The organism is Methylorubrum sp. GM97 (assembly GCF_024347855.1).
GTDB lineage: Bacteria > Pseudomonadota > Alphaproteobacteria > Rhizobiales > Beijerinckiaceae > Methylobacterium > Methylobacterium extorquens.
Map to the genome: position 1 here is coordinate 3245262 of NZ_AP025942.1, position 899890 is coordinate 4145151.

Sequence of the window (899890 nt, forward strand, 5' to 3'; positions counted from 1 at the left end):
CGCGGCCGAGGTCTCGACGGTGCCGGGCTTCCTCGGCGTGATCGAGAGCCCCGAGCACGCCGTGACGATCGCCGATGAGATCGGCTATCCGGTGATGATCAAGGCGTCGGCGGGCGGCGGCGGCAAGGGTATGCGCATCGCCGAATCGGCCGATGAGGTCGCCGAGGGCTTCGCCCGCGCCAAGTCCGAGGCCTCGTCCTCCTTCGGCGACGACCGCGTCTTCGTGGAAAAGTTCATCACCGACCCGCGCCACATCGAGATCCAGGTGATCGGCGATAAGCACGGCAACGTGATCTATCTCGGTGAGCGCGAGTGCTCGATCCAGCGCCGCAACCAGAAGGTCATCGAGGAGGCGCCGTCGCCGCTCCTCGACGAAGAGACGCGCCGCAAGATGGGCGAGCAGGCGGTCGCGCTCGCCAAGGCCGTGAATTACGACTCCGCCGGCACCGTCGAGTTCGTCGCCGGCCAGGACAAGTCGTTCTACTTCCTCGAAATGAACACCCGCCTGCAGGTGGAGCACCCGGTCACCGAGATGATCACCGGGCTCGACCTCGTCGAGCTGATGATCCGGGTGGCCGCCGGCGAGAAGCTGCCGCTGTCGCAGGATCAGGTGAAGCTCGACGGCTGGGCGGTCGAGAGCCGCGTCTATGCCGAGGATCCGACCCGCAACTTCCTGCCCTCGATCGGTCGGCTGACTACCTACCAGCCGCCGGAGGAGGGCCCGCTCGGCGGGGCGATCGTGCGCAACGATACCGGCGTGGAGGAGGGCGGCGAGATCGCGATCCACTACGATCCGATGATTGCCAAGCTCGTAACCTGGGCGCCGACCCGGTTGGAAGCCATCGAAGCGCAGGCGACCGCGCTCGACGCCTTCGCCATCGAGGGCATCCGCCACAACATCCCCTTCCTCGCCACCCTGATGGCCCATCCCCGCTGGCGCGACGGCCGGCTCTCGACGGGCTTCATCAAGGAAGAGTTCCCCGAAGGCTTCATCGCACCCGAGCCCGAGGGGCCGGTCGCTCATCGGCTCGCGGCGGTGGCGGCGGCGATCGATCACAAGCTCAACATCCGCAAGCGCGGCATCTCCGGCCAGATGCGCGACCCGAGCCTGCTGACCTTCCAGCGCGAGCGCGTGGTGGTGCTCTCCGGCCAGCGCTTCAACGTCACCGTCGATCCTGACGGCGACGACCTCCTCGTCACCTTCGACGACGGTACGACAGCCCCGGTGCGCAGCGCGTGGCGCCCCGGTGCGCCGGTCTGGAGCGGTACGGTCGGAGATCAGTCGGTCGCGATCCAGGTGCGTCCGCTCCTCAACGGTGTGTTCCTGCAGCATGCGGGCGCGGCGGCGGAAGCGCGGGTGTTCACCCGCCGCGAGGCCGAACTCGCCGACCTGATGCCGGTCAAGGAGAATGCCGGCTCCGGCAAGCAGCTCCTTTGCCCGATGCCCGGCCTGGTCAAGCAGATCATGGTCAGCGAGGGCCAGGAGGTGAAGAACGGCGAGCCGCTGGCCATCGTCGAGGCGATGAAGATGGAGAACGTGCTGCGCGCCGAACGCGACGGCACCATCTCCAAGATCGCCGCCAAGGAAGGCGACAGCCTCGCCGTCGATGCCGTGATCCTGGAATTCGCCTGATCGCAGGACGCGCCTGCCGGCGCGAGCGAAGCGGTCGGGCAGCGCGACGATTTCGCGATCTGCACGACCGCTCTCCCTCTGCCGAACGTCCGGGCTGGAGACGCACGACGAGGATCGGGGGCGGATAACCTCGGTCTTCGACCGCATCCGCCGGAGCGCGGGCACGCCCCTCCATCCGCCCCGAAGATATGCCCCTCTACTTCGCCTACGGCGCCAACATGGACGCCGCCGCCATGGCCCAGCGCTGCCCGGCCTCGCAGCTGATCGGGCGCGGTCGCCTGCCGCGGCACCGCTTCATCATCATGCGGGAGGGCTGGGCTTCCGTGGTGCGCGCGCCGGGCGCCACGGTCTGGGGCGTGCTGTGGGAACTGGCGCTCTCCGACGTGCCGGCCCTCGACCGCTACGAGGGTGTAGCCGGCGGCCTCTACGTGAAGGCCTATCAGCCGATCGTCACCGATGGCGGCACGAAACGCGCCCTAATCTATCTCGGCCGCAGCGGAGCCGGCGGCCTGCCGCGGCCGGGCTATCTCGAAGCCGTGCTCGCGGCGGGGCAGGCGGCCCAACTGCCGGGGCCCTATCTGCAGGAAATCCGCGGCTGGCAGCGCCGCACTCCGGCCTGACCCGCGCGACGCGCACGGCCGAAGCGCCCCCTGGCACTTGAACTGCGCAGATTTCGGCTGGAGCTTCCTCGGCAGCCCGCTCTCCGCCGCGCTGCTTCGGCAACGTCGGCGGCGACGTGCTCTTCATCTCGCCGGCGTGGTATCTCACCGACCGTCCGCAGGCGGCAGCCGCGCGCCGCACCGAGGCCGCGTCGGCCTCCGCCGCCATGGCCACCCGCTAGCCGGAAGCGCGAGGCTCCCGGCTCCGGCACGGAAACGGGAGTCCCCTCCATCGTGAGCACCGACGGCAAGACCATCCGCGTCGTGATCCGCGGCCGCGTGCAGGGCGTGTCCTATCGCGCCTGGACCAAGAAGCAGGCGGACCGGCACGGCGTCGCGGGCTGGGTCCGCAACTTGCCCGACCGCACCGTCGAAGCTTTGTTCTCGGGCCCCGCCGAGGCCGTCGATGCGCTGCTCGCCGCCTGCCGGCGCGGTCCGTTCGCGGCGCGCGTCGACGGCATCGAGGTGAGCGAGGAGGCCGAGCCCGCTCCGGGCGCGGGTTTCAACATCCGCGCCTAGACAGGTCGAGGGCTTGCCGGCCGGGCCGCTGGCCTGTAGCCGCCGGGGCAGCACGCCCACCCGGACCGGCGAGACGACACCGCGATGACGACGCCCTGACCATGTGGGACCTCCACGCCTTTTCCCCGCTCGACTTCGCGGCGCTCCTCTTCTTCGTGGCGTCCTGGGCCGGCTACAGCTTTGCCGTGCAGCGGCGACGGGGCGACCGGCTGAGCCTCAGCCAGATCATGAATCGGCAGCGGCACAAATGGGCTGTCCAGATGATCACCCGCGACAACCGTGTGGTGGATACGACGATCAACGCCTCCCTCCAGAACGGCACCGCCTTCTTCGCCTCGACCTCGCTGATCGCACTTGGTTCGGTGCTGACGCTCTCGCGCTCGGGCGACGACGTGCTCAACCTGTTCTCCGCGCTGCCCTTCGGCGCGGGGACGACCCGCCAGACCTGGGAGATCAAGGTCGCCGGGCTCGCCGTGGTGTTCGTCTATGCCTTCTTCAAATTCGCCTGGGCCTACCGGCTGTTCAATTACGGCGCGATCCTGATCGGCGCGGTGCCGCCCAAGGGCTCGGGCGCCTCAGAGGCGGTGATGCTCCGCGCTGCCGAGCGGGCCGGCGCGATGAACGTGGCGGCGGGTTCGCATTTCGCCAAAGGCCAGCGTGCTTTCCTGTTCGCGCTGGCCTATCTCGGCTGGTTCGTGAGCGCGCCGGTGATGATGCTCGCCACCGCCAGCGTGGTCTGGGTGATGTGGCGGCGCCAGTTCTCCTCGCGGATCCGTGCCTTTCTGCTCGCCGAGGAAGACCCAAATGGCCGATGAAGCCGCGATCGAAGAGACGATGCTGCGGCTCGTGAGCGAGCGCGGAGCGGACAAGACCTGCTGCCCCTCCGAGATCGCCCGCGCGCTCGGCGGCCCGCATCCGGATGGCTGGAGCCCGCTGATGCAGCCGGTCCGCCGCGTCGCCGTGCGGCTGACGAAGGCGGGCCGGGTGCAGATCCTGCGCAAGGGCAAGCCGGTGGAGGATCCAGACGATTTCCGCGGGATCTATCGCTTGAGCCTGCCGCGGGCGTGACGGCGGTTCACGGCGCCGGCATCACCGCGTCGGTGTAGCCGGTGAGCCGGTAGGCGATCATCCCGATCCACTCCTTCACGCCGATATCGAGTTCCCCCAGACCGGTGGAGGCGAAGCTGGCGAGGCGGTAGGCGTCTCGCGGCCAGTTGGTGCGGTAATCGACGGGATAGGCGGTGACGTCGAACCCGGCCTTGCGGAAGCAGCCCATCGAGCGCGGCATGTGCCAGGCGGAGGTGACGAGGAGCCAGCGCTCGCCGGGCTTCGGCTGCACCATCCGCGCGGAGAACACCGCGTTCTCGTGGGTGTTGCGGGATTGCTGTTCCAGGATCAGCCGGTTGCGCGGCACGCCGAGCGTGTCGGCGTAACGGCTGACGATCTCGGCCTCCGAGACCGCGTCCTCGCGCGTGCTGCCGGCGCCACCGGAGAAGACGAGACGCGCCTGCGGGTAGCGCCGGGCGAGGTCGGCCAGGGCGATGGCCCGCTCGCCCGCTTCGTTGACGGTGATCTGGTCACGGCCGATCGAGGTATCGGCCTCGACCGTCCCGCCGAGCACGACGATGCCGGTGACGGGCGTGCCGTCATCGATGAAGTTCGGAAACCGGTTCTCCAGCGGCGCCAGCGTCCAGGCCGAGAGCGGCGAGAGCCCGCCGAAGAGGAGCCCGACGAAGCTGGCGACCGTGAGAACCCGTCCGATCCCGCGGCCGGCCTCGGTGAAGAGCAGGAGGCAGCCGAGGAGCCCAAGCAGGATCAGGAAGTTCGACGGCGTGAGGACGAAGAAGATCAGCTTCGAGAGCGGGAAGAACATCGTCTTCTTTCGTCCGGGGTTCGACACGGCATCCGTCACGGGCTGAGCTTCACCGGGAAAATCAGGTGAGCGGCAGCGACAGAACGGCCGAGGCGGCGGGCCGTTGCGCCAGCGTGCCGAGCCAGCGGCGGATGTTCGGGCGCTCCTCCCGCTCCAGCGGCAGCTGGAACCAGCGATTCGCCGCGAGCCCCACGGCGATATCGGCGATGGAGAAGTGCTCGCCCGCCACGTTGGCCGTGTCCGCGAGATGCTGATCAAGCAGGGCGGCACAGCGCTCGGAAGCCGCCCGCGAGGCCTCGATCACCCCCGCGTCCCGCTTGTCGGGGGCGACGCGCACGAGTTGGAGAAAGGCGTCGCGCATCGCCGGAGTGAAGGTGGTGGCCTGCCAATCGAGCCACTGGTCGATGAGCGCGCGGGCGCGCGGCGCCTCCGGCAGGGCCAGCGGGCCGCCATGGGCGTAAGCAAGGTAGCGCAGGATCGCGTTCGACTCCCAGAGGACGAAGCCGTCCTCTTCCAGCGTCGGCACGAGGCCGTTGGGATTCATCGCGCGGTAGCGGGCATCATTGACGATGCCGTGCGCGCCGCCCGCCTCGATATGTTCGTAGGCCAGACCAAGTTCGTCGAGCGCCCAGAGCGCCTTCTGCACGTTTCCGGAGCTGGCCCGCCCCCACAGCTTCAGCGTCATCCTCGGTCCTCGTCGTCGCTCTCGGGGGATAGGCGTGAACGGCCCCGCTCGGATCGGTTACCCGCCAGGACTCGTCCGCCGCGTCAAGATAGCCCGGCCCCACCGGCACTTTGCCGTGGCCGCCGGGAATGTCGAGCACGTAGAGCGGCTGGGCCAGACCCGAGAGGCGACCGCGCAAGGTTCGCATCAGCGCCTGCCCCTCCGGCAGCTCCGTGCGCAGATGGCCGGTGCCCGGCGCGAGATCGCCGTGGTGGAGGTAGTAGGGCTTGATCCGGTTCTCGACGAAGCGGCGCATCAGGGCTTCGAGCGTTTCCGCATCGTCGTTGACGCCCCGCAAGAGCACGCTCTGGCTCACCATCGGGATGCCGGCATCGACCAGCCGGGCGATGGCCGCGCGCGCAGCCGGCGTGAACTCGCGCGGATGGTTGGCGTGGAGCGCCACGAACACCGCGCCGGAGAAACCCTTGAGGGCGGCGACCAGGGCCGCGTCGACGCGGGCGGGCTCGACCACCGGCACGCGGGTGTGGAAGCGCAGCACCCGCACATGCGGGATCGCGCCGAGCGCATCAGTGATCGCCGCGAGCCGCCGGGGCGAGAGGGCGAAGGGGTCGCCCCCGGTCACCACCACCTCCCAGATCTCCGGATGCGTGGCGATGTAGCGGTAGGCCGCGGCCAACTCTACTTCGCTGAGCGAACCCTGGCCGGCCGGCCCGACACGTTCGCGGCGGAAGCAGAAGCGGCAATAGACCGGGCAGATGTGCAGCGGCTTCAGCAGCACCCGGTCGGGATAGCGGTGGACGATGCCGGGCACCGCCTCATGCGTGTCGTCGCCGATCGGGTCGGCGCGCTCTTCCGGACGCGTCTCGATCTCTTCCGCGCGGGGGATGAACTGTCGGGCAATCGGGTCGTCGGGGTCGTTGGCGTCGATCAGCTCGGCCATGTCGGCGGTCACCGAGACCGCGTAGCGCGCCGCGACCCGCTCCAGGGCGGGAAGGGCAGCTGCGTCCACCAGCCCGGCGCGGGCCAGCGCGGTGGCACTCTTCAAGGCGAGGCTCACCGCGACCGGTTCCGGGGGACCGGTGTCCAGATCACGTCGTCGATGCGGGGCGCGCCGGTGGCCAGCATCACCAGCCGGTCGAAGCCGAGCGCGATGCCGCTCGCCTCGGGCATCACCGCCAGCGCATCTAGGAACTCCTCGTCGATGGGGTAGCGCTCGCCGTAGATGCGGGCCTTCTCCGCCATCTCCGCCTCGAAGCGGCGGCGCTGCTCGGCCGGATCGGTGAGTTCGCCGAAGGCGTTGGCGAGTTCGACGCCGCAGGCATAGAGCTCGCAGCGCTCGGCGACGCGTGGGTCGCGCGGGCTCGGCCGGGCGAGCGCCGCCTCGCTCACCGGATACTCGCACAGGATGGTCGGACGCCCCTGGCCGAGATGCGGCTCGATCAGCCCGACGAGGACGCGGCTGAACAGGTCGGCCCAGGTGTCGTCCGGGGCGACCCGCAGGCCGCGGGTCATCACCGCGTCGGCCAGTGTATCCCGGTCGGTGCCGCCATCGGGCGAGACCGTGGCGAGGAGGTCGATGGCCGCGTAACGCTGGAAGGCCTCCGCCAGGGTCAGCCGCTCGAAGGGTGCGAACGGATCGGCCTCGCGCCCGCGAAAGGTCAGGCGTCGCACGCCCGCCGTCTCGGCGGCGAGCGCGAGTAGCGCGGCGCCGTCCTGCATCAGCGCGTCGTAGCTCTCGCCCGCCCGGTACCATTCGAGCATCGTGAATTCGGGATGGTGCAGCGCGCCGCGCTCGCGGTTACGGAAGACGTGGGCGAGGCTGAACAGGCGCGGCTCGCCCGCCGCCAGCAGCTTCTTGCAGGCGAATTCCGGCGAGGTGTGGAGGTAGAGCGGCTCGCGCGCACCATCGGGCAGAATCGCCTCCGTGGCGAAGGCCGAGAGATGCGCCTCGTTGCCGGGAGAGACCTGCAGCGCGGCGGCTTCGACCTCGACAAAATCGCGCTCGGCAAACCACGCGCGAAAACCCGCGAGGATGCGGTTGCGGGTGAGCAGCAGCGGCCGGCGATCCGCATGGAGGCCGGGATGCCACCAGGGCGAAGACTCGTGACTCACGCGAAAACAGCCTCCGGCTGGCAACCGAGCCGCGGATAGGGTAGGGCCTCGCGGATGATTCCGCTCATCCGGCCGAGACGCCGGTGAAGAGCCGCCGTTCTCGTCAAGCCAAGGTCCACGCTCGTGAAAGTGATCGCCAGTACCCTTCGTAAGGGCAACGTCGTCGATAAGGACGGCAAGCTCTACGTCATCCTGACGGCGGAGAACATCCACCCCGGCAAGGGCACTCCGGTGACGCAGCTCGATATGCGCCGCATCACCGACGGCGTGAAGATCTCCGAGCGCTACCGCACCACCGAGCAGGTCGAGCGCGCCTTCGTCGAGGATCGCGACCACACCTTCCTGTACCAGGACGGCGAGGGGTATCACTTCATGAACCCCGAGAGCTACGAGCAGATCGCCGTCCCCGCGGACGTGGTCGGCGACGCCGCTCCCTACCTGCAGGAGGGCATGACCGTGACCCTCTCGACTCATAACGGCGTGCCGCTGACCATCGAGCTGCCGCAGCGCATGACCTTCGAGATCGTCGAGACCGAGCCGGTCACCAAGGGCCAGACCGCCTCCTCGTCCTACAAGCCGGCGCTGCTCTCGAACGGCGTGAAGACCTCGGTGCCGCCGCATGTCAGCACCGGCACCCGCGTCGTCATCATGACGGCGGACGGCTCCTACGTGGAGCGCGCCAAGGACTAAAGTTTTACGGCGGAGCCGCGGTGCCTTCCGCGGCCTCGTAGCAAAGCTGCGACAGTCCCTGCGCCCTGGCCCGCTCCTCCCCGGAATAGGGCTTGCCCGAGCCCCAGAGCCCGTCGCGCCGCAGGGCATCGGCCGTGCAGCGGGCAGCGATTCGGCAGGCCTGCAGCTCGCCGCCGGTGCGGGTGCAATTGCCCACGTAATCCTTGCGGAAGCCCGCGAGCCCGGCCTTGGGATGCGGCCCGGTCAGCGTGACGAGGCCGGTGAACAGGGCGAGCAAAGCCGGCTGGTGAACGAGATAGACGGCGAGGCTGTGCCGCCCGGCAAAGGCCGCCCCGCGCGCCACCGCGTTCCGGGCCTGCCAGCGGGCAAGCCACGACCCGGCCAGAATCGGCCGCGCGATCCGGGCGAGCGCAATCCCGGCCAGCACCATCCCGAACCAGGGAAACAGCGGCACCCAATCGTTGGTGTCCGGCAGCCCGCGGCCGAGGCCGAGGAAGTAGAGTTCCGGCACGTCGAGCAGGGGATGGGCCACGACGTGCGGCGCCACCAGCACGAGGGTGGCCGCGAGCGCCGTCACCGGGGCCGGCAGGAACACGAAGGGCAAGCCGAGCACGCTCGAGACGGCGATGCAGTGCAGGATGCCGAAGAAGATGTAGCTCTGCGGAAACGCGATCCAGGTCGCCAGGGTGATGAGGAGCGCCGCCCCGCCGATCCGCGCCAGTCGCAGGGCGAAGGGCCGCCAGCGCACACCGTCGCCATTGGCGAGAACGAGGCCGACACCCACCAGCAGCAGGAACGCCCCGGCGATGCCGTGGGCCGCCAGCCGCCCCGCAGGGGTCAGCGCGAAGTTCTGCGGCGTGAGCTGCAGGAATCCGAGATCCCACAGCCCATGATAGGCCGCCATCGCCGCGAGCGCCGCGCCGCGGGCGAGGTCGAGAGCATCGATCCGCCGGCTCGAACGGGGGGGCGTGGGCGCGGGGGAGGCAGGCATGGCCGCGCCCTATCACCGTTCCCCGGTCGAGGCGAAGGGCAGGCGCAAAGAGACACGACCTGTCGCTCGGACCGCCTTGCGGCCAATCGAATCAGCCCCGCATGAGACCGACAGCGCACTGAAATCGGTACGGATGATCCTAACCCGTTGTCCGGCCACGCTCTCGCGTCGCGGAACGGCATTCAAATCAATTGAGAGGACGGGCAACCCGGCGCATGCGAGATGCGACATTGTCGCCATGCTTCTGAAAAATGATCATTTGAAGTGTCCCGTTGCCGACCAAACGGGCTTTCCGCGTAATGTGACTTTGTTAACGTAGCTCCGGGATTGCGCCGCGCGATTCGGCACGGGTTGCTTACATGTCGAACGAACACGAACTGAGTGCCGTCGGGCTTCGTATGCCGGAGACGCGAGACCGCGCGATGGAGCGGGAGACCGAGGAGGAACGTCCGGCCGAACTCTTGGAGGTCGCCGGGCGCATCAAGTGGTTCGACGTCTCGAAGGGCTTCGGCTTCATCGTGCCGGATGACGGCTCGGCGGACGTGCTGCTGCACATCACCTGCCTGCGCCGGGACGGGCACCAAGCCGCGAGCGAAGGCGCGCGGATCGTGGTCGAGGCGGTGCAGCGCGCCCGCGGCTGGCAGGCCTTCCGGGTGCTCTCGCTCGATCAGTCCACCGCGCTCCACCCCTCCGAACTGCCGATGGCGCGCACCCACGAAGTCGTCACGCCGACGAGCGGGCTGGAGCGCGCAGTGGTGAAGTGGTTCAACCGCCTGCGCGGCTTCGGCTTCCTCAGCCGCGGCGACGACACGCCGGACATCTTCGTCCACATGGAGACCCTACGCCGCTACGGCATCGCCGAGCTGAAGCCCGGCGAGGAGGTGATGGTGCGCTACGGCGACGGCTCGAAGGGTGCTATGGCGGCGGAAGTCCGCCTCGTCGACGGGGCGCTTCCGGCTTCCCATTGACGGTGATCCGCGTGCCCGTGTTTCCCTCCGCGACAAAGCTCCTGCACCTCGCCGCCTGCCTCGCTACGCTGGCGGCCTTGCCGGCGCTTCCGCTCCGCGCGCAGGAGGCGGCGCCCGCCGCCCAGGCCGCGACCGAGCTGCTCGGCATCGTCGCCAAGAACGGCCGCCATGCCTTCCAGGTCGAGGTGATGCGCACCGACGCGCAGCGCGCCAAGGGGCTGATGTACCGCCGCTCCATGGCCGCCGACCACGGCATGCTGTTCGACTTCGAGCGGCCGGCGCCGGCCACGATGTGGATGAAGAACACCTACCTCTCGCTCGACATGGTGTTCATCCGCTCCGACGGCTCGATCGCCCGGATCGCCCCGGATACCGAGCCGCTCTCGACCAAGGTGATCCCGTCGGGCGAGCCGGTTCTCGCGGTGCTCGAACTCAACGCGGGCACCGCCGCCAAGCTCGGCATCCGTGCGGGCGACCGGGTCGAGCACCCGATGTTCAAGCGCTAGCGGTGATGGCCCCGGAGCCCGACGATCCGGCCGGGGTCTGGAACGATGCGCTGCGTGCCGCCAACCTATTCGCCGCCGACCCGCACGGTCTCGGCGGGATCGTGTTGCGCGCCGGGGCCGGTCCGGTGCGCGACCTCTGGCTCGATCATCTCCGCGACAGGCTGACGGGCCCGGTGCGGCGGATGCCGCCGGGCATCGCCGACGACCGGCTGATCGGCGGGCTCGATTTGCCCGCCACCCTGCGGGCCGGCCGCCCGGTGATCCAGCGCGGCCTGTTGGCGGAGGCCGATGGCGGTGTCGTCGTGGTGCCGATGGCCGAACGCCTGGAGCGCGGCACCGTGGCCCGGCTCGCGGGCGCCCTCGACACCGGCATGCTGGTGCTGGAACGTGATGGCCTCGCCGCACGGCTCCCGGCCCGCTTCGGCCTCGTGCTGCTCGACGAGGGGCAGGAGGACGAGACTGTCGCCGAGGCGCTGGCCGACCGATTGGCACTCCGCCTCGACCTGTCCGGCGTGAGCCTGCGGGACGTGAGAGCCGCCCCTTCGCATACCGCTCGCGGAGCGGACGCAGCGGCAGGCCCACCCGCGCCCGACGCGACCGCCACCCTCTGCGCCGTCGCGGAGGCCTTCGGCATCGCCTCGCTGCGGGCGCCGCTTCTCGCCCTGCGGATCGCCCGGCTCATCGCCCGGGAGGCCGGCCGCGACGATCCGAGCGAGGCCGACCTGATCGAAGCCGCGCGTCTCGTCCTGGCGCCGCGGGCGACGCGTCTGCCCGCGGCGCCGCAACCGGCCGAGCCGGAACCGGCGGACCCGCCGCCGCCGGAGCCGCAACCCTCACAGGACGCCGATCGCCCCCCAGAGGACGCGGCCGAACGGGCGGATGCCACGCCGAGAGAAGCCGAGGAGACGGTGCTCGACGCGGTCCGTGCCGCCCTTCCGAAGGACCTGCTCGCCCGGCTCCTGGCCGGCGGCCCGCCGCTGCGCGCCGGCGCGGCCGGGCGGATGGGGTCGGCCTCCGCCTCGCCGCTCACGGGCCGCCCGGTCGGCAGCCGCCCCGGCGACCCGCGCCGGGGGCGGCTCGACCTGATCGCGACCCTGCGCGCCGCCGCCCCGTGGCAGCGCCTGCGCCGGGGCGAGGCCGATCCGCGCCGCGTCCTCGTCACCCCGGAGGATTTCCGGATTCGCCGGTTGAAGCGGCGCAGCGAGACGACGACGATCTTCTGCGTCGATGCCTCCGGCTCGGCGGCGCTCGAACGGCTGGCGGAAGCGAAGGGCGCCGTCGAACTGCTCCTCGCCGAGGCTTACATCCGGCGCGACCGCATCGCCCTCGTCGCCTTCCGCGGCGCGCGGGCCGAGACGGTGCTGCCGCCGACGCGCTCCCTGGTCAGGGCCAAGCGCGTACTCGCGGGCCTACCCGGCGGAGGCGGCACGCCACTCGCCGCCGGGCTCGACACCGCCGCCGCCCTGGCCCTCGGCGTCCGGCGCGCGGGCGGAAGCCCGGTCATCGTCCTGCTCACCGACGGGCGCGCCAACGTCGCCCGCTCCGGCCTCGGCGGCCGGGCGCAGGCCGGCGAGGAGGCCTTGGCCGCCGCCCGCGTGCTGCGGGTGCAGGCGCTCCCCATCCTCGTGATCGACACCGGCGCCCGGCCCAACGGGGCGCGCGGCCTCGCCGAGGCGGCGCAGGGGCGTTACTGTCCGCTGCCCCATGCCGATGCGGGCAGCGTCAGCGCGGCGGTGCGCGCCGCCACAGCCTGAGGCCCCCTTTGCCCTTGCCCCCAAAAGACGACCGGCCGGATTGGGAGCGTGATGGCCGCGATTGGCCGCACCGGGCGGCGAGCCGCTTCGTGGAGGCGGCAGGCCTGCGCTGGCACGTGCAGGAATTCGGCGAGCCGGAGGCGCCCGGCCTGCTGCTCCTGCACGGCACCGGCGCCGCGACCCATTCCTGGCGCGGGCTGGCACCGCTTCTCGCCGAGCGGTTCAGGGTCGTCGCGCCCGATCTGCCAGGCCACGGCTTCACCGATCCGCTGCCCCCCCGCCGGCTCTCCCTGCCGGGGATGGCCGAGGCGGTGGGCGACCTCGTCACCGCTCTCGGCCTGAACCCGCGGCTCGCGATCGGCCATTCGGCCGGTGCGGCGGTGCTCGCGCGGATGTGCCTCGACCGGCGCATCGATCCCGACCTGCTGGTGGCGCTCAACGGCGCGCTGACGCCGTTTCCGGGTGTCGCCAGCTTCCTCTTCCCCGGCATCGCCCGGATGCTGTTCCTGAACCCCGTGACGCCGAAGGTTTTTGCCTGGAGCGCCGACCGGGCGGCGGTGCGTCGCCTCATCGACGGCACCGGCTCGCGCCTCGACCCGCAGGGGCTCGACCTCTACCGGCGGCTGTTCACCCGCCCCGGCCATGTCGCGGGCGCCCTCGGCATGATGGCGAATTGGGATCTTCCGACGCTCGCCCGCGATCTGCCGCGGCTCGAAACCCGCACGCTGCTGGTCGTCGGCGGGGACGACAAGGCGATCAAGCCGGACGATTCCTTCGCCTTGCGCGAGCGGCTGCGGAGCGCCCGCGTCGAGTTGCTGCGCGGGCTCGGCCACCTCGCGCACGAGGAGGCGCCGGAGCGGGTGGCGGAGATCATTCTGGCGGAGGCGGAAGCCCTTCGCGCCTCGATACCCTGAAACGCCTCTTGCGCTGACGAAAATCCCAGCCATAGTGTCAACCTATGTTGACACTGGCCGTCAAACCGACTGTCACGTCCGGCCCCGATGCCCGGCCGCATGCGGTCGTGATCGGGGCCGGCTTCGGCGGGCTGGCCGCGGCGGTTCGGCTCGGCGCCCGCGGCTATCGCGTCACCGTTCTGGAACGGCTCGACCAGCCGGGCGGCCGCGCCCGCGTCCACCGCCAGGACGGCTTCACCTTCGATGCGGGGCCCACCATCGTCACCGCGCCGTTCCTGTTCGAGGAGCTGTGGCGGCTGTGTGGGCGGGAGATGCACGAGGACGTGACTCTCGTGCCGATGCAGCCGTTCTACCGCATCCGCTTCGAGGACGGGCAGAGCTTCGCCTATAGCGGCGACCGCGCGGCGATGCGGGCCGAGGTCGCCCGCTTCTCGCCTGATGATGTGTCCGGCTACGAGCGCTTCATGGCCCATAGCGAGGCCGTGTGCCGGATGGGCTTCGAGGAACTTGGCCACGTCCCGTTCGGCAGCCTCGGCTCGATGCTGCGGATCGCGCCGGATCTGCTGCGCCTGTCGGGCCACCGCAGCGTCTACGACGTGGTGTCCCGCTTCATCCGCGACGAGCGGCTGCGCACCATCTTCAGCTTCCATCCCCTGCTCATCGGCGGCAACCCGTTTCGCGCCAGCGGCATCTACTGCCTGATCGCCCATCTGGAGCGGCAATGGGGCGTCCATTTCGCCATGGGCGGCACCGGGCTGCTGGTGGACGGTCTCTGCGGGCTGATCCGGGGGCAGGGCGGCCGCGTCCGCTGCGGCGAGGAGGTTTCGCGCATCCGCGTCGAGGACGCGCGGGCGACGGGTGTGGTGCTGGCGGGCGGCGAGGTCATCCCCGCCGACATCGTCGTCTCGAACGCCGATTCCGCCTTCACTTACGGCACGCTGCTCGGCGGCCGGACCCGGCGCTGGAGCCCGCGGCGTCTGGCGCGCGCCTCGTCCTCCATGGGGCTGTTCGTCTGGTATTTCGGCACCCGGAAGAAGTACCCGGAGGTCGATCACCACATGATCCTGATGGGCCCGCGCTATCGCGGCCTGTTGCAGGACATCTTCGACCGCAAGCACTTGGCGGACGATTTCAGCCTCTATCTCCACCGCCCGACCGCGACCGATCCGCTGCTCGCCCCGCCGGGGCACGACGCGTTCTACGTGCTCGCCCCGGTGCCGAACCTCGATGGCGGCCAGGATTGGGCGCAGCTTGCCGAGCCCTACCGCCAGCGGATCGCGCGCTTCCTCGAAGGCTCGGTGCTGCCGGGGCTGTCCGACGCCCTCGTCACCTCGCGGGTGACGACGCCGCAGGACTTTTCCGACGACTTCCTGAGCTTCCGCGGCTCCGGGTTCGGGCTGGAGCCGGTGCTGACGCAATCGGCGTGGTTCCGTCCGCACAACCGCTCGGAAGACGTGGCCAACCTCTTCCTCGTCGGCGCGGGGACGCATCCCGGCGCCGGTCTGCCGGGCGTGCTGTCCTCGGCGCGTGTCCTCGATTCCGTGGTGCCGGATGCCCGTGTTTGCGCCTGACCCTTTCGCCGCCAGTGCGGCGGACCGCTCTGCCTGCCGGGCCGCGATCCGCGCCGGCTCCAAAAGCTTTTTCGCGGCCTCGCTGCTGCTGCCGCCCTCGGTGCGGGTGTCAGCCTACGGCCTCTACGCCTTCTGCCGACTCTCCGATGACGCGGTGGACGAGGCGGGCGGCAACCGCGCCGCGGCCCTCGCCCGCCTTGAGCGACGGCTGACGGCGGCCTGTGCGGGCCGGCCCGACAACCACCCGGCCGACCGGGCGCTCGCAGAGGTGCTCGCCCGCCACGCCATCCCCGAAAAGCTCCCGCGGGCGCTGCTCGAAGGGCTGGCCTGGGACACGCAAGGCCGGCGCTACGACACCCTGTCGGAGCTGGCCGCCTATGCCGCCCGGGTCGCGGGCGCGGTCGGGGCGATGATGACGCTGGTGATGGGGGTACGCGACGGCCCTGCGCTCGCCCGCGCCTGCGATCTCGGCGTGGCCATGCAATTCACCAACATCGCCCGCGACGTCGGCGAGGATGCCCGCGCCGGGCGCCTCTACCTGCCTCGCGAGTGGCTCGACGCGGCGGGCATCGACCCGGACGCCTTCCTCGCCGAGCCTCGGCTCGGACCCAGCCTGCAACGGGTGGTGGCCGACCTGCTGGCGGCGGCCGACGAACTCTACGCCCGCGCCGAGCCCGGCATCGCCGCGCTACCGTTGAGCTGCCGCCCGGCGATTCGCGCCGCCGGCCTGATCTACGCGGAAATCGGCCGTGCCGTGGAGGCGAACGGCCTCGATTCGGTCACGCGCCGCGCGCGCGTGACCGGTGCGCGCAAGGCCGGGCTTCTGGCCACCGCCATCCTGCCCGCGGGCGGCGGGGGGCTATCGGCGCCGCCATTGCCCGAGACCGCCTTCCTCGTGGAAGCCGTGACGCACCATCCGGTCCCAGCCGCGCGCCGCCTGCCACCGTGGTGGAACGTGTCGGGGCAGGTCGTGCGCGTGCTCGACCTGATCGAAGTGCTGGAGGAGCGCGACGCCTTCCGCCGCTCGGCCGCGTCGTAAGGAAAACGAGCGGGTTCCCCTCTCCCTGCGCGGGGGAAAGGGCATGCACGCACCCGATCAGGTCCTCCGAAGCACCGTCACCCCAGCCCCCCGGCCTCCACGATGAAGCGAGCGACCGTGTCCGCCCCGTGCCCTTCGCGCAGGGAGGCGAACACGTAGGGCCGCGTGCCGCGCATCCGCTGGGTGTCGGCCTCCATCACCGAGAGGTCGGCGCCGACGAGGGGGGCGAGGTCGGTCTTGTTGACGATGAGCAGGTCGGAGCGGGTGATACCGGGGCCGCCCTTGCGGGGGATCTTCTCGCCGCCCGCCACGTCGATGACGTAGAGGGTGAGGTCGGCCAGTTCCGGCGAGAAGGTCGCCGCGAGGTTGTCGCCACCGGATTCGATCAGCACGAGGTCGAGCTTCGGGAAGCGGCGGCGCATCTCGGCCACCGCCGCGAGGTTGATCGAGGCATCCTCGCGGATCGCCGTATGCGGGCAGCCGCCGGTCTCGACGCCGAGGATGCGCTCCTCCGGCAGGGCGCCGGCCACCGTGAGGATGCGGGCATCCTCCTTGGTGTAGATGTCGTTGGTGATCGCGCAGATCTCGTAGGAATCGCGGAAGCGGCGGCAGAGCTGCTCCATCAGCGCGGTCTTGCCGGAGCCGACGGGTCCGCCGATGCCGACGCGCAGGGGTCCGTTCACGGATGCCATGACTTCCAAAAATCCTCAGGAGCGGAAGATGCGGGAATACTGCGTCTCGTGCCGGAAGGAGCCGAGATCGAGCCGCAGGGTCGCGCTGCCGAGCGCGTCGAGTCCGGCCTCGTGCAGCGCCTCGGCCAGTGCGGCGACGCGAGGGGTCAGCGCGGCGAGAATCGTCGTGCCCGCACTTTGGCCGACCGGCGCTACACGCAGCGCCGCCGAGACGAGGTTCTGAACGAAGGCGAGACCGTAGGCCGCCACCGTCGCCGCCCGCGCGACGCCGTGCGCGCCCGCCGCCGCACCGACGGCGACGGGGTAGGCGACCTCGGCGTTCAGCCGATCGGCGACCGTCGAGAGGGCAGGGCAGGGCCAGGCCCGCAGCGTCGCATCCAGAAAGCTGCGCCCCTGCTGGCTCGTCTCCAGATGAAGCTCGCGGGAGGGGGCGAGCGCCAAAGCGAGGTCGTTGATCTCGGCCAATCCCGCATCGTCTCCGGCCTCGGTGGCGCGATGCGCGGCAGCGCAGAGGATCATGTCGTTGCGCCCCGCGCCCCGCTCCAGCACGTCGGCGAGCCAGTCGCCGAGGGTGGCGGCGTCGCGGACGTCGCCGCACTCCACCGCCCATTCGAGCCCGTGCGAATAGGCGAAGGCGCCGACCGGATAGGTCGGCGAGAGCCATGCCATCAGCCGCAGGGCGTCAATCATGGGCGTGCGGGTGATCGTGCGAATGTCCGTGACCGTGGTCATGGGCATGACCGCCGGCATAGGCGCCGCCCTCCGGCCGGAAGGGCCGCGTCACCGGCTCGGCGCTGCCGCCCAAACCCCGCACCATCTCGGCGAGCACGTGGTCATGACCGATCCACACCGCCGCTTCGCCGATCTCGGCGGGGATGTGTCGGTTGCCGATATGCCAGATCAGCCGCTTGAGGGCGTGCGGGGTGGGCGCGCGGATCTCCAGCAGCGCCTCGGGCGCCGCCTCGACCCAGACGAGTCGGCCGTCCTCCAGCGCGAGGGCGTCGCCGTCATCGAGCACGGTGGCCTCGGCGAGGTCGAGCAGGAACGCGGTGCCGCCGACGCCGCGCATCGCCATACGGCGGCGATGCCGGTCGTTCGAGTCGAGCACGATGCGATCGACGATCTCGCCGGAGCCGAGACGGTCGCGGCGGATGACACGGGTGGCGCGGATCATAGCTCAGAACAGGAAGTAGCGCTGCGCCATCGGCAAGACCTCCGCCGGCTCGCAGACCAGCAATTCGCCGTCGGCGCGCACGTCGTAGGTCTCGGGGTCGATCTCGATGTTCGGGGTCGCGTCGTTGAGGATCATGCTCTTCTTCGAGATGCCGCCGCGCACGTTCTCCACCGCCACCAGCTCCTTGGAGACGCGCAGCTTCTCTTTCACGCCGTCCTCGAGCGCCGCCCGCGAGACGAAGGTGAGCGCGGTGGCATAGGGCGCGCGGCCGTAGGCGCCGAACATCGGCCGGTAATGCACCGGCTGCGGCGTGGGGATCGAGGCGTTGGGGTCGCCCATCGGCGCGGTGGCGATCATGCCGCCCTTGAGCACGAGGTCCGGCTTCACCCCGAAGAAGGCGGGCGTCCACAGCACGAGGTCGGCGAGCTTGCCCGGCTCGATCGAGCCGATATGGCGCGAGACGCCGTGCGCGATGGCCGGGTTGATCGTGTATTTCGCCACGTAGCGCCGGGCGCGCAGGTTGTCGTTGCCCGACGCGTCTCCGGGCAGGGCGCCGCGCTGGCGCTTCATCTTGTCGGCGGTCTGCCATGTGCGGATCACGACTTCGCCGACCCGGCCCATCGCCTGACTGTCGGACGACATCATCGAGAGCGCGCCGATGTCGTGCAGGATGTCTTCGGCCGCGATGGTCTCCTTGCGGATGCGGCTCTCGGCGAAGGCGAGGTCTTCGGGAATCGACGGGTCGAGGTGGTGGCACACCATCAGCATGTCGAGATGCTCGTCGATGGTGTTCTTCGTGAAGGGCCGCGTCGGGTTCGTCGACGACGGGAGCACGTTCGCGAGGCCGGCGACCCGCATGATGTCCGGCGCATGGCCGCCACCGGCGCCCTCGGTGTGGAAGGCGTGGATGGTGCGGCCCTTGAAGGCGGCGATCGTGTCCTCGACGAAGCCCGACTCGTTGAGCGTGTCGGTGTGGATCATGACCTGCACGTCGAAGGCATCCGCCACCGAGAGGCAGGTATCGATCGCGGCGGGCGTGGTGCCCCAGTCCTCATGCAGCTTCATCGCGCAGGCGCCGGCGCGGATCATCTCCTCCAGCGCACCGGGCACCGAGGCGTTGCCCTTCCCGGCAAAAGCGAGGTTCATCGGGAAGGAATCCGCCGCCTCGATCATCCGCGCGATGTGCCAGGGGCCGGGCGTGCAGGTGGTGGCGAAGGTGCCATGCGCCGGCCCGGTGCCGCCGCCGAGCATCGTCGTGACACCGGAGCAGAGCGCCTCCTCGATCTGCTGCGGGCAGATGAAGTGGATGTGGCTGTCGAAGCCGCCGGCCGTGAGGATCTTGCCCTCGCCGGCAATCACCTCGGTGCCGGGGCCGACGACGATGTCGACATTCGCCTGAACGTCCGGGTTGCCGGCCTTTCCGAGCTTGAAGATCCGACCGGCGCGGATGCCGACATCGCATTTCACGATGCCCCAATGGTCGAGCACCACCGCGTTGGTGATGACGGTATCGACGGCGCCCTCGGCGTTGGTCGCCTGCGACTGGCCCATCCCGTCGCGGATCACCTTGCCGCCGCCGAACTTCACCTCCTCGCCGTAGGTCGTGAGATCACGCTCGACCTCAATCTCGAGGCTGGTGTCGGCCAGCCGAATACGATCGCCGGTGGTCGGCCCGAACATGGCGGCATAGGCGGCGCGGGGCAGGCGGGCGGACATGGCAGAGGCTCGAATCGTGGGTCGGTCGATGGGAGAAGCAGGGTTGGTGCCGGAAGCGGCGTGCGGCCGCCCCGATCAGCCAGCCGGTCCGGGTGGCGGCGCACCGGGGGCCGGCGCGGCGTCCGCGGAAGGAGCGGGATCCGAGGCTGATCGCGCCGTCGCCTTCGGGCGCTTCTTGCGCATCACCTTCTTCACCTTGACGACAGGCTTGCGCGTCACGCGGGCGCGCATCTCCTGAAGCATCTCGAGCTGGATCTGCTGGATCTCGGCGAGCCGCTGCCACTGCTTGGTGACGAGGTGATCCATCTTCTCGTGCAGATGTCGGATTTCGAGTTCCGCCTTCAGGTTGACGCGGTAGTCGTTGTTCGAGCGCAGGCGGTCCTTCTTGTCCTGCCGGCTCTGGCTCATCATGATGATCGGCGCCTGGATCGCCGCGAGGCAGGACAGCACGAGGTTGAGCAGGATGAACGGGTAGGGATCAAACGCCTTCAGCAGGCCCATGGTGACGTTCACCGCCATCCAGGCGACCAGCACCAGCGCGAAGCTGATCAAGAAGCCCCAGGATCCGCCGAAGGCGGCGAGCCCGTCCGAGACCCGCTCGCCGAAGCTGCGGTGCTCGTCGTAATCCTCCTCGATATTCTCGGCGATCGTGTCCTGCGCGGCGATGCTCTCGGCCACCTGCCGGTCGAGGTCGGAATACTCGCCGTGCTCCTCCGCCAGCAACTCGGCGACGAAGCGCGTCCGGTAGCCGGCGAGCGCCTTGTTGCTGATGAGCGCGTCCTCGCTCAGATCGGGGTAATCGACCCGGATGTGCTCGGCCAGCGCCGGCCGCAGGCTCGCCACCGGAACTAGGTTCCGGCGGTTCATCTCGACACCGGTGATCGCACAGACGGCCCGCTTCTTCGCGGGTGCCGGATGCGCCTTCGCGTCGAGCGCCATCGGCGCCGGATCGTGCTCGTGCACCTCGTCGGTCAGGCTCACAGGCTACCCACGCCATCGCTGCGGAAGCGGCTGCCCGTGCGCCTACCCGAGAGTGCGGGCGGCGTCACGTCCCTGCCGGCCATCAGAGCGTCCCTCGCACCTCGGCGGCGGCGCGGTCGAAGAGGCTTTCCAGGGGGGCGTTGGTGCCGCGGCAGCCCGCCACGACCTCTTGCGCCCAGGCGATGTAGTCGGCGATCCGCTGCCGCTCCCAGCCTTCCGGCGGGCTCGCCGTCAGCGAACGGAGATTGCTGGTCTTGTCGGCGAGCTTGATCGCCTTGGCGCCCGCCGACTTGTGCGGCGCCGCCTCGACTTGCCGCCGCTTGCGCTCCGCTTTCGGGAGAGACTTGTCGTCCGTCACCTCCGCGACGAGACTGGCGACACGCGGGCCGAACAGGCGTTCCAACTCTTCGCGGTCGGTCTGCGTGTCCTCGAGCGTGTCGTGGAGCCAGCCGGCGGCCACGAGAGCGGCGTCGGGTTCCCCCATCGTCTCCGCGAGAAGGGTCGCGACTTCCGCCAAATGGTTGAGGTAGGGCTCACGCGCGGCGCCCTTCCTCTGCTGGTCCGCGTGCCGGCGGGCGGCGAAATCGGCCGCCCGCGACACGAGCGCCACGTCCCTCCGGCGATCCGGATCGAGCCCGCTCACAGCGGCCCCATCACGTCGCCGCGGAAGCCGTAGACCTTCCGGTCACCCGAGAGTGGCACCAGCGCCACCTCGCGGGTCGAGCCGGGCTCGAAGCGCACCGCCGTGCCCGGTGCGATGTCGAGGCGCTGGCCGCGGGCCTTGTCACGGTCGAACACGAGGCCGGGATTCGCCTCGAAGAAATGGTAGTGCGAGCCGACCTGGATCGGGCGGTCCCCGGTATTGGCCACCTCGATCACCGTGCGCGGCGCGCCGGCATTGAAGACGATCTCGCCGGGCAATGTCGTCACCGTGCCCGGCACGTCCGCCGAGGGTGCGCCGCGGATCGGGTGGTGGACCGTGACGAGCTTGGTCCCGTCGGGGAAGGTCGCCTCGACCTGAATGTCGTGGATCATCTCGGGCACGCCCTCCATCACCTGGGAGGCATCGAGGACGCGGGCGCCGGCCTGCATCAACTCAGCGACGGAACGCCCGTCGCGGGCGCCCTCCACCACGAAGTCGGTGATAAGGGCGATCGCCTCCGGATGGTTGAGCTTCACCCCCCGCGCCAGCCGGTTGCGGGCGACCTGCGCGGCCATGGCGACGAGGAGCTTGTCTTTCTCGCGGGGCGTAAGGAGCAAGGCGTGCGTCCTGAGGTGAGAGTCGGGCGGGCCTGAAGGTGGGCCGAGCAAGGATCATGCTCGGCTCAAGGTCAAGCTGATCAGGTCTGCCACACGCGCGGCATCGGCTGCCCGCGCCATGCGGCGAGGAAGCGGGCGGCGGCGTCGCGCAGGGGAGCGACGGTGGGGGCCAGCATCCGCACGGCGAGATGGCCGTTCCAGGCACTCGCCCCGGCCTCGACCTGCGCCGGCAGGGTGTCGAGGAGGGCCCGGGCCTCGTCGAGCCGGCCTTCCGCACGCGGCGAAAGGTCGAGGATCGTCGCCAGCGCGCGGGCCCCGCCGCCGATCGCCCGGCGGTCCATGAGGGCCGTGACCGCGCCGTCGAGGCGCAGGCTGTCGGCATAGACGAGGCGGCCGTCGCGGCGGATGCGCCAGCGATCCTCGAACAGGGCCTCCTCCAGGCTTTCGCCGCGGGCGGCACGGCCGAGCACCGCAATCTCGGCCACGAGCAGCGACGCGTCGGGGGCAAGTTCCGCCTCGAAGCGGCGCACCAGCCGGGCGCGGTCGAACAGGATCGTCTCCTGCGGCAGCCAATCGAGCCGCCCGCCCGCGCCGACGCTGACCCGGTTGACGATCTCCGCGCAGGGTCCGTCCGAGCGGTAGATCTTCTCCGCCGCGGTGGTGGTCAGCACGCAGGCCCCACCCGGCTCGACCGTCACCGACACCGTGAACACATCGCCGCAGGCGATGCCGCCGCCGGTATTGACCAGCACGCCCTCCAGCATCCGCTCGGCCCCCGGCGGGGACAGCGCAGGCGCAAGGGGCCGCTCTCGGCGAGATCGACGATCCGCGTCGGCGCATCCGCGGCTGTTCCAGCCGGGGCGACGCGCAGATGCACCGCGCCCTGCGAGCGCTGGCGGGACAAGGCGGGGCGGAGCGGTTCGGCGGCAGGGATCGGACGGCCTCCGGCGGAGCGGGTGCCGGCTTCATCGGCCACCCGAACCCCGGTCCGCAAGGTGGCGGGCACCACCGGTCGGGTGCCATCCCGCACCGATCTTCGGCAGCGATGGCACAGGATGCGGGCAGCGACGGCCGTTCTTGACCGTGAGGTGGTCACTCTTCCCCTTGACCGGAGCGGCCGGAACGCCCACCGCGTCATCGTTTCAAGGGCGTTCAACCGAGCCTTGCGACGTCCTGCTCAACGATCGGGACCTCATCCGGCCCCGAGAGGCGATCGTCATGATTTCATCTGACCCCGAGGCCGTCTCCGCCTCGGCCTACCGCGAAGCGATGGCTCAGCTCGCGAGTGCGGTGCATCTCGTGACCACGGACGGGCCCGGCGGCCGTGCGGGTCTGACGGCGACGTCGGTGTGCAGCGTCAGCGACGGCCCGCCGACGCTGCTGGTCTGCCTCAACCGCAATTCAACTGCCTATCCGGCTTTCCTGCGCAACGGCGTGCTCTGCATCAACACGCTCACGGCGGCGCATGAAGGCCTCGCCACCGACTTCGCCGGCCGCGTGCCGCAGGCCGAGCGCTTCGCGGGACCGGACTGGGGTCGGTTGCAGACCGGCGCTCCGGTGCTGGCGGGTGCGCTCGTTGCCTTCGATTGCCGGATCGTCGATCGCCACGAGGTCGGCACGCATGACGTGCTGATCTGTGCAGTCGAGGCGCTCGCCGAGATCAGCGGCGCCGAGAGCCTGCTCTATGCCGGGCGGCATTATCGCGTCCTGCCGCGCCCGGATTCCGAGTGCGATTGATCACCCTTGCAGAGGCGGAAAGCCGGCCGCGGCGCTGAGCGCCGAGCCGGTTTATTTCGCAACGGCCCTCAATCGAAGCGCTGCGCCAGCAGCCTCGAAGCCCGGCCGCTCGGTAGAGAGCGGCCGGACGCATCGAAGCAAGGTCGCCCAACAGGCGCTCAGCGCTCGTAGTGGCGCGCGCGGGCGGTGTTGGCGTTGAAGGTGCTGCGGGTCTGACGCTCGGGCGCGACCAGGCGGGGATCGCGCTCCGGGACGCCGAACAGGTTCAGCGGCTCGGCCGAGCGGGAAACGCTGCCGGTCGCCTCCGGCTGCTGCGCTCCGGCCATCCGGCCCCGATCGCCAGCAAAAGCGCCACCCGATGATACCGCGAGCGCGACGAGTGCGGCGGAGAAGATGCGTACGGACATGTTCTTGTCTCCCGAACGAGGTGTTTCGGTCAGGGAGATAAGCACGGCGCGGGCGCGATGCTCACAGAATTTGTGCAGCGAAGCCCACCGGATAGCCACAGATTGCGTACAATGCGGGCAGCAGCAGAACGCTCCAAACAACCCAAGCCGCAGACCGCAGCCTCGGGCATATAGCATTTTCTATATTTTACAGCAGTTTAGCTTTTAATCGAAGGAATCTGCCTGCTCGCATAGCATGTGGCATGATCCTTTCCCGACATGTGCGCGCGGACACGGCGCGCGTTTCTGCCGGGACTAAACGAGCGGCATCCCGTGGAGGAGTACCGCGACCACCTCTCCCAACTGATGGGTGGTACGCGAATCGGTGACAGTTGCCTGCGCCGTGACCAATGCGGACGGGCGCACTGATGCCCTACTGATCTGCGGTCGCCCGGTACCGGCGACCTACGGACTTCGCTCTCGCATCGGCGATTGTCTCCGCGCCGGGCTCATCCTCCCGGAGTCTGCTTTCCTCGACGTCGTGCCGATCCGCTTCGGCGTGGCCGAGCCGGAGGGGCCGTATCAAGCCCCGGTCGCCAGCCCCTGGAGCGACCAAGCCGATCGCGGCGCTGATGTCAGCCGAACAGGTGCTGGGCGAGCCGCGAATGCTCCTCGCGCAGGCGTCCGGTCTCGATGCCGACGGGCTCCCCGTCGATCACCCGCCACGTGCCCGCGACCATCACCCGATCCGCCCGGTGGGCCCCGCACAGGACCAGCGCCGCGAGCGGATCGTGGGCGCCGGAGAACCGCAACTCGTCCAGGGTGAACAGCGCCAGATCCGCCTCGCGGCCGGGCTCGATCCGGCCAATGTCGTTGCGGTTGAGGCAGGCGGCGGAGCCCTCCGTCGCCCAGCGCAGGGCGTCGAGATGGGTCACGGCTTCCGCACCGTAGGTCAGGCGGTTGATCATCAGAGCGTGGCGCACGCCCTCCATCAGGTTTGAACTGTCGTTGGAGGCCGAGCCGTCGACGCCGAGGCCGACGGGGGAGCCCGCCGCTTCCAACTCGCAGGTCCGGCAATGGCCCGAGGCGAGCACCATGTTCGAGGTCGGGCAGTGGCACACGCCGACGCCGGCCGCGCCGAGGCGGCGCACCTCGTCGTCGTTGAAGTGGATGCCGTGGGCGAGCCAAGCCCGCCGCGTCATCCAGCCGACCTCTTCGAGGTAATCGACCGGGCGCTGGCCGAACGCCTCCAGGCAGAAGGCGTTCTCGTCGCGAGTTTCGCCGAGATGGGTGTGAAGCGGGCAATCGTAGCGCTCGGCCAGCACGGCGCTCTCCCGCATTAGCCGCTTGGTGACGGCGAAGGGGGAGCAGGGGGCCAGCCCGATCCGCACCATCGCGCCGGGCGCGGGATCGTGGAACAGGCGCAGCACCCGCTCGCTGTCAGCGAGGATGGTGTCGTCGTCCTGCACCAGCGCCTTTGGCGGAAGGCCGCCCTCGTCCTGCGACAGGCTCATCGAGCCGCGGGTGACGATGGCGCGGATGCCGAGGGAGCGCGCCTCCTCGACTTGGATATCGACGGCGCTCTCCAGCCCGTTCGGGAACAGGTAATGGTGGTCGCCCGCCGTTGTGCAGCCGGACAGCAGCAGCTCGGTATAGGCGAGGCGCGTCGCGAGCCGGAACGCATCCGGCGTCAGCCGCCCCCAGATCCCGTAGAGCGCCTGCAGCCAAGGAAAGAGCGGCTTGTTGATCGCCGCCGGATGGGCCCGCGTCAGCGTCTGGAAGAAGTGGTGATGCGTGTTGATGAGCCCGGGGATGACGACGTGGCGCGAGGCGTCGAACGTCTCATCTACCGGTGCGGCGGGCTGCCCGCCGGCCGGCACCCGCTCGGCGATGCGGCTACCCTCGACGACGACGCCCCCGCTAGCTCCGTCTGCCAGGATCGCGAGGGGATCGCGTATCCAGAGCCGCCGCGCGTCCGTGCCATCCGCTGCCATGCCGACTCCTGAGATCGATCGAAGGTGAGACCGGACCCGTTACCGCTCCGGTTGTATCGGACAGCGAAACGAGAGCGCGTTCCGACGAAGTGGTCACCGGTTCGTCGATCGAATGCGCGTCGAAACGAAGACCTAGAGACGACGGACTGATGCGATCAGGTCGGATACGGCTCTACGGGTGGAGCCGCCGAGGCGAAAGCGTCTTGGCTGAGACTTCTGGTGGAAGCTTCGCAGAACTTCGCGTTTTGATACATGGATCTATGGACGCCGTGCGGAGGCGCCCCTATCTTTGCTGAAAGCTTCCGCAGCGGGTGCCGATGCACGCGATGCGAAAGCCAACGGCCGGCGTTGTCCTTCTCCGACCCCGAGAGGATTTTCCATGTCGCGCGGCAGCCGCTTTTCGACCTTTTTCCTCCTGCTCGGCACGATCCTGGCGGCGCCCTCTGCAGGCGCCGAGGAGAAGGCCGCAGGCCAGTGGACCGATCCGCCGGCCAAGGTGAGCACCCCGGCGATGAACGCCGCCGCGACGAAACCGGCTGCGACCCCTGCGAAGATCGAGGAGCCGAAGGTCTCGGCCCGCTCCGAAGCCAGGCCGAGCCGACGTGCGGCCAAGGCTCGCCCGGAGCGGGTCCGAACGGCCACGAGCCGCGCCCGGCCGATCCGCCAAGCACGGGTGGAAGTGTCGCGGAAGGTAGAGAGCCGACCGAGCCGGCGGGTCGTGGCCCGGATGATGCCGCCACCAAGGACGGTCAGGGCGACGGGACGGAGCCTGAGCCCGGTCTATGGGTACATCGCACCCGATGCCCCGGCCGAGGCCTATTACGAGCAGCGCCGGGTCGGAACCGTCGGGAATAGGCCGGGCGAGCTCAGCCTCCCGTTGGACGGCGGACCGGCCTATCGCACCGTCGGGATGCGCCGGGACGGCCACCTCATCATGCGCTGGCGAGGCCCCGGCGTGTCGACCGGCCTCGTGAGCAGCCAGCCATCACCGTTCGACTGATCGGCGCGGCATAGGTGATCGACTCCGCCTTTCGACAGAGGCGGGGCCGTCAGATACCGGGGACGTGAGAGGCGGTTAGCGAGCGCGGCCGGGACGCGCCGGCTCGAACACGATGCGGCGGTGATAGGCGCACCAGCTCTTGCCATCGGCGACCGGAGCCCCGCAGCATACGGCTTGGTCGCTCGGCTCACCGATGATGAACTTGCAGACGAAAGTGCCGGATTGCGCGAAGGGGACACGAAGATCGGCGGAGGGTTCGGCAATCGCATCGGCCTCACCGACTTGCGGCAGGCGGAAAAGTTGGTTCATCGTGCGGACACTCGGTGTTCGGACTCGCTGGACCCAAGCGAGGGGCGGCACAGCGCCCTGGGCCTGGACGGATGTTTCGGCCGGCCCGCGCGTCTCACGCGATCCGTACGACGACGGTCAGTCCCGGCGGAATGCGGGACCGGCGTCGCGAGCGGGCGCGAGACGAAGGTCGGCTGATAGTCTGGTGTAAGTATACCTGATTCCCCGACAAACAACCCCTGAGCCGGCGCGACAGCTGCGCGCTGGAAGCAGGGTTAGCTCGTTCACCGGGCGAAAGGCGGGCGGACACCTGCCTGAAAAACCCTGTGAAAACGATAATCGAAGTTGAGACACAACGTTCCCGATCCGCCCGGCGACCCACCTCCTGACAGCTGATTGCGTTCCTTGCGACGCGGGCGTGCGGACGCTATCCCGTTTCAGAGTGCCTCATGAAAATCCCGACCGCCGATCGCTGCTCCGATCGCCTCTCCTCTTGGCAAGGCTCTTGGCACGGCGGCGCAGCGGGAGTTGAGTGAGCGACACGGATCCTCTGGAAGACGGCGCACCGGGCCTCGCATGCATGCTCTCGTCACGGGCTCGGCCGGCTTCATCGGCCACGCGCTGAGCCGCCGTCTGCTGGCGGCGGGCTTCGGCGTGACGGGCTTCGACGGCCTCTCGCCCTATTACGATGTCGGACTGAAGCGCGCCCGGCAGGCGGATCTCGCCCAATCTCCCCGCTTCGAGGCGGTGGAGGCACGGCTCGAAACGCCCGGCGCGCTCCTCGACGTGATGGCGCGGGTCAAGCCGGACCTCGTCTTCCATCTCGCGGCGCAGGCGGGCGTTCGCTACAGCCTGATCGACCCCGGCGCCTATGTCGAGGCGAACCTCGTCGGCTTCGCCAACCTGCTGGAGGCGGTGCGCGCCCACCCCGTCAAGCACCTGCTCGTCGCCTCGACCAGTTCGGCCTATGGCGGCAATGCGAGCGTGCCGTTCCGCGAGACCGACCGCGCGGTCTCGCCGCTCACCCTCTACGCCGCCTCGAAGCTCGCCAACGAGGCGATGGCGCATTCCTACGCCCACCTGTTCCGCGTGCCGACGACGGCGTTCCGCTTCTTCACGGTTTACGGACCGTGGGGGCGGCCGGACATGGCCCTGTTCCTGTTCACCCGGAAGATCCTAGCGGGCGAACCGATCGAGGTGTTTGGCGAGGGCGCGGCCGAGCGCGATTTCACCTTCATCGACGATCTCATCGACGCGATCGTCGCGCTGTCGGAGCGCCCGCCGCCGATGCCGTCCGAGGGCGGCCCGGTCTCGGCCGCCGACACCCTGAGCACGGTCGCGCCCTATCGTCTGGTCAATATCGGCGGCGGCCGCCCGGTCCGGCTCGATGCCATGATCGGCGCCCTGGAGGCGGCCCTGGGGCGCAAGGCCGAGCGCGTGCTGAAGCCGCTCCCGCCCGGCGACGTGATCCGAACCCATGCGAGTCCCGACCTGCTGCGCGACCTCGTCGGCCGCTTGCCCGAGACGCCGCTGGAGACTGGCATCCCCGCCTTCGTGCGGTGGTATCTCGACTATTACGGGGACCAATAGAGCCCTTGCGGGCCAGCGCCTTGGGGGCGGAGGCCCTGGACGGCGCGTCGCTCGATCCTCGTTCCCGAAAACGGATCACAGCCTTTCGGGACTTCGCCTTCCCCCGGATGCGCCCGCGCCGGCCACGCTGAGCGAATTGCCCGCACCGGAAAATATACCGACCCTCGTGACGGGCGGTCTCCTCGACGGTTCTTGAGGATCAGGGTCCGCCACTTCAGGGAGACGGACCACCGATGCGCATCGCGATGATTGGCTCGGGCTATGTCGGCCTCGTGTCGGGCGCCTGCCTCGCCGATTTCGGCCACGAGGTCGTCTGCATCGACAAGGATCCCGGCAAAATTGCCGCCCTCAACGAGGGCCGCATGCCGATCTACGAGCCCGGCCTCGACACCCTGGTCGCCGAGAACGTGCGGGCCAAACGCCTCTCCTTCTCAACCGACCTCAAGCCGGCTGTTGCGCAGGCGCAAGCCGTGTTCATCGCCGTCGGCACCCCGTCCCGCCGCGGCGATGGCTTTGCCGACCTCTCCTACGTCTACGCCGCGGCCCGCGAGATCGCCGAGGCGCTGACCGGCTACACCGTGGTCGTCACCAAATCGACCGTACCCGTCGGCACCGGCGATGAGGTCGAGCGCATCATTCGCGAGGCCCGCCCCGACATCGATGTCGGCATCGCCTCGAACCCCGAATTCCTGCGCGAGGGCGCCGCCATCGGCGATTTCAAACGGCCGGACCGCATCGTCATCGGCGCCGAGGACAACCGCGCCGCCGCCGTGATGCAGGAGGTCTACCGACCGCTCTACCTCAACCAGGCGCCGATCCTGTTCACGGGACGACGCACGGCCGAGCTGACCAAGTATGCCGCCAACGCGTTCCTGGCCACCAAGATCACCTTCATCAACGAGATCGCCGATCTGTGCGAACAGGTCGGGGCCAACGTGCAGGAGGTCGCCCGCGGCATCGGCCTCGACAACCGCATCGGCGGCAAGTTCCTGCATGCGGGGCCAGGCTATGGCGGCTCATGCTTTCCCAAGGACACGCTGGCGCTGGTGAAGACGGCGCAGGATTACGGCACGCCAGTGCGGATCGTCGAGACCGTGGTGGCGGTCAACGACCAGAGGAAGCGCGCGATGGCGCGCAAGGTGATCGCGGCCTGCGGCGGGTCGGTGCGGGGCAAGCGGGTGGCGCTCCTGGGCCTGACGTTCAAGCCGAACACCGACGACATGCGCGACGCGCCCTCGCTGTCGATCATCGCCGGCCTGCAGGATGCGGGTGCACAGATCGTAGCCTACGATCCCGAGGGGATGGAGCAGGCGCGGCCGCTGCTTCAGGCCGTCGCTTACGCCGAGGATGCGTATGCCTGCGCGGAAGGGGCGGACGCGCTGGTGATCGTGACGGAGTGGAACGCGTTCCGGGCGCTGGATCTCGCCCGGCTCAAAGGTCTGATGCGCGCCCCCGTCCTCGTCGATCTGCGCAACGTCTACGCGCCGGAAGAGGCCCGCCGCCAAGGTCTGCGCCATGTCGGCGTCGGCGCCCTGGCCCGCTACGACTGATCCGACCGTCAGCTCGTCGGTCTCGAGAGATTCGTCCCGAAAGCCGGCGAATGCCCTAACGCACGGCGCGGCGGGTGAGCAGGAGATGCATCCCCTGCGCGGCGAGCCCTCCAGCCAGAGCCGCGCCGCCCTTCACCAGAAAATCGATGAGCCGGCCATGCCGGCTCACGGTCAGGCCCTGTGCCGCCTCGAGCCCCCCGGCGAGGGCAACGGCCACGAGGAGCGCCCATCCCCAACGCCGGGGATACGAGAGCACGAGCAGAAAGCCGAATAGTGCGTAGGCGCCGGCCCGCTCCAGGGTCGGGGGCGCCAGGACCGGACGTGCCTCGAGCGGCGAAAGCGTCACGGCGACGAGGCCGATGGCCACGACCCATGCCATCAGGCGAACAAGCGTCAGCATAAGACCTCGTGCGCGCAAGCCGGCACCGAGGTCAAGCGCGCCGGTCGAGCGCGCCGCCCGAAGCCCCGGCGCCAGCCATCAGGCTCGCTCCACCGATGCGGCGATCAGTGAGAAGACCAGCCCGAGGGCGAGTTTACAGGCGAGCAGGATCGTAAACAGGGTCATGGCCGCATCACGCCGTGCAGGTCAGGACGATCGCGGCGACGCGGGCGGCGGCGACGATCTTCGGCATCTTTCCCCTCGTGGAATCTCACATTTCGCAAGAAGCGGGCTAGCCTTGGCGGTTTGCCGGCATGTTGCGTCGATTGTTGCGTTGAATGCACGGCCGGCCGGATGCGGTGACAGGAGGGGCGTCATGCGCAGTGAGGCTTAAAAATATCTTTGAGGATGCCTGAGACTACTTAAGTGCAAATGATGCCGGATATCCCTAATTTGGAGGATGCAATTGTCCCGAAATCATTGCCTGCTACGTCCCGAGGGGGCCCAGGCCGCAGTGAGACCGGGGCGTGCCAAGGGGGCGCCGGCTGCGGCGCGGCGCCCCCCGAGGGGGACGGGTCATGGTGAGGAATGGGGCGGTTCATCCGCGCTGGGTCTTGCGCAGGGACGAGCGGCGGACCGGGCGATACAACGGCGACAAGGTGGTGCGGTGGATCGCACGCCCGACGCTGATGAAGGGGCGCAAGAAGGGATCGGCCACGGCCGACGCCGAGGACGGCACGGGAAGCTACGCGCCCCCGTCCCGCCCGAACGGATACGGGGGCCTGCGGCTCGTCTCCGACACGTGATGTGACTGGAAAGGTCGGGGGCATCGGGCACGCGCTCGATTCCCTCGCACGAGGCCCCTGGCGCACAATCACACCACCGCCGTGCGGTCGCCTTGCAACCAAGGTCCGCGTGCGATGCTCATGTCGGCGCCGGCAGCAGACCGGGCTGGTTCTTGCGCAGGTTCCGAGAGAGTTTGCGCAAGATCAGTGAGGATTGAGGCTGCTCTCGACCCGGGAATCCCTTGGCAACGTCTTCGGCGCGGTACATGCTCGCCGTCGAAAGCCGCCGGACAACGCGGCGGCATCGGAGGGTCGTCCCATGCTCGCCGCCAATCGCTTGGTCAAATCGGCCTGGATCGCCGTCGATGTCACCAAGGAGCGCACCGAACGGGTGCTCGTGGTCGAGGCCTATATCGCCGTCAGTCCGCTTGAGAAGAATTTCGACGCCCACCGCTACGACAAGGTCGTGGAAGATGTGCGCCGCGTTCTCGCCGAACATCCCGAGATCGATCGTGCCTCGATCCTGAGCATGCATCGGGATGCCGGCTGCACCGCCCTGTTCCGCAGCCAGCCCGCTCACGCCCCGGCGTGACGCGATCCGGTCCGCGCCGGAGGACCGGCAAAGGCCCGCGTGACGGACGCGGGCCAGGCGTGACGGTGCGTCAGTGGTCGGCTGCTCCGATGCCGTTGTCGAGGAACAGCCGGTAGGCCGGGTTGTCGGTCTCGTCGACATAGGGATAGGCAAGCGCTTCGAGGGCGGCGTCGAAGCGGGCGCGCTCCGCTGCCGGCACCTCGATCCCGGCGAGCACCCGGCCGTAATCGGCGCCGTGATTGCGGTAGTGGAACAGGCTGATGTTGAAGCCGTCGCCGAGCGCTTCCAGGAACTTCATCAGCGCGCCGGGCCGCTCGGGGAACTGGAAGCGGTAGAGCCGCTCGTCGGCGAGCCCCGCCGCGCGCCCGCCCACCATGTAGCGGACATGCACCTTGGCCATCTCGTTGTCGCTCATATCGGCGACGCGGTAGCCGGCGCTCTCCAGGGCGGAGATCAGGTCGCGCTTCTCGGGCTTGCCGCCGGGCAGGTTGATGCCGACGAAAATGCGCGCGTCGCTGCCTTGCGCGTAGCGGTAGTTGAATTCGGTGATCGCGCGGGGCCCGAGCGCGCCGATGAAGGCGCGGTAGGCGCCCGGCCGCTCGGGGATGGTGACGCCGAGCAGCACCTCGCGTTCCTCGCCGATCTCCGCCCGCTCGGCGATGTGGCGCAGGCGGTCGAAGTTGAGGTTGGCGCCCGACGAGATCGCCACCAGCGGCCCGGCACCGGGATTCTTCGCCGACCAAGCCTTGGCCCCGGCCAGACTCAGCGCGCCCGACGGCTCGGAGATCGCGCGCGTGTCGTCGAAGATGTCCTTGACGGCGGCGCACATCGCATCGGTATCGACGGTGATGACCGCGTCGAGATGCTCGCGGCACAGCCGGAAGGTTTCCTCGCCGGCCTGCCGCACCGCGACGCCGTCGGCGAACAGCCCGACGCTCGGCAGCATCACCCGGTCGCCCGCCCGGAGCGCCTCGGACATGGTGGCGGCGTCGTCCGGCTCGACGCCGATCACCTTGGTCTCGGGGCGCAGATATTTCACGAAGGTGGCGATGCCGGCGGCCAAGCCGCCGCCGCCGATCGGCACGAAGATCGCCTCGATCGGTCCGGTATGCTGATGCAGAATCTCCATGCCGATCGTACCCTGACCGGCGATCACCTCGGGATCGTCGAACGGGTGCAGGAAGGTCAGGCCCCACTGCGCTTCGAGGCGCCGAGCCTCGGCCAGAGCCTCGTCGAAGGCGTCGCCGTGCAGCAGCACCTCGGCGCCGCGGGCCCGGCAGGCATCGACCTTGATCGCGGGGGTCGTGCGCGGCATCACGATCACCGCCCGCACGCCGAGCTTGGCCGCCGCTAGCGCCACGCCCTGCGCGTGGTTGCCGGCCGAGGCGCAGATTACGCCGCTCTCGAGCCGCTCCTGGGGCAGCGAGGCCATCTTGTTGTAGGCGCCGCGCAGCTTGAACGAGAAGACCGGCTGCAGATCCTCGCGCTTGAGCAGCACGGGACGGCCGAGCCGCTTCGTCAGGCGGGGCATCGGATCGAGGGGGCTCTCGATCGCCACGTCGTAGACGCGGGCGGAGAGGATCTTCTTGATGTAGTCGGTCACGGGCAGGCTTTCGGCCGCGTCATCGGGCAGGGCACGCCCGGGACTTAGTCCTTCCGCGGCCGGGATGCGAGGGCGGGATGCGAGGGGAGAGGCCGCACCGTCAGAGCCGGATCCCGGCATGGACCTGCCCGGGATCGAGGGGAAAGGCGAAGGCCGCGCCAATGCCGTCGCGGAAGACGCGCACCACCTTCGCCGCCGTGTCGCCGATCGTGATGCTCGCCCCGCGCGAAAGCGTGTGGTCGATCGCGAGCGCCGCGCCGGACGACGAGACGTTGATCAGCCGACCGGGCAGGACGCGACCGTCTTCGAGGGTCACGAGCACGTCCTTGCGCGCTGGGTTGATCCTCGGATGCGCCCGCGCCGACTCGAAGGTTCGCCCCTGCTCGCGGGCCAGCGCCAGCATGGTGCGGGCGACCTCGGCCGCCCGCTGCCGGGACGCCATGAGGCGCACGACGAACTGGTTGTCGCCGCTGCTGACGACGCGGGCCTCGACCTGGCCGATATAGCGGATGCTGCAGGTGAGCGGCTCATTGACCGCCGGATCGGAGGCCGACCGGAAGGTGATGCCGGTGCGCGAAAGATCCTGCGTCACCGCGTAGAAGTCGGGCTGCCGCCGGCTCCAACACAGCGCAGGGAGGAACACCGTATGGAGGTTGGAGGCTGGGCGCTCGATCATGGTGCCGCGTGTCATCGTTGCGCGACACTGGCCTTGCAGCCCTGAAGGGAAAACGCCGAAAATCCCTCGACTTTTCCGAAATTTTCGCGGGCGAGGCGCCGGACCAAGCGCCCGAATGTGGCGAGGACCGCCTCGCCTCACCGACAACCCAATCCTGGTCTCGCCCCTATCGAAGAGGTTCGACTTCAGAGGATGGCTCTCGGCTTCCTAGCTTGTAACCGACAAAGATTTTTACATGACATTTCTCTCGGCGAATGAAAGCGCCGGCGCCAATACGAAACGGAATTCGCCGGCGCGCCTTCAGTCCGGATGAATTCCGATCCGAGCCGACAGCCATTCCAGGGGAGCATATCGCTCATGCTCAGATACGATGGCGAACGGGGAGTGTTGATCACAGCCGGTTGTCAGGGAGCGGCCGCTCCGGGCATGGTCGGGCGATGAGCGAGCTGCCGCCCGACACCGATCGCCTTGCACGCCTCGAGATTCGGCTGACCGAGCAGGAGGCCGTGATTGAGGATCTGAACGCGGCCATCACCGCGCAGTGGAAGGTGATCGACCGGCTCACCCGGCAGCTCGGCCGGTTGCAGGAGCAGGTCGAGGACAGCGCCTTCCGGAGCGCTAGCGGCGCGCCGGAGCCGCCGCCACCGCATTACTGAGGCGCGTTGGCCTCGTGAGGGCAGGGGAGAGCGTAATGCGAAGAGTGATGCGCTGCCTCGGCCTGTGCCTCGCACTGGTGCCATTCTCCGCAAGCGCGTTCGAGCGCGCACCGCATCCCTCCGAGGCGCCGATGGAACCCTGCCCGAGCCAGGGAGCGGGCTTCTTCCGGATTCCGGGCACGGCGAGCTGCATTCGCCTGTCGGGCCGGGTGACGGCCGGTGCCGATGTCGGCCCGCGCCATCGTGCCGTCCCCGTGCAGGGCCGCATCGCGGTCGATACGAGGACCGATTCCGCCCTCGGACCCGTCCGCAGCTTCGTCCGGATCGAGGCGGGACAACGCTGAGGAACGCCGAAGCGGCCCGGGTCAGTCGTCGCGATAGACGCGCTCGCGGCGCTCGTGGCGTTCCTGCGCTTCCAGCGACAGGGTCGCGATTGGCCGCGCATCGAGCCGCTTGAGCGAGATCGGCTCGCCGGTCTCTTCGCAGAAACCGTAGGAGCCGTCCTCCAGCCGGGCCAGGGCCGCGTCGATCTTGCTCGTCAGCTTACGCTGACGGTCGCGGGCGCGCAGCTCGATCGCCCGGTCCGTCTCCGAGGAGGCGCGGTCGGCGATATCCGGATGGTTCTCGTTCTCGCTCTGAAGCGCGGTGAGAGTCCCCTGCGCCTCGCGCAGGATCTCGCTCTTCCAATTGAGCAGCTTGCGCCGAAAGTACTCGCGCTGCCGCTCATTCATGAAGGGCTCGTCGTCGGAGGGCCTGTAGCCGTCCTCGATCGTGACCTTCGCCATCGTCTTATCCTCGCGCTCCCTGCCGGTCAGCGGCGATCGTCGGCGAGGCTATAATCGAGCCGGGCAAGCTCTACAACGCGCGGATGCCGCCTTGCACCGTCTCGCGTGAAAAGCTCTCGCGATGCGGCATAGACGACACGCTCAAGTGGCCCCCGACCTGACATCAGGTTGAGCCGGTGGGTCCGCTGCCACAGGCGCGCGATGGAGGCCGCCCACGAACGCAGGGACTGCTCCTCCATGAAACCATCCCGGTTCAGGGCGTACCGCGCAGCCGGACGAGGGCGGCGGCGATTTCGTCGGCCAGGGGGCGGGCGAGGGCGTGCCGGTAATGGGTCTGGTCGAAGAACAGGCCGGGATCGTGCAGGGCCGGACGCTCACGCCGCGCATCGATGAGCGCGCTGCGTCCGTGCCGTTGCAGCGCCGCCGTTGCCGCGCTTCGGCACGCGGCCTCGGCCTGGGCCCGCGGCGTGCCGGGCCGGGGGAGGCCGGCGGCGTAGACCGGCGGGAAGACCAGGACCACGGCGGTCTCGGCCGGCAGCGCGGCGAGGGCGGTACCGAGACGGTCCGCGGCGGGAAAGTCCGGCCCTGCTTTGCCCGGAGCCGCCGCGTCGGGCACCGGTGTTTCGCGCATGACGCGGAGGCGTTCGTCGTCGAGCGTGCCGCGCTTCAGGAAATCCAGCTCATAGTCCGACCAGCCGTCGGCGGCCGCCCGCTTGCGGCGCGCACCGACGAGCCAGCCGATGCGGCCGACGACTTCCTGCGCCACGGAAAAGCGCAGGAGCCCCCGCAGATAGGCAAGCGGATCGGGGCTGTAGAGCCAGAACGGGAACGGCTTGTCGTTGGGCAGCGCCGGATCGTCGGTGCACCAAAAATCGTCCACCGAGAGGACCACGGCCTGCGGCGCCGGATGGTGGCGCAGGAACCAAACGAGCAGCGCGAGCTGCTCCCCAGGGCCCGTCCCGGGCACGGAGAGCTGCACGAAGGGAATGCCGGTCGCCGCCGTGAGCCGCGCGGGCTCGATCAGTTGGATGTGCGAATTACCGAACACCGCCCCGGCGAAAGCCGGGTCGCGCCCGCGTGACGCGGCGGCGGTGCGCGGGCCCTGCGGGCGCACGGCGCCGGCCGAGAACAGCGTCGAGCGCCCGCTGTCGTAGGGATCGATCAGGAACGCGAGCGTGAGATATCCGGCGAGCAGGCCGATGGCAGTCCGCAGGAACCGGCGCGCGAAGGCCGCCCAGTCCTGCCGCGCGACGCTGCCGGAGGCGGGTCCCATCTCAGAACTGGAAGTAGATGAATTCGTAGTTCGCATCGTCCCCGATCTTGAGGAGCACGACGACGAACAACAGGGCGAAGGCGGCCGCGAGCCAACGGTTCGGCGGCAGGCGGTGCACGGCGGCCCAGGCGGTCGGGCCGATCATCGCGACGGCGGCGGCGATTGCAATAGTGCGCCACTTGAAGCCCGCCCCCGTGGGCGCCAACCCGAACAACCCCTTGTAGATCGCCAAAGCCGCCTCGAACGAAGAGGCGCGGAACAGGACCCAGGTCAGGATCACGAATCCGGCCGTCAGCGCCCAGCCGAGGAGATGCGGCAGCCGTCCGCCCGCCCGGCGCCAGAGCACGCCCGCCCCGAGGCCCAAGCCGTGGGCGGCGCCCCAGGCGACGAAGGTCAGCCCCGCCCCGTGCCAGAGGCCGCCGAGCGTCATGGTGGCGAACAGGGCGCCGACCTGGAGCGCGAGACCGCGGCGGTTTCCGCCCATGGCGATGTAGAGGTAGTCGCGCAGGAAGCGCGACAGCGTCATGTGCCAGCGCCGCCAGAAGTCGCGCAGCGAGGTGGCACGGTAGGGCACGTCGAAATTCTGCGGCAGCACGATCCCGAACAGCAGCGCGAGGCCGAGCGCCATGTCGGTGTAGCCGGAAAAGTCGAAATAGATCTGGAAGGTGAAGCCGAGCGTTGCCTGCCACGCCTCGGCCATCGTCACCGCCTTGCCCGCGGCCGCCGCTTGGAACACAGGGTTGACGTAGACCGAGAGCGGATCGCCGAGGAACACCTTCTTGGCAAGCCCCACGGTCAGCAGCATCAGCCCGCGCCCGATCCGCTCGGCCGCGTCGGGACGCGCGTAGGGGCGCTCCTCGAACTGGTGCATGATCTCGCTCCAGCGCACGAGCGGGCCGGCGAGAACCTGCGGGAAGAAGGCGATGTAGAGGGCGTAGCGGGTCAGCCCGAAGCCCGGCGCGCGCCCGGCCCTCAGGTCCGTCAGGTACATGATGTGATGGAAGGTGAAGAACGAGATCCCGAGCGGCAGGGCGAGATCGATCCGCGGAAGGTCGATGCCGGGGATCATGTCGGCGAGATCGGTGAGGAATCCGAGATACTTGAAGGCGCCCAGCACCGCGAGGTTGCCGGCGAGCGCGAGCGGAAACAGCCAGCCGGTGCGATCCCGCGGCAGGGCGCGGGCCACGAGCCAGTTCACGCCGATGGAGGCGAGAAGCAGCGGCAGGAAGCGCCAATCCCACCACGCGTAGAAGACGAAGGACAGCCCGACGAGAAGCGGCAGCCGCGCCTGCGGCCGATAGCGTTCGGCGGCGGCGTGCAGCAGCAGTGCGGCCGGCAGGAAGGCGAGCAGGAAGACGAAGGAGTTGAACAGCATCGCGGCGCGGACGATTCCCTTGGCGATCCCGTCTCTCGGCGATCCGGCTCCGCTGGCGATCCGGTAAGGCCGGTGCGCGCCCGCTCACGCGGCCAGCCTTGTCGGGGATCGAAGCGGAACCGTCAATCGCGCCGAAGCGGCCCGGGGCGCGGCGGAATCATCCTCGCCCCTGGGCACACCGTCAGGCGCCCGACGGAAATACCGGCAAGCAACCAGGGTCCGGACTTCGGATGACCTGGATATGTGCAAAGCTCACCGGCAGTGGTCGTGCCGCACCGCGAAGGACAAGCCTCAGTCACCTTCGGTTCATCGAGGCAGACCTAGCTTCCGGCATCGGCCGTATGGTCCGGCCGCAACGGAGAAATCGTACGATGACGCACGCGAAGGCGTTCGCATTGGCTGCGGTAATCGCCGGCAGCCTTGGTGTTGCGGGCAGCGCCCAGGCGGCGCCCTTCAGCCCCGCTCCCCTCGCGACCGCGACGGACAACGCGCTCGTGGAGCGCACCGCCGGCGGCTGCGGGCCGGGCTTCCACCCCAATCCCTGGGGCATCTGCCGCCCGAACTGGGGTCCGCGGCGCTACTGGGGCGGCCCACCCCCCGGCTATTATCGCCCGCGTCCGCTCTACCGGCCCTACGGCTATTACCGCCCACGGCCCTATTACTGGTGATCGTACGGGCCGGACCTCGCAAAGGGGTCCGGCCCTTTTCGTGTTCAGGCGCCGCGCGCCGCCTCGAGCTTGGCGAGTTCCACCGCCGCGCGCAGTTCGATCTCGGCCACCAGCCCGTCGAGGCGGGGGTCGCCGCTCTCCGAATTCCGCTCGGCGAGACGGCCGGCGATGGCCTGAAGGTCGCGCGTCGCCACCCGCCCGCCGATCAGCGCGGCTTTCAGGCGGTCGAGCCCGTCGAGCAGGTCGTGCCCGCGCTGCACCGAGCGGCGGCGGCGCTCCTTCTGCGCGTCGGCCCCGTCCTGTCCCTGGAGCGTGAGGAGGGCGTCGAGCCCGGTGAGCATGCCGGTCTGGCTCGCACCCGCGGTCGCCGCCCGGGGCGTCTCTTCCGCTCCCGACGTCGGGGCGAAGGCGCCCGGCGCGGCGGCGCGGCGGGTGGCGTTGAGCGCACCCGCGGCGGCCGCGGCAAAGCGTGTGTCGACGCGCATGATCGTCCGAAACCTTTTCGCACCCGACGATGCACGGCGGGTACCGATCTCTAAAGACATCGGCCGACAGGGTTAAGCGCGGGTAAACAGCCCGGCAGAAGCTGCCGGGGCGGCAGGAAACGCTCTCGTCCCCCACGCCACTCCGGCGGCACCGAAAAAGAGAAACGGTCTCATCTTCAGCGACTTAGTGTTTGGCACGGCCCTGGCAGAGATCGAACCGGCGTAAAGTCGCCTGTCCGGCTGCCGAGTTCCGATGCCCCTGCCTCGTCCCCTGTCTCCTGCCCTGTTCGCCCGCCGTCTCGTCGCGGTGCTCGCCTGCCTCGCGGTCCTGCTGCCGCCGGCCCCGGCCAGCGCCCTATCGCGGGTCAAGGATCTCGCCGCCGTCGAGGGCGTGCGCAGCAACCAGCTCGTCGGCTACGGCATCGTGGTCGGCCTCAACGGCACCGGCGACACGCTCAACAACATCCCGTTCACTAAGCAGTCCCTGCAGGCGATGCTGGAGCGGCTCGGCATCAACACCCGCGGCGCGACCATGCGCACCCAGAACCTCGCGGCGGTGATGGTGACGGCCAACCTGCCCCCCTTCGCGACCCAGGGCACGCATATCGACGTGACGGTCTCCTCGCTCGGCGACGCCAAGTCGCTACAGGGCGGGACCCTGGTGGCGACCTCCCTGCTCGGCGCCGACGGTGAGATCTACGCCCTGGCGCAGGGCTCGGTGGCGATCGCCGGCTTTTCGGCGGAGGGCGAGGCCGCCAAGATTACCCGCGGCGTGCCGACCAACGGGCGCATCTCCAACGGCGCGCTGGTCGAGCGCGAGATGGCGTTCAAGCTCAACGAGGCGCGCTCCCTGCGGCTGTCGCTGCGCAACCCCGACTTCACCACCGCCAAGCGGATCGCCTCAGCGATCAACGACTTCATGGGTGCCGACACCGCCGAGCCGACCGACCCGGCGACGATCACCCTCCAGATCCCGGCCAAGTACCGCGGCAACATGATCCGCCTCATCACCGAGGTCGAGCAGCTCAAGGTCGAGCCCGACCAGACTGCGCGGGTGGTGGTGGACGAGCGCTCCGGCATCATCGTGATGGGCCGCGACGTGCGGGTCTCCACGGTCGCCATCGCGCAGGGCAACCTCACGGTGACGATCACCGAGCAGCCGATGGTGAGCCAGCCCGCGCCGCTGTCGAACGGCCAGACTGCGGTGGTGCCGCGCACCGGCGTGAAGGTGGATACCGGTGACGGCAACAAGCTCGCCCTGGTGAAGGAGGGCGTGAGCCTGCGCGAACTCGTCGACGGCCTCAACGCGCTTGGGGTCGGCCCGCGCGACCTGATCTCGATCCTTCAAGCGATCAAGACGGCCGGCGCGCTCCAGGCCGACATCGAGCTGATGTAATTTCTTTCCCCTTGGGAGACCGCACCATGCTGCCCCTCGCAACCTTCGCGGCCTCCGCCGCCGTCGGCGTCGGCAAGAACCTGCTCAATACGCTCGCGAAAACCGACGCGAACACGATGGACACGGCCAAGTCCACCGCCTCGGTCAAAGCGCGCAAGACCGCCGACGACTTCGAAAAGATGTTCCTGGAAGACAGCTTGGAGAAGCTGACGCAGAGCGAGGGCACGGAAGGGCCGATGGGCGAGAACGGCACCGGCGGCTGCGTCTGGCGCTCGATGATGACCAAGGAATACGCCAACGCCATCGTGAAGACCGGTGGCGTCGGCATCAGCAATCAGGTCTATTCCGAGATGATGCGGATGCAGGAGGCGGGCAATGGCCGCTGATCCGACCCTCGCCCTGCGCCTCACCGACCGCCCCTCGGCCCAGACCTTCGTGCGCGGGCTGCTCGCCACCATGATCGAGCTGGAAGCGGTGCTCACCCGCGAGAGCGACGGCGTGCGGGCCGGGCGGATCGCCCAGGCGCTGACGGACTCTGCGTCGAAATCCGAACTCGCCTCCGCCTACATGAACGGCCTGGAGGCGGCCAAGGCCAACGCGATCGCACTCGCCCGCTTCGCGCCGGAGGGTCTGGAGGCGCTGAAGGCGGCCCAGCACCGCTTCGCCGCCGTGGTGGAAACCAACCAGCAGGTGCTCGCCACCGCCCGCGCCGTCTCCGAAGGGCTGATCAAGGCGCTGGCCGAGGAAGTCGCCAAAGCGCGCACACCCACCGTCTACGGCCGCCCCTCCGTCTCGCCCTCGCCCTACGGCCGGGGTGCCCAGGGCGGGCCGCTGGTGTTCTCGCGCAGCCTGTAAACATCGGCGATACGATCCGGGGCTGCGGCGCCCCGGCGGCCCGGTGCGACATCGGGTGCCACCGGCCACGCATGGCCGGGCATCGATGGCGAGCGAGAAAAGCCGCGAGCGAACCACCCCGCCTCGGCCGCGCCGGGCCATGAGCGAGCGCCGTCCCGAAGTGCTACGGCCGGCTTACGAACGCTTTCCGCTCGCGAAGCCGTGAAGTCGCACCGTTGCGAATCCCATCAAAGACTTGCGAAAACTGGCCGTACTGCAGCGGAATAGCCAAGCACGATCTTCCGGAACCTTTTCATCCGCGCGCCACTTGCCCCCGAACACAATCATCGGAGGAAATGGCGATGTCGAACGACGTGCTCATTCCGCTGCTCGCCATCGTCACCATTGTCCTCGTCGCGGCCTTCGCGATCTGGCAGCGGGCCAGGGTGGCGCAGTCGAAGAACGACCCGCACCGCTCGGCCTTCACCCAGGCCCACGGCGAAGCGCCTCGCCCGAACCGGCCCGGCACCGAGCACTGACGCCTCCGGAGCGGCGCCCCGATAGGGGGTTGCCGGCTTTCGGAAGAAGCGGATGCCGAACAACAGGCAAAAGCCTCGTCCTGGATCCGATACCCAGGACGAGGCTTTTGCTTGTTTGGCGGGTGAGAGGGCCTGCGCCGTCCGGCTTGGAAACGCGTCACCGAACGCTCGGTCACCGCTCGTCTCCCCTTCGGGCACGGCGGTGGAGCGGGCGTTTCGCGGGAGCCGTTTAGAACGGCAGCAGGATGTCCACGAGTTGCTGACCGTAGCGGGGCTGCTGCACGTCGGTGATCTGGCCGCGGCCGCCATAGGCAATGCGGGCCTGGGCGATCTTGCTCGAATCGATGGTGTTGTCGGACTCGATGTCCTCGGGCCGCACCACGCCGGCCACGATCAGCTCGCGCACCTCGAAATTGATGCGGATCTCCTGCTTGCCCTCGACCACGAGGTTGCCGTTGGGCAGCACCTGCGTGACGACCGCGGCGACGTTGGTGGTCACCGTCTCGGCCCGCTGCACCGAGCCGGCCCCGTCGCTCGACGAGGTCGAGGTGCCGTTGATGAGCTTGTCGGGGGCGATGCCGGCCGCGGCCACGCCCGCGCTGTTCTCCAGGCCGAAGGCGTTGGGCAAACCGAAGCCTTCAGCGTTGGTGCGCGAACGCTTGGTCTCGTTGTTGAGGTTGGCACGGTCGGTCACGTTGACCTTGATGGTGAGCAGGTCGCCGATCCGCGCGGCGCGCTGGTCCTTGAAGAAGGCCCGAGAACCCGTGCGCCACAGGGAGTTCGGCGCGTAGGAGACGGGGCTCGTGTCGGGCATCGCCATCCGCACCGGTCGGTAGCCGGGCTGGGCGGTCGGGTCCTCGATCGCCGAGAGCGTCGGCGTGGCGCCGACCTGGGAGAGGCGGTCCACGGTGTTGCAGGCGCCGAGCGGCGCGAGCGCCAGGATCACGGCAAGGCGGGAGAGGCGGGGACGGCGAGCGGTCATCGGATGGGTCCGGCGCTAGCGGGAAGGGGAGAAAGACGGAAGGGACGCGGCGCGGCTCACGGGGCCACGCTGGCCTGAAGGATCGGCTGAGGCTGCGGGGCCGGGCCGACCGAGACCCGCCCCGGAGCGATCACCACGGCTTGCAGCACCTTCTTCGAGGCGGCGTTCGTCACCGAGACGCTGGCGCCGAGACGGCCGCTCTCGTTGGCGATGCCGCGCAGCGACAGCGACACGCCGGGGGTCTCGAACACGATGGCGACGCTGTCGCCGCGGGCGACGAGATCCGGCGGCGCCACATCGCCCGAGCGCAGGACGGCGCCGGCGCTGAGGGGACGCTGCGCCACCTGCCCGACGACCAGGGTCGGCGCGCCCTGCACGTCGTTAGGCACGCCGTCGCGCGGGCGGCGCTCGACGGTGAGGTCGGCACCGGCGACCGCCTCGCCACGGTTGAGGCTGCGGGTCAGCACCGCCACCTCGCGGGTCTCCACCGCCACGCCAGCCACCCGCAGCGAGGCCTGACGCTCGCCGAGCACCACGAGGCCGGCGACCCGGCGGGTGCGCGGATCGTAGGTGATGTCGACCGCCGCCGCCTGCCCGTCGAGATCGAGCGGGGCGAGCAGCATCGGCGCATCGCCGTCGAGGCGCACCGACAGGGATTTCGGATCGAGGCCGTAACCGGTTTCCAGCGCGCGCTTCAGCGCCGCCTCGATCTCCGTCGCCCCGACCCGGCGAGCGGCGCGCTGCACCGTCACCTGGAGCCGCCCGCCGGTCTCGATCCCGGTCAAGCCGAGGGCGGCCGCCGCCTCGATGATGCGGCGGGCCTGGATCGTGCCGACCGCGCCGAGGGCCGGCGCGCGGAACAGCGCGCGGGCGGCGAGATCGGCGGGGGCGCCTTCCACGAGGTCGCCGAAGCTGAGCGTGTCGCCGCGGGCGGTGACGTCGCCCCGCAGGCGCAACGTCGTGCCGGCAGCCATCAGCGGCAGGGTGAACAACGTCACCGTGAGGAAGGCGGCCAGCGCGAGGACGGTCCGGCCGATCATGCCGCGCGAGAGCGGGGTGACGGCGAGCGGGACGGGACGGCGGATCGGCCGGAGGGCGTGCATCACGGGTCGAATCCTCAACCGCGGAACATCTGCGAGGTGGTGGAGAGCATCTGGTCGGCGGCAGTGACGACCTTGGAGTTCATCTCGTAGGCGCGCTGCGCCGCGATCAGCGACGAGATCTCGGTGACCGCGTTGACGTTGGCCTCTTCGAGGTAGCGCTGCTGCAGATTGCCGAAGCCTTCCGAGCCCGGCAGGCCGGTGATGGCGGGGCCCGAGGCGGCGGTCTCGACGAACAGGTTGTCGCCGATCGATTCGAGGCCGACCTTGTTGACGAAGCGGGCGAGCTGGAACTGGCCGAGCGCCTGCGGCGCGGTCTGGCCCGGCATGGTCGCCTGCACCGCGCCGGTGGCCGAGATCGTCACCGAGGTCGCGGTGTTCGGCACCGTCACGCCGGGATCGAGCAGGTAGCCGTCGCGGGTGACCATCTGCCCTTGCGCGTCGAGGTCGAACGAGCCGTCGCGGCTGTAGGCGGTGCGCCCGTCCGGCAGGCGGACGCGAAACAGGCCCTCGCCACGGATCGCGACGTCGTAGTCCTTCTCGGTCTGCGCCAACGGCCCCTGGCTCATCGCGCGGGCGGTCGAGGTGGTCTTCACGCCCGAGCCCAGCGCGAGGCCGGCGGGCAGCATCGTGTTCTGGTCCGAGGTCGAGGAGCCGGAGCGACGCAGGTTCTGGTAGAGCAGATCCTGGAAATGCACCTGCTGGCGCTTGTAGCCAGTGGTGCGCAGGTTCGCGATGTTGTTCGAGATGACCTGAACGTTGAGTTCCTGGGCCGCCATGCCCGTGGCGGCGGCGTAGAGGGCGCGCATCGGCGTCGGTCCTTAGAGCCGGGGTGTCAGGCGACGTCGGCGAGACGGCGGATCGCCGTGCCGCGCAGGTCGTCGAGGCGCGAGATCACGCTCGAGACCATCGAGTAGGTGCGGTTCACGTCCATCAGCCGGGTCATCTCGACCACCGGCTTCACGTTGGAGCGCTCCAGCGCGCCCGGCTCCAGATGGGCACCGGGGCCGGCGGGCCGGCCGGGCGCCTCGGACGAGAACAGGTTGGCGCCCTCCGACTTCAGCGCCTGCGCGTTGGCGAAGGTGACGAGGCGCAGCCGGCCGCGGATCCCGAGATTGGTCGAGATCGTGCCGTCGGGGGCGATGGCGAGACCCGTCTCCTGCTGGCCGATGGTGATCGGGCCGCCGTCGCCCTGCACCGCGTGGCCGTCCGAGGTGACGAGGTTGCCCGTGGCGTCGAGTTCGAAGGCGCCGTTGCGGGTGTAGCGCAGGCCCTGCGGCGTCTGGACGGCGAGGAAGGCGTCGCCGCGCAGTGCCACGTGCATCGGGTTGCTGTCGGGCTCCACCGGCCCCTGCGTGAGGTCAAGCGGGGTGCCCTGGTCGATGACGTAGGAGAGGCGGCGGTCGCTCCGCTGGAAGCTGTCGGCCGAGGCCACCGGCATCAGATATTCCTGGAAGCGGGACGAGCGCGCCTTGAAGCCGGTGGTCGAGACGTTGGCCATGTTGTTGGCGATGACGTCGAGTTCGCGAGCCAGGGCGGTCTGGGCGGAGACTCCGACGAAGAGCGCGTTCTGCATGGTGTGCCTCGGATGGCGACGGGTTCGTTCCCTCCACCGCAGGGGCCGTGCCAATCCCGAAAACTTCGCTTTTACCTTAACATCCAGTAGCTTGACTGAAGCGAAGCCCAACGTCGGCACCGGCCCGCCGAGGGACGGCGGCAAGTCCGACCCGGCAAGTTCTGCCGCCTTAACCGAGGGTTAACCACGTCGGCCGAGAACGGAAGGCAAGGGGAGCGCGCGTCACGCGCGAGCCCCGCCCATCGCCCCGATCCGGTTTGCCGACGAGCAGCACATGGCCAAGAAGCCGAAGAAGGCGCCCGCGGCCGAAGGCGAGGAGGGCGCGGCGGAAGCGCCGAAGTCCAAGAAGAAGCTCATCATCATCGCCGCCGCGGTGCTGCTGCTCGGGGGCGGCGGAGGCGGGTTCTTCTTCATGAAGAGCCGGGCGGCGCATGCCGACGCCCACGGCGAGCACGGGGCCGAGAAGCTCGACCCGAAGGCGCAGGCCGTGTTCCTCGACATGCGCGACATGCTGGTGAACCTCAGTCCCGATCCGGGTGCGACCAAGTCCAACGTGCTCAAGCTGCGCGTCGCGCTGGAGTTGAAGGACGCCAAGGTCGAGGCGACGGTCAAGCCGCTGATGCCGCGGGTCGAGGATGCCTTCCAGACCTACCTGCGCGAGATCCGGGCGAGCGATCTCGCCGGTTCCGCCGGTCTCTACCGCCTGCGCGAGGAATTGCTGCGGCGGGTCAACATCGCGCTGCACCCGGCCAAGGCCGAGGCGGTGCTGTTCAAGGATGTGATCGTCCAGTGAACCGCGCGGCCACCCCGTCCCCACACCTAGATCCCTCCGATTCCCCGTTTCGTAAGACAACCGCGAGCGCGCGACAGGCATGATCGGCCCCGAAGACGAGCTGGAGGACGATTGGGCGGCCGCCTTTGCCGAGCAGGGCGGCGAGGGCGGTGGCGGCGACGCGTCGCTGGCCGAGGAATGGGGCGCGGCGCTCGCCGAGCAGGGCACGACCAAGAGTGCCGGCGACGTCGCCGCCGAATGGGCGACGATGATCGAGGACGGGGAGACCGAGAATCTCCCCGAACTCGCCGGCAACGACCGCATCCTGAACCAGGACGAGATCGACGGCGTCCTCGGCTTCTCCCTGCGCGAACTCTCCGCCTCCGGTGCGGGGGGCGTGCGCGCCATCGTCGATTCGGGCGTCGTTCAGTACGAACGCCTGCCGATGCTGGAAATTGTCTTCGACCGGATGATCCGGTTGCTGTCGACCAGCCTGCGCAACTTCTTCCAGGACAACGTCGAGGTAACCCTCGACAACATCACCTCGGTCCGCTTCGGCGACTATCTCAACGCGATCCCGCTCCCGACCCTGCTCGGCGTGTTCAAGGCCGATGCCTGGGAGGGCTCGGGCCTCGTCACCGTCGAGCAGACGCTCGCCTACTCGACCATGGACCTCCTGCTCGGGGGCAAGCGCGGCGGCTCGTCGAGCCGGCTCGACGGGCGGCCCTTCACTACGATCGAGATGAGCCTCGTGCGCCGCCTCGTCGAGATCATCCTCACCGACCTCGAACTCTCGTTCCAGCCGCTCTCGCCGGTGCGGTTCGGCATCGACCGCATCGAGACCAACCCGCGCTTCGCCACCATCACCCGGCCCGGCAACGCCGCGATCCTGATCACGCTCAAGCTCGACATGGACGGGCGCGGCGGCGGGATGCAGATCCTGTTCCCCTACGCGACGGTCGAGCCGATCCGTGACCTGCTGATGCAGAGCTTCATGGGCGAGCGGCTCGGGCGCGATCAGGTCTGGGAAAGCCACCTCGCCACCGAGATCTGGCAGGCGGATGTGGACATGGAGGCGGTGCTGCACGAGGTGACGCTGCCCCTGAAGCGGGTGCTCAACCTCAAGGTCGGCGACACGCTGATGTTCGACCGCAAGCCCTCGGACCTCATCACCGTGCGCTGCGGTGACTGGGCGCTGACGCAAGGGCGGATCGGCCGGATCGACGATGCGATCGCGGTGCAGATCGCCCGGCCGCTGCGGCAGTCCCGCACAACGCTGCAGGCCTACGAGATCTCCATGCAGAACCGTAACGACGGGTAGCGGCAGGAAGAGCATGATGACCTTCTTCGTCTCGATGGCCGCCGACGTGCTCGTCGCCGTTCTGCTGGTCGCCACCATCGCCTCCTCGGTGAAGCTGTCGGGGCGCATCAACCGGCTCAAGGCGGACGAGGCGGCCCTGCGCTCCACCATCGGCGACCTCGTGGTGGCGAGCGCTACCGCCGAGCGGGCCATTGCCGGCCTGCGCGCCACCCTCGACGAGTGCGACCGGACGTTGACCGAGCGTCTCGCCGGCGCCGAGCGCACCAGCACCGATCTCGCCGCGCATGTGCAGGCGGGAGAGAGCGTGATCAGCCGCATCGCGGCCATCGTCGGCCAGGCGCGGACCACGGCGGCGCCTGCCGCCGCGCCCGCCGCGCCGCGTCCGGTGGCCATCGAGGCCGTGCCCGCCATCGGCAACGGCGAGCGCGTCGGCGCGGCGCTCGCCGCGGCCCAGGCCCTGTCCGAACGCGCCCTCGACCGCCTCCGGGCCAGGGCCGCATGACCCTTCCCGCGCGCCGACTCGCACGTCTCGCGAGCCTTCCGGCGCGCCCCTTCCGGCTGCGCCTGATCGACGCCGTGACCCTGGCGGCGATCGGGCTTCTCGTGCTCAAACTCACCGCGCTGGTGGCCGCGGACGAGCCGGCGCCCGGCGCGCCGCTGCCGGACTTCGCCCGGGTACTGGCCAAGGCGCGCACCAATTACGAACCGACCGACCCGACGACCACGGGCTCCGTCTCGGCGCCGCCGAAGACGGCGGAACCCGCCCCGCCGCCGGTCTACCAGCCGCAGGTGCCCGAGCCGGTCTCGGACAGCGAGCGGGCGATCCTGGAAAAGCTCGCGGCCCGCCGCGACACGCTCAAGCAGCGCCGTGACGAACTCGACCTGCGCGAGCAGATGCTCAAGGATGCCGAGCGCAAGCTCGAAACCGGCGTGGCCGACCTGAAAGGCGCCGAGGACAAGGTCGGGTCCGAGGGGACCAAGCGGGCCGAGGCCGAGAAGGCCGGGATGAAGGGCATCGTCCTCATGTACGAGACGATGAAGCCGAAGGACGCGGCCCGGGTCTTCGACCGCCTGAACCTCGAGACGCTGGTGCCGATCGTGACGGCGATGAACCCGCGCAAGATGGCCGAGGTGCTCGCCCTGATGGGCTCGGAGCCGGCCGAGAAGCTGACCGTGGCGCTCGCCAATCGCGCCCGTGGCCTCGAAGCGCCGCAGGCATCCGCCGCGATCCCCGGCCTGCCCCCCGGCGAGTTGCCGGCGATCGATCCGGGGCCGACGGCACGGGCGGGGCGGTAAAGGCTACTCGCCCGGCTCGGCCAGGGCCCGCTCGATCGCACCGTCCAGTGCCTCGGGCTTCGTGGACGGGGAGAAGCGGCCGATCACCTGGCCGTCCCGGCCGATCAGGAATTTCGTGAAATTCCACTTGATGGCCTGCGTGCCGAACAGGCCGGGCTTCTCGCGCTTGAGATCGACATAGAGCGGGTCGGCGCCCGGACCGTTGACCTCGACCTTGGCGAGGACCGGAAAGGTCACGTCGTAGGTCAGCGAGCAGAACTGCTCGATGGCGGCGGCATCGCCCGGCTCCTGTGCACCGAACTGGTTGCAGGGCAGGCCGAGCACCACGAAGCCGCGGGCGCGATGGCGCCGCCATAGGGTCTCCAAGCCCTGATATTGCGGCGTGAACCCGCATTTCGAAGCGGTGTTGACCACCAGAAGCACCTTGCCGCGATACTGCGACAGGGGATGCGGTCCGCCGCGCGCGTCGCGCGGGACGTGATCGTAGAGGTTGCTCATGACCGCTCCCAACGCCGTCGATTGCTCAATAGTCCCGTATCCAAGGGAGATATTGTCCTGAATTTCGTGGAACGATTCCAGGCTCGACTGGAAATTCCATTGTCCCGTGCCGTGCGGCGTCCCTGCAATTGCATCCTTGATCAAGCGGGGCTAGAGCGCTCTCGGCTGGGCCGGATACCGGCCCGGCGCAAGAGAGCACGTTAAAACAAGGGCTTAGTGTCTCCCACACAACTCCCGCCGCGCCAACGGGTCCGGAAGGGAGACGATCGGTGATCGGGCGTTGTGTGAGACAGTCTCAGAGCCCCGGACGACACTCGCAGGAGCTCCACCATGCCGTCCCTGTCCCGCGGAACCGCGTCCTCCACGGCGCTTCTGCTTGCCGGATTGATGGCCTTGGTCGGGCCGACCATCGCCTCCGCTCAGGATGCCGCGCCCGAGACCGCCCCCGCGGAGCCGGCCGCGCGACCCAAACCGCGCCCGCGCAAGCCGGCACCGAAGAAGGAAGAGGCGAAAGAGCCGGCGAGCGCTGCGCCCTCCGGCACGGTGCTGGAACCCGCAGCCGCCTCGGGATCGGCCCAGTGGCCGCCCGGCGCCACCTCGGTCAGCGAGAGCTACGGCGATTGGACGATGAACTGCAACCGCGCCGAGGCGCGCACCGATTGCGTGATCATCCAGTCGCAGGGCGACCGGCGCACGGGCAAGCGGCTGTTCAGCGTCGAGCTGCGCCCGCCCAAGGACGGGAAGAGCGAGGGCCTGATCCTGATGCCGTTCGGCCTTCAGATCGAGCCCGGCGTCTCGTTCAAGCTCGACGACCGGCAACTCGGAAAGGGCGCGCCCTTCTCGTTCTGCGTCAGCGACGGCTGCCTCGTGCCGATCAGCCTGCCGACGCTGGCCACCGACACGATGAAGACGGCGACCAGCCTCACCGTCTCGGCGACGAAGCCGGACGCCAAGGAGCCGACGATCATCACCGTGCCGCTCGCTGGCTTCGCCGCCGCCTTCGCCCGGGCGACCGCCTTCGGAAGCTGACGCGCCCGGTCGCGCGATCGGCCGGAGAAATGGTAAGGCTGCGCCCATGCAGCCCTCTGCCAAAGCGCTCCTTCTCGCCGCCGCGATCCTCGCCGGGCCGATTCCGGCGCGGGCCGAGGCACCGACCGACCCAGCGCCGCCGGATTTCGTGCGCTGCCTCGGTGAATTGAAGACGCTCGCCGAGGAGCGCGGCGTGTCGCGGACGGTGGCCGAGACGGCCCTGTCGGGGGTCGCGCCCGATCCGTCGGTGGTGCCGGCGACCCAGTCGCAGGCCGAGTTCGTGAAGCCGGTCTGGGAGTATATCGAGGCGAGCGTCACGCCGGAGCGGATCGCGACGGGCCAAGCCAAGCTCGCCCAGTGGTCCGAGGTGCTGGGGCGGATCGAGGCGGCCTACGGCGTCGATCGGCATATTCTGGTCGCCTTCTGGGGCGTCGAGTCGAATTACGGGGCCGCCCTCGAAGGCGCCGGCATTCGTCCGGTCGTGCCGGCGCTGGCGACGCTGGCCTGCGGCGATCCCGCCCGGCCCGGCCTGTGGCGCGACGAACTCGTCGCGGCCTTGAAGATCCTCGCCGACGGCGATGCCGACGCGGAACGGATGCGCGGGTCCTGGGCCGGCGCCATGGGCCACACCCAGTTCATGCCGACCGCCTTCCTGCGCCACGCGGTCGATTTCGACGGCGACGGCCGGCGCGACATCTGGCACTCGGTGCCCGACGCGCTCGCCTCGACCGCCAACTTCCTGAAGCAGTCCGGCTGGCGCGCGGGCGAGGGCTGGGGCCTCGAGGTGCTGCTGCCGGACGGGTTCGATTACCGGGTCGCCGACGAGACCACCGAGCGGCCCTTCGCCGAATGGCAAAGGCTGGGCCTCAAGCCGGCCAACGGCGCCTTTCCTGACGGTGCGGAGCGCCGCGCTGCCCTGCTGCTGCCGACGGGCGCGAAGGGACCGGCCTTCCTGCTGGAACCGAACTTCCGGGTGATCCTGCGCTACAACACGGCGCTCGCCTACGCGCTCACCGTGGCGCATCTCTCCGACCGGCTGCGCGGCGCACCCGGCTTCACCCGCGATTGGCCGCGGACCGACCGCATGCTCACGACCGAGGAGCGCACCGACCTGCAGACCCGGCTCGCCGCCCTCGGCCATCCGGTCGGCGGCGCCGACGGCAAGATCGGCCCCAAGACCCGCGCCGCAATCCGCGCCTTCCAGGAAGCCAAGGGCCTCGTCCCCGACGGCTATGCCGATGCCGCCCTGCTCGATCGGGTGCGGGCGGCGAACGCGCCGGCCCCGTAGCCGCCGATGCGCGTCCTGCTGGTCCATTGCCATCCCCGCCGCGACAGCTTCAACGCGGCGCTGCGCGACACCGCCGTCGCCGCGCTCGAAGCGGCGGGCCATGTGATCGAACGGCTCGAACTCTACGAAGAGGGTTTCGATCCGCGGCTGAGTGCGGGGGAACGGGGCGCCTATTACGACGAGGGTGCCGGGCGGCCGGACCTCGCCGGCCACATCGCCGCCGTGCGCCGGGCTGAGGCGCTGGTCCTCGTCTACCCGACATGGTGGTTCGGGCCGCCGGCCATGCTGAAAGGCTGGTTCGACCGGGTCTGGCTGCCGGGCGTGGCCTTCGCGCTGGGCGGGGCGAAGGTGCTGCAACCACGTCTCACCAACATCCGAAGGATTGCCGTGGTGACGACCTACGGCTCGCCGCGCTGGCTGCTCTGGCTCGTAGGCTGGCCCGATTGGCGGATGTTCCGCTTCGGCATCCGCCCGCTCTGTGCCCCGCGCTGCCGGCTCGACTGGATCGCACTCACCGGCATGGATGGGGCCACGCAGCCGATGCGCGCACGGTTCATCGAGCGGGTTCGTCGACGGCTGTCGGCGTTCTGATTCTCTCGCGCGAGCGCTCTCACGCTCGGCGCAAGATCCTCACGCGCGTAGCGCAGCAACCATCGGCGGCGGATCGAGATCCAACGATGGGACGGGTGCATAATGGCTGAATGCCATTGAAAAGCAGGCTTCGTCGCCGGCCACGGATTGCAGGCGCGAACAGAAACCCAGCATTTCAGCGAGCGGCACCGTCGCGGTGATGATGGTCGCGTCGCTGCGCACACTCCTGTCCCGGATCAGACCGCGGCGACCTTGCAAGTCGCTGATCACCCGTGCGGCGGATCGCTCCGGTCCAGCGATTTCGACTGCCATGATCGGCTCGGCGAGCACGGCGCTGCCGTGAAGCGCCTCACGGAAAGCTGCGCGGGCTGCGATTTCGAAGGCGAGGGGCGAAGAATCGATTTTGTGATAAGCGCCGTCGATCAGTTCAACGGTGATGTCGATAACCGGACAGCCGGCCACGACACCGGCGGTCAGCACCGAAGCGACGCCCCTCTCGATACCATCGACGTACTCCCTCGGCAGAGTCGCTTCGGCGATTGTCGCGTTGAACACGTTGCCGACACCGGGCTCGCTCGGTTCGAACCGGAGCTTCACGCGCGCGAACTGGCCTTCGTTGCCTTTGATCACACGCTTGTGCAGGAAGTCGATCTCACGTCGCCGGGTCAGTCTCTCGCGATAAGCAACCTGCAGCCGCCCGGTCTCGAAGGCGATCGGACCGGCTCGAAGACGCTCGAGTGCGGCGCCGAGACACCGCTCGGTCCCGGCTTTGAAGATGAATTGGCCGGCCGTCGAATCGGTCGAGAAATCAAGGCCCGGAGTCTCGGCCACCAATTCCAGCAATGCGCTGCGCAGGCTGCTCCGGTTACCGTCGGACACAGCCGCGACGGAGATCTCGATCAGCAGCCACGGCGCACTCGGCATGACGGGCTCTTGGCAGGCGACGGACCGGCTATCCGCCTGTTCTGCTTCGCAGGCGCATCAGGTCAATGCAACATAGGGTAGAATACAAAACCCCGCGCATGTCCCGGAGGAGACCTCATACAATCGACGACGATGAGGGCTCGTCGCCGATTGCTCACGCGGCAGCGTGGCGAGCTTCCGCCGAACGCCTGGAAACCGAGTATCGGTCGGGGTCCATACAGCTTGGTATCAACCGCCCGGAAACCGCTCGAAGCTCGGCAACCGGTGCGCCTCCTCCATCCAGGCGACGCGCTCGGCCACCTGGATATGCGCCTGCGGCGGCAGGGCTTCGGGCGTATCGAGGGTACCGGTCTGCACGTCGATCATACCCGGCAGGGTCTGCTCGTTGACGTAGAACAGGCCCGTGCCGCAACGCCCGCAGAAATGCCGCCGTCCGTGCTCGGAGGAGGCGTAGACCGAGGGCTCGCCGGAGATCGTCACGCGCTCGGCCGGCACCGTCGCCCAGCCGACCATCGGCGCGCCGGAATGGCGCCGGCAATCCGAGCAGTGGCAGAGCGTGTTATGGGCCACCTCGCTCGGCATCTCGTAGGTGATGGCCCCGCAATGGCAGCGTCCCTTGAGCATGAAACCTCCTCGAATCGCGAAGCAGCAATGCGCCGGAGGATAGAGCATCGTCCCGAAGGACCGGTAAGAACAGACGCTGCGAAAATGCGCTCTGAGAGGCCTCAGAAAGCGAGAAACCGCGGCAGCCCTTTTCCGGCTGCCGCGGCTCCCATACCGGACGAAGGACGCAGGACGGTGCGCCCTCCTGACCGGATCACTCAGCCGGCTGAAGGACCGGGGCAGGGGTCGCCTCGGCGACCGGCTTGCCACCCAGCGCGGCGTGAAGCTTGGCCTCGTCGACCTCACCTTCCCAGCGGGCGACGACGATGCAGGCCACCGCGTTGCCGATGAAGTTGGTGAGGGCGCGGCACTCCGACATGAAGCGGTCGATGCCGAGGATCAGCGCCATGCCGACGACCGGCACGGAGGGGACGACGGCGAGCGTCGCGGCCAAGGTGATGAAGCCCGAGCCGGTCACGCCCGCAGCGCCCTTCGAGGAGAGCATGGCCACCAGCAGCAGCAGGATCTGCTCGCCGTAGGTGATCGGGGTGTCGGTGGCCTGGGCGATGAAGAGCGCCGCCATCGTCATGTAGATGTTGGTGCCGTCGAGGTTGAACGAGTAGCCGGTCGGGACCACGAGGCCGACGACGGGGCGCGAGCAGCCGGCCTTCTCCATCTTGTCGATGAGCGAGGGCAGGGCCGACTCCGAGGAGGAGGTGCCCAGCACCAGCATCAGCTCTTCCTTGATGTAGCGGATGAGCTTGAGGATGGAGAAGCCGTTGTAACGGGCGACCGCGCCAAGCACGCCGAGCACGAAGATCGCCGAGGTCAGGTAGAAGGCGCCGACGAGGTAGGCGAGGTTGGCGAGCGAGGAGATGCCGTACTTGCCGATGGTGAAGGCCATCGCGCCGAAGGCACCGATGGGGGCGACCTTCATGATGATGTTGACGACGCCGAAGATCGCCTCCGACATCACCTTGATGATGTCGAGCACCGGCTTGCCGCGCTCGCCGAGGAAGGCGAGGCCGAAGCCGAACAGCACCGAGAAGAACAGCACCTGGAGGATTTCACCGCCCGCGAACGCACCGACGGCCGTCGTCGGGATGATGTTCATCAGGAAGTCGGCGATGTTCTGCTCCTTGGCCTTGCCGGCATAGGTCGCGACCGCCTTCGGATCGAGCGAGTTCGGGTCGATATGCAGGCCGTGGCCGGGCTGGAGCACGTTGGCGACGACGAGGCCGACGATCAGGGCCAGCGTCGAGAAGGTGATGAAGTAGATGAGCGCCTTGCCGCCGACGCGGCCGACCTTCTCGAGATTGGTCATGCCGGCAATGCCGGAGACGACGGTGAGGAAGATCACCGGCGCGATGATCATCTTGACGAGCTTGATGAAGGCGTCGCCGAGCGGCTTCATGTCGGCGCCGAGCTTCGGGTAGAAATGCCCGAGGGCAATGCCGATGGCGACGGCGACCAGCACCTGGAAGTACAGCGTGCGATAGAGCGGCTTGGGTGCGGGCGGCGCGTGGGGCGCGGTCAAAGGGGACGGCACGGTGGCCATGGGCGTTTCTCCCTGTCGGACGGTGGGCGGTCCGTCGGATCGGTTCGCCGGACGCCCCCGAGGAGGATTCCGGTACCGTCCGCTCTTGCTTTTGGCCTCGCGGCACACAGCTCTGCAGTTCAGTCATGGCTGCGTTACGATCAGGGAATGGCAACCGGCATGCCAATCCGAAGGCGCCGATAACTTTTTGTTAAAGCACTGAAATGAATGATATTTCACGTTCGCAGGTGCAAGGCGCTGGAATGCTTGGTGCGGTGATCCGCACGCAGGGTTCCGGATCGTTCCGGAATTTCGCACTGGACTTGCCGCGGTGATCGTCGCCGCTCCGCTTTCCGCGAAAGATTACCGGCGGGCGCTCGTGGTGCTGGCGGGGCTCGCGGCTCTGCTGCTGTCGGGCTGGCTCGGCGGTCGGGTGGCGGAACGGTGGGCGCTGACCGATCTGCGGCGTTCGGCCTCCTCGACGCTCGGACTCCAAGTTGCGGCGCTTCGGGCCGAGATGCAGGCGCAGAGTTCGCTTCCGCTCGCGCTCGCCGCGGACCCCGAGATCGCCCGCATCGTGGCACCCGCGCCCGACCCCGAACTCGTCGAGGGTGTGAATGGCCGCCTCGCTCAGATCGCCGAGGCGACCGGGGCCGCGGTGATCTACGTGATGGGCACCGACGGCGTGACGGTCGCTGCGAGCAACGCGACCTCGGAAAAGAGCTTCCTCGGCCGCGACTACGGCTTTCGCCCCTATTTCAGGGAATCGATGGCGACCGGCTCCGGCTCGCAATTCGCCCTCGGCACCGTCAGCGGCCGGCCGGGCTACTATCTCGCCCGCCGGCTGCCCCGCGCGGCCGGCGTCGTCGTCGTGAAGATCGAGTTCGACGCGATCGAGGCGGCATGGCGCACGAGCCGCGAGAGCGTGTTCGTCACCGATGCCCGCGGTATCGTGCTGGTGGCGAGCGACCCGGCCTGGCGCTTCAAGGCGCTACGCGCCATCGACGAGGCGGAGCGCAAGCGCATCCGCGAGGCGCTCGAATTCGGCGAGGCGACGCTCTTGCCCCTGCCGCTCTACGCCGATCTCGGCGCGGACGATCTCGTCCGGGTCGGCGGCAGCGCCAAGCCCGCTTGGCCGGCGCTGATGCTCGACGCCCCGATCCCCGGCACCGAATGGCGCCTTCACACCCTGACCCCGATCGCCGCCGCGGTTCAGCGCGAGCGGGCGCAGGGCCGGGTGATCGCCCTCCTGACGACGAGTCTCGCCTGGGCCGGGCTCGCCATGCTGATGGGCCGACGGCGGCGGATGCGGACCCGGCTTGCCGAGGCGGCCGCCCGGCGCGAGGACCTGGAGGCGCGGGTGGCCGAGCGCACGCACGCGCTCAGCGAGGCCAACCGGCAGCTTCTCGCCGAGATCGAGGAGCGCCGCCGCGCCGAGGCCGAGCGCGAGCGCCTCGGCCGCGAACTGGCCCAGGCCGGGCGGCTCGCGGCTTTGGGCCAATTCGCGGCCAGCATGGCCCACGAGATCAACCAGCCGCTCGCCGCGATCCGCTCCTATGCCGACAACACCGCGATTCTCGTGCGCCGCGGACGCGTCGAGGATGCGGCGGAGAACGTCTCGGCGATCGGTCGGCTGACCGAGCGCATCGGCACCCTGACCCGCCAGCTCAAGGGCTTCGCCCGCCGCGCCTCGGGCCGGCGCGAGCCGGTACGCCTCGCCGATATCGTCCGCGGGAGCCTCGAAGTCGTCTCCTGGCGCGCGGCGCAAGCCGGCATCGCCCTCGATGCGCCACTTCCCGCGCCCGATCTCGCCGTGCTCGGTGACGGGCCGCGCCTGGAACAGGTCGTCGTCAACCTGATGCAGAATGCCCTCGACGCCGTGACCGGCCGCCCGGAGCCGTGGATCGCCCTGCGGGTCGAGGCGAGCGAGGAGCGAATCGCGGTCGAGGTCGCCGACAACGGACCGGGCATCCCGGAAGCCGTGCGGGCGCAGGTGTTCGACCCGTTCTTCACCACGAAATCCGAAGGCCTCGGGCTCGGTCTGGCGATCTGCCGCGGTATCGTCGAGGAATGCGGCGGAACGCTCGGGCTGCACTCGGGCGCCGACGGCACGACCTTCCGGATGGAGTTGACCCGCGCCCCAGCCCCGGCGGACGCGGCGCAGGACAAGCGGAACGCGAAGCCGGTCGGGAGCCTGGAGGCCATATGAGCAGCGAGCCGGACGGCGCGTCCGAGCGGATCGTCTTCATCGACGACGAGGAGGACGTGCGGCGCGCCAACCGCCAGAGCCTCGAACTCGACGGCTTCCAGGTCGAGACCTTCGAGGCGGGGGAACCCGCCCTCGCAGCGATCCGGGCCGAGCCACCGGGGGTGGTCGTCACCGACGTGCGCCTGCCGGGTCTCGACGGGCGCGCCCTGTTGGAGCGGATCCAGGCCGAGGACCCGGACCTGCCCGTGATCCTCATCACCGGGCACGGCGACATCTCGATGGCGGTCGCGGCGATGCGCTCGGGCGCCTACGATTTCCTGGCCAAGCCCTATCCAGCCGAAGCGCTGATGGGTTCGGTTCGTCGCGCCCTCGACCGCCGCCGCCTCGTTCTGGAGAACCGCAGGCTCATCGCCCGGCTCGACGCAGCGGTCGAGGAGGATCCCGCCTTCCTCGGCATCTCGCCGGAAATCGTGCGCCTGCGCCGCCTCGTGCGCGACGTGGCCGGCGCCGATGTCGACGTGCTCGTGCTCGGCGAGACGGGCTCCGGCAAGGAGGTGGTGGCCAACGCCCTCCACCGCTGGAGCCGGCGCGCCTCGAAGAACTTCGTCGCGATGAATTGCGGTGCGCTGCCCGACAGCGTGGTGGAGAGCGAACTCTTCGGCCACGAGGCCGGCGCCTTCACTGGGGCGCTCAAGCGCCGGGTCGGGCGCATCGAGCACGCGCAAGGGGGCACGCTGTTCCTCGACGAGATCGAGAGCATGCCGCTGGCGCTTCAGGTGAAGCTGCTGCGGGTGCTGCAGGAGCGGGTGGTCGAGCCGCTCGGCACCAACGAACGGCGGCCGATCGATATGCGGGTCGTCTCGGCCACGAAGGTCGATCTCGGCCAGGAGGCCGCCGCCGGCACGTTCCGCGACGACCTCTACCACCGGCTCAACGTCGTCACGGTCGTGATCCCGCCCCTGCGCGAGCGGCGTGAGGACATCCTGATGCTGTTCCAGCACTTCCTGGCCCGCGCCGCCGCCCGGTTCGGACGCGAGGCGCCCCCGGTGACAGCGGCGATGCGCGACCACCTGCTGCGCCATTCCTGGCCCGGCAACGTGCGCGAACTCGATCATTTCGCCGAACGCTGCGCGCTGGGCCTCGCCGGTCAGGCCGCCCCGGAGGCGGCGCCGACGGCGGCTCTCAGCCTGTCCGACCAGGTCGAGCGGTTCGAGCGCGGGCTGATCCGGGAGGAGCTGATCATGGCCGGCGGCGACGTGCGGCTGGCAGCCGAGTCCCTCGGCGTGCCGCGCAAGACCCTCTACGACAAGATCGCCCGCTACGGCCTCGCGCCGACCGATTTCCGCTGATCGCCGCGAGACCTCACGCGACCGCAGCCCGCGGCGTCGGGCAGACGCGGTCGCGTCCGGTCCGCTTGGCCTCGTAGAGCGCGCGGTCGGCCCGCTCGACCACGTCGCGGGCGGCTTCGCCCGGCCTGTATTGCGCGACGCCGGCCGAGATCGTGACCTGTGCCACGACATCGCCGGTGCCGCGCTTGACCAGCCGCTGACCCCGCAGCCGGCCGCAGATCTCCTGGGCGAGCGCGACGCCGGCACCGATGCCGGCCTCGCCGAGCACGATCGCGAATTCCTCGCCGCCGTAGCGCGCGGCGAGGTCGCGATCCGTCGTCTTCGCGCTGAGCAGCCGTCCGACGAGGCGCAGCACCTGATCGCCGAAGCGGTGGCCGTGCCGGTCGTTGAGACCCTTGAAGTGGTCGATATCGAGCATGAGCAGGGAGAAGGTGCTGCCGGAATCGCTCCGGGTGCGGGCGATCGAGTCGCGCAGGAAGCCGTCGAAGGTCTTGCGGTTGGCAAGCCCCGTCAGGGCATCGGTCGCCGCCGCGCGCTGCGTCTCGACGAGATCCTTGTGCAGCTTGGCGATGTGGGCGGCGGAGGCCGAGAGCTGCTCCTCGAGCAGGTGGTTGCGGGTCTGCGCCTGCTCGGTCTCGCCGATCAAGGCGACGAGCGCCGTCATCAGTTCATCGGCGGTCGGACGTGCATTCAGGCGGCCGGACCAATGGGTCAGGGCGTCACCATAGCCGGCGAGCGCCCTCCGGCTTCCCGCGACGCGCTCGGCCAGAGTACCGGCCGCCTCCGCCAGCCGGCCCGCTCCATCGAGCACGGAGGCCTCCGTCCCGGTCTCGGCGATGCAGGCGTCGTAGAGCGCGCTCGCCTGCTCCTCGGTCAGCGTTCCACCGGGTGCCAGACAGGCCGCGAGGCGTTCGCTCAGCGGCGGATTGGCGCCGGCGAAGAAGGTGTGCAGCAATTCGTAGTTCCGCGGGGAGGGCGGCAGCGCATACTGCCGCAGCGCCTCCCAGGCGCGGTGCGCGGGAGCCAGAGCGCGGTCGAGGTCCGGATCCGCCTGCTGCATCTGTCCCTGCATCACCGCCCCTCGAGCGCTTTCCGACGAAGTGGGTTCCGGTTCATCGAAAGAAAGCGCCGCAAACAAGAGGATAGAGCGGTGCCCGACCCAACCGGGTCGGACACCGCTCTCGCCATCGACGTCACGGCCAAAGCGATAGCCGATTACTCTTAAATTTCAGTCTTTCCCATCGACCCGCCGGTTCGCCCTCCGCTCAGGACTTCCGCCGATCCGCCCTCGACAGGTGCCGCCATCCGGCCGTCCTCGCGCGTCGGTTCAGGCTGCCACCCGCCCCGCGACGAGGGTCATGGCCTCCGCGGCGGGCAACGGGCGGCCGAGCAGGAAGCCCTGCACCTCGGTGCAGCCCTTGCGCCGCACCTGCACCAACTGCTCCTCCGTCTCCACGCCCTCGGCGGTGATGGCCATGCCGAGGCGCTCGCCCAAACCCACCACCGCGCGCACCACCGCCGCCGCCACGGGCTCGTCGATGTCGCGGATGAAGGCGCGATCGATCTTGATCTTGTCGAAGGGGAACCGGCACAGGTAGCTCAGGGACGAGTAACCCGTGCCGAAATCGTCGAGCGCGATCCGCACGCCCATGGCGCGCAGACGGTGCAGAGAACCGATTACGGCGTCCGAATCCTGCATCAGCACGCTTTCGGTGATCTCCAGTTCGAGCCGCCCGGCCGGTAGGCCCGAGGCCGCCAGCGCGCGCATGACGCTCTGCTCTAGCCCGGTCTTGCGGAACTGCACCGCCGAGACGTTGACGGCGACCCGCAGATCGCCCGGCCAGGACGCCGCCTCGCGGCAGGCCTCGTGCAGCGCCCAGGCGCCGAGCTGGGTAATGAGGCCGCTCTCCTCCGCCAGCGGGATGAAGGCCCCCGGTGAGATCGGCCCGCGCAACGGATGATTCCAGCGCAACAGAGCCTCGAAGCCCTGCGGTGCACCGTCCGCAAGGGCGAAGATCGGTTAGTAATGCAGCACGAACCCGCCGGAGCGGATCGACTCGCGCATCTCGATTTCCAGGAGGTTGCGGGTCACGACCGCGAGAGCCATCCCGCTCTCGTAAAAACGGAAGGTGTTCCGCCCGGAATCCTTGGCCCGGTAGAGTGCGATGTCGGCGTTCTTGAACAGGGTGTCGGCGCTGTCGCCGTGCTTGGGCCAAACCGCCACGCCGATGCTGACGCCGACGGTGGTGGCGCGGCCGCCGAGATCGACCGGCCGCCCGGCGGCCTGGATCAGCCGGCGGGCGAAGGCGGCGATGCGGCGCTGCTTCCCCCGGCTTGGCAAGATGATCGCGAACTCGTCCCCGCCGAGCCGGGCCACCACGTCGCCCTCGCGCAGGGTCGCGCGGAGGCGGCCCGCGACGACGCGGAGCAGGGCGTCGCCCGCGGGATGGCCGAAGGTGTCGTTGACCGCCTTGAAGCGGTCGAGGTCGCAGCACAGCACCACCACCGAGCCGCCGTCGCGCAGGGCCCCGTCGATCTCCCGGGCCAGGGTCTCCTGGAACAGCCGTCGGTTGGGCAGCCCGGTCAGCGCGTCGTGGCGGGCCATGTGCTCGATCAGCGCCTGGGCCCGCTTGCGCTCCGTCGCATCCGCGACGGTGCCCTCGAACCAGATCGGCCGGCCCGCCGCGTCGCGCACCACCCAGGCCGTCTCGGAGACCCAGATGCGTTCCCCGCCCGCGTGGCGGCGCACCTCGGATACGAAGTCCTCGACGTGGCCTTCCCGCTCCAGGCAGGCCAGGAAGGCCTCGTGCCGGCCCGGCTCGATGTACCAGTCGTGGCTGAAGCCGCCCTCCGGCAAGGACTGGCCCGCATCGCCGTAGCCGTGCAGCCGGGCGAGCGCCCGGTTGGCTTGGACGATGCCGCCGTCGAGCCGGGCCCGATAGACGCCGATCACCGCATTCTGAAACAACGACTGGTAATCGGCCTCGGCCGAGCGCAGGGCCGCCTCGCTCTGCCGCGACGCCGTCAGGTCGGTGAAGGTGCAGATGTGGCCGCCGGCGGCCATCGGAGCGTGCCGTACCTCCAGGATCGTGCCGTTGGGCCGCATCCCCTCGTAGCGTTGGACGCCGGGCGGGAAGTCACCGTGCTCCAGCCATTCCTGGGCTTCGGGCGGCGCATGCACGAACTCGCCGCGCCGGCCGAGAAAGCGCCGCACCGCCCCGTAGGACACACCCTCGTGCAGGACGTCCTCCGGCAGTTCGAGGAGATCGCGGACGCGCTGGTTGTGGACCTGAACCCGGTCGTCGGGGCCGATCATGACGAGGCCCTGATCCATCGCCTCGAGAGCGGCCCGCATCGCCTCGCCGGTCTCGCGAAGGCGCTGCTCGGTGCGGGCCATGCCGGTGACATCGAGGCAGACGCCGAAGATCGAGACGAGCCGGCCCGCATCATCGTGTTCGCCGATCCCGTGAACGGCCACCACCCGGATCTCGCCGTCGGGACGAAGGATGCGAGAGCGGTGCTCGTAGCCGCCACCCAGAGTCCGGCTGCGGCCCGCGAGCGCCTCGTCCATGGCGGCCCAGACGCGTTCGCGGTCTTCCGGATGATAGAAGCCGATATGGGTTTCGAGCGGCAGCGTCGCGCGTTCGGCGTTGCGCCCGAAGATGCGGGCGATCCCGTCCGACCACGCGATGGTGCGGGTGGCCGCATCGATCCGCCAATGGCCGAAGGCGGCGATCTGTTCGGCCATGGCGTGGGCCGCCTCGAGCGCCCTCTGTCGCGCCTCCCATTCCAGGAGATGCGCCTCCGCCCGCCGGCGTTCCGCGGCCTCGCTCGCGCGGCGGGCTTCGTCGAGTTCAAGATGCGCCTCGGCGACGAGCGCCAATTCTTGCAGGATGCGCACTCGGTCGGACGAGACATCGACCCGCGGCACCCGATCCATCAGGCACAGCGTGCCGACGACCCGGCCCGCTCCCGAGCGGATCGCCAGACCCGCGTAGAAGCGGGCATGCGGCGCGCCGACGACGAGGGGAGAATGGACGAAACGCTTGTCACGGATCAGGTCCGGCACCACGAGGGCGTGACCGCGTGGCTGGCGGATCGTGTGTTGGCAGAGGGCGTCTTCGCAGTCGATGAAGGCCTCCGCGAGCCCGTAGCGGGCGCGGAAACGGATGCGATCCGCGTCGATGAGCGCGATCGCCACCATCGGGACTGCGAAGACCTCGGCGACGGAGCGGCACAGGGCGTCGAGGCGGCTTTCCAGCCCGTCCTCTCGCGGCGCGTTCTGGACGGGTGCGGCGGCTCCACGATCGCTGTGTGGCACCGGACGGGACGCGGACATCGCTTGGCTCCCCCGAAAGCGTCGACCGAGGCCGGCGCCCGAGGCTGGTTGGGAGAGCGAAGCTTCTCAGCTCGAAGTTAAAGGAGATTGGATGCTGAGAGACAATTCCTGAAAATATTTCCCCGCCCGCGCCCCTCACGACGCGAACTGCGAATTGACTTAACGTTGGCCCGAGGGTCGCCCGGCGACCGCCGGACCAACATCTGCGGTAACGGCTCGAATCCTGATCTGGCTAGAGTTGTATCCGATCGGATTGCATCGAGCCGACGTCTCCAGGTCTCTGTTTCAATGCGCCTTCTTTCGCCGAACCGGCATCCGCTTCGTTGAAAAAGCGACCGAGGTCATCGCGTTGCCGCGCATTCTTCCGACGAACCGGTGGCCCCTTGGTATGAACGCACTCTAGGTGCGACCACCGGACCTACTCGATACCGAGTTTGTCCTTCAGCAGCGCGTTGACCGCGGCCGGATTGGCCTTGCCGCCCGTCGCCTTCATGGTCTGGCCGACGAACCAGCCGAGCAGGGTCGGCTTGGCCTTGGCCTGCTCGACCTTGTCGGGGTTGGCGGCGATGATCGCGTCCACCGCCGCCTCGATGGCGCCGGTATCGGTGACCTGCTTCATGCCGCGGGCCTCGACGATCGCGCGCGGGTCGCCGCCCTCGGACCAGACGATCTCGAACAGGTCCTTGGCGATCTTGCCTGAGATCACGCCGTCGCCGATCAGATCGACGATGCTGCCGAGCTGCTCGGCGGAGACCGGCGTGTCCTCGATGCTACGCCCCTCCTTGTTGAGGCGGCCGAACAGCTCGTTGATGACCCAGTTCGCGGCGGCCTTGCCGTCGCGCCCGCGGGCGACGGCCTCGAAGTAGTCGGCCGAGGCCCGCTCGGCGACGAGCACGCCGGCATCGTAGGCGCTAAGGCCGAAATCCTTGATGAAGCGCGCCTTCTTGGCGTCCGGCAGTTCCGGCAGGCCCGAGGCCAGCGCATCGACGTAGGCCTGATCGAATTCGAGCGGCAACAGGTCGGGATCGGGGAAGTAGCGATAATCGTGCGCCTCTTCCTTCGAGCGCATCGAGCGGGTCTCGCCCTTGCCCGGGTCGTAGAGGCGCGTCTCCTGATCGATCTTGCCGCCGTCCTCCAGGATCGCGATCTGGCGGCGCGCCTCGGTCTCGATGGCCTGACCGATGAAGCGGATCGAGTTGACGTTCTTGATCTCGCAGCGCGTGCCGAGCGGCTCACCGGGGCGGCGCACGGAGACGTTCACGTCGGCGCGAAGGCTCCCCTTCTCCATGTCGCCGTCGCAGGTGCCGAGATAGCGCAGGATCGTGCGCAGCTTCGTCACGTAGGCTCGAGCCTCCTCCGAGGAGCGCAGATCGGGCCGGGAGACGATCTCCATCAGCGCCACGCCGGAGCGGTTGAGATCGACAAAGCTCTTGGTCGGATCCTGATCGTGCAGCGACTTGCCGGCATCCTGTTCGAGGTGCAGGCGCTCGATGCCCACCGTGATCGACTCGCCCTCGGGCAGATCGACCAGCACCTCGCCCTCGCCGACGATCGGGTCCTTGTACTGCGAGATCTGGTACCCCTGCGGCAGATCCGGATAGAAGTAGTTCTTCCGGTCGAACACCGAGCGAAGGTTGATTTGGGCCTTGAGCCCGAGACCGGTGCGCACGGCCTGGGCGACGCATTCCTCGTTGATCACCGGCAGCATGCCGGGCATGGCCGCATCGACCAGCGAGACGTGGTCGTTGGGCTCGCCGCCGAATTCGGTCGAGGCGCCGGAGAACAGCTTGGAGCGGCTCGTGACCTGGGCGTGGATCTCCATGCCAATCACGACCTCCCAGTCGTAGAGGCCGCCCTTGATGAGCTTCTTCGGATCGACGCGCTCGGTCATTCTCTTCGACTTCAGTGCCGGCGCTGCCGGATCGGCGCCTGTCCGAGTGTGTAGGGAGACCGTGCCGGACGGGTCAAGCCGGTGAAGCCGCGCCTAGCCGCTGCGCGGCGAGCGTCACGGCCGGGCCGTTCCCGAAGTCGGGGTCGTCGTCTCGGTAAGCCCGTGATGGGCGAGCACCCGGATCAGATTGGGCACGACTTCGCTGAGATCGCTCGCCCAGCCCCCGTCGAACAGGTCGGAGGCATTGCGGTGGCTCGGCGTGGAGGTGAGGAACACCCGCTTCATGCGAGCCCCCATATCGCGCCTGAAGCCGGCTTCAAATCACGGGCACGCCGCGCAGCTTGGCCTGATCGCCCGGCTCGACATGGATCACCACGACCGCGCCCTCGATCCCCGCTTCGATCACGCCCTCCAGCCGATCGCAGATCGCGTGGGATTCGAACACGGTCATCTCGCCCGGCACGACGAGGTGGAAGTCGATGAAGGTGGCGCTGCCGGCATGGCGGGTGCGCACGTCGTGGGCCTCTAGGGCGCCCTCGCTGTGAGCCGAGATCAGGGCGCGAATGCGCGTGACCATTTCGGGCGAGGCCGCCTGATCCATCAGGCCGTTGATGGAATCGCGCACCATCGTCCAGCCCGACCAGAGGATGTTGAGGGCCACCAAGCCTGCCACGACCGGATCGAGCACCGGCGTTCCCGTGGCGAGGACGAAGCCGAGACCGAGGAGCACGCCGCCCGACGTCACCACGTCGGCGAGGATGTGGCGGGCATCGGCCAACAGGGCGGGCGAGCGCAGCCGCCGGCCGCGCTGGAACAGCAGCGTCGCCCAGATCGCGTTGATGATGGTGGCGACGCCGTTGACAGCCAGACCGAGCGCGGGCGCGTCGAGGGGCTTCGGATCGAGGATGCCGAAATACGCCTCGCGCAGGATCAGCAGGGCGGCGACGATGACCAGCGCGCCCTCGATCACCGCGGAGAAATACTCCGCCTTGTGGTGGCCGTAGGGGTGATCCTCGTCGGCCGGCTGCGCGGCGACGCGCACGGCCAGGAACGCGCAGGCCGCGGCCACGACGTTGATGATGCTCTCCAGCGCATCGGAATAGAGCGCGAGGCTGCCGGTGAGCCAATAGGCGGTGAATTTCAGCGCCGTGACGAGCACGCCGACGGCGGCGCTGGCCAGGGCAGCCTTTTCGGTTCCTGTCATGCGGCTCAAGGGGGCGGGAGGGGACGGCCCCGCCCTTACGATCCGTGGCCCCGGAAGGCCACGGCAAAGGTTTTAGCTCGGGCTATCGCCGTCCCGATCAGCCGCCTGCACGGATGCGGGCCGGCGTCCGCGGGCGACCTCCTTGGCGCGGCTGCGCTCGGCCTTCTCGCGGGCACGCTGCGCCCTGCGGGCATAGTTGCGGCTGATCCAGCCGAAGCTCGCCCGCGCCGACAATTCGTCGAAGCGAGCGGCCTCCCGCTCCCAGTAGCGCACGAGCTGCGCGTCGAGGGTCTCGTGCGGGGGGCGTCTGCCGGTTTCGGTCATGGTTTCGGTCATGGCGCGAAGATTCCTGTGGCCGGCGGCACGGTTCAAGCGTCCGGCGCGGGCGGCGTGTCGGTCGCCTCGACCAGCAGCGCCTCCGCATCACCCCGGAAACTGCCGAGTCCGACATCGCCGGTGGGATGGCCCGGCGTGCCGAAGGGCTCGCTCGGATAGGCTTCCTCGAAGCGGCGGCGGGCGTCGTTCGCGTTCTCGGCCTTGAGGGTAATCCGCGGCGTTTCCGGAAGCGGCCAGCGCGGGTCGGCGGAATCCCGCGGGCTGATTGCAAACCATTTCATTGTGGGCGGCGTTCTCCGTCGAATCGCTACCTCAACGCGCGAAAAGGCGCCTCGGCTGCACCGCGTTCAGACCGGTCCACGTTCTTTCAGGTAGTGCGCCGCGGCGTCCCAGTCGGCCGCGCCGGCCGCGAGGCCGACATACCCGTCGGGGCGCACCAGATGCAGGCGCCCCGGCTCGGGGTTCGCTCGTGGTACGGGCTGAACCAGACCGGGGAAGCGGGCGGCGAGCGCCGCCCCGCGCTCGGCATCCGCCGCGTAGAGGACGAAGCGTGGGTCGGCGCCCGCGCCCGGCGGCGGGCCGGCCGCATCCTCCGGCCGCCAGCGCCGGCCGGCGCCGGGCCCGACCGAGAGCGGAGAGGCGGGATAGCCGATCGCGATTTCGCTCATCGTCGCCGCCATCCGGCGCCGCACGACGTGAAAGCCGAGGAACAGACGCAGGGCGCGGTTGCGGACGGCCTGGGCGAGGGGGTGGGTGAGCGTCGCCATGGCGGTGAGCCACCCGGCATTACGCAGAACCATCTCGCCGACGGCGTTGCGCTCTGAACTGTAGCTATCGAGGAGCGATGGGGCGGCCGCGCCGCGCCGCACCAGGGCGAGCTTCCAGGCCAGGTTCACCGCGTCCTGCATGCCGGTATTCATGCCCTGGCCGCCCGCCGGGCTGTGGATATGCGCGGCATCGCCCGCCAGGAACACGCGGCCCCGGCCATACTCCGACACCTTCCGCTCATGGATGCGGAAGCGGCTGAGCCAGACCGGATCGAAGACGCGGAGGCCGGGCCCAGCCCGCGCGGCGACCAGGGCCTGCACCTCTTCCAGCGTCGGATCGGGCCTTGGCCGCCCGTCCGCGCGTCCGACCGTGGCGACCACCCGCGCCCGGCCGCCGGGGATCGGGAAGATCACGAACGGACCGTCCCGGTGGAAATAGACCGCGATCGCGTCGCCGGGCGGGACCCCCGCGCCGTCGAGGCGGATGTCGGCGAGCAGCCACTCGTCGCCCTGCGCCGTGCCGCGGAAGGGCAGACCGAGCCCGTGCCGCACGGCGCTGTGGGCGCCGTCGCAGCCGATCAGGAAGGCCGTCGCCACCTGCTCCTCGCGCCCATCGGCGTGGGAGAGCCGTGCCTCCACCCCGTCGGCGGTCTGTGAGAAGCGCGTGAGTTCGACCCCGCGCTCGACCGCGACCCCGAAGCCGCGCAGGTGCTCGGCCAGCAGCCGCTCGGTGTCGCTCTGCGGGATCATCAGCCCGAAGGCGTAGGGGCTGGCGATGTCGGAGAAGTCCGGGCCGCCGAGCACCCGGCCGCCACCGCGCAGCGTCGCGCCGCGGGCGCGCAGGCCCGCCGCGAGGAAGGCCTCGGTGCAGCCCATCCGGTCCATCAATTCGAGGGTGCGCGACCAGACGACGAGCGCCTTCGAGGTCTGCGTCGCCTGAGGTGCGCGGTCGATCAGCCGGATGCTGACGCCGTAGCGCGCCAGCTCGCAGGCGAGCGTCAGGCCGACCGGCCCGGCGCCGACGATCAGGACGTCTGCCATTGGCGATGCCTCCGGTGTCATGCTGCTCCGGCCGGCTTCTGCGATCAATCCGCCATTTGCGTCGGGCGCCCATCCGTGCTGATGGCCCTGGGATGCGTGTGGACCTGTTCGATTTCGAGTTGCCGGAGGCGGCGATCGCCCTGCGGCCGGCGAGCCCGCGCGACGCGAGCCGCCTGCTCGTGGTGCGCCCCGGCGACCCCTTGGCGGATCGCGGCGTGCGTGATCTGCCTGCCCTGCTGAGCCCCGGCGACGCCCTCGTCTTCAACGACACGCGGGTGATCCCCGCGCGGCTCTCCGGCATCCGCCATCGGGCCGGCGGCTCGGGACAGCGCTGCGAGGCGATGCTGCACCTGCGCGAGGCGCCCGATCGCTGGCGCGCCTTCGCCCGCCCGGCCAAGCGCCTCGCCCCCGGCGACCGCATCCGCTTCGGCAGCGAGGGCGCCAGTGAAGTCTGCGCCCTGTCGGGGCTCGATGCCACGGTGGAGGAGCGGGGGAGGGCGGCGAGATCCTGCTGCGCTTCGACCTGTCCGGGCCGGCGCTCGACGAGGCCATTGCCGGGCTCGGTGCCCTGCCGCTGCCCCCCTACATTGCGGGCAAGCGCGCCACCGACGCGCAGGACACGACCGACTACCAGACCGTCTATGCCCGCGAGCCCGGCGCGGTCGCGGCCCCCACTGCCGGCCTGCATTTCTCGGACGCACTGCTCGCCGGCATCGATGCGGCGGGGATCGAGCGGGTCCACGTCACCCTGCATGTCGGGGCCGGCACCTTCCTCCCCGTGAAGGCGGACGACACCGACGCCCACCGGATGCACGCCGAGATCGGCATCCTCGATGCCGCCACCGCCGCGCGGCTCAACGCCGTACGGGCGAGGGGCAATCGCGTCGTCGCCGTCGGCACCACTGCCCTGCGCCTGCTGGAGAGCGCGGCCGACCCGGACGGCACGATCCGCCCGTTCTCCGGGGCCACCGACATCTTCATCACGCCGGGCTACCGCTTCCGCGCGGTCGATGCCCTGGTGACGAACTTCCACCTGCCGCGCTCGACCCTGTTCATGCTGGTTTCGGCCTTTGCCGGCCTCGACACCATGCGTGCGGCCTATGCCCACGCGATCCAATCCGGCTATCGCTTCTACTCCTACGGCGATGCCAGCCTGCTGTTTCCGGAGGGTGCCCCGGTTTCGGAGTCCATCACATGAGCAGCCGGCGCCCACCGCTCCGGGTCGATGTCGCCCGCACCGTCGATCGCTTCCTCGGCCTGATGGCGAGCGAGGGCGGCCCGAAACTGCGCGGCCTCTATCTCGTCGGCTCGGTGGCGCTCGGTGATTTCCGGCCGGGCCGCAGCAACATCGATTTCGTCGCCTGCCTCGACGGCCCCCTTAGTGGGGCGGAGACGGAGGCGCTGGCGCGGGTCCACGCCGCCCTGGCGCGGGCCGGCGGGCCGCATTTCGACGGCTTCTACCTGCCGATCGAGGCCCTGCGTCACCCGCCGGAGCCCGACGCCGTCGTGCCCTTCAGCGTGGATGGGCAGCTTCGCAGCGGCGAGCCCTGCCATGGGGTGAACCCGGCCACCTGGCGGTGCCTTGCCCGGTCCAGCCGTCCGATCCTTGGGGCGACGCCGGCGGCGCTGAACATCGCCGATGATGATGCAACGCTGCACGCCTACGGCCTCGCCCACCTCGAAGCCCATTGGCGCCCCTGGCTCGTGCATCACGAGACCGCGCTGGCCGGCAAGGCGCCCGACGACGCCTGCGATGCGGGGGCCCTGGAATGGGGCGTGCTGGGGGTGGGCCGCATCATTGAGACCCTCGCCAGCGGCCGGATCGTCTCGAAGACCGAGGCCGGACGCCGCCTGACGGTCCTGCTCCCGAAAACCTATCACGAAGCGGTCGAGGACGCCCTCGCGGCCCGTTTCGGCGACTTGGGGGCGGTGTCGCAGGCGACGATGCGGGCCGGCCTCGATGCGATGCGTTTCCTGATCGACGCCGCGCCGGGCTATCACGCCCGCCCCGAGCCTCCCACATCCCCGGACCGATGACCGAACCGCTCGATCCCCCGACCGACTTCTCCTTCACGGTCTCCGCCACCGACGGACAAGCCCGCACCGGCCACATCGCCATGCCGCGCGGAAAGATCCGCACGCCGGCCTTCATGCCGGTGGGCACGGCCGCGACCGTGAAGGCGATGTATCCGGAGCAGGTGCGCGATCTGGGCGCCGACGTGGTGCTCGGCAACACCTACCACCTGATGCTGCGCCCCGGCGCCGAGCGGATGGCGCGGCTCGGCGGCCTCCACCGCTTCATGCGCTGGGAGGGCCCGATCCTCACCGATTCCGGCGGCTTCCAGGTGATGTCGCTCTCGGCCCTGCGAAAGATCGACGAGGAGGGCGTCACCTTCCGTTCGCATATCGACGGCACCGCCCACCGGATGAGTCCGGAGCGCTCGATCGAGATCCAGGGCCTGCTCGGGTCCGACATCCAGATGCAGCTCGACGAATGCGTGCGCCTGCCGGCCGAGCGGCCGGAGATCGAGAAGGCGATGCACCTGTCCCTGCGCTGGGCCGAGCGCTGCCGCGTCGCCTTCGGCGAGCAGCCCGGCAAGGCACTCTTCGGCATCGTTCAGGGCGGCGACGTGCCCGAATTACGCGTCGAGAGCGCGCGGGCGCTGACCGATCTCGGCCTCAAGGGCTACGCCATCGGCGGGCTTGCCGTCGGCGAGCCGCAGGCGGTGATGCTGGCGATGATCGAGACGGTGGAGCCGCATCTGCCGGCCGGCAAGCCGCGCTACCTCATGGGCGTCGGCACCCCCGACGACCTGATGCAGTCGGTGATGCGCGGCATCGACATGTTCGATTGCGTGATGCCGACCCGCGCCGGCCGCCATGGCCTCGCCTATACAAGGCACGGCCGGATCAACCTGCGCAACGCCCGCCACGCCGAGGACACGCGGCCGCTGGACGAGGCCTCGGACTGCCCGGCGGCGCGGGACTATTCGCGCGCCTATCTCCACCACCTCGTCCGGTCCGACGAGATCCTGGGGATGATGCTGCTGACCTGGAACAACCTCGCCTACTATCAGGCGCTGATGGCCGGCATGCGCGCCGCGATTGCGGCCGGGCGGCTTGCGGATTTCGTGGCCGAGACCAAGGACGGCTGGGCGCGGGCCGAGGCCGCCGCGAAGGGCTGACGCCCCGCCGGGCTTTCGGGACGATCTAGCGCAGGTCGGCGCGCTTCTGGGCCTTGTTGTAGCTGGTGATGGCCGCCTGGCAGCCCGGCGAGAGCTTGGCCTTGTTCTGCTTGAAGCAGGCGCGCACCTCGGTGCTGTCCGGCGCGAACTCGCCGCAATAGCTGAGGTAATCCCCGGTGCAGTACTGCCGCAGGGCGTCGCGGTCCCCCGCCGGTGCCGCCGCCGGGCCGGCCAGAGCCGCGCTCGTGGTGATCATCAGGGCGATGGCTGTGCGTGCGATCATGGGACTCTCTGCAACTCCGATAATACGGCCCCCGTCCGCCCCTGCCTTCGAGGCAGGCGCAGCGGGAGGGGCCGCGGGGTGTAGAGCCTGCCGATCGGGCGAGAGTACGGCCGGCTCGTGGCAGTCCAAGCCACACGGACCAAGCCACTCATGCGCCACGGAGAACCCCCGTTCCGCGGCGCGGTTCATCGAATTTTTCGGCCAGCGCCGCGTCTTGCTCCGGCCTACGGCGCGTGCGCCAGAACCCGGTAGGTGCCCTCAGGATCGTCGCGCCCGCTCGCCTGCGCCGCCTTCAGACCGGCCACGATCCGGCCGGCGATCGGCAGCCGGTAATGCAGCGGATCCCAGTAATTCGCGTCCTGCGTCGTGATCGGCGACGGGATGCGGAAATCGACCACGGTCGCCCCATGGGCCGCACCGATCCGCGTCACCTGCGCCTTGCAGGCGGCCTCCCGCGCGGCGACGGGCGAGCCGGGCGCCGCCTGTTGCGAGACGTGGACGGGCGGGAAGACCAGAAGCGTCCGGGTCTCGGGCGGGGCCTGCGCCAGGAGCGCGTCGAGCCAGCCGAGCGCCGGCATCGCCGCCTCGGCGGGCGTCGGCCGGTAGCCCGGCGCGGCCTCGGCGGCGGCCTGGATCGCCCCTGCGCTGCGGATATGCGCCTGCGCGCGGGCCGCGTCATAGAGCGCCTCGGGCGGGGTGAAGACCGCGTAGCCGTTCTCGGCAAGCCGCGCGCGCACGAGCCCGAGCCGGTACAGCGCGGCCTCGAAAGCGGTGCCGAGGCTCTGCCAGTTCACCTGCCGCAGCGCGTCCCACAGGGTGATGCGTCCGTAGAGCCACGCGGGAAAGGCGCGGAAGGTCAGGCGGCGCTCGGCCGCATCCGGCTCGCACCATGTCGGGTCGATGCCGAACAGCAGCGTTTTCGGCCGCTCGTGACGCAGGTACAGCCGGGCCAACTCGCTCTGCTCGTAGGGGGTCGCCGCATTCATCGACAGATTGGCGAAGCGGCCCCCGAAGGCGTGGCCGAGATCCGCCGGATCGAGCAGGCGCAGGGTCGAGGTGCCGAACACCGCAGCATCGTAGGCACCGCTGCGCGCGATCTGCGGGTACATGAAGCGCTGGTTGCCATCCATCAGCGGCCCCTGCGCCCGCCCCGGCCCGGCCCTCAACCCGTAGGGGTCGAGGACGGCCACGAAGCCGATGCAGACGGCGCCGAGAACGGCTGCCACAGCCAGGAACAGCAGGACGAAGCGCCGCCATTCCGGCGGCGCGCCCGGCGGATTCGCTCTCGTCATCGGGTTTCGTATCGACTCAGCGGTTGGCACCATGCGGAAGCCGTGTTGACCCTCCCGGCCCGACCCCCTATTGCGAGCCCCACGCCCCGAGCGCAACCGGCCCGCCCCACGGCGGCCCCGCGCGAACCGGGTGCGAGCGCGTAGCTCAGTTGGTAGAGCAACGGACTTTTAATCTGTAGGTCCTGGGTTCGAGTCCCAGCGCGCTCACCACTCATCTCAACTGTCTTAGCTGAGTTTTGCGAGGTCCTCTGCATTTCTAGGGCAACTCGTTGGGCGACCGCCCGTCTTTAGTTCGCTGTTGAAATCTCACTCCTCATCTTGAGCGTTACTACATGACACGATTTCATAGTGTCACAAGTCGGGGTAGTTTGATCCTTGCGACACGAATGGGATACGGAAGCGATTTTTCGGATGGCAAGACCAGCAATTTCATCTGCCATCAAGCGTACAGTTCGACAGAGATGTCGATTTGGTTGCGTTATCTGTGGACTTCCCGTCGTCCACTATGACCACATCGATGATTACGCTGTGGTTCAGGAACATACGGCAGAAAACATTACTCTGCTATGCCCAACCCATCACCAAGATAAAACAAGCAAGCGACTGCCACGTGAGACAGTCCGTAAGGCAAATGCGAATCCGTACAATGGCAGACGAGATTTCACCACTAAGCATCAAATTTTCTTCGACGGAGACCACATTAGATTCAATATTGGAACCAACATTTTTGACTCTTATCTCGAAGATGGAAAAAAGTTTAGCGCGATTATCGCTGGGGGAGATCATTTTGCGAGCTTTATCAAGGAAGATGACGCGCTATTATTGAACCTTGAAATTAGAGATGCCGTATTAAATCCCATCCTTTCGATACGCAACGGTGAGGTATTGGTCTCAACGGGCGTGCAAGACATCACAATGGAAGGGCCACACTTGACCATGACGCCAAAATTTTCAATAAAGCCCGTAAAGATACATTTTTTGGAAAATGGAGTCAACATAAGCAGTGGGTTCTTTTACGCCCACCAAAGAATAGTCGATGTAAGCCCGAGTCATGTATTGTTAATACCATTTAACATAATCATGTCAGAGTCATACTCTCAGTCAAACGATACTGGAGTTGTATTTTAATGAAGAATAGATCAGAAGCCGACTAACTTTCGCGTCCAATGGAGCCGTCGGCACGCGCGATGAGGCTTGCTCACCGGTAGCCACGCGGCCATCCCGGTCTCGAACCGAACGCGAGACTCCCATGGACACCCCACCGCCCCCCACGCTGCACGCCCTCCGCCGCGGCGACCTCGCCGGAGCGCGGGAACTGCGCCTCAGCGGAACACTGAAAGAAGTCCCGCCCGAAATTTTTGGCCTCGCCAATACCCTGGAGCTGCTGGATCTCAGCGATTGCGGCCTCACCGCACTCCCGGATGACATCGGCCGGCTCAAGCGGCTGCGCGTCCTGTTCTGCTCGGGCAACCGCTTCGAGCGTCTGCCGCCCGCCCTCGGGGATTGCCCGGCGCTGAGCCAAGTCGGGTTTCGCGCCACCGGCCTGCGGGAGGTGCCGGGCGAGGCGCTGCCGCCGGCCCTGCGCTGGCTCACGCTGACCGACAACCGGATCGCGCACCTGCCCGACGCCCTCGGCCGACGCCCGCACCTGCAGAAGCTGATGCTGGCGGGAAACCGGCTGGCGGCGCTGCCACCCTCGCTCGAAGGCGCGCCAAGCCTCGAATTGCTGCGCCTCTCCGCCAACCGCTTCGACGCGCTGCCCGCTTGGCTGACGGCCTTGCCGCGGCTCGCCTGGATCGCCTGGGCCGGCAATCCCCTCGACGGCGAGCCGGCGCCGGCCCGCGTGCCGCAGGTGCCCTGGGCGGCGCTCGCGCTCGGCCCGTGCCTCGGCGAGGGCGCCTCGGGGCGGATCCACCGGGCTTTGTGGCGTCGGCCGGACGGGGAGGCGGCGGTCGCGGTGAAACTGTTCAAGGGCCGCATGACCAGCGACGGGCTGCCCGAACAGGAGATGGCGGCCTGCCTCGCCGCCGGCCGGCATCCCCACCTCACCGGCGCGCTCGGGCGGATCGAGGGGCATCCGGACGGGGTGCAGGGGCTGCTGATGCCGCTGATCCCGGAGGGCTGGCGGGTTCTGGCCGGATCGCCGAGCCTGGAAAGCTGCAGCCGCGACGTCTACGCGCCGGATCTCGCCCTGGCGCCGGAAACGGCGTTGCGCATCGCGGCCGGCGTGGCGCGGGCGGCGGCCCATCTTCATGGCTGCGGCGTGCTCCACGGCGACCTCTACGGCCACAACACCTTGTGGGACGGGGACGCGGGCGAGGCGGTGCTGAGCGATTTCGGGGCCGCCTCCGTGCTGCCGCCCGGCGAGGCCGGCGAGGCCTGGCAGCGCATCGAGACCCGCGCCTGGGGCATCCTGCTCGGCGAATTGCTCGACCTTTGCGCGACCGAACCCGCCGGCATCGCGGATTGGCGCGTGCTGGAGCAGGCCTGCCGGGGGGCCGATCCGCGGGCGCGGCCGTCGATGGCGGAGGTTGTTCGGACCATATCTCCGCTTCTGTCGCTGGATCGTCACGCGGATGCGTGATCCATCACGGGTTCAGCCGCGTTGTGCCTGTCCCGGACGATGCGGCAGGATGTAGGCTCACATCCGCCACAACCCTCACGAGGAGCAGGACGAAACCGCATGAGCGACCCGCGCGAGATCGAGCTGAAGCTGGAATGCGAGCCCTCCGACCTCGCCGTCCTGCAGGATCATCCGCTCCTGCGGGAGGCGGCGGTACAGGGGGAAGCCGAGCTCGCCTCCGTCTATTTCGACACGCCGGACCGGCAGCTGCACGCGGCCGGGCTCGGCCTGCGGGTGCGCGAGAGCGAGGGGCGCTTCGTCCAGACTCTCAAGGCCGAAGGCGATGGCCTGTTCGACCGGCCGGAATGGGAGCAGCCGGTCGAGGGCGCTGAGCCGGACCGGGCGGCGCTCGCCGACACGCCCTTCGCGCGCCGCGTCGCGGATGATGCCGCGCTGGAGCCGCTCTTCACCACCCGCGTCACCCGGCGGACCTACCTCGTCGAGCAGGGCGAGTCCCGCATCGAGGTCGCCCTCGATCTCGGCCGGATCGAGGCGCCGGCCGCCGGCGACGACATCCTGTCGATCTGCGAGATCGAGCTCGAACTGAAGGAGGGGACCGCGAGCGACGTGTTCGCGCTCGCCTACGCCATCGCCGCCCTCGTGCCCGTGCGGCTCGGCGTGCGCAGCAAGGCCGAGCGCGGCTACGCCCTGGCCGCCGGCAAGATCGACCGGGTGCGCAAGTCGGAGCCGGTGCCGCTGCATGACGACATGAGCGCGGCGGAGGCGTTCCGCGCCGTCGCCCATGCCTGCCTGCGCCACATGCGCATCAACGAGGACATCCTGCTCAAGAGCCGCGACGCCGACGCGCTGCACCAGATGCGCGTCGCGATCCGGCGCCTGCGCTCGGCCTTCTCGCTGTTCGGCGACCTCGTGGACGATCCGCTCGGCGTTCGCATCCGCGCGGAGCTGAAGGCGGCGACCGAGCCGCTGGGCCGGGCGCGCAACCTCGACGTCTTCCTCGCCACCATCCTGCCGGCCGAGCGCGAGCGGCATCCCGACGAGGTCGGCCTGCTCGGCCTCGAGCGGCAGCTCGAAGACGAGCGCGCGAAGGCCTATCGCGACCTCGCCGCGCTGCTGCGCTCCGATGCGTGGCGGATGCTGCTGCTCGACCTGATTGGCTGGATCAATGCCGGCCCCTGGCTGCGGGACGACAGCCCCGGCCGCGTCTCCCTGCGCGAGGAGCCGGCCCGCGTCTTCGCCGCCCGCGAACTCGACCGGCGGCGGCGGCAGGTGAAGCGGCGCGGGCGCCATCTCGACGACCTCGACCCCGAGGAGCGCCACCGGGTGCGCATCGCCGCCAAGAAGCTGCGCTACGGCGCGGAATTCTTCGCGCCGTTGTTCCCCGGCAAGAAGGCGGGCAAGCGCCACGGCGCCTTCGGCAAGGCTCTCTCGGATCTGCAGGACCATCTCGGCGCGCTCAACGACATCGCCACCGGCCACGAATTGATGCGGGATCTGACGGTCGAGCCGGCCGGCGCGACGACCCTGTTCGCCGCCGGGATGACGGCGGCCGATATCGAGGCGCGCAGCCGCAAGCTCCTGGAAGCCGCGGCCGAGGCGCACGAGGATCTCGTCGACACCAAGCCGTTCTGGCGTTGAGGTTATCCCGACCCGCGAGAGGGCGTTGCGCGGGAGACGATGGCGCGCAACCTGTGAGTACCGTAAGGCGGAGCGGCTGAAGGGGGCGGGAATAATCCCGCCGCCAGGGTCCTTTCGTGCCGATGCGTTTCGAGGTCGAGCGGAAATTCCTCGTGGCCGATGACGGCTGGAAGGCGGGCGTCGTCCGCCGGCACCGGCTCACCGACGGGCTGATCGGGCAGTTCGACACCGGCAAGGTGCGAGTTCGGCTCGATGAGGACCGGGCTTGGCTCACCATCAAGGGCGCGCGCGTCGGCCTCGGTCGGCCGGAATTCGAGTACGAGATTCCGCGGGCGGACGCGGAAGCGATGATGCGCCTCGTCTGCGACACCTGTTTCATCGAGAAGACCCGCCATTGCGTGCCGCATGCCGGACTCGTCTGGGAGATCGATGTCTATGGTGGGACGCTGGCCGGAATGATCCTGGCCGAGGTGGAGCTGGAACATGAGGCCCAGGCCTTCGAGCGTCCGGCCTGGCTCGGCCTCGAGGTGACCGGAGATCCGCGCTTCCGCCAATCGGCGCTGCTGCGCCGCTTCGAGGAGGCCGGGCGCCGCGTCACCCTGGAAGAGGTGCTGGCCGCTCCGCTGTGAGGGCTGAGCTCAGCGCACGTCCGGTATCGCCACGGCCTCGGCCACCCGGCGCAGCTTGTCTGGGTTGCGGGTGATGTAGATGCCGGCGATCCGCCCGTCGCGGATTTCCAGTGCCGTCACTTGGAGGACGCCGCCGCGTTCCAGGCTGACGAAGCCCGGCAGGCCATCCACTCGCACGGCGCGGAGGAGGGTGGCGGGCGACCCGGCATATTTGCGGGCGAGCCCGGAGAACAGCCGCAGGACGCGATCGATTCCGCGAATCGGGTTGAGGACAGCGATGACCTTGCCGCCGCCATCCGCCCGCATCGTCACGGTCTCGGACAGCAGGCCGCGCAGGGCGGCGACGTCGCCGCTGCGCGAGGCGTCGAAGAAGGCGCGTGCGATCCGCTCGCCCTCCTCGGTCGGCAGGGGGTAGCGCGGGCGCTCGGCGCGGACATGCTGGCGGGCCCGCACGGCGAGCTGGCGCACCGCCGGAGCCGCCCGCCCCAGCGTCGCGGCCACCTCGTCGAGGGGCACGCCGAACACGTCGTGCAGGAGGAAGGCCGCCCGTTCCAGGGGCGAGAGACGCTCCAGCGCCATCATCAGCGTGAGGGTGAGGTCGTCGCCGTCGATCGCCTCTTCCGTGTCGAGCGCGGGCTCCGGCAGCCAAGGCCCAACATAGACCTCCCGGCGCGCGCGGGCCGATTTCATCGTGTCGAGGCAGAGCCGGGTGACGATGCGCGACAGAAAGGCGCCCGGCACCGCGACGGCGGCGCGGTCCGCCGCCTGCCAGCGCAGCCACGCGCTCTGAACCACATCCTCCGCTTCGGCGAAGGAGCCGAGCATCCGGTAGGCAAGGCGGGTTAGCCGCGCCCGCTCCGCCTCGAACGGATCGGACGCCTCAGGCCGCATCACGGGACGGGTCGGGATGGTGGACGCCGCGCAGGCCGACTCGAACGGATCGGACGCCTCAGGCCGCATCACGGGACGGGTCGGGATGGTGGACGCCGCGCAGGCCGACCTGCAACCGGTTCCACAGGTTGATCGCGCCGATCTGAAGCGTGAGCTGCACCTGTTCGGCCTCCGCGAAGGACGTCCGCAGATCGGCATAGAGCGCGTCGGGCGCACCCGCCTCGGATAGGCGGGTCAGCGCCTCGGTCCAGGCCAAAGCCGCGCGCTCGCGCGGGCTGTAGAGGGCCGCCTCTCGCCATGCGTTGAGCAGAACGATCCGCATCTCGGTCTCGCCATGCCGGCGGGCCTCAGTGGTGTGCAAGCCGATGCAGTAGGCGCAGCCGTTGATCTGCGAGGCGCGCAGCTTCACGAGATCGATCAGGCTCCGCTCGAGGCCACCGGTCCGCAGGCTCGTCTCCACCGCCAGCATCGCCTTGATGGCGGCGTGTGCGTGATCGTAGGGGTTTTCGACGCGCGGTGTCATGGGGTTCTTCCTTCTCGTTGCAGAGGGTGAGGTTCAGCGGATTGGCGTGGTCAGGCTGGTCTCGTCGCTGTCGAGGACGAAGACGGCGAGCAGGCGGGCCGGCTCGGTGGCGCTCGCGTTGGCGCTGACAGGGTGGCGGTCGCCGGGCATCTCCGTGAAGCTCTCACCGGCCCGGTAGACCCGCTCGGGCCCGTCGTTCACCCGGCTGCGGATCGCCCCTTCCAGCACCGTCGCGGTGATGAAGGCGCTCCTGGCATGCGTATGCGCGGGCGAGGCACCGCCCGGCCCGTAGGTGACGAGCACGGCGCGCAGGCTCTTGCCCGGCACGTTGGGCAGGGCATGGTCGAAGACGAGGGCGGCCGTGGCGTCCCCGCTTGTCCCGGCGGCCGCTCCCCCTTCATCTCGTGAGCGGCAGCGTTCGTCAGCAGCGCCGCGAAGGCGGCGGCACGCAGACACGATTGGATCATCATCCCTCTCCATCGAAGCGGTGACGTGGAGGGCGGCAAACCGGCCCGTTCCATCGCCGTGCCCCCATGACGAGGCGGAAGGCGGCGCCGTGACATGGGACGCACGAATTTTTCCCGCGCGGCGGACGGTTTCGTCGGAGCGCCGCCGCGCGCTATGAAAGACTGAAGCGGTTTTCGAAGAAGGAGCGGGGGCGGTGGGGCAGGCGGCGCGTCCGGGCTTCGGCCGCACCCTTGGCTTGCGCTGGCCCGCCCGGCCCACCTTACGTCAGCTTCGTCTCGGCAGCGGCCTCGTGCTGTTCGCCTACGTGCTCACGCATCTGCTCTGCCACGCGCTGGGTAACATCTCGCTCGATGCACTGGAGACCGGGCTCACGGTGAAGGTCGCGCTCTGGCGCACGCCGCCCGCACTCGTGGTCCTCTACGGCGCGCTTCTCATCCACCTCGCCCTCGGGCTCCAGGCTTTCTACGAGCGGCGCTTCTACCGGGTGCGGCCGGCCGAGACCGCGCAGCTCCTGCTCGGCCTCGCCGTCCCCCTGCTCCTTCTCAGTCACCTCGTCGGCACGCGTCTGGCCTGGAGCGTGGAAGAGCTCGACCGGGGCTATGCCCAGGTTCTCTACGGCACCTGGGTTGCCGCGCCGGGCCACGGCCTGATGCTAGCGGCGGGTCTGGTCGTCGCGTGGCTGCACGGCTGCTTCGGCCTCTATTTTTGGCTCCGGCTCAAGCGCGGCTTTGCCCGCGCCGCGCCCTGGCTGCTCGCGGGTGCGGTGCTGGTGCCGGTGCTGGCCCTCCTCGGCGTGGTGCAGGGCGGGCGCAGCGTCGCGGCGCTCGCCGCCGATCCGGCGTGGCGAGCGCAGGAGCTCGGGCCGAACCATCTCGGGCTGGCCGAGCAGACCGAACGGCTCGGCGCGATCCGGCGCGGGCTGTTCCTGGCCTATCTGGCGTTGCTCGCCCTCGTCCTGCTCGCGCGCGGCGCCCGCACCCTCGCCGAGACGCGGGGCGGCTTCGTGCGCATCGGCTATCCCGACGGGCGCACCATCCGCGTTCCGCGGGGGAGCAGCGTGCTGGAAGCGAGCCGGCGCGGCCGCATCCCGCATGCGAGCGTCTGCGGCGGGCGCGGGCGCTGCTCGACCTGCCGCATCCGGGTCGTCGATACGGAGCGCAGCCGCCTCCTGCCGGAGCCGGAACGGGCCGAGCGTCTCGTCCTCGACCGCATCGGCGCGAGCCCCGGCATAAGGCTCGCCTGCCAGCTCCGGCCCGACGGCGACCTCACCGTCGCGCCGCTGTTCACGCCGCAGGCCCGCGCCGCCTCCGTGCGCGATCCGGAGCGGGCCGCGACCGGCGAGGAGCGGTTCGTCGTCGTGCTGTTCGCCGACCTGCGCGGCTCGACCCGGTTCGCGGAGGAACACCTGCCCTACGACACCGTCTTCGTCATCGGCCGCTTCCTCGGCGCCGTCGGCCGGGCGGTGCGCGAGTCGGGCGGAACCGTGAACCAGCATCTCGGCGACGGGCTGATGGCGATCTTCGGCCTCGATCGCGATCCCAAGCACGCGGCCCGCGATGCCCTAAAGGCGGTCGATGGCATCGCGCGCCATGTGGAGCAGCTCAACCGCATGCTCGCTGCCGATCTCGGCGAGCGCCTGCGCTATGGCGTCGGCCTGCATGCGGGCATGGCCATCGTCGGCGAGTTCGGCGACGAGACCGAATCCCGCTTCACGGTGCTCGGCGACACGGTCAACGTCGCCGCCCGGCTGGAGGGGCTGACCGGGCCGATGCGGCAGGTCGCGATCGTCTCGGAGGCCGTCTACGAGGCCGCCGGACTCACCCCCGGCGCGCTGCAGGAGCTGACGCTGACGGGGCGCGCACAGCCGCTCCGAGCGCGCCTGATCGGTACCGACGCTTCGGCAGCACTTCAGGACGGCTGATCGGCTCCTTACACGCGCAGGAAAGCCAAGAGGTCCTCGGTCAGCCGGTCCTTATGGGTGAAGGGGATGGCGTGTGGCGCGCCCTCGTAGACTTCGAGACGGGCGCCGGGAATGGCCTGCGCCGCGGCCTTGCCGCTGATGTCGAAGGGCACGGTCTGGTCAGCGTCGCCGTGGATCACCAAGGTTGGCACCCGGAACGCGGCCATGTCGGCCCGGAAATCCGTCCCGCCAAACGCGCGCACGCAATCGACCGTCGCCTTGGGCGAGGCCCGCATCGCCAGCATCCCGGTCCAGGCCATCAGCTCCGACGAGGCCGGCGAGGAGAGCAGCCCGGCGCCGAAGAAGCTCTTGACGAAGTTCGACCAGAAGTGTGGCCGGTCCCGCTCGATCCCCTCGATCATGCCCTCGAACACGCTGGCATCGACGCCCTCGGGATGATCGGGCGTCTTGGCGAGCATCGGCGTCACCGCCGAGACCAGCACAGCGCGCGCCACCCGTGCGCCGCCATGGCGCGAGAGGTAGCGGGCAATCTCGCCGCCGCCCATGGAAAAGCCGACGAGGGTCACGTCCTGAAGGTCGAGGCTGTCGAGCACGGCCTTCAGGTCGTCGGCGAAGGTGTCGTAGTCGTAGCCGCTCCAGGGCTGATCCGAGCGCCCGAACCCGCGCCGGTCATAGGCGATGGTGCGAAAGCCCGCGCCTATCAGGGCCGGCTGCTGATACTCCCACATGTCGGCATCGAGCGGCCAGCCATGGATCAGCACGACCGGAGGGCCGCTGCCCCAATCCTTGTAGAAGAGGCGCGTCGCGTCCCTGGTCTCGATCAAGGGCATGCCGGGCTCCTTGAGCGGAGCGCGCCGATGCGCGCCCCATAGGTCCGTTGGGTCGTCAGAGGGCCGGCTCAGCGAGCCGGAGCGGTCTGGGTCGAGCCGGTGGCGCCGGAGGCGGGCGGCTTGATCGCCCACAGCTCCGTCGGCAGGCTGAGCGGCGCGCCGGGCTTGTAGTCGGCCGAATCCTGGATGTGCGAGGTGGTGACGTAGATCGTCCCGTCCGGCCCCTCGCCGAAGGTGTCCGGCCAGCGCAGGCTTGGGTCCTGCACCAGCGTGGCGAGCCCGTCCTTGCCGCCCGCGAGGTCGCGCACCTTCACCGCGTTGTCCTGCGGCGAGGTCACGTACATCCGTCCGTCGCGGCGGGCGATCAGCAGGCCGTCGGCGACGCCGTTCTCGCCGACCTTCACGACCTTGCTTGAAAGGCTCTTGTCGGTGAGCGTGTCGGGCACGACCGAGGCAGCGGCCCAGCCGGTGAGCGCATCGGTCGGCAGGCTGTAGAGCGTCTTGCCCTTGATCGCCTGCCAGTAGAGCGTCTCGCCGTCTTTCGAGAGCGCGATGCCGTCGGCGGCGAACTCGACACCGCGCCCATCGGGACGGCGCAGCGGCTTGCCGTCGTAGCTCACGGTCACCGACTTGTCGGGCATGGTCGAGGGATCGCCCGACAGAATGCGCTTGGCCGATCCGCTGTCGAGATCGACGACGATCAGCGCGCCCTCGGCGCCGGAATCGGTGAGGTAGGCGGTCTTACCGTCTGGCGAGATCCGCACGTCGTTGAGGTAGGAGGCTTGGAGCACCGTTGTGGTGTCGAACGGAATCGTCTTGATGACCTTGTTGGTCTTGAGGTCGATCCCGACGAGCTTCGGCCCGTCCTTAATCACATGCGCCATCGCGGGGGCGGCAGCATCCACCACCCATAGCCGGTCCTGCCCATCGGCGACGACGCTCTGCACGCAGACGAAATGGTCCTTCGGCGAGAGTTCGTCGGCCCGCGCGTTGCGCCACGCGTTCCACTGGTCGTCGGGGAAGGGCACGGGCTTGCCGTCCTTCAGTTCGGCCACCGAGACCGGCGCGTCCTCGCTCCAGCGCGGGAAGTTGACGAAGATGCGCCCGTCGCGGGCCACCGTGATGCCGGTGACCTGATGCTCGAAGCTCGCGACCTTGGTGAGCGCGGCCTTTCCCTCCTGCGCGCGGGCGGGGAGGGCGCTCGCCATCGTGCCCGTGAGGAGTGCCACGGCGAGGGCGGTCAGGGATCTGGTCATGGTCGGACAACCTCGGGCCGATGATCGGCGGGATTGCCAGCGCAACCCCGGCGCACGCGGCCGGGGTCCTTCACGAAAGCGTTGTCCCCGTCAGGCCGGCACGTCGTCGATCGAGGCCGGTTCCACCTCCGGCACGCGGTTGCGCGCGTGGCGAAAGCGGGAGAGCGCCTGATAGGTCTTCAGCCGCGCCCGCATCAGCGAGCCGAGCGGCCGGTGCGCCACGAGGCTGTGAGCGGGACGGAAGGAGAGCACGTCGTCGGCGTAGTTCCGCCGGGCCTCGCTGAGCGCGTCCTGCGCCGGCAGAACGAGGCGGGCGACGGTGCGATAGGGGCTCTGCGCCTCGTCCCAGCGCTTCGAGGCATCCTCGACCGGCATCTCGTCGAGGTTCAGGCAGAGCTGGACGCGAATGTCGAACACCGCCTCGCTTCCCGCGAGATAGCTCAGCACTGCGTGGCGGAAGACGTTCCCGTCCTCGCGGCCGGTGTCGAGCGGCGCGTCGGCGAGCGCCGCCTGCGCCGGTGAGGCGGGAAAGGCGCCAAGCTTGGCGACGTGGTCGCCGTAGCGGAGCGCGGCCTGTGAGTAGTACGGTTCGGCCAGCGGGTGGTGCGGCACGTGGCCGAAGAAGTCGAGGAGCGGCGAACTCTCGCCCGTCATCGATTTCACCACCCCGTCGAGCGCCCGCGCGCTCCGGGAGACCGCGACCTTCACCGCTTCCGGTGCGGAGGTGCCCGCCTCCAGCTGCTTCATGCTGCCCAGGAAACCCTTGGCGTCGGGATTGGGGAAGACCGGCCCGGTGGCGAAGACGAAGTCCTGGGTCGGCGCCTCGTGGCCGGGCAGCTTGTCGCCCTCGACGCCGAGCACCTTGATCGCCATGCCGCGATGGGTCGAGACGCGGTCCTTCAGGAGCTCGCCGGGCCCCTGCGCGAAGCGCACGATGACCGAATGCGTGCCCGGCGTCGCGAACAGGCCCTGCGCCAGTTCGGGTGGAAGGTTCGGGAGGATTTCCAACGCACCGACGGCAACGCCGCTGATCTTGGCATGCGAGGCCCGCACCGCATGCCCGTAGCGCTCGGCGGTGATCTCGCTCTCGTGGGTCATCGCAGCGATGATCCGATCGATGGTCTCGTTCTCGTCGGGGCTCAGCGTCTCGATACCGTCGTGGTAGCGAATCGGTGCGGCAGTCATGAAAAGTCTCGCGTCTCAGCAAATCTGAGGGAGCGAACCGGGAGAACGCGTGAAAGTTCGGGCCGCGCCCCGGCCTACAACTTCTCATCGCGTATCTTTGATGGGCCGGGCGGCGACGCGAATTCCGACCTGAAGTTCGCTGGAACGGTTCAGGTTCGCTCGCCGTTACAGGCGCAGATTTATCCCAATCGGAGGATTGTCATGCGCAAATCCCTTCTCGCCGCCGCGGTTCTGACGCTCGCCGGGGCCTCGGGCGCCATGGCCCAGACCACCGTGATCGAGCGCGACGCGCCGGATCGGGTCGTGGTGGATCGCTCACCCAGCAGCTCCTCGACCACCGTCGAGCGGCGCGAGCATTCGGACGGCTGCTCCAGCAAGACGGTGACGAAGGAAAACGACGTGGGCGACCGCAAGACGGTCACCAAGGAGAACTGCGACTGATTTTTCTGGAATTTCAGTCCTGAAAAAGAAGAACCCGCCGCGGATGACCGCGGCGGGTTCTTTTTTTGCGATGTCCGGGTTCAGGCGTGCGCGAGCACGGCGAGCAGAAGCAGCGCGATGATGTTGGTGATCTTGATCGCCGGGTTCACGGCGGGGCCCGCCGTGTCCTTGTAGGGGTCGCCGACGGTGTCGCCGGTCACGGCCGCCTTGTGCGCGTCCGAGCCCTTGCCGCCGTGGTGGCCGTCCTCAATGTACTTCTTGGCGTTGTCCCAGGCGCCCCCGCCCGAGGTCATCGAGATCGCGACGTAGAGGCCGGTGAGGATCACGCCGAGCAGCGAGGCGCCGACCGTAGCGAAAGCCTGCGACTTGCCCGCAATCGCCTGGATCACGAAGAAGATCACGATCGGCGAGAGCACCGGCAGCAGCGAGGGGATGATCATCTCCTTGATCGCCGCCCGGGTCAGCATGTCCACCGCGCGGCCGTAATCCGGCCGGTCGGTGCCCTGCATGATGCCGGGCTTGGCCCGGAACTGGCGCCGCACCTCCTCGACCACCGCGCCCGCCGCGCGGCCCACCGCCGTCATGGCGATGCCCGCGAACAGGAACGGGATCAGGCCGCCGAGCAGGAGGCCGACCACGACGTAGGGATTGGAGAGGGAGAAATCGACGCTCACCCCCTGGAAGAAGCGGTACTGCGTCGGGCTGGCATTGGCGATGAAGTAGTTCAGGTCGGAGGTGTAGGCAGCGAACAGCACCAGGGCGCCGAGGCCGGCCGATCCGATGGCGTAGCCCTTGGTGACGGCCTTGGTGGTGTTGCCGACGGCATCGAGCGCGTCGGTCGCCTTGCGCACCTCGGCGGGGAGGCCTGCCATCTCGGCGATACCGCCGGCATTGTCGGTGACCGGGCCGAAGGCATCGAGGGCGACGATGAAGCCCGCGAGCGCCAGCATCGCCGTGACCGCGATGGCGATGCCGAACAGGCCGGCCAGCGCGTAGGTGGAGATGATGCCCGCCACGATGACGAGGGCCGGCAGCGCGGTCGATTCGAGCGAGATCGCGAGGCCCTGGATCACGTTGGTGCCGTGGCCGGTGACGGAGGCAGTGGCGATCGACTTCACCGGGCGGAAGTTCGTGCCGGTGTAGTACTCGGTGATGACGACGATCAGCGCGGTGATGACGAGGCCGAGCACCGCGCAGCCGAACAGGGCGCCCGAGGAGAAGGTCAGGCCGGTATTCGTCGTGAAGGTGGTCGAGAACCCGCCGAACAGCGCCAGATTCACGCCGGCGATGGCCACGATCGAGAGCACGCCCGCCGCGATCAGGCCCTTGTAGAGTGCGCCCATGATCGACTGGTTGGCGCCGAGCTTCACCGCGTAGGTGCCGATGATCGAGGTGACGATGCAGGCCGCCCCGATGGCCAGCGGGTAGATCATCATCGCTTCGAGCACGGGCGCGTTGCCCGCGAAGAAGATCGCGGCAAGCACCATGGTGGCGACCACGGTCACCGCATAGGTCTCGAACAGGTCCGCGGCCATGCCGGCGCAGTCGCCGACATTGTCGCCCACGTTGTCGGCGATGGTGGCGGGGTTGCGCGGATCATCCTCGGGAATACCGGCCTCGACCTTGCCGACGAGATCGCCGCCGACATCGGCGCCCTTGGTGAAGATACCGCCGCCCAGCCGCGCGAAGATCGAGATCAGCGAGGCGCCGAAGCCGAGCGCCACCAGCGAGTCGATGACTTCGCGGCTTCCCGGCGCCAGCCCGGCGCCGCGGGTGAGGAACAGGTAGTAGAGGGCGACACCGAGCAGCGCGAGGCCCGCCACCAGCATGCCGGTCACCGCGCCGGACTTGAAGGCGACTTCCAGCCCGCCGCCGAGCGACTGCGTGGCGGCCTGCGCCGTGCGGACGTTGGCACGGACCGAGACGTTCATGCCGATGAAGCCGGCCGCGCCCGAGAGCACCGCGCCGATCAGGAAGCCGATGGCGACCCTGATGCCGAGAAAGTAGGCCAGAAGGACGAAGAGGACGACGCCGACGATCCCGATCGTGGCGTATTGGCGCCTGAGATAAGCCTGCGCGCCCTCGGCGATGGCGCCTGCGATCTCCTGCATGCGCTGGGTGCCGGCATCGCGTCGCATTACGTCACGGATAGTCACGACACCGTAGGCAACGGCGCAGAGCCCGCCCACGATGATCAGCAAAAGTGCGGTCATGCGTGCGTCCTTGATTTTTGATTGTGGTGTGCCGAGCCCGGCCGGAATGGCCGTCGAACGTTGCTGCGACGTTGCTCGGCTTCAGGCGCCCTCCCTCGAGAAGCTGAACTTAATTGCCAAACTTCGGCGTCCAGCGCAAATGCCTCGTGCCGTTGAGAACCTTTCGAAACGGCCAATACGCAGAATACTGACAAGTCTCGTGTTATTGCAGTGCAATCGCTGCGGCGCCAGACATTCGGAGAAGCTGCCTTCGCTTCCCGTCCGGACAATCTCGAGGCAGCCCATTTTGGCGTCGGCGCAGGAGATCGGAGGGTCGGGAGCACCTCGGATCGCGCGCCGCTCCGGCGCAGCCCGTGAAGCCGTCGGCGTCGTCAGCCGCCGAGCTTTGCTTCGGTTTCCACAGACGCCAGGCAGAAGGGCTATCGCCGCCCATGAGATGGGTGCTGCCGCGAGCAACGCCTTTGCCGGCATCGCCGATCTTCGGTTCGCTGCAAGGAAGCGAAGAAGCGGACCCGATACGATCAGGGGTCGTTGATCAGGCGTTCGGAGATCATCATCGATGTCCGGCCCCCAGACGGGCCGAAACGGTATCGAAGTTGGCGCGGGGCGCCCTCGGGACACGCGCCCCGGATTCAGGCCGCAATCACGCTGTCAGAGCAGTGCGACCGGACGAATGCCGGACGCACGAGCGCATTTCCCGGCGGCGGCCGGCTCGGGAGAAAACGTCTCGATCCGAGACCGGGCGCGACCCTCGCCCATGCGTAGAAAACCGAGCGCCCGGCAGGCCGACCGGACGCCCCGAGGCCGGCGCCTCAGCGCAGCGGCGGAGCCCTGTAGGCGGGGGCCAGGACGTAGCCGTCCGAGGCACGGCGCGGGCCCTGGGGCGTCGCGAGGAGCACATTGCCGTAATAGTCGTTGCCGGTGGGCCGAAACCGCCGCCGTTCATCACGGTCGGCACCGGCACGGCACCGATGGCGCGCAGATCCTGACCGTCGGTGCTGATCGGCGGGCCACGGAAGCGGCCGCTCTCGGGATCGACCTCGTACACCGTCGGCCCGCGCGCATCGCCGTAGGGGCGATCCTGCAAGTTCTGGGCAGAAGCTCCCTGAGCGACGAGCCCGAAGAGGGAGGCGGCAAGGAGGAGGCGGGCACGGGCCACGGGTTGCTCCGTCGTCGGCGCTCTTCCGACCGAAGCGATGGCCGCTCCGACCCGTGAGAACGCATCAAGATAGGACATGAGCCGATCGGGATCGCAGCGCAATCGGGATCAGCTCGGACTGACGTCTCGAGGCTGCGATCAGACCCCGGAACGTGACAAGGAAACGTTGACGTGCGGAAGCCCGGCGTTCCCGGCCTTCCGCAACCGTCGCCTCACCCCTTCGATTGCAGGACGGTGCGCGGTTCGCGCACCACGGGGCTGCAATCGGACTTGTATGCGTTCAGCGGGAGCGGCGTCGAGCTGCAGGAATAGGCCTCCTCGGGCGAGGGGCGGGCACGGGATCGCGCGCCACGATCGGGTGGGGCGCGCAGGCTCCGGCGGCAGCGCCGGCGAGCGCCAGGGCGGCGAAGAGCTTCAGGCGGCGCATGCGGAACCTCGAAACGCGTCCGTCCGCCGGGACGACCCGGCGGCAAAACCGGACATGACCCTGCGGATACGGATGCCCGCTGACAAGCTTCCCCGGTCCGATGCCCGCCCGGACAGGGCCGATTGCGCGGGCCCTGTCGCCCCGCCGCAACAACGTCCGGCGCGGTTCATCCAGCCGCGCCGATCCCGCCATCAGCCGGGATCGGCGCTACGCGATACTAGACGGCCTTCTGCAACGGCACGACGTTGTGGAGCGTGCGGTCGGCGTTGTCGAAGAAGCGGCGGACGTTACGGGCCGCCTGCCGGATGCGCTGCTCGTTCTCGACGAGCGCGATGCGGACATAGTCGTCCCCGTGCTCGCCAAAGCCGATCCCCGGCGCCACGGCGACATCCGACTTTTCCAGAAGCAGCTTAGAGAATTCCAGGCTGCCGAGGTCCCGGAATTTTTCCGGGATCGGCACCCAGGCGAACATCGAGGCTTCGGGCGTCGGCAGCTTCCAGCCGGCCTTGCCGAAGGACTCAACCAGGGCGTCGCGGCGCTTCTTGTAGGTCGCACGCATCTCCTTGATGCAGTCGTCCGGTCCGTTGAGCGCGGCGGTGGCTGCCACCTGGATCGGCGTGAAGGCACCGTAATCGAGGTAGGACTTCACCCGCGTCAGCGCCGCGAGCAGGCGCTCATTGCCGACGGCAAATCCCATGCGCCAGCCCGCCATCGAGAAGGTCTTCGACAGCGAGGTGAACTCCACGGTGCAATCGATCGCGCCCGGCACCTGCAGCACGGAGGGCGGCGGGTTGTTGTCGTCGAAATAGACCTCGGCATAGGCGAGATCCGAGAGCAGGATCAGCTCGTGCTTCTTCGCGAAGGCGACGAGATCCCGGTAGAAGTCGAGGCTCGCGACGTAGGCCGTCGGGTTCGAGGGGTAGCAGACGACCAGCGCCACCGGCTTCGGGATCGAGTGGACGACCGCCTTCTCAAGCGCCGGGAACATCGCCGGGGTCGGCTCGGCCGGCACGGAGCGGATCACGCCGCCCGCCATCAGGAAGCCGAAGGCGTGGATCGGGTAGCTCGGGTTCGGCACCAGCACCACGTCGCCGGGCGCCGTGATCGCCTGGGCCATGTTGGCGAAGCCCTCCTTCGAGCCGAGCGTCGCCACCACCTGCGTGTCCGGGTTGAGGCTCACCCCGAAGCGGCGCTGGTAGTAGCCGGCCTGGGCGCGGCGCAGGCCGGCAATGCCCTTGGAGGCGGAGTAGCGGTCGGTGCGCGGCTTGCCGGCGGTCTCGACGAGTTTCTCGATGACGTGGCGCGGCGCGTCGAGATCGGGGTTGCCCATGCCGAGATCGATGATGTCGGCGCCGCGGGCTCGGGCGGCGGCCTTGATCCGGTTCACCTGCTCGAAGACGTAAGGCGGGAGGCGCTTGATGCGGTGGAAATCGGTCATGGCGTTGGTCTGTCCGGTGTCGCGGAACTGATCCTCCCGCGAGGATGCGTCGGCGGTGAGGAGCCTGCCTGTTTACCATCGACGCGTTCGCGCGCCGACTTAAAAATCAACATCGCGAGGCCCCGCCGCGATCGGGGTGGAACGATCACTCCACCGGGTTGGGCGCGAGCCCCTGCGCGGCGTTCTTCGCCGCCCCTTCCGCCGCGCGCCCTTTGGACTCGTTGCGGTTGCGCGCGCCTTCCAGCTCGGCCTGCAGGGCGCTCTGTCCGGCCGAATTGCGGGCACGGATGGCGCGCCGGGGCGCTGATTCGCCCACCGGCATGTAGCTCGCATCGCTCTTGCGGGATTGCGCCACGAAATCGGGCGCCTCCACCGGCTTGATGCCGGAGCCCGCCCCGACCATCGCCGCCTTCAGTGGATTCACGTCGCCGGAGCAGCCGCCGGTCGACGCCGCGGCGGTGAAAACCGGCAAGGCGATGGCGATGGCGCGGACGGTGCGGCGCACGTTCATGACAACGGTCTGAAAATGGAGTCTGGGATGGGCGACTTCTGCTGGGTGGAGCGTTAATTTGTCGGAAACGAGGCTCGGGCCGCCCCACGGGGCGGGATGCGGGCGGACCTTTGGGAGGACGTGTCGCGTGGGCACCGAGCGGACGAACCCGGCAGCGCCGGATTTCGAGACCATCGCGCGCAACGCGAATCAGCTCGCGGAGGTGTTCCGGCAATCGGCCGCCGCCTCGCTGAAGCCGTTCGAGCCGGCGGGCCAGGGAGCCCTGCTCCCGGGCGCGAACCTCCAGGGCGCCAGCGAGATCGACGAGATGACCCGCACCCTCACGCGGGTCGCGGAGACATGGCTGAAGGATCCCGAGAAGGCGCTCCAGGCCCAGACCAAGCTCGGCCAGTCCTTCGCCGCGCTCTGGGCCTCGACCCTGACCCGGATGCAGGGGGCCGTCACCGAGCCGGTCGTCCAGCCCCCGCCGACGGACAAGCGCTTCGCCCATGCCGATTGGAGCGCGAACCCGGTCTTCGACCTGATCAAGCAGAGCTACCTACTCCTTGGCCGCTGGGCCGAGGAGATGGTCGAGACGGCCGAAGGCATCGATGAGCACACCCGCCACAAGGCGGAGTTCTACCTGCGCCAGCTCCTCTCGGCCTACTCGCCCTCGAACTTCGTGATGACGAACCCCGAGCTCCTGCGCCAGACGCTGGAGGAGGGGGGCGCCAACCTGATGCGCGGCATGAAGATGCTGCAGGAGGATCTGGAAGCCGGCGGCGGTCAGCTCCGGGTGCGGCAGACGGATCTGTCCGCCTTCACCTTCGGCAAGGACGTGGCGGTAACGCCCGGCGAGGTCATTTTCCGCAACGATCTGATGGAGTTGATCCAGTACGCGCCCACGACCGAGACGGTGCTGAAGCGTCCGCTGCTGATCGTGCCGCCCTGGATCAACAAGTTCTACATCCTCGATCTCAACCCGCAGAAGAGCCTCATCGGCTGGATGGTGTCTCAGGGGATCACGGTGTTCGTGATCTCCTGGGTGAACCCGGACGAGCGCCACCGCGACAAGGACTTCGAGTCCTACATGCGGGAAGGCATCGAGACCGCCATCGACATGATCGGCGTGGCGACCGGCGAGACCGATGTCGCGGCGGCAGGCTACTGCGTCGGCGGCACGCTGCTCGCCGTCACGCTAGCCTACCAGGCGGCGACCGGTAATCGCCGGATCAAGAGCGCGACCTTCCTCACCACGCAGGTCGATTTCACCCATGCGGGCGATCTCAAGGTCTTCGCCGACGAGGGGCAGATCAAGGCGATCGAGGAGCGGATGGCCGAGCACGGCTACCTAGAGGGCGCGCGCATGGCCAACGCCTTCAACATGCTCAGGCCCAACGACCTGATCTGGTCCTACGTCGTCAACAACTACGTGCGCGGCAAGGCGCCGGCCGCCTTCGACCTGCTCTACTGGAACGCCGACGCCACGCGGATGCCCGCGGCGAACCACTCGTTCTACCTGCGCAATTGCTACCTCAACAACACGCTCGCCAAGGGGCAGATGGTGCTCGGCAACGTGCGCCTCGACCTCAAGAAGGTGAAGGTGCCGGTCTTCAACCTCGCGACCCGCGAGGACCATATCGCCCCGGCGCTCTCGGTCTTCGAAGGGTCGGCCAAGTTCGGCGGCAAGGTCGATTACGTGCTGGCGGGCTCGGGTCACATCGCCGGCGTCGTCGCCCCGCCGGGCCCCAAGGCCAAATACGGCTTTCGCACCGGCGGCCCGGCCCGAGGCCGGTTCGAGGATTGGGTCGCGGCGGCGACGGAGCATCCGGGCTCGTGGTGGCCCTACTGGTACAAGTGGCTCGAGGAGCAGGCGCCCGAGCGCGTGCCCGCCCGCATTCCCGGAACGGGGGCCCTGCCTTCCCTGGCGCCGGCACCGGGCACCTATGTCCGCATGAAGGCGTGAGGGCATGAAGGTGTGAGGGATCGACAGGAACCGTGCACGCACTGCATCGCTGTTGCGGACACGGGACCGTGATTTGCCTTATCTGATCCTGGGGCCGGCTCCTGCCCCAGGAGGATAGAAGCGCGTTGCAACACGCCACCGATCTCATTTCGATCATCGCGCTGGGGCTGGTCTGCGCGTTCATCGGCGGCATGCTGGCCCAGCGAATGCGGCTTCCCCCGCTCGTCGGCTACCTCGTCGCCGGCATCGCCATCGGCCCGTTCACGCCGGGCTTCGTCGGCGATCCGGCTTTGGCGAGCCAGCTCGCCGAACTCGGCGTCATCCTGCTGATGTTCGGCGTCGGGCTTCACTTCTCCATCGGCGACCTGCTCGCGGTCCGCACCATCGCCCTGCCCGGCGCGATCGTGCAGATCACCGTGGCGACCGCCATGGGCGCGGGTCTCGCCTGGGGCTTCGGCTGGGGGCCCGGGGCGGGCCTCGTCTTCGGGCTGGCGCTCTCGGTGGCGAGCACCGTCGTGCTGCTGCGGGCGCTCGAAGGGCAGGGGCTTCTCGACTCGGACAAGGGCCGCATCGCCGTCGGCTGGCTCATCGTCGAGGACCTCGCCATGGTGGTGGCCCTGGTGCTGCTGCCGGCGCTGGCGCCCTCGCTCGGCGGCGAGGCAATGCAGGCCGCCGGCCATCACGGCCCGCCGGAGCACGGCCTGTGGGTGACGCTCGGGCTGACGCTCGCCAAGGTCGGCGTGTTCGTCGCCGTGATGCTCGTCGGCGGGCGGCGCCTCATTCCCTACCTGCTGGGTCTGGCCGCCCGCACCGGCTCGCGCGAGCTGTTCACCCTGGCCGTGCTGGCGAGCGCCGTCGGCATCGCCTTCGCCTCGTCCGAGCTGTTCGGCGTGTCCTTCGCCCTCGGCGCGTTCTTCGCCGGAATGGTGCTCGCCGAATCCGACCTCAGCCATCAGGCGGCGGCCGATTCCCTGCCGTTGCAGGACGCCTTCGCGGTGCTGTTCTTCGTCTCGGTCGGCATGCTGTTCGATCCCGGCATCGTCCTGCGCGAGCCGCTCTCGATCCTCGGCGTGGTCGGCGTCATCGTGCTCGGCAAGTCGCTGGCGGCCATCGCCATCGTGCTCGCCTTCGGTCACCCCGTCGGCACGGCGCTCACCATCGCCGCAAGCCTCGCGCAGATCGGCGAATTCTCCTTCATCCTGGCCGGTCTCGGCATCTCGCTGAAGCTGCTGCCGGAGGAGGGGCGCGACCTGATCCTCGGCGGCGCGCTGCTGTCGATCACCCTCAATCCGCTGTTCTTCGCACTGGCCGGTCGGGTGTCGCGCTGGCTCGGCGAGCGGCCGGAGCTGCGCCGCCGCCTGGAGCGCCGCGCCGCCGCTCCGCTGCCGGTCAACGCATCCGCGCCCGGCATGAGCGGCCACGCGGTGATCATCGGCTACGGCCGTGTTGGCAGCGCCATCGGCAAGGCGTTGGAGGATTGGAACCTGCCCTTCGTGGTGGTGGAGCGCGACCGGCGCCGGGTCGAGGAGTTGCGCGCCCAGGGCGTGCCGGCGGTGTTCGGGGACGCCACGGCGCCCGGCATCCTGGAGGCCGCCGATATCGGCTCCGCCCGCCTCGTCGTCGTCGCGACGCCCGACCCGCATCAGGCGCGCCGGCTGCTCACCAAGGCACGGGCGACCAATCCCAGCATCGACAGCGTGGTGCGAACTCATAGTGACAGCGAGCGCCGCCGGCTGGAGGAGGACGGCGTCGGCCTCGTCCTCATGGCCGAGCGGGAACTGGCGCTCGGCATGATGACCTACGCCCTGCGCAGCCTCGGCGTGCGCGAGGGCGAGGCGCGGCTGTTCGTGGATTCGAGCCGCTCGGAGAGCCAGGGCACGCCGGTCGCCGAACCGGAGCTGCCCGCCCCCGAACTGCGCCTGCGCCGGGACGAGCCGGAATGAGAGATCCGGTGGTCAGAGGCTGTCGAGACGGGTGATGAAGACCGCCAGCTCGCTCTGCCGACGGATCGCCAGCTTGCCGTAGACCGCCTTGAGCTGGCTGCGGACCGTGCTCTCGCCGACGGCGAGTTGCTCGGCCACCTCCCGCGGCGCCGCGCCCCGGCCGACCAGTGCCGCGACCCGCGCCTCGGCCCGGGTGAGGCCGAGCTGTTCCAGCAGCGGCTCGATCGGGCGCGTGCTCGGCGCGAGCAGGTCGCGCAGGAGCAGGACCACGCCGCCGCCGAGCCCGGCGCCGGCCACCGGAAACGGATCGGCGCCGCGCAAGGGGAGCGCCTCGACATAGAGCGGGCGCCCGCCGCCCCGGCGGCGCAGGAGGATCGTCTCCTGTCGCGGCCAACTGCGCTCCGGCAGAACATCCGCCAGGAAGCGGCCGAACCGCGCGCTGTCGATGGGCTCCGCCGCCTCCGGTTCGGCACCGGTGCGCAGGGCGAGGTAGCCCGCCGCCAGCCTTTCCGCCACGGGGCTGACAAGCCGGACACGGCCGCGGACATCGAGGACGACGATGCCGGCGCGCATCCGCTCCAGGGCGGAGGTCAGACCCTCCGCCTCGCGCCGCATCTCGCCGACGAGCGCCGTCAGCCGGAAGGCGCGGATGACGTGCGGGCCGACAAGCCCCATCCGCTCGATCTCGGCGCCCTCGAACGGCCCGTTGCGCACATCGCGTGAGGCGCTGAACGACAGGGTGTGGCGGTCCATCGGATCGGCCCCGACATAGGCGCAGAGGTTGGCGAGGCGGTGCCGGTCGATGAAGTGCTGGAAGAACGGATCGGCGCGCTTCTCCTCCGCCGTGAGGTACATCTCATCGACCGTGACCATGCCCGGCCGCATGATGCCGCGTTCCCGGCCGAGGCGGATGCGCGTGTCGTGCTGCCACCAGCCGCCGACGCCGTAATCGAGATTCACGTCGGCGATCCGCTCGGAGGCCAGCGTCTGCGCCGTGCGCGCGGGATCGTGCGAGACGATCACCGCACCGCGGGCCCCGACCGCATCGGCGATCCCGTCAAGCGCGTCAGACCACGTCTCGGGTTCGACGGCTGCCGCGTAGCACGCGTCGATCAAGGCGAGAGGATCGAAACCGGGCATCGACCGACATGAGAGATGTCGACCTGCTTCCATCAGGTCGGCGCCTCCGGACCCTCATTGTGATGCGCCTTCCTTCGCCGAACCGGCAACCACTTCGACGGAAGGCGCTCCGGGTGGAACGAACCCCAATCTGAAGCATGTTCCAGGGCAACCGACGATTGCCGATGCGCCACAGCTCTCGATCTTGAGGGGTCTTTCCCGGATTGCCTCACGGCTTGCGGCGGAAATGTTACGCTCACGCGCGAACGCCGCCGCGATGCCCGGATCGCCTCGCCGAGCCAGGGAGGCCGGGCCGGGGCGCCGGCCCGCCCCGTCAGCCCTCGATGCGGGAGAAGTCGGCGACCTCGCGGGTGGCCGCACGGAGGGCGTTGAGGAGCAGGAGCCGGTTCTTGCGCAGGGCCGGGTCGTCGGCGTTGACGGTGACCTTTTCGAAGAAGGCGTCCACCGGTGCCCGCAGCCGCGACAGCGCCCGCATCGCCCCGGCGAAATCCTCGGCCGCCACCGCGGCGGAGGCCTCCTGGCGGGCCGCTGCCAGCGCCTCGGCGAGCGCCCGCTCCTCCGGCTGGCCGGAAGCGGCCAGCGCCGCATCGGGGGCCTCGTCGTAGGCGCGGCCGTCCTTCTTCTCCTCGATGCGCAGGATGTTGGCCGCACGCTTGTAGCCGGCGAGCAGGTTCTTCCCGTCATCCGTGCTCAGGAACTCGCCCAACGCCTCGACGCGGCGGACGACGAGCAGGAGGTCGTCCTGGCCGGGAAGGGCGAACACCGCGTCGATCAGGTCGTGGCGAGCGCCCTGGTCGCGAAGGTAGACTTTGAGACGATCGGCGAAGAAGGCGAGGAGATCCGCGGTGCGCTCATCGCTTCCGCTCGCGAAACGGCCTTTCAGCAGGGAGGCCAGCGACAGCCGCAGCGACCGTTCGATCACGGCGCGGATCACGCCCAAAGCCGCCCGCCGCAGCGCGAACGGATCCTTGCTGCCGGTCGGCTTCTCGTCGATCGACCAGAAGCCTGCGAGCGTATCGAGCTTGTCGGCGAGCGCCACGGCGATGGAGACCGGGTCGGTCGGCACGCGGTCGCTCGGACCCACCGGCTTGTAGTGCTCCTCGATGGCCGCGGCGACGCTGTCGTGCTCGCCCTGGAGTGCCGCATACTTGCGGCCCATCAGGCCCTGCAATTCGGGAAACTCGCCGACCATCTCGGTGACGAGGTCGGCCTTGGCGAGCCGGGCCGCGCGCTCGGCGAGCGCCGGGTCGGCCCCCACCAGCGGGGCGATTTCCTTCGCGAGCGCGGCGATGCGGGCGACGCGCTCGCCTTGCGTGCCGAGCTTCTCGTGGAAGACGATCGAATCGAGCTTGGGGAGGCGGTCCTCCAGCTTCGTCGCTTTGTCGGTCTCCCAGAAGAACCGTGCGTCTGAGAGGCGGGCCCGCACCACGCGCTCGTTACCGGCGGTGATCGCCGCGCCACCATCGGAGGCGATGAGGTTCGAGACCAGCACGAAGGCCGGCGCCAGCTCGTCCGAGCCGGATTTGCGCAGCACGAAACACTTCTGGTTGGCGCGGATCGTCGCCCGGATCGCCTCGGCCGGGATCTCCAGGAAGCGCTCCTCGAACGAGCCCATCAGCACCACGGGCCGCTCCACCAGCCCGGCCACCTCTTCCAGCAGGCCGTCGTCCTCCACGAGGTCGAGGCCGCGGGCGAAGGCGAGATCCTTCGCGTCGTGCAGGATGATGTCCTTGCGCCGGTCGGCATCGAGGATCACGTCGGCGCGCTCCAGCGCCTGCACGTAATCGTCGAAGCGGCGCACCTCGAAGGGTTCGGGCGCGAGGAAGCGGTGGCCGCTCGTGACCGTGCCCGCGGTGATGTCATCGACCGAGAACGGCACGACCTCCGGCGTCTCAGTCTCGGGGCCGAAGGTGGCGACGATCGATTGCAGCGGGCGCACCCAGCGCAGGGAGCCGGGCTGGGCCGAGGCCGCACCCCAGCGCATCGATTTCGGCCAGGGGAAGCTCTTGATGATGCCCGGCAGGATCTCGGCCAGCACGTCCAGCGTCTCGCGGCCGGGCCGCTCGATCACCGCGAGGTAGAACTCGCCCTTCTTCGGATCGGTGACGGTGGTGGCCTGATCGAGGCTCGCGAGCCCCGCGCTCTTCAGGAAGCCCTGCACGGCGGCTTCCGGCGCGCCGACGCGGGGGCCGCGCCGCTCCTCGCGCACCGCCTCGCCGCGGGCGGGCAGCCCGGCGACATGCAGCGCCAGCCGCCGCGGCGTCGCGAACGCCTTGGCGCCCTCGTAGAGGAAACCGCGCTCGACCAGCGCGTCGGTGACGAGCTTCTTCAGATCCTCGGCCGCACGCCGCTGCATGCGCGCGGGGATCTCTTCGGAGCGGAGTTCGAGCAGAAGGTCAGGCATGCGCGCGGGAATAGCCGCCCGCTCGGGCCGCGTCGAGACGGGAGATGGCCCCCATCTGTCACCGCCGCCCCATCGTCATCGCGTGCGTCCGCGAAGCAGCCCAGGGACGCGATTTCTCCGGATCGATTCGGCGTCTCCTCGGGATGACGGTCCCGTCACCCTATCCGTCCGCCCCCCATCCGCTGCACCACCACGACGGAGGGCCGCGGCGGCAGGTCGGGCGCAAAATCCGGCCAACGGGTCGAGGGCTTCTCGTAGGAGCCGAGGGCGCCCTCCTCGTCGGGCTCGCCGGGATGCTGGACGGCGACGAAGAAGGTCTCGTCGTCGGGGGTGAAGCAGGGGCCGCACATCTCGGCGCCCACCGGCACCCGCAGGAAGTGGCGCGCAGTGCCCCGGCGCGGGCCTTCTGTTTCCAGGACCCAGATGCCGTCGGCCCGGCCGGTGGCGCGGCGGTTGTTGCCGTCGGTGGCGATCCAGAGGCGACCGCGCCCGTCGATTGTGCAGTTGTCGGGCATGCCGAACCACCCGTTCTCCGTGGTGAGCGCGGAAAAGCTCGCCTTCACCTCGGGCTTGGCCGGGTCGCCGCAGCGCACCAGCACCTCCCAGCGGAAGGTCTCGGCCGCGTGGTCGGTGCCGTCGGGGGTGATCTCGATGACGTGGCCGAAGGCGTTGGGGCCGCGCGGGTTGGCGGGCTCCTCTTGATCGGCGGTGCGCTTCCCGTTGTTGGTCAGCATCACGTAGACGCGGCCGGTGCGCGGGTTCGCCTCGATATCCTCGGGCCGGTCCATCGGCGTGGCGCCGAGGCTCTTGGCGGCGCGGCGGGCCTCGATCAGCACATCGGCCTGGGAGGCGAAACCGTTGCTCGCATCGAGCCCGTTCGCGCCGTGCACGAGCGGCAGCCAGCGCCCGGTGCCGTCGGGCTCGAACCGGGCGACGCTGAGCGTGCCGGAATCGAGGAGGTCGGCGTTGGCCTCGCGCTCGGCCTGCGTCCGCCCCTCGCTGACGAAGCGATAGACATGCTGGAAGCGCTCGTCGTCGCCGAGATAGACGACGTAGCGTCCGTCGAGCGAACGCGCGCCCGCCGCGCCCTCATGCTTGAACCGGCCGAGCGCCGTGCGCTTCTTCGGCGTCGAGGCCGGATCGAACGGGTCGATCTCGACCACCCAGCCGAACCGGTTCGGCTCGTTCGGCGCCTGCGCGAGATCGAAGCGCGGATGGAAGCGGCTCCAGGCATATTGCGGGCTGCCCAGGCCGATCGCCTTCGCGTTGCCGGTCTCCGCATGTCCGGAAGGGAGAGCTCCGGAGAAGTAATAGTTGATGTTCTCCTCGCCCGAGAGCCACGTGCCCCAGGGCGTGACGCCGCCGGAGCAGTTGTTGATCATGCCGAGCACGCGCCGGCCGCTCGGGTCGGCTTCGGTCATGAGGCGGGGATGACCCGCCGCCGGGCCGGTGAGGGCGATAGGCGTCTCCGCCGTGATGCGCCGCGTGTAGGGCGAGCCGATCACCGGGCGCCAGCCTTCCGCCTCGCGGACGATCTCGACCACCGAGCCGCCATGGGCGGCCATCTCGGTCGCGACCTGTTCCGGACTCAGGGCGGCAATCACGGCCTTGCGGTCGGCGGCCTTGAGGCCGGGAAACATCAGCTCGGCATTGGTGTATTCGTGGTTGACCACGAGCAGGCCACGCTGGCCCGTCGCGTCGAGCGGGATGAAACCGACGAAGTCGTTGTTGTAGCCGAACTGGCGCTCCTGAGCCCGCGGGCTCTGCTTTTGCGGATCGAAGGCCGGCGCGTCGGGAAACAGCGGGTCGCCCCATCGCAGCAGGGGTCTCGCCTCGTAGCCCTCGGCCACATGCAGGTGCTCATCGATTCCGGCGGCGAGTTCGGGGAAGTCGAAGGCGGAGGACTCGGCGGGAGCCGCGACGGTCTGCGGCGCGAGTCCGGCGGCGAGTGCGGCGGCCAGAGAGCCACGCATCAGGTCGCGCCGGGAGAAGCGCTGCGCGATCACCGCATCGAGGGTCGGGGCGTCGGGCGTGTCGGACATCGGGCGCGTCTCATCCACCTTCGTGAAGCGGCGCGCCTACGCCCGTCCGATGTCGCTTCGATGACGGGACGGTTCGCTGCGCAGCCGCGCGCTTAAGCGCTTTCCGACGAAGTGGACACCGGTTCGGCGAAAGAAAGCGTGTTGAAACAAAAACCTAGAGACGCCGGCCTGATGCAATGGGGTCGGATACGGCTCTAGGGCAGCGGCGCCGACAGGATGGCGACGAGATCCCAGGTCTCGCCCTTCAGCGAGCGAACGTTGGCGAGCTTCCATGCGCCGGCCTCGCGTACGAGGTTGTAGCGCAGTTCCTGCGGCCCGCCGTTGCGGAAGGTCGCCCGCACCTCGGCCCGGTCGCCGTCGTTCGAGAGCGGGGCCAGCGCCAACGACTTGGCGAAACCCGGCTCGGTGTCCTGGCCGTTGACGTGGAAGGCGAAACCGAGCCGCCCGACCTCGCCCTTCGCCTCGCGCTGGTCGCGCTCGTAGAGTGCGCGCAGGGATTTGGCGTAGAAGCGCACCGCATTGGTGTCGTCCGCCGCGTAGAAGGCCCGCACGGTCTCCACCGGGTCGGTCACGGATTGCGCGAAGGCCGGCCCCGCTAGGAGCGCGAACGCCAAAGCGAGGACGGCGCGCCGCCGCATCTCAGGCCGCTGCGGCGTGGCCGCCGGCCTCGGTCTTCAGCCATGCGGCGCCGCAAGCCTTGGCCAGTTCGCGCACGCGCAAAATGTAGCTCTGGCGCTCGGTGACCGAGATCACGCCGCGGGCGTCGAGCAGGTTGAAGACGTGGCTTGCCTTGATGCACTGGTCGTAGGCCGGCTGCACGATGCGGTGGCGCGCGCCCTCGCTCTCGGGGGCTCCGGCTTCGAGATAGAGGCGGCAGGCCTTCTCCGCATCGGCGAAGTGGCGGAACAGCATCGCCGTGTCCGCGGCCTCGAAGTTGTGCCGCGAATATTCCTGCTCGGCCTGGAGGAAGACGTCGCCGTAGGTGACCTTGTCGTCCCCCTCGCCGCCGTTGAAGTTGAGATCGTAGACGTTCTCGACGCCCTGCACGTACATCGCGAGGCGTTCCAGGCCGTAGGTCAGCTCGCCGGCGACCGGGGCGCATTCGAAGCCCGCGACCTGCTGGAAGTAGGTGAACTGGCTCACCTCCATCCCGTCGCACCAGCACTCCCAGCCCAGGCCCCAGGCGCCGAGCGTCGGGCTCTCCCAATCGTCCTCGACGAAGCGAATGTCGTGGAGCTTGAGATCGACGCCGATCGCCTCCAGCGAGGCAAGGTACAGCTCTTGGAGGTTCGGCGGGTTCGGCTTCAGAATCACCTGAAACTGGTAGTAGTGCTGCAGCCGGTTCGGGTTCTCGCCGTAGCGCCCGTCTTTCGGCCGCCGCGAGGGCTGCACATAGGCCGCTTTCCACGGCTTCGGGCCGAGGGCCCGCAGGGTCGTGGCCGGATGGAAGGTGCCGGCGCCGACCTCCATGTCGTAGGGCTGGAGGATCACGCAGCCCTTGGCTGCCCAGAAGCGCTGCAGGGTGAGGATCAGGCCCTGGAACGAGCGTGTGGGCGAAAGGTCGGCGTCACTCGGCATGGAAGGTCCGACAGGAGGGAAGCTGCCGGACCGTTTAAGAGCGGGGGGCGGGGTGTCAAGCAAACTCGCTGCCGGGGCCGCCCCCTGTCATCGGTCTAGGCCCGGGGTGCGGAGCGGGTGAAGTTCCGCTTGGCCGTCCGGTCCTTCGGCACGGCCTGGATCGCCGGCTTGTCCGCCAGCAACTGCTTCACGCGGTCGTTGAAGTCGGTCGCTGACACGGGACGTGCGCCGCCCTTATCCGAAGAATAAGCCATATCGGTCTCCGCAAAAACGCCCAAAGCACGGGATTGCGCGGAGGGTCTCCTCCATATGGGGCGCCGGCCGGCATTTACGAGGCCAAGGGCCGAACGGGGTCGGTGGCGAGGCCCCGGTGCGCCCCGGCACATCTTTTTACAGGACGCGGCCGCATCGCGGGAACGGCAAAGGTTTCAGCCAAGTTAAGACGGCAAATGAACAGCCACGCTCCGGCCCTCGCGGCGAGCGGTTAACACTTTCGGACAGATCATGCGCACGGGTTTGACTGTTTTCGCCGCCCTCGTCGCGGCCTCGCTCGCCACCACGTCGCTCATGATGGGCGCCTCGAACGCTTTCGCCACGCAGGATGGCAGCGGCATCGTCGAGGAGACGGTGGCGGTCACCCCCGTCGAGATCGCGCCGGTCGCCGCCATGCCCGCCGCCGAGACCTGCGCCCGCAAGGTCCGGGTGGTCTATTCCGGCTACGCCGCCCCGGCCGGCTGCGCGCGCTGAGCTGAAACCGGCTCAGGGTCGGGCGAGGCACCGCACCCGTAATCCGGCCAGGATCCGCTCGAACACCTCCGGCCGATCGAGGGCGCGGGCCAGCACCACCGCCCCCTGGATGCCGCCGACGGCCTCTTCGGCGATCATGCCGGCCGACGCCGAAGGATGTCCCGCCCGGCCCAAAGCCGCGGCAAGGGCTTCGACCCAACGGGCGAAGTAGTCTCGGAGACGGCCCGCGAACCGGTCGCGAGCATCGCTCAGGCTCAGGGCCCCGACGAGGCAGACCCGGCGGCCGGAGCGGAAATAGTCGGCGACCGTCGCAAACATCGCCGCCACGGCTGCCGTCGTGTCTTCCGCCTCCCGCAAGGGGCGGAAGACGTTGGCCTCGAACCAGCCGTCGATCTCGGCGAGCACGGCGCCTGCCATCTCCTCCTTCCCGCCGGGAAAGAAGTGGTAGAGGCTGCCCTTGCCGAGCCCCGTCGCCTTCGAGATCAGCGACAGGCTCGCGCCCTCGTAGCCGTGCTCGCGAAACACCTCCGCGAGCAGCGGCAGCACGTCGGACCGTTCGGCGACGGTACGGGCCATGCCCTACAGCCCCAGATCGCTCAAAGACGGATGGTCGTCGGGGCGGCGACCGAGCGGCCAATGATACTTCCGGTCGGCTTCCGCAATCGGCAGATCGTTGATGGAGGCGATCCGGTGGCGCATCAGGCCCGCCTCATCGAACTCCCAGTTCTCGTTGCCATAGGAACGGAACCACTGGCCGCTGTCGTCGCGCCACTCGTAGGCGAAGCGCACCGCGATCCGGTTGCCCTGATGCGCCCAGACTTCCTTGATCAGCCGGTACTCCAACTCACGCGCCCACTTGCGGCGCAGGAAGGCCGCGATCTCCTCGCGCCCCTTCACGAACTCGGCGCGGTTCCGCCAGACGCTGTCCGGCGTGTAGGCGAGGGCGACGCGCTCCGGGTCGCGGCTGTTCCAGGCATCCTCCGCCATGCGCGCCTTCTGCGCAGCGGTCTCGTCGGTGAAGGGCGGAAGCGGGGGGCGTGACATGGCGGAACCTCTCTGTACCTATCGGTCAACTGCAAACCGATCGGTACAGAAACTCGTTCAAGCCGGCAAGTGCGATTCTGCCGACGAATTTATGAAAGTCGTCCGTTTGGTGCATAACGTATGCAAGCCGTTCAGGCTCGCGCAGGAACTTTCTAATTCTCTATACGCAAAACCCGATAAGCATACATCCAACACTAAGGTGAAAAGCAAGAAGTAAAACTAGCGATGTTGGCCCGTAGGCGACAGCAATCAATATCCTTAAGATCACGGATTTGATTGGCAGAATCAGACACCCGACCGTCCCAATGAATACTGGCGTATAAATTAAATCTAATCCGACGGTATCAATAAATCCGTAATTTATAAGAAAATATACGAAAAGTGAAACCCAGATCGGCGATAAAATGATCCCGATCACGTAGATTGATTTAAGAACGGTCCGCCTAGACCCAACGCTCATCCATTCGGCAATCCGGTCAACAGGTGATGCGGGCACTGATTTATTCCTACCCGACGTCCTTTCGGACACGTCGTCGTAATAATTCAATGCAATTCTCAATGCATACTGTCGATCGCTTCTGGAGACCTGGTTGAAACTATATGCACGAAGTGTAAGCAATTCCGAGATTGCTATAGTCCCAATCGCGCCCAGGCGGCCCGCTCCTCCACCGCCGCGATCAGCGCATCAGGCAGGCAGGCCGCGGTCTGGCCCGGACCGGCGCGGCGGAGCAGGCGGGCGAGCCAGGAGCCGCGATTCTCGGCCACGAGCCGCAGGTCGACCTTCTCGCCGTAGCGGGCGCGCAGGGTACCGCGCAGATCGCCGAGCGCATCGACGAGGCCGAGGTCGAGCGCCTGCCGCCCAGTCCAGACCGCGCCGGTGAACAGATCGCGGCTAGCGTCGAGCGTCGGCCGGCGCTCGCGCACGAGGCCGGAGAACAAGGCCTGCACGTCGGCTTGGATCTCCTTCAGCCGGGCGATGTCCTGCGGGTTTTCCGGGCGGAACGGGTCGAGCATCGCCTTGGCCTCGCCCTGGGTGTGGACGCGGCGCTCGATGCCGATGCGCTCGATCAGCCGGTCGAAGCCGAAGCCAGCCGAGACCACGCCGATGGAGCCGACGAGCGAGGCGGGATCGGCGACGATCTCGTCGGCGGCGCAGGCGATCATGTAGCCGCCCGAGGCCGCGGCATCCTCGACGAAGGCGAAGACCTTGATCTCCTTCTCCGCCGCCAGCGCCCGGATGCGCCGGTAGATCAGGTGCGACTGCACCGGCGATCCGCCGGGGGAATTGATGACGAGCGCCACCGCCGACAGGCCCGGCATGGTGAAGGCGCGCTCCAGGCTCGGCGCCACCGTGCCGATGGAAAGGCCCGGCCGGATCGGCGAGACGGCACCGATCGCTCCGCTCAAGCGCACCACGGCGACCCGCGGCGGGGTCTCACGGAAGCGGCGGGGCAGGAGGCGGCGCATCCAGGTCGGGACGGTCAGCGGCATGGCGGCCTTTTTTTCAGAACGCGCGGGTGCGCAGCTTCCTAGATCGCATCCCGACGAAGCGGTCACCGATTCGCCGAAAGACTGCGCGTCTAAACATGGGGCGGGAGACGCCGACCTGATGCAATGGGGTCGGATACGGCTCCACGAGGCAGGTCCGTTCTCCGTTAGCAGGACGCCGCCGGGCGATCCATTGCGGCGGGCGCCCGCTTCGACCGGGATCCGGCTTCACGAGGCCGGCCAGGGGTCGCCGCGATGCAGCGCCTCGGCTTCCGGGGTGAAGCGCCCGGCCTCGTCCTGGAGCACCAGCGGCGGCAGCAGGCGAAACGGGGCGCGGCTGCCCTTCACCGCCGCGACCAGCACGCGGATCGCCGGCCGATCGGCACGCCCGTGAACCGGGCGGACGGCGCAATCGCCGAAGCGCCCGCGCAGGGCGTCGAGGCAGGTGGGCAGGGCGTCGGCCCGGTGAATCAGGCCGAGCCGTCCGCCGGGGCGCAGCAGGTCGGCACAGGTTCTCAGCCACAGATCGAGCCCGCCGGCCGCGAATGTGTGTGCCGAGGCCTTTTGCGGGACGGGGGAGGGGCGGTGTGCGCCCTCCTCGAAGAAGGGCGGGTTGGTCAGCACGATGTCGGCGCTGTCCGGCTCCAGGCCCGCCGCCCGGCGCTGCACGCCCGGCGCGAGGAGATCCGCTTCGATCACCGCGACACGCCCGTCGAGCCCGTTCGCCGCGGCATTTTCCCGGGCAAGGGCGACGAGGTCGGGGTCACGCTCGACCAGCACCACACGGCCCACCTCGGTGAGCCGCGCCACGGCCAGCCCGACCGCGCCGGTGGCCGCGCCGAGGTCGTAGAGCGTGGCGCCTGGCGCGGGCGCCAGAAGGCGGGCGAGCAGCACCGCGTCAGTGCCGGCGCGGTGGGCGCCGCGGGGCGGCTGGCGCAGCCTCAGGCGACCGCCGAGGAAGGCATCCGGCTCGGCGCCCACTCAGGGCTCGTCGCGCAGTTCGGCGGACAGACCGGCATCGATGAGGATGCGGCGGGCCTGCGGCGCATGGTCGTCGGGCACCAGCAGGCGCCGGCCGAACACACCGATCGACCCTTCCAGCGCGCTCATATGCTCGTCGGCGACGAAGAGCGGCACGCCCGCCTCTTCGAGAAGCGAGCGCGCGAAGCCGATCAGGACGATGTCGTTGCTGCGGATCAGTTCCTTCACGGCATCATCATCCTTCGCCGGCACCCCGTGGCGGGATCGCGCGGCCTCCCGGGTGGTAACATTCTCCACGCTGTTGCGCAGCCGTGCGGCACGACCGCGTGTTGCCCTGCCGCCGGCCCCGTGCGACAGGGGCAGCCGCGGGCAGGGGTTCCGGCAGGGTGCCGGTCGAGAGTTTTTCCGGAGGCATCGCGCTTTGGGCGTCGTCGTTACCCTCGATGAAGGCCGCTCCGATCCGGAGGCCAGCCTCACCGATCTCGTGAGCCTCGTCGCGGCCGGGATGGAGCGGGTGAACGCGACCATCCTGTCGCGCACGGGCTCCGACGTGGCGATGATCCCCGAGGTCGCCAACCACCTGATCGCGTCGGGCGGCAAGCGCCTGCGCCCGATCCTGACACTCGCCTGCGCCGATCTCTGTGATTACGGCAGTGGCGACGGCGCGGTGAAGCTCGCCGCCGCAGTGGAGTTCATGCACACCGCGACCCTCCTCCACGACGACGTGGTGGACGAGAGCGACATGCGCCGCGGGCGCGTCGCCGCCCGCATCAAGTGGGGCAACGAGGCGAGCGTGCTCGTCGGCGACTTCCTGCTCGGCCAAGCCTTCCGCATGATGGTCGAGGTTGGGAGCTTGCGCGCCCTCGACATCCTGTCCGCGGCGGCCACCGTGATCGCCGAGGGCGAGGTGATGCAGCTCACCGCCGCCAAGAACATCGAGACGAGCGAGGACGAGTACCTCGCCGTGATCCGCGGCAAGACCGCGGAGCTGTTCGCGGCGGCCTGCGAGGTTGGCCCGGTCCTGGCCGGGCGGCCGGAATCCGAGCAGGCGGCCTGCCGCGCCTACGGCATGAATCTCGGCATCGCGTTCCAGCTCATCGACGATGTGCTTGATTACGGCGGCTCCAGCGCAGCGCTCGGCAAGAATGTCGGCGACGATTTCCGCGAGGGCAAGATCACCCTGCCGATCGTGCTGGCGCTTCGCCGCGGCTCCGACGAGGAGCGCGCCTTCTGGCGCCGCACCCTCGAACGCGAGGATCGGGCGGAGGGCGATCTCCAGCAGGCGCTCGCCATCCTCAGCCGCCATCGCGCCCTGGACGACACGATCGAGCGGGCGCACCACTACGGCGATCAGGCTCGCGCGGCACTGGAGCCGTTCCCGCCGGGACCGATGAAGGCCGCCCTGCTGCAGGTGGTCGATTTCTGCATCGCCCGGGCGCACTGAGCGCCCGCAGCTGACGGGTCAGGCGAGCCGCGTCGGCTCGACCCACCAGCCCGGCTGCGCAGCGCGGATCGCACCGACCGCCGTCTCCGCCGCCCCGTCGTCGGAAAAAATCGCGAACACGGTGGCCCCGGAGCCTGACATCCGCGCAAGCCGGCACCCGGCCTGAGCCCGCAACAGCGCCAGCGCTTCGCCGATCACCGGGGCGACGGTGAGAGCAGGCGCCTCGAGATCGTTGCGAGCGGGGGCGATGACGCCGAGCACGGCGTCCGCATTGAGACCAGAACCGACGACCGGATGCTCCGCCCCGTCGAGCCGCTGACCGACCGCGAGGCCGAGCGCCTTGAAGACCGGCGCGGTCGAGACCGGCACGCCGGGATTGACCAGCACCGCCGGCAGCGATGCGAGGCCGAGCACCGGCCCGATTTCCTCGCCCGCGCCACGCATCATCCGCGCCCGCGGATCGAGGCAGACCGGCACGTCGGCGCCGGTGGCCCGCGCCGCGGCGATAACCGCCGGATGGTCGATGGCGAGCCCGTTCAGCTCGGCCAGCAGCCGCAGAGCGGCGGCCGCATCCGAGGAGCCGCCGCCGATCCCAGCCGCCACGGGCAGTTGCTTGTGCAGGCGAAAGGCGCCGAGCCTCAGGCCGTCCACGCCCGCAGCGAGGTGGCGGGCGGCGCGCAGGACGAGGTTGTCGTCGAGCGGTCCGGCGGGCCCGGCGGTGGGGCCGGAGATGTCCAGCGATAGATCAGGGCCCGGCACCAGTTCCAGCGTGTCCGCCACGTCGGCGAAGGCCACGAGGCTCTCCAGCGCATGGTAGCCGTCGCCGGGCCGGCGGCCGAGGATGTGCAGGGTCAGGTTGATCTTGGCCGGAGCGCGGGTGGTGAGGACGGACACAGGAGCTCTCGGCCGATGAGGCGGGGGACGGGCACTGCCATAGGGGGAGCCTTCCCGACGAGCAAGGCGGTTGGCATCGGCCCGCATCGGCCGACGGGCCGACGGCCGCGCACCCGCCTTTGGGGGCGATGCTCTAGAAATCGCACTGGATGCGCATGCGGATCTGACCCGCATCGTGGCGATTGGCCGTCACGAACGGCAGACCGTTCACCAGGATCGGGTAGGTCGCATCCGGAACGCGCCCGCTCTGGACCGAAGTGCCGATATACGTGCCCTCAATGCCGATATCGAGATCCCTGACCGGCGACCAGATCAGACTCACGCCGGCGATTACCTGATCCGTGTCGCGAAGCACGGGGCTGAGGCTGAAGGCAACCGGATTGGCGAAAGCATTGGGCGGGGCGGAATTGCCAACCAACCCATTCAGCATGCTGAAGGTCTCGCGCGTTCCACGCTTGTAGTTGAGCGCACCGTAGCTGCCGTAGAAGGCCGAACGCCATTCCGGCGTCCAGTAATGGAGAAAGGAGCTGACCACGGTGAAGCTCGTCGACAGTTCGAGCTTGCCGGTGATCGGGTTGACCACGGCATCCGAGACGAATTGCTGGACGGAAGCACCCTGAATCGGCGTCAGATTGCTGGCGTAGCTGCCCGTGAAAAACGTGAAGCCGGTGTAGTTCATGGCGCCCTCGGCATAGGCCGCCTGAAGGTAGATGCCATCGCCCGATGCGATCATCGGCAGGTTGAGCTTGACGCCGGCTTGCACCGCCCAACCGTAATCCGTCTGCGCGCCGGACGTGACACCCCGCGCCGCCAGGAGTGCCGCCGCCGTGTCATTCGCGATGGTGGTGCCGGCCGGACCGAGCGCCGGGGTGGCGATGAAGCCGCCCACATTGATGTTCGCGACGGCGGAGGAGAGATGGGCGGAGCCCCAACTGTCATCGTAGTGCAGCGCCGCCACGAAGTCCGGCATGCGCGAGCGCTGCACGGCGTCGAGGAAGGCAGCGCCCGTGGCGTTGAAGCCGCCGTCGGTCGCCAGGATCACAGGTGTCGGCGCCGCCGTCGGCGCAACGAACTGCGAGGGCGCACCGAGCGGGGCGGCAGCGGCCGCGACGGAGGCCGCGTAGACCGGCTGCTTCCGGAAAAACGGGTCTTCCATCGACAAGCTTAGGCTCAGGCCGCCGCCGATCCTCGACGTGTAGGCAAGAAGGTTGGTCGAGGAGAGATTGGATCCGGTCGTGAGGCCGCTCATCTCATAATCGTGTGCGTAGAAGTCGAAGAAGGAGGCGGCGCGGCCAGCGGTGATGCCGGCAAACTGGACGAAGGCCTTTTCGGCAATGAAAAAGTTCTGGACGCGGCCGAACGTATCCTGACCGAGCGCCGGGAAGGCATTGGCGATGCGCTGCTGCGTACCGGTCGACTGGAGGATGCCGGTGCGGCTCGCGGCATCGACGCGGAGGAAGGCCCGTAAGACGCCGTAATCGGTTTGGCTGCGGGCATCGAGATTGAGACGTATCATCCCGCGCGCCTGGGATTGGTCACCCTGGCTCTGCGTGCGGTTGCGGTTCGGAACGAAACCTGCCTCGTAGCGCGCCCGGCCGGAGAAGCGCACGCACGTATCCGTACCGGGAATGAAGAAGAAGCCGGCACCGTAGGCGTTGCAGGCGCGCAAGTCGTCGGCCAGTCCGCTGTCCCCCCTGGGGAAATCCGCCGCGTGTCCGGCAGGGCCGGCGGCGAGACTGGCGCAGCAGGCCAGCAGGCCCGATTTCAACCGCGACATCGACACTCCTCTTCCGGCCACACGCGCCGGTTGGTTTGCGGATGTCGAAGCTACTACAAGTCCTGTGCCGCTCAGATCGGCGCCGTCTCGCAAGACTCGACCGGCCGCACAGTCCGCGCGGCGACCTGTGTCATGTGTAGGGCACCGACCACGACCTCAATTCAGTCGAACGATGATGAGGAGCCAAAAGGTATCGACGACCTGCACATAGATCGATCTAAGAAATAGAAAATCAAATAATCAAAGCATGAATTTACCGGCGCGCTTAGCTTTTGAAATATTAAACAGGGCCAGTAGGAATTGATACTTGCAATAAGATTACTTGAATCGCAAATTCAGGCCATACTTCTATTCATATGCAATATTAGATTCCTTAATAAAGTAAATCATCCGACTTATAGCAACAATTGTGGCCAGTTTAGTCGAAAAATGTTCTCGGACGCGAATGAATTGCCGAGAACACGCTGAGAATACGCGAACCGTTGAAGTACGACAGAATCAAACCAACACATCTGCCTCAAGCCACATGTTGCGCCAATGCAACAAATGATAAGTTACCGCTTCGGACATGGATTTCGGGCGGCGGAGGCGGGCGCAGAGGCACCCGGGACCCGGTCGGTGATGCCGACATTTGCAGCAGAACCCGGCCACCGGTTCGGGCAGAGGCACGTCTCGGGGCACCCACCCGAGCGGTGACGGCCGAGCCTCGTGAACAGACGATGCATCACGAAAGGCCCGCCCGACGTCCCGGACGACGCATGGGTATCATGGGGGCGAAGAGCGACAGTCGATCCGCTCTTGCGCCATCACAGACGCGAACGCGCCGAACGAAGCGGCGCTCAGTACGAGCGCCGCCGAGCCACGCAATGACCGTCAGCGGCCGCGCCACTCGGCGGATTCGAGCGCGACATCGTGCAGGGGAGGAGGGACGCGTCGCCCCTCACTTCCCGGGCTTCTTGTCCGCGGCGCCCGGCGGCTCGCTCGGGGCGGGGGCGCCCTTCGGCAATTCCGGGTTCTCCGCGTTGTGCGGCGCCGCCACCGGGGCGGGCACGGTCTGCGCCGGGTCCTGCGCGGGCGGGTTCTCGGCGGTGGCGGTCGGCTTGTCCGGCTCGGGCAGGCCGTCCTTCAGCTTGGCGTTGATCTTGGCGAGTTCCTCGGGCTCGGGGTTCAGGTCCTTGGCGTGCTGCCACTGGAACTTGCCCTCGAGCCGCCGGCCGGTGCGCCAATAGGCATCGCCGAGGTGGTCGTTGATGGTCGGATCACCCGGCTTCAGCTCGACCGCCTTCTCCAGCTCCCGCACCGCGTCGTCCCAACGGCCGAGGCGGAAATAGGCCCAGCCGAGGCTGTCGATGATCATGCCGTCGCGCGGGGAGAGATCGACGGCCTGCTTCAGCATGGTGAAGCTGTCGTCGATGTTCATGTTCCGATCGACCCAGGAATAGGCGAGGTAGTTGAGAACCTGCGCCTTGGCGTTCGGCTGGGTCGGCGGAACGAGGTTCAGCGCCTTCTTGAGGTCAGCCTCGGCCTTCTGCCACTCGCCCGCCCGCTCATAGGCCGTGCCGCGGAAGTAGAATAGCGTCCAGTTGTTCGCCTCGCGGCCGGGCTCGATCAGGTTGATCGCGCGGGTATAGGTCTCGGTCGCCTCGGTGAACTTTTTGCGCGCGCGCTGCACGTTGCCCAGCGCCGAGATGACGTCGACGTTGTCGGGGTTCGCCTTGAGGACCGTATCGAGGTGCTGAAGCGCCTCGTCACCCCGGCCCAACTGCTCGAGGTTGAGACCGATCTGGATGTCGGCGTTGAGCTTGAGCGGCGAGGAAGCCGGGATCTGTGCATAGGCCTCGTTCGAGCGCTCGACCTGCTTCATCCGGTCGAGGGCGTCGGCGAGCGTCAGCCGTCCCACGGCATGATCGGGGGCGAGGTAGAGCGCGAGCCGCAGATAGACCACCGCCGGAAGCTCGTCGCCCTGCGTCGAGCCGGCCGAGCCGAGCCCGTACAGCACTTCCGCCGCACCCTCCTGGGCGGAAGCGATCAGGGGGCTGAGCGGCTTGCCGGCCTTGAGCTTGTCGAGGGCGTCCACCACGAGGGGGTGGCGCGGCATCACCTTCTCGAACTCGCTGTAGGCGTCGATGGCGAGATCGGTGCGGCCGATGCCGGCCTCGAAGCGGGCATAGCCGTCGACGATGCGCAGGGTGTTGTGGTCGGCGTCGTAGGCCGCCTTCAGCTTGCGCTCGGCCTCCGCCCGGTCACCGATGACCGAGGCGATCAGCCCGGCATGGTAGTCGCGGAAGACGTTGAAGTAGCGCTCGCCGCGCAGGCGGTTCAGCGTCTCGTAGGCGCGCTTGCCGTCGCCCGCGCCGGCATAGGCCCAGGCGGTCAGCAGCGTCCCGGTGAGGTCGGCGGCCGCACCCCGGCCGCTGCGGCCGAAGCTCTGGCGGGCGGGGCCGTACTGGCCGGCCTTGAGCTGGCGCACGCCGAGGGCGAGCTGGGCGAGGCCGTTCGAGCTTTCGCGGGTGGCGAGCCGCTCGGCGGCACGGAAGGCGTCGGTCATGGCGCCGTCGGCCAGCAGCGACACGAAGGCGCGCTCCAGCAGCTCGGCGTTGCGCGGGTCGCCCTTCACCGCCTCGCGGTAGTAGCTCGCGGCGGCGGCCGTGTCCTTCGAGGCACCGGCGATGTAGGCGGAGAGGAAGTTGCCCTCGAGCGATTCCGCCGGCTCGTACTCGGAGAGCGGTGAGGATTCCCGCGGCTGCATGGCCGCGGCCGGCAGGGTGCCGAGACCGGTCGAAGCAAGCAGCAGGGTGAGCGCGGTGGCGCTCCGGCGGGCGGCGTATCCGAACATGGGCACCAGTCACGGCTCCTTCGCGGGCCCGACGGACGGAGCTTCCTCCGGCCGGTCCCGGTTTGGCGGGGGACACTGTACTCTTCCCGCCATGTCCGCAAGGCGAAAGGATGGCGCGGGGGAGGGGCCCGTTCAGGTGCCGTCGCCGAGCTCGGCGCGGGCATCCTCCACGAGTTGGGCGAGGCCGGCATCGACCTCCTCGCCGAGAAGCGCCCGCTCCGCCGCCGTCAGGTCCTTGGCCCAGGCGCCGCTGCCGAAACCCTCGCGGCATCGCACGCGCTCGGCCTCGATGAAGGCTTGGGTTTCCTCGGGCCGCTCGCGCATCGCGTGCATGAAACCGAACCATGCCGTGCGCTCGACCACCGCGAGGCGGGCCCGCAGACCTATAGCGACGGCGCGCGCCGGATCGACCGTTTCATCCTCTGTCATCGGTGCCTCCCAAAGCCTTGCCCCGCAGGGTCGTCGCCGTCCTTCGGAAGAAGCGTGCGCGAAGACAGAAACCTATCGCGGCTTCCGCTGTTCGCAGCGCGTCTTCACGTAGGTGTCGGCGCCCGAGCCATGGCCTGCGCTCGCGGCCAGGACCGGGCCCTGGATCAGGCATTCCTGAAGGGTGTGGGCCGGACCGATGATCACGTCCAGAGCGGTTTCCCGCGAGCAATCGGGCATCTGAACGCTGGACGCACAGATCAAGGCGACGACGAGGATGGAATTCATGGGGCCGGCCTCCCTGCCGGGGATGTTCTTCGCGTGATCGGAACGCGCGACGCTCTTGTGGACCTTTGGGCGGACCTTTGGGCGGACCTTTGCAACCGGCGGGTCAGCGTCGAACACGCAGCCCGCAGGTCGAAACCGGAGAACACCCCGAAAAGCTGCCCCGAGCCGATGCGTCACAGCAGCCCGGTCGCGTTCGGCCGGGCGGGATGTCCGCGCTCCGATCCGGCCGGCGGCCCGTTCTGAACCGTTCCAGCCCACAAATCGCGATCGGCAAAGCGATTGCAGGCATCCCTCAAACCATTGGCCGATAATGACTTTTCCGGACACGAAAAAGGCTGCCCCAAAAAAGTCGCAAGAGGGTCCTGTCTTCGCGGGGATCGAACAAGTCGTAACCGGCGTCGTAACAGGGAGGCGGCAATGTCTTTCGATATCGTTCTGACGCAATCCGCGCAGGAAATCGCCGAGAGAAGTGGTGTTCTTCCCGCTCTCGAAGAACGGACGCGGGGCGAAATCGCAGAACTACCCGGCGAAGGGCTCGAAGAACTCGAGCGCCGCCTGTTCCATGCTTTCGCGCTCGATAACGGGACGGAGGTGATCTGCTCGTTGACGGCCGACGGCGCCGTGCGGATCGATGCCTGCGAGGCCGAGGCGGCGTGATGCTTCTCGCGGAACCGTGAAGGGCAGGCCCGGATTGCTCCTCCCGCTTGGAGTGCCTCACGAAACGCGCGCCATCGGCCGTCTTGCGATGGTTCGGGGCGAACGGATCGCGCGCGGCACATCCCCACATTTGTCGAGGAGGAGACATGTCCCAGGAGACCGTCAGCGTCGAAGCCGACTTCACGAGCCGTGAAGCGGCCCACGCCGCCAAGGACCGCCTCGTGCGGGCGGGGTTCGCCCGCAACAGCATCGATATCGACCGTGAGGGCGACACCTACATCGTCCATCTGCCGACGCGGGAGGCGAACCGGCAGCGGGCCGCGCGCATCCTGCGGGGCCGCGCCGTGATCGAGAGTGCCAAGAGCACCGGATGGGCCGCCGCCGACACGCTCGGCAGCAACCGCCTGCTCACCCTCGGCCTCGCGGCGCTCGTGGGCTTTGCGATCTACGGGATGACGAACCGGCGCTGACCCGCGCCGAGGGACTCCCCGCGGGACCGTCGATGGGTTCGGCGGGGAGCCTATCGCGTCTCGAAGAAGCGGTTGCCCGGCCGCTCCAGGCCGAGATGATCCCGCAAGGTCGTGCCCTCGTATTCCGTCCGGAACAGGCCGCGCCGCTGGAGTTCGGGCACCACGCCGGCGCAGAAGTCGTCGAGCCCTTCCGGCACGAAGGGGAACATCACGTTGAAGCCGTCGCAGGCTTGCGCCCCCAGCCATTCCCCCATCCGGTCGGCGATCTGCTCCGGCGTGCCGATAAAGCTGAGCCCGCCATAGCCGCCGACGCGGCGGGCGAGGTCGCGCACCGTCGCCCCCGTGCGGCGGGCATAGTCGACGATCTGCGCCTGCCCGCTCTTGCTGGCATTCGATTCCGGGATCTCGGGGAGCGGCGCATCGAGGTCGAAGCCGCTGGCATCCGTGCCGAGACGGACCGAGAGGTTGGCGAGCCCGCTCTCGACCGGCACCAGCGCATCGAGCCGCGCCTTCTTCGCCTTCGCCTCCTCTTCCGTGCCGCCGACCACGACGAAGGCGCCGGGCAGGATCTTGAGGGCGTCGCGGGACCGGCCGGCTGCCGCCATCCGACCCTTCACGTCGGCGTAGAATGTCTGGCCAGCCTCCAGCGACGAGGCTGAGCCGAACACCATCTCGGCGGTCTCCGCCGCGATCTGGCGCCCGGCCTCGGAGGCACCCGCCTGCACGATCACGGGCCAGCCCTGCACCGGCCGCGCGACGTTGAGCGGCCCCTTCACCTTCAGGAATTCGCCCTGGTGGTTCAGGGTGCGGAGTTTTTCGGGATCGAAGAACAGACCCTGCTCGACATCGCGGATGAAGGCATCGTCGGCCCAGGAATCCCACAGCCCGGTGACGACTTCGAAAAACTCGCGGGCGCGGGCGTAGCGGGTGGCGTGGTCGAGATGCGCGTCGCGGCCGAAATTCAGCGCCTCGTCCGGGTTGCCGGAGGTGACGAGGTTCCAGCCGGCGCGTCCCTTCGAGATGTGATCGAGCGAGGCGAACTTGCGGGCCACATGGTAGGGCTCGTTGTAGGTGGTCGAGGCGGTGGCGATCAGCCCGATCCGCTCCGTCACCATGGCCAGCGCCGGCAGCAGCGTCAGCGGGTCGAACGAGGTGACGGTGGCCGAGCGCTTCAGCGCCTCCATCGGCATGTTCATCACCGCCAGATGGTCGGCCATGAAGAAGGCGTCGAACTTGGCGGCCTCCAGGGTGCGGGCGAAGCACACGAGGTGGTCGAGGTTGAAGTTCGCGTCCGGAAAGCCGCCGGGATAACGCCACCACGCGGTGTGGATGCCGATCGGGCGCATGAAGGCGCCGAGATGGAGTTGTTTTCGAGATTCGCTCAACGGGGTCCTCCGGCCGCATCCACCCTTCGGTGCCGCCGATATGGTGCGCCGCCGCGGCCCGGCATCACCGCTCATGAGCGCCGGCTGTGAGGATACCACCGCCCTAGGATTGCACGCACCGTCTCCGTAAGGTTCGGGCCGCAAGGCGATACGAGGGAAGCGAGCATGGCTGGAGCGAGCGTCACGCAGGATGTCCCCTACCGTGCCCTGAACGGCTGGCTGGCGCTCTTCATCGCCATCCCCTGCCTCGCGCTGGCGGCCCTGACCTTCCTCGGCGGCGGCGTGCTGGTGCTCGGCCGCGGCAGCGTCGGCCCCGCCTTCCTGCTGGTCTCGGTGGTGGCGCTCGTCGCCGGGATCGTGCTGCTGGCCGGGCTCATCACCCTCAAGCCGCGGCAGGCCGCGGTGCTGACCCTGTTCGGGCGCTATCACGGCACCATCGCCCGCGACGGCTTCTGGTGGCGCAACCCGCTGACGGCGGTGACCAAGGTCTCGCTCGCGATCGAGGCGCAGGAGACCAAGATCATCACGGTCAACGACCTGATGGGCAACCCGATCACCATCGCGGCCGCCGCGATCTGGCGGGTGCAGGATGCCGCGCGCGCCACCTTCGACGTCGGCAGCTACCACGACTTCGTCTCGCTCCAGGCGGAGGCGGCGCTACGCAATATCGCCTCGACCCGGCCCTACGACCACGAGGAGGCGGAAAATGTCGGCGACGAGGCGGGCGACGCCAAGCGCCGGCTCGCGGAGAAGGCCACCCGCGTCGCCTCGCTCCGGGCCGACCGCGACGCCATCCATGCCGACCTGATCACGGAACTGGGCCAGCGCGTCGCGGTGGCGGGCGTGGTGGTGGAGGACGTGCGGATCACCCATCTCGCCTACGCGCCGGAAATCGCGGGTGCGATGCTCAAGCGCCAGCAGGCCGGCGCCATCATCGCGGCCCGCCGCCAGATCGTGGAGGGCGCGGTCGCCATCGTGCGCGACACGATCCGCCGCCTGGAACAGCCGGAGGACGGCCATGCCGGCATCCTCTTCGACGATCAGGGCCGCGCCAGCATGGCCCAGAACATGCTCATCATGATCGTGGGAGACCGCGAGGCGACGCCGGTGGTGAGCGTGGGGACGAAGCCGTAGGCCGTCACAGATCGATCCGGCGCTCGAGACTGAACGCATCGGCGAATCAGGCCTGCTGTTCAAATATCTCCGAAGTGAGAATTTGTAAAACCCCTTCGCGTGAGGGGTGAGATGCGCCGGATCGGCATTTCACCTTCACCAGACCTGTCGTTAATGCAGATGCCCCGGTCCCCGCAGCAGGCGGTGACCTTGCTCGAAGGAACCGGCAGGCATGGGGCAGGACGGCGCAATCCTTCGTCATTTCAGGCACGACGCGATCCGGCTGCTCCGGCCGGTCTGGCCGCTGGTCGCCGTCGCGACAGCGCTCGGGGCGGTCGGCGGCCTCGCCACCGCCGCGGCTCTGGCCAAGATCAACGAGGCTTTCTACGGGGAGGGTGCGCTCGCCGACGGCGTATTGCTGGCGTTTGCCGGGTTCGCGGCCCTGAGCGTTCTCGGCACGTTTGCGGCCAGTTTCGGCAACACCTACGCGGGCGGACGCATACAGGCGGCGCTCAGCCGCGACCTCACCGATAAGATCCTGACCGCGCCGATCGAACGGATCGAGCGCCTTGGCAAGCACAAGCTGCTCGCCTCGCTCCAGGGCGATGTGAGCACCATCTTCACGGCCATCGCGTTCCTCTCGCCGATGGTGGTCGCGGGCGGGACGCTCATCGGCTGCGCGGCCTACATGATCCTCCTGTCACCCGCCCTCTCGGCGGTGACGGCGGTGGTCCTGATCCTTGAGAGTCTCGGCGCGAACGCCCTGCGCCGGCGCATGCTCCGGTACTTCGAGGAGGTCCGCAAGAACCGCGAGGCGACCCAGAAGCACTACCTCACCCTGACCGAGGCGGCGAAGGAGTTGCGAATCGGCCGCGAACGCCGGCTCCACCTCCGCGACGTCGCGCTCAACGCCTGCATCGAGCAGGGGCGCCATTTGATGACGCGGATCGCCGTCATCCAGCAATCGCTATCGATGCTGAGCCAATCGACCAATTTCCTGCTGTTCGCCGGTCTCATCGCCTACAAGGTTCTGGCCGGCATCAGCGGCGCCGAACTCTCCGGCTTCGTGCTCGTGCTGCTCTACATCCAGGCACCGATCGACCAGCTCATCCACTTCGTACCGTTGATCGGACAGGCCCAGATCGCCTACCGGCGCATCGCCGAGTTCTCGGAAGAGGGAGCGGAGGCGGAGGCCGGCCTGCTCACCGCCACGCCGTCGGAGCCGGCCCGCCGCATCCGCGAGATCACCCTGCGCGGCGTCAGCCACGGCTTCCCGGCGGCCGGCGACAAGGCCCCCTTCGCCCTCGGCCCGCTCGACCTGACGATCCGGGCCGGCGAGATCCTGTTCATCGTCGGCGAGAACGGCTCGGGCAAAACGACGCTGATCAAGCTGCTGCTCGGCCTCTACCCGCCTCAGGCTGGCGAGATCCTGCTCGACGGCGTGCTGGTGACGGCAGGGACGCGCGACGCCTACCGCCAGCACTTCTCGGCGATCTTCTTCGACTACCACCTGTTCGACGAGCTGATCCCCGCCGACGGTGCCGGCCCTGATGCCGCCCGGCCCCTGCTGGAACGGCTCGATCTGGCCCACAAGGTCGGCATCAGCGAGGGACGCTTCTCCACCACCGACCTCTCGACCGGCCAGCGCAAGCGCCTCGCCCTGGTCCAGGCTGTTCTCGAAGGACGCCCGGTCCTCGTGCTGGACGAGTGGGCAGCGGAGCAGGATCCGACCTTCCGGCGCCGCTTCTACGAGGAACTTCTTCCGGACCTGAGAAGCGGCGGCCGAACCCTCATCGTCATCAGCCACGACGACCGCTATTTCGACGCCGCCGACCGGGTGCTGCACTTGGCGGAAGGACGGATCGTGGAGATCACGGAGAGGGCTGTGGCCGAGCCGGCCTGACGGATCGCTGCGGCGCGAGCGTCACCGACACGACTCGGCACTACGGCGATTCAGTGCCCCAGACGGCTTCCGTCGAGGGAAAAGCGGAGCGGATCAGATATCCAGCTCCGTCCCATCGGCGAACGACGCCCGCTCGGTGATGAAGGCGAAGCGCGCCTCGGGCTTGTTGCCCATCAGGCGCTCGACCGTGTCACCGGTCGATTCCCGCGCCTCGTCGAGGATCGCGACGCGGAGAAGCGTGCGCTTCTTCGGGTCCATCGTCGTCTCCTTCAACTGCGCCGGCATCATCTCGCCGAGGCCCTTGAAGCGGCCGATCTCGACCTTGCCGTTCTTGAACACGGTCTTGATGATCCGCTCCTTGTCCGCATCGTCGCGGGCATAGGCCGATTTCGCGCCCTGGCTGATCCGGTAGAGCGGCGGGATCGCGAGGTAGAGATGCCCCTTGTCGATGAGCTTGGGCATCTGCCGGTAGAAGAAGGTGATGAGGAGCGAAGCGATGTGGGCGCCGTCCACATCCGCGTCGGTCATGATGATGACCCGGTCGTAGCGAAGGTCCGCCTCGCGGAAGTTCGCGCCGGTGCCGCAGCCGAGCGCCAGCGTCAGATCCGAGATGAGCTGGTTGGCGCCGAGCTTGTCGCGGCTCGCCGAGGCCACGTTCAGGATCTTTCCCCGCAACGGCAGCACGGCTTGCGTGGCGCGGTCGCGGGCCTGCTTGGCAGAACCGCCGGCCGAGTCGCCCTCGACGATGAAGATCTCGGAGCCCACCGTGCCGGCGGCCGAGCAATCGGCGAGCTTGCCGGGCAGGCGCAGCTTGCGGGTGGCGCTCTTGCGGGCGACCTCCTTTTCCTGGCGGCGGCGCAGGCGCTCCTCCGCCCGGTCGATCACCCAATCGAGCAGCTTGTTGGCCTGGGCGGGCGAGGCCGCGAGCCAGTGGTCGAAGGCGTCGCGAATCGCCGTCTCGACGATGCGGGAGGCCTCCACCGTCGCGAGCTTGTCCTTGGTCTGGCCCTGGAATTCCGGCTCGCGGATGAAGACCGAGAGCATCGAGGCGCAGGTCGCCATCACGTCGTCGGTGGTCACCGCCGTCATGCGCTTGGCTTGGTTCACGCGCTCGGCATGCTCGCGGAGCGCCCGCAGCAGCGCGACGCGCAGGCCCGCCTCGTGGGTGCCGCCCTCCGGCGTCGGGATCGTGTTGCAGTACGAGTGCGAGACGCCGTCATCGGCGACCGTCCAGGCGACCGCCCATTCGAGCGAGCCGTGCGAGCCGGGTTTGGTGATCTTCCCCGAGAAGATGGAATCGAGGACGAGCTCCTTCCCCTCAATGTCGCGGGCGAGATAGTCCGAGAGCCCGCCGGGGAAGCGGTGCACGGCCTCCGCCGGCACATCCTCCAGCCCTTCGAGCAGGGACGGGGCGCAGCGCCAGCGGATCTCGACGCCGCCGAACAGGTAGGCCTTGGAACGGGCCATCTTGAACAGGCGGCGCGGGTCGAACTTGAGCGAGCCGAAGATCTGCGCGTCGGGATGGAAGCGCACTCGCGTGCCGCGCCGGTTATGCACCCGCCCGATCGTCTCCAGGCTTCCCTGCGCATGACCGCGGGAAAAGCACTGCCGATAGAGGGTCTGATTGCGCGCGACCTCGACCTCGAGCACGTCCGAGAGTGCGTTGACGACGGAGATGCCGACGCCGTGCAGGCCGCCGGAGGTCTCGTAGACCTTCGAATCGAACTTACCGCCCGCATGCAGCGTGGTCATGATGACCTCGAGCGCGGATTTGCCCGGGAATTTCGGATGCGGATCGACCGGGATGCCGCGGCCGTTATCGGTGACGACGAGAGAGCCCGATTCTTCCAGCTCCACCTCGATGAAGCTCGCGTGGCCCGCGACCGCTTCGTCCATGGAGTTGTCGATCACCTCGGCGAAGAGGTGGTGCAACGCCCGCTCGTCGGTGCCGCCGATATACATGCCCGGCCGGCGCCGCACCGGCTCCAGCCCCTCCAGCACCTCGATCGCCGAGGCGTCGTAACCCGCCTCCGCCGTTTCCGGCGCGGGCGCCGGAGACGGTGCCACGGGGGTGAGGCGGCGGCGGCGCTCGGCCTCCGCGGGGGGAGGCTTGGCACCAGGTCCGAACAGGTCGCGTGCCGGATCGCTCACGCGACGGCTCCTCGAATCGGGTCGGAGACGGGCTGCATGGCTCTTCATACCCTCACTGTAGCGGAACAAACAGGAAACAAAAAGTCTCCTGTCCGCTTCCGCCGGTCGCAGTACCACGACGGCCGGCCGCGTTCGAAGCCCGACGATCCTGCCAAGCCCGGCGCGTTGTCATCACAGTGATGCGGGCGGATGGTTAAGACGGCCTCACGAAGCCTGTGGTGGGCGGCAATCCTGCGGCTGAAACAAGGCAGCGGAACGTTAAGGCGGCGCGGCCCAGGATGGCGATGGGAACAGAAGATGGTCTCCGGACGTTAACTCAGCACGGTCAGCTTGACCGTAAGGGAGCCACGCCGATGACCCCCGCTGCCGCTCAAGCGCGTCACCTCTCCCTCATGCGCCTGGAACAGGCCGCGGGCCAGGCCTTCGGCTATGCCGACGAGCCCGAGCCGACCGCGTCCCGTTCCGCGATGCTGCTCTCGTCATCGGGCTTCGCCATCGCCACCGTGGCGACGGCTCTGGCAGCCACCATCACCTATCTCGTCTGATCCTGCCGCGAACGAAGCAGCGGTCACGCCGCCGCGGGCAGGGCGCAGAGGCGGATGTCCTGCGCCAGCGCATCGACCCGCGCCGGCTCTGAATCCCAGGCGAACATGAAGCGGGACGCCCCGCCGATGAAGCCGTAGAACTGCCAGCCGCGGGCGCGCAGCCCCTCTTGGACCGGCGCGGGCAGGTTCAGAAACACGCCGTTGGCCTCCACCGGTGCCGCGAGCGAGATGCCCGGCACGTCGGCGATTGCCCGTACCAGCCGTCGGGCACATTCATTGGCGTGGCGGGCGTTGTCGAGCCACGCCCCGTTCTCCAGCATGCCAACCCAGGGCGCCGAGAGGTAGCGCATCTTCGAGGCGAGCTGGCCCGCCTGCTTGCAGCGGTAGTCGAAATCCTCCGCGAGCCTTCGGTCGAAGAAGATCACTGCCTCGCCGACCGCCATGCCGTTCTTGGTGCCGCCGAAGCAGAGCACGTCGACGCCGGCCTTCCAGGTCAGTTCGGCCGGGGAGGCGTCGAGCGAGGCGCAGGCATTGGCAAAGCGCGCGCCGTCCATGTGCAGGCGCAGGCCCAATGCGCGGCAAACGGCCGAGATGGCCGCGATCTCGTCGAGGCTGTAGACCCGCCCCGTCTCCGTCGCCTGGGTCAGCGTCACCGCCCGCGGTTTCGGGAAATGGATGTCGCTGCGCTTGCCGGCGATCGTCCGCACGATCTCGGGCGTGAGCTTCCCGTCATCGGTCGCGGCGGTCAGCAGCTTCGAGCCGTTGGAGAAGAATTCCGGCGCGCCGCATTCGTCGGTCTCGATATGCGCCGAGTCCGCACAGATCACGCTGTGATAGGATTGGCAGAGCGAGGCCAGCGCCAGCGAGTTGGCGGCAGTGCCGTTGAAGACGAAGAACACCTCGCAATCGGTCTCGAACAACCGCCGGAAGCCGTCGGCCGCGGCTTGCGTCCAGGTATCGGCCCCGTAGGCGGGGGCGTGGCCGGCATTGGCCGCCTGCATCGCGGCGAGGGCCTCCGGGCAGATCCCGGCATAGTTGTCGCTGGCGAATTGCTGTTCGGCCACGGCACGCTCCCGCTTCGTATCGGCGTCAAAAAGAAGGCCGGGCGGTGAGGGACCCGCCCGGCCTCATGACACCAATGTCGATCCAAGGGCCGATTTTTGCACCCCTCCCAGCCGATGGGCAGAGATGCAACCGCTCGAATGTCAGGCCGCGGCGAGCGACATCGACATCGATTCCTTCTTCATCAACTCGCGGTAGAAGCCGTCGAGATGGGTCAGCTTCTCCGGCGAGCCGTCCTGCACGATGCGCCCGCCCTCGAGCACGACGATCCGGTCGAAGTCCTTCAGCGTCGAGAGGCGGTGCGCGATGGCGATCACCGTGCGGCCCTTCATCAGGTTGGCGAGCGCGGCGCGGATCGCCTCCTCGGATTCGGCATCGAGCGCCGAGGTCGCCTCGTCGAGCAGCAGGATCGGCGAGTCCTTCAGGATGGCACGGGCAATGGCGATGCGCTGGCGCTGGCCGCCGGAGAGCTTCACGCCGCGGTCGCCGACGATGGTGTCGAAGCCTTCCGGCAGCGACTGGATGAAGTCGGTGCAGTGGGCCGCTTCCGCCGCCTTCCAGACCTCCTCGTCGGTCGCGTCGGGCCGGCCGTAGCGAATGTTCTCGCGTAGGGAGCGATGGAACATCGACACGTCCTGCGGCACCACCGTGATTGCCTCGCGCAAGCTATCCTGCGTGACACGGTTGATGTCCTGTCCGTTGATGAGGATGCGTCCGCCCTGCACCTCGTAGAAGCGCTGGATCAGCGAGAACAGGGTCGACTTGCCGCCGCCCGACTTGCCGACCAGCCCCACCGTCTGACCGGCCGGAATCAGCAGGTCGAAATCGGAGAAGACGGTGCGCCCGTCGGGATAGCTGAAGGCGACGTGGTCGAAATGCATCTCGGCGCCGGTCTGGCCGATGAGCTTCTCCGCTTCCGGATGATCGACCAGTTCGTGCGGCTGCAGCAGCGTGTGCAGCGCCTCCGACAGGCGGGCGGTGTGCTGGGTCGCGTCCACCAGCGCGACGGCGAGGTCGCGGGTAGCGGCGAGGATGCGGATGCCCAGCGTGCAGACGAGGACGACCTGACCGGTGGTGGCCTGACCGGCTTCCCACATCTTGATCGACCAGTAGAGCAGGCCGAGGATCGAGATCACGGTGAGGATGGCGTGGGTGATGCGCAGCTTCTCGAGGTAGAGGAGCGAGGAGCGGCGCGCCCGCATCTCGGAGCCGATGGTGCCGTCGAAGCGCACGAACTCGCGGTTGAACGCGGAGAAGGCGCGCACCAGCGGCATGTTGCCGACGAGATCGACCATCTCACCATCGACGCTCGCGGCCTTGGCGGCGAAGTCGTGGTGCAGCGGCTTGCCGGCGGAGGCCATCTTGAACATCAGCAGCACGACCGCGGCGAAGATGCCGGCGAGCACGAGCGCCATCGTGAGGTTCACGGTGCCGATATAGATGATCGAGAGCACGGCCGCGACGCAGGGCGGCATCACGTTGAACGTGAACATGTTCTCGACGGTGAAGATCGCGTTCGACGTCGCGGTGATGCGCGAGGCCAACGTACCGGGCTGGCGGTCGGCGAAGAAGGACGGGGCGTGGCCCGTCATGTGGCGGAAGAGATCCCGGCGGATGTCGCCGGTCACGCCGACGAAGGTGAAGGCCCCGACCAGAGCCGCGACGCGCCAGAGCAGGTTGTCGGCGGCGATGAAGCCGATCAGCACCGCCAAGGCCGTCCAGACCTGCCCCGCGCTCGGCCCCTTGCCGAGGGCATCGACCACGCCCTTGAGCGCGTAGTCGGTCGAGACCGAGAAGGACACCGCACCGAGCACGGAGAAGAGAATCACGAGATGCGGGACGATCCGGCGCCTGAGATAGCGCCCGACAAAGGCCCCCGGTCTGTTGGCGTATTGGCAGAGATCTTCCATCGCGATCGTCAGTCCCGATTCGATCAGACCCGCTGGGCGCCGATTGTGGCTGGAGGGCGCACAGGGCACCCGTTAACCGCAACGCGAAGCGTCGCCTTATGTTTCAAGCGCGCGGGGCTTTCCGCCGGATAGCTCGGCGAAGATGAACCGCGCTTAAGCGGATGTGCGGCGCAAAAACGATTCCAACCCCGTCGGCCGGCGCAGGTCAAGACGGGTCGTGCGCCTCATCCCCGTTCCTGCGCCGGGTCTCCGGCATGATCAGGAGGACGAGGGCGAGGCCGGCGGCGCCGACGATGGCGAGGCCCAGGAACGCGGTCCGGCTGCCAAGTTCGTCGGCCATGAAGCCGGCGAGCGCCGTGGAGAGGGCAGCGCCGATGCCCATGCCGGTCCCGACCGCCCCGAGTGCCGTGTTGAACCGGCCGGTGCCGCGGGTGACGTCGGAGACGATCAGCGGGACCATGACGCCGAGAACGGAGGCCGAGATGCCGTCGAAGACCTGGATCGCCACCATCCAGTAGGGGTCGCTGACGAAGGCGAAGAGCAGGCCGCGGACGGGCAGGGCCGCAAAACCGATCACGAGGAGCGGTTTTCGTCCCCAGCGTTCGGCGAGGCGGCCGACGAAGGGGGCGGTGAGCGCGAGCACCGCCTGCGGGACCATGATGCAGGCAGCCACCAGAGCCGTGGCGGTCTCGCTGGCGCGCAGGGTCATGACGCTGCCGACCAAAGGCAGCATCGCGGCATTGGCCAGGAAGAACAGCACCATGCAGGCGGCAAAGCACAGAAGCGCCCGGTTCTTCAGGAGCGCCGAGATGCCGCCGGCCTCCCGTGGCTCCGGTTCCTGAGCGGCGGGCCGGGGCCTGCCGGCGTCCACGGCGCGCCCCGACGGGATGAACGACAGGGCCATCAGGGCCGGGATCACCAGCACGCCCGCGAGATAGAACACCGCGTTGTTCGAGAGATAATAGCCGATCGCGCCCATGCCGGCGGCGCCGAGCGCGTTGCCGACGGCCGAGAAGCTGGCATTGCGCCCCAGCCGCTCGCCGGCCCGGGCATGGCCGACGAGGCCGATGGAGATCGCGGCGATGGCCGGCGTCAGCACGCAGCTCGCCGCCGAGTGGATCGCCATGGCGAGCATCACGACGAGATAGGTCGGAAGTGCTGCCAGCATCACGGCACTCGCGCCGACCCAGAACGCCGAGAAACCGGCGGCGAAGCGCTTCGAGCGGGAGGCATCGACGAAAGCGCCGCCCGGCATCTGCCCGAGCAGGCTGACGAGGCTGCCCACGGTGAGCGCGAGGCCGATATCCGACTGCGTCCACTTCTGCTGGGTGAAGTAGACGGCGAGGAAGGGCCCGAACCCGGTCTGCAGGTTGGCGATGAAGAACGTGAACGCGTCGAGGCCGTAGGTCGCCCGGCGCGACGGATCGGCGGGACCGGGCGTGCTCGGTCGGCCCGCGCGCCGCACCGGACGGGAGCCGCCGCGCTCGCGCAGGTCGGTGCGATGGCTGTCGCGCTCGCGCGCTGGATAGGCGCGCCGTTCCGTCACCGGGCTTGCCGTCATTTGTCCGGCGTCTTCTCCGGTGGCCGGTCCGGGGCCTTGTCGGACGGGGCGGCAGGCTTCTCGGCGGCGGCGGAGGCGTCGCCTTCCGGCGGGACGGCGGCACCGGTGTTCGCGGCGCCCGGGCTGGCGGCACTTGGGCTGGAGGGAGCACCCGGGCTAGTGGCCCCGAGCACGACGATCGGGTCGCCGGACTTGTATTCGGGCGAGACCCGGACCTGATTGCGGTTGAGCTGGAGCGTGAGGCGCCCGACCTTGCCCTCGGTGGTGAACTTCAGGACGCGCCAATCCACCGCGATCTTGCGGGAGCCGACGCCGAGAAAGCCGCCGAAATCGATCACCGCGGCGCGGGGACGTCCGTCGCGGTCGATGATGACGTCGATGATCCGGCCGAGATCGTCGCCGTTCATCGCGCGCACGCTCTTGCCGAGCAGGCTCTCGTAATCCTGGGTGTCGAGCACCACCGCCGGGGTGCCGCCCTCCTGGGACGGCGTCACGGCACCGTTCGCGGGTGCAGCCGGCACCGGGGCCGGAGGCGGAGCGGTCGCGGCGGGAGGCGGAGTAGTCACGACGGGAGGCGAAGCGCTGCCGGGGGCCCCCGACGAGCCGTCCGCGGCCATGGCCGCCGTAGCGAGGAGGGCGATCGCCGGTGTCACGATCGGCCGGATCAGTCTGAGCACCCCTACTACCTCTCGACAGTCGAAAAAGATGAGCGAGCCGGTCTCTGCGAGCCGGCGCTCCCCGGACATCATGGGGCGGGCGGACGCATCGTCCATGCCCGGCAACCACGGCGAAGTTGTGGATGGGCCAGAAACGCCGCTCCGACCGTCCCGCCGGAACCGGGTGGACACGGGCGACGGCCGTCTGGTTTTCGCCCAAACCCTGCCTTAGACGGATGCAGGAAATCTTAACGTTCCCGACCCTTGGCCGTCCCCAGGCCGAGCCGTGGCCGGGAACGGCCGGTACGAGGACAAGACTGCATGTTCGACCCGTCGAGACTCTGCGCCGCGGCGCTTCTTGCGGCGAGCCTTGGCGGTTGCCAGGCGCTCGGTGGTGGCGGCGGTGTGATGCCGGAAACCGATCTCGGCCCGCCGCCCTCCGCCCGCGGCACGCTGCCCGGCCGCCCCCTGCGCAGTGCTCAGACCGACGATGACGGCCGTCCGCTCGCCGCCGCCCCGACCCGCGCCTTGGAGCTGCCGAAGAACTTCCGCGGCGACACCCGCACTGCCGATGACGGCCCGCGCCGCATCCGCCGGGAGGAGATCGACGGCGAGACGACGTCGCGGTCCAGCTCCGGCGGCCTCGCCCCCCAGATGGGCGCGGGCGGCAGTGTCGGCCTCGGCGGCAAATTCTGAGCCGCGCCTGACTTCGGATTACAGGCGCCGCCGCCTCAGGCGGTCGGCGCCTTGCGGCCGCCCCAGTGATCGTTGAGGCGCCCGCCGAAACCGGGATCGTCGAACGGATTTTCGCCGGGCCCCTGGGTCGGCGCGCCTTCGAGATCGGCAGGGTCGATATCGACCACGTATCCGCCGAGTTCGACCGAGTAGGTCAGCGCGTTCCAGGGCAGGGGGTGGTGGTTCTCGCCAAAGCCGAGGAAGCCACCGAAGGACAGCACGGCGTAGGCGACCTGTCCCGACACCTTGTCGACCATGAAATTGTAAACGCTGCCGAGGTGGCGCCCGGTGCTGTCATAGACCGGGGTGCCCTCGACCTTGTCGGAAGCGATCAACCGGGGTGTCTCGTCGGTCGCGACCCCCTCGCCGGAGGTCGGGTCCAGTTCCAGCGTTCCCGGCTTACGATAGGCCCGCTCTTCGGGCAGATCCGTCGGCATCCACGTCTCCAGCATATCCCTGACAGGCCCGCGACAGGCCCGTGATCCGGGTGTCTTGGTTGAATGCGAGGCGGCAAACACGGTTCCCGCCTCGACCGAGACGCGCGGCGGGATCACCGGAGCAGCCCCGGTCAGCGCGAAAAAATCCCTCAGGCAGTGGATTGAGCTGCGGAAAGGTCCGCTGATCTGTGGATGGACACCATGGCGGCGCTGTTCTCCACTTGGAACGGGCGCGGCACCGCTTAGTTGTTGCTCCTCAGTGCCCCGATGCCGCTCGGCCTCGTGTCACGAATCGCCGGTCCGCAGGACGGAGGGAAACCATGGCTACCAAGACGACGGAGAAGAAGGCGGCTGCGCCCAAGAGTGCCCCGAAGAAGGAGACCGCCACGAAGGCTGCCTCCGGCACCAAGCCCAACGCGCTTCAGCAGCCCCTGAAGCCGTCTCCCGAACTCGCCGCCATCGTCGGCGACAATCCCCTGCCGCGTGGCGAAGTCGTCAGCAAGGTGTGGGAGCACATCAAGAAGCACAATCTCCAGAACCCGGAGAACAAGCGCGAAATTCTCGCCGACGACAAGCTCAAGAAGATCTTCGGCAAGGACAAGTGCTCGATGTTCGAGATGAACAAGCACCTCGCCGCGCACCTCAAGTCCTGATTTGAAGGAACCGTTCGCGGGCCGTCCCTCGGAGTACGGTGCCGGTCAAGCCGGCCCCGTACGTCCGGTGGGCTCGGGAGCGGTGAGCCTCAGGTGATGCCGCGCAGCACGCCGCCATCGACCCGCAGGGCCGCCCCCGTGGTGGCGCTCGCGGCGGGCGTGCAGAGATAGGCGACCATGTTGGCCACTTCCTCCGGCTGCGCGAGGCGCTTCAGGAGCGAGGTCGGTCGGTTCTCGGCGATGAAGGCGCGGCCCTTGGCCTCCAGATCGCCTTCGCCCCCGCCCATCGATTCGAGAAAATCCGCGACACCCTCGGTCATGGTCGGGCCGGGGAGCACGCTGTTGACGGTGACGCCGCTGCCCCCCACCGTCTCGGCGAGACCGCGGGAGACAGCGAGCTGCGCCGTCTTCGTCACGCCGTAATGGACCATCTCGGGCGGGATGTTGACGCCCGACTCGCTGGCGATGAAGACGATCCGTCCCCAGCCGCGCTCGACCATGCCGGGACCGTAGGCACGGGATAGGCGAATGCCGCTCATCACGTTCATCTCGAAGAAGCGGCGCCACTCGGCATCGGCGATCTCGAAGAACGGCTTCGGCTCGAAGATGCCGGCATTGTTGATCAGGATGTCGACCCGCGGCAGGGCGGCGAGGAGTTCGCCCGCCCCCTCCTCGGTGCCGACATCGCCGATGCCGGCGATGAACTCGGCCCCCGGCACCTCGCCGCGCAGGCGCGCGATGGCCGCCTCCACCCGCTCGCCGGTGCGGCCGTTGATGGCGACGTAGGCGCCGAGCCGGGCGAGTTCGCGGGCCACCGCGTAGCCGATGCCGCCGGTGGAACCGGTGACGAGGGCGCTGCGCCCCTTCAGGTCGATATCCATCATTCGCCTCCGTTGGCCGCGGCCGTCCCTGTCCCGGCGTCAACGCACGAGCCGGGCCATGGTGCTGAGCGAAGATGCGCGGTCAGGGTCCCGTCCGCCGCAGGCCGCTCGCCAGGGCACCCGCCAGCGCTAGGGCGACGGCGCACCAGAGCGTGACGGCGAAGGCGCCCGCCGGACCACCGGGGACGAGGCCGAACAACACGGCGACCCAAGCTGCACCGAGGGACTGGCCGACGAGCCGGGCACTTGCCTGCATGCCGCTGGCGCCGCCGCTGCGCTCCCGCGGCGCGCTGGTGATGATGACCTTGTTGTTGGGCGACTGGAACAGCCCGAAACCGATCCCCGACAGCGTCAACCGCCAGACGATGTCGAAGGTCGCCGGCGCCTCCGGCAGGAGGGCCAGCGCCGCCATGCCGACGGCGAGCAGGACGAGGCCGAGGCTGCCGAGCAAGCCCGGCGGGACGCGGTCGGCGAGCCGGCCGGCAAAGGGCGACATCGCCGCGATGGCGAGCGGCCACGGCGTCATCAGGAAGCCGGTTCGGGTCTCCGAGAAGCCGAGGGCGTCGTGGAAGTAGAAGGGCAGGGCGACGTAGGCGATCATCTGCGCCGCGAAGGAGCAGATCGAGGCCACCATCGACAGGGCGAAGGCCGGAATCCGCAGGAGGTCGAGCGGCAGCAGCGGCGCCGCGAGCCGGATTTGGGTCCGTACGAAGACGATGCCGACCCCAACCGAGGCGGCGATTGCGGCCGCGGCGAGCCCGCGCGTGTCCGGATCCGCGAACGCGTCGAGACCGACGATCAGCAGCCCGACGGTGAGGGCATTGAGGCTTGCGCTCCGCAGGTCGAAGCGCCGGGCGGAGCGGGGCGTTCGCGGCAGCGTGCGCGCGCCCACCGCCAGCGCCACCAGCCCGACCGGCAGGTTGACGAGGAACAGCCAGGGCCAGGCGGCGACCGAGAGGATCGCGGCGGCGACCGTCGGACCGGCGGCCGACGCCACCGCCACGATGAGCGCGACGTTGCCGACGCCGCGCCCGATCAGCCGGCTCGGATAGATGAAGCGCACCAAAGCGATGTTGACGCTCATGATCCCGGCCGCACCCAGCCCCTGGGCGACCCGCGCGGCGGTGAGGCTCGCAAGGTTCGGCGAGACCGCGCAGGCGAGCGAGGCGACGGTGAAGACGGCAAGCCCCGCGAGATAGACCCGGCGGTAGCCCCAGATTTCGCCCAGCGTGGCGAGCGGCAGCAGGGCGGCGGTGACCGCGATCTGGTAGGCGCTGACGACGAAGATCGCCTCGGAAGCCGGCACGTCGAGGTCGCGGGCGATCACCGGCAGGGCGACGTTGACGATCGCTCCGTCGAGCACCGCCATGGAGATGGCCAGCGCCATGGCGCAGAGCGCCAGGAGCCGCTCGCGCAGCGGCAGCCCGTCGCCGCTCCCGACTCCGGCCTTTTGAGCCGTCACCGTCCATTTTCCGGTGCTTGCAGGCGAGCGATCCGCCCTATCTGTCTCTCACCGGAGGCTGCGCCACGCGTTGTCGGCGCGCCGCCGGGGCAGAGCCCGCGCCGTTCGCGCAACGCCCCCGGAAGCCGCGCCGGGGACGATGCGCAGGCGTCTTGTATCTGCATCGTCTGTTTTCGAAAGCCGGCCACCACCTTTCGGGACGATGCTCGAGCCGGAGACGAAGTGTCCATGCGTGCCCACCCGATTTTCGCGCCGATCCTCGCGCCTTGCCTCGCGCTTTGTCTCGCGCTCGCGCCGGTGATGGCGCCCGCCGCCCATGCCGAGGAGCCGTCGCCGCTCGGCATCGGCCTCGAAGGCTTCGCTTATCCGTTTCCGGTGCGCTTCCTGCCACTGAGCCGCGACGGCGAGGCGCAGCGCCTCGCCTACATGGATGTGCCGGCCGCCGACAACGCCAACGGACGGACAGTGCTGCTGCTGCACGGACGCAATTTCCCGTCGAGCTACTGGGAGCCGGTGATCCGCACCCTGTCGAACGCGGGCTACCGCGTCGTGGTCCCCGATCAGCTCGGCTTCGGCAAGTCCTCGAAACCGATCGGCTCCTACACCTTCGACCGGATGGCCGCCGACACCCTGGCGCTCGCCGACAGCCTCAAGATCCAGCGGTTCGACATCGTGGCGCATTCCATGGGCGGCATGCTCGCGGTGCGGATGGCCCGCAACTATCCGCAGCGGGTCAACAGCCTCGTGCTGGAAGCGCCGATCGGGCTAGAGGATTACCGCTTCACCGTCCCGCCGGTCTCCGACGAGGCCCTGATCGCCCGCGAGGCGGATCTGACCGCGGACGCCTACCGCAAGCAGCTGATGACGAGCTACGCGCTGTCGATCCCCGCCTCGGCCATCGAGCCGTTCGTGTCGATCCGCGAGCGGGTGAAGGGGTCGGGCGAGTATCCGCGCTGGCTCAAGTCGTTCGTGAACTCCTACCAGATGATCTGGGGCCAGCCGATCGTCCACGAGATCCCGCTCGTGAAGGCGCCGACCCTGTTCATTATGGGCGCGAACGACCACAACGCCCCCGGCAAGGGTTTTGCGCCGACGGAGATGCGCTCCAGCATGGGCGACAACACGGGCCATGCCCGCGCGCTCGCCGGCCGGATGCCGAACGGCAAGGCCGAGGTCCTCAACAATGTCGGCCACCTCGTCCACATGGAGGCGACCGAGATGTTCAACACGCTGACGCTGGAATTCCTCAACACGCACTGATCGCTCGACCGTTCGCGACTCATCGCCGGCCGGGGCGTTGCACTCGGACGGCGACGTGACAGCAAATCCGGAGTTTCAAACATGGATGTCGGTTTCATCGGGCTCGGCCGCATGGGCCGGGTCATGGCGGCGCGGCTCGTCGCGGCGGGCCACCGGGTGCGGGTGTGGAACCGGTCGCCGGAGGCAGCGAGGGCGATCGAGGGCGCCGAGCCCGTGGCCAACGCCGCGGAGGCCTTTGCGGGCGACGCCGCGATCACCATGCTCGCCGACGACGTGGCCCTGCGCGCCGTCACCATCGAGGGCGGGCTGCTCGATTCCGGGCAGCGGCCCGGCGTCCATGTCGGCATGTCCACGATCTCGGTGGCGCTCGCCCGGGAACTGGCCGCGGTCCACGGCCGCGCGGGCGTGCCTTACGTCTCCGCGCCGGTCTTCGGCCGGCCGGACGCCGCGGAAAAGGGCGCGCTGAACATCATCGCCGCGGGTGACGACGCGGCGATCGCGCGGGTGCAGCCGTTGTTCGACGCCATGGGCAGCAAGACCTGGCGCTTCGGCGCGGAGCCGGAGAAGGCCAACGCCGTCAAGCTCGCGGGCAACTTCATGCTGGTCTCGGCCATCGAGGCGATGGGCGAGGCGGCCGCCTTCGCAGAGGGGCACGGCATTGCCGGGGCCGACGTGCTGGAGATGCTCACCAGCACCCTGTTCGCCTCGCCGGTCTACAAGAATTACGGCGCGATGATCATGGAGGGCCGCTACGAGCCGCCGGGCTTCACCATGCGGCTCGGCCTCAAGGATGTCCGCCTCGCTCTGGCCGCGGGCGAGGCGGTCAACGTGCCGATGCCGTTCGCCAGCGTGCTGCGCGACAACCTCCTCGACGCCATCGCCCACGGCGACGGCGACAAGGATTTCGCCGGGCTCGCCACGGTGGCCGCCCGGCGCAGTGGGCGGTAAGCCTCAGCGCGTGGTGTTGGTTGCGGTCTGGCCGAACATCACCTTCTTCGCTTCCTCGCTCATCGGCTGGCCGTGGTTCGGGTTGGCTTCCACCGCCCGCGCATAGGCGGCTTTGGTGGCGGGGCGCTCGGCGATGGCCTCGAACCAGCGCTTCAGGTTGGGGTGGTCGTCGAGGCGCTGGCCCTGCTTCTCCCACGGCACGATCCAGGGATAGGCTGCCATGTCGGCGATGGTGTAATCGGCGCCCGCGACGAAGGCGCGGTCGGCGAGCCGCCGGTCGAGCACGCCGTAGAGCCGGTTCGTCTCCTTGACGTAGCGGTCGATGGCGTAGGGGATCTTCTCCGGCGCGTATTGCGAGAAATGGTGGTTCTGGCCCAGCATCGGCCCGAGGCCGCCCATCTGCCAGAACAGCCATTGCAGGGTCTCGGCCCGGCCGCGCAGGTCGGCGGGCAGGAAGCGCCCGGTCTTCTCCGCGAGGTAGAGCAGGATCGCGCCCGACTCGAACAGCGAGACCGGCGCACCACCATCGGCCAGCTCGTGATCGACGATGGCCGGCATCCGGTTGTTCGGAGCGATCTTCAGGAAGGCCGGCTCGAACTGCGCGCCCTTGCCGATATCCACCGGGTGGATCGTGTAGGGCAGGCCGGCCTCCTCCAGAAACATCGTCACCTTGTGACCGTTCGGGGTCGGCCAGTAATGCAGGTCGATCATCGCGACACCTTGTCTTCGCGCCCACGAGGGCGATGCCTCAGGCCTGCGGCGAAGTGGGAATGTCGAGCGATCCGATCAAGCCGCTGAGGACGTCCTTTACTTTTCCATGATGAGCTGCCGGGGCGCAGGGAGGGTGGTTCATGGTCTCGGCAGTGTCCACGAGTTCGGCGGGCCTCAGCGCGGCCATGCAGCGCTTCGACGGGGCGGCCTCCCGCGTCGCCTCACCGCAATCTGCCGCCGAGCCGGTCACGGCCGTCACGGAGCTGGCCTCGGCCTCGCTCGGTGTTTCCATCAACACCGCCGTGCTGAAATCCTCGATCGAGACCGAGAAACGCGTCCTCGACATTCTCGTGTGACGAGCAGCGCCTTGCCGGCCGGGACCCGAGGGGGTATCTCCCTCACAGCGTCGGGGTGTAGCGCAGTCTGGTAGCGCATCTGCTTTGGGAGCAGAGGGTCGTAGGTTCGAATCCTATCGCCCCGACCATACCTTCCCCGGAGACGTCAGCCGTCCGATGCCGAGCGCCCGCATCTACCGTCCCGCCAAGGATCCCACGCAGTCCGGGCTCGCCCGCACGAAGCAATGGGTTCTGGAGTTCGACCAGACCGAACCGCGCGAGACCGACCCGTTGATGGGCTGGACCGGCTCCTCCGACATGCTGCAGCAGGTGCGCCTCGAATTCGACACCTCGGACGAGGCGGTGGCCTACGCCAAGGCTTCGGGCATCGCCTACCGCGTCGAGGAGACGCCGCCACCGATCGCGCGCAAGGGCCTCTCCTACTCCGATAATTTCAAGTTCAACCGCACGGCGCCCTGGACGCACTGAGTGTCTCTCACGAGCCGCCCGCCGCGCCGGATGCAGCGGGCGTTTCGTGAGGCTGGACCTCGCGTTCAGCGCCCTTTCCGCTCCGCCCAGGCGCGGTAGGGGCTCGGATCATCGGCAAGCGGGAGGTGGCGCACCTGCATCGGCTGCTCTTCGAGCGGCCGGCACAGCTCGGCATAGATCCCGGCACTGAGCAGACCCTCGGCCTCCGCCTCCTCGGCGGTGAAGGCGAAGTAGCCCTGCTTGACCCCGGCCAGCCGCATCGCCGCATGGCACATCGGGCAGGGCCGCCCGCTGGCGTAGACAATGCAATCGTCGAGCTTGGGCCGGCCGAGCTGCTGGCTCGCCGCGCGGATCGCCACCATCTCGGCATGGTCGCTCGGATCGTTGGTCGCATGGATGCGGTTGGCCGCCCGCGCGACCACCTCCCCATCCCGCACGATCACCGCGCCGTAGGGTCGGCCACCCTCAGCGACGTTGGCGAGGGCGAGTTCGGTCGCCTCGCGCAGATAGCTCTCGTGATCCGGCATCGGTTTTCTTCTCCTCAGAACGCGTAGCGCACCCGGCAATAGGGCATCCGCTCGGCGAGCAGCGCCTTGAAGCGAGCGAGCCATTTCCCTTTCCAGCCGGTGCGGTAGCGCAGGTTTTCGCCGCCGCCTTCCGAGCGCTTGGTCTCCTGAATGTCCGGCCGCCAGAGCAGATCCTCGGCCTTGGGGTGCCAGCCGAGGTTCACCGCGTGCAGCCCGGCATTGTGGGTCAGCATGATGATCTCGCAGGCGAGCTGATTCTTGGCGGCATTCGAGATCGTCCCGTCGATCTCGTCGAACAACGCAGCCCAATCCGCCTCCCAGCCCTCGTAGAGGATCACGGGCGAGAAATTGACGTGGACCTCGTAGCCGGCCCGCAGGAAGTCGTCGATCGCGGCGATCCGCTCGGGGATCGGGGCGGTGCGCACATCGACGACCCGCGCGATCCGCGCCGGCATCAGCGAGAAGCGGATGCGGGTGCGGCCTTGCGGATCGTAGGCGAGGAGATCGCGATTCACGGCCTTGGTCGCGAACGAGCCCTTGGCGTTAGGAATTCCACGGAATTGCGCGACGAGGTCGCGGACGTTGTCGCAGATCATCGCATCGACCGAGAGGTCGCCGTTCTCGCCGAGATCGTAGACCCAGGCTTGCGGGTCGATCTGATCGGGCTCGGGCAGCGGGCCCTGCTTGGCCGCATGGCGCGTGATCGCCGCGCAGACCGCATCGACATTCACGAACAGCGAGATCGGATTGGAAAAGCCCTTGCGGCGCGGCACGTAGCAATAGGCGCAGGCCATCGCGCAGCCGTTCGAAGTCGAGGGCGCGATGAAGTGGGCGGAACGGCCGTTCGGCCGCATCGCGAGCCCCTTCTTCACGCCGAGCACCAGGGTCGATCGCTTGATCCGCACCCAGTCCTCGACCGAGCCGGCATTGCCGTGCAGCTCCGGGATGTTCCAGTGCGACGGGACCGCGATCCGCTCGGCGTTCGGATAGCGGGCCAGGATCTCGCGTCCGCGCGGATAATCGGCCACCGCCGGCTCGTGGAAGATGCGGTCGATGTCGATGAGGTCGCGCGGGGCCATCGCCTGGATCTAGGGCGAGCGCGGCCTTCCGGCGGGGCCTGCGGCGACAGGCCGTCCTGTCAGAGCCGCGCCAGCAGCTCCGCCTTCTTGGCGGAGAACTCTCCCTCGGTCAGCACGCCTTTCTTGTGCAGGTCGGCCAGCCGTTCGAGGATCGAGAGGATGTCGGTCGGGCCCGCACCCGAGGGTGCACCGGAGGGTGCCGCGTGCTGCCGGCTGACGGCAGGGGCCGACGGGACAGGGCTGGCGGCGGGGGCGACCGATGACGACGCGAACGCAGCGACACTCGTGTCCGCCGGCGGTTTGGGCGGCGGAGGCGCCGCCCCCGCATCCCGCTCGACCGGCGTCAGATCTTCCAGCGAGAAGCTCCCCTGCGGTCCGCTGAAGCGCAGCGACGAGCTGCCGCCCTGCTGCTGGCTCACGCCGGTGACGAGGCGGTCCCCGGTGTCGTAGAGGGCGAGCCGCCCGTCGGTCTCGATGGCCAGGCGCCGGCGCTCGGGGAAGAAGGCGTAGCGCGTCGCGTTCTGCGCGCCCGCGCTCGACGGCAGCCCCAGTTCGTCCGGCCACCAGTTGCCCGAGGCGGCTTCTTCGCGAAAACTGGAGAGCGGCAGGGCCGTGGCGAGTTCGGTGCACAGGGCATCGACCTGCGCCTTCAGGGCATGGTCGTTCATGCGCCCAACCATCACCATGCCGCCGCGCGACCACTGCCCGAAGCCGCCGAGATCGGGGTGGTCGAACTGGGCCATGTTGCCCTGGCCCGCCTGGAGCGCGCGCAGCAGATGGCGCACCGCCTCCAGGCTGACGCCGTGCCGCTCGGCCAGAGCCTGAAGCCCGGCGGGCCGATGCTCGGGGTCTTCGATCATGGGTGATGGTCCCCCTCGAACCTGTCCGTGTCGATCGATGAGGGGCCTTGCAACGCGAACCCTCACCGTGAGTTTCGTCCAAGGCCTACCACATCCGCGGCGGCGCGCAGCGGATCGACAAAAATTTGCTGCGTCGCGTCAGACGACACGGAGCTTCGCCGTTCCGTGCACGTTCAGAGTCCGGCTGGACCCGCGGGGGCCGCTATAAGTGAGAATGGGACGATCGATGGCCGATACCGACAGGACTGCGACGCCGAGGCCGCGCACATCGCGCACGCGTATCCGCGAAGGCTCGCCGCATCCCCGCGGTGCGACCTGGGATGGCCGCGGCGTAAACTTCGCGCTGTTCTCGGCCCATGCCACGAAGGTCGAGCTGTGCCTGTTCGATGATGCCGGCGAGAACGAAATCGAGCGCATCGAGCTCCCCGAGTACACCGACGAGGTCTGGCACGGCTATCTGCCGGACGCGCGCCCCGGCACGATCTACGGCTACCGCGTCCACGGCCCCTACGAGCCCGAGGCCGGCCACCGCTTCAACCCGAACAAGCTCCTCATCGACCCCTACGCCAAGGGTCTGGTCGGCACGATCCAGTGGAACCCCGCCCTGTTCGGCTACAAGATGGAGACGGGCGACGACCTCACCTTCGATGAGCGCGATTCCGCGCCCTATACCCGCCGCTCGCGCGTGATCGACCCCGCCTTCACCTGGGGCCGGGATGTGAAGCCGCGCGTGCCGTGGGAGCGCACGATCATCTACGAGACCCACGTGAAGGGGTTCACCAAGCTGCACCCGGCTGTGCCGGAGAAGCTGCGGGGCACCTATGCCGGCCTCGGTAACCCGGCGGTGCTCGACTACATCAAGAGCCTCGGCGTCACCTCGGTCGAGCTGCTGCCGGTCCACTCCTTCGTGCAGGACGACTATCTGCAGCAGAAGGATCTCATCAACTACTGGGGCTACAACACCATCTCGTTCTTCACCCCCGCCCGGCGCTACGCGGCGGTGCCGGATTTCGCCTTCTCCGAGTTCAAGGAGATGGTCGCGCGCATGCACGGCGCCGGCCTCGAGGTGATCCTCGACGTGGTCTACAACCACACGGCCGAGGGCAACGAGAAGGGCCCGACTCTCTCGTTCAAGGGCGTCGATAACGCCTCCTACTACCGCCTGCTGCCGAACCAGCCGCGCTACTACATCAACGACACCGGCACCGGGAACACCTTCAACCTCTCGCATCCCCGCGTGCTGCAGCTCGTCACCGACTCGCTCCGTTACTGGGCGACCGAGATGCGGGTCGACGGCTTCCGCTTCGATCTGGCCACCATTCTCGGCCGCGAGCCCTACGGCTTCGACGAGGGCGGCGGCTTCCTCGACACCTGCCGTCAGGACCCTGTCCTCAACGACGTGAAGCTCATCGCCGAGCCGTGGGATTGCGGCCCCGGCGGGTATCAAGTCGGCGGCTTCCCGCCGGGCTGGGCCGAGTGGAACGACCGGTTCCGCGACGACGTGCGCGGCTACTGGAAGGGCGATGCCGGGCTGCTGCCGGGGCTCGCCTCGCGCATCACCGCCTCGGCCGACAAGTTCAACAAGCGCGGTCGCCGGCCCTGGGCCTCGGTGAACTTCATCACCGCGCATGACGGCTTCACGCTCAACGACACGGTTTCGTACAACGAGAAGCACAACGAGGCGAACGAAGAGGGCAACCGCGACGGGCACGGCCACAACCTCTCCTACAATTACGGCGTCGAGGGCCCGACCGACGATCCCGAGATCCGCTCGGTTCGTTTGCGCCAGATGCGCAACATGCTGGCGACCCTGTTCCTGTCGAAGGGCACGCCCATGCTGCTGGCCGGCGACGAGTTCGCCCGCACGCAGAAGGGCAACAACAACGCCTATTGCCAGGACAATGAGGTGAGCTGGGTCGATTGGGGCGCCATCGGCGAGGAGGAGCGGGATCTGGCCGAGTTCACGCAGCGCCTGATCCTGCTGCGCAACGCCCTGCCGATGCTCTCGCGCGGACGCTTCGTCACGGGAGCCTACGACGAGGAGTTCGGCGTCAAGGACGTGACTTGGCTCACGCCCACCGGCACCGAGATGAGCCCGGAGAACTGGAACGACGGCAACTCGCGCACCCTCGCCGTGCTGCTCGACGGGCGCGCCCAGGCAAGCGGCATCCACAAGCGCGGCGGCGATGCCACCCTGCTGTTGTTCTACAACGCCTATCACGACGTGGTGGACTTCACCCTCCCCGAGGCGCCGGGCGGCACCTCCTGGACGCGGCTGCTCGATACCAACCTGCCCGACAGCCAGGAGGTGGAGAGCTTCGCCGTCGGCGAGAGCTACTCGGTCACGGGGCGCTCGATGCTGATGTTCGTCCTCAAGCCCGTCGAGAACGAGGATGAGGACGAGGAGCACAGCGACATGGAGCGCTCCTACCAGTACGTGATGCAGGCCTTCGAGCGGGCGAATGTCGAGAGCGTGAGCTTCGGCATCGACGAGGAGGCCTGATGGCGCGGGCGAGGGGCCGCTCGCCGCAAGCGGCCCCTGCCGATTTCGATGGGTTCCGGAGCCTCGGCGCTCCGGACCCTATTCTCTTCCCGCAGCCCTATCTTACGCTCTGCTTCGGGGATGCGCCGGCCGTGCCGGCAGCCTCACACGATTTGTCACGCCGCGGGTTCGCATGACCGACATCCCCGAGAAGAGACCCCACGGCGTCCATCCCAGCGTCGAGGCCGGTGCAGAGGGCCACGAGTTCGAGTCCGGCAGCGGCATCTTCTTCGCCGCCGTCGCGATGACGCGCATGCCGATGGTGGTGGTCGATCCGAACCAGGACGACCACCCGATCGTGTTCGTGAACCAAGCCTTCCTGGAGATGACCGGCTACGCTCGGGACGAGGTGATCGGCCACAACTGCCGCTTCCTCCAGGGCCCCGAGACCGATCCAGCGACGCGGGCGCTGGTGCGCGACGCCGTCGCGGCGCGGCGCGACGTCGCCACCGAGATCCTCAACTATCGCAAGGACGGCTCGTCGTTCTGGAACGCCCTGTTCGTGAGCCCGGTCTACAACGCCGCCGGGGACCTCCTGTACTTCTTCGGCTCGCAGCTCGACATCACCCGCCGCCGGTTGGCGGAAGACTCGCTGCATCAGGCCCAGAAGATGGAGGCGATCGGCCGGCTCACCGGCGGCATCGCCCACGATTTCAACAACCTGCTCCAGGTGATCCTGGGCTATGCCGACTCGCTGGCGACCAACCTGGACCGGCCGGACGCCGACCGGGGTCGCATGGGCCGCGCCGTCGGCAATATCCGCGAGGCGGCCGAGCGGGCCTCGACGCTGACGCAACAACTGCTCTCGTTTGCCCGCAAGCAGCGCCTCGACGGCCGCACCCTCAACCTCAACGACCTCGTCTCCGAGACGAAGGAACTGGCCGGGCGCACGCTGGGCGACGCGGTGACGATCGAGACCGATCTCGCCCCCGACCTCTGGCCGTGCCGGATCGACCGGACCCAGGCCGAGGTCGCCCTGCTCAACGTGCTCATCAACGCGCGCGACGCGATGCCGGAGGGCGGGCGCGTCACGATCACGACCCGCAACGAGGAATCCGGCCGGCCCGACGGTTCAGGTCGGCACGTGAGCGTCGCGGTGAGCGATACGGGCGCCGGCATCCCCTCGGACATGCTGGCGCGGGTGATGGACCCGTTCTTCACTACCAAGGAGGAGGGGAAGGGCACCGGGCTCGGCCTGTCGATGGTCTACGGCTTCGCCAAGCAATCCGGCGGATTCGCGCAGATCGAGTCGGTGATGGGGGAGGGGACGACCGTGCGTCTCTCCTTCCCCGCGAGCGACGAGGCCGGTGCGCCGGAGAGCGCAGAACCGGCCGCCATCGTCGAGGAGCGGCCGGGCACGGAAACGATCCTGATCGTGGACGACCGCGCCGACGTCGCCGAACTCGCCCGGGCGATCCTCCGCGATTACGGCTACGGCACCCTGATGGCCCGCCACGGCCGCGAGGCCCTGGAGATCCTGAACGACCATCCGGAGATCGACCTACTGTTCTCCGATCTGATCATGCCCGGCGGCATGGACGGCCTGACGCTCGCCCGCGAGGCGCGCCGCCGCCATCCCGATCTCAAAATCCTGCTCACCACCGGCTATGCCGAGGCCAGCCTGGAGCGAACCGGAATCGAGCGTCCGGAGTTCGATATCCTGAACAAGCCGTACCGCCGTGCCGAGCTGATCCGGCGGGTGCGGGCGGCCATCGATGCGCCGAACCGGAGCTGACCGGCGCGACAGATCGGGAGAGCACCATGGCTCAGGGTGACAAGTCGAAATACACCGACAAGCAGGTTCGCAAGGCGGAGCACATCGCGGAATCCTACGAGTCCCGCGGCGTGCCGGAGAAGGAAGCGGAGGCCCGCGCCTGGGCGACGGTCAACAAGGACGATGGCGGCGGCAAGAAGCCCGGCGGCTCGGGCCGTGGCAAGACGACGGACCATCCCGCCGCGCTTAAAGGCGGTCGCACCGGCGGCACCGCCTCGGCTTCGCGCACGAAGGAGCAGCGCTCCGCCTCGGCCAAGAAGGCGGCCGAGACGCGCAAGCGGAATGCGGCGAAGAAAACGGGCTGAGGCTTCTTAACCCTCCCCCTCAGCGGGGGGAGGGCCGTTAGGCTGGCGCCTCAGACGGCCATCGCCGTCTTCAGGTTCTCATCGACCTTGTCGAGGAAGCCGTTGGTCGTAAGCCATTTCTGGTCCGGGCCGACGAGGAGGGCGAGATCCTTCGTCATGTGGCCGGCCTCGACCGTGTCGACGCAGACCTTCTCCAGGGTCGCGGCGAACTTCGCGAGATCGGCGTTGCCGTCGAGCTTGGCCCGGTGCGACAGGCCGCGGGTCCAGGCGAAGATCGAGGCGATCGAGTTCGTGGAGGTAGCCTTGCCCTTCTGGTGCTCGCGGTAGTGGCGCGTCACGGTGCCGTGGGCGGCCTCGGCCTCCACGGTCTGTCCGTCCGGCGTCATCAGCACCGAGGTCATCAGGCCGAGCGAGCCGAAGCCCTGGGCCGCCGTGTCCGACTGCACGTCACCGTCGTAGTTCTTGCAGGCCCAGACATAGCCGCCCGACCACTTGAGGCACGAGGCCACCATGTCGTCGATCAGGCGGTGCTCGTAGGTCAGGCCGAGCGACAGGAACTTCGACTTGAACTCCTCGTCGAACACCTTCTGGAACAGGTCCTTGAAGCGGCCGTCATAGGTCTTGAGGATGGTGTTCTTGGTCGAGAGGTAGACCGGGTATTTGCGGGCGAGGCCATAGTTGAACGAGGCCCGGGCAAAATCGATGATCGACTGGTCGAGATTGTACATCGACATCGCGACGCCGGCGTCCGGGAACTTGAACACCTCCTTCTCGATGACGGTGCCGTCGTCACCCTCGAACTTGATGGTGAGGCGGCCCTTGCCCGGCACCTTGAAGTCGGTGGCGCGGTACTGGTCGCCGTAGGCGTGGCGGCCGATCACGAAGGGCTGGGTCCAGCCCGGCACGAGGCGCGGCACGTTCGAGCAGATGATCGGCTCGCGGAAAATGACGCCGCCGAGGATGTTGCGGATCGTGCCGTTGGGCGACCGCCACATCTCCTTGAGCTTGAATTCCTCGACGCGGGCCTCGTCCGGCGTGATCGTGGCGCATTTCACGCCGACGCCGTGGCGCTTGATCGCCTCGGCCGCATCGATCGTCACCTGATCGTTCGTGGCGTCGCGGTGCTCGACACCGAGATCGTAATAGTCGAGATCGAGATCGAGGTAGGGGTGGATGAGCTTGTTCTTGATCTCCGCCCAGATGATCCGGGTCATCTCGTCGCCGTCGAGCTCGACGACCGGATTGGCCACCTTGATCTTCGCCATGTCGGTCCCTCAGTTGCCCGGTGCCGCGCGCCCGGCCGGCTGCCCTTCGCGCGTCTCTCCGGAACCCTGTCGCCGCCCCTATAACGCAGCGCAGCAAGGCGACAAAGCCGGGCTCGGGCAGCCTGTTTCGGATGCGCGAAACTGTTACCTGCCTCTGCGGAACGGCAGCAGGCCGCGCAGGCGAAATCCGAGCCAGATCAGGATGGCGAGGGCGATCAGGTTCAGCGCAACGGTAAAATCCTCCCGCGGAGCCAGCGAGAGGGCGTAGCCGCCCTTGCGCGCCGCATCGAACTGCCAGCCCAGCACGAGCCCGCCCTCCGCCGGCGCACGGAGAAACACGTCGGCGAGCAGCCAGCCGCTCGCCGAGATGCGGACGGTGAGGCCCGCGCTGACGAACCAGATCACCTGGGCGAGCTGCACCGGCACGGAGAGGGTGTAGCCCAGGCGCCGGTCCTGCCAGAGCGCGACACCCGCGACCACGCTCGCCGCCAGCACCAGCCCGATGAACAGCACGCCGGGCAGCAGGGTGAGCGGCACCGCGGCACCAGTCTGCATCAGGTCGTGCAGGAAGGCCCACAGGCCCACCAGCCCGCCCTGGATCTCGATCAGTGCCACGGTGTAGCGCAGGCCGTCGCGGTCGTTTCCGGTCTCCGTCATGGGAGGCGGGCATAGACGAGGCGGCACGCCACGGCCACCCGGCGCGGCGCGGTCACCGGCCAAAGCGAGTGTCGCTCCCGCACAAGAGCGCACGCCACGGCCGCGCTATGTGGCCTGGACAAACCCGGCTGCCGCTGCGACGACCCGCGCGTCAAGAAAAACGGCCGATCACGAGGAAGGACACACCATGAGCGACCGCATCATCCTGCGCGCCGGCGAGGCCCTCGTTGCGGGCGGCCCGCCCAACACGGCCTCCGAGCCCGAGGTCATCATCGGCGAGCTCGACGGGCCGGTCGGCACCGCGCTCGCCACCCTCACCGGCGATCAAGTCGTCGGCCACAGCCGCGTCTTCGCGCTCCTGAACACCGACATCATGGTCCGCCCGGTGACGCTGTGCGTCTCCAAGGTGAGCGTGACCGAGAACAAGTACACCTCGATCCTGATGGGAACGGTGCAGTACGCCATCGCCAACGGCGTGCTCGACGCGGTGCGGGCCGGCTACATCCCCAAGGAGAAGGCCAACGACCTCGGCATCATCTGCTCGGTCTGGCTCAGCCCCGGCGTGATCCAGGCCGAGAGCGTCGATCACAAGGCGCTGTTCGAGATCCAGCGCAAGGGCATGACCGAGGCGATCCGCAAGGCCATGACCAACGAGCCCTCGATCGACTGGCTCCTCGAGAACCAGGACAAGATCGTCCACAAATACTACCAGATGGGTCTCGACGGTAAGATCTGATCTTTTTGGAGGATCGCGTCGTCGGCATTGCCGGCGGCGCGCTTCGATGCGTTTGAGTGTCGAAAAGAATGAGCGCCCCCGTCGTCATCCTGGTCGAGCCGCAACTTGCCGAGAATATCGGCATGACCGCCCGCGCCATGGCGAATTTCGGTCTGTCCGAGTTGCGCCTGGTGGCGCCCAAGAACGGCTGGCCGAAGAAGGGCGTGCGCGAGGCGGCCTCCGGCGCGACTTACGTGCTCGACGGGGCCAAGGTCTACGCCACGCTGCCGGAGGCCATCGCCGACCTGCATTTCCTCCTCGCCACCACCGCCCGCGAGCGCGGGCAGATGAAGCGGGTCTTCGCGCCCGAAGACGCCATGACGGCCACCGCCGAGCGGATCGGTCGCGGCGAGCGGATCGGGCTGATGTTCGGGCGCGAGCGGGTGGGCTTGAGCAACGACGAGGTGTCGCTGGCCGACGCCATCGTCACCTTCCCGGTGACGGACGAGTTCCCCTCGCTCAACCTCGCCCAGGCCGTGCTGCTGATGGGCTATGAGTGGCGCCGCGCCGCCGGCCTCGCCACCCTGCGCTTCTCCGGCGAGATGCTGTCGCCACCCGCCACCCGCGAAGCGATGCTCTCGCTGTTCGCGAGTCTGGAGGAGACGTTGGCGGGGGCCGGCTTCTACCCGCCGGAGAAGCAGGAGATCATCGCCCGCAACATGCGCGACATGCTCCACCGCATGGCGATGACCGAGCAGGACGTGCGCACCTTCCGCGGAGCGCTGCGGGCGTTGAACCGGAAGGCTCGCAAGACCGACGAGGCGTAGGGCCTACCGCTGCACCAACCCGAACCGCGTCAGGCAGACATGCTTGGCGAGCGACGCCGGCGCGATCGGCACCGCAGGCGTTGTCCCGTAGGGCTCTCCGGTGGCGGTGTCCTCGGGCGCGCGAAAGGCGCCGGGGACGTAGCTGGTCTCGCACTGGTCGAACTTGTTGCACACGGCGAGCTTGGTGCAGATCGTCTGGCCCGCCCGCTCGTAGACGTAGTAGGTCGCCCCGGAATAGGGCGGCCGGGGAAGGACTCGGTCCGCACCGTCGTGACGTCCGCGGCGCTCGCCGCCACCGGCGACACGAGCGCTGCGAGAAGTCCCCATCCGACCCCTGCGCGCATCACCCGCCTCTTCCCCCGACGCTTGAGCATCAATCGATCCGGATCACGATCTTGCCGACATGCCCGGCCTCGGCCAGGGCTTTGAGAGCCGCCGGCGCCTCGTCGAAACCATAGACCCGGTCGATCACCGGCTTGATCCCGTGCAGGGCGATCGAGCGGTTCATGTCCTCGAACATCTCCCGTGGGCCAACGGCGACGCCGCGCACGATGCAGCTCGCGCCGAGGATCGCCAGCGGGTCGAACGCCTCGCCCTGAGCCAGCAGGCCGATCAAGCCGATATGCCCACCGGGCCGGGTCGAGGCGATGGAGCGCGGGAGCGTCCCGGTGCCGCCGACCTCGACCACGTGATCGACGCCGGTTCCGCCGGTCAGCCGGCGCACCTCGCTCTCCCAATCGGGATGGGTGCGGTAGTTGATCGTGTCGTGCGCGCCGAGCGCGCGGGCCTTCTCCAGCTTGGCATCGCTCGATGAGGTGGCGATGACCCGCGCCCCGGCCGCGTGGGCGAGCTGGATCGCGAAGATCGAGACGCCGCCGGTGCCGAGCGTCAGCACCGTCTCGCCGGCCCGCAGGGGCTTGAGCCCGTAGAGCGCGTTCCAGGCCGTCACCGCTGCGCAGGGCAGCGTCGCCCCTTCCTCGAAGCTGAGATGATCGGGCAGCGTGACGAGCCCGTCCTCGTCGAACACCTGATACTCGGTCAGCACCCCGTCGATGGCGCCGCCGAGCGCGGTCTGCCACGTGTCGGACACCTGCGCGCCGCCGAGCCAGCTCTGCGAGAAGATCCCGGCGACCCGCTCGCCGCCGGTGAAGCGGCGCACGCCGGCGCCGATCGCCACGATCTCACCCGCCCCGTCCGAGAGTGGGATCAACCGGTCGAGATTGACCGCGAACGGGTAGCGGCCCTGGCAGATCAGCAGATCGCGGTAGTTGAGGGAGGCGGCGCGCATCCGCACCAGAACCTGCCCGCGGCCTGGTTCGGGCGTCGGGCGCTCGGCACTCTTCCAACTGTCGAGGCCGGCGGCAGCGGACATCTCGTAGGCGCGCATGGCGGTCTCCCGTGGGGTTTCTCGCGTCTTGGGTTCGACGCGGGCACTCATGGCAGGCGCATATGGGAAGAGGCCGCCCGAAGGCGACCTCTTCCTCACGATTCCCCAATCGGTGTGCTGGCTCGAGCCTCGCTATGCCGCCCGCACGGTCGCGAGGAAGCGGCTCACCTCCGCCGAGAGCTGCTCGGACTGGCGCGACAATTCGGACGCCGCGCCGAGCACCTGGCTCGCCGCCGCGCCGGTCTCTTCGGAGGCGCGGGCGACGCCGGCGATGTTGCTCGTCACCTCGGCCGTTCCGGTCGAGGCCTGGGCGACGTTGCGCACGATCTCCTGCGTCGCCGCGCCCTGCTGCTCGACCGCCGCCGCGATACCGGCGGCGACGCCGTTGATCTCGCGGATGCGGCCGGAAATGCCGCCGATGGCCGAGACCGCCTGATCGGTCGCGCTCTGGATCGTGCCGATCTGCTGCGCGATCTCGCTGGTCGCCCGGGCGGTCTGGTTGGCGAGTTCCTTCACCTCCGCTGCGACCACCGCAAAGCCGCGCCCGGCTTCGCCGGCCCGCGCCGCCTCGATGGTGGCGTTCAGCGCGAGCAGGTTGGTCTGTCCGGCGATCGTCGAGATCATCGACACCACATCGCCGATCTTGGCGGCCGCGCTCGACAGGTTCTGGACCAAACCGGCGGTCTGGTCAGCTTCGCCGACCGCGGCTTGGGCGAGTTCGGACGAAGTGGCCACCTGCCGGCCGATCTCGTGCACGGAGGTGCCGAGCTCTTCCGCCGCGGCCGCGACGGTCCCGACATTGGTCGCTGCCTCCTCGGCGGCGGACGCCACGGTGATCGATTGGGAGGCCGTTTCGGTCGCGGTCCCCGACATGCTCTGGGCCGTGGCCTGCAACTCGGTCGCCGCCGACGTCACGGTGCCGATGATCCCGCCGATGGCGGCCTCGAAACTGTCGGCCATCGACCACATCGCCGCCTTCCGCTGCTCCTCGGCCGAAGCGCGGGCGAGCGCCGTCTCGGCTTCCAGGGCGCGGGTGCGGATCAGGTTGTCCTTGAACACTTGGACGGCAGCCGCCATCGCGCCGACTTCGTCCCGACGCTGACGGTAGGGCACCGGCGTCTCGACGTCGCCGGCGGCGAGCGCGCCCATCATGCCGGTGATGCCGGTGATCGGCCGCGAGATCCGCAGGAAGCCGAACGCCATCGCAAACAGGGCGAAGAGCACGGCGACCGCCATCGTGACACTCGCAACGATCGAAGCGGTCTCGACATTGCCGACCGCGGTCGACGCGTCGCGCGTGGAGCCGTCGCGATTGAGGGTGATCGCGCGGGCGATCAGGTCGCTCGATTGGCTGTACAAGGAGAGCAGGCCGGGCCCGACCAGAGCCGCCATGGCTTCCCGCTGCTCGCCCCGCTCCATCATCGCGATGATACGGCGGCTCGCCTCATCGTAGCGGGACCACAGCTCCGAAAACTGCGTGTAGAGCGCACGTTCCTCCGGGGACGAGATCAGGGGCTCGTAGCGCTTGCGCGCCGACGCCATGTCGGCCACCGCCCGTTCGTAGTTGCTCCGGTTCGCCGCCAACGTCTCGGGATCGGTGGAGGTCGTGACGGTCCGATACTGCCGCAGGCGCATCTGGCTTGCAGCCGTCCCCATCTCGTTGACGGCGAGGACGGAGGGAAGCCAGTTGGTGGCTACCGCATCGACACCTCGGCGGATCGACGACAGCTCCATCAGGGAGACCACCCCCTGGCCGATCGTAATGAGCGTGAGCCCACCGAACAGGGCGATGAGAGCAGCTTTGAGAGAGAAGCGCATCGGACGGGTAGGGCGCGTAAAATGCTGAAGTGTCCGCCGCGCACGGATCACTCAGGTCTGCTGACAAAAAATTGATAAATGAAATGTCTTAACGAGAGGATTAAGAGATCCGCCCCATGATTCGGCGTAAGCTGCTTTCAGCCGATCGGAACGGCCACTCGCCAAAACTTCTTCACCCGGAGGTTGCGATTGGCATCATCCAGCTCTGAAATCGACCTCTAGTGATCTTCGGATTTACATGATTGATGTATTGGTTTTCTCGTCGCGTCGGACCAGCCTATGCACTCTCGCTGTTCGTCTGACTTGAAAACGAAGGATATGGCGGTTGTTTCGAATTCAAATGACCTTACGATGCTTGTCGAGACGGCGTATGCGCGCCGATTAGTGTCAAGCCAAAAATTTTCGAGCGCCGAAACCAGTTCGAATGGGCTCGCTCGACAGACGATCCCCTGCGCCGAGCGTCTATCCTTCATGCCGGCCGCGTAAGCGACGACGTTCAGGGCTTGAACTCGATGGGCGTGCCCAGATCGACGCGGGCGTAGATCGCGCGCATCTCGGCGTTGGTGACGCCGACGCAGCCCTGGGTCCAATCCTTCAGCCGGTGCAGGCGGCCGAGCCAGGAGAAGCCGTTCATCAGTCCGTGGATCATGATGTCGCCACCGGGCGAATAGCCACCGGCCTGCGCCGCCGCCGCGTCGGCCGGGGAGGGGTAGGACACCTTGAGCGAGAGATGGGCGACGCTGCGCGGATTGCGGAACGCGATTGCATAGACGCCCTCGGGCGTGCGCCCGTCGCCTTCGCGCGCCTTATGCCCCTCCGGCACGAAGCCGAGGGAGATGGGGTAGGTCGCGAGCACACGGCCCTCGCGCAGCAGGGTCAGGCGGCGCGCCGCCTTCTCCACGAGGACGCGGTCGGCGCGCTCGGCCTCGGCCACCAGCGGGGGCTCGGTGCGGCCGACTTGCGAGAAGTCGGCGAGGACGACGGCACCGGCGCCGAGGACGGCGAGGCCGCCGATCACCGCAGCGATGCGCCCGCGCCGTCCCATCGCGGCCTCAGCCGATCTGTGCGCCGACCTTGGCCAGGGCCTGCTCGATATCGGCGATGAGATCCTCGGGATCCTCCAGGCCGATCGAGAGACGCACGGTCTCGGGGCCAACGCAGGCCGCCGCGCGCTCCTCGGGGCGGAGCTGTCGATGGGTCGTGGTGGCCGGGTGGATCACCAGCGACTTGATCTCGCCGATGTTCACGAGGTGCGAGACCAGTTCGAGGTTGGCGATGAATGCCAGGGCCGCCGGCTCGCCGCCCTTCAGGGCGAAGGTGAAGATCGAGCCCGGACCCTGCGGCACGTAGCGGTTGGCCAACGCCTCACCCTTCTGGCCGGGAAGCGCCGGGTAGCTCACCCAATCCACCGCCGGATGGTCCTTGAGGTAGGCCGCGACCGCCTTGGCGTTGGCGCAGTGGCGCTCCATCCGCAGCGGCAGCGTCTCGATGCCGGTGAGTGTCAGGAAGGCGTTCATCGGCGAGAGGCCGGGGCCGAGGTCGCGCAGGCCGAACAGGCGACAGGCCACGGCGAAGCTGATCTCGGGGAAGCGATCGCTGACGATCAGGCCGTCATAGTCCGGCCAGGGATCGTTGATGAGGTTGTAACGCGAGCCCTGCGCCTTCCAATCGAAGGTGCCGGCATCGCAGATCATGCCGCCGATCACCTGGCCCGAGCCGCCGAGGAACTTCGACGTCGAGTGGACGATGATGTCGGCGCCGTACTCGATCGGGCGGATCAGCGCGGGCGAGGCCAGGGTGTTGTCGATGACGAGCGGCAGGCCGTGGCGCTTGGCAACCGCGGCGATGCCCTCGATATCCATCACCGTGGCGCAGGGATTGACGATCGACTCACAGATGATCGCCTTGGTCTGCGGCGTGATCGCGGCTTCGAAGGCCTCCGGCGTCAGGTCCGCGGCGAATTGCGGCGTCAGGTCGTAGCGCCCTTCGAGGCGGCGCATCAGGCCGAGGGAGCCGCCGAACAGGCGCGGCGAGGCGACATAGGCGTCGCCGGTCTGCATCAGCGTCATCATCACCAGCAGAACCGCCGACTGCCCGGACGAGACGGCGACCGCCGCCTTGGCGCCCTCCAATGCGGCAACCCGGCGCTCCAGCGCGGCGACCGTGGGGTTCGAGCCGCGCGAGTAGGAGAAGCCGGTCTTGCGCATGGCGAAGATGTCGGCGGCCTGCTCCGTCGAGTCGAAGACGAAGCCGTTGGTGAAGTAGATCGGCTGCACCCGCGCACCGGTGGCGGGATCAGGGGCAGCGCCCGCATGGACCGCCTGCGTGGCGAAGCGGAGGGTTTTTGGCTCGGCGGTCATGGCGGGACCTGAACTGATCGGTCTGTCGGCGCGCGGGGCAGCGCGCCACTCTCACCCGCCTTCTGCCGCGAAACGGACTGCAGCGAAACCCGCGATTGGTCCCCGCGCGCATCGGCCATGCGCGCAACGTCTGCGGGCGGCCGTCAGGCGGCGCGCTTGAGGCAGGCCTTGAGGGTGCGCACCAGCATGGTCGGCGCGTAGGGCTTCGGGATGAAGCGGGCACCGTCCGGCATGTCGCCGGGGCCGGGCGTGCCCATGCCGGAGACGATCAGCACCGGGATTTCCGGCCAGCGATGGGCGACGAGGCGGGCCAGGGCGAAGCCGTCCATCGAGCCCATTGGCATGTCGACATCCGTCATCACGATCCCGACATCGGGCCGGCCTTCCAGCACGTCGAGCGCCTTGTCGGCATGGTGCGCTTCGAGGACGTTGAACCCGGCCTCGGCCAGGGTATCGGACGCTTCCATCAGCAGCAGACCGTCATCTTCGACGAGGAGGACGACGGGCGACTCTGTCGGGTTCTCTGTCATAAGCCTGCAAACGATCTCGGGCCGACACTGGTTGCGGGCCTAATTCGCACCTGCAGCGAGGTCAAGGAAGGGACGACCCGCAATTGTGCAGAGCGGGAAATTCAATCTTGACCTTAAACGTGCGCCGGGACGGGTGCCGGACGCGCCTTCAAATGCGCCAACGCTTCCGGCCGCGGCCCGCCTGTCGCCCAATCGAGCAGCTCGACCGTGTGCAGGATCGGGATCTCGGTGCCCTTCCCGATCTGGGTGGCGCAGCCGATATTGCCGGTGGCGATGATGTCGGGCCGGACGCGCTCGATATTGGCGACCTTGCGATCCCGCAGACGGGCGGCGATCTCCGGCTGGAGGATGTTGTAGGTTCCGGCCGATCCGCAGCAGATATGGCCCTCCGGCACGTCCTTGACCGTGAAGCCGGCCTTCTTGAGCAGGGTTTTGGGCTCGGTGCGGATGGCCTGCCCGTGCTGCATCGAGCAGGCGGAATGGTAGGCGACCACGAGGTCGGTATCCTCGACCGGGGGCAGCAGGCCGATCTCGGCCATGTACTCGGTCACGTCCTTGGCGATGCCTGAGACCCGCGCCGCCTTCTCGGCATAGGCCGGGTCGTCGCGGAACATGAAGCCGTAATCCTTGATCGTCGTGCCGCAGCCCGAGGCGGTGACGACGATGGCATCGAGGCCGGGCCCGTCCATCTCGGCGATCCAGGCGTCGATGGTGCGCTTGGCGTGACCGTGGGCGTTCGCCTCCTTGCCCATGTGATGGGTCAGTGCGCCGCAGCAGCCCTCGCCCTTGGGCAGGACCACCTCGACGCCGTGGCGGTTGAGCAGGCGGATCGCCGCCTCGTTGAAGTCCGGCCGCAGGACGCTCTGGGCGCAGCCGCGCAGCAGCGCGACCCGGCCGCGGCGCTTGGCCGGCGCCTTGTCCTCACCGGTCTGGAAGAGGTCGCTGATCTCCTGCGCCGAGGGATCGGCGGGGAAGGTGCCGGGCCGGTCGGTGCGGTTGCGGTTCGGCAGTTGCGCCGGGGCGAGGTCGAGCATCGCCGCCAGCCGGTTGCCGACCCGCGGCAGCCGGGCGACCAGCGGCCGGAACGGCGCCCCGATCTTGGCCGCCAACAGCGCCACCCGGAACCGGTTCGGATAGGGCAGCACCAGGGCCAGCACCGCGCGCAGGAGCCGGTCGGAGAGCGGGCGCGCGTAGGTCTTCTCGATATGGGTGCGGGCGTGATCGACGAGGTGCATGTAGTGCACGCCCGACGGACAGGTCGTCATGCAGGACAGGCAGGAGAGGCAGCGGTCGATGTGCTTGACGACTTCGCGGCTCGCCGGCTTGCCGCCCTCCAGCATGTCCTTGATGAGGTAGATGCGTCCGCGCGGTGAATCGAGTTCGTCACCGAGCAGGAGGTAGGTCGGGCAGGTCGCGGTACAGAATCCGCAATGCACGCAGGTGCGCAGGATCTTCTCCGAGGCCGCCATGGCGGGGTCGGCGAGCTGCTCGGGGGCGAAATTGGTCTGCACGACACGCCTCGATGCGGTTTCTTACTTCTCGTGCGAGTCTTAGAACCGTTCGCGCGGGCGAACAATCGGAACGGTTCTAAGCTGTTGCTGTGTCGCACGCCCTCACGATGACGGCCGACGCGTCGGTCCGGAGGGATCGACGCAGCGGTCCGGCGTCACCGCTCCCGCGAAACGGTGAGCAGGCGGGCGATCAGCCAGATCGGCACAACCACCACCGCGCCCGCGAGGATCCAGCGGCCGAAATCGTGGAAGGTGTCGAGGCCGAGATCGATCAGCGAACGGGTGAAATCGTAGAGCTGCCAGAACAGCAGGCCCGGCGTCAGGCCGAACATCGCCATCACCGCGCCGACGAGCACGGACAGGAACAGCAGCTTCACGAACACCGCCGCGGGCGAGCCGCCGAGGAAGCGGTTGAGGCCGGAGCGGCGGCGGGGCGCACCATAGCGCGGATCGGTGCGCGGATCGGCCGGATAAGCACCGGAGTCGAGCGGGGCGCGGCGCCGCGAGTCGTGATCGCCGATCATTCTGCCGGTATCCTTGGTGTTCCGTGGCACCCTCGCAACGGCGTTGCAGCCTCGCCACACTCCTGCGAAACCGGGACGCCGCAGCATCATTCGACGCATTCGGGGTAGCAGCCAGATGGCATCCTCGAACGTTCCGCTCAAGATGGCAGGCTGCATCCGGCCCTGCCGGCTCCCGTTGACCCCATAAAGCGCGACCTGATTCAGGCCATGATCGACCACGCTCTGTTCGACCCGGCGACCATTGATGCCGAGACGAAGGCGCTCAATGCCGAGATCGTGGCAGCCCACGCCGCGCAGGCCGACCCATGGTCGCTGCCGATCGAAGAGGTGCGCGCGCGCCGCCGGGCGGGCACGCAGGCATCGCCCGCCATGCCGCGCAGCCCGCGCGCCGAGACCGTGACCATCGAGGGACCCGCCGGACCGCTGGCGCTGCGGGTGATCCGCCCGCAGGGCAAGGCGCGGGGCGCCTACCTGCACATCCACCGCGGCGGCTGGGTCTGGGGCGCGGCCGACGAGCAGGACCCCTGGCTCGAGCGCATCGCCGACACCTGCGGCTTCGTCTGCCTCTCGGTCGAGTACCGGCTGGCGCCGGAGCATCCCTATCCCGCCGCGCTCGAGGATTGCGAGGCGGCCGCCCTGTGGCTCGCCGGCCCCGGCAAGGCGGAACTCGGCATTCACGCGCTGACCATCGGCGGCGAATCCGTCGGCGCGCATCTGGCGGTGATGACGCTGCTGCGCCTGCGCGACCGACACAACCTGCCCCGCGCCTTCCGCGGCGCCAACCTCAATGCCGGCTTTTACGATCTCGGCCTGACCCCGAGCGTGCGGCTTTGGGGCGAGGAACGCCTCGTCATCAACACCACCGACCTCAAGCGCTTCGCCGACGGTTACGTGCGCGAGGGCATCGACCGGCGCCGGCCCGACGTCTCGCCGCTCTACGCCGACCTGAAGGGCCTGCCGCCGGCCCTGTTCACGGTTGGCACCGCCGATCCGCTGCTCGACGACACGCTCTACATGTCGGCCCGCTGGGCTGCGGCCAACAACGGCGGCCACACCGCGGTCTATGCCGGCGGCTGCCACATCTTCGTGCGCTATCCCGGCGCGTTGACCGAGCGCGCCTTGGAGCTGATCGACCGCTTCCTGATGGCGCTGGCGTGACGCGGTGACGCCGCGCCGCGCACGTCGTACCTGAGCCGGGTGCCACCGCCCCCCGACCTCCCGCCGCGCTTCTCCGCGTGGTTCGCCTCCCGCGGCTGGTCACCCCGCCCGCATCAGCTCGAACTGCTCGCGATCGTCCGGGGCGGACGCTCGGCGCTGCTCGTCGCCCCGACGGGAGCGGGCAAGACGCTGGCCGGCTTCCTGCCGAGCCTGGTCGAGCTGAGCGAGCGGCAAGGAAGCGCGAGCAAGGGCGGCAAGGCGAAGGGACTGCACACCCTCTACGTCTCGCCGCTCAAGGCGCTGGCGGTCGACATCGCCCGCAACCTCGACGCGCCGATCGAAGGCATGGATCTGCCGGTCACGGTCGAGACCCGCACCGGCGACACGCCGGCGCACAAGCGCGCGCGTCAGATCCAGCGCCCGCCCGACATCCTGCTCACCACGCCCGAACAGCTCTCGCTGCTGCTCGCCCACCGGGAGGCGGAGGCCTTCTTCGCCGGGCTGAAGACGATCGTGCTCGACGAGTTGCACGCCCTCGTCACCTCGAAGCGCGGCGATCTCCTCTCCCTCGCGCTCGCCCGGGTGCGCCGGCTGGCGCCGGAGGCCCGCGCCATCGGCCTCTCGGCCACCGTGCGCGAACCGGAGGAACTCCAAAAGTACCTCGTCGGCCAAGTGCCGGGCGAGGACCGCCGGGCCGACCTCGTCGTGGTCAAGGGCGGCGCCAAGCCCGACCTGCACATGCTCGAAGTGAACCGGACGCTCCCGCTCGCCGGCCACACCGCGTGGCACTCGATGCCGGCGATCTACGACCTGATCCGGGCGCACCGCATGGTGCTCGTCTTCGTCAACACCCGCCTCCAGGCCGAGTACACCTTCCAGGAGCTGTGGCGGCTCAACGACGACACGCTGCCGATCGCCCTGCATCACGGCTCGCTCGACGCCACGCAGCGCCGCCGGGTCGAGGCGGCAATGGCGGCGGGGCAGCTGCGCGCCATCGTCTGCACCGCGACGCTCGATCTCGGCATCGACTGGGGCGACGTCGATCTCGTCGTCAATCTCGGCGCGCCGAAGGGCGCGAGCCGGATCATGCAGCGGATCGGACGGGCCAACCACCGGATGGACGAGCCATCGAAGGCCTATCTCGTCCCCGGCAACCGCTTCGAGATGCTGGAATGCCGCGCCGCCCTCGACGCGGTGGAGGAGGCGGCCCAGGACACGCCCGACGCCCGCCTCGGCGCCCCCGACGTGCTCGCCCAGCACGTGCTCGGCATGGCCTGCGCCGACGCATTCGATCCGCTCGAACTCTACGACGAGGTCATCTCGGCGGCGCCCTACGCGACCCTGTCGTGGGAGGATTTCGAGGCGGTGGTCGATTACGTCGCCACCGGCGGTTACGCCCTGCGCGCCTACGAGCGCTTCGCCAAAATCCTGCGCGGGCCCGACGGCAAGTGGCGGGTGCGCGACGCGCGGGTGGCACAGCAATACCGCATGAACATCGGCACCATCGTCGAGTCGACGCACATCAAGGTGCGGATGGCCCGCAGCCTGCGCTCCAAGCCCGGCACCGTGCTGCCGAAGGGCGGACGGACGCTCGGTGAAATCGAGGAGGATTTCGCCGAGACGCTGACCGTCGGCGACACCTTCCTGTTCGCGGGCGAGGTGCTGCGCTTCGAGGGGCTGGCCGAGGATGAATGCCTCGTCACGCGGGCCGGGCCCGGCACCGATCCGGCGATCCCCTCCTATGCCGGCTCGAAATTCCCGCTCTCGACCTTCCTCGCCGCACGGGTACGGGCGATCATCGCCGACCCGTTCGAGTGGGACCGCCTGCCGCGCCAGCTCGCGGACTACCTCGCGCAGCAGCGCCGCCACTCCGTGCTGCCGGGCGAACGCGACCTCTTGGTCGAGACGTTTGCGCGGGCCGGGCGCCACTATCTCACCGCCTTCCCGTTCGAGGGGCGGCTCGCCCACCAGACGCTCGGCATGCTGCTGACCCGCCGCCTGGAGCGTGCCCGGCTACGCCCGCTCGGATTTGCCGCCAACGATTACGGCATCGCCATCTGGTGCACGAAGGATCTGAGCGAGCGCGCCGCGCTCTCGCCCGGCTTCATGGAGGCCCTGTTCGACGAGGACATGCTCGGCGACGATCTGGAGGCCTGGCTCGACGAGTCGGCGATGATGAAGCGCACCTTCCGCCAATGCGCGGTCATCGCCGGGCTGATCGAGCGGCGCTTTCCCGGCCAGAAAAAGACCGGCCGACAGGTCACGATCTCGACCGATCTGATCTACGACGTGCTGCGCCGCCACCAGCCCGACCACCTGCTCCTGCGCGCCGCGCGGCAGGATGCGGCAACCGGACTCCTCGACGTGACCCGCCTCGGCATGATGCTGAGGCGTATCCGGGGGCGAATCACCCACAGGGCGCTCGACCGGGTCTCGCCGCTCTCCGTCTCCGTCATGCTCGAAATCGGGCGTGAGCGGGTCTACGGGGAGGGGGCCGACGAGATCCTGGCCGAGGCCGAAGCCGAGCTTCTCCAAGAGGCGCTCGGCTGACGCGGCGTGCCGCCTCCTCCGCGAAGCTTGGGACAAAGACGTTGGCACTCGGCCAGAGACTCGAGAAGACCGTGAAGGGCACCGACCTTGCGCTCGCCGGCGAGGCCTTGAGCCTCGACCGCACCGGCGCCCTGTGGCTGCCCGAACACCGCACCCTGGTGGTGTCGGACCTCCATCTGGAGAAGGGCTCGTCGTTCGCCGCCCGCTCCGGCCAATTCCTGCCGCCCTACGACACCCGCGAGACCCTGGCCTGCCTGCACGAGGTGGTTCAGCGGCTCGATCCGGCCTGCGTGGTCGCGCTCGGCGATTCCTTCCACGATGCCCGCGGCCCCGAGCGGATGGAGCCCGGTGACCGGGCGATGATCGCCGCGCTTCAAGAAGGCCGCGATTGGGTCTGGATCGCCGGCAACCACGATGCGGCGGTGAGCGAGGGCGTCGGCGGACGCTACTGCGAGACGGTTTCCGTCGGCGGCCTGACGCTGCGCCACGAGCCGCTGGCAGGGGCCGAGGCGGGCGAGATCGCCGGCCATCTCCACCCCTGCGGCAAGGTCAGCATGCGCGGCCGCTCCGTGCGCCGCCGCTGCTTCGTGAGCGACGGCCACCGCCTCGTCATGCCGGCCTTCGGGGCCTATACGGGCGGCCTCAACGTGCGCGACGCCGCCTTCGAGCCGCTCTTCCCCAAGGGGTTCACGGCCTACCTGCTCGGCGACGGACGCGTGTTCGCGATCGGCCGGACCATGCTCGGGCGGGATTGATACGATCTTTGCTTCGATCGAAGCGGAGATCGTATCACCGAGCCCGCGCGGCATTTGAGCGAAGTCCGAAATCCGCATTGCGAAGCAATCGATCGGATTTCGGTTGAACCGGGTCACGCTGCCACGAGCAGCGCCGCCCCGGCGACCGCCGACAGGGCCAGCCGCAGGCGGCCCATCCAGATCGGGACCATCCCGCGGCGGGGAAGGTCCTGATCGACGATGCCCCACAGCAGCACGAGCGCGCCGAGGGTCCGGAGATCCCAGGGCGGCGGCGCGGCGAGCGCCGCCCAGGCGAGCAGCGAAGGCACGATCGCGAGCCCGTAATCGCGCCAGCCCGCTCCCCGTGCCGCCGCCGCCCCCCAGCGGATGCCGCCGAGGAACGAGGCGATCACCGCGCCGTAGGCCGAGAGGATGGTGCGCGGCGACAATCCGATGGTGCCGAGCCCGACATCCGTGCCGCTGACCGATAGGGCCGCAAAGCCCACGAACGGAATCAACCCCGCGATGCCGAGAAGGACCGCGCTCGTGGGTACCGTGGTCAGCCGCCCCATGCCGTCTCCCTGGCTGATTGCCGCGTGGCCCGGTTCCGCCGGATCCACGCCTCGCCCGCGTCGACCGCCGGCCGTTCGGGACCCGGCATGGGTCACGGCAAGCCGGAGGTGTCATGAAGCATTCTAAACGCGCAGATCCTCATCCATCTCGCAACCGAGACCATTTGTTGCAGCGCCCGGCCTCGCCTTCCACACCGGAAGGGACGTTCGCGCCGGATCATTGGGTCGCGGCGATGGCCCCGCGCCGATTTCGCCGCCAGGGTGCGGGCGACACGGCCCATCCCTTGCGTGATCCGCCCCCATGCCGCTGCGACCCACGGACCTGAGACCCGCCCTGTCGCGGCTGCGCGGTGCCTCCGGCGATGCGTGGACGACCTGGCGCAGGCGGAGCCTGTTCCTGGTGGGCGGCGTCTGCGTCGGCCTGGCCGCGGTGCTGATGGCCAAGGCGGCCGATGCGGCGCAGGAACTCTTCCGGCACGGACTCCACACCTCGCCCGCCCTGGCGCTTCTGCTGTGCCCGGCCGGCTTCGCGCTCGCCGCATGGCTCGCCCGCACCGTCTTCCCGAATGCGCAGGGCTCGGGCATCCCACAGGTGATCGCGGCCCGCGCCCTGGATGCCGGGCCCGCACGCCGTGCGCTGGTCTCGCTCAAGGTCGCGGCGGGCAAGATCGTCGTGATGTGCCTCGGGCTTCTGTGCGGCGCCTCGATCGGCCGCGAAGGGCCGACCGTGCAGGTCGGCGCGGCGATCATGGCCGCCTTCGGGACTTTGAGCCCGGAGCGGATGCGCGGCCTGCTGCTCGCGGGCGGCGCGGCCGGGGTGGCGGCGGCCTTCAACACGCCGCTGGCCGGCATCGTCTTCGGCATCGAGGAACTCGGCCGGGCCTATGACAGCCGCGGAAGCGCGCTGATCGTCGCCACCATCATTGCCGCCGGCCTGACCTCGCTGGCAATCCTCGGCGACTACACGTATTTCGGCACGTCGGACGCGCGGCTCTCGCTGGCCGCCGGCTGGCTCGCGGTGCCGCTGCTCGGCGTGGCGGGCGGCCTCGCGGGCGGGCTGTTCAGCCGTATCGTCATCGCGTTCGGCCGCGGCCTGCCGGGACGGGTGGGCGGAATGATCGGGCGCCGTCCCATCCTGTTCGCCGGCCTGTGCGGGCTCGGCGTCGCCCTGTGCGGGCTCGCCTCCGGCGGCACCGTCTACGGCACCGGCTACGAGGAGGCGCGGGCGCTCCTGCACGCTGGCAACGACCCGCGCTGGGATTTCGCTCCGCTCAAGTTCCTGGCGACCGTCCTGTCCTCGATCAGCGGCATCCCCGGCGGCCTGTTCGCGCCGTCGCTGGCCGTCGGCGCCGGGCTGGGCGCGGAGGCGAGCCTGTTCCTGCCGGACGTGCCGGTCGGTGCGCTGGTGCTGATCGGCATGACCGCCTACCTCACCGGCGTGCTCCAGGCGCCGATCACCTCCTTCGTCATCGTCACCGAGATGACCCAGAACCACGCGATGATGATTCCGCTGATGCTCGCGGCGCTGGTCGCGGATGCGGTCTCGAAGCTGGTTTGCCGCGGCGGCCTCTATCACACCTTGGCGGAGGTGCTGGTGCGGCGGGCGGCCGGAGAACGAAGCGCGTAAAGCGCAGGCCGCGACGGAACGCCGCCGGCTCGTTGGCCGTTACTGCTCCGCTTTTGTTTCGGAGTGAACTGCCATGACGCTTCTCAAGTGGGCCGCTATCGCCTTCGTTATCTCGCTCGTTGCCGGCGGCCTCGGCTTCACCGGCATCGCCTCCGGCGCGAGTTCGATCGCCCGCATCCTGTTCGGCCTGTTCCTGGTGGTCGCCATCGTCATCGTGGTGATCGCGCTGGCCGTCGGTCAGGTGGTGTTCTAGCCGCCGGCTCCAACCGTGCGCCTCGACGGTCGCACCGCCCTCGTCACCGGCGCCTCCTCCGGGATCGGCGCCGAGACGGCCCTCGGGCTCGCCCGCCTCGGGGCGCGGGTCGGCCTCGTCGGGCGCGACCGCGAGCGCACGGAACGCGCCGCCGCGCATCTGCGCCGGGAGACCGGCGGCGCGGCGGACGTCTTTCTCGCCGACATGTCGAGCCAAGCCGAGATCCGCCGGCTCGCGGGTGAAGTGCGAGCGCGCTACCCCGCCCTCGACCTCCTCGTGAACAATGCCGGCGCGATCTTCTCGGAGCGCCACGTCACGGCCGACGGGATCGAGCGGACCTGGGCCCTCGACCATCTCGCCTACGTGCTGCTGACGCACGAGCTGCGTCGCCCGCTCGAAGCCGCGCCCCGTGCCCGCATCGTCAACCTCGCCTCCGCCGCCCATACCCGCGGGCGCATCGACTTCGACGATCTCGGCGGCGAGCGCCGCTACGCGGCGATGAAGGCCTATGCCCAGGCCAAACTCGGCAACGTGCTGTTCACCTACGCGCTCGCCCGGCGGCTGGCCGGAACCGGCGTCACCGTCAACGCGGTGCATCCGGGCGTCGTGGCGAGTGACTTCGCCAAGAACACGAGGGGCGGGCTCGGCTTCGCCTGGAGCTTGATCCGCCCGTTCCTGATCTCGACCGAGGCCGGCGCCAGGACCTCGCTCCATGTCGCGACCGCGCCCGAACTCGACGGCGTGAGCGGGCGCTACTTCGCCAAGAGCCGCGAGACCGCCTCGTCTGCCCGCAGCCGGGACGAGGCGCTGCAGGAGCGGGTCTGGGCCCTGAGCCGGCGCCAGACCGGAATCGAGGCCTGACCTGGCTTGCCATCGGCCGCCGTGGTGTCCCTCACGGAACGCCCGCTGCGACGCCGTGATCGGGCGTTTTTTTGGCAGCGATCAGGCTTCAGGCCGCCAAGCGGAGAGGACGCTTCAGAAGTGGCTGAACGAGGCGCGGGCAAAGCCCACGTCGCGCCCGTGCGCGTCGTGAAAGCGAGGCGGTGCGTCGCCGGCTTCCACGCTGCCGATCTCGGCAACGGGCACCCCGGCGGCCCGGGCCTCGGCCAGGAACGCGCCCACGGAACCGGGCGGCACCGCACAGAGGATCTCGTAATCGTCCCCACCGGTGAGAGCCGTATCGAGCCGGCTGGCATCGCTGGAGATGGCGGCCTGCGCCGCCGGGGAGAGTGGCACCGCCGGCACGTCGATCCGCGCGGTCAGGCCGGTGCCGGCGAACATCTTCGTCAGATCGCCCGCCAATCCGTCCGAGACGTCCATGGCCGCGCGGGCGTGGCGCCGCAGCACGGGGGCGAGCGCCAGCCGCGGGCGCGGGTGAAGATAGCGATCGAGGAGCGCATCGCGGTGGAGGGGCGCCAGCGCGGGATCGGGCGCGAGCCGCAGGGCCAGGCCCAGAGCCGCGTCGCCGATGGTGCCGCTGACGCAGAGCCGGTCGCCGGCCCGCGCCGCCTGCCGCCGCAGGATCGCGCCGGCCGGCACCTCGCCGAAGGCGGTCACGCCGATCAGAGCCGGGCCGCCGGAGCGCACGGTGTCACCGCCCAGCAGCGGGCAGCCATGGGCGCGGCTCGCCGCGCCGAGACCCTCGGCGAAGCCCGCGAGCCACGCTTCGGTCCAGTCGTCCGGCAGTGCGAGAGTCAGGAGGAAGCCGCGCGGACTGGCGCCCTTGGCGGCGAGATCCGACAGGTTCACGCCGAGCGCCTTGCTGGCGATGGAGCCGGGCGGGTCGTCGGGAAAGTAGTGAACGCCGGCTACGATAGCGTCGGCGGTCACCACGAGGTCGTGGCCGGGCGTCGGCGTCAGGCTCGCGGCGTCGTCGCGCAGGCCCTCGGCGCCGGCGCCACTGAGCGGCGCGAAGTAGCGCGCGATCAGCGCCTCCTCGCCCGCGCGGGCCATTCCGGTCAGCCCTTCTTCGCCGGGCCGGGAGCGGCCGGGATACCGAACTCGGTGGAGCGCACCTCGCGGCCGACCCGGTCGAGCACGGCGTTGACCATGCCCGGCTCGTCGCCGCCGTAGAAGCTGTAGGCGACCTCGACATATTGCGAGATCGCGGCGCGGGCCGGCACGTCGCGACGGAACATCAGCTCATAGGCGCCCGCCCGCAGGATGGCGCGCAGCACCGCTTCCAGCCGGCGCAGCGGCCAGCCCTTCGCCAGCGCCGTATCGAGCTTCGGGTCGATGGCGCGCTGTTCCTCCACGGCACCGCGGAGCACGTCGCGGAAGAACGCGATCTCGGCCGGCGGGTGGACGACGCCATCGACCTCCTGACCGATCCAGAAGGCCTCGAACTCGGCGAGCGCCTCGATCACGCCCTTGTCCGAGATCTCCATCTCGTAGAGCGCCTGCACCACGGCGAGGCGGGCGCCGGTGCGGGCGTTCGGCTTCGGTTGGGCCGGTGTCGCGGCGGGGTCTGTCATCGGGCGGGTTCCAGGTTGGCGGCGCGCTTGATGGCGAGGAGGCTCAGGGCCGCCTCCGCTGCACCGCCGCCCTTGTTCATGTCGGAGACCCGGGCGCGAGCGAGCGCCTGCTCCATGGTCTCCACGGTGAGGATGCCGTTGCCGAGCGGCAGGTGCTCAGCCACGGAAAGGTCCATCAGCGCACGGGCGCTCTCGCCGGCGACGATGTCGTAATGGCCGGTCTCGCCGCGGATGACGCAGCCGAGCGCCACCGCCGCATCGTAGGGGCCGCCGGCCTTGCGGCCAGCATCCATCAGGATCGCGATGGCGGCGGGGATCTCGAGGGCGCCCGGCACCGTGAAGACCCGCGCCTCGGCGCCGACCGCTTCGATCGCCGCGCGGGCGCCCGCCAGCAATTCATCGGCGATGTCGTCATAGTAGCGCGCCTCGACCACGAGCACGCGGGTGCCGGCGAGGCTTTCGAGGATGCTTTTGGGGCTGTCCTTGGGCGCGTCCGCGTCCCGGCGTTGGGAGACCATGCGACTGTCGTTCCGGGGCGAGTTCACGAATGTTCGGGGCGGGCCGGAGGGTTAGCCCAAGTGCCGCGGGCTCCACAAGCGGCACGGGGCGCGGCGGGTGCGCGACCGGGGCGCATGTTCCGGCCCGGAGAAGCTTCGCCTTTCGGTTGGCCCGGGAAGGTTTGATCAATCAAATCAGGCGGAAGTACCGCCGCCACAACCTGCGGTGCCCCTTATTAACCGGACCGAAGTCTGTCCCGGCGATAGACTGTCGAACGCAAGTTTGCGGGCCTTCGACCATCGGTCCCGCACTGGAAACGGGGGTTATCCAGCATGGCGACGGCGCATGCGCGAAGGGCGGAGACGGCCCCCATCCTGATCGAGGACGCGGCCTCGGCGTTGCGGCCGGTGCCGCTGGTGATCGACCTCGACGGCACGCTGCTGCGCACGGACCTGCTTCTGGAAGGGATCATCGCGCTGCTGCGGCGCAACCCGCTGATGCTGCTGGTGATGCTGCTGTGGCTGCCGCGGGGGCGGGCCTTCTTCAAGCGCCGCATCGCGGAAGGCGCCGTGCTCGACGTCGCGACTCTGCCGGCCAACGCGGCTCTGCTCGCCCATATCGAGACGCAAAAGGCGGCGGGCCAGGAGATCGTGCTCGCCACCGCAGCCGACGAGCTGATGGCCCTGCGCGCCCTGCGGCGTTTTCCCGTCTTCGACCGGGTGGTGGCGAGCGACGGGGTGCGCAACCTCAAAGGGGAGACCAAGGCCGCGCAGCTTCGGGCGCTCTATCCGCAGGGCTTCGACTATGCGGGCGATGCCGCGGCCGACCTCCCGGTCTGGGCCGCGGCCCGGCGGGTGATCGTTGTCGGAGCCTCCGGTCCCGTGCTCCGCGCCGCCCGGCGGCTCGACAAGCCGGTCGATGAATTTCCCGCCGCCTCGCGTCCGCGCGCATTGCTCAAGGCCCTGCGCCTGCACCAATGGGCCAAGAATGCCCTGGTCTTCGTGCCGCTCGTCCTCGGCGGCCGGGCCGGGGACGCGCAAGCCTGGGGGAGCGCCGGCCTGGCCTTCCTCGCGCTCGGCCTCGTCGCCTCGGCGAGCTACCTGCTGAACGATCTGCTCGACCTCTCTCACGACCGGGCGCACTGGTCGAAGCGCGAGCGCCCCCTGGCGAGCGGCCGGCTTCCCATCGCCACCGGTCTGGCGGCAATCGTGCTCGGCCTCGCGGGCGGGCTGGCGGTCGCAGCCTGGGCCGGGGCGGCGGTGCTGACCGGCGTGATCGCCTATCTCGCCCTGACGCTGACCTACTCCGCGTGGCTCAAGCGGGTGCCGATGCTCGATGCGCTGACGCTCGGAAGCCTGTTCTCGCTGCGCATCGCGGTCGGCGTCGCAGCAGTCGCCGTGGCGTGGTCGCCCTGGCTCCTGACCTTCTCGATGTTCCTGTTCACCTCGCTGTCCTTCGCCAAGCGTCACACGGAGCTGCGCGGGGCGGCGCGGCGCGGCCAGCCCGGTACCATCGCCGGGCGCGGCTACGAGCCGGCGGACGAGCCGGTGGTGCTCGCCTTCGGCATCGCCTCGGGGCTCGCCAGCGTCGTCATCTTCATCCTGTATCTCGCCAACGAGGCGTTCCGCCACGCGGCGCTCGCGGCGCCGCTGGCCCTGTGGAGCTTCCCGCTGATCCTCGTCCTGTTCATGGGCCGGGTCTGGTTGCTGGCAGGCCGCGACGCGCTCCACGACGACCCGGTCGCCTTCGCGGTCAGGGACCGCCCGAGCCTCGTGCTCGCGGGTGTGGCCGGCCTCGCCTTCGCAGTGGCGGCCTTCGGCCTGCCGCCCGGTCTCCTGCCACAAGGGTTCGGGCTGTGATGCGAAGCGAGGTCGTCCGCTTCCTGATCGCCGGTGGCTCGGCGGCGGCGATCAACTGGCTCGCGCGGATCCTGCTCTCGTTGGTGCTGCCGTTCGAGGCAGCCCTGATCGTGGCCTATGGCATCGGCATGGCCGCCGGCTTCTGGCTCTACCGCGCCTTCGTGTTCCGGGCGGCCTCGCACGGGTCGCTCTCCGGGCAGCTCGCCCTGTTCCTCGCGGTCAACGCCGTCGGCGCGGCGGTGGTCCTCGCGGTCAGCACGCTGATGATCGACGGCCTGACCGGCCTGCTCCCGGATCTGAAGCCGGCCGTGGCGCAAGCCCTCGGCCACGGCGTCGGCATCGCCGTCGGCGCCGTGGCAAACTATCTCGGCCACCGGCTTCTCACCTTCGGCGCAACCCTGCGGCCTCAGCCTCAGAGCCGGTAGAGGGCCAGCAGCGTCACCACGGCGAGGTTGGCGACGACTCCCCAGGTGACGAGGATCGGCAGGGCGGCGAAGGCCGGCGGGCGTTCCCCACGCACCATCAGCACGATCAGGATCGGCAGCCAGTCGAGGGCGTAGCGCTGGGTCGCGATCTGCTCGGCGCCGTTCGAGTGGTAGAACAGGGTGATCCCGGCGATGACCGCGATGGTCGCCGCCCCGGCGGCGAAGACCCGGTCGAGCCGCGCGTAGAAGGCCAGCAAGAGCCACGGGCTCGCCACGAGGAGCGCCGTGCCGGCCTTGTCGAAGCCCACGAGTTCCGTCAGCCGGGGGCCGCCGAACTCGAAATGGATCCCCTGCAGGAACAGGTAGAGCGTGTTGAACAGCAGGTAGTCGCGCGAGAACAGGCCGCCCTCGGTGATGCGCCGCCAGATGAAGCTGTCCTGTCCGGGATTGTGGATGAAGGCGTAGCCGGTCTCGAACGGGCTTCCGAAGCGCGCGGCGTTGTAGGCGCAGTAGACGGCGATGGCCGCCGCGACGGACAGGCCCGCCAGCATCGCGGATTTCGCCACCGAGGCCGGGTTCGCCAGCAGCGGGCGCCCGCGGGGCAGGGCTAGAACCAGCAGGAACAGCGGATAGAAGATCGCCATCTGCCGGCACAGGAAGGCGAGGCCGACGAACAATCCGGCGAGCGGCAGAGAACTCCGGCAGATCACCGCCCACAGGCTCAATGTCATCATCAGGAAGCCGACGGTCTGGGAGAAGAACCAGACGCCGTCCGACCGCAGCGTGACCTGATAGAGCGGGCTGGCGAAGGCGAGCGCGGCGAGCAGCCACAACGCCTGCCCGCGCTCGACCTCCAGCGCGCGGAAGATGCGGCTCCAGGCGAGCAGGCTCAGGGCCGACAGGCCCAGGCCGAGAAGCACGAAGCCCTTGAAGCCGGGAAAGCCGAACAGGGCGACGAACGGCGTCAGCAGCAGTGCCGGCAGCGGCGGGAAGATGATGTAGGTGCGCCCCTCGAACACGGCGCAATCGATCTCGGGGCAGCGCTCGACCCAGAGCCGGCCGTGCAGGAACGCGTCGGCCAGCGCCCCGTGCGAGTTGAAGCCGGCATCGCGCAGCGCGCCCCGTCCCAGAAGGACGGCGAGGAGGAGGGCACCGCTCAGCGCGGTCAGCGCCGCCAGCACCCGGTCGCGGCGTCCTGTAACCGTCATGGTGGCTACCGCTCTTTCACGAAGCGATTCCGAATCGACGCGGAGGATTCGATAGGAAGAGTTAAGTCTTCCTCACAAATGATCCGGTGGCCTTCTCACGAAAACTTGTCGAACCGGAGAGGCATCCGGCGGTCACACGATGCGGAGGTCCCGTCGCCACGAATTCCGGGGCGCTCGGTCTCGGCGAAAAGGTTTCTGTCGATTTGGGACGGTCGTGCATTGCCGAAAACTGGGACCGACGGCAAGTCTAGCGCCGGCTCGTTCGCAACGAGGCGGGCCGACAGGGGATATTCATGACGATCGGATCGCCGAAATTCTTGGCCGGCGCGGCACTCGCCTTCTTTCTGCTGGCCGGCAGCGCCGCCCTTGCCAAGAAGGTCACGGTCGTCCCCGGAGATCGACCGATTTCCGTCGAGATCCCGGCCGCGTGGAAGGTGACCACGATCGACCGTGGCGTCCAGGCGCGGACCGCGGACGAGGAAATCTACCTCTGGTTCGAGAGCTACAAGCCCGCCCAGTTCGACACCCTGCTCGGCGAGCACAACGCCTACTTCAAGGAACAAGGGGTCAAGGTGACGGGCGAGGGCCAGTCGAAGGAAGTCGATTTCCCGACCTACGCCCTCAAGGTCACCGAATATCCGGCGACCTATGAAGGCAAGCCGACGGTGCTGCGCTACCTCTCGGTCGTGCCGAAAGCCGAGAGCCAGCGCCATCTGCTGGTGAGCTACTGGGCCTCGCCGGAGGGTGACAAAAAGTACGACGCCGAGACGAACCAGATCATGAACAGTCTCGCCGCCTCCTACGACGGCAAGTAAGTCGGACCAGTCCTCACGCCGGCAGCAACCCGCGCGTCTCGGCGAGACGCGCGGCGTAGCGGGCGAGCAGATCGACCTCCAGATTGATCCGATCCCCCTCGCGGCGCTCCTCCCAGGTCGTGACCGAGAGGCTGTGCGGGATCAGCAGCACCGAGAAATCGTGGCCCGAGACCGCGTTGACGGTGAGCGAGGTGCCATCGAGGCAGATCGAGCCCTTCTCGGCGATGAAGCCGGCGAGCGCGGCCGGCGCCCGCAAGGTGAAGCGTTCGCTGGCCCCCCAGGGGTTGTTCTCGCCGGTCACGGTCTCGCGGGCGAGGATCTCGGCGACGCCGTCGACATGGCCGGTGACAAGGTGGCCGCCGAGTTCGTCGCCGAGCTTGAGCGAGCGTTCGAGGTTGAGCCGCGTGCCCTCGCGCCACGCGCCCACGGTGGTGCGGGCGAGCGTCTCGGCGGCGGCATCGACCGAAAAGCGGCAGCCCGCCCCGTGCGGCTCCACCGCGACGGCGGTGAGGCAGGGGCCGGAGCAGGCGATCGAGGCGCCGAGCGCGATGCCGGCGGGATCGTAGGCGCTCTCGATCACGATCCGGCGCAGGCGCTCCGAGCCCTCCACCGAGACGACGCGGCCGACATCGCTGACGAGTCCGGTGAACATGTCAGATCCTCTCGTAGGTGACCGCCGTGTCGGGGCCGTAATCGCGGGTCTCGACCACGCTCAGCGAGCCGTCGGCGAGGCGGCGGGCGAGGTTGGCCCCGAGCACCGGCAAGCCGCCGGCCTCGCCCAGCGTAACGGAGCCGGTGATGAGCGTGCAGGCATCGATGAGATCGTGCGCCGCGAGCGCGTCGGCAAGCGCCGGCCCGCCCTCGCTGCAGATCCGGGTCAGGCCGCGCTCCGCCAGCGCTTTTAGCGCGGCGGGTAAGTCTATGCGGCCCTCTGCGTCGGTCGGAACGAAGGCGATCTCGACGCCGAAGGAGGCGAGCATCCGCCGGGCATGGGCCGGGGCGCCGCGCCCGGTGAGAACCAGGGTCGGCAGGTCACGGGCCCCGCGCACGAGGTGGCTGGCCGGGTTGAGGCGCAACGTCGAGTCAAGCACGATCCGCAGCGGCGAGCGCTCGGCGAGCCCCGGAAGCCGGACGGTCAGCGAGGGGTCGTCGGCGCGAGCCGTGCCGATGCCGACCATGATCGCGTCGGCGTGGGCCCGCCACAGATGCACCGCGCCATCCGCGACCGAACCTGTGATCTTCAGGCGCTCACCGGTCGAGGGCGCGGCGAAGCCGTCGCGGGTCCGGGCGAGCTTGAGGTGCAGGCTCGGGCGCCCGCGCGTCACGCGGGAGAAATGGCCGCGATGATCGCGGGCGGCCTCCTCGCGCAGCAGGCCGGTTTCCACCGTGATCCCGGCCGCGCGCAAACCCGCATGGCCGCGCCCGGCCACCCGCGGATCGGGATCCTCGATCGCGGTGACCACGCGGGCGATTCCGGCGGCGATGGTCGCGTCGGTGCAGGGCGGCGTGCGGCCGTGATGCGAGCAGGGCTCGAGGGTGACGTAGAGGGTGGCCCCGCGTGCGGCCTCGCCGGCCATGGCGAGCGCCAGCGGCTCCGCATGCGGGCGACCGCCGACCGCCGTGACCGCCTGCCCGACGATGCGGCCCTCGGCCACGACGACGGCGCCGACGCTCGGATTCGGCCAGGTTCGGCCGAGGTTGCGCCGCCCCAGGGCGAGGGCGAGGCGCATGGCGCGCCGGTCGAGGGCTTGCTGCTCGGACAGGTCCACGGCTCGCCCCGTCACGCCCGCTTCCGGGCCGGACGGCCGCGGCGCGGGGCGGCAACCGCCTCGTCGGGAGGGGCGGGCACAGCCTCCCCCTGTTCGGGCAGGTCGCCTTCGCCCTCCAACCGCTCACCGAGGGTGCCGAGCAGATCCTGGAAGTCCTGTGCCTCGCGAAAATTCTTGTAGACCGAGGCGAAGCGGACATAGGCGACGTCGTCGAGCCCCTTCAGGCCCTCCATCACCGCCTCGCCGATGGCCTCGCTGGTGACCTCGCCCTCGCCGCCGCTCTCCAGGCGCCGGGTGATGCCGCTTACGAGGCGCTCCACCCGCTCGGGATCGACCGTGCGCTTGCGCAGCGCCACATCGATCGAGCGCTGGAGCTTGTCGCGGTCGAACGGCACGCGCTTGCCCGAGCGCTTGAGAACGACGAGTTCGCGCAGCTGCACCCGCTCGAAGGTCGTGAAGCGACCGCCGCAATCCGGGCAGACGCGGCGGCGACGGATCGCCGAGGAATCCTCGCTCGGCCGCGAATCCTTCACCTGGGTGTCGGGACCTCCGCAGAACGGACACCGCATCGCGCGCTCACCACCTCATCCCAGACGCTCTCAAAAGCCGCCCCTCTCTGCCCCACCCGCCGCTCAATTGCCAGGAGAGGGATCGGTCGGAGCGGGCGTGGCGGGCGTCGCCCCCCCGTCTCCCGGCTCGGCGCGGAAGAGGGCGCGAAGTGCGGCTGCCGTCGGACCGGCCACCACGTCGGCAAGGGTGAGGCGGTCGAGTTCGAGGAAGAACGCCTGCTCCGCCGCGTCGAAGGCCCATTTGAGACGGCACCGGCCCAGGAGCGGGCAGGGGTCGCGCCGGCAATCGACCACGGTACCGACCCCCTCCAGATCGGCGACGAGCCGTCCAAGCCGGATCTCGCGGGCGTCCCGTGCGAGACGCACGCCCCCGGAACGACCCTGCCTGGCCTCGACGACACCGGCGCGGACCAGCGTCTGGGCGATCTTCTGGAGGTGGTGCACCGAGATGTCGAAGCGTTGCGCGACGGCCGGGGTCGCGACCCAGACGCCCCGCTCGGCCAGCGTCAGGTGCATGAGCAGACGCAGGCCGTAATCCGTGTGAAGCGAGAGATGCAGGGTCGCCCTCCCGAGCGCTGCCGCGCAACCTTCAGGTGAAGGATGGCTCGACCCACATCATTTCAAGGATGCAACGACGTGTACACTCCTCGGAACGACAAACCTTACGTGGATTAACTTTGAGGCCGCCCCGAAACGACAGCGGCCGCAGATCGGGAGATCCGCGGCCGCACCGGCCCGCGTCACGGGCCGGAGGTGTTTTTAGTCAGGCTCAGGCGTAGATCGGGAACCGATCGGTGAGGGCGTGGACCTTCTCTTTCACCGCCGCCTCGACCGCCGCGTCGCCGCCATCGCCCTTCTCGGCGATGCCATCGAGCACCTGAACGATCAGCGAGCCGACCTGCTTGAACTCGGCGACGCCGAAGCCGCGGGTGGTGCTGGCCGGCGTGCCGAGACGGATGCCGGAGGTGATCGTCGGCTTCTGCGGGTCGAACGGCACGCCGTTCTTGTTGCAGGTGATGTCGGCCCGGGAGAGCGCCGCCTCGGCCGCCTTGCCGGTGAGGCCCTTCTTCTGAAGGTCGACCAGCATCAGGTGGTTGTCGGTGCCGCCCGAGGTGATGTCGTAGCCGCCGGAGATGATGGTGTCGGCCAGCGCCCGGGCGTTGTCGATCACCTGCTTGGCGTAGATCTTGAACTCGGGCTTCAGCGCCTCGCCGAAGGCCACCGCCTTGGCGGCGATGACGTGCATCAGCGGGCCGCCCTGGAGGCCGGGGAAGATCGCCGAGTTGAACTTCTTGGCCAGCGCCTCGTCGTTCGTCAGGATCATGCCGCCGCGCGGGCCGCGCAGGGTCTTGTGCGTCGTCGTGGTGGCGACGTGCGCATGCGGGAACGGCGACGGGTGCAGGCCCGCGGCGACGAGGCCGGCGAAGTGGGCCATGTCGACGAAGAAGTAGGCGCCGACGGAATCGGCGATCTCACGGAACTTCGCGAAGTCCCAGTGACGCGGGTAGCCCGAGCCGCCGGCGATGATCACCTTCGGCTTGTGCTCCTGGGCGAGGCGCTCGACCTGCTCCATGTCGATGCGCTGGTCCTCGCGGCGCACGGTGTAGGAGACCGGCTTGAACCACTTGCCCGAGACGTTCGGGGGGCGCCGTGGGTGAGGTGGCCGCCGGCCGCGAGGTCGAGGCCGAGGAAGGTGTCGCCCGGCTGCATCAGGGCCATGAACACGCCCTGGTTCGCCTGCGAGCCTGAATTCGGCTGCACGTTGGCGAAGCCGCAGCCGAACAGGCGCTTGGCCCGGTCGATGGCGAGTTCCTCGGCGATGTCCACGAACTGGCAGCCGCCGTAGTAGCGCCGACCCGGATAACCCTCGGCGTACTTGTTGGTCAGGACCGAGCCCTGCGCTTCGAGCACGGCGCGCGAGACGATGTTCTCGGACGCGATCAGCTCGATCTCGTGCTGCTGCCGGCCCAGCTCCTGCGAGATGGCCTTGGCGATCTCGGGATCGGTCTCGGCAAGATGAGCCGAGAAGAAGGAGTCGAGGTCGGTGGTGTCGGTCGCAGTTCCGGCGCTCATGAGCGTAGCCTCTTTTCGTTGTTTACGGGCAAACCCACCCGCTCTCCCGTCGGCGTTCACGGGGGTGTTTTTCAGGCACTATTCGTACACGCCGCGGCATCACAGGCCAAGCACAGGTGATTTTTCGCCTGTCTTCAAAATTTTTAACGGGATCAGCCCCGTTCTGCGGCACCGCAGCGCATTCGGCTAGCCCCACACGCGAAAACACCCGGCAGAGCCGGGTGTCGCAGGACCGACTAAGTCGGTAATTGGCCGGCCCCGTGAACGCGCCCGCGAACCGTAGCAGCTCCGATCGATGCCGCTTGCCGATTTGCGCCGCGCCCTTACCGAAACCCGGCAAGGGCACGTTCGATCGGATGCGTCAGGCTCAGGCCTGAAGGCGGCTCTTCACGTCGCCGAGGCTGGCCCGGAGGAGATCCTGTGCCGCCGCGCCCTGGAGGCGTTCGCGCAGCAGGGTCTCGGAGACCTTCACGGCCGCGTCGGCCGCCGCGGCGCGAACCTGGGCGGAGGCCTGCGCCTCGGCCTGGGCGATCTTGGCCTCGGCGCTCTTGGTGCGGCGCGCAACGAAATCGTTGAGGCGGGCATGGCCTTCGGCGGCGATGCGCTCTGCATCCTCGCGGGCACCGGCGATGATGGCCTCGGCCTCGCGCTCGGCCTCGGTGCGGCGGCGCTTGTAGTCGGCGAGCACGGCCGCGGCTTCTTCACGCAGGCGGCGGGCCTCGTCGAGCTCGTTGCGCACGCGCTTGGCGCGGCTGTCGAGCCCGTTGGTCATCATCGAGAAGCCGCCGACCCGCCAGACGATGACCAGGAACGCCACGAAGGCGACGGCGACCCAGAATTCCGCGGTCAACAACATGTCGGTCTCAAACCCTTGATCGGCCCTCCGCCCGGCGGGCCGGGGCGGGGTCGGATGGGAGGGGCCGGCAACGGGCCGGCCCTCGGATCAGTGTACGGCGGGCGTCGCGTCGAGGGCGCGGTTCAGGCTCGCCTGGTCAGGGGCCTGGCCGGTCAGCCGCTCGACGATCGCCGAGGCGGTCTCGCCGGCAATCGCGCGGACATTGCCCATGGCTTCCGTCGTGCGCGTGCGGATGGTCGCCTCGGAGACGGCGAGCCGCTGGTTCAGCTCGGCTTCGAGCGTCTTGCGCTTGGCGTCGGCCTCGGCCGAGAGGCTGTTGCGGGTCTCCTGGGCGATGGCCTGCGCCTTCGCCTGGGCCTCGCGCAGAGACTTCTCGTAGGCGGCGCCGGCGGCGTCGGCCTCGGTCTTCATGCGCTGCGCCTCGGTCAGATCGGACGAGAGCCGGCCGGCGCGGTTGCCGAGGATCGCCTCGATGCGCGGCAGCGCAACCTTGGACATCAGGTAGTAGAGCAGGCCGAAGGCCAGCGCGAGCCAGATCAACTGCGAGAGGAAGGTGTGGCTCTCGAAGGGCGGAAAGGCACCGCCATGGCCGCCGGAGGGCTGCTCGGTATGGGTGTGCGGGCTTCCCGCCGGGACAATCGTCGTGTCCGCGTTCGGGGAGGGGGTCGTGAGGGGATTCTTCTGCTCGGCCATGGCCCTGTCCGGTGACGTCGGAAGGCCGGCTCCGCGGACGGAGCGGCCGGATCGGTGTCTCTCACGAAACCGCCGCTGCGCCGCCATGCCGAAGGGCGGACGACCGCGCAGAGGAGGTTTCGCGAGGCACTCTCAACGAGCGGGGGAGCGCGGGGCGGACTCTCTAGCCGGCCCGCGCTCCCCCGAAGAACGACGCGTCAGACGGCGAAGAGGAGCAGCAGCGCGACGAGCAGCGAGAAGATGCCGAGCGCCTCGGTGAGCGCGAAGCCCAGGAGGAGGTTGGTGCGCTGGCTATCGGCGGCCGACGGGTTGCGCAGGGCGCCCGCGTAGAACTGGCCGAACAGGTTGCCGAGGCCGATGCTGGCGCCCGCCATGCCGAGGCAGGCGAGACCGGCGCCGATGTACTTCGCAGCGACGGGATCCATGAAACACTCCTGAAGTTCGAACGGGGTTCGTTGAGGGCGGAAGGGTCCGGCCGGGACGGATCAGTGGCCGGGGTGGAGGGCGTCGGCGAGATAGACCGCCGTCAGCGTCGCGAAGACGTAAGCCTGAAGGGCCGCGACGAGGAACTCGAGAGCCGTCAGCGCGATGGTGAGCGCGAGCGGCAGGGGCGAGAGCACGCCCCAGGCGCCGGCAACCAGCAGCTGGACCACGAAGAAGGCGAAGATCTTCAGCGCGATGTGGCCGGCCAGGATGTTGGCGAAGAGACGAACCGAGAGACTGATCGGCCGCGACAGGAACGACACGATCTCGATCGGCACCATGATGAGCAGCAGCGGCTTCGGCACCCCCGACGGCACGAACACGCCGAGGAAGTGGGTGCCGTGCTTGGCGACGCCGTAGATCACCACGGTCAGGATCACGACCAGCGCGAGGCCGAAGGTGACGATGAGGTGGCTGGTCACCGCGAAGGCGTAGGGGATCATCCCGAGCAGGTTCAGGATGAGAACGAACATGAACAGGGAGAACACGAGCGGCAGGAAGCGCTTGCCGTCCTCGCCGGTCGCTTGGTGCACCGTATCGGCGATGAACTCGTAGAGCGTCTCGGCCAGCGCCTGGAGACGGCCCGGAACCACGGAACGCCCGGAGGTCGCCACGATGGTCAGCAGCGCGATGATGCCCACCGCGGCGAACATGTACAGAGCCGATTGCGTGAACGCGAGCTGCTGGTTGCCGATGTGACCCAGCGAGACGAGCGGCTGCAGCTCGAACTGGTGGATCGGGTCGATACTGACCGCCATGTGCCCGCTTCCGCCCCTTTGTGTGTCGCGCGAGGAAGCCTTTGCGGCTCCCGTCTGTCGCGCGTCGCCCTTACACGATGCCGGGCGAGTCTCAAGACCCCTGAGGCGTCTTGGAGACCGTTACCGGCGATCTTTCTCAGTTTTCTTGGTGCTGAAGCCGCTGACCCGCATGACGTTGTAGATCCCCGTCACGAAGCCCAGCATCAGCAGCACGATCATGCCCCACGGCTTGGAGCCGAAGAGATGATCGACGATGTAGCCGAGGATTCCCCCGGCGATCACGCCCGCGATGAACTCGGTCGAGAGCCGCATGGCCTGACCAAGCGGGGCAGACCCGCCGGACGTGCCGGTGCGCGCAAGCTTGTCGGGCCCGGCGCTGGGCCGCTTGCCTTCGAGCTGCGTCTCGAGACGCTTGAGCCTCGCGGAGAGATCGCCGTCGGCGGGAGCCTTTTCCGGCCCGCTCCCATCATCTGCCGGGCCGCCACTCACGGGCGACCCCACATGTCGTCGGGAGCGAAGGGAAAGGTTTCACCCCCTCGGCGCGGCGCACCATAGTTTCGCCAACCTTGAGTGTCAAGGCGGCCAAACTGCCTATTAAGTTGTTGATGGAACAACATAATTCTTCATTTTTCCACGGCTTTCGGAAGCCGGATCAGGCCCCAGGATCGGCTTGATGATCTTCTCCATTTCCTCGATCGAGAGGGCGCCGGCGCGCTTCTCGCCGTTGATGAAGAAGGTCGGCGTCGATTCGACCTTGAGGGTGTCGAGGCCGCGGGTCTTGACCGCGTTGATGGCGGCGTAGGTCTTCTGATCCTTCAGGCAGGCCTCGAACTTCTCCTTCGAGAACCCGGCCTGACGCAGGAGCTGCTCCAGGGCATCGACGGGCGATTGCGGCTTGCGCACGAAGGCCCAGTTCTGCTGCTGGTCGAACAGCAGATCGGTGATCGGGTAATATTTCGCCTCGCCATCGCAGCGGGCCAACATGAAGGCGGCGGTGGCGAGCGGATCGAGCGGGAACTCGCGCAGGGTGAAGCGCACCTTGCCGGTATCGATGTAGCGCTCCTTCAGCACCGGCCACGTCGTCGCGTGGAAATGGGCGCAGTGGGAGCAGGTCATCGAAGCGTATTCGATGATCGTCACCTTGGCGTCCGCCGGCCCGAGCCAGACATCGCCGAGGGGACCGGGCTGCATCAGCGCGGCCGTGTCGGCCGATTGCGCCAGCGCCTCGAAGGTCAGGCGGGGGAGCAGGGCGGCGGTGCCGAGGGCAAGGCCGGTCAGTTTCAGGGCGTCGCGCCGGGTGATCATGGCAGGGGCGGGCTCCGTTCGCGGGCCGCATTCGGCCCGATACCGCGCAGGATAGGACGGAACGGCTCCGTCCGGCCGGGGGACGCGTCGCCGCACGGCCTTTCGCGAGCCGCTTATCACGCCACGCCGCCGCCCGCACGTCCTTGCGTTGATGCGCCGCCAAAGCATCGGCCCGAAAGGTGGTGCCGGCTTTCGGAAGAAAGACGATGCAACAACAAGAATCCCGAGCCTCGTCCCGGATCAGGTCTCGCGCACGAGGCTCCGGCCCGCGTCGCTATCGCCGCGCGACCACGGCGATGCCGAGCCGGTCGAGAGCGTCGCGCAGGCGCTCCTCCTCGATGCGCGCCACCGCCAGCGCCACCTCGCCGCGCCGGGCCGGGTCGAGGGCCTTCTGCGGGACGCGGCGTGTGGCCCGGTGCACGCGGTCCTGGCGCATGACGATCTTGCCGATGCAGGCCCAGCCGTAATGCGCGTTGACGCGCTGGATCACGATCGGCGCGAGATGCTGGAGTTCGAGGGCAAAGGCGCCTTCCACCCGCACCACCAGGGTGCCGGGCTCCGGCCGGCCCTCCGCGTCGCGGCGGGCCCGGCGCGGCCATTCGAGCTTGACCGGCTGGCAGGCCTCGGAGAGCCGCGCGCCGACGATGTCCGGCCACGCGGCGAGGATGTCGGAGGAGGCGAAGCCCTGCGCGGCGAAGGCCGGGCCGATGCAGCCCTCGATCAGTTCGCTCAGCGGTTTGACGCGCGCCATCGGCACTCCGGAACACAAGGGCCGCATAACGGACGCGCCCCATTCACAACCTACCCGAATTGCGGCCGGCACGGGAGTCGGGAGCGCCGCACGAGGGAGCGAGGACGCCGCCGCGTCACATTTCGGCAAGGCGCTGTTTTCGCAGCCGCGCTCCCGCTATGGACGGGCCATGCCCGCCGCCTCGGCCGCCGACCTCCTCACTTGGTACGACCGCCACCGCCGGGCATTGCCTTGGCGGGCGTTGCCGGGTGAGACGCCCGACCCTTACCGGGTCTGGCTCTCGGAAGTGATGCTGCAGCAGACCACCGTCACGGCAGTCAAACCCTATTTCGTGAAATTCCTGACGCTGTTTCCCAACGTCGCGGCGCTCGCGGCCGCGCCGGAGGAGGCGGTGATGTCGGCCTGGGCCGGGCTCGGCTACTATTCCCGCGCCCGCAACCTGCATGCCTGCGCCAAATCGGTCGCGAGCGCTGGCGGGTTTCCCGACACCGAAGACGGCCTGCGCAAGTTGCCCGGCATCGGCGCCTATACGGCCGGCGCCATCGCCGCGATCGCCTTCGACCGGCCGGCGGCGGCGGTCGATGGCAATGTCGAGCGGGTGATGAGCCGGCTGCACGCCATCGAGACGCCGCTTCCCACTGCCCGCGCCCAGATCCGCCTGTTCACCCAGGCGCTGGTGCCGGACCGGCGGCCGGGCGACTTCGCGCAGGCCCTAATGGATCTCGGCGCGACGCTGTGCACCCCGAAGCGGCCGGCCTGCGCCCTCTGCCCCTGGATGCTGCCCTGCCGCGCCCGCGCCGAGGGTTTGCAGGAGACGTTTCCGCGTAAAGTGAAGAAGGAGAAGGGGATCTTGCGAAGGGGCGCGGCCTTCGTCGCGCTGCGGGCCGGCGACGAGGCGGTCCTGCTACGCACGCGGCCTCCCGAAGGCCTGCTCGGCGCCATGGCCGAACCGCCGACGAGCGATTGGCTGCCCGATTACGATCCGGCCAAGGGCCTGCTCGACGCGCCGCTCGATGCCCGCTGGAAGCGCCTGCCCGGCGTGGTGAAGCACGGCTTCACCCATTTCCCGCTCGAACTGACGGTGTTTCTCGCCCGCGTCGCGGCGGACACGAAGCCGCCGGAGGGCATGCGCTTCACCCCCCGCGACGCGCTCGAGACCGAGCCGCTACCCGGTGCGATGAAGAAGGTGCTCGCCCACGCGCTCACCGGCCCGATGCCCGTGGTGGCGCCGAAGCCGGTTCCGGTCCGCGAACCCGATCTCGCCACGATCCCGGAACCCGAGCCGCCGCCGCGGCGTGGGCCGATCCCGAAGCTCGCCTCGTCGCGGCCCTCGGATCTGGCGCGGATCGTGAAGAAGGCACCGAAGCCGGTTCGGACACGATAAAAAGATGCAGGGCTCTGCCCTGCATCCGCGAAAGGACTTGTCCTTTCGAAACCGCGACGAGCGCTACGCCCCGGCTTGGCCCCGCATCTCAGTCCGAAAATCGTCGATGCAGACGAGTTTTCCGCCGCGCTCGGCGTGCCAGAAAGTCCAGCCGTTGCAGGCGGGCAGGCCCTGCACCAGGGCGCCGACCTTGTGGATCGAGCCCATCGCCGGCCCGACGCTGAGCTGGCCGTCCGGCCGCACCGTCGCCCGGAAGCGGCGGCGCTCGTCGGTCAGCGTCTCGCCGGGGCGGACATGGCCCGCCTCGACCACGCTCAGGAACGGGATGCGCGGCTCCGACCGCTTCGGCGTCGCGAGCGCCAGCGAGGCGGCCGACAGCGTCTCGATGCTGTCGATCCGAGCCCGCGCCGCGGTGGCGTAAGTCGGGTCGCGCTCGCAGCCGATGAAGTGGCGGCCGAGACGCTTGGCCACCGCGCCGGTCGTGCCGGTGCCGAAGAACGGGTCGAGCACCACGTCGCCGGGATTGGTCGCCGCCAGCAGCGTGCGGGCCAGGAGAGCTTCCGGCTTCTGGGTCGGGTGGACCTTGCGGCCCGCCTCGTCCTTCAGCCGCTCCTCGCCCGTGCAGAGCGGGATGAACCAGTCCGAGCGCATCTGAAGGTCTTCGTTGCCGGCCTTCAGGGCATCGTAATGGAAGGTGTACTTCGCCTGCGGCGAGCGCGAGGCCCAGATCAGGGTCTCATGCGCGTTGGTGAAGCGCTTGCCGCGGAAGTTCGGCATCGGGTTGGCCTTGCGCCAGACGATGTCGTTCAGGATCCAGTAACCGAGATCCTGCAATGCGCTGCCGACCCGGAAGATGTTGTGATACGAACCGATCACCCACAGCGTGCCGTTCGGCTTCATCACGCGGCGCGCGGCCTTCAGCCAGGCGCGGGTGAAGTCGTCATAGGCGGAAAAGCTGGAGAACTTGTCCCAGTCGTCGTCGACGGCATCGACGACGCTCTGGTCGGGACGAGTCAATCCCGCCTCGCCGAGCTGGAGGTTGTAGGGCGGGTCGGCGAAGACACAGTCGACGCTTTCCGCCGGCAGACGATCCATCGCGGCGATACAGTCGCCGATCAGGATTTCGTCGAGGGGTAAGGTGCTGGGAAGACGCTGAACGGAGGGTGCAAGACCCATCCGCGGCGCCGACGCGATCCGCCCGGTACGCGAGACTTGATTCCGGGCGGTGGCGCCGACGACCGCGGTACGCGGGGAAGCCATGGCAAACACCGGTTACGCGACTGACAACCGGACCATGGCCCGATCACGGTAAAGGTCGCGTTTGCCGTCGCCGTACGGTTGCGTCTCGATATGGGGCGGCAGTTTTTGCCGGGTTTCGCCATGCATCAAATGCAAGGCTGCGCTGCCGCTCGGGCAAGCGCGCCCGAAGCTTTGTCAAGGCTTTCCCGGCCGCGGGCGGAGCGGCGCTGAATTCTTTCGCGACAAGTTTTGTGGATATCGAGAGGCCGGGCGCAGGCGTCGAGCCAAGTAATCAATGCTTGCCGCGACCCGAAACCCCGAAACCCCGCTCGATAGTCTGATTCTTGGCTCATGCCGCGGCGCAAAATCCCCGTCTTATTTTAGCCGGGATCGGGCTCATTTTCCGCGGCGCTCACAACACGTCGCAAAAACAAGGGAATGCGATCCTCGATGAAGGTTTCTATCCGGACCGCTGCCGTCTGCCTCGCCACCGTCATCGGCGCCCTCTCGGCGCTGCCCGCCCAGGCCCAGGGTGGCCGGGCCTCCTGGTACGGAAGCGGCAAGAAGACGGCCAATGGGGAGCGGTTCAACCCCAACGGCTACACCGCCGCCCACCGTAGCCTGCCCTTCGGCACCCGCGTCCGCGTCACGAACCAGTCCAACGGCCGCTCGGTCGTGGTGCGCATCAACGATCGCGGCCCGTTCATCGGCGGCCGGGTGATCGATCTGGCCCGCGGCTCGGCCCGCGCTATCGGCATGTCGGGCGTCAGCTACGTTTCGCTCAACGTGGTGCGCTGAGGCGAACACCGCCTCCGTTCCATCCGGCGTTGCCGGGGAACCGCCCCCTTCCCATCTTCGTCTCAATCGATGACGCGCAGGCCCGGAACGCTTTTCGATCCGGGCTGCAAAGGGATGAGGAGCCGAGATGGCGAAGCCGATGGTGGTCGAGATTCCGCATGAACTCGGCCGCGACGAGGCCCGGCGGCGCATCGATGAGGGCACCGTCCGGGTGCGCGAGGCGCTCGGCAAGAGTGGCATCGCCATCAACACCCTGGCCTGGACCGGCGACCGGCTCGACTACTCGGTCACGGCCATGACCCAGACCGTGGACGGCCAGATCGATGTCGGCCAGGACGTGGTGCGCGTCGAGGTGCGCATGCCGCTGCTGCTCTCGATGTTCGCCCAGAAGATCCAGAAGATCGTCGGCAAGGAGGGCAACAAGCTCCTCCTGACCAAGAAGTAGCCGGAGCCGGGACGTCGCGGGGAACGGGCCACGGGAACCGGCCCGGCGACGCCTCGTTGGCGTGACACGGCGGCACGGTGCCCGCCGCCAGTGAGGCTTCGACCCCTATGGCCAATCCCGGATCGATCCCGGAGACTCCCGTGCCCGGCCCCGAGACGCCTGGACCGGAAACGCCCGACTCGCCCCAGATCCCCGAGCCCGGTCCCGGCCCTGAAATCCCCGGCGGAACGCCCGCCGAGGCTCCCAGCACCACGCCGACCGAGATTCCCGTCGAGAGCCCCGGCCTGCCGGATTCGATCCCGACCGGCCCGGCCAACCCGACCGCCTGAACGCTTCACCCGAAGCAGCGCCGGCTCCGCGCGACGCGAAAGCCTGGATCGGCGGAGGCGGGCGCCGACGACCGGGGCCGGCAAACAATCAGGGCCATCGCTTTCCGGCGATCGCCCTGAAGGCCCGGCCCACTTGCGTTGTTCCGAAGTGCGGCTGCTGCCATAAGCCCGGCATGGCCGCTCCCCCGCTTCTCACCCTTCAAGACGTTGCGCTTACCTTCGGCGGAACCCCGCTGATCGAACGCGCCGAGTTGACGATCGCGCCCGGCGAGCGCGCCTGCCTCGTCGGCCGCAACGGCTCGGGCAAGTCGACCCTGATGCGCATCGCCGCAGGCTTGGTCGAGCCGGATCGCGCCGTGCGCTTCGTGCAGCCCGGCACCACCATCCGCTACCTCGCGCAGGAGCCGGACTTTTCCGGCTTCGAGACAACGCTGGCCTTCGCGGAATCCGGCCTCGCGCCGGGCGACGACGCGCACCGCGCCCGTTATCTCTTGGAGAGTCTGAGTCTCGACGGCACGGAGAACCCCCAGCGCCTGTCAGGCGGCGAGGCGCGCCGGACCGCGCTCGCCCAGGCACTCGCGCCCGAGCCCGACATCCTGCTGCTCGATGAGCCCACCAACCATCTCGACCTCCCGGCGATCGAGTGGCTGGAATCCGAGCTGAAGCGCACGCGCTCGGCCCTCGTCATCATCAGCCACGACCGCCGCTTTCTTTCGGCCCTGTCGCGCTCCACCATCTGGCTCGACCGCGGCGTGACCCGCCGAATCGAGCAGGGCTTCTCGAGCTTCGAGGCGTGGCGCGACGCCTTCTTCGAGGAGGAGGAGCGCGACAAGCACAAGCTCGATCGCAAGATCGCCGACGAGGAACACTGGCTGCGCTACGGCGTGACCGCCCGGCGCAAGCGCAACGTGCGTCGCCTCTCCGACCTGCAGACCCTGCGCAAGCAGAGCCGGGACCACCGCCGCCCGGTGGGGCAGGCGGTGCTGACGGCGAGCGAGGGCGAAGCCTCCGGCACGCTCATCGCCGAAGCCAGGCACGTCTCGAAGTCCTACGGCGAGCGCCGAATCGTCCACGACCTGTCTCTGCGCGTCCTGCGCGGCGACCGGCTCGGCATCGTCGGCCCGAACGGGGCGGGCAAGACCACGCTGATCAACCTGCTGACCGGCGCGCTCGCGCCCGATTCGGGCGAGATGCGCCTCGGCACCAGCCTCAACATGGTCCATCTCGATCAGGCCCGTGCCGTGCTGGAGGGGAGCGCGACCGTCACGGAGGTGCTGACCGGCGGAAGCGGCGACAGCGTCACGGTGGGCGGGCGCAGCCGCCACGTCATCGGCTACCTCAAGGACTTCCTGTTCGCGCCCGAACAGGCGCGCACGCCCGTGAGCGTGCTTTCGGGCGGCGAGCGCAACCGGCTGCTGATCGCCCGAGCGCTCGCCCAGCCCTCCAACCTCCTCGTTCTCGACGAACCCACCAACGACCTCGACCTAGAAACCCTGGACCTCCTCCAGGAGATGCTCGGCGACTATGCCGGTACTCTGATTCTGGTGAGCCACGACCGCGACTTCCTCGATCGGGTGGCCGGGACCGTGCTGGTCAGCGAGGGGGAGGGGCGCTGGGTCGAGTATGCCGGCGGCTATTCCGACATGCTGTCCCAGCGCGGGCGCGGCGTGGAGGCCCGCAGCGACGGGCGGGAGAAGCCCGCCCGCGAACGGGCCGAGCCGCGGGAGAAGGCGACGCGGGCGGAGGCTGCTCCGGCGCGCAACAAGCTCGGCTTCAAGGAGCAGCACGAGCTGAAGACCCTGCCCGTCCGCATGGCCGAGTTGGAAACGGGAATCGCCAAACTGCGCGAGGTTCTGTCCGATCCCGGCTTGTATAGCCGCGATCCCAGCCGCTTTCAGAAGGCGACCGCCATGCTCGGTGCGGCCGAAGCCGAACTGGCCGCGGCCGAGGAACGCTGGCTGACGCTGGAGATGCAGCGCGAAGCACAAAGCGGCTGACCATCCCTCGACGGACCTTCTACGATGCCTCGATTCGTGGAAAACTTTTGCTAGCGGACGGGGATTAAGTTGCGATGCTGCAACAGAGTGCAGCGAAGCAGCTTTGTGTCAGCTCCAAGACAGTCATCTCTGTTGCCCGTAAGGCCACGCTCGCTCATGGTGCCGCTGCGGACGGGATAACCCCGCTGCGGCTTGGCCGATAACCCGGAAGGGAAGGGCCAAGCTCCAAGGGAAAAAGGACAAGCCGGAACGACCACGGAATGGTGGGCGCCCGGCCAAAACAGAAGTCCGATCCCGTGGGTCTCGAAACTTCTGGAGGGTATACCATGAAGCTCGTGAAGAGCCTTCTCCTTGGATCGGCAGCGGGGCTGGCCGTCGTGGGTGGGGCTCAGGCCGCCGACCTGCCGGTGAAGAAGGCCGTTCCGATCGAGTACGTCCGCGTCTGCACCGCTTACGGCGCCGGCTTCTTCTACATTCCTGGCACCGATACCTGCCTGCGTGTCTCCGGCCGCGCCCGCGCCGAGTACGGCTATATCGGCACCGACAATCGCAACGTCCCCGGCGGCGGCGATATCTCGGGCTTCACGGGCCTTGCCCGCTTCAACTTCGATGCCCGCACCCAGACCGGCTACGGCACCCTGCGCGCCTTCCTGCGCCTCGACGCCGCGAGCCGTACCGGCAACACGAAGTATTCCTCCGGCACGAACCTGCGCGGCGCCTACGCCTTCTCCGGCACCGGCCAGGACCAGCTCGGCCGCGTTCAGAACTTCATCAACGTCGACAAGGCGTTCGTGCAGTTCGCCGGCCTGACCGCCGGTCGCGCCTCCTCGTTCTTCGACTTCTACGCCCACGACTTCGAGATCATCGGCTCGTCGCTGGGTTCCGACCTGCCGTCCACCAACCTGCTCGCCTACACCCAAAAGTTCGGTGAGGGCTGGTCGGTGACGCTGTCGATGGAAGACCCGAACTACCGCAAGAACCCGCTCTACTCCGACGCGGCCGGCAGCACGGCCCTCGTTCCCGGTCAGGCTGGTCTGAACAACGTGTTCACCACGGCCCCGACCCCGATCATCCTCGGCACCAACGCCGCCGGTAACGCCACCGCCGTGGCCTTCATCGACGCCGTCCAGCGCTCGCGCCTGCCCGATTTCGTCGGCTCGCTGCGCTACGACGCCGCCTGGGGCTCGGCTCAGCTCTCGGCCGCCGTCAAGGACATCAACACCGGCGGCTTCATCGCTGGCTCGTCGATCGGCGTTCCCGGCACGGGCGCCGCGCTGGCCGGCAACACGGCAGCGGCTCTGGCGGCGCGCGGCATCAACGCCGGCGCGCAGACGGAGTACGGCTGGGCGATCCAGGGCGGTATGAAGTTCAACCTGCCCTTCATCGCCCCCGGCGACGGCCTCTACCTCCAGGGCGCCTACGGCGAGGGTGCTTCGTTCTACACCGGCATCAACCGCTTCACCGCCGGCTACCTGAGCAACGCCTCGGTCTACGCGGGCAACCCGTTCAACCAGTATCTCTCCGACGCGATCGTCAACCCGCTGACCGGCCGCATCGAGCTGTCCAACAGCTTCACGGCGGTGGCGTCCTACCTCCACTACTGGTCGCCGGAATGGCGTTCGGCCTTCTACGCCAGCTACGGTGAGATCTGGTTCTCGCAGGGCGCCCGCCAGGCGGTCAGCCAGGCGAACTCGGTGGTCGGCGCGGCCTCGACCGTGGCGCCGCCGTCCTACCTCACCAACGCCGTCGGCTACAGCCTCAGCCCCGCCCTGCGTGACACCTATCAGGTCGTCACCGGCGCGAGCCTGATCTGGTCGCCGGTCAAGGATCTCGATATCGGCGTCGAGGGCCAGTACATCAAAACGGGCGTCAAGAACGGTCGCGTCTCCGACAGCGACAAGGGCGGCTTCGTGAACAACATCCCGACCCGCACGGTCAGCAGCGAAGACGTGTTCCAGGCCCGCTTCCGCGTGCAGCGCGACTTCTAAGCCGAACCGCCCCCCGCCCGCGCGGGGGGCTGGACACGACGAACACCTTCCAGACCCCGGCCTCGCGGCCGGGGTTTTTTGTTGGCCTGGGACGGGTCGGACCCACGGGCCGTGCGAATCACTGCCGTCGGCGTGCGCGACGGGCACGGCCTTCAAAGCGCCCCGATGGGCCTGTCTTCTGGCCATCATCGCCGGCCGCCGAGGAGGTCGAGCCCATGTCCACGCCTTCGTTGCCTTCGCAAGTACCGCCGCACGGCCGCACGCTCCGGTCTCGCCTGATTCGGGCCGGCTGGATCGCCGGCCTTCCGCTTCTCGCCGTGATCGCCGCAGCGGCTTATTTCGGCATGCTGCGCGTCACGGAACGCCTCGAGCGAGAGGCGACGGCGATCGCCGCCGCGACAGGAGAGGGGCAGCCCGAGCCCTGGCTGCGGGTCTCGGTGACGGGCCGCGACCTGACCGCGACGGGCGAAGCGCCGGAGGCGTCCCAGCGCGAGGCAGCCGTCGGCCGGCTCGCCGCCATCGACGGCGTCCGCCGCCTTACCGACCGGACCGGCGTGGTCGAGGAAGTCTCCCCCTTCGTCTGGTCGGTGGAGCGCCCCGCCGCCGGCCGCGTCGAGGCCACCGGCAGCCGCCCGGCCGAGGTCGGCGCCTTCGAACTAGCTCAGCGCCTGAAGCCGGCCCTGCCGCGTGACGCCACCTTGAACGACAACGCCCGGGCCGCACGGGGCGCACCGCGCGACTTCCCCGATGCCGCGGCCTTCGCCGTGGAGCGACTTCAGGATCTCACCACCGGCGCCGTCGCCACGCTCAACGACACCGTCATCTCGATTCGCGGCGAAGCGGCGAGTCTGGCCGCCTACGATGCCCTGCGCACGGCGCTGGCAACCCCGCCGCAGGGCTACACCCTCGGCACGATCGAGATCACGCCGCCGGTCGTCGGCGACTTCCGGTTCGGTGTCTCCCGCCGCCCGGACGGCAGCCTCGAACTGAACGGCCACGTCGCCTCGGAAAGCGCCCGCGAAGAGATCCGGGCCGCCGCCGCAGAGGCCGCGGAGGGCGCAGCCGTCGATGATCGCCTGCGCGACGCACGCGGCCTGCCGCCGGGCATCGACGGCCCGGCCCTGGCGCGCTTCGTGTTCCAGCTCGCGGGGCTCCTGCACGAGGGGCGCGTCAGCTTCGAGGGCGAGGCGGTCTCGGTCGAGGGCAATGCGCTGGATGCCGGCGCGGTCGCCGAGGCGCAGACGCTGATGCGCGACGCCCGGCCCCTCGGAATCGCCGCGGGCCGTGTGGCACTCTCCGCCCGTCCCATCGTCCCCTACGTCCTGCGCATCCGCCGCGGCAGCGACAGCGTCACGGTGAGCGGCCATCTGCCGGATCGGGCGACGCGGGAGGCGCTGCTCGCCCGGCTCAACCCGCGTTTCTTCCGCGAATCGATCCAGGATCGCACGCGGCTGGCCGAGGGTGCGCCGGCCGCTCTGGGCGCGGCCGTTGCAGCGGCGGTCGATCCGCTCTCGACGCTGGCGAGCGGCGAACTGACGATCACCGGCACCAGCCTGCGCCTGACCGGCACCAGCCTCTATCCCGAGAGCGCCGCCCGCCTCGCTCAATCCCTGCCGAAGGCGATGCCGGCGGGCTGGAACGCCACGGTCGCCGTCACCTCGGACGCGGCCCCCTCGGCGACGGCCGATTTGGGCCCGTGCGGACAGCGCCTCGCCGAGCGCACCGCCGGGCATACCCTGCGCTTTGCCCCAGGGAGCACGGCGCTGGCGCCCGAGTTCTACCCGGTGCTCGACGCGGTGGCGGCGCTGGCACGGGCCTGTCCGGCGGAGCGGATCGAGGTGGTGGGTCATCTCGACCCGGCGGGCGTGAAGCCCGAGACCCAGGCCGACCCGGTCGCCGACGAGGCCGCGAAGGAGACGGCACCCAAGCCCACCAAGGCGGACCCGAAGAAGGACGCGAAGGCCAACAAGGGCAGCAAGGCCAAGGCCGAGACGAAGCAGGACGCGTCCAAATCCGAACCAAAGCCCGAGGCGAAGTCCGAACCGAAGCCCGAGAAGACCGAGGCCGAGCGGGCGGATGCCGGCGCCGACCTCGCGCGGGCACGGGCGCTCGCGGTGGTGGACTACCTCCAGAAGGCCGGTGTGCCGCTGGAACGCGCCGCCGCGCCGACGGGCGTCGCACCGCTCTCCGACCGCCAGGGAATCGGCCTCAGCCTGCGCTCGTGACCTGCCCGTCGCCTCGCTCCGGGCGGGCTCGAGCGCTCCGCCTCACGCTACCCCCTCCGACGGACCGGGCGCCTCCGGGGCCAACCCCCAGATCCGCTGCTTGCGCCCGACGCCGCGCAGGGCGAACTCGCCGACCGGAACGAGCGAGGCCCCGCAACGCCGAGCGAAGGCGTCGGAGAGGAGCAGCGAGCGCTCCAACCCGTCGCAGAGCCGCTCGATCCGGCTCGCCTCGTTGACCGCCCGGCCGATCACCGTGAAGTCGAGGCGCCGGTCGGTGCCGACATTGCCGGAGACGACGCGCCCGTAATGCAGCACGATGTCTGCCTCCAGGGGCGGCAGCCCATCCTGGCGGCGGGACGCGTTCAGCCGGTCGTTGCGCGCCAGCGCCTCGCGCGCCGCATCGAGCGCCCCCGTACAGGCCGGGCAGGTGAGGGCGTCCGGCTCGGCGACGGGGAAGACGGCGAGAAAGCCGTCGCCGAGAAATTTCGAGATCTCGCCGCCATGGCGCTGCACGGGCTCGCCGAGCGCATCGAAATGCTCGTCGAGCCAGCCCACCACCTTCAGCGGATCGTCACGGTCCGCCACCGCCGTGAAGCCGCGCAGGTCGGCGAGCAGGATCGCGGCGTGGACCACCGTGCTCTGCCCGCGCCGCATCTCGCCCGCGAGCACCCGCGCCCCCGTCGCCGGGCCCAGATAGGTGTCGAGCATCTCGCGAATCGCGTGCGACAGGCTGAGCTTGGCCGTAACCAGGGCGATCACCGGCACGAGTCCGGCGACTACCGCCTGCTCCGCTTGCGAGAAGCCGCCGGGCCGGTCGGTGGCAAACGAGATGCCGACACCCTCCATGGCGCTGCCGGGTGCGAAGGCCGCGGCATGGAGCAGGTAATCGGTCCCGCCCGCCTGCCTCAACGCATCGAGAAGCGGGAGATCGGGACAGCCGTTCGATTGGTCGAGGCGCCAGCGCACGAAGGAGAGGTCGTTCGCCCGCAGCCAGCCGACGGGGCTGCGCAAGAACGTGTCCTCGCCCTCCGGCCCGTGCACGGTCGGAAACACCGCCATGCCTTGCCCACGCCGCCACGCGACGCTCACCCCGCGGAACAGGGGATCGATCACCGGCACCGCGAGGCTGAGGCGCCAGAGCGGGAGACCGGCCGCAACCAGCGCTTCGCAGAACTCCGCGATGATGGCCTCCGCCTCGTCCGACGCGGTCGCGCGCGCGATTAGGTGGGCTTCGATCCCGCGGAGGTCAGAGGCTGAGATCGGGTCCGTGATGGCCATGGCGGACCCACTCTATCGGCGCCCCGGCGGCGATCCAAAAGCACCGGGCAGGCGATGTCTGTGGGAAATCGACCGCATAGCCGCCTTGCTCGGGCGTTCCGAACCCTTCAACCGTGCTGGCAGATGCCGGGACCAACGACATGGACGACGTGACCGACGACGCTTCCGCCCTCGCGCGCCGATTCGCGTTTCTCGCGGAGATCGATGGGCTCAAGGCCGTGCTGCGCCAGAACCGCACCATCGGCGAGCGTCGGCGCGAGAACTCGGCCGAGCATTCGTGGCACTTGGCGATGTTCGCGCTCGTTCTCGGCGATCGCGCGCCCGGCCTCGACCTGAACCGCGTCGTCGCGATGCTGCTGGTGCACGACATCGTCGAGGTCGATGCCGGCGATGTGCCGATCCATGGCGCCTACGACGCCGCCGCTTTAGCGCTGGTCGAGGAGGCTGCGGCCGCGCGGATCTTCGGGCTCCTGCCGGAGCCGCAGCGGGACCGCTTCGCCGCGCTATGGCGGGAATTCGAGGCGAGCGAGACGGCGGAGGCCCGGTTCGCCAAGGCGCTTGATCGGCTCCAGCCGCTGCTGCTCAACACGCTGACCGAGGGCGGCACCTGGGCCGAGAACGGCCTCACCGAGGCGCAGGTGATGGCGCGATACCAACCGGTGATCGAGCGCGGTATCCCCGGTCTCTGGCCCTTCGTGGAGGCGCTGGTCCGCAGTCACTACCAGAGGCACGCCACAACGGCGTGACCGGCACTACCAGGGTCACGCCACTACGGCGTGACCGGCTGCGCCTCGGCGCTGACGGCGGTGCGGGCGCCGCGGGCGAGGTCGCGCTCGATCATCAGCGCGCTCTTGCCGTCGAGGCGGTTGCGGTAGACTTGCAGGTTCTCCATCACCCGCTGCACGTAGTTGCGCGTCTCGGTGAAGGGGATGCGCTCGACCCAGTCGATCGGATCGACATCCGGCCGGCGTGGGTCGCCGTAGGCATCGACCCATTTCTTCACGTTGCCGCCGCCCGCGTTGTAGGAGGCGAAAGCGAGGATGTAGGAGCCCTTCCAGTCCTCCATCAGCTCGCCGAGATGGGCTTGGCCCAGCCGCGCATTGTAGGCGGGATCGCTGGTCAGCCGATCCGTTTCGTAGGACGTCGAGACGCGCTTGGCCGTGCGCTGGGCGGTGGCCGGCATCATCTGCATCAGCCCCCGCGCGCCGACGCCGGATTGGGCGCGGGGATCGAACTGGCTCTCCTGCCGGGCGATGGCGAAGACCATGGCCCGCTCGACCTGCGGCACCGCGGTGAAGGTCTCGTAATTCGGGATGCCGATGGTCGGGTAGGCATGGGTGTCCAGTGCCAGCCCCCGCTGCGTGGCGAGCTTGCCGATGGAGACCAGCGCCCGCGCGTCGCGCATCTCCACCGCCGTCTCGCCGAGCGCGTTGACTTGCGCCTCCTCGGTCAGCGAGCGGGCGGCGTCGATGTAGAGCGGCAGCGCCAAGTCCTTCATCTGGGCGGCGGCCAGAAGCTTCAAGCCGCGCATGAAGAGCCGGTCGTCGAAGGCGGCGCGCGCCGTCGGGCTCAGCTCGGCGGCGCGGCGCAGGGGCAGGCTGTGCTGGCCGAGCCGGGCGCGGGCGAGCTGTCCGTAATAGGCGATCGGCTGGAGCGCGGCGCGCTCGTAGAAACCCTTCGACTCGATGATCTTGCCCGCGGCTTCCGCCGCGCGGCCCTGCCAATAGGCGGCACGCGCCAGCGAGATCGGCGTCTCGGCGACACTCGCGGCTTGCGCGAAGTGCCGCTCAGCCGCCGCGGGGTCGGCCATGAAGCGGAGCGCGATCCAGCCGGCATGGAACTCGGCCTCGATCCGCTTCTCGGAGGTGCGGGCGGAATGCGCGGCGGCCACGGCGTAGGCGGACTTGGTCTCGCCCGCATCCATCAGCTTGCGGGCGACGATCCGGCGCTCGACCCACCACGTATCACCGTCGGCGAGCACCTCCGGGTTGGTCGGCGCGGCGAGCAGCACCTTGGCCGCCTCCGGCGCCTTGTCGGCGCGGCGGAAATACTGGGCGCGCGAGAGCAGGTAGGACGAATCGTTGCGCAACGACGGCGGCACCGCCGCGAGCGCGGCCGCCGCCCCGGCCTTGCCCTGCACCGCCCGGCGGGCGCGCACGAGGCTGGCATAAGAGCCGCCGGCATAGTCGGCGGCGCGCGCGGCGGTGGCCCAATCCTCCTTCAGGAGGGCGCGCTCCATCCGGTAGCGGTGGTCGATCACCGTGAGCACGCCGGGGAAGGCTTCGGTGACCTTGGCCTCAAGGCTGCGCCCGAAGCTCTCCTCGCGCCACAGGTCATGCACGAGTTCGGCGGCATCCGCGTCGAGCCCGTCGGCGCGCAGAGCCAGGGCCAGGGCGAACTTGCCCGGCGCGCTCGCGGGCTTGGCGCTCGCGAAATAGGCGCGCACGATCGCAGGGCTCTTCTTCTCCGTGAGCAGCCGCTCCTCGGCCCGGCGGCGCAGCAGGGGCCCCGCCGGCCAATCGGGATTGGCGCGTGAGAAGGCGACGACCCGCTCGAAGCTGACGCCGGCGCCCGCGCGGATCGCAACCCATTCGAGCAGCGCCCGCGCCGCCGGATCGGAGAAGCCTGCGGCGAGCCGGTCGCCGTCGGAGACCTTGCCCTTGCGGTAGAGGTCGATCGTCTCACGGAGTTGGCCGAGATCGGTCTCGCCGAAGGCGACCGGCCGGCCTAAGTCCGGTACCTCAGGGGAGGGGGCGGCCGGCGACACGGCCGCATCGGGCAGCGGGAAGGCCACAGGGCCATCCGATTCGGTGGAGGCGTAAGAGGACGCCGCGGCGGGCAGCGGCTTGTCGGAGGCGGCCTCGCCGGAACTCGGATCGAGGCGCAGCGCGTCCGCCGCGACGGGATCCGAGGCGGGGCCCTGGCCGTCGCTCGGCTGCCCGGCGGGCGCGGTGGCGTTTCTCGCGGGGGCGGCGGGGGCAGAGGCCGGCTGCGGGTTGCGGAGTTCGATGGCCCCGCCGCGCTGTGGCAGCACGGCCGTGCCGGACAGCAACAGGCCGAGGAGCAGAGGCAGGGAGCGTGTGGGCAACGCCATGATCTGAGACACCCCGACCGGAGGCCAAGCCTTAAGCTGGGCCTCGGTCCGTTAAGATGGCATTAACTGCGCAAGCGAAGCGTTTGCGCGCGGACGGGGGAGGGCCTATGTCTCGCGCGTCCCAAGCGCGGCCCGTACGCGGCCGCAGCCACCGGGGCACGCCAGAAAACAGGCAAGAAGAACGGCCGGGAACGCCAGGATGACCGATACCCACGCCCGCCTTCGCGGCTCGATGACCGCGCTCGCGACCCCGTTCCGCGACGGCGAGTTCGACGAGTCGGCCTTCCGGAAATTCGTGAACTGGCAGATCGATCAGGGCACCCACGCCCTGGTGCCGACCGGTACGACCGGCGAGAGCCCGACGCTGAGCCACACCGAGCACGACCGCGTGGTCGAGGTCTGCGTCGCCGAGACCGCCGGCCGGGTGCCGGTGATCGCGGGCGCCGGCTCGAACTCGACGCGGGAGGCCGTCGCGCGGGCGCGTCATGCCGAGAGCGTCGGCGCGGATGCGGTGCTCACCGTCACGCCCTACTACAACAAGCCGACGCAGGAGGGGATGTACGCCCACTTCAAGGCGGTGAACGACGCCGTCGGCATCCCGATCATCATCTACAATATCCCCGGCCGGTCCGTGGTCGACATGAGCGTCGACACCATGAAGCGGCTGTTCGAACTGAAGAACATCGCCGGCGTGAAGGATGCCACGGCCAAGATCGACCGTGTCAGCCTCCAACGACAGGCTTTGGGAGAAGACTTCATCCAGCTTTCTGGCGAAGATGCGACGGCGCTCGGCTTCAATGCCCATGGCGGGGTCGGCTGTATCTCGGTGGTCTCGAATGTCGCACCCCGGCTCTGCGCCGATCTTCAGGAAGCGACGCTGGCGGGCGATTACGCCAAGGCCCTGAAGATCCAGGACCGGCTGATGCCGCTGCACGTGCAGATGTTCTACGAATCGAACCCGGTGCCGGCGAAATACGCTCTCTCGCGCCTCGGGCTGATGTCGGAGGAGGTGCGCCTGCCTCTGGTGCCGGCGACCGAGGGCTGCCGCCGGGCGGTCGATGCCGCGCTCGCCCATGCCGGCCTGATCTGACGCCGTCGGATTGATCCGAGAAGATCCGGCGGGAAGCCTCGCCGGAGAACGTGGCGGTCCCCATATCGGTGGCAATCCCCAACCGGTGGACTGCGCCCGATCACGAACCTGAAGACGAATGGCACCCAAACCCGATCCCGGCCGGCGCGTCGTCGCCGACAACCGCTCCGCCCGCTACCACTACGCGATCGAGGACACGCTCGAGGCCGGCATCGCGCTGACCGGCACCGAGGTGAAATCGCTGCGCGGCGGCAAGGCGACGATCGGTGAGTCCTATGCCGGACCGTCCGGCAACGACCTGATGCTGTTCAATGCCTATATCCCGGAATATCTGGAGGCGAACCGCTTCAACCACGACACCAAGCGGCCCCGCCGCCTGCTGCTGCACCGCCGCCAGATCAACAAGCTGATCGGCGCCACCCAGCGCCAGGGCTACACGGTGATTCCGTTGAAGATCTACTTCAACGACAAGGGCCGGGCGAAGGTCGAGCTGGGCCTCGGCAAGGGCAAGCAGCTCCACGACAAGCGCGAGAGCGTCAAGCAGCGCGACTGGGATCGCGACAAGGCTCGCCTGATGCGCGACAAGGGCTGAGGCCGGCCCTCGACGTTTCGGCGCCGGGACATAGCCGGCCCCGTCCGTTCAGCGATGCCCTCAACTTAGCCCGACGCGCTGCGCCATCACCGCAAGACGAAGCGATCCGGAGCGCGTCTTCTCTGGAGAGGGCAGGGCGCCGGATGCGTTCGGCGCAGCCTCGCAATCGACGGCGACGGGTCTTCGCCCGTCACCGCGATCCGAGCACCAAGGCTCAGCTCAGCCTTCCGCTTCCTCGTCGGTCGCGCCGGGGCGGATGCCGTAGCGGCTCTCGAGACCGGGATTGGGGCGGGGCGCGCGCTCGGCGAAGTCGCGGCGGGGGCCGTCGCCGGGCGCGCGGGCGGTGCGCTCGCTCGGGTCACGGCCGATCCGGCTCGCAAGATGGGCGAGATCGATGAACTCGTCCGCCTGACGCCGCAGGTCGTCGGCGATCATCGCCGGCTGGGTCTGGATGGTGGAGACGACGGAGACACGAACGCCGCGGCGCTGGATCGCCTCCACGAGCGAGCGGAAATCACCGTCGCCGGAGAACAGCACCATGTGGTCGATGTGCGGAGCCAGTTCGAGCGCGTCGATGGCGAGCTCGATATCCATGTTGCCCTTGATCTTGCGGCGCCCGGCGGAGTCGGTGAACTCCTTCACCGGCTTGGTGACGACCCGGTAGCCATTATAGTCGAGCCAATCGATCAGCGGGCGGATCGAGGAATACTCCTGATCCTCAATCATTGCCGTATAATAGAAAGCGCGAATGAGATTATCGCGGCTCTGAAAATCCTTGAGCAGTCGCTTGTAGTCGATATCGAAACCGAGCGCCTTCGTGGTCGCATACAGATTTGCACCGTCGATAAAAACCGCGGTACGTTGCTTATCACTCATCGATAGGTCCGTGTGCTTGAGATAAAAAGTTTGTTTCCAGAAATTCAGACATGAATGCAGTACATGAAACCGTGGATTCAATGCGCTGCCGAAGTCCAGCATCCCTGCACTCTCGACGCATAGCAATTCCTGTATGCCGAGACACGCTTTCCGTTCGGAAGAGCGTAATCCGGCCAACAAGATTGCGGTGTCTGAAAGGCGCAGGACTCGGAACAGCGTAGCAGAGTCCGGCCCGAATTCCCCTTGTGGTGGCCGAGCCGGCAATCCCTGTCAAGCGCCAGAAAGAGTTAAGGCCGCCCGCGCCAAATCCAAACGAAGATGATTTTGACGCAACCCAGAGCGTATTCTGCGCGATAATTTTCGCACTAGCGGTTGCGACACGGCGTAAACAGGGATCGGCCGCAGTATTTACATACCTGAAGTTGCCGCGGAGAGGGAATTGACATGGGCTGCCGGCGCGGAAACTTCGCAGCCGAACCAGCGCCCGTCCCGCGCCTTGTCAGGGCTTCGGCAAGGCCCGGCTGCCCGGCTTGACCGGGGGGATGGCGGCCAGCTCAGCGGGCAGAGCGTCCGGCGCGTAAGTCGGGATGTCGAGCGTAACCAGGGACAGCAGCGGGAGGCCGATCGCGCCGCGTCCGCCCGAACGGTCGATCAGGCAGGCGGCACCCACCACCTCGCCCTCTTCAGCCTTCAGCGAGGCAAGGCATTCCCGGGCCGAGAGGCCCGTCGTCACGATGTCCTCGACGATGACGGCACGGGTGCCGGCGGGGATCGAGAAGCCGCGGCGCAGGGTGAAGGGACCGCCGGGGTCGCGCTCGACGAAGATCGCCTTGGCGCCGAGATGGCGGGCGGTCTCGTAGCCCGGGATGATGCCGCCGATGGCCGGAGAGACCACGATGTCGATCCGGCCGAAGCGAGCCGTGATAACCTCGGCCAGCGCCCGGCACAGCCGCTCGGTGCGCGCGGGATCGGAGAAGATCGTCATCTTCTGCAGGAAGGTGGGCGAGCGCAGGCCGGAACTGAGGATGAAGTGTCCCTGCAGCAGGGCCCCTGCGGAACGGAACTCTTCGAGAACTTCTTCCGGCGTCATGATCACCTGCTCGCCAAACCGTGTTCCGCTGCTTCTTGCAGCGGCGCAGGCAGGGCGCAAGCCGAAGGCCAAACGCATCAACCGGGAGCGCATCAACCGCGACGACGGCTGCCGGTCTTCGGACGATGACGACTCGACGGGCAGGATCGGGCTTCGTCGGACAGCGCCGTGCGTCGCCGAACCGCCATTCCCCTCAGTGACGCAGCCCCGAAACGCTAGTTCCGCACGCGAAGCGGCTCCCGGCGCCGATCAGGACGGGCCTCGTAGGCGGGCGGGGGATAGGACAGGTCATAGTCCGGCCCATCATAGGGATCATAGGCGCGGGGCAGCAGCGCGCCGAGCTGCACGCCCTCGCTTCCGCCGCGCTGGATCATCGTGCGCATACCCGGCTGCAGCTTGCTGTCGTCCAGATCGTCGGGATGGACGGGGACGAGCGGCAGACCCTCGGCGCCGCCCCGCTGGAGCATCGTCCGCATGCCGGGCTGCAGATCCTGCGCGCCCGCCTCTTCAGCAAGCGGGATGCAAGCTGCAAAGATGACGGCGGTGACCAGGGAAAGCTTCATGGGGGTCGCTCCGGAAAAGCGCGTCGCAGGCCCAGCCGTCCATAGACCGATCCGATGACGGAATGACGTGTCCCGGCATCGGTTCCGGCACGCGGCGCCGACAGCGACCGACCGTCAGCCGTTCACCCGCTCGACGCGGCTCACCGAGCGCTTGCCGCGCAAGTCCGCGACGATGGCGGTGAGGTGCTTCAGATCCGGCACCGAGAGATCGATCGAAATATCGGTGAAGTCCTGCGTGCGCCGCTTCATCGAAACATTGTCGATGTTGCCGTCATGCTCGGCGATGACCTGGGCGATCTGCGCCAGCGTACCGGGCTCGTTGATCGATTCGAGCGCGAGCTTGGCGGGGAAGCGCTCCTGCGAGCCCTCTACGTCCCAGCGCACGTCGAGCCAGCGCTCGGGCTCGTTGTCGAAGGCGGCAAGCGCGGCGGACTGGATCGGATAGATCGTCACGCCGACGCCGGGCGTGAGGATGCCGACGATGCGATCCCCCGGCAGGGCGCCGCCGTTGGGGGCAAAGCTCACCGGCAGGTCGCCGGCGAGCCCGCGAATCGGGATGCTGGCCAAGGCCGAGGCCGCCTCGGCCTCGCCCGAGAAGGTCAGCCGCATGGTCTGATCCTTGGAGCGGGTGAGGCGCCCCGCCGCGCCGTTGGCCGCCGGACCGCCGCTCGCCCCCGCGCGCCGCTCCTCCTTGAAATCGGGATAGACGGCCTTCACCACGTCGCCGGAGAACATCTCGCCGCGCCCGACGGCGGCGAACACGTCCTCGGTGCTCGCGCGGGCGAGCCGGGGCAGCGCGCCGCGCAGCTTCTCCTCGGAGAAGCTCTTGCCGGCCCGCTCGAAGGCCCGATCGAGGATCTGGCGCCCGAGGCCGGCATATTGGCGCCGCACGGCGGCGCGGGTCGCCCGCCGGATCGCCGAGCGCGCCTTGCCGGTGACGACGAGCGATTCCCACGCGGCCGGCGGCGAGGCGCCGTCGGAGCGGGCGATCTCGACCTCGTCGCCATTGGCGAGTTCGTGCAGCAGGGGCGCGAGCCGTCCGTTGATCTTGGCGCCGACCGCCGTGTTGCCGACATCGGTATGCACCGCGTAGGCGAAGTCGATCGGCGTGGCGCCCCGCGGCAGGGCGATCAGGCGGCCCTTGGGCGTGAAGCAGAACACCTGATCCTGGAACAGCTCCAGCTTGGTGTGCTCCAGGAACTCTTCCGGCGAATCGCCCTCGGCCAGAAGCTCGATGGTGCGGCGCAGCCATTGGTAGGCGCCGCTCTCGGTGGCGAGCCGGGGGTGGACCTCGCCCTCCACGCCCTCCTTGCCGGCCTCTTTGTAATGGGCGTGGGCCGCGATGCCGTACTCGGCGATCTCGTCCATCTCGGCGGTGCGGATCTGAAGCTCGACGCGCTGGCGCTTCGGCCCGATCACCGTGGTGTGGATCGAGCGGTAATCGTTCTGCTTCGGCGTCGAGACGTAGTCCTTGTAGCGGCCCGGCACCATCGGCCAGCTCGTATGCACCACGCCGAGCGCTGCGTAGCACTCGGCCAGGGTGCCGACGATCACGCGGAAGCCGACGATGTCGGAGAGCTGCTCGAAGGCGACCGACTTGCGCTCCATCTTCGACCAGATCGAGAACGGCTTCTTCAGCCGCCCTTTCACGTGAGCGGCGATGCCGCGCGCGGCGAGCCGGGCGGTGAGGTCGTGCTCGATGCTCTCGATCACGCTGCCGGACTTGGCCGAGAGGTCTTCGAGCCGCTTGGTGATGGTGGCGTAGACTTCGGGCTTCAGCGTGCGGAACGAGAGGTCTTCCAGCTCGTCGCGCAGCTCCTGCATGCCCATGCGGCCGGCGAGCGGCGCGTAGATGTCGAGGGTCTCCTCGGCGATCCGTGCCCGCTTGTCGTCGCGCATGAAGTGGAGCGTGCGCATGTTGTGCAGGCGATCGGCGAGCTTCACCAGAAGCACTCGCACGTCCTCGGCCACCGCTAGGAGCAGCTTGCGGAAGTTCTCGCCCTGCACCGCCCGCTTCGAGACGAGGTCGAGGCGCTTGAGCTTGGTCAGCCCGTCCACTAGCGCGCCGATCTCAGGCCCGAAGATCTCGCGGATCTCGTCGAGCGTGGCGGCAGTGTCCTCGACGGTGTCGTGCAGGACGGCCGCGACGATGGTCGCGTCGTCGAGGCGCAGGTCGGTGAGGATCGCCGCGACTTCGAGCGGATGGGCAAAGAACGGATCGCCGGAGGCGCGCTTCTGCGTGCCGTGCGCCCGCATGGCGTAGACGTAGGCGCGGTTGAGAAGCGCCTCGTTCGCAGCGGGATTGTAGCGCTTGACCCGCTCGACGAGTTCGTACTGGCGCATCATCCGCCGAAGGATCCTGCTCTCGATCTGCTCGGTGTCGCTCACAAGACGCCCGCCGCGCCGCCGTGCCTCAGAGGGGCGAGGATCGGCGGTCGGGCGTTTCGTGCGGCACTCTCAAGGGGGCCCGGCCCGGACGGACGCGGTCGCTCGTCCGACACCTTCCTGCATCGGCGCGCATTTGCCCAGACCCATGGCGTCGCGGCGAAAGCGCGACGGCTCCGCCTCCCTCGCATGGACGCCAGGATGGGGCGCCGCCCCGAAACCTGGCGACCGGCTTCCGAGACGACGCTGCGGAGAGGGACCGAAATACGCGAACGCCCGCCGCTCGGGGACCGAGGGCGGGCGTGGATCGTCAGGCGGAGCGCGAAAAGAGCTTACTCGCCCTCGTCGTCGGTCTCGGTCGGCGGTGCGAGGTTCTCGAGACCGCGGAGGAGATCCTCCTCGCTCATGAAGTCGAACTGCACATTCTTGTCGTCCGAGGAGGACTGCGGCGCCACCGCGGCAGCGGCAGGCGAGCTCGACAGGAGCGGCACGGTCTCGGCCTCGGGCTCGTCCACCTCGACGTATTTCTGCATCGAGTGGATGAGCTGCTCCTTGAGATCCTCCGCCGTGATGGTCTCGTCGCCGATCTCGCGAAGGGCCACGACGGGGTTCTTGTCGCGGTCGCGCTCCACGGTCAGCGGGGCGCCGGCGGCGAGCAGGCGCGCCCGGTGGCTGGCGAGCAGGACCAGCTCGAAGCGGTTCTCGACCTTCTCGATGCAGTCTTCGACGGTGACGCGAGCCATGCGAGGCGGCTCCTTCCTCAGGCGCGGATACGAACGATATGCGTGATGAACGGGCTTCCTACACCGGTTATCGCTGTCCAACAAGTCGCGGGAGCGGTTGAGAATCCGTCCCTGTCGGTCCACATGGAAAGCGGCGCCGGTCGAACCCGGCACCGATCCCGGCCGGCCTTGAACCGGCGCCAGCGGACCCGAGGATTCTTCACATGTTCATTCAGACCGAAGCCACGCCGAACCCCGCCACGCTCAAGTTCCTGCCCGGCCGGGTCGTGCTCACCGACGGGACCTTCGAGGCCCGCGACACCGCGAGCGCCGAGCGCTCGCCGCTCGCCACCGCCCTGTTCGCGGTGCCCGGCGTCTCGGGCGTCTATTTCGGGCACGACTTCATCTCCGTCACCAAGGCCGACGGCGTCAATGAGTGGCCGCAGGTGAAGCCCGCCGTGCTCGGCGCGATCATGGACCACTTCCAGTCCGGCCGCCCGGTGCTGGCCGAGGGTACGGCGCTTGCCGAGGACGAGACGGAGGAGTTCTACGACGAGGCCGACCACGACACCGTGGTCACCATCAAGGATCTGCTGGAGACCCGCGTGCGCCCGGCGGTGGCGGGCGACGGCGGCGACATCACCTTCCGCGGCTACCGCGACGGCATCGTCTACCTCGAGATGAAGGGCGCCTGCTCGGGCTGTCCGTCCTCCACCGCGACCCTGCGCCAGGGCGTGCAGAACCTGTTCCGCCACTTCCTCCCCTCGGTGCGGGAAGTGCAGGCGATCTGATCGGCGGCCCCGCCGCCCGTTTTCCCTGACATCGGCGCAACACCGCACCGCTTCCTTGGGGAGTCCGGTCGCGGATGCGCTGACGGGGAGGGCGGTTTCGTCCTAAGAAGAGCCGGAGGGCGGGCGCTCGAGGCCCGCCGCCGGATGGAATCGACGTTTGCGGATCCTTGCCATCGATACGGCGCTCGAAGCCTGCGCTGCCTGCGTGGCCACCGACGACAGCGACGACCTGCTCGCCGAGGAGTCGATGCCGCTCGTGCGCGGCCATGCCGAAGCGCTGCTGCCGCTGATCGAGCGGGTCATGGCCCGGGTCGAGGGCGGCTTCGAGGGTCTCGACCGGGTCGCGGTCACGGTCGGGCCCGGCAGCTATACCGGCTTGCGCGTCGGCCTCTCCGCCGCCCGCGCCATCGGGCTCGCCGCCGGCCTTCCGGTGGTGGGCGTGACCACCTTGTCCGCTCTGCTCGCGCCGCAACTCGCCCTCAACGGCGACGATACGGTGGTCGCCGCGATCGATGCGCGCCACGGTGCTATCTACCTCCAGGCCATGAGCGTGACGGAAGGCACGGTGATTCCGCCCCGGCACATCGCTTTGGAGGAGGCGGTGACCCTGCTCGGTAAGCGACGGGCGATCCTCACCGGCTCCGGCGCTCCCGCGCTCGCGGCAGCGGCCGCTTCCGCCGGCATCGCCGTCGAGGTCGCCGAGACCGGCGCGCCACAGATCGCCTGGGTCGCCTCGCTCGGGCTCGTCGCCGATCCGGACCAGGCGCTGCCGCGCCCCCTTTACCTGCGCGGGCCCGACGCCCAGCCGCAGCATCATGCGAGGCTCGCAAGGGCATGACGCGGACCGTCTCCCCGTTCTGGCCGCTCGATTGGTGGTCCGCATGGTGGGACGCCTGGGGCTCCGTGCCCTACGTCGCGCCGCTGCGGGACGCCGGTCAGGCGTCCGACCTGGAAAAGCTGCACGCCACCGCCTTCGCCCGCCCCTGGGCGGCTCACGAATTCGAGCGGATGCTGTGCGAGCGCTCGATCGAGGCGCATGCCCTGCGCCGGGGCAACGCGCTGCTGGGCTTCGTGCTGTCGCGCAAGGCCGTAGACGAGGCGGAAATCCTCACCATCGTTCTGGCGCCCTCCGCTCGCGGCGGCGGCCACAGCCACCGGCTCCTGCGCGAGCACCTGAATGCGCTGGCCTATGCCGGCATCCGCACAGTCCATCTCGAAGTGGACGAGGGCAACACGCCGGCCCTGAAGCTCTACACCCGCCATGGCTTCCTCAAGGTCGGCGAGCGCAAGGGCTACTACCCGCTGCCGGACGGCAGCCGCGCCACGGCTTTGACCATGAGCGCGACGCTGTCGTGAGGCTTTGCGGGAGCGCATCCGCCCGATGACGCGCGTCGGCATCGGCCTCCGCCTCTTCGTCCAGGCGCTGGCCTTCCTGATCGTGATCGGGCCGCACTGGCTCAGCCTGCGCTTTGGCCGGGGCTGGGTCGCGGCGCGCATCGCGATGCTGTTCCACCGCCTGTTCTTGCGCCTGTTCTCCGTTCGGGTGACGCAGAGCGGCACGCCGCCGCAGCCGGGCGAGCCGGCGCTCGTGCTCTCGAACCACGTCTCCTGGCTCGACATCGTCGCGCTCGGGTCGCTGCGCCCGCTCTCCTTCGTGGCCAAGTCGGAAATCGCGGGCTGGCCGCTGATCGGCCTGCTAGCCAAGCTCCAGCGCACCGTCTTCATCGAGCGGTCCAAGCGGACGGCGACCGCCCGCGTCAACGCCACGGTCGGGCAACGGCTGGCGGATGGCGACCTGATCGTGCTGTTCGCCGAGGGCACCACCGGCGATGGCCTGCGCCTGCTGCCGTTCCGCTCCTCGCTGGTCGGCGCCGCCCGGACGGCGCTGACGGCGGAGACCGGCGGACTCGCGCGCATCCGGCTCCAGCCCCTGGCGCTGGGCTACCCGCGCCGCAACGGCCTGCCGGTGACCCGCGCCGAGCGGCCGGAGATCGCCTGGTACGGCGACATGGAACTGCCGCCGCATCTCGCCCTGTTCGCCAGCCGCGGCCCCATCGACGTGCACGTGAACTGGGGCGCACCGATCGCCTTCGAGGCCGCCACCGACCGCAAGGTCGCGACCCTGCAGGCCGAGGCCGCCGTGCGGCAGGGCCTGCGCCAGATTCACCTCAGCGGGGCCACACCCCGTCCGATGCCGGCGGCGCCGGAAACGATCGGGGAGGGCGCCGACGTCTCGGCGCCGGGCATCGCCGCGGTGTGACTGGTCAGGCCGGCAGCGGGAAGGTCGCCGCCTGGCCGCGAACGATCCCGCCCTCATCCACGAGTTGCCAGACAATGCCCGCGGTGACCGGGAAGCGCCGCCCATCCTTGGCAACGCGAATGCCTGCATAATCCGAGACGAAACCGTCGCGGGCGACCGCATCGAGCAGGCGCTGGCGCTCGGCCCGCTCCGGCGCCTCGGCCGAGAGCCGCGAGGGCATCCCGACGATTTCTTGCCAGTCGTAGCCGAAGGCCCGCTGCGCCGCCCGGTTGGCGTAGACGAAGAGCGGGTCGGCGCCCGTATCGTGGGCCAGCACCGCGAAGGGCGCCTGCGCGTAGAGCCAGTCCGGCCCGAGATCCGGCTCAGGCACGAGCGGGCGGCCGACGAGGCGCAGGAAGCTCCCGGTCAGCAGGGCGAAGAAGGCGGGATCTTCGGCAAGCCTCACGGGCGGACCTTTTCGAAGGGGCGAAAGTTCAGACCGCTGAGAGAATCGTGTCGGCGGCCGAACCGTGATAGAGGGCCTGTCGAGCAAAAAATCCTCAAAAATCACCGCCCGCCGGCGGCAGGGTTGAGATCTTGAAGAAAGCCTACGTCAAGTCCTACGGCTGCCAGATGAACGCCTACGACGCCGGCCGCATGGCCGACGTCCTGGCCGCCGAGGGCTACAGCGCGACGGACACGGTCGAGGAGGCCGATGTCGTCGTCCTCAACACCTGCCACATCCGCGAGAAGGCCGCCGAGAAGGTCTATTCCGAACTCGGGCGCCTGCGTGTGCTCAAGGGCGAGCGGGCCGAGAGCGGGCACGACACCCGCATCGTGGTCGCGGGCTGCGTCGCCCAGGCGGAAGGCCGCGAGATTCTTTCGCGCGCACCGGCGGTCGATGTCGTCGTCGGCCCGCAGAGCTATCACCGCCTGCCGGACCTGCTGCGCCAGTCGCGCGAGACCCGCGTCGTGGACACCGAATTCCCGGCCGAGGACAAGTTCGACCACCTGCCCGCCCGACGCAACCGCGGCGTCACCGGCTTCCTCACCGTGCAGGAGGGCTGCGACAAGTTCTGCGCCTTCTGCGTCGTGCCCTATACCCGCGGCGCGGAAGTCTCGCGCTCGGTCGCGGCGGTGGTGGACGAAGCGCGCCGCCTCGTCGAGGGCGGGGTGCGCGAGATCACCCTCATCGGCCAGAACGTCAACGCCTATCACGGCGACGGGCCGGACGGCGCACCCGCGACGCTCGGCCACCTGATGGACGCGCTCTCCGCGGTGCCGGGCCTCCTGCGCCTGCGCTACACCACGAGCCACCCGAACGATTTCGCCGACGATCTCATTGCTGCCCATGCGACGAACCCGCTGGTGATGCCCTACCTGCACCTGCCGGTGCAGTCGGGCTCGGACGGCATCCTCCACGCAATGAACCGGCGCCACACGGGTGACGCCTACCGCCGGCTGATCGAGCGCATCCGGAATGCGCGGCCCGACATCGCCCTGTCCTCGGACTTCATCGTCGGATTCCCCGGCGAGACCGATGCCGATTTCGCCGAGACCATGCGGCTCGTCTCCGATATCGGCTTTTCGGCGGCGTTCTCGTTCAAGTACAGCCCGCGGGCCGGCACGCCCGCAGCGGAACGCGAGGATGCGGTGCCGGAGGCGGTGAAGACCGAGCGGCTCGCCGCCCTCCAAGACCTCCTCGACCGCCAGCGCCACGCCTACAACGCGGCGAGCGTCGGCACGCTCACCGAGATCCTGGTCGAGAAGACCGGCCGGCATCCCGGTCAGGTCGCGGGCAAGACGCCGCATCTCCAGGCGGTGCAGTTCGATGCGCCGGCCTCGACCATCGGCACGGTGGTGCCGGTGCGGATTACGCGTGCGGGCTCCAACAGCCTGTTCGGCGAAACGCTGGAGGGTGCGGCGGCGGCCGCGTGACCTATATGAGGCCCATCACCATGCCGGATCTCTCGCGTGCCGATTGACGTTGCGTCCGCCCGTGGCCCTGCCGGCCGCAACAACCGCCCCTCACCAGGGCGTCCGGGTCTCGCCGAGGCCGTAGAGGTCTCGCTCACCTTCGATGACAACCGGCTCGCCAGCCTCGTCTTCGGCCAGTACGACCAGAACGTCGCCCATATCGAGCGGCGCCTCGGCATCACCGGCACGGCGCTCGGCAACCACCTCGTGGTCAAGGGCTCGCCCGAAGCCGCCGAGAAGGCGCGGCGGGTGTTCGAGCGCCTCTACACCCGGGTGCAGAAGGCCGGCACGACCCTGACGCTCGGCGACGTGGACGGGGTGATCCAGGAGGTCACCGTCCAGGGCAACTTGTTCCCCTCCGCCGAGATCGCGACGGATAACGGCCGCGAGCAGTTCGAGCAGATCGCCACCCGCAAGCGCGGCGCCGTGCGTGCCCGCAACGCCGCGCAGAGCGACTACATCAAGCTGTTGCGCGCCAACGAACTCGTCTTCGCCGAAGGCCCCGCTGGCACCGGCAAGACTTGGCTTGCGGTCGGCCACGCCGTCTCGCTGCTGGAGCAGGGCCATGCCGAGCGGCTGATCCTGTCGCGTCCAGCCGTCGAGGCCGGCGAACGGCTCGGCTTCCTGCCCGGCGACATGCGCGAGAAGGTCGATCCGTATCTTCGCCCGATCTACGACGCACTCTACGATTTCATGGAGGCGCGCCATGTCGATCGCGGCCTCCAGACCGGCATCATCGAGATCGCCCCGCTCGCCTTCATGCGCGGGCGCACCCTGACCAACGCCGTGGTGCTGCTCGATGAGGCGCAGAACACCACCTCCATGCAGATGAAGATGTTCCTGACCCGACTGGGCGAGAACTCCCGCATGATCATCACCGGCGATCCCAGTCAGATCGACCTGCCGCCGGGCCAGAAATCCGGCCTCGTCGAGGCGGTCAACGTGCTCGACGGCGTCGAAGGCATCGGCCGCGTGCGCTTTCGCGACGTGGACGTGGTGCGCCACGACCTCGTGCGCCGCATCGTCACCGCCTACGAATCCGCCGCCCACGGCGAAAGCGAGGCCGACCGCAACCCGAACCCGCGGCGCCGGCCTCTGGCGTGAGGGGCGACATCAATCGCGGCGGCCTACGGGCACCGCACGGCCGTTGACGGTACCGACCAGAAACCACACATGAGCGACAACGAGATCGACATCGCCGTCGAGGATGCGCGCTGGGAACAGGCGATCCCCGAGTTGGAGGCGTTCACGCTGCGGGCCGTCGAGGCGGGATTGGCAATTCTACCCGATTCGGCCGCCGGCCCCGTCGAAGTGAGCGTCCTGCTCGCGGACGACGCCACCGTCCAAGCGCTCAACCGCACATGGCGGAACAAGGATAAACCCACCAACGTGTTATCGTTTCCGGCCGCGGAGCAACCGTCCCAGCCGGGCTTGGCGCGGCCTCTCGGCGACGTGGTTCTTGCGTATGACACGCTCGTGCGCGAGAGTGCGGAGCAGTCGAAGCCCTTCGAGCACCATTTCGCCCACCTCCTCGTCCATGGCACCCTTCACCTTCTCGGACAGGACCATGAGACTGGCGAGGCTGAGGCCGACGCCATGGAGGCGCTCGAGGTCGCCGCGCTCCGCGCACTCGGCGTTCCAAACCCGTACGACGACTGATCTCCGGCACTCCCGCCGAATCCAACCTAGAGACCCATGACCAACGACCGAAGTCGCGGCGCGGCCCTGGCCGCGCCAGCCGCGGACGCCGAACCGCCCCCACGCGAGGCGTGGTACGATCGTCTGTTGAACGTCTTCCAAATGCGTCCGCGCGACTCCCTGCGCACCGACATCGAGGAGGCCCTGGCCGAGCCCGACACGGGTGAGGACGCCTTCTCTCCCCTTGAGCGCGCCATGCTCAAGAACGTACTCGGTCTGCACAAGGTGCGCGTCGACGATGTGATGCTGCCCCGCGCCGACATCGTGGCGGTGGCCAGCGACACCAGCCTCGGCGATCTCCTGAAGCTGTTCCGCACTGCCGGCCATTCGCGCCTGCCGGTCTACGGCGAAACCCTCGACGATCCCCGCGGCATGGTCCACATCCGCGACTTCGTGGAATACCTCGCCACCCAGGCGGAAGCCGCCCCGCGCCGGGCCGCGCCGCAGCCTGTGGTGGCCACCGGCGCCGAGGCCAAGCCCACGCCGCGCCCGCGCCGCACGGCCTCCGCCCGCGGCGCCCTGCGCAGCCTCGATCTCGGCAAGGTCGATCTCACCGCGACCCTCGCCTCCACCCGCATCCAGCGCCCGGTCCTGTTCGTGCCGCCCTCCATGCCGGCGATCGACCTGCTGGTGCGGATGCAGGCCACGCGCACCCACATGGCGCTGGTCATCGACGAGTATGGCGGCACCGACGGGCTGATCTCGATCGAGGATCTGATCGAGATGGTCGTCGGCGACATCGAGGACGAGCACGACGTGGCCGAGGGCCAGCTCGTCAACCGCATGGAAGGCGAGACGGAGGCCTATATCGCCGACGCCCGCGCCGGGCTCGCGGAGGTGTCGGCGGCCACCGGCCTCGATCTGGCCGCCGCTTTCGGGGAACTCGCGGAAGAGATCGACACGATCGGCGGCCTGATCGTGACGCTGGCCGGCCGGGTTCCGGCGCGTGGCGAGCGGATCCCGGGTCCCGACGACATCGAGTTCGAGGTGCTGGACGCCGATCCCCGTCGGGTGAAGCGGATCAAGCTCCAACGCGCACCGGCCAAGATCGGCACCGTGGTGCCGCTCGCCCTTCCGCCGCCCCGCCCGGCGGCGCCGCAGGCACCCGACACGGACGCAGCGCAGGCCGCCGAGGCCGGGCGCTGAAGACACAACGGAATCGAAGCGACACGGCATGACCGCTCCGCTGGGCCGCGCAGCCCGCGCCGGAACAGGCCCGGCTGCGGCGCGGATCGGCCTCTTCGAGGCCATCGCGCACCGGATCATCCTGAGCCAGGGATGGACGCGGGCCGCGATCGCCGTCGCGGCCGGCGCCTGCGGCGCGCTGGCGATGCCGCCCTATGGGCTGTTCCCCGCGCTCGTCGTGTCGCTCTCGATCGCCGTCTGGCTGATCGACGGCGCGGCGATCGATGGCTCCGGCCGGCGCACCCTGGGCGTCTGTGCCGGAATCGGCTGGGCCTGGGGCTTCGGCTACTTCACCGCCGGGCTGTGGTGGCTCGGCGCCGCCTTTCTCGTCGAGGCCGACCAGTTCGCCTGGGCGCTGCCGCTCGGCGTCGTCGGCCTGCCGGCGGTGCTCGCCCTGTTCTTCGCCGCGGGCTTTGCCCTCGCCCGCCTCGTCTGGTCGCGGGGGGCCGCCCGCATCGCGGCGCTCGCCTTCGGGCTCGCCGCCGCCGAATGGCTGCGCGGGCATATCCTGACGGGCTTTCCCTGGAACACCCTCGGCATGGCGCTCGGGGGCAATCTCTGGACGATGCAAGCCGCCTCGCTCGTCGGCCTCTACGGCCTGACGCTGCTCGCGGTGCTGATCGCCGCCGCGCCCGCGACGCTCGCCACCGGCGCGACACCGCGGGGCCGGTTCGGGCCGGTGCTGGCAGCCCTCGTCGCGCTGGCGGGGCTTGCCGCCTACGGCGCCGGGCGCTTGCCTTCCGCGCCCGATCCGACGGTGGCGGGCGTGCGCCTGCGGCTGATCCAGCCCAACATCCCGCAGGATGACAAGTTCGGCTCGGAAAACCGCGAGCGGATCGTCGGCAAGTACCTCGAACTCAGCGACCGCGCGCTCTCGCCCGACCGCACCGGCATCGCCGACGTCACCCACCTGATCTGGCCGGAATCGGCCTTCCCGTTCCTGATCCAGCGCGATCCGCAGGCGCTCGGCCGGATCGGTGCGGCGCTGCCCGAGGGCAAGCAGCTCATCACCGGCGCCGCGCGGGTGCGCGAACTGCCCGATGGCGAGCGGCTGACCCGCGAGAACGCCGTCTTCTTCAACTCGATCCTGACGATCGGCGCGGGCGGGCGCTTCGGCGACCTCTACGACAAGGTCCACCTTGTCCCCTTCGGCGAATACCTGCCGGGGCCGCTTGATGCGCTACTCCGGGCTCTGGGTCTGCGCCAGTTCGTCTCCATCCCCGGTGGCTTCACCGCCGGGGATCGCGCCGGCCAGCGCATCCTCAACGTGCCGGGCCTGCCGCCGGTGGCGGCGACGATCTGCTATGAGGCGATCTTTCCCGGCGCGATCCTGCCGCCCGATCCGGCCGAGGGTGCGCCCGTCGTGCCGGGGCTGATCCTCAACCTCACCAACGATGCGTGGTTCGGCGATACGCCGGGCCCGCGCCAGCACTTCGCGCAGAGCCGGCTGCGGGCGGTGGAGGAGGGGCTGCCGCTGGTGCGCGACGCCAATTCCGGCATCTCGGCGGTGGTCGACGCCCATGGGCGGGTCATCGCGAGCCTTCCGCTCGGGATCGAGGGCGTGCTCGATGCGAGCTTGCCGGCAAGGTTGCCGGGTCGCACCCTCTACGCCGCCTTCGGCGATCTGCCCTTCGGGGCCGGCCTCATCGGCTGCCTCCTGATCGCGCTCGCCGCGCGCCGCCGCCGGACGTAGCGGCCAAGGTGAGGCCGCGGAGCTTTCGAGACGTCCGCGCGTGAATTGCAACGCATACGCGACATTCGCGCAATCTTGGCCGTAGGATCATCCGTCATCGCCCGGCGTTCTTAAGATAACGGCCCATTTTTCGCCGGTGGAAACCGGTGCAGGCCATTCTCTCGAATTCCAAGGGGAATGACGATGAAACAGATTTTCCTGGCCTCGGCCGTCCTTGCGGGCGCCCTGGCCTATCTTCCGGCCAGCGCGGACGCGCGCCCGATCGGTGTCGGCGGCTCCGGCGGCCTCGGCGGCGGCAATTTCCGGAGCGCGCTCGGTGCGGGCGGTGTGAGCGGGTTCGGTCGCGGCGGCGGCTTTGCCGGAGGCGGCTTCCGCGGTGGTGGAGCCGGGATCGGCGGTGGTGGTTTCCGGGGCGGCGGCGCCGGTCTGGCCGGGGGCGGCTTCCGCGGTGGCGGAGCGGGCCTCGCTGGCGGCGGGTTCCGGGGCGGCGGCGTTGGCCTCGCCGGTGGCGGCTTCCGTGGTGATGGCTTTGGCGGCCGCCCTGGCTTCGGCGCAGGTCGTCCGGGCTTCGGCAACGGCGTGGCGGGCGTGCGACCGGGCTACGGCGGCCAGCGCGGCTGGTACGGCGGCAACCGCTGGCGCAATGCCGGCTACTATCGCCGGGGTTACGGCTACGGTGGCGTTGGCCTGGGGCTGGGACTCGGCGCCGGTCTCGGCCTCGCGGCGGGCAGCCTCTACGGCAGCTACGGCTATCCGGGCTACGGCTATGGCGGATACGGCTACGATGACGGTTACTACGCACCGGCCGGCTATTACGGCACCGAGACGGTGACCACCGGCGTCGCGCCCGGCGGTGATGAGGACTTGGTGGCCGAGTGCGCGCGCCGCTTCAAGACCTACGACCCGCAGACGCAGACCTACATCGTCCGCCGCGGCGTGCGTCGCTCCTGCCCGTAAGGCTCTAAGACGACGGGAGCCTCGGCTTGGGGCTCCCGCCCTCTTCCAAAAAGAAACCCCGCCCGACCGTATGGTCGAGCGGGGTTTTTTACGTCGTTCGGCCGTTCGCCTTACTCGGCGGCGACCTTGTGCGCGGCGGTGCTGCCGTCGGTGTAGGTCTCGGCCTGGAGGCGCTTATGCGGGGCGGCACGGCCCGGCAGCGGCGGCAGGGCCTTGGCCTTCTCCAGATCGATCCCGGCGCCTTCGGCAACGCGGCGGCCGTAATCCTCGTCGGCGTGCCAGAAGTGCCAGACCATCCGAAGCTGGATCGGCTCGGGGCACTGCTTCATGTCGGCGACGAGGTTGGCGATCAGATCCTCACGCTCCCAATCCTGGAAGGAGCGGTAGCGAACGCCGGCCTGGGTGTAGTCGTCCTCGGTCCGCGAGGTCTGGTAGCGGCCGAGATTGCCCTGGACCGGCTGGTGGTAATCTTTGGCCGGCTTGGGTGCCTCGCGCAGGCCCTCGGCGAGCGTCGAGGGCTCGTAGTTGATGTGGCGGTTCGGGCCGGTGCCGTCGACGCTGTAGGTCATCTGGCCGTCGCGCTGGTTCGAATAGACCTTCACGCCGGGCTGCGGCGCGTTGATCGGCAGTTGCAGGTAGTTGGCGCCGACGCGGTAGCGCTGCGTGTCCGAGTAGGACAGCGTCCGGCCCTGGAGCATCTTGTCGTCCGAGAAGTCGATGCCGTCCACGAGCACGCCCGTGCCGAAGGCCGACTGCTCGACTTCCGCGAAGAAGTTGTCCGGCACGCGGTCCAGCACCATGCGGCCGACCGGCAGCAGCGGGAAATCCTCGACCGGCCACAGCTTCGTGTCGTCGAGCGGATCGAACGACAGGTGGTCGTTCGGGCCGTCCGGCATGATCTGCACGCAGAATTCCCACTCGGGGAAATTGCCGGCCTTGATGTTGTCGTAGAGGTCACGCGTCGCGTGGCCGACATCTTTGGCCTGGATCTCGGACGCCTGGGCTGAGGTCAGGTTGCGCACGCCTTGCTTGGGCTCCCAGTGGAACTTGCAGAGCACCGCCTCGCCCTGGTCGTTGACCAGCTTGTAGGTGTTGACGCCCGAGCCTTCCATCTCGCGATAGTTGGCCGGAATGCCCCACGGCGACTTCAGATGGGTGACCATGTGGATCGCTTCGGGGTGCTGGGCCACGAAGTCGAAGAAGCGCCACGCCTCCTGGCGGTTCGTCACCGGGTCCGGCTTGAACGCGTGGATCATGTCGGGGAACTTGATCGCGTCGCGGATGAAGAAGACCTTGAGGTTGTTGCCCACGAGGTCCCAATTGCCGTCGACGGTCTTGAACTTCACCGCGAAGCCGCGCGGGTCGCGCTCGGTCTCAGGGCTCTCCTTGGCGCCGGCCACGGTGGAGAAGCGCACGAACATCGGCGTCTTCACGCCGGTCTCGTTCAGCACGCGGGCGCGGGTGTACTTGGACGCGGGCTCGTCGCCGATCTTGCCATAGGCCTCGAACCAGCCATGGGCGCCGGCGCCGCGGGCATGCACCACGCGCTCCGGAATGCGCTCGCGGTCGAAATGGGTGATCTTCTCGATGAACTGGTAGTTCTCGAGCGTCGCCGGGCCCCGCTCGCCGACCGTGCGCGTGCTCTGGTTGTCGCGGACCGGATGGCCCTGACGGGTCGTCAGAATCGGACGGTTCTCGCTCATGCGTCACTCTCTCCTTGGGAGGCAGGGGCTTCAGGGTGGATCGCTCGGCGCGTCCGCACAGCCTGGAACCATTCTGTTTCGATGGTATGACCCAGGCATGACCCATTAGCAAATGCATCGTCACAAACACTGTGATAGATGCAGCCTATGAATCTCTCCGGGTTGTCCCTGCGCGATCTCGAATATGTCGTCGCTGTTGCCGATGAAGGGCATTTCGGCCGGGCTGCCGAGCGCTGCAACGTGAGCCAGCCGACGCTCTCCGTGCAGGTTCGTAAATTGGAAAACGCGCTCGGGCTGACCTTGTTCGAACGATCCAACCGCCGCGTGTTGCTGACGGTGGCGGGGCAGGGGATCGTGCGGCAGGCCCGCGTGGTGCTCGGCGAGGCACAACGCCTGCTGGCGCTCGCCATCGAGGGGCGCGGCTCGCCGCTGACCGGCCGGCTGGTGCTGGCCGCGATCCAGACGCTGGGGCCCTATTACTTCCCGCTGGTTCTGCGCCTGCTGCGCCAGGAATTTCCGCTGCTGACGCTGGCGCTCAGCGAGGCGCGCACCGCCGAAATCCTCGACGGCTTGCGCGACGGGCGGATCGATGCGGCCCTGGTTTCCCTGCCGGTGGCCGCCTCCGGACTCACCATCTCGCCGCTCTTCGTCGAGCCGTTCCGGCTCGCCTGCCCGGTGGACCACGCCTTCGCCCAGGGCGCACCACCGCGGGCGGAAAACCTGAACGGGCCGGACCTGCTGCTGCTCGACGAGGGCAATTGCCTGCGCGACCAGACCATCGCCGCCTGCGGCACCCTGCGCGGCGCGGGCCGCCACGCCACCAGCCTCGAGACCCTGCGCTCGATGGTGGCGGCGGGCGCCGGCTATACCCTGATCCCGGCGCTCGCGATTCCCTCCGGCCCCGATCCAACCGGGCTCACCGTGGTGCGCCATTTCGAGGGAGAGGGCCCCGGCCGCACACTCGCGCTGGCATGGCGGTCCAGCGATCCGCGAGCGGCGGGCCTTGCGCATCTCGCGGCCTTCTTCCGGGCGCACGCCCCGCCCGGCACCGCCGCCTGCCGGGAGGATGAGGCCTATGGTGCCCCGCCGCCCGGCGAGCGGGAGCGGTGGACCGCCTGACGCCACCCCGGTGGCAGCATCCCGAAGGCCAATCGCTCGAAGCCGCTTGGCGGCTTCGCGGCGATCGCCGTGACAGTTCGGGGAAGAGCGTGTAGCGCGAGCCTCGCGCGATTCTTCTTCCTCTTCCTGCGCGCCATCCAGCATCCAGGCCCGTGCCCGAGACCCGCATCCTCCTGCGCTGGGCGGCGCTCGTCGCCGTCTCGGCCGCTCTCGCCTATGGCCTGAGCCGCGCGCATTTCCCCGCCGCCTTCCTCCTCGGGCCGATGCTCGCCGCGATCGCCTTCGGGGTTCGCGGCGCCGGGCTCTCGCTCGGCCGGCCGCTCTTCCTGGCGGCGCAGGCGGTGATCGGCTGCCTCGTCGCCCGCTCCGCCACCACCGAGATCGCCGCGACCCTGCGCGAGGACGGGCTCATCATCCTCGCGGTCGTCGGCGTGACGGTCGCGGCCGGCGCACTCACCGGGCTGGCGCTCACGCGGCTGCGCGTCCTGCCCGGCACGACGGCGGCCTGGGGCTCCTCGCCGGGCGGGGCCGCGGCCATGGTGGCGATGGCGGAGGATTACGGCGCCGACCCGCGCTTGGTGGCGTTCATGCAGTACGTGCGCGTCGCGGCCGTGGTGCTCTCGGCCTCGCTCGCCGCGCGCCTTCTCGCCGACGTCGCCGGCCCGGCCGGGGCGGGCGCGTCCGGCGAGACGTGGAGCTGGCCCGGCCTCGCGGCGACGATCGCGGTCGCCGCCGCCGGGTTCGGCCTCGCATCGCTGCTGCGGCTGCCCTCCGCCCCCCTGATCGGGCCGATGCTGCTCGGCGCGGGCCTGCACGCCGCCGGCTTCATCGACATCGCCTTGCCCGCGCCGGTGCTCGAGGCAGCCTATGCGGCGATCGGCTGGTATGTCGGGCTGCGCTTCAACCGGCGCACCCTGGACGAGACGCTCCACGCGCTGCCGGGCGTGCTGACGGCGACAATCGGGATCATCCTGCTCTGCGGCGTCTGGGCCTGGGTCCTGACGCACTGGTTGCCGATCGATTTCCTCACCGCCTTCCTGGCCACCAGTCCCGGCGGGCTCGATTCGGTGGCGATCATCGCCGTCGGGTCGCGGGCCGACGTGTCCTTCGTGCTGGCGGTGCAGACCCTGCGCCTGTTCGTCGTGCTGGCGACCGGCCCGATCCTCGCCAAGTGGATCGCCCGGGCGGTTCCGGGAGAGCGACCGTGACAGCGCTCTACCTCGCCTTCCTGAATTCCTGGCGCGGCCTCGTCCATGGTGGGCGCACGGAGCGGGCGGTGCGGCTCGAACTCGTCCTGCTGGCGCTCGGCCTGCCCGTGGCGCTCGCTCTCGGCGGCCATCTGTGGGTCCGGGTGGCGCTCATCGCCAGCCTGCTGCTGATGCTCGGGGCGGAACTCCTGAACACCGCGATCGAAAAGTTGTGCGACCATCTCCATCCCGGCCGGCACGAGCGGATCGGCATCGTGAAGGATCTGGCCTCGGCGGGGGCGTTCCTGACGCAGGTCATCGCGGCCCTGATCTGGGGCGCGGCGGTGATCGACCGGTTCTAGAGCGACGCCGTGACGGCGGCCGTCAGCCGTCTTCCTGCTCGCTCCAGACGACCCAAGTGCCGCCGAACAGGGTGGCCGCGATCACGAGCCACAGGCCGGTTCGGCCGACCAGATCGAGCAGCCACGCATGGACCGTCGAGAAGCTGAGACTCAAGGCGCAATCCAGCACGCCGAGATAGAGGGACAGCGCCAGAAGCGCGACGGCGAGAGGGCGGCTCATCGATCCTCCGTCTCCTTCCAGAGGGCCCAGGCCCCCGCGAACACCATCATCCCGATCAGAAGGCGCATCCCCGTATGGCCGATCCGGTCGAGAAGCCACGCATGGGCGGCGGACAGGCTCAAGTCCAGCATCCATCCCCATGCCGTCAGGATCACGGCAATGGCGACGACAATGAGGATTTTTGTCCAGACCGGCATGCCCGCCGCGCTAGCACGTTTGTACTGGTGCGCCGAGCGATACAGGTGACACTTCGCCACAAGTCCTGTGAAAAATGATGCGCATTTCGACACATCCGCGGTGATTAGCCCGCCAGTTAATTAGCTGCGGCTCGCGGATCGGCATCATTGTACCTTTTGTTATTGTTTGCGATGGAGGCCCGGCTGCGTCAAGCGAGCCGGGATCGTCGCGCCCGCGGATCCGTACACGCCCCGCCGAGCCCTTCGAGTTGTCTCACATCTTCGTGAAGAACGCATGGCAACCCTCTTCATCGCCGACACCCATTTCGGCGACGCCCGGCTCGTTGAGCGCCGACGAACCGGCTTCGCTTCGGTAGAGGCCCATGACGAGGCGCTGATCGCCCGCTGGAACGCGCGCGTCGCGGCCGCGGACGAGATCTGGCATCTCGGCGACTTTGCTGCGCATGCGAGCCGCGAACATTGCGCCCGCGTCTTCGACCGGCTCAACGGCATCAAGCGGCTGGTGCGGGGCAACCACGACAGCAACCGCGTGCTCGACCTCCCCTGGGCCGAGCCGCCGGTGGAAAGCATCCGGATTTCCGTGTCGGACGCGGCGGGCCGGTCCTGGCGCCTGTTCCTCGCGCACTACGCCCACCGGGCCTGGCCCGGCCTGTGGCGCGAGACCCGGCACCTCTACGGCCACACCCACGCGACCCTGCCCGACACCACCCGTTCCTGCGACGTCGGCGTCGATGCCTGGGATTTCTCGCCGGTCGATCTCGCGGAGATCATCGCCCGGCAGGATGCGGCGACGCTGGTGCCGGAGGAACTGGCGGCGTGGGAGAGGCGCTGACGGCCCGTCTCAGCACAGCGTCAGCGGCATCGCCTCGATCACCGTCTCGGACAGGCCCCGCCGCTCCAGCGAGCGGCCGAGCGCCGGGTTGAGCCCGGCCCCGCCGGTGAACACCGCGCAGGCGGGCGGCGCGTCGAGCGCGTGCGCGGGCATCTCGCCGAGAAGCTGGATCACCCGGCGGGCGATAGCCGGAGCCGGGTCGATCCAGGTGACCGGCCAGGGGGCGAGGCGCTCGAAGCGGGGCAGCAGCAGCGGGTAATGGGTGCAGGAGAGGCAGACCACATCGGTGCGCGCGCCGTCCGCCCCCTCGACGAAACAGGGCGCGATCTCGGCCAGGATCGCCGCGTCCGAGACCGGCTCGCCGGCCATCTCGGCCTCGGCGTAGCCCGCGAGGTTCTTGGAGCCCACCAGCGTTACGGCGCAATCGCCCGCAAAGTTCGCCACGAGATCGTGGGTATAGGCCCGCGCCACGGTGCCGGGGGTGGCGAGCAGGGAGATGAGCCGGGTCCGCGTCAGCGCGGCGGCCGGCTTGATCGGAGGGACCACGCCGACGAAGGGCGTGACAAAGCGCTGGCGCAGGGCCGGCAGCACCAGGGTCGAGGCGGTGTTGCAGGCGATCACCACGAGGTCGGGGGCGTGACGCAGCAGCAGCCGCTCCATCACCGCGATCACCCGCGCCACGAGCCGGTCCTCGGTCAGGGCACCGTAGGGGAAGGCCGCGTCGTCGGCGGCGTAGACATAGGCCGCGTCCGGCCGAGCGCGGCGCACCTGCTCCAGCACGGTGAGACCACCGAGGCCGGAATCGAAGACGAGAATGACCGGCTGAGAATTCTGGGCCGGCAATGCCGCCGAAAGGGTCGCCCCTGCCATCAGATCGATCCGCATGACCGCCGCCCGGGCTCGCGCATCCGTGGAAACCGTGGGGCAACGAGTGTCCGTCGGCGACGGTTAAGGACATCTCACTGCGGCTGCAAAAAGGCCGCGCTTCAGGCCGGGTGCGACAAGGGGTGCGACGAACAGCTTGGCGGGCCCCCACGTTGTCATTCGACATTCGGCGTCTATTTCCGGCGCGCAACGGAGGAAGAGATTCCAACAATGGCAGCCGGCGCAGCACGTCTCACCCATCCTGAGAGCGGCGCGGCCTTCCCGCCGCCCCCGCTCGACGCCCGCCCGATCGACCGCGACGCCTGGATCGCCGCCTTCCGCACCGTGCGTGAGGAGACCGAGCGCCGGGCCGCCCCGCTCTCACCCGAGGATCAGCAGATCCAGTCGATGGAGGATGCGAGCCCGACCAAGTGGCATCGGGCGCATACGACGTGGTTCTTCGAGCAGTTCCTTCTCGGAGACCATCAGCCGGGCTACCGCCTCTTCGACGAGCGCCTGCACTACCTGTTCAACTCCTACTACGTGCAGGCTGGTCCCCGGCAGCCGCGCTTCATGCGCGGCATGATCACGAGGCCGACGGCGCAGGAGACCGCCGCCTACCGCGCCCATGTCGATCGCGCGGTGTCGGTCTGGCTGCGCGAGGCCGCCGACGAGGCCCTGGCGCGGGCGCTGCCGATCCTGGAGATCGGCCTCTATCACGAGCAGCAGCACCAGGAGCTGATGCTCACCGACATCCTGCACGCCTTCGCGCAGAACCCGCTCGATCCGGTCTACGACGCGCGCTGGAGCTTGCCTGCGGCGCAGGCATCCGCCGGCCAGTCTGCCCTGAAAAGAGGCATCACCCAGATCGGCTACGACGGTCATGGCTTCGCCTTCGACAACGAGAGCCCACGCCACGACGTCCTGATGCTGGAGGCCCGCATCGATCGCGGCCTCGTGACCAACCGCGACTGGCTCGCCTTCATGGAGGACGGCGGCTACGCGCGGCCCGAACTCTGGCTCAATGACGGCTGGGTCGCGCTCCAGCGCGAGGGCTGGGAGGCGCCGGGCTACTGGCGGCGCGAGGCGGACGGCTGGTCGACGATGTCGCTCGCCGGCCGCAAGCCCGTCGATCCGGCGGCCCCCGCCGCCCATGTCAGCTACTACGAGGCCGATGCCTATGCTCGCTGGGCCGGGCGCGACCTGCCGACGGAGGCCGAGTGGGAAGTCGCCGCCCGCGACGGCCTGATCGACGACGCCTTCGGCCTCGTCTGGCAATGGACCCGCAGCGCCTACGGCCCCTATCCGGGCTACCGGCCGGTGCCCGGTGCGCTGGGCGAGTACAACGGCAAGTTCATGTCGAACCAGTACGTGCTCCGCGGCTCCTCGGTCGCGACCGCGCAGGGGCACGCGCGGGTCGGCTACCGCAACTTCTTCTACCCCCATCAGCGTTGGCAGTTCACAGGCCTGCGGCTCGCCGATGCCGGGAGCTGAACGCACCCGCTCACCCTGTCCGCACAACCGTTTGCCCCGCTGTCCCGGAGAAGGCCTTTGACGATCGATCCCCGCATGACGGATTCCCACCGAGCCGAACCGGTTACGGAAAACGGCGTGTTCCTGGCCGATGTCTGGGACGGCCTGGCGGCGAGCCCGAAGGCGCTGCCGGCCAAGTACTTCTACGACGCCGCCGGCTCGGCCTTGTTCGAGCAGATCACGGCTCTGCCCGAGTACTACCCGACCCGCACCGAGCTGCGCATCCTCGACGAGCGGGGCCCGGCCCTGGCCGCCCTGCTGCCGCAGGGCGCGGCGCTGGTGGAGTTCGGCAGCGGCTCGACCGCCAAGCTTCGGCGCCTGCTGCGGCACCTGCCGGGCCTCTCGGCCTACATCCCCGTCGACGTCTCGGGCGAGTTCCTGACGGAGCAGGCGCAGGCCCTGCGCGGCGATTTCCCCGACCTCGCGGTCGAGGCGGTCGTGGCGGACTTCACCCGGCCCTTCGCCCTGCCGGACGGCATCCGCGAGCGGGCGCTGGCGGGCTTCTTTCCCGGCTCGACCATCGGCAATTTCGAGCCCGGCGAGGCGGCGCGCCTCCTCGACGTGTTCGGGCGCATTCTCGGCTCCGGCGCGACGCTGGTGATCGGCGTCGATCTCGTGAAGGACCGCGACGTGCTGGAGGCGGCCTACGACGACGCGGCCGGCGTCACCGCCGCGTTCAACCTCAACCTGCTCCACCGCATCAACCGCGAGCTGGACGCGGCGATCGACGTCGAGGGCTTCACACACCGGGCCTTCTTCAACGCGCGGGCCTCGCGGGTCGAGATGCATCTCGTCAGCCGCCGGGCGCAAAGCCTGCGCGTGGCCGGGCGCAGCTTCGCCTTCGCGGAGGGCGAGTCGATCCACACCGAGAACAGCTACAAGTACACGCTCGACAGCTTCCGGGCGCTCGCCGCCCGCGCCGGCTGGGCCTCGATCGAGGCCTGGACCGACCGGGACGGATTGTTCTCGGTCCACGCGCTGCGGCGGGATGCCTAGGGCGCCTTCCGACGAATCGGCCACCGGTTCGTCGGAAGAACGCGCGTCACAGCAACGGCTTGGAGGTGTGACCCGCCCCCGTGGTCGGGCACGGCTCTCGGCTCGGCCCGCCGGCCGCCGCGTCCGACGCGGGGTGTGGCCCGCGCGTGACGACTGCAGGCTGCAAAGCGCGATCGATAAAATCCGCAGTATCTAAACTATCAAAAAGCAGTTTTTGCGTGGTGTTTGCGCCCCAGGGTTGCCGCACGATCCGCGGCACGCCAGGGGCAAGACATGGTCAAAATCAGTACCGTCGAGAAGTCCGACAGCAGCTTGGTCAACGCCGTGATCACCCGCTACAAGTGGGGCGAGAACACGCTCAATTACGGCTTCAAAGTTCAGGACATCGACAAAAACGGCGTCTCCGACTTCGACGAAGGGCAGTGGCGCAGTTTCTACAAATCGATTTTCGACAACGTCTCAAGCTTCACGAATCTGGATTTCCGTGAGACCTCGTTCGAGGAATCGACGCTCGGGCAGATCCTGGAGGTCGGTGGCGGTGGGCAATCGTCGAATCCGTATCCGGAACTGCCCAACGGCAACACCTACACCGTCGTCAGATTTTTCGGCTCCGTCGCGTCGGCCTCCGAATCCATCTATCGGGGGCAGTGGTCGAGCGTCTGGTACCACGAAATCGGTCACAGCCTCGGCCTCGCCCACCCGTTCGAACAACCGGGCGTCATCGCGGGCGTCCGATCGGATGCCGATCTGGGCACCAACTTCATCAACTCGTCGCTCTACACCGTCATGTCGTACAGCTCCTTCGTGTGGGGCGAGGACAATCCGTGGACGAGGACCCAGGACGCCGGCAGAACCTTCATGAACGCGTCGGCCGGCTCCTACATGCCGATCGACATCGCCGCCCTGCAGCACCTGTACGGGGCCAGGGCGGCCAACACGGGCGACACCGTCTACACGTTCGGTGACGATCTCCGGACGAATGCCGGCTTCAACACCATCTGGGACACCGGCGGCAACGACACCATCCGGTACGTGGGCAGCAGCCGCGCCAAGATCGACCTGCGCGCCGCCACGCTGAAGGACGAGATCGGCGGCGGTGGCTTCGTCTCCACCTCGGACAAGCTGAACGGCGGGTTTCTGATCGCCAACGGCGTCGCGATCGAGACCGCGATCGGCGGATCGAAGGACGACATCCTGCACGGTCACGACGGCGACAACACACTGATCGGCGGAGCGGGCAACGACACGCTCTTCGGGTATGCCGGAAACGATGTCCTCGAGGGGGGTACGGGAAGCGACCGGCTCGACGGCGGCGAGGGCATCGACGCGGCCCGGTTCGCCGGCCAGAGCCGGGACTACGCGATCGTCTATGACGCCTCGACCACGGCGGGCGCGTTTGCGGTCAAGCACATCGCCACGGGCGCGCTCGATACGCTCGCCTCGATCGAAACGCTGGTCTTCGACGACACCGCGCTGGAGTCCCAGGGCGTGTTCACCCATCTCGAAGCCCGGTTCGGTGCCCTTCCGTCCGGCAGCCAGAAGTTCGAACTGGCGCTCTCGCCCGAGGCGGACGATCCGATCGCGACGGACGTCGCCGACATCGACGGCGCGTTCACGGCCAGCGCGACGGTGCTGTTTGCCGATCTCGCCGGCGGCTCCTGGCAGCGCGTCTTCGACTTCGGAAACGGGCCGGCATCCGACAACATCTTCCTGGGGCAGGTCGGCCGCTCGAGCGACATGGAGTTCACGGTCTTCAACGGCGGCAAGGCGGCCAGCATCGTCGCCAGGGGCGCCATCGTCGAGGGCCAGGAAGCCGAGTGGACCGCCGACGTCGATGCCGGCGGCTGGATGCGCCTGTTCAAGGACGGCGCGCTGCTGGCCCAGGGTCAGGGCGTCGTGCCGCGGGACATCGAGCGGGCCAACGAGTTCGTCGGCAAGTCCAACTGGTCCTGGGACACGCCGCTGATCGGCACGGTGAGCGATCTGACGGTGACGGCGCACAACGTCATCCCGGAGATCGACGGCGCTTTCACGATGTTCGCCGAGGCACGCTTCGACAACCTCGCCGGCGGACACTACCAGCGGCTGTTCGACACCGGCAACGGCCGGGACAGCGACAACATCTGGGTCGGCCAGGTCGGGAACGGCGACGACATGGCGTTCGAGATCCTGACCGGCTCGGTCAAGCACCAGATCACCGCTCACGACGTGATCGTCCAGGGCGAGACCGCGGACTGGCAGGCCAGCGTGACGGATGGCGGCTACATGCGCCTGTTCAAGAACGATCACCTCGTCGCCGAGGGGCAGGGCGCCGCCCCGCTCGACGTGACCCGCGCGGACGACCTGATCGGCCAGTCCAACTGGACCTGGGACACGCCGCTGATTGGCAAGGTGAGCGACCTGTTCTTCGTCTGACCGGCCGCTCCCGTCCCGAGAGCCGGCTACCGGCTCTCGGGACCACGCGCTACAGGTGGCAGGCGCCCGACAGGGCCTCGTTCTCCGCGCTCGTGAACAGGCGTGAGCGGATGTGGAAGCGCTTCTCGCGGCCGTTCTCCAGGGAGAACATGCCGCCGCGGCCGGGCACCACGTCGAGCATGATGTGGGTGTGCTTCCAGACCTCGAACTGCGAGCGCGAGATGAAGAAATCCGCGCCGCCGACCTGACCGAGATGCACGTCGCCGTCGCCGGTGATGAAGTCGCCCACGGGGTAGCACATCGGCGAGGAGCCGTCGCAGCAGCCCCCCGACTGGTGGAACATCACCGGGCCGTACGCGGCCTTCAGCTCGTCGATCAGTTCGAGCGCGGCCGGCGTCGCGGTTACCCGCAGGGGTGTGCCGGCATTGTCCGCCTGCTTGGCGGTCACGGGCTCGATCCGCTCGGCGGCGGGGATCGCGGACTCGCTCATGGTTTCCTCTCCTGATGGATCTTGTTGGGCTATCTGAGGCTGAGGCAGCGGATATCCATGCGGCTTGAAGCGCGCCCGAGGATAGCAGACGAGCCCCGGCTCGAACCGTCTGAGACGGCTTGGCCTTTCGGCCACCCTCAGGTGGCGTGAGAGCGAGCGGCCCGACTTTTGCGACCCCTGACGAAACGTCCGTGTGGCGAAAAAAATCCGCCGAGGATTCGCGATGTCTCAGCCCGCCCCCGATCTCGCCGCGCCTGCGGTGAAGACGACCTGCCCCTATTGCGGCGTCGGCTGCGGCGTGCTCGCGACTCCGGACGGGCAGGGGGGCGTGGCGATCGCGGGCGATCCCGAGCATCCGGCGAATTTCGGCCGCCTCTGCTCCAAGGGCTCGGCGCTCGGCGAGACGGTCGATCTCGGCGACCGGCTGCTCGCCCCGACCGTCGATGGCCAGACCGTGAGCTGGGAGGGCGCACTCGGCACCGTGGCCGGCGGCCTCCGGCGGATCGCCGAGCAGCACGGGCCGGATGCGATTGCCTTCTACCTCTCGGGCCAGATCCTGACGGAGGACTATTACGTTGCCAACAAGCTGGCGAAGGGCTTCCTCGGCACGCCGCATGTCGACACCAATTCGCGGCTGTGCATGTCCTCGGCGGTCGCCGCCCACCGCCGCGCCTTCGGCTCCGACACGGTGCCCGGCTGCTACGAGGATCTCGACGAGGCCGATCTGATCGTGCTCGTCGGCTCCAACGCCGCGTGGTGCCACCCGATCCTGTTCCGCCGCATGGTCGATGCGCGGGCCAAGCGCGGCACCAAGATCGTCACCGTCGATCCCCGGCGCACGCAGACCGGCGAGGAGGCCGACCTGCATCTCGGCCTCCAGCCCGGCACCGATTCCGCGCTGTTCTCCGGCCTGCTCGCCTATCTCGCCGGTCAGGCCAAGCTCGACGGACGCTTCATCGAGGAGCACACCGCCGGATTCGAGGGCGCCCTGGAGCGCGCCCGGCAGATCGCGCCGGACGCCGCCGCCACCGCCCGCGCCACGGGGCTGGCCGAGGCCGACGTGCAGGCCTTCTTCGAGCTGTTCGCCCGGACGAAGCGCGTCGTCACCGCCTTCAGCCAGGGCGCGAACCAGTCGGCGCAGGGCACCGACAAGGGCAACGCCATCATCAACTGCCATCTCGCCACCGGGCGGATCGGCCAGCCCGGCATGGGCCCGCTCTCGCTCACCGGCCAGCCCAACGCCATGGGCGGGCGCGAAGTCGGCGGCTTGGCCAACATGCTCGCCGCCCACATGCACTTCGCCCCCGAGGAGGTGGACCGGGTCCGCCGCTTCTGGAAAGCGCCCAACATCATCACCGGCGAGGGGATGAAGGCGGTCGCCCTGTTCGAGGCGATCGAGCGCGGGAAGATCAAGGCGCTGTGGGTGATCGGCACCAACCCGCTCGTCTCGATGCCGCGGGCCGACCGCATCCGCGAGGCGATCAAGGGGCTCGATCTCTACGTCGTCTCGGAAGCCGTCGCGACCAGCGACAGCGCCCGCGCGACGGGTCAGAAGACGGTGTTGCTGCCGGCGCTCGCCTGGGGCGAGAAGGACGGCACGGTGACGAATTCCGAGCGGCGCATCTCGCGCCAGCGTGCCTTCCTGAAGGCGCCGGGGCAGGCGCGGGCCGATTGGGCGATCCTCTGCGACGTCGCCCGCCGCCTCGGCCACGGCGAGGACTTCGCCTATAACTCCGCTGTCGAGATCTTCCGCGAGCACGCCGCGCTCTCGGCCTTCGAGAACGACGGCACCCGCGACTTCGATCTCGGCGGCCTCGCCGAGATCGACCGGCGCGCCTACGATGTGCATCTGCCGATGCAGTGGCCGGTGCCGAAGCGCGGGCCGGATGCGAAGAAGGGCCGCGCCCGGCTCTTCGCCGACGGGCGCTTCTACACCTTCGATCAACGCGCCCGCTTCGTCGCGGTGCAGCCGCCGGCCCTGGCACAGCCCGTGACCGCCGAGCGCCCGCTCGTGCTCAACACCGGCCGCATCCGCGACCACTGGCACACCATGACCCGCACGGGCAAAAGCCAGCGCCTCTCGGCCCACCGCGCCGTGCCCTTCGTCGAGATCCATCCCGACGACGCGGCCCGCTACCGCCTGAGCGACGGGGGCTTCGCCCGCGTCGCGACCGATCTCGGCAGCGCGATCCTCGAAGTCACGGTGACGGACGCCGTTCTGCCGGGCTCGATCTTCGTGCCGATGCACTGGAGCGACATGACCGCCTCGGACGGGCGCGCGGCGGCGCTGGCCCGCGGCATCCCCGATCCGGTCTCCGGCCAGCCCGAACTGAAGGCGACGCCGGCTTCCGTCGAGGCCGTGGCCTACCGCTCCCGCGGCTACCTGCTGACGCGGGACGCCCAGGCAGCCCCCGCCGGCTGGTGGTGGGCACGGGCGACCGTCTCCGGCGGCTCGGGCCTGATCTTCGCGACCCAGGAGGGCTCGCGGGAAATGGCTTTGTCCGTGCGCGGGATGTTCCCCGGCCACGAACTGGCCGAGTACGTCGATCATGCCCGCGGACTCTACCGCTGCGTCGTCACGCGCGACGATCACCTCGTGGCTGCGCTCAGTGTGGCGCCGGGGGATCGGCGGCCGGATTGGGAACTCGCCAAGGGGGTGTTTGCCGCCCCCGACATCGAGGCGATCGACCGGCGCACCCTGCTCTCGGGCCGGGCGGCGACGGCCTCGACCGGGCCGGTGGTCTGCGCCTGCCACGGCGTCGGTCTCGACGTCATCACCGCAACCATTGCCGCCGGGGCCGGCTCGGTCGAGGCGGTGGGCGCGGCCTGCAAGGCGGGAACGAATTGCGGCTCATGCATCCCCGAGATCCGCAAGCTGCTGTCGCCGGCGCTTGCGCGCAGCGCCGCATAGGCGCAGTTTTCAGGTTCCCGGTCCCACTCTCGCCCTCATCCTGACGTGCTGCAAAGTAGCCTCTTCGGATGAGCGAGGCGGACCGGAACCTCGAGTCGAGTCGTACACAAAGACCATGAGCACGCCCCGCCAACCCCGCGAAACCCGCGCCGGCCTCGAGCCGCTGGCGGTGCTGCCCGTGTTCGTGCCGCTCCAGGACAAGCGGGCGGTGCTCGCCGGCTCCAACGGCGGCGCACCCTGGAAGGTGAAGCTGCTCGCCGCCGCCGGCGCCCGGGTCGATGTCTATGCCGAGGAGCCGAGCGAGGAGTTGCGCGGCGTGCCGGCCGAGATCGCCGCCGGCTCGGTGACGCTGCACGAGCGCCGCTGGACCCCCGCCGACTTGCAGGGCGCGGCCTTCGCCATCGGCGCCATGGAGGACGAGGAGGATTGCGTCGCCTTCGTCGCGGCGGCGCGCGCGGCCGGCGCCATCGTCAACGCGGTCGACCGGCCGCATCTGTGCGACGTGAAGTTCGGCGCCATCGTCAACCGCTCGCCGCTCGTCGTCGGCATCTCGACCGAGGGCGCAGCCCCGGTCTTCGGGCAGACGGTGCGGGCGCGCATCGAGGCGATGCTGCCGCGCGGCTTCAAGCACTGGGTCGCGGCCGCCCGCGACTGGCGCGAGGCGGTCTCGGCCCGCTTCCACGGCTTCTCCGAGCGGCGCGGCTTCTGGGAGCGCTTCACCGACCGCGCCTTCGCCGAGCCGGACCGCACCCCGACGGAAGCCGACCTCGCCGACCTGATGGGTCAGGCCGAGGCGCTGCCCCTCGGCGGCGCGGTGACCCTGGTCGGGGCCGGACCGGGTGATGCCGAACTGCTCACCCTCAAGGCGCTGCGGGCGCTGCGCAACGCCGACGTGATCCTCTACGACGACCTCGTCGCCCCCGAGATCCTCGATTATGCCCGCCGCGAGGCCCGGACCATGCTGGTCGGCAAGACCGGCCACGGCCCGTCCTGCCGCCAGGACGACATCAACGCGCTGATGGTTTCGCTGGCGAAGTCCGGGAAGCAGGTGGTGCGCCTGAAATCCGGCGATCCGCTCGTCTTCGGCCGGGCCGGTGAGGAGATCGAGGCGTGCGAGGCCGCGGGCATTCCCTGCACCATCGTCCCCGGCGTCAGCGCGGCGCAGGGTGCGGCAGCCGCGCTCGGCGTATCCCTGACCCATCGCGACGCGGCCCGGCGCCTGCAATTCGTCACCGGCCACGACCGCCGCGGCGCGCTGCCGGAGGATCTGAACTGGAGCGCGCTCGCCGACCGCAGCGTCACCACCGTGGTCTACATGCCCAAGCGCACGCTGCGCGTCCTGCTGGAGCGGGCGGTCGCCGAGGGGCTGGCGCCCGAGACGCCGGCCCTCGTCGTGTTCAATGCGACCCGGGCCAAGCAGGCGACGGTGGCCGGCACCGCCGCCGACCTCGCGGAGCGGGTCGAGGCCTCGGGGCTCGAAGGGCCGGCGCTGCTGATGGTCGGCGAGGCCCTGCGTCTGCACAACGCCCGCGGCGCGCACCAGGACGTCGAGATCCGCGCGGAAGCCTCCTGAACCTGCTGCGAAGGCTCGTGCGACGCCAAGCCTTGCGGCGTCGCGCGGGCTTGCGGCGCGCCCCGGCTCTGTGATGTGAGGGACGTTGCCCGGCACGCTCGGACCGCCGCTTCCCCTTTCGGCGATGCCCTGTGCCGGGCCCTTTTCATGCGGCCGCCGCGCCCGTCGGGTCGCCGCCACAGACACGCCTTCGAGGGCTCCCATGCGTTCCCCCATGCGTCCGTCCCGCAGCGTTCTCCTGCCGCTTGCCGCCTTCGTGGCCGGGCTCGTGGCGATCTCCGTCGCGCTGGTGATGACGCTGGTGCCGCAGCATCCGCAGAGCGGCCCGAGCGGCATCGGCGGTCCCTTCACCCTGGTGAACCAGGACGGTGCGACGGTCAGCGAGCGCGATTTTGCCGGCAAGCCCTACCTGATGTTCTTCGGCTTCACCCATTGCCCCGATGTCTGCCCGACCACGCTCCAGCAGATCAGCGACGTACTCGCGGCGCTCGGCCCCAAGGCGGATAGGCTGAAGGTCGCCTTCGTCAGCGTCGATCCTGAGCGCGACACGCCCGCTTCGCTGAAGACCTATCTGTCGAGCTTCGACTCGCGCATCGTCGGCCTCACCGGCAGCCCGGAGCAGGTGGCGGCGACCCTCAAGACCTTCCGCGCCTACGCCAAGAAGGTGCCGGGTTCGAGCGGCGACTACACGATGGAGCACACCGCGCTCGTCTATCTGATGGACGCCCGCAACGGCTTCGTCGGCGCGGTCAACCTCAACCGGCCGGCAGCGGAGACGGCGGCGGAGCTGTCGAAGCGGATCTGATCGCCGCCGAGGGGCGCCGCGCGAGCGCTCCCGTGCGGGAGGTGCGGGCCAGCCCGTGCTCGGTCTTGTTCCAGCGGTGCGGGTGCCGCGCCAGCTCGAACACGGCGAGCCACGCCGCGAGACTGCCGAGAAGGAAGTAGGCCGGCAGCAGCAGCACGAGCGGCACCAGATCGAACCAGCCGCGCCGGAGGCAGCCGACGAGGCCGGGCAGGCACATCGCCGCCAGCCCGCCGAGGAATACCGTCGTGGAGGCCGCCCGCTTGACGATGGCGAGGCTGTCGCCGTCCTCGGCCGGGATGATCAGGTCGGCGAGGCCGCCGAGCAGCATGAACGGATAGAACAGGGCCGAGACCACCGTGCCGGGCAGGAGCGCCAGCACGCACAGGCTCTCCGCCGCGCCGAGGCGGCGGTAGAGGTCGAGCGGGCGCCGCCCATGGGTGAAGCTCGTCTGCAGAAAGCCCTTCATCCAGCGGGTGCGCTGGCGCAGCCACTTGCGAGGGTGGGCGAGCGCCTCCTCGAAGGTCGCGCTCGGCAGGTCGCCGACATGGTAGCCCGCGAGCGCCATGCGCAGGCCGAGATCGGCATCCTCGGTGACGTTCCAGGCATCCCATCCGTGGAGCTTGCGCAGGATGCGGGTGCGGAAATGCGTCGAGGTGCCGCCGAGCGGCGTTGGCATCCGCCACGCGGCCAGGGCCGGGCCGAGCACGTCGAACAGAGCCGCGTACTCGATGGCGAACAGGGGCGGCAGCCAGCCATCGCCCTGCTTGTCGATCACGAGGCGACCCTGGAGGCAGGCGGTCGAGGCCGGCGCGCGAGCGAACACCGTCGCGGCGAGGCGAAGCTGTTCGGGCGAGATCACATCCTCCGCGTCGTAGACCACGAGGTGCTCGCCGCGGGCGATCGGCAGAGCTACGTTCAGCGCCCGCGGCTTGGTGCGCGGCATCCCCTCCGGCACGGTGACGATCTCGAAGCGGGCCGGGAGCGGTGTCGCGCGGAAAGCCGCAGCGGTCTCGTCGTCGTCGGCCTCCAGCAGGAACTTGATGTCGAGCTTGGCCGCCGGATAGTCGAGCCGGCGCAAGGCTCCCAGAAGACGCGGCACCACCGGCGCCTCCCGGTAGAGGGCGACGAGAATCGTGTAGGTCGGGAGCGCGTCGTCCGTCAGCAGAACCGGTCTCGGCTCGGATGCATCCGCGCGCACGATCTCGGCCGCCCCGATCGCCGCCGCAGCGAGGCGGAAGGTCAGCAGGGCCAGCATCAAACCCTGCACCAGCAGCAGCAGAACGAAGCCCGCCGCCGTCGGGAGGCGGGCGAGCAGGACGACGAGGGCGAGCACGCCGCCGGCCAAGGCAAGGTCAACCGCCAGCGGACCGGGCCGGCAGGACCACTCGGGACGAAGACGCCCCAGGGTCTCGGACGCGTCCTCGGCAATGGCGGCGCCGTACCGGGCGAACAGGGCCTGCTTCAGGACCGTCGGGGTCGTGATGGCCGGAGGCTCCGCCAGCCGGTCCGCCGCCGCGATCAATCGCGCCACCGCGGCGCCGCGCGGTGCCGCGACGAGAGTTTCGCCCCCCTCGCAGCCCGCGAGCGGCGCGGCGCCTGACATGAGACAGCGCGCATACGGAACGCCCTCGCAGATCGCGAGAGGCCCGACGAGAAATGGCGCTCCGAGCCGGCGGGCGAGCGCGCGGTAGAACGCCTCCTCGGAGAGAAGCCCCTCGTTGAGGAGGGCCGTGGCGGCATCGGTGCCGCAGCGACGGGCGATGATCGCGGCCCGGCTCAGCGTCTCGAGGGACACGCCCTCGGTGGCGAGGAAGCCGATTTCCGGCGGGAGCGGAGCGGCGCGGCTGCTCCGACGGCGGTCGAGGTCGGACAGGGCAACGGCTTCCCGCGGGCCCGCGCCGTGCTAGGGAGGGGCATGGGCCAGGACCTCTCCATGGACGTGCATTGCTCCACTCCGACAACCGAAGGGTCAATCCGCTACCACAGGATGCGGCGGATATTGGCGGCAACCTTTATCGTTTTATTAACCAATGTTGCACAGGCACAACAGCCGTCCGACCCGACGGCCCCGTCGGTCAGCATTCCGAATTTCTGGAATCCCCGTGCTCGCGGCGAGCGGGTCGAGGCGCCTCAGACGGGGCGGGCGGTTCGGTTCATGACCGACGACGAGTTTCCGCCGCTGCATTTCGCAGGCCCCGACGGTGTGCCGACCGGCTTCGCTGTAGAACTCGCCCGCGCGGTCTGCGAGCGGCTGACGGTGACGTGCACCGTGCAGGCGCGCCGCTTCGACACGTTGCTCGATGCGCTGGCCGACAAGCAGGGTGACGTGGTGGCCGCCGCCGTGCCCCTGACGCCGGGCCTGCGCGCGCGGTTCCTGGCGACGCGGCCCTATTTCCGCTGGCCGGCCCGCTTCATCGCCCGCAAGGACCGCAACCTGCCCGCCCCCTCGGCAACCGCACTCGCCGGGCGGAACGTCGGGATTGTCGAGGGCAGCGCCCACGAGGCCTATCTGAAGGCCTTCTTCCCCAACGCCACGCGAAAGACCTTCACCGACCTCTCGGCGGCCCAGAGCGCGCTCAAGCGCGGCGAGGTCGAGTACCTGTTCGCCGACGGTTTGAGCCTCGCGCTCTGGCTGAACGGCCAGGAGGCGGAGGGTTGCTGCACCTATTCCGGCGGCGATTATCTCGAGAATCGCTATTTCGGTGAAGGCATCGGCTTCGTCACCCGCACCGAGGACGCGGCCTTGGCCCGTGCCCTCGACGACGCGTTGCAGCGGGTATGGGACGACGGAAAATACGCCGAGCTGTATCTGCGATTTTTTCCGATCAGTCCGTTCTGATGCGATCCGGATCGTGGCACCTGTCGCGAAGCGGTGCCGTTGTCTAGTTTGAGATACGAATCGAACTCGAACGCAGGACCGAAGGGAGCGCGTGAATGCCGAAGCCGTACAGCACACCACCCGCGAAGGGGCGGCGGCATATCGGGAACTCACATCGTCTCTATCAGGGTAGCGAGTTGACCTCGGAGCGACGACAGCAGCTCGCGCTCAACCGGTTCACCTATAGCGGCGGCTTCGACGGCTTCGAGGGCCGGATGATCCTGAGCCGCATGGAAGCGGACGGCTCGGATCGCAAGAAATAACCGTCCGCGCGCCAGCGCTCGCCTTAGACGCGGCTGAGTTTCACGCTCGCCTTCTCTCCCGCCCGTCCAAGTGAGCCGAGATGGGTGTCTTTGAAGCCGCCGAAATATTTCAGCCCGTACCCCACGGCGCGGTCGAGCCCGATATGTGCCAGCCAGACGAGAGCCAGCCCGGCCGCCATCGGACTCCCAAGGACCAGTGAGGCCGCCAGCAGCAGAAGCGGGACCGTGGTCGTGTGAGCCGCGTTGTAGCTCGCCGCGCCGATTCGAGGACCGGCCAGATACCCGATCATGCTGAGATCGGGGAGAAGGATGAGGGCCGCCCACAGCCACCAGGATTGGCCCATCCAGGCATACCCGGCGAGGGCACAGACGAGCAGCGCCGCTCCCTCGATCCTGAGGAGCAGGCGCGGCACGCCACGCACATCACCCGACATCGGAAGGTCCTCGCTGGAGGCAACGCTTCCACACGGTAGGACGACGAAGACCGCTTGCCAACCGGAGCTTTGCCGCTCCGGAGAACCGCCGGTTCAGCGCCGCCCGGCCACCCGCTTCATCCCGCCGCCGCGCGACGCGCCCGTGTTCTCCTCGAACAGTTCGGCGAGCTTTTCCGTCATCGCGCCGCCGAGTTCCTCGGCATCGATGATCGTCACGGCACGGCGATAGTAGCGCGTCACGTCGTGGCCGATGCCGATGGCGAGCAATTCGACCGGTGAGCGGGTCTCGATCTCCTCGATCATGTAGCGCAGGTGGCGCTCGAGGTAGTTGCCGGGATTGACCGAGAGCGTCGAGTCGTCGACCGGCGCCCCATCAGAGATCACCATCAGGATACGGCGCTGCTCCGGCCGCGCCAGCAGGCGCTTGTGAGCCCAATCCAGCGCCTCGCCGTCGATGTTCTCCTTCAGGAGCCCCTCGCGCATCATCAGCCCGAGGTTCTTGCGCGCACGGCGCCAGGGGGCGTCGGCGCTCTTGTAGATGATGTGGCGCAGGTCGTTGAGGCGGCCGGGGGCGGGCGGCTTGCCGCCGGCGAGCCACGCCTCGCGGGACTGGCCGCCCTTCCAGGCGCGGGTGGTGAAGCCGAGAATCTCGACCTTCACGCCACAGCGTTCCAGCGTACGCGCGAGAATGTCGGCGCAGGTCGCGGCCACGGTGATCGGGCGCCCGCGCATCGAACCGGAATTGTCGAGCAGCAGCGTGACCACCGTGTCGCGGAAGTCGGTGTCCTTCTCCTGCTTGAAGGAGAGCGGCTGGAACGGATCGGTGACGACGCGAACGAGGCGAGCCGGATCGAGCTGGCCCTCTTCGAGATCGAAATCCCAGGCGCGGCTCTGCTGCGCCAGCAGGCGGCGCTGGAGACGGTTGGCGAGGCGGCCGACGACGCCCTGAAGGTGGGCGAGTTGCTTGTCGAGATAGCTGCGCAGGCGCGCGAGTTCCTCGGCGTCGCACAGATCCTCGGCCTCGACGGTCTCGTCGAAGCGCGGGTTGTAGACCTTGTAGTCGGGGCCGGTGCGCTCGTTGCCGCGCTGGCTCGGCGGGCGCCAGGATTCGGAGGCCTCCTCCGACTCCGCGTCCTCGGCCTCTTCCGGCAGTTCGCCGGAGGGGGCATCGGCGGATTCGGTGGCGCCCTCGTCGAGTTCGTCGGTGGCCTCGTCGGTCACCTCGATCTCGGCGCGGTCGCCCTGGCTCTGCTCCTCGGCCTCGCCCTCGCTCGGCTGCTGCTCGTCGTCCTGGGCCTGGTTCTCGTCCTCGTCGCTCTCGTCGTCCTGATCGAGAGGCGTCTCGTCGGCCATGTCGAGGGAGGAGAGGAGATCGCGCACGGAGCGGGCGAAGTGGCGCTGGTTCTCGAGCGAGCCGAGCAATCCGTCGAGGTTCTTACCGGCGCGGGCCTCGATATGCTCGCGCCACAGCTCGACGATCCGGGCGGCGGCGGGCGGCGGCTTCTGGCCGGTGAGGCGCTCGCGCACCATCAGCGCGACGGCATCCTCCATGGGCGCGTCGGCCCGGTCGGTGATGTTCTCGTACTTGCCGCCGCGGTGGTAGCGGTCCTCCAGCATCGCGGTGATGTTGGCGGCCACGCCTTCCAGGCGGCGCGAGCCGATCGCCTCGACGCGCGCCTGCTCGACCGCGTCGTAGACCGCGCGGGCGGCTGCGTTGTCGGGGGCGAGGCGGCGATGGACGCTGGTGTCATGGCAGCCGAGGCGCAGGGCCATGGAATCGGAATGCCCGCGCAGGATCGCCGCGTCCTCGGCGGTGATCCGCCGGGTGGGCTCCGGCAGGCGCGCCTTGTCGCCGATCAGCGCCGGCCGATCGCTGGCATAGGTGACCTCGATGTCGGGCCGCTTGGCGATGGCGCGCATGCAGCCGGCCACCGAGCGCTTCAGCGGCTCGGCGCCGGGCTCCTTGCGGTCGCCGGTCTTGGGGCGGTTGGTCAGGGCCATATCTTCGCGGACGCCACCGGATCGAGTTCGGAGGCCCGGCCGGGGGATCGCCCCCGGTCACGGGGAGAGGGGCGCCGTCCCCGCCGCACGCCGAGCGTGGGCGGGGACGCCACCGTCAGGTCAGCTCAAGGCGACGTTGAGCGCGCTCTCGGGCAGTTCCTTGCCGAAGGCGCGCTGGTAGAACTCGGCCACCAGGGGCCGTTCCAGCTCGTCGCACTTGTTGAGGAACGTCACCCGGAAGGCGAAGCCGATATCGCGGAAGATGTCGGCGTTCTCGGCCCAGGTGATGACCGTGCGCGGGCTCATCACGGTCGAGAGGTCGCCGTTCATGAACGCGTTGCGGGTCAGGTCGGCCACGCGCACCATCCGGCTCACGGTGTCGCGCCCGCCCTCGCTCTGGTAGTGCGGCGACTTCGAGAGCACGATGTCGACCTCGCGGTCGTGCGGCAGGTAGTTCAGCGTGGTCACGATCGACCAGCGGTCCATCTGGCCCTGGTTGATCTGCTGGGTGCCGTGATAGAGGCCGGACGTGTCGCCGAGGCCGACCGTGTTGGCGGTGGCGAACAGGCGGAAGCCCGGATGCGGGCGGATGACCCGCTTCTGGTCGAGCAGGGTCAGGCGGCCGGACAGCTCCAGCACGCGCTGGATCACGAACATTACGTCGGGGCGGCCGGCATCGTACTCGTCGAAGACGAGCGCGACGTTGTTCTGCAAGGCCCAGGGCAGGATGCCGTCTTGGAAGGCGGTGACCTGCTTGCCGTCCTTGAGGACGATGGCGTCCTTGCCGACGAGGTCGATGCGCGAGACGTGGCTGTCGAGGTTGATCCGGATACAGGGCCAGTTCAGCCGTGCCGCGACCTGCTCGATATGCGTCGACTTGCCGGTGCCGTGATAGCCGGTGACCATCACGCGGCGGTTCCGCGCAAAGCCCGCCAGGATCGACAGCGTCGTCTCCCGGTCGAAGATGTAGTCCGGATCGAGATCCGGCACGTGCTCCTCGGGCTCGGAATAGGCCGGCACCTTCAGGTCGAGGTCGATGCCGAACACCTCGCGGACGGAAACCTGGCGGTCGGGCAGGGAAGCGGGCGTTTCGTCAGACAGCATACGGAACCTCATCGGGGCGGCCGGGAGCGGGCGTGAACCCGCGCGACCGCGCTTTCAATCGTCACTCACCTGCCGGGCGGCCCACAGGGAAGCGGGCGGATGTCTTCCTTAATCGCCGCCCCTCGGCATCGCCAAGGGGGCTCAGCCAGAAAGAGGGCGCGGCGAAACGGAGGAGTCATCCGGGGAAGCCGGCTTCACATAGAAGCGGTATCCGAGAAATATAGGGCGCGCGCCGACATTTGCTGCCCCACCCGCCGCCGGGCGGACCGGCATTCGACGCATTGCCCGTTCGCATCCCCGGCTTCGCACCCGACCGAGTGGCGGCCGGGGCGGCGCGGGTCAGCACAGACCGGCGGCGCGCAGCACGTCGTGGGCGCGGATGATGTCGCGCAGGCGCTCCTCGAAGGAGCGGTCGCCGCCATTGGCGTCCGGGTGGAAGCGCTTCACCAGCGTCTTGTACTGCGCCTTGATCGCCGCGGTATCGGCCGTCTCGTCGAGCCCCATCACGTCGAGCGCCTTGCGCACCGCCGCCGAGTGGCGGGGACGCTGCGGCTCCGGCTCGGCCTGACGCCGGCCGGCCGCCCCGCCGCCGACCCCGTTCGCCCGCAGGATTCCCAGCGGATCGGCATAGGCCCAGTCGCGCTCGGCCTCGGGCTGGGGCCCCTTAGCCCCCTTGGCCTTCCCCTCGGCCGTGGCAGCCGCCGCGTTCATGCCCATCGACCATGTCGGCCGATGACCAATGATCGCATCCTTCTGGTAGGCTTCGACCGCGGCATCGTTCATGCCGTCGAAGTAATTGTAGGAGGCGTTGTAGGCGCGCACGTGGTCGATGCAGAAGCGCCAGTACTGCCCCTCCTGCCTGCGGCCCTTGGGGGCGCGGTAGAGGCCGGGATGGGTGCAGCCTTCCGCCTCGCAGGACGCCTCGGCCGTGGCCGCACCGGCCTTCGCGCGCGCGCCAGCCTTCGCCCCCGCCTTCGCTCCCGGCTTGGGATCGTCACAGGTCGGCTTGATACGGATGCGGTCGAACAGCGGCGAGTTGAGATCCATGACGGGCCGATTATGAGGGGCGGACGCGCCGACGAAAAGGCCGTTGGGCCTGATGCCGCATGCATCGATCCGGGGTTGACGCTTTTGTGCCGGGACCGCGCCGGGCAAACGCCTCCGACACACGGCCGATGCACGGCCGTAGCGCTTCCGTTCGCAGCGAGGACATGATGACCGGGACCCTGAAGGACTGGATCGCCGAGCGCCTGGAGGCCGAGTTGGCACCGACCGCGCTCGATGTGACCGACGAGTCGCACCTGCATGCCGGCCATTCCGGCGCCCGGCCGGAGGGCGAGACCCATTTCCGACTGGATGTCGTGTCGGCGGCCTTCGAAGGGAAGAGCCGGGTCGAACGCCACCGGATCGTCAACGGGCTTCTCGACGAGGCCTTCAAGCGCGGGCTGCACGCCCTGGCGGTGCGTGCCCGAACGCCGGGCGAGGCCGGTTGAGGCCGAACGCTTTTAGGGAAGGGAACCCGCCGTGGCGCTCCAGTGCACGCCGCAGATCGAGATCGACGAGGCCGAACTCGAGGAGGCCTTCGTGCGCGCCTCGGGCCCGGGCGGACAGAACGTCAACAAGCTGTCCACGGCGGTGCAACTCCGCTTCGACGTGCGCCGCTCCCGCAGCCTGCCCGATGCGGTGGCGGTGCGGCTGATGCGGCTCGCCGGCCGGCGGCTGACGGGGGAGGGCGTGCTCGTCATCAACGCCCAGCGCTTCCGCACGCAGGAGCGCAACCGGGCCGATGCCCGCGAACGGCTCGCGGCGCTGGTGGCGGAAGCGGCGGTGCCGCCGACGCCGCGCCGCGCCACCCGGCCGACACTGGCCTCGAAGAAGCGGCGCCTCGACGAAAAGAGCCGCCGCAGCAGCGTCAAACGGCTGCGCGGCGGCCCTGGGGACGATTGACGGTCGCCGGGCGTCAGGTCGCGGCGGGAACGGTCGCCGTCGGCTTGGCTTCCGGATGCGCATCGGGCTGCGGGGCAGCGAGGCCGGAAACGTAGGGCGTGTCCTTGAGTAGGACCGTCAGTACCAGCGAGACCACAGCCAGAAGCGCCGCGAGTCCGGCCGGGAACAGGAAGGCCCGCTCGCCGTACCAGCCGTGCAGGAAGCCGCCGATCACGGCGCCCGTGCTGAGCGCCCCCCAGAGCGGCGCCTGCAGCCAGAAGGACGGGGCCGGCTTGTGCAGGATCAGGTTGGCGATGCCCGCACCGAAGCGCACCACCGTTCCCGTGACGTAGGTGATGGCGAGGCTACGGCCCGCCTCGTCCTGAAGCGTCGCGTTCTGGATGCCGAGCGCCAGAACGATCGGGTAGGCGTGGAGCGGGAAGGCCGTGGTGCCGAACGGGACGAACAGGCCGATGGCGAACAACACGGCCTGGATGATCAGCAGGACCGTGAGTCGGAACCGGCCGGACCAGGCCGCGATCAGCGTGCCGATGCAGGCGCCGAAGCAGAACAGCGCGATCACACTGGCGAACCGGGTGGCGCCGTCCCAATCGAAGCCGGCGACGGCCACGCCGAACCGTGTGGTGTTGCCGCTCATGAACGACATGAAGAGCTGGGAGAATTCGAGGAAGCCGATCGAGTCGGCGGCACCTGCGGTGCCCGCGAGCATCAGCGCGATTGGTACACGTGTCACTGGACTTGCCGGAAAGGCCTTGTTGGACTCGTCAGCCATCGGTTCCTCTGATGTTGCTCCGCAGCACAACGGTATTACGGCTGTCCGGTTGCGTCCATTGCACCGGCTTCGATCAAGTGTTTGTGTAGGATTAAGATCCGGCCGGGCACGTTAGACTTCCTTTGGCGCCGAATGGCCGCCGGGCGCATCTCGGCGATGACCAGTCGAGCCTGCTCGACCGCCTCTCGCAGGTAGGTGTCGGCATGGGCGTAGCGCCCGTCGGCACCGAGCACGACGCCTGATTCCTCCGGTTGCGGCGATTGGACGGTGAAGGCGGCCAGCCCGCCGGGCCGCAGCACGCGGGCTATTCCCGACAGGGCCGACGTCAAATCCCCCAGATAGATGAAGACGTCGGCGGCCACGATGAGGTCGGCGGAGGCCGCCGGCTCGGCCGCGAGGAACGTAACGAGGTCGGCTTCGACCAAGCGCTCGTAGAGCCCGGTGCGGCCGGCCAGCGCCAGCATGGCAGGGGAGAGGTCGCAACCGGCCAGACGCCCGACCCGGCTCGCGAGCGCCCGCCCCATGAGGCCGGTGCCGCAGCCGAGATCGAGCCCGTTCGGGAAGTGTTGCGGCGCACAAGACGGGTCCGGCCGCGGAAGCGCGTCGAGGGCCGCGACCATCAGCGCCGGCCCGCAATAGCCGAGTTCGTCCACGAGATGCCGTTCGAAGCGCGGGGCGTAGCCGTCGAACAGGGCGCGAATATAGGCCGGCGTGATCGCCGCGAGCGCATCGCCCCCACCGAGCGCGGCGAGATGCAGGCGGCTGCCCAGCGCATCCTCCGGATCGAGGTCGAGCGCCCGCTCGAAGGCCGCGAGCGCCGCTTGCCGGTCGGCCGCGTCGCGGCTCTGCCCGAACACGATCTCGCGGGCGCGCCCGAGCAGAAACCAAGCGGGCGCGTAGCCGGGCGCGCGTTCGAGCGCCTGCTCCGCCATCTCCACCGCCCCGGCGGGGTCGTCCTCACTGAGGCAGGCCTCGGCATAGGCGTAGCGGCGGTCGGCAAGGAGATCGCCGGAGGAGCGCTGGTGGGACATCGTGCGTTTGCGGCCTTGGGAAACCTCCGCCCTATATCCCGGCCGATGTCGCAACGCGCCTCCGATCTCCTCACCCTGACCCGCGAGGGCCTCTATTGTCCGCTCGGGCGCTTCCACGTCGATCCGACGCGGCCGGTCGAACGGGCGCTGATCACCCACGGCCATGCCGACCACGCCCGCGCCGGCCACGGCACGGTGCTGGCCACGCCCGAGACCCTGCGGATCATGGCTGTGCGCTACGGCGAGGATTTCTGCACGACCCGCCAGGAAGCGCGGCTGGGCGAGCGGATGCGGATCGGCGACGTCACTGTGTTCTTCGCCCCCGCCGGCCACGTGCTCGGTTCGGCGCAGATCGCGATCGAGCGCGACGGCAAACGCATCGTCGTCTCCGGCGACTACAAGCGCGCGCCCGATCCGACCTGCCTGCCGTTCGAAGTGGTGCCCTGCGACGTGTTCATCACCGAGGCCACCTTCGGCCTGCCGGTCTTCCGCCACCCCGACACGCGGGGCGAGGTGCGCAAGCTGATCGACTCGGTGACGCTGTTTCCAGAGCGCGCCCACATCGTCGGCGCCTACGCGCTCGGCAAGGCGCAGCGGGTGATGGCGCTGCTGCGTGAGGAGGGCTGGGACCGGCCGATCCATCTGCACGGGGCGATGGAGAAGCTGACCGAACTCTACAAGCGGGAAGGCGTGCCGCTCGGCGAGACGCCGAAGGTGGTGGCGGCGGACCGGAAGTCCCTGCACGGCGCCATCGTGCTCTGCCCGCCCTCCTCGATTCAGGACGTATGGTCGCGAAAATTCCCCGATCCGGTCACCGCCTTCGCCTCCGGCTGGATGCGGGTGCGCGCCCGCGCCCGGCAGAAGGGCGTCGAGCTGCCGCTCGTCATCTCCGACCATTCCGACTGGCCGGACCTGTGCCGGACGATCCTCGACACGGGGGCCGAGGAGGTCTGGGTGACGCATGGCCAGGAGGACGCGCTGGTGCATTGGTGCGGCACGCGCGGCATCCGCGCCAAGCCGCTGCACCTCTTAGGGTACGGCGACGACGGCGAGGCCGAGCCCGATCCGGGACACGACCCGCGGATGGAGGAGGCCTCGGCGTGAACGACTTCGCCCACCTCCTCGACCGCCTCGCCTACGAGCCGCGCCGCAACGCCAAGCTGCGCCTGCTCCAGGATTTCTTCGCCGGCACCCCCGACCCGGAGCGCGGCTGGGCGCTCGCCGCCATGACCGGCGGCCTCACTTTCCGCGAGGCCAAGCCGGCGCTGATCCGCGGGCTGGTGGAGGAGCGGGTCGATCCGGTGCTGTTTTCGCTCTCGCACAACTACGTGGGCGATCTCGCCGAGACGACGGCGCTGATCTGGCCGGGGCCGAGTGAATCGCCGGACGGCTCCCCCTCTCCCCGCGGGCGGGGAGAGGGTCGCGACGACCTTGTCGTCGGCGCGACAAGCCTGAAAGGCGATGGTGAGGGGGCGGCTCAAGAAGAGGCTGCTTCGGCCCAGCCCCCTCACCGTCGCCTGCCAGCTCGCTCTGCCAACGACGAGGTCGGCAGAGCCCTCTCCCCGCAAGCGGGGAGAGGGGATCCCCCCGGTCCGGGCCACAACAACCCGCCGCCCTCCGTCCCCACCCTCGCCGAAGTCGTCGAAACGCTCGCCTCCACCCCGAAGCGCGAACTGCCCCAGCATCTCGCCCACTGGCTCGACGCCCTCGACGAGACCGGGCGCTGGGCGCTCCTCAAGCTCGTCACCGGCAACCTGCGCGTCGGCGTCTCGGCCCGTCTGGCCAAGACGGCGGTCGGCGCGCTCGGCGGCCACGAGGCGGATGCGGTCGAGGAAGTCTGGCACGGGCTGAAACCGCCCTACACCGAGCTGTTCGCCTGGGTGGAGGGACGGGGCGAGCGGCCGGAGAGCCGCAATCCGGCTCCGTTCCGGCCGCCGATGCTCTCGCACCCGGTTGAAGAGTTCGAAGACCTCGACAAGCTCGAGCCGGAGGCGTTCTCGGCGGAGTGGAAATGGGACGGCATCCGCGTCCAGCTCGCGGGCGGGCGCGACGGCCAGGGCCGGCAGGTCCAAAAGGTCTACTCGCGCACCGGCGAGGACATTTCCGACGCGTTCCCCGACCTCGCCGAGGCGATCACCTTCGACGGCGCGATCGACGGCGAATTGCTGATCCTGCGCGAGGGGCGGGTCCAGAGCTTCAACGTGCTCCAGCAGCGGCTCAACCGGAAGGCGGTGACGGGCAAGCTCCTGGAGGAGTTCCCGGCCCATGTCCGCGCCTACGACGTGCTGGCGGCCGAGGGCGAGGACTTGCGCCCGCTGCCCTTCGCCGAGCGCCGTCCCCGGCTGGAGGCCCTGGTACGGCGGCTCGACCATGCCCGGATCGATCTCTCGCCGCTCGTCCCCTTCACCAGTTGGGACGAGGTGGCCGCCGCCCGCGCCGACCCGGCCTCGGCGGGCGCTGGCGCGGATGCCGACGCCATCGAGGGCGTGATGCTCAAGCGGCTCAACAGCCCCTACCTGCCGGGCCGCCCCAAGGGGCCGTGGTGGAAGTGGAAGCGCGAGCCCTACGTGGTCGATGCGGTGATGATGTACGCCCAGCGCGGCCACGGGAAGCGCTCGTCGTTCTACTCGGACTACACCTTCGGCTGCTGGCGCGAGGGGGCGGAAGGTGAGGAGCTGGTGCCGGTCGGCAAGGCCTATCACGGCTTCACCGATGCCGAGTTGCAGAAGCTCGACCGCTACGTCCGCAACCACACGACCAAGCGCTTCGGCCCGGTGCGCGAGGTCGCCTATGGCCGCGAGGCCGGGCTGGTGCTGGAGATCGCCTTTGAGGGCGTGCAGCGCTCGACCCGGCACAAATCGGGCGTGGCGATGCGCTTCCCCCGTGTCAGCCGCATCCGCTGGGACAAGCCGGCCGCGGAGGCCGACCGGGTCGATGTGCTGGAACGGATTCTGGCGCGCGGCGAGCGCGAGGTCGCGCCGGGCGCGGCGATGGAGGCATCGGAATGAGGCAGACGGGCAGAAGTGCCGGAAAGATCGGGCCGCTCGAAGGATTTTCGACGGCCGAAGTGACCCGGCAGGCGAGTGCACGGGTGACGGTTGCCACGCCCGGCCAGGGCTTTTCCGACATCACCGAGGCCGTTGCGGATTTCGTCGCGCAGAGCGGCCTCCGCTCCGGCCTCGTCAGCGTGTTCTGCCGGCACACCTCGGCCTCGCTGACGATCCAGGAGAACGCCGATCCGGATGTGCGGGTCGATCTGATGACGGCACTCGACGGGTTCGCGCCGCGACACGGTCAGTACGTCCACGGCATGGAGGGGCCGGACGACATGCCCGCCCATATCCGCACGATGGTGACCGATTCGGGCCTCACCATCCCCGTGCGCGACGGTCGCCTGGTGCTGGGCACGTGGCAGGGGATCTACCTGATCGAGCACCGCGACCGGGCGCATCGGCGCGAGATCGCGCTGCACGCCGTCGGCGCCTAAGGCCGCTTTCAGCGCCGGATCAGGATCACGCCGCCGACGAGCAGGGCAATGCCGATCAGGCGCGGGACGTCGAGGGGGCGCTGGGCGAGGCCCATCCAGCCGAAATGGTCGAAGGTGACCGAGGCGAGCATCTGCCCGGCGACGAGGAGTGCAATGAAGGCCGCCGCGCCGAGCTGCGGCACGAGAACGATGGCCAGCCCGATGAAGAGCGCGCCGAACAGGCCGCCGCTCCAGGCCCACCACGGCACCCGCGCCGCCACGCCGGCTGCGGGCAGGGGATCGCGCAGAGCCAGGGCAAGCAGCGCCATGCAGGCGAGGCCGACGGCGTAGCTCGCAAAACCGGCCCAGGCCGCGGAGCCGAGATCCGCGCGCAGGCGGGCATTCAGCACCTGCTGGACGACGATGCTGACGCCCGCCGCGAAGGCGAGGAGGGAGGGGAGCAGGAGACGAAGCATCGGCCCTCAGCCTCCGGCAATCCTTCGATCGGCCGGGTCTGACGTCCGGGTCGCTCAAGCGACCCGGCTCATGGGATCGTCCGGGAGCCGAGCAGAATGCTCAGCTCCGCTCGATCAGCGGATCAGCGGTCGCTCAGCAGCAGGTAGAGCGCGTGGATCGAGCCCGGTAGGTAGAACAGCAGGCAGAGCAGGATGTTAAAGAGGAATTGAATCCCGAATCCGTGCGTCATCAGCACCGAGATCGGCGGCAGGAAGAACGCGATCAGGATCTTGATGAGGGTCGACAACGGGAAACTCCGGTTCACTCAGTGCGGTCGGGCGGTGAACGAAAGCGGAGCTTTTCGGTTCCGCATGGCGGCCCTCCCACTCAGGGAGGGCCAGCCGATCGTTACGCCGCCTGCTTCAGCGCGTCGTAGAAGCGCCTTCCGGATTCGGCCATCGCCAGGAGGTTGTCCGGCGGGGTGAAGCGGGGACCGTGCCGAGCCTCCAACTGCCGGGCCAGCGCCACGAAGGCCTTGGCGCCCATGAAGTCGATGTAGGACAGCGCGCCGCCGGTGAAGGGGGCGAAGCCGAAGCCGAGGATCGAGCCGACATCCGCCTCGCGCGGATCGGTCACCACGCCCTCCTGCATCGTGCGGGCGGCCTCCAGCGCCTGCACCACGAGGAAACGGTGCTTCAGCTCGTCGATGTCGATGCCCTCCGGGTCGAGCCGGTTCGGCTGGATCTCGGCGAGCCCCGGCCAGAGCGTCTTCTGGCCGCCCTCGGGGTAGTCGTAGAAGCCGCGCTTGTTCTTGCGCCCGAGCCGGCCATGCGTCTCGACCATCGCGACGAGGAGCCGCTTCTGGTCCGGATCGACGGCGCCCTCGCCGAGCTGCGCCTCGGTCGCCCGCATGATCTTGAGGCCGAGATCGAGCGCCACCTCGTCGTTGAGCGAGAGCGGGCCGACCGGCATGCCGGCCATCCGCGCCACGTTCTCGATCATCGCCGGGGGCACGCCCTCGGTGAGCATCTTGTGGCCCTCATGGATGTAGGCGAGCACGCAGCGGTTGGCGAAGAAGCCGCGGGAATCGTTGACGACGATGCCGGTCTTCTTGATCGCGCGCACGTAGTCGAGGGCGGTGGCCACCGCGCGGTCGCCGGTCTGGTTGCCGCGGATGATCTCCACGAGCAGCATCTTCTCCACCGGCGAGAAGAAGTGGATGCCGACGAACTGCTCGGGCCGCTTCGAGGTCTGGGCGAGGCCGGAGATCGGCAGGGTCGAGGTGTTGGAGGCGAAGATCGCGTGCGCCGGCAGCGCCGCCTCGACCTTGGCGATCACCTCGGCCTTGACCTTCGGGTCCTCGAACACCGCCTCGATCACGAGGTCGCAATCGGACAGGGCGCCGTAATCGGGCGTGGCGGTGATGCGGGCGAGCAGCGCGTCGCGGTCGGCGGTCTTCGCCTTTCCGCGGTTGATCTGGCCGGTGATGAGCTTGTGGCAATGCGCCTTGCCGGCATCGGCCGCCTCCTGGTCGCGGTCGATCAGCACGACCTCCATCCCGGCCTGCGCCGTGACGTAGGCGATGCCCGCGCCCATGAAGCCGGCGCCGATCACGCCGACCTTGCCGACCTTGGTCGCCTCCACGTCCTTCGGGCGGCGGGCGCCCTTGTTGATCTCACCCATGGAGATGAACAGGGTGCGGATCATCGCCTGCGCTTCCTTGGTGCGCAGGATATGGGCGAAGTAGCGGCTCTCGACCCGGAGGCCGAGATCCATCGGCAGCTGCAGGCCCTCGTAGACCGAGGCCAGGATCGCATTGGCGGCCGGATAATTGTCGTGGGTCTCGCGGCGGTAGATCGCGTTGGCCGGCGGCCAGATCATCATGCCGGCGGGCGAGTAGACCTTTCCGGACGGCGCCTTGAACTTCGGCACGTCCCAGGGTGCCACCGCCGAGCCGCCCTCGCGGATCCAGGCCTTGGCCCGCTCGACGATCTCCGCGGCCGGGGCGACGGCGTGGGCCAGCCCCATGTTCTTGGCCATGAGCGCGCGGATCTGCTCGCCCTTGAACAGCATCTGCAGCGCGTCGCCGGTCTGCATCAGACGGGACACGCGCTGCGTGCCGCCACCGCCGGGGAATAGGCCGACTTTGATCTCGGGCAGGCCGACGCGGGTCTTGTCGTCGTCGGCGAGCACCCGGTGATGGCAGGACAGCGCCAGCTCGAAGGCGCCGCCGAGGCACAGGCCGTGCACCGCCGCCGCGAACGGCTTGCCGCAGGTCTCGAGCTTGCGGAACACGAGGCTGAGGCGCCGCGATTCCTCGAAGAAGTGGCGCATGGCCACCTCCTCGCCCTCACTCGCCTTCAGCCGCTCGTACTCGACCCCGAGGCCCTGGAGCATGGTGAGGTCGGCGCCGGCGGAGAAGTTGTTCTTCCCCGAGACGATGACGCAGCCCTTGATGGCCTCGTCGGCGACGACCGCGTCGACGATCCGCTCCAGCTCCGCCATCACCTCCATGGTGATGACGTTCATCGAACGGCCCGGCATGTCCCAGGTCGCGAGCGCGATGCCGTCGGCATCGGTCTCGAAGCGGAAATTCTCGGTTGCGGTCATCGCGGAGCCTCGAAGGAAAAGAGCCTGGCCGTATCGGATTCTTAAGGTGGAGGGGCCGTCATGGGGGATGCAACGGGTGCGCGACTGGACCCGGCTCTCCACACCAGCCCCCAGACGGATCATGAAGACGGACGCCACACCGCGAACCGCCTGCCGAGCCTGCCGCGACGGTGCGGATCTCGACTTTTCCTTCACCATGGCCTTCCAGCCCATCGTCGACGTCGCCAACGCGCGCGTCTGGGGCTACGAGGCGCTGGTGCGCGGACCGGACGGCCAGTCGGCCGGCTCGATCCTGTCGCGGGTCACCGACGAGACGCTCTACCGCTTCGATCAGGCGGCGCGGGTCAAGGCGATCGAACTGGCCGGACGCTTGTTCCCGCCCGGCGGCGACACCAAGCTGTCGATCAACTTCATGCCGAACGCCGTGTACGAGCCGGCGGCCTGCATCCGCGCCTCGCTGGAGGCCGCCCGCCGCGTCGGCTTCGACAACGGGCGCCTCAACTTCGAATTCACCGAGAACGAGCGCTTCCACGACATCGCCCATGTCCAGCGCATCGTCACGGAGTACCGGCGGCAGGGCTTCCTCACGGCGCTCGACGATTTCGGCGCGGGCTATGCGGGTCTCGGCCTGCTGGCCAATTTCCGGCCGGACCTGATCAAGATCGACATGGATCTCGTGCGCGGCATCGATGCGGATGCCGGGCGCCGCACCATCATCGCCGGCATCAACCAGATCGCGCGGGCGCTCGGCGTCGCGGTGATCGCCGAGGGCATCGAGACCGCGGCCGAGGCCGAGGCGCTGCATGGCCTCGGCATCGACCTGCTGCAGGGCTACCACTTCGCCCGTCCGGCGCTGGAAGCCCTGCCGCCGGTGGCGGGCTTCGCGGCCGACGGCGCACCGGTGAAGCGCGTCGCCTGACGCCCTTCGCCCGAAGCTGCCCGTAGCACCGCTCATCCCTGCCTCGCCCGCTGACTTAGCTGTCTACTTGCTCACTTACTTGGCGGGCGTCGGCATGCCGCCGGGCAGGCCGCCCGGGGCGCCGCCGGTCTGGTCGCTGGCAGCCGCCAGCGTCAGCATGTTCAGGAGCCGGGTCACCACCGCCTGCGAGAGCAGGTTCACCTCCGACTTCGGGTCGGCGTTGACGGCCTGGAACTTCTGGTAGGTCTTGTCCTCGTAGATCTTGTCGAGCTGGTTCAGCTCGTCGAGGCTGAACTTGTCGGCATACTGCTTGGACAGGCCTTCGAGCAGCTCCTTGCGCTGCTTGTCGAACTCGGCCTTGGCCTCTTTGCGCACCTTCTCGGCCTTGTCCTCGGGCATGGTCGAGACGGTCTTCTCGAGCGCGCCGCCGAAGCCGGTGTCGAGGTTCTTCAGAACCGTCTTCTCGGTCAGCTTGGTGGCGACGGCGAGCTTGTCAGCGTTGTCGTCGGCCCGCGCGGCGAGCGGCAGGGCCAGCACGAGGGCGAGGCACAGGGCGGCTTTTGTCGACTTCATCGTGGCGTTTCTCCCATGGGTGTTCTGGGGCCGCACTCGATCGAAAACGGCGCGGCGTGGGAGGCCCTTAGCAGCGTTTCCCGACGGATGGCAGGGCAGGGCGGCGGCGTGACGCCGCCCGGCCGATCACACCCGCTCGATGATCGTGGCGGTGCCCATGCCGGCACCGATGCACAGGGTGACGAGCGCCCGCTCCTTACCGGTGCGCTCCAGCTCGTCGAGCACGGTGCCGAGGATCATCGCGCCCGTGGCACCCAGCGGATGGCCCATGGCGATGGCGCCGCCGTTGACGTTCACCTTCGCCGGGTCGAGGTCGAAGGCCTGATGGAAGCGCAGGACCACCGAGGCGAAGGCCTCGTTGATCTCGAACAGGTCGATGTCGGACAGGCTCATGCCAGCCCGCGCCAGCACCTTCTTCGTGACATCGACCGGGCCGGTCAGCATCAGCGCCGGATCGGAGCCGATATTGGCGAACGCCCGGATGCGGGCGCGGGGCCGCAGGCCCGCGGCGTCGCCGGCCTCGCGCGAGCCGATCAGCACCGCCGCCGCGCCATCCACGATGCCCGACGAGTTGCCGGCATGGTGGACGTGATGGACCGCCTCGACATCCGGGTGGGCATCGACGGCCACGGCGTCGAAGCCGCCCATCTGGCCCATCTGCACGAAGGACGGTTTCAGGCTCGCCAGCGACTGCATGTCGGTCGTCGGCCGCATGTGCTCGTCACGGTCGAGCAGGGTGATGCCGTTGATATCCCGCACCGGCACGACGGAGTTCTTGAACAGGCCCTCGCCCCAGGATTGGGCCGAGCGCTTCTGCGACTCGACGGCGTAGGCATCGCAATCGTCGCGGCTGAACCCGTACTTGGTGGCAATGAGGTCGGCCGAGACGCCCTGCGGCATGAAGTAGGATTTGACCGCGATCGCCGGATCGACCGGCCAGGCGCCGCCCGAGGCGCCGAGGCCGACGCGGCTCATCGATTCGACGCCGCCGCCGACGGTGAGATCGTGCTGGCCGGCCATGACCTGCGCCGCGGCGAAGTTGATGGCGTCGAGGCCCGAGGCACAGAAGCGGTTGATCTGCACGCCGGGCACGTGGGTGCCGTAATCGGCCACGAGCGCGGCGGCGCGGGCGATGTCGCCGCCGGCCTCGCCGACCGGATCGACGCAGCCCAGCACCACGTCGTCCACCTGCCGCGTGTCGAGGCCGTTGCGGTCCTTGAGCGCGCGCAACGCCGTCTCGGCGAGGCGCAACGCCGTCACCTCGTGCAGCGAACCGTCCGGCTTGCCGCGGCCGCGGGGGGTGCGGACGTGATCGTAGATGTAGGCCTCGGGCATATGCGCTTCCTCGTGTCCTTCATCGCTGCCGCGGCTCCCCCTCTCCCTCGGCGGGAGAGGGTGCCCGCGTGGGCGGGCGGGTGAGGGGCCGGCTTCGGTCTTGCCTGGATCTTGCCGGATGCGGCGCTTCCCCTCGCCCCACCCTCCGCCGCCGAGACGGGGGAGGGCTCAAGTCTCGCGCGTGCTTAGAACGCCTCGGCGGGCAGCGCCATGGTCGTCTCGGCGCCGGCCTTGATTCGCGCGAGGCGAAGGCTCGTCTCCGGCAGCATCCGCTCCATGAAGAAACGGCCGAGCACGAGCTTGGCATCCATCCGCTCGACGTCGGCGCCCTCCGCCTTCTTGGCGAGCGCCGCTCGCGCGATCTTGGCCCACATGTAGCCCAGCACGACCTGCCCCAGCAGGTGCATCAGGTCGGTGGCGGCGGCGCCCGCGTTGTCGGGCTTCGAGAAGGCGTTCTGCATCAGCCACATCACTGCGGCCTGGAGGTCGTTGAGGGCGGGCTGGAGCGGCGCCACGAAGGGCTTCATCCCCTCGTCCTCGCCGTGGTCCTTGATGAAGGTCTGCACCTCGGTGAGGAAGGCCATCATCGCCCGGCCGCCATCCTTGGGCAGCTTGCGGCCGATCAGGTCCATCGCCTGGATGCCGTTGGCGCCCTCGTAGATCATGGCGATGCGGGCATCGCGCACGAACTGCGACATGCCCCATTCCTCGACATAGCCGTGGCCGCCGAACATCTGCTGCGCCTCGACCGCGTTGGCAAAGCCCCGGTCGGTCAGCACGCCCTTCACCACCGGGGTCATCAGGCCGAGCATGTCCTCGGCCGCCTGTCGCTCGGCCGCATCCTGCGAGCGGTGGGCGATGTCGGAGTTGAGGGCGGTCCAGAGCATGAGCGCGCGCGCGGCCTCGTTGAAGGCACGGATCTGCATCAGCGTGCGGCGCACGTCCGGGTGGACGATGATCGGGTCGGCGGCCTTGTCCGGCGCCTTCGCGCCGGTGAGCGAGCGGCCCTGGAGACGCTCCTGCGCGTAGGTGACCGCGTTCTGGTAGGCGGCCTCGGACTGGCCGAGCCCCTGGACGCCGACGGCGAGGCGGGCCTCGTTCATCATCACGAACATCGCGGCCAGACCGCGGTTCTCCTGGCCGACGAGCCAACCCTTCGCTCCGTCGTAGTTCATCACGCAGGTTGAGTTGGCGTGGATGCCCATCTTGTGCTCGATCGAGCCGCAGGCCACCGCGTTGCGCTCGCCCACGGAGCCGTCCGCGTTTACGAGGAACTTCGGCACCACGAACAGCGAGATGCCCTTGGTACCCGAGGGCGCGCCCTCGATGCGGGCGATGACGAGGTGGACGATATTCTCCGACAGGTCGTGCTCGCCTGCCGAGATGAAGATCTTGGTGCCGGTGAGGCTGTAGGAGCCGTCGCCGTTGGGAACCGCCTTGGTCTTCAGCAGGCCGAGATCCGTACCGCAATGCGGCTCGGTGAGGTTCATGGTGCCGGTCCAGGCGCCCTCGACCATCTTGGGCAGGTAGGTCGCCTTCTGCTCGGGCGAGCCGTGGACGAGCAGCGCGGCGATCGCCCCCTGCGTCAGGCCGGGATACATGCTGAGGGCGAGGTTGGCGCCGGAGACAAATTCCTGCATCGCCGTGTTGAGCACGTGCGGCAGGCCCTGGCCGCCGAATTCCTCGGGAAGCGACAGGCCCATCCAGCCGCCGGCGGCGTAGGCGTCGTAGGCCGCCTTGAAGCCCTTCGGCGTCACGACGCTGCCGTCCTCCCGGCGGGCGCAGCCCTCCCGGTCGCCGGACAGGTTCAGTGGCGCGAACACTTCCCCCGCGAGCCTGCCGCCCTCGCTCAGCACCGCCTGGGCCAGGTCGGCGGAGGCGTCGGCGAAGCCGGGGAGATTGTCGTAGCGGTGGATCGCGAGAACGTCGTTGAGGAGGAACAGGGTGTCCTCGACCGGGGCCCGGTAGCTCGGCATCGCGTCAGCCTCCCGCATCTTTTTGAGGTGGTCCGCACCGATTCGGCGGGCTCCGATCCTCGATAGTTCATATGTAAACTATCTCGTGGCGGCTTCGCAAGAGCCGGCCGGGCCGGTCCCCAGCGCGGCCCGCGCGCCACCAATTTGGCCCGTCCCGGAAAAGCGCGGCCCTTCGGTCACGCGCTTAACCAAGCATTTACCAAGAATGGAAAAGGTCGTTTCAGTCCGATCCGCAGTCCGCCGCTTCACGCCTTGCGCGAAACGATGGTCCGCCGGGCACCGGAAGCCGCCGACTTCGGATCTCCGCGAGATGAAACAGACTGCCCCGATCAGCCTCGACAGCTTCGACCCGGAGGTACTCGCGGCTGCCCGCGAGGTCGCCCGGCGAGCGGGGGTGCCGCTGGAGAGCTGGATCGCCTCGGTGGCGACGCCCGACCCGTCGAAGCCGGGCCCGCGGCGGCGGCGCGCGGATGCGACGTCCCCAGCCAGGGAGGCCGGCGCGGAGCCGGCCCGGCACGTCGGAGGCCGGGCACCGGAGAAGGCGCCCACGCCCGCCTCACGGAAGGACGGGCCGCAGCACAAGCGCCGGGAAGCCACTCAGGGCGCTTCGGCCGTTGAGGCTTCCGAAACGGCATCGCTGGAAGCCTCGCTCGGCGCGATGATGCGGCGGCTCGACGCCCTCGACCGCTCGATCAGCGAGGAGCGCGAGGCCTCCAAGGCCGATGCCGCCCGGATGATCGACGAGATCGAGGCGCGGTTGACCACCGCCCGCCAGCCGGTCGCACCGGAAATGATCGCCGGACGCATCGCCGACATCGAACGCAAGATGGGCGAGATCGCCGGCCAGCTCGACACGCCCCGCCCGCTGGGTCGGCGCGGGCGCCCGCTCGCCACCGAGGTCCGCGATGCCGTCGCCGAGGTGCGCCGCCGCCAGCGCGAGCTGGAAGAGGGCATCGCCGAGTGGAACGCCGCCAGCGCGGGAGAATTGAAGGACGGGCCGCAGGATGGCCCGGCCGCACTTGCGGTGACGCCTGCCGAGGAAGGCTCCGGCCAGGAGCCGTCCCCGGCCATCGCCGAACTGCAACGCGAGACGAACCGGCTGCGCGACGCGCTCGGCAGCCTCGCCACCGGCCGCGACGTCAGCGAGCTGGAGCGGACCATGCAGGCCGTCGCCAGCGACCTTCAGCGGGCGCGTGCCCCGCAGGAGCTCGCCGCCATCGCCGCACCGGTCGAGCTGATGCGCCTCCAAGTGGAGCGGATCGCCGAAGACGTGGCGGACAACGTCCACGCCCGAATCGCGGGTGAGGTGGAGCGCTTGGCCGGGAAGGTCGATGCCGTTCTCTCCGGCGTCTTGTCCGGCCCCGCCGACCAGAGCGCCCTCGACGGCGTGTTCCGCGAACTCGACGAGATCCGCCGCCTCGTGGCGTCCCTGGCAGGGCCGGAGCGCATCCAGAGCCTCGCCCAGGGCGTGCAGGCGATCAGCGCCCAGATCACCCAGCTCCAGCGTGACGAGGATGCGGGCATCGCCACCCTCAAGCCGCTGCTGGAGGAGATCCGCGGCGAGCTGAAGGCGCCCGATTCCTCCCGCGAGCTTCCCGGCGCGCTTCTCGGACGTTTCGAGGCGCTCGCGCAGCGGCTCGACGGGGCCGAGTCGGGCTCGGTCGGCGAGCTGATCGAGCGGCTCGAAGGTGTGGCCGAAAAAGTCGATCGCGTCAGCGCGGGCGGCAGCGGGCTCGATGCCCTGGAGCGCCACGTCCTCGCCCTGGCGAGCCGGCTCGAAGCGCCGCGCGACACCGATCCGGCCGTGGCGCGCCTCGAGCGCTCCATGGGCGACCTGCTCGCCCAGGTCACGGCCCTGCGCAACGGAACCGATCTGGAGGCCACCGTCGCGCAGGCGGTCCGTGAGGCCGTGGCGGGCTCGGCCGCCCCGCTCGCGGCCGGCGGCGGTTTCGAGCTGCTGCGGGCCGATCTCGCCGAGATGCGGGCCAACCAGAAGGGCGCGGACCAGCGCCTCCAATCGACGATGGAGGGCGTCCAGTCGGTGCTGATGCGGCTGAGCGAGCAGCTCGACCGCACCATGACCTCGTCCGCGGCCCTCACCACCGCTGCCCCGCAGGAGCGCGCGCCCGTCGTGCTGTCCTCGGCCGAGCGCGTCTCGCACGAGCGCCCGGCTGCCCCGAAGACGGCTGCCAAGCCGTCGTCCGAGCCGTCGTCCCAGAACCTTGCCCGCCCGAACCGCTCCGCAACCTCCGACGAGGCCGGCGGGACGGAGGCGAGCCGCCTGTCCGACGAGTTGCTGGAGCCCGGTGCCGGCCGGCCCGGATCCGGCCGCCCGGCCGCGCCGGAGGCGAGCCCCGCCGCGACCGGCGGCGCCGACATCAAGACCAGCTTCATTGCCGCCGCGCGGCGCGCGGCGCAGGCGGCGCAGGCCGAATCGGCCACCGAAGCGCCGCTGACGGCGCGGCTGCGCGACAAGGTCGCTCCGGCCCGCATGCCGGGCGCGGAGACGACGCCCCTTTCGCGGATCCGCGGTGCTCTCGACAGCCGCCGCCGTACGCTCCTGCTCGGCCTCGCGGCCGTGGTGCTGGCGCTCGGCGCCTACCAAGCCTTCGTCGCGGGCAAGGGAACTCCGACCAGCGAACCGGCCGCGCCGGAGGCCCGTCCGGTGGCGAGTACGGCCCCGGCGGCCTCCGCCGACGCCGCCGCGAGCCGCACCGAGACCACGGCCGAGCCCGCCCAGGCGGCGGCGTCGCAGGCCCAGGCTCCGTCCGAGACGTCCCCCCAGACCGGGACATCCGCCCAGACGACGCCTGACCCGGCGACGACACAATCCATCGCCGAGCCGAAATCCGCGCCGGCCAAGCGTGGGCTGCCCCAGGTCGCGGGCATGAGCACGCTCGGCCCCGACCTCGCCGGCCTGCCGCCGGCCCTGGCCAAGCTCAAGCAGGATGCGCTCGACGGCGACGGCGCCGCGGTCTGGGAGATCGCCTCCCGCGAGGCCGAGGGCCGGGGCGTGCCGCGTGACCTCGCGGTCGCCGCCAAGCTCTACGAGCGGCTCGCGAATGCCGGCTACGCGCCGGCTCAGTTCAAGGTCGGCAACGCCTACGAGAAGGGCTCGGGCGTGGTCCGGGACATCGAGAAGGCGAAGGCCTGGTACGGCCGCGCGGCGGATCAGGGCAACATCCGCGCGATGCACAATCTCGCGGTGCTGCATGCCGAGAACCCGGCGGCCAACGGCAAGGCGGATTTCGTGACCGCCGCGAACGCCTTCCGCCGGGCGGCGGAACACGGCGTGCGCGACAGCCAGTACAACCTGGCCGTACTCTACGCCCGCGGCCTCGGTGTCGGGCAGGATCTCGTCCAGTCCTATCTCTGGTTCTCGGCCGCTGCCACGCAGGGGGACCAGGAAGCGGGCCGCAAGCGGGACGAGGTCGCCGCCAAGCTCTCGCCGAAGGATCTCACCGAAGCCAGGAGCCTCGCTGGGAGCTTCAAGGCGAAGGCCGTCGATCCGGCCGCGAACGAGGCCCCGTCCCAGAAGGCCACCGCCGCAGCGGGAATGTCCCTGATGGGCGCGCCGTCCCCGGGCATGCCGACCGCCGCTTCCCCATCGGCGCAGAAGCGGTTCGGGGTCTAAGAGGCACCCACGCCGACGAAGGCCGGCACAGCATAACGGCTTTGAAAACAGGCCGCGTTCCCTTCGGGAACGCGGCCTTTCTCATCTTCGTCTTCCGATGATCCCCGGCAACCGCCGCTGTCGAAACGGGACGGCGGAGCGGCACACCATTTCGCACGCAGGAATTGCATATCCGGCTCGCCGGGTGGGGCCAGATTCCGCGCGCTTCCGCAAAGGTGCCGCCAGCAGCCATCGCGCCATTGGGCGCAAGCGCGCGCGGCCCGCGACGCGCGCCGACATCTGTATTGTACGGGCGAGTAATGGTTTTAATCCGCGAAGATTAAGATATATTTCTACGGATTAAAATTTATCACATTATTGTGCTTTTACACACTTTGATTGCCGGATTTGCATGTTACGTGTGCTCTTGCTTGGAAATTAAGCGGCAATTGAACACGAGAGGAGCACACCATGCTGCGCTTTGCATCATACGCATCCGTCCTCCTGCTTGCGTTCGCGACCACGGTGACGCCGGTCGCGGCGCAGTCGGCCCAGCCGAAGAAGGGAACTTGGACCGCGCTGCCGTCGCAGGTCGTACCGCCGGCGCCCTCCCTCATCGCCCATGGCGGCTTCGGCGCGCTCCCGCTCGCGGCGGGCAGCCGGTCGGGCTATTGCGACATCGTGGTGAAGCGGGGCGGCGGCAATCCGACCCAGGACATGACGGGCTCGATCGGCCACGCGAAGAGCTACCAGGCCGGCGGCGGCGGCCCGGCCCGCCAGCGGGTCTGCTCGCGCTAAGCGCTTCAATGGTTGAGCAATCGGCGGCGCTCCTCGGTTCGAGGGGCGCCATTCGCGTCAGACCAGCGGTGCCATCTCCGCCTGACGCGCCGGCTTCTGCATCCCCGGCTTCTCGTAGGCCGCGACGTCGAAATCGTCGCTCGGGATGCGGACGAGGAAGCGTTCGGCCATCTCGAACATCAGGATGTCGGGGCGCACCCGCTCGACGTAACCCCAGTCGATGCTGGACGACCAGACGAAGTGCATCTCGCGGAACGTCTCGGCGAGGAAGCTGGTCAGCATGATCGGCGCGAAATGCGCGTAGGAATCCCCGAACAGCACCAGGGTGCGCGGGTCCGCCTGGGGGGAGGGGTTCCGGTAGATGACATGGGCGCCGACATGGAGGTCGCCCGCCCGGCCCTCCGCCTCGTAGGACTCGACGAGCGGGCTCGCATAGGCGCGGGACGCATCGCGATGCACCGCCCAGTTCACCACCGTCTCCCGCGGCCGGTCGGGCAGCTTGTCGCCGAGATCCCACAACCCGTCATGGGGAAAGCGCGGCCGGTCGGCGATGTCGGGCGGCGCCACGGCGCCGCAGGCCCGCAGCAGCGCCCGGCACGCGACCAGGCATCCCTCATAGGTCCAGTGCGAATCGGTGCGGCGGTAGAGCGGCTCCGCCCCGTCGCGGGCGGCGCGCAGGGGCGCGACGAGATCGACGAAACCGCTCATCCGGTCGAGACGCCGGGCCAGCCGCCGGGCCGGCGACAGGCGCGCGTCGTAGTCGAGGTCGAGGGTGCGGTCGTCGTAGACCGAGAGCTTTTCCGGCACGATGGTGTGGATGTAGCGGATGCCGAGCGCCTGGGCGCGGGCCGCACGCGCCTCGATCAGCCGCGCCCAGCGGCGCAGATGCCAACAGCCGGCGAGCGAGCGCCGGTATTGCAGGAGCACCCCGTTGGTGCCCCCGATCAGGAACAGCCATCCGTCGCGTCCCCGGTGGATGATCTCTCTGTTCCTGCGGGTCATCGCAGCTACCTAGACGTAGCTCGACCGGCTGAACAGCGCAGCCACACCACAGCCCGCCCGCTGGATACGCGGTCCGGCCGCGCCATCTTGCTCAGACCCGCGCCGGACGCCCCGGCCTCGACCGAGAGTTCAACGCGTTGCCCGAGCCCGCCCCGCTGATCCTGACCCTGCAGATGGACGAGGCGGCCTTCGCCACCTTCGACGGTTTGCGACGGCGGCATTTTCCCGAGGCGCTGAACCACATCCCCGCCCACGCGACGCTGTTCCACCACCTGCCGGGCGAAGATCCGGCGGGCGTGACCGAGACGGTGACGGCGCTCGCCCGCGCGCAGGCCGCACCGGAGGTCGCCGTGACGGGCGTGCGCTTCACCGGGCGCGGCGTCGCCTACGCGCTGGAATCGGACGCGCTGACCGCCTTCCGCCAGCGGGTCGCGGCAGCGTTCCGCGATCATCTCACGGCGCAGGACCGGCAGGGCTGGCGCCCGCACGTCACCGTGCAGAACAAGGTCGCCCCCGAGACCGCCCGCGCGCTGCATGCCGCGTTGGCCCAGGACTTCGAGCCTTCGCACTTCCGTGCACCGGGCGTGCTGCTATGGCGTTATCTCGGCGGCCCGTGGGAGCGGGTCGCAACTATCGCATTCGGGGATGCGGCATGAGACTACCCGGTATCGCCCGCACCGGCGGGGGCGCCCTCTGGCGCGGATCGTCCGCCGTCTGGGTGCGACTGCACCTCAACGAAGTCGGGCCAATGGTGTCGCTGCTTCTCGTCAGCACCCTCGGCTACGGCTTCTTCGCGCTCGCCCGCGAGGTCGGCGAAGGATCGACCGCCGCGCTCGACCGCAAGATCCTGCTCGGGTTGCGCAACCCCGCCGACCTCTCCGACCCGCTCGGGCCGGCTTGGCTAGAGGAGGCGATGCGCGACATCACCGGATGGGGCAGCGTCGTCACCATCGTCTTCCTCACGGCGGCGGCGGTGATCTACCTCGCGCTCTCCGGCCGGCGGCGCGTCGCGGTGTTCGTGCTGGCCGCCGTCGGCGGCGGCGAGGCGGTCTCGACGGTGCTCAAGCTGTTCTACCACCGCCCCCGGCCCGACCTCGTGCCGCACGGCATGGACGTGTTCACGGCGAGCTTTCCGTCGGGCCACGCGATGATGTCGGCGATCGCCTACCTCACGCTCGCGACTTTGCTCGCCCGCGTCGAGCGGCGGCACAGCGTCAAGGCGCTGATGCTGGCGCTCGGCATCGGGATGACGGTGCTGGTCGGTGTCAGCCGGGTCTATCTCGGCGTGCATTGGCCGAGCGACGTGGTGGCGGGCTGGTGCGTCGGCGCCGCCTGGGCGGCCCTGTGCTGGTTCGTCGCGCTCCAGCTCCAGCGCCGGGGCGAGGTGGAGGATCCCGATCCGACACCGGCCTCGACCGGCCCGGGCCAGCTCAAAGGAACCTCTGCGCCGGGCTGATGCGTTCCGGCCTCGTGCTCGCAAGGCACGTGATCAGCAAGGCCGGAATCCTGTCATGAGCGACGACCCTCAACTGTCCCGGCGCCTCCTGCTCGCGGGCGGTGCCGGCCTGACCGGCGCGGCCCTCGGCCTCGGCGGGGCTGCGCGGGCCGCCTCTGATGCACCGGCTCCGTCGGTGCCGGCCGATACCGGCGCGGTTCAGGGCGACCGGATCGTCTTCCCGAACTGGCGCGATGCCGGCGACGTGCCGCCCCCGCCGCCGCCCGCGCCGATGCCGCCCTCCCAGCGGGTCGGCTTCGCCATCGTCGGGCTCGGACGCCTGAGCCTGGAGGAAATCCTTCCGGCCTTCGGCGAGGCCAAGAAAGCGAAGGTCGTCGCGCTGATGTCGGGCTCGCCCGACAAGGCCAGGATCACGGCGGCGCAGTACGGCATCCCCGCCGACGCGATCTATGGTTACGACCAGTGGGACCGGCTCAAAGCCAACCCCGCGGTCAAGGCGGTCTACATCGTCACCCCGAACGGCCTGCACCGGGACAACGTGCTCGCCGCGGCGGGCGCCGGCAAGCACGTGCTGTGCGAGAAGCCGATGGCGAACAGTTCAGCCGAGGCGCAGGAGATGGTCGAGGCCTGCAACCGGGCCGGCATCAAGCTGATGATCGCCTATCGCTGCCAGTACGAGCCGTTCAACCGCGAGGTCGTGCGGCTCGCCCGCTCCGGCGAGTTCGGGCGCGTGAAGATGGTCGAGGCCTTCAACGGCCAGACCACGGCGCTGCCCGAGCAGTGGCGCCTGCGCAAGGCGCTGGCGGGCGGCGGGGCGCTGCCTGATATCGGCCTTTATTGCCTCAACGGGGTGCGGGCGCTGCTCGGCGAGGAGCCGGTCTCGATCCAGGCGCAGATCGTCACGCCCGAGAACGATCCGCGCTTCAAGGAGGTCGAGGAGAGCGTCGCCTTCACGCTCCGCTTCCCCTCCGGCGTGATCGCGCAATGCGGCACGAGCTACGGCGTCCACGAGAGCCGATCGCTCCGGGTCCACACGACGGGCGGCTCGCTCGATCTAGCCAACGCCTTCGCCTATCGCGGCCAGCGCCTCACCATCGCCCACCGCGAGGGCAGCCACGTCCAGCGCGACGAGCCGGTGCTGACGCACAAGAACCAGTTCGCGCTCGAACTCGACCACATGGCCGAGTGCATCCTTGCCGACCGCCGTCCCCGCACGCCCGGCGAGGAGGGCCTGCAGGACATGATCCTGATGGAGGCGATCTACGCCGCCGCCCGCTCCGGCCAGCCCGTCACGGTCGGCCCGCTCGCCGGAACGGGGCAGGGGGCCGATGCGACGCGGGGCCCGGCGCTGGAGGAGAAGTAACGCCGTTTCCGGTCTGTCGCTTCGGTGCAGCGCGCACTCCCTCTCCCCGTACGTGGGGAGAGGGGGGAGCCGCATCGAACTTGAGAGATTTCAACGCCTCTGCGGCGGCTCCGCTTAGTCCCCCCAGCGCACGAATAGCGCAATGGCGACGATGGCGAGCAGGGCGAGCAGCCACGCCTCGCCCACGGTCAGCGCATAGGCGAGCAGGCCGAAGAAGCCGAGGGCGATGCCGAGCATGGTCGCGACGGCGACGGGGTTCATGGCGGGCGGTTTTTATCGCTGGGATCGGGGCCCGGCGCCGTTCGCGGCGCCGGACTTCACAACTTTGAGGTAGGGCGGCGTCAGGCCGCCTGAAGGGCCGTCGCGACGCGCGCGAGCGAGGGCAAGCCCTTCACCGGGCCGATCGCGGCCAGGGTCGGGGCACCGCGCAGCAGGGCACGGCCGGCCGCGCGCACATGCTCGACCTCGACCGCATCGACCTTGGCGATCAGCTCCTGCGGCGGGATCACCCGACCCCAGGCGAGAAGCTGGCGGGCGTTGCGCTCGATGCGCCCGCCCGGCGTCTCCAGGGCGGTGAGCAGGGAGACCTTGAGCTGGGCCTTGGCCCGGGCGAGTTCGGCCGCGTCGAGCCGCTCGGCCGCCTCACGGGTGGTGGCGATGGTGACATCGACGAGTTCGGCCAGATCCGCGCCCGAGGTGCCGGCGCCGATGCCGAACAGGCCGCAATCGTTGAAGGGCCAGTGGAAGGCCTGGATGTCGTAGGCGAGCCCGCGGGTCTCGCGCACCTCGTGCCAGAGCCGCGAAGTCAGCCCGCCGCCGAGCACCTGCGAGAACAGGTGCAGCGCGTAATAGCCGTCATCGCGGAAGGAGAGACCGGGCAGGCCGAGGACGAGGTTGGCCTGTTCGAGCCGCTTCTGCATCCGCCGCTCGCCGCCGCCGTAGACGCCGGCCACGGCCGGGGGCGCCGCGACGGGCTTCAAGCCACCGAAATGGCGCTCGGCCGCCTCGACGATCTCGGCATGCTCCACCGCCCCAGCGGCGGCGAGCACCATGCGCTCGGGCACGTATTCGCGGGCGATATAGGCCTCGATCGCCGCGCGGTCGAAGCTCTGGATCGTCTCGGGCCGACCCAGGATCGGCCGACCGATCGGCTGGTCGGGGAAGGCCGTCTCGATGAAGGCGTCGTAGACGACATCGTCGGGCGTATCCTCGACCGCCGCGTATTCCTGAAGGATCACGCCCTTCTCGCGAGCGAGTTCGCCGGCGTCGAAGACCGAGCGGGTCAGGATGTCGCCGAGCACGTCGAGGGCCACGCCCGCATCCTCGCCGAGCACCCGCGCGGTGTAGCTCGTGCTCTCGGTGCTGGTGGCGGCGTTGATCTCGCCGCCGACATTCTCGATGTCCTCGGCGATCTTCCGGGCCGAGCGCGTCGCCGTGCCCTTGAAGGCCATGTGCTCGATCAGGTGGCTGAGCCCGTGCTCGTCCGGCCGTTCGTGCCGCGAGCCCGCCCCGACCCAGACGCCGAGCGTGGCCGTGGCAACGCCGGGGATCGTCTCGGTGGCGACGGTCAGGCCGTTATCGAGCCGGCTGACGGTGAGGCCGGGCGAGGCGCCGAAGGTCGAGAAATGCTGGTTCATTCGATCTCAGTGCCTGTTCGGCCCAACTCACCACGTATTTCGGAGGTGGACAAACGGTCGGTCGATCCGGTCTCCCACCCTGATCCTCATCCTGAGGTGCGGAGCAAAGCGGAGCCTCGAAGGATCGTCCAGAGATCGCGCGGGATCTGGAGGACCCTTCGAGGCCGCTTCGCGGCACCTCAGGATGAGGGGGTTGGGTTGGATGTCACGCTGTCGGTCCGTCAGTTGCCCCGGGTGATGCGGGCGTGTTCCGTGATGTAGCGCTCGATCGCGGCCTGATCGTTGGCGAGGTTCGCCACCGTCTCAGGCCGGGTCATCAGTTCGGCGAGGTGGGGCGGCAGAACCGGGCGCCCGCCGCCGGTCGCCTGCGAGACCGCATCCGGGAATTTGGCGGGGTGCGCGGTGGCCAGCGCCACGACCGGGGTGGCCGGATCCTTCTCCAGCAGCCTGCGACCGGCGCGCACGCCGATGGCGCTGTGCGGATCGAGCACGAGGCCGGTCTTGCGGAAGGTGCCCGCGATCTCTTCCACGACGTCGGGCTCGCGCACGGCGGTCGCGTCGAACTCGTTGCGCACGGTGCCCAGCACCTCGGGGCTCAGCGAGAACCCGCCCGACTGCTTCAGACCCGCCATCAGGCGGCCGAGCGCCGAGGCGTCGCGGCCCAACGCCTCGAACAGCAGCCGCTCGAAATTCGAGGAGATCTGGATGTCCATTGAGGGCGAGGTTGTCGGCTGCACGCCGCGGGGCTCGTAGGCCCCGTGCTCCAGGGTGCGGGCCAGGATGTCGTTGGCGTTGGTGCCGATCATCAGCCGCTCGATCGGCAGGCCCATCCGCTTGGCGACCCAGCCGGCGAGGACGTCGCCGAAATTGCCGGTCGGCACCGCGAACGACACCTTCCGGTGCGGGGCGCCCAAGGCCACCGCGCTCGTGAAGTAGTAGACGGTCTGCGCGGCGACGCGGGCCCAGTTGATCGAGTTGACGCCCGAGAGCTTCACCTTGTCGGCGAAGTCGCCGTGCTGGAACATCGCCTTCACGATGTTCTGGCAATCGTCGAAATTGCCGTCGATGGCGAGCGCGTGGACGTTCGGCGCGTTGACCGTGGTCATCTGCCGGCGCTGCACCTCCGAAACGCGGCCGTGCGGAAACAGGATGAACACGTCGACCTGATCGAGGCCCTTGAAGGCCTCGACCGCGGCACTGCCCGTATCGCCCGAGGTGGCGCCGACGATGGTGGCGCGGCCGCCCTTCTGGCGCAGCACGTAATCCATCAGCCGCCCGAGGAGCTGCATCGCCACGTCCTTGAACGCGAGCGTCGGCCCGTGAAACAGCTCCATCAGGAACAGGTTGTCGTCGATCTGGGTGAGCGGGCAGATCGCCGGATGGCGGAAGGTGGCGTAGGCCGCCTCAATCATCTCGTCGAGCGCGTCGTCCGGAATCTCGCCGTCGATGAGCGGGCGCAGCACGCGCTTGGCGACCTCGGCGTAGCGCATGCCGGCAAAGCCCGCGATCTCCGCACGGCTAATCTGCGGCCAGCTCTCGGGCACGTAGAGACCGCCGTCGCGGGCAAGGCCGGCGAGCAGCGCATCGGAAAAGCTCAAGGGCGCAGCGGCGCCGCGGGTCGAGACGTGCAGCAAAGATGCCTCCGGGAAGGCGCTCCCTCTACACGATCGATTCGGCCGTGTCGAAGCGGGGCCGGATCGGTTTCTCACATCTGCGGCGTCAAACCTTCTCGCCCGGCGCCTTCTTCAAGTGACAGCCGGTGATGCGCCACTGGCCATCGGCCTGACGCTGGAGCGTGTAGAGCGCGACCCAATCGATGCCGGCCTCGTCCTGAAGGCTCACGCCTTGGGCCAACTCGTCCTCGCCCGACGTCTCGGTCGCCTCGAAGCGGTAGCTGCGCGGGCGCAGGACCGGGGCGTAGCCCTTCGCCACCATGGCGATGAAGGTTTCGGCCGAGGGAAACAGGTTGCGGACCTGCGGCGCGGCCTCGGCATAGGCCGCCGCGGCGTCGCTTCGGCGGAAGGCCTCGATCTGCCGCTCGATGGTGGCGCGGGCGGCATCGCGGGCCGCGTCGTCGGCCCGGACCGCGGCCGATGTCAGGAAAACCAACAAAAAGACGGCGACGGCACGCATCGGGAGCCCTCCGCATCTCGTATTGCGAGGCTTGCCGCGGGGGCTGGTCGTCCCCCGCGCACGCTTACGATCGAGGCAACACGCGGGCCAACGCCGTCAACCGGCCTTCGGGTCCGCCGGATCGTACAGCCGTTTCCACGCGAAAACGGAGAAGACGCCGATCAGGCAGGCGGCGATGCCGAACCACGTGAAGGCGTATTGCAGGTGGTTGTTCGGCAGATCGACGCGAAGCTGTCCGCCGCGGGGCCAACTGCCGGGGTTCGGCGTCGCGTCGGCCTCGATCAGGTAGGGGGCGACGTTCGTGAGATTGCGGGCGGCGCTGATGCCGGGGATGTCGCGGGTGAACCACGCCTCCCGCTTCGGATCGGATTCCGGCACGAACAACGTGCGGGTCTCGCTCGCGCGCAGCATGCCGGTCACCGTCGCCGCGCCCGAGACCTGACCGGCGGCGCGGTCCTCGGGGCGCTTCAACTCGGTCGGCACGAAGCCGCGATTGATCAGGATGGTGGTCCCGTCGTCGCGCTTGAGCGGCGTGATGACGTAGAAACCCTGGAGCGCCCGGCCGGGCTCGCCCGGCGCCAGCCCGTGCACCAGGGTCTCCTGATCGTGCAGGAAGGTGCCGCGCGTCCGCACCCGGCTGAACTCGTCGGCCTTCGCGTCCCATTCCTCGAACGGGGGAGGGGCGGCCGGCGGCTCGGCATGCGAGCGCTCGATGATGCGGGCGATCAGCGCTTCCTTCTCGCTCTTGCGAGCCAACTGCCACGTGCCTAGGCTCAGCAGGATCGCGAGACAGACCAGGGCCGCGAGGCCCGGCGCCCACAGGCTGCGCAGGCGGGCGCTTCGCTCGGTCGAGGACAAAGCGGCCACTAGCGGAAGCGCCCCTGCGCGGCCTTGTTGGCGAACTGGACTGCCGCCAGCAGCCCCTTCAGCGGGCGCACGAGAGCCAAGCTCAAGCCGATCGCGAGGCTGCCGGCGACGAGGGCGTGGACCCAGACCGGCGGCTCGTAGGTGATCTCCATCCACAGGGCCATGCCGACGACGACGAAGCCGGTGATCGACATCACGAAGAAGGCCGGCCCGTCCGCCGAATCGAACGCGGAGAAGTCCTGGCCACAGACCTCGCAGGCCGGTTTGACGGCGAGGAAGCCCTTGAACAGGTGACCCTCGCCGCAGGCGGGGCACCGCCCGCGCAGGCCCGTCGCGATCGGGGAGGGGGGCGGATTCGTGGCGGTTCGGCTCAAAGGCTGCTCCTCGCTGTCCGCCGGTATGGTGCAACGGACGGCACGCCGCACGTGAAAAAGGGCGGCTCGCGCCGCCCTTCAGGGTTTCCGCCCGAGCAGGGCGGCGGATGCTGTCGGCTCGACCCGTTAGTGGGCCGCGCCGCCGGCGCCCGCGCCCCAGACGTAGATGGCGGCGAACAGGAACAGCCACACCACGTCGACGAAGTGCCAGTACCAAGCAGCGAACTCGAAGCCGAGATGCTGCTTCGGGGTGAAGTCACCCTGGTAGGTGCGCAGCAGACAGACGGCGAGGAAGATCGTGCCGATGATGACGTGTGCGCCGTGGAAGCCCGTCGCCATGAAGAAGGTCGCCGAGTAGATCGAGCCCGAGAAGCCGAAATGGGCGTGGGCGTACTCGTAGGCCTGGCAGGCGGTGAACAGCACACCGAGGATGATGGTCAGCCACAGGCCGTACTTCAGGCCCTTGCGGTCGCCGTGCAGCAGGGCGTGATGGGCCCAGGTCACGGTGGTGCCGGAGGTGAGCAGGATCAGGGTGTTGAGGAGCGGCAGGTGCCAGGGGTCGAACGCCTCGATGCCCTTCGGCGGCCACATGCCGCCGGTGAACTCGACGCGCTGCGGCTGGATCGGGTCGGCGGTGTAGAGCGCGGCCTCGAAATAGGCCCAGAACCACGCCACGAAGAACATCACCTCGGAGGCGATGAACATGATCATGCCGTAGCGGTGATGCAGCTGGACGACGCGGGTGTGGTCGCCGGAATTCGCCTCGTGGGTGACGTCGCGCCACCACGACAGCATCGTGTAGAGCACGCCGAGCGTGCCGGCGCCGAACACGTAGGGGCCGATGGCGAGGCCGCCCGCGGAGAGACCCTTCATCCAGAAGACGGCGCCGAACGCCATCAGGAACCCGGAGAACGCGCCCAGCAGCGGCCACGGGCTCGGGTTGATGATGTGGTAGTCGTGGTTCTTGGCGTGCGCCCCGGCCATCGCAATGGTTCTCCCTCAGCCCTTGCCCGTCACCGCCTGACGGCCGGGCCCTGTTGCCTTGGAGGTCCGGCGGGACCGGACCTCGGTTGAAAACCCTCTACTGCGGCGGTCGCGCCATTGTCACGCTTGGCCCGCCGCTTCATCCCTCAAAAGTTGCGCGTCGCGGCGGGTTTGGCCGCCTCCGCCACCGGCGCACCGTTCTTCGAAGGGTAGTAGGTGTAGGACAGCGTCATCTCCGAGAGATCGCCGATGTCCGGATCCTTGCGCAGGGCCGGATCGACGTAGAACACCAGCGGGAATTCCGCCGTCTCGCCCGGCTGCAGCGTGTGCTCGTCGAAGCAGAAGCACTGCACCTTGACGAAGTAGCTGCCCATCAGATCCGGCTGCACGTTGAACACGGCGATGCCGGCGGACGGCGCCGGGCCGGTATTCGTCACCTTGAAGAACACGGTCGCGGTCTGGCCGGGCACGGCCTCGACCCGCGATTGTTCGGGCTGGAAGCGCCAGGACAGGTTCTTCGAGACGTTGGTATCGAAGCGCACTGACACCGGAGCGAGAGCCTCGCCGGTCAGAGCGGTGGGCGCGGCGCCGACGAGCGGCGTGCCGTTGAAGCCGGTCGCCTTGCAGAACATCGAGTAGAGCGGCGCCGAAACGGCCGCGAGGCCGCCCATGCCGAGCACGACGCCCGCACAGGCGAGCACGGTCCAGCGCGTACCGCGCGCCGCCTGTTTCTGCCTCTCGCCCACATTCGTCATCGGGTTACGCCTTCAGAGCGGCCGTTGCAGGATCTGCGGTCCAAGCTTGGCGATCGTCAGCACGAAGAACAGCAGCACCAGGGCGCCGAGCGTCAGGGCGATGGCGACGGAGCGCTTGCGGCGCGTCCTGGCCTCCGCCGGCGTCAGCGGACGGATCCCGTCGGGGAGATCGGACATGGCGGGCCTCACGCTGCGACCGCGCGGAACAATCCGAGTCCCTGCTCGGCGAGCAGCGCCGAGAAGAGCAGGAACAGGTAGAGGATCGAGAAGGCGAACAGGCCCATCGCCGCCTTGCGCTCGGGCTCGCCCTCACGCAGCCGGTAGACCTGCACCGCGCCCGCCAGCATGCCGAGCCCGCCGAGCACGCCGACGACGGCGTAGAGCCAGCCGCCGAAGCCGAGCCAGACCGGCAGGAGGGCCAGCGGCGCGAGGACCAGCGAGTACCAGATGATCTGGCGGCGGGTGGAATCCGGGCCGGCGACGTTCGGCATCATCGGGATGCCGGCGCGGGCGTACTCGCCGCTCTTCACGAGCGCCAGCGCCCAGAAATGCGGCGGCGTCCAGATGAAGATGATCGCGAACAGCACCAGCGACTCGATGCCGACATGACCGGTCACGGCGGCCTGACCCACCACCGGGGGAGGGCGCCGGCGGCGCCGCCGATGACGATGTTCTGCGCGGTCGCCCGCTTCAGCCACATCGAGTAGATCACGGCGTAGAACACGATGGTGAAGGCGAGCAGCCCGGCCGCGAGCCAGTTCGAGGCCAGCCCGAGGATCAGCACCGAGCCGACCGACAGGACGATGCCGAAGGCCAGCGCCTCGTCAGGGCGGATGCGCCCGTCCGGGATCGGCCGCTTGGCGGTGCGGGTCATGAGCGCGTCGATGTCGGCGTCCCACCACATGTTGAGGCAGCCCGAGGCGCCCGCGCCAACCGCGATCATCAGCAGCGAGATCGCCGCGATCACCGGGTTCACGGTGGCGTCCGAGACCACCATGCCGACGAGCGCGGTGAAGATGACGAGCACCATCACCCGCGGCTTCAGCAGGGCGAAGAAGTCGGAAACCTCGCCCCCCGCGGCGGGGGAGAACGACGTGGTGCCGGTGTCGGCACTCAGGCTGTTCGACAGGCTCGTCATGGAAACCGTGCTCTGACGCTTGTTCTGATGTTTTCGTAGGTCTTCGGATCGCGCCGTTCGGGGCGCCGCCCTTTGCGGGAGGCCTCGCCTTAGCGGTGAGAGGCCTCCGGGAAAGAGCGAGGACCGCCGGGGCGGTCCTCGCGATCTTCGGTTTTCGTTCCGCCCTTAGTGGGCCGGCTCGTCGACGATCTTCGGGAGCGTCTCGAACTGGTGGAAGGGCGGGGGCGAGGAGAGGGTCCATTCCAGGGTGGTGGCACCCTCGCCCCACGGATTGTCCGCAGCGCGGGTCTTGGAGCGGAAGGCCAGCACGATGCCGATCACGAAGACGATCATGCTGAGGGCGAAGACGTGACCGCCCAGGGTCGCGACCTTGTGCCAGCCCGCGAAGGCCTCCGGATAGTCGGCGTAGCGACGCGGCATGCCGGCCAGACCCAGGAAGTGCATCGGGAAGAACAGGACGTTCGCACCGATGAAGGCCAGCCAGAAGTGCAGCTTGCCCGCCCATTCCGGGATGACGTGGCCGGTCATCTTCGGGAACCAGTAGTAGATACCGGCGAAGATGATGAACACGGCACCGAGCGAGAGCACGTAGTGGAAGTGCGCGACGACGTAATAGGTGTCGTGCAGGTACTTATCGACCGAGGAGTTCGCGAGCACGACGCCGGTGACGCCGCCGACCGTGAACAGGAAGATGAAGCCCACCGCCCAGTGCATCGCCGCGGTGAAGCGGATCGAACCGCCCCACATCGTCGCGATCCAGGAGAAGATCTTCACGCCGGTCGGCACCGCGATCACCATGGTCGCGAAGACGAAGTAGGACTGCGTCTGGAGCGACAGGCCGACGGTGTACATGTGGTGGGCCCACACGACGAAGCCGACGACGCCGATGGCGACCATGGCGTAGGCCATGGCGAGGTAGCCGAAGACGGGCTTGCGCGAGAAGGTGGCGATGATGTGCGAGACGATGCCGAAGGCCGGCAGGATCATCACGTACACTTCGGGGTGACCGAAGAACCAGAACAGGTGCTGGTAGAGCACCGGATCGCCGCCGCCCTCGGGGGCGAAGAAGGTGGTGCCGAAGTTACGGTCGGTGAGCAGCATCGTGATCGCACCGGCGAGAACCGGGAGCGACAGGAGCAGCAGGAAGGCGGTGACGAGCTCGGCCCAGGCGAACAGCGGCATCTTGTGCAGCGTCATGCCGGGGGCGCGCATGTTGAGGATGGTGGTGATGAAGTTGATCGCGCCGAGGATCGAGCCCGCACCGGCGAGGTGGAGCGAGAAGATCGCGAAATCGACCGCCGGGCCGGGATGGCCGGCCGAGGAGGACAGCGGCGGGTAGACGGTCCAGCCGGTGCCCGCGCCGGTGGCGCCGGGCGAACCCTCGACGAACAGCGAGCAGAGGAGGCAGGCGAAGCCCGACACCGTCAGCCAGAACGAGACGTTGTTCATCCGCGGGAAGGCCATGTCCGGCGCGCCGATCATCAGCGGGACGAACCAGTTGCCGAAGCCGCCGATGAGGGCGGGCATCACCATGAAGAACACCATGATGAGGCCGTGGCCGGTGACGAACACGTTGTAGGTCGCCGGATTGGAGAAGTACTGGAGCCCCGGCTCCTCCATCTCCATGCGGATGCCGAAGGACAGGAACGCACCGATGATGCCCGCCATGAAGGCGAAGATCAGGTAGAGCGTGCCGATGTCCTTGTGGTTCGTCGAGAGGAACCAGCGGGAGAAGAAGGAGGGCTTATGGTCGTGGTGGGCGTCATGCCCGGCATGTGCTGTGGCGGTGGCCATCGATCCTTGCCTTAATCAGATGTCTGTCGCCTCTGGCGAAGGGAGATCCGGCCGGCGCGTGCCGGCCCGGAGAAGCGTCAGCGGGCGTCCGCGAGGCGCGCGCCGTTGTCGATCGCGGCGTACTTGGTCTTCGCCTCGGTCAGCCAGTCGGCGTAGGCCTGCTCGCTGACCACGCGCACGGTGATCGGCATGTAGGCGTGACGGGCGCCGCACAGCTCGGAGCACTGGCCGTGATAGGTGCCCTCGCGGTCGGCCTTGAACCACCACTGGTTCAGGCGTCCGGGGATGGCGTCGATCTTGCCGCCGAAGGAGGGGATCGCCCAGGAGTGGATGACGTCGTCGGAGGTGACCTGCACCTTCACGACCTTGCCGACCGGGATGACCATGTCGTTGTCGGTCGCGAGCAGCTTGGGCTGCTGCTCCTCGTCGACGTTCGCGTCGAAGGTGAAGCCGCCCTTGTCGCCCTCGGCCGGGTAGACGTAGGACCAGTACCACGCGTGGCCGACGACCTTGACCACGAGGTCGGCCTTCGGGTCCGAGAGCTGCGTGCGCAGGGTGCGGAACGAGGGGATCGCCACCGCCACGAGGATCAGGACCGGGATGATGGTCCAGGCCACCTCGATCGCCGTGTTGTGCGTGGTGCGCGACGGCGTCGGATTCGTCTTCTCGTTGAACTTGAAGATGCAGTAGAGAATGAGAACGAGAACGAAGACCGAGATCGCGAAGGCGATCCAGTGCAGCCCGTGCTCGAAGTTGAGGAGGTCAGCGGCCTCGGCCGTGACCGGTATCTGACGGCTCATCTGCCACGGCTCGGGCTGACCGATACCGGCCGCGAGAGCGGAGGAGGACGAACCGAGGAGAGCGCCGAACGCGGCGAGCCCCCACGATGACCGATGTTGCGCCTGCGTCGTCCGCATGTCCCCGCTTGGCTCCCCTGGTGCCTATGGTTTGTTTGCCCTTGAATTTGCCGACGATCGTCGCAAATCCCAGAACTGCCCGATCGTATCGCGGGCCTTGCCGGTTCCGGCGTGACCGTGTCGCTGCCGGATGGGCGGTTGCGACGTAGAACCATACTGATCAAAAAACCGCAACCACAACAGCGCCCCCAAGCGTCGCTTGGACGCGGTATCAGGGTTGCGCAGCGGGCAATTTGGCTGCCTCTGGGGATACGGATGCAGGACGTCGGCGCAAAACCTGAGCAAGAAGCCGGAGATGACTTCGGGGCGGACGGCCCCGCAACGTCGGTCAAGGTCGGAACACTCGTCGTTGCCTATGACGCCCCCGAGGCGCGGCCCGATTCCCGGGCGCTGGCCGTGGAGATGCCGGTCAACGTCGTCTACGGTACCGTGCCCTACGCCGTGATGATGCTGACCCCGGCCGATCTCGAAGATTTCGCCTACGGCTTCAGCCTCACCGAGGGTGTGATCGAGGCGCCCGACGAGATCCGCGTCGTCTCGGTGGAACCGGGTGAGGGTGGCCTAAGGCTGCTGGTCGATCTCGCGCCGGGGCGGCTGCGTGAGCACCTCGCCCGCAAGCGCGCGATCAGCGGGCGCACCGGCTGCGGCGTTTGCGGCATCGAGGATCTCGCCGCCCTGCCGATTGCCCGGCCCCGCTCCGGCAAGGGCCCGCAGGTGACGCTGGCGGCGATCCAGGCGGCGCTGACCGCCCTGTCGGACCGTCAAACGCTCAACCGGGAGACGCGGGCGGTCCACGCGGCCGGCTGGGCCAACCTCGACGGCTCATTGCTGGCGGTGCGCGAGGATGTCGGCCGCCATAATGCTCTGGATAAGTGCATCGGCGCGCTGCTGCGCCAGGGCGTGCGGCCGGACGAGGGCTTTCTCGTCATCACCAGCCGCTGCTCGTTCGAGATGGCGGAAAAGGCCGCCAGCCTGGGCGCCTCGGTGCTGGTGGCGATCTCCGCCCCGACCTCGCTCGCGATCGAGCGGGCGCGCTGCCACGACATGACGCTCTGCGCCATTGCCCGCTCGGACACGCTGACCGTGTTCTCCGGCCGCGAGCGGCTGATCCTGGCCAGGGAGGAGGGCTGAGCCCGGCTTCCCAGGCGCCGAGCCCCGTTACTCGGCGCTGCCGGCCTCGCCCGTGCCGCCGGGGACGACCGTCGCCCCACCGATCACCCGCACGTTCTTGCGCGGACCGTCGGCCGGCGGATCCTGCCAGCCCTTGCCGGCGGCCGGCTTCGACTCGGCGGTCTTCGTCGCGTCCTTGGTGGGCTCCGGCTTGGCGGCGTCAGGCTTCGTTTCGGCCTTGCCAGTTTCCTTGCCAGCTTCCTTTCCGGTTTCGGGCCGGGGCTCGCCCAGCTTCGGCTCGACCGCCTTGGCTTCCTTCGTCTCCGCCTTGTTCCGCTCGGTTTTGGCCGCGGGCGTCATCGCTGGCGACGCGGGCGAACCCGACCGGAGCGAGGGCTCCGGAGCCGTCGGGGCAATGCGCGCCTGGAACGGCAGCTTGGGTGTCGGGGCGGTCCGGGTCGCCGCGCGCCGAGGCTGCTCGGAGCGGGTCGCCGCATCCGGATTGACGCCGAGCGGATTGGCGTCCGGCCGCGCGGCCGGCGGCACGCGCTCGACCCGCACCGCACCCCGCTCGCTGCCGAGCGGAGCGCTGCGCAGACCGGGAACGGAGGGGATGTCGGCGGGCGGCATGATGCGCTCGGCCTCACGGATCGGACGGCGCGGGCGCATGTCGTCTTCGGTCCAGCCGTAGCCAGGGGCCGCCGGACGGGCCCGGTCGGAGGGATAGTAGACGCCTTCGAGCGGCTCGCGCCCGATCACGTCGCCCTCGCGGGCATCGACCACGAGCCGCACCCGCTGGCCGCGCGGGCTCGTTGCCTCCACACGGTAGTTCCGCCCGTCGTAGCGCGGACGTCCGATCTCGGAGAAGCCGCGGTCCCGCAGCTCATCGACGACCTCGCGGGACGGCAACACGCCGTCATCCTCGCGGTAGACCACCCGCGGTGGCCCATAGATCTCACGATAGAAGCCCTGGGCGGCAGCGCTCTGCAGACCGGCGCCCGACAGGAGTGCGGCAACGAGGCCGAATCCGAGACCGCGACGCAGTGCCGCTCTCGTGAGTCCACCAGGGGCGTGACGGCTCGAAGCCATAGGACCTCTCGAACCAAGCTGTGCAGAAGAAGAGGAAAGTCCCGGGAGCCCGCTGTTGATCGCGGGTCCCCCGGCGTCACGGCAGACGCATCCCCGCATTCCTTCCGTGCCGGCAAGGTTTTCTAAACGGTTGATTGGGGCGACATTGCGAACCGAGCCGGAACCTGCCAGTGCCATTGTGGTGATGCGGTGCTGCCCGGCACGCCTCCGCCCGCCAAGTTCAGGCCGAGAGACGGGTGCGTTGCGCGTATCCGAGGCATGTTCAAAAGGCCGGCGGCGGTGGTCGGCGGCCCCTTGCTGGAATGAATGAAATCTGGCAACGTCCACCTATAGGACAGTAAGACTGTCCCATTTGTCGTGCTTGGCCGTCGGGCCAGCTTTGGGGATCCATCACGTGATCGACGTGACGTCCGAACGAGCTGAGAAACCGGTGACCGTCGAGGCGATCCGGGCGAGCGCCGGCTGAACAAGCCGGAGCTTCAGCCCGCGGGTTGGCGGGCGATTCCGGCAGGAAGAACCTGACCCCACCCGACTCGGTATAAAGAAGGCGGCAGCCCGGACACCGGCGGTGTACGGGCACGAAACATGCTCGCATGCGGGCAGGGTCGGAGATGTGCGGACGATGCGTGAAATCCCGTCTGAGCTGTCGGTGTCGGTCATGAACGGCGAGAAAGCCGCGCCGTCGCGCGCCGGTGCCACGCCGCTGATCCTGCGCGACCCGGGCCTTCCCGCGGCCGAAGGCGCCTACAACCCCGCCCACGAGCGCGACGCCTGCGGCGTCGGCTTCGTCGCGGACATGCACGACCGGCGCAGCCACGCCATCGTCCAGCAGGGTCTCAAGATCCTGGAGAACATCGACCACCGCGGCGCGGTCGGTGCCGACCCGACCATGGGCGACGGCTGCGGCATCCTCACCCAGATCCCGCACGGCTTCTTCTCGGAGGAGTGCTCGCGCCTCGGCTTCGAGCTGCCGCCGGCCGGCCAGTACGCCATCGGCCAGCTCTTCCTGCCGAAGGCGGAGGAGGCCCGCGCCAGCATCGAGGCGATCGTCGAGAAGACGCTTTCCGACGAGGGTCTGCCGCTGCTCGGTTGGCGCGACGTGCCCGTCGACTCGGCCGATCTCGGCAAGGCCGTGAAGGAGACCGAGCCGCATCACCGGCAGGTCTTCATCGGCTGCCCGGCCAGCGTCGCCGATCAGGACGCCTTCGAGCGGCGCGTCTACATCGCCCGCAAGGTGATCTCGAACAAGGTCTACGGCCTCGAAGACGAGCGCGTGAAGGCGTTCTATCCCGTCTCCGTGTCGAGCCGGACCATCGTCTACAAGGGCATGGTGCTCGTGCACCAGCTCGGCCACTACTATCTCGACCTGAAGGATCCGCGCTTCGTCTCGGCGCTGGCGCTCGTCCACCAGCGCTTCGCCACCAACACCTTCCCGACCTGGCGCCTGTCGCACCCCTACCGGATGGTCGCGCATAACGGCGAGATCAACACGCTGCGCGGCAACGTGAACTGGATGGCCGCGCGCCAGGCCAGCGTCGATTCCGAGCTGTTCGGCAACGACATCTCGAAGCTCTGGCCGATCTCCTACGAGGGCCAGTCCGACACTGCCTGCTTCGACAACGCCCTCGAATTCCTCGTGGCCGGCGGCTATTCGCTCGCCCACGCGATGATGATGCTGATCCCGGAGGCCTGGGCCGGCAACCCGCTGATGAGCGAGGAACGGCGCGCCTTCTACGAGTACCACGCCGCCCTGATGGAGCCGTGGGACGGCCCGGCGGCGGTCGCCTTCACCGACGGACGCCAGATCGGCGCCACCCTCGACCGCAACGGCCTGCGCCCCGCCCGCTACATCGTCACCGATGACGGCCTCGTCGTGCTCGCCTCCGAGATGGGCGTGCTGCCGATTCCGGACGAGAAGATCGTCCAGTCCTGGCGCCTGCAGCCGGGCCGGATGCTGCTGATCGATCTGGAGAAGGGCCGCATCGTCTCCGACGAGGAGATCAAGGGCGAGCTGGCCTCCGCGCATCCCTATGCCGAGTGGGTGAAGAACACCCAGATCGTGCTGGAGGATCTGCACCCGATTCAGCCGCGGGCCTCGCGCACGGACGTGCCCCTGCTCGATCGCCAGCAGGCCTTCGGCTACACCCAGGAAGACCTCAAGCTGCTCATGGCCCCTATGGCCGTGACCGGCCAGGAGGCCGTCGGCTCCATGGGCTCGGACACGCCGCTCTCGGCGCTCTCCGACAAGCCGAAGCTGCTCTACACCTACTTCAAGCAGAACTTCGCGCAGGTCACGAACCCGCCGATCGACCCGATCCGCGAGGAGGCCGTGATGAGCCTCGTCTCGTTCATCGGCCCGCGCCCGAACCTGCTGGACATGGAGGGCGCCTCGCGCCGCAAGCGGCTCGAAGTGCGTCAGCCGATCCTGACCAATGGCGACCTTGAGAAGATCCGCTCGATCTCGCACTTCGAGGACCGCTTCGACACCCGCACGCTCGACATCACCTACGCCGCCGAGTCCGGCGCCGGGGCGATGGAGGGTGCGCTCGATCGACTGTGCGACCGGGCCGAGGTCGCGGTGCGCGGCGGCTACAACATCATCATCCTGTCGGACCGCATGGTCGGACCGGACCGCATTCCGATCCCGGCGCTGCTCGCGACCGCGGCCGTGCACAACTACCTGATCCGCAAGGGGCTTCGCACCTCGGTCGGCCTCGTGGTCGAGTCGGGCGAGCCGCGCGAGGTGCATCACTTCGCCTGTCTGGCCGGCTACGGCGCGGAGGCGATCAATCCCTATCTCGCCTTCGAGACGCTGATCGCGATGAAGGGCGAGTTCCCGCCGGATCTGACCGACGACGAGATCGTCTACCGCTACATCAAGTCGATCGATAAGGGCCTGCTCAAGGTCATGTCCAAGATGGGCATCTCGACCTACCAGTCCTATTGCGGCGCGCAGATCTTCGACGCGATCGGCCTGAACTCGGACTTCGTGGCCAAGGACTTCTTCGGCACGGCGACGACGGTCGAGGGCATCGGCATGGCCGAGGTCGCGCAGGAGACGACCCTGCGCCACCAGGACGCCTTCGGCGACGCCCCGATCTACCGCAACGCGCTCGATGTCGGCGGCGAGTACGCCTATCGCCTGCGCGGCGAGACCCACACCTGGACGCCCGACACCGTGGCGACGCTGCAGCACGCGGTGCGCCTCGGCGCGGCCGAGCGCTACCGCGAATACGCCCGGCTGGTGAACGAGCAGGAGAACCACCTCAAGACCCTGCGCGGCCTGTTCCGGATCAAGACCGCCGCCGATCTCGGCCGCCAGCCGGTCGACATCTCGGCAGTCGAGCCGGCCTCCGAGATCGTCAAGCGCTTCGCCACGGGCGCGATGTCCTACGGGTCGATCTCGAAGGAGGCGCACGAGACGCTGGCCATCGCGATGAACTCGTTCGGCGGTCGCTCGAACTCGGGTGAGGGCGGCGAGGAGCCGCGCCGGTTCATCACCGGGCCGGACGGGCGCTCGCGCCGCTCGGCGATCAAGCAGGTGGCGTCGGGCCGCTTCGGTGTCACCACCGAGTATCTCGTCAACGCCGACATGATGCAGATCAAGGTCTCGCAGGGCGCCAAGCCCGGCGAGGGCGGTCAGCTGCCCGGCCACAAGGTCGATGCCAAGATCGCCAAGGTCCGCTACGCGACCCCGGGCGTCGGCCTGATCTCGCCGCCGCCGCACCACGACATCTACTCGATCGAAGATCTGGCCCAGCTCATCTTCGACCTGAAGAACGTGAACCCGGCTGCCGACGTCTCGGTGAAGCTGGTCTCCGAGGTCGGCGTCGGCACGGTCGCGGCAGGCGTCGCCAAGGCGCGTGCGGACCACATCACGATCTCGGGCTTCGATGGCGGGACGGGTGCCGCCCCGCTGACCTCGATCAAGCATGCGGGCGGTCCCTGGGAGACGGGTCTGGCCGAGACGCAGCAGACGCTGGTGATGAACGGCCTGCGCGGCCGGGTCGCGCTCCAGGCCGATGGCGGCATCCGCACCGGCAAGGACGTGATGATCGCGGTGCTGCTCGGGGCCGACCAGATCGGCTTCTCGACCGCACCGCTGATCGCGGCCGGCTGCATCATGATGCGCAAGTGCCACCTCAACACCTGCCCCGTGGGTGTCGCCACCCAGGATCCGGTGCTGCGCAAGCGCTTCAAGGGCACCCCTGAACACGTCATCAACTACTTCTTCTTCGTGGCCGAAGAGCTGCGGGAGCTGATGGCGGCGATGGGCTTCACCAAGCTCGAGGACCTGATCGGCCGCTCCGACCTCCTCGACAAGCGCGACGCGATCGAGCACTGGAAGGCCCGCGGCCTCGACTTCTCGAAGCTGTTCCATCGGCCGAATGTCGGGCCGGAGGTCGCGATCCGTCACGTCGAGACGCAGCACCACCCGATCGACACGGTGCTCGACCGCCGCCTGATCGCGGGCGCCGAGACGGCCATCGAGACCGGCGAGCCGGTCGTGCTCACCGACGTGATCCGCAACTCGGATCGCGCGGCGGGCGCCATGCTCTCCGGCGCGGTGGCCAAGCGCCACGGCCATGACGGGCTTCCCGACGACACCATCGTGGTCAAGCTCAACGGCACCGCCGGGCAGAGCTTCGGCGCGTGGCTCGCCGCGGGCGTCACCCTCGACCTGACCGGCCACGGCAACGACTATGTCGGCAAGGGCCTGTCGGGCGGCAAACTGATCATCCGTCCGAGCGACGCGCTGAAGGCGCCCCCCGCCCGCACGATCATGGCCGGCAACACCGTGCTCTACGGGGCGATCGCGGGCGAGTGCTACATCCGCGGTGCGGCGGGCGAGCGCTTCGCGGTACGCAACTCCGGCGCCATCACCGTGGTCGAGGGCATGGGCGACCATGGCTGCGAGTACATGACCGGCGGCGTCGTGGTTTCCATCGGCGTGACGGGGCGCAACTTCGCGGCCGGCATGTCCGGCGGCATCGCCTACGTGCTCGACGAGGACGGTTCGTTCCGCGACCGCTGCAACCTGTCGATGGTCGATTTGGAGCCGGTGGAGGAGGAAGACGACCTCATGCGCCGCTTCCACCAGGACGGCGATCTGGAGACCAAGGGCCGGGTCGACATCCTCGCGGACATGTCGGGCCACGACGAGGAGCGCCTGTCGCAGCTCCTCACCAACCACATGAAGTATACGGGTTCGCCGAAGGCCAAGCAGATCCTCGACGAGTGGGCGGCGTTCCGCACCAAGTTCGTCAAGGTGATGCCGGTCGAGTACCGCCGGGCGCTGCGCGAGATGGAAATGGCGCGCATGCCGGTGGCGGCGGAGTAATCGAGCGTCATCAAGGCGGGCCATACCGGTCGGCGGCAGGAAGCCGCCGACCGGTTCACAGTGATGCCGGGCAGACGGCAAGGCCGCGTGGTCGAGAGATCCGCGCCTGCGAAGGACTGATCGATGGGCAAGGTCACCGGGTTTCTCGAATTCGACCGGCAGGAGCAGAAGTATCAGCTCGCCGCCGACCGCGTGCGGCACTTCCGCGAATTCACGCTGCCGCTCGACGAGCACGACCTGTCCAAACAGGCCGCGCGCTGCATGGATTGCGGCATCCCGTTCTGCCACGGGCCGACCGGCTGTCCGGTCCACAACCAGATCCCGGACTGGAACGACCTCGTCTACCAGTCGGACTGGGAGGAGGCCTCGCGCAACCTCCACTCCACCAACAATTTTCCGGAGTTCACCGGCCGCATTTGCCCCGCGCCCTGCGAGGAGGCCTGCACGCTGAACCTCGAGAACCAGCCGGTCGCCATCAAGACGATCGAGCAGGCGATCGCGGATCGCGCCTGGAACATGGGCTGGGTGAAGCCCGAGCCGTCGGCGAACCGCACCGGCAAGCGCGTGGCGGTGATCGGCTCTGGCCCGGCCGGCATGGCGGCGGCCCAGCAGCTCGCCCGCGTCGGCCACGACGTGCACGTCTACGAGCGCGAGCCCAAGGCCGGCGGCCTGCTGCGCTATGGCATCCCCGACTTCAAGATGGAGAAGCGCCACATCGACCGGCGCGTGAAGCAGATGGAAGCCGAAGGCGTCGTCTTCCACTACAAGGCCAACATCGGCGTCAACGTGCCCCTGGAGGACCTGACGAGCCAGTTCGACGCCGTGCTGTTCTGTGGCGGCGCCGAGGATCCGCGCAACCCGCAGCTTCCGGGCCAGGAACTCGACGGCGTGCACTACGCCATGCCCTTCCTGGTGCAGTCGAACCGCCGGGTCGGCGCCGAGCCGATGCCGGGCAATGGCGAATTGCCGATCCTCGCCGCCGGCAAGAACGTCGTCGTCATCGGCGGCGGCGATACGGCGTCCGACTGCGTCGGCACCTCGTTCCGCCAGGGCGCGCTCTCGGTCACCCAGCTCGACATCCGCCCGCGCCCGCCGGAGCGCGAGGACAAGCTGACGGTGTGGCCCTACTGGCCGACCAAGATGCGCACCTCGTCGAGCCAGGCGGAAGGCGCCGAGCGCGAGTTCCAGGCCGCGACCCTGCGGCTGGAGGGCAACCGCAAGGGCCAGCTCACCGGCGTGGTCTGCGCCCGCGTCGATGAGAAGCGCCAGCCGATCGAGGGCAGCGAGTTCGTGCTGCCGGCCGACCTCGTCTTCATGGCAATCGGCTTCGCCGGCTCGGTGCAGAAGGGTCTGGTCGCGGAATCGGGCGTGGCCGTGGACAAGCGCGGCAACGTCGCTGCCAACGATCAGAACTACCTGACCTCGAACCCGAAGATCTACGTCGCGGGCGACATGCGCCGGGGCCAGTCCCTGGTGGTCTGGGCGATCCGCGAGGGCCGTCAGGCCGCCCGCTCGATCGACGAGGCGTTGATGGGCGCGACCGTCCTGCCGCTCTGAACCGCGCCGCATCCAAACCGATCACGGGGGGCATCGCCGGAAGGCGGTGCCCCCTTTTCCATCTCCGGCGCGCGACCGATGCGAGCGCTCCGACTTGCCGTCATCGCAGGCAATGCTACGATGCCGGCGGGTCTGCAGATCACCCAGGCGTCACCGCCCCGAAAGGGGAGCTAAACCTGCAACCTCCACCCTGGGCATGACATCATTCCCGTGCCGCGTCGCAAGCCGGTGACCCTCGACCTCCGATCCGGAGAACGGCACTCGGAGAATGACCGTGCCGAGAGAGCTGATTCCCTACGCGACCGATGACGTGTCGGCGCTGGCCAAGTCCCTTCGCAGCCAGATGACGGCGCGAACGAAACCGCCGAGCCACGTCGAGATGCTCAACATGCTGGCCCGGGCGGCCGGGCACCGCAACTTCCAGCATCTTCGCGCGCTGGCGGCGGGTCTCGTACCGCGCGCGTCCGACGCCGTCGGAGCGCCCGCTCAGGCCGATGGCGCGCTCGTCGCTCGGGCCGCCCGCTGCTTCGACGCGCAGGGGCGGCTGACGAGTTGGCCGGCCCGCCGATCGGTTCAGGATCTCTGCCTGTGGGCGATCTGGTCGGCGCTTCCCCGCGACCGCCTGTTCGACGAGCGCGGCATCAGCGCGCTCCTCGACACACTGCACCTGTTCGGCGATCCGGCCATCATTCGGCGCACGATGTGCCATCTCGGCCTGATGAGCCGGACCGTGGACGGCCGCGATTATCGCCGCATCGAGCGGGCGCCGACGCCCGAAGCGGCGGCGCTGATCCGGTTGCTTCGCGAGCGGGCGCGCGGCGCGGTCGGACCGCAGGGTCAGGGTGCGGCGGAGACCAGTTCGTAGCCCGCGCCGGCCCGCTCGATCCGACAGCGGGTTGCGAGGTGCATGCCGGTCACGGCCAGCCCCTCGCTGGCTGCCCGGTCGAAGATCCGGCGGCGGGTGGCGATCGCCTCCGCCGGATCGGCATCCCAGATCACGGTCCAGTCCGGATGCGGCACCTGCAGCAGGCGGGAGTGGAGGATGTCGCCCCAGATCAGCAGCCGCTCCGGCCCGTCCTCGATCAGCACGCCCGCATGGCCGGGGGTGTGCCCCGGCAGCGGCAGGAACGAGACGCCGAGAGCGAGTTCGGCCGTGCCGGAGACGCGGCGCACCCGGCCGGCATAGGCGGCCAGCACGGCCTGCGCGGTGTCGAAGAACAGCCCCATCGCGGAGGGCGCGCGGGAACGCGCACCGGCATCCGACCAATAGGCGGCCTCGCGCTCCTGAAGCACCAGCTCGGCGTGGGCGAAGCGGGCGCGGCCATCGCCCGTGAGCAGGCCGCCCGCATGGTCTGCATGGAGGTGGGTCAGCCATACGGTCTCGATCTGGTCGGGCCGCAACCCCTCCGCGGCGAGAGCCGCCGTCACCCGGTCGAAGCCCGGCCCGAACACCGTTCCGCAACCCGCATCGAGCAACCCGTGCCATGCGCCGCGCCGGATCAGGAACGCATTGACCGGTTCGGGTGAGGGGCCACTCGGCGGCAAGCCGGCTTGTGCGAGCAAGGCGCGTCCGGCCTCGCTGTCTGCGCCGGGGATCATACTCGGCTCAAGCGGGAAGAGGCCGTCGCGCAGCGGCGTGACGGTGAAGGCGCCGACGCGATCGGCGGGGGCCGCCGCCCGTGCTTCGGGAAAGCGAAGGATCGGCAGGCAGGCGCCCGCGGCGAGGACGGCTCGACGGGTCGGCAGAGGGAGCATCGGCGGCAATCCGGGTGAGGGGAAGGGCGATCGAAATCCTGCGCCGCCTCGTCACGATCGCCCAGGGAACGGCTCCCGCTTCCGCGCGGGCATTTTTCCCGACACCCCTCCATCCCCCTTGCGCCTCGGACGGCGGCCGGTGCCATCTTGGGTCACGTTCCCCTGCACGGTCGCCCCGATGAGCCTGCCCGCGCATCTCGCCCTGCGCCTTCTGATCGTGACCCTGCTGTGTCTGGCCGGCGCCGTCGCCTGGACCCTGTGGGACGCGCGCAGCGCCCTGCGGGTTGAGTCTGCGGTATCGGCGGAGCGGATCGCCGCAGCGCTTGCCCGGCAACCGGGGCTTGGCAGCGTCGGACCGGCGGCGCTGCCGTTCGGCGAACCCCAGACCGAGCCGACCGTCCTGATGCTGCTGCCGGGGATCTGCACCGAGATCCGCCTCGGTAGCGAAGTGCCGCGGCGGCTCTGCGGCGATTGGGACGGGCTCGGCACGGCCCCGGCCTGGCTCACGGCCGTCCTGTCGGCGAGGACCCTCGGCGATCTGGTCGTCCGGGAGATCGTCTATCGCGGACGCCGTCTCGGCACCGTCGCGGCCTGGCCCGATTCCGGCGCGGCAGCGGCGCGCGCGTGGCGGCAGGTGCGGTTCGCGAGCGGCCTCGCCCTCTCGCTCGCCGGAGCCACGGCGATCCTCGGCTGGCTCGCCGCCGCCGGCCTCGTCGCGCCCGCAGGACGGATCGTGCGCCATCTGGACGGCTTCGGTGTCGGCGCGTCCCGTCCGCCCCTGCCGCGCTTCGGGGCGGCGGAGTTCGACCGGATTGCCACCGCCTTCGACGCGCTCGCCGGGCGTCTGGCCCGGACCGAGAGCGAGCGGACCGCGCTAATGCAGCGGCTGGTGCAAGTGCAGGAAGAGGAGCGCCAGAGCCTCGCCCGCGACCTGCACGACGCGTTCGGCCAATGCCTCGCCGCCGCCGGGGCGCTCGCCGCCGCGATCGAGACCGGCGCGCCGACGGACCGCGCGGATCTGCGCGCCGATGCGCGCGGCATCGAGGCGGTCGTCGCCTCCATGCGCGAGAGCCTGCGCGGCGCCCTGGCTCAGCTCGAACTCCCCGACTTTGCCGGGATCGGCTTGGGCGACGGCATCCGCGGCCTCGTGTCGGACTGGCGGGCGCGGCTACGGACCGGGCCGCGCCTGCACCTCGATATGGAGGGCGACTGGTCGGGCCTGTCCGGCGAGGCGTCCGCGAGCCTCTATCGGATCACGCAGGAATTGCTGACCAACGCCCTGCGGCACGGACGACCGAGCCGGGTCTTCCTGCGGTTGCAGCGCGCCGGCACGGGAGGCGGGACCGTCACGCTGACCGTGGACGACGACGGCGGGGGTGATGCTGCCAGCGCGGCGAGCGGGTCCGGTCGCGGGCTTCCAGGAATCCGTGCCCGGCTCGCCGCCCTCGGCGGCCAACTCTCGCTCACCGGAAACGGCAGCGGCATCCGCGCCCGCGTCACCGTTCCGGTTCACGGGTGAGGCGGATGATGGCGAACATCCTCCTCGTCGATGACCATCCCGTCGTGCGTGAGGGCTATCGCCGCCTGTTGGAACGGCAGCCGGGTTTCACGGTCGTTGCGGAGGCCGCGACCGCAGCGGAGGCCTATCGCCTCTACAAGGCGCAGAGGCCGGACCTCGTGATCCTCGACCTGTCGCTGCCGGGGCCGAGCGGCATCGAGGCGATCCGGCATATCCGGCAATGGGACGGCGCGGCCCGCATCCTCGTCTTCAGCATGCGCACCGGTGCTGCCATCGCGCGCCAAGCCTTCGCGGCGGGGGCCAGCGGCTATGTCAGCAAGGCGAGCGCCCCCCGCGAGCTGCTGGAGGCATCCGCGGGCGTCCTGCGCGGCGAGCGGGCCATGAGCGCCGACATCGCCCTGGCGATCGCGCAGGACGAGGTGGCCGGCGGGCGCAGCAGCCTCGACGAACTCAGCCCGCGCGAGGTCGAGATCCTCGGCATGACGGCGGCGGGCGCCACGGCGCAGACCATCGCCGAGGCGCTGTGCCTCGGCCTCAAGACGGTCCAGAACAATCTTTCGCTGATCCGGGCCAAGCTGGGCGCCCGTACGGACGCCCATCTGGTCTGGATCGCCGTTGGCGCCGGGCTCGTGGCAGCCCCGCACGGCCCACCCGCCGCCGAGACCTGATCGACCTCGTTCGGCGGTTGAGGAGGACTATCCCGGCGGCCAGCGGAAATCGTCCGCTCGGCCCGGCTGGGGCAGGGGGGCGGCGCCGCGCTGCAGGCTGCGCTCGCGGGTGCCGGTGGCATCCCCCTCCTGCGGACGTGCGGTGAGGAGCGTCCCGCCCGGCGAGGTCTCGGTGCGGCCGAGCGGCACCACCGGCCCCGCCGCGGGCTTGACCGGCAGGCTCGGGATACCCGGCGGCTCGGGCAGGCTCGGCAGCATCGCCGTGATCTTGCGATCGATTGCCGCCGTGTCATCGACGCCCAATCCGACACCACCCTCGCCGGGCGTGGCGGCGATCGCGGCGGCGGGCTGCTCGGAGGTCAGGCCGCCCTTCTCCCCCATCAGGCGCTTCAGCTCCACGTCGGCGAAATGGGCGACCTTGCGCGAGCCGGCGGCGGTAAAGTGAATCCCGTCCGAGGTGCGCAGCCGCGCCTCCTGGCCGTCCACGTCGGGCCCCGAGGCGGTGAAGCGGTTGCGGTCGTCCACGAAGCCCTGCCAGACCTCGGCATAGGATTGGCCGGCCCGCTGCACCCGCTCGCGCACGAGATCGTTGATGGCGGCAAAATCGCGGCTCAGGCTCTCGCTGCGGACCGGCGGCAGGCCGACCCAGATCAGCGGCACCTTGTGCTCGGCAAACACCTTCGCGACCTCATCGACCCGCGCGGCGTAGATCTCGCGCCACTTGTCGGACAGGGCCTCGACGCTCTGCTCGCCCTCGCGGATCGCCTGCCGGTCGTTCAAGCCGATCATCATCAGGGCGTAGGAGACTTTGGGCGTGGCCTTGAGAAAATCCTCGGCGGTCTTGGCCCAATCGACGAGATCCTTGCGCACGAGGCCGCTATCGGCCTTCGAGCGGTCGAGCACGGCGACCTCGGCATTGTCGGAGAAGGCGTCATCGGCACCCTTGGCGAGGTAGCCCGCGAGCGAGTCGCCGAACACGGCAATCTGCGTCGTCGGCGCCGCCTTCGGCACCTTGGCCTTGGGCTGCGCCACCGCGGGGGCGGGGCTCGGCCGGCGGCGGCGGGCGGCACGCTCCTCGTCCGAGCGGCCCGCAGTGGTGGGGGCGGGGGCAGCGGCAGGCGCACGCGGGCGCGACGGCCGGGCATAGCCGGGCGCGGGCTGGGGCGGCGGGGCCGGCTGGGCGCGCGGCTGGTCCTCCCACGGCCAGTAGAACTGGCGCGGCGCCTCCTGCGGCGGCGCGGCCCGGCGGGCGGGGGCCCGGCCGTAGCCGTACTCGTCGGCATAGGCGCCGCGGGCCCGGCGGCGCGGTGGCGGCGCGGCGTAGGGATCGGCCGCGGGTGCGTCGTAGCTGTCGCCCCACTGCGCCGCGGCCGGCTGCGGTAGGGCGGACCACGCCGCCGTGAGCCAGAGGGCCGCGAGGAGGAGGAGACCGAGGATCGCAGGAAAGCGCGGGAACGCGGTGCGATCGGTCGGGCGGCGTTGCATGCGCGAAGCCTTGATCGAAGGGGAGGGGCCGGAGCGGGTCCGACCTCACATCCGGTCAGGATAGCGCCTTGAGGCGCGCGCGTCTAAGAGTGCCTCACAAACTCCCGATCACCCATCGGCCCTCTCTGGGCATGGCGGCGCAGCGGGCGTTTTGTGAGAGACACGAGAGCCGTCTCCGACCTGATGGCATCAGGCCGGAGACGACTCTCAGTCTTTGTTTTGACGCGCATTCTTTCGACGAACCGGTGACCACTTCGTCGGAATGCGCTCTATGGCCGTCCCTCCAGGCGCTCCAGAAGTGCGGGCCGGGCGTAGCCGTCGGCGGGCAGGCCCTCGCGGATCTGGTACTGCCGCACCGCCTCGCGCAGCTTCGGGCCGGCGCGTCCATCCTGTTCGCCGCCATAGAGCCCTTTCGCGGCGAGCCCCGCCTGGAGACGCTTGAGGCCTGGCCCGTCGAGGCGGGCGGCGCCGTTGGGCCAGGGCGCGGCGAGCGCCGGGCCGCCCGCCAGCCGGTCGGCGAGGTGGCCGACTGCCAGCGCGTAGGAATCGCTGGTGTTGTAGCCGCGGATCACCTCGAAATTGTCGGTGATGAGGAAGACCGGGCTCCCGAGCCCGCCCGGCAGGAACAGGCTGGCCTCGCCGCCTGTCGGCAAGGGTTTGCCGTCGGTGCGGCGCACCCCGCGGGCGGCGAAGTCGGCGAGCGGGCCGCGGTAGCGGGTCAGGTCGAAATCCTTCGGCAGGCTGACCTCGTAGCCCCAGGACAGGCCGGGCTTCCAGCCGAGCGATTGCAGGTAATGCGCGATGGAGGCCAGCGCATCGGCCTCGGAGCGCCAGATGTCGCGCCGTCCGTCGCCGTCGAAATCGACTGCCTCCCGCAGGTAGACCGAGGGCAGGAACTGCACCTGCCCCATGGCCCCGGCCCAGGAGCCGACCATCCGCGCCGGCTCGATATCGCCGTTCTCGAGGATCTGAAGGGCGGCCAGCAGCTCGTCGCGAAACAGGGTTCCGCGGTGCCGGGCGTAAGCGAGGCTCGCCAGCGCGCGGATCGTCGGCAGGGAGCCGGCGCTGGCGCCGAAATCCGACTCGACCCCCCAGAAGGCCAGCACGACCGAGCGCGGCACCCCGGTCTTCGCCTCGATGGCGGCGAGGGTAGCCGCGAGCCGCTTGCCCTGCGCTTGCCCCCGGGTGATGCGGGCGCCCGAGACCGCGCCGACGAGGTAGTCCCAGACCGGTCGGCTGAACTCGCTCTGGCGGTGGGTGCGGGCGACGACGTCCGAATCCGGCCCTTGCACGCCGGCAAACGCCGCGTCGAAGGTCTTCTGCGAGATGCCGCGGGCCGTGGCGTCGGGGCGCAGCGACGCGACGAAGCCGGAGAAGTCGCCATCCTGCGCCCGGGCCGGCCCCGCCAGCAGCGCGAGCGCGAGGATGAGGGCGGCGCGGGGTAATCTCACCGCCGGTTCCGCTTCGCCAGGGTGTCCTCCCAAGCGAGCGCCTGGGCGACGATGACGTCGAGGTCGTCGTACTTCGGGGTCCAGCCGAGTTCGTTGCGGATGCGGTCGGCGCCGGCGATGATCTGGGCCGGATCGCCCGGACGGCGCGGCGACAAGCGCACTTCGAAGTCGCGGCCGGAGATGCGCTTGACCACCTCCACGACCTCCAGAACCGAGTAGCCCCGGCCGTAGCCGCAATTGACGGTCAGGCTGTCGCCGCCGCCGCGCAGATAGTCGAGCACGGTGAGATGCGCCGCGGCCAGATCCGAGACCTGGATGTAGTCGCGCAGGCACGAGCCGTCGCGGGTGGGGTAATCGGTGCCGAACACCTCCAGATGCGTGCGCTGACCGAGCGCGGCCTGCGTCGCGACCTTGATGAGGTGGGTGGCCGCCGGCATCGATTGCCCGGAACGCCCGCGCGGATCGGCCCCGGCCACGTTGAAGTAGCGCAGCACCCCGTAGGTGAAGCCGTGCGCGGCGGCGGCATCCGCGAGCATCCACTCGCTCATCAGCTTCGAGCGGCCGTAGGGGTTGATCGGGTTCGGCGTCAGGGTCTCGGGCACCGGCACGATCTCGGGCTCGCCATAGACGGCGGCCGTCGAGGAGAAGATGAAGTGCCGCACATTCGTGCGCACCGCCGTCTCCATCAGCGCGCGCGTCTTCACGGTGTTGGCGAGATAGTAGCCGAGCGGGTCGGCGACCGATTCCGGCACGACGATCTTGGCCGCGAAATGCGCGACCGTGTCGATCTGGTGGCGCAGAATGGTCTCGGTGACGAGGGCTTGGTCGGCCACGTCGCCGACGACGAGACGCACTTCCGGAGGCAGGACCCAATCGTAACCGGTCGAGAGGTCGTCGAGGACCACGACCTCCTCATGCCCGGCATCGACCAGTGCGAGCACCATGTGGCTGCCGATATAGCCGGCGCCGCCCGTGACCAGAACCGCCATCGTCCACCCCTGTTCCGTCTTCGTCAGCCGTCGGCTGAAGCACCAGCCGCGTCTTATGACAAAATTCTGCCAATCCTAACCCAAGCGGGGCTGTTAGCGGCGGCCTGCGTGCTATTTGATCCGTTGTCGATCAGGGCTCGCCCCGACACACGCTAAAATGGGGTCCCGCCAGATGAAACGAATTCGCAAGGCCGTCCTTCCCGTCGCGGGTCTCGGCACGCGCTTCCTGCCGGCCACCAAGGCCGTTCCGAAGGAGATGCTCACCGTCGTCGACCGGCCGGTCGTCCAACACGTCGTCGATGAAGCCCGCGAGGCCGGCATCGAACACTTCATCTTCGTGACCGGCCGCGGCAAGGCGGTGATCGAGGATCATTTCGATATCGCGTTCGAATTGGACCACATGCTGCAGGAGCGCGGCAAGCAGGCGGCCTACGAGGAGCTGAAGAAGGACCTGCCCAAGGCCGGCCAGACCAGCTTCACCCGGCAGCAGGCGCCGCTGGGCCTCGGCCACGCCGTCTGGTGCGCGCGTGAGATCGTCGGCGACGAACCCTTCGCCGTGCTGCTGCCCGACATGCTGAGCCGCGGCTGCATGGGCCAGATGCTGAAAGCCTACGAGCAGCATGGCGGCAACGTCATCGCCGTGGAAGAGGTGAAGCCCGAGGAGACCCACCAGTACGGCATTGTCGCCGTCGGCGAGACGTTCGGCCAGACCTTCGAGATCACCGGCATGGTCGAGAAGCCCAAGCAGGGCACCGCGCCCTCGAACTACATCATCTCCGGCCGCTACATCCTCCAGCCCGAGATCTTCTCGATTCTGGAGCGGGGCGAGACCGGCGCGGGCGGCGAGATCCAGCTCACCGACGCGATGATCCGGCTGGCCGAAGAGCAGAAATTCTTTGGGCTGCGCTTCGATGGGCGCACCTACGACACCGGGTCCAAGATCGGCTTCCTCACCGCCAACCTCGCCTACGGCCTGGAACGGCCGGAACTGGCCGATGCCCTGAAAGCGGAGATTCGCGCGCTTCTCGGCGAGGCTTGATCCGGTTCCCGTTGCGCTTGCCGGACAGATATGCGCGGCGCACATGTGGAAACGGTTTCATCGCCCTTGCGATTTGTGCAGCGCGATGCGATTTGTGCATTGCGAGATCGCGATGGCGTCGCGGTCCCGCAGCCCTTCTTGGGCGTTTCCTCCCTAGACTTCGGGCCGTCCTTCGGGGCGGCCTTTTTTTGTCCGAAGCGTCGAGTCAGGAGGGCTGAAAGCCCCGTTCCGATCCGGGCGGCTACTCTGCTGCGATGCGGTGGGACGGCAGCTCGACCGTCTCGGCAGCGACCCCGGCAATGACCTCGGCGAGATGGTCCGCGAGTGTGACGAAGCCGGCCGTCAGCGCCAGCGACTGCTCGCTCATGTAGAGCGCCCGGTTGATCTCGATCTGCAGCGCGTGCCGCCCGAGGCCGGGCTCGCCGTAATGCTCGGTGATGAAGCCGCCGGCATAGGGCTTGTTGCGCACCACCTTGTAGCCGAGAGCCCTCAGCCGGCTCTCGAACCCATCGACCAGTGCCGGCAGGCAGGCCGTGCCGAAGCGGTCGCCGAGCACGAAATCGGCCTGTGCGCTCTCATCGCGCCCGAGACTCGAGGACGGCATCGAGTGGCAATCGATCAGGAAGGACCGGCCGAAGGTCCGTGCCGTGCGATGGATCAGGCCGCGCAGGGTTCGGTGATACGGCTTGTAGAGCGTCTCGATGCGCCGCACCGCCTCCTCCACCGGTAGCCGCTCCCGATAGATCTCCTGTCCGTCGGCGACGATGCGCGGCACCGTGCCCAGCCCTCCGGCCACCCGCATCGAGCGGGTGTTGGCGTAGGACGGAAGGCGGCCGGCGAACATCCGCGGGTCGAGCTCGTAGGGCTCGCGGTTCACGTCGAGATAGGCGCGGGGGAAGTTCGCCCGCATCAAGGGCGCGCCGAGGCCGACGACCGCAGCGAACAGCCGGTCGACATGGGCATCCTCCGAGCGGCGAAGGGCCAGCGCGTCGAGCCGGGAGGCCGCAAGGAAGGAGTCTGGGTAATGCGCGCCGGAATGCGGCGTGTTGAACACGAAGGGGATCGCGTGCTGCGCCGGCTCGTCCACGGCAAAGGGTGGATCGAACGCCTCGGCTCCGTCTGGCTGTGAAGGGCTCATCGAGAAGCGGGGGCCTGACCGTGGCACGGAAGGAACATGGCGCTACTTTGCGGCGCCTCGTCCGCCCTGTCCACCATGCGCCGCACAGGGCCGGGAGAGGAGGGGACAGCGCCCCGCGATTGTCGGGTGCGTCGCGACACCGGGCGCGTTTAACGCTCTGTTTACCAAGCCGACGCTTTATGAAATGAACACCCACCGAGCATCTCTCGCAAAGCGCCGACAGCGCTGTCATGCCCTCAAGCGGCATGGTAGCGACCGGCCTTTCCTGAGACACTCCAAGGCGCATGGGCACCGGGACGCCGTTCGATGAAGATCCTGCTCGCGGAAGACGACAACGACATGCGTCGGTTTCTGGCCAAGGCGCTCCAGAACGCCGGCTACGACGTGCTGTCCTTCGACAACGGCCTTTCCGCCTATAATCGCCTGCGCGAGGAGCCGTTCGAGCTTCTCCTGACCGACATCGTCATGCCGGAGATGGACGGCATCGAGTTGGCGCGCCGCGCCACCGAACTCGATCCCGACATCAAGGTGATGTTCATCACCGGCTTTGCCGCGGTGGCGCTGAACCCGGATTCGAAGGCGCCCAAGGATGCGAAGGTGCTCTCGAAGCCCTTCCACCTGCGCGACCTCGTCAACGAGGTCGAGAAGCTGCTGGCCGCCTAGAGCCGTATCCGGCCTGATTGCATCAGACCGGCGTCTCTAGACCTCTGTTTCGACGCGCATTCTTTCGACGAACCGGTGGCCACTTCGTCGGAATGCGCTGTAAAAGCCGCTTGAGCGGAGAGCCGGCGCAGCGATCGTCCGACTCTGTGACCCGGCCGCAGTAGGAAGATCCGCGCGGCTCGCCTATATCCGTCGCTTCTCCCCCATTCGGGCACGCGACGGACCTATGCAGCCGGTCACGATCTACACCACCGCCTGGTGCCCCTATTGCTCGGCGGCCAAGAGCCTGCTGCGCGAAAAAGGCGTGTCCTTCAACGAGATCGACGTCGAGAAGACGGCGGGCTCCCGCGCGACCATGGTCCAGCGGGCCGGCGGACGCACCTCGGTGCCGCAGATCTTCGTCGGCGACCGGCATGTCGGCGGCTGCGACGACCTCTACGCGCTGGAGCGGGCCGGCGATCTCGATCCGCTGCTCGCGGCATGACGGACCTGTCCGACCACAAGCCCTTCATCGCCGCCTGCGTGCAGATGCGCGGCGGGCGCGATCCGGCCGTCAACCGCGAAGCCGCCGTGCAGGCGGTGCGCGAGGCGGCCCGCCGGGGTGCCGCCTATGTCCAGACGCCCGAGACGACCTCGCTGATCGAGCGCGACCGCACCGCCCTGTTCGAAAAGGTCGGGCCGCAGGAGAGCGACGCCACGCTCGCCGCCCTCCGCGAGGTCGCGCGGGCGGAAAAGATCGTTCTTCAGATCGGATCGCTGGCGATCCGCGAGGGCGAGAAGATCGCCAACCGCGCCTTTCTGATCGACGCTGCGGGCGAGATCCAAGCGGCTTACGACAAGCTCCACCTCTACGACGTCGATCTGCCCAACGGTGAGAGCTGGCGCGAATCGGCGACCTATTCGGGCGGCGACTGCGCCGTGGTCGCGCAGACGCCCCTCGCCAACCTCGGGCTGACGATCTGCTACGACATCCGCTTTCCCGCCCTCTACCGGGCGTTGGCCGAGGCGGGCGCCACGGTGATGACCGCGCCGGCCTGTTTCACCCGCCAGACCGGCGAGGCGCACTGGCATATCTTGCAGCGCGCGCGGGCCATCGAGACCGGCTCGTTCATGATCTCGGCGGCGCAAGGGGGCCGGCACGAGGACGGACGCGAGACCTTCGGCCACTCGCTCATCGTCGATCCCTGGGGCCGCATCCTCGCCGAGGCCGAGGGCGACGCGCCGGGCATCATCCTCGCCGAGATCGACCTCGCGCGGGTCGCGGATGCACGCGCCCGCATTCCCACCCTGTCCCATGCGCGCAGCTTCGGCGTGCGCCGCGCCTGAAGCCATCCCATCTAAGCATCATCCCGAAAGGTGGCCTCCGGCTTTCGGAAGAGATGGTGCAAAAATAAGAGGATAGAGCATCCTTCTGGATCCGGTATCCAGGACGATGTTCTAAGGGTCATGATCCTTTTCACTCTCGCCTGTGATTCGGGCCACCAGTTCGAGAGCTGGTTTCCCTCCAACGCGGCCTACGACGAGCAATCAGCCCGCGGGCTCGTCACCTGTCCGTTCTGTGACTCGGCCAGAGTCGCCAAGGCACCGATGGCCCCGGCCGTGGCGCGCACCGACCGTGGCCGGGCCGAGACGCCGACGCCCACGGTTCCGGCGGCGTCAGCCGGGGTGCCGATGCCGATGCTCGCCGCCGAGCCGGAGCGACAGTTGCGCGCCCTGATGCGGGCCGTGCGCGAGCACGTCGTCTCGACCGCCGAGGATGTCGGCGAGCGCTTCGCCGACGAGGCGCGGGCGATCCATTACGGCGATGCGGAAGGGCGCCCGATCTACGGCGAGGCGAGCCCGCAGGAAGCGCGGGCGCTGGTCGAGGAGGGCATCGAGGTCATGCCCCTGCCGCCGGCCCCCGACGACCGGCACTGACGTCTGAGCAGTGGGGGATTAGACCCCGATGCGCTCGGCCGGAAAGCGGAGTTCGATGGCGGTGCCCGCCGGATCGCGCGGCCGGACGCAGATCGTCCCGCCGACCTGCCGGCTCAGAACATCGATCAGCGTCGCCTCGAAGCTCCCGTCGCCCGTGGCGCTCGGACCGATCCCGTCATCCTCCACCGCCACCGTGACGTCCGCCCCATCGCGGGCGATGCGAACGGTCAGCCGTCCGGCCCGGGACGGGAAGGCGTGGCGCACGGCGTTGGAGACGACCTCGTTGACGATGAGCGCGAGCGGCCCGGCCGCCTCGGGCCGGACGCGGAGCGGCGCGAGATCGAGCGCAAGCGCGATGTCGCGCCGGCCCGAGGCCTCGACCAGGGTTTCGGCGATCTCGCGGACGAGATCGCCGAGATCGTGGCCCGCACTCTCTTCCGGCGGGGCGGACTGGCGGTAGAGCGTGCTGAGGGCATCGATGCGCCCGATCGCCTCGCCGAGCGCCGCGCGAACCGCCGGATCGGCGCTGTTGCCGCTCTGAAGCGTCAGCATGGCCGAGATCATCTGGAGATCGTTGCGGGCGCGATGTCCGATCTCGCGCAGCAGCAGGGCGTTCGCGTCGAGGGCTACCTGCGTCCGGTCGCGCTCGGCCGCGAGCGCGTGGCGCTCGCTCACGTCGAACTGCGAGGCGAAGTAGAACAGCAGCGTGCCGTCCTCGTCGTGGACGGGGCTGATATACAGCGCGTTGTGGAAGGTCGAACCGTCCTTGCGGTAGTTCAGAAGCTCTTCATGCACGTCCCGCTCGGCATCGATCGCGGCACGGATCCGCGCCACCGCGTCGAAATCCGTGCCGGGCCCCTGCAGGAAGCGGCAATTGCGGCCCGTCACCTCCAGCCGCGTGTACCCGGTGAGCCGCAGGAACGCGTCATTGGCATAGATGATCGGATTGTCGAGCCGGCGCGGGTCCGTGATGATCATCGCCATGCGCGTGGCCCGCACGGCCGCCGCGAAGGGATCGCCCTTGCCGGAACGGACGCTGGCGCGAACCCGCTCCGTCAGTTGCCAGTCGTCGCCGGGCTCCATCTGTTCCCGATCGCTCCCCAGGTGCGAATGGCACGGCCGAAGCCGCCGAGGGCGCGGCCTCACCTGACCCTGTCGCCAAAGCAGACGGCGATGACCATATCAAGCGAAATCGAGCGGGATGCACACCGGCGCGCCGACTGCACGCCCCGCGACCACCAGAGGAAACAGCGATGCTCCTGTTCCGCAAGCGGCCCGAGATGCCGGCTCCGTCCGAAGTGCTGCCCGGCCGGCCGAATCCCCTCCCGACCGCCGAGCGCCATTTCGTCAACGGCAATCCCCTGAAGGGGCCCTATCCGGAGGGCGTCGAGACGATCGTGCTCGGCCTCGGCTGCTTCTGGGGCGCCGAGCGCAAGTTCTGGGAATTGCCCCAGGGCGTCCACGTCACCGCCGTGGGCTATGCCGGCGGCACAACGCCCAACCCGACTTACGAGGAGGTCTGCTCCGGGCTCACGGGCCACAACGAGGTGGTCCTGGTGGCCTATGACCCCGCCGTGCTGCCGCTGGAGGCCGTGCTCAAGACCTTCTTCGAGAGCCACAACCCGACGCAAGGGTATCGCCAGGGCAACGATGTCGGCACCCAGTACCGCTCCGGCATCTACACCGGCAGCGAGGCCCAGGCCGCGACGGCACGGGCGGTACGCGATTCCTACGCGCAGGCGCTCGACGCGCGGGGCTACGGGCCGATCACGACGGAGATCGTGCCGCTCGAGACCTTCTACTTCGCGGAAGAGTACCACCAGCAATACCTCGCCAAAAATCCCGGCGGCTATTGCGGGCTCGGCGGCACCGGCGTGTCCTGCCCCGTGGGTGTCGGCGTCGCGGCGGAGTGAGACTCCGCCCGGCCCCGACAAGGCCGGTCCAAGCTTGACCGTCTTGCGGGGCCGTTGCGCCCATGCCAAATCCCGGCCCCTCGGATGGCCGGGATCGAGAGACAATGCTGGAACGTGGCTTCGAACGCTTTCTCTTCGCCTGCCGGTGGCTGCTGGCGCCGTTCTACGCCGCGCTGACGATCGCGCTCGTCGTCTTGCTGGTGCGGCTGCTGCTGGAACTCGGCCACGTCGTCACGCACGCCTTCGAGTCCACCGAGTCGCAGACCATCCTCGGCGTTCTCGCGCTGGTCGATCTGACCTTCACCGGCTCGCTGCTGATCATCGTGATCTTCTCAGGCTACGAGAATTTCGTCTCGAAGTTCGATCACACGGACCACAAGGACTGGCCCACTTGGATGGGCACCATCGACTTCAGCGGGCTCAAGCTGAAGCTGATCTCCTCCATCGTCGCGATCTCGGCGATCCAGCTGCTGAAATCGTTCCTCGACGTGAAGAACTACAGCGACCGCGACCTCTCCTGGCTGGTCGGCATCCACATGGTGTTCGTGGTGTCCGGCCTGCTGATGGCACTGACCGACCGGCTCTCGGCCGGACACCACGAGAAGTAAGGTTTTTGCCCGCACCTGCGACTCAAGCAGCGACACGACTCATTCAAGTTCACGCTGCCTCGGAGATCGGGTCTTCTTGAAACCCCTCAGGCGGCTACCGAGGACTTGCTCTTGGCGCGCTTACTTTTGGCGCGCTTGCTCTCGGCCCGCTGGCGACGCGGAGCCTCCTCCAAGCCGATCGGGTAAGGCTTGGCCAGCGCGGCAATCGGGATCTTCCAAGCCTCGCTGACGGCCCGGATCTGATCCAGCGTCATCCCGCGCTTGCCGCCGAGGATTTCCGAAGCCCGCGAGCGTGAGCCGAGCAATTCGGCAAGCTCCGCTTGGCTACGCCCAAGATGCTCGATCGCGTAGTGCAGAAGCTCGATCGGATTGCTTTCCGGGATCGGGTAATGCCGGCTCTCGTAGGCTTCGATCAGTGTCGTCAGCACGTCGAAGCGCTCCGCCTCCGGCGTGCCGAACGCGGGCTCCCGTGCGAAGTACGGTTCGATCTCCCTGAGAGCCCAAGTCAGATCGTCGTCGTTCCGGATGGCCCTGACATCCATCATCCTACCGTCTCCGGATCGATCCGATCGTACTCGGCGTGGGTGCCGACGAATTTGATGAGCACTCGTCGATAGCGATAGGACACATGCACGATCAGGCGAAATTCGTTGCGGCGAATGTCGAAGATGATGCGATTGTCACCGACGAAGTCTACGCCCTTACCGAACGCGGCCTTGATGTCCTCGGGGCCCGACCAGTCCGCGGCGCTGACCTTCGTGTACCAGTCGGACAAACCACTCCGCGATCGCGGATGCGCCTCCCAGAAGATGCGGAGCGTTCGTTTGGCGACGATCTGCATGACAACGACTAGCATGTTCCAAAATTGGGAACAAGTGCCTTGTCAGGCACCTGCCGTGTCAAGTCGATGCCTTAAAGAGCGGACAGCACGCTACCGCGCGTGCAGCACCGCCCGGCAGGCGTCGGGCAGGCCGGCGAGCGTCATCGGCGGGCGGGGCTTCGGCGGGGTCTTGGGCTTGGGCGGGTTCAGCACTGCCGCGCTGAACCAGTAATCGAGTTCGGAGCCGCAGCCGTCGCCGGAGGGCGGGGGCGCCTGGTCATCGCAGGCGTTGTCGCCGGCCGGGCAGGCAAGGCGGATATGGTAGTGGTAGTTGTGCCCGTACATCGGGCGCACCTTGGTGAGCCAGCCGCGATCCCCGCCCGCCTCGCGGCATAGGGCCTTCTTGATCGCCGCGTTCACGAAGATCCGCGCCACCTCCGGCTGCTTGGCCGTCATGCGGATCAGCGCGGTATGCTGGCGCGTCCAGACGTCAGGATCGATGTCGAGCCGGTCCGAGCGCACCATGTCGGTGGCCGAGGTCTCCTCGCGCTCGGCCCGGGTCATGCGGTGGTCCGGCATCGGCGTGAGCCAGACGTCTACGTCGAGGCCGAGCTGGTGCGAGGCGTGGCCGGTGAGCATCGGCCCGCCGCGGGGCTGCGACATGTCGCCGACGAGAAGGCCGGGCCAGCCGGCCTGCGGCGCGCGGGCGGCGAGCCGCTCGATGAAATCCACGAGATGGGGCGTGCCCCACATCCGGTTGCGGGAGGGCCGCATCACCTGCCAGGTCGCACCGTCGAGGGGCAGTGCCTCGCCGCCGGAGAAGCAGCCCTTGGCGTAGGAGCCGAACGGCCGCGCCGGCCCGCTGGCCGGCCCGGTGACGCGGCCGAACAGGGCCTTGGCCGGCGTCGAGGGATCGTTCGGGTTGGCGAGCGGCGGCAGCGGCTTCGGGTTGACGCTGCCGCGGTCCTGCGCCGCGGCCGGGCTCAGCAGCGCCGGAAGGGCAAGCGCGAGGGCAGGGAGTGTCAGGCGGGTCAGCGGCATGCGCGGTGGCTCGTCCGGGATGGCGGGGCAGGATGGGGCAAGGGTGGGTGCCGCACCGGCCGGAACGTGCCCGGCCGCATGGGCGTTTTTTATGGCAAGCTGTAACAACGTTGCAGGATGATCGCCATGGATCCGGTTCGTTCCGAAGCTGCGGCCAATACGGCGCCCCCGCCCCGCAGCCTGATCGCCAGCGATCGCGTCATCGGCACCGAGGTGCGCCGGACCGACGGGAGCAAGGTCGGCCGCATCGAGCGGCTGATGCTCGACAAGCGCTCGGGCCGCGTCGCCTACGCGGTGATGAGCTTCGGCGGCTTCCTGGGCATGGGCGAGGAATACTACACGCTGCCCTGGGCGGTTTTGCGCTACGACCCGGGCCTCGACGCCTACGTCGTGGACATCACCGAGGCGCAGCTGCGCGACGCGCCCGCCCGCTCGCCGGAGGGCGGCGACCCGGAGGACGAGCGCGCCTGGGAGGAGCACGTCCACCGTTACTACAACGCGGCGCCGTATTGGGGGATTTGAGGACGTCTGAACCCTCTTCGGGACGACGCTCTACGGCCGGGTCAGGAACCCGATCGGCTCCCGCGGCGGTTGGCCGAGCCAGACCAAGACCGCGCCGAGTCCAAGCCCGAACAGGGCCGCCGGGACGAGGCCGAGCGGGGTCAGCAGAACCGTATCCGCCCAGGGCGCCACCTGCCGGATCGAGGTTCCGAGGGCGGTGATCCGCTCCTGCGGCAGGGACTGGATCAGTTCGGCGAGGCTCGTCACCCGCAGACCGTTATTGGCGATGGAGCGGGCGCCGTCGTAGCAGAGCTGCACGAAGCCCGCCGCCATCATCAGGAGCCCGAGCGCCCGGCTGAAGAACGGCAGTCCGAGGAAACGGGAAACGGTTCGCAGCATGTTCGCCCTCGCGCGGGATGACGGGCCGGAGGACGGACCATCTACCACCGCGACGCTTCCGGCCTGAGTAGGCCGAGGCCGGAGGTCAAGGCAAGCGGTCGGACCCGGCTCCGAGGTTCCGGCGCGGGCTCGCCTCCCGCGCGGTCGCCCGGGCGAGCAGCACGGCACCGAACAGCGCCGAGAGCAGCGAGCCGCCGAGGACGCCGAGCTTGGTCTCGGTCTCGTGCAGGCCATCCGTGAAGGCGAGCGCACCGATGAACAGGCTCATGGTGAAGCCGATGCCGCAGAGGAGCGCGACGCCGTAGACTTGAACCCAGGTCGCCCCCGCCGGGCGGGAAACGAGGCCAAGGGCGGCGGCGATCCGCACGCTCGCGAAGATGCCGACCTGCTTGCCGATGAACAGGCCGAGCGCGACGCCGAGCGTCACGGGCTCGATCAGCGCCTGCGCCGGCAAGCCGAGGAGCGTCACCCCGGCATTGGCGAAGCCGAAGATCGGCACGATCAGGAACGAGACCCAGGGCGTCAGGGCGTGCTCCAGACGGTGCAGGGGCGAGGTCGTGTCCTCCGGTCGGCCCGGACTCGGGCGGATCGGCACGAACAGGGCGAGCAGCACGCCGGCCACCGTGGCGTGAACGCCGGAGCGCAGGACGAACACCCAGAGGACGAGGCCCGCGAGGAGATAGGGCAGGAGCGCGCGCACACCGAGGCGGTTGAGGGCAAACAGCACGGCCAGCATCCCGGCCGAGGCCGCCAGCATCGTGGTATCGAGCTGCCCCGTATAGAACAGCGCGATGATGACCACGGCGCCGAGATCGTCGACGATGGCCACCGCCGACAGGAAGATCTTGAGTGAAACGGGCACGCGCGAGCCCAGCAGCGCGAGGACGCCCAGCGCGAAGGCGATGTCGGTGGCGGCGGGGATCGCCCAGCCCCGAGCCGTGGACTGCCCGGCGTTGAAGGCAAGGTAGACCAGGGCCGGCACGGCCATGCCCGCCGCGGCGGCAAGGCCCGGCAGCACCCGGTCGGGCCATGTGCGCAGGCGCCCGTCCAGTCCCTCGCGCTTGATCTCGAGGCCCACCAGCAGGAAGAACACGACCATCAGGCCGTCGTTGATCCAGTGCATCAGGCTCAAGGGCCCGAGATGGATGTGCAGGAGGTCGTGATAGGCCTGCGCCAGGGGCGAATTGGCGACCACGAGCGCGGCGCCGGCCGCGGCCATGAGCACGATGCCGCCGGCCGCCTCGTTCGTGAGAAAGCGGCGCGTTGCCGAGTACGAGCGTTGCAGAGGGCGCGGGAGCGCACGGACGGAGGGGGGCGGCGGCTTCATGCCGTGACCCGTTGCCCGCCCTGGGCCGGCACCGCAACCCGCTGGCTTGGAAAATCGGACACCTCGGAAAATCAGGAGGACTTCGCCAGCGCCGCCCGGATCAGCCGCTTGCCGTCCTCGCTCGACCATTCGGCCGGCCCCTTCATCACGCCGAGTGTGCAGCCCTTGGCATCGATCAGCATCGTCGTCGGCAGCCCCGTGGAGCCGACCGCCGACTGAATCACCGGCAGCACCTTGCCCTCGGGGTCGCCGTAATAGGTCAGATGCGCGATGCCGTTGGCCTTGAACCATGCGGGCGGCTTGTCGAGATTGCGTGTCTCGACATTGATCGCCACCACTTGGAAGCTGTCGCCGCCGAGTTCCGCCTGAAGGCGATCGAGGGCTGGCATCTCCGCCTTGCAGGGGGCGCACCACGTCGCCCACAAGTTCACCAGGAGCAGTTTTCCGCGCAAGGACGCGAGATCGGTCGGCGCGCCGTCCGGGCCCTTGAAGGCGACGGCGGGTGCCGGCTTCGGGGGAGCGGAGGCGTCGAAAGCGGCGACGTCGCCGCGGGCCAGCGGCGCGAGCCGGGCCGCGACCGGGGCGGCTTCGGCGCAGGGGCCGGAGGCCGCGAGGTTGCCGAGGTTCGAGCCCGTCCCGTATAGGGCGAGGCCGCCGACGAGGACGGCGGCGAGCGCGCCGCCCGCGGCAAGGATTTTCGGGGTCGCCTTCAAGGCTGAACCTCGTTTCGCGTGCGGAAGGTGGGATCAGCCATGAGCAACCGGATGTGGGGTGGACGCTTCGCCAGCGGCCCGGCCGAGATCATGGAGGAGATCAACGCCTCCATCGGGTTCGACAGGCGTCTGGCGTCCCAGGACATCCGCGGCTCGCTGGCGCATGTCGCGATGCTGGGGAGCCAAGGCATCCTGCCGGCCGAGGATGTGGCAGCCATCGAAGCCGGGCTCAAGTCCGTCGAGGCGGAGATCGCGCGCGGCGAATTCGTCTTCCGGCGCGAGTTGGAGGACATCCACATGGCGGTGGAGAGCCGCCTGACCGAGATCGTCGGCCCCGCTGCCGGGCGCCTGCACACCGCCCGCTCGCGCAACGATCAGGTCGCCACGGACATGCGGCTGTGGGTGCGCGACACCCTCGACGCCCTCGACGCGCAGGTCGCCGACCTCCAGCGGGCGCTGGCCGAGACGGCGGTGAAACATGCCGGGACGGTGATGCCGGGCTTCACCCACCTGCAATCGGCCCAGCCCGTCATCTTCGGCCATCACTGCCTCGCCTATGTCGAGATGCTGGCGCGCGACCGCGGCCGGTTCCACGACGCGCGGGCGCGGCTCAACGAATGCCCGCTCGGCGCTGCCGCACTCGCCGGCACCTCCTTCCCGATCGACCGGCACGCCACGGCCGCCGCCCTCGGCTTCGACCGGCCGACCGCGAACTCGCTCGATTCCGTGGCCGACCGCGACTTCGCGCTGGAATCGCTCTCGGCGGCCTCGATCTGCGCGGTCCACCTCTCGCGCTTCGCCGAAGAGCTGGTGGTGTGGACCTCGGCGCAGTTCGGCTTCGTGCGGCTCTCCGACGGCTTCACCACCGGCTCGTCGATCATGCCGCAGAAGCGCAATCCCGACGCCGCCGAACTCGTGCGCGCCAAGGCGGGGCGCATCATCGGCGCGCTCACCGGCCTGCTCATCGTGATGAAGGGGCTGCCGCTCGCCTATTCGAAGGACATGCAGGAGGACAAGGAGGGCACCTTCGACGCCCTGCAATCGCTCTCGCTGTGCCTTGCCGCCATGGCCGGCATGGTGCGCGACCTTGAACCCGTGGCCGAGACGCTCAAGCGCGCGGCGGGTTCGGGCTACGCCACCGCCACTGATCTGGCCGACTGGCTGGTGCGCGAGCTGAACATGCCGTTCCGCCAGGCCCACCACGTCACCGGCCGCGTCGTCGCGGCGGCCTCCGAGCGCGGGATCGGGCTGGAGGAACTCTCCCTCCAGGACATGCAGGCGATCGAGCCGGGCATCACGGACGCCGTCTTCGCGGTCCTCGGCGTCGAGAACTCGGTGGCGAGCCGCACCAGCTACGGCGGCACCGCACCGGACAACGTGCGCCGGCAGGCGGAAGGCTGGCTGGAAAAGCTCGGCCCTGTGGAGAAGTAAAAGCAGCCCTGCGGGAACGGGCACGGAAAATGCGGCGTTCAGGTTTCAGCTAACTGAGCTTGGCTATCCGACTGTCCGAACCTGCGGAGTGCCGTCATGAATGTTGAGAGTTGGATCACCGTCGAGGAGACGCCTGCCCTGGCGGCGGAGGCCATGGCGGTCATCGACGCTCGCCTCGCACGGCTCACCGATGCGGAGCGGGGCGCCTTCTGGGCCTCAATCCGCAAGGCCTACAACACCCCCTACAACGATCCGGAGAAGCCGGCGCAGCCCAAGCCGGTCGAGCCGGCGCCCGGCACCATTCCGTCGGCAGTCGAGATCCGTCTGCCGGCGATCGATCCGTCGATCGACCTGCCCGCGGCCGCGCTCGCTTCGGCGACGCTCGCCGCGGAGATGCGGGCGGCCTGACACGGCGCCCAACCGCTTCAGGCTGCCTCGACGGGTGCGGCCCATGGCCGTTTTCGGTTAATCGGAGCGGTCAGGGGTTTCCTGTTACGCTGCGGCCCGTCATCTTGACGGCGCGTGAAGAGGGCCGACCCGGCCGTCCGTACACCCGAGTAACGATGCAGCGGCACCGCCTTTCGATCTCTCATCCCGCCTTTGGTTGCGGCCGCCCCCTCGCGGCCCTCGCGCTGGCCGCCGCGGCTGCCGCGGCACTGCCCGGTCCGTCGGGGCGTGCGCTCGCACAGGAGGGCATACAGGGAGCGGAGATCATCCTCGCCCGGTCGAGCCGCCGCGAGCCGAAGAGTTCGGCGCTTCCGCCGGGGATGCAACAGGCCGTCCCGCTGGCGGTCTTCGGCGACTGGAACGTCTTCACCAACGGCGCGCAGGGCCGCGACAAGCTCTGCTACGTCATCGCCCAGCCGACGACCCGCAGCCCCAAGACGCTCGCGCGCGACACCGGCTACCTGTTCGTCACCTTCCCCAAGGGCGGCGCCCAGGGGGAGATCGCGGTGATGCTCGGCTTCAAGCCGAAGCCGGCCGCCGCGCAAGCAAAGCCCGGCGCCGCCGCCGCCCCGAGCGACCCCTACCTCACGGTCGGGAGCACCCGCTACGGCCTCGTGGCGAAGGACGAGAACGCCTGGATCCAGAACCAGGCCGACGAGCCGCGCATCGTCACGGAGATGAGCCGGACCCAGACCGCGACGGTCCGCACGACCTCTCAGCGCGGCAAGCCGACTCAGGACGACTACGCGTTGGGCGGCTTCGCCGACGCGCTCAAGCGCGCACGCGAGGAGTGCAAGTAGGTCTTCGCATCGGAGGGCTGCATCGCCGGCCTTCCCCGCGGGCCCACCGACCCGGGACTGTCACGAACGGACGTGGCCGTCTCGCGATCGAAGACGCTTCTGAAACGAACCCCGCAAAAACAAGCCGGCGGCCCGAAACGGCGCCGCCGGCTGTGTTCATGCGGCGCGTTGCGGAGGGTTACACCACCGCGCGCAGGCGCGGCTGGCGGCCTTTCTCGCGCGCCGCGCGGGCCGCTTGCTCCACGGTGCGGAACAGCGTGCCGTCGAGTCCGTCGAAGCGGCGCTCGGACGAGAAGAAGCGGACACCGCCGCGCTCGGGTACGGCGATGCCGGCGGTGATGTCGCCGATCTCGATCACGCGGGCGGGGGTCGCATCCGCGGCGGAGAGGTCGAGCGCGTCGTCGTCGAGGTAAGCGGTCTGGGCACGGGTCATGACGGGGTGAACTCCTGCGGCCTTCGCGGGCCGGTTATCGGCAAGGCGTTCGCGGGCGCTGCTCTAGCCCACGGATGTGACTGTCTGCCGACAACATCCCCATGCCCGGGCACCCCATCCGCCAGGCAACCTCGACTTCTTCCAAATAAAGCTACCGTTCACGGCCAGTCCTCCTCTCTCGCGAGGACCACGGCGCAAGTGCGTCGTGATGCATTAGCGTTTGATAACGCGGCGCAAGCTTGCCACTACAAATCACCGCGGCGCGAAGTCGTTCGCACGGTCTAAAGATGAGGTGCCGAACCCCAACCGTCAACGGAATGTTCTTTCGAAGTTCAGCTTGACAGAGAAAGTTCGCGCCGCGATTCGAGCGATCCGCGGCGCGTCCCGTCTGTCGGGGAAAGGCTCACGCCAAATCTAGCAAAGCCCGGGCCGAAACCGGCCTCATGCCCCGGCGATGATGCGCCCGAGATCGGCATGGGCCGAGAAGATGGCGGCGGCCCCGGCATCGAGGAGATCCCGTCCGGCCCGGTCGTGGCCCCAATGCCCGCCGCCGGTGAAGCCGACGACCCGCATTCCGGCCGCCCGCGCGGCCTGCACCCCCGGCACGCTGTCCTCGATTACGAGGCACTGTTCCGGCGCGATACCCATCCGCTCCGCCGCGAACAGGAACAGGTCCGGGAACGGCTTTCCGCGCGCCACCTGCGCGGAGGAGAAGACGCGCCCCTCGAACAGCGGCAGCAGACCCGTGAGCGAGAGCGAGCGGCGCAGCCGCACGGGGTCGCTGCTGGAGGCGACGCAGAACGGCAGGTGCAGGAGCCCCAGTGCCTCGGCGATCCCGGCCATGGCGGCCAGCTCCGCCTCGAAGGCGGCGAGCGTCTCCGCCTTCACCCGCTCGACGAAGCCGTCCGGGGCCGTGACCCCGTCCTCGCGGGCGACGCGCTCCATGATCGAGGTCATGGAGGTGCCGGCAAACCGCTCCCGCACGCTGTCGACGCTGATCGCGAGCCCGATCCCGTTGAGCCCGCGCGTCAGGGTCGCGAGGCTGATCGGCTCGCTGTCGATCAGCACGCCGTCGCAGTCGAAGATCACGAGGGCGAGGGGAGGCGAGGCGGGGAAGGCGTCCGTCATCGGCGGCTCGTCTCGCACGGCAATCGAAGCACTGCAACGCAGCCGGGCCGTCGCTCGAAGCGGGGTTGCACCACGTTCCGGGCGCCAAGTGCGCCCCGCGGAGCGGGTTCGAGGACCGGAACGGTCGCTCGAACACAAAAGCGCGGCGAAAGCTGAGGCCGCAGAGGTGGCCGCCGGCGTTCGAGGCCAAGCCAAAACGGGGCGGTCGTCCGCGAGCGATTGCCCGGCGCAACGCGGTTGTCGCCTCGCGTGCCGGCGTGTAGCCCGGCAGCATGCGCACCTATCTCGGCCTCGCCACGACCTTCCACGATCCGGCGCTCGCCCTCGTCGGGCCGGACGGGACCGTGCTGTTCGCCGAGGCCGCCGAGCGCTACCTGCAATACAAGCGCGCGCCGAACTGCGAGCCCGATCCCGGCACCCGCATGGCGGGCCTCTTGAAGCGTCACGTGCCCGAGGGGACGGATCTCGTCATCGCCACCTCCTGGGGCGAGCAGTTCTCGGAATTTCTCAAAGGGCAGGCCGCGTCGGGCGCCTTCGAGCTGCCGGCCTTGGCCGAGCACCCCTCCACCCTCAACCGCTCCTTCGTGCCGGAGCGGGCCGAGCGCGTCTTCATCGCCGACCTCCACGCCATGCAGGCGCGGGCCGGCAACGGCACGGTGCTGGCGCTCGACAACGAGACGCGCGGGCTCAGCGGCAAGCCGCGGGCGACCATTGCCGGGCGGCGGCGCTACGCCCACCATCTGGCGCATGCCGCCTACGCCCTGTGGAGCAGCCCGTTCGAGGAGGCGACCGCGCTCATCGTCGACGGCATGGGCGAGACCGGCGCCGCGGCGATCTACCGTCTGAAGGACGGGCGGATCGAGGAGGTGCGGCGCCACCGCGGGCGCGGCTCGGTCGGCTTCCTCTACGGGCTCGTCACGGATCTCGCCGGCTTCGACCAGATCAAGGGCGAGGAATGGAAGATCATGGGGCTCGCGCCCTACGGCCGCACCGACCCCGACCTGATGGCGCTGCTGCGCCGCCTGTTCTCGGTCGAAGACGGACGCCTGAAATTCGCCGACGAGGCCACGGTGCAGGCGGTCGCCGCCGAGATTCTGTCGCGGCGCCCGGGGGATGTCGGCGAGCAGGGCTGGGCCGACCTCGCCCGCTGCGGCCAGGACATCTTTTCCGAACTCATGGACGTGCTGGTGGCCGAGGCTTGGCGGCTGGCGGCGAGCGAAAACCTCGTCATCGCCGGGGGCTGCGGGCTCAATTCCTCCTATAACGGTCGCGTGCTTGGGCGCTCGGGCTTCCGCCGCCTGCATGTGCCCTCGGCCCCGGCCGACGACGGCAACGCCATCGGCGCCGCGTGGCTTGCGCTGGCCGAGGACGATCCCGACTGGAAGGGGCCGAAGCGCGGGACCCGCCCGCTCACGCCTTATCTCGGTTCGACCGTTTCCACCGAGCCGCTGGAGCGCATGGCCGAGTGGGAGCCCCGCGCCCGCCGCCTCGGCCACGAGGGCGTGACGCGGGAGGCGGCGAAAATCCTCGCCGAGGGCGGGCTCGTCGGGTGGGTGCAGGGCCGGGCGGAGTTCGGCCCGCGTTCGCTCGGCAACCGCTCGATCCTCGCCGACCCGCGCCCGGCCCATGCCAAGGAATCGCTGAACGCCAAGGTGAAGTATCGCGAGGCGTTTCGCCCGTTCGCGCCCTCGATCCTGGCCGAGGCCGGGCCCGACTGGTTCGAGGATTACGCCGACAGCCCCTACATGGAGCGCACGCTCGTGTGGCGCGAGGCGGTGCGGGATCAGGTGCCGGCGGTGGTCCACGCCGACGGCACCGGCCGGCTCCAGAGCGTGACGCGCGCGCGCAACCCGGCCTACGCGGCTTTGATCGAGGCCTTCGCGGACCTGACCGGCGTGCCAATCCTGCTCAACACCAGCTTCAACGTGATGGGCAAGCCGATCCTCCACACGGCGGAGGACGCGATCCTGATGTTCTATACCACCGGCCTCGATGCCATCGTGGTCGAGGACTGGATCCTGACGAAAAAGGCGCCCGCCTGAAGCGGACGCCCGTCATTCTCACATAGAGCCAAGTCGCGAGAATTACTCGCAGACTTCGACCCGGCGGTAGGTGAACTCGACCTCGTCGAGCCACACCTTGCGGCGCTCGTAGTGGCAGATCGGGCCCCGGCGCGGCGGGGGCGCGACGTAGACCGGCTCTTCCTCGACATAGACCCGGCGCGCGGGCGGCGGGGGCGGAGGCGCGGCCCCGTTGTTGAGGAGCGCACCGACGGCGAGGCCGCCGATGACGCCGGCCGCGGCGCCACCGATCAGGGCACCGTTGCGGCCGTCGCGAGCGGAGGCCGGAGCCGCGGAGAGAACCGCAGCGCCAAGAAGCGCCGCGCAGATGCCCTTGCGGGCGAGAACGGAGAGGGACAGGGCGGGCACGAGAACCGATCCTTTGGACAACCGGACTAATCAGGCACGTGAGCCCGAATTAATCCGGTCAAGCTTAAGGATTGGCAAACGCGCCGTTGCGGCGGTTCAGATCACCGCGTCGAGGCTCTTCACGACCGCGCGAGGCGGCTGGTCCGGGTACTCATCGGGTTGTCCCTTGCGGTTCACCCACACCGCATCGAAGCCGAAGGTGGTGGCACCCGCGATGTCCCAGCGGTTCGAGGAGAAGAACAAGACGTTGTTCCGTTCCGTCGCGAGCTGGTCGAGAACCATCTGGTAGGCGGCGGGCGCCGTCTTGAAGGTCCGGACGGGATCGACCGAGAGCACCGCGTCGAGCTGCTCGCCCAGGCCGGAGGAGGCCACCGCCCGCTCCAGCATCGCGGCATTGCCGTTGGAGAAGAGGGCGGTCTTCACGCCGCGCTCGCGCAAACGTCCCAGGACGCCGGGCACCTCGTCGTAGGCGTCGAGGTCGCGATAGGCATCGAGGAGCTTTTCGCGAAAGCCCCGGTCGATCTCGGGGTGCTTCGCCAGCGCGAAATCGAGGGCACGCTCGGTCAGGTCCCAGAAGGCGACGTAGCGGCCCATCAGGCCGTGCACCCAGGAATATTCGAGCTGCTTGGTGCGCCAGACCTCGGAGAGGCTGTCCGCCTGAGGTCCGAGCGCGCCGGCATGGCGCGCGACCGCCGAATGCACATCGAACAGCGTGCCGTAGGCGTCAAAAACGGCGTAGCTTTTGCCGGAGCGGAGATCGGGGAGGGTCATACCGGGTGAAATGAGGCGCCCGCCCGATCCGGAAAGGCTACCTGCGGCGCAATCGCACGCCGAACGCGCCCATCACCGCAAGCAGGGTGCCGGCGTAAGCCAGCGCCCCGGTAAAGCCGAGGAGCGCGAGCACCGCGATCTCGCGCAGATGGGGCAGGGCGGGCACGATCCGCTCGGCGAAGGGCAGGCCGTAGACGGCGAGCACCGCCAGCACCGCGCTCGCCACGACGACCGCGGCGACGGTGATCCCGAGCACCCGCCCCGGCGCGGTCCAGCCGCGGCGCAGCGCCAGCCCGTAGAGCAGAGCGAGGTTGATCCACTGGGCGATGGCGGTGGCGAGGGCGAGACCCGCGACGCCGTAGGGGCCGGTCAGCACCAGCTTCAGCGCGACGTTGACGGCGATCGCCGTCAGTGAGGCGTAGAGCGGCGTCGTCGTGTCCTGCCGGGCGTTGAAGCTCGCCACGGCCGAGCGCACCATCACCACGGCGGGCAGGGCCAGCCCGTAGGCCGCGAGCACGGAAGCCGCGCGGGCGGCATCCTCGGCGGTGAAGGCGCCGCGCTGGAACAGGGCCGCCATGATCAGCCCCGGCAGCGTCAGGAAGGCGATGGTGAAGGGGGCCGAGAGCGCTAGCGAGAAGCCCGCGGCCCGGTTCTGCGCCGCATGCGCGCCGGCCACGTCGCCCGCGGCGATGCGCCGGCTCATCTCGGGCAGCAGCACCGTGCCGGCGGCGATGGCGATGACGCCGAAGGGCAGCTGGTAGAGCCGGTCGGCATAGTACAGCGCCGAAACCGCACCGGTCGGCAGGAAACTCGCGATGATGGTATCGGCGAAGGTCGCAATCTGGAAGCCGGCCGAGCCGATCACGGCGGGCCCCAGGATCTTGAAGAACCGGATCATGTCGGGATCGCGCAGGGTCGGCTTCGTCAGCCGCGGCGCGTAGGCGCGTCGGCGCGCATCCCACCAGACCAGCGCGAATTGCAGAACGCCGGAGACCGAGACGCCCCAGGCCGCGGCGTAGGCCGCGTTCGGGAACAGGAAGGCCAGCGCGAGGGCCACCAGCATCGAAAGGTTGAGCAGCACCGGCGCGCCGGCCGCAGCGGCGAAACGCCGATGCGCATTGAGGATGCCGGAGAACAGCGTCACCAGCGTCATGAACAGCAGGTAGGGGAAGGTGATCCGCGTCAGGCTCACGGCCAGCGCGAAGCGCGCCCCGTCCTCGGAGAAGCCGGGCGCCAGCGCCCGCACGATCCAGGGCATGGCCGGGAGCGCGAGGGCGAGCAAAGCCACCTGCACGATCAGCATCAGGGTGAAGACGCGGTCGGCGAAGCGCGCGGCGACGCCCTCGCCGCCCGCTTGTTCCAGATGGGTGTAGGCCGGCACGAAGGCGGTGTTGAACGCCCCCTCGCCGAAGATCGCGCGAAAGTGGTTCGGCAGGCGGAAGGCGACGACGAAGGCATCCGCCATCGGCCCGGCGCCCATCACGGCCGCCGTGACCACGTCGCGGGCAAAGCCGGTGACCCGCGAGACCAGCGTCCAGCCGCCGACGGAGAGGATCGAGCGGATCATGTTTTCGCGGTTGATCCCGTACGTGACGAGGGGGCAGGCGGCGCCTCATCCCATCCACATCCTCATCCTGAGGCGCCGCGTCAGCGGCTTCGAAGGATCCTCCAGGGATCGCGCGGGAACTGGAGGATCCTTCGAGGCCGACGCGACGCGCCAGCACCTCAGGATGAGGGTGGAGACGAGGAGACTCGAACGGGGAGTAGGCCGCCGCGACACGGCAGGACAATGACCGCACGGGCACGCCGCGCATGAAAAAGCCGCCCCGTCGGTCAACGGGGCGGCGGCATCAAGACTCGAAGCGGATCAGGCCTTGGCCTCGCCGTACAGCTTCTCGACGTACTCCCAGTTCACGAGGTTCTCGATGAACGCCTTGAGGTAGTCGGGGCGGCGGTTGCGGTAGTCGATGTAGTAGGAGTGCTCCCACACGTCGACGCCGAGGATCGGGGTCGAGCCGTGGACCAGCGGGTTCTCGCCGTTCGGGGTCTTCAGGATGGCGAGCTTGCCGTCCTTGACCGCGAGCCAGGCCCAGCCGGAGCCGAACTGGCCGACGCCGGCCTGGATGAAGTCGGCCTTGAACTTCTCGTAGCCGCCGAGATCCTCGTCGATCTTCTGGGCCAGCGCCGCCGGGGGCTGTCCGCCGCCGTTGGGCTTCATCCAGTTCCAGAAGTGGAGGTGGTTGTAGTGCTGGCCGGCGTTGTTGAAGAGCGCCTGATTGGTGTTGTAGCTCGCCTTGACGATCTCCTCGACGCTCTTGCCGGCGAGGTCGGTGCCTTCGAGCAGCTTGTTGCCGGTGTCGACATAGGCCTTGTGGTGCTTGTCGTGGTGAAACTCGAGGGTTTCCTTCGACATGTAGGGCCCCAGCGCGTCGTAGGCGTAGGGCAGCTCGGGCAGGGTGAACGTCATGCGTGTCTCCTAGGTTGTCCGGGTCTCGCGGGAAGCGGAGGCGAAGCGCGCAAGGAGTTCGAAGCGCGCGGCCGGCGAGGTGACGCGCGGGTAGGTAAGTCGGGGGAGCGGGCTCGGCAACGCCAGCGGAGCCGTATCCGTGCGCATGTTACCGATCGGGGCCGGGCATCCACCGTTTTGCGGCGGGCGTCCGCCGCCGCAATCGCCCGATGCCGTGCGTGAGGACACCGCAAGGCGGACACTCGGCTGTGCATGGAGCGACGGAAAGGCCGGTTTCCGCGCGCGGCGTGACCGTGCGATTTTGCAATGAGCGGGCGGGGGGTTATCCTGTGATCCTCACGCCGCCCGCGACAGTCAGTCGAGAGTACCATGGTCGTCGCGCTGCTCGCGCTCAGTTCCGTCATGATCCTCGGTGGCGTTGCCGCCGTGGTCCAAGGCTTTCCCTATGTCCGGCTGGAAAGCGGACTGGCCATGGTGATCGGCGGCTCGACCGCGGCCTCGGCCGGCGTCGTCCTGCTCGGCCTGACGGCCATCGTCTACCGCCTGCGCAGGCTCCACCACGCCGTCGAGAGCCTGCGCGAGGCTTCCCCCCAGCCGAGCATCCCGGCCGCAGTACCCGCCGGTGTGGTGCCCTGGGAGGCGTCGGCACCGGGGGCGCCGGCCTTCGCCGCCCCCGAGGTTTCGCCGCCCGAGCGGCCCTCGCTCGCCGGCATGGGGCTGGCAGGCGCGGGTGCGGCCGGTCTGGCAGGGCTATCGATCGGCGCGCTGCGGCCGGGCGCGCGCGGTGCCGAGCCGGTTTTCGAGGATCCGGCGCCCCCGGCCGAACCGCAGCCGAGCGCCGCCGAGCCGCTGCTACCCGACCTGCTGCCGGAGGCCGCGCCGCCGCGTGCGAGCGATGACGACCTGTTCCGCATGCCCGAGCCGGCGCACGAACCCGAGCGGGCGACGTCCTTTCCCGAACCCGAGCCGGTGACGCTCCCGATCGCCGAGGAGCGGGACGAGGTGCGGATCGCGGCGCCGACGCCCGCGGCCGAACCGATCGGCCTGCGCTCCTTCCTCGACGATCCGGCGCCCGCACCGGCCGCCGAAACGCCGCCCGAGGCGGTGACGCCTGCGCCGCAGGAGATCGCGGCTGAGGAAACGAGGGCTCAGGAGCCCGAGCCGGAGGCGAATGCCCCGGAGGAGCGGCACGCGGTCGGCTCCTACGCGTCGGGCGCCAACACCTACGTGATGTTCTCCGACGGCTCGATCGAGGCGGACACGCCGCGCGGCCGCTTCACCTTCGCCTCGCTCGACGAGCTGAAGACCTTCGTCAATGCTGGGGGCGAAGAGGCGCGCGGCGCGGCCTGAGGGCTGCGCGTCCCGGCCGACTTCGAGACGCGCGCAACGCCACCGGCGCCCGATGGCACGCCGGCCCCTTCACGCCAGGGGGTTGAGCGCCGGGTTTCGTGCGGGCAGGGGCGCAGCGAGCGTCAGGTGGAACCCTTCAGGCGCATAATCGGTGGTGATCTGTGCCTGAACCTGCGCGGTCAGCACCCGCTGCAGCAGGCGTGAGCCAAAGCCCTGGCGGGTCGGCGGGGTGACGCGGGGGCCGCCGCTCTCGCGCCAATCGAGGTGCAGCACGCCGGCCTCTACGCTCCAAGTGATCGTGATCCGTCCGCGCCCCGTCGAGAGGGCACCATACTTGGCGGCGTTGGTGGTCAATTCGTGGATCGCCATGCCGATCGGTACGGCGATCTCGGAGGGCAGATCGACCGCCGGGCCGTCGAGGACGATGCGCAGATCCGGCGAGGTCTCGGTCTCGCTCTCGGCATAGGGCATCAGTTCGGAGGCGAGCAGGTCACGCAAGCTCGCCGTCTGCCACGTCGCCTCGGTGAGCACGCTGTGGGTGTGGGCGAGCGACTTGATGCGGCCGACGAAGGCCTCGTGGAAGCTGTCGATGCTGGTGGCGGTGCGCGCCGTCGAGCCGACGATGGCCTGGACCGTGGCGAGCGTGTTCTTCACCCGGTGGTGCAGCTCGCGGATCAGGAGGCTGCGGCGCTCTTCCGAGAGGTGGCGGTCGGTCACGTCGGCGACGACGCCGATCAGGCGCCGCGGCAGCCCGCCCGGCCGGGTCCGCTCGAACCGGCCGGCCATGTCGATGGTGCGCCAAAGGCCGTCGTCGTGGCGGCGGATGCGGCCGGTGGCGTGCAGGATCGTGTCGTCGCGCAGCGCCCGCAGGATCGCCTGCCGGAAGACGGGGCGATCCTCGGGGTGCAGAATTTCCTTGAGAAAGGCGGACTTGCCGATGCTGCCCTCATCCGGCCGGCGGCCGAAGATCGCAAACATCCGCTCGTTCTCCCAGGTCGCCCGGTCGTCGAGGACGTGCCACTCGAAGATGCCGAGGTCGGCGACCGTGGTGGCGACCCGCAGGCGCTCCTCGCGCTCGGCTAGGGCCTCCCGGGCCTCGACCCGGGTGGTGACATCTTGCACCACGCCGACGATGCCGATGGGCGCGCCATCGGCGGCGAGAAGCGCCTCGCCGCGGGCGCCGATCCAGATCTCGGCGCCGTCGGTGGCGCGTCGAAAGCGGGTCTGGAACGCGTAGGGGCGCCGCTCGGCGATGGCGGCGGCGACCGCGGTCTGAATCCGTTCGGCGTCCCCCGGATCGACCTGGCCGCGCATCCCCTCCCAGGTGACCGAGCGCCCCGGCGCGTAGCCGAGGATCTGCGCCGCGCGGCGGGAAAACACCATCTGTCCGGTGACGAGATCCCAGCGCCATTCGCCGAGCCCCGCCGCCGTCAGGGCGTCGCGGTTCTGCTCGGCCCGGACGAGATCGTCGGCATCGACGAGGTTCACGACCGCGACCGTCTCGCCACCGTCCTCTCCGGACAGGGTCAGGCGCAGATCGAGGCTGCTGCCATCCGCCCGCAGCCAACGGCGGATGCCCGCCTTCAGCCCGGGCGTCTCCCCGTCGAACGCGTCGCGGCCGATCACTTGGTCGATCGGGCGGCCATCGAGGAAGCCCGAGGGGTAGCCGAGCCAGCGGTACAGGCAGGGATTGGCGGTGCGGATCGTGCGCCCATCGGGCGAGAACACGGCGAGCCCCACCGGCGCGCGGTCGAAGGCCGCGCGGTACAAGGCGGGCGAGAGGTCCGCCGGTCGAGAGCCCTTGTCCGCGCTGTCGTACACGATACTCCCCGTTCAGCCGCCCGCCGCGGGTGCAAGCGGGACCGTCCGGAGGGCGGCACCATGACGGAGGTCGCCGCGGACAACAAGATGCCCGGTCGAGGCAAGCCTCATCGACCGCTGCCGGTCAACAGGCGCGGCACGGCCCGTATCAGCATAAGCCCTGCGCGGATCACCGCACCTGCGTCTCCGGCCGAGCCACGTACCAGCGCCCGGCCGAGGCGGACGGGCAGGTTCACGGCCAGCGCGGCCGCCAGCACGGCGAGGGACACCGCCCGGCCGTGATGCTTGCACGCGTAGAGCGTCTGCGCCCGCAGGAAGTAGAACAGGCGTCGGTCCTTCACCGCCTCGGTGGTGCCCTGGCCGCGGTGGCGGATCTCGGCCTCTGCGACGTGACACACCGCAAAGCCGGCGGCGGCGGCACGGGCACAAAGGTCGGCATCCTCCCAGTAGACGAAGAAGCGCTCGTCGAACCCGCCGAGCCGGGCGAAGAGCGAGCGCCGGATCATCAGGAAGGCGCCCATCACCGCATCGACGGCCCGCGTCTCGGCGTGGTCCCAGTCGAGCAGGAAGTGCGGCGCGACGCGGCCGGGCAGCAGCCGGTCGAGGAACAGGGTGTGGGCGATCAGGCGCGCGCCCGTCGGGTGGCGGGCACAGGTGCGGTGCGTCTGCCCGGCCTCATCGACCAGCCGGGCGCCGACGATGCCGGTGCCGGGATCGGCGTCGAGCTGAGCACGGGCCGCGGCGATACCGTCCCGGCTGACCCCCGTGTCGGGGTTGAGAAACAGGATGGCCGCGGCCGAGCCCAAGGCCGCGCCCTGGTTGCAGGCACGGGCGAAGCCGCGATTGTCGGCATTGCGCAGCACCGTGAGCGCGAGGCCCGGCCAATCCAGGCCCTCGGCCGAGCCGTCGGAGGAGGCGTTGTCGATGACGACGACCCGCAGGTGCTCCGCCCCCTCGCTCGCGGCGAGGCTCGCGAGGCAGGCCCCGAGCTGGTCTCCGGCATTCCAGTTGACGATGACGACGTCGAGGGCCGCTGCAGAGGGCGAGGCTACGGGAGTCGCAGTCACGGCGGCGCGTCCGCCGGCCGGCCGAGACGCCCGCCCAGCCCCTGGGCCAGGGCCGCGAGAAGCCGGGCGAGCACGCGGGGCGAGAACCGGTGACGGCTCCAGTAGAGCGCGATCTGGAGCGGCAGGTAGGCGACCTGCTTCAGCTTCCACCGGCCCGGCACGTGCGGCAGGCGCCAGCTATAGGCGGAGTTGCGCACGTAGACCGCCATGCGGAACACCGGCTGATCGGGCATCGTCACCGGCAGGTACCGCATCCGGATCGTGCCGCGCCCGACGCTGTGCGGGATGGCGGTGCCGGGGTCCATCCAGCAGCTTCGGCCGCCGGCCCAGGCGCGAAAGCACCATTCGAGATCGACCGCGTCGATGAAGAAGTCATCGCGGAACGGGCCGACCATCGCGAAGGCCGCCAGATCCACGAGCGAGCCGGAGGTTGCCAGGAACTCGACCGGCCGCAGGTTTTCGCGGGGCGGCACGCCGGGGCGCAGCGGGTAGACCGGTGCCTTGTGGCCGGGCTTCGGCGCGGGCGACGGCCCGACGAGCGCCGGGGGCAGGTCTTCGCCTATGGCTCGGTCGAGGGCGTGGCCCAGCGCCTGCGCCGTCTCGACGGTGGCATCGGCATCCTGATCGAGCAGGAACAGGCGGCGGAACCCGGCGGCCGTTGCCGCCTCGGCCAGCGCGTTGAGGGCAGCGGCGATGCCGTGGTTGCGGCCCTCACCGAGCCGGGTGAGCCCTTCCGCCTCCCGCAGCTGCGCCAGCGCCTCGGGCGGGATGCCGCCATTGTCGTAGACGAAGACGGGCAGGCGCCCGGCAAAGCGCTCGACGATCCGCGCGACCTGTTCGGGCGAGGGACGGAAGAACACGACCGCGACGGCGGTATCGGTGGGAAGCTCGGAGGGTGTCACGTCGGACCTGTTATCGAGGTCAACGGCCTAGGCGCCGGCTCCCTGACGCGCAAGCCCGACGGCCTCGCCCCTCACTCGACGACGAGCTTGTAGCTCAGGCCGGGCTTCACCACCGCGCCGCGCTGCAGGCTGTTGAGCACGAGGAAGCGATCGACGGCGCGGTCGGGCACGCTCATGCGGCGGGCCAACCCCTCCACGGTGTCGCCCGGGGCGGCGGTGACGATCCGCAGATGCGCCGGCTTGAGCGAGGCGGTCTCCTCTGGCTCGATCGGGCGCAGGCTCTCCAGCCAGCGGCGGAAGGCCGGCTCCGGGTCGGTCGCGCCCTTGGCCGCCATGATCATGCGGTAAGTGGTCTCGCCCATGCGGATCGCCGCGAGGCGGAAGGTCCAGTCCTTGCCCCGTGACAGGGCGGTGGCGACCGAGCGCCCGCCGACGATACGGTTCTCGACCGAGCCCGCCTCGATGGCATCGTTCCAGGTCGCGCGCAGCACGTCCTCCAGGCTGCGGTCGCCGCTCGCCTCGACCTGATCGAACAGCAGGCGGCGGCTGCCCTCCGGCGTGGTGCCGAGCACGGCGTTGCGGGTGTTCTCGATGGCGAAGGCGTCCGGCACCTCGAAGGCGATGCTCAAGCCCGGATGCAGGAAGCGGCGACCGCGCACCAGCCCCTCGCCGGGATTGTCGCCATAGGCGAGCCCGTCGATCGCCGCGAGATAGCGGGCGCGATCGTCGGCGCCGAGGCCGGGGGCGCCGATGCGCCGGGCCGCGCGGGTGACCAGCGCGATGCGCTCGGCGGTCGCGGGGTGGGTCGCGAGCATGTCGGGCTCGGCCGCGCTGCCGTTGCCGGCCTTAAGCGCCATGGTGCGCTGGAGCGCATCGAGGAAACGGCCGGCACCAAAGGGATCGTAGCCGGCCTGGGCCAGCACGCGCACGCCGTTCGTGTCCGCCTCCAGTTCCTGCTCGCGGGAGAAGCGGGCGAGGGTGAACTTGGACTGGCTCTCGAGCTGTGCCCCCGTGACGGGGTCGTTCAGCACGTCGGCGACCACGCGGCTGACGAGTTGCGAGCGCAGGGCCATCTCGCTGCGGGCGGTGGCATGGCGCAACGTCACGTGGGCGATCTCGTGCGCGAGGACCGCCGCGACCTCCGAGCTGTCGCCGGCGAGCGCCAGCAAACCGCGGGTGACGTAGAGCCGGCCGCTCGGCAGGGCGAAGGCGTTGACGACGGGCGAATCGAGCAGCGTGACCGCGTAGCTCTCCTCCGGCCGGTCGCTGGCGCGCACCAGCCGGTCGGTGATCTCGGTGATGAGCCGGTGGGCGGCGGGCGCGCGATACTCGCCGCCGAACGAGGCCACGAGCTTGGCGTGGTCCGCCTCGTCGGATCGGGTGCGCCCGGTCGTCTTCGGCGCCTGCTCGGGCACCGTGATGACCGCGGGCGTCAAGACGCTTCCGGTCTGGTCGGCGGCGCAGGCCGCGAGCAGGCCCGCGAGCGCGGCCAGCGTGCCGAGCCGCGCAAGTCTCCGACGACCGCCCCCGTGCACGCGCCGCCGCCCCGATTGATGCTGCCGATCCCCCGTCATGCCGTTCTAGCGCCGCAGCGCCCGCTCTCCCTCGATGACCTCGATGCCGTCGACACCGGCGAGGTCGATGAACGGTCCCCGACCGATCTCGACCATGCCGCGGATTCTCACGAGGCGGCCCTTCAGCGTGGCCGCAGACAAACCATGTTCGCTCAGAATCCGCCAAGAGCGTTTCTGCACGGTTACGGTCAAGCCTTGCTCGCCCCGGCGCGCGAAGTCGAGATAGGTTCGGGCCGACCGCTCGCCGACATGCAGGATGCGCCCCTCCACCACCGTGAAGCGCCCGGCGCGCCCGCTCTGCGCCGCGGCATCGGTCGCCGCGAGGGGGCCGCTGGCCCACAGGCCGAGCCCGGCCGCGCGCGGCGCCGCCTCGACGGCGCGGAGCGCCGGGCGGCACAGCGTGTCGGCCTCGCCGGCATCGGCATAGGCAAGCCCGGCCGCGACCAATCCTCCGGCGAGATCGACCGGCTCCGCCTCGCCCGCAATCCCGATCGCATCGGCGCGATGGCGGCCCCAGCGGTCCTCGCCGCCGCGCTCGGTCAGAACCAGGGGTGCGCCGCGAAAGGTGTGCAGCCAGGTTCGCGCGGCCGCGTCGAGCGCTGGCTCGTCGGGCCAGCGCAGCCCGGAGAGCACGGCCCGGCGGCCGGAGGCGAGGCGCAGCTCGCCCCTGGGTCCGATCTCGGCAAGGCGGTCGTCCCGCGAGGCGGAAGGCCGGCATGCCTCCTCCACCCGCGGAGCGCTTGAAGCACCACCGGGCGCGCCGCAGGCGGCCGCGAGCAGCCAGACGAGAGCCGGGGCACCGGCTCGGCTCGTCCTGCTCCCATGCGAGCTGATCTCGTGACCACCACCGGGCAACATCGTCACCGTTCGCGCTCGGCCTTTCGATTCAGGCGAAGATGCCGCGCGAAAAGTGCCCGGATCGCGGCACGCGAGAGCGCCGCGGACGCACAATCGCGGATTGCCGGCCCGTGCGCCTCCCGGGCAACAGCGCGCCGATCGCGTACTCCGGCTCGCCCCGTACAATCGCCAACGGCCCAGGCCGGACCGGTTGGCGGCCCCCTGCGATGATGCTAAGCCTGAAGCGACGTCTCCGTAGCTCAGCTGGACAGAGCACAGGTTTCCTAAACTCCACAATTGGGCGCCGTGATGGGAAACCGCACGGCGGATCCACTCAAATTCGGGGAAAGCTTCCGGCGCCGCGGCGCCCTGCCGATCCCGAGCCAAGCCCGAGGTCCGGTCACGGCCCACGGGAAGGTGTAGAGACTAGACGGGTGGCACCTAAAGGCTTCGCTCGAAGCCCACGGTGAAGGGATAGTCCAGACCACGAACGCGCGAACAGCGTGGCGGCGAAAGTCGAAGTGGTATGAAACCTGGGGTCGCAGGTTCGAGCCCTGCCGGGGACGCCAATGGTTTTCGCTGCCTCAGATTGCAGGCGGACAGCTGATACTTCCTGCGATCTGAGTGCGACGTCGCGCCGCAGCTATAACAAATGACATAACGTGTGTGTCGTTGCCATTAGCTCCCGACGCGCCCTTGCAAGCGGAAAGTTTTCGTTCGAAGCATCGCCCGAAAGAGCTTGGGCAGAACGAAGATGGCAGGCCAGAAGACCGATGAGCGCGACGTCCTTCTCGGACGTCGCATTGCCGAGCAGCGCAAACGCTCGAAGCTAACGCAGCGAGCAGTTGCCGACAGCTTCGGGATGTCTGCCGCACAACTCCAGAAGTACGAAAAAGGCGTTAACCGGATCAGCGCGATTCATCTCGCGATCCTCAGTCGGCTCACCAATACTCCAGTTTCCGACTTTCTCGATGGCATTCCGCATCCGGACCCGGAAACGGAGCGCGGCTTTTCAGACAACGGCCAGCACGCTTACGCTGTCGAGCCGTGGTCGGATCTTGCCCGCGCTTTCGCGCGCCAGTTCACGGAAACCTTCACCGAGCAACAGCGCCGTGAACTCTCGGCTGCCGTCGAGATCCTGAGCCAGGAACTCAAGGGCTGACGGTCACCGCTCCGTGCCGGTGCCACCCCAATCCCGATCGGGCTCGGAACCGCAGGCTGCGGTTGCATGCAACAGCGTTCGTTAAAACGGACGATTTCGCCATTCCGGCTTGACCGTCCGGAACGGCGATGCGACAAGCCGCCCCTCTGGAGACCAGGGTAAGCGCCGTGACACACGAGGCGCGCCCGACAATCGGGGGTGCAGCCAATGCCTCGTTCCGACTACCTCTTCACCAGCGAATCCGTCTCCGAAGGCCACCCCGACAAGGTGAGCGACCGGATCTCGGACACCGTGGTCGACGCCTATCTCTCGGCGATGCCGGAGGCGCGTCTCGGCGTCGAGACGCTGACGACGACCAACCGCGTCGTGATCGCGGGTGAGGTGCGCGGCCCCGATTCCGTGACCTTCAAGGATCTCGAAGAGCTGACCCGCGAGGCCGTGCGCGACATCGGCTACGAGCAGTCAGGCTTCCACTGGAAGAACAACGACGTCGCCATCCATCTGCACGCGCAGTCGGCCGACATCGCGCAGGGCGTGGACGCCGCCGGCAACAAGGACGAGGGCGCGGGCGACCAGGGCATCATGTTCGGCTACGCCGCCGACGAGACCCCGGCCCTGATGCCGGCCCCGATCTTCTACGCCCACAAGATCCTCAAGGACCTCGCCGACGCGCGCAAGGCCAAGCAGGGCGACGCGGCCAAGCTCGGCCCCGACGCCAAGAGCCAGGTCACCGTGCGCTACGCCAACGGCCGCCCGGTTGAGGTGACCCAGATCGTTCTCTCGACGCAGCATCTCGACGAGTCGCTCGACTCGGCCGACGTGCGCGCCATCGTCGAGCCCTACATCCTCAAGGCTCTGCCGCAGGGCTGGGTCAACGAAGGCACCGTCTGGCACGTCAACCCGACCGGCAAGTTCGTGATCGGCGGCCCCGACGGCGATGCCGGCCTCACCGGCCGCAAGATCATCGTCGACACCTACGGCGGCGCGGCGCCCCATGGCGGCGGCGCCTTCTCCGGTAAGGACCCGACCAAGGTCGACCGCTCGGCCGCTTACGCCGCCCGCTATCTGGCCAAGAACGTCGTCGCCGCCGGCCTCGCCCGCCGCGCCACGATTCAGCTCTCCTACGCCATCGGCGTGGCCAAGCCGCTGTCGATCTACGTCGATCTGCACGGCACCGGCACGGTGGACGAGGCCAAGCTCGAGACCGTTCTGATGGACGCCCTCGATCTCTCGCCCCGCGGCATCCGCACGGCGCTTCAGCTCAACAAGCCGATCTACGCCCGCACCTCGGCCTATGGCCATTTCGGCCGCGAGCCCGATGCTGATGGCGGCTTCTCCTGGGAGAAGACGGATCTGGCCGACAAGCTGAAGTCGGCGTTCTGAGCCCGAACCATGATGGGGAGGGATGACGACATCCCTCCCGAGACGGGCGGGACGGCGGAGACCGAGCGGGCCTTCTACGGGCGCCGCAAGGGCAAGCGCCTGCGCCCGGGCCAGGAGCAGCGCCTCGAAGGGGCGCTGCCTTCTCTTCGCGTCGCGCTGCCCGAGCGCGGCGAATTCCTCGATCCGCTAGGCCTGTTTCCGGTGCCGGTCGACGAGGTCTGGCTGGAAATCGGCTTCGGCGGCGGCGAGCATCTCGCCGCGCAGGCCGAGGCCCACCGCCAAGCCGGCATCATCGGCTGCGAACCCTTCGTCAACGGCGTGGTCAAGCTGTTGCGCGCGGTGGACGAGCGCGACTTGCGCAATGTCCGCGTCTGGGACGAGGACGCGACCGCCCTGCTCGCCGCCCTGCCGGATGCGAGCCTCGCCCGCGTCTACTTGCTCTATCCCGATCCCTGGCCGAAGCGCCGCCAGCGCAAGCGCCGCTTCGTGTCGGACGCCTCGCTCGCCGAGATTGCCCGCGTGCTGCGCCCCGGTGGCCATTTCCGCTTCGCCAGCGACATCGACGACTATGTAGGCTGGACCCTGGTCCGGGCCGCCCGCTGCCCGCAGCTGCGCTGGACGGCGCAGAGCGCCGACGACTGGCGCAGGCCGTTCGAAGGCTGGCCGGGCACCCGCTACGAGGCGAAGGCCCTCGCGGCCGGCCGGCTGCCGAGCTACCTCACGTTCGAGCGGGTCGGCGCGGACTGATCCGGCCGCCGAACACGCCATCATCGCCAAGAGAAGCCGAAACGATCCGGCGTGCCGCCTTTCTTTGAAAGGTCGCGTGGCTGGATCGCGCGGTCGTTCGCGATGGCGCCCGGTTTAACGAACCTGAGAGAAGAGAACCGCGCGGCGCCGGCGTCTGTACGCCCTCTTGACCCGAATGAGGCGCCGGCCGTCGGCCGGATGTCGGGAAGACCCGACATCCGGAGGAAGTGCCCGCTTCCGGCGAGCCCTCAGCCCGCCTTCGTCTTCGCCGTCGCCTTCTTGGCAGCCGCCGGCTTGGCCGCGGCCTTCGTCGCCGTCGCCTTGGCCGCCGGCTTTGCTGCGGTCTTGCGCACGGCCGGCTTCTTCGCCTCGCCGGCTTCCGCCTTCTTCGCCGGCGCGCGGGCGCGGGAAGCCGTCTTGCGGACCGGCTTCTTGCCGCCGCCCGAAGCGCGCTTGGCGTTGACGAGGTCGATCGCCTGCTCCAGCGTCAGGCTCTCGGCGGCCATCGTCTTCGGCAGCGTCGCGTTGACCGAGCCGTCGCTGACATAGGGGCCGTACTTGCCGGCCTTGACCACGAGGGCGGCGCCGTCCGGATGCTGGCCGAGCGTGCGGCCGGGATCGGAGGAGGGGCGACCGCGTCCGCCACCCTGCTCCTTGGCGACGATGAGGTCGATGGCGCGGTTGGCGCCGATCTCCAGCACGTCGTCGTCCTTGCCGAGATTGGCGTAGGTTTTCCCGTGCTGCACGTAGGGGCCGAAGCGGCCGAGATTGGCCAGGATCGGCTCGCCGGTCTCCGGATGCTTGGCCACCTCGCGCGGCAGCGACAGCAGGCGCAGCGCGATCTCCAACGTCACGCTGCCCGGCGTCGTGCCCTTGGGCAACGAGGAGCGCTTGGGCTTCTCCGCGCCCTTCTCCGCACTCGCCTCGCCGAGCTGCACGAACGGCCCGAAGCGGCCGTCGCGCAGGGTTACGGGCAGGCCGGTGGCCGGATCGTCGCCGAGCACGCGCACGCCGGGCTGGCCGCCCTCGGCCGAGGAGCCGTCACCTTCGCCCTCGACGCCGGAGGCCGAGAGCTGGCGGGTGTACTTGCATTCCGGGTAATTCGAGCAGCCGATGAAGGCGCCGAACTTGCCGAGCTTGAGCGAGAGCTGGCCCGCTCCGCAGGTCGGGCAGGCGCGCGGATCGCCGCCATCCGCCTTCTCGGGGAAGATGTGGGGCCCGAGCAGGCCGTTGAGCGCCTCGAGAACCTCCGCGACGCGCAATTCCTTGGTGCCGCCGATCGCGGCGGAAAAATCACGCCAGAAGTCGCGCAGCACGGAGCGCCAGTCGATCTCGGCATTCGAAACCCGGTCGAGCTGCTCTTCCAGGCTCGCGGTGAAGTCGTACTCGACATAGCGCTTGAAGAAGCTTTCGAGGAAGCCGGTGACGAGCCGTCCCTTGTCCTCCGGCTGGAGGCGCTTCTTCTCGATGCGGACATATTCGCGGTCGCGCAGGGTTTGCAGCACCGCCGCATAGGTCGAGGGCCGGCCGATGCCGAGTTCTTCCATCCGCTTGACGAGGCTGGCCTCGGAGTAGCGCGGCGGCGGCTCGGTGAAGTGCTGGGTCGAGGCGATGCGCTCGCGCTTGAGCGCGTCGCCCGCCTTCATCGCCGGCAGGCGCTTGGCATCCTCGTCCTCCTCGTCGTCCTTGCCCTCCTGATAGAGTGCAAGGAAGCCGTCGAACTTCACGACCTGACCGGTGGCGCGCAGGTCGATCCGGCGCGGGCCGACATTCGCGCTCACCTCGACGGTGGTGCGCTCCAGCTCGGCCGATTCCATCTGGCTCGCGATGGTGCGGGTCCAGATCAGGTCGTAGAGCTTGGCCTGCTCCGGCTCGAGGTGGCGAGCGACGTGCTTCGGCAACCGGCCCATATCGGTCGGGCGCACGGCCTCGTGGGCCTCCTGCGCGTTCTTGGCCTTGACGGTGTATTTGCGCGGCGCGCTGGGGACGTAAGCGTCGCCGAATTCGCGGCCGATCACTTGGCGCGCGTCCTGGATCGCCTCCGGCGCCATGTCGACGCCGTCGGTTCGCATGTAGGTGATGATGCCGACGGTCTCGCCGCCTACATCCACGCCCTCGTAGAGCCGCTGCGCGACCCGCATGGTCTGCGCCGGGGCCATCCCGAGCTTGCGGGACGCCTCCTGCTGCAGCGTGGAGGTGGTGAAGGGCGGCTGCGGATGGCGCTTAGCGGGCTTGGCTTCGATGCTCGCAACCTGGAAGGTCGCGAGTTCGAGATCACGCTTGAACGCCGCCGCCTCCTCGGCATTGCCGACGTCGAGGCGCTGGATGCGTTTGCCGTCGGCGCCGACGAGCCGGGCCTCGAACACGCCGCCGGCTTCCGTCACCAGCGTGGCGATGATCGACCAGTACTCACGCGGCTTGAAGCGCTCGATCTCCATCTCGCGCTCGACCACGAGGCGGAGCGCCACCGACTGCACGCGGCCGGCCGAGCGGGCGCCGGGCAGCTTGCGCCACAGCACCGGGGAGAGGTTGAAGCCGACGAGGTAATCGAGGGCGCGGCGCGCGAGATAGGCATCGACCAGGGCCTGGTCGATCTGGCGCGGCTTCTTCATCGCCGCGTCGACCGACGCTTTGGTGATGGCGTTGAAGGTCACGCGCTCGACGGGGATGCCCTTCAGCGCCTTGCGGGCGGTGAGCGCCTCGATGACGTGCCAGGAGATCGCCTCGCCCTCGCGATCCGGGTCGGTCGCGAGGATGAGCTTCTCGGCTCCCTTCACGGCGCGGGCGATCTCGGACACGCGCTTGGCGCCGCGATCCTCCACCTCCCAGATCATGGCGAAGTCGGCCTCCGGATCGACCGAGCCGTCCTTAGCCGGCAGATCGCGGATATGGCCGAACGAGGCCAGAACCTCGTAATCGCGCCCCAGGTATTTGTTGATCGTCTTGGCCTTGGCCGGCGACTCGACGACGACGACTTTCATGAACCTCTGCCTCTCGCCAGAGCCTCACCGCAGATACGGTTTTGGGAATGGCGCGGATGCGTACCGGTCGGAGGCCGGCTCTCGCGCCGCGCAGAAGTGGGTGAGCCGCGCGGCGTTGTCAAATCGGGTGAACGCGCCGGACCTGCTCTTAAATCCCGGCGTACCACTCGTAGCCGCGGTCCTCCCAGTAGCCGCCCTTGCCGTCGCCGATACCGGTCAGGCCCTCGGTCAGCTCGATCCGCTGGATGTATTTCGCCTGCTTGTAACCGAGCTGACGCTCAACCCGCAGGCGTAGCGGCGCGCCGTTCGAGACCGGCAGCGCCTTGCCGTTCAGGTCGTAGGCGAGGATCGTCTGCGGGTGGTAGGCATCGGTGAGATCGATGCTCTCGTAATAGCGAACCGGCGTGCCCTGGCTCGCTTCGTCCTCGGCATTCGGTGCCTCCGCGCCTGCGGCCTGCGAATCGCTCGCCTGATTCTCGGCCCCCTCCGGCCGGGTCTCCATGCTGGGATTGGCGGTCTTTTCCGGTTCCGCCTCGTCCTCCCCGCCGCTCATGGCGTATTCCATCGTGTCGGCGCAGTGGAACACGACGTAGCGGGCATTCGGCTTCAGGCCGGCCCGCTTGAGCACCTCCGCGAGCGGCACGCCGGTCCACTTGCCGATGGCGCTCCAGCCCTCGACGCAATCGTGCCGGGTCGTCTGGGTGCGGGCGGGCAGGGCCCGTAGATCGGCGAGGCTGAGATCCTGGGGCCGCTCGACGAGGCCGTCGACGCGGAGCTTGAACCCGTCGAAGCTCTTGGCGGCGAGCGCCTTATAGGCCCGGTCCGGCGGCTCGATCGTGCCGTTCGGCTTGAACCAGGGCGAAATCTCCGAATCCGGAAATTCCTTGGCGAGCGAGGCTGGCGTCAGCAGCAGGCGCTGCACGAACAGGTTGGCGTCCTCGCCCGCCCTCAGCGCGCGCTGTCCGGTCGGGCTCGCAGCGAAGCGGTCGCAGCCGCCCAGCGCCGAGACGCTGAGCAGGCCGGCCGCCGCGGTGAGGAAACCGCGGCGGTGGGGGCGGGGGATGTGGAGACGGGGGGTCATGGGGTCTCTCCCGGGCCGGCGGGAAGTTTCTGGCGCTCGATCACGAACCAGCCGGTGATCATGCTGCGCATGTTGTTGACCACGCCGGAGAGCAGCACGAGCAGGACGTGGACGATCACGAACAGCACCAGCAGGTTCGTGACGATGAAGTGGATCGTGCGGGCCGATTGCCGGCCGCCGAACAGGTCGGGCAGGGGCACCACCGCGTTGACGCCGGGCGACATGGCGAGCCCCGTCAGCACCATCAGCGGCAGCAGCACCGCCACCACGACGAGGTAGGAGAGCTTCTGCAGCACGTTGTAGCGCTTGGCCTCGTCCCCTTCCGGAAAGTGCAGGGTCAGGTGCTCGCGGATCGAGGAGCCGAACCCGCGCAGCTGGTCGCCGTCGGGCACGAGGCGCCGCCGCAGCTGGCCCGTACCGATCCCGTAGAGCAGGTAGATCAGCCCATTGATGACGAAGGCCCAGGCGAACAGGAAGTGCCAGCGCCGGCCGGTGGCGAGATCCTGATGCGCCGGCAGGGTCGCCCAGGCGGGGAAGGCGCGCCCCGCCTGCTGGCCGTTGAGGTTCGACAGGCCGAGCACGCCCGTCGTCTCGAAGGTGTGGCCGGCCACAAAGACGATGCCGCGCGGCGTGCCGTCGTCCCGCTGGTCGTCGGTGATGGCGACGAACGGCTTGTCGAAGGTCGAGGCCGCGCCCCAATAGAGCGCCGGATGGGCGTTGAAGATCTGCAGGCCGCTCATCAGCAGGATGGCGAGGCAGACCACGTTGAGCCAATGCGCCAGCCGGATCACCAGCGGATGGCGAAACATCCAGCGCCGCCGCACCGTCTCGACGATGTCCGGCCCCGAGAGCGTCGATCCTGCGGCCACGGCGCGGCTGTTCCCTGTTGCAGCAACCGGCGCCGGGAGGATGGACCGTTCGGCGCGGGAAGACTCGGAAGGTTTCGTTCGACACGAAAAAGCCCGCCCGGTTTAACCGGGCGGGCCGAGGATCGCCTAGATGGCGAGCCGGTCACAGTCGGGTGACGGGTGGATTACATCCCGCCCGCGCCGGACTCCATGCCGGAGCCGGAATTCATGCGCTTCGAGCGCATCATCTTCTTGTTCTTCATCGGCTTTTTCATCTTCTTGGAGCTGCGCTTCATCGGGCGCTGCTCCTGGCCCATGTCGTCGCCCATGGCGCCCTGCTGCATTTGGCCGCCCATCTGGCCACCCATTTGCCCGCCGGGCTGGCCGCCCATGCCGGGCTCCATGCCGCCCCGCTGCATGCCCTGAGCGTAGGCGCCGGACGAGAGCGCGAGGCCGAGCGAGAGCGCACCGGCGGTCAGGAGAAGTCGCGTATTCATGAGCTACCCTTCGTTTCCGGGTCGGCCAGCGAATACCGGGACAGGCATTCGACGCGCGCAAACCCCAACAGATGTTGGAAAAACGGAAGCGAGGCCGGATCGTTCAAATTTTTCTCGATCACAGGCTCGCGATGATCAAGAAAATCTCTCAACCGCGACCGGGCGAGACCATTTTTCCTCGCGGCGCCGGTCGCGCCAGCCAACCGGACGCGCCTGCGCCTTGCCGGGTCCCTCCCGGACACCTATAGCGCGGAGCCGACGCCAGAACCGCCGCATGACCGCTCAGACCGCACCCGCCTTCCCGCACCGGCACCTGCTCGGCATCGAAGGCCTGAGCCGGCCGGACATCGAAGCGCTCTTGGAGCGCGCCGACGCCGCCGTCGCCCTGTCGAGACAGGTCGAGAAGAAGCGCACCGTCCTGCGGGGCCGCACGCAGATCAACCTGTTCTTCGAGCCCTCGACCCGCACGCAATCCTCGTTCGAACTCGCGGGCAAGCGCCTCGGCGCCGACGTGATGAACATGTCGGTCGCCTCGTCCTCGGTGAAGAAGGGCGAGACGCTGATCGACACGGCCGCGACGCTCAACGCCATGCGGCCCGACATCATCGTGGTGCGCCACCACGCGGCGGGCGCGGTGCATCTGCTCGCCCGCAAGGTCGATTGCGCCGTGGTCAACGCCGGCGACGGCGCCCACGAGCACCCGACCCAGGCGCTGCTCGACGCGCTCACCATCCGCCGCAACAAGGGCGGCATCGAGGGGCTTCAGGTCGCGATCTGCGGCGACGTCCTGCATTCGCGGGTGGCGCGCTCCAACATCATCCTGCTTCAGGCGCTCGGCGCCCGGGTGCGGGTGATCGGTCCCTCGACGCTGTTGCCCACCGGCATCGAGCGCTTCGGCGTCGAGGTGTTCACCGACATGCGCGCGGGGCTGAAGGGCTGCGACATCGTGATGATGCTGCGCCTCCAGCGCGAGCGGATGAACGGCTCCTTCGTGCCCTCGGTGAAGGAGTATTTCCGCTATTACGGCCTCGACGGCGACAAGCTGGCGCTCGCCAAACCCGGTGCCCTGGTGATGCATCCGGGCCCGATGAACCGCGGCGTCGAGATCGCCTCCGACATCGCCGACGGGGCGCAGTCGCTGATCCGCGAGCAGGTCGAGATGGGCGTCGCCGTGCGCATGGCCGTGCTGGAAGCGCTGGCGACCCATTTGCCGAACGGGTGACACTCATGAGCGCGCTCGTCCTCTCCAATGCCCATCTCCTCGATCCGGCCGGCGGCCGCGAGGGTCCCGGCGCCGTGCTCGTGCGCGACGGCCGCATCGCCGACATCGCCTGGGGTGCCGCACCCGACGCACCGGAAAACTGCAAAACAATCGATTGCGTGGGTCTCACCCTCGCGCCGGGCCTGATCGACCTGCGCGCCTTCGTCGGCGAGCCGGGTGCCGAGCACCGCGAGACCCTGGCCTCGGCGAGTGCCGCGGCGGCCGCGGGCGGCGTGACGACCCTGGTCTGCATGCCCGACACCAATCCCGTCATTGACGGGCCGGCCATCGTCGATTTCGTGCTGCGCCGCGCCCGCGACACCGCGAGCGTCAACGTGCTGCCGGCCGCGGCCATCACCAAGGGCTTGGCCGGCCGGGAGATGACCGAGTTCGGTCTGCTGGCGGAAGCCGGTGCGGTCGCCTTCACCGACGGGCTGAAAGCCGTGACCAACGCGCAGGTGATGCGCCGCGCGCTGACCTACGCCCGCGACTTCGGCGCGCTGCTGATGCAGCATGTCGAGGAGCCGGACCTCGTCGGCGAGGGCGTGATGAACGAGGGCGAGATGGCCTCCCGCCTCGGCCTGATCGGCATCCCCCGCGAGGCCGAGACGGTGATGCTGGAGCGCGACATCCGCCTCGTGCGCCTTACCGGCGCGCGCTACCACGCGGCGATGATCTCCTGTGCCGATTCCGTCGAGATCGTGCGGCGGGCCAAGGAGGCGGGGCTGCCCGTCACCTGCGGCGTCTCGGTCAACAACCTCGTGCTCAACGAGGGCGACATCGGCCACTACCGCACCTTCTGCAAGCTCTCGCCGCCCTTGCGCCGCGAGGACGACCGGCAGGCGGTGATCGCCGCGCTGAATGAAGGCGTGATCGACGTCATCGTCTCCGACCACAATCCGCAGGACGTCGAGACCAAGCGCCTGCCGTTCGCCGAAGCCGCGGACGGCGCGCTCGGCATCGAGACCCTGCTCGGCGCGAGCCTTCGCCTGCTCCATACCGGCGACGTGACGCTGGGAACGCTCCTGAAGGCCCTCTCGGCCAACCCCGCGGCGCTGCTCGGCCGCGAAGCGGGGCGCCTGGAGAAGGGCGCACCCGCCGACCTCGTGTTGATCGACCCCGATCTGCCCTACCTGCTCGACAAGCGGCAGCTGAAGTCGCGCTCCAAGAATTCGCCCTTCGACGAGGCGCGCCTCCAGGGCGCGGCGGTGCTGACGCTGGTCGGCGGCCGGGTCGTCCATCGCTCCGACCTCTCGGCTCTGGCCGCATGACCACGCTTCTCGCGGCCGGCTGGCCGGTCCTCATCGCCGCGCTCGTCCTCGGCTATGCCTGCGGCGCGATCCCCTTCGGGCTGATCCTCACGAAGTTCGCCGGCCTCGGCGACGTGCGGGCGATCGGCTCGGGCAATATCGGTGCGACCAACGTGCTGCGCACCGGCCGCAAGGGCTTGGCCGCCGCGACGCTCCTCTGCGACGCGCTCAAGGGCACGCTGCCGGTGCTGGCCGCGAGCCACTGGGGCGAGGGGCCGGCACTCGCCGCCGGGCTCGGCGCCTTCCTCGGCCATCTCTTCCCGGTCTGGCTCGGCTTCAAGGGCGGCAAGGGCGTGGCGACCTTCATCGGCGTGCTGCTGGCGCTGAGCCCGTTGACGCTGGCCGCCTTCGCCGCGATCTGGCTCGGGCTCGCCTTTGCCCTGAAATACTCCTCGCTTGCCGCGCTTGCGGCGTCGGCCGCCACGCCCCTCATCCTGTGGGCGCTGGGACACGGCCCGGTTGCAGCGCTCTTCCTCGTGCTCGCAGCTTTGCTATGGTGGAAGCACGCACCCAACATCCGCCGACTCGCCGCCGGCACCGAGGGGCGGATCGGGAAGAAAGGGTGAGCGCCGCCCCCTCCCGGACGGAGGGGGACCGATGCAGCTCACCGACGCGCAACGCCTCGATTGGCTGCGCCTGATCCGCACCGACGGCATCGGCCCGCGCACCTTCCGCAGCCTGATCAACCGCTTCGGCAGCGCGTCGGCCGCGCTCGACGCCCTGCCGGACCTGACGAAGCGGGCGGGCAAACGCGCCGTGCCGCCCACGAAGGTCGAGGCCGAGCGCGAGATGGTGGCGGCCGCCCGCCTCGGCATCCACTTCCTCGCCATGGGCGAGGCGGCCTACCCGAAGGCGCTGCACGCCACCGACACCGCGCCGCCGCTGATCGCCGTTCGTGGCGATCCGGCCACGCTTCTCAAGCCTTCGGTGGCCATCGTCGGCTCGCGCAACGCCTCGACCGCCGGCCTCGCCTTCACCGAGCGGCTCGCCCGCGGCTTCGGCGAAGCCGGTCTCGTCGTGGTCTCCGGGCTCGCCCGCGGCATCGACGCCCGCGCCCATAAGGCCACGCTCACCACCGGCACCGTCGCGGTCCTCGCGGGTGGGCAGGACCGGATCTATCCGGAGAACCATGCCGGCCTCGTCGAGGAGATCGTCGGCGCCGGCGGGGCCGTGGTCGCCGAGATGCCGATGGGCTGGGTGCCGCGCGGGCGCGACTTTCCCCGCCGCAACCGCATCATCTCCGGCCTCAGCCTCGGCACCGTCGTCGTGGAGGCCGCGCGCCGCTCCGGCTCGCTCATCACCGCCCGCTTCGCGCTGGAGCAGGGCCGGGAGGTCTTCGCGGTGCCCGGCTCGCCGCTCGATCCGCGGGCGGAGGGCACCAACGACCTGATCCGCCAGGGTGCGACGCTGGTCTCGGAGGTCGAGCACGTCCTCTCGGTGCTCGATCCGCTGATCGCCGGCGACGCGCCACAAGCGGACGGCCTGAACGACCGCTCCGAGACCTGGCGCACGCCCGATTACTGGGACGAGATCGATTTCGACGGACGCGCCGAGACCACGCTGCCGCTACTTCCCGCCGCGGCAGAGCCGGTCGAGGCTCCCCCCGAGCCCCGGGACGACCGCGAGCGGCTGATCGCATGCCTCAGCCCGGCTCCGGTCGGAACCGACGAGCTTGCCCGCTCCACCGGCCTATCGGTTCGGATCGTGCAGACGACGCTGCTCGAACTCGAACTCGACGGCCAAATCGAGCGGCATGGGAGCGGGACGGTGTCCCTGGTTTCGCGGGCGTGACGCAGCCGATCCGACGATAGAGGCCATTGACGCCGGGGCAGGGCGGCGGCGTTAGCGTGCTCGATCGCTGCTCTCGAACCTCGTGCTGGCGTCGAACGAACGGCGTCTATGACCAACAAATCTTTGATCCGAATTTCGCGCTTAAGACTCTATCAAACACTGCGCATTGCGGCTGTGGCGAATCACGATTATTGGGCCGTAATCCGGCCTCGGTTCGGTTAGAAGGGTCGATATCAGTTATTCCGCGAAGGCCCCCAGACGAGGCGGCCCGCGGGCGGGGGCTCGAACGGTGGTACGGCTTCTTCGTCAGGCTCGGAAGCGGATGGTCTCGAGGGGGCGTCCGCGGCGGCTCGTCGGCGCGACGGCGCTGATGCTGGCCCTCACCCTCTCCTCGACCGCGGTGCTCGCCTACGCCGACCTGCTGCCGCAACACCTCGATCTCGGCTTCGACCTCGATCTCGGCCTGTTCGAGGATGCGGCGCCGACCGGCCTTCCGCACGTCGCCCAGAAGATCGCGCTCGGCGGGCCGTTGAGCATCGTCGCCTTCGGCTCCTCCTCGACGGAAGGCATCGGCGCCTCGTCGCCCGCCGCCGCCTATCCCGCCCGCCTCGAAGCGGGTCTGCGGCGCGCCCTGCCGCATCTCGGCAGCAAGATCACGGTCACCAACCGCGGCATCGGCGGCGAGGCGGTGGACGAGATGCTGGCCCGGCTCGACCGGGACGTGATCGCGCCCCGGCCCGATCTCGTGATCTGGCAGACCGGCAGCAACGACGCCCTGCGCGGCATCTCCCTCGATCATTTCCGCGAGGCGACCGAGGCGGCGCTGGAGCGCATCCGCGCGGCGGGGATCGACGTGGTTCTGATGGAGCCGCAATGGTGCCCGACGCTCGACGCCACGCCCGGCGCCGACCGGTTCCGCGACGCCGTGCGCACCCTCGGCGCCGATCTCGGCGTCCCGGTGATCCGCCGCTCCGACCTGATGCGCGACTGGATCGGGCAGGGCCGGCTGACCCGCACCGAATTGTTCGCCAGCGACGGCCTGCACATGGCCGATGGCGGCTACGCCCTGCTCGCCGAGGCCGCGCAGGACACGGTGCTCGACGGCGCCGAGGCGGCGCCGGTCGCACTCGCCGAGGCGGGGACGGATTGAGGCCATCATCCGGGGCGGCCGACGTCGCCCGCTGTTTCGCGTTCGGCCTTCTGCTCGCGGCGGCGCCCGCCGGGGCGGTCGATCTGCGCCTGCTGCCCGAAAACCCGCGCTACGCCCGCAACCCGGCCTGCGCCGATGTCACCGTCGTGGCGCCGGCCCGCCGGCCCGGTACGCATCCGCTCGACGACCGGATCAGCCCCAACCCGGCCCTGTCGCCGATGAGCCAGGGCGACAGCGCGATCTGCTTTGCCTACGCCACCGCCGACATGATCTCGCAGCGCGTCGGGGTCACCGTTTCGGCGCTGGATGTCGCCACCCGCTACTACTTCGCCGACCCGACGGGCCTCGAACGCAGCCGGGATCGTGCCTTGCGGAACTACCTGCGCCGGCATCCCGACCTCGCGGAAGAGATCGCCGAGAGCCGCAACGACACCGAGGCGAGCCACGAGCGCAACCCGGGCCGCAAGCCGTATTTCGACAAGCTGGAGGACGGGCAGGAGGCGGCGGCAACGCTCCTCTACAACCTCGGCGGCCTGTGCACGGACCGGGACCTGCCCTCCTTCGACGGCTACGGCCAGCACGCGCGCACCCTCAGTGCCCTGCGCTGGCGCAGCCGCGTCGCCGCCCAGCAGATCTCCTGGCGCAGTCTCGGCGGGACGGTGCCGCGGCTGCGCGATCCGGCGACCGACGCCTTCAATGCCGGCTGGATCGCCCATGTCGAACGGCGCTGCCGGCGAAAACCCCTGCCGGTGCCGCTGATCCCGGTCTCGGATTCGATCGCCGACAACCAGCTCGACTTCATGGACAAGGCCGCCCGCAGCGAACCCGGCCTCACAGCCGGCACCGACCGGCTGATGGCGATGATCGACTACGCCCTCGACCGGGGCCGCCTGCCGGTGGTGGGCTATTCCTGGTACGTGCTGGAGGAGCGTCTGCCGAAAGAGCCGGATATCGCCGCCGACCATTCGAGCCCGATCATCGCCCGGCGCAAGGCGAGCGGGCGCTGCCAGTACCACCTGCAGGACAATACCGGCGAGTACTGCGCCCGGATGCGGCCGGGCATCGCCGAGCGCTGCGACCTCGGCCGGGTCTGGCTCGACGAGGACGAGCTGCGCGCCTCGCTCTACAGCGTGATCTATCTGCGGTAGAGCATCATCCCGAAAGGTGGCCTCCGGCTTTCGGAAAAAGATGATGCGGAAGCAAAAGCTTCGAGCGCAGGACACGGCCAGGATTCGCGACCATGACGATCGAGATCGGCTTCCTCGTCTTTCCCCGGGTGCAGCAGCTCGATCTGACCGGCCCCTATGAAGTGCTGGCCATGGTGCCGGGCGCCCGCGTCCATCTCGTCGCGAAGGCGCTGGAACCGGTCACGAGCGCCACCGGCCTCGTGCTGACGCCCACAATCACCTTCGCCGAATGCCTGGCTCTCGACGTGATCTGCGTGCCCGGCGGTGCGGGGGTGAACCCGCTGATGGAGGATGCCGAGACCCTCGACTTCCTGCGCCGTCAGGCGGAACGCGCCCGCTATGTCACCTCCGTTTGCACCGGGGCCCTGGTGCTCGGCGCGGCGGGACTTCTGCGGGGCAAGCGCGCCACCACGCACTGGGCGGCCCACGATCTCCTCGCCGCCTTCGGAGCGATTCCGACGCAGGGGCGCGTGGTGCGCGACGGCAACCTGATCACCGGCGGTGGCGTAACGGCGGGCATCGATTTCGGCCTGACGCTCGCGGCCGAACTCACTGACGTGGCGACCGCGAAGGCGATCCAGCTGCATCAGGAATACGCCCCGGCCCCGCCCTTCGACGCGGGACGCCCCGAAACCGCGGGTCCAGAGATTCTCGCGGCCGCCCGCGAGCGGCTGTCGGCGACGCGCCGGGAGCGGGAGACGATCGTGGCGCGGGTGACGCGGGGTTAAAACCCGTCCGCCTCCTCGGCCGCGCCCGAAAACATCCCGCCCATCACGTCGAGGCAGCTTTGCAGGATGTAGGCGGCGGCGAGCTTGTCCACGAGTTCGCCGCGACGCGCCCGCGAGGCGTCGGCTTCGAGCAGCGTGCGGGTAACGGCGGCGGTGGAGAGCCGCTCGTCGAAGAACAGGACCGGCAGCGGCAACAGCGGCTTGAGGTTGCGGGCAAAGCTCCGGCTCGATTGGGCACGGGGGCCTTCGGAGCCGTCCATGTTGAGCGGCAGGCCGATCACGAGGCCGCCGACCGCGTGCGTCGCGCAGAGCGTCACGATCCGTGCCACGTCGGGCGTGAACTTCACCCGCCGGATCGTCTCCAGCGGCGAGGCGATCTGCCGGCCGACATCGGACAGGGCAATTCCGATGGTCTTGGTGCCGAGGTCGAGCCCGATCAGGCGCGGCGCGCCGGCCGAGGCTTCGGCGAAGGCCGCCATCTCCTCCCGGTTCACGAATCCGTCGCTCCGAGCTGTTCAAGGGCCGCCGCGTCGTCGCCCACGAAGGTCGCGGGCAGCGGACCTTCCCCGTCGCCGAGGATGTGCAGGATCTCGAGGCCCTGAAGCCCGCGCAGGAAGGTGGGCAGGTCGGCACCGCCGAAATGCACCGTCTCCAGATCGGCGCACAGCACCCAGATGTCGTATTCGGGAAAGCCCGGCGTCACGTCGAAGAACAGGAAATCGCCCCGCTCGGTCTGCCCGAAGAAGCAGGCCCGCTCCATCAGCCCGGCATCGGCATCACCCTCGATGGTGAAGCGGTGCGGCTCATCGCTGTCCTCGTCGCGCAGGCCGTCGAGGGCGAGCGCCACGCCGTGCGAGATCAGGTGCGCGCGCGAACCGAGATCCGCCGCCTCCACCGGAACCGGGGTGAAGATGCGCAGATGCCCGCCGATCCGCCCGGCGCCGCAGCTCTGCGCGAAGTTGCGGTAGCTCTGGGGGAGGGGGAACCCGAGTTCGGCCTCGGCGCGGGCGAGATCCGTCTCGCTGGAGGTCAGCCCCGGACGCAGTTCCCGGAAGACGCTGTCCCACATGCCCCGTCCTCCCCGTATCCCGATGAGGGAGGGGCTTACGCCCGCCCGCGCGGACTTGTCCACCGCACAGATTAACCAACGGGGGTGGTCGTCCCTCCCGGGATGGAGCGGAAAGCATAAAGCGGTGTTAAGGTTTCGTTAACGACGCCGGAACCGCCCCGTGCCCCTCACGCCGACGCCGACCCCGCCCGCCTCCGCCCGATCCGGCCGCCTCATGCGGCGGCATGTGCTGATGCTGGCGCTCGCCTTCGAGATCCTCTGCGTCGGGGCCTACAACGCCGACGGCTACCGCCGTCCCGGAGTTACCGTGGACATGCCGGTGACGCGGGGCCACGTCATCGTCTGACCGGCCGGTTCGATCGGGGTTTACAGGCTCTGTGACACTCTCCGCCATCGGTGCCGCCCGGAGCGTTGCCCCTGCGCGAAGGCGGGTGCTATAGCCCGGCTGATCCCGGCGCGAGGTCTTTCACCCGCGCTCACGGCAGGCGAGGCGACACGGGCGGCATGTCGGTCGACGAGACAACGGTACGGCGCATCGCGCATCTGGCCCGCATCGCGGTGACCGACGAGGAAGTCGGCCCGCTGAAGGGGGAGCTCAACGCGATCCTCGCCTTCGTCGAGCAACTCGGCGCGGTCGACGTCGAGGGCGTCGAGCCGATGACCTCCGTCACCCCGATGCGCATGAAGAAGCGCGCCGATGTGGTGAACGACGGCGGCCGGGCGAGCGACATCGTCGCCAACGCCCCCGAGACCGAGGACAACTATTTTCTCGTGCCGAAGGTCGTCGAGTAGTCCCCTGGGACGCGACGGAGCGGCTTTTCTGCCACCCGCGAGACGCCACGCGCCCGCGGGCTTGGTGCGGATACCTGGCAGCCACTTGGAACGGGCATGACGGCACTCAACGAACTCACCCTGGCCGAGGCTCGCGACGGGCTGAAGGCCAAAGACTTCTCGGCCCGCGAGATCGCGCAGGCGCATCTCGACGCCATCGACCGGGCAAAGGCGCTCAACGCCTACATCGTCGCGACGCCCGACCGGGCGCTGAAGATGGCCGAGGTCTCGGACCAGAAGATCGCCAAGGGCGAGGCGCGCCCGCTCGAGGGCCTGCCGCTCGGCATCAAGGACCTGTTCGCGACGCAAGGGGTGCACACCACCGCGGGCTCGAAGATCCTCGAAGGATTCGAGCCGCATTACGAGTCGAACGTCTCGTCCCAGCTCTGGCGCGACGGCGCGGTGATGCTGGGCAAGCTCAACCTCGACGAGTTCGCCATGGGCTCGTCCAACGAGACCAGCGCCTACGGCAAGACGATCTCCCCCTGGCGCCGCCAGGGCTCGGACGCCCCGCTGGTGCCCGGCGGCTCGTCGGGCGGCTCGGCGGCGGCGGTGGCCGCGCATCTCTGCCTCGGTGCCACGGCGACCGATACCGGCGGCTCGATCCGCCAGCCCGCCGCCTTCACCGGCACCGTCGGCATCAAGCCGACCTACGGCCGCTGCTCACGCTGGGGCATCATCGCCTACGCCTCCTCGCTCGATCAGGCCGGCCCGATCGCGCGCACGGTGCAGGATTGCGCGATCCTGCTCGGCTCCATGGCCGGACACGACCCGCGCGACACGACGTCCGTGGACATGCCGGTGCCCGACTTCGAGGCGGCGATCTCGCGGGGCGTGAAGGGCCTCACCATCGGCATCCCGAAGGAATACCGGGTCGAAGGCATGCCCGCCGAGATCCAGCGGCTGTGGGACCAGGGCGCGGACTGGCTGCGGGAGGCCGGCGCGACGATCAAGGAAATCTCGCTGCCGCACACGCAATACGCGCTGCCGGCCTACTACATCGTGGCGCCGGCCGAGGCCTCCTCGAACCTCGCCCGCTACGACGGCGTCCGCTACGGCCTGCGGGTGCCGGGCAAAGACATCGCCGGGATGTACGAGAACACCCGCGCCGCCGGCTTCGGCCGCGAGGTGAAGCGGCGCATCATGATCGGCACCTACGTGCTGTCGGCGGGCTACTACGACGCCTACTACGTCCGGGCCCAGAAGATCCGCACGCTGATCAAGCGCGACTTCGAGGCGGCCTACGCCTCCGGCGTCGATGCGATCCTCACCCCCGCAACCCCGTCGGCCGCCTTCGGCATCGGCGAGATGGCCTCGGCCGATCCGGTCGAGATGTATCTCAACGACGTGTTCACGGTGACGGTGAACATGGCCGGACTGCCCGGCATCTCGGTGCCGGCCGGCCTCGACGCGCAGGGTCTGCCGCTCGGCCTCCAGCTCATCGGGCGTCCCTTCGACGAGGAGACGCTGTTCGCCGCCGCGCAGACCATCGAGAATGCGGCCGGGCGGATCAGCCTGCCGAAGGCGTGGTGGGCGTGAACGCCGCCCCCGTCGTCCCGGTCTATTCGTTCTCGGTCTGGATCCTCGCCGGGTTCGACCCCCTCCTGATCCTGATCGCCGTGTTCCTCGGCTGGAAGGCGGATCAGTTCGGCAAGGTCTTCATCGCGGCCATCGCCGCTTTGGGGGTCTCGGTGCTGTTCGCGTGGCTCGTGACGCGGATCGGCCTGCCCTGGCCGGCCCCCGTCGCCGCCGACCTGCCGACGTTCTTTCCGGTGCGGACGGTCTCGGCGTTTCTCTGGGCGGCGGCCGGATATGGGGCACGGCGGGTGCTCAACCGGCGTCATTGATCGCCACGCCCGTACTTTACGGTTGCATCGTCTGAGCGAATCGGCACTCTTGCGCGCATGCCTGCGACGCCGGTGCCGTGAAGACGCTTCTCTACACAGCCGCTGCCCTCAAAAGCCTCACCAAACTCCCCAAGCCCGTGCAGGCTGACATCCTGGCGAAGCTTGAACGCTATGCGGCAACCGGCTCGGGTTCGACAAAGTCCCTGGTCGGCCGGCCCGGTGTGCGGCTGCGGATCGGCGATTACCGCGCGGTCTTCACCGAGACGGTCGATACGATCTCGGTCTTTGCGATCGGTGACCGACGTGACATCTACACCTGAGAGGGTGCAGCAGCCATGAAGCCGCAAATCATCAGAACGGAAACGGGCGAGGAACTCGTCGTACTGACGCGCCGAGAGTACGATGCCCTTCTCGCCACCATCGACGGCGAAGAGGCCGAGGATCGCGACACGGCACGACTCACGGACGCGTACCTGATTGAGGAAGCAGCGGGGCAACCTGCTGCGATACCGCACTGGTTCGTGAAGCTCGTGGTCGAACACGGTTCGCCGGTCGCGGCCGCCCGCGCTCACAGCGGCGGCACGCAGGCCGACCTCTCGACAGCTACCGGCATCCCGCAAGACGCCATCATCCGGTTCGAGCGAGCGGAAGCCGATCCGGACGACGGGCAACGGCAGCGCATCGCATCCTACACGGGTGTCGCGCCGGATTGGCTCGGCTGAATCTGACCATGGGCGGGCACGGTTCTAACCGCGCCCGCTCCCTGAGCTTGCTACTCCGCCGGCACCGAGTGCCCATGATGAGCCGGAGCAGGCGCTGCCTCCGCGTTCTCGCCCGCAGCGACCTCTTTGCGCTTGAACAGGCGCATCACCACCACGAAGAACACCGGCACGAAGAACACCGCGAGCACGGTGGCCGAGATCATGCCGCCCATCACGCCCGTGCCGATGGCCTGCTGGCTCTTCGAAGAGGCGCCGGTGGCGATCGCCAGCGGCACCACGCCGAAGATGAAGGCGAGCGAGGTCATCACGATCGGGCGGAAGCGGAGCGTCGCCGCCTGGATCGTCGCCTGGACGATGTTGGTGCCGGGCTTCCAGAGGTCGCGGGCGAACTCCACGATCAGGATCGCGTTCTTGGCCGACAGGCCGATGATCGTGATGAGCCCGATCTTGAAGTAGACGTCGTTGGGCATGCCGCGCAGATACACCGCCGCCACCGAGCCGATGACGCCGAGCGGGATCACCAGCAGCACGGAGATCGGGATCGACCAGCTCTCGTAGAGCGCGGCCAGACACAGGAACACGATCAGCACCGACAGCGCCAGCAGCAGCGAGGCCTGGGAGCCCGCCTCCTTCTCCTGGAGCGACTGCCCGGTCCAGGCGTAGCCGAAGCCCTTCGGCAGGAAGGTCATCAGCCGCTCCATCTCCTTGATGGTGTCGCCGGAGGTGTAGCCGGGGGCCGGATCGCCGGTGATGCGCACCGACTGGTAGCCGTTGAAGCCGATGATCTGCGCCGGGCCGACGCCCCATTTCAGGTCGGCGAAGGAGGACATCGGCACCATCGTCCCCTGCGCGTTCTTGACCGAGTAGTTCAACAGGTCCGCCGCGTGCAGGCGCTGGAGATCCTCGGACTGCACGATCACGCGCTGCATCTTGCCGCGATTCGGGAAGTCGTTGACGTAGACCGAGCCGAGATTGACCTGGATCGTGTTGTTGATGTCCTCGAAATCGACGCCGAGCGCGGCTGCCTTCTCGCGGTCGATGATGAGTTCGGCCTCGGGCGCGGGCGGCAGGCCCTCGACATAGACCTTCGTCAGCACAGGGCTCTTGCGGGCGAGCGACAGCAGCTGCTCCTGGGCCGCCATCAGCGCCGAGTAGCCCTTCTGCGCCCGGTCCTGCAGGCGGAACGAGAAGCCCGAGGCGTTGCCGAGGTTGTCGATCGGCGGCGGCTCCAGCGCCTGGATCACGGCATCCTTGTAGCCCCAAGCGCCTTGTTGGTGCCCTCGACCAGCTTGGCGGCGGAGTTCGCCGCGTCGCGCTCGCTCCAGGGCTTGAGCGTGACGAAGGCTTGGCTCGTCATCTGGCCCTGGCCGGAGAAGGAGAAGCCGTTGATGACGGTGACCGTCGCCACGCCTGGCTGGGCCAGGAGATAATCCTCGACCTTCTTCACCGCCGCTTCCGTGCGGTTGAAGGAGGAGCCCGGCGGGGTCTGGATATCGACGGTGAAGAAGCCCTGATCCTCGAGCGGCAGGAAGCCCTCGGGCAGGCGCATGAAGGCGTAGGCGACGCCCGCGACCAGCACGAGGTAGATCAGCATCACCCGGCCGGACTTCCGGATGAACCATGCCACGCCGCGGCCGTATCGGGCGGTCTCCCGGTCGACGAACCGGTTGAACCATCCGAACACGCCGCCCTTGGCGTGGCCGTGCCCCTTCTCGATCGGCTTCAGCATCGTGGCGCAGAGCGCCGGGGTGAGCGAGAGGGCGAGCAGGGCCGAGAAGGCGATGGAGGTCACCATCGCGATCGAGAACTGCCGGTAGATGATGCCGACCGAGCCGGGGAAGAACGCCATCGGGATGAACACGGCGATCAGCACCAGGGTGATGCCGATGATCGCCCCCGTGATCTGGCTCATCGCCTTCCGGGTCGCCTCCTTCGGGGGCAGACCCTCCTCGTTCATGATGCGCTCGACGTTCTCGACGACGACGATGGCGTCGTCGACGAGGATGCCGATGGCCAGCACCATGCCGAACATGGTCAGCACGTTCACGGAGAAGCCCGCGAGCAGCATGACGGTGCAGGTGCCGAACAGGGCGATCGGCACGACGATGGTCGGGATGAGGGTGTAGCGAATGTTCTGGAGGAACACGAACATCACGATGAAGACCAGCACCACCGCCTCGACCAGCGTGTGCAGCACCTTCTCGATCGAGGCATCGACCGCGGGCGTGATGTCGTAGGGGATGTCCCACTTCACCGTGTCGGGGAAGAACTGCGACAGCTCCACCATCTTGGCGCGGATGGCCTTCGCCGTCTCGATGGCGTTGCCGTCGGGCGCCAGCGTCACCGAGATGCCCGCCGCCGGGCCGCCGTTGAGGCGGGTGGTGAACTTGTAGTCGTCGCCGCCGAGTTCGATCCGGGCGACGTCGCGCAGGCGCACGTTGGAGCCGTCGGGATTCGCCCGCAGCACGATGGCGCCGAACGCCTCCGGCTCGGTCATCTGCCCCTTGACGATGATGGGGAAGTTGACGGCGTGGCGTTCAGGCGAGGGCTGCGCGCCGACGGCGCCCGAGGCGATCTGCACGTTCTGCCGGCCGATCGCCTTGGTCACGTCGGCGGCGTTCAGCGAGAGGCCGCGCAGCTTGTCCGGGTCGATCCAGATCCGCAGCGCCCGCTCGGTCGAGTAGAGGGTCGCGCGGCCGACGCCGGGGATGCGGCGGATCTCGTTGATGACGTTGCGGATCAGGAAGTCGCCCAGCCCCACCTCGTCGGTCTTCCCGTCGGTGGAGACGAGCGTGATGATGTTCAGCGTCGCAGCCGAGGCCTCCTCCACGAGGATGCCCTGCTGGCGCACTTCGGCCGGCAGGCGCGCCTCGACGCGCTTCAAGCGGTTCTGCACCTCGACGCCGGCGTAGCCGGGATCGGTGCCGGGCTGGAAGCTCGCGGTGATCTCGACCACGCCGAAGGAGTCGGAGGCCGATTCGAAGCTCAGGATGTTGGCCGCACCGTTGAGCTCGTCCTCAATGAGGCGCGTCGTGCCGGTGTAGAGATTCTCCACCGAGGCGCCGGGATAGGAGGTCGAGAGCGCGATCGCGGGGGGCGCGATGATCGGGTACTGGGCGATCGGCAGTTGCGGGATCGAGAGCGCGCCGCCCAGCAGAATGAAGAGGGCGACGACCCAGGCGAAGACCGGCCGGTCGATGAAGAAGCGAGCCATGAGGCGCGTTGATGTCCTATGCCATCGGGCCGGCGGGGCGTCGGGACGCCCGCCGGCCGCGCGATGCTTGAGAAAGAATCAGTCGGCGAACTGGGCGACGGGCTGAGCGGCCGGCTCGGCCGCGGACGAACTCTTCTCGTTCGTCTCCTTGCCGTCGGTGTCGTGACTGTCGGTGTCGATCGGCTTGCCCTCGTCGGCAGCGGTCTCCGTCTTCCACGGGACGGTCTTCACCTGGATGCCCGCGGAGATCTTCTGGAAGCCTTCGACGACGACCTTCTCGCCGCCCTCCAGGCCCTCGCGGATCAGCCAGTTGCCGCCGACCACGGGGCCGACCTCGACCGGCTGAAGCATGACCTTGCCGTCGGGCTTGACCACCCAGACCTCGGGCTTGCCGTCACTGGTGCGCTGGATCGCCTGCTGCGGCACGGCGATGGCGTCCGAGTCGATGCCCTGCTTGATCCGGGCGCGGACATACATCCCGGGAAACAGCTCGTTGTGCGGGTTGGGGAACTGCACCCGCAGCGTCACCTGGCCCGTGCTCGGGTCGGCGGTGACGTCGGAGAACAGCAGGCGCCCGGCCGAGCCGTAGAGCGTGCCGTCATCCATGATGAGGTGGACGTTGGCAGTGTCGGCGGCGAGCTTGGCGAGTTCGCCCGAGGCGATGTCGCGGCGCAGCTTGTTCAGTTCGCCCACCGACTGGGTGATGTCGACGTAGATCGGATCGAGCTGCTGGATCGTGGCGAGCACCCCGGTGATGCCGGACTCGATCAGCGTGCCCTCGGTGAGCAGCGCCCGGCCGATGCGGCCGGAGATTGGCGCGCGTACATCGGTCCAGGACAGGTTGAGCCGCGCCCGGTCGCGGGCCGCCTTGGCGCCGGCGACTTCGGCCTCGGCCTGCTTCTTGGCGGCAAACGCCGTGTCGTACTGCGCCTGGCTCGCGGTGTTGCGGGCGAGCAGGGTCTCGAGGCGGTCGGCCTGCTGGTTGGCCAGCACCAGGGCGGCCTCGCGGTTGGCCAAAGTCGCCTCGGCGCTGGCGAGATCGACCTGATAGGGGGCCGGGTCGATCTTGTAGAGGACGTCGCCCTCGTTGACGTGGCTGCCCTGCTCGAACAGACGCCGGATCACCAGACCCGAGACCCGCGAGCGCACCTCGGCGATGCGCATCGGCGCGACGCGGCCGGGCAGATCGCGGACGTAGGGGATCGGTTGCGGACGGACGCTGACGACGCTGACCTCGGGCGGCGGCAGCGGCACGGGCGCGGCCGCCTTCTGCTCGTTGCAGGCCGAGACGGCGACGAGGACGGCACCGACGACAAGAGAGGCCGGCAGGGACCAGCGGGAGCGGCGGCTTCCGGCCTTGGCAAGGCCGGGATTGCTGCCGGGCGACTGGGGAGACGGCGTCACGATGGGGTTACTCCTACGATGCTCTCGGCATTTGTTGTCGCATCGACGTCTGTCCGAAGGCCGATGCTGGCCTTCGAGCCGATGCCGTGACGCGGCCGGCGGTCCCCCGGGAAGGAGAGCGTCACCGCGCGTCACGGATGACGGGGGAGACCGGATCGGCCTCGCGCGCCGTTGCAATCACCGGGCCGCTGCGACGATCGGGGATCGAAGGCCCTGGACGTAAGATGCCAGAGGCATCGGGGATCGACTGTGCAGGACAGCCGAATGGGGTCGGGGTACATCCTGGGCGCGAAGTTTGGCAATCCGACGACGGCGCGCATCGGCGCCATGCCACCGCTCAAACCCCTCGCAATGCCCGTACGACCGCGACGACGCGCCTGTCAGGCCCGGGGCGGACGCTCGGGCTGACCGCGCTCGGCGGGAGCGGGGTTTCGATCCGAGATGGGACGGGGAAGAGACGATGCCCGCACGCGGTCGAGACCCGGAAGGACCGCGCTCACGCGCCCGAGTTTCGCGACCTCGTCGAGATCGAGCACGGCGTGGCCGATCCGCACGCTGGCGAGCGGGTCCGTGTCGGGCCGTTGATCGAACGTCACCACGCCATGTGCCTGCGGGATCCCGCCAAGAGCAGAGCCGTCGGTCGGCAGTCCGATGACGACGAGCAGGCTCAGCAGCCCGACCAGCGTGGACAGAACGATGCGGGCCGGTCGGCCGGCATGGGTACGGCCCGTCGATGCAAGGCGAGTCATGATGGTCACGATGACATCATTGTGGTGGATGAAACGTTCCCGCGCAATCGAGTGCGGCATTCTGGCCGGTCCTCCAGGACAGCCACTCGGCTCCTCATCCAGCGGAGCATGGTTCGGCCGTGAGCCGATGTGCCGGGCCGCACGGTGTTCCGGACGCGCCCGACATTTCGGCGCAGGCGTTGCCGAGAACCCACACCCTTGCCTTCCTCCTGCCCTGACGGCCGGCCCTAAAGCGCTCGACTCGCCTGCTGCCGCCACCCGCGCGGCGCGGCCCCTTCGAGGAGGATATACGCCTTGCCGACCCGATCCTGGCCGAACCGTTCCGCGCTGCCGCGCCTTGCCGCAACGCTTGCCCTCGGCGGTGCTCTTGCGGTGGCCGCCCTCGTGCCGGCCCACGCCAACCCGCTCGACAGCGGGCCGCTGGCCGACTTCATCAACGTGTTCAAGACGCAGGCCATCCCGCGTGACACGGTGGCCTATGCCGGCAAGGAGAAGCCCGGCACGATCGTGATCTCCACGAGCCAGCGCCGGCTCTACTACGTGCTCGGCGGCGGCGAGGCGATCCGCTACGGCGTCGGCGTCGGGCGCCAGGGCTTCTCATGGTCGGGCACCAAGACGGTCACGGGTAAGAAGGAATGGCCGGCTTGGCGCCCGCCGGCCCAGATGCTCGCCCGCCGCCCGGACCTGCCGCGCTACATGGCCGGCGGCCAGGACAACCCGCTCGGCGCCCGGGCGATGTATCTCGGCTCCTCGCTCTATCGCATCCACGGCTCGAACGAGCCCGAGACGATGGGCGCGGCCGTGTCATCAGGCTGCATCCGCATGACCAACAAGGACGTGGTCGATCTCTACGACCGGGTGAAAGTCGGCACGAAGGTGATCGTGAAGAACTGACTGTGCGCATGCGGGAAGCTTGTCGGCAGCAGGTTGCGACGCCTGCGACGGTCAAGGACTGACAAGCTGGTCCAGGGCTTTACCGCTTTAGTCGCGAGCACCGTCACATCGACGGCGGGTTGAGGCGGGCCCATCGGCGACGCCGTTCAGGAGCCGAACCGCGTGCATTTCCAAGAAGGTAAGGGCCGATCGTCCTCTTCGGCCCTTACCTTCTCCGGAATGGCCGTCATTGGAGGCCAGCATCGATCCGACGGTCTCGGCTGCTGTCCTCACCGCGGCCAAGGCGCCGGATGCGAGCGAAGACGACATCGGCCGTTGCGATGAGCATCCATCATCACGTCCGCGGATGCCTGGAGCCGCAGCCGACAGCCGACAGCCGACAGCCGACAGCCGACAGCCGACAGCCGACAGCCTGACCCCTTCCCAATTCGGCAGGCGCGGCAAGAGCGAAGGCCCGCTCGGAGGCGGCCTTACGGGCGCGGTGGCAGCCCAGGCGACAAGTAGCAAAATTCACCGGAATCGACGAAGAAAATCACCCAAAACCAATAAACAAAGAAAACAACTTCCGTTGACTTCAATACGGATCGGCTGATCATCTTGGGATCTACTCAAGGGAGCCGCCGATGTCGGACCAGACGCCCGCTTCAGTCCACGCCGAAACGCTCGCGCTCCATGCCGGTTGGCGCGCCGATCCTCAGACCGGGTCGGTCGCAGTGCCGATCCACCAGACCACCTCCTACCAGTTCCGCGACGCCGATCACGCGGAGAGTCTGTTCGCGCTCAAGGAACTCGGCAACATCTACACCCGGGTCACCAATCCCACCGTCGACGTGCTGGAGCAGCGCCTCGCCGCGCTGGAGGGCGGCGCGGCCGCACTTGCTCTCGCCTCCGGTCAGGCGGCCTCCGCGCTGAGCGTCCAGAACCTCGCGCGGGCAGGTGACAACATCGTCTCCTCGACCGACCTCTACGGCGGCACATGGAACCTGTTCGCCCACACGCTGGCCGAGCAGGGCATCGAGGTCCGCTTTGTCGATCCCGCCGACCCGGACAATTTCTCCCGCGCGACCGACGGGCGGACGCGGGCCTACTACGCCGAGACCCTGCCGAACCCGAAGCTCACGGTCTTCCCCATCGCCGAGGTGGCGGCGATCGGCCGGCCGCTCGGCATCCCGCTCATCGTCGACAACACCGCGGCGCCCCTGTTGGCACGGCCGCTCGACCATGGCGCGGCGATCGTCGTCTATTCGACTACGAAGTATCTCGGCGGCCACGGCATCGCCATCGGCGGAGCCATCGTCGACGGCGGCCGCTTCGACTGGGCAGCCTATCCCGATCGCCAGCCCGCCCTGAACACGCCGGATTCGAGCTATCATGGCGCGGTCTGGACCGAGGCCGCGCGGCCGATCGGACCGGTCGCCTATGCCTTGCGAGCCCGGGTGCGGCTCCTGTGCGATCTCGGTCCCGCCGTCTCGCCGCTCAACGCCTTCCTGACGCTCCAGGGGATCGAGACGCTTCCCCTGCGGATCGAACGCCACAGCCGCAATGCGCAAGCGGTCGCCGACTGGCTCGGGCGTCGGCCGGAGATCGCCCGCGTGATCCATCCCTCCGCTCAAACCGGCGCCGCGCGGGAGCGGGCCGACCGCATCCTGAGGGGAGGCTATGGCGGCCTCGTCGGGTTCGAGCTGGCGGCGGGCCGCGCCGCCGGGCGCCGCTTCATTGACGCGCTCAAGCTGTTCTACCACGTCGCCAATATCGGCGATGTGCGCAGCCTTGCGATCCACCCGGCCTCGACCACCCACTCGCAGCTGACGCCGGACGAGCAGCGCGCCACCGGTGTCACCGACGGCTACGTGCGCCTCTCGGTCGGGCTGGAGCACATCGACGACATCCTGGCCGATCTCGATCAGGCGCTGGCCGCCGCGGGAACGCTGGCGCGGGCGGCCTGAGATGAGTTACACGCTCCCCATCCTCGATCTCGCCCGCCTCGATGCGGGTGTGAGCGAGCGCGACGCCTTCCTGGCGGAGCTGCGGACGGTCGCCCGCGAGACCGGCTTCTTTTATCTCGTCGGACACGGCATTCCGGCCTCGCAGATCGCCGGCGTCCAGGCGCTGGCACGGCACTTCTTTGCCCTGCCGGCGGAGGCGAAGCGGGCGGTCGCGATGGTGAACTCGCCCCATTTCCGAGGCTACACCGAGGCCGGCCAGGAGATCACCCGTGGGCGGGCCGACTGGCGCGAGCAGTTCGATATCGGCGCCGAGCGGGCGGCGCGGCCGCGCGAACCCGGCCTCCCGGCCTGGACCCGCCTCCAGGGGCCGAACCAGTGGCCGGCCGCCCTGCCGGGGCTCCGGGTCGGACTCCTGGCCTGGCAGGAAGCGGTCACAGATGTCGGCATCCGCCTGTTGCAGGCCTTCGCCCTGGCGCTTGGGCAGGAGGCCGACGCCTTCGCGCCGATCTACGCAGGCGCACCCAACCAGCACATCAAGATCATCCGCTATCCCGGCCGCGAGGCCACCGGCGACAACCAGGGCGTCGGCGCCCACAAGGACAGCGGCTTTCTCACCCTGTTGGTGCAGGACGGCGTGGGCGGCCTGGAGGTCGAGGATGCCGACGGCCGCTGGATCGCGGTCGCGCCGGTCGAGGGGGCCTTCGTGGTCAATGTCGGCGAACTGCTGGAACTCGCCTCGAACGGCTACCTGCGGGCCACAATCCACCGGGTGGTGACGCCGGATGCAGGCCGGGACCGGCTCTCCATCGCCTTCTTCCTCGGCGCGCGACACGACGCCACCGTCCCGTTGCTCGCTCTGCCCGCCGCGCTGGCGGAGCAGGCACGGGGCGCGGCGAGCGACCCCGAGAACCCGCTTTTCCGCGAGGTCGGCCGCAATTACCTCAAGGGTCGACTGCGCTCGCATCCCGACGTGGCGGCAGCCCACTATGCCGACCTGCTCATCGCCGAGGCGCGGGCCGCATGAGACAGCTTTTCACTTGGCTCGTCACTTGGCTCGGCACGCTCCTGCGGAACGCGGCGCTACCTGCCGAATCCGGGCCGCTGCCGCTCGCGTCCGGCGCGATGCTGAGCCACGAATGGCTCGCGCCCCACCTCGTCTGCTGGCCGAGCCGGATCCCGGACGCCCGAATGCGCGACGAGGCCTGACGGGGGCGGCGCTCCCCACGCGGAGTATCGCGCACCGCGCAATTGACGGATTTCCGAGCGGGAGGCGCAATGATTTTTCCGTGAAACGCGACTATCTGTCAGAACTATGCTTCGCCTTCGCAATTATTAATAATATAATTCCATCTAAGCATCATTGCTGAAGAGGCAAATACTTGATGCATCTTGCGGCATAACTCCGTTAGATCACCATCTCCTGGCACAACAGGGATCGACAGGACTGGCAAGCAACGCGGCCTGCTCACGCGCCGGCAAGCCGCCGCCCTCTGCGCGGGTGCTGCGTTGGCTGGATTCGTGGCGGGCCCGGCCTCGGCCGCCGAGGGGCAGCCGCGTGTCGCCAAGCCGCTCGGCATCGTCTACCTCCTCCGCAACGTGGTCGAAGTGTCATCCCTTCCATCCAGCCGCGCGCTCAAGTCGAAGACGACACATTTCGGCTCGAGATCATCACTTTAGAATGCAGTCCTCCTCCGTATAGCCATAGAGGCCCATCGGTCTCCTCGCGGATCGATCGGAGCATCATCGTTCCCGCCGTACCGTATGCCCTTCAGTGCAGATGAAACTCGGCCGAGAGCGCCTTGAGTTCGGTCGGCCGGATCAGGCGGGCATGCATCACCCTGACCGAGTGCAGCGGGCCGTCCAACGTCTCCTGCCAGAAGTCGAGGAACCGCTTCAGCTCCGGGAATTGCGGGAACAGATCGTGGTTCTGCCAGACGAAGGTTTGGAGGAGATGCGGGAAGTCGGGCAGGTGGTAGAGGATCTCGGCCGTCGTGAGACTGTAGCCCTCGATCCTGCGGCGGAAGTCCTGCGAAGCAGTCATCGGTCGATCTCTTCGGAGCGGGCCCATCCGGCGGATGGACCGTGACGGAAGGTGCCGGCGGGAGCACCCGGCCGGAATCGCCTTGATCCAATCCTTCGCCCCATCCTCGAGGTACCGATGCACAAGGCAGGCCTCGAAGGGGGCTCTAGAGCGCATTCCGACGAAGTGGCCGCCGGTTCGTCGAAAGAATGCGCGTCACAACAACGACCTAGAGACGCCGGCCTGATGCAATCAGGTCGGATACGGCTCTCGGGACCGCGTGGGATCCTGAGGATCCTTCGGGATCGCCTCGCGGCACCTTAGGATGAGGGAGGGGACATCAATACTGTCGGCAGCCAGAGGCCCGAGGTCCGGCGCCGCCGGACCTTGGGCCTTCAGGCGATCAGAAGTCCGGCCCGCTGGGCGGCAGTGGCGGCGCCTTCTCCTTCGGCCGCTCGGCGATCAACGCCTCCGTCGTCACCAGCAGGCCGGCGACCGAGGCCGCGTCCTGCAGTGCCGTGCGCACAACCTTGGCCGGATCGACGATGCCGGCCTCGATCAGGTCGACGTAGGTCTCGGTCTGGGCGTCGAATCCGAAGGTCTCCGAGCCGTTCTCGATCACCTTCGACACCACGATCGAGCCCTCGACCCCGGCATTGGCCGCGATCTGCCGGATCGGCGCTTCGAGCGCCTTGAGCACGATGTTGATGCCGGCCTTCACATCGGCATTCTCGCTCTTGAGCGCTGATACGGCGGCCTTGGCCCGCAGGAGCGCAGTGCCGCCGCCCGGAACGATGCCTTCCTCGATCGCGGCGCGGGTGGCGTTGAGCGCGTCGTCCACCCGGTCCTTCTTCTCCTTGACCTCGACCTCGGTCGCGCCGCCGACGCGGATCACCGCGACGCCGCCCGCGAGCTTGGCCAAGCGCTCCTGGAGCTTCTCGCGGTCGTAGTCCGAGCTGGTCTCCTCGATCTGCGCCTTGATCTGGGCGACGCGCGCGTCGATCTGCGCCCTGTCCCCCGCTCCGTCGACAATCGTGGTGCTCTCCTTGTCGATGCGCACCCGCTTGGCCTGACCCAGCAGGGGAAGCGACACGTTCTCGAGCTTGATCCCGAGATCCTCGGAGATGGTCTGGCCGTTCGTGAGGATCGCGATGTCCTCAAGAATCGCCTTGCGACGGTCGCCGAAGCCCGGAGCCTTCACTGCCGCGATCTTGAGGCCGCCGCGCAGCTTGTTCACGACGAGGGTGGCGAGCGCCTCGCCCTCCACATCCTCGGCGATGATGAGCAGGGGACGGCTCGACTGGACGACCGCCTCCAGCACCGGCAGCAGCGGCTGCAGCGAGGAGAGCTTCTTCTCGTGGATCAGGATGTAGGGATCCTCGAGTTCGGCAATCAGCTTTTCCGTATTCGTCACGAAGTACGGCGAGAGGTAGCCGCGGTCGAATTGCAGGCCCTCGACGACATCGAGTTCGGTCTCGGCGGTCTTGGCCTCCTCCACCGTAATGACGCCTTCCTTGCCGACCCGCTCGACGGCCTCGGCGATGAGGCGGCCGATCTCGGCGTCGCCGTTGGCGGAGATTGTGCCGACTTGAGCGATGGCGTCGGAGGCGGTCACCTTGCGGGCGCGTCCGGTGATGTCCTTCACGGCGGCGGCGGTGGCGAGGTCGATGCCGCGCCTCAAGTCGAGCGGGTTGAAGTTCGCCGCCACCGCCTTGGCGCCCTCGCGGACGATCGCCTGGGCGAGCACGGTCGCGGTTGTGGTGCCGTCGCCGGCCAGATCGTTGGTCTTCGAGGCGACTTCGCGCAGGAGTTGGGCGCCGAGATTCTCGAAGCGGTCCTCCAACTCGATCTCCTTGGCGACGGTGACGCCGTCCTTGGTGATCCGCGGCGCCCCGAAACTCTTCTCGATCACGACGTTGCGGCCCTTGGGGCCGAGCGTCACCTTCACGGCATCCGCCAGAATGTCGACGCCGCGCAACAAGCGCTCGCGCGCGTCGCCCGAGAATTTCACGTCCTTGGCAGCCATTCCGATCTCCTGTTGTCGATGACGTCAGAGCTTGCTCAGGCGGCGATCACGCCGAGAATGTCGGATTCCTTGAGGATCAGGAGATCCTGGCCGTCGACCTTGATCTCGGTGCCGGACCACTTGCCGAACAGCACGCGGTCGCCGGTCTTGACGTCCAGCGCGGTGACGCGGCCCTGGTCGTCGCGGGCACCGGGTCCGACGGCCACGACCTCACCCTCCTGCGGCTTCTCCTTCGCGGTGTCGGGGATGATGATGCCACCCTTCGTCCGCTCGTCGCTCTCAATGCGGCGCAGCAGTACGCGGTCGTGCAGGGGTCGAAACGCCATCCTTCAGGAACTCCCGTCGTTTGGGCTGCGGCTGGCGCGCCGGCCGGAGCCCCTTGTCCAATACCGACAGGGTGTCCGCCTGCGTTCTTTAAGTCAACGGGATTGTTCTTTTTAAAGAACGCAGCCGTGAGCAGAAATGGGGTGAACCGAACCGCATCCGGGAGAAGATTGGTGTCTTGAGGCTGCGGTCGCTGGTGTCGTGGCCTGTGCCGAGGCGGCGCGAGGCACCCAATCCGTTCATGCTAGGTGTATTGTAGCGATCCTCAGGCCGTACCGACGCGGTACTCCCTGGGTGGGCGCGTGCCGTTGACCGCGAAGGCACCGACGCTGCGCTCGCGGTAGATCCGCGGGTTGTGCGAGGCGATGGTGCGTGCGTTGCGCCAGTAGCGGTCAAGGCCGTGCTCGGCCTTCACGGCGGACGCACCGAGGGCATCGAACAGCACTGTGGTCGCCTCCAATACGAGGTTGGTCACCACGGCGACGGCTTGGTTGACCTCGACATCGGCGAGGGCAGTGACCGGCTCCGCCGCGTCGCGCCCGCCCAGCTGCACCGCCTCCGCCGCGCGTTGCACCGCCTCGGCCGCCTTCAGCACGAGGGCACTGGCCGCATAGGCGTTGCCGCGCACGCAGCCCACCACAGCCAGAACTTGCGGATCATCCGCCGTGCGGTCGGCATTCCCGTGGCTGTAGACCCGGGTGCGCGCCGCCACCAGCCGCGCCGCGTCCTCGGCCGCCGCCCGAGCCAGGCCGGCGAGCGTTGCCAGATGCACGAGCTGGAAGAAGGACATGGCGTAGGGAAAGCGCACCGTCTCCGGCTTGATCAGCTCCGGCGCCAGCACGACGCCCTCGAAGCGGGCGGTGCCGCTCGCGGTCAGGGCCTGCCCGAAGCCGTCCCAGTCGTCCTCGATCGTGACGCCGGGCGATCGGGTCGGCACCGCGGCGACCACGGGCGCCCCGTCCTCGTCCTGGGCCGAGAGGTGGATCCAGTCGGCGAAAAGCGCACCGGTGGTGTAGAATTTCCGGCCGTCCACCACCCGCTCGTCGCCGCGTCGGCGCACCACCGTGTCGAACTGCCCGACCTTGGCCGGCCCCGTCTCGGACACGCCGCTGCCGACCGTCTCGCCCGCGGCGAGCCGGGCGATCCATCGCGTACGCCATTCCGCCGAGGCGGCGGTCAGCACGTCCTCGGTGAAGCCGAAATGGGCGCGCAGCGCATTGGTAACGTTGGAATCGGCCGCTGACAGCTCGATCAGCAGGTTGAAGAGTTCGGGCAGGCTCGCGCCGTGCCCGCCCGCCTCGGCGGGTAGACGCAGGGTGGTGAAGCCCGCTTCCTTCAGCCAACCGAGTTCGGCATGCGGCAAGCGCCGCTCGGCGTCCCGCGCGACGGCGGTGGAACGGATCTCGCCGAAGACCGGCCTGAAGCGACCCGCGAGTTCCTCGTAGCGTCCACTCGGGCCGGCACCCCAGCCTGCATCGATCTGCGACATCGTCCGGTCATCCCTCACTGATCGCTGCCGGCCCGGTCTGCGAACCTGGCTCCCGGCGGCAATCCGTGAAGGGAATCGGAAATTCCCGCCCCAATCTCAAGGAAATCTGTTCGATTTCCTTCGCGGCGAGCGACTTTGCAAATACAAACTCTGCATCCGATGCCAAATGGACGGTCATTCTTGATATCCATCCTCGGAGAGAAGGGCGTTTTCCTTCACTTCGCGGCCCATCGTCGTATTCGGACTCCGGACGGCCGCGTCCGTCTCGACGCCGAGTGGAGGCCGACGATCATCCGGATGAGATGGGCTTCGCCGCGCCCCCGTCCGCGAAGGTGATGAACTGTGCCGAGGACCAGACGCGGCTGCCGTCGCGCTGGCGCCCCGAGAAGTAGACCGGCCGGAAGCCGAACGGGGCGTTCTCCGGCTCGACGTGGATATGCCCGGCGACATCCCGCGGCAGCGGCGCTTCCGTCAGGCGCTCCAGCGCCAGGAACAGCCCGGCCCCGCCAAGCTCGCGCTGCAGGGCGCCCGCCGCGATCAATTCGCGGCCGGTGCATTCGAAACGGAAATCCGGAGCATGGACGAAGGGGGCGGGCCGGCGCGGATCGCCGACCTTCACGAAGCCGCCGATCGTGCCCTCGACCAGGATGCGGCATTCCTCGAGACCACCGATATCGATCTCGATGGCATCGCTGTCGCCGTAGGTCTCGGAGCGGAAGGCGATCTCGGTCGGGCCTGACCGCCACGCCGTCTCCTCGGCATGCTCGAAGCCCTGGGGGACGATGCGGCGGATCGTGCCGTTGAGGATGCGGATGCGTCCCTCCCAGGCCGCCCAGCGATAGCGGTCGCGGATGCGCGCGCCGCCGAAGCGCAGGCGCACGAGGCGCTTGGAGAGTCCGCATTCGGCGTGGAGGTCGCGCCGCCAGATCTCGCCGGTATGATCGTGGGCGGTCAGTTCCTCCCAGCCGGCCTCGCCGAGGAAGTGATAGTCCAGCCGCGCGGCACCCTCGTGCGTGAAGGCGTCGCCCTGGCGGTGCGGGCCGCAGCGGACCAGCAGGGCGCTGCGCTCGCCCGTCGTCGCGAAGGTGTGGCGCGCCCGCAAGGCGCGGCCGACCGCGCGGCGGTCGAGGCTGTCCGCCAGGATGCCGGTGAGCCCGCCGCGCACGCCGAACACCTGCACGCCCGGCGCGCCGCCGCCCGGCCGTCCGCGGTGCTCGTCGCCGTTGGCACAGACGCCGAGCCGGTAGCCGCGGGCGATCACGTCCCGGTAGAGCCAGTCGAAATGTCCCCAGGCGGAGGCGATCTCCACGAGGCGCTCCAGCTCCGGATGGTGCCAGTCCGGGATGTAGCGGCGCCCGCCGACATGCGGGATGATGAGATGGTTCTCCGGATCGTGCGCGTAGGCCGCCCAGAGATCCTCGACCGGCCAGCGTCCGACTTCGACGCCGGTGCCGCCCATGCTCTCGTTCCACAGGAAGGTGCGGTTGTGCTCGCCCCGCTCGTTGAAGGGGAAGCCGGGCGGATCGTCGCCGAGGAACAGCACCTGATGGTCGCCGCCCGCGGTCGAGCTGCCGCACCATTCCTGAACCGAATAGGCGACGAAGCGGCCGGGCACGTCGAAGCCGGCCGTCACCGCGACGCCCTCGCGCCAGCCTTCGTCGGTGATCTGGAAGTCGTTGGCGGTGTAGCCGTAGACATCGACCCCCGCTACGTCGCGGGCATAGGCTGCGTTGTAGGCCGGACTGTTGGTGCCCACCGTATCGTGGGCGTGGACGTGGAGATCGCCGTAGAGCGCCCGAGGCACGGGTGCGTCGGCGAGCCCGGTGACGAAGGCCACCCCCTCCGCCACGTCCCGGGCACCGGGACGCGCGGCACCGATGCGCAGCTCGCCCGAGACGGACGGTAGATCCTCGACCCGTAGCGTTGCCCAGCCCTGCTCCGGCAGGGCGTGGCGGCGGCGATAGACCTCACGCCCCTCTGCGGTGGCGGCGATGTCGAGCGGGCCGCCGAGGTCGCGGGCGACGTTGCCCCAGCGGTCGAGCAAGGCCACGGTCAGGGGCGGCACGACGCCCTCCGCCACGAAACGGGGGGCCCCGAGCTGAATCCGCTCCGGCGGCCCGGCAACGATCGCGATGACCGGATCACCCGGCACCGCCACGTAGCGCGACGTGCCGAGCGGATCGACGTAGCAGCGGAAGCGGAAGCCGTCCTCGACGAAGGTCTGGACGCGGGTGCCCGGCCCCCGGCCCGCCGGTCGCCCAGCCGGATGACGATGCGGTCGCCCGCATTGAGATAGCCGTCGACCACATCGACGATCACGGCCTTCTGGAACGGGCGCTCGTGGCCCTTCTGGTCGAAGCGCACGCTGAGCGACTGCACGGTCGCAGGCGACTGCCCCGGCAGCAGCGGGCCGGCCTCGTATTCCGCGCTGACGTAGTTGGCCGCCGACGGGTCGGCTGTCTGGAACAGCGCCCAGTCGGAGTAGAACTTGAACGTCGCCTTGAAAGTCGCCCCGTCGGCGATGCCGCAGGCGCCGACCTCGTAGGTCAGCACGATCTCGTGCCAGCTCCCCGCCACCAGCCGGTCGTGGCTGCAGGCGACGCTGCCGAGGAAGGGGCGCGCCTTGATCGCCGCGTAGAGCCTGGCCGGGGCCACATGCTCGCCCAGCCGCTGCCGACGCTCGCTCTCGTCCTGCATCGTCAAGATCCTCGTCTTCCATCCCCGATTTTCTCAGGGCTTTAGCCTTGTCGCCCTAAGATGTCTTGCCTATTGGCATGACTTGTACATAATACAAAAGGATATGAATAGATCTTATCTCGATCTCGCAAATAAAAGAACGATCATGTCATCGCACTTCATCCGGTGGGCAATTCTTCTCTTCGCGCTGTTCGGTGCCTCGGGCGTCGCCTTGGCGCAAGGCCAGGTTCAGAGCCTGCCGGTGCGGATCGGGGCGATCCCGGTGCTCGGCGCCGCGCCGCTCTTCGTCGCCGAGCGGGAGGGCTGGCTCGGGGCCGGCGGGCTCAAGCCCACCGTAACGCTGTTCGATTCCGGGCCGAACGCGGTGCAGGCGGCGGCGAGCGGCACGGTCGATGTCTACGTCGCCGGGATCACGCCGGTGGCGATCGGGCGGACGCGCGGGGTCGATCTGCGGGTGGTGGCGGCGACCGCTATCGGCGAGAACGTGCTCGTGGCGGGCGCCAAGCTCGCCGGGCCGCTCACCGACGGCACGGCACCGGCCGCCGCCTTCCGGCGCTTCCGGGAGGAGACGGGCCGCCCGGCCAAGATCGCCACGCAGCCGCCCGGTTCGATCCCCTACACCAACCTGTCCTACTGGCTGCGCGAGGTCCACAAGGTCGACCCGGCCGACGTGCAGATCCTGACACTCGGCATCGACGCGGCGCAGCAGGCGATCCTCGCCGGCGCGGTCGAGGCCGCGACGGTGCGCGAGCCGGGCCTCAGCATCATCCGCGAGCGCAACCCGCAGATCCGCCTCGTCGCCGGCGGCAACGAGCTGTTTCCCGGCCAGCCCGGCACCGTTGTGGCGGTGCGCGGCGCCTTCCTCGAGCAGAATCCGGCGGCCGTGCGCACCCTCGTCTCGGCGATCGTGCGGGCCGTCGATCTGATCAAGCACGAACCCGAGCGGGCGCTCCCCGCGGTGGAGGCGGCGCTCGGCAAGGGCATCGTCACCGCCGCGACCCTGCGCAACGCGCTCGCCTCGCCGGCGACCCAGTATGTCGCCGATCCCCGCACCATCGTGGCGGCGACCGGCGCGATGCTGGCCTTCCAGACCAAGCTCGGCATCAGCGAGCAGACGCCGCCGACGGAGGGATTGTTCGACTCCCGCTTCTTCGAGGCGGCCCAGGCCGAGGCGAGCGCGCGATAGGATGGGCGAGGTCATGGAAAACCGCCGCGCCTTCCTACGCCTGGCCGGCTCGCTTGCCGGGGCGGGCGCCGCCACCGGAGCCCTGGCGGAGGCAGGCCCCCTCGACGTGCCGCCCTGGACCCGCGAGCAGGGCGCCACCGCTCCGGGCTATGGCCGGCCCGGCCCGCGGGAGACGCTTGCGCGCTATCCCCGGCTGCCGCCGCCCTTTCCCGGGGCGGTGGCCACGGTGACGCCGCTCCAGGGCCTGCACGGCATCCTCACGCCCAACGGCCTGCATTACGAGCGCCACCACGCCGGCATCCCGGCGATCGATCCGGACCGGCACCGCCTCGTGGTGCACGGCCTCGTCGCGCGCCCGCTGATCCTCACCATGGACGACATCCTCCGCTTCCCCGCGGTCTCGCGGCTGCATTTCCTCGAATGTTCGGGCAACACGCCCTGGCTCGGGGCGAAACCCGACTGGACGGTGCAGGACAGCCACGGCCTGATCTCCTGCGCCGAGTGGACCGGCGTCGAACTCTCGACCCTGCTCGCCGAGGTCGGCGTGCAGCCGGGCGCCGCCTGGATCCTGGCGGAGGGGGCGGATGCCTGCGCCATGACCCGCTCGATCCCCCTCGACGCGCTCGACGGGGCGATCCTCGCCTACGCGCAGAACGGCGAGCGGCTGCGGCCGGAGCAGGGCTATCCCCTGCGGCTGTTCCTGCCGGGGCTGGAGGGCAACCTCAGCATCAAGTGGCTGCGCCGCCTGAAGGTCGGCGACCGGCCGTTCCAGACGCGGGAGGAAACCTCGAAATACACCGACCTGATGCCGGACGGCACGGCGCGGCAATTCACCTTCGTGATGGAGGCCAAGTCCGTCATCACCGCGCCGTCGGGCGGCCAGCAGCTTCGGGAGCCCGGCTTTCATGAGATCCGGGGCCTCGCCTGGACCGGGCGCGGGCGCATCGCCGGCGTCGAGGTCTCGACCGATGGCGGCGCCTCCTGGGCGGAGGCGCATCTGGAGGGGCCGGTGCTGCCGCGCTGCTTCACCCGCTTCCGCCTGCCGTGGCGTTGGGAGGGCGGACCGGACAAACTGCTGAGCCGGGCGCGGGACGAGACCGGCTATGTGCAGCCGAGCCGCGAGGCCTTGGTCGCCGTGCGCGGCACCCGCTCCTTTTACCACAACAACGCGGTGTTCGGCTGGAGCCTCGGCGCGAACGGGGCGGTGACCTATGCGGCCTGAGGCGCTTCTCCCGCTCGTCCTGAGCCTCACCCTCGCCGGCCCGGCCGCGGCGGACCCCTCGGCATCGGCCGCCCGGCGAGCCCTGAGGCCATCGCCGCCTGGGACATCGATGTCCGGCCCGACGGCCAGGGCCTGCCGCCCGGCCACGGCAGCGTGCGCGACGGCGCGGCCCTGTTCGCCGCGCGCTGCGCCGGCTGCCACGGCGCCCGCGGCGAGGGGGCCGCCGCCGAGCCGCTGGCCGGCGGCCGGGGCAGCCTCGCGAGCGCAAAACCCCTGCGCACGGTCGGCAGCTTCTGGCCCTATGCCACGACCCTGTTCGACTACGTGCGCCGGGCGATGCCGTTCGACGCGCCGCAATCGCTCAGCCCGGACGAAACCTACGCGGTCAGCGCCTACGTGCTGCACCTCAACGGCCTGCTGCCGGAGGAGGCGAGCCTCGATGCGGCCTCCCTGCCCAGGGTCGCCATGCCGAACCGCGACGGCTTCACCGCCGATCCGCGCCCCGACATCGCGCCGCCGAACCCTTCCGCCCGGCCCACCGCGCACACGGAGACCCGATGAGCCTGACCCGCCGCCACTTCGCCCTTTCATCGAGCGCCGCACTCGCCGCCGGCCTCGTCCTCGGTCGCTCCGGCCCGGCCCGCGCCGGACGGACGGTGAAGCTGAGTTATCAGCGCTCCTCGACGCTCCTCACCGTGCTGAAGGCGCGGGGCACCCTGGAGGAGCGGCTCGGCGCGCGAGGGCTCGGCGTGAGCTGGCACCTGTTCACCAAGGTGCTCGAACCGATGAACACCGGCGCGGTCGATCTCCACGCCGATGTGGCCGACGCGGTGCCGATCTTCACCCAATCGGCAGGGGCCCCGCTGACCTTCTACGCCATGGAGGCCGGTTCGCCGCGGGCCGAGGCGATCGTCGTGCCGGACGAGTCGCCGATCCGCACGGTCGCGGATCTGAAAGGCCGAACGGTCGGCGTCTCCAAGGGCTCGGGCTGCCACTTCATCCTCGCGGGCGCGCTGAAGCGGGCGGGCCTGCGGTTCGCCGACATCCGCCCGGCCTATCTGGAGGCGGCGGACGGGCTCGCGGCGTTCGAGCGGGGCGGCATCGAGGCGTGGTCGATCTGGGATCCGTTCCTGGCTATCGTGCAGGCCAAGCGCCCGGTGCGGGTGCTGGCCGACGCCACCGGCCTGTCGAGCTACAACCGCTACTACACGGTCAACGACCGCTTCGCCGCCGAGCAGCCGGAGGTCGTCGCCACGGTCTTTTCCGCCCTGGTCGAGGCGGGACAATGGGTGAAGGCCAACCCGTCGGCGGCCGTCGCGCTGCTGGCGCCGATCTGGGGAGACCTGCCGCCGGCGGTGGTTGCCACGGTCAACGAGCGGCGCTCCTACGCGGTCAAGGCGGTCGATCGGGCTGCGCTCTCCGAGCAGCAGGCCATCGCCGACACCTTCCACGAGGCCGGGCTGATCCCGCGCCGGCTCGACGCCACCGCCGTATCGCTCTGGCAGCCGCCGGCAGGACGCGGGTAAGCGCGATGAGCCACCCGCTCCGCTTCGGCGTCTGGGCGCCGGTCCACGGCTCCCGCGCCGCCCGCCACGATCCGGACGAGCCGCACGATGCCTCCTGGGCGCGCAACCGCGCCCTCGTGCTCGAGGCCGAGCGCCTTGGCTACGATTCCATCCTCGTCGCCCAGCACACGGTGAACCCCTACGATGAGACCCGCGACCAGCTGGAGGCCTGGACCGCCTCGGCCGCGCTGGCGGCGCTCACCGAGCGGATCGAGATCATCGCGGCGATCAAGCCGGGGCTCTACCACCCGGTGTTGCTCGCCAAGATGGCGCTGCAGATCGAGCAGGTCAGCCGGGGGCGCTTCGCCCTCAACCTCGTCAACGCCTGGAACCGCGCCGAATTCGAGCGGGCCGGCCTGCCGTTCCCGGCCCATGACGAGCGCTACGCCTATGGCCGCGAGTGGATCGCCCTGGTGGACCGGCTGCTGCGGGGCGAGCGCGTCACCCATGAGGGCCGGCACTTTCGCGTCGAGGACTATCAGCTCAAGCCCGCGGGCACCTACCGGGCGCGGCCGACGATCTATGTCGGCGGCGAGTCCGAGCCGGCCCGCGCGCTGGTGGCCGATCACGGCGACGTCTGGTTCATCAACGGCCAGCCGCTGGCCGCGGTCGCCGATCTCATCGCCGACGTCGCCCGGCGCCCGGCCGCTCAGGGCCGTCTGCGCTACGGGCTCTCGGCCTTCGTGATCGCCCGTGAGACGGAGGCCGAGGCGCAGGACGAATTCGCCCGGCTTCTGAGCTTGAGCCGCCGCGACGAGGCCATCCGCGCCGACACCCGGGCGCGGACGGACGCGGCGAGCGTGATGTTCGCCAAGACCGATGCGGCGGCCGCGCACCATGTCGGCACCAACGGCGGCACGGCGGCCGGTCTCGTCGGCAGCTACGATGGGGTGGCCGAGCGCATCCGCGCCTTCCACGCGGCGGGAATCGAGCTGTTCATGCTGCAATTCCAGCCGTTCGAGGCGGAGATGGCCCGCTTCGCCGCGCAGGTGTTTTCGCGAGTGAAGGGATGAGGCCGGTCGATCCGCTTCCCGGCGGCCCGCCGCGCGACGGCGTCGATGCGGTGCCGCCCGCGCCACGCCTCTTCGTGCTCGGTTTGCAGCACGTGCTCGTCATGTACGCCAACGCCATCGCCGTGCCGCTGATCGTCGGCGGGGCGCTGCAGCTGCCGAAGGACCAGATCGCGCTTCTCATCAACGCCGACCTGTTCGCCTGCGGCATCGCCACGCTGATCCAGACGGTGGGCATCGGCCCGTTCGGCATCCGGCTTCCCGTCATCATGGGCGTGACCGCGGTGGCGATCCAGCCGCTGCTTGCCATCGCGGCGATGCCCGGCGTCGGGCTCACCGGCATCTACGGCGCGGTGATCGTCGGCGGCCTCTACGGGCTCCTCGTCACGCCCTTCATCGGCCGGGTGATGCGGTTCTTCCCGCCGGTCGTGACCGGCACGATCCTCCTGATGATCGGCATCGCACTCACCCGCGTCGCCGTCGGATGGGCAGGCGGGGGTGCGGGTAGCGCCGAGTTCGGTGCGCCCGGCACGGTCGCGGTGGCGGCGGGCGTGCTCGCCGCGACCCTGCTCATCGCCCGGTTCGGTCCGGGCTTCGTCGGCCGCGTCGCCGTGCTCCTCGGGATCGGGCTCGGATACGCCGTCACCCTGGCACTCGGCTGGACGAGCTTCGAGGGCCTGGGCGCCGAACCGTGGCTGCGGGTGGTGCTGCCCCTGCAGTTCGGGCTGCCGACCTTCCACCTCGTGCCCTGCCTGATCCTGTGCCTCGTGATGACGATCGTCTTCATCGAGGCGACCGGGATGTTCCTGGCGCTCGGCGTCATGACCGGGCGCCAGGTCGGGACCGAGGACATCCGCCGGGGCCTGCGCGCCGACGCGCTCGGCACGCTGATCGGCGGCCTGCTCAACACGTTTCCCTACCTGTCCTATTCGCAGAATGTCGGCCTCGTCGGACTCACCGGCGTGCACAGCCGCTGGGTCTGCGCGGCCGCCGGCGGGATCATGCTGGTGCTGGGCCTCGTGCCCAAGGTCGCCTATCTCGCGGCCTCGATCCCGCAGCCGGTGCTCGGCGGGGCGGCGCTGGTGATGTTCGGCATGGTGGCGGCGACCGGCATCCGCATCCTGGCTCAGGTCGATTACGCTCGGGCGGGCAGTCGCGACGCGCTGATCATCGCCGCCTCGTTGGGGATCGGCCTGATCCCGATCGTGCAGCCTCTCTTCTTCCGCGCCGTGCCCGACGCGTTCGGGCCGATCGTCAAGGATCCGATCCTGCTCACCGCGATCGCGGCCATCCTGCTCAACGCCCTGCTCGGGCAGAGCCGGGCTCAGCCGGAAGCGGAGAGGTCCGGCAGAGGGATCGGCGCGTCCGAGCCCGAGATCGCTGCCTCCAGCAGGTCGAGCCGGTCCTGACCCCAGAACGGCTCGTCGCGGTAGAAATAGAACGGCGCCCCGAACACCTGCCGTCCGATCGCCTCGCGGGTCAGAGCCGCCTCGGCCTCGCGGAACGCCGGCTCGTCGGCTCGGGCGAGCAGGCGTTTCCCGTCGAGCCCGGCCGCATCGGCGAGCCGGACGATCGTGCCGGGATCGGCGATGTCGCGTTCGTCCGCCCAGACGGCGCTGAGGCCGGCATGGACGAAGTCGGCGACCGCGCTGCCCTCGTCGAGGGCGGCCAGCAGGACCCGGTGGGCGAGGGAAGGGTCGGCCGGGTAGAATTTCGGGTGCAGCACCAGCGGGATGCCGCGGATGCGGCGCCAGCGCTGCATCTCGACGAGGCGGTAGGCCTGCCGCTGCAGGGGCCTCTCCTTGACGGGCTTGCCGCCACCGGCGGCGAAGACCGCCATCAGATCGACCGGCTTGTAGACGATCCGCGCGCCGTTCCGTTCGGCGAGATCGCGGAAGGCGCGACTGCCGACATAGGACCACAGCGAGAGGAAGCTGAAATAGTACGTGATGGTCGGCGACGAGGGGGCGTTCGAGGTCATGCCGGAACTCCGATCGGGCTCAAGCGGGCGAGCGGCACATGGCCGGGATCGCTGTGAAGGAGCGCGAGGCAGCGCTGCTTGATCGCCGTGAAGCGCGGATCGGTGATCAGGCCGCGGTCCCGCGGGCGCCCGAAATCGAGGGGAATGTCGTCGAGGATGCGTCCCGGCCGCGGCGTCATCACGACGAGCCGATCCGCCAGGAACAGGGCCTCGTCGATGTCGTGCGTGACGAACAGGATCGTGGTGCGGTGCCGGGCCCAGATGTCGAGGAGCAGTTCCTGCATCGTCAGCCGCGTCTGCGCGTCGAGTGCTCCGAACGGCTCGTCCATCAGCAGGACCCGAGGCCGGTTGATCAGCGCACGGGCGATCTCCACCCGCTGCTGCATGCCCCCCGACAATTCGGCCGGATAGCGCTCGGCGAAGTCGGAGAGCCCGACCTGCGCCAGCAGCGCCCGGGCCCGTTCCCGGCGCTCGCTGCGGCCGACGCCCTTCATCTTCAGGCCGAAGGCAACGTTGTCGATCACGCTGAGCCAGGGGAACAGGGTGTGCTGCTGGAAGACGATGCCGCGGTCGGGATGCGGCCCGGCGATCGCCCGCCCGTCGAGGCTGACGCTGCCGCGTGACAGGGCGAGGTGCCCGGCAACGGCCCCGAGCAGGGTCGATTTCCCGCAGCCCGAGGGCCCGAGGATGCAGACGAACTGGCGGCCTGGGATGTCGAGGCTGATGTTCTCGACCACGTCGAACGCCGCATCGCCCCGACCGAGCCGGATCGCCCCGTCCCGGATGGCGACGTGACCGTCGGCAAAGGGATCGGTGTCGGCAAGAGGATCGGTGCCGGTGAGAGGGCCGGCCTGGACCGGTGCCACTCCCGCGCTCATCGCTGCCCCCCGCGCCGACCCAGGGCGTCGCCCGGTCGCCGAGCCAGCGGACGACGAGGCTCGATCCCATCCCGAGGAGGCCGATCAACAGCATGCCGACGACGATGTCGTCGTAGTTCTGCAGCGTATAGGATTCCCAGGTGAAGTAGCCGATCCCGTACTGGCCGGAGATCATCTCGGCAGTCACGAGGCAGAACCACGCCGTGCCCATCCCGATCGCCGCCCCCGTCACGATGCTGGGCGCGGCGCCCGGCAGGATCACCTCGCGCAGGATCGCGGCATCGCCCGCGCCGAGGCTGCGGGCGGCGGCGACAAGCCGGGGATGCACCGATTCCACCCCGTGCACGGTGTTGAGCAGGATCGGGAACAGCGCGCCCGTGAAGGTGATGAAGGCCATCGAGACCTCGGAGGACGGGAACATCAGGATCGCCAACGGGATCCAGGCCACCGCCGGGATCGGGCGCAGCACTTCGAGCGGCGGCAGCAGCAGGTCGCGGGCGAGCCGTGACCGGCCGATGGCGAGGCCGAGGGCGACACCCACGCCCAAAGCGGCGAGGAAGCCCGACAGCACCCGCGCGAGGCTGGCGCCCAGATGGGTCGGCAGCGCGGGGGCGTGGACCAGCGCCCAGGCCGCCTGCGCGGCGGCCGCTGGGGTCGGTACGTTGCGGAAGGTGACGAAGCCGAGATCGAGCCGGCTGCTCGCCGCGAGATGCCACGCCAGCAGGCTCAGGGCCAGGGCGAGGCCGCGCAGCGCCAAGCGCCTGAGCGTGGATGGTCGCGCAAACCGGACCGGCCGCACGCGCGGCGCGCGGACCGGGGCGGCCGTCTCGATTCCTGAGGCGCTCACCGACGGGCTCATCGAGCCGAGAGCCGCGCGTGGCCGCTCCGCGCGGCGGCGAAATCGAGCACGTCGCCCCCTTTCGCCGCGGCGTGGGCCTGCGCGTCGCCCTTGAGCAGGAAGGCGCTCAGATGCCCTTGCGCGTCGCGCACGTACCAGGCCTGGGTGGCGAACAGCTTGATCCCGTTGCCCCGATCCTGGGCGTAGACGGCGCGGGCCTCGCGCCCCTGGCCTTCCAGTTCGGCGAGCGCCGCGAACGCCGCTTCCGGCGAGACGTACGGGCGGACCTTGTCCTCGCCGCGGATCCAGAGTTGCGCCACGCGGGACGGATCGGTGATCGGCTTCCCCGTTGCGCTGTCCTGCGCGGCGAGCGGCAGTGGCGCCTCGTCCCTGAGCCGCGTTTCGTAGTCGAGACCGGCCTGCGCCGCCGCGCCGCGGATGAAACGGTCATCGACGAAGCGGTCGAGGTCGATGTCGGAATCGGCCTTCTTCAGCAGCTTGAGCGTCTCAAAGGAGGTCTTCACCGCCTGCCGGTACGCCGGCTTCCAGGTCACGTCGCGGGTCTGAAGGCCGAGCGGTCCGTGGAACAGGTAGGCGACCTCCGCCTCGATCCCCGTCACCCGCTCGATGAGTTCGGAATACTTTTCCGGCTCGGCGGCGATCAGCCGGTCCGCCTCGATCGCCGCGCGGAGGTAGGCGGTGACGATCTCCGGGTACTTCTCGGCATAGTCGGCATCGGCGAGCGCGCCGTGGAAGGTCGGGGCGTCGGCCTGGGCGCCGTCGTAGATCTTGCGGGCGAAGCCGCGCCAGGGGAACAGCTCGGCGAAGGGCACGAAGTCGGCATGCGCCTCGATCTTGTTGGCGAGAAGTGCGGCGCCCGCCACCTCCGGGGCCTGGGTGATGATGGTGACGTCGCGGCCCGGCTCCCATCCCTGCGCCTTCACCGCCCGCAAGAGCAGCCCGTGCGCGGTCGAGGCGAACGGCACCGAGATCGTCTTGCCCTTGAGTTCGGCGAACGACTGCACCGGGGATTCCTTTGGCACGACGACGCCGTTGCCGCTGCCGTGCAGGCTGCCCGAGAGCACCGAGATGAACAGCGAGCGGCGCCCGGCCTTGGCGAAGGCGTAGCCGTTGAGCGAGCCGGGGAAATCGGCCATCGCCCCGAGATCGAGCTTGCCCGCCACCATCTCGTTGGTCAGCGGCGCGCCGCTGGTGAAGTTGCGCCACTGGATGTCGTAGGTCGCGTCCTTGTAGCGCCCGTCGCGGGGCAGGAACTTTTCTAGGAGCTTCAACTCGCGGATCAGCAGGCCGCCGGTGGCGCAATTGATCGTGGTGTCCTGCGTGCCGACGGCGACCCGGATCGTCTCGGCCCGGGCTGCCCCGGAGCCCGCCGCGCCGAGCACCGTGGCCGTCAGGAGGAGCGCTGCGAGGCGGCGGGTGAGCGGGATGTGCTGTGTCACCGTGAGGCTCCGTGAGGCGAGGCAGGTCCGTCGAGGCGAGTGCGTCGGCCGCTCGCGAGGGCGGCGACCTCGTGGATGTGCCGTTCGGACAGCCGTTGCGGCGAGCAATTAATTTCGTTGGAAAGTCGAGTTTCTGGATCGATGCGCAACTGTTCTTAAGCCGTAGAAAATCTCTTCTAACGAAATGTTTCGTAGGAGAAGAATGTGTTCTGTCGACAGCCCGATTTGGAATTGCTCTCAAGCAGGCCGCGCCGATAATCGAGAGCGGGAGATGGGTCATGCTCAGGGCCTCGCACCCGAACGTTTTCCCGAGGCTCCCATGTTCCCGAGGTTCCCATGTCGTCGGCACCGCTCGCCCTGTCCGAACCCCGCCGTCCGGCGCCCCTGATCGCCAGTGCGCTGTTCCTCAGCGAGACGGTCGAGGGGCTCGACGACGGGGCGGGCTTCCTCGACGGGCTCACCCCTGCCGAGAGCGCCCGGGTGCGCGCCGCCGGCCGCACGGTGAGCCTCGCGCCCGGCGAGAGCGTCTTCACCCAAGGGGCGCCGCACGAGGGCATCTTCCTGATCGAGGAGGGGCGGGTCCGGGTGTTCTATTCGGGGCCGTCGGGCCGGCAGGTGACGCTGGCCTACTGGACGCCGGGCCACTTCATCGGCGGCCCGAGCATCTATGGCGGCGGCTGCCATCAATGGTCGGGCGTGGCGATCGAGCCGGTGCGCGTCACCGTGCTGTCGAGCGCGACCCTGCGCGGGCTGATCCGCCAGATGCCGGGCTTCGCGCTCTGCCTCATCGCCGCGCTGGAGGCCAAGGGGCGCTGCTACACCGCCATGGCGCAGATGCTCGGCACACGCTCGGTGATCGAGCGGTTGGCCCAGCTTCTCCTCAATCTCGGCGAGCTCTACGGGACCCCTGAGAACGGCTCGGTGATCATCCGCCGCCGCATCACCCACGACGAACTTGCCGCCCTCGTCGGCTCGACCCGGCAATGGGTGACGATGATGCTCAAGCGGTTCCAGCGCGAGGGCATCGTGTCCGTCGATGCGACGCATATCCGCCTGGTACGGCCCGGGCGGCTGCAGGAGATCGTCCTGACCGAGGGGTGATACGGTTTCCGCTTGATCAAAGCGGGAACCGTATCGGTCAGCCCGCGCGGCGCTTGAGGAGGGCACCCATCGCGCCAGCGCGATGGGATCCCACCGAAGCCCAAATCCGCCATCCCGAAGGGATCAAACGGATTTGGTATGAGCCCGGCTCCGGCCCTGCGACCGGAGCGAGGCGCTCTCTACGCCGCCAGCCGCGCCAGCGCCCAGCGCGCGGTCTTGCGCACGTCTGGATCGGGATCGTTCGCGACGCCCTCCAGCCCCGCTTGCGCGGCCGGGTCGGCGATCTCGCCGAGCGCGGCGGCCGCCTCCTTGCGCAGGGACGCCATCTCCTCGGACAACGCCGCGAGCACCGTCGGCACGGCGCGGTGGAGCTTGAGCCGCCCGAGGCTGCGCAGGGCCTTCTGGCGAACCTGCCACGTGGCGTCCCCGAGCGCCGCGATCAGCACCTCGCCGCTCGCTTCGGCCCCTTCGGCCGTCCCGGCCCGTCCGAGGGCCTCGGCGGCGGTCTCGCGCACGCTCCACTCGGCGTCGTGCAAGGCGGCTGCGATCGCCTCGACGGCGCTGCCGTGGCGGGCGAAGGCGAGGCCACCGACCGCGGCGCGGCGCACCTCGGCATCCGCGTCGCGGGTCGCGGCGATGAGCGAGGGCAGCGCCTCCTCCCGCTTCAGGTAGGCGATGACACCCACGCCCTGCGCCCGCACCGCCGGCTCCGGATCGCCGAGCGCCGCAACCGCGGGCCCGAGCGCGGCGGGCAGCCTCAGCCCCCGCAGCGCCCGCAGGGCCGCCGCCCGCACGAAGGCATCGCCGTGCCCGGCGAGCGGCAGCAGCGGATCGCCGGCGCGGGCATCCTTCAACTCCGTCAGGCTCTCGGCCGCCGCTGTCGCGACCGAACGGTCGGGATCGGTGAGCGCGCCCGCCAGCGCCGCCGCCGTCTCGGGGCCGTCGAAGCCGCCGAGCGAGAGGGCCGCCTGCCGCCGCACGTCCGGATCGGGGTCGGCGGCGGCTCGGGCGAGCGGGGGCACGGCGTCCGGATCGGCGGTCTCGGCGAGCGCGAGGACCGCGACGCGGCGCACCGCCGGGTCGGCATCGTCGAGGCCGCGGGCGAGCTCGGCGACGTCGCCGAAATCCTCGAACGGATCGGTGATGGGCATCGGGCTCACCGCAGCAGGTAGGGAATCTGGACGGTGACGGCGCCGGTCGGGCAGTCGGTCTCGCAGGGCATGCAGTACCAGCACTCGTCGTACTTCATGTGGGCCTTGCCGGTGAGGTCGCTGATCCGCAGCACGTCGAGGGGGCAGACATCGACGCAGACCGTGCAGCCCTTGTCGGCGATGCATTTTTCCGGGTCCACGGTGACCGGGACCGCGCTGGGCTGGTGGGCGAGGGGCATGGATGTCTCCGGGCTCAAGCCTGCTTGCGGACACGCTGGCGGTCGTAGGCGCCGCGCTCGTCCGCCTCGATCGGCACGATGTACGGCGTGATCGGCCGCTTCTCGCTGACCATGCGGCCCTCCACCTTCCGCAGGATCGTGTGGCAGAACCACTCCGCGTCGTTCTTCTCAGGGCAGTCGGTGCGGTTGTGGTAGAGGCCCCAGCGGCTCTCAGTGCGGTAGAGCGAGGCGTGGGCGGCCATCTCGGCGCAGTCGAGGATCGAGGACGCCTCCAGCGCCCGCATCAGTTCGTGACTGTCGCGGGCGACCATCCGCGTCTCCAGATCCTCGCGGATCTCGGCAAAGCGCCGCTGCCCGATCTCCATCTTCGCCGTGACCTTGGGCGGCTGCAGGTAATCGTTGACGAAGCGGCGGGTCTTGTACTCGATCTGGTTCGGGGGAATGCCGTCCGCGCGCCGCGTCGGCGCCAGCACCCGCTCGCGCTCGCGCGCCACCGCTTCGGCATCGATCTCAGGCAGGTCGATCGCGCTCGCGTGGTCGATGGCGTGCTCGCCCGCCACCGCCCCGTTGGTGAAGGCGCCGAGCATGTAGTTGTGGGGGACGTTGGCCATGTCGCCGGCCGAATACAGGCCCGGCACGGTGGTGCGGGCGAATTCGTCCACGAACACGCCCGATGCGCTGTGGCCGGAGCAGAAACCCACCTCCGAGATGTGCATCTCGACCATGCGGTGGCGGTAATCGGTGCCGCGGTTCTCGTGGAAGCGCCCGCGCGAGGGCCGCTCGACCTTGTGCAGGATCGTCTCGATTTCCGAGACCGTGTCGGCGTGGAGATGGTCGAGCTTGAGGAAGACCGGGCCCTTGCCGCTCGAGAGTTCGTTGTAGAATTCCTGCATCATCTGGCCCGACCAGTAGTCGCACTCGATGAAGCGGTTGCCCTCGCTGTTGGCGGTGTAGGCGCCGAACGGCCCGGCGACGTAGGCGCAGGCGGGGCCGTTATAGTCCTTGATCAGCGGGTTAATCTGAAAGCATTCGAGGTTCGCGAGCCCGGCCCCCGCGTGGTAGGCCATCGAGTAGCCGTCGCCGGAATTGGCGGCGTTCTCGTAGGTGCCCCACAGATAGCCCGAATGCGGCAGGCCGAGCCGCCCGGCCGCCCCGAGGCAGAGGATCACCGCCTTGGCGCGGATCACCAGGAACTCGGCGGTGCGGGTGTTGACCGCCACCGCCCCGGCCACCGCGCCGTCGGGCGCGTTGAGAAGCCGGGTCGCCATGAAGCGGTTCGAGATCAGCACCTGCGCCTTGCGCAATTGCCGGTAGAGCGCCTTCTTGACGGTGTCGCCGTTGGGCATCGGCAGCACGTAGGTGCCGAGATGATGCACCTTCTTGACGTCGTAATCGCCGTTGCCGTCGCGCTGGAAGCGGATGCCGAAGCGGTCGAGTTCCTGGATGATCTCGAAGCAGTTTTCGGCATATTTGTAGACCGGCGCCTGATCGCAGATGCCGTCGTTCGCGATGGTGATTTCCTTGGTGTACTGCTCCGGCGTGGCGTAGCCGGGGATGACGGCGTTGTTGAGCCCGTCCATGCCCATGCTGATCGCGCCCGAGCGCTTGACGTTGGCTTTCTCCAGCAGGATCACCCGGGCCGCCGGGTTGCGCAGCTTGGCCTTCAGCGCCGCCATCGGCCCGGCGGTGCCGCCGCCGATCACCAGCACGTCGCAGGCGACCTCCGAGGTCGCGTCCTGAATCGCGTCTTGCGCTGCACTCATCGCCGTCTTCCTCACGCTGCCGCGCGGTCGGCCGCGCACGGGCTCATGTCGTCGCCGAGCGCGCGCAGGTAGGACCAGGGGAAGATCCCGCGGTCGTGCCCGTCGGAGAAGACGAGGTTCACGGCGTAGGCGCCGACCGGCACGACGTCGGTGATCGCGATGTCGTGCGGCAGCGCGGGGGGGAGCCCGTCGATCCCGGCACGCACGGTCTCGGCGCTGCGGCTGTGGGCACGAAGCGTCGCGGCCGTGAGGCGGGAGGCCGTGCCATCCTCCCAGATCACGTCGAGGCGCCGGCGCTCTTCCGTCAGCCTGATCTCGCGCGGGGTCGCCGCCATCTTCGTCCTCCTCGACGCTGCCCAGGCACCGAACAGGCGGGCCCGACCTCCGCGGTTAGACCGTCACAGCGAGGACGATTGAAGAAACTAATTGCCTCCCGTTCGCGGCGGCCGAGTTCAGGATCGGGGCGCGGTTGCGCGCCACATGGGATGGCGCTTGCCCCTGAGGGTAGCTTCGCCGTTTCCACGCGCTGCCCTTCAGCCGGCAGCGGTTAAGGTGAAAGCCGGCATCAATCGCACCGAGGGCATCTGCCCCGGCATGTGAGCGGCGCGCGTGCGAAGATCTAATCCGAGCGCTGTGACGATAAGAGCGGCGGTCACGGAAGCGATGTGCAGCGAGATGGGTCGCACCCATTGAGTTGGGCGCGGTCTCTGACCATCAGGGGCCGTGTCAATAACGAACCAGGAGATGGGGAGACAGCTCAACGGCTGAGGTGCCGATCAGCGCGGCTCGCGGGGTGACCCTTCCGCAATCTTACATGATGCGACCGCCGCCCCACGTATCGGCATAGGCCGTAGCAGGCCTTTTAGCCCAATTCAGAACTCTGGATCGTAGTCGTCCGCGATCGGCGGCTGATCCTTCTTGACCACCCACGTATCGGCTAAGGCAGTCGGTGCCGCTCTTGTCTTCGGTGGGCTGATGAGCATCGTTGCCCAGAACGCCCCAGTGGCGAGGGAAAGCGCAAGTAGGAACACGTAGATAGCACGCATGATCATCACTCCCTGATCAGGCAGCTCTATGGTGTCGCAGATTGCACAATACACTCGTGCGGCGGCACACGCGACGCAAAGTTCCGTGAGCTTCTTGCAGGCCGCCCCATCCGGCTCTGGGCGGGTGACAATCCTCTTCGCATCAATACCTAGGATTGCCTGGGCACTTTGAGGTCAGCCGGTCGCCGGATCGGCATTCAGCGTTGCGCCCCTTGCTATCGCCTACGAGCCGGGCGGCACCTCGAAAGCGGGTGCCGCACCGGCGAGGATCTTACTGTTGGACGGACCCAGGCCTGAGGCCGCTGAGAATTTCCGAGGCTCCATTTTTCGTGATGAGCGCGGATCCACGGATGCCTAGGCTGAAGTGCGATGCGATCACAAATCAAACACGTCAGTTGGAAGGCAACACACTTAACTGCCGTGCTGCATTTCTAGAATCTTACTTGAAGACGAATACTCAGAAAGCATCAGCTTCAGTTCGCTGCGGGGCATTGGCCTGCCGAGGTGATAGCCTTGGAAGAGATCCGCGCCGAAGGACGACACAAGGTCGATCTGCCACGCCTCTTCAACGCCTTCGACGATCGGCCGCTGAGCGCAATTGTTGACCAAGTCGATGATGTTTTTAAGTAGCTTTGCCCCACGCGGGGTATCACAGCTCTGCACGAAGAAACGGTCGATCTTGACCATATCAAAACGCAGTTCACTCAGGCAGGTAAGGCCCGCAAAACCCGTCCCGAAATCATCCAGCCAAACGCGGATCCCGATCGTGTTGAGCCGATCCATCAACTGAGCGACTTCTGGGTTGCCACTGATCTCCCCGCTCTCGGTGATCTCCAGAGCAAGGCGTGACGGAGCGATGCCGGCGGCTCGGACGATGGCTTCGACGGAACTGATGAAGTTCGGTTCGGAAATTTGTCGTGCGGAGATGTTCACGCTGACGATGGGTAGTTCGGGCTCGCTCGCGAGAAGGTCGCAAGCCTGGCGCAGGATCCATGCGCCCATCTCAAGAATGGCACCCGTGCGCTCGGCGACAGGGATGAACGTTTCCGGGGAAATCGCACGGCCTTGGGTGTCCTTGAGCCGCATAAGCGTCTCCGCGGCCCAGACGCGTCCGCTTGAGACATCGACGATGGGCTGAAAGACCGCGGATATGCGCCCGTCCGTGACAGCCGCTCGGAGCATCTCCGCATTCAGATCATCGCTCTCGGTGCTATGGCGCATCCTCGCGTTGAAGATTCGCGCGCGGTTGCGGCCTTCTTCCTTCGCGACGTAGAGAGCGTCGTCAGCTGCGGAAATCGCACGCTCCGGCTTATCCTCCGCGACATCCGCGGAGAACGCCGCTCCGATGCTCACCGTGACATGGGAGAGCGGATCACGCCGTGCTGCATGGGGGATCTGCAACGCCTCGACGGCTTGACGAACCTCCTCAGCGAATTCGAGAACCTGTTCGGCTGAATCGGCTTGAAAGAGCGCCGCGAACTCCTCGCCTCCGAAGCGCCCGATGGCATACCGCCTCTTTTCGGCAGCGCCGCGCATCGCCTCCCCCAAAGCGGCGAGGCAGCTATCGCCCCGTTGATGCCCGTAGCGGTCGTTGTAGAGCTTGAAGAAATCGACATCGATCAGGATCACGCCGAACGCCTGACCCGAGTTGATATTGGCGAGCCAGAGTTCCTGCAGGACGCTGTCGATCGCACGGCGGTTGGCCAAGCCCGTCAGGACGTCGGTCGTGGACAGCCGGAACAGCTCCTCGCCGCGTTGGACGACCTCACGCTGCTGCAACTCGGCCCGGCACGCGTTCAAATGCACGCGGTACCGCTCTCGATTGTACTTGAGATTGAGGAACGCCGTGAGCAGAAAACTCAGTATATATAAGGAACTAAAGCAGATGATGTAGGATGAATTCCCATTCGAACGGAGGGCCCAGAACAGAAATGTCGCGGTGATCAAGCCTGACGAGAGCAGGGCGAACCTGAAACTGAGGTTGAAAAACAGATTTGCGACCAGCATGAAGATCAAGCCGTATCCGGCATAGTAGAGGATCGCTGTTTCATCGGAACTCTGGGTCGCAAGATAGAGCCAGGCTGCGAAGCCGACATAGATGCCGAGTGAGCACTGAAGCTCGAGGGCCTGCGTATCGACGCCGCGACGGACCTGCAGCATGATCGAAGTGACATAGCCCACGCCGAGCACGAGACGCAGCGCGATGAGGTAAGGGAGCATGTCGCGGATGAGGAGCGCATCCATCACGCCGAACGCGACGTAGAGCAGGCCCACCAACTGACACGCGCGACCCATCTCTTCGCGCATCGCCTGTGCGTATTGCGCCCTGAAAGCGGCATTCAGAATCGGCGAACGGCGTTGAAACCAACGCTTGCCGAGCTCCTGATCGAGTAAATCGAGCGTATCGCTGTTCATCGTGGACCGAGCCTCATCCAGCATCGATACCAACGCGGTGTCCCAAAACCCTTAATGCGGCCTCCATCGCTGTGGATCGCACTGCCTGGGTATCAAATCCTTGATGCGTCATCATTCGGGATCTTTGGCTGTCCCACGCCCTGATCGGCCGGTGCGGCACGCACGGCACAGGCCCCGGCAGCGGTGAGCAGGCCGCACGCCGCCGGATCAGAGCGAAAAACGCTCACAGAAGAACGAAAAAGCGCGTCGAGATGCCGACGCTCTGCCTAAAGGCACGGATATACGAAGCCCTTGAACAAGCGCGACAAGCCTCTGGACAAAGCTTAACCATTCATTAACCTTAACCATAAGACCCGGATGCGCTCCGGCGTCGGGGCTAAGGGCGGTCGAGCATGTCGAGTGGGCAACTTTCTTTATCTCGTGACCCTGATCGCTTGCGCGATTTCGCTTCGCTCAGGGCGTTTGAACGATCACGAATCGACGGCGGGCGGATCCCGACGGAGCTGCCGGCGGCGCTCTATCCGGTGGTGGCGGATGACGTCAGCCGCGCCTTGACCAGCCTCCTCGGACTTGCGGTTCCGGGAAATTACACGGGGCTGACGGACGCGGTCATCGATCTGCTCAGGGTGCTGAAGGAGACCTTCAGTGAGCGGACATGGCGGGAAGCCGTGCTGCCGGCGGCCCGCGCGCATGCGCTGGCCAGCCTCGTTCACGAGTGCCCCTTCACGCGCCACTCCTTCACGAAGCCCCGTGGATACCCCGGAGATGCCGGGCTTCTCGACTTCGTCTATCGCCACCCAACCGCGCGGCCGTCACAGGAAGCCGCGACGGAGGCCGGGCGCACGGTCATGACGTTCACCGTGGGTGTGACGGCATGCGAAGCGGTGCGCCACCGCCGGTCCATCTTGGCCGGGAAGATCGACGAGGCCGCGGCACGCCGGGATCGACCCTCGATCTTGTCGGTCGCCAGCGGCCATCTGCGCGAGGCGGAACTCAGCATCGCCCTGACGGACGGACGGGTTGGGCGTCTCCTCGCAACCGATCAAGACGCTTCCAGCCTTGCGGTTGTCGATGGATACCGCAGCTCGATCTCGGATGCGATCGAGACGCGACAGGTCACCGTCCGAAACATTCTCTCGGAAAAGACGGACCTGGGCCGCTTTGACCTCATCTATGCTGCGGGGCTCTACGACTATCTCGATGCAAGGGTCGCGGCGCGCCTGACACGCATTCTCTTCGAGCACCTCAACGAAGGCGGACGGCTCCTCATTCCGAACTTCCTCTGGGGCGTCCCAGAGGAGGCTTATATGGAAGTCTTCATGGACTGGTACCTGTTGTACCGCTCCCGCGAGGAAATCGAGAGCTTCGCGCAGGACCTCGAGCCAGCCGAGGTCCGGCAGACGACCTACATAGAGGACGCGATGGGCGTGATCGGCTATCTCGAGATTGAACGCGTCTAGTAGCGAACCCGGCCTGATATTATCTAGCCGAGGCCTCAAGGCCTCTGTGCACAGCGGTGGAGGGGAAAATCTCTGGTATTGATTCCCCTTCCACTCGCGCGGCTGTGCCCGGCTTCCCGCCGGTGCAGCCCTGACCGACGAAGGCGATCTCGACGCTGTCGTCGGTGGCCGCCTGCACGGCCTTGGCCAGATGCTCGACCTGGGCACGGTCATCGGCGTTGGCCGGGGTGACGTGCAGGGCCAGGAAATGACCGAGCGTGTCCACCGCCATGTGCAGTTGCGAGCAGCCCTGCTTGCGCCCGGCCCCATCGTAGCCGTCCCGCTCGCCGCTCTCGGGCGTCGCCCGCAGCGTCCGGCTGTCGAGGATGACCGCTGACGGCTCGGCCTTGCGCCCGGCCACAAGCGTAGCACGGCGCGCAGGTCCTCGGCCCGTGGATCGAAGAAACCGGACGACAGCCAGCGTTGCGCCGGCTGGTAGACCGCCGCCCACGGCGGCAGCTCGTGAGGTCATCGGACACATCGGAGGGATAGGCTCTTCGAATCAGGCTCATGCCCGATCATCTCAGCCTCCCAGCCGACAGGTCCATGACAGCCTCTCGCACAGGATGATCGTTCGTCGATAAATCCGATCCGTACGCCGTTTCAGGCGAAGGCGGCCTCGCGGACCTCGAGCACGGTCAGGCGTCGGGTCTCGCCCGTCCGAGTGGCCCAATCGATGGACTGACCCTCGCTCAAGCCGATCAGGGCTGCGCCGATCGGGGTCAGGATAGAAATCTTGCCCTGCTCGATGTCGGCCTCCCCAGGGTAGACCAGCGTCACGGATTGCGTCCGACCCGTCGAATTGTCGCGGAAGTCCACCCGGCTGCCCATGCGTGCGAAATCGCGTTGAGCGGCCCCGCCCCGGACGATCTGAACCCGGTCGAGTTCGTCCGAAAGAAATGCGGCGACCTCCGGCGCGCGATCCATGGCGCTTGCCGCCAGTCGCGACAAACGTTCGTGGTCGTCGGCCGTCATCTTGATGCGCGGCTTCGCCGCAGCGAGGGAAACTTTTGTCAACTTCTTCGATCCTATTTGGGCGTTGTCGTACTACGCTGCACTAGGGCCTGGATCGTCCTCGACTTCTGGAGGAAGCAGGAGATCATTTTCGCTTTTTGCTGAGCTCGGCGAATACGGATAATTTCTGCGCGAAAACGGAAGCACGGTGCGTGAAGGCGGTGCCACGTCGGGCACGGAGATGGGCTGTTCTCGTTTCCTCGCCGTCTCACCTGCGTCGCCCGTAGGATGAGGTTCCGGATCGCGCTCAGGGGCATCCATAGATCCCGCCCCGATACTGCGTGAGAGCTGCCTATCCGGCCATCAGATCCGCGCATGTTCGTCGACGCGACTGACGCGTTCGCTTCACATGCCGGACGAAGGATTTGGTGTGGTGGTTGTCATGCGCTCTTGCCGCGGCAGCCGACAGCGTCTCGGCAAAACCCTCGCGCAATCCCCAAGCTCTGCGTACGCTGATGCGCCGCCGGCCTGGGGCTACTCGCCTGCGATCAGGCTACCTGCCCGAAACAGGGCACGGTTGAGAGTGACGGACCGGCACATGATCTTCAGAGCATCAGTGAAGTTGATGCACTTGTCAATTCGTTGGGAAAAGGCAATCGATGGCACCCAGCACCGCAAAACCGTCTTTCTTGGCCTGCTTGACAGCCCCATGGCTTAGCCTATGCTCCGTTAGATTATGCTGAACCGTCTTCAAAGCATTCGCCTTCTAGGGCGTGCGGGCAGCCTGCAAGCAGGCTCTTAAGCCCTGGCGCCTGGCTGGCCTGACAAGGCGCGGCCTGCTCCAGGGATGATCTCCAGCACTTCGTCCTTTTCGACGCGCAGGTCCCGAACGGGCTGCGCCGTCAGCCACTCTGCGCGGCTTGGCCGTGCGGAGCGGTCATGCTGTGAGGTGTTAGAATGGGCGCTGTTCGGAAACGTCCTCCGATTATGCTTCCAACCTACGACTTCGATCGTCTCGTCGCTTTTGGTCTTGCAGCGTATCAGCGCGGCGATCCTGATGCCGACTTTCTTCTCTCGGAACTCGACCGTGCGGTGACTTTCGCTGCTCCCCCGCCGCTGGGAGGGGTCGTGGCCGTCACTTGTCGAGTGAGCTATCGGCTTGACGATGAGCCGACGGTCCATGCGCGTCGTCTTGCGCATCCAAGCAGCGCGGTCGGCTCGGAAGAGGAAATCTCTGCCGCAAGCCCGCTCGGGGTTGCGATGCTCGGTCTCAGGAGAGGAGACCGCATGCCGTTTCGCGACAACGCTACGGGACGCGAGCATGTCGTCGAAATCGCAGATGTCGAGCCGCCCCGGTCCACGGATGACGCCGTGCCGCCCAGGCCATTCGATCGTCTTCTCCGCCGGTCTTCGCAGCCCGTGCCGGCAGCCGATCAGCTCTGAGTCTGACCGCATAATCGCGGCTGGAGCTTTGCAAAAATTTCAGCCCCACAAGACCTTGAGTGATGGCTGAGAGCCGCCGGCCCGCGCATGGCCGCATGACCGGCCTGGCCGGAGGCTCAGTAATTTTGCATGGGAGTTTCCATGGCGGCGACCAGCAGTGCCTCAGTACCTGAGCCTGCTCGCACCCGGATCCACCGGTCATGCTCGGCCATGTCTCAGATCAACGCTCCTCCATGGAGATGACGCCGGCGGCGGCGTCGCTACAGACGATCGGTGCCGGTCTCCGAACCAGCTTCATCGTGGCGCGAAGATCGTGATGTTGTTGTTGATCTGGTACGCTGCCGTCGGTGGGGTGTTGACGAGTCTCAGCCTGATGGGGCTCTCGCCGAGGATGGCTCCGAATGCGGGGGCGATCCTCATGGGAAAGCACCGAGACAGCGCCTCTAAGGCGGCATCCTCGGACCGTTTCCGCGCCTCCTGATCGCCCTTGAGCTGACGTGACGTGACGAGCGGTGGGCCCCGCATCCCCCCTGTCTTGTTCAGGCCGAAACGGAAGGCGATCTGCGAACCTTCCGTGTCTGCCGGCACCGTCCAGCAGGATGCCAGCGCGGCGCGGAACTCAGCCCAATTGTTGAATTGCGGGCGAGGAGGCCGTTTGAGCCCGAGCCAAAGTCAAAGGCGCTGCCGAAGCGCCACCTAAGATCACCGCGAGCGCTGTGAGGCGGGCCTGAAGCGTTTTCATTATGCTGCTCCGGTCTTGCGCAATCTCACACCGAGCCCACCATTATTCTACTCGCTGAAGATGGCGCCGGCGGCAACGCAACCGATCAAACGTCGGCCGACATGTAAGGCTGCCCCGCATCGACCAGCGCACGATCGACGGCTTCGATCGCCAGCAGGATGCGCGTGAGGTCTTCGGCCATCGAGACCGGCGCCAACGCGATCGCACCCATACGCTTGGCAATTGCGTTTCGCTGCCGCACGAGCGCCAGACGCGCGGCGTTGAGATCGTCCAGCTCGGTCGCGGACATATCGACTTCGTTCCTTTTGCGGTTGCAGGTTGCGATCGTCACCGCTCCCCAGGACGCACGCCGCGCTCGCTGCGTCGGAAGCCATTGAAGAAACGCGTCAGGGTGGCGACAACGCCGTCGCCTTCGGGCTCTAGGTCTGTTGCTTCACCGGCAGCATCCGCTTCGCTGAAGCGCTTGCCGGCCTCATATAGCACCTGCTCGACCAGCGGCGGCAAAGGTGCGCTGTGCTCTTCGAGGATCTGAGCAGCGCTCACAAGAGCTGTGAAGAGGTCCCGAGGTAGCCGGTGGTCGGTGATTTGCGTCTCTAGGATGCGCTCCGCAGCCAAGGTCGCCAATCTTCTCGGTCTGTGCGCTGACGCCTTCCATGTCGGCGAGTTCCTGGCCTTCGGTGTTCGCTGATGGCGCGTGCCCTTATGAGGTGCCGCCCGTGTCCATTCCCACCGAGCCGTCGGCACGATCGAGAACGCTGACGCGTGGACCGCGAACTCCGCCGCTCTGCAGCTCCCACGCATCGAGTGCCTCATTGGCTGCATCGATGATGTCGCGCGGTGTGCCGCCCGGGACTTCGGGTCGAATTGCCTCCACGAGACGAGTGAGGAGTGTCTGCTCCGTTTGAGGGTGCAACTCGCCCGATGCGTGGCGCATGTAGGCGGAGTAGACACTTTCAGCGATCGTCCGAGCCGTCTGATCAAGCGGTGGGGTATCCTGCTCCATCTCTCGCCTCCCTGCCGTACGGGCTTGTGCGAACCGCCGTTTCAGCCCGACTTGTTCTCAGCGACTCCGCCAGCACGGTGGGAGTTCCCACCGGCCCCAGTGATCCCATCGTGATTTGCCGAGCGTAGCTGCAATGGCGGGGAATGCGGCGACGGTGATGTTGGGCACCGGAGGCTACGAACGACACGCTGGCGCTGATCCCGGCAGCGCTGCACGGCGTCGCCCGCACCTGGCACTCGACTGGAGTACGCGGAGAACGGTCGTGTGGCTCGCAGTGATAGCATTCGGCCTATGCCTAGCAGCGAGGGGTAAAGGAGCCGACACCATCGATGATGCGTGGTAGGTTCAGCCGCATGTCAGATGAACAAATGCGCCTCGGCGCCCTGCACCACCAAGACGTAAGGGCAACCAAGGCCATCGAAGCGGCCGCAGATCGAGACGACCGCTACCGTCTGCTGGTCGAAGCGATCGTCGATTACGCAATCTATATGCTCGACCAACGCGGGTATATTGCGAGCTGGAACCCTGGCGCCCAACGCTTCAAAGGTTATACAACCGACGAGATCATCGGAGAGCATTTCTCCCGGTTCTACACCGCTGAGGATCGCGCGACGGATCTGCCGACCCGTGCTCTGCATATTGCCGCCACCGAAGGCCGCTTCGAGCAGGAGGGGTGGCGCGTTCGCAAGGACGGTTCCCTGATGTGGGCGCACGTGCTGATCGATCCGATCCGAAGCGAGGACGGCCAGCTTGTCGGCTACGCCAAAATCACGCGTGACCTGAGCGAGCGGAAGGCGACCCAGGAGGCTTTGCAGCAGAGCGAACAGCGCTTCCGCCTGCTCGTACAGGGTGTTCAGGACTACGCGATCTACATGCTCGACCCGCAGGGCAAGGTGTCGAGCTGGAACCGCGGCGCGCAACGCTTCAAGGGCTACACCGACGCGGAGATCATCGGGGAGCACTTCTCCCGGTTCTACACCGATGAGGACCGGGCGACCGATCTGCCAACTCGTGCCCTGCGGACGGCAGCGGACGAGGGGCGCTTCGAGGCGGAGGGATGGCGGTTGCGCAAGGACGGCACACGGTTCTGGGCGCACGTCGTAATCGACGCAATCCGCGGCGATCACGGTGAACTGGTCGGGTTCGCCAAGATCACCCGGGACATCACCGAGCGGCGCAACGTTCAGCAGGAGCTGGAAGCGACCCGCGCACGCTTCATCCAGTCCCAGAAGATGGAGGCAATTGGCCAGCTCACCGGCGGCGTGGCGCACGACTTCAACAATCTACTGGCGGTCGTGCTCGGCAACCTGAGCCTCGCTCGCAAGAGGCTGCCGAACGACCCGAAGCTGCGGCAGCTGATCGAGAACTCGATCCAGGCTGCCGAACGGGGAGCGGCACTGACCAAGCGCATGCTTGCCTTCGCGCGCCGGCAGGAGCTGGAGACTGGCCCCATCAACGTGCCGGACCTCGTGCGCGGCATGGCCGAACTGCTGCAGCGCTCGATCAGTTCCACCATCCTGGTCAACACGCAGTTCCCGCTGCAACTGCCGCTGGCCTTTGCAGACGCAAGTCAGCTTGAGCTGGCGTTGCTCAATCTGACTGTGAACGCGCGCGACGCGATGCCGGAAAGTGGGACGATCACGATTGCCGCCCGGGAGGAGCGAGTCGGCGCGGACGAGATCGCAGGCTTGGCGCCAGGACACTACGTTTGCCTGTCTGTGACGGACACGGGCACAGGGATGGACGCGGAGACACTGGCGAAGGCAACAGAACCCTTCTTCACCACCAAGGGCGTCGGTAAGGGCACGGGGCTGGGCCTCTCCATGATCCACGGCTTCGCCGAACAGTCTGGCGGCCGTCTGGTGCTCAAGAGCAACCTGGGCAGCGGTACCACCGCGGAACTCTGGCTGCCTGCCGCCGAGGGCGATCTCCTTCGCAAAGAAGACCATGCGCCGGCGCCGGAGTTACCGTCCCTGCATGCCCTCACGGTGCTGGTGGTGGATGACGACCCGCTGGTGCTGATGAACACCGGAGCCATGTTGGAAGACCTTGGTCATGAGGTGCTCGAGGCAACCTCGGGTGAGCAAGCGCTCCGCGTTCTACGACGCGCCGAGAGCATTGATCTGGTGATCACGGATCAGATGATGCCAGGCATGACCGGCGTGCAGCTGATTGACGCTCTCAAGGCCGAACGCGCGGATCTGCCGGTGATCCTGGCAAGTGGCTATGCTGAGTTGCCGGAGGATCGGCTCACGGGCATCGTGCGCCTCGGCAAGCCGTTCGAACAAGTCGATCTCGCACGCGCACTTGTGACGAGCCTCCGGCCAGAGGCGGAGATTGTGCCGTTCCGGCCCAAGCGAAGCTGACGCTGGCGCCGAAGTCTGCGTGAGTGAGAGGGCGGGGAGGAGCGTTATGTGGCGCTGCTCTGAACGATCAGCGGGAACCGCTAAACCGGCTTGGCTCGGTCAAAGGCGCTGAGCAGCTGCTCTGCCAGATAGGGCTTGGGCACGAACATGCCGTGGTCCGGCACATCGCGCGACGCCGGGCGACACCGCCCCGAGGTGATCACCAAGCGGATGTGCGGCCAACGCTCAGCAACCCGAGCAGCAAGCGCAAAGCCGTTCATCGATCCCGGCATCTCGATATCGGTGAACAGCACGCCGATGTCGCTACGGCTCTCCAGGATCTCCCAGGCCTCGTCAGCACACGCTGCTTCGATGACGGTGAACCCGGCGTCCTCCAGCATGTCGCTCGCCATCAACCGTACGAGGTTTTCGTCCTCGACAAGTAGGACCAGAGACGGGGAAACAGCGTGGGAGCGGGACATGAGGGGGAGAACGTCGGTCGGCTTACCGAGTTGCACGCAGGTTCGCGACGGAGCAGCGCATGCCACCAGCGTCACGCGACGTTGTCTGCATCGTACACCTCCACGACGAGGGACAGTTCATTGTGCGGGCCGGGGGTCGGCTGGAAACCCGGCGTCGTCGGGCAGGCCCGGACCGGGGCGGATAGGGAGAGCCCGACCGGGTCCGCGTTCCAGACCGGCGAGCCGGTCATCTCCAACCATCTTGAGGGCGAAAGCCGCATCCGCACGCCGGACGTCCTCCGCGAGCACGGGATCGGGCGGGCCATCAACCTACTGATTCAGGGCGAGGGTCAGCCGTGCGGCGTCCTTAGGGTGGACAGCCCGACCGACGGTCGGCTCTCGACCCAGACATTCGTCGCGTGATTGTCCAGGTCCCGCTGCGCAACCGAAGCGGTCATGCGTGCGCCTGATGACGAAGGGCTGCTCAATGTCGTGCAGCAGACATTGGGATGATTGTGGCTCGACAAAGAACCCTGAATTTCGCCGCACCCGTCGGCCTCGTTGCGGAGCGCAGCTGTTGGCCGAGGCATACAGCACTGCACAGGTGCGCCTTAGCTCGCACTGAAGAGGGTTGGGCCGCATTTCAGGCACGAGCGCGCACAGGGGCCGGGCGCTCCGTCGGCTTGAGGCGAGCGCGCCAGACGGAGCGCTGGACGAGATCTCCGATCACGCCCGCCAGTACTTCGGCAACAGCCTCGCTGCCACGGGTATTCAGCGTTCGCTGAGACACCACAACGGAGAGTCGCCAGGATGGTGTCGGATCGACGATGGGAATGGCGACCATCTCGCCGCGCTCGATCTCCGCAGCCAAGGCGAAATGCGGCATGATGGCCGCGAAGGCCTGAGCGCGCACGAGCTCCGCGATCGCCGGCAGGCTCTCGCAATCCGTTGCTGTCGGTGTGATGTCGTGGCGTGCCGCAAGTTGCTCGATCACGGTGCGCAGCACGTTCGGGCGACCGGGAAGCACGACTGGAAGCGCCTGCTGAAAGACCTGGCCGAACCTGATCTCGCGCCGCGCGGCCAGCGGATGAGAAGTGGGGACGATGAACATCAGGTCCTCGACCATCATCTCGGTCCAAGCCACGTGTTCGAACGCTTTGTGGTCGTAGAGCAGCGCGACGTCCAAGCGTCCGGACTGGATCCACTCGTCCAACGTACCGCTCATCGCCTCGACGATATGGAGACTGATGTTGGGAAGCGCCTCCGCCATGGCCCGGTGGAGTGGCAGAGAAAGACCACGGCAGGCTGAAGTCGGCAATCCGACCGAAATCCGTCCGCTCGGGCTCGTTGCCTGGGAGCGCATGACCTCCTTGGCCCGCTCGACCTCCTGCAGAATACGCCGCGCGTGTTCGTAGAACTTCAGCCCGAGCTCCGTGGGCGTAACCCCGCGGGCGTGCCGGAACAGCAGTTCGACACCGAGTTCGTCCTCAAGGTTGCGCATCTGTTGGCTGAGCGAGGGCTGGGCGATCCGCAGCACCTCAGCGGCCCGAGAGACGTTCCCGCTCTCCGCGATTTGCGTGAAGTACCGAAGCTGTCGGAGATCCATGGCAATCCTACCCGGGGCTTTTGTGAAAAGGCGCGGAACTCCACGCCTATGTCAAACTGCTCTAAGGCCGAGCAATCTGCGCAAACTATGTGCACCAGATATGATTTTTTTCTGCAAAAACAGCGTGTTAGCCAGCGATTGCTTCGCCAAGTCCCGCCTATGAACGAAGCTCATAGGTAATCCCAATAGCTCACATCGGAAATTGGTCTTTGATGCCTGTTGTATTGGTTGCGTAGCCTGACGGTCATCGCTTGAACATAGTGGCTGAACCCGAGCATCATCAGGGAATCGGAGCCCAACGCATGGTTGCGCCAAAGTATTTTCGCCGACTATTTCTGGTCGCGCCACTGGCTTTCACGATTCCTGGCTCGGCGCTTGCCCAGCAGGAGCCCTGCATCGGCAACTCTGCCGCCATCACCGGCCCGGCGGCCTTCACCGGCCAGGCCATCAGAATGGGCGCCGAGATCGCCCTTGAGGAGATCAATGCCAAGGGCGGTGTCCTCGGCAAGCCTCTGCGCTTCGTCCAGTATGACGACGCCGGAACGCCGCCGCGCGGCGTCGACAACACCCGGCGCGTCGCGCTGGCCGATAAGTGTGTCGTCATCCTCGGCGGTTACCACTCCACCGTTTCGGTGGCTCAGGTTGAGCCGGTCCATGCCATCGGCATCCCGTTCGTCGGCGTGCTCGCGGCCAACACACAGGCCATCGAGAACGGCCGTAATCCGAACTACATGTTCCGGGTATCGGCCAAGGACAAATGGGTCGCCCGCTTCCTCGTCGAGCAGGCCGCGAAGGTCTCGAAGACCGGAAAGATCGCACTCTTCTATGAGAATACAGGGTGGGGCAACGGTGCCGTGCCGGATGTGAAGGCGGCGATCGCAAAGGCCGGAAAGGAACTGGTCGCCACGGAGACCTTCAACTGGAACGATCAGGACATGACCGCGCAGGCGATCCGCGCGCGGGATTCGGGTGCCGACGTTGCCCTGTTCTGGGCTCTCGACCGCGAGGGCAACCAGCTCGTCCGCTCGATGGACAAGGTCGGCTACAAGCCCACCATCATCGGCGCCTGGGGCATCGCCGGCAATCTCGGCGAACTTGCCGGCCCGCTCGCCAATGGCGTCCAGGTCGTGCAGACCTACAGCTTCATGGGCGACCTCGACCATAAAGGCCAAGCGCTCTGGCAGAAGATCCAGACGAAGTACGGCCTGAAGGATCCATCGCAGATCAAGATGGGCTCCGGCATCGCCAACACCTACGACGCCGTTCATATCGTGGCCCAGGCCATCGAGAAGGCCGGTGCCTACGATTGGAAGAAGGTCCGCGAGGCGCTTTATCAAGTCAGATACGAGGGCTTGGTCGCGAAATACGATCCGGCCTTCGATTCCTCTGACCCGGAACGCCAGGACGCAATTCTGCCGAGCGAATACAAGCTGACGGTCTGGTCCGACGGCAAGCTCCTGCCGATTGCGCAGACCCCCTACGGCAGAACGAACTGACGGCAGACGCGTCCCCTCCCTCTTCGAACGGTGGGGCCGGGGCGGCTCGTTCGGATCCCGATCGCCGGGTCGCCCCAACTCCACTGAACGCCTGTCCGCTTCACACAGGGAACTCTCGCGGCAGCCATGACGACCGCCCTGCAATATACGCTCTCAGGCCTCGCGATCGGGGGCATCTACGCCCTCGTCGCACTCGGCTTCCACATCATGTGGTCGGCCGCCAAGGCCGTGAACTTCGCCCACGGCGACACGCTGATGATCGGCGCAGTCCTTGCCGTGATGGGCATTGATGCCGGCTTGCCGCTGCCGCTCGCTTGCCTCCTCGCCATCCTGGCCGGGGCCTTGTTCGGCGTTGTGCTGGAGCGTTTCGCGGTGCGGCCTTTCATCGGCTCCAACGCCTCGATCGGCTGGATGCTGACCACGATCGCGGTCGGCATCATGGCCGAATCCCTTGCCACGATGCAGTTCGGCGGCTTCTCGCGCCCCTTACCCTCGCCTGGCGTTGCAGGAGCGATCTCGATTCTCGGAGCGGGCGTCTATCCGCAGGAACTCGTCATCCCGGCCGTCGCACTGCTGGCAATGGCAGGCCTCTACGCGATGCAACGGCACACGCTCGTCGGGAGAGCGATGCAGGCGGTCGCCCATAACCGCCAAGCGGCTGCCCTGATGGGCATCAACGTCGACCGGATCGTGATGTTCTCCTTCGGCCTCGCGGCCCTGTTCGGCGCAGGGGCAGGCGTGCTCGTCGCCCCCGTGATCCAGGCTTCCGCCAGCATGGGCGTCCTCCTCGGGCTCAAGGGCTTCGCGGTCGCCATCATCGGCGGAATCACCAGTGGCCCCGGCGTCGTCCTGGCCGGCCTCGCCTTCGGGGTCATGGAGAAGTTCGTCGAGGGCTACGTTTCGACCGCGGCGCGGGAGATCGTCGGCTTCAGCGCGATGATCCTCGTCCTCGTCGCCTTCCCTCAGGGTCTGTTCGGCCGCCGGGAGATCTTCAAGGTATGAAGGCCCTCTACACTCTCGGCTTCGCGCTGCTCGCGGCCATCCTCGTTGTCGTGCCGCTCACCTCCGGCAACGAGTACGAACTGCGCTTGTTCATGCTGTTCCTGATCTACGGCGTGATCGCGGTCGGCCTGAATGTCCTCGTCGGGCTCACCGGCCTCGTCTCTCTCGGCCAAGCCGGACTGTTCGCGCTCGGCGCCTATACCGGCGCGATCCTGGCGATCCGGTTCAACCTCGACCTCGTCCTCGCAAGCATCGGCGCGGCGGTGGTGGCCGGGCTTTTCGGCGCGGCGCTCGCCTATCCGAGCGTGCGGGTGCGGGGCGTCTATCTCGCGGTGGTGACGATCGCCTTCGGCCTCATTGTCGAGAACGTTGCCATCGAGTGGCAGAGCCTCACCGGCGGCACGACGGGGCTCAGCGGCATCCCCGGCCCGAACCTCTTCGGATATCCGCTCTCGGGCTACGCCTTCTACGCCGTGCTCGCCATCACCCTCTTTCTCGCGACGCTGGCGACGCACAACCTGAAGCACTCGGGCTACGGACGCGCGATGCTGGCTGTCGCCCAGAGCGAGACGGCCGCACGCAGCCTCGGCATCGGCGCGACGGGGATCCGCACGCTCGCCTTCGCGGTCGCAGCCATGACAGCGGGGATCGCGGGCAGCTTCTACGCCTTCCTCAACGCCTACATCTCGCCCGACATTTTCACCTTCTCGGATTCCGTCCGATTCCTGCTGATGGTGATCCTGGGAGGAGCCGCCTCGACCTTCGGACCGGTCGTCGGCGCCTTCATCCTGACCTATCTGCCGGAGGTGCTGCAGCGCTTCGCCGAGTGGCAGAAATTCGCCTACGGCGCCCTGCTGCTGGCGGTGATGTTCGGCCTGCCCGGCGGCATCCTGGGCACACTGGGCCAACTCTACGCCCGTCTGCGCCCAGGCCCGCGTGGGGTCGACCCGAGCCAAGGCATGCCCGCCGCCGAGCTTCTGGCGGGCCGCAAGCCTGCCGGCCTGGAGACCCACAGCCTCACCGTTCGCTTCGGCGGGCTCACGGCGCTGAGCGCTGCGAGCGTTCGGGTCGCCCCGGGCGAGATCCACGCTCTGATCGGCCCGAACGGAGCCGGCAAGTCGACCTTCGTGAACACGATCTCGGGCTTCTACCGCCCGAGTGAAGGTGGCGTGCAACTCGACGGGACCGATCTCGCCGGCATCAAGGTTCACGGCATTGCGCGGCTCGGTCTCGCCCGCACTTTCCAGAACACCGAGCTGTTCGGACAGATGACGGTTCTGGAGAATGTCATGGTGGGTGGCTTCGCCCATCACGGCTACGGCTTGCCGGGAGCGATCCTGCGCACGCCCCGCTTCCGCCGCGAGGAGGCCGACTGCCGAGCCGCCGCAATCGGCCTGCTTGATTTCGTTGGGCTCAGTGAGGCGGCCAACGAGCAGGCCCGCTTCCTGCCCTTCGGCCATCAGCGCCGGCTGGAGATTGCCCGGGCCCTCGCCACGCGTCCCCGTCTGCTGCTTCTCGACGAGCCCGCCGCCGGGCTCACCACGCAGGAGATCGACGAACTGGAGGCCATGATCCGGAAGATCGCGGGACTCGGTGTCTCGGTGCTGCTCATCGAGCATCACGTCGACCTGATCATGGCGGTTGCCGACACCGTGACGGTGCTCGATTACGGCCAGGTCATCGCGAGCGACCGTCCGGAGACGGTGCAAGCCGATTCGCGGGTGATCGAGGCCTATTTCGGCGGCCCGTCCGCCATCCTCAACGAGGAGGCCGCCTGATGACCGATACGCCACTCCTCTCGGTCGAGAACCTCGAAGTCCGCTACGGCGCGGCAACCGCGCTCCGCGGTGCGAACCTGACCGTGCAGCGCGGCCAGCTGGTCGCCGTGATCGGCAATAACGGTGCCGGCAAGACCTCGCTGATGCGCGGGATCACCGGCCTCGTACGACCGAGCGGCGGCCGCGTTCTGTTCAAGGGCGAGGAGGTCACCCGGCTGCCCGCCCATGCCAAGGTCGCCCGCGGTCTCGCGATGGTGCCCGAGGGACGCCTGATCTTCCCCGACCAAACCGTCGAGGACAATCTGATACTGGGTGCCTACACCCATGGCGGCCTCAAGACCGCACAGGCGAAACGGACGCTGGAGCGGGCGCTCGCGCTCTTCCCGCGCTTGCGCGAGCGGCTGCGCCAGCCTGCCGGCAGCATGTCGGGCGGCGAGCAGCAGATGCTCGCCATCGCCCGCGGTCTGATGGCCGAACCCGACCTCCTCGTGATCGACGAACTCTCGCTCGGCCTCGCGCCCCGCGTCGTCGAGCAACTCATTGGCGTCTTGCGCGACCTCAACGGCCAAGGCCTCACCATTCTTCTCGTCGAGCAGCTCGCATCCTACGCGCTCGCCATCGCCGACCACGCCTACGTGGTGGCGCAGGGGCGCACGGTGCGGGACGGCCCGAGCGGGCTCATCGCCCGCGACCCGGAGGTCATGGAGACCTTTCTCGGCAAGAAGAAAGCCGCCTGAGAGCGGCATCCCGCCGAACCCGAAACGGCACGGCACCGGACGGTGCCGTGAACGATCCGTCACGCCCGAAAAGGACCCGCCATGCCCCAGCGCGTCGTCGACTTGAGCCTCCTGATCGAGGACAACATGCCGGCCCACAAACTCTTCCAGCGGCCGGTGATCACCACGCATCTCAGTCACGAGAGCTCGGCCGCCCTCAATCTCGGCGTGCCGGGCGACGCGATGACCTTCCAGACGAACTTCATCGCGATGCTCGACCACGTCGGCACCCATGTGGACGCCTTCCGGCATGTCGATCCGAACGGCCAGCCCATCGACGAGATGCCGCTGGAGCTGTTCATGGGCAAGGCGGTCTGCTTCGACCTGCGGCACATCCCCGACCTAGGCGACATCACGGTCGCCGACATGGAGGAGGCGCAAGCCAAGAGCGGCGTCAAAGTCGACGGCCACATCGTCCTGCTCTGCACCGGCTTCCACGCGCGTAACTATCCAAGCCTCGACTCGGTGTGGAAGAACCCGCTGCTGACCGTGGAGGCCACCCAGTGGCTGCATGAGCGCGGCTCGAAGATGCACGGTGTCGAGGGGCCCTCCACCGATAAGCCGAGCGACAACATCTTCGCTCAGCATCGCCTCTGCCGTGAACTTGGTATCAGCCATTGGGAATGGCTGGTGAACCTGGAAGAGCTTCTGGGCAAGGGCGAGGTGCAGTTCTTCGGTGTGCCGCTGAAGTTCAAGGGCGGTTCCGGCTCGCCGGTCCGCGCATTCGCCCTCGTCAACGACTGACGCCATTGCGGCGCCCCCTCGGGCGCCGCGCCTCCGTTGCAGAGAGTGGAGCGATGACGAGCGACTTCGACTTCATGACCGCGCTTGAGCTGCGCCGCCTGATCGCGGCGCGCGCGATTTCGCCGGTAGAGCTGACGGAGCGCGCCCTCGCGCGTGCCGAGGCGAGCCAAGCCTCCTTGAATGCCTTCTGCCACCTGATGCCGGAGGAGGCCCGCAGCGCCGCGCGCCGGGCCGAGGAGGCTGTGATGTGCGGCTCGCCCCTAGGGCTGCTCCACGGCCTGCCGGTCTCGGTGAAGGATCTGATCGCGGTGGGCGGCCAGCCCTACGCGTCCGGCTCGCGGGCCATGGCGAGCAATGTCGCCGCCGCCGATGCCCCCGCCGTCGAGCGCCTGCGTGCCGCCGGCGCCATCATCATCGGGAAGACCACCACGAGCGAGTTCGGAGCCAAGCCCGTCGGCGACTCGCCGCTCACCGGCATCACCCGCCATCCCTGGGATTTGGCGAAGACACCGGGCGGATCGAGCGCCGGCGCGGCCGCCTCGGTGGCAGCCGGGATCACGCCCTTCGCACTCGGCACCGATGGCGGCGGCTCTCTGCGCATACCTGCAGCGCTGACGGGTCTCGTCGGGCTCAAGGCGCAATTCGGGCGGGTTCCGGTCTGGCCGACCTCGGCAACGCCGACGCTGGCCCATGTCGGCGCGCTTGCTCGCAACGTCGCCGATGCCGCCTTGCTGACAACGGCGGTCGCCGGCCACGATCCGCGTGATCCCTTCGCCGTGGTCGGGCCCATCCCGGACCTTTTGGGCGCGGCAAAGGCTTCTGTCGCCGGCCTGCGGGTCGCCTGGAGCGCGACGCTCGGCTACGCACGGCCCAACCCGGAGGTCGCCGCCATCGCTCGTGCCGCTGCGATGGCGCTGGCAGACCAGGGCGCGATCGTGGAAGAGGTCGAGACCGTCTTCGAATCCGATCCAGCCGCTCTCTGGACGGCCGAGTTCTACGCCGGCATCGGCACCCGCCTGCGCGGCGTTCTCGAAAGCCGCCGCGATCTCTTGGACCCCGCCGTCGCCGATGTGCTCGACGCCGCCCTCGCCCAGGAGATGCGCGCCTACTACGAGACCGTTTTCGCGCGCTACGCGCTGCGGGACCGGATGGTCAGCTTCTTCAACGGCTACGATGTCCTCGTGTCACCGACACTGCCGATCTCGTCCTTGGAAGCAGGCAGGAACATCCCGGAGGGACTGGAAGATCGCAGTCTCGTCTCCTGGGCCTTCTACACCTATCCCTTCAACCTCACGGGCCAGCCCGCGGCCTCCGTCTGCGCGGGAATTGCCTCGGACGGAATGCCCGTCGGCCTCCAGATCGTGGGCCGCACTCTCGGCGAGTTCGACGTCGTACGAACGGCCGCGGGGATCGAGCGGACGAAGTCGCCGGGCTATAATCTTCGTCCGCTTACAGAGCCGTGAGGGGCAGCTGCGGCGAGGATGGTAGGGGCAAGCTCTGTTTCCGGCGAAGCGATTCCGAGCAGCGTTGCTGCTGCGCCTCCGGATCGTGCGAAGGCAATCTTCGGCAAACGCTCCGTGTCAGCCATTGTGATGACGACGAGGCAAGCCGTGCGCGGGAAGATGTCCCGTGCGGCACCGCTCACCGGCACCAGATCGACGATCGCTGGCCCACGCCCTGGCTCGGCAGGGATTGGGATTGAGGCAGTTAGAGCTGTGTCCGGCAGCGAGCGGGTGCGTGCCAGATGGGCTTGCACCTGTGCCTGCGCCGACTGGTGAGTCACGACGAGCCCATTGAGGCCGTCCTGGGCCAGCGCCTGCATCAGAGCCCGGAACCCGCCATTGCATGCGATCAGGCTGCCTCTGCGTGACACCGCAGCCGCGGCGAGGCCCAGCGCTTCAAGGTCATCGACGGCCGCCTCATAGCGGCTCCGGGAGTACCGCGCCGCCAGCAGGGCTGCGCGGGCCAGATGAGGTCGGTAGAGGTCACGGTGCGCGGCCTGCTCTCGTAGGAATGCCCCTTGCGTGTGGCGCCGCTCGATGCTGACGACGAGGGTATTGCCATTTGGTACCGCGATGGCTGTGCAGAAGTGCCACCCACCGCCGATCCGACGCATGTAGTCATACTGCCGGCACAACGGGACGGGCAGGCATTCGCAAACCGACAACCATGGCACTCCCCGCCGACAAACACGCTGCTTCGCCAAAATTTTTGGTCACTGAAGTCAACGAGTTAGGCGGGAGATCACCGACAAACTTCCCGCATGCGCACAACGGAAAACGCCCTCCACCCGATCCGGGTGGAGGGCGCTCGGCCGCGTGACGTGGCGCTTCGGCTCGAGCCGGGTTCAGCGCGGGTCGGGCGGGCCTTCGCCCTTGCCGACGAAGGGGATGCCCTCGATCGGACATTCCTCGGTGCCGACGCTGGAGCGGGTGATGGCGCGCACCGCGTCGCGGGTGCCGTCGGGGTCCTCGATCCAGCGGCGGTAGAAGTCGTAGGGGCATTCCGACATTCCGTGCCGGTTCTCCTTCGAGTTGATCATGCCGGTGTAGCCGCGGTGCAGCAGCTTGAAGAGGTGGTTCTCCGACTGGCCATGGGCGCGGAAATCGCGGATCAGGAACTTCGAGAGTGCGGCGTACTGGATGCCCATCTCCTCCTCGCCGCACTCGCCCAGCGTCCGGCCGTCGAAGCCGATGATCGCCGAGTGGCCGAAATAGCTGTAGACGCCGTCGAACCCGGCGGCGTTGGCCACCGCGACGTAGGTGTTGTTGGCGAACGCCATCGCCTTCGAGATCAGAACCTGCTGTTCCTTGGCCGGATACATGTAGCCCTGGCAGCGGATGATGAGTTCGGCGCCGCGCATCGCGCAGTCGCGCCAGATCTCGGGATAGTTGCCGTCGTCGCAGATGATCAAGCTGATCTTGAGGCCCTTCGGGCCGTCCGAGACGTAGGTGCGGTCGCCGGGATACCAGCCCTCGATCGGGGTCCAGGGCATGATCTTGCGGTACTTCTGCACGATCTCGCCCTGGTCGTTCATCAGGATGAGCGTGTTGTAGGGGGCTTTGCGCGGATGCTCCTCGTGACGCTCGCCGGTGAGCGAGAACACGCCCCAGACCTTGGCCTTGCGGCAGGCGTCGGCGAAGATGTCGGTCTCCGCACCGGGGATGGAGGAGGCGGTCTCGTACATCTCGCCCGCGTCGTACATGATGCCGTGGGTCGAGTATTCGGGGAAGATCACGAGATCGAGGCCCGGCAGGCCGGCCTTCATCCCGATGATCATGTCGCCGATCTTCTTGGCGTTTTCCAACACCTCGGCCTTGGTGTGCAGCCGGGGCATCTTGTAGTTCACGACGGCGACGCCGACGCTGTCCTGGCTCGACGAGATATCACCGTGCATCATGGCGGTGTTTCCTCCGGTTGGTGTGAGGGGAGGGCCCGTCGCGCGAGCCCCCTTTCTTGGCGCTCGAGCCGTGCCCGACCAGCTTGGGTCGGATCACGCCTCTATCCTCTTGTTGTGCCGCGCTTTCTTTCGACGAACCGGAACCCACTTCGTCGGAAAGCGCTCTAGGCGAGGGCTAGCCCGGAGCGAGGCCGAGCAGGGTGCCGAGCGGGATGACGAGGGTGGCGCCGGCGTAGAAGCCGTCCTTGGCGCGCCGCGCGGTGAAGGGGTTCCAGAACGAGTTCGGGTTGACCACATACTGAACCACCGGCTCGATGATCACACCCGCGCCGACGTCGAAATGCGCGTTGGCCTCGAACACGAACTTGTCGCGCGAGTACGGGGCGCCCGAGCCGCCCGAGATGAAGTTCGCGTCAGACAGGAACTGCGTGTAGTTCTCCGACAAGCGCTGCCAGTTCATCTTCAGCCCGTAGCTGTCGTTGGGCCGGCTCTGGTCGGGCGCGTCGAGGCGTACGCCGACGAACGAGTTGAAGCGGATCGGCACCGTCGGGTCGAAGGAATAGCCCGTGCCGGTATAGAGCGAGATTGACGTCGGGTGCGGGTTGGCGACCAGGCCGCCATCGGCGCGCCAGACCGTCTGCGTGCCGGTGAGCACGATGCCGGACGTGCCCGACTTCTGCAGCACCGGGGCGCCGGGGTTCAGGCCCTTCGAGGTGCCGAACACCGTCTTGAAGTTGTCGTCGTGATCGGCCGTGTTGAAGAAGCCGGTGAGCGAGGCGCGGCCGGGATAGGCGGTCATGGTGTAGTCGGTCTTGGTGCCGATCTCGGTCATCACCAGCGCGCCCGAGAGCCGCTCGTAGCCGAAATCGTAGCCCGACAACGCGTTGGTGCCGGGGTTCACCGAGAAGGCGCCGGCCTGGACGTAGCTGGTGGGCGAGAGCTGGTAGGCGGCGTTCGCGCCCCAGACCGCGTAGAGCGGCGAGGTGAAGCCGGCATTGATGTAGAACAGGTCCTGGAAGCAGGAATTGATCGAGTTGCACGGCGGCAGGCCGTAGTAGCGATCGGGGTGGGTGCGGCCGACCTCGATGACGAGGCGGTCATCAAGCAGCTTCTGCTGGTAGGTGAGCAGCGAGAGGCGGTTGTTGTTGGGGTTGAACGGCGGCTGGTAGCCCACCGTGGTGTCGCCGATATCGGCGGCCATGTTGAGGTTGCGGACGTTGCCGAAGAAGGTCTGCGTGAACTTGATGGTGCCGCCACTGATGTTGGCGATGCGCTGCATGTCGGCGGTCATGGAGAGGACGAAGTAGGTCGAGTTCGACTGCTCTCCGGTGCGCAGGCCGGCGGAGGGGTTGGCCTGGTAGAAGTTGTAGATGTTGATGTCGAAGGTGAGCCCGCGCTCGGCCATGTGGGTGGCCCAGGGCGCCAGCGGGCCGACGCGGACGGGATCGCTGGGTTTCTCGGCGATGCGCGGATCGGTGCGCGGCTGGGTTTGATCGTTGAACTGGCCCACCGGCGAGGGCTGCTGCGCGGAGACGCCAGTCGCCGTGGTCAGGCCTGCCGCCAGCAGGGCTCCGGCCGTTCCGATTCTCACGCCGCGGCGGCGTCTGGCCCGTGTCTGTGTCATTCGCTCAAGCATCGTCAGTCCCCAACCCGTCCTCTGCACCGGCCTGCGCACAGGGTTCGTCCCGCTTGTCGTGTCGCGGCCGGCGGCTCCCTCGCGGAGCTGTTCTTCGGTTCGATCCATCCTTCCGGATGTGGAGCGGCGGGCACACCGGGCGCCCGCCGCCGAGACGGCCGTTCGATCAGTGGCTGATCATCCAGGGCCGCGCATTCGGGAAGCTCTTGGCCGCCGCGGGTGCGGCGGACGTCTTCTTCGGCGAGCAGCAGCCGCAGCCGGCCCCGTGGGCACCGGAGCGCCGCGGTTCGTGGCGGCTGCGCTCGTTGGTGGCGTGGGCGGCCTTGAGGCCGGCATCCATGCCGGAGATCCGCGGGGCGGTGAGGAAGGCGCGCTGGCATTCCCCGCCGCAATCCGGGCAGTCATGCGGGTCCTTGAACTGCGCCATCGGGCGCAGCACCGTGAACGGACCACAACTCTCGCAGGCGTAATCGTAGACCGGCATCTCAAGCACTCTCAGGCAAAATGTGTGCGGTTTGCCGCCCGGAGAGGGCGACAAACCAAGAGATTCAGAGATCCGGCGAGAGCGGCATCTGGATCGAGCCGTCGAGGAACTTCGTCGGCCCGGCCTCGGACGGGTTGATGTCGAAGTCGAAGATGCCGGTCGGAATCCAGAGCGTGGCGCAGGCGTTCGGGATATCGACGACGCCGGAGATGTGGCCCTGGACCGGGGCGGTGCCGAGGATCGAGTAGGCCTGGGCGCCCGAGTAGCCGAACTTCTTCAGGTACTCGATCGCGTTGAGGCAGGCTTGGCGGTAGGCGACCGTGACGTCGAGGTAATGCTGCTTGCCGTACTCGTCGACCGAGACACCCTCGAAGATCAGGTGATCGTCGTATTTCGGGGTGATGGGCGACGGCTTGAAGATCGGGTTCTTGATCCCGTACTTCGCCATGCCGTCCTTGATCAGGCTGACCTTGAGGTGAACCCAGCCCGCCATCTCGATGGCGCCGCAGAAGGTGATCTCGCCGTCGCCCTGGCTGAAATGCAGGTCGCCCATCGAGAGGCCGGCGCCGGGCACGTAGACGGGGAAGTAGATCTTCGAGCCGCGCGACAGATCCTTGATGTCGCAATTGCCGCCATGCTCACGCCCCGGCACCGTGCGGGCGCCCGTCGCCGCGGCGTTGTCCTTCGCGTCACCCTTCAGCCGCCCCATATGCGCGGTCGGCCCGAAGGGGAGGGTGGCCAGCGCCGGCACCCGGCTCGGGTTGGTGTCGTAGAGCGCCTTCTCGCGGGTGTTCCAAGTCTCCAGCATCTTCGGATCGGGCAGACAGCCGATCAGGCCGGGATGGATCAAGCCGGGGAAGCGCACGCCGGGCACGTGGCGCGACTTGGTGAACATGCCCTCGAAATCCCAGATCGACTTCTGCGCCTGGGGGAAGTGCTCGTCGAGAAAGCCGCCGCCATTGTTCTTCGAGAAGAAGCCGTTGAAGCCCCACTGGCTCTCGGGCTTGGCGCCGATATCGAGCAGATCGACCACGAGCAGGTCGCCGGGCTCGGCACCCTCGACGCCGATCGGGCCGGACAGGAAGTGCACGATCGACAGGTCGATGTCGCGCACGTCGTCGGCGGAATCGTTGTTCTTGATGAAGCCGCCGGTCCAGTCATAGGTCTCGACGATGAAGTCGTCGCCGGGCTTCACGGTCGCGACCATCGGGATGTCCGGGTGCCAGCGGTTGTGCACCATGTCGTTGTCGTAGGCCGATTGCGTGAGATCGACCTTGATCAGGGTCTCGGGCATTTCCTTTACTCCTTTACTGTCCGGATTTTTGGCAGCCGTCCCCGTTGCGTGTCCGGTGTTGGTCCGGCCGCCCCCGTGGATCGTTGTTGTCGTTCTTCGTTCATCCGGCGCGGGTTCGGCGCCGGATCGGTTCGGGCGGGTCGCCGGGGCGCCCCGCTGATGGCTCAGCTGGCGAGCAGCTCCTTCAGCGCCGCATCCAGCACCTTGATGTCTTCGGGCGAGGTGCCGGGGCCGCCGGCGAAGTGGCCCCAATAGGTCTCGACCGTGCGCAGCTCCGCGTTCGGCATGTGCTCGACCTCGATGGCGCTGTCTTCGGGTGGGAAATACAGGTCGGTCGAGGCCGGCATCACGAAGGCTTTTGCCTTGATCGCGCCGAGCGCCTTCTTGAGATCACCGCCGTAGAGGTCGTTGGCGGAGATGTCGCCGTTCTGCCAAGTCCAGAGCATGGCGAGCAGGTTGTTGGCGTCCTTTTCGAGCAGCCAGCCTTCCCAGAAGCCGACGAGGAAGTCTTCGAGCGAGGCGTAGCCCATCTGCTTCAGGTCGGCCTCGACCCGGTAGAAGGTCTGCGAGAAGCCCCAGCCGGCATAGACCCGGGCTGCGGCGCGCAGGCCCTTCTGCGGTTGTTCGGCATAGAACCCATCGGCAAAGGCGGCATCCGCCTGGAGCGCCGCCTTGACGCCCTCCAGGAAGACGAAGTTGTGCCGCGAGCACTTGGCCGAGCCCTGGAACGGCAGGATGCGCTCGACCATGTCCGGGAAGATCGCGCCCCAGTGGAAGGTCTGGAGCGCGCCCATCGACCAGCCGGTGACGAGCTTGATCCGCTTGATGCCGAAGACCTCCGTCACCAGCCGGTGTTGCTGCACCACGTTGTCGTAGGCCGTGACCTTGGGAAAGCGCGGCCCGTTGAAGGGTGCCGGCGTGTTGCTCGGCGAGGACGACAATCCGTTGCCGAACATGTTCGGCACGATGATGAAATACCGGTCCGGATCGAGCGCCTTGCCCGGCCCGATCAGCCACTCGTTCTCGAGATGCGTGCCGGAATACCAGCACGGATAGACGATGACGTTGTCCTTCGCGGCGTTGAGCGTGCCGTAGGTCTTGTAGGCGAGCCGCGCACCGCGGATCGTCTGCTTCGACTGCAGGACGATGTCGCCGAGCTCGAAGATCTCGTAATCGGCCATCGCGAAGATCCTCAGACCGAGAGGAAGCGGGCGACCTGCGCCTCGTCGATGTCGGCACGCAGACTCTCGTGGACGATCGAGCCGTTCTCGATCACGAGAACCCGGTCGGCCACGTCCATGGCAAAGCTCAGCACTTGCTCCGAGACGACGATCGACAGACCGCGCTCGTCGCGAATCTTCTTCAGCGTACGCCCCATTTCGCGAATAATCGAGGGTTGAATACCCTCGGTCGGCTCGTCGAGAAGCAGAACCTTCGGCTTGCTGGCAAGCGCCCGGGCGATGGCGAGCTGCTGCTGCTGGCCGCCCGATAGGTTGCCGCCGCGACGGCCCTTCATCTCCAGCAGCACCGGGAACATCGTGTAGAGGTCCTGCGGCACCTTGCGCGAGCCAGTGACGGTAAGGCCCGTCTCGATGTTCTCCTGCACCGTCATGGTGGAGAAGATCATCCGGCCCTGCGGGACATAGGCCAGCCCCTTGGCCACGCGGGCATGGCTCTTCAGGCTGGTGACGTCGGTGCCGTCCACGGTGATCGTGCCGGATTTCGTCGGCACGATGCCCATCAGCGTCTTCATGAGCGTCGACTTGCCCATGCCGTTGCGGCCCATCACGGCGACGATCTCGCCCGGCGCGACGTCGAGGTCGATGCCGTGCAGCACTTCGCTCTGGCCGTAAGCCGAGTGGAGGTCGGAGATCGACAGCATGGCTTGGGTGCCCGGCATCACCGGCGGCACGAGCGGGGAGGGGGAAGTCTGGAGCATGATCCGTTCGCCCTCAGTGGCCGAGATAGACTTCGATGACCTTCGGGTCGTTCTTGACCCGCTCCATCGACCCTTCGGAGAGCACCTTGCCCTGGTGGAGCACGGTGACGCGGTGGGCGATGTCCTCGACGAACTTCATGTCGTGCTCGATGACGAGCACCGAGCGGCCCTTGATGATCTGGTTGAGGAGTTCGGCGGTCTTGATCCGCTCGCCGACGCTCATGCCGGCCACCGGCTCGTCGAGCATCAGCAGCTCCGGGTCCTGGATCAGCAGCATGCCGATCTCGAGCCACTGCTTCTGGCCGTGGCTCAGGAACTCGGCCCGCTCGTCGAGCTGGTCCTTGAGGAAGATGGTTTGGGCGATCTCGTGGATGCGGTCACGCACCTCGGCGTCGCGCTTGAAGGTCAGCGCCCCGAACACCGAGCGGCCGCGGGGGAACGAGATCTCGAGATTCTCGAACACCGTCAGGTCGTCGTAGATCGAGGGCGTCTGGAACTTGCGGCCGACGCCGGCCTGGACGATCGCGCTCTCGGAGAGCTTGGTCAGCTCCTGGCCCTTGTACTTGATCGAGCCGGCGCTGGCCTTGGTCCGCCCGCAGATCAGGTCGAGCACGGTGGTCTTGCCGGCGCCGTTGGGGCCGATGATGACCCGGATCTCGTCCGGATCGACGTAGAACGACACGTCGTTGACCGCCTTGAACCCGTCGAAGGAGACGGTCAGCGCCTCGACCGCCAGCAGGAAGTCCTTCTCGTCGGCGGGCGTACCGATAGGGGCGGATGAAGGAAGGATGGCCGCGTTCATGGGTTTCGTCCTCACTCGGCCGGGGTGCCGTGGGGCAGGGCGGGGCCGGCGACGGGGGCCAGACCCTTGGCCTTGCGGAACAGGCGGGGTTCGATGTGCTCGCGCCAGATGCCGGCGAGACCGTTGGGGAAGATCAGCACCACGGCGATGAACAGGCCGCCGAGGCCGAACAGCCAGAGGTCGGGGAAGGATTCGGAGAAGCTCGTCTTGGCCCAGTTGACCAGCAGCGTCCCCCAGACCGCGCCGAAGAGCGAGAGGCGCCCGCCGACCGCGGTGTAGATCACCATCTCCACCGAGGGCACGATGCCCACGAAGGAGGGCGACATGAACCCGACCTGGAGGGTGAACATCGCCCCGCCGATCGCCGCGAAGGCGGCCGCGAGGCAGTAGGCGAACACCTTGAAGCCCGCCACCGAGTAGCCCGAGAACCGGACCCGGTCCTCCTTCTCGCGCATGGCGACGAGAATGCGCCCGAGCTTCGACTTCTTCACGTACTGCGCCATCAGGATGCAGCCGATCAGCAGGCCGCCATTGACGAAGTAGAGGACGAACTTCGCGCTATCCTGGCGGATGTCCCAGCCGTGGAGGGTGCGCAGATCGGTGATGCCGTTGATGCCGCCGGTGTAGCCCTGCTGGCCGACGATCAGGATCGTCAGGATCGCGGCGATGGCCTGGGTGATGATGGCGAAGTAGGTGCCGCCGACGCGGCGCTTGAACATCGCCACCGAGATGAGGAAGGCGAAGGCCACCGGCACCGCGACGACGAGGAGCAGCGTCAGCGGCAGGCTCTGGAACGGGTGCCAGAACCAGGGAAGCTCCGTGATCTGGTTCCAGTCCATGAAGTCGGGAATGCCCGGCGTCGACTGGATTTTCGTGTTTTCGACGCTGGACGCCTCCAGCTTCAAGTACATCGCCATGCAGTAGCCGCCGAGGCCGAAGAACACGCCCTGGCCGAGCGAGAGGATGCCGGCATAGCCCCAGCAGATGACGAGGCCGAGGGCGACGAAGGCGTAGGTGAGGTACTTGCCGACGAGGTTGAGGCGGAAGCCGTCGAGCACGAGCGGCAGGACCACCAGGATCACGCCGGCCAACAGCGCGAGGCTGACCCACTCGACCGGCTTCATGAAGGGGTTGTCGTTGACGGTGACCGCCTTCGACAGGGACTGCATGGGACTTGTCTTCTGGTTCGTCATCGGGGCGCGCTCCTCAGCGACGGACCTTGAGGGTGAACAGGCCCTGCGGCCGCAGCATCAGGATTCCCACCACCGCGAGCAGGGTGAGCACCTTGGCCATCGAGCCGGAGAGGAAGAATTCGAGGGTGGATTGGGTCTGCGAGATCGAGAAGGCCGAGGCGATGGTGCCGAGCAGGCTCGCCGCGCCGCCGAAGACCACGATCAGGAAGGTATCGACGATGTAGAGCTGGCCCGAGGTCGGCCCGGTGGAGCCGATCATCGTGAAGGCCGAGCCGGCGATTCCGGCGATGCCGCAGCCAAGGCCGAAGGTGGTGCGATCGACCTTCTCGGTATCGATGCCGACGGCGCCGGCCATCGGGCGGTTGCTCATCACCGCGCGGATCTGCGCACCGAAGCGCGAGCGGTACATCAGCACCGCGACGCCCACGGTGATGACGGCGGTGACCGCGATCACGAACAGGCCGTTGATCTGCACCTCGATGGAATCGGTGACGGGGATCGAGCCCATCATCCACGAGGGCAGTTCGACGCCGACCTCACGCGGGCCGAAGATCGTGCGGTAGGCCTGCTGCAGGATCAGCGAGAGGCCCCAGGTCGCGAGCAGCGTATCGAGCGGGCGCTTGTAGAGGTGGCGGATCAGCGCCCATTCCACGAGCATCCCCATCGCCCCCGAGGCCAGGAAGGCCAGCGCCATGGCGACGAAGAAATACGCGCCGAACAGCGAGGGCAGGTAGGTCTGGAAGAAGGTCGAGCAGAGATAGGTGACGTAGGCGCCCAGGATCATGAACTCGCCGTGGGCCATGTTGATGACGCCCATCTGGCCGAAGATGATCGCCAGACCCAACGCCATCAGCACGTAGACGGAAAACAGGATCAGACCTGCAAAGCCCTGCATCACGAAGATCGAGCTGAGGTCTGCGAGCGAATAGTCGCCGAACATGGCTTGTGACTCCGGCGGAATTTTCTGGGAGAGCGCAGCAAGTGTCGGGCCACGCCCGTCATATCGCGGGTGTCCCCTCCCGCGAGGGAGGGGACCGGAGCGTCCGCGACTACTGGTAGCCCTTCGGGAAGGGGTTCGGCTCGATCAGCTCGGGGCTCTCGTAGACCACCTCGAACTGGCCGCTCGGCAGGGCCTTGGCGACGCGGGTCTTCGACCAGAGGTGATGATTCGGGTGGACCTTCACGTAGCCTTCCGGCGCCTCCTTGAACTCGATGTCGGCGGACGCCGCAGCGACCTTGTCGACATCGAAGGAGCCGGCCTTCTCCACCGCCATCTTCCACAGGAATGGGCCGAGATAGGCGGCCTGGGTCACGTCGCCGATGACGGTCTTGTCGCCCCACATCTTCTTGAAGGCGGCGACGAACTTCTCGTTGTTCGGGTTCTTCAGCGACTGGAAGTACTTCATGCAGGAATAGGCGCCGGCGATGTTGTCGCCGCCGATGCCGTCGATCTCGTCCTCGGTGACCGAGATCGTCAGCAGGGTCTGCTTGTTGAGGTCGATGCCGGCCGCCTTGAGCTGCTTGTAGAAGGCGACGTTCGAGCCGCCGACCACGTCGGCGAAGATCACGTCCGGCTTCTTGAGCTTGATCTTGTTGATGACCGAGTTGAACTGCGTGTGGCCGAGGGGGAAGTATTCCTCGCCGGCGACCGTGCCCTTGAGCACGTTCTCGATATGCTTGCGGGCGATCTTGTTCGAGGTGCGCGGCCAGATGTAATCCGAGCCGACCATGAAGAACGACTTGGCGCCCTTCTCCTTGGCGACCCAGTCGAGCGAGGCGAGGATCTGCTGCGTCGCCTCCTGGCCGGTGTAGATCACGTTCTTGGACTGCTCCAGGCCCTCGTAGAAGGTCGGGTAGTAGAGCAGACCGTTATATTGCTCGAAGACCGGCAGCGCGGCTTTGCGCGAGGCGGAGGTCCAGCAACCCATCACCGCGGCGCAATGGTCGTTGACGAGGAGCTTCTTGGCCTTCTCGGCGAAGGTCGGCCAGTCGGAAGCGCCGTCCTCCTGGATCACCTTGATCTTGCGGCCGAGCACGCCGCCCATCTCGTTGATCTGGGCAATCGCGAGCTTCTCGGCCTGGATCGAGCCGGTCTCGGAGATCGCCATCGTGCCGGTGGCCGAGTGCAGGATGCCGACCGTGACCTCGCTGTCGGTCACCGCGAGCCCGGTCGTGTTGACGGCCGAGGTCGGTGCGGCGGCGAACGCCATCCGCGGCATCATTGCCAGCGCGGGAAGCCCCGCGAGACCCATGAGAAGCTTGCGCCGCAGGGCCGAGTCCAGGCCCTTCTTGTCGTCCGCCATCGTGCCTCAACCCCTGTATCTCGTCTCGGCACGGCTCTGCCGGTCGGCGGCCGTGCTCGAACGAGGGGAAGGCTAGGCTTGATGATGCGGCGCACCCATACGCTGTTTTGCGTATGTCCGCCCGGAAGACCGGACCGTAGCGTACCGCTCTCGATTCCGTGAGCAGCGGGCGTTAGGGATGTCCGTGCCCCGCCGTAACGGACAGTTGGACAGGCTCTTGGCCGGCACGTCCGTTGCAAGCCGGTGATCCGCCCATCGTGAGGACGGCCCCCTGAGCGCCCGGTCCATCATCCCGATCCGTCGGGACTACAACCGCCTCGTCGCGGACGAGACGCTGGAAGACTATGCCCTGCGCTTCACCGCCAAGAAAGCGCGGCGCTGGTCGTCCTTCCGCATCGCGCAGACGGCGCTCGGCTCGCTCTCATTCCTGGCGCTGGAAGCCATCGGCGGCACGCTGGTGCTCGCCACCGGCTTCACCAACACCTTCGCCGCCGTGCTCGTCGTCGGGCTCATCATCTTCGCCACCGCCGCGCCGATCACGATCTACGCCGCGCGCTACGGGGTCGATATCGACCTGCTCACCCGCGGAGCGGGCTTCGGCTATCTCGGCTCGACGATCACGTCGCTGATCTATGCCGGCTTCACCTTCCTGTTCTTCGCCATCGAAGCCGCGATCATGGCGCTGGCGCTGCAGCTCTGCTTCGGCCTGCCGCTGTGGATCGGCTACATCGTCAGCGCGGGGGCGGTGATCCCGCTGGTGATCTACGGCATCCGCCTCATCAGCCGGTTCCAGCTCTGGACGCAGCCGCTCTGGATCGGCCTCAACCTGCTGCCGCTCCTCTGCATCTGGCTCTCGGGGCCGGTGCCGTTCGAAGCCTTCACCGGCTATCCCGGCCTGGAAGCCGCGGGCGCGGGCTTCGACCTGCGCCTGTTCGGGCTCGCCTCCGGCATCCTGCTGGCACTGCTGGCCCAGGTCGGCGAGCAGGTCGACTTCTTGCGGTTCATGCCGCCGCCTCAGGGGAGGGGCGATTGGCGCTGGTGGGTCGGGGTGCTCTCGGCGGGCGCGGGCTGGATCGTGCCCGGCATGTTCAAGATCCTGCTCGGCGCCTTCCTCACGGTGCTGGCGCTCGGCCACGGCGTCTCGCCGGAGCGCGCTGCCGAGCCGACGCAGATGTACGCGGTCGCCTTCGGCTACGTCTCGGGCTCGCCCGGCGTCGCGCTGGCGCTGACCGGCCTATTCGTGGTGATCTCGCAGCTCAAGATCAACGTGACCAACGCCTATGCCGGCTCGATCGCGTGGTCGAACTTCTTCTCGCGCCTCACGCATAGCCATCCGGGCCGGGTGGTCTGGCTCGTGTTCAACGTCGCCATCGCGCTGCTGCTGATGGAACTCGGCATCGACAAGACGATCGAGAGCACGCTGCCGCTCTATGCCTGCGTGGTCTCGGCCTGGGTCGGGGCGCTCGCCGCGGATCTCGCCGTCAACAAGCCGCTCGGGCTGTCGCCGCCGGGCATCGAGTTCAAGCGCGCGCATCTCTACGCCATCAACCCCGTGGGCACCGGGGCGATGGTGCTCTCGCTGCTCGCCGGCTGCCTGATCCATGCCGGCCTGTTCGGCGACGCGCTCCAGCCCTTCGCGCCGATGCTGGCGCTCGCCACCGCCTTCGCCGCCGCACCCGCCATCGCCTTCGCGACCGGAGGCAAGCGCTACCTCGCCCGCGACCCGCAGACCGCCTGGGATCGGACGGAGATCACCTGCCGGGTCTGCGAGCACCCGTTTGAGGCCGAGGATATGGCCCAGTGCCCGGCCTATTCGGGGCCGATCTGCTCGCTGTGCTGCTCGCTCGATGCCCGCTGCGGCGACCTGTGCAAGCCGCACGGACGGCTGGAGGTGCAAGCCCACGACGCGCTCGCACGGGTGCTGCCCGCCCGCACCGCCGCCTGGATCGGCGCGCCGCTCGGCCGCTACATCGCGCTGATGCTGACCCTGATCACGGTGATCGGGCTGATCCTCGTCATCGTCCATGCGGGGGCCGCCGCCGCGCATCCGGAGCATGGTGAAACCCTGCGCGCCGCGCTCACCAGCCTGTTCTTCATCCTGATCGTGATTCTCGGCGTGGTCGCATGGCTGTTCGTGCTGGCTCAGGAGAGCCGCCGCGTCGCGCAGGAGGAAACCGCGCGCCAGACCGCCCTCTACGAGGCCGAGATCGCCGCCCACAAGGTCACCGACGCCAAGCTGCAGCAGGCCAAGGAGACGGCGGAGGCCGCCAACCTCGCCAAGAGCCGCTACGTCGTCGGCATCAGCCACGAATTGCGCACGCCGCTCAACGCCGTGCTCGGCTACGCACAGTTGCTGGAGGGCGACCCGAGCATCCCCGAGCCCCGCCGCAACGGTATCCGGGTGATCCGCCGCAGCGCCCAGCATCTCTCGGGCCTGATCGACGGCCTGCTCGACATCTCGCGGATGGAGGCAGGCCGGCTCCAGACCCACCGCAACGAGATCCGGCTCGCCGATTTCCTCGCCCAGATCGTCGACATGGTGCGGCTTCAGGCCGAGGGCGCGGGCTTGACCTTCCGCTTCACCCGGCCCGAGATCCTGCCGGCGGTGGTGGCGACCGACGAGAAGCGTCTGCGCCAGATCCTGCTCAACCTGCTGTCCAACGCGATCAAGTTCACGCCCGAGGGCGAGGTCGCGCTGGAGATGACCTATCGCGGGCAGGTCGCCGTCTTCACGATCCGCGACACCGGGCTCGGCATTCCGGAGGCCGATCTCGGCCGGATCTTCGAGCCGTTCGAGCGCGGCTCGATGCCCGCCGCCCGCGCGGCGCCCGGCACCGGGCTCGGACTGACCATCGCGCATCTGCTGTCGCAGGTGATGGGCGGCGAGATCACCGTCGAGAGCCGGGTCGGGGAGGGCACCTGCTTCCGGGTGCGGCTGATGCTGGCCTCGGTGAACCGCCCGGCGCCTGCGGCGATGCCGCCCCCGCGGCGGTGATGCGGCCCGCCTTGTCCGAGCCGGGCCGCCTCGTTCTCGTCGCCGACGACGATCCCGCCCACCGCGCGCTGATGCGCGAGATTCTGGAGCCCCTGGGCTTCACGGTCGCCGAGGCACCGGACGGCCCGGCCTGTCTTGCCTTGGCGAAGGCGCGCGAGCCGGCGCTGGTCCTGCTCGACATCGCCATGCCGGGCATGAGCGGTTGGGAGGTGGCGCGAACGCTGCGAGAGACCGGCTTCACCGCCCGCATCGCGATGATGTCGGCCAATGTCCACGAGATCAGCCCGAGCCGCGGCGCGGATGCGCCGCACGACGACATCATCGCCAAGCCGTTCGACATGCAGGATCTTTTGGAGAGGATCACCGGGCTTCTGGGGACCGCCCGCCCGCTACCCGACCCCGCCCCGGAAACCCGCCCGATCGTGCGCCCCGAGCGTCCGGCTGAAGCTGCGAAGGGCGATGCGGCGCGCAGCACAGCCGTGCCGGCCGAGCACGTCGCCGCGCTGCTGCGCCTCGGCCGCATCGGCCATGTGCGCGGTATCGAGGCCAAGCTCACCGAGTTGGAGACCGACGCCGCCGTGCCGCCCGCCTTCATCGCGCAGATGCGCGGGCTGGTGACGGCCTACGACATGCGCCGCTATGTCGGCGTTCTGGAGGGGTTGGCCCGCGATGCCTGACACGCGGCGCGACATCGTCCTCGTCGTCGATGATTCTCCCGATACGCTCAGCTTCCTCACCGAAGCGATCGAGCGCTCCGGCGCCACGGTGCTGGTGGCGGTGGGCGGCGACCTCGCCCTCGACCTCGTGGAAGAGATCACCCCCGACATCATCCTGCTCGACGCGGTGATGCCGGGCATGGACGGATTCGAAACCTGCCGCCGGCTCAAGGCCAAGGGCCATCTCGCCCACGTGCCCATCATCTTCATGACCGGGCTGTCGGAGACCGAGCACATCGTGAAGGGCCTGGGCGCGGGCGGGACCGACTACGTCACCAAGCCCATCGCCCCCGACGAGATCCTGGCGCGCATCCGCGTCCATCTCGCGAGCGCGCGGGCGGCGCAGAGCGCCCGGGCCGCGCTCGACACCGCCGGGCGCACCTTGTTCGCGGTCGATGCCGCGGGTGCGGTCCTGTGGTGCACGCCGCAGGCCGCGCAGGTGCTCGCCGCACTGGGAGCGAGCGAGCCGCTGAGCCTTCCTCCGAGCGGGCGCGACTGGCTGTCCAAGTGCCTCGCCGGCACCGCCGCGCCCCTCACGCTCACCGACGCGCAGGGGCGCATCCATACCCTGAGCTTCATCGGCCGCACCGGGCCGGAGATCCTGCTGCGCCTCTCCGGCGATCCCGCCGCCGCCGGGCTGGAACGGCTGCGCGAGCGCCTGCCGATCACAGGCCGCGAGGCGGAGGTGCTGCTCTGGCTCTCTCGCGGCAAGTCGAGCCGCGACATCGGCGAGATCTTGGGATTGAGCCCCCGCACGGTGACGAAGCACCTGGAAGGCATCTACGCCAAGCTCGGCGTCGAGAACCGCACCGCCGCCTCGGCGGTCGCGGCGCGGCACCTGCGCGATCTGGATTGATCGGCCAAAGCCCGCCCGTCATCGCGCGGTGAAGCCGACGCGATCCAGGGCTCGTCCTGCGAGAGCATCGTTCCCTTGTTCGAAAACCGGCCCATGCCGCCTTCCAGGCAGCAAAGGCGAGGCGGCAGGCTCGCCCAAGGCCCGGTCAACCGCCGCCGCCGAGGCCGGCTCCTGATGGTCCGGCGCGGCCCGAACACGAACTCTCGATGCGAGAAACCGGCCAAACGGCCCATCTAATCCGCACGCGGGCCGGGCCTGCGACTTGAGGCGGCGGATGCAGGGGTGTAGGGCGCAGGCGTCATGCCTTCGCCGCATTCCAGGGGAAAGCAGGCCGCCGTCTCGTTCGGGTAGAAATCGTGCCGCGCCCGAGGCTGCCGATGCCGATCCGGCGCACCGCCAGGCAGGCCGCGCCTCGGACCGATCGGCCGGGCCTGCGGCCATCCCGCCGGGCTGCGGCGACCGAGTGAGCACCGCGTCACGTATCTACGCGCCATCCGTTGAAGGGGTCATAACGCCGATGTTCCTTGCCAAGTTCTCCATGGCCAAGCCTTCCGCGCGCCCACTGCGCGTGGCCGCGATCCTCGCCATGGCGGGCCTGGGCGCCGGCCTGGGCGGAACCGCGTTCGCGCAGAAGAAGCCGGCCGCTCCGACCCCGGCCCCGGCCCCCGCGCAGGCCCAGCCGGCCGCCCCGGCCCAGCAGCAGGGTCAGGCTGCCGGCCCGCAGCTCATCAATGTGAAGTCCGAGCCGAGCCAGGCTGACTGGACCAAGGTCTGCGGCAAGGATCAGGGTTCGGGCACCGACGTCTGCTACACCACCCGCGACTTCGTGTCGGATAACGGCCAGCCGGTGCTCGCCGTCGCGGTCTACGACATGAAGAACGCCGCGACGAAGCAGGAGGTGAAGGTCGTCCGCTTCCTGCTGCCGCTCGGCCTGATGCTGGCGCCCGGCATGCGCTTCGATGTCGACGGCAAGGAAGTGACCGGCGGCAAGTTCGCGGTCTGCTTCCCCAACGGCTGCTTTGCCGAGGCCGGCGGCGTCTCGAACGAGCTGATGACCGGCTTCAAGAAGGGCACGACGCTCAACGTCCGGGTCCAGAACCAGACCCAGCGCGAAGTCGTGTTCGCGGTGCCGCTCACCGGCTTCGGCAAGGCCTTCGACGGCCCGGCCATCGACCCGAAGGTGCTCGAGGAGCAGCAGAAGAAGCTCCAGGCCGAGATGGAGAAGCGCAGCGAAGACATGCGCAAGAAGCTGGAGCAGCAGGGTTCGGCCGGCGCCGCCCCGGCTCCCGCAGCCCCGGCCGCCAGCGCCGCGCCGAAGTAAGCCGCGCCGTTCCACGGACTTCGACCAGGAAAGCCCCGCCGTGCTCGCCACGGCGGGGCTTTCTCGTTCCCGGAGCGGCGGGCGCGGAACGCCCGGCCGCCTCAAGCGAAGAGTGAAACGCAACCACGAGGGGCTTCGTGCGCTCGGCATGTCCCAGATCAGCCGGGCGGCAACAGTCAACCGCCAAGTCGTCGTTAAGGATGTTTCGCCGAGCGGCCGCTGGGATAGCGGGAGCAATGGTGACGAAACGCACCGCGCAATCCCACTGCACAAGGTTAGGGGTTATTTAACGATCACGGCGGCCGCGAAGGAGCCGCAACGGAGTTCAGGCAATGAGCCAGCGCATCGACGACATCAAGTTCATGGCGACCATGACCTTCGTCACCTTGTTCGGTACCTGCCTCACGGCGCTGGTGGGCTGAGCCTCAGCCACTCCAGGCGCCGTCCGATCCGGAGGCTCCCTTACTAGCCCGGATCCGTTAAGAAGCCGCTTCCATCTTTCCCCTCGCGGGGATGTCGCCGGGACCAAGCCCGGCCGGAAGCGTGAATCGTGCGACACATCCACGTCATCGGCATCGGAACCGGCAACCCGGAGCACCTGACGATTCAGGGCCTCCAGGCGTTGAAGGCGACCGATGCGGTCTTCGCCCTCGACAAGGGGGACGCCAAAGCCGGCCTGATCGGCGTGCGCCGCCAGATCTGCGACCGCTACATCGAGGGGCGGCCCTACCGCTTCGTCGAGGCCGCCGACCCCGAGCGCGACCGCCGCCCCGCGGATTACGGCGTGGCGGTGGACGATTGGCACGCGGCCCGCGCGGCCCTCTACGAGGCTCTCATCGCCGAGCATCTACGCGAGGACGAGCGGGGTGCTTTCCTCGTCTGGGGCGATCCGTCCCTCTACGACAGCACCCTGCGCATCCTGGAGCGCGTGCTCGCCCGCGGCCGCGTCGGCTTCACCTACGACGTGATCCCCGGCATCACCAGCGTGCAGGCGCTCGCTGCGGCCCACCGCATCCCGCTCCACCGCATCGGCGAACCGGTGCGGATCACCACCGGCCGGCGGCTCCGCGACGGTTTGGGCCAGGAGCCCGGCGCCACCGTGGTGATGCTCGATGGCGACCCGCGCTTCGAGGGGCTCGACCCCGATCTGACGATCCACTGGGGCGCCTATCTCGGCACGCCGGACGAGTTGCTCGTCGCCGGCCGGCTCGGTGACGTGGCCGAGGAAATCCGCCGGGTGCGCGCCGAGGCCCGCGCCCGCCACGGCTGGATCATGGACATCTATCTGCTGCTCAAACCCGCTCCCTGAAGCCGCCGACACTCCGCCCTCGCGCTGCGACATAGTGTCGAGGCGGGGAAGCCCCTGCCGCAAACGATGCGGCTCGAAACCGATTTCTTCCCACCCTCCCATCCCCGGCGACAAGGGTCGCCTCCGGTCGCTTTTTCGCCCTGGCAAAGGCCTTGCGTCGCCGCTCTCGCGATGGACACTTCTCGGGTCGAACGAGAACCCGAACCATCCTGTGGGGGCGAATGATGGCGGCTGGCTCGCGGCGGGCCGTGCGCGGTGTTGCTTGCGTCTCGGCCGGGCTGGCCGGCGCCCTGATGGCGGGGATCCTGCTCTCCGGCCCGGGCCGGACGACCAGCCCGCGCGGGGCGATCGATCCGGTCGGCGGCGGGCTCACCACCCGCACCGATCTCCATGCGACCGCGCCGGAAGCGCCCGCGACCCGCATCGTCCTCGGGCCCGGCGAGCACGACATACGACTGTCCGGAGAGCTGACCGAGGGAGCGGCCGAGCGGCTCGCCGGGCTGCTCGAGGCCCACCGCGCGGTCGAGCGCATCCATCTCACCAGCGAGGGCGGCCTCGTCGATGAGGGCGTGGCGATCGGCGCGCTGATCGCGGAGCACGGCCTCGTCACCTACGTGCCGGATTACTGCGTCTCCGCCTGCACCCTGGCCTTCGTCCGCGGGCGCGAGCGGCTGGTCCTGGCGGAGGCCCGGCTCGGCTTCCATGCGCCCTACGAAACCGGCCCGCTCGGCGTCGAGATCGCGGCCGACAGCGCGCCCGAACGCGCCGCCTACCTCGCGGCGGGAATCAACGCCGATTTCGTCGATGCCGCCCTCCAAGTCCGGCCGGACGACCTGATGATCCCCGACACCGACACCCTGGTGAGGGCCGGCGTCGCCACCGGCCGGGTCGATGCCTACCGCTTTCCCGATTCCACCCTCGACGACGGTGCCGAGCCGGAGCGAGCCCGCACCGTGATCCTGCGCAACGTGCCGCTGCTGGATGCGGTGGAGGCCGACGCACCGGGGACGATCGCGCCGATCGCCGCGTGGTACCTCGACGGCTATCGCCGGGGCCGCTCGGAGGGGGACGCCGTCGACGGTGTCCGCCGGATGGCGGCGCAGGCCGTGGCGCGAAGCCTCGCCGAGGCCGACCCGGCCGCCCTGACCGATCTCGGCCGGATGATCCTTCACACGATGCAGCGTCCGAGCCCGGAGCGAAGGCGCATCTGCGCGTCGGCAGAGGATGTGGTGGGCGCCCTGCTGACGCGGTCACGCCTCGGCGCGGCACAACTCGCCGAGGGACGGGCGATCCTGTCGCGGGCGCTCGGGTTGAGGGCGACGGAGGCGGCGCCCCAGCCCCTCCGGGAGGCCTCGACGGGGCAGGCCGCCATCGCCGTGGCGACGGTGGCGGCCTCACCAAAGCCGGCGCGTGGGCGCGGCTGCGCGGCCCTGCGAAAAGCCTTCGCGGCCGCCCTGGCGCGCCCCATGCCCGAGGCGGCGCAGGCCTTGCGCCCGCTGCTGTTCCCCGCGTCGCCGGCACGCTCCCGCCCCGCGCTCGAAGCCTCCGCGCAACCGCGATAAATCCGGGCTGCCGCGGCCGTCAGTGCACCTGCCGTCGGGTGCCGTGGAGATGACGGGCGAGTTCGTGGCCGACCTCGACGGCGACCTCGTCGACGAGGCGGGCCAGGGGCGGATTGCGCAGGCCCGCGACCAATCCCTTCATCGCCGCGGCATGGTCGGCAAGGCGGTTGGCTTGCCGCTGAGCTTGGTGGACCTCCGAATCGACCGGCCGGCGCCCTTCGGTTAGGTCGAAGGCGAGCCCCTGGGTCGTGAGTGCCCCCGTTTCGGGATCGCGCCCGCTTCGCCCCATCAGGCGCAGCCAGCGCGGACCGTCGGGGCCGGGCCGCGTGCGGAACTCGGCCTCAAAAGGTCGTCCGTCTTCCCCCGCCGCCCGCAGCACGCTTTCCAGCCGGACCGCGTCCTCGGCCTCCAAAGCCGCCAGCGCCAGCGTCAGAGGTGCCCCGGCCGCCGAGGCCGCCGGTACGGCCAGGAGGCGCGCCAGGACCGGGGACAGAGCGAGTCGGTTGGAATCAGGGTCATGGGCCCAGGCCCCAATGCAGGCGGAGCCGGCGAAGGCGGAGGGAAGGTCAGGTTGAAAAGCCGTCATCTCAAGGCACCGGCATCGCTTCTGCAGGCATGTCGGACCGCAGCCTGGACGCTCGGCGAGCCCCCCAGGATCGACCCGACGAAAGCGGTTTCCTCAGCCAAACCGGCCGCAAATCGAAATCTCAGGTAAACTTTCTGCCGTCAAACTTGCCTTAGGTTACGATAGCGGAATGCAACCGCCCTCGTAAAGCGCTCAACCGGCACGACGGCGAAAACTCAACCTCAAGTCAACAGAGTGCGGGTCAGGGCCGGCATCGGCCTTAACGGGCGGTTAACTATGTTAGGTGAAATCCGGTGTCTGGGCGGCCCCGGGATCACAGGACCGGCAGCCCGACGAAACCGAGAGCGGTGGGGTGGCCGGCATGAAAGCAATCACGTTCGTCACGCAGAAGGGAGGCAGCGGCAAGAGCACCCTGTGCATCTCGCTCGCGGTCGCCGCACAGGAAGCCGGGCACGCGGTCTGCATCCTGGAGATGGACCGGCAGGCCACGATCACCGACTGGCTCGATCACCGCACCGCCGACGGCCCCGAAGTGGCCCAGATCGACGCCACGCAGATCGACCTCGTGATGGAGCGGCTGGCGGAATCGTCCTACGACTACGTGTTCATCGATACCCCCGGCATCGATTCCAACGGCACGCTCTCGGCGATCCGCGCGGCGGATCTGTGCATCATCCCCTGCCGGCCGACCCCCGCCGACCTGCGCGCCTTCAAGCCGACGCTCGCCGCCGTCTACCGCCTTGAAAAGAAGTTCGCCTTCGTCCTGAACCAGACCCCGCCACGCTCCTACCGCATCCGCGATGCCGCCGACGGGCTCGCGGTGCTCGGCATCCTGCCCGACGTCAACATCGTGGCGCGCAACGACCATCAGGACGCCATCGGCGTCGGCCAGGGCGTCACCGAATTCAATCCGAAGGGTCAGGCCGCGGGCGAAGTCCGCCGGCTGTGGAGCTGGATCGAGCGCCGCATGCAGGCGACGGGGCAGCGGACCCGCAAGGGAGCGGCCGCAGAGACGGCCAAGGACACGAGAAAGCATGTCAAGGCGGCCTAAGCTCGACCTCGCCTCGATCGTCGCCTCCGCCGGCCCGGCCGGCGGGCCGCGCAAAGGCGGCGCCCGATCGGCCGCGAAGGCGAACAGCCCGGCGGGCGCGGAGATCGTTCGGCTCGATCTGGCGGCCTCGGCGCCTCCGGCGCGGGCCGGGACCCTCAAGGAGCGCGCCAAACAGATGTCGGTCTATCTGGAGCCCCCGGTCTACGACCAGCTCCGGGATCTGGCCTATGCCGAGCGCACCAAGATGCACGCCCTGATGCTCGAAGCCCTCGACCTTCTGTTCAAGCAGCGCGGCGCCCGCTCCATCGAGCAGGTGCTGGGCGAGAACCCGCGCTGAGAGACGGGAGGCCGCCCTTCGCTTCGCGGCCCCCCGTCACAACGCGCGGCGCAGGTTCCTCTCGAGTCCTTCAGACCGTCTGCGCACACAACGCCTCGGCTCTCCCACGGCCTGAGCGCTCGTTCAGCCTTCCTTTACCGCGTCCGGACGATCCTCTGGGGACGGCCGGACGTGTGTTCCGGCTCGGCGTAGCGTGATCCCCTTGAGGCCCAGCTTTCCGCGGCCTTGGAGGAATCTGTGGCGTAGGCGGGGAGCGGGCGAGCGACATGACTCATGTCATGCCACGGGATTTGGCATCGATCAGGACGGCTGCGGACGCTCCGACGCGGGGTGCGATGCCGGTCCTGCGACCGGCCCTGCAGCTCCTGGCGGTCTGCGCGGTGGCGCTGACGACCGCCAACTGCGCCAACAATCCGGCCAAGCTCGCGGGCGGCGCCTCCTCGGGCAGCGAGATCGATCCGAAATACGGCGTGAAGGCGAGCCGCCGCCTCTACAACGAGGGCGACGTGATCCCGAAGGGGGGCGGGCGGCGCTTCTCGGGCAAGCCCTACGTGGTGGCGGGCAAGACCTACGTGCCGCGTGAGGATGCCCGCGGCTACGTGCGCGAGGGCCTCGCCTCCTGGTACGGCAGCGCCTTCCACGGCCGGGTCACCGCCAACGGCGAAGTCTTCGACCGCCACTCCATCGCCGCCGCGCATCCCACGCTGCCGCTGCCGAGCTATGTCCGGGTGACCAACCTCGACAACGGTCACTCGATGATCCTGCGCGTCAACGACCGCGGCCCCTACCATGCCAACCGTCTCATGGACGTGTCCGAGGAGGCGGCCCGCGCGCTCGAATTCCACCGCAAGGGCACGGCGCGGGTGCGCGTCGAATATGCCGGCAAGGCCTCGGTCGCCGGCAGCGACGATCGCAAGCTGCTCGCCACCCTGCGCACCGACGGTCGCCCCGCCGCGATCGGGCGCGCGCCGGTGATGATGGCCGATCTCGGCCCCTCCGAGCCCGAGGCCGCACCCGAGCGGCTCGAACGCGCTTCCCGCGCACTCGCCTTCCGCCCGGCGGGCGAGCGCGACGACGACGCGCCGGAGACGGCGGCACCGGTCACGCGCCCGGCCCGGCCCGCGCCGATCGTGCTGGCCAGCGCTGCCGTCGCCGTCCCGGCGGCGTTGCAGCCGACCGCCGCCCGCGCCGCGCCGTTCCGTCCGGCTCCGGTGGCGCTCGCCGCCCCGGCCAAGCCGGCGATCGAGCCGCGCCGCATGATGGCCGAAACCGGCCGCTCCGCTCAGCCGGCACAGGGCCGGCACAAGGATGCAACGGTTCCGACCCCGACGCGCCTGGCCTCCACCCCGGTGAAGGGTGCCTCCGTGCCCGTCCGTACCGCGCAAGCGATGCCGATGAAGGCAGCGACCACCAAGACGCCGGTGCAGCAATTCGCGGCCACCGGCACCGTCAAAGGCGCGCCCAAGCCCACCGGCAAAGCCGCGGCGCCCGAACCCGCCTCGCGTATGGCGGCGATGCCGCCGACCTCGAAGCAGGCGATCGCCAAGCTCGCCAGCACGGCCCCGGCGCCGGGCACCAAGCCCGCCGCCAAGACGGCTAGCAAGACGGCCGTGGCCCAGGCCCCCGGCCATTCCGGCGCCAAGGCGAAACGCTCGCAGGTGGCGGCGGCGAACTGACGCCAACCGACCGAAAGGGCCATCGCTCAGTGCGATCGGCCCACGGTTTCCGTTGCTTATGGAAAGCCCACGCCGGCCGACGCGGCTGATGGCTGTCGTGCCGCGAAGCCGTCGAAGCGGCTTCGCGCATGGGCCCGGTCCCCACCGAGCCGGCGTGTGACAAGGATCGAGACGACTACTCGGCCTTGGCATTCACCTCGAGCTTGTCGAGGACCGCGGCCGGGGTCGGGGCGGTGCTGACATCGACCATGCCGAGGCCGTCGCCGCTCTTCGCCTTGGCGCTGATCGAGAGCGTGCCGGGCTTGGCCACGAACTTGCCCATCGCCGCGCCGATCGCCTTGGCGGCCGCCGAGTTGCCGAGGATCACCGGCACGCCGATCACGCTCGCCGTCACGTATTCCTTGCGCAGTTCGTCGGGCTTGAGGCTCAGCACCTTCGCCTGGGCGTCGATGAAGCGTTCGAACAGGCCGCCATTCTCCAGCGTCAGGTCCAGCGCCTTGGCGGTGGCCGAGAGCATGGCGAAGCCCGAAACCGCGGCATCCGGGTCGAACACCTCGGGGCCGATGCCGCCGAGCGTGGCGTTGAGGTGGAGCCGGCCCATATTCTTGCCGGAGAGCGACAGCGCCTTGAAGCTCAGTTCGCGCTTGTCCTCGCTCCAGGCGGTGTCGGCGGTGGCGTCGAGATCGAGGTCGCGGTAGCCGTAGAGGCCGAGCGAACCAAGACCGGGAACGCCCTCCACGGCGGAGGCCGGCATGGTGAGGCCGTTGAGCGTGAAACGCGTCTCGGTCGGCACGCCGTCCTTCGGGGGCCCGAAGCTCATGCTGGCGCCGCGCAGGCCGATATGGAGCGGCGGGAGCGGAGTAAGCTTCGGTGCCTTGAGCGGATCGCCCGAGGCGGCCGGGGGCGTCACCGCCACCTGCGCGAGATCGAGCCCGAGATCGGACAGGGTCAGCGTGCCGATGACCGGCGTCAGGCGGCGCAGCTCTGCCTCCTGCAGGTCCGGCGCCGGAGCGGCCCCCTTCCCGGGATCGGTGCCGGCGGGGAGCGGAGCCTTCGCGAGGCGGCGCAGGGCGGCGATAGTCGGCTCCAGGGAGAAGCCGGTGAGCGAGAGGCGGGCGATCTTGCCCTGCGCCTCCTTGGCGCCGAAGCCGATCTCGGCGAGCGTGATGCCGGCCTCGCCGCCGCCCGCATAGCTCATGCGGCCGATGCTGAAGGAGAGCGGGTCATCGCCCTTCACTTCCTTCACATTCAGGTCCGTCGCCTCGAGGCTGCCGACCGAGACCGCTTCGGCGAGATCCGCGAGCAGGCCGGCCGAGCGGGCGCGCTTGGCCCGGTCGTCCTCGGCCAGGCCGCCATCGCCCAACGCTTCCACGGCGCCGCGCCAGGTCGCCGGCGTCTGGCGTCCGGCGAGGTCGCGGCCGATCAGGCGGGCGATCGACACCGTGGTGCCGCGCTCGTCGATGAAGGCGATGCTTTCGACAGCAAGCGCCACGTAGAGGCGCTGGAGCGGGCTGCTCGCGTCACCGGCTTCGCTGTAGAGGCGCGCCAGCGCGGTGAGATCGACCTCCTCGGCGCGGATGCGGCCGTAGCTGCCGCTGCCCGCCTGCGGCGCACCCTCGACGGTGAGCGTCGCGCCGGCCGCGGTCAGTTCGCTGATGCGCCCCGCCCGGATCGTGCGCGCGGCCACGTCGCGGTAGGTCACGACCTGCCGCCGCTCGCCGTCGCGGCGCTCGACGCGCAGCTCCGGCATGGTGAGGCTGCCGGCATCGAGGCGCTGGAGCCGGGCCGGCCAGAGATCCTTGACCGGGTCCTTCGCGTCCTTGGTGTCGGCCTTGAAGATCGCGAGCAGGTCGTCGCGGGAGAGGCGCGTGCCGCTCACCGTCACCTTCGGCGCGGTGACGAGCGTGTCGCCGAAGGCGAGGCTCACGTTGTCGAGGACGAGATCCTGGACCGCGGACGCCGCCTCCTGTGCCACGGCCGGCGCCAAGGGCGCGGGCCCTGTCAGCAGCGCGACCGCGCAAGCCGAGGCGAGCAGTGCCCGCATGAGAACGGGACGGCGCGTCGATGACGTCATGGCTGGATCAGATCGCAGGCTGGCGGGAGATCGGAGAAGGGCCGTGAGACTTCCATCCCTGCCGGTTTTCCACAGGCGTGGCAATTGCGCCGGTGCCACGGCAGGGCAATCGCGCGAAGCCGCTCGGGCGGGCTCATGTTGGGCGGGCTCATGGCGCTTGAGGCCGGAATGGCGATCGCTTCACCCGATCGCCGGGTCGGACTCTCCTCAGATCGCGAAGGAGGTGCCGCAGCCGCAGGAGGCGGTGGCGAGCGGGTTCTCGATCTTGAAGGACTGGCCGATCAGGTCGTTCACGAAATCGATGGTCGCGCCGCCCATATATTCGAGCGAGACCGGATCGACGAGCACGGTGGCGCCGTCGCGCTCGATCACCACGTCGTCGCCCTCGCGGGCGCTGGTGATATCGAAGGCATAGGAAAAGCCCGAGCAGCCGCCGCCGTTCACGCTGATGCGCAGCGACGAGCCGGGGGGCTCGGCACCCATGATCTCGTTGATCCGCTTGGCGGCGCGGGCGGTGAGGTTGATGTCGGCCATCGTGGCGCGGCCCCGTTTCTCGAACCGGTGTCGTGAAGGTAAGAGCCCGTAATTGTCGCGGGCTTCACCCGACCCAAGATATGGGGTGCGAGGGCTGGCCGCAACGCGGCTGCGAAAGGAAGAGCTGTGCAGGTGCGGCAGAACGGCGAGCGCTGGCGGGCGCCCTACGCCACCGATCCGGCGGCGACCCGCGGGCGGCTGATCCCCGAGGCGTTCTCGCCCACCCGCAGCGACTTCCAGCGCGACCGCGACCGGATCATCCACTCGACCGCCTTCCGGCGGCTGAAGCACAAGACGCAGGTCTTCGTGCATCACGAGGGCGACCATTACCGCACGCGGCTCACCCACAGCCTGGAGGTCAGCCAGATCGCCCGGGCGCTCGCCCGCGCGCTCGGCCTCGACGAGGATCTGGCCGAAGCGCTCGCGCTGAGCCACGACCTCGGCCACACCTGCTTCGGGCATACCGGCGAAGACGCGCTGCACGCCTGCATGGCCGAGTATGGCGGCTTCGACCACAACGCCCAGGCTTTGCGCATCGTCACCCGGCTGGAGCGGCGCTATGCCGGCTTCGACGGCCTCAACCTGACCTGGGAGACGCTGGAGGGGCTGGTCAAGCATAACGGCCCGCTCCTCGACGCCTCCGGTGCGCCGGTCCGGCGCTACGCCGCCGACGGCATCCCGGCGGCCGTGCTGGAATACAATGCGACCAACGACCTCGAACTGTCGCGCTTCGCCGGCCCGGAGGCGCAGGGCGCCGCGCTCGCCGACGACATCGCCTACGATGCCCACGACCTCGACGACGGCCTGCGGGCCGGGCTGTTCGATCTTGCCGACCTCACGGCCGTGCCGTTCCTGAACGGTTTGCTCGACGAGATCGACACCCTGCATCCCGGCCTGGAGCCGTCGCGGAAGATCCACGAGCTGGCGCGCCGGGTCATCACGCGTTTCGTCGAGGACGTGATCCGCGAGAGCGAGGCGCGTATCGCCGCGCTGGGCCCGCGCAGCGTCGGCGACATCCGCGCCGCGCAGGAGCCGGTCATCGCCTTCTCGCCGGTCATCGCCACGGCGGATGCGGACATCAAGCGCTTCCTGTTCGCGCGGATGTACCGCCACCCGGAAGTGATGGCGGTGCGGGCCAAGGCCGCGACCATCGTCGACGACCTGTTCTCGGCCTTCCGCGCCGACCCCGCGCGGATGCCGGCCGAATGGTCGGAGGGTCTGGAGAATGCCAGCGAGGCCCGCCTCGCCCGGCGCATCGCCGATTACATCGCCGGCATGACCGACACCTACGCGGTGCTGGAGCACGGCCGGCTGTTTGCGGCGACGCCCAACCTGCACTGGAGCCCGCCGAGCCGCGGCCTGCCGCTGACGGAGCCGTGAGACACCGCCAGCGGAAGGCTCACGCTCTCATTCGCAGACGCAGCCCGCGCCGTAGCCGGTGTTGTAGATCGGGGCATTGCCGTAGGTGACGGGCGCGTAGCCATAGGCCGGTGCCGCGTAGCCGTAGGCGGGTGCGGCGTAGCCGCCGTAACCACCCCAGCCGTAGCCGCCGCTCAGCGCGCCGCCGGCGAGCCCAAGGCCCAACCCCAGCCCGGCACCGGCCAGACCGATCCCGGCCCCCGCGAGGCCGATGCCGGCACCCCGTCCGTAGCCGTAGCCGCGGCCGTAGACGCCGCGCGCGGCGTATCCACGATATCCGAAGCCGTGATGGCCATAGCCGCGATGTCCAAAGCCGCCGCGATGACCGGCGAACCCGCCGCGATACCCACCGAAGCGGCCGGCCTGACCGAAGCGCGCACCATAGCCGTGATGGCCGTAGCCGCCCTGATGGCGACCGCCGCCGACATACCCGCCATGTCCGCCGAACTCGCGGGCCTCGGCGGTTGCGGGTGCGAGGATCAGGGTGGCGAGGGCCGTGGCGGCGAGGGCGAAGGACTTCATCGAAACAGTCTCCATGCAGGATCTTGCCTCGACAACGCCGCCCTTCGCGCCCTGCGTGCAACGCTGCATTCTACCGAGAGACTCTCTTGTCCCCGCGCGAAAGGCGGCACGGGACAAGCATAAGGCCAAATGACGGAGGACCGATTGAGCGCCGACCGCACCACCCCGCGCGACACTCGCGCCGCCTATCCCCGGCTCGTGCCGCTGACGACGCGCTGGGGCGACAACGACGTCTACGGACACGTCAACAATGTCGTCTACTACGCCTTCTTCGACACGGCGGTGAACGGGATCCTGGTGGAGGCGGGCGCCCTCGACATCGCCCGCTCCCCCGTCATCGGCCTCGTGGTCGAGACGGGCTGCCGCTACTTCGCCCCGGTCGCCTTCCCCGATCGGATCACCGCCGGCGTGCGGGTGTCCCATCTCGGCCGCACCAGCGTGCGCTACGAGATCGCGATCTTTCGCGAGGACGAGGCGGAAGCCGCCGCGCAGGGGCACTTCGTCCACGTCTATGTCGACCGGGAGACACGCCGGCCGGTGCCGCTGCCCGAGCGGCTGCGGGCCGTGCTGACGGAACTCGCGGTCGTGCGGAGGGAGGCGCCGTGACACTCCCGCCCGCCATTGCTATGCCGCCCCGGACGGTTCCGGCCGCCCGACGCGCGGGTGGGCCGGCACGCGGTAACGACGAACACTGAGCCTCATGAACATCTTCGCCCTCTTCGAGACGCGCGTGCGCGAGGCGCTCGAATCCCTCACCCGCTCCGGCCGGCTGCCCGAGGGACTCGACCTGTCGCGCGTCGTAGTCGAGCCGCCGCGCGACGCCTCGCACGGCGATCTCGCCACCAACGCCGCCCTGGTGCTGGCCAAGGAGGCCAAGCAGAACCCGAAGGCGCTCGGCGAGGTGCTGGCCGAAGAACTACGCACCGATCCCCGCATCGTCGAGGCGAGCGTGGCGGGCCCCGGCTTCATCAACCTGCGGCTCGCGCCGGAGGTGTTTCAGGATGTGATCCGTGCCGCGCTCAGCGAGGGCGAGAACTTCGGGCGCGGACACATGCCGGGCGGCCCGGTCAACATCGAGTACGTCTCGGCCAACCCCACCGGGCCGATGCATGTCGGCCATGGGCGCGGCGCGGTGTTCGGCGATGCGCTCGCGAACCTGCTCGCCGCCGCCGGCCGGCCGGTGACGCGCGAGTACTACATCAACGATGCCGGCGCGCAGGTCGATGTGCTCGCCCGCTCCGCCTATCTGCGCTACCGCGAGGCACTGGGCGAGACGATCACGATCCCCGAGGGTCTGTACCCCGGCGACTACCTCAAGCCCGTGGGTATGAGGCTGGCGGAGACGCATGGCCGGGCGCTCCTCGACCAGCCCGAGCACGAATGGCTGCCGCAGGTGCGCCGCTTCGCCATCGACGCGATGATGGCGATGATCCGCGAGGATCTCGCGGCGATCGGCATCCGCCACGACGTGTTCTTCTCGGAAGCCACGCTCCAGGGCGAGAACGGCGGCAAGGTCGCGGAGCTGCTCGACGCGCTGCGGCAGAAGGGCCTCGTCTACGAGGGACGCCTGCCGCCGCCCAAGGGCCAGTTGCCCGACGATTGGGAGGACCGAGAGCAGACCCTGTTCCGCTCGAGCCAGTTCGGCGACGACGTGGACCGGGCGCTGCTGAAGTCCGACGGCTCCTTCACCTATTTCGCCTCCGACATCGCCTATCACCGCGACAAGTGGCTGCGCGGCGCCAACGAGCTCATCGACGTGCTCGGCGCCGACCATGGCGGCTACGTCAAGCGGATGCAGGCGGCGGTGAAGGCGGTCAGCGACGGGCAGGCCCGGCTCGACGTCAAGCTTTGCCAGCTCGTGCGGCTCTTACGCGCAGGCGAGCCGGTGAAGATGTCGAAGCGCGCGGGCGAGTTCGTGACGCTGCGCGACGTCATCGACGAGGTCGGCCGCGACGCGATTCGTTTCATGATGCTCTACCGCAAGAACGACGCGACGCTGGATTTCGACCTCGCCAAGGTGGTGGAGCAGTCGAAGGACAACCCGGTCTTCTACGTGCAATACGGCCACGCCCGCCGCTTCTCGGTGCTGCGCCAGGCCCGCGAGGCGCTGCCCGGCGAAGATTTCTCGCCCGCGGCGCTGCTAGCCGACGCGGACCTCTCGGTGCTCACCGATCCCGGCGAGATCGAGATGATGCGCCTGATTGCCCAGTATCCGCGGGTGCTCGAATCAGCGGCGGCGGCGCACGAACCGCACCGAATTGCGTTCTACCTCTATGAAACGGCAAGTTCGCTTCATAGTTTCTGGAATAAGGGCAAAGACTTGCCGCAATTACGGATTGTTAATCCAACCGACAGAAACTCCACCCGGGCTCGCTTAGCCCTCGTCGAGGCTTTGGGCGGCGTTCTCGCCTCCGGCCTCGCGGTTTTGGGCGTCTCCGCACCCAACGAGATGCGGTGACCGAGGACGGTTGTTGAGAGGATGAAGCCATGACGGGACACGCTTCGCGCGCGACGGTCGACTTCGATGCCTTCGAGCGCGAGCTGCGTCAGACGTCGCAGGAGGCGATCCGGGCGAAGGCGCCGCAGGCCGCACCCAAGGGCGACCCGCTCGCCGAGCTTGCCCGCATCGTCGGGCAGGACGATCCCTTCCGCGCCCTGCTGGAAGCGCGGGAGAAGGGTGTCGCCCAGGAGGCGGCTCCGGTGACGCGCGCGTCGGAGACGGGCCGTCCGGCCCGCGTCGAGCCGACCTTCGTGGACGAACCTGCCCACGACCCGGCCCGGCCTCAGGCGCATGCCGACATGCACGGTCAGTCCCAGAGCCCGGCGGACGCCTTCGACCAGTATCTCGCCTCCGTCGAGCAGGGCATGTACGCCGACGGCACGACCGATCCGGCAGCCTTCGCCGAGGCCGACGAGACGTACCGGACGCGGTCTGCGGACCGTCCGCGCGGCCGCAACCGCCTCGTCCAGGTCGGCGCCGGCCTCGCCGTGGTCGCCGTCTGCGTCGGCGGTGCCCTGGCGTGGCGCGGTACCCATGGCGGCGGCAGCGGCGGCCCGATCACCGTGCTCGCCGACAAGACCCCGCTGAAGGTGCAGCCGACTGCGACCGACGGCGTCGAGATTCCCGACCAGAACAAGCAGATCTACGACCGCAACGCCAAGGACGGTCAGATCAAGATCGTCAACCGCGAAGAGCAGCCGCTCGACGTCAACCAAGCCGCCCGCACCGCCGCCGCCCGCAGCGACGGCGGCGAGCCGGGGCAGGGCGGGGCGACACCCGGTGGCACCTTGTCCGACACGTTCGGCGAGCCGCGCCGGGTGCGCACCGTCTCGGTCAAGCCGGACACCCCGGTCCACCAGCCGCCGGCGCCCGCATCCGAGGCCGCCCAGGCGCCTGCCTCGGCGATCCCGACCATGACGATGCCCGACACCGCTGCGAGCACCGCGACGCCGTCGTCGGAGCCCCGTCGCTCCGCGTCGCGCACCCTGGCCACGGCGCCGGCGACCACGCCCGTCGCCGAGGCACCGGCGGAGCCGCCGGCCGCGCCCGCCGCGCGCCCGAAGGCCCCGCAGCGCGTCGCCTCCGTCTCGCCCGAAACCACCGCCAGCACCTCCGAGCCGGCCCCCACCTCCGCCTCGCTCACGGCGCCGGTCAGCGGCTACTCGGTCCAGCTCGGCGTGCGCGGCAGCGAGAGCGAGGCGCGGGCCGCCTTCCGCGAGATGCAGGGCAAGTACAGCCAACTCTCCGGCAAGCCCGAGCTGATCCGTCAGGCCGAGGTGAACGGCAAGACCCTGTTCCGTGTCCGCGTCGGACCGCTCGCCAAGAACGAGGCCTCCAGCCTGTGCAGCGCGCTGCAGGGTGCAGGCGGCCAGTGCTTCGTCGCCAAGAACTGAGCTGAAACCGCGATTGCCATCGGCCGGCTCCGGTACGTCTCCGGAGCCGGCTCGATTCCGAGCATCCCATCCGACCCCTCATCCCGAGGTGCCCGCGTCAGCGGGCACCTCGGGATGAGGGCGTGAGGGGGGATCGAATCCGTGCTCGGCCTCCGCGATTGCTGTAAGCCCTCGCGCCCGTTTCGCCCCATCCGAGGAACGCCGGCCCCATGACCTCAGCCAGCATGACCTCCGCCAGCACGCCCCGCGCCGTCATCCTCGGCTGTTCCGGAACGGCGCTGACGCCCGAAGAGGCCGCCTTCTTCCGCGATCTGCGGCCCTGGGGCTTCATTCTGTTCAAGCGCAACATCGGCACGCCGGACGAGGTGCGCGCCCTGACCACCGCCCTGCGCGAGACGGTCGGGCGGGCGGATGCGCCGATCCTGATCGATCAGGAGGGCGGGCGGGTGCAGCGCATGGGCCCGCCGCACTGGCCGAAATATCCCGCGGGCGGCCGCTTCAACGCCTTCGGCAACGACGCCGCGGCGATCGCCCGGCTCGGCGCCCGGCTGATGGCGCACGACCTCGCGTCGGTCGGCATCAACGTCGATTGCGCGCCGATGCTCGATGTCCCCGTCGCGGGCTCGGACAACATCATCGGCGACCGGGCCTACGGCGACACGCCGGAGCGGGTGATCGAACTCGGCCGCGCCGTCGCCGAGGGGTTGATGGCGGGTGGCGTGCTGCCGGTCATCAAGCACATTCCCGGTCACGGCCGGGCGACCTGCGACAGCCATCTCGACCTGCCCGTGGTCGAGGCCGACCGCGTGAGTCTGGGCGAGAGCGACTTTCGCCCGTTCCGGGCGCTGGCCGACCTGCCGCTCGCCATGAGCGCGCATGTGGTGTTCACCGCCCTCGACCCCGAGCGGCCGGCGACCCTGTCGGAGCGCGTGATCCGCGAGATCGTGCGCGGCGAAATCGGCTTCGACGGGCTCCTGATGACCGACGACCTGTCGATGCACGCGCTCCAGGGCCCGTTCCGCGAGCGGGCGCAAGCCGCCTACCGCGCCGGCATCGATGTGGTTCTCCATTGCAACGGACGCATGGACGAGATGCGCGCCATCGCCGAAGCCGCGTCCGATCTGGCGGGGGAGGGCGCACGCCGGGCCGAGGCCGCGCTTGCCCGCCTCACGCCTCCGGATGCCATCGACGTGGACGAGGCGCGCGCGCGCTTCGACGCGGCCTTCGGGGCGGTCGCATAACGGCGGTCACGCCGCCGCTTTTCCGGCCTCAGACGCCGGCAGCCGCCCCGGCTGAGCCGAGGCTCGCTCCGCGGGGTGCTCTTCACGCCCGCTGGTCCTTCGACGCGCCCGGCAACGAGGCGGAGTGCGACAAAGAAGGGCAAGGGCTGCGCAGCCTTTGCCCGCTTGTGCGCCCTGCACTGCTTGTGTTCGCGCCACTCGATCCCTAGGTTCGCCCCAATTCAAGTGGAGGCGCCGCCGGGTTTGGTGCGGCGTAGGAGGTTGCCATGGGCAGCATGAGTGTCTGGCACTGGGTCATCGTGGCGGTCGTCGTCATGCTGCTGTTCGGCCGCGGCAAGGTGTCGGAGCTGATGGGCGACGTCGCCAAGGGCATCAAGGCCTTCAAGAAGGGCATGGCCGACGACGAGACCCAGCCGAATACGGCGACGAGCGTGCCGCCGGTGGGCCCGAACGATCCGGTCCGCACGCTGCCGCACCAGGGCGCGCCGGGCACCGCCCCGCAGCCGCCGCATGTTCAGCCGCACGTGTCGGCGGGCGACCATAAGGCCGTCTGACCGACGGGCTCGACACGGGGCGTGCAAAGGGGCGCGTAAGGGCTGCAACGGCTTTCGGGCACGGTTGAAGATCGGCTCCGGGCAGGATAGCGCGGGCCGCACGCCCGTCCTCGACAGGCGCGGCCCCGCGGGACGGACGACGCAATGCTGGACATGAGCTGGGGCGAGGTGATGCTGATCGGCGGCGTCGCCCTGATCGTCATCGGGCCGAAGGATCTGCCGAAGGCCCTGCGCACGCTGGGCCAGATCACCACCAAGGTCCGGCGCATGGCCGGCGAGTTCCAGTCGCAGTTCAACGAAGCGATCCGCGAGGCGGAGCTGGAAGAGGCCCGCCGCGACGTCGAGGGCGTCAAGCGCACCGTCGATTCCGCGCGGCCGACCTTCAACCCTGTCGACACCATCCGCAACGAAATCCGCAGCGCGGTCGAGGGCCGTCCCGGCTCCGGCAGCAAGGATACCGGCGCGAAAGAGACGGGCAGCTTCGACGTGCCGCGTCCGACGCCCGGCCAGCAGGCCGAACAGATGCACGGGGCTCCGGCACACGCCGCCGTCGAGACCTCTTCCACCACCCCCGGCACCAAGCCCGAGACAGGCCCGACTCCATGAGCGACGAGCGCGATGAGGCCGAGATCGAGGCCTCGCGGGCACCCCTTCTGGAGCACCTGATCGAACTGCGCTCGCGACTGATCAAGTCGCTGATCGCGTTCATCGTGATGTTCTTCGGCTGCTTCTTCTTCTCGAAACAGATCTACAACATCCTCGTCTATCCCTACGTCTCGATCGTGGGGGCGCAGAATGCCGAGCTGATCGCGACCCACTTCCTCGAACAGGTCTTCACCAACATCAAACTCAGCGTGTTCGGCGCGGGCTTCCTGGCCTTCCCCGTCATCGCCACCCAGGTCTACGCCTTCGTCGCGCCGGGCCTCTACCGCAACGAGCGCCAGGCCTTCCTGCCGTATCTCGTCGCGACGCCGATCTTCTTCCTGCTCGGCGCGCTCGTCGTCTTCTTCCTGGCGATGCCGCTGCTGATCCAGTTCTCGGTCTCGCTGCAGCAGATCGGGCAGCCGGGCGAGGCGACGATCAAGCTCCTGCCGAAGGTCGACGAGTACCTCTCGCTGATCATGACGCTGATCTTCGCCTTCGGGCTCGCGTTCCAGATGCCGGTGATCCTCACGCTGCTGGGCCAGATCGGTGTGATCGACGCGGCCTTCCTGCGGGAGAAGCGGCGCTACGCCATCGTGCTGGTCTTCGTCGCCGCCGCGGTGCTGACGCCGCCGGACGTGATCTCGCAGCTCTCACTCGCGATCCCGATGCTGCTTCTCTACGAGGCCTCGGTGTTCTCAGTCTCGCGCATGGAAAAGATCCGCGCCGCCCGGCGTCGGGCGCAAGGCATAGAGGACTGAGCGAGGACTGATCGCGCGCCGTCCGGACCCGGCAGGCCTCGTGATTGCGGTCAGCGGCTGAGGAGAAGATCAGCAAGATTGCGCATCACCATTTTGCGCGCAATCTTGAAAGCCTCCGGCCCCGCGCCACTCTTCTCCGATCTCAAACGGAGAAAACCTCATGTTCCAGACGATGCGGACCGCCCTGGCGGTCGCCGCCCTGACAACGCTGGCGGGTGCCGCCCAGGCGGCCGAGCTTCAGCGGGTGCGCGGCACGATCGAGAAAAGCGACGCCGGCACGGTCACGATCAAGACCGCCGACGGCACGTCCGAGACGGTGCAGGTCGGCGGCGCCAAGTTCGCCTGGGTGGTGAAGTCGAGCCTGGACCAGATCAAGGACGGCACCTTCATCGGCACCGCGACCAAGGGTGAGAACCCGATGACGGCCCTCGAAGTGGTGCTGTTCCCCGAATCCATGCGCGGCACGGCCGAGGGCCATTACGGCTGGGACGCGATCCCCGACCACACGGCGGGCGGCGGCGGGCCGGTGGTGAAGAGCTCCATGACCAACGGCACCGTGAAGGCCGGCGGCGCCAGCGCGGGCGGCGCGCCGAAGGTCAAGAGTTCGATGACCAACGCCACCGTGGCCAGCAGCAATGCCGGAAGCGGCGGCGAGCGCACCCTCACCGTGACCTACGACAAGGATGGCTCGAAGACGATCGTGGTGCCGCCCAAGGCGCCGATCGTCGCCTTCGACCCCGCCGACAAGTCGATCCTGACGCCGGGTGCGAAGATCTTCGTGGTCGCGGCCAAGGACGGCGGCAAGCTCGAAGGCAAGCTCGTCGCGGTCGGCAAGGACGGCCTCACCCCGCCGATGTGACCTGAATCACGACCGTCCCTGGCTTGCCGCCAGGGACGGCCACAGGGACCGCGCGGCCCCTGTGGCGGCAAGTCCGAGGCCTAGAAGGGAGACGACGGCCGCCAGGGCCGGCAACTCCGCATAACCCACGCCCAGCGTCAGCGCCGTACCGCCGAGCCAGGCGCCGAGCGCGTTGCCGAGATTGAACGCCCCCTGGTTCAGGGTCGAGGCGAGGTTCGGGGCATCGCTGGCCGCCTCCAGCACCCAGACCTGAAGCGGCGAGACCAGGGCGAAGGCGAGCCCGCTCCACAGCACCAGCACCGCCAGCGCCGGCCAAGTGAAGGGCGCGACCAGCGGGAACACGACGAGCACCGCGATGAGGGCGGCAAAGCTGCCGAGCACCGTGCGCATCAGGCTGCGGTCGGCGAGCCAGCCGCCCGCGAGATTGCCGATCGTGAGTCCGACACCGGCCGCGAACAGCGCCCCCGTCACGCCGCCGGGCGTCAGATGCGTCACGGTGAGCAGGAACGGCGCGATGTAGGTGAAGACGGTGAAGAAGCTCACCGAGGACAGGGTCGAAACCAGCATCGGCCGCAGCACCGGCCAGCGCCCGAGCGCCCGGAATTCCCGTCCGAGGCCGCCCCGCGTCCCGGGCATTCCGCCGGGCAGGGCGAGCGCGATCGCCGCCCCCGCCACGAGCCCGATGCCGACCACCGCCCAGAAGGTCGAGCGCCAGCCGAAGGCCTGTCCGAGCGCGGTTCCGAGCGGCACGCCGAGAACGTTGGCGAGCGTCAGCCCGGCGAACATCAGCGAGACGGCCTGCGTGCGCTTCTCCCGCGGCACGAGGTTGCGCGCGACGATGGCGCCGATGCCGAAGAAGGCGCCGTGGGCGAAGGCGGTAGCGACCCGCGCGGCCATCAGCCATGCGTAGCTCGGCGCCAGGGCACAGGCGAGGTTGCCGAGGGTGAACACCGCCATCAGGGCGAGCAGGGCCGCTTTGCGCGGCAGGTGCGCGGTTGCCATCGCCACGAGCGGCGCGCCGATCACCACACCGAGCGCGTAGCCGGACACGAGGTGGCCCGCCTGCGGGATCGTGACGTCGAAGTCGCGCGCCATCTCCGGCAGGAGGCCCATGATGACGAACTCGGTGGTGCCGATGCCGAAGGAGGCGACGGCGAGCGCGAGGATCGGCAGGGATGCCATGCAGAATGCTCCGGGCAGCGCGTGTGTTGCGCTGCAATACGAGCGCCGCAACATGGTCATCTCGGGCGGACGCGACAGGCGCATGACCGGGAGGCAGACCTGCACTCACGTCAGAACGATCGCGCGTGAGGGCTGCGCACCCGGCTCGCACGATGGCCCTTCGATGCCCTCTCGGAGCGCCACAGGCTGCGGACGAGGGCAAAAAGAATCTCTCTGCCTTTCCGCGCGAAGCGAGAGAACTGTCCTCCGCGCTAGAAAAACAACGCAAAAACAATCCGTTGATTTGCCCCACCCCAAGTCTTTAAATTTCAGGACAACAACGTCCCAACAACGCTCCGCTGCCCTTCGAAGATTTGAGGCTTGAGGCACTCCTTCAGGAGGTTTCTGGCCCCGCTCTTCCATGGCCGCGGTCCTGCCTCGGATCATTCGCGATGCCCGCACGGATCGTTGCCTTCTCCGGCAACACGCACCGCCCCTCCCGCACCCGCACCCTGGTCGAGGCGGTGGCCGCCGAATTGTCGCGCCAGCGCCCGATCGACCTGAAGGTCTACGATCTCGTCGATGCCGGCACTGGCATCGCGGTCGCGAGCCGCTCGGCCCTGCCGCTGCCGGCGGCGCGGATCGTGGAGGCCATCGAGAGCGCCGACGCGCTGATCATCGGCTCGCCGGTCTACAAGGGCAGCTATGCGGGGCTGTTCAAGCATCTGATCGACTTCGTCGCCCCCGAGGCGCTGGTCGGCAAGCCGGTGGTGCTCACCGCGACCGGCGGCGGGCCGCGCCACGCGCTGGTGGTCGAGCACTCCTTGCGCCCGCTCTTCGGCTTCTTCTCGGCGCAGACCACGCCGACCGCCGTCTATGCCGGCGACACCGAAATCGCCGAGGGCCGGGTCGCCGACGAGATCGTCCGCGCCCGCGTGGCGCAGGCCGCCGCCGAACTCGCCCGGCTCCTCGACGTCGCGCAGGCTGCCGCGGCGCCGTTGGCGACGGCCGCGGCGCGCTGAGATGACGACGCTCGACCGCCGCCGCCTCCTCGCGGCCGGCCTCGCCTTGGCCGGCACCGCGCTTCCGCTCCGCCTTGCCCGCGCAAGCGAGCCGGGCATGCTGCGCATCGGCTACCAGAAGAACGGCATCCTCGCGGTCGCCCGCGAGCAGGCCGCGATCGAGGCCGCGCTGAAGCCGCAGGGCGTGAGCGTGCGCTGGGTCGAGTTCTCGTTCGGTCCGCCGCTGCTCGAAGCGCTGAATCTCGGCGCGATCGATTTCGGCCAGACCGGCGACGCGCCGCCGATCTTCGCCCAGGCCGCGGGCGCGAACCTCGTCTACGCGGCGGCCCAGCCCAAAGGCGGCTCGGGCTCGGCGATCCTGCTGCCGAAGGGCTCGTCGGTCGCCACGCTGGCCGACCTCAAGGGCAAGCGCGTCGCCTTCGCCAAGGGCTCGAGCGCGCATAACTTCACCGTCGCCGCGCTGGAGAAGGCGGGCCTGTCCTACCGCGACATCACCCCCGTCCTGCTCGCGCCGGCCGACGGCGCCGCGGCCTTTGCCGGCGGCACGATCGACGCCTGGACGGTGTGGGATCCCTACTTCGCCATCGCCGAGGAAGGGCAGGGCGCACGCATTCTCGTCCAGGCCCCGGACATCACGCCGACCAACAACTTCTTCCTCGCCAACAAGGGCTTCGCCGAGGAGCGGCCCGAGGTGCTGAAGGCGGCCATCGCCGCGCTCGGCGAGGTCGCGGTCTGGTGCGAGGGCAACCGCCCCAGCGTCGCGGCGAGCCTGTCGAAGATCACCGGCGTGCCGCTGGCCGCCACGCGCCGCGCGGTGGACCGCATCCGCTTCGTCATCGCGCCGATGGATGCGGCGGTGATCGCCGAGCAGCAGCGCATCGCCGACCGCTTCCACGCCATCGGCGTGATCCCCCGCTCCGTGCGCGTGTCCGACATCGTCTGGACGCCGCCCGTGACCACCACCAAGACTCAGAACAACGGATGAGCCGAACCATGGCCGATTCCGCCGCGATCCGATCGCTCCCTGGCCGCGCAAGCCGCGCCAAGGCCGCCGCGCCGCTCCAGCGCAGGCCCCTGCGCCTACCGACGGGTAAGCTGCTGCCCTGGCTGCTGCCGACCCTCGTCCTGGCCGGCTGGCAGGCGGCGGCCTCGTTCGGGCTCGTCTCGACGCGCTTCATGCCCGCGCCCCTCGACGTGGCCGCTGCCGGCTGGCGCCTCGCCCAGACCGGCGAGCTCTGGGAGAACCTGTGGGTCAGCTTCGCCCGCGCAGCCGCCGGCTTCCTCATCGGCGGCGGCATCGGGCTGAGCTTCGGGCTCGCCAACGGCCTGTCGAACCTCTCGGAAAAGCTCACCGACACCACGCTGCAGATGGTGCGCAACATTCCGCACCTGTCGCTGATCCCGCTGGTGATCCTGTGGTTCGGCATCGACGAGGGGGCCAAGCTCTTCCTCGTGGCGCTCGGCGTGTTCTTCCCCGTCTACGCCAACACCCTGCACGGCATCCGCTCGGTCGATCCGCAGCTCATCGAGATGGGCCGGGTCTACGGCATGAACCGGCGCGAACTGTTCTGGCGCGTGGTGCTGCCGGGCGCGCTGCCCTCGATCTTCGTCGGCGTGCGCTACGCGCTCGGCATCATGTGGCTGACGCTGATCGTCGCCGAGACGATCTCGGCCAATTCCGGCCTCGGCTACATGGCGATGCAGGCCCGCGAGTTCATGCTGGTCGATGTCGTGGTGCTGGCGATCCTGATCTACGCCGGGCTCGGCAAGATCGCCGACAGCCTGACCCGAGCGCTCGAGCGCACCTGCCTCTCCTGGAACCCGGCCTACCGCAACGCCTGATCATTCTTTCCGCGCGTCTTTCCTCCGCGAGTGAGTTCCATGTCCGCTGCCACTGCCCTGCGCGTCGAGGATGCCGCCGCGCGCCCTCACGACGCCGGCCTCGCCATCACCCTGCGCGGCCTCGCGAAAAGCTTCGACGGGGGCGCCCCGGTCATCCGCGGCCTCGACCTCCACATCCCCGCCGGCCAGTTCGTCGCCGTGGTCGGCCGCTCCGGCTGCGGCAAGAGCACCCTGCTGCGCCTCATCCTCGGCCTTGAGGAGCCGAGCGCCGGCCGCGTCACCGTCAACGGCGGTGCCGGAAACGGCGCGGCCCAATCCAAGAAAATCATGTTCCAGGAGCCGCGGCTGCTGCCCTGGGCGCGGGTCGCCGACAACGTCGCGGTCGGGCTCGGGCGCGAGATCGGCCGGGCCGAGCGGCGCAAGCGGGCGCTCGCCGTCCTCGACGAGGTCGGGCTGGCGGAGAAGGCCGGCAACTGGCCCGCGACATTGTCCGGCGGCCAGCGCCAGCGGGTGGCGCTCGCCCGCGCCCTGGTGAGCCGCCCGGCGCTGCTGGCGCTCGACGAGCCGCTCGGAGCGCTCGACGCGCTCACCCGCATCGAGATGCAGGCGATGATCGAGCGGATCTGGGAGGCGCAGGGCTTCACCGCGATCCTCGTCACCCACGATGTCGGCGAGGCGGTGGCGATGGCCGACCGCATCCTCGTGGTCGAGGAGGGCGCCATCGCCCTCGACGTTGCGGTCGATGTGCCGCGCCCGCGCCGCCGCGGCGACCCGGCGCTCGCCGAACTCGAAGGCCGCATCCTCGACCGGCTTCTCGGCCACCACGCCTGACTTTTTTGCGATTTTCGGAGCGTAGCCCATGACCATCCAGACCGACGGCAAGACCGACGTTCTCTGGTTCCTTCCCACCCATGGCGACGGCCGCTATCTCGGCGCCTCGGAAGGCGCCCGCGACGTCTCGCTGCCCTATCTCCGTCAGATCGCCCAGGCCGCCGACGACCTCGGCTATTACGGCGTGCTGCTGCCGACCGGGCGCTCCTGCGAGGATTCCTGGGTCGTCGCCTCGGCGCTCGCCCCGCTGACGCAGCGCCTGCGCTTCCTCGTCGCCGTGCGCCCCGGCCTTCAGGAACCGTCGATGGCCGCGCGCATGGCCGCGACGTTGGACCGGATCTCGGACGGGCGCCTGCTCATCAACGTCGTCACCGGGGGTGATCCCGTCGAGCTCAAAGGCGACGGCGTCTTCCTCGACCACGACGAGCGCTACGTCGTCACCGACGAGTTCCTCCACATCTGGCGCGGGCTGATGGCCGGCGAGACCGTGAACTTCGAGGGCAAGCACCTGCGCTCCGAGAACGGCCGGGTGATCTTCCGCCCCGTGCAGGCGCCTTATCCGCCGCTCTATTTCGGCGGCTCCTCGCCCGCCGGGATCGAGGTCGCGGCCGAGCATTGCGAGGTCTACCTCACCTGGGGCGAGCCCCCGGCCGGTGTCGCCGAGAAGATCGCCAAGGCCCGCGAGGCCGCCGAGCGGAAAGGCAAAACTTTCTCCTACGGCATCCGCCTGCACGTCATCGTGCGCGAGACCGAGAGCGAGGCCTGGGAGGCGGCGGACCGGCTGATCTCGCGGCTCGACGACGCCACCATCGCCCAGGCGCAGGCGACCCTGAAGCGCCAGGATTCCGTCGGCCAGAGCCGGATGATGGCGCTGCACGGCGGCGACCGGAACAAGCTCGTGGTCTCGCCCAACCTCTGGGCCGGCGTCGGCCTCGTGCGCGGCGGGGCGGGCACGGCTCTGGTGGGCTCGGCCGATCAGGTCGCCGACCGGATGAAGGAGTATATCGATCTCGGCATCGACCGCTTCATCCTCTCCGGCTACCCGCATCTGGAGGAGGCCTACCGCTTCGCCGAACTGGTCTTCCCGAAGCTCCCCCTGCGCGCCACCACCGGCACGGCCCCGAGCACGGCCCGCAACAACGGTCCATTCGGCGAGGTGATCGCCAACGACATCGTGCCGACCCGCCGCGTCAGCGCCCACTGATCGGGGATTTTTAGTCCGATGCTTACCCGCACCCGCGCTGTTCCCGCATCCTCGCTGCTGCCGCGCCTGTGGCTGGCGCTGGCCGCGCTGATCTTCGTCAGCCTGACGCTGGCGGCACACGCGCAGGAGCGCACGGTGCGGATCGGCTACCAGAAATACGGCACGCTGGTCCTGCTCAAGGGCCGCGGCAGCCTGGAGCCGAAGCTGAAGGCGCTGGGCTACCGGGTGCAGTGGTCGGAATTTCCCTCGGGCCCGCCGCTGATGGAGGCGCTGAATGCGGGCGCGGTCGATTTCGGATCGGCGGGCGAGACCCCGCCGATCTTCGCCCAGGCCGCGAGCGACGTGCTCGCTTACGTCGCCCACGAGCCCGCCGCGCCGAAGGGCGAGGCGATCCTGGTTCCGAAATCCAGTGCCGTGCAATCGGTGGCCGATCTGCGCGGCAAGAAGGTCGCGCTGAACAAGGGCTCGAATGTCCACTACCTGCTGGTGCGCGCCATCGAGGCGGCGGGCCTGACGCTCGCCGACATCACCCCGGTCTACCTCGCCCCGGCCGATGCGCGGGCGGCGTTCGAGCGCGGCGCAGTCGATGCCTGGGTGATCTGGGACCCGTACTTCGCGGCGGCCGAAGCCGGCGGCAACGCCCGGGTGCTGGTCGACGGCACCGGCCTCGTGCCGAACCACCAGTTCTATCTCTCTTCCAAGTCCTTCGCCGCCGAGAACGGCCCGGCGCTCGACGCCATCGTCGCGGCGGTGGCCGAGGTCGATGCCTGGGCCAAGGACAACACCGATGCGGTGGCCAAGGAACTGAGCCCCTCCGTCGGCATCCCGGCGCCGATCCTGAGCATCGCCCTCAAGCGCCAGACCTACGGCATCCGCCCGCTCGACGAGGCGGTGACGAAGGAGCAGCAGCGCATCGCCGACACCTTCCACGGGCTCAAGCTCGTGCCGAAGACGGTCGACATCGCCGGCGCCGTGCGCAAGCCCGGAAGCTGATTTCTCTTCCCCGACCGGCCCCTCGCCGCAGCTCTGTCCTCCCTCCTTGCGGGGGAGGCGCCCGTCCCGTTTGCGTCCTCTAAAAAAACGAAAAGCCCTCATGAACCGCCGGTCCGCCGCCCGCCTCGTCCTCGCCGGCTTGACGCTGAGTCTCGCCCTCGGTTGCAACCCGGCCGCGGCGGAGGAATCCACCCTGCGCATCGGCTACCAGCGCTCCTCGGCGCTGATCTCGCTGCTGCGCGAGGACGCGACCCTGGAAACGGCCCTGAAGCCGCTCGGCGTCACCGTGTCCTGGCACGAATTCACCAGCGGCCTGCCGATCATGGAGGCGCTGAATGTCGGCCGCATCGATGTCTCGGCGGACGTCGCCGACACGGTGCCGGTCTTCGCGCAGGCGGCGAATGCCAAGATCACCTACATCGCGCAGGAGGCGGCCTCGCCGGAGGCGCAGGCGATCCTGGTGCCGGGCGATTCCCCGCTGAAGACGGTCGCCGACCTCAAGGGCCGCAAGGTCGCAGTCACCAAGGGCGCCGGCAGCCACTACCTGCTGCTCGCCGCGCTGAAGGCGGAGGGGCTGCCCTTCAAGAGCATCAATCCGGCCTACCTCACCCCGGCCGACGGGCGCAGCGCGCTTTCCGGCGGCAGCGTCGATGCCTGGGTGGCCTGGGACCCGTTCCTCTCCGCCGCGCAGATCCAGGCCGGCGCGCGCATCCTGCGGGACGGCACCGGGCTCTCGGCCTACAAGCGCTACTATCTCGCCTCCGACGCCTACGCCGAAAAGCGCGCCGACGTGCTGACCCTGCTCGTCACCAAGCTGCGCGAGGCCGGGACTTGGGTGAAAGCCAACCCGGACGCCGCCGCCGCGCGGCTGGGCGCCCTGTGGAAGATTGAGCCCGAGATCGTCAAACAGGCCAATGCCCGCCGCTCCTACCGGGTCGAGCCGGTGAGCCGCGCAGGATTGGCGGAGCAGCAGACCATCGCCGATGCCTTCCGCGCCGAGGGCCTGTTGCCGCGCGCCGTGGATGCGTCCGCGCTGCCCGTCTGGGAATTGCCGTCACGCTGACCCGAGGGGGTTTCACGCTAAGGGATCGAACACGATGACCCGTCAGGCGAGCCTGCCCCCCATCGCGGTGATCGGCGCGGGGTTCAGCGGCACCATGGCCGCACTCCAGCTTCTCGAAGCCCTGCCGCCGGAGCAGCCGGTGCTGCTGTGCGAGCGCGGAGGCAGCTTCGCGCGCGGGCTCGCCTACGGCACTGGCAACCCGGCCCACCTCCTCAACGTGCGCGCCGCCAACATGAGCGCCTTTCCCGACCGGCCGGGCCATTTCGAGGAGTGGCTCTCCGGCGCCGATCTCGGCGAGGGCGTGGTGACGACGTCGGCCGGCACCTTCGTGGCGCGGGGCCATTACGGCAGCTATCTCACAGACCTGCTGACCGCGGCCGTCACCGGGCCGGGGGTGCCGCGTCTGCGCCTCGTCAACGATGCGGTGGTCGATCTGGAGCCGCGGGCCGGCGGCTTCCTGCTGCGCACCGAGGGCGGGCAGACCCACCGGGTCGCCGGCGCCGTGCTCGCCATGGGCAATCTGGCCTCGGCGGCGCCCAAGAGCCGGCATAGCCTCGATCCCTGGGCTCCGGACAGCTTCGGCCGCCTGCACCCGCATGCGCCGGTCCTCATCGTCGGAACCGGCCTTACCATGCTCGACGCGGTGGCGAGCCTGCGGGCGCAGGGCTTTACCGGGGCGATCCTCGCCCTGTCGCGCCGCGGCCTGCTGCCGAACGCCCACGCCCCCGCCGACCTCTGGCCCATGCCGGACCTGAGGCCGGCCGACTTCGCCTCCCTGAGGCGGCTCCTCGCCCGCATCCGCTCGGACGTCGCGCGGGCCGCGGAACGGGGCGTCGGCTGGCATGGCGTCATTGATGCCCTGCGTCCGCTCACCGATACGATCTGGCGCAGCCTGCCGCCGCGGGAGCAGGCCCGGTTCCAGCGCCACCTGCGGCCGTTCTGGGATGTGCACCGCCACCGTACCGCCCCGCCCGCCGCGCAGACCATCGCCGACGAGATCGCCCGCGGCGCCCTCACGGTGCGGGCCGGTCGCCTGATCGCGATCGAGGACGAGGCGTCGCAGGCGGTCGTGACGCTGCGCCTGCGCGGGGCCGAGCGCCCGGAGCGCCTCGCCGTTCAGGCGATGATCGACGCCACCGGATTCGGCCATCTCCCGCAGAGCCGCGACCCGCTGCTGCGGCGGCTGCTCGATCGGGGCCTCGTGCGTCCCGGCCCGTTCGGGCTCGGCCTCGACGCGGGGGTGGATTACCGGGCGGTCCGCACCACGGCGGGGGAGGGCGGGGGACCGCTCTGGATCCTCGGGCCGCTCCTGCGCGGCGTCCTTTGGGAATGCACCGCGGTGCCCGACATCCGCAACGAGGCGGCGGAACTGGCCGGCCTCGTCGCCGCCACCCTCGACCGCGCCGCCGCGGCGTAGCCCCCCTCATCCCAATCGTCCGGAGCGTCGCCTCGAAGCGGCAGAGAGCCTTGCCTCTCCGCCGCTTCACGCATTCGTGAGGTAGGGCGCGAGGCCCGTCCGATCGCCCGGCATCCCCTCGCTCGGGCTGCAAACCGTTGGCCAACCTGCGGTTTCATACGGATCGGGCGCTACCTTTGGCGCGCCGACACACAATTCGGAATCGTTCTAAAGAGCTTGCTCAGAGTTTGGACTTGTTCTAATCAAGGGCGGTGACGACGGGACGTGCAGGGCCGAACGGTCCCGACGGAAGAACCCGCCAACGAGCAACGATCGAACGATAACCGGAGAGAGATCATGGCCACCTCGAGCAACGCCGCCTGCCAGAGCTGCCGCTTCTTCGACGACCACAAGACCAACGGCGCCCAGGCCGCGGGCGACCAGGGCCTGTGCCGCTTCAACCCGCCGGTGAGCCAGCCCGACCCGCAGAGCCAGGGCCTGTGGCCGGTCGTCGCTTCCAAGGATTGGTGCGGCCACTTCACCGCCGATCTCGCCCCGGCCGAGTAAGTCGCGGCTCAACCGAAGTAGTTCGAAAGGGCCGGTGCCATGTGCACCGGCCCTTTTCGCATGGGGCGTGGGAAGACCGGCAAATTGCGTCGGAACCGCCCCGCGGCGGTCATGATCCGGTCACCTTCCGATTCGATGGCTGCGGCGAAGGGGCAACGGTCCGTGCGCGGGCGGCCCAATCGTCAGGATGAACGGTGCGGCCCGCACTCGCTGCCGCGCCCGAGTGGGGATGTTTTTGCATGATCTTCGGACCGATCGGTGCGCGCGCGCCTTTCCTCCGCACCGGCCGCGTCGCGGCCCTCGCCGCCGGCCTCGCCGTCGTGGGCGGCCTGTCGGTGGCTCCCGCCTCGGCCGCGGCGCCCCAGCATGACCCGAGCGGCACTTGGCTGACGCAGGACGGCAAGGCGCGCATCCGCGTCGAGAAGTGCGGCCCGCAGGAGAAGAACCTGTGCGGCTACGCGGTGTGGCTGAAGACGCCGCTCAACGACGAGGGCAAGCCGCGGGTCGATTTCCGCAACCCCGATGCGAAGAAGCGCACCCGCGCCTCGCTCGGGCATCAGCTCATCCTCGGCCTGAAGCTGAACGAGGATGCCCATTACGAGGGCAAGATCTACAACGCCGAGGACGGCAAGTTCTACGACGTCACGGTCTGGTCGGACGAGCCGGAGGAACTGACGGTCAAGGGCTGCCTGATCGCCTTCCTGTGCCAGTCGCAGACCTGGAAGAAGGTGACGGACACCCAGCCCGGCCAGCTCACCGGCCCGACCAACGGCCCGAACGGGCCCCGCGCCGACGCCGAATGGGCTCCGAAATCCGCCCCCGGCACGGCCGCCAACGCGCCCGCCGCCACCGGCAGCGCAGGCGCCGCGACGAAGTCCGCGCCGAAGCCCGCCGCCCCCAAGACTCCGGCGCCGGCCCCGGCGCAGTAACCGGCCCACACGGAACGGGTCACACGACCCCTGCGGCAGGCATGCCGGGTGAGGCGAAAGCCTCATCCGGCATGCCACGTAATGACGGATCGCCTTCGGCCCCCGCGAAACCCGCTCAGGTCGTCGGGGTCGCCACCCGCTGGCGCAGCCCCGCGATCACCGCCTTCAGCATCTCGGCGCTCGCCTCCTCCGTGAAGCCGCCGGGCGCGCGCGCGGCGTAGATCCGCTCATGCACGAAGGCGAGCTTGGCGATCACCGACGGCGTCAGCGTGAACGGATAGAGCGGCGGCTGCCCCATGGAGCGGCTGAGCGAGTTCACCGCGTAGGTGAGCGGGATCCACGCCTCGACCACCCGCTCGAAGTCCGGCGTCTCGTAGGGATCGAAATCGATGCAGGTGGCCGGTACCGCCGGCTCCGCCTTGGCCCGCAGCTTCGGTTTCAGGCGGATCTCGAAGGCGCTGCCGGTCTCCAGCGTGTCGATGATGTGCAGGTAGTGGGCGAAGGTCTCGGCGAAATCCTCCCACGGATGGGCGGTCGCGTAGGACGAGACGAACGATTCCTCCCAATGCGGCGGCGGCCCCTCGGCGTGATGGCGCTTGAGCGCGGCCCCGTAATCGGCGCTCTCGTCACCGAACAGGGCGCGGAAGGTCGGCAGGCTCGCGTCGAAGCGCACCATCAGGTTCCAGAAGTAATGCCCGATCTCGTGGCGGAAATGGCCGAGCAGGGTGCGGTAATACTCGCCGAACAGCTTGCGGCGGCGCTCCCGCTCGACGTCGTCGGCCTCGGCGATGGACAGGGTGATGAGCCCGTCGAGATGGCCGGTCATCACTGGCGGTCCGGCGGATTCGGCGAGGAAATCGAAGGCGAGCCCGTCGGAATATTGCTCCCGCGTCACCAGCGGAAGGTCGAGGCGCAGGAGCGAGTAGAACAGCCGGTGCTTGGCCGCCTCGATCCGGCGCCAGCGGTCGAGATTGGTCCCGACGCCCAGGTCCGGCACCATCCGGTTGTGGCGGCAGGCGACGCAGAAGGCCTCGTCGGATTCCTCCGGCACCATCCAGTTGCAGGCGTCATGGGCCGCGTTGGCGCAGAGGCGGTACTTGCGGCCGGGATGGGCGTAGGCGCGGAACAGCGGCCCGCACCCATCTTCGCCGCTGGGCTCCAGCGCCGAGATCTCGTGCCGGTCGCAGACATAGCCGAGCCGCCGCTCGCAGCTCTCGCAGACGGTGCTCTCGAACGACAGCGGCTGGTCGCAGGCTTGGCACTGGAAGATTTTCATGGGAGGCCCCCGCTTCGGCCGTCGCGGGATCCCTACAAGAACCGGGCCGCAGCCTCGCTCCCGCGGCCTTCCGCATCAACCAAGGGTGTGAGCCGGACGAAGTTCCATGCCGGGCAACGGCCACTGCACGGTTCTTGCTATTCCGATTGCTCCTTCCGGCCGCCCGAACTGTAGTAAGGCATGCAACCGGCGGCCGAGCGCACCGCCCGCTCGTTCGAGACAATCGCAGAAGCCTTCGGAGCCTCCGTGTCGATCCAAGCCGCCCTGCACCACGTCACGCATTACCGCTACGACCGGCCGATCGCGCTGGGACCGCAGACGATCCGGCTCCGCCCGGCGCCGCATGCGCGAACCCGGGTGCCGGCCTACGCGCTGAAGGTCAGCCCGGAAAACCACTTCATCAACTGGCAGCAGGATCCGGCCGGCAACTGGCTCGCCCGGCTCGTCTTCCCGGAAAAGACCACGGAACTGCGCATCGAGGTCGATCTCACCGCCGACCTCGCGGTCATCAACCCGTTCGACTTCTTCGTCGAGCCCTACGCCGAGCGCCATCCCTTCGAGTACGAGCCCGATCTGAAGGTCGCGCTGGCGCCCTACCTCGTCCTCGACGACGCGCACGGGCCGGAGATCGACGCCTTCCTCACGCGCATTCCCGAGGAGACCTACACGGTCACCTTCCTCGTGGCGCTCAACGCGCTGCTGCGGGCGGAGGTGAATTACGGCGTGCGCATGGAGCCCGGCGTGCAGACGCCCGCCGAGACGCTCACCCTGCAGAGCGGCTCGTGCCGCGATTCCGCGTGGCTGCTGGTGCAGGTGCTGCGCCGGCTCGGCTTTGCCGCCCGCTTCGTCTCGGGCTACCTGATTCAGCTCGTGCCCGACACCACCGCCGTGGATGGCCCGGCCGGCACCAAGACCGACTTTACCGACCTGCACGCCTGGGCCGAGGTCTACTTGCCCGGCGCCGGATGGATCGGCTTCGACGCCACCTCCGGCCTGCTCACGGGCGAGGGGCACATCCCGCTCGTGGCCACCGCGCATTACAACGCCGCCGCGCCGATCTCGGGGCTCGCCGAACCGGCCAAGGTCGAGTTCGCCTACGAGATGACGATCAGCCGCGTCGCCGAGGCGCCGCGCATCACCAAGCCGTTCTCGGACGAGGTCTGGACCTCGATGGACGCGCTCGGCGAGCGCATCGACGCGGATCTCGCCGAGCAGGACGTGCGCCTGACCATGGGCGGCGAGCCGACCTTCGTCTCGGTGGACGACTTCGAATCCCCCGAATGGAACGTCGCCGCCGTGGGGCCGACCAAGCGGGGCTTGGCCGACCAACTGATCCGCCGCCTGCGGGACCGCTTCGCGCCCGGCGGCATGCTGCATTACGGCCAGGGCAAGTGGTATCCCGGCGAGAGCCTGCCGCGCTGGGCCTTCGCCCTCTACTGGCGCAAGGACGGCGTGCCGATCTGGAAGAACGCCGACCTGATCGCCGTCGAGGACGGCCCGAAGACCGCCACCATCACGGATGCCGAGCGGCTGATCGGTACGCTCGCCGAGCGGCTCGAACTCGCCCGCTTCGTCTTCCCCGCCTACGAGGACGCCGACTACTGGCGGATCCGCGAGAGCGAGTTGCCCGTCAACGTCACGACCGCGGAACCGCAAACTGGCAGCCCGGAGACCGATGCCCGGTTCAGGCGCGTGTTCGGGCGCGGCCTCGACAAGCCCGTCGGCTACGTGCTGCCGCTGGCCAACCTCGCGGCGGGGGAGGGCCGTGTCTGGATCTCCGAGACCTGGAAGTTCCGCCGCGGTGGCGCCTACCTAAATCCCGGCGACTCGCCGCTCGGCTTCCGCCTGCCGCTCGGCTCGCTTCCCTATGTGCCGCCGGATTCCTACCCCTATTACCATCCGCAGGACCCGCTCGACGCGCGCGGCGACCTGCCCGTCGAACCGGGCGGCCCCCGCGACGCTCCCCTGCCGAAGGGCGCCGACCGGGCTAACGGCGCCGGCATGGAGGGTGTGGCCGTGCGCACCGCGCTGTCGGTCGAGCCCCGCGACGGCGTGCTCTGCGTGTTCATGCCGCCTGTGGAGCGGGCCGACAACTATATCGACCTCGTCGGACATCTCGAACGCGTCGCCGAGACCATCGGCCAGCCGATCCATATCGAGGGCTACGAGCCGCCCTACGATCCGCGTCTCCCGGTCATCAAGGTCACGCCCGATCCCGGCGTGATCGAGGTCAACGTCCACCCCGCCGCCTCCTGGCGCGAGGCGGTCGACATCACCCGCGGCCTCTACGAGGAGGCGCGGCAGACGCGCCTGGGCGCCGAGAAGTTCATGATCGACGGGCGCCACACCGGCACCGGCGGGGCAACCACGTCGTGCTCGGCGGTGCGACCCCGTCCGACTCGCCGTTCCTGCGCCGGCCGGACCTGCTGAAGAGCCTCGTGCTGTTCTGGCAGCGGCATCCGTGCCTGTCCTACCTGTTCGCCGGGCTCTATGTCGGCCCGACGAGCCAGGCGCCGCGCATGGACGAGGCCCGCCATGACGGGCTCTACGAATTGGAGATCGCGCTGGCGCAGGTGCCGGAGCCGGATGGGGCCAACATCCCGCACTGGCTGGTGGACCGGCTGTTCCGCAACATCCTCGCTGATGTCACCGGCAACACCCATCGCGCCGAGATCTGCATCGACAAGCTGTTCTCGCCGGACGGCGCCACCGGCCGGCTCGGCCTGCTCGAATTCCGCTCCTTCGAGATGCCGCCGGATGCGCGCATGAGCCTCGCGCAGCAGGTGCTGTTGCGGGCCATCGTGGCGTGGCTCTGGCGCGAGCCGCAGACCGGCGGCTGTGTCCGCTGGGGCACGGCGCTGCACGATCGCTTCATGCTGCCGCATTTCCTCTGGGCGGACTTCCTCTCCGTGCTGGAAGACCTGCGCGGCGGCGGCTACGACTTCGACCCTCAGGCCTTCGCGGCGCAAGCCGAGTTCCGCTTCCCCGTCTTCGGCCGGGTGGAGCAGGGCGGCGTCGGCCTCGAACTGCGCCAAGCGCTGGAGCCGTGGCACGTGCTGGGCGAAGAAGGGTCCGCCGGGGGAACCGTGCGCTTCGTGGACGCATCCGTCGAACGGCTTGAGGTGAAGGTCGAGGGCTTCGTCCCCGGCCGGCACGTCATCGCCTGCAATGGCCGGCGCCTGCCAATGACGCCGACCGGCGCCAGCGGCGAGGCGGTCGCGGGCCTGCGCTTCAAGGCGTGGCAGCCGGCCTCCTCGATGCACCCGACGATCCCGCCGCACGGGCCGCTGACCTTCGACATCTTCGATGCCTGGAGCGGCCGTTCGATCGGCGGCTGCCGCTACCACGTCAGCCATCCGGGCGGGCGCAACTACGACAGCTTCCCCGTCAACGCCTACGAGGCAGAGGGGCGCCGTCTCGCTCGGTTCGAGGCCATGGGCCACACCCCCGGCCGCCTCGCGATGCCGGCCGAGGAGCGCACGGGCGACTTCCCCCTGACCCTCGACCTGCGCACGCCCGCACCCCGATGAGCGCATCGGCCGCCCTCGCGGACGGGCCACCGCCCGACGCCTCCGCCTGGGCGGCCGACGACCCGGCCGCGCGCATGCGCCGCTGGACGGAGGGCTACGCGCCCCGCCCCGGCCTCGCCGACGAGCTGGTCGATGCGGGAGGCAACCTGCGCGGCGGCTGGCCGCGCTTTCTGGAGCGTCTCGCCCGGCTCGACGACCGCGAGGTCGCCGCCCGCTTCCTCTCCGCCGAGCGGCATATCCGCGACGCGGGCATCTCCTACCGGGTCTACGGCGACGGGCGCGAGCATCCCTGGCCGCTGGGCTCGTTGCCGCTCGTCATCGACGCCGCCGACTGGGCGGAGCTGTCGGCCGGGATCGTCCAGCGCGCCGGCCTGATGGAGCGCATCGTCGCCGACATCTACGGCGCGGGCCGGCTCGTCGCGGACGGGTTTCTGCCCGCGGGCGTGGTCGCGGGGCATCCCGAATATCTCCGGCCTGTCCACGGCATCGCCCCGCCCGGCGGGCGCTGGCTGCCGATCTACGCCGCCGATGTCGGCCGAGGCCCCGACGGGCGCTGGCAGGTTCTGGCCGACCGCACCCAGGCGCCCTCGGGGCTCGGCTACGCGCTGGAGAACCGGATGGTGCTCGCCCGCGCCTTCCCGGACCTGTTCGCCGACCTCCATGTCGAGCGCCTGCCCGGCTTCTTCCAGGCGTTCCGCGCCGGGTTGGCCGCCTCCTGCGCCCGCAGCGACCCGCGCATCTGCCTTCTCACTTCGGGCCCCTACAGCAGCACCTATGTCGAGCAGGCCGCGCTCGCCCGCTATCTCGGCTTCCTGCTGGTGGAGGGCGACGACCTCGTGGTGCGGGATGGGCTCCTGCATGTCCGAACCATCGCCGGGCTGAAGCGCACCGACGCGGTCTGGCGCCGGATCGATGCCGACTATCTCGACCCGATGGAGCTGCGCTCGGATTCGCGCCTCGGCGTGCCCGGCATCCTCCAAGTGCTGCGCCGCGGCGGCGCCGTGGTCGGCAACATGCCGGGCTCCGGCGTGCTCGAATCGGCCGCGCTCGGGCCCTACCTGCCGGCCATCGCCCGGCGGCTCACCGGCGAGGAATTGCGGCTCACGGGGCCCCGCACATGGTGGTGCGGCGATCCGGACGGGCTCGATCACGCGCTGGCCAACCTCGACCGTCTGACGCTGCGCGCCGCCGCGACCCCGGTGCGCGGCCCGGAGCGCGACGCGATGCTGGCCGGCCCCGCTCTCGACGCCGCCCGCGCCCGCGCCGTCGCGTCCCTGCGCGAGCGGCCGTTCGATTGGGTGGCGCAGGAGCCCGCGCCGCTCTCGACCATGCCCGCGTGGCAGGATGGGCGGCTCGTCGCACGCCCCTTCGTCATGCGCGTCTTCGCCGCCGCCACGCCCGACGGATGGCGCGTGCTGCCGAGCGCCTTCTGCCGCGTCGCCGAGCACGAGGGCGGCGACCCCAGCGAGATGCGCGCCGGCATCCGCTCCGCCGACGTCTGGGTCCTGTCCGACACGCCCGTCGACACCCCGGGCCTGGTGCACACGAGCGCGCCGCGCATCCGCCGCATCGCCGGCCATCTGCCGTCACGGGCCGCCGACAACCTGTTCTGGTTCGGGCGCTACCTTGAGCGCGCGGAAGCGGTGATCCGCCTCGTCCAGGCCCATCTCGGCGTGTTCAGCGAGGCGATCGCCGCCGACGCCTCCGGCGAGGAGGGCGCGCCGACGGCGCTCGCCATCCGCGCGCTGCTCAAGGATTGGGGCGCGGTGAGCGCGGTCGATCTCCCGCCCGCGGCCGTGGCCGGGGAGGCGCTCTCCGGCAAGACGCTACACGGCTCGGGCCTCGCCCATGTGCTGGAGGCCCGGCGCATCGCCGCCTCCCTGCGCGAGCGGCTGCCGGCCGAATCCTGGCGGGCTCTGGCCGATTTGCGCGACACCCTGGGCTATACGGAAGCCTGGGCGCCGACCGAGGCGCAGCTCTTCGGCAAGGCCGAGCGGGCGCTCGGCCATCTCGCCGCGCTCACCGGCCTGATCCACGAGAATATGGGCCACGCCGCCGGCTGGCGCTTTGCCGATATGGGCCGGCGCGTCGAGCGGGCGATCAACACCTGCGGCTTCGCGCTCCGCTTCTGCAGCCCGGATGCCGGCGCCGAGGATCTCGGCGTGATGCTCTCGCTCGCCGATTCACAGATCGCCTACGGGGCCCGCTACCTCGTCGGCGTGAGCCGCGACGCGGTCTGCGACATGGCGGTGCTCGATCCCAACAATCCCCGCTCCGTCGCCTACCAGCTTCAGGCGATGGTGGCCCATCTCGACGCCCTGCCGGCGCTCGCCGCCGACGGGCTGCCCGAGCCGCACCGCCGCCGGGCGCTGGTGCTGGCCAGCACGCTCCAGACGGCGGAGGCCGCCGCGCTCGACACCGAGACCCTGGAGCGGTTCGAGGCGGATCTGGAGGGCCTCGCCGACGGGATCGCTGGCCGCTATTTCCCCAACGGCCCCGATGCCCTGCGGCCCGAGAAGCTCACGGGTCTCGCTTGATCTACAGCCTGCGTCACCTGACGACCTACCGCTATGCCCGGGCCGTCCGCTTCGCGCGCTGCAACCTGCGCCTTCGCCCCCGCGACGGCGAGGGGCAGCGGGTGCTGGAGAGCGCGCTGCACGTCACGCCCACGCCGACCAGCCGTCTCGCGCGGCGCGACTTCTTCGGTCTCGACACGCTGACCCTGACCCTCGACGAGCCCCATCGCGAATTCACGGTCGAGGCGGTCTCCCGCGTCGCCGTGGAGCGGCCGGCCCCGCCGCCGCCCGAGGCCGGCCTGCCCTGGGAGGCCGTGCGTGCGGCGGCCTTGGCGCTGCCCTCGCTCGGGCCGGACGGGCCGGCGCATTTCCAGTTCCGCAGCCAGCGGGTGCCGCTCGAACCGGCAGTGACGGACTATGCCCGCGCCAGCTTCCCGCCGGGGCGCAGCGCCTATGGCGGCGCGGTCGAGCTGATGCAGCGCATTCGCGACGATTTCCGTTTCGACGCCAAGGCGACCACCGTCTCGACGCCGCTGGCGGAAGCCTTCGCCCTGAGGGCGGGCGTCTGCCAGGACTTCACCCACGTCATGATCGCCGGCCTTCGCGGGCTCGGCCTGCCGGCGGCCTATGTCAGCGGCTACCTGCGCACTCGGCCGCCGGCCGGGCGTCCGCGCCTGCGTGGGGCGGATGCCAGCCACGCCTGGGTCGCCCTCTGGTGCGGGCCCGAGACGGGCGCGGGGGAGGGTGGCTGGATCGGCCTCGACCCGACCAATGCCTGCGTCGTGCGCGACGACCACATCGTTGTGGCACGCGGACGCGATTACGCCGACGTCGCCCCCATCGATGGCATGGTCGCCTCCGCCGGGGAGCAGAAGCTGACCGTCGAGGTCGACGTCATCCCCGAGGACGAGGCGGCCTGAGGGCCGGGCGCGATCAAGCGGCGACCCTGGCGTCCCATCCCGCCATCGTCAGATGGGCGACCGCCTCCAACTCGGCCCGGCTCGCGCCGTCGCGGGCCTGCAGCGACATCCCGCCCTGCACCGTCATTACGAAGCGGGAGAGGGCGGGGAGATCGACCGCGGCACCGAATTCGCCCTCCGCCACCGCCCGGCTCAGTCGCGCCAAGACGCGCTCGAATCCGAGGGCGCGCGCCGCCCGCACGCAAGCGCCGAGCTCCGCATGGCCCTCGCCGCCGACGGCCGAGAGCGTCACCATGCAGCCGCGCGGCGCCTCGGGCGCGCAGACCTGCGTCAGGGCGGCGGCCGTGTCCATCAGCAGGGATTCGACGGCCGCGCGCGCGGTCGGGGCCGCATCGAAGTTGCCCCAGACATGCGCCCCGTATCGCTCGCGGTAGTGGCGCAGGGCCTCCGTGTAGAGCCCCTCCTTCGAGCCGAACGCCGCGTAGAGGCTCGGCGAGCCGATCCCCATCGCCGCGGTCAGCTCGGAGATGGCGGTGGCCGCAAAGCCCTTGCGCCAGAACACGTGCATGGCCTGGGTCAGCGCCGCGTCCCGATCGAAGGCACGCGGCCGGCCGCGACCACGGGTTGGGCCGCAGCTCGGCGGTGCGGCGCCGGGGGAGGGACCGGGTTCAGAATTCTGCATCGATCGTTCTATAATTCGCTTGACCGCGATCGGCAACGCTCGTAGCCAATTCTGTGTCGTTCGATACAGAAAGATCAATCGATGAGTGAACTGGCAGGCAAGCGCGCCCTCGTAACCGGCGCGTCCCGCGGGATCGGCGCCGCCATCGCCCTGGCGCTGGCGGAGCGGGGGGCGGACGTCGCGATCACCTACGAGCGCTCGGCCGAGCGAGCGGCGGAAGTCGTGCGGGCGATCGAGGGACAGGGCCGGCGCGGCCTCGCCATCCAGGCCGACAGCGCGGACGCCGCGGCAGTGAAGCGCTCGGTCGAGACGGCCGCGGCGGAACTCGGCGGACTCGACATCCTCGTGAACAATGCCGGCATCGCCCGCGGCGGCCCGGTGACGGAGATGTCTTTGGCCGATATCGACGCGCTGCTGGCCGTGAACATTCGCTCCGTGGTGCTGGCCTCGCAGGCGGCGATCCCGCATCTCGGGGAGGGCGGACGGATCATCTCGATCGGCTCGTGCCTGGGCGAGCGCGTGCCGTTTCCCGGCGTCACGGTCTACTCGATGACGAAGTCCGCGCTGCTCTCGTTCACCCGTGGTCTCGCTCGCGAACTCGGGCCTCAGGGCATCACCGTGAACCTCGTGCAGCCGGGCTCGACCGACACCGACATGAATCCGTCCAACGGCGAACAGTCGGACCTCCAGCGCGCCATGACCGCGCTCGGCCATTACGGCCGGCCGGAGGACATCGCTGCCGCGGTCGCCTTCCTGGCGAGCCCGGCGGCGCGACAGATCACGGGGACCACCCTCACGGTCGATGGCGGCGCCAACGCCTGACCAACCCCGGCGGCCCGGACGCGCTCCGGGCCGCCGATCTCAGCCGGAGACGCCGGCCCGGTAGAGCCGCCCGCGCTCGGTCCAGGCCACGGTGAGCAGGGCCAGCGCGCCGAGCAGGGCGTAGCCATAGGCCACCGGCATCACCGTGCCGTCGAAGGCGTGCCCGATGACAAAGCCGCAGAAGGCGCCCAGGATCGTGGTGTAAAAGCCGAGGAACGACGAGGCCGTGCCGGCGATCGCCCCGAGCGGCTGCAGCGCGAGCGCGTTGAAGTTCGGCAGGGCGAAGCTGATCAGGAACTGGTTCAGCGCCAGCACCGACAGGAACAGCACCAGCGGCGGATGCCCCTGATAGTGCAGGCCGATGCCGACCTGCACGAGGCCGACCGCCGTGAAGGCGGTCACGCCCGCATGCGACAGGGTCCGCATCCCGAGCCAGCGCACGACGCGGGAATTGATCAGCGTCGCCGCCCCCATGGCGCCGGCCACCACGCCGAAGGCGACGGGGAACAGGCCGCCGAGATGGTAGAGCCCGGTGTCGAACACCTGCTGGGCCGAGCCGACATAGCCCATGATGCAGCCCGTCAGCAGGCCGAGCGCCGTGGCGTAGCCGATCGCCGCGCGGTTGCGCAGCACCGTGGCGAGCGCCTGCCCCGTGGCCCGCAGCGAGAGCGGGCGGCGGTACTCGGGATGCAGCGTCTCGGGCATGCGCAGGGCGAACCACAACGTGAGGATGCCGCCCAGCGCCAGCATCGACACGAACACCCAGATCCACGAGCCGAGCAGCAGCATGGTCGCGCCGATCGCCGGCCCGAGCATCGGCACGATCAGAAACACCATCATGATGAGCGACATCACGCTCGCCATCTCGCGGCCGGAGAAGCGGTCGCGCACGATCGCGGTGGCGAGCACCCGGCCACCCGCCGCGCCCATGCCCTGGATGACGCGGGAGGCGAGCAGCCACTCGTAGCTCGGCGCCAGCATCGAGAGGATGCAGCCGGCGGTGTAGATGCCGAGGCTGATCAGCAGGGTCGGCCGCCGCCCGAGCGCGTCCGAGACCGGCCCGTAGACGATCTGCGCCACCCCGAAGCCGATCATGTAGACGTAGACGAGGAGCTGCAGGCTGTTGGGGTCGGCGACCCCGAACCGCTCCTGGATCAGGGGGAAGGCCGGCAGCAGGTTGTCGATCGACATGGCGGTGACCGCCATCATCAGCGCGACGATGCCGACGAACTCGGCAAAGCCCGGCCCGACCCAGGGTGATGGATTCGAGGGGGATGGACTCGAAGGAGACGGGCTCGCCGGCGGGCCCGCGGGCACGCTCCGGGCAGCCTCCCGCGAACCGCCCGGCGAGGCCTCGGAGGCCGGGCTTCCGAGGGTAGGCCGAGGGGAGGATATCACGGTCGCGGATGCTCTCAGGGGCAGCATCCGGCTTGGGACCGGGCGCAGCGGGACAAGGGGTTGGCGTGTCGTAACGCGGGGGAAGCCGGCGCTATCCCTCCCCCATACGGGAAGGAGGGTTGTCTGCGACGCGGCGCCTATTTCGGCTTCCCGTCGCCTTCAGTCATCGCCGCGCTGAGCCGGGCGTAGTTCCGGGTTACGAGGGTGATGTTGGCAGGGGACGGCTTTTCGGGTTCGCCCGCCGCGAGCGCCGCCTCGATCTCCTTGACCGCTTCGGCCTTCTCCGTGGCGGGCATCGACTTGTCGGCCTGGACAGCCGCCAGTTGCTTCTTCAGCAACGGCGTTGCGCCGACATAGCTCTTCGTCTCGGGATCGATGCCGCCGAGCACCGCATCGACGGTGTCGCTGGCATCCTGAAACTCTTCGAGGCTGGCAAAGCCGTTCCGCTTCACGATCGCCTCGGCCTGGGCTTGCGCCTGCGCCTCGGCCTTCGGATCGGGCTTGTCGGGCGCGGCGCCGGGCAGCGCCGCGAGTTCGGGCTGGGCGACGAGGAGGCCGTAGATCTGTCCTTGCGTCAGCGCGATCGCCTTGCCCGGCTCCGGCGCTGTAGCCTGGGCAGGGGCTTGGGCAGGGACTTGGGCAGGCGCCTGGGCGAGCGCGCGGCCCGGAACCAGGGCGGTTCCGGCGAGGAGGGCGGAGACGGAAGCGGCGAACAGGCTGCGCGATAGGATCGTCATGATCGTCTGCCTCTGGTGTCGTGTCGGCGGCGCCGAGGAAAACTCCGCAAGCGCCGTGGCTTTCGCCCGCGCCGGGGGCTTGTCGCAGCGGGTCGCGGCGAAAGCGTGATGGCATCCGGGGGCGGCCCGCTCCGTGCGCGACCGCATTCGCCACGCCGCAGCCGCAAAGCCGGCCTCTGCTTCGCGGCCAAGCTGGCTGCCAAGTTCGCAGTCAAGCCGCCGACCAGAAGGAGAACAGCAGCCCGTGAGCCGTGCCCTCTTGAGCCGTGCCCCCGTGAGCCCGCGTCGCCCGCTGCCTGTTCGCGCAGCCTGGCTCGCCGTCGCGATCGCGCTGGCGGCCCTGAGCCCGGCGTGCGCGCACGATGATGTTACGGCGCGGGCGCAGGGACTCGTCGCCCCTTACGTCGAGGCGGGCCTGTTCTCCGGCGTCATTCTCGTGGCCCGGGACGGGCGGCCGGTCTTCCGCCAAGCCTACGGCCTCGCCGAGCGCGAGTGGGAGATCCCCAATACGCCGCAGACCCATTTCCGCATCGGCTCGCTGACCAAGGCTTTCACCGCGGCGGCCGTGCTGAAGCTCGCCGAGGCCGGCCGGCTCGGGCTCGACGATCCCGTCCGCCGCTGGGTTCCGTCCGTGCCGGAAGCCTGGGCGGGGGTGAGCCTGCGCCACCTGCTCCAGCACCGCTCCGGCATCATCAACTTCACGGCGCTGCCGAACTATTACGACCAGATCGCGCGGGTCGATCACACGCCCGCGCAGATCGTGGCGCTGACGGCGGGCGACCCGCTGCTGTTCCCGCCGGGGATACGCTTCGAGTACAGCAACACCAATTACGTGCTGCTCGGGATGGTGATCGAGGCCGCCTCGGGCCTCTCCTACGAAGGCTACCTGCGCGAAAACATCCTCGCGCCGCTGAGGCTGAAAGAGACCGGCTACGACGACCTCACCGTGATCCTGCCGCGGCGGGCCGCCGGCTACCGGCGGGGGCGGGCGCAGTGGCGCAACGCGGTGCCGATGGCGGCGAGTTCGGCCTATGCCGCGGGCGCGCTCTATTCCACGGTCGATGACCTGCTCGCCTGGGACGAGGCGCTCGCCGGCCCACGCCTGCTCTCCGAAGCTTCGCGCGCGGCGATGTTCGACGATCGCGGCACCGGCTACGGTCTCGGCTGGTTCGTCTCCCGCGCCTTTGGGAAACCCGGCGACAAGACGAGCGGCCACCGCGTCTTCGGCCATGCCGGGTCGATCCCCGGCTTCCTCTCGATCAACGACGTCTATCCCGACGACCGGCTCACGGTGATCGTGCTCTCGAACACCGAGACCGCGCCGGCCCAGAAGATCGCCCGCGACCTCGCCGCCCTCCATCTCGGCCATTACGCGGCGCCCGAAGAGATCGTGCTGGAGGACGTGATCCTCGACCGCTACCCCGGCACCTACCGCCTCGGCCCCCGCGCCTTCCTCACCGTCGCCCGCGAGGGCCGGGGCCTGACGGCGCGGGCGGAAGGGCCGGGGCTGCGCGAGCCCGCCTTCCCCTTCGTGCCCGAGAGCGACCGCACCTTCGTCAGCCCCGTCGCCGACATGCGCCTGACCTTCGAGACGGAGCCCGACGGCACGCCCACCGGGGCGATCCTTCATCGCGACGGCCGCGACCGGACCGGGCCGCGCGTGACCGCCGAGGAGGCGCGAGCCGTGCTCGCCGAGCCGCCGCAGGCACACCGCGAAGTCGCCATCGACCGCTCCGGCCTGGCGGCGCTCGCCGGCCGCTACGCCCTGGGACCGGGCTCCGAGATCGCGGTGACCATCGAGGACGGGCGGATCTTCGCGCAAACCACGCGGCAGCCGCGCAACGAACTCGTCCCCGAGGGCGAGCGCGCCTTCTTCCTGCGCACGGTCGATGCGCAGATCCGCTTCACCGCCGACGAGACCGGCCGCGTCACCGGCCTGATCCTGCACCGGAACGGCCTCGAGACCGACGCGCCGCGCCTGCCCGACGAGGGCGCCACGCCCCCGCTCCTTGGACAAAGGGCGGGGTCGCCAGGGGGCCTGAAAGGGTCTAACTGATGGAGCCGCAGCCGCCCCCGGCGGCAGGCAAAAACAATTGCGAAGACAGTCAAGTCGGCGGCCACCAGAAGCCGCGTTGGACAAAAGTCCAGCTTGATCGGACGAGGCGACTGCTCTTGTCTCCCGCCAAGACGCGGCAAGACCGGCGGCAAGAGCGGTCAACGAACAAGCGCAATGGAGGAAACGCGATGAACAAGCCCGAATTCCTGGCGGATGCCAAGACGAAGTCGCCGTTTTCGGCGCGCTACGACAACTTCATCGGCGGCCAGTGGGTCGCGCCGGCGAGCGGCCGCTACTTCGAGAACACCTCCCCCATCACCGGCAAGGTGATCTGCGAGGTCGCCCGCTCCGAGGCGGCGGACATCGAGCGGGCGCTCGACGCCGCGCACGCCGCCAAGGATGCCTGGGGCCGCACCGCGCCGGCCGAGCGCGCCCGCATCCTCAACAAGATCGCCGACCGGATGGAGGACAACCTCGATCTGATCGCGCTGGCCGAGACCTGGGACAACGGCAAGCCGATCCGCGAGACCACCGCCGCGGACATCCCGCTCGCCATCGACCACTGGCGCTACTTCGCCAGTTGCGTCCGCGCCCAGGAAGGCGCGATCTCCGAGATCGACCACGACACGGTAGCCTACCACTTCCACGAGCCGCTCGGCGTCGTCGGCCAGATCATCCCGTGGAACTTCCCGATCCTGATGGCGGTGTGGAAGCTGGCTCCCGCGATCGCCGCCGGCAACTGTGTGGTGCTCAAGCCCGCCGAGCAGACCCCCGCCTCGATCCTCGTGGTGATGGAGCTGATCGGCGACCTGCTGCCGCCCGGCGTCATCAACGTCGTCAACGGCTTCGGCCTGGAGGCCGGCAAGCCGCTCGCCTCGAACCCGCGCATCGCCAAGATCGCGTTCACCGGTGAGACGACCACCGGCCGCCTCATCATGCAGTACGCCTCGCAGAACCTGATCCCGGTGACGCTGGAGCTCGGCGGCAAGTCGCCGAACATCTTCTTCGGGGATGTCGTCAACGAGGACGACGACTTCTTCGACAAGGCGCTCGAAGGCTTCACCATGTTCGCCCTCAACCAGGGCGAAGTCTGCACCTGCCCGAGCCGCGCGCTCGTGCACGAGTCGATCTACGACCGCTTCATCGAGCGCGCGATCAAGCGCGTCGAGGCGATCACCCAGGGCTCGCCGCTCGATCCGGCCACGATGATCGGCGCGCAGGCCTCTTCGGAGCAGCTCGAGAAGATCCTCAGCTACGTCGATATCGGCCGCCAGGAAGGCGCCGAGTGCCTCACGGGCGGCGCCCGCGGCACCCGCGAGGGCGATCTGGCCGACGGCTTCTACATGCAGCCGACGGTGTTCAAGGGCCACAACAAGATGCGGATCTTCCAGGAGGAGATCTTCGGGCCCGTCCTCTCGGTGACGACCTTCAAGGACGACGAGGAAGCGCTCGCCATCGCCAACGACACGCTCTACGGCCTCGGCGCCGGCGTGTGGACCCGCGACGGAACCCGCGCCTACCGCTTCGGCCGCGCCATCCAGGCCGGCCGCGTCTGGACGAACTGCTACCACGCCTACCCGGCGCACGCGGCCTTCGGCGGCTACAAGCAGTCCGGCATCGGCCGTGAGACCCACAAGATGATGCTCGACCACTACCAGCAGACCAAGAACATGCTGGTCAGCTACTCCTCGAAGAAGCTCGGGTTCTTCTAAGACCTTCGAGAGTTCGAGACCGACTTCAGCCCCGGCCGCAAGGCCGGGGCTTTTTGCATTTCCGGCATGCGCCTCACCGGCCGGCCTTCGGGAGCAGCCCCTGTGCGGTCGCGAGGACCCGGCGTCGCCCGGCCTGATGGCATCGGGTCGGTGCCTCTCGGTCCTTGTTGTGGTGCGCATTCCTTCGACGAGCCGGTGACCACTTCGTCGGAATGTGCTTCCGCCGTCGCCGCTCCGGAGCCGAGCCTCGAAGACCGGCGGCTTCAGCCCGTCCCTGTCACCTCATCAGTTGATGCAACCGATGAACGAACATCGACACAACTATCAACCTCTGATCAGGACAAACGAAATAAGTCCGCCAATAATCCCAGTCAAAATCATTATATCTCATTGAAACAGCAATAATCGGGCAGGGCGCGCCGCATTCGGATTTAGATTCCATTATCAAACTCATGATAGATTTGAGGAGAAATTAGACTGGGGCGAAAAATGAGAATTAGCATCAAAGCAATACTCGTTGGCATGTTTGCCATCTTGACGATTGTATCCGCCATTCAGGGACTCGTTTCGATCAAAGCCCTCCAAACGAATGGCGAGAGCACGAACGTCATCATCACCAATGCAATTCCGTCCCTCAATCAGGCGAGCCGCATCAATAGGCTCATTCTGCAGGTCAGAACGGCCCAGCTGCGGTTCCTGACCGCACCCAATGATGCGATCAGGAAAGAAGACCTCGCCTTGGCGCATGAGTTGATGGAGGCGCGCACCGCGGAGCTCGACAAGTACAAGGTGCTCATCGCCAGTAGCACTGAGCAGGCCGCCTACGACGACCTCATCCAGACGGTCGGCGCGCTGAAGCAGGACTGGTCCAAGCTGCTGCGGATCGCCGAAACAAACGCCGATCAGGCGCTGGTGCTGTTCCGGACGGAGAACCATGCACGGTATCGCGCCGCCGCCGCCGCCGCGACCCGGCTCGTCGATCTGAACTTCGAGGTGAGCAAGGCCGCCGGAGAGGCCGCGCAGATCCAACAGACTCAGGCGATCCATACGGCCATCGCGATGCTGGTCGCGGGCCTCGTCGTCACGATCCTGGCCATGGCGTTCTCCATCTTCGGCGTGGCCCGGCCCATCGAGCAGATGACGCGCGCGATGCGCGACATCGCGAGCGGCGATACCGACCGGGAGGTGCCGTCCAAGGGCCGACGGAACGAGATCGGCGAGATGGCATCCACCGTCGAGGTGTTCCGCACGAACCTGATCCATACGCGCAAGCTGGAGGAGGACACCGCTCTCGCCCGCGCCTCGGCGGAGGAGCAGCGCAAGGCCGGCATGCGGCAGATGGCCGACCATTTCGAAACGATGGTCAGCGGGATCATCGGCATGGTGACCTCGTCCGCCAGCCAGTTGCAGGCGACGGCCCGGAGCATGTCGGGAACGGCCACCGAGACGGCGTCGCAATCCCTGACCGTGGCGTCCGCGGCTGAGGAGGCGGCGGCGAACGTGCAGACCGTGGCCGCCGCGGCCGAGGAACTCGGCGCCTCGGTGCAGGAGATCGGCCGCCAGGTGGCGAGTTCGGCGGACTTGGCCGAGAGCGCGGTCGGCGAGGCCGACCATACGGCGGTGCTGGTGCAGAACCTGTCGAACGCCGCCGCTCAGATCAACAACGTCGTCGCGATGATCTCGACGATCGCCGGTCAGACAAACCTGCTGGCGCTGAACGCGACGATCGAGGCGGCGCGTGCCGGCGAGGCGGGCCGCGGCTTCGCCGTCGTCGCGTCCGAGGTGAAGGAGCTCGCCAACCAGACGTCGCGCGCCACCGACGAAATCGCCTCCCAGATCGGCACAATCCAAGGGGCGACCGGGCAGGCGGTGGCTGCCATCGGCGGCATCGCCAGCCGCATCAGGGAGATTAACGGCGTGGCGTCGAGCATCGCCGCCGCGGTGGAGCAGCAGGGGGCGGCGACTCAGGAGATCGTGCGCAACGTCGCCCAGGCTGCGATCGGCACCGGCGAGGTGACGACGAACATCACCAGCGTGGCCGGCGCCGCCGAGGAGACGGGGGCTGCCGCGAGCCAGGTCCTGAGCGCCGCCGCGGAGCTGTCACGCCAGTCCGAGAACCTCTCGACGGAGGTTCAGCGCTTTCTCGCCACGGTGCGGGCCGCCTGATCGACGCGCCAAGCCGCGCCACCATATCCCGAACGGCATCCGAGGCCGCCGTCACGCGAGTGCGATGGGGGCTTCCGCAAGCGCCGCGCGGTCTTGCGAACGCGCCAGGATCAAGGCCCCCGTGCCCGGATCTCCCTGGCCTCGCCCCCCTCCACCAGCACCTCGGCCGGGGTCGGGTGGCTGAGGAAGCCCGTCGGGCTCGCGGTGAGCCCGTAGGCCCCCGATTGCAGCACCGCGACGAGATCGCCCTCGGCCAGCGGCGGCAGAGGGGCGGCGCGGGCCAGCATGTCCAGCGGCGTGCAGAGCGGGCCGACGACCGCGGTCTGCGTGCGTTCGCAGCCCGCATCGGTCACGGCGGCGAGGGGAAAGTCGCGCTTGACGATCTGGCCGAGATTGCCGCTGGCAGCGAGATGGTGGTGCATGCCGCCATCGGTGATGACGAAGCGGCTGCCGCGCGATTCCTTCACCGCCAGCACCCGTGCCACATAGACACCCGCCGGCCCGGTGAGGTAGCGGCCGGGCTCCAGCACCACGCGGGCGCTCGCCATCAGCGGGTCCGCCCGCAGGGTGGCGATCAGGTCGGGCAGCCCGGCCCGGATCGCGCCGAGATCGAGGGCGGTGTCGCCGGAGAAGTACGGGATGCCGAGGCCGCCGCCGAGATCGATCGACTCCAGCGGCCGCCCGATTCGGCTCGCGATCCGCGCCGCAAGCCCGAGCCCGTAGGTCCACTGGCCGAGGAGGGTGTCGGCCTTCAGCCCTTGCGTTCCCGCGAACAGGTGAAGGCCGACGAGGCGCAAGCGCGGTTCGGCCTCCGCGGTGTCGATGGCGGCCTCGATGTCTTCCTCGTCGAAGCCGAACGGCGAAGGCTTGCCGCCCATCCGCATCGCCCCGCCTTGCGCGGTCGCACCGGGATTGATCCGCAACGCCACCCGCACATGCACGCCGTGACGCTCGGCTGCCGCCGCGACGCGAACGATCTCCTCGCGGTTTTCGAGATGGATCTCGCCGATGCCGCCGCCGATCACCCGGTCGAGGTCGGCCGCACCCTTGCCCGGGCCGGCGAACAGGATCTTGTCCGGTGGAACACCCGCCCTGATCGCGGCGTCGAACTCGGCGCCGGAGGCGATCTCGGCCCCTGCGCCCTCCTGAGAGAAGACGCGGATCACCGCCGGGTTGGGGTTCGCCTTGACCGAAAAATCCACCTCCGCGAAGCCGGCGAGTGCCGCGCACAGCGCCCGGTAGATCCGGCGCATCGTATCGGCGTCGTAGACGAAGAGCGGCGTGCCGAATTCCTTTGCGAGGTCGGTCAGCGGCAGGCCGCCGACCCGCAGCACACCGCTCGCATCGCGCGAGAAGTTCTCGGCGATCAGCGCGGCGGCGAGGTCGGGAGCGTCGGCCATGGGTCCTAGATTTCCACCGCCGCGCGCTCGGCGGTGAGGCGCTTGTAATCGACCTTGCCATTGGGCGTGACGGGCAGCGCGGCCACCGCCTCGATGGTGCGGGGCACGAGATGGGGTGCCAGCGCCGCGCGGAGGCGCTGCAGCACGTCGGCCGTGCCCGGCGCACCCTCGGCGGGGACGGTGACAGCGTGGATGCGCTGGCCGAGGCTCGGGTCGGGCAGGCCGATCACGGCGGCGGCGCGGAAGGCGCCCGTCTCCATCAACGCCGCCTCGACCTCGGTCGGGCTCACGCGAAACCCTTGCGTCTTGATCATCGTGTCCTCGCGGCCGATGAACCGGAAGAAGCCGTCTTCATCCTCCACCACGAGGTCGCCGGAGCGGCAGACGAGGCCCGGCGCGGAACCGGGCGGTGGGAACGGATCGGGCACCAGCACGCGGGCGGTGTCCTCGGGCCGCTTCCAGTAGCCCATCGAGACGGTCGGGCCTCGGTGGTGCAGAATGCCGGGCTCGCCGGGTCGCGCCGGGCGTCCTTCCAGGGTGACGGCAAAAATCTCGGTCTCGGGGATGGCGCGGCCGATCGAATCCGGCCGCCGGTCGATCTCCTCCGGCGGCAGGTAGGTCGAACGGAAGGCTTCCGTCAGGCCGTACATCAGCACGACGGCCGTATGCGGCAGCCGCGTGCGCAGGCGCTCGATCGTCGGCAGCGCGAGGCTGCCGCCGGAATTGGTGATCGCCCGCAGCGCTGAAAGGTCCGCCTTGGCCAGATGCGGCGCGGCCCGTGTCAGCAGCGTCCACAGCGTCGGCACGCCGGCCAGCACGGTGATGCGGTGCGCCTCCAGCGCCCGCACCACGTCGTCGCCGAGCCGGGGCGTCAGCAGCACGATGCGCGCGCCCTGCTCGACGCTCGTGAGGAGCTGGTTCAGGCCGTAATCGAACGAGAACGGCAGCACCGAGAGGAGGCGGTCCGCGGGGTTGATGCCGAGATAGGTCCGCACGATGCGGGTGCCGGCGATCAGGTTGGCGTGGGAGAGCATCACGCCCTTGGGCAGGCCGGTCGAGCCCGAAGTGTAGAGGATCGCCGCCAGCCCCTCCGGCGTCGGCTCGCCGGGGACGAGGGCCGCGGCGTCGTCACCCGTCTCCCCATCGAGGATGCGCAGGTCCGAAAGGTCATCGAGCGCGCCTTCGAGCCCGGCCGCGTGGGCGGCATCGGTCAGAAGCACCCGCGCGCCGCTATCGGCGACGATGTGGTGGACCTGACGCGGGCGCAAGGACGGGTGGATCGGCACGAACACGCCGCCCGCCGCGCTGGCGGCAAAAATCGCGACGCATTCACGGATCGATTTCGGCAGCAGGATCGCGACCCGGTCGCCGGGCCGCAGGCCGAGACGCGCCAAGCGCTCCGCCAAAGCGGCGACGCGGACCCGGAAGCCGCCATAGGTGAGGGTCTCGCCCCCCTCGACGATCGCGGAGGAATCGTCCGCGCCGGCTCCTTCGAGCAGGTGGTGCAGCAGCGTCGGGGCCATGGGACGGGTCAGGCGCGGATCAGACGTCGGAACGCCGGTCGTCGATGAAATGGGCCAGCGTGTCGACGCTGGCGAAGTTCGCGAGGTCGAAGCTGTCCTCGTCGACCTCGACGCCGAAGCGGTCGCCGAGATGCATCATCAGGTCGAGGATGCCGATCGAATCGAGCGCATCGCTGGTCACGAGGGAAGTCTCCCCGGTGACGGCGCCGGAGGGAAGGCCCGGGTTGCGGGCCGCGATGAAGGCGAAGATCGCCTCCCGCACGTCGGCCATCGACTGAACCACGGCTTGGATGCCCCTCGATCGGTCCTGTGCTGGTCTCGGGTTGCGGGCTTAAGCCCAACGCAAGGGCAAGTCCATGGTGCGTGCATGGTGAGCGCATGGTTCTTGGACGATCCCCAGGCATCCATCGCTTCGCCCTGCCTCTTTAACCGGCGATTCACGCTGCCCCGCGAGGCTTCCCGGCATTCCTTTTCTCCCGGAGTCCTCGGCCCGTGTTCGGTTCAGCCCAGAACGGCGTCCTTCTCGCCGCCCGTCTCCTCATGGCTTCGGCCCTACTGCCGACCGGCGTGGCGCGCGCACTCAACGTCTCCGGTTTCGCGGTTGCGTTGGCCGGCGCCGGTTGCCCCGCCCCCAACGCCGTCGCGACGGCGGCGGTGATCGTGCAGGTGTTCGGGCCGCTGGCGGTCATCCTCGGTGTGATGCCGCGGATCACCGGACTGGCCATGGCCGGCTTCGTGGCCGGCATGGCGGCCCTGCTGCACCCGTTCTGGCTCCATGCCGGGGCCGCCGCGGTGACAGAGCGCAGCTTCCTCCTCGCCGATCTCGGGCTGGCGGGCGCCTTCCTGATGTACGCGATGACCGGCCCCGGCGCCTGGAGCTGGCGCGGGGTCTTCAGCTCCGGCGAGGCTTCGGCGCCCGCACGAGCCCCCGCCAAGCCGGCGGCCAAGGCGCCCGCGCGGCCTAAGTCCGGCAGCGTCAAGCGGGCGGGCGGCCGGGCTCCGGCGCAGGCCGCGGCGTAAGAGGGGCAAGGCTCTGGGGCGAACCGTCGGCGGGTCTCGGCACGGCCTCGGCGACCCGTCGCTGACCGGACACCTCCGCGCCCGCATCCGGCGCCAGCCGCCGGAACACGAAGAACGAGCCCACAGAGACCACGGCCACCCCGAGGAAGGCGAGGGAGAAATCCCCCGCCTCGATCCCGGCATGGCCGTGCCAGGCGGCGGCGCCCTCCAGCGCCAGGGCGCCGATGGAGACACCGAGGCTGAGGGACAATTGCTGCGCGACGCTGGCCAGACTCGTGGCCGCGCTCATCTCCCGCGATTCGAGGTCGGCATAGGCGATGGCGTTGACGCAGGTGAATTGCAGCGAGCGCACGCAGCCGCCGAGCAGGAGCACGCCGACGATGATCCAGTGCGGGGTCTGCGCCGTGAATAGCCCGTTGGCGGCGAGAAAGGCGGAGGCGACCAGCGCGTTGACCACCATCACCCGGCGGAACCCGTAGGCGCGCAGGATGCGCGGGCCAACGATCTTGATGAGAAGGGCGCCCGCCGCCGCGGCGAAGGTGATGAGCCCGGAATGCAGCGGATCGAGCCCAAAGCCGATCTGCAGCATCAGCGGCAGCAGGAAGGGGATGGCGCCGGTGCCGATGCGGAACAGGCTTCCCCCCGTCACCGCCGCGCGGAAGGTGTCATGCTTGAGCAGGTCGAGGCGGATGAGCGGATGCTCGGTGCGTTTGGCATGGCGCAGGTAGAGCCCGACGAAGACGACCCCGCCGGCCATGCAGGCCCAGGACACGCCGTCCGGTAGGAGATGGCGCCCGGTCGCGGCAAAGCCCAGCATCAGCAGGGCGAGCCCGCCGCCCGAGAGGAGGAAGCCCGTCACGTCGAGCGGTGGGCGCGTTTCCTCGCGGATATCGCCGAAATACAGGGTCGCGAGGACGATGCCGGCGAGCCCGATCGGGATGTTGATGAAGAAGATCCAGCGCCAGTCGGCATAGGTGGTGATGAAGCCGCCGAGCGGCGGCCCGAGGATCGGGCCGATCAGCGCCGGGATGGTGAGGTAGGCGAGCGCCCCGACGAGTTCGGATTTCGGCACCGAGCGCAGGATCACGAGACGCCCCACCGGCACCATCATCGCTCCGCCGACCCCCTGCACGAAGCGGGCGGCGACGAAGCCGGTGAGCGAATTCGCGGCGGCGCAGGCGAGCGAACCCGCCATGAACACGCACAGGGCGGCGCGGAAGACGTTGCGGGCGCCGTAGCGGTCGGCGGCCCAGCCCGAGACCGGGATGAAGATCGCCAGGCTGACGAGATAGGCGGTGAGCGCGAGCTTGAGGGCGATCGGATCGACACCGAGGCTCGCCGCGATCGCGGGCAGGGCCGTGGCGATCACCGTCGAGTCGGTGTTCTCCATGAACAGAGCGGTGGCGACGACGAGGGGGACGATCTGGGCGGGACGCATCGGCAGGGAGAAGCGCGCGACGCGACGAAGGTTGCGCAAGGCGCGCGCAAGGGGCGCGCAAGTCGCGCGCGAGAGGCGCGGCGACGTTGCACGAAGACGATGCCGGAACCCAACGTTGCGTGGGCGTGGGATGAAACAACGTGGCGGAACGGTCACAGGCCCGCCGGATACGCGCGCCGTCCCCCGTCCAATCCTTCCGGGACCGCCGGCTTAAGGCTAGGCTTCCGCCCGAAAAGCGATGCTGTCCCGCCGGTCACGGCAGGATACGCGTCCCCGAGCGTCCCCCCGGCGCCGGCCTCCATCCCGCGAAAGAGCCTAATGCCCCTGCGGTCGAACCTTCGTCCCGGCGTTTCCCGTCTCGCGCTCGCCGCCGCCCTGCTCGCCGGGTTGGCCGGCTGCGGCGACGTGGTGCTCACCGACGGCGGCGCCCTCTCGCGCCGCGACCAGTTCGTGGCCAGCGACGCCGTCGCCTCCGAGTCCAAGCTGTTCATCGATCCGACCCTGCCGCAGACGGTGCGTACCGTGCGCATCGTCCCGACCGTGTTTTCCGAGGCGGTCTCCGGCCCCGGCCTGTCGCCGGTGGAACGGCGCCTGATCGCCAACGCCGCCGACCGGGCGCTCTGCTACGACCTCTCGCTGCGCTACGACGTGGTGTCGTCGGGGCGCGCCGACCTCACCGTCCGTTCGGCGATCACGCGGGTCGATCTCACCAACATTCCGGCCTCCGGCGCGACCGTCGCCGCCACGACGGCGATCTCGGTGGCCGGCCAAGTCGGCATCGGCTTCGCCAACACCCTGGGCCGGGTGCCGGTGCCGCGGCTGCCGATCGGGCTCGGCAGCCTGACCATCGAGTCCGAGGCGCTCGACGCCCGCAACCGCCAGCGCGCGGCGATGATCTGGGCGGGGGCGGCCAACTCCTTCACCAACCAAGCCCGCTTCTCGGCCGCCAGCGACGCCTACGATCTCGCCGGCGAGTTCGGCCAGGATTTCGGCTCCTACCTCGCCACCGGCAAGGATCCGTTCAAGGGCGAGCTGCAGCTCCCGACCTACGACCGCATCCGCATCACCACGTTGGGCGAGGCGCCCCTCGACCCGGATTGCGAGGCCTTCGGCCGGGCGCCCGGCTTCGACGGCATCCTCGGCGACATGGTCGGCCTACCGCCGGAATGGACCGACAAGGGGCCGGGCGTCTCCGCCGCGCGCTAGCGCGGATTCCGATCGAGCGCGTCGAACCAACCTGCGCCCCTCGTCCCACTTGCGGGGAGAGGGGCTCGGCGGAGCGCCGCGTTCAAGCCGCCTCGAACAGCGGCACCGAGCGCATCTCCGGCACCAGCACCACGCCCTTGTCGGTGATGCGGATCTGCGGGATCACCGCGAGCGGGATCAGGTTGAAGCCCATATAAGGGATGCTGCAGCCGGCCCGCTCCCAGGCGCGCTTGAGCGCCTTCACCTCATCCGCCACCGCGCCCACGCGCTTGTCGGAGAGGAGGCCTGCCACCGGCAGCGCCACCATCGCCACGACGTGGCCGTCCTCGACGACGCAGACACCGCCTTGATGCGCGGCGATGGCATCGAGGGCCACCCGCATGTCGGCCTCGTTCAGCCCCGCGACGATGAGGTTGTGCGAATCGTGGCCGACGCTGCTCGCCACCGCGCCGCGCTTCAAGCCGAAGGCCGAGAGCAGCCCGTGGGCGACGCCGCCGGAACGGCCGTGCCGCTCGACCACCGCGACGTGGCAGAGATCGTGTGCGGCGAGCGTCGCCGCCCAATCCGCGCCGGGGGTGAGCGAGACGCGCTCATGCGTCAGCTCGATGCCCGGCAGCGTGGTGCGGATCGCGTTGACCGTGCAGGGCCCGGCGGGCAGCGCCGGGATCAGGGCGGGAACCGGATCGGGCAGGCGGACCGTGGCGTAGGCGGGGGCCGGGTAACGGTAGGGCCGGGCCAGGGCCTCTTCGAGACGCGGCGTCGGCCGGCGATCCTCCACCACCTGTTGCCCGCCGTACCACGTCGCCTGCGGCACGAGATCGTCGTTCAGAAGCACGAGGTCGGCTCGGCGCCCGCCGCCGAGGCCGCCAACCTCGCCGTCGAGGCCGTAGCGGGTGGCCCCATGCAGCGAGCCCATCGCCCAGGCCGCGGGTTTCGGGATGCCGCGCGCCACCGCCTCGCGTACGACCCAGTCAAGGCCGAAGGCGAGAAGGTCGTCGGCGTCGCGGTCGTCGGTGCAGGCGCAGACTCGCTTCCAGGCGGCGCCGTACTCGGTCACGGTGCCGATGGCTTTGGGCAGCGAGTGCCAGGGCGTGGTCGGCGGGCCGCCTCGCAAAAAGATCCAGAGGCCGGCTTCCAGGAGATCGTCGGCGATGTCGGCATCCACGGCCTCGTGGGTGTCGGTGACGCCGCTCGCGGCGTAGGCCGCCACGAAGTCGCGGCCGTAGACATGGCCGGAAACTGGGCGGCCCCGCTCCAGCGCGGCGCGGATGATGGCGTGCGCCCGCTCGTCCCCGCTCGCCACCGCGACGAAATCCATCTTCTCGCCGAGCCCGATCGCCTCAGGCCAGGCATCGAACAGGGCGCCGATCTTCTCCGCCGTCAGGTCGCCGCCCGCCGTCTCGAGATCCGGCGTGGTGGCGGGCACCGTGCTCGGCACGGTCAGGAAGATGTTGAGGGGCGCCGCGCGGGCATCCTCCAGCATCCATTCCACGCCGTTCACGTCCAGCACGTTGCCGATCTCGTGGCTGTCGCAGACGATCGTGGTGGTGCCGTTGATCAGCGCGGCCTCGGCGTAGGCGCAGGCCGTCACCATGCTGCTCTCGATGTGCAGATGCGGATCGACCAGCCCCGGCGCGATCAGGCCGCCGCGCGCATCGTAGCGCGGGGCGGCGCCGCGATGGTGGCCCGCCGGCTTCACCGCGGCGATGCGCCCGCCCGCGATCCAGATCTCGCGGTCGGGCAGGATGCGCTCGGAATAGGTCGAGAGCACCCGCGCACCGGTGATCACCAGATCGGGCTCGGCGCGGCCTGCGGCGACATCGGCGAGGCGCCGCGTCATCCGGGCCAGCGGCGCGACGGCGAAGCGGGTGAGGGGTTGGGCGGTCATCGGGGCCTTCCTTACGTGGCTCTCGGGCACGACGCGCAGGCATCGTGCCACGAAAGGAAGGCCGGGCGCAGCCGCCGGTAATGGTTAGTCCTGTTCGTCCGACGCGTCCTTGGCGCCGGCCTCGCCGCGGAAGCCCGTGGCCAGCACGTAGAGTTCGCTCGAATCCGCCCGGCTCGCCTGCGGCTTGACGTGGCGCACGGTGGCAAAGTCGCGCTTCAGCTCGGTCAGCAGATCGCCCTCGGTGCCGCCCTGGAACACCTTGGCGAGATAGGCGCCGCCCGGCGCCAGGATCTCGCGGGCGAAGACCGCGGCGGTCTCGGCGAGCCCGATGATGCGCAGGTGGTCGGTCTTCTTGTGGCCGGTGGTGTTGGCGGCCATGTCGGACAGGACGAGGTCGGCCCGGCCGCCCAGCAGCTCGGTCAAGCGCTCGGGTGCGGAGGGATCGAGGAAGTCGAGGGTGATGAAGGTCGCGCCCGGCATCGGCTCGATCTCGAGCAGATCGATGCCGACGATGCGGCCGCTCTCGCCGAGGATCCGCGCCGCGACCTGCGACCAGCCACCGGGGGCGGCGCCGAGATCGACGATCCGCTGTCCGGGCTTCAACAGCTTGAAGCGCTCGTCGATTTCGAGAAGCTTGAACGCCGCGCGGGAGCGGTAGCCCTCGCGCTTGGCGCGGGCGACGTAGGGGTCGTTGAGCTGGCGTTCCAGCCAGCGCTTCTGGGAGAGGGTGCGCCCGCGCCCGGTCTTCACCCGCTGCTTCAGGTCGCCGCGCAGGCCGCCCGTCCCGCCTCGCCGGTCGCTCATGATCCTGTCCTCAAGCATCGGAACGCACCGATGCGCTCACAGCCGCAGGATGGTCCCTATCGCGGCGCGGCGGGTCCGTGAAGACGTTCCGTCCGGGGAGTCGGTCGCCGCGGGCGATGAGACGAGGGCCGGCCCGGCTTTCTCAGCGATACCGCCCGCGGCGCCAGACGCCGTCCTCGCGCATCATGTTCATGAGCAGGCCCTCGCGCAGGCCGCGGTCGGCGATGCGCAGGCGCTCGGACGGGAACACCCGGCGGATCGCCTCCAGGATGGCGCAGCCGGCCAGCACGAGGTCGGCCCGGTCGCGGCCGATACAGGGGTTGTCGGCGCGCTGTTCGAGGCGGGTGTCGAGCAGATCCTCGATCGCGTCGCCGACCTCGTCGTCGCTCATCCAGAGGCCATCGACCCGGCGCCGCTCGTAGCGGGCGAGCCGCAGATGCATGGCCGCGAGCGTGGTCACGGTGCCCGAGGTGCCGAGCAGGTGGAAATAGGGTGCGGTGGCAGCCGCCGCAGCGCGGATCGCGAAGGGGGAGATGAGGTCGCCGACCTCCTCGACCATGCCCTCGAAGGTCCGCCGGGTGACCTCGGTACCGCCGTGGCGCTCGGCCAGCGTCACCACGCCGACGGGGAGCGAATCCCAGGCGCGGATGCGCAAGGTCGGGTCGGTCGAGGGGTTGGCCGCCGCGCCGTCGAGCCATGCGATCTCGGTGGAGCCACCGCCGATATCGAAGATCACGACCGATTCCGCCCGCGGGTCGGCGAGCGCGGCGCAGCCGGTCACGGCGAGATAGGCTTCCGTCTGCCGGTCCACGATCTCGAGGTCGAGCCCGACCTCGGCGCGCACCCGCGCCACGAACTCGGCGCCGTTGACGGCAAGCCGGCAGGCCTCGGTCGCGATCACCTTGGAGCGGGCCACCGCGCGGGACCTCATCTTGCCCCGGCAGATGCGCAGGGCCTCCACCGTGCGCTCGATCGCCGCCTCGGTGAGGCGATTGGAATTGCCCAACCCCTCGCCGAGCCGGACGATGCGGGAGAAGGCGTCGATCACCCGGAAGCCGTTGGGCGTCGGCTCGGCGACCAGCAGGCGGCAATTGTTGGTGCCGAGATCGAGCGCGGCATAGGCGTCGCGGCGGCCGTGACGACCGGTTTCGTAGCGGGGGGGGAAGCTCTCGATCGGGCGTCCGCCCGTGACCGTGCGGGAACCCTCCCGCGCTGTCTGCGGGTCGGCGGTGGGGCGGGCCGACACGGCGGCGGCGCTCTCATCCCTCATCGACGCGACCGAACTTCCTGGCGATGCAGCCCGGCAAGACGCCGGGCCGACGTGGCACCAAGGCTACAGGCGTTATTCAGGAACTGCAAAGGCTGGATGGCCGGCCTTACACGATTTGCCGCATGGATTGTTTCGCGAAAAGTCCCTCAACCCGGTTCCTGCCGCGGCTTAGCCGGCCCGCCGACCGTATAGCTGCGGCCCTTCCATACGGCCCGGCCGGCCCGCCCGGGGCGCAGCAGCACATTCCACTGGATCGCCAGCGCCGTGCCGACGGTGGCGGGGTGCAGGAGAATCGTCGCGAACGGCTCGGCGACCCGCAAAGTGATCGCCGCCCGCGTCGCCAGCGAGACGATGACGGCGGCCGCCGCCAGAACGGCGGCCGTGCCGGCGCCCAGCGCCAGGGCGGCGGCGAGGACGAGCCAGGGCAGGATATGGCCGCCGAACAGCAGCACCGTCCAGACCGGGAGCGAAGCGGGCGTCGCCATGCCCTCATGCGCGTTCTTCGAGAAGCCGGCCCAGCTCTGCGCAAAATCCCGGTACATCCGGCAGGCCGCGAGCGCGTGACCCGCGACGAGATCGGTGTGGAAGCCCTGCTCGCGGAACAGCCGGGGCAGGCGCACGCCGTCATGGAGCGAGGTGCGGATCGCGCCGTGGCCCCCGGTCCGCCGGTAGGCCGCGCGCGCGATCAGGATCATCTGCCCGCAGGCGGCGCCGAGCGAGGGGCGGGGCGAGGCGCGCATCAGGGCGATCGGCAGGTAGCCGAGCATCAGGAAGTCGATCATCGGCACAGTCAGGCGCTCGCCCAGGGTCTCCATCACCTGCCGCGGCACGCCGCTGACGAGATCGGCGCCGCTCTGGACGGCATGCGCGGCGAGCGCCGCTGCGCCGTCAGGTGCCAACGTGACGTCGGCGTCGAGGAACAGGAGGCGCTCGCCCCGTGCCGCCTCGGCCAGGGCGACGCAGGCGTGGTTCTTGCCGGTCCAGCCCTCGGGCAGGGCGGGCACGGCGATCAGCCGCAGGCGCGGATCGGTGCGGGCGATGCGCCCGACGATCGCCGCGGTCTCATCGCTCGAGTGATCGTCGCCGACGATCACCTCGACCGGGACGCCGCGACTCGCGAGCGCCGCTCGCACCGTGCCCTCGATCACCGCCACCTCGTTGCGAGCAGGGATCAGGATCGAGACGAGGCCGTCGCTCGGCGTGGGCTCGGGGCTGCGCAGGATCGCGAGATTGACCGCGGCCAGCCCCGCCGGAAGCAGCGCCAGCGCGAGGGTGATGATCGCGAGGACGAGGAGGGTGAGTGTCATCGGGTCCGCGTCTCCTCGGAATCGCCGTCCCGGTGGCCCGGCTCGAAGCGACGGCCGGTCAGCACCGCCGCGAGCCGCCGCCAGCCGTCATACACGCCGCCGACCCCGCGCCGACCCGCCAGCAGCGTTTCGAACCGAGCCGGATCGCGGGCGATCACGTCGGCGGAGAGCCGGTCGAGGGTCGCGGTCAGCGCCGTCTCCATCCGGTCGAGGCGCTCCGGGCGGGGCAGGGCGAGCAGTTCGGCGGCGGTGAGTGGTTGACCGAAGGCGAGGAAGGCTTCCGCCCCGCGCTCGTCCCAGAAGGCGTATTCCACGGCCAGCGGCAGGAAGGTCGCCTCGGGCGCCATCTCGGCCAGCCGCGCGACGCCGGGTTTCAGCCCGAGCGGGCGGGTCCGCACGTCGGCAAAGCGCCCTTGCGCCGTGATCCAGATCGCCCGGTTCGGCCCAGCCAGGATCGCGCGGGCGGCGGACAGGAATTGTGCGCCGCCCCGCGCGCTGTCGAGATCGACGGGGAAGGCGCCCAACTTCCGGAAGATGCCGTACTTCTCCAGCATCGCCGCATCGATCGGCGCGAAGCTCTCGCGCCCCGGAAACAGGCGGTCGGCCGCCACGATCAGGATCGCCGCATCCCACCACGCTGGATGGTTGGCGTAGATCACCAGAGGCGCCGTGCCGGTGATGCCGGCCGGAACACCCCAGCGGGCCAGCCGCAGGGCGTTCAGGTGGCGCCGCACGAAGCGGTCGAAATAGGCGGCCATGAACCGCCAGAGCGGGGCCGAGCGCTCGGGCGGAAGCGGTTTGCCCCGCGCCATGTCGAATCAACTCAGGCGGTCTTGCGCAGCTCCGGTTCTGCACGGCCGCGCAGGTCCTGATCGAGGGCGTCGGCCGCGATCCAGCCCGACATCATCACCATCGGCATGCCCGGCCCCGGATGGGCGGCGCCGCCCGCGAGGTAGAGGCCACGCACCTCCCGCGAGCGGTTGCCGGGCTTGAACGCGCCCATCATCCGCCCGTGCGAGGCCAGCCCGTAGATCGCGCCGTTGAGCACCTTGTAGCGGTCGTGGATGTCCTGCGGGGTGAGGTGGCGCTCGACGACGATGCGCTCCTCGAGATCCGGCATGCCGCCGGTGCGCTTGAGCTTCTCCAGGATCGTCCGGCGATAGGCCGGGAACATCTTCGACCAGTCGTGATGCGGCCGAAGATACGGCGTGTGGACGAGGACGTAGAGCGCCTCGCCGCCCTCGGGCGCCACGCTCGGATCGGTGGAGGAGGGGGCCGCGAGGTAGGCGGTCGGGTCGGGGGCCGGCTCGCCCTTGCGGTAGATGAAGTCGAACTCCTCCTCCGGGTCGCGGGAGAACACGAAATCGTGGTGGTTCAGGTGCTCGTAGCGCTTGTTCAGGCCGAGATAGAGCACCACGCCGGAGCAGGCCGGCTCGAAGGACTTCTTCTCGTAGGACTTGCCGACCTCGCCGCCGACGAGCTCGCGGTAGGTGCGCACCGAATCCATGTTGGAGATCACGGCGTCGTACGGCGTGATGCCGTCGCGGGTGCGCAGGCCGCGGAGCTGGCCCGCGGCGATGTCGAGGCCCAGCACCTCGTCGGCGGGCTTCATCGTGGCGCCGAGTTCGGTGGCGAGCCGCATCAGCCCCTCGGCCACCGCGCGGGTGCCGCCCATCGGGTACCACACGCCTTCGGCCGTCTGCATGTGGGCGATAGCGCAGAGCACCGCCGGCGCACCGTAGGGCGAGGAGCCGACATATTGCACGAAGTGGTCGAGCATCTGCGCGAGGCGCGCATCCTTGACCTTGCCGCGGATCGTGCTCGCGACGGTGGCGTGCATGCGCAGGCTCAGCACGTCGCGGAGCGTCCCGGGATTCATGTTGGCGCGCAGGTCGATCGTGTCGAACAGATCCTGCACCGCCTTCCAGAAGAAGAACCGCTCGGAGACGCCGTGCAGATGCTCGGAGACGGCGATGAACTTCTTGTAGCCGTCGCCCGCCCCTTGCCCGGGCGCGAACCGGTCCATGGAGGCGGCCATGGCATCCACGTCCTCGATCAGATCGACGCGCGAGCCGTCATCGAAGAAACAGCGCCATTGCGGGTCGAGCCGGCGCAGATCCATGTAATCGTGCACCGAGCGCCCGGCCTCGGCGAAGATGCGCTCCAGCACGCGCGGCACGGTGAGGATGGTCGGCCCCATATCGAAGCGGAAACCGCCCTCGTGCAGCACCGCGGCCTTGCCACCCATCCAGTCGTTCTTGTCGTAGACCGTGACGCGATGGCCGCGCGCGGCCGCCACGCAGGCCGAGGCCAACCCACCGAGCCCGCTTCCGACGACCGCGACCGAAGAACCCTGGCTCATTGGAAACGCGTCTCCCGCGCGGCCTGAAAAAGAAGGCCGTCAAAGCGAAGCTAGATGCGGGACCGGGCGGGTCAACGTGCCACCCGGTCGCGCTCGGTTCATTCCACGCCGCGGGCTGTGGACAGAGACGCGAGAAAATTGCCGATTTCCCGGCGCCGCTGCGTAGATTCGAGCACGTCGGCGCCGATCCCGAGACGCCACGCGCGATGGCGGCGGGTGGCGCCCTCGCTCCCGTCGAGATCCGAAATCTCGCCGGCATAGGCCTCGACCGCGGCGTGATCGGCAGCCAGCCCGGCGGAGACGACCGCATCGGCGCTCAGCCGCAGCATCGCGGCCAGTTCGTCGAGGTCGGTTTCCGGGTGGTACTGCGTGCCCCAGAACAGCCCGCGCCCGTAGCGGATCTCGATCGCCTGCACGTCGAGCATGGCATTCGCCGCGAGCACCCGTGCGCCGGACGGGGCGCCGACGACGGCATCGAGATGGATCGCGGGCGCATCCCAGGCGGGGGCGCGACCGGCCAAGAGCGGGTGAACGGCCCCGTCACCCGTGGCCGTGAGGCGCCGGGCGAAACCGTATTCCGGCCCGCGCGGATTCTCGCCGACATCCCCGCCCGCGATCGCCGCGGCGACCTGCATGCCCCAGCACGAGCCGAAGACCGGCAGCCCGGCTTCCAGCGCCGCGCGCATCAGGTCGAGCTGGCGCCGCACCGCCGGACCGTCATCGGCGAGCCGCAGGGTGGAGCCGGTGAGGACCATCCCGTCGAACCCGGCGAGATCGGATCCGATCGCGGCCTCGGCATCGGCCGGGTTCACCAGCGTACAGGCCGCCTCGGGCGCGAGATCGGCCACGACGCTGGCGAAGGCCTGCGAGGTGGTTTGGCCGACGGCGGCCTCGCGCTTCGCACGGCCGTCGCGGTCGTTGCCGTCGGCGATCAGCAGGCGCAGCATCGCGTTCGTCATGGGGGTGGGGCGGCTCCGAAGATATCCGGGCGAGAGGACATGCGGGCAAGAGGGCCTGCGGGCGAGAGGGCCAGCGGATGCGAACGAAGGCCCTGCCCGATCTGCCCGGCGCCGTCGCGGAGACGGGTCGCCACGGGGCAATCCGCCTCAGACCGTTCTCCGGCCCACCACGCCGACCGCGACCCCCAGCCCCACGGCCGCCAGCGCCGCCAGCACGCCCCAGGCCGGCAAAGCCGCCGCCGCGCCCTCGCCGAGGGCCGCCTGATAGGCCTCGATCGCCCAGGCGTTGGGCGTCAGCCAGCCGGCCTGCTGCAGCCAGGGGGGCATGAGGAAGCGGGGCACCATGCTGCCGCCGACCGCCGAGAGCAGCAGCACGCCGAAGGTCGCGGCGAGATGCGCCTGCTGACGTGTGGCCGAGAGCGCGCACGCGGCGAGCGCGAGGCCGGCCGCCATGGCCGAGACGAGGATCGAGGTGACGAGCCAGCCGATCCAGTGGCCGGACACATCGACGCCGTGCAGAAGCGCGGCGGCGGAAAAGATCAGACCGGCCTGGACCACGCCCTGGCCGAGCAGGAACAGGAATTTGCCCAGCACGATCACCGGCAGGCCGCCGGGGCCGGCGGCGAGGCGATCGGCCAGCCCGCCCTCGCGCTCGTCCACCAGGGAGAGCGCCCCCTGCATCGCCGCGAACAGCAGGAACACGGCGGCGATGGCGCCCGCATAGTAGCTCACCCGCTCGTTGCCGCGCCCGCTCGCGGTGGTGCGGGTCTCGACGAGACGGGTGAAGGAGAACGGCTCCTTCTTCGCCCGCTGCTCGGCGAAGGCCTCGTCGAGGAAGGCGCGCTCGTCCGGCCCGATCTTGCCGGAGCGCTCCACGTCCGCGACGATGCGCGAGAGCACGACGTCGGGCAGCGCGTCGTTGAGGGCCCGCTGGAGCTGGCCCAGCGCGATCGGTGTGGCGAGCGCCCGCGACGGACTCTCGATCAGCAGCACCGGCTGGCTCGCCGCCGCGCTCCCCTTGTCCTGGCCTGCCTTGTCGGGGCCAGCGGGTGCCGCAAGGTCGCTGCGCAGCACAAGGGCCACATCCACTTCCCCCGGCGCACGGCGCGGATCGCCGCCGCCTCGTCCGCCACATCCAGGCGCGCGATGCGCAAGGACGGCTCGGCCTCCAGCGCCGTCACGAGGCGCTGCGTGGTGGCGGTGCCCGCAAGGTCGGCGAGCCCGAGATGGATGCGGATGCGGTCGCCGATCGCGCCCGAAAAGATCGCTGCGAAGATCGCGAAGATGACGGTGGGCAGCACGAAGGCCATGGTCAGCGCCGCGCGGTCGCGCACGAGCGAGAGCCACATCACCCTGAATGCCGCCGCGATCACGCCGCGCTCTCCAGGCCCGGACGGTCGGCGAGGCTGTCCCGATAGAGGGTTTCCAGGCCGGGACGGCGCACGCGGATCTCGGCCACCGGCACACCGGAGATGCGCAGGGCGGCAAGCAGAGCCGCGCCGTCGAGCCCGCCGGCCGCGCCGTGGTCGGCGCGCCAGAACCGGGCGTCACCCGTGAGCGGCGAGAAGCCGGAGCGCCGCAGGGCCGCCTCGGCGGCGGCGTCCGGGGGGCTCTCCAGCACCGCCTCGTGCTCGGGCGGGGCGGCCTCAAGCGGGCGCATCAGCGCGGCCAGAGCGCCCTCGAGCCGGATCTGTCCGTCGGCGAGGATGGCGACGCGGTCGGCCAGGCGCTCGGCCTCGGAAAAATCGTGGGTGCTGATGACGAGCCCGGCGCCCCCCGCACGCAGACCCGCCAGCACCGTGTGGATCGACGCCCGCGCGTCGAGATCGACCCCCTGCGTCGGCTCGTCGAGCAGGATCAGGTCGGGCTCGCTGAGCAGGCTCACGGCGATGTTGACCCGGCGCTGGTAGCCGCCCGAGAGCGTGGCGACGAGCCGCCCCGCCACCTCGGCCAGCGCACAGCGCCCGATCGCCGCCGCGACCGCCCCGCGGCGCTCCCCGCGCTTCAGGCCGGCAAGCCGAGCGAACACGTCGAGATTCTCCGCGACGGTGAGGCGGGGATAGAGCGCGATCTCCTGCGGCACGAAGCCGATCCGCTTGCGGGTCGCGCGGTCGGCATGGGGATCGCCGGCGAGGATGCGGACGCTTCCGGCATCGGGCGCGAGCCGCCCGGCCAGCAGGCGGATCAGGCTGGTCTTGCCGGCCCCGTTCGGCCCGAGCAGGGCCAGCGTCGTGCCGCGGACGAGGGTGAGGTCGAGTCCGCGCAGGGCCGGACGGCCGCGATAGGCGAGGGCAGCGCCCTCGACGGAGACGAGGGGCGGGGCATCGCTGCGCATCATCCGCCCGTCAGCGCCGCGGCAGGGGACGGGCGATGCGGATCCGCACGGCGGCGCCGGGTTCGCGCAGGGCGAAGCTCGCGCTGGCAAAGTCCGGCCGGGCCCGGCGCGCGACCGCGCCGGAGAAACCGTAGGGCTCGAGCGGCAGGCCGAGCCCCGTCCGGTCGAGCCGGCCGTTGCCGTTCTCGTCCTGGAAGGCGGCGACCGCCCAGACGCCCGCGGGCACGTCGGTGAAGACGAAGCGCTCGGCGCCGCCGCGGACCGGAGCGCTCCGGCCGATCGGGCAGGCGGCCTCGCTCAGCCCGCCCTGGCACAGGGTGACGTAGACTTCGCCCGGCCCCGGCTCGGCCCCCTCGACGATCACCTCCAGGCCTGCCGCCCGCGCCGGGCCCGTAAGCGCAGCCAGCACGGCAAGGCCTGCGAGAAACGCGGCCCGCATCAGCTCGGATCGCCCTGCGTGGCAAGCGGCGAGGTCGTCGGCAGGTCCGCCAGGATCGCGGGGGCCTTCTCCTTGGCGAGATCCTCGATCAGGAGCCGGGCCGAGATGCGCGCACCCTCGTAGATCACCGGAAGACCGGAGCCTGGATGGGTGCCGCCGCCGACGAGGTAGAGCCCCGGCCCGAAGCGGTTATGGGGGCGGAACCACAGCATCTGCATGAGATCGTGGGCGAGGTTGAAGGTCGCGCCCTCATGCACCGCGAACTCGTCGCGCCAGTCGCGGGGATCGACCACGCGCTCGTAACGGATGCGGCTCTCGATGTCGGGAAGGCCGAGGAGCTTCAATCGCTCCAGAATCAGCTTGCGGTAGGTCGGGCCGACCGTCTCCCAATCGATGCCCGCCTTCAGGTTCGGCACCGGCACCAGCACGTAGAGGGCGGTATGGCCGGGCGGCGCCATGCCACCATCGGTGAAGCCGGCATGCTGCACGTAGATCGAAGGCTCCATCGGCAGCGTGCCGCCGGTGATCTCCTTGATGTTGCGCTCGTATTCCTTGGCCAGCAGGATGGTGTGGTGGCCCAGGCTCTCGGGCATTTTGCCCTCGATGCCGAGGTAGAGCATGTAGGTCGAGCAGGAGAGGCGCGCCTTGCCGATCTTGGCGTCGCGCCAGCGCGGGCGCCGCTCCTCCGGCACGAGATCGCGGATCACCTTGGCGAAGTCGCCGTTCACGACGACCGCATCGGCCTTCAGCGTCTCGCCGCCGACGAACACGCCGGTGGCGCGCTTGCCCTCGAACAGGATCCGCTCGACCGATTGCCCCAGGCGGATGTCGACGCCCATGCGGCGGGCCAGCCCCGCCATCGCCTCCGAGACCGCGCCGCAGCCGCCGACCGGGTGGTAGACCCCATGCTCGTATTCGAGGAACGAGAGGATCGTGAACAGGCTCGGGCAGCGGAAGGGGCTCATCCCGAGATATTTGGTCTGGAATGAGAAGGCGAGGCGCACCCGCGGGTCGGCGAAATAGCGCTTGAGATCCCGGTCCACGCTGCGGCCGGGATGGAGATGGGGCAGGGCGGCCAGCATCGCCGGGCTCGCCATCGACAGGATGTTGTCGAAGGGCTGTTCCAGCACCGGCTTGAAGTAGTTCAGCTTGGTCCGGTTCTCTTCGAAGAACTTTTCGACGTTCTCGGCGTCGGCGGGGGCGAGGCGGGCGATCTCGGCTTTCAGCCGCGGCACGTCGCCGGTGGCGCGGATCTGCCCCGAAATGCCGCCCTCACCCTCGAAGACGAGGTTGTATTGCGGGTCGAGCCGCTCCAGCCGGACATGGTCCTCCAGGCGCTCGCCGCAGGATTCGAAGATGTCGGCGAGGATCTGCGGATAGAGGAAGAAGGTCGGGCCGATGTCGAAGCGGTAGCCGCCCGGCGCCGCCACGGTCTTGGTGCGCCCGCCCACTTGGGCGTCCTTCTCGATCAGCGTGACGTGCAGTCCGGCCTTGGCCAGGAGCAGCGCCGTGGCAAGGCCGCCGGGGCCGGCCCCGACGACGATCGTGCGGCGGCCCGACAGGGTACGCAAACCTTCCCGCGACTGCAGCAACGCCCCAAGACTCCCAACCTGATATCGTCGGCGCAATCTTGGCCGGAAGCGGGCGAGGGGCAAGAGGCACGGATTGTCGCGTGCCGCCGGTCTCGACAGGTTCCGGCCGCGTTCAGGGCCGCCGCCGACGCAGCGGGAGCACGGCAGCGGCGCCGATCTGTGGGCCGGTCTCGGCGTCGAGATCGGGGACGGCGATGATCGGCGCGCCGCGCAGGTCCCGGCGCATGACGATGGCGCCGCGCTCCTCCAGATAGCCCAGCATGCGCCGGGCACGCCCCGCCGAGGAGGTGCCGTAGGCCTCCGCGAGCGCCGCGTCGGAGGGGCAGGGCGAACCTTCGAGCGCCGTGCGGGCGATGAGCAGGAACAGCCCGGCGAGATCCTCCGGCAGACCGGCGGCGATCTCCTGCGCCCGCTCCCAACCGGGTCCCTCGGCGGTGGCGCCCTGGACGCCGGCCCGCGCCACGGCGAGCCGCCGCTTGAACTCGGGCAAGCCCATCGCCTCGCCGCCGATCCGGCGGATACGGCAGCGGACGGTGAAGTCCTGGTAGAGGGTGGCGGGCGTGCAGGCGGCAGCGTCCGAATCGGCGAGCACCGAGGCGAGAATCTCGGCCATCGCCGCCTCGCGCTCGGCCGGATCCATCGGCTCCTCCTCCGGCAGATCGTCGCGCACCGGCGGGCGGTAATTGGCGAGCTGGACCAGCACGTCGGGGCCGGGCGCGCGCACGGGCTTGGGCCGGGGGGCAGGCAGGGGCCGGGCCTCTTCCTCGGCCGACGCCGTCATGATCAGGGCGCGCGCCTCCTCGCCCATGGTGGGCAGGGGGAGCAGGTCGGGGGCGGCGTTGCGGCTCTCGGTCACCGTCGGACCGATGGCGATCGGCAGCGGGCGCTTCGAGAGCGCCGGGCCGAGGCCGACGAAATGGCCGCGGGCGAGGTCGCGGAACATCTCGGCCCCGCGGCGGTCGAGGCCGAGCAGGTCGGCGGCGCGCGCCATGTCGATGTCGAGGAAGGTGCGGCCCATCAGGAAGTTCGAGGCTTCCGCGGCGACGTTCTTGGCGAGCTTGGCCAGACGCTGCGTGGCGATGATGCCCGCCAGCCCGCGCTTTCGCCCACGGCACATCAGGTTGGTCATGGCGCCGAGCGACAGCCGGCGGGCCTCGTCGGAGACCTCGCCCGCGGCGGCCGGGGCGAAGAGCTGCGCCTCGTCCACCACCACCAGCATCGGGTACCAGAGCGAGCGGTCGGCATCGAACAGCCCGCCGAGGAAGGCGGCGGCGGCGCGCATCTGGTCCTCGGCGTCGAGCCCCTCCAGCGAGAGCACGACGGAGACCCGGTGCTCGCGTACGCGGGCGGCGATGCGCAGGAGTTCCGCCTCGTTGCCGTCCGCCTCGATCACGACGTGGCCGTAGCGCTCGGCCAGCGTGACGAAATCGCCCTCAGGGTCGATGATCGCCTGCTGCACGAGGCCCGCGCTCTGTTCGAGCAGGCGCCGCAGCAGATGCGATTTGCCCGAACCGGAATTGCCCTGGACGAGGAGGCGCGTCGCCAGAAGCTCCGTGAGGTCCATCATCCCGGGCTTGTCGCCGGCCCGACCCAGATCGATCTCGTAGCCCATCCCGTACCCCGCTGGCGCCCGCTGCTTCTAACATGCGCCGGCCGGCCGGGGTCCGCGAGGGCCTGAGCCGTCCACAGGCGGGAGGCCGCAGGCGATCGTCAGACGCGGTAGAAGAGAACCCGACCTGCCGGGCATATCTGAAGCAGGAAATCGAAATCCCTGATGTTCCGCGTCAGAACCGTGGATCCGAGCTTCAGAGCCTGGAGGAACAGCACGCAGTCGTTGAGAGCCCGCCTGCGATCATCCTTGGCATAGTTTTGATTACGGCCCAGCATCCCGGCATAGACCGCCGCCTTAGCCAGCACCTCGGCGTCGGGCGTGAAGAGGCGGTGTCGCGGCACGCCTTCGATCATGCGACCGATCTTCTCCACCGCCTCCAGGCTCCGTGGGTCGGCCGGATCGAGAGCCCCGACCGCGTACATGAGTTCCTGCACGGCAACCGCGCTGTGGTTCACGTGTCGGATCGAAATCAGATCCCTGATGGCCGGCGGGGTCTTTCCTTGAAGACCATCGATATAGACGCAGGTATCGAGCAGAAGGTCATATCCGGCCTCAGCCCGAGCGCCGACGAAGGGGAGCAGGTCGTCCGCGCGCCGGAGCAGAGGCGATGACGGCATCTGCCTCCGAAGGCGCTCCGCAACCCTGAAGCTGAAAGCCACGTCGGGCCTGTCAGAATTCGAGATCCAGGCCCGGATCCACCGTACCGTGCAACTCACGGAAAACTTGCGCGAAATTGTCCTCGACTGCGAGGTTGGCCAGGGCGAACTCGACCAGCTCCGTGTCGGACTCCAGGCCCGTCCGTGCCTTCGCGCGCTCGATCAACTCGGATGAAACCCGGCCGGAGATTCGGGAATCCTTGCCGGCGGTGAGGCCGCTGGCCTGCGCGAGGGCCATCACGGCGACGACCTGCTCGCGCTTGATAGCTCCCTTGCGGCGGCTTTCCTCGGAGGGCAGCTTACCCAGGCTTTCCTTTGGCATTTGCCGAGCACCCCTGCTCATCACCGCCTCGACTGCCGTTGAACAAATTACATATTTGGGCAACATAGCCGGGGTTTAATCCAGGTTCAAGGCGCCCCCTGGGTCGGATGCGCGCTCCTGATCAAGATGAGAAACGCCGTCCGGCCAGATGATGCAGCGCGATCGCCCCCGCCGTCGCGACGTTGAGCGAGTCGAAGCCCGGCGCCATGGCGATGCGCACGCGGCGGGCGCGGGCCATCAGCGATTCAGGCAGGCCGGGCCCCTCGGTGCCGAGCAGCAGCAGCGCGCGGGCCGGTGGCTCCAGGGCGTCGAGCGTCTCGCTCCCGCCGGGGGTCAGCGCCAGCGGCGTCAGGGCGTGGCGTTCGGCGAGGTCGAGCAGCGCCGCCCCGCTCGGCGCGCGGGCGAAGGGCACGGTCAGCGCCGCGCCGGCCGAAACGCGGATCGCCTTGCGGTAGAGCGGATCGCAGGTCTCGGCATCGAGCCAGACCGCGTCGGCGCCGAAGGCGGCGGCGTTGCGAAACAGGCCGCCGACATTGTCGTGGTTGGTCAGCCCGACGAGCCCGACGACGAGGGCTGGGGCAGGGGCGGACGGGATCAGGGCCTCGGGTGACGGCTCCTCGCCGCGCAGGCCCACCGCCAGCACGCCGCGATGGATCGGAAAGCCGGCCACCGCGCTCATCACATCCTTGCCGGCAAGATAGACCGGCGGCCCATCCCCGCTCAGCAGATCCGCAAAGCCCGGCCAGCGCTCGGGCGCCAGCAGCACCGATTCCGCGGCAAACCGGGCGCTGCCCGAGAACAGCAGCCGCAGGGTCACCTCGCCCTCGACGATGAAGCGGCCCTGGCGGCCCACGAGGTCGCGCTCGCGCACGTCTCGGTAGGCGGAGAGCCGCGGGTCGTCCGGATCGTCGATGGCGATGGGCTCAGGCAAAAGAGGGCCGACTTTCGCTATCGCATCGTCCTGCCCCGAAAGCCGGCAACCACCTTTCGGGACGATGCTTTAGGCGCGGCCGCCGCCCATGCGCATGGCGAGCGGATCGGCCTCTTCCTTCTTCGGCACCTTCACCAGGGCCTCGCCGTCGAGCACCACCTCGTCGCCGACGGAGCAGGTGCAGGCCAGCCGGGCGCGGCGGCGCTCGGGGATCAGCTCGGCCACCTCGACCTTCACCTCGACGATGTCGCCGATGCGCACCGGCGCGCGGAAGTTCAGGGTCTGCGAGATGTAGACCGCGCCCGGCCCCGGCAGGCGGGTGCCGAGCACCGCCGAGATCAGGCCCGCGGTGTAGAGGCCGTGGGCGATGCGGGTGCCGAACGGCGTGCGCGCGGCGAAGTGCTCGGAGAGGTGGATCGGGTTGCGATCGCCGGTGATCTCGGCAAAGCCCACCACGTCGGAGGAGGAGATCTCCTTCTTCAGGATCTCCGTCAGTCCGACTTCGAGATCCTCGAAATAGAGCACGCGCAGTTCGGGCAACATGGTCAACGCCTCCCCGGTCCGGATCGCCGCTCGATAGGCGGCTTGGCTGTCCTTTGGCAGACCTTTCGCCTTGCACAGCCGCGCGTGCAAATCCAGCCGGACAATGGGCCGAGAGGCCCGCCTTCGGGAAGGGCCTCGACAGGGCAGGGCGCCTCGGTCCATCACCGGCCCGCTTCGCCCCACCCTCGGGAACCCGCCGGTGCCTCGTCTGCCGCCCTCGCCGAGTCTGCGCCCGGTCGTCGCCCGCGTGGCGGCGCTGAACCTCGGCTATTTCGGCATCGAGATCGCGGTGGCGCTCGCGATCGGCTCGGTGGCGCTGATCGCCGACAGCCTCGACTTCCTGGAGGATGCCGCGATCAACCTGCTGATCTTTGCAGGGATCGGCTGGAGCGTGCGCAACCGGGCGCGGCTCGGCACCCTGCTCGCCGGCATCCTGCTGGTGCCAGGCCTCGCCACGGCCTGGGCAGCCTACGAAAAATTCTCGGACTTCACCGCGCCGGCCCCCGTGCCGCTGACGCTGACCGGCCTCGGCGCGCTTCTCGTCAACCTCGCCTGCGCGCTGATGCTCGCCCGCCACCGCGACGGCCATGGCAGCCTCACCCGCGCGGCCTACCTCTCCGCGCGCAACGATGTCGCCGCCAACGTCGCGATCATTATTGCAGGAGCCGCCACCGCGCTGACCCTCTCGCCCTGGCCCGACCTCGTGGCGGCAGGCGGCATCGCCGTCATCAACGCCGATTCCGCCTTCGACGTGCTCAAGGCCGCCCGCCGCGAATGGCGTGCCGCGGCCGAGGAGGCGGCGCAGGCCCGCGCCTGACGCCTTCCAACTTCTCTCGAACCGACGGACGCCGTGCTGCGCCTCTTTCCCCTCTCCGACCTGCATCTCGAACGCCGCCGCCCGGAGATGATCCCGCCGCCCGCGGCCGCCTTCGACGTGCTCGTCTGCGCCGGTGACCTGCACGAGGGCCAGCCCGAAGCCGGGCTTGCCACGGTGCTGGCGCTGGCGGGCGAGCGGCCGGTGGTGCTGGTGGCGGGCAACCACGAACACTACGCCCCGACCGGCGACCCACGCACCGCGCCCGAACTCCTCGCCGCGCTCGAACGCGAAGTCGCCCGGCTGAACGGGCTGGGTCACCGCATCCACCTGCTCCAGGGCGGGCAGGCGGCGGTGATCGGCGGGGTGCGCTTCGTCGGCACCACGTTGTGGAGCGACTGGTCGCTCGCCGGGCGCTGGCTCACCGACGACACGCCCGACCGGCCCGACGACCCGGTCGCCTATGCGGCCGCGCGGATGACCGATCCCGTTACCGGATCGCGGGAATACCGCGGTTCGATCCGCCGGGCCGACCGCGAGCCCTGGTCGCCGGCCGACGCGATGGAGGCCCATCTCCGCGAGCGGGCGGCTTTCCTCGAAACGCTGGCCCAACCGCACCAGGGCCCCACGGTCGCCGTCACGCACCACCCGCCGAGCCCGCTCGCCGCCGACGCGTTCCGCGACAGCCCCGGCGTGCCGTGGTGGGTGCCGGCCTTCTACGCCACCACCATCCTCGACGACCTGCCGGACGCGGACCGTCCCGATCTCTGGATTTCCGGCCACTTCCATGCCGGGCACGATCTGCGGATCGGGCGCACCCGCTGGCTCGCCAACCCCGTGGAGGGAAAGACGTTTCGCAACGATCTCATCGTCTCGGTGGGATAGCGATCTCACGGACGAAACCCGACGGCGGCTTCGTGCGTAAGGCTCCGGCTCGCCACAGGCGGGACAAGCCAACAAAAAACGGGAGATTCGCCATGAACGCCTTCATCGCCGTCGTGCTCGTCTGCGCCAACGGCATCCCGCAGCAGGATTGCAACGACGAACGGGCGAGCGAGGTACGCAAGGTCCGCGTCGCGAACGAACTCGGCTGCACCAACGGCTGGCAGGAGATCATTGCCCGCACCGACCTGAGGGACGAAGTCGGCAAGACGAGCTACCTCAAGACCGAGTGCCGCCGGGTGAAGGAACGCGAATAGCTTGGACCGTTGCCTCTCCGGCGTCGCCTCCGCGCCGGAATCTGCTATTCAGGCGCGGTCGAGCCCTGAAATTCACGTGAGCGGAGGGGATCGGCACAGTGTTTCGCCGATCGTCGAGAGATTGATGCGCCCGAAATCCGGACTTGCCGCCCTGCGTTGGCCCGCCCTGGGCATGCTGGCCGCCCTGTCCGTGGCCGGGCCGGTCCTCGCCGCCGCGCCCCCGGCCCAGCCGACGGACGGTCCGGGCGGCGTCGGCGACAAGGCCGCCACCATCACCAAGCGCGCGGTCGGCAAGGCGAGCGCGGCGACCTATGCCTTCTACAAGGCAGGCCCGGCGCCCGAGGGCGGGCGGCCGGTGGCGGTGTTCCTGCACGCCTGGGGCGCGCCGAACCCGCAGGCCTACGGTGCCTGGATCGACCACCTCGCCCGCCACGGCTGGCTCGTGCTGTTTCCCCGCTTCCAGGAGGTGAACCGCACCCGGCCCTCCGACGCGCCGGCCATCGCCGCGCGCCTGCTGAAATCCGCGCTGGCGGATCTCGCAGGCGACGCCGACGCGAAGCCAGATACGGGCCGCCTCGCGCTGATCGGGCATCTGGCGGGCGCGCCGCTCGCCGCCCATCTCGCGGCGGAAGCCGCACAGGAGGGCCTGCCGGCGCCCAAGCTCGTCTACGTCGTGATGCCCGGCGGCATCGCCCGGGACGCCAAGTCCCGCGGCGTCCCGCTCGGCGATCTCGACGGCATCTCGCCCAAGACCCTGCTGGTCACGGTGATCGGCGACCGCGACGCGCGGGCCGCCGACGCCGCCGCCCGGCGCATCCTGCGCGACGCCCATTCCGTGCCGCCCGAGCGCAAGCTGTTGGTGCGGGCGCTCTCGGACGACCACGGCTTCCCGGCGCTCACCGCGACGCTCGCTTCGCCCGCCGGGCTCGACGCGGCCTATGACGGCGGCGCGATCAAGCTGCCGCCCGACCCGCCCGGCGAGAAGCCGCCACCCTTCCGCTGGTCGGCCGACATGGCGCTCTCCGGCGAGCAGACGACCCTGGTCTCGCAGATCAACAACGCCCGCGCCGACAGCCTCGATTTCCTGGCCTTCTGGCGCACCTTCGACATGGCGGCGACGGCTGCCTTCGCCGGCAAGGATGCCCAGAGCCTGAAGAACGATCCCGCTTTCAGCGATATGCGCCGCTGGGGCGACGGCTGGCCGGTCAAGCGCCTCGGCGTCGAGATGCCGAAGGTGCCGGGCACACCCGCCGCCGTGCAGCGCTGACCGCCCGTTTCCCGTCCCGATCCGAAACCTCAAAGGATGCCGACAAGCCGATGAAGCTGTTCCACTCGCACAGCTCGCCCTTCGTGCGGAAGGTGATGGTGGTCGCCCACGAACTCGGCCTCGCCGAGCGGCTGGAGTTGCTGCCGAGCGCCGTCCACCCGGTCAAGCGCGACCGCTCGGTGCTGGCGCAGCATCCGCTGGCCCAAGTGCCGACCCTGATCCTCGACTCCGGCGAGAGCCTCGCCGACAGCCGGGTGATCTGCGAGTATCTCGACGCAGAGGCGGGCGGCCGGCTGTTCCCGGCCGGAGGCGACGCGCGCTGGCGGGCGCTCAACGAGCAATCCACCGCCGACGGCGTGCTCGATGCCGCCCTGCTGATCCGCTACGAGCTGACCGCACGCCCCGAATCCGAGCGCTCGGCCGCCTGGATCGAGGGCCAGACCGCCAAGATCGAGAGCGCGCTGGCGTGGTTCGAGGAGCAAGCGGAGGCTTCGGGCGATCGCGTCGATATCGGCACCATCGCGCTCGCCTGCGCGCTCGGCTACCTCGACCTGCGCTTCTCCGACATCGCCTGGCGCGACGACGCGCCCCGGCTCGCCGCGTGGTTCGCGCGCTTCGAGGAGCGGCCCTCCATGGTGGCGACGCGCCCGCCCGCCGGATAGAGCGCTTTCCGACGAAGTGGACGCCGGTTCGGCGAAAGAAAGCGCGTTGAACCAAAGACCGAGAGACGCCGGCCTGATGCCATCAGGTCGGAGACGGCTCTCGCCTCTCCCCGTCTTCCGACTGGCTCGGCCCTTGCTAAGCTTGGACCGTCCCTGCCGGGAGGCCCACCATGCCCGATTTCGTCGCCGCTTCGCTCGCGTCCGCCGTCTTCTGCCTCGCGATCATCGCGCTCAACGCGCTGACCCGGCTCGCGCTCCAGGCCCCATTCGCGCCGGACGGGCTCGCCGAGAACGGCTTTCTGCAATACGGCGGCGCGCTGGCGCTCGCCGGGACGACCTATCGGCGGGCGACGCGTCTGCCTGGAAAATTCATCGGCGAGTGAACCGCCGGAACGGGTAAAACCGTTCCCGCCGAGAGGCTTATCCTGCACCGCTTCGTTTCTGGATCACGTCGCCGACGCGCGCGATCCGGGAGCACCACCGCAGCCTGAAACGAAAAGAGCCTGCCGCGAGGCGTTCGCGGCAGGCTCCGGATCGATGAAGATGCCCCGCCCGCTGCCGGGCCGGGCCGTTTCCTAGAAGTACGACTTCAGCACGCCGCGGCGGCGCACGTCGAGCGTGGCGCAGTGGAACGAACCGCCGAACGGGCCGTAGGACAGGAACGGCGCCGGGATCGGGTCGAAGCCCCAATCCTTCAGGGCCTTGATCAGGGTCGGCTGGCTCTGATCGACGACGATCTTCTTCTCGTCAATGGCGAGCACGTTGATCGAGGTCCAGGGCGAGCACATCGAGATCTTGCTCATGAAGCCTTCGACCGGGTCGGGGCGCGGGGCGATCAGCACGTCCCACTTCTTGAGCACCGCCGGCAGCTTCTCGACGTCGATGTAGTCGGGGTTGACCAGCACCTTGCCGGGCGCGAGCGGCATGAACGACGAGTCGATATGCATTGGCTGCGGGCAGCGGCTCTCGATCTCGTGAATGCGGAAGCCCGGTCCCAGGTGGCGGCGCAGCCACTCGATGCCCATCAGGTTCGTCACGTTCGAGCGGGTCACGAACAGGTCGCGGCCGCAGCGCACGAAGTCGGCCGCGTCGAAGACCGGCTCGAACTCGTTGACCGTGAACTGCATCGGTTCGCCGGCCTTCAGGTTCGGCACCCGATAATCGTAGTTGTAGAGATCGTCCGTCAATTGAGGACGCGGAGCCGACGTCCACCGCGCGCCATTGCGAAAATATTCCTTGAACAGCGAGCGGTAGGCATCGCCCTCGAAGTAGCGCGAGCGCCAGCACATCGGGCTCTCGATGATCTCGTCACCGATCACGAGATACGGGTCGCGCGGGCAGGCGACGCAGAAGCCGCGCGAGGTCCAGCGCGGCGCCTTGAACTTCTTCGAGAAGTCGACCGTATCCGGGCGGCGCACCTTCACGCCCTCGCCGGCCAGGATCGAGATGAAGTTGTCGAGCTCGGCTTGCGCGAGCTTCTTCATGAACTTGGGATACTTCCAGCCGGAGGCGAAGCGGTAGAACGGCTGGGCCGCCCGCGGCAGGTTGAAGATCACGGTGAGGTGATGGGTCGGGATCGTGGCGCCGTCGAGCGAGCCGACGATCACCTCCTCCAGCGGATCCCACTCGTTCCAGGCCATCACCGGGCTGCGGGTGGCGGGAGACTGTCCTCCCCGCTCGTCACGACCCTCGTAGCCCTGTGAAAAACCCGTCGACGAGGCGTCGTTGACCAAGGCGGAATCCGCCGTGATCTGCGGCTCGCGATCCATTTGAGGCTCCCTAGAAGCGGCATCTCGCGGCAATCGTCGCCAGCGTCCACCGCGGGCGCCGCTTTGCTCCCCGGTGTGTCAATCGGGTGATAGACAGGGCAGATCAAAGCTGCAACCTGCCGGAACGCTTCCCACCACCGGCTAAGCTTCGATGGTCGCTTCGGGTGGGATTTCGACAACACAAGCCTTCGCCGATGATCGAAAGAGGCTGATGAAGCGTCTCACAACACTGGCATCGATCGTTGGATTGGGCACGGCGCTCGCGCTGTTCCTGTCTTCCGGCGTGTCCGATGTCACCGCCGCGGTCGTCAGCGCGGGTTGGGGGACGCTCGCCGTCGTGCTCGCCCGCTTTGCGGCGGTCGCCTGGGCGGGCCTCGGCTGGTACGCGGTATTCCCCCGCGGCGCCGGGCCGACCCTGCGTGACTGCATTTCGCTGCGCTTCGTGCGCGAAGGCATCAACACACTCCTGCCGGTTGCACAGGTCGGCGGCGACCTCATCGGCGCGCGCCTGCTCACCCGCAGCGGCACGCCGGGCGGCATGGCCGGCGCCAGCATGTTCGTCGATCTGATGACCCAGGCGGTCACGCAGCTCGTCTTCACCATCGCCGGGCTTCTCCTGCTGATGCAGATCACCGGCGACGGGCCGATGGTCCGCACCGTCGCGGGCGGCGTGCTGATCGCCATTCCGGCGCTGGCCGCCTTCTACGTCATCCAGCGCCGCAGCGGTCACCGCCTGATCGAGGCCGCGCTGAGCCGCTTCGCCGCCGGCCGCGAGTGGCGCGCGCTCGGCGCGATCGACGTGCTCTTCGAGAACCTGCGCCGCCTCTACGGCAACCGCGCCCGCGTCGGCGCCGCGCTTCTGATCCACCTCCTCGGCTGGGTCGCCGGCACCGTCGAGGTGTGGATCGCTCTCAACGCGATGGGCTATTCCATCAGCTTCCTCGACGCCCTGGTGATCGAGAGCCTCGCCCAGGCCGTGCGCGGCGCCGCCTTCGTCGTGCCCGGCGCCATCGGAGCCCAGGAGGGCGGCCTGATCGCTCTGGGCGCCCTGTTCGGCATCCCGGTGGAAGCCGCGCTCGCCCTCTCCCTGGTCAAGCGCGTCGCCGACCTCGCCGTCGGCCTGCCGAGCCTCGCCTTGTGGAACCTGATGGAGCGCAAAGGCGCGGCGCCTGCCGAAACCGACGGCACCGAGACGGTGCGCGAGGGGCTCGGCGCGATCCGGGCACGGCTCGGCCGCCGCTCGGGCGCGACCCCGCTCGCCCCGGCCTACGGCTTCTCCGCCGCCCGGAACCCCGCCCCCCTTTCCTCCGACAACGAAGCTGGAGCGCTCCAGAAGTGCGCCTGAACCGCCGCAGCCTCCTTGCCGCCGCCGTGGCGATGCTCGCCCTCACGGCGACACCGCACCCCGTCCGGGCCGCCGACGATCCGGCCGTGGCGCCGATCCGGCGCCTCTACGCCAAGTTCGAAGAGGCGTTGAAGAACGGCGCGGGCGACCTCAAGAGCCGTCTGGCGATCGTCGGCGAGACCCTGGCCGAGACCTTCGACACGCCCGCCATGGTGCGCACCGCCGTCGGGCCGAAGTGGAAGACGTTCAAGCCCGAGCAGCAGGACGCGCTGACCGAGACCTTCGGCAAGTACTTCGTCACGCTCTACGCCAACCGCCTCTCGCAGGCGGCGGGCGGCAAGTTCCAGATCGAGCCGAAGAGCGAGGAGCGCGGGCCCAACCGCGTCGTCTCGACCCGCGTCTCGAACAAGGACGGCGACGATTCGGAAGTCGATTACGTCGTCAACGCCGGCAACAAGGTGCAGGACGTGTTGCTCAACGGCAATGTCAGCGAAGTCGCCTCGATGCGGGCGAGTTTCGCCGACCCACTCAAGGGTGGCGCCGACGGCCTGCTGAAATTTATGCGCGAACGCACCGATGGGATGCTCGCCGCCAAAGTCTCGCCCAGAGAGTAGGGCCAGAGACCAGGGATTGAGAAGCGCTCCGCCGGGCAGAACCAACCATCGATTCGGCAGGAACGAGACCACCGACAAGGCCTGGAGCCGACCGCGACCCGTTTGGGGCGGCGTCCAGGCTTCACCGTCTTCAGACCGCCGCCCGCGGCCCCGCCCCAAGACAGCAGCGAGCAACGCCGCGCCATGGATCTGAACGAGCTGCCGGCCTGGATCGCATCTGTGCTATTGCTGATGGCGCTCGCCGGTTGCGTCTATGCCCTGCTCGCGGCCTGGCTCGTCGACCGTTTCGCCGCGCGGCCGTCGCCCGCGCTCGCGGCCGATGCGCCGCGGCCCGGCGTGACGATCCTCAAGCCCCTCTGCGGCCTGGAGCCGGACCTCTTCGAGAACCTCGGAAGCTTCTGCCGCCAGGATTATGCCGGCCCGGTGCAGATCGTGTTCGGCGTCCAGAACGCGGCCGACCCGGCGATCGCCGTGGTGCAGCGCCTGCGTGAAGCCCATCCCGCCCTGCGCCTCGACCTCGTAGTGGATCCGAGCCAGCACGGCTCGAACCGCAAGGTCTCCAACCTCATCAACATGTCGGAGCGGATCGCCCACGCCGTCGTGGTGCTGGCCGACAGCGACATGTCGGTGAAGCCCGATTATCTCGAGCGCGTCGCCGCCGCCCTGTCGCAGCCCGGCATTTCCGGCGTGACCTGCCTCTATCACGGCGTGCCGGGCGACCGGGGTATGTGCGCCCAGCTCGCCGCGCTCGCCATCGACGTGCAGTTCGTGCCCAACGTCATCCTCGGCACCACCTTCGATCTCGCCCGGCCCTGCTTCGGCTCGACCATCGCGATGACGGCCGAATCGCTGGCCCGCATCGGCGGCTTCCGCGCGTTCAAGGATGATCTGGCCGACGATTACGCGATCGGCGAAGCCCTGCGCGCCGAGGGCGGCACGGTGGCGATTCCCGCCCTCACCATCGGGCATGCCTGCGTCGATACCGAGCTGTCGGGCCTGTGGCGGCACGAGCTGCGCTGGAACCGCACCATCCGCAACGTCGATCCGAAGGGCTATGCCGGATCGGTCGTGACCCACGCCTTTCCGCTGGCGCTGCTCGCCGCGCTGATGCCCGGCGCCGGCTCCGGCGCGCTCGCGGTCGCCGCTCTGGCCCTCACCTGCCGCATCCTGCTGTGCCTGCGCATCGAGCGGGCCTTCGGGCTAAGCCCCCACGCCTACTGGCTGTTGCCAATTCGTGACATGCTGTCCTTCATCAACTTCACTTGGAGCTTCGTCTCGGGTGCGGTGACATGGAAAGGTCACGATTACCGTGTGGTTGCGGACGGTACGCTGATTCCGGAGCACGGCCTCGGTCGCGAGTCGCGCGCGACTTCGGTCTAAGCTTCAAACCATTCGCCCTTTACAGATCAACGCTCGAGCCTTGAGGCCTTGAACCCCATGCGCACGCTCTTCCTGCAGGCCCCCACCTTCGACGGCTTCGATGGCGGCGCCGGCTCGCGCTACCAGGCCAAGCGCGAGATCAAGTCGTTCTGGTACCCGACCTGGCTGGCCCAGCCGGCCGCTCTGGTGCCGAACTCGAAGCTGATCGACGCGCCGCCGCACAACATCAAGCTCGAAGAGATCGTGGCCCAGGCCAACGACTTCGACCTCGTGGTGCTCCACACCTCGGTCCCGTCCTTCAAGTCCGACGTGAAGACCGTCGAGGCGCTCAAGGCGGCCAACCCGCGGCTGATCGCCGGCCTGATCGGCGCCAAGGTCGCGGTGGATGCCGCCGGCTCCATGGCCCAGGCCCCGTGCATCGATTTCTGCGCCCGCAACGAGTTCGACTTCACCGTCAAGGAAGTCGCCGACGGCGTGCCGATGTCGGAGATCAAGGGTCTGTCCTATCGTGATGCCAACGGCGTCGTGGTCCATAACGAGGACCGCGAGATCATGACGGACATGGACCAGCTCCCCTTCGTCACGAGCGTGTACAAGCGCGACCTCGAGATGGAGAAGTACTTCATCGGGTACCTCAAGCACCCCTACATCTCGTTCTACTCGGGCCGTGGCTGCAAGAGCCGTTGCACCTTCTGCCTCTGGCCGCAGACTGTCGGCGGGCACACCTACCGCACCCGCTCGGTCGCGCACGTCATCGAAGAGATCAAGTATTGCCTGAAGGAGTTCCCTCAGACGAAGGAGTTCTTCTTCGACGACGACACCTTCACCGATAACCTGCCGCGCGCGGAAGAGATCGCCCGCGAGCTGGGCAAGCTCGGCGTGACGTGGTCCTGCAACGCCAAGGCAAACGTGCCCTACGAGACCCTGAAGGTTCTCAAGGACAACGGCCTGCGCCTGCTGCTCGTCGGCTACGAGTCCGGCAACCAGCAGATCCTGAACAACATCAAGAAGGGCATGCGCGTCGAAGTCGCGGAGAAGTTCACCAAGAACTGCCACGAACTCGGCATCGCCATCCATGGCACCTTCATCGTCGGCCTGCCGGGCGAGACGAAGGAGACGATCCAGGAGACGATCGCGTTCGCCAAGCGCATCAACCCGCACACGATCCAGGTCTCGCTGGCGGCGCCCTACCCGGGCACCTTCCTCTACAAGCAGGCGGTGGAGAACGGCTGGCTCGACGTCGAGAACGCCGAGCTCGTGGACGAGAACGGCGTACAGATCGCGCCGCTGCACTACCCGCACCTGTCGCACTCGGAGATCTTCTCCGCGGTCGAGGAGTTCTACCGGAAGTTCTACTTCCGCGCTCCGAAGATCGCCTCGATCGTCAACGAGATGGTCCGCTCGCCCGAGATGATGAAGCGCCGCCTGCGCGAAGGCGTCGAGTTCTGGCACTTCCTCCGGGACCGCAAGGCCGCCGCGTAACACTGAACCTCCGGCTCCATCGAGCAAACAGGAAAGGCCGGGCACCCGCCCGGCCTTTCCTGCTTCCAGGGCTCCGCCCTGGACCCGCGAGAGGGCTTGCCCTCTCGACACCCGTGACGAGAGAACTCCCTTGAAGCGTCTGGTCGTCACCGCCGACGATTTCGGCCTCAGCCGTGAGGTCAACGAGGCTGTCGAGCAGGCTCATCGCGACGGTATCCTCACCGCCGCGAGCCTGATGGTCTCCGCGCCCGGCGCCGCCGACGCCGTCGCTCGCGCGCGGCGCACGCCGTCCCTGCGGGTCGGGCTGCACCTCGTGCTGGTCGAGGCATGGCCGACCCTGCCGCCCGCCGAGCTTCCTGACCTGACGGACGCGCAAGGGCTGATGCGGCGCGACATGGAGCGGCTCGGACTCGACCTTGCCCTCAAGGCGCGCGCCCGGCGGCAGCTCGCCGCCGAAATCCGGGCGCAGTTCGAGGCGTTTCGCGCGACCGGCCTGCCGCTCGATCACGTCAACGCGCACAAGCACTTCCACATCCACCCGCTCATCGCTGGCATGGTGCTGCGGGTCGGCCGCGATTACGGCATGCGGGCACTGCGGGTGCCGCGCGAGCCGCGCGATCTGCTGCGGCGCGCGGAGCCTGGCTTCCAGGCCAAGCCCGCTCTCGACACGGCGCCGTGGGCGGCGCTCCTCGCCGTGCGCGCCCGGCAGGCGGGCCTGCTGATCCCGACCCGGACCCTCGGCCTCGCCTGGTCCGGCGCGATGACCCCGGAGCGCGTCACCGCCCTTCTGCGCCACCTGCCGGACGGGCTCACCGAACTCTACACCCACCCGGCGACCGCAGGCGGCTTCCCCGGCGAGGCTCCGGGCTACCAATATGCCGCCGAGCGCGATGCGCTGATCGCGCCGCAGGCGCGGGAGGCCGCCGAGCAGAGCGGAGCGATCCTGGGCGGCTTCTCGGATTTCCTGCCATAGGCGGCCGCTGCGCGCAGCCGGCCCGGCTCACGGGGACCGACTCAGGCGCGACGGTGCTTCCACGCTGATCGAAATCAACGCCGGTCGCTGTGTTGGAGAGCATCCTCCGACCAGAGCCGAAGCCGGCGGATTGCCCCGAACCGTCCTAGCGGAGCGGGGCAAATGCGGCCGCCTCGGCAGGGGTCGGAACCGCGCGGCATGGCCCCGCGAAAACCGCTTCGAAGCCGTGAGGAACGCCGATCCATGAGACGACGCGCCGCCCTCGTTTCCCTTGCCGTCGCAGCGGGCTTGGCGGGCACAGCCGCCTCGGCCGCCGGGCTGGATTGCGGCCCACCGTCAGCGCCGCACCCGGAGGCCGACGCCGTCCTCACCCAGGCGATCGTCTCGCCGCAACCCGAGACGAAGGCGGGCACGGCGCTGGCATCCGCCATACAGCGTCTCAGGGCCCAGGGCGTGCCGCGCACGGTCATCGTCGATCGCGCGGTCGCCGCGTACTGCCCGCTCGTCGCCCGGGACGAGAGCCTGACGCTCGACCGCCAGCGCGAGGCGGTCCGGCGCTTTGCCTCCGCGCTGACGAGCCTCGTCTACGATCCCCCCGGCCCGAACGAGGGCGAGACCGCGTTCATCCTGAGCCTACCGGTCAAGCCGGCTTTGTCGCTTCAAATCGATGCCGCCGCCGCCAAGGCGGGCAAGACCCGCGAGGCCTGGATCCTCGAGGCGATCCAGGCCCGGTTGGCGGGCGACTGATACGGTTTCCGCTTGATCAAAGCGGGAACCGTATCGGTCAGCCCGCGCGGCGCTTGAGCGAAGCCCAAATCCGCCATCCCGAAGGGATCAAACGGATTTGGCATGACGCCGAACCGCCAACCGGACGGGTCCGGCTACTTCACCGTCGCGTGCTCGCGGGCGACCGTACCCGGCGGGCGACCGGTTTCCTTGCCCTCGGGGCGCTCGGCATCCGGCTGCTTCGGCGGCGGCCCGAGGAAGGCCGGGACCACGAAGAAGGCCGCGATCAGCGTGAAGAACAGCGACAGCGCGAGCAGTTCACCCATGCTGGCGGTGCCGGGATGGCTCGACAGCATCAGCGAACCGAAGGCGGTGCCCGTAGTCAGCGCCGAGAAGAAGATCGCCCGCGTTAGGCTGGAGGCCAGCATGTCGACGACACCGGCGCGCCACGCGATCACGTAGTAGATGTGGAAGGCCACACCGACTGCTAGCATCAGCGGCAGGGCGATGATGTTGGCGAAGTTCAACGGCATGCCGATGACCTTGAGCGCCATCAGCGTCCACAGGGTCGCGAGCACCAGCGGGCCGAGCGTCATCGCCACGTCCCACGGTTTGCGCAGCGCGACCGAGAGCAGGATGAAGATCAGCGCGAGCGCCGTCAGACCCGCCTGCACGAAGGCACCGAGGATGGTGTAGCTCGACTCGGTGGTGGCGATCGGCGCGCCCGTGGCGTGGGGATCGACCGTCTGCACCTCCTTGGCGAAGCGGCGCAGCACCTCGTCGTCGTTCGAGTCGCCCTTCGGGTGGACCTCGATGCGGGCGCGGCCGTCGCTCGTCACCCACTCGGCCTTCAGCGGCTTGGGCAGGTTGTCGAGGGCGATCTTCTTCGGATCGAGCAGCCCGGACAGGCGGCTCATCAGGGTCTTCAGATCGGTGGTCAGCGCGACGCTGGCGGCCTCACGCTTCTCCGCCGGGGCGGCGGCGAGGGTGTCGAGGGTGCCCGACAGGCGGTCCGCGGCCTTGGCGCCGGCCGAATCACCGTTGGCGATGGTCTTCAGCGCCGCGGCCGTCTCCTTGAGCGCCTTGACGTTCTCGGCATCCGTCGGCGGCGGCGGCTTGCGCGCCGGGTTGAGGGCGGGGGCGAGGAGCTGCGCCGTCTCCTGGATCGTGGCGAGCTTCTGGTCCTGGTCGCGCGGCACGAAGGTGTCGATCGAGATCACCTTGGCGACCGCGTCGAGCCCCTCCAAGCGCTTGGAGAGGGCAGGGACCGCATCGACGTTCGGAGCCAGCACATCGATCGAGTTCGGGCTGGTGGCCGGGTCCTTGATCAGGTCGAGATAGGTCGCGATCGATTCCACCTTCGGACTGCGAAGATGCATCGGGTTGGAATCGAAGGGCAGCTTCAGGAGCAGCGGGATGCCGGCAACGGTGATCACGCCGACGAAGATCAGCACCCACTTGCGGTGCTCGATGATCCAGTGGTCGACGCCCGCCATCCACGTCGTCTCGACCGCCCGCTTCTCGCCGCGCGGGTTGAACACCGCGATCAGGGCCGGGAGCAGGGTGAGCGAGAACAGGTAGGCTACGATCATGCCGACGCCGGCAATGAGGCCGAGTTCGGACACGCCGCGGAACTGCGTGGGCAGGAAGGCGAAGAAGCCGGCCAGCAGCGACACCGCCGCGAGCGTCAGCGACCAGCCGACGCCGCGCGCCGCACCGCGCAACGCCGCATCGACGCTGCCGAGTTCGTAGCGGTCGGCCCGGTAGCGGACGGCGAACTGGATGCCGAAATCGATGCCGAGCCCGACGAACAGGGCGGCGAAGGCCACCGAGATCGGGTTCAGCTCGCCCACCATGATGAGCCCGAGCGCGGCCGTCACCACAAGACCCGCGAAGGTCGTGATCAGGACCGAGATCACGAGGGGCCCGGAGCGCAAAGCCAGCCACAGGAACAGGACGATGGCGGCGGTCGTCAGCGAGTAGTTGAGGAAGGCGTCGTCGGCGAGCGTCGCGAACTCGTCGTCGGCCACCGCCACCGGCCCGGTCAGGCGGATGCGCAGGCCGTGCGCCGCGTCGATGTTCTGCTCGGCGGCCAGGCGCCGGATCAGCTTGGTCGCCTCGCGGCCCGGCTCCAGCGCGTTGTAGTCGAGCACCGGCTGGATCATCACGAACTTGCGGGTGTCCGTGGTCTCGCTGCGCCCGCCCGCGAGCAGGGTCTGCCACGACATGCGGGCGCGCTGCCCGTCGAGCACCTTGCGCAGGGTCCCGTCGATCTGCTCCATCGGCTGGGCGAGGTCTTCGAGCTTGGCGTCGCCGCTCTTCACGCCCTTCACGCCGAGGGAGAGCACCCGCATCACGCCGCGCAGCGACGGGTCGGCGGCCAGCGGCCCGAGAAGGCCCTGCTGCTCGATCAGGCGCTGGGTGGTCTGCTCCAACTCCTCCTGCGACATCAGCAGGAGGCCGTTGCGGTCGAAGAACGGGCCGCCGTCGGGCCGGTACACCGTCTCGATCTCGGAGCGGTGCGCCTTGAGCGCCTCGGCGAAGCGTGCGGCGGCCTCCTCGGCGATCTCCGGCGTCTCGCCGTCGATCACCGCGGCCACGAGATTCGTGCGCTGCGGGAACGCCTTCTCGAAGGCGATCTCGTCCTTGCGCCAGGAGACGCTCGGCTCGATCAGCCGCTCGACATCGGTGTTGATGCGGAACAGGTGCGCGGCCGCGCCCACGCCCGCGACCGTGAGGAGCGCCGCAGCCACCAGTACCAGCCAGCGGCGCCTGACGGAAAACGCGACGAGACGTTCGATCACGTAAAACCCTGTCTGCCTAACGATCCGGCCTGTCCCCGCGTGACGACGGGCCGGGACGCCGAAGTCCCGTCCTCCCCGCGACACAGGACGCGGCGTCCTCAGCAGGCGGCGACGCGCCGAATCGATCCTCGTCTTGGCCCGCGGGACGTGGCCCTCGCGAGCGAGAAACCGGGAGGGGCGCCGACGGCCGGCGGACCCTGCCCGTCGAACACGGACCGCGCGAAGAGCTCGATAAAGACTCCACGCCGATCATTCGTGTCGTTGGCGCGCTACCTACTTGTCCCAGCGGGGGAATGCAACGCGGCCCGGCAAACCGGTGCGATCCGGCGGCGGCGGTGCGATTGCGCACTGCAACCGGATTGCGCGACGATATCGCTTCGCACAAGCATTCCGAACGATGTCGGCTTCATGACGGGGTAGCGGACGCCGCACGGGACATCGTGCGAGAAATCGTGAACGTGTTTCGCCCCGTTTCGCCCCTTGCGGCCTGTCCGTGCAGAGGAACGGTCAAAAATCTGCCGCAGAATGCGGAAATCAAACGATCATTCCCGGTTCGGATCGCGCGACCACCGGCTTCATCTCCGAAGCCGCAGTTCGGCCGCGAGACCGGCACGACACACTCTCTCGAAATCGCGCTCAAAGCGCGCCCTCTCGGAACAGTTCCAGCCTAATGCGCTGGAACTTCTGTCCTTCTCACGCTAAGCAGCCCGGCTAAGTCCGGAACCCGCGCATCCAAGGAGCCGCGTCTTGGGAATCCCCATACGGTACGTCGCGAAGATCGGCGGTTACATCCTCAAGCAGCACATCACGGGGCGGAAGCGCTACCCGCTCGTCATGATGATGGAGCCGCTGTTCCGCTGCAATCTCGCTTGCGCCGGCTGCGGGAAGATCGATTACCCCGACGAGATCCTGAACAAGCGCCTGCCGGTGGACGAGGCGCTCGAATCCGTGCGCGAGTGCGGTGCACCGGTGGTCGTGATCGCCGGCGGCGAGCCGCTTCTCCACAAGGATTTGCCGCAGATCGTGCAGGGCATCATCGCGCAGAAGAAGTTCGCGATCGTCTGCACCAACGCGCTGCTCCTTGAGAAGAAGATCAAGGACTACAAGCCGAGCCCCTACTTCACCTGGTCGATCCATCTCGACGGCGACAAGGAGATGCACGACGGCTCGGTGTGCCAGCGCGGCGTCTACGACAAGGCGGTGGCGGCCATCGCGAAGGCCAAGGAGATGGGCTTCCGCGTCACCATCAACTGCACCTTCTTCAACAATTCCTCGCCGGACAAGATCGCCGACTTCTTCGATTCGGTGACCCGCATGGGCATCGACGGCATCACCGTCTCCCCCGGCTACGCCTACGAGCGCGCGCCGGACCAGAAGCACTTCCTCAACCGCAAGGCGACCAAGGACCTGTTCCGCGGCGTGTTCCGGCACGGCAAGGAGAAGGGCCGCGAGAAGTGGACCTTCCAGCAGTCGGGCCTGTTCCTCGACTTCCTCGCCGGCAACCAGACCTACCATTGCACCCCGTGGGGCAACCCGACCCGCACCGTGTTCGGCTGGCAGAAGCCCTGCTACCTGCTCGGCGAGGGCTACGCGGCGACCTTCAAGGAGCTGATGGAAGAGACCGACTGGGATTCCTACGGCACCGGCAACTACGAGAAGTGCGCCGACTGCATGGTCCACTCGGGCTACGAGGCGTCCTCGGTGGTCGATTCGGTCAAGAAGCCGTGGAAGCCGCTGATCCACGCGATCCGCGGCATCAAGACCGAGGGCGACATGGCGCCGGAGATCTCCCTGGAGAACCAGCGCCCGGCCGAGTTCGTGTTCTCCCGCAACGTCGCCCAGAAGCTGTCCGAGATCAAAGCCTCGGGCGTCGACACCAAGCAGGAAGCCCGCAAGCGCACCGCCGCCTGAGCGACGCGCTTTACCGCTTACCATGAGAGACCCGCGCGGCACCGGCCGCGCGGGTCTTTTCATTTCAAGGGCGTCGCGCGGGAAAACGCTCGCCTCACGGAAAGCGGACGCGCTGCAGCCATGGTGGCGGCTGAGCGCCCCTCGCGGAACGGCCGTCGCGGAAGAGGGAAGGGCGGGCGCCTCGCGAGGCGATCTTATAGCAGCCCGAGACCCGGTCCGAGCCGGACCCGGCAGCGGGCGAGCGCCGCGAAGGCCGCCGAGGAATCGCGGCCGAGCCGAATCATCTCGCCGATCCGGGCGCGGCCGCGCAGCAGCGCGCCGAGCACCGCCCGAATGTCCGGTTCGCCCTCCGGCGTCAGGGCCGAGGCCGCGAAGGCGGGCAGGGCGCGTCCTGCGGGGTCGCAAACCACCCGGATCGCCGCGAAGGGGAGGGCATGGCGGGCGGCGTAGGCGGCGGCCACATGCGATTCCATATCGACGGCCAGGGCGCCGGTGCGCGCATGCAAAGCCGCCTTATCGGCAACGGTCATGACCGCGACCGCGGAGCCCACGAGGCCGCCCGCGACGACGCGATCCGGCGCATCGGTCAGGCACTCGGACAGGCGGCGGGCAAGCTCGGGATCGGCGGGGAACCGCTGGTCCGCGTCGAGATGCGTGCCAATGACGATGTCGCCCGGCCGCAGGGTGGGGTCGAGCCCCCCGGCGATTCCGAAGCTGACCACCGCACGCAGGTCACCGGGAGACCGCCGGTCGAGCGCGGCCCGCAACCGCTCGGGGTTGCCGCCGGCCTGGATCGTCTCGACGCCCGGCCCGGCGGCGATGCGGGCCTCGCGGGCCAATCCCGCGACCGCGAGGATTGCTCCACCCGTCACCGCGCCGGACACCACCGGGTCCTGGATCACCGCGTGACGGTGTAGATCGAGGCGCCCGCCGCGATGGGCGAGGCCACGGTCGAGAACACGCCCAGCACCTTGCCCAGCTCCGCGAACGGCGAACTCGACACGTAGACGAGGTCGCGGTTCCGCATGCGGAAGCTCTGGGTCAGGAACATGCCTTGCGCGTCGCGCAGGTTCACCCGGTACACCACCGGCACCTGCCCTGAGGCCAGCAGCGGCGAGTTCGGCCGCAGCCGCCGCACCACCGCCGCCGGCTCGTAGCGGAAGATGAACACGCCCGCCGGATCGGCCTGGAACTCGCGCAGGCCGGAGGCGCGTGCCAGCGCCTGCGACAGCGTCAGCCCGTCCGCCGTGAACGGCACCTCGGTGGTGTTGCCGAGCGCACCCACGGCCAGGAAGGTCTGCGGATCGCGCACCAGGGTCAGCGTATCGTTCGGCCGTACGAAGATGTTCTCGCGCGGGTTGGCGACCACCGTGGTCATCGGCACGGTGACGGTGCGGTTGCCGCGCGAGAGCCGCACGAAGGTCTCGGCCACCGGGGTGCGCACGCCCCCGGCCTGGGCGATGACGTCGAGCAGACGGTCGCCGCGGCCCGACAGCGGCACGCGCATGCCCATGGCGCCTTCGCCGGTGACGGTGGCCGATTGTGAGATCGGTTTGGTGACGGAGACGAGCACCTGCGGCTGGATTGCCTTGCCGGCGAGTTCGGTCTCGATCAGCGCCTGAACGTCCTGGGTGCGGCGTCCGACGACCTTGATCCGACCGGCATAGGGGACGGTGATGCCGCCATCGGGCCCGACCACCTGCTCGGGGATCATCGCGGACTTCGAGCCGGCCGAGAAGCGGTCGGAGACGAGCGGGCCGGAGAACAGGCCGCCGGAACCGGCTTCCCAGACCTGCACCGACACGTAGTCGCCGACGCCGATCACCGGTTCGAGCGCCGGGCGGCTGTCACCGAAGGTGACGAGGAGGCTGTCGAGGGGGCGGGTGCGCAGGGCCTCGACGAGGGCGGGGGTGATGTCGATGATCTCGTAGCGGGCAAACAGGCCTTCGGCGGTGGCGACGTCGGCGCCGCCCTCGATCGCCGAGGTGGTCGGCCCCGCGGCCGGCAGGATGGAGCACCCCGACACCGCCGTGGCGGTGAGGAGAGCAATGGCTAGAGCGCGCATTCAGGCCGCCTGACGGTTTTTCTCATCGGGGTGGGTAGCCGAAACAGGCCAGGCTGTCCGTGGCGAGGCCGCCACACCGGGTCGGGGAGCACCGAACCGGGCCGCCTTTCCCCGCAGCCCACACTGATCCCACCCTCATCGGAGGCGAGGCCCGATCGAATCGAAGGCAGGGCGGAGAAGGGGCGGAGGATGGTCCTGGCGCTAAGGTCCGCTACCTGTCTGCGTCCGGCCAAGCCGGCGCCGCCCGATCCACGACGGGGCAGGGCGTCCGGCGCAGGCCCACATCGCTCTTTCAAGGCGTTGGATGACCGTTCCCCGATCCTCCGCCCCGACCGTCCTCGTGGTGATGGGCGTCTCGGGCTCCGGCAAGAGCACGGTGGCCGCGCTGCTGGCCGAGCGGCTCGGCTGGACCTTCGCCGACGGCGACGATTTCCACACGCCCGAGAGCATTGCCCGGATGCGGGACGGGCACCCGCTCGACGACGCGGCGCGTCAGCCCTGGCTTGGCCGCATCCGCGCCTGGATCGACGCGCGAATCGCGGCCAGAGAGAACGCCGTGGTCGCCTGCTCGGCCCTCAAGCGGGCCTACCGCCGCGCCCTGATCGGCGATCCCCAGCGGGTGCGCATCGTCTTTCTCGAAGGGAGCCGGACGGTCATCCAGGATCGGATCCGGGCACGGCACGGCCATTTCATGCCGGCCTCGCTCCTCGACAGCCAGTTCGCCGCCCTCGAACCACCCGGCCCGGAGGAAGACCCGATCACCGTCGGCATCGAGGAGGGGCCCGACGCCATCGTCGCGGCGGTCGCCACCCGTCTCGACATCCCCGCGGGCGACATCTGCGCATAGGAGAGAGCATGGCCATCGCCCTCGTCGTCTCAGACGTCGACGGAACGCTCGTCACCGACGACAAGCGGCTCACGCCGGCTGCGATCGAGGCGGTGCGGCGGCTCGGCTCTGCCGGGATCGGCTTCACCCTGGCCTCCAGCCGCCCGCCGGTCGGCCTGCGCCATCTCGCCGAGGCGCTCGACCTGCGGCTGCCGCTGGGCGCCTTCAACGGCAGCACCGTCTGTGCGCCCGACCTCCGGCCGATCTCGGAGCGGCTGATCCCCGAATCGGTCGCCCGCGAGGCGGCCGCGCGCCTCGACGCGGCCGGGATCGACCTCTGGGTGTTCGCGGACGGCGCCTGGAACCTGCGCGACGACCAAGCCCCCTATACCGACCTTGAGCGCCGCACCTTGCAGACGGAGCCGAGCGTCGTGCCGGACCTGTCGCCGCTGCTCGGCCGGGCGGCCAAGATCGTCGGCGTGAGCCGCGATCATGCCGGGCTCGCGCGGCTGGAAGAGGCGCTCGCGGCGGAGCTGGAGGGGCGGGCCGCCGTGCATTGCTCGCAGCCCTACTACCTCGACGTGACGCCGCCCGGCATCGACAAGGGCAGCTTCGTCGCCGATCTCGGCCGGCAGCTCGGCATCCCGCGGCAGCGAATCGCCACGCTGGGCGATGCGGCCAACGACATCGCCCTGTTCCGGGAGAGCGGATTGTCGATCGCCATGGGCAACGCCGCCCCCGCGGTCCGGCAGGCGGCCTCCGCGGTGACCTCAGGCAACAACGAGGACGGTTTCGCCCGCGCGATCAACCGGTTCGTGTTCGGCGACGCCTGAAATCGGCACCCGCCGCCGGGCGGAGGGCTGTGCCCCATCTGCGACAGGGCCGGCGCCACGGGCCTCGGCATCCGCAGGGATTTGCCCGGACTCCACGTTCCCGCCTCATTTGGCCCCGACCCAGGAGAAACAAACTGAGCCGTAACGAGTGACCCTCGCCCGGCTCCCGCGGCACCCGCCCTCTCTCGAGAGCCGGGCGCCGGCCAACGGGAGATGGAGCGCGGCACCGAAAACGACCGGGTCCCCCATGCGTCTTGTCCTCGCCGCCCTTCTTGCCGCCGCCCCGGCGTCGGCCTTCGCCCAGGAGGCGGCACGGGACAACATCGATGCGCTGATCGCCGAGCAGGCCCGGGCCAACAAGGTGCCCGAGGCGTTCGTCCATCGCGTCGTCAAGCGGGAGAGCAACTACAACGCCCGCGCCAAGGGCGGCTCGGCGCTCGGCCTGATGCAGATCAAGCACGCCACCGCCCGCGGCCTCGGCTATACCGGCGACGCGGCCGGGCTCTACAATCCCGAGATCAACCTGAAATACGGCATCGCCTATCTCGCCGGCGCCTACCGCGCCGCCAAGGGCGACCTGGAGCAGGCCTACCGCTACTACAATCGCGGCTACTACTACGCCGCCAAGCGCCTCGGCATCGACGCCACCCCGCCGGATGACGCGGGCACGACGACCGTCGCCACCGCCACGCCGCCCGCCGGTGCGAATGCCCGGTCCGCGAACGGCTTCGACGGCATGTTCGCCCTGCGCGGCAGCACGCCCGCCGTGGGTGCCCAGCAGGCGCTGGCCTACGCCGCGCCGGGCCCCGGCCCGACCGACGCCGTCGAGGTGCCGCTGCCGCCGCGCCGCCCGACCGCACTCTCCGCCGAGCCCGTGCAGGTGGCGAGCCTCGCGCAGCCCAGCGCTGCACAGCCGCAGGCCCAGATCCCGGCGCAGGCCGCTCCCCAGCAAGCCGCCGCCCCGCAGGCTGCGGCAGTGCAGGCGATGGCCGCCGCGGACGCCGTCGAGGTGCCGCTGCCGCCGCGCCGCCCCTCCGAGACCGTGCTCGCGGCGATCCCGCGTCCGACGATCGCCATCGCGGCGCGCAAGCCCGCCGAACCCGCCCCGATCCGGGAGGCCTCGGCCGCTCCGGTCACGCCCTGAGGCGATGGCCTGTCCATAGAGAAATCGGCACTCTAGCCAGTCGCCGTTCCTGCGGTTATACAGCCCGCCTCGAATCTCCGTTACTCAACGCGGTGCCATCGGCGATCCTCAGACATGAGGATGCCTTGGGCGCCCTTTTTGCCTGAGGTACACTCCCATGGCCGTTCCGAAGCGAAAGACCTCCCCCTCCCGCCGCGGCATGCGCCGCTCCGCCGACGCCCTCAAGGCCCCGACCTATGTCGAGGACAAGGACTCGGGCGAACTGCGCCGTCCGCACCACATCGACCTGAAGACCGGCATGTACCGCGGCCGTCAGGTTCTGAAGGTGAAGTCCGCCGAGGCGTAAGGCGACCGCCTAAGCGCCGACCGCCCTTCTCGGGCTGCGGCGGCGCAGCGGGTGTCCTGCCAGCGATGTGAAGAACCGGCCGTCAGGCCCGTTTTGCGAAGGCCGCATTCCGCGCGTAGAGCGCGGTTGCGGCCTTCGTGCGTTCGAGGCGTGCGGGACGCAAGGCTGGGTCGGCGCTGACGATCAGTTGGGTCAGAAAGCCCGCCATCGGGCGGCGCCCCCGGATGCGGGGACCGGCGTCGCTGGGCGTTTCGGCAACGAGGGCGCGCGAGGACGAGTCCGGACGGACGACATGGTCCTGATCGGCACAATCGGTCTCGAAACGGTCCATTCGCGTCAAACCTCCGGCCTCGCACGCGTTCTCGTGCAAAGCCGGGGCCGACGTTAACCGGATCTTAACGATCTGTCTCGCGCTGCCGGAGCATCATCCCGAACGGTGGCTGCCGGCTTTCGGAAAAAGATGATGCTCTGGGCGTAAAAGAGGGCGCGGGTTCGCCCTCTCGCCGACGTCGTCCGGCCGGACGCGCGGCAATCGTCCTTCGGGACGAGGCCCTACTTGCGCGCCAGCGATTCGAGGCGGGCCTGCATCTCGGCCATCTGCTTCTTCAACTCGTCGAGGTCGGCCGGGCCGCTGACGGCGGGCGTGGGAGCCGAGGCGGGGGGCGCGGCGGGTATCGTTCCCGGCGGCGGTCCGCCGGGGCCGAAGCCGCCGGTGAACATCTTCATCGCATCGCCGAAGAAGGTCATGTTGGCCCGCACCTGCTCCTGCAGCGCCTGCTGGAAGGCGGAGGGGCCGAAGCTCTGGGCCATCTTCTCGCGAAGGCCATCCTGATCCTTGGCGAAGTTGGCCATGGAGAATTCGAGGAAGCTCGGCACCATTGTGCGCATGCTGTCGCCGTAGAAGCGGATCAGCTGCCGCAGGAAGGCCACCGGCAGCAGATTGTCGTCGCCGGCCTTGTTCTCCTGCTCGAAGATGATCTGCGTCAGCACCGAGCGGGTGATGTCGTCGCCCGAGCGTGCGTCGTAGACGATGAAGTCTTCGCCGTTCTGCACCATCGTCGCGAGGTCTTCGAGCGTGACGTAGGTGGAGGTGCCGGTGTGATAGAGCCGGCGATTGGCGTACTTCTTGATGACGGTCTGATGCGCCCTGCCGTTCTCGGCCATCGTTGCGACACCTCCCGCTTCGCTCATGAGTCTGCGCAAAGCTCAACGCTCCGACATGATCGGCTGCCCGCCTGCGCAGGCCGGGCTCTACATTCGTCGGAACCAACCTTAAGGCTTTCGCGGCGCGGCGAAAACAGCAATTTATCCCTGTCCCCGTAGAATCCGGCGCATGCGAGCGCGGTCGTCTATGCGACGTTCCGCCCATGTTGTCCGTAAGCACGCTTGACTTCGCGAGGTGTGCGCTCTTCATCCGGTGAACGGCAGGTCGCGCGCCAGACATTCTGGTCTACCAAATATCGCGCCGCCGAATGAGGAGAACGTCACGATGGCAGCCAGTGAAGATATCGTCATTGTCGGTGCGGCGCGTACGCCCGTCGGATCGTTCGCCGGTGCCTTCGGTTCCGTGCCGGCCCACGAACTCGGCGCCACGGCGATCAAGGCCGCACTGGAGCGCGCAGGCGTTTCGCCGGACGACGTGGACGAGGTGATCTTCGGCCAGGTGCTCACCGCTGCCGCCGGGCAGAACCCGGCCCGTCAGGCCGCCATCGCCGCGGGCATCCCCGAGAAGGCGACCGCCTGGGGCCTCAATCAGGTCTGCGGCTCGGGCCTGCGCACCGTCGCGGTCGGCATGCAGCAGATCGCCAACGGCGACGCCAAGGTGATCGTGGCCGGCGGCCAGGAATCGATGTCGCTCAGCCCGCACGCCCAGTATCTGCGCGGCGGCCAGAAGATGGGCGATCTCAAGCTCGTCGACACCATGATCAAGGACGGCCTGTGGGACGCCTTCAACGGCTACCACATGGGCCAGACCGCCGAGAACGTCGCCCAGGCCTTCCAGCTCACCCGCGAACAGCAGGACCAGTTCGCGGTCCGCTCGCAGAACAAGGCCGAGGCCGCCCGCAAGGAAGGCCGCTTCAAGGAAGAGATCGTCCCCGTCACCGTGAAGGGCCGCAAGGGCGACACGGTCGTCGACACCGACGAGTACATCCGTGACGGCGCCACCGTCGAGGCGATGGCCAAGCTCAAGCCCGCCTTCGCCAAGGACGGCACCGTGACCGCGGCCAACGCCTCAGGCCTCAACGACGGCGCCGCCGCGCTGGTGCTGATGTCGGCCTCCGAGGCCGAGCGCCGGGGCATCACGCCGCTCGCCCGGATCGTGTCCTGGGCGACCGCGGGCGTCGATCCCAAGGTGATGGGCACGGGCCCGATCCCGGCCTCGCGCAAGGCCCTGGAGAAGGCCGGCTGGAAGCCCGCCGACCTCGACCTGATCGAGGCGAACGAGGCTTTCGCCGCCCAGGCGCTGGCCGTGAACAAGGACATGGGCTGGGACGACGAGAAGGTGAACGTCAATGGCGGCGCCATCGCCATCGGCCACCCGATCGGTGCCTCCGGCGCCCGCGTTCTCATCACCCTGTTGCACGAGCTGAAGCGCCGCGACGCTAAGAAGGGCCTCGCCACGCTCTGCATCGGCGGCGGCATGGGTGTCGCCATGTGTGTCGAGCGGGTCTGAGCGACCGGCTTCGGGAAGGGCGCGGGGAAGGGCGCGCGGCGCCCTTCCCACACCAAAACTCAAGCTGAATTTGACGAAATCAGCTTGAGGGTTTGTGAAATTTAAATGCGATGCGGGCTCGCGGTCGCCCGGATACACAGGCGGGGATGACGCGCGGCGCCCCGCTCCCGCGAAGGCGGTGACAGGATCGTTGCCCTGTCCGCCGCACGCCTAGCGGGTATTTCGCGAACCGTCTTAACAACAACCCGATACGGGATCACGGAGGAAACTATGGCTCAGGAACGCGTCGCCCTCGTCACGGGCGGAACGCGCGGCATCGGCGCCGCGATCTCCAAGCGCCTGAAGGACAAGGGTTACAAGGTCGCCGCCAATTACGGCGGAAACGACGAGGCGGCCAACGCCTTCAAGGCCGAGACCGGCATCCCGGTGTTCAAGTTCGACGTCGGTGATCTCGCGAGCTGCGAGGCCGGCATCAAGGCGATCGAGGCCGAACTCGGTCCGATCGACATCCTCGTGAACAACGCCGGCATCACCCGCGACGGCGCCTTCCACAAGATGACCTTCGAGAAGTGGCAGGCGGTGATCCGCACCAACCTCGACTCGATGTTCACCTGCACCCGTCCGCTGATCGAGGGAATGCGCTCGCGCAATTTCGGGCGCATCATCATCATCTCGTCGATCAACGGCCAGAAGGGCCAGGCCGGCCAGACCAACTACTCCGCGGCCAAGGCCGGCGTGATCGGCTTCGCCAAGGCGCTGGCGCAGGAGAGCGCCTCGAAGGGCGTCACCGTGAACGTGGTGGCCCCCGGCTACATCGCCACCGAGATGGTGATGGCGGTGCCGGAAGACATCCGTAACAAGATCATCTCGACGATCCCGACCGGCCGCCTCGGTGAGGCCGACGAGATCGCCCACGCGGTCGAGTACCTCGCCAGCGACGAGGCCGGCTTCGTTAACGGCTCGACCCTCACCATCAACGGCGGTCAGCACTTCGTCTGATCTAAGGCTCTCGCGCCGCGCCTTCCGAAGGCCGCCGGTCCGCTCGACGGGCCGGCGGCCTTCGCCGTTTCCCGAGCAACGTGCTCGCCTGCCCGAAAAATATACTTTATGCCGCCTTCCGAACCTCCCCCGATCGCTCCTTCGATGAACCGGCTGTGCTGCGCCTTGCGCTGATCCTGCGGCGGAACCTGCCTCGGCTGGCCGGCTTCGCGACCATCCCGCTGATCCGAGCGGTGTTCCTGCTCGCGCGGATGCTCGGCACCGACCGGGCGAGTGCGGCCGGCGGCCGGCTCGTTCGCCTCATCGGCCCGTTCCTGCCCTCGCACCGCACGGCGATGGACAACCTCCGCGCGGCCTATCCGAAGGAGGACGAGCGGCGATTGCGGGCGATCGCGCTGGAGGCATGGGACAATCTCGGGCGCACCGGCGCCGAATACGCCCATCTCGACACGATCTTCGATTACGACCCGGAGAACCTCGCGACCCAGCGCATGGAAGTGCGCGGGCTCGAGCAATTCTTCGCGATCCGCGACGACGGCCAGCCGGGGCTGATCTTCTCAGCCCACCTCGCCAACTGGGAACTGCCCGCGATCTGCGCGGAGAAGTTCGGGCTCGAGACCACCGCGGTGTTCCGCCCGCCGAACAATCCGGCCGCCGCCCAGCTCGTGCAGGAAGTCCGCCGCAAGACCATGGGAGGGCTTGCCGCCTCCGGCCCCGGCGCCGTCTTCGCGATGCAGGGCGTGGTGGAGCGCGGCGGCCATCTCGGCCAGCTCATCGACCAGCACTTCACCCGCGGTGTCGTGGTGACGTTCTTCGGCCGGCCGGTGCTGGTCAACCCGCTGCTCGGCAAGCTCGCCCGGCACCACGACTGCCCGGTCCACGGCGCGCGGGTGGTGCGCAAGGGCGGCGGGCGCTTCCTGCTCGAACTGACGCCGCCGCTCGATCTGCCCCGCGGCCCGGACGGGCTGATCGAGGTTCAGGGCGCGATGCAGGCGATGACGCGCGTGATCGAGGGATGGGTGCGCGAGCATCCCGGCCAGTGGCTGTGGATGCACCGCCGCTGGCGGCCCAAGATGCTGCCGAAGGGAACGCTTCCGGTGCAGCCCGCCGGGGAAGCGCAGAGCACCTGATCCCGGCGGACGGCGGATTCACAAGAAATCAGTCGGCCCACTCACCGCGGCGCATCACCGGCAAAGCCTCGCCGGATGCGGTGATCCCGTCCACGTCGATCTCGGCCGAGCCGATCATCCAGTCGATATGGATCAGGCTGCGGTTGGCGCCGCGCTCGGCGAGATCCGACTCGCTCAGACCGTCGCCGCCGTTGCGGAAGCACTTCGAGTAGGCCTGCCCCAGGGCAATGTGGCTCGCGGCGTTCTCGTCGTAGAGCGTGTTGTAGAACAACAGGCCCGAGGCCGAGATCGCCGAGGAGGCGGGCACCAGAGCCACCTCGCCGAGGCGGGCGGCGCCCTCGTCGGTGTCGAGCACCTTGGCGAGCACGTCGCTGCCGGTGCGCGCGTTCGCCTCGACGATGCGCCCCTCGGCGAAGCGCACGCGGATGTCGTCGATCAGGGTGCCCTGGTAGGAGAGCGGCTTGGTGCTGGCGACGTAGCCCTCCACCCGCGCCCGGTGGGGCGTGGTGAACACCTCCTCGGTCGGGATGTTGGCGTTGCAGACGATGCCGTTCTTGGCCGTCGTGGCGCCGCCGCACCATTCGTGATCATCGGCGAGTCCCACGGTCAGGTCCGTGCCGGGGCCGCGGAAGCGCAGGGCGGAGAAGCGGGCGCCATTGAGCCGCTCGGTGCGGCGGGCGAGATCGCGATTATGCGTGCCCCAGGCCGCGACGGGGTCGGGCCCGTCGATGCGCGAGGCGGAAAAGACCGCGTCCCACAGGCGCGCGACCGCCTCGTCCTCGGGCAGGTCGGGGAAGACCGTGCGCGCCCAGGGCTTGGTCGCGGCCGAGACGATGGTCCAGTTGGTGGAGAAGCCGGCGATCAGTTCCAGCGCCGGCACGTAGGCCTGTGAGCGCGAACGGTTGGCGCGGGCGACCTTGGACGGGTCCTGACCCGCCAGCAGGGACGGGTCGTCGCCCGAGATGGCGAGCCGGGCTGCTCCGCTCCGGTAGGCGTCGGCCATGCCGGCATAGAGCCAGCCGGCGGCCCGGTCGAACGCCTCATCGGGCGCGTGGGTGAAGCGGGCGAGCGTTGCGGCGTCGTCCGCGTAGAAGGTGGTGACCAGCGAAGCGCCGGCCTTGTAGGCCTGCTCGGTGATGGCGCGGGCCAGCGGCACCGCTTCGAGCGGCGCCGTCATCACCAGTTCCTGGCCCGCTTTCAGCCCGAGGCCGACCCGCACGGCGACTTCCGCCAGCCGGTCGAGGCGCTCGGTGAAGGGGAGGGCGGCCGTGCCCGGCGTCTGGCTCATGGAAGGGGTTCTCCAGGCTGTCACGCCGCGCGCCGTCTTCCCGGCCCGGAACCGATCCCGTCAGACCGATCCGCGGCTCAGGCCGCGCGCGACCACGTGATGTCACCCAGATTTTCGCGGAAGGCAAAGCGCAGGAGGTGGTCGGAGACCACATTCTCCAGCCGTGTTAGGCCGGCCGGGTCGGGCGTGGCCACCTGCATGACCAGGGCGTCGGGGCTGGCCTCGAAGGTGCAGATCCGATCCTCGCCGAACGGAACCCGACCCTTGTCGCCGCTCTCTTCGACCGGGAACTTATGGCTCCAGTGGCGGCAGAGCTGCTTCAGGTAGCGACTGGCTTCCGCGGTCGGCACCCGGGCCTGTGAAACGGGCATCAATGGTCTCCTTCAAAGTCGGTGCGGACGGGACGGCTCGGAACGCGTGCCCCAGGATGCAAGCCGGATGACTCGCTCCATCGCCCGTCGCTGCAGCGCGTCACCTTCCAGGGGAAGCGCACCGCACTGCGGTATGTGGAACGAGCGCCTAAAATCGTCATGCGACGAAACCGAGGCGGATCGCTCCGCCACCGGTGCCGGTAGAGGGCGATTGTCGGGTCGCAAGGGTTAACGATCTCATCATCCGGGCATCATTCCGGTTGCGCGCAAGGCTGATTCCCGGCCCTGTGACCCGGATCATGCAGCCATCTTGTGCGTTGCACAACAACCCGCGGAGGCCGGCGCGCGTTCCCGCGTGCGCCCCATCACACTCGCTTTCAGACCGGGAGAGCCGGCGGCGGATCGTCCGAGAGGGCCACCACCTTGCCCGGATTGAGCCCATCGTGCGGGTCGAGGGCGGCCTTCAACCGCCGCATCAAGTCGAGGCCGACGGGGTCGGCGGTGCGGGCGAGTTCGTCGCGCTTGATCAAGCCGATGCCGTGCTCGGCGGCGATCGAGCCGTCCATGCGCTCGACGATGCCGTGAACGATGGCGTTGAAGCGGCCCCACTGGCTCAGGAACTCCGCCTTCTCCATGCCGACCGGCTGGGTCAGATTGAAGTGGATGTTGCCGTCGCCGAAATGCCCGAACGGGCAGGGGCGCAGGCCCGGCATCGCCGCCTCGCAGGCGGCACTCGCCTCGTCCAGGAAGTCGGCGAGGCGCGAGAGCGGCAGCGAGACGTCGTGCTTGATCGAGCCGCCCTCCGCCTTCTGCACCTCGGGCAGCAACTCGCGCAGGCGCCACAGGGCGGCGTCCTGCGCCGCGCTGCCGCCGATCACCGCATCCTCCACCTCTCCCGCCTCCATCGCCTCGGCGAGCAAGGCTTCCATCTCGGCGCGGGTGTCGGAGCCGGGCCGGGGCGAGGACAGCTCCACCAGGGCGTAGGCGGCATGGGAGCCGGAGAGCGGCGGACGCACGTCGATGCCGTGTCTCAGCACCATCTCAAGCCCGAAGCGGGGCATGTACTCGAAGGCCGTCAGCCCCCGGTCGGCGCCGGCCCGGAGCCGCGCGAACAGGGCGAGCGCTGACCGCGCCGAGGCGAGGCCGACGAAGCCGACGCAGGTGGAGAGGGGCTTGGGGTACAGCTTCAGGGTCGCGGCGGTGATGATGCCGAGCGTGCCTTCCGAGCCGACGAACAGGTGTTTGAGGTCGTAGCCCGCATTGTTCTTGCGCAGCGCCTTGAGCCCGTTCCAGATCTGTCCGTCGGCGAGCACGACTTCGAGCCCGAGCACGAGGTCGCGGGCATTGCCGTAGGCCAGCACCGCCAGGCCCCCGGCATTGGTGGCGAGGCCGCCGCCGATCCGCGCCGTGCCCTCCGCCGCCCAGGAGAGCGGGAACAGCATCCCCGCCGCGTCGGCCGCGGCCTGGACGTCGGCGAGGATCATGCCGGCTTCCACCGTCATGCTGGCGCCAAGGGGATCGATCGCGCGCAGCCGGTCGAGGCGGTTGAGCGACAGCACGATCCCGCCGAAGGGCACGCCGCCGCCGACGAGGCCGGTATTGCCACCCTGCGCCACCACCGGCACCCGTGCCTCGGCGCAGGTTCGCACGGTGAAGGCGACGTCCTCGGTCGTGCCCGGCGCCACGACGGCCAGCGCATGGCCGCGGTAGAGCCCGCGCGACTCGACGAGATGCGGCGCGAGATCGGCCGGATCGGTGCGCACGTGCCGAAGGCCGAGCCGCTCGGAGAGCGTGGCCAGCAGGCGATCGTGGGAGAGGGGTGCGGTCATCGATGGAGGGCGGAGGCGGGGACGAACGAAGCGTCGCCTTCCTCAGATAGGCCGGGGGAACGGCATTTGCACCGAGGGCCGAGGATGGCGGAACGGGGATCCCGGGAAATGGCACACACCGGGCGCTTGCGGGTTTTCCCTTTGCAGCGGATCGCCGCCCGATCCGACCGTGTTTTCCGTCCCACCGAAGACGAGGCTTGAGGCGCCATGCTGTCCGTGATTCCGAACCCGCCGCGCACGGCGCTGCTGATCCACGGCAGTTCCGACCTGTTTCCCGTGCGCCGGGTCTATTGCGTGGGCCGCAACTACCGGGCCCATGCCCGCGAGATGGGCGCCGACGAGCGCGACCCGCCCTTCTTCTTCCTCAAGCCGGCCGACACAGTCCAGATCGTGCCCGAGGGCGTGACGGTCGAGCATCCCTATCCGCCCCGCACCGAAAACTACCATTTCGAGGTGGAGCTGGTGGCCGCCCTCGGCCGGGGCGGGCGCGACATCCCGGTGGAGACCGCCGGGCCCCATGTCTACGGCTACGCGGTCGGCCTCGACATGACCCGGCGCGACCTTCAGGACGAGGCCAAGCGGCAGGCTCGGCCTTGGGAGCTCGGCAAGGCGGCGGATTTCTCCGCCCCCATCGGCGCCCTGCGGCCGGCGGGTGTCATCGGCCATCCTCGCTCCGGCGCGATCACGCTGGCCGTCGATGGCGCCGAGCGCCAGCGGGGCGACCTTTCCGAGATGATCTGGTCGGTGCCGGAGCAGGTCGCGCTGCTCTCGACCTATTTCGAGCTGCATCCCGGCGACCTGATCCTCACCGGCACGCCCTCGGGCGTCGGGGCGGTGCAACGCGGCCAGACCATGAGCGCGCGGATCGAGGGCGTGGGCGCGATCGCGCTCAGGGTCGTGTGAGCGAGCCGGGGCGCGACGGGCGAAGCGCCTGCGTCTACAAGGCGGGCATGATCCCGAATCTCGACCGCCCCTGGCTCCACCGCTTGTCCCTGCGGGTCGCATTGTTCACGCGCGGCATGACGCTGGGCGTCCGCGGCGTCGCCATCGACGGGCAGGGGCGGGTCTGCCTCGTGCGCCATACCTATGTCGCCGGCTGGCACCTGCCGGGTGGCGGAATCGATCCGGGCGAGAGCGGCCCCACCGCGATGGCCCGCGAGTTCCGGGAAGAAGCCGAGATCGTGGTGTCGCCGGATGCCCCGCTGCAGTTGCACGGCTTCTTCCTGAACCCCGGCGCGCAGCGACGCGACCACATCGCCGTCTACATCGTCCCGGCCTTCACGGTGACGGGCCCGAAGCGACCGGACCGCGAGATCGCCGAGGCCGGCTTCTTCCCCCTCGATGCCCTACCGGCCGACACCACCCGCGCCACCCGCGCCCGTCTCGACGAGATCCGCGGCAGCCAGCCTCCGGCCGAGCTTTGGTGAGCCGCGCAAAAAAATCGACCTTGGCGCTTGCATCCCCGGCCGGGATAGTGTTTACCAGCGCCACCGACGGACGCGCCCACGGCGCCGGACGGACGGACAAGAGAGCGGGTGTAGCTCAGGGGTAGAGCACAACCTTGCCAAGGTTGGGGTCGAGGGTTCGAATCCCTTCGCCCGCTCCAGTTTCCTCAAAAGAACTGACCGACCTACGAAAAGCCGCCGCAAGGCGGCTTTCGTCGTTTCGGGCCTGTCGTATGACGCAGCCGCAGCCGCAGCGTTAACGATCTGTTAGCCAAACAATTCCTAACATCCGGCTGGCGCAGGAAGGCCGGGCATGCTCGAACATCGTAGAACGCGCGCGGTCGAGCGTTCCCTCGCCACGGCCGCGACACACTGGGCTTCGGGCCGCTTGACCGGAGCGGTCGCTGACGCCTTCCGCGCCATGGGGAGGCGCGGGGTCGATGCGAGCTGCGCCGCTTGATCCGACACCCGAGGCGGACAGCCTCCTGTCGCCCGCTGCTCGGGGCGAGCTTCCCGTGCAGGCGACCCTGCGCCGGCTAGAGCAGGAATTCGCACGGACCCTCGACACCGCCCCACAGATCATTCCTCAGGCAGCCTCGGAGACAGAGGGCGCGGCCGATCCGATCTACGTCACCCGACCGTTCCTGCCGCCGTTCGAAGAGTTCGAGCCGCTGCTGCGGCAGATCTGGCAGACGCGGATCCTGACCAATGGCGGCCCGTTCCACCAGGAGCTGGAAGCACGCCTGAGCGACCATCTCGGCGTGCCGCAGGTCGCCCTGTTCAACAACGCGACAACCGCGCTGATCATGGCCCTACGGGCGCTCGACCTCACGGGCGAGGTGATCACGACGCCCTATTCCTTCGTCGCGACCTCGCACGCCCTGCTCTGGAGCGGGCTCACCCCCGTCTTCGTCGACATCGACCCGGTGACCCTCAACCTTGATCCCGCCCGGATCGAAGCCGCGATCACCCCGCGCACCAGCGCGATCCTGCCGGTCCATTGCTACGGCCAGCCCTGCGACGTCGAGGCGATCGCGGGCATCGCCGCCCGGCATGGGCTCAAGGTGATCTACGACGCCGCCCACGCCTTCGGCGTGCGCCATCGCGGACAAAGCGTGCTGAACCACGGCGACCTGTCGGTCCTGAGCTTCCACGCCACCAAGGTGTTCAACACCTTCGAGGGCGGCGCCATCGTCTGCGCCGATGAGGCGATGAAGGACCGGATCGACAAGCTCAAGAACTTCGGCTTCGAAGACGAAACGTCGGTGATCGAAACGGGCCTGAACGGGAAGATGAGCGAGCTGAATGCGGCGCTCGGCCTCGTCCAGCTTCGGCACATCGGCACGGTGCTGGCGCGGCGGCAGGCGATCGATGCGGCCTACCGGCAGGGTTTGCGGGGCATTCCCGGCATTCGCTGCCTGGACTTCGCCGGGGACGGCGCGGCCAACTACGCCTATTTCCCGATCTTGGTCGGCCCCGATTATCCGATCGGGCGCGACGCGCTCTACGACGCGCTCAAGCGCGACGGCATCCATCCGCGGCGCTACTTCTATCCCCTGATCTCCGACCACGCGATGTACCGGACGCTGCCGAGCGCCCGGCGGGAGGATCTGCCCGTGGCGGCCATGGCGGCAGACCAGGTGCTGTGCCTGCCGATCTATCCCGACCTCGATCCCGCCATCGTGGCCCGGATCGTCCGGCGGATCGCCCTGCCATGACCATGCCCGCCACGGTCGCGATCACTCGGCGGCACCTCCGTCGGGTCCGAAGTCTCTCCGGCCTCGGTGATCCGCAGGGGTAAGGAGGCGCGCGCAAGCGACGCCGGCCGGACCCGCTGCGTCTCGGCTCGCTTCAACAGGGTGATCGGCACCGATCAGCCCACGCCGGCGAGGCGCTTCTCGATCCGCGTCACCTGCATCGGGTACCAGCGGCTTCCCCGTGCCGAGGGAATGCCCAAGGCGTTGAGGGCGTTGGCGACCTGCTCCAGCGTGAGCGCGCCCGCGGCGCGGATCTCGCTGAGGATCGGCGCCACCTCCTCCGCCCGCTCACGGCTCCGCAGCAGGGTCTCGCCCCGCCCCAGATTCTCCGCCAGAGGGCGTGGGTCGGCGAGGGATGGGATGGCCCTGTCGGCGGGCGCCCGCGCGCGGCGCTCGTCGGTGAAGCGGGTATAGAACGCGCGGCGGCGGGCCAGCGTCTCGGGGGTGCGGCGCACCCCGAGCCGGTCCTCGGCCTCCGCCACCGCGGCCATGATGCCGAGGGTCGCCTCGCTGACCTCCGGGCTGTCGGCGACGGCGAAGTGCAGGTCCAGGCGGCGCAAATCACGGCTCAGAGCGCGCAGGAACCCTGGATCCTGACCGGAAGCCCCGAGTCCCACCATGAGAAGCGTCGCGCCGTGGCGGCGGCACAGGGCCAGCGCCTCGCGCAGAGCCGGCTGCTCCATACAAGAATCGTCGGGCCCCCGCTCGATGCACTCGGCAGCGAGCCGGCCACGCCCTGCGAGGTGGCGGTCGATCGCGGCGCGCTGCGATGCCAGGGCGGTCTCCGGCGCCCCCTGTCCCAAAAGGGCGGGACGGAGATAGGAAACAAAGCGGTCTGAGGACATTTGCGGTCGGCCGGTCGCACGTCTTGGAGCGAGCACGGAGCCGGTGCAACGCCTCGCGGGTTCGCCCCGGTGGCGGCGCCGTTCCGAAACAAGCCCCGATAAGGGAACCCGGTTGTGGACGACAGCTACGATGCCATCAATATGAACAAAGCTTCCGATGAGGCGGCCGTCTCCGTCGTGCTCGGTTTGGGCGGCACGATTCGAATCGGCGCGAGCGCGCTCACGGTGTCCGACCTGACGGTGATGTTCGACGCGATCACGCGGACCGGCTCGGTGCAGGGCTTCGCCGACGCCCTCGGCCTGTCCTATCGCGCGGCCTGGGCGCGCCTCCAGGCCTACGAGACGGCGCTCGGCCGGCCCCTGGTGCGCAAGACACGTGGGCACGGCACCGCCCTGACGGAGTTCGGGGCCGCCTTGGCGGGCGCCTTCACCGCCGCCTCGGCGGCCTTGGAGGCCAGCCTCGGCCGCGAAACCCGCGCCGTCGAGCATCGCCTGCGCCATCTCATGAGCGGCGGGGCCGGAGCACTGACACTGGCCGCGAGCCACGATCCGTTGCTGGTCGAGGTCCTGACCGAGGTCATGAGCGGAGAACCGGGTGCAGAGACGGGTGTCGAACTCTCCGTGACGGGCAGCAGCGCGGCGGTGCAGCGCCTCCTTGAGGGCGGAGCCGATGCGGCGGGCTTCCATTGCGGGGCTCTCGCGCCGGAAGCGGCGGGCGCTCCGTTCTCCGCGATCAATGCCGGTGCCGGCCTCGTGCTGCACCCCCTGTTCGAGCGCGAGCAAGGCCTGCTGCTGGCCCCCGGCAACCCGCGCGGCATCCGCACGCTGGCCGACCTGACCGCGCCCGGCCTGCGCTACGTCAACCGCCAGAAGGGATCGGGCACGCGGGACTGGTTCGACCGCATGCTGGCGCAGGCCGGCCTGCCGGCTGGCGCGATCCACGGCTACACGGTCGAGGAATTCACCCATCAGGCGGTCGCGGCGGTCATCGCCTGCGGCGCGGCGGATGCGGGACTCGGCGTACGGGCGGCGGCCGACCGGCTCGGCCTCGATTTCCTCTCGGTCGGCTGGGAGACCTATTATCTCGCCGCCAGCCGCTCCCTCGCCAGCCCGGCGCTCGACGCCCTCGTCGCCGCGGCGAGAGGGCGCGCGAGCCGCACCCCCGGCTACCGCGCCGCCGCGGATCTTTGAAGGGCAACGGGGCGTTCCACAGTCAAGTCATTGGCCTCCGTCCTATCGTCGGAAGGTAGATTTCGCCAGCATCCAACGGTGAGATGTAAATTACCATAAGTAAAAAATATTTACATTTACGAAACAGCCTCGCGACGGACACCGCATTGTCGGGAACCGCACCGAAGGCGCCCCCCGGCTTACATGTCGATCGGCTGGCCACTAGTATAACAATTCCAATGATCCCTACGGCCGCCGAGCGCTCCACTTTTCGAGAACGAGCATGAATCGGAATCCCGCTCGAGCAGCGCTCGATCTCGTCACGGCGGACCCTGATTTCTCGCGACGGCTGCGACCTCTGCGCCGACGCCGCGCGTCGTTCCTCGTCTGCGCCGCGCGGGCGGGACAAGCAGGATGAAGGTCTTAGCGGGCAGTGGAACGGCGGTAAGCGGCCCCTTGCTGCGCAAGCTGCAAGGATTCAGCAAGCTGGAAGAAGCGGACGCAGCCGCCCTGGCGATCATCGAGGCGGGGACACGGCTGGTTCCGGCCGGCACGGACCTGATCTCCGAGGGTGACCGGCCCGAGGGCATGATCGCGATCACGGAGGGCTTCGCCTGCCGCTACAAGCTGCGGGCGAACGGTGCGCGTCAGATCACGGCCTACCTCATCCCGGGGGATATCTGCGACTTCGAGACCTCGATCCTGAACCGGATCGATCACACCATCGGCACGCTCTCCACCTGCCGCGTCGCGCGGATCGGGCCCGAGACTGGGCGGGAATTGCGTCAACGCCCCGCTCTCGCCCGCGGCCTGCGCACGGTGGCCCTCGTCGATGAGGCGACCCTCCGCGAGTGGATGATGAATATCGGCCGCCGCTCGGCCGTGGAGCGCCTCGCACACCTGCTCTGCGAATTGCTCGTACGCCTGCGGGCGGTGGGGCTTGCGAGCGGCAACAGCTTCGACCTGCCGATCACGCAAATCGACCTCGCCGACACCACCGGCATGACCAGCGTGCACGTGAACCGCTCGCTCGGCGAACTCAAGCGTGCAGGGCTGATCGAGCGCAAGGGCAAGCGCGTGACGCTCTGCGACCTGCCTCGCCTCGTCGAGCTGGCTGAGTTCCGGTCGAATTACCTGAATTGGGAAGCACAAACCGCCGCCTAGGGCCGTATTCGACCCCATTTCATCAGGTCGGCGTCTCCGGCCTCTTGTTGTGACGCGCATTCTTTCGACGAACCGGTGACCGCTTCGTCGCAATGCGCTCAAGGGTCGGATGGAGACCGAGAACCGCTCCCGGCTGCAACACACTCGCGAGCGGTTCTCGGCTTGGCCGGAACGGAGGATGGTCAGCGGTCGCGTGTCTTCGTGGTCCGGGAATCCTGGTTCTTGTTGCCCTCGGCCGCAGGGGACGCCCCCGGCACGCCCGTATTGCCCGAGCCGCCGCCCATCTCGCCCGCCTTCATCGCGTCGCCCTTCTGCATCTCGCCCGCCGTCCCGGCTCGGGATGTGCCGGCGGGCGTCGACGGCTTGGATGCGCCCTGGCCGGACGTCTCCTGCGCGGACGCGGCCCCGAGGCCACCGATCAGCAGAAGCGACGCGAAGCAAGCGATGTGACGTTTCGACATGTATGACCTCCTGATAGAGATGTCGTCGTAAACGTCCACAGAGCATGTTGTTCCGAAGTATTTCACTGTGTTGTTTTAATATTATATTATTCTTACATACTCCAGATCAATGACGCGGCTTGCCATACATCATCAGGGCAGAGCACCGCTGCGCGTGGGGCATCGGAAACCCGTTTGGTCGTCTCAGTCGCGAGATGGCGCCGAGCGGTCATCGAGCCGGCCGGCTTGCCAGCCCACGGAACGAGCCGTCGCTTATGACGTTCACCGTCGGACCTTAGCCGAGCATGGATGCCCGGCCGCATGAGACAGGAGACGTTCGATGGTGAAGATCGGAACCCGCACGATGCTGGCTCTGATCGCCTTCTCGGCCGCCGGCACTGCCAGCGTGCGGGCCGGCGAGGAGGAGCAGGCTGCGCTGTGCCGCGACGATGTCATGCGGCTGTGCTTGACATCGATCCCCGATCGCGGCCGCATCGTCAGTTGCATGAAGGCGCAACGGGCGAGCCTGAGCCCCGGATGCCGGGCCGCCTTCGACGAGGGGACGGCCTCCTCGGCCGGCCGGCGCTCGGCGAGCCTCCGCTGAGGACCGGGGAGCGCCGGTCGATCACCCGCTCTCCCACTTCGGCCTGGCCGTCATGCGCGCATGACGGCCGAACGGCGCCGGGACCGCTCCCGCGCCTGATTTCGATCCACGACAGGAGATACGGCTCCCGATGAACCGTTCGCTTCTCCCCCTCCTTCTGGTCACCGCCCTGACGGTGCCCGCGTTCAGCCAGACCGCTTCTGCGGTCGAGGGCTCACCGATGCTGCTGCACGGCAATTACTGCGGGCCTGGCAACAATGGGCCAGCGGCACCCGTCGATGCGCTGGACGCGGCCTGCGCCCGCCACGACGCGTGCACGCCGGACGGGGCGCTGGCCCCGAAGGCCTGCAACCTGCGGCTCCAAGTGGATGCCGAGCGCCTGGCCGACGATCCGCGCCAGCCGCCGGACCTGCGGATGATGGCCGGGCTCGTCGCCTCGGGCGCGGCGATGATGCCCTCGGCCCCAGCCTCCCGCATGCGCGCTCCCGCCGTTGCCGCTCCCGAGGCCGTCGAGATCGAGAGCCCGCCCGACGCGGATCTGCTCCCGGAATAGGCTTGGCGGGCTTCCCGTCTCGTCGCTCACGAAACGTCCGCTTGGCCGTCACACTCCGCAGGATGAGCGGCTTTAACGGCGGACGTTGCGTGAAGCCTTTTCAACCACCCCGCGCGAGCTCCATCGTGATGTGCTTCACCGACGGCGTGACGATCGCCACGAACTGCGCCTCACGCAGGCGTCGGAACGTCTCCGCGCCCTCCAGATAGCCGCGCGCGCCCGCCTGGAGCATGGCGGCTTGCGCCGCCTCCAGGGCCAGCCACGACACGTCGAGGCGCAGGCGCAGGGTCTCAAGGAAGGTCGCTTGGTCGGTCTCAGCATGCGCTTGCGCCGCGGCGGCGACACGCGCGCGCAGGGCATCCGCCCGCGCTTCGATCGCGTCCGGCCCGAGCGGCAGGAAGGCCGCGTTGGCGCGCCCACGGGCATCCGCGCGCATCAGCGCCGCGACCCCGCGGGCGAGCCCGAGCCCCATCCCGGTCTGAAGCAGAACGAAGCCGTTGCGGATGCGCGGCACGAAGGCGGCGGCATCGTGCGTGATCACGTCTTCGTCGGACAGGAGCGCGTCGCGGATCATCACCGTGTAGGTGCCGGTGCCTTCGAGCGCGATGAAACGGGCATTGGCCGCGATCGAGACAGAATCGGCGCCGGCCTCGAACAGCCCCATCACCCGCCGCCCGTCTGGCAGCGAGAGGATGCCGGCGAAACGCTGGCCCGGGCCGAGGTTCGACACCCAGGGCAGGCGCCCGCGCACCCGGTAGCCGTCGCCCGCGCGCTCGCCCTGGAGCGCCAGCGGTTCGATGCCGGAAAACGCCTTTATCGGGTTCGACAGCCCGGTGCCGCCGAGCGCCGCGCCCGAGGCGATCGCGGCGAGATGGCAGCGCGGGCCGGCTTCGTCGCCCTGGGCAAGGTACCAGACCAGGGCATCCTGGCACCACATGCAGAAGGCGGTCGAGAGGCAGGCCTGCCCCGCCTCCGTCATCGCGTCGATGGCGGCGAGAAGCCCCGCCGCCGTGCCGTCGGCGTGGTGCCCATAGGCGCCGGCCGCCCCCAGCGCCCGCAGGATGTCGGCGGGATATTCCCCGGCATCGATCGCGCCGAGACGCGGGCGCAAGGCTTCACGCACGATCCCGGCGACGTCGAGCGAAGGGGGCTCCGCGATGCGGGCGCTGGCGGCCATCGGCGTCAGGCCCGCGCCAGGGTGACGGCGACCGGGTTCTTCACCGTGTTGAGCACCGGCGACCACTGCCCGGCATGGGCCACGAGTTCGTCGAGTTCGGCAGCAGTCGCGCCCTCGACGTCGAGATGCACCTTGAGCCGCACGGCGGTGAGCCCGACCGGCTTCTCCGACAGGTCGCCGGTGCCCCAGACCGAGGTGATGTTGATGTCGCCCTCGGACTCGACCTCGATGCCCCTGACGGTCCAGCCGCGGGCGATCGCGTTGGCCTGGAGGCCGACCGCGACGCAGGTGCCGAGCGCAGCGAGCAACGCCTCGGTCGGGTTCGGGGCGGTGTCGTCGCCGAGCAGGGCCGGCGGCTCGTCGACGATGTGGGCATCGAGGCTGCGGATGTAGTTGAGATGGCGGAAGCGGCGGCCTTCCGCGACGGTGCGGGCGCGCACGGTCTTCACCACGCTCGGGTCGGCCCGGCCCTTCTCGGAGAGGGCGTGCAGGCGCTCACGATCGATCGGCTCGAACACCTTCTCGAAGGTCTGGACGATTTCCTTGGCGGCGGTCGCGGTCATTGTTGTTTCCTCACGTTGCGGGAATCCAGCGGGCGCGGGCGGCCAGCCGCCCGAGACCGGTGTCGAGGGCGTAGCCGATCCCTCCGATCAGCAGGACGAGTGCGGCGAGCCGGTCGTAGGAGAGGGTGTCGCGGGCGTCGTTGATGGCGTAGCCGAGCCCGCTCGTGACCCCGAGATACTCGGCCGGGACCAGCACGATCCAGGCAACACCGAGCGCGAGGCGCAGGCCGGTGAGGATGTCCTGCAGCACCGCCGGGACGATGACGGCGCGCAGAGCCGCAAGCCGGCCCGCGCCGAGATTGCGTGCCATGGCGAGCCAGACAGGATCGACCCGCTTCACTCCGGCGGCGGTGGCGAGCAGGATCGGCCAGATCGCAGCGGCGGCGATCAGGAAGACGATGGCCCCGTTCCAACTCGGAAAGGCGAGCACCGCCACCGGCATCCAGGCCAGCGGCGAGATCATCCGCAGGAGCTGGAACGGCGGCTGGAGGATGCGCTCGGCGAGCGGAACCGAGCCGATCAGCAGCCCGAGCGGCGCACCGAGCCCGAAGGCGACGGCGAGGCCCTGTCCGATCCGGGCGAGGCTCGGCGCCGCGGCCCGCCACGCCTCGCCGGAGGCGATCAGTTCGACGAAGGAGGCCAGCGCAGGCGCAGGCGCGAAACCGGCAAAGGCGGCGTAGGCCGGCACGCTCGCCAGAACCAGCCCGCCCGCGAACCACAGGGCAAGCAGTCCCGCGAGGCCAAGGAGCGGGGCCAACCGGTCGAGGGCAGAGGCACCGAACCGTGCACCGATTCCGGCCCGGCGCGGCACCGGGGCCGCGACCGCCCGCTCGACGGCGAGCGCCGCCTCGATCACACCCCCGCTCACAGGCTCAAGGTCTCCTGGCGGGTGAGCGCGGCGTCATCCGCCGCGCCCGGCCATTCGGGATAGCGCTTGAGCGAGGCGCGCACGAAGCGGTCGTCGACGAGGTCGCGCGCGACGAAATCCGGGTCGAGCCCTTTGAGGAAGCCGGCATCGCCCTCGACCACGGTGTTGCCCATCGCCTCAACGATCAGCTTCGTGGCGGAGGGGTAGGGCCAGGGCTGGAAGTCGATGCGTTGCGCCGCCCAGTCGCGGTGGCGGATCGCGCCGCTCGCCTCGTAGGCCGGGCCGTAATCGGTGGTCGCTTTGATGACGACGTCGGCGGGCATCGGCAGGTAGCCGCGGCCCTCCTTCGAGATCAGCCGGGCGACCTCCTCGCGGTTCTTCACGCAATAGGCCTGGGCCCGCACGATGGCATCGACCGCCTTGCCGGCCCATTCGGGCTTGGCCGCGATCTGGCTCTCATGCGCGACCACGACGCAGCAGGGATGGTTCTTCCAGATGTCGCCGGTGAAGCGCAGCATCCGCGCCCCGGCCTTGATCTCGCCGAGCGCATTGAACGGCTCGGCGACGATGTAGCCGTCGATCTTGCCCGCCGCGAGCGCTGCCGGCATCTCGGGCGGCGCCAGGATCTGAAGCGCGCACTCGTTCGGCCCGGCATCCCCGCGGATCACCGGCGTGACGCCGGATACGCGCAGCGCGTATTGCAGCACGACGTTGTGCATCGAGTACCAGTACGGCACCGCGACGCGCTTGCCCGCCAACCCCTTGAAGTCCTCGATCCCGCTCTTGCCGCCGACGACGATGCCCGAGCCGTTGGTATGGGCCCAAGCCAGGATCTTGACCGGGAACTTGTTGTTGTAGCGCATCCAGACGGGGATGGGCTTGAGCAGGTGGGCGAGGTTGAACTTGCCCGCGGCGAACCCCTCCACCAGCGCCGACCACGAGCGCACCGGAATCGGCTCGGCGACCTTCAGGCCTGCCTCCTCGAAATAGCCCTTGGCATGGGCCACCAGCAGCGCGGTCGCGTCGGTGATCGGCAGGTAGCCGATGCGCACGGTGTCGTCCTCGGCGGCATGGACCGCGCGGCCCGACAGGGCGAGCCCGCCGCCGCCGAGCAGGGCGGCGAGGCCGCCGCGGGCCAGCGCGTCGAGGGTGTTGCGGCGCGTCCAGTCGGCGCGGGCCCATTCGTGCGTCCAGAGGGCGGAGAGGTCGTCGGGGGCGGTCATCTGCGGTCTCGATGAGGAAGGATCAGGCGGCGCGGCCGGTGATGCCGGACGCGTCGCGGGCCACGGAACCAAGACGGCGGCGCAGCTCCGCCTCCGCGTCGTCACCGAGGGCGAAGTCGGCGGCGATGCGGGCCGGGCGCCCGTCGAGCACCACGGCGCGGGCTGCCAGAGCGGCCACATCGGCAAGATCGTGGGTGACGACGATCAGCGTCAGGTCGCGGGCCTGGGCGAGCCGCAGCACGTCCCCGCGCAGGCTCGCGCGCATCTCCGGGTCGAGCGCCGAGAACGGCTCGTCGAGAAGCAGGATCGAGGGTTCGCTCGCCAGCGCCCGGGCAAGCGCCACCCGCTGCTGCTGGCCGCCCGAGAGCTGGTGCGGCTTGGCGCCCACGCGCTCGCGGAGGCCGAGATCGTCGAGGAGGCGGCGCGCCTCCGCCTCGCGGGCCGCGCGGTCGCGGCCGAGACGCCCCGAGAGACGGGCGGGCAGCAGTACGTTGTCGAGCACGCTCGCCCAAGGCAGCAGGGCAGGGCGCTGGAACATCACCGTGCAGCCCGGCACCGGCCCGCGCGAGGGAATGCCATCGAGCCGCACGCTGCCGGCGGAGGGCGCGACGAGCCCGGCCATGATCTGCAAGAGGGTCGATTTCCCGACGCCGGAGCGCCCGAGGATGCCGATGCGCTCGCCCGCCGCGACTTCGAGATCGATGCGGTCGAGCACCGGGCTCGGGCCGTAGCGATAGGCGACGGCTGCGAGGGCGAGACGGGGAACGGAACGCGACATCGAACCTGAACAAATCGGACAGGACCGCCCCGGAAGGTCGACCGTGTCGTAGAGCGGCACGCGGCCAAGATGACCGACCAGCCATCTCAAGATCAATGAATGTAATATTCAAATATTGACACAAATTTGCATGATCGATCTCTAAGAACCGCCCGTTGTGGGAGGATTATTCTTGCCCGTCAGCCGTCCGTGCCTCGCTCGATCCTAAGGCGCGTCGGCGTTGAGCCTTGGCCCGCGAGGTTTGTCAGGGCTGACATCGTCCGGAGCCCGTCCCCTTCGGCGCTCCGCTGCAACGTGGAAGCGTTTTGCTTCGCCGATCAGCCATCCACACGTGCCTTCAACGGCACCGATACGCCGACCTCCCTTTTCCGGCGCAAAAGGGGAAATCTTGTCCCAGCATCGCGCTGAAAAAGGGCAATCGCTTTCATTGACGCACCTGTTTCCATTGCGGAATATCAGACCGCAATCGAAGAGCATCAAACGAAGACAAGAAGATCTTCGTCGGGCTCTCGATGACGCGCCGGCAAAGCGGGCGGACCGACATCCTCCCAGACCGGCCACCCCGCCGAGGTCTCGCATCGAGCGAGCCGACGCATCCCCCCGATCCGCCTCACGTGCCTGCGTCAGCGCCGGTCCGATGACCCGTGCGCGACTGCCTGAAGACGAGCCCGATGCCCAACGTCCTGTCCCCGCCGGCCCGCCTCCTGCTGTTCGGCGCCGGCCTCGCCTGTGCCCTGCCGCTCCTCGACACCCCGGCCCTGGCGCAATCGCCGAGCGCGGTCGAGAGCTTCACCGGGGAGGCCGGCCCCCGCACCAATCCGGAAGCGATCGGCGTCGCGCCGGACGGCAAGGTGAAGTGGCACGGGCCGCTCGCCCCCTACGCCGCCTCGCTGGCGCTCGCCGGCCTCAGCTTCGACGTCAACGTCTACGACTTCTTCTTCTCGAACCCGAGCGCGGGCCTGCGGCCCGGACAACTCTCGAACTCGGCCTATTACCTGCTGAGCCTCGATGCAGATCTGGACAAACTGGCGGGTGTCCCCGGCGGCTGGTTCCACATCACCCAGACCTTCTTCGGCCTGCGCTGGAACAACCGCAACATGGGCGCCGATATCGGCGACACCACGATCGGCTACCAGCCGACCTTCAACCGCGATTTCGCCCGCCTCTCGATCCTCACCTACGAGCAGCGCCTGCTCGACGACCGCCTCGCCATCGAGGTCGGGCGCACGCACCCGAACCGCTACTACGCGCTGCCGCCGTGCCAATCGAGCGTGAGCTGCTTCCAGGACATCCTACAGATCAATGCCGGGCTCAGTTCGCCGCTCTACGGCGTCTGGGGCGCCAATGTCGCCTACAAGACCTCTCCGGACGACTACATCCAGGCCGGCGCCTTCGCGGTGACGGGCCGCGCGAACTTCACCTCGGGCTGGGATTTCGGCCACGAACCGCTCAACGGCGTCGTGACGCTGGCCGAGATCGGCCACGCCACCACCTTCGTCACCGATCCCTATCCGAGCCGTGTGGCGCTGACCGGCTTCTACAACACCGCCGACCACGAGGATAACCTCAGGACGGTCTTCGGCACCTCGAAGGGGCTCAATCCCGGCGATCCGGTGCGGCTGCGCTCCGGCACTTCAGGCGTGATCCTCACCGGCTCTCAAGTGTTCTGGCGCGCCGATGGCGGGGCGGAGGCGGGCAACCTCAACCCGACCTCGCTCCAGGCCTATACCAGCCTCGCCTACGCCCCCGACCCGACGGTGCCGATCCGCTGGAACGCGTTCGCCGGCCTCACCCTCCAGGCGCCCGACCAGAGCCGGCCGCACGACCGCTACGGCGTCAAGGTCAACTGGCAGCGCATCTCCGCGGATTACGCCCAGTTCCTCGGCGACGCGAACTTCATCTCCGGCGGCAGCGGCGAAATCTATTCCCGCGACAAGCTGGTCTTCGAGGCCAACGCGCATCTGGCGCTCGGCAAGAACATCTTCTTCGAGCCGGTGGTCCAGTACCTCGTCAACGGCAATTCCTTCTGGAATCCCTTCACGCCCAACCGCACCAAGGACGGCTTCTACGTCGGCGCCACCCTGATCGTGCCGCTCGGCCAGTTGCTCGGCCTCGCCCCGGGCTGAGCCCCCGAGCATTCCCGCCGCGCCGCCCGAAGCCCCCCTCAACGGACGAAGCCTCATGACGCGCCAAATCCGCTTCAACGCCTTCGACATGAACTGCGTCGGCCACCAGTCGCCGGGCCTGTGGGCCCATCCGCGCGACCGCTCGTGGCAGTACAAGGACCTCGAATACTGGCAGGATCTCGCCCGCACGCTGGAGCGGGGCATCTTCGACGGGATCTTCATCGCCGACGTCGTCGGCTACTACGATGTCTACAAGGGCTCGAACTGGCACGCCCTGCAGCAGGCGGCGCAGATTCCGGTCAACGATCCGCTCCAGCTCGCCGCCCCCATCGCGCTCGCCACCGAGCATCTCGGCATCGGCATCACCGCCTCGACCTCGTTCGAGCACCCGTACACCTTCGCCCGCCGTCTCTCGACCGCCGATCACCACACCAAAGGCCGCGTCGGCTGGAACATCGTCACCTCGTATCTGGAGAGCGGAGCCAAGAACGTCGGCCAGTCGGGGCTCGCGCGCCACGACAACCGCTACGAGGTCGCCGCCGAATATGTCGAGGTGCTCTACAAGCTGTTCGAGGGCAGTTGGGAACCCGGCGCGGTCCTGCGCGACCGCGAGCGGCGGATCTTCACCGATCCGTCCAAGGTGCACGAGATCGACCATCGCGGCCGGCACTTCACCGTGCCGGGCTATCATCTCTGCGAGCCCTCGCCCCAGCGCACGCCGGTGCTGTATCAGGCCGGCGCCTCCGGCCCCGGCAAGGCGTTTGCGGCGGGTCATGCCGAGTGCGTCTTCGTCGGCGCACCGCTCAAATCCATGCTCAAGGCCTATGTCGCCGATGTGCGGGCCAAGGCCGTCGCCGCCGGCCGCTCGGCCCGCGACGTGCTGATCTACAACCTCACTACGGTGATCGTTGCCGAGACCGACGAGGCCGCACAGAAGAAGTTCGAGGAATACCAGTCCTATACCTCGTATGACGGCGCGCTGGTCTTCATGTCGGGCTGGAGCGGGATCGATTTCGGCCAGTACGCGCCGACCGATCTCGTGAAGAAGGTCGAGACCAACGCCATCGTCTCGATGGTCGAGAGCTTCTCCTCGGCCGAGAAGCCGTGGTCGATCACCGAACTCGCCCGCTGGGGCGGCATCGGCGGGATCGGGCCGGTCTTCGTCGGCTCGGCCGCGACGGTGGCCGACATCCTCCAGGAATGGGTCGAGGAGACCGATGTCGACGGCTTCAATCTCGCCTACGCGGTGACGCCGGAGACCTTCGAGGACACCGTCAACCTGCTGGTGCCCGAACTCCAGCGCCGCGGCGTCTACCCCAAGAGCTACCGCCCCGGCACCTTGCGCGAAAAGCTGTTCGGGCGCGGCCCGCTCCTGCCGGAGACGCACCCGGCCCATGGCTACCGCGACATCGAGGCGGTGAAGGCCCGCGAGGCCAACCGCCTCGAAGCGGCGGAGTGAGAGCGATGGCCGACCCGATTCTCGAACTCTCCGACGTCTCGCTCTCGTTCAAGGGCCTCAAGGCGATCAATGCTTTGAGCTTCTCGGTCGAGCGCGGCGAGATCTGCGCCCTCATCGGCCCGAACGGGGCCGGCAAGTCCTCGGCGCTCAACATCCTCAACGGCGTCTACCGGGCCGATGCCGGCCACGTCGCCTTCGAGGGGAAGCGCCTGCGCTCGATCCGGCCGGGCGCTGCGGCACGGCGCGGCATCGGGCGTACGTTCCAGCACGCCGCCCTGTTCGCGGGCCTCAGCGTCCTCGACAACGTGCTGGCCGGGCTCGCCCGCCACAGCCGCACCACCCTGATCGAGCACGCGCTGGGGCTTCCCCGCGACGCCGCCGAGACGCGCCGCTTCCGGGCCGCCGCGGAGGAGACGCTGAGTTTCCTCGAACTGACCGCCTACCGCGACCGCATCGTCGCGACGCTCCCCTACGGCATCCAGAAGCGGGTCGATCTCGCCCGCGCCCTGGTGGCGCGGCCCACGCTGCTGCTGCTCGACGAGCCGATGGCCGGCATGAACGGCGACGAGAAGCGGGCCATGGCCCGCTTCATCGCGGCGGCGCGCGATGAGTTCGGCACCACCATCGTGCTGATCGAGCACGATATCGGCGTCGTCATGAGCCTGTCCGACCACGTCGTGGTGCTCGATTACGGCCGCAAGGTCGGCGACGGCCCACCCGAGGCGATCCGCAACGACCCGGCCGTGATCGCGGCCTATCTCGGCAAGCCGCATTGAGGGCCGATCCATGAGCTTCTTTCTGGAAACGCTCGCGGGCGGTCTGCTCGCCGGCGTGATGTATGCCCTCGTCGCGATCGGCTTCGTGCTGATCTACAAGGCGTCCGGCGTGTTCAACTTCGCGCAAGGGGCGATGGTGCTCTGCGCCGCGCTCACCTTCGTGACGCTGACGGAACGCGACGTGCCGTTCTGGCTCGCCGGCCTGATCACGCTGGCGATCATGGTGACGCTGGCGGTCGCCGTCGAGCGGATCGTGCTGCGGCCCCTCGTGAACCGCTCGCAGATCACGCTGTTCATGGCGACACTGGGCCTGTCCTACATCATCGAGGGCGGCTCGCAGTTCGTGATGGGCGCCAGCGTCCACGAACTCGACCTCGGCATCAGCGACCTGCCGGTGGCGATCGGCCCGATCCAGCTCAGTTCCTTCGATCTCGTGGCGGCGGCGAGTGCCGGCGCCCTGGTGATCGCCCTGTGGCTGTTCTTCGAGCGCACCCGCGTCGGCGTCTCGCTGCGGGCGGTGGCCGACGATCCGCAGGCGGCGCTCTCCATCGGCATCCGGCTCCCCCTACTCTGGGCCACGGTCTGGGCGGTGGCGGGCTTCGTGGCGCTGGTGGCGGGCCTGCTCTGGGGCGCGCGCCAGGGGGTGCAGTTCTCCCTCACCTTCGTGGTGCTGAAGGCGCTCCCGGTGCTCATCATCGGCGGCTTCACCTCGATCACCGGCGCCGTCGTCGGCGGCCTCATCGTCGGCGCGGCCGACGCGCTCGCCGAGATCTATCTCGGGCCGCTGCTCGGCGGCTCCGTCTCCACCTGGTTCGCCTACGGGCTCGCCGTCGCCTTCCTGCTGGTGCGCCCGGCCGGACTGTTCGGCGAACGCGCCATCGAGAGAGTCTGACCCGATGCCTCCTGCCCTCGCTGCCGCCCTCGCGCCCGTCCGGCGCCCCGCGCTGCCCGCTCTTCCCGTGCGCGCCGCCGGCCTCGCCCTCCTGCTCGCGGCCGCCTTCGTGGCGATCCCGCTCACCGCCACCGATTACTGGTACAACGCGATCCTGATCCCGTTCCTGATCATGGCTCTGGCCGGGCTCGGCCTGAACCTGACCATGGGCTATGGGGGCCAAGCCTCGCTCGGCACCGGCGCCTTCATGGCGATGGGGGCCTACGCCACCTACAACCTGCTGCTGCGCCTGCCCGAACTGCCGCTGCCGGTCAGCCTCGCGGGCGGGGGCCTCATCGCCGGGGCGGTCGGCCTCGTCGTCGGCCTGCCGAGCCTTCGCATCAAGGGCTTCTACCTGATCGCGCCGACGCTGGCGGCGCAGTTCCTGATCGAGTGGGTCTTCAATCAGGTCGGCTGGTTCTCGAACTACGCCTCGTCCAGCGCGATCTCGGCCCCGCGGCTCGTGTTCCTCGGCTACGACCTGTCGAGCCCGGCCGGACGCTACGCCCTGACGCTGACCAGCGTCACCGTCGTCACGGTCCTGGCGTGGCGCCTCGTCGGAAGTCAGACCGGCCGCAACTGGCGGGCGGTGCGCGACGGCGAAACCGCCGCCGCCGTCATCGGCGTGCCGGTGGCCCGGGCCAAGCTCTCGGCCTTCTTCGTCGGGGCCGCGGTGAGCGGTGTGGCCGGGGCGCTCTGGGCGTTTGCCTATCTCGGCACGGTCGATGCCCGCAGCTTCGATCTCGACCGCTCGTTCCAAGCGATGTTCATCATCATCATCGGCGGCTTGAGCAGCCTGTCCGGCAGCTTCATCGGCGCCGCCTTCATCGTGCTGACGCCGATCCTGCTCACCCACCTGTCGAACGCGTTCCTCGGCGGCAGCCTCGACGGCGGCCAGCTCTCGAACCTCCAGCGCATCCTCTTCGGCGCGCTCATCATCGGCTTCCTGATCAAGGAGCCGAACGGGCTGGCCGCGCTGCTCGGCCGCCTGCGCCGCCCCGCCCGCTGACCCTTTTCCCAAAACCGTCCCGGAGAACCGAACGATGCCACGCCTGTCCCGCGCCCTGCGCGCCGTCGCCCTCGCCGCAAGCCTGACCGCCGCTCCAAGCCTCGCGCCCACCGCCTTCGCGCAAGAAGCCGGTGCTCAAGTGGCCAAGCAATACATTCCCCTCGCGACCTACCGGGTCGGCGCCTACGCCTCGTCCGGCACGCCGGTCTGGGGCGGGACCATCGACTACCTGCGCTACCTCAACGAAGTCGAGGGCGGCATCAACGGCGTCAAGCTGACCTGGGAGGAGTGCGAGACCGAGTGGGCGGTCGAGAAGGGCGTCGAGTGCTACGAGCGGCTGAAGGGCGGCCGTGACGGCTCGCCGGTGCCGCTGTTCCTGCCGCATGGCGATCCGATCACGAAGGCGCTCACCGAGAAATCCGCCGCCGACAAGATCCCACTGCTCACCACCGGCTACGGCCGCACCGAGGCGATCGACGGACGCGTCTTCCCCTACAGCTTCACCGCGTTGTTCAGCTTCTGGAGCGAGGCGTCCTCGGCGGTGAACTACATCGCCGAGCAGGTCGGCGGGAAGGACAAGCTCAAGGGTCTCAAGATCGCGACCGTCTATCACGACTCGCCTTACGGCAAGGAGACGCAAGTCCCGCTCGACCTGCTGGCCAAGACCTACGGCTTCGAGAACATCCAGATCGCGGTGCCGCATCCCGGCAACGACCAGTCGGCGCAATGGGCGCGCATCCGCCAGATCAAGCCGGACTGGGTCTTCCTGCGCGGCTGGGGCGTGATGACTCCGGTGGCGATCAAGACCGCGGCCAAGACCGGCTTTCCCGTCGATCACATCATCGGCGGCATCTGGTCAGGCTCCGAAGAAGATGTGCGGCCGGCCGGCAGCGTCGGCAAAGGGTATCTCGCCATCACCCCGTTCCCGGCTGGCGCCGAGTTCGGCATCCTCAAGAAGATCAAGGCGGCGATCATCGATCAGGGCAAGAGCGACCTGAAGGATCTCAAGAGCTTCGGTTCGGTCTACTACAATTCCGGTGTGATCGAGACGATCATCGCCGTCGAGGCGATCCGCACCGCGCAAGCCCGCTTCGGCAAGCGCCCCCTCAACGGCGAGGAGACGCAGTGGGGTCTCGAACACCTCGTGCTCGACGAGGCCCGCCTGAAGGAACTCGGCGCGGACGGCCTCGTCCAGCCGCTGCGCCTCTCGATCAAGGACCACGAGGGCGGCGGCGCCGGCAAGGTGCTGCAATGGGACGGCGCGAAGTGGAACATCGTCAGCAACGGCTGGGTCAAATCCGACCGTGAGCTGCTCCTGCCGGTGATCTACGAGCGCGCGGCGGCCTATGCCCGCGAGAAGGGCATCACGCCCCGCTCCGAGGACACGGCCGAGGCGGGCGCGAAATGAGCGCGTCCTTCCTCGACGTCGAATCCATCGAGGCGGTCTACGGCGCCTCGATCCTCGGCCTGCGCGACGTCTCGCTCAGCGTGGCCAAGGGCGAGATCGTCGCGCTGATCGGCCCCAACGGCGCCGGCAAGACCACGACCCTGCGGGCGATCTCGAACCTGCTCGGTGCGCAACGCGGCAGCCTGCGGCGCGGCGCCATCCGCTGGCAGGGCGAGGCGACCGGGCGCCTCGACCCGGCCGACCTCGTCGCCCGCGGCATCGTGCAGGTGCTGGAGGGCCGCCACGTCTTCGGCCAACTCACGGTGGAGGAGAACCTGCTGACGGGCGGCTATCTCCGCCGCCCGAGCCGGCGACAACTCGCGGATGATCTGGAGCGGATCTACGCGTGGTTCCCGCGCCTGAAGCAGCGGCGCGGGGCCAAGGCCGGGCTCACCTCCGGCGGCGAGCAGCAGATGGTGGCGATCGGGCGCGCCCTGATGACCCGCCCGACGCTGCTGCTGCTCGACGAGCCCTCCATGGGGCTCGCGCCGATCATCGTCGCCGAGATTTTTGAAATTGTCGCCCGCTTGAATCGTGAGGAAGGCGTGAGCGTGCTCGTCGCCGAGCAGAACGCCAACCTCGTGCTCGACCATGCCCACCGCGCCGTCGTGCTCGAGAGCGGGCGCGTGGTGGCCTCCGGCTCCAGCGCGGACCTCGCCGCGAGCGGCCGGCTCGGCGCGCTCTACCTCGGTGGCGCCGAGGCCGGGACCCGGCACTGAAACCTTTGTCCTTCACCGAACGAGACCATCGATGAGTGAACCCGACGCCGCCCGGTCGGCCGCCCCTTGGACCGCTTGGGGTACGCCCCGAGCCCGCGCTACGAGGCCCTCGCCGCGCGCTTCCGGCCCGTCTTCGCCCGCATCCGCGACGGAGCGGTCGCGCGCGAGCAGGACCGCGATCTGCCCCATGCGGCGATCGGATGGCTGAAGGAAGCCCGCTTCGGCGCCCTGCGGGTGCCGGAGGACGAGGGCGGCTTCGGCGCGAGCCTGCCCGACCTGTTCGCGTTGCTGGCCGAACTGGGACAAGCCGATTCCAACCTGCCGCAGGCCCTGCGCAACCATTTCGGTTTCGCCGAGGACACGGTCGGCAGTCCGGCGGGGGAGCGCCGAACGCAGTGGATCGAACGCCTCGCGGCCGGCGACCTGTTCGGCGGCGCGTGGTCCGAGACCGGGACCGCCGCGGTCGGTACCTTCGAGACCCGCATCCACCGCAGCGGCACGCGCTGGGGGCTGACGGGCAAGAAGTACTACACCACGGGCTCGCTCTTCGCCGACTGGATCGACGTCGTCGGCACCGGCGAGGCGGGGGAGGAAACCTCGGTGGTGGTGCCGGCCAAAGCCGCGGGTGTCGAGATCATCGACGATTGGGATGGGTTCGGCCAGCGGCTCACCGCCAGCGGCACCGCCTTGTTCGGGGACGCCCCCGCCATCGGTGAGCCCCTGCCGACGGCGGAGCGTTTCCCCTATGGCCCTGCCTTCTTCCAGGCCGTGCATCTGGCCACCCTCACCGGCATTGCCCGGGCGGCGGCGGGCGAAGTCGCCGAGGCGGTGCGCGAGCGCAACCGCACCTATTCCCACGCCGCCGGAGCCCGTCCCAGCGCCGACCCGCAGGTGCTCCAGGTCGTGGGCCGGGTTCACAGCCTCGCCTACGCGGCGGGTGCGATCACTATCCAAGCGGCGCAGGCCGTGCAGCGGGCCTACGAGGCGCGGGTCGCGGGCCTGCCCGACGCGGAGAGCCACGCGATCAATGTCGCCGCGGAAATCGAGCTGGCCCAGGCCCAGAGCGTGCTGACCGGCCTCGTGCTGGATGCCGGCGCGATCCTGTTCGACGCGCTCGGCGCCTCGGCCACGCGCCGCGGCCTCGCGCTCGACCGCCACTGGCGCAACGCCCGCACGATCGCCTCGCACAATCCGCGCATCTTCAAGGACCGCGTCGTCGGCGATTACGCGGTCAACGGCACCGAGCCGCCGTTCCAGTGGAAGATCGGGCAGGTGCAGGAGGCCCGCGGCTGAGCGTGTGACGGAGCCTCTGGCCGGGTTTGGCGCTCGACCGCCGGCCTCGTCGCGCACGAGAGCGCACGGCGCCATCAACAGGAGGTTGCAAAAACTGGCACACTCCCTTTAACCCGTTGCGAAGATCGCCGATCTCGTCGCCCGCCCCGCCGCCGACGGAAGGATACGGCTGCTGCGCCGGACGGATCGGCTCCTGGCCTGGGACCGGGCGGTGCTGTCGTCCTATTACGACGTGTTGCAGGGAACTCTATCCGGAGCCCGGATACGGTCTCGCCGTGGCGCCCGACCCGGCTTTCCATGTGGCCCAGCGCCAGGTGTCGATCGAGGTGTTCGGCGTCATCGCCCGCTTCATAGCGGCGAACCGCGACCTGCCCCCGTTCCACGGCATGTATCAGGGCTTCCACTTCCTGATGCGGGTGATCCTGCTGAGGGAGGCGGACGCGCAGGCCGCCCTACGCGAGAGTGATTTCTCCGACATCGTCACGCAGTTCGGGGTGTCCCGCTCGCATGTCCGCAACTTCCTGGCGGCGGCCGAGGCGGGCGGCCTCCTCACGGGGGCCGTCCGGGGCTGGAAGCATCTCGGGCCGACGCCCCGCGGCCTTTCGGCCGTGGACCGCTTCATCGCCGATGCCCTCGCCTCCCACGACCTGACCTATCGCATGGCGCGCGGCTGGAGACGGAGCCGGCCTGGCCGACAGACGCGCCATCCTGATCCGGCCGCTCCCGTCGATGGCGGCCGGCCTCAGGTCCGTGCACCGCTCATACGACGCGGGCCGGCGCTCGGGGCGATGCTCTCGATGACAGGGATGAGCCGGCCACCAACATGGCCGCCGCCCGCTTGATCCATCTCAACGCCGAGCCTGCGCCCGGACGGCAGTCTCTCCCGAACGGCCGACCAGCCGCATGACGGGAGATGATCCATGAATCTCAAATCCCTCCTCACCCTCGGCCGCCACACCCACGCGCCCTCGACCGACGCGAGCGCCGCGGCGCCGCCCCTGCAGCGCGTGGCGGAGCAGATGTTCGGCGACCTGCGCTTCGGCCTTCCGTTCTTCCAGGGCGGCGCGGCGCCGCGCATGGATGTCGTCGAGAAGGACGGGCGAGTCGAAATCACCGCTGAATTGCCGGGTCTCGCGCGGGACGACGTCCGGATCGAACTGGCCGACGACACCCTCGTCATCAGCGGCGAGAAGCGGCAGGAGCGGGAGGAGACCGAAGGCGCCCGCAAGGTCACGGAGCGCGCCTACGGCGCCTTCGTGCGTGCCCTGGAACTGCCCGCTGGCATCAAGGCCGAGGACATCCAGGCAAGCATGGACAAGGGGATCCTGACGGTGACGCTGCCCAAGGCGGCCGTGACGCCGCCGGAAGCCAAGCGCATCGACATCAAGTCGCCTTGAGGACGGCTCGGATGCAGTCGATGACCCCCTTGGCATGGCTCGTCCGGCGGCTGGACGAGGCCGCCCTGCTCGGCGTGGCGGAGCGTCGGGCCCTCCTCGCCCTCGCGCCGCAGGAACGGCTGGTGCCGGCCCGAACGGACATCCGCGACGGACAGAAAGCGGGGGGGCGCACCTGATCGTGGACGGCGTCGCCTGCCGCGCCGCGATGCTGCCCGACGGCACGCGCCGGATCCTCGCCCTGTACTTTCCCGGCGACCTCTGCAGCACGGGCCGCGGCGCGGCGGACCCGTTGCCGGGCACCATCGAAGCGCTGTCCCCTTGCACCGTCGCCGATATCCCGTCCGGCACGATCGACAGCCTGATCCGGAGCCATCCCGGCATCGAGCGGGCGCTGTGGTGGCTGACGCTCGTCGAACTCGGCATCGGGCAGCAATGGCTGATCAATGCCGGCTGGGAGGCGGAGCGGCGGATCGCCCACCTCATCTGCGAGGTGCGGGCACGGTCGCAGGCCGCCGTCCGAGACATGCAAGCCGCCGGCCGGGAGATGGAGGCCCCCGGCAGGGATATGGAGGAGTGCTTCGCCAGCGCCGTCCGGCAGGTGGTGATCGCCGACATCGCGGCGCTCTCCACGGTGCATGTCAGCCGGGTGCTGCATGTCCTCCAGGCCGCGCGCCTGATCACCCTGAACCGAGGCGCGGCGGCCGTTCCTCAGCCCGCCCCCCTCATCGCCTTCGCAGGCTTCGACCCCGGCTACCTGCACCTCCCCGATCACGCCGCGCGGGCCAAGCCGGAGCCCAGCGCGGGGATACGACGCGACCCGGTTCCCTGGGCCGGATCGAACAGGGATCTTGGATACGCCTCGCGAACCTGACCCCACTTGCTCCGAATCCGCTCGGGATTCACTCTCGGCACGACGCCGCGCTCCCGCCCGTCACCCTCGTCCGGCAGGAACTCTCTCATGACCTATGCCAGCATCATGGTGGCCGTCGATCTCGGGGCGGAGGCGCGCGACCGCGTGCGCCTCGCCGGCCATCTCGCCGACGACTTCCGCGCCCGGCTGATCGGCGTGGCGGCGGAGGAGGCCTCTTATGCCGTCCCGCCCATTGGCCCAGTGCCGGCGAGCGCCTACGCGCTGGCCGCCAACAGCGAACTCATCCTGAACGATCTCAAACGGGCCCATGCCGTCTTCGAAGAGGCGGCGGGCACCCGCAGCCGCGTCGAGTGGCGCTCGAATCTCGACTTCCCGCTGCCGTTCCTGATCGGGCAGGCCGCGGCCGCCGATCTCGTCGTGGTCGGCCGCAAGCCGGCATCCGGCCCGCTTCTGTGCTCGGTCGATCCGGGCGATCTCGTGATGCATCTCGGCCGCCCGGTCCTGGTGGTGCCGCCCGGCCTCGACCACCTCGACGTCCGGCGGGTTGCGGTCGGGTGGAAGAACTCCCGCGAAGCCCGCCGCGCGGTCAGGGACGCGCTGCCATTCCTGACGCGGGCCTCCCGCGTCGTCGTGGTCTCGATCGACGACGGAGAGAGCGCGGACGACACGGCCGACGTCGTCGGGTTCCTGCAGGCCCATGACATTGAGGCCACCGCGATCCGCACGGAGACCGGCGGCAGCGCGACCTCTCTGGCCCTGGTGGATGCGGCAGCCGAGCAGGCCGCGGACCTGATCGTCACGGGCGCCTACGGCCATGGCCGCCTGCGCGAATGGGTCTTCGGCGGCGTCACCCGCGACCTCCTGGCCGGCGCACCCGTCTGCTGCCTGATGAGCCACTGAACGCTGCATCCGGCCCGGAATCGCTGGAGCGCTTTCCGACGAAGCGGGCACCGGCTCGGCGAAAGAAAGCGTGTTGAAACAAAAACCTAGAGACGCCGGCCTGATGCCATCAGGTCGGATACGGCTCTAGGCCGGAGCCGCCCGATGACCGAGACACCCAACCTCAAGATTCCTCACGGGGGATACGTCGTCGTCGGCGACGGCCGCCGGGCCCTGGTGCTGCGCAACGAGGGCCACGCGCTGCACCTCGCCCTTCGCGTGCAGCACGTCTTCGAGGCGCCCCCCAACCCGCCGACGCGCGAGCAGGGCACGGACCGGCCGCCGCGCGTCCGGCAGGGGGAGCACCGCAGCGCCATCGAACAGACGGATTGGCACACGATCGCCGAGGAGCGCTTCGCGGACGAGGTCGCGGCGGCGCTGGACCGCATCGCCGACGCGATCCCCGCCCTGATCGTCGTCGCCCCGCCGCGCACGCTCGCATCGTTGCGGCAGGCGCTGTCCGAGCGCCTCAAGCGCGTCGTCATCGCCGAGATCGACAAGGATCTGACCAAGCTCTCGATCGAGGAGATCGGACGCCGCCTCACCGATGGGTGACGCGGCCGGCCCTTCGATCGCAGGGTCCGATCAGGCGTATGTCAGCCGATCCTCGACGGCGGACAGGCCGGGAGCCGACCACGCCGCCCGTTCGCACCAGCTGCGGTGATCGGGCGGCGTCGCGTCGCCGCTGCGGGACTTATCCGGGTAGCGGACCTCGATCTGCTCGACCACGGCGCGGACGCCGCGAACCCGCAGCGCGACCCGCTCGGCGATCCCCTTCTCGGCGCAGTTCCGCACATGCCCGCGGAGCGTCACGACACCGCTCTCGACGGTGACGCCGATCTGCGCCGCATCGATCATGGGTGCGAGTCCCAGCGCCGCAAGCACGTGTCGGCGCACGGTGATGTCGTCCATCTCCCGCCTCCTCGCTTCAAGGTTTCAGGCGTTCAGACGGCCAGCCAGAGCAGCGCGATCGTCACCACCGAGGCGGTGGCGGCCAAGCCCAGCGCCTGCAGGCTGCCGATCGTCCGGTAGCGGGCGATGTCCGTGACGACGCCCGCGCTCGCCGGCAGGCCGGCTCCGGCCGCTTCGGCGCGCGACACCGGCCCGGCCGGCGCCCGCACGTAGCGCACCGTCTCGATTTCGATGGATCGAAGCACCACACTCATCGCTCGCTCCCGTCTTCGTCCGACGGTCGCTATCCTGCCGCGCCGGCGGCACGACGCCTTGATTCACCTCAAGGCGATCGCGGCCGGCCCGGTCATCATCGCCTCGCGGGAGAGCTGGGCGGGCGCCTGCAAGGCGTGCCCGTCGCCCGGAGCGCCGGAATCGGATCCGCCCCGACGGGATCAAACCGGGGTTCTTGCGCTGGATCAAAGCGGATGCGGGTCGGTCCGTCACTCTCCGGGCGGTGTTCGCCACCGGAGCAGACCATGCCGAAGCCGCCGCCCGTCGCCCTCACGGGCATCCGCGACATCCTCGTCGGCCTGACCGAGGAGGGCCGCGGGGACGAGACCGCGAGCGCACTCGGCATCGGCCTGTCGCTCGCGGGGATGGCCGGCGCCCATCTCACCGTCCAATCGGCGGCCCGCCGCCTGACCATGGTCGGCGGATCGGGCTGGGGCTTCGTCAACGATCTCGTCGCGCAGGAGAACCGGCGTTTGAGCGCCCGCGCACGTGCCATCGCCGAGCGCGCCGTGACGGATGCCACGCTGGAGGGTGTGAGCTGCTCGATCGAAGCCTCCGCGCTCGCCTATCCCGAACTCGTCGGCCGCCTGACCGCCCGCGCTCGGCTCGCGGACCTCACCATCCTGGACGCCGAAGCGCGGGAGGTCGATCTCGATCGCGACGTGATCGACGGGGTCCTGTTCGGGAGCGGGCGGCCACTCCTCGTGGTGCCGCCGGGCGGCGATACGTTCTCGGCACGGCGGATCGTCATCGCCTGGGACGGCAGCGCCCAGGCGGCGCGGGCCGCCAACGACGCGCTGCCGTTCCTGCGCGCGGCCGAGGCGGTCGAGATCGTCTCGGTGGTCGGCGAGAAGGATCTCTCGACCTCGGTCGCGGGCGCCGAATTCGCCCCGCACCTCGCGCGCCACGGTGTGAACGTCTCGGTGACGAACGTCCCGGTCGACGGCGACGCCGCAGAGACGCTGAGACGGCAGGCCGGCCTTCTCGGCGCGGAGATGCTGGTGATCGGCGCCTACCGGCATTCACGCCTGAAGGAATGGTTCCTCGGCGGTGTCACGCACGCGCTCCTGACACGCTCCCCGGTGCCGCTGTTCCTCGCCCATTGATCGCAGAACCGATGTTCGAGGCCGTGAGCGGAACGCTCGCGCCCTCGGCGATGCGGCCGTGGCGACGATGCGCGAGCGCGTCGTCGCGGCGGTGGCGGACGGCGCATCCCTGTACGCGGCGGCCGGACACGAAAATCGGGCGTGAGGCCGTCTCAGTTCTCGACCACGTGGCGGAGGCGGCCGCGGTGAAGCGTGATCTGCCGGCTCCCGGAGCGCCGCAGCGCCCCGTTCTCCTCGAGCTGCGAGAAGGTGCGTGAGACGGTCTCGATGGTGAGGCCGAGATAGTCGGCGATATCGCGCCGGGTCATCGGCAGGGCGAACGCCCCGGTGCCGCCGAAGCGGCCGTCGACCTCGATGAGAAAGGCGGCGACGCGCTCCTGGGCGGAACGGCGGCCGAGCAGGAGCATGAGATCCTGGGCGTCGCGCAGGCTGGTCGTCGCCATGCCCCAGAGCTGGCAGGCGACCTCGGCGCTGCGGGTGGCGGCCCGCTCGATCTGCCGCCGCTGGAAGATCAGCACCCGGGTGTCCGAGAGCGCCTCCGCCGTGTGCCAGTGGGTGTCGCCCTGCTCGAACCCGAACAGGTTGCCCGCCAAGTGGAAGCCGGTGATCTGGCGCCGGCCGTCGCTCAGGATCTTGTGGGAGCGCACCGCCCCCTCGACGACCCGGTAGACGAACTCGGCGTCCTCACCCTCGCCGTAGACCTCCTCCTCGCGGGCATAGGAGAACGGTGTGCCGACGAGATCGGGGCAATCGGCGAAGAGGCCGCATTCGTGGATGCTCCGGCGCGGCGTGCGCGAGCCCGGAGCGACCGGAATGGATCTCGGCGTCGGCTTCGTGCCCATCGGTTCGCTCCTCATCCATCTCGATGAGACGAGAGTGGTCGCGCCACGGCACCGACGAAATTCCGGATACTCTCTTAAGTAGTCCCGCTTAAGGAAAACTACGTAGGGGTGCGGCCTGTCTCGCCGCTTCGCCAGCGGTTGCGCGCATGGGCACGGGTCGGGCCTGGAGCGCGCGATCCCGTCCGCCCGCGGCGAACGTCCCATGAGGTCCCATGAATCGGGGACGGACGGTGATGCCATGTATCATCGAAGATCGATTGCGCAAGATCAACGCCCTAACGCGCTCGGGCTGTAGCCTCTGCAATCAGCCGGAGCAGGGAAGGCGCACGCCGTGTCCCCTCACGTTGCGCCCTGGGCCGATCCGCGCAAGCCGCCGCGCCCGCAAAATCCCGCGGCGGGCTGTCTCTCTCGCCCCTGGATGCAGGACGGCGGGCCGCTCCCGCCATCCCGGTGACGGGGCTCCGCATTCGGATGGCCGGCTCTGGGGGGTCACGAGGGCAGGAACGCGGCCATCCCGTGATCGACCGCGAGCCGGCCTCACACGAAGCCGGCGAGCACGGCCCAGCGCACCAGTTCCTGCAGGCTTCCCGCCCGCGTCTTGGCCATGACCTTGGCCCGGTAGATCTCGACGGTTCGCGGGCTGATCCGGAGCCTTCGCCCGATCTCCTTGCTGGTGCCCCCGGTCACCAGATGATCGAGAACCTGGCGCTCGCGCTCGCTCAGGGTCGCCAACCGCCGCATGAAGTCCTGCAGGATCGGGTCGACCGAGCCGTTATGCCCACCCTGCTCCAGGGCGGCCTGCAGCGCCCGAAGGAGCGCCTCGCCATCAAACGGCTTCTCGATGAAGTCGCAGGCCCCGAGCTTCATCGCCTCCACCGCGAGCGGCACGTCGCCATGCCCCGTCATCATCACGATGGGAAGCGTGTGACCGGCCGAGCGGAGGGAGCGGAACAGGGCCAACCCGTCGAGGTCGGGCATGCGGATATCGGTCAGGATGCACCCCCGGAGCGGCCGCGTGAGCCGCGCCAGCAGGGCCGTTCCCGCCTCGTAGAGCCGCACGTCGAAGCCGGCCGTATCGAGAAGGAAGGCGACCGAGTCGCGCATGGCGGGGTCGTCGTCGATGACATGCACGAGGGCAGGGGCCATGGGTTACCGACCTCTCTCGGGTGCAGTCGGCAGGGTCAGCCGGAAGGTCGCCCCGCCCGCGGCGTTGGGCTCGACCCAGAGGCGGCCGCCATGCGCCTCGATGATGGTGCGGCTGATCGAGAGGCCGACGCCCATCCCGGCATCCTTGGTGGTGACGAAGGGCTGGAACAGCCGGTCGGCCACCTCCTCGGCGATACCGGGGCCGGTATCTGACACCGCGACCTCGGCTAAATCCGGCGAAACCCGCCGCGTCGCGACGGTCAGCTCGCGCCGGCTGCTGCGCTGCATCGCCTCGCAGGCGTTGCGCATCAGGTTGACCAGAACCTGCTGCACCTGAACCCGGTCGACCAAGACCGATCCGACCCGCGGATCCGGCACGACATGGGCCGTGATGCCCTGCTCGCCGGCCGCCGCCAGGGTCAGGGCACCGGCCTCCTCGATCATCGTCGCGACCGGCTCGATCCGTTTCTCCGTCTCGCCGCGGGCGACGAACTCCCGCAGGCGGGCGATGATCTGCCGGGCCCGCAGCGCCTGCTCGGCCGCCTTGTCGAGAACCTCCTGTGCCCTGGCGATGGTCTCGGGGTCGGGATGAGCGAGGAGGCGGCGGCAGCCGTTGGTGTAGTTGGTGATGGCGCCGAGCGGCTGATTCAGCTCGTGGGCGAGCGTCGTCGCCATCTCGCCCATGGCGCTCAAGCGGGAGACATGGCCCAGCTCGGACTGGAGTTCCTGAAGCCGCGCCTCGGTCCGCCGCTGCGCGGTGAGGTCGTTGATGAAGCCGGTGAAGAAGGTCCGCTCGCCCGAATGCATCTCGCCGATGGCCAGCTCCATCGGAAAGGTCGAGCCGTCATGCCGTCGGCCCGTCACGCACCGCGTGGTGCCGATGATGTGGCGCTGGCGCGTCTGCCGATAGCGCTCGAGGTCTGCGGCATGTCCATTCTGCATCGCCTCCGGCATCAGGATGCGGACGTCCTGCCCGATCGCCTCGCCGGCCGCGTAGCCGAAGAGGCGTTCGGCCGCCGGGTTGAACGAGTGGATCAGCCCCGCCTCGTCGATGACCACCATCGCCTCCGGCATCGTGTCGAGGATCGAGCGGAGATGGGCCTCGCGGGCGCGCAGCTCCGCCTCCACCTGCTTCTGCTCTTCGATGCTGAAGACGACCCCGCGGTGCCGGTGGGGCCGGCCCTCGGCGTCGAGCTGCACCTGCCCCCGCGAGCGCAGCCAGCCACCCCGCCCATTCGGCAGCACGACACGGTATTCGATCTCGTAACTGCCGCCGTCCCGCAGCACGCTCTCGATGGCGTGAGCGCGGGCTTGGCGGTCGTCCGGGTGGACCAGATCCTGGGTCGCGGCAAAGCTCGTCAGACGTTCGGTTGGAATACCGAAGAGGCAGCCGCAGGTCTGCGAAGCGCTGACACGGCCGGTGGAAATGTCCAGCGACCAGATGCAGACACCGACCTCGTGGAGGGTCTGCCGGAAGTCCTCGGCCGTCAGCGCTTCGCCGCCCCCCTGAATCGCCTCAGCCGCGGCCATGGAAAGCGTCATCGATTCCATCCCGGAAGTCTCTGCGTAGGATGAGGTGATAATTTTTGAATAAATTCTACATAAATTATGTCATTTGATAAATAAAAAGCCAATCACTCAACTCGTAACGGAAGATCTCGGTCTATTTCTCATGCGTACCGCAATTTGTGCCTGCATTAATAGGCACAACGAGAAATGAATTCGCTGGTTCCTCAACGCCGAGACGGCCTGACACAACCTCCCGCCTTTGAAATGGCGGTACCGCCGGTGGTGGTCTCCCCCGTTTGATCCGGCGCGGAAAAATCCTTTGCGCTGTATCAAGGCCGGCGGGCGCCCGCCGCTCCAACGATGGAGCGGTTCAGACCGGAGTCCTGCCATGTCCCAACCTGCCTCATCCGCGCTCACTGGCATCCGCGACGTCTTCGTCGGGATCGCCGTCGAGAACGAGAGCGACAGGGATTCGCCGGCCGTCGGCTACGGCCTGTCGCTGGCCCGGGCCGCAGGCGCCCACCTGACGCTTCAATCGGCGTCCTGGCGGCTCTACGGCGACAATCGCTGGATCAGCGGTTTCGACGACGGGACCGTCGCGGACATCGACCGGCGCCTCGATCGGCTGGCCCGTGCCATCGCGGAGCGCACCGCGGGCGATGCGGCGCAGGCGGGCGTCGTGTGCACGACCGAGACGCCGAGCCTGCACTATCCGGCCATCATCCACCGGCTGGCGGAACAGGCGCGGCTGCACGATCTGGCGATTCTGGATGCATTGGTCTGGACCTGCGACCTCGACCGCGAGGCGATCGAGACGACCCTGTTCAAGAGCGGTCGCCCGGTCATCGCGGTGCCGCCGGGGCACACGGGCTTTGCCGGCAGCCGGATCATCGTCTCTTGGGACGGAAGCGCCCAGGCGGCACGGGCCGCCAACGACGCGATGCCGTTCCTGCGTGCGGCCGAGGCGGTCGAGATCGTCTCGATCGGCGACGCGGCGGAGATCCGCGATTCGGTGCCGGGAGCCGAGTTCGCGCCCCACCTCGCGCGGCACGGGGTGAACGTCACCGTCAACAACCTGCCCGTCTCCGGCTCCATCGGCGAAACCCTGCGGAGCCAAGCCGGCCTGTTCCGGGCCGACCTGATCGTGATGGGCGCCTATCGCCATTCCCGCGCGCGCCAGTTCTTCTTCGGCGGCGTGACGCGCTCGCTGCTGCGAAGCTGCCCCGTTCCGCTGTTCCTGTCCCGCTGAAGGGCCCTTCGCGTGGGCCCCACCTGGCGCCGGTTTCGAGCATTCCACCAAGCTTTCGCTAACGCTCACGCACGCGGCGGCGACTGCATCGGCGGAGAACCGGAGCCGGTTTCACCTTTCAGCAATGGACGGGAGTGTTAGTGGGCCCGTCCACCATAAGGTTGCCGTCGAGCAGCCAGCTGGGCGAGGGGTGCCGTCAGGCCTGGGACAAAACTCGATGCTCGCTCTCGTCCTCGACGATGCCGAGATGAACAACCTGGTGATGGTCGCCTCGTTGCGGCCGCTCGCCGGCTGCACGCCGCAGGCCTTCACCGTGCCGGCCGAGGCGCTCGCCTTCGCGGAGGCGCGGGCGTCCGAGATCGGGGTCGTCATCACCGATTACGAGATGCCGGGCATGAACGGCGTCGCGTTCATCCGGGCGGTGCGGCGCATTCCCGGCCTCACCAACGTCCCCACGGTCATGGTGACGAGCCACGACCAGCGGAGCCTGCGCCGCGAGGCGCTGGAGGCGGGGGCGACCGACTTTCTCACCAAGCCCGCCGACGCGGTCGAGATCCGTGCCCGCGTCACGAACCTGCTCGCCCTCTCCGCGGCCCACCGGGCGCAGCGCGACCATGCCGCGCAGCTCGCCCGCGAGGTCGCGGCGGCGGTGGCCCTGATCGAAGAGCGCGAGCGCGAGATCGTCTCGACCCTCATGCGCGCCGCCGAGCACCGCGATTCCGACACCGGCGATCACATCGCCCGCGTCTCCGCCTATGTCGGGCTGATCGCCGAGGCGATGCGGATGCCCGCATCCGATGCCCGGCAGCTCTGTCTGGCCGCGACCATGCACGACGTCGGCAAGATCGCCGTGCCGGACGCGATCCTGCGCAAGCCGGGCGCTCTCACCCCCGAGGAGCGCCGGGAGATGGAACAGCACGCCGACCGGGGACGGCGCATCCTGGGCGGCAGCGCCTCGCCCGTCATGCGGCTCGCCGCCGAGATCGCGGGAAGCCATCACGAGCGCTGGGACGGGACCGGCTACCCGTATCGCCTTAAAGGGGAGGCCATCCCCCTGTCCGGCCGCATCGTCGCGGTGGCCGACGTCTTCGACGCGCTGACGACCCAGCGTCCCTACAAGCCGGCTTGGTCACCGGAGCATGCGCGGGTCTTTCTGCAGGAGAACACCGGCTCCCATTTCGACCCGACCATCGTCGCGGCGTTCCTGAGCCGCTGGGCCGACGTCCAGGCCTTCCTCGATCTCGGCCGCGACACCGCATCCGCGGCCGCCTGATCCGGTTTTTCGCGCGCTCGAAGCGTCAGAGCGGGTCAGCGAGCCCGCCCAGCCCGACAGGGACCGGACACGGCATCGGCGTGTCGCCTCGAGCATCGTCCGTCACAGGCTCATCCGCCCCTCAGCCAGCTTCGCGCTGCCCGCCGATCGCGTGAGCCATCTCGCTCTGTTCGCCCTCGGCGCTCCCGGTGGGCACGTCGAGACGGAGGTGGAGCGCGCTGACGGTGCGGGTGAGCAGGCCGTCCAGACCGGACGCCGCCTCGGCGAGGCGGGTCAGGTCGCCGTCGCGCGCCGTGCGTTCGATGGTGCCCGCGTGATCCTTCACCTGCGCCGCACCGATATTGGCGCTCATCGACTTGAGGCCGTGGGCGGCGCGGGACACGGCCGGGGCGTCGCCGCGGGCGAGGGCGGTCTCGAGTTCCAGGAGCGCCTGAGGCGCCTGGGCGATGTAGAGCCGGAGGATGCGCGCGAGGAAGTCGCGGTCGCCGAGCTCTTCCAGATTGGCGATCGTCGGTTCGTCGAGCAGCACATCGTCCGAAATCCGCGGCGCCTCCGACGTCACGATGTCAGCCGGATCGCGCAGCGGCGCGGCCCGCAGATGCTGCGCCAGCAGGCCGCCGAGTTGCGCCAGCGTGAACGGCTTGGCGAGCATGCCGTCCATCCCCGCCGCCTGCCAGGATTCGGCGCCGTCGCCGACGACATGCGCGGTGAGGGCCACGATCGGCACGCGGATCGCCCCGTCCCGTGCCTCCCGGGCGCGGATGGCGATGGCTGCGCTGAACCCGTCCAGCACCGGCATGCTGCCATCCATCAGGACGAGATCGAAGCGGTGCGCGGCGGCCGCCTCCACCGCGGCCGCACCATCCTCGACGCAGACGACGTCGTGGACGCCGAAGCGGCCGAGCGCTTCGGCCGCAACCTCGCGGTTGACGGCGCTGTCGTCGGCGAGCAGCACCCGCGCGCCGGCAAAGGAGGGCAGGGCGGCCGCGGCGCTCTCCTCGGCTGCCGGAGCCTCGACGGCGAGGGCCGTGCCTTCGGCGAGGGCGGCCAGCAGCGGGCGCCACTCGGCCTGGGCGAGGGGACGGCGCAAGACGGCGTCGGCGAGGCCCGCTCGCAGGAGTTCGGGCCCGGAGGTGTCGCCGATCGGCACCAGGGCGATGACCCGCCCCCCGCCCTCCGGGCGACGACGGCTCGCCAGAAGCTCCGCCGCCTCGACGATCCAATGACCCTCCCCGGACTCGACGGAATGGAAGCCCGCAGCCTGAAGATCCGCCGTGAGTGCCGCGCGCGTCGCGCCGCCCAGCGCACCGAGGCGGACAGCGGCGGGCAAAGCGGGGGCGCGGCGGAGCACGGGCTCGGCGCCTTCCGCGCCCGCGACTGGGATGCGCGCCCAGAAGGTCGAGCCCTCGCCGAGGCGGCTCTCGACGCCGACGCGGCCGCCCATGGCGGCGATCAGGCGCTCGGCGATCGACAGCCCGAGCCCGGTGCCGCCGAACCGGCGCGCGATCGACTGGTCGGCCTGGGTGAAGGCGGTGAAGATCCCCGACAGCCGGTCCTGCGGGATGCCGATGCCGGTGTCGGACACGGCGATGCGCAGGACCCGACCAGACGACTCGTGCTCCATTTCCATCCGCACCAGGACATGGCCAGTGGCGGTGAACTTGAGCGCGTTCGAGACGAAGTTGCCGAGCACCTGCCCGAGGCGCACGGGATCACCGAGGAGGGAGCGCGGCACGTCGCCATCGATCTGCGCCGCGAGGTCGAGCCCCGCCGACCGGGCGCGTTCGGCGAACAGGGTGACGACGGTGTCGGCGACGTCGCGCGGGCTCAGCGGGATCCGCTCCACCTCCAGGCGGCCGGCTTCCACCTTCGCGAAATCGAGGATGTCGTTGATGATGGCGAGCAGGGATTGGCCGGAGCGGGCGATGACCTTGGCGTAGCGCTGCTGGCGCGGCGGCAGGTCGGCCGAGGCCAGGAGTTCCGCCATCACCAGCATGCCGTTCATCGGCGTGCGGATCTCGTGGCTCATGGTGGCGAGGAACACGGACTTGGCCGCGTTGGCCTCGTCGGCGGATTGCTTGGCCTCGATCAGGTCGTGGGTCCGCAGCCGGATCTCTTCCTCCAGGCCCGCATTGTAGCGCGCGATCGCCCGGTCGCGCTCGTTCACGGCCCGCAAGAGGTCGTTGAAGCTCTCGGCCAGCGCGCCGACCTCGCCGCTGCCGGCCTCCGCGCGCCGGGAATAGTCGTGGCCGAGGCGCACCCCATCCATGGTCCGGGCGAGCGCCGCCAGCGGCCGGGTGACGCTGCGCTGCAGGCCCATCGAGACGGCAAGCCCGAGCGCCAGGGCGAGCAGCCCGGCAAACCCCGCCGTCAGGCCGACTTCCGCGACCCGCTCGGCCAAATCGCGGTTATCCGAGACCAAGACGACGCGGCCGATGGGGCGGGCGTTCTCCAGGATCGGAACCGAGACACGCAGCGTCCGCGTCGTCATGAGGTCGAGCGGCGAGACGGCGCCCTGATCGAGATCGATGTCGTTCGAGAGGCGCAATCCGATGCCCTGCTCGGCGAGGATGTCCCCGTCGGCCCGCTCGACCGACGCGTAGACCAGGGCCTCCCCGTGGGCGATCGCCCGCAGGGTGCTCTGCGCCGCCGCCTCGTCGCCCTGGGCGGTCGCCTGCGCGGCGCTCGCGGCCAGGATCTGCGCCGTCATCCGAAGGAGATCCCGCTTGGCCGCGGCGTAGCGCTCGACCTCGCGCCAGGTCGACAGACCGGTCAGGAGGAGCAGGGCGATGGCGACGGCGCTGGCCACCGCCAGGGCCAGCCGCCCGGAGAGCGAGCGGATCGGGTTCGAGAGGGGCGCACGCACGGGTTCTGTCTCGCGGCAAGGGTCTCGCGACGGGGCGGATCGGTGCTCCGGCACGGATCGCGATGGCGAGAGTGTCGTCCTGGATACGCGATCCAAGACGACACTCTAAGGTTTTGTTCTTGCATCGTCTTTTCCCGAAAGCCGGTGGCCGCCTTTCGCAACGATGCTCTATTGGCTGATGACGAGCCGCCCCGAGATCGGGCCGACCCCCTTCGGAAGCGGGACGCTCGAACGGTTGTAGTCCGCGTTGAGGTAGAGGTTCGGGCCCTCGTAGAGATTGATCTGCTGGGCCACGACGACCGTATAGGCGGAGAGATCCGCCACGGGCCGCTGTGAATCGATCACGAGGCGGCCGGCCGGCAGGTAGATGGTCCCGAGCATGGTGCGGGTGTTGTCGCTGATGATGCGGTAGGTCCGCATCGGCTTGCTTGCGTTGAGCGGCAGGGGCGTCGGCGTGACGATGTCGCCAAGAAGCGTATCGACGTTCAGCACCGGATCGGTCGGCAGGGCGACGGAGGGATCCTCCGCCATCAGCAGGCCCGCCATCGCACCCGTCGTCGGCGCTGTCAGGTCCACGGTCGTCCTCTTGTCGAAGAGAAGGCCGCTGTTGTTTCCGACGAAGTAGAAGCCGACATCCTTGCCCGTCATCGTCGCCCTCTTGTCGACGATGAGCGGGCCGTCCTTCATGACGTAGATGCCTGGCCGCAGCGTGACGACGGCATTCTTCGTGATGTGCAAGCCGCCGCAATAGGTGCCGGGATCGAGGGTGAACGGCGTCGCGATGACGTTGTTGCCCTTGCTCTTGCCGGTCAGCAGATCGGCAAGGCGGAGGATCTCGGGCAGGTTCACGCAGTTCCCGACCGGCGGGGCCGGCCGGTTGCGGAGCGGGTCCTCGATGACGGGACAGCTCGTCTGCGGGCTGGGCGTGAAGTTCGCCCGGTCGTCCTTGAAGCCCCCCGCGGAGCAGATCGTCTGCGCTCGGGCGAGCGCGCCGTCGCGACCGACCATCCCCGAGCGGCTGACGGAGTTCGAGTAGAGGGCGCAATCGTAGGCCGTGACCTGCGCGTTGCGCTCCAGGTTGAACGCACCCGCCGCCGCGGGATCGAGCGCCAGCATGCACAGGCGCATCCGCCCCACGACGCTCGCCCGGGCGCGGGCCGAGATCGGGATCGAGGCCATGCCGACGAAGGCCCCGAACGTGAGCTTGATGACCTGTTCGGCGCGCGCCTCGACGCTCGTCTTGTCGGAGGCGACGGTGACTTGGATGGAGACCGGGGCGTCGGCGCCGGCTTTCGCCTCGGCCTGGATCGTCTGGGTCGTCAGGCCGACGATGGACTCGCTGCTCGACACGACCAGCTTGAGGGCGTTGCCGCCGGCCAGCACGCCGGCATCGACCGCGCTTTGCAGATTGGTGCGCGCGGAGGCAAACCGTGCGTAATCGATCGCCCCTCCGACCAGGCCGATCAGGGTGGAGCCCGCCAGCGCGAAGATCACCGCGACCGAGCCGTCATTCTGCCGGCACAGGCGCGCGAAGGGCTGCCTCCACCGAATCGTGCGCGTCGACCCTCCGTTTACGTCTCGCGCCACCATCGTGACTGTTGACCTGTTGCTGGCTGCGTCCCTGTCCGAAGGGATAATTCTCCCGCGTTAATAGGGTCTATTGCGCAAGGACGGAGCAGTGTGCGTACGGTTTACGCACCCTTCACGACGAGAAGCCTCTCCTTCAGCGTCACGGAAGGAGGGATGGGCCGATCGGCCGAGCAACGCGATCGAATGATGCGGTCCGGATCAAGGCGGACATGGCTTTCCACCCGGCAAGACAACTTCAGCCTGTCCATTGGTTGCGATCCCCTCGCGCACCGGCCAGGCGGCCTTGCCCGTGAAGGTCAGGGTGTTGAGAACCGGAAAGAAGGAAAACAGCGGCCGGTAGGACAGCCGCGTTTCGGCCATGACGAAGCGGTCGCCTTTCGACGCCGTCCCCGCCGGCGGCGGCCCGATATCCGAGCCGACGATGCGCGCCTTGTCCCCCGATTGGACGCTGGAGCAGACCCTGGCCACGAAGTCGTTGCCCACCTGATAGACCCCGCCCGCGGTCAGCACGATGCCAGCGCCGGCCAAGCTGTAGGGGGCGGCCACGACCTGAGCGGCCGCGAACACGTCGTTGATGTCAGCGTAATCGTTCTTGGAGGCCAGGTCGGCCATCGCGATCGTGGCCTGGGCCAGACGGTTATTGGTCGCGATCGCCCGTGGAATCTCGATCGCTGCAATGAACAGGATCACGAGGATCGGCGCGATGAAGGCAAATTCGATGGCGCTCACACCGCCTTCGGCCCGACCGAACGCATGCAGGGTCGCCGCCGCACGCCGTCCTGTCCAGAGCTGCCTCCGCGGCTTCATGCACACGGCTTGTCCGCATAATCCTCCGTGCGGAAGACAGCCGTCGCCGTGAGGAGTTGCTTGCCGCCGGGCATGCGCTGACCGGTGAAGTCGAGAAAGCTGAAGGGCCGCAAGATCGGCACGGCGGCACGCAGGACGTGGATGCCGCCGCCCGACGGGCAGGTGAACTGCGTACCGAACCCGGCGGCCCAGTCGCCGCGGGCGACATCGTAGGCCGGCGCGATCTGCTTGATGGCGAAGGTGGCGGTGCGCACGAGATCGACCCGCATTTCATCGCATTGGTAGAGCCGGATGCCGGTGCCGCAGAGCAAACCACGCAGGGACTGCGCCGGGTCGGCGCCGGTCGCTTCTTCTTGGAACGTCCCCGTGCGGAGGAGGCGTGCCGCCCGCTGAACCGAGAGATCGAATTGCTGCTGGGCGAACACGAAGAGCGAAGCCTCCGCGATCACCATCATCAGGACGAAGAGCGGCAAGATCACGAGCGAGAGCTCGACCGCAGCGATCCCACCCACGTCGGTGATGAACCGCGACCTCAATGTGTCCGGCGCTTGGTGGGTTCGATTGTGCGGGGCAGGGCGGGAGGGTTTCAATCACTTCGTCTTCGCTGACGCCGCCTCTGTACAGCCCCGACACCGTCGTGAAACTTCTGGGCAGAGGTTACGCTCGTCCGACAATGATAGGACGGGACGCGTTTACGCTCGGTGAATACGGGCAGGAGGATTGCGCAAACCACTGCGACGTCAGACACGCTAAGAGGTCATTCCGCTTGAGGCGTTACCGGAGCGGGTCAAGGCGGAACCAGCCCACCGTCAGAATGCCCGTCAAACGGCCTGAGGAGCCTGTCAGCCGCGTGAGGGCGCGCGGTCTCGCAGTTGCGCACCCTCACTCCGCCCGGAGCGGCGGATCAGGGCGTGATCGCGACCTTCAAGACGCCGTCGCGCTGGTGCGCGAAGAGGTCGTAGGCCTCCTCGATCGCCTCCAGCCTGAACCGGTGCGTGACGAGCGCGCGGGCATCGATGCGGCCGGAGGCGACGACCGACATCAGGCGGCGCATGCGCTCCTTCCCGCCGGGGCAGAGCGTGGTGACGATGGTGTGGTTGCCGAGCCCCGCCACGAAGGGGCCGAGCGGGATGCGCAGATCCTCCGAATAGACGCCGAGGGAGGCGAGCGTTCCGCCCGGGCGCAGCACGCGCAGGGCGGCCTCGAAGGTCGATTGCCGCCCCAGCGCCTCGATCGCCACATCGACGCCCCGGCCGTCGGTGATCCGCAGGATCGCATCGACCGGATCTTCCTTGGAGAAATCCACGATCTCGTCCGCGCCCATGCTGCGGGCGACCTGCTGGCGCTCGGGCACGCATTCCACGGCGATGATCCGCGTGGCCCCCATCAGCCGCGCCCCGGCCGTGGCGCAGAGGCCGATCGGCCCCTGGGCGAAGACCGCGACCGTGTCACCGATCCGCACGCCCCCGCTCTCCGCCCCGGAGAAGCCCGTCGACATGATGTCGGGACACATGAGAACCTGCTCGTCGCTCAGATCGTCCGGAACGGGGGCGAGGTTCGTCATGGCGTCGGGCACGAGGAGGTATTCGGCCTGGGAACCGTCGATGGTGTTGCCGAAGCGCCAGCCGCCCATGGGCTTGAAGCCGTACTTCGTGTCCGGACCGTCCTGCGAGAGGCAGCCGCAGAGGCAGGCGGCGCTGTGCCCGGACGGCGTGATCGCGCCGGCCACCACCCGCTGCCCCTCCTGGAACCCCCGGACCGCGCTGCCGAGCCGCTCGATGATCCCGACCGGCTCGTGGCCGATCGTCAGGCCGCGCGCGACCGGATACTCGCCCTTGAGGATGTGGATGTCGGTGCCGCAGATCGTGGTGGTGGTGATGCGGATGAGGGCATCGAGCGGCCCGACCTCGGGGACCGGCTTCTCATCCAGCACGATGCGCCCCGGCTCGACGAAGATCGCCGCCTTCATGCGCGCCGCGCGGGCTCGGTTGCGCTCGGTGATACGGGTTTCGGCCTGACCGTTCATGCCCTGTCTCCATTCAGGGCCCCCCGAACCTCAACTCGCGAGACGACGGAAAGTTGTTCGATCGTCTTCGCGCCACGGTTGATTGTGCGCGCCGGCAATTCCTTCGCCCGTCTGCCGGCCTCCGGCAGTCGATGCAGGGTGCCGGATCGACCCGGTGCGGATCATCGCCCGCGCGCTGTCGGATTCGGGCGCTGCTGCGCGTGTTGGCAAAGACGTTCGGCGCAAGAAGGAGTATGGTGGGCCCGGCAGGACTCGAACCTGCAACCAGACCGTTATGAGCGCGCTACTTCTATGGGAAAGCGGTGGGTTTTCAGGGGTTTCGGGCCTTGTTTGTGGGCGTTTTTGAGCCCCCGGCGAGCCGGTTTCGTTGGCGAAACGTTGGTCGCGCTCTCGCCGTGCTGTCGAGCCCACGCTAACCTGCGGCATGGCTGATCCGAACCCCACCATCGGCGAAAGTTATCGACCGCCGTCGATGACCGACAATGGGCGCTCCGCTGCCATGGTTCGAACTTGGTTACGGCCTCGTCGCTTGGCCTCGTAGAGGGCTGCATCCGCTGCTGCGATCAGGGTAACCGGGCTGCAGTTCCGAATTGTCGAGGTCACAGCGACCCCACAGCTCACCGTAACTAGGCCATGTGGGTTGCTGGCATGGGGCACCGCCTGCACGAGCACCGCTTGCCGGATGCGGTTAGCTACCGCTTCAGCACTCGGCTCCTCGGTATCCGGCAGGATGACCGCGAACTCTTCGCCGCCAATGCGGTAAGCCGTGTCCGAGTAAGCGTGGATTGAACCTTGGGCCGAGCGAGCGATCAGCCTCAGCGCTTCGTCACCCTGCTGATGCCCATAGCGGTCGTTAAAGCCTTTGAAGTGATCCGCGTCCAAGATCAGCAGTGACAAGGCCTTGCCGGTGCGTGTCGCCCGCAGACACTCCCGCTCCAAGACCTCGTCGAACCGACGTCGGTTGCCGAGCCCCGTGAGCGCGTCCGTACTGGCCAGCTGCTGCAGCTCGGCATTCAGCGCGGCAGTTGCGCGCTGCGCAGCCTTGCGTCGGGTCAATTCGCGCCGGAACAGTGTCGTCAGCACGACGGTGGTGGTGCACAGGCTCAAAACCACAGCGGCGAGCACCAACGCCTTCTGCCACCAAGCTGCGTAGATATCCTCGGCTGTGAGGGCGATACTCAGTTGCAGCGGCAACTCGCCAACCTGCGCGACTGCGAAGGTGCGTGCGCCCTCGCCGATCATGGCCGGGCCTGTAAATACGCCCTGCCGGGTTTGCAGCATGCGCTGGTAGCTATCAGTCGCCGAGACGCTGCGCCCAACCAGTTGCTCGTCGAAGGGCTCACGCATGACGATGGTGCCGCCGGGCCCATACAGCGTTACCGTTCCAGCGTGATCCGGATCGATGGCCGCAAACAGCTGGCGGAAGTAGTCAAGATAGATTGAGCCGAGCACCACGCCGGCGAAGGAGCCGTCTGGATTGGACAGGCGGCGGCTGATGATCAGCGCCCAGCGGCCAGTGAGGCGTGACACAATCGGTGCGCTGACGTGAAGGCCCAGGTCCTTGTGGGTGGCATGATACTGGAAGTACTCTCGGTCCGCGTAGCTTAGCGGCTCGGGGTTGAGGGACTTCGAGCTGATGATCAGTGTACCGGAGCGGTCGAACACGAGCGTGTGGCCGAAGTTCTCAGCGTTTGCGGCTCGGTCGAATAGGATGAGCTGGCGCGTCTCCGGATCGGCGTTCCTGACGGCTGGCAGGCGCCAGCCGTCGACGATCGCGCGCAGAGAGAGGTCGTACATACCGATGTTGCGGGCAATATCGCGGCTGAGCACCTGCACCAGGCTCTGCGCCGCCGCGGTCGCGCGGCGCTCGGCATCACGGCGCATATCCCAAAGCATAAAAGCTGAGACGGCGCAGAGACCGACAACACACAGGAGGTTCAGCGCGGCCAGCAGCCATGGCGAACGTGTCCACCATAGATGCCGCCGAAAACCTGACCGGCTCACCATGCTCAGCGCCTCCCTGGTGCAATTTGCTGCGAGTGGCTGAGAGACAGATTAAGCTGCGCGACTTGGGCTGTAGATATTTCTGATAAATTGGTAAATTTCTGACTTCGATACTACGAAAGCACCCTTATTTGTTCAATCACGATGCTGAACAAGATTTCACCTATTTTGCCGGGCACGTGGAGACGAGGACAGGATCTGCTTGGCCGCCGTCATGAAGGCCGACCCGTTCGCTACCCCGGGTCTCCACGATAAAGCGCGCTAGGCCGATGCAGAGCGGAACGCTGCCCACCTCGATCCTGCTGGCACAGGTATAGAAGGCTTGCGCGAACAGGACGCCGAGCCCTTTGGCGGTCTTTGAACGTCCGCTAAGAGATGTCTAAGAGGATCAGCCGAGAGGCACGAGACAACACGAGATGGGAACGTACCGGCTGCATCGCGGGTGGCGTGAGCCTAATGGGCTTGTGACGGATCACGCCACGTCCGGTCAGACAATCACTGCACCGAGTGCCTATGACGCGGTGGCTGTTGCCCTTGCTGACGGCGACTTTCTGATCACCGACGACACCAACCTCGCCTGGCTTACGGACGATCAGGGCGCCATGGTTTGGTCCCTGAGGCTGGACGATGAAGACGTGGTTCCGAGAGCATGACGCGCCGAGTTGCTTCGCGCACGCTCAGCGCGATCGTACCGGCTCGGGCGCAGAAGGCTTAAAGCCCAAGGACGCCAGTCGCCGAACTGCCCGCACCGCGCTAACCTGCCCCCATGCCCGACAGCGCACCAGACCACACCATGGAGCCCAACGGCGAGGAAGGCTTCGTCGTGAAGGTCGGCAGAGAGGTGGCTGGTTACGTGACCCCGGATGCCGATAGCCCCGGCCTGTGGGTCACGGAGGATCAGGACCGGCAGCTCCTGGGGCGGGTTTACGATCCGGAGAAGGGTGTGTTCGGTCCCGGCATGTGGTGTGACGGATCGAGCCTGAAGCGTTCGGGCTCTTTCGTCCAGGTCTGGCAGATGAACTCATAAGGTGTGAGGCCGCGCAGGGTCTTGAGTCGGCGGCCGTAGTTGTAGGCATCCACGAACAGCTGCAGGTGCATCCGGAGCTCGTCGTGGCTGGCGTAATGGTAGCGCTTGACCGTGGCGTCCTTGATGGTGCGGTTCATCCGCTCGACTTGGCCATTCGTCCACGGGCAGCGCGGCTTGGTCAGGCGATGCTCGATCTTGGTCTGCTCGCAGGCCCACTCGAACGAGTGCCAGCGGTAGATGCGTGGCTCGTCGCGTTCGGCCCAATAAGCTGCCGCCTTAGCCTCGGCCTCCTCGTCCACCGGATGGTTGTCGGTGAACTGGATGCCATTATCCGTCAGTACCGTGTGGATCGTGTACGGCACGGCGGCGACCAGATCGTGTAGAAAGGCTGCCGCGATCCGTTGAGTTGCTCGTCCGTGCAGTTGAACGAATGCGAACTTGCTCGTGCGATCGATGGCCACGAACAGGTGCAGCTTGCCCTGTTCCGTGCTGACCTGTGCGATGTCGATGTGAAAGTAGCCGATCGGGTAGGCCTTGAAGCGCGACCGCTTCGGCTTGTCGCCGTCCACATCCGGCAGGCGGCTGATGCCGTGACGCTGCAGGCAGCGGTGGAGTGACGAGCGGGTCAGATGCGGCAGGCTCGGCTGCAGCGCGTAGAGGCAGTCGTCGAGCGGCAGCAGGGTGTGCCGCCGGAAGGCGACGATGACCGCCTCGTCCTCCAGGCTGAGCACGCTGGAGCGGGGCTCCTTCGGCCCCATCCGTGCATCCGTGCTGGTCTGGCGTGAGCGCCACTTCTGCACCGTCGTGGGGCTGATGCCGTAGCGCTTGGCAGCGGCCCTCACGCTCTCTTGACGAGCTTGGATTGCCCGACGGACCGTCTCAGTCGTCGTGGCGCTGCCGTGGAGAACTTGTCCCATAGCGCGTCCCTCCATGCGGCATCAGTTGTATCACCACACAACGGGACCGAACATCTAGCCCAGGCTCTAAAGTGCCGTCCGCGCGAGTGCTGAAGCTAGCGCTAGCGGAATACCGCTTGGACCTTCGAATTTGGTTGCTTTAATGTTGGAGCAGGAACCGGCCACATCGGCTACGTGCGGAGCCGCCAACCGGGTATTGTGGAGATAATCTTGGAACAGGCAGCTCAGATAAAGCTTCACATTGGTTGCGGTGACAAAAAGAGGAGCGGATTTACGAACATTGACGTTAGAGAGACATCAGCTACAGATATGGTGTCCGAGGCATGGGATTTGCGCGCATTTGACGATGGGATTGTTGATGAAATCTATAGTCGCCATATGATTGAACATCTACATCCTAAAAACGTGCGAATGGCATTGAGCGAATGGTACAGAGTTCTGAAGCCTCGCGGAGTGCTGCACATTATATGCCCCGATCTTGAATTTCACTGCAAGCAGTACCTTGGTCTTATTGATAGCTGCTTCCATAACCAGAGAGAACATGCTCTGGCCAGTATTTACGGGTGGAGATCTGGAGCATTCGGTGGAGAAGAATTTGACCTGCATCGATGGGGCTATGATCTAGAGGATCTGTCTAATCTGATGGGCCAGTCAGGGTTTGCGCTCACGGAAAGGGTTCGCGAAGGTGAAGACTCAGAGCCATGGCACCTCAATGCAAAATATATCAGGATCTAACGTAATATCCACACAAATCTGTTTAGAGCAATTCTATAATGACGTGCAATCGCTAAGGGGCTCATTTGCAGGTCCACACTGTGCTTCTTGTGCCCGCTTGATACCGGGAGAATGATCACGGTCTGGATCATATCCTGCTTATTGTTGGTCCTCGTGTTCACCTAACTGCAGACGAGAAGCGAAGGGACCCGCCCCTTCGCTCTCAGTCGGAGCCAGGAGGGACCCGTCCGCTCGTAGGCCGAGCAGCGCAGATGTAGTAATTAATACGGCCCAGGCCGTTAGGAGGACCAATACGGTATCGCCCGCGTCTTCAGCCTGATGACAGAACGCCCCTTCCGTAACGACAGAGACAAGACGCTGGCGTAGATCGACGGACAAAGGTGAAGGCATCAGTATCCTCCTTCGCCTTTCAACGTTCCAACTCCCGAGCCGCCCCAACCCGCTCGGGCACGGCTCTAGCGGCACCGTGTCCCGCGAATGTCTCCATCGGGTCTAGAACCGACCCATTAGGCGTGCGCGACCGGCAGCTCGTCCACCTGAGTCGTGTAGCGCGGCGTGCGCATCTCGAACTTCGTTGTCCATGTGCGCCGCTGCTGCGTCAGTCCGGCCCGCGCCGGCACCACGCTGCCGCGGCCGAAACGGGCGTTGCAGGCGTCCAGCGCACCCATGAGCCGCGTGGAGCGCTCGCGGTCGAGCCGGCCGATCAGCGCACGCTGCGAGGCCGCCAGTGGCACGAGATCGACTGTCACTACGCCTGCCTTCGAGTAGCGCCAGGGCGGGCTGCCCTGCTCGCGCCAGGTGCGGGCGACGCCGTGCAGCGCCGCGGGAATCAGCGCTAGCGTATCGTTGGTCGCCTCCGGCAGGGTCACCACCGTTGAGACCGAGCGCATCGGCTCGCCGCGGTCGTGCTCGCTCGTGTGGTAGAAGACCGTGATGTGGTCGGTGCCGAGGCCTTCCCGCCGCAGCTTCTCACCGAGCCGCGTGGCGTGGGCGGCAACTGCCTGCTCCAGTTCGGCCCGTTCCGTCACCCGGCCGGAAAACGAGCGCGTCACGGCGCAGCCCTTGCGCCGGGCCGGCACGAGTTCGAGCCCGAGGCAGGACACACCGCGCAGCTCGTGGATCATCCGCTCGCCGACAACCGTCAGCGCCTTGCGCACTGGGCGCGGATCGATGTCCCGCAGGTCCGCCACCGTATCGATGCCTAGCGCCTCGAGTTTCGGCAGCGAGGCACGGCCAACGCCCCACAGCTCGCCAACATGGATGCGGCAGAGCCAGTGCTCGTAGGCGACCGGCTCGGTCAGGTCGCACACGCCATCGAGTTCGGGCACCGTCTTGGCGATGTGGTTGGCGAGTTTGGCCAGCGTCTTGGTTGGGCCGATGCCGACGCAGGTTGGGATGCCGGTCCAGGCCCGCACGGTAGCGCGGATGTCCCGAGCCAGGGCGACGCGGTCGCGGCGCACGAAGGCGGTCAGGTCGAGGAAGCTCTCGTCGATCGAGTAGACCTCTATGTCGGGCGTGGCGTCGCGGTAGATCGCGTTGATGCGCGCCGACATGTCTCCGTAGAGGGTGTAATTCGACGAGAACACGCGCACGCCCTGTGCCTCGCAGAGGCCGCGGATCTTGAAGTAGGGGTCGCCCATCTTGATCCCGAGCGCCTTGGCCTCGGGCGTGCGGGCAATGGCGCAGCCATCGTTATTGCTCAGCACGATCACCGGCACGCGGGCGAGCTTGGCGTCGAAGACCCTTTCGCAGGAGCAGTAGAAGCTGTTGCCATCGATCAGCGCCAGGGCGCGGCCACCGCCGATTCGATCGCGTAAGCGCGCCTCGGCGCCACTCATCGGCCTTGGCCAGCGCGGGCGACATGCCAGCGGATGGTGAAGCGCACCACGCCCCAGACTTCGACCTCGGTCAGCTCCTCCAGGGCGTAGACGGGCAGGTCGGCATTGTCGAAGGAGAGGTGCGCCCTGTTGCCCTCGACGACCATGCGCTTGATCGACATCTCGCCGTCGACGGCCGCCACGACGACGCTGCCGTGCGCAGGCTTGAGGCTGCGATCGACGCAAGCGAGATCGCCGTCGAAGATCCCGGCATCACGCATCGAATCGCCGGAAATGCGCCAGAGGAAGGTGGCCGATGGGTTCGGCACGAGCCAGCGCGGCAGCTCGAGGGCGTTTTCGACGAAGTCGTCGGCCGGCGAGGGGAAGCCCGCGCACAGCGACGGACCCATCACAGGCACGCGCACGGTCGAGGCGCCGTCTGGGATCAGTTCCTCGATGCGGTAGAGCCCGGCGGCGCTCATGCCTTACCAGCCGTGCCACGCACGTAGCCGTGGGAAACTTGACGCCGCACCGCCTCCGTTTGCTGCTTGGCAGTCGTGAGGTCGGCCAGGGCATCAGCGATGGCCGCGATGAGGGCAGCCCGGTCATCGCCGCGATGCGCGCTCCTGTAAGCCTCCGCGATCTCCTCAGCCTCAGCACGTCGCGCATCTGCCGCAGCCGGCAGATCATCGTGCAACATCGTCCGACGCCCGACGACAGCGTGCATCTCAGCTCCAAATCCACTAGAACACAACGGGAACAAACCAGACGGGCAGGCTGGGTTCAACGCAGATCGGCAGAGCGCCAAAAAGGCATGGGGAGCGCTGTGGACGCGGAGCGAAAAAGGCAGTGACCGTCAAGCGTTACCACTTCCACTGCGTTGGCAGGGGCGGTGATGCCGTCTTCGATCTGACCGGCCGATGGGTGCCGCGACCGCGTGCGCTTGGACCGCAAGCTGACCGGATTGCGCAGGCACTCATGAATGGTGCGCCCGGTACGGACTGGACGGACTGGCTAGTCGATGTTCACGATGCCCGTGGCCGGCGGGTGCTGGTGCGTGCGTTCGCGGACGTGCGTGCAGGTGGGTGAATCTCTCAGGGAAGACGCGATGGAGGAGAAGCCCGAGCAGCCAGACGACGCCGTCGGGGTGAGGGTTGCAATCGGAGGCGTGCTCATCTGCCTGCTGATTTACGGCTGCTGGCAGTCCGTCGCTTGGTTCGCAGCCTCCTTCCCTAGAGACTTCCGGTAGGACTGGCCTTCTCGGCTTCGCCCGCGGTCTCGGCCTGGACGAGGCGACCCTGCGGGAAATCTACGAGGCTGTCGGGCGCGATGCCATGGCGACAGGCGCCAGCGACGACGAGCGCAAGGCCGAGGTGCGGAAGCGGATGCTCGCGGCGGCGCATGGGGCTTGAAACGAAAAATCCTGATATGATGCAGCAACCTCACCCAAAAGCGTTGAGGTAATGGGCTGGTTTCGGCACACCGGCCGGTGACGTCGTTGGAACATTCTTCCCCTTTCCGACGCGGCGTCCAGCTCGCTCTTCCGGAAAGGGTTTTCGCGTGCGCGCGCTTGAGGGGGCCTCGCGCCACTGTCGCTAGCATAATCCCCCATTCTTGACGGATGACTGACAGGGCGCCCGTTTTCCGCCAGCGCCTCGACTCGCGTCAAAACGGGAACTCGGTTTCCGAGTCCATTAACGACTCGATAACCACACCCAGACTGCAGGATCGACAAAAAAACTCGGGAATGGGAGCCTGACCCTTGTCGGCTGCAGTCTGGACGCCTATCTCAGACTCGCCCTCGGGAGTCTTGGGGATTGGGGGCGGGTGTATCGATGGCAGACGTAGGGGATTTTATCCGGCAGCGCTGGCCGACAGTTCAGCTGAGGATCAGCCGCCTCAACGAGCGGAAGCGCGCGCTTGAAGCTCAGTTGGCGGAGGTCGAAGCAGAACTGGAGGAGGCCGGCACAGAGTTTGAAGCCCTGCAGAACGCCGCCAATACACTGAAATTGAACACGACCCTACTCGCCGGGCCAGGGAATGATACTCAGGAGCCGTTCTTTCGATTTTATAGCTTCGGAGATGTTTCGATCAAGCAGGCGGTGAGATTAACCTTGGACGCCAATCGCAACGGGGTCAGCTCCCACGACCTGCATGCGATGATCAACCGTCGCTATTTCGAGGACAAACTGCAAAGGACGAGCTTTAGCCCCCAGCTAAGTCGTCTTAAGCAGGACGGAGAAGTCATAGATCAGGGATACGGTTGGATTTTGACCGACAAAGGTCGCGCCGTGATGGCCGAAGGCAAAATCCTGCCTTACACAAACTCAGTCTTCGACTAAATCAGTTTGGTGAGGATGAATAAATTGTACGCGTGCTCTCCGGCATAGGTTCGAGCCGGGAGAGAAGCTAGTCGAGCCGGCTTACCCCTTGTGGCGAGGGGTAGCCAGCCCGGCCAGGACCACACATCGCGAACGCTTTCCGCCTCGGAAAGCCCCAACGTTGCACGGCGTCACGCCCTCTTATGTGCATCTCTTGGGGCAACTTTCAAGGCGGACGGCACCCTCAGACCCTTCAAGGTAAAGGTACCGTCATGGCTGAATACCCCTGCGGGCGCATGCGCGCTCGCCACATCCTCTACGCGGTCAAGATCCTCGGCTGGAGCCAGGAGCACGCCTCGATGCACTTCAAGGTGAACGCCGGCACGGTCAGCAAGATCGTCCGCGGCAAGCGCTACCGTGGCATCACTCCGCTGCCTTTCTAGCCGCTGCCGAGCCGGCGTCGCCCCTGACGGCGATGCCGGCCGGTTCGGTCGTGAAATCCACCCCACTTTCTTCGAACGCACGGCGCCAAGCAGGAGAGAGAAATGAAGAAGGGTGATAGAGTTGAGGTCCGTTTTTTGGCGGATCCCGGCAAACAGATCGTTGGGATCCAGCTCGGTTGGATCTCACATATTGGAGTTACGAGGATCGAAGTTGAAATTCCCGCGCTGAGCGGAGCTATAACGCTCAGCGTAGAACGAAGCTGGCTGATGCCAAATGGACCTGACCAATGGATCCTTGAGCAACTTTCCGTAAAGGTGCCCTAGACGCCCACCTGCCCCAAAGGCCAGAAGCGCCCGCGACGCCGTCTGATAAGCCGACCGAGTTGATGATCTTGACGGGGGCGGTCTGACGGCCTGAAACGAGAAAACCCCGCCGCGGCTGAGCCGGGCGGGGCAAGTTGGGATGAGGGCAGCGCCCTGCTTTGGCTGTGGCTAGGCCGTCAGCCGTATGACGTTGTCGGACACCTCAAATGCTTCGGCGTGGCGGGTATCTGCGGGCTCAATCCAGCGCTCCGAGGCAGTCGGATTGAATGCTACGGAGAGAAAGACATCCCCGGAAGCATCCGCCCAGAGGTCGCGCGGCAGCCGTGCGCATCCCGTCGTCCAGCGCCAGGACCACTGGTCCTTGGACTCGACCGCATGAAACCCGTCTGCAAGCCGCTCGTCGGAAGGCGCAATCTCGCTATTCAGGAATAGGCCGTCGCTTATCCGAATGCTCGACACAGCGATGCTCAAGCGGCGATCATCCTTGTCGCGTCCCCAGGAGGGCCGGAACGACGCCGACATCAGCCGCACATCTTCAGCCTCGGCGGGAACGAGAAAACGGACAAGCCCATCGACGCAGACCGGCTCGGCCCGGACACCATCGATCGTCAAGTGGATGTCCATGTCGCTGGATTTACGCCAGCCGAGCAGCTCGGCGCGATCGGACAGACGCTCACGAACCACATCGACCAGGGCCCCGTCTGCGAAGAAGGGTCGGCAGCGGCCCGCGGAGGCGCCCCCAACCGATGGCGCCATGGCACGCTCGTGGAAGAAGGAGCGATCGTTAGCATCGAGATAGCTCTCGGCCGGGAGGTTCTCGGCCAGCAGGATGTCGTGGCTGTCGAGCTCCACGTGCCAGTAAGTGACACTCTCAACGGATGCCTGCTGCACGGTCGCACCATTGACGAGGCTCAGAGCAGGGATCAGCACCTCGCCGAGCACGTCAACGCAGATGGGGTGGCCCGGTGAAACAAAGAGGTCGCGCGCTGGGCGTCCGGGAGCAAAAGCGTCCTTGGCGATTTTAATGGGCTGAGCTGCAGCTTGATTGGCGTGTCGACGTAGGTCGAGCGTGCGATGGCCGATCCAGATGATGGGGCGGAGCGCGCCGGAGGCGGTTACTGCCTGATCGCCGACTTGAAGGCTCTCGACAGCCACCTCACCGCGGGCAGTGCGGATCTGCGTTCCGGTCGCGAAGCAAACAGGTGTGTAATCACCCAGGGTTGTTTCAGAAAATGTCTCAGTGGCTCCCACTGCAAGCTGCGTGTTTGAAGCGAGGAATGCGATGCCAGTTCCGTCGGCGTTTTGAGTGAAAACGATCTGATTTGGACTATCTAGATTAGATGCATAGGCCGTGAACTGATCCACTCCGTTGGATGATGTGAATACGACAGGATCTCCGACAGCGCTGACGGTCCCATTGATGCTATACGGCTGCGGATTGTTTTCATCGTTCTCGAAAATGCCGCTCTGAATGCCATCATTGTCTTGAGACAAGAAGTTAATGGCGTAACTCTGATTATCGAAAACGATCGGAAGTGCCATGGCTGCCTCCACTTTCCGCTATCGCGTTTATGACCCATCATCTGGCGGGCTAGGCACGTCTTCGTGCGATCCGCCTAGGAAAGCTTGTTCAATGGCGACTGCGATCAAACAACATATGAGGGGCGAATTCCGGCAATTGATCAAAATGCGGGTGATTTGGTCCGGGATGTGGCGTTATTGCAACGTGTTCACGTGAAGAGATGTACCCCTGATTTGTTATTCGATGATATTCTGAGGTACTGATTGTGGGATAATTATCAACATGGCCATGTGAAATCCTATATCCTGGTCAAAAAGTCAGTTCAGACGCAGGAACAGGTACGGCGCCAGAACGCGGAAGGGCGCAGAGTATCAAGGGTACTAGCGATCAGCGATCAACGCGGCGCCCCGCCGCTACAGAGGTTGCCTGCGCTCACCGGTCGCCGATCGAGGGCCACGTGCGCTCAATAGCGGCTACCGCGTGAGCGAGTTCCTCGCCTGCTCGGGCGAGATGCGTCGGGTCTCTGGCCCGAACTCGAACTCGTCGAGCCAGGGCTCGGCGTATTGGACCGGAAACATCCACTCCCATGGGTTACACATCCGCACCGTGTAGCTGTAGATCGTGGCCTTGCCGAAGGGCGTCGAGGACGGCGTCGGCACGCTGGCGATGTACTTGTCGCGACCGAGCTTGCCGAAGGCGGCCGGCTTGTCGTCGGTCTGCACGCTCCGTTCCCCGTCCGGCTTGTTGATGATCCGGTACGTGGTCTGCGGGCAGCGCAGGACGCGGTAGTTATCGAGTTCGATCTTCACGTCGTCGCCGGGGCGCACCACGGGCGTCAGCACCTTGCGGCTGAGGAATTGAACCGGATCCTGCTTGTTGGTGATCCAGCCACCGAGGACCGCGCCGCCGCCCGCTACGAGAAGCAGGCCGGCCCAGCTGAGAACGCGTGTGATCATCCGCCAAAGAGCCCCCGGAGAGCGGAGAGAGTGCCCGAGATCATCCCAGGCAGCTTTTGCAAGTTTTCGCCGACGGTCAGGGCTGCACCAAGCCCGACCGTAAAGCACCAGAAGGCGCGTCGGACCCATTTCACCGCCGAACGCACCCAAGAGCCGAGGCTTACGGCGTACTGGATCGCCTCCACGTCCGCCTGATCCAGGCGGAGGAACCACTGCTGCGCGTGCGTACCCGCGTGATAGAATTCCGGCCGATCCGTTTTCGTCCATGGCCCTAGCTCCCCCGACAGGCCCGAGAGGCCGGGAGAAGGCATCTCGCCCTCGGCTCCCGGGACTTGCCGTCCAAATGATCTTGCCATGTCACGTGCATCGCTCCGCCGGGGTTATTTCCGCGGGTCAGTTTCAGCGCCGGGTCATCTCATCCATGCGGCGCAGCTCGTCGGCATCCACCGTGCCGGCGGCGATCTGTTCCTGCGCAGGGATGAGGACAGCCGCCTCGCTGGCGTGGTCGTCGAGGTCGAGCTTGCGGAAGATCCGGGCCGCGATGCCGTCGGCACCACCGGCCGCCTTGATGACCGCAGGCGGCGCGGTGTCGATGACGTACTGCGTGCCCTTGGCGATGACCGGCACCGCCACGTTGACCGAAAGGGTCTTGCCCTTGGCCGCGCCGTTCACCGCGTTGAGGCCGAAGCCGACGGCCGCCTCGAGCATCATCTCGACCCGCCGCTGCGACAGGAACAGGGCGGCCCACGGGTAAACCTTGCGGATGGCCTGGATGATGTAGGCCGCGATGATCGGCAGGAGGATGGTCAGGATCGGTTCGCGCAGGGACACCGCCAGCGCGACGAGCCAATCGCCCCAGGGCAGGATCACGGCCTTGTCGCCGATGGTGGCGACCTCGGCGGCGAAGGCGGGAGACGCGACACAGGCGAGCGCCAGCGCCGCGAGCAGAAGCACACGGGTCATGATGATGGTCCTGATGGGGAGGATGCGCGGCTGGCCCGGCCGGCTCAGGTTCACGAACGGGGTAGGTCGCAGGCGTGGCTTGAGCGCTGTCGCAGCGCCGGGCACGATTCCATGCTGCCCTGCCGGATCTGAAGAGCTTCGGCGCAGGCGGCCGGCGGGTCGGTGCCGGCCCCCCACTTGAGCGCCGGCCCGCTGCACTTACGCCTCGCTCACTCCCGAGCGTGCCCCGGCGATCGTCGTCGGCAGCGTATGCGGCGCCGGCAGCGGCACGTCCGCCGGCCAGCGATAGGCGACGATCTCCGAGCGCTTGAACGCCGCGACGTTGACCGCGTCGCTCTGATTGCCGCCGAGCAGGAACACCTGGTCCTTGTTGGCCCCGACCACGAGGCCGGTGTGCCCTTGCCAGGACGAGTTGCCCCGCTTCTTCGTGGCGATGGCGCCGAGCGCGGGCGCTGGCAGGCCGATCCCCCAGGACTCGAACGAACGGGCCGCGAGGCTGCGCGAGCCGCGAAGCCCGGCGCGCTCCAGCACGGCATTGACTAAGGCCGCGCACCAGGCGGTGCTGTCGGTCTTGATGCCGGGGAAGCCCGCATCCGCGAACAGCTTGACCACCTCCGGGTTGTTCTTGGCGCCCGGCGCCTCCTTGAGGCCGTTCAGCGCCTCCGCCAGCACGAGCCAGCCCGGCTTCTCGGGCGCCTCGCGCCGCTCGCTGATGTCGGCCTTCTGCAGGGCGGCCTGCGTTTTCGGCCCGGCAATGCCGTCGGCGACGAGCCCCGCCGAGCGCTGGAACGCGGTCACGGCGGCGATGGTGCGGGGGCCGGCGTCACCGTCCGCGCTCGAGGGTCCGAGGTCATACCCGCGCGCCAAGAGAGCGCGCTGGATTTCAGCGACGGTCATCATATTTGGATCTCCGTGATTTTTCGGCACTCGCCGAGATTGTGTCTGCGCCCTAAGCGGACGGTATGGACTGGTGGAGGAACGGCTCACTCGGTCGCGCCGCAAGCGCTTCACATGCCCGGTTCAAGTCCGAGCCCAGTCCTCCACGTACCGTTGTGCCAAGCTTTAGCGCCGTTGAAGGTGTCCGCTGATAGCTTCGCAGCTGCGGTCATCAACGAGTTTTAATATATATGCATTTGCAAGAGCGATTTTACCCTAAGGATCGAAACTCATTCATTAGTGCAGTCCGACTGTTCAAATCTGTTTTCTTCAATTACCCGCCGCATCTTTTTATATAAATGGAGGTTCGAATGTACCCGATTGATACTGCAACATATGCTACGATTATCACTTTGATGCCCATCGCGTGCGTAGATGTAGCAATCGTTGCCGGCGGGAAAGTCCTTTTAGTTCGTAGGTTGGATGAGCCAGCAAAGGGACAGTGGTGGCTGCCGGGGGGCAGAGTGCTGAAGGGCGAGATGATGCGTGACACCGCCATAAGAAAAGCACGGGATGAAGTAGGCATAATCTGCAATGTTGGGCCCATAATCCACACCGCGGAAACCATCTTTGATGCAGGGCCAGCGGGTATTCCGGTTCACAGTATAAACTCTTGTTTCTTTCTATATCCAAAGGGCGAGGATATATCCATCAGCTTGGACGTCCACCATGAGGATTATTGCTGGATCAGCTCAATTGATCGCGCCTATCACCAGTATGTACAGCAATGCTTGCTGGCCGCAGGACTGAATTTTGAAGGAAGCTGAAGATTTTCGTTGAAATTATAATCAGTATCCGCACCAGCTGAAGGCATCGGGCTCGGGCCGGGTGGCGCGGCGAGCGGGTCGAGGTCGTTCAGGCGAGTTCGAGGTTCGCCGTCTGAACCGGGAATTGGATCGTCATGCCGGAGGCGTTCACGCCCATCAGCGTCGTGAGCGGCGAGAACTCCGGATCGCACAGCATCACCGTGCCAACGTCGCCGACCATGAACTCGGGCGGGATACCGTCGCGGCGGGTGATCCGCACCCGATCGCCGAACTTGAACGGTGCCGCCGCGGTGCGCCGCAGGAACTCGGCGTGCACGTGGTCGGCGATGGCCTCGGGCGTGTCGAGCGTTTCCGTCGTCGTGACGGTCTTGGTCAGCGTCAGCATGGATGGCTCCTCACAGAGTGGCGGCGCGGATCCACAGCGCGTCGAGCGCTGCAGCGTCGTAGCCGAGCAGTGCGCCCAGCTGCTCGGTGAGCGGGAGGCGGCGCTCGTAGGTCGTGGCGGCCGCCAGCATCATCCGCGCGCCGAAGCGCTGACCGTTCGTGTCGGGGATGTGGTCGAGCGCATCCTCCATCGCCTGCGGAAGCTCACCGCGGGCGGCCCAGGCCAGGGCCTCGGCTTCGGTGATGGTGCCGGCGAGCGCGAGCGCCTGGGCGAACTGCCGGTCGGAGATGGATGCGGGGATGGCTGGCCCATGCGCTTCCGGCTCGGCCGGCGCATTTCCCTCTGCAATCCAAGCCTCGTAGGCCTGCCAATCGTTATTGCTTGGATCGGATGGGATCGCAGTGTTGTCCGCAACCCGAACGATAATAGGAAGCAGCCGCCCATCTGGACCGTTTATTTTCGCGTACATCTTACAGCTCCGCGCTCGCAACCCAATGAGGGTACGTATAGTCGCCCGCAGGCCACGCCCCGTTCCCAAATGGCTCAAAGCCATCCGTCGAAATCGATTGTGCAAATGCTGTCCTACTGGCATTGGCTGCCGGAAAGTACCAAGTCCCGGACGCTCCCGTGCCATTGTTGTATGTCGTGACTGTCGGAGCCGCCCGCATTGTTTGCGGAAATCGAATAAATGAACTGTAAAAACTAAATACGTTATATGTGAATTGCACTCCTGTCCCAACATTGGTTGCCGTGCCTGGGCGCGTGCCCTGACTGTAGCTCTTTGAATAGTAGCGCTGGCACCGCCTCAACTCATCGTCGCGAAACTCGTAGGGAGTTGGCGTGCTGCCTAGTTCAAGTTGCACGTAGCCAAGGCTGCCGACGCCGAACTCCAATGTTACATTTGCCCCGGGCGAGAGCCCCGGCAGAGCGATCGGAGAGGGCGCGTAAGCACCCCCGTTGACACGGCAAAGCGCCGATCCAGCCCAGGACAGCACATGAGCGCCGCCGTCCGGAACATAGAGAGCGCCTTCGACGATCTGCACCAGTGAGCCGGATGCGATCTGCACGATGGACGGGCCGAGGTAATACACGGACGTGGCGCTATAGGTGCAGCCGCCAGCCCCAGCCTTCCAGCCATCATGCCCGTAGGCGTTCGCGGCAAGGGCGACATTGCCCGTGACTTCGCGCTGGTTGATCGAGAAGTCGCCGTTGCGGGTGCGGCGGCGAGATCCCGCACGCAGTGTCGTCACGGGAAGGAGCAGCGGCGAGCCGTCCGCGCGCTGATAGAAGAGCACGCCCCAGTTCCCAACACCGTCCGACGTGGCGTGGAGCCAATCGCCCGTCCGCGCCACGATGTTCGCCCGGCCCGGCAGGCCGAGGCCGGCAGAATGCACCAACGTCACGCCATCACCGGTGAACAGCACGAGCCGTTCCAGATTGCGGCCGGGCCCGAACGAGTTGATCGTGCCCGCACCAATGATCGCGATCTTGCCCGCTGGGGCCGAGCCTAGATCGACGATGGACCCCGCCACCATCGTGGCCGATCCCTTTCGCAGATCGCCTGTGCCGTTGGTCAGATCGAACAGCAGAGCATCGGTCGGCGTGGTGCCGTCCGGGAAAGCCCGCAGCGCCATGGTCTCGATTGTGACCGCCTGCCCGCCGGTGGGCGTGTAGGTGAGCGAGCGCTGAGCAACGTCGCCCCAGGTCCGTCCGGCGATGGCGAAGGCAACGCGCCCGATCGCGGTGCTCGCCACCTTGTCGAGCACGAGCTGACGCGATCCGGCGAACAGGTTGGTGGCGGTGCCGAGCAGGTTGGTGAGCGTCGCGAGCAGCTTCAGGCTCACCGCCGCAGCGAAGCTGGAGTCGGTGCCGTTGAACCCACGCGTGTCGATCAGAAAGGGCACGCTGTTGTAGGCGGTCGGGATGTTGCCTGCGGTGGTTAGCGTGCCGCCGTTCGTGCCGTTCGGAACCACCGTGTTGATGATCCAGGCATCGCCAATAGCCCGGTCGCGAGCGCCGAAATTGATCGTCATGCCCTGCTGCACGACGGCGTTCAGATCCATGCCGGTGATCGCCACCGAGTTGGTGTTCGCGGCAACCGTCGCGGTCGCGGTGGAGGGGCCGTAGAGAGGCATAGGGAAGCATCCTCAGAAGCGAGGGGAGAGCGCGGAGTTGTTTGCGGTGGGAGGCGGAAGGCGCGGCGGCGCTTAGGCGCGCGGCGTGAAGCCAGCGACGTGCAACTCGTCGATCTGGACGCGACTATCACCGGACTGGCCGATATAGTTGTACTGGATGCGAACCGAGTGGTTGCCGGCGCTCAGGTAGCGGGTTGCACGTCCAAAAAAGTTGGCTTGATTGGAAGCTCCGCCGGAGTAACGGTCAGAGTTGCCGTTGAACTGGCAGTATCCGGCGACCTGACCGTCAATCAGAATGCGCACGCCGATAATCGTGGTATTGGCGCCGAAGACAGATAACTTGCCGAACAGTTCCAGAGTGGATGGAAAGTCAGGGTTCGCAACATTGAAGGTGAAGTTGAGGTTCGCGTCGACCCGATCATTCTCGTTGCCGATACCCTGGATCAGCGTGTAGGAATCGATGTCGATCCGCAGCGGCGTCGAAGCCTGCCCCGAGGTCAGGATGAGGTTCGGCACTCGCAACGTCTGGCCGTCGAAGGTGAAGGGGTAGGACAGGCCGCCGTTCGCCGTGAACGCGACGACGTTGGCATCAAGCACGATCCGCGACGAACCATCGCCCAGGATGTCCATGAACAGGCCGGAGTTGCGGTAGAAGCCACCCCGCTCCGTCGAGAGCTGGATCGAGAACCGGACCGCCACGCCGGCAGGCGCTGAGACCGCCTCGAACTTGATCCGGCCGAACGCAGTGCCGGCATCCGAGCGGGCATACAGGTCGATGTTCGTGCCGGCTTGCGCCGCCGTCTGGTTCGCTTGAGCCGTTGCGACGGAATTGACGCCCGCCTCGACGCCCCCGACCCGCGCGCCGAGCCCGTCGATGCGCGTGCTCAGCGCCCCGTCCGAGTTGATGCGGGCTTGCTGCTCGCCGAGGAAGTAGGCGCGGTCGCTGTTCGTCTGGACCACCAGACTGTCGATGCGCAGCGCCAAGGCAGAGTCGCCGTCTGCGTAGGCCCTGGCCAGCGATGAGACGCTGGCCTCGATGGTCGAAGCTCGCCCTTCGAGCGCTCCCGCCCGCCCTTCGAGCGCACCGGCCCGGCCCTCCACCGTTCCGAACCGCGCGGTCACCCCCTGGAATTGCGAGGCCGTGGCGCTCTGGTTGTCCGTGACGGCCCTATTGAGGCTGGTAATGCCGGCTTCATTGGCGCCGGTCCGAGCCTCCAAGCTGGTGGCACGCTGCGCCAGGGCGCCGTCAGCGCTGGCCCGGGTCTGTTCCTCCGTCACGATCCGGGCTTCAGCGGTCCCAAGCCGCGAGAGGGCACCGTCCGTGCGTATCGTCTGCGCGGCATCGGCGGTGACACGCGCCAACTCCTCCCGTGTCAGGGCCGCCGTGACATCTCCAATCCGTGCCTGCAGCAGCGCCTGCGTCTGCACCAGCGCCTCGCCGTTGCCGGCGATCGCCCGCGTGACGCTGACGAACTGTGCCGCGGCATCACCTTGGAACGCGAGTAGGCGCGTGGACACTTCGGCGACGGAGCGCCCCGCCTCATCGAAGTTGGCGGACGTGGCCGTTTCGGCGCGAGCGAAGTTCTCAAAGAGAGACCCGGTTTGCTCACCGAGATATTCGAGCATCTGCGCCAGCGTGCCGACCATCACCGGCAGATCGACGGCGCTCGTGCCGGCGGCGGTGACGACGTTGCGGATGCTGCCTTCGGCGGCCGAGATCCGCGTCTCCGCCGTGGTCAGGCGGGTGCCCTGTGCATTGACCGTCGCGAGCGTGGCCCGCTGCTCGATCGCTGCGCCTTGTGCGGTGATCGTCTGCTCGGCGGTGCCGAGACGTCCACTCACCCCGTCGAACTGCGCCGAGGTGGCAAGCGTCGAGATTGTGGCGTTCACCGCGTCGAGCCGCAGTCGCACCGCATTGATCTCGGTCACGATGCCGTCGATGTTGCCGCCCTGGACCGAGCCGTACAGCTCGATCTGCCCCTTAAGCGCATCGACCAGCACGGAGAGCGATGTCAGGCGCTGACCGGTTTCTGCCTCCAGCTTCGCCACCGCGGCGATGCGAACGCGCCCTTCGTCGGGCAGGATCTCGATGCCCGCCGCCGCCTGATTGTCGCGCAGGGTCGCCACATCGGTCAGCAGGCGGAACGTCGCCTCGTTCAAGAGGGAGATGTCTTTGCGGACGTCGCCCATGATCTCGTCGACATAGCCGGCGCGGACGCTCGGATCCGCGGCAAGCGCACGGCGCAGGCTGTCGACGCGAGCCTGCGCGGCGGTCACGGCGGCCTGAGCCTCCTCGCTGGCGGCGTCGGCTGCAGCCTGCGCTGCCTCGATGCGCAGACGGGCCTCGTCGCCCAGTTTCTCATAGGGGATCGGCGGGATGGTCGAGACGTCGACGAGGCTACCCTGAACGATTGGCGCCACAGTGGTGAAGGTGGTGGAGACGTAGTCGCCCGGCAGGCCCGTTCGCCCGAAGGCGCGGGCGCGGACCGTCACAGGCTGGTCTGACTGGCGCATCTGCGCGCGGCCGCTCGACGCCGGACCAAAGGGCGACAGCGGCTCCCAGGCGCCGCCGGCATCATAGGAGATGTCGGCCTCATAATTCCGGGCGCCGCGGGTGACAGAGACGCCCCACACGACTTCGATGCCGGTCTCGATCCGCTCGCAGCGGGCGTGCAGCACCGAGATCTGTGGGATCAGGGGCTCGGCGAGATTATCGGCGTTGATCGGCGCCGGCGCGATCACTTGCTCATCGAGGAGTTGCCAGACGCGCGCGTCGTCGGCGACCATCTCGATCTGGACACGGTCGGCATCGCTCGGGATGGCCGAACGGGCGACGTAGGTCTCCTGCAGCTCGGTCAGCTCGCCGATGACAATGGTGGTTGGGCCCTGCGTGTCGCGAGCCAACACGTCGGCCAGGGCGAGCCCGGTCTTTGCCGCCAGCGCTGTCACGTCGTCTGGATGAAGCTCCAGCCCGCGGGCGCCGACACCGCGCATGCGCAGGATGCCCCACTCCCGCCCGTCGCGCTGCCGGATAGAGCCGTAGCCCCACTCTCCCGGCACGTTGGCCGTCACGTCCAGGGCCAGAACGTTGCCCGAGGCCGAGGCCGCGCCGAACGTCTGCTTGCCCTTAAAGAACCAGAGATCCGAGAGGACGTGGTCGCCGGGGAAGACGAGGCGCCCGTCCCATTCGGTGGTGACGCGCCGCTCGGCCCCGCGGAACACGGCGATCGCCGCGAGCCAGGTCGCGTGCTTCAGCGCGTGGAGACCGTCGCGGATGCCGTTGACCCGGTAGCGCTTCGGCGTGCGGGTCGCCGGGCCGAAGCTGAACCGGACCTCGTCCGGCCGGCGCGGGTCGCCGTCGCGGTCGAACTCGACGATGACGTCGCTGCCCTCGACCTTCGTCTTGAAGGTGGCGCCGCCGCTGTCGCGGACGATCTGCCGACGGGTGAGGACGTGCCGCGGCTCGGCCCGGCTCTCGTCGCGCACGAACGAGTGCACCGGCCCGACCTTCACCGGGTCGCATCGCAGCGGCAGCAGCACCTCGGAGGCTGCTTCCCAGAACGACGACACCTCGGGCAGCGCACCGTCGAAGGTGTCATTCGCGGATAGCAGGTTGTGGTAGTAGCTGGCCTTGGGCTGATCGAAGCCGTTCGGCAGGGCGAGACCGTGCTGCGAGCGCACGAGGTCGGCGAAGGCCCAGACCGCCTTGCGCTCCGGCTGCTCAACCCAGGCCGAGCCGTTCCACACCGGGATGATGCGAGTGGCATCGACCCAGATCTCGGAGAAGGCGGTGACGGTCAGGCCCTTCCCGGCCCGCACCCGCATGACGATCTCGGTGGTGTTCGGCCGGATCCGGACATCGTCCTTGATCGCCGCCATCTCGTCCCACGAGGCGGCGTTCTTCTGCTCGAACCCGACCGCCTCCGGGTACATGTTCTGCGCCCGCACCTTATAGGCGGCGTTCTTCGGGAGACGGAAGTAGGCCGAGCGGCGCAGCGGCGTGGTGGTGAGCGCGGTCGCGCCCTCGCTGGAGCGCCAGAGCTCGAACTCGGGGCCGGCCACCTCGCCCGTGTTCGGGTTGATCTCGCGGGCCTGGAAGATGACGCCGGCCACCGTCGGCGCATTTCGCCCCTGCGACGAGACGCGGAAGATCGCCGGATAGGTCCACGACATCTGCGCCGCGTCGGCGGTGACGCCCTGCGGGGTCAGCCGAAACCAGGGCGTCCACTCGGGATTGCCGCCCGGCCGCGGCATCTCCTGCCCGCCAACGGACGGCGAGGAGATCACGTCGCCCGGCGCGATGGCCGAGGGCTGGCCGTACAGGAATTCGACCTGCGTCCCGAAGGTGCCATCCGTCGAGGTGAACGGCGCCTGGATGCCGCCGCCTTCGAGCCAGAACACCGCCTCGCCGACATGCACGGCGTGGATCTGGAACCGGCCGATGCCAAGCGTCATGCGCTTGGTCAGCACCATCGTGTCGCCGTCGTAGGTGATGAAATCCTTCTGGCTGAGCGGCGGCGTGGACCAGCACCGGCCGTAAAGCAGCGGCTTGCGCGCGCCGGGCTTCGGCACGTTGCCGCCACCGGTGACGCTGAAGAGGCTGCGCTCGGTCTTCTTCTTCGCGGCGGAGGAGGCCTGCGCGGCGTAGCCGAGCGCCAAGCCGCCCACGACGAGGCCGGCTTGGATGGCAGTCGCCAACGTCCCGGTGGTGGCTCCGACGCCAGCGCCGAACGCGAGCGATCCGGCCAGCGCCGGGGCGGCATACGGCGCGATGGCGATGAGCGCGATCGATGCGATGGCGAGGCCGATGGAGCCGACGCCGCCGCGTCCCGGCACGACAGTCACCAGCACCACATCGTCGGGTCCCACCAGCGTGCGGCTCCACTTCGCGCGCAGGCGCACGGAGCCGTCCGTCGGGCGCACGAAGGTCTCGCCCTTCCGATGCACCGAGACGATGAAGCGGCGACCGGCCGGAGGCTTGTGGCGCGCGACGATCGTGGAGAGCCGGCGGCGGCGCCGATCAAGCAGCCGTACGGGCTCGCCGCGGGTCTGCCCGGCGATGTTCGCGGTGACGATGAGAGTCATGCAGCCCCTGAGGCTGTGAGGAAGGATGCGAGCCGGGGAGCCTTGTGCGGCTCACCCGGCCCGTTCACCATCGGAGGTGCTAGCCAACCCAATGGGAACCTTGATTGTATTCAACCATACAAATGGGGTGGTTACTGCATCTGCCGATGCAGAAATATTGAGTTGTGCGCATTAACCCAGAATTAGGAGCGCGATATTAAATTGGGCAAAATCTCACTGCGTGCCGACCATGCCTGATGTCCAAAATCGCGCCTCCGAGCGGACCGATGTGAATTGGATTTCGATTATCCGGCTGCCGAGCGGAGCAGAGGTGCCTTGCTCGATAAAGGATGTTTCCTCATCGGGCATGAAAGTAGCACTACCTTCCGATGTATCTATACCTGATACATTCAACATTCGAGTGGTCGGCCGAGATCTGATATTTAACGTTCAGCAGGCCTGGCGGCGCGGGCACTTCGTTGGGCTGACAATATTAAAAATCGGCAAGCTTCCTGCGCCGAAGCAGGCGGTATCTAACGAGGACGCAGCGAGCACAGCTCCGGCTGACTACCATCGCATTGGCGCACGTCGGAGCTACCGCTCACGCGATTAGCGCATGCAACCATCGTCACTTCTCTGCTCAGGCGGGGATCAGGTACGTCAGCCGCCAGCGGCGGGCCGCGGCGAGTTCGAGCGGTGGGTCGAGCACGACGCCGTGCCGCTCATCGGTGTGCAGGATCAGCCCGCCATCTTGGTCGAGGAACACGCCGCAATGGGTCTCGGCGCCGGCAACCTTCCCCATGAGCACGAGGGCGCCATCCACGGGCGCCGGGATCTCGCGCCACTCTGCGCGGGCCGGGTGGGTCCCCATGGTCTCGGCGCGGGCGCGGACGTCCGCAACGAGGGCCGGGTCCGCCGCCGGCAGCGCTTGGCCGAAGAGTTCCGCCTGCGCCAGGGCGGCGAGCCACCAGCAGTTCCGCTCAGCCTTGTCGTAGGCCGTGCCCCGCCACCGGCGCAGGAAGGCAGCGCGGTCGCTCACGTGAACAGGGCCGGGTAGTTGGCGCGGTCGAAGAAGGCGTCGGGGCCGCTCGGCACGTTCTGCTGCCGGCCGTCCGGCCACGCGATGGTTCCCTCGGCGCTGTCGGCGGAGAGTTCGACCGCCGTCATCTCCAGACCGCTGAAGCTGTCGTCGTCGGGACCGGCCACCTTGTCGATCTGGCCCGGCAGCACGCGATAGAACCGGATCGTGACCCGGATGGCCGCGTCGTAGCCGATGGCGCCCTTCAGCAGCTCGTGGAAAAGGTCCGACACGTTGTCCATGCGGATCTTGCCGTCGGTCGGCCCGTCGCTGTCGGCGCCGGGCGCGATCAGCTCGAAGGCGCAGAGCAGGTGGGGCTCGCGCGGGCCACCGGCCTCGACTGGCAGGCTCAGCGTCTCGCCCGGCTCACCCAACTGGCCGTCCACGTTCCGCACCAGCCGGATCGCTCCATCGAGCGAGGCGTGGTCCACCTCCAGCGTCTCGATCACCACGCCCTCTTCGTCGCCCGAGGCATAGGCCTCGCGCAGGGCTGCGCTCAGTGTCATCCGATCACCAATCCTGAACGATGAGGGTGAAGGTCACGACGTACTTGGACCGCTGCGGCGCTGACCAAGAGACCTCGCCCTCGATGGAGCAGACCCGCTGCCCAATGCTCATGTCCGGCAGCAGCACGGGCGCAGTGAAGCGGCGCGCGCCGGTATTCAGGTCGCTGAGGTGGAAGGCCTTGAAGATCACGAACTCCTCGGGCGACAGCCGAAGGGTCATGCTCAGCGACGTCGTGACGAAGAGCTGCCGACGACGGCGCCGCGACGGGCCATCGTCGAACTGCGTCTCCTGCGCCACCGGGTGAAGACTGCGCGTGCCGCCCGACGAGGCCAGCCCGCGCAGTTCCGGCAACGTGGACGGCCAAGAGGGGATCGCCATGCGTCAGCCGTTCCGGAAGCCGGCACCGCCCGCCGCCTGCTTGAAGGGGCCCTGACCACCGGCCGCGCGCTGGCCCATGCGCCCCTCGACGGTGCGCACGATCACATCGAGGCTGCCGTCCGAACGGCGCTTCACAGCCGGCTCCATCTCGGGCGACCCGGCTGGACGCTGGTCGATGAAGTTGATCGCCGGCACCCCATTGCCGTTGGCCGGCCGCATCGCAGCCGCGCTCGGCACGGTGAAAGCGTCCCGCCCGACGATCCCGCCGCTGTCGTAGCCTCGCAGTCCCCCGCTCCGGCGCAGCACCTCGACCGCGGCCACGCCGCCATGCCGGGCGACATCATCCTGGGAGAACACGACCTCGCCGCGGTGGACAAGGCCCGCCACGTCGTAGCGCTCACCGTGGCCCGTAAAGCCGCCGACGTCGAAGAGCCGGACGCCGCCGGTGGGCGAAGCGCCGGCTGCACTCGCTCCACCACCGAACAGGTTGGAGATGAAGCCACCAATGCCACCGCCAGAACCTCCGCCAACGGCGCCGAAGGCTGAGGAGATCGCGCTGTCCATGAACTTGGCGAGCAGCCGATCAGCGGCGTTGCCGGCGGCGTTCGTGAAGGCCGTGGCCGCATCCCCGCTACGTCGAAGATCGGTGACGAAGGAGGTGACGCCGTCGGAGAATACGGCCTTGGTCTCGGCCATCTCCAGCGTGTCGCGGCTCCGGTCGATCGCAGCGCGCGCCTCGGCTGAGGTCGTGTCTCCGAACCGAGCGCGGGCCATGGCGTAGGCCTGCTGATCAATGCGGCCGCGCCCAAGCTGTTCGCGGGCGAACTCATCATCCCGGGCGAACTGCACAAGGCGGGTCGCGCGCGACGCTTGCTCCGCCGACATGGCGAAGCCTTCTAGGCTTTTGCGTAGCGCCTCGCTCGGCGGGACGCCGCGGGAAAGCATGTCGCGGTAGAGGTCGGCCGCGCGGGTCGAGGCCTCCAGCGCCGCTCCATTGCGGCCGTACAGATCCGTATTACGCCGAAGCGCCTCTTGGCTGCGCTCTGCCGCCTGGGCCTGCGCGTCGAGATCACGAGCCACGCCGAGCGACGATGCGTCGCCCACATGGCCGGCCCGGCGCAAGATGTCGATGCCGTAGCCTGGGCCGGTGCCGTAGCCGTTCAGCGCTTTGATCTGGTCGCCGCCCGCCCACTGCTGACGCAGGCTCAGGTAGGCCGCCGCGCCCATCACAGCCTGCCCCGGGTCCTTGCGGTCGAAGCCTGGGATCAGCTTGCGGATGTCGGTCTCGGCATCAACCGTGATCTGCCCATACCCCCAAGCGGTCGAGGCCGGATTGCCGAACCGGTCCTTGATGTTCGTCGGACCCGAGAGGCGGAAGCCATTCTCCTTCTCACCGATCGCCGCCAAAATCTCCGGAGAGACAGTCGGGAAGCGCTGCGCTGCCGCGAGCACCATTTGCTGGATCTCAGCGGGCGCCCGTGCGAAGGCGCCGCCGCGCTGGGTCTGCTCCAGCGTTTGCGCGCGAGTCAGAGTTTCAAGCTCGATCCGCCTCGCACGCTCGAGACCATCCCGCTCTTCGTCCTTCGCGCTGCGCAACTGCTCTTCGAAGCGCTGGTTGATTTCGGCGGTAGAGCGGCCGAAGGGAGTCGCGCCAACGTTCCGGGCGTTGAACTCCGCGGTGCGGTTGAGCGCAGCGACGGCACGGCTACCAAACCTGTCGATATCCTCAACGAGATTTCTAACGGTGGTGCTGAGCTCGCCGAAGCCGCGCTTCGCCTCCTCGATCTGCTCAGGGCGCAGCCCGAAAGACATCGGGTCGGTGATGGCCTTGCGCAGCAAGACTCCCTGATCGGTCAGGCGCTTCAACTCTTCTTGGTCGGGAGAGAGTGAGCGCAGCACGGCGCCGACCTGATAGGAGCGCTGCGCGGCCTGCGCGCGCTCGGCCTGCTCCTGCCCTCGGCGCTGGGTCTCAAGCAGGCGGTCAAGTTCGGCTTGGATCGCGGGCCGCTGCGCACCGACGCCCAAAAAGCCAAGGATGCCAGTCTGCTGCTGGGGGCCCTCTGCCAGCACACGCCGGAGATCCGCGATGCGCGTCTGTAGGTCGCCACCGGTGGCGAAGCGATCCAGCGTCTGTCCGAGACGATCCCACGCAGTGCCGATGGTCTGCGTGACGAGTGCCCAGCCGCGGGTTTCTTCGGCCACGCCGCGGGTGCTGGCGCGGACGGCGTCGAGCAGGGCCCGCTGCGCTGCCAGCCGGTTACCCTGCGCATCGAGGCGGCTAATGTTCTCAGCCTGCGCCTCGCTTAGAATGCCGTAGCGCTGGCCGAGGTCGCCGACGCCCTTCGACACATCGCCGAGCGATGCCGCGAGTTGCGCCGCCCCATCAGTCGCATCGACGCCGAGGAAGCGTGAGAAGTCCCGCGTCGCACCGACGGCGTCACCCAGGATCTCCGGCCCGACGCGACCGCTCCCGGCATAGACCGTCGCGATTTCGCGCGCGCCGCGGCGGCTGAAGTTGCCGGCTCGCACCTGCGCGTCGGCGAGGTCGTTGATCTGGCCGAGGGTGACGCCCGAGGTGCGGCCTATGCCGGCAAGCGCCTTTTCTGTCTCCTGTTGCGAGTTGCGATAGGACACGGTGGCCGCGATGCCGGCAACGACCGCTGCCGTGACACCGCCGATCGCACCACCGACGAGACCGATACGCGAGACGAAGCCAGCAACTGCCTCGCCGGCCTGCCCGAACGCTCCCTTTACGCTTGCACCGCCGGGCCCCGCGAACACCTGCGCGATCTGAGGCCCCTGCTGCAGGGCGATCATGCTCAACGGCGAGCCGGAGCCGAGCTGCGCCGTGACGTCACCGCCCTGGTAGATCAAGTTCGTGATCTCGTCGGGACGCAGGCGTCGGTTCTGGTTGGCCGCTTCCGGCACGTTGTTGAGCGAGCCAAGCCGGCGGCCTGCTTCGATGTTCGCGAGGGTCGCGGCGCCGGCCGACCCGAGATCACGCCAGCCGGAGACGGTATTGCGCACGATGGTCGTGCGGGTCTCGGCTGTGCGGCGCAGCGCATCCGTCTCGGCCCGATAGGCGTCCTCGAACGCCGACGCCGAGGCACGGGCAGCACCCACCTGCGCGTCGCGCACACCGAGCAGCGTGTTGATGTTGGCCTGCGCCGTGCGGGCGGACTGCTCCTGTCGAGCGGCGCGGATCTGGTCCTGCCGCGCCATCTCGGCTTCGAACACCGAGGCGGAGTCGCGCGCCGAACCAGCCGAGCCGGCGCCAACCCCGAGCAAGGCGTTGACGTTCGACTGCGCGCGCGCCTGCGCTTCCGCCTCGCGCGCCGCCTGGGCAAGGCGCTGCCACTTCGCCGTCTGCCGGTCGGTGGCCGCCGCAGCCTGATCGGCTGCTACGCCGACCTTCTGAAAGGCCGCTTGCCCGGCGTTGCCGGCGTCGTCGAGGACGCGCTTCAGTTCGGCGCCGCCCTCGACGCCGAGGCGGATCGCGATGCTAGTCGCCATCGTCAGCGTTCTCCCGGTAGGCCTTTACGATCACGGGCTCGACCGACGGCAGCACGTCGGCGAGCAGCGGTGTGCCCGCGCCCATCGCATCCGCCATCATCAGGATCGCCCCGTAATCGAGCGCGTAGGGGCCGCCGAACCCGGCCCGGACTTGCCCGCCGCACCGGCGGACCACCGCCCACGCCACCACGCCCTCATCGGTCTCAGGGGCATGGACGGCGTAGGGGCACTCAGGGCAGGCTACGCCGCAGGCCTCGCAGTATTCGGATCCTCCCCCGAAGTGCCATCGGGCGAGTTCGAGGATGCGTTTTTTTCCTCGTCCCGCCGCAGGGCCGGGGTGACGTAGAGCGCATCGAGCGCGTCGTAGGCGGGCCAGTGGTCGAGCAGAGCTTCGATTGTCTCGCCTGTGACGGTGGCGGGCTCACCCTCTGCGGTGCCGACCCCTTCCCACTCGACGATGCCGCGCCGGGCAAGTTCATGCACCAGCGCCATGCCGGCGCGGGTGGCGACGTCGGTCTGATCCTCGTCGCGGTAGACCTTGCCGACCGCTTCGCGGGCGACGAGCATAGACGCGACGGTGATGGGCCTTACCTTGACGCGAACGCCGGGCAGAAGGTCGAGCCAGAAGGGCTCGGCCACGCTGGTCGAGAGCTTGATCATATGTCCTCGGAGGGGTGTCGATGAAGTGGGTTTTGCTCTGGGTGGCAATGGGCTCTGGCGGCTCGCTGACGAGCGGATCCGCTCAGTTCGACACGCCAGAGGCTTGCGCGGCGGCTCAGAAGTTGCACGCCGGGCTTGGGATGAAACTATCCATGACCAGCATCAACATCAGGTCCACCTGTGTCAGCTCTCAGAACGGCGAGCACAAAGATGCGCTCGCCAACTGATCAGTAGGTCGTCACGTTGTTGCGCAGGGTGGCGATGACGGTCTTGCCGGACACGCTGTCCTTGGCCGCCTGCCAGTTGAAGGTCGCCTGCACGCCGTTCGGGCCCGTCACCGGCGTCTTGGCGCGCGGCAGGTAGACGGCGGGCACCTCGAACACGAGCGAGCGGTCGGCATCGGTGACCCAGCCGAAGGTGAGGGCCACGGGGTCGCCCGCGGTCGCCTGGTCGAGCAGGGTGGTGTCGCGGAACCGGGTGGTGATCGACCCGGACATCATCACCATGCCGGGGTCGGCGTCCTCGATCCGGCCGTCGCCGCGGATCGTCTCCACCTTCTCCAGTTGGTTCGAGTAGGTGAAGTCGGCCGAGGTGACGGAGGCGAGCGCCACGCCCGCGCGGGTGACGGCGCCCTGGAACGGCGAGAACCGCTCGATCGACGCCTCGGCCGGCGTGCCGGCGCCGGAGGCGGACAGCTTGTTCTCGCCCTGCGCGATCAGTCCGAGCGTCGCCGTCAGCAGTCCGGAGCGCTGCATCTGCACGCGCATGGTGTTGCCGCGGACGCCGAAGTTCTGGCCGTAGCTTGGCACCTCGGGCAGGCCGATCTCGACGGTGCAAGACGGCAGACTGATCGCTCCCGAAGAGAAAACATGCTCCTGCGCGCCGCCGACCGTCGTCGTGGTGGGCTGGCCCATGAACAGCTTCAGCCAGTTGCCGAAGTTGCGCAGGTCGATCGGGACGACGACGTCGCCGTCGTTGTTGATGACGTCGCGCGAGGGCGGCAGGGCCTCGCGGCCGTAGCCGAGCAGGTCGGACGGGATGAGCCCCTGCTCCTCGCCGAGGTTCGACGAGACGAAGGGCAGCTTCCGGTATCCGGTGCTGGGCGGGGTGCCGTAGGTGGTCTCGAACGAAGCCGCCATGATGGCGTTCGCACCGCGAGCTCGGGCCATGGGTCTCTCTCCTGGCGGGGCGGTTCAGTTCAGGGGGTCGGTCGTGCCGTAGACGGCGACGATGGCGACGACGGCGAGGCGGGAGACCGGCGCACCTTCGGCGGTCAGGGGCTCGGTGCTGGCGGCACCGACCTGCAGGTAGTCGCAGAGGCCGCCGAGGGTCCGGTTGGCTGCGACAGCGGCGCCGATGGCCTGGAGCATGGCGTCGAGGCGGGCCTCGGCCTTGACCGTCTTGGTCGCGTTCGCGGCGACTTCGACGGGCAACTCGTGCTCGTAGATCCACGTCGTCGGGTTCAGCGTCACCTCGGGCTCGCCCGGATCGCCATCGTCGACGTTGACGTAGCCGTTGATCGGGATCGTCTTTTGCTTGACCTCGTTCCGGTAGAAGGTCGCCTTCGGAAGCGCCCCCTTCACCAGATCGGCCACGGCCTCGATCACCTGCTCGCGCTTGCTCGGCATGGGCGCTCGCTCAGTTGCAGATGACGCGGACGGTGACGGGGATGGTGGGCTGCGTCAGGTTCGGGACCGCCGTCTCGAAAGGCCCCGAGTTCAGGAGCAGCGTCCCGCGCGAGCGCTTCGCCAGCACCGTCGCGCCGGAGAGGGTCTGCGCCGTGACGCCGCCGAAGATGACCTGATCGCCAGCCCAGGTCGGGATCACATCGACATCAGCCGGAGACGTGCAGGCCGGCCACGAGTAGGTGACGAACCCCTGCGCGTTCGCATTCGCCGTGTAGCGCTCGACACGCTTGGGCGCGCCGGCCGCCCCCTGCGGACCGGCCGGTCCCGTGTCGCCTTTCAGTCCTGAGGCACCTGGGACGCCTTGAGGGCCAGGATCGCCTTTCGGGCCTGCTTGTCCGACCGCTCCTGTCGCGCCTGCTGGGCCTCGCTCACCAGGTTGTCCTGGCGCTCCGTTGGCTCCTGCGACGCCTTGAACGCCCGCGTCACCCTTTGGTCCCTGTGTTCCGGCATCGCCCTTGTCCCCCTTGGCTCCGGCTGTACCGGGAACACCTGGGACGCCGGGTTCGCCCTGCGGCCCTTGCGCACCTGGGGTGCCGACATTGCCGCGCGGGCCGCGCTCGCCTTGAGCGCCGGGCGCGCCGTCGGCTCCAGGCGGACCGGCGGGCCCCGGCTCACCCTGCTGCCCGGCCGGACCCTGCATGGTCCGCATGCCGTAGCCGACGGGCCGGGCTTCGGCCGCGATCGGCGTGGCGAGCGCGAGGCAAAGCGCGAGGCGGAGAAGCGCGCGCATCAGCCGCCGCCCATGCCGTAGTGCATCTCGGGGGTACAATCGCCGTCCGGCGGCGCCGTCGTCTTGGCGATGATGAAGTCGGGCTTGCTCGTGCCCATCGTGACGTCGGTGCCGGCGAGGTAGAGCACGCCGTTGTCGTCGGTCAGCGCCTCGTCGGCCGTTTTCGCGCCGAGGAGGCGGATGTTGACGTTGCACGGCACCACCACTCGATAGGTCGTGGCATCGGCCGGCCGGCTGATCGAGAACACCTTCGGCGTCGTGCCGAGCGCCTTAAGCCGGATCGGCAGCGAGTGCAGCCGCTGGAACGGCATGGTCGTGACGCGGATGCGGGCCGGGTCTGGGAAGGATACGACCTTCCCGTCCGCGCCGTAGACGGCCACCGGTTGCGTGCCCGAGCCCGACGGTACGCCCGGCGCGATGGAGGGCGGGGTCTCGGCCGCCGCGACGGTCAGGCCGGCGGCCAGGGTGAGGACGGCGAGCACAAGGCGCTGCATTGCGGCTCCTCCCGTTCAGGCTTCCCAGTTCGCGGCGATGGCGCCCGGCACGCGGTCGGCCCAGCGCTTGGCGGTAGTGGCGATGTCGAGCCGCTTGCGCAGCTTCACCTGCTTCACCAGCACGAAGATCACGACGAAGGACCGGCCCCGGTCGGGCCCGGCCTCCTTGATCGCGCGGAAGGATTTACGGCCCTGGTAGCGCGCCGCCTGCCGCCGGTAGAACGCGTCAGCCACCAGCACGCCACCCGATTTGCTCGGGACGAAGCGCAGCTTCACCCCGGTCTCGCGCTCCCAGGAGGCAGGCGACAGCGTGTTGCCGGTCGAGCCCTTGGAGCGGCGCCGGGAGATCTGCCGCACGCCCGCATCTGGTGTCGGGATCGCGAGGTACTTTCGACCCTGCGCGGTGATGGTGACGCCGCGGTCGAAGGCGTCGATGAGCTTCGGGGCATTGCTCGAGACGTAGGCCGCAGCCTCCGCGCTCTCGCCTGTCCGCGGGAAAGTCTGGCCGCGCCAGGTGTTGGCGAGGCGTTGGCCGAGGCCGGACTCGCGCACATCGCTGCGCAGATCCTCCTTCAGTCCCTCTGTAATCTCGCGCATGCCGGCGGTGACCGAGCGTGCGACTTGTTCCTCTGTGCCCTTCAGCGCCGCGCGCGGGTCGGCGGCGGTCGCCTTGAACCTCACGGCTCTTCGTCCTCGTCGGGCTCATCCGGCAGCACGGGCGCCACCTCGCAGGTGCGCACCAGCCGGCGCGTGTCGATCCGAGCGAGGCCGATCACCTGCACCGTCTCGGTGACCTCGCCGTCCTCGTCGAGGAGGTCGATCGCGTCGCCCTCAGCCGGCTCTGCCACCTCGGAGAGGCGCACGTCGATCAGCATGGCGTCGAGGTCGAACTGATTGCCGGCCGCGCCGATGATTGCCTCTGGCGAGCGCCGACGGACGCGCACGGGCAGGCCGGTCTCGGCACCGCCCGAACGCCAGATCGCATCCAGCCCGAGGTTGGGATCCTCGAACTGAGCGTCGACCATGATGGTGAAGGCGTTCACGCCTTGCGCAGCGCCTCGATCAGGTCGGCCTTGGTCTTGGCCGCCTCGATGTCGATGCCGCGCTCCTTCGCCAGGGCTTCCAGCTCGGGCTTGGACTTGGCGTCGAGGCCATCGGCGGGGGCCGTCGGCTCGACGGGTTTGACTGCCCGCTGATTGCCGTCGACGGCGTACCCACCGGTGACAGCTTCCTTCGCGGCCTTGTCGGGCAGGTTGCCGACCCAGCCGCGAGGTGCGGTGATCTTCGTGCCGTTCTCGTCCTTGAAGGAGAAGGCTCGGTTCATGCGAACGTACATGCTGGCGCCCTCCTCAGTTGGTGGTGAGCTTCACGATCAGATCGGGGCGCAGGCAGACCGGCAGCACGTTGGACTCCGTGTGCAGGTCGAGGCCCTTCCCGTGGGGCAGCTCGTCGGTGGAGACGAACACCTTGGTGGAGGGCGGCACGTTCGCGTCCTGGATCGTGTCGGGCGGCGCGATGTAGCGCTTGAAGAACGGCGTCCCGAGCGGGATCGCGATCGCTTCGCTGTCCGCCACAGCCTCGCGGGTGGCGAAGGTGCCGTCCGCCTGACGATAGCGGAAATCCTCGTCGACGCGCTCGATGGTGACGCCAGCGAAGTTGAAGGCGTCGTTGACGTCGTCGCGGGACGGGTTCGGGGTCGGGCCAGCGTAGTACTTCAGCCCGTCCTTCACGCTGGTGTGGCCGACGTACTTGTCGAAGAAGTCGGTCCCCGCCAGGATCCGGACGCCAGTCGCGCCCGTACCACGCAGCGCCTTGCGGATCGCCGACTTCACCACCCGGTTCTTCGCCGCGACGTCCGTCGAGGACGTGCCGAGGGCGAACGGCACCACGGTCTGCGTGATGTCGAAGGTGGTGAAGAGGTTCAGCAGTGTGCGGCCCGAGGCGTCCAGCACGAGGCCGTTCAGCGCTCCCCAATCGAGGTGAGAGTGGGTCGCGTCGTGCTTGGTCCGGATCGCTTCGAGCTTGTTGTTGAACACGTTGCCGAGCGTCTGGAAGACGTAGGCGCTGCCGTAGACCAGCAGGTTCTGCAGGTCGGACGGCGTGATCGCATCGTCGAGCGGGAAGTGCGGGATACCGAACTGCACCTCCTGCAGATCCTCCCGCATGTTCTTGTTGGCAGGGCCGCCGCGCTCGCGCGACGGGATAATGGTGATCTCACCCTCGGTGATGCTGGCCTTGACGTAGGTCGTGTTGATCGGCGTGTCCCGGAAGATGCCGAGCTGCGCGGGCCGGCCGGTCACGTAGGGCGGGATGTTGATGCTCTCGGTGAGCCGGTCGGCGGCGAACGCCGGGGCGCGAAGAAGATCGAGAGGCGTTGCCATAGTTCAAACCCCCATACGGGCGACGACGCCCTTGGCTTCGAGGGCGGCCAGGGCAGCCGCCTGCTGGGTTGCGTTGATGCCGGCGGGCCACTCCAGAGCCTGGAGGACCACCTCGGCGTGGCGGGCGAGGATGACGACGCGCTGATCGGCGGACGTCGCGTCGACGTTCTCGAGGAGCACGGCGGCGGCGTTCTGCGAGCCGTCGCTAGCCGCCGGAGCGAGCGGGACAAGCTTGCTGGATGCCGTGATGCGGCCGAGCACGACGCCCGGGCGCAGGATACCGCTGCCGGTGGCGAGCACGCCCTCGTCGCGGCTGATGCGGTTCCGACCTTCGGTCTTCACGACGTCGGCGTCGGTCTTCCAAGAAAGGGTGACGGGTGCCATCGCTCGAACCTCCTCAGGCCTGCACGCCGTGGCGGCGCTTCATGTCAGCGGTCAGATCGACCGACTTGGCGTCGTCCGCCTTCGGCTTGCCGTCTGCGGGTACGTGGCTGGAGATCGCGGTCTGCTCCTCGGCCGCCACGAGCTTGTCGAAGAGCGCGGCGCGCGCCTGCTCCACGGTCTTGCCATCGGCGAGCATGGTCGCAGCGAGATCTTCGGGGATGTTCGGGTCCTTCCGGCGAGCCAACGCCACGAGGTTCTTGACCTCCCCGGCAGCGCCGATGCGGGTCTTGGCCTCGGCGAGGCTGACGCCCTCGGCCAGCAGGCTTGCGGCCATGGCCGGCACGCCGCCGTCGACACACGCCTTGGCGATAGCGGAGGCGTCAGAGCGCGGAACGCTCGTCGCGGTCGCTCGGCTGACGGCCTCGTCCATCTGCGCCTGGGTGAAGGTGATGGTTGCGGGCTCGCTGCCCGCCTTGTCGTTCGCCATGGGTTTCTCCTGCTGGCGGGGTGAGGCGGCGGGCGCCGCCGCGGTGGAGCGGGCGCGGTTGGTCCACGCACGCCGATCCGACAGGGCGACCAAGCGCTCCGGCGGATGTTCGAAAAGGCGATAGTCGAAGGCCGTCGGCTGGGGCTCGGGATCGGCGCCAGCGGCGCGGGTCAGCACGCGGTCCGCGTAGCCGCCGGAGACCGCCTCTTCGGGCGTCATCCAGATCTCGGCGCGCATGTCGGCACGGACCTCGTCGACGCCCTTGCCGGTCTTCTCGGCGTAGATGCCGGCCATCGCCGTCGCGAGCGCGGTCAGCGCCGTGATCTGCTTCTCGTGGTCGTCGACCGTGCCGAAGGTGAAGCCCGAGGGGTCGTGCACCATCATCAGGGCACCGGGCGACATCACCACGTCGTCGCCGGCCATCGCGATCACGGAGGCGGCCGATGCGGCGATACCCTCGACGACGATGGTCTTGCGACCGCCATGGGCGGCGATGGCGGAGTGGATCGCCGCGCCCTCGGTGGCGATGCCGCCGCCGCTGTTCAGGCGGATGGTGACGTCCTGCCCGCGGCCGACCTGGGCCAGCGCGAGGATGACGTCCGAGGCGGTGAAGCACTCGTCCCAATAGAGATCGCCGACCGTGCCGGAGAGCACGATCTCGGTCCCATTGACCAACACGGTCATGGCGGCTCCTGTCAGGTTTTCGGCACGGGGTCTTCGTCGGGCGGCTCAGCCGGCGCGGGGTCCACCGCGCTGCGCCCGTCGCTGGTGTAGGCAAGGCCGAGATCGTCGGCGCGCTGGTTGTCGGCCGCGTTCTCGGCGTCGATCTCCTCGGCGTCGTAGCCGCCCTCGGCGACCTTGCGGCTGCGCGAGGACAGACCCGCCTGGATCTCCTTCGTCTTGCTCTCGACGTCCTGCACGGGGTGGATGTACGGCCACGCCTGCGGGATCCAGTTCACCGCGTAGACGTCCTCGCGGCGCATGCCCTCGGGCAGCTTCAGCGCCCCGGAAAGCAGGGCGAGGTCGACCCAGCGGCGCCAGACAGGCCGGCACAGCTGATAGACGACGAGGTGATGCTGCCACATCTCCACCGAGCGCCGGAACGAGTTCAGCGCTGCGCGCAGGGTCCGGTCGTTCAACTGACCGTAGTCGCCGCTCAGCTCCTCGTAGAGCAGGCCCGCGGCCACCGCGACGCCGCGGAGCGCGGTGCGCAGGTAGGCGTCAAAGTTCGGCCCGCTGTCCGGCGGCTCGGCGAAGGTAACGTCCTCGTTGTCGGCCAGCACCTGCAGCGTGCCGGGCTCAAGATCCAGCGGCGCTGCGCCATCGTCATCCGGGGCGTCGGTGCCGAGCGGGCCACCGCCGATCGCGCCTTCGGTCCCATCGTCGAGGACGCGCTTGATGAAGCCGACGAAGCGGGCGGCGTTCTTCTTCCGGACAAGCTCGGCGTCGAGGTAGCCGTCCAGGTCGTAGAGAGTGCGCAGGGCCCGGGCGAGCCAGGGCTCCCCGCGGTCCTGCCCGGGCCGCATCGCCCGGTAGAGGTGGCAGACGTCGGCCGCCGGGACGAGGGTCGTGTCGAAGCTGTCGGCGTTGAACGCACCATCGCCGGGGTGCTCCCGGTAGAGGTGATACCCGATGCGGCGCCCGATCGCGTCGTACTGGATGCCCTGCCGGATCCGGTTCGCGGGCTCGGTCTTGAGGTGCGGGCAGTGGTCGCCCTCGATCGCCTGAAGCTGCAGCGGCACCGTGAGGCCGTCGGAGGCGCGCCGGGTGCGCAGGCGGACGAAGGTCTCGCCGCCCTCGATCATGCCGCGGGCAGCGATCGCCTGCATACCGTAAAAGTCGTGCGCGCCGGTTGAGTCGGCCTCGTCCGTCCAGGCCAGCCACAGGCGCTGGATCTCAGCGCGGAACGCCGCGTCCTCGCGCTTGATCCGCCGCGCCTCCTCCTCGTCGAGGCCGTCGGTCGGGCGTTTGGCAATGGAGCGCGGGGTGATGCCGGTGCCGATGATGTTCGAGACGAGCTTGTCGACGGCGGCGCCGGCATAGGGGTTCTTGCGGGCCTGATCGCGCGACTTCCGGCGCAGCTCGTCGAGCGCGTAGGTGATCGCCGAGTTCGGCCCCCAGCTACCGACGCGCCACGACCGCGAACGCCGACCGACACCACCCGCGACGTCGTAGGGGCCAGCATCGGCCAAGGTGCCGCTGCCCTCGCCCGACAGGCTCATCGCCAGAGGAGCCGGGGCGGCACCGCCCTTCAGGGTGACGCTGACGTTGCGGTAGCCGCCGCCGTAGCCGGGCACACTCACCACCCGCTGCGGCCCGTCATCACGACCTGCCGGGTGCGGCGACGGACGACACCGCCACCCACCTGCGCGTCGAGGGCGTTGATCTGCTGGTTCAGGTCGCCGAGTGCGAGCCGCATCTCGGCATAGCTCCGGTACGTCACGCGGCCAGTGCCGTCGGCGCCCTCGACCGTGAGGATGCCGGACGCCATGGCGTCGCGAAGCTTCGAGGCTTGGGTGCGGAGCCGCGCGAGATCGCGGGCAGGATCGTCCGCCATGCTCTACCTCGTTCGGCTGCGGACCCGGCTGCGCGGGGCCATGCGTTTCAGGTTGCGGTCGGCCAGCGAGCCTGCGGCTACGGCCGGGGTCGCGATGTCAGCCGCCGGTGCGATCGTGGTCCGCTGGATGCCGAGGGCATCCTCCAGGCCGCGCCAGTGCGTCTCGCGCCAGCGGTCCCACCCGCGCATGGCGGCGAGCCCGCGGGCGTAGTTCGCGCAGTCCAGCCACTCGTTGCGGCGTCCGCCGATCGGCACCCATTCCCGCCGGGTCCGACCGCGGCTGACGCTGACCACCAGTTCCTCGGCGGTCAGCTGCCGGACGCCGTCCTCTGGGATATCCCGCGGGAGGTGGACGAAGCCGGCCGGGAACGGTGCGTCGCCCGAGGGGCGCTGCAGGCCGAGGCAGCCCATCAGCTCCTGTTTGGCGAAAGAGGCGCCGACCCGGACCGTCTTCAGTCCACGCCGGAGCTTCTTGCCCTTGGCTGTCGAGTCCTTGTTGCCGAGGCCGAGGAAGGCGCCGGAATAGCTGTCCTGGCCGTCGATCGCGTGGACATTGCCGCGCCCGGCCTGAGACCGGACGAAAGCGTAGACCTCTGCGGTGAAGGCGCTGGAGTCGATGCCCCAATCCCGCACCATCATCTCGGAGCCGCTGGCGTGTTCCCAGGTCTCGCTGAACATGGCCTCAAGCTCGGCCCAGACTTCGGACCGGCTCGTGTCGCCCGTCAGCACCCGGTGCTCGATCAGCCAGCGCTCGCGGTTGCGGCCGAAGCCCCAGACCGTGACCTCAAGGCGGTCCTTCTGCACGTCCGCGCCTGCGAACAGGATCAGCGCGCCGGACGGGACCGTGCCCGTCAGGTAGTCGTCGCGCCGTGAGTAGACGTCCTGCCACTCTGGGGCGTCGGCGCCTTCTTTCCACGTCCTGGCGAGCTGCGTGTTGAAGAAGGTCCGCAACGCCTCCGGTCCCCGTCGCAGCGCTCGCGCGAACTTCGCGACCGTCTCCTTGATGGTCTGCTTCGGCGCGTAGAGCTTGGAGGCCTGCCCGCCCGCGTGGTCGTTCGGGACAGCCTCGCAACCGCAGGATCGGCAGAGGGCCCGCCGCACCCCGTGCGCTTCGGGCGCCCATTGCTCGGGCACTTGGTTCTCGCCGCAGCAGGTGAACGAGGCGGTCTGGCGCCACTCGATCTTTCGGAGCGCGACGAGGCGCTGCGCCTCGGTCCAGGGCTGCTCGCAGCTGACGCACTCGTACCGCGCTGAGGCGGCGATGATCTTGCCGCCCTCGTCCTTGTCGAAGCGGACCTGCTCCCACTCCATCGACTGCCAAGCCGCACAGTGCGGGCAGCAGACGTAGGGTTTGCGCTGGTCGCTCTCGTCGTAGCTCGCCTCGATGGCCGAGCGGCCGGCGATCGTCGGGGAGCAGGCCACCACCGTCAGGCTGTTGGCCTTGAACTCGGCCTGCCGCTCCTCGGCGAGGTCGATCGGTGAGCCCTCACCACCGGCCGAGAGCGGGTATTTGTCGATCTCGTCGCAGACCAGCAGCCGGATCGGCCGCATGGCGAGGTTGGTCGGGCTGTTGGCGCCCACGAGGGTGATGTGGCCGCCGGGGAATTGCTTGTGCGTCAGGGTCGCGCCCGAGTCCCGCGACTTGGCGTCCCCGAATAGATCCCGCAGCACCCGCGTGTCGCGGATCATCGGGGCGAGACGGTCCTTCGAGAAGGTCTCGGCCGCGTCGTCCTTCGGGAACACGCCGAGGATCGGGCACGGCTCGACGTGGATGAAGCGGCCCGCGATGTTCTCGATGCAGGTGGTCTTGAGCAACTGCGTGCAGGCCATCAGCGTGATCTTGCTGACGCCCGGCTCGGTCGCCCACAGCATCGGCCCGCGCGCCACTTCGACACGCGAGGCGATGAACCGGCCGCCGTTCGAACTCTCCTTGCTCAGCCGGCGATACCGCTCCGCCCACTGCACCACGTCCAGATCCGGAGGCGGGGTCAGCCCGCGTCGCCACGCGCTGCGCAGGCTCGCGGTGTCAGCCGAACTCGCCGGCGGAGGGCTCACCGAGTTCGGTGAGGTGCTTTTTGACATAGGCGGTCAGGACCGGCGTCAGCTGCCTCGGTTCGATCTTGAGCTCGTCGGCCATCTCGATCGCGACCCGGGCCGGCCACGCCAGCCAGGCATCTCGGAGTGCCCGGCCTTCCTCGAAGAACGCTGCTTCGGCCGCGGGCCGATCAACGAGCTTGCTGCCGTCCCGCTCGACGATCTGCTTCCGGTGGAGGCCGAGCCAGTTTTCCTTGCGCCGGACCGCAATGGCGGTCGGCAGGTTCGGGTCGTCGGGGTCGAAGGCATCTTCCTGGCCGCCGTCGCCATCGAGAGGCGCCGGGCGCGGCTGTGGCTCGGGAGCGGGCTTCGGTGTCGGCTTCGGCGCAGCCTCAGCATGGGAGGCGTTGTTACCGTCCTTGGCCCTCACCGGGCGATGGGTAACGCCACCCCGATAGGTGGTCGGCCGCTGGTCGAGGTTCCACTCAGTGCGCTCTACGTCCACGCGGCCGGCGCCGTCGAGAACGAGTAAGCCCTTCTGCTTCCAGGTGGTTACGGCCTTGCGCGAGACGCCGCGATGACGGGCGAACTCGGCTTGGCTGAGGAATTTTGCCCCGGTCGTCTCTGCCATGGGCGCTGTTACCCGTCACCGCGTTACCGGGTTCCACGACCCTGGCGCTAGGAAAGCTGGGGGCCCCGACCACCCGTATAGGTTTGGGGATGCCAGGGTCCCCGGGCTGCAGGGCAGCGATCGCGCAGTAGCAGGTTTTTCCCTGCCGCCCCCTGGGATGCGTTACGGTGCATCTCAGCCCGCCAAAGCTGTCGAGCGACAAGGAGGGCACACCATGCGATTTGAATGCGACTCAGAGGGCGCGTGGATTGTGGATCCGGCATCCCTCGCCAGTAAGCTCGGAGTGACCGCGGCCCACCTTCAGAGCCAGGAGCGTCGCGGGATGGTTGGCAGCCGTGTCGAGATCGGCAGCGGCTCCGATGAAGGCCGCGCTCGTGTGACGGTTACGACCGAATATTCCGGCTGGCAGGGGCTTTTCGATGCAGACGGCGCTCTCATAGGCGAGCGCTTTTTCGAACCTGCAGGCACTGATGTTGCCGCGTCGACCGGGCTGCGCGGCAGACATTAGGCCGCTGATAGGACAACCTCAGTCTCCTCCGCCCGAGGATCCGCCATCGCTGCTGGACGAGCAGGACGACCCACTGTCGGAGTAGGACGACGAGGTGGTGCAGCTATCGGAGGGCGAGGGGGCCGACACACCGTAGCTCGGCGCGATTGAGGAGACCGAGTTCAGCACCATGCTTAAGGGCGAAGCTGGGTTCACCTGGCTGTCGTTCGCTGCCGACCGGGGCGAGCCAGAGGCATCGAGGAGCCGGGCGCGGCGCAGGCGGTTCTCATGCTCTTCTCGGCGCCGACGCTCTTCCTCGCGACGCTTGCAGCCGAAAATGTCGAACATGCTAGCCCTTCCTAGCGGTGCTATGCCCTACCTGGCTTCGCACCATGCAGATCTGTCCGGATCTCAAGCAACTTGCCCGGCCAGCCTATGCCTGCCACTTGATGGTCTCGACTGGCGGCGAGGAAAAATGAATGGCTTGGTCGGTCGAGATACTGAACGAGCAGACAGAAGATATCGAATATTACATTGCCGTCGGCGGCGAACGCGAAGCGCGAACATACGCCAATGAACAGAAGTCGTTGGGACGGAGCATCCTCGCGATAAAAGATCACGCAGGCAATCTAGTGTTGGACAGATATTACCTTCTGCCAGCTGACCGCCGCCCTGTGGTCGAACGCGCCTACCCCAGGAAAAGATAGGGTTGAGCTTGCTTGCGATCCCAGGGGCATAGTGCCGAACGGAATCACAGGCCGCAGAGGTGGGTGCGACCGGTTGGTATCCACTCGTCGTTGCGATCGGCGCCCATGCCCTAAGGGGCGCATGAAAAAGCCCCGCAGCGGGCCATCCGCTCGGGGCGCATCTTTCCAATCGTGAGAAGCGGCAGGGCCTATGGTGGCCTCACGTCCGTTCTCGCGCAGCCACCGAGCTATTCCGCTTCGTTCGTGGGGACGCAGCTAGAACGATAGAAGCTCACTATCAGAAGTCAATGCCTCGATAGGCTGCATGACATCGCTCAACAAGCGGCTTTCAGCCAGCGCTCCATGTGCATACGGGTCCTTTCGGCAGCATTGTGCTGGGGTGGGTCCCATGTCCGGCGAGGCCGGGCTTCATTAGGAGGAGGAAAGCTCCGCAAGATCAGGGGGTACCTTCGTCGTCTCGCCTGTGAGCGCCGCTTTCACGATCGCCGAGAGCGTTTCGGAGTCGATGCGCATGTATAGATTATCGACATTCCCGTAGTCGAATTTCATCCAGACGGACACTCCGCCATCGGCCTTTACGGCCGTCACCTCCTTGATTTGGCGCCTCCCCCCATTGTCCCCAATGCGGACGTACATCGTCGCCTCTCTCCCCTGGATTGCCCCGCCGCCTCATTCTGACGGCAGGGTACTCCCAGTGCTATCAGGTCATCACACCGCCTGCTGCTCAATCCGCGCGCCTTTGTCCAAGACCGTATCCCTTGGCCATCGCGGATCTTTGGGCCGAGTAGTTCGGCGCCGTCGTCGGATAGTCGGAGGGGAGGCCATAGCGGGCTCGGTAGCTATCGGCATCAAGCCCGTGTCGGCGGAGATGCCGCTTTAGGGTCTTGTAGGACTTGCCGTCGATGAACGAGATCAAACCCTCGGGCGTAATAGATTTGCGGATCTGGGCAACCGTCGGCTTCTCGATATCAAGGTCGGCCACATCAAGTGCAGCCGGTGTACGGCTGAGCCCAGCAAAGGCAGCATGGACACTTACGATGAGGCCGGGCAGTTCCCTAGCCGGAAGTACGTTCTTGCTGACATAGGCGGAAACTATATCTGCAGAGAGAGCGATAGGATTGCAATCTGACGCTGCGCCGGACGTGTCGCCTGACATATGGTAAGCATCCTTTCACTGATTCGCTGAGTGAGCGCAGATAAGTAGCAAAACAATATAAGAATGTCGCGTCAGTTGTGCGCAATTCATTTAGCAATACATTGGATGCCCACTTCTGAACGCTCTCAGTCGGGCGGATCAGAACGTGAAAGGTCCCGATCTGCCCGCGGCGTCAGAGGGTGATCTCGCGTTCGCGTAGCAGGATGCAGCGGCGTGGGTCGACTGAGACGAAGGCAACCATGCAGTCAGTCCGCATGGCGCCCGCGGGATGATGGGCGCCGAGTAGAACTTCATTGCTCCAGCCGAAATTCGCGGCGTGCTCGCCCCGATAGGCGTCACGCGGCCCTGTGCACATCTTCGATTGGGAGCCGGTAGTCGAAGGGCGCGCCCATCACCTCGAGCGATATGACCCCGACGGCACCGCCCTCCGCCGTGCCGACGAACTTGCCGACGAACCCGCTGAACAGACCCGAGCCGGCCCGCACTTCCTCGCCCACCTGCATGCCAGCCAGCGGCGTGAGGTTCGTGCGCCCGGCCAGTTCATCCTCGCCCCACTGCCTGAGCCAGCGCAGACCGGCCGAGTTCATGGCGAGGGGGCCGCGGTTGGCCGATCCGAGGATGCCGGTCAATCCGTGCATGTTCCGGCCATCGATGCCTCGCTCGCGCAGCGCCGCCAGCGTCTGGTCGCAGAGGCCGCCCAGCACGCCGAGGAACAGGTAAGAGCGCATGGCCGGCCGCTGCTGCTCGCGCCGGGGTACGCGCAGGTTCGAGCGCACCGAGCGCCGCCACAGGTACTCGCAGGGCACGTAGGGGACGAAGGGCGTCTCTTCCGCTCTGGCACCGCGGAGCATGGCTCGCCGGATGCTGGCCGCCGCCGATAGCTCCCGGCTCGGCGCCGTCGTGCAGATGTACCAGCGCACGGCCGAGGCGTGGAGGTTCGGGGTCTTGTTCCGGCGCTCGGCCGGGATCGGCTCGTCCTTCGCAATGATGGAGTTGTGCTGCGGGGTGACGCGGGCTTGGAAGCGCTGCCCATGCAGTTTGGCGCCCATGGCGGCTGTTCCTCAGTACGCTACGAGAGGAATTTGAAGGCGGTCGGCGCCGGTCCGAATGGGACGTTGACGCCGCCCGTAATGGCATCAGGTCGTGAGAAGACAGATCACTTAGTGGTGTCCGATTGCGCTGTGGTTCGCCCGCCGTGACGACCAAGGCCGGCAGCGCGAGCAACCTCAGCCCGCCTGGCCGAGTAACCTGACGCCGTCATCGGATAATCGGCGGGCAGACCGTAGCGCTGCCTGTAGCCGTACGGATTGAGGCCGTGCGTGTTCAGGTGCCGCTTGAGTGTCTTGTACGGCTTGCCGTCGATGAACGAGATCAGCGCGTCCGGCGTGATCGACTTTCGGATCTGCGCGGGCGTCGGCTTCTCGATCTCAGCCTCAGCAACTGGAGTGGCGCTCGTGCCGCCTAGGCCGGCAAGTGCCTCGTGCACGCTAGTGATCAGCCCAGGAAGCGCTTTAGCCGGTAGTGTGTTTTTTGCGACGTAGGCCGCAACGATCGTGGCGGTCAGATCGACAGTGTCGACCCCGATCGCGGCGGCATCATCGGTGTTGTCGTTGCTCATGGTTTTTCCTGACAATGAAGATGGCTGCTTAGCTTCCAGACGGCTGCATTCAAAATGTATTATTTCCGACTTAGTTCGCAGGGCGAATGCGCTAGTTGCTCGCTACAAGAGGTCTGTGCGTGCTAATGCTCATATCGAGCATTCCGTGGTCTTTTGATTCGGGGTGGTCACTGACCTCTCGTTAGCGCGAGGGATTGGGAAAGGCGGCGAGGTGTGTTTGAGGGGGCGACGCCTCGTCGCCGGCTCGATGCTCCAGTCGCGCATGACATTGGCGAGAGGACGGCCCGTTTCCTCGGCCTCGATCTTCGCGTCGCGCCGGAGGTTGCTGGCGGCAACACGGGCCGCCTTCACCGCCGGGTCGAGACGCGCGAGATAGGCAGCCTGGGCGCGCCGACGCTTCGCCCGCATGCCGGCGATGTTGATCGTGCCTTCCTGCGTGAAGAACCGGTGGCCGCAGGCAACGCACTCGCGCCGGCGGCGGATGACGCCCGGATCATCCTCGTGCGGCCGGCTGTCGATCACGCGGGTGTCGCCGGCGCAGCGGGCGCAGATCATGCCGACGTCTCCGGCGCAGGTGCGCCCTCACGCTCGCGGGCCTCACGCCGCTTCCGACGCTCATCCAGATCGGCCATAGCCGCGCGGCGCTCGGCGCTTTCCGCGCCCGCCGGCTCGACGACCGGGCCGTCCGCGGTCTTGGCAATCAGCCCCGTCAGCTTCTCGCTGTTCGCGGCCATCTGCGCGTCGGTGATGCGCTCCTCGGGCTTGGCGTCGAGGACGCGCTGCAGCCGAGCGGCCTGCCCGCGGGCCACCAGAACCATGCGTTCGGCGATCGCGCGCAGGCGGGCGGGCTTCGGCGCGAAGTCCAGCGTCGCCGGGTCAGCCGACACCTCGCCGCGGCGCCAGCGCCGGACTGCCGCCCGCACCGTCCAAGCCGGAAGATCCTCGACCGCATCGAGGTAGGCCTCGGCTTTGATGCTCACCGTCCGATCGTCCAGCCGGCTCGGCGCGTATTCCTGGATCAGGTCGCCCAGCACCCCGATCGTCTCCTCCACCGGTCCGGGCTCAATGGCGGCCTGCAGGTCGGCGATGCGCCGGGCGATCGCCGTCCGCTGGGGACCAGTCGGCATCCTCGATGCCGGGATCGTCGCGACGCGGGCCGTGATCTGCCGCGTGACCGGATCCACCTCCGTTCGCCCGGCTCCCAGGTCGGAGACCGCGGCGATCGATGACGCGAGCCAGTCCGGCAGCAACAGCATCGAAGCTGGATCCGCCGTGTCGATTGCCGGCAGCGCCGCGGCCGAACGTGTCGTGAGATCCTGAGCCATTGCGCTTGGCCTCCCGGGCGATGATCGCCTCGACGTAGGGGATGGGATTGGCGGTCTCGGCGGCCTCGGTCGTGTCGATGGCGGCCATCACGACCACGGCGCTGTCGCCGGCATCGCGGAGCCACTTGCCGAGCAGGGTCCGGCAGCGGGGCTCAGCGCAGCCGGTCATCCGGCGGATAGCGCCGAGGCCGCGATCGAACAGGTCTTTTCGAGGGTCGATGATCTCGGCCGACCGAGGCTCGCCGCTCGGCGGGGCCGATCCGTCAGGATCGGAAGTGGTGTTTGGGGTGGGGGTTATAGGGGGGGTCTGGGGGGGCAAGGGGGCGGGGCCCTTAGGGGCCGCCGTGACGTCACGGGTTGTAACGGGTTGTAACGTGACGTCACGTGACATCACGTGACCACGGCGACGGGCCTGACGCTCCCGGTCCGCCTGCCGACGCTTCTCGATCGCCTCGCGCTCGGCCGTCGCCCGCCCAAGCTCCAGCGCCACGCGCTGCACGAGGTCAGCATCGACGCCGGCACGGATCAGGTCAGCGATGAGGGACGGATCAGCACTCATGCCCGCGCCCTCCAGGCGCGCACCTCGGCCACCGTCGAAGCGACGATCTCCTCAGCGGTGAAGTGAATGCGGCCGGCGCCCGCGCACTCGTTGCAGCCTGGGCGGGCCTTGCGCATGCGGCGCGCATTGATGAACGAGCGCGGGGCACCGCCGGGAAAGCAGGTCGAGCACCAGCGGCCGTTCCCGACGAGGTAGGGATCAGGCACGAGCGCCTCCCTGCTGGCGGGCGGCGTGGCGCCGGTCCATCTCGCGGGCGATCAGATTGGCGACATCAGCCTCGGTCAGGCCCGGCGCATCGTCCTGCATGCCTTCGGCGATCTCGAAGGTGTCGAAGCCGTCGAACCAGAGCTCGAGGATTTCCTCCTCGACGGAAGGGCCGTCATGCTCAGCAGCGCGGCAGCTCATCGGCCGATCTCCGTCAGCACGGTGCGGACGTGGCCCTCGTCGAGGCCGAGCGAGACCGCGATGTGCGCGCAGCTCTGGCCCTCGCGGGCGCGGACCTCGATCTCGGCGCGGTCCTGCTCTTCGACGGAGGGCATGGTGAAGACCATGCGGACGTCGGTGGCGGCGCGGTCGATTCCGACGAGAGGATGGCCGTAGAGATAGCGCTGGCCGTCGTCGGCGATGATGCCGGCGGCCACCGCCACGTCGAGGCAAGGCTTCACCCGGTTGTCGATGTCGCCGCGAAATGGCGGCAGGTAGATCGCGACATCGCAGGGGCCGGCCATCCGGCAGGGAATGGGCTTCGTCGAGCAGATCATCAGCACCGCGCCGTCGCGCCACCGCCGATAGCGGGTCGTCTTCACGCGACCGCGGCCGACAACGTTGGCGAACAGGCTGTTCGTGCTCGGCGGCAACGGAAAGCGGATCTCGACCGAGGCCATGATCCGGCGGTGCGCGTAGACCGGGCGCTCCTCGGGCTTGAGGCGCGCGCCCAGCTTTGCGGATGAGAGGGAGGGCGCGCGCATGTCGGCTACGCCATGCCGAGGGCTTGGAGGTAGAGCTCGAGGATCGCCTCCTCTTCCTGCCGCTCGTCGTGATCCTTCTTCCGCAGGCGGATGATCGCCCGCAGCACGGTCACGTCGAAGCCGTTGGCCTTGGCCTCCGCGTAGACATCCTTGATGTCGCCCGCGATGCCGGCCTTCTCCTCCTCAAGACGCTCGATGCGCTCGATGATGCTTTTGAGTTGATCGGCGGCGACGGATGACGGGCCGCCTTGCCCGACCGCTGCGGGTGTGCTCATAGACAGTCCTCTCCAGAAAGAGACAGCAGCCGCTCGGGGCCTGCCCTGATCGACAATCAGCAGATCCGAGCGGCTTGCTTGTGCGCTCACCCCTCCGGGTGGCGCTCCTCCGCATCCGAGCGGGGATCCTTGTCGCGGTCCCACAGGCGGGGCTGCCACTCGCGGGCGCGCTCACGCCAGAAGCGCATACCGGCGAGGCAAGCGTCGCTGAGGTCCAAGCAGGCGTTGGCCGCGGCCTCGCAGATGGTTTCCATGACGAGGGCGACGCGGTGAAGGATCACGGGCGGCCCTCCTGAAGCTCAGCGAGTTCACGGCGGAGATCGGCGGCGCGGCGCTCGAGACGTGCCTGGCGCTGCTGGCGGGCAACGGCGGCGAACCATGCACTCGCATGCTCGGGGTGGACCGCGCAGAGGAAGTCGGCGCCGTAGCGGCACACGAGGGCGTCGTAGGCCGACCCGCTCGGTGAGTTGCCCTGCTCCAGCCACTTCCGGACGGTGTTGGCCGAGATGTTGGTCTCCGCCTCGACGCACTGCGCGGTCTTGAGCGGGTGCTGCGTGCGCAGAAACGCCGAAACACGTTCCGCTAATGTTCGGCCATCAACCTGACCAACCTTGGCAGAAGCCTGACCAGACTTTCCCATCGTCTTCCCCGATGCTGTGTGCATCGAGGAAGGCGCCGGCAGGAAATTGGAGGTGAGGGACGCGGCGGACATCTCAGCGGATCCCGGTCGAACGATGCGGGTACGCAGTACGCAGAACAGCGCGACCGCCACGGGCTTGGCGGCAGGGGCGGTCGCGCAGGGAAGAAAAGGCCGGGGCCCGAAGGCTCCGGCAGTCGGGGAGGAAACGCCCCCGAGGGGCCACGGAAGAGCCGCGAGCGCGGCGCGAAAGGGGAAGCGAGATGAACGAGCACACACTCGAGACCGACGGCGCCGCGACCATCCTGGCGATGCACGCCATGGTGACGTGGCTGGTGCGGCGCGAGGTCGAACGGGGCGACGGCGCAAGAGACGAACTCACCCGGCACATGGTCGAGGCGATGCTCGGCGTGGTGCAGGTGGATCCGGCGCTCGCCGAAGCAGCGCACGAGGCGCGCGACGTCGTCGCCCGTATCATCGACACCCGGCCGATGCTGGCGGTGCTGAACTGAGGTGCGCCCGATCCAGACGCGGGAACGTGAGACAGGATCGGGCGCGATCCGGCAGCCAAGGGGCCGTTTGGCTGACGGAAGGGGGAGAAGCTGATCATGCTGCGCTCAAGCAGCCTCCGAAGTGGCCGGGGCAGCCGACGGCGCGTCCCAGAGGTCAGGCCTCAAACGCCAGCGCGGGATTGCGCACCGGGTAGCCTTCTCGATCTTCACGGCGAGTTCGCCGGACACGCGCCCGGCTGTCTTTGCTTTCCAGATCGCGCCCTGTGTGACGCCACATGCCGCGCCCAGCTTGGCTTCGGAGCCAAGCATGGTGATCGCCGCTTGAATGAGGGATCGCGTGCTCATGGTGGTCGATATAACTACCGATGTGTTTGGTAGTCAATCACCAAATTGTCGAAGCGTTCCCACCACCGCGGTTGTAGAATGCCAACCTATGACGTGGCACGATCTCATCCGCGAGGCGCGCGAGGCGCGCGGCCTCAGCCAAGCGAAGTTGGCGCGCGCGGTCGGCGTGTCTCAGGCGATTATCGGTAAAATTGAGCTGAAGCAGGTCGAGACCAGCAAGGCATTGCGGGCGATCATCGACTTCCTGGATCTGGATCCCGCCCAATTTCCTGCGTCGGCCTTCGGGTCGCCTTGGCTGTCAGGCCCCGACGTGGGGCATAAGGCTGTCTCGGAGAGCGTGCCGCCGGAGTTTGCACTCGACCCAGCATATTGGGCGATGGCCGCCGGCCTCGTCGGCGACATCCCACTCTATGCTGCAGCCGAAGGCGGCGCCGGGAACATACTCATCGAGCGTGATGCCATTGGACAGGAGAAGCGTCCGCACGAGTTGCAGGGCGTAAAAAACGGCTACGCCATCCTTATCGTGGGCGAGTCGATGGTGCCGGAATTTGAGCCGGGCGACACCCTATATATCAATCCAAAATTGCCAGTCCTGCCAAACACTTCATGTGTATTTTATAGCAATAAGAACGACGAGCCAACGGCGACAGTGAAGCGCTACCTGTCAGACAAGGGCGATGCATGGCTCGTGCGGCAGCATCACCCGCCGAGGGACTTTGAACTCGATCGCCTTGAATGGGCGACCCGTCACCGGATTGTCAGCAAGAAGCTGCGATAGGCCTCAGAACGGCAGATCTTCCGGGTCATCCAGACTGCCGTAGGAGCGCACCAGCACGGGCTCGTCGAACTCGCTTGTCGACGGACTGCCTGTCCGCGCAAGGACCACAACAGAAGCCTTTCGCAGAGCCAGTCGCTCCGCCGTACGGAGAGCGGCTGCCTCTGATCGCGCCTCTTGAGGAGGGTCCATTTGCAGGCGGCCTTGCGCGCGGCTGAAGCTCTGCACGACGTAGTACGTCTTTCGCTCTGCCTGCTCTGCCAATAGCCACTCCCCCTACCCACCAATCGCGATGTTCGCGTTCTGTTCCTGTCGGGGTCAATCCCGGGGGCCTGGGGATCACTGTGGGTAACTACGTGCTCTGCTGGTCACCTACCTTGGTAGTTGACAACCAAACACCTCGGTCATAGTGTTTGCCCATCGCCACCCACGATGGAGCCGCCGCCGATGTCCAACAAGCCACCCTTGAACTGGGGCCGTGTGAAAGACCGGATGCGCGGGCAGCGCGCGGCGACGTCGGAGGTCCGCGAGGAGCGCCTGCGCACCATGGCCGGCCTCCGAGTCAGCGCGGCGCCTGCCCTGTCAGCGTGGAGAGGGCGATCCGCCCACCGCTACGTCGTCGGCATCCACGATGTCGGATCGGACGTCGCACTAGAGGCCGCTCCCGCTGTCGTGATTGCCGTGCGCCGCGACGAGGCCGGCCTCGCTTCCCCCATCGACGTTGCCAGCATCGAGACCGCCGCCGACGCGGTGGCTTGGGTCCGTCTGGCCCAGGCGTCGGGCGCCTCTGAACTTCACATTCACCGACTTGCCGATGCCGCCTCCGAGCGCGCCGCTGTGGTCGCCGATCTCGCGCCTGCGCTGCCTCCGAGCGACTGCGCCGCCTGAGCCCACCGCGCTTCGGCGCGCCCCTTCGCCTTCCCGCAACACCAGCCCGACGAGGCCACCCATGTGCGCGCCGTTCAGCCAGGCCGACCAGCCAGAGCCCGCGATCACGTCCCTCGATCTCGCCGATGCCGTCGAGCACCTGTGCCTCGCGGCGCAGGCCTACAGCGACGTGGTCCGCAAGGTGGCGATCGACGATGCCACCAGCCCGCAGCTCGGCCCGCGCGGGTCGCAGAGCGCGAACATGGTCCGGCTGCGTCTGGAGGAGGCGATGATCAGCCTTCGCGCCACCTGCCGGAACGCACTCGCGGGCACCACCGGCACCTATGCCAGCGAGGCCGACCTTGCGGAGGCGCAGTCCCAGCGCATCCAACACAACGACCGGAGCATCACCCGCACCGCGATGCGCCGGGTCGATACGGTCGAAGCCGCCGAGCGGTCTCTGATCGACCGCGCGCACGCGGTCGGCGCCGAACTTGCCCGCCTCGATGCCGCGCACCCCCACGGCAAGAGCGCCGCACCCGCGGCGACGCATGGGGCCCACGAGGCCGGCTTCGTCTCTCCCGCCGCTGCCTGAACCACCATGATCGCCCTGGCCCAGGATCTCCTCGCGGCCGGGATTGCACTGGCCGCCTACGTCGCCGGCGCCCTGCTTGCCCTCGGTCGCTGCAGGCGCCTCGTGCCGCCGCCGGCCCTGACCTTCTCCCGACCCTCCGACGACAATGAGGAGCGCCATGTCCGCGCCGCGCCCGGCCGCTGAGCCGCTTGATATCTCCAACGTGTCGGTCGCTGCGGTGATGGGCGTGCTTCTGCTCAGCAGCGGCGTGAGCTTCGTAGCCTGCCTGCGCATCAACGGCTGGCTCTGAGGCAGTCATGAGCCGCACGGAGTTCTCGAAGAAGGTGCGCCGCGATGCCTTCGTGCGCGCCGCCGGCCACTGCGAGGGCGCCGGCTGCGGCTGCAAGCTGACTACCGGCAAGTTCCAGTACGACCACCGCATCCCCGACTGGATGGGCGGCGAACCGATCCTCTCGAACTGCCAGGTGCTCTGCGACCCCTGCCACAAAGAGAAGACCAAGCAAGACGCCGCCGACCGCGCCAAGGCGCAGCACCGTGAGGACGCCCACCACGGCATCCGGACTGCGCCGCACCGGCCGATCCGTAGCGCGCCCATGCCGAAGCGCCCGCCTCAGTGCCGGGCCTCCAAGCCCCTCACCAAGACCCGTCTCCCGCCCCGTCCGATTTACGTGGAGCGCTGAACCATGCCGGTCTCACGTCGAGAAACCCCGACGCACGCGGGCGCCATGATCCGCTACGAGCGGCGGAAGAAGGGCCTGCATCTCGCTGATGTGGCCCAGCGGGTGGGCGTATCCACTGCGACCGTCTCCCGGTGGGAGCGGGGCCGCGAGCCTATGCCCTTCGAGCGACGCGAGGAAGTCGCCGAAGCGCTCGGCATCGATCCAGCACGCCTGGGCGACCCCGCGCCCGTCGAACTCACCAGCGAGGATCGCCGCGTCCTCGACGGCTACCACAGCCTGCCCCCGGGCGAGCGCGCCGCGATCCGCGATCTGCTGGGCCTGCGCCGGGCCGCCGGGAGGCGCGTGTCATGCTGAACCCCGCCAATCTCGCCGATTGGGACAAGCTCTCCGCCGGCCTGCTGGCACTCTCCGCGCGCCGCGCGCTGGCCTCCCGCCAGGGCGAGCGAATGCTGCAGCAGCAGTTCGCCCCCGTCCGAGAGGACGAGCACCGCATCGCCCCCCACGACTTTCCGGCTGTCGAGGAAGACCTCGGCGAGATGGATCGGGAGTCGGCGCTCCTCGCGCAGACCGCGCATGCCCTGGCGTTGGTTCGACGCCTTGCCCGTGACGAACAGAGCGGGCGCCCGGCGCCGGTCGCCGCCGAAGCGGAGCCACGCAGCCCGTCGGCTCGCCAGTTCCTCACCCGCGCCTTCGCCGCCCTCACCGGCGCGCCCTCTCGGAATGGAGGGGCGGCGTGACCCGTGCTCTGTTCAGCTTGGGCTACCAGGAGGCCGCACAGTTTCGTGGGCTACTCGAACTTGGCGCCGATCATTTCGTCTGTGCGCCAAACAATGGCGCAGACTTTTTCGCCCAGGTCGGGGGCGCTCAAAACAAAGGTGCTTGGGACAGCCTTTGCATCAAGCAAGGTTATCTTGACACCACCAGCCGAAACATCATGGACGAAGCATCCAACCGAGGTGTGTTCGTCCAGCGTAATCAAACCCTTATCGTTTACGCGAATGCGCGGCTCAGACCGGCGGTCCTCAGTGTAAGTCATTTCTGGGCCCCTCTAACTGTCAATCAATCCTCAAAAACTCGCAACAACCGCCGAAATGAATCGCTCAATTTGAGCGGATCTATGCGGAGTTTTGTGCCGGAGGCGACTCGCCCGACCCCTGGCGGTCTCGCTGAAGGGCAGCGGTGATGAGCGGGGTGCTCAAAGCCGGCCGGCTCATCACTGACGGGTTCAGTTGGGGGTTTGCACTAGGCTGCGCCTACGCCAGCCTCGTCGCCTTCGTGTCTGTCCGTCGCGTCGCCCTCGCCCCCAACACGACAGGGAGAACGGATCGTGGGTAGGGAGAGGGGTGCTATCGACCCCGCACGGATCACGCCGACCTCGCCACTGCGTCTCGATGTGGCGGCGTCCCTTGCCTACCCCGACGGGTCCATGACCGCGAACGGGCTCCGTACCGAGGCCGCCCGGGGCAACCTTCGCATCGAGAAGACCGCCGGTCGCTTCTACACCACCCTCGCCGACATCGAGAGAATGAGAGAACGATGCCGCGTCCAAGAAAGCGCGCACGCCTATGGCTCCGCCCCGAGCGCGTTCGCGGCGGGAAGGTCGTCGCAAACGCGACCTGGATCATTCTCGACGGAGGAAAGCATTTCCCCACGGGATGCACTCATGGCGAAATTGCGCTCGCCGAACAGCGCCTCTCAGAGCACATCGCGGAGAAGTACCAGCCGAAGCGCAAGCTGAAGGACATCGAGTCGATCGATGTGGCGGATGTGCTCAACATCTACTTCAGCGACAAGGAGATTGAGCCCGAGCATCGCAAGCGCTTTGAGGGGCGCATCGCACGGCTCGCACAGTTCTTCGGCGGCATGATGCTCAGCGAGGTGACCGGGGAGACGTGCCGCCAATACGTCGTGGTCCGCGGCAACAGCGGCGGGGCGCGTCGAGATCTTGAAGACCTCCGCGCCGCGATCAGCCATCACAAGGACGAAGGACTGCACCGCGGTGAGGTGCGTGTCGTGCTGCCGAGGAAGGGCGAGTCGCGCATGCGCTGGCTGACCCGATCTGAGGCCGCCCGACTGCTGTGGACGTGCTGGCGCTATCGCGAGGTCCAAGCCTGGAACACCGGCACGCGCAAGGGGAAGCAGGTCGCGACCAAGAAGCGCCCGCTCCGCCATCTCGCGCGCTTCATTCTCCTTGGCCTCTACACAGGCACCCGAGCCGGGGCCATCGCGTCCGCCTCGTTTCAGCGGGGGGAGGGGCGGTCGCATGTCGATCTTGAGGAAGGCGTCTACTATCGCCTCGCGCAGGGGAGGCGCGCCACCAACAAGCGTCAGCCTCCGGTAAAGCTGCCGCCGCATGTGCTGGCCCGCCTGCGCGCTTGGTCGCAGATCCCGCGCAAGGATGGCACGCTGCCTGAGTACGTCGTCGAGTGGAACGGCAAGCCGGTGGCGTCGGTGAAGACGGCGTTCGCCACGGCAGTGCGGCTTGCTGCCCTTGAGGAAGATGCCTCGCCGCACGTCCTACGGCACACGGCCGCGACGTGGCTCATGCAGCAAGGCGTCAATCTGTGGGAGGCCGCCGGCTATCTCGGCATGACACCTGAGATGCTGCAGAAGGTTTACGGCCATCACCATCCCGACTTCCAAAACGAGGCAGCAGGCGCGTTCAAGAACCGACGCCGGAAACCGCAATCGTTGGTCAAATCGTTGGCTAAACCGAAGCGGGCAGAGGCTGATGCCTAGGCGCCCTGCTAGGTTTCCCATATTTTGCAACTAGATAAAGGTGGTGGGCCCGGCAGGACTCGAACCTGCAACCAGACCGTTATGAGCGGTCGGCTCTAACCATTGAGCTACAGGCCCGCGCTTTATACTGCCGATTACTGATGCGCAGCACTGGCTTTCGACGACAGGTTGGGCAACAGAAACGACGACAGAAACGCTGCGTTTGAGTAGCCGGGCAGGGGGCTTCGGGCAAGCCCTCCATGCACGACCGCTGGCCACCGAGACCGAACCGCGGTTCGGTCGAACCGGCCTGATCCGAGCCCCACCGTCGGCGAACCTACGAGGCCAACGCGCGGGGGCGCAAAGCCTGTGAACCCGGTCAGCCGGTAAGCTTGAGGCAACCAGGCGCCCCTATGCCGTCGGCCCCACCATCAGCCGGCAGCCAGGATGCTCCTTCCCGAACTCGCGCCCGATCCGCTCCCGCCCGAAGCCGCCGAATGGCGCAAAGCCCTCGGCGCCCTCCGTCCGACTTCACCGCCCTGCCGGTATCTCGGCACCACGGCCTGGGCGAACATCCACGAGGCCTGCACCGACTTCATCGAGCGCTTCGGCGCCGAGGCCGTGCGCTTGGGCTGGACCGCGCCGCAGATCTTCGGCGTCCATCCCGAGCACGGGACGTTGCGGGTGGATTGGTGCGGGGTGATGATCACAGGAGGGCAGAAGGCGATCGGCATCGAGCCGAACCGGATCCTGTTCGGCAATGTGAGCGGCTACCGGAACACACCCGGCGTGCCGGTCGGCCTGCCGATCTGGGAATTCGCGACCCGTCGCGGCGGGAAATGACCGACGACGCACCGGACGCACTCAGTCGGGTGTGACATCGCGACCGTTGAAGAGCGCCGCCCGCCGACGAGCAATCGCCGCCCCACCTCCATGGAGCGGCGGCCGGCTATTGCGTGGCCGATCCGGAGGATCCGTGCGGCTCCGAGGGGCGATGCTTCGAAAGCGCTACCGGGGCTCGGCCGTAGGGGAACAGGCACCGGCCTGCGCCCCGCTTTCGCAGGCCGTCTTCGGCTCGGCGTGACCGAGGCGGGTCGTCGCCGCCGCGCTCGACAGCACGAGGACGAGGGCAACGAGCAGGCGGTAGAGAGGAAGACCGATCATCGTCGTGGCTCGGGCGGGGACGAGAGTGACGGGATCAGCGCGGCTGCGGGGCCGGCACGCGAATCGTGACCATCTGGCCGCTAATCGGATCGAAGACGGTGATGGTCATCGCGGGTGCTCGTGAACGTGGCTGGATCGACGTGTCCGGCTAACGCCTTTGTCCGCGATGGTTTCCGCGCCCTGTTCGGATGTAGTTAGCCATCCGTTAAGGCTGATCCGTCGGGGATCGCCGCCGCCTCACCAGGGCAGGAAGCGGTCGGAAGCCGGTCGTCCGGCCACCATGAATGCGATTGCGCCGACGACGCCTGCGAGCACGACAAAAACCTCGGTCCCGAACATGCTTTTCCCCTCGGCCCGGCTTGGGCGAGGTGCGTCTGGAGCGAGGTTGAGGCAGCAACGCGGCCCGCGGAGCGTCCTCGTCGTCGCAGTCGGGGTGGCGGTGGCAAGAACCTCTCGCGTCGCCTGATCCCCGAACGTAGGTTGCGGCATGCCCGCTGCCCGCTGCGTCCACTACATCGGCTTCAAGGACGACCGCTACTGGAACGCCTTCCGGATCTGGGGCGGCCCCACGATGATCCATCGGCGCTGGGACCGCATTGCCAAGCACGACATAGGCCCGGACGATGTGGCGATCTTCGCCGACGGCGACGAGCACCAGCCCTTGGCGGACTACAACGCGACCGACATCGACGAGCGATGGCTATGACGAACATCATCCGCCCCAACTTCGGTGGCCGCGACCGCGAAGCTGAGCCAGCCATCGCGGCCGAGGCGCTCGAGGCGTACGAGCCGCTCCACGTCTACGGGACCGCAGCGGGCTATCTCGTGGCCCTGCTGGAGGACGCGAGCGGGCCCGAAGGACGATGCCTCAAGGTCGTCATCGGCGCCGTCGGCGGAAACGTGTTCGAGGCCGTCGCCGTGATGCCGGCCACGGATGAAGGACGCGTCGATGCCGATATGGCCGCCATGGCGGTTCTGCGCGCGCTGGAGGTTGTCGAGCAAGGCAGCGGGCCGGCCACTGCCTGAGGCGCTGCGGGGGCAACGGGAGCGCCTTGTCGGCCCCTCCGCCTTCTCGAAAGGGCCGTCGCCAATGGGCTTGCGCCGGCTATCGCTCCCGACCTCACCGCACCGCCTCGATGGCCTTCTCGGCATCCCGATGGTCCTGCTCGGAGGCTTCGGGTGCAACCTGTTGTGCCGGGGCGTGCGGCGCCCGGCATAAGTCGACCCAGATCGGGAAATGGTCGGACCCGACATCGTTCAGGCGCTGCATGTCGCTCAAGAGAAAATGCTCGCTGAAGAAAATGTGGTCCAGGGGCCAGCGTGCAAACGGATATTGCGCATGGAAGGTCGAGAACAGGCCGCGCCCCTGACGGGGATCGAGAAGGCCGCTGATGTTCTGGAACAATCGATTCGTGTGGGACCAGGCCACGTCGTTGAGGTCACCGGCGACGATGGTCGAATCCTTCGTTTTCGCGACCTCTCGGGCGACCACGACGAGTTCGGCATCGCGCGGTGCGCTGCTATGGCCCGGATGGGGGGGCCGCGGATGAAGCCCGTAGAAGGTGACCGGTTCGCCGCTGGGCAGGACCACCGTGGTGCGTAACGACGGAACGTCCTCCTGCAGCAAAAAGCGGATCGTCGGATCGCGCAAGGGAAGGCGGGAGTAGAACAGCAGGCCGTAGGTGTTGTCCTGCGGATGTTCGACGCGATGCGGATAATGCGCGCGCAGCGGAGCCATTGCGGCGTGCCATCCCGCATCGGTTTCGAGCAGCAACACCAGATCGGGCGCCTTGGTGGCGATGAGATCGAGCGCCGCACCGTAATTACGGTTCGACTGGAGCACGTTGAGGACGAGGAGGCTGATACGGTCGTCCGGACGACACAACCCTGCTCCCTTTGCCTGAGGCGCCGTCAATCGCGTGAACGGCCGGATATAGCTGGCTTGCAGGGCAAGAGCCGCGACCATGGCGACCGCCAGAGTCAGAGCCGTGCCGTCCCGGGAGATCGCGAGAAGCCCGACACAGTTCGCAGCGAGCGCGACCGCGATCTGCAGCCGGGGAAAATCCAGGCTGCGGATGACGCCAAGGTTCGTCGGAATCAGGGGTAGCAACGTCGCGACGATCAGCAGAAGTGCGACAAGTTCCAGGGCGATCGACAAGTAGGCCAACTCTATTCCAATCAATCGGAGCCCAGCCCCATCGAGTCTCTGCTCGATTTCGACGCACAGTCTGGCGCCGGCTCCTTCGGGGTCATAGGGTGACGAGAGCGCCTGCGGTCATGCGCTCTCACGCCGCGGGCCTTCGGTCCGCCTCATGCGTCGGATCGCTCACCGCGCGCCACAACGATCAGCGCCCGATCCGGGAGAGGGCGCTGCAGCACCGACGCTTCGGCCCACGGGGCGCGCAGCCAGAGATCCCGCTCCTCATCCGTCGTCAGGATCACCGGCATCGCCTTCGGGTGGACCGCGGCGACCTCGACATTCGGCTCCGTGGTCAGAAAGGCGTAGAGGTCGTCCGTCGTCTCGCCGTCCTTCACCTTGCGCACCGAGGTCCAGCCCTCGGTCTTGATGCCGGCGAAACAGGCGAGCGGACGTTCTTCGGCGAGCGCGAACCACACGGGCGGGTGGGAGCCGTCGGGCAGGGCCTCGTTCTCGGAGAAGCTCGTCAGCGGCACGAGGCAGCGATGCTCCGGCCCGAGCCAGCGCCGCCAGTGCGGCGAGGCGGTGTTGCGCACATTCGTGACGCCCGGATCGGTCTTCTTGCCCTTCAGGGCGAAGGCCGGCGAGGGCATGCCCCATCGATACATCGAGAGGGTGCGTTGCCCCTCTGCGACGTGAACAATCGGCGCGGCATTGTTGGGAAAGATCCCAGGCAGGGGCGGCAGGTTGCCGGTCCGATCGGTTTCCACCTTGAACAGGCGCCGGATCTCGTCCTGGCTCTTGGTAAGGGCGTAGAGATTGCACATCGCCGGATGATAGCCGAGCCGGTCCGCCGCGCGCGACTCACAGCGCCGCGACATAGCCGGCGCCGCGTGGCGCGATCCGGCAGCCGCCCCTCGGTTGCGATCGCGTTAGAACCACAAGGCCCTGGAATCAGGGCCGAGGCAGGCCGCTATGCCGGCAGGACCACCACCTTCGTCTTCACCGGGGTTCGCGCGTAGAGGTGGATCATATCCTGACTGAGCAAGCCGACGCAGCCGCTCGTGATGCCACTGCCGATCGATTCGGGGTCGCTGCTGGCGTAGATCGTGTAGAGCGTATAGGCGCCGCCCTGGTAGAGGTGCAGGGTGCGGGCACCGAGCGGGTTGTCGAGGCCGCCCGGCATCCCGCGCGCGTATTGAGCAGCCTCGGGCTGACGCCGGATCATCTCCTTGGGCGGCGTCCAAGTCGCCCATTCGGACTTGCGGCCGACATACGCGTCACCACTCCACAAGAACCCGTCGCGTCCGACATTGGCGCCGTAGCGGGTCGCGGAACCGTCGCCCTCGACGCGGTAGACGTAGTAGTTGCGCGGATCGACGATGATCGTTCCGGCCGCCTCCTTGGTCTCGTACCGAACCGTCCGGCGGTAGTATTTCGGATTGACCTTGCTGATATCGACCGCCGGGATCGGGAATTTTTCGTCCGGTATCGGCCCGTAGACCTTCGCCGCGTCGGCGAGCATCGTGCCGTCGGACGTCACGCAACCACCGAGCCCGAATGCGCCGAGGGTGGCCGCCGAGCCCGCCAGAAACGAACGGCGGCCAAGACGCCGTGGCCGGCATCCGAGCAGACCGGTCTCGTCCGAACCGCCGGCGTCGGCGTGCCCACCATCCATCGTCATGCTTTCAGGGCTTTCCATATCCTGCAATCCGATGGGGACATGCATCGGCATCAATCCGGCCATCGTAAGGCTAAGCTGAGAGTGCGGCGACTTGGCTCGCCTGGCAAGTGCGGCGCTCGCGGCCGATCGATGGCCCTGCGACGATGCCGGACGCTTTGCTCCGAACCGCAAACGGCAGCCGGGATAATTCGCTCGGCTTCATGCTTGCTGACTGTCACGGGATGCCTCGGTGGCTAACCTTCGCGTTGCGAGCGCTGTCGATCCGGATGTCGCCATGCAGAAGCTTCGCGCTAGCTGTAGGCCGCGGGCCGCTTTAATGGCGGCGCGGACTCTCATGCCTGCCAGGGACGAGAGGCTCGGAGAGCGGTGAGGAAACACCATTGAGCGAACAGACCATTCAAGAAGGTCAGCCGGGTGACGATCCTCGCACCACCGCTGTCCTGATCCTCGTCGCGATCCGCGAGGCCAGCGCTCACCTCGGCAAGCTGCTCCGGCTGGCGCGAACGGAAATCCGCGGCAACCTCCGTATGCTTGCCTTGCTCGTGCTCCTGTTCGGCGGGGCGCTCCTGCTGGTCCTCGCCTCGCTGGTCCTGTTTCTGCTCGCCCTGCGGGATGCATTGGCTGCGCTGATCGGCAACGACGCGCTGGCAGCGTTGATCGTGGCCATGCCGTTCGTCGCCGCCACAGCGATTCTGACGTTCCTCGGCCTCAGGTGGATGAGCCTACGTGCGCCGGTCGGCTGAGGGGTCCGCCGAGGGCGGTAAACGGCCTCGAGCGGTAAACGGACTCGGGCACGCACCAAGTTCGGCAGCACCTTCAGTGTGAGATCAGGCAGAAACCCGGCACCGGCCATCGCGGTTGGCTGAGGCAGTCAGAGCCAATTCGGAGGCGGGAGTGCCGCGCTACTTCTTCGACACGCACGACGGTGAGTTTCATCGTGACGATGAGGGGTCCGAGCAGGCGGATTTTGAGGCGGCACGCAAGGAGGCAATGATCTTCTTGCCTGAGGTGGCGCGCTGGGAGATCCCGAAAGACGGCGATCACCGCTCCTTCAGCGTTTTCGTCCGTGATGAGAGCGGAGCCATCGTCTACACGGGAACGCTGACCTATTCCGGACTCCGGCTCACCAGCGCTGGATAATCTTGGAAGGCAAGGGAATGATCTGCTGAATTAGCGGATCATGTGCCATCGCGCGATGGCCGAAACTGTGCAACCTGCCGCCGTACCCAGTTCTTCGGCCCTGGCGCTAAAGACAACCGGGACCCTGGCCACCTGTATAGACCTGAATCCGCCGGGGTACCCCGGAAGAGGTAGGGAATAACATCCTCACCTGATCCACCCTCGAAACGATCGAGGCAAAATTCTCCATCAGCCTGTTGAACAGGTGCCGCAGCCTATCGTTTACGGAATACCAGCCGAATCAGATGATGTCTGGCGCGGCGTCATGCGGTGGGAGGCAAGATCCTCATGCCGGACAAAGCAAAGCGCGCCGATCTCGCCCAAAAGGCCCTCGACGCTTACCTTCACGAACACTCCGGCATCCGACGCTGGTGCTATCCGACCAGATCGGACGATATCGGAGAGAGCGATATCATCGACCTCGTCACCGACCTCCTGCTGTTGGCGGAGGTGAAAGGTCACGATCCTTGCAGTGTCGTCCGCAAGGCCGAAGTGCACCTTCAGGCTGAAGCCGATCTGCACGGCTGAGGCTGCCCCCAGGCTCCGGCGCACTTAGTGGCGGGGGTCGGAACGAGATCCTGCTGTCCTTCTGCATTCCCACGGTGTCGGGGTCAGTCAGACGTTGCGCGTCTCACGACCTCACCGGTGACGCCCTTGCTCGCGCCGTCTTCTCGCTGGGGTGCTTGGGGCCGAGTGCCCGCCTGTCTTCGTGTCCTGCCCGTCGATTCCCCCATGAGCCTGCACCGCCCCGGGTCGGCCTGCGGCGTCACGTCCAGGAACAGGCGGCCGGCGTTTGCCTTGCCCCTTCAACTCCCAGGGAGATCGATGTGACACGATACGCCGTAAGCACGCTGGGCACCCTGTGCCTCATGCTGTCCGCCAACCTCGCCCACGCCGAAGGAAAGCCGCTGCCCCCGCCGGCCTCCGACGGACAGCCCGTCATGGAGCTGACGATGGAGAAGAAGGACAGCAAGATCGTCTGCTCGCCCGCCGAGCTCCGTTTGCCGGCGAATACGAATGCCGAGCTACGGGTGATCAACAAGGCCGACCAGCCCGTGACCCTGACCATGGACGGTCAGTTCGAGAACGGCCTCGTGCAGCACGTGGATGGTGACCAGGGCCACTCCGCGAGTGAGAAGGGCTACACCATCAAGCTGAACGGCAAAGCCACGCTCAAGTTCAGGACGATGGCGGCTGGCGAGCATCCCTACGGATGCACGGGTGTGAACAGCCAGAGCGACCCCTTCGTCGGCAAGTACATTCTCGTTCCGCCAGCCGGCTGAGGCGCAGAGGCGATCGAACAGCCTCGGAACCGAGCCAGCCGTTGAGGTTTGGCTCGGTATCGCATCTCACCCGCAAGCGAGGAATGCCATGTCGAGCGACACACAACAGCATCACGAACTCCTCAGCGCTGTCAAAGCGGCTCAGGGCACGCAGGACGGGTCCTTCGAAAAGGCTGTGACACGGGCTTTCGAGCACGTCTTCGAGCACCTGGATCGGCTGAACTCTCACGTCTCGACCGGTGGTTCCGAGGGTGAAGAGCGGGCACTCAAGCCCGACGAGTCTCCCACCCTCCGCTGATTGTGAGGGATCTGCGTCCTCACGCAGATGCGCAACGTGATCCATCCATATGCGTCCCTGTCGCATTCGCGCCAGGGCGCTTCGGGGGGCCTGAACGAACCGGGCAACCCCGGCGTTGATCCTGCTCAACGACAAACAGGGATGGAAACGACCATGCAGACCAAGACAATCGCCCTTGCCGCAGCGCTGACACTGGCCCTTTCGGGGGCCGCTCTGGCTCAAACGCCTGCCGGCGGCGGAAGCGCCGAGGGCAACATGAACAACCCGGCCAGCGTGAAGAGCAATTCCGAGAAGAGCATGGAGCGCGCAACGGGTTCAGCGACCGGCAGCACGACCGGGACCGGCATGGCCCCGGCGGCGCCCGGTGCTGCTGGCGGTACGTCCGGCGGCAGCATGGGCACCGGCACCGGTGCGGGCACCAGCGGTGCCGGTGGCGCGGCCGGCGGGCGCTGACCAATCCACAGCGAGATAAGATCGGGGGGGTCGGCGTGATGCCGGCCCTCTTTCGTTACGACTCCAGTCTCGCTTGGCCGTCTCGGAACGTCGCTCTGCTCGGCCCGCATTCAGCCTCGACCACGCCCACCGGAAACCGCGCCGGACCCGAAAGCGCGTGTTCCGCGCTTAACCTTTCGGCTTGCGGTCCTCCGGCGTCTCCGGCTTGAAGTCCTTCGAGGGATCGGGGTTGTCCTCGGGCTTGAGCGTCGCGCCGGGCGTGCCTTTGCCGGGATGCCCCGTCTGCTCGTCGATGTTCCCGAGCGCACCGCCTTTGTGCGTCTTGCCGGCATCCGCACCCGGCTTCTCCGGCTTCCTCATGATGGTCTCCCGGTTCGCAGCGCAGAGCGCCTCAGGCCGTAGAACGCGCAGTAAGCCCCAAGGAACCGTCACTTCGGCATTATGATGCAGATTTGATCGGCCGGACCGGGTATACCGCTCGCCGCGCAGCGGTGATGTGCCCCGACATCACGGTCGCTGAAGAGGAGAACGTCATGCGCTACACCGTTCACTGGACCTCACCCTCGGGCCCTTCCAAGGAACCGCACGACCTCGGGGCGAGGGCCGCCGAGCGAGCCATGACCTTCGCGAGCATGGGCGCCTCGGAGGTCTACGTGGAGACCAGCGACGGACGAGTGTTCCGGGCGCCGGCGCAGATGGCCGCCTTGGTTCAGTACGCGCAGACCGCCGACGCCGAGTAGAACCGAAGCGGACAGCGGCAATCCCCGCGGCCTGCCTTCCGAGGGGGCCGATCAGGAGCCGACAAGCTGCCATTCGAAGACGAGTTGGCGAAGCCGCGTCTGGGCGGCGCGGCGGGCCTCGTCGAAGGTCGCGTAGCTCTGCGCGCCGTAGCGCCGTGGCTCCCCCTTCTCGACGATGGAGCAGACGAAGCGGCCCGGGCGCCGCCAGCAGGGTCTCACATCGATGGAGTAGGGATGGTGGTTCCGGTCAGCCATGCGGGCATGGTGCCATGCCCCGCGGCAGCGACCAAGGCGCGGCGACACCGCGCGGCGTTCACATTTGTAAGCGCGCGAATCCCAGCACCGGACGGGCGACCTCAGCTCTCATCCTGATCCTGCGCGGGACGTAAGGAGCGCTCGATCGTCTCCAGAACGGTCGTGGCGAGCACCGCATCCGGATCGTCACGGAACAGCACGTCGCGCAGCATGGCGAGGTAGCCTTCGAGGCGCTCGTCGTAGTGATCGGAGTCGATCGAGCGCAGCACGCTGGCCAGGAAGCCCACCGCCATCTGGTGAGCCACCTGCTTGGCGCCGAGCTCGGCGAGCCCTTCGGCGAGATTCGTCACCGCCGCGTCGTGCCGGGCGCTGACGGCGGCGAGCGCCGTCAGTTGCTGGGTCTGGTCCATCGGGTTGGGTCCTCAAAAGCACGTCGAGAGGTCGGGCGGGAAGCGCGCCGCGCGGTCAGGATCGGAGCCTACAGCTTCGCATCGGCGAAGCGGCGGAACGCTTCCAGCGTCTCGGCGCTGACATGGTGCTCGATCCCCTCCGCGTCGCGTCGGGCCGTCTCGGCACTGACGCCCACGGCGCGCAGGAAGCGCTCGACGATGCGGTGGCGTTCCCGCGACTGCTCGGCCAACGCCTGCCCCGCCGGGGTGAGGAACACGCCGCGATAGGGACGCTGCTGCACGAGGCCGTCCTCGGCGAGCCGCTTGAGCATCTTGGCGACCGTCGGCTGGGCCACGCCGAGGCGGGCGGCGATATCGACCTGCCGCGCCTCGCCGCCATCGCCGATCAGGTCGGCGATCAACTCGACGTAATCCTCCACCAGTTCGAGACGACGCGCCTCGCGGGCCTGACGGAAGCTCTCGACATGGACCTCCGCATCGACGAGCGGCGCATCCGCGCCCGCCGGGTGCACCTCGGGTGCCGGCTTCTGACCCATCTCTCGCCCCATATCTCGCGACGCATCCTGCATGAGGCGGCGGGCTCCTCCATTTCGGGCGCGGCCTGATTGGCCCACGCCTCATAGGGTCGTCAAACGTCTTCACGAAACACCCGGCGCACGGACCGCGCCTCGGCACGAGCGATGGCAAGTGCGGCGGCAAATGCGACGGCGAGAGCGATCGATCCGCCCGGTGTTTCGAAGGTACCCTACCGGCATGTTTAACCTAAGCCCCCCACGGCCGGGAACCCGGCTGGAAGCCCCTTGATCTCAGCTTCGGCGCAGCTTTATAGCTAATGCTATAAGGCCTTGCTGTGTGCGGGTGCGAATGGAGCGCCCGCTCTCCTGCGCCGGTCCGCTCCATCGGGAGCGAGGGGCAGGGGCAATCGGCACCTTGATGCGAATGGAAGTGGTGATGGATCAGGTTCGGCCGGCACCGCCCGGGCAAGCCCCAGCGGAACCGAGCCTCGGCGCGCTCAATGGCAGCGTGCCGGTGCGGGCGGGCGGGTCCTGGCTGTGGCGGCTCTTCGCCTTCATCGGGCCGGGATACATGATCTCGGTCGGCTACATGGACCCGGGCAACTGGGCCACCGACATCGCCGGCGGTGCCCAGTTCGGCTACACGCTGCTCTCCGTCATCCTGCTGTCGAACCTGATGGCGATCGTGCTGCAGGCGCTGGCGGCGCGGCTCGGCATCGCCACCGGCCTCGACCTCGCCCAAGCCTGCCGCGAGCGGACCTCGCGGCCCGTGAGCATCGCGCTCTGGCTGATCTGCGAGGCGGCGATCATCGCCTGCGACCTCGCCGAGGTGATCGGCACGGCCATCGCCCTCAAGCTCCTGTTCGGCATCCCGTTGACGCTGGGCGCGATCCTCACGGCGCTCGACGTGTTCGTGGTGCTGCTGCTGCTGCGCCGGGGCTTCCGGGCGCTGGAGGCCTTCGTGATCGGCCTCCTGACGATCATCTTCGTCTGCTTCGGCCTGCAGATCGCGATGGCGGCACCGCCGATCCAGGCCGTGCTCGGCGGCTTCGTGCCCTCGCGGGAAATCGTGACCAACCCGGCCGCGCTCTACATCGCCATCGGCATCATCGGCGCGACCGTGATGCCGCACAACCTCTACCTCCACTCCTCGATCGTGCAGACGCGCGCCTATCCCCGCACCGATCAGGGCCGGCGCGAGGCGCTGCGCTTCGCCGTCACCGACTCGACGGTGGCGCTGATGCTGGCCCTGTTCGTCAACGCCGCGATCCTGATCATGGCCGCGTCCGTGTTCCACGCGGGCGGGCGCACCGATGTCGAGGAGATCGAGCAGGCCTACGAGCTGCTCTCGCCCTTGCTCGGCGTCGGCATCGCCTCGACGCTGTTTGCCGTGGCGCTTCTGGCGTCCGGCCTCAACTCGACGGTGACCGCGACGCTCGCGGGCCAGATCGTGATGGAGGGCTTCCTGCGGCTGCGCCTGCCGCCCTTCGCCCGGCGGCTGGTGACGCGGGGCATCGCCATCGTCCCCGTGGTGATCGTCACCGCCCTCTACGGTGAGCAGGGTACGGCCCGGCTCCTCGTGCTGAGCCAAGTGGTGCTCTCGATGCAACTGCCCTTCGCGGTGATCCCGCTGGTGCGCTTCGTCTCCGACCGGCGGCTGATGGGTCCGCTCGTCATCCCCGGCTGGCTGAAGGGGCTGTCCTGGGTCATCGCCGGCATCATCGTCGTGCTGAACGTGAAGCTCTTGGTCGACACGCTCGCCGGCACCTGACCCGACGGCGCCTCATGCGTCGGCTGCACGCAGATGCGCCACGAAATCCTGCGCGAAGGGCGGCAGGCCCGCCAGATCCCGCAGGCAGAGCTTGAGGTCGCGCGCCGCCCAGGGATCCTCCAGCGGGACGGGCGCGATGCTCATCGTGCGCTTGGCCCGCCGCGCCGTGGTCTCCGGCACGATGCCGAGGCCGACGCCGCATTCCACGAGGCGGCAGACCGCGTCGAAGCTACGCAACTGCACCCGCAGCCGCATCGGCCGCCCAATGCGTGAGGCTTTGGCCGCGAGGAAGCGGGTCAGGGCGCTCGGCCGGTCGAGGCCGACGAGGTCGTGCTCCAGCACCTCCGCGAAGCCGAGGCTGTCGCGGTCGGCGAGCGGGTGGCCGGCCGCGACCACCACCACGAAGCGGTCGTGGCGGAAGGGGAAGGTCTGAAGCGTGCCGGTATCGACGGTGCCCGCGACGATGCCGAGATCGGCGGCCCCGTCGGCCACCATCCCGACGATCTCGTCGGATGTCCGCTCCTCGATATCGACGCTGACGCCGGTATGCAGGGCGAGGTAGGCGGAGAGCGCCTCGGGCAGGAATTCGGTGAGCGCGTTGGTGTTCGACAGAACCCGGATCTGGCCGACCGCGCCGCCCGCGAACACGGAAAGATCGCCTTGCAGCCGCTCGATCTGGCCCATGATCTCGCGGGCATGCGCCAGCAGGGTGCGGCCGGCGGGCGTCACCGTCACGCCCTGGCGCCCGCGCACGAGGAGTGCCGCGCCGAGCGAGGCTTCCATCGCCCGCACCCGCGCCGAGGCGGCGGCGAGCGCGAGGTTCGCCCGCTCGGCCCCATGGGTGATCGAACCGGCCTCGACGACGTGGCGGAACAGGTTCAGATCGACGAGATCGAAGCGCATCACAGGTTGAGTTCGACGAAGCGCTCTTAGGCCCCGCATTCGCGTGGGACGGAGCAAGGATCGGTCGCAAAGCTTATCACGAGAGCGTGAGCGAGGCACCAGCCTTCGCCAGTGGCGAAGGCACCCACCACGAAAGCCGAATTGCGAACGGTTCCAATTCGCGTTTGAAGCGCGCCCATGAGCGCTGCAGCCGCCAGCATTTTCGGAGGACAGGGCACGGTCGTCGCGGCCGGGGGCCTGCTCGTGCTGTGCATGGGACTGTGGGCGAGCGGGCTCGTGGCCGAGATCGTCACGGCGCTGATGTTCTTCGCGCTCGCGATGCTGCTCAAGCTCGCCCCGGCGCAGACGGTGTTTTCCGGCTTTGCCTCCTCCGCCTTCTGGCTGGTGACGAGCGGAATGGTGGTCGGGCTCGCCATGAATCGCACCAGACTGGGCGACCGGCTCGCGCGCCGACTGGCCGCGCGGCTGCCCGCCTCCTATCCGGGGTTCATCGCCGGCCTCGTCGCCTTCTCCTTCGCGCTGGCCTTCGTGATGCCGTCCAATCTCGGCCGCATCGCCCTGATGGTGCCGGTGGTGATCGCGCTGTGCGACGCCTTCGGGCTGAAGGCCGGGCGTCCGGGCCGGGAGGGCGCGCTGCTCGCCTTCGGCATCGCCACGCCGATGCTCTCGGCGGCGATCCTGCCGGCCAACGTGCCGAACCTCGTCATGGCCGGCACCGCCGAGACGCTGTTCGATATTCATCTCAGCTATCTGCCGTATCTTTTTCTGCACGCTCCGGTTCTCGGCCTCGTTAAGGGCGCGCTGCTCGTCGCCTGCACGATCCTGATCTTTCCGGATCGCCTCGACGGGAAGCGGCCCGAACTGCCGCCGCTGCCCCCATTATCGGCCGAAGAGCGGCGCCTCTCGGTGATCCTCGCGGTGATGCTGGCGCTGTGGCTCAGCGACGGCTGGCACGGCATCCCGCCCGCCTGGATCGGGCTCGCGGCCGCGGTGATCTGCCTGCTGCCGGGCGTCGGCGTGCTGTCGTCGGCGAGTTTCGGTGAGATCCCGTTGCGGACCTGCTTCTACGTCGCCGCCCTGTTCGGGCTGACGGCGGTGGTCAACGAAACCGGGCTTGGCGCCGATCTCGGCCACGCACTCCTCTCGGTCGCCCCGCTGGAGCCGGGCGCACCCGCCAAGAACTTCGCGACGCTGACCGGCCTGTCGATCGGCTTCCTGTTCACCGCCACCGCCAACGGCGCGCCCGCCCTCTACACGGCGCTGGCAGAGGAGTTCTCGCGGGCCAGCGGCTTCGACCTGATGAGCGTACTGATGGTGCAGGTGGTCGGCTATTCGACGCTGTTCCTGCCTTATCAGGCACCGCCCATCATCATGACGATGGATCTCGGCCGCCTGTCCCTGGCCGACGCGACCAAACTCACGCTCGCCACGGGCGTCGCGTCGCTGCTGGTGGCGACCCCGCTTGCCTACTTCTGGTTCAGGCTGACCGGGAGACTGGCATGAGACAGATCCGCGCGATCGTCAGCTTGACCAATGCTGCACCGCAGCACCGGCATTGCCGGTCGGAGCCGAGCGCCCTAACCCTTCCCTGGAATTTATCCAGTCTTCGACGCGAGGATCGTGAGCCGCGATGAACCCTACCGTCAGACCTACGGTCGCCCAGCCGCTCTCGCCCCATCTCCAGATCTACCGCTGGACCTGGACTATGGCGATGTCGGTGTTCCACCGCATCACCGGCACGGCGCTCTATGGCGGCACCTTCCTCGTCGCGGTGTGGCTGGTGGCGCTCGCCTCCGGTCCGCGCGCCTACGACACGGTGGCGTGGTTCTTCGGTTCGTGGGCCGGGCGCGCCATCCTGTTCGCCTATACCTGGGTGCTGCTGCACCACATGCTCGGCGGCCTGCGCCACTTCATCTGGGATGCGGGCTACGGCTTCGACCGCGACCGGCGCCTGGGGCTCGCCCGCGCCACGCTGATCGGCTCCGTCACCCTGACCATCGTGATCTGGGCGATCGCCCTGCTCGTGCGCTGAGGCTCGCCATGTCCCAGGTCGACAACCGCCAGAACACCGCGCTCTCGATGCGCACGCCGCGCGCCCGGGTGAAGGGCCTCGGCGCCTCGGGTCACGGCGCCGGCCATTTCTGGCTGCAGCGCCTGACCGGCGCCTCGAACGCGCTCCTGATGCTCGCCTTCGTCGTGATCATCGCGCTGATGGCCGGGCGGACCTACCCGCAGGCGGTCGCGCTGGTGTCGCACCCGCTGGTTGCGATCATCCTGATCCTGGCCGTGGTGTCGGTGACGATCCACATGCGTCTGGGCATGCAGACGGTCATCGAGGACTACGTGCACAGCCACGGCCTCAAGTTCGCGGCGCTCATCGCCAACACCTTCTACGCGGTCGCGGTGGCCGCTGCCTGCCTCTACGCGATCCTCCGCGTGAGCCTGGGCGGCCTCGCCTGATCGTCGTCACGGAACCAAGGATTCACGCCATGGCCTCCAACGGAACGAACGGCGGCGCGCCCGCCTACGCCATCACCGACCACACCTTCGACGTGGTGATCGTCGGCGCCGGCGGCGCGGGTCTGCGCGCCACGGTCGGCTGCTCCCAGGCCGGGCTTCGCACCGCCTGCATCACCAAAGTCTTCCCGACCCGCTCGCACACCGTGGCGGCGCAGGGCGGCATCTCCGCCTCGCTCGGCAATATGGGGCCGGACGATTGGCGCTGGCACATGTACGACACCGTGAAGGGCTCGGACTGGCTCGGCGACCAGGACGCGATCGAGTACCTCGTGCGCAACGCGCCGGCGGCCGTCTACGAACTCGAGCATTGGGGCGTGCCGTTCTCCCGCACGGACGAGGGCAAGATCTATCAGCGTCCGTTCGGCGGCATGACCACCGATTACGGCAAGGGCACCGCGCAGCGCACCTGCGCCGCGGCCGACCGCACCGGCCACGCCATGCTCCATACGCTCTACGGGCAGGCGGTGAAGAACAAGACCCAGTTCTTCATCGAGTACTTCGCCCTCGACCTGATCATGGACGAGGACGGCCGCTGCCGCGGCGTGATGGCGATCGACCAGGCCACCGGCGAGATCCACCGCTTCCGCGCCCAGCAGACCATCCTCGCCACCGGCGGCTACGGCCGCGCCTACTTCTCGGCGACCTCGGCCCATACCTGCACCGGTGACGGCAACGCCATGGTGCTGCGCGCCGGCCTGCCGCTGCAGGACATGGAGTTCGTGCAGTTCCACCCCACCGGCATCTACGGCGCCGGCTGCCTCATCACGGAGGGCGCGCGCGGCGAGGGCGGCTACCTCACCAACTCCGAGGGCGAGCGCTTCATGGAGCGCTACGCCCCCTCGGCCAAGGACCTCGCCTCCCGCGACGTGGTCTCCCGCTCCATGACCATGGAGATCCGCGACGGCCGCGGCGTGGGCAAGGAAGGCGACCACATCTTCCTGCATCTCGATCATCTCGACCCGAAGATCCTGCACGAGCGCCTGCCGGGCATCTCGGAATCAGCAAAGATCTTCGCGGGCGTGGACGTGACCAAGGAGCCGATCCCGGTCCTGCCGACGGTCCACTACAACATGGGCGGCATCCCGACGAACTTCCACGGCGAGGTGCTGACCCTGAAGAACGGCAACCCCGACACGGTGGTGCCGGGCCTGATGGCGCTCGGCGAGGCGGCCTGCGTCTCGGTGCACGGCGCCAACCGCCTCGGCTCGAATTCGCTGATCGACCTCGTGGTGTTCGGCCGCGCCGCGGGCCTGCGTTGCGCCGACATCGTCGAGCCCGACGCCCGCCAGCCGGAACTGCCGAAGGGCTCGGCCGACAAGGCGCTCGCGCGCCTCGACCGCTTCCGCTACGCCGACGGCGGCACCCCGACCGCGCAGCTGCGCGACCGGATGCAGCGGACGATGCAGAACAACTGCGCCGTCTTCCGCACCGGCGAGGTGCTGGAGGAGGGCAAGGGCCTGATTCACGAGGTCTGGCGCGGCGTCTCCGACATCGCGATCACCGACCGTTCGCTGGTGTGGAACACCGACCTGCTCGAGACCCTGGAATTCGACAACCTGATCGGTCAGGCGGTCGTGACCATGGAATCGGCGGTCAACCGCAAGGAAAGCCGCGGCGCGCATGCCCGCGAGGACTTCCCCGACCGCGACGACAAGGAGTGGATGAAGCACACGCTCGCGTGGCTCGACCAATCCAAGCACGGCGTCGAGATCGATTACCGCCCGGTCCACACTTACACGATGTCGAACGACATCCAGTACATCGAGCCGAAGGCGCGGGTGTACTGATGCAGCCCGCGGCGCAGTCGGTCGAACGGGGAGGGGCGGGGACGATGATCCCAGCCTCGCGTCGCGTCGTGCGTGCCGTCCTGTCCGCCGCGGCGGGGCTGCTGCTGATCGTGCCGGCAGCGGCGCGGGCACCGGATTTCGACTTCCCGGCCGAAGTCGCGGGCTTCAGTCGCGGCCCCCGCACGGATTACGAGGCCCGGGCGCCGGGCCACGGCTACTCCGTCGTCTACACGAACGGGCGCTGGAAGGCGGACATCTACGTCTACGATGCCGGTGTGGCGAACATCCCCGACGGAGCCTCCTCACCTGTTGTCACCGGACAGCTCGCGCAGGCGGCCGGCGACGTCAGGACGGCGGTGGCGCAGGGCCTCTACCGCGGCAGCGAGGATCGCGGCGCGGAGCGCCTGCCGGGGGAGGCGGGCGCCCGGCTCACCTGCCGCGCCTTCACCATCGATCACCCGGCCCTCGGCCCCACCGAGAGCCTGCTCTGCCTCACCGGTCTGCGCGGCCAATTCGTGAAGTTCCGCCTGTCCGGCCCGGCCGCGAAGCAGCCTCCGAAGGCGGAGGCTGAGCGGTTCATGACCGGCTGGCTCGACCGGCAATAGGATTTTTCCAGAAGCTCGGAGCGCGCCGCAGGCCGCCGCACCCAAAGGCACAGGACATGGCCCAGTTCAACCTTCCCAAGAATTCGCAGGTCACCGAAGGCAAGTCCTGGCCTGCGCCGGACGGCGCCAAGAACCTCCAAGTGTTCCGGATCTATCGCTGGAACCCGGATGACGGGAAGAACCCGCGCATCGACACCTATAGGGTCGATCGCGACGATTGCGGCCCGATGGTCCTCGACGCCCTGCTGTGGATCAAGAACAAGGTCGATCCGACGCTGGTCTTCCGCCGCTCCTGCCGCGAGGGCATCTGCGGCTCCTGCGCCATGAACATCGAGGGGCAGAACGCGCTCGCCTGCACCATGGGCATCGACGAGTGCAAGACCCCCGACAACGCCCTGCCGTTCCTGACCCGCAAGGACAAGGACGGTGCGGTGCGGATCTACCCGCTGCCGCACATGCCGGTCCTGAAGGACCTCGTGCCGGATCTGACCAACTTCTACGCGCAGCACGCGTCGATCGAGCCCTGGCTCCAGACCGAGACGCCCGCGCCCGAGAAGGAGTGGAAGCAGACGCCCGAGGATCGCGCCCGGCTCGACGGCCTCTACGAGTGCATCCTGTGCGCCTGCTGCACCACGAGCTGCCCGAGCTACTGGTGGAACGGCGACAAGTTCCTCGGCCCGGCCGCCCTGCTTCAGGCCTATCGCTGGCTGATCGACAGCCGCGACGAGAACACCGGTGAGCGCCTCGACGGGCTGCACGATCCGTTCCGGCTCTACCGCTGCCACACGATCATGAACTGCGCCAACACCTGCCCGAAGAACCTCAATCCGGCCAAGGCGATCGCCGAGATCAAGAAGATGATGGTCGAACGCGAAGTCTGATCGCTTCGCCGCAGGACACCCTTCGAGACGAGGTTCGAGAGCCGCGCCCCACCCTGGCGCGGCTCTCCTCGTTCCGGCACCCCGCAGGCGGCACTCATCGACTGAGGCAGGGCCGCCACACTGCCGCGAAAACCTGGACGTGTACGGCTTTTCCCCGGCCCGGCATGCAGCCTGCCTTGCCGCAAGCGCATTTGGCCCTGAGGGCAAGCGCGACCGTTGCGTGTTTGGGGTGAGGGGTCTTTGATGACGCGTGGGTTCCTGTCGAAAGCCGCCTGTCTCGCGCTGGCCGCGAGCGTCGGCGCCTGCGCCTCCAACCGCTTCGAGGGGCCCCGCGAGCGTCCGCGGCCCCAGGCGGCGCTCGAACCCGCCACGCCCGCTCTGCCCGCCGGCACGGTGACGAGCGAGCCGCTCGCGCCCCCGCCGGGCGCCTCCGCCGCGCCGGGCGAGCCGCCGCCCCCAGCGTCGCCGCGGCCCCCTCGCAGGCGATCGAGCCGCCGCCCCCGCCCGCTCCGCCGCCGGTGGTCGCGACCGGGCGCTCCTCGGTGGTGGGCTCGTGGAACGCCACCGATGCCGCGGGAAGCTGCAAGGTGTCGCTGTCGAGCACGCCCTCGCTCGACCTCTACAAGGCCTCGGCCGCGGGCTGCGGCAACAAGGATCTCGCCAAGGTCTCGGCCTGGGATTTTCGCGATGGCGAGGTCTACCTCTACCAGCCGGGCGGCACCGTCACCGCGCGCCTGCGGCAGGCCGGCGGCGGCCTCGAGGGTGCGCTCTCGAAATCCGGCGCGCAGCTCTCGATGGCGCGCTGACGCTTCAAGGGTTCACCCGCACCCCGAGCAGCACCGTGTGCGCCTCGTAGGTCGAGAGCGGGACGGTGCTGTTCAGCGTCGAGTAGATGTAGCTGCCGCGTAAAGCGAGCCAGCGGTTGAAGCGGTAGTCGAGCCGGGCGGTGGCGGAATAGCCCCGCTCGCGGATGCGCACGCCGTCGTAGTTGGTGGAGAGGTAAGCGCCGCCCAGCGTGATCGAGAGGTTGCGCAAGAGGTCGTGCTGCACTTCGAGGGTGGCGGCGTCGGTGAAGGCGCCGCTGGAGCCCGGCACCGCGGTCTCGATCACGCCCGTCTGCTGGTTGAACCGCACCGTGGTCAGCGGCGAGACCGACCAGACGAGCGCCGCGTTGATGACCGGCGCGTTGATGTCCTGCAGCGTGCGATCGATGTAGGAGCGGTGCTGCAGGCCGCCCGAGATCTCCGCCGTCAGCGTGCTGTTGAGCGCCACCGCCGCGCCCGCGGTGAAGGCGACGCCGTCGGAATCGCGGCGCAGGCCGAACTGGTCCACCGGCGTGTCGTAGACCCGGGTGTCGAGGAAGGTCTCGACGAAGGGCGTGATCGCGGGTGAGATCTCGTATCCGGCGCGCAGGCGCAGGCCGTACTGGTTGGCGTCGCGGTCGCTCTGAATGATCGTGGTGCCGTTGCCGAGCTGCGCGTCCTCGAAGACCGAGCGGTCGATCGAGCCGCGCAGCGAGAGCTGCAGCCGGTTGAAGTTTTCCTGCACCCCCGCGGTCGCGCCGTAGGTGGCGAAGAGCGGCCGGGTCGTCGCCCCCCCGCCCGCGCCGAGATCCGGGCTGCCGATGCGCTGGCTGTCGAGCAGGAAGCGGGTCTCCAGATCGATCCGGGTGTCGCGGTCGACGTCGATGCGCATCCGCGCGGTGCCCACGGCGTTGGGGCGGCTCGCCTCGGGGTTCTGCGGATATTCGAGGTAGCTGCCGCGCATCTCGGCGGTGAGTTCGCTCGCGGACCACTCGCTGCGCAGCGCCAGCTCCGCCTCGCTGCGCAGCGCCAGGGAGGGCCGCAGGCGGGTGCCGCCGATCTGGTCCGGGTTCGAATCGTAGCCGACGCTCTGGGTGAAGGCCGGCAGCAGCGTGAAGGTGCCGAGCCGGATGCCGAGCGGCGCGTAGGCGGTGTCGGCGGGGATCGGCCGGCGCAAAGCCGTGCCGAGCAGCAGCCCGGCGGCGTTCGGCAGGCCGAGCCCGAGGATCGGCGCCGGCAGCGGCACGCCGGAGACGGGCGTCTGGATCACCGGGGTGAGGCGCAGATCCGTGATCGTCTGCTGCGTGCGCGTCTGGGTGATCTGGCGGGTCGCCGTGCCGAGCCGGCGCGGGGGTGCCGCGCGCAGACGCAAGATCGAGGGCCGGGCCGGGGTGCCCCGCGTCGCGGCGGAGCCGGGCAGGCTCGTCGCGCTGCGGAAGCGCGGCAGGCGGGCCACACTCGGCTCCTCGCTCTCCTCGGAGGCGGGGGCCGGATTCGCGGTCGTGCCGCTGCCGAGCGGGGCGGGGGCGGAGAAGGCGCCGGAGCCGCGCAACGCCGTCGGCGCGTCGAAGGCGGAGCGGCGCGGGCGGCCCGCGGTCGCCGGTTCGGAGGGGCTGCGTGCGAGCGGGTTCGATGCCGTGCTGGGGGCTGGCTCGGCCTGCGACGGATCGGCCGTCTCCTGCGCCAGCGCGGGGCCCCGAGCAGGGCGGGGAGCAGCGCCAGAGCGAACGCCCCGCGGCGGCCCCCTCGCTTGTCCCCGTTCGGCCGCTCGCGTGACACCGGCAGCGCTCTTTCCCTGGATACGGCCGGCGGCCCGTGGACGGGGCGGCGTTCCGTTTCCGGTCGGCGCTCCATGGTTAACGGGGCTACACCGGGCATGGTTAACGTGCCGTTGCGGGGTGCCCACCCGCCCTGTCCCGCCATGGGCAGCCGTTGCGTAGCCCCCATGCGGCCACAGTCGCGGGTGAAGAGGGCGGATCAGGAATCGCGAGGGCCCGGCGCCGGGCTTTGAGACGGAAACGACAGCTTCATGGCCCTGGCACAGCGGATCGAGGACCGGAACCGGATGGACGGCGCGACGCGGGCGCCCGCCATCGCCTCGGCCCTGCGCACCATCGAGACCGAGCGCGAGGGCCTGGCCTGCCTGATGGCCGCGATCGATAACGGCCTCGGCGAGCCCTTCGCGCAGGCCGTCGAGCGGATCGGCGCGGCCCGCGGCCGGGTGATCTGCACCGGCATGGGCAAGTCCGGCCACGTTGCCCGCAAGATCGCGGCGACCTTCGCCTCCACCGGCACGCCCGCGCTCTACGTCCACCCGGCCGAGGCGAGCCACGGCGATCTCGGCATGATCCAGCCCGACGACGTGGTGCTGGCGCTGTCGTGGTCGGGCGAGACCACGGAACTGGCCGACATCATCGGCTACACCCGGCGCTACCGCGTCGGCCTCGTGGCGATCACCTCGAATGCCGCCTCGACGCTCGGCCGCGAGGCCGACACCTGCCTCGCTTTGCCGAAGGCCAAGGAGGCCTGCCCGAACGGGCTCGCCCCCACCACCTCGACGGCGATGCAGCTCGCGCTCGGCGACGCCCTCGCCGTGGCGCTGCTGGAGGCCCGCGGCTTCTCGGCCCGCGACTTCTCCGTGTTCCATCCCGGCGGCCGGCTCGGCGCCTCGCTGCGGCAGGTGCGCGAGGTCATGCATGGCGGGGCGCATCTGCCCGTGGTGGCCCTCGGCACCGCAATGCGGGCCGCCGTGGCCGAGATCGACGCCAAGGGTTTTGGGTCGGTCCTCGTGGTCGATGAAGCGGGCGCGCTCGCCGGCATCCTCACCGACGGCGACGTGCGCCGCGCCGTCTTCTCCCGCGAGGGGCTGGACCGCCTGCCGGTCGAGGCGGTGATGACCGCCAACCCCCGCACGATCACGCCTGAGACCCTGCTCGCCAAGGCGCTGCAGATCCAGGAGGCGATGAAGATCACCGCCCTCGTGGTGGTGGACCAGGGCCGCCCCGTCGGCCTCGTGCACTACCACGACCTGCTGCGCACCGGCGTGGCCTAGAGCATCGTGCTGGATATCGGATCCAGCACGATGCTCTAGGCTTTTGTTATTGCATCATCTTTTTCCGAAAGCCGGCAGCCACCTTTCGGGATGATGCTCTCGAGCGCATTCCGACGAAGCGGTGACCTTTTCGTCGAAAGAAGGCGCGTCACAACAAGGGCCGAGAGACGCCGGCCCGATGCAAGGGGGTCGGAGACGGCTCCAGGCGCCGCGCACCTCCGCCCCGCCACGCCCGCATCCCGAGGGGGCGCGCAGGCGCCCGCGAAGAGGGCTCCAGGGATCGCGCGGGATCGGGAAGATCCTTCGAGGCTCCGCTTCGCTGCGCATCTCAGGCTGAGGCCGAGGCTTGAAACCGAGGCTTGGACCCGCGCCCGTCGCCCCGACCGGTCGAACAGCTTTCTTGGTAAAAACACGTTTCCCCCCGCGGCCCTGAGATCCGGGCCCGGAGGACGGCTGGCCGATCGGCCGGCTGGGTACGCATCGTATACAAACCCCGAGGGGGACGCGGGACGCCGCGAAACCTCCGGATGGGTATGTGAGACTTTGCCGGTTTCCCGGCGTCCCGCGGAGGGGCCGCTTCCTTATCAGGGGAAGCCGTCCCTCCGTTTTGGCGTCACGGTCTCTCCACCGGCATCGACCCCGGATCTAGGCGCTGTGGGACCCTCGGCCCGCCTCCCCGCGAGGGGAGAGGGAACCTCGGCAGACGGCTATGGGCGGACTCGTCCGCACCGGACCTCGTATTGGGCCCGGCTCCGGTTGTTCCTGGGCGCCGACCCGAGACCGGCCTATGGCCCCATCCCGCGTTGGCGTTGTGTCGCGCACAGCGCCCGAGGCGATGGCGACCGGGCCACCGACGCGGGAACCGCCCCACCTCCCAACGAGCCTCGCTGGCCGGTCACCGGAAAAGCTCCCCCGGTTGGTCCGGGAGGCGAGTGCATCGGTTTTAGGATATAAAGCCTAGAATATCAAGGAATTTTATCAAAATTAAAAACCGTTGATCGAACCGGAGATTCTGGACAATATCAGGCTGAAAGTTCGACCCGCACCAGAAACAAGACGATATATCAATTGATAATTTCAGTGAATAACAATATTTAGCTCTAATAAATTTGAAAAATAATATATAGATCTCATATAAACTACAAGCTAGCGCAATTATACTTTACATTTCTCAAAATCAAAACAGATTCGCCCTGAAAAGTATCTGCTAATAGGATATGCTATGAAATTTACAGGTTTCAAAATAGAAAACTTTAAAGGAATAGATAAAGCAATCATCTCTTTAAAGCCAGCAGGATCAAATGTCTATACGCTGATAGGACTCAATGAAAGCGGAAAGACTACTGTCCTAGAAGCAATTAGCACTTTTGATTTATATAATGACGACACTACGCCGGCTCGACTAGGGCCTGTTGTCACTTGATCCAATCGCAGGCTGCGGCGAGGCAGAGGACGCCTGTGAAGCTGGCGGCGGTCTTCTCGTAGCGGGTGGCCACCGCCCGCCATTCCTTCAGCCGCGCCCAGAGGCGCTCGACGCGGTTGCGGTTGGTGTAGATCCAGTCCGGGCAGCGGGTGGGTGCTTCGTTGCGCTTGGTGGGGACGGCCGGCTTGGCGCCCACGTCGCGGATGTGCTGACGGAAGCCGTGACTGGAGTAGCCGCGGTCGGCCACGACCCACAGCGGCACGCCGGGCAACTGGTCGAGCAACGGCACGGCGTGGGGCAGTTCGTGCGCCTGTCCCGGCGCGAGGCGGAAGGCGACGGCGCGGCCCGCGCCGTCGGCGATCACGCAGGCCTTGGTGCCATACCCGCCACGAGACCGGCCAAGCGCTTCACGACCGTCTCGCTCGGTCGCAGATCCCCCCTTTTGGCCGCACCTGCCGCCTTCTGGTGCGCCCGCATGATGGTGCCGTCGAGGAACACCATGCCGAGCTGCACGTCGCTCTCCTGCACCAGGGCGAGCAGGCGCTCCCACACCCCGGCGCGCGCCCAGCGGATGAAGATCTGCGCCGCCCGCCACCACGGCCCGAACTCGTCTGGAATGGCGCGCCACTTGGCCCCGTTCTGGTGCCGCCACAGGATGGCCGAGAGCGTGCGTTGCAGGTCCTGCGGCGGGGTCTTCGCCTTCGGCCGGCAGGCATGCACCAGCGGCTCTAGAGCCGCCCACTGCGCGTCGTTCAGCATCAGCCCGCTCCATCCAGAGGACGGAAAACGCTCACACCCCCAAGACGTTCAGGCGACGACAGACCCTAGCAATTGGCGAAAATCGACCGAATCCAGTTTCTTTTGTTCCAAAACAACTAAAATCTAATTTCTCGGGACAGGTTGTTATTACCGCATTTATCGAAATCGAGCCTGGGGATAAGCCCCACTTTGTCCACGTTATTGAAGAAGCATTCAAAGCAAAGTTGGATATAAACAGTATTCCTGATCAATTCCAAATGAGAAGAGCATTCAATTTTCGAAATTCAGATTTCATAAATATACATTGGTCGATTGGAATAACATTGCTTGTTAAAAAGAAGGGCGCGCGCAAGTTTGAAGCACTTGAGTCGGCAGATATAATATGGAAACGATTTGCTGCAGAACTAAACTCAAAGCTGCCTCAAATTGTTTACTTCCCAACATTCTTGTTTAACCCTCCTGAGAAAATCGAACTAAACCCTGGAGAGGATGAGGAGCCAATAAATAAGTTGTATCGGGAAATAATTGAAAACGTTGCAAAATCACTGCCACGTCCATTGGACGTAAGAAAACATATTGTAGAGCGTGTTGTAAATGAGGAAACGCTAGCGAATAAGCTTATTAATATAATGCTTCTTGCCCCAGACAAACAAGAGCAAATTGAAGCCTCGCTCGCTGAACTATCCAACCACTTATCAGATACTGTCTTTGAACGCTGGTCTAAGATATTCGGCGGGAATTTCTCAGGACGCGAAATCGTTTTGCGTCTAGGTATTGGTGGAGAATCCCCGAATTATAAAGTTCACGTTGACTTTTATTTAAAGGACCGAAAATCTATGTACTCTATATCCGAGAGATCACTCGGATTTCGTTGGTTTTTTTCATTTTTATTATTCACAATATATAGAGTTTCGGCAAATAATATTCGCCACACATTATTTTTGCTTGATGAGCCTGCATCTAATCTACATTCTGCCGCGCAGCTGCAACTAATAGAAAATTTTCCCAAAATCGCGACAGGAAGCAACCAAATTATATACTCAACACACAGTCACTACATGATCAATCCGGAATGGCTTGATCAAGCCTTCATTGTAACGGATCAATCAATTACAATGATGCCAGTGAAGCAAATACTGCTTCTGGTTCTTCGCATACAAATATCGGTGTAAAAAAATATAGAGATTTTGTAGGATTAAACCCAGACAAAGTCACTTATTTTCAACCTGTGCTGGATAAATTAAATGTAGTTCCTAGCAAACTCGATGCGATCAAGCCGGCAGTTTTAGTGGAAGGGAAGGGTGACTATATTATACTTGAGTATGGTCGTCGCCTAATTCTCAAATCAGAATCCGCCTATGCGATCCTGCCTACGCGGGGTGCTACAGGAATGGATGAGTTGATCGGACTCCACATTGGATGGGGATCACGGTTCGCTATTTGTTTAGATGGAGACAAAGAGGGTATCAAAGCATCAAATAGATACAGGGAGAATTGGGGTCCATAAAGGATAATATATTTACTTTGCTAGACATCTCTGGAGACCTAAAAGATAAAGGAATCGAGGGAGTATTGACTGAAAATGACCTTAAAATCATATCAACGCATTTTTCAATAATAAAGCCTCCAACAAAAAGCCAAATACAACTTTTCTTCAGTGAAATGCTGTCTAGCAGGACTGTGGTAGCGGTATCTGCAAAGTTCAGGAAGATAGTCGGCGATTTCGATAAGAAATTTTCGTCGATTCTTGATTGATAAGTGATAAATATTCTTGCATCATTTATGGTGGCTACGAGTTTTGAGGAAAAATTAATTTAACTAGCAAACAAATACGCGAAGAAGCAACACACGACTTAGAGACATCTGAGACGCCTGCGCTTCAAAACACCGCCACCAGTCCCACCCCAATGACCATCAACACCGCCCCGGCGACGCGCCAAACGCTCGCCGGGTGCACCTGAAACCCGATCCAGCCGAAGTGATCGAGTACGAGCGAGGCGAGCACGCCCACGGTGACGATGATGCCCAAAAACGTCGCCGCGCCGATGGCGGGGGAGGCGTAGAGCTGGGCCAGGATCAGCAGGATGCTCAAAAAGCCGCCGAGCCACGCCCACCAGGGCACCTGCCCGAGTTGCTGGCCGGTGGGGAGTTCGAGTTTACCCAGGGCGAGGCCGCCCACGAGCAGGGCGGCGGTGCTGACCAGCAGGGTCAGGAGGGCCGCCGTCACCGGCAGGCCGAGCGACTTCGACAGCGTCGCGTTCTGTCCCGGCTGGATCGCGTTGGCGAGACCGGCGAGGATGGTGAGAGCGTAGAGTGACCACATAGCCCGTCATCCGAGACGCGGACCGCCAAGTTTCGCGGGTGCGACACCGGGACCGCTCCGCAAGCCGGGGCGTCGGGGCCGGCGCGGCCGGCCGACGGGGCTTTGGTTCGGGCCCTGCGCGCGGATCGACCCGGCCGGCCGCGCGAACGGCGGCTCGGGCCGCCCGTCCCCACAGCTCTCCGTCCGGGGCGCCGGCCCGCGAACCCGGACGCCGCCCGTGTTGCCGCGCGGGCCGGCGCCGCGCGGCGGGATACCGGGTTGCGCGGCCCCGGACGGACGGAGAGGGGGCGCGGGGCCGTGAACCCGCTTGCGGGCGCGCGCCCGAACCGCGCCGATGGCCCCTCGACAAAGCGTCGCCGCGGGAAGAAGGGTGGGGCGAAGGGCCGATGCCGTCAGGGCGGAGACGGCGCTCGGGGTCGGCGTGGGGGGCGAGGGCGGATGAGCGAAGCCATCACCATCGAGGATGTTTCGGGCGGCGTCCGCCTGATCCGCTGGAACCGCCCGGCCAAGAAGAACGCGCTGACCGGGGCGATGTACGACGCCGCCACGGCAGCGCTGACGGGCGCCGACGACGAGTCCCAAAAAATCGGGGCGGTGGTGTTTGCCGGGCTGCCCGGCGCCTTCACCGCCGGCAACGATCTGGCCGACTTCTTTGCCGCCGGCACGGCGCCGCGCGACGCGTTTTCCGAGATGCCGGCCCTGCGCTTCATCCGGCAGCTCGCCCGCACCCGCACGCCGATGATCGCGGCGGTGGACGGGCTCGCCATCGGCGTCGGCACGACGCTGACGCTGCATTGCGACCTCGTCTATGTCGGGCCGCAGGCGCGCTTCCGCATGCCGTTCGTGGAACTCGGCGTGGTGCCGGAGGCCGCCGCCAGCCACCTGCTGCCGCGCCGGATCGGGCTCGCCCGCGCCTCGGCGCTGCTGCTGCTCGGCGAGCCGTTCGACGGCGCGGCCGCTGTGGCGCTCGGGCTCGCCAACGCCGAACTGCCCTCCGAGACGCTGGAGGCGCATGCGCTGGCGCAAGCCGCGCGCCTGGCCGCCCTGCCGCGCCGGGCGGTGCAGGCGACCCGCGCGCTGATGCGCGGCGAGCAGGGGCTGGTCGAGGCGGCGATCGAGGCCGAGGCGCAGGCCTTCGAGGCGGGCCTGCGCGATCCCGAGACGCAGGCGCGGCTCGCCCGCTTCCTCGCTGGCAAGGCGTGAGCGCTTCGGTGACGCCTTCGTTGCGGGGAAAAATCTGCCTCGTGGCCGGGGCCTCGCGCGGGGTCGGGCGTGGGCTCGCCCGCGGGTTGGGGGAGGCGGGCGCGACGGTGATCGTCACGGCGCGCTCCTCCGAGACCGGGCGGCGCACCGAGACGCGCGCGGAAGCGATCGAGGACACCGCCCGCGAGGTCGATGCGGCCGGCGGCGAGGGGCACCATTACCTCTGCGACCACACCAGCGAGCGGGCGGTGGACGAACTCGTGCACTGGGCGCTGCGCCGGTTCGGGCGGATCGATGTCGCGGCAGCAAGCGTCTGGGGCGGCAACGAGGGCTATGACGGCGAGCGCTACCCCGACGGCGCCGCCTGGGGCACGCCGTTCTGGCGCCGCTCGGCCGAGCCGTTCTCGCAGTTTCTGGGGACGGGGCCCTATCCGGGATTGCTGCTGGCCCGCGCCGTGGCACCGGCCATGGTCGCCGCGCGCTCCGGCCTGATCGCCTTCGTCTCCTTCGGCACCGAGGAGGGATATCTCGGCGATTTCTACTACGACCTCGCCAAGGCGACGACGAACCGGCTCGCCTTCGCCTGCGCCGCCGAGCTGAGCCCCCACGGCGTCTGCGCGCTCAGCCTCTCGCCGGGCTTCGTCGCCACCGAGCGGGTGCGCGATCTCGGCCAGGAGGCGCTGGCCACCGAGAGCCCGCTCTATGCTGGCCGGGCGCTCGCGGCGTTGTCCGCCGACCCCGCCGTGCTGGACCGGGCGGGGCGGACGGTCCATGTCGGGGATCTCGCCCGCGCCTACGGCTTCACCGACGCCGACGGCCGCCAGCCGGAGCGCTTCCGGATCGGAGAGGAGATGCCATGAGCCTTAAGGGGAAGACGCTGTTCATCACCGGCGCCTCGCGCGGCATCGGGCTCGCCATCGGCCTGCGCGCCGCCCGCGACGGCGCCAACGTGGCGATCGCGGCCAAGACCGCGCAGGCGCATCCGAAGCTGGAGGGCACGATCTTCACCGCCGCCGAAGCCATCGAGCGGGCAGGGGGCCGGGCGCTGCCGCTCACCGTCGATGTCCGCGACGAGGAGGCGGTCAAGACGGCGCTGGATGAAACCGCAAAAGAATTCGGCGGGATCGACATCGTGGTCAACAACGCGAGCGCGATCTCGCTGTCGAACACGCCCAAGACCGAGATGAAGCGCTTCGATCTGATGCATCAGATCAACACGCGCGGCACCTACATGGTCAGCAAATACGCGATCCCGCATCTGGAGCGGGCGGAGAACCCGCACATCCTGATGCTCTCGCCGCCGCTCGACATGGCTGAGAAATGGTTCGCGCCGCATCTGGCCTACTCGATGGCCAAGTTCGGCATGTCGCTCTGCGTGCTCGGGCTCGCCGGGGAACTCCGGGGCCGGGGCATCGCCGTCAACGCCCTGTGGCCGCGCACCACCATCGCCACGGCCGCCGTTCAGAACCTGCTCGGCGGCGACGCGCTGATGCAGGCCAGCCGCACGCCGGAGATCATGGCGGATGCCGCGCATGCCGTGTTCCTGCGGGAGGCCAAGGGCTTCACCGGGCATTTCCTCATCGACGACACGGTTCTGAGTGAGGAAGGCGTCACGGACTTTTCAAAATACCGCGTCACAGCAGGCGTTCCGCTTGCGCCGGACTTCTTCGTACCGGACACAAGCGTCGCCCCGCCCGGGGCACTCGACTGAAGCCCCATCCGACAGGTCACATCCGTTGATCTTCACCCACAAGCCCGTCGCGGGCGGCTCCCAGACGGTGCTGGAACGCCGCTACCTCGAATTGCAGGAGCCGATCTCCGAGGACACGGTCTGGCTCGACCTCGTGCGCCCGACGCGGGAGGAGGAGGTGAAGGTCGAATCCTTCCTCGGCATCACCGTGCCGACGCGCGAGGAGATGAAGGACATCGAGCCCTCCGAGTTGCTCTACGTCGAGGCCGGCGCCCGCTACATGACGGGCCGCGTGCTCTCCCGCGTCAGCGATTCCGAGGAGCCGGGCCTGGCCGGCATCACCTTCATCCTGCGCGACAACCGGCTCATCACCGTGCGCTACGAGGAGCCGCAGGCGTTCCGGATGTACACCCAGCGCGCGGGCCGGGCGACGGGCAACGGGCCGTCGCGCTCGGTCTCGGGCGAGTCGATCCTGGCCGGGCTGATCGAGGCGGTGATCGACCGCGCCGCCGACGTGCTCCAGCTCCAGGGCGAGCGCATCGACCGCCTCTCGCGAAAGATCTTCGAGGACAAGGGCGACCCGTCCTCGCGCAACAACGCGCTGCAGGACACATTGCGCTCGCTCGGGCGCTACGGCGACCTGATCTCGAAGCAGCGCGAGAGCCTGGTCTCGATGGAGCGCATCCTGCTCTCGCTCTCGGCCACCTACCGCACGGCCAAGGCCCCGCGCGAGCTGCGCGAGGACGTGCGCTCGACGCTTCGCGACCTGCAATCGCTGGAAGAGCACGCGACCTTCATCTCGGCCAAGATCCAGTTCCTGCTCGATGCAACGCTCGGCCTCGTGAACCTGGAGCAGAACAACATCATCAAGCTGTTCTCGGTCATGGCGGTGGTGTTCATGCCGCCGACGCTGATCGCCTCGATCTACGGCATGAACTTCAAGACCATGCCGGAGCTCGACTGGCATTTCGGCTACCCCGCCGCCGTCGGCATGATGGTGGTGGCGGCCGTGCTGCCTTACGTGTTCTTCCGCTGGAAGAAGTGGCTGTAGCCCGCGCCGAACCCTGGGCCGGGGAGGTGGCCCTGCCTCCGGGCCGATCCCGGAAACCCCAGCGCCACCGGCCGAGGTTCCCGGAATTTTACGGCCTCCCCCCAAGAGAATTTTCGGACCCTGTCGCCTGAACTCACGTTCTTAAGGTGTCGGCCGACGGTGAGATCACTCCCCCGGCCCCCTCGTTCAGCAATCAGGAGACCAACTCCCATGGCCACCAAGCAGAAGACCTTGCACGATGCGTTCTACGAGACGTTGAAGGACGTCTATTACGCGGAAAAGCAATCGGTGCGTGCACTGAAGAAGTCGGCCAAGGCGGCCGAACATGACGAACTCCGCCAAGCGTTCGAGACCCATGCCGAGGAGAGCGCCAACCAGGTGGAGCGCCTGCAGCAGGTGTTCGAGATCATCGGCAAGCCGGCCCGCGCCAAGACCTGCGAGGCGATGCAGGGCCTGACCTCCGAGATGGAGGAGGATCTGGAGGATTTCGAGGACAGCCCGGCCGCCGACGCGGTGCTGGCGGCCTGCGCCCAGGCGGTCGAGCATTACGAGATCGCCCGCTACGGCACGCTCAAGACCTGGGCGACCCAGCTCGGCTACGCGGACGCCGCCAAGCTGCTCGACGAGACCCTTCAGGAAGAGAAGAAGACCGACGCGCTGCTCTCGCAGATCGCCGAGCGCATCAACACCGAGGGCTCCGAGGAGGCCGAAGCGGGCGCAGTGAAGGGCAAGGGCGGGCGCAAGAGCGCCTGATCCCACGTAGCACGCGGCGGGACCGATGATCCTGCCGCGAGACGGGCCGCGCATCGCAGGCAGGCAAGCCAGATCAGGAAAGGGGTGCCCTCAAAGGGTGCCCCTTTTTTCGTTCCGGACGTCTCCCGCCCCCCTTCCGACAGGCCGTATCGGCGCCGTCACACCCATTCGAAGTGCGAGCGCTCCTCCCGCTCGAAGGGCCTTCGAAAGCGTGCTCGCGAGGCCGGGTTGATCTTCGCCGGGCAGATTCCAGTCATCCGCGAGCGGGAAGCCGGCCCTTGAAGGGCGTGTCCGGCGCCAACCTCTGCACCCGCCGCGTGCCCGACCGGCACGGGGTTTTCCGCCGACCCAAGCTTCTGATGTTCCGCCTCTACACTGCTCTCTTTTTGCAAAGGCGGCAGCATCCCAAGGGATTATAATCGATCGAGGGATCTTAACCCGTTATTTAATACTCGCCCCGCTTTTCCAATAGATCCATTAGGCACCGAGCGGGCGGACTAACCTCAAATGAGATATATCAACAATGCGAGCGTCTTGTTGAAGCTATGCGCGCCGCTCGTCCTGATCGCCGGCATGGCTATCGCACTTATTCTGCACGAGCGGGCGGCATTCGAAGGAATCGCCGTCCAATCCCGCTATGTCGCCGACGTCCTGACGGTGCGACAGGAGTCTTATCTCAAGGCTCAGGCCGGTGTTGCGGAGGCGACCCTGCTCAGCCGCAACCTCATCATCGATCCCAGAAAGGAAAAGATCGACCGATACAAGGCACGATACGACGCCACCGTCAGCGGCGTTTACAAAAACATCGATCGGCTGATCGCCCTCGCGGACACGCCGGCACGCGTCAAATTCGGCAACGATGTTCGCAAACTCGCCGAAGCCTATTTCGCCGTCATCGACCGGACCATCGTTCTCGGCAGCAGGAACGAGACCGATGCCGCGATGACGATCGTGCAGGAGGAAGGGCAGCCCGCGCGGGCCAAGCTCACCGAGCTGGTGGAAGCGCGCACGCAGAAGATCATCGAGGAGATGCAGGCCGGCGCGAGCCAACTCGAGCGGGATGTCGGAACGGCCGTCACCCAGCTGATCGTGATGGCGGCGGTCGGCCTGCTCCTGGCCGCCGTGCTCTCCGGTGCGATCGTCGTGTTCGGCATTACCCGGCCGCTCTCGCAGCTCGTCTCCGTTCTGAACCGGATGGCTCAGGGCGAGATCGACTCCACGATTCGCCAAGCCGCGCGCGGCGATGAGATCGGCGCCGTGGGACGGGCGGTCGAGGGCATCAAGACGATGGTGGCCCGGAAGGCGGCCGAGGACGCCGAGCGACGGCAGACCGCCGAGACCGCCGCGGCGGCCGAGCGAAAGCGCACGATGATGGAGCTCGCCGACGGCTTCGAGGGGGCGGTCGGCGGCATCGTCGGCATGGTCTCCTCCTCGGCGACCGAGTTGCAGGCGACGGCCCAGCAGATGACATCGACGGCTCAGAGGACCTCCACCCGATCGACCACCGTCGCCTCGGCCGCGGAGGAGGCGGCCGCGAACGTCAACACGGTCGCCTCCGCCGCCGAGGAACTCGGTGCATCGGTGCAGGAAATCGGCCGGCAGGTCTCCGGTTCGGCCAACCTCGCCCAGCAGGCGGTGGCCGAGGCGGACGAGACCGGTTCCCACGTCACCGAGTTGAGCAGGGCTGTGACCCGGATCGGCGACGTGGTGAACCTCATCGCCAACATCGCGAGCCAAACCAACCTGCTCGCCCTCAACGCCACCATCGAGGCCGCACGGGCCGGCGAAGCCGGTCGCGGCTTCGCCGTCGTCGCCGCCGAGGTGAAGGAGCTGGCAAACCAGACCGCCCGCGCCACCGAGGAAATCTCGGGCCAGATCGGCCAGATCCAGGGGGCGACCGGGCAGGCGGTGGGTGCGATCGGCTCGATCACCACGCGGATTCGGGAGATCAACACGGTGACCGCGACGATCGCGGCGGCGGTCGAGCAGCAGGGCGCGGCGACGCAGGAGATCGTGCGCAACGTCGCCGAAGCTTCGGTGGGAACCAGCGAGGTCACGACCAACATCGGCGGAGTGGCCGAGGCCTCGGAGGAAACGGGAGCTGCCGCGAGCCAGGTGCTGATGTCCGCTTCAGAGCTGTCGCGTCAGTCCGAGCACCTGTCCGCCGAGGTCCATCGCTTCCTCGCGACGATTCGCGCTGCCTAGGGCGCATTCCGACGAAGCGGCCACCGGACATTTCGCGCAGCCCGGGGCCGTGTCGGACACTGCAGAAACGAGAAGGGGCGCCGAACGGCGCCCCTTAGTGCATCAATACCGGTAATTCCGGCTCGGATAGGCCTGCCCGCCGCCATAGCCGGCTCCGCGGGGCTGGACCTGGGAGCCGTAATCGACCTCCCGCCGTGCGCGCCGGTTCGCCAGGGCCCGTCCGGCCAGACAGCCGGCCACGGCCCCGACCACGCCGCGCTCGGCCAGATAATGTCCGGCGACACCGCCGATGATCGCGCCCTTGATGCATCCCTTGGCTTCCGCGGTCCCGGCGCCGAGCCCCGTCATGACCGTCAGCGCCAACGCCGTCGCAAGAATTCGCATGCTGTTCCTCCCAGGTGGTGGCGGAAGAAACCACGGCGGCGCGATGGCGTTCCGTGCCTCTTCCTCGTCGGTCTCGGCAATGGCCGGGAACGAGCGTTCCCGCAAAGGCGCGGCGGCGATTGGCGCGTCTCTCCCGGCCGAACGGTGCCGTCGGACCGACCGCTCAGGTGGCTTGGAGGCCGAGCTTGTACTCGCACATTCGGATCGGGCGCAGAGAACCCACCGGGTACCTGCCTCGAACCGGCTCCGGGCGATCCTTTTCTCGGACTCCGGCCGGCCGCCGCTTTTGACCCCAAGCGGGCCTCTCGCAGTGCGACCATAAATGTCCAGAAAACCGAGGTTTACCTGGTGCTCAAACCCGCCGGGAAAGGCTGCTTGGAATTCAAAACGCAGCATCCGGGTCGTGGCGCGGTTAAGGTGAAAGGGAGCCGTTCGCGCAAATGCGAAATGGACCCACTTGGACCTTTAGAAGAGACAGCGCTTCAGCAAGTCGGCGCGTGCGACGGGGATTTAGAGCTTCATTGGGCAGCTGAGGCGGCGCCCCTCACGGCGCCCGAATGTCCTGTAATGGGTATTCCCAGACCGCATTTGCCCTTGTTCCACGGCTCGGGCGACATCCGGGTTGCAACGCAGGTACTCGTCTTCGTCGAACTTAGCCTCAGGCTCCTCCTGGGACCCACAATGACGCTTCCGTTCCCGGTCATCAGTGTCGTACCCGCGACCGGGCTGGCGATCCTGATCTTCATCGTATCGGCGACGCCGCTCGTTACCGTAGCCATTATCGTAGCTGCGGCCGCGTTCACGTGGCCGATCATCATCATCGTCATCGTCATCGTACCCGCGACCACGAACGCCGCCGTCGCGCTCGCCATCGCTTCGACGATCATACTCCCGCTCGTCGTAGCCGTAGTCACGCCCCCCTCGCTGAGCTGAGGCTGAGCTTATCGCGCTCAAAAAACTCAGGCCCACGAGTGCCGTAACCCACAGTCTCCGCATGCCGGGTTCCTCCAGTAACAACGTCAGACGTGTCGCGTACCCGGCATTCGACAGCCAAGCCGCGAGCCTCAGCGTATCAGCTTGGACGTCACCCTATTCCGCTTCGGCGGTTCGCGTTCGCTGCTTGTCAGCCGCAGGTGCGGCGATAGCGTCGGCAATTGCCTTGGCCCTCCTCACCGTAGATGTCCTTGTTCTCGCAAGCGTCGCGAAGCTCGCGGCACATCCGGCGGTAGCGGCGCTCCTGCCGATCCTCGCGGTAGCCGCGCCCATCATCGATTTCGACGCCCCCTGGGCCGACCCGAAAGCCCTGCGCGAAGCTGGGAGCCTCCTGGATGATCAGCCCACCGAGGGCGGCCGTCACGAGCAACACCTTACGCATCTGAGCCTCCGAGTTCCTTAGATCGCTGGAGTGAGACAGCAAACGCATGGGCATCGAAAAGGGTTCGTTCCGGCTCGCGACAACCTCGTGATGGCAGCGCTTATCCGCACGGTCGTGCTTGGACGTCAGTCCGAGCTGACACCCACCATCCTTCGACATGACATTCAGCGGTTGAAAGATGCTGTTGCCTGATTTGCAAATAAAACGAACGTTGATGTGACATGAGCAGCTAGCCGCTTTCGACCCATTGCATGTCTTTGCACAAGGGCTTCCAACCTTGGGCAGGAAGCCCTTGTCGATCGCGTTATCCAGGGTTGGCGGCTGCCCAACGGCCATTCTGCGTGCGCCCACCGTAGCCGTAAGCGTCGCCGTCAACGGCATGCACGAAAACGTAGCACTCCTCATGCAAGGAGCCGATCAACGCTTCCATCCCAGCGAAGGCCGCACGGACGAAGGAGGTCGTATCAGCTTTCGTGTTGGTTCCAGCGGTGATCTTGATGTCCAGCCAGAACGCCGACAGCCCCGCATCTGTCGGGCGCTTTCCAGAGATGAACCAGCCCTGTGGATCGGCTTCCTCAACCAACACAGCGGTGACGTTCGGGTCCTTGCCAAGCCGCTCCGCCCCGAGCCGCGTTGCCAGTTGAGCGATATCGGACCTGAGATCGGCGCGCGGGGACGCAGTAACGTAGCGGACGGTGATCATAGGCATAGAAACCTCCTGGGCATTCGTGCGGAGTTCAATTTGGCATTGGCGCAACCAACGCGAAACGCTATGATTCGCACTTGTGATCATATCGATTCAATATCATGCTCGATCTTGCTTCGGTCCGCCTGTTCATCCTCGCGGTGGAGTTTGGCAACCTGACGCGGGCAGCGGAGGCGGCCGGTACGGTGCAGCCGGTGGTCAGCACACGCCTCAAAGGTTTGGAAGCGGCCCTCGGTCGTAAGTTGCTGGAACGCACGCCGCGCTTCGTCCGACCGACAGAGGACGGCGTGGCCTTCCTCGCCAAGGCGCGGGCGCTGATGGCTGCCCACGATAAGGCCGCGTGCTTCGACGATGAGCCAACAATGCGGTTCGCAATCGGGGCAAGCGATCACGCACTGGGAACAGGGCTGGAGCACGTCATACGCCACGTTCGCGCGGCACTCCCGTCGAGGAGCGCCCTCGAACTGCGCAGCGGGACCTCTCAGCAGGTCCGCGCGTCGTTCGACGAGGGTGAACTCGACGCCGTCATCATCCGCCGGGAAGCGGGCGGAGCGGATGGGGAAGTGCTGGGCACGGACCCACTGGGCTGGCGGTCCATGGAAGACAACGTCACAGCGCCAGACCTCCCCGTACCACTCGTGACGCTTGGGCCGCCCTGCGGGGTGAGAGCCGTTGCGATCAGGCGCCTCGATGCAACCAAGACGCCGTGGCGGGAAGCCTTCGTCGGAGGGAGTTGCAGTGCGTTGCTGGCGGCCGTGAGAGCAGGACTCGGTATTGCTCCAATGGGTGCCGTTGCCTCAGGGCGAATGAGCGATGTTGGACCGCGCTTCGGCCTTCCCGACTTACCGCCGTCGGAGATCGTGATGTTTGCCCGAACAAGCTCGCCTACGGCCAGTGCCGCAGCACGGGCACTTGAGGTGGCGGTACAGACGATGCTGCGTGCCACGTGATCGGCAGGGATAGGCCGTGCGGGCCATTTCGCCCCGCTGTCACCTAGACCGGTGCGTCAAGCCGAATGTCTGCAAACCGCCCGTTTCGGAGTCTCGGGGTGTCCGCTTCTCGGCGACACCGCCTCAGCCTTCTACAGAGCCGTTTTGTGTCTTTGGCAACCTTTGACGGTGCCGCCCAGGCGTGACAGACCGTTGGTATGTCGAACACGCCGACCTGCAACGTCTCCCTCACGGCCGAATTGATTGCCGACATCCACGTTGAAGTTACTTCAGGTTACTACTCGAACGCGAGTGAGGTGGTATGGGTCGGGCTCCGTCTTCTGATCGAGCGTGACCACGCGCGCTCGGCAGGTTGCCAGCGAACCCGCGCGGATGATTGTTCAGGTCGCTGAGCCGCATGACCGCCTCGAGATCAGCTCCACCATTCCCACAGGGTTTCCTCAACGACGTCGTCGCGGTCGAAAGCATCGCGGCCGTGCCCACGATCCTCGATGTGGTCTGTCGCACCACGGGCATGGGCTTCGCCGCCGTCGCCCGTGTCACCGAGGACCGCTGGGTCGCCTGCGCCGTCAAGGACGACATCGCCTTCGGCCTCAAGCCCGGTGGCGAGCTGGATCTTGAGACGACCATCTGCCACGAGATCCGGCAGAGTGGGGTCCCGGTCATCATCGACCACGTCGCCGATGACCCGACCTTCTGCGAACATCACACACCCGCCAAGTACGGCTTCCAGAGCTACATCTCGATGCCCATCGTGCTGCCGGACGGCACGTTCTTCGGCACGCTCTGCGCCATCGATCCGAAACCCGCCAAGCTGAACACGCCCGCGGTCGTGGGCATGTTCAAGATGTTCGCCGACCTGATCGGCTTCCACCTCGATGCCAACCAAAATCTTGCATCGCGCACGGCCGAGCGCGATCTCTACGAGAACATCGTTCAGTCCCACGCAGAGCCGATCTGCGTCTTCGACAAAGCGTACCGGCTGATCGCCTTCAACAAGGCCCACAACGACGAGTTCTTCCGGGTCAACGGCTTCTACACGAAGATCGGCGACGTCTTTCCCGACCTGTTCATTCCGGAGCAGGCCGCCGCGATGCGCGCCAATATGGCCCGCGCGCTGGCGGGCGAGGCGTACACGGTCGAAGCCGTTTTCGGCCGGGCCGAGTTCGGCCAGCCCTGCTGGGAGATCACCTACACACCCCTACGCGATGCAGCAGGAACGATATTCGGCGCGTTCCACCAAGCGCACGACATCAGCGCGCGGCTCAAGGCCGAGGCTGAGCTTCGGGATGCGCAGGACGTGCTGCGGCAGTCACAGAAGCTGGAGGTGATCGGCCAGCTCACCGGCGGCGTCGCGCACGATTTCAACAACCTTCTGACGGTCATCAAGTCGTCGACCGATCTCCTCAAGCGACCGGATCTCGCCGAGGACAGGCGCACCCGCTACATCGAGGCGATCTCCAACACGGTGGATCGCGCCGCGAAGCTGACGGGCCAGCTCCTCGCCTTCGCACGGCGGCAGACACTCAAACCCAAGGTGTTCGCAGCCTGCGACAGCGTACGCTCGCTCTCCGAAATGCTGGGTACGCTCACCGGTTCTCGCATCACGGTCGTGACCGAGTTGCCGGCGAACGCCTGCTTCGTGAATGCTGACCCGAGCCAGTTCGACACGGCGCTGGTGAACATGGCGGTGAACGCCCGCGACGCGATGGAGGGGGAGGGGCAGCTCACCATTCGCGTGGAGCCCGTCGAGCAGATGCCATCTGTGCGTGCTCACCCCGCGGTACAGGGGCCGTTCGTGGCGGTGTCGATCAGCGACACGGGCAGCGGCATCGCGAAGGACGTGGTCGAACGGATCTTCGAGCCGTTCTTCACCACCAAAGCCGTCGGGCAAGGGACCGGCCTCGGGCTCAGCCAAGTCTTCGGCTTTGCCAAGCAGTCCCATGGCGAGGTCGTGGTGGAAAGCGAAGTCGGGCGGGGCACCACCTTCACGCTCTACCTTCCTCGCGTGCTCGGCGAGATCCAGGCGCCGGAGCCAAGCGAGCCGACGCCGGTGCCGAGCGGCCGCGGCACCTCTGTGCTCGTGGTCGAGGACAATGTCGAAGTCGGCACCTTCGCCACGCAGACATTGGCGGAACTCGGCTTCGGCACGGTCTGGGCGGCGAATGCTGCGGAAGCCCTGGCGGAGTTGGCCAAGGACGCGGATCGCTTCGACGTGGTGTTCACGGACGTGATGATGCCCGGCATGAACGGCGTCGATCTCGCCCGCGAGATCCAGCGGCTTCACCCCGACCTTCCTGTCGTCCTGACCTCCGGCTACAGCCACGTTCTGGCCCGGACCGGCACCAATTGGTTCGAGCTTCTGCAGAAACCCTACTCGGTCGAACAGCTCTCGCGCACCTTGCAGGCGGTTGCCAAGCCTGCTCGCCGCAAGCGCATCGATGATGTGTAGTGTCTACCGTGGATGCCATCCGATCGGAGACGTCTCTCGTAAGGCGATGGCGGTGAGCTGGTGACACCCGGATGAACACGGAAATCGATGATTGCCGATAAGCCGCGAAGGGGACGACCACCGGCCGCCGAAGCGGGCGTTGCCGAGGAACGGATGCTGGAAGCGGCCACCGCGCTGTTCCTCGAACAGGGATTCGGTCGCACGACGCTCGATCAGGTGTCGCGGCGCTCGGGGACCGGCAAGTCCGCGCTCTACGGCCGCTTCCCGGACAAGGAAGCGCTGTTCGCTGCCGTCGTCCGCCGCTCGATCCACGTCATGTTCGATGAGCTGACCGCGAGCCCAACCGGCGTCGGCGTCCGGGAACGGCTGCGCCATGTCGGGCGCGGTTTGGCGGAAAACCTCCTTGTGCCGCGCTGCATTGCCTTGATGCGGATCACGGCAGCGGAAGCTCCGAATTTCCCGGACCTCGCGCGAATGGCGTACCGGGTCAGCTTCGAGGGCTCCGTCCGCTGTGTCCTCGCCGCCCTCGATCCTGCCGGCGGAGGCGAAGCGTCCCAAGACATGATCCGCATGGCCGAGCGGTTCGTGGAGCTGGCCATCCAGCCGATCTCGTTTCAGGCGGCCTTCGGTACCGACATCGAGCCTCTCCGGCAGCGATGCGCCGGCGACGTGGACGATGCCATCCTGCTCCTCGAAGCCAAAGGCTGGCTCAGGCGCGAAACGCCCGGAACTTAGCGCGCCGGCATCCGTTTGCAGGAAATGGACGATATCGTCCAATAGCCCGAAGGCAGTGTACGGCACTGGCGACCGGGCGTTTCAAAACTTCGAACGGGGCGAAAGCGATCATGGCAGACGACAACTTCACGAAGTGGCATATCGCCGGCCTGCACGCGCTGCGCTCGGCGAGCGAGCAAGGCGATGCGGCCGGCAAGGCGTTGGCCGGCAAGGTCGGCAATGCGGACCTCAAGGCCCTTCTCGGAGAGTACAGCGAGACCGCCGGCAAGCAGGAGACCCATTTCGTCGGCTTCCTGAAAGAGCTCGGCACCGAGCCGAACGGCTTCAAGGATCGCATCATGGAAGGCGTCGGCAACGGGACGTCCGAGATGGTCAAGGCCGCGCCCGATCAGGACCTGCTCGATCTCAGCGCCGTCGTCGGCACGCAGTCCGGCCTGGACTATTATGCGGGTGCCTTCAAAGGGCAGGGGGCTCTTGCCAAGCAGCTCGGCTACGCGGACCAAGCCGACAGCTACATGGCCATGAGCAAGGCCTGTAAAGCCCTGCGTGAGCGGTTCACCAAGGTCGGCGACACGATCCGCGCCAAGGCCGCCGGCGAAGCGCGCAAGGCCGCCTGATCCTGCAACCGCACAAGGCGCGGCCGGTCCCTCATCGGGGCCGGCTCGGCCGCCCGGAGGCTTCGATGCCGGCGACCCCATCCCGCTCGCAGAACCCATCCCGCCGCGCCGCCGCACCGGTGGCAGCCAAGCGCGACCTCGATGCGATCTACGGCATCCTGAGCAAGACCTACCCGACCTTCGATGAAACCGACGATCCGTGGATGACCAACGGCCTGTCCTCGACGCCGTTCAAGAGTCTCGTGTCGGTGTGCCTGTCCACGATGACGATCACCAAGCGCGTCGTGAACGCGGCCGTGCCGCTCTATGAAAAGGTTTCGACCTTCGAAGAGCTGCGCGATCTGCCGGACGACGAATTGCGTCGCATCATCAAGCCGGTCGCGCATTACAACCGCAAGACCAAGAACCTGAAGGAAATGGCCCGCCAGATCATCGAAGACTACGGCGGAAACATACCCGACAACCGGGACGACCTGATCAAGCTGCAAGGGGTCGGCCGCAAATGCGTCGATATCCTGATGAACTTCACCTTCTCGCAGGACAGCATCGCGGTCGATACGCATGTCCTTCGCGTCCTGAACCGTCTCGGTGTCGTGGACACGACTTCGGCCAAGCAAGCGGCCGACCTCATCAATGCGCAAACCCCCACGCGCCATAAGCGCCATGCGCATGAATGGCTCATCCAGCATGGGATGAAGATCTGTGTCGCTCGAACTCCGAAATGCGCTGACTGCCCGCTGACGAAACATTGCGACTGGTACGCCGACCATCGCGCCACCTAGGCTCGAAGCGGAGCCGTTTCCGTCAGTGCGGTTCTACAAATATCCCGAAATGAAGAGCGATCGGTTGCGTGACCGGCTTGTCGGCTTCTGGGGACAACGAAGCGTCCCTCACAGCGCGAACCGCACGCCGGTGAGGGTCTCCGAGACCGCCCAGAGCCGCCCGGCCGCCGCGCGGTCGAGGGCTTGGGACGCGATCGCGGCGGGCTTCGGGTAACCGCGGGCCTCCCAGACGCCGTCCGGTCCGTAATAGCCCCCGCGCTCCGCCTCCGGCGCGGTGGCCGCGTAGAGGATCGGCAGGGCGCCTTGCGCCGCCGGCTGGCCGATCAGCGAGAAGATCGCCCGTCCCGCTCCCTGCTGGAACGCGCCGGCCCGGTCGCCCCGGCGGAACACCTCGGTGCGGGCGAGCCCCGGATGCGCTGCAAGCGAGGCGATGCCCGATCCCGCCGCCTTCAGCCGCTGGTCGAGTTCGAGGGCGAACATCAGCAGCGCGAGCTTGCTTTGCCGGTAGGCGCGTTGCGCCCCGTAGATCTCGCGCCAGTGCAGGTCGTCGAACCGGATCCGTCCGCTGCGATGGGCGACGCTCGACACCGACACCACCCGCGCCGAGGGGCTCAGGGCCGGCCGCAGCAGCCCGGTCAGCGCGAAATGCCCGAGATAGTTCGTGGCGAGTTGCCGCTCGAACCCGTCCACGCTCTCCTCGCGCCGGGGCACCGCGGCGATGCCGGCATTGAGCACGAGCCGGTCGATCGCCCATTCCGCCGGCCACTCCGCCGCGAAGGCGCGCACGGAGGCGAGCGAGGCGGTGTCGATCCGGCGCAGCGACAGTGCGGCGGCGGGATGCTCCCGCCGGATCGCCGCCGCGGCGCGCTCCCCCTTCTCGAGATCGCGCACCGCCAGCACGACCGCGGCCCCCGCCCCGGCCAGCGCCCGCGCCGTCTCGAACCCGAGCCCGGCGCTCGCCCCCGTCACCACGGCGCGGCGACCGGCCTGCGAGGGGATGTCGGCGGCGGTCCAGGGATGTCTCGCCATCGAGCGGCGCTCCTCACGCGTCGAGTCGAAAAAAGACCGGTCGCGCGAAACCGATCGCGCGCGGGCTCCGTAATGGGCGGCGTGATCCCCGGACAAGACGGGGCACGGGCACAGGAGGAAACCATGTTCCGTATCCGCAGTTCGGTTACCAAATCGCTGACCCTGGGCGCTGCGCTCGCCCTCAGCCTCGCCGCCGCGCCGACGGCGGCGCTCGCCAAGAACCCGATGGTCGGCGGCGCGCCGATGTACGCCTCGAAGACCATCGTCGAGAACGCGGTGAACTCGAAGGACCACACCACGCTGGTGGCGGCGGTGAAGGCGGCAGGCCTCGTCGACACGCTCTCCGGCCCCGGCCCCTTCACCGTCTTCGCGCCGACCGACGCCGCCTTCGCCAAGCTGCCGCCGGGCACGGTCGACTCCCTGGTGCAGCCGCAGAACAAGGCGACGCTGACGGGAATCCTGACCTATCACGTCGTGCCGGGCACCTACACGGCCAAGGATCTGATGGCTCTGGCCAAGCGGGGCGGCGGGGAAGCCAGCCTGAAGACCGTCCAGGGCGAGCCGCTCACGGTGCAGGCCCGGGGCAAGAAGGTGTTCGTGACGGACGCCAAGGGCAACACCGCCACCGTCACCATCGCCAACGTGATGCAGTCGAACGGCGTGATCCACGTCATCAACGGCGTGCTTCAGCCCTGATCCTCCGCTGAGACCCGTTGACGCGCGAAGCCTCGGCCCGTCTGGGCCGGGGCTTTTTCGTTCGACCCTGATCTCACGAGCTCCGCCGGCGGGCATCCGGATCCCGCGTAAAATACCACCTCCGGAAACGATGGGTTTCCGTCGTTTCCCATTTTCAAAACCGCGCCCCGGGACCATCCTCGTACCGTCAAGCCACACCCGGAGCCGAAGGCCGCTCCGGACCACCGCACCGTGAGGAGAGGCGAGCATGGCGACGATCACCACCGGGGACGGCACCGAGATCTTCTACAAGGATTGGGGCCCGAAAGACGCACAGCCGATCATGTTCCATCACGGCTGGCCGCTCTCGTCCGACGACTGGGACGCGCAGATGCTGTTCTTTGCGCACCAAGGCTTTCGCGTCGTGGCGCATGACCGGCGCGGCCATGGCCGCTCGGCGCAGGTCTCCGAAGGCCACGACATGGACCATTACGCGGCCGACGCTGCGGCGGTCGCCGAGCATCTCGATCTCAGGAACGCCGTCCATATCGGCCATTCCACCGGCGGCGGCGAGGCCGCGCGCTACGTCGCCCGGCACGGCGAGCCGCAGGGCCGCGTCGCCAAGGCGGTGCTGGTGAGCGCCGTGCCGCCGCTGATGCTGAAGACCGAGGCCAACCCGGAGGGCCTGCCGATCGAGGTCTTCGACGGGTTCCGCAAGGCGCTGGCCGACAACCGCGCCCAGTTCTTCCTCGATGTCGCCGCCGGCCCGTTCTACGGCTTCAACCGCGACGGCGCGGCGGTCCGAGACGGCGTGATACGGAACTGGTGGCGGCAGGGCATGATGGGCTCGGCCAAGGCGCATTACGAGGGCATCAAGGCGTTCTCGGAAACTGACCAGACCGAGGACCTGCGGGCGATCTCGGTGCCGACGCTAGTGCTCCACGGCGAGGACGACCAGATCGTGCCGATCGTCGCGGCGGCGCGTAAATCGATCACGCTCCTGCGCAACGGCACGCTGAAGACCTATCCGGGCCTTCCGCACGGCATGCTCACGGTCAACGCAGACCAACTCAACGCCGACATCCTCGCCTTCATCCGCGGCTGAGCCGGGCGCCGGCCCGTCTCAGTGGGGCTGCGCATCGTCGCCGGGGAGGTGTTCACGGCCCCGGCGGCCGACGATCTGGGGCGCGTCGTGCACCCGCGGCGCGTGCGGGACACCCGCCGCGTCCATGGCCGGCCCGGCGAAAGTCGCGAGGCCCGGCAGCAGCACCGCCTCGGGCCGGGCCGAGGCGACGAAGACCTGCTTGGCGTTGTCGGGCCGCACCTCGATCGCGGCCGGATCGTCCAGGGTTCCGGCATAGACCCCGCACAGGCCGGGAAAGCGCTCGAACGTCATGAAGAGCGTCGTCCCGCAGACGGGGCAGAAATGCAGGTCGAGATGCCGGCCGCTGCCCTCGGATCGGTGGCGATACACGGTCGGCACGCCCGCGGTGACGTGCAGGTCGGCGCGGTCGAACAAGGGCTCGACGAGGTGGCTCGATCCGGTCGTACGCTGGCAGAAGCGGCAATGGCAGAGCGTGACCCGCAGCGGCGGCGAGCGGACCTCGTAACGCAAAGCCCCGCACAGACAGCCGCCCAACAGGTTCGGCATGCGCCCGCCCTCCGCACGGTATCGGACCGGGCCGCCTGCAGCCGAACGATCCGCCAGATGTGCCGAGACGATCTTAGATCATCCGGCCGACTGGCTCTATTGCAAAAAGCATTCACAGCCGGGCACTGAACAACAGGGAAGAGCCCGCCTCGAAACAAATCTTAGCGATCCGCACGCTTCATCCGACCGCTCAGATCCAGAATGCCGGCCAGCGCGATCCGCTCGCGGATCTTCTCGCGAATCCTGGTGTTGAACGGCGGATTTTTCGGCGCGGTGGTGGCCACAACCATCGCTTCGGCGACCGGTTTTGCCTCCCGCGGGTCGCTCCACGGACGGGCCGCCTGTACGAATCGGCCCAAGCGCCCTACCTTATGCCCATGTTAGATGAGCGCTCCCAGGCCAACCCGCATCTGATGCGGACCGCCGAGCTCATGGCCGCGGCTCAGTCCCTGGAGGACGTCGTCGACGTCCTGGCACAGACGGCCCGTCGGATCGCCGGCTCCGATGGTATCGCCGTCGTGCTGCGGGAGGAGGACGTCTGCGCCTATGTCGCCGAGGATGCGATCGAGCCCCTGTGGAAGGGGTGCCGCTTCCCGCTCGACATCTGCGTCTCCGGCTGGGCGATGCAGAACCGGGAGACGGCCGTCATCCTGGATGTCGGCAGCGATCCCCGCATCCCGGCGGCCGCCTATGCCTACAAGGCGATCCGAAGCCTCGTGATGGTCCCGATCGGTGCGCCCGAGCCGGTGGCCGCACTCGGCGCCTATTGGTGCGCCATGGTCTGGCTCGACACGACGACGGTGTCCCGCCTCGAAGCGCTGGCCCACCAAGCCACGGTGGCCCTTGCCCGGCTGCGCGCCCCGCAGAGCGCCGAACCGGCCATCCCCTGAGGGCCGGCACGGGTGACCGGCCGCCCGTTCGGGGATAAACCGCGTGGATCAGGAGGATGCATGCCGGTTTTCGTTCTCAGAGGCGCCTGCCGGGCTCCCGACGGCCAGATCGGGCCGCCGCTGTTCGAGGAGACGATCACGGCGGCCAGCCCGAGCGAAGCGGTCCGGCTCGCCAACGCGCACGATCTCTCGACCAAGGACGAGCGGGCGAACGCCCTCTGGCTCGTCGATGCGCAGGGCGTCCTGCACTGGTCCCTGCGGCGCGCGGATCGGGATTGATCGGAGCCGGATCGAGCGGACCGGCCTCTTTCTCACAAACGTTGCGATGAGCGGGGGAAAACCAGCCCTGCCCTGGCTGAATTGGTCATTGCGTGTGCTTTCGTGCTAAGTCTCGAGCAGAAATCCTCGATGGTCCTGCTCGGGGTTCTTTGCCGTCCCGCGCCCGACCTTTCCCGCGTCGGGACGCCGCGCGCCGCCGCCGGGACTTCACGCGGCGCGAGTTCTCGTCGAAAGATCTTTTATGAGCGACGATATCGACGCCAAGACCCGCGCCGCCGAGCGCGCGGAACGGGCCGAGCGTATGGCCCGCGAGGGGCAGCAGGCCATGGCCGAGCATCTGGCCGCGGTCAAAGCGGTGGACGAGCGCACCGTGCGCCTGCGGGCCCTGCGGCTCGCCAAGGAGGCGGAGGAGGCCGCGGAGCGCGCCGCCAACCCGCCCGCGCCCAAGCGCGGCCGCAAGAAAGCGACGGCCTGACCCCCATGGCCATCGACCGTACCCGCCGCCCGAGCGACCCGCGCCAAGCCGCCGAAGCCGCCTTCCGCGCAGTGACGACGCGCAAAGCCCCCGAGGAGGCCGCCCCGGCACCGCCCAGGGCGCCGCTGATTCCCGGCACGCGCGAGACGGTGTCCCTGCGCATCGACCGGGCCGTGCTGGAGCACTACCAGAAGGACGGCCCCGGCTGGCAGGACCGCATCAACGCCGCCCTCAAGGCCGCCGCAGGTCTTTGAGGACAGAACTTTGAGGGCGAGCCTCGGCGGATGACCGCGCCCGGCTTCTCCGCCGCGCGGGGATCGGCGCCGTGAGCGGGCTGGCAGATTGGCCCTTGGCGTGGCTCGGCCTCAGCCCCGACGAGACGACGGCGCTCCTTCTCTCCCTGCGCGTCGCCCTTGTCGCGACGCTGGCGAGCCTACCGCTGGGGCTGTTGCTGGCGTGGCTGCTGGCGCGGCGGCGCTTCCCCGGCCATGCCCTGCTCGATGGGCTCGTCCACCTGCCGCTGATCCTGCCGCCGGTGGTGACGGGCTACCTGCTGCTGCTCGCCTTCGGCCGGCGCGGCGTGTTCGGCGCGTGGCTCGCTGAGATCGGCATCGTGTTCTCGTTCCGCTGGACCGGCGCGGCGCTCGCCTGCGCGGTGATGGGCCTGCCGCTGATGGTGCGGGCGATGCGCCTGTCGATCGAAGCGGTGGACCGCAAGCTGGAACAGGCGGCGGCGACGCTCGGCGCCGCGCCGCCGCTGGTGTTCCTGAGCGTGACCCTGCCGCTCAGCCTGCCCGGCATCCTCGCGGGCGCGGTGCTCGCCTTCGCCAAGGCGATGGGCGAGTTCGGCGCGACCATCACCTTCGTTTCCAACATCCCCGGCGAGACCCAGACCCTGCCCTCGGCGATCTACACGCTGACCCAGGTGCCGGGCGGGGAGGCGGGGGCTTTGCGCCTCACCCTGATCTCGGTCGCGGTCTCGATGCTGGCGCTCGTCGCCTCCGAGGGGCTGGCGCGGCGGATGAGCCGGCGGATCGGGGCGGGGCGGTAGGGCTCGCTCCCGTTGCGACAGGGATAACCCCCTCGCATAGCACGGGCCGAACGGTCCTGCCCTCGTCCCAGAGACAAGCCGAAGCAGAAGACCGACTTCGCACAACCGGACGGGCAGCCGGGTCGCCGCCTGGCCAAGGGCCGGGCTTATCCGCAACAACACTCATGGCCAGCCGTCCCGAGTCGATCGGGATGCGAAGGGCGAGACGAAAGCCACCCAACGATGAAGCTGAAGCTAGCGGCGGCCTGCGTCCTGGCCACGATTGCCTTTCAAGCCAAGGCGCATTCCGGTTGCGGCGAAGGCGGACGCAACGCGTTTCGAGAATACAGGGACAAGCTTCAGCCAATGATCTCCGCACGCGTCAGATCGGTGCGGAGCGACGCCTCCATTGAGAGGATCAACATCGTCTCGCTATCGATCAGAAAAGATGGTGTCGTGACGTCATCAGAAATTGCGAATCGTCGGGATCGCCCCAGTTTGACGCAAGGTTACTCAGTATATTCCCGGCCGGCCTGCAGCCTCCACCGCTGCCGGCCTGTTACAGGCCCAATCTTATCACCTTGATGTTTCCCATACGATTTCGCCCCGACCGCCGGTTCTGAGTGCTCGTCTCGTATCGTGGGCTGATCCCGTGAGGTTTGTCTTCGCGCCATCGAGCGGATGGGTCGCCCGCCTCACGCGTAGGCATACGGCCCGCCCCGCTCCAGCGCCCGCTTGTAGGCGGGCCGCGCGTGGATGCGGGTGAGCCAGTCCGTCAGAAGCGGGCCCGCCCCGGTCCCGCGGGCGGCAAAGGCTTCGAGGGGAAAACTCATCATGATGTCGGCGGCGGTGAAGGCCTCGCCGCAGAAATACGCGCGCTCGGCCAATTCCGATTCCCAGTAGGCGGCATGGCGGCGCAGCTCCGGATCGACGAACCCGCCGGTGACCTTCCCCGCGATCGCCCGAACCAGCGGGCGCAGCAGGGCGGGGCTGCCGGGCGCGAGCCGCGAAAAGATCAGCTTCAACAGCAGCGGCGGCATCGCCGAGCCTTCCGCGTAGTGCAGGAAGTAGGTGTAGCGCGCGCGCTCCGGTGTGCCGGCCGGCGGCACCAGGGCGCCGTCGGCGCGGGCGGTCAGGAATTCGACGATGGCGCCGGTCTCCGCCACCACATGCCCGTCCGCCGCGATCACCGGCGACTTGCCGAGCGGATGCACGGCGCGAAGTTCGCGCGGCGCCTGCATCGTCGCGGGGTCGCGCTCGTAGCGCTTCACGGTGTAGTCGAGCCCCAGCTCTTCGAGCAGCCACAGCACCCGCTGCGAGCGGCTGTTCTCCAGATGGTGGACGGTGATCATCGCCTGCCTTTTTCGATCCTGCGCCGACAACGCGGCAGCGTGCGCATCGGGCCCCTTGTCGCCGCATCGGTTTTTCTGGGAAGCTCAAGCATCGTCCCGAAAGGTGGGCACCGGCTTTCGGAGAAGACGATGCAAAAAACAAAAGGCGAGAGCATCGTCCCGAACGGTGGGCACCGGCTTTCGGAAAAAGATGATGCAAAACAAAAGGCGAGAGCATCGTGCGAGCCGAGGCCCCATGACGATCGCGCCATGACGATCACGCCATGACCATCGCCATCGACGTTTCGCTCCGCCGCGACGGCTTCACGCTCGATGTCGCCTTCAGCGCGGGCGCCGGCCTCACCGCCCTGTTCGGGCGCTCGGGCTCGGGCAAGACCACGGTGATCGACCTGATCGCCGGGTTGGCCCAGCCGCAGCGCGGGCGCATCGCCATCGACGGCACGGTGCTGCTCGACACCGCGCGCGGCATCCGCGTGCCGGTGCATCGGCGGCGGATCGGCTGCGTGTTCCAGGAGGCGCGGCTGATGCCGCATCTCAGCGTGCGGCAGAACCTGCGCTTCGGCCGCCTCTTCTCCCGCGGGGCAGGGGGGCCGAGCCTCGACGCGGTGGCGGACCTGCTCGGCATCGGCCCGCTGCTGGACCGGCGCCCCGCCGGCCTGTCGGGGGGCGAGCGGCAGCGGGTGGCGATCGGCCGGGCGCTGCTGGCGCGCCCGCGGCTGCTGCTGATGGACGAGCCGCTCTCGGCCCTCGACGAGGCCCGCAAGCGCGAGATCCTGCCCTATATCGAGCGCCTGCGCGACGAGGCCGGCCTGCCCATCGTCTATGTCAGCCATTCCGTGGCGGAGGTGGCGCGCCTCGCCTCGACCGTGGTGGTGCTGGAGGCCGGCCGCGTGGCGGCGAGCGGCCCGGTCGATACCGTGCTGCGCCGGCCCGACCTGATTCCCGACGGCGCGGAGGCCGGCAGCGTGCTCGCCATGCGGGTCGAGCGCCACGATCCGGAGGCCGGCCTGACACGCCTGACCGGCCCGGCCGGCCCGCTCGACCTGCCGCTGATCGACGCTCCGCAAGGCCGCCGCCTCAACCTGCGGGTGCCCGCCCGCGACGTGCTGCTGGCGCTCGCCCGGCCCGAAGCGTTGAGTGCCCGCAACGTCCTGCCGGGCCGTGTCGCCGCCCTTCGGGAGGAGGGGACGGCCTGCCTCGTCGAGGTCGCTTGCGGAGGGGCGACGCTGGCCGCCCGCCTCACCCGCGCCTCCGCCCGCGACCTGGGTCTCACGGTCGGGTGCCCGGTCTTCGCCATCGTGAAGAGCGTGGCGCTCGATGCGGGCGAGGCGCCGGGGGGCGGGCGGATCGAGATTTGAGGGGAGCGCCGGGGCGCGGGTCAGCTCATCGGAGCCGGACAACCCGTCGCGCCCAAGCTGAGCGGGACATCGACGACGATGCGGAGCGTCACTCGGCCGGTTTCATCTGGTTGTCGTTCAGAGCCGGAAGGTGGGCTTCTGTATTGCGCTGCGCCGACTTTTCTCGCGCCGATAAAATAGCCTTGGCTGTTGCGGGAGAGCGCCGATTGATCCAGGCCTCGTGACGGGCGCGCGGCTCGCGAAGCGAGCGTTGTTGGCGCGTATTCATCCTCAGCCCCCTTCACCATCTCTTCCAACTTTCTAAGAGTGCGCGAAGCGACGGCAACGACAATTTTTGCGACGATCGCCTCTTCGCCCGGCCTTCTTCCACCATGGGTGGTTCGCACAGCGTCGCCCACCTCCCGGCCGCTCCCCCAAAGCACCTCGGCGATCAGTGAAAGCGCGCTATAAGCCCGCCATGGCTTCCGACGACCGACCGCTCGCCCTCGGCGATCCCAAATTCCCGGAAGTCGCCGACCGGCTCGGTCTGCCGCTGCCGAGCGGGCCAAGGTGACCGCCCCACCCGGCGCGCCGGATTCGGCCCATGTTGGCTCGGGGCCCTCCAGAGACGGCAGCGATGGCGCGGTGGCCGCGAGCGGAACCGTCGATACACACAGCCCCATTGCACCGCCGGAGGACGACTGGTCGCCCTGGAATCCGGGCGAATTGGCGCGGCGGCTGGAAGGGGTGGCGCGGCCCTGGTGCGTCGTCGGCGGCTGGGCCCTCGACCTGTGGCACGGGCACCAGACCCGCGACCACGAAGACCTCGAATTCACGGTGCTGCGCGACGATGTCGGGGTCTTCCGCCAAGCCCTATCGGACATGACGCTCTACACGGTGGCCGACGGTCGCTTCGAGATCCTGCCTGAAGGCGCAGAGCCGCCGCCTCACATTCTCCAGATCTGGTGCTTCGATGCCCGCGCCGCCCGCTGGCGGGTCGATCTGATGATCGAGCCGGGTGAGCCTGACGTCTGGGTCTGCCGGCGCTGCCCGGCCATCCGGCATCCCCGCGCGGAGATGGTGGCGTCGACGCCCGACGGCATCCCCTATCTCAGGCCGGCCGCCGTCCTGCTGTTCAAGGCGAAGCATCGGCGCGACAAGGACGCGGCCGATTTCGAGCGGGCCCTGCCGCATCTCACCCACGCAGAACGGCGCTGGCTGCGCGAGGGTCTCGACCGCCTGCATCCCGGACATGCCTGGGCGCAGGCATTGTAGGCGAAACCTTGTATAGGTCCCCCATGGCCTCCGACGACAGACCGCTCGCCCTCACCCTCGGCGATCCCTCCGGGATCGGGCCGGAGATCGCGCTCGCCGCGTGGCAGCTGCGGGGCGAGCGGGGGGTGCCGCCGTTCCAGCTCATCGGCGACCCCGAATTCCTGGAAGCCACCGCCTACCGGCTCGGCCTGTCGGTGCCGGTGGCCGAGGTCGAGCCCGACGACGCCTGCGAGGTGTTTCCCCGCGCCCTGCCGGTGCTGCCGCTGCCAAGCGGGGCCAAGGTGATCGCAACACCCGGCGCGCCGGATTCGGCCAATGCCGGCGCCATCGTCGAGTCGATCACCGCCGCCGTCGATCTGGTGCGCTCCGGCGCGGCCTCGGCCGTGGTGACCAACCCCATCGCCAAGTTCGTGCTGACGCGGGTCGGCTTCGCCCATCCCGGCCATACCGAGTTTTTGGCCGCACTCGCCGCACGAGAGGGGCGCGAGCCGCCGCTGCCGGTGATGATGATCTGGAGCGACACCCTCGCCGTGGTGCCGGTGACGATCCACGTCGCCCTGCGCCGCGTGCCCGAGTTGCTGACGCAAGATTTGGTCGAGCGCACAACGCGCATCGTCCACGCCGACCTGCGCGCCCGCTTCGGCCTCGAACGTCCCCGCCTCGTCCTGTCGGGCCTCAACCCGCATGCGGGCGAATCCGGCACCATGGGCACCGAGGACCGCGATGTGCTGGCGCCCGCCGTGGCGGTTTTGCGCAGCGAGGGCATCGACATCCGCGGGCCGCTGCCGGCCGATACCCTGTTCCACGAGCGGGCGCGGGCGACCTACGACGTGGCGCTCACCCCCACCCACGATCAGGCGCTGATCCCGGTCAAGACGCTGGCCTTCGACGAGGGCGTGAACGTGACGCTGGGGCTGCCCTTCGTGCGCACCTCGCCCGACCACGGCACCGCCTTCGACATCGCCGGCCAAGGCATCGCCAAGCCGGACAGCCTGATCGCCGCCCTGCGGCTGGCGCATCGCCTCGCGCACCGCCCGGCGGACACCGTCCTGCCCTTCCCCGTCCGCGCCTGAAGCGATCGATGAGCACCGAAGCGTTGAGCACCGACGGCCTGCCGCCCCTGCGCGAGGTCGTGCGGCGGCACGGGCTGGAGCCAAAGAAGGCGCTCGGCCAGAATTTCCTGTTCGATCTCAACCTGACCGGCCGCATCGCTCGCTCGGCGGGCGCGCTCGAGGGCGTGACGGTGGTGGAAGTCGGCCCCGGCCCCGGCGGGCTGACGCGGGCGCTGCTGGCGGCGGGCGCCAAGCGCGTGGTGGCGATCGAGCGCGATCCCCGCGCGCTGCCGGCTTTGGCCGAGATCGCCGCACACTATCCCGGCCGGCTCGACGTGATCGATGCCGACGCCGTCGGTTTCGACCCGCGCCCGCTGGTCGGCGACGGGCCGGTGCGGATCGTGGCGAACCTGCCCTACAACGTCGCCACCGTGCTACTCACCGGCTGGCTCGGCGCGGACACGCGCGACGAGGCTTGGCCGCCGTGGTGGGACTCGGCGACGCTGATGTTCCAGCGCGAGGTCGCCGAGCGCATCGTCGCCGACGAGTCGGACCGGGCCAATTACGGCCGGCTCGGCGTACTGTGCGGCTGGCGCACGCAGGCGACCATCCTGTTCGACGTGGCGCCGTCGGCCTTCGTGCCGCCGCCGAAGGTCACCTCCAGCGTCGTCCACCTGCGCCCGCGGCCCGAGCCGCTGCCCTGCCGGATCGCCGACCTCGAACGGGTGACCCGCGCCGCCTTCGGCCAGCGCCGCAAGATGCTGCGCCAGAGCCTGAAGGCCGCCACCCCCGACCCCATCCGCCTGCTCACCGCCGCCGGGCTACCGGAGACGGCGCGGGCGGAGGAGATCCCGGTCGCCGGGTTCGTGGCGCTGGCACGGGCGCTGGAAGCGGGGGAATCGCGTGAAAGCGCCCTGTAACCGAGCTTCCGGGCCGGGCGATGTCTTGCGACAGAATTGGCGGCCATCCTCTGGCATGGCCGCCCGTCACGAACTCTGTGCTGACCAAGTCCGCGATTGCCTATGGGTTCGTCTTCCATCTGGGCCCGCTCATGTGCCGGTCCATGTTGAACACGGATAGAAGCCAGGAGCCCCGCGCGCGAAACCATACGTGTGATGCCTGACCGCCGGTCGCGCCTTCAGCGGGACCGGGAAATGCAAACTTTCGACCCATGGCAGAAGGCCGGAAGGTCCGCTTCCAGGCCGTACGGTGGGCTGGCTTTGGCAGCTCCTGGCCGGGAGAGGCTGGTCCGCTTCGGCGGAGGTTAGCCGGAATAGGGGACATGCTGTCATAACGGCGAAACGATCATCTCCTTGCCGCATGCGATGCAGCGCGCGCTCTCTCCGACGATTTCGCAAGCCATGTCGTCCGACACGATACTGCGTCTGCACTTTGGGCAAGCGTACCCGTTAGGCACTGCAGCAAAATCGTACTGCGGGCCAATGTAAGCGCAAATCATGTGATGTAAAACTGGCGTGATTTCTAAATGCTCCGCTCCACAGAGCGGGCATGATGATTGGCCTGCCTCGATATTCATTGGGACATCTCGGTGACGCTATAATCAATAATTCAATCTAGGCCACAAATTTTTATCAGTGAACGGGAGATATCTGTTGAAATTTTACTGTAATGCATATGAACGCATACTGTAGAGTTAAGGGCTGGCGTTGACGCATCAGAGGTGAAACGTATGCGAGCAATTTGAGTCGCCGGACGATCCCGCAAGGTGAGCTGCTGTGAGCTTCCGAATACGGCAGAAACGGGCAGAATCTCTGTGATCTTTCCGGGAATGCGGCGGTGTCCGAAAAGCACAAATACATCATTTCCAATCCGAGGATCGATTAATCGCTCGTTGGGGATATACCAGTCAACATAGACATCGTTTGGGTTGAGGATGTCAGCGATCGGCGCGCCGGCGACGAGTGACTGGCCGGTCTGGGCCAGTCCTGTCGAGATGATGCCGCCGACTGGAGCGAATACCCGACCGGATCTGAAATTTTGCTTCACCTCGTCCAGCTGCTCGTGGATCTGTTTGCTGAACGCATCGAGAGAGACAAGCTGTTTCGTGGCCTCCTCGGCCTCGGCCTGCTGCGAGATGACGTCCTTGTTCGCGAGCGCGCGCTCACGGAGAATTTGGACGCGAAATGTCGTCGTCGTGCTGGCCATCGCAGCGATGCGTTCCAGAGCCGTCTCGGTTTCGCGCTGATACGCCCGCGCCGCTTCGAGCGATTCCGCGGCTACGCGCGCCTTGACGCGCAGTTCGGCGCTGCGGCCGGCGATATCCGACAGCGCGCGCATGTAGGTCGCGACGATGGTCTCCTGCTCGGGCGAGTACACCTGTCCGATTTCATCGCCGGCCTTCACGGTGGAGCCGGGCCTCACGTTCATGCGGTTGACCTGCACGGTGAAGGGAAGCGACAGCACGTGACGCGGGGAGGAGACGATTCCGGGACCGCTGAGGAAGACGAAGGGTGCGCCGAAATAGACGACAAAGAAACCAAGGACGCCGAAGATGCCCACGGCGTAGGCAATGCGCACGACCCGCCCGGCGGCGCGCCGGCGGCTCTCGACGGGATCCGGCACATGCGGGTCCAGGCGGTTGATACGAACGTTCATGAGACCACCTTTCCAACCTCGTCTGCGAAGAGCGCACGGCGGACGCGCGGCGGCACGTAGTCATCACGCCGCGAGGTGGCGAAGAGGATTTCCGACGAATAGGAAACGAAGCGGGCGCATTTCATATAAATTCCTTGGTATAATGGGAATATAAATGCAGCTCCAAGGCTGAAAAAACTTGGAGATCTGCTGAATAGAACGAACGCCAGCGCCATATTAAAAATTGAAATCCAAAGTAAAAGGAAATATATTGCAGCAATAAAGAGGATGGCGTGAGCCGGTCCGAACAAAATCACAATGTACATTGAATAAAACGGGAGGCTCATCGTCGGGATCAAATCGAAGACGATGAAATCCAGTCGCTGGAGGGTGTCCGGCAGTCGCTCCAGTGGATGGAAGAAGCTAAGCTCTCCATACATCATGGAGCGGATGCGCAACGCGTCGCGATCCCAGCGCGCGCGCTGGCGCAGAAGACCGACGGCTGCCACCGGACCGTCCGTTTCAGCCCAGGCATCTGGCACAAAGCGGACCCGATAACCAAGGCGCCGTAACCTCAGGCTGAACTCGAGATCCTCGCCAGGGCCGACATCAAGGCCGCCTTGCCGCGCGAAGACATCGCGCCGGTACATCGAACATGCGCCGGACAGGCAGGCAATCGCGCCGACAACATCGAGAATAGATTTTCCGGCGCTGATCGACATCATATATTCGACACTCTGCAGCCCGGTCCATAGCGACGCGCTCTCGTTGCGTATCGCGATGTTGCCGCAGGCGCCGGCCACGCGCGGATCATTGAACGCATTGGCAAGCCGTGCGATCGCGTCGCGCTCAAGAACTGTATCAGCATCGATTGTGAAGATGAGATCGCCGCTCGCGAACCTCGCTGCTGCGTTGATCGCAGCACTGCGGCCGCAGCGCGTCCCGTGGCAAATGACCATATCCACCAAGCCGTCTTGGCGCGCTCGGTTTGCGACGGCGCGCGTATCGTCCGTGGAGCCATCGTCAACGATGATAATCTCAAGTGGCGACAAGGTTTGCTGGCGGAGTGAGGCGATCGTCGGAGCAAGCCCCGAACCACCATTGAAGGTCGGGATGATCACGCTCACGGCCGCCTCGACCCGCCTATCGCCGGGTCGAGAACTCCCGAATATGCCGACCAATGACCAGGAAAGGAGCGAAAACGTGTAGCGGGGCAGATCGAACATAAGAGCGGAAAAAGCAAGCAAAAGCCAATTCGTATCAGCGATCACATACAGCATCGCGAACATCGATCACCTCAAATTTTTGGTCGTCGTTCGCACTATTCGCTTCGGATTAGCTATTCAGAGAATCTTGCCATCCGGCAGTATGGGGTAAAAACTCTAGATAAGCGAATATGGGTGGCCGGTCGGCGGCGTAAGCTCAGCAATAGGGCCTTTCAGAAACTTCGCCGTACCTTCTGGCGACAGCAGCTGAGCGACATACCTTGCCGGGTCTTCGAGTCCTGAGCGTTGGACAACTCTTGTAAGTCCGTGATCGATCACGACCATGGCCCAGTCTGCAGGCTCAGCACCATTCCAAGCTCAACCCTGCTCTCATGGCACCTGAGTACACTCTACGTCGGCAGACCTCAGCTCGCGTGGCGGTATGCCGGCCAGCGCTTGCAGGCGTGGGTGAACGAACGCGCCTCCTCGAAGCTTAGCAGCCAAGCAACCTTGGAGATCGGAATGCTGTCTTCGACGAGGTAAAGCTCAGCCCAATTCACCTTCAGCTGCTGAAGGGCTTCGAGAAATGTTGCGCCTTCTTTATCTGAGCTTCATCAGATCGTCGATCGCGCGCTCCACCTTCAGCCGCGCGCCGTAATGGATCATGTGGCCGAGGCCGGGCAGGAGCCGGAGCGTGCTGCCGGGGATCGTCGTGTGCAGCCGCACCGAGTGCTCGCTGGCCTTGACGATCGAGTCCGCGTCCCCCGCCAGCATGGAGACCGGCAGCGTCAGGCCGGCGTAGCGACGCTGGAGCCCCGTGACGGCGGCGTTCATCGAGGCGGCGTCCTCGGAGACCGCGCGCAACTGCGTTGCCGCCGCCGCGATCTCGATCGGGAAGCGCGCCGTGAAGCGGGCCGGCACGGGTTGGGGCCAGAACACCTGCCGGAACGATTGCCCGGTGAGCGAGGCGCTCACATTCGCCGGCACCATGGCCCGCATCGCGTCCCCGAGGCCCGGCACGGCCAAGGGGGCGATCAGGGCCGCGTCGGTGCGATGCCCCGGAAAGTAGGAGCCCGACAGCAGCACGAGCCCGCGCAACGGGCACCGCCCGTCGGCCGCGAGCGCGAGGGCGACGATCGTGCCCCAGGAATGCCCGACGATGAGCGGGCGCTTGACGCCGAGCTGTTCCAGCACCCGGTGCAGGAGCACGGCCTGAGCCTGAGCGGTCCAGAGGCGGTGGCGGGGGCGGCTGGTGTAGCCGAAGCCGGGCCGGTCGATCGCGATGACCCGGTAGCGCGCCGCCAACCGGTCGATCAGGCCGCAGATCGCAAAATCCTCGGCCATGGTGCCGTTGCCGTGGACGAGCACCACCGGCCTTCCGCGTCCGCGCACCATGACGTGCACGGGCAGGCCATCGACCGTCACGAATTGGCCGGGCGGCTTGCGGACCACTTCGGTCTCTTGTGCGGAGAAGGCGGCCGCGACCGCCTTCTCGGTGTCGCGGACCGTCCGCTTCACCGATCGGACCGTAGCCTTGCGCGTCTCCCGGATCGCCTGCTCGGTCGAGCGGGTCACGGCCTTCGTGACAGATTTGGCGGAAGATTTGGCGGCGCTCTCGAGGGAGCGTGTTAGTTGCCCTGTCATTTGCCGCGTCGTGCGGGTGAGGCTGCGGCTCACGCGGCGCCGGCTCTGGCGGGAGGGGTCGAAGGGAAACACGGCGCCTCGCAGGACAACGGGCCGGCTCGACCTCAGATTGGGCCATCCTGAGCATCGTCAGGGTGACACCGCATCGCGACGCTCCGGAGGGTCGCGCGCCGACACTACCGAGTTTTGACCGCGGCGCACAACCAGGGCTGGAACGGGGAGGCGGCGACCGGCCCCTCGCTTTCACGCCGTCTCAGCCACGCCGTACTCCTCAATGGGCGGGCAGCGAGTCGTCCGCCTTGTCGTGCTGGCCGAAGCGCTCGACCAAGGTGGCGCTGGCCTCGTTGAGGCCCACGACCTCGACGGTTCGGCCGGCGGCGTGGGCCTTCATCACTACGCGGTCGAGGGCGCCCACCGCCGAGATGTCCCAGAAATGCGCCGCGTGCACGTCGATGACGAGCCGCTCCACCGGCTCGCGGACATCGATCGCCTCGGCGAACCTGCCGGCGGAGGCGAAGAACACCTGGCCCGCCACCCGATAGGTGCGCGTGCGCCCGTCCGGCGACAGCTCGGCGGTGATCCGGCTCATCCGCGCGACCTTCCCGGCAAAGAACACGCCCGAGAGCAGGACGCCGACCAGCACGCCGATGGCCAGATCGCGGGTGGCGACCACCACCGCGACGGTGGCGAGCATCACCAGGGAGGAGGGCAGCGGGTTGGTGCGAAGCTGTAGCAGCGAGCGCCAGGAGAAGGTGTTGAGCGAGACCATGATCATCACCGCCGTCAGCGCCGCGACGGGGACGATGGCCAGGAGATCCTGCAACAGGACCAGCAGCGCGAGGAGGAAGCTGCCGGCCACCAGGGTCGAGAGCCGGCCGCGGGCGCCGGACGACACGTTGATGACCGATTGCCCGATCATCGCGCAGCCGCCCATGCCGCCGAACACGGCCGAACTCATGTTGGCGAGCCCCTGGCCCACACATTCGCGGTTCTTGGAACTGCCGGTATCGGTCATGTCGTCGACGATCTGCGCCGTGAGCAGGCTCTCCAACAGGCCGACCGCGGCGAGCGTCGCGGAGTAGGGCAGGATGATGCGCAGGGTCTCGAAGGTCAGCGGCACGTCCGGCAGGGCAAAGCTCGGCAGGGTGGTCGGCAGTGCGCCGAGATGGGCGACGGTGCGCACGTCGAGCCCGAGATACGCGGTCAGCGCCGTCAGCACGGCAATGGCGACGAGCGGCGAGGGCACCACGCGGGTGAGCTTGGGAAAGCCGTAGATGATCGCGAGCCCCAGCGCGATCAGCCCGTAGGTCGCCGGTGTCACGCCGGTGAGTTCGGGCAGCTGCGCTAAAAAGATCAGGATCGCCAGCGCGTTGACGAAGCCGGTCATGACCGAGCGCGAGACGAAGCGCATCAGCCGCCCGAGCCGGGCGAGCCCCGCCAGGATCTGGAACACGCCCATCAGGATGGTGGCGGCGAAGAGATACTGGACGCCGTGGTCGCGCACGAGATCGACCATCACCACCGCCGTGGCGGCGGTGGCGGCCGAGATCATGGCCGGGCGCCCGCCGGCAAAGGCGATGACGCAGGCGATCACGACAGAGGCGTAGAGCCCGACCTTCGGATCGACCCCGGCGATCACCGAGAAGCCGATCGCCTCCGGGATCAGGGCGAGCGCGACGACGATGCCGGAGAGGATGTCGGCCCAAGGGTTCGCGAACCAGTTGGCGAACCAAGTCGAGCCGAACCGCCCGCGGGCGGTTGAAACCGTCGATGACATTGCAAAAGATTCCGCAGAGGGACGCTAGGCTCCGCCGGCTGATGCGGGGAGGGGAGCGAGCGTCGCGAATGCGTGGTCCGGCGGATCGGCGGCCGGAAGAGCCACCCGGGCTTGCACCGGGTCCGAGCGATTGCGGTGGGGTTTACGGCGTGCTGCGCCGTAGCGCAATGCGGGGGGTTCAGCGCAAGAAACTCACCGCCACCGGCACGAGAACCGCCGTCAGGAACGCGTTGAGCCCCATGGCGATGCCGGCGAAGGTGCCGGCGACTTCGCTGACCTGGAAGGCGCGGGCGGTGCCGAGCCCGTGGGCGGCGAGCCCCGCCGCGAAGCCGCGGGCGCGCATGTCCTCGATGCGCAGGGTCCGCATCAGCGGCGTGACGATCACCGCGCCGGCCATGCCGGTCAGCATCACCAGCACGGCGGCCAGAGTCGGGTCGCCGCCGAGCGCCTCGACGATGCCCATCGCCACGCCCGTGGTCACGGATTTCGGGGCCATGGCGAGGCGCACGTCGTAGGGGATGCCGACGAGCTTGGCGAAGACCAGCGCCGAGGTCATCGCCGTGACGCAGCCCACCAGAAGGGCGGCGAGCATCGGCAGGAGCGCGCGCATCACCGTCGCCCGCCGCTCGTAGAGCGGCACGGCGAGCGCCACCGTGGCCGGGCCGAGCAGGAAGTGCACGAACTGCGCGCCCTCGAAATAAGCGCGGTAGGGCGTGCCGGTCAGCGTCAGCACGAGGCCGATCATCCAGATCGCGTGAATCACCGGGTTGGCCATCGGGTGGCGCCCGGCCGCCTGAAACAGGCGGTCGGCCACCGCATAGGCCAGCAGCGTCACGGTGAGCCACAGCAGCGGCGTGTGGCTGAGATAGACCCACAGGGCGAACTCGCCGGTCATCGGCGGTCCAGAAGCTTGGAGACCGCGACGAAGGTGAGCACCGTCGCCGCCAGGGTCAGGGTCACGGAGAGGGTGAGCACGATGGCGAGCGCCACCCCGTGGCTCGCCAGCACGTCGAGCTTGCCGACGATGCCGACGCCCGCCGGCACGAACAGGATCGAGAGATGCGCGAGCATCCCCTTGGCCGTGCCCTCCAGCCCGCCATCGACCAGCGGCGGCGGCAGCCAGCGGTTCGAGGCCGGCTGCGTCCGGTCGCGCAACACCAGGAAGATGAGGAGCAGCGCCATGCCGATCACCGGCCCCGGCACCGGCAGGCCGGCGGCGCGGGCGGCGACTTCGCCCACAAGCTGGGCGAGCAGGATCAGGGTCAGGCTGACGATCATCGAAACGTCCGGGATCCCAAAGGGATCATCCCTTTGGCGGGGTCTTGGGGCAGAGCCCCGATCTTGTTCCAGGGCACTGCCCTGGACCCGCGAAAAGGCTCGCCTTTTCGAAATCCGGATTCATCATCACGCGCCGGCGGGCTCGCGGAAGCTGCGGTCGCGGGCCGCCGTGATCGCCGGCTCGTCGAAGCCGAGCAGCTTGCCGAGGCGCCAGACCAGGGCCTCCTCGAACTCGTGCAGATCGCCGTCGGCGCCGGCCACCGACCACGCCATGGCAAGCAGCCGCCCCCGCTCTTCCGAGCTGCTGCCGTCGCTGCCGATCAGCTCGACCAAACTCGTCATGTCGCGGGTCTGCGCCTCGAAGGTGGCAGCGCGCTCGATCAGGCTCTCGGCTTCCGCGTCGCTGGCGGCGTAGCGGCGGCGCACGAGGCGCACCAGCCGCTCGCCCTCGGCCGGGTCGAGCACGCCGTCGGCGCGGGCGACGTGGACGAGCAGCGCGGTCGCCGCGAGATGCTCCTCGCTGCCATCGGGCACCGTCTCGGCCGAGGCCGGCAGGCCGAAGGCCGAGGAGGCATAGGAGAGAAGCCGCTGAAGGAGGGCCATGTCCGTTCCCGTCCGATTTTGCGCGCCACCGTCGGTGCCGGGCGGGACGGGGTCAAGCACGGAGCGCGCCGAAGCCCGCCGATCACAGGATTTCCGGCCTCGCCGTGGTGCGGCTGCACAGGGTGCGGCCGCGGCGTGGGATGGCAAGCAAACGGGGATGGTAAGCGAGCGCATCGCGCCCGTCGCCCTTCGTTATGCTCCCGATGCCCATGCGGGCAATCCGTGGGACGATGCCGCCGCTCCCCCCAACCCGATGGCGTTTCAGCCTTACCGGCTCGGCGCCGGGTAGCGCGTGCCGTCCACGATGGCGTCGAGGGGGATGCGGGCCCAGTCGAAGGCCGCCGGCTCGGCGCGCTTGCGGCACAGGATTTCGCTGTGGCCGTACATCTCGGTGATCGGCGCGAAGCGAAGGCCCGGCCGCGCCCGGTCGGTGAAGTAGCCGACGATCGGGCTGCTCATGCCCTTGTCGATCAGCTCGAAGCCGAGGGCGTCGTTGAACAGGGCGCGCAGGCCCATGTCCGAGAACTGAAAGAAATTCCACGGCCGCTCGTGCGAGCGAAACGAGAAGTGCGTCTCGACGAAGACGTGGCCGCCGACCTTCAGGAGCTTGGCGATCTCGACCGCCGCCACCCAGGGCATGGCGAGATGCTCGAACACCGCCGAGGAGAAGATCAGGTCGAAGCGCTCGTCGTCCCCGAAATAGTGGGAAAGGCGGTGGGCATCGCCGACCACATCGACGTTCTCGCCCGCGTAGAGGTCGAAGCCGACATACTCCGCTTGGGCGAAGCGGTGGCGGAAGTTGGCGCCGGTGACGTTGCGCGAACCCACCTCCAGCACGCGCAGGCCCGGCTTGTCGAAGCGCTCCGACAGGGTGTCGATCCAGGCGCCGTGTGCCAGGTCCTTCGGCGGCGCGATGCGGTCCCGGCGGAACCTGAACGGGAGCGTGGCCAGGGCGCCGTAGGCGCGGATCAGCGAATCGGCCGCCCCCTTCAGCATCTTTGTATCCCGGCGCAGACGACCATCTCAGCGCACTGAGGCGATGCCGTCGGCGGTGGTCGAGCTGCTGACGTTCTGGCGCAGGTCCGCCTCACCCAAAGTCTTCAGCTCCAGGCGCAGCAGCACGGTCTGGTTTCGCTCGCGCACGCCGATCGCGGTGGCGATGGGCGAGACGATGTAGTTCAGCGAAACCGTGGTGCACTCGTCCTGATAGCCGCCGCCGAGGCTCAGGCCGGAGAGGTAGGTCAGGCCGGGGCTGCTGTAGACCGGGGCGAGGCCGACCGGGTTGGAGAGATAGGCGGTGTAGAGGTCGGCGAAGGTGTCGCGGGTGTCGAGGTAGCGGGTGAAGTCGACGAGCGCCGAGCCGGTGACGAACCAGTTCGGGGTGATGCGGTAGGTGGCCGAGGCCGTCACGCCCTCGCGGCGATGGGCGAAGCCGAGCGCCGGCTGCGCCTCGTAGAACGAGTAGAACAGCGAGGTTTCGAGCGGCAGGAACGGCGAGAACCGCGCGGTCACGCCGGTCTCGAACCGGTTCACGGCGAAGTCGCGCTGGTCGAAGCGGGCGCGGCTGATGAAGCTGATGTTCTGGTTGGGCGAGAGCTGGAAGCGGCCGACGAAATCCGAGCGGCGGTTCTCCAGGCCGGAATCGAGGCCGACATTGGCCAGATCCCCGCGGCGGAACGAGTTCACGCCCGCGATCTGGATCGACTCGCCGAACATCAGGTTGGCGTACCAGCCTGACGGGGTCACGACGGAATATTGCGCGCCGAGATTGGCCCGCACGCCGCCCTCGACCCGGTCGTAGCCGGAGAACTTGTCCCACTCGAACAGCGAGGTGTCGTCGAAGACGAGGCTCTGCGCGTCCTCATTGGGCAGGCGGCCGATCCGGGTCTCGGAGGGCCGGGCGATCACCTGAGCGATCGGCTCCAGGGTATGGACGCCGAGCCCGCCGAAATCGGCGACGAAGGGATAGCGGTAGTCGAGGCCGATCGCCGGCATGACGCGGCCGGAGAAGCCGTCATCGACGGTGGTGATGTTGTTCACCAAGGCGTTCTGGAAGCCCGAGCGGCTCGGGTTCACGAAGAAGGCGTCGGTGCGCAGATAGGTGAACGGCGTGAAGACCTGGCCGAAATCGTCGATGAAGCTGCGGCGCCAGGAGACCTGGGCCGAAAGCCGCGTGTCGACGCCGCCCAAACCGCGCACAATGCAGCGGTCGCGCACGAAGGTGGTGCAGGTCTCGTAGAGCGGATAGCTGATCCCGTTGACGCTCGGGGCGAACAGGTAGCTGCCGGTGCGCGGGATGCCCTGGAAGTCGGTCGCCTCGCGGCTGAGGCTCGTGACGTTGGCCTCGAACCGCACCTCGCCGCCGAGCTTGCCCGGCCCATTGATGCGCTTGTCGTAATCGATCACCGGCAGGACGACGGGCTGCTCCTTCTGCCAGTCGAAGCTCGACAGGGCCTTGAAGTAGTAGCCGCGCGCCTCGAACCACGAGCGGTCGCCCTGGCCGATCAGGTAGGCGCTCGACACCGCCTCGCGGAAATAGTCGGTGGTGATGCTCTGGTTGCGGATGCGGTAATTGTCGAGGAACCACTTGTCGGTCACGCCGACGAGGTCCCAGCCCGTGCGCCAGTGCTCGTTGATGAAGAAGCGCCCGCGCGTCTCGACCGAGCCGCGGAACTCGCGGTCGGCCGCACCCAGCGGTCCCGGCAGGAAGGCCGAGGGCGTCGATTGGAAGATGCCCGACAGGCGCAGATTGTAGCTGCCGTTATCGAGGCGCTGGCGGAACTCGGCCTGACCCAGCACGCCCTGGCGCGAGACGAAGGCCGGGGTGATCGTCAGGTCGTAGCTCGGATCGAGGTTGATGAAATACGGGGTCGCGACGCCGCTGCCGAGCGGGGTCGAGGTGATGAAGCGCGGCGTCAGGAAGCCGGTCTTGCGCTTCACCGTCGGGTCGGCGGACTCGAAATAGGGCAGGTAGGCGACCGGGATCCCACCGATTTCGAGGCTCGAATCCTCGTAACTGATCGTGTGGGTCTCATTGTTGTGGATGATCTTGGCCGCCTTGATCTGCCAGAGCGGCGGCGTCTCCGGATGGTCCTTGCACGGCTCGCAGGCGGTGTAGGTCGCGTAGTCGAAGCTCGATTGCTCGCCCGCGATTCGCTCCGCCCGCGGGGCGGAGATGCGGGTGCGCACCGTCTCGCCCTTCATCACGACGGTCTGCTGGATGCGCAGGGCCTCGACGAAGCCGTTCTTGAAGTCGTCGGTCAGCTCCATCCGCTCGCCGGTGACCAGCGCCCCGGTCTCGTCGGTGAGGCGGACATTGCCTTCGGCGAAGACGCGGCTCGTGCCGCGGTCGTAGCGCACCCGGTCGGCCTGGAGCGTGCGCGCGCCGTAATGCAGCTCGGCATTGCCGCGCGCGGTCACGGTGTTGCGGTCGTTGTCGTAGATCAGCTCGTCGGCCTCGACGAGCAGGCGCTGGCCCTTCTCGCCGGGCTTGGAGCCGGCGAGCTTCTCCAGTCCGGCCTGGGCATGGGCGCGCGGCGCGGCGAGCCCGTAGGCTGCCGTCAGCAGTGCGGCCATGGAGACCGTGATCGCGATGTCGGCGACCTTACGCAACGCGTCCCTCGAACCCTGTGCAGCCCCCTGCACGCCGATCACGATAGTCCCTTGCACGACCGAACCCGTCCCGACCCGGACAACCGTGCATCAGCCGTCCTCCTGGTAGAGAAGCGTGAGCGTACCGAGCAAGCTTCCTACCACGGCCGGGAACCATGCCGCCACTGTCGGCGCGACCATCCCCGACGCGCCGAGGCCCTCCATGACCTGCCGCGCGACGTAGAGCACGAAGCCCGCGCTCACCCCGCCGAGCACCAGTTTTCCGACACCACCAAAGCGGAAGAACCTTAAGGAAACCGTTGCCGCCACAAGGACCATCGCGAGGTAGAGCAGGGGCGTTGCCAGCAGCACATCGTACTGGAGCCGGTAGCGCGTGGCATCCAGCCCGGCCCGCTCGTGGCGTGCGATGGTCTCCGGAAGTTGCCAGAAGGGCACAGATTCCGGAGGGGTGAAGCGCTGGCGGATCTGGCTCGGATCGAGTGTCGAGGCGACGAGGTAGACCTCGTGGCTCTCGGGCGGTTCATCGCGTGTGAGAACGCGCACATCGCGCAACTCCCACCATCCGTCGTGCAGGGTCGCGCGCGCCGCCTCGAGCTGTGCGGCGAACGCACCGGCCTCGTCGAACTGGAAGACGGTGACCCCGGCCAGCGTGGTCGTGCCCTCGACCGCCGTCTCGGCCCGGATGATCGCCTGCCCGTCGATGCTGCGCTGGCGCAGCCACAGGTCCTTGCCGGTGCCGGCCTTGGTGGATTTGGCGAAGATCTTCGCCTCGATCTCGCTGGAACGCTGCTTGAGCGCCGCGGACAGGGGATTGTAGGCGCCGATGGCGAGCGCGCCGATCGCCAGCGCGACGAAGGCGCCGGGCTGGAGGAACTGCCACGCCGAGATGCCGGCGGCCCGCGCCACCACGAGTTCGAGCTTGCGCGAGAGCTGGAGCAGGGCGGCCATGGAGCCGAACAGCACCGCGAAGGGCAGCACGCTCTCGGCCACGGCGGGCGTGCGGTAGAGCGCGAGCTGCGCCATCAGCCCCGGCGAGGCGCCCTCCGCGTCGCCCGCCCGCCGCAGCAACTCGACGAAGTCGAGAGTGTAGACCAGGGCGAAGACGGTGAGGAACACGCCGAGGATGGTGCGCACGAAGCGCCACGCGAAGTAGCGGCCGAGGGTCGCTCCGATCAGCATGCCGGCACCCTCAGGCCCGTCCGGCGAGCGGGCGCCGCCGCAGGCTGCCGGCGAGCCTTCGCCCGAGCCGGCCGAACCACTCGTTCATCGCGCGGGTGCGGGCGCCGCCGAAGATCAGCAGGCAGGAGAGGGCGATCGCCCCGAGCGGCGCGGCGTAGATCGCCACCACCGCGCCGGGGCTGCGCACGGCCGCACTGCTCGCGGCAAAACCGGCAATGCGCAGTGCGATCACGCCCACGACCGCGCTGGCCACGGCCAAGCCCCGGCCCTGGCGCGTGGTGCGCGGATCGCCCAGAGCGGCGAACGCGATGAAGGCCAGCGCCAGCGGGTAGAGCCAGGCGGAGAGCCGGTCGTGGAGTTCGGCCCGGAAGCGGCCCTTCTGCAGGCGGTAATAGCCCTCGCCCGTATCGGGGAAGAGCAGCGCCATGGTCGAGCGCTCGCGCGGCTTGTAGACCGTCTCGGAATCCGGCGGCGTGAAGGCGGCGAGATCGACGGCGTAGCGCTCGTAGCTCACGATCGAGGAATCGCGGCTGTCCTTCTGCTGGCGGTGGATGCTGCCCTTTTCCAGCACGAGGTAGGTCTGCCCATCGACCTCGCTCACGCGCCCGCGCTCGGCGAGGTAGACCACCGCCTTGCCGGCCTCGCGCTTGTCCTGGATGAACAGGCCCTGGAGGGAGCCGTCGGCGCCGCGCTCGCGGAAATGGAAGGTGATGCCGTTGTCGAGCGCCGTGAACTGGCCCTCCTTGACGACGTTGGCGACGAAATCCCCCCGCACCCGGGTCAGCACGTCGCGCAGCTCCTGGAAGGAGGAGGGCATCACCTGGATCGTCAGGAAGGCGACCACGACGCTGATCGCGAAGGCCAGGGTCGCGAAGGGCCGCAGCAACTGGCGCGGTGGCATGCCGGCGGCCGACATCACGATCAGCTCGGAATCGCCGTTGAGCTTGTTCAGCGCGTAGACGCAGGCAATGAACAGGGCGACCGGAGCGATCACCGTGATCAGCGTCGGCAGCGACAGGGCGGTGATGAACAGGAAGACGAGGAGCGTCTGCCCCTTGGCCGTGACGAGGTCGAGTTCGCGCAGGGCCTGCGTCACCCAGATCGTGCCGGTGAGGCCGATCAGGCAGGTGAGGAAGGCCCCGAGCGCGATCCTGAATATGTAGCGCTCGATCTGCGTCATCCGCGCCGCCCGAACCGGTCCTTCATTCACTCACCGCGAGCGGCACCCCATGCAAGGGACAAGGCGCCGATACTGCCGGCTTCGGGCGCTTGGAATGAGGCCGTTTCGCGGCGGGGTGAACAAGGCTGGACAAGCGAGCCTCAGTGAATTTCACTGAACTGCGTTCGAACGCCGCCATAGGAGGCAACGATGCCGACGCCGACTGGGCAGATGACCGTCACACTCACCCGTGAGCTGGAGCAGTTCGTTCGCGACAAGGTGCGTGAGGGCGCCTTTGCCACCACGAGCGAGTACATCCGCGACTTGGTCCGCAGCCGCTACCTCGCGGAGAAGGACCGTGAGGCGAGGCTGCGTGCCCTCGATGCGGCCCTCGCGGAAGGCATCGCCGATGCGGAGGCGGGCCGCGTCGTTCCGGTGGGTGAGGCTTTCGCCCGCATTCGCGCCGAACTCGGCATCGACAGCGAAAGCGGCAACAGGTGAACGTCGTCCTTACCGAGGCAGCGATCGGCGATCTCGTCCGCATCGGCCGCTTCATCGGACAGGACAATCCGACACGGGCAGCGAGCTTCGTGGCTGAACTGGAGAAGCGCTGCCAGAACCTGAGCGTCATACCACGAGCGTTCCCGCTCCTGCCGGGGCGCGAAACCTCCGACATCCGCCGCCGTCCTTACGGCGATTATCTGATCTTCTATCGTCTTCAGGTGGATCGGATCGAGGTGCTGCGCGTGCTGAATGGGGCGCAGGACTATGAGGCGATCTTGTTCCCGGCCGACTGAGCGTCTCTTTCAAAACGCATGATGCCGCGCGATGCGCGAGCGCGGTGGGCCCAGCGCTTTCGCGGCCGCACCGGCTGATAGTTGGTGCGACATCCTTGAGGCGCGTTGCCTGCCGGGCTGAGACGCCACCGCGTTGCGTTCTGCGTTTCAGCGGGTACACAGGTTCGCCGGTTTTCGCGGGGCATGCGGAGGAGCCGGCGGAAGACGGGTTGAGAGCGAAGAGCATCATGGCCGGTGGGATCGAAATCACCTTTGAGCCGCTGTCGTCGCGCGGCACGGGGGGCGACCTCGTGGTGTTCGTGGGCGACGACCTCGCCCTGTCCGGTGCCGCCTCCGAGGCGCTCGGCCAGCCCGGCACCGAGCTGGTCGCCCGCGCCGCCGCGAGCGAGCGCTTCAAGGGCAAGGCGCAGAGCGCGCTGGTCCTCCCGGCCCCGGCGGGGGTGGAGGCCGACCGGCTCGTGGTGATCGGGCTGGGATCGGAGAAGGACCGGGCCAAGATCGACTGGACCGTGCTGGGCGGCTTCACCGCCGGCAAGGTCGGGGCCCGCAGCGCCCGCGTCGTGATCGACGGGCCCGGTTTCGCCGCCAGCGCCCGGGACGTCGCCGACTTCACCCTCGGCGCGCGCCTGCGCAGCTACCGCTTCGACCAGTACAAGACCAAGAAGAAGGACGAGGACGAGGCGGGTGCCGCGCTGACCCTGCGGGTCGCCGACCCGTCCGGGGCGCAAGCTGCCGCGCGGAGCGCCGAGGCGGTGGCCGAGGGCGTGATCCTCGCCCGCAACCTCGTCAACGAGCCGCCGAACGTCCTCTACCCCGAGGAATATGCCCGGCGCGTCTCCGAGCTGACGCAGCTCGGCGTCGAGGTCGAGATCCTCGACGTGGCGCGGATGAAGGAGATCGGCATGGGCGCCCTGCTCGCGGTGGCGCAGGGCTCGGCCCGCGAGCCGCGGGTGGTCATCATGCGCTGGAACGGGGCGGACGACGCCGCGGAGCCGCCTCTGGCGCTGATCGGCAAGGGCGTGGTGTTCGATTCCGGCGGCGTCTCGATCAAGTCGGCCGGCGGCATGGAGGACATGAAGGGCGACATGGGCGGCTCGGCCGCGGTCGTCGGCACCCTGCACGCCCTGGCCTCGCGCAAGGCCAAGGCGAACGTGATCGGCGCCATCGGCATTGTCGAGAACATGCCCGACGGTGCGGCCTACCGCCCCTCCGACATCGTCACCTCGCTCTCAGGGCAAACCATCGAGGTCATCAACACCGACGCGGAAGGCCGCCTCGTGCTCGCCGACGTGCTCTGGCACATCCAGGCGACCTACAAGCCCAAGGCGATGATCGATCTGGCCACGCTCACCGGCGCGATCATCGTCGCGCTCGGCCAGGACATCGCCGGCCTGTTCTCCAACGACGACGCGCTCTCAGGCCAGATCACCGCGGCCGGTGAGGCGGCGGGCGAGAAGGTGTGGCGGATGCCGCTGATCCCGGCCTTCGACAAGGCGATCGACTCGAAGTTCGCCGACATGAAGAACACCGGCGGGCGCCACGGCGGCGCGGCCACGGCGGCCGCCTTCCTCAAGCGCTACGTCAACGACGTGCCGTGGGCCCATCTCGACATCGCCGGCGTCGGCATGTCCTCCACCCCCTCCGAGATCAACCGGAGCTGGGGCGCGGGCTGGGGCGTGCGCCTGCTCGACCGGCTCGTGCGCGAACACTACGAGCGGTGAGCCGCACCGGAGCGCTCTCCGCCGGCCCGGAGGCCGGCTCGGCGGAGGCGCGTGCCGCGCGCTCGGAACGGGGCCGCCTGGCCATCGCCGCGGCGCCGCTGCTGGCGGCGCTGACCGCCCTGTTCGTCGTCTTCCTCACCGGCTTCGATCAACGCAGCGCGATGCCGCCGGACGTGGCGGCGCGGTTCTACGGCTTCTTCCTCGACCGCTACCCGCTCTTCGCCTTCGCGCTGGTCTACGGGGTCACCCGCATCCTGACTGTCATGCTGGCGCCGAGCGCCGCTTCGCTGGTTCGGCGGATCGTCGGCGGGGGGATCGGCCTCGCGCTGTTCCTGGCAGCGAGCCTGCACCCGACTTTCGGCGGCCTCGTGCTGCGGGCCGGCTTCGCCACCGGCAGCGGCGCCTTCCTCAACGGCACGCCGATGGTGATCGCCTACGCGATGGGGGCAGGGGCCGCCGCGGGCCTGTTCGGGCTGGCCATGGGGCTCGGCGCGCGTCTGGCCGGTCGGCCGGGTCCGGCGCGCAGCGGGAGCCGCTGGCGCAGGGCCGGGCGGGCGCTGCTGGGATGGGTCGCGGGCTTCCTGGCGCTGTGGTTCGCCGCCGCCGTGATCGGGCTCGCCCGCGATGCCGGGTTCGGCCCGTGGCCGCGCCGCCCGCTCGACGCCCGCGACCTCGTCGTCGCCGCCCTGGTGCTGACGCTCGCCGCCCTGCCGCACGTGCTGCTCATGGCCGCCCGCCTGCGGCCGCAGCGGACGACTCGGGTGACACCTCAAGCCGCGCGGGTGGGCGTGGCTTGATCGAACGCGCCGGAAACGCTTAAGCCACGACGGGAAGCGGTGGAGCCGGGCTGAGCCCGGCCCTCATAAGCCGCGTGCCACAGGGCAGGAGGGACGAGGATGGCGCAGGACCGGAGCGCGGAGCGTCCTTGGCTGGCCGCCTATCCCCCCGGCATTCCCGCCGATATCGACGTCGAATCCGTCGGCACGGTGGTCGATCTGTTCGACCGCAGCGTGCTGCGCTTCGCCGAGCGTCCGGCGATCACCTGCTTCGGCGCGAGCCTGCGCTACCGCGAGGTCGGCGCCGCGGCGCAGGCGGTGGCGGCGTGGCTCGCCGCCAACGGCTACGGCAAGGCCGGCAAAGGCAGCGAGACGGGTGTGGACGGCATCGGCGACCGCATCGCGGTGATGATGCCCAACGTCCCGGCCTGTCCCGTCTCGCTGCTCGGCGTGCTGGTGGCGGGCTGCACCGTCGTCAACGTCAACCCGCTCTACACCCCGCGCGAACTCGCCGCGCAGATCAACGATTCCGGCGCCCGCGTCCTCTTCGTGCTGGAGAACTTCTGCCACACGGTCGCGCAGGCGCTGCCGCAGATGCCGAGCCTGGAGCGGATCGTCGTGGCGGGCCCCGGCGACCTGCTCGGGCTGAAGGGACGGATCGTCGATCTCGTCTCGCGGCGGGTGAAGCGGGCGGTGCCGCCCTACACCCTGCCGGCCGGGCGGACCCTGCGGTTCGAGGCGGTGGTGCGGGCGGGCCGCGGCCTCAAGCGCCCCTCGGTCGCGATCGAGCCCGGCGACGTCGCCTTCCTGCAATATACCGGCGGCACCACCGGCATCGCCAAGGCGGCGATGCTGACCCACCGCAACATCATGGCCAATGTCGAGCAGAGCCGGGCGTGGTTCCGCGGCCCGGCGGGGGAGGGGGACGGACACGTGGCGGTGACGGCGCTGCCGCTCTACCACATCTTCGCGCTGACGGCCTGCTTCCTGTTCTTCTTCCGGCTCGGCGGCTGCTGCCTGCTGATCCCGAACCCGCGCGATCTCGACGGCTTCGTGAAGACGCTCAGCCGCACCCGCTTCACCAACTTCGCCGGGGTGAACACGCTGTTCAACGCGCTGAACAACCACCCGAAGATCGGCACGGTCGATTTCTCAAACGTGGAGTACGTGGTCGGCGGCGGCATGGCGGTGCAGTCGGCGGTAGCCGCCCGCTGGAAGGCGATCACCGGCCAGACCATCCTCGAAGGCTACGGCCTGTCGGAGACCTCGCCGGTGGTGAGCGTCAACCCGCTCGGGCTCGCCGACTGGACCGGGACGATTGGCTATCCGCTGCCCTCGACCGAGGTGACGATCCGCGCCGAGGACGGCACGGTGCTGCCCTTCGGCGTGCCCGGCGAACTCTGCGTGCGCGGGCCCCAGGTGATGGCCGGCTACTGGAACCGCCCGGAGGAGACGCGGGCGGCGATGACCGCCGACGGCTTCTTCCGCACCGGCGACGTGGCGGTGATGACGCCGGACGGGCAGATCCGCATCGTCGACCGGATGAAGGACATGATCCTCGTCTCCGGCTTCAACGTCTACCCGAACGAGGTCGAGGACGTACTCGCCACCCATCCGGCGGTGGTCGAATGCGCCGTGGTCGGCGCGCCCTGCGGCGAGAGCGGCGAAATGGTCGTCGCCCACGTGGTCCTGCGCGATCCGTCCGTGGAGCCGGACGCGCTCAGGGCGCATGCCCGCGCGAGCCTCACCGGCTACAAGGTGCCCCGCCGGATCGTGATCCAGGACAGCCTGCCGAAGACCAATGTCGGCAAGGTGCTGCGCCGGGCCCTGCGGGACAGCGGGCCGGCGGCGGGCTGAAGGCTCAGCCCCGGCCGCATGCGTCGGCGATCCGATCGACCCGCAACAGCGGGCGGTCGTCCGCGCTGGGAATCGGGCGCCCGATGAGGGCGAGGCAGCGCCGCACGTCCCAGATCTTCGCGATCGCGGCATGGGCGTCCGGGTCGCCGATCACCGGCGGCCGCGGGCCGTACCGGCCTCGCGCGAGGCTCCGGAAGAGCCGTTCGGCCTGTTGCAACGGCTCGTGAAACCTCGCGCCGTCACCCTCGACGCGAGGGCGCCGGCAGGCTTCACGGAGGATACTTCAGGCAGAAAACTGCGCCCGGCCGGAGCGGATTTCCGGGCTATTGTGCAGTGCGGAACTGTGTCCGCCAGCGATCATTGCCCCCGGTGTGGTCCTTCCGGCGAAGGGATCTCGGGCGAAGGGACCTCGGCGACGCGGGGGCCTCGCCCGGCTCGCATCCTTCGCCGGCAGGATCGGCCGCGAGAGGATATCGATGGCGCAAGCCCACGCATTCTTCGACGAGCTGATCGGTTGGATCGTCCAATGGCCCTGGTGGGTGGCGAGCCCGATCCTGGTGGCCGGCTGCTGCGCGCTGGTGCTGCCTCTGCATGGGGTGGCCTATCGCTTCGCGCAGAGGGCGGTGAGCGGGAAGAGCCTGTTCTGGCGCTCGCTAGTGTCCCGCACCCGGGGGCCGAGCCGGCTCGCGCTGCTGGTCATGAGCCTGACGCTCGCGGTCTCCACCGCGCCGCTCACATGGCAGATCCGGCTCGTCCTCAATCAGGTGCTGCTCGTCGCTTTCGTGACGCTCGCGGGCTGGACCTGCGCCACGGCGATCCACATCGCCACCGTGATCTACCTGCGCCGGTTCAAGCTCGATGCGGAAGACAACCTGCTCGCCCGCAAGCACTTCACGCAGATGCGCATCCTCGAGCGGGCGGCGCTGACGCTGGTGGCCATCGTTACCATCGCCATCGCGCTGATGACCTTCGAGCCGGTGCGGCAATACGGGGTGAGCCTGCTCGCCTCGGCGGGCGCGGCCGGGCTGATCCTCGGGCTGGCGATGCAGCCGGTGCTCTCCAACCTCGTGGCGGGCATCCAGATCGCCATCACCCAGCCGATCCGGATCGAGGACGCGGTCATCGTCGAGAACGAGTGGGGCTGGGTCGAGGAGATCAACGCGACCTACGTCGTCGTGCGGCTGTGGGACTGGCGCCGCCTCGTCCTGCCGCTGACCTACTTCATCCAGAAACCGTTCCAGAACTGGACCCGCGAGGGCGCTTCGCTGATCGGCTCGGTGTTCCTTTACGTCGATCACCGGGCGCCGATCGAGGCGATGCGCAAGGAATTGCGGCGGATCGCCGGGGCGTCCCGGCTCTGGGACGGCAACGTGGTCAACCTGCAAGTCTCGGACGCGCGGGAGGGCGTGATCGAGCTGCGGATGCTGGTGAGCGCCCGCAACGCGCCGCAGACCTGGGATCTACGCTGCGAGGTGCGCGAGAAGATGATCGGCTTCCTGCAGAAGGAGCATCCCAGCGCCCTGCCACGCCAGCGGGCGGAATGGGTGAATCCCGATCCGCCCTATCCCGGTGGCCAGGCACGGCCCGAGACCGGCAACGAGACCGGCATCCGCGGCGAGCGCCCGCTCCAAAGCGATCCCCGCGCCGCGGCGGCCTGAACGAAGAAGGGCCCGGTGCGGTCGATCCGCACCGGGCCCTTGTTCTTTCCGTCGAGAGCAGCGGCTCAGCAGCTCGCGTGGCCGCACTGGCGGATGTCGCTGATGGTCTTGCGCATCGGCTCGACGCCAACCGCGCCGGGCAGGATCTCGTCGCCGATGACGAAGGCGGGGGTGCCCGAGAGGCTGAGCTTATCGCCGAGGCCCACGTTCTCGGTGAGTGCGGCCTTTACCTCCGGCCCCTGCGCGTCCTTCTTCAGGCGCTCCACGTCGGCACCGAATTCCTTGGCCACCGCGATCGCCCGCTCGCCGTTGATGCGGCCCTTGGTCTCGAGCAGCTTGGCGTGGAAGTCGAACATCTTCTCCGGCTTGAGCTGGAGCTTGGCCGCGAGCGCGATCCGGCTCGCCTCCAGCGACTCGGCGCCGAGCACGGGGAAGTCCTTGAGCACCACGCGCAGCTTCGGATCAGACTTGATCAGGGTCTGCACGTCGGTGAACGCCTTGCGGCAATAGCCGCAATTGTAGTCGAAGAACTCGACCACGGTGACGTCGCCGTTCGGGTTGCCGGCGACGATGCCGTAGGGCGAGTTCGTCAGCGCCTCGCGCGACTCCTTCAGCGCGGCGGCCTGGGCGAGCTTCTGCGTCTCTTGGGCGCGGCGCTCACCCTCGGCGATCGCCTCCTGCAGCACGTCCGGATTCTTGACGAGGTAGTCCTTGACGATCCCCTCGATCGCCTTGCGCTGGGCGTCGGTGAAGGGGGCGGCATCCTCCGCGCGGGCGCCGACGGCCGCACCGAGCGCAAGCCCGCCGGCGAGGGCGAAGACGGAAACGGAGCGGAAGAGCTTCATCGATACCTCGAAATGCATGTCGGGGACGACATCCCGGCCGGGACCAGCGACACGGCGTTCACACCGGCCCCGCCGACGAAACTATGGCACGGCGCATCCGCCGCGCCGACCCGAATCTGATCCGGACGGGAGCCCCCTGAAGGGTCTCGCGCCGTTACCTGCTCCCGGGCTGCGGCGATTTCGCGGCGACCGCCCCGTCCGGCCGCGCAACCGAAAGTCGTTCGATTTTAGCGATTTGCTAAATGATGCACCTCAAGTTCCAGGCAAGCAACGATTCGGCCGGAACGGGGAGGGCAGCGTGATCGTCGTGCTGAGCGACCGCCCGGATCGAAGCCAGTCCCTGGTGGATGCCGTGCGCGCGGTCGCCGAGTGCCGGGTCGTGGGCACCGACGAAACCTGGGCCCGGATCGGCCCCTTCCGCGGTGTGATCGCCGACATCACCCTGAGCCGCCCCGAAGCCAAGCGCTGCCTGCGCTTGCTGGCGAGCCGCCCCGCACGCACGCGCGCGCCCCTGATCTGCCTGACCCGCGGCAACGAGCAATCCGCCTTCACCGAGGCGCGCAACCTCGGTGCCACCCTGTGCCTGTCGGCGCTGGCCGAGCCGCGGATGGTGGTGGGCTCGCTGGTGCGCGAGGTCTGGCCCGAGAAGTCGGTGGCCGACCTCGTGGTGACCCGCGAGGCCGAGCGGGCGGGTACGCTGATGACGCGCCTGTTCGAATCGGCGCAGACCGGCCCGATCGACCTGCCGAGCGTCGAGCGGGGCATCGCCCCGGTGCTCGACGCCATCCACGAGGGCGGCCTGTCGCGCTGGCTCGACGAGGTGTGGGCACACGACGACGTGACCTTCCAGCACTGCCTGCTGGTCTCTGGCGTCGTCGCCGCCTTCGCCCAGAATCTCGGCCTCTCCGCCACGGACAAGCAGCTCATGACCCGCGCCGCGCTGGTGCACGACGTGGGCAAGTCGCGCATCCCGCTCGCCGTGCTCAACAAGCCCGGCCGGCTCGACGACGACGAGCGGGCGGTGATGCAGACCCACGCGCCGATCGGCCACGAGATTCTGATGGCGTCCGGCGGCTGCGACCCGATCACGCTCGCGGTGACGCGCCACCATCACGAGATGCTCGACGGCTCGGGCTACCCGGACAAGCTCTGCGCCGACGCGATCGGCGACCCCGTGCGGCTGCTGACGATCTGCGACATCTATGCCGCCCTGATCGAGCGGCGCCCCTACAAGGTGCCGATGTCGAGCCGCGACGCGCTCTCGATCCTGTCGAGCATGCAGGGCAAGCTCGAGGGTGGGCTGGTGCAGGCCTTCGGCCGGGCGGTGCAGACGGTGCCCTGAAGCGGCCTCCGGCAACGAGCGCGCGGTATCGGCGGTCGAGGGCCGCCTTTTCATCCCAGGCGTCGTACACGGGTCATCAAAACCATCAAAGGTTAAGCATGACCTGCCCCGCCTTGGATGTTCCGATGCCGCCTCGCCGCGCCCTCCGCTGCCTTGCTTCCGCCGCCGCACCGGGCCTCGCCCTGGCCGCGGTCTCGATCCTCGCCTCGATCCTGACCTGCTCCGCGGGCCCCGCCGCGGCCGACGAGACGTCCCGCAAGAAGGCCGAGGCCAAGCCGCCCGTGACCCTCGACGAGAAGGGCATTACGGTCCGGCTCGACGACGGCAGCACATTCCGCATCGGCGGCCGGCTCCAGGGGGATTTCGGCACGGGCCATGTGCAGCAGCGCGGCTTCGGCACGGTGTTCGAGGAGCCGGCGGCGATCCGCCGGGCCTGGATCGAGACCTATTACAGCCTCAAGGACTTCGAATTCGCCTTCCAGTACGACTTCAACGAGCGGCGCGTGCCGGTGAGCGACGCCATCGTCGCCTACAAGGGTTTTCAGGACGTCATCATCACCCAGGGCAACTTCAAGGAGCCGTTCAGCCTCGATCAGCTCATCAGCGACAATGTCAGCCAGTTCACCGAGCGCTCCCAGGCCGACGCCTTCGCCCCGGCGCGCAACTTCGGCTCCGCCATCGGTACCCACGGCGCCAACTGGACCGCGGTGACGGGCGTGTTCGGCGGCAACATCAACACCGGCCTGCAGAACAACGGGATCGCCTCGACCAGCCGCCTAACCTACACGCCGTGGCTCTCCGAGAACAAGAACGACGTGCTGCATCTCGGCCTCGCCGGCAGCTACCGGACGCTCGGCGACGACGACAGCAGCCTCAGCCTGTCGAGCCGCTCGGAGGCGTTCCTGTTCGCCCGCCCGCTCGCCAACACCCGGACAATCCGCGACGCCACGGCGATCGGCCGGGTCGGCGTCGAGGCGGCATGGCAGCAGGGTCCGTTCCGGCTCCAGGGCGAGTACATCCTCACCGATATCGAGCGCCGCGACGGACGCCCGCCGCTGCTGTTCCAGGGCGGCTACATCCAGGCCTCAGTGGTGCTCAACGACAAGGGCCGGCCCTACCGGGTCGTGCCGACCTACGGCAGCGACTACGGCGTCTTCACCGGCGTCACCGTCGAGGAACGCCAGCGGGTCAGCCGCGGCGGCACGGGCCTGTTCGAACTCGGGGTCCGTTACAGCGCCATCGACCTCGAATCCCGTGAGGTGCGCGGCGGCGTCGAGCACGACTTCACCGCGGGCGCGAACTGGTATCCCGAGCCTAACATCCGCTTCGTCTTCGACTACATCCGCTCGCATGCCGAACCGTCGGCGGAATCGCTGAACTTCGGCCGCCGCACCGTCGACGCCGACCTCTTCATCGGCCGGGCGCAGCTCACCTGGTAGGCGCCTCCCGCGGTTGAGCGGGGCGCCGGCAGGGTCTACCTGACCGGGGTCCCGCCTCTCCCGTGAGGAGCCTCGCCTTTGAGCCCCGATCCCGCCCTCTCGCGCCGCGCCCAGGCCGTGGCGCCCTTCCTGGCGATGGACGTGATGGCTGCCGCCGGCGCCCAGGAGCGGCGCGGGGAGGGCGTCGTGCACATGGAGGTCGGCCAGCCCTCGGCCCCGGCGCCCCGCGCGGTGATCGCGGCGGCGCAAGGAGCGCTCGCCGACGGGCGCATCCCCTACACCGAAGCGCTCGGGCTTCCGCGCCTCCGCGAGCGCATCGCCCGGCACTACGCCGAGACCTACGGCGTCAGCCTCTCGCCGGAGCGGGTGGTGGTGACGACGGGCTCCTCGGCGGGCTTCGTGCTGGCCTTCCTCGCCCTGTTCGATGCGGGCGCCCGGATCGGCGTGCCGCGCCCCGGCTACCCGGCCTATGACGGCATCCTGCGCGCCCTCGACCTGATCCCGCAGCCGCTGACCCTGCGTGCGGAGGACCGCTACGCCCCGACCCCCGCGCTGGTGCGCGCGGCCCATGCGGCGCAGCCCCTCTCCGGCCTGCTTGTGATGAGCCCGGCCAACCCCTCGGGCACGGTGATCGAGCCGACCCGGCTTGCCGAACTCTGCGCCACGGCGCGGGCGCTCTCGCTGCCCTTCATCTCCGACGAGATCTATCACGGCCTCAGCTACGGCGTGCCGACGGCAACCGCGCTGCAATTCGATGCGAACGCGCTGGTCATCAACTCCTTCTCGAAATTCTACTGCATGACCGGCTGGCGGGTCGGCTGGATGGTGGTGCCCGAGACGCTGGTCCGCGGAATCGAGCGGCTGGCGCAGAACCTCTACATCTCGGCGCCCTATCTCTCGCAAATCGCGGCGCTCGCCGCCTTCGACACGCTCGACGAGATCGTCGCGGTCCGCGAGGGCTACGCGGCCAACCGCGCCCTGCTCCTCGACGCGCTGCCGGCGCTCGGCTTCAGCGACATCCACCCCGTGGACGGGGCCTTCTATCTCTACGCCGACATCGCCCGGCACACCGACGACGCCAGCGCCTTCTGCCGGCGGATGCTGGAGGAGGCGGGCGTCGCCGCGACGCCGGGCCTCGACTTCGACCCGGAGGAGGGCGGCCACCACATCCGCTTCTCCTTCGCCGGCTCGAACGCCGAATGCGCCGAGGCGGTGGCGCGGCTGAAGGGTTGGCTGGGCTGAGCCGCTGGCTCCGGTATCGTGCAGCATCCGGCCTTCCCGAACGCCTGCGCACCGCAGACCTATCCGCCGGAAGACCCGCGGAACGCGCCGGATCATACCCCCTGATACGCAAAACGGGGCCCGGCTGAGCCGGACCCCGCTTCGCAAGCATCAGGACGCATCAGGAGCCGTGCGCGGGATCCGCGATCCCGCGCCGCGTCTCACTCTCCCGACAGCGCCGCCTTGGTGCGCGACCACCAGCCGGCCCGCTTGGGACGGTTCGGGTCCGGCGGCGTCAGCACCACCGCGACGGGCTCCGGCGCGGGCTCGGCGTTGGCCGGGCTGGGCGCTGCCGCTTCGGTCGCGGCCTCGGCGAAGGACTCGACTTGGATCGGCTCGAGCTCCGGCGCGGGGACGACCGGCGGCGGCTCGGCCGCGGCGCCGTTCTCGGCGGCGAGCGAGACGGTGCTCACATCGGCATCGTTGAACGGCTCCTCGGGGCCGACCGGCAGGGTATCGGAGGCGGTCTCCTCGGGATGCGCCTCGGACTCCTCCGAGGTCCGCACCTCGTCGGCATCGGAATCCTGCTCGGAATCCGAACGGCCATTGCGCTCGGTCCGGCCGCGGCCGCGACCGCCCCGGCGTCCGCGGCGACGGCGGCGTCCGTTGGCGTCCTCGCCGTTGGCGTCGGCGTCTGATGCGGTCTCGTCCGGCTCGGCCGCGGCGCCGAGAGCCGCCTCGACGGCCTCCGGCTCGGAATCGGGCGCATTGTCGCCGTCGTCCGCGCTGTCCTCGGCCCCATCCTCGCTGTCGGTCCCGTCCTCGTCCCGCGCGCGGGCCTCGCCCTCACCGGAGGCGCGGCCACCGCGACGGCGACGGCGACGGCGGCGACGGCCACCGCCCTCCTCGGACGCATCGGCGGCGGGGCGCTCCTCGGACGCGCCCCCGGGCTCCGCTTCGACCTCGGTCTCGACCTCTTCGGTCTCCTGGCTCTCGACCGCCTCGTCCTCGAACTCCTCGGCCTCGTAGACCGGCGAGATCGCCACGGCGCGCACGCCCGTCACCGGGCCCTCGTGCTTCACCGCCGGCTCGCCGCGTTCGAGCTGGAAGGCGGAGGTCGCCACGAGCCGGTCGTCGGCGGAGATGGTGATCGTGACCGAGAAGCGCTGCTCGAGATCGAAGAGATGCGCGCGCTTCTGGTTGAGGATGTAGAGCGCCGTCTCGGTGCGGGTGCGCAGCACGACGTTGTGGCTCGCCGACTTGAGCAGCACTTCCTCGATCGAGCGCAGGATGTGCAGCGCCACCGAGGAGGTCGCCCGCACGAAGCCCGAGCCGCCGCAATGGGCGCAGGGGATCGAGGAGGATTCGAGCACGCCGGTGCGGATGCGCTGGCGGCTCATCTCAAGCAGGCCGAAGGGCGAGATCCGCCCGACCTGGATGCGCGCCCGGTCGTTCTTGAGCGCCTCGTTCAGGCGCTTCTCCACTGCCCGATTGTTGCGCTTCTCCTCCATGTCGATGAAGTCGATCACGACGAGGCCGGCGAGATCGCGCAGGCGCACCTGCCGGGCGACCTCTTCGGCCGCCTCGAGGTTCGTCTTGAGCGCGGTGTCCTCGATGTCGTGCTCTCGGGTGGCGCGGCCGGAGTTCACGTCGATCGAGACCAGCGCCTCGGTCGGGTTGATGACGAGGTAGCCGCCGGAGCGCAGGGCGACGTGGGTCGAGAACATCGCGTCGAGCTGCTGCTCGACGCCGTAGCGGGCGAAGATCGGCGTCGGATCGCGGTAGGGCTTCACGACCTTGGACTGGCCGGGCATCAGCATCCGCATGAAGTCCTTGGCCTCGCGGTAGGCGTCCTCGCCGGAGACCAGAACCTCGTCGAGATCCTTGTTGTAGAGGTCACGGATCGCCCGCTTGATCAGCGAGCCCTCCTCGTAGACGAGCGCCGGGGCGGTCGAGGACAGCGTCAGCTCGCGCACGCTCTCCCACAGGCGCATCAGGTACTCGAAGTCGCGCTTGATCTCGGGCTTGGTGCGCGAGGCACCGGCCGTGCGCAGGATGATCCCCATCCCATCCGGCACGTCGAGGTCGGCGACCACTTCCTTGAGGCGCTTGCGGTCGGCGGCCGAGGTGATCTTGCGCGAGATGCCGCCGCCCCGGCCGGTGTTCGGCATCAGCACCGAGTAGCGGCCGGCGAGCGACAGGTAGGTGGTGAGCGCCGCGCCCTTGGTGCCGCGCTCTTCCTTGACGACCTGGACGAGGATGATCTGGCGGCGCTTGATCACCTCCTGGATCTTGTAGTGGCGGCGATAGGCGCGCGGACGCTCGGGGAGCTCGGCGAGCGCATCGCCCGAGCCACCGACCTGAGCGACGCGCGGCTCGCCGTCCTCGGACTCCTCGTCGTCGTCCTCGTCGTCCGAATCGTCGTCCTCGGAATCGTCGTCCTCATCCTCGTCGTCGGACTCGTCATCCTCCGAGTCCTCGTCGTCCGAATCGTCAGCCTCGGAGTCCTCGTCGGAATCCGCGTCGGCTTCCTCGATCTCGGCCTGGGAGACGGGCGCGCTGGCGGCGACGGGCTGCGGCTCGACCGTCTCTGCCTCGGCGGAATCGGCCTCAGCGGGCGCGGACTCGGAGGATTCCGTGGTCTCGACGGGCGGGTTCGGCGCCTCGGAGATCGCGGCGATGTCGGAGGGCTCGACCGCAGCGGCTTCGTCAGCCGACGCCTCACTGGCGGAGGTGCCGGGCTCCAAAGCCGCCTCGGGCAGGCTCGCGGAGGCATCGCCGCCGGCCTCGACCGGTGCGGACGCCGCGTCGCCCTCGCTCCGCTCGTCGTTCCGTTCTTCGCTCCGCCCTTCGACGAGAGCGGACCGCACCGCCTCGATCGCCTCCGGCGCAGGCGCGTCGGCGGCCTGGCCCTCACCGGGGATCGCAGTGTCCTCGGAGCCTGCGTCGGACACCGCCTCTTGCGACTTCACCGTGTCGTCGGGGCGCGCACCGCGAGCCTCGGCCCGGCGCCCACGCGAGCGGCGGCCCCGCGGCGGACGGCGCTCCTCGCGCTCGCGGTGCTCCTCTTCCTCGCGCGCCTCGGCCTCGATCAGCGCGAGGCGGTCGGCCATCGGGATCTGGTAGTAGTCGGGGTGGATCTCGTTGAAGGCGAGGAAGCCGTGGCGGTTGCCGCCGTACTCGACGAAGGCCGCCTGGAGCGAGGGCTCCACGCGGGTGACCTTGGCGAGATAGATGTTGCCCCTCAGAGGCCGGCGGTTGGCCGCCTCGAAATCAAATTCCTCGACCCGCGAGCCTTGGACTGTGACGACCCGGGTCTCCTCCGGATGCATCGCATCGATGAGCATCTTGTTGTTGGCCATGACGTGCTTTCGACATGGCGGCCGACGTCGTTCTCCTCACGCTCGCGCCGCTTGGTCCCGGCGGCGCCGCCCCCGGCCTGCGGGCCGGAAGGAGATGGGCGCGTGCCGGCCTCGTCGCCGAGGTCGCGGTGGATGCGGGGAGGGGATTGCCGTCAACCGCCTTGACGCGCCGGGCATCGGCGCGGTGGGGGTTGAACAGGGCCGGGGCGACGGAAGGGGCGAGGCGACGCGAAAACCGCGCGCCTTCGGCACGAGCAGCGGCAACCGATGCTGTGCGTCCTCCCATCCTGATCCGGCCTCGCGAAGATGGTGGGCCGGCAAGCGGCCCGTACAGATTTCATGGGCACGGCCGACCCGGAATGATCGGGAGGCCGCGAATGCCGTGACACCCGCCCGGATGCCGGGAGGCGCCGACTGACGCTGCTGATTCGAGCGAGGTGGGCGCCGACATGCCCCGGGCGCGCCCGGGGGCCGCCGAAGCGCCAACCCGGGAATGGGGTCGATATCATTACAGAGTGTCGCGGGAGAATTGCAAGGGTTCCGTATGACGGCCCCCGGCACTTCGTCAGGCAAGCGCGCCATCACCCGCACGTTCCCGTGAACCGGAGGCCGCCCCACGGGCTTGAACCCGACGAACCCGTTGGAATGGCAGAAATCCCGTCGGGATAGCAGGGGAGGGCTTCGCGGTGTCGCTTCCGGATCAATCGCTCGCCGCGGTGGCGAAGGAGGGGCGTGAGGCCCGCTACCGGGGCGACCCGGCCACCGCCAACCCGCACCCGGAGGGCTCGGACGCACACGCCGTCTGGCAGCGGGCCTGGGAGATGCCCGACGGCGAGGCAGCCGAGCGAGAAGCTCCCGACAGCCGCGCCTGACCCGCCGGCCAAGGATATCCCATCCACCGCCCTCATCCTGAGGCGGCCGCGTCAGCGGCCCTCGAAGGATCCTCCAGCCCCCGCGCGATCCCTGGAGGACCCTTCGAGGCCGACGCTGCGCGCCGGCACCTCAGGATGAGGGGGAGGGTGGGACGAGACATGGGACGCCGCAGGCGGTGTCGCTCCGGCACAACAGCGGCGCCGGGATCGGCGGGAGCGAAGTGAGGAACGGTTAACCATCTCGGCCGTATCTCGTATCGGAGGCTTCCCCGGACCCTTGGCCGCCCGATGCCGCACAGCACCTGCCTGCCCCGCACCGGACTTGTCCGCCCCATCGCCATCCTCGCGCTCGCGGGCGGCTTGGTGCTGGCCGCCGGCCCCGTGCCGGCTCAAGACGGCCCCGGCAGCCCGCAGCCCGGCGGCGCGGCGGTGGCGATCGCCGCCGAGACCGCGACGCGGGACGGCACGACCCGGCTCACCCTCACCCTGTCGAAGGCGATCGAGGCCCGCGCCTTCGTGATGGAGCGGCCGGACCGGGCGGTGATCGATCTGCCCGAGGTCAACTTCCAGCTCGACCAGGAGCCGGGCAAGGAGCCGGCCAAGATGAGCGGCCGCAAGCGCGACGGCGCCATCGCCTCGTTCCGCTACGGCCTGTTCGCCCCGGGCCGCTCGCGCATCGTGGTCGATCTCACCGGGCCCGCCGTGGTCGAGGCGATCGAGACGGTCAAGACCCGCGAGGGCGCGGTGCTGGTCTCGATTCCCTTCCGCAAGGTCGATCGCGACACCTTCCGCAAGGCGGCGGTCGCGGGCGATCCGAGCCCGGCTGCCGCGGGCAAGGCCGCGCCCGTGCGCGAGACCGCCGACACGCGCCCGCTCATCGTCATCGATGCCGGCCACGGCGGCACCGATCCCGGCGCCATCGCCGCCACGGGGGTGTTCGAGAAGGACATCGTGTTCGGCTTCGCCCAGTCCTTTGCCGAGCGCCTGGAAGCCTCCGGCCGCTACCGCCTGCTGATGACCCGCGACCGCGACGTGTTCGTGCCGCTGGCCGAGCGGGTGCGCATCGCCCGCGACGCCAAGGCCGACCTGTTCGTCTCGATCCACGCCGATTCGATCTCGGCCGCGCCCCAGGTGAAAGGCGCCACGATCTATACCGGCTCGGAGCGGGCGACAGACGGCGAATCCGCCCGGCTCGCCGAGCGCGAGAACCGGGCCGACGCCGCCGCCGGCACCGAATCCGGCGAGGCCCCGGCGGAGGTCGCGGACATCCTCCAGGAACTGACCCTGCGCGAGACCCGCGGCTTCTCCTCGGGCTTTGCCGGCCAGCTGATGGGCCAGCTCTCCCCGGTGATGGAGATGAGCACGAAGCCCCACCGCGAGGCCGGCTTCAGGGTTTTGCGCTCGCCCGACGTGCCCTCCGTGCTGATCGAACTCGGCTACCTGTCGAGCAAGAGCGACCTGGAGAAGCTGCAATCGGAAGAGTGGCGCATGCGGGTGACGGGTTCGATGGCCAAGGCCGTGGACCTGTTCTTCTCCGGCCGGGCCACGCTTTCGCGTCCGGTGGCGATCGGAGCGCGCTCCGCGGAGAACGGGAAAAGCGCGATCGCGTTCCGCCCCTGAGGAGCCGGACACGGCTCCACGGCGCGAAGCGTGCCTCGGCCTTTGCCGAGGCGTCGAGCGGAGCGAAAGCCTGAGCCCGCGGAGGCGGGCGCCGGCGACTGAGGCCGACGAAAGCTTAAGGGGAGCGCTTTCGAGCGGTCCCCTTGCATCGCCCCAGTTTCACCATAGAGCCGGTGTCGATACGGGGCTCGACGAGCCCCCCGTCCGCCTGACAAGAGGCACGGCCGCGCGGGGCCTCACCAGAGCCCGCGGCAGGCCCTCGCGCTTGGCCTTCATCGGCGCGCAGCGGACGAGCGACGGAACGGACCCCGGATGCGTTTCATCCTGCGATTCTTCGCCTTCCTGTTCTCGGCCGGTGCGGTGGTGTTCTGCCTCGCCGCCGCGGTCGGCGCGTTCTTCTACTGGAAGTACAGCCAGGACCTGCCCGATCACGCCGCGCTCGCCAATTACGAGCCGCCGGTGATGACCCGCGTCCACGCGGCAGACGGCTCGCTTCTGGCCGAATACGCCCACGAGCGCCGCCTCTACCTGCCGATCCAGGCGATGCCGAAGATCGTCGTCGCCGCCTTCCTCTCGGCGGAGGACAAGAACTTCTACAAGCACGGCGGCATCGACCCCGAGGGCATCGTCCGCGCGATCCTCACCAACGCCCAGTCCGGCAAGAAGCAGGGCGCCTCGACCATCACCCAGCAGGTGGCCAAGAACTTCCTGCTCTCGGCCGAGCAGACCTACGACCGCAAGATCAAGGAAGCGCTGATCGCGCTGCGGATCGAGTCGGCCTATTCGAAGGACAAGATCCTCGAACTCTACCTCAACGAGATTTTCCTCGGCACCATCGTCCCCGGCCGCAACCTGCACGGCGTGGCCGCCGCGGCGCTGGATTACTTCGGCAAGTCCGTCCACGAGCTGACGATCAACGAGGCGGCCTATCTCGCCGCCCTGCCGAAGGGGCCGAACAACTACCACCCCTACCGGCGCACGCAGCAGGCGCTGGCGCGGCGCAACGAGATCATCGGCCTGATGGCCCAGAACGGCTACATCACGGCCGAGGAGGGCACCGAGGCCAAGAAGCAGCCGCTCGGGGTCAACCCGCGCGTCGCCTTCCCGAACGCGGCCAACGCCAACTACTTCACCGAGGAGGTCCGCCGCGAGATCTCCGAGCGCTACGGCCAGAGCAAGCTCTACGAGGGCGGCCTCTCGGTGCGCGCCACCCTCGACCCGAAGATGCAGGCCTGGGCGCGCAAGGCGTTCATCGACGGCCTCGTGCGCTACGATCAGGGCCGCGGCTGGCGCGGGGCCGAGCATAAGGTCGATCTCACCGGCCGCGACTGGGGCTTGGCGGTGGCCGAGATGCCCGCGCTCGGCGACATCGCCCCCTGGCGGCTCGCCGTGGTGCTGAACACCAATGGCGGCGTGGCGCAGATCGGGCTCCAGCCCAAGCGCGAGGCCGGCGGCTCCCTCTCGAAGGAGCGCGAGACCGGCGCGATCACCGCCGAGGGCGTGAAGTGGACCGGCCGCGCCGTCGCCGCCGCGGTGAAGCCCGGCGACGTGGTCTATGTCGAGGCGATCGATCCGGCCAAGGGCACCTACCGCCTGCGCCAGAAGCCTGAGGTGTCGGGCGCCATCGTCGCGATGGACCCCTATACGGGGCGCGTTCACGCCATGGTTGGCGGCTTCTCGTATGAGGAATCCGAGTTCAACCGCGCGACGCAGGCGATGCGCCAGCCTGGCTCCTCGTTCAAGCCGATCGTCTACTCGGCGGCGCTGGACAACGGCTACACCCCGTCCTCAGTGGTGCAGGATGCGCCGATCACCATCGAGGCCGGCCCCGGCCAGGAGGCGTGGTCGCCCTCGAACTACGACGGCAAGTCCGGCGGTCCGCACACCCTGCGCTACGGCATCGAGCACTCGAAGAACCTGATGACGGTGCGGCTGGCCAAGGATATCGGCATGCCGCTGATCGCCGAGTATTCCCGCCGCTTCGGCGTCTATGACGACCTGCTGCCCGTGCTGCCGATGTCGCTCGGCGCCGGCGAGACTACGGTGATGCGCATGGTCACCGCCTACTCGATGCTCGCCAACGGCGGGCGCCGCATCCGTCCGACGCTGATCGACCGCATCCAGGACCGCACCGGCGAGACGATCTACCGCCACGACAACCGCAAATGCGTCGGCTGCGACGCGGAGAAGTGGTCGGGCCAGGACGAGCCCAAGCTAGTGGACCAGTCCGAGCAGGTGCTCGACCCGCTCACCGCCTACCAGATGGTCTCGATCATGGAGGGCGTGGTCCAGCGCGGCACCGCGACCCTGCTCAAGCAGATCGGCAAGCCGCTCGCGGGCAAGACCGGCACGACGAACGACGCCAAGGATGCGTGGTTCGTGGGCTTCTCCCCGGATCTCGCGGTCGGCGTCTATCTCGGCTTCGACAAGCCGCGCTCGCTCGGCGACCGGGCGACCGGCGGCGGGCTCGCCGCCCCCATCGTCCTCGACTTCCTGAAGGTGGCGCTCAAGGACAAGCCGCCGACCCCGTTCCGCGTCCCGGCGGGGATCAAGCTGATCCGCGTCAACGCCTCCTCCGGCACCCGCGCCGGCTCGGGCGAGGGCGGCGGCACCATCCTGGAGGCGTTCAAGCCCGGCACCGCCCCGCCGGATTCCTACGTCGCCCCGTCCGCCCCCGCCGCGGTGCCGCCCGATGCGGGCGCCGCCGCCCAGGCCGGCGGCGTCTACTGAAGACCCGCCGCCACGATCCGCGATCGACCGAGAGCCGCCCCGACCGGGGCGGCTCTTTTCGTTTCAGAGCGCTCTTGCGGTGGATCGTATTCAACGAAAACGTTCTTCGCCCGGATGCCGCACGACGAAGAACGAGCTTTCGCGATGAGCTGAAAAAACGCTCGATCATTCCTTTGACGACAGGTTGTTCCGAGACGATGATTGGACTCAACGCGATGATGACTCAAATAAAACCATCATCATCTCGAAATGCTTCAGAACAACGCTTCTCAGAGCGAGCGCCGCGCCACCATGTCCGTTCCGAACCCGTCCTCCGCGTCCGAGCCGATCCGCTTCGCCTACTGGGTGCCCAACGTCTCGGGCGGCCTCGTCATCAGCAAGATCGCGCAGCGCACGAGCTGGGACGCGGACTATAACCGCAAGCTCGCGCAGATCGCGGAGGCGGCGGGCTTCGACTACGCCCTGACCCAAATCCGCTTCACCGCCGGCTACGGCGCCGAGTACCAGCACGAATCGGTCGCCTTCAGCCACGCGCTCGCCGCCGCCACGACCCGGCTGACGGTGATCGCTGCGATCCTGCCCGGCCCCTGGAACCCGACGCTGGCGGCCAAGCAGATCGCCACGATCTCCCAGCTCACGGAAGGACGGATCGCGGTCAACATCGTCTCGGGTTGGTTCTCCGGCGAGTTCCGGGCGATCGGCGAGCCCTGGCTCGACCATGACGAGCGCTACCGTCGCTCGGAGGAGTTCATCCGGTCCTTGCGCGGGATCTGGACGCAGGACGCCTTCAGCTTCCGCGGCGATTTCTACCGCTACACGAACTACACCCTGAAGCCGAAGCCGGGGCCGAACCTGCCGGAGATCTTCCAGGGCGGCTCCTCGCGCGCCGCGCGCGACATGGCCGCCCGCGTCTCCGATTGGTACTTCACCAACGGCAACACCCCGGAGGGCGTGCGGGCGCAGGTCGAGGATCTGCGGGCCAAGGCGCAGGCGAACGGCCATTCCGTGAAGGTCGGCGTCAACGCCTTCGTCATCGCCCGCGAGACGGAGGAGGAGGCCCGCGCCGTCCTTCAGGAGATCATCGAGAACGCCGATCCGGACGCGGTGAAGGCCTTCGGCCACGAGGTGAAGAACGCCGGCGCGGCCTCCCCCGAGGGCGAGGGCAACTGGGCGAAGTCCAGCTTCGAGGATCTCGTCCAGTACAACGACGGCTTCAAGACCAACCTGATCGGCACGCCCGACCAGATCGCCGAGCGCATCCTCGCCCTCAAGGATGCCGGCGTGGATCTGGCGCTGCTCGCCTTCCTGCACTTCCAGGAGGAGGTGCAATATTTCGGCGAGCACGTGATCCCGCGGGTCCGCGCGCTGGAAGCCGCCCGCGAGCGCCGCGCCGAGGCGGCCTGACCCTTACGCTCGTCCCACCCCCATCCTCATCCTGAGGTGCTGCGCAGCAGCCTTGAAGGATCCTCCAGATCCCGCGCGATCCCTGGAGGATCCTTCGAGGGCGCCGCTTCGCGCCGCCACCTCAGGATGAGGGGGGAGGGTGGGATCGATCCCTTCCGATCCCCTCTCGCTTCGGAGACCGCTCCATGACCATCGCCGTCAATCCCACCACGGCCGAGGCCGGCAGCCGGCCGCAGGGCGTGCCGGGGCCTGCGCGCCCCGCGACCCCGGCTCATGTCATCCGCGACGACGCCGAGGCGATCCGCATCGCCCACGAACTGGCGAAAGAATTCCGCGAGGGCGCCTCGGAGCGCGACCGCACCAATGCTCGCCCGCTCGCCGAGCTCGATGCCTTCTCCCAGAGCGGCCTGTGGTCGATCAACGTGCCGCGGGCCTATGGCGGGCCGGAGGTCTCCTACAAGACGCTGGCGCAGGTGATCGCGATCATCGCCGCCGCCGACCCGTCCATCGCGCAGATCGCGCAGAACCATCTCGGCATCGTCGCGGCGATCCGCACCGTCTCGGACCCCGAGCAGCAGGCGCTTCTCTTCGGGCAAGTCCTGAAGGGCACCCGTTTCGGCAACGCCTTCTCCGAGCGCGGCACCAAGCGCGCCGCCGAGTTCGAGACCCGCTTCACCGATCACGGCGACCACGTCATCGTGCGCGGCCAGAAGTTCTATTCCTCGGGCGCGCTCCTCGCCCATCTCGTGCCGATCGTCGCCCTCGATGCGGAGGGTCGCGCTTGGTACGCCATCGCCGAGCGCGATGCGCCGGGGCTCACCGTGATCGATGACTGGTCGGCCTTCGGCCAGCGGGGCACGGCCAGCGGCACCGTCATCATCGAGGATGTGCGGGTGGAGAAGAGCCACCTCGTGCCGGGCTACCGCGCCTACGAGGCGCCGCGGGCGGATGGCGCCATCTTCCAGATCATCCAGGCCGCCGTCGATGCCGGGATCGGCCGCGAGGCGCTCGACGACACGATCGACTTCGTCCGCGAGAAGGCACGCCCCTGGATCGACAGCGGCGGGGAGCGGGCCTCCGACGACCCCTACACCATCCGCACCATCGGCGACCTGACGATCCGCCAGCACGCGGCGGAAGCCCTGCTCGACCGGGCGGGGCTGGCCATCGACGCCGCGCTGGCAAACCCGACGGCGGAGAGCGTGGCCGCGGCTCAGATCGCGGTCGCCGAGGCCAAGGTGCTGACCACCGAGACCGCGCTCGCGGCTGCCAACACCCTGTTCGAACTCTCCGGCACCCGCTCGACCCTGGCCGAGCACAACCTCGACCGCCACTGGCGCAACGCCCGCACCCACACGCTTCACGATCCCGTGCGGTGGAAATACGCGATCATTGGCAACCACGCCCTCAACGGGGTGAACCCGCCGCTCCACGCCTGGAGCTGAGGCTTCCGCACCGCCAAGCACACCGCAAAGCTGCGCCATAGGGGCGCGGCGCCCGGCCGGATCAACTTGGGCCCTGTCGCGTTCGCCTGTCAGATTTCGATCCATTCCAGACTGGCCGCCACCCGCGGCCGGTCCGGATGCGCGGGACGGCAGGCCTGATGAGCGACCATTCGACGAGAGACCGGCGCTTCGATCCATCGCGCCGCACGGTGATAGGCAGCTGCGCCGCCCTGGCGACGCTCGGGGCCTCCCTGCGCGGCCGGGCGGAGGCCGCCCCGGCGGCGGTCGACCCGCAGCCGCAGACCATGTCGGTCTCGCTCGAGATCAACGGCACCCGCCACGACCTCACCCTCGATACCCGCACCACCCTGCTCGACGCCTTGCGCGAGCATCTCGACCTCAACGGTTCGAAGAAGGGCTGCGATCACGGCCAGTGCGGCGCCTGCACGGTGCTGGTGAACGGCCGGCGCATCAATTCCTGCCTGAGCCTCGCGGTGATGCACGAGGGCGATTCCGTCACCACCATCGAGGGCTGGCGGATGGGGACAATCTCCACCCGCTCCAGGCCGCCTTCCTGCACCATGACGGCTATCAGTGCGGCTACTGCACGCCGGGCCAGATTTGCTCGGCCGCCGGCATGTTTTCGGAACTTGAGGCCGGATGGCCTAGCCATGTGACGGACGACATCACGCAGAAGGCCTCGCTCACCGACCAAGAAATCCGCGAGCGGATGAGCGGCAACATCTGCCGCTGCTCGGCCTATCCCAACATCGTCGCGGCGATCCGCGACGCCAGCACCAAGATCTGAGGAGGCGAACCCCATGAAGGCTTTCGCCTATGAGCGCCCCGCCACGGTTCAGGACGCCGCGCGCCTTGCTGCCGAGCGGCCCGGCGCCCGCTTCATCGCCGGCGGCACCAACCTGCTCGACCTGATGAAGCTTCAGATTGAGACGCCCGCCACCCTGATCGACGTCAACCGCCTGCCGCTGGCCGAGGTCACCGACACGGAAGACGGCGGCCTGCGCATCGGCGCGCTGGTGCGCAATTCCGATCTCGCCGCGCATCCCCGGGTGCGGAAGGATTACGCGGTGCTGGGCAAAGCCCTGCTCGCGGGTGCCTCGGGCCAGTTGCGCAACAAGGCGACCACCGCCGGCAACCTGCTGCAGCGGACGCGCTGCTACTACTTCTACGACACGACCAAACCCTGCAACAAACGCGAGCCGGGCTCGGGCTGCTCGGCCATCGGCGGGTTCAACCGGATCATGGCGGTGCTGGGGGCGAGCGATTCCTGCATCGCCACCAACCCGTCCGACATGAACGTGGCGATGCGCGTCCTCGACGCCACCGTCGAGACGGTCGATCCGCAGGGCGCGCGGCGCAGCATCGCCCTGGCCAACTTCCACCGCCTGCCCGGCGACACGCCGCAGATCGAGACCGACTTGAAGGCCGGCGAGCTCATCACCGCCGTGACGCTCCCCAAGCCCATTGAGGGCGTGCACCTCTACCGCAAGGTCCGCGACCGGGCATCCTATGCCTTCGCCACGGTCTCGGTTGCCGCGATCATCGCCAAGGGCGAGGGCGACAAGCCGAAGCTGGCCAAGCTCGCCTTCGGTGGGCTGGCTCACAAGCCCTGGCGGGTCGAGGCGGCGGAGGCCGCTTTGGTCGAGACCGGCTCGGCCGATGCCGCCGCGGACCGGGTGCTGGACGGCGCCCGCGGCCAGGGCACCAACGACTTCAAGATCCCGCTCACCCGCCGGACGCTGCGCGCCACCGTCGCCGAAGCCCTGCGAGCCTGAGGAAATCCGCCATGGACATGAACCAGCCGATCGGCGCGACGCCCCTCGACGGCAAGCCGGACGGGCTCGTCGGCCGCCCCATCGACCGCATCGACGGGCGCCTCAAGGTGACGGGCCGCGCGCCCTACGCCTACGAGACCCGCGACCTCAAGAACCCGGCCTACGGCTTCCTCGTCGAGGCCGGCATCGCCAAGGGGCGCATCCGCAGCCTGGATGTCTCCGCGGCCAAGCGCGCGCCGGGCGTGCTCCTCGTGATGACCCACGAGAACGTGCCGGAGCAGGGCGAGAAGAAGGAGCAGGTCTACCCACAATTGCAGGGTACCGAGATCCGCTTCCACGGCCAGCCCATCGCCTTCGTCGTCGCGCAGAGCTTCGAACAGGCCCGCGCAGCGGCCGCCCTCGTGCGGGCCGAGTACGATGTACAGACGCCCGAGGCCTCGCTGAAGGCGGCCCGGCCCACGGCCGTCGAGCCGAAGCCGGCGCAGACGCCGCCCGATTCCAAGATCGGCGATTTCGACGGCGCCTTCGCCAGCGCCCCGGTGAAGCTCGACGTGGAATACACCACGCCCGTGCAGATCCACGCGCAGATGGAGCCGCACGCCACCATCGCCTCCTGGGAGGCGGGGCCGGATGGCGAGCGGGTGACGCTCTACACCGCCAACCAGATGCTCAACCGCGGCCAGACCTCGCTCGCTTCGGTCCTGAAGCTGAAGCCCGAGAACGTGCGGCTCGTCTCGCACTATATCGGCGGCGGCTTCGGCTCGAAGCTCCAGCCGCAGCCCGAGGCGATCCTGTCCGCTCTGGCCTCGAAGAGCCTCAAGCGCCCGGTGAAGGTCGCGCTGACCCGCCAGCAGGAATTCCACGTCGCGACCCACCGCACCGACACGATCCAGCGCATTCGCCTGGGCGCCGACGAGAACGGGCGGCTCACCGCGATCGCCCACGAATCGTGGTCGGCGACCGCGCCGGGCGACGTCTTCTACGAGACCTCCGCCGTCGTCACCCGCTCGCTCTACGCGGCGCAGAACCGCCTGACCCGGCATCGGCTCGCCAACCTCAATGTGCCGATCGCCTCGGCCATGCGGGCACCGGGCGAGGCAGTGGGCCAGCTCGCTTTCGAATGCGCCATGGACGAGCTGGCCGAGCAGCTGAAGATCGACCCGATCGAGCTGCGCATCCGCAACGAGCCGGAGCAGGACCCGGAAAAGAAGGTGCCCTTCTCCACCCGCCAACTCGTCGCCTGCATGCGCGAGGGGGCGCAACGCTTCGGCTGGGACAAACGCGGTGCGACCGGCGCGACGCGCGACGGGCAGTGGCTCGTCGGCATGGGCATGGCGGCGGCCTCGCGGCTCAACCCGCTGATGCCCTCGCAGGCCGGCGTGCGCCTCAACCCCGACGGCACGCTCACCGTGCGGATGGCGATGACCGATATCGGCACCGGCACCTACACCATCCTGGCCCAGATCGCGGGCGAGATGATGGGCCTGCCGATCGAGCGCATCCACGTCGAGATCGGCGACACCGCCTATCCCAAGGCGGCCGGCTCCGGCGGTTCGTTCGGCGCGGGCTCGGCCGGTTCGGCGCTCTACGTCGCCTGCGACAACCTCCGGCAGTCGCTGCTGCAATCGGCCGGCATGACGCCCGAGGGCGCCGTGTTCTCGGAAGGGCGCGTGACTTCGGGCAACCGATCGGAGGCGCTGACCGATCTGGCCGGAGCGCAGGGTGTCGAGGCCAAGGGCGAGATCAAGCCCGGCGCGATGAAGGAGAAGTACTCGCAGCACTCCTTCGGTGCGCATTTCGCGGAAGTCGGCGTCGATGCCGACACTGGCGAGATCCGCCTGCGGCGGATGCTCGGCGTGTTCACCGGCGGGCGCATCCTCAACCAGAAGACCGCCCGCTCCCAGGCGCTCGGCGGCATGATCTTCGGCATCGGCGCCGCCCTCATGGAAGCGGCCGAGACCGACACCCGCTACGGCTACTTCGTGAACCACGATCTCGCCGAGTATCACGTGCCGGCCCATGCCGACGTCCCGGCCATCGATGCGATGTTCCTGCCCGAACTCGACGACAAGGCGAACCCGCTGAAGAGCAAGGGGCTCGGCGAGGTCAGCATCTGCGGCGCCGGGGCGGCGCTCGCCAATGCCGTCTACAACGCCACGGGCCTGCGCATCCGCGACTACCCGCTGACGCTCGACAAGGTGCTCGACGGCTGGAACGAGCGGGAGGGCGCGGCCCAGCGCCGGACCTGATCTTTTGGCTTACTGAGACACAGGCGGCACCCGGATTGCAGATCGTGATCCGGGTGCCCACCTCGAACGGAAACGTCCCTTCGACCCATCCCCCAGGCCGATTCGGGTCAGAACGAAGTCCTCACCCATGATCCGTTTTCCGATCCTCGGCGCGCTCGTCCTCGGCGGCCTCTCTCTTGCCGGCACCGCGACGGCGCAGGCCTTCCCGAACGACGAGGCGTCGGTGCGGTACCGGCAGCTGATCCAGCAGCTTCCGCCCTCCGAGCGTCCGCGCCCGCACGATCCGCGCTGGACCACGAACGGGCTCAGCCCCAGCGTCGGCCGCTTCGGCCTGCCCCTGTCCGGCCCGGCCGCCCGCGGCGGGATGACGGCCATTCGCTGAGCGCTCAGACAGACACGGGCGCGCTGAAGCGCGGCCGGTGACTGGATTGCGTCGCCGACCCTTGCGATGGCGGTGCGGAACCGCTCATCCGGGAAGGGGCTGTGAGGCGATGGACACCAAGCAGGACACGGTCGCCGCGCCGCCGAACCTGTTGGAGCGCCTGTTCAAGCTCCGCGCGCACGGCACAACGGTCCGCACCGAGCTGCTGGCGGGGCTGACCACCTTCCTCACCATGGCCTACATCGTCTTCGTCAATCCGAGCATCCTCGCCGATGCCGGCATGCCGAAGGGCTCCGTCTTCGTCGCGACCTGCCTCATCGCCGCGCTCGGCTCAGCCGTGATGGCGTTCGTCGCCAACTGGCCGGTGGCGCTGGCGCCGGGGATGGGGCTCAACGCCTACTTCGCCTACGTCGTCGTGCAGGGCATGGGCTATACCTGGCAGGCGGCGCTCGGGGCGGTGTTCATCTCCGGCCTCTGCTTCCTCGCCGTGACGCTGACGGGCCTGCGCCGGATCATCGTCGCGGGCATTCCGCGCTCCATGCGCATCGCACTCACCGTCGGCATCGGCCTGTTCCTGGCGATCATCGCGCTCAAGAACGCGGGCGTGGTAGCCGCCAACCCCGCCACCTTCGTGACGCTGGGCGACCTGCGCCAGCCCGGCACGGTGCTCGCCGTGCTCGGCTTCCTGATGGTGGCGGTGCTCTCGGCGCGGCGGATCAAGGCGGCGCTGCTCCTCACCATCCTGACGGTGACGGGCCTGAGCTTCGTCTTTGCCGGCAACGCCTTCCAGGGCATCGTCTCGGCGCCGCCCTCGCTGGCGCCGACGCTGTTTGCCCTCGACATCCCCGGCGCGCTGACCGGAGGGCTCGTCAACGTCATCCTCGTGCTGTTCCTGGTCGAACTGTTCGACGCCACCGGCACGCTGATGGCAGTGGCCAACCGCGCCGGGCTCCTGCCGGAGACGGGGCGCTCGGCCGCGCTCGACCGGGCGCTGATGGCCGATTCCGCGGCGATCTTCGCCGGCTCGCTGCTCGGCACGTCGAGCACCACCGCCTATCTCGAGAGCGCCGCCGGGGTGGAGGAGGGCGGGCGGACCGGGCTCACCGCCGCGACCGTGGCCGTGCTGTTCCTGGCCTGCCTTTTCTTCGCGCCGCTCGCCGGCTCGGTGCCGGCCTACGCCACGGCGCCGGCCCTGTTCTACGTCGCCTGCCTGATGCTGCGCGACCTCACCGCGCTCGATTGGGACGACCTCACCGAGGTGATCCCGGCCTGCGTCACCGCGCTGCTGATGCCCTTCACCTACTCCATCGCCAACGGCGTCGCCTTCGGCTTCATCACCTACGCTGTCCTCAAAGGCCTGACCGGGCGCGCCCGCGAGGTGAAGCCGGTGGTGTGGGTGATCGCGGCCGTGTTCCTGTTCAAATTCGTCGAGAGCGGCGGCGCGCACTGATTATTCCACGGGCCAGACGGCGTTTTTCAAGATCAAGGCGGTATCCGCGCGGCCGGCGGCACGATCTGTCCACGATCCGTCAATGAATTCCCGCCACGATCGGCCCCATCCACGCCCGCCGGGCCCGGCCTTGGATACCGGCCATGATCAAGCACACCGGCATCGCGATCCTTCTGAGCCTCAGCGGCTTCGCCCTGGGCAGCGTCATCGCGCGGGTGACGGAACAGGCAGGTGCGCCCGCGGCCGGGACGACGGCGGCGCCACCGGCCCTGCGCCACATCTCGCAGCTTCCGCCGCCGCCCGCCGCCGGGAAGCCCGCAGCCCGTTCAGGCCGCTGAGCGCGCGGGCAGGGCCTGCGCTGCCAGAGCGCCATGCGCCTCGGCGAGGATCGCGTAGGAGGCGAGCCGCGCGTCGTGGTCGTAGATGGCCGAGGCCACCATCACCTCGTCGGCGCCGGTCTCGGCCACCAGCGCCTCCAGCCCGGCGCGGACGGTCTCGCGCGAGCCCACCAGCGCGCGCGCCAGCATCCGCGAGGCCTGCGCCTTCTCCGCCGGGCGCCAATACGCCTCGATGTCGTCGATCGGCGGGGGCAGGAGGCCGCGGGTGCCGCGCACCAGCCGGGTGAATTGCTGCTGCACCGTGGTGAACAGGCGCTGCGCCTCCGCATCGGTCTCCGCCGCAACGACGTTGACGCCGACCATGGCGTAGGGCCGCTGCAACTGCTCGGACGGCTGGAAGCGGGCGCGGTAGGCCGCGAGCGCCGGCAGCAGCGCATCGGGCGCGAAATGCGAGGCGAAGGCGTAGGGCAGGCCGAGCATGCCGGCGAGTTCTGCCCCGAACAGGCTCGAGCCGAGGATCCACAGCGGCACCTTGAGGCCGGTGCCGGGCACCGCCTGCACCGACTGCCCCTCCCGCACCGGGCCGAACAGGGCCTGCAATTCGAGCACGTCCTGGGGAAAGCGCTCCGCCGACTCGTAGTCGCGGCGCAGCGCGCGCAGCGTCAGCCCATCCGTGCCCGGCGCCCGGCCGAGCCCGAGATCGATCCGGCCCGGATACAGCGATTCCAGCGTGCCGAACTGCTCGGCGATCACCAGCGGCGCGTGGTTGGGCAGCATGATCCCGCCCGCGCCGACCCGGATGCGATCCGTGCCCGCCGCCACATGGCCGATCACCACCGCCGTGGCGGCGCTGGCGATGCCGACCATGTTGTGGTGCTCGGCGAGCCAGAAGCGGCGGTAGCCGAGCTCCTCCGCGTGCCGGGCGAGGCTGACGCTGTTGGCGAGCGCCTGCCGCGGCGTGGCGCCCTCCGGGATGAAGGCGAGATCGAGGACGGAGAGGGGAGGCAGAGAGGAGGACATCAGCAAGCCGCGCACCTTCGCTTCACGCCCGTGGGGGCGGAAAAAACTGTTTCCCCTCGAAGCGGACAGATCGTGTGCAGGACGCCCCGGCGCAAGGAACGGGACCGCGCAAGGCCGCCGCCGGAGGTTGGCGAGAGGGCGGATAAGGGAAAGAAAGGGGCTTGCGCGCGGCCCGCGAACCGTCCTAGCCTCTCTTCATCGGCGCTGCGGCGCCGCCCTGAGACAAGGAGGTTGGCCATGAAACTTCACGGCATCAACGGCTCCCCCACGCGCACCGCCGACGCGGATCAGGACACGCCACCCAACCAAGATCGGCAGGGATAGTGGCTCCCTAAACGCTGCGACAGGTCGAGTTCCCCCGCCAGTCCGAGGGCGAGGCGGCAGCTCCCATCGCGCGAGAGAGCGTGGCCCCTGCAAAAACCCGTCGGCGAAAGCCGGCGGGTTTTTTGTGCCTGCACGGAGCGACTGCCCAATCGGCTGGCAGGCAAGCGAAATTTCCACCACATTGCGTTGTCATCCGCATCACGGCTCAAGGCTTGCACGAGTACGCTCCGAACGCTGCTCGGAGACCGGCACCGGATGCCTCTCTTTCATTTCGAGCTATGCCGGAACGGCCAGACGGTCGGCCGGACGGAGACGCGCGACTGCCCGGATTGCGGCATGGCCTTCCGCGCCGCCCGCGACATGATTCGCACGTTGCGCGAGGGCGAGACCCTGCCCGACGGCGCCCGCGAGCACACCCTGCGGGTCAGCTACGTCGATCACTCGACGCTGTTCGACCTGCCGTTCAATCTCGGGATCTGAGCCTATTCGACCGGACGATCCGACATCACCATCGTTTTCACGAGAGGCCGCCGACCTCGATCCGATCCAAACCGCTTGTATCCAAGCGCCCGAGGATGAAGACGAGGAGGGAAGGTAAGGATCAAGATCCAATCAGCTTGATCGTTCGAAGGACGGCTTGCGACCCCAGTCGGACCTTCGAGCAGCCACATCCCAATGTCTGGAGCGGATGGAAATCGGAACCTATGAGTTGAGTTTCGGGCGAGACTTTCGCGCCTTCCAAGTGCCTGATTGGCAACGACTACCCCGAGCCAGCCGGAAATTTTGAATTATGAAGTTTCGGCCTAGCTGCACCGTGCCGCTTGTGCATCAGCTTTGTCGGTCAGGTGTGAGTGCTACGTGCGCGTTGGGACGAGTTTTGACCAATAGCACGCGCAAAAAAGGCCGGGCAGTCGGCCCGGCCTGATTGGGGCACGACGTGGCGCAGCTCAGGTACGCTTGCTCATGTTGCCGCCGCTCATACCCTCGCAGCAGCAACCACCCTTCTTGCCCTTCTGGGCGTGGTTCATCGCCATGCTGCCTTTCCCGCACATCATCGCGCCCTTGCCCTTGCTGCCACCGCAGCAGCTCATGGCGAGAGCAGGAGCAGCGCTCAGCAGTAGCAAGGCTGTCGCGCTCGCAATCAGGTTCTTCATGGCTTGGTGTCCTCCGCAGGATGCTGCGTGATTGTGACCCTTCCCATAGGGGGAAGGTCAAGCGCTTGCCTACCGCTTCACAAAACCGAGGTCGGTCGCCACCGCCTTCAGGCTCTCCGGCTCCCGCTCTTTCCGCTCGCTGTAGCGATCCACTAGGTAGTCCGCTCGCTCGCGGGTCAGCAGCGTGAACTTTATCAGCTCCTCGCTGACATCCACCACCCGGTCAGAGCAGCCTCGGCCTCTTGCGGCCGGCTTCGTCGAACTCCTTGTAGGCCATCGTCACCGAAGCCTGATTCGGGGTGGCAATCATCCGCCTCCGGCGCCCGAGCACGCGCAGGCTGTTCACGGCGTTGAAGCTCTGCGAGCCGCTGGACACCCGCATCACGGCGAGGGTGCGCCCTTGCGTCGGGCGCACGCTGCCCTCGCTAAGCGGCAGCCAGTCAATTTGGCTCTTCATCACCCCGGTCAGGTTGCCGTGCCGTTCGGGGCTGACCCGCACCTGCCCCTCGGACCAAATCGAGAGGGCGCGCAGCTCCTGCACCTTCGGGTGGTCGGCAGTTATGTCGTCGGGCAAGGGCAGCCCGTGGGCGTCGTAGATGCGCACCTCTCCGCCCATGGCTTCCAAGAGCCGCGCCGCCTCATAGGCCAGGAAGCGGCTGAACGACCGCTCCCGCAGCGAGCCGTAGAGGATCGGAAACCGTGGCGCGTGCACGAACCGCTGCGACAGGCCCAAGTGCGCGCTGCTCGGCACCCGCTAGTTATATCTCTATGCTTCGTCCGCTTCGGTTCCTGATCCGGACTTTTCCCCTCACATCCAACCAATTCCTGCTTTCCACCCTCAGCATCCTGTCATGCAGTCAGGCTGATGGGGTTCGGCCCCTCGTATCCGGAGAGGTGAAGCGATCACCCCTTCCAGTTCTTGAGCGCGGCGAACGGGCTGCCGGACAGGTCCGGGGGCGGGGGGTTGAGCACCGGCTCGACCTGGGCGACCGCGTCCTCGCGGGAATGCGCGCTGCCCTGGGGCAGCTTGCCGCCGGCCGCGTCGCGGTGGCCGCCGCCACGGAAGGCGCGGGCGCCGTCGAGCGCCGTGCCGTCGATGGAGCGGAACGAGAGCGTGCCCGCCCGCTGCACGTTGACGACCCGCTTGGCCCGGCCCGCCTCCATCACCTGATCGGAGACCCGCTGGAAGGTGCCGGAATCGAGGCCGAAGGAGAGCAGCGTGCCGTCCGACAGGCGGTGGAACAGCGCGTCCGAGCGGGCGAGCGCCCGGGCGAGGCGCTGGCGCGCGGTCAAGGTCGGATCGTCGCCGGCCTCACCGGCAAGGAGGCCATCGACGAGGCGGGCGCGCAACTCGCCCGAGCGGCGCTCCAGCTCCGCCGGAGTGGAGCCCGCCTGCAGCAGGCCGGCCGCCGCCATCAGCAGATCGGAGACGAAGCGGTCGTGCCAGGGGTGGCTCGCCGGCACCAGGGTCGAGACGCTGTCCCAGAACATCTCGTCGAGGGCGAGGCCGCCGGCGAAGGCGGGTTCGCCCTTCTTCCACAGGTCGAGCGCCTCGACCGACTCGATCAGCGCCGCGAGGTCGGCCGCCGCCGTCTCTCCGGGCATCTTCGCCTCGGGCGCGTAGAGGGCGCGCTGGTCGTAGGCCATCCGCGTGGCGCAATGCGCCTCGTCGATGAGCACGAACACCTCCGGGTCGCCGAGATCCGCCCGCAGCAGCCCCGCGCGCTCCGGATCGGGCGCGGTCTCCAGGTTCTGGCGCTTGAGCTGATCGATCGAGGAGGCGTGGTGATCGAGCACGACGAGGCGGTGATGCGTGCCCTCCGCCCGGCCGCGGTTCATCGCGGCGAAGCGGCGCAGGAAGGCGATGGTCGGCTCCTCCAGCCCGAGATCGGTCATCAGCAGCGTCTCGGAGGCCGTCGCGCCGCGCAGGCGCTTCAGCTCGTCCTCCACCACCGGGCCGACATCGGAATAGCGGGCGACATGCACCACCCGCGCCACGTCCGCGAAGGCGGCGGCCACCGTCGAGGCGCCGTAGCCGTCGAGGTCGTGGTGGGTGATCTGCGTGACAATCATCGGCAGAATCATCGTCTCAAGGCTGGACAGGAGGCTCGCGGGACGCGAGACGGCGGGCGCCGCTGATGCGGCGTGCGAGATCGCAAGCCTCTTACGCCGGCCGGCCCCGGAAGGTCCACGGGCCTTCGTCGAGTCCGGGCTCGGTGCCGTCCTGTCCGCGGCGCATCGCCCGGAAACGGAAATGGCGGCAGACGTGCAGCGAAGACTCGGGCAAAGCCGGCAACCTTAACGCCCGGTTCAGGCGTTGAGATCCTATCTGCGACCGTTCTTCACCCCGAGAACGCTCTGAGACGAACAGTGCCTCATCGAACGCCCGGTCTGCGATCGTCTCCCCTCCGGGCCCGGCGGCGCAGCGGGCGTTTCGTGAAAGACGCGATGACTTTGTGACGATGACCGTGAGAGCCGACGAGGGAATGACGCATCCGACCGACCTTTCGACCCGCGATGCGGGTCCGGCGCCGATCGACCGCCGCCGGCTCCTCGGCGGGGTCGCGGCCGGCGCCGCCCTGGCCCTGCTGCCCGGCCGGGTGGAGGCGCAGGCGGCGCCGCCGGCCCTGCCCGCGGCGGGCTCGCCCTTCTCGGATGCCACCGTGCCCGACCTCGCCCGGGCGCTCGGCAACCGGCCCTTCGTGGCCCAGACCGCGAACGACGTCCCCGACGCGCTCAAGAACCTGCCGCGGGAAGCCTACGAGGCGATCCGCATCCGGCCCGAGGCGCTGATTTGGGGCGGCGAGCCGCACGGTTTCGCGGTCGAGCCGCTGCCGCGCGGCTTCTACTTCACCGACCGGGTCGCCCTGTTCCTCGTCGAGGACGGCGTGGTCCGTCCCGTCGTCTACGACCGCACGCATTACGACGCGGGCACGGAGGCGGGTGCGGCGGCCCTGCCGGAATCCGGTCGCGAACCGGGCTTTTCCGGCCTGCGCATCCGCGCGCGCTTCGGCGAGCGGCATCAGGATTTCGCGGTGTTCCAGGGCGCCTGCTTCTACCGGCTGGTGGGGCAGGGCCAGGAATTCGGCGTCGATGGGCGCGCGCTGATGCTGCGCCCGGCCGACCCGCGCGGCGAGGAATTCCCCCGCTGGCGCGCCCTGTTCGTGGAGCGCCCGAAGACGCCCGACGGCCCGCTGGTGATCCACGCCCTGCTAGATTCCGATTCGCTCGCTGCCGCCCTGCGCCTGGAACTGCGCCCCGGCGAGACCTCGACCGCGGCGATCACCGCCACCCTGGTCACCCGCAAGGCCGTCGATCACCTCGGGCTCAGCGGCATGCAGGCACCGTTCCTGTTCGGCCCGCACGACCGGCGCGGCGCGGACGATGCCCGGGCCGCGGTCTATGCCGCGGGCGGCCTGCAGATCCGCAATGGCGGCGGGGAGGCGATTTGGCGCCCGGTGCGCAACCCGGAGACGCTCCAGATCTCGGGCTTCCTCGACAACCGCCCGCAGGGATTTGGCCTGACGCAACGGGACCGTTCGTTCACGACCTTCGAGGATGACGGCCGCCACTGGGAACGTTGCCCCTCGCTCTGGGTCGAGCCGGGCGAGGCCACCGGCGCTGCCGAGGCAGGCGCCGAGGGCCTGTGGGGGGAGGGCGCCGTGACGCTCCTCGAAATCCCGAGCGATTCGGAAGTCAACGAGAACGTCATCGCCTATTGGCGGCCGAAGGCGGCCCTGCCCGCGGGCCAGGAGGTCCGTCTCGCCTACCGGCAGAACTGGGGCCGCGAGCCAGCTTCGGCATCACCGCAGGGCAGCCCGCTCGCGCGGGTCACGAGCACGCGCAGCGGCCGCGGCACCGCCAATCCCCGGCGCCTGTTCCTCGTCGACTTTACCGGCGACGGGCTGTTCACCGCTGAGGGCGCCCTCGTGCCCGTCGAGACCGTGCTGATCGCCGGCCCCGGCCGGATCGTCGAGGGCGCGACCCGCTGGATCGCCCATCCGGAGACCCGCACCGTCCGCGTCGCCTTCGAGCTCGATCCGGGCAGCGAGCGGGCCTGCGAGTTGCGCCTTGCCCTCAAGACGGAAGGGCGACAGATCACGGAAACGTGGCTGTACCGCTGGACGCCGTAATCCCTTGCGGGCGCCTTCGCAGCCCGTTGCCGACCCCTTGCCGGAGCGACGATGCCCGACACCGCCGATAGCGCCTCGACCGTGATGGACCGCCCCGTGGCGCACCAGGCCGAGGCGCGGACCGAGCCGGCCTCCATGCCGCCGCGCGCACCCCTGGCGATGCCGGTGCAGGATCTGCGCACCCGGCCCGCGACGCGCCGCGACGGCGGCGGCGGGCCGCTGGCGGCACGCCTGTTCGTGTTCGGCGGGGCTGCGGCCCTCACCGCCTACGGCGCGTGGCAGATGTACGAGGTGATCTCGGTCTCCGGCGGCGCGACCTGGCTTCAGTACGTGCTGCTGGTGCTGTTCGTCCTGAACTTCTCGTGGATCGCGCTGGCCTTCACCGGCGCGCTCCTCGGCTTCGCGACGCTGCTGCTGCGGGACAAGGCGGCGCCGCGTCCGGCGAGCCTTTCCACCCGCACCGCCATCGTCATGCCGGTCTACAACGAGGGCAGCGCCCGGGTCTTCGCCGGGCTCCAGGCGATGCACGAGGAGGTCGAGGCCACCGGCCTCGGGCGCCATTTCGACTGGTTCGTGCTCTCCGATTCGACCCAGGCCGACGCCTGGGTCGCCGAGGAGCGCGCGCTCCTCGATCTGCGCGCGGAACTCGGTCCCGAGGCCCGGCTCTACTACCGCCACCGGGCAAAGAACCATCACCGCAAGGCCGGCAATATCGGCGACTTCGTCACCGGCTGGGGTGGCGCCTACGACCACATGCTGGTGCTCGACGCCGACAGCCTGCTCACCGGCGACTGCATCGTGCGGCTCGCCGCCGCGATGGAGGCCGACCCTCAGGCCGGCATCATCCAGAGCCTGCCGCTCATCATCAACCGCAACACCCTGTTCGCCCGGCTCCAGCAATTCGCCGCGCGCATCTACGGCCCCGTCATCGCCACCGGCCTCTCGGTCTGGTCGGGCCGCGACGGCAATTACTGGGGCCACAACGCGATCATCCGGATGCAGGCCTTCGCCGAGGCCGCCGGCCTGCCGGACCTGAAGGGCCGCCCGCCCTTCGGCGGCCACATCCTCAGCCACGATTTCGTCGAGGCGGCGCTGATCCGCCGCGCCGGCTGGGGCGTCACCATGCTGCCGCGGCTGGAGGGCTCCTACGAGGAGAGCCCGCCTTCGCTGATCGATCTCTCCGTGCGCGACCGGCGCTGGGCGCAGGGCAACCTCCAGCATGCCCGCGTCATCGGCGCGGCGGGCCTCGCGCCAGCCTCGCGCCAGCATTTCGCCACGGGTATCGCCGGCTACGTCGCATCGCCGCTCTGGCTCGCCCAGCTGGTGATCGGCATCATCATCGTGCTGCAGACCGCCTGGGTGCGCCCGGAATACTTCTCCGCCGAGTTCGGCCTCTACCCGGTCTGGCCGCGCTTCGACCCGGTGCGCGCGCTCCAGCTCTTCGCCCTGACCATGGGCATCCTGCTCGCCCCGAAGTTTCTGGGCCTGATCCTGGCGCTTCTGGACGTCGAGACCCGGCGGGCCAGCGGCGGCGCGGGACGGCTGACCCTGTCCTTCCTGATCGAGATCCTGCTCTCGGCGCTGATCGCGCCGATCGCGATGCTGGTCCAGTCGGGCTCAGTGTTCCAGATCCTGGCCGGGCGCGACACCGGCTGGAACCCCCAGCGCCGCGACGACGGCTCGATCCCCCTCTCGGACATCGTGCGCCGCCACCGCTGGCACACCGGCCTCGGCCTCGTCACCGGCGTCGCAGCCTTTGCCATCGCCACCTCCCTGTTCCTGTGGATGTCGCCGACGATCCTCGGCCTCGTGCTGGCGATCCCGCTCTCCTGGGCGAGTGGGCAACTGGCGCTCGGGCTCGCGCTGAAGCACCGCGGCCTGCTGGTGACGCCGGAGGAGCACGCCCAGCCGTCCATCGCCCGCCGCGCCGGCGAACTCGCCCGCCGCAACGAGGCCCGCGGCTTCGACGACACTGACGCGCTCGCCGCGCTCCAGGCCGACCCGACCCTCGCCCGCGCCCACGCAGCGATGCTGCCCGAAGGCACGCCCCGGCCGCGCGGGACCATCGACGCCGACCACACACTCGCCCGCGCCAAGATCGTGGAGGCCGAAACCCTGGCCGAGGCGCAGGCTTGGCTCACCCCGAAAGAGCGCTTCGCCCTCCTCCACGACCGCGCCCTCCTCGATCAGCTCACCCGCCTGCGGCCAGCCTGAGCCCGGCTCTCCGCCCTGCGCACCCGCGCATCGCACATTGACGCTGATCCCCAGGGGGCCATAGACAAGCCTGTGACGCCACGGCGCGCTTGGATCGCGCGCCTCCGCGGACAGGGAAGGGTGGCCGAGTGGTTTAAGGCAGCGGTCTTGAAAACCGCCGTGGGGGCAACTCCACCGTGGGTTCGAATCCCACCCCTTCCGCCAGTACTATTTCCAAGGCTGTCCGATATTTTCCGACCATGTAGCGCGTCGCCCCTTGAGCCGGGGGTGCAGATGGCCTTACCCGTCCAAGGGCGTCCAAATCTGAGACAAGCCTGTCGGCTCTCTCGGTAGGGAACGCGGTGGGGATGCTGGCGGGGCTGGTGGGGATGGCGAACGCAATCAACCGTCTGACGGCCCGCAAGGTGCAGTCTCTCGACGCGCCCGGCCGGCACGCGGATGGCGGCGGCCTCTATCTCAACGTCACGGCTAGCGGTGCCAAAAGCTGGATCATGCTCTACCGCATGGGCGGCAAGCGTCACGAAATGGGGCTCGGTGCCGTCAACTCCGTGCCGCTGGTGAAAGCGCGCGAACTGGCCGCTGAGGCTCGGCAGAAGATCGCGGTGGGGATCAATCCCCTCCACGAGAAGCGGGCTTCCCCATCGCCTGTCCCCACCAAGGCTGCGACCTTCGCCGAGGTGGCGATCACCTATATGGCCGATCGCGAGACGACGTGGCGCAACGCGGCCCATCGTGCGCAGTGGCGGCAGACGCTTGAGATCCAGGCCGCGCCGATCTGGAACAAGGCGGTTCGGGACGTGAGCACGGCCGACGTGCTCGACGTGTTGCGGCCGATCTGGTCCACGAAGGCGGAGACTGCGCGGCGCATCCGGGGGCGCATCGAGCGGGTCATTGATGCAGCTCGGGCCGCCGGTCATTGCTCGGGCGACAACCCGGCTCGGCTGCGCGGCCACCTCGACGTGCTGCTTCCCCGCCAGAAGAAGCTTGCGCGCGGGCATCACCCCGCCATGCCGAGAACCAAGCTTCCCGGCTTCTACACCTACCTGTCTTTCCGAACCGAGCCGAGCGCCTTCGCTCTGCGGCTCACGATCCTGACGGCAGCGCGCTCCGGCGAGGTGCGCGGCATGACGTGGGGCGAGGTTGATATGGCCGGCGCCCTTTGGATCGTGCCCGGCGTGCGGATGAAGGGTGGCCGCGAGCACCGCGTGCCCCTGTCGGCCGAAGCTCTCTCCATCCTGCGCCATGCCCGACCGGACGACCCGGCCGGCAGCGATCTCGTGTTCCCCTCGCGCAAGAACACCAAGCTCAGCGACATGGTGTTCCTGATGCTGCTCCGCCGTGGCGGCATGGGCGAGTTCACCGTGCACGGCTTCCGCTCCACGTTCCGCGATTGGGTGGACGAAGAGACCGACTTCCCCGGCGACCTCGCCGAAGCCGCGCTCGCCCACCTCGTTGGAGATGAGACAGAGCGAGCCTACCGGCGAGGCGATGCCTTGGAGAAGCGGCGTCATTTGATGGACGCCTGGGCGAACTTCGTATGCGGCGTGAGCGGCGCGGCTTCCAGCACCCGCACAAGTTCTTCGTGAGCGATCAGCGTTGCCCCGCCGAGATGCCGAGCCGCTAGCTTCCCGTCTGCCATCATCTGGTAGATGGTCGAGCGACTGACGCCGAGCACCTGGGCGGCTGCGGCGGGACGATAGGCTAGGGGCGTCGGCGCCTGTTTCGTGTCACGGCTCGGCTTGCGCTCTGGGAGCGGACGGCCGCCTTCGTTCTGTTCTAGCATGCGGCTCTCCCTAGGCACGATCCGTTCCCCCTTCTGTCGTGTTGGGGGCGAGGGCGGCGCGGACAGCCTCGACGAGTTTCGCCTGCGCGATCCCTGCGGCTGCCGAACACCGCATGCAGGCTTCCTCAGCACCGATGCGGTCCATGATTTCGTCGATGCCGGCTGTCTCGGTCATGCGGCCCGAGGTCTCTTCGTAGACAGCCTCTGCCGTCGCTAGCTCGCGCTCGGCGGCATCGTAGGCGGCCAGCGCGTCCGACAGCCCCTTCCGCGCCCCGTCCTCAAAGGCACGGCTCTGGAGGGCGGCGATCTCGGCGAGCCGTGGGGCGATGAAGTCTGCCATCAGGGCGTCGGCTGTCATCTCGCGGTCGATGGTGGTCTGCGTGGACAGCGGATGCCGGAACAGCCACGCGATGAGCCGGGCGCGCTCGCGTTCGGACACCGCCTCGATCTCGGCGGCGAGGCTCTTGGGATCACCCATGACGATCATCCTCCGACTTCGAGACGACATGCAGCTTCGAGCGCGATACGGGTTCTGACGGGTCCACGGGGACGAAGCGCACGTCGATCTCGTGCGTGGGGATCACCCGCACCCGAGCCGTGAGCATGCAGCGGATGACGACGGCCTTGGCGCCGTTCTGGAAGGGCGAGGCGGAGACGACTTCGGCATCTCGCGCCAACACCTCGTGGGTGCGGTTCGTCTTGGGATCACGGACGCGCTCGCGCAGGGGTTCATTCGCTGGCACGGTCTGCCTCCTCGATCTTGAGCGCACCACTGGCGGGGGTATGGGTCTGTCCCTCCCTTGCCGTGGCCGCGCGGGCGGCGAGTGCGGTGCGGGCGGCTCGGAGGTGCTTCGCGAGAAGACGTGCCTCGACGTAATTCTTGCCCGCCCAAGCCGGACGCTCGTTGATTTGGCTCTCGTAGTGGCTGTGGCCGTAGGCTTCAGCGGCCTCCGCGAACGGCTTCAGCGCCCCCTTCAGCGCCTCCACCTCGGCCTGCAGCTGGGCGGCGCGGGCCTCGGCGGCGTCTGCCCGGTCGTTCGCCTGCATCTCCGCGCCGAAGTGCGGGCAGAGCATCGCGTCGTCGGCTCGGCCACAGCCAGGAAAGCCGGATTGGCACTTGGTCCAATCCTCGCGCGACAGGTTGCAGTAGGCGCACGGGCCACCGCTGTTCGCCAGGGCGGCGCGCAGACGGTCATTCTCGGCCAGCGCATACGCCAGCGCATCGGGGTTGGCGGGGGTCATGCCTTCTCTCCGAGCCGATCGTTGGATGAAGGGCTGACGCCGAGCGCGCGCCGAGCGATCTCTTGGGCGACCGGCGCATCGACCCAGAACTCGCGACCGTCCGGCATCTGGTACGAGCCGCCGACGCGGGCGGAGACCATCCGCTCGTTCATCAGGTTCTCGGAGACGACGACCTTCAGCGTCTCTCGATAGATTTCGAGGCTGCGGATCGGATCACCGTCCACGTCGCCGGGGCTCTGTCCGACAACTTCGGCTTGGACCCCGATTGCGCGGAGAGCGGCTAGGATCTCGAAGCACAGGGCCGACTTGCCCGAGCCCACCGGCCCGGAGACGATCACGTTGACGACGCCCATGATCAACCCTCCGCCTGTCCACCCATGCTCACACGGGCAGCACCTCAACGGCCGGCGACCACTTCCATCAGGTCAACTACCATGTGCAGATCGGCTACGCGACGCCGGGCGGCGCTGGTGCGGTCGATAACGTGGGTGGCGGGGTAGCCAATACGTCCGGCTTCACGCTCGGGGCCGGAGCGCACTCGCACACATTCGGGACCGACCTACAGGGCTCGCACTTCCACAACATCACCGTCTCCCTGACCCCGCAGGGTGGTGGCGCGGCCATGAACTGGCTCCCGCCGTTCATCCTCGTCTCGACCTACTTGAAGCTCTGAGGCGGCGATGCAGAACCTTCATCGCCCGGTGTCGAACCGCGGCCAGTGGCACGACACGCTCACCATCTATGCGAACGGCCTGCCCGACCCGTCGCAGACCGTTTTCACCTTCAACGCATGGCCGACTGACGCCCGCCCCGGCGGCTCGGACTATGGCTGGTCACGAAGCGGGGCGGGCTACTTCGTCCTAGCCGCAAGTACCGATGATGAGACCGGTCGCCTCGCTGTCGCGGTGAACGGTAGCTCGCTCGTCGTGACGTGGCTCTTTCCGCCCAACCAGATGAGCGGGCTCGCGGCAGGCTCCTACGAGGGCTGCATTGGCGCGTGGATCGGCGACGAGATGGCAGAGATCGAGCCGTTCCGGTTCGTCGTGCAGACGCGCGGCATCAATGACGGCGGACGATCCGCCTCTGTTGCGGAAGCTGTCCCAGCGGGCGGGGGCGGCACCATCACGGCCATTGTGGACGGGGGCGAGATTTAGCCGATGGCGGACCAGACCCTCATTGTTGACCGCCTTCAGGTCAAGCGCACCAAGGTGCCAGGACGCCGACCGGCCGCGCTGGCGGATGGGGAAGAGTTCATCAATCAGACGGACAGGTTCCGCTTGATTGGGGATGGTGTGACTCCGCCGGCCGATCTGCCTGCCTACCCCCTGCGGCCGGAAATTGATGATGTGCCGGGCCTGCGTGAAGCGATTGACAATGCGGGTGCGCAGGAGCCGCCGACCGTCGTGAACGACGCGGATTACCAGTGTCTAGCAACTGACCGGCAAGTCGCAATGGAAGCATTGACTGCTTCTCGGGTGATCTCATTGCCGGATGTCGATAGCTTTCCGTTTGGCCAAGATCTTCTCATTGCTGACGAAAGCGGAGCCTGTTCGGACGTTCGGCTGATCAAGGTTCGCCCCGGCGTGGGCACGGATGACACTATTGGAGGGGCGGATAACGACCCCGCCCTCAGTGTCGGCGTCATCGCTCTTTCCAGCCCTTATCAAGCCGTTCGCTTCCGCCGCGGCGCCACCAATCTCTGGATACGCCTATGATGAAGCGCTTTCTCGCCTCTTTCTCCGTGTTGCTAGCGTTCGCCGCGCCGACATTTGCGCAGACCCGCGCCCTACCGCCCGGCGAGATCCGCGCCAACGGCGACATCACCTTCGGCAACGCCCTGAAGCTTGGCAAGCGTGAGGGTAATAAGACAGTCATCACGCCCGACACGCTACAGATCCTCGGTCCCGGTTCGACCGGACCCGCTGACAACTTCAGCGTTGGGGGGGCGATGCTGCGCGATGTGACGCCTTCGATCCTGTCACGCCTCACGCCGGCACAGATCGCGGACGTTCGCTCGGGCGCGGGTTCGCTCGACGTGTCCGACGCGATCATCGCTGCGCTGAACTCCTGCACGGCCGGCGGTCCGCCCCCGACGGTGCAGTTTCCCGCAGGCCGCTACCGCGTCACGAAGGAACTCGTCGCACAGACCTGCACCGTCAACATCGTGCTCGATGCTGGCGCGGATATCTTTTTAGGCGCCGGCTTCACCCCGAATGCGACCACATACAACTTCGGCATCTTCCGCTTCATGCCGTCCGCCAAGGGATCTTCGATCCGTGGGCCCGGGACGATCGACGGCAACCGCGGCGCTTTGATCGACGCCTACCTTGCGACGCCGCGCAGCGTTCAGGGGAATGGGCTCTATGTGCAGCGCGACTTCTGGAGCTGCATCCACATCGACGCCACGCCGGACGTGACGATCGACGGCGTGAAGCTGAAGAACTGCATGACGTTCGGCATCGTGCATTTTGCCGGCGACCGGGCGCGCCTCAGAAATATAGTTGTCACGGATAGTTCCGCGATCCTGAATTCAATCTCGTCGTTCAACACGTCGATCGCCGATTTTGCAGGATATAACATTGGAAATTCGGTGAACGGGAAAGCCATCCCCAGCTTTACCTACCCGTTTGGTGTCGGCGATTGCTATAGCTGCACGGTCAGCAATATCTCGATCAAGGGATCGTACTATCTCGCGTATGACGGCACCTCATCGAGCAAGGGCACTCGGATCGGCGATCCCTACAGCGCGGGGTTCGCGCTGCAACGGCTCTACAACACCACCATCACCGGCCTGAGCGCCAGCGGCTTCTCTACGACCTTGCCTGGCCAGAGCGCTCCGGACGCGCGCGCGACGCAGGCGGCGTGGGGCGTGAACTGTGACAACTGCTACGACACGACCATTACCAATACGAATTTTCAGGGCTACTATTGGGGAGCATTGCTCGCGGGAAGCCGCGTCACCTTCACGAACTTCGTGATCGACGGCCAATATAACGTTGCGCCTTATCCGGGCGCAGAAAGCGCGTTCGGTATCAAGACCAATCCGTCTGGCCAGATCCGCGCCTTCTTTAATTCCGACAGCACATTCGATCACTACTCGAACAAAAACTCGGATAACATCATCGTCTCAAATGGAACGGTCACTCGAACTGGCGATGGCGTCTCTCTGGCGAGCAGCAACGTCAGCCTCAGCAACATCCGATCCATCGGCAATAAGAGCGGCGGCTTCGCATTCTGGGGCAACGCATCGAATATTTCGTATCCCGGCAGCGCTCCGTTCCCCGTGGACAACGTAAACTTGAGCGGCCTCTATTCCGCCTACAACGGTGGCGGCGGGTTCACTTGGAATACCGGCACCAACCACCGCGGCTCGAACTTGGTGTCGTTGAACAACGGCCAAGAGTCCTTTCTGACGAACATCAGCGCCGGGTTCTTCTGGAATGCCGGGTTCGGTGGCGACAAGCGGAACATCTCGATCTCGGACTGGACCGCAGAGGACACCCAGAACCGGGCCTACACCACTAAGGTGAGCTTCGTTCCCGGCACGTCTCAGGGCAAGCGGACCCTGATCGCTTCGAACTCGTCCGAGTTGAGCATCGGCCAGCGGATCAAGCTGAAAGCTGCTGGGCCGAGCGGCGCCGATATCACCGCCAAGATCATCGACATCACCGACGACATCATGGGGATCGAGACGGCGGCTGGCGCCGCGTTCGACGGCACCGGGTGCGCGGCTACAAACCTGTCCGGCACGGTCACCTATCCGGGGTCGAGCAATCTGCTCAACGGCACGGGCACGTCATTCCTGAGCCAGATCAAGGGGCCGGTCTATCTGCTGCTCAACGGCGGATACTATAAGGTCGGGTCGGTTGTCAGCGACACAGTGCTCCAGCTCGACAGCGTTCCGCCGGGGGCTATCTCGGGTGCGAGCGCGAGCTATCGCCAGTGCGGCATCGAGGGCATCCGCTCGCAGAACTACGGCGTGCAGCTCCCCGCTTCGTCGGACATCTCCGACGTCAGCCTTGGGGCCGCCTCGTCTCAGCGCGCCAAGGGTAACGTCACCGCCAATATCTCGGCCGCAACGGCCTCCCTTGCTGACGATTGGACGCTCTACACGGCCAACATCACATTCGTGGACGGAACCGGCGTGACGGTTGGCGACCGGCAGAGCCGTTACCGCGTCGAAGGCAAGGACCTCTGTGTGAACGGCTACGCGCAGATCGGCTACTCGGCCGCGCCGACCCTGTTCAACGTCTTCCTGCCGTCAGGTTTCGCCGCCGGGGCCATGGGAGGGTCGTTGACGGGCGCCAACACGACCACCCGAAACCGCCTGCTCGGGGTTGCGGTCAACGGTGACACCGGGGTGTCCATGATCCCGATTACCGGCAGTCTCATGGGTGGCTCTGGCCAGTACGTCCAGTACGGCGGCTGCGTCGCGCTGCAGTAGCCCGAGGCATGCCTCGTCGGTCCGATCCCGGCAGCATCTCACCTTCCCTCGACATCGGTGCTGACGCGAGCGCACGCCAACACGGCGGTGGTCGCCCTGGCGGCCAAGATGGCGCGCATCGTCTGGGCGCTGCTGCGCCACGGGCGGGTCTACGAGCCGGCGGCCGTGGCCGCCTGATCCGAGTTCGGCCGGCGCGGCGGGCGCCGGCCTTCCGATGTCTGCGAGCGGTGGAAGGAAGATGGCCTGACAGTCGACCGGTGTTCTGGAAGCCTCCCGGCAAAAATGGCGCATGACGCCGACCCCTTTATGAGGCCCAGGACGCGCGGATCTCCATCTTGGCCAACGGCTCTGCCGGAAGGCCGGATACGTTTATGCAGACTGCACAGACCAGCGGATCCAGAGCCACTTGCGGACGGGGCGGGCCATACGTTTTGCCGCGCCCGCCGCCTTCTGGTGAGCCCGCACATTGCTGCCGTCGAGGAAGACCATGCCCAGCGCGACGCCGCGCTCCTGCACGCGATCGAGCAGCCGCTCCCACACCCCGGCGCGTGCCCAGCGGATGAAGATCTGTGCCGCCTGCCACCAGGGCCCCAACTCCTCGGGGATGGCGCGCCACTTCGCCCCGTTCTGATGTCGCCAGAAGATCGCAGAGATCGTGCGCCGAAGCTCCTTGGGCGGCGTCTTAGCCTTCGGGCGACAGGCCTCGATCAACGGCTCCGACTCACCCCACTGCGCGTCTGACAGCATCACGCCTCCTCATTTGAAAACGAGAAAACGCGAGCACCGACAATCCGTTCAGGCGACGACAGGCCCTAGCATTACAGTTGCATTCGAGCTTTGAGATGGGCCTGTCGAGCGGTAGCTTGGTGGGCGCGTCGCCAAGCTGACCATGCGAGCACGAAGGCGGGTTCAATGCGCCGTTGCGCCAGCCGCATCGCCACGCGCCGGATCTCCTGAATGGACCACGGCACCTGCGAGCTTGGCGATGAGCGTCGTTTTTGGGGGCGGCCCGTTGGCCAGCCGGCGCACCCGCGCCAGCATCGCGAAGGCCAGCATCACCAGGCTGACGTGCCGGTGCCAGCCGTGCCACGAACGGCTCTCGTTGTGGGCCAGCCCGAGTTCCGTCTTGGCGGTCTCGAACGCGTCCTCGATCGCCCAGCGGCGGCCCTCTACCATCACCAGCTTCTCGACCGGGGTACCGGCCGGGCACCAAGTCGTGAAGTACGCCAGCGCCCCATCCGACAGGCTGCGCCGCACCAGCAGGCCGCGCGTCCACAAGCTCTGATCGAGCGCGGCGTCGAGCGCGTCAGCCCGTAGTGTGGCCAGCGGGAGATAGGCCCAGTCGAACAGCCGCGCTCCCTTGGTGCCCGCTCCGGCCGAGAGGCGCAGCCAGTCTTGGTCGGGGATACCCTTGGCGATGTCGTCGGCGGTGCCCGCAAGGTCGAGATTTGCGTCCCAGGACCAGAACCGATGCTGACCGGTGACGCCAAGCACGTAGCCCTTGTAGGCCCGCCGCAGCGCCAGTTCGATCTCGCCCACGCCGTAGATGCTGTCGGCCGCTACCCACGCGAACGGCACTTCCGCCCGGACGGCCCGCTCGATCATGGCGAGCGCCAATCTCGGCTTGGTGGCGAACGCGACAGCCTCGGGCACATGCGCGGCTCGCAGCCGGGCTGGATCCTCAGTCCAAGCCTTGGGTAGGTACAGCCGGCGATCGATGAAGTCATGGCCCTGATCCGAGACGTAGGCAGCAAACACTCCGATCTGGCACTTGGTGATCTTGCCGGCCGAGCCCGTGTACTGCCGGCCCACCCCGCACGAGGCTTTGCCCTGTTTGAGAAACCCGGTCTCGTCGATCACGAGAACCGCATCCAGTGAAGCGAGCGTCTCGACGACGTCGTCGCGCACCACGTCGCGCAGCGCCTCTGCATCCCAGTGCGTGCGACCGAGGATGGCCTGCTGACGCCAGGGGACCCGGGTCACCGGCAGCTTCGGCGCGCATCCAGCCGGTCTTGCGCCGCTCACCGCCGAGCAGTCCGTCCTGGAAGGCGTTGGCCGAGGCGGCGACACTCGGGGCGGCAAACAGCGGGCGGATGCGCTGCTTGGTCTGCCGCAGGGTCGTCGACCAGAGTTCAAGCGTGGACTCGAGCGAGGCTGAGGGCATCGCACTCTCCCATCCGAAAACCCTCAAATAGGAGTCTTGCCCAGCAACTGTAATGCTAGCGAGGATAGACTTCAGTCGGAGCACGACGCCTAAAAGTGTCCTAATCAGGAACAACCGGACTGGGTAGCAACTTTCCAGCAGATGAACTTCTATAAGAATCCAATGCAGCACTTGCAGCTCGTAGGCCCCACTGAAGAAGCTCCTCAGCATCTACAATAGATTTAGCTTCTGTGTAGCACCGTAGCTCCGGCGCATTACCTGAAGCTCTAAAATGGATTACCCGGTCGCGACTAATTCTCATCCTTACGCCATCCTGAACGCAAATATTCTCTAAATCACCAATGGGTCGCAGGAAATTTGTGCTAAAATCAAAGCCTTCTAACGAAGACACTAAATATTTACTAAAATCTAATGGGATATTTGACAGTCGACCACTCGCGGTTTCGCCTGTAGATAAATTTGAAACAAATTGTGACAGCGGCAACCCTAATCGCTTGATGTAGATGAACGTAGCCAAAATCGGAAGTATGGCGTCCCGAGTAAGAAGAGCTTGGAGAAATTTATCGTTAATATAAACATCGGATCCGAGTAAGAAGCCACCATTCGCCTCAAACCCAACTACAGTTTTGCCTCCCATAGCCTTGAGGTCGTTTATGCCGGCTATGACAAAGGGCGATCCAACTCTGGTACGCAAGACATGCTGAAACCTACCCATATCGTCGATAGCAGAGCGTGCCGTGACTGGGACGACCACTGAGTCAGCGGCTAGATATAAAGACGCTATCAATCCGAGAATATCCCCAGGTACGATATTCCCGCTAGCATCAGCAACTAAAGGCCGGTCCCCATCACCGTCGGTAGTGACTAAAGCGTCAAATTCATTGTTGCTCATTACATTACTTATAAACTGTATATCATCTATTCCGTGAGCTTCAGTGTCGATCGGAACAAAGGCGTCGGATCGACCGATAAGCGACACAGTCGCGCCTAGAGATTCCAGAATACTAGCAAGCAGGTCGCGAGAGACAGAGCTTTGTTGATATACTATGATACGCAAGCCCGACAACGAAGATGGTGAGAAGACATCAAGATATCTCCGCGCATAATTTTCGATTGCACATCTATGCTTTATCCTTGGAGAAGCACTCTTGGTGACGTGTATGGCATGCCCAAAATCAGTAATAAAACTTGCAATCAACTTCTCGTCGTCTTTTGTGATCTCGCCGTCAGGACGGTAAAATTTTAGTCCGTTGCGGTCATCCGGGATGTGGCTACCAGTCACCATAACAGCAAGAGCATTCATCCGTATGGCTTCAAGCGCCAGAGCTGGTGTCGGAACTGCGCCACAATCGAATACCTCAAATCCAGCTTCGATCGCGGCATCGGCGACTGTGTCAGCGATACCGGCACTGCTGGAACGCAAATCATACCCTACCAAAAGCACCCTACGACAATCCCCCGTCAATGCCACGGATTTGCAAAATGCGTAGGTGTATTTGTAGGTTGGAGCTCCTACGAGCTTTGTTACTAAACCGCGAAGGCCGCTAGTCCCGAATTTCAGATCATCCATAAGGCTAAGACTTTCTTGAACTGACGGATTTAACGACGGCAAACTTCAGGCTCGACGAGGCTGTAAATTCTTCAGGCATGATGTGAGACTACAAATTTCGCTCGTCCAATCGTCGCAGCCGGCCGCCAAATTTTAGAATAAAAACAATATACTACGCAATGCAAGTAACTAAATCGGCGCATGCGACAAGTTGCTGCTTAACGGCAATTTCGGATTGCGACTCACTTCTAGTGAATATCGTGCTGAAAACCTTAAGTCAATGTAATTGCAATCTATCGCCATGCTAAATTGCAGCTCTCGTGCTTTGATACAAGCCACGAGAGCCGACGGCGATATTTTGACAAACTCAGCACAAGCTATGGAGCGCAAAACTTCCCAAAAGATCTGAAACTGCTCAATCGCTGCTGGCGTTATTGCAAATCAAGCAATTTCCGAATGGCATAAACAACACCTGCCTGAGGCTGGGTATGGCGACCGCAGAAAGGCTGCTCTCGGCAATAATTTTGGCAAGCCAATGCTCTTCATCCGTACAAAAGCAGCGAATTAAAGAGCTTGTCCGTGCCAGAAGCTCCGATGCCGTAAGCGAACCTCTTCATACTCCCCAGCCCCTTGACATACGAGGCACTGCATCTCCACGAGACGCTGACATGAAAACTGAAGTCTTTACTGTTAAAGTCTATACCCTTTATTAGAACCTCGTCATCTAAACATACTACAAGAGATCGTAGTAAATAACTACCTCGCTAGAAGCTGCATACGATCCAACGGAATGGCGACAGCTAACTGAGGTGCGCCGCCGCCATTGCCGAGCTATTTGTTCCGCCAAAGCCACCGGGGGAGAACTTGCTTTATTCCCACACGTTAACGTCCGCCCCGTAGCAACCTCACCGGCTTCGTGGATCGTTAACCCACACTTGAGTGCTCATCCCCCAAACAACATCTGTGTTGTCGGGCACGAGGAGAGAGCCAGATCTCACAATTTCAAGCCGGTTCGATATTTTTCTCTAAACTTACAGTTATCACGGGCTTCACCTGTCGATCCAACAATTGTGGCTACAGGGCATCAGCGATTTGACTTTGCGGCCGCAAGATCTGCTAGAACCATTTCCTCAACCAACTCTGGAAATTGCACCTGATGCTTCCATCCAAGCTTTTCGCGTGCTTTGGTAGGATCCCCTAGGAGCTGGTCAACCTCGGTCGGTCTGAAGTAGCGAGGATCAATTTTTACCAAAACTTGGCCTGTCTTAGCATCGATACCGTGCTCGTCGAGCCCTTTTCCGTGCCACTCGATAGTTTTGCCAACAACGGAAAAGGAACGTTCTACAAACTCACGTACCGAATGCATTTCTCCAGTGGCTAATACGTAATCTTCTGGCACTTCCTGTTGGACGATACGCCACATCCCCTCTACAAAATCGCGCGCATGCCCCCAATCACGTAGCGCATCGAGATTTCCAAGAAACAGCGTGGGCTGAGTACCGAGCTCAATGGCGGCAACGGCGCGTGTAATTTTTCTAGTAACGAAGGTCTCACCTCTAGTTGGACTCTCGTGATTGAAAAGAATGCCATTTGAAGCATGAATACTATATGCTTCGCGATAATTAACGGTAATCCAGTAAGCATAGAGCTTAGCTGCGGCGTAGGGGCTGCGCGGATAAAACGGCGTAGTTTCTCGCTGCGGCACCTCTTGTACTTTGCCGTATAGTTCAGATGTTGAAGCCTGATAAAACCGCGTTTTTCCGCTGAGACCGAGAATCCGTATCGCCTCTAGGAGTCGCAAAGTACCAATGGCATCAGAGTTAGCTGTGTATTCAGGTGTTTCAAAGCTAACCGCCACGTGGCTTTGAGCGCCAAGATTATAAACTTCATCTGGCAGTGTTTCTTGCAAGATTCGAATTAGATTGGTTGCATCCGTTAAATCGCCATGATGTAGATGGAAATTCGTTGCCTTAAACCGGGGGTCATCATAGAGATGATCAACACGTCCAGTGTTAAATGAGGATGAGCGTCGCTTGATGCCGTGAACTACATAGCCTTTTTCTAACAGTAAAGCTGCAAGATAGCCACCATCCTGACCAGTGACTCCGGTTATTAGGGCTGTTTTCTGCTGCATGGAAAGTGATAGCTCCTTCTATTTCAATTCGCTGCTCGGGACTTGCGCCGCAAGTGAGGGTTTTTCTTATCGCCCCCGTCAAAGACAATCAAGCTTCAGGATGATTACGAAGAAACCAATCATAAGCACCTGAAATTCCCTCACGTAGATTAACCCGGGGTTGCCATCCTAGATTGGAAAGCCGATCGGAATTGACAAGTTTGCGAGGTGTGCCATCCGGTTTCGTCTCATCAAACTCAAGCCGCCCATTCCACCCAACAGTTTCAGCAACAACTCCAGCCAGTTCTTTTATGGTCAACTCTTGACCGGATCCAATATTGATCGGCATTTCTTGGGAGTAATACTCCATCAAAAATACGCAGGCGTCCGCGAGATCATCAACGTAAACAAATTCTCTAAGTGGAGATCCTGTGCCCCAAAGTGTGATGGCTTCGGAGTTTGAGCGTTTTGCTTCGTGAACCTTGCGTATCAGCGCTGGCAGAACATGACTGTTCTGAAGGTTGTAATTGTCGCCAGGGCCATAGAGATTCGTTGGCATGGCCGAAATAAAATTAATGTTGTATTGCCGGCGGTAAGCCTGACATAGCTTCAGACCAGCTATTTTTGAAATCGCATACCATTCGTTCGTTGGCTCCAATGGCCCAGTAAGAAGCGCGCTCTCATCTATAGGCTGCGACGCGAACTTTGGATACACGCAAGACGATCCTAGAAAAAGCAGCTTCTCTACGCCAATTTCTTTCGCGGAATGTATAATGTTTCCCTCGATCATCAGGTTGTCATAGAGGAATTCCGCAGGGTAGCTGGCATTGGCAACAATTCCGCCGACCTTTGCGGCGGCCAGGAATACAAACTCTGGACGTTCTTTTGCCATCCACCTCTCAACTTCGTTTTGCCGTCGTAAATCTACTTCGTCACGACCCACGGTAAGGATTTCGCAATTCTCTGAGGCGAGACGACGCACCAATGCAGAACCAACCATACCCCGATGGCCCGCTACGTAGACGCGTTTACCTGCTAAACGAGGGGCTGAGCTCATTGTGAGACCGTATCCTATCCTTGTTTCTACTATGCAATTGCTTGTCTTGGCCACGCAGTGTGCCGATGAGTGGTTCGGCGTGCTGTCACAAGCACAAGAAGCTCACCTTTCGCCCAAAAGTTAGCCTTATCATCTAGGCTGCTGTCAGGCTCATCAACTTCAACGATATCGCTTCACCGAGTGACCTGATTATAGTTGTTTCGAATCGAGGACACAGTGACATCGATTGTATCTACTTGTTCCACTTCTTTTCCGTAGCTATGCATAACGTCAGTTCCATCTGCGCTGGTCTCCGTGACATGAGGTGCCTATCCTAGCTGAGCACTAACTTGAATGCGCCGGAAGGTCCAGCGTCTTTGATGGACCGATGGTTCCTGGCGCTTTGCCGGCGCAGGCGCCTGTCCCTGTGGCATGGATTGCGGTAACGCACTAACCGACCTACAAAGATCCACACTCGCTCGCTATCCGAGAAGGCTGTTTCATAACAGCATGTCTCATTAGAGCTGTTCCCGGTCAGATAGCGACGGCCAAGTCGTTCTCGTAGCCGGCTGCGGCTAGGTAATTGCGACACTCCTGCGGAGTGAAGCGCGTGAATGCCTGGCCGATCGCCGCCCAGAGATCCGGGATCGTGCGGGCGGCCGCGCTCCTGCGGCCTTGATCGCGTCCTGCACGCCGGCAACCTTGTGGGCTCGCAAGTTGTCCATGACGACGATGTCGTCGGGCTGCAACACTGGGACCAAGGTCTCGGTGACATAGCGGCAAAAGCGCGTGCCGTTCCTGGGGCCGTCTAACGGCGCGATCGCGTACAGCCCGCTCGTGCGCAGGGCGGCCGTGATGGTCGTGGTCTTGTAGTGGCCAAACGTGGCTGCAAGCCGGCAGCGCCCGCCGCGCGACGCCCAACCGTAGCGCCGGGCCATGATGGTGGCAGCCGCCGTCTCGTCCAGAAACACCGGCCGGTCCGGATCGAGCTCGGGCTGCGCCTCGAACCACGCCTCGCGCGCCGCCCTTACGTCTTCGCGCTCCTGCTCAGCTGCGAACGTCGCCCCCTTTTCCAGGTGATCGCGTGTCGCTGGAAGAAGCGAGACAGACCACTCGTGCTGGTCTGCACGCCCTGCTCAGCCAAGCGGTCGCGCAGCTCGCGTAGGAAGAGGCGTGGTGAACCGCGCTGGGTTTCCCGGAGGCCGTTTGGCTTGGGTCATGCGGCCAAGGCTTGCGCCTCGGCCTGGGCAAAGTAGCGCGCTTCGGCCTCGGCAGGAGGCACGTCGCCGATCGGCTCGAGCAGCCGACGCGTGTTGAACCAATCCACCCATTCGAGGGTGGCGAACTCGACTGCCTCGAAGGATCGCCACGGCCCACGGCGATGGATCACCTCGGCCTTGAACAGACCGTTGATCGTCTCGGCCAGGGCATTGTCGTAAGAGTCACCGATGCTGCCGACCGAGGGCTCGACCCCCGCCTCCGCCAGTCGCTCCGTGTAGCGAATGGACAGGTACTGGCTTCCTCTGTCGCTATGATGCACGAGGCCGCCGCCCTGCAGGGGCCGGCGTTCATGCAGAGCCTGCTCCAGGGCGTCGAGCACGAAGCTGGCATGGGCGGTCCGCGACGCCCGCCAGCCGACGATGCGACGAGCGAAGGCATCGATGACGAAGGCCACGTAGACAAAGCCGGCCCAGGTCGCGACGTAGGTGAAGTCGCTGACCCACAAGGCGTTCGGGCGCGGCGCCTTGAACTGGCGGTTCACCCGGTCGAGTGGACAGGCTGCGGCCGGATCAGGGATCGTCGTACGGATCTTCTTGCCCCGTACGACTCCGGCCAACCCCATGACCCGCATCAGTCGAGCCACCGTGCAACGGGCCACCACGCCCCCTTCCCGGCCGAGTTGCCGCCAGACCTTGCGCACGCCGTAGACACAGAAGTTCTCCTCGAACACGCGGTGGATCTCGACCATCAGCGCCGCGTCCGAGCGAGCCCGGCTTGGCAGCCTGCCGGGATCGGCCCGCCGCGCGGCATGAGCGTGGTACATCGACGGGGCGATCGGCAGAACCTTGCAGATCGGCTCGACCCCGTAGGCGGCGCGGTGGTCGTCGATGGAGGCGATCATATCCGCGACCGGCGGTCGAGCTCCGCCAAGGCAAAATACGCGCTGGCCTTCCTCAGGATCTCGTTGGCCTGACGCAGTTCGCGGTTCTCGCGCTCCAGTGCTTTGATCCGCTCGCGCTCGTCTGTTGTTGGGCCGGCCCGCTGACCTCGATCCCGCTCGGCTTGGCGCACCCAGTTGCGCAGCGTCTCGCCCGAGCAGCCGATTTTGGAAGCGATCGAGCGGATCGCCCCGTATTGCGAGCCGTGCTCGCCCTGGCGGTCAAAGACCATCCGCACCGCGCGCTCGCGGACTTCAGGCGAAAAGGGTGTGCTGCGCTTCGTCATGGCTCCATCCTCTCAAGAGTGGGAGCCTCCGGGAAACCCGGCGCGGTTCATGGCTCCTGTTTGGAGGTCGCCAGGATCAGCGGCGCATGCGCCTCAATGCGCTTCTAGGTGTGATCGCCGCCCATCGGCTTGGGCGCGACATGGCCCTCTTGCTGCGAGCGCTGCGACCAGCGGCTGGCGCTCGACACGCTGACCCCGAAACGAGCTGCCGCTCGGTGGCACGAGGCACCTGCCGCCACGGCAGCCACGACACGCTCGCGTAAGTCAACGGACAGAGGTGAAGGCATCGGCATACTCCTTCACCCGTCAACGCGCCACCCGCTCACCCGTCGCAATCAGCCCGGGACCGGCTCCAGCTCGACTCTGGCCGATTTAGCGGCTTGGTATAGAGCGTAAGCCGAGGGGCGAGGCAGGATGAAGCGCCGTTTCGGTCTGTTGTGCTGAAGGCGGACAGCACAGAAGCCTGCTCGCGCTAGAGCGCGTAGCGCACTGCCTCAAGGCTGTCGACGAAGGTCGGCTTCGGTGTGGCGTACCATGTCGCCGCCGTAAGCCGAGTGCGCTCGCGTGTCGGCAGACGGTTGGTGAGCAGTGATACGATTGAGAACAGTTCCAGTATGCAGGGAGTGGTGCGGGCGATGGCCTCGTTCGACCATAGCCGCTGCGTTTCCACACCGAGGTGAGCTCGCGTCTTTTGGAAGGTGACCTCAGCACTCCAGCGCCGCACGAGCCAGGACACGATCTGCACTGGCTCGCCCTCGAGATCTGTGCAGATAGGGCCTGCGGTGCGAAGCGGTCCTTGGGATCGCGCACCAGTACCCAGAGGATCGGCAGACCGCCGTGCCGCCACACTGCGCTCCCGGAGGCGATCTCAAGGGTGTGCTCGTCCGCTCCATACCGGCCGGGCATAACGGTCGCTTGCCAGCTGGTGTTCTCATCCGTGAGCATGTCGGACAGGCTTGGCAGCCGAGCGCAGTTGGTACGTGGGCGCCGATCGTGCCGGGCGGCCATGTTGCTGCAGACTCGTAGAGTACCGCGTCGAGCCGCAGGCGGGTGATCGCCGTGATGCGGGCGAGGCGCATTGCGTCGAGGAACAGCAGTGCGGACAAGCCGCTGTCGCTGACCATGACGAGATCGCGTGTGCGCAGCCGACGGCGGGCCTGAAGAGTGAGTTGGAGGCTAATATCGAGCAGCGGCTTGTGCCGGCGCTCACGCTCCCGACAGGCGCGTTCGGAAGGGACGAGAGCGGTGAGGAACGGCAGGGCCCCGCGACGGGAAAGACTATCGCGACGTCGAGTGGCTAGACCTTGTTGCGCCTCGAGATGCCAACCGCCCGGATCAGGCCACGCTCGCTTAGCGCTTGCCGGAACGGGGCGGAACTCCCGTAGCCGGCATCGGTCAGCACAACGCCGAGGCGCGCCCCCGGCCGATCTCGCAGAAGGCGATTTCCGCCACGACCGCCTGGTCGTCGATCTGCCACGGCGCTCCGCTGCGAAGCGTGTCCACCAGTCCCTAAAGGCGATGGCGAGCACGCGTTGCCGCCGCGTGATGACGCTCTACCGGCTGATCCCCAGCTATACGGCGATCACCCGGTTCGTCGCTTCCGGGTCGGCATCGGCCTTCAGCACGACTTCCGCCCGCTTCGTCGCCTGACCCGCCCCACGCCATATGACCAAACGCGGCAGCGCAGAAAGCTTTGCCGGCGTTAGCACGACGACAGCCGACCTCGGTCCACGAGCCATCGGCGTTTCTCATCAGGGATACCGGAGCCTGCACTCCACACTCGCCGCATGTCCGACTCCTTCAGTCCCGGCTGATCCTCTCAATCAGCCCGGTCCAAAGCCAGCCGGTCAGGTCAATCGTGGACGGGCTCCTAGCGGATTACGGCAGCGAGACGCAGCCGCCGAATTGAACATACTGACCAGACGCAGTCATGAGGCTGCCGGCAATTGGGATCATGGCGACGCTGTTATCGCCGTTCACCGCGACGCCAAACAGACGGTTTCTGGTGGACGTGTTCGCACCCGTCAGCGAGCCGCCCATGCTGCCAGCCGCAAAACCCGTCGGCAGGAAGACGTTAAACAGGGTCTGGGCGTCCGAGTAGCTGATCTGCGCGTAACCGTTCAGGCAGAGGTTCTTCCCCTCGACCCGATAGCGGCTCAGCCGATCCCCGACCGTCACCCCAGATCCGTCTACGATGGAGATGTTGGCGGTGTAGGGCGTCCAATCGTCAGCAAGCGAACCCGGCGCCGCCAAAATGTTGGCGGTCATGTTGCCCCTAGCGCGCTGGGATGTAGCAGCCCCGAGGCTGATATCGGAGATGTCAGGCGAAGCGGGAAGTTGCACATCGTAGGCCTGCGAGCCGATACCCTCGATGCCGCGCGCCGACCGTGCCAGCCGACGAGGATGCGCTGACCCGCGCCGTCATTGCCCTGGCGTCCGAGTACGGGCGCTATGGCTTACCACCGCGTCACCGCGCTGCTGCAGGCAGGCGGCTGGCAGGTCGGCAAGGATCGGGTTCAACGCATCTGGCGTCGCGAGGGGCTGAAGGTCCCCAGCCGACATAGACGCAGGGTAGCGCAACCACAGCTTGCTTGATTGGCCTCAGTAGCGGTGGCAAAAGATGGGATCCTTCAGTTCTTGCCTTTCTTCTCCATCATATGTCTTGCAACGCGCTCAGCAAGCTAGATATGTCTCGAAGCGGGTCTCTCCCAAGACTTGCGGGGATGATACTCTCCTTTGACGGAGATGCTAGATGAACCAAGGTAGATAATTAGGCAAAATAAGCTTCAAAAACGCGTAGAAACACGAGATGAATAATATTTTAAAAAACGCAATTCCAAACATTATTGGCTCAAATCGGCCCTTAGATGTAAAAATTTTTCTAAATTCAGCACGTATTCCTAGCGAAATAGCGTTTATGGAATCGTATTTATTGCCTGGTCTTTCGGCTTGTGGCGATAATGTAGAAGTCATCAAAGGTGACTACGAGCCATGCGACATCGCCGTGATTCTTTTTTCGCCTCGACAAGGAGATTGTGCAACTCTGCGCTTCAAGAGAAGAATTAGGTATCTTCATCCTACCAATCTTCTAATTTGTGAGATGCCTGTACTGAGAGGTGGTGAGAAGTTATATACGAGGTTTGGATTCGATCATGTGCACCGCCTCGGTCGATTTTCGAACTGTATGTTCGACCGAAACCGATTTGAAAAAATTGGACGTAAAATCGAGCCCTGGAGGAAGGATGGCCGAAATATTGTTATTGCTAGCCAAGTGCAAGGAGACTATTCTTTGGATGGCATCGATATTGATGAATGGGTCAAATGCGTAGTTGAGTATGCGTCTGCAAATCATGGCAGACCAATAGTTGTCAGGCCTCATCCGCTTGATTTAGAATTCGAAAATAGACACACATTTGAGAAAAACATTGTAATTTCGAGAAATTCCCTCGAATACGACATCCATCAGGCTGCGGCTTGGGTGTCGTATACCAGTGGTTCTTCAGTCGATGCGGTGCTCGCAGGAGTGACAAGCATTGCGTTGAGCCGCAACAATTTGGCATGGGATGTTTCTATGCATCGAATGGACTGTATCGGAACATTTTTTGCGCCGGATCGAACAGATTGGTGCAATATGATCGCTCACCTTCAGTGGGATAGAGATGAAATTCTATCTGGCTTGGCATGGAGTAGCCTTCGCTCCCATATCCAATTCTGAACCGCTACATCGTCAGTGATGTAATCAGGTTTTCGCCCAGGGACGGCGGGCTATCGAACAAGTCTACGTCGCGGCTTAACACACCGACGACCGTCAGCGGGACGCAGTACGCCTCTGGGGCCTATCGGAAAGTGCGCGCCGAGCATAGATTGATCGGCTCGAGGGGGTTTCCCGGCAATCCCTAAGAAAATCCATGGGCGATTGCTGAGACAAGGCGTTCCTCAGTGACGACTATGACCTCGGGTGCGTGCATCTGTCCGGCCTATCGGTGAAGCGATTACCCCCATCACCCTCATGAATTCCTCATTTTACGCTCTCGTAACGAAGGCGACCTCGCAGGCCGTGTCGGAGATCAGGATCGGAAGTTGCGGCTCACGCCATGTTGCCATGGTTGGTCACCCTGATGCATCGCCACTCGCGCAGCGATCCCGCTGCGGGCCGAGGCCGGTGCGAATTTAGCGCTGCTGCAGCGCGTGATCGCGGCGCTGCTGGGCCAATGATCTCGGTACCGTCCGGCTTGCGCACCTGGCTGGCCACCGGACACACCGACATGCGCAAGAGCTTCGACGGGCTGGCCGCGCTCGTGCAGGACCGTCTGGCCCGCGATCCGTTCTCTGGGCAGGCCTTCGTGTTCCGCGGACGGCAGGGGCACCTGGTCAACGTGCTGCGGTGGGACGGTCAGGATTTTTGCCTATTCGCCAAGCCCCTGGAGAAGGGCCGCTTCGTCTGGCCGGCCACCGCCGGGGCCGCGACCGCGCTGACGCTGGCCCAGTTCGCCATACTGCTGGAAGGCATCGACTGGCGCGCGCCGCTGCGCAACGACCGGCCGAGAATTACGGGCTGAGGAAGACTCCCGAGGTGGCAGCGTCCGGGATTGAGGATGTGGCGAGCGCCCTCGGCAAGGCTTAAGCTGTCGGCGTGGCTCTTGATCCTGCCTTGCTGCCCAACAACGTCGATGCGCTCAAGCGTCTGATCGTCGGCATGGCGCCGAGGCGGTCCATGCCGATACCCTGATCGAGACGCTGCGCTTCGGACTCGCCCGTCTGAAGCGGGCGCGGTTCGGCGCCTCTTCCGAGAAGCTCGACGAGCGCGTGGAGCAACTCGAATTGGCCATCGAGATGCTGGAGACTGATGCGGCTGAGCGCTTGGGTGCCGAGGCGGTGGAGGTGCGCGCCTCAGGCTGGCCGGCGGGCCTTGCCCGAACACCCGCCGCGCGAGAGCGTGGTCCATGCCGGTCCCTGCACCCGCCTGGTCAACGGCGCGGCGCTGCGCTGGATCGGTGAGGACGTGATCGAGAGCCTCGATTACGTGCCGGGTCGGTTCAAGATCGTGTGCCATGTGCGCGAGGCCTTCGCCTTCTGCTCCTACGAGCAGGTGGTGCAGACGCCCGCGCCACCACACCGTTCCCCGTAGACGGGCCGGTCCCGGACTGCTCGCTTACATCGCGGTGGCAAAGTTCGACGACCACCTGCCGCTCTACCGCGAGGCTGAGATCTATGCCCGTGACGGCCCACAAGGTGGCGGGTGTGCGTAAGGCCATCGAGGCCGCCGGGGCGAGGCTGCTCTAACTCCCGCCTACAGCGGGACGTCAATCCGTGTATGGATGGCTCCTGCGGGTCAAGGATGTCGGATCGGTTTGGACGAACTGGTCGGCTGCGGCCATACAGCCCGCTCGTGCTGGTCTGAACGCCCTGCTCGGCCAGGGCGTCGCGCAACTCGCCGAGGCAAGCGTTCGGGCCGGGCCTCGTCGAGGGAGAGGATCAGATCCGCATGCGCCTCGATCGCCGGCAGGCGATCGTCGCCGTGTGTCGGTTTGGGGGCGACGTGACCCTGCTGCGCAAACAGCTGCGACCAGCGGCTGGCGCTCGACACGCTCACCCCGAACCGCGCCGCCGCCCAATGGAAGGAAGCGCCCCCGGCCACGGCCGCTACGACGCGTTCGCGCAGATCGACAGACAACGGTGAAGGCATCGCTGGCTCCTTCACCGGCCAACGCTCGAGCCACCGTCCTGTCGCAACACCGCCGGGCACGGCTCTAAGTGTTCGGTCCCGCTGTGTGGTGATACAACTGATGCCGCATGGAGGGACGCGCTATGGGACAAGTTCTCCACGGCAGCGCCACGACGACTGAGACGGTCCGTCGGGCAATCCAAGCTCGTCAAGAGAGCGTGAGGGCCGCTGCCAAGCGCTACGGCATCAGCCCCACGACGGTGCAGAAGTGGCGCTCACGCCAGACCAGCACGGATGCACGGATGGGGCCGAAGGAGCCCCGCTCCAGCGTGCTCAGCCTGGAGGACGAGGCGGTCATCGTCGCCTTCCGGCGGCACACCCTGCTGCCGCTCGACGACTGCCTCTACGCGCTGCAGCCGAGCCTGCCGCATCTGACCCGCTCGTCACTCCACCGCTGCCTGCAGCGTCACGGCATCAGCCGCCTGCCGGATGTGGACGGCGACAAGCCTAAGCGGTCGCGCTTCAAGGCCTACCCGATCGGCTACTTTCACATCGACATCGCACAGGTCAGCACCGAACAGGGCAAGCTGCACCTGTTCGTGGCCATCGATCGCACGAGCAAGTTCGCATTCGTTCAACTGCACGGACGAGCAACTCAACGGATCGCGGCAGCCTTTCTACACGATCTGGTCGCCGCCGTGCCGTACACGATCCACACGGTGCTGACGGATAATGGCATCCAGTTCACCGACATCCATCCGGTGGACGAGGAGGCCGAGGCTAAGGCGGCAGCTTATTGGGCCGAACGCGACGAGCCACGCATCTACCGCTGGCACTCGTTCGAGTGGGCCTGCGAGCAGACCAAGATCGAGCATCGCCTGACCAAGCCGCGCTGCCCGTGGACGAATGGCCAAGTCGAGCGGATGAACCGCACCATCAAGGACGCCACGGTCAAGCGCTACCATTACACCAGCCATGACGAGTTGCGGCAGCACCTGCAGCTGTTCGTGGATGCCTACAACTACGGCCGCCGGCTCAAGACCCTGCGCGGCCTCACACCTTATGAGTTCATCTGCCAGACCTGGACGAAAGAGCCCGAACGCTTCAGGCTCGATCCGTCACACCACATGCCGGGACCGAACATCTAGTAGCGTGATCCGTCCCTGAGGACAGCAAAGATCGTTCTTGCCATGCGATGCGCCAACGCGATGGCGGCGACTTTCGTCTTCTTTCGGGTTAGCATGACTGACAGCCAGTCCTGTCTCAGACCGCATCTCCGTCTCAGCATAATCTGCGACATGGCTCTCAGATAAAGCAGCCGACGAATATACCGGCTGCCCATCTTCGAGATCCTTCTGATCCTCTGTTTGCCGCCGGTGGAATGCGGTTTGGGGGGCAGGCCGAGCCATGCGGCGTGGTCCCTCGCGCAGTCGAAGTTGCTGACGTCCTGCGTCGTTGCTGCGATGAACGTTGCCGACGCCCGGGATCGTCACCGGACGCTGGCTCGTCTCGATTTGGGAGAGGGGTTGCTTCGATCTCGAGCGTCAACCACTGGATCCGCGCGTCGGTATCGACCAACTGCTCGAAGAGCAGGCTGACGGGCAATCGGGCCGCTTCCGGCAGTTGATGCACTTGCGTCCTCAACCGATCGACTCAGCAGATCATCGGCCGTCCCATCGTCAAGCACGCAGACATCATGAGTTGCCCACCAAAACCCTTACACGTCTGATTACCCAAGGATCCTCGGGCGACACGAATGCGCTAGCTATACAACTGCACCGTAGGAACGAACAATGGCATGGCAGTTGCTTGGACTCTTCCCAGGAGGCGATTTTGTCACAAGATAAAAATGGGTCTGCAAAGCGAATCGATCGACTCCTAGCCGCAACGTACGTTTGGTTTCAGGATCAAGAACAGCGTACGAATCGTTCGGCAAATTACTATCTAACATTGATGCAAAATCATCGCGATCTCTGAAGCCCCCGGGCAACAGAATCGCCTCGAATCCTTCATTTTGGTCATTCGCATTTTCAATCTCAACAAACAATAAAGAGGCCCTAATACCACGTCCAGGAAGGGAAATCCTAGCTACCGTCAGTGATTCCTTAACTGGATGGACTAGAACTCCGTTATAGTCTGGACTGAATGAGACTGGATCACCCCAGGGCTCCTCTGCAATTGGCAGGATGCGCTGAAAGGGAGTCTTTATATCCGCTTGGACACGAAAGATTGATCCCGGGATCTTCATGTCAGTCGACGATACTGGCAATCCCATTGCCGCTCCGAATGGCACCTCCGAACGAGCAAAGAGACTAAAATTCGTGGAAATCCACTGCGGATTTGTTGTGATAGCAGTATCAAAATCAGTCTTACAATAAATGTCGGGCAAGACACAAATTGCAGCACCAGATAGGGCCATCTTAAAAAAAAGCGACTCTACTGCAAATTCCCGCTCTTCCGGTGAAAACTGCACTTTAACAGTTGCGTTAGACCGAATAGTAAATAGCCGACCAACAGGACTCTTTCCGGCGAGTCCACTCACAATGTGTTCGCCTGCAACCACACGCGGCCAAATCACAATGCCATTTCGATTATCGGCAATTCCTTCATTGGCCGCTACGATGGTAAGTTCGGCCTTTGAAGATAGAGCTCGCGCAGCGACATCAAGGTACAGAGGGTCGACGACATCGGATGCATGCGATATCGTTACTAGATCAGACTCAGCAGCACATAACTTCCGCCAAATCGGATCGAAATAGTTATCACCGTATGGTGAGGTAACGACCTGATATGAAATATTGCTACCGCTCAAAGCAACTTCAATTTCCTGGGCATTCCCGTGGCTTCCCACAAAAACGACAATCTTATTGACGCTAGACCGCAAACAGAGATCAACCGCGCGAACAACTTGATCCGAAGATACGACGTTCAATAAATAAAACTCATGGCTCAGGCGTCGATAAGTTAAATACTCATTTTTAGATACTCCACCAAACTGCGTCCAGTACGGCTTAGAAGCCTCCGTAACTCTGTGGCACGAAGGTTGCCATTTTAATGCCCGCCTCATAGCAACAGCTAGACTGGCAGGATCAGAGTCGAAATGAAGGCAGTTCACCTCGTCAACCCAGCCCTCCTCTTCTGAAAACGCGAGACAATCCCGCCTAAGCAGCAATCTACGTTTCATTAAAGCTGTTTCGTAAGCAAATAAACAATAGCTTTCATAGTCCGACGGAATAACAATGATTGCGCCAGCGAGTAGAGCTTGCCTAGACGCGCCTTGCAGACCAAAGCAAAACTTAATTCTCTCTCTATGTCGCTCGGGAATGATTGCAATTAACGATGCAATATAGTTATCGTCCCACCCATATGAAACGATTAGTGCCTCGCTGTCATCGTCTGGGTACTGGTCGTAGTATAGACAAGCTGCTCTGAGGAACATATCCGGACGTTTGAAAGGCTGTAACCGCGATGAGAAAACAAATCGCTTTATAGGCTCCTCGTCATCGTTAAGCTCGAACTCATCGAGTAGAATAGGAGGCGTCTCGATGATTGCTTTGTTTCGCCAATCCTCGGTAAATTTGTAAAAATTGAGATTAAATTCAAGTATCGACTTCTGATGTGCAATTATCCTATCCGCATAGGCCAGTGCAAACCGCTCCAAATCAACCATTGCACCTCCATAGCCGGAGGGATGATGATAAAATCGTTCGGTAGATACAATTACGCCATAACTCGAGTGCAGTCGGACGCAAATTTCCGTGTTGACAAATGCAAGCCCTGCTCGCTTTGCTTCTATCGAAATGGCTCCCCACCCTCCATAATCGGGGAACTCGATCAGATCAAAAACGACTCCTGAGCGCTCAAGTCGAAGCAGTGAAACGAAGTACTGATAGGACACCCGGTACGGATGCAAGTAATCCCAACTTTGCTTAATGCTTGGGGCGATTGCACGGCCTAGTCGTGTCAACTCAAGATCGTCTTCATTGCAAAAATGGCATTCCACTTCGTACTGAGCACAGAACTCCTGAATCTCAACGCTTTTATCGTTTAACTCCTCAGATATAAGCAGGTGCAATGCGACAGGTACTTCCAATTCTGAATTTTGTTTGATCCAATTATACATAAGGCGCCCGATGCCACCGGGCGCGAAAGGATACAGTTCATTCGTTACTAAGCAAACCGACTTTTTTTTCCCATTATTGTTCGGCGTGCATTGATAAGCGCTTCGATCGGTGGTCACTTCAAACTCCTATATGCCTACGAAATCAGCCAACCTATCGATCGCTAATCCATTCCGGAATTCTACATACCCTTTCAGAAGGGCATCGAAATTTTCCGGGTCGCCTCTACGAGTCGTGATAAGTGCTTCTACTTGCTTAGTAATATGGGCTGGATTGTCAACAATTTCTACTTCTGTCATCTTTGTCAAAGGATGATCATTAAGTTCCTCAATACCAAGTCGGCCAGTCATACATGGTGTTCCGACAGCCAGAGCCTCCAATTGGGTCATAGGCTGACATTCCGCTAACGTGCAATTCATTACAACAGAGGCGTCTGCCATGCGCTCTAACAATTGACGTCCCCGTTGAAATCCAATAGTGCGGCATTTCTGTAAGTCACGTATATTGCCTAGCCCCGATGGGTCATTTACTGTAAGAACTTCCGAAATCATATCTGTGTCTAGCGCTGCCAGAATATTGGTATAAAGATTTTTTCGGATAGTATTTTCCAATGGCACAAAAGCATAACCTGGATCGGCCGACGAATGTCGATACATACCGCGCAAGGCTGGAGTACAATTAATGATGAGCTTAGGCCAGTACTGACTAATCACTGAGTTGAAATTTGGTTTTACGCTTGCGATTTTCCTCACTATTTTGTCTTGCAAAGCTTTTAGGATATATTTCTGCATTTCAACTTCAAAGTAGTTTTCAAATTGAGTGCTTGTTAGATGGCTTATGACATGTAGATTTATATTACTTTTAAAATTAGCATTCATTGCTCGAATAGCAAGATCCGCATTCAGGCTGTAGCCCTGACAAATGACATGCTTGATATTATTTTCATAAATAAATCCTATTAGCCTTCGGAGGGTATCTCCATCAAGGTTTCGATCGGCGGTGATACCGATCTTGTGTCCCGGAAGACACGAAGTAGCGCTTCTAATACCATGCCACTCTAAATGAAACAAATGCGCGACATGCCGGAAGCGCATGTCGACATGAGCATTAGTTGTCTCACGAGGGGCATCAAGGCTTAAGACTTCATATTGCATGACTTTAGTTAGTCCCCCCTTTAATCCGAGTATATTCCAGCAGTATCTTTTCTATCAGCGCCGGTGGTGCCGAGAGATGCTCCAGTCCGATTTCAGTTAGTGCAAAAGGATTTGGAAGATTACCTCTTCCGGCACCGATCTTTATGAAATGCTCGAGCGGGTCAACATTGTGAACCGAGTACTTTCCCGCATAAAACCTTCCGTGGAACCGAGAATTGCAATCCTCTCTATCTCGTACAGGCTTACTATAATAACTAGACAACGGATCGATGAGTTCATCTCCACTTCGATTTGATTGCATGTTATAGAATTCGGGATCAAAGTATCCTGAGAATGCTAATGGGACGATCCTTCTTAAAGTTCGCCAGTTTTTTAGATAGTGCGCAACTGGTGGCGAGGTGCATACTGCGCTCACAGTGCGATCAGATGCCGCTACATTGGCCAGATATGCTCGGTATATTTCGTTGTCGAATAATGTATTTGGAGACAGTGAGCCGAAAGGTGCTGCAAACAATGCGGTGAGAGGATTCAGGCTGGAGAGGTCTGCCTGACTGTCGCGAACAAGCGAGACCTGTTCTACGATGTGCGACGGATTTACGAGCGGGTGCGGCGCATATCCGAGTTGCACTCCATATTCGAAGTAGTCTCTTATCGGCGACATATCCGTAGCCGGAATGCCTCGACTTGAAAGATAGTACTGCTCATCGAACAAGAAGACACTGGGATCTAGACTAATCGACTTGTTATCAATTATTTCCCTTTTTGCCTCACGATAAAGAATTTCACTGATCGCAATATCGGCATCGACTACGGCGGCCAAAAAATCCCTCACGCTGTCAACTGCAGCCGAGCTAGTAGATTGAACGGCATGAATTGCATTGCGGGTGAATTCTCTCATAGAAAAGCGCATCCTTACAGAGTTTAGTTTGTTGCCGTGTATTTAGCGTCCGTAGATATCATTTATGCGAATGATGTCGTCCTCGCCCGTATAGGAGCCGACCTGCACCTCGATCAGTTCGAGCGGGATCTTCCCGGGATTGGTCAGCCGGTGCATCGAGCCGATCGGCAGGTAGACCGCCTCGTTCTCGTGCACGAGCACGATCGAATCGTTCAGCGTCACCTCGGCCGTGCCCTTCACCACCACCCAGTGTTCGGCCCGGTGGAAATGCTTCTGCAGCGAGAGCCGCCCGCCCGGCGTCACCATGATCCGCTTTACCTGGAAGCGCTCGCCGATATCGATGCGCTGATACCAGCCCCAGGGGCGGTACATCCGGCGATGAGCATCCGCCTCCGGATGCGCCTTCTCGCGCAGTACGGTCACGAGATCCTTGACCTTGCCCGATTTCGCCTTGGACGCGACAAGCACCGCGTCGGGGGTCGCGACCACCACGACGTCGTCGAGCCCGACCACCGTGGTCAGCCCGTCGCCCTCGCTGTGGACGAGGCTGCCCGTGGTCTCCACCAGTTCGACGCGGCCGCGCACGGCGTTGCCCTGGGCGTCGCGCTCCAGCACCTGCCACACCGCGTCCCAGGTGCCGACATCCGACCACGCGAAGGAGACGGCGAGCACACCGGCCCGCGTCGTACGCTCCATCACCGCGTAATCGATCGAGGTCTTCGGCGCCCGCGCGAAGGACTCGGCCTGGAGCCGAACGAAGTCGAGATCGGTGGCAGCGTTCCCGAGCGCGCCGCGGGCGGCTTCCAGCACCTCCGGTGCGTGCGCTTCCAGCTCGGCGATCATCACGTCGGCGCGGAACAGGAAGTAGCCCGAGTTCCACAGGGCGCCCTCCCCGATCAGGCGCTCGGCGCCGGCCGCGTCCGGCTTCTCGACGAAGCGCTCGACCCGGTGCAGGCCCGGCGCGTCGGGAAGCGCGCCGCCGGTGCGGATGTAGCCGTACTCTGTCGCCGGCCGGGTCGGGGTGATGCCCAGCGTCATGATCTGGCCGAGCCGGGCGCCCAAGGCCGCCTCTTGCGCGGCGCGTGCGAAGGCGGCGGCGTCCTCGATCACATGGTCGGCGGCCATCACCAGCACCACCGTCTCCGGCCCGCGCCGCGCGCCGTGGAGCGCGGCCACCGCGACGGCCGCCGCGGAGTCGCGCCGCTCGGGTTCGAGTAGGATGTCGGCACTGATGCCCGCCTGGGCGAGCTGCTCGGCGACGATGAAGCGCGACTCGGCCGAGGCGATGACCGTCGGCCTCGCGAACACGGTCTCGTCGGCGACGCGGCGGACGGTGGCCTGGAAGGTCGAGGTCGCGGGATCGATCAGCGGCGTGAACTGCTTCGGCATGCTCTCGCGCGAGGCCGGCCACAGCCGCGTGCCCGAGCCACCGCACAGGATCACGGGTAAAACGCTTTCGCTCGGCTCGGACATGCGCTTCACTAACCATTACAAGCGGACGGTGCGGTAGTGGCATCGTCTAGGTACACGAGCATGTTTGGGTCAAGACCGAACCTGTCCCCTGAGGCACGCAACTGACTTAGATGTTCGGTCCCGGCATGTGGTGTGACGGATCGAGCCTGAAGCGTTCGGGCTCTTTCGTCCAGGTCTGGCAGATGAACTCATAAGGTGTGAGGCCGCGCAGGGTCTTGAGCCGGCGGCCGTAGTTGTAGGCATCCACGAACAGCTGCAGGTGCTGCCGCAACTCGTCATGGCTGGTGTAATGGTAGCGCTTGACCGTGGCGTCCTTGATGGTGCGGTTCATCCGCTCGACTTGGCCATTCGTCCACGGGCAGCGCGGCTTGGTCAGGCGATGCTCGATCTTGGTCTGCTCGCAGGCCCACTCGAACGAGTGCCAGCGGTAGATGCGTGGCTCGTCGCGTTCGGCCCAATAAGCTGCCGCCTTAGCCTCGGCCTCCTCGTCCACCGGATGGATGTCGGTGAACTGGATGCCATTATCCGTCAGCACCGTGTGGATCGTGTACGGCACGGCGGCGACCAGATCGTGTAGAAAGGCTGCCGCGATCCGTTGAGTTGCTCGTCCGTGCAGTTGAACGAATGCGAACTTGCTCGTGCGATCGATGGCCACGAACAGGTGCAGCTTGCCCTGTTCGGTGCTGACCTGTGCGATGTCGATGTGAAAGTAGCCGATCGGGTAGGCCTTGAAGCGCGACCGCTTAGGCTTGTCGCCGTCCACATCCGGCAGGCGGCTGATGCCGTGACGCTGCAGGCAGCGGTGGAGTGACGAGCGGGTCAGATGCGGCAGGCTCGGCTGCAGCGCGTAGAGGCAGTCGTCGAGCGGCAGCAGGGTGTGCCGCCGGAAGGCGACGATGACCGCCTCGTCCTCCAGGCTGAGCACGCTGGAGCGGGGCTCCTTCGGCCCCATCCGTGCATCCGTGCTGGTCTGGCGTGAGCGCCACTTCTGCACCGTCGTGGGGCTGATGCCGTAGCGCTTGGCAGCGGCCCTCACGCTCTCTTGACGAGCTTGGATTGCCCGACGGACCGTCTCAGTCGTCGTGGCGCTGCCGTGGAGAACTTGTCCCATAGCGCGTCCCTCCATGCGGCATCAGTTGTATCACCACACAGCGGGACCGAACACTTAGAGCCGTTCCCGCTTACGTAGCGACGGCCAAGTCGTTGTCGTAGCCGGCGGCGGCGAGGCTGTTGCGGCACTCGTCTGGGGTGAAGCGGGTGAAGGCGTGCCGGATGGCGTCCCAGAGGTCAGCCACGGTGCGGGCGGCTGCGCTCCGCAGCAGAGCTTTCAGCTTTGCGAAGATCTGTTCGATCGGGTTGAACTCGGGGCTGTAGGGCGGAAGGTAGAGCAGCCGCGCGCCGGCCGCCTCGACCCGCTCGCGGATGCCGCTGACCTTGTGAGCTTGCAGGTTGTCGAGGATCACGATGTCGCCGGGCCGCAGCACCGGGACGAGGCGGTTGGCGACGTAGTCGCGAAAGCGCTGGCCATTGGTGGCGCCATCCGCGAGGTCGAAGGCGCACAGGCCGGTGGTGCGCAGAGCGGCGGTGACGCTGCGGCGCCCATCACATGGGCCGCGCCCTGGCAGAGCAAGGCCACACCGTCCGGCTGATGTCGCCGGAGTACGTGCGCCCCTACGTCAAGGCGCAGAAGAACGACGACCGCGACGCCGAGGCCATCGCCGAGGCGGCCACACGCCCGACGATGCGCTTCGTGGCACTCAAGTCCGAGGCGCAGCTCGACGTGCAGACCCTGCACCGGGTCCGCGACCAACTCGTGGGCGAGCGCACGGCGCTGACCAACCAGATCCGTTCCGTCCTGCTGGAGCGTGGCCACGTCGTGGCGCAGGGGCGCGCCAAGCTCACCGCTTGCCTGGCCGCGTTGCTGGACACAGACGCGGGCGCGTCGCTCACACCGCGCATGCGCACCCTCATGGCCGAGGTGCGCGAACGCTGGCAGGATCTCGACCAGCGCATCGCCGCGCTCGACGCCGAGTTCGCTGAGCAGGCCCGCATCAACGAGGACGCTCGTCGGCTGACCACGATCCCGGGCATCGGCGCACTCAACGCGACCGCGCTGGTGGCGGCCATCGGCGACGTGGCCAGCTTCGCCCGCGGGCGCGATCTAGCGGCTTGGCTTGGTCTCGTACCGCGGCAGGTGACGACCGGCGGGAAGCCTCGGCTCGTCGGCATCACCAAGCGCGGCAGCAAGTACCTGCGCAAGACGCTGGTCCAGGGTGCCCGCGCCGCGCTGCCCTCGCTGCGCCAGAGCGACACCCATCTCGGGCAGTGGCTGCGCGGGCTGCTGGCGCGGTCGCACGTCAACACGGCGGTGGTCGCCCTGGCGGCCAAGATGGCGCGCATCGTCTGGGCGCTGCTGCGCCACGGGTGGGTCTACGAGCCGGCGGCCGTGGCCGCCTGATCCGAGTTCGGCCGGCGCGGACGCGCCGGCCTTTCGATGTCTGCGGGCGGTGAGAGGAAGATGGCCTGACAGTCGACCGGTGTTCTGGAAGCCTCTCCGCAAAAATGGCACTCGACGCCGACCCCTTTATGAGGCCCAGGACGCGCGGATCTCCATCTTGGCCAACGGCGCTGCCGGAAGGCCGGATACGTTTATGCAGACTGCACAGACCAGCGGATCCGAGCCACTTGCGGACGGGGCGGGCCATACGTTTTACGGGTGATCGCATGGCGAGCGAAGAAGCGTGACAGCCCGCTCGTGCTGGTCTGAACGCCCTGCTCGGCCAGGGCGTCGCGCAACTCGCCGAGGCAAGCGTTCGGGCCGGGCTTCGTCGAGGGAGAGGATCAGATCCGCATGCGCCTCGATCGCCGGCAGGCGATCGTCGCCGTGTGTCGGTTTGGGGGCGACGTGACCCTGCTGCGCAAACAGCTGCGACCAGCGGCTGGCGCTCGACACGCTCACCCCGAACCGCGCCGCCGCCCAATGGAAGGAAGCGCCCTCTGTCACGGCCGCCACGACGCGCTCGCGCAGATCGACAGACAACGGTGAAGGCATCGCTGGCTCCTTCACCGGCCAACGCTCGAGCCACCGTCCTGTCGCAACACCGCCGGGCACGGCTCTAAGGCTGTTATGAACCGGCCGCGAGTAGAGCGGCCATTTTTGAGCATGAGGCAGACGAAAGCGACGAGGTGCAGGTCGGCCAGCATGTTGGCATATCGCTCGTAGTCTTTGACGAGCCGGCGGAGGCGGGTAGCCCAGCCGAAGGTGCGCTCGACATGCGCCGATCCCGACCCGGACCGGGACTGAGTCGGAAGGCTGCCAAACGCTCAATACGTTCGGCTTGATGACCGGCAAGGGAGCGGGGCGCGCCTTCGAGAACCGAGTGACCGAACTCATCGAGGCTCGTCCGACCGTCGCCGCCATTGTCGAGCCGCTTCTGGCAGCGTGGCGGGCTGTGCGTGACCAGATCGGTGTCCTGGATCGACGGCTCATCGCTCTGGCCAAAGGGGATGCCACTTGTCGTCTGCTGATGACCTGTCCGGGCGTCGGGGTCATCGTCGCCACGAGCTTCGCAGCCGCCATCGAGGCGCCCGAGCACTTCCGCCACTCGTGGTCCGTCGGCGCCTATCTCGGGCTGACGCCAGCACGCCATCAATCCGGTGAAGTCGATCGCACGGGTGGGATCTCACGACGCGGCGAACGCCTGATGAGAACCTACCTGTTCGAGGCTGCAGCCAGTCTGCTGGTACGCGTACGAGAGGACTCGGCCCTCAAGACCTGGGGGCGTGCTCTGGTCGAGCGCCTGGGGTTCAAGCATGCCGCCGTCGCGCTGGCGCGCAAGCTCGCCGTGGTGCTGCACGCGATGTGGCGGGCGAGGACGCCGTTCCAGCCGTGGCCGGTAGCCACCGCATGAGGTACGGGCGGACAGCGCGCATGCGAGCCATTCATCGAGATCCGCCAGTGTAAGGCGGGCAGAGGCGTCCCCGCCGGGACGCGAGCAGGGTCAGCCCGGTTGGGTCTTGCGGCCGGTGCCGAATCGGACCGCGCGCTCGACATGGCGAGCCCCGCTTCGAGACGCATTGTGCGGCGGTCGGATGGACCGACCGCGGAAACAACTACGATCCGGCGGTGACCGCTCTCGTCCGACTTGACGCCTGCAACGCGATCAAACAACAACGACCTAACGTCGGGGCAGCAGCACGAAGCCGCGCTTGACCCCGGGCAGCTTCACGACCTCCAGTCCGATGCCGTGCTTGCGTGCGGCCGCAGCGAGCTTCTCGCCTGTGTAACCCTGATCTAAGGCACTTTCGACGTGATCGTCAGTGGTCGCCTGCACGGCCTTGGCCAGATGCTCGACCTGAACCGGTCCTCGGCGTTGGTCGGCGTGACGTGCAGGGCCAGGAGATGGCCGAGCGTGTCGACCGCCATGTGCAGCTTCGAGCCCTGCTTGCGCTTGGCCCCGTCATAGCCCGCCCGGTCGCCGCTCTCGGGCATCGCCCGCAGCGTCCGGCTGTCGAGGATGGCCACTGAGGGCGCGATCTTGCGTCCGGCCGCCAGGCGCAGCACGGCGCCAAGGTTTTCGGCCAGTTGCTCAAAGCAGCCGGACGCCAGCCAGCGTTGCGCCTGCTGGTAGACCGCCGCCCACGGCGGCAGGTCGTGGGGCATCTAGCGCCACGAGGCGCCTGTCTTCACCACGTAGCGCAACCCGTTGAACACCTCCGGCAACGGGTGCGCGCGCTGGCCCGCATCCTCGCGCACCAGGGTCAGATACGGGGCGGCCAAGGCCCATTCGTCGTCGGACACATCGGACGGGTAGGCTTTCCGCGGCAGGCTCATGACTCATCATCTGAGCCTCACACCTCAAAGGTCCGTAACAGCCTCTTGTGGTCTGAGTTGGAAGTTCGTTGGCAGAAGCGTTTGATGCTGGCGAGGATGGCGTCGGCTGACTTGGTCCAGACGAACGGCTTCGGCTCGGCGTTGGTCTGGTCGATGTAGGCGTGGATGGCGGCTTCAAGATCGCCCGTGGTCTCGAACACGCCGCGTTGAAGCTGGCGCCGCGTCAGCAGCGCGAACCAGCCTTCGACGAGGTTGAGCCAAGAGGCCGAGGTCGGCGTGAAGTGCAGGTGCCAGCGCGGACGCTTCAGCAGCCAGTCGTGGATGAGCTTGGTCTTGTGTGTGGCCGCGTTGTCGAGAACCAGGTGCACATCGAGATCCTTCGGCACATCGGCCTCGACCTGATCGAGAAAGGCGCGGAACTCGATGGAGCGATGACGCCGTGCGCAATGGCCGATGACGCGACCGGCCTGTACGTCGAGCGCCGCGAACAGGTCGGTCGTACCAGCCCGTCGGTAGTCGTGGGTCTGGCGCTCGGGCTGGCCGGGGCGCATCGGCATCACCGGCGCGGTGCCGGTCAGCGCCTGGATCTGCGGCTTCTCATCGACACACAGCACCACGGCGCGGTGCGGTGGGGCCATGTAGAGGCCGACGACATCCCGGACCTTGTCGACGAAAGCCGGGTCGGTCGACAGTTTGAAGGCCTCGATCTTGTGCGGCTGCAGCCCGAAGGCACGCCAGATCCGCGAGACCATGGTCTGGCTCATGCCGACCCGCCGGGCCATGGCGCGTGTCGACCAGTGGGTGGCGTTCTCCGGCTGGCTCTCCAGGGTGCGCGTGATCATCTGTTCGATCTCGGTATCCGCGACCTGGCGCGGAGCGCCGGACCGGGGCAGGTCGACGAGACCGTCGAGGCGGTGCGCCAGGAAACGGGCGCGCCATGTCGTGACGCTCATGCGGCTGACGCCGAGCGCACGAGCGATGCCGCTGTTGGTCGAACCCGGCTCAGCGCAGGCCAGCACGATGCGCGCACGCTGGGCGAGAGCCTGGCCGACATTGCGACGGCGCACCAGGCCTTGCAGCCGCGTGCGCTCATCCCCGGTCAGATCAAGGTGCGCTGGCTTGGGACCACGGGCCATCGTAGCGACCTCCTCGTAGAAGGCCGCCACATGGTGCTCGCGCGACAAAACCGCAAGGAAACTTCCAACTCAGACCACTAGCACTAACTGGGCACTTTAAAGGTTGTCGGGCGTTCTGCTAAAGCCAGCCGCCAGTCGCTCGTCTCCCTCACCCTGGCGCGGGACGAGGTGCCCGTGCCGGTGGGCCTGCGCCTATTCCTGCCGGAGGACTGGACTGCTGACCCAGCGCGGTGCGCGCTGGCCGGCGTGCCCGAGGCGGCGACCGCCCCGCAGAGCAAGGGCCAGATCGCGCTCACCGAACTCGACCGCCTGCGAGCCGAGAGCGTGCGCTTCGGCATAGTGCTGACCGACGCCGGCTACGGCTGTAGCGCCGCGTTCCGGCATGGCCACGACGCGCGCGGGCTGGCCTGGGCAGTGGGCATCGCCAAGGACCAGAAGGTCTATGATCCCGACGTGCGGCTCGTGCCCCCGGGCGTGCGGGCCCGCAAACCCGTGCCGGATCAGGAGCCGCGGGAGGCCGAGGCGGTTCTGGCTAAGCTGCCTTGGCGGCGTGTGACGTGGCGGCAGGGCACGAAGAGTGCGCTCTCGGCCCGCTTCGCCATGACCCGCATGCGGGTGGGCGACGGCCCGGTCTGGGCCAACAACCGCCATCTGCCGGGCGGCGAGGTCTGGCTGGTGGGCGAGTGGCGCGCCTCGGGCGAGCGCAAGTACTACCTGTCCAACCTGCCGCTCCGCACGACCCGGCGCGTCCCAGCCGGCACAATCAAGGCCCGCTGGATCTGCGAGCAGGCCCACCAGCAGATGAAGGAGGAGCTCGGGCTCGACCACTTCGAGGGGCGCTCCTGGACCGGGCTGCACCGGCACGCGCTGATGAGGTGCAACGCCTGTGCCTACCAGCAGCATCTGCGTTTGGTCGCGCCCGACCGGACGGATCGGGGAAAAAGGTGGCCGGCCTACCGGGGCCGCCGCCGTCTCCGAGCCTGCCAGCCGTGCGTCAGGCCATCATCGGGCGGTTGTTCGTGGCGCTTATCCCGCCCGTGCAATGTCCGCACTGTCGGTATCGCTTCCGGCTGCTGTCTGACCTCAAAGTGCCCAGGTAGTGATAGGGACCTGCTGATCGGCCATGACCACCCAGGGCGGCGCGCTGCGCACAGCATGGCTTAGTGCGCCGCCCCCGAACCGTCGAGCCATCTTCCTGATGTGCTACGGGCCGGCCTTCAAAGTCAGGCGCTACGCCAAGGCCCTGCGACGCCTCGACATCCGCCACAAGCGCACACGACTGTCGAGGAAGATGAGAGTGTCCGGGTCGAATTCGTCTTGAGCTTCGAACCAATCCTCGCTCTCGGCCCTCACGTCCGACCGCTGCTGCTGCTCGGCGGTGTAAATCGTGTTTTTTTTGCGCAATGCCGTGGCACCGGAAGAAGCGCAACAGGCCACTTTTGCTGGTGGTAATGCCGCGCTCGGCCAGCAGAGCACGCACTTCCCGCCAGGGTGAGCGTCGGCTGCTCTGCCCGCAGGCTCAGGATCAGGTCGGCCTGCGCCTCGAGGTGCTGCGAGCGCCATTCGCCGCCCTGCGGCTTGTCCGCGACCCGGCCATCGCGCTCGAAGCTCTCCTGCCAGCGAATGGCGCTGGCGGAGCTGTCCCCGAAACGCTCGGCAGCTTGACGGCGCGAGGCGCCCTCGGCCACCGCCTACACAACGCGCCTCCGCAGATCCGACGATAACCGTGCCGCCATCCCCCCTCCTGCCGAAGATCAGCAGGGAATCAGGTCGCGCCGCAGGACCGAACCCATGACGACTCCTCGCGATCGGCAACAGCTCTTGCCCGTCGAAGACCCAAATTTTTAAGGCCGCGCAGTCTAGCATCGAGCTGGCCATACGGGGCTAGCCCTATCAGGCAACAGGCACTATCAACACTCCTTGCCAGAAGGCTCCTCGTCCGAAAACACCGATCATGCGTTGCCAGATTGTGCTGGCGCAAAGTGGGTACCGCGATGCAATTCACAGGTTTCGAAATACTCAAAAAGCTTAGCAGGCCGATTCCGGGGAGCTTGATACAAGTCGGAGCCCACAATGCTGAAGAGGTAAGCGCGTATAGAGCGTATGGGGTAGAATCAGCGATTCTTATCGACCCACTCGACAACTGCATAGCTAGCATTAAAGCAGCCGTCGCCGATAGTCCATCATACATTCCAGTTCAAGCTGTTTGCTCTAATACTTGCGGAAAAGAGATAAAATTCCACGTAGCCTCGAATTGGGGCGCGTCGTCAAGCATTTTACCCCCTGCCAACCACATCAATGCTCATCCGGAGGTTAGTTTTGATCAATCTATTGCGCTAACTACAACAACCGTTGACAAGATTGTTGCAGATGTACGTTTGGAGTATGGACTGAACAGGCCCTTTGAATTCATATTTTTAGACTGTCAGGGGGCAGAACTTATGGTACTTCAAGGTGCACAGTCAGCTCTAACTGAGGCAAAATATGTATATACAGAAGTTTCTCATGGCGGCCTATACGAAGGAGACGTCAGCTTTTTCGACATGCTGAGTTTCATGCGAGTATGGGGTTTCGATTTATACGATTTGGAGATGAATAGTAAGAAGTATGGAGATGCGCTGTTTATCAAGCGCGATATTTGATTTGCGAAGGAGGAAAGCTTGTCTAACGATGTTTTTGTGATTCCGCTGGGCGGGCTAGGGAACAGATTGCTAGCTGTGCTGTCTGGAATCCAGTTGGCACGCAGACGCGGCGGCGAATGTTACGTATCTTGGATAGCTGATGATGAATGCTATTGCCAATTCGGCGATCTGTTTGAAAAAAACTTGACGATCGAGCGGAGTCAGCTTGATAACATCCCCTCTATAGATCGCAGCTTTTCCGCTTATGAAGGTCGCCAGAGCGGAAGTGCGCTCGTCGAGATGCCTAAGCGTGGCGATGTTGTAGTATTTTCTAATACTGTCTTTTTGGATGATGATCAGATTCGCCACAGATTTAGACACGAAGGTCACCAACTCGCCACTTTTGCCAGCGATCTTGATGCCCTTGGGGTACTATCAAATATTAAATTTAGTGTTGATCAATATGCACATACGGTACCGTCCCTGAAGAACAGTGTCGGCATCCATATCAGGCGAGGCTACCGAGACGACAAGTTTAACACAAGCTGGCTCGACACGATCAGCCTTGAATTTTATAGAAAGATTGCGACAGCCTCAGCAAACGCCGGGCATGCTATTCATGTGTGCTCTGACGACGAGAAAGTCGTCAGCTTATTCAAGGAAGAGTTTGGGGCCTCCTCCTTCCCTGTTGAAAGTCGGGAGAAAGGCACCGATGTAAGAGCGGTACAAGACGCCTTGAGAGACATGCTAGCAATGTCAAGATGCAAGTACATTGTAAGCCTGTATGGCAGCACTTTTGGATACCTTTCAGCCATTCTCGGCCATTCCTCTCTCATTTGCATCAAAGGCCATGTATCCACTGGCATGGAGTTAGATGCAGCCATCAATTTTGGGCAGTATGATAAATCTGGGCGTGCTTTAGTGGAAAAACACAAAATTATTATCAGCTGAATCTCATCCTACTATTCCGCCGGCGTGAATCATCTTGCGATATGGCGTAAGGTGCACATGGCAGCCTTGACCGCGTTTCGGCGAGGCCTTCCCTTCCGGCCCTTCTACGAGCAGCTTACTCAACGGGGTCGGACCAACAAAAGCCCGCTTGTTGCGTCGATGCGGAAACTCCCGGTGACACTCAACAAGATTGCCCACGATTGACCTGACCGGCTGGCTTTGGACCGGGCTGATTGAGAGGATCAGCCGGGACTGAAGGAGTCGGACATGCGGCGAGGACAGAAGACGAGCGCGGAGCAGGTGGTGCTCAAGCTACGCCAGATCGAGGTGTAGACCGCCCAGAGCAAGAGCTTGGCGTTGGCGTGCAAGGAGGCGGAGATCTCCGAGCAGAGCTATTACCGCTGGCGCAAGGAGTACGGCGGCCTGCAGGTCGATCAAGCCAGTACGTGCCGACCGTGCCAGCCGACGAGGATGCGCTGACCCGCGCCGTCATTGCCCTGGCGTCCGAGTACGGGCGCTATGGCTACCACCGCATCACCGCGCTGCTGCAGGCAGGCGGCTGGCAGGTCGGCAAGAATCGGGTTCAACGCATCTGGCGTCGCGAGGGGCTGAAGGTCCCCAGCCGACATAGACCCCGCAGCCGCCTGTGGCTGAACGACGGCTCGTGCGTGCGACTGCGCCCGCTCCACCGCAATCACGTCTGGAGCTTCGACTTCGTCCAGGCACAGACCCATGACGGCCGAAGCCCGCGCATCCTGACGCTGATCGATGAGCACAGCCGGGCCTGCCTAACGCTGAAGATTCCTTAGCGGATCAACACCGAGGGCAATCCACTTCTGCCCACTGCGCCCGCCAGGGATTAGCTCACGCAGCTCGGGAGGCACCCAAGCGCGAAACGAGTAGGTGCCTTAGGGCGGCGAACGAGGCGGGTTTCAAGGCCGATCTGAGAGGGTCACCTGTGGCAAGGACCTGTAGCACCGGCGCCTTCCAACCCTCTGAAAGTCAACGCTTCTCGCGGTGCCAAGGGCTTAGAAGCGGACTGGCGGAAGGGTGTCCGACGTAGGGCGTTGGCATTACCCCTTGATGTCTTACCCCTTCGGTTTTGGCTGAGAATTTTGGCACCCCAGCCATAGCCGGCATTTTCCTGTCCACCAAATTATCCAACTGCACGAGAAAAAGCGTGAGCAGCCCGCTTGGGCAAATGCTTGGGCACAGCCCCAGAGACCGAAAAAACACCAGCAAGGTCAGGATCTTGCGTCGGGCACCCCTTCCGCCAGACCGCGTTTAATTGCCTGATCCGGCAAGACGCGTTGACTGTCAGAGGGTTGGGAGGCACCGGTGCGAAAGGGGCCCTCCCCAATAGGCCTCGAAACCCGCCGCGTTCGCCACCCAACGACCCGCTCGTTCCAGGCTTGGGTGCTTCCCGAGCTGCGTGAGGCAATCCCTGGCGGGCGCAGCAGGCAGAAGTCGATTGCCCTCGGGTATAACTCCGCACGCGCCTTGAGATACGGGCGGCCTCGCCCACCTCTCATCCAACCCGACGCCCTCCGACGACCTCACGGGATCATTCATGGCTGGCCTCAAGGACAAGCGCGGCTTCATCGACAAGGACCGTCTCGACCTCAGCGAGCGTAAAGCGGTCGAGTTCTGGATGAAGCGCTGGGGCGTCACGCAGGACCAGCTCACCGCCGCGCACCGAAAGGTCGGCCGCATGACCAAGGACATCGCGGCGGAGCTGGGCAAGAAGCGTTAAAGCGCTTTTCGACGAAGCGGACGCCGGTTCGGCGAAAGAAGGCGGGTCAAAACACAGACCGAGAGACGCCGGCCTGATGCAATGGGGTCGGAGACGGCTTTAGGGGCCAGCGAGCGTGATCCCGGCGGGGGCGCTCCATGGCCCCTGTCGTTGGAGGAAAATGCTCTCGGGTGGGAACCCTGGCCTAGGATAATCACCTATCCACCCTGCCTGGGACGGCCCTAAGCTCCCAAGGAGATGGTGATGAAGAAGACCACGCTCGCGCTGGCAATCCTGCTCGGAGGCTTTACGGCCGGCACCGCATCGGCAGCGCCGATTGCACCCGCTGGCATCCAAGCCGACAGCAGCGTCACGCAGGCTCGCATGTCCCACCACGAGCGGCGGATGATGCACCGGCACATGATGCGCAAGCGGATGATGCATCGGCACCATCACCGGTCGATGCGTCACCGGATGTAACCGGCGCATGTGATAAAGGGGAGGGCGCTCAATAGGCCCTCCCGCTCAGCAAGCCGCACGCGACAGTCAAGCGCTTCAGTTTGAGCCATCAGGCCAGATCAAATCATCGATGGATATGATTTTGATGAGCGGCTCGGACTGTCTCGCCCCGTCCGCCAGATCGAAGCCTGCCCGATCGGAACGTTGAGACCATCCGGTCCCTCGCCGAGGCACCTCCTCATGAAGGCTTGATGTTCCCCGGCCTCGACAAACACTTCGTGGCACGGCATGTGCGGGAGCAAGGTGTTTCGAACAGAGACCCAAGCTCCCAGCATCAGGATCGGTATGTTGCGCAACCGCGTTCGGCGACCGTTCACCGTCGAAGCCAAGTCGAACGGCCAAGCTCGCTTCGTCTCCATCCCCTCGAAGCTGCCGCGGGAGACGCAAAAGCAGGCGGGACACGCCAAAGCCGCGGCCCTGTGGCCCTCGCTCGAGGCCGCCACGCCCAGCGTTCCGACGTCGGCTGACGAGGCGCCGTCCGAGCATCGCCGCATCCTGCCGAGCCTCCTCGTCGCGGAGGTTCAGGAGCCCGAAGTGGAACCGGCGATCGAGCCCGAGGTGCTTCCCCGCGTTCGCCGGGTTGCGCCGCCCAGCACCGCGCCAGAGGACGCCCCGCGTCGCCGGGGCCGGCCGCGGAAGGTGCCGATCCCGAATGCCGTCGAGGAGGTCGTCGAACAGGCGGTCCCGGAGCCGCCTCAGCCCGTGACGGAGGCAACCCCCATCGTCAGCCGCCGCCCGGACAGGGCAGGCAGCGAGACGCTGCGCCTGGGTGAGCGGTGGAAGCGGCGCTTGCCGCGGGTGTGCTGGTAGAGCAGCCGCGGCCAACGCCGTGACCGCATTCCGCCGGACGATCGATCAGCCCGACACGAACGGCTTCACCAGCACGCGTCGACCGCTGAGGTCATGCACGCTGACATGCCACTGCGACCAATCCTCTTGGTCATCGAGGCTGCTCATCACCGCCTGGGCCACCTCGTCGGCACGCCGGACGAGGCGCGCGGGGACCCGGATGTCCTTGCCCTGCGCGTCGAACACGCATGCGTAGCCGTTCGTCGCGTGAAAGCGGTAGCGTGCCATCTGCGCCAAGCCCCTCGTTCCAACTCCGATAAGACGGTTGTTCGCCTTTCGTTCCCATATGGGGACAGACGGTGGAAAAGGGCAATGCGACCCACGGCCTCGCAGAGACTTACACCCCAATTTTGAACAGGCCGCGCCCTGGGGATGAGATCGCCTCGGTGGCCCTCGGACACCGGCTTTGCGGGACAGGCGGCACGCTCCGCCTGCCCCGCGGGCCGGCTCAGCCGGCGCCGTAGCCGCCCTTCGCATTGTCCGTCGAACGATCCGGCGATTGCCGATCGTAGCCGCCGGATTGAGGGCCGGGTTTTTCGCCCTCGGCCGAGGCCGGGCCCGTCGGTCCGAGATCCGGCTCCGCTTCGGGCTTGCTGCGCTCACCGAGCGGGCGACCGGGCGGCTGTGTCCCGACCGCCTCCCGCTCCGTCTTCGCGTCTGCCATCGTGAACCTCCTTGGCTTCCGACAAGGAAAGGGTTCATCCCCCGAGAGGTTTCTCCAAAGGGACTCTGGTCCGATGCGATCGGGCCGGGCACGGCTCTACGTCGCGGTCCCGGAGGCGAGATAGGCACGCCAGCCGCCGTGATCGCTGATGTCGCGCGCGCCCGCGAGCCCGGCCGCTTCCGCCAAAAATCCCTTCGGCGCCGTGCCGTCGGCCAGCGACAGCGAGCCGATCCCGAGCGGCGCGGGAATCCCCGCCACGAAGGAGCCGAAGGCGTCCGGCGCCAGCGCCCACACCTCGGTCTCGATCGCATGGCCCGAACCGGGCACGACGCGGATCAGGCCGGGCCGGGCCGGCGGCCCGCCGGGCAGCGCGTGCAGGCGGTAATCCGGCGTCGTGGGGACGGCGCGCAGGAAGCGGGCGCCACGGGCGGTCAGCTCGCCGTTGAGCGGCAGGCCGGACAGGTGCGCGCCGACCACCGCGATCTCGATCTCGTCCCCTTGCGCGCGATCTCCCCCTTGCGCGCGATCCCCGGGCGATGCGGCCTCCGCCGGAATCGGCACGCCGCTCGCCCCGAGGCTGCCGCCGGCCGCCGCGTGGAGGCGGGCGCCGAGTTCGGCGATGAGACCGTCGGCCCCGCGCGGCGCGATCAGCGTGACGCCGGACGGGAGGCCGTCGGCCCGGAAGCGCCCCGGCACCGCGAGGGCGCAGAGATCGAGCAGGTTGACGAAGTTGGTGTAGGTGCCGAGCTCGCTGTTGGGACCGACCGGGTCGGCAGCGAGGTCGGCGACCCGGCGCGGACGCGGATAGGTCGGCACCACGAGCACGTCGATTCCGCGCCAGACGGCTTCCGTCGCCCGGCGCAGTTCGGCGAGGCGGTAGAGGCCGGCGAAGGCATCCGCCGCCGAGTGACCGGTGGCCGCGCCGATGATCGCCCGCGTGGTCGGGTGCAGGGCCTCCGGGCGCTCCTCGATGAAACCGCGGATCGCCTGATAGCGCTCGGCCACCCAGGGGCCGGCATAGAGAAGCCCCGCCACCGCGAAGAAGGGCGCGAGATCGACCGTCACCGCCGCGCCGCCGATCACCGTGTCCAGGTCGGCGAGTGCCCCGTCGAAGGCATTCGCCGAGAGCGCGTCGCCGGCAAAGATCAGGCTCGCCGCATCCGGCACGCCGACCCTCAGGCCGGGGGGCAGGGCACCGGGGCGGGGTGGAACGGGCAGGGCGCGCGAATACGGATCCTGCGGATCGTATCCGGCCATGATCCGAAAGACCACATCGGCCTCCGTCACGGTGCCGGCGAAGACGGAGAGGGTGTCCAGCGTGCGGCAGGCCGGGACCACGCCGCGGCCCGAGACGCTGCCGAGGGAGGGCTTGAGCCCGACGATGTTGTTGAGGCCGGCCGGCACCCGGCCCGAACCCGCCGTGTCGGTGCCGAGCGCGAAGGTGACGAGGCCGCGCGCCACCGCCACCGCCGAGCCGGACGAGGAGCCGCCCGGCACGATCGCCGGATCGATGGCGTTCTTCGGCACCGGATAGGGCGTGCGCACGCCGACGAGCCCCGTGGCGAACTGATCGAGATTGGTCTTGCCGACGAGGATCGCGCCGGCCGCGAGCAGGCGCTCGACGGCCGGGGCGGTCGCCTGCGGCGTATAGGCGAAGTCGGGGCAGGCGGCGGTGGTGGGTAAGCCTGCGACATCGACATTGTCCTTCACCGCGAAGGGCACGCCCCAGAGCGGCTTGTTCGCGGGGTCGAAGGGACCCAGCGCGCGGGCGGCGGCCTGCATCTCCGCCTCCGGCACCCGCGCGAGGAAGATACCGGGATCGTCGGCGGCTGCGATGCGGCGGTCGATCTCGGCCAGAACCGCCTCGGGCGAGAGCCCGTCGGCATAGGCGGCGTGGAGCGCGCTGAGGCTCGGGAAGGCGGGAACCGGCATCGATCTCTCACGTCCGTGGAAGGGCGGCGTGCCGGCGGCACGCGGCCCGAAATTCGAAGGGGGATGGCTCCGGCGGCCCGAGCCTGATGGCCCAGCGGCCGGAAGGCCTATCGCGGCGTCTCCCGGCCCCGGTCGCCCTGCGGCAGCCGTCCGGCGGCCCTGGCCTGGAGGCCGAGCACGACCAGACCGAGGATCGCGGTGAGGGCGCGGTGGATCTGCTGCATCATCGGCCGTCTCCGTGCCTGTGCGAGGAGCGCGCCGGGCGGACTCCGCCGTCCGGCCGCTCGAGCCTTGCAAGATCCGTCCCGCCCTCAGGTCTCGAGGATGGCGACGAGGTCGCCGCCGCGCAGGGTGCGGCCGGGCTGGGCCCGGATCTCGCGGACCCGGCCGCCGACGGGGGCGGTGACCGCCACCTCCATCTTCATCGATTCGAGGATCGCCACCGTCTGGCCGGCGGCCACGGTCTCGCCGGCGCCGACGAGAACCTTCCAGACATTGCCGGGCACGGTGGTCGGCACGCCCTCGCAGCCCGGCGGGATCTCGGCGGCCTCCGCCGCCACCGCCTCGTCGGCGACGAAGCTGTCGAGGCCTTCCGCCTTCCAGCGCTCGCGCTCGGCGGCGAAGGCCGCCCTCTGGCGCGCCCCCGCCTGCTCGATCTCGGCGGCGTTGCCCGCGAGCATCCTTCGGTGCTCGGCGTAGGAGAACGTGCCGTCCTCGATCCGGATCGGATAGGCGCCGTGCGGGAAGGCGGCGCGGGCCTCGGTGAGTTCGGCGTGGCTGACGGGGAAGAATCGGATGCGATCGAAAGGCCGCAACAGCCAGGGATGGCCAGGCACGAATTCGCGGGTGGTCCGCCACGTGTTCCAGACCTGGATCGTGCGTCCGAACAGCTGGTACCCGCCCGGCCCCTCCATACCGTAGATGCACATATAGGCGCCGCCGATCCCAACCGCGTTCTCCGGCGTCCAGGTGCGGGCCGGGTTGTACTTGGTGGTCACGAGGCGGTGGCGCGGATCGACCGGGGTGGCGACCGGCGCGCCGAGATAGACGTCGCCGAGCCCCATCACGAGGTAGCTCGCATCGAAGATGATGCTGCGCACCGCCGCCTCGTCGGGCAGGCCGTTGATGCGGCGGATGAACTCGATGTTCGAGGGGCACCAGGGCGCGTTGGGTCGCACCAGCTCCTGATACTTGCGCATGGCGAGTTCCGCTTGCGGATCGTTCCACGAGAGCGGCAGGTGCACAGTGCGGCTTGGGACGCTCACCGACTCCGCCGGCGGCAATCCGGCCTCGATCTCGCGCAGGCTGCCGAGCAAGCGGGCGCGCGGCAGCGCCGTGCCGTCGTAGTGGATCTGAAGCGAGCGGATGCCCGGCGTCAGGTCGGTCAGACCGGGCAGCCGCGCGGCGCGCACCGCCTCGGCGAGCAGGTGGACGCGCAGCCGCAAGCCGATATCGAGGGCCATCGGGCCGTACTCGACGAGGAGGTTGTCGTCGCCCTGGCGGCGATAGGCGACGGGGACCGGGCCGGTCTCGTCGCGGGCGAGAATGGGCGAGCCGGCTCCGACGCTCGCGCCGCCGATCAGGGCCGGGGCGGCGAGCGCATCCTCCGGCCGGGCCAGGGGCCGGAACCGGACCGTGTCGCCGGGCCGGAGCTGGCCCATCTTCCACAGCTCGTCGCGGGCGATCACCGCGGGGCAGACGAAGCCGCCGAGACTCGGCCCGTCGGGGCCGAGCAGGATCGGCATGTCGCCGGTGAAGTCGATAGCGCCGACGGCGTAGGCGTTGTCGTGCAGGTTCGAGGGATGCAAGCCCGCCTCGCCGCCGTCGGTCCGTGCCCAGCGCGGCGTCGGGCCGATCAGGCGCACGCCCGTGCGGGCCGAGTTGAAGTGCACCTCGTAGGACGCCGAGAACAGATCGGCGATGTCGGCCTCCTGGAAGAAGTCCGGCGCGCCGTGCGGGCCGTAGACGACGCCGATCTCCCAATCCTGCGTCAGCGGCGCGGGCTCGGGTGGGGGGGCGGTGATTTCCGGTGCGTCGCCGAGATGAAGCACGTCGCCGGCCTTCAGCACGCCGGTGGCGTGGCCGCCGAAGGCGCCCAGCGCGAAGGTGGCGCGCGAGCCGAGCACCACGGGCGCCGCGAGGCCGCCGCGCAGGGCCAGATAGGCGCGTTGGCCCGGCCCCTCGATCGCGCCGATGGCGAGCGTCTGGCCTGCCCTCACCGAGAAGGCCTGACCGTGCGGGCGCACCTCCCCGTCGAGGGTGAGCCGCATCGCGGCGCCCGCGAGCGCCACCCGAGCGTCCGTGTGGAAGCGCAGCGTCGGGCCCGAAACGGTGAGTTCGAGGGCGCAGGTGTCCTGCCCGTTGCCGACGAGGGCGTTGGCCTGGGCGAAGGAGCGGGCATCCATCGGCCCGCTCGGCGGCACGCCGACCTCCCACAGGCCGAGCCGGCCGGGTAGTTCCTGAAGGCTCGACTGGGCGCCCGGCAGCAGCACCTCGATGCTTTTGGGAGCATAGGCGAGGTCGCGCAGGGCCGTGGTCGCGACGCGCCCGCTCGCCAGCAGGTCGGAGGCGGCGATGGTGCGCAGGTAGTCGAGGTTGGTCTCGATGCCGGAGATGGCGGTGTCGGCCAGCGCTGCCCGGAGTGCGGCCAAAGCCGCCGGACGGTCGGGCCCGGTGACGATGATCTTGGCCAGCATCGGGTCGTAGAACGGGGTGACCTCGGTGCCGGTGGCGATCCAGCCGTCGATGCGGGCGGTCTCGGGGAAGCGCACCTCGGTCAGCAGGCCGGCGCTCGGCGAAAAGTTGGCGTGCGGGATCTCCGCGTAGAGCCGGGCCTCGATTGCCGCGCCCCTCGGCACGAGTGGCCCGGCCGCCGTGATCGGGTCTTCGCCCGCGGCCTGGCGCACCATCCATTCGACGAGATCGATGCCGAACACCGCCTCCGTCACCGGATGCTCCACTTGGAGCCGCGTGTTCACTTCGAGGAACGAGAAATCCTCGCGGTCCGGATCGTAGATGAACTCGACGGTGCCGGCCGAGGCGTAGGCGACGCTCTCCCCCAGCGCAACCGCCGCGGCGTGGAGCCGGGCGCGCACGGCGTCGGAGAGGCCGGGGGCCGGCGTCTCCTCGATCACCTTCTGGTTCCGGCGCTGGAGCGAGCAGTCGCGTTCGCCGAGCGCCACGACGCGGCCGCGCCCGTCGCCGAAGATCTGCACCTCGACATGGCGGGCCTGCGCCACGAAGCGCTCGAGATAGACGCGAGCGTCGCCGAAGCTGGCCCGCGCGGTGCGCTCGACCGCGGCGAAGCGCTCGGCCAGCTCCTGGCCCGAATGGCAGAGCTGCATCCCGATGCCGCCGCCGCCCGCCGTGCTCTTGAGCATGACCGGATAGCCGATCGCTTCGGCCGCACGCAGCGCCGTCTCGACATCGGGCAAGAGGTCGGTGCCGGGCAGGAGCGGCACGCCGCTGGCCTTGGCGAGTTCGCGGGCCGTGTGCTTGAGGCCGAAGGCGCGCAGATGCTCCGGGCGCGGGCCGATGAAGACGATCCCTTCCGCCGCCAGCCGCTCGGCGAAGCCGACATTCTCGGACAGGAAGCCGTAGCCGGGATGGACGGCCTCTGCGCCGGTCGCCTTACAGGCGGCGATGACGGCCTCGACATCGAGATAGCTCTGCGCGGCCGGCGCGGGGCCGAGGCGCACGGCCTCGTCGGCGGCGAGTACGCCCGGCGTGAAGCGGTCAGCGTCGGAGTAGACGGCGACCGAGGCGATGCCCATGCGCCGCAATGTGCGCACGACGCGGGCGGCGATCTCGCCGCGATTGGCGACCAGAACCTTGGCGAACATGCGCTCAAGCCTCGCCGCGGACGGTCACGCGGATCGGCGTGGGGTTGAAGCCATTGCAGGGGTTGTTGATCTGCGGGCAGTTCGAGATCACGCAGATCACGTCCATCTCGGCCCGCAGCTCGACATAGTCGCCGGGCGAGGAAACGCCATCGACAATGGCCAGCCCGCCATCCTGCTCGATCGGCACGTTCATGAAGAAGTTGATGTTCGGCACGATGTCGCGCTTCGACAGGCCGTACTTTGCGACTTCCAGCGCGAAATTCTCGCGGCAGGCGTGGAGATACTTGGTGGCGTGGCCGAAGCGGACGGTGTTGCTCTCGCAGGAGCAGGCCCCGGCCGAGGTATCGTGGCGCCCGCAGGAATCGGCGGTGACGGTGAGCATCACCCGGCCCTCGTTCGACATCACCCGCGTGCCGGTGGTGACGTAGGCCGCGCCCTGCGCGCGCACCGTATCCTGGGACGAGTAGCGCTCGCCCATGTCGTCGGCGCGGTAGAACAGGGTATCGACGGCCTGGCAGCCCTGGCTGTCCTCGATGCGGATGGTCTGGCCGGCCCGCACGAGGGTGGAGAACGGCGCCTGCGCGGGCACGATGGCGTCGAAGAGCGTGGTCACGGTGTCGGTCATCGGTGTCGCTCCCCTCAGAAGCCGGCGGCGGCGTTGTTCTCGAAGCCGCGCACGGCCTCGATCGTGGCGGTGCGGCAGAGGTCGTCGGCTGCCGGGGGCGGGGCGCGGAAGCGGGTCACGGCCACCGGGTTCGGCGCGTAATCGGGCGCCGGGTCGAGGGGATGGGGGCAGTTCGAGAGGGTGACGATCAGGTCCATCTCGGCGCGCAGGTCCACGAAATCGCCCGCCCTGCGGCCGGCGGCGTTCCAGGCAAAGCGGCCCTCAGGCCCGACGACGACGGGGGCGAAGAACGAGACGCAAGGAGGGATGTCGCGCCGCTCCAGCCCGCTCTTGAGGGCGGCCAGAACGAGGTTGTCGCGGGTGTTGCGATGCGGCCCGCCGGCATAGCGCGCCGCGTTCGAGGCCGCATTGGAGCCGCCGACGAGCGCGTCATGCGCCCCGCAGGAATCCTCGACCAGCGAGAGCATCACCCGGCCCATGTCGGAGAACAGCACCCGGCCCTTGGCGAGGGCGGCCGTCCACTGCACCTTGACGGTGTCGGCATAGTTCAGCCGCTCGCTCGTGTCGGTGGCCGACCACGCCACCAGCGCGATGCTCGACGGGCCATGGTCGAGGCTGAGCCGGAGCGCCTCCCCGGCCTTCAGGGCGGTGGTCCAGTACCAGCCGCCGGGGATGATCTCGCGGTGGAGGATCGCGCCTTCGTCGAGCAGCACGCCGCGCGGGCTCGGGCCGGGCAGGGCGCGCGGGGCGTGGCCCTGGCCGGCCTGCTTCAGCTCTTCGTAGCGGCGGCGGTTTTCGGCGATCTGGCTCGCTTCGTCCGACATTGCGCATGTCTCCGATGGGGCCGGGTCGTCCCGGTCCAAAAGCCTTGTCGCGGCCGGGCCGTCCCGGCAGGCCAGAAGAGGTTGCGATGTCCTGTCCCCCGCCCTCCTTCGAGGGCGACGCTTCGCGCCGCCACCTCAGGATGAGGGCGAGGATGGGACGTTCATGAGCCACCAGGGTTCGAAGGTGACTCGTAGAAGGCGAAGAGCTTGCGGGCGGGCTCGACGATCTCCCAGGTGCCGGTGAAGCCGGCGGGCGAGACGAAGGCGTCGCCGGCCCGGAAGGTGGTCCGGGTGCCGGCCTCGTCGGTGACGACGATCACCCCTTCGAGAAGGTGGCAGAACTCGCTCTCGGTGAAGACGACCCGCCACGTCCCCCGCTCCGCCGCCCAGGTGCCGGCGGAGAAGCGCCCGTCGGCGCTGGTGAAGTGAAGCGTCGCGGTCTGAACCGGGTCTCCAGCCAGGATGCGCTCGGGCGCCGGCCGGTAGGTCGAGGGCTCGGCGGTGCTGTTCGCGAAGGCGATGACGGTCTTCATGGGAGCCTCCGCCTAGAACAGGTGGCTGTAGCGCTCGATTTCCCACGGGCTCACCGTGAGATGGTAGGCGTTCCACTCCTCGCGCTTGGTGCGGATGAACTCTTCGCGCAGGCCTGAGCCCAGCGTCGCCTCGACCAGGGGATCGGCGGCGAAGGCGTCGACCGCCTCCTGCAGGGTCTGGGGCAGGAACGCGATGCCGCGCGCCCGGCGCTCGCCGTCACTCAGCGCGTAGAGGTTGTCCTCGTTGGGCTGGCCGGGGTCGATCCGCTCGCGCACACCCTCCAGCCCCGCCGCCAGCACCAGGGCGGCGGCGAGGTAGGGATTGACCGCGCCGTCGGCGTTGCGGCTCTCGCAGCGCCCGCCGCCGGCCGGCACGCGCACCGAGTTGGTGCGGTTGTTCGAGCCGTAGGAGTTGAACACCGGCGCCCAGGAGAAGCCCGCCATCGCGCCCTGGCGCACGAGGCGCTTGTAGCTGTTCACGGTCGGCGCGAAGGCCGCGCAGAGCGCCCGGCCGTGGCGCAGCACGCCGCCGATGAAGTGGTAGCCGGTCTCGGTGAGGCCGAGGCCGCGGGGATCCTCGCCGGGCGCGCAGGCAAACAGGTTGCGGCCGGTCTCGCGGTCGGAGAGCGACATGTTGAAGTGGGCACCGTTGCCGGTGCGGTCGGCGAAGGGCTTGGGCATCATCGTGGCGATGAGCCCTTCCTCCTTCGCGTAATGCTTGGTCATCATGCGGAAGAAGGTCAGCCGATCGCACATGGTCAGCGCATCGGCGTACTGGAAGTCGAACTCGAACTGCGCGTTCGCATCCTCATGGTCAAACGAGTACAGATCCCAGCCGAGATCGTTGATCGTGGTCGCGACCTTGTCGAGCCAGGAGAAGTTGTCGATGAAGCCGCGCACATCGTAGCAGGGCTTCACCAGCTTATCGTCCGCCACCGGCGTGTGCAGCGAGCCGTCGGCAGCTTGGCGCAGCAGGAAGATCTCGCACTCGATGCCGAGATTGAAGCCGAAGCCCATCGCCTCAGCCTGAGCCAGAACGTTCTTGAGGGCGACGCGGGTCGAGAGCGGGTAGGGCTTGCCCTGGAAGGTGAGGTCGGCCGGCGCCCAGGCGAGCTTGCTCTCCCAGGGGAGCTGGATGACCTGCGAGAAATCCGGGACCGAGGCGAGTTCGTCCTCGTTCGGGGCTTGGCCCAGGCCGTCGAGGGCGTAGCCGGTATAGCGCTCGGAGCCCGCCGCCATCTGCGGCAGGTGGTCGATCGGCACCACCTTGGCCTTCTGCGCGCCGTGGATGTCGACATAGGCGCCGATGACGTATTTCACGCCCTTGGCGCGCAGATCCTCCTGCACGGCGCGCACCTGCGGATCGATGTCGTTCGCGTGGCCCATTTCAGGCTCCTGGTATGGGGACGGCGGGGCCGTCGTAGGAATGGGGAAGGGGCGGGGTCTCGGTGAGCCCGCGCCGGACGAGGGCGGTCAGGTCCTCGACCATCCAAGCGAACAGTTCGGCGCCTTCCGCCGCGCTCGCCTGCGAGGGGAAGCCGGTGACGCCGTTGCGGCTGGTGCGGTTGACCGGGTGGGCGAAGACGAGGTTTTGGGTGCGGTCCGGGTCGTCGGCGTCGACGATGCGGTCTTCCCGCACGAGGGCGGGGGCCTGCGCCTGCATCAGCGCGGTCTCGGCCCGGTTGGCGTGCCAATCCTCGGCGTCGGCGAAATGGGCCGCGCGCACCCGCTCGCTGACGGTGGCGGTGTTGACGAGCGCGACCATCAGGTCGTCGTGGGCCGCCCGCAGCAGTTCCAGCGCGCAGCGTAAGGGGGCGGCGTTGGTGACGTGGGCGTTGACGAGGAACAGGCGGCGCACGCCCGAATGGTAGGCTTGGCTTCCGATCTGCCGGACGAGTTCGGTCATCACGACAGGGTCGAGAGCGAGGGTGCCGGGCCAGCGCCGGGAATGGCCGAGCGAGCAGCCGTAGGGGAGGGCCGGCAGCATCGGCACACGGGTGCGCGCCGAAACCGCGCGGCAGAGGAGGTCGGCCAGCACGAAATCCATGCCGCAGCCGAGATGCGGCCCGTGCTGCTCGGTGGCGCCGATGGGCAGGAGCGCAGCCCCCGCAGCCGCTTCGAGATCACCGGGGATCTCCTCCCAGGTGCGGTCGGACCAGAGCAAGGGGAGAGTGGGGAGGGCGCTCATTCGACCTCGTCCCCCACGCTCGCCATCCGGGTCACCATATCGAGGCCAGCCAGATCGGTCGGGCCGTCGGCCTCCGCCTCGCCGGGGTGGATCAGCGCATCGAGCCGGGCGCGGGTGGCGCGGAATTCCGGTGTCAGGCTCTGGCTCGGATGGCGCGGACGCGGCACCGGCACCTCGATCAGTTCCTCGACCTCGCCGGGATGGGCCTTCAGGACGAGGATGCGGTCGGCGAGGTAAATAGCCTCGTCGAGATCGTGGGTGATGAAGACGATGGTGATGTCGATCTTGCGCCAGATCTCGATCAGGTAGGCCTGCATCCTGGCCCGCGACTGGGTGTCGAGCGCCGAGAACGGCTCGTCCATCAAGAGGATGCGCGGGCGCATGGCGAGCGCGCGAGCGATGGCCACGCGCTGCTTCATGCCGCCGGAGAGCTGGTGCGGGTAGGCGTCGGCGAAGCGCTCCAGCCCGATGAGCGCCAACCATTGCAGCGCCTCGCGCTCGGCCACATGCCGGGATTCGCCGTTCTCCTCCAGGCCGAAGGCGACGTTGCGCTTGACCGTGAGCCAGGGGAACAGGGTGTAACCCTGGAACACCATGCCCCGGTCGGCGCCGGGGCCGGAGACCGGCACGCCGCCGACGCTCACACTGCCCGAACTCTTGGTCTCGAGCCCGGCCAGGATGCGCACGAAGGTGGACTTGCCGCAGCCCGACGGCCCGACCACGCAGAGGAACTCGCGGCGGTGGGTGACGAGATCGATGCCGCGGAGCGCCACGGTCTCGGCGCCGTCCGCGTTGCGAAACACCTTGCCGAGCCCCTCGACCCGCAGGGCGACGTCGCGGGCCTTCAGCCGGTCGAAGCGGGCGCGGACGGGCTCGCACTGGGTGCGATAATCACACGGCTCGGCCGTCAGCGGGATGGGAGCGGACGCGCTCGTGCCGTCTCTCATGCCTCGGCCCTCGCATAGGGGAACAGGCGGCGGCCAATCAGCGCCAGGGCGATGTCAGTGGCGATGCCGACGAGGCCGATCACGAGGATCGCCGCGTAGACGTTGTCGAAATGCTGGTAGCGGGCCTGCTGCGTGATGAAGAAGGTGATGCCGGACGAGGTGCCGATCAGCTCGGCGACGATCAGGTAGGTCCAGGCCCAGCCGAGCAGGATGCGCTGGTCGCGGTAGATCTGCGGCAGCACCGCCGGCACGATCACCCTCCGGATCAGGCGCAGATTGCGCGAGCCCATGGTGAGCGCCGCCTCGATCAGCAGCGGATCGACCCTTCGCGTGGTGTTGGCGATGACGAGCACCTGCTGGAAGAAGGTGCCGATGACGATGATGGCGATCTTCGGCCCGTCGTAGATCCCGAGGATCGCGACCATCAGCGCGCCGAAGGCGGGGGCGGGCAGGTAGCGCACGAACTCGATCACGGGCTCGGTCAGCCGGGCGATCGTCGGTTGCGCCCCGCACAGGATGCCCAGCGGCACGCCGACGAGCGAAGAGATCGTGAAGCCCCAAAAAATGATCTGGATCGAGTGCCACAGGCTCGCGGGCAGCCAGATCGTATCGCGCTGCGGCGGCGGCGCCGTGAGCGAGGTCCAGAAGGCCACCGCGACCTCGTGCGGCGCGGGCAGGTAGACCGGGTTGGCCGGGCGGCCCTCGGGCACAGCCATCCCCGCGCTCTGGGCCGCCGCGACCTCCTCAGAAAACGCCGCCCGCGGCACCCGCATGCCGGGCTCCATCCAGGCGACGTCGCCGGGATTCGTGACTTCGACCAGCGGGTGCCAGAGGAAGGGCAGGTAGGAGACCGCCGCCCACAGCCCGAGCGGCAGCAGGAAGGAGAGCAGGGTGAGCGCCACGCGCCGACGCCGGGTCAGCGGGCGCGGCGCGCCGACCCAGGAGAGCCGCACCCGCCCGACGACCGGGGCGGTCCCCGCCACCGGCGGGAGCGGAGCGACCGCGACCGCTGGAACGGCGTCCCTCTCGGGATGGGGCTGAGGCAGCGGCGCGCGCATCCTCAAGCCCTCACTTGCCGTCGGTGAGGGCGGGGTCGATGGCGGCCTTCACGTCCTGCGCGGTCTTGTAGACCTCGAACTTGACGTTGAAGGCATCGGCGTGCCGGCTCGAACCGTAGAGCGAGCCGAACCCGTCGGCATCCTTCATCACCGCGCGGCCCTCGGCCAGGGTCAGAAGCTTGGTGCCCTTGAGGAAGCGGGTGAAGACGGCGGGCTCCACCCCGACCTTGGCCGCCATGATGGCGACCGCGTCGCCTTGCGTCTTCGGGTCCGTGATGTAGCCGACGACCCGGTCCCACAGGCCGACGAGCTTGATCCAGTCGGGCCGCCGCGCGGCAAGGCTTGCGGGCGTCACCGTGACCACGTCGTAGATCAGGCCCGGCCGGTCGGCGGAGCTGTAGAGCGGACGGGCACCCGCCGCGCCGCGCATCGCCTGCCCCGCGATCGGCTGCCACGCGCCGATGGCGGCGACGTCGCCGGAGGCGAGGATCTGCGGCGTCTCGTTGGTCTTGGCGTTGACCAACGTCACGTCGCTCTCCTTGATCCCGGCCTTCTGCAGGCCGTCGATCAGGAGCAGGTGCTCGACGAGGCCGACTTCGAGCCCGACCTTCTTGCCCTTGAGGTCGGCCAGCGACTTCACCCCCGGCTTGCCGACGATGATGTCGTTGCCGTTGGAGTAGTCGGTGAGCAGGATCATGACGTTCCGGGCGCCGTTGCCGCTCATGACGAGGGCGTCGCCGTTGGTGCAGGTCACCGCATCGAGCTTGCCCGCCGAGAACGCATCCATCGAGGCGGAGTAGTCGAACCACTCGAACTTGGCGTCGATGCCGGCCTCCTTGAGCCAGCCCTTCTCGATGGCGACCTGCCACGCCACCCAGCCCGGCCAGTCGCTGTAGCCGATGCGCAGCGGCTCGGCGGCCTGCGCCATCGGCGCGGCGAGGAGGCCGGCAGCGAGGGTCAGCGCGGACAGGCTTCGGCGGAGGCGCGTGAGGCCGCCGGTGATCAGGGTCGGGATGCGCATGTCTCGTCTCCTCGGGATCGTCGCCGGAACCGGATGGCCGCCCCTTGCCGTGGGTCGACCGCGGATTTTGCGCGCAGGCCGGCATCGGCGGGCTGAGAAGCCCGTCCGTCGGATGCCGGCACTGAGGTTGGAAGGGGGTGAGGCGCTTGGGCCCGCGGACGTTACGTCCGGCCCGGGACGAGGCGCGTGCGGCCCCCGAAGCGGCCGCGAAGGCGCGCGATCCCGGCCCGCGCCGTCCTCGGGCGGTGCAAGGCGTGCGATCCGCCGGGGCGACGATCGGGAGATGATGTCAGAGAAACGATCTGGGGGCTGATGCCGGGCATACGTTCCCTCTCAACAGAGAAAGAGATTGTACAAGACCTAACCTTGCCAATCTCTGGCTAGTGAGGTCTCCCGGGCTTTTATCCCGCCGTGCATCCGGGCGGATGTCTCCCGCCGCGGCAACCGCTCTCGGACCGAACACATCAAAGAGATGCTGGAACCCTAGCGATCAACTCGATGATGTTTTTAGGACCGGCGATTTTCTTGGTCAAGCGAAGACCATTCTTGGGCTGCGCAAGTTTTTACCTTTCATGCCCACGTTTTAAGCGCTCTGCAGCCTGGATTCGCATTCAGCGCAAGTGGGCGGAGCGGTGTTCGGCTCTCGATCCGCGGACGCAACCGGCACGCGCGTTCGGCGAAGCGCCGGATGACGGCATCGGCCAACGTGCCGCGCGGTACCGGCGGAGAGGCGCATCGGCTGGCCGGGAACCACGGGCCTTCTGCACAAGGCCCGCACATATCTTGCAACTTTATTGAACACGCTTGCTCAGAAACACGGCACGGACCAACATAGATCCGGTGCTGAGGCGTTAAAATTCCGGAACGTCGGTCGCTGCCAATAAAGCGTCGCAATACGACAAGCCCCCTCGAAGGGCCGGAAATACTCTTACATCGTCCAAGATAAGCTTGTCAGAAAATTCTGCCGCGAACAATATCGATCTATATCGAAAGGTGTCACCCCATGGGCCGGATCAATCTTGAAGGTATCAGCAAGATATTCGGCTCGAACCCCTCCAAGGCGCTCGATCTGATCGGCCAGGGGAAGCGCAAGGGCGACATCGCCGCCGCCTGCGGTGCGGTCGTCGGATTGCGCGACATCTCGTTCGACATCGAAGAGGGCGAAATCCTCGTCCTGATGGGCCTGTCCGGCTCCGGCAAGTCGACGCTCCTGCGCTGCATGAACCGTCTGGTCGAGCCGTCCTGCGGCCGGATCGTCGTGGACGGGGTGGACGTGACCCGGCTCGGCCGCAAGGACCTGCTCGCCTTCCGTCAGAAGACCTTCGGCATGGTCTTCCAGCACTTCGCGCTGCTGCCCAACCGGACCATCCTCGGGAATGTCGGGTTCGGCCTCGAGATCAAGCAGGTCCCGACCAAGGAGCGGATCGAGCAGTCGATGCAGGCCATCGAACTCGTCGGCCTGAAAGGCTGGGAGACGAAGTATCCCAATGAATTGTCGGGCGGCATGCAGCAGCGGGCGGGCCTCGCGCGGGCGCTCGCCGCCGATGCCGACATCCTGCTCATGGATGAGGCCTTCAGCGCCCTCGACCCCCTGATCCGCCGCGACATGCAGGCGGAGCTGCGCGACCTCCAGCGCAAGCTCAAGAAGACCATCGTCTTCGTCTCGCACGATCTCGACGAGGCCATCGCGCTCGGCGGCCGCATCGTCCTGATGAAGGACGGCGAGGTGGTGCAGATCGGGCAGCCCGAGGACATCGTGGCCCGCCCCGCGACCGACTATGTCGAGCGCTTCGTCGAGCATATCGATCTCGCCGCCGTGCTGCGGGCGGAGCAGGTCGCGGATCGCTCCGCCCCCGTGCTCGCCCCCACGCAGACGGTGGCCGAGGCGCGGACCGCACTCGGCGGGGCAGGTGGCCGCACGAGCGGCCGGGCGTGGCTCGTCGCCGACGGGGACGGACGGCTGGTCGGCCGCATCTTCGCCGAGAGGCTCGCCTCCGCTCGGCCGGCCGAGACCCTCTCCAGCCTGCTCGATCTCGGACAATCCGTCGTCGAAGCGGACAGCCGGCTGGACACCATCCTCGCGACGGTCGCCGCCGAGGAATCCGTCGCGGTCGTGGGCCGGAACGGACGCCTGATCGGCTCCATCACCAGCCGCGACGTCGTGCAGGCACTCGCCGCGCGGCCCGGCACGCACGCGCAGCCGCATGCCGGTGCCCCGATCCTCTCAAAGCCGTCAGGAGCCCCGACATGGAGTGGAACGTCCCCAAATTCCCCCTCGACACGCTCAGTGACAACGGCCTCGACTGGCTCACCGAGCATGGCAGTTGGCTGACCCGAGCCGTCAGCCGCACCGTCTCCGACTGGATCGAAACGCTGACCACCGCCCTCGTCGCGATCCCGCCATGGCTCTGCATCGCGGTCGCGGCCTTCGCGGCGTACCGGGCCGGCGGTCGCAAGATCGGGCTCCTGACCCTCGTCGGCCTGCTGTTCGTGTGGAACCTGCGGCTGTGGCAGGCGACGGTCGAGACCCTGGTCCTCGTCACCATCGCCACCGCTGCGGCGCTGGTGGTCGGCGTTCCCGTCGGGATCTGGTTCGCGCTCAGCCGACGGGCTTGGCGGACCTTCTCGCCGATCCTCGACATGATGCAGACGCTGCCGAGCTTCGTCTACCTGATCCCGGCGCTCCCCTTCTTCGGGCTCGGCGCCGTCTCGGCCTGCTTTGCGACGATCGTCTTCTCGGTGCCCCCGGTGATCCGGCTGACGGCGCTCGGTATCCGCAACGTGCCGAGCGAACTCGTCGAGGCCTCCGATGCCTTCGGCAGCTCGGCGACCCAGAAGCTGTTCAAGGTGCAGTTGCCGCTCGCGCTGCCGACCATCATGGCCGGCGTCAACCAGACCATGATGCTCGCCCTCTCCATGGTCGTGATCGCGGCGATGATCGGTGCCGGCGGATTGGGCCGCGCGGTCTGGCAGTCGATCCAGCGGCTCGAGGCGGGCGCCGGCTTCGAGGCGGGCATCGGCATCGTGATCGTGGCGGTCATCCTCGACCGCGTGACGCAGGCCCTCGCCGCCCGGGCTCGTCCGCACGGTGTGGCTTGAGGGCTACATGTTCGGCCGGAAAAGCAACTTATGCTTGCGTTCTCTGGTCGTTCGAATAACATAAGTCATACACCATGATCTTCTCTGATTAGCCTCGTTCTCCCCGAGCGAGAGAGGCTTCAGACGAGATCAGCCCTCAGATCAAAATCGGCACCATCCTCAAGCCATCCTGAAAGGCTCAATCCATGCGTGCACCGATACTTGGGGTGATCGCCTGCCTCGCGCTGGCCCAGACGCCGGCCGAGGCAGCCGGCAAACAGGTTCGGCTCGCCTACGTGGAATGGGCCGACGCCGTGGTCGCCACCAACATCCTCAAGCTCGTCCTTGAGGAAAAAGGCTACCAAGTGAAGACGATTCCGCTCGCGGCAGCGGCCATGTGGCAGTCGGTGGCGACCGGCGACGCGGATGCGAGCGTCGCGGCCTGGCTCCCCGTCACGCAGGGCGCCTATTACGAAAAACTGAAGAACCGCATCGACCTGATCGGCCCGAACGTCACGGGGGCCCGGATCGGCTGGGCCGTGCCCGCCACGTCGTCCCTCAACTCGATCGAGGATCTGGCGACCAAGGCCTCCGAGGTCGACGGCAAGGTGATCGGCATCGATCCCGGCGCCGGCGTGATGAAGAGTTCCGAGGCGGCCATCAAGGCCTACGGTCTCAAGGTCAAGCTGCTCGACGGCAGCGACGCCACGATGACCAGCGCGCTGAAGGATGCGGTTCGACAGAAGAAGGACGTGGTCGTCACGGCCTGGACGCCGCACTGGATGTTCGCGCGCTACGACCTGAAATATCTCGACGATCCCAAGAAGAGCTTCGGTGAGGCCGAGAGCGTGAACACGCTGGCCCGCAAGGGGCTCAAGGACGACCTGCCCGAGGTCTACGCGATCCTCCAGAAGTTCAAGCTCACCATCAAGGACGAAGAAGCCGTGATGGCGGAGAACGAGGAAAAGGGCGCCAAGCCCGAGGCGACCGCCGCGAAGTGGATCGCGCAGAATCGCGCGACGGTCGATGGCTGGCTGAAGTGACGGCCCGGTCCGAGACATAAGAAAACGACGGGAAACAGCTCGGAAGGCGACCTGGGTCTTCATTCAAGGGGTTAAGGCAAATGACGGCGAACGGTTTGGCGGCTGCCCTTGTGGCATGTGCCGCAGGGGTCATGCTGTGCCCATCAACAGCCGCTGCGCAGACGCAGGGCCCGGTCGAGGTCAATGCCGAGCCCAGCCAAGCCAACAGCGAGCAGCCGGTTGCCGTCCCCGATCCGCGCTACGCGCCCGAATCCCGCAGCAATTTCGATCTGGGGCCGCCGAAGGGGAAGACCGACTCGGGCACCTTCACCTTCGGCGGCGCCATCCGCGCCCGCTACGACTGGCGCTTCGACGATGCCAGCCGCGGCGGCGTGCGCAAGGCGCGGGAGAATTTCGACTTCGATACCCTCGCGTTCAAGGCGACCTACGATTCCGATACGATCTTCGGCTCGGCGCAGTACCGGTTCTACGGCGGCAGCTCGATCTACGGCCCTCGCAGCGGCTATCGCGGCAATCCGGGCGAGGTGAGCTACCCGATGTGGGCCTATGTCGGCTACAAATTCACGCCGGAAGACAGCATCACCGCCGGCATCAACCAAGCGCCCTTCGGCCTGACCCCGTATTTCGGGACGAGCTTCCTTGAAACCCTCGGCTTCACCATGGGTCTGGAGGAAGTGTACAATCTCGGCGTCAAGTTCTCGCATGTCGAGCCGGACTTCAATTATCAGGTCGGGTTCTATCCCGGCTCCGCGCCCAACGCCTTCGGCCTGAGCCCGGACAGCGCGCGCTACTCCACCGCGATCGTCCGGGCCGACCCCTACGTCACGTTCGGAACCAACAACGCCGAACAGAACATGTTCATCGGCCGGGCGGAGTACTTCGTTGTCAAGAGCGAGGACGTCTCGCTCGCCTTCGGCGCCTCCATCTGGCACTCGGACATCTACAATTTCGACACGCGCCAGACCGGCACCAAGCAGCTCGAAGGTCTGCACGCCCTCGGCACCTACGGTCCCTGGGGCTTCAAGGCGATCTATGTCCGCCAGGACATCGACCCGCGAAACCCCTTCCGCAACGATCTCGTCACGGTCGGCGGCTTCGACTTCTCGTACAACCTCGCGGCGCGCGGCAATTTCGTCTCGGCGGAAGTGACCTACAAGGTGCCCGATCCGATCGGCCCGTTCACCGTGGTGCCCTTCGCCGGCTTCAGTGCCTTCTACAAGGACAAAGCAAACTTCCGGGCCAGTGAGCGCTTTACGCTGGGCGGCGCCTGGACCCTGACGGCCGATCCGAACCTGATCATCTACACCGAGGCCGCCATCGGCCGGAACGACCCCTATGTCGGCGTCGGCGAGTTCAACAACGGCCTCGCCCAGGGCGGCGAGAACCGCTTCAAGTCGCGGTTCATCATGAATATCGGCTACTATTTTTAGAATTGGTGGTTTCGCGAGCGACGCGCCGGCTTCCCTGGGAGCCGGCGTTTTCGTTTTTCAGGTCTAGCGGCCCTACCGAGATCCAATCTCGTCGAAATCTGCATCGGCACGCAGCATTGAAAGCTCAGCGGGGCGCCGAATGATCCGGCGCCCCGCTGAGCTTTGATCAGGTGAGGTGGATTGGCCGCGGCGGCTCAGGCGCGCACGCTGCCTTGCGTCTGCACCAGCTTCCGCTCCGCGCTCGGCGGCTGGCCGAAGCAGTCGAGATAGGCCTTCGAGAAGTGCGAGGCCGAGGTGAAGCCGGACTCGAACGCGACCGAAAGTAGGGGCATCGCCGTCTGGCGGATCAGGTTGCGGGCGTGTTCCAGGCGGATGCGCAGGTAATGCTTGGCCGGTGAGCGGCCGAGATACTTCAGGAACAGCCGTTCGAGCTGGCGGGTCGAGAGTTGCACCGCGTCGGCGAGTTCCTGGCTGCCGAGCGGCTCGGCGAGGGAGGTTTCCATCAGCCCCACCACCCGCAGCAGTTTCGGGTGCGAGACCCCGAGGCGCATGCGCAGGTCCATCCGCTGGCGTTCGCCGGATTCGCGGATGCGGTGGTGGATGAGCTGGTCGGCGACCTCCGAGGCCACGCTCGGCCCGTGGTCGCGCACGATCAGCGACAACATCATGTCGGCCGCTGCGGTGCCGCCGGCGCAGGTAAAGCGGTTGCGGTCGATCTCGAACAGGTCCGAGCCGATCTCCAGCCCGTCATGCTCCGAGACGAGGCCCGGCAGGTTCTCCCAGTGGATCGTCGCCCGGTAGCCGTCGAGGAGGCCGGCCTTGGCCAGCACGTAGGTGCCCGTGCAGACCGCACCGATCGCCGCCCCGCGGGCGCTGCATCGGCGCAGGGCCGAATGGAGGGCGCGGTGATCCGGATGCTGGATGTCGATGCCGCCGCACACGACCAGCATGTCGAAGTCCTGCGCATCGCAGAAGCGGCCCGCGACCTTGACCTCGATCCCGTTCGAGGCGGTGCACTTGGTGCCGTCCTCCGACCACAGCGAGAAGCGGTAGAGATCGCGGCCGACCGCGCGGTTGGCGAGCCGCAGGGGCTCGATCGCCGAGGAGAAGGCGATCATCGAGAAGCGATCGACCAGCATGAAACCGACGGAGATGGCTCTCCCGGTCACGGCCTCGCTCGCCGCAGCAACACCTGCCGGGCATGTGGCCCCGGCTGCGATCGTCATTTCCATCCCGACCACCGTTTGTCGGCCTGTGCCGCGGCTTGGTGGGCAAGTCGCGTGCCGCGGCGATCCTTGTGCCGGCGGGGGAGCGATTCGGGGTCGCTCCGGCTGTACCCGGCACGGTCGATCGGACGCGGCACCTCCGCAGAGACGACGCCCACACCGGAACTTAATCTCCGATCGGCCGGCGAAGGCAACAGAATAATTCTTGTTTGCCCCTCGGATCACCGCCGCGTGATCGGGCAGGCCATCCGGTCTGCCGGTCGAACGGCCGCGCGAAACAGACCGCCGAACAGCCCGATCGAAGCCGCGCGGCGGCGTTTCGGCGGGACGGGCCGGGAAATCGATCGAGGTCGGGAATCCCAAACTCGCGGTCGCCGTCGATCAAGCCCCACCGCGGGGCGCGGACCATGATCGCTCAACACCGCGAGGTCGACCGATGCGCCGCTTCTCCCTCACGTCGCTGCTCTCCGAATCCCTGCGGGGCCATACCGGCTGGGGCCGCCAGTGGCGTGCCCCCGAGCCCAAGCCCCGCTACGACGTCGTCATCGTCGGCGGCGGCGGACATGGCCTCGCGACCGCCTATTATCTCGCCACCGTGCACGGCATCACCAACGTGGCGGTGCTGGAGAAGGGCTGGATCGGCGGCGGCAATACCGGCCGCAACACCACGATCATCCGCTCCAACTACCTCTACGACGAGAGCGCGGCGATGTACGAGCACGCGCTCAAGCTCTGGGAGGGGCTCAGCCAGGAGCTGAACTACAACATCATGTTCTCCCAGCGCGGCGTGTTGATGCTCGCGCACAACATCCACGACGTTCAGAGCTTCAAGCGCCACGTCTACGCCAACCGCCTCAACGGCATCGACAACGAGTGGCTCTCGAAGGAAGAGTGCAAGGAATTCTGCCCGCCGCTCGATATCTCGGGGAGCCTACGCTACCCCGTGCTCGGCGGCGCGCTCCAGCGCCGGGCCGGCACCGCCCGCCACGACGCCGTAGCCTGGGGCTATGCCCGCGGCGCCGACAACCGCGGCGTCGATATCATCCAGAATTGTGAGGTCACCGGCATCCGCCGCGATGCCTCCGGCGCGGCGGTGGGCGTCGAGACGACCCGCGGCTTCATCGGCGCCGGCCGGATCGGCGTGGTCGCCGCCGGCCACACCTCGACCCTGATGTCGATGGCCGGCGTGTCGATGCCGCTGGAGAGCTACCCGCTCCAGGCCCTGGTCTCCGAGCCGGTCAAGCCGTGCTTCCCCTGCGTGGTGATGTCGAACGCGGTCCACGCCTACCTGTCGCAATCCGACAAGGGCGAGTTGGTGATCGGTGCGGGCACCGACCAGTACACCTCCTACAGCCAGCAGGGTGGCCTCCACATCACCACTCACACGCTCGACGCGATCTGCGAACTGTTTCCGCAATTCACCCGGATGCGGATGCTGCGCTCCTGGGGCGGCATCGTCGACGTGACGCCGGATCGCTCGCCGATCATTGGCAAGACCCCGGTGCCGAACCTGTTCGTCAATTGCGGCTGGGGCACCGGCGGCTTCAAGGCGACCCCGGGCTCGGGCCACGTCTTCGCCCACACGCTCGCGACCGGCACGCCGCACGCGATCAACGCGCCCTTCACCCTGGACCGGTTCCGCACCGGGCGCCTCATCGACGAGGCCGCCGCCGCGGCCGTCGCGCACTGATCCGTCGGGAGCCAGACCCATGCTGCTGATCGCCTGCCCCCATTGCGGCAAACGGCCCGAGACCGAGTTCCGGTGCGGCGGCCAAGCCCATATCGCGCGGCCCACCGACCCGATGACCGTCGATGACGGCGCCTGGAGCGAGCACCTGTTCGTGCGCGCCAACCCCAAGGGCGTGCATGCCGAGCGCTGGTGCCACGTTCACGGCTGCGGGCGCTGGTTCAACGCACTGCGCGACACGATCAGCGACCGCTTCGTCGAGACCTATCCGATGGGGGCGAAGCCCACCCAATCCACCAAGAGCGAGACGAGGGCGTGAGATGGCACAGCCGTTCAGATTGTCCCGCGGCGGACGCATCGACCGCACCCGCCCCATCGTCTTCGAGTTCAACGGCAAGCCGGTCCACGGATTCGCCGGCGACACCGTCGCCTCGGCACTGCTGGCCAACGGCATCCACCTCGTCGGGCGCTCGTTCAAGTACCACCGCCCCCGCGGCATCCTGAGCCACGGCCCCGACGAGCCGAGCGCGCTGCTGTCGGTCGATCGCGGGCCCGGCCGGATCGATCCGAACAACCGCGCCTCCGTGATCGAGGCGCGCTCGGGCCTGCGCACGACCTCGCAGAACCATTGGCCGTCGCTCGAATTCGACGTCGGCGCGGTCAACGACCTCCTCTCGCCGGTCTTCGTGGCGGGCTTCTACTACAAGACTTTCATGTGGCCCCGGAAGTTCTGGGACCGGGTCTACGAGCCGTTCATCCGCGCCGCCGCCGGTCTCGGCAAGGCGCCGACGGTGGCCGATCCCGACCGCTACGCCAACCGCCACGCCCATTGCGACGTGCTGATCGTCGGCGCCGGCCCGGCGGGTCTGTCCGCCGCGCTCGCCGCGGCGCGCACCGGCAAGCGGGTGATCCTGGCCGACGAGGGCGCGGAGCCCGGCGGCACGCTCCTGCACGACACGACCTCGCAGATCGACGGACGCCCCGCGGCGGATTGGCTCGCCGAAACGCTGGCCGAGCTCGATGCCCGCGAGAACGTCATCCTGCTGCCCCGCACCACCGCCTTCGGCTATTACAACCACAACCACGTGGCGATGACCGAGCGCGTCACCGACCACCTATCCTCCGCCGCGGGCCAAGCGCCCCGCGAGCGCCTGTGGCAGGTGCGGGCGGAGCAGGTCGTGCTCGCTGGCGGCTCCCACGAGCGCCCCCTCGTCTTCGCCGACAACGACCGGCCGGGCATCCTGCTCGCCGAGAGCGTGCGGGTCTTCCTCAACCGTTACGGCGTGGCGCCGGGCCGCAAGCTCGTCTTCGCCACGAGCGGCGCCTCCGCCTACCAAGCCGCGCTCGATGCGCGTGCGGCGGGCCTCGACGTCACTCTCGTCGATCTGCGTCTGGAAGCGGATTGCGGACCGGAGCTGGCACGCCTGCGCAGCGCCGGAGTCGAAGTGTTGACCGGCCACACCGTGGTCGGATCGAAGGGCCGGAAGCGCGTCACGGGTCTCATCGTGGCGCCTGTCGGGAGCGACGGCCGGTGCGGCGGCCGTCGCATTCTCGCTTGCGACTGCGTCGGCATGTCCGGCGGCTGGACGCCCGCCGTCCACCTGTTCTCGCAGTCCCGCGGCAAGCTCGCCTACGATGAGGGCATCGATGCCTTCGTGCCGAGCCGCTCGGCGCAAGAAGAGCGCTCGGCGGGCGCGGCCCGCGGCAGCTACGACCTCGCCGCCTGCCTCGCGGACGGCTTCGCCGCCGGTGCCGCCGCGGCGGGTTCCGACGCACGGCAGGACTTCAGGGCGACGGAGACACTGACCGGTTTCCAGCCAGTGCGGATCATGCCCACCGACGCGAACCCGACCAAGGTCCGCGCCTTCGTCGATTACCAGAACGACGTCACCGCCAAGGACATCAAGCTCGCGGTGCGCGAGGGCTTCCAATCGATCGAGCACGTCAAGCGCTACACCACGACCGGGATGGCAACCGACCAGGGCAAGACCTCGAACATGAACGCGCTCGGCATCGTCGCCGGGCAGCTCGACAAGGCGCTGCCCGCCGTCGGCACCACGACCTTCCGGCCGCCCTATACCCCGGTGACCTTCGGTGCGCTGGTGGGCCCCGCCCGCCACGCCCTGTTCGATCCGATCCGCACCACGCCGATCCACGAATGGGCCGAGGCCCACGGCGCCCTGTTCGAGAACGTCGCCCTGTGGCGGCGCGCCTGGTACTTCCCGAAGGCCGGCGAGGACCTGCACGCGGCGGTCGCCCGCGAGTGCAAGGCGGTGCGCGAGGGCGTCGGCATCTTCGACGCCTCGACGCTCGGCAAGATCGAGATCGTCGGCCGGGATGCGGCCGAGTTCATGAACCGCCTCTACATCAACCCCTGGACCAAGCTCGCGCCGGGCCGCTGCCGCTACGGGCTGATGCTCAAGGAGGACGGCTACATCCTCGACGACGGCGTCGTCGCCCGCGTCTCGGACACCTGCTTCCACGTCACCACCACGACCGGCGGCGCGGCGCGGGTGCTCGGCCACATGGAGGACTACCTCCAGACCGAGTGGCCGGAGCTCGAAGTGTTCCTGACCTCGACCACCGAGCAATGGGCGGTGATCGCGCTCCAGGGCCCGAAGGCCCGCGCCGTGATCGCGCCGCTCGTCGACGGCATCGACCTCTCGCCGGACGCTTTTCCGCACATGGCGATGCGCTCAGGGACGATCTGCGGCGTGCCGACCCGGCTGTTCCGGGTGTCGTTCACCGGTGAACTCGGCTTCGAGATCAACGTGCCCGCCGACCACGCCCGCGCGGTCTGGGAGGCGGTGTTCGAGGCGGGCCGGGCCCACGGCATCACGCCCTACGGCACCGAGACGATGCACGTGCTGCGCGCCGAGAAGGGCTACATCATCGTCGGCCAGGAGACCGACGGCACGGTGACCCCGGACGATGTCGGCATGGCCGGCATGATCCCGAAGGCCAAGGGGGACTTCGTCGGCAAGCGCTCGCTAGCGCGCCCCGACGTGGTCGCCACCGGCCGCAAGCAGCTCGTCGGCCTCATGACCGACGATCCCAAGCTCGTCCTCGACGAGGGCGCGCAGATCGTCACCGATACCCATCAGCCGATCCCGATGCGCATGCTCGGCCACGTCACGTCGAGCTACTGGAGCGCCAATTGCGGCCGCTCCATCGCGCTGGCCCTGGTCGAGGGCGGACGCGAGCGGATGAACGGCCATCTCTTCGTCACCACGCCGGACGGGTTCACCCGCGTCACCGTCTGCGAACCGGTCTTCTTCGACGTCCAGGGGGAGCGCATCAATGCTTGAGACCCGCTACCGCGCCGCCCGCGCCCTGCCGCTCGGCGCTCTGTCCCGCTCTGCCCCCGCCGGCTCGGGCGTCTCGGTCCGGCCCGCGGGCGCCGAGGCGCGCTTCTCCCTGCGGGCGCGGCTCGCCGCCGGCACCGCGCCGAAGCTCGCCGGGCTCGCGCTCGATGCGCCGATCAACACGGTCGGCACCGACGGCGAGGTCTGGCTCGCCCGCCTCGGGCCCGACGAGTGGCTCGTCGGCGGTCCCGAGGCCGATGCCGACCTGCTCCAGGGCCGCATCCACGAGGCGCTCGCCGGGCTGCCCCACTCGCTGGTCGACGTCTCGCACCGCAATGTCGGCATCGACGTCTCGGGCCGGCAGGCCGCGGCGGTGCTCAATGCCGGCTGCCCGCTCGACCTGTCCGAGACCGCCTTCCCGCCGGGCAGCGCCACCCGCACCCTGCTCGGCAAGGCCGAGATAGTGCTGATCCGCGCCACCGCCGCACCGCTCTACCGCGTCGAGTGCTGGCGCTCGTTCTCGACCTACGTCCACGGCTTCCTCAATGAGGCCGTCTTCGGGGTCGAAGGGTCCGCCGCGCATTGATGCAGGATTGATACACGTTGGCGGCGAGCCCATCTCGTCCTTATGGCTCCCGCGCGGCCCCGGCACCCTGCCATGACGCGCATCTCCCCCGAACTTGCATCCATGTCGGGGAGAGCCGCCTTTTGAGAGAGCAACGGACCCGATGATCAGCACCTTCGATCTGTTCAAGATCGGGATCGGTCCGTCGAGCTCCCACACCGTCGGGCCGATGATCGCCGGGCGCCGGTTCCGCGAGACCGTACTCGCCCGCGGCGGCATCACCCGGGTGAGCGCCGAGATCTACGGCTCGCTCGCCTGGACCGGGCGCGGCCACGGCACCGACGTGGCGATCCTGCTCGGGCTCATGGGCCACGCGCCCTCCACCATCGACCCGGATCGGACGGCGCCGCTCGCCGATGAACTGCGCCGCACCGGCGATCTCGGCATTCCCGGCGTCCATTTCGAGCCCGAGCGCGACCTCGTCTTCAACTTCAAGGACATCCTGCCGCTGCACACCAACGGCATGCGCTTTCGCGCCTACGATGCCGGGGATGCGCTGATCGAGGACCAGATCTTCTACTCGGTCGGCGGCGGCTTCGTCGTCACCGCCGCGGAGGCGGAAGCCGCCGCGGCGGGTCATGCGGAGTGCGTGCCGCCCCCGCTCGCCTTCGGCAGCGGGCGCGAACTCCTCGACCTGACCCTGCGCACCGGGCTGACGATCCCGCAGATCCAGCTCGCCAACGAGCTGACCCTGCGCCCGCGCGAAGAGATCGATGCCGGCCTCGACGCGATCCGCGACGCGATGTTCGCCTGCATCGAGCGCGGCCTGCGCATGGACGGCGAGTTGCCCGGCGGCCTGCGGGTGCGGCGGCGCGCCAAGCGGCTCTACGAGTCGCTGGAGGCGACGAAGCTCGCCAACAGCCGCCCGGCCCACGAGATCATGGATTGGATCAGCCTCTACGCGCTCGCCGTCAACGAGGAGAACGCCTCGGGCGGCCGGGTGGTGACGGCACCGACCAACGGCGCGGCCGGCATCGTCCCGGCGGTGCTGCGCTACACCCGCGACTTCTGCCCCGATTGGAGCGACGAGCGCGGGCGCGAGTTCCTGCTCACCGCCGCCGCCATCGGCGGGCTGATCAAGGCCCGCGCCTCGATCTCGGGCGCGGAGGTCGGCTGCCAGGGCGAGGTCGGCTCGGCCGCGGCGATGGCGGCGGCGGGGCTCACCGCCGCGCTCGGCGGCTCGGCCTTCCAGATCGAGAACGCCGCCGAGATCGCCATGGAGCACCATCTCGGCATGACTTGCGACCCGATCGCCGGCCTCGTCCAAGTGCCCTGCATCGAGCGCAACGCTTTTGGCGCCAACAAGGCGGTGGTGGCGGCCTCGCTGTCGCTGCGCGGCGACGGCCAGCACCGGGTGAGCCTCGACGAGGTGATCGAGACCATGCGCCAGACCGGCCACGACATGCAGGCCAAGTACAAGGAAACCTCGCTCGGGGGGCTCGCCGTCAACGTCGCCGCCTGCTGAGGCATCGCGCCCGCCATCGCGAGTGGGGCCGGCCGGCATGGGGCGCGTGCCTTACGGCACGCCGCAGCGGCGCGCGCGGCGCCCCTCCGCTGCACGAAGCGCCGATCGGACCCGTGTCGGCCCTTTCCCGATCACACCGGCACCGACCGATCCCGCAACCCCTCTTCCGGCCCCGGAAGAGGGGTTTTTTGCGTCGATTCCGCTCTCCGGCAGGGCGGCGCGCCGCCGGCAACGCTCGGCCAGACGGGCGGCTTCATGCAAAACAGGTGAGCAATTCGCTAAATTTTGGGCCTTCCTGCTCAATGCATGCGCATGGAGCAAGTCTGCTCCCAAGCTTCCGCGCTCCTCCGGGGACAGAGGAAGGATCATACGAGTTCCGACGCGGGCCGTCCTCGTCTTGATCAACGACGGCGCGATCGAGGCTCATCTCATGTTCGGCAAGGTTTTCGAAAGTGTTCGCGCCCGGCTCCGCGTTCGGGCGGATGAAGAGGCTCTGATGGACCTCAGCGATGCGGCTCTGGCCGATATCGGGCTGAGCCGGGCCGCGTTGCCGGGTCTGCGCTCCCGCATCGAGCCGGCTCCGCTCGAGGCGAAGGCCAGCGAGACGCTGTTCCTGTCCTTCGCCTTCCCGATGGCCATCCAGCGCGCCTGAGCGCCGGTTTGCCGTGACCGATCGAATGTCTCTCACGACGCCCGCTGCGCCGTCAGCGCGGAAGCGGGGACAATCCGCGACCGGGCATCGTGTGAGGCACTTTTGCGCGACCCCACCCGCGCCCTCATCCTGAGGTGCTCGCGCCAGCGAGCCTCGAAGGAGAGTTCCAGTGATCGCCGTGCTCTCTGGAGCCCTCCTTCGAGGCCTCCGCTTTGCTCCGGCACCTCAGGATGAGGGCGCGGACGGGAAGAGAACACGGCCTGCGTTTGCTGCCATCGCACATCGAACAGGCTCTGACGGCCTTCAGGCCGCCGCGCTCTCCGGCAGGGCGACCGCCGTGGGCTCGTACCCCTCGGCCCGCAGAACCTCCACGAGATCGGCCGGGACGAGCGAGAGCGTGCGGGTGCTGACGAGCGGATGGATGTTGACCCGCGTCTCCGCCAGCAGGCTGTCCTGAAGGAACACCCGCACGCTGCCCGGCGCAGCGTTGAGCGCTGCCAGCGGCGACACGGCCCCGCTCTCGACCCCGAGCTGTTCGCGCAAGACATCTGGGCTCGCGAAGGACAGGCCGCCGCGGGCACCGAGCACGGCGCGGAACGCCTTCAGATCGACCTGCGCGTCATGCTGGAGCGTGACGAGGAAGTAGGTCTTCTTCCCGTCGCGCAGAAACAGGTTCTTGGTGTGGGCGCCGGCGATGTCGCCGCAGATCGCCATCATCGCCTCGACGGTGAGCACGGCTTCGTGCTCGTAGAGCTTGTAGGCGATGCCGCGCTCGCGCAGCCGCGTCAGCAGGTCGTCCGGGCTCAGGGGCATCGTTTCGCTTTCCTCAGGTCTTCGGTTCCGCCGGCGGGGCGAGCACGCCGATCTGCCGGAGATAGGCCAGGATCTCGCGGGCGGCGTCCTCGGGATCGGGCTCGACCAGGAGCCGGCCGCTCGCGGCCGAGCCACCCTCGCCGGTGGCCGCCTTCAGCCGTTCCGCCGCCGAGCCGCCCGCGGGCGCGCCCTTCACGATCTTGGGCCGGCGGCGATAGGGCCGCTCCTCCACTGCCAAGGCGAGAGCCGGAAGTGATGCCGGCGCGACGGCCAGCGCCTCGACGCGCCCGCGGCGGGCGCGGCCATAGGCGTAGGCAAGGGGGGCGGGGGCGTCCGGATGGCAGGTGACGACGACCGGCCCCCACACCACCACCCGGCGCAGGGCGCCCCGCCCGAGGCTCTGATCGAGGCGCAGGGCGCCCTCCGCGTCGGGCGCCGCCGCGACCACGTCGGATACGAGGGGTCGCGAGAGGGCGCGGGCCAAGGCGTAGGGCACGAGGCCGCTCTCCTCGCCGCCCTGGCTGCGCCGTCCGGCCAGGATCAGGTCGGGGGCAATCTCGGCGAGCCGCGCGGCGAGCGCGGGCACCGGGTCGTCGCCGGCCGCGATCCGGATGTGCTCGATCCGGGGCAAGCCCTGGCCCAGCGCCTCGGCGAGGGCGGCGGCATCCGGCCCGGCATGCAGGCCGAAGGTCTCGGACCCTGCGCCGAGCCCGGCAGCCATGCGGATCGCCTGCGCTTCGAGCCGCGGCAGCACGGACGCCCCGGAGACCGGATGCAGCCCGGCGGAGAGAAGGACCACGATTCTCATGACGCCTTCCCCGACCCGGCGGCCTCTTCCGCCAGCAGCCGCAGCAGGGCCGGCATCACGGCTTGCGCGTCCTGCACCACGGCAAGGCCGGCCCGCTCGATCATCGCCGCGTGGAGATCGGTGTTGACCGCCACCACATGCTCGCAGCCGGCCACACCCTGGAGGTGCTGCGGCGCGCCGGAGATGCCGAGCGCGAAGTAGCAGGTCGCCGCGAGCACCGTGCCCGAGGCGCCGACCTGGGTGTGGCGCGGCATCAGCCCGGAATCGCACAGCACGCGGCTGGCGCCGGGTGTCGCGTGCAGCGCACTCACCACCTGGCGGAAGGTGTCGAGATCGGAGAGGCCGTTGCCGGCCGACACCACGAACTCGGCGAGCGAGAGCGGCACCGTCGCGGGATCGGCCGGGATGCGTGTCGCCGAGACGATGTGTTTCGGGGTTTCCAGCGCGGACCCTTCGTAGGGTAGGGCGCGCGCCTCCCGCGGCGGGCCGGCATAGTCGGCGACCGCGTCCGGTGCCACGGTGGCGAGGCGGGGCGGAGCGAGGCTCTGCTCGACCCGGCGGCCCGGGCCGGGCGGACCAGACCCTTGGCGGCCACCACCTCGGCATTGGTGAACAGCGCCTCACCGAGACCCACCGCGACGCGGCGGGCGAGATCGCCGCCATCGAGCGATTCCGGGAACAGGACGTGGCGTGCCCCGACGCCTGCGAGCGCGGCCTCGATGCGGGCGGCCCGGCCTGCCGGGTCGTAGCCCTCCGCGCGCTCGAGCCGGAGCATCCGGTCGGCACCGGCCGCACCCAGCCCCTCGCACTCCCCTTCCACGATGACCGCGACGGCGCCCTCACGCCCGGCGAGCGCGCGCGCCGCGCCGATCACCTGCCGGTCATGGCTGGAGAGGCGGCCGCCGGGGGCGTCTGGCACCACCGCGACGAGGAAGGCGAGCGTCTCGACAATGATCGTCTTCGGCGCCTCCGCCGCGGGTGCGGTCCGGGGCGTAGCTGTGACAGCCTCGCCGACAGTGCGGCCGATCTGGCTGAGATCGTAGCGCGCCCGCGCAAGGCCCCCGATTCGCTGCGCCGCGCGCTCGGCCCGCGGGTCGCGGCGGGGCCGGCCGGAGCCGGTCGCACGATGGGCGCGGTCGTAGCGCGGGCGGGGGCCCTCGCCGGCGACGACGCTCGCCGCCCGCTCGGCCCGTGGGTCTCGGCGCGGGCGGCTCATCGGCCCGCCTCCACCGCCTGGAGCAGGAGTTCGGCCACGTCGCGGATCTCCGCCTTGCGGTCGGTCACGCCTTCCAGCATCGCCGTGCAGGAGGGGCAGGCGACGGCGACGATCCCGGCGCCGGTCTCGGCCGCCTGGGCCATGCGGATGTCGGGGATACGCCGCTCGCCCGGCACGTCGCTCACCGGCGCGCCGCCGCCGCCGCCGCAGCACATCGCCCGGCGCCCGGACCGGGTCATCTCACGGCGGGTGACGCCGATCGCGTCGAGCACCGCGCGGGGCGCCTCGGTCTCCCCGTTGTAGCGGGCGAGGTAGCAGGGGTCGTGATAGGTGACCGAGAGGTCGGGCAGACGGCCCGGATTGAGCTTGCCCGCCCGGATCAGCTCCAGCAGGAGGGCGGTGTGGTGGGTCACGGTGTAGTGGCCACCGAAGGCCGGGTACTCGTTGCGCAGGACATGCAGCGCGTGCGGGTCGGCGGTGACGATCCGCTTGAAGCGGTATTGGCCCAGCGTCGCGATGTTCTCCCGCGCCAGTGCCTGGAAGGTCGCCTCGTCGCCGAGCCGCCGGGCGAGGTCGCCGGTGTCGCGCTCCTCCGCGCCCAGCACCGCGAAATCGACTTGCGCCTCGCGCAGGAGCCGGATCAGCGCCCGCAAAGAGCGGCCATAGCGCAGGTCGTAGGCGCCCTCGCCGAGCCAGAGCAGGACATCGACCGGCTCACGCTCTGCGATCCGCGGCAGGTCGAGCCCGGCGGCGAAGTCGGTGCGCGAGGCCAGCGGGCGCCCGCCGGGATCGCCGGACTGGCGCAGCTCCGTCACCGGGACGACGGCCTTCTCGGGCAGCGCCCCGCGCTCCAGAGTCTCGTGCCGGCGCAGGGAGACCACGGCGTCGACGTGCTCGATCATCATCGGGCATTCCTCGACGCAGGCGCGGCAGGTAGTGCAGGACCACAGCGTGTCGGGATGGATGCGCGCATCCGGCCCGACCAGCCGAGCCAACGCCCCGCGCGCGCCCTCCGCCGCCCGGCCGCCGGGATAGGGATTGCCGGCATAGGCGGGCTCGGCCGGCGAGAGGCCGGCGACGAGATCCTGAATCAGTTTCTTCGGATTCAGCGGCTGGCCGGCGGCGAAGGCCGGGCAGGCGGTCTCGCAGCGCCCGCAGCTCACGCAGGCGTCGTAGGACAGGAGCCGGTTCCAGGTGAAATCGGCCGGCATCTCCGAACCGAGGCGGGGCGCGTCGAGGTCGAGCGGCTGGAGCGCGGTGTCGGGGCGGCCCTCGAACCGGCCGGGCCGGGGATGGGCGACGAGGTGGAGCGCGCCGGCCGCCGCGTGGCGCATCGGGCCGTGGCGCACCTCGAAGGCGAGGCCGAGCCCGCCGGCCGCCGCGAGGGCGAGCGCAACGGAGCCGAACAGGCCACCGCCGCCGCCGAGCGCGAGTATGAGGGCGGTGATCGTCCCGCCGACGGCGTAGGCGACGAGGAGGAACGGCAGGATCTGGAAGCGGCCGGCAGAGAGGCGCTTCGGCTTGGCCGGGTAGCGCCGGGCGCCGACGAGCAGCGAGCCGATCGCGGTCACGCCGAAGGCGAGCGCCACGAGGAACCAGTAGGGCCGGAAATCGGCCAGCGGCGGCAGGATCGCCAGCGCGGTGAGGATCGAGGCCGCGATCAGGCCGCCGGCCACGACCGCGTGCATGCGCGAGGCGTAGGCGTCGCGCGCCACGACGTGGTGGACGTCGACGAGGTAGCGCCGGGGCAGCTTGGCGAGCCCGTCGAGCCACGCCACCGGCGCGGCGGCGCCGACGCGCCAGAGGGCGGCGCGGCGCAGTCCCTGAACGAGGGCGAGCGCCGCCATCAGCCAGACGAGGCCGGGAAACACCGTGGTCAGGGGCACGAAGCTGGTCATTGACGGTGGGCCTACGGGCTTGGGCGACAGTTCCGGACGGGGCTTACGAGGACCGTACATCCCCTCTCCCCGCACGCGGGGAGAGGGTCGCGACGACCCTGTCGTCGGCGCGACGAGGCGGCAGCCGAGGGTGAGGGGGCCTGGCCGGAGGAGGCTCATCCTGAGCTGCCCCCTCACCGCCGCTCCGGCTTCGCCTCCGCTTCCCGCAGGCACGACAGGGTGCCCGCGACCCTCTCCCCGCGTGCGGGGAGAGGGGGAACCCAATCAAAGATCCTTGCACAGCCGCAGGGCATCGTAGATCGCCGCGTGGATGTTGCGGCCGGCCACCGCGTCGCCGATGCGGTAGAGCGCGTAGCCCTGCGACAGGTCGTAGGGCTGCGGCTCGCCGCGGATCAGCGCGTCCGGGTCGGTCTGGCCGTGGTTGACGGAGGCCTCCTTCAAGCCGTGGTAGAGCCTGTCCACCGGCAGCGTGCCGTGATCGACGACGATGCGGTCGACGAGGCGCTCCTCCTCGGCGTCGGTCATGGTGTTGCGCAACGCCGCGACGAAGCGGTTGCCCTCCGGATAGATCTCGATCAGCTCCAGGTTCGGGCTCATCACCACGCCGAGCTTGTAGAGTTCGCGCAGGTGGATCGGCTGGTTGGTGGTGCCGACCTCCTCCGCCACCATGCGGTCATGGGTGGCGATCTCGACGAGGCAGCCGCGCTTGGCCAGTTGCTCGGCCACCGACGCGGCGTTGTGCTGGCCCATCTCGTCGTAGAGCAGGACCGAGCCGGTGGGCTCGACCGCGCCGGCCAGCACCTCGGCGGTGGTCACCGCGTGCTGCGCGGCGCCCTTGGCGTGGCCGCGGAACGGCGTGCCGCCGGTGGCGACGATGACCACGTCGGGCTTCTCGGCGAGCACGGCCTCTTCCATCGCCTCGGTGTTGAGGCGCAGATCGACGCCGAGCTTGGTCACCTGGGCCACCAGCCAGCGGGTGATGCCCGACATCGCCTCGCGCCAGCCGGCCTTGGCCGCGATGCCGATCTGACCGCCGGCCTGCCCGCTCTTCTCGAACAGCACCACCGCGTGGCCGCGCTCGGCGCAGACGCGGGCCGCCTCCAGCCCGCCGGGGCCGGCGCCGATCACGACGACCCGGCGGCGGACATCCGCCTTGCGGATCTCGTGCGGCATCGTCGCCTCGCGGCCGGTGGCGGCGTTCTGGATGCAGAGCGCGTCGCCGCCGACATAGATCCGGTCGATGCAGTAGCCGGCGCCGACGCATTGGCGGATGTCGTCGGCCCGGCCCTCGGAGAGCTTCTTGACGAGATGCGGGTCGGCGATATGGGCGCGCGTCATCGCCACCATGTCGACATGGCCCTCCGCCACCGCGCGGGCGGCGGTGGCGATATCGGTGACGCGCTGAGCGTGGAAGACCGGCACGTCGACCTCGCGCTTGATCGCGCTCGGCAGAAACAGGAACGGCGCCACGGGGAACGACATGTTCGGCAGCGAGATCGCGTGGGCGATGTGGTCGCGCGCTTGCCCGCCGAGGATGTTGAGGAAATCCACGAGCCCACGCTTGGCATATTCGGAGGCGATGGCGACGCAATCGTCCTGGCTGAGGCCGTCGGCGATCATCTCGTCGCCGGACATGCGGATGCCGATGACGTAGTCGTCGCCCGCTTCCGCGCGCATCGCCTCCAGCACCTCGATGCCGAAGCGCATCCGGTTCTCCAGGCTGCCGCCATATTGGTCGGTGCGCTGGTTGACCGACGGCGACCAGAACTGGTCGATCAGGTGGCCGTGGGCCGCCGAGACCTCGCAGCCGTCGAGCCCGCCCTCGCGGCAACGGCGCGCGGCCTGGGCGAAGCTCTTGACGATGCGGGCGATGTCCTCCGCTTCCATCTCCTTCGGGATGGTGCGGGAGGCGGGCTCACGCCGGGGGGAGGGCGAGACGGTGGGGAGCCAGTGCTCGGTGTCCCACTTGGTGCGCCGGCCCATATGCGTGAGCTGAATCATCAGCTTGCCGCCATGCGCGTGCACCCGGTCCGAGAACTGCTGGAAGAACGGGATCACCGAGTCGTCGGCGACCGAGATCTGGTTCCAGGGTGCGGCAGGGCTGTCGACGGCAACCGAGGACGAGCCGCCGAACATGGTGAGACCGATACCGCCCTTGGCCTTCTCGGCGTGGTAGAGCTGGTAGCGCTCCTGCGGCTTGCCGTCCCGGCCGTAGCCGGGGGCGTGGCTCGTGGACATCACCCGGTTGCGGATGGTGAGGCCCTTGATGGTGAGCGGCTTCAAGAGCGCGTCGGCATTGGCGATCACGGGACGACTCCCGAAGGCGATGGGGAAAGCGTGGGGTCGCGGGCGGGGCCGAGCCCGCCCGTTCAGCGCTCGATGACGAGGTCGCTGGTGGGCTTCGAGCAGCACAAGAGCGCCATGCCGGCATCGATCTCGCGCTGACGGATGCCGCCGGCATGGGTCATGGCGACGGTGCCGGCGGTGAGCTTCGACTTGCAGGTGCCGCACAGGCCCTTGGCGCAGGAGGAGGGCAGGCGGATGCCGGCCTTGCGGGCGGCGTCGAGCACCGTCTCGTTCTCCGGACATTCGAGCACGCGGCGGGTCTTGGCGAACTCCACCCGGAAGATGCGTACGCCGCCTGCGGGCGCGGCCTCGGCGTCGAGGGACTTCTCGGCTTCCGCCGCCGCTTCCTGCTCGGCCTCCGGCAGCTCGCCGAAGTCGAAGCTCTCCTGATGGTGCCGGGCCATGTCGAACCCGGCTTGGCTCAGCATAGCCCGCACCGCGTCCATGTACGGCTTCGGGCCGCAGACGAAGACTTCGCGCTCGAGGAAGTCGGGCACGGCGTCGCGCAAGGTTTCGAGCGAGAGCCGGCCCTTCGGACCCGCCCAGGTCTCGTTGGGGGAATCGGTCTCGCAGACCGCATGGAAGTGGAAGGCGGGATCGAGCCGGGCCATCGTCTCCAGCTCTCCCCGGAACACGATGTCGGCGGGCGAGCGGGCGGAATGGACGAAGGCGACGTCGCGGGCTTCGCCCAGATCGTGGAAGCTGCGCGCCATCGACATCATCGGCGTCACGCCGCTGCCGCCGGACAGGAGCAGGTATTTTGGGGCCGGGTGGGTGAAGCAGGAGAACTCGCCCATCGGTCCGAGCGCGCGCACGGTGTCGCCGGGCTTGAGGGTGTCGTGCAGCCAGTTCGAGACCGGGCCGCCGGGCACGCGCTTGACCGTGAACGAGACCGCGTGCGGGCGGGTCGGGGCCGAGGAGATCGTGTAGCAGCGGTGGATGGTCTCGCCGCCGATCTCAAATGAGAAAGTCAGGAACTGGCCCGGGGCGTAGGCGAAAAGCCGGGGCGCCTTGGGCGCCAGCACGAAGGTCTTCACGTCGTGCGTCTCGTCGCGCACCGCGAGGCAGACCAAGGCGTCGTCGGCCTCCGCATCCCAGGGCGCGGAGGCCGCCAGCCGCCGGGCGGCCGGTTCGGAGGAGGCCGGGGCCATGGCTCAGCGCCCCAGATGCGCGGCCATGCGGCCGACATACCAGTTGCAGAACTTCTCCACGAGCATCTCGGTATGCGGCGAGTAGGGGCCGGGCTCGTAGGCCGGGCTCGCGACACCCTGCTGGCAGATGCCGACGAGTTCGCTGTCCTGATCGTTGGTGGCTTCCCAGACGCCGGTGAGGTTGGCGAGATCGTAATCGACGCCCTCGACCGCATCCTTGTGCACGAGCCACTTGGTGCGCAGCAGCGAGCGCTCGGCATCGAGCGGCAGCACCGAGAAGGTGACGATGTGGTCGCCGAGGAAATGGTGCCAGGAATTCGGCTGCGTCCAGACCGAGAGCCCACCGAGCTTGGCGCTGGTGAGGTTGCCGAGCAGCCGCTTGCAGGCGGCCTTGGTGTCGAGGGTGTGGGACTCGCCCTCGCCGTCGAGCGGCAGCCGCTCGGTGCGGAAGCCCGTGATCATGGTGTCGAGCTCGTCGATCTCCTTCGACGGCAGACCTTCCGCCTCCCACTCGCCGTGGCGGGTCTTGAGCAGGCAGCCGTAGCGCTCGGCGTTGGCGCGGTCGTGCTCGTCCATCTCCTCGGGCGCGAAGCCGAAGCCGTAGGCGAAGAGCGGCACGGTCAGCTCGGGATGGTTGGCCCCGCAATGGTAGCACTCGCGGTTGTTCTCCATCGTCAGCTTCCAGTTGCCGGGCTCGATGATGTCCTTCTGGAAGGCGACCTTGGTGTCGCGCACGTTGTGCGGCTCGATATAGGGGCCGAGCTTTGCGGCCATCTCGTCGAAATCGGCCGGGGGCTGGTCGGCGAGGCAGATGAACAGCAGGCCCGCGAGCGAGCGGATATGCACGGGCTTGAGGCCGTGGCAGCTCTTCTTGAAGTCCGGACCCATATGCTCGGCATGGATCAGGTTACCGGTGAGGTCGTAGGTCCAGGAATGGTAGCGGCAGACGAGGTTGCCGACCGTGGACTTCTCGTCATGGACGAGCCGGGCGCCGCGATGGCGGCAGACATTGTGGAAGGCGCGGATCGCGTTGTCGTCGTCGCGCACGATCGCGACCGAGGTCTTGCCGATCTCGACGACCATGACGTCGCCGGCCTCCGGCACGTCGGGCTCGACGCCGACATAGATCCAGTGGCGGCCGAAGATGATCTCCATGTCGGCCTCGAACACCTCGGGGCTGAGGTAGAACGGGGCTGCGAGGGTGTAGCCGGGGCGACGCTCGCGCAGCAGGCGCTGAAGCGGGGTCGGCGTCACATCGAGCATGGGGACCTCCCGAGCCGTATCTGGCTGTCGGGAATTATTGTTCGGCGGGGCCCCCGTCGCTTCCACCTCAGCGACATCCCCTTGGCAAACCGCGACGCGGCGAAGCCGGCGGTTTCAGGTCTCCCTACGCCCGCAGGATCGCCAAAGCCTCGGCGTGCAGGTCCGGCGTCGCCGCCGCGAGCACCCGCCCGTCGGAGGCGAGGGTGAGGTCTTCGCCGGCCCAGTCGGTGATGACCCCGCCCGCCGCGCGGATCACCGGCACCAGCGCCATGTAGTCGTAGGGTTGAAGGCCGGTCTCGGCGATCAGGTCGCAATGGCCTGATGCCAGCAGGCCGTAGGCGTAGCAATCGCCGCCGAAGCGGCGCAGGGCCGTCTTTGCGCTGAGGCGGCGGTAGCGCGCCTCGTCCGCCCCGGTGAAGCCCTCGGGCGAGGTGGTGAAGAAGCGCGCCGCGGCCAGGCTCCGGCAGGTGCTGGTGCGGGCGGGCTCGGCCCCGAACCGCGCCTGCCCCGGCAGGCCGGTCCAGCGCTCGCCCAAAGCCGGCATGTCGATCAGCCCAGCGACCGGTACGCCGCCGTCGAGGAAGGCGACCAGGGTGCCGAACAGCGGCAGGCCGGTGACGAAGCTCTTGGTGCCGTCGATCGGGTCGATCACCCAGACCGGGCCGCTACCGGGCGTGGCTCCGGGCTTCACCCCCATCTCCTCGCCGAAGATGCCATGATCGGGAAACCGCGCCTCGATCAGGCCGCGCAGGCGCACCTCGATGGCGCGGTCAGCCAACGTCACCGGGCTCTCGTCGGCCTTCGTCACGATGTCGAGCGGGGTGCGGAAATAGGCGAGCGCGATCGGGCGCGCGGCCTCGGCCAGTTCGGCGGCAAAGGCGAGGATGGTTTCCGGGGCGAGAGGGTCGGTCGCGGGCAAAGCCAAGTCCATCGCTCAGAGCGCCTTCAGGAAGAGCGGCCAGCGCGGGTCGTTCATGATCGAGCGGGCGCGCATGTGCTTCCAGATCCCGTATTTGTAGAAATCGAAGTCGAGGGTGGAGATCCGGTTCTGCACCATCGCCCAGGTCGACCACTTCACGTCGGCCAGCGCCTTGTGCACCATCAGGCGCGCGAACAGCGCCTCGTCGTAGCGGCCGAAATATTGTTCGATTAGTTCGCGATCGACGCTTTCGGGGAAGAACATCTCCCCGCTCCAGATCGCGATGTCGTAGAGCCGGTCGTTGTTGGAGGCGTACTCGAAGTCGATCAGCAGGATCGAGCCGTCCTCGCCGAGGAGGAAGTTGCCCGGCATCGGATCGTTGAAGCACGGCACGAGGTCGAGGCCCGAGGCTTCGAGCGCCGCCCGCGCCAGCCGGGTCTGGCGGGTGAGCCAGGCCTGATCCGGCGGCAGGAGCGCGCCGAGTTCGGCCGCCTGCCGGTCGTGCTCATCGATCATGTCGAACACGGTCTTGGTCAGCGGCAGGAGCGGGGCCGCGTGGAAGCGGCGATAGACGCGCATCGCCTCCGCCCGCAGGGCCGGGTCGGCGAAGTCGCGGTTGGTCGAGGGCCGGCGCCCGTCCACGAACTCGGCGATCTCGATGCCGTGGGCGTCGAGGTCGTCGAAGGTGCGGGGGCCGAGCCCGATCACCTCCGCCTGCCGGCTGGCGGCGCGGGCGGCGGCGCGGTCGATGAACATCTCGGTGCCGCGGCCCGGCATCTTGACGAAATAGGGATGCGGCTCGCCCTCGATCTCGACGCGCCAGTTGACGTTGCTGATCCCGCCGAGCACCGGGCGGTAGCGCGTCGGGCGCCCCTGCCAGCGCGGGACGGTGCGCAGGGCCGCCTCGAAGGCGTGCTCGGCCTCGGTGGCGGCATGGCCCAGAGCGATCATGGTCGTCTCCTCACAGCTCGTTCGGTCGGCGGGCCGAAACCGCAGGTCTTTGCGCGCGCAATCAGGCCCTTGCTCCGAACTTCGTCCTGAGGCGCCGAAGCAAAGCGGAGGCCTCGAAGGGGGCTCCGGGGTTCGCGCGGGAACGGGAGCCCCCTTCGAGGCCGCTTCGCGGCCCCTCAGGATGAGGGGGAAGCAACGGGATGATCGTCGTCGAGCGGGCCATCACAGTGCCCTCAGGGTTTCCTCGAAGCCTGGCCGGCCGACGAGCATCCGGCAGCGCAGGAAGCGCCACGCGGCGTATTTGCGAAATTCGAGCCCGCGGCGCGGCGAGAGCCGATCCATGGCCAGCGCGCGCAAGGCCCAGTGCAGGTCGTCGGCGGCGGCATAGGCGCGGGCGCGGTTGAACACGTCCGGACGGAAGCGACCCTCCGCCATCTCGATGCCGGCCTTCATCGGCGCCTCGAAGGCGCAGGCCTCGTTGAGGAAGGCGCCGAGCTGGTAATGGGGGTCGGTGTCGCAGGCCATGTCGAAATCGACGAGTTGCAGGGCGCCGCCAGGGCCGAACAGCAGGTTGGAGGCGTGCGGGTCGGCATGGGCCGGGCGGACATCCGTGCCGGCGGCCGTCAGCGCCGCCTCGATCGCGTCGGCCCAGTCGAACAGGAACCACGCATCGGGCGGCAGGGCGTCGGCCTCCGGCCCCAGCAGGGCGCGAAGGGTACGGATCGCGTCGAACACGTTCCAGGGCCGGCCGAAGGCTTCGCCCGCGCCGATCCGGCGGAAGGCCTCGATCACCGTGGCCATACTGTCCGGCTGCTGAAGCCTGTCGAGGGTGGCCGGGCGCCAATCCGGGCCGAGACACCGGAACAGGATCGCGCCCTGATCCGCCGCGAAATGCAGCGGTTCCGGTGCGAGGCCCAGCGCAGCGACCGTCTGCGCGCCGCGGAAGGCGGCGGCGGGATCGAGCAGGGCGGCGGCGCAGGGCTCGGAGACCTTGAGGAACAGGCTCGGTTCGGCGCCCTCGGTTTCGGCAACGTGGAACGTCGTGGATTCGACCCCGTGATAGGAGGGCGAGGCGAGGCCCGGCACCGCCACGGCGTAATGCGGCGCCTTGCCCCGAAGGTCGGGTAGCGCGGAGAAAGCCTGCGCCAGGGCGGCCTCGGCCAGCCGCTCGGGCGCGTCCTCGGGTCTGCCCAGCGCCTTCACCGGTCCCCTCCCGCAGTCTCGAGGGCGGCCATGCCCTCGGTGGTGAGGATCATCAGCATGTCGGCCAGCACCTGTGTGCCGAAGGCCTGATCCGCCGGGCTCGTGAACTCGGTCGGGTGGTGCATCACGCCGCCGCGGCAGGGCACGGCCAGCACCACCGAGGGGCAGACGGCGGAGAGGCTGACGGCGTCGTGGCCGCCGATCGTGTCGAGGTGGCGCGTCGTCGTGCCGTTGGCCGCCCCCGCGCGCTCGGCGAGCCGCACGAGCCCCGGCGCCATCGGGCCGGCGGCGCGCCGGTCGATGGCGCGCACCTCGTGACCCACCTCCGCGCGCGCGGCGGCCAGATCGACGGCCGCCTTCAGCCGGAGTTCGGCCTCCTCCAGGATCGCGGGAGAGCCGGAGCGCAGCTCGATGAACAGAACCGCCTCGCTCGGCACGGTGTTGGGCGAGTTCGGCCGCACTTCGAGCCGGCCGACGGAGGTGTGCAGGTCGAGGCCGTAATCGGCCGTCATGGCCTTGAGGTCGGCGATCAGGTAGGCGGCGCCGAGAAGTGCGTCGCGCCGCTCGGCCATCGGCGTCGGGCCGGTATGGGCCTGGCGTCCGAGGAAGGCGAGGCGGTACTTGGTGGCGCCCCAGTAGCGGGTGAAGGCGCCGAAGCGCAGGCCCTCGCGCTCGAGGATCGGCCCGCCCTCGATATGCAGCTCGATGAAGGCGTCCGGCACCGGCACGGCGTCGCTCCCGGCATAGCCGATCCGCGACAGGGCCTCGCCGACGGTGACGCCGTCGCCGTCGCTGCGGGCCAGCGCCCAGTCGAGCCCGGCGGCACCGGTGAAGACGCTGCTGCCGAGCAGGCTCGGCTGGAAGCGGGCGCCCTCCTCGTTGGTCCAGTTGGCGACCGTGAAGTTGCAGGCCGACGTCCTGCCCGCCGCTTCGAGCGCCGCGCGCACGGACAGGATGGCTTCGCAGGCGGCGAGCACGCCGAGCGTGCCGTCGAAGCGCCCGCCATTGGGCTGGCTGTCGAGATGCGAGCCGACCATCACCGTGGGCGCGCCGGGTCCGGCCAGTTCCAGACAGCCGAACTGGTTGCCGATCGCATCGACCCGCGGGGTGAAGCCGTGCGCGGAAAACCACGCGGCGAGCCAGTCGCGCGCCTGCCCGTCCTCCGGCGACAGGGTCAGGCGGGTCAGGGCGCCGTCCGGCCCGGCGCCGAAGGCCGAGACCGCCTCCATCATCGACTGGAGGCGGGCGGGGTCGATCCGCACGGGGGCGAAGGCCATCATGTCGGGCATGGATGTCATCGATGTCTCGGGAAGGGGCGGCATCAGGCAGCGCCCGCCAGCAGGGCGGCGCCGGCGCCCGGCACGCGGTGGCAGGCGGCGAAGTCGTGCGCGCCGCGCACGGTGAGGAACGGGGGATGCGTAACGCAGGCGTCGAAGGCCTGCGGGCAGCGCGAGCGGAAGGCGCAGCCCTGCGGCAGGTCGATCGGGCTCGGCGGCTCGCCCTCCATCAGGCAATCCTCCGGCCGGTAGCGCCGCGCCTCCAGGGCCGGCATCGCCGAGAGCAGGGCGCGGGTGTAGGGGTGGCCGGGATCGAAGAACAGGCGCTCGTTGTCGGCGAGTTCGACGACCTCGCCGAGATACATCACCGCGATGCGGTTGCAGGCTTTGCGCACCATCGCGAGGTCGTGGCTGATGTAGATGTAGGTCAGCCCGTGCGTGCGCTGCAATTTCTCGAACAGGGCCAGCAGCTTGAACTGCTCGGTCTGGTCGAGGGCCGAGAGCGTCTCGTCCATGAGCAGGATCTGAGGCTCGAGCACCATGGCGCGGGCGACGTTGATGCGCTGGCGCTGCCCGGCCGAGAGCCCGAGCGGCAGGTCGTCGTAGAGTGCGACGGGGAGGCCCACATCGTCCATCACCGCACGCACCCGCTCGCGGATCTTTCTCGGGTCGCGCCAGCCATGGGTGCGCAGCGGCGCTTCCAGCATGGCGCCGATCCCGGTGCGCGGCGGCAGCGAGTTGAACGGGTCTTGGAGCACCAGTTGCAGCTTGCGGCGGAATCCGAGGAGTTCGGCCCCCGACAAGCCGGCGATGTCGCGACCCTCGCACAAGACGCTGCCGCCGCTCGGGCGTTCCAGGCGGCTCAGGAGCCGCATCAGGGTGGACTTGCCGCAGCCAGATTCGCCCACCACCGCGAAGCTGTCGCCCTGGGCGATGTCGAAGGTGACGTTGCGGACCGCCCGCAGGGCGCTCGTGCCGGCAAAGCTCCCGCGCCGCTTCACCCGGTAGGTCTGCGACACGTCCCGCAGGCTGATGATCGGCTGGGGCGGCCGCGCGCCGGGGGCCTTCGGGACCGCGGGCAGGCGCGGGCGCTCGCCCCAGATCACCGGGATCTGCGCGACGAGATCGCGGGTATAGGCGTGGCGCGGGGCCGCGATCAGCGCCTCGGTCGGCTGCTCCTCGACCAGCCGACCGGCATCGATCACCAGGGTGCGGCTCGCCGCCTCGCGGGCCACGGGCAGCGAGGAGGAGACGAACAGGATCGCGGTCTCGAAGCGCTCGGTGAGCTCGCGCATCAGGCGGATCACCTGGGCGGCGACCGTCACGTCGAGAGGCTGGGTCACGTTATCGGCGACCAGCAGGGCCGGGTTCGAGACCATGGCATCGACGATGAGCGCGCGCTGCATCATCCCGCCGGAGAACTGCGAGGGGTAATCGTGGAAGCGCGCGGGGGCCGAGGGAATGCGCACAGCATCGAGCAGGGCGATCACGCGCGCCTGCGCCTCCTTCCGGCTCACTTCGGGCATGACGGCGCGCAGCTTCTCGACGATCTGGCGCCCGACCGGCAGGGTCGGGTCGAGGGCGCCCATCGGGTCGGCGCCGACATAGGCGATGTCGCGGCGCAAGAGCCGCATCGCCCGCGGCGGCAGCGCCAGCAGATCCTGCCCGCGGAAGGACACGGTGCCGGAGCGGATGGCGAGCGGGGCGGTGATCCAGTTGACCACCGCGCGCGACAGCACGGTCTTGCCGGCTCCCGAGGCGCCAACGACGCCGACGATCTCCCGCGGGGCGACGTCGAAGCTGATGCTGTCGAGAATGGTTCGCTCACGCCCGGGGAGGGTGAGGGCAACGGAGAGGTCGCGGACGGAGAGCACCGGGTCCATCAGGCGCCCCCGTGGATCGAGTTGCGGGCACGCTCGAAGGCGGCGCCGATCAGGTTGATGCCGGTGAGCGTGAGGCACAGGAACACGCCGGGCATGGTGGCGATCCACCACGCGTTGAGCAGGTATTTGCGCCCGTCGGCGATGATGCTGCCGAAGGTCGGCGTCGGCGGCTGCACGCCGAGGCCGAGGAAGCCGAGCGTCGACTCGAAGATCATCATCCGCGCGACATCGAGCACCGAGGTGAAGAGCAGCGGCGGCACCAGCAGCGGCACGAGCAGCGTGAGGATGATGCGCGGATGCGTGGCGCCAGAGACCTGCGCGGCGCGCACGTATTCGCGCCCGCGCTCGGCCATCACCACCGAGCGCATGACGCGGGCATAGACCGGCCAGTTCGACAGGCCGAGCACGAGGATGATCGCCGGGATCGTCGGGCGGTCGGCGCCGAGCACCGCGATCGCCAGGATGATCATCGGGATCGAGAGCTGCGCGTCGGTGATCCGCATGATCACCGTGTCGGTGCGCCCGCCGAAATAGCCGGCGACGGTGCCGAGCGCGCAGCCGATGATGACGGTGACGGCGACCGAGGCCACGCCGATCAGCAGTGAGTAGCGCAGGCCCACGAGGCAGCGCACCAGCATGTCGCGGCCGATCTGGTCGGTGCCGAGGGGGTGCACCCAGCTCCACTTGTCGCCGAGGAACAGCGGCGGCAGCAGGCGCGCCCGGATGTCCCGCATCGCCGGGTCGATGCCGCTGAGCTCCGGGTAGAGGGCGGCGGCGAGCACGAGCCCAGCGAGCACGACGAAGCCGACGCGAAAGCCCCCGGAGCGGGCGGCGCGCCCGAGGATGCGCCGCCCGATCGAGCGCGATGCCGTGACATCGACGCGGGGCGGAGCCAGCGCCAGGGTGGAATCCACGGCATCCATCAGTATTCGAGCCTCGGATCGATGGTGGTCGCCGCGAGATCGACGAGGATGTTGATGAGGACGAAGATCGCGCTGGTGACGATCGCGATGCCCTGGATCAGCGGGAAGTCGCGCTGAAGCACGGCGTTGATCGTCAGCAGCCCGAGGCCGGGATAGTCGAAGATGTATTCGACGATGATCACGCCCCCGAGCAGCGAGGAGAACTGCACGCCGAGCAGGTTGAGGAGCGGCACCGAGGCGTTGCGCAGGGCATGCGCGGCGACGATGCGCGGGCGCGACAGGCCGCGGACATGGCCGACGGCGACGTAAGACTCGCCCATCTGCGCCGCCACCGCGCTCGACAGCGTCCGGATCAGCACCGGCGACAGTTCGACGGCGAGCACCAGGGCCGGCAGCACCGTATAGGAGAAGCCGCCATAGCCGATCGCCGGCAGCCAGCCGAGCTTCACCGACAGGAGCAGGGCGAGCACGATGCCGAGCCAGAAATTCGGGATCGAGATGAAGATTGAGGAGACCGCGAAGGCGAGCCGGTCGAAGAACCCGCCGGGGCGCAGGCCGGCCGCGATCCCGAGCAAGGCCGAGAAGACCAGGGCGATGGCGAGCGCCAGGGCGGCGAGTTGCAGGGTCATCGGCAGGGCGTCGAGGATGAGATCGCCGACCCCGGCCCGCTCGCCGCGGGTCATATCGTCGAAATTCGCGCCCCCCGTCGCCGCGCCGTTGGCCGGCCGCATGAAGCTGCGGCCGAGATCACCCTGAACCACCCCTGCCGCGTAGCGGCCGAACTGCACGATGATCGGATCGCGCAGGCCCATGGTGGTGGCGATCTGCTCCACCAGGGAATCGGGCGCCATCCCGCCCACCATCTGGCGCACCGGATTGCCCGACATCACCCGCAGCAGGGTGAAGATCAGCAGCGAGACGAGGAAGATGATGACCGCACCCTGCGCGAGGCGCCGGGCGAGGAAACTGAGAACGAACATCGGGGCATCGGGTCCGGTGACGGAATCGACGGGGCGGGGCCCGGCCGCCCGCGGAGGCGGGCCGGGTCACGCGCCGGGCGCGGACAAGTTCAGTCAGGCGGTTTTGGAGGCGTCGATCGAGCCGTCCGGATAGATGTAGAGGCCCTTCAGCTCCTGCTGCATCGCGTGGATCATCACCGAGGTGAACAGCGACAGCGCCGGCATCTTGGCGGCCAGCAGCGGCATCGTCTCGTTCTGCAGGATGGCCTTGCGCTCCTCCAGCGTCGGCGCCGCGCGCTCCTTGTCGAGGCTCGCGTCGATCTGCGCATCCTCGATGCCGGTGATGCGGTGCGAGGAGGAGTGGAAATGGGTGCGCAGCACCAGATCCGGCTCGGGCGAGGCGGTGGACCAGCCGCAATCGACCATGTGGCCGGGCCCGCCGCCGGGGCGGTGATAGAGCCGCTCGTTCCAGGCCGCCGGCTCCAGCACCGTGAGGCTCACCGGAAAGCCCTGCTCGTTGAGCATCGCGGTGATGACCTCGCCGTATTCCTTGGTCTTCGGGTAGAACCCGACCGAGGTGATGTATTCGAGCGGCGGCAGCCCCTTGCCCTTGGGGAAACCCGCCTCGGCCAGCAGCGCCTGGGCCTTGGCCGGGTCGTAGGCCGGGTAGTTCTTCAGATCGACGTAGCCGAACTTCACCGGCGAGATGAAGTTGGCCGAGGCGTGGCCCGCCGCGCCGAGGATCTCCAAGAGCATCGCCCGGTCGATCGAGTGGCAGGCGGCCATGCGCACCCGCACGTCGTTGAAGGGCGGCTTGGAGCAGCGGAACCAGAGATACTTGTTCTCGACCGAGACGACCTCGTTAATCGCGATCTTCGGGTTGTTCTTGACCGTCTCGACCTGCTCGGGTTCGAGCCGCTCGACGATCGAGGCCTGGCCGTTCATCAGCGACAGCATCCGCGTGGTCGAATCGCCGGTGAAGGTGAAGTTGATGCCGGGAATGCCGGGCTTGCCGCGGAAATAGCCGTCATGGGCCTTGAGCACGGTGTCGTTGCCGCGCTGCTCGACGAAGCGGAACGGGCCGGTGCCGTTCAGGCGCCGGGTGAGGGCGCCGCCCGGCCCCTCGGCCACGTCCTTGGCCGAGAGGATGGGGAGGAACGAGGCCAGGAAAATGAAGAGGTGGGCGGGGTAGCCGCCCTTCGAGGTGTCGACGATCACGGTCTCGTCGTCGGGCGTGGTGATCGTCAGCGTCTCGGTCGGGCCGGGATACCACTGCGCCGGCCGGTCCTTGCCCGCGCCGTACTCGAAGGTCGCCTTGACGTCCTCGGGCCCGAACGGCTTGCCGTCGTGAAATTGCACGCCCTTGCGCAGCTTGATCTGCAGGCGGTGCGGATCGAGCAACCGGATGTCGGTAGCGAGTTCGTAGACGACCTTGCCGGGGTCATCGAGCGTCATCGGCGTGCGGGTCAGAAAGCCCATCACGAAGCCCTCGATGTTCTTCTGCGAGAGCGTGGTGTGGGCGGTGGGGTCCCAGTTGCCGGTGATGTTCTCGGCCGAGAGGAAGACCAGCGGCTTGCCCGATTGGGCGAAGGCCGAGGAGACCAGGAAGTCGGGATTGATCTGGGCAAAACCCACAGCGGCGGCGCTCGCCTGAAGAAACCGTCTGCGGTCCATTGTACCGGCCATGCTGAGGCTCCCGAGTTCCCACGCATCCATCAAAGTGGTCAAAAACCACATTGCAGGACCCGTGCCAGAAGCCACAAATCACACAGACCGGTCAGCTTGGCGGTGATCGCCGCCGGAAGGCAGGAGCGCTGAGGGGGCGAGCGGCGGTTCACCACGGAGGCCTGCTCGTTTCAGCGGCAGATCGCGGGCGGATCGAGCGCGCACATGCGAAAAGTCCGCCGACTGCCCCTCACGTGAGAGGTGATCGACGGGCCAGGCGTGCGCGACCGGGCGGCCCGCCCTTACCCCTTCGCGATGTCGGGGCAGGGCGGAGCTGGAAGCGACGCGTCGGTCTCTCAGAAATCGACGGAGGCGGAGACGATGAAGGTGCGCGGCGCGCCGACGGCGAGGAAGCCGCGGGCGGCGGAGGCCCAATACGAATCGTCGAGCAGGTTCTGGACGAGGGCGCGGAACACGACGGGCTTTCCGTTCACGCCCTCTGTCGTGTAGCGCAGGCCGGCATCGAAGCGCGTCCAGTCCGGAACCGACTGGGTGTTGGCCTGATCGTAGAACATGCTGCTGGTGTAGATTGCCCGTCCGGTCAGGGTCAGGCCCGGCGCCAGCCACGGCGGCAGGTCGTACTCGGCGTAGAGGTTGAAGGCCGTGTCGGGCACGCCGGGAGCTGCCTTCCCGTTGGCCTGGGCATTCGTCGCCCGAACCAGTTCCGCGTCGATGAAGGTGACGCCGCCGAGCAGCCGCAGGCCTGGGACGAGCTCGCCGAACACGTTGAGTTCGACGCCGCGGTTCCGCTGACGGGCGCTGACTGAGTAGATGTTGGTCGCGGGATCGGTGAAGGCGCTCGGCAGCTCGATCTCGAACAGAGCGGCCGTGGCGGCAATGGTGCCGAAATCGTACTTGACGCCGATCTCCTTCTGCCGCCCCACCGCGGGCGGGAAGATCTCGTTGGCATTCCTCGCCGTCGAGGGCGGGCCGGCCACCGGGTCGAGCGACTCGATGTAGTTGCCGTAGAAGGACAGGTTCTCGAACGGGCTCAGCACGAAGGTGATGGCGGGGCTGAAGCGGCCCTCCTGATAGTTCGAGGTCACCTGCCCCTGCGTCGGCCCCGGACGGGTGGCGAAGCCCTGCTGGTCGATCTCCTGATAGCGCCCGCCCAGCGTCAGCAGGAAGCGGTCGTCACCGAAGAACGACAGGGTGTCGGCCACCGCCACGCTGCGCGCGGAAAGCTGGGCGAAGAGCGGCTGCGCGGCGGAGCGGGGAAGCCCGATCGTCGGAATCGATCCGGTCGGCAGATAGACCGGATTGTAGATGTTGATCGTGTAGGGGGTGAAGACGGGCGGGACGAAGCCGCTGCGGAAGTTCTTGTTGTTCGCCTCGACGGCCGCGATGTTCACCTGATGATTGAGGAAGCCGGTGCTGAAGCGGGTGCGCAGGCCCACCTCGCCGGTGAGCCCCTGGATTTCCTGGGGCTGGATCGCGAGTAGGTTGGTCGCCTGCCCGGTCACGCTCGTCACGCGGTAGTTCGAGGTGAGGAAGTCTTCGTTGTAGCGGCTGGCGCCGCCGGCGATGTAGACCGTCGTGTCAGGCAGGACGTCGTACTCGGCCCGGCCCGTGATCATGCCGTAGCGGCTGTCGTTGTACTCGAACGGATTCGCGGTGTTGGTCCGGTTGTTCGGGGCACGGGGAATCTGAATACCGGGCGCGACCGCATTGAACAGCGAGGTCGGCGCCGTGACGTTCTGGGTCGAGTGGGTCATGTCGAGCGAGGCCCGGAACCGGTCGCCGCGGTAGTCGAGGCCCAGTGCCGCCACGCCGACCTCGATCGCGTTGTTGTCGAGCGGCGTGGCACCGGTGCGGTAGGCGCCGTTGAAGCGCACGCCCCATTCCTTGGACTCGCCGAAGCGGCGGCCGAGGTCGGCATGGGTCCAGATCTGCGCGTCGCTGATATAGGTCGTGGTGAGGCGCGCGAACGGCTCGTCGTAGGCGCGCTTGGGGATGAGGTTGATCGTGCCGCCGACGCGGCCGGTGCCGCCGCTCAGAAGCGCTGTCGGCCCCAGCAGCACTTCGACGCGCTCAAGGCCCTCCGTGAAGGTGCGGCGCGGGTTGGCGAGGTAGAACAGCCCGTCGAAGGCGGTGTCGAGATTGGTGACCGAGAAGCCGCGGATGAAATAGGAATCGCGCTCGCTGTAGGGCGGGGCGTCGTTGCGCACCGACGAATTGTTCAGCACGACATCGGCGAGCGACACCGCCTGCTGGTCCGCGATCAGCTTCTCCGTGTAGCCCGTGATGCTGAAGGGCGTCTTCAGGACGGAGCGGTTGCCGAGCAAGCCGACACGGGCGCCCGAGCCGACCTGCCCGCCGGCATAGGGCACGGGCGGCTGCCCGACCGTCCCGGTGGGCGGCGGCAGGCCGGCGGCCGTGGCACGGCCCCGGGCCTGAGCCTGACCCTCGACGTGCAGTTCATCGAGGGTCACCGCGCCGGCCGGCGCCGCGCCGAGCTGGACGTAGCGCGGGTTGACCAGGGTAATGGTCGAGGCGCCGGCCGGACGATAGGTGAGGCCGGTGCCGTCCAAGAGCTTGGTCAGGGCGTCGAGCGGGGCGAATTCGCCCGCGAGCCCCGGTGTCTCGAGCCGCGCCGTCAGCTCGGTCGGGTAGACCAGCTTGACCCCGGCCTGCTCGGTGAAGGCGACGAGGCCGGCCTCCAGCGAACCCTTCGGGATGGAGAGCCGGACGGGAGCGCCCCCCAGCGGCGCCTCGGCCAGGATCGTGGGGCCGCGGGGCCGCTTCGCCTCGCCGGCTTGCGCGGCCGCCTGAGCCATCACCGCGACCGACACGCCGGCCAGCGCGATCCCCGCCATCCGGCCCTGTAAAAACCTGCGCGCGCGCGACGCCATACCAAAGCCCCATCGATCCGTCGGGAGGGGCGGCACGCCCTGCGTCCTCCGCGCCCTCGACGGTTAAGATCAACGGGGGCGCCATCTCCTGACGTGGGCAGAGCGATTTTTTTCGCGCGCCCTCATCGCCCCGCTCACAGGGGTGATCCGACCAGCACCAGCAGGGGCGAGAGCCGCCGGATGCGGGTGCCCATGGTCGCGGCGATCACGTCGAGGGCGTCGTCGGTGTTGCGGGCATCGAACGCGCCGGTCACGCGCCGCTCGCCGAGCCCACGGTCGAGCAGCACGATGCGCCCGCGGCGGTAGCGGTTCAGTTCGGCCAGGACCGCCGCCAGCGGCTTTCCGGAATAGATCAGCCGGCCGTCGCGCCAGGCCGTGGCGCGCTCCACATCCGCCGCCGCCACGTGCAGGGCGTCGCCGCCGATCCGGACTTCCTCCCCGGCCGAGACGACGACGCGCCCACTCTCGGCCGACACATCGACACGCCCCTCCGTGACGCCCACGGGACGGTCCGCCCCGTCCGCGCGCAAGAAGAAGCGGGTTCCGACCGCGCGCACGCTCAGGCCGCCGCCGCGCACGACGAAGGGCCGGCTCCGATCGGGCACGACATCGAAGCTGGCCTCGCCCCGTAGTAGCGCGATCCCGCGCTCCCCCTCGGTGAACCGCACCGCGATCGCCGTGTCCGTGTTGAGGTCGACGCGGCTGCCATCGGGCAGCGTCGCGTGCTCGATGGCGCCGACGCCGCTCCACAGATCCGCGCGCAGCCGGTCGAGGAGACCGGTCTCGTAGGCCAGGGCGCCCGCGACCAGGGCGACGGCGGCAAGGCCGGCGAGCGATTTCGGTGTCTTGCTCGATGTCTTGTCCGACGTCTTGCGCGGGCGGGGATCGGGCAGATGCCCGAGCCGGCGCCACAACGCATCCATCTCGGCATAGACCGCCGCGTGGACGGGATCGGCCTTGCGCCAGGTCTCGAAGGCCCTGTGGTCGGCTTCCGTGGCGTCGGAGGAGGAGAGCCGCGCGACCCAGGCCGCGGCCTCGCGCTCGACCGGATCCTCATCGCCGTCGGCCTCGTCGGCCTCCGTCCCGTCGCTGCCGGCCACGCCAATCCCCCTGGGGCCCACCGCGGCCCGAAATGGCGCAGCGCGGATGTCCTATCCCCTTAGATCAACGAGGTCGCCGCCTCCTGATGCGACTCGTTCAAAAAAGATCGAGGCGGCTGCGCCGGCAATGCAGCAGGGCCTTGATGATGTGCTTCTCGACCATGTTGCGCGAGATGCCGAGGCGCTGCGCGATCTCGCCGTTCGCGAGGCCGTCGAGGCGGCTGAGCAGGAACACTTCGCGACAGCGGGGCGGCAAGGCGTCGATCGCCGCGGCGAGGCGCTTCAGCTCCTGACGGGCGATCGTCTGCCGCTCCGGGAGGGCGTAGCCGTCGGCGATCTCGGCGAGTTCCGCCTCGCATTTCGCCGCGAACAGAATCCGCTCCAGCCGGCCGCGGTTGCGCATCCGCAGGGCGACGTTGGTGGCGATGCGGAACAGCAGGGCCGAGGGGTGCTCGATGCTCGTGCGCGAGAGCGCGGCGACCATGCGCAGGTAGGTTTCCTGGCTCGCATCCGCGGCGTCGGCCGGGTTGTCGAGCAGGCGCTGGAGGAAACGCCGGAGCTTCAGCCCCTCGTGACGGTAGAGGGCATCGATCGACCCCCCCGCCGCCCCTCCCGCCATGAGGTCGGTCCCGTCGCCCACAGATGATCCCACGCTGATCGATGACTGAGGACCGACCAGAAGGAGACGCGTGGATTATGCAAGCCCCACAATAGCTTGTATCATTTCCAGTCTAGCGGACGATGCTGTCGCAAGACGTTGCACGGACAGTCGAAATACCAGCCCCAGAAACAAGACGAGAATTATAACAGCTAAAGACTACAAGTCATTTCATGACCTCGTTGCGGATCAGCAACGGATTTTTCCCATCACGGCGAAATGGGCGCTTCACAGGTCGCGATCATCCGGCGGCGCCGGGATCGAAGCCCGGCTCGGAGACGGACGGCGGTCCGGCGCCGCGGGATCGCGGGCACAATCAGGGATGGCTCGTTGGGCGCGCTCACGCCGTGACCGGCGAAGGCACGGAACCGGCCCACACGCGATAAAGCCACGGACAAATAAAGAATATTTTTGATGGCAACCAACTGTCGCGACAAGGCAACCAGGAAATCACCCTATATCAAGAACAATTCCAATAAATTCATCTTCTCTTGACGCATGCCTGAAGTTTGCGCAACACGCCTTCAGCCTCAAGCGATTCGAGGGAGCCCTCAGTCCGATGAGCAAGTACAACGAAGATCCATTTTCTTATCCCTACGCTTCCATCAACGACCTTTTCTTTCTCTCGAAACCGCACGATCCCCCACGCCCGCCACCGCAACGGTGAGTTCGCCGCGCGCTCGCGGCCCATGACGACGATGACGCACGGGCGGCCCGGCGACCGGACCGCTGCGTCGATCCGATGACGCGTCGCCGGGCCGGCGGATCAGATCATTCGGGCGCACGCCCCCGCCGCGATGCGGCCGGGCCCTCAAGGCTCTCAGGAGGTTTCGAAGATCATGCCACCCTCGTCTCAAGCCGTGGCCGAGGCAGCCGCCTTCCGCAGCTTCGCCAACGGATATCTGCGCGAGATCGACCCCGGCATCCGCATCCGGCACGCGCTGACGGACGGGCCGCCCGCGCCGTGCATCGAGTGGAATCTGCGCAGCCGCCGCCTCGCGATCCGCGCCGAGATCCTGTCGCCCTCGCTATGCGGCGCGCAGGCGTTCGGCCGCCTCTGGACCCGCCACCTGCACGAGCCACGCTGGCGGCCGGTGGCGCCGATGCGCGCGCTTCAGGAGCTTCTCGGCGAGGCCTATTCGCGCACGGATGAGGGGCGGGGCGACACCGCCCGCGAGCGGGAGTTGGAACTGCTCGGGCGCGTGCTCGGCAGCTACCGTGAGACCGCGCGCCTGCTCGACCTCGCGGAACGGGCGGCGGATGCGGAAACCGGCTTCATCGCCGCCGAGCGCGCCCTCGTCTTCGGCCACTGGCTGCACCCGACGCCCAAGAGCCGGCAGGGCCTCACGACCTGGCAGGCCCGTGCCTACGCGCCGGAGGAGGGGGGCACGTTCCAGCTCGCGGTGTTCGCGGCGCAGGCGAGCCTCGTCCGCCACGATTCGGCGGTGGCCCGCACCGCGCCCGACCTCGCCCTCGACCTGCTCGGCCCCGATGCTGCCGAGCTGGGCCTGCGCACCGACGAGATCGCCCTGCCGATGCATCCGCTCCAGGCCGAGGCGCTGATGCTGGAGCCGCACGTCGCCGCATGGGTCGAGGCGGGCCGCCTGCGGCGGCTCGGCGCCTTCGGCCCCCGCTTCACCGCGACCTCCTCGCTGCGCACCGTCTACGCCGCCGAGAGCCCGTGGATGGCGAAGTTCTCGCTGCCCGTCACCCTCACCAACTCGCTGCGGGTGAACCGGCTCGCCGAACTCAAGGCCGGCGTCGCCATGGCCCGGCTGCTGGCGAAAAGCGGTTTCGGCACCCGCCATCCCAACTTCCAGATCCTCGCCGATCCCGCCTACCTCACCCTTCACAGCCCCGACCGCGAGGAGAGCGGCTTCGAGACGGTCCTGCGCGAGAACCCGTTCCGCGACGGGGCGGAGCAGGGTGTCGCCACACTGGCAGCCCTCACCGCCGAGCCGCTGCCCGGCCGCCTCTCGCGGCTGGAAGCCCTGCTGCGGCAGGTCTGCCCGGAGGGTTCGGCCGCGCGCGCCCAGGCCGCCCGCACGTGGTTCGCCCGCTATCTCGATTGTATGCTGGAGCCCGTCGTCGCGCTCTACGACGCGCACGGCATCGCGTTGGAGGCCCACCAGCAGAACGCGCTGCTCGATGTCGCCTCCGGCTGGCCCGAGCGCGGCTTCTACCGCGACAACCAGGGCTTCTACCTCTCGGAATCCGCACGCCCCCGGCTGCTGCGCGACGCACCCGAGACCGGCGCCATCGCCTCGCTCTATTTCCCGGACGGCGAGATCCGCCGACGGCTGGCCTATTATCTCGTGGTCAACCAGATCTTCTCCGTCATCGCCCGGATGGGCCATGACGGGGTGGCGCGCGAGGAAACGCTCCTCGACGACCTCGCCCGCCGCCTGGAGGCGATGGCACGCCGCATGACCGGCGCCGGCCGCGCCTTCGCCCGCTCGGTGCTCGACGGTCCGACGCTCTGCACCAAGGCCAACCTGCGGGTGCGCCTGTCCGACCGCGACGAACTCGCCTCGGGCGACGGCACCGGCAACTACATCGACATGCCGAACCCGCTCATGCTTCGGGCGGCTCGGGGCGAGGCCGGCCATGCCCTCGCGTCCTGAGGCCATGCTTCCCGAAACCGTGGAGCAGCCCGAAGCGCGTGTCCTGCGCCAGTTGGCCGAAGCCGTCCTGTTCGAAGGGCTTGCCGAGCGCGAGCCGGCCCGCGACGTCGCCGGTCGGATCGCATGGCGCCTCGGCTCCCATCGCTTTCGCGCGGCCGGCACCCTCGGCCCCTTCGGCCGCCCCCGCCTCGATTCCGGTTCGGTCGAGATGGCAGGCGAAGAGGACGCCTGGGTGCCGGCCGACCTCGCCACCCTCGTCGAGGCCCTTCCCGCCGCCTCGGAGCACCGGACGCGGCTGCGGGCCGAGCTTCGGCAGACGATCGAACTCTGCCGCTGGAACGCCCAGAACCTCTCGCCGCCGGAGCGCCGCGCGCTGCCCTTCGCCGCGCTCGATGCGGCTTTGTGGGAGGGCCATCCCTATCATCCGAGCTTCAAGGCGCGCACCGGCTTTACCCTGGAGGATCACCGCCGCTACGGGCCCGAGACCGCCGCACCGTTCCGCCTCGAATGGCTGGCTGTCCGCCGGGACACCATCGCCCTCGCGCTGCCGGGCCCGGAGGACGGGTTCTGGCGGGCCGAACTCGGGGACGCGTGGGACGTGCTGACGTGCCGCCTCGATGAGGCTGGCCATTCCCTCGACACGCACACGCTACTGCCGGTCCATCCCTGGCAGATGCGCCGGCTTGCAGCGGAAGCCTTGCGCCCCTGGCTGGCGGAGGGCCGCGCCGTCGCGCTTGGCACCGCCGGCCCACGCTATGTCGCGAGCCAGTCCCTGCGCACGCTGCACAATCTCGACGACCCGTCCGCCGCGAGCGTAAAGCTGGCGCTTGCCGTCGTCTCGACCTCGAGCCTGCGCATCCTCGATCCGCATTTCGTGCTGACCGGCCCGGCCCTGTCCGACTGGCTCGCCGGCCTCGTCGCGGGCGATCCCGCGCTGCAGGGCCGCGTGACGGTGCTGCGCGAATACGCCGCCGCGCTCGCCGACCAGGACGGGCCGCTCGCCGGTCAGCTCGCCGCGATCTGGCGGGAGAGCCCGCGTCTCGTTCCCGGCGAAGCAGCCGTGCCCTTCAACGCGCTGGCCGTGTGCGAGGCGGACGGGAGCCCCTTCATCGCGCCCTGGCTCGAACGCTACGGCCGCGACGCCTGGCTCGACCGCTTGGTCACGGTCGCGGTGCTGCCGGTCTGGCACCTGCTCGCGGGCCACGGCGTCGCCCTGGAGGCGCACGGCCAGAACATGATTCTGGTCCACCGCGACGGCTGGCCGGACCGGGTGATCCTGCGCGACTTCCACGAAAGCGCGGAATACGCGCCCGACTTCGTGACGAGCCCGGAGCGCGTGCCGGATTTCGGGGCGATCGACCCGGCCCATGCCGGGCCCGCGGACGACCGCTTCCACGCCATGCGCTCGGCCGCGACGCTCGCCGAACTCGTCACCGACAGCCTGTTCGTCTTCAACCTCGGCGAGATCACCGGCCTGCTCCAGCGCCGGCACGGCCTCGACGAGGCAGGGTTCTGGCGCCGCCTCGGCGTGCGTCTGCGGCACCACGCGGCGGAGCATGGGCTGGAGGCGCGGTTCGCCCGCCTTGGGGTCGAGGCGCCCCGGCTGCGGGTCGAGGCGCTGCTATCGCGCAAGCTCGGGCTCGGCGAGGCGGGCGGCAGCCTGCTGGCCCCCAACGCCCTGTTCCCTTCCCCTGACGCCCTTTCCGGAGCCTGCATGATCGAGATCGACGGCCGCACCATCCCAGCGGACGCGATGGAGGCCGCCATCCGGCGCGTCGCGGATACGGCGATCTTGCGCGGCGGCAGCGGCGAGCGCGTCGCCGCGCGCTTCCGCGACACGGCCCAGGGCCTCGCGTTCATCCTCGCCGCCCGCCGCAGCGGCGCGAGCCTGCTGCCGATCCATCCGGCCCTGCCAGACGAGGGCGCGCGCCGGCTCGCCCAGCGCGCCGGCTGCCACCGCCTGTTCCTCGACAGCTTGGAGGGCGAGACCCTGGACGGCGCCGCGCCGCCGGGGGAGGGTGAGCTGCTCCAGATGAGTTCCGGCACCACCGGCGAGCCGAAATGCATCGCCCGCCCCTGGAGCGCGGTGGAGCGCGAGGTCGAGAGCTATGTCGGCGCCTTCACCGAGCCGGATGGGATGACACCGGTCATCGCCTGCCCGATCACCCATTCCTACGGGCTGATCTGCGGATTGTTCGTGGGTCTGCGCCGCGGCCGCGTGCCGGTGATCGTGGACACCACCAACCCGAAATACCTCCTGCGTCGCCTGCGCGAGATCGAGCGGCCGGTGCTCTACACCGCACCCGCCATGCTGCACACGCTGGCCCGGCTGATGCCCGAGGGCGAAACCCTCCATGCGGCGATGGTCTCGGGCACGCTCCTGCCGGCGCCGTGGTTTTCCGCCATCCGCGGGCGCGTCACCCACCTGTTCCAGCAATACGGCTGCTCGGAAGCCGGCTGCATCGCGATCAACCCGGATCTGCGCCGCGCCGACGCCATCGGCCGGCCGCTGCCGCATCACCGCGTTCGGGCGGGGACCGGCCCCGAGGCCCCGGCGGAAATCGTGGTCGAGGGGGAGGGCGGGGCGATCCACACCGCCGATCTCGGCTACCTAGCGCCCGACGGCATGCTGATCTTCGTCGCGCGCAAGGACGACACGATCAACGTCTCGGGCCTCAACGTCTATCCCGGCGAGGTCGAGGACGTGGTGATGGCGATGCCCGGCATCACCGACGCCGTGGCCTTCGCCCGGCCCGATCCGTTCGCGGGCGAGCGGGTGACGCTGCTGTTCAGCGCGGACGGTCCCGTGCCGCCCCGGGCGCTGCAGGACTGGTGCCGCCGCTGGCTCGCCGGCCATCAGGTGCCGGTCGAGGCGGTGCAGGTCAACGCGATCCCGCGCGAGGCCAACGGCAAGATTTCTCGTCGCGCGGTCGCCGCGCAGTACAGGGGCGGCGGCCTGGAGGCGGTGGCGTGAGCAACGAGACGCTGATCGCGGCCATCGGCACGGTGCTGCGCGAGGAGATGCAGCATCCCCATCTCGATGGGTTCGGGCCGGACGCACGGCTGAACGAGGATCTCTACCTCGATTCCGTCCAGTTGCTTCAACTCATCCTGTCGCTGGAACTGACGCATGGGGTGTCGGTGCCGGAAGAAGCGATCAACCGGCAGGACGTCTCCACCGTCGCCGACCTCGCCCGGCTCCTGGCGCCGGGCGTGGAGCCGGTCGCACCGGTCGCCGAGTCCGAGACGCCCTCCGAGGGCGTCCACGGCGCGATGTCCTACGACCTGAAGATCCACTGCTTCGTCAGTTGCGTCTGCGACGGGCTGAAGATGCGGGGCATCGACCACCGCCCGTTCTATGCCCTGATCTGGGACGCCGAGTTCGCCATCACCGACGGCTCGCGGCTCGCCTACCACTCGGACGCGATGGACCACGAGTCGTTCCGCTACTGGTTCGAGCGGCTCTACGGCGTGCCGCTCGTCTCATGGTACGACCATTCCCGTTCGAAGGACGAGAACATCGCCACCCTGCTCGACCTCCTGGACCAGCGGGAGCCGGACACGCGCATCATGGTGATGCTCGACATGTTCCATCTCCCCGAGCGCGAGAACAAGTTCAACCAGAACCCTTTCCCGCACTACCTGCTCGTTTCGCTCGGCGACGACCCCGACCTCTGGCAGGTGCGCGACCCCGACTTCCGCTGGGAGGGCGTGATCGAGCGCGAGCGGATGCTGAACGCCATCCGCCAGCCGAGCGTCGCCGGCGGCTACCGCTTCGACCCATCGCAGGCCCATCCGCCGACGGACACGGATCTGGCCGCCTTCTTCGACGCCTGCTTCCGGTTCGACTCCAACCCGCTGATCGATGCCGCGCGCGCCATCGTGCTCGCCCATGCCGAGGGGCGCGGCGGGCTGAAGCTGACGGATGTCGGTGAGGCGCTGCGCGAACTGCCGGTCATCACCATCCGCAAATGGGCCTACGAGCACGGCTTCGCCTTCTTCTGGCGGGCCCTGCGCTGGCCGGACCCGGAGTTCCAGCGGATCTGCGACGAGATCGAGGCCCTGGTGAACGGCCTCACCGCCCTGCACTACGCCGTCCTCAAGCTCGCCCGGACGGGGGAGACGGGGGAGGTCGCCCCCGTCCTCGCGCGGCTCGATGCGCTCGACGCGCAGGAATTCGCGATCAAGCGGCAGCTCGCTTCGGCCTACGCCGCGTGGCGGCAGAACAGCCCGGATCTCGGACAGGCGCTCCCGTCACGCGAAAGGCTCTCCGCATGAGAATCGCGCTCTGCACCATCAGCTTTCGCCACCATCTCGTATCGATCGGCGAACTCGCCCGCTTCGCCCGCGGCCACGGCTTCGACGGCATCGAATTGTGGGGCGTTCACGCCCGCAATCTCGGCCCCGGCGACCACGCCGAATGGCTCGCCGCCTACGGCCTGCGGGTGCCGATGCTGAGCGACTACCTGCCGCTCGACGCGCCGCTGGAGACCCTGACCGAGCGGACGGCCGAACTCGCCCGGCTCGCCGGGAGCTGGGGGGCGCCGCGGCTGCGCACCTTCGCCGGCACCAAGGGCAGTGCGGCCGCCTCGGCGGACGAGCGCGCCCATGTCGCCCAGCGCCTGCGGATGGCGGCGGACCAGCTCGCCGACCAGGGCCTGCGCCTCGTGGTGGAGACGCATCCCGGCACGCTCGCCGACACCACCGCCTCGCTCCTCGACCTGCTGGACGCGGTCGATCACCCGAACCTCCGGGTCAATTTCGACACGCTCCACGTCTGGGAAGGCGGCGACGACCCGCTCGCGTCCCACGCCCGGCTCTCCCCGCATATCGACTACTACCACCTCAAGAACGTGCGCAGCCGCGCCGACCTTTCGGTGTTCGAGCCGGCCAACGTCTATGCCGCGGCCGGACGGCGCGAGGGCATGACCGGCCTGTTCGAGGGCGCGCTGGATTACGCCGCCTTCCTCAAGACGCTGCCGCCGCAGGCGGAAGGCTCGCTCGAATGGTTCGGCGAGGCCAGCTTCTCGGTCCTGCCGACCGACCTTTTCCGCCTGCGCAGCGCCACTGCCGGACGCCGCGGGGCGGGAGCCCTCCACGCCGCGCGCTGAGCCGGCGCCGGAACTTCAGGAGACCGACATGACCGAGAGCCACGCCGTCGTCGGCACCCCGCATGCCAGCCGCTACCTCCAGCAGCTCTGCAAACACTGGGCCCACCGGTTCGAGACCGAGTTCACCCCGACCGATGCCCGGATCGCCCTGCCGCTCGGCGAGACGCGGCTGAGTGCCAGCGCCGAGACCCTGACGATCGACCTGACCGCACAGGACGCCGCCAGCCTGCCCGACCTGCGCGACGTGGTCGTGCGCCACATCGAGCGCTTCGCCTTCCGCGAGACGCTGCGCTTCGACTGGACGTGAGCCGCGTCAGGCAAGACGCGCTTCGCATCGAGCGTATCGCTGCAAGACGGCGTGGCGGCGTCGCTTCGGCCAGCACGCCGCCCCTCATGCTGAGGTGCCGCGCGAAAGCGCGGCCTCGAAGCACGCCGGAACGATCGAACCGAAACGATCGATCCGACGGCATCGGCGGCCGCGATCAACCTCGCGGCGTGCTTCGAGGCTGCTGCCGCAGCACCTCAGCATGAGGATCGTCATCGTTGCCGGAACGGACCGGTCGAACCGGCTCTCGACGAGATCAGACCTTCACACGGAGCGAGGACCAGTATGGATGTGACGATACGGGCCATGCGCGAGGACGACGCGCCGGATCTGTTCGAGATCTACAACCAGCCCGCCTTCCGTTTCGGAACGCTGGCGCTCCCCTACGAATCGTTCGAGGCCGTGAAGAAGTGGGCCGAGCCCCGCTCGCCGCGTGATCTGCACCTCGCCGCGCAGCAGGGCGAGCGCGTCGTCGGGGCGGCGGCCCTGCGCCCCTTCTACGGGCGGCGGGCGCATGCGGCGGAATTCTGGATCGCCGTGCACGAGGATTTCGCCGGACACGGCATCGGCTCGCGGCTTCTCGCGGCGGTGATCGATACGGCTGACAACTGGATCAATATTTTGCGCATCGAGATGACGGTCTTCACCGACAACACCCGCGCCATCGCCCTCTACGAAAAGTTCGGCTTCACCATCGAGGGGACGCACAAGGCGGCCTCGTTTCGCAACGGCATCTTCGCCGACGTGCATTGCATGGCCCGTTTGCGTCCCTCGATCGGCCCCTGAATCCCGGCAGCAAACCCGGTCGGGATCGCCCGAGCGTCTTCGTTTGAAGCCACCCCTGGAACGGCAGGAACATTGCTGATTTCGCGAAGGTTTCGCCCGTCAGACTCCGGCACCGCACAAGCAAACCGGCGCCCGAGCATCGTTTTCAGACCGGGAGACCCGAGACCATGCATCGGCGCGATTTTCTGACGACCCTGCTGACGGCAACGGCGGCCCTGGCCGTCACCCGGACCGCCCTGGCGCAACCGGCGCCGGCCGGTGCCATGCCGGCGCCGGTTTACCTCGCCATGGCGACGAAGGGCGGCCTGTTCCTCGAGAACACGGCGCGCGATGCCCACGCCAAGACCCGCAATCCGCGCGTCAAAGCCTTCAGCCGGGCCGAGGTGACCGAGCAGGTCAACCTCGCCCGCAAGCTGGACCCGTATCTGGGTGCGGGAGCGCCGATGGCAGGCGCGCCCGCCGGTCCGGCCGGCCTCGTCGGCGGTCTGGTCGAGGCGCCGCTGGCGGTGGCGGGCGGCGTCGCGGGGGCGACCGTCGGTGCGGTTGGCGGCGTTCTGGGTGTACCCGGTGGGCGCGGTCCCGGCGGCATGACGACGGATGAGCAGAAGGCTCAGATCCTGTCGCAGCTCTCCGGGATGCAGCCCGGTCCCGAATACGACGCGATGTTCGTCAACGCCTCGCTCCAGGGCCATCAGGAGGCACTCAACATCCACGGCTCCTACGCCCAGGCCGGCGACGATCCGGGTCTGCGCCGCATCGCGGCGGGTGCGATCCCTCTGATCCAGCGGCACATCGCGCAGCTCTCGCGGATGCAGGCGACGATGGGCGGCCGACGGGAGGGATAGGACCGGGACAACGCGGCGCATCGCTCCGGATTCGATTCCTGAGTGATTTCATGGGCGATGCGCCTTCACGACGTTCGGCGAAGGTTCCTCCGGGCACGCGGACTGCGTCTCCCGGAGATCCCCTACGGCCAGAACGGCGTCCGAGGCCGAGGCTGCGCTGGAGGATAGACTGATGCGGGATCCTTGCCCTCTTCTGCCAAAGTGTGAACCGTCTTCCAGTACGATTTCAACCAGTGACGGGCTTCGACCACCCCCACGAAAGTCCCCACCGCTACCCCGACAGAAGTGGTGATGACGATCTTAGACAGGTCCCACCGCAATAAATACTCGCCAGGACCGGGGCCAGAACTGACCATCGAAGCCATACCCGAGCCGAATCCCACAATCGTGAAGAAAAATAACTTGTCCACCACGATTGTAGCGAATTTGCTGTGCTTGAACTGCACGAGCGAGCCCTCCCACCGAAGCACTCGTCTCTAAGAAGCATAATCGCCAATCGAACCCGTTACACGGGCATTCCTCGGCGAGGATTGTCCACACCGAGTTGAGCATCCGCGCCTCGGATCGGCCTTTACCGAACGAGGTCGCCAAACCCGTTCCGACCCCAGCTCGAACAGGGTCGGCGCAGCCTCTCAGATCGCCGCGGCGGGATCGCGATCCTCCCCGTCGCCCGCCGGCGGAGGTGTCCGGTCGCGGCGCGAACGGCGCTCCAGAACGGCACGGCCGAGGGCGCGCAGGGGCGCGGTGAGGCGGCGGGCGTCGTCGGCGCGTTCCATGAGGGTCTCGCCGCGGCGGATCTCGCGGTCGAGCTTGGCCATGGTGCGGGCGAGCGCCGGGTCGTCATCGTCGAGCCAGACCTCGACGGTGCGGGCGAAGGCGATCACGGTGCCTTGAAGCTTGAGCCGGCCGAGCGGTCCTTCCGTGTCGATGCCGGCAGCGGCCAGCATGTAGCGGTGGGAGTTCAGGGCGACCCCGTTGAGCGCCAGCATGGACAGGACGTCGCCGCGCAGCGCGAAGGCGATGCGGCGCAGGGCCGGCTTGTAGGGCGTCATTGCGTCAAGCCGGCGCATCAGCACGTCGAACAGGCGCTCGCGGGCCGGCTCGTCGGCGAGGTCGGCGGTGTCGACCTCCAGCACCTTGCGGTCGATGATCCGCGACAGCCCGCCGAGGACGGCTCCCTTCGAGGGGAACAGGTCGCGCAATTCGGCCAGACTCAGCCCCGCCTCGCGAGCGATGTCGCCGACCTCGATGTCGTTCCAGGGCTGCTCGGCCGCGAGGCGCATCAGCGCCTCGACCGCGGCCTCACGCGGGTTGGGCTTGTGCGAGGCCGTGTCGGCGTTCGACGAACCGGATGGCCCACCGGTCTCGGGCTTGCCGCCGGTGTTGGGCTCGGGGGCTGTTTCCATGGTCCGTGCTCCGCATTCGGTTCACGTCCCATGTAGGGTCAGTGTCGCCCGCTTGAAACCGCTGGGCCTCTCAGCCGGACAATTCGCCCGCCCGCCGCCGCGCCGCCTCGACCGCCTCGCGCATCAGGTCGGGCAGCGCACCCTCGCGCATCAGCACGGCGAGCGCGGCTGCGGTGGTGCCGCCGGGCGAGGTCACGTCGCGGCGCAATTGCCCGGCCTCGCGAGCATCGGCGTCGAGCAGAGCACCGGCCCCCGCGACGGTGGCGCGGGCGAGCTGCGCCGACAGGTCCGGCGGCAGGCCCGCTGCCACGCCGGCTTCCGCGAGCGCTTCCGCCAGCAGGAAGACGTAGGCCGGCCCGGAACCCGAGACCGCGGTCACCGCATCGATCAATGCTTCGTCGTCGAGCCACGCCACGAGGCCGGAGCTGGCGAGCAACGCCTCCGCGCCCGCCCGCGCCTGCGGCCCGACCTCCGGGCTGCCGACGGCGCCGGTCGCGCCCCGGCCGATGCTGGCGGGCAGGTTGGGCATGGCGCGCACCACGGCGCGGGCGGTCGGCAGGCGGCGCTTGAGGTCGGCGATGGTCTTGCCGGCCAGGATCGAGACGACGAGGGTGTCCGGGCCGATCCATCCGGCCAGCGCCGGTGCCGCCGCGTCGAGAACCTGCGGCTTGATGCCGAGCACCAGCGCTCCGGCCGGGACGGCGGCTTGAGGATTGAGGCGCAAGGCCCGCTCGGCACAGAGTGTCGCGATCTCCGCGGAGGGTTGCGGATCGACGACGGTCACGGCGGCGGGGTCGAGGCCGCCCGCGAGCCAGCCCCGCAGCAGCGCCGCTCCCATCTTGCCGGCGCCGGCCAGAACCAGGGGCGTGGTAAAGGCGGTCGGATCATCGGGCGCGCGCGTCATAGGCCCTCGATCCCACCGCAGCCGCGCCGAATCAAGGGCGAGGGCTCGAGGACGGCGGCGCGATCCCGCAGGGCCGGCAGCTTACGCCTCGCCCTCGGTCTCGAACAGCACCGCATCGAGGGCCTCGCGGGCGCTCTTGCCGGCCCAGAGCACGAACTGGAAGGCCTGATAATAGCGCTCGCAGGCGTCGGCGGCCGTCTTCATCATCATCGCGCATTGCCCCTGCGTCGGCGCGATACCGTCGGTGAGCAGCAGCGAGTGGCGGAACATCACCACGCTGTCCGACGACCAAAGGTCGAAATGGCCGATCCAGAGCTGCTCGTTCACCAGCGCGACGAGGCGCAGCATCTCGGCCCGGCGCCGCTCCGGCACCTTGAGGTCGAAGGCGGCCGCCACGTGCAGCGACTCGACTTCCTCGATCCAGGTGAAGGCGACGTGGTACTCGGCCCAGCGGCCCGAGACGGAGACCGACATCTCGTCGGTCTCGATGCGATCGAAGATCCAGTCGCGCAGCGAGGCGAGGCGCTCGACGACATCGAGCGGGTGCTCCGGCCGGTCGCTGTCTTCGATGAGGCTAAGCTGGGTCATGGCGATCCAAGTTGTCGGCCCGGTCGAGAGGCTCGATCGGGTCGGCGGGCAAAGCAGGGCCGTGACGGGAGTCGAGGCAACCCACGTCGATCTCCGTCCTGCGGAGGGGTTCAATCCAGATTTCGCCGCCCCGGGGTTTGGTTCCACCTTTCCGCCGGGGCGAATCAACTTCGGATCGTTTATAGCCCGCGCCCCCCGCGGGCTTCAAAGCGTCGCCCCGGCATCAGCGGTGGGCAACGCAGCTATCCACCGATGCTTCCTGTGCAAAGAAATCCGGATTCGCGCTTTCCCGCGAGGGTGAGTCCGGACTGCCCGCTCATCCCAAATCCGGTTGATCCCTTCGGGATGGCGGATTTGGGTTTCGGTGGGATCCCAACGCGCTGGCGCGATGGGTGCCCTCCTCAAGCGCCGCGCGGGCTCGCTGATACGGTTTCCACTTTGATCAAGCGGAAACCGTATCAGACCGCTTCCGTGCTGCCGGCGCTGCCCGCCTCGGCGCCGAGCCGGGTCTCCAGCGCGCTCACCCGGGCGGCGAGTGCGTCGTTCTGGCTGCGCAGGGCGGCGACGAGGTCGCGCAGCACGTCCACTTCCTCGCGCGTGGCGATATCCATGTCGCGGATCAGGCGCTCGATCTGGCCCTTGACCATCGTTTCCGCCTCGCGGCGCACCCCTTGGGCCGCCCCGGTGGCATCGGTGAACAGGCGGGCGACATCGTCGAAAAGGCGGTTCGAGCCTTGCATGGAAATCTCCTCCGGCGCCCGGACCTGTCGAGCACGTGCCAACGACATAAGAATCGGCGGGCAGCAGGGCAATCGAGCGGCACCGACGAAACGCTTTGGCCATCACGGCGCGCGGAGGCTGTAAATCTGCTCAGGATTGTTGCCGCACGTATCGGGGCCGGCTGTGGAAACCCGCGGTTACAATCTTCGCCAGCGGCCATACTTCCGGGCAGGAGGCGCGCAGGATTAAGACGGATGCCGTCATGACCACCACCAACCTGCCGACGCCCCACATCCTCGTCGTCGAGGACGACCGCGAGATCAGCGCGCTCGTCGCGCGCTACCTGCGGGCCAACGAGTGCCGCGTGAGCGTCGCGGGCGACGGACGCGAGATGGACCGGGTGCTGGCCGATGCCCGGGTCGATCTCATCGTCCTCGACCTGATGCTGCCGGGCGAGGACGGCCTGAGCCTGTGCCGGCGCCTCAGGGCCGCGTCGCAGGTGCCGATCCTGATGCTCACGGCGAAATCCGAAGAGATCGACCGGATCGTCGGGCTGGAGATCGGCGCCGACGACTATCTCGGCAAACCGTTCAACCCGCGCGAATTGCTGGCGCGCATCCGGGCGATCCTGCGGCGCAAGGGCGCCGAGCCGCAGGACGGGGACGGCGCGCGCCGCTTCCATTTCTCGGGCTGGACCCTCGATGTCGGCCTCCGGCAGGTCTTGAGCCCGGAGGGCGCGCGCATCGCCGTCACGGGGGCCGAGTTCGACCTGCTCCACGCTTTGTGCCTGCGGCCGGGGCGCGTCCTCTCCCGCGACCAGCTCCTCGACCTGACGCAGGGGCGGGCGGCGGGGCCGTTCGAACGCAGCATCGACGTCCTGGTCTCCCGGCTTCGCCAGAAGCTCGAGCGCGATCCGCGCAACCCCGAGATCATCCGCACGATCCGCTCGGGCGGCTATCTGTTCGCGCCGGAGATCGGCCGCTCATGAGTCCTGTGAGAACCACGGCGGAGCCGCCCGCCGCCGCCCCGTCGCGAACCCGGCCGTGGCTGGCTTGGCCTCGTTTGCCCTGGCCCCGCCCGAAAAAGGCCGCCGGGCAGATCGCGCTCCTCGTCGTCGCGGCCCTGCTCGCCGCGCATGTGCTCGCGGCGGTCATGCTGCTGGCCCTGCGCGAGCCGTGGCGGCCAGACGAACGGCCCGGCGTCGCCGCGACCCGGCTCTCCACCGTCGCGCGGCTGCTCGATGCCGCCGAGCCGGACGAGCGCGACGGAATCCTCCGGGCGGCGGCGCGCGGCCTGCCGACCCTGCGCATCGCGCCGTGGGACGGCGCCGCGCCGTCGGCGGGGCAGGGGAAGACGGAGGACGAGATCGGCCAGCATCCCCTGATCGAGCGCCTTCGGGACGGCTTCGGGCGGGCGCTGCCGGTGACCGACCTCGCCCCCGGCCACGACCGGGGCAAGACCGGCCTCCTTCAGATCGGCATCACGACGCCGGCCGGCGCCCGGCTCCGGGCGGTGCTGCCCGACGATTTTCCGCGCCCGCCCGCGCAAGCGCCGATCATCTTCACCTTCGTCTTCCTCGGGGTCAGCCTCACGCTGCTCTCGTTCTGGGCGACGCGGGCGCTCACCGCGCCGCTTGCCGGCTTGGCCGCGGCGGCGGAGGCCTTCGGCACGGCGGAGGAGCCGCCCCCCTTGCCCAAGCGCGGCCCGGAGGAGGTGCTGGCGCTCGCCCGCGCGCTCGACCGGATGCGCACCCGCCTGCTGCGCCTGCTCGACGACCGCACGCAGATGCTGGCCGCGATCAGCCACGACCTGCGCACACCGATCACCCGCCTGCGGCTGCGCGCCGAGTTCATCGAGGACGAGCGCGCCCGCGAGATGACCCTGCGCGACCTCGACCAGATGAACGGGCTCGTGGAATCCGCGCTCTCCTATGTCCGGGACGGGCAGGGGGCGCCGGGCGAGGGCCAGACCACGCTGATCGACCTCGCCTCGGTGGTGCAGACCGTCTGCGACGGGTTCAGCGACATCGGCGCGGCCGTCAGCCTGGAGCGAACCCGCCACGTCCTCGTGCGCGGCCGCCCCGACGACCTCCAGCGCGCGATCACCAACCTCGTTGACAACGCCGTGAAGTATGGCGGTGGCGCTCGCCTCGTCATGGGGCCGGCGGGCTCCGGCGATCACCCCGGCGTGGCGGTGGAGGTGATCGACGACGGCCCCGGCATTCCCGATGCCGAGCGCAGCGCCATGCTCCAGCCCTTCGTGCGCGGTGACCGCGCCCGCAACCTCGATTCCGCGAGCGGCTTCGGCCTCGGCCTCTCGATCGTGCTCGCCATCGTCGAGGGGCATGGCGGGCGCCTGACCTTGGAGAACCGCCCCGGCGGCGGCTTCTGCGCCCGCATCGAGTTGCCGCTCGCCGCCGGACGGTCCGGGGCGACGGGCGCCGGCAGGGCGGCTTAACCACGTCCGCACGGCGTTCGGATGGAAGGCGCCGCCGACGCGGCCTGACCGCCATATAGCAGGATCGTTCAGTACAGCCGGCAAGGAGCGGGGGCGAACGACCAATCGCGGGATGCCCTCGCCCGAGATGTCCTCGTAAGAACCCAGCAACCCGATTGCTCTAGCGTCGGGGTGACTGGAATGACTTGGCCCTCGCTTTGATGAGTCTCTCCCGAACCGGAACCATCGAGGGCGAGTTCGCCGGCCTCACCCCGTTGCGGTTCTCGCCCTCGGTCGAGGCGCGGTTCGAGACGGAGGGGCTCTCCGAACGCATCAGGCTCGCCCAGGCGACGCTTTTCGCTGCCATTTTCCTCTACGACATCTTTCTCTTAGCCGACTGGATGATCCTGCCGGACGTGCTCGGGCCGCTCGCCGTGATGCGCCTGGGCGTCTTCACGCCGCTGACCCTTCTGATGATCTGGGTCCTGCCGCGCCGGACACGGACCTGGCAGGTCGACGGGCTGCTCGTGGGGGGCTGCTTCCTCTCGGTGCTGATGCCGTCCACGATCATCTCGTTCAGCGCATCGCACTACGTCGCGACCTACCAGCTCGGCTCGATGCTCATCATCTTCTACATGGTGCTGGTGCAGCGCGTCCGGTTCCGGATGGCGGTGATCGGGATGGCGCTGATCGTCCTGACCCAGATCTCGACCGTCGCGAGACGGCCCGAGGTCGATGCCCCGACCTTCTGGTACATCGTGGTCTTCTACCTCATCGCGGCCGCCATCATCCTCCTGGGATCGTTCGTGCTGGAGCGGACGGAGCGCTACGGCTTCCTCCAGCGCCTCCGGGTCGAGGCGATGATCGAGCGCAACGCGGAGATGGCACGGACCGACCAACTCACGGGCCTGTTCAACCGGCACCATCTCGCGACCATCGGCGCCGATCTCATTCCCAAGAGGGACACGCAGTCCCTCGGGGCGCTCCTGATCGACATCGACCACTTCAAGCGGTTCAACGACACCCAGGGCCATCTGGCGGGTGACCGCTGCATCCGCACCGTCAGCGACCTCGTGCGCGAGATGCTGGTCCCGGCGAACGAGAACAAGCCTCCGGTGGGAACGGCCGTGCGCTTCGGGGGCGAAGAGTTCCTCGTGCTGCTGCCGGGCATGGATGCCGCGCAGGCCGCCGCGCTCGGGGAGGCCATCCGCCGGCGCGTGGAAGGGGTCGGGATTCCGCATCCCGGCCTCGGGCCGAACGCCGTGGTGACGCTGTCGATCGGCGTCGCCGACTGGAAGAAGGGCCATACGGCGCTGGACACGCTCGTGAACGCCGCCGACGCCGCCCTCTATCAAGCGAAAAACCTCGGCCGCAACCGCGTGGCGGTGGCCTGATCGGCGCGGCGCCAGCCGGCCGCCGCGAGAGCCGTGTCCGACCCTATTGCATCAGGCCGGGGTCTCTCGGTCTCTGCCTTGACGCGCTTTTTTTCGACGAACCGGTGTCCCCTTCGTCGAAATGCGCTCTAGAACTCCATGTCGAGTTCTTCGATCTCCTCCGGCTCGCTCTCGGCCGACGCCGCCCACTCGCTCATCAGATCCCAGGCGAGGATCGTGTCGCGGTAGGTGCCCGTCGTGAAGGGAAGGGCGACGTCGTAGGTGCGAAAGCGCGTGCAGACCGGCGCGTACATCGCGTCCGCCAGGGTGGGGCGCGCGCCGAACAGGTAGGGCCCGCCCGAGCGCGACAGGCAATCCTCGAAGATCGCGCAGATCCGTTCGATGTCGCCCTTGGCGCCGTTGAAGATCTTGAAGCCGCGATGGAGGCTGCGCAGGTTCATCGGCAGCGCCGAGCGCAGGTTGACGAAGCCGCCATGCATCTCGCCCGAAACCGCGCGGCAGCGCGCGCGCTCGGCGGGCGCTTCGGGCAGAAGGCCGGCTTCCGGACGGATCTCGTTGAGATATTCGGCGATGGCGAGCACGTCCCACACCACGATCGCGCCGTGCTCCAGCCGCGGCACGAGGAAGGACGGCGAGAGGTGAAGCAGTTCGGCCCGCGTCGAGGCGTCCGAGCCGGACAGCACCTCCACCGCGAGATCGAGCCCGGCCATCCGGCACAGCAGCCAGCCGCGCAGGGACCAGGACGAGTAGTTGCGGCTGGAGATCGTGAGCGTCGCCTCGGCCATGGCCCTCTCCCCGGATGCGCGTTGCCCGAGCCTGTTGCCCGGAACCCGGCACTTGACGTTTTTCTAGGGCAAGTCTTGTGCCGGATCTCGCGCCCTCTGCCCGCCTTTCCGGCAATAGAATTCTTCTCCCGTAAACTCCTATGCAAGGTGATGCATCCACACCACAGGGGCGCAATATATACTTTTGATCGGTTGCGCCCAATCCAGAACCGCTTAGCCTGTCCCGTCTGGCATCGTCACGTGGGGCGGCAGTGGCGACCGGAAACGTGAAGCGGGCGAATCCGGGCCGTTCGGGCGTTCGCGAGAGATGGATGCGTGCAGGCACCTTGCGCGCTTGGAGTTTGCGCCCGATGCTCTACCAAGCCCTCGATGTCCAATCGGACATCGCCCGGCAGACCCGCCAATGGGGCCGCCTGCTGCAGGAAGCCTCCGCGCCGTGGATGCGGACGCCCTGGCACGACGCCGCGAAATGGTGGTCGGCGGGCGCGCGCATGATGATGCGCGCCGGCCTCACCTTCGCGCGGCCGGCCTACGGCATCCACGCCGTCATGGTCGGCAACCGCGAAGTGCCGGTGATCGAGGAGCCGGTGCTCGCCACGCCCTTCGGCACGCTGCTCCGCTTCCGCAAGGACATCGACACCGTCCAGCCCAAGGTGCTGGTGCTCGCCCCCCTCTCGGGCCACTTCGCCACGCTGCTGCGCAGCACCGTGCGCACGCTGCTGCCCGACCACGATGTCTACATCACCGACTGGCACAACGCCCGCGACGTGCCCCTTTCGGAAGGGCGCTTCGGCTTCGACGACTACGTCGATCACGTGGTGCGCTTTCTAGAGACCATCGGCGAGGGCGCCCACCTCATGGCCGTGTGCCAGCCCGCGGTGCAGGCGCTCGCCGCCACGGCGCTGATGGCGCACACCAAGAATCCGGCGCAGCCGCGCAGCATGACACTGATGGCCGGACCGGTCGATTGCCGCGTCAGCCCGACCTCGGTGAACCGGCTTGCGGTCTCGAAGCCGATCGAGTGGTTCGAGAAGAACCTGATCGAGACGGTGACCGGACGCCACAAGGGGGCGGGGCGGCGGGTCTATCCCGGCTTCACGCAGGTCTCCGCCTTCGTCTCGATGAATGCCAAGCGCCACCGGGACGCACATACGGACCTGTTCTGGCACTATGTCGACGGCAGCGCCGACAAGGCGCAGGCGATCGAGACCTTCTACGACGAGTATTTCGCCGTCCTCGACCTCGCCGCCGAGTTCTACCTCGAGACGGTCAAGATCGTCTTCCAGGACTACACCCTGGCTCGCAACCAGCTCACCTATCGCGGCGAGCCCATCGATATGGGCGCGATCCGGCGCACCGCCCTGATGACAGTGGAAGGCGAGCGCGACGACATCTGCGCCGTGGGCCAGACCATGGCCGCCCACGACCTCTGCTCGAGCCTGCCGCCGCACATGAAGACCCACCACCTCCAAACCGGCGTGGGTCACTACGGCGTGTTCTCGGGCCGGAAGTGGGAGGCGCAGACCTATCCGCTCGTGCGCAACTTCATCGCCTCGCACGCCTGAGTGTCTCTCACGAAACTTCCGCCGCGCTGTCATCGCCAGAACGAGAACAGTCAGAGACCGGGAGTTTTGTGAGGCACTCTGAAACCGTCTCTCTGCCCCTGCACTCTGCCTTGCGGGGCGAAGCCGGCGCCATCCATGGCGCGGCGTTTCCGGATCGGATAACGCCTTGGGTGACCTCGGCTTCGCCGCGCGAGGGCGGGACAGGGAGAAACGGCGCGGCGGCTTTGCAAGAGGCTTTCCTGCACTTCCAACACGAACCTGTTTCGTGTATGCCGCGCGCTCAGGTGCAATTCTTTCGCACCGATTCGGCTGCCGTCACGACGCCTCCTCCGGAATGCAGCCCGGAGACAGGGGCGCCCGACGGCTTTTTCCCGGTTCAGCCGGGATTCCGGGGCCGGTGCGGTTCGAAACGACAAATCTAGGGGTTGATTCCGTTGCAGGTACTCGTTCGCGATAACAACGTCGATCAGGCGCTCCGCGTCCTCAAGAAGAAGATGCAGCGCGAGGGCATCTTCCGCGAGATGAAGCAGCGCAAGGCCTACGAGAAGCCCTCCGTGCGCAAGGCGCGTGAGAAGGCTGAGGCTGTCCGCCGCGCCCGCAAGCAGGCCCGCAAGACCGCGATCCGCGAGGGCCTGATCGCCGCTCCGAAGCCGAAGCCCCGTACCGGTGCTCCGCGCCGCCCCGGCATGCCGAGCTTCTCGCAGCAGCCCGCAGCGGCCCCCGCCGCCGCTCCGGCGCCCGCCGCTTCCTGACTCGCGCCGGCCGCCGCGCGCGGCCCGCAGCATCGCGATACGAAAAAGCCCCGCCGGCTCGACCGGCGGGGCTTTTTCATTCTCTGAACGTCTGGCGTTAGGCGGCCTTGGCCGTCAGGGTGGCACGCTCGGCCTGCCGCAGCAGCTCCAGCGGCAGCCAGGGCTTGCGCATGTAGACGGCATGCGGCGGAATCTCGGTCCGGCGCTCCTCGCGGGCCCCGGAGGTCACCACGAGCCGCACCTCCGGCCAGCGATCCTCGACCGCGCGCGCCAACGCCGCCCCGTCCATCTTGCCCGAGAGGCGCGTGTCGGCGATCACCATCGCCACAGTCACGTCCCCGCGTTCGAGAACGGCCAACGCGTCCTCGGCGCTCGAACAGGCGATGACGTCGAGGTCGGTCTCCTCGATCAGGACGGTCGCGAGGTCGCGGGCGGCGTCGTCCTCCTCGACGACGAGCGCGACCGGGCTGTCTCCGGAATGAGCCATGATGTCTCCCTGAAGCTGTGCGAGCGGTTCGGAAGCGGCGGCCCATGGGCACGCCGCGGCGGAATCGGCGGCGCCGACGATGCTTGCCCTGCGACAACAAGTTTGAGGACGATCGGTTCAGCGAAATTGCACCAGCCTGAACCCTTCCGATCGACCCCTCCCTTAACGGACTGTTCACCACACGGAACGAATTGTTACAGTCCGGCGACACGCAGCGGTCCAAGCGGACCGATGCTTGCATAGCTCGCTCCGGACCGCAAAGGAGGCTCTTGTCCCGCCATGTGCCGCTTCCTCGCCTATCTCGGTGAGCCGGTCTTTCTGAACGAGCTGGTCTGCGCCCCGACCCATTCGCTGGTCCATCAGTCGCTGCACGCCTCCGAGGCGAAGACCGAGACCAACGGTGACGGGTTCGGGATCGGCTGGTACGGCGAGCACGCCGAGCCCGGCCTCTACCGCGACATCTGCCCGGCCTGGTCGGACGAGAACCTCGTGAACCTGTGCCGACAGGTGCGGGCGCGGACATTCTTCGCCCATGTACGGGCGGCCACCGGCACGGCGACGACGCGGGCCAACTGCCACCCCTTCGCCCATGGCCGCCACCTGTTCATGCATAACGGCCAGATCGGCGGCTATCACCGGATCAAGCGGCGCCTTGAGGCGATGATCCCCGACGCGCTGTACGACACCCGCCGCGGCTCGACGGATTCGGAGGCGCTGTTCCTGCTGGCGCTCGCCAACGGCCTCGATTCCGATCCCGTCGGCGCCATGGAGGCGACCTGCACCACCGTGCGCGACCTGATGCAGGAGGCGCACATCGCCGAAGCCTTCCGCTTCACCGCCGTGCTCACCGACGGCGAGAGCCTCACCGCCTTCCGCTGGGCCTGCGACGGGCGCCCGCCGAGCCTGTACTACCGCGAGAGCGAGCGCGGCCTCACCGTGGTCTCCGAGCCGATCGACGGCTGCAAGGAGGGCTGGACGATCGTGCCCAAGGGCGGAACGCTGCGGGCGACCCGCGGCAGCCGCGCCGTCGTCAGCCTGCCGCGCACGGAGCGCGCCGCCGCCTGAGGCTTGCCCAGGCGGGGCAGCCGTGATCAAGGCTTCGAAAGGACGAGTCCTTGTCAAAGGTGCAGGGCAGGGCCCTGCAGATCGGCTGTGCCGACGTCAGGGTGCTGCCTTGACAACCCGCCAAAGGGCTTGAAGCCCTTTGGGATCCCGATGAGCATTGAGTTCGAGACGGTCGCCGGCCTGTTCGGCGTGGCCGTGGTAGCGGGCGCCGTCGACGCCATCGCGGGTGGGGGCGGGCTGATGACCCTGCCGGCCCTGCTGCTCGCCGGGCTCGACCCCGTGAGCGCGATCGCCACCAACAAGCTTCAGGGCAGCGCCGGCTCGGTCTCGGCCACGATCGCCTTCGCCCGGCGCAGGCTGATCCGCTGGCGCGAGGCCGGGCCCGCCGCACTCGGGGCCGGCCTCGCTTCGGTGGGCGGCGCGCTCTGCGTCAGCCTGCTGCCGCGCCCGGTCCTCGACGCATTGGTGCCGCTGATGCTCGTCGGCATTGCGCTCTACTTCGCCACCGCACGGCGGATGAGCAACGAGGATGCGGCGGCGCGGATCACCCCCGGCCTGTTCGCGGTGACGCTGGCGCCGGCGGTCGGCTTCTACGACGGGGTGTTCGGGCCCGGTGCCGGCTCGTTCTACATGATCGGCTTCGTGACGCTGCTCGGCCTCGGCGTGGTGCGGGCTACCGCCCACACCAAGCTCTCGAACGCCGCGAGCAACGTCGGCAGCCTCGCCCTGTTCACGCTCCAGGGCGCGGTGATCTGGCCGGTGGGGCTCGCGATGGCCGTCGGCGCCTTTCTCGGCGCCCAGGTCGGCTCGGCGCTCGCCGTGCGCCTGGGCGCCCGGCTGATCCGCCCGCTCCTCGTCGTCATCGCCTGCGCGATGGCGCTGCGCCTGCTGTCGAACCCAGCCAACCCGTTGCGTCAGGCCGTGGCCGGATTCTTTTCGTAGAGGCGTCAGCCTCTTGAGGGCCGACGCTTCAGCGCGGGATGAAGGCCCAATAGTCGAGATCGAGGATCACCGACGGGTCGTAGCCCTCGCCCTGCTTGTCCGGATAGGCGCCGCAAGCCTGGTTCTTGGTCGCCACCGTGCGCAGGCGCAGCGCGCCGATATCGCTGCGGCCGGGCAGTTCGGCCGTCTCCAGCACCTCGGACCACGCATAGACCGTGTCACCGGCAAAGAGCGGCGCGACGTGGCGGCCGGCATTAATGCCGCCGATAGCGAACGCGTTGGCGAGCCCGTTGAAGCTGAGCGCGCGGGCGAGCGAGATGACGTGGCCGCCATAAATCAGGCGCTTGCCGAACTTCGTCTCCTTGGTCGCCACCGCGTCGAAATGGACCTTGGCGGTGTTCTGGAACAGGCGCGTGGCGATCTGGTGCTCAGCCTCCTCGACGGTCATGCCATCGACGTGGTCGATCTTCTCGCCGACCGCGTAATCCGCGAAGCGATGCGGGCTGCCGGCCAGCGCATTATCGTAGGCGGCCGGATCGAGCGGGGGCAGGGCGTGGGCGAGGTCGGCCGGGTTCACCACCTTGGCGAGCTGAGGCACGTGCTCCTCGGCGATCTTGGCCTCCGGGTCGCGCTTGCGCACGAGAACCCACCGGCAATAGCTCAGCACGGTCTGGCCAGAGGCGTCGGAGCCGGTGGAACGCACATAGACCACGCCGGTCTGGCGGTTGGAGCTTTCCTTGAGGCCGATCACCTCGGAGACGGTCGAGAGTGTCTCGCCGGGATAGACCGGGCGGTGGAAGCCGCCCTCGGCGTAACCGAGATTGGCCAGCGCGTTGAGCGACACGTCCGGCACGGTCTTGCCGAACACCACGTGGAAGGTGAGCAGGTCGTCGAGCGGGCTCGCCGGATAGCCGATCGCCTTGGCGAAGGCATCCGAGGACTGCACGGCGAAGCGCGGACCGTAGAGGGCGGTGTAGAGGGCCACGTCGCCCGTGGTGACGGTGCGCGGCGTGGCATGGCGGATGGTCTCCCCGAGGCGGAAATCCTCGAAGAAGCGGCCCGGATTGGTCTTCATGGCGCGCGTCGCTCCCTGTGCGGCTCTTGCTGGCCGAGGGGCACCGTCTTGAATATCGTATTCAGAACGAGGCCCTAAACTTCTGACATTGCGTCGGCTTTTCGGCCGAGCCGGTGCGCGACCGCCTTAGCAACGAGCCCGGCGCCCGCGCAATGCCGCGCTTGACGCCGGGGTGGGTCGCGCCGGAGACGCGATCAGAAGGCCAGTTGGACGTAGAGGTCGGTGGCGAGCTTCTGGGCGAACAGCAGCAGCAGGATCAGGATGATCGGCGAGATATCGACGCCGCCGAGATTGGGCAGGAGGTTCCGGATCGGCCGCAGCACCGGCTCGGTGACGCGATAGAGGAATTCGCCGATCTGCGAGACGATCGGATTGCGCACATTGACCACGTTGAAGGCCACGAGCCAGCTCAGCACGGCGCTCGCGACGAGGACGTAGATGTAGAGCTGGATGATGGTGTTGAAGAGCCAGAGCAGGGCGTTCATGCGGGGGGTTCGGTCCTCATCGCCCCGCACGGAGACCCGGCGTGAGGGACGCGGGTGCGGCGGGAAATTTCCGGAATTGACAGGCCGAAGCGGACAAGCCTACAAGGCCCTCGCCTCGGACGGGGCTGTAGCTCAGATGGGAGAGCGCCGCAATCGCACTGCGGAGGTCAGGGGTTCGATTCCCCTCAGCTCCACCAGGTTTTCCTCGCTAGGAAAGCCGAATGGTGGCAATGGGTTATGAGAGCGGAAAATGCCCGCTCTCCCCGGCAATCCCCATTCAGGGGACGGTTTTTTCCAAGCTTATGGGCTGTGCACCTTCACTCTCGAAGGTCATTCCTTCGCGGGCGTCTGCTCCTGCCCCTTACCGCTCTTCTTCTCAAAGATCCGCTCGCAGCCAGCCTTGGTCAGCGCATCGCGCTACAAGTCGAGGTTCCATCCTAAGTCGAGACACGGCGCATCAAGCGAGCATGCTAGGGCAGTCAAACAATGCCCTAATGCGTGCAATAGATCTGCGGATATACTGTCATCACAAAAACAGCGCTGTGTCGGCAGGCCGTCGGAGGCCCCCATATGCGCAAGGAAAACGTTCGTTTTATGGATACACGTGATCGCACAAACAGAAGACCACTCGGGGTGGGAAACGGCATTTGAGCAAGCGGAGGCTGGACCGCTGCTTCGCGCCATGATCTGACATTCGAGCAAGTGCGCCGGGATGGCTGCTTGTGCCCCGAAAGCTGCCGTTAGCTCGTAGTCGACCGCACAAGCTCGATCTCGGCCTGGTGGTGGCCGAAATCGACTTCGGGGTCGATTGCGCCGGCGGCGAACTTCAGGGCGGCCCCTCCCACCCTTGAGCTTCGGCGTGAAGCGCGCGGCCCTCTTCGCGCTGGGCGACGAAACTGTTGCTGCCTTGCGCTGCGCTCAGGTGACCTTCGTCGTCCGAGGTTGAGGCTGGCCTTTCCGGTTTCCGCAACACCTAAGAGTGCCTCACAAAACTCCCGGTCTCTGACCGTTCTCGCTCTGGCGATGACAGCGCGGCGGGAGTTTTGTGAGAGACACTGAGCGCCCAACGCGTCAGCCGACATCAATAGCAACCGGCGTTCTCATGCGATCGGCGGAAGGCGCATCTCCTTGCGAAAGGCCTTGTCAAAGGCGCTTGCCGGGACGAAGCGCCGCAGCAGACTGACCTGCCGTGCCTTGGATCCCGCGGTGTACCGCCGCTTGGGCGTCGCGGTCGTGGCGGCGCTCACGATGACCTTCGCCACGACCTCGGGCGCATCGGCGGTCATCATGACGTCGGCCAGGAAGCGGTTACGCCCGGCGCGCTCCGCCTCGTAAACGTCGAGGGGCGTATCGGATCGAACGAGGTTCCGGTCGAACGCGGTCCGCGTGAAGGCGGGCTCCACGAGCACGATCCGGATGCCCTGGCTACGGACCTCGTGGTCGAGCGACTCCGAGTAGCCCTCGACCGCGTGCTTGCTGGCGCCATACAGGGCCATGTAAGGCGCGGGAATAAAGCCCTGCACCGAGCTCACGTTGATGATGCGGCCACCCTTCTGGGCACGCATCAGGGGAAGGACCGCACGGGTCGTGCGGATGACGCCGAACAGGTTCACGTCGAACATGGCCTGCGCCTGCGCAATCGAGGTTTCCTCGGCAGGGCCGCTGATGCCGAAGCCGGCATTGTTCACGAGCAGGTCGATGCGGCCGGTCTCGCCGAAGACCATCTCGACCATCTCGGTGACGGACGCGTCCTCGGTGACGTCGCAGACCAGCATGCTTATCCCGCCCCCCGCGGCAGGCACCGATTTCCGGCTTGTCCCGAACACGCGGTAGCCCGCAGCCCGCAAGGCTTTGGCGGTCGATAACCCGATGCCGGAGGCGGCCCCGGTGACGATTGCGGTCTTGGTGCTGCCCTGGGTCACGATGACATCCCATTGTCGCGACAGGCCACTGCCGCAGACCTCAATACATTACGTTCGTAATTTTAATTGGCAAGCTGCATCGATGGCATCGATGCAGCTTGACGGTTTTCCCTGCGGGATCGCGAGGGCGTGGAATCCCGGTGTCGGCAGCTTGTCGGATCGGACCTTGCGTAGGATCTGCCCACGTCCCGACTAGCGAGCCGGCCCCTCGATGCGCGCACCCCACACGTTGATGACGTTGGAGGTCGTGGCAGGCGCGAGAACCTCGCCCTCGACCACGGTGCCGACCTGCCCCGAAACGTAGGTGCGCTTCGGAGCGATAGCACGGAAGGCATCCCGCTCGGGGGCGGCAACCGTCCCGGAAGCGGCCCGGGCGCTAGGGACGTCGAAGGTATGGCCCCACGCCTCGAAAGTGCGACCTTCCTGGGCGGCGGCCGAAGCGGTGAAGCCGGCGACGATTGCGGCAGCGGCGAGAATGGAACGAACGGTCATCGGAGTTCTCCTCATCGACGGAGCGGCTGGCCCTGCCGGTTCGCTTCGAACCAGTGGCCTCGCTCTCTACGATAACGTTGATATAAACCTATTCCGGCCGATGGCTTTGTGGCGGCGCACATGGTTGATATCAACCCTTCAAAGACCTCTCCGAGCAGCTGTTTCCGGCTTTGGACGCATGCCGACCGCACCTATATAGTTGGTATCAACCTTCCAGGGAGCCGCCATGGCCCGAGATCCCGTCCTGACCCCGACGATGGCCGCATCGGTCGAACGGAGCTGCTACAGCTTCGCGGCGCAGAAGGCCGCGCGCGCCATCGGGCGCAGGTACGACGCCGCCCTTCGACCGACCGGGCTCTCGAACTGGCAATTCACGTTGCTGATGATGCTGGTTCGCGAGGAGCCGCCGACCATCAGCGCCCTAGCGCAGCACTTGGCGACGGATCGCACGACCATCACGGCCAACCTGAAGCCCCTGGAGCGCCGCGGCCTCGTGACCGTCCAGGGCGATGCGGAGGATCGTCGTGTCCGGCGGGTCGTACTCAGCGAAGAGGGCCGCACGCTCCTCGCCGAAGCGTACCCTCTCTGGCAGCAGGCCCAGGAGACGGTTGCCCGACAACTCGGCAAGGTCGATCAGGGCGCCTTTCGTGCCGCCGTGATGGCCCTGTCGGCGTGAGTTCGGCCAAAGCGTCCCGGGAACCGAGGCTTGCTCAGGCTTCGAACTATCCGAATCTTCCGCTCTCGTTCGGCGTCACCGGGAGGGGAGTTCGTGCCGGTGCGCAACGGCGATACCGCACAATGGCGCCATCAGGCCGAGCGCCGGGGCAGACAGCATCGCCGGGTCGCCGACGCGCAGGTGGCTGATCGCACCACCCGCCATCAAGACAGCAAGGAGCAGCGCACCGTACGCGACGTATCCCCGGACCCAGAGCAAGATCGCACCCAGCATCTGGGCGAGACCCACCAGGTATATGAACCATGGCGCGTAGCCGAAGCGTGCGAAGCTCATGGTCTCGAGTTCGGACGCCGCAAGCTTCATTCCTGCCGCCCGGACGAAGACCGTCGCGAGCACATCCGGAGCGCCCGGTCGCCGAGTTGCCGTTTACACGGCGTGATGGAGATCCTTCCTGTCCCCTATGGTGCGGAAGTCAGCGTCTCACGCCCGCGGCTGGAGCTAGCGTTCCGGAAGTTATGGAGGGTGGGCCGAGGGCGTCGCTCGGGAACATCTTGCCCGTCGCGAAGGCCGCCGCGTTGACGAGCCCCATGGTGACGAACCCGGCCGACATGGCGATGAATGTTCCGGCGAGGCCGAGCCCGAACGCCAAGGCGAGCCAAGCACCGCCCAATGCGACCCCCATCCGAAGGAGGCTGGCGGCGAGCGGCCAGCCGACACGTCCTGCACCCTGAGCGGCGAAGTACAGGGCCAGCCCGAAGCCGAAAAATCCGTAGAACGGGCCGACGATACGCAGGTAGAGCGAGCCCGTTGCGAGCATCGCCGGATCGTCTCCGAACAAGCCGAGCCACGCGGCCGGATGCAGGGCCGCCGCGAGCCCGATGCACTCCGTCAGGACACCGGCGATGAGGGCACCCGTCAGGGCCGCCTGGCGGGCTCGTGCATGGTCGCCCGCTCCCAGGGCCGTACCGACGATAGCTGCGATGGGAGAGCCGAGACCGAACACGAGGGGACCAAGAGGTATTCGAGCCGGGCGCCTGTCCCGTAGCCGGCCACGGCCGCCGGCCCCGCCGCCCCGGCGAAGCCGGTCGCCACGATGACCGTGACGTTCGAGGTCATGCTGGCGATGCCCGAAAGAACCCCGATGCGCAGGATCTCCCGTGACGGCCCCCAAGAGAGAGCGGGCAAGCGGCGGCTCGGGCGGAGGACGCTGCGGCCGGACCAGATGTAGGCGGCGAAGACCGCGGACCCCGCAGCGTAGTAGGCCGCGAATGCCACACCACCACCCGCGACGCCGAACTCGGGGAACGGCCCCCAACCGAAGATGAGCGCGGGCGAGAGCGGGATCAGCACGATGGCCCCGACGCAGGTGACGATGGCCGGAAGCACCATGTTGCCGGTGCCGCGGATCACGGCCGACAGCGCGTTGAACAGCCAGATCAGGACCGCCCCGCCGAACACGATGGACGCGTAGACGGTCGCCGCTCGGAGCGAGCCTCCGGTCCCGCCCATCGCCGCGTAGAGAGTTGGCCCGAACGGGAGGGCGACGAGGCTCGTCGCAATGCCGAGCCCCAGGCCGAGCACCATCGCGTGCCACGCCAGAATTCCGGCCTCCGCCTGCCGGTCCGCACCCAGCGTGCGGGAGACCGCCGATTGGATGGCGCCCCCAATCCCGCCGGCGGAGAGCATCTGGACCAGCATCACCACCGGAAAGACGAGGGCCATCCCGGCCAAGGCGTCCGTCCCGAGCATCGACACGAAATACGTTTCGATAAGGCCAACGGAGGTCTGGACCGCCATCACCAGGATGTTGGGCGCGGCCATCCGGGCCAGGGTCGGCACGATAGGGGCCGTGAGGAGGCGGCGGGTGCGGACGTCCATGAGGGCTCCTGTCCGAGATAGTCCGACGACGCGCTACTGGCCGTCCACGGAACGCAGGTGGAAGCTCGGGCCATCCGTGCCGGCCTCGGCTTGCTTGGACATCAGCCCCAACGCCCCTTTTGAGACCCAGATTCGGAACGTCGAACCGGCTTCGAAACGCGCGGCCCCGAAACGTCTCAGGGGGTGATGGTCGAGCGCGCTGCCTGGAGGAGTTCGTCAGCCAGTGCCTCGTCGTCGACGCCCCGCGCCAGCACCACGGCCCCGACCATGGTTGACAGCGCCACGAGCGACCGCTGCCTACGACGCTCCTTCGCGCTCTTGGGCAGCCTGTCCGCGATGAGGCTGGCGAGCCCCTTGACCGCGTGGGTGAACCGCGACCGCAGGGCACTTCCGGCAGGCTCGCGCCCGATATCGTTCACCAGGGCCGCGACGGGGCAGCCTCTCCCAGGTGTCCGGACGTGCCCGAGGGAGAGATAGTTCTCGATGAAGGTGTCGAGGTTCGCCCGGTACTCGTTGCCGATCGCGGCGTCGAACGCCTCGGCCGCGAGGGCATCCTTGTTGGCGAACTGGCCGTAGAAGCCGCCATGGGTCAGGCCGGCGGCCGCCATGATGTCCACGACACCGATGCCGTTCAGGCCGCGCTCCCGGAACAGCGAGGATGCGACCTCCACGACCCGTTGGCGATTGAGCTTGGCTTGCTCCTGCGAAACTCTCGGCATCGTATCGTCCTCCGCCGTTGCTGGGATCCATATAGATGCGAGCAGTCATGTATTAAAGCTTCGGCTGGGGATGGACACTCTGGGGTGTCCGACCGTCCCATGCCTTTCGCAGAGGCTGTCGACCGACCTGCGCGAGGAGGGCAGGAGCGCAGGCCAGTCGATGCACCGCACGTTCGGAGGACAAACGCGCGATCTCGGGATGTCCTAGGGACGGGACATCGATGGCGGTCATTCGAGCCTCAGGTCCCGGCCGGCATCGGCACCGCGTCGGCTCCGGCGGCGCTCTCCGCATGGCGCGGCTCCCGCTTCACACGGAACCACAAGGCGTAGAGGGCAGGCAGGAACAGCAGGGTGAGCAGCGTGCCAACACCGACGCCGCCAATCAGCACGTAGGCCAGTGCCCCCCAAAACACCGAGTGGGTGAGCGGGATGAAGGCCAGCATCGCGGCCGCCGCCGTCAAAATGACCGGCCTGGCCCGCCGGACGGTCGATTCGACGATGGCATCGTAGTCCGACAGGCCCGCCGCCTGATCGTGATGGATCTGGTCCACGAGGATCAGGGTGTTGCGCATCAGGATGCCTGACAGCGCGATCAGGCCGAGGATCGCGTTGAAGCCGAAGGGCTGGTGGAAGATCAGCAGGGTCGGCGCGGCCCCGACGAGACCGAGCGGGGCGGTCGCGAACACCATGAACATGGCGGAAAATGACCGGACCTGGATCATGATGACCGTCAGCGTGACGATCAGCATGACCGGGAACACGGCTGCCAGCGACATCTGCGCCTTCACGCTCTCCTCGACCGAGCCGGCCGTGTCGATGCGGTAACCCGGCGGCAGCTTGGCCTTGATCGGGTCGAGCAGCGGGAAGACCTGAGCGTGAATGTCCGGCGGTTGCTTGCCGTCGAGCACGTCGCCCTGGACGCGGATGTAGCTCTCGCGGTTGTAGCGCTTGAGCACCGCGTCTTCGGTACGGCTTTCCAGCCGCGCGACCTGGGACACCGGGACCTGGCGCCCGTCTTTCGTGGCCAGCGTCAGGTCGCCGATGTCGCCGAGTGAGCGCCGCTCGGGACCGGGGCTGCGCAGGAGGACATCCACGGAGCGCAGGTTCTCGCGGACCTGGGTCGCGGGCGTGCCGTTGAGGTAGTTCTGCAACTGCTGGCCGGCCTCCTTCGGGGTCAGGCCGATCAGACGCAGACGCTCCTGGTCCAGGGCGAGGCGCAGGCTCGGGGTCTTGTCGCCCCAGTCGAGGTGAACCATCCGCATGTTCGGGTTGGAGGCCATAACGCCCGCGACTTCCGCCGCGATGCCGCGGATCACGTCGAGGTCAGGCCCGACCACGCGGAAGGCGACGGGGAAGCGGACCGGCGGCCCGAACACGATCTGCAGCACCCGCACGCGGGCTTCGGGAAAGCGGCCTTCCTCGACGAGCTCGCGCACCTTTACGCGCAGCGCGTCCCGGGCATGGGCATCGGCGGTCTGTACGACGATTTGCGCAAAAGCCGGGTCGGGCAGTTCGGGGTCGAAGGAGAGCACGAAGCGCGGCATGCCCTGGCCGATATAGCTCGTGATCTCGCGTGCCTCCGGCAGTTCGCGCACGGCCGCCTCGATCCGCTTCACGCTGGACTCGGTGGTAGCGAAGGCCGAGCCTGCCGGCAGCGTCACCTCGACGATGAGTTCGGGGCGTTCCGAGTTCGGGAAGAACTGCTGCTCGACCTTGCCCATGGCGACCACGGCCAGGCCGAACAGCCCGACCGTGATGCCGGCGGCCCACCATTTGTGGTCGACGGACATCCGCACGACGCGCCGCAGGCGCTCGTAGTTCTTCGTGGCGTAGATGGCGTCGTGACCGCCCTCGACCTTCTTGATGTTCGGCAGGAGCTTGACGCCGAGATAGGGCGTGAAGGTCACGGCCACGATCCACGAGATGATCAACGAGAACGAGACCACCCAGAAGATGTTGCCGGCATACTCGCCCGCCGTCGAGGCGGCGAAGCCCACGGGTAGGAAGCCGGCGATGGTAACGAGCGTGCCGGTCAGCATCGGCGCGGCGGTCGAGCTCCAGGCATAAGTCGCCGCCTCGATGCGGTCGTAGCCCTCCTCCATGCGCACCACCATCATCTCGATGGCGATGATGGCGTCGTCGACGAGGAGGCCGAGCGAGATGATCAGGGCGCCCAGCGTGATGCGGTCGAAGTCGCGGCCGGTGAGCATCATCACCACGAACACCGCCGAGAGCGTCAGCGGCACCGCGAGCGCCACCACGATGCCGACGCGGAAACCCAGCGCGACGAGGGACACGAAAATCACCACGCCGAGCGCGGTGAAGAACTTCACCATGAACTCGTGGATGGCGTCTTCGATGACCTTCGCCTGGTCGGTGATCTTGGTGAAGGTGATGCCGACGGGCGTCTCGTGGTGGATCGCCACCTCTTCTGCGTTGAGCGCCTCGCCGAGCTTGAGGCCGTTGTAGCCGGGCTTCATCACGAGGCCGAGCATCAGCGCGGGCTCACCGTCGTTGCGGATCTCGAAGGTCCGAGGGTCCTCGTAGCCGCGCTTCACCTCGGCGATGTCGCCGAGCTTGAGGCTGCGGTCGCCGGCGGCCACGGGCAGGTTGCGGATCGCGTCGAGCCCGTCGATGGCGCCGTCCAGACGCAGGTAGACGCGCGGGCCCTCGGCCTCGACGAAACCTGCGGGCGTCACGTCGTTCTGGTTGGCGAGCGCGGCCAAGACCTGCTGGCCGTTGATCCCGAGGGTCGCGAGGCGCTGGTAGGAGATCTCGACGAAGATCTTCTGAGCCTGCTCGCCGAGGATATTGATCTTCTCGACGCCCGGCACCCGTAGCAGGCGCTGGCGCAGGTCCTCGGCGCGCAGGACCAGTTGCCGGTGCGGCAGGCCCTTGGCCTGCACGGCGTAGAGGGCGAAGTAGATGTCCGAGAACTCGTCGTTGAAGAGCGGCCCGAGCACGCCGCGCGGCAGGCCGGAAGCTTGGTCGGAGAGCTTCTTGCGGGTCTGGTAGAACTCCGACTGAAGTTTCGCCGGCGGCATGTTGTCCTTGAAGATGACCTTGGTCACCATGAGTCCGGGCCGGACCGTGGTCTCGGCACGGTCGTAATAGACCAGTTCCTGCAGGCGCTTCTCCAGGGGGTCGGCGACCTGGCGCTGCATCTCCTCGGCGGTGGCGCCGGGCCAGGCGGCCGAGACTGTCATGACCTTGACCGTGAACGCCGGGTCCTCGGCGCGTCCGAGCTTCTGGAAAGCGAAGAATCCCGCGCCGGTCAGCGCGATCAGCAGGAACAGGGTGACGGCCCGCTCGCGGACGGCGAGCGCCGAAAGGTTGAAGCCGCTCATCGCACCACCCCCGTCATGCTGGTGGGCGCTCGGCGTACCTTCTGATCGGCCTTCAGCAGATGGGCGCCAAGAGCCACGATCCGGTCGCCCGGATTGAGGCCGGCGGCGACTTCGGCGCGCTCCTCGCCCATGCGGGCCACCTGCACGGCCTGCGGCTTCACCGTCTCGCTGGCGGCGTCATAGCGCCAGACCGAGGTGCCGCGCCCCTGGTCGAACAGGGCGGCGAGGGGCACCTCGACTGTCGCGGTGCGGACAGCATCAGGGGATTTGAGCTGCAGGGTGACGGTCGCCCCGAGCGAAGCGTCTTCACCGCCACCCGAAAGGATGTAGCGCGCCCGGTACGTTCGAGTGGCCGGATCGGCAATGGCGGACAACTCCCGCAAGCGCGCCGGGTAGGTTTCCTCGCCCTCGGCATAGAGCGTTGCCTTGGCTTCGCCCTTGGCCAGACCACGGCTTGCCTCAGGCAAGAAGATCTCCGCCTCCCGAGACCCATCGCGCGCCAGCCTGACCACGGTTTGGCCCGCAGCAACCACTTCCCCGGGATAGGAGGGAACCTCCATCACCACGCCGTCGGCATCGGCCTTGAGCTCGGCGTAACCTGCCTGGTTCTCGATCTGGCCGGCCTGGGCTTCGGCATTGGCGAACTGGGCGATGGCTGCATCGGCCGCACCCTTGTTCTGGTCGTAGGTCTGCTTCGAGGTCCAGCCGTCGGCCACGAGCTTACGGCTACGCTCCTCGTCGGCCTTGGCCTTGATCATCTGGGCGCGGGCAGCCTCGACGGAGGCGCGCGCGGCATTGAGGGCGAGGGTGAAGTCGGTCCGGTCGAGGCGCATCAACGGCTGGCCGAGGTGCACGCGGTCACCCGGATCGACGAGACGCTCGAAGATCTTGCCCCCTACCCGGAAGCCAAGGTTGCTCTCGGTGCGGGCCCTGATCACGCCGGTGTAGCGGGACACGACGCCGGAGCTTGGGGCGACCTCGGTCACTTGGACGAGGGGCGGCTCCGGGTTCACGGCCGTCTCGGCCGGCGAGCAGGCCGCAAGGGCCAAACCGGTCAGACCGATTACCCATCTCGCATCCATAGCCCGTTCCCCCATGGCCGATTGAGAGCTTAAAATGACGGGCATCATTTATTATGGCCGTCATGTATCGTCAATGGCCTTCGTCTGCCAGCCGGCGGCTCCACGAAAAACGGAGGTTTGGACCTCGGACAGAGAAGCAAGCAAGGCCCACCGCGCCCACATCTGCGGACCAACGCCGATGAGGGATGCGGTCAAGGCAGTCCTGCTCGACTTGGGCGTGCCGGACGGTCAGATACAGACCGAGGCCTTCGGAACGGACCGGCGCGATCCGACCAGAAGGACCGGAAAGTCCGGCAAATTCGTCGGCAAGGTGAGGTTCCTGGACACCGGCAAGACGTCGACGTCTTGGGACGGAGCGACGCTGCTCGATGTGGCTGACGAGGCGAAGTCCGCATCGACAGCGCCTGTCGCTTCGGGACGTGCGGAACCTGCAGGGTGAAGCTGAAAAACGGAGAAGTCTGGATGCCCGTGCAGGACGCACTCAGCGACGCCGATCGGGAGGATGGCTACATCCTAGCCTGCCAAGCCGAGCCGGAAGGTGACATGGCGTTGGAGGCCTAACGCCTCGCTCGGGAGGGGCGAGCGCTGCCACGAGAACTCACTCGACCGCTTCCACGCCGAAGAATTCTGAGACCGCGTCATGCGCGAAATAGCCGACATCCTGGCCGAGCGCGGCACCCTGCCGTCAGCCGAAATTTTGCCTGAACTCCAAACCTTGACCGTCCGCGGCGTTGCCCTGCACGGATGGCAAAGCGGCGGGTCGGACGGTGCTCCTTGCGGGACGGCGTCGGGCATTGAGTTCGATGGATGCAGGGCCGCTAATGTGCCCGGACCGGCAGTTGTCGTGACCGCCTACCGGTCTGGTTCTTCCTACGGAGCGGACATCTGGGTTGGCAGGCTTACGGTCTGCAAAGGGTCACGAGATCGCGCGCGGCACCGGTGCCCGTGCGATGGTTGCGGCCGGCGCAGAGTGCGGCCCGGGCTCCTCCTCGGTGCCGCTCTCATCCACGACTGAGGTGTTCGGCACCGGCCGACGAGACGCGTAGGGAGCCGTCAGCGCGACCGGTGCGGCCGGCCGATGAAGTCGATGAAGGCACGCAGGAGCGCCGGGAGATAGCGGCGCCCGGGATAGTAGAGGAAGGGCCCCGAAAACGGTTGCCACCAGGGCTCCAGCACGGGCTCCAGGGCGCCGCTGTCGAGATGCGGCTGCAGCCAATCCTCGAACAGCGTGATGATGCCAACACCTGCGACCGCCGCGTCCACCGCGAGATCGGTCGCGGCTCCGACACGCACGATCAGCGGGCCGCTCGGATTGACGCGGACGACCTCGCCGTCGCGCTCGAACTCCCAAGCTATCGTCGCGCCGCTCGCGAAACGTCCTCCGATGCAAGCGTGGTCCAGAAGCTCGCTCGGGTGTTGCGGGTGGCGGTGGCGGTCAAGGTAGGCCGGCGCAGCCGCGGTGGCAAAGCGCTGCTGCCGGGGGCCGATTGGGACGGCGATCATGTCCTGTTCGAGCCGCTCGTCGTACCGGATGCCAGCATCACACCCTGCAGCCAGTACGTCCACGAAGCTGTCCTCTGCGACCACGTCGAGGCGGATATCGGGGTAGGCCGCGAGAAAAGGCGGAACGATCCTGGGCAGCACCAAGCGCGCCGCGCTGACCGGCACGTTGAGCCGGAGCGTGCCGGCCGGCCGGTCGCGAAAGCCGTTGACGACGTCCAGCGCCGCTTCGACCTCGCCCAAGGCGGGGGTCAAACGCTCAAGGAGACGCGCGCCGGCCTCGGTCGGCGCGACGCTGCGCGTGGTGCGGTTGAACAGCCTGACGCCGAGGCGCGTCTCCAGCCGGCGCACCGCCTCGCTCAATCCGGAGGCGCTCGTGCCGCTCGCGCGAGCGCCTTCACGAAAGCCGCCTGCCTCCGCGACGGAGACGAAGGCGGCAAGATCGCCGAGATCCATCGCCATTGTTCGCAATCTCGCACAGCTTGTGCCGATTAAACCGTATTATCGCGCAATGCGGAAGGGTCTAAATCCCTACGCACCGCAAAGGAGAGACCTGATGGGCGACTTCAACACAGCCGGCACCTACGCGCTGGGCGATCGCACCGTGAAGCGCCTGGGGTACGGGGCGATGCAACTCGCCGGACCCGGAGTGTTCGGCCCACCGAAAGACCCGGCGGGAGCCATTGCCGTCCTGCGGGAGGCGATCGCGAGTGGCGTGAACCACATCGACACCAGTGACTTCTATGGACCGCACGTGACCAACCAGCTCATTCGGGAGGCGCTTCATCCCTATCCCTACGACCTGACCATCGTCACCAAGATCGGGGCAAGCCGGGGCGCGGACGCTTCCTGGAATCCAGCCTACTCCGCCGAAGATCTTACAGGCGCGGTCCACGACAACCTGCGCAACCTTGGCGTGGACGTGCTCGACGTCGTGAACCTGCGCATCATGTTCGACGTGCATGGGCCTGCCGAAGGCTCAATCGAGGCGCCGCTCACGATCTTGGCCGACCTTCAGCGTCAGGGCCTTGTGCGTCACATCGGGCTCAGCAACGTGACGGCGGCTCAGGTCGCGGAGGGACGGTCCATCACCGACATCGTCTGCGTACAGAACGCCTACAACCTCGTGCACCGGGCTGACGACGCATTGATCGAGGAACTCGCGGCGGCCGGCACGGCCTACGTGCCGTTCTTTCCTCTCGGCGGCTTCAGCCCGCTGCAGTCGACAACCCTATCCGCGGTCGCCAAGCGGCTCGGGGCAACGCCGATGCAGGTAGCGCTTGCTTGGCTGCTTCGCCGCGCGCCCAACATCCTGCTGATTCCTGGCACCTCATCGGTTGCGCATCTGCGCGAGAACCTGGCCGCTGCCGACCTGACGCTGCCGGACGACGTGATGGCCGAGCTTGCCCAGATCGCGATGGCGACCAAAGTTGGTTAGGGTATCAGCTGACCCGGCCGCCCGTCGCCCACGCAGGAGCGTGGCGGGGCGGCGCCACCTTCCTGCTATGGAGCAGGTTCGGGCAAGCTGGACGACTTAGCTAACCCGGATCGGAGACGCACTGATTGCTGTGCGCCATGAGCCAACCTTGGACCGGCAAGGGCTGAAACGCCGCTCTCGACGCTTAGCGGCCGCTGTGAACGTCCGCTCCTTGGGACGTGGTGAGACAGAGCCGGACGACGAGACTCAGTAAATAGGCGCCTGTCTGCCCCACCGTGAGGCGAGGCGTAAGCGGACGCTTCGCGTCAACGACGACACGGTGTTCGCGCATTTGGAGCGCCACCGGGATCGATGAAACGTTGAGCAACGTCACGGGTGGTTAAACCCTGTCGTCGTACAGCCATCACCGCATTTTGCCTCGGCGAGGCTACATGGGGGTGGGGCGGCACATGTCGGACAATCAGCGCGAGGCACTTCGCCAAAATGCGTTGGCCGAGATTGCCCTCCTCGACACGCCACCCGAGCGCGAGTTCGATACACTCGCGAAGCTTGCACAACGCATGCTTGGCACCGGCATGTCTTCGATCACCCTGATTGCTCCGGAGCGCCAATGGTTCAAGGCACGCTGCGGTCCCATGGCACCGGAGACGGCGCGGGCTCAGGCGTTCTGCCCGGTCGTGGTCGAAACCGAGGCGCCGCTCACCGTAGCGGACGCTCGCCTCGACCCTCGCTTCGCCGAAAGCCCATTTGTCACAGGCTCACCGTATATCCGCTATTACGCGGGCGTCCCGTTGCGGGTCCGGCGGCCAGACAGCGGCCACGTTACGATCGGCACGCTCTGCGTCCTTGACGAGCGGCCGCGCGAGCCGACCTCAACCGACTTGGAGGTTCTCGAAGAGTTGGCCTGCGTCGCCGAAGCCTTGATTGAGGCCCGGGCCGTCGCTCTCCGTGCTGCCAAGGCCGCCGAAGAGCACCGTCGAGCCGTAGAGCGGCTGGAGCGCGAACGCCGCCAGTTCAAGCAGGCGGAGCGCATGGCCGACATGGGATCGTACCGATACGACATCGAGAAGCAGTTCACCCTCTGGTCGGACGGTGTCTTCGCCATCCACGAACGGCCCGTCAGCGCCGGTGTGCCGAACGGCGAGATCATGAACTATTTCCCCGAGCCCGATCGCTCCCTATTCGTCGCCGCGGTCAGGCGCACGCTGGACACGGGCGAGCCGTTCGAGATGGACGGCGACTTCATAACCGCCAAAGGCAACGCGCGGCGCGTGCGGTACTCCTGCGAGATCGAGTTGGCCAAGGGCAAACCCGTTGCCCTCATCGGTCTGATCCAGGACATCACCGAACGGCACGGCTTGGAGCAGCGCCTGCGCCACCTCGCTTGCACCGACGACCTGACCCAGCTGGCCAACCGGGCCGAGTTTCACCGTGTTCTCGATGGACGGCTGCACGAAGCGCGCGCTGCGGACGACGACGTGGCCGTGCTTCTGATCGACCTCGACGGCTTCAAAGGCGTCAACGACGTCCTCGGCCATGCAGCAGGCGACGCGGTGTTGCGCGGTGTCGCCGATCGGTTGCGCGCTTTCTGCGATGACGGGTGTCTTCCAGCTCGGCTGGGGGGCGACGAGTTCGCGGTCGTGATGCCGGCCGGTCTCGATCGCGTAGGACTTGATCGGAAGGTGCGGCGCCTCCTGCACGAACTTGAGATCGTCATGCACGGACATGGCCACATCGCCCGTGTGACGGGAACAATCGGTATCGCGTGGTCGAGCGCGGCCGCGCAGAACCGCGACGTCCTCCTTCGTCAGGCCGATGCGGCGCTCTACGCCGCCAAGCGCACCCGGAAGGGAACGGCCCAGACCTATCAAGCCGGCACAGACCACCGGATGGCTGGCTGAGAGCGTCCGCGCTGTGACGCGTGAGCCGTGTCGCCAATTGATAGAAAGTCAGCCTAGAGCGCATTCCGACGAAGTGGTAACTGGTTCGCCGAAAGAATGCGCGTTGAAACGGGGAGCTTGAGACGCCGGCCTGATGCAATGGGACGGATACGGCTCTAGAAGGCGCGTACACCGCCGAGATCGTGCCCGGACGACGCTTACGGATTGAGTGGCTCGAAGGAGGACCGTCCGCGCGCAAGCGCAGCGTCAAGACTCGTCAGCCCACCCTCTGCAGGCATCGACCCGGCGATCGAGCGGACCCGCCCCTACATCGGGGATCGGTGGCGGAGCGAGGCCGCCGGAGAGGCTGCGGATCAGCTGGCCAGTGCCGGCTCGTACCGGGCGTCCTGCTCATGCTCCCTGAGCCACGTCTCAAATGTCCCGATCTCCAGCGGGCGGGCGAAGAGATAGCCCTGCGCTTCATCGCAGGCCATGGCCCTGACCTGATCGGCTGCCTCCGCCGTCTCGATGCCCTCCGCGACCACCCGGTAGCCGAGATCATGCGAGAGGTGGATCATCGAGTGGACGAGCGATCGTTCCCGCTCGCCGTCCGCAAGCTTGCGCACGAAGCTTTGATCGATCTTCACGACGTGCGCCGGGATGTCCTGCAGGTAGGCCAGGCTGCTGTAGCCTGTCCCAAAGTCGTCAATCGCCAAGCGAATGCCGCCCGCGGCCAGCAAGTCCAACTGACGTCGCGCCTGTTCAGCATTTTGCATGATCGCGCTCTCGGTCACTTCCATTTCCAACTGCCCGGGCGCAAGGCCGTGGCGCCGAAGGCCGGCCTCGACCGACTGGCCGAAGCCGGATTCGATCAGGTTCGCGGCTGAGATGTTGACCGACATCACCAAGCTGTGCCCGGCATCCTGCCAGCAGCGCGCCTGCGCCAGCGCCCTCTCGAGAACGAAGGCCGTCATCGCCCGCGCGTGGGGCGAGAGTTCGATCACCGGCACGAACTCGCCGGGGGACACTGGCCCCAACTCTGGATGGTCCCAGCGCAGCAGCGCCTCCGCGCCGATGCATCGACCGGTGGACAGGTCGATGCGCGGCTGGAAAACAAGGCGTAGCTGGTCGTCGGCGTGGAGGGCCGGCCCGAAATCCTGGAGCAGTTGGTACCGGCGCTGGTAGGCCTCATCCGCAACGGACGAGTAGACGCTGATGAGATCGTGCAACGACCGCGCGTCCTGAACCGCGCTGTAGAGGGAGCGCAGCGCGTCTTGTGGCGCCGTCGTGCAAGGCTTGAACACGCTCACACCGATCGCGCTCGTCAGCAGCATCCCAGTGATGGAGCGCTGCCGCGCCTGCCGGTGCTCGTCCGCGAGGAGGCGGACATAGTCGTCCTGCTGAGCCCCGCGTGGGGCGAGAAAGGTGAACTGCGTGGCCGCCGTGTGGTAGAGTTTGCGCCCTGGGCCGATGAGGCGCCGCAACTCCCGCGCGGCCTCCCGCACCAGATCGTCGACGCGGCCCGGACCCATGACGCGGCTATAGGCACTGACCTGCTCGGGTCGGCCGAGATCGATGAGCACAGCGATCCTGGCCTCGTCCGGATGCTCGGCGGCGAGATCGGCGAGGTCGTCCAGGAACTGGTTCCGGCTGGGCAGGCCACTCAACGGATCGACCCGGCCGAATGCGTGCTGCAACTCGATCTGCGCCATGACCATCGCGGCGAGGTCCGTGAGGGCGGCGATCTCGGCCGGAGAGACCGTGCGCGGCTCGGTTCCTAGGACACAGAGGGCACCCAGGCTGTAGCCTTCGCGCGTGACCAGCGGTGCGCCGGCATAGAAGCGGATGCCGGAGCGGCCGAGCACGCTGTCGGCGTAGAAGGCGTCCTGCGCGAAATCGGGGATCACGAGGACTTCGGCGCTTTCGGCAACCTGTCCGCACGGCGCCTTGTCCCGTGGGATGGAGCAGTGATCGACACCGATGCGCGACTTGAACCATTGCCGGTCGCGATCCGTCAACGACACCGCCGAGATCGGCAGGTTGAAGATCTGGCTGGCCATCCGTGTGATGCGGTCGAAGCTCTCGCTCGGAGGCGTATCGAGGAGATTAAGTGCCTGGAGCGCATTCAAACGGTCTTCTTCGAGACGCTCGCGGCAATCCGTTCCAGACATCGGGTGTTTGCCATTCTCCACAAGGAGAAGCAGCCGGCAGTACGCCGATTACTCCGAGCCTCGATTCGCGAATGCATACATGCCCCGACAGACCTTACCGGTTTCTGCCCAGGCCGTGGCGATTGCATCCACGGCCCAAGGATATCGTCAGCGGGGAATGAACGGACATTATCGAGGTCCGTTGCTGTTGTCCCATCTCGGTGCTGCCCCTCCGAACGGAAGCGTCCCAGTCCGCTACCAATCCCCGATGTAAGGGCGGGTGCGCTCGATCGCGGGGCCGATGTCGGCAACCAGAGAGCCGCGCGTGATTCCTGCTGCATGCCGAAAAACGGTATCTGCATCGTACCGGGAAGGAGAAACGCGCGAACCCCATCGCTGAATAAAGCACCGATTGCTTCATGGCTCGCCCGCGGGGATGGTCCGATCCCTTTTGACTCTGGTCCGCGCCCTCCTCACACGGGCCAGCAGGATCGCCGTCTGAACCGCGGCTCGCTTCAGAATGGGATTTGTTTTCGGACGGGCCGTGATTTGGCTTGCCCAGCCGTGGCTCTCGACGGCCGCAGCAAGGTCCACCGTGTAGCCGTCGGCGATCGTATGCGCTGACGTGTCGGGCTTCATCAGATACGTCTCGACAGCCGCGCTCACCTGCTCGTCGGTAACGGTCTTAGCTTTGAAAAGGTCGCCGACGGTCAGATAAGCAGCCATTGCTCAAGGTTCCGGATCGGTCCCAGCGACTTCGACGAAATCTGGCAAAGTTCGACTGTTCGAAGGCGTGGTTCCTGCACTGCAAGGCGTCGCACGCGGCGGCTACCCGCCTTTGACCCGCGTCACCTCGATCGGGCCGCCGTTATGGCGCGACGCGACACGACACGACACGAGATTTTGGCGTATCCGGTTGTCTACGACAATTGGAGCGCCATCAATATGAATTCGACTGCCGATAGGGGGACTGTCGTCGTCTCCGTCCGACTCGTCGGTTCGATGCAAATCGGTTCGAACGTACTTGAGGTGTCTGACCTGATGGTGGCGCTCGAAGCGATCGGGAGAACGAAGTCGATCAAGGGGTTGAGCGAGACCCTCGGCCTGTCCTATCGCACGGCCTGGTGCCGACTGCAGATGTACGAAATGGCTCTAGGCCAGCCGCTCGTGCGCAAGACCCGCGGCCAAGGCTCTGAACTCACGGAGTTCGGGGCTGCCCTGGCCGAAGCGCTCACCTCCGCGGTCGCGGGGCTAGACGCGAACCTTGGACGCGAGACCCGCGCCATTGAGCATCGTCTGCGGCGTCTGCTCACCGGCCGATCCGAAGTGCTGACGCTCGCAGCCAGTCACGACCCGCTGCTGATCGAGGTCCTGCGCGAGCTCCCGGCCGAGCACGGCCAGATCCGACTGTCGGTGATGGGCAGCAGCACGGCGGTGAAGCTCCTCCTTGACGGCGGCGTCGATGCTGCGGGCTTCCATTGCGGGGCGCTGACCCCCGAACAGGCGGATGTTCCGTTCTCGGGCGTGAGTTCGAGCGCTGGGCTCGTGCCGCGCCCGCTGTTCGAGCGCGAGCAGGGGCTGCTGCTCGCCCCCGGCAATCCGCTCGGCATCCGCACCCTCGCCGACCTGACCGCCGGGGGGGTGCGCTACGTCAATCGCCAGCCGGGATCAGGCACGCGCAGTTGGTTCGACCGCATGTTGGCGAAGGCCGGTCTTTCGCCGGACGCAATCCAGGGCTACGCCGTCGAGGAGTTCACGCATCAGGCGGTCGCGGCGATGGTCGCCTGCGGAGCGGCTGATGCCGGACTCGGCGTGCGCGTTGCGGCCGAACGACTCGGCCTCGATTTCCTCTCGGTCGGCTGGGAGACATACTATCTCGCGGCGAGCCGCTCTCTCGCCTCCCCTATGTTCGATGAGTTGGTTGCTGCGGTACGCGTGCGCGCAGCAGAAACAACGGGTTACCGCCTCTCAAGAGAACACAAGAGCCGAGCCTGATGGCTTTTGAGCCTCAGAAGTGGACCCTCCCTCGCTTCTTGGTCACGGCTCTTTTGCCCGTCGCTCCATACGTGGCGCCTGCACCGCGTCCTCCGGCGTTTCACGCACGACGGTGTGATCGGCCCGATGGTGATCTCGGATCGCGCATGTGGACACTCACCCCGCGCGCAGGCCACCGAATAAATCTTCCGGGGTAGGTCGGGCGGAGCAGCTCGATGTAGGCTGATGCACGGAAGAACCTCGCCGCGGCTGAGCCGGGCGGGGCCAGTTCATTGCAGAAGCCTGCTCGATTGCACCCGAAGAGCGCAACGGTGCGAACTGGCAGAAGGACGACCGCCAGCGGCCGTGAACCAGCCTCGATTCCGTTGGCATCACGAAATCTTGCGTCGGCATCGCTCGAAATACGGCTGAGTTCGCCGCAATTGCCCGCACCTGCGAGGCAAATACTAACCAAAATTAATTGACGCAAAGTAGGAAGCACTGTATCCGATGCTAACTTCTAGCGGAACGCGCCTGACAAGGATTGCATCCGATGGAAACACATCGCACGAATATGTCCGGCTACATTCCGGCAATGATAGCGCTCGTTTCGGTAGTCTATTTTAGTCTTCCGGTATTTGCGCAAGTCGCGGACGGCCAGCCTCCTGCCGACGTCGCGGCACCCGGCAGCAGAAGCGATGCAGATTCCGGTCAAGGCAAGACATCTGATCTCTTCTTTGCTGCACACGATGTCTCCGGGAAGCTCGGCACCCCTCTCCCGCTGGAAATCAAGCTTGTCCGCACAGGCAGGGTCTCGATCGAATCCATCCTCCTGCTGGGCCTGCCCCAAGGCGTGACGATCAGCGACTCGACCAACACTTTCTCGCCGTCAGACGAGACAAGGGACGTAGACATCAAAGCGTGGGATCTCCCGAACATCAAAATCACGCAGACCGACGAGCGCGAGAGCCGCTTCTCACTCGCCGTCGCGGCGATCTGGACTGCGGGGTCCGGCGGGCAGGTCGATGTCGCGACGAGCCTTCTCAACGTCAGTTTCCGCCCCGACGGTCCTGATCGGGCCACTGCCGCCGGCGACGAACCACGCAGCCCCGAGAAGACTGCGGCTGCGACTCGCGGAACCCTGTCGCCCCCTCAAGTCGTCGCCAGCGCTGCGGCTCCCGACGCATCGGCCACGGCCGAGGGCGTCGTGGTGCCGTCGGCCCGTGGCACGCCTCTCACGAACACAGCGGGGATCGACCGTCCGGCCTCGCCCGCCGTCACGGAGAAAAGGCCCGCCGCTGAGGGCGAGGCTGCGCCGCTCAGACGTCCCGTGGAGACCACACGGCCAACGCTCCAGGCAGACCCGCTGGTGGAGCGAGCCAGGGGTCTGATACGGCTCGGCGATATCAGCGGCGCCCGACTTCTGTTGGAGCGCGCACAGGCGCGCAACGCACCGAACGCGACCTTCCTCCTGGCACAGACCTGGGATGCGGACATGCTGCGCCGCTGGAACGTGCGCGGCCTGCGGGCCGATCCGGATCTCGCCAGGAGCCTGTACGCGAAGGCCGCAGCTCAAAACCAGACGGATGAGCGGCTGCTCGCCGCGACCGGCCGCTGACAGCACGCCTTGAAGAAAGTCCGACGATCACCGAGGGACACGCACATGTCGAGGCTTGCCCTGTACGCCGCACTTCTCGGGATCGCCTTGGTGGCGAACGACCCTGTCGCGGCAGCCCCAGACACCGCACCGGTCGAGGCCGCCCCCGCAACGGAAGCTGCCCTCGGCGAGCGCATGAACGCCAACACCGTCACGGTGGTGACCGGCACGCCCGGCGGAACCTACTTCCGCGTCGGCGCCGAGCTCGCCTTCGTGCTGGATGACGGCGATAAGCTGCGGATCTTGCCGATGCTCGGCAAGGGAGCAGGAGAAAACGCCTATGACATCCGGTTCCTGAAGGGCGTTGATCTGGGTTTCGTTCGCACCGATACCCTGGACCAGCTGCGGCAAGACAAGCGCCTGAGTAACATTGAGCGGCAAATTCAATACATTGCCAAGCTCTTCGACGACGAATTGCATATCATCGCACCGAATTCGGTTCGGACCGTTAGCGATCTCGCCGGCAAGCGGGTCAGCTTCGACGTCAAGGGCAGCGGCACCGACTACAGCGGCCGGGCCATGTTTCGCGAGCTCGGCGTCACTGTGGAGGGGATCAACGTCGATCAGCCCACCGCCCTCGAGATGCTACGCAATGGCGAGATTCAGGCTGTCGTGTCGGTGGCGGCTAAGCCGGTGGCTTTCATTGCGGGCTTCGATCCGGGTGAGCGCTTCCACTTCGTGACGGCGCCCTACCCGGACACGATGAATGAAGCCTATGTCCCCGCGACCCTGACCCGGACTGATTATCCGAAGTTTGTCGGCGAACAGGCGGTGGAGACCGTCGCGGTCGGCACGGTCCTCGGGGTGTACAACAGCCCGAAAGGATCAGCGCGCTATGAGAAGCTCGTCCGCTTCGTCGACGCCTTCTTCGGCCAGTTCGACAAGTTTCTGGCTCCGCAGCGGCATCCGAAATGGCGGGAGGTCAACTTCGCGGCCTCGGTGAAGGGCTGGAGGCGCTTCCGGCCGGCGCAGGAGTGGCTCGACCGCCACAAGGAGCAGGAGGCCGCTGCCCAGCCGGACCTGGACCGGTTCTTTCAGTCACAGCCCGAGCGACCGGCCGGAAAGGAGGAGATTTACCAAGCCTATCTGAAGTGGCGCCAAGCGCGGTGACCACCCAAAATCCGGCTTTCTGATCGCCAGCTTTTCCGGCCGACTAATCGGAAGTGGACAGCCGTGAGTTCATCTGTTCCAGTCGTATGCCTATCGTTGAAGCACTCGCTGCTCAACGACCTTGCTGGGGCATCAGGTTTTGAGCCTGCTTGACGGCCTCACGGCAGCTCTGGTCACCCTTGGCGTTCAGGTCCACCGCTTTTTGTAGCGCCATTTTAGCCTGAGAGACCTTATCTTCGGACGAGCGTTCGGGTGAAGCTTTAGCATCGCCGCCTTTTGCCGCGTCCGCAGCAGCGGTCGGGCGGTTCTCCGACTGACGACGGACGTCCTCGGGTGAAGTCGCCACGCGACCGGCCGCAACAGCATCGGCCTGCCCTGAACCAGCGGCCGCGCCGACCGGTCCAGAAACGCCACCCACCGTGCCCGGGGAGCCGCCACTCTCACGGGAGGCGCCGCCTTGCTGTGCGCGATCCGTCTCTGGAGTTCCGACCGGCTTGGCCGTGTTAGTGGTCGCAGCGCCCGCTGTGGCGCTCCTACCTGCTGTATCATTGGGGCCTTTCTGCTGACCGTAATCCGGCTCCGAGACAGGTGCCCCCATCCCGACCTGTGTACCGAGTTCGCGTTTCAGTTTGGCGATATCATCCGTGCATGGGCCGCCTTCCTGCGCAAACGCTGCCGGGCCAAAACTCAAGGCGGCGAAAGCGACAGCTCCGCAGAGTAGATGCAGACGGGACATTGGTTTCCTCCAAGGCTTCTTGTTGGCCCCTGCTCAACCTCCTGCGTCGGCGCGGGTTCAGTTGCCGGAACCGAAACGACGAGGGACGAGCGTCGGCCGCTCACGTCGCATCAATCCCGCCCAGCTCAGCCGTTGCAGGTTTTGATCTTCTCGGACGGTATGATTTCGCACTGAGTTTGAACAACGCTTTCGGAAGCGGATTGCCCGTTCAGTGGACTGTGGCGGTCCCTCCGAAGACTTGCCCCGCCGGCTCAGCCGCGCGGGGCATTTTCGTAGGCACGAGCCCTTGGAGGAGGCGGCGCCGACCCGCCGGGACCAAGATCGCCTGTCTGCCATCCATCCGGGAAGCAACATGGATTGGAGCGCAAAGGCATGGGCCATCGTACCAGGAAAATCGGCGAAACGCGTCGTCGGAGAATTGGTCATGGCCGAGCAAGCCCAGGAAGAAGGCTGCCGCTTCATGCGCGAACTTGTTGCGTTGTTGGCGGAAGAGCAACCTGGTTTTCCAGTCAGCGAGCAGGAACATCTTTTTCAGCAGCTGCTTGATCTGGAAAAGCGTGCTGAAGTTGAAGGCGCGGACGCCGTCGTGCGAGCAGCGATCGCGAGCGCGCGGAGAATGTCTGGTGTCGTCGCTGCCGCCCTCTGGCTGATCCGCCCCCACTGAAGTGGTCCGCCCTGAGGTATGGCTTTTGAGCCAGATGAGGACGGACAGATGGGAACGAAGCGGCACAAGCCGGAAGACGTGGTCGCCAAGCTGCGGCAGGTGGATGTTCTGGTCTCGCAGGGCCAGAGCGTGGCGGAGGCGATCCGGGCCATCGGCGTGACGGAAGTGACCTACTACCGCTGGCGCAAGGAGTACGGCGGCCTGAAGAGCGATCAGGTTCGACGGATGAAGGACCTGGAGGTTGAGAACCAGCGGCTGCGCAAGGCGATTGCGGATCTCACCCTCGACAAGCTGATCCTGCAGGAGGCCGCTCGGGGAAACTGACCAGCCCCGCGCGCCGACGCGCCTGCATCGCGCATGTCATGAACGTCCTAGACGTCTCCGAGCGCCGCGCCTGTCGGGCGCTCGGGCAGCATCGCTCGACGCAGCGCAAGGTGCCGCGGGGAAGAGAGGATGAGGCCGCGCTGACAGCCGACCTCGTGGAACTGGCTCGCCAGTACGGGCGCTACGGCTACCGGAAGATCGGTGCATTGCTGAAGGCGGCGGGCTGGTTCGTCAACGACAAGCGGGTCGAACGGATCTGGCGGCGCGAGGGGCTGAAGGTCCCGTCTCGGCAGCCCAAGCGCGGCCGCATCTGGGACGGGGATGGTTCCTGCCTGCGATTGCGGGCGGAGCGTCGCGATCACGTCTGGTCCTACGACTTTGTCGAAGCCCGCACGCACGAGGGCCGCAAGTTCCGGATGCTGAACGTGGTCGATGAGTTCACGCGGGAGTGCCTAGCGATCCGCGTCGCACGCAAGCTGAAGGCGGCGGACGTGATCGACGTGCTGTCCGACCTGTTCATCCTGCGCGGCGTGCCCAGCCATATCCGCTCGGACAACGGTCCGGAGTTCATCGCCAAGTCCGTGCAGGCCTGGATCACCGGTGTCGGCGCCAGAACAGCCTACATCGCACCCGGCTCGCCATGGGAGAACGGTTACGTCGAGAGCTTCAACGCACGACTACGGGACGAGCTTTTGAACGGTGAGATCTTCTACACGCTCAAGGAGGCGCAGATCGTGATCGAGAGTTGGCGTCTACACTACAACAGCGTGCGCCCGCACGCCTCGCTCGGCTACCGACCACCGGCCCCGGAGGTGTTCGTGCCGGCCTTCACCGCTTGGCCGGCTGCGCTCACTCGGTCGGCTCCGCCGGCCAAGCGACCCGTGGAGCAAAGGCCGACCCTGCACTAACTTAGAACTTGGACCACCGCGTGGGGGCCGATCAGGTCCAGCCTTCATCGGTACCGGCGAAGCGGTAGATGTAGACCAAGACCGTCACGCCCTCTCGCATCACGGGGCCGGACAGGGGTGAAAGCTCGAGTTCGTGGTCTTCTGACGGCATGGCTAACTGAGAGTAGGAGCGGTGATCTTGCGCGCGGTGCGTCAGTCGCCCGGCGTCCAATCAATGTCAGGCCGCTGGGCCAGGACTCTCTCGAAGTCGGTGGCGACGGTCTCCGAACCAGCCTCATCGTGGCGCGAAGATCGTGATGTTGTTGTTGATCTGGTACGCTGCCGTCGGTGGGGTGTTGACGAGTCTCAGCCTGATGGGGCTCTCGCCGAGGATCGCTCCGAATGCGGGGGTGATCCTCATCGGAAAGCACCGAGACAGCGCCTCGAAGGCGGCATCCTCGAACCGTTTCCGCGCCTCCTGATCGCCCTTGAGCTGCCGTGACGTGACGAGCGGTGGGCCCCGCATACCCCCTGTCTTGTTCAGGCCGAAACGGAAGGCGATCTGCGACCCTTCCGTGTCCGCCGGCACCGTCCAGCAGGATGCCAGTACGGCTCGGAGCTCAGCCCAATTGTTGACTGCGGGCGAGGCGGCCGTTTGAGCCAGAGCCAGAGTCAAAGGCGCTGCCGAAGCGCCTCCTAAGATCATCGCGAGTGCTATGAGGCGGGCCTGAAGCGTTTTCATTGTGGTGCTCCGTACGCTCACCTTCATCGACGCGTTGCGCTACGACCGGGTCTGCGCGCCCTGGGTCACCGACGGGCCGATCAGACGTGCTCGCCCCCACCCGAGTTCAAGCCGCCCGATCGACAGTTTCGGAACCGTCTGTCGCAGCCTCGAGGCAGGCCTCAACGGCCTGCCGGAGCGAGGAAACGTAGACGTCGGCTCCGACCTGCCGACCGAGGGAGGCATCCGTCAGCACCTTCTCGCCCTCGGGCCACAACCCGACCAGCAGCTTCACGGTAGGCGTCTTCTTCCGGAGCCGTTCGAGGAGGTAGCGCAGGTGAGCCGGGCTGCCGGTGATGTCGAGGTAGGAGATGCACACCATCGCCACTCCCGTCAGATCTAGGTTGCGGATCTGCTCGCGTGAGACGTCACCGTACGGAACCACGCGGGCCTCAAGTCCATGCTTGCGCAGCAGCTGGGCCAGCATGGCCGAGGAGGCCTCGTCGAGGGGGCCGCGCCCAGCGACGCACAGCACCGGTGTTTCGCCCCGCCACGCCTCGGGTAGCATCTCGCGCGGCGGTGCCTGCCCAGGGACGGCCTCGCTCTTGAAGTGCGTCCGCTCGGCCAGCGTCGGCGTCTCATTCGGGTTGACCGCTTTGTCCTCGCCTGACGGCTCGACGTCGGGTCGATCCTCGAAATCCTCGACGAGCGAGCGTGCCGAAGCGCGGATGTTCTCCAGCTGCGCCGGCGTCACGACCCCGCGAGCGTAGTCGTTGGCGGCGAGCTGAAGCCCTTTCAGTGCCACCTCGTCATAGTAGGAGGACAGCGAGCGCTCCTTCAGCATGGCCTCGCCGAGGTCGCGTGCCTCGTCTGGGTCTCCGGCCAACATGCGCTGATAGAAGTTCTCCACCGGCGTCAGCGGCGGCCGGTCGCCGAGAATGATGTCGAGGAACTCCAGGCTGTCGACGTGCCGCCCGAGCACCACGAGGCACACGGTGAAGGGCGTGGCCAGGATCAGGCCGATAGGCCCCCACAGGAACCCCCAGAACAGGGTCGAGACAATAACCGCGAAGGGAGAGAGACCGGTCGAGTGCCCGTAGAGCAGCGGCTCGATCACATGGCCGAACAGGGGCTCAACCACCAGGAACAGGATGGCCGTTGCGATGACCATGGACCAGCCTGGGTCGACTGCGGCGGCCAAAGCAAGGGGGAACAGGGCCGAGAGGAAGGCGCCGATATAGGGCACGAAGCGCATCAGCGCGGAGAACACGCCCCACAGGAGCGGATTGGGCACGCCGATGAACCAGAGACCGAGGCCGATGATGAAGCCGAAGGTCGCATTCATGCCAAGCTGGGCCAGGAAGTATGTGCCAAGCCGGCCGGCCGCGTCGTCCATGGCCATCGTCGTCCGGTGCAGGTCACCCGATCCGAACAGGCGGATCATTCGGTTGCGCAGGTCTTCTCGCTGGAGCAACAGGAACACGACCACGACGAGGACGATGCCGACCGTGGTCAACGGCTCGACAATGGGACCAAGCACCTTCTCGGCGAGGGTAAAGGGTGACGGATCGGGCTCCTGAACCTTAACGAGTTGAGCCTTCGGGGTGTCGCCCGCGGGGCCCGTCGACGCTGCAGTACCGGCGGCATCCGCCTTCTGGGTGGCGTTGTGGACTTGGTGGTTGAAACGCTGGAAGATCCGGCTGGCATTGCCGAGCCAACCTGCCTGCAGCCCGGCGAACTTCTTCTGCACGGTGGCTTGGTATTGCGGCAGGTCGCCGGCGAGCCCCGCGACCTGGGTACCGATAACGGCTCCGATGCCGCCGATGACCGTGAGCGCGAGCAGGACGGCGACGATGACCGATGGCACTCGGCCGAGCCTGAGTCGGCGCAGCAGATTGACGACAGGAGCCAGGACGAAGCTGAGGAGAACCGCCAGCACAAGCGGGATGAACACCTCACGCCCGAAGTAGAGGGCTGTCACGAGCACGACGCCGACGGCGAGGGTCAGGAGCCCGCGCAAACCGGGCACCAAGGGGGGCGGCACCTGGGCTGGCGGGCGCGGGGCGGCGGCTTCGTCGATCAGCATGCGGCGTAAAACCTCTCGATGCTGCGCCGATGCTCCCGGCACACTGCGTTCAACGCTGCCGGGCTGCTTTCGTCTCCCGTTTCCGTAGGGTCATCTCGCATCACGTCTCGACATCAACGCTCGCGTTGTGACCTGCGCGGGCGCGGCGGCGTTGTCCGTTCAGACGGCGGAGACGCGAGATGACGGATCGTAGCGACCGGATGCGGCAGGTCGTGGCCGGCTTGAGTGAGGGTGTTATCCTGATCGAGCCGGATCAGACCATTTCCTACGCCAACGGGGCCGCGCTCACGATGCACGGCGTGGCCGCGCTCGATGAGCTCGGCGAGACGGTCGCCGAGTACCGGCGCAACTTCGTTCTGGAGTATCGCAGCCACGCCGATATCGGCCCGCTTCAGCATCCCGTCGAGCGACTGCTGACGGGTGAGCTCTTCCGGGACACGGTCGTCGAAGTGCACCACTTCCGCGCTCCGGAGCAGCGATGGATGCACCGCATCCGCTCCCTCGTCACCACCGACAGCGAGGGCCAACTCACCGGCTTGGCGCTGGTGATGCAGGATGTCAGCGATCGATACGAGGCCGAGGCCCGTTTCGAGGACATGTTCCGGGCCAACCCGGCACCGGCCCTGGTCTGCCGCTTGGCGGACCTGCGCTACGTCAAGGTCAACCAGGGTTTTCTCGACCTGACCGGCTATGCCCGTGATCAAGTGCTCGGCCACTCCTTCTGCGAGATCGACCTGCTGACGCAGGCAGAGTGTCGGGCGCTCGCGGTCGAACGCCTGCACGCTGGCGACACCATCCCGCAGATGGAAGCCTGCCTGAATGTGCCCGCCGATAGTGAGAAGTACGTCATCGTCGCTGGCCATCCCATCCGAATGCCCGGCGGCGAGCGCTGTATGCTGTTCACCTTCGCCGATCTGGAGGATCGCCGCAAAGCCGAGATGGAGCTGAAGCTCAGCGAGGAGCGCTTCGCCAAGGCCTTTCAGCTCAGCCCGGTTCCCACCGCCCTCCTCAGCACGGACGCATTGCTGGCCTCGAACGTCAACGAGGCCTTCGCTGCCATGTTCGGAGATCCGGGCAGCCACCGGTCCGGAACGGTGGGTGGGACCGTCGCTGCGCAGGACAGCCTCTGGGTGGAGGAGGCCGAGCAGGCCCGATTCAAGCGCATGCTGAAGCAGGCGGGGCAGGTCCGAGGCTTCGAGGCGCGCCTGCGTAACCGGGAAGGTGAGATCCTCGACTGCTTGGTCTCGGCCGAGCCGGTGCGCATCAACGGCGAGACCTTCGTCCTCTGCGCGATGCAGGACATCACCGCTCGCAAGCGCACGGAGACGGAGCTGATCGCCGCCATCGAGACGGTCATGGCGGACGCGTCCTGGTTCAGCCATGGCGTCATCGAAAAGCTGGCGTTGATGCGCAACCCGCCGCCACCCGGCAAGCCGGCTGCTCTCGTCGAAAAGCTCACACGTCGCGAGCGCGATCTGTTGCTCGGTATTTGCAAGGGCGCCACCGACTCGGAGATCGCGGCCGAACTTGGTTTGTCGCTGAGCACAGTGCGCAATCATCTCGCCAGCCTCTATCGCAAGATCGGGGTCAATCGCCGGAGCGCTGTCGTGGTCTGGGCTAGAGAGCGAGGCATCGGCGAGTTTGCACCGAATGGAAACACGAAGCCGGGAAAATTAGGCTAGAAACACTAACCCGATTAGTTTGAAATATTAATATGTAAACCTCCGGAACATCGATTGTTTGGCCGGTTTATGGCTGTAGTAGCTCTGCTCGGCTCGAGCATCTCAGCAGTGATCGCAAGATCAACACGAGGTGCGGGCCATGGGCAAGGGCCGCAAGGTTCTGTCGAATGACCACGCGCATGCCCTGATCAAGCAGGCCGTTGCCATAGTCTTCGGTGACGCACGGGCGGAGGCGGAAGCCGCGGCCGAGATCGCGACCATCGAGGCGGTGCACGTCCAGACAGCGCCGAAACCGAGACGCTTTCGCCGCCCGCCCACCTAGGCAGCGGCCCAACGCAACCGCGCCCGCTCGATCCGAGTCATCGCGCACCGTGCACCGGAGCGGTCCGGCGCGATGTTGCGCGACCATCAGGAGCCACGCCCATGTCTCTCCTCGCCTGGATCATTCTCGGCCTCGTCGCCGGCTTCGTCGCGAGCCGGATTGTCAACAACACCGGCCAGGGGCTCGTCGTTGACATCCTGCTCGGCATCGTCGGCGCCGTCGTCGGCGGCTTTCTGTTCAACCAGTTCGGTCAGCCGGGCGTCTCCGGGCTCAATCTCTACAGCCTGCTGGTGGCCGTCGTCGGCGCCGTCGTGGTGCTTTGGCTCTACCACGCCCTGATCGACCGCCGCCGGGTGCTCTGATCCTCCCCCGCCGCCCTTCGCCCCCTTTCCCACTTCAGGAGTCCGCCATGGCCACCGTCACAGACCCAGTCCGCGGACCAGGTGACCGCGACATCCATGACCGCCACGTGCCGCAAACCAGTATGGTCGCCCCGGCCGAGGACCTGCGTACCGTCGCGCTCAATCAGATCTCCTGGGGCGCCGTCTTCGCCGGTGCCGTCGCGGCCCTGGTCCTACAAGTGATCCTGAACATGCTCGGCCTCGGTGTCGGCCTCTCGACGGTCGACCCGGCCGGAGACGGCACGCCGGGCGCCAGTTCGCTCGGCATGGGCGCAGGGTTGTGGTGGGTGGTTTCCGGCATCCTCGCTTCCGCTGCCGGCGGCTATCTCGCTGGGCGCCTGTCGGGCAAGCCTTCGAAATCCACCACCGGCTACCACGGCCTGACCTCCTGGGCGGTCACCACCTTGGTGATCTTCTACCTGCTCTCCTCGGCCGTGAGCGGGCTCGTGGGGGGCGCCTTCAACACCGCGTCCGGTGCCGTGGGCGGCCTCGGCCGAGCGGCCGGCGGCTCGATCCAGACTGTGGCGCAGACGGCAGCGCCGTCGCTGAGCAAGATCTCGGATCCCTTCTCCAGCATCGAGAACCAGCTCCGCTCCGGCGCCAATGGCCAGGATCCGGCCGCGCTCAAGGACGCAGCCGTCAGCGCCATGCGCGCGGCGGTCACCGGGGACGATGCCCAACAGGCGCAGGCCTCGGAGAAGGCGGCGCAGGCGCTCGCCAAGGCACAGAACATCCCGGTGGAGCAGGCCCGGACCCAGGTCCAGCAGTATATCCAACAGTTTAAGGAAGCGACGGCCAAGGCCAAGGAGCAAGCCAAGCAGGCAGCGGACACCGCGGCCCGCACCGCTTCGCAAGCGGCGCTCTACGGGGCCCTGGCTCTGATCCTCGGCGCGCTGGCCGCCTACTTCGCCGGTCGGAGTGCCGCGGTCGATCCGACGGTCACGCGGACCGTCGGCGTCCCAGTCAGGCAGCCCCGCGCATGAGCGCGGACCCGACCAAGAACGACCCGCACGGGCTCGGGACGGAAAGCCGGCCCGCAGCCGAACTCGCGGTCGGCGAGACTGAGACAATCCCGGTTATCGAAGAGACCGCCCGCATCGACAAACGGGTCGTCGAGAAAGGCCGGGTTCGGGTGCAGACCCGCACCGAAACCACCGACGACGTGCTCCGCGAGACCCTGCGCAGCGACGTCGTCGGCGTGACCCGGATCCCGATCGACCGGGTCATCGCGGAGGGCGAGGTCGCCCCAACGATCAGGACAGAGAATGGGGTGACCATCATCCCGGTCCTGGAGGAAGTCCTCGTCGTCGAGAAGCGCCTCATCCTCAAGGAAGAGGTGCACATTCGCCAGACCACTTCGGGCGAGGCGGTCGAGGTTCCGGTGACGCTGCGCAGGCAGCACGCCGTGGTCGAACGCGTGTCCGCCGACGGGCACGTCAGCGAAATCCCCCCAAGGAGCAGACCCCATGACCCAGACCATCACCGCCATGTATGACAACCGCGCCGAGGCCGAAGCCGCCCAGGCCAAGCTCGTGGCCGCGGGCATCCCGCAATCCTCGATCAGGCTGCTCGCGGGCACGCAGACGGCCCAGGCCGGCACGAGCCAGGGCTACGATCACACCCGCGACGAGGGTGGCTTCTGGGCCTCGCTCAAGGATGCCTTCATGCCGGAAGAGGACCGCTACACCTACAGCGAGGGCCTGAGCCGTGGTGGCACGCTCCTGACCGTCACGGTCGAGGCTTCGCATGTCGACCGGGCGATGGACATTCTCGAGGAGCACGGCTCGGTCGATCTCGACGAGCGCGAGGCAACCTGGCGCAAAGAAGGCTGGAGCGGCTACGGCGCCGCGACCACCAGCGGAGCCTCGTCGGCGACCGCGGGCACGACCTCGTCTTCCAGCACGGCAACGGCTACCGGCGCCACCTCAGCGCGCGGCACAGCGACGGGCGAGACGGACTACATCCCGGTCGTCGAGGAGCGGCTCAACGTCGGTAAGCGCGTGGCCGAGCATGGCCGGGTGCGGGTCCGATCCTACGCGGTCGAGACGCCCGTCAACGAGCAAGTGAACCTGCGCGAGGAGAACGTACAGGTCGAGCGCCGCTCCGTGGACCGCCCGGTCACGGCCGCCGACGAGGCCCTGTTCGCGGATAGGACCATCGAGGCCACGGAGCGCCGCGAGGAGGCTGTGGTGTCGAAGGACGCCCGCGTCGTCGAGGAGGTGGGCATCCGCAAGGACGCGTCCCAGCGGACCGAGACCATTACGGACAAAGTGCGCCGCACCGAAGTCGAGGTCGAGGACGAGCGCGGCAACGTCAGCCGCACCGGCGCGGACACACGTAAACCCGTGTGAGGAAACGACCCGGGAACGGCGCCAAGCCGTTCCCACTCCCTCGGCTCCACCGGGATTTCCTCACTAGGAAAGCCGAATGGTGGCAATGGGTTATGATAGCAGAAAATGGCTGCTCTCCCCGGCGATCCCCGTCAAGGGGACGGTTTTCCTCCCAAGTGTCTGGACTGCATAGCCTCCCCTGAAGGCCACTCCTTCCTCTCTGCGGCAGGCGACACTCGGCGCGTGCAAACCCGAAGAGCGACGAACCAAGCCAGAAGATGCTGACCTGTCGAACGTCAGCCCCTCTCGAGCCCATGACGGCTATCCCCACGTCGTCACACGCCGCATCAATTCTCGATGTGCCTGAGCCGCTGCAGGGCCGTGCCATCCTTCCGCGTCGATATCGGAGCGCCCAAGACGGCAGGACTTAAGGAAGTCAGAAGCTTATACCCTCGGCGTTCCAAATGGGGGCATTTCGAGCCTTCGGCCAAAGCCGCCAAGTGAGCCGCTCGCCCCCACCCCACAGACCTTCCGGAAACCTCAAACACGGGCTGTCGTCCGCGCACATTTCGGCGCTCCAGCCACGCAGCTGGCCAAGGTGCATTCGACTCCCGCGCCCGAAAAAGCGCAGCCTGCCAGTGAGCCCACCGTCAGGCGCGGAACGATGCGGTCACGGATGCGCTCGACGTCACGTCGCGGAACGACTGGCAACATCGATGCGTCCGCGGCTCGTCGGTCAGAGCGGGCGCGTCATCGCGTGCGATCTCAGCTTGGTCAGGCGCAAACGCCCGCCCCTTGTATGACACCACGAGCACACCATCTCAGGACCATCCAACGGGATGGTTTGAGGATGGTACTGGGATGGCAGATGATGTTCTAGATCTCCGTCCGAAAGCGCCCGACAGCGAGAAGCTGACGATCAACCTCGGCTTTGTCGATCTCGGCCGTGTCGATCTGCTGGTTCGAGACGGCTTCTATGCCAATCGCGCCGACTTCATCCGAACGGCCGTGCGCAACCAGCTCGACCGTCAGGGCGATGCCGTCACGCAGTCTCTAGCCCGCAAGAAGCTCAGCCTGGGCCTCTCTCACTACACCCGGCAGGACCTCGAAGCGGCAAGAGACGCGGGCGCTCCGCTCCACATCCAGGTTCTCGGTCTCGCCAGCATCGCCCCCGATGTGACGCCGGAACTCGCCCGTGCCGCCATCGCCTCCGTGCAAGTGCTCGGCGCCTTCCACGCCAAACCGGCGGTCAAGGCAGCCCTAGCCGACCGTACGGCCTGATCCCTCGCCTCAACGCCTTCGCGGCGAAGCCGGACACGCGCCCCGGCCCGTCCACCTCATTCAGGATCGTGATCATGAACGCATTCTCCGGCATCGACATGGGTGAGGTGACCCGTCTCACCCGCGCCGGCCAGCTCACGGAAGCCATGGCCCTCCTTCAGGGACGCTCGGCCTCCGCCAAGCCGCAAGCGGGCACGCCGGAGGGTGCACCCCGCAAGGACGCCAGCACCGCACGACCCGCGTCGACGATCGACATGGTCGCGCCTCGGGCCCCGGGTGGAGCGTGGACCGCACCGGGCTTCGGTCTGGGAACGGCCGGGGAAGCCCCTGCTGACGGGACAAGTCCCTCGGAACGGCAAGGGCTTGCAGAGACCCTGCGGTCCTTGCGCGAGCGCTTTCCCAAGATGGGCGGGATCTCCGGCCTCGGGGATGGCCTCGGATCGCCTCAGCGAGCTCCGATCCCGGTCCCGGATGGGGCTCGATACGAGGAGCGGACATTCTCAAACGCGGCGGGCAGCCGGACATACAAAGTCTATGTCCCGAGCGGCTATACCGGCCAAGCTCTTCCTCTCGTCGTCATGCTGCACGGCTGTACCCAGTCGCCGGATGACTTCGCGTCCGGAACGCGGATGAACGCGCTGGCCGAAGAGCAGACCTTCTTGGTGGCCTATCCCGGCCAGCCTCAATCGGCCAACATGCAGAAGTGCTGGAACTGGTTCAACGCTGCCGATCAGCAGCGCGGCTCGGGCGAGCCTTCGCTGATCGCGGGGATTGCCCAGGACGTCATCCGCGAGTTCTCGGCCGACCCCAAACGGGTCTACGTCGCGGGATTGTCGGCCGGCGGAGCGGCCGCAGCGATCATGGCGGCGACCTACCCGGATCTGTTCGCGGCGATCGGCGTCCATTCCGGGCTTCCCTATGGTGCGGCCAAGGATATGCCCTCCGCCTTTGCGGCCATGAACGGCGGCGGGACGGCTCAGCCTTTGGGAGCGCGCGCTTCGGTCCCGACCATTGTCTTCCACGGCGATGCGGACCGCACCGTCAACGCAGCCAACGGCGACCGCATCATCGCTCAAGCCAAGCCGGAGGGAGCCTTGGGGAAAGTCGTCACTCACGGGGAGAGCCCGGGCGGCATGACCTACACCCGCAGCGTTCAGTCCGATCCTTCGGGCCGAGAGGTGTTGGAGCAGTGGGTTCTGCATGGAGCGGGTCATGCCTGGTCCGGCGGAAGCCCGAACGGCACCTACACGGATCCGCGCGGTCCGGACGCCAGCCGCGAGATGGTGCGCTTCTTCATGGCGCACACAGGTGGAAGCGATACAAGACAACAATAAAGCTGCCGCCCAGGCGCTGGATCGTCGAGCGCTCCTTCGCCTGGGCCACCCGCTTCCGCCGCCTCGTCGAAGACGACGAGCGCTCTGCCGGCGCGCTGGCCGACCTGCATCGCGTCGCCTTCGTCCGCCTCATGCTCCGAAAGGCTGCTCTGCTCGCAGGCGGTTTGTAGCGGCCTCTATCGCGGCAGTCCGGCAAAGGGAAAAGGCTCCGACACGCGATAGGACCGTGTCGCGTTTCCGGCGAAGACGTTGGCCTGATCGACGCCGAGATCGAGTTTCAGCACTTTCCCCGTTTCCTTGGAGAAATCGATCTGATTCAGGTCGGTCCAGAACGTGTTGGGTGAAAGCGCCGATTCGAAGAAATAGAGGCGACGCTTGTGATCGAAGACCGTGCGCCAGCGTGTGGAGGATATGTCCGGTTTCTCCGGCGTCGAAAGCCCAAGCGGCACGGAAACATTGCGTATGATGCCGTATACGCTGGCCAAGAGGTGATCCGGGTCTCCATCCTGCGGGATCGATTTGACGTAGAAGGAGGCGCGGGCGAAGCGATCGGACGCGCGGTTCGTACCGGGCAGCATGACCGTTCCGCCGATCTGTGACCAGTAGGATGCAAGGGCAAGCTGCTGCTCGTAGGTCGGAGAGTTCGTCATCACTTGGTATTGGCGCCCATGATGAATGACCTGCTTGCCGTCGATATACTCGATGATGGCACTGTCCCCGCTGGAATCGGACAGGGACATATGGACATTTGCGATGACCTGAGTGCCGGGAATCACGCTCGTCACAAGCGTGAAGGGTTGCTTCTCAAGGGCGACAACGGCTTCATCGACGGTCGCGAAATTGTCGAGAGCGTATTGCGCCCAGACTGAGATTGCCAATCCAGGCGGGCCCTTGCCGTCGAAAGCCGGGTACTGCGACTCTTCAAGCCAGAGCACATTGGCCGTAAGGCCCTCTTCGTTGGCGCCGTCCGAGGTCGAATTGTCGAACGCTGTCGCGACCAAGGATCCATATTTCGACTCCCACCGGATCGAAGCAGGCCCGACCTCACCATTGCGCGCCATCCCTCGCGGCAGGATGTAGAGGTCGGTTCCGATGGGCTTTTCCCAGTCCATCGACCGGGCCGTGAAAATCTTGCCGTCTCGTCCAAGGTAAACGAAGCGGGAGCAGGCCGCTGCGGGTTCAACAACGACTTGGAGCACGGCCCAAAACGCCAGGATCGACACGAGAATTTTGATCGGAGGAATCTGTATCACTGCAATACATCCTTATCCGTTCGGAATATTGAAATATTGATTTGTCCAATCATGGCCTCGAAGTCTATAGGTTTTAGAGATCCGATCGAGAGCCGCACACAAACAACCAAGCCGATCGTCGAGATCATGGGAGCATGCCGGCGCTGACAATCATGGGCGGGCCATTTTTCAGCAATGACTTGAATCAAACATCATGGTGAACACGGCTTCACAGCTTTGCTTCTCCCGGCAGCTTCGGGGTGATTTCGCCACCCTTCAGGTTTGAAACGCTCGGAGGCATTGGGGATGGCAATGCGTCCCGTTTGCCGACGCCGCCCGCTCCTTGGCCTTGACGGACGGCTGGAAGCTGGGCCCTCCGAAACAATCTCTTGAGCCGTTGCGTTTCGCGGGGCTGGTTCTTCTCGGCGCTTCGTTCGAGAGCGGCTTTGGCTGAAACGGGAAGTTGCGTGCCCCTGCGGTGGATCGTTGTGACGGCTGGCGCAATCCTGGTTCGTCTGGCCCTGGTGAACTCCCTGGCTCGACGGCGTGCCAGGGGAGAGCAAAGCCAACGTCCGGGCCGGCTCGCGGCAAGGCACACCCGCGTCAACGGCCGAACGATGCATGCCCGTGTCTCGGTCGATCCCGTACCCGATGACAGCCTGCCCGTGATCCTGGTCCACGGGCTCGGGATGTCGAGCTGCTACATGATCCCGCTCGCGCGGCAACTCGCCCCTTACCGCCGGGTCTACGCGCCTGACCTGCCCGGCTTCGGCTTGAGTGAGAAGCCTCGCCGCGTGCTCACGGTTCGCGAGCTGGCCGATGCGCTGGCGGCCTGGATGGACGCGATCGGGATCGATCGCGCGGCCTTTATCGGCAATTCGCTCGGCTGCGAGGTGCTGGTCGAATTGGCCCTCGTTCACCCGCAGCGCGTCGACCGCCTTGTCCTGCAGGGGCCGACGCCGGACCCGGAATCGTGCGGCCTCGTCCGGCAAATGGTCGGCTTCTTTGCCATTGCACCGTTCGAGCGCTGGTCGCTCGCTTGGGTGGCGCTCGCCGACTATGCCCGTGGTGGGATCAAGCGTTACATCCTGACCTTACGCAGCATGGTCGGCAACCGCATCGGAGAAAAGGTCCTCCGAGTCACGCAGCCGACGCTCGTGGTTTGGGGCACGCGTGACTACATCGTCCCTTATGCATTTGTGACGAGCCTTGCAGCGGCCCTGCCTCGCGGCCGTCTTGCTGTCATCCCGGGCGCCGCCCATGGGATCAACTACTCGCATCCGAAGGCCTTTGTTTCGGTCTTACTTCCATTTCTCCTTGCCACCGGCCATCGCCCTAGGGACGTGCGGCGCGAGGCTCGGCATCGAGAGCCTCACCCTTCGGGAACGGCTTGAAGCTCCGCCGTGCTTGCGAGGATCGCCTCCTGTAACGCCGTCGCGGCGGGATGCTGTCGGCCCGAGCCGAGCACCACGAACTCGACCTCACCGATCGGCGGCAATCCGGCCGTCTCAGGGATCGGAGCCAGTCCCGGTGGCGTCACCTGGGCCGAGTGCGGCGCGATGCCCAGACCGGCTTCGACGGCGGCGCGCAACCCCATCAGGCTGCCGCTGGTGCAGGCGATCCGCCAGGAACGCCCCGCCGCTTCGAGGGCATCGAGCGCCAGGGTGCGCGTGATCGAGGGCGGCGGATAGAGGACCAAGGGCAGGGGCAACGCCGGATCGGGGACGAAGCCGGGCCGGCCCACCCAGATCAGCTCTTCCGCCCAGGCCAATTCACCGCGCGGATCGCCGCGTCGGCGCTTGCAGAAGATCACGTCCAGTTCGCCCGCATCGTAGCCCTGATAGAGGGCCCGGCTGAGACCGACCGTCAGCTGCAGATCGACGGAAGGGTGGCCATCCGCGAAACGCGCCAGAACCTGGGCCAGGGTCGACAGCGTATAGTCTTCGGAGACGCCGAGGCGGATGCGGCCGCGCAGGCCGCCCGGCGAGAAGAAGGCGCGCAGCCGATCGTGCGCCTCCAGCACGTCGCGCGCAAAGCCGATCATGGCTTGACCGTCCGGCGTCAGGGCGACCCGATGCGTGTCCCGCATGAGGAGGGAGCGGCCCAGCGCCTGTTCCAGCCGCGCGATATGCCCGCTGACCGTGGATTGCTGCAGGCCGAGGGTCTGCGCAGCGGCCGTGAAGCTGCCGCTTTCAAGGACGGCCAGGAAGGAGCGGATCTGGTCGACATTGAGGTTGCTCATCACGGTTCGTGATAGCCGATATCCTTACCGCTCGGGAGCCCGGTGGGCTTAGGGTCCAGGCCGAACCCGATTCGCAGCACCATCGCCGAGCCGCTCAGTGACCGCTCCCGTTGCCATCGCCATGATCTTCCTCGGCGGCTTCGTCGCAATCCCGGCATCCGGCCGATGGGCGCATCAGGTCACGGAAGCGCTCGCCTTCCTTCTTGCGACCGTCGTGCTGGTCATTGTGGTCATGCTCCTTTGCAAGACTTGGCCGGACTACTACGCCAGCCCACAGATTCCGGCGGCCATGACGGAAACGCCACTCGACGACTAGAGCGCTTTCCGACGAAGCGGCCGCCGGTTCGGCAAAAGAAAGCGCGTTGAAACAAAGGCCGTGAGGCGCCGGCCTGATGCAAATCAGGTCGGATGCGGCTTGAGCGCAGGGTGCCGCCTCCGCTGCCTACAAACCAGGGAAAGTCTCGTGAAGCCGCAGATCACGGATGGCGGCACATCCGCTGGAACCGCCCTTGCCTTCGTCGCCGGCTTCGTCGATGCCGCGGCTTTCATCGCGCTGACAGGCCTGTTCACGGCCCATGTCACCGGAAATTTCGTCCTGATCGGTGCTGAATTGGTCGCGAGCTCGACCGGCGTGCTGGCGAAGCTTCTGGCTCTGCCCGTTTTCATGGCGGCCGTGGCGGGGGCCCGTGTCCTTGCGCTGCTCCTGCAGCGGCGGGATGCCGATCCGCTGCCTTGGCTGCTCGCCGTTGAGGCCGTTCTCCTCGCGGGTTTCGGCTTGTGCGGGTCGCTATGGGCGCCACTCGATGCGCCGGACGGTGCCCCGGCGCTGATCGTCGGCATGCTCGCTGTCGCGGCCATGGGCGTGCAGAACGCGATCGGTCGCCTCTCCCTCGGCCATCTCGCTCCGACCACGGTGATGACGGTGAGCGTCAGTCAAGCGGTCATCGATGCCATGGATCTTGCCCTGAGAACGTCGGGGAACCCGGCTCAGACGCGCGCGCGGCTGCTGCGGGTGTTGCCGGCCATCGTGACCTTCGCCGCGGGCGCTCTGTGCGGCGCCTTCGGGATCGCCCATCTGGCCTTCGGCTGTATCACGCTGCCGATTATGATCTTGATCGGCTTGATCGTCCTTGTGGCGATGACGCCCGCCGAAGCGAACGCCACGACGTGAGCGACGCCGGAGATGGGCTCACGCGATAAAGCGGCCACGACGATTGTAGGCTCGAACGCCCAATCTTGAGCGATACGGCTCGAAGACGCGGCGGGCATGACAAGACGATCCTTGCATTTTGCGCAATCGATCTTGGCGTTGACCGCTCCGCATCGCTGCCATGCAGCCCCAGGCGTCACTGAGCCAAGACGCTCAACCTACAACGGTCCGCTCTTCGTCGGCGTGGGATATCGTTCCCGCGCCGATCAGACCCATTCTCCGTTGTACGTCGCGGCCTTGATTCAAAGCCGCCTGTCAGAGCGCTTTCCGACGAAGTGGACGCCGGTTCGGCGAAAGAAAGCGCAGTGAAACAAAGACCGAGAGACGCCGGCCTGATGCAATGGGGTCGGCGTCTCTAGAGCGGATCGGCTGTGCAAGCGATGACCAGAACAGCACTGACATGGCCCATGCCGCCGGGCCAGAGCGAAAGCCGGCGGCTTGCCGCCTTGCATCGCTTGCAGCTGCTCGACACACCACCGGATCCAGCCTTCGACCGCATCACTCAGCTGGCCCAGACCCTCTTCGATGTCCCGATCGCGCTGATTTCCCTGCTCGATGAGGACCGACAATGGTTCAAGGCCAAGTGCGGCCTGCACGTCTCGGGCACGCCGCGGGAACAGGCCTTCTGCAACTATACGATCCTGCACGACAGCGTGTTCGTGGTTCCCGATGCGCGCGCCCATGCCGATTTCGCCCTGAATCCGCTCGTGACCGGGGAGCCCTTCATCCGCTTCTATGCGGGTGCGCCCCTCATCGTCGCACCGGGGACAAGGATCGGCTCGCTCTGCCTCATCGACAGGAAATTGCGCGCCTTCAACGAAGAAGACAGCCAGTTGTTAGCCCGATTGGCGCAGGTGGTTACAGATGAAATCTGGTTGAGAACCCTTGCATCCGGGCAAAACGGGGTCTTCCCACATTTCGCACAGGGTAGGCCGCGTACCGAAACGCCATCCCTGATCACAGGCCTGCAGGTTCGTGCGGCCAGGGCGATGCTCGGCTGGTCCATCGACGAGCTGAGCCTGAAAACTGGCCTCTCACCGAATACCATCAAACGAATGGAGGCGGATGAGCAAAGCCGCCCAAGTAGCCCGTCCACGACAGTAAAAATCAAGGAGGCTCTGGAAGGCGAAGGGATTGTATTTCTCGGGCATGATGCGGCCGATCCCGGCGTACAACTTGTGAGAAAAATCAGTAACAACAAAGATCAATAGGTCGTTTAACGAGTTTTTAGGACCTGATTGCCCATCTTGTCCAACGGCAGACCGCCTGGCGGCAGTGCGGCGCTCCCGTCCTCCAAAGGGGCGCGGTTCAATCGAACAATGCCGCCTCTGGGATGGATGCATGTCGCTGTTCTTTCGCGGCGATCATGCCGTGTTGCACGCTTTCGGTCGTGCGCATGGCATGGTGGAGCTCACGCCGGCTGGCACCGTCTTGAGTGCCAATGCGTGCTATCTCGACTGGCTTGGGTATAGCTTCGACGAATTGCAGGGCCACACACTGGATGTCGTCCGGGACCCGTACGAGGCGACCCGCGCGGAGCAGCAGGAACTCTGGGCGGCGGTGACCCGAGGCGAGTCCCGGACCGCGTGCTCTCGGCATCTCACCAAGCAGCGCAACGCGATCTGGCTGCAGGTCAGCTACTGCCCGGTGCTCGACCGTACCGGTCGGGTGAGCAAAATCGTTCTCCTCGCGGTCGATGTCACGGCACAGCAGCAGAGCAGCGCCGATCACGCGGCGGTCCTTGAGGCCATCAGCTGCTCGCGCGCCACAATCGAGTTTGCCCTGGATGGCACCATCCTCATGGCCAATACCGGCTTCCTCGACGCTGTCGGCTACAAGCTGGAAGAGGTGCAGGGCCGGCACCACAGCCTGTTTGTCGCTCCGGCAGAACGTGAAAGCCAAGCCTATCGCGCGTTCTGGGCGGCTCTGGCGCGCGGCGAGTTCCAGCGCGCCGAGTACAAGCGCATCGGCAAGGATGGACGGGAGATTTGGCTGCAGGCCATCTACAATCCGGTTCGCGACAGCCAGGGCAACCCGTACAAGGTCGTGAAGTTCGCGACCGACATCACTCAGGACAAGCTGCACCGGGCCGACGTGGCAGGGCAGATCGCGGCCATCAACCGGTCACAGGGCGTCATCCATTTCGACATGGATGGCACCATCCTCGACGCCAACGAGAACTTCCTGAGCGTTGTCGGCTATCGGCTGGACGAGGTCCGCGGCCAGCACCATCGGACCTTTGTCGAGCCGTCTCAGGTCCAGTCAGCGGAGTACCTGCAGCTGTGGGAGGCCTTGCGGCGGGGTGAGTACCGGGCAGGCGTGTTCAAGCGCCTCGGCAGGGGCGGGCGGGCGGTCTGGATCCAGGCGAGCTATAACCCGATCTTCGATGCGGACGGCAAGCCGTTCAAGGTCGTGAAGTACGCCACCGACATCACGGCCAAAACGGCGGCCCAGCACGCGGCGACCGGCGCCTCAAGCCAGACGCTGATGAACGTGCAGACCGTTGCCTCGGCTGCGGAGGAGCTGAGTGCTTCGATCGGTGACATCGCCCAGAGCCTGGCCCGCTCGCGCTCCGAAGTGGACGCCATCCACGATCAGACCGTCGTGGCAGACCGCTCCACAGCGAAGCTGAAGGACGCCGCCGCGGCGATGAACGGCGTCGTCCAACTCATCCAGGGCGTTGGTCAGCAGATCAATCTTCTGGCCCTCAATGCGACGATCGAGGCGGCGCGGGCGGGAGAGGCCGGACGCGGTTTTGCTGTGGTGGCCGGCGAGGTGAAGAACCTGTCGAACCAAGTGACCCAGGCGACGACGCGGATTGCACAGGACATCCATGGGATGCAGGGAATCGCGGAAGACGCGGTGGGTGCCCTGCTCTCGATCGTGCAGGCGATCGGATCGGTACGGGAGACGGTGACCGGCATCGCCTCGGCCGTCGATGAGCAAAACGCCATCACCCAGGAGATCTCGTCCAGCATGCAGACGGCCGCACACGGTGTCGGCGAGATCAACACCAGTTTGCAGGCTCTCACGGGCTGAGAGGCTCGGCGCCGCGCGGTCGCGATGGGATCCGCCCAGGCGTGGTCCGCGCTGATGTACAGCCTGCGGGCCAGCGTGCCGGGCCAGGGTCACCCGCATGGAAAGCGGGCCAGCGGGTAGAATTCAAGTCATTCCTCTCGTGAGGGGAGCCAATTCGTCTCAAATCTTCTGACGGCGAATAGACGACGCCGCATGGGGTCGAGCTGCGACTTGTTTGATCAAATGATCGGAGGGCACAACCTACACTTTCGTTCATTGTCTCATAGTCCGGCGTCCGGCCGCGTTCCGGCGCGGTCGGGCGGCAGGCTCCTGTGATTGATGTTCGGAGACTTCCATGCCCCTGACTGTCTGCCGCCGCCCCATCGCCTCCGTCGCCGCAGCCGCCCTCGTCGCGGGCGGCGCGGCCGGGTTCGGCTTGGCCGGGCCCATGACCCCGGCTTACGCCCAGGCCCTGCCGAAGACCCCGATCGAGGCGCCCGATCAGCCGCCAGGCTCGTTCGCCAACGTCGTCGACAAGGTGAAGCCGGGTGTCGTCGCCGTGAAGGTGAAGCTCGACGACAGCGCCGACGATGACGACGACAGCGCGGGCGGCCCGAACATGCAGCAGGTGCCGCCGCAACTGCGCGAGTTCTTCAAGCGCTTCGGCCAGGGTGGGCCGGGCGGTCGTGGCATGCGGCCGCGGGGCGGGGTCGGCTCCGGCTTCATCATCTCGGCGGACGGCTACGTGGTGACCAACAACCACGTCGTCGACAAGGCCAAGACCGTGCAGGTCACGCTCGACGACGGCCGCACCCTCGACGCCAAAGTGATCGGCAAGGACTCCAAGACCGACATCGCCCTCCTGAAGATCACCGAGAGCGGCAGCTACCCCTACGTCCAGTTCGGCAAGGGCGCCCCGCGCGTCGGCGACTGGGTCTTGGCCATCGGCAACCCGTTCGGCCTCGGCGGTACGGTGACGGTGGGCATCGTCTCCGCCCGCGGTCGTGACATCGGCGCCGGCCCCTACGACGACTTCCTTCAGATCGACGCGCCGATCAACAAGGGCAATTCCGGCGGCCCGACCTTCAACGTCAACGGTGAGGTCGTGGGCGTGAACACGGCGATCGCCTCGCCGTCCGGCGGCTCGGTCGGCCTCGGCTTCGCGATCCCCGCCGAGACGGTGCAGACGGTGGTCGATCAGCTCCGCACCGACGGCAAGGTGGTGCGCGGTTATCTCGGCGTGCAGGTCCAGCCGGTGACGAAGGACATCGCCGAGGGGCTCGGCCTCGACAAGGCCAAGGGCGCGCTCGTCAATGACGCCGAGAGCGGCACGCCGGCGGCCAAGGCCGGCCTGAAATCGGGCGACGTAATCGAATCGGTCAACGGCGTGCCCGTGAACAACGCTCGCGATCTGTCGCGGCTGATCGCCGGCCTCAAGCCCGGCACCGAGGTGAAGCTCGCCTATCTGCGGGGCGGCAAAAGCGAGGTGGCCACCGTCGAACTCGGCACGTTGCCGGGCGATAGTAAGGTGACGCGGCGCGGCGACGACGCGCCGAGCGGTCAGGCCCGGCTCGGCCTGAGCCTGGCCCCTGCCAGCGAGACCGGCCTCGGCGACGAGGGCGTGGCGGTGATGGATGTCGATCCCGACGGCCCGGCCGCGGCCAGGGGCATCTCCCAGGGCGACGTGATCCTGGATGTCGCAGGCACCAGCGTCTCGAAGCCCTCCGAGGTGCAGGCACAGATCCGCGCTGCCGAGTCGAGCGGCCGCAAGGCGGTGCTGATGCGGGTGAAGAGCGCCAGGGGCCAAACCCGCTTCATCGCCGTCCCCCTGACCAAGGAGGGCTGATCCGCCCCGGATCGCCCGCTTCGGCGGCGTCCGCCTCGATGCCGAAAGCATTGCGGGCGATCGGGAGCGTGCCGTGCCGGCCCAACCCGTCATCGGGTAAGTATACCGATGCTCACGGGGCGCTCCTGCCGGCAGAGCGAGGCTATCCTGCGCCCAAGCCGGATCGGCGATCGGATCGCTCTTGCCATGCAATCCGGCGCGGTTCGTATCTTTTAAGTTGCAACCGCCCGGAACCTCGCTGAGCGACGGCCGTTCAATCTATAGTTGGAACGTCAGTTTTCGACCGTATGATCCTACCGGTCATACCTAACATAAGCAGACCTCCTCATCTTCGTGATTGGCCCGGCTGACCCTGCTGATTTGGTTTCCGGGCCTCAATCAACAAACAAGCCGATCTTCAAGCTGCATCAAATCATAAGTCATCATCATTTGACGTTGGCGCGACCGGCGATCGGCCCGTCGCACTGAGATCTGTTGGCCAGCTAGAGCCGTATCCGACCTGACGGCATCAGGCCGGCGTCTCTCGGTCTTTGTTTCAACGCGCTTTCTCTCGCCGAACCGGCGTCCACTTCGTCGGAAAGCGCTCTAGGTCGCCGAACTTCGGCATTCTGAGGTTCGACGAGATGCGGTCGATGGCATCAAGCTAAGGCAAAGGAGCTCATCATGCGTACAGGATCTTCGAAGACTTACCTGCTGTCTGCCATTGCGGTCGTCTTATCCGCCGGTCTCGTTCAGGCCGAAACCTCCAGCGGGAAGAGCACCGACAAGAATCAAGAAAAACTGGCGAGCAAGCCCCTCGAGAAAGTCACCTGCGAGGAGTTCAACGGGTTCGAAGACACGTTCAAACCGAAAGTCGTCGCATGGGCCGCAGGCTACAAACAGGGCCAGAAGAAGCCTGATGTGGTGGCGATCGATATTGCTGGGGTTGAGAAGGTCACGCCCTTGGTCGCTGAAGAGTGCAGGAAGGCGCCGACCGCTTCCCTATGGTCGAAGATCGATGGTGAGCTGAAGAAGATATTCTGATGCAGATCGGACTGCATCATTGAATGACCTCGCCGAACACGTGCTTCGGCAGCACTCGGCCGTCCATCACTCGGCCGATCGACCAGCTTCATCCCTTCCGCAGCTGGTCGAGCGCTGATTTCAGGGACCAATTTCGGCGCGCTCGAGACTCAGACCTGTCCTGTCCGGGCAACCGGACCGGCAGGCCTCGGACAGGGCCGAATGCGAGGGTCCACGGGGACCAGAGGAGCCGAGGATGAAGCGCGGTTCGAACGAGCCTCCTTCTGTCGTTTCAGTGTTGTCCGAAGAGCCGCACAGGTCGGCAAGCGCGATGGAGGTTCGCTCATGATGAAGCGATGGATCATCATCACTGCGGCACTTGCGACCAGCACGGTGACGCTCGCGCAGCCCCTTCCGCCACCGCCTCCGCCCGGCCCTCCGCCGCCGCCGTTGGTTTTGCCGCCTCCGCCGCCTCCGCCTCTGCCACCTCCGCCGCCTCCGCCGGTATTGCCCCTGCCGCCCCCACCGCCTCCGCCACCACCACCACCGCCCCCACCCGTATGACGTTGCGGCTGAGAGCCTTCAGCGATCGCCTCGCAGGCCTTAAGGCGGTTCAGTGGGTCGCACGATCCCGATCGGCAGCCAGACCGATATCCGAGCCCTTGACCGGCACCCTGCCGGCCTGGGCAAGGGCGCGCTCCAGCATCTGTCCATAAATCGGACGGCCGCCGAGCCATTGGGCCACAAGGCTGGCCGTGAGGCAGGCCGTCAGCATGGGCAGGACGAGCGCGTAGGCGGTCGTGAGTTCAAGCACCAAGACCACGCCCACGGCCGGTGCGTGCACCGTCGCGCTGAAGAGCGCGGCCATCGCCACGATGCCGAAGGAGACCGGCGTCACCCCGAGGCCGGACAAGACCTCGGGGAACACCATCTGCGCGAGCAGGCCGAAGGCCAGACCGATGCAGGTTGCAAGCGACAGGATCGGCGCGAAAATGCCCCCCGGCGTGCCGACGGAGTAACAGACAACCGACGTGAACAGCCGGGTGATCGCCAGCATCAGCAGCACGCCCGCACTCGGGGTCAGAACGGCGATCTGTGAAATCACCTGCTCTCCGCCCGTCGCGGTGCGCGGCGCGAGGATCAGCAGGGCGCCCACGAGCAATCCGACCAGGGCAGGCCACACATACGGGGCGCGCTTCTGCCATGCGGCGGCGAGGTCCAGCATCGCCAGGATGCATCGATTGAAGAGCACGCCCACCGCACCCAGGATGATGCCCAGCACGGCGAAGGCCGGCAACGAAGCCAGCGCCGCTGCCCCGGCCGACAGCGGCAGGTCCGGCCGCGCGCCCGAGATCATCTGGGTCACCGCGGTTCCGGTGATCGCCGCGGCGAACACCCCCATGTAGTTCCGGAAGCTGTAGGGGAACTGCTTGCGCGTTTCCTCGATGACGAACAGCACGGCCGCCATCGGGGCATTGAAGGCGCAGGCGAGACCCGCCCCCGCGCCGGCCGCCAGCAGAGCCCGCCGATCGACGTCCCTCACCCGGAACATTTCCGAGGCCGCGAGCGCCGCCGAGCCGCCCATGTGAATGGTCGGCCCCTCGCGGCCAAGAACCAGGCCCGAGCCGATCGCCGCGATGCCGGCGATGAACTTCACCGGCAGCACGCGCTCCCAGCGCACATGCCGGATGCCGGCGATGGCCCCCTCGATTTCCGGAACCCCGCTCCCGCTCGCTTCCGGGGCGAAGCGCCGGGTGATGAACACGGCAAAGACCGTGGCCGCCATGGTGATGGCGGCGCTCGCCGCGACCAACCGCCAACCGGCGGTCTGGCCGGCCAGCCATGTCGGCCAATCGATGATCCTGTCGATGGCGAGGTGGAAGAGGCCGCCGAACACACCCGTGAGGGCACCGGTGATCAGGGCCACGGCGACGAAGCGTGCCTGCTGCCAGGGCGGCGCGGGTTGATCTGCCGGCTTCATCATCGCCCCTTCCTCTCGCTGATCGCCGGCAAACCCTGGACTTCACGCGGTCCATCCCCGGAACGGATGTCTCGGTGGGACACGCCGAAGTCCCGCGGGGGCGGTTTCGGGGGCGCCCGGACCACCGGTCAGGCGGGCTGATCCTGCCCCGTCTTCCCCTTGCTCACGCGCTCGCGCAGGGTCTGGACCGTGACGTAGAGCATCGGCACGAGGAAGATGCCGATCGAACTGGCCGCGATCATCCCGCCGAAGACCGCCGTTCCGACGTCGCGACGGCTGATCTGGGCCGCGCCGGTGGCGATCACGAGGGGGACAAGGCCGAGGATGAAGGCGATGGAGGTCATCATCACGGCGCGGAACCGCTGCTCGGCGCCGCGGATCGCGGCCTCCTGGATCGGCACGCCGGCCTCCCGCTGGTCCTTCGCGAACTCGACGATCAGGATGCCGTTCTTGGCCGCAAGCGCGATCAGCACCACGAGGCCGATCTCGCTGTAGAGATCGAGCGAAAGGCCGGCGAGCTTGACGGCCAGGTAGGAGCCGAAGGCGCCGACCACGACGGACAGCAGGACCGGAATGGGGATCGTCCAGCTCTCGTAGAGGGCAACGAGGAACAGGTAGGCGAACAGGAAGGCGAGGCCGAGCACGATCCAGGTCTGCCCGGAGGCCTGCTGCTCCTGATAGGCGGTCCCGGTCCACTCGTAGCTGTAGCCCTCCGGCAGGGTCCGGTCCGAGATCTGCTCCATCGCGGCCATCGCGGCGCCGGAAGAGATGCCGGGCGCCGGGCTGCCGTTCACGCTCACGGCGCGGAAGTTGTTGTAGCGCGTGAGCACCTGCGGTCCGAGCACGATGCGCTCGCTCGCGACCGAACGCACCGGCACCATCTGGCCCGAGGCGCCGCGGACATAGATGTTCCAGATGTCGCGAATGTCGCCCCGGTTGTCCGCCTCGCCCTCCACATTCACCTGCCAGGTGCGGCCGTAGAGGTTGAAATTGTTGACGTAGACCCCGCCGAGCGTGGCCTGGAGCGAACTGAAGACGTCGCTCATCGCCAGCCCGAGCACCTGTGCCTTGGTGCGGTCGATGTCGAGGAAGATCGAGGGATTCGACGCCGTGAAGGTGGAGAAGACGCGGGCGAGCCGCGGGTCGCGGTTCGCCGCCGCGACGAGCCCGCGCACGACCGCGTCGGTCGCGGCCGGGTCCTGGCCCTCTCGCGCCTCGAGCACGTATTCGAAGCCGCCGCTCGTCGAGAGTCCAACGATCGGCGGAAGGTTGAAGGGCAGGACCGTTGCCTGCCCGATCGTCGCGGCCGCCGCGTAAGCGCGCCCGATCAGGGCCCCGGCGGATTCCGCCGCGCTTCGGCGATCGGCGAAGGGTTTGAGCTGCGCCACCAGGAACGCGGAATTCGGCTCGGCCGCCCCGTCCAGAAGCGAGAAGCCGACGATCGCAAGCACCTGATTGACGCCGGGCATGTCCTTCAGGAGCCGCTCGACCTCCGCTGCGACCGCGCTCGTGCGGGCCACCGAGGCGCCGTCGGGCAGTTGGACCGAGACGAAGAAGGCGCCCTGATCCTCCTCCGGGAGGAAGCCGGCGGGCGTGATCCGCGAGAGGCCGAAGATGCCGCCCGCGAACAGGAGAACCAGCACGAGCGAGAGCGCGGACACGCGGACGAGGCGGCGGACGCCCCCGGCATAGCGGTCCCGCACCCAGTCGATTCCGTTGAGCACCCGGCCCATGATGCCCCGCCGCGCACGCGTGGGACGCAGGAATACCCCGCAGAGCGCGGGCGAAAGGGTCAGCGCGTTGATCGCCGAGATCAGCATCGCGGCGCTGATCGTGACGGCGAATTGCCGGAACAGCGTTCCCGACACGCCTGGGATGAAGGCGATCGGAACGAAGACGGACAGGAGGACGAGCGTGATGGCGATGATGGGGGCCGTGATCTGCGTCATGGCGAGCTTCGTCGCCTCGGCCGGCGACAGCTCCGGATGCTCCTCCATCACCCGCTCGACATTCTCGACGACGACGATGGCGTCGTCGACCACGATGCCGATGGCGAGCACCATCGCCAGGAGCGACACGGTGTTGGCCGAGTAGCCGAGCACGTAGAGCACCGCGAAGGTGCCGATGAGGCTCACCGGCACGGCGATGGCGGGGATCACCGTCGCCCGCAGATTCCCGAGGAACAGAAACACGACGAGGACGACGAGGACGAAGGCCTCGGCCAGCGTCCGCAGCACCTCGGAGATGGTGTCCTTCACGAAGGTCGTGGAATCGTGCACGACCACGTATCGCAAGCCTGCCGGGAAGCGCGCCGAGAGCTTCTCCAGGGTTGCTTTGACGGCGCTCGCGGTCCGCACCGCGTTGGCGCCGGGCACGAGATAGATGGCGACGGGGACGCCGGGGCGGCCGTCGAGCCGGGATTCGCTGTCGAAGCTCTGTGCGCTGAGTTCCACTCGGGCGACGTCGCGGATGCGCACCACGGAGCCGTCGGAATTCGTCCGCAAGACGATCGCGCCGAACTGTGCCGGCGTCGACAAGCGACCCTGCGTCTGCACGTTCATCTGGATCTGCTGCTCGTTTGTGATCGGCGGCGCGCCGATGCGGCCGACCGGCGCCTGAACGCTTTGCGCCCGGATGGCATCCACCACGTCCGACGGCGCGAGAGTCAGGCTCGTCAGGCGATCCGTGTCGAACCAGATGCGCATCGAGTAGTTCATCCGCGCGAACAGGTTGGCCTGGCCCACTCCGGCCGTGCGCGAAATTTCGTCGAGCACGTTGATGATGGCGTAGTTCGTGATGAAGAGCGGGTCCTGCGCGCCCGTCTCGCTGTAGAGGACGGCAAACAGCAGGATCGCAGACGACTTCTTCTGCACCTTGAGCCCCTGCAGCTGCACCTCGGACGGGAGCTGCGACAAGGCCGACTGGACGCGGTTATTGACGCTGACCGTGTTGATATCCGGGTCGGAGCCGAGGTCGAAACTCACCGCCAGGCTGTAGCTGCCGTCATTGGCACTCGTGGACTTCATGTAGATCATGCGGTCGACGCCGATGACCTGCGCCTCGAGCGGCTGGGCGACGCTCGCCTCGACGACCTCGGCAGAGGCCCCCGGATACATTCCCGACACGCTGACCTGCGGCGGCACGATGTCGGGAAACTGCGCGACCGGGATCCGGAGCAGCGCCAGCCCCCCGGCGATCGTGATGATCAGCGCGATGACGATCGCGAGCCGGGGGCGGTCCACGAAGATGGATGAGATCATGACGCGCCTCGGGCTCGGCCGCCTGGGACAAACGAAGTGCGATCCGGGACGAGGGGCCGCGGAGCGGGACAGGGGACGGGGCAAGGGAGCCGGAAAGGGGGGCGGAAAGGGGGGCGGCGTCCCATGCTGCGCTAGCGCCGGCTATTCGGGCTGCCGCTCGCGCTCGGACCGGCGCCACTGGCGGCTCCGGTCGGAGCGTGTCCGGCCGGCGGCGAAACGGACGCAGCCGGCCCTGCGCGGTCCGCGTTCACGGCCGAATTCCGCATCATCCTCTGCAGAATGGCGTCGGCGGGTTTGGGCGAAACCGTCTCGCCCGCGCGGACCCGCTGCAAGCCTTCGGCGATGACCTGCTCTCCGACCTTGAGGCCGCTCGTCACCGCCGCGAGCGTCGTGCTCGACTGGCCAAGCTGAATCCGACGCTCCTCGGCCTTATTCCCCGGCCCGATCACGTAGACGTAGCTGCCCCGCTGGTCGGCCAGGACGGCAGCGCGGGGAATCGCGACCACCTCGACCGGCTCGACGCCCTCGAGGAACACGGTCACGAACTCGCCATCCGTGAGTTCACGAAGGGTGAGCAAGCTGCGGGTTTGACCGAAGATCGGAGGGTTCGGCAGCACGCCGCGAAGCAGGATCGTGTCCGTATTCGTCGCGATGGTGTTGTTGACGAAATCGAGCGTCCCGGTGTGATCGTAGAAGCGGCCGTCCGGGAGTTGTGCCCGGATCAGGACGGCGCCGAATCCGCCCGTCGGCCCATAGCGCGCTCTCAGATTGATCGCTTCACGGACCGGCACCGGAAACGTCACGAACATCGGGTCCTGGCTGATGATCGTCGTCAGCACCCCGGAGCCCGGCCCGACGACGTTGCCGATCGTCAGGGACGTGCGCCCGATCTGGCCCGCAATCGGCGCGCGGATCTCCGTGTAGCCGAGATTGATCTGCGCCGTGTCGAGCTGGGCTTGTGCGCCTTGGAGCTGCGCCTCCAAGGCCCGCTCGTTCGCGAGGGCCGCGTCGTAGGTCGATTGCTGCCCGGCCGGCCCGCCGAGCAGGGTTCGGGCGCGCTGCGTCGTCAGACGCGCGTTCTCCAATTGCGCTTCGACCTGCGCAATCTGCGCCTTCTGCGCGGCCACGACCGCCTGGAACGGGCCCTGCTCGAGAAGGTAGAGGAGCGCTCCTTCCTCGACATCCGTGCCCTCGACGAAAAGCCGCTTCTCGATGAACGCCGTCACCCGGGCGACGATGTCGACGCGCTGCTTCGCCTCGATGCGTCCGATGAACTGCTCCGTCTGGGTGATCGGCTCCTTGCGCGCGGCGATGATGCCGACGACGGGGGGGCCCGTCGGCTCGGCCTGCGCGAACGCCGTCGAAATGGCGGGCGGGCACGCGGCGGAGAGCGTTGCGGCGGCCACCCAGACCCGGAGCGTGAACATGCGGGTCATCGTCATGTCCGCCTCCGGGGGTTTGACGCGCTTTCTTTCGACGAACCGGTGAGCACTTCGCCGGAATGCGCTCTAGAACGACGGCTTATTGCCGATGCATTTGCATCGCTTCGATTTCAGAACCCGGCAGCGACCGCTGCAGCAATCTCTCGCACCGCGTCCGACCCATCCATTGCCGCGACACTCGATATTCATGTCGCGCGTCGTCATGATCTGGCCCGGCCGGCTCATCGCCGTTGTCGCAGTATAGATATTGACTCCCATCATCATCACCGGAACAGCAACGAGCATTGCAACGCTTCGCATGGCGCATCCTCCATCATGATTGGTCGATTGGCGGGCGGTGGATTGGACAATCTACCGATCAGGGTTTGAACCGGGCCTCTTCGTCAGGATGGGCGACGGTGGCGACGTGGCGATCCAAGTCGGCGCCGGCAGACGGATCGAACTGAGGCATGGTCAATCCCTGCAAGACCGACAGTATAGCCGAGGCGATCAGACCAGCACCTTGACGATGATCAATCCAATTCCTGTATGACTCCACGAGACCGTCAGGGATTTGCGGATTCTTCATCGCAGAGGACTGTTCCCGACCGGGCGTGTCCGAGGCGCGAGGTCGCGCACCGAACCAGCCGTCCGGTCCACGCCCCTGTTCGGAGCGCCGATCAGGTCGATTTCAGCAGCCATCGAAGCGGGAGGGCGATGAGCGTCAGGCTGACGACACTCATCGTCCAGAGCAGAACGAACCAGCCGATGCGACGGAGCTTGCCGGTGATCGTCTCGCTGCGAACCCGTGCGGCGTCGGGCCTGAAGGCAGGGTCCGCCGTCGGCTGATGAAGACCCATCAGTGATACCCGGATTCCGGTGTGACCTTGCCGCGGAACAGCCAGTACACGTAGGTCGTGTAGCCGAGCACCATCGGGACCAGCACCACCGCACCGGCGAGGAGAAAGGCTTGGCTGCTCGGATGCGTGGCCGCGGCCCAGATCGAGATGTCGGGCGGCACGATCATCGGCCAAAGGCTGATGCCGAGTCCGATGTAAGAGAGCAGGAAGAAGCCGAGCGCGCAGAGGAAGGGCATGATCTCCTCGCGCCGCTCCAGCGAGCGCTGGAAGCGGAGCGCCAGCAGCCCGACGAGCACGGGCACCGGCGCACCAACGAGGATGCCGGGGAAGGAGAGCCAGCGCTCGCGGAAGGGGGCGCTGAGGACGAGCATCGTGAGTGAGATGATCGCGATCAGGACCAAGGTCGCCAGACCCAGGGGGCGGGCGAGGCGGTAAGCGCGGATCTGCAATTCGCCCCCCGTCTTCCAGATGAGCCAGCATGCGCCCAGGAGCGCATAGCCCACCACCAGCGCCACGCCGGTTAGCAGGGAGAAGGGGGTGAGCCAGTCCCACCAGCCGCCGGCATAGGCCCGCCCCTCGACGCGGATGCCCTGGACGAGGGCGCCGAGCGCGATGCCCTGGCAGAAGGCCGCGACGTAGCTGCCCCAGGAGAAGGCCCGGTCCCACCAGAGCTGACCCCGAACTGTCACCATGCGGAAGCGCATCTCGAAGGCGACACCGCGGAAGACGAGGGCGAGCAGCATCAGGATCAGCGGCATGTAGAGCGCCGGCAGGATCGTCACGTAGGCCAGCGGGAAGACCGCGAAGAGGCCGCCGCCGCCGAGGATCAGCCAGGTCTCGTTGCCGTCCCACACGGGGGCGACGGAGTTCACCATCACGTCCCGGTCGGCCTTGGCGGACATGGCCGGGAACAGGATGCCGATGCCGAGATCGAACCCGTCCATCGCCACATAGAGGAACACGGCGGTGGCGATCAGGACGGCCCAGATCAGCGTGAGGTCGAGAGACATCGAAACCGCTTCCTTCACTCAGCGGGCTGGGCATTCGGACCGGCAGCGAGCGCCGGGGCCGGGGTAATGCCGGCGGTGCGCACCGGCTGGCCGGTGGGCAGACCCGCCTCGTGCGGTCGCGGGGGCTGATTGAAGAGGTGCAGAAGGAACCAGATGCCGGCCCCGAACACGACGAAGTAGACCACGGCGAACGCGGCCAGCGAGGTCGCGACCGCGGGGGCGGCGATGGGTGAGACGCTGTCGGCGGTGCGCAGCAGCCCGTACACGGTGAAGGGCTGGCGCCCGGATTCCGTCACCACCCAGCCCGCCGTGACGGCGACGAGGCCGGACGGGCCCATCGCGACCGCGCAGCGGTGCAGCCATCGCGACGTGTAGAGCCGTTCCTTCCAACGCAGGTAGAGGGAGGTCACGCCCAAGGCGATCATCAGGAAGCCGAGCCCGACCATGACCCGGAAGGCCCAGAACACCAGGGGCAGGTTGGTCGGCCAGGTGTCGCGGGGCAGGGCCTTCAGCCCGCGCACCTCGGCGTTCAGGTCGTGGGCGAGATACAGGCTCGCGAGCCCCGGGATGCCGATCGCCCAACGCGTCGTCTCGGCCTGCGCGTCCGGCCAGCCGAACAGGATCGAGGGCGCGCGCCGCTCACTGTCGAAATGGCCTTCCATCGCCGCGACCTTGGCGGGCTGATGGTGGTAGGTGTTGGTCCCATGCAGATCGCCCAGGACGAGTTGGACGGGGGCGACGATGGCCGCCATCCACATCGCCATCGAGAACATCAGGCGGGCGCGCGGGTTCGAGCGGTCGCGCAGGAGATGCCACGCCCCCACCGCGCCGACGATCATCGCGGTGGTGAGGTAGGCGGCGGTGACGGTGTGGGCGAAACGGAAGGGGAAGGACGGGTTGAAGACCACCGCCCACCAATCCTGGGGCGCGAAGTGGCCGTTGGCGTCGAGCACGTAGCCCGCCGGCGTCTGCATCCAGGAATTGGCCGACAGGATCCAGAAGGCCGAGGTCAGCGTGCCCACCGCGACGAGGCAGGTGGCCAGGAAATGGAGGCGCGGGCCCACGCGCTCCAGACCGAACAGCATGACCCCGAGGAAGCCCGCCTCCAGGAAGAAGGCCGTCAGAACCTCGTAGCCGAGGAGAGGACCGAGAATCGGAGCCGTCTTGTCGGAGAAGACCGACCAGTTGGTGCCGAACTGGTAGCTCATGACGAGCCCCGAGACGACGCCCATGGCGAACGCGATGGCGAAGATCTTGAGCCAGTACCGATAGGAATCGAGATAGACGGCGCGTCCGGTGGCGAGCCAGAAGGCTTCGAGCACGGCAAGGAAGCTGGCCAGCCCGATGGTGAAAGCCGGAAACAGGAAATGCCAGACGACCGTAAAGGCGAATTGGCTCCGAGCGAGATCGAGTGCGCTAGGAAGGTAGTTGTCCGGCATCTCTGAAACTCGATCGGCGGAAGTGAAGTACGGCTCCCTCAGCGCACATCCTCGACACCCCCTGTATTGGAGGCACCGGCAAAGTACGCCCCAACAGGGAAGCGCATCACGCTGGTGGCCGCATTGATCGAGATCAGCCGGGAGCGGCGCGGCCTCGATGATTGCGCCGCCCCACAGGCGTGGCTCACCCCGATTGGAGGGCCTGCGCGCCGGTTTGCTGGGTCAGGGTCAGGCGCACGACGATCATGGGTCGCGCGGACCGAGGAACCCGAGCCCACCGGATGCAAGGTTTTGAGGGGTGAGGCTGCAAGCCCCTCCCACAAGAGCCGCTCGAACGACGGCCTGCTCGGTTCTGGCCGGGCCCTGACGGTCGTTACGTCAAGGCCGCGCTTGTCCGGTAGAGCATGTAAGCGGCGACCGTGAAGATGAGGGACGCGAAGATCCGATCGAGCGCGCCCTTCCGTCCGGCGAGACGGCAGGCGAGGCGCATGCCGACCCAGCCGCCGAGGAGGCCGCCGACGATGTACTGGGCCGCGACCGGCCAATCGATCAGGCCCGAGAGGGCATAGTTCGCCGCCGTCGCAAGGCCGAAGGCGCCGACCGCGAAGAGTGAGGTGCCGATGGCGTTGATCATCGGCATCCCCGTCGCGAACACGAGACCCGGCACGATCAGGAAGCCGCCGCCGATCCCGAAGAACCCGGACGCCCCGCCGACGGCCAGCGCCACCGCGGCCAATCTCGGCGTGAAGGCGGGGGCGGACGGCGCGCCGGCCGCAGCACGCCCGGAGCCGTTGCGCTCGCCGGACCGCAGCATCAGCAGCCCGACGGCGATCATGAGCAGGGCAAACAGGAAGAGCAGACGCTCTCCGTCGAAGGCCTTACCCAGCGTCGAGCCACCGAGGGCGCCGACGACACCGAAGGCCGCGAATACGAGCGCGTTGCCCCAGCGCACGTTGCCCGCCCGCCAATGGCCGGAGAAGTTCGCCATGGCGCTGACCGCCACTGCGAGCGCACCCGTCCCGATCGCGACATGCGGCTGCCCCACGCCCACCACGTAGATCAGGAGGGGCGTCGCCAGGATCGACCCGCCGCCGCCGATGAGCCCGAGGCTGAACCCGACGAAGCCGCCGGACAGGAGGGCGAGCACGACGCTCATCGCGGGGTTGGCTCCGGATGATCCTGGCTCCGGCCGGTCGCCGCCGCGCCCGCCTGGGCGAACATGGCCGCCCCGCCATTCCGGGCCCGTCCGCTCACCTTTCCGCGACGGGGACGGCGCGGCTCCTCCGAACCGAACATCGCGTGCAGGATCTCGACGAGCTCGACCGCACGGGGTGCCGTCAGCGTGTAGAAGACCGTCTTGTGCTCGCGGCGAGTCGAGACCAGCCCGGCCTCGCGCAACTCGCCCAAATGCTGGGAGAGGCTCGGCTGACGGATGCCGAGTTCGCGCTCCATCTCGGCCACGGAGCACTCGCCTTCGAACAAGCGGCTGAGGAGGCGCAACCGTCCGGGATGGGCGAACACCTTCAGGAGGTCGGACACCTCCCGGGCCTTGTCCTCGGGAAATGAGGCCGCCGGGCTCATTCCCACACCGCCCCTTCCAGGGCGTTGAGCGGAAACTTGAGATAGCGCCTGCCGTTCGCCTCGGGCTCCGGCAGCCGGCCGCCACGGATGTTGACCTGCAACGCGTGCAGGATGAGCTTGGGCATCGGCAGAGTGGCGTCGCGCGCCTCTCGGATGCGCACGAACTCCGCCTCGCTGCGCGCCGCGACCATGTGGGTGTTGGCCGCTTTCTGCTCGGCGACGGTGCTTTCCCAGCGCGGTTCGCGACCGCCCGGCTGGTAATCGTGTCCGGTGAAGAGGCGCGTGGCGTCCGGCAGCGCGAGGATGGCCTGGATCGAGCGCCAGAGCGCGACGGCGCTACCGCCGGGGAAGTCGGCCCGCGCGGTGCCCGAATCCGGCATGAACAGGGTGTCGTGGACGAAGGCGGCGTCGCCGATCACGTAGGTGACGGAGGCCAGCGTGTGGCCGGGCGAGAACAGGATGCGGGCCGGCACTTCGCCGACCGAGAAGACGTCGCCCTCCGCGAAGGTCCGGTCCCATTGGGAACCTTCGGTCGGCAGGTCCGTGAAGCCGTAGAGGGCTTTCCAGAGCCTCTGAACCTCGACGACCCGCTCGCCGATGGCGGTCGGGGCCCCGGTGCGCTCCTTGAGGTATTGAGCGGCCGAGAAGTGGTCGGCGTGCGGGTGGGTATCCAGGATCCATTCGACCGAGAGCCCGGCCGCGCGCACGTAGTCCAGGATCTCGTCGGCGCAGCGCGTCGCGGTCGCCCCCGACTTCTCGTCAAAGTCGAGCACGGGATCGACGATGGCGCAGCGCTTCGTCCGCGGGCACGAGACCACGTACTGGATGCTGCCCGTGCGCCGCTCGTAGAAGCCCCGGACGAGGGGGCGCGGGCCGTCCGTCTCCGTCATGGTCACAAGGTTCCCGTTCGAAAGTACCAGTCGCCGGCCTCGCCCTCCGGACGGGCGGCGGCTCCGTGGAACGTCAGCGGCGGCGCGACGAGGATCGGGTCGCCCGGCCGCCAAGCCTCCGGCGTGACGACGTCCGCCTCGTCGGTGACCTGAAGCGCGGCGACGAGGCGCAGAATCTCCTCGACGCTGCGCCCGACCGTCATCGGGTAGGTGGTGGAGGCCCGGATGATCCCGTCTGGATCGATGACGAAGGTGGTCCTCACGGTCGCGCTCGACACGGCGCCCGGCGGCAGCATGCCGTAGGCGCGGGCGATGGCCATGGAGGGATCCTCCAGCATCGGGAACGGAACGCGGACGCCGAAGCGCTCCTCGATGTTGTGCGCCCAGGCGAGGTGCGACGGCAGGCTGTCGACCGAGAGACCGAGCAGATCGCAATCCAGCGCCTGGAACCGGGGATGGGCGCGCGAGAAGGCGAGAAATTCGCTCGTGCAGACCGGCGTGAAGTCCGCCGGATGAGAGAACAGGACCAGCCAGCGACCGCGGTAATCCTCGAGCGTCCGCTCGCCCATCGTCGTGCGCGCGCGGAAGCCCGGAGCGGGATCGCCCATCACCGGGGGGCAAGCCGGCCGCTCGGCCGCCGGATCGGGCCTTTCAATATGTGAAATCATATATCGATGCTCCAGGCTTTTCGCCGGCACAGAGGCAGGTAGTGCCGGTATTGTACCTCTGTCAATATTCGATATGCTCCGAGTGATTAAGTCAATATGCAATTTTATATAGCGACGGAACCGTCGGTGGACGTCCATCACATCACGCGCGACTTGGCCGTCGCACCGCAGATCCGGCCTGACGACATCCCGGCGGTCGCGTCCGCCGGGTTCCGGTCGATCCTCTGCAACCGCCCCGACGCCGAGGCCCCCAACCAGCCGAATTTTCGTGAGATCGAGCGGCTGGCCGGGGAGGGCGGCCTCGTCGCCCGCTACCTGCCGGTCACGTCGGGCCGTATCACCGACGCGGATGTCGCGGCCTTCGAGGCGGCGGCGGACACCCTGCCGAAGCCGACCCTTGCCTATTGCGGCACCGGCACGCGCTCGGCGACGCTATGGTCGTTCGCCGAGGCACGGCGCGGCCGCGCCGTGGCGGAGATCCTGGCTGCCACGAAGGCCGCGGGCTACGACCTGAAAGGCGCGGCGCCCCGGATGGCGGCGCAGGCCGGCGCGGCGAAAGAGAGAACTGAGCAACGGTTCGCGGTTCTCATCGTCGGCGGCGGCGCGGCCGGCCTCGCGGCGGCCTCAAGCCTGAAGGCGCGCAAGCCCGACCTGGAGGTCGCCGTGATCGATCCGGCCGGCATCCACTACTACCAGCCCGGCTGGACGCTGGTGGGCGCCGGCGTGTTCGACCCGGCGGTGACCGCCCGGACCATGGCGTCTCTGATCCCGGACGGCGTGACGTGGATCAAGGCCGCCGCTGTCGCCTTCGAGCCCCAGAGGAAGGCCGTGATGCTGGAGGACGGCCGGACCATCGGCTACGACCGCCTCGTCGTCGCCCCCGGACTCAAGCTCGACTGGGGCGGCATCGAGGGGCTGGTCGAAACGCTCGGCCGGAACGGGGTCACCTCGAACTACCGCTTCGACCTCGCGCCCTATACCTGGGAGCTGGTCCGGAACCTCGGCGGAGGTCGGGCCGTGTTCACCCAGCCCCCCATGCCGATCAAATGCGCGAGCGCCCCGCAGAAGGCGATGTATCTCTCGGCCGACCATTGGCGGCGCGCGGGCCGCCTGAGGGAGATCGGGATCGACCTCTTCACGGCGACCCCGAGCCTGTTCGGCGTGAAGGAATATGTGCCGCCCCTGATGGAGTACGTCCGGCGCTACGACGCGAAGCTGCACTTCCGTCACAACCTCACACGCATCGACGGCTCGGCCAAGCGCGCGTGGTTCACCTGCACGGCCGAGGACGGGACCCAATCGACGGTCGAGACCGGGTTCGACATGATCCATGTCGTTCCGCCCCAGCAGGCCCCCGATTTCGTCAGGGAATCCCCCTGGCGGATCCGAGCGGCTGGGTCGAGGTGGACCCGGCGAGTCTGCGCCACAAGCGCTTTACCGACGTCTACGGGCTGGGCGACGCTTGCAGCGCGCCGAACGCCAAGACCGCCGCCGCGGCACGCAAGCAGGCGCCCGTGGTGGCGCACAACCTGCTGCGCGACATGGGCTTCATCGAGGGGCCGGATGCCGTCTACGACGGCTACGGCTCGTGCCCACTCACCGTCGAGCGCGGCAAGATCCTGCTTGCCGAGTTCGGCTATGGCGGCAAGCTTCTTCCCAGCTTCCCGTCCTGGCTCCTCGACGGCACGAAGCCGAGCCGGGCCGCGTGGCTGCTCAAGGAGCGCCTGCTCCCGCCCCTCCACTGGCACGGCATGCTCAAGGGGCGCGAGTGGATGGCCAAGCCCAGGCGGGCGGTTTGAGCGGGCCGCACCAAGAGGCCGATCAAGGCCGTCGCTTGCGTCGATGCGCAGATCGAGCCCGGCATCAGAGCCAATCGGAGAAGACGCCCGCAGAACACGCAAGACGTCATCCACGTCAAATGGCCAAGCTTGTTCACATAAATCAATCCCCACGCGACCCATCGGACTTTTTCCGATCAGGCATCTTTTCGCAGAACCCTTTTGTCATTTGCGACGTTTCGAGCGTCTAAAGTTTCGGAGGATACGCCATGAAGACGATTGCGATGGGTCTTGCCGCGTTGCTGATGAGCACGTCGGTCTACGCTCAAAGCGCCGCGACCGGTGGGTCCGAGCGCGGCGGCATGCGGGCCGGTGCGGAGCAGTCCGGTGGGCAAGCCGGGATGTCGGGCGGCGAGCGCGGCGGCATGGGTGCCAAGGGCAGCGAGGCGCGCTCGGGTGGAAACGCCATGGGCGGTGAGCGCAGTGCCGCCCGGAACGACCGGGACGGCGGCGAAGCCGGCCGGGGCGGGGCGGATCGCGGTGACATGGCGCGCGGCGAGCGCGGTTTGGAGCGCGGCATGAGCGATCGCGCCGGCCGCGATACGGCCGAGCGCGATGAGCGGAGAGACACGGTCCGCAGCAACGCCCGCGCCGAGCGGAGCGACCGGTTCCAGGATCGCACGCACGACCGCACCCACGACCGGACTCATGTCAGCAGCCGCACCGATGTGCGCTCCACCACCGTCGATGGCGGCTATCGCCGCGAAGGTCGGTACGTGTTCGTCGGCGGCCGACGGATCGTGTACGGTTCGCCCGAGTATCGCCGCCTGATCGTCACCGAGCGCCGCAGCACCGGCCCGCGCCGCTACGTCACCATCCGCGGCCAGCGCGTGATCTACGGCTCGCCGGAATATCGCCGCCTAGTCAGCGTCGGCGAGACGCGCCGCTACGTGACGATCCGCGGCCAGCGCGTCATGTACGGCTCGCCCGAGTACCGTCGCCTCTCCACCACCGTCTCGACCACCGAGCGGCGCGGCGGCACGGTCAATGCGGGCTTCCGCGAGCGCAACGAGGTCCGTGGGTCGGAGACCCGCACCGATCTGCGCAGCCGCAGCAGCGAGACCCGCGACAGCGAGCGCAACGAGATGCGTGCCTCGGATCAGGCGCGCGGGGCTGAACGCGGCGGTCGCTCGATGGAGCAGGGCCGGGGCGGCGAGGGCGCGCGCAACGTCGGCATGCGCGGCGAGGGCAACGAGCGCGGCGGCGTCCGCAATGCCTCCGAGCAGGGCGGCGGCATGGGCAACACCGGCGGCAACCGCGGCAGCGAGCAGCGCGGCGGGATGCAATCCGGCTCGCGCGGCGGCGCCGAGGGCGGCGCCGGCATGAGCGGCCGCTGATCAGCGGGACTCCAAAGGGATCCTCCCTTTGGCGGAATGCCGGGGCTCTGCCCCGGCATTCTTCTATGGTTGTCTACGACCGTCCCAGAAAGTCGATCAGCGCGGCGTTGACCGCCTCCGGCGCGTCGTGTTGCACCCAGTGGGTCGCCTGCGGAAAACGCTGCAGGCGGCCCCGCTCGCATAGGTCCAGACTCGCCTCGGCAAGGCCCGTCTGGAGCGCCTGATCGCGCTCCCCCCACAGGATCAGCGTCGGCGCGGCGATCTTCGGCGGGTGCCGCTCGCGGGGCAGCTGGGCGAGCGCCCGATACCAGTTCAGCATCGCGGTGACCGCGCCGGGGCGTAGCCATTCGCGCGCGTAGACGTCGAGATCGGCCTCGGTGAAGCTGCCGGGCGCGCTCGACCGGCGCATCAGGGCCCGCAGCAGGCGGCCCTCCCGCGCCGTCAGCACCCGTTCGGGCAGCAGGGGGAGCTGGAAGAAGCCGGCATAGGCGCTGCGCAGGGCCTGCCCCGGATGGCGCCGGAGATAGGGGCCGAACACGCCGGGATGGCAGGCGTTCAGCGCGGCGAGCCGCTCGACCCGCTCGGGGTGAAAGCTCGCGACCCAGAACGCGACGAGCCCGCCCCAATCGTGCCCGACGAGGTTGAACCGCGCGAGCCCGCAGGCATCGGCGAGCGCGATCACGTCCTGGGCGAGCCGGTCGAGGTGGTAGGCGGCGATGCCTTTGGGGCGGTCGCTGAGGCCGTAGCCGCGCTGATCGGGGATGAGGAGACGCAGGCCGCTGCCCGCGAGCGGCCCGATCTGATGCCGCCAGCCGAACCAGAATTCCGGAAAGCCGTGCAGCAGGATCGTCGGCACCCCATCCGCCGGCCCCGCCTCGGCGACATGCAGGCGCAGACCGCGGAGATCGATGTGGCGGTGGCTGACGGCGGGATCGGACATGGGTTCGGGGACACTCGCGTGCGGTCGATGGGCAGGTCGGGACAGATGCCGGTATTTCGGCCAACCCGGCAGGGCCGGCGCGGTTCGGGCGCGGCGCCAACCGGGGCGGAAGCCGCTATAGGTAGCATCCGATCACGGGAGATGCCCTTCCCCGATGCCGCTGCTCCGCTGCCTTCTCGCGCTCGCCTGCCTGTGGCCGGCCCTGCTGTGGTCCTGCCTCGCGGCGGCCCGGCCCTTCACCGACGCCGCCGGGCGCCGGGTCGAGGTGCCGGATCGGGTGCTCCGGGTGCTCGCCGCCGGCCCGCCTGCGGCGGTGCTGCTCTCTACCCTGGCGCCCGACAAGATGATCGGCTGGCCGCGGGCGCCGAGCCCGGAGGAGCGCGCGTACCTCGCCCCCGCGCTGCGCGACCTGCCCGCCACCGGGCGGCTGACGGGGCGGGGCGGCAGCGCCAATGTTGAGGCGGTGCTGGCGCTCAAGCCCGACCTCATCGTCGATGTCGGCAGCACGGCGGCGACCTACGCCTCCCTTGCCGACCGGGTGCAGGCGCAGACCGGCATTCCCTATGTGCTGCTCGACGGGCGCTTCAGCGCGACACCCGAGACCTACCGGACGCTGGGCCAGCTCATCGGCACGCCGGAGGCCGGCGAAGCGCTCGCAGCGGCGTCGGAGGCGATCCTGAAGGGGGTGGCCGAGGCGGTGGCCGCGGTGCCGGAGGAGAAGCGCCCGCGCGTCTATTACGGCCGCGGCCCCCGCGGGCTGGAGACGGGCCTGTCCGGCTCGATCAACACCGAGATCATCGAGGCGGCGGGCGGCCGCAACGTGGCCGGGGCGGGTGCCGGCGGGCTCGCCGCCGTCTCGCCCGAGCAGGTGCTGGTCTGGAACCCCGACGTGATCATCGCCCTCGATCCCGATTTCCCGAAGCTCGCCGCCGCCGACCCGCTCTGGAACGGGCTGAAGGCGGTGCGCGAGGGCCGCGTCCACGCGGTGCCGACGCTGCCCTTCGGCTGGGTCGATGCCCCGCCGGGGGTCAACCGCCTGATCGGCCTGCGCTGGCTCGCCGGCCTGTTCTTCCCCGAGCAGTTCCCGCAGACGCTCGGCGACGCCGTGCGCGACTTCTACAAGCGCTTCTACCGGGTCGAACTCACGCCCGAGCAGCTCGACCGCCTCCTGCGCGACGCCGCCGGACCGGGGCCGACCCGGTGAGCGAGGCCGCGGGCGCCGCTCAGGCCCGACCCGCGCGGTGGCGCCTCCTGCCGCTGGCGGTCCTGGCCCCGGTCGCGCTGATCCTCCTCGTCCTGGTCTCGCTCGGCATCGGCCGCTACCCCGTGCCGCTCGCCGACGTTTTCGGGGTGCTCGTCGCCAAGCTGTTCGGCCAAGCGCCCGCCCTCGATCCCGCCGCGCAGACCGTGGTGCTGAACGTGCGCCTGCCGCGGGTGTTCGGGGCGCTCGTGGTCGGGGCCGGGCTCGCGGCGGCGGGGGCGACCTATCAGGGGCTGTTTCGCAATCCCCTGGTCTCGCCGGACATCCTCGGGGTTTCAGCGGGCGCGAGCCTCGGCGCGGTGCTCGGCATCGTGCTCGCCCTGCCGGTGGCGGCGATCCAGGGGCTCGCCTTCGCCGGAGGGCTCGCCGCGGTCGGCGCCGTCTACGCCGTCGGGTTGGCGGTGCGCCGGCACGATCCGGTGCTGACGCTGGTGCTCGCGGGCGTCGCCGTGGGGGCGCTGCTCGGGGCCGGGATCTCGCTGCTCAAGGTGCTCGCCGACCCCTACAACCAACTCCCCGCCATCACCTTCTGGCTGCTCGGCAGCCTCGCCTCTGTCACAGCGAGCGACATCGCCGCGATCCTGCCGGCGATGGCCTTCGGCCTCGCTCCCCTGGTGCTGCTGCGCTGGCGCGTGAACCTAATGAGCCTCGGCGACGAGGAGGCCCGCGCGCTGGGCGTCGAGACGCGCCGGCTCCGCCCGCTCCTGGTGGCGGGCGCGACGCTGGTGACCGCCGCCGCGGTCTCGGTGACGGGGGTCATCGGCTGGATCGGGCTGATCGTGCCGCACGTCGCCCGCCTGCTGGTCGGGCCGGATTTCCGCCGCCTGCTGCCGGCCTCGATGCTGCTCGGGGCGGGCTACCTCACCGCGGTCGATCTCCTGGCCCGCACGGTGGCCACCATCGAGGTGCCGCTCGGCATCCTCACGGCGCTCGTCGGCGCGCCGTTCTTCCTCTGGCTGCTGGCTGCGGGAAAGCGGGGCTGGGCATGATCCTGGAGGTTCAGGATCTCGCCTTCGGCTACGGCACCCGCATGGTCGGCTCCGGCGTCAGCCTGACGCTTCGGGACAGCGAGGCGCTCTGCCTGCTCGGGCCCAACGGCGGCGGCAAGACCACGCTGTTCAAGACCCTCCTCGGGCTGCTGCGCCCGCTCGCCGGCCGCGTCCTCTTGGACGGCACCGACCTGTCGGCGTTACCACGCCGCGAAGTTGCAAAACGAATCGCCTACGTGCCGCAGGCGCATGCCGCCTTCTTCCCCTTCACCGTGCGGGAGGTGGTGCTGATGGGCCGCGCGAGCCGGCTTTCCGCTTTTGCCAGCCCCGGCCCGGCCGACCGCGCGGCGGCCGAGCGGGCGCTGGCGACGCTGGGCATCGGCCACTTGGCCGAGCGCATCTACACCGAGATCAGCGGCGGCGAGCGCCAACTCGCGCTGATCGCCCGCGCCCTGGCCGGCGAGCCGCGGCTCCTCGTGATGGACGAGCCGACGGCGAGCCTCGATTTCGGCAACCAGGCGCGGGTGCTGACCCAGGTGCGGCGCCTCTCTGCCGCCGGCATCGCCGTGGTGCTCTCGACGCACGATCCCGGCCACGCCTTCCTCTGCGCCGACCGGGTGGCGCTGCTGCATGGCGGGCGCCTCGTCGCTTTGGGTCCGCCTTCGGAGACGGTGACGCCGGAGACCCTGCGGCTGCTCTACGGGGTCGAGGTCGCGGTGGTGCCGCTGCCGGGGCAGGGGCGGACGGTCTGCACGCCGCTGATCGGCTGAGCCGACCTCTCAGATCCCCGCGTACCAGGAAAATCCCATCTCCGAGACCATGCTGCCCCGGCCCTGGCCGAGCCCGTCCACCCGGTCGGTGGCCTCGATGCTGGCGAGGTATTTCAGCGACTTGTAGCCGAGTTGGCGCTCGACCCGCAGGCGCACCGGCGCGCCATGGGCCACGGGCAGGCCGCCGCCGTTCATGCCGTAGGCCAGGATCGTCTGCGGGTGCAGGGCATCGAACAGGTCGTAGCTGTCCCACCAGCCGTCCACCGTGCGGATCACGATGAAGCGCGCCTCGGGTTTGAGCCCGACGCTCGCCAGAACGTGGGAGAGCGGCACGCCGGTCCAGCCGCCGATGGCCGACCAGCCCTGCTCGCAACTATGCAGCGTCACCTGCGTGCGGGCCGGCATCGCCCTCAGCTCGGCCAGCGTGAAGGCGGCGGGCCGCTCGACGAGGCCGCTCACCGGCAGGCGCCAGTCGGAGAACCCGGACGCCTTCGAACGCCGGTAATCGGGGTTGTCCGGATCGGTGGTGTTGATGGCGGGAAACACCGCGGAGATCGCCTCCGGCCCGAACTCCCGCACCAGCGGCTGGTCGCGCAGGAGGAAGCGCTGGGTGGCCAGCGTCAGGGTGTCGCTCAAGCCGTAGAGACCCGGCCGGCGTGGGCCGCTCTCGATCAGCTCGCAGCCGCCGAGAAGGCCGCCGATCCCGAGAGCTGAGGAGCCGAGCATCAGCCTGCGGCGGGTGAGATCGCTCATCGCGGGTCCTCCTCTGACGGTGCCGGGCTGGATTTCGGCCGGGCGGAGCGCCCGGTGATCATGCCCCGCATCAGGTCGAGCGGCCGGTTGGCGAGCACCTGCCAGAGGTGGATGAGGAGGAAGCCGACGAACAGAACCGCCGACAGGAAGTGGATCGTGCGCGCCGATTGCCGCCCGCCGAACAGGGTGAACAGCTCGGGGTAGGCCGCCGTGACGCCGGGCGACATGGTGAGGCCCGAGAGCAGCATCACCGGCGCCAGCACGAGGATGACGGCGAGATAGGCGAGCTTTTGCAGCACGTTGTAGCGGGGCGCCCCAGTTGCACCCGAGCCGGTGAGCCGGAGATGCGCGCGGATGTCGGCCGCGATGTGCCGGGGGTGGAGCTGGTCGCGCTCGGGGGTCAGGCGGCGCAGGAAATGCCCGCTCGCCAGGGCGACGAGTCCATAGAGCGCGCCGTTGAGCACGAAGATCCAGGCGGCGAGGAAGTGGAGATTGCGGCCCCAGCCGGTCTGTTCGAGGTTCACCGGCAGCGGCAGGACGATCCAGGCCGGAGCGTCGTTGGCCCCGGTCTCGCCCCAGAACAGCCGGGGCAGGGCGAGCAGGATCGCGAGTCCGCTGACGAGGAGCGCCAGGAAGGCGCCGGTGTTCACCCAATGGGTCAGGCGCACCCAGAGCGGATGGCGCGGGACGGCACTTTCTCGACGCGCCGTCATCGCGTTCGTCATGGCCTGTCCGCCGTCATGGCCCGTCCGACCGCCGCAGCACGTCGAGGCGGTAGGCATCCGTGCGCGTGCCGGACAGCACCCGGCAGAACGGGGCCGCGCCCGCGATGAAGCCCTCCGCCGCCGCGTCGCCGGAGAGGGGATAATCCGTCTCGCCGAGCCAATGCACGAGGACGCAGTCGCCCCCCGGCGCCAGGCTCGCCTCCACCCGTGCGACGAGACGGGCCAGATCCTCCGTGCTGAGGAAGTAGAGCATCTCGCCGAAGACGATGAGGTCGAACCGGCCCTCCGGCCAGACCTCCGGCACCGCGCCGCGGACGAAGCCGACCTGCGGATATTCCGCGCAACGCGCCTGAGCGGCGTCGAGGGCAGCTTGCGCGACATCGAGGGCGGTCAGCGCCCCGCAGCGGGGGGCGAGCGCCCGGGTGAAGACGCCGATGGAGCAGCCGACCTCCAGGGCCCGGTCGTAGCGCGCCCGCGGCAGGGCCTCGAGCGTCGCGGCGTATTTCTCCGCCTCGTAGGCGCTGGAGGTGAAGCCCCAGGGATCGGGATCGGAGGCGTAGATCTCCGAAAAGTAGCGCTCCGGCAGCGTCTCCGTCCGACGGCCGCTCATCCCACACGCTCCGCGGCGCGCGGGGCGGCCTCGTCGGGCCACAGGGCGTGGGGCGGCTCGTCGGCCGCCAGGGCGTGCGCGGCCATGCCGGTCAGGGCGAAATCCGGGGCCGGCTGGCGCAGATAGGTGGCGAGGTCGCGCATCAGGCGCTCCAGGGGGTGGCTCTCGAGGAAACCCGCGAGCCCGATGGAACGCTGCGCCAGGGTGATCACGTCGAGGCCGGCCTGCTCGACCGCGGCGCGGGCGAGGTTGACGTAGGCGATGACCCGCTCGGGGTGGTCGGCTTCCGCGGCGGCGAGGCGGGCGGCGCGGGCAACGAGCAGACGGCTCGTCTCGGCCGCGACCATGGCCCGCCCGAACCGCGCCTGCTGGTGCGGGTCATCGGCCCGGCCGGTGGCGGAAAGATGCGCCCGGTGGGTCTCGAGCACCGCCTCGATCCCGCCGAGCTGGACCGCGAGGAAGCGCCACGCCCCGGCGAAGAAGAAGGGCTGGCGCCAATAGTCATCCGGCGCGCCGATCACCTCGCCGTCGCGCAGGCCGAGCCCGGAGAAATCCACCGTACCGGTCGCGGTCGTGCGCATGCCGTGAACGCGCCAGTCCGACAGGTCGGCCCGTTCGCCGGGTTCGAGGCGCAACACCAGCATCAGCCGGCGCCCGTCGGCGATCCGCGCCGTCACGAGCGGGCGGGTGACGAAGCCCGCCCCCGAGGCGTAAGTCTTCACACCCTCGAGGCCGTCCGCACCGTCGAGGACGAGGCCGCCCTCGGCCGGCTCGGTGTTCCAGACGCCGAAGAGCTGGCCCTCCGCCGCATCGCGGGCGAGCCGCTCGGCGACGGCGGTGTCGGCGTAGCGCAGCACCAGGGCGAGTGCGTTGACGTGGCCCTCGAAGAGACGCCCGACCGCGAGGTCGTCGCGGCCGATCTCCGTCAGCAGCGCCCGCAGGGCATCGACGCGGGCGGGCTCGCACAATCCGGCGCCGCCGAGCGCCTCGGGCAGGGGCGCGGCGAGATGCCCGGCCCGACGCAGCCGGGCGATGGCCTGCGCGGGAAAACCACTCTGCCCATCCGCCGTCTCGTCGCAGGCGCCGGCCCGGGATGCCCCAGGCGACCGCGCGAGAGAGAGGAGCGAATGGGGCGACACAAGCGGCTCGGGGTTCGATGAATCGTACGACATCCCCCGAACGGCTCCGGCACCCCCGCGCGGGCGCACCGGCCCGCGAGCGGGCTGCCGGCCTTACGGGAAAGCCATCCAGCAACAAAACCTAGAGCGGCACAGCGCGTCTTCCCATGCGGCGCAGTGGCGGGGGGCTGGATTATCCCCGGCACTGTGAGGGGCGGAACCGCGGGGCGCCTCACGGGCGTTCCAATCTTCGGCCGGACCGCACAAGCGGCCGGGACGACATCCGGAGGGGAGCGATGGCGGACGACACCGAGCGGCTCGGCCTTCTCATGGGCGTGTTCGAGCTGGCGCTCAGCCGCCTGTTCGAGGCGAGCCCCGGGGGAGGGCAGGCGCGCGACCTGTTCGTGGAGGACGTGCGCCGGCTCCTGGCCGACACCCGCGAGCTTCAATCGGACTCCCCGGCGGTACAGACCTACGAAGCGCTGCTGCGGCGGCTCGGGGCCACCCGACCCGGCGATGCGGACGGGCTCGGTGTGATCCCCACGCCGGAGCAGGGCGTGCCGCCGGCCGGATCGGGCGTGTAGAGAGGGTGCAGACCGTGAGCGAGACCGAACACGAGACCGATCCGGCGCCCGAACCGAAGCTTGCCGGCATCCTGACCTTCCCGCCGGAGGTCGTGGCGGCGCTGGACGAGCATTGCGCGGTCGAGCGCCTGCCGCGGGACCGGGCGATCTGCGAGATCGTCGCCGAGTATCTGCGCTTCAAGGGCTACCTGCGCGCCCGCCCCGTACACCCCCATCGCACGCCCAAGGGCGAAAAGTCGGAGGGGCTCTGACGATGGCGAGTTCGTTCAAGGGCCTGTTCCTCTGCCCGCCGAAGCAGCCGCGCCCGAGCCATGTCCGGGTCCAGGACGGGGAGGGCGGTGAGACCACCCTGCCGCTGGAGGAATACGAGGCCCGCGCCGGCCAGCCGCCCTGGCAGAGCCTGCCCTGGCAGGGCGAGGCCGGGCTGGTGCCGGATGACGGTGACAAGCACGGGCCCGAGATCAGCATGTGAGGCCGTTCACGGCTCACCGGGGCGATGGCGGACGCCTCCCCTCGCCCCGCCTGCGGGGAGAGGGGTTCTTGGCGGACCCGTCCCGCCTCACCAAGCCGTCGGCTTGGGGTTGCGCTCGTCGAAGCCGATCTGATGCCAGTAGGGATAGATCGGATTTTCCCGGCTCGCCGCATCGAGGCGGGCGATCTGGTCGGGCGTGAGCGACCAGCCCACCGCACCGAGATTCTGCTTCAACTGCTCCTCGTTGCGAGCGCCGATGACGATGTTGCATACGGTCGGGCGGCTGAGCAGCCAGTTCAGCGCCACCTGCGGCACCGTCTTGCCGGTCTCGGCGGCGACCGCGTCGAGGGCATCAATCACATCGTAGAGGTAGTCGTCGGAGACGGTGGGGCCGCCCTCCGCCCCGCTCGCCGTGGACAACCGCCCGCCCGAGGCCGCCTGCCCCCGCCGGATCTTGCCGGTGAGCCGGCCCCAGCCCAGCGGACTCCACACCATCAGGCCGACGCCCTGGTCGAGGCCGAGCGGCATCAGCTCCCACTCGTAGTGGCGGCCGATCAGCGAGTAATAGCCCTGATAGACGACGTAGCGGGCGAGCCCCTCCTTCTCCGAGGTCGCCAGCGCCTTCATCAATTGCCAGCCGGAGAAGTTCGAGGCGCCGATATAGCCGATCTTGCCCGAACGGGTGAGGTCGTCGAGCGCCCGCAGGGTCTCCTCAACGGGCGTCAGCGCGTCGAAGCCGTGCATGAAGTAGACGTCGATATGGTCGGTCTGGAGCCGTTTCAGGCTCGCCTCGCAGGCGCGGATCAGGTGGTGGCGCGACGAGCCAACCGCGTTCACGTCCTCGCCGACCCGGAAGGTCGCCTTGGTGGAGATCAGGAGCCGGTCGCGGCGGCCCTTGATCGCCTCGCCGAGGATCTTTTCGGAATCGCCGCTCGAATAGAGGTCGGCGGTGTCGAGGAAGTTGACGCCCGCATCGAGGCAGAGATCGATCAGACGGCTCGCCTCGGCCACGCCGGTGCTGCCCCAGTTCTGGAAGAACGCGTCGGTGCCGCCGAAGGTGGCGGTGCCGAGGCTGAGCACCGGTACCTTAAGGCCCGAGCGTCCGAACTGCCGGTATTCCATATCCGTCACTCCGCTGTGGCTGTCGGGAAACGGCCCTGAGAGGCCGCCTGCCCCCGTCTTGAGGAGCTCGGCGTGCCCCGGCAATGCGGCGGACCGGGGCGGGCACCCTGCAGGGCGCGAATGGCGCCGCTGCCATCATACCGCCATCGGGCGCCCGCGGTTCCGCCACCGAAAGGGGCAGGTTCCGCAAAGACTTCGTCAACCAAGAGCCACTATTAAAGCTCAAGTTTTAGGAACCCCGATCGGGACTGCCTCTTCTTTCATCAGATCCGGCGGCGGTGTCGCCAGCCGGTCTTAACATTGGGAATGTCGCCTCGTGAGTTTCACCGTCAGCGCCGGCACCGCTTCGCGCGTCTATTCCTGGCAGCACGGCTCCCTGCTGAGCGCCCTGGAGCAGGGCCTGTCGCTGACGACCTCCGGCATGAGCGACGTGCGCATCGTCGATTCGGAAGGCCGCAGCCACAGCCCCGCCGCGCTCTACCAGCGCGTGTTCGGGCAGCAGCCGACGGACGCGGACGCGCAGCCCCGCGCCCGCGCGGCCTGATCGCCCTACCCCCGGATCGCCGCCGCATCCGGCGCCACCACCGCGAACAGGTCGCCGAGCGCCGCGAGGCTTGCGGCCTGCACTGCGGCCGCCGGTACGGTCGCACCGTCCGGACCCGGCAGGGCGCGGGTGGCGGTCGCCGATGCGACCACGGTCGGGCGGAAGCCGAGGTTGAAGGCGCTGCGCGCGGTCGAATTCACGCACATATGCGTCATGAAGCCGGCCAGGATCACGTCCTTGACGCCGGCGGCCTCCAGTTGCGCCTGCAGGTCGGTGCCGACGAAGGAACTCGGATAGGCCTTGGTGATGACGGGCTCCCCCTCCCGCGGGGCGACCTCGTCGCTGATCTGGCCGATGGCGGCGGTGAGATCGTAGGGCGAGCCCGGCCCGGCATCGTGGCGCACATGGAAGACCGGGATCCCGGCGTTGCGCGCCCGTTCCAGCAGCGCCTGCGCCTCGCGGATCGCCGGCTCGACGCCCTCCAGGCGCATCACGCCCTCGCGGTAGGTGTTCTGCAGATCGATCATCACCAGGCCTGAGCCCGACAGGGAAGCGGGCTCCGGCGGCAGGCCGGACAGGCTGCGAAGTGTTTTGAGGTCGGTCATGGCTGGCCCTTCTCGTGGGATGCGTTTCCGGGCGGGATGTGAGCCGAGTGGGGCCGCCCGCGCAACCTGCTGAAAGGTCCAACGGGTGGAAGGCCACCGATCCCACCCTCATCCTGAGGCGCCCGCGCCAGCGGGCCTCGAAGGATCCTCCAGGGATCGCGCGATTGCTGGAGGATCCTTCGAGGCCTCCGCTTCGCTCCGGCACCTCAGGATGAGGACGAGGATGGGGTCGGCGCTGCGCGAAAGTCTTAGCGCTGCGCGGCTTGCATCGGCTTGTCCGATTTCGGCGCCTGGGGGGCGATGCGGCCGCCATCCTTGAGATCGGCCGGGGGGCTCAGCACGAGGCGCTCGCCGCCCGAGAGGCCCTTGTCGACCTCGACCACCGTGCCCTTGTCGCGGGCGACGTGGACCTCGACCCAACGCACGCGGTCGTCGTCG

The 899890-nt window shown here is 68.2% G+C and carries 843 protein-coding genes, 6 tRNA genes, 38 pseudogenes, 1 riboswitch and 2 other annotated features (2 of these 890 only partly in view); of the genes and pseudogenes, 427 read left to right on the forward strand and 460 right to left on the reverse strand.

Translation table 11 applies throughout. The annotated features are described in order from the left end of the window. The 5 genes from MSPGM_RS15000 to MSPGM_RS15020 all read left to right on the forward strand — a co-directional run. A protein-coding gene (locus tag MSPGM_RS15000; RefSeq protein WP_003599287.1) for an acetyl/propionyl/methylcrotonyl-CoA carboxylase subunit alpha crosses the window boundary here: on the forward strand, positions 1-1633 show its 3' portion. The gene continues 371 nt to the left of window position 1, outside the view; only the last 1633 of its 2004 coding nucleotides appear in the window; its start codon lies off the left edge, out of view; it ends in the stop codon at positions 1631-1633. A gap of 188 nt (positions 1634-1821) precedes the next feature. Continuing rightward, positions 1822-2253, forward strand: a complete 432-nt coding sequence (locus MSPGM_RS15005) for a gamma-glutamylcyclotransferase family protein (RefSeq protein WP_003599285.1) — start codon at positions 1822-1824, stop codon at positions 2251-2253. Positions 2254-2526: 273 nt separating this feature from the next. Further along, positions 2527-2811, forward strand: a complete 285-nt coding sequence (locus MSPGM_RS15010; protein ID WP_003599283.1) for an acylphosphatase — start codon at positions 2527-2529, stop codon at positions 2809-2811. Positions 2812-2912: 101 nt separating this feature from the next. Further along, complete coding sequence (locus MSPGM_RS15015; protein ID WP_003599282.1) at positions 2913-3626, forward strand: DUF599 domain-containing protein; 714 nt, start codon at positions 2913-2915, stop codon at positions 3624-3626. Then, on the forward strand, positions 3616-3879 hold the full coding sequence (locus MSPGM_RS15020; protein ID WP_003599281.1) for a DUF3253 domain-containing protein: 264 nt from the start codon (positions 3616-3618) through the stop codon (positions 3877-3879). The genes MSPGM_RS15015 and MSPGM_RS15020 overlap by 11 nt, the downstream gene beginning before the upstream one ends. A gap of 7 nt (positions 3880-3886) precedes the next feature. Here MSPGM_RS15020 and MSPGM_RS15025 read toward each other — a convergent pair whose 3' ends face one another. The 4 genes from MSPGM_RS15025 to epmA all read right to left on the reverse strand — a co-directional run bounded on the left by MSPGM_RS15025 (position 3887) and on the right by epmA (position 7481). Then, positions 3887-4684: a YdcF family protein gene (locus MSPGM_RS15025; RefSeq protein ID WP_003599280.1), complete on the reverse strand. Its 798-nt coding sequence runs from the start codon at positions 4682-4684 to the stop codon at positions 3887-3889. Positions 4685-4745: 61 nt separating this feature from the next. Beyond that, complete coding sequence (locus tag MSPGM_RS15030; RefSeq protein WP_261925692.1) at positions 4746-5330, reverse strand: glutathione S-transferase family protein; 585 nt, start codon at positions 5328-5330, stop codon at positions 4746-4748. Beyond that, positions 5245-6426 (reverse strand): lysine-2,3-aminomutase-like protein, encoded by a 1182-nt coding sequence (locus MSPGM_RS15035; protein WP_261925693.1) that lies wholly within the window; start codon positions 6424-6426, stop codon positions 5245-5247. The genes MSPGM_RS15030 and MSPGM_RS15035 overlap by 86 nt, the downstream gene beginning before the upstream one ends. Continuing rightward, positions 6423-7481: an EF-P lysine aminoacylase EpmA gene (gene epmA, locus MSPGM_RS15040; RefSeq protein ID WP_003599277.1), complete on the reverse strand. Its 1059-nt coding sequence runs from the start codon at positions 7479-7481 to the stop codon at positions 6423-6425. The genes MSPGM_RS15035 and epmA overlap by 4 nt, the downstream gene beginning before the upstream one ends. 123 nt (positions 7482-7604) lie before the next feature. Here epmA and efp point away from each other — a divergent pair, with 123 nt between their 5' ends. Next, entirely contained in the window at positions 7605-8171 is a 567-nt protein-coding gene (efp, locus tag MSPGM_RS15045) for an elongation factor P (protein WP_003599274.1), read from the forward strand. Between the two features lie 4 nt (positions 8172-8175). Here efp and MSPGM_RS15050 read toward each other — a convergent pair whose 3' ends face one another. Next, a complete protein-coding gene (locus MSPGM_RS15050) occupies positions 8176-9162 on the reverse strand; it encodes a heparan-alpha-glucosaminide N-acetyltransferase (protein WP_003599272.1) in 987 nt (328 codons plus the stop codon). A gap of 422 nt (positions 9163-9584) precedes the next feature. On the opposite strand from MSPGM_RS15050, the gene MSPGM_RS15055 reads away from it, so the two are divergent. From MSPGM_RS15055 to MSPGM_RS15080, 6 genes are read left to right on the forward strand one after another with little or no spacing between them, the layout of a single operon-like run. Beyond that, positions 9585-10130 carry a cold-shock protein gene (locus MSPGM_RS15055; RefSeq protein ID WP_003599271.1) on the forward strand — a complete coding sequence of 182 codons (546 nt, stop codon included), beginning with the start codon at positions 9585-9587 and terminating at the stop codon, positions 10128-10130. Then, on the forward strand, positions 10127-10636 hold the full coding sequence (locus tag MSPGM_RS15060; RefSeq protein ID WP_003599269.1) for a DUF192 domain-containing protein: 510 nt from the start codon (positions 10127-10129) through the stop codon (positions 10634-10636). The genes MSPGM_RS15055 and MSPGM_RS15060 overlap by 4 nt, the downstream gene beginning before the upstream one ends. A 5-nt stretch (positions 10637-10641) precedes the next feature. Then, the gene (locus tag MSPGM_RS15065) at positions 10642-12390 is read left to right on the forward strand and encodes a magnesium chelatase subunit D (RefSeq protein WP_012753216.1); all 1749 of its coding nucleotides are present in this window, start codon (positions 10642-10644) and stop codon (positions 12388-12390) included. 8 nt (positions 12391-12398) lie between these two features. Next, the gene (bchO, locus tag MSPGM_RS15070) at positions 12399-13304 is read left to right on the forward strand and encodes an alpha/beta fold hydrolase BchO (RefSeq protein ID WP_003600233.1); all 906 of its coding nucleotides are present in this window, start codon (positions 12399-12401) and stop codon (positions 13302-13304) included. A gap of 44 nt (positions 13305-13348) precedes the next feature. Then, a complete protein-coding gene (locus tag MSPGM_RS15075; RefSeq protein ID WP_003600232.1) occupies positions 13349-14875 on the forward strand; it encodes a phytoene desaturase in 1527 nt (508 codons plus the stop codon). Beyond that, complete coding sequence (locus MSPGM_RS15080) at positions 14856-15914, forward strand: phytoene/squalene synthase family protein (RefSeq protein WP_003600230.1); 1059 nt, start codon at positions 14856-14858, stop codon at positions 15912-15914. The genes MSPGM_RS15075 and MSPGM_RS15080 overlap by 20 nt, the downstream gene beginning before the upstream one ends. Positions 15915-15991: 77 nt before the next feature. On the opposite strand, the gene ureG is transcribed toward MSPGM_RS15080, so the two are convergent. The 8 genes and pseudogenes from ureG to MSPGM_RS15120 all read right to left on the reverse strand — a co-directional run bounded on the left by ureG (position 15992) and on the right by MSPGM_RS15120 (position 22746). Continuing rightward, positions 15992-16606, reverse strand: a complete 615-nt coding sequence (gene ureG / locus MSPGM_RS15085; protein WP_003600229.1) for an urease accessory protein UreG — start codon at positions 16604-16606, stop codon at positions 15992-15994. Positions 16607-16621: 15 nt separating this feature from the next. After that, positions 16622-17338 carry an urease accessory protein UreF gene (locus MSPGM_RS15090; protein WP_003600228.1) on the reverse strand — a complete coding sequence of 239 codons (717 nt, stop codon included), beginning with the start codon at positions 17336-17338 and terminating at the stop codon, positions 16622-16624. Then, the gene (locus MSPGM_RS15095) at positions 17289-17780 is read right to left on the reverse strand and encodes an urease accessory protein UreE (protein ID WP_003600227.1); all 492 of its coding nucleotides are present in this window, start codon (positions 17778-17780) and stop codon (positions 17289-17291) included. Before MSPGM_RS15095 ends, MSPGM_RS15090 begins: the two co-directional genes overlap by 50 nt. A 3-nt stretch (positions 17781-17783) precedes the next feature. After that, positions 17784-19496 (reverse strand): urease subunit alpha, encoded by a 1713-nt coding sequence (ureC, locus tag MSPGM_RS15100; RefSeq protein ID WP_003600226.1) that lies wholly within the window; start codon positions 19494-19496, stop codon positions 17784-17786. Between the two features lie 75 nt (positions 19497-19571). After that, entirely contained in the window at positions 19572-20477 is a 906-nt protein-coding gene (locus MSPGM_RS15105) for a DUF1003 domain-containing protein (protein ID WP_012753220.1), read from the reverse strand. 82 nt (positions 20478-20559) lie between these two features. Further along, positions 20560-21120, reverse strand: a complete 561-nt coding sequence (locus tag MSPGM_RS15110; RefSeq protein WP_012753221.1) for an HD domain-containing protein — start codon at positions 21118-21120, stop codon at positions 20560-20562. Further along, entirely contained in the window at positions 21117-21737 is a 621-nt protein-coding gene (locus MSPGM_RS15115; RefSeq protein ID WP_003600223.1) for an urease subunit gamma, read from the reverse strand. Before MSPGM_RS15115 ends, MSPGM_RS15110 begins: the two co-directional genes overlap by 4 nt. 80 nt (positions 21738-21817) lie before the next feature. Next, positions 21818-22746 (reverse strand): annotated as a pseudogene (locus MSPGM_RS15120) (urease accessory protein UreD). Positions 22747-22955: 209 nt separating this feature from the next. On the opposite strand from MSPGM_RS15120, the gene MSPGM_RS15125 reads away from it, so the two are divergent. Then, positions 22956-23474 carry a flavin reductase gene (locus tag MSPGM_RS15125; RefSeq protein WP_003600219.1) on the forward strand — a complete coding sequence of 173 codons (519 nt, stop codon included), beginning with the start codon at positions 22956-22958 and terminating at the stop codon, positions 23472-23474. A 158-nt stretch (positions 23475-23632) separates the two neighbouring features. On the opposite strand, the gene MSPGM_RS15130 is transcribed toward MSPGM_RS15125, so the two are convergent. Next, positions 23633-23881, reverse strand: a complete 249-nt coding sequence (locus MSPGM_RS15130) for a hypothetical protein (RefSeq protein WP_003600217.1) — start codon at positions 23879-23881, stop codon at positions 23633-23635. A 614-nt stretch (positions 23882-24495) separates the two neighbouring features. Then, positions 24496-25854, reverse strand: coding sequence for an 8-oxoguanine deaminase (locus MSPGM_RS15135; RefSeq protein ID WP_003600215.1), 1359 nt, complete (start codon positions 25852-25854; stop codon positions 24496-24498). A 379-nt stretch (positions 25855-26233) separates the two neighbouring features. On the opposite strand from MSPGM_RS15135, the gene MSPGM_RS15140 reads away from it, so the two are divergent. After that, on the forward strand, positions 26234-26854 hold the full coding sequence (locus tag MSPGM_RS15140; protein ID WP_261925694.1) for a hypothetical protein: 621 nt from the start codon (positions 26234-26236) through the stop codon (positions 26852-26854). A 75-nt stretch (positions 26855-26929) separates the two neighbouring features. Here the strand turns inward: MSPGM_RS15140 and MSPGM_RS15145 are convergent, their stop codons facing one another. After that, positions 26930-27163, reverse strand: a complete 234-nt coding sequence (locus MSPGM_RS15145) for a hypothetical protein (RefSeq protein ID WP_003600212.1) — start codon at positions 27161-27163, stop codon at positions 26930-26932. A gap of 555 nt (positions 27164-27718) precedes the next feature. On the opposite strand from MSPGM_RS15145, the gene MSPGM_RS15150 reads away from it, so the two are divergent. Beyond that, a complete protein-coding gene (locus tag MSPGM_RS15150) occupies positions 27719-28732 on the forward strand; it encodes an NAD-dependent epimerase/dehydratase family protein (protein ID WP_003600211.1) in 1014 nt (337 codons plus the stop codon). Positions 28733-28965: 233 nt separating this feature from the next. Continuing rightward, positions 28966-30282: a UDP-glucose dehydrogenase family protein gene (locus MSPGM_RS15155; protein ID WP_003600210.1), complete on the forward strand. Its 1317-nt coding sequence runs from the start codon at positions 28966-28968 to the stop codon at positions 30280-30282. A 55-nt stretch (positions 30283-30337) separates the two neighbouring features. Here the strand turns inward: MSPGM_RS15155 and MSPGM_RS15160 are convergent, their stop codons facing one another. Continuing rightward, positions 30338-30682: a hypothetical protein gene (locus tag MSPGM_RS15160; RefSeq protein WP_003600209.1), complete on the reverse strand. Its 345-nt coding sequence runs from the start codon at positions 30680-30682 to the stop codon at positions 30338-30340. 641 nt (positions 30683-31323) lie between these two features. Between MSPGM_RS15160 and MSPGM_RS15165 the strand changes: the two genes are divergently transcribed. Next, positions 31324-31467 (forward strand): hypothetical protein, encoded by a 144-nt coding sequence (locus MSPGM_RS15165; RefSeq protein WP_244413750.1) that lies wholly within the window; start codon positions 31324-31326, stop codon positions 31465-31467. A gap of 298 nt (positions 31468-31765) precedes the next feature. Continuing rightward, positions 31766-32038 carry a hypothetical protein gene (locus MSPGM_RS15170; protein WP_003600207.1) on the forward strand — a complete coding sequence of 91 codons (273 nt, stop codon included), beginning with the start codon at positions 31766-31768 and terminating at the stop codon, positions 32036-32038. Positions 32039-32108: 70 nt separating this feature from the next. On the opposite strand, the gene ilvA is transcribed toward MSPGM_RS15170, so the two are convergent. Beyond that, complete coding sequence (ilvA, locus tag MSPGM_RS15175; protein ID WP_012753222.1) at positions 32109-33641, reverse strand: threonine ammonia-lyase, biosynthetic; 1533 nt, start codon at positions 33639-33641, stop codon at positions 32109-32111. Positions 33642-33741: 100 nt separating this feature from the next. Beyond that, entirely contained in the window at positions 33742-34317 is a 576-nt protein-coding gene (locus MSPGM_RS15180; protein ID WP_012753223.1) for a PilZ domain-containing protein, read from the reverse strand. A 437-nt stretch (positions 34318-34754) separates the two neighbouring features. On the opposite strand from MSPGM_RS15180, the gene MSPGM_RS15185 reads away from it, so the two are divergent. After that, entirely contained in the window at positions 34755-34973 is a 219-nt protein-coding gene (locus MSPGM_RS15185) for a SlyX family protein (RefSeq protein WP_003600204.1), read from the forward strand. Positions 34974-35008: 35 nt separating this feature from the next. Next, on the forward strand, positions 35009-35317 hold the full coding sequence (locus MSPGM_RS15190; RefSeq protein ID WP_003600203.1) for a porin: 309 nt from the start codon (positions 35009-35011) through the stop codon (positions 35315-35317). A gap of 21 nt (positions 35318-35338) precedes the next feature. On the opposite strand, the gene dksA is transcribed toward MSPGM_RS15190, so the two are convergent. From dksA to MSPGM_RS15205, 3 genes are all read right to left on the reverse strand, one after another. After that, entirely contained in the window at positions 35339-35758 is a 420-nt protein-coding gene (gene dksA, locus MSPGM_RS15195; RefSeq protein ID WP_003600201.1) for an RNA polymerase-binding protein DksA, read from the reverse strand. A gap of 253 nt (positions 35759-36011) precedes the next feature. Then, the gene (locus MSPGM_RS15200) at positions 36012-37031 is read right to left on the reverse strand and encodes a hypothetical protein (RefSeq protein ID WP_003600199.1); all 1020 of its coding nucleotides are present in this window, start codon (positions 37029-37031) and stop codon (positions 36012-36014) included. A 1-nt stretch (position 37032) separates the two neighbouring features. Further along, positions 37033-38406, reverse strand: a complete 1374-nt coding sequence (locus MSPGM_RS15205) for an MBOAT family O-acyltransferase (RefSeq protein WP_003600197.1) — start codon at positions 38404-38406, stop codon at positions 37033-37035. Positions 38407-38777: 371 nt separating this feature from the next. Between MSPGM_RS15205 and MSPGM_RS15210 the strand changes: the two genes are divergently transcribed. After that, on the forward strand, positions 38778-39074 hold the full coding sequence (locus tag MSPGM_RS15210) for a GCG_CRPN prefix-to-repeats domain-containing protein (RefSeq protein WP_003600195.1): 297 nt from the start codon (positions 38778-38780) through the stop codon (positions 39072-39074). Positions 39075-39118: 44 nt separating this feature from the next. Here MSPGM_RS15210 and MSPGM_RS15215 read toward each other — a convergent pair whose 3' ends face one another. Beyond that, complete coding sequence (locus MSPGM_RS15215) at positions 39119-39559, reverse strand: flagellar assembly protein FliX (protein ID WP_012753227.1); 441 nt, start codon at positions 39557-39559, stop codon at positions 39119-39121. Between the two features lie 253 nt (positions 39560-39812). Here MSPGM_RS15215 and MSPGM_RS15220 point away from each other — a divergent pair, with 253 nt between their 5' ends. The 4 genes from MSPGM_RS15220 to MSPGM_RS15235 all read left to right on the forward strand — a co-directional run bounded on the left by MSPGM_RS15220 (position 39813) and on the right by MSPGM_RS15235 (position 42328). Next, entirely contained in the window at positions 39813-40955 is a 1143-nt protein-coding gene (locus tag MSPGM_RS15220) for a flagellar basal body P-ring protein FlgI (RefSeq protein ID WP_003606663.1), read from the forward strand. A gap of 26 nt (positions 40956-40981) precedes the next feature. Continuing rightward, a complete protein-coding gene (locus tag MSPGM_RS15225) occupies positions 40982-41341 on the forward strand; it encodes a rod-binding protein (RefSeq protein WP_261925695.1) in 360 nt (119 codons plus the stop codon). Further along, positions 41331-41810: a hypothetical protein gene (locus tag MSPGM_RS15230; protein WP_003606665.1), complete on the forward strand. Its 480-nt coding sequence runs from the start codon at positions 41331-41333 to the stop codon at positions 41808-41810. Before MSPGM_RS15225 ends, MSPGM_RS15230 begins: the two co-directional genes overlap by 11 nt. Before the next feature lie 341 nt (positions 41811-42151). Then, complete coding sequence (locus MSPGM_RS15235; protein WP_003606666.1) at positions 42152-42328, forward strand: hypothetical protein; 177 nt, start codon at positions 42152-42154, stop codon at positions 42326-42328. 229 nt (positions 42329-42557) lie between these two features. Here the strand turns inward: MSPGM_RS15235 and flgH are convergent, their stop codons facing one another. From flgH to flgF, 4 genes are read right to left on the reverse strand one after another with little or no spacing between them, the layout of a single operon-like run. After that, positions 42558-43310 (reverse strand): flagellar basal body L-ring protein FlgH, encoded by a 753-nt coding sequence (gene flgH, locus MSPGM_RS15240; protein ID WP_003606667.1) that lies wholly within the window; start codon positions 43308-43310, stop codon positions 42558-42560. A gap of 56 nt (positions 43311-43366) precedes the next feature. Next, complete coding sequence (gene flgA, locus MSPGM_RS15245; protein ID WP_012753228.1) at positions 43367-44413, reverse strand: flagellar basal body P-ring formation chaperone FlgA; 1047 nt, start codon at positions 44411-44413, stop codon at positions 43367-43369. A gap of 14 nt (positions 44414-44427) precedes the next feature. Then, positions 44428-45219 carry a flagellar basal-body rod protein FlgG gene (gene flgG / locus MSPGM_RS15250; RefSeq protein WP_003606772.1) on the reverse strand — a complete coding sequence of 264 codons (792 nt, stop codon included), beginning with the start codon at positions 45217-45219 and terminating at the stop codon, positions 44428-44430. 26 nt (positions 45220-45245) lie between these two features. Further along, positions 45246-45986, reverse strand: coding sequence for a flagellar basal-body rod protein FlgF (gene flgF, locus MSPGM_RS15255; RefSeq protein ID WP_003606771.1), 741 nt, complete (start codon positions 45984-45986; stop codon positions 45246-45248). A gap of 274 nt (positions 45987-46260) precedes the next feature. Here flgF and fliL point away from each other — a divergent pair, with 274 nt between their 5' ends. From fliL to MSPGM_RS15275, 4 genes are all read left to right on the forward strand, one after another. Beyond that, the gene (gene fliL, locus MSPGM_RS15260) at positions 46261-46779 is read left to right on the forward strand and encodes a flagellar basal body-associated protein FliL (RefSeq protein WP_003606770.1); all 519 of its coding nucleotides are present in this window, start codon (positions 46261-46263) and stop codon (positions 46777-46779) included. A 79-nt stretch (positions 46780-46858) separates the two neighbouring features. Beyond that, a complete protein-coding gene (gene fliM / locus MSPGM_RS15265; RefSeq protein ID WP_003606769.1) occupies positions 46859-48079 on the forward strand; it encodes a flagellar motor switch protein FliM in 1221 nt (406 codons plus the stop codon). A 13-nt stretch (positions 48080-48092) separates the two neighbouring features. Further along, positions 48093-48581: a DUF6468 domain-containing protein gene (locus MSPGM_RS15270; RefSeq protein WP_012753229.1), complete on the forward strand. Its 489-nt coding sequence runs from the start codon at positions 48093-48095 to the stop codon at positions 48579-48581. Continuing rightward, a complete protein-coding gene (locus tag MSPGM_RS15275; protein WP_003605014.1) occupies positions 48578-49375 on the forward strand; it encodes a MotE family protein in 798 nt (265 codons plus the stop codon). Before MSPGM_RS15270 ends, MSPGM_RS15275 begins: the two co-directional genes overlap by 4 nt. 3 nt (positions 49376-49378) lie before the next feature. On the opposite strand, the gene MSPGM_RS15280 is transcribed toward MSPGM_RS15275, so the two are convergent. Beyond that, a complete protein-coding gene (locus MSPGM_RS15280; RefSeq protein ID WP_003605013.1) occupies positions 49379-49873 on the reverse strand; it encodes a glutathione peroxidase in 495 nt (164 codons plus the stop codon). A gap of 330 nt (positions 49874-50203) precedes the next feature. Here MSPGM_RS15280 and MSPGM_RS15285 point away from each other — a divergent pair, with 330 nt between their 5' ends. The 3 genes from MSPGM_RS15285 to MSPGM_RS15295 are packed head-to-tail and all read left to right on the forward strand — an operon-like array spanning position 50204 to position 52781. Beyond that, positions 50204-50902, forward strand: coding sequence for an invasion associated locus B family protein (locus tag MSPGM_RS15285; protein WP_012753230.1), 699 nt, complete (start codon positions 50204-50206; stop codon positions 50900-50902). A gap of 46 nt (positions 50903-50948) precedes the next feature. Beyond that, positions 50949-52190: a lytic murein transglycosylase gene (locus MSPGM_RS15290; RefSeq protein WP_003605011.1), complete on the forward strand. Its 1242-nt coding sequence runs from the start codon at positions 50949-50951 to the stop codon at positions 52188-52190. A gap of 6 nt (positions 52191-52196) precedes the next feature. Beyond that, complete coding sequence (locus MSPGM_RS15295) at positions 52197-52781, forward strand: NAD(P)H-dependent oxidoreductase (RefSeq protein WP_003605010.1); 585 nt, start codon at positions 52197-52199, stop codon at positions 52779-52781. Between the two features lie 39 nt (positions 52782-52820). Here MSPGM_RS15295 and MSPGM_RS15300 read toward each other — a convergent pair whose 3' ends face one another. From MSPGM_RS15300 to MSPGM_RS15310, 3 genes are all read right to left on the reverse strand, one after another. Then, a complete protein-coding gene (locus tag MSPGM_RS15300; RefSeq protein WP_003605009.1) occupies positions 52821-53705 on the reverse strand; it encodes an elongation factor G in 885 nt (294 codons plus the stop codon). A 228-nt stretch (positions 53706-53933) separates the two neighbouring features. Continuing rightward, the gene (locus MSPGM_RS15305; RefSeq protein ID WP_003605008.1) at positions 53934-54329 is read right to left on the reverse strand and encodes a GFA family protein; all 396 of its coding nucleotides are present in this window, start codon (positions 54327-54329) and stop codon (positions 53934-53936) included. 193 nt (positions 54330-54522) lie between these two features. Continuing rightward, positions 54523-55866 (reverse strand): dicarboxylate/amino acid:cation symporter, encoded by a 1344-nt coding sequence (locus MSPGM_RS15310; RefSeq protein WP_003605007.1) that lies wholly within the window; start codon positions 55864-55866, stop codon positions 54523-54525. 310 nt (positions 55867-56176) lie between these two features. Here MSPGM_RS15310 and MSPGM_RS15315 point away from each other — a divergent pair, with 310 nt between their 5' ends. Beyond that, on the forward strand, positions 56177-58054 hold the full coding sequence (locus MSPGM_RS15315) for an ATP-binding protein (protein WP_012753231.1): 1878 nt from the start codon (positions 56177-56179) through the stop codon (positions 58052-58054). Then, positions 58051-59403: a sigma-54-dependent transcriptional regulator gene (locus MSPGM_RS15320; protein WP_003602394.1), complete on the forward strand. Its 1353-nt coding sequence runs from the start codon at positions 58051-58053 to the stop codon at positions 59401-59403. The genes MSPGM_RS15315 and MSPGM_RS15320 overlap by 4 nt, the downstream gene beginning before the upstream one ends. A 13-nt stretch (positions 59404-59416) precedes the next feature. Here MSPGM_RS15320 and MSPGM_RS15325 read toward each other — a convergent pair whose 3' ends face one another. The 9 genes from MSPGM_RS15325 to MSPGM_RS15365 all read right to left on the reverse strand — a co-directional run bounded on the left by MSPGM_RS15325 (position 59417) and on the right by MSPGM_RS15365 (position 68981). Next, entirely contained in the window at positions 59417-60475 is a 1059-nt protein-coding gene (locus MSPGM_RS15325) for a GGDEF domain-containing protein (RefSeq protein ID WP_003602390.1), read from the reverse strand. A 255-nt stretch (positions 60476-60730) separates the two neighbouring features. Then, complete coding sequence (locus MSPGM_RS15330) at positions 60731-61420, reverse strand: putative bifunctional diguanylate cyclase/phosphodiesterase (protein WP_261926406.1); 690 nt, start codon at positions 61418-61420, stop codon at positions 60731-60733. A gap of 3 nt (positions 61421-61423) precedes the next feature. Beyond that, complete coding sequence (locus MSPGM_RS15335) at positions 61424-63742, reverse strand: diguanylate cyclase domain-containing protein (RefSeq protein WP_003602384.1); 2319 nt, start codon at positions 63740-63742, stop codon at positions 61424-61426. Between the two features lie 418 nt (positions 63743-64160). Further along, the gene (gene gatB / locus MSPGM_RS15340; RefSeq protein WP_003602382.1) at positions 64161-65633 is read right to left on the reverse strand and encodes an Asp-tRNA(Asn)/Glu-tRNA(Gln) amidotransferase subunit GatB; all 1473 of its coding nucleotides are present in this window, start codon (positions 65631-65633) and stop codon (positions 64161-64163) included. Positions 65634-65747: 114 nt separating this feature from the next. Then, positions 65748-65918, reverse strand: coding sequence for a hypothetical protein (locus tag MSPGM_RS15345; RefSeq protein ID WP_012753232.1), 171 nt, complete (start codon positions 65916-65918; stop codon positions 65748-65750). 31 nt (positions 65919-65949) lie between these two features. Beyond that, positions 65950-66837, reverse strand: coding sequence for a cation diffusion facilitator family transporter (locus tag MSPGM_RS15350; RefSeq protein ID WP_003602377.1), 888 nt, complete (start codon positions 66835-66837; stop codon positions 65950-65952). A 72-nt stretch (positions 66838-66909) separates the two neighbouring features. Further along, complete coding sequence (locus MSPGM_RS15355; protein ID WP_003602375.1) at positions 66910-67173, reverse strand: hypothetical protein; 264 nt, start codon at positions 67171-67173, stop codon at positions 66910-66912. A gap of 32 nt (positions 67174-67205) precedes the next feature. Continuing rightward, positions 67206-67454, reverse strand: coding sequence for a hypothetical protein (locus MSPGM_RS15360; protein WP_003602374.1), 249 nt, complete (start codon positions 67452-67454; stop codon positions 67206-67208). Positions 67455-67520: 66 nt separating this feature from the next. Continuing rightward, a complete protein-coding gene (locus MSPGM_RS15365; protein WP_003602373.1) occupies positions 67521-68981 on the reverse strand; it encodes an FAD-dependent oxidoreductase in 1461 nt (486 codons plus the stop codon). A gap of 92 nt (positions 68982-69073) precedes the next feature. Between MSPGM_RS15365 and queA the strand changes: the two are divergent. The 3 genes and pseudogenes from queA to tgt all read left to right on the forward strand — a co-directional run bounded on the left by queA (position 69074) and on the right by tgt (position 72166). Then, a pseudogene (gene queA / locus MSPGM_RS15370) lies at positions 69074-70179 on the forward strand (tRNA preQ1(34) S-adenosylmethionine ribosyltransferase-isomerase QueA). After that, positions 70176-71018 (forward strand): DUF4111 domain-containing protein, encoded by an 843-nt coding sequence (locus MSPGM_RS15375; protein ID WP_261925696.1) that lies wholly within the window; start codon positions 70176-70178, stop codon positions 71016-71018. The pseudogene queA and the gene MSPGM_RS15375 overlap by 4 nt, the downstream one beginning before the upstream one ends. Next, positions 71015-72166, forward strand: coding sequence for a tRNA guanosine(34) transglycosylase Tgt (gene tgt, locus MSPGM_RS15380; RefSeq protein WP_003602369.1), 1152 nt, complete (start codon positions 71015-71017; stop codon positions 72164-72166). Before MSPGM_RS15375 ends, tgt begins: the two co-directional genes overlap by 4 nt. 25 nt (positions 72167-72191) lie before the next feature. On the opposite strand, the gene MSPGM_RS15385 is transcribed toward tgt, so the two are convergent. After that, complete coding sequence (locus MSPGM_RS15385) at positions 72192-72449, reverse strand: hypothetical protein (RefSeq protein WP_003602368.1); 258 nt, start codon at positions 72447-72449, stop codon at positions 72192-72194. A 224-nt stretch (positions 72450-72673) separates the two neighbouring features. Then, complete coding sequence (locus MSPGM_RS15390) at positions 72674-73741, reverse strand: hypothetical protein (RefSeq protein WP_012753235.1); 1068 nt, start codon at positions 73739-73741, stop codon at positions 72674-72676. A gap of 134 nt (positions 73742-73875) precedes the next feature. Between MSPGM_RS15390 and MSPGM_RS15395 the strand changes: the two genes are divergently transcribed. From MSPGM_RS15395 to MSPGM_RS15415, 5 genes are all read left to right on the forward strand, one after another. Further along, positions 73876-73951 (forward strand) — tRNA-Lys (locus tag MSPGM_RS15395). Positions 73952-74152: 201 nt separating this feature from the next. Beyond that, the gene (locus tag MSPGM_RS15400) at positions 74153-74869 is read left to right on the forward strand and encodes an HNH endonuclease signature motif containing protein (RefSeq protein WP_261925697.1); all 717 of its coding nucleotides are present in this window, start codon (positions 74153-74155) and stop codon (positions 74867-74869) included. A gap of 121 nt (positions 74870-74990) precedes the next feature. Next, a complete protein-coding gene (locus tag MSPGM_RS15405; RefSeq protein WP_012753236.1) occupies positions 74991-76325 on the forward strand; it encodes a leucine-rich repeat-containing protein kinase family protein in 1335 nt (444 codons plus the stop codon). A gap of 99 nt (positions 76326-76424) precedes the next feature. After that, on the forward strand, positions 76425-77963 hold the full coding sequence (locus tag MSPGM_RS15410; RefSeq protein ID WP_003600996.1) for a CYTH and CHAD domain-containing protein: 1539 nt from the start codon (positions 76425-76427) through the stop codon (positions 77961-77963). Positions 77964-78085: 122 nt separating this feature from the next. Beyond that, positions 78086-78592, forward strand: coding sequence for a CYTH domain-containing protein (locus tag MSPGM_RS15415; RefSeq protein WP_003600995.1), 507 nt, complete (start codon positions 78086-78088; stop codon positions 78590-78592). Between the two features lie 9 nt (positions 78593-78601). On the opposite strand, the gene MSPGM_RS15420 is transcribed toward MSPGM_RS15415, so the two are convergent. The 3 genes from MSPGM_RS15420 to MSPGM_RS15430 are packed head-to-tail and all read right to left on the reverse strand — an operon-like array spanning position 78602 to position 80462. Then, positions 78602-79552, reverse strand: coding sequence for a sigma-70 family RNA polymerase sigma factor (locus MSPGM_RS15420; RefSeq protein ID WP_003600994.1), 951 nt, complete (start codon positions 79550-79552; stop codon positions 78602-78604). Continuing rightward, on the reverse strand, positions 79542-80006 hold the full coding sequence (locus MSPGM_RS15425) for a carboxymuconolactone decarboxylase family protein (RefSeq protein WP_261925698.1): 465 nt from the start codon (positions 80004-80006) through the stop codon (positions 79542-79544). The genes MSPGM_RS15420 and MSPGM_RS15425 overlap by 11 nt, the downstream gene beginning before the upstream one ends. 33 nt (positions 80007-80039) lie before the next feature. Further along, a complete protein-coding gene (locus MSPGM_RS15430; protein WP_261925699.1) occupies positions 80040-80462 on the reverse strand; it encodes a cupin domain-containing protein in 423 nt (140 codons plus the stop codon). Between the two features lie 205 nt (positions 80463-80667). On the opposite strand from MSPGM_RS15430, the gene MSPGM_RS15435 reads away from it, so the two are divergent. Further along, positions 80668-82395, forward strand: a complete 1728-nt coding sequence (locus tag MSPGM_RS15435; RefSeq protein WP_003600989.1) for an adenylate/guanylate cyclase domain-containing protein — start codon at positions 80668-80670, stop codon at positions 82393-82395. An 8-nt stretch (positions 82396-82403) separates the two neighbouring features. On the opposite strand, the gene MSPGM_RS15440 is transcribed toward MSPGM_RS15435, so the two are convergent. The 3 genes from MSPGM_RS15440 to MSPGM_RS15450 all read right to left on the reverse strand — a co-directional run bounded on the left by MSPGM_RS15440 (position 82404) and on the right by MSPGM_RS15450 (position 85666). Then, positions 82404-83225, reverse strand: a complete 822-nt coding sequence (locus MSPGM_RS15440; RefSeq protein WP_003600987.1) for an alpha/beta fold hydrolase — start codon at positions 83223-83225, stop codon at positions 82404-82406. Positions 83226-83293: 68 nt separating this feature from the next. Next, positions 83294-84481, reverse strand: a complete 1188-nt coding sequence (locus MSPGM_RS15445; RefSeq protein ID WP_003600985.1) for an L-dopachrome tautomerase-related protein — start codon at positions 84479-84481, stop codon at positions 83294-83296. A gap of 90 nt (positions 84482-84571) precedes the next feature. Beyond that, entirely contained in the window at positions 84572-85666 is a 1095-nt protein-coding gene (locus MSPGM_RS15450) for a catalase family protein (protein ID WP_003600983.1), read from the reverse strand. Positions 85667-85867: 201 nt separating this feature from the next. On the opposite strand from MSPGM_RS15450, the gene MSPGM_RS15455 reads away from it, so the two are divergent. Continuing rightward, positions 85868-86107: a hypothetical protein gene (locus MSPGM_RS15455; RefSeq protein ID WP_003600982.1), complete on the forward strand. Its 240-nt coding sequence runs from the start codon at positions 85868-85870 to the stop codon at positions 86105-86107. Between the two features lie 80 nt (positions 86108-86187). Here MSPGM_RS15455 and MSPGM_RS15460 read toward each other — a convergent pair whose 3' ends face one another. From MSPGM_RS15460 to MSPGM_RS15470, 4 genes and pseudogenes are all read right to left on the reverse strand, one after another. Then, the gene (locus tag MSPGM_RS15460; protein WP_003600980.1) at positions 86188-88320 is read right to left on the reverse strand and encodes a sodium-translocating pyrophosphatase; all 2133 of its coding nucleotides are present in this window, start codon (positions 88318-88320) and stop codon (positions 86188-86190) included. 1371 nt (positions 88321-89691) lie between these two features. Continuing rightward, positions 89692-89906: pseudogene (locus MSPGM_RS25375) on the reverse strand (hypothetical protein). A gap of 217 nt (positions 89907-90123) precedes the next feature. Then, positions 90124-91344, reverse strand: a complete 1221-nt coding sequence (locus tag MSPGM_RS15465) for an LL-diaminopimelate aminotransferase (RefSeq protein ID WP_003600977.1) — start codon at positions 91342-91344, stop codon at positions 90124-90126. A gap of 145 nt (positions 91345-91489) precedes the next feature. Further along, positions 91490-91855: a hypothetical protein gene (locus MSPGM_RS15470; protein WP_003600976.1), complete on the reverse strand. Its 366-nt coding sequence runs from the start codon at positions 91853-91855 to the stop codon at positions 91490-91492. Positions 91856-91982: 127 nt separating this feature from the next. On the opposite strand from MSPGM_RS15470, the gene MSPGM_RS15475 reads away from it, so the two are divergent. Both MSPGM_RS15475 and ybaL read left to right on the forward strand, forming a co-directional pair. Beyond that, entirely contained in the window at positions 91983-93800 is a 1818-nt protein-coding gene (locus tag MSPGM_RS15475) for a PHA/PHB synthase family protein (RefSeq protein ID WP_003600975.1), read from the forward strand. A 125-nt stretch (positions 93801-93925) separates the two neighbouring features. Further along, the gene (gene ybaL, locus MSPGM_RS15480; RefSeq protein ID WP_012753239.1) at positions 93926-95743 is read left to right on the forward strand and encodes a YbaL family putative K(+) efflux transporter; all 1818 of its coding nucleotides are present in this window, start codon (positions 93926-93928) and stop codon (positions 95741-95743) included. Positions 95744-95755: 12 nt separating this feature from the next. On the opposite strand, the gene MSPGM_RS15485 is transcribed toward ybaL, so the two are convergent. From MSPGM_RS15485 to MSPGM_RS15510, 6 genes are all read right to left on the reverse strand, one after another. Continuing rightward, complete coding sequence (locus tag MSPGM_RS15485) at positions 95756-96859, reverse strand: helix-turn-helix transcriptional regulator (RefSeq protein WP_244426791.1); 1104 nt, start codon at positions 96857-96859, stop codon at positions 95756-95758. Positions 96860-97196: 337 nt separating this feature from the next. Continuing rightward, complete coding sequence (glyS, locus tag MSPGM_RS15490) at positions 97197-99287, reverse strand: glycine--tRNA ligase subunit beta (protein WP_012753241.1); 2091 nt, start codon at positions 99285-99287, stop codon at positions 97197-97199. A 155-nt stretch (positions 99288-99442) separates the two neighbouring features. Beyond that, positions 99443-101329 carry a PhoX family protein gene (locus tag MSPGM_RS15495; protein ID WP_003605312.1) on the reverse strand — a complete coding sequence of 629 codons (1887 nt, stop codon included), beginning with the start codon at positions 101327-101329 and terminating at the stop codon, positions 99443-99445. A 194-nt stretch (positions 101330-101523) separates the two neighbouring features. Further along, positions 101524-101967: a DUF3828 domain-containing protein gene (locus MSPGM_RS15500; RefSeq protein ID WP_003605310.1), complete on the reverse strand. Its 444-nt coding sequence runs from the start codon at positions 101965-101967 to the stop codon at positions 101524-101526. A gap of 1 nt (position 101968) precedes the next feature. Next, positions 101969-102907 (reverse strand): glycine--tRNA ligase subunit alpha, encoded by a 939-nt coding sequence (locus MSPGM_RS15505; RefSeq protein ID WP_003605309.1) that lies wholly within the window; start codon positions 102905-102907, stop codon positions 101969-101971. A gap of 95 nt (positions 102908-103002) precedes the next feature. Beyond that, entirely contained in the window at positions 103003-103161 is a 159-nt protein-coding gene (locus tag MSPGM_RS15510) for a hypothetical protein (RefSeq protein WP_003605307.1), read from the reverse strand. A gap of 250 nt (positions 103162-103411) precedes the next feature. Here MSPGM_RS15510 and MSPGM_RS15515 point away from each other — a divergent pair, with 250 nt between their 5' ends. Then, a complete protein-coding gene (locus MSPGM_RS15515; RefSeq protein WP_003605305.1) occupies positions 103412-103654 on the forward strand; it encodes a hypothetical protein in 243 nt (80 codons plus the stop codon). A gap of 12 nt (positions 103655-103666) precedes the next feature. Here the strand turns inward: MSPGM_RS15515 and MSPGM_RS15520 are convergent, their stop codons facing one another. The 5 genes from MSPGM_RS15520 to MSPGM_RS15540 form a co-directional block, all read right to left on the reverse strand. Then, on the reverse strand, positions 103667-104230 hold the full coding sequence (locus tag MSPGM_RS15520) for a TetR/AcrR family transcriptional regulator (protein ID WP_003605303.1): 564 nt from the start codon (positions 104228-104230) through the stop codon (positions 103667-103669). A gap of 3 nt (positions 104231-104233) precedes the next feature. After that, on the reverse strand, positions 104234-104698 hold the full coding sequence (locus tag MSPGM_RS15525; RefSeq protein ID WP_003605301.1) for a DUF1348 family protein: 465 nt from the start codon (positions 104696-104698) through the stop codon (positions 104234-104236). 630 nt (positions 104699-105328) lie between these two features. Then, positions 105329-106189 (reverse strand): S49 family peptidase, encoded by an 861-nt coding sequence (locus MSPGM_RS15530; RefSeq protein WP_003605298.1) that lies wholly within the window; start codon positions 106187-106189, stop codon positions 105329-105331. Positions 106190-106414: 225 nt separating this feature from the next. Continuing rightward, positions 106415-107167, reverse strand: coding sequence for a tRNA1(Val) (adenine(37)-N6)-methyltransferase (locus MSPGM_RS15535; RefSeq protein ID WP_012753243.1), 753 nt, complete (start codon positions 107165-107167; stop codon positions 106415-106417). After that, positions 107168-107395 (reverse strand): DUF2007 domain-containing protein, encoded by a 228-nt coding sequence (locus MSPGM_RS15540; RefSeq protein ID WP_012753244.1) that lies wholly within the window; start codon positions 107393-107395, stop codon positions 107168-107170. Between the two features lie 193 nt (positions 107396-107588). Here MSPGM_RS15540 and MSPGM_RS15545 point away from each other — a divergent pair, with 193 nt between their 5' ends. Further along, positions 107589-108611, forward strand: coding sequence for a polyprenyl synthetase family protein (locus MSPGM_RS15545; RefSeq protein WP_003605969.1), 1023 nt, complete (start codon positions 107589-107591; stop codon positions 108609-108611). 18 nt (positions 108612-108629) lie between these two features. Here the strand turns inward: MSPGM_RS15545 and MSPGM_RS15550 are convergent, their stop codons facing one another. The 5 genes from MSPGM_RS15550 to MSPGM_RS15570 form a co-directional block, all read right to left on the reverse strand. Beyond that, complete coding sequence (locus MSPGM_RS15550; protein ID WP_003605970.1) at positions 108630-109505, reverse strand: 4-(cytidine 5'-diphospho)-2-C-methyl-D-erythritol kinase; 876 nt, start codon at positions 109503-109505, stop codon at positions 108630-108632. A 133-nt stretch (positions 109506-109638) separates the two neighbouring features. Further along, complete coding sequence (locus tag MSPGM_RS15555) at positions 109639-111282, reverse strand: porin (protein ID WP_003605971.1); 1644 nt, start codon at positions 111280-111282, stop codon at positions 109639-109641. Positions 111283-112222: 940 nt separating this feature from the next. After that, complete coding sequence (locus MSPGM_RS15560; RefSeq protein WP_012753246.1) at positions 112223-114118, reverse strand: tetratricopeptide repeat protein; 1896 nt, start codon at positions 114116-114118, stop codon at positions 112223-112225. Between the two features lie 132 nt (positions 114119-114250). Continuing rightward, complete coding sequence (locus MSPGM_RS15565) at positions 114251-114547, reverse strand: hypothetical protein (RefSeq protein ID WP_003597987.1); 297 nt, start codon at positions 114545-114547, stop codon at positions 114251-114253. A gap of 72 nt (positions 114548-114619) precedes the next feature. After that, the gene (locus tag MSPGM_RS15570) at positions 114620-114832 is read right to left on the reverse strand and encodes a hypothetical protein (protein WP_003597985.1); all 213 of its coding nucleotides are present in this window, start codon (positions 114830-114832) and stop codon (positions 114620-114622) included. Between the two features lie 279 nt (positions 114833-115111). Between MSPGM_RS15570 and MSPGM_RS15575 the strand changes: the two genes are divergently transcribed. Beyond that, positions 115112-115489, forward strand: coding sequence for a hypothetical protein (locus tag MSPGM_RS15575; RefSeq protein WP_261925700.1), 378 nt, complete (start codon positions 115112-115114; stop codon positions 115487-115489). 146 nt (positions 115490-115635) lie between these two features. Continuing rightward, the gene (locus MSPGM_RS15580) at positions 115636-115959 is read left to right on the forward strand and encodes a hypothetical protein (RefSeq protein ID WP_003597981.1); all 324 of its coding nucleotides are present in this window, start codon (positions 115636-115638) and stop codon (positions 115957-115959) included. 50 nt (positions 115960-116009) lie between these two features. Here the strand turns inward: MSPGM_RS15580 and MSPGM_RS15585 are convergent, their stop codons facing one another. Further along, positions 116010-117305, reverse strand: coding sequence for an LLM class flavin-dependent oxidoreductase (locus tag MSPGM_RS15585; RefSeq protein ID WP_012753247.1), 1296 nt, complete (start codon positions 117303-117305; stop codon positions 116010-116012). A gap of 204 nt (positions 117306-117509) precedes the next feature. On the opposite strand from MSPGM_RS15585, the gene MSPGM_RS15590 reads away from it, so the two are divergent. Further along, positions 117510-118478, forward strand: a complete 969-nt coding sequence (locus tag MSPGM_RS15590; RefSeq protein ID WP_003597978.1) for an SPFH domain-containing protein — start codon at positions 117510-117512, stop codon at positions 118476-118478. 211 nt (positions 118479-118689) lie between these two features. Next, complete coding sequence (locus tag MSPGM_RS15595) at positions 118690-120360, forward strand: cyclic peptide export ABC transporter (RefSeq protein WP_003597976.1); 1671 nt, start codon at positions 118690-118692, stop codon at positions 120358-120360. 93 nt (positions 120361-120453) lie between these two features. Here MSPGM_RS15595 and parE read toward each other — a convergent pair whose 3' ends face one another. Then, positions 120454-122511, reverse strand: a complete 2058-nt coding sequence (gene parE, locus MSPGM_RS15600; protein WP_261925701.1) for a DNA topoisomerase IV subunit B — start codon at positions 122509-122511, stop codon at positions 120454-120456. A gap of 353 nt (positions 122512-122864) precedes the next feature. Here parE and MSPGM_RS15605 point away from each other — a divergent pair, with 353 nt between their 5' ends. Beyond that, positions 122865-123056, forward strand: coding sequence for a hypothetical protein (locus tag MSPGM_RS15605; protein WP_003597973.1), 192 nt, complete (start codon positions 122865-122867; stop codon positions 123054-123056). 23 nt (positions 123057-123079) lie between these two features. Here MSPGM_RS15605 and MSPGM_RS15610 read toward each other — a convergent pair whose 3' ends face one another. The 4 genes from MSPGM_RS15610 to MSPGM_RS15625 form a co-directional block, all read right to left on the reverse strand. Beyond that, the gene (locus tag MSPGM_RS15610; RefSeq protein ID WP_261925702.1) at positions 123080-124120 is read right to left on the reverse strand and encodes a threonine aldolase family protein; all 1041 of its coding nucleotides are present in this window, start codon (positions 124118-124120) and stop codon (positions 123080-123082) included. Positions 124121-124261: 141 nt separating this feature from the next. Beyond that, positions 124262-126028 carry an ABC transporter ATP-binding protein gene (locus MSPGM_RS15615; protein ID WP_003597969.1) on the reverse strand — a complete coding sequence of 589 codons (1767 nt, stop codon included), beginning with the start codon at positions 126026-126028 and terminating at the stop codon, positions 124262-124264. A gap of 205 nt (positions 126029-126233) precedes the next feature. Continuing rightward, positions 126234-127589 (reverse strand): MFS transporter, encoded by a 1356-nt coding sequence (locus tag MSPGM_RS15620; RefSeq protein ID WP_003597967.1) that lies wholly within the window; start codon positions 127587-127589, stop codon positions 126234-126236. Next, positions 127586-128266: a PRC-barrel domain-containing protein gene (locus MSPGM_RS15625; RefSeq protein ID WP_012753249.1), complete on the reverse strand. Its 681-nt coding sequence runs from the start codon at positions 128264-128266 to the stop codon at positions 127586-127588. The genes MSPGM_RS15620 and MSPGM_RS15625 overlap by 4 nt, the downstream gene beginning before the upstream one ends. Positions 128267-128566: 300 nt before the next feature. Here MSPGM_RS15625 and MSPGM_RS15630 point away from each other — a divergent pair, with 300 nt between their 5' ends. Further along, positions 128567-128941, forward strand: a complete 375-nt coding sequence (locus MSPGM_RS15630) for a hypothetical protein (RefSeq protein ID WP_003597964.1) — start codon at positions 128567-128569, stop codon at positions 128939-128941. A 35-nt stretch (positions 128942-128976) separates the two neighbouring features. Here MSPGM_RS15630 and MSPGM_RS15635 read toward each other — a convergent pair whose 3' ends face one another. After that, on the reverse strand, positions 128977-129417 hold the full coding sequence (locus MSPGM_RS15635) for a PRC-barrel domain-containing protein (RefSeq protein WP_003597962.1): 441 nt from the start codon (positions 129415-129417) through the stop codon (positions 128977-128979). A gap of 320 nt (positions 129418-129737) precedes the next feature. On the opposite strand from MSPGM_RS15635, the gene MSPGM_RS15640 reads away from it, so the two are divergent. Next, the gene (locus tag MSPGM_RS15640; RefSeq protein ID WP_003597961.1) at positions 129738-130070 is read left to right on the forward strand and encodes an SWIB/MDM2 domain-containing protein; all 333 of its coding nucleotides are present in this window, start codon (positions 129738-129740) and stop codon (positions 130068-130070) included. Positions 130071-130159: 89 nt separating this feature from the next. On the opposite strand, the gene MSPGM_RS15645 is transcribed toward MSPGM_RS15640, so the two are convergent. Both MSPGM_RS15645 and MSPGM_RS15650 read right to left on the reverse strand, forming a co-directional pair. After that, positions 130160-130951 carry an SDR family NAD(P)-dependent oxidoreductase gene (locus tag MSPGM_RS15645; RefSeq protein WP_003597959.1) on the reverse strand — a complete coding sequence of 264 codons (792 nt, stop codon included), beginning with the start codon at positions 130949-130951 and terminating at the stop codon, positions 130160-130162. Positions 130952-131033: 82 nt separating this feature from the next. Continuing rightward, positions 131034-132413 carry an MFS transporter gene (locus tag MSPGM_RS15650; protein ID WP_003597957.1) on the reverse strand — a complete coding sequence of 460 codons (1380 nt, stop codon included), beginning with the start codon at positions 132411-132413 and terminating at the stop codon, positions 131034-131036. Between the two features lie 228 nt (positions 132414-132641). Between MSPGM_RS15650 and MSPGM_RS15655 the strand changes: the two genes are divergently transcribed. Beyond that, positions 132642-133673, forward strand: a complete 1032-nt coding sequence (locus MSPGM_RS15655; protein ID WP_003597955.1) for an alpha/beta fold hydrolase — start codon at positions 132642-132644, stop codon at positions 133671-133673. Between the two features lie 81 nt (positions 133674-133754). Continuing rightward, positions 133755-134621 (forward strand): NAD(P)-dependent oxidoreductase, encoded by an 867-nt coding sequence (locus tag MSPGM_RS15660; protein ID WP_003597953.1) that lies wholly within the window; start codon positions 133755-133757, stop codon positions 134619-134621. Positions 134622-134624: 3 nt separating this feature from the next. Here MSPGM_RS15660 and MSPGM_RS15665 read toward each other — a convergent pair whose 3' ends face one another. After that, entirely contained in the window at positions 134625-135332 is a 708-nt protein-coding gene (locus tag MSPGM_RS15665) for a glutathione binding-like protein (protein ID WP_003597952.1), read from the reverse strand. A gap of 140 nt (positions 135333-135472) precedes the next feature. Here MSPGM_RS15665 and MSPGM_RS15670 point away from each other — a divergent pair, with 140 nt between their 5' ends. From MSPGM_RS15670 to MSPGM_RS15680, 3 genes are all read left to right on the forward strand, one after another. Then, positions 135473-135688: a hypothetical protein gene (locus tag MSPGM_RS15670; protein WP_003597951.1), complete on the forward strand. Its 216-nt coding sequence runs from the start codon at positions 135473-135475 to the stop codon at positions 135686-135688. 51 nt (positions 135689-135739) lie between these two features. Then, a tRNA-Pro gene (locus MSPGM_RS15675) sits at positions 135740-135816 on the forward strand. Positions 135817-135844: 28 nt separating this feature from the next. Further along, positions 135845-136156 (forward strand): ETC complex I subunit, encoded by a 312-nt coding sequence (locus MSPGM_RS15680; RefSeq protein WP_003597950.1) that lies wholly within the window; start codon positions 135845-135847, stop codon positions 136154-136156. Positions 136157-136221: 65 nt separating this feature from the next. Here the strand turns inward: MSPGM_RS15680 and MSPGM_RS15685 are convergent, their stop codons facing one another. Genes MSPGM_RS15685 through MSPGM_RS15695 form a run of 3 tightly spaced genes read right to left on the reverse strand, consistent with a single transcriptional unit; the run spans position 136222 to position 138622 of the window. Beyond that, entirely contained in the window at positions 136222-136683 is a 462-nt protein-coding gene (locus MSPGM_RS15685; protein WP_003597949.1) for a nucleoside deaminase, read from the reverse strand. Positions 136684-136697: 14 nt separating this feature from the next. Next, entirely contained in the window at positions 136698-137762 is a 1065-nt protein-coding gene (locus MSPGM_RS15690) for a spore photoproduct lyase family protein (RefSeq protein WP_003597948.1), read from the reverse strand. 59 nt (positions 137763-137821) lie between these two features. Further along, entirely contained in the window at positions 137822-138622 is an 801-nt protein-coding gene (locus tag MSPGM_RS15695) for an SHOCT domain-containing protein (protein ID WP_012753251.1), read from the reverse strand. A gap of 226 nt (positions 138623-138848) precedes the next feature. On the opposite strand from MSPGM_RS15695, the gene glgX reads away from it, so the two are divergent. From glgX to MSPGM_RS15710, 3 genes are all read left to right on the forward strand, one after another. Next, positions 138849-141125, forward strand: coding sequence for a glycogen debranching protein GlgX (glgX, locus tag MSPGM_RS15700; RefSeq protein WP_003597946.1), 2277 nt, complete (start codon positions 138849-138851; stop codon positions 141123-141125). 172 nt (positions 141126-141297) lie between these two features. Continuing rightward, on the forward strand, positions 141298-142899 hold the full coding sequence (locus MSPGM_RS15705) for a hybrid sensor histidine kinase/response regulator (RefSeq protein ID WP_003597944.1): 1602 nt from the start codon (positions 141298-141300) through the stop codon (positions 142897-142899). Between the two features lie 26 nt (positions 142900-142925). After that, positions 142926-143243, forward strand: coding sequence for a hypothetical protein (locus tag MSPGM_RS15710; RefSeq protein WP_003597943.1), 318 nt, complete (start codon positions 142926-142928; stop codon positions 143241-143243). Between the two features lie 50 nt (positions 143244-143293). Here MSPGM_RS15710 and MSPGM_RS15715 read toward each other — a convergent pair whose 3' ends face one another. Together MSPGM_RS15715 and MSPGM_RS15720 are read right to left on the reverse strand one after the other, a co-directional pair. Beyond that, a complete protein-coding gene (locus MSPGM_RS15715; RefSeq protein WP_003597941.1) occupies positions 143294-144508 on the reverse strand; it encodes an NADP-dependent isocitrate dehydrogenase in 1215 nt (404 codons plus the stop codon). Between the two features lie 144 nt (positions 144509-144652). Next, the gene (locus MSPGM_RS15720; RefSeq protein WP_003597940.1) at positions 144653-145165 is read right to left on the reverse strand and encodes a hypothetical protein; all 513 of its coding nucleotides are present in this window, start codon (positions 145163-145165) and stop codon (positions 144653-144655) included. Between the two features lie 187 nt (positions 145166-145352). Between MSPGM_RS15720 and MSPGM_RS15725 the strand changes: the two genes are divergently transcribed. Together MSPGM_RS15725 and MSPGM_RS15730 are read left to right on the forward strand one after the other, a co-directional pair. Then, positions 145353-145901 carry a formaldehyde-activating enzyme gene (locus MSPGM_RS15725; RefSeq protein WP_003597938.1) on the forward strand — a complete coding sequence of 183 codons (549 nt, stop codon included), beginning with the start codon at positions 145353-145355 and terminating at the stop codon, positions 145899-145901. Between the two features lie 68 nt (positions 145902-145969). Then, positions 145970-146707, forward strand: coding sequence for an RNA methyltransferase (locus MSPGM_RS15730; RefSeq protein ID WP_003597936.1), 738 nt, complete (start codon positions 145970-145972; stop codon positions 146705-146707). 3 nt (positions 146708-146710) lie between these two features. Here the strand turns inward: MSPGM_RS15730 and MSPGM_RS15735 are convergent, their stop codons facing one another. From MSPGM_RS15735 to MSPGM_RS15770, 8 genes are all read right to left on the reverse strand, one after another. Then, positions 146711-147034, reverse strand: coding sequence for a hypothetical protein (locus MSPGM_RS15735; RefSeq protein WP_261925703.1), 324 nt, complete (start codon positions 147032-147034; stop codon positions 146711-146713). Positions 147035-147080: 46 nt separating this feature from the next. Further along, positions 147081-148094, reverse strand: coding sequence for a zinc-dependent alcohol dehydrogenase family protein (locus MSPGM_RS15740; protein ID WP_003597932.1), 1014 nt, complete (start codon positions 148092-148094; stop codon positions 147081-147083). A gap of 132 nt (positions 148095-148226) precedes the next feature. Then, the gene (locus MSPGM_RS15745; protein ID WP_012753253.1) at positions 148227-149912 is read right to left on the reverse strand and encodes a methyl-accepting chemotaxis protein; all 1686 of its coding nucleotides are present in this window, start codon (positions 149910-149912) and stop codon (positions 148227-148229) included. A 496-nt stretch (positions 149913-150408) separates the two neighbouring features. Then, positions 150409-150957 carry a murein L,D-transpeptidase family protein gene (locus MSPGM_RS15750; RefSeq protein ID WP_003597928.1) on the reverse strand — a complete coding sequence of 183 codons (549 nt, stop codon included), beginning with the start codon at positions 150955-150957 and terminating at the stop codon, positions 150409-150411. A gap of 7 nt (positions 150958-150964) precedes the next feature. Next, positions 150965-152272, reverse strand: a complete 1308-nt coding sequence (locus MSPGM_RS15755; protein ID WP_003597927.1) for an O-acetylhomoserine aminocarboxypropyltransferase/cysteine synthase family protein — start codon at positions 152270-152272, stop codon at positions 150965-150967. Between the two features lie 143 nt (positions 152273-152415). Then, on the reverse strand, positions 152416-152802 hold the full coding sequence (locus tag MSPGM_RS15760) for a response regulator (protein WP_003597925.1): 387 nt from the start codon (positions 152800-152802) through the stop codon (positions 152416-152418). Between the two features lie 113 nt (positions 152803-152915). Next, positions 152916-154313 carry a heterodisulfide reductase-related iron-sulfur binding cluster gene (locus MSPGM_RS15765; protein ID WP_003597923.1) on the reverse strand — a complete coding sequence of 466 codons (1398 nt, stop codon included), beginning with the start codon at positions 154311-154313 and terminating at the stop codon, positions 152916-152918. Positions 154314-154468: 155 nt separating this feature from the next. Beyond that, on the reverse strand, positions 154469-154837 hold the full coding sequence (locus tag MSPGM_RS15770) for a DUF6460 domain-containing protein (protein ID WP_003597921.1): 369 nt from the start codon (positions 154835-154837) through the stop codon (positions 154469-154471). 207 nt (positions 154838-155044) lie between these two features. On the opposite strand from MSPGM_RS15770, the gene MSPGM_RS15775 reads away from it, so the two are divergent. From MSPGM_RS15775 to pdeM, 3 genes are read left to right on the forward strand one after another with little or no spacing between them, the layout of a single operon-like run. Next, positions 155045-155995 carry an alpha/beta hydrolase gene (locus MSPGM_RS15775; RefSeq protein WP_003597918.1) on the forward strand — a complete coding sequence of 317 codons (951 nt, stop codon included), beginning with the start codon at positions 155045-155047 and terminating at the stop codon, positions 155993-155995. Between the two features lie 39 nt (positions 155996-156034). Further along, on the forward strand, positions 156035-158545 hold the full coding sequence (locus tag MSPGM_RS15780) for a ligase-associated DNA damage response DEXH box helicase (protein ID WP_003597915.1): 2511 nt from the start codon (positions 156035-156037) through the stop codon (positions 158543-158545). A 41-nt stretch (positions 158546-158586) separates the two neighbouring features. Beyond that, a complete protein-coding gene (gene pdeM, locus MSPGM_RS15785; protein ID WP_012753254.1) occupies positions 158587-159300 on the forward strand; it encodes a ligase-associated DNA damage response endonuclease PdeM in 714 nt (237 codons plus the stop codon). Between the two features lie 113 nt (positions 159301-159413). Here pdeM and MSPGM_RS15790 read toward each other — a convergent pair whose 3' ends face one another. Beyond that, positions 159414-159851, reverse strand: coding sequence for a DUF3429 domain-containing protein (locus MSPGM_RS15790; RefSeq protein ID WP_003597912.1), 438 nt, complete (start codon positions 159849-159851; stop codon positions 159414-159416). Positions 159852-160152: 301 nt separating this feature from the next. Between MSPGM_RS15790 and MSPGM_RS15795 the strand changes: the two genes are divergently transcribed. From MSPGM_RS15795 to MSPGM_RS15805, 3 genes are all read left to right on the forward strand, one after another. Then, entirely contained in the window at positions 160153-161478 is a 1326-nt protein-coding gene (locus tag MSPGM_RS15795) for a chloride channel protein (protein ID WP_003597911.1), read from the forward strand. A gap of 73 nt (positions 161479-161551) precedes the next feature. Further along, positions 161552-161731, forward strand: a complete 180-nt coding sequence (locus MSPGM_RS15800; RefSeq protein WP_003597909.1) for a DUF1328 domain-containing protein — start codon at positions 161552-161554, stop codon at positions 161729-161731. 15 nt (positions 161732-161746) lie between these two features. Then, positions 161747-162592: an SDR family oxidoreductase gene (locus tag MSPGM_RS15805; RefSeq protein ID WP_012753255.1), complete on the forward strand. Its 846-nt coding sequence runs from the start codon at positions 161747-161749 to the stop codon at positions 162590-162592. 114 nt (positions 162593-162706) lie between these two features. Here MSPGM_RS15805 and thiL read toward each other — a convergent pair whose 3' ends face one another. From thiL to ribH, 3 genes are read right to left on the reverse strand one after another with little or no spacing between them, the layout of a single operon-like run. After that, on the reverse strand, positions 162707-163684 hold the full coding sequence (thiL, locus tag MSPGM_RS15810; RefSeq protein ID WP_012753256.1) for a thiamine-phosphate kinase: 978 nt from the start codon (positions 163682-163684) through the stop codon (positions 162707-162709). A gap of 5 nt (positions 163685-163689) precedes the next feature. Next, a complete protein-coding gene (nusB, locus tag MSPGM_RS15815) occupies positions 163690-164205 on the reverse strand; it encodes a transcription antitermination factor NusB (protein ID WP_003605627.1) in 516 nt (171 codons plus the stop codon). After that, positions 164202-164723, reverse strand: a complete 522-nt coding sequence (gene ribH, locus MSPGM_RS15820; RefSeq protein ID WP_003605626.1) for a 6,7-dimethyl-8-ribityllumazine synthase — start codon at positions 164721-164723, stop codon at positions 164202-164204. The genes nusB and ribH overlap by 4 nt, the downstream gene beginning before the upstream one ends. A gap of 312 nt (positions 164724-165035) precedes the next feature. Here ribH and MSPGM_RS15825 point away from each other — a divergent pair, with 312 nt between their 5' ends. Together MSPGM_RS15825 and MSPGM_RS15830 are read left to right on the forward strand one after the other, a co-directional pair. After that, entirely contained in the window at positions 165036-166562 is a 1527-nt protein-coding gene (locus MSPGM_RS15825) for a UbiA family prenyltransferase (RefSeq protein ID WP_003605625.1), read from the forward strand. Then, positions 166562-166987: a GtrA family protein gene (locus tag MSPGM_RS15830; protein WP_003605623.1), complete on the forward strand. Its 426-nt coding sequence runs from the start codon at positions 166562-166564 to the stop codon at positions 166985-166987. The genes MSPGM_RS15825 and MSPGM_RS15830 overlap by 1 nt, the downstream gene beginning before the upstream one ends. Here MSPGM_RS15830 and MSPGM_RS15835 read toward each other — a convergent pair. After that, on the reverse strand, positions 166975-168195 hold the full coding sequence (locus tag MSPGM_RS15835; RefSeq protein WP_003605621.1) for a hypothetical protein: 1221 nt from the start codon (positions 168193-168195) through the stop codon (positions 166975-166977). The two genes, MSPGM_RS15830 and MSPGM_RS15835, sit on opposite strands and share 13 nt — an antisense overlap. Positions 168196-168488: 293 nt before the next feature. Between MSPGM_RS15835 and MSPGM_RS15840 the strand changes: the two genes are divergently transcribed. Continuing rightward, the gene (locus MSPGM_RS15840; RefSeq protein ID WP_003605619.1) at positions 168489-169010 is read left to right on the forward strand and encodes a hypothetical protein; all 522 of its coding nucleotides are present in this window, start codon (positions 168489-168491) and stop codon (positions 169008-169010) included. Positions 169011-169023: 13 nt separating this feature from the next. On the opposite strand, the gene MSPGM_RS15845 is transcribed toward MSPGM_RS15840, so the two are convergent. From MSPGM_RS15845 to MSPGM_RS15900, 12 genes and pseudogenes are all read right to left on the reverse strand, one after another. Continuing rightward, the gene (locus MSPGM_RS15845) at positions 169024-169662 is read right to left on the reverse strand and encodes a riboflavin synthase (RefSeq protein ID WP_261925704.1); all 639 of its coding nucleotides are present in this window, start codon (positions 169660-169662) and stop codon (positions 169024-169026) included. Between the two features lies 1 nt (position 169663). Continuing rightward, positions 169664-170740, reverse strand: coding sequence for a bifunctional diaminohydroxyphosphoribosylaminopyrimidine deaminase/5-amino-6-(5-phosphoribosylamino)uracil reductase RibD (ribD, locus tag MSPGM_RS15850; RefSeq protein ID WP_193373947.1), 1077 nt, complete (start codon positions 170738-170740; stop codon positions 169664-169666). A 50-nt stretch (positions 170741-170790) separates the two neighbouring features. Then, positions 170791-171348 carry a transcriptional regulator NrdR gene (nrdR, locus tag MSPGM_RS15855; protein WP_003601130.1) on the reverse strand — a complete coding sequence of 186 codons (558 nt, stop codon included), beginning with the start codon at positions 171346-171348 and terminating at the stop codon, positions 170791-170793. Between the two features lie 63 nt (positions 171349-171411). Next, positions 171412-171906, reverse strand: a complete 495-nt coding sequence (locus tag MSPGM_RS15860; RefSeq protein ID WP_080577070.1) for an RrF2 family transcriptional regulator — start codon at positions 171904-171906, stop codon at positions 171412-171414. Between the two features lie 211 nt (positions 171907-172117). Next, positions 172118-173421: pseudogene (gene glyA, locus MSPGM_RS15865) on the reverse strand (serine hydroxymethyltransferase). A gap of 367 nt (positions 173422-173788) precedes the next feature. Next, positions 173789-174274 carry an ATP F0F1 synthase subunit B gene (locus MSPGM_RS15870; RefSeq protein ID WP_173390183.1) on the reverse strand — a complete coding sequence of 162 codons (486 nt, stop codon included), beginning with the start codon at positions 174272-174274 and terminating at the stop codon, positions 173789-173791. 90 nt (positions 174275-174364) lie between these two features. Further along, a complete protein-coding gene (locus MSPGM_RS15875; protein WP_003601126.1) occupies positions 174365-174970 on the reverse strand; it encodes a F0F1 ATP synthase subunit B in 606 nt (201 codons plus the stop codon). Positions 174971-175167: 197 nt separating this feature from the next. Then, positions 175168-175395: a F0F1 ATP synthase subunit C gene (locus tag MSPGM_RS15880; protein WP_003601125.1), complete on the reverse strand. Its 228-nt coding sequence runs from the start codon at positions 175393-175395 to the stop codon at positions 175168-175170. A 60-nt stretch (positions 175396-175455) separates the two neighbouring features. Continuing rightward, the gene (locus MSPGM_RS15885) at positions 175456-176211 is read right to left on the reverse strand and encodes a F0F1 ATP synthase subunit A (RefSeq protein WP_003601124.1); all 756 of its coding nucleotides are present in this window, start codon (positions 176209-176211) and stop codon (positions 175456-175458) included. Between the two features lie 120 nt (positions 176212-176331). Beyond that, a complete protein-coding gene (locus MSPGM_RS15890; protein WP_003601122.1) occupies positions 176332-176700 on the reverse strand; it encodes an AtpZ/AtpI family protein in 369 nt (122 codons plus the stop codon). A gap of 105 nt (positions 176701-176805) precedes the next feature. After that, complete coding sequence (locus MSPGM_RS15895) at positions 176806-177516, reverse strand: DsbA family protein (RefSeq protein ID WP_261925705.1); 711 nt, start codon at positions 177514-177516, stop codon at positions 176806-176808. Positions 177517-177790: 274 nt separating this feature from the next. Next, complete coding sequence (locus MSPGM_RS15900) at positions 177791-178267, reverse strand: DUF721 domain-containing protein (protein WP_003601118.1); 477 nt, start codon at positions 178265-178267, stop codon at positions 177791-177793. A gap of 169 nt (positions 178268-178436) precedes the next feature. Here MSPGM_RS15900 and mutY point away from each other — a divergent pair, with 169 nt between their 5' ends. Continuing rightward, positions 178437-179651 carry an A/G-specific adenine glycosylase gene (mutY, locus tag MSPGM_RS15905; protein WP_012753259.1) on the forward strand — a complete coding sequence of 405 codons (1215 nt, stop codon included), beginning with the start codon at positions 178437-178439 and terminating at the stop codon, positions 179649-179651. A gap of 63 nt (positions 179652-179714) precedes the next feature. Here mutY and MSPGM_RS15910 read toward each other — a convergent pair whose 3' ends face one another. Further along, positions 179715-180911: a site-specific DNA-methyltransferase gene (locus tag MSPGM_RS15910; RefSeq protein ID WP_003601114.1), complete on the reverse strand. Its 1197-nt coding sequence runs from the start codon at positions 180909-180911 to the stop codon at positions 179715-179717. Between the two features lie 429 nt (positions 180912-181340). On the opposite strand from MSPGM_RS15910, the gene MSPGM_RS15915 reads away from it, so the two are divergent. From MSPGM_RS15915 to MSPGM_RS15940, 6 genes are all read left to right on the forward strand, one after another. After that, positions 181341-181688: a septal ring lytic transglycosylase RlpA family protein gene (locus tag MSPGM_RS15915; RefSeq protein WP_003601112.1), complete on the forward strand. Its 348-nt coding sequence runs from the start codon at positions 181341-181343 to the stop codon at positions 181686-181688. Positions 181689-181815: 127 nt separating this feature from the next. Continuing rightward, a complete protein-coding gene (locus MSPGM_RS15920; protein ID WP_003601110.1) occupies positions 181816-182133 on the forward strand; it encodes a polyhydroxyalkanoic acid system family protein in 318 nt (105 codons plus the stop codon). A 107-nt stretch (positions 182134-182240) separates the two neighbouring features. Next, positions 182241-182462 carry a hypothetical protein gene (locus MSPGM_RS15925; protein WP_003601109.1) on the forward strand — a complete coding sequence of 74 codons (222 nt, stop codon included), beginning with the start codon at positions 182241-182243 and terminating at the stop codon, positions 182460-182462. A gap of 173 nt (positions 182463-182635) precedes the next feature. After that, a complete protein-coding gene (locus tag MSPGM_RS15930) occupies positions 182636-184459 on the forward strand; it encodes an ABC-F family ATP-binding cassette domain-containing protein (protein ID WP_003601107.1) in 1824 nt (607 codons plus the stop codon). A 326-nt stretch (positions 184460-184785) separates the two neighbouring features. Continuing rightward, positions 184786-186447 carry a porin gene (locus tag MSPGM_RS15935; protein ID WP_012254471.1) on the forward strand — a complete coding sequence of 554 codons (1662 nt, stop codon included), beginning with the start codon at positions 184786-184788 and terminating at the stop codon, positions 186445-186447. 215 nt (positions 186448-186662) lie between these two features. Continuing rightward, a complete protein-coding gene (locus tag MSPGM_RS15940; RefSeq protein WP_003601103.1) occupies positions 186663-188672 on the forward strand; it encodes a hypothetical protein in 2010 nt (669 codons plus the stop codon). Positions 188673-188714: 42 nt separating this feature from the next. Here MSPGM_RS15940 and MSPGM_RS15945 read toward each other — a convergent pair whose 3' ends face one another. Further along, positions 188715-189950, reverse strand: a complete 1236-nt coding sequence (locus MSPGM_RS15945) for an adenylate/guanylate cyclase domain-containing protein (protein WP_261925706.1) — start codon at positions 189948-189950, stop codon at positions 188715-188717. Between the two features lie 140 nt (positions 189951-190090). On the opposite strand from MSPGM_RS15945, the gene MSPGM_RS15950 reads away from it, so the two are divergent. Next, positions 190091-190696 (forward strand): HD domain-containing protein, encoded by a 606-nt coding sequence (locus tag MSPGM_RS15950; RefSeq protein WP_003601099.1) that lies wholly within the window; start codon positions 190091-190093, stop codon positions 190694-190696. A gap of 23 nt (positions 190697-190719) precedes the next feature. On the opposite strand, the gene MSPGM_RS15955 is transcribed toward MSPGM_RS15950, so the two are convergent. Further along, on the reverse strand, positions 190720-193044 hold the full coding sequence (locus MSPGM_RS15955) for a lytic transglycosylase domain-containing protein (protein WP_261925707.1): 2325 nt from the start codon (positions 193042-193044) through the stop codon (positions 190720-190722). Between the two features lie 199 nt (positions 193045-193243). Between MSPGM_RS15955 and dapA the strand changes: the two genes are divergently transcribed. After that, entirely contained in the window at positions 193244-194134 is an 891-nt protein-coding gene (gene dapA, locus MSPGM_RS15960; RefSeq protein WP_003602872.1) for a 4-hydroxy-tetrahydrodipicolinate synthase, read from the forward strand. A 118-nt stretch (positions 194135-194252) separates the two neighbouring features. Continuing rightward, the gene (smpB, locus tag MSPGM_RS15965) at positions 194253-194726 is read left to right on the forward strand and encodes an SsrA-binding protein SmpB (protein ID WP_003602874.1); all 474 of its coding nucleotides are present in this window, start codon (positions 194253-194255) and stop codon (positions 194724-194726) included. 219 nt (positions 194727-194945) lie between these two features. On the opposite strand, the gene MSPGM_RS15970 is transcribed toward smpB, so the two are convergent. From MSPGM_RS15970 to rpoZ, 5 genes are all read right to left on the reverse strand, one after another. Beyond that, positions 194946-195602 (reverse strand): NYN domain-containing protein, encoded by a 657-nt coding sequence (locus MSPGM_RS15970; protein WP_003602875.1) that lies wholly within the window; start codon positions 195600-195602, stop codon positions 194946-194948. Between the two features lie 499 nt (positions 195603-196101). Beyond that, positions 196102-196692, reverse strand: coding sequence for an orotate phosphoribosyltransferase (gene pyrE, locus MSPGM_RS15975; RefSeq protein ID WP_003602876.1), 591 nt, complete (start codon positions 196690-196692; stop codon positions 196102-196104). Between the two features lie 215 nt (positions 196693-196907). Then, complete coding sequence (locus MSPGM_RS15980) at positions 196908-197255, reverse strand: hypothetical protein (RefSeq protein ID WP_003602877.1); 348 nt, start codon at positions 197253-197255, stop codon at positions 196908-196910. Between the two features lie 114 nt (positions 197256-197369). Next, on the reverse strand, positions 197370-199601 hold the full coding sequence (locus MSPGM_RS15985) for a RelA/SpoT family protein (protein ID WP_003602878.1): 2232 nt from the start codon (positions 199599-199601) through the stop codon (positions 197370-197372). A 371-nt stretch (positions 199602-199972) separates the two neighbouring features. Continuing rightward, entirely contained in the window at positions 199973-200383 is a 411-nt protein-coding gene (rpoZ, locus tag MSPGM_RS15990; RefSeq protein ID WP_003602879.1) for a DNA-directed RNA polymerase subunit omega, read from the reverse strand. A gap of 203 nt (positions 200384-200586) precedes the next feature. On the opposite strand from rpoZ, the gene MSPGM_RS15995 reads away from it, so the two are divergent. The 4 genes from MSPGM_RS15995 to MSPGM_RS16010 all read left to right on the forward strand — a co-directional run bounded on the left by MSPGM_RS15995 (position 200587) and on the right by MSPGM_RS16010 (position 203413). Further along, entirely contained in the window at positions 200587-201153 is a 567-nt protein-coding gene (locus tag MSPGM_RS15995) for a NifU family protein (protein ID WP_003602880.1), read from the forward strand. A 157-nt stretch (positions 201154-201310) separates the two neighbouring features. Beyond that, entirely contained in the window at positions 201311-201991 is a 681-nt protein-coding gene (tsaB, locus tag MSPGM_RS16000) for a tRNA (adenosine(37)-N6)-threonylcarbamoyltransferase complex dimerization subunit type 1 TsaB (RefSeq protein ID WP_003602881.1), read from the forward strand. Further along, positions 201988-202509: a GNAT family N-acetyltransferase gene (locus MSPGM_RS16005; protein WP_003602882.1), complete on the forward strand. Its 522-nt coding sequence runs from the start codon at positions 201988-201990 to the stop codon at positions 202507-202509. Before tsaB ends, MSPGM_RS16005 begins: the two co-directional genes overlap by 4 nt. Before the next feature lie 25 nt (positions 202510-202534). Continuing rightward, positions 202535-203413, forward strand: coding sequence for a lysophospholipid acyltransferase family protein (locus tag MSPGM_RS16010; RefSeq protein WP_003602883.1), 879 nt, complete (start codon positions 202535-202537; stop codon positions 203411-203413). Between the two features lie 4 nt (positions 203414-203417). Here MSPGM_RS16010 and MSPGM_RS16015 read toward each other — a convergent pair whose 3' ends face one another. After that, positions 203418-203858: an MEKHLA domain-containing protein gene (locus MSPGM_RS16015; protein WP_003602884.1), complete on the reverse strand. Its 441-nt coding sequence runs from the start codon at positions 203856-203858 to the stop codon at positions 203418-203420. Between the two features lie 131 nt (positions 203859-203989). Between MSPGM_RS16015 and miaB the strand changes: the two genes are divergently transcribed. The 6 genes from miaB (at position 203990) to MSPGM_RS16045 (ending at position 210902) form a co-directional block, all read left to right on the forward strand. Beyond that, complete coding sequence (gene miaB / locus MSPGM_RS16020; RefSeq protein WP_003602885.1) at positions 203990-205330, forward strand: tRNA (N6-isopentenyl adenosine(37)-C2)-methylthiotransferase MiaB; 1341 nt, start codon at positions 203990-203992, stop codon at positions 205328-205330. A 36-nt stretch (positions 205331-205366) separates the two neighbouring features. Next, on the forward strand, positions 205367-206473 hold the full coding sequence (locus tag MSPGM_RS16025) for a PhoH family protein (RefSeq protein ID WP_003602886.1): 1107 nt from the start codon (positions 205367-205369) through the stop codon (positions 206471-206473). A gap of 69 nt (positions 206474-206542) precedes the next feature. Then, on the forward strand, positions 206543-207028 hold the full coding sequence (gene ybeY, locus MSPGM_RS16030) for an rRNA maturation RNase YbeY (RefSeq protein WP_003602887.1): 486 nt from the start codon (positions 206543-206545) through the stop codon (positions 207026-207028). Positions 207029-207064: 36 nt separating this feature from the next. After that, entirely contained in the window at positions 207065-208213 is a 1149-nt protein-coding gene (locus MSPGM_RS16035; RefSeq protein ID WP_012254488.1) for a hemolysin family protein, read from the forward strand. A 28-nt stretch (positions 208214-208241) separates the two neighbouring features. Further along, a complete protein-coding gene (gene lnt / locus MSPGM_RS16040) occupies positions 208242-209945 on the forward strand; it encodes an apolipoprotein N-acyltransferase (protein ID WP_261925708.1) in 1704 nt (567 codons plus the stop codon). Between the two features lie 183 nt (positions 209946-210128). After that, entirely contained in the window at positions 210129-210902 is a 774-nt protein-coding gene (locus MSPGM_RS16045) for a BA14K family protein (RefSeq protein ID WP_015823414.1), read from the forward strand. A 110-nt stretch (positions 210903-211012) separates the two neighbouring features. Here MSPGM_RS16045 and MSPGM_RS16050 read toward each other — a convergent pair whose 3' ends face one another. Then, complete coding sequence (locus MSPGM_RS16050) at positions 211013-212605, reverse strand: catalase (RefSeq protein ID WP_003606859.1); 1593 nt, start codon at positions 212603-212605, stop codon at positions 211013-211015. A 147-nt stretch (positions 212606-212752) separates the two neighbouring features. Here MSPGM_RS16050 and MSPGM_RS16055 point away from each other — a divergent pair, with 147 nt between their 5' ends. From MSPGM_RS16055 to MSPGM_RS16065, 3 genes are all read left to right on the forward strand, one after another. Continuing rightward, complete coding sequence (locus MSPGM_RS16055) at positions 212753-213724, forward strand: LysR substrate-binding domain-containing protein (protein WP_012753265.1); 972 nt, start codon at positions 212753-212755, stop codon at positions 213722-213724. A gap of 152 nt (positions 213725-213876) precedes the next feature. Next, on the forward strand, positions 213877-214932 hold the full coding sequence (locus MSPGM_RS16060) for an AbrB family transcriptional regulator (RefSeq protein WP_012753266.1): 1056 nt from the start codon (positions 213877-213879) through the stop codon (positions 214930-214932). Beyond that, complete coding sequence (locus MSPGM_RS16065; protein WP_003600972.1) at positions 214929-215273, forward strand: diacylglycerol kinase; 345 nt, start codon at positions 214929-214931, stop codon at positions 215271-215273. The genes MSPGM_RS16060 and MSPGM_RS16065 overlap by 4 nt, the downstream gene beginning before the upstream one ends. Before the next feature lie 22 nt (positions 215274-215295). Here the strand turns inward: MSPGM_RS16065 and MSPGM_RS16070 are convergent, their stop codons facing one another. Further along, positions 215296-215493, reverse strand: a complete 198-nt coding sequence (locus tag MSPGM_RS16070) for a hypothetical protein (RefSeq protein WP_003600971.1) — start codon at positions 215491-215493, stop codon at positions 215296-215298. Beyond that, positions 215490-215615, reverse strand: coding sequence for a hypothetical protein (locus MSPGM_RS16075; protein ID WP_256371244.1), 126 nt, complete (start codon positions 215613-215615; stop codon positions 215490-215492). Before MSPGM_RS16075 ends, MSPGM_RS16070 begins: the two co-directional genes overlap by 4 nt. A gap of 349 nt (positions 215616-215964) precedes the next feature. Between MSPGM_RS16075 and MSPGM_RS16080 the strand changes: the two genes are divergently transcribed. Further along, positions 215965-216522, forward strand: coding sequence for a metallophosphoesterase family protein (locus MSPGM_RS16080; RefSeq protein WP_003600969.1), 558 nt, complete (start codon positions 215965-215967; stop codon positions 216520-216522). A 9-nt stretch (positions 216523-216531) separates the two neighbouring features. Here MSPGM_RS16080 and murI read toward each other — a convergent pair whose 3' ends face one another. Then, entirely contained in the window at positions 216532-217407 is an 876-nt protein-coding gene (gene murI, locus MSPGM_RS16085) for a glutamate racemase (RefSeq protein WP_012753267.1), read from the reverse strand. 210 nt (positions 217408-217617) lie between these two features. Here murI and egtB point away from each other — a divergent pair, with 210 nt between their 5' ends. The 3 genes from egtB to MSPGM_RS16100 all read left to right on the forward strand — a co-directional run bounded on the left by egtB (position 217618) and on the right by MSPGM_RS16100 (position 222330). Then, the gene (egtB, locus tag MSPGM_RS16090; protein WP_003600967.1) at positions 217618-218880 is read left to right on the forward strand and encodes an ergothioneine biosynthesis protein EgtB; all 1263 of its coding nucleotides are present in this window, start codon (positions 217618-217620) and stop codon (positions 218878-218880) included. A 57-nt stretch (positions 218881-218937) separates the two neighbouring features. Then, entirely contained in the window at positions 218938-219915 is a 978-nt protein-coding gene (egtD, locus tag MSPGM_RS16095) for an L-histidine N(alpha)-methyltransferase (RefSeq protein WP_043766300.1), read from the forward strand. Positions 219916-220188: 273 nt separating this feature from the next. Further along, positions 220189-222330 (forward strand): M10 family metallopeptidase C-terminal domain-containing protein, encoded by a 2142-nt coding sequence (locus tag MSPGM_RS16100; protein WP_003600964.1) that lies wholly within the window; start codon positions 220189-220191, stop codon positions 222328-222330. A 49-nt stretch (positions 222331-222379) separates the two neighbouring features. Here the strand turns inward: MSPGM_RS16100 and MSPGM_RS16105 are convergent, their stop codons facing one another. Beyond that, complete coding sequence (locus MSPGM_RS16105) at positions 222380-222820, reverse strand: DUF779 domain-containing protein (RefSeq protein WP_003600962.1); 441 nt, start codon at positions 222818-222820, stop codon at positions 222380-222382. A 223-nt stretch (positions 222821-223043) separates the two neighbouring features. On the opposite strand from MSPGM_RS16105, the gene MSPGM_RS16110 reads away from it, so the two are divergent. From MSPGM_RS16110 to MSPGM_RS16120, 3 genes are all read left to right on the forward strand, one after another. Further along, entirely contained in the window at positions 223044-225731 is a 2688-nt protein-coding gene (locus MSPGM_RS16110; protein ID WP_003600960.1) for a nitrate reductase, read from the forward strand. Positions 225732-225846: 115 nt separating this feature from the next. Beyond that, the gene (cysG, locus tag MSPGM_RS16115) at positions 225847-227304 is read left to right on the forward strand and encodes a siroheme synthase CysG (RefSeq protein ID WP_003600958.1); all 1458 of its coding nucleotides are present in this window, start codon (positions 225847-225849) and stop codon (positions 227302-227304) included. 202 nt (positions 227305-227506) lie between these two features. Further along, positions 227507-228109: an SCO family protein gene (locus MSPGM_RS16120; protein ID WP_003600956.1), complete on the forward strand. Its 603-nt coding sequence runs from the start codon at positions 227507-227509 to the stop codon at positions 228107-228109. Here the strand turns inward: MSPGM_RS16120 and MSPGM_RS16125 are convergent. Beyond that, positions 228060-229904, reverse strand: coding sequence for a glycosyltransferase family 2 protein (locus MSPGM_RS16125; protein WP_012753270.1), 1845 nt, complete (start codon positions 229902-229904; stop codon positions 228060-228062). The genes MSPGM_RS16120 and MSPGM_RS16125 overlap by 50 nt on opposite strands. A 120-nt stretch (positions 229905-230024) precedes the next feature. Here MSPGM_RS16125 and MSPGM_RS16130 point away from each other — a divergent pair, with 120 nt between their 5' ends. Together MSPGM_RS16130 and MSPGM_RS16135 are read left to right on the forward strand one after the other, a co-directional pair. Next, a complete protein-coding gene (locus MSPGM_RS16130) occupies positions 230025-230948 on the forward strand; it encodes a transporter substrate-binding domain-containing protein (RefSeq protein ID WP_003600951.1) in 924 nt (307 codons plus the stop codon). Positions 230949-231043: 95 nt separating this feature from the next. Further along, positions 231044-231250, forward strand: a complete 207-nt coding sequence (locus MSPGM_RS16135) for a hypothetical protein (protein ID WP_003600949.1) — start codon at positions 231044-231046, stop codon at positions 231248-231250. Positions 231251-231273: 23 nt separating this feature from the next. Here the strand turns inward: MSPGM_RS16135 and MSPGM_RS16140 are convergent, their stop codons facing one another. From MSPGM_RS16140 to MSPGM_RS16155, 4 genes are all read right to left on the reverse strand, one after another. Next, complete coding sequence (locus MSPGM_RS16140; protein ID WP_261925709.1) at positions 231274-231684, reverse strand: DUF4260 domain-containing protein; 411 nt, start codon at positions 231682-231684, stop codon at positions 231274-231276. Positions 231685-231777: 93 nt separating this feature from the next. Continuing rightward, complete coding sequence (gene cobT / locus MSPGM_RS16145; protein ID WP_003600945.1) at positions 231778-233685, reverse strand: cobaltochelatase subunit CobT; 1908 nt, start codon at positions 233683-233685, stop codon at positions 231778-231780. 120 nt (positions 233686-233805) lie between these two features. Further along, entirely contained in the window at positions 233806-234789 is a 984-nt protein-coding gene (cobS, locus tag MSPGM_RS16150; RefSeq protein ID WP_003600943.1) for a cobaltochelatase subunit CobS, read from the reverse strand. Positions 234790-235128: 339 nt separating this feature from the next. Then, positions 235129-235836, reverse strand: coding sequence for a J domain-containing protein (locus MSPGM_RS16155; protein WP_003600941.1), 708 nt, complete (start codon positions 235834-235836; stop codon positions 235129-235131). 167 nt (positions 235837-236003) lie between these two features. On the opposite strand from MSPGM_RS16155, the gene MSPGM_RS16160 reads away from it, so the two are divergent. Together MSPGM_RS16160 and arfB are read left to right on the forward strand one after the other, a co-directional pair. Further along, positions 236004-236282 (forward strand): BolA family protein, encoded by a 279-nt coding sequence (locus MSPGM_RS16160; protein ID WP_003600939.1) that lies wholly within the window; start codon positions 236004-236006, stop codon positions 236280-236282. 31 nt (positions 236283-236313) lie between these two features. Next, positions 236314-236736 (forward strand): alternative ribosome rescue aminoacyl-tRNA hydrolase ArfB, encoded by a 423-nt coding sequence (gene arfB / locus MSPGM_RS16165; RefSeq protein WP_012254510.1) that lies wholly within the window; start codon positions 236314-236316, stop codon positions 236734-236736. A 13-nt stretch (positions 236737-236749) separates the two neighbouring features. Here arfB and MSPGM_RS16170 read toward each other — a convergent pair whose 3' ends face one another. Then, positions 236750-237508, reverse strand: a complete 759-nt coding sequence (locus MSPGM_RS16170; RefSeq protein ID WP_003603164.1) for a YoaK family protein — start codon at positions 237506-237508, stop codon at positions 236750-236752. A gap of 35 nt (positions 237509-237543) precedes the next feature. Further along, positions 237544-238539 carry a class I SAM-dependent DNA methyltransferase gene (locus MSPGM_RS16175; protein WP_003603163.1) on the reverse strand — a complete coding sequence of 332 codons (996 nt, stop codon included), beginning with the start codon at positions 238537-238539 and terminating at the stop codon, positions 237544-237546. Positions 238540-238584: 45 nt separating this feature from the next. Between MSPGM_RS16175 and MSPGM_RS16180 the strand changes: the two genes are divergently transcribed. Genes MSPGM_RS16180 through MSPGM_RS16190 form a run of 3 tightly spaced genes read left to right on the forward strand, consistent with a single transcriptional unit; the run spans position 238585 to position 242026 of the window. After that, entirely contained in the window at positions 238585-239643 is a 1059-nt protein-coding gene (locus MSPGM_RS16180; RefSeq protein ID WP_003603161.1) for a ligase-associated DNA damage response exonuclease, read from the forward strand. Continuing rightward, positions 239640-241547 (forward strand): cisplatin damage response ATP-dependent DNA ligase, encoded by a 1908-nt coding sequence (locus tag MSPGM_RS16185; protein ID WP_012753274.1) that lies wholly within the window; start codon positions 239640-239642, stop codon positions 241545-241547. Before MSPGM_RS16180 ends, MSPGM_RS16185 begins: the two co-directional genes overlap by 4 nt. Then, positions 241544-242026 (forward strand): secondary thiamine-phosphate synthase enzyme YjbQ, encoded by a 483-nt coding sequence (locus MSPGM_RS16190; protein WP_003603157.1) that lies wholly within the window; start codon positions 241544-241546, stop codon positions 242024-242026. The genes MSPGM_RS16185 and MSPGM_RS16190 overlap by 4 nt, the downstream gene beginning before the upstream one ends. A gap of 8 nt (positions 242027-242034) precedes the next feature. Here the strand turns inward: MSPGM_RS16190 and MSPGM_RS16195 are convergent, their stop codons facing one another. From MSPGM_RS16195 to MSPGM_RS16205, 3 genes are all read right to left on the reverse strand, one after another. Then, entirely contained in the window at positions 242035-242481 is a 447-nt protein-coding gene (locus MSPGM_RS16195) for a DMT family transporter (RefSeq protein WP_003603156.1), read from the reverse strand. 122 nt (positions 242482-242603) lie between these two features. Continuing rightward, positions 242604-242768: a YqaE/Pmp3 family membrane protein gene (locus MSPGM_RS16200; RefSeq protein WP_003603154.1), complete on the reverse strand. Its 165-nt coding sequence runs from the start codon at positions 242766-242768 to the stop codon at positions 242604-242606. A gap of 101 nt (positions 242769-242869) precedes the next feature. Further along, the gene (locus MSPGM_RS16205) at positions 242870-245071 is read right to left on the reverse strand and encodes an FAD-dependent oxidoreductase (protein ID WP_003603152.1); all 2202 of its coding nucleotides are present in this window, start codon (positions 245069-245071) and stop codon (positions 242870-242872) included. 121 nt (positions 245072-245192) lie between these two features. Here MSPGM_RS16205 and MSPGM_RS16210 point away from each other — a divergent pair, with 121 nt between their 5' ends. Further along, the gene (locus MSPGM_RS16210) at positions 245193-245990 is read left to right on the forward strand and encodes an EAL domain-containing protein (RefSeq protein WP_012753275.1); all 798 of its coding nucleotides are present in this window, start codon (positions 245193-245195) and stop codon (positions 245988-245990) included. Positions 245991-246065: 75 nt separating this feature from the next. Here the strand turns inward: MSPGM_RS16210 and MSPGM_RS16215 are convergent, their stop codons facing one another. The 3 genes from MSPGM_RS16215 to MSPGM_RS16225 all read right to left on the reverse strand — a co-directional run bounded on the left by MSPGM_RS16215 (position 246066) and on the right by MSPGM_RS16225 (position 249874). Next, positions 246066-246563: a hypothetical protein gene (locus tag MSPGM_RS16215; protein ID WP_003603148.1), complete on the reverse strand. Its 498-nt coding sequence runs from the start codon at positions 246561-246563 to the stop codon at positions 246066-246068. A 126-nt stretch (positions 246564-246689) separates the two neighbouring features. Then, a complete protein-coding gene (locus MSPGM_RS16220) occupies positions 246690-247898 on the reverse strand; it encodes an acetyl-CoA C-acetyltransferase (RefSeq protein WP_003603146.1) in 1209 nt (402 codons plus the stop codon). 185 nt (positions 247899-248083) lie between these two features. Continuing rightward, positions 248084-249874, reverse strand: coding sequence for an acyl-CoA dehydrogenase C-terminal domain-containing protein (locus tag MSPGM_RS16225; RefSeq protein ID WP_003603145.1), 1791 nt, complete (start codon positions 249872-249874; stop codon positions 248084-248086). Between the two features lie 310 nt (positions 249875-250184). Here MSPGM_RS16225 and MSPGM_RS16230 point away from each other — a divergent pair, with 310 nt between their 5' ends. Then, complete coding sequence (locus tag MSPGM_RS16230) at positions 250185-253508, forward strand: tetratricopeptide repeat protein (protein WP_012753276.1); 3324 nt, start codon at positions 250185-250187, stop codon at positions 253506-253508. Positions 253509-253958: 450 nt separating this feature from the next. Further along, positions 253959-254285 (forward strand): hypothetical protein, encoded by a 327-nt coding sequence (locus MSPGM_RS16235; RefSeq protein WP_003606753.1) that lies wholly within the window; start codon positions 253959-253961, stop codon positions 254283-254285. Positions 254286-254342: 57 nt separating this feature from the next. On the opposite strand, the gene MSPGM_RS16240 is transcribed toward MSPGM_RS16235, so the two are convergent. After that, a complete protein-coding gene (locus tag MSPGM_RS16240) occupies positions 254343-255287 on the reverse strand; it encodes an alginate O-acetyltransferase AlgX-related protein (protein WP_003606752.1) in 945 nt (314 codons plus the stop codon). A 137-nt stretch (positions 255288-255424) separates the two neighbouring features. Here MSPGM_RS16240 and MSPGM_RS16245 point away from each other — a divergent pair, with 137 nt between their 5' ends. From MSPGM_RS16245 to MSPGM_RS16255, 3 genes are read left to right on the forward strand one after another with little or no spacing between them, the layout of a single operon-like run. Next, positions 255425-255943 (forward strand): 2'-5' RNA ligase family protein, encoded by a 519-nt coding sequence (locus tag MSPGM_RS16245; protein ID WP_003606751.1) that lies wholly within the window; start codon positions 255425-255427, stop codon positions 255941-255943. Continuing rightward, positions 255940-256743, forward strand: a complete 804-nt coding sequence (locus MSPGM_RS16250) for a phosphatase PAP2 family protein (RefSeq protein WP_003606750.1) — start codon at positions 255940-255942, stop codon at positions 256741-256743. The genes MSPGM_RS16245 and MSPGM_RS16250 overlap by 4 nt, the downstream gene beginning before the upstream one ends. Before the next feature lie 55 nt (positions 256744-256798). Continuing rightward, positions 256799-258106: a Gfo/Idh/MocA family protein gene (locus MSPGM_RS16255; protein WP_261925710.1), complete on the forward strand. Its 1308-nt coding sequence runs from the start codon at positions 256799-256801 to the stop codon at positions 258104-258106. Positions 258107-258220: 114 nt separating this feature from the next. On the opposite strand, the gene MSPGM_RS16260 is transcribed toward MSPGM_RS16255, so the two are convergent. The 12 genes and pseudogenes from MSPGM_RS16260 to coxB form a co-directional block, all read right to left on the reverse strand. Beyond that, positions 258221-258367: a hypothetical protein gene (locus MSPGM_RS16260; RefSeq protein WP_004446938.1), complete on the reverse strand. Its 147-nt coding sequence runs from the start codon at positions 258365-258367 to the stop codon at positions 258221-258223. Between the two features lie 80 nt (positions 258368-258447). Continuing rightward, positions 258448-259743, reverse strand: a complete 1296-nt coding sequence (locus tag MSPGM_RS16265; protein WP_004446937.1) for a M16 family metallopeptidase — start codon at positions 259741-259743, stop codon at positions 258448-258450. 221 nt (positions 259744-259964) lie between these two features. Continuing rightward, positions 259965-261377: a threonine synthase gene (thrC, locus tag MSPGM_RS16270; protein WP_004446935.1), complete on the reverse strand. Its 1413-nt coding sequence runs from the start codon at positions 261375-261377 to the stop codon at positions 259965-259967. An 85-nt stretch (positions 261378-261462) separates the two neighbouring features. Beyond that, entirely contained in the window at positions 261463-261876 is a 414-nt protein-coding gene (locus MSPGM_RS16275; RefSeq protein ID WP_004446933.1) for a DUF4864 domain-containing protein, read from the reverse strand. Positions 261877-261972: 96 nt separating this feature from the next. Beyond that, a complete protein-coding gene (locus MSPGM_RS16280; protein WP_004446932.1) occupies positions 261973-262743 on the reverse strand; it encodes an SURF1 family protein in 771 nt (256 codons plus the stop codon). Continuing rightward, entirely contained in the window at positions 262743-263117 is a 375-nt protein-coding gene (locus tag MSPGM_RS16285; protein ID WP_004446931.1) for a DUF983 domain-containing protein, read from the reverse strand. Before MSPGM_RS16285 ends, MSPGM_RS16280 begins: the two co-directional genes overlap by 1 nt. Positions 263118-263243: 126 nt before the next feature. Next, on the reverse strand, positions 263244-264101 hold the full coding sequence (locus MSPGM_RS16290; RefSeq protein ID WP_004446930.1) for a cytochrome c oxidase subunit 3: 858 nt from the start codon (positions 264099-264101) through the stop codon (positions 263244-263246). A gap of 146 nt (positions 264102-264247) precedes the next feature. Beyond that, a complete protein-coding gene (locus MSPGM_RS16295; protein ID WP_004446928.1) occupies positions 264248-264856 on the reverse strand; it encodes a cytochrome c oxidase assembly protein in 609 nt (202 codons plus the stop codon). A 12-nt stretch (positions 264857-264868) separates the two neighbouring features. After that, on the reverse strand, positions 264869-265033 hold the full coding sequence (locus tag MSPGM_RS16300; RefSeq protein ID WP_004446927.1) for a hypothetical protein: 165 nt from the start codon (positions 265031-265033) through the stop codon (positions 264869-264871). An 8-nt stretch (positions 265034-265041) separates the two neighbouring features. Continuing rightward, positions 265042-265994 (reverse strand): annotated as a pseudogene (locus MSPGM_RS16305) (heme o synthase). Between the two features lie 165 nt (positions 265995-266159). Then, a complete protein-coding gene (gene ctaD, locus MSPGM_RS16310) occupies positions 266160-267788 on the reverse strand; it encodes a cytochrome c oxidase subunit I (RefSeq protein ID WP_004446924.1) in 1629 nt (542 codons plus the stop codon). 77 nt (positions 267789-267865) lie between these two features. Beyond that, positions 267866-268705: a cytochrome c oxidase subunit II gene (gene coxB, locus MSPGM_RS16315; RefSeq protein WP_012254534.1), complete on the reverse strand. Its 840-nt coding sequence runs from the start codon at positions 268703-268705 to the stop codon at positions 267866-267868. 255 nt (positions 268706-268960) lie between these two features. Here coxB and fdhD point away from each other — a divergent pair, with 255 nt between their 5' ends. After that, positions 268961-269836, forward strand: a complete 876-nt coding sequence (gene fdhD, locus MSPGM_RS16320) for a formate dehydrogenase accessory sulfurtransferase FdhD (protein WP_261925711.1) — start codon at positions 268961-268963, stop codon at positions 269834-269836. A 27-nt stretch (positions 269837-269863) separates the two neighbouring features. On the opposite strand, the gene MSPGM_RS16325 is transcribed toward fdhD, so the two are convergent. Then, entirely contained in the window at positions 269864-270904 is a 1041-nt protein-coding gene (locus MSPGM_RS16325; protein WP_003600829.1) for a hypothetical protein, read from the reverse strand. A gap of 622 nt (positions 270905-271526) precedes the next feature. Between MSPGM_RS16325 and gltB the strand changes: the two genes are divergently transcribed. The 3 genes from gltB (at position 271527) to MSPGM_RS16340 (ending at position 278667) form a co-directional block, all read left to right on the forward strand. After that, positions 271527-276245, forward strand: coding sequence for a glutamate synthase large subunit (gene gltB / locus MSPGM_RS16330; RefSeq protein WP_043766911.1), 4719 nt, complete (start codon positions 271527-271529; stop codon positions 276243-276245). 123 nt (positions 276246-276368) lie between these two features. Further along, the gene (locus tag MSPGM_RS16335) at positions 276369-277802 is read left to right on the forward strand and encodes a glutamate synthase subunit beta (protein ID WP_003600827.1); all 1434 of its coding nucleotides are present in this window, start codon (positions 276369-276371) and stop codon (positions 277800-277802) included. A gap of 268 nt (positions 277803-278070) precedes the next feature. Beyond that, on the forward strand, positions 278071-278667 hold the full coding sequence (locus MSPGM_RS16340) for a DUF2087 domain-containing protein (protein ID WP_301297585.1): 597 nt from the start codon (positions 278071-278073) through the stop codon (positions 278665-278667). On the opposite strand, the gene MSPGM_RS16345 is transcribed toward MSPGM_RS16340, so the two are convergent. Then, complete coding sequence (locus tag MSPGM_RS16345) at positions 278640-279557, reverse strand: MBL fold metallo-hydrolase (RefSeq protein WP_261925712.1); 918 nt, start codon at positions 279555-279557, stop codon at positions 278640-278642. The two genes, MSPGM_RS16340 and MSPGM_RS16345, sit on opposite strands and share 28 nt — an antisense overlap. Before the next feature lie 178 nt (positions 279558-279735). Between MSPGM_RS16345 and MSPGM_RS16350 the strand changes: the two genes are divergently transcribed. Together MSPGM_RS16350 and MSPGM_RS16355 are read left to right on the forward strand one after the other, a co-directional pair. Then, a complete protein-coding gene (locus tag MSPGM_RS16350; RefSeq protein ID WP_261925713.1) occupies positions 279736-281076 on the forward strand; it encodes a sensor histidine kinase in 1341 nt (446 codons plus the stop codon). Positions 281077-281081: 5 nt separating this feature from the next. Then, positions 281082-281744: a response regulator transcription factor gene (locus tag MSPGM_RS16355; protein WP_012753283.1), complete on the forward strand. Its 663-nt coding sequence runs from the start codon at positions 281082-281084 to the stop codon at positions 281742-281744. A 27-nt stretch (positions 281745-281771) separates the two neighbouring features. Here MSPGM_RS16355 and MSPGM_RS16360 read toward each other — a convergent pair whose 3' ends face one another. The 3 genes from MSPGM_RS16360 to galE form a co-directional block, all read right to left on the reverse strand. Further along, complete coding sequence (locus tag MSPGM_RS16360; RefSeq protein ID WP_012753284.1) at positions 281772-283229, reverse strand: DUF459 domain-containing protein; 1458 nt, start codon at positions 283227-283229, stop codon at positions 281772-281774. A gap of 269 nt (positions 283230-283498) precedes the next feature. Continuing rightward, positions 283499-284680, reverse strand: coding sequence for a lytic murein transglycosylase (locus MSPGM_RS16365; RefSeq protein WP_012753285.1), 1182 nt, complete (start codon positions 284678-284680; stop codon positions 283499-283501). Beyond that, complete coding sequence (galE, locus tag MSPGM_RS16370; protein WP_003603134.1) at positions 284677-285669, reverse strand: UDP-glucose 4-epimerase GalE; 993 nt, start codon at positions 285667-285669, stop codon at positions 284677-284679. Before galE ends, MSPGM_RS16365 begins: the two co-directional genes overlap by 4 nt. A 172-nt stretch (positions 285670-285841) precedes the next feature. Here galE and galU point away from each other — a divergent pair, with 172 nt between their 5' ends. Next, positions 285842-286708, forward strand: coding sequence for a UTP--glucose-1-phosphate uridylyltransferase GalU (galU, locus tag MSPGM_RS16375; RefSeq protein WP_012753286.1), 867 nt, complete (start codon positions 285842-285844; stop codon positions 286706-286708). A 241-nt stretch (positions 286709-286949) separates the two neighbouring features. Here galU and MSPGM_RS16380 read toward each other — a convergent pair whose 3' ends face one another. Next, the gene (locus MSPGM_RS16380; protein ID WP_003603131.1) at positions 286950-287846 is read right to left on the reverse strand and encodes an N-formylglutamate amidohydrolase; all 897 of its coding nucleotides are present in this window, start codon (positions 287844-287846) and stop codon (positions 286950-286952) included. A gap of 306 nt (positions 287847-288152) precedes the next feature. On the opposite strand from MSPGM_RS16380, the gene cpdR reads away from it, so the two are divergent. The 4 genes from cpdR (at position 288153) to MSPGM_RS16400 (ending at position 290426) form a co-directional block, all read left to right on the forward strand. Beyond that, positions 288153-288509, forward strand: a complete 357-nt coding sequence (cpdR, locus tag MSPGM_RS16385; RefSeq protein WP_003603128.1) for a cell cycle two-component system response regulator CpdR — start codon at positions 288153-288155, stop codon at positions 288507-288509. A gap of 226 nt (positions 288510-288735) precedes the next feature. Beyond that, positions 288736-288993, forward strand: coding sequence for a glutaredoxin 3 (gene grxC, locus MSPGM_RS16390; RefSeq protein ID WP_003603127.1), 258 nt, complete (start codon positions 288736-288738; stop codon positions 288991-288993). Then, positions 288990-289835 carry a carbon-nitrogen hydrolase family protein gene (locus tag MSPGM_RS16395; RefSeq protein WP_003603126.1) on the forward strand — a complete coding sequence of 282 codons (846 nt, stop codon included), beginning with the start codon at positions 288990-288992 and terminating at the stop codon, positions 289833-289835. The genes grxC and MSPGM_RS16395 overlap by 4 nt, the downstream gene beginning before the upstream one ends. 120 nt (positions 289836-289955) lie before the next feature. Beyond that, positions 289956-290426, forward strand: a complete 471-nt coding sequence (locus MSPGM_RS16400; RefSeq protein WP_003603124.1) for a DUF1178 family protein — start codon at positions 289956-289958, stop codon at positions 290424-290426. Positions 290427-290444: 18 nt separating this feature from the next. Here MSPGM_RS16400 and MSPGM_RS16405 read toward each other — a convergent pair whose 3' ends face one another. Beyond that, complete coding sequence (locus tag MSPGM_RS16405; protein ID WP_003603123.1) at positions 290445-291509, reverse strand: PAS domain-containing protein; 1065 nt, start codon at positions 291507-291509, stop codon at positions 290445-290447. A gap of 170 nt (positions 291510-291679) precedes the next feature. Between MSPGM_RS16405 and msrA the strand changes: the two genes are divergently transcribed. Further along, complete coding sequence (gene msrA, locus MSPGM_RS16410; RefSeq protein WP_003603122.1) at positions 291680-292339, forward strand: peptide-methionine (S)-S-oxide reductase MsrA; 660 nt, start codon at positions 291680-291682, stop codon at positions 292337-292339. A 104-nt stretch (positions 292340-292443) separates the two neighbouring features. After that, positions 292444-292947 carry a TIGR00645 family protein gene (locus MSPGM_RS16415; protein WP_003603121.1) on the forward strand — a complete coding sequence of 168 codons (504 nt, stop codon included), beginning with the start codon at positions 292444-292446 and terminating at the stop codon, positions 292945-292947. A gap of 86 nt (positions 292948-293033) precedes the next feature. Here MSPGM_RS16415 and MSPGM_RS16420 read toward each other — a convergent pair whose 3' ends face one another. The 3 genes from MSPGM_RS16420 to mepA all read right to left on the reverse strand — a co-directional run bounded on the left by MSPGM_RS16420 (position 293034) and on the right by mepA (position 294808). Beyond that, positions 293034-293492, reverse strand: coding sequence for a type II toxin-antitoxin system HigA family antitoxin (locus MSPGM_RS16420; protein ID WP_003603119.1), 459 nt, complete (start codon positions 293490-293492; stop codon positions 293034-293036). Continuing rightward, the gene (locus MSPGM_RS16425) at positions 293489-293788 is read right to left on the reverse strand and encodes a type II toxin-antitoxin system HigB family toxin (protein WP_012753289.1); all 300 of its coding nucleotides are present in this window, start codon (positions 293786-293788) and stop codon (positions 293489-293491) included. Before MSPGM_RS16425 ends, MSPGM_RS16420 begins: the two co-directional genes overlap by 4 nt. A gap of 90 nt (positions 293789-293878) precedes the next feature. Further along, on the reverse strand, positions 293879-294808 hold the full coding sequence (gene mepA, locus MSPGM_RS16430; RefSeq protein WP_003603114.1) for a penicillin-insensitive murein endopeptidase: 930 nt from the start codon (positions 294806-294808) through the stop codon (positions 293879-293881). A gap of 126 nt (positions 294809-294934) precedes the next feature. On the opposite strand from mepA, the gene MSPGM_RS16435 reads away from it, so the two are divergent. Further along, complete coding sequence (locus MSPGM_RS16435; RefSeq protein WP_003603113.1) at positions 294935-295330, forward strand: PRC-barrel domain-containing protein; 396 nt, start codon at positions 294935-294937, stop codon at positions 295328-295330. 30 nt (positions 295331-295360) lie between these two features. Here the strand turns inward: MSPGM_RS16435 and MSPGM_RS16440 are convergent, their stop codons facing one another. The 3 genes from MSPGM_RS16440 to tlpA all read right to left on the reverse strand — a co-directional run bounded on the left by MSPGM_RS16440 (position 295361) and on the right by tlpA (position 297748). Further along, positions 295361-295708: a hypothetical protein gene (locus MSPGM_RS16440; protein ID WP_003603112.1), complete on the reverse strand. Its 348-nt coding sequence runs from the start codon at positions 295706-295708 to the stop codon at positions 295361-295363. A gap of 85 nt (positions 295709-295793) precedes the next feature. Further along, positions 295794-297035: a Na+/H+ antiporter NhaA gene (gene nhaA, locus MSPGM_RS16445; protein WP_003603111.1), complete on the reverse strand. Its 1242-nt coding sequence runs from the start codon at positions 297033-297035 to the stop codon at positions 295794-295796. Between the two features lie 71 nt (positions 297036-297106). Next, positions 297107-297748 (reverse strand): thiol:disulfide interchange protein TlpA, encoded by a 642-nt coding sequence (tlpA, locus tag MSPGM_RS16450; protein WP_012753290.1) that lies wholly within the window; start codon positions 297746-297748, stop codon positions 297107-297109. 39 nt (positions 297749-297787) lie between these two features. On the opposite strand from tlpA, the gene argH reads away from it, so the two are divergent. The 3 genes from argH to MSPGM_RS16465 all read left to right on the forward strand — a co-directional run bounded on the left by argH (position 297788) and on the right by MSPGM_RS16465 (position 300426). Beyond that, positions 297788-299179: an argininosuccinate lyase gene (gene argH / locus MSPGM_RS16455; RefSeq protein ID WP_003604181.1), complete on the forward strand. Its 1392-nt coding sequence runs from the start codon at positions 297788-297790 to the stop codon at positions 299177-299179. A 96-nt stretch (positions 299180-299275) separates the two neighbouring features. After that, positions 299276-299587, forward strand: coding sequence for a hypothetical protein (locus tag MSPGM_RS16460; RefSeq protein ID WP_003604180.1), 312 nt, complete (start codon positions 299276-299278; stop codon positions 299585-299587). Between the two features lie 155 nt (positions 299588-299742). Further along, positions 299743-300426, forward strand: a complete 684-nt coding sequence (locus MSPGM_RS16465; protein WP_003604179.1) for a hypothetical protein — start codon at positions 299743-299745, stop codon at positions 300424-300426. 178 nt (positions 300427-300604) lie between these two features. Here the strand turns inward: MSPGM_RS16465 and MSPGM_RS16470 are convergent, their stop codons facing one another. After that, on the reverse strand, positions 300605-300859 hold the full coding sequence (locus tag MSPGM_RS16470) for a hypothetical protein (protein ID WP_003604178.1): 255 nt from the start codon (positions 300857-300859) through the stop codon (positions 300605-300607). Between the two features lie 441 nt (positions 300860-301300). Next, a complete protein-coding gene (locus MSPGM_RS16475) occupies positions 301301-301987 on the reverse strand; it encodes an HAD family hydrolase (RefSeq protein WP_003604177.1) in 687 nt (228 codons plus the stop codon). A gap of 272 nt (positions 301988-302259) precedes the next feature. Here MSPGM_RS16475 and MSPGM_RS16480 point away from each other — a divergent pair, with 272 nt between their 5' ends. Further along, the gene (locus MSPGM_RS16480; RefSeq protein ID WP_012753291.1) at positions 302260-304029 is read left to right on the forward strand and encodes a carbamoyltransferase; all 1770 of its coding nucleotides are present in this window, start codon (positions 302260-302262) and stop codon (positions 304027-304029) included. 42 nt (positions 304030-304071) lie between these two features. Here the strand turns inward: MSPGM_RS16480 and MSPGM_RS16485 are convergent, their stop codons facing one another. From MSPGM_RS16485 to MSPGM_RS16500, 4 genes are all read right to left on the reverse strand, one after another. Beyond that, positions 304072-304416: a hypothetical protein gene (locus MSPGM_RS16485; protein WP_003604175.1), complete on the reverse strand. Its 345-nt coding sequence runs from the start codon at positions 304414-304416 to the stop codon at positions 304072-304074. A 96-nt stretch (positions 304417-304512) separates the two neighbouring features. Beyond that, entirely contained in the window at positions 304513-305187 is a 675-nt protein-coding gene (locus MSPGM_RS16490) for a haloacid dehalogenase type II (protein WP_003604174.1), read from the reverse strand. A 37-nt stretch (positions 305188-305224) separates the two neighbouring features. After that, positions 305225-306754 carry a murein biosynthesis integral membrane protein MurJ gene (murJ, locus tag MSPGM_RS16495; RefSeq protein WP_003604173.1) on the reverse strand — a complete coding sequence of 510 codons (1530 nt, stop codon included), beginning with the start codon at positions 306752-306754 and terminating at the stop codon, positions 305225-305227. A gap of 300 nt (positions 306755-307054) precedes the next feature. Further along, positions 307055-307654, reverse strand: coding sequence for a superoxide dismutase (locus MSPGM_RS16500; protein WP_003604172.1), 600 nt, complete (start codon positions 307652-307654; stop codon positions 307055-307057). 369 nt (positions 307655-308023) lie between these two features. Here MSPGM_RS16500 and MSPGM_RS16505 point away from each other — a divergent pair, with 369 nt between their 5' ends. Then, entirely contained in the window at positions 308024-309004 is a 981-nt protein-coding gene (locus MSPGM_RS16505; protein WP_012753292.1) for a hypothetical protein, read from the forward strand. 69 nt (positions 309005-309073) lie between these two features. On the opposite strand, the gene MSPGM_RS16510 is transcribed toward MSPGM_RS16505, so the two are convergent. The 5 genes from MSPGM_RS16510 to MSPGM_RS16530 all read right to left on the reverse strand — a co-directional run bounded on the left by MSPGM_RS16510 (position 309074) and on the right by MSPGM_RS16530 (position 315226). After that, positions 309074-310825 carry an HWE histidine kinase domain-containing protein gene (locus MSPGM_RS16510; protein ID WP_003606147.1) on the reverse strand — a complete coding sequence of 584 codons (1752 nt, stop codon included), beginning with the start codon at positions 310823-310825 and terminating at the stop codon, positions 309074-309076. A gap of 107 nt (positions 310826-310932) precedes the next feature. Next, a complete protein-coding gene (locus tag MSPGM_RS16515; protein WP_261925714.1) occupies positions 310933-311892 on the reverse strand; it encodes a glycosyltransferase family 2 protein in 960 nt (319 codons plus the stop codon). Next, a complete protein-coding gene (locus MSPGM_RS16520) occupies positions 311889-312794 on the reverse strand; it encodes a glycosyltransferase family 2 protein (RefSeq protein ID WP_003606143.1) in 906 nt (301 codons plus the stop codon). The genes MSPGM_RS16515 and MSPGM_RS16520 overlap by 4 nt, the downstream gene beginning before the upstream one ends. 71 nt (positions 312795-312865) lie before the next feature. Next, complete coding sequence (locus MSPGM_RS16525) at positions 312866-314368, reverse strand: M48 family metalloprotease (RefSeq protein WP_012753293.1); 1503 nt, start codon at positions 314366-314368, stop codon at positions 312866-312868. A 6-nt stretch (positions 314369-314374) separates the two neighbouring features. Further along, a complete protein-coding gene (locus MSPGM_RS16530; RefSeq protein WP_012753294.1) occupies positions 314375-315226 on the reverse strand; it encodes a thermonuclease family protein in 852 nt (283 codons plus the stop codon). Between the two features lie 733 nt (positions 315227-315959). On the opposite strand from MSPGM_RS16530, the gene MSPGM_RS16535 reads away from it, so the two are divergent. The 3 genes from MSPGM_RS16535 (at position 315960) to MSPGM_RS16545 (ending at position 318497) form a co-directional block, all read left to right on the forward strand. Further along, positions 315960-316367, forward strand: coding sequence for a helix-turn-helix domain-containing protein (locus MSPGM_RS16535; RefSeq protein ID WP_003599335.1), 408 nt, complete (start codon positions 315960-315962; stop codon positions 316365-316367). A gap of 207 nt (positions 316368-316574) precedes the next feature. Further along, positions 316575-317750 (forward strand): methionine adenosyltransferase, encoded by a 1176-nt coding sequence (metK, locus tag MSPGM_RS16540; RefSeq protein WP_003599336.1) that lies wholly within the window; start codon positions 316575-316577, stop codon positions 317748-317750. Between the two features lie 9 nt (positions 317751-317759). Next, entirely contained in the window at positions 317760-318497 is a 738-nt protein-coding gene (locus tag MSPGM_RS16545) for a tRNA (guanine(46)-N(7))-methyltransferase TrmB (protein ID WP_003599337.1), read from the forward strand. Between the two features lie 248 nt (positions 318498-318745). Here MSPGM_RS16545 and topA read toward each other — a convergent pair whose 3' ends face one another. The 5 genes from topA to MSPGM_RS16570 all read right to left on the reverse strand — a co-directional run bounded on the left by topA (position 318746) and on the right by MSPGM_RS16570 (position 324107). Beyond that, positions 318746-321478 carry a type I DNA topoisomerase gene (topA, locus tag MSPGM_RS16550; RefSeq protein WP_003599338.1) on the reverse strand — a complete coding sequence of 911 codons (2733 nt, stop codon included), beginning with the start codon at positions 321476-321478 and terminating at the stop codon, positions 318746-318748. 148 nt (positions 321479-321626) lie between these two features. After that, the gene (locus tag MSPGM_RS16555) at positions 321627-322559 is read right to left on the reverse strand and encodes a molybdopterin-binding protein (RefSeq protein WP_261925715.1); all 933 of its coding nucleotides are present in this window, start codon (positions 322557-322559) and stop codon (positions 321627-321629) included. Beyond that, positions 322556-323428, reverse strand: a complete 873-nt coding sequence (locus tag MSPGM_RS16560) for a cytochrome b/b6 domain-containing protein (RefSeq protein WP_003599340.1) — start codon at positions 323426-323428, stop codon at positions 322556-322558. The genes MSPGM_RS16555 and MSPGM_RS16560 overlap by 4 nt, the downstream gene beginning before the upstream one ends. A 164-nt stretch (positions 323429-323592) precedes the next feature. Then, positions 323593-323904, reverse strand: coding sequence for a hypothetical protein (locus MSPGM_RS16565; protein ID WP_003599341.1), 312 nt, complete (start codon positions 323902-323904; stop codon positions 323593-323595). Then, positions 323901-324107: a hypothetical protein gene (locus tag MSPGM_RS16570; RefSeq protein ID WP_131473067.1), complete on the reverse strand. Its 207-nt coding sequence runs from the start codon at positions 324105-324107 to the stop codon at positions 323901-323903. The genes MSPGM_RS16565 and MSPGM_RS16570 overlap by 4 nt, the downstream gene beginning before the upstream one ends. 71 nt (positions 324108-324178) lie before the next feature. On the opposite strand from MSPGM_RS16570, the gene MSPGM_RS16575 reads away from it, so the two are divergent. The 7 genes from MSPGM_RS16575 to MSPGM_RS16605 all read left to right on the forward strand — a co-directional run bounded on the left by MSPGM_RS16575 (position 324179) and on the right by MSPGM_RS16605 (position 331331). Next, positions 324179-325126: an aspartate carbamoyltransferase catalytic subunit gene (locus MSPGM_RS16575; protein ID WP_003599343.1), complete on the forward strand. Its 948-nt coding sequence runs from the start codon at positions 324179-324181 to the stop codon at positions 325124-325126. Positions 325127-325131: 5 nt separating this feature from the next. Further along, positions 325132-326436, forward strand: a complete 1305-nt coding sequence (locus MSPGM_RS16580) for a dihydroorotase (protein WP_003599345.1) — start codon at positions 325132-325134, stop codon at positions 326434-326436. Next, positions 326433-327041, forward strand: a complete 609-nt coding sequence (plsY, locus tag MSPGM_RS16585) for a glycerol-3-phosphate 1-O-acyltransferase PlsY (protein WP_003599346.1) — start codon at positions 326433-326435, stop codon at positions 327039-327041. The genes MSPGM_RS16580 and plsY overlap by 4 nt, the downstream gene beginning before the upstream one ends. Before the next feature lie 31 nt (positions 327042-327072). After that, positions 327073-328266, forward strand: a complete 1194-nt coding sequence (gene dprA / locus MSPGM_RS16590; protein WP_003599347.1) for a DNA-processing protein DprA — start codon at positions 327073-327075, stop codon at positions 328264-328266. Positions 328267-328588: 322 nt separating this feature from the next. Beyond that, the gene (locus MSPGM_RS16595) at positions 328589-329416 is read left to right on the forward strand and encodes an SGNH/GDSL hydrolase family protein (RefSeq protein ID WP_012753296.1); all 828 of its coding nucleotides are present in this window, start codon (positions 328589-328591) and stop codon (positions 329414-329416) included. Beyond that, positions 329413-330564 carry a hypothetical protein gene (locus MSPGM_RS16600; protein WP_003599350.1) on the forward strand — a complete coding sequence of 384 codons (1152 nt, stop codon included), beginning with the start codon at positions 329413-329415 and terminating at the stop codon, positions 330562-330564. The genes MSPGM_RS16595 and MSPGM_RS16600 overlap by 4 nt, the downstream gene beginning before the upstream one ends. Before the next feature lie 92 nt (positions 330565-330656). Then, positions 330657-331331, forward strand: a complete 675-nt coding sequence (locus MSPGM_RS16605) for a DJ-1/PfpI family protein (protein WP_003599351.1) — start codon at positions 330657-330659, stop codon at positions 331329-331331. Here MSPGM_RS16605 and ruvX read toward each other — a convergent pair. Beyond that, entirely contained in the window at positions 331328-331825 is a 498-nt protein-coding gene (gene ruvX, locus MSPGM_RS16610; protein WP_003599352.1) for a Holliday junction resolvase RuvX, read from the reverse strand. The two genes, MSPGM_RS16605 and ruvX, sit on opposite strands and share 4 nt — an antisense overlap. Next, on the reverse strand, positions 331822-332400 hold the full coding sequence (locus tag MSPGM_RS16615) for an SMI1/KNR4 family protein (protein ID WP_003599353.1): 579 nt from the start codon (positions 332398-332400) through the stop codon (positions 331822-331824). Before MSPGM_RS16615 ends, ruvX begins: the two co-directional genes overlap by 4 nt. 160 nt (positions 332401-332560) lie before the next feature. Between MSPGM_RS16615 and MSPGM_RS16620 the strand changes: the two genes are divergently transcribed. The 6 genes from MSPGM_RS16620 to MSPGM_RS16645 all read left to right on the forward strand — a co-directional run bounded on the left by MSPGM_RS16620 (position 332561) and on the right by MSPGM_RS16645 (position 335800). Continuing rightward, the gene (locus MSPGM_RS16620) at positions 332561-332746 is read left to right on the forward strand and encodes a hypothetical protein (RefSeq protein WP_003599354.1); all 186 of its coding nucleotides are present in this window, start codon (positions 332561-332563) and stop codon (positions 332744-332746) included. Positions 332747-332904: 158 nt separating this feature from the next. Further along, complete coding sequence (gene gatC / locus MSPGM_RS16625) at positions 332905-333192, forward strand: Asp-tRNA(Asn)/Glu-tRNA(Gln) amidotransferase subunit GatC (protein ID WP_003599355.1); 288 nt, start codon at positions 332905-332907, stop codon at positions 333190-333192. Between the two features lie 96 nt (positions 333193-333288). Continuing rightward, positions 333289-334770 carry an Asp-tRNA(Asn)/Glu-tRNA(Gln) amidotransferase subunit GatA gene (gatA, locus tag MSPGM_RS16630; RefSeq protein ID WP_003599356.1) on the forward strand — a complete coding sequence of 494 codons (1482 nt, stop codon included), beginning with the start codon at positions 333289-333291 and terminating at the stop codon, positions 334768-334770. Further along, positions 334767-335078: a hypothetical protein gene (locus tag MSPGM_RS16635; protein ID WP_003599358.1), complete on the forward strand. Its 312-nt coding sequence runs from the start codon at positions 334767-334769 to the stop codon at positions 335076-335078. The genes gatA and MSPGM_RS16635 overlap by 4 nt, the downstream gene beginning before the upstream one ends. 77 nt (positions 335079-335155) lie before the next feature. Further along, positions 335156-335398, forward strand: coding sequence for a type II toxin-antitoxin system RelE family toxin (locus MSPGM_RS16640; RefSeq protein WP_003599361.1), 243 nt, complete (start codon positions 335156-335158; stop codon positions 335396-335398). A 15-nt stretch (positions 335399-335413) separates the two neighbouring features. Then, positions 335414-335800: a helix-turn-helix domain-containing protein gene (locus MSPGM_RS16645; protein WP_003599362.1), complete on the forward strand. Its 387-nt coding sequence runs from the start codon at positions 335414-335416 to the stop codon at positions 335798-335800. A gap of 50 nt (positions 335801-335850) precedes the next feature. Here MSPGM_RS16645 and MSPGM_RS16650 read toward each other — a convergent pair. The 3 genes and pseudogenes from MSPGM_RS16650 to MSPGM_RS16660 form a co-directional block, all read right to left on the reverse strand. Next, a pseudogene (locus MSPGM_RS16650) lies at positions 335851-339014 on the reverse strand (multidrug efflux RND transporter permease subunit). Between the two features lie 78 nt (positions 339015-339092). Further along, positions 339093-340418, reverse strand: a complete 1326-nt coding sequence (locus MSPGM_RS16655; RefSeq protein ID WP_012753297.1) for an efflux RND transporter periplasmic adaptor subunit — start codon at positions 340416-340418, stop codon at positions 339093-339095. 380 nt (positions 340419-340798) lie between these two features. Next, on the reverse strand, positions 340799-341167 hold the full coding sequence (locus tag MSPGM_RS16660; protein ID WP_261926407.1) for a hypothetical protein: 369 nt from the start codon (positions 341165-341167) through the stop codon (positions 340799-340801). A gap of 294 nt (positions 341168-341461) precedes the next feature. On the opposite strand from MSPGM_RS16660, the gene MSPGM_RS16665 reads away from it, so the two are divergent. The 4 genes from MSPGM_RS16665 to MSPGM_RS16680 all read left to right on the forward strand — a co-directional run bounded on the left by MSPGM_RS16665 (position 341462) and on the right by MSPGM_RS16680 (position 345213). Beyond that, positions 341462-342061, forward strand: coding sequence for a L,D-transpeptidase (locus tag MSPGM_RS16665; protein WP_003599366.1), 600 nt, complete (start codon positions 341462-341464; stop codon positions 342059-342061). A 623-nt stretch (positions 342062-342684) separates the two neighbouring features. Continuing rightward, positions 342685-344007 carry an O-acetylhomoserine aminocarboxypropyltransferase/cysteine synthase family protein gene (locus tag MSPGM_RS16670; RefSeq protein WP_261925716.1) on the forward strand — a complete coding sequence of 441 codons (1323 nt, stop codon included), beginning with the start codon at positions 342685-342687 and terminating at the stop codon, positions 344005-344007. Position 344008: 1 nt separating this feature from the next. Then, positions 344009-345031 carry an isopenicillin N synthase family dioxygenase gene (locus tag MSPGM_RS16675; protein ID WP_003599368.1) on the forward strand — a complete coding sequence of 341 codons (1023 nt, stop codon included), beginning with the start codon at positions 344009-344011 and terminating at the stop codon, positions 345029-345031. After that, on the forward strand, positions 345028-345213 hold the full coding sequence (locus tag MSPGM_RS16680; protein WP_003599369.1) for a hypothetical protein: 186 nt from the start codon (positions 345028-345030) through the stop codon (positions 345211-345213). Before MSPGM_RS16675 ends, MSPGM_RS16680 begins: the two co-directional genes overlap by 4 nt. A gap of 562 nt (positions 345214-345775) precedes the next feature. Here MSPGM_RS16680 and MSPGM_RS16685 read toward each other — a convergent pair. The 6 genes and pseudogenes from MSPGM_RS16685 to MSPGM_RS16710 form a co-directional block, all read right to left on the reverse strand. After that, positions 345776-346048, reverse strand: a complete 273-nt coding sequence (locus MSPGM_RS16685; protein ID WP_003599370.1) for an usg protein — start codon at positions 346046-346048, stop codon at positions 345776-345778. A gap of 382 nt (positions 346049-346430) precedes the next feature. After that, the gene (gene groL, locus MSPGM_RS16690) at positions 346431-348053 is read right to left on the reverse strand and encodes a chaperonin GroEL (protein ID WP_003599371.1); all 1623 of its coding nucleotides are present in this window, start codon (positions 348051-348053) and stop codon (positions 346431-346433) included. 35 nt (positions 348054-348088) lie between these two features. Beyond that, a complete protein-coding gene (gene groES, locus MSPGM_RS16695; RefSeq protein WP_003599372.1) occupies positions 348089-348379 on the reverse strand; it encodes a co-chaperone GroES in 291 nt (96 codons plus the stop codon). Between the two features lie 263 nt (positions 348380-348642). Beyond that, positions 348643-349866 (reverse strand): acyl-CoA dehydrogenase family protein, encoded by a 1224-nt coding sequence (locus tag MSPGM_RS16700; RefSeq protein WP_003599373.1) that lies wholly within the window; start codon positions 349864-349866, stop codon positions 348643-348645. A 7-nt stretch (positions 349867-349873) separates the two neighbouring features. Beyond that, positions 349874-350044, reverse strand: a complete 171-nt coding sequence (locus MSPGM_RS16705) for a hypothetical protein (protein ID WP_158022384.1) — start codon at positions 350042-350044, stop codon at positions 349874-349876. Between the two features lie 111 nt (positions 350045-350155). Further along, positions 350156-352563, reverse strand: a pseudogene (locus tag MSPGM_RS16710) (hypothetical protein). A gap of 145 nt (positions 352564-352708) precedes the next feature. Here MSPGM_RS16710 and MSPGM_RS16715 point away from each other — a divergent pair. The 6 genes and pseudogenes from MSPGM_RS16715 to MSPGM_RS16740 all read left to right on the forward strand — a co-directional run bounded on the left by MSPGM_RS16715 (position 352709) and on the right by MSPGM_RS16740 (position 358955). Continuing rightward, entirely contained in the window at positions 352709-353749 is a 1041-nt protein-coding gene (locus MSPGM_RS16715) for an ABC transporter substrate-binding protein (protein ID WP_003606825.1), read from the forward strand. 13 nt (positions 353750-353762) lie between these two features. Then, on the forward strand, positions 353763-354971 hold the full coding sequence (soxC, locus tag MSPGM_RS16720; RefSeq protein WP_003606824.1) for a sulfite dehydrogenase: 1209 nt from the start codon (positions 353763-353765) through the stop codon (positions 354969-354971). Then, a pseudogene (locus MSPGM_RS16725) lies at positions 354961-355532 on the forward strand (c-type cytochrome). Before soxC ends, MSPGM_RS16725 begins: the two are co-directional and overlap by 11 nt. After that, a complete protein-coding gene (locus MSPGM_RS16730; protein ID WP_003605002.1) occupies positions 355529-356497 on the forward strand; it encodes an aliphatic sulfonate ABC transporter substrate-binding protein in 969 nt (322 codons plus the stop codon). The pseudogene MSPGM_RS16725 and the gene MSPGM_RS16730 overlap by 4 nt, the downstream one beginning before the upstream one ends. A gap of 5 nt (positions 356498-356502) precedes the next feature. Then, the gene (locus MSPGM_RS16735; protein ID WP_003605001.1) at positions 356503-357549 is read left to right on the forward strand and encodes an LLM class flavin-dependent oxidoreductase; all 1047 of its coding nucleotides are present in this window, start codon (positions 356503-356505) and stop codon (positions 357547-357549) included. After that, complete coding sequence (locus MSPGM_RS16740; RefSeq protein WP_003605000.1) at positions 357546-358955, forward strand: nucleobase:cation symporter-2 family protein; 1410 nt, start codon at positions 357546-357548, stop codon at positions 358953-358955. Before MSPGM_RS16735 ends, MSPGM_RS16740 begins: the two co-directional genes overlap by 4 nt. On the opposite strand, the gene MSPGM_RS16745 is transcribed toward MSPGM_RS16740, so the two are convergent. From MSPGM_RS16745 to MSPGM_RS16760, 4 genes and pseudogenes are all read right to left on the reverse strand, one after another. Further along, complete coding sequence (locus MSPGM_RS16745; RefSeq protein WP_003604999.1) at positions 358871-359527, reverse strand: 2-hydroxychromene-2-carboxylate isomerase; 657 nt, start codon at positions 359525-359527, stop codon at positions 358871-358873. The two genes, MSPGM_RS16740 and MSPGM_RS16745, sit on opposite strands and share 85 nt — an antisense overlap. Beyond that, the gene (locus tag MSPGM_RS16750) at positions 359524-360405 is read right to left on the reverse strand and encodes an ABC transporter ATP-binding protein (protein ID WP_003604998.1); all 882 of its coding nucleotides are present in this window, start codon (positions 360403-360405) and stop codon (positions 359524-359526) included. The genes MSPGM_RS16745 and MSPGM_RS16750 overlap by 4 nt, the downstream gene beginning before the upstream one ends. 4 nt (positions 360406-360409) lie before the next feature. Next, a pseudogene (locus tag MSPGM_RS16755) lies at positions 360410-361264 on the reverse strand (ABC transporter permease); the annotation flags it as partial. Then, positions 361261-362703 carry an ABC transporter substrate-binding protein gene (locus MSPGM_RS16760; protein WP_003604996.1) on the reverse strand — a complete coding sequence of 481 codons (1443 nt, stop codon included), beginning with the start codon at positions 362701-362703 and terminating at the stop codon, positions 361261-361263. The gene MSPGM_RS16760 and the pseudogene MSPGM_RS16755, both read right to left, overlap by 4 nt. 336 nt (positions 362704-363039) lie before the next feature. Between MSPGM_RS16760 and MSPGM_RS16765 the strand changes: the two genes are divergently transcribed. After that, on the forward strand, positions 363040-363804 hold the full coding sequence (locus MSPGM_RS16765) for a Crp/Fnr family transcriptional regulator (protein ID WP_003604995.1): 765 nt from the start codon (positions 363040-363042) through the stop codon (positions 363802-363804). Positions 363805-363983: 179 nt separating this feature from the next. Here the strand turns inward: MSPGM_RS16765 and MSPGM_RS16770 are convergent, their stop codons facing one another. The 6 genes from MSPGM_RS16770 to MSPGM_RS16795 all read right to left on the reverse strand — a co-directional run bounded on the left by MSPGM_RS16770 (position 363984) and on the right by MSPGM_RS16795 (position 370418). Next, on the reverse strand, positions 363984-364955 hold the full coding sequence (locus MSPGM_RS16770) for a HEAT repeat domain-containing protein (protein WP_043766307.1): 972 nt from the start codon (positions 364953-364955) through the stop codon (positions 363984-363986). Positions 364956-364960: 5 nt separating this feature from the next. Continuing rightward, positions 364961-365194 (reverse strand): ferredoxin family protein, encoded by a 234-nt coding sequence (locus MSPGM_RS16775; RefSeq protein ID WP_003607122.1) that lies wholly within the window; start codon positions 365192-365194, stop codon positions 364961-364963. Between the two features lie 14 nt (positions 365195-365208). Continuing rightward, complete coding sequence (locus MSPGM_RS16780; RefSeq protein WP_003607123.1) at positions 365209-366957, reverse strand: fumarate reductase/succinate dehydrogenase flavoprotein subunit; 1749 nt, start codon at positions 366955-366957, stop codon at positions 365209-365211. 11 nt (positions 366958-366968) lie between these two features. Beyond that, positions 366969-367292, reverse strand: a complete 324-nt coding sequence (locus MSPGM_RS16785; RefSeq protein ID WP_012753303.1) for a gamma-butyrobetaine hydroxylase-like domain-containing protein — start codon at positions 367290-367292, stop codon at positions 366969-366971. A 537-nt stretch (positions 367293-367829) separates the two neighbouring features. Continuing rightward, the gene (locus MSPGM_RS16790; protein WP_244426792.1) at positions 367830-368003 is read right to left on the reverse strand and encodes a hypothetical protein; all 174 of its coding nucleotides are present in this window, start codon (positions 368001-368003) and stop codon (positions 367830-367832) included. 411 nt (positions 368004-368414) lie between these two features. Further along, positions 368415-370418, reverse strand: coding sequence for a putative bifunctional diguanylate cyclase/phosphodiesterase (locus tag MSPGM_RS16795; protein ID WP_004446613.1), 2004 nt, complete (start codon positions 370416-370418; stop codon positions 368415-368417). A 392-nt stretch (positions 370419-370810) separates the two neighbouring features. Between MSPGM_RS16795 and MSPGM_RS16800 the strand changes: the two genes are divergently transcribed. Continuing rightward, positions 370811-371878 (forward strand): hypothetical protein, encoded by a 1068-nt coding sequence (locus MSPGM_RS16800; protein ID WP_004446612.1) that lies wholly within the window; start codon positions 370811-370813, stop codon positions 371876-371878. A gap of 40 nt (positions 371879-371918) precedes the next feature. On the opposite strand, the pseudogene MSPGM_RS16805 reads toward MSPGM_RS16800, so the two are convergent. Both MSPGM_RS16805 and rnk read right to left on the reverse strand, forming a co-directional pair. Then, positions 371919-372385 (reverse strand): annotated as a pseudogene (locus MSPGM_RS16805) (transposase); the annotation flags it as partial. A gap of 135 nt (positions 372386-372520) precedes the next feature. Continuing rightward, positions 372521-372934 carry a nucleoside diphosphate kinase regulator gene (rnk, locus tag MSPGM_RS16810; protein ID WP_004446610.1) on the reverse strand — a complete coding sequence of 138 codons (414 nt, stop codon included), beginning with the start codon at positions 372932-372934 and terminating at the stop codon, positions 372521-372523. Between the two features lie 894 nt (positions 372935-373828). Here rnk and MSPGM_RS16815 point away from each other — a divergent pair. Continuing rightward, positions 373829-374314 (forward strand): GreA/GreB family elongation factor, encoded by a 486-nt coding sequence (locus MSPGM_RS16815; RefSeq protein WP_080577050.1) that lies wholly within the window; start codon positions 373829-373831, stop codon positions 374312-374314. A gap of 827 nt (positions 374315-375141) precedes the next feature. Here the strand turns inward: MSPGM_RS16815 and MSPGM_RS16820 are convergent. The 3 genes from MSPGM_RS16820 to MSPGM_RS16830 all read right to left on the reverse strand — a co-directional run bounded on the left by MSPGM_RS16820 (position 375142) and on the right by MSPGM_RS16830 (position 376059). Then, positions 375142-375345 (reverse strand): hypothetical protein, encoded by a 204-nt coding sequence (locus MSPGM_RS16820; RefSeq protein WP_004446607.1) that lies wholly within the window; start codon positions 375343-375345, stop codon positions 375142-375144. Positions 375346-375383: 38 nt separating this feature from the next. Continuing rightward, positions 375384-375671 carry a hypothetical protein gene (locus tag MSPGM_RS16825; protein ID WP_261925717.1) on the reverse strand — a complete coding sequence of 96 codons (288 nt, stop codon included), beginning with the start codon at positions 375669-375671 and terminating at the stop codon, positions 375384-375386. An 85-nt stretch (positions 375672-375756) separates the two neighbouring features. Beyond that, a complete protein-coding gene (locus tag MSPGM_RS16830) occupies positions 375757-376059 on the reverse strand; it encodes a hypothetical protein (RefSeq protein ID WP_004446601.1) in 303 nt (100 codons plus the stop codon). A 368-nt stretch (positions 376060-376427) separates the two neighbouring features. Between MSPGM_RS16830 and MSPGM_RS16835 the strand changes: the two genes are divergently transcribed. Continuing rightward, the gene (locus tag MSPGM_RS16835; RefSeq protein ID WP_315974084.1) at positions 376428-378425 is read left to right on the forward strand and encodes a PAS domain S-box protein; all 1998 of its coding nucleotides are present in this window, start codon (positions 376428-376430) and stop codon (positions 378423-378425) included. An 80-nt stretch (positions 378426-378505) separates the two neighbouring features. On the opposite strand, the gene MSPGM_RS16840 is transcribed toward MSPGM_RS16835, so the two are convergent. Both MSPGM_RS16840 and MSPGM_RS16850 read right to left on the reverse strand, forming a co-directional pair. After that, positions 378506-378886, reverse strand: a complete 381-nt coding sequence (locus tag MSPGM_RS16840; protein WP_012254625.1) for a response regulator — start codon at positions 378884-378886, stop codon at positions 378506-378508. A 622-nt stretch (positions 378887-379508) separates the two neighbouring features. Continuing rightward, a complete protein-coding gene (locus tag MSPGM_RS16850; RefSeq protein ID WP_004446592.1) occupies positions 379509-380471 on the reverse strand; it encodes a LysR family transcriptional regulator in 963 nt (320 codons plus the stop codon). Positions 380472-380773: 302 nt separating this feature from the next. On the opposite strand from MSPGM_RS16850, the gene MSPGM_RS16855 reads away from it, so the two are divergent. The 6 genes from MSPGM_RS16855 (at position 380774) to MSPGM_RS16880 (ending at position 387730) form a co-directional block, all read left to right on the forward strand. Continuing rightward, positions 380774-381967 (forward strand): ABC transporter substrate-binding protein, encoded by a 1194-nt coding sequence (locus MSPGM_RS16855; RefSeq protein ID WP_004446591.1) that lies wholly within the window; start codon positions 380774-380776, stop codon positions 381965-381967. Positions 381968-382093: 126 nt separating this feature from the next. Next, positions 382094-382969, forward strand: a complete 876-nt coding sequence (locus tag MSPGM_RS16860) for a branched-chain amino acid ABC transporter permease (protein WP_004446590.1) — start codon at positions 382094-382096, stop codon at positions 382967-382969. Continuing rightward, positions 382966-384747, forward strand: a complete 1782-nt coding sequence (locus MSPGM_RS16865) for an ABC transporter permease subunit (protein ID WP_209688438.1) — start codon at positions 382966-382968, stop codon at positions 384745-384747. The genes MSPGM_RS16860 and MSPGM_RS16865 overlap by 4 nt, the downstream gene beginning before the upstream one ends. After that, on the forward strand, positions 384747-385484 hold the full coding sequence (locus MSPGM_RS16870; RefSeq protein WP_004446587.1) for an ABC transporter ATP-binding protein: 738 nt from the start codon (positions 384747-384749) through the stop codon (positions 385482-385484). Before MSPGM_RS16865 ends, MSPGM_RS16870 begins: the two co-directional genes overlap by 1 nt. An 81-nt stretch (positions 385485-385565) precedes the next feature. Next, positions 385566-386267, forward strand: coding sequence for a cyclase family protein (locus tag MSPGM_RS16875; RefSeq protein ID WP_004446585.1), 702 nt, complete (start codon positions 385566-385568; stop codon positions 386265-386267). A gap of 53 nt (positions 386268-386320) precedes the next feature. After that, positions 386321-387730, forward strand: coding sequence for an amidase family protein (locus MSPGM_RS16880; protein ID WP_004446583.1), 1410 nt, complete (start codon positions 386321-386323; stop codon positions 387728-387730). Here the strand turns inward: MSPGM_RS16880 and MSPGM_RS16885 are convergent. From MSPGM_RS16885 to urtA, 11 genes are all read right to left on the reverse strand, one after another. Continuing rightward, positions 387700-388434, reverse strand: a complete 735-nt coding sequence (locus MSPGM_RS16885; RefSeq protein ID WP_245265563.1) for a hypothetical protein — start codon at positions 388432-388434, stop codon at positions 387700-387702. The genes MSPGM_RS16880 and MSPGM_RS16885 overlap by 31 nt on opposite strands. A gap of 180 nt (positions 388435-388614) precedes the next feature. After that, complete coding sequence (locus MSPGM_RS16890; RefSeq protein WP_004446579.1) at positions 388615-389667, reverse strand: aliphatic amidase; 1053 nt, start codon at positions 389665-389667, stop codon at positions 388615-388617. A 175-nt stretch (positions 389668-389842) separates the two neighbouring features. Then, a complete protein-coding gene (locus MSPGM_RS16895; protein ID WP_004446578.1) occupies positions 389843-391303 on the reverse strand; it encodes a carbohydrate porin in 1461 nt (486 codons plus the stop codon). 166 nt (positions 391304-391469) lie between these two features. Continuing rightward, a complete protein-coding gene (locus MSPGM_RS16900) occupies positions 391470-391787 on the reverse strand; it encodes an FmdB family zinc ribbon protein (RefSeq protein ID WP_004446576.1) in 318 nt (105 codons plus the stop codon). A gap of 64 nt (positions 391788-391851) precedes the next feature. Continuing rightward, a complete protein-coding gene (gene fmdA / locus MSPGM_RS16905; RefSeq protein WP_004446573.1) occupies positions 391852-393081 on the reverse strand; it encodes a formamidase in 1230 nt (409 codons plus the stop codon). 164 nt (positions 393082-393245) lie between these two features. After that, positions 393246-394262 (reverse strand): alpha/beta fold hydrolase, encoded by a 1017-nt coding sequence (locus MSPGM_RS16910; RefSeq protein WP_004446571.1) that lies wholly within the window; start codon positions 394260-394262, stop codon positions 393246-393248. Positions 394263-394273: 11 nt separating this feature from the next. Next, positions 394274-394963, reverse strand: coding sequence for an urea ABC transporter ATP-binding subunit UrtE (gene urtE, locus MSPGM_RS16915; RefSeq protein ID WP_041929281.1), 690 nt, complete (start codon positions 394961-394963; stop codon positions 394274-394276). A gap of 70 nt (positions 394964-395033) precedes the next feature. Then, positions 395034-395822 carry an urea ABC transporter ATP-binding protein UrtD gene (gene urtD / locus MSPGM_RS16920; protein ID WP_004446567.1) on the reverse strand — a complete coding sequence of 263 codons (789 nt, stop codon included), beginning with the start codon at positions 395820-395822 and terminating at the stop codon, positions 395034-395036. A gap of 11 nt (positions 395823-395833) precedes the next feature. After that, positions 395834-397015, reverse strand: a complete 1182-nt coding sequence (gene urtC, locus MSPGM_RS16925) for an urea ABC transporter permease subunit UrtC (protein ID WP_003599200.1) — start codon at positions 397013-397015, stop codon at positions 395834-395836. A 13-nt stretch (positions 397016-397028) separates the two neighbouring features. After that, on the reverse strand, positions 397029-397955 hold the full coding sequence (urtB, locus tag MSPGM_RS16930; protein WP_003599194.1) for an urea ABC transporter permease subunit UrtB: 927 nt from the start codon (positions 397953-397955) through the stop codon (positions 397029-397031). Positions 397956-398064: 109 nt separating this feature from the next. After that, positions 398065-399318 carry an urea ABC transporter substrate-binding protein gene (gene urtA / locus MSPGM_RS16935; RefSeq protein WP_003599193.1) on the reverse strand — a complete coding sequence of 418 codons (1254 nt, stop codon included), beginning with the start codon at positions 399316-399318 and terminating at the stop codon, positions 398065-398067. Between the two features lie 457 nt (positions 399319-399775). Here urtA and MSPGM_RS16940 point away from each other — a divergent pair. The 5 genes and pseudogenes from MSPGM_RS16940 (at position 399776) to MSPGM_RS16960 (ending at position 408077) form a co-directional block, all read left to right on the forward strand. Next, positions 399776-402990, forward strand: a pseudogene (locus MSPGM_RS16940) (ATP-binding protein). Then, positions 402983-403885, forward strand: a complete 903-nt coding sequence (locus MSPGM_RS16945; protein ID WP_003599191.1) for a DNA-binding response regulator — start codon at positions 402983-402985, stop codon at positions 403883-403885. The pseudogene MSPGM_RS16940 and the gene MSPGM_RS16945 overlap by 8 nt, the downstream one beginning before the upstream one ends. Before the next feature lie 517 nt (positions 403886-404402). Beyond that, the gene (locus MSPGM_RS16950; RefSeq protein ID WP_012753311.1) at positions 404403-405206 is read left to right on the forward strand and encodes an invasion associated locus B family protein; all 804 of its coding nucleotides are present in this window, start codon (positions 404403-404405) and stop codon (positions 405204-405206) included. 550 nt (positions 405207-405756) lie between these two features. Then, on the forward strand, positions 405757-406515 hold the full coding sequence (gene cobF / locus MSPGM_RS16955) for a precorrin-6A synthase (deacetylating) (RefSeq protein WP_003606955.1): 759 nt from the start codon (positions 405757-405759) through the stop codon (positions 406513-406515). A 224-nt stretch (positions 406516-406739) separates the two neighbouring features. Then, positions 406740-408077, forward strand: coding sequence for a hypothetical protein (locus MSPGM_RS16960; protein WP_012753312.1), 1338 nt, complete (start codon positions 406740-406742; stop codon positions 408075-408077). Positions 408078-408096: 19 nt separating this feature from the next. Here the strand turns inward: MSPGM_RS16960 and MSPGM_RS16965 are convergent, their stop codons facing one another. After that, positions 408097-408663, reverse strand: coding sequence for a hypothetical protein (locus MSPGM_RS16965; RefSeq protein ID WP_003607088.1), 567 nt, complete (start codon positions 408661-408663; stop codon positions 408097-408099). A gap of 361 nt (positions 408664-409024) precedes the next feature. Here MSPGM_RS16965 and MSPGM_RS16970 point away from each other — a divergent pair, with 361 nt between their 5' ends. The 3 genes from MSPGM_RS16970 to MSPGM_RS16980 all read left to right on the forward strand — a co-directional run bounded on the left by MSPGM_RS16970 (position 409025) and on the right by MSPGM_RS16980 (position 411727). Next, complete coding sequence (locus MSPGM_RS16970) at positions 409025-409714, forward strand: ParA family protein (RefSeq protein ID WP_003607087.1); 690 nt, start codon at positions 409025-409027, stop codon at positions 409712-409714. After that, positions 409698-410051 carry a ribbon-helix-helix domain-containing protein gene (locus tag MSPGM_RS16975; protein WP_003607086.1) on the forward strand — a complete coding sequence of 118 codons (354 nt, stop codon included), beginning with the start codon at positions 409698-409700 and terminating at the stop codon, positions 410049-410051. Before MSPGM_RS16970 ends, MSPGM_RS16975 begins: the two co-directional genes overlap by 17 nt. Before the next feature lie 266 nt (positions 410052-410317). Further along, positions 410318-411727: a septal ring lytic transglycosylase RlpA family protein gene (locus MSPGM_RS16980; protein ID WP_043766323.1), complete on the forward strand. Its 1410-nt coding sequence runs from the start codon at positions 410318-410320 to the stop codon at positions 411725-411727. A 175-nt stretch (positions 411728-411902) separates the two neighbouring features. Here MSPGM_RS16980 and MSPGM_RS16985 read toward each other — a convergent pair whose 3' ends face one another. Next, on the reverse strand, positions 411903-413801 hold the full coding sequence (locus tag MSPGM_RS16985; protein WP_190273148.1) for a hypothetical protein: 1899 nt from the start codon (positions 413799-413801) through the stop codon (positions 411903-411905). A 207-nt stretch (positions 413802-414008) separates the two neighbouring features. Then, the gene (locus MSPGM_RS16990; RefSeq protein WP_004447459.1) at positions 414009-414335 is read right to left on the reverse strand and encodes a HesB/IscA family protein; all 327 of its coding nucleotides are present in this window, start codon (positions 414333-414335) and stop codon (positions 414009-414011) included. A 126-nt stretch (positions 414336-414461) separates the two neighbouring features. Here MSPGM_RS16990 and MSPGM_RS16995 point away from each other — a divergent pair, with 126 nt between their 5' ends. Beyond that, the gene (locus tag MSPGM_RS16995; RefSeq protein ID WP_003605228.1) at positions 414462-415715 is read left to right on the forward strand and encodes a deoxyguanosinetriphosphate triphosphohydrolase; all 1254 of its coding nucleotides are present in this window, start codon (positions 414462-414464) and stop codon (positions 415713-415715) included. A gap of 27 nt (positions 415716-415742) precedes the next feature. On the opposite strand, the gene MSPGM_RS17000 is transcribed toward MSPGM_RS16995, so the two are convergent. After that, on the reverse strand, positions 415743-416276 hold the full coding sequence (locus MSPGM_RS17000; protein ID WP_003605226.1) for a hypothetical protein: 534 nt from the start codon (positions 416274-416276) through the stop codon (positions 415743-415745). Between the two features lie 144 nt (positions 416277-416420). Here MSPGM_RS17000 and MSPGM_RS17005 point away from each other — a divergent pair, with 144 nt between their 5' ends. The 8 genes from MSPGM_RS17005 (at position 416421) to MSPGM_RS17040 (ending at position 424227) form a co-directional block, all read left to right on the forward strand. Continuing rightward, positions 416421-416882, forward strand: coding sequence for an acyl-CoA thioesterase (locus MSPGM_RS17005; RefSeq protein WP_003605224.1), 462 nt, complete (start codon positions 416421-416423; stop codon positions 416880-416882). A gap of 94 nt (positions 416883-416976) precedes the next feature. Further along, a complete protein-coding gene (gene argS / locus MSPGM_RS17010) occupies positions 416977-418734 on the forward strand; it encodes an arginine--tRNA ligase (RefSeq protein WP_003605222.1) in 1758 nt (585 codons plus the stop codon). Between the two features lie 29 nt (positions 418735-418763). Next, positions 418764-420170 (forward strand): SPOR domain-containing protein, encoded by a 1407-nt coding sequence (locus tag MSPGM_RS17015; RefSeq protein WP_209688436.1) that lies wholly within the window; start codon positions 418764-418766, stop codon positions 420168-420170. A gap of 209 nt (positions 420171-420379) precedes the next feature. Continuing rightward, positions 420380-421411, forward strand: coding sequence for a beta-N-acetylhexosaminidase (nagZ, locus tag MSPGM_RS17020; RefSeq protein ID WP_003605993.1), 1032 nt, complete (start codon positions 420380-420382; stop codon positions 421409-421411). Positions 421412-421677: 266 nt separating this feature from the next. After that, the gene (locus MSPGM_RS17025; RefSeq protein WP_003605994.1) at positions 421678-421965 is read left to right on the forward strand and encodes a twin-arginine translocase TatA/TatE family subunit; all 288 of its coding nucleotides are present in this window, start codon (positions 421678-421680) and stop codon (positions 421963-421965) included. Positions 421966-422109: 144 nt separating this feature from the next. Next, on the forward strand, positions 422110-422571 hold the full coding sequence (tatB, locus tag MSPGM_RS17030) for a Sec-independent protein translocase protein TatB (RefSeq protein WP_261925718.1): 462 nt from the start codon (positions 422110-422112) through the stop codon (positions 422569-422571). Next, positions 422568-423368, forward strand: coding sequence for a twin-arginine translocase subunit TatC (gene tatC, locus MSPGM_RS17035; RefSeq protein ID WP_003605996.1), 801 nt, complete (start codon positions 422568-422570; stop codon positions 423366-423368). Before tatB ends, tatC begins: the two co-directional genes overlap by 4 nt. Before the next feature lie 160 nt (positions 423369-423528). Beyond that, on the forward strand, positions 423529-424227 hold the full coding sequence (locus MSPGM_RS17040) for a hypothetical protein (protein ID WP_003605997.1): 699 nt from the start codon (positions 423529-423531) through the stop codon (positions 424225-424227). Between the two features lie 6 nt (positions 424228-424233). Here MSPGM_RS17040 and MSPGM_RS17045 read toward each other — a convergent pair whose 3' ends face one another. Further along, complete coding sequence (locus tag MSPGM_RS17045) at positions 424234-425409, reverse strand: MFS transporter (RefSeq protein WP_003605998.1); 1176 nt, start codon at positions 425407-425409, stop codon at positions 424234-424236. 431 nt (positions 425410-425840) lie between these two features. On the opposite strand from MSPGM_RS17045, the gene msuE reads away from it, so the two are divergent. From msuE to MSPGM_RS17095, 10 genes are all read left to right on the forward strand, one after another. Beyond that, positions 425841-426410, forward strand: a complete 570-nt coding sequence (gene msuE, locus MSPGM_RS17050; protein ID WP_012753317.1) for an FMN reductase — start codon at positions 425841-425843, stop codon at positions 426408-426410. A 1-nt stretch (position 426411) separates the two neighbouring features. Continuing rightward, the gene (locus tag MSPGM_RS17055; protein ID WP_003607298.1) at positions 426412-427395 is read left to right on the forward strand and encodes an aliphatic sulfonate ABC transporter substrate-binding protein; all 984 of its coding nucleotides are present in this window, start codon (positions 426412-426414) and stop codon (positions 427393-427395) included. An 8-nt stretch (positions 427396-427403) separates the two neighbouring features. Further along, entirely contained in the window at positions 427404-428252 is an 849-nt protein-coding gene (locus MSPGM_RS17060) for an ABC transporter permease subunit (RefSeq protein WP_003607300.1), read from the forward strand. A gap of 39 nt (positions 428253-428291) precedes the next feature. Continuing rightward, positions 428292-429083 carry an ATP-binding cassette domain-containing protein gene (locus MSPGM_RS17065; RefSeq protein WP_209688435.1) on the forward strand — a complete coding sequence of 264 codons (792 nt, stop codon included), beginning with the start codon at positions 428292-428294 and terminating at the stop codon, positions 429081-429083. Between the two features lie 28 nt (positions 429084-429111). Beyond that, positions 429112-430287 (forward strand): FMNH2-dependent alkanesulfonate monooxygenase, encoded by a 1176-nt coding sequence (gene ssuD / locus MSPGM_RS17070; RefSeq protein WP_003606053.1) that lies wholly within the window; start codon positions 429112-429114, stop codon positions 430285-430287. An 18-nt stretch (positions 430288-430305) separates the two neighbouring features. Then, a complete protein-coding gene (locus tag MSPGM_RS17075; protein ID WP_003606054.1) occupies positions 430306-431280 on the forward strand; it encodes a sulfonate ABC transporter substrate-binding protein in 975 nt (324 codons plus the stop codon). Between the two features lie 100 nt (positions 431281-431380). Then, positions 431381-432343: an aliphatic sulfonate ABC transporter substrate-binding protein gene (locus tag MSPGM_RS17080; RefSeq protein WP_003606055.1), complete on the forward strand. Its 963-nt coding sequence runs from the start codon at positions 431381-431383 to the stop codon at positions 432341-432343. A gap of 34 nt (positions 432344-432377) precedes the next feature. After that, entirely contained in the window at positions 432378-433760 is a 1383-nt protein-coding gene (locus MSPGM_RS17085; protein WP_003606057.1) for an FAD/NAD(P)-binding protein, read from the forward strand. Between the two features lie 336 nt (positions 433761-434096). Then, a complete protein-coding gene (locus MSPGM_RS17090; protein ID WP_003606058.1) occupies positions 434097-434306 on the forward strand; it encodes a hypothetical protein in 210 nt (69 codons plus the stop codon). A gap of 239 nt (positions 434307-434545) precedes the next feature. After that, positions 434546-435235, forward strand: coding sequence for a DUF2147 domain-containing protein (locus MSPGM_RS17095; protein ID WP_012753319.1), 690 nt, complete (start codon positions 434546-434548; stop codon positions 435233-435235). 115 nt (positions 435236-435350) lie between these two features. On the opposite strand, the gene MSPGM_RS17100 is transcribed toward MSPGM_RS17095, so the two are convergent. After that, a complete protein-coding gene (locus MSPGM_RS17100; protein WP_003606637.1) occupies positions 435351-436511 on the reverse strand; it encodes a putative zinc-binding metallopeptidase in 1161 nt (386 codons plus the stop codon). Between the two features lie 180 nt (positions 436512-436691). Between MSPGM_RS17100 and MSPGM_RS17105 the strand changes: the two are divergent. The 3 genes and pseudogenes from MSPGM_RS17105 to MSPGM_RS17115 all read left to right on the forward strand — a co-directional run bounded on the left by MSPGM_RS17105 (position 436692) and on the right by MSPGM_RS17115 (position 443477). Further along, positions 436692-440041: pseudogene (locus MSPGM_RS17105) on the forward strand (DUF2126 domain-containing protein). Then, the gene (locus MSPGM_RS17110; protein ID WP_012753321.1) at positions 440038-442578 is read left to right on the forward strand and encodes a circularly permuted type 2 ATP-grasp protein; all 2541 of its coding nucleotides are present in this window, start codon (positions 440038-440040) and stop codon (positions 442576-442578) included. Before MSPGM_RS17105 ends, MSPGM_RS17110 begins: the two are co-directional and overlap by 4 nt. Then, positions 442575-443477, forward strand: a complete 903-nt coding sequence (locus MSPGM_RS17115) for a transglutaminase N-terminal domain-containing protein (RefSeq protein WP_003602469.1) — start codon at positions 442575-442577, stop codon at positions 443475-443477. The genes MSPGM_RS17110 and MSPGM_RS17115 overlap by 4 nt, the downstream gene beginning before the upstream one ends. A 13-nt stretch (positions 443478-443490) precedes the next feature. Here MSPGM_RS17115 and MSPGM_RS17120 read toward each other — a convergent pair whose 3' ends face one another. Next, positions 443491-444159 (reverse strand): TetR/AcrR family transcriptional regulator, encoded by a 669-nt coding sequence (locus MSPGM_RS17120; protein WP_190273136.1) that lies wholly within the window; start codon positions 444157-444159, stop codon positions 443491-443493. An 81-nt stretch (positions 444160-444240) separates the two neighbouring features. On the opposite strand from MSPGM_RS17120, the gene MSPGM_RS17125 reads away from it, so the two are divergent. Beyond that, positions 444241-444981 (forward strand): 3-oxoacyl-ACP reductase family protein, encoded by a 741-nt coding sequence (locus tag MSPGM_RS17125; RefSeq protein ID WP_003602472.1) that lies wholly within the window; start codon positions 444241-444243, stop codon positions 444979-444981. A gap of 39 nt (positions 444982-445020) precedes the next feature. Here MSPGM_RS17125 and MSPGM_RS17130 read toward each other — a convergent pair whose 3' ends face one another. Beyond that, positions 445021-446187, reverse strand: a complete 1167-nt coding sequence (locus MSPGM_RS17130) for a multidrug effflux MFS transporter (protein ID WP_012753322.1) — start codon at positions 446185-446187, stop codon at positions 445021-445023. Between the two features lie 329 nt (positions 446188-446516). Further along, positions 446517-447116, reverse strand: a complete 600-nt coding sequence (locus MSPGM_RS17135; RefSeq protein WP_003602476.1) for a hypothetical protein — start codon at positions 447114-447116, stop codon at positions 446517-446519. 244 nt (positions 447117-447360) lie between these two features. Between MSPGM_RS17135 and MSPGM_RS17140 the strand changes: the two genes are divergently transcribed. The 3 genes from MSPGM_RS17140 (at position 447361) to MSPGM_RS17150 (ending at position 453050) form a co-directional block, all read left to right on the forward strand. Continuing rightward, on the forward strand, positions 447361-449172 hold the full coding sequence (locus tag MSPGM_RS17140) for a serine hydrolase (protein WP_261925719.1): 1812 nt from the start codon (positions 447361-447363) through the stop codon (positions 449170-449172). Positions 449173-449360: 188 nt separating this feature from the next. Continuing rightward, complete coding sequence (gene adh, locus MSPGM_RS17145) at positions 449361-450884, forward strand: aldehyde dehydrogenase (RefSeq protein ID WP_003602479.1); 1524 nt, start codon at positions 449361-449363, stop codon at positions 450882-450884. 489 nt (positions 450885-451373) lie between these two features. Further along, entirely contained in the window at positions 451374-453050 is a 1677-nt protein-coding gene (locus tag MSPGM_RS17150; RefSeq protein ID WP_015951769.1) for a methyl-accepting chemotaxis protein, read from the forward strand. A 110-nt stretch (positions 453051-453160) separates the two neighbouring features. Here the strand turns inward: MSPGM_RS17150 and MSPGM_RS17155 are convergent, their stop codons facing one another. From MSPGM_RS17155 to MSPGM_RS17165, 3 genes are read right to left on the reverse strand one after another with little or no spacing between them, the layout of a single operon-like run. Next, positions 453161-454450 carry a type III PLP-dependent enzyme gene (locus tag MSPGM_RS17155; protein WP_003602483.1) on the reverse strand — a complete coding sequence of 430 codons (1290 nt, stop codon included), beginning with the start codon at positions 454448-454450 and terminating at the stop codon, positions 453161-453163. 5 nt (positions 454451-454455) lie between these two features. Further along, positions 454456-455973 (reverse strand): AMP-binding protein, encoded by a 1518-nt coding sequence (locus tag MSPGM_RS17160; protein WP_261925720.1) that lies wholly within the window; start codon positions 455971-455973, stop codon positions 454456-454458. Between the two features lie 19 nt (positions 455974-455992). Continuing rightward, positions 455993-456244, reverse strand: coding sequence for an acyl carrier protein (locus MSPGM_RS17165; RefSeq protein WP_003602486.1), 252 nt, complete (start codon positions 456242-456244; stop codon positions 455993-455995). Positions 456245-456465: 221 nt separating this feature from the next. On the opposite strand from MSPGM_RS17165, the gene MSPGM_RS17170 reads away from it, so the two are divergent. Further along, positions 456466-456993 carry a DoxX family protein gene (locus MSPGM_RS17170; RefSeq protein ID WP_012753325.1) on the forward strand — a complete coding sequence of 176 codons (528 nt, stop codon included), beginning with the start codon at positions 456466-456468 and terminating at the stop codon, positions 456991-456993. On the opposite strand, the gene MSPGM_RS17175 is transcribed toward MSPGM_RS17170, so the two are convergent. Further along, positions 456950-458431 (reverse strand): MFS transporter, encoded by a 1482-nt coding sequence (locus MSPGM_RS17175; RefSeq protein ID WP_003603429.1) that lies wholly within the window; start codon positions 458429-458431, stop codon positions 456950-456952. The genes MSPGM_RS17170 and MSPGM_RS17175 overlap by 44 nt on opposite strands. A gap of 318 nt (positions 458432-458749) precedes the next feature. Between MSPGM_RS17175 and MSPGM_RS17180 the strand changes: the two genes are divergently transcribed. Further along, positions 458750-459637 carry a DUF3313 domain-containing protein gene (locus MSPGM_RS17180; RefSeq protein ID WP_003603430.1) on the forward strand — a complete coding sequence of 296 codons (888 nt, stop codon included), beginning with the start codon at positions 458750-458752 and terminating at the stop codon, positions 459635-459637. Positions 459638-459719: 82 nt separating this feature from the next. On the opposite strand, the gene MSPGM_RS17185 is transcribed toward MSPGM_RS17180, so the two are convergent. The 16 genes and pseudogenes from MSPGM_RS17185 to croR all read right to left on the reverse strand — a co-directional run bounded on the left by MSPGM_RS17185 (position 459720) and on the right by croR (position 476657). Then, a complete protein-coding gene (locus MSPGM_RS17185; protein ID WP_012753326.1) occupies positions 459720-461525 on the reverse strand; it encodes an adenine deaminase in 1806 nt (601 codons plus the stop codon). A gap of 84 nt (positions 461526-461609) precedes the next feature. Further along, on the reverse strand, positions 461610-462329 hold the full coding sequence (locus MSPGM_RS17190; RefSeq protein ID WP_003603433.1) for an RlmE family RNA methyltransferase: 720 nt from the start codon (positions 462327-462329) through the stop codon (positions 461610-461612). 142 nt (positions 462330-462471) lie between these two features. After that, positions 462472-463599 (reverse strand): Ppx/GppA phosphatase family protein, encoded by a 1128-nt coding sequence (locus MSPGM_RS17195; protein ID WP_003603434.1) that lies wholly within the window; start codon positions 463597-463599, stop codon positions 462472-462474. A gap of 146 nt (positions 463600-463745) precedes the next feature. Next, on the reverse strand, positions 463746-464906 hold the full coding sequence (locus tag MSPGM_RS17200; protein WP_003603436.1) for a glycosyltransferase: 1161 nt from the start codon (positions 464904-464906) through the stop codon (positions 463746-463748). Beyond that, a complete protein-coding gene (locus MSPGM_RS17205; protein ID WP_003603439.1) occupies positions 464903-465718 on the reverse strand; it encodes a lysophospholipid acyltransferase family protein in 816 nt (271 codons plus the stop codon). The genes MSPGM_RS17200 and MSPGM_RS17205 overlap by 4 nt, the downstream gene beginning before the upstream one ends. A gap of 11 nt (positions 465719-465729) precedes the next feature. Next, positions 465730-467268 carry a phytoene desaturase family protein gene (locus tag MSPGM_RS17210; protein ID WP_003603441.1) on the reverse strand — a complete coding sequence of 513 codons (1539 nt, stop codon included), beginning with the start codon at positions 467266-467268 and terminating at the stop codon, positions 465730-465732. Between the two features lie 98 nt (positions 467269-467366). Next, the gene (locus tag MSPGM_RS17215; RefSeq protein WP_003603442.1) at positions 467367-468227 is read right to left on the reverse strand and encodes a type 1 glutamine amidotransferase; all 861 of its coding nucleotides are present in this window, start codon (positions 468225-468227) and stop codon (positions 467367-467369) included. Positions 468228-468374: 147 nt separating this feature from the next. Then, a pseudogene (locus tag MSPGM_RS17220) lies at positions 468375-469600 on the reverse strand (ABC transporter permease). After that, the gene (locus MSPGM_RS17225; protein ID WP_012753328.1) at positions 469597-470565 is read right to left on the reverse strand and encodes an ABC transporter ATP-binding protein; all 969 of its coding nucleotides are present in this window, start codon (positions 470563-470565) and stop codon (positions 469597-469599) included. The pseudogene MSPGM_RS17220 and the gene MSPGM_RS17225 overlap by 4 nt, the downstream one beginning before the upstream one ends. Positions 470566-470572: 7 nt before the next feature. Next, a complete protein-coding gene (locus MSPGM_RS17230) occupies positions 470573-471001 on the reverse strand; it encodes a DUF2141 domain-containing protein (protein ID WP_012254688.1) in 429 nt (142 codons plus the stop codon). Further along, a complete protein-coding gene (crtI, locus tag MSPGM_RS17235) occupies positions 471001-472593 on the reverse strand; it encodes a phytoene desaturase family protein (RefSeq protein WP_003606606.1) in 1593 nt (530 codons plus the stop codon). Before crtI ends, MSPGM_RS17230 begins: the two co-directional genes overlap by 1 nt. 112 nt (positions 472594-472705) lie before the next feature. Then, entirely contained in the window at positions 472706-474205 is a 1500-nt protein-coding gene (locus MSPGM_RS17240; RefSeq protein ID WP_003606607.1) for a helicase HerA domain-containing protein, read from the reverse strand. A gap of 98 nt (positions 474206-474303) precedes the next feature. Beyond that, positions 474304-474822, reverse strand: a complete 519-nt coding sequence (locus tag MSPGM_RS17245) for a type II toxin-antitoxin system VapC family toxin (RefSeq protein WP_003606610.1) — start codon at positions 474820-474822, stop codon at positions 474304-474306. A 52-nt stretch (positions 474823-474874) separates the two neighbouring features. Continuing rightward, positions 474875-475183, reverse strand: a complete 309-nt coding sequence (locus tag MSPGM_RS17250; protein WP_012753329.1) for a hypothetical protein — start codon at positions 475181-475183, stop codon at positions 474875-474877. Between the two features lie 121 nt (positions 475184-475304). Beyond that, a complete protein-coding gene (locus MSPGM_RS17255; protein ID WP_012753330.1) occupies positions 475305-476114 on the reverse strand; it encodes a TrmH family RNA methyltransferase in 810 nt (269 codons plus the stop codon). 69 nt (positions 476115-476183) lie between these two features. Then, positions 476184-476657, reverse strand: coding sequence for a 3-hydroxybutyryl-CoA dehydratase (croR, locus tag MSPGM_RS17260; RefSeq protein ID WP_003606989.1), 474 nt, complete (start codon positions 476655-476657; stop codon positions 476184-476186). Positions 476658-476856: 199 nt separating this feature from the next. Here croR and MSPGM_RS17265 point away from each other — a divergent pair, with 199 nt between their 5' ends. The 6 genes from MSPGM_RS17265 to MSPGM_RS17290 all read left to right on the forward strand — a co-directional run bounded on the left by MSPGM_RS17265 (position 476857) and on the right by MSPGM_RS17290 (position 480982). Further along, positions 476857-477474 (forward strand): cation transporter, encoded by a 618-nt coding sequence (locus MSPGM_RS17265; RefSeq protein WP_003606990.1) that lies wholly within the window; start codon positions 476857-476859, stop codon positions 477472-477474. 33 nt (positions 477475-477507) lie between these two features. Next, entirely contained in the window at positions 477508-478356 is an 849-nt protein-coding gene (locus tag MSPGM_RS17270; RefSeq protein WP_003606992.1) for a metallophosphoesterase, read from the forward strand. A 92-nt stretch (positions 478357-478448) separates the two neighbouring features. After that, positions 478449-478670, forward strand: a complete 222-nt coding sequence (locus MSPGM_RS17275; protein ID WP_003606993.1) for a hypothetical protein — start codon at positions 478449-478451, stop codon at positions 478668-478670. Between the two features lie 124 nt (positions 478671-478794). Continuing rightward, positions 478795-479937, forward strand: a complete 1143-nt coding sequence (locus tag MSPGM_RS17280) for a chlorophyllase/cutinase-like alpha/beta fold protein (RefSeq protein WP_012753331.1) — start codon at positions 478795-478797, stop codon at positions 479935-479937. 50 nt (positions 479938-479987) lie between these two features. After that, on the forward strand, positions 479988-480599 hold the full coding sequence (locus tag MSPGM_RS17285; RefSeq protein WP_003601702.1) for a glutathione S-transferase: 612 nt from the start codon (positions 479988-479990) through the stop codon (positions 480597-480599). Positions 480600-480769: 170 nt separating this feature from the next. Next, positions 480770-480982: a hypothetical protein gene (locus MSPGM_RS17290; RefSeq protein ID WP_003601704.1), complete on the forward strand. Its 213-nt coding sequence runs from the start codon at positions 480770-480772 to the stop codon at positions 480980-480982. 192 nt (positions 480983-481174) lie between these two features. On the opposite strand, the gene MSPGM_RS17295 is transcribed toward MSPGM_RS17290, so the two are convergent. After that, positions 481175-482368, reverse strand: a complete 1194-nt coding sequence (locus tag MSPGM_RS17295; protein WP_003601705.1) for an amidinotransferase — start codon at positions 482366-482368, stop codon at positions 481175-481177. A gap of 211 nt (positions 482369-482579) precedes the next feature. Between MSPGM_RS17295 and MSPGM_RS17300 the strand changes: the two genes are divergently transcribed. From MSPGM_RS17300 to MSPGM_RS17325, 6 genes are all read left to right on the forward strand, one after another. Beyond that, positions 482580-483713: an HpnL family protein gene (locus MSPGM_RS17300; protein WP_003601707.1), complete on the forward strand. Its 1134-nt coding sequence runs from the start codon at positions 482580-482582 to the stop codon at positions 483711-483713. Beyond that, a complete protein-coding gene (locus MSPGM_RS17305) occupies positions 483704-484327 on the forward strand; it encodes a phospholipid-binding protein MlaC (protein WP_003601709.1) in 624 nt (207 codons plus the stop codon). The genes MSPGM_RS17300 and MSPGM_RS17305 overlap by 10 nt, the downstream gene beginning before the upstream one ends. Positions 484328-484510: 183 nt before the next feature. Continuing rightward, complete coding sequence (gene hpnI, locus MSPGM_RS17310) at positions 484511-485707, forward strand: bacteriohopanetetrol glucosamine biosynthesis glycosyltransferase HpnI (RefSeq protein WP_003601711.1); 1197 nt, start codon at positions 484511-484513, stop codon at positions 485705-485707. A 57-nt stretch (positions 485708-485764) separates the two neighbouring features. Continuing rightward, a complete protein-coding gene (gene hpnJ / locus MSPGM_RS17315) occupies positions 485765-487189 on the forward strand; it encodes a hopanoid biosynthesis associated radical SAM protein HpnJ (RefSeq protein ID WP_003601712.1) in 1425 nt (474 codons plus the stop codon). 130 nt (positions 487190-487319) lie between these two features. Beyond that, entirely contained in the window at positions 487320-488162 is an 843-nt protein-coding gene (gene hpnK / locus MSPGM_RS17320) for a hopanoid biosynthesis-associated protein HpnK (protein WP_003601714.1), read from the forward strand. A gap of 243 nt (positions 488163-488405) precedes the next feature. Continuing rightward, positions 488406-488909 carry a hypothetical protein gene (locus MSPGM_RS17325; protein WP_003601716.1) on the forward strand — a complete coding sequence of 168 codons (504 nt, stop codon included), beginning with the start codon at positions 488406-488408 and terminating at the stop codon, positions 488907-488909. A 134-nt stretch (positions 488910-489043) separates the two neighbouring features. Here the strand turns inward: MSPGM_RS17325 and MSPGM_RS17330 are convergent, their stop codons facing one another. Beyond that, the gene (locus tag MSPGM_RS17330) at positions 489044-491692 is read right to left on the reverse strand and encodes an MMPL family transporter (RefSeq protein WP_003601720.1); all 2649 of its coding nucleotides are present in this window, start codon (positions 491690-491692) and stop codon (positions 489044-489046) included. Between the two features lie 747 nt (positions 491693-492439). On the opposite strand from MSPGM_RS17330, the gene hpnH reads away from it, so the two are divergent. After that, entirely contained in the window at positions 492440-493603 is a 1164-nt protein-coding gene (gene hpnH / locus MSPGM_RS17335) for an adenosyl-hopene transferase HpnH (RefSeq protein WP_003601722.1), read from the forward strand. A gap of 194 nt (positions 493604-493797) precedes the next feature. Here the strand turns inward: hpnH and MSPGM_RS17340 are convergent, their stop codons facing one another. Together MSPGM_RS17340 and MSPGM_RS17345 are read right to left on the reverse strand one after the other, a co-directional pair. Further along, complete coding sequence (locus MSPGM_RS17340) at positions 493798-494505, reverse strand: phosphorylase (RefSeq protein ID WP_012753333.1); 708 nt, start codon at positions 494503-494505, stop codon at positions 493798-493800. Further along, complete coding sequence (locus MSPGM_RS17345; protein WP_003601726.1) at positions 494502-495668, reverse strand: polysaccharide biosynthesis/export family protein; 1167 nt, start codon at positions 495666-495668, stop codon at positions 494502-494504. The genes MSPGM_RS17340 and MSPGM_RS17345 overlap by 4 nt, the downstream gene beginning before the upstream one ends. Before the next feature lie 304 nt (positions 495669-495972). Here MSPGM_RS17345 and MSPGM_RS17350 point away from each other — a divergent pair, with 304 nt between their 5' ends. From MSPGM_RS17350 to rpmF, 4 genes are all read left to right on the forward strand, one after another. After that, positions 495973-496515: a gluconokinase gene (locus tag MSPGM_RS17350; RefSeq protein ID WP_003601728.1), complete on the forward strand. Its 543-nt coding sequence runs from the start codon at positions 495973-495975 to the stop codon at positions 496513-496515. Positions 496516-496523: 8 nt separating this feature from the next. Beyond that, the gene (locus MSPGM_RS17355; protein WP_003601730.1) at positions 496524-497327 is read left to right on the forward strand and encodes a Cof-type HAD-IIB family hydrolase; all 804 of its coding nucleotides are present in this window, start codon (positions 496524-496526) and stop codon (positions 497325-497327) included. Positions 497328-497574: 247 nt separating this feature from the next. Beyond that, a complete protein-coding gene (locus tag MSPGM_RS17360; protein ID WP_012753334.1) occupies positions 497575-498471 on the forward strand; it encodes a transglycosylase SLT domain-containing protein in 897 nt (298 codons plus the stop codon). Positions 498472-498628: 157 nt separating this feature from the next. After that, complete coding sequence (rpmF, locus tag MSPGM_RS17365) at positions 498629-498817, forward strand: 50S ribosomal protein L32 (RefSeq protein ID WP_003601373.1); 189 nt, start codon at positions 498629-498631, stop codon at positions 498815-498817. Positions 498818-498899: 82 nt separating this feature from the next. Here the strand turns inward: rpmF and MSPGM_RS17370 are convergent, their stop codons facing one another. Continuing rightward, positions 498900-499148: a hypothetical protein gene (locus tag MSPGM_RS17370; protein ID WP_003601368.1), complete on the reverse strand. Its 249-nt coding sequence runs from the start codon at positions 499146-499148 to the stop codon at positions 498900-498902. 221 nt (positions 499149-499369) lie between these two features. Next, on the reverse strand, positions 499370-499981 hold the full coding sequence (gene phaR / locus MSPGM_RS17375) for a polyhydroxyalkanoate synthesis repressor PhaR (RefSeq protein ID WP_003601366.1): 612 nt from the start codon (positions 499979-499981) through the stop codon (positions 499370-499372). A gap of 325 nt (positions 499982-500306) precedes the next feature. Between phaR and MSPGM_RS17380 the strand changes: the two genes are divergently transcribed. From MSPGM_RS17380 to MSPGM_RS17390, 3 genes are all read left to right on the forward strand, one after another. Continuing rightward, the gene (locus MSPGM_RS17380; protein WP_003601364.1) at positions 500307-501491 is read left to right on the forward strand and encodes an acetyl-CoA C-acetyltransferase; all 1185 of its coding nucleotides are present in this window, start codon (positions 500307-500309) and stop codon (positions 501489-501491) included. Between the two features lie 270 nt (positions 501492-501761). Beyond that, positions 501762-502490, forward strand: a complete 729-nt coding sequence (gene phbB, locus MSPGM_RS17385) for an acetoacetyl-CoA reductase (protein ID WP_003601361.1) — start codon at positions 501762-501764, stop codon at positions 502488-502490. Positions 502491-502645: 155 nt separating this feature from the next. Then, the gene (locus tag MSPGM_RS17390; protein WP_012753335.1) at positions 502646-503620 is read left to right on the forward strand and encodes a lipid A biosynthesis lauroyl acyltransferase; all 975 of its coding nucleotides are present in this window, start codon (positions 502646-502648) and stop codon (positions 503618-503620) included. Between the two features lie 28 nt (positions 503621-503648). Here the strand turns inward: MSPGM_RS17390 and MSPGM_RS17395 are convergent, their stop codons facing one another. The 3 genes from MSPGM_RS17395 to MSPGM_RS17405 all read right to left on the reverse strand — a co-directional run bounded on the left by MSPGM_RS17395 (position 503649) and on the right by MSPGM_RS17405 (position 507108). Continuing rightward, a complete protein-coding gene (locus MSPGM_RS17395) occupies positions 503649-504908 on the reverse strand; it encodes an aminopeptidase (protein ID WP_003601357.1) in 1260 nt (419 codons plus the stop codon). A gap of 77 nt (positions 504909-504985) precedes the next feature. After that, entirely contained in the window at positions 504986-505279 is a 294-nt protein-coding gene (locus MSPGM_RS17400) for a DUF2218 domain-containing protein (RefSeq protein WP_003601356.1), read from the reverse strand. A gap of 377 nt (positions 505280-505656) precedes the next feature. Then, positions 505657-507108: an FAD-binding oxidoreductase gene (locus MSPGM_RS17405; RefSeq protein WP_003601355.1), complete on the reverse strand. Its 1452-nt coding sequence runs from the start codon at positions 507106-507108 to the stop codon at positions 505657-505659. A 207-nt stretch (positions 507109-507315) separates the two neighbouring features. On the opposite strand from MSPGM_RS17405, the gene MSPGM_RS17410 reads away from it, so the two are divergent. The 4 genes from MSPGM_RS17410 to MSPGM_RS17425 all read left to right on the forward strand — a co-directional run bounded on the left by MSPGM_RS17410 (position 507316) and on the right by MSPGM_RS17425 (position 510271). Beyond that, positions 507316-508011: a fumarylacetoacetate hydrolase family protein gene (locus tag MSPGM_RS17410; RefSeq protein ID WP_003601354.1), complete on the forward strand. Its 696-nt coding sequence runs from the start codon at positions 507316-507318 to the stop codon at positions 508009-508011. A 47-nt stretch (positions 508012-508058) separates the two neighbouring features. Further along, the gene (locus MSPGM_RS17415) at positions 508059-508535 is read left to right on the forward strand and encodes an NUDIX domain-containing protein (RefSeq protein ID WP_190273130.1); all 477 of its coding nucleotides are present in this window, start codon (positions 508059-508061) and stop codon (positions 508533-508535) included. A gap of 104 nt (positions 508536-508639) precedes the next feature. Next, positions 508640-508714: transfer RNA gene (locus tag MSPGM_RS17420), tRNA-Gly, on the forward strand. A 279-nt stretch (positions 508715-508993) separates the two neighbouring features. Next, positions 508994-510271, forward strand: a complete 1278-nt coding sequence (locus MSPGM_RS17425) for a DegT/DnrJ/EryC1/StrS family aminotransferase (protein WP_003601352.1) — start codon at positions 508994-508996, stop codon at positions 510269-510271. A gap of 155 nt (positions 510272-510426) precedes the next feature. Here the strand turns inward: MSPGM_RS17425 and MSPGM_RS17430 are convergent, their stop codons facing one another. After that, on the reverse strand, positions 510427-511155 hold the full coding sequence (locus MSPGM_RS17430) for a recombinase family protein (RefSeq protein ID WP_003601351.1): 729 nt from the start codon (positions 511153-511155) through the stop codon (positions 510427-510429). 141 nt (positions 511156-511296) lie between these two features. On the opposite strand from MSPGM_RS17430, the gene MSPGM_RS17435 reads away from it, so the two are divergent. After that, on the forward strand, positions 511297-512346 hold the full coding sequence (locus tag MSPGM_RS17435) for a substrate-binding domain-containing protein (protein ID WP_190273129.1): 1050 nt from the start codon (positions 511297-511299) through the stop codon (positions 512344-512346). A 393-nt stretch (positions 512347-512739) separates the two neighbouring features. Further along, positions 512740-513489: a Crp/Fnr family transcriptional regulator gene (locus tag MSPGM_RS17440; protein ID WP_003601349.1), complete on the forward strand. Its 750-nt coding sequence runs from the start codon at positions 512740-512742 to the stop codon at positions 513487-513489. Between the two features lie 182 nt (positions 513490-513671). On the opposite strand, the gene MSPGM_RS17445 is transcribed toward MSPGM_RS17440, so the two are convergent. Continuing rightward, complete coding sequence (locus MSPGM_RS17445) at positions 513672-513950, reverse strand: hypothetical protein (RefSeq protein ID WP_003601348.1); 279 nt, start codon at positions 513948-513950, stop codon at positions 513672-513674. Positions 513951-514269: 319 nt separating this feature from the next. Between MSPGM_RS17445 and MSPGM_RS17450 the strand changes: the two genes are divergently transcribed. Together MSPGM_RS17450 and MSPGM_RS17455 are read left to right on the forward strand one after the other, a co-directional pair. Continuing rightward, entirely contained in the window at positions 514270-514533 is a 264-nt protein-coding gene (locus MSPGM_RS17450; RefSeq protein WP_003601346.1) for a hypothetical protein, read from the forward strand. Between the two features lie 130 nt (positions 514534-514663). Further along, positions 514664-515086: a hypothetical protein gene (locus tag MSPGM_RS17455; RefSeq protein WP_003601344.1), complete on the forward strand. Its 423-nt coding sequence runs from the start codon at positions 514664-514666 to the stop codon at positions 515084-515086. 100 nt (positions 515087-515186) lie between these two features. On the opposite strand, the gene MSPGM_RS17460 is transcribed toward MSPGM_RS17455, so the two are convergent. The 5 genes from MSPGM_RS17460 to MSPGM_RS17480 are packed head-to-tail and all read right to left on the reverse strand — an operon-like array spanning position 515187 to position 519695. Then, positions 515187-516263: an acyl-CoA dehydrogenase family protein gene (locus MSPGM_RS17460; RefSeq protein WP_261925721.1), complete on the reverse strand. Its 1077-nt coding sequence runs from the start codon at positions 516261-516263 to the stop codon at positions 515187-515189. Between the two features lie 5 nt (positions 516264-516268). Further along, positions 516269-516826, reverse strand: a complete 558-nt coding sequence (locus MSPGM_RS17465; RefSeq protein WP_003601340.1) for an OsmC family protein — start codon at positions 516824-516826, stop codon at positions 516269-516271. Between the two features lie 10 nt (positions 516827-516836). Continuing rightward, positions 516837-517694 carry an ABC transporter permease gene (locus tag MSPGM_RS17470; protein ID WP_003601338.1) on the reverse strand — a complete coding sequence of 286 codons (858 nt, stop codon included), beginning with the start codon at positions 517692-517694 and terminating at the stop codon, positions 516837-516839. Further along, positions 517691-518917, reverse strand: coding sequence for an ABC transporter substrate-binding protein (locus tag MSPGM_RS17475; RefSeq protein ID WP_012753338.1), 1227 nt, complete (start codon positions 518915-518917; stop codon positions 517691-517693). Before MSPGM_RS17475 ends, MSPGM_RS17470 begins: the two co-directional genes overlap by 4 nt. A 22-nt stretch (positions 518918-518939) precedes the next feature. Then, complete coding sequence (locus MSPGM_RS17480) at positions 518940-519695, reverse strand: ABC transporter ATP-binding protein (protein WP_003600835.1); 756 nt, start codon at positions 519693-519695, stop codon at positions 518940-518942. 671 nt (positions 519696-520366) lie between these two features. Between MSPGM_RS17480 and MSPGM_RS17485 the strand changes: the two genes are divergently transcribed. The 14 genes from MSPGM_RS17485 to MSPGM_RS17550 all read left to right on the forward strand — a co-directional run bounded on the left by MSPGM_RS17485 (position 520367) and on the right by MSPGM_RS17550 (position 533217). Further along, positions 520367-521821 carry a carbohydrate porin gene (locus MSPGM_RS17485; protein ID WP_003600837.1) on the forward strand — a complete coding sequence of 485 codons (1455 nt, stop codon included), beginning with the start codon at positions 520367-520369 and terminating at the stop codon, positions 521819-521821. Between the two features lie 55 nt (positions 521822-521876). Next, positions 521877-523280 carry an LLM class flavin-dependent oxidoreductase gene (locus MSPGM_RS17490; protein ID WP_003600839.1) on the forward strand — a complete coding sequence of 468 codons (1404 nt, stop codon included), beginning with the start codon at positions 521877-521879 and terminating at the stop codon, positions 523278-523280. A gap of 5 nt (positions 523281-523285) precedes the next feature. Further along, positions 523286-524056, forward strand: a complete 771-nt coding sequence (locus MSPGM_RS17495; protein ID WP_003600841.1) for an ABC transporter ATP-binding protein — start codon at positions 523286-523288, stop codon at positions 524054-524056. Between the two features lie 10 nt (positions 524057-524066). Beyond that, positions 524067-524948, forward strand: coding sequence for a branched-chain amino acid ABC transporter permease (locus tag MSPGM_RS17500; RefSeq protein WP_003600843.1), 882 nt, complete (start codon positions 524067-524069; stop codon positions 524946-524948). A gap of 4 nt (positions 524949-524952) precedes the next feature. Beyond that, the gene (locus tag MSPGM_RS17505) at positions 524953-525996 is read left to right on the forward strand and encodes a branched-chain amino acid ABC transporter permease (protein ID WP_261925722.1); all 1044 of its coding nucleotides are present in this window, start codon (positions 524953-524955) and stop codon (positions 525994-525996) included. A gap of 34 nt (positions 525997-526030) precedes the next feature. Further along, positions 526031-527404: an ABC transporter substrate-binding protein gene (locus MSPGM_RS17510; RefSeq protein ID WP_012753339.1), complete on the forward strand. Its 1374-nt coding sequence runs from the start codon at positions 526031-526033 to the stop codon at positions 527402-527404. Further along, positions 527401-528162: an ABC transporter ATP-binding protein gene (locus tag MSPGM_RS17515; RefSeq protein WP_003600847.1), complete on the forward strand. Its 762-nt coding sequence runs from the start codon at positions 527401-527403 to the stop codon at positions 528160-528162. Before MSPGM_RS17510 ends, MSPGM_RS17515 begins: the two co-directional genes overlap by 4 nt. Before the next feature lie 75 nt (positions 528163-528237). Continuing rightward, complete coding sequence (locus MSPGM_RS17520) at positions 528238-529455, forward strand: monooxygenase (RefSeq protein ID WP_261925723.1); 1218 nt, start codon at positions 528238-528240, stop codon at positions 529453-529455. Between the two features lie 275 nt (positions 529456-529730). Beyond that, positions 529731-530297, forward strand: coding sequence for a hypothetical protein (locus MSPGM_RS17525; protein WP_003600849.1), 567 nt, complete (start codon positions 529731-529733; stop codon positions 530295-530297). Between the two features lie 78 nt (positions 530298-530375). Continuing rightward, a complete protein-coding gene (locus MSPGM_RS17530) occupies positions 530376-530852 on the forward strand; it encodes an Hsp20/alpha crystallin family protein (protein WP_003600850.1) in 477 nt (158 codons plus the stop codon). Positions 530853-530872: 20 nt separating this feature from the next. Continuing rightward, a complete protein-coding gene (locus tag MSPGM_RS17535; RefSeq protein ID WP_261925724.1) occupies positions 530873-531028 on the forward strand; it encodes a hypothetical protein in 156 nt (51 codons plus the stop codon). Positions 531029-531030: 2 nt separating this feature from the next. Next, positions 531031-531723, forward strand: a complete 693-nt coding sequence (locus tag MSPGM_RS17540) for a Crp/Fnr family transcriptional regulator (protein WP_261925725.1) — start codon at positions 531031-531033, stop codon at positions 531721-531723. Positions 531724-531810: 87 nt separating this feature from the next. Continuing rightward, positions 531811-532623, forward strand: a complete 813-nt coding sequence (locus MSPGM_RS17545) for a universal stress protein (RefSeq protein WP_003600852.1) — start codon at positions 531811-531813, stop codon at positions 532621-532623. A 144-nt stretch (positions 532624-532767) separates the two neighbouring features. Further along, on the forward strand, positions 532768-533217 hold the full coding sequence (locus tag MSPGM_RS17550) for a host attachment protein (protein WP_003600853.1): 450 nt from the start codon (positions 532768-532770) through the stop codon (positions 533215-533217). Between the two features lie 30 nt (positions 533218-533247). On the opposite strand, the gene MSPGM_RS17555 is transcribed toward MSPGM_RS17550, so the two are convergent. Together MSPGM_RS17555 and MSPGM_RS17560 are read right to left on the reverse strand one after the other, a co-directional pair. Continuing rightward, entirely contained in the window at positions 533248-533574 is a 327-nt protein-coding gene (locus tag MSPGM_RS17555; protein WP_003600856.1) for a BON domain-containing protein, read from the reverse strand. 32 nt (positions 533575-533606) lie between these two features. Next, positions 533607-533828, reverse strand: a complete 222-nt coding sequence (locus MSPGM_RS17560) for a hypothetical protein (protein WP_003600858.1) — start codon at positions 533826-533828, stop codon at positions 533607-533609. Positions 533829-534092: 264 nt separating this feature from the next. Between MSPGM_RS17560 and MSPGM_RS17565 the strand changes: the two genes are divergently transcribed. Next, positions 534093-534953, forward strand: a complete 861-nt coding sequence (locus MSPGM_RS17565; protein WP_003600860.1) for a universal stress protein — start codon at positions 534093-534095, stop codon at positions 534951-534953. A 152-nt stretch (positions 534954-535105) separates the two neighbouring features. On the opposite strand, the gene MSPGM_RS17570 is transcribed toward MSPGM_RS17565, so the two are convergent. The 3 genes from MSPGM_RS17570 to MSPGM_RS17580 form a co-directional block, all read right to left on the reverse strand. Then, on the reverse strand, positions 535106-535795 hold the full coding sequence (locus tag MSPGM_RS17570; protein WP_003600862.1) for a helix-turn-helix domain-containing protein: 690 nt from the start codon (positions 535793-535795) through the stop codon (positions 535106-535108). Positions 535796-536332: 537 nt separating this feature from the next. Then, positions 536333-536941, reverse strand: coding sequence for a response regulator FixJ (gene fixJ / locus MSPGM_RS17575; RefSeq protein WP_003600864.1), 609 nt, complete (start codon positions 536939-536941; stop codon positions 536333-536335). Between the two features lie 3 nt (positions 536942-536944). Beyond that, positions 536945-538492: a sensor histidine kinase gene (locus tag MSPGM_RS17580; RefSeq protein WP_003600867.1), complete on the reverse strand. Its 1548-nt coding sequence runs from the start codon at positions 538490-538492 to the stop codon at positions 536945-536947. A 346-nt stretch (positions 538493-538838) separates the two neighbouring features. On the opposite strand from MSPGM_RS17580, the gene MSPGM_RS17585 reads away from it, so the two are divergent. Then, positions 538839-539699, forward strand: a complete 861-nt coding sequence (locus tag MSPGM_RS17585) for a universal stress protein (RefSeq protein ID WP_261925726.1) — start codon at positions 538839-538841, stop codon at positions 539697-539699. Between the two features lie 217 nt (positions 539700-539916). Continuing rightward, on the forward strand, positions 539917-540972 hold the full coding sequence (locus MSPGM_RS17590) for an HD-GYP domain-containing protein (RefSeq protein ID WP_261925727.1): 1056 nt from the start codon (positions 539917-539919) through the stop codon (positions 540970-540972). Positions 540973-541093: 121 nt separating this feature from the next. On the opposite strand, the gene MSPGM_RS17595 is transcribed toward MSPGM_RS17590, so the two are convergent. The 7 genes from MSPGM_RS17595 to MSPGM_RS17625 all read right to left on the reverse strand — a co-directional run bounded on the left by MSPGM_RS17595 (position 541094) and on the right by MSPGM_RS17625 (position 552209). Further along, a complete protein-coding gene (locus MSPGM_RS17595; protein ID WP_012753344.1) occupies positions 541094-543838 on the reverse strand; it encodes an ATP-binding protein in 2745 nt (914 codons plus the stop codon). Between the two features lie 168 nt (positions 543839-544006). After that, positions 544007-545428, reverse strand: coding sequence for a TadE/TadG family type IV pilus assembly protein (locus MSPGM_RS17600; RefSeq protein WP_082222810.1), 1422 nt, complete (start codon positions 545426-545428; stop codon positions 544007-544009). Positions 545429-545626: 198 nt separating this feature from the next. Beyond that, on the reverse strand, positions 545627-546235 hold the full coding sequence (locus MSPGM_RS17605; RefSeq protein WP_004446725.1) for a TadE/TadG family type IV pilus assembly protein: 609 nt from the start codon (positions 546233-546235) through the stop codon (positions 545627-545629). Further along, positions 546232-546771, reverse strand: a complete 540-nt coding sequence (locus MSPGM_RS17610) for a TadE/TadG family type IV pilus assembly protein (protein ID WP_004446723.1) — start codon at positions 546769-546771, stop codon at positions 546232-546234. The genes MSPGM_RS17605 and MSPGM_RS17610 overlap by 4 nt, the downstream gene beginning before the upstream one ends. A gap of 368 nt (positions 546772-547139) precedes the next feature. Continuing rightward, on the reverse strand, positions 547140-548261 hold the full coding sequence (locus MSPGM_RS17615) for an NAD(P)-dependent alcohol dehydrogenase (protein WP_012753348.1): 1122 nt from the start codon (positions 548259-548261) through the stop codon (positions 547140-547142). Between the two features lie 456 nt (positions 548262-548717). Next, positions 548718-550268 (reverse strand): sensor domain-containing diguanylate cyclase, encoded by a 1551-nt coding sequence (locus tag MSPGM_RS17620; protein WP_261925728.1) that lies wholly within the window; start codon positions 550266-550268, stop codon positions 548718-548720. 921 nt (positions 550269-551189) lie between these two features. Continuing rightward, positions 551190-552209: an IS481-like element ISMdi4 family transposase gene (locus tag MSPGM_RS17625; protein WP_261925729.1), complete on the reverse strand. Its 1020-nt coding sequence runs from the start codon at positions 552207-552209 to the stop codon at positions 551190-551192. Positions 552210-552419: 210 nt separating this feature from the next. Here MSPGM_RS17625 and MSPGM_RS17630 point away from each other — a divergent pair, with 210 nt between their 5' ends. Then, a complete protein-coding gene (locus tag MSPGM_RS17630; RefSeq protein ID WP_261925730.1) occupies positions 552420-552944 on the forward strand; it encodes a class I SAM-dependent methyltransferase in 525 nt (174 codons plus the stop codon). 506 nt (positions 552945-553450) lie between these two features. Here the strand turns inward: MSPGM_RS17630 and MSPGM_RS17635 are convergent. From MSPGM_RS17635 to MSPGM_RS17645, 3 genes are read right to left on the reverse strand one after another with little or no spacing between them, the layout of a single operon-like run. Further along, a complete protein-coding gene (locus MSPGM_RS17635) occupies positions 553451-554782 on the reverse strand; it encodes a Y-family DNA polymerase (protein WP_261925731.1) in 1332 nt (443 codons plus the stop codon). Continuing rightward, positions 554779-555243, reverse strand: a complete 465-nt coding sequence (locus MSPGM_RS17640) for a LexA family protein (protein WP_261925732.1) — start codon at positions 555241-555243, stop codon at positions 554779-554781. Before MSPGM_RS17640 ends, MSPGM_RS17635 begins: the two co-directional genes overlap by 4 nt. After that, positions 555240-555488, reverse strand: a complete 249-nt coding sequence (locus tag MSPGM_RS17645; RefSeq protein WP_261925733.1) for a hypothetical protein — start codon at positions 555486-555488, stop codon at positions 555240-555242. The genes MSPGM_RS17640 and MSPGM_RS17645 overlap by 4 nt, the downstream gene beginning before the upstream one ends. A gap of 122 nt (positions 555489-555610) precedes the next feature. Here MSPGM_RS17645 and MSPGM_RS25515 point away from each other — a divergent pair, with 122 nt between their 5' ends. From MSPGM_RS25515 to MSPGM_RS17660, 4 genes are all read left to right on the forward strand, one after another. After that, positions 555611-555850: a DUF6894 family protein gene (locus MSPGM_RS25515; RefSeq protein ID WP_410007692.1), complete on the forward strand. Its 240-nt coding sequence runs from the start codon at positions 555611-555613 to the stop codon at positions 555848-555850. A gap of 746 nt (positions 555851-556596) precedes the next feature. After that, positions 556597-557103 carry a hypothetical protein gene (locus MSPGM_RS17650; protein WP_261925734.1) on the forward strand — a complete coding sequence of 169 codons (507 nt, stop codon included), beginning with the start codon at positions 556597-556599 and terminating at the stop codon, positions 557101-557103. A 275-nt stretch (positions 557104-557378) separates the two neighbouring features. Beyond that, a complete protein-coding gene (locus MSPGM_RS17655) occupies positions 557379-557525 on the forward strand; it encodes a hypothetical protein (protein ID WP_261925735.1) in 147 nt (48 codons plus the stop codon). 102 nt (positions 557526-557627) lie between these two features. Next, positions 557628-557849 (forward strand): hypothetical protein, encoded by a 222-nt coding sequence (locus tag MSPGM_RS17660; protein WP_261925736.1) that lies wholly within the window; start codon positions 557628-557630, stop codon positions 557847-557849. A 168-nt stretch (positions 557850-558017) separates the two neighbouring features. Here MSPGM_RS17660 and MSPGM_RS17665 read toward each other — a convergent pair whose 3' ends face one another. From MSPGM_RS17665 to MSPGM_RS17680, 4 genes are all read right to left on the reverse strand, one after another. Further along, the gene (locus MSPGM_RS17665; protein ID WP_261925737.1) at positions 558018-559391 is read right to left on the reverse strand and encodes a Hint domain-containing protein; all 1374 of its coding nucleotides are present in this window, start codon (positions 559389-559391) and stop codon (positions 558018-558020) included. A 453-nt stretch (positions 559392-559844) separates the two neighbouring features. After that, positions 559845-560327, reverse strand: coding sequence for a hypothetical protein (locus MSPGM_RS17670; protein ID WP_261925738.1), 483 nt, complete (start codon positions 560325-560327; stop codon positions 559845-559847). 399 nt (positions 560328-560726) lie between these two features. Then, positions 560727-561290 carry a hypothetical protein gene (locus MSPGM_RS17675; protein WP_261925739.1) on the reverse strand — a complete coding sequence of 188 codons (564 nt, stop codon included), beginning with the start codon at positions 561288-561290 and terminating at the stop codon, positions 560727-560729. Positions 561291-561488: 198 nt separating this feature from the next. Further along, positions 561489-562187 (reverse strand): TIGR02594 family protein, encoded by a 699-nt coding sequence (locus tag MSPGM_RS17680; protein ID WP_261925740.1) that lies wholly within the window; start codon positions 562185-562187, stop codon positions 561489-561491. 350 nt (positions 562188-562537) lie between these two features. On the opposite strand from MSPGM_RS17680, the gene MSPGM_RS17685 reads away from it, so the two are divergent. Further along, a complete protein-coding gene (locus MSPGM_RS17685; protein ID WP_261925741.1) occupies positions 562538-562993 on the forward strand; it encodes an NUDIX domain-containing protein in 456 nt (151 codons plus the stop codon). Positions 562994-563081: 88 nt separating this feature from the next. Here MSPGM_RS17685 and MSPGM_RS17690 read toward each other — a convergent pair whose 3' ends face one another. From MSPGM_RS17690 to MSPGM_RS17735, 10 genes are all read right to left on the reverse strand, one after another. Next, positions 563082-563378 (reverse strand): hypothetical protein, encoded by a 297-nt coding sequence (locus MSPGM_RS17690; RefSeq protein WP_261925742.1) that lies wholly within the window; start codon positions 563376-563378, stop codon positions 563082-563084. 10 nt (positions 563379-563388) lie between these two features. Further along, positions 563389-563847 carry a hypothetical protein gene (locus tag MSPGM_RS17695; protein WP_261925743.1) on the reverse strand — a complete coding sequence of 153 codons (459 nt, stop codon included), beginning with the start codon at positions 563845-563847 and terminating at the stop codon, positions 563389-563391. Position 563848: 1 nt separating this feature from the next. Beyond that, complete coding sequence (locus MSPGM_RS17700; RefSeq protein WP_261925744.1) at positions 563849-565513, reverse strand: hypothetical protein; 1665 nt, start codon at positions 565511-565513, stop codon at positions 563849-563851. A gap of 72 nt (positions 565514-565585) precedes the next feature. Further along, positions 565586-570598, reverse strand: coding sequence for a host specificity factor TipJ family phage tail protein (locus tag MSPGM_RS17705; RefSeq protein WP_261925745.1), 5013 nt, complete (start codon positions 570596-570598; stop codon positions 565586-565588). Positions 570599-571217: 619 nt separating this feature from the next. Next, on the reverse strand, positions 571218-571616 hold the full coding sequence (locus MSPGM_RS17710; protein WP_261925746.1) for a glycoside hydrolase: 399 nt from the start codon (positions 571614-571616) through the stop codon (positions 571218-571220). Further along, positions 571613-572161 (reverse strand): DUF1833 domain-containing protein, encoded by a 549-nt coding sequence (locus MSPGM_RS17715; protein ID WP_261925747.1) that lies wholly within the window; start codon positions 572159-572161, stop codon positions 571613-571615. The genes MSPGM_RS17710 and MSPGM_RS17715 overlap by 4 nt, the downstream gene beginning before the upstream one ends. 4 nt (positions 572162-572165) lie before the next feature. Beyond that, positions 572166-572540: a hypothetical protein gene (locus MSPGM_RS17720; RefSeq protein ID WP_261925748.1), complete on the reverse strand. Its 375-nt coding sequence runs from the start codon at positions 572538-572540 to the stop codon at positions 572166-572168. A gap of 3 nt (positions 572541-572543) precedes the next feature. Next, positions 572544-575777 carry a phage tail length tape measure family protein gene (locus MSPGM_RS17725; protein ID WP_261925749.1) on the reverse strand — a complete coding sequence of 1078 codons (3234 nt, stop codon included), beginning with the start codon at positions 575775-575777 and terminating at the stop codon, positions 572544-572546. Positions 575778-576042: 265 nt separating this feature from the next. Continuing rightward, entirely contained in the window at positions 576043-576240 is a 198-nt protein-coding gene (locus tag MSPGM_RS17730) for a DUF1799 domain-containing protein (protein WP_261925750.1), read from the reverse strand. A 53-nt stretch (positions 576241-576293) separates the two neighbouring features. Beyond that, complete coding sequence (locus MSPGM_RS17735) at positions 576294-576713, reverse strand: hypothetical protein (RefSeq protein WP_261925751.1); 420 nt, start codon at positions 576711-576713, stop codon at positions 576294-576296. A gap of 20 nt (positions 576714-576733) precedes the next feature. Between MSPGM_RS17735 and MSPGM_RS17740 the strand changes: the two genes are divergently transcribed. Next, the gene (locus tag MSPGM_RS17740; protein ID WP_261925752.1) at positions 576734-576940 is read left to right on the forward strand and encodes a hypothetical protein; all 207 of its coding nucleotides are present in this window, start codon (positions 576734-576736) and stop codon (positions 576938-576940) included. Here MSPGM_RS17740 and MSPGM_RS17745 read toward each other — a convergent pair whose 3' ends face one another. From MSPGM_RS17745 to MSPGM_RS17755, 3 genes are read right to left on the reverse strand one after another with little or no spacing between them, the layout of a single operon-like run. Beyond that, complete coding sequence (locus MSPGM_RS17745) at positions 576941-577882, reverse strand: phage tail tube protein (RefSeq protein ID WP_261925753.1); 942 nt, start codon at positions 577880-577882, stop codon at positions 576941-576943. It lies immediately after the preceding gene. Between the two features lie 24 nt (positions 577883-577906). Further along, positions 577907-578341 (reverse strand): hypothetical protein, encoded by a 435-nt coding sequence (locus MSPGM_RS17750; protein ID WP_261925754.1) that lies wholly within the window; start codon positions 578339-578341, stop codon positions 577907-577909. A 10-nt stretch (positions 578342-578351) separates the two neighbouring features. After that, the gene (locus MSPGM_RS17755; protein ID WP_261925755.1) at positions 578352-578540 is read right to left on the reverse strand and encodes a hypothetical protein; all 189 of its coding nucleotides are present in this window, start codon (positions 578538-578540) and stop codon (positions 578352-578354) included. 270 nt (positions 578541-578810) lie between these two features. On the opposite strand from MSPGM_RS17755, the gene MSPGM_RS17760 reads away from it, so the two are divergent. Further along, on the forward strand, positions 578811-579152 hold the full coding sequence (locus tag MSPGM_RS17760; RefSeq protein WP_261925756.1) for a hypothetical protein: 342 nt from the start codon (positions 578811-578813) through the stop codon (positions 579150-579152). On the opposite strand, the gene MSPGM_RS17765 is transcribed toward MSPGM_RS17760, so the two are convergent. The 11 genes from MSPGM_RS17765 to MSPGM_RS17815 form a co-directional block, all read right to left on the reverse strand. After that, positions 579131-579625, reverse strand: a complete 495-nt coding sequence (locus tag MSPGM_RS17765) for a hypothetical protein (RefSeq protein WP_261925757.1) — start codon at positions 579623-579625, stop codon at positions 579131-579133. The genes MSPGM_RS17760 and MSPGM_RS17765 overlap by 22 nt on opposite strands. A gap of 15 nt (positions 579626-579640) precedes the next feature. Next, a complete protein-coding gene (locus MSPGM_RS17770) occupies positions 579641-580306 on the reverse strand; it encodes a DUF6441 family protein (protein ID WP_261925758.1) in 666 nt (221 codons plus the stop codon). Beyond that, a complete protein-coding gene (locus MSPGM_RS17775) occupies positions 580303-580668 on the reverse strand; it encodes a hypothetical protein (protein WP_261925759.1) in 366 nt (121 codons plus the stop codon). Before MSPGM_RS17775 ends, MSPGM_RS17770 begins: the two co-directional genes overlap by 4 nt. Further along, positions 580665-580961 (reverse strand): Rho termination factor N-terminal domain-containing protein, encoded by a 297-nt coding sequence (locus tag MSPGM_RS17780; protein ID WP_261925760.1) that lies wholly within the window; start codon positions 580959-580961, stop codon positions 580665-580667. The genes MSPGM_RS17775 and MSPGM_RS17780 overlap by 4 nt, the downstream gene beginning before the upstream one ends. Before the next feature lie 13 nt (positions 580962-580974). After that, positions 580975-582006: a major capsid protein gene (locus MSPGM_RS17785; protein WP_261925761.1), complete on the reverse strand. Its 1032-nt coding sequence runs from the start codon at positions 582004-582006 to the stop codon at positions 580975-580977. Between the two features lie 3 nt (positions 582007-582009). After that, positions 582010-582390 carry a head decoration protein gene (locus tag MSPGM_RS17790; RefSeq protein WP_261925762.1) on the reverse strand — a complete coding sequence of 127 codons (381 nt, stop codon included), beginning with the start codon at positions 582388-582390 and terminating at the stop codon, positions 582010-582012. A gap of 13 nt (positions 582391-582403) precedes the next feature. Beyond that, positions 582404-583561, reverse strand: coding sequence for a head maturation protease, ClpP-related (locus MSPGM_RS17795; protein WP_261925763.1), 1158 nt, complete (start codon positions 583559-583561; stop codon positions 582404-582406). An 11-nt stretch (positions 583562-583572) separates the two neighbouring features. Beyond that, entirely contained in the window at positions 583573-585099 is a 1527-nt protein-coding gene (locus tag MSPGM_RS17800; protein WP_261926408.1) for a phage portal protein, read from the reverse strand. A 77-nt stretch (positions 585100-585176) separates the two neighbouring features. Beyond that, entirely contained in the window at positions 585177-585434 is a 258-nt protein-coding gene (locus MSPGM_RS17805) for a phage head-tail joining protein (protein ID WP_261925764.1), read from the reverse strand. Between the two features lie 3 nt (positions 585435-585437). Next, complete coding sequence (locus MSPGM_RS17810) at positions 585438-587489, reverse strand: phage terminase large subunit family protein (protein ID WP_261925765.1); 2052 nt, start codon at positions 587487-587489, stop codon at positions 585438-585440. Beyond that, positions 587461-588099, reverse strand: a complete 639-nt coding sequence (locus MSPGM_RS17815) for a hypothetical protein (RefSeq protein WP_261925766.1) — start codon at positions 588097-588099, stop codon at positions 587461-587463. The genes MSPGM_RS17810 and MSPGM_RS17815 overlap by 29 nt, the downstream gene beginning before the upstream one ends. A 214-nt stretch (positions 588100-588313) precedes the next feature. On the opposite strand from MSPGM_RS17815, the gene MSPGM_RS17820 reads away from it, so the two are divergent. Both MSPGM_RS17820 and MSPGM_RS17825 read left to right on the forward strand, forming a co-directional pair. Further along, positions 588314-588607, forward strand: coding sequence for a DUF6522 family protein (locus tag MSPGM_RS17820; protein ID WP_261925767.1), 294 nt, complete (start codon positions 588314-588316; stop codon positions 588605-588607). Positions 588608-589065: 458 nt separating this feature from the next. Next, on the forward strand, positions 589066-589293 hold the full coding sequence (locus MSPGM_RS17825) for a hypothetical protein (protein WP_261925768.1): 228 nt from the start codon (positions 589066-589068) through the stop codon (positions 589291-589293). 411 nt (positions 589294-589704) lie between these two features. Here the strand turns inward: MSPGM_RS17825 and MSPGM_RS17830 are convergent, their stop codons facing one another. The 6 genes from MSPGM_RS17830 to MSPGM_RS17855 all read right to left on the reverse strand — a co-directional run bounded on the left by MSPGM_RS17830 (position 589705) and on the right by MSPGM_RS17855 (position 593392). Further along, positions 589705-589929, reverse strand: a complete 225-nt coding sequence (locus tag MSPGM_RS17830; RefSeq protein WP_261925769.1) for a hypothetical protein — start codon at positions 589927-589929, stop codon at positions 589705-589707. An 88-nt stretch (positions 589930-590017) separates the two neighbouring features. Continuing rightward, complete coding sequence (locus MSPGM_RS17835; RefSeq protein WP_261925770.1) at positions 590018-590449, reverse strand: MucR family transcriptional regulator; 432 nt, start codon at positions 590447-590449, stop codon at positions 590018-590020. A 335-nt stretch (positions 590450-590784) separates the two neighbouring features. Then, a complete protein-coding gene (locus MSPGM_RS17840) occupies positions 590785-591498 on the reverse strand; it encodes a transcription termination/antitermination protein NusG (RefSeq protein ID WP_261925771.1) in 714 nt (237 codons plus the stop codon). 107 nt (positions 591499-591605) lie between these two features. Further along, positions 591606-592067, reverse strand: a complete 462-nt coding sequence (locus MSPGM_RS17845) for a MucR family transcriptional regulator (RefSeq protein ID WP_261925772.1) — start codon at positions 592065-592067, stop codon at positions 591606-591608. A gap of 129 nt (positions 592068-592196) precedes the next feature. Further along, a complete protein-coding gene (locus MSPGM_RS25385; RefSeq protein ID WP_315974087.1) occupies positions 592197-592622 on the reverse strand; it encodes a hypothetical protein in 426 nt (141 codons plus the stop codon). Beyond that, positions 592619-593392 (reverse strand): hypothetical protein, encoded by a 774-nt coding sequence (locus tag MSPGM_RS17855; RefSeq protein ID WP_261925773.1) that lies wholly within the window; start codon positions 593390-593392, stop codon positions 592619-592621. The genes MSPGM_RS25385 and MSPGM_RS17855 overlap by 4 nt, the downstream gene beginning before the upstream one ends. Positions 593393-593786: 394 nt before the next feature. On the opposite strand from MSPGM_RS17855, the gene MSPGM_RS17860 reads away from it, so the two are divergent. Further along, positions 593787-594017, forward strand: a complete 231-nt coding sequence (locus MSPGM_RS17860) for a hypothetical protein (RefSeq protein ID WP_261925774.1) — start codon at positions 593787-593789, stop codon at positions 594015-594017. Positions 594018-594149: 132 nt separating this feature from the next. Here MSPGM_RS17860 and MSPGM_RS17865 read toward each other — a convergent pair whose 3' ends face one another. The 5 genes from MSPGM_RS17865 to MSPGM_RS17885 all read right to left on the reverse strand — a co-directional run bounded on the left by MSPGM_RS17865 (position 594150) and on the right by MSPGM_RS17885 (position 595906). Then, entirely contained in the window at positions 594150-594356 is a 207-nt protein-coding gene (locus MSPGM_RS17865) for a hypothetical protein (protein WP_261925775.1), read from the reverse strand. Beyond that, the gene (locus tag MSPGM_RS17870) at positions 594353-594919 is read right to left on the reverse strand and encodes a hypothetical protein (protein ID WP_261925776.1); all 567 of its coding nucleotides are present in this window, start codon (positions 594917-594919) and stop codon (positions 594353-594355) included. Before MSPGM_RS17870 ends, MSPGM_RS17865 begins: the two co-directional genes overlap by 4 nt. Before the next feature lie 5 nt (positions 594920-594924). After that, positions 594925-595194 (reverse strand): DUF2312 domain-containing protein, encoded by a 270-nt coding sequence (locus tag MSPGM_RS17875; protein WP_261925777.1) that lies wholly within the window; start codon positions 595192-595194, stop codon positions 594925-594927. Between the two features lie 86 nt (positions 595195-595280). Next, positions 595281-595475 carry a hypothetical protein gene (locus MSPGM_RS17880; protein ID WP_261925778.1) on the reverse strand — a complete coding sequence of 65 codons (195 nt, stop codon included), beginning with the start codon at positions 595473-595475 and terminating at the stop codon, positions 595281-595283. Beyond that, positions 595472-595906 (reverse strand): hypothetical protein, encoded by a 435-nt coding sequence (locus MSPGM_RS17885; protein ID WP_261925779.1) that lies wholly within the window; start codon positions 595904-595906, stop codon positions 595472-595474. Before MSPGM_RS17885 ends, MSPGM_RS17880 begins: the two co-directional genes overlap by 4 nt. A 188-nt stretch (positions 595907-596094) precedes the next feature. On the opposite strand from MSPGM_RS17885, the gene MSPGM_RS17890 reads away from it, so the two are divergent. Further along, positions 596095-596343, forward strand: coding sequence for a hypothetical protein (locus MSPGM_RS17890; protein ID WP_261925780.1), 249 nt, complete (start codon positions 596095-596097; stop codon positions 596341-596343). A 105-nt stretch (positions 596344-596448) separates the two neighbouring features. Here the strand turns inward: MSPGM_RS17890 and MSPGM_RS25520 are convergent, their stop codons facing one another. Further along, positions 596449-596688: a YdaS family helix-turn-helix protein gene (locus tag MSPGM_RS25520; RefSeq protein ID WP_182569697.1), complete on the reverse strand. Its 240-nt coding sequence runs from the start codon at positions 596686-596688 to the stop codon at positions 596449-596451. An 88-nt stretch (positions 596689-596776) separates the two neighbouring features. On the opposite strand from MSPGM_RS25520, the gene MSPGM_RS17895 reads away from it, so the two are divergent. The 8 genes from MSPGM_RS17895 to MSPGM_RS17930 all read left to right on the forward strand — a co-directional run bounded on the left by MSPGM_RS17895 (position 596777) and on the right by MSPGM_RS17930 (position 600342). Beyond that, complete coding sequence (locus MSPGM_RS17895) at positions 596777-597466, forward strand: LexA family transcriptional regulator (RefSeq protein WP_056503071.1); 690 nt, start codon at positions 596777-596779, stop codon at positions 597464-597466. A 444-nt stretch (positions 597467-597910) separates the two neighbouring features. After that, positions 597911-598351 carry a hypothetical protein gene (locus MSPGM_RS17900; protein WP_261925781.1) on the forward strand — a complete coding sequence of 147 codons (441 nt, stop codon included), beginning with the start codon at positions 597911-597913 and terminating at the stop codon, positions 598349-598351. A 61-nt stretch (positions 598352-598412) separates the two neighbouring features. Further along, positions 598413-598925: a hypothetical protein gene (locus tag MSPGM_RS17905; RefSeq protein ID WP_261925782.1), complete on the forward strand. Its 513-nt coding sequence runs from the start codon at positions 598413-598415 to the stop codon at positions 598923-598925. A 6-nt stretch (positions 598926-598931) separates the two neighbouring features. Continuing rightward, entirely contained in the window at positions 598932-599108 is a 177-nt protein-coding gene (locus MSPGM_RS17910) for a hypothetical protein (RefSeq protein ID WP_261925783.1), read from the forward strand. Then, positions 599083-599214: a hypothetical protein gene (locus tag MSPGM_RS17915; protein ID WP_261925784.1), complete on the forward strand. Its 132-nt coding sequence runs from the start codon at positions 599083-599085 to the stop codon at positions 599212-599214. The genes MSPGM_RS17910 and MSPGM_RS17915 overlap by 26 nt, the downstream gene beginning before the upstream one ends. Before the next feature lie 7 nt (positions 599215-599221). Beyond that, positions 599222-599605 (forward strand): HNH endonuclease, encoded by a 384-nt coding sequence (locus MSPGM_RS17920; RefSeq protein ID WP_076642722.1) that lies wholly within the window; start codon positions 599222-599224, stop codon positions 599603-599605. Positions 599606-599650: 45 nt separating this feature from the next. After that, positions 599651-599959, forward strand: coding sequence for a helix-turn-helix domain-containing protein (locus MSPGM_RS17925; RefSeq protein ID WP_261925785.1), 309 nt, complete (start codon positions 599651-599653; stop codon positions 599957-599959). Beyond that, positions 599953-600342: a hypothetical protein gene (locus MSPGM_RS17930; protein WP_261925786.1), complete on the forward strand. Its 390-nt coding sequence runs from the start codon at positions 599953-599955 to the stop codon at positions 600340-600342. Before MSPGM_RS17925 ends, MSPGM_RS17930 begins: the two co-directional genes overlap by 7 nt. A gap of 50 nt (positions 600343-600392) precedes the next feature. On the opposite strand, the gene MSPGM_RS25525 is transcribed toward MSPGM_RS17930, so the two are convergent. Beyond that, positions 600393-600641, reverse strand: coding sequence for a PilZ domain-containing protein (locus tag MSPGM_RS25525; protein ID WP_056503087.1), 249 nt, complete (start codon positions 600639-600641; stop codon positions 600393-600395). Between the two features lie 500 nt (positions 600642-601141). On the opposite strand from MSPGM_RS25525, the gene MSPGM_RS17940 reads away from it, so the two are divergent. Then, positions 601142-602344 carry a tyrosine-type recombinase/integrase gene (locus tag MSPGM_RS17940; RefSeq protein WP_261925788.1) on the forward strand — a complete coding sequence of 401 codons (1203 nt, stop codon included), beginning with the start codon at positions 601142-601144 and terminating at the stop codon, positions 602342-602344. 41 nt (positions 602345-602385) lie between these two features. Here the strand turns inward: MSPGM_RS17940 and MSPGM_RS17945 are convergent. Then, a tRNA-Ile gene (locus MSPGM_RS17945) sits at positions 602386-602461 on the reverse strand. 309 nt (positions 602462-602770) lie between these two features. Here MSPGM_RS17945 and MSPGM_RS17950 point away from each other — a divergent pair. Beyond that, positions 602771-603166, forward strand: coding sequence for a hypothetical protein (locus MSPGM_RS17950; RefSeq protein WP_004446705.1), 396 nt, complete (start codon positions 602771-602773; stop codon positions 603164-603166). A gap of 165 nt (positions 603167-603331) precedes the next feature. Here the strand turns inward: MSPGM_RS17950 and MSPGM_RS17955 are convergent, their stop codons facing one another. After that, positions 603332-603487, reverse strand: coding sequence for a hypothetical protein (locus MSPGM_RS17955; RefSeq protein WP_004446702.1), 156 nt, complete (start codon positions 603485-603487; stop codon positions 603332-603334). A gap of 487 nt (positions 603488-603974) precedes the next feature. Between MSPGM_RS17955 and MSPGM_RS17960 the strand changes: the two genes are divergently transcribed. After that, positions 603975-604193, forward strand: a complete 219-nt coding sequence (locus MSPGM_RS17960; RefSeq protein ID WP_004446692.1) for a hypothetical protein — start codon at positions 603975-603977, stop codon at positions 604191-604193. Then, on the forward strand, positions 604190-604513 hold the full coding sequence (locus MSPGM_RS17965; RefSeq protein WP_004446691.1) for a hypothetical protein: 324 nt from the start codon (positions 604190-604192) through the stop codon (positions 604511-604513). The genes MSPGM_RS17960 and MSPGM_RS17965 overlap by 4 nt, the downstream gene beginning before the upstream one ends. A 94-nt stretch (positions 604514-604607) precedes the next feature. On the opposite strand, the gene MSPGM_RS17970 is transcribed toward MSPGM_RS17965, so the two are convergent. The 3 genes from MSPGM_RS17970 to MSPGM_RS17980 all read right to left on the reverse strand — a co-directional run bounded on the left by MSPGM_RS17970 (position 604608) and on the right by MSPGM_RS17980 (position 607308). After that, positions 604608-605654 (reverse strand): endonuclease/exonuclease/phosphatase family protein, encoded by a 1047-nt coding sequence (locus MSPGM_RS17970; protein ID WP_261925789.1) that lies wholly within the window; start codon positions 605652-605654, stop codon positions 604608-604610. A 143-nt stretch (positions 605655-605797) separates the two neighbouring features. Continuing rightward, a complete protein-coding gene (locus tag MSPGM_RS17975) occupies positions 605798-606505 on the reverse strand; it encodes an SOS response-associated peptidase (protein ID WP_004446686.1) in 708 nt (235 codons plus the stop codon). Between the two features lie 92 nt (positions 606506-606597). Then, a complete protein-coding gene (locus MSPGM_RS17980) occupies positions 606598-607308 on the reverse strand; it encodes a L,D-transpeptidase (protein WP_043707117.1) in 711 nt (236 codons plus the stop codon). Between the two features lie 380 nt (positions 607309-607688). Between MSPGM_RS17980 and MSPGM_RS17985 the strand changes: the two genes are divergently transcribed. From MSPGM_RS17985 to MSPGM_RS18010, 6 genes are all read left to right on the forward strand, one after another. Continuing rightward, positions 607689-608051 carry a phage holin family protein gene (locus MSPGM_RS17985; protein ID WP_004446684.1) on the forward strand — a complete coding sequence of 121 codons (363 nt, stop codon included), beginning with the start codon at positions 607689-607691 and terminating at the stop codon, positions 608049-608051. 151 nt (positions 608052-608202) lie between these two features. After that, complete coding sequence (locus tag MSPGM_RS17990; protein WP_004446672.1) at positions 608203-608448, forward strand: DUF6894 family protein; 246 nt, start codon at positions 608203-608205, stop codon at positions 608446-608448. A gap of 327 nt (positions 608449-608775) precedes the next feature. After that, positions 608776-609015: a hypothetical protein gene (locus tag MSPGM_RS17995; RefSeq protein ID WP_004446671.1), complete on the forward strand. Its 240-nt coding sequence runs from the start codon at positions 608776-608778 to the stop codon at positions 609013-609015. A 299-nt stretch (positions 609016-609314) separates the two neighbouring features. Then, positions 609315-609770: a hypothetical protein gene (locus tag MSPGM_RS18000; RefSeq protein WP_004446670.1), complete on the forward strand. Its 456-nt coding sequence runs from the start codon at positions 609315-609317 to the stop codon at positions 609768-609770. Positions 609771-609858: 88 nt separating this feature from the next. Beyond that, a complete protein-coding gene (locus tag MSPGM_RS18005; RefSeq protein WP_004446669.1) occupies positions 609859-610068 on the forward strand; it encodes a hypothetical protein in 210 nt (69 codons plus the stop codon). A 153-nt stretch (positions 610069-610221) separates the two neighbouring features. After that, complete coding sequence (locus MSPGM_RS18010) at positions 610222-610521, forward strand: hypothetical protein (protein ID WP_004446667.1); 300 nt, start codon at positions 610222-610224, stop codon at positions 610519-610521. Between the two features lie 168 nt (positions 610522-610689). On the opposite strand, the gene MSPGM_RS18015 is transcribed toward MSPGM_RS18010, so the two are convergent. After that, positions 610690-610881: a hypothetical protein gene (locus MSPGM_RS18015; protein WP_004446666.1), complete on the reverse strand. Its 192-nt coding sequence runs from the start codon at positions 610879-610881 to the stop codon at positions 610690-610692. Positions 610882-611054: 173 nt separating this feature from the next. Here MSPGM_RS18015 and MSPGM_RS18020 point away from each other — a divergent pair, with 173 nt between their 5' ends. Beyond that, positions 611055-611261: a hypothetical protein gene (locus MSPGM_RS18020; protein ID WP_004446665.1), complete on the forward strand. Its 207-nt coding sequence runs from the start codon at positions 611055-611057 to the stop codon at positions 611259-611261. 51 nt (positions 611262-611312) lie between these two features. Here the strand turns inward: MSPGM_RS18020 and MSPGM_RS18025 are convergent, their stop codons facing one another. The 3 genes from MSPGM_RS18025 to mntR all read right to left on the reverse strand — a co-directional run bounded on the left by MSPGM_RS18025 (position 611313) and on the right by mntR (position 612462). Then, positions 611313-611516, reverse strand: coding sequence for a hypothetical protein (locus tag MSPGM_RS18025; RefSeq protein WP_004446664.1), 204 nt, complete (start codon positions 611514-611516; stop codon positions 611313-611315). A 101-nt stretch (positions 611517-611617) separates the two neighbouring features. Beyond that, complete coding sequence (locus MSPGM_RS18030) at positions 611618-611926, reverse strand: hypothetical protein (protein WP_004446663.1); 309 nt, start codon at positions 611924-611926, stop codon at positions 611618-611620. A 68-nt stretch (positions 611927-611994) separates the two neighbouring features. Beyond that, positions 611995-612462 (reverse strand): manganese-binding transcriptional regulator MntR, encoded by a 468-nt coding sequence (gene mntR, locus MSPGM_RS18035; RefSeq protein ID WP_012753420.1) that lies wholly within the window; start codon positions 612460-612462, stop codon positions 611995-611997. 415 nt (positions 612463-612877) lie between these two features. Here mntR and MSPGM_RS18040 point away from each other — a divergent pair, with 415 nt between their 5' ends. Further along, on the forward strand, positions 612878-614212 hold the full coding sequence (locus MSPGM_RS18040) for an Nramp family divalent metal transporter (protein ID WP_004446661.1): 1335 nt from the start codon (positions 612878-612880) through the stop codon (positions 614210-614212). A gap of 12 nt (positions 614213-614224) precedes the next feature. Here the strand turns inward: MSPGM_RS18040 and MSPGM_RS18045 are convergent, their stop codons facing one another. Then, a complete protein-coding gene (locus MSPGM_RS18045; RefSeq protein ID WP_004446660.1) occupies positions 614225-615115 on the reverse strand; it encodes a LysR substrate-binding domain-containing protein in 891 nt (296 codons plus the stop codon). Positions 615116-615292: 177 nt separating this feature from the next. Here MSPGM_RS18045 and MSPGM_RS18050 point away from each other — a divergent pair, with 177 nt between their 5' ends. The 7 genes and pseudogenes from MSPGM_RS18050 to MSPGM_RS18080 all read left to right on the forward strand — a co-directional run bounded on the left by MSPGM_RS18050 (position 615293) and on the right by MSPGM_RS18080 (position 621714). After that, positions 615293-616618 carry an SLC13 family permease gene (locus tag MSPGM_RS18050; RefSeq protein ID WP_261925790.1) on the forward strand — a complete coding sequence of 442 codons (1326 nt, stop codon included), beginning with the start codon at positions 615293-615295 and terminating at the stop codon, positions 616616-616618. A 127-nt stretch (positions 616619-616745) separates the two neighbouring features. Next, entirely contained in the window at positions 616746-617147 is a 402-nt protein-coding gene (gene sdhC, locus MSPGM_RS18055; protein ID WP_012254823.1) for a succinate dehydrogenase, cytochrome b556 subunit, read from the forward strand. An 8-nt stretch (positions 617148-617155) separates the two neighbouring features. Further along, the gene (gene sdhD, locus MSPGM_RS18060) at positions 617156-617575 is read left to right on the forward strand and encodes a succinate dehydrogenase, hydrophobic membrane anchor protein (protein ID WP_004446649.1); all 420 of its coding nucleotides are present in this window, start codon (positions 617156-617158) and stop codon (positions 617573-617575) included. Between the two features lie 29 nt (positions 617576-617604). Continuing rightward, a complete protein-coding gene (sdhA, locus tag MSPGM_RS18065) occupies positions 617605-619422 on the forward strand; it encodes a succinate dehydrogenase flavoprotein subunit (protein WP_015951894.1) in 1818 nt (605 codons plus the stop codon). Positions 619423-619466: 44 nt separating this feature from the next. After that, a complete protein-coding gene (locus MSPGM_RS18070) occupies positions 619467-620027 on the forward strand; it encodes a hypothetical protein (protein ID WP_261925791.1) in 561 nt (186 codons plus the stop codon). Between the two features lie 56 nt (positions 620028-620083). Continuing rightward, entirely contained in the window at positions 620084-620908 is an 825-nt protein-coding gene (locus MSPGM_RS18075) for a succinate dehydrogenase iron-sulfur subunit (RefSeq protein WP_261925792.1), read from the forward strand. A 243-nt stretch (positions 620909-621151) separates the two neighbouring features. Then, positions 621152-621714 (forward strand): annotated as a pseudogene (locus tag MSPGM_RS18080) (AprI/Inh family metalloprotease inhibitor). A 4-nt stretch (positions 621715-621718) separates the two neighbouring features. On the opposite strand, the pseudogene MSPGM_RS18085 reads toward MSPGM_RS18080, so the two are convergent. Continuing rightward, a pseudogene (locus MSPGM_RS18085) lies at positions 621719-623490 on the reverse strand (outer membrane beta-barrel protein). Positions 623491-623740: 250 nt separating this feature from the next. On the opposite strand from MSPGM_RS18085, the gene MSPGM_RS18090 reads away from it, so the two are divergent. Next, on the forward strand, positions 623741-624763 hold the full coding sequence (locus MSPGM_RS18090) for an SIS domain-containing protein (RefSeq protein ID WP_315974088.1): 1023 nt from the start codon (positions 623741-623743) through the stop codon (positions 624761-624763). Positions 624764-625985: 1222 nt separating this feature from the next. Then, the gene (locus MSPGM_RS18095) at positions 625986-626186 is read left to right on the forward strand and encodes an AAA family ATPase (RefSeq protein ID WP_261925794.1); all 201 of its coding nucleotides are present in this window, start codon (positions 625986-625988) and stop codon (positions 626184-626186) included. Here the strand turns inward: MSPGM_RS18095 and MSPGM_RS18100 are convergent. Continuing rightward, a protein-coding gene (locus MSPGM_RS18100) for an IS5 family transposase (RefSeq protein WP_261925795.1) occupies positions 626179-626945 on the reverse strand; the annotation gives its coding sequence in 2 pieces (ribosomal slippage) (positions 626179-626630 and positions 626630-626945; 768 coding nt in all). The genes MSPGM_RS18095 and MSPGM_RS18100 overlap by 8 nt on opposite strands. A gap of 257 nt (positions 626946-627202) precedes the next feature. On the opposite strand from MSPGM_RS18100, the gene MSPGM_RS18105 reads away from it, so the two are divergent. Beyond that, positions 627203-628117, forward strand: coding sequence for an ATP-dependent nuclease (locus tag MSPGM_RS18105; RefSeq protein WP_261925796.1), 915 nt, complete (start codon positions 627203-627205; stop codon positions 628115-628117). A 707-nt stretch (positions 628118-628824) separates the two neighbouring features. On the opposite strand, the gene MSPGM_RS18110 is transcribed toward MSPGM_RS18105, so the two are convergent. Next, positions 628825-629268 (reverse strand): DMT family transporter, encoded by a 444-nt coding sequence (locus MSPGM_RS18110; protein WP_015951899.1) that lies wholly within the window; start codon positions 629266-629268, stop codon positions 628825-628827. Between the two features lie 438 nt (positions 629269-629706). Between MSPGM_RS18110 and MSPGM_RS18115 the strand changes: the two genes are divergently transcribed. The 6 genes from MSPGM_RS18115 to MSPGM_RS18140 all read left to right on the forward strand — a co-directional run bounded on the left by MSPGM_RS18115 (position 629707) and on the right by MSPGM_RS18140 (position 636170). Continuing rightward, complete coding sequence (locus tag MSPGM_RS18115) at positions 629707-630471, forward strand: enoyl-CoA hydratase-related protein (RefSeq protein WP_261925797.1); 765 nt, start codon at positions 629707-629709, stop codon at positions 630469-630471. An 8-nt stretch (positions 630472-630479) separates the two neighbouring features. Further along, positions 630480-631331 carry an SDR family NAD(P)-dependent oxidoreductase gene (locus tag MSPGM_RS18120; protein ID WP_261925798.1) on the forward strand — a complete coding sequence of 284 codons (852 nt, stop codon included), beginning with the start codon at positions 630480-630482 and terminating at the stop codon, positions 631329-631331. Then, on the forward strand, positions 631328-632182 hold the full coding sequence (locus tag MSPGM_RS18125) for an SDR family oxidoreductase (protein ID WP_261925799.1): 855 nt from the start codon (positions 631328-631330) through the stop codon (positions 632180-632182). The genes MSPGM_RS18120 and MSPGM_RS18125 overlap by 4 nt, the downstream gene beginning before the upstream one ends. 25 nt (positions 632183-632207) lie before the next feature. Then, complete coding sequence (locus MSPGM_RS18130; RefSeq protein ID WP_003602860.1) at positions 632208-633212, forward strand: magnesium transporter CorA family protein; 1005 nt, start codon at positions 632208-632210, stop codon at positions 633210-633212. Positions 633213-633422: 210 nt separating this feature from the next. Further along, positions 633423-633965 carry a ferritin-like domain-containing protein gene (locus MSPGM_RS18135; RefSeq protein WP_261925800.1) on the forward strand — a complete coding sequence of 181 codons (543 nt, stop codon included), beginning with the start codon at positions 633423-633425 and terminating at the stop codon, positions 633963-633965. A gap of 507 nt (positions 633966-634472) precedes the next feature. Then, a complete protein-coding gene (locus MSPGM_RS18140) occupies positions 634473-636170 on the forward strand; it encodes a methyl-accepting chemotaxis protein (RefSeq protein WP_261925801.1) in 1698 nt (565 codons plus the stop codon). Positions 636171-636272: 102 nt separating this feature from the next. Here MSPGM_RS18140 and MSPGM_RS18145 read toward each other — a convergent pair whose 3' ends face one another. Then, positions 636273-636554, reverse strand: a complete 282-nt coding sequence (locus MSPGM_RS18145) for a hypothetical protein (protein ID WP_012254837.1) — start codon at positions 636552-636554, stop codon at positions 636273-636275. Positions 636555-636929: 375 nt separating this feature from the next. Between MSPGM_RS18145 and MSPGM_RS18150 the strand changes: the two genes are divergently transcribed. Continuing rightward, complete coding sequence (locus tag MSPGM_RS18150) at positions 636930-637487, forward strand: hypothetical protein (protein ID WP_261925802.1); 558 nt, start codon at positions 636930-636932, stop codon at positions 637485-637487. A gap of 190 nt (positions 637488-637677) precedes the next feature. Here the strand turns inward: MSPGM_RS18150 and MSPGM_RS18155 are convergent, their stop codons facing one another. Both MSPGM_RS18155 and MSPGM_RS18160 read right to left on the reverse strand, forming a co-directional pair. Beyond that, entirely contained in the window at positions 637678-637929 is a 252-nt protein-coding gene (locus tag MSPGM_RS18155) for a hypothetical protein (protein WP_003602849.1), read from the reverse strand. Positions 637930-638233: 304 nt separating this feature from the next. Continuing rightward, complete coding sequence (locus MSPGM_RS18160) at positions 638234-638638, reverse strand: tautomerase family protein (protein WP_261925803.1); 405 nt, start codon at positions 638636-638638, stop codon at positions 638234-638236. Positions 638639-638736: 98 nt separating this feature from the next. On the opposite strand from MSPGM_RS18160, the gene MSPGM_RS18165 reads away from it, so the two are divergent. The 6 genes from MSPGM_RS18165 (at position 638737) to nth (ending at position 644171) form a co-directional block, all read left to right on the forward strand. Then, positions 638737-639585, forward strand: coding sequence for a LysR family transcriptional regulator (locus MSPGM_RS18165; RefSeq protein WP_012254840.1), 849 nt, complete (start codon positions 638737-638739; stop codon positions 639583-639585). Positions 639586-639782: 197 nt separating this feature from the next. Further along, complete coding sequence (locus MSPGM_RS18170) at positions 639783-639977, forward strand: type II toxin-antitoxin system ParD family antitoxin (RefSeq protein ID WP_261925804.1); 195 nt, start codon at positions 639783-639785, stop codon at positions 639975-639977. 5 nt (positions 639978-639982) lie between these two features. Beyond that, complete coding sequence (locus MSPGM_RS18175; protein WP_261925805.1) at positions 639983-642037, forward strand: ATP-binding protein; 2055 nt, start codon at positions 639983-639985, stop codon at positions 642035-642037. A gap of 87 nt (positions 642038-642124) precedes the next feature. Continuing rightward, a complete protein-coding gene (locus MSPGM_RS18180; RefSeq protein WP_261925806.1) occupies positions 642125-642772 on the forward strand; it encodes a TetR/AcrR family transcriptional regulator in 648 nt (215 codons plus the stop codon). A gap of 110 nt (positions 642773-642882) precedes the next feature. Then, complete coding sequence (locus MSPGM_RS18185; protein WP_261925807.1) at positions 642883-643389, forward strand: ferritin-like domain-containing protein; 507 nt, start codon at positions 642883-642885, stop codon at positions 643387-643389. A 65-nt stretch (positions 643390-643454) separates the two neighbouring features. After that, entirely contained in the window at positions 643455-644171 is a 717-nt protein-coding gene (gene nth, locus MSPGM_RS18190) for an endonuclease III domain-containing protein (protein WP_261925808.1), read from the forward strand. Between the two features lie 108 nt (positions 644172-644279). On the opposite strand, the gene MSPGM_RS18195 is transcribed toward nth, so the two are convergent. Next, on the reverse strand, positions 644280-645200 hold the full coding sequence (locus MSPGM_RS18195) for an oxidoreductase (RefSeq protein ID WP_015823865.1): 921 nt from the start codon (positions 645198-645200) through the stop codon (positions 644280-644282). 123 nt (positions 645201-645323) lie between these two features. On the opposite strand from MSPGM_RS18195, the gene MSPGM_RS18200 reads away from it, so the two are divergent. Next, entirely contained in the window at positions 645324-645896 is a 573-nt protein-coding gene (locus MSPGM_RS18200; protein WP_012254846.1) for a fasciclin domain-containing protein, read from the forward strand. 247 nt (positions 645897-646143) lie between these two features. After that, positions 646144-646980, forward strand: a complete 837-nt coding sequence (locus tag MSPGM_RS18205; RefSeq protein ID WP_056153590.1) for an alpha/beta fold hydrolase — start codon at positions 646144-646146, stop codon at positions 646978-646980. 18 nt (positions 646981-646998) lie between these two features. On the opposite strand, the gene MSPGM_RS18210 is transcribed toward MSPGM_RS18205, so the two are convergent. Together MSPGM_RS18210 and MSPGM_RS18215 are read right to left on the reverse strand one after the other, a co-directional pair. After that, positions 646999-647526 carry a GFA family protein gene (locus MSPGM_RS18210; protein WP_261925809.1) on the reverse strand — a complete coding sequence of 176 codons (528 nt, stop codon included), beginning with the start codon at positions 647524-647526 and terminating at the stop codon, positions 646999-647001. A 161-nt stretch (positions 647527-647687) separates the two neighbouring features. Then, a complete protein-coding gene (locus MSPGM_RS18215) occupies positions 647688-647810 on the reverse strand; it encodes a hypothetical protein (protein WP_261925810.1) in 123 nt (40 codons plus the stop codon). Positions 647811-647897: 87 nt separating this feature from the next. On the opposite strand from MSPGM_RS18215, the gene MSPGM_RS18220 reads away from it, so the two are divergent. The 5 genes from MSPGM_RS18220 (at position 647898) to modB (ending at position 650221) form a co-directional block, all read left to right on the forward strand. Further along, positions 647898-648416, forward strand: coding sequence for a GAF domain-containing protein (locus MSPGM_RS18220; protein ID WP_056503163.1), 519 nt, complete (start codon positions 647898-647900; stop codon positions 648414-648416). 60 nt (positions 648417-648476) lie between these two features. Then, complete coding sequence (locus MSPGM_RS18225) at positions 648477-648695, forward strand: hypothetical protein (RefSeq protein ID WP_012254849.1); 219 nt, start codon at positions 648477-648479, stop codon at positions 648693-648695. Between the two features lie 241 nt (positions 648696-648936). Then, positions 648937-649170, forward strand: coding sequence for a hypothetical protein (locus tag MSPGM_RS18230; protein ID WP_003605770.1), 234 nt, complete (start codon positions 648937-648939; stop codon positions 649168-649170). Between the two features lie 5 nt (positions 649171-649175). Continuing rightward, the gene (locus MSPGM_RS18235) at positions 649176-649424 is read left to right on the forward strand and encodes a BrnA antitoxin family protein (protein ID WP_003605771.1); all 249 of its coding nucleotides are present in this window, start codon (positions 649176-649178) and stop codon (positions 649422-649424) included. Between the two features lie 71 nt (positions 649425-649495). Further along, on the forward strand, positions 649496-650221 hold the full coding sequence (gene modB / locus MSPGM_RS18240; protein ID WP_261925811.1) for a molybdate ABC transporter permease subunit: 726 nt from the start codon (positions 649496-649498) through the stop codon (positions 650219-650221). 674 nt (positions 650222-650895) lie between these two features. Here the strand turns inward: modB and MSPGM_RS18245 are convergent. Then, complete coding sequence (locus MSPGM_RS18245; RefSeq protein ID WP_261925812.1) at positions 650896-651552, reverse strand: glutathione S-transferase; 657 nt, start codon at positions 651550-651552, stop codon at positions 650896-650898. Here MSPGM_RS18245 and MSPGM_RS18250 point away from each other — a divergent pair. Both MSPGM_RS18250 and modC read left to right on the forward strand, forming a co-directional pair. Beyond that, entirely contained in the window at positions 651535-651819 is a 285-nt protein-coding gene (locus MSPGM_RS18250) for a hypothetical protein (RefSeq protein ID WP_261925813.1), read from the forward strand. The two genes, MSPGM_RS18245 and MSPGM_RS18250, sit on opposite strands and share 18 nt — an antisense overlap. Then, a complete protein-coding gene (gene modC, locus MSPGM_RS18255; protein ID WP_261925814.1) occupies positions 651816-652910 on the forward strand; it encodes a molybdenum ABC transporter ATP-binding protein in 1095 nt (364 codons plus the stop codon). The genes MSPGM_RS18250 and modC overlap by 4 nt, the downstream gene beginning before the upstream one ends. Positions 652911-652930: 20 nt before the next feature. Here the strand turns inward: modC and MSPGM_RS18260 are convergent, their stop codons facing one another. Beyond that, positions 652931-653308, reverse strand: coding sequence for a hypothetical protein (locus MSPGM_RS18260; RefSeq protein WP_261925815.1), 378 nt, complete (start codon positions 653306-653308; stop codon positions 652931-652933). Positions 653309-653459: 151 nt separating this feature from the next. On the opposite strand from MSPGM_RS18260, the gene MSPGM_RS18265 reads away from it, so the two are divergent. The 3 genes from MSPGM_RS18265 to rsmA are packed head-to-tail and all read left to right on the forward strand — an operon-like array spanning position 653460 to position 656136. Then, entirely contained in the window at positions 653460-654164 is a 705-nt protein-coding gene (locus MSPGM_RS18265; protein ID WP_261925816.1) for a nucleotidyltransferase domain-containing protein, read from the forward strand. A 23-nt stretch (positions 654165-654187) separates the two neighbouring features. Then, the gene (pdxA, locus tag MSPGM_RS18270) at positions 654188-655237 is read left to right on the forward strand and encodes a 4-hydroxythreonine-4-phosphate dehydrogenase PdxA (RefSeq protein ID WP_261925817.1); all 1050 of its coding nucleotides are present in this window, start codon (positions 654188-654190) and stop codon (positions 655235-655237) included. Positions 655238-655245: 8 nt separating this feature from the next. Further along, entirely contained in the window at positions 655246-656136 is an 891-nt protein-coding gene (gene rsmA / locus MSPGM_RS18275; RefSeq protein WP_261925818.1) for a 16S rRNA (adenine(1518)-N(6)/adenine(1519)-N(6))-dimethyltransferase RsmA, read from the forward strand. Positions 656137-656504: 368 nt separating this feature from the next. Here rsmA and MSPGM_RS25530 read toward each other — a convergent pair whose 3' ends face one another. The 12 genes from MSPGM_RS25530 to lptF form a co-directional block, all read right to left on the reverse strand. Beyond that, positions 656505-656753 (reverse strand): hypothetical protein, encoded by a 249-nt coding sequence (locus tag MSPGM_RS25530; protein ID WP_410007693.1) that lies wholly within the window; start codon positions 656751-656753, stop codon positions 656505-656507. A 32-nt stretch (positions 656754-656785) separates the two neighbouring features. Further along, complete coding sequence (locus MSPGM_RS18280) at positions 656786-657832, reverse strand: HlyD family secretion protein (RefSeq protein WP_261925819.1); 1047 nt, start codon at positions 657830-657832, stop codon at positions 656786-656788. Then, entirely contained in the window at positions 657829-659100 is a 1272-nt protein-coding gene (locus tag MSPGM_RS18285; RefSeq protein ID WP_261925820.1) for a glycosyltransferase family 2 protein, read from the reverse strand. The genes MSPGM_RS18280 and MSPGM_RS18285 overlap by 4 nt, the downstream gene beginning before the upstream one ends. A gap of 516 nt (positions 659101-659616) precedes the next feature. Then, positions 659617-660732 carry an alpha/beta fold hydrolase gene (locus tag MSPGM_RS18290; RefSeq protein ID WP_261925821.1) on the reverse strand — a complete coding sequence of 372 codons (1116 nt, stop codon included), beginning with the start codon at positions 660730-660732 and terminating at the stop codon, positions 659617-659619. Positions 660733-660931: 199 nt separating this feature from the next. Continuing rightward, the gene (locus MSPGM_RS18295; protein WP_261925822.1) at positions 660932-662437 is read right to left on the reverse strand and encodes a SulP family inorganic anion transporter; all 1506 of its coding nucleotides are present in this window, start codon (positions 662435-662437) and stop codon (positions 660932-660934) included. A gap of 71 nt (positions 662438-662508) precedes the next feature. Then, positions 662509-662564: a sequence feature (sul1 is cis-regulatory element that is thought to sense ions involved in sulfur or methionine metabolism; They are found in Alphaproteobacteria), on the reverse strand. A gap of 51 nt (positions 662565-662615) precedes the next feature. After that, a complete protein-coding gene (locus MSPGM_RS18300; RefSeq protein ID WP_012254862.1) occupies positions 662616-663332 on the reverse strand; it encodes an LrgB family protein in 717 nt (238 codons plus the stop codon). Continuing rightward, positions 663329-663715: a CidA/LrgA family protein gene (locus MSPGM_RS18305; RefSeq protein ID WP_003604394.1), complete on the reverse strand. Its 387-nt coding sequence runs from the start codon at positions 663713-663715 to the stop codon at positions 663329-663331. The genes MSPGM_RS18300 and MSPGM_RS18305 overlap by 4 nt, the downstream gene beginning before the upstream one ends. A 126-nt stretch (positions 663716-663841) precedes the next feature. Beyond that, positions 663842-664318, reverse strand: coding sequence for a TerB family tellurite resistance protein (locus MSPGM_RS18310; RefSeq protein ID WP_261925823.1), 477 nt, complete (start codon positions 664316-664318; stop codon positions 663842-663844). 267 nt (positions 664319-664585) lie between these two features. Then, positions 664586-665314: a class I SAM-dependent methyltransferase gene (locus tag MSPGM_RS18315; RefSeq protein ID WP_182569742.1), complete on the reverse strand. Its 729-nt coding sequence runs from the start codon at positions 665312-665314 to the stop codon at positions 664586-664588. A 27-nt stretch (positions 665315-665341) separates the two neighbouring features. Next, positions 665342-667972, reverse strand: a complete 2631-nt coding sequence (locus MSPGM_RS18320) for an LPS-assembly protein LptD (RefSeq protein ID WP_056153562.1) — start codon at positions 667970-667972, stop codon at positions 665342-665344. 48 nt (positions 667973-668020) lie between these two features. After that, positions 668021-669109 carry an LPS export ABC transporter permease LptG gene (lptG, locus tag MSPGM_RS18325; protein WP_003604387.1) on the reverse strand — a complete coding sequence of 363 codons (1089 nt, stop codon included), beginning with the start codon at positions 669107-669109 and terminating at the stop codon, positions 668021-668023. 10 nt (positions 669110-669119) lie between these two features. After that, entirely contained in the window at positions 669120-670289 is a 1170-nt protein-coding gene (gene lptF, locus MSPGM_RS18330) for an LPS export ABC transporter permease LptF (RefSeq protein WP_261925824.1), read from the reverse strand. A gap of 189 nt (positions 670290-670478) precedes the next feature. Here lptF and MSPGM_RS18335 point away from each other — a divergent pair, with 189 nt between their 5' ends. The 5 genes from MSPGM_RS18335 (at position 670479) to MSPGM_RS18355 (ending at position 675419) form a co-directional block, all read left to right on the forward strand. Continuing rightward, a complete protein-coding gene (locus MSPGM_RS18335) occupies positions 670479-670769 on the forward strand; it encodes a type II toxin-antitoxin system ParD family antitoxin (protein ID WP_261925825.1) in 291 nt (96 codons plus the stop codon). Beyond that, positions 670766-671065 (forward strand): type II toxin-antitoxin system RelE/ParE family toxin, encoded by a 300-nt coding sequence (locus MSPGM_RS18340; protein WP_261925826.1) that lies wholly within the window; start codon positions 670766-670768, stop codon positions 671063-671065. The genes MSPGM_RS18335 and MSPGM_RS18340 overlap by 4 nt, the downstream gene beginning before the upstream one ends. Positions 671066-671292: 227 nt before the next feature. Beyond that, positions 671293-672786 carry a leucyl aminopeptidase gene (locus MSPGM_RS18345; RefSeq protein WP_015951930.1) on the forward strand — a complete coding sequence of 498 codons (1494 nt, stop codon included), beginning with the start codon at positions 671293-671295 and terminating at the stop codon, positions 672784-672786. Then, a complete protein-coding gene (locus MSPGM_RS18350) occupies positions 672783-673583 on the forward strand; it encodes a hypothetical protein (protein ID WP_261925827.1) in 801 nt (266 codons plus the stop codon). Before MSPGM_RS18345 ends, MSPGM_RS18350 begins: the two co-directional genes overlap by 4 nt. A gap of 99 nt (positions 673584-673682) precedes the next feature. Beyond that, positions 673683-675419: an AMP-binding protein gene (locus tag MSPGM_RS18355; RefSeq protein ID WP_209688425.1), complete on the forward strand. Its 1737-nt coding sequence runs from the start codon at positions 673683-673685 to the stop codon at positions 675417-675419. Positions 675420-675423: 4 nt separating this feature from the next. Here the strand turns inward: MSPGM_RS18355 and MSPGM_RS18360 are convergent, their stop codons facing one another. Then, positions 675424-675573: a hypothetical protein gene (locus tag MSPGM_RS18360; RefSeq protein WP_209688424.1), complete on the reverse strand. Its 150-nt coding sequence runs from the start codon at positions 675571-675573 to the stop codon at positions 675424-675426. A gap of 322 nt (positions 675574-675895) precedes the next feature. On the opposite strand from MSPGM_RS18360, the gene MSPGM_RS18365 reads away from it, so the two are divergent. Further along, positions 675896-677077 carry a mechanosensitive ion channel family protein gene (locus tag MSPGM_RS18365; protein WP_209688423.1) on the forward strand — a complete coding sequence of 394 codons (1182 nt, stop codon included), beginning with the start codon at positions 675896-675898 and terminating at the stop codon, positions 677075-677077. A gap of 65 nt (positions 677078-677142) precedes the next feature. On the opposite strand, the gene MSPGM_RS18370 is transcribed toward MSPGM_RS18365, so the two are convergent. After that, entirely contained in the window at positions 677143-677922 is a 780-nt protein-coding gene (locus tag MSPGM_RS18370) for a DsbA family protein (protein WP_261925828.1), read from the reverse strand. A 298-nt stretch (positions 677923-678220) separates the two neighbouring features. Here MSPGM_RS18370 and MSPGM_RS18375 point away from each other — a divergent pair, with 298 nt between their 5' ends. From MSPGM_RS18375 to MSPGM_RS18385, 3 genes are all read left to right on the forward strand, one after another. Continuing rightward, entirely contained in the window at positions 678221-679264 is a 1044-nt protein-coding gene (locus MSPGM_RS18375) for an HD-GYP domain-containing protein (RefSeq protein WP_003604932.1), read from the forward strand. 125 nt (positions 679265-679389) lie between these two features. Continuing rightward, complete coding sequence (locus MSPGM_RS18380; RefSeq protein WP_209688421.1) at positions 679390-680703, forward strand: OprO/OprP family phosphate-selective porin; 1314 nt, start codon at positions 679390-679392, stop codon at positions 680701-680703. Positions 680704-680781: 78 nt separating this feature from the next. Beyond that, on the forward strand, positions 680782-681945 hold the full coding sequence (locus MSPGM_RS18385) for a pyridoxal phosphate-dependent aminotransferase (protein ID WP_209688420.1): 1164 nt from the start codon (positions 680782-680784) through the stop codon (positions 681943-681945). 200 nt (positions 681946-682145) lie between these two features. Here MSPGM_RS18385 and MSPGM_RS18390 read toward each other — a convergent pair whose 3' ends face one another. After that, complete coding sequence (locus tag MSPGM_RS18390; RefSeq protein ID WP_261925829.1) at positions 682146-685286, reverse strand: ribonuclease E/G; 3141 nt, start codon at positions 685284-685286, stop codon at positions 682146-682148. A 686-nt stretch (positions 685287-685972) separates the two neighbouring features. Here MSPGM_RS18390 and MSPGM_RS18395 point away from each other — a divergent pair. The 11 genes and pseudogenes from MSPGM_RS18395 (at position 685973) to MSPGM_RS18445 (ending at position 699572) form a co-directional block, all read left to right on the forward strand. Then, positions 685973-686158 (forward strand): hypothetical protein, encoded by a 186-nt coding sequence (locus MSPGM_RS18395; protein ID WP_003607569.1) that lies wholly within the window; start codon positions 685973-685975, stop codon positions 686156-686158. A 288-nt stretch (positions 686159-686446) separates the two neighbouring features. Further along, on the forward strand, positions 686447-687778 hold the full coding sequence (locus MSPGM_RS18400; protein WP_261925830.1) for an N-acetylmuramoyl-L-alanine amidase: 1332 nt from the start codon (positions 686447-686449) through the stop codon (positions 687776-687778). Between the two features lie 312 nt (positions 687779-688090). Next, positions 688091-690508 carry a penicillin-binding protein 1A gene (locus MSPGM_RS18405; RefSeq protein ID WP_003603464.1) on the forward strand — a complete coding sequence of 806 codons (2418 nt, stop codon included), beginning with the start codon at positions 688091-688093 and terminating at the stop codon, positions 690506-690508. Between the two features lie 291 nt (positions 690509-690799). Continuing rightward, positions 690800-691912 carry a dimethylsulfone monooxygenase SfnG gene (gene sfnG, locus MSPGM_RS18410; RefSeq protein ID WP_012753441.1) on the forward strand — a complete coding sequence of 371 codons (1113 nt, stop codon included), beginning with the start codon at positions 690800-690802 and terminating at the stop codon, positions 691910-691912. 185 nt (positions 691913-692097) lie between these two features. Then, positions 692098-693357, forward strand: a complete 1260-nt coding sequence (locus MSPGM_RS18415) for an SfnB family sulfur acquisition oxidoreductase (protein WP_012753442.1) — start codon at positions 692098-692100, stop codon at positions 693355-693357. A 158-nt stretch (positions 693358-693515) separates the two neighbouring features. After that, positions 693516-694165, forward strand: a pseudogene (gene paoA / locus MSPGM_RS18420) (aldehyde dehydrogenase iron-sulfur subunit PaoA). Positions 694166-694178: 13 nt separating this feature from the next. After that, positions 694179-695153, forward strand: coding sequence for an FAD binding domain-containing protein (locus tag MSPGM_RS18425; RefSeq protein ID WP_012753444.1), 975 nt, complete (start codon positions 694179-694181; stop codon positions 695151-695153). An 11-nt stretch (positions 695154-695164) separates the two neighbouring features. Further along, positions 695165-697402: a xanthine dehydrogenase family protein molybdopterin-binding subunit gene (locus tag MSPGM_RS18430; RefSeq protein ID WP_012753445.1), complete on the forward strand. Its 2238-nt coding sequence runs from the start codon at positions 695165-695167 to the stop codon at positions 697400-697402. A gap of 127 nt (positions 697403-697529) precedes the next feature. Continuing rightward, complete coding sequence (locus MSPGM_RS18435; RefSeq protein ID WP_012753446.1) at positions 697530-697784, forward strand: hypothetical protein; 255 nt, start codon at positions 697530-697532, stop codon at positions 697782-697784. A 109-nt stretch (positions 697785-697893) separates the two neighbouring features. Then, complete coding sequence (locus MSPGM_RS18440) at positions 697894-699234, forward strand: NCS2 family permease (RefSeq protein ID WP_012753447.1); 1341 nt, start codon at positions 697894-697896, stop codon at positions 699232-699234. Between the two features lie 143 nt (positions 699235-699377). Then, entirely contained in the window at positions 699378-699572 is a 195-nt protein-coding gene (locus MSPGM_RS18445) for a hypothetical protein (protein WP_012753448.1), read from the forward strand. Here the strand turns inward: MSPGM_RS18445 and MSPGM_RS18450 are convergent. Further along, on the reverse strand, positions 699561-700592 hold the full coding sequence (locus MSPGM_RS18450; protein ID WP_012753449.1) for an LLM class flavin-dependent oxidoreductase: 1032 nt from the start codon (positions 700590-700592) through the stop codon (positions 699561-699563). The two genes, MSPGM_RS18445 and MSPGM_RS18450, sit on opposite strands and share 12 nt — an antisense overlap. 579 nt (positions 700593-701171) lie before the next feature. Here MSPGM_RS18450 and MSPGM_RS18455 point away from each other — a divergent pair. Beyond that, a complete protein-coding gene (locus MSPGM_RS18455) occupies positions 701172-701396 on the forward strand; it encodes a hypothetical protein (protein WP_003607107.1) in 225 nt (74 codons plus the stop codon). A gap of 467 nt (positions 701397-701863) precedes the next feature. On the opposite strand, the gene MSPGM_RS18460 is transcribed toward MSPGM_RS18455, so the two are convergent. The 3 genes and pseudogenes from MSPGM_RS18460 to MSPGM_RS18470 all read right to left on the reverse strand — a co-directional run bounded on the left by MSPGM_RS18460 (position 701864) and on the right by MSPGM_RS18470 (position 704143). Continuing rightward, on the reverse strand, positions 701864-702070 hold the full coding sequence (locus tag MSPGM_RS18460) for a hypothetical protein (protein ID WP_003601423.1): 207 nt from the start codon (positions 702068-702070) through the stop codon (positions 701864-701866). A 69-nt stretch (positions 702071-702139) separates the two neighbouring features. Continuing rightward, a pseudogene (gene arsH / locus MSPGM_RS18465) lies at positions 702140-702821 on the reverse strand (arsenical resistance protein ArsH). 152 nt (positions 702822-702973) lie between these two features. Continuing rightward, complete coding sequence (locus tag MSPGM_RS18470) at positions 702974-704143, reverse strand: dimethylmenaquinone methyltransferase (RefSeq protein WP_261925831.1); 1170 nt, start codon at positions 704141-704143, stop codon at positions 702974-702976. Positions 704144-704556: 413 nt separating this feature from the next. Between MSPGM_RS18470 and MSPGM_RS18475 the strand changes: the two genes are divergently transcribed. The 4 genes from MSPGM_RS18475 (at position 704557) to MSPGM_RS18490 (ending at position 710003) form a co-directional block, all read left to right on the forward strand. Next, positions 704557-706203 carry a glucan biosynthesis protein D gene (locus MSPGM_RS18475; RefSeq protein WP_209688414.1) on the forward strand — a complete coding sequence of 549 codons (1647 nt, stop codon included), beginning with the start codon at positions 704557-704559 and terminating at the stop codon, positions 706201-706203. 51 nt (positions 706204-706254) lie between these two features. Next, entirely contained in the window at positions 706255-708417 is a 2163-nt protein-coding gene (mdoH, locus tag MSPGM_RS18480) for a glucans biosynthesis glucosyltransferase MdoH (RefSeq protein WP_261925832.1), read from the forward strand. Between the two features lie 114 nt (positions 708418-708531). Beyond that, positions 708532-708621, forward strand: a tRNA-Ser gene (locus MSPGM_RS18485). A gap of 164 nt (positions 708622-708785) precedes the next feature. After that, entirely contained in the window at positions 708786-710003 is a 1218-nt protein-coding gene (locus MSPGM_RS18490; RefSeq protein WP_261925833.1) for a tyrosine-type recombinase/integrase, read from the forward strand. On the opposite strand, the gene MSPGM_RS25390 is transcribed toward MSPGM_RS18490, so the two are convergent. Genes MSPGM_RS25390 through MSPGM_RS18510 form a run of 5 tightly spaced genes read right to left on the reverse strand, consistent with a single transcriptional unit; the run spans position 709925 to position 711795 of the window. Continuing rightward, a complete protein-coding gene (locus MSPGM_RS25390) occupies positions 709925-710200 on the reverse strand; it encodes a helix-turn-helix domain-containing protein (RefSeq protein ID WP_315974091.1) in 276 nt (91 codons plus the stop codon). The two genes, MSPGM_RS18490 and MSPGM_RS25390, sit on opposite strands and share 79 nt — an antisense overlap. A gap of 10 nt (positions 710201-710210) precedes the next feature. Continuing rightward, a complete protein-coding gene (locus tag MSPGM_RS18495) occupies positions 710211-710678 on the reverse strand; it encodes a hypothetical protein (protein ID WP_261925834.1) in 468 nt (155 codons plus the stop codon). Continuing rightward, positions 710671-710943: a hypothetical protein gene (locus MSPGM_RS18500; RefSeq protein ID WP_261925835.1), complete on the reverse strand. Its 273-nt coding sequence runs from the start codon at positions 710941-710943 to the stop codon at positions 710671-710673. The genes MSPGM_RS18495 and MSPGM_RS18500 overlap by 8 nt, the downstream gene beginning before the upstream one ends. Continuing rightward, positions 710930-711442, reverse strand: coding sequence for a hypothetical protein (locus MSPGM_RS18505; protein ID WP_261925836.1), 513 nt, complete (start codon positions 711440-711442; stop codon positions 710930-710932). Before MSPGM_RS18505 ends, MSPGM_RS18500 begins: the two co-directional genes overlap by 14 nt. Then, positions 711439-711795: a hypothetical protein gene (locus MSPGM_RS18510; RefSeq protein WP_261925837.1), complete on the reverse strand. Its 357-nt coding sequence runs from the start codon at positions 711793-711795 to the stop codon at positions 711439-711441. Before MSPGM_RS18510 ends, MSPGM_RS18505 begins: the two co-directional genes overlap by 4 nt. A gap of 83 nt (positions 711796-711878) precedes the next feature. Between MSPGM_RS18510 and MSPGM_RS18515 the strand changes: the two genes are divergently transcribed. From MSPGM_RS18515 to MSPGM_RS18535, 5 genes and pseudogenes are all read left to right on the forward strand, one after another. Then, a complete protein-coding gene (locus tag MSPGM_RS18515; protein WP_261925838.1) occupies positions 711879-712115 on the forward strand; it encodes a hypothetical protein in 237 nt (78 codons plus the stop codon). Between the two features lie 7 nt (positions 712116-712122). Continuing rightward, on the forward strand, positions 712123-712596 hold the full coding sequence (locus MSPGM_RS18520) for a hypothetical protein (protein ID WP_261925839.1): 474 nt from the start codon (positions 712123-712125) through the stop codon (positions 712594-712596). Between the two features lie 3 nt (positions 712597-712599). After that, a complete protein-coding gene (locus tag MSPGM_RS18525) occupies positions 712600-713157 on the forward strand; it encodes a hypothetical protein (RefSeq protein ID WP_261925840.1) in 558 nt (185 codons plus the stop codon). Further along, complete coding sequence (locus MSPGM_RS18530) at positions 713157-715886, forward strand: hypothetical protein (protein ID WP_261925841.1); 2730 nt, start codon at positions 713157-713159, stop codon at positions 715884-715886. Before MSPGM_RS18525 ends, MSPGM_RS18530 begins: the two co-directional genes overlap by 1 nt. 57 nt (positions 715887-715943) lie before the next feature. Continuing rightward, positions 715944-716063, forward strand: a pseudogene (locus MSPGM_RS18535) (IS110 family transposase); the annotation flags it as partial. Positions 716064-716312: 249 nt separating this feature from the next. On the opposite strand, the pseudogene MSPGM_RS18540 reads toward MSPGM_RS18535, so the two are convergent. From MSPGM_RS18540 to MSPGM_RS18585, 10 genes and pseudogenes are all read right to left on the reverse strand, one after another. After that, positions 716313-716633: pseudogene (locus MSPGM_RS18540) on the reverse strand (transposase); the annotation flags it as partial. Between the two features lie 162 nt (positions 716634-716795). Next, positions 716796-718050: pseudogene (locus MSPGM_RS18545) on the reverse strand (IS701-like element ISMch7 family transposase). Positions 718051-718150: 100 nt separating this feature from the next. Then, a complete protein-coding gene (locus tag MSPGM_RS18550) occupies positions 718151-719620 on the reverse strand; it encodes a phosphomannomutase (RefSeq protein ID WP_261925842.1) in 1470 nt (489 codons plus the stop codon). A 1063-nt stretch (positions 719621-720683) separates the two neighbouring features. Beyond that, positions 720684-721733 carry a GDP-mannose 4,6-dehydratase gene (gene gmd / locus MSPGM_RS18555; RefSeq protein WP_261925843.1) on the reverse strand — a complete coding sequence of 350 codons (1050 nt, stop codon included), beginning with the start codon at positions 721731-721733 and terminating at the stop codon, positions 720684-720686. An 88-nt stretch (positions 721734-721821) separates the two neighbouring features. Continuing rightward, complete coding sequence (locus tag MSPGM_RS18560) at positions 721822-722769, reverse strand: GDP-L-fucose synthase family protein (protein ID WP_261925844.1); 948 nt, start codon at positions 722767-722769, stop codon at positions 721822-721824. 513 nt (positions 722770-723282) lie between these two features. After that, positions 723283-723925: pseudogene (locus MSPGM_RS18565) on the reverse strand (IS630 family transposase); the annotation flags it as partial. A gap of 39 nt (positions 723926-723964) precedes the next feature. Continuing rightward, a protein-coding gene (locus tag MSPGM_RS18570; protein ID WP_261925845.1) for an IS3 family transposase occupies positions 723965-725193 on the reverse strand; the annotation gives its coding sequence in 2 pieces (ribosomal slippage) (positions 723965-724905 and positions 724905-725193; 1230 coding nt in all). Further along, positions 724796-724912: a sequence feature (AL1L pseudoknot), on the reverse strand. (Overlaps the previous gene by 117 nt.) Positions 725194-725300: 107 nt before the next feature. Further along, positions 725301-725480, reverse strand: a pseudogene (locus MSPGM_RS18575) (helix-turn-helix domain-containing protein); the annotation flags it as partial. A 185-nt stretch (positions 725481-725665) separates the two neighbouring features. Beyond that, positions 725666-725938, reverse strand: a complete 273-nt coding sequence (locus MSPGM_RS18580; protein WP_261925846.1) for a hypothetical protein — start codon at positions 725936-725938, stop codon at positions 725666-725668. A gap of 555 nt (positions 725939-726493) precedes the next feature. Then, positions 726494-726613: pseudogene (locus tag MSPGM_RS18585) on the reverse strand (transposase); the annotation flags it as partial. A gap of 98 nt (positions 726614-726711) precedes the next feature. Between MSPGM_RS18585 and MSPGM_RS18590 the strand changes: the two are divergent. Then, positions 726712-726843, forward strand: a complete 132-nt coding sequence (locus MSPGM_RS18590; RefSeq protein ID WP_261925847.1) for a hypothetical protein — start codon at positions 726712-726714, stop codon at positions 726841-726843. A gap of 228 nt (positions 726844-727071) precedes the next feature. Here MSPGM_RS18590 and MSPGM_RS18595 read toward each other — a convergent pair whose 3' ends face one another. After that, positions 727072-727461 carry a hypothetical protein gene (locus tag MSPGM_RS18595; protein WP_261925848.1) on the reverse strand — a complete coding sequence of 130 codons (390 nt, stop codon included), beginning with the start codon at positions 727459-727461 and terminating at the stop codon, positions 727072-727074. 110 nt (positions 727462-727571) lie between these two features. On the opposite strand from MSPGM_RS18595, the pseudogene MSPGM_RS18600 reads away from it, so the two are divergent. From MSPGM_RS18600 to MSPGM_RS18620, 6 genes and pseudogenes are all read left to right on the forward strand, one after another. Further along, positions 727572-727764 (forward strand): annotated as a pseudogene (locus tag MSPGM_RS18600) (IS3 family transposase); the annotation flags it as partial. 238 nt (positions 727765-728002) lie between these two features. Further along, the gene (locus MSPGM_RS18605; protein ID WP_261925849.1) at positions 728003-728908 is read left to right on the forward strand and encodes a hypothetical protein; all 906 of its coding nucleotides are present in this window, start codon (positions 728003-728005) and stop codon (positions 728906-728908) included. A 496-nt stretch (positions 728909-729404) separates the two neighbouring features. After that, positions 729405-729752: an IS66 family insertion sequence element accessory protein TnpB gene (gene tnpB / locus MSPGM_RS18610; protein ID WP_261925850.1), complete on the forward strand. Its 348-nt coding sequence runs from the start codon at positions 729405-729407 to the stop codon at positions 729750-729752. 199 nt (positions 729753-729951) lie between these two features. Then, the gene (locus tag MSPGM_RS25535) at positions 729952-730191 is read left to right on the forward strand and encodes a transposase domain-containing protein (protein ID WP_410007715.1); all 240 of its coding nucleotides are present in this window, start codon (positions 729952-729954) and stop codon (positions 730189-730191) included. Further along, the gene (locus MSPGM_RS18615) at positions 730103-730321 is read left to right on the forward strand and encodes a hypothetical protein (RefSeq protein WP_261925851.1); all 219 of its coding nucleotides are present in this window, start codon (positions 730103-730105) and stop codon (positions 730319-730321) included. The genes MSPGM_RS25535 and MSPGM_RS18615 overlap by 89 nt, the downstream gene beginning before the upstream one ends. Further along, complete coding sequence (locus tag MSPGM_RS18620; protein ID WP_261926410.1) at positions 730245-730442, forward strand: IS66 family transposase; 198 nt, start codon at positions 730245-730247, stop codon at positions 730440-730442. The genes MSPGM_RS18615 and MSPGM_RS18620 overlap by 77 nt, the downstream gene beginning before the upstream one ends. Positions 730443-730572: 130 nt before the next feature. Here the strand turns inward: MSPGM_RS18620 and MSPGM_RS18625 are convergent. Then, a pseudogene (locus MSPGM_RS18625) lies at positions 730573-730879 on the reverse strand (helix-turn-helix domain-containing protein); the annotation flags it as partial. Positions 730880-731001: 122 nt separating this feature from the next. On the opposite strand from MSPGM_RS18625, the gene MSPGM_RS18630 reads away from it, so the two are divergent. Beyond that, positions 731002-732006, forward strand: a complete 1005-nt coding sequence (locus MSPGM_RS18630) for an IS481 family transposase (RefSeq protein WP_261925852.1) — start codon at positions 731002-731004, stop codon at positions 732004-732006. On the opposite strand, the pseudogene MSPGM_RS18635 reads toward MSPGM_RS18630, so the two are convergent. The 7 genes and pseudogenes from MSPGM_RS18635 to MSPGM_RS18665 form a co-directional block, all read right to left on the reverse strand. Next, a pseudogene (locus tag MSPGM_RS18635) lies at positions 732003-732511 on the reverse strand (transposase); the annotation flags it as partial. The gene MSPGM_RS18630 and the pseudogene MSPGM_RS18635 sit on opposite strands and share 4 nt — an antisense overlap. Before the next feature lie 112 nt (positions 732512-732623). Next, complete coding sequence (locus MSPGM_RS18640; protein WP_261925853.1) at positions 732624-735098, reverse strand: glycosyltransferase; 2475 nt, start codon at positions 735096-735098, stop codon at positions 732624-732626. A 9-nt stretch (positions 735099-735107) separates the two neighbouring features. Beyond that, on the reverse strand, positions 735108-736133 hold the full coding sequence (locus tag MSPGM_RS18645) for a hypothetical protein (RefSeq protein ID WP_261925854.1): 1026 nt from the start codon (positions 736131-736133) through the stop codon (positions 735108-735110). A 4-nt stretch (positions 736134-736137) separates the two neighbouring features. Beyond that, positions 736138-737031, reverse strand: coding sequence for a hypothetical protein (locus tag MSPGM_RS18650; protein WP_261925855.1), 894 nt, complete (start codon positions 737029-737031; stop codon positions 736138-736140). A gap of 42 nt (positions 737032-737073) precedes the next feature. After that, positions 737074-738504, reverse strand: a complete 1431-nt coding sequence (locus MSPGM_RS18655; protein ID WP_261925856.1) for a mannose-1-phosphate guanylyltransferase/mannose-6-phosphate isomerase — start codon at positions 738502-738504, stop codon at positions 737074-737076. A gap of 106 nt (positions 738505-738610) precedes the next feature. Then, positions 738611-739615 carry an IS481 family transposase gene (locus tag MSPGM_RS18660; protein WP_261925852.1) on the reverse strand — a complete coding sequence of 335 codons (1005 nt, stop codon included), beginning with the start codon at positions 739613-739615 and terminating at the stop codon, positions 738611-738613. Positions 739616-739685: 70 nt separating this feature from the next. Beyond that, a pseudogene (locus MSPGM_RS18665) lies at positions 739686-740180 on the reverse strand (IS630 family transposase); the annotation flags it as partial. Here MSPGM_RS18665 and MSPGM_RS18670 point away from each other — a divergent pair. Next, a pseudogene (locus MSPGM_RS18670) lies at positions 740096-740962 on the forward strand (IS110 family transposase); the annotation flags it as partial. The pseudogenes MSPGM_RS18665 and MSPGM_RS18670 overlap by 85 nt on opposite strands. 251 nt (positions 740963-741213) lie before the next feature. Here the strand turns inward: MSPGM_RS18670 and MSPGM_RS18675 are convergent. Further along, a pseudogene (locus MSPGM_RS18675) lies at positions 741214-741556 on the reverse strand (helix-turn-helix domain-containing protein); the annotation flags it as partial. A 104-nt stretch (positions 741557-741660) separates the two neighbouring features. Continuing rightward, a pseudogene (locus tag MSPGM_RS18680) lies at positions 741661-741777 on the reverse strand (IS5/IS1182 family transposase); the annotation flags it as partial. 50 nt (positions 741778-741827) lie between these two features. Between MSPGM_RS18680 and MSPGM_RS18685 the strand changes: the two are divergent. Then, positions 741828-742415 (forward strand): annotated as a pseudogene (locus MSPGM_RS18685) (IS110 family transposase); the annotation flags it as partial. Positions 742416-742685: 270 nt separating this feature from the next. Here the strand turns inward: MSPGM_RS18685 and MSPGM_RS18690 are convergent. Both MSPGM_RS18690 and MSPGM_RS18695 read right to left on the reverse strand, forming a co-directional pair. Continuing rightward, positions 742686-743338 (reverse strand): annotated as a pseudogene (locus MSPGM_RS18690) (IS5 family transposase); the annotation flags it as partial. A gap of 17 nt (positions 743339-743355) precedes the next feature. Next, positions 743356-744504, reverse strand: coding sequence for an IS630-like element ISMex18 family transposase (locus tag MSPGM_RS18695; protein WP_261925857.1), 1149 nt, complete (start codon positions 744502-744504; stop codon positions 743356-743358). Between the two features lie 90 nt (positions 744505-744594). Between MSPGM_RS18695 and MSPGM_RS18700 the strand changes: the two are divergent. After that, a pseudogene (locus tag MSPGM_RS18700) lies at positions 744595-745555 on the forward strand (IS701 family transposase); the annotation flags it as partial. 268 nt (positions 745556-745823) lie between these two features. On the opposite strand, the gene MSPGM_RS18705 reads toward MSPGM_RS18700, so the two are convergent. Next, positions 745824-746162, reverse strand: a complete 339-nt coding sequence (locus MSPGM_RS18705) for a hypothetical protein (RefSeq protein WP_261925858.1) — start codon at positions 746160-746162, stop codon at positions 745824-745826. 306 nt (positions 746163-746468) lie between these two features. On the opposite strand from MSPGM_RS18705, the gene MSPGM_RS18710 reads away from it, so the two are divergent. The 7 genes and pseudogenes from MSPGM_RS18710 (at position 746469) to MSPGM_RS18740 (ending at position 751107) form a co-directional block, all read left to right on the forward strand. After that, the gene (locus tag MSPGM_RS18710) at positions 746469-747116 is read left to right on the forward strand and encodes an FkbM family methyltransferase (protein ID WP_261925859.1); all 648 of its coding nucleotides are present in this window, start codon (positions 746469-746471) and stop codon (positions 747114-747116) included. Between the two features lie 18 nt (positions 747117-747134). After that, positions 747135-748046, forward strand: coding sequence for a hypothetical protein (locus MSPGM_RS18715; RefSeq protein WP_261925860.1), 912 nt, complete (start codon positions 747135-747137; stop codon positions 748044-748046). 51 nt (positions 748047-748097) lie between these two features. Further along, positions 748098-748250: pseudogene (locus tag MSPGM_RS18720) on the forward strand (IS110 family transposase); the annotation flags it as partial. 63 nt (positions 748251-748313) lie between these two features. After that, positions 748314-748849 (forward strand): annotated as a pseudogene (locus tag MSPGM_RS18725) (IS3 family transposase); the annotation flags it as partial. 767 nt (positions 748850-749616) lie between these two features. Next, a complete protein-coding gene (locus MSPGM_RS18730; RefSeq protein ID WP_003600567.1) occupies positions 749617-749799 on the forward strand; it encodes a DUF3606 domain-containing protein in 183 nt (60 codons plus the stop codon). 243 nt (positions 749800-750042) lie between these two features. After that, positions 750043-750258, forward strand: coding sequence for a hypothetical protein (locus MSPGM_RS18735; protein WP_003604120.1), 216 nt, complete (start codon positions 750043-750045; stop codon positions 750256-750258). 324 nt (positions 750259-750582) lie between these two features. Further along, positions 750583-751107: a DNA-binding protein gene (locus MSPGM_RS18740; protein WP_261925861.1), complete on the forward strand. Its 525-nt coding sequence runs from the start codon at positions 750583-750585 to the stop codon at positions 751105-751107. Between the two features lie 45 nt (positions 751108-751152). On the opposite strand, the gene MSPGM_RS18745 is transcribed toward MSPGM_RS18740, so the two are convergent. From MSPGM_RS18745 to MSPGM_RS18800, 12 genes are all read right to left on the reverse strand, one after another. Continuing rightward, a complete protein-coding gene (locus MSPGM_RS18745) occupies positions 751153-751374 on the reverse strand; it encodes a DUF6894 family protein (protein WP_003604123.1) in 222 nt (73 codons plus the stop codon). Positions 751375-751594: 220 nt separating this feature from the next. After that, positions 751595-751810, reverse strand: a complete 216-nt coding sequence (locus MSPGM_RS18750; RefSeq protein WP_003604125.1) for a hypothetical protein — start codon at positions 751808-751810, stop codon at positions 751595-751597. 96 nt (positions 751811-751906) lie between these two features. Next, positions 751907-753742: an allophanate hydrolase gene (gene atzF, locus MSPGM_RS18755; RefSeq protein ID WP_261925862.1), complete on the reverse strand. Its 1836-nt coding sequence runs from the start codon at positions 753740-753742 to the stop codon at positions 751907-751909. Positions 753743-754053: 311 nt separating this feature from the next. Further along, positions 754054-757584, reverse strand: coding sequence for an urea carboxylase (gene uca / locus MSPGM_RS18760; RefSeq protein ID WP_261925863.1), 3531 nt, complete (start codon positions 757582-757584; stop codon positions 754054-754056). 4 nt (positions 757585-757588) lie between these two features. Beyond that, entirely contained in the window at positions 757589-758209 is a 621-nt protein-coding gene (locus MSPGM_RS18765; RefSeq protein ID WP_209688389.1) for an urea amidolyase associated protein UAAP2, read from the reverse strand. Positions 758210-758223: 14 nt separating this feature from the next. Beyond that, positions 758224-759033, reverse strand: a complete 810-nt coding sequence (locus tag MSPGM_RS18770) for an urea amidolyase associated protein UAAP1 (protein WP_261925864.1) — start codon at positions 759031-759033, stop codon at positions 758224-758226. Between the two features lie 161 nt (positions 759034-759194). Further along, positions 759195-759566, reverse strand: coding sequence for a cupin domain-containing protein (locus MSPGM_RS18775; RefSeq protein ID WP_261925865.1), 372 nt, complete (start codon positions 759564-759566; stop codon positions 759195-759197). Positions 759567-759578: 12 nt separating this feature from the next. After that, positions 759579-760952, reverse strand: coding sequence for a type III glutamate--ammonia ligase (glnT, locus tag MSPGM_RS18780; protein WP_012254934.1), 1374 nt, complete (start codon positions 760950-760952; stop codon positions 759579-759581). 1 nt (position 760953) lies between these two features. Then, a complete protein-coding gene (locus MSPGM_RS18785; RefSeq protein ID WP_261925866.1) occupies positions 760954-761754 on the reverse strand; it encodes a creatininase family protein in 801 nt (266 codons plus the stop codon). After that, positions 761751-762701 carry an ABC transporter ATP-binding protein gene (locus MSPGM_RS18790; protein ID WP_261925867.1) on the reverse strand — a complete coding sequence of 317 codons (951 nt, stop codon included), beginning with the start codon at positions 762699-762701 and terminating at the stop codon, positions 761751-761753. Before MSPGM_RS18790 ends, MSPGM_RS18785 begins: the two co-directional genes overlap by 4 nt. After that, on the reverse strand, positions 762698-763759 hold the full coding sequence (locus MSPGM_RS18795) for an ABC transporter permease (RefSeq protein WP_261925868.1): 1062 nt from the start codon (positions 763757-763759) through the stop codon (positions 762698-762700). Before MSPGM_RS18795 ends, MSPGM_RS18790 begins: the two co-directional genes overlap by 4 nt. Before the next feature lie 10 nt (positions 763760-763769). Then, on the reverse strand, positions 763770-764780 hold the full coding sequence (locus MSPGM_RS18800; RefSeq protein WP_056112771.1) for an ABC transporter substrate-binding protein: 1011 nt from the start codon (positions 764778-764780) through the stop codon (positions 763770-763772). 388 nt (positions 764781-765168) lie between these two features. Next, positions 765169-765278: riboswitch (guanidine-I (ykkC/yxkD leader) on the reverse strand. 505 nt (positions 765279-765783) lie between these two features. On the opposite strand from MSPGM_RS18800, the gene MSPGM_RS18805 reads away from it, so the two are divergent. The 4 genes from MSPGM_RS18805 (at position 765784) to MSPGM_RS18820 (ending at position 770331) form a co-directional block, all read left to right on the forward strand. After that, positions 765784-767112 carry a glycine betaine/L-proline ABC transporter ATP-binding protein gene (locus MSPGM_RS18805; RefSeq protein ID WP_261925869.1) on the forward strand — a complete coding sequence of 443 codons (1329 nt, stop codon included), beginning with the start codon at positions 765784-765786 and terminating at the stop codon, positions 767110-767112. Continuing rightward, positions 767028-767879: an ABC transporter permease gene (locus MSPGM_RS18810; RefSeq protein WP_261925870.1), complete on the forward strand. Its 852-nt coding sequence runs from the start codon at positions 767028-767030 to the stop codon at positions 767877-767879. Before MSPGM_RS18805 ends, MSPGM_RS18810 begins: the two co-directional genes overlap by 85 nt. Before the next feature lie 185 nt (positions 767880-768064). Then, positions 768065-768901 (forward strand): glycine betaine ABC transporter substrate-binding protein, encoded by an 837-nt coding sequence (locus tag MSPGM_RS18815; protein WP_012254941.1) that lies wholly within the window; start codon positions 768065-768067, stop codon positions 768899-768901. Between the two features lie 80 nt (positions 768902-768981). Beyond that, positions 768982-770331 carry a hypothetical protein gene (locus tag MSPGM_RS18820; RefSeq protein ID WP_261925871.1) on the forward strand — a complete coding sequence of 450 codons (1350 nt, stop codon included), beginning with the start codon at positions 768982-768984 and terminating at the stop codon, positions 770329-770331. A 194-nt stretch (positions 770332-770525) separates the two neighbouring features. Here MSPGM_RS18820 and MSPGM_RS18825 read toward each other — a convergent pair whose 3' ends face one another. Beyond that, positions 770526-771557: a GlxA family transcriptional regulator gene (locus MSPGM_RS18825; RefSeq protein WP_261925872.1), complete on the reverse strand. Its 1032-nt coding sequence runs from the start codon at positions 771555-771557 to the stop codon at positions 770526-770528. Between the two features lie 436 nt (positions 771558-771993). On the opposite strand from MSPGM_RS18825, the gene MSPGM_RS18830 reads away from it, so the two are divergent. The 6 genes from MSPGM_RS18830 (at position 771994) to MSPGM_RS18855 (ending at position 779291) form a co-directional block, all read left to right on the forward strand. Then, entirely contained in the window at positions 771994-773247 is a 1254-nt protein-coding gene (locus MSPGM_RS18830; protein ID WP_003606582.1) for a sarcosine oxidase subunit beta family protein, read from the forward strand. A 19-nt stretch (positions 773248-773266) separates the two neighbouring features. Beyond that, positions 773267-773563 (forward strand): sarcosine oxidase subunit delta, encoded by a 297-nt coding sequence (locus MSPGM_RS18835; protein ID WP_056112777.1) that lies wholly within the window; start codon positions 773267-773269, stop codon positions 773561-773563. A gap of 1 nt (position 773564) precedes the next feature. After that, entirely contained in the window at positions 773565-776552 is a 2988-nt protein-coding gene (locus MSPGM_RS18840) for a sarcosine oxidase subunit alpha family protein (RefSeq protein WP_261925873.1), read from the forward strand. Beyond that, entirely contained in the window at positions 776545-777135 is a 591-nt protein-coding gene (locus MSPGM_RS18845) for a sarcosine oxidase subunit gamma (RefSeq protein WP_015857260.1), read from the forward strand. Before MSPGM_RS18840 ends, MSPGM_RS18845 begins: the two co-directional genes overlap by 8 nt. Positions 777136-777277: 142 nt before the next feature. Next, positions 777278-778639: an L-serine ammonia-lyase gene (locus MSPGM_RS18850; RefSeq protein ID WP_003607062.1), complete on the forward strand. Its 1362-nt coding sequence runs from the start codon at positions 777278-777280 to the stop codon at positions 778637-778639. Positions 778640-779135: 496 nt separating this feature from the next. Then, the gene (locus MSPGM_RS18855; RefSeq protein ID WP_261925874.1) at positions 779136-779291 is read left to right on the forward strand and encodes a hypothetical protein; all 156 of its coding nucleotides are present in this window, start codon (positions 779136-779138) and stop codon (positions 779289-779291) included. Positions 779292-779594: 303 nt separating this feature from the next. Here the strand turns inward: MSPGM_RS18855 and MSPGM_RS18860 are convergent, their stop codons facing one another. From MSPGM_RS18860 to MSPGM_RS18945, 18 genes and pseudogenes are all read right to left on the reverse strand, one after another. Then, positions 779595-780104, reverse strand: coding sequence for a prolyl-tRNA synthetase associated domain-containing protein (locus MSPGM_RS18860; protein ID WP_261925875.1), 510 nt, complete (start codon positions 780102-780104; stop codon positions 779595-779597). A gap of 13 nt (positions 780105-780117) precedes the next feature. Continuing rightward, complete coding sequence (locus tag MSPGM_RS18865) at positions 780118-780912, reverse strand: electron transfer flavoprotein subunit beta (RefSeq protein WP_261925876.1); 795 nt, start codon at positions 780910-780912, stop codon at positions 780118-780120. Beyond that, positions 780909-782128, reverse strand: a pseudogene (locus MSPGM_RS18870) (electron transfer flavoprotein subunit alpha/FixB family protein). Before MSPGM_RS18870 ends, MSPGM_RS18865 begins: the two are co-directional and overlap by 4 nt. Beyond that, positions 782125-784026, reverse strand: coding sequence for a (Fe-S)-binding protein (locus MSPGM_RS18875; protein ID WP_238508395.1), 1902 nt, complete (start codon positions 784024-784026; stop codon positions 782125-782127). The pseudogene MSPGM_RS18870 and the gene MSPGM_RS18875 overlap by 4 nt, the downstream one beginning before the upstream one ends. Before the next feature lie 264 nt (positions 784027-784290). Then, the gene (locus tag MSPGM_RS18880) at positions 784291-786333 is read right to left on the reverse strand and encodes an NADH:flavin oxidoreductase (RefSeq protein WP_261925877.1); all 2043 of its coding nucleotides are present in this window, start codon (positions 786331-786333) and stop codon (positions 784291-784293) included. Positions 786334-786395: 62 nt separating this feature from the next. Continuing rightward, complete coding sequence (locus tag MSPGM_RS18885; RefSeq protein ID WP_261925878.1) at positions 786396-787523, reverse strand: hybrid-cluster NAD(P)-dependent oxidoreductase; 1128 nt, start codon at positions 787521-787523, stop codon at positions 786396-786398. 3 nt (positions 787524-787526) lie between these two features. After that, complete coding sequence (locus tag MSPGM_RS18890) at positions 787527-788786, reverse strand: aromatic ring-hydroxylating oxygenase subunit alpha (protein WP_003605821.1); 1260 nt, start codon at positions 788784-788786, stop codon at positions 787527-787529. Between the two features lie 124 nt (positions 788787-788910). Beyond that, positions 788911-789717: an inositol monophosphatase family protein gene (locus tag MSPGM_RS18895; protein WP_261925879.1), complete on the reverse strand. Its 807-nt coding sequence runs from the start codon at positions 789715-789717 to the stop codon at positions 788911-788913. A gap of 3 nt (positions 789718-789720) precedes the next feature. Beyond that, positions 789721-790656: a phosphotransferase gene (locus MSPGM_RS18900; protein ID WP_015952000.1), complete on the reverse strand. Its 936-nt coding sequence runs from the start codon at positions 790654-790656 to the stop codon at positions 789721-789723. Between the two features lie 222 nt (positions 790657-790878). After that, complete coding sequence (locus MSPGM_RS18905) at positions 790879-791859, reverse strand: aminoglycoside phosphotransferase family protein (protein ID WP_261925880.1); 981 nt, start codon at positions 791857-791859, stop codon at positions 790879-790881. Then, entirely contained in the window at positions 791856-793148 is a 1293-nt protein-coding gene (locus MSPGM_RS18910) for a Zn-dependent hydrolase (RefSeq protein ID WP_261926412.1), read from the reverse strand. The genes MSPGM_RS18905 and MSPGM_RS18910 overlap by 4 nt, the downstream gene beginning before the upstream one ends. 32 nt (positions 793149-793180) lie before the next feature. Beyond that, positions 793181-795019, reverse strand: coding sequence for an ABC transporter ATP-binding protein (locus tag MSPGM_RS18915; RefSeq protein ID WP_261925881.1), 1839 nt, complete (start codon positions 795017-795019; stop codon positions 793181-793183). Next, complete coding sequence (locus tag MSPGM_RS18920; protein WP_261925882.1) at positions 795019-795942, reverse strand: ABC transporter permease; 924 nt, start codon at positions 795940-795942, stop codon at positions 795019-795021. Before MSPGM_RS18920 ends, MSPGM_RS18915 begins: the two co-directional genes overlap by 1 nt. Beyond that, complete coding sequence (locus MSPGM_RS18925) at positions 795942-796922, reverse strand: ABC transporter permease (protein WP_056112828.1); 981 nt, start codon at positions 796920-796922, stop codon at positions 795942-795944. Before MSPGM_RS18925 ends, MSPGM_RS18920 begins: the two co-directional genes overlap by 1 nt. Positions 796923-797015: 93 nt before the next feature. Beyond that, complete coding sequence (locus tag MSPGM_RS18930) at positions 797016-798587, reverse strand: ABC transporter substrate-binding protein (protein WP_015823949.1); 1572 nt, start codon at positions 798585-798587, stop codon at positions 797016-797018. A gap of 335 nt (positions 798588-798922) precedes the next feature. Continuing rightward, positions 798923-801442, reverse strand: a complete 2520-nt coding sequence (locus tag MSPGM_RS18935) for a TonB-dependent receptor (RefSeq protein WP_261925883.1) — start codon at positions 801440-801442, stop codon at positions 798923-798925. A 170-nt stretch (positions 801443-801612) separates the two neighbouring features. Beyond that, complete coding sequence (locus tag MSPGM_RS18940; RefSeq protein WP_261925884.1) at positions 801613-802578, reverse strand: FecR family protein; 966 nt, start codon at positions 802576-802578, stop codon at positions 801613-801615. A gap of 97 nt (positions 802579-802675) precedes the next feature. Then, entirely contained in the window at positions 802676-803197 is a 522-nt protein-coding gene (locus tag MSPGM_RS18945) for an RNA polymerase sigma factor (RefSeq protein ID WP_056457882.1), read from the reverse strand. A gap of 878 nt (positions 803198-804075) precedes the next feature. On the opposite strand from MSPGM_RS18945, the gene MSPGM_RS18950 reads away from it, so the two are divergent. From MSPGM_RS18950 to MSPGM_RS18980, 7 genes are all read left to right on the forward strand, one after another. Further along, positions 804076-805860: an IucA/IucC family protein gene (locus MSPGM_RS18950; RefSeq protein WP_056457713.1), complete on the forward strand. Its 1785-nt coding sequence runs from the start codon at positions 804076-804078 to the stop codon at positions 805858-805860. Continuing rightward, entirely contained in the window at positions 805844-808834 is a 2991-nt protein-coding gene (locus MSPGM_RS18955; RefSeq protein ID WP_261925885.1) for an IucA/IucC family protein, read from the forward strand. The genes MSPGM_RS18950 and MSPGM_RS18955 overlap by 17 nt, the downstream gene beginning before the upstream one ends. Then, a complete protein-coding gene (locus MSPGM_RS18960; protein ID WP_056457719.1) occupies positions 808831-810138 on the forward strand; it encodes a DUF6005 family protein in 1308 nt (435 codons plus the stop codon). Before MSPGM_RS18955 ends, MSPGM_RS18960 begins: the two co-directional genes overlap by 4 nt. Beyond that, positions 810135-810971 carry a sugar phosphate isomerase/epimerase family protein gene (locus tag MSPGM_RS18965; RefSeq protein ID WP_056457723.1) on the forward strand — a complete coding sequence of 279 codons (837 nt, stop codon included), beginning with the start codon at positions 810135-810137 and terminating at the stop codon, positions 810969-810971. Before MSPGM_RS18960 ends, MSPGM_RS18965 begins: the two co-directional genes overlap by 4 nt. A gap of 28 nt (positions 810972-810999) precedes the next feature. After that, entirely contained in the window at positions 811000-811278 is a 279-nt protein-coding gene (locus tag MSPGM_RS18970) for a DUF2218 domain-containing protein (RefSeq protein ID WP_056457728.1), read from the forward strand. A gap of 303 nt (positions 811279-811581) precedes the next feature. Then, positions 811582-812082, forward strand: a complete 501-nt coding sequence (locus MSPGM_RS18975) for a GNAT family N-acetyltransferase (RefSeq protein ID WP_012254970.1) — start codon at positions 811582-811584, stop codon at positions 812080-812082. Positions 812083-812249: 167 nt separating this feature from the next. Then, on the forward strand, positions 812250-812927 hold the full coding sequence (locus tag MSPGM_RS18980; RefSeq protein WP_056457733.1) for a DUF4142 domain-containing protein: 678 nt from the start codon (positions 812250-812252) through the stop codon (positions 812925-812927). A 122-nt stretch (positions 812928-813049) separates the two neighbouring features. Here MSPGM_RS18980 and MSPGM_RS18985 read toward each other — a convergent pair whose 3' ends face one another. The 5 genes from MSPGM_RS18985 to MSPGM_RS19005 form a co-directional block, all read right to left on the reverse strand. After that, the gene (locus MSPGM_RS18985) at positions 813050-813373 is read right to left on the reverse strand and encodes a hypothetical protein (protein ID WP_253387833.1); all 324 of its coding nucleotides are present in this window, start codon (positions 813371-813373) and stop codon (positions 813050-813052) included. Between the two features lie 186 nt (positions 813374-813559). After that, positions 813560-814333: a hypothetical protein gene (locus tag MSPGM_RS18990; protein ID WP_003607379.1), complete on the reverse strand. Its 774-nt coding sequence runs from the start codon at positions 814331-814333 to the stop codon at positions 813560-813562. A 70-nt stretch (positions 814334-814403) separates the two neighbouring features. Then, positions 814404-815237 (reverse strand): pyrroline-5-carboxylate reductase, encoded by an 834-nt coding sequence (proC, locus tag MSPGM_RS18995; RefSeq protein ID WP_056457736.1) that lies wholly within the window; start codon positions 815235-815237, stop codon positions 814404-814406. 81 nt (positions 815238-815318) lie between these two features. Beyond that, on the reverse strand, positions 815319-815825 hold the full coding sequence (locus MSPGM_RS19000; protein ID WP_003607101.1) for a YbjN domain-containing protein: 507 nt from the start codon (positions 815823-815825) through the stop codon (positions 815319-815321). Positions 815826-816283: 458 nt separating this feature from the next. Next, positions 816284-816565, reverse strand: coding sequence for an accessory factor UbiK family protein (locus tag MSPGM_RS19005; RefSeq protein WP_012254975.1), 282 nt, complete (start codon positions 816563-816565; stop codon positions 816284-816286). 242 nt (positions 816566-816807) lie between these two features. On the opposite strand from MSPGM_RS19005, the gene MSPGM_RS19010 reads away from it, so the two are divergent. From MSPGM_RS19010 to MSPGM_RS19020, 3 genes are all read left to right on the forward strand, one after another. Beyond that, positions 816808-817533 (forward strand): response regulator, encoded by a 726-nt coding sequence (locus tag MSPGM_RS19010; protein WP_003607099.1) that lies wholly within the window; start codon positions 816808-816810, stop codon positions 817531-817533. Beyond that, positions 817530-819002: an ATP-binding protein gene (locus MSPGM_RS19015; RefSeq protein ID WP_056457739.1), complete on the forward strand. Its 1473-nt coding sequence runs from the start codon at positions 817530-817532 to the stop codon at positions 819000-819002. The genes MSPGM_RS19010 and MSPGM_RS19015 overlap by 4 nt, the downstream gene beginning before the upstream one ends. 200 nt (positions 819003-819202) lie before the next feature. After that, on the forward strand, positions 819203-820375 hold the full coding sequence (locus MSPGM_RS19020) for a GGDEF domain-containing protein (RefSeq protein WP_056457742.1): 1173 nt from the start codon (positions 819203-819205) through the stop codon (positions 820373-820375). A gap of 128 nt (positions 820376-820503) precedes the next feature. Here MSPGM_RS19020 and MSPGM_RS19025 read toward each other — a convergent pair whose 3' ends face one another. Beyond that, positions 820504-821160 carry a glutathione S-transferase family protein gene (locus tag MSPGM_RS19025; RefSeq protein WP_056457744.1) on the reverse strand — a complete coding sequence of 219 codons (657 nt, stop codon included), beginning with the start codon at positions 821158-821160 and terminating at the stop codon, positions 820504-820506. A gap of 350 nt (positions 821161-821510) precedes the next feature. Here MSPGM_RS19025 and MSPGM_RS19030 point away from each other — a divergent pair, with 350 nt between their 5' ends. Beyond that, complete coding sequence (locus MSPGM_RS19030) at positions 821511-822725, forward strand: polyhydroxyalkanoate depolymerase (RefSeq protein ID WP_003606294.1); 1215 nt, start codon at positions 821511-821513, stop codon at positions 822723-822725. Between the two features lie 434 nt (positions 822726-823159). Continuing rightward, positions 823160-823477: a 30S ribosomal protein S21 gene (gene rpsU, locus MSPGM_RS19035; protein ID WP_012254978.1), complete on the forward strand. Its 318-nt coding sequence runs from the start codon at positions 823160-823162 to the stop codon at positions 823475-823477. Between the two features lie 97 nt (positions 823478-823574). On the opposite strand, the gene MSPGM_RS19040 is transcribed toward rpsU, so the two are convergent. Next, positions 823575-823964: a response regulator gene (locus MSPGM_RS19040; protein ID WP_056457748.1), complete on the reverse strand. Its 390-nt coding sequence runs from the start codon at positions 823962-823964 to the stop codon at positions 823575-823577. Between the two features lie 279 nt (positions 823965-824243). On the opposite strand from MSPGM_RS19040, the gene MSPGM_RS19045 reads away from it, so the two are divergent. Together MSPGM_RS19045 and MSPGM_RS19050 are read left to right on the forward strand one after the other, a co-directional pair. Further along, positions 824244-825029 (forward strand): class II glutamine amidotransferase, encoded by a 786-nt coding sequence (locus tag MSPGM_RS19045; protein WP_003604305.1) that lies wholly within the window; start codon positions 824244-824246, stop codon positions 825027-825029. Positions 825030-825179: 150 nt separating this feature from the next. Continuing rightward, complete coding sequence (locus MSPGM_RS19050) at positions 825180-825971, forward strand: TSUP family transporter (RefSeq protein ID WP_056457751.1); 792 nt, start codon at positions 825180-825182, stop codon at positions 825969-825971. A gap of 28 nt (positions 825972-825999) precedes the next feature. Here MSPGM_RS19050 and MSPGM_RS19055 read toward each other — a convergent pair whose 3' ends face one another. After that, complete coding sequence (locus MSPGM_RS19055) at positions 826000-827046, reverse strand: MaoC family dehydratase (RefSeq protein WP_056457756.1); 1047 nt, start codon at positions 827044-827046, stop codon at positions 826000-826002. A gap of 194 nt (positions 827047-827240) precedes the next feature. Beyond that, positions 827241-827531: a YggT family protein gene (locus tag MSPGM_RS19060; protein WP_003604312.1), complete on the reverse strand. Its 291-nt coding sequence runs from the start codon at positions 827529-827531 to the stop codon at positions 827241-827243. A gap of 121 nt (positions 827532-827652) precedes the next feature. Here MSPGM_RS19060 and MSPGM_RS19065 point away from each other — a divergent pair. Then, positions 827653-827728, forward strand: a tRNA-Ala gene (locus tag MSPGM_RS19065). A gap of 903 nt (positions 827729-828631) precedes the next feature. On the opposite strand, the gene MSPGM_RS19070 is transcribed toward MSPGM_RS19065, so the two are convergent. Further along, the gene (locus MSPGM_RS19070; RefSeq protein ID WP_056456674.1) at positions 828632-829453 is read right to left on the reverse strand and encodes an oxidoreductase; all 822 of its coding nucleotides are present in this window, start codon (positions 829451-829453) and stop codon (positions 828632-828634) included. Positions 829454-829645: 192 nt separating this feature from the next. Then, the gene (locus tag MSPGM_RS19075; protein WP_056456671.1) at positions 829646-829945 is read right to left on the reverse strand and encodes a hypothetical protein; all 300 of its coding nucleotides are present in this window, start codon (positions 829943-829945) and stop codon (positions 829646-829648) included. Between the two features lie 226 nt (positions 829946-830171). Here MSPGM_RS19075 and MSPGM_RS19080 point away from each other — a divergent pair, with 226 nt between their 5' ends. Next, positions 830172-830621 carry a MarR family winged helix-turn-helix transcriptional regulator gene (locus tag MSPGM_RS19080; protein ID WP_056456668.1) on the forward strand — a complete coding sequence of 150 codons (450 nt, stop codon included), beginning with the start codon at positions 830172-830174 and terminating at the stop codon, positions 830619-830621. 75 nt (positions 830622-830696) lie between these two features. On the opposite strand, the gene MSPGM_RS19085 is transcribed toward MSPGM_RS19080, so the two are convergent. The 5 genes and pseudogenes from MSPGM_RS19085 to MSPGM_RS19105 all read right to left on the reverse strand — a co-directional run bounded on the left by MSPGM_RS19085 (position 830697) and on the right by MSPGM_RS19105 (position 837647). Next, positions 830697-831017 carry a DoxX family protein gene (locus MSPGM_RS19085; protein ID WP_082482495.1) on the reverse strand — a complete coding sequence of 107 codons (321 nt, stop codon included), beginning with the start codon at positions 831015-831017 and terminating at the stop codon, positions 830697-830699. Between the two features lie 76 nt (positions 831018-831093). Next, positions 831094-832499: pseudogene (locus MSPGM_RS19090) on the reverse strand (MATE family efflux transporter). 176 nt (positions 832500-832675) lie between these two features. Further along, complete coding sequence (locus MSPGM_RS19095; protein WP_015823981.1) at positions 832676-833218, reverse strand: TetR family transcriptional regulator; 543 nt, start codon at positions 833216-833218, stop codon at positions 832676-832678. 239 nt (positions 833219-833457) lie between these two features. Then, entirely contained in the window at positions 833458-836565 is a 3108-nt protein-coding gene (locus MSPGM_RS19100; protein ID WP_056456659.1) for an efflux RND transporter permease subunit, read from the reverse strand. Further along, positions 836562-837647: an efflux RND transporter periplasmic adaptor subunit gene (locus MSPGM_RS19105; protein ID WP_056456656.1), complete on the reverse strand. Its 1086-nt coding sequence runs from the start codon at positions 837645-837647 to the stop codon at positions 836562-836564. Before MSPGM_RS19105 ends, MSPGM_RS19100 begins: the two co-directional genes overlap by 4 nt. A 34-nt stretch (positions 837648-837681) precedes the next feature. On the opposite strand from MSPGM_RS19105, the gene MSPGM_RS19110 reads away from it, so the two are divergent. Then, on the forward strand, positions 837682-838086 hold the full coding sequence (locus MSPGM_RS19110; protein WP_261925886.1) for a hypothetical protein: 405 nt from the start codon (positions 837682-837684) through the stop codon (positions 838084-838086). Continuing rightward, entirely contained in the window at positions 838083-838208 is a 126-nt protein-coding gene (locus MSPGM_RS19115; protein WP_261925887.1) for a hypothetical protein, read from the forward strand. The genes MSPGM_RS19110 and MSPGM_RS19115 overlap by 4 nt, the downstream gene beginning before the upstream one ends. 492 nt (positions 838209-838700) lie before the next feature. On the opposite strand, the gene MSPGM_RS19120 is transcribed toward MSPGM_RS19115, so the two are convergent. Next, positions 838701-839609, reverse strand: coding sequence for a LysR family transcriptional regulator (locus MSPGM_RS19120; protein WP_261925888.1), 909 nt, complete (start codon positions 839607-839609; stop codon positions 838701-838703). Between the two features lie 94 nt (positions 839610-839703). Between MSPGM_RS19120 and MSPGM_RS19125 the strand changes: the two genes are divergently transcribed. Next, positions 839704-840585, forward strand: coding sequence for an aldo/keto reductase family oxidoreductase (locus MSPGM_RS19125; RefSeq protein ID WP_056456646.1), 882 nt, complete (start codon positions 839704-839706; stop codon positions 840583-840585). 449 nt (positions 840586-841034) lie between these two features. Further along, positions 841035-842486: a sensor domain-containing diguanylate cyclase gene (locus MSPGM_RS19130; protein ID WP_261925889.1), complete on the forward strand. Its 1452-nt coding sequence runs from the start codon at positions 841035-841037 to the stop codon at positions 842484-842486. Positions 842487-842839: 353 nt separating this feature from the next. On the opposite strand, the gene MSPGM_RS19135 is transcribed toward MSPGM_RS19130, so the two are convergent. Next, entirely contained in the window at positions 842840-844636 is a 1797-nt protein-coding gene (locus tag MSPGM_RS19135; RefSeq protein ID WP_261925890.1) for a putative bifunctional diguanylate cyclase/phosphodiesterase, read from the reverse strand. Between the two features lie 396 nt (positions 844637-845032). Beyond that, a complete protein-coding gene (locus MSPGM_RS19140) occupies positions 845033-845341 on the reverse strand; it encodes a hypothetical protein (protein WP_056456637.1) in 309 nt (102 codons plus the stop codon). Between the two features lie 219 nt (positions 845342-845560). Here MSPGM_RS19140 and MSPGM_RS19145 point away from each other — a divergent pair, with 219 nt between their 5' ends. The 3 genes from MSPGM_RS19145 (at position 845561) to MSPGM_RS19155 (ending at position 849356) form a co-directional block, all read left to right on the forward strand. Then, positions 845561-846610, forward strand: a complete 1050-nt coding sequence (locus tag MSPGM_RS19145; protein ID WP_056456704.1) for a substrate-binding domain-containing protein — start codon at positions 845561-845563, stop codon at positions 846608-846610. Positions 846611-847142: 532 nt separating this feature from the next. Then, positions 847143-848207 (forward strand): hypothetical protein, encoded by a 1065-nt coding sequence (locus MSPGM_RS19150; protein ID WP_261925891.1) that lies wholly within the window; start codon positions 847143-847145, stop codon positions 848205-848207. Between the two features lie 45 nt (positions 848208-848252). Beyond that, positions 848253-849356 (forward strand): TAXI family TRAP transporter solute-binding subunit, encoded by a 1104-nt coding sequence (locus MSPGM_RS19155; protein ID WP_056456630.1) that lies wholly within the window; start codon positions 848253-848255, stop codon positions 849354-849356. 112 nt (positions 849357-849468) lie between these two features. Here MSPGM_RS19155 and MSPGM_RS19160 read toward each other — a convergent pair whose 3' ends face one another. Further along, complete coding sequence (locus tag MSPGM_RS19160; protein ID WP_082482489.1) at positions 849469-850092, reverse strand: hypothetical protein; 624 nt, start codon at positions 850090-850092, stop codon at positions 849469-849471. A gap of 424 nt (positions 850093-850516) precedes the next feature. Between MSPGM_RS19160 and MSPGM_RS19165 the strand changes: the two genes are divergently transcribed. Both MSPGM_RS19165 and MSPGM_RS19170 read left to right on the forward strand, forming a co-directional pair. Next, a complete protein-coding gene (locus tag MSPGM_RS19165; protein ID WP_261925892.1) occupies positions 850517-850756 on the forward strand; it encodes a hypothetical protein in 240 nt (79 codons plus the stop codon). Positions 850757-850804: 48 nt separating this feature from the next. Next, positions 850805-851988 (forward strand): IS3-like element ISMex5 family transposase gene (locus tag MSPGM_RS19170; protein WP_209688052.1). Its coding sequence is split into 2 segments (ribosomal slippage): positions 850805-851069 and positions 851069-851988, totalling 1185 coding nucleotides; the frame shifts between segments, so codons are not numbered across the junction. Between the two features lie 274 nt (positions 851989-852262). Here the strand turns inward: MSPGM_RS19170 and MSPGM_RS19175 are convergent. Both MSPGM_RS19175 and MSPGM_RS19180 read right to left on the reverse strand, forming a co-directional pair. After that, positions 852263-852709: a hypothetical protein gene (locus MSPGM_RS19175; RefSeq protein WP_261925893.1), complete on the reverse strand. Its 447-nt coding sequence runs from the start codon at positions 852707-852709 to the stop codon at positions 852263-852265. 106 nt (positions 852710-852815) lie between these two features. Next, entirely contained in the window at positions 852816-854774 is a 1959-nt protein-coding gene (locus MSPGM_RS19180) for an AI-2E family transporter (RefSeq protein ID WP_056456621.1), read from the reverse strand. Positions 854775-854953: 179 nt separating this feature from the next. Between MSPGM_RS19180 and MSPGM_RS19185 the strand changes: the two genes are divergently transcribed. The 8 genes from MSPGM_RS19185 to MSPGM_RS19220 all read left to right on the forward strand — a co-directional run bounded on the left by MSPGM_RS19185 (position 854954) and on the right by MSPGM_RS19220 (position 862124). Next, positions 854954-856456 carry a helix-turn-helix transcriptional regulator gene (locus tag MSPGM_RS19185; RefSeq protein WP_056456618.1) on the forward strand — a complete coding sequence of 501 codons (1503 nt, stop codon included), beginning with the start codon at positions 854954-854956 and terminating at the stop codon, positions 856454-856456. Positions 856457-856595: 139 nt separating this feature from the next. Then, positions 856596-856778 (forward strand): hypothetical protein, encoded by a 183-nt coding sequence (locus tag MSPGM_RS19190; RefSeq protein ID WP_012605360.1) that lies wholly within the window; start codon positions 856596-856598, stop codon positions 856776-856778. Positions 856779-856879: 101 nt separating this feature from the next. Beyond that, positions 856880-857140: a GlsB/YeaQ/YmgE family stress response membrane protein gene (locus MSPGM_RS19195; protein ID WP_003598482.1), complete on the forward strand. Its 261-nt coding sequence runs from the start codon at positions 856880-856882 to the stop codon at positions 857138-857140. Positions 857141-857187: 47 nt separating this feature from the next. Then, positions 857188-858162 (forward strand): hypothetical protein, encoded by a 975-nt coding sequence (locus MSPGM_RS19200; protein ID WP_056456615.1) that lies wholly within the window; start codon positions 857188-857190, stop codon positions 858160-858162. After that, positions 858159-858674 carry a YsnF/AvaK domain-containing protein gene (locus MSPGM_RS19205; RefSeq protein ID WP_261925894.1) on the forward strand — a complete coding sequence of 172 codons (516 nt, stop codon included), beginning with the start codon at positions 858159-858161 and terminating at the stop codon, positions 858672-858674. Before MSPGM_RS19200 ends, MSPGM_RS19205 begins: the two co-directional genes overlap by 4 nt. Then, entirely contained in the window at positions 858646-859530 is an 885-nt protein-coding gene (locus MSPGM_RS19210; protein WP_056456608.1) for a YsnF/AvaK domain-containing protein, read from the forward strand. The genes MSPGM_RS19205 and MSPGM_RS19210 overlap by 29 nt, the downstream gene beginning before the upstream one ends. Positions 859531-860370: 840 nt before the next feature. Continuing rightward, positions 860371-860790 (forward strand): hypothetical protein, encoded by a 420-nt coding sequence (locus MSPGM_RS19215; protein WP_056456606.1) that lies wholly within the window; start codon positions 860371-860373, stop codon positions 860788-860790. A gap of 74 nt (positions 860791-860864) precedes the next feature. Further along, on the forward strand, positions 860865-862124 hold the full coding sequence (locus MSPGM_RS19220; RefSeq protein ID WP_056456603.1) for an alpha/beta hydrolase family esterase: 1260 nt from the start codon (positions 860865-860867) through the stop codon (positions 862122-862124). Between the two features lie 176 nt (positions 862125-862300). Here MSPGM_RS19220 and MSPGM_RS19230 read toward each other — a convergent pair whose 3' ends face one another. Beyond that, positions 862301-863377: a linear amide C-N hydrolase gene (locus MSPGM_RS19230; RefSeq protein WP_410007695.1), complete on the reverse strand. Its 1077-nt coding sequence runs from the start codon at positions 863375-863377 to the stop codon at positions 862301-862303. 446 nt (positions 863378-863823) lie between these two features. On the opposite strand from MSPGM_RS19230, the gene MSPGM_RS19235 reads away from it, so the two are divergent. Then, complete coding sequence (locus tag MSPGM_RS19235; protein ID WP_043766492.1) at positions 863824-864750, forward strand: alpha/beta fold hydrolase; 927 nt, start codon at positions 863824-863826, stop codon at positions 864748-864750. On the opposite strand, the gene MSPGM_RS19240 is transcribed toward MSPGM_RS19235, so the two are convergent. Beyond that, positions 864729-865598, reverse strand: coding sequence for a LysR family transcriptional regulator (locus MSPGM_RS19240; protein ID WP_015857292.1), 870 nt, complete (start codon positions 865596-865598; stop codon positions 864729-864731). The two genes, MSPGM_RS19235 and MSPGM_RS19240, sit on opposite strands and share 22 nt — an antisense overlap. 97 nt (positions 865599-865695) lie before the next feature. Between MSPGM_RS19240 and MSPGM_RS19245 the strand changes: the two genes are divergently transcribed. The 6 genes from MSPGM_RS19245 to MSPGM_RS19270 all read left to right on the forward strand — a co-directional run bounded on the left by MSPGM_RS19245 (position 865696) and on the right by MSPGM_RS19270 (position 872695). Then, positions 865696-865914 carry a hypothetical protein gene (locus tag MSPGM_RS19245; protein WP_003598496.1) on the forward strand — a complete coding sequence of 73 codons (219 nt, stop codon included), beginning with the start codon at positions 865696-865698 and terminating at the stop codon, positions 865912-865914. Between the two features lie 147 nt (positions 865915-866061). After that, entirely contained in the window at positions 866062-866769 is a 708-nt protein-coding gene (locus tag MSPGM_RS19250; RefSeq protein ID WP_012255020.1) for a YoaK family protein, read from the forward strand. Between the two features lie 446 nt (positions 866770-867215). Further along, positions 867216-868019 carry a GAF domain-containing protein gene (locus MSPGM_RS19255; protein ID WP_003598500.1) on the forward strand — a complete coding sequence of 268 codons (804 nt, stop codon included), beginning with the start codon at positions 867216-867218 and terminating at the stop codon, positions 868017-868019. Positions 868020-868149: 130 nt separating this feature from the next. Then, positions 868150-869847 carry a PAS domain-containing methyl-accepting chemotaxis protein gene (locus MSPGM_RS19260; RefSeq protein ID WP_003598501.1) on the forward strand — a complete coding sequence of 566 codons (1698 nt, stop codon included), beginning with the start codon at positions 868150-868152 and terminating at the stop codon, positions 869845-869847. Between the two features lie 334 nt (positions 869848-870181). After that, positions 870182-871672 carry a Do family serine endopeptidase gene (locus tag MSPGM_RS19265; protein ID WP_003598503.1) on the forward strand — a complete coding sequence of 497 codons (1491 nt, stop codon included), beginning with the start codon at positions 870182-870184 and terminating at the stop codon, positions 871670-871672. Positions 871673-872335: 663 nt separating this feature from the next. Further along, positions 872336-872695, forward strand: a complete 360-nt coding sequence (locus MSPGM_RS19270; RefSeq protein WP_003598505.1) for an acid-activated periplasmic chaperone HdeA — start codon at positions 872336-872338, stop codon at positions 872693-872695. Positions 872696-873041: 346 nt separating this feature from the next. Here the strand turns inward: MSPGM_RS19270 and MSPGM_RS19275 are convergent, their stop codons facing one another. The 11 genes from MSPGM_RS19275 to MSPGM_RS19325 all read right to left on the reverse strand — a co-directional run bounded on the left by MSPGM_RS19275 (position 873042) and on the right by MSPGM_RS19325 (position 885784). Further along, positions 873042-873230: a hypothetical protein gene (locus tag MSPGM_RS19275; protein WP_015857295.1), complete on the reverse strand. Its 189-nt coding sequence runs from the start codon at positions 873228-873230 to the stop codon at positions 873042-873044. 57 nt (positions 873231-873287) lie between these two features. Then, positions 873288-874655, reverse strand: a complete 1368-nt coding sequence (clcA, locus tag MSPGM_RS19280) for a H(+)/Cl(-) exchange transporter ClcA (protein WP_190273108.1) — start codon at positions 874653-874655, stop codon at positions 873288-873290. 128 nt (positions 874656-874783) lie between these two features. Next, entirely contained in the window at positions 874784-877915 is a 3132-nt protein-coding gene (locus MSPGM_RS19285; RefSeq protein WP_015857296.1) for an efflux RND transporter permease subunit, read from the reverse strand. 131 nt (positions 877916-878046) lie between these two features. Next, positions 878047-879357: an efflux RND transporter periplasmic adaptor subunit gene (locus tag MSPGM_RS19290; protein WP_003598509.1), complete on the reverse strand. Its 1311-nt coding sequence runs from the start codon at positions 879355-879357 to the stop codon at positions 878047-878049. Between the two features lie 659 nt (positions 879358-880016). Then, complete coding sequence (locus MSPGM_RS19295; protein ID WP_003598512.1) at positions 880017-880196, reverse strand: DUF2474 family protein; 180 nt, start codon at positions 880194-880196, stop codon at positions 880017-880019. Beyond that, on the reverse strand, positions 880196-881206 hold the full coding sequence (gene cydB / locus MSPGM_RS19300) for a cytochrome d ubiquinol oxidase subunit II (RefSeq protein ID WP_003598514.1): 1011 nt from the start codon (positions 881204-881206) through the stop codon (positions 880196-880198). Before cydB ends, MSPGM_RS19295 begins: the two co-directional genes overlap by 1 nt. Before the next feature lie 14 nt (positions 881207-881220). Further along, positions 881221-882645, reverse strand: a complete 1425-nt coding sequence (locus tag MSPGM_RS19305) for a cytochrome ubiquinol oxidase subunit I (RefSeq protein WP_015857298.1) — start codon at positions 882643-882645, stop codon at positions 881221-881223. A 373-nt stretch (positions 882646-883018) separates the two neighbouring features. Next, complete coding sequence (locus tag MSPGM_RS19310; RefSeq protein WP_004447540.1) at positions 883019-883801, reverse strand: sulfite exporter TauE/SafE family protein; 783 nt, start codon at positions 883799-883801, stop codon at positions 883019-883021. Beyond that, a complete protein-coding gene (locus tag MSPGM_RS19315) occupies positions 883798-884184 on the reverse strand; it encodes an ArsR/SmtB family transcription factor (RefSeq protein ID WP_244426808.1) in 387 nt (128 codons plus the stop codon). The genes MSPGM_RS19310 and MSPGM_RS19315 overlap by 4 nt, the downstream gene beginning before the upstream one ends. A gap of 38 nt (positions 884185-884222) precedes the next feature. Beyond that, positions 884223-885116, reverse strand: coding sequence for an MBL fold metallo-hydrolase (locus MSPGM_RS19320; RefSeq protein WP_004447543.1), 894 nt, complete (start codon positions 885114-885116; stop codon positions 884223-884225). Positions 885117-885118: 2 nt separating this feature from the next. After that, a complete protein-coding gene (locus MSPGM_RS19325; RefSeq protein WP_004447546.1) occupies positions 885119-885784 on the reverse strand; it encodes a peroxiredoxin in 666 nt (221 codons plus the stop codon). Positions 885785-885910: 126 nt separating this feature from the next. Between MSPGM_RS19325 and MSPGM_RS19330 the strand changes: the two are divergent. Beyond that, positions 885911-887583 (forward strand): annotated as a pseudogene (locus MSPGM_RS19330) (TIGR01244 family sulfur transferase). Positions 887584-887831: 248 nt separating this feature from the next. Then, positions 887832-888959, forward strand: a complete 1128-nt coding sequence (locus MSPGM_RS19335) for a hypothetical protein (RefSeq protein ID WP_015857302.1) — start codon at positions 887832-887834, stop codon at positions 888957-888959. A gap of 73 nt (positions 888960-889032) precedes the next feature. On the opposite strand, the gene MSPGM_RS19340 is transcribed toward MSPGM_RS19335, so the two are convergent. Next, the gene (locus MSPGM_RS19340) at positions 889033-889899 is read right to left on the reverse strand and encodes an alpha/beta fold hydrolase (RefSeq protein ID WP_003607592.1); all 867 of its coding nucleotides are present in this window, start codon (positions 889897-889899) and stop codon (positions 889033-889035) included. A gap of 154 nt (positions 889900-890053) precedes the next feature. Here MSPGM_RS19340 and MSPGM_RS19345 point away from each other — a divergent pair, with 154 nt between their 5' ends. The 3 genes from MSPGM_RS19345 to MSPGM_RS19355 are packed head-to-tail and all read left to right on the forward strand — an operon-like array spanning position 890054 to position 892919. Further along, positions 890054-891103, forward strand: coding sequence for an iron ABC transporter substrate-binding protein (locus MSPGM_RS19345; protein WP_015857303.1), 1050 nt, complete (start codon positions 890054-890056; stop codon positions 891101-891103). Beyond that, positions 891100-892149 carry a FecCD family ABC transporter permease gene (locus MSPGM_RS19350; RefSeq protein WP_003605040.1) on the forward strand — a complete coding sequence of 350 codons (1050 nt, stop codon included), beginning with the start codon at positions 891100-891102 and terminating at the stop codon, positions 892147-892149. The genes MSPGM_RS19345 and MSPGM_RS19350 overlap by 4 nt, the downstream gene beginning before the upstream one ends. Then, positions 892146-892919 carry an ABC transporter ATP-binding protein gene (locus MSPGM_RS19355; RefSeq protein WP_003605038.1) on the forward strand — a complete coding sequence of 258 codons (774 nt, stop codon included), beginning with the start codon at positions 892146-892148 and terminating at the stop codon, positions 892917-892919. Before MSPGM_RS19350 ends, MSPGM_RS19355 begins: the two co-directional genes overlap by 4 nt. Before the next feature lie 9 nt (positions 892920-892928). Here the strand turns inward: MSPGM_RS19355 and MSPGM_RS19360 are convergent, their stop codons facing one another. Genes MSPGM_RS19360 through MSPGM_RS19375 form a run of 4 tightly spaced genes read right to left on the reverse strand, consistent with a single transcriptional unit; the run spans position 892929 to position 896179 of the window. Next, positions 892929-893672 carry a molybdopterin-dependent oxidoreductase gene (locus tag MSPGM_RS19360; protein ID WP_003605037.1) on the reverse strand — a complete coding sequence of 248 codons (744 nt, stop codon included), beginning with the start codon at positions 893670-893672 and terminating at the stop codon, positions 892929-892931. After that, positions 893669-894397, reverse strand: coding sequence for a cytochrome b/b6 domain-containing protein (locus MSPGM_RS19365; RefSeq protein WP_003605035.1), 729 nt, complete (start codon positions 894395-894397; stop codon positions 893669-893671). The genes MSPGM_RS19360 and MSPGM_RS19365 overlap by 4 nt, the downstream gene beginning before the upstream one ends. Before the next feature lie 13 nt (positions 894398-894410). Then, positions 894411-895007, reverse strand: a complete 597-nt coding sequence (locus tag MSPGM_RS19370) for an SAM-dependent methyltransferase (RefSeq protein WP_003605033.1) — start codon at positions 895005-895007, stop codon at positions 894411-894413. Continuing rightward, entirely contained in the window at positions 895004-896179 is a 1176-nt protein-coding gene (locus tag MSPGM_RS19375; RefSeq protein ID WP_003605032.1) for an acyl-CoA dehydrogenase family protein, read from the reverse strand. Before MSPGM_RS19375 ends, MSPGM_RS19370 begins: the two co-directional genes overlap by 4 nt. A 242-nt stretch (positions 896180-896421) precedes the next feature. Between MSPGM_RS19375 and MSPGM_RS19380 the strand changes: the two genes are divergently transcribed. The 3 genes from MSPGM_RS19380 to MSPGM_RS19390 are packed head-to-tail and all read left to right on the forward strand — an operon-like array spanning position 896422 to position 897181. Beyond that, positions 896422-896709: a hypothetical protein gene (locus tag MSPGM_RS19380; RefSeq protein WP_003605030.1), complete on the forward strand. Its 288-nt coding sequence runs from the start codon at positions 896422-896424 to the stop codon at positions 896707-896709. Between the two features lie 5 nt (positions 896710-896714). Continuing rightward, positions 896715-896960, forward strand: coding sequence for a hypothetical protein (locus tag MSPGM_RS19385; RefSeq protein ID WP_015857305.1), 246 nt, complete (start codon positions 896715-896717; stop codon positions 896958-896960). Positions 896961-896962: 2 nt separating this feature from the next. Continuing rightward, entirely contained in the window at positions 896963-897181 is a 219-nt protein-coding gene (locus MSPGM_RS19390) for a hypothetical protein (RefSeq protein ID WP_003605026.1), read from the forward strand. An 87-nt stretch (positions 897182-897268) separates the two neighbouring features. On the opposite strand, the gene MSPGM_RS19395 is transcribed toward MSPGM_RS19390, so the two are convergent. Further along, on the reverse strand, positions 897269-898303 hold the full coding sequence (locus MSPGM_RS19395) for an aldo/keto reductase (protein WP_003605024.1): 1035 nt from the start codon (positions 898301-898303) through the stop codon (positions 897269-897271). Positions 898304-898619: 316 nt separating this feature from the next. On the opposite strand from MSPGM_RS19395, the gene MSPGM_RS19400 reads away from it, so the two are divergent. Beyond that, a complete protein-coding gene (locus MSPGM_RS19400; protein ID WP_003605022.1) occupies positions 898620-898847 on the forward strand; it encodes a hypothetical protein in 228 nt (75 codons plus the stop codon). Positions 898848-898852: 5 nt separating this feature from the next. On the opposite strand, the gene MSPGM_RS19405 is transcribed toward MSPGM_RS19400, so the two are convergent. Both MSPGM_RS19405 and MSPGM_RS19410 read right to left on the reverse strand, forming a co-directional pair. Beyond that, positions 898853-899452 carry a cysteine hydrolase family protein gene (locus tag MSPGM_RS19405; RefSeq protein WP_015824041.1) on the reverse strand — a complete coding sequence of 200 codons (600 nt, stop codon included), beginning with the start codon at positions 899450-899452 and terminating at the stop codon, positions 898853-898855. A gap of 248 nt (positions 899453-899700) precedes the next feature. Next, on the reverse strand, positions 899701-899890 hold the end of the coding sequence (locus MSPGM_RS19410; RefSeq protein ID WP_050772682.1) for an efflux RND transporter periplasmic adaptor subunit. Its footprint extends 1127 nt past the window's final position; 190 of the gene's 1317 nt are visible here — the last part of the coding sequence; its start codon lies off the right edge, out of view; the stop codon is at positions 899701-899703.

Coding starts and splice junctions, on each gene's coding strand:
- MSPGM_RS17845 (WP_261925772.1), bottom strand. CDS start 592,067: ATGAGCAACGACAACACCGATGATGCCGCCGCGATCGGGGTCGACACT.
- glyS (WP_012753241.1), bottom strand. CDS start 99,287: ATGCCTGACCTTCTGCTCGAACTCCGCTCCGAAGAGATCCCCGCGCGC.
- MSPGM_RS18430 (WP_012753445.1), top strand. CDS start 695,165: ATGGACATGAACCAGCCGATCGGCGCGACGCCCCTCGACGGCAAGCCG.
- MSPGM_RS16460 (WP_003604180.1), top strand. CDS start 299,276: ATGAATGTTGAGAGTTGGATCACCGTCGAGGAGACGCCTGCCCTGGCG.
- MSPGM_RS15420 (WP_003600994.1), bottom strand. CDS start 79,552: ATGCGGCCTGAGGCGTCCGATCCGTTCGAGTCGGCCTGCGCGGCGTCC.
- MSPGM_RS18505 (WP_261925836.1), bottom strand. CDS start 711,442: ATGACCCCCGCCAACCCCGATGCGCTGGCGTATGCGCTGGCCGAGAAT.
- MSPGM_RS15050 (WP_003599272.1), bottom strand. CDS start 9,162: ATGCCTGCCTCCCCCGCGCCCACGCCCCCCCGTTCGAGCCGGCGGATC.
- MSPGM_RS15415 (WP_003600995.1), top strand. CDS start 78,086: ATGCGTTTCGAGGTCGAGCGGAAATTCCTCGTGGCCGATGACGGCTGG.
- MSPGM_RS15685 (WP_003597949.1), bottom strand. CDS start 136,683: ATGCCGGATCACGAGAGCTATCTGCGCGAGGCGACCGAACTCGCCCTC.
- MSPGM_RS16340 (WP_301297585.1), top strand. CDS start 278,071: ATGACCGTGCCGAGAGAGCTGATTCCCTACGCGACCGATGACGTGTCG.
- MSPGM_RS19360 (WP_003605037.1), bottom strand. CDS start 893,672: ATGAGCGATCTCACCCGCCGCAGGCTGATGCTCGGCTCCTCAGCTCTC.
- MSPGM_RS17815 (WP_261925766.1), bottom strand. CDS start 588,099: ATGGCAGAGACGACCGGGGCAAAATTCCTCAGCCAAGCCGAGTTCGCC.
- MSPGM_RS19105 (WP_056456656.1), bottom strand. CDS start 837,647: ATGGATGCGAGATGGGTAATCGGTCTGACCGGTTTGGCCCTTGCGGCC.
- MSPGM_RS16945 (WP_003599191.1), top strand. CDS start 402,983: ATGCCTGACACGCGGCGCGACATCGTCCTCGTCGTCGATGATTCTCCC.
- MSPGM_RS18300 (WP_012254862.1), bottom strand. CDS start 663,332: ATGACCGGCGAGTTCGCCCTGTGGGTCTATCTCAGCCACACGCCGCTG.
- sdhC (WP_012254823.1), top strand. CDS start 616,746: ATGAACCCTACCGTCAGACCTACGGTCGCCCAGCCGCTCTCGCCCCAT.
- fliL (WP_003606770.1), top strand. CDS start 46,261: ATGGCCAAGAAGCCGAAGAAGGCGCCCGCGGCCGAAGGCGAGGAGGGC.
- MSPGM_RS15020 (WP_003599281.1), top strand. CDS start 3,616: ATGGCCGATGAAGCCGCGATCGAAGAGACGATGCTGCGGCTCGTGAGC.
- MSPGM_RS16895 (WP_004446578.1), bottom strand. CDS start 391,303: ATGCTTGAGCGAATGACACAGACACGGGCCAGACGCCGCCGCGGCGTG.
- MSPGM_RS16770 (WP_043766307.1), bottom strand. CDS start 364,955: ATGCCCATCACCGATCCGTTCGAGGATTTCGGCGACGTCGCCGAGCTC.
- MSPGM_RS16700 (WP_003599373.1), bottom strand. CDS start 349,866: ATGTCGCAGATCGATGCAGGCTGGGGTGCCGGCCCGAGTGGACGCTAC.
- MSPGM_RS16380 (WP_003603131.1), bottom strand. CDS start 287,846: ATGAGCCCTTCACAGCCAGACGGAGCCGAGGCGTTCGATCCACCCTTT.
- MSPGM_RS18490 (WP_261925833.1), top strand. CDS start 708,786: ATGGCGAACGCAATCAACCGTCTGACGGCCCGCAAGGTGCAGTCTCTC.
- ribD (WP_193373947.1), bottom strand. CDS start 170,740: ATGCGCCTCGCCCTCGCCCTGGGGCGGCGCAACCTCGGCCGAACCTGG.
- MSPGM_RS18390 (WP_261925829.1), bottom strand. CDS start 685,286: ATGGCCAACAACAAGATGCTCATCGATGCGATGCATCCGGAGGAGACC.
- MSPGM_RS16880 (WP_004446583.1), top strand. CDS start 386,321: ATGACGAGCGACTTCGACTTCATGACCGCGCTTGAGCTGCGCCGCCTG.
- MSPGM_RS18620 (WP_261926410.1), top strand. CDS start 730,245: ATGTGCGCGAGGCCTTCGCCTTCTGCTCCTACGAGCAGGTGGTGCAGA.
- MSPGM_RS18355 (WP_209688425.1), top strand. CDS start 673,683: ATGGCGCAGGACCGGAGCGCGGAGCGTCCTTGGCTGGCCGCCTATCCC.
- MSPGM_RS15910 (WP_003601114.1), bottom strand. CDS start 180,911: ATGGCTTCCCCGCGTACCGCGGTCGTCGGCGCCACCGCCCGGAATCAA.
- lptF (WP_261925824.1), bottom strand. CDS start 670,289: ATGACGCAGATCGAGCGCTACATATTCAGGATCGCGCTCGGGGCCTTC.
- MSPGM_RS19345 (WP_015857303.1), top strand. CDS start 890,054: ATGCCGCTGCTCCGCTGCCTTCTCGCGCTCGCCTGCCTGTGGCCGGCC.
- MSPGM_RS15800 (WP_003597909.1), top strand. CDS start 161,552: ATGACGCTTCTCAAGTGGGCCGCTATCGCCTTCGTTATCTCGCTCGTT.
- urtC (WP_003599200.1), bottom strand. CDS start 397,015: ATGACGAACCAGAAGACAAGTCCCATGCAGTCCCTGTCGAAGGCGGTC.
- MSPGM_RS15695 (WP_012753251.1), bottom strand. CDS start 138,622: ATGATCGAAGACCCCGAGCATCGGCCCGCCGGGCTTCAGGCTCTGGCC.
- MSPGM_RS16525 (WP_012753293.1), bottom strand. CDS start 314,368: ATGACGGGGGATCGGCAGCATCAATCGGGGCGGCGGCGCGTGCACGGG.
- MSPGM_RS19030 (WP_003606294.1), top strand. CDS start 821,511: ATGCTCTACCAAGCCCTCGATGTCCAATCGGACATCGCCCGGCAGACC.
- MSPGM_RS15280 (WP_003605013.1), bottom strand. CDS start 49,873: ATGAGCAACCTCTACGATCACGTCCCGCGCGACGCGCGCGGCGGACCG.
- soxC (WP_003606824.1), top strand. CDS start 353,763: ATGGAAAACCGCCGCGCCTTCCTACGCCTGGCCGGCTCGCTTGCCGGG.
- MSPGM_RS15410 (WP_003600996.1), top strand. CDS start 76,425: ATGAGCGACCCGCGCGAGATCGAGCTGAAGCTGGAATGCGAGCCCTCC.
- MSPGM_RS16795 (WP_004446613.1), bottom strand. CDS start 370,418: ATGAACAGCGATACGCTCGATTTACTCGATCAGGAGCTCGGCAAGCGT.
- MSPGM_RS19135 (WP_261925890.1), bottom strand. CDS start 844,636: ATGTCTGGAACGGATTGCCGCGAGCGTCTCGAAGAAGACCGTTTGAAT.
- MSPGM_RS17225 (WP_012753328.1), bottom strand. CDS start 470,565: ATGATGCGCAGCGATGCCCCGCCCCTCGTCTCCGTCGAGGGCGCTGCC.
- MSPGM_RS15465 (WP_003600977.1), bottom strand. CDS start 91,344: ATGACCGATTTCCACCGCATCAAGCGCCTCCCGCCTTACGTCTTCGAG.
- MSPGM_RS16575 (WP_003599343.1), top strand. CDS start 324,179: ATGACCGCTCAGACCGCACCCGCCTTCCCGCACCGGCACCTGCTCGGC.
- MSPGM_RS17175 (WP_003603429.1), bottom strand. CDS start 458,431: ATGCGTCCCGCCCAGATCGTCCCCCTCGTCGTCGCCACCGCTCTGTTC.
- MSPGM_RS17950 (WP_004446705.1), top strand. CDS start 602,771: ATGCTCCTTCCCGAACTCGCGCCCGATCCGCTCCCGCCCGAAGCCGCC.
- MSPGM_RS18470 (WP_261925831.1), bottom strand. CDS start 704,143: ATGATTGTCACGCAGATCACCCACCACGACCTCGACGGCTACGGCGCC.
- MSPGM_RS15585 (WP_012753247.1), bottom strand. CDS start 117,305: ATGCGCCCGATCGGCATCCACACCGCGTGGTGGCGTTATCCCGGCGGC.
- MSPGM_RS18815 (WP_012254941.1), top strand. CDS start 768,065: ATGCGTGCACCGATACTTGGGGTGATCGCCTGCCTCGCGCTGGCCCAG.
- MSPGM_RS17735 (WP_261925751.1), bottom strand. CDS start 576,713: ATGATCAAGCTCTCGACCAGCGTGGCCGAGCCCTTCTGGCTCGACCTT.
- MSPGM_RS15660 (WP_003597953.1), top strand. CDS start 133,755: ATGGATGTCGGTTTCATCGGGCTCGGCCGCATGGGCCGGGTCATGGCG.
- MSPGM_RS15655 (WP_003597955.1), top strand. CDS start 132,642: ATGCGTGCCCACCCGATTTTCGCGCCGATCCTCGCGCCTTGCCTCGCG.
- MSPGM_RS15225 (WP_261925695.1), top strand. CDS start 40,982: ATGCTGCCCCTCGCAACCTTCGCGGCCTCCGCCGCCGTCGGCGTCGGC.
- MSPGM_RS17865 (WP_261925775.1), bottom strand. CDS start 594,356: ATGAGCTGCCGCGCTGCTGAGCATGACGGCCCTTCCGTCGAGGAGGAA.
- MSPGM_RS19390 (WP_003605026.1), top strand. CDS start 896,963: ATGGCGAGTTCGTTCAAGGGCCTGTTCCTCTGCCCGCCGAAGCAGCCG.
- ctaD (WP_004446924.1), bottom strand. CDS start 267,788: ATGGCCACCGCCACAGCACATGCCGGGCATGACGCCCACCACGACCAT.
- MSPGM_RS15565 (WP_003597987.1), bottom strand. CDS start 114,547: ATGACAGAGGATGAAACGGTCGATCCGGCGCGCGCCGTCGCTATAGGT.
- MSPGM_RS15915 (WP_003601112.1), top strand. CDS start 181,341: ATGAAGGTTTCTATCCGGACCGCTGCCGTCTGCCTCGCCACCGTCATC.
- MSPGM_RS18745 (WP_003604123.1), bottom strand. CDS start 751,374: ATGGCACGCTACCGCTTTCACGCGACGAACGGCTACGCATGCGTGTTC.
- MSPGM_RS15790 (WP_003597912.1), bottom strand. CDS start 159,851: ATGGGGCGGCTGACCACGGTACCCACGAGCGCGGTCCTTCTCGGCATC.
- MSPGM_RS19005 (WP_012254975.1), bottom strand. CDS start 816,565: ATGCAAGGCTCGAACCGCCTTTTCGACGATGTCGCCCGCCTGTTCACC.
- MSPGM_RS17350 (WP_003601728.1), top strand. CDS start 495,973: ATGACCGTTCCCCGATCCTCCGCCCCGACCGTCCTCGTGGTGATGGGC.
- MSPGM_RS19080 (WP_056456668.1), top strand. CDS start 830,172: ATGGCCCGAGATCCCGTCCTGACCCCGACGATGGCCGCATCGGTCGAA.
- MSPGM_RS17475 (WP_012753338.1), bottom strand. CDS start 518,917: ATGACCGCCCCCGACGACCTCTCCGCCCTCTGGACGCACGAATGGGCC.
- MSPGM_RS15235 (WP_003606666.1), top strand. CDS start 42,152: ATGTCGAACGACGTGCTCATTCCGCTGCTCGCCATCGTCACCATTGTC.
- MSPGM_RS16680 (WP_003599369.1), top strand. CDS start 345,028: ATGAGACAGCTTTTCACTTGGCTCGTCACTTGGCTCGGCACGCTCCTG.
- flgG (WP_003606772.1), bottom strand. CDS start 45,219: ATGCGCGCCCTCTACGCCGCCGCCACGGGCATGGCGGCCCAGGAACTC.
- MSPGM_RS15345 (WP_012753232.1), bottom strand. CDS start 65,918: ATGAAGCGGGTGTTCCTCACCTCCACGCCGAGCCACCGCAATGCCTCC.
- MSPGM_RS17790 (WP_261925762.1), bottom strand. CDS start 582,390: ATGGCACCCGTCACCCTTTCTTGGAAGACCGACGCCGACGTCGTGAAG.
- MSPGM_RS19120 (WP_261925888.1), bottom strand. CDS start 839,609: ATGGCGATGGATCTCGGCGATCTTGCCGCCTTCGTCTCCGTCGCGGAG.
- MSPGM_RS18040 (WP_004446661.1), top strand. CDS start 612,878: ATGGATCAGGTTCGGCCGGCACCGCCCGGGCAAGCCCCAGCGGAACCG.
- nagZ (WP_003605993.1), top strand. CDS start 420,380: ATGACCTCAGCCAGCATGACCTCCGCCAGCACGCCCCGCGCCGTCATC.
- adh (WP_003602479.1), top strand. CDS start 449,361: ATGAACAAGCCCGAATTCCTGGCGGATGCCAAGACGAAGTCGCCGTTT.
- MSPGM_RS17205 (WP_003603439.1), bottom strand. CDS start 465,718: ATGGCGCGGGGCAAACCGCTTCCGCCCGAGCGCTCGGCCCCGCTCTGG.
- MSPGM_RS17885 (WP_261925779.1), bottom strand. CDS start 595,906: ATGTCCGCCGCGTCCCTCACCTCCAATTTCCTGCCGGCGCCTTCCTCG.
- MSPGM_RS15295 (WP_003605010.1), top strand. CDS start 52,197: ATGCGCGTCCTGCTGGTCCATTGCCATCCCCGCCGCGACAGCTTCAAC.
- MSPGM_RS18855 (WP_261925874.1), top strand. CDS start 779,136: ATGGACCTCAGCGATGCGGCTCTGGCCGATATCGGGCTGAGCCGGGCC.
- gatC (WP_003599355.1), top strand. CDS start 332,905: ATGTCGGTCGACGAGACAACGGTACGGCGCATCGCGCATCTGGCCCGC.
- MSPGM_RS15950 (WP_003601099.1), top strand. CDS start 190,091: ATGGACGACGTGACCGACGACGCTTCCGCCCTCGCGCGCCGATTCGCG.
- MSPGM_RS18175 (WP_261925805.1), top strand. CDS start 639,983: ATGACCGCCTCGAGATCAGCTCCACCATTCCCACAGGGTTTCCTCAAC.
- MSPGM_RS16965 (WP_003607088.1), bottom strand. CDS start 408,663: ATGACGGCTTTTCAACCTGACCTTCCCTCCGCCTTCGCCGGCTCCGCC.
- mutY (WP_012753259.1), top strand. CDS start 178,437: ATGCCCGCCGCCTCGGCCGCCGACCTCCTCACTTGGTACGACCGCCAC.
- MSPGM_RS17980 (WP_043707117.1), bottom strand. CDS start 607,308: ATGACGATGGATGGTGGGCACGCCGACGCCGGCGGTTCGGACGAGACC.
- MSPGM_RS18965 (WP_056457723.1), top strand. CDS start 810,135: ATGAGAATCGCGCTCTGCACCATCAGCTTTCGCCACCATCTCGTATCG.
- MSPGM_RS16595 (WP_012753296.1), top strand. CDS start 328,589: ATGGTCTCGAGGGGGCGTCCGCGGCGGCTCGTCGGCGCGACGGCGCTG.
- coxB (WP_012254534.1), bottom strand. CDS start 268,705: ATGCGGACGACGCAGGCGCAACATCGGTCATCGTGGGGGCTCGCCGCG.
- MSPGM_RS16355 (WP_012753283.1), top strand. CDS start 281,082: ATGATGGCGAACATCCTCCTCGTCGATGACCATCCCGTCGTGCGTGAG.
- MSPGM_RS17670 (WP_261925738.1), bottom strand. CDS start 560,327: ATGATCACACGCGTTCTCAGCTGGGCCGGCCTGCTTCTCGTAGCGGGC.
- MSPGM_RS18660 (WP_261925852.1), bottom strand. CDS start 739,615: ATGGGACAAGTTCTCCACGGCAGCGCCACGACGACTGAGACGGTCCGT.
- MSPGM_RS17485 (WP_003600837.1), top strand. CDS start 520,367: ATGCCCAACGTCCTGTCCCCGCCGGCCCGCCTCCTGCTGTTCGGCGCC.
- MSPGM_RS16405 (WP_003603123.1), bottom strand. CDS start 291,509: ATGGAGCCCGGCGACGACTGGCAACTGACGGAGCGGGTTCGCGCCAGC.
- MSPGM_RS16215 (WP_003603148.1), bottom strand. CDS start 246,563: ATGAAGTCGACAAAAGCCGCCCTGTGCCTCGCCCTCGTGCTGGCCCTG.
- MSPGM_RS17120 (WP_190273136.1), bottom strand. CDS start 444,159: ATGCAGAATTCTGAACCCGGTCCCTCCCCCGGCGCCGCACCGCCGAGC.
- MSPGM_RS15460 (WP_003600980.1), bottom strand. CDS start 88,320: ATGACCGCACTTTTGCTGATCATCGTGGGCGGGCTCTGCGCCGTTGCC.
- MSPGM_RS15885 (WP_003601124.1), bottom strand. CDS start 176,211: ATGGCGGTCAGTATCGACCCGATCCACCAGTTCGAGCTGCAGCCGCTC.
- MSPGM_RS16205 (WP_003603152.1), bottom strand. CDS start 245,071: ATGACCGCAACCGAGAATTTCCGCTTCGAGACCGATGCCGACGGCATC.
- MSPGM_RS18900 (WP_015952000.1), bottom strand. CDS start 790,656: ATGATCGCTCTGGGCCATGCCGCCACCGAGGCCGAGCACGCCTTCGAG.
- MSPGM_RS16130 (WP_003600951.1), top strand. CDS start 230,025: ATGGGCCAGGACCTCTCCATGGACGTGCATTGCTCCACTCCGACAACC.
- MSPGM_RS17460 (WP_261925721.1), bottom strand. CDS start 516,263: ATGGCCGCCAGCGCCCGCATCGCGGAGCCCCCTTCGCTCGACGTCGCC.
- MSPGM_RS17655 (WP_261925735.1), top strand. CDS start 557,379: ATGCGCGCTCGCCACATCCTCTACGCGGTCAAGATCCTCGGCTGGAGC.
- proC (WP_056457736.1), bottom strand. CDS start 815,237: ATGACGCGCGCGCCCGATGATCCGACCGCCTTTACCACGCCCCTGGTT.
- MSPGM_RS17675 (WP_261925739.1), bottom strand. CDS start 561,290: ATGACCCGTGTGCTTCTGCTCGCGGCGCTGGCGCTCGCCTGTGTCGCG.
- MSPGM_RS18910 (WP_261926412.1), bottom strand. CDS start 793,148: ATGCCCGACATGATGGCCTTCGCCCCCGTGCGGATCGACCCCGCCCGC.
- MSPGM_RS19320 (WP_004447543.1), bottom strand. CDS start 885,116: ATGACGGAGACGGACGGCCCGCGCCCCCTCGTCCGGGGCTTCTACGAG.
- MSPGM_RS17325 (WP_003601716.1), top strand. CDS start 488,406: ATGAGACGACGCGCCGCCCTCGTTTCCCTTGCCGTCGCAGCGGGCTTG.
- MSPGM_RS17515 (WP_003600847.1), top strand. CDS start 527,401: ATGAGCGCGTCCTTCCTCGACGTCGAATCCATCGAGGCGGTCTACGGC.
- MSPGM_RS19260 (WP_003598501.1), top strand. CDS start 868,150: ATGTCGCTGTTCTTTCGCGGCGATCATGCCGTGTTGCACGCTTTCGGT.
- MSPGM_RS16225 (WP_003603145.1), bottom strand. CDS start 249,874: ATGCCGAGCTACCGGGCCCCGGTCGAGGACACCCTGTTCCTCCTCAAC.
- MSPGM_RS25530 (WP_410007693.1), bottom strand. CDS start 656,753: ATGAATATCGAGGCAGGCCAATCATCATGCCCGCTCTGTGGAGCGGAG.
- groL (WP_003599371.1), bottom strand. CDS start 348,053: ATGGCTGCCAAGGACGTGAAATTCTCGGGCGACGCGCGCGAGCGCTTG.
- MSPGM_RS18230 (WP_003605770.1), top strand. CDS start 648,937: ATGAGCGACGATATCGACGCCAAGACCCGCGCCGCCGAGCGCGCGGAA.
- MSPGM_RS19255 (WP_003598500.1), top strand. CDS start 867,216: ATGCCGCCGGGCCAGAGCGAAAGCCGGCGGCTTGCCGCCTTGCATCGC.
- MSPGM_RS15285 (WP_012753230.1), top strand. CDS start 50,204: ATGCCGTCCCTGTCCCGCGGAACCGCGTCCTCCACGGCGCTTCTGCTT.
- MSPGM_RS15630 (WP_003597964.1), top strand. CDS start 128,567: ATGTTCGACCCGTCGAGACTCTGCGCCGCGGCGCTTCTTGCGGCGAGC.
- MSPGM_RS17280 (WP_012753331.1), top strand. CDS start 478,795: ATGCGCCCGAAATCCGGACTTGCCGCCCTGCGTTGGCCCGCCCTGGGC.
- MSPGM_RS15500 (WP_003605310.1), bottom strand. CDS start 101,967: ATGCGGCGGCGCGCCGTCCTCGCTTTGGCGTTCGCGCTCCTAGCGGGG.
- MSPGM_RS15705 (WP_003597944.1), top strand. CDS start 141,298: ATGACCGACATCCCCGAGAAGAGACCCCACGGCGTCCATCCCAGCGTC.
- modC (WP_261925814.1), top strand. CDS start 651,816: ATGACCATCGCCATCGACGTTTCGCTCCGCCGCGACGGCTTCACGCTC.
- MSPGM_RS16535 (WP_003599335.1), top strand. CDS start 315,960: ATGGCAGGCCAGAAGACCGATGAGCGCGACGTCCTTCTCGGACGTCGC.
- hpnI (WP_003601711.1), top strand. CDS start 484,511: ATGGATCTGAACGAGCTGCCGGCCTGGATCGCATCTGTGCTATTGCTG.
- MSPGM_RS17045 (WP_003605998.1), bottom strand. CDS start 425,409: ATGGCATCCCTGCCGATCCTCGCGCTCGCCGTCGCCTCCTTCGGCATC.
- MSPGM_RS19265 (WP_003598503.1), top strand. CDS start 870,182: ATGCCCCTGACTGTCTGCCGCCGCCCCATCGCCTCCGTCGCCGCAGCC.
- thiL (WP_012753256.1), bottom strand. CDS start 163,684: ATGGCCCGCGCGGGCGAGGAGGCGCTGATCGCGCGCTACTTCGCGCCG.
- MSPGM_RS18890 (WP_003605821.1), bottom strand. CDS start 788,786: ATGCTCGATGTGACGCCGACCCCGCTTCAGCGCCTGCTGCGCGAGCGT.
- urtE (WP_041929281.1), bottom strand. CDS start 394,963: ATGCTGTCGATCTCCGACCTCCACTCGGCTTACGGCCAGAGCGAAGTG.
- MSPGM_RS16740 (WP_003605000.1), top strand. CDS start 357,546: ATGAGGCCGGTCGATCCGCTTCCCGGCGGCCCGCCGCGCGACGGCGTC.
- mntR (WP_012753420.1), bottom strand. CDS start 612,462: ATGGGTCAGAAGCCGGCACCCGAGGTGCACCCGGCGGGCGCGGATGCG.
- MSPGM_RS18550 (WP_261925842.1), bottom strand. CDS start 719,620: ATGGATGATCTGAAATTCGGGACTAGCGGCCTTCGCGGTTTAGTAACA.
- MSPGM_RS17150 (WP_015951769.1), top strand. CDS start 451,374: ATGAGAATTAGCATCAAAGCAATACTCGTTGGCATGTTTGCCATCTTG.
- MSPGM_RS16070 (WP_003600971.1), bottom strand. CDS start 215,493: ATGAGCCGCCCTCTCGCCGTCGCGCTTCTGGCGCTGTCCCTCTATCTC.
- MSPGM_RS19180 (WP_056456621.1), bottom strand. CDS start 854,774: ATGCTGATCGACGAAGCCGCCGCCCCGCGCCCGCCAGCCCAGGTGCCG.
- MSPGM_RS18210 (WP_261925809.1), bottom strand. CDS start 647,526: ATGCCGAACCTGTTGGGCGGCTGTCTGTGCGGGGCTTTGCGTTACGAG.
- cobT (WP_003600945.1), bottom strand. CDS start 233,685: ATGGCCCTGACCAACCGCCCCAAGACCGGCGACCGCAAGGAGCCCGGC.
- MSPGM_RS17090 (WP_003606058.1), top strand. CDS start 434,097: ATGGCCACCTCGAGCAACGCCGCCTGCCAGAGCTGCCGCTTCTTCGAC.
- MSPGM_RS18295 (WP_261925822.1), bottom strand. CDS start 662,437: ATGTCATCGACGGTTTCAACCGCCCGCGGGCGGTTCGGCTCGACTTGG.
- MSPGM_RS15205 (WP_003600197.1), bottom strand. CDS start 38,406: ATGCTGTTCAACTCCTTCGTCTTCCTGCTCGCCTTCCTGCCGGCCGCA.
- MSPGM_RS16820 (WP_004446607.1), bottom strand. CDS start 375,345: ATGTCCGCGACCGAGCTGGACGATCTCAACGCCGCGCGTCTGGCGCTC.
- MSPGM_RS17795 (WP_261925763.1), bottom strand. CDS start 583,561: ATGACCGTGTTGGTCAATGGGACCGAGATCGTGCTCTCCGGCACGGTC.
- MSPGM_RS19370 (WP_003605033.1), bottom strand. CDS start 895,007: ATGAGCGGCCGTCGGACGGAGACGCTGCCGGAGCGCTACTTTTCGGAG.
- MSPGM_RS18075 (WP_261925792.1), top strand. CDS start 620,084: ATGGCCCAGTTCAACCTTCCCAAGAATTCGCAGGTCACCGAAGGCAAG.
- MSPGM_RS17195 (WP_003603434.1), bottom strand. CDS start 463,599: ATGAGGGATGAGAGCGCCGCCGCCGTGTCGGCCCGCCCCACCGCCGAC.
- MSPGM_RS15495 (WP_003605312.1), bottom strand. CDS start 101,329: ATGTCCGACACGCCCGACGCCCCGACCCTCGATGCGGTGATCGCGCAG.
- MSPGM_RS17180 (WP_003603430.1), top strand. CDS start 458,750: ATGCCCCTGCGGTCGAACCTTCGTCCCGGCGTTTCCCGTCTCGCGCTC.
- MSPGM_RS18935 (WP_261925883.1), bottom strand. CDS start 801,442: ATGGCGGGGATCGCGCTGGCCGGCGTGTCGGTCGCGGTGATGGCTCAG.
- MSPGM_RS15130 (WP_003600217.1), bottom strand. CDS start 23,881: ATGTCCGTACGCATCTTCTCCGCCGCACTCGTCGCGCTCGCGGTATCA.
- MSPGM_RS15970 (WP_003602875.1), bottom strand. CDS start 195,602: ATGAGTGATAAGCAACGTACCGCGGTTTTTATCGACGGTGCAAATCTG.
- MSPGM_RS19190 (WP_012605360.1), top strand. CDS start 856,596: ATGGGCAAGGGCCGCAAGGTTCTGTCGAATGACCACGCGCATGCCCTG.
- ureG (WP_003600229.1), bottom strand. CDS start 16,606: ATGGCATCCGTGAACGGACCCCTGCGCGTCGGCATCGGCGGACCCGTC.
- MSPGM_RS19285 (WP_015857296.1), bottom strand. CDS start 877,915: ATGATCTCATCCATCTTCGTGGACCGCCCCCGGCTCGCGATCGTCATC.
- MSPGM_RS17745 (WP_261925753.1), bottom strand. CDS start 577,882: ATGGCCCGAGCTCGCGGTGCGAACGCCATCATGGCGGCTTCGTTCGAG.
- MSPGM_RS15955 (WP_261925707.1), bottom strand. CDS start 193,044: ATGGCGTTGCCCACACGCTCCCTGCCTCTGCTCCTCGGCCTGTTGCTG.
- metK (WP_003599336.1), top strand. CDS start 316,575: ATGCCTCGTTCCGACTACCTCTTCACCAGCGAATCCGTCTCCGAAGGC.
- MSPGM_RS17530 (WP_003600850.1), top strand. CDS start 530,376: ATGAATCTCAAATCCCTCCTCACCCTCGGCCGCCACACCCACGCGCCC.
- MSPGM_RS19020 (WP_056457742.1), top strand. CDS start 819,203: ATGAGTCTCTCCCGAACCGGAACCATCGAGGGCGAGTTCGCCGGCCTC.
- MSPGM_RS18345 (WP_015951930.1), top strand. CDS start 671,293: ATGGCCGGTGGGATCGAAATCACCTTTGAGCCGCTGTCGTCGCGCGGC.
- MSPGM_RS15385 (WP_003602368.1), bottom strand. CDS start 72,449: ATGATCGCACGCACAGCCATCGCCCTGATGATCACCACGAGCGCGGCT.
- MSPGM_RS17565 (WP_003600860.1), top strand. CDS start 534,093: ATGCCGAAGCCGCCGCCCGTCGCCCTCACGGGCATCCGCGACATCCTC.
- MSPGM_RS16490 (WP_003604174.1), bottom strand. CDS start 305,187: ATGACCCTCCCCGATCTCCGCTCCGGCAAAAGCTACGCCGTTTTTGAC.
- MSPGM_RS19075 (WP_056456671.1), bottom strand. CDS start 829,945: ATGACCGTTCGTTCCATTCTCGCCGCTGCCGCAATCGTCGCCGGCTTC.
- MSPGM_RS17605 (WP_004446725.1), bottom strand. CDS start 546,235: ATGAAGCCGCGGAGGCAGCTCTGGACAGGACGGCGTGCGGCGGCGACC.
- MSPGM_RS16100 (WP_003600964.1), top strand. CDS start 220,189: ATGGTCAAAATCAGTACCGTCGAGAAGTCCGACAGCAGCTTGGTCAAC.
- MSPGM_RS18740 (WP_261925861.1), top strand. CDS start 750,583: ATGTTGCGCAACCGCGTTCGGCGACCGTTCACCGTCGAAGCCAAGTCG.
- MSPGM_RS16835 (WP_315974084.1), top strand. CDS start 376,428: ATGCGCCTCGGCGCCCTGCACCACCAAGACGTAAGGGCAACCAAGGCC.
- MSPGM_RS18455 (WP_003607107.1), top strand. CDS start 701,172: ATGCCTCTCTTTCATTTCGAGCTATGCCGGAACGGCCAGACGGTCGGC.
- MSPGM_RS18005 (WP_004446669.1), top strand. CDS start 609,859: ATGTCGAGCGACACACAACAGCATCACGAACTCCTCAGCGCTGTCAAA.
- MSPGM_RS19290 (WP_003598509.1), bottom strand. CDS start 879,357: ATGACGATGACCCGCATGTTCACGCTCCGGGTCTGGGTGGCCGCCGCA.
- MSPGM_RS17355 (WP_003601730.1), top strand. CDS start 496,524: ATGGCCATCGCCCTCGTCGTCTCAGACGTCGACGGAACGCTCGTCACC.
- MSPGM_RS17825 (WP_261925768.1), top strand. CDS start 589,066: ATGGCTTGGTCGGTCGAGATACTGAACGAGCAGACAGAAGATATCGAA.
- MSPGM_RS18590 (WP_261925847.1), top strand. CDS start 726,712: ATGGCGAGCACGCGTTGCCGCCGCGTGATGACGCTCTACCGGCTGATC.
- MSPGM_RS17975 (WP_004446686.1), bottom strand. CDS start 606,505: ATGTCGCGGCGCTGTGAGTCGCGCGCGGCGGACCGGCTCGGCTATCAT.
- MSPGM_RS17230 (WP_012254688.1), bottom strand. CDS start 471,001: ATGCGGGCCGCGTTTCTCGCAGGCCTTGCCGTGCTGGCTGCGCTTACG.
- MSPGM_RS17570 (WP_003600862.1), bottom strand. CDS start 535,795: ATGGGCACGAAGCCGACGCCGAGATCCATTCCGGTCGCTCCGGGCTCG.
- MSPGM_RS17285 (WP_003601702.1), top strand. CDS start 479,988: ATGAAGCTGTTCCACTCGCACAGCTCGCCCTTCGTGCGGAAGGTGATG.
- MSPGM_RS16545 (WP_003599337.1), top strand. CDS start 317,760: ATGATGGGGAGGGATGACGACATCCCTCCCGAGACGGGCGGGACGGCG.
- MSPGM_RS15895 (WP_261925705.1), bottom strand. CDS start 177,516: ATGATCACCCGGCGCGACGCCCTGAAACTGACCGGCCTTGCCCTCGGC.
- MSPGM_RS16615 (WP_003599353.1), bottom strand. CDS start 332,400: ATGTGGGACAGCGTCTTCCGGGAACTGCGTCCGGGGCTGACCTCCAGC.
- MSPGM_RS18825 (WP_261925872.1), bottom strand. CDS start 771,557: ATGACGATCGCAGCCGGGGCCACATGCCCGGCAGGTGTTGCTGCGGCG.
- MSPGM_RS18025 (WP_004446664.1), bottom strand. CDS start 611,516: ATGGCTGACCGGAACCACCATCCCTACTCCATCGATGTGAGACCCTGC.
- MSPGM_RS16775 (WP_003607122.1), bottom strand. CDS start 365,194: ATGCCCCTCGCCCACCAGCCCAGCGCGGTCCCGGTCACCGTGGACCCG.
- MSPGM_RS19340 (WP_003607592.1), bottom strand. CDS start 889,899: ATGTCCGATCCCGCCGTCAGCCACCGCCACATCGATCTCCGCGGTCTG.
- MSPGM_RS15510 (WP_003605307.1), bottom strand. CDS start 103,161: ATGGCTTATTCTTCGGATAAGGGCGGCGCACGTCCCGTGTCAGCGACC.
- MSPGM_RS16670 (WP_261925716.1), top strand. CDS start 342,685: ATGTCGGACCAGACGCCCGCTTCAGTCCACGCCGAAACGCTCGCGCTC.
- MSPGM_RS15095 (WP_003600227.1), bottom strand. CDS start 17,780: ATGATCCGCGCCACCCGTGTCATCCGCCGCGACCGTCTCGGCTCCGGC.
- MSPGM_RS19295 (WP_003598512.1), bottom strand. CDS start 880,196: ATGGGTCTTCATCAGCCGACGGCGGACCCTGCCTTCAGGCCCGACGCC.
- MSPGM_RS16105 (WP_003600962.1), bottom strand. CDS start 222,820: ATGAGCGAGTCCGCGATCCCCGCCGCCGAGCGGATCGAGCCCGTGACC.
- MSPGM_RS18380 (WP_209688421.1), top strand. CDS start 679,390: ATGCCGCCTCGCCGCGCCCTCCGCTGCCTTGCTTCCGCCGCCGCACCG.
- dapA (WP_003602872.1), top strand. CDS start 193,244: ATGACCGATACCCACGCCCGCCTTCGCGGCTCGATGACCGCGCTCGCG.
- MSPGM_RS17215 (WP_003603442.1), bottom strand. CDS start 468,227: ATGACGAACGCGATGCTGCGCCTGCTGATCGCCGACGGCAACGACCGC.
- MSPGM_RS18630 (WP_261925852.1), top strand. CDS start 731,002: ATGGGACAAGTTCTCCACGGCAGCGCCACGACGACTGAGACGGTCCGT.
- MSPGM_RS15155 (WP_003600210.1), top strand. CDS start 28,966: ATGCGCATCGCGATGATTGGCTCGGGCTATGTCGGCCTCGTGTCGGGC.
- MSPGM_RS18845 (WP_015857260.1), top strand. CDS start 776,545: ATGCTTGAGACCCGCTACCGCGCCGCCCGCGCCCTGCCGCTCGGCGCT.
- MSPGM_RS15590 (WP_003597978.1), top strand. CDS start 117,510: ATGGCTGGAGCGAGCGTCACGCAGGATGTCCCCTACCGTGCCCTGAAC.
- MSPGM_RS16160 (WP_003600939.1), top strand. CDS start 236,004: ATGACCGGGACCCTGAAGGACTGGATCGCCGAGCGCCTGGAGGCCGAG.
- MSPGM_RS17185 (WP_012753326.1), bottom strand. CDS start 461,525: ATGACCGCCCAACCCCTCACCCGCTTCGCCGTCGCGCCGCTGGCCCGG.
- MSPGM_RS15730 (WP_003597936.1), top strand. CDS start 145,970: ATGAGCGCCCCCGTCGTCATCCTGGTCGAGCCGCAACTTGCCGAGAAT.
- MSPGM_RS16815 (WP_080577050.1), top strand. CDS start 373,829: ATGGGCGCTGTTCGGAAACGTCCTCCGATTATGCTTCCAACCTACGAC.
- MSPGM_RS17690 (WP_261925742.1), bottom strand. CDS start 563,378: ATGCTGACGCTGACCAAGACCGTCACGACGACGGAAACGCTCGACACG.
- MSPGM_RS17275 (WP_003606993.1), top strand. CDS start 478,449: ATGAACGCCTTCATCGCCGTCGTGCTCGTCTGCGCCAACGGCATCCCG.
- MSPGM_RS16325 (WP_003600829.1), bottom strand. CDS start 270,904: ATGGCTTCGAGCCGTCACGCCCCTGGTGGACTCACGAGAGCGGCACTG.
- MSPGM_RS16235 (WP_003606753.1), top strand. CDS start 253,959: ATGCTGCGCTTTGCATCATACGCATCCGTCCTCCTGCTTGCGTTCGCG.
- flgA (WP_012753228.1), bottom strand. CDS start 44,413: ATGCACGCCCTCCGGCCGATCCGCCGTCCCGTCCCGCTCGCCGTCACC.
- argS (WP_003605222.1), top strand. CDS start 416,977: ATGAACATCTTCGCCCTCTTCGAGACGCGCGTGCGCGAGGCGCTCGAA.
- MSPGM_RS15320 (WP_003602394.1), top strand. CDS start 58,051: ATGAGCAGCGAGCCGGACGGCGCGTCCGAGCGGATCGTCTTCATCGAC.
- MSPGM_RS18655 (WP_261925856.1), bottom strand. CDS start 738,504: ATGTCCGAGCCGAGCGAAAGCGTTTTACCCGTGATCCTGTGCGGTGGC.
- MSPGM_RS16345 (WP_261925712.1), bottom strand. CDS start 279,557: ATGCTCCCTCTGCCGACCCGTCGAGCCGTCCTCGCCGCGGGCGCCTGC.
- cysG (WP_003600958.1), top strand. CDS start 225,847: ATGAGCACGCCCCGCCAACCCCGCGAAACCCGCGCCGGCCTCGAGCCG.
- gltB (WP_043766911.1), top strand. CDS start 271,527: ATGCGTGAAATCCCGTCTGAGCTGTCGGTGTCGGTCATGAACGGCGAG.
- MSPGM_RS15520 (WP_003605303.1), bottom strand. CDS start 104,230: ATGGCCCGTACCGTCGCCGAACGGTCCGACGTGCTGCCGCTGCTCGCG.
- cpdR (WP_003603128.1), top strand. CDS start 288,153: ATGAAGATCCTGCTCGCGGAAGACGACAACGACATGCGTCGGTTTCTG.
- MSPGM_RS18885 (WP_261925878.1), bottom strand. CDS start 787,523: ATGGCCCCGGCCTCCTCCGAACCGGCCGCCCGGCGGCTGGCGGCCTCC.
- MSPGM_RS15615 (WP_003597969.1), bottom strand. CDS start 126,028: ATGGAAGATCTCTGCCAATACGCCAACAGACCGGGGGCCTTTGTCGGG.
- MSPGM_RS17210 (WP_003603441.1), bottom strand. CDS start 467,268: ATGAGCCAGGGTTCTTCGGTCGCGGTCGTCGGAAGCGGGCTCGGTGGG.
- glnT (WP_012254934.1), bottom strand. CDS start 760,952: ATGGGCCACGCGAACGACATCGATCCGCAGGTGCGCGCCGTGCAGGAG.
- MSPGM_RS15445 (WP_003600985.1), bottom strand. CDS start 84,481: ATGACCAGATCCCTGACCGCCCTCGCCGTGGCACTCCTCACGGGCACG.
- MSPGM_RS17905 (WP_261925782.1), top strand. CDS start 598,413: ATGTGCGCGCCGTTCAGCCAGGCCGACCAGCCAGAGCCCGCGATCACG.
- MSPGM_RS17435 (WP_190273129.1), top strand. CDS start 511,297: ATGAACAAAGCTTCCGATGAGGCGGCCGTCTCCGTCGTGCTCGGTTTG.
- MSPGM_RS18315 (WP_182569742.1), bottom strand. CDS start 665,314: ATGCTGAAGGGGGCGGCCGATTCGCTGATCCGCGCCTACGGCGCCCTG.
- MSPGM_RS18475 (WP_209688414.1), top strand. CDS start 704,557: ATGACGCATCCGACCGACCTTTCGACCCGCGATGCGGGTCCGGCGCCG.
- MSPGM_RS19205 (WP_261925894.1), top strand. CDS start 858,159: ATGAGCGCGGACCCGACCAAGAACGACCCGCACGGGCTCGGGACGGAA.
- MSPGM_RS19305 (WP_015857298.1), bottom strand. CDS start 882,645: ATGCCGGACAACTACCTTCCTAGCGCACTCGATCTCGCTCGGAGCCAA.
- MSPGM_RS18030 (WP_004446663.1), bottom strand. CDS start 611,926: ATGGACCAGACCCAGCAACTGACGGCGCTCGCCGCCGTCAGCGCCCGG.
- MSPGM_RS16250 (WP_003606750.1), top strand. CDS start 255,940: ATGAGACTACCCGGTATCGCCCGCACCGGCGGGGGCGCCCTCTGGCGC.
- MSPGM_RS15365 (WP_003602373.1), bottom strand. CDS start 68,981: ATGGCAGACGTCCTGATCGTCGGCGCCGGGCCGGTCGGCCTGACGCTC.
- MSPGM_RS15875 (WP_003601126.1), bottom strand. CDS start 174,970: ATGGCCGAGCAGAAGAATCCCCTCACGACCCCCTCCCCGAACGCGGAC.
- MSPGM_RS16750 (WP_003604998.1), bottom strand. CDS start 360,405: ATGAGCGCGGGAGTGGCACCGGTCCAGGCCGGCCCTCTCACCGGCACC.
- MSPGM_RS16660 (WP_261926407.1), bottom strand. CDS start 341,167: ATGACTCGCCTTGCATCGACGGGCCGTACCCATGCCGGCCGACCGGCC.
- pyrE (WP_003602876.1), bottom strand. CDS start 196,692: ATGACGCCGGAAGAAGTTCTCGAAGAGTTCCGTTCCGCAGGGGCCCTG.
- MSPGM_RS18335 (WP_261925825.1), top strand. CDS start 670,479: ATGCCGACGCCGACTGGGCAGATGACCGTCACACTCACCCGTGAGCTG.
- MSPGM_RS19130 (WP_261925889.1), top strand. CDS start 841,035: ATGTCGGACAATCAGCGCGAGGCACTTCGCCAAAATGCGTTGGCCGAG.
- MSPGM_RS19195 (WP_003598482.1), top strand. CDS start 856,880: ATGTCTCTCCTCGCCTGGATCATTCTCGGCCTCGTCGCCGGCTTCGTC.
- MSPGM_RS16970 (WP_003607087.1), top strand. CDS start 409,025: ATGAAAGCAATCACGTTCGTCACGCAGAAGGGAGGCAGCGGCAAGAGC.
- MSPGM_RS15450 (WP_003600983.1), bottom strand. CDS start 85,666: ATGACTGCCGCACCGATTCGCTACCACGACGGTATCGAGACGCTGAGC.
- MSPGM_RS17920 (WP_076642722.1), top strand. CDS start 599,222: ATGAGCCGCACGGAGTTCTCGAAGAAGGTGCGCCGCGATGCCTTCGTG.
- MSPGM_RS19325 (WP_004447546.1), bottom strand. CDS start 885,784: ATGATTTCACATATTGAAAGGCCCGATCCGGCGGCCGAGCGGCCGGCT.
- MSPGM_RS15200 (WP_003600199.1), bottom strand. CDS start 37,031: ATGGGACCCGCCTCCGGCAGCGTCGCGCGGCAGGACTGGGCGGCCTTC.
- gatB (WP_003602382.1), bottom strand. CDS start 65,633: ATGACCGAGCGCGTCGATCCGAAGAAGCTCATCAAGGGCGGCCTCTAC.
- atzF (WP_261925862.1), bottom strand. CDS start 753,742: ATGCCGGTTCCCGCCTTCCCGAGCCTCAGCGCGCTCCACGCCGCCTAT.
- MSPGM_RS15065 (WP_012753216.1), top strand. CDS start 10,642: ATGGCCCCGGAGCCCGACGATCCGGCCGGGGTCTGGAACGATGCGCTG.
- MSPGM_RS19100 (WP_056456659.1), bottom strand. CDS start 836,565: ATGAGCGGCTTCAACCTTTCGGCGCTCGCCGTCCGCGAGCGGGCCGTC.
- MSPGM_RS16190 (WP_003603157.1), top strand. CDS start 241,544: ATGAGGCAGACGGGCAGAAGTGCCGGAAAGATCGGGCCGCTCGAAGGA.
- MSPGM_RS17425 (WP_003601352.1), top strand. CDS start 508,994: ATGCGAGCTGCGCCGCTTGATCCGACACCCGAGGCGGACAGCCTCCTG.
- MSPGM_RS15140 (WP_261925694.1), top strand. CDS start 26,234: ATGTCGCGCGGCAGCCGCTTTTCGACCTTTTTCCTCCTGCTCGGCACG.
- MSPGM_RS15690 (WP_003597948.1), bottom strand. CDS start 137,762: ATGGCCCCGCGCGACCTCATCGACATCGACCGCATCTTCCACGAGCCG.
- MSPGM_RS18865 (WP_261925876.1), bottom strand. CDS start 780,912: ATGAGAATCGTGGTCCTTCTCTCCGCCGGGCTGCATCCGGTCTCCGGG.
- MSPGM_RS16985 (WP_190273148.1), bottom strand. CDS start 413,801: ATGACGTCATCGACGCGCCGTCCCGTTCTCATGCGGGCACTGCTCGCC.
- flgF (WP_003606771.1), bottom strand. CDS start 45,986: ATGCAGAACGCGCTCTTCGTCGGAGTCTCCGCCCAGACCGCCCTGGCT.
- MSPGM_RS15075 (WP_003600232.1), top strand. CDS start 13,349: ATGTTGACACTGGCCGTCAAACCGACTGTCACGTCCGGCCCCGATGCC.
- MSPGM_RS18710 (WP_261925859.1), top strand. CDS start 746,469: ATGCAATTCACAGGTTTCGAAATACTCAAAAAGCTTAGCAGGCCGATT.
- MSPGM_RS16470 (WP_003604178.1), bottom strand. CDS start 300,859: ATGACCCGTGCCCAGACCGCTTACCTCGACGACGACGCGCTCGACCTC.
- MSPGM_RS17910 (WP_261925783.1), top strand. CDS start 598,932: ATGATCGCCCTGGCCCAGGATCTCCTCGCGGCCGGGATTGCACTGGCC.
- msrA (WP_003603122.1), top strand. CDS start 291,680: ATGCTCCTGTTCCGCAAGCGGCCCGAGATGCCGGCTCCGTCCGAAGTG.
- MSPGM_RS15305 (WP_003605008.1), bottom strand. CDS start 54,329: ATGCTCAAGGGACGCTGCCATTGCGGGGCCATCACCTACGAGATGCCG.
- MSPGM_RS16230 (WP_012753276.1), top strand. CDS start 250,185: ATGAAACAGACTGCCCCGATCAGCCTCGACAGCTTCGACCCGGAGGTA.
- MSPGM_RS15335 (WP_003602384.1), bottom strand. CDS start 63,742: ATGTCCGCGTCCCGTCCGGTGCCACACAGCGATCGTGGAGCCGCCGCA.
- msuE (WP_012753317.1), top strand. CDS start 425,841: ATGCCCGCACGGATCGTTGCCTTCTCCGGCAACACGCACCGCCCCTCC.
- MSPGM_RS18950 (WP_056457713.1), top strand. CDS start 804,076: ATGCCACCCTCGTCTCAAGCCGTGGCCGAGGCAGCCGCCTTCCGCAGC.
- MSPGM_RS17165 (WP_003602486.1), bottom strand. CDS start 456,244: ATGGCCGACGTGCGGGAGGCGATCTTCGCCTTCATCGCGGCCCGCAAC.
- MSPGM_RS15170 (WP_003600207.1), top strand. CDS start 31,766: ATGCTCGCCGCCAATCGCTTGGTCAAATCGGCCTGGATCGCCGTCGAT.
- MSPGM_RS18835 (WP_056112777.1), top strand. CDS start 773,267: ATGCTGCTGATCGCCTGCCCCCATTGCGGCAAACGGCCCGAGACCGAG.
- ybeY (WP_003602887.1), top strand. CDS start 206,543: ATGAGCGACAACGAGATCGACATCGCCGTCGAGGATGCGCGCTGGGAA.
- MSPGM_RS16140 (WP_261925709.1), bottom strand. CDS start 231,684: ATGTCGGGTGATGTGCGTGGCGTGCCGCGCCTGCTCCTCAGGATCGAG.
- MSPGM_RS19405 (WP_015824041.1), bottom strand. CDS start 899,452: ATGACCGACCTCAAAACACTTCGCAGCCTGTCCGGCCTGCCGCCGGAG.
- tnpB (WP_261925850.1), top strand. CDS start 729,405: ATGATCTCGGTACCGTCCGGCTTGCGCACCTGGCTGGCCACCGGACAC.
- MSPGM_RS18225 (WP_012254849.1), top strand. CDS start 648,477: ATGCCGGTTTTCGTTCTCAGAGGCGCCTGCCGGGCTCCCGACGGCCAG.
- MSPGM_RS17625 (WP_261925729.1), bottom strand. CDS start 552,209: ATGGGACAAGTTCTCCACGGCAGCGCCACGACGACTGAGACGGTCCGT.
- ribH (WP_003605626.1), bottom strand. CDS start 164,723: ATGGTCTCCCAACGCCGGGACGCGGACGCGCCCAAGGACAGCCCCAAA.
- MSPGM_RS18925 (WP_056112828.1), bottom strand. CDS start 796,922: ATGTTCGTTCTCAGTTTCCTCGCCCGGCGCCTCGCGCAGGGTGCGGTC.
- MSPGM_RS16435 (WP_003603113.1), top strand. CDS start 294,935: ATGGATCCGGTTCGTTCCGAAGCTGCGGCCAATACGGCGCCCCCGCCC.
- MSPGM_RS17415 (WP_190273130.1), top strand. CDS start 508,059: ATGATCCCGAATCTCGACCGCCCCTGGCTCCACCGCTTGTCCCTGCGG.
- MSPGM_RS17930 (WP_261925786.1), top strand. CDS start 599,953: ATGCTGAACCCCGCCAATCTCGCCGATTGGGACAAGCTCTCCGCCGGC.
- MSPGM_RS19395 (WP_003605024.1), bottom strand. CDS start 898,303: ATGGAATACCGGCAGTTCGGACGCTCGGGCCTTAAGGTACCGGTGCTC.
- MSPGM_RS17555 (WP_003600856.1), bottom strand. CDS start 533,574: ATGGACGACATCACCGTGCGCCGACACGTGCTTGCGGCGCTGGGACTC.
- uca (WP_261925863.1), bottom strand. CDS start 757,584: ATGTTCGCCAAGGTTCTGGTCGCCAATCGCGGCGAGATCGCCGCCCGC.
- MSPGM_RS18805 (WP_261925869.1), top strand. CDS start 765,784: ATGGGCCGGATCAATCTTGAAGGTATCAGCAAGATATTCGGCTCGAAC.
- MSPGM_RS18365 (WP_209688423.1), top strand. CDS start 675,896: ATGGCGCAAGCCCACGCATTCTTCGACGAGCTGATCGGTTGGATCGTC.
- MSPGM_RS18425 (WP_012753444.1), top strand. CDS start 694,179: ATGAAGGCTTTCGCCTATGAGCGCCCCGCCACGGTTCAGGACGCCGCG.
- MSPGM_RS17290 (WP_003601704.1), top strand. CDS start 480,770: ATGCCCGATTTCGTCGCCGCTTCGCTCGCGTCCGCCGTCTTCTGCCTC.
- MSPGM_RS18155 (WP_003602849.1), bottom strand. CDS start 637,929: ATGCGTAAGGTGTTGCTCGTGACGGCCGCCCTCGGTGGGCTGATCATC.
- MSPGM_RS17455 (WP_003601344.1), top strand. CDS start 514,664: ATGAACCGTTCGCTTCTCCCCCTCCTTCTGGTCACCGCCCTGACGGTG.
- MSPGM_RS17100 (WP_003606637.1), bottom strand. CDS start 436,511: ATGAAAATCTTCCAGTGCCAAGCCTGCGACCAGCCGCTGTCGTTCGAG.
- MSPGM_RS17600 (WP_082222810.1), bottom strand. CDS start 545,428: ATGGTGGCGCGAGACGTAAACGGAGGGTCGACGCGCACGATTCGGTGG.
- MSPGM_RS17700 (WP_261925744.1), bottom strand. CDS start 565,513: ATGCCTCTCTACGGCCCCTCCACCGCGACCGCGACGGTTGCCGCGAAC.
- MSPGM_RS17965 (WP_004446691.1), top strand. CDS start 604,190: ATGACGAACATCATCCGCCCCAACTTCGGTGGCCGCGACCGCGAAGCT.
- MSPGM_RS17875 (WP_261925777.1), bottom strand. CDS start 595,194: ATGAGCACACCCGCAGCGGTCGGGCAAGGCGGCCCGTCATCCGTCGCC.
- MSPGM_RS15745 (WP_012753253.1), bottom strand. CDS start 149,912: ATGCGCTTCTCTCTCAAAGCTGCTCTCATCGCCCTGTTCGGTGGGCTC.
- MSPGM_RS15005 (WP_003599285.1), top strand. CDS start 1,822: ATGCCCCTCTACTTCGCCTACGGCGCCAACATGGACGCCGCCGCCATG.
- MSPGM_RS18795 (WP_261925868.1), bottom strand. CDS start 763,759: ATGCGCGCGCCGCTGCCTCAGCCCCATCCCGAGAGGGACGCCGTTCCA.
- MSPGM_RS18915 (WP_261925881.1), bottom strand. CDS start 795,019: ATGGACCCGGTGCTCTCCGTCCGCGACCTCTCCGTTGCCCTCACCCTC.
- MSPGM_RS16440 (WP_003603112.1), bottom strand. CDS start 295,708: ATGCTGCGAACCGTTTCCCGTTTCCTCGGACTGCCGTTCTTCAGCCGG.
- MSPGM_RS15770 (WP_003597921.1), bottom strand. CDS start 154,837: ATGATCGGCGATCACGACTCGCGGCGCCGCGCCCCGCTCGACTCCGGT.
- MSPGM_RS18435 (WP_012753446.1), top strand. CDS start 697,530: ATGATCCGTTTTCCGATCCTCGGCGCGCTCGTCCTCGGCGGCCTCTCT.
- MSPGM_RS17075 (WP_003606054.1), top strand. CDS start 430,306: ATGCTTACCCGCACCCGCGCTGTTCCCGCATCCTCGCTGCTGCCGCGC.
- MSPGM_RS15440 (WP_003600987.1), bottom strand. CDS start 83,225: ATGCCCTTGATCGAGACCAGGGACGCGACGCGCCTCTTCTACAAGGAT.
- MSPGM_RS17635 (WP_261925731.1), bottom strand. CDS start 554,782: ATGAGTGGCGCCGAGGCGCGCTTACGCGATCGAATCGGCGGTGGCCGC.
- MSPGM_RS16240 (WP_003606752.1), bottom strand. CDS start 255,287: ATGACCCGCAGGAACAGAGAGATCATCCACCGGGGACGCGACGGATGG.
- MSPGM_RS17300 (WP_003601707.1), top strand. CDS start 482,580: ATGAAGCGTCTCACAACACTGGCATCGATCGTTGGATTGGGCACGGCG.
- MSPGM_RS16555 (WP_261925715.1), bottom strand. CDS start 322,559: ATGACCCCCCGTCTCCACATCCCCCGCCCCCACCGCCGCGGTTTCCTC.
- urtD (WP_004446567.1), bottom strand. CDS start 395,822: ATGAACGCGGCCATCCTTCCTTCATCCGCCCCTATCGGTACGCCCGCC.
- MSPGM_RS16465 (WP_003604179.1), top strand. CDS start 299,743: ATGCAGCGGCACCGCCTTTCGATCTCTCATCCCGCCTTTGGTTGCGGC.
- MSPGM_RS18945 (WP_056457882.1), bottom strand. CDS start 803,197: ATGGCGGGAGGGGCGGCGGGGGGGTCGATCGATGCCCTCTACCGTCAC.
- MSPGM_RS18735 (WP_003604120.1), top strand. CDS start 750,043: ATGAAGAAGACCACGCTCGCGCTGGCAATCCTGCTCGGAGGCTTTACG.
- MSPGM_RS17645 (WP_261925733.1), bottom strand. CDS start 555,488: ATGCACGCTGTCGTCGGGCGTCGGACGATGTTGCACGATGATCTGCCG.
- tatC (WP_003605996.1), top strand. CDS start 422,568: ATGAGCGACGAGCGCGATGAGGCCGAGATCGAGGCCTCGCGGGCACCC.
- MSPGM_RS15160 (WP_003600209.1), bottom strand. CDS start 30,682: ATGCTGACGCTTGTTCGCCTGATGGCATGGGTCGTGGCCATCGGCCTC.
- MSPGM_RS16745 (WP_003604999.1), bottom strand. CDS start 359,527: ATGACCTCGAACGCCCCCTCGTCGCCGACCATCACGTACTATTTCAGC.
- MSPGM_RS17495 (WP_003600841.1), top strand. CDS start 523,286: ATGGCCGACCCGATTCTCGAACTCTCCGACGTCTCGCTCTCGTTCAAG.
- MSPGM_RS25525 (WP_056503087.1), bottom strand. CDS start 600,641: ATGACTTACACTGAGGACCGCCGGTCTGAGCCGCGCATTCGCGTAAAC.
- MSPGM_RS17500 (WP_003600843.1), top strand. CDS start 524,067: ATGAGCTTCTTTCTGGAAACGCTCGCGGGCGGTCTGCTCGCCGGCGTG.
- MSPGM_RS17135 (WP_003602476.1), bottom strand. CDS start 447,116: ATGACGATCCTATCGCGCAGCCTGTTCGCCGCTTCCGTCTCCGCCCTC.
- MSPGM_RS18090 (WP_315974088.1), top strand. CDS start 623,741: ATGGCCCTGGCACAGCGGATCGAGGACCGGAACCGGATGGACGGCGCG.
- MSPGM_RS18830 (WP_003606582.1), top strand. CDS start 771,994: ATGCGCCGCTTCTCCCTCACGTCGCTGCTCTCCGAATCCCTGCGGGGC.
- MSPGM_RS16360 (WP_012753284.1), bottom strand. CDS start 283,229: ATGCAACGCCGCCCGACCGATCGCACCGCGTTCCCGCGCTTTCCTGCG.
- MSPGM_RS18730 (WP_003600567.1), top strand. CDS start 749,617: ATGGCTGGCCTCAAGGACAAGCGCGGCTTCATCGACAAGGACCGTCTC.
- ssuD (WP_003606053.1), top strand. CDS start 429,112: ATGACCATCCAGACCGACGGCAAGACCGACGTTCTCTGGTTCCTTCCC.
- gmd (WP_261925843.1), bottom strand. CDS start 721,733: ATGCAGCAGAAAACAGCCCTAATAACCGGAGTCACTGGTCAGGATGGT.
- MSPGM_RS17620 (WP_261925728.1), bottom strand. CDS start 550,268: ATGGTGAGCCGGTCAGGTTTTCGGCGGCATCTATGGTGGACACGTTCG.
- MSPGM_RS16180 (WP_003603161.1), top strand. CDS start 238,585: ATGTCGCAACGCGCCTCCGATCTCCTCACCCTGACCCGCGAGGGCCTC.
- MSPGM_RS18975 (WP_012254970.1), top strand. CDS start 811,582: ATGGATGTGACGATACGGGCCATGCGCGAGGACGACGCGCCGGATCTG.
- MSPGM_RS16840 (WP_012254625.1), bottom strand. CDS start 378,886: ATGTCCCGCTCCCACGCTGTTTCCCCGTCTCTGGTCCTACTTGTCGAG.
- MSPGM_RS18980 (WP_056457733.1), top strand. CDS start 812,250: ATGCATCGGCGCGATTTTCTGACGACCCTGCTGACGGCAACGGCGGCC.
- MSPGM_RS15190 (WP_003600203.1), top strand. CDS start 35,009: ATGCGAAGAGTGATGCGCTGCCTCGGCCTGTGCCTCGCACTGGTGCCA.
- MSPGM_RS16870 (WP_004446587.1), top strand. CDS start 384,747: ATGACCGATACGCCACTCCTCTCGGTCGAGAACCTCGAAGTCCGCTAC.
- MSPGM_RS17940 (WP_261925788.1), top strand. CDS start 601,142: ATGCCGCGTCCAAGAAAGCGCGCACGCCTATGGCTCCGCCCCGAGCGC.
- MSPGM_RS18920 (WP_261925882.1), bottom strand. CDS start 795,942: ATGGATGCCGTGGATTCCACCCTGGCGCTGGCTCCGCCCCGCGTCGAT.
- MSPGM_RS15560 (WP_012753246.1), bottom strand. CDS start 114,118: ATGTTCGGATACGCCGCCCGCCGGAGCGCCACCGCGCTCACCCTGCTG.
- sdhA (WP_015951894.1), top strand. CDS start 617,605: ATGGCCTCCAACGGAACGAACGGCGGCGCGCCCGCCTACGCCATCACC.
- MSPGM_RS17580 (WP_003600867.1), bottom strand. CDS start 538,492: ATGGAATCGATGACGCTTTCCATGGCCGCGGCTGAGGCGATTCAGGGG.
- MSPGM_RS15400 (WP_261925697.1), top strand. CDS start 74,153: ATGGCAAGACCAGCAATTTCATCTGCCATCAAGCGTACAGTTCGACAG.
- MSPGM_RS18020 (WP_004446665.1), top strand. CDS start 611,055: ATGCGCTACACCGTTCACTGGACCTCACCCTCGGGCCCTTCCAAGGAA.
- MSPGM_RS15515 (WP_003605305.1), top strand. CDS start 103,412: ATGCGCACGGGTTTGACTGTTTTCGCCGCCCTCGTCGCGGCCTCGCTC.
- MSPGM_RS16735 (WP_003605001.1), top strand. CDS start 356,503: ATGAGCCACCCGCTCCGCTTCGGCGTCTGGGCGCCGGTCCACGGCTCC.
- MSPGM_RS16220 (WP_003603146.1), bottom strand. CDS start 247,898: ATGCCCGAGGCCTACATCTACGATCACGTCCGCACCCCCCGCGGCCGC.
- MSPGM_RS17130 (WP_012753322.1), bottom strand. CDS start 446,187: ATGGCGGTCACCGCCATGTCGATCGACAACCTGCTGCCGGCCTTCCCC.
- MSPGM_RS17430 (WP_003601351.1), bottom strand. CDS start 511,155: ATGTCCTCAGACCGCTTTGTTTCCTATCTCCGTCCCGCCCTTTTGGGA.
- MSPGM_RS16175 (WP_003603163.1), bottom strand. CDS start 238,539: ATGTCCCACCAGCGCTCCTCCGGCGATCTCCTTGCCGACCGCCGCTAC.
- nth (WP_261925808.1), top strand. CDS start 643,455: ATGCCGGCGACCCCATCCCGCTCGCAGAACCCATCCCGCCGCGCCGCC.
- MSPGM_RS15620 (WP_003597967.1), bottom strand. CDS start 127,589: ATGACGGCAAGCCCGGTGACGGAACGGCGCGCCTATCCAGCGCGCGAG.
- MSPGM_RS16295 (WP_004446928.1), bottom strand. CDS start 264,856: ATGACGAATGTGGGCGAGAGGCAGAAACAGGCGGCGCGCGGTACGCGC.
- nusB (WP_003605627.1), bottom strand. CDS start 164,205: ATGACAGACCCCGCCGCGACACCGGCCCAACCGAAGCCGAACGCCCGC.
- MSPGM_RS15995 (WP_003602880.1), top strand. CDS start 200,587: ATGTTCATTCAGACCGAAGCCACGCCGAACCCCGCCACGCTCAAGTTC.
- MSPGM_RS15300 (WP_003605009.1), bottom strand. CDS start 53,705: ATGCCGAGTGCGCCGTGGCTGCTGATCGAGATCTCCGTCGCGGCTGTG.
- galU (WP_012753286.1), top strand. CDS start 285,842: ATGAAACGAATTCGCAAGGCCGTCCTTCCCGTCGCGGGTCTCGGCACG.
- MSPGM_RS17380 (WP_003601364.1), top strand. CDS start 500,307: ATGGCAGCCAGTGAAGATATCGTCATTGTCGGTGCGGCGCGTACGCCC.
- MSPGM_RS19185 (WP_056456618.1), top strand. CDS start 854,954: ATGACGGATCGTAGCGACCGGATGCGGCAGGTCGTGGCCGGCTTGAGT.
- MSPGM_RS16110 (WP_003600960.1), top strand. CDS start 223,044: ATGTCTCAGCCCGCCCCCGATCTCGCCGCGCCTGCGGTGAAGACGACC.
- lnt (WP_261925708.1), top strand. CDS start 208,242: ATGACCGCTCCGCTGGGCCGCGCAGCCCGCGCCGGAACAGGCCCGGCT.
- MSPGM_RS16580 (WP_003599345.1), top strand. CDS start 325,132: ATGAGCGCGCTCGTCCTCTCCAATGCCCATCTCCTCGATCCGGCCGGC.
- MSPGM_RS18110 (WP_015951899.1), bottom strand. CDS start 629,268: ATGTGGTCACTCTACGCTCTCACCATCCTCGCCGGTCTCGCCAACGCG.
- tgt (WP_003602369.1), top strand. CDS start 71,015: ATGACCGAACCGCTCGATCCCCCGACCGACTTCTCCTTCACGGTCTCC.
- MSPGM_RS15080 (WP_003600230.1), top strand. CDS start 14,856: ATGCCCGTGTTTGCGCCTGACCCTTTCGCCGCCAGTGCGGCGGACCGC.
- MSPGM_RS18250 (WP_261925813.1), top strand. CDS start 651,535: ATGGTGGACGGTGATCATCGCCTGCCTTTTTCGATCCTGCGCCGACAA.
- MSPGM_RS18050 (WP_261925790.1), top strand. CDS start 615,293: ATGAGCGCTGCAGCCGCCAGCATTTTCGGAGGACAGGGCACGGTCGTC.
- MSPGM_RS17585 (WP_261925726.1), top strand. CDS start 538,839: ATGTCCCAACCTGCCTCATCCGCGCTCACTGGCATCCGCGACGTCTTC.
- rpoZ (WP_003602879.1), bottom strand. CDS start 200,383: ATGGCTCGCGTCACCGTCGAAGACTGCATCGAGAAGGTCGAGAACCGC.
- MSPGM_RS17665 (WP_261925737.1), bottom strand. CDS start 559,391: ATGGCACTTCCGATCGTTTTCGATAATCAGAGTTACGCCATTAACTTC.
- MSPGM_RS18810 (WP_261925870.1), top strand. CDS start 767,028: ATGGAGTGGAACGTCCCCAAATTCCCCCTCGACACGCTCAGTGACAAC.
- MSPGM_RS19025 (WP_056457744.1), bottom strand. CDS start 821,160: ATGGCCGAGGCGACGCTCACGATCTCCAGCCGCAACTACTCGTCCTGG.
- MSPGM_RS17015 (WP_209688436.1), top strand. CDS start 418,764: ATGACGGGACACGCTTCGCGCGCGACGGTCGACTTCGATGCCTTCGAG.
- MSPGM_RS16730 (WP_003605002.1), top strand. CDS start 355,529: ATGAGCCTGACCCGCCGCCACTTCGCCCTTTCATCGAGCGCCGCACTC.
- MSPGM_RS19375 (WP_003605032.1), bottom strand. CDS start 896,179: ATGTCGTACGATTCATCGAACCCCGAGCCGCTTGTGTCGCCCCATTCG.
- MSPGM_RS15945 (WP_261925706.1), bottom strand. CDS start 189,950: ATGGCCATCACGGACCCGATCTCAGCCTCTGACCTCCGCGGGATCGAA.
- MSPGM_RS19045 (WP_003604305.1), top strand. CDS start 824,244: ATGTGCCGCTTCCTCGCCTATCTCGGTGAGCCGGTCTTTCTGAACGAG.
- MSPGM_RS18930 (WP_015823949.1), bottom strand. CDS start 798,587: ATGGCCGGTACAATGGACCGCAGACGGTTTCTTCAGGCGAGCGCCGCC.
- MSPGM_RS17110 (WP_012753321.1), top strand. CDS start 440,038: ATGAGCGCATCGGCCGCCCTCGCGGACGGGCCACCGCCCGACGCCTCC.
- MSPGM_RS16050 (WP_003606859.1), bottom strand. CDS start 212,605: ATGAGCGAGAACCGTCCGATTCTGACGACCCGTCAGGGCCATCCGGTC.
- MSPGM_RS15270 (WP_012753229.1), top strand. CDS start 48,093: ATGATGACCTTCTTCGTCTCGATGGCCGCCGACGTGCTCGTCGCCGTT.
- MSPGM_RS17900 (WP_261925781.1), top strand. CDS start 597,911: ATGTCCAACAAGCCACCCTTGAACTGGGGCCGTGTGAAAGACCGGATG.
- MSPGM_RS17855 (WP_261925773.1), bottom strand. CDS start 593,392: ATGGCTCAGGATCTCACGACACGTTCGGCCGCGGCGCTGCCGGCAATC.
- MSPGM_RS16850 (WP_004446592.1), bottom strand. CDS start 380,471: ATGGATCTCCGACAGCTTCGGTACTTCACGCAAATCGCGGAGAGCGGG.
- MSPGM_RS15125 (WP_003600219.1), top strand. CDS start 22,956: ATGATTTCATCTGACCCCGAGGCCGTCTCCGCCTCGGCCTACCGCGAA.
- MSPGM_RS16505 (WP_012753292.1), top strand. CDS start 308,024: ATGGTCGTCGCGCTGCTCGCGCTCAGTTCCGTCATGATCCTCGGTGGC.
- MSPGM_RS19055 (WP_056457756.1), bottom strand. CDS start 827,046: ATGAAGACCAATCCGGGCCGCTTCTTCGAGGATTTCCGCCTCGGGGAG.
- MSPGM_RS19160 (WP_082482489.1), bottom strand. CDS start 850,092: ATGTCCCGTCTGCATCTACTCTGCGGAGCTGTCGCTTTCGCCGCCTTG.
- MSPGM_RS15530 (WP_003605298.1), bottom strand. CDS start 106,189: ATGCCGCTGACCGTCCCGACCTGGATGCGCCGCCTCCTGCCCCGCCGC.
- MSPGM_RS16265 (WP_004446937.1), bottom strand. CDS start 259,743: ATGAACCAGCATTTCTCGACCTTCGGCGCCTCGCCCGGCCTCACCGTC.
- MSPGM_RS17295 (WP_003601705.1), bottom strand. CDS start 482,368: ATGGATCGCGAGCCGCAGATCACGGCGGATTCCGCCTTGGTCAACGAC.
- MSPGM_RS16715 (WP_003606825.1), top strand. CDS start 352,709: ATGTCATCGCACTTCATCCGGTGGGCAATTCTTCTCTTCGCGCTGTTC.
- MSPGM_RS18370 (WP_261925828.1), bottom strand. CDS start 677,922: ATGAAGCTCTTCCGCTCCGTTTCCGTCTTCGCCCTCGCCGGCGGGCTT.
- MSPGM_RS18015 (WP_004446666.1), bottom strand. CDS start 610,881: ATGAGGAAGCCGGAGAAGCCGGGTGCGGATGCCGGCAAGACGCACAAA.
- MSPGM_RS16780 (WP_003607123.1), bottom strand. CDS start 366,957: ATGAGTGCAGCGCAAGACGCGATTCAGGACGCGACCTCGGAGGTCGCC.
- nrdR (WP_003601130.1), bottom strand. CDS start 171,348: ATGCGGTGTCCGTTCTGCGGAGGTCCCGACACCCAGGTGAAGGATTCG.
- MSPGM_RS18820 (WP_261925871.1), top strand. CDS start 768,982: ATGACGGCGAACGGTTTGGCGGCTGCCCTTGTGGCATGTGCCGCAGGG.
- MSPGM_RS17780 (WP_261925760.1), bottom strand. CDS start 580,961: ATGTACGTTCGCATGAACCGAGCCTTCTCCTTCAAGGACGAGAACGGC.
- MSPGM_RS17125 (WP_003602472.1), top strand. CDS start 444,241: ATGAGTGAACTGGCAGGCAAGCGCGCCCTCGTAACCGGCGCGTCCCGC.
- MSPGM_RS17615 (WP_012753348.1), bottom strand. CDS start 548,261: ATGAACGGTCAGGCCGAAACCCGTATCACCGAGCGCAACCGAGCCCGC.
- MSPGM_RS18645 (WP_261925854.1), bottom strand. CDS start 736,133: ATGCAATATGAAGTCTTAAGCCTTGATGCCCCTCGTGAGACAACTAAT.
- MSPGM_RS16155 (WP_003600941.1), bottom strand. CDS start 235,836: ATGGATCTCAACTCGCCGCTGTTCGACCGCATCCGTATCAAGCCGACC.
- MSPGM_RS16170 (WP_003603164.1), bottom strand. CDS start 237,508: ATGGCTGACGAGTCCAACAAGGCCTTTCCGGCAAGTCCAGTGACACGT.
- MSPGM_RS15640 (WP_003597961.1), top strand. CDS start 129,738: ATGGCTACCAAGACGACGGAGAAGAAGGCGGCTGCGCCCAAGAGTGCC.
- MSPGM_RS15680 (WP_003597950.1), top strand. CDS start 135,845: ATGCCGAGCGCCCGCATCTACCGTCCCGCCAAGGATCCCACGCAGTCC.
- MSPGM_RS15470 (WP_003600976.1), bottom strand. CDS start 91,855: ATGAACGTGCGCCGCACCGTCCGCGCCATCGCCATCGCCTTGCCGGTT.
- MSPGM_RS15025 (WP_003599280.1), bottom strand. CDS start 4,684: ATGTTCTTCCCGCTCTCGAAGCTGATCTTCTTCGTCCTCACGCCGTCG.
- ureC (WP_003600226.1), bottom strand. CDS start 19,496: ATGTCCGCCCGCCTGCCCCGCGCCGCCTATGCCGCCATGTTCGGGCCG.
- MSPGM_RS15880 (WP_003601125.1), bottom strand. CDS start 175,395: ATGGATCCCGTCGCTGCGAAGTACATCGGCGCCGGTCTCGCCTGCCTC.
- MSPGM_RS17240 (WP_003606607.1), bottom strand. CDS start 474,205: ATGGGCTACGAGATCGATCTGGGTCGGGCCGGCGACAAGCCCGGGATG.
- MSPGM_RS16785 (WP_012753303.1), bottom strand. CDS start 367,292: ATGGCGGCGACCCCGCGCGAGATCAGGCTGACGGAAGAGCGCCGGCGC.
- MSPGM_RS18525 (WP_261925840.1), top strand. CDS start 712,600: ATGGCGGACCAGACCCTCATTGTTGACCGCCTTCAGGTCAAGCGCACC.
- MSPGM_RS15795 (WP_003597911.1), top strand. CDS start 160,153: ATGCCGCTGCGACCCACGGACCTGAGACCCGCCCTGTCGCGGCTGCGC.
- MSPGM_RS15185 (WP_003600204.1), top strand. CDS start 34,755: ATGAGCGAGCTGCCGCCCGACACCGATCGCCTTGCACGCCTCGAGATT.
- MSPGM_RS17590 (WP_261925727.1), top strand. CDS start 539,917: ATGCTCGCTCTCGTCCTCGACGATGCCGAGATGAACAACCTGGTGATG.
- MSPGM_RS17640 (WP_261925732.1), bottom strand. CDS start 555,243: ATGAGCGCCGCCGGGCTCTACCGCATCGAGGAACTGATCCCAGACGGC.
- MSPGM_RS18495 (WP_261925834.1), bottom strand. CDS start 710,678: ATGGGTGATCCCAAGAGCCTCGCCGCCGAGATCGAGGCGGTGTCCGAA.
- murJ (WP_003604173.1), bottom strand. CDS start 306,754: ATGATCCGCTCGATCCTCTCCGTCGGCGGCTGGACGCTGGTCTCGCGG.
- MSPGM_RS18770 (WP_261925864.1), bottom strand. CDS start 759,033: ATGTCGGACGAAGCGAGCCAGATCGCCGAAAACCGCCGCCGCTACGAA.
- cydB (WP_003598514.1), bottom strand. CDS start 881,206: ATGTCTCTCGACCTCACGCTGATCTGGGCCGTCCTGATCGCCACCGCC.
- MSPGM_RS18170 (WP_261925804.1), top strand. CDS start 639,783: ATGTCGAACACGCCGACCTGCAACGTCTCCCTCACGGCCGAATTGATT.
- MSPGM_RS16400 (WP_003603124.1), top strand. CDS start 289,956: ATGATCCTTTTCACTCTCGCCTGTGATTCGGGCCACCAGTTCGAGAGC.
- MSPGM_RS16790 (WP_244426792.1), bottom strand. CDS start 368,003: ATGCGTGCTATCTACGTGTTCCTACTTGCGCTTTCCCTCGCCACTGGG.
- MSPGM_RS15555 (WP_003605971.1), bottom strand. CDS start 111,282: ATGTCGCGGTTGAAATCGGGCCTGCTGGCCTGCTGCGCCAGTCTCGCC.
- MSPGM_RS18135 (WP_261925800.1), top strand. CDS start 633,423: ATGGCCACCAAGCAGAAGACCTTGCACGATGCGTTCTACGAGACGTTG.
- MSPGM_RS15715 (WP_003597941.1), bottom strand. CDS start 144,508: ATGGCGAAGATCAAGGTGGCCAATCCGGTCGTCGAGCTCGACGGCGAC.
- MSPGM_RS19015 (WP_056457739.1), top strand. CDS start 817,530: ATGAGTCCTGTGAGAACCACGGCGGAGCCGCCCGCCGCCGCCCCGTCG.
- MSPGM_RS16420 (WP_003603119.1), bottom strand. CDS start 293,492: ATGATGGATGTCAGGGCCATCCGGAACGACGACGATCTGACTTGGGCT.
- MSPGM_RS17370 (WP_003601368.1), bottom strand. CDS start 499,148: ATGGACCGTTTCGAGACCGATTGTGCCGATCAGGACCATGTCGTCCGT.
- flgH (WP_003606667.1), bottom strand. CDS start 43,310: ATGACCGCTCGCCGTCCCCGCCTCTCCCGCCTTGCCGTGATCCTGGCG.
- MSPGM_RS18800 (WP_056112771.1), bottom strand. CDS start 764,780: ATGCGCATCCCGACCCTGATCACCGGCGGCCTCACGCGCCTCCGCCGA.
- MSPGM_RS15180 (WP_012753223.1), bottom strand. CDS start 34,317: ATGATCGAGCGCCCAGCCTCCAACCTCCATACGGTGTTCCTCCCTGCG.
- MSPGM_RS16865 (WP_209688438.1), top strand. CDS start 382,966: ATGAAGGCCCTCTACACTCTCGGCTTCGCGCTGCTCGCGGCCATCCTC.
- MSPGM_RS15980 (WP_003602877.1), bottom strand. CDS start 197,255: ATGAAGCTTTCCCTGGTCACCGCCGTCATCTTTGCAGCTTGCATCCCG.
- MSPGM_RS16480 (WP_012753291.1), top strand. CDS start 302,260: ATGCGCACCTATCTCGGCCTCGCCACGACCTTCCACGATCCGGCGCTC.
- MSPGM_RS17060 (WP_003607300.1), top strand. CDS start 427,404: ATGGCCGATTCCGCCGCGATCCGATCGCTCCCTGGCCGCGCAAGCCGC.
- MSPGM_RS16045 (WP_015823414.1), top strand. CDS start 210,129: ATGAAACAGATTTTCCTGGCCTCGGCCGTCCTTGCGGGCGCCCTGGCC.
- MSPGM_RS18850 (WP_003607062.1), top strand. CDS start 777,278: ATGATCAGCACCTTCGATCTGTTCAAGATCGGGATCGGTCCGTCGAGC.
- MSPGM_RS15090 (WP_003600228.1), bottom strand. CDS start 17,338: ATGACCACGGTCACGGACATTCGCACGATCACCCGCACGCCCATGATT.
- MSPGM_RS15525 (WP_003605301.1), bottom strand. CDS start 104,698: ATGTCACGCCCCCCGCTTCCGCCCTTCACCGACGAGACCGCTGCGCAG.
- urtB (WP_003599194.1), bottom strand. CDS start 397,955: ATGTTCGGCGACTATTCGCTCGCAGACCTCAGCTCGATCTTCGTGATG.
- MSPGM_RS15210 (WP_003600195.1), top strand. CDS start 38,778: ATGACGCACGCGAAGGCGTTCGCATTGGCTGCGGTAATCGCCGGCAGC.
- MSPGM_RS15755 (WP_003597927.1), bottom strand. CDS start 152,272: ATGACCGCCGAGCCAAAAACCCTCCGCTTCGCCACGCAGGCGGTCCAT.
- MSPGM_RS18840 (WP_261925873.1), top strand. CDS start 773,565: ATGGCACAGCCGTTCAGATTGTCCCGCGGCGGACGCATCGACCGCACC.
- MSPGM_RS15725 (WP_003597938.1), top strand. CDS start 145,353: ATGAGCGACCGCATCATCCTGCGCGCCGGCGAGGCCCTCGTTGCGGGC.
- MSPGM_RS25520 (WP_182569697.1), bottom strand. CDS start 596,688: ATGAGCACGCGATCCCTCATTCAAGCGGCGATCACCATGCTTGGCTCC.
- MSPGM_RS18305 (WP_003604394.1), bottom strand. CDS start 663,715: ATGATCGTCAGCCTGACCCTGATCCTGCTCGCCCAGCTTGTGGGCGAA.
- MSPGM_RS19125 (WP_056456646.1), top strand. CDS start 839,704: ATGGGCGACTTCAACACAGCCGGCACCTACGCGCTGGGCGATCGCACC.
- MSPGM_RS18095 (WP_261925794.1), top strand. CDS start 625,986: ATGAAATTTACAGGTTTCAAAATAGAAAACTTTAAAGGAATAGATAAA.
- MSPGM_RS19040 (WP_056457748.1), bottom strand. CDS start 823,964: ATGGCTCATTCCGGAGACAGCCCGGTCGCGCTCGTCGTCGAGGAGGAC.
- MSPGM_RS17250 (WP_012753329.1), bottom strand. CDS start 475,183: ATGCCAAAGGAAAGCCTGGGTAAGCTGCCCTCCGAGGAAAGCCGCCGC.
- MSPGM_RS15405 (WP_012753236.1), top strand. CDS start 74,991: ATGGACACCCCACCGCCCCCCACGCTGCACGCCCTCCGCCGCGGCGAC.
- dprA (WP_003599347.1), top strand. CDS start 327,073: ATGCAGCTCACCGACGCGCAACGCCTCGATTGGCTGCGCCTGATCCGC.
- MSPGM_RS17360 (WP_012753334.1), top strand. CDS start 497,575: ATGCGTCTTGTCCTCGCCGCCCTTCTTGCCGCCGCCCCGGCGTCGGCC.
- MSPGM_RS15135 (WP_003600215.1), bottom strand. CDS start 25,854: ATGGCAGCGGATGGCACGGACGCGCGGCGGCTCTGGATACGCGATCCC.
- MSPGM_RS15840 (WP_003605619.1), top strand. CDS start 168,489: ATGACGATCGGATCGCCGAAATTCTTGGCCGGCGCGGCACTCGCCTTC.
- MSPGM_RS18045 (WP_004446660.1), bottom strand. CDS start 615,115: ATGCGCTTCGATCTCGTCGATCTGAACCTGTTCCGCCACGTCGTCGAG.
- MSPGM_RS17095 (WP_012753319.1), top strand. CDS start 434,546: ATGATCTTCGGACCGATCGGTGCGCGCGCGCCTTTCCTCCGCACCGGC.
- murI (WP_012753267.1), bottom strand. CDS start 217,407: ATGCGGATCGATCTGATGGCAGGGGCGACCCTTTCGGCGGCATTGCCG.
- MSPGM_RS15740 (WP_003597932.1), bottom strand. CDS start 148,094: ATGCGCGCCTACGAGATGTCCGCTGCCGCCGGCCTCGACAGTTGGAAG.
- MSPGM_RS16860 (WP_004446590.1), top strand. CDS start 382,094: ATGACGACCGCCCTGCAATATACGCTCTCAGGCCTCGCGATCGGGGGC.
- phbB (WP_003601361.1), top strand. CDS start 501,762: ATGGCTCAGGAACGCGTCGCCCTCGTCACGGGCGGAACGCGCGGCATC.
- MSPGM_RS15920 (WP_003601110.1), top strand. CDS start 181,816: ATGGCGAAGCCGATGGTGGTCGAGATTCCGCATGAACTCGGCCGCGAC.
- MSPGM_RS15505 (WP_003605309.1), bottom strand. CDS start 102,907: ATGCCGAGTGACGCCGACCTTTCGCCCACACGCTCGTTCCAGGGCCTG.
- egtB (WP_003600967.1), top strand. CDS start 217,618: ATGGCAGCCGGCGCAGCACGTCTCACCCATCCTGAGAGCGGCGCGGCC.
- MSPGM_RS18990 (WP_003607379.1), bottom strand. CDS start 814,333: ATGGAAACAGCCCCCGAGCCCAACACCGGCGGCAAGCCCGAGACCGGT.
- MSPGM_RS19140 (WP_056456637.1), bottom strand. CDS start 845,341: ATGGCTGCTTATCTGACCGTCGGCGACCTTTTCAAAGCTAAGACCGTT.
- MSPGM_RS15830 (WP_003605623.1), top strand. CDS start 166,562: ATGCGAAGCGAGGTCGTCCGCTTCCTGATCGCCGGTGGCTCGGCGGCG.
- MSPGM_RS18145 (WP_012254837.1), bottom strand. CDS start 636,554: ATGCGAATTCTTGCGACGGCGTTGGCGCTGACGGTCATGACGGGGCTC.
- MSPGM_RS15775 (WP_003597918.1), top strand. CDS start 155,045: ATGATCGACCACGCTCTGTTCGACCCGGCGACCATTGATGCCGAGACG.
- MSPGM_RS18560 (WP_261925844.1), bottom strand. CDS start 722,769: ATGAGCTCAGCCCCTCGTTTAGCAGGTAAACGCGTCTACGTAGCGGGC.
- MSPGM_RS18875 (WP_238508395.1), bottom strand. CDS start 784,026: ATGACCAGCTTCGTGCCCCTGACCACGGTGTTTCCCGGCCTCGTCTGG.
- MSPGM_RS18595 (WP_261925848.1), bottom strand. CDS start 727,461: ATGACCGCCAACATTTTGGCGGCGCCGGGTTCGCTTGCTGACGATTGG.
- MSPGM_RS16120 (WP_003600956.1), top strand. CDS start 227,507: ATGCGTTCCCCCATGCGTCCGTCCCGCAGCGTTCTCCTGCCGCTTGCC.
- MSPGM_RS17545 (WP_003600852.1), top strand. CDS start 531,811: ATGACCTATGCCAGCATCATGGTGGCCGTCGATCTCGGGGCGGAGGCG.
- MSPGM_RS16300 (WP_004446927.1), bottom strand. CDS start 265,033: ATGTCCGATCTCCCCGACGGGATCCGTCCGCTGACGCCGGCGGAGGCC.
- MSPGM_RS18750 (WP_003604125.1), bottom strand. CDS start 751,810: ATGGCAGACGCGAAGACGGAGCGGGAGGCGGTCGGGACACAGCCGCCC.
- fmdA (WP_004446573.1), bottom strand. CDS start 393,081: ATGCCCGAGACCCTGATCAAGGTCGATCTCACGCAATCGGCCTACGAC.
- MSPGM_RS15390 (WP_012753235.1), bottom strand. CDS start 73,741: ATGACGAGAGCGAATCCGCCGGGCGCGCCGCCGGAATGGCGGCGCTTC.
- MSPGM_RS16005 (WP_003602882.1), top strand. CDS start 201,988: ATGACGCGGACCGTCTCCCCGTTCTGGCCGCTCGATTGGTGGTCCGCA.
- MSPGM_RS16950 (WP_012753311.1), top strand. CDS start 404,403: ATGTTCCTTGCCAAGTTCTCCATGGCCAAGCCTTCCGCGCGCCCACTG.
- MSPGM_RS19335 (WP_015857302.1), top strand. CDS start 887,832: ATGAAGACGATTGCGATGGGTCTTGCCGCGTTGCTGATGAGCACGTCG.
- MSPGM_RS17925 (WP_261925785.1), top strand. CDS start 599,651: ATGATCCGCTACGAGCGGCGGAAGAAGGGCCTGCATCTCGCTGATGTG.
- MSPGM_RS18185 (WP_261925807.1), top strand. CDS start 642,883: ATGGCAGACGACAACTTCACGAAGTGGCATATCGCCGGCCTGCACGCG.
- MSPGM_RS15985 (WP_003602878.1), bottom strand. CDS start 199,601: ATGATGCGCCAGTACGAACTCGTCGAGCGGGTCAAGCGCTACAATCCC.
- MSPGM_RS15425 (WP_261925698.1), bottom strand. CDS start 80,006: ATGACACCGCGCGTCGAAAACCCCTACGATCACGCACACGCCGCCATC.
- MSPGM_RS19220 (WP_056456603.1), top strand. CDS start 860,865: ATGAACGCATTCTCCGGCATCGACATGGGTGAGGTGACCCGTCTCACC.
- MSPGM_RS15930 (WP_003601107.1), top strand. CDS start 182,636: ATGGCCGCTCCCCCGCTTCTCACCCTTCAAGACGTTGCGCTTACCTTC.
- sdhD (WP_004446649.1), top strand. CDS start 617,156: ATGTCCCAGGTCGACAACCGCCAGAACACCGCGCTCTCGATGCGCACG.
- cobS (WP_003600943.1), bottom strand. CDS start 234,789: ATGCTGTCTGACGAAACGCCCGCTTCCCTGCCCGACCGCCAGGTTTCC.
- MSPGM_RS15145 (WP_003600212.1), bottom strand. CDS start 27,163: ATGAACCAACTTTTCCGCCTGCCGCAAGTCGGTGAGGCCGATGCGATT.
- rpmF (WP_003601373.1), top strand. CDS start 498,629: ATGGCCGTTCCGAAGCGAAAGACCTCCCCCTCCCGCCGCGGCATGCGC.
- MSPGM_RS15940 (WP_003601103.1), top strand. CDS start 186,663: ATGTCCACGCCTTCGTTGCCTTCGCAAGTACCGCCGCACGGCCGCACG.
- MSPGM_RS15900 (WP_003601118.1), bottom strand. CDS start 178,267: ATGGCGCGCGTCAAACCGCTGAGCGAACTGATCGAGGGCTGCATCGGC.
- MSPGM_RS17995 (WP_004446671.1), top strand. CDS start 608,776: ATGCCGGACAAAGCAAAGCGCGCCGATCTCGCCCAAAAGGCCCTCGAC.
- MSPGM_RS15825 (WP_003605625.1), top strand. CDS start 165,036: ATGGCGACGGCGCATGCGCGAAGGGCGGAGACGGCCCCCATCCTGATC.
- MSPGM_RS18285 (WP_261925820.1), bottom strand. CDS start 659,100: ATGTTCGCGATGCTGTATGTGATCGCTGATACGAATTGGCTTTTGCTT.
- MSPGM_RS16290 (WP_004446930.1), bottom strand. CDS start 264,101: ATGGCCGGGGCGCACGCCAAGAACCACGACTACCACATCATCAACCCG.
- MSPGM_RS18310 (WP_261925823.1), bottom strand. CDS start 664,318: ATGGCCCTCCTTCAGCGGCTTCTCTCCTATGCCTCCTCGGCCTTCGGC.
- MSPGM_RS18510 (WP_261925837.1), bottom strand. CDS start 711,795: ATGGGCGTCGTCAACGTGATCGTCTCCGGGCCGGTGGGCTCGGGCAAG.
- MSPGM_RS18280 (WP_261925819.1), bottom strand. CDS start 657,832: ATGAACGTTCGTATCAACCGCCTGGACCCGCATGTGCCGGATCCCGTC.
- MSPGM_RS16975 (WP_003607086.1), top strand. CDS start 409,698: ATGTCAAGGCGGCCTAAGCTCGACCTCGCCTCGATCGTCGCCTCCGCC.
- MSPGM_RS17895 (WP_056503071.1), top strand. CDS start 596,777: ATGACGTGGCACGATCTCATCCGCGAGGCGCGCGAGGCGCGCGGCCTC.
- MSPGM_RS18860 (WP_261925875.1), bottom strand. CDS start 780,104: ATGCCCCTGAGCCCGGACGACCTGCTGACGCGGCTGCGCGAGCGCGGC.
- mepA (WP_003603114.1), bottom strand. CDS start 294,808: ATGCCGCTGACCCGCCTGACACTCCCTGCCCTCGCGCTTGCCCTTCCG.
- MSPGM_RS17200 (WP_003603436.1), bottom strand. CDS start 464,906: ATGACACTCACCCTCCTCGTCCTCGCGATCATCACCCTCGCGCTGGCG.
- MSPGM_RS19200 (WP_056456615.1), top strand. CDS start 857,188: ATGGCCACCGTCACAGACCCAGTCCGCGGACCAGGTGACCGCGACATC.
- MSPGM_RS15325 (WP_003602390.1), bottom strand. CDS start 60,475: ATGCAGGGACAGATGCAGCAGGCGGATCCGGACCTCGACCGCGCTCTG.
- MSPGM_RS17685 (WP_261925741.1), top strand. CDS start 562,538: ATGTACCCGATTGATACTGCAACATATGCTACGATTATCACTTTGATG.
- MSPGM_RS19050 (WP_056457751.1), top strand. CDS start 825,180: ATGAGCATTGAGTTCGAGACGGTCGCCGGCCTGTTCGGCGTGGCCGTG.
- MSPGM_RS17190 (WP_003603433.1), bottom strand. CDS start 462,329: ATGAGCGACCGGCGAGGCGGGACGGGCGGCCTGCGCGGCGACCTGAAG.
- MSPGM_RS16080 (WP_003600969.1), top strand. CDS start 215,965: ATGGCAACCCTCTTCATCGCCGACACCCATTTCGGCGACGCCCGGCTC.
- MSPGM_RS18140 (WP_261925801.1), top strand. CDS start 634,473: ATGAGATATATCAACAATGCGAGCGTCTTGTTGAAGCTATGCGCGCCG.
- MSPGM_RS19365 (WP_003605035.1), bottom strand. CDS start 894,397: ATGACGAACGCGATGACGGCGCGTCGAGAAAGTGCCGTCCCGCGCCAT.
- MSPGM_RS17450 (WP_003601346.1), top strand. CDS start 514,270: ATGGTGAAGATCGGAACCCGCACGATGCTGGCTCTGATCGCCTTCTCG.
- MSPGM_RS17830 (WP_261925769.1), bottom strand. CDS start 589,929: ATGTACGTCCGCATTGGGGACAATGGGGGGAGGCGCCAAATCAAGGAG.
- MSPGM_RS16350 (WP_261925713.1), top strand. CDS start 279,736: ATGAGCCTGCCCGCGCATCTCGCCCTGCGCCTTCTGATCGTGACCCTG.
- MSPGM_RS19010 (WP_003607099.1), top strand. CDS start 816,808: ATGACCACCACCAACCTGCCGACGCCCCACATCCTCGTCGTCGAGGAC.
- MSPGM_RS16255 (WP_261925710.1), top strand. CDS start 256,799: ATGAGCGACGACCCTCAACTGTCCCGGCGCCTCCTGCTCGCGGGCGGT.
- MSPGM_RS17055 (WP_003607298.1), top strand. CDS start 426,412: ATGACGACGCTCGACCGCCGCCGCCTCCTCGCGGCCGGCCTCGCCTTG.
- MSPGM_RS17890 (WP_261925780.1), top strand. CDS start 596,095: ATGAACGAGCACACACTCGAGACCGACGGCGCCGCGACCATCCTGGCG.
- MSPGM_RS15230 (WP_003606665.1), top strand. CDS start 41,331: ATGGCCGCTGATCCGACCCTCGCCCTGCGCCTCACCGACCGCCCCTCG.
- fixJ (WP_003600864.1), bottom strand. CDS start 536,941: ATGGCCCCTGCCCTCGTGCATGTCATCGACGACGACCCCGCCATGCGC.
- smpB (WP_003602874.1), top strand. CDS start 194,253: ATGGCACCCAAACCCGATCCCGGCCGGCGCGTCGTCGCCGACAACCGC.
- tatB (WP_261925718.1), top strand. CDS start 422,110: ATGCTGGACATGAGCTGGGGCGAGGTGATGCTGATCGGCGGCGTCGCC.
- urtA (WP_003599193.1), bottom strand. CDS start 399,318: ATGGCGGACGACAAGAAGGGCCTGGACTCGGCCCTGCGGCGCAAGCTT.
- MSPGM_RS18125 (WP_261925799.1), top strand. CDS start 631,328: ATGAGCCTTAAGGGGAAGACGCTGTTCATCACCGGCGCCTCGCGCGGC.
- MSPGM_RS18405 (WP_003603464.1), top strand. CDS start 688,091: ATGCGTTTCATCCTGCGATTCTTCGCCTTCCTGTTCTCGGCCGGTGCG.
- MSPGM_RS18520 (WP_261925839.1), top strand. CDS start 712,123: ATGCAGAACCTTCATCGCCCGGTGTCGAACCGCGGCCAGTGGCACGAC.
- MSPGM_RS18400 (WP_261925830.1), top strand. CDS start 686,447: ATGCCGCACAGCACCTGCCTGCCCCGCACCGGACTTGTCCGCCCCATC.
- argH (WP_003604181.1), top strand. CDS start 297,788: ATGAGCAACCGGATGTGGGGTGGACGCTTCGCCAGCGGCCCGGCCGAG.
- MSPGM_RS15570 (WP_003597985.1), bottom strand. CDS start 114,832: ATGAATTCCATCCTCGTCGTCGCCTTGATCTGTGCGTCCAGCGTTCAG.
- MSPGM_RS16800 (WP_004446612.1), top strand. CDS start 370,811: ATGTCGAGTGGGCAACTTTCTTTATCTCGTGACCCTGATCGCTTGCGC.
- MSPGM_RS16530 (WP_012753294.1), bottom strand. CDS start 315,226: ATGTTGCCCGGTGGTGGTCACGAGATCAGCTCGCATGGGAGCAGGACG.
- MSPGM_RS15935 (WP_012254471.1), top strand. CDS start 184,786: ATGAAGCTCGTGAAGAGCCTTCTCCTTGGATCGGCAGCGGGGCTGGCC.
- MSPGM_RS17245 (WP_003606610.1), bottom strand. CDS start 474,822: ATGCCGTCATCGCCTCTGCTCCGGCGCGCGGACGACCTGCTCCCCTTC.
- dksA (WP_003600201.1), bottom strand. CDS start 35,758: ATGGCGAAGGTCACGATCGAGGACGGCTACAGGCCCTCCGACGACGAG.
- MSPGM_RS18765 (WP_209688389.1), bottom strand. CDS start 758,209: ATGACCGACACCGTGACCACGCTCTTCGACGCCATCGTGCCCGCGCAG.
- MSPGM_RS18650 (WP_261925855.1), bottom strand. CDS start 737,031: ATGAGAGAATTCACCCGCAATGCAATTCATGCCGTTCAATCTACTAGC.
- MSPGM_RS17870 (WP_261925776.1), bottom strand. CDS start 594,919: ATGCGCGCGCCCTCCCTCTCATCCGCAAAGCTGGGCGCGCGCCTCAAG.
- MSPGM_RS18955 (WP_261925885.1), top strand. CDS start 805,844: ATGCCCTCGCGTCCTGAGGCCATGCTTCCCGAAACCGTGGAGCAGCCC.
- mdoH (WP_261925832.1), top strand. CDS start 706,255: ATGCCCGACACCGCCGATAGCGCCTCGACCGTGATGGACCGCCCCGTG.
- topA (WP_003599338.1), bottom strand. CDS start 321,478: ATGAAAGTCGTCGTCGTCGAGTCGCCGGCCAAGGCCAAGACGATCAAC.
- MSPGM_RS19175 (WP_261925893.1), bottom strand. CDS start 852,709: ATGAAAACGCTTCAGGCCCGCCTCATAGCACTCGCGATGATCTTAGGA.
- MSPGM_RS18790 (WP_261925867.1), bottom strand. CDS start 762,701: ATGAGAGACGGCACGAGCGCGTCCGCTCCCATCCCGCTGACGGCCGAG.
- MSPGM_RS16055 (WP_012753265.1), top strand. CDS start 212,753: ATGAATCTCTCCGGGTTGTCCCTGCGCGATCTCGAATATGTCGTCGCT.
- plsY (WP_003599346.1), top strand. CDS start 326,433: ATGACCACGCTTCTCGCGGCCGGCTGGCCGGTCCTCATCGCCGCGCTC.
- MSPGM_RS15150 (WP_003600211.1), top strand. CDS start 27,719: ATGCATGCTCTCGTCACGGGCTCGGCCGGCTTCATCGGCCACGCGCTG.
- pdxA (WP_261925817.1), top strand. CDS start 654,188: ATGGCCTCCGACGACAGACCGCTCGCCCTCACCCTCGGCGATCCCTCC.
- MSPGM_RS18415 (WP_012753442.1), top strand. CDS start 692,098: ATGACCATCGCCGTCAATCCCACCACGGCCGAGGCCGGCAGCCGGCCG.
- MSPGM_RS19380 (WP_003605030.1), top strand. CDS start 896,422: ATGGCGGACGACACCGAGCGGCTCGGCCTTCTCATGGGCGTGTTCGAG.
- MSPGM_RS17960 (WP_004446692.1), top strand. CDS start 603,975: ATGCCCGCTGCCCGCTGCGTCCACTACATCGGCTTCAAGGACGACCGC.
- MSPGM_RS16415 (WP_003603121.1), top strand. CDS start 292,444: ATGCTGGAACGTGGCTTCGAACGCTTTCTCTTCGCCTGCCGGTGGCTG.
- MSPGM_RS15605 (WP_003597973.1), top strand. CDS start 122,865: ATGACCCCCGCTGCCGCTCAAGCGCGTCACCTCTCCCTCATGCGCCTG.
- MSPGM_RS17445 (WP_003601348.1), bottom strand. CDS start 513,950: ATGTCGAAACGTCACATCGCTTGCTTCGCGTCGCTTCTGCTGATCGGT.
- MSPGM_RS16035 (WP_012254488.1), top strand. CDS start 207,065: ATGACCAACGACCGAAGTCGCGGCGCGGCCCTGGCCGCGCCAGCCGCG.
- MSPGM_RS17560 (WP_003600858.1), bottom strand. CDS start 533,828: ATGAGTGTGGTGCTTCGATCCATCGAAATCGAGACGGTGCGCTACGTG.
- MSPGM_RS15925 (WP_003601109.1), top strand. CDS start 182,241: ATGGCCAATCCCGGATCGATCCCGGAGACTCCCGTGCCCGGCCCCGAG.
- MSPGM_RS19110 (WP_261925886.1), top strand. CDS start 837,682: ATGACGGGCATCATTTATTATGGCCGTCATGTATCGTCAATGGCCTTC.
- MSPGM_RS15595 (WP_003597976.1), top strand. CDS start 118,690: ATGGGGCAGGACGGCGCAATCCTTCGTCATTTCAGGCACGACGCGATC.
- gatA (WP_003599356.1), top strand. CDS start 333,289: ATGACGGCACTCAACGAACTCACCCTGGCCGAGGCTCGCGACGGGCTG.
- MSPGM_RS19215 (WP_056456606.1), top strand. CDS start 860,371: ATGGCAGATGATGTTCTAGATCTCCGTCCGAAAGCGCCCGACAGCGAG.
- MSPGM_RS18180 (WP_261925806.1), top strand. CDS start 642,125: ATGATTGCCGATAAGCCGCGAAGGGGACGACCACCGGCCGCCGAAGCG.
- glgX (WP_003597946.1), top strand. CDS start 138,849: ATGGCCGATACCGACAGGACTGCGACGCCGAGGCCGCGCACATCGCGC.
- MSPGM_RS17955 (WP_004446702.1), bottom strand. CDS start 603,487: ATGATCGGTCTTCCTCTCTACCGCCTGCTCGTTGCCCTCGTCCTCGTG.
- MSPGM_RS17155 (WP_003602483.1), bottom strand. CDS start 454,450: ATGGCCGACGCTCCCGACCTCGCCGCCGCGCTGATCGCCGAGAACTTC.
- MSPGM_RS17345 (WP_003601726.1), bottom strand. CDS start 495,668: ATGCGCGCTCTAGCCATTGCTCTCCTCACCGCCACGGCGGTGTCGGGG.
- rsmA (WP_261925818.1), top strand. CDS start 655,246: ATGAGCACCGAAGCGTTGAGCACCGACGGCCTGCCGCCCCTGCGCGAG.
- MSPGM_RS15015 (WP_003599282.1), top strand. CDS start 2,913: ATGTGGGACCTCCACGCCTTTTCCCCGCTCGACTTCGCGGCGCTCCTC.
- MSPGM_RS15845 (WP_261925704.1), bottom strand. CDS start 169,662: ATGTTCACCGGACTCGTCAGCGATGTCGGCCGCGTCGTCTCGGTGGAG.
- MSPGM_RS19165 (WP_261925892.1), top strand. CDS start 850,517: ATGGCCGAGCAAGCCCAGGAAGAAGGCTGCCGCTTCATGCGCGAACTT.
- MSPGM_RS17550 (WP_003600853.1), top strand. CDS start 532,768: ATGACCGAGACACCCAACCTCAAGATTCCTCACGGGGGATACGTCGTC.
- MSPGM_RS18445 (WP_012753448.1), top strand. CDS start 699,378: ATGATCAAGCACACCGGCATCGCGATCCTTCTGAGCCTCAGCGGCTTC.
- MSPGM_RS16335 (WP_003600827.1), top strand. CDS start 276,369: ATGGGCAAGGTCACCGGGTTTCTCGAATTCGACCGGCAGGAGCAGAAG.
- MSPGM_RS17465 (WP_003601340.1), bottom strand. CDS start 516,826: ATGACCGCGACCGCCGCCAAGGAAATCGTCCAGACCTTCGAGAAGGTG.
- MSPGM_RS16475 (WP_003604177.1), bottom strand. CDS start 301,987: ATGACGGACGCCTTCCCCGCCTCGCCTCCCCTCGCCCTCGTGATCTTC.
- MSPGM_RS17535 (WP_261925724.1), top strand. CDS start 530,873: ATGACCCCCTTGGCATGGCTCGTCCGGCGGCTGGACGAGGCCGCCCTG.
- MSPGM_RS17400 (WP_003601356.1), bottom strand. CDS start 505,279: ATGCCCGTTTCACAGGCCCGGGTGCCGACCGCGGAAGCCAGTCGCTAC.
- MSPGM_RS16135 (WP_003600949.1), top strand. CDS start 231,044: ATGCCGAAGCCGTACAGCACACCACCCGCGAAGGGGCGGCGGCATATC.
- MSPGM_RS15835 (WP_003605621.1), bottom strand. CDS start 168,195: ATGACGGTTACAGGACGCCGCGACCGGGTGCTGGCGGCGCTGACCGCG.
- MSPGM_RS18195 (WP_015823865.1), bottom strand. CDS start 645,200: ATGGCGAGACATCCCTGGACCGCCGCCGACATCCCCTCGCAGGCCGGT.
- MSPGM_RS15350 (WP_003602377.1), bottom strand. CDS start 66,837: ATGACAGGAACCGAAAAGGCTGCCCTGGCCAGCGCCGCCGTCGGCGTG.
- MSPGM_RS18200 (WP_012254846.1), top strand. CDS start 645,324: ATGTTCCGTATCCGCAGTTCGGTTACCAAATCGCTGACCCTGGGCGCT.
- MSPGM_RS16900 (WP_004446576.1), bottom strand. CDS start 391,787: ATGCCGGTCTACGATTACGCCTGCGAGAGTTGTGGTCCGTTCACGGTG.
- MSPGM_RS18605 (WP_261925849.1), top strand. CDS start 728,003: ATGAATAATATTTTAAAAAACGCAATTCCAAACATTATTGGCTCAAAT.
- MSPGM_RS18105 (WP_261925796.1), top strand. CDS start 627,203: ATGAGAAGAGCATTCAATTTTCGAAATTCAGATTTCATAAATATACAT.
- MSPGM_RS18785 (WP_261925866.1), bottom strand. CDS start 761,754: ATGAGCGCCCTCCCCACTCTCCCCTTGCTCTGGTCCGACCGCACCTGG.
- MSPGM_RS16990 (WP_004447459.1), bottom strand. CDS start 414,335: ATGGCCGACATCAACCTCACCGCCCGCGCCGCCAAGCGGATCAACGAG.
- MSPGM_RS15375 (WP_261925696.1), top strand. CDS start 70,176: ATGAGCAGCCGGCGCCCACCGCTCCGGGTCGATGTCGCCCGCACCGTC.
- MSPGM_RS17505 (WP_261925722.1), top strand. CDS start 524,953: ATGCCTCCTGCCCTCGCTGCCGCCCTCGCGCCCGTCCGGCGCCCCGCG.
- MSPGM_RS16645 (WP_003599362.1), top strand. CDS start 335,414: ATGAAGCCGCAAATCATCAGAACGGAAACGGGCGAGGAACTCGTCGTA.
- MSPGM_RS19145 (WP_056456704.1), top strand. CDS start 845,561: ATGAATTCGACTGCCGATAGGGGGACTGTCGTCGTCTCCGTCCGACTC.
- MSPGM_RS17750 (WP_261925754.1), bottom strand. CDS start 578,341: ATGCCGAGCAAGCGCGAGCAGGTGATCGAGGCCGTGGCCGATCTGGTG.
- MSPGM_RS15355 (WP_003602375.1), bottom strand. CDS start 67,173: ATGACCGAAACCATGACCGAAACCGGCAGACGCCCCCCGCACGAGACC.
- MSPGM_RS15735 (WP_261925703.1), bottom strand. CDS start 147,034: ATGGGGACTTCTCGCAGCGCTCGTGTCGCCGGTGGCGGCGAGCGCCGC.
- MSPGM_RS17490 (WP_003600839.1), top strand. CDS start 521,877: ATGACGCGCCAAATCCGCTTCAACGCCTTCGACATGAACTGCGTCGGC.
- MSPGM_RS16605 (WP_003599351.1), top strand. CDS start 330,657: ATGACGATCGAGATCGGCTTCCTCGTCTTTCCCCGGGTGCAGCAGCTC.
- MSPGM_RS15055 (WP_003599271.1), top strand. CDS start 9,585: ATGGAGCGGGAGACCGAGGAGGAACGTCCGGCCGAACTCTTGGAGGTC.
- MSPGM_RS17715 (WP_261925747.1), bottom strand. CDS start 572,161: ATGACACTGAGCGCAGCCCTGCGCGAGGCCTATGCCTCGGGCGACGAA.
- MSPGM_RS16195 (WP_003603156.1), bottom strand. CDS start 242,481: ATGCTTCGTCTCCTGCTCCCCTCCCTCCTCGCCTTCGCGGCGGGCGTC.
- MSPGM_RS18450 (WP_012753449.1), bottom strand. CDS start 700,592: ATGTCCTCCTCTCTGCCTCCCCTCTCCGTCCTCGATCTCGCCTTCATC.
- MSPGM_RS18460 (WP_003601423.1), bottom strand. CDS start 702,070: ATGAAGAACCTGATTGCGAGCGCGACAGCCTTGCTACTGCTGAGCGCT.
- MSPGM_RS17410 (WP_003601354.1), top strand. CDS start 507,316: ATGCTGTCCGTGATTCCGAACCCGCCGCGCACGGCGCTGCTGATCCAC.
- MSPGM_RS15665 (WP_003597952.1), bottom strand. CDS start 135,332: ATGATCGACCTGCATTACTGGCCGACCCCGAACGGTCACAAGGTGACG.
- MSPGM_RS17160 (WP_261925720.1), bottom strand. CDS start 455,973: ATGGCCCCGACGCTGCTGCACCACCTGCTCGAAGGAGCCGGCGCGGAC.
- MSPGM_RS16960 (WP_012753312.1), top strand. CDS start 406,740: ATGGCGGCTGGCTCGCGGCGGGCCGTGCGCGGTGTTGCTTGCGTCTCG.
- MSPGM_RS16260 (WP_004446938.1), bottom strand. CDS start 258,367: ATGAACCCCGTCGCCGTCGCGACCATGCTCGGCATCGCCCTCGGCTTC.
- MSPGM_RS18115 (WP_261925797.1), top strand. CDS start 629,707: ATGAGCGAAGCCATCACCATCGAGGATGTTTCGGGCGGCGTCCGCCTG.
- MSPGM_RS17650 (WP_261925734.1), top strand. CDS start 556,597: ATGGCAGACGTAGGGGATTTTATCCGGCAGCGCTGGCCGACAGTTCAG.
- MSPGM_RS17720 (WP_261925748.1), bottom strand. CDS start 572,540: ATGGCGATCCCCTCTTGGCCGTCCACGTTGCCGGAACTGCGCGGGCTG.
- MSPGM_RS15710 (WP_003597943.1), top strand. CDS start 142,926: ATGGCTCAGGGTGACAAGTCGAAATACACCGACAAGCAGGTTCGCAAG.
- croR (WP_003606989.1), bottom strand. CDS start 476,657: ATGTTGCCCGAACTGCGCGTGCTCTATTTCGAGGATCTCGAAGTCGGA.
- MSPGM_RS17440 (WP_003601349.1), top strand. CDS start 512,740: ATGAAGGTCTTAGCGGGCAGTGGAACGGCGGTAAGCGGCCCCTTGCTG.
- MSPGM_RS17765 (WP_261925757.1), bottom strand. CDS start 579,625: ATGCAGCGCCTTGTGCTCGCCGTCCTCACCCTGGCCGCCGGCCTGACC.
- MSPGM_RS18895 (WP_261925879.1), bottom strand. CDS start 789,717: ATGGACTTGGCTTTGCCCGCGACCGACCCTCTCGCCCCGGAAACCATC.
- MSPGM_RS15720 (WP_003597940.1), bottom strand. CDS start 145,165: ATGACGGAGACCGGAAACGACCGCGACGGCCTGCGCTACACCGTGGCA.
- MSPGM_RS15580 (WP_003597981.1), top strand. CDS start 115,636: ATGTCCCAGGAGACCGTCAGCGTCGAAGCCGACTTCACGAGCCGTGAA.
- MSPGM_RS17405 (WP_003601355.1), bottom strand. CDS start 507,108: ATGACCGCACCCCTCTCCCACGATCGCCTGCTGGCCACGCTCTCCGAG.
- MSPGM_RS16705 (WP_158022384.1), bottom strand. CDS start 350,044: ATGACCGTCCATTTGGCATCGGATGCAGAGTTTGTATTTGCAAAGTCG.
- MSPGM_RS17705 (WP_261925745.1), bottom strand. CDS start 570,598: ATGACTCTCATCGTCACCGCGAACATCGCCGGGCAGACCCGCGGCGAG.
- sfnG (WP_012753441.1), top strand. CDS start 690,800: ATGTCCGTTCCGAACCCGTCCTCCGCGTCCGAGCCGATCCGCTTCGCC.
- MSPGM_RS19155 (WP_056456630.1), top strand. CDS start 848,253: ATGTCGAGGCTTGCCCTGTACGCCGCACTTCTCGGGATCGCCTTGGTG.
- MSPGM_RS17785 (WP_261925761.1), bottom strand. CDS start 582,006: ATGGCAACGCCTCTCGATCTTCTTCGCGCCCCGGCGTTCGCCGCCGAC.
- MSPGM_RS19355 (WP_003605038.1), top strand. CDS start 892,146: ATGATCCTGGAGGTTCAGGATCTCGCCTTCGGCTACGGCACCCGCATG.
- MSPGM_RS17680 (WP_261925740.1), bottom strand. CDS start 562,187: ATGACCGTCGCTGAAATCCAGCGCGCTCTCTTGGCGCGCGGGTATGAC.
- MSPGM_RS17915 (WP_261925784.1), top strand. CDS start 599,083: ATGTCCGCGCCGCGCCCGGCCGCTGAGCCGCTTGATATCTCCAACGTG.
- MSPGM_RS18205 (WP_056153590.1), top strand. CDS start 646,144: ATGGCGACGATCACCACCGGGGACGGCACCGAGATCTTCTACAAGGAT.
- MSPGM_RS16395 (WP_003603126.1), top strand. CDS start 288,990: ATGACGGACCTGTCCGACCACAAGCCCTTCATCGCCGCCTGCGTGCAG.
- MSPGM_RS18165 (WP_012254840.1), top strand. CDS start 638,737: ATGCTCGATCTTGCTTCGGTCCGCCTGTTCATCCTCGCGGTGGAGTTT.
- MSPGM_RS19095 (WP_015823981.1), bottom strand. CDS start 833,218: ATGCCGAGAGTTTCGCAGGAGCAAGCCAAGCTCAATCGCCAACGGGTC.
- MSPGM_RS17835 (WP_261925770.1), bottom strand. CDS start 590,449: ATGTCAGGCGACACGTCCGGCGCAGCGTCAGATTGCAATCCTATCGCT.
- grxC (WP_003603127.1), top strand. CDS start 288,736: ATGCAGCCGGTCACGATCTACACCACCGCCTGGTGCCCCTATTGCTCG.
- MSPGM_RS19240 (WP_015857292.1), bottom strand. CDS start 865,598: ATGAGCAACCTCAATGTCGACCAGATCCGCTCCTTCCTGGCCGTCCTT.
- MSPGM_RS15220 (WP_003606663.1), top strand. CDS start 39,813: ATGCCCCTGCCTCGTCCCCTGTCTCCTGCCCTGTTCGCCCGCCGTCTC.
- MSPGM_RS17000 (WP_003605226.1), bottom strand. CDS start 416,276: ATGAAGTCCTTCGCCCTCGCCGCCACGGCCCTCGCCACCCTGATCCTC.
- MSPGM_RS18440 (WP_012753447.1), top strand. CDS start 697,894: ATGGACACCAAGCAGGACACGGTCGCCGCGCCGCCGAACCTGTTGGAG.
- MSPGM_RS15290 (WP_003605011.1), top strand. CDS start 50,949: ATGCAGCCCTCTGCCAAAGCGCTCCTTCTCGCCGCCGCGATCCTCGCC.
- MSPGM_RS16210 (WP_012753275.1), top strand. CDS start 245,193: ATGAAGACGGACGCCACACCGCGAACCGCCTGCCGAGCCTGCCGCGAC.
- MSPGM_RS16565 (WP_003599341.1), bottom strand. CDS start 323,904: ATGAATACGCGACTTCTCCTGACCGCCGGTGCGCTCTCGCTCGGCCTC.
- MSPGM_RS18070 (WP_261925791.1), top strand. CDS start 619,467: ATGATCCCAGCCTCGCGTCGCGTCGTGCGTGCCGTCCTGTCCGCCGCG.
- MSPGM_RS17805 (WP_261925764.1), bottom strand. CDS start 585,434: ATGGCGGACGATCCTGCCCGCGATCTCGCGCGGCTCCGCACCCAAGCC.
- MSPGM_RS18530 (WP_261925841.1), top strand. CDS start 713,157: ATGAAGCGCTTTCTCGCCTCTTTCTCCGTGTTGCTAGCGTTCGCCGCG.
- MSPGM_RS25385 (WP_315974087.1), bottom strand. CDS start 592,622: ATGATCTGCGCCCGCTGCGCCGGCGACACCCGCGTGATCGACAGCCGG.
- MSPGM_RS16910 (WP_004446571.1), bottom strand. CDS start 394,262: ATGGCCGATTACGAGATCTTCGAGCTCGGCGACATCGTCCTGCAGTCG.
- MSPGM_RS19060 (WP_003604312.1), bottom strand. CDS start 827,531: ATGAACGCCCTGCTCTGGCTCTTCAACACCATCATCCAGCTCTACATC.
- MSPGM_RS16425 (WP_012753289.1), bottom strand. CDS start 293,788: ATGCAGATCGTCGCCAAACGAACGCTCCGCATCTTCTGGGAGGCGCAT.
- MSPGM_RS18220 (WP_056503163.1), top strand. CDS start 647,898: ATGCCCATGTTAGATGAGCGCTCCCAGGCCAACCCGCATCTGATGCGG.
- MSPGM_RS16855 (WP_004446591.1), top strand. CDS start 380,774: ATGGTTGCGCCAAAGTATTTTCGCCGACTATTTCTGGTCGCGCCACTG.
- MSPGM_RS15635 (WP_003597962.1), bottom strand. CDS start 129,417: ATGCCGACGGATCTGCCCGAAGAGCGGGCCTATCGTAAGCCGGGAACG.
- MSPGM_RS15760 (WP_003597925.1), bottom strand. CDS start 152,802: ATGACAGAGAACCCGACAGAGTCGCCCGTCGTCCTCCTCGTCGAAGAT.
- MSPGM_RS18245 (WP_261925812.1), bottom strand. CDS start 651,552: ATGATCACCGTCCACCATCTGGAGAACAGCCGCTCGCAGCGGGTGCTG.
- MSPGM_RS16675 (WP_003599368.1), top strand. CDS start 344,009: ATGAGTTACACGCTCCCCATCCTCGATCTCGCCCGCCTCGATGCGGGT.
- MSPGM_RS17480 (WP_003600835.1), bottom strand. CDS start 519,695: ATGTCGCGTTCCGTTCCCCGTCTCGCCCTCGCAGCCGTCGCCTATCGC.
- MSPGM_RS18235 (WP_003605771.1), top strand. CDS start 649,176: ATGGCCATCGACCGTACCCGCCGCCCGAGCGACCCGCGCCAAGCCGCC.
- MSPGM_RS15360 (WP_003602374.1), bottom strand. CDS start 67,454: ATGAAATGGTTTGCAATCAGCCCGCGGGATTCCGCCGACCCGCGCTGG.
- MSPGM_RS17695 (WP_261925743.1), bottom strand. CDS start 563,847: ATGTACGCGAAAATAAACGGTCCAGATGGGCGGCTGCTTCCTATTATC.
- MSPGM_RS16765 (WP_003604995.1), top strand. CDS start 363,040: ATGTCGTCGGCACCGCTCGCCCTGTCCGAACCCCGCCGTCCGGCGCCC.
- MSPGM_RS16890 (WP_004446579.1), bottom strand. CDS start 389,667: ATGATGCACGGTGATATCTCGTCGAGCCAGGACAGCGTCGGCGTCGCC.
- MSPGM_RS17510 (WP_012753339.1), top strand. CDS start 526,031: ATGCCACGCCTGTCCCGCGCCCTGCGCGCCGTCGCCCTCGCCGCAAGC.
- MSPGM_RS15310 (WP_003605007.1), bottom strand. CDS start 55,866: ATGGCCACCGTGCCGTCCCCTTTGACCGCGCCCCACGCGCCGCCCGCA.
- phaR (WP_003601366.1), bottom strand. CDS start 499,981: ATGGCCGAGAACGGCAGGGCGCATCAGACCGTCATCAAGAAGTACGCC.
- lptG (WP_003604387.1), bottom strand. CDS start 669,109: ATGCTGATCGGAGCGACCCTCGGCCGCTACTTCGCGTGGCGCTTCGTG.
- fdhD (WP_261925711.1), top strand. CDS start 268,961: ATGCAGGACGTCGGCGCAAAACCTGAGCAAGAAGCCGGAGATGACTTC.
- MSPGM_RS25390 (WP_315974091.1), bottom strand. CDS start 710,200: ATGCTAGAACAGAACGAAGGCGGCCGTCCGCTCCCAGAGCGCAAGCCG.
- MSPGM_RS18970 (WP_056457728.1), top strand. CDS start 811,000: ATGACCGAGAGCCACGCCGTCGTCGGCACCCCGCATGCCAGCCGCTAC.
- nhaA (WP_003603111.1), bottom strand. CDS start 297,035: ATGAAGCCGCCGCCCCCCTCCGTCCGTGCGCTCCCGCGCCCTCTGCAA.
- MSPGM_RS16500 (WP_003604172.1), bottom strand. CDS start 307,654: ATGACGTTCACCCTGCCCGAGCTGCCCTACGCCTACGACGCGCTGGGG.
- MSPGM_RS17840 (WP_261925771.1), bottom strand. CDS start 591,498: ATGGGCGCCAAACTGCATGGGCAGCGCTTCCAAGCCCGCGTCACCCCG.
- MSPGM_RS19150 (WP_261925891.1), top strand. CDS start 847,143: ATGGAAACACATCGCACGAATATGTCCGGCTACATTCCGGCAATGATA.
- MSPGM_RS15455 (WP_003600982.1), top strand. CDS start 85,868: ATGCGCAAATCCCTTCTCGCCGCCGCGGTTCTGACGCTCGCCGGGGCC.
- MSPGM_RS16685 (WP_003599370.1), bottom strand. CDS start 346,048: ATGACTGCTTCGCAGGACTTCCGCCGCAGGATCGAGGGCTACAGTCTC.
- MSPGM_RS19210 (WP_056456608.1), top strand. CDS start 858,646: ATGACCCAGACCATCACCGCCATGTATGACAACCGCGCCGAGGCCGAA.
- MSPGM_RS17820 (WP_261925767.1), top strand. CDS start 588,314: ATGCGATTTGAATGCGACTCAGAGGGCGCGTGGATTGTGGATCCGGCA.
- MSPGM_RS19310 (WP_004447540.1), bottom strand. CDS start 883,801: ATGAGCGTCGTGCTCGCCCTCCTGTCCGGCGGCTTCGTCGGGTTCAGC.
- MSPGM_RS19000 (WP_003607101.1), bottom strand. CDS start 815,825: ATGACCCAGCTTAGCCTCATCGAAGACAGCGACCGGCCGGAGCACCCG.
- MSPGM_RS17740 (WP_261925752.1), top strand. CDS start 576,734: ATGAAGTGGGTTTTGCTCTGGGTGGCAATGGGCTCTGGCGGCTCGCTG.
- MSPGM_RS16830 (WP_004446601.1), bottom strand. CDS start 376,059: ATGGAGCAGGATACCCCACCGCTTGATCAGACGGCTCGGACGATCGCT.
- groES (WP_003599372.1), bottom strand. CDS start 348,379: ATGGCGTTTCGACCCCTGCACGACCGCGTACTGCTGCGCCGCATTGAG.
- MSPGM_RS17040 (WP_003605997.1), top strand. CDS start 423,529: ATGTTCCAGACGATGCGGACCGCCCTGGCGGTCGCCGCCCTGACAACG.
- MSPGM_RS15750 (WP_003597928.1), bottom strand. CDS start 150,957: ATGGGACGGCGCGGGCGCATCGCTGCGGTGATCGGCGGCCTCGCCGTC.
- MSPGM_RS17085 (WP_003606057.1), top strand. CDS start 432,378: ATGACCCGTCAGGCGAGCCTGCCCCCCATCGCGGTGATCGGCGCGGGG.
- clcA (WP_190273108.1), bottom strand. CDS start 874,655: ATGAAGCCGGCAGATCAACCCGCGCCGCCCTGGCAGCAGGCACGCTTC.
- MSPGM_RS17025 (WP_003605994.1), top strand. CDS start 421,678: ATGGGCAGCATGAGTGTCTGGCACTGGGTCATCGTGGCGGTCGTCGTC.
- MSPGM_RS17395 (WP_003601357.1), bottom strand. CDS start 504,908: ATGAGCCAGACGCCGGGCACGGCCGCCCTCCCCTTCACCGAGCGCCTC.
- MSPGM_RS19270 (WP_003598505.1), top strand. CDS start 872,336: ATGCGTACAGGATCTTCGAAGACTTACCTGCTGTCTGCCATTGCGGTC.
- MSPGM_RS18775 (WP_261925865.1), bottom strand. CDS start 759,566: ATGAAGACCGTCATCGCCTTCGCGAACAGCACCGCCGAGCCCTCGACC.
- MSPGM_RS16275 (WP_004446933.1), bottom strand. CDS start 261,876: ATGCGTGCCGTCGCCGTCTTTTTGTTGGTTTTCCTGACATCGGCCGCG.
- MSPGM_RS15215 (WP_012753227.1), bottom strand. CDS start 39,559: ATGCGCGTCGACACACGCTTTGCCGCGGCCGCCGCGGGTGCGCTCAAC.
- MSPGM_RS17080 (WP_003606055.1), top strand. CDS start 431,381: ATGAACCGCCGGTCCGCCGCCCGCCTCGTCCTCGCCGGCTTGACGCTG.
- MSPGM_RS18160 (WP_261925803.1), bottom strand. CDS start 638,638: ATGCCTATGATCACCGTCCGCTACGTTACTGCGTCCCCGCGCGCCGAT.
- MSPGM_RS17065 (WP_209688435.1), top strand. CDS start 428,292: ATGTCCGCTGCCACTGCCCTGCGCGTCGAGGATGCCGCCGCGCGCCCT.
- MSPGM_RS15275 (WP_003605014.1), top strand. CDS start 48,578: ATGACCCTTCCCGCGCGCCGACTCGCACGTCTCGCGAGCCTTCCGGCG.
- MSPGM_RS16875 (WP_004446585.1), top strand. CDS start 385,566: ATGCCCCAGCGCGTCGTCGACTTGAGCCTCCTGATCGAGGACAACATG.
- fliM (WP_003606769.1), top strand. CDS start 46,859: ATGATCGGCCCCGAAGACGAGCTGGAGGACGATTGGGCGGCCGCCTTT.
- MSPGM_RS16010 (WP_003602883.1), top strand. CDS start 202,535: ATGACGCGCGTCGGCATCGGCCTCCGCCTCTTCGTCCAGGCGCTGGCC.
- hpnJ (WP_003601712.1), top strand. CDS start 485,765: ATGCGCACGCTCTTCCTGCAGGCCCCCACCTTCGACGGCTTCGATGGC.
- MSPGM_RS18010 (WP_004446667.1), top strand. CDS start 610,222: ATGCAGACCAAGACAATCGCCCTTGCCGCAGCGCTGACACTGGCCCTT.
- MSPGM_RS16980 (WP_043766323.1), top strand. CDS start 410,318: ATGACTCATGTCATGCCACGGGATTTGGCATCGATCAGGACGGCTGCG.
- MSPGM_RS17660 (WP_261925736.1), top strand. CDS start 557,628: ATGAAGAAGGGTGATAGAGTTGAGGTCCGTTTTTTGGCGGATCCCGGC.
- galE (WP_003603134.1), bottom strand. CDS start 285,669: ATGGCGGTTCTGGTCACGGGCGGCGCCGGCTATATCGGCAGCCACATG.
- MSPGM_RS17800 (WP_261926408.1), bottom strand. CDS start 585,099: ATGAGCCTGTCGGGCGAGGGCAGCGGCACCTTGGCCGATGCTGGCCCC.
- MSPGM_RS15670 (WP_003597951.1), top strand. CDS start 135,473: ATGGTCTCGGCAGTGTCCACGAGTTCGGCGGGCCTCAGCGCGGCCATG.
- MSPGM_RS15645 (WP_003597959.1), bottom strand. CDS start 130,951: ATGGATATCGACCTGAAGGGGCGCAGCGCCCTCGTCACCGGTTCCACC.